Origin of the sequence: Micromonospora sp. NBC_01655 (assembly GCF_026339755.1) — a bacterium.
Taxonomy (GTDB): Bacteria; Actinomycetota; Actinomycetes; order Mycobacteriales; family Micromonosporaceae; genus Micromonospora.
This window is the reverse complement of record NZ_JAPEQF010000001.1, coordinates 877,501-1,793,410: the sequence shown is the minus strand read 5'-3', so window position 1 is coordinate 1,793,410 and position 915,910 is coordinate 877,501. Positions and strand designations below refer to the sequence as shown.

Below are 915,910 nucleotides of genomic sequence, written 5' to 3'. Positions count from 1 at the left end.
ATCCCGTCCAGCTCGGCGAAGAGCCGCTGCTTCAGGTCGAGGTGCTCGGGGACCGCCTCGATCACCAGGTCCACCGAGTGCAACGCGTCCAGGCCGACCTGGAAGTCCACCCGGGACAGCAGGGCGTCCCGGTCGGCCTCGGCGAGCTTGCCCCGGGCGACCGCCCGGTCGGTGGAGCCGGTGAGGTTGGCCCGGCCGCGTTCCAGGGCCCCCTCGGAGATCTCGACCGCGACGACGTCGATGCCGTTGCGCGCGAAGACCTCGACGATGCCCGCACCCATGGTGCCCAGCCCCACAACGCCCACGCTGGTGAACTCGCGCGCCACGACAGACCTCCCCGATGCTCCGTCAGACCGCTGAACGGTCCCTAAGGCTATGCGCGCGAGTCTGCCATCTCGCGCCCAGTTGTCGAGTCACGGTGGGGTAATTCACGAGCGCGCCCGGCGCACGGGACGGAACCGGGGCGACCGGCGCCCGGCGACCGGGGCGGGGCGGGGCGGACCTACGCCCGGCGCCCGGCCAGCGCCAGCAGCTCGGCGACGAACTCCGCCGGCCGCTCCAGGTGCGGGCTGTGCCCGCAGCCGGCGAGCACGACCTCCCGGTACGTCCCGCCGGCCGCCGCGTACCGGTCGAGCACCGCCCGGGTCTGGCCGACCATCGGCTGGGGCGGGCAGTCCCGCTCCCCCGGCCAGCCGGGCAGCACGCCCAGCGAGCCCAGGTACGCCAGGTCGAACAGCGAGGTGTCCGAGACGATCACGTCGGCGTCGCCGCGTACCCAGGTCACCGGGGGCTTGACCGCGACGGCGACCAACTCCTCGGCGATCCGGAAGTGGGCCGGGGTGAGGGCGTTGAGCACGCCCCGGTCGCCCGGCGCGGTGCCCGGCCAGTGCGGCGAGGCGGTCGTCGTGCCGGGGTAGTTGGCGTCCCCGGTGGCGGTGGACAGCAGGCTGTCCAGCAGCAGTTCCTCGTCCTCGCCGAACGAGGCCGGGTCCGCCACGTACGCGCTGCGCAGCACCGCGCGCGGGCTGTTCGGGCCGTCCTCGCCCCGGTCGCCGGCGGCCAGCCGGGCCACGAAGTCGGGATTCACGCCACCGGCCCCGGCGCCGGCGAAGTCGGGCGTGGTCGGGGCGCCGTCGAGGTCGCGGGTGGCACCGAAGCCGTACGGCGACACGGGCGCCGAGAGCAGCAGGCCGGCCACCCGGTCGGGGTGGTCGACCAGCAGCCGCATCGCCACGCCCCCGCCGAGGGAGTGCCCGACCACGACCGGCCGGGCAGCGGGCAGGAACAGCCCCGGCGCGTCGAGCAGGGCGGCGACGTCGTCGGCGAAGTCCCGCAGCCCCCGGGTGGCGTCCACCGGGGCGGTCTCGGTGTCGCCGTAGCCGCGCAGGTCCGGGGCGACCACCCGGAGGGTGGCCGGCAGCCGCCGGACCAGCGGCTCCCAGAACAGCGAGGACGAACAGTTGCCGTGCACCAGCAGCACGGGCAGGCCGTCCGGCGGCCCGGCCACCCGGACCCGCTGGACGATGCCGTTGGCCGTGACGGTCTGCTGCACGCTCTCCATCGCGGCATGGTGTCATGCCTCGCCCGCCCGCTCCATGTGCCCGGCCACCACCGGGCGCCGGTCCCGGATGTGTGCCGGCGGCCTCAGGTGCGGGCGGCGAGCGGCAGCGGGAGGGTGGGGCGGCGGTCGCGGTTCCGGGGGGCCGGCTCCAGCCGCAGCCCAACGGGATCGGTCCGGGCCAGGCCCGGGTCGAAGAAGCGCAGCTCGGTGCGGCCCAGCCGGATCACGTCCCCGTCGGAGAGCTGCTCCGGCCCGTCGATCCGCCGGTCGTTGAGCCAGGTGCCGTTGGTGGATCCCAGGTCCACCAGCGTCACCCCGCCGACGGTCAACCACACGCTGGCGTGCCGGCGGCTCAGGTGCGGGTCGTCGACGGCGATGTCCACCGTCGACGCGCGGCCGATCACCTGCGGCTCCGTGCGGAGCCGGAAGCTGGCCCCACGCATCGGTCCGCCCGCCACGGTCAGCAGCGGCATCAGTTCCGGAAGATCCTCCATGGACGATCAGCCTCCAGCCACCGGTGTCCCGGCGTCAGCGTGCCATCACACGATAGCGGCCCCCACCACCGCCCGGTCACCTCCACGACCCCGCCCGGCCATCTCCGGTCAGCCGGTTCGGCTCCCGCCAGAGCCGTCCGGCCCGTCCTGCCAGTCGGGTTTCCGCACCGGCGAGGCCACCGGCCCGGAGGGCGGTACGGAGGCGGCCCGGAGGGCGGTACGGAGGCGGCCCCGGGGCGGCCCGGCACCAGCCGCCCCGGGGCGCCGGGTCGCCCGACTCCGCCGGGCCGCCGGGGACCTACCGGCGGGTAGCTTCCGGGTCTAGACTTCCGTCATGACGGCTGTGCGTGTCCCGGGTGCCCCGGTCATCGAGGACGGGCGGCTGGTCTCGACCAGCCCCGCCACCGGCGCGGAGGTGGGCCGGCTGCCGGCCGCGACGGCGTCCGACGTCGCGGCGGCGGTCGACCGGGCCCGGGAGGCGGCGATCTGGTGGGCCGGGCTCGGTTTCACCGGCCGGCGGGAGCGGCTGCTGCGCTGGCGCGGCACGCTGGCCCGGCGGATCGAGGAGCTGGCCGAGCTGGTGCACGCCGAGGGCGGCAAGCCCGTGCCCGACGCCATCGTCGAGGTGCTCACCGCGATCGAGCACATCGACTGGGCCGGCCGCAACGCCGGCCGGGTGCTCGGGCCGCGTCGGGTGCGCTCCCGGCTCATCCTCGCCGAGTTCTCCGGCCACCTGGAGTACCAGCCGTACGGAGTGGTCGGCGTCATCGGCCCGTGGAACTACCCGGTCTTCACCCCGATCGGCTCCACCGCGTACGCGCTCGCGGCCGGCAACGCCGTCGTCCTCAAGCCCAGCGAGTACACCCCGGCCGTCGGCCAGTGGCTGGTCGACGCCTTCGCCGAGGTGGTGCCGGAGCAGCCGGTGTTCGGCGCGGTGCACGGTCTCGGCGACGTCGGCGCGGCGCTGTGCCGCTCCGGCGTCGACAAGCTGGCCTTCACCGGCTCGACGGCCACCGCCAGGAAGGTGATGGCGGCCTGCGCCGAATCGTTGACCCCGGTGCTGCTTGAGGCCGGCGGCAAGGACGCCATGATCGTCGACAGCGACGCCGACCTGGACGCCGCCGCCGAGGCGTGTGTCTGGGGCGCGCTCACCAACGCCGGCCAGACCTGCATCGGCATCGAGCGGGTGTACGCGGTCGAGCCTGTCTTCGACGCGTTCGTCGGCAAGGTGGTGGAGAAGGCCGGCCGGCTGACCGTCGGCGCCGAGGGGGCCGACATCGGGCCGATCACCATGCCCGCCCAGCTCGACGTGATCCGCCGGCACATCGACGACGCGCTGGCCCGGGGCGGTCAGGCCGTGCTCGGCGGCGCGGACGCCGTGCGACCCCCGTACGTGCACCCGACCGTGCTGGTGGAGGTGCCGGAGGACTCCGCCGCCGTCCGCGAGGAGACCTTCGGACCGACGCTGACCATCAACCGGGTCCGCGACGCCGACGAGGCGGTCACCCGCGCCAACGCCCTCCCGTACGGCCTGGGTGGTTCGGTCTTCGGCCGGCGGCGGGCAGTGGCCATCGCGCGGCGGCTGCGCTCGGGGATGGCCGCGGTGAACTCCACCCTGACCTTCGCCGGGATGTCCACCCTGCCGTTCGGCGGGGTCGGCGAGTCCGGCTTCGGCCGGATCCACGGCGAGGACGGGCTGCGCGAGTTCGGCCGGGCCAAGGCGATCACCCGCCGCCGGGCCCGGTCGCTGCTGCCGGCGATGACCTTCGAGCGCACCCCCGCCGACGTCGCCCGCCTGGTCAAGGTCACCAAGCTGATGTACGGCCGCCGCCGCTGACCCGCCGCGCCACTGTCCCGCCGCGCCGGCCTACCGGGCCGGGCCGGCGGTCAGGCTGGGCGGTTCAGAACAGGGTCAGCTCGTCGCGCTCGATACCGCGCAGCTTGTCGTAGTCGACCACCACGCAGCGGATGCCCCGGTCCGTCGCCAGCACCCGGGCCTGCGGCTTGATCTCCTGGGCGACGAAGACGCCGCTGACCGGGGCGAGCAGCGGATCGCGGTTCATCAGTTCGAGATAGCGGGTGAGCTGCTCCACCCCGTCGATCTCGCCGCGCCGCTTCACCTCCACGGCGACCGCGCCCTGCGCGGCGTCCCGGCAGAGCAGGTCCACCGGCCCGATCGCCGTCATGTACTCCCGGCGGACCAGGGTGAACCCCTCACCCAGAGCGGTCGGGTTGGCCGCCAGCAACTCCTGTAGGTGCGCCTCGACGCCGTCCTTGCGCAGGCCCGGGTCGACGCCCAACTCGTACGAGGTGTCCTGGAAGATCTCCTCCAGGGTGATCCGCAGCTCCTCGCCGGCCTTGTTCACCACCCGCCACACGCCGGGGGCCTCCTGGAGCCGGCAGGGCGGGCTCATCCAGTTCAACGGCTTGTACGCCCGGTCGTCGGCGTGGATCGACACCGACCCGTCCGCCTTCACCATCAACAAGCGCGTGGCCAGCGGCAGGTGAGCCGAGAGCCGTCCGACGTAGTCCACCGAGCACTTCGCAATCACCAGCCGCACCCGACGAGGGTAGCGGAGACCCCGGCCTCCGCCGTCGAGCGGCACTGGCGTGGCGGTGCCATGCTGAGACGGTGTTCGAAGTGCTCACGGGTACCGGGCTCGCCGCGTCGGCGGGTCTGAACGCCTACATTCCCCTGCTCACCATGGGACTGCTGGCCCGCTACACCGACCTGATCGACCTTCCCAGCGGCTGGCAGTGGCTCGGCAACGGCTGGGTCGTGGTGATCCTCGCGGTGCTGCTCACCGTCGAGGTCGTCGCCGACAAGGTGCCGGTGGTCGACCACGTCAACGACGTCGTGCAGACCGTGGTGCGGCCGACCGCCGGCGGGCTCGCCTTCGGCGCCGGCTCCGCCTCGGAGACGGTCACGGTCAGCGACCCCGGCCACTTCTTCTCGTCCAGCCAGTGGGTGCCCGTGGCGACCGGCGTGCTCATCGCCTTCGGCGTGCACCTGCTCAAGTCCGCCGCCCGGCCGGTGATCAACGCGACCACCGCGGGCGTCGGTGCCCCGGTCGCGAGCACCGCCGAGGACGCCACCAGCGTGGTGATGTCCGTGGTCGCGATCATCCTTCCGGTACTGGTGCTGGCCTTCCTGGCCGGCCTGGCTCTTTTCCTGTTCTGGTTCCTCCGCCGACGCAGGGACCGCCGCCGCGAGCGCCAGGCCGCCCGCGCCGCCGGCTTCCGCGTCTGACCACCCACCCACCTCGGCTCTTCTACAAGGCCCTCAGGACGCGCAGACGCCGCTGGCCGGTCCCCTGATGTCGGGGACCGGCCAGCGACTTGTTCGGTACGGGTCAGCTGTTCCAGTGTTCGGCGACCAGGTCGGCGGCCTGCTGCTCCCACTGCGCGTACGCGTCGGGGTACGCCGACACCTGCACCGTCTGCGCGGCCTCGGTCAGCGGCATGTCCCGCCACCCGTCAACCTGCTTCAGGCCCTTCAGGAACGCCAGGGTCGAGTGCTCCGGATCGGTGATCTGCTCCGGCGAACCCCACCCGGACGACGGACGCTGCTGGAACAGACCCAGCGAGTCATGGTCGTTGCGGTCGCCCAGGTGACCCAGGTTCTCCAGCTTCGACTCCTGCAACGCGGTACCGACCGAGACGACGGCGGCCCGCTCGTCCAGGCCGGCCTTCTTCGTCGCGGCGACGATCGCCTTGACGTTGGCGGTCTGCTCACCGTCAAGCGTGATACGCGACTGCTCGCCCCGCACGCCGTGCGGGATCAGCTTGCCCTTGTCCACGCCCGGCTTGTCGACGCCCGGCTTGTCGGCCTGCACGGCGACCGCCTTCGGGGCCGACTCGACGGCCGGAGCGGCGTGGGCGGTGGCCGGACCGGCGAACACACCACCGGCGAACGCGAGACCAGCGATACCGAGAACGCTCTTACGCATGATCGTGTTCATGGGGGTGACTCCAATTCGGGGGTCGACACACCAACACCCCACGGGGGCAGGGCAGGCATGTGAGCACCACGTCAAGGCGCCCAAGAAGATCAAAAAGGGGGAGATCCATCCGGCACCGGCCTGCGAAGGCTCGTGGCGCCGGGTCCAGACGTAACGACCGACAGCCGGCCCGCATTCCCACCCGACGACCCGGGGGGGTCACGGGTCCGGGCACGTCAGCAGCACATCCGCTACTCGATCGTCCGCCATGTGTAACGCCCCCACCCCACCCCATGTTCCACCCCCGCCATGCCCCCGCTCACACCCCACCCCCGCCCTCTCGCGGTGATCAAGAGGTTTGTGTCGGAATCGGGGCACAACCTCTGGATCACCGCCGCCGAACGTGGGGCCGGTAGGCGGTATGGCCGGGATTGGGCCGCATGTCGCGGAGCGGAGGATGCGGGCGATGGTTGGGTCAGGCGGTGGGGCTGGGTGGGGTCGCCGCCAGCACCTCGGAGAGCGGGGCCGGGGTGAGCCCCTGGGCGGCCAGCCCGGCCAGGATGCGCGGCAGCGCCTCGTCCGTCATCGGGGCGTTCGCCTCGGTGACGTGCAGGACGACGACGGAGCCGGGGCGCACCCGGGACAGCACCGCATCGACGATCGGCCGCCAGGACCGCGCGAACGGGTCACCGCTGACGACGTCGCCGTCCACCACCGTGACGCCCAACGGCGCCAACTCGGTCAAAGCCGTGCGATCGTGGCAGAGCCCGGGAAAGCGGAAGTACCGGGTCTGCCGGCCGCCGTACGGGGCGATCACGTCGAAGGTCCGGGCCACGTCGGCCGCCATCCGCTGCCGGGGGATCGTTGGCAGGTGGTAGCAGTCCGCGGTGAAGGCGAGATGGCCGTACGTGTGGTTGGCCAGCTCGAAACGCGGGTTGGCGGCCAGACGACGGGTGACGTCGGGGTACTCCTCGACCCACTTGCCGGTAAGGAAGAAGGTGGCCGGCACCCTTTCCCGCTCCAGCAGGTCGACGATCGCCAGGTTCGCGTACGAGCGGACCGCGCCGCTGCGCAGTTGGTACCGCATCGCGTCGGTCATGTCCGCGTCGAAGGTGAGCGCCACCTTGTCCCCGGTGCGCGGCCCGTGGTCCACCACCGGCGGTTGCCGCCCGGCCCGACTTGCGCCCGGCACCGTCGCCGTCCCCGGGTCCGGCCGGCCGGTCGGTACGGGTGATGGCGCCGGCGGTCCGGTCGGCTCCGCCGACCCCTCGACCGGGGCGGCACGCGGGCTGCCGGAGGCGGTTGCCGCCTCCCTGGACGCCGGTGCCCGGACGATGGCGGCGTGACCGGTTTCGCGCCCGGGGGCCGGTAGGGCCAGCAGGGCGACGACGCCGGTCAGTGCGACGAGCGTCGCCACCAGGGGGACGCGGGAATTCTTCACGGGCACCGAAGGATGATCTCAGCGAGCGGGCGCGCCCGAACGCCCGGGCGAGCGGGCTGCTGACCCGGGGCGGCCGATCGCCGATATCAAATGCGGCAAAAGCCTAATATCAAAGGGAATCGGCGAGAGCCCGGAGGAGGTCGTCATGACTGCGGCGATAGAGATGCCCCGCGTCGAGGAATGTGTGGTCGCGGCCTGCGCCTACAACCACACCGGCGACTGCCACGCGTTCGCCATCACGATCGGCAGCCCGGACCACGCCCACTGCCACACCTTCGTCGAGATGCCCGTCCGCGGTGGCATCGAGACGCTGATCGCCCAGGTGGGCGCGTGCCAGCGGTCGGACTGCCGGCACAACTCCCAGTTGGAGTGCCACGCTCCGGCGATCCGGGTCGGCCCCGACAACGACATGGCCGACTGCATGACGTACGCCGGCCGCTGACACCGCCGACGGCTCACGTACGGCGCGTACCGGAGGGCCTTCTCACAGGCCGTTGGCGGCACGGACGACGGTGACGAGGTCGTCGATGATGCCGGTGAGCGCGAAGTCCTTCGGCGTGAACACCCGGGCCACCCCGGCGGCGCGGAGCGCCTCGGCGTCGCCGGGCGGGATGATGCCGCCGACCACGACCGGCAGGTCGCCCCGGCCGGCGGCGCGGAGGCCGTCCAGCACCGCCGGCACGGCGGCCAGGTGCGAGCCCGAGAGCACGGACAGGCCCACCAGGTCGACGTCCTCCTCCACGGCGGCGGCGACGATCTGCCCGGCGGTCAGCCGGATGCCCTGGTAGACCACCTCGAAGCCCGCGTCGCGGGCGCGTACCGCGATCTGCTCCGCGCCGTTGGAGTGCCCGTCCAGGCCGGGCTTGCCGACCAGCAGCCGCAGCCGGCCGCTGCCCAGCTCGCGGGCGGTGGCGGCGACCCGCTTCCGCACCGCGGCCAGGTCACTGTCGCCGCTCGACCCGACCCCGCCGGCCAGCCCGGTCGGCGCCCGGTACTCGCCGAAGACCTGGCGCAGCGCGCCGGCCCACTCGCCGGTGGTCACCCCGGCCCGCACGCACGCCAGGGTCGCCGGCATCAGGTTCGCGGTGGACGCGGCGTCCGCGCGGAGCCGGCCGAGCGCCGCGTCGACCGCCGCCTCGACCCGGCCGGACCGCCACCGGCGTACGGCGGCCACGGCCGCCGCCTCGACCGCCGGGTCGACCTGCTCGATCGCCTCGGCACCGGCCGCGGTCAGCGGCGACGGCTCGGTCTCGGTGAACCGGTTGACGCCGACCACCACGTCGGTGCCGACCTCCAGCCGGCGGCGGCGCTCGGCCAGCGAGCCGACCAGCGAGCCCTTGAGGTACCCGGTCTCGACGGCCGCCACCACGCCACCCATCTCCAGCACCTTGTCCAGCTCGGCCCGGGCTCCGCTGACGATCCCGTCGACCAGCGCGGTCATCACGTGCGAGCCGGCGAACAGGTCCGGGTATTCGAGCAGGTCCGACTCGTACGCGAGGACCTGCTGCATGCGCAGCGACCACTGCTGGTCCCACGGCCGGGGCAGGCCGAGCGCCTCGTTCCAGGCCGGGAGCTGCACCGCGCGGGCGCGGGCGTCCCGGGACAGGGTGACGCCGAGCATCTCCAGCACGATCCGCTGGATGTTGTTCTCCGGCTGGGCCTCGGTCAGGCCGAGCGAGTTGACCTGCACGCCGTACCGGAACCGGCGCTGCCTCGGGTCGGTGACGCCGTACCGCTCGCGGGTGATCTCGTCCCAGAGCGCGCCGAACGCGCGCATCTTGGCGATCTCCTCGACGAAGCGCACCCCGGCGTTGACGAAGAACGAGATCCGGGCGACCACGTCGCCCATCCGCTCGGCCGGCACCTGGCCGGCGTCGCGCACCGCGTCGAGCACGGCCACGGCGGTGGCCAGGGCGAAGCCGACCTCCTGCACCGGCGTCGCGCCGGCCTCCTGGAGGTGGTACGAGCAGATGTTCACCGGATTCCACCGGGGCATCTCCCCCAGCGTGTACGCGATCACGTCGGCGGTCAGCCGCAGCGACGCGGCTGGCGGGAAGATGTACGTCCCCCGGGACAGGTACTCCTTGATGATGTCGTTCTGGGTCGTCCCGGCGCAGCGGTCCAGCTCGACGCCCTGCTCCACGCAGACCTCGCCGTAGAGGGCGAGCAGCCACATCGCCGGCGCGTTGATGGTCATGGACGTGTTCATCTCGGCGAGCGGGATGCCGTCGAAGAGGGCCCGCATGTCGCCGAGGTGGGCCACCGGCACACCGACCCGGCCGACCTCGCCGGCGGCCAGTTCGTGGTCCGGGTCGTACCCGGTCTGGGTGGGCAGGTCGAAGGCGACCGACAGGCCGGTCTGCCCCTTCGCCAGGTTGCGGCGGAAGAGCGCGTTGCTCGCGGCGGCCGAGGAGTGCCCGGCGTAGGTGCGCATCACCCACGGACGCTCGCGCTCGGAAAGCCGGCCGGGGAGAGCCTTCTCGTCCATGGCCGGGAGTCTAAGTTACCGTTAAGTCACCCGGGCTGGTGAAAAACCACACAGGTCCATGGAACGCCATGTGGGCCGCAGCGGGCTGACCAGCACCGGAACGCGCGGGTGACGGCCGGCACCCCCGGCACCACCGGACGTCCCGCAGGACGCACACTTGACGGCATGGATGACGAGCTCGCGATCTCCGTCCGGGGGCTGCGCAAGGCGTACGGCGACAACGTCGCGGTGGCGGGCGTGGACCTCGCGGTCCACCGCGGCGAGGTGTTCGCCCTGCTCGGGCCGAACGGCGCGGGCAAGACCACCACGGTGGAGATCCTGGAGGGCTACCGGCAGCGCGACGCCGGCGAGGTCTCCGTGCTGGGCAGCGACCCCGGGCTCGCCTTCGGGTCGCGACTGCGGGGCTCGCAAGCTCGCTCCTCGCGCACCCCACGACACCCCGCCCGCGACTGGCGGTCCCGGGTCGGCATCGTCCTTCAGGGCACCGGCGAGTTCGACGAGCTGACCGTCGCCGAGGTGGTCTCGCACTTCTCCGGCTTCTACCCCGGCGCCGACGACCCGGCGAAGGTCGTCGAGCGGGTCGGCCTGGGGGCCAAGGCGAAGGCCCGTACGCACACCCTCTCCGGCGGGCAGAAGCGCCGCCTCGACGTGGCGCTCGGCATCATCGGCCGCCCCGAGCTGCTCTTCCTGGACGAGCCGACCACCGGCTTCGACCCGGAGGCCCGGCGCGAGTTCTGGGAGCTGATCCGGGACCTGGCCGCCGCCGGCACCACCATCGTGCTCACCACCCACTACCTGGACGAGGCCGAGGCACTGGCCGACCGGGTCGGGGTGATCACCGCCGGCCGGGTGGTCGAGGTGGCCCCGCCGAACCGGCTCGGCAACCGGCAGGAGGCGCTGGCGACGGTCTCCTGGCGTACCCCGGAGGGGGTCGTCGAGACCGCGCAGAGCGCGACGCCGACGGGCCTGGTGGCGGAGTTGGCCGCGCGCTTCGGCGGCGAGGTACCCGGGCTCACGGTGACCCGGCCGACCCTGGAAGACGTCTACCTGAGGATGATCGGACACCGATGACCACCACCACCAAGCCGGCGGCCCCGGTCTCCCCCGCCGCCCCGGCCCGGCGGCTCGGGGCGGGCGCGCTCGCCCTGCGCCAGGGCCGGCTGGAGATCACCCAGTTCCTGCGCAGCCGGGAGTCCGTCGTCTTCACGATGGGCTTCCCGATCATCATGATCCTGATCTTCGCGGCCATCTTCAGCGACGAGATCGCCCCGGGCGTCAGCTACACGCAGTACTTCATCACCGGCATGATCGCGACCGGCCTGATGACGGTCAGCTTCCAGAACCTCGGCATCTGGATCCCGATCGAGCGGGACCGGGGGGTGCTCAAGCGCTACCGGGGCACCCCGATGCCGAAGTGGGTGTGGTTCGCCGGCAAGGTGATCATGGTGGTGGCGATCGGCGTCGCCGAGACCGCCCTGCTGCTCGCCGTCGCGGTCGCCCTGTTCGACCTGGAGCTGCCCGGCACCGCCGGCAAGTGGCTCACCTTCGGCTGGGTCTCCGTCCTCGGGGTCACCGCGTGCACCCTGTGCGGCATCGCGATCTCCTCGCTGGCCCGCACGGCGCGCAGCGGCTCGGCCGTGGTCACCCCGGTCGCCCTGGTGCTCCAGTTCATCTCCGGGGTCTTCTTCGTCTTCACCAACCTGCCAAGCTGGATGCAGCAGGTGGCGGCCGTCTTCCCGCTGAAGTGGATGTGCCAGGGGCTGCGGTCGGTCTTCCTGCCGGAGAGCTTCGGCGCCCAGGAGCCGGGCGGCTCCTTCGAGCTGGGCCGGGTCGCCCTCGTCCTCGCCCTCTGGTGCGTGATCGGCCTGGTGCTCTGCCTCACCACCTTCCGCTGGACCACCAAGCGCGACGGCTGAGGGTTCCCCGCCGCACCGGCCGACTCACCTTCGGCGGCCCGGCGCCGGGCCGCCCCTCACCGCACCCTCGGCCGCCGGGAACACTCGCCGTCGTGGTCGGGCCGGAGCTGGCACCGCCGGCCGCCGGGCATGATCCGGTCGCAGAAGACCCAGTGGCGTACGTTCTGGTCGTCCTCGGGCGAGACGGTGGTGCCCCCGGGCTCGGTCTGGGGCAGAACGCGGCTCCAGTGCGCCACCACCCGGGCGAGCCGCTGGGCGGCGAGCAGATCGTTGACGACCACCGGCAGATGGACGACCCACCGCTCGCTCATCGCCCTCCTCCCCGCTCGTTGCGCTTCCGGGTCCGCTCGGACTGCCAGCGGCGCAGGGCGTCCCTGATCTGATCGATCTCCCGCACCTGCCACGGCCGCAGCGGGCGATGGCGGGCCGGCCCGTGGATTTGCCGCCGGCGACGCTGGGCACGCCGGAACAAGACGCGCATGACAGGACCCACCTCTCACCGTCGATTGACCTGTGGAAGGGGCGGGCCCACCGGCCCGCCGCGCACCGGCGGACCCACCCCGGCACCTGCCACCGCAGCCTCGGATCAGCAGTACGGCGGCAGGGCAGCTCATCGACCCCGGCTGGTAGCAGGGCGATCAGCCGAGGCCGGAAGCCTCACTCATCGTGCATGGACCCATCCCCCTACGCAACTCCCGATTCGGTCCAAGGTCGTTGCGTGTCGCGTCCTCTCCGTCCACACTGAGCGGCATGACTGGAAGCCCAACCGTGCGCCGACGACGACTTGCCGCCGCCCTCCGCCGCCTCCGAGAGCAGACCGGGATGACCGCCGACCAGGCGGCCAAGGAAATCGGCATCTCGAAGTCCGCGCTGAGTCGAATCGAGAACGCCCAGGTCTCCGTGATGCCGCCGGTCGCCCGCGGCCTCCTTGAGCTGTACGGGGTCGAGGGCGAGGAGGTCGACGCACTGGTCCAGGTGGCCCGGGACGCCCGCAAGCGGGGCTGGTGGCAGGCGTACGACGACGTGCTGCCGGACTGGTTCGAGGTCTACGTCGGACTGGAGGCGGAGGCGTCGGAGATCCGTGCCTTCCAGCCGCAACTGATTCCGGGCCTGCTTCAGACAGCCGACTACGCCCGCGCCGTCATCCGCGCCGAGCATCCGGACGCCTCCGCCGAGGAGGTGGGCCGCCGGGTCGAGCTACGGATGCGCCGGCAGGCCACCGACAGCCCACCGAAGCTCTGGGTGGTGCTGGACGAGGCGGCCCTGCGGCGGCCGATCGGCGGGGTGGCGGCGTTCACGACGCAGTTGCGGCGGCTGGTCGAGGAGGCGGAGCGACCCGGCAACACCATCCAGATCCTGACCTTCGGCGCCGGCGAGTACGGCTCGATGGGCAGCGCCTTCAGCGTGCTGACCTTCCCGGAGCCGGCCGATCCGGGGGTCGTCTACGTCGAGACCCGCGCGGGTAGCCTCTACCTCGAAGGCCAACAGGTCAGGGAGTACGGCCGAGTCTTCGAGCACCTCGTCGCCACGGCGGCGAGCGCTCGGGAGTCGCGCGACCTGATCCGGGGGGCGATCGACGAGCGGTGAGAGGACGGCGCGGGTGGAAGAGGTCGGCACGGCCCGGGTGACGTGGCGGAAGAGCAGCCGCAGCAATGGCTCCGGTGACTGCGTGGAGGTCGCGGACAACCTGGCGGGCAAGGTCGGGCTACGGGACAGCAAGGACCCGACCGGCCCGGTATTGACCTTCGAACCGAAGTCCTGGGCCACCTTCGTCGAAGGAATCAAAGCCGGGCCTTCTGGCGACTGAGGCAGCCGCCACCAGACAGAGCGACAAGGACTCCATCAGCGGATCCGACGCCGTGTGTCGTCACGCCAGCCGGGCCGTCCAGCCGCCGATGACGCCCGTACGTCTGCGCAAATCGAGCCGGGCAACAGCCATCAAGCACCCGCCAGGGAGACGATCTTGACTGGCAAAGTGAATAAAATCAGCACAGTTGATCTATAGACCCGCAGGTCAAGAAGTCTGTTCCCCGCGCACGCGGGGGTGATCCCGATTACCGCCGCGCAGAACCGGAACGGGTCCGCTGTTCCCCGCGCACGCGGGGGTGATCCCGGACAAGGTGTATTCGGTGTTGGCCTTAAGCCCTGTTCCCCGCGCACGCGGGGGTGATCCCCTCCGGCTTTTCCATTTCCTGCTTCCCTTCTCCTGTTCCCCGCGCACGCGGGGGTGATCCGGGCATCGGCGAGACGGGTTTCTACCGGCCCTGCTGTTCCCCGCGCACGCGGGGGTGATCCGGTCACCGTTGCGGCCACCGGTACGGTGTATTCCTGTTCCCCGCGCACGCGGGGGTGATCCCGAGCCGGCCCGGTAGCGCCCCTCCAGGCCGTGCTGTTCCCCGCGCACGCGGGGGTGATCCCGATTGACCGGATCTGCGCTGGGGAGAACGCGCCTGTTCCCCGCGCACGCGGGGGTGATCCCGTGGTCCGGCGCCAGCGCTCTTTTGCCGGAAGCTGTTCCCCGCGCACGCGGGGGTGATCCCGGGACCGGGTCGCGGGCGATCAGGCTGATCGCCTGTTCCCCGCGCACGCGGGGGTGATCCCGGCAGTCCGGCACCGACCCATGCCGAGGATCGCTGTTCCCCGCGCACGCGGGGGTGATCCCGACGTCGCCGCGCTGAAGGGCGCGCGCCTCGTCTGTTCCCCGCGCACGCGGGGGTGATCCCTCGTCCGCGTCGCCGGTTGGCCGGTGTCCGAGCTGTTCCCCGCGCACGCGGGGGTGATCCCATGGAGTGCAACAGCTTCGCGCAGTCCGCGAACTGTTCCCCGCGCACGCGGGGGTGATCCCGTGTGCCGGAGGGCGTGGGGGTGGAGCTTGTCCTGTTCCCCGCGCACGCGGGGGTGATCCCGTGTGCCGGAGGGCGTGGGGGTGGAGCTTGTCCTGTTCCCCGCGCACGCGGGGGTGATCCCGCTGCGCTGAAGAAGAAGCGTGGGAAGCCGGACTGTTCCCCGCGCACGCGGGGGTGATCCCGTCCAGTCCCAGTCCCGCAGGTCCCACTCCCACTGTTCCCCGCGCACGCGGGGGTGATCCCCGGGGGCGGACGACCACCCCGACCACCCCGGACCTGTTCCCCGCGCACGCGGGGGTGATCCGGCCGGCGACGAGCTGACCAAGCTCGGCACGAACTGTTTCCCGCGCACGCGGGGGTGATCCCCGCCGGATCGTGCGGTGGACCGACCCGGGCCCCTGTTCCCCGCGCACGCGGGGGTGATCCCGACGAACGGGGTCGATCGGTAACCCTTGATCGCTGTTCCCCGCGCACGCGGGGGTGATCCCACCTCGGTCAGGTCGTCGACCGCGCCGGGCTTCTGTTCCCCGCGCACGCGGGGGTGATCCGCTCAAGCTGTACGAGGTGGGGCCGACCCCTGATCTGTTCCCCGCGCACGCGGGGGTGATCCCGAGACCGCCAAGCCCGGCCGACGCAACCGTCGCTGTTCCCCGCGCACGCGGGGGTGATCCCACCGCCGGCAGAGTGCCGAGCGGTCGCCCAGTCGCTCGACAGCGCCTCGACCTCCCGTCGTACGGTGGGATTCCGGAACGATAGCGGCATGGTCGCTGCGGAGTACACCAACACCGTCCGCATTGGATACGCCCGCACCAGCACCCGCGCCAAGACCAGGTTCAGCCGACCCGATCTCCAGAGGGGACGACGCACGTGGTCGAGACAGTGCTTCAGCTCATCATGCAGATGGCGGGCGGCACCGCCGCCGCGGCCGGCACCGAAATGGGGCAGTCGATCTATACGATGGTGCGCGACCGGCTCGTGGGGACCGACCGAGGATCCACGGCCCTGCGCGCGGTCGAGGACCGGCCCGACGACCCGGCTGCGATCGACGAACTGCGCACGCTGCTCCAGGCGGAAGTGGACGCCGACCCGGGCTTCGCCGAGGGCATCGCCGCGGCCCTGGCGGCCACCAAACCCACCCGCACCACGACCGGCAGCATCACGTTCGAGGGCACCACGGTACGGGGCCGGAACATCTTCTCCCTGGGGCCCGTGACGGTCAGCAACACCCGCAACGTCCGGCTTTCCCTACTCGCTGCAGCCCTCGTGTTCGTCGCGCTAGTGGCCCTGGGGATCTACGGCGGGGCGCATCTCATCGCCGGCGACGACCCCGTGCACAGCCCGACGGACACCACAAGAGGCCAGGCTGACCCGGGCTCGGACAGCCCCCCGAAAGAGTCGGCGAAGACCGCGCCGGAAACGACCGGGGAGCTGGCCGACGCCATTCTGGGCAGATCTGACGTCCCGGAGAGCTGGGTGCAGAACGGGTGGACGGGCTTCCCTGCGCTCCCCGCCGACTGGCCGTGCGACGCGCTGCGGGGCAGCCTCCCGGGGAGCTTCGGTGTGTCGAACAACTTTGGTTCCGGGTCCGCGGGGATGAGCGTGGACATCCAGATGCACAGCGACCCGGCCGGGGCCGAACAGGCCCTGGCCTGGCGGCGCACAAACGAGGAACAGTGCCTGCACGGCCGCCCCGTGGCCGTCACACCGATGGGGGACGAGACGGTCGGCTACCAGTACGCCGGGCACTCCGACGTCTACATCCGCGACGGCAGCTACCTGATCACCGTCATGACCAGCGGTGACCTGCCGGACGGCCTCACCGCGTACTACGCCAGGAAACAGTACGAGAGGTTCACGGAGGTCATCCGCTGAGGCCGGTTCGAGGGCGGCGAGGGTGAATACGTCGTCGCCCTCGCCGCAACGAGGGCCCTGGGGTTCCCCGCGTGTACGGGGGTATCGATCCCCGCGTGCGGCGGGGCGGCGGGCCGAGGACGGGGCTGGCAGACTGTGCCGGTGGTGGCGGGACCGACGCGGCGACGGCTACTCCTGGCCGGGGCCGCCACGGCGGCGCTGACCGTGGCCGGCGGCGCGGCGGCGAAGGAGCTGACCCGCCCGCGCCCGGGGCCGGCACCGGCGCTGCCCGACGCCCCGGCCGGTGACGCGCGGCTGATCCGACGGCAGTCGGCGGCCCGGGGCCGTGCCGTCGACTTCTGGACGGCCGTGCCGGCCGGGCACGGCGACGGGCGAGGGCTGCCGGTCTGCCTGGTGCTGCACGGCGCATCGTCCACCCCGCGCGACTACGCGCGCTTCGGGCTCGCCCGGTTCCTCACGGACGCGGTGCAGCGGGGCGCTCCGCCATTCGCACTCGCCGGGGCGACCGGCGGGCGGCTCTCCTGGCGGCGCTCGGGTGCGGACGACCCGCAGCGGATGGTGCGCGAGGAGCTGCCGGCCTGGTGCGCCGAACGCGACTTCGACACCAGCCGCGTCGCTGCCTGGGGCTGGTCGATGGGCGGCTTCGGATCGCTGCTGCTCGCCGAGACCTTCCCCGGCTGGCTGCGCGCGGTGGCCGCGTTCTCCCCCGCCGTACGCCCCGGGGACGCGGTCTTCACCGACGTGGCACGGCTGCACGGCACGCCGGTCGGGCTCTGGTGCGGCCTGCAGGACGGCCTGCTGCGCGACGTGCGGGCCCTGGCCCGCGCCCTGCCCGAGCCGCCGGCCAGGGCCGAGTACGCCGACGGCCGGCACAACTTCGTCTACTGGGGCACGGTCGTCCCGGCGGCCTTCTCGTTCCTGGCCGCCGCCCTCACGCCGCCGCGCCCCTGACCCGGCCCCGAGCGGGGAACGGATCAGGGGTCGGTGCGGCGTCAGTACGTGTAGAAGCCCCTGCCAGTCTTGCGGCCCAGGTCGCCGGCGGTGACCATGCGCTGGAGCAGCTCCGGCGGGAAGAACTTCTCGTCGGCGGTGTCGGTGTAGATGTTCCTCGAAGCGTGCAGCAGCACGTCCACGCCGGTCAGGTCGGTGGTGGCCAGCGGGCCCATGGCGTGGCCGAAGCCGAGCTTGCAGGCCGTGTCCAGGTCCTCGGCCGACACCACGCCGGACTCGACCAGCTTGACCGCCTCGACGACCAGGGCGGAGATCAACCGGGTCGTGACGAAGCCGGCGATGTCCCGGTTCACCACCACGACGGTCTTGCCGATCTCCTCGGCGAACGCCTTCGCGGTGCCCAGGGTCTCGTCGCTGGTCTTGTAGCCCCGGACCAGCTCGCAGAGCTGCATCATCGGCACCGGGGAGAAGAAGTGCGTGCCGACGACCGCCTCCGGGCGCTCGGTGACGGCGGCGATCTGGGTGACCGGGATGGCCGAGGTGTTGGTCGCGAGCACCGCGTCGGCCTTGCAGATCTTGTCGAGCGCCCGGAAGACCTCGTGCTTGACCTCCAGCCGCTCGAACACCGCCTCGACCACGATGTCCGCGTCGGCCGCCGCCTCCAGGTCGGTGGTCGGGGTGATCCGGCCCAGCGTGGCCTCGACCTCGGCGGCCTCGATCCTGCCCTTCTCGGCGAACTTGTCCAGCGACTTGCGGATGCCGGCCAGTCCGCGACCGGTGGCCGCGTCGTCCAGGTCCCGCAGCGTCACCTGCCAGCCCGCCTGCGCCGCCACCTGGGCGATGCCCGAGCCCATCAGCCCGGCCCCGACGACCGCGAGTCGACCCGCCATCTGCTTCTCCCTCGCCTGATTGAGTGTCTGTCTGCACCCTAGTCGGCGACACTGAACGATGGCTAAGCCGGCCACCGGGCGGCGGGCCGGTCCAGCGGCGGGCCGGGGCCGCCGCCCTGCGGTCAGATCTCCAGCGCCGGCTCGTCCGGTACGCTGCCCCGCTCGACCTCCACGCCCAGCGCCCGCAGGTCGGCGACGAAGTCCGGGTAGCCGCGGTCGACGTGGTGCACGTGGGAGACCTCGGTGACCCCGTCGGCGCAGAGCCCGGCGATGATCAGCCCGGCGCCGGCCCGGATGTCGGTGGCCCGGACAGGGGCGCCGGAGAGCCGGTCCCGGCCCCGGACCACGGCGTGGTGGCCGTCGGTCTTGATGTCCGCGCCGAGCCGCATCATCTCGTTGGCGAACATGAACCGGCCGTCGAAGATGTTCTCGGTGATCAGGGAGGCCCCGTCGCTGACCGCGGCGAGCCCGATCGCCATCGGCAGCAGGTCGGTGGCGAAGCCCGGGTACGGCAGGGTGACCACGTCCACCGCCAGGGGGCGCTCGTCGACCCGTACCCGGAAGGCGTCGCCGCGGGTCTCCACCAGGCCGCCGGCGCAGACCAGCTTGTCCAGCGCGACCTCCAGGAAGCCCGGGTCGATCCCCGTCACAGTGACGTCGCCCCGGGTCATCGCGGCGGCGAACGCCCAGGTCCCGGCGACGATCCGGTCGCCGACGGTGGCGTGCCGTACCGGCCGCAGCTCGGGTACCCCCTCGATGTGCAGGGTGGAGGTGCCCTCCCCCTCGATCCGGGCACCCATCCGGATCAGCATCGAGCAGATGTCCACGATCTCCGGTTCCCGGGCCGCGTTGTCGATCATCGTCGCGCCCCGGGCCAGCACGGCGGCCATCACCAGGTTCTCGGTGGCCCCGACGCTGGGGAAGTCGAGCACGATGTCCGCGCCGTGCAGGCCGTCCGGGGCGGCGGCGATGACGAAGCCGTGCTCACCGGAGATGTTCGCGCCCATCCGGGTCAGCCCGGCGATGTGCATGTCCAGCCCCCGGGAGCCGATGGCGTCCCCGCCGGGGTGGGCCACCCGGACGTACCCCCGGCGGGCCAGCAGCGGGCCGAGCACGCAGATCGACGCGCGCAGCCGGCGGACCAGGTCGTAGTCGGCCTCCGCGCCGGGCCGGTCGGGCACGTCGATGGTGACCGACCTGGACCGGGCCACCCCGCCCCGGGCCACCATCGGGTCGACGGGGTCGTCCGCGTCGAACCGGACGCCGCACCCCAGCCGGCGCAGCACCTCGCCCATGATGGCGATGTCGGTGATCCGCGGGACGTTCGTGATGACGCTGCGCCCGGGGGCGAGCAGCGCGGCGGCCATCAGTTTGAGGGCCGAGTTCTTCGCCCCGACGACATGCACCGTCCCGGCCAGCCGGGCGTCCCCGGCGACCCGGATGACGTCGACGTCGTTGACCGCCGGGTCCCCGGCGTCGCCGGGGCCGACCCCGGCCGCCCGGGTCGGGGCCGGCCGAGCGGGGATCGTCAGGTCGGGTATCCGTAGGCTGTGCGTCATGGCCGTCCACCTCACGCGCATCTACACCAGGGCCGGCGACGCCGGCATGACCAGGCTGAGCAACAACGAGCAGGTGCCGAAGACCGATCCGCGGATCGCCGCGTACGCGGACGTCGACGAGTGCAACGCCGCGATCGGCGTCGCGCTCGCGCTGGGGCAGCTCGACGACGAGCTGCGGGCGGTGCTGGGGTCGATCCAGAACGACATGTTCGACGTCGGCGCCGACCTGGCCACCCCCGTCGAGCCGGACCCGGAGTACCCGCCGCTGCGGGTCACCGAGGAGTACGTGGACCGTCTCGAAGGATGGTGCGACGAGTACAACGCACGCCTGAGCAAGCTCGACTCCTTCATTCTCCCCGGCGGCACGGCAGGAGCTGCGCTGCTGCACGTGGCACGGACGGTCGCCCGGCGGGCCGAGCGCGCGGCGTGGGCGCTGGTCGCCCACGATCCCGATCGGACCAGCACCCTCCCGGCAAAGTATCTCAACCGGCTCTCCGATCTGCTCTTTATCCTGTCAAGAACGGCAAATCCGGCAGGGGACGTGCTGTGGGTGCCGGGCGGTAAGCGCTGAGCGTCGACGCCGGCCGCGCCCCGGTCGGGGCCCTGCACCACGTCGAACTCTGGGTGCCCGACCTGGCCGGCGCGGTCCGTAGCTGGGGCTGGTTGCTGGGCGAGCTGGGCTGGACGCCGTTCCAGGACTGGCCGGCGGGCCGGTCCTGGCGGCTCGGCCCGACGTACCTGGTGCTGGAGGAGTCCCCCGCGTTGTCCGGGCGAAACCACGACCGGCTCGCCCCGGGCCTGAACCACCTGGCCTTCCACGCCGGCCCGCCGGCCGCCGTGGACCGGCTGGTCGCGATCGCGCCGGCCCACGGCTGGCACCTGCTCTTCCCGGACCGCCACCCGCACGCCGGGGGCCCGGACACCTACGCGGCCTACCTGACCGACGACCAGGGGTACGAGGTCGAACTGATCGCCACCACCAACTAGCCCTCCCCGCTCCCGCGATCTTGCAGTTGCGGCCCCGGGAGAACACCTCTTGTCCCGTTATGCCTGGGTACCGAGTGCAAGATCGCGGGGGTGGGGTGGGAGCGGGTTTGTGTTGGGTCAGCGGGGGGAGGGGTGGGGGTGTTGCGGGTGGCGGGGGCGGTCAGGCCGGGGCCCGGGCGGCGCGGGTCAGGGGACTGGCCGGTCAACCTCCGGCGGGCGGCGGGGGCACGGCGGGCGCGGGTCGAGCCGGCGCAGGGGCGGCGGGCAGCAGCGGAAGGGTACCCGGAGCCGGCGCAGCAGCACCACGGCGGCGACCACCACGACCAGCCCGCCCGCGGCGGCTGTCAGCATGCCGGCCGAGGCGGCCCCGGCGGCGTACCCGACCAGTACCGTCCCCGGCACCCAGACCAGCACGGCCAGCCCCTCGAAGAGCACGAACCGCCGATACGGCAGGCCGGCTGCCCCGGCGACCCGGGGCACCAGGGTCCGGACGAAGGCGGTCCAGCGCCCGACCAGGACGGCCGGACCACCCCGGGCGGCGACCAGCGCCTCGGCCCGCCGCCACCGGTCCGCCCCGATGCGCCGCCCGATCACGCCGTCCCGGATCCGCCGGCCGAGCAGCCGCCCCTCCAGGTAGCCGAGCTGGTCGCCGACGAACGCAGCCAGCGTGGTCACCGCGAGCGCGGCGCCCAGGTCCAACCGCCCCATCCGGGCCAGCAGCCCCACGGTGAGCATGACGGTGGCCGCAGGCAGGACCACCCCCACAAGCAGCCCCACCTCGGCGGCGAGCACGACGGCCGCGACCGCCAGCACCTGCCCCGGCGGCAGCTCGGCCAGACAGTCGCGCAGCAGGGCGGAAATGTCCACCGAGCCACTGTCGCCCGACGGCGCCGCCCGGTCGTCCTACCAGCGGCCGTCCTGGCTCCTCCTGCTGGCCGGTCCGCCCCCTAGGGACCGCCCCGGCCAACCGCGACGCCCACTGTGGCGGGCCGCCGGGGAACCCGACGCCCGGAGCGGAGGAAGGAGACCGGCTCAGTGGGCGTCGGGGTCGGCGACCGGGTTGAAGTCGTCGTCGACCAGCCCGAAGCGGTGGGCGACCACGGCGGCCTGCACCCGGTTGCGCAGGTCGAGCTTCTCCATCGCGGCCGAGACGTGGGTCTTGACCGTGGTGATGCCCAGATGCAGCCGGGTACCGATCTCGGCGTTCGACAGCCCGGCCCCGACGAGCGCGAGAACCTCGCGCTCCCGATGACTGAGCAGCCGCAGCTCCGGTCCCGGCGAGCGGACCGCGGGGCGGTGCTCCTGGTCGTGGGCGGCAATCGCCCGCCGGACGATCCGCGCCAGCACCGGCGGGGCGAGCAGCGGCTCGCCCCGCATGGCCCGTCGGACCGCGTCGATCAGCTCCTCCGGCTCGCCGTCCTTGACCAGGTAGCCGATCGCGCCGGCACCCAGCGCGCCGTAGACGTACGCGTCGTCGGCGAAGGTGGTGAGCGCCAGCACCCGCACGCCCGGCTGCCGGTCCACGATCCGGCGGGTCGCCCCGATGCCGTCGAGGCGCGGCATCCGCAGGTCCATCAGCACCACGTCCGGGCGCAGCCGCTCGGCGAGTCGGACCGCCTCCAGGCCGTCGCCCGCCTCGCCGACCACCTCGAAGCCCCCCGCCGTGCGCAGCAGCAGGCCGACACCGGCCCGGACCAACGCCTGGTCGTCCACGACGAGCACCCTGATCATCCGCTCTCCCTGATCGGTAACGTGACCCGAACCTGCCATCCTCCGCTCGGCGTGGCCGCGGCGGTGAGCGTGCCCCCGAGCAGACCGACCCGCTCCCGCATGCCGCTCAGCCCGTAGCCGGACGGGGGCAACGCGGGCCGGGGCCGGACCGGTCCGCTGTCCCGTACCACGATCAGCAGGGCTCCGTCGCCGGCGCGGACGTCGACCGAGGCGAGCGCGCCCGACCCGGCGTGCTTGAGCGTGTTGGTCAGCGACTCCCGCACCACCCGGGCCGCCGTCGTGCGGACCACCAGTGGCGCGGCGGCGAGCGCGGCCGAGACCGTCACCCGGACCGCGATCCCGGCCTCCCGCACCCGCCGCTCGGCGTCGCGGATCATCTGCTCGGGCTCGACCTGCGAGCCGCCCGGCTCGACGGCCTCCGGGTCGCGCAGCACCTCCAGCAACTCCCGCAGCTCGTCCAGCACCTGCCCGGCGGTGTCCCGCAGCTCGCCGAGGGCAAGCACCGCCTCGTCCGTGCTGCCGGTCTGCTGCACGGCGTAGCGGGCCGAACCCGCGCGCAGCGCGATGGCGGCGACGTGGTGGGCGACGATGTCGTGCAGGTCGCGGGCGATGGCGGCCCGCTCGGCCAGCCGGGCCGCCCGGGTCTGGATCTCCTGGCGCGCCTCGGCGTCCCGGGCACGCTCCTCGGCGCTCCGGGCCGTGCCCCGTACACCGCGCAGGTACCGGCCGAAGGCCACCGGCGCGGCAACCGCGCCGACCAGCATGGCCAGCCGCAGCACGCCCAGGCTGCCGGAGAGCGTCCCGGAGTCACCGAGGTTGCGGACGTCGGCCACGGTCGCCGCGAGGAAGAGCAGGAACGCGGCGGCGGTGGCCGGCCAGCCAGCCTGGTAGGCGACGAAGCCGAGCGCGAGCGCCGCCGCCAACTGCGCGATACCGGAGCCGTTGACGGTGACCATGTCGGCCACCATCATCAGCGCGCACTCGCCGAGCAGGACCAGCCACGGCAGGCGGCGCACTCCGATCAGGCCCAGCCCGGCCAGGACGGCGATCAGGACGGCCCAACCCCCGCGTTTCACGTCCTGCGGGCTGAGCCACGTGCCCAGCACCAGCCCGGCTGCGACCACGCCGAGCAGCAGCTCCGGCCACCAGCCGCGTCGGTCCTCCACCCGGCCACCATACGGAGCCAGCACGCCCCGACCGCTCCTCCCGGTGGCCGCCGGTCCTCCTCCGAGTGGCCGGCGCACCGGCCGGCCGCGCTCCTCCGGCCGGCCACCGCGGCGACCGCCGGCAGGACGTGGCAGCGACCGCCGGCAGGACGTCGCCGGCAGTAACCCGCCCTAGCCTCGGGCGACATGACCGACGCGCCCGCCTTCCTGAGCCAGTTCGTCCGGCACCCACGCGTCGTGGGGGCGATACTTCCCAGCGGGCCGGCCCTGGCCCGGGACGTCACCGCGCCGGTGCCCCGGACGGGGCACCCGGTGGTGGCCGAACTGGGGCCCGGCACCGGGGCGTTCACCCGGGCCGTGCAGCAGCGGCTGGACGGACGGGGCCACCATCTGGCGATCGAGCTGAACCTGGAGTTCGCCGACCGGCTCGCCCGGCGGCACCCGGGGGTGGAGGTGGTACGCGGCGACGCCGCGGCGCTCGGCAGTCTGCTGGCGGACCGGGGCCACCCGTACGCCGACGTGGTGATCAGCGGCCTGCCGTGGGCGGCGTTCGCTGCCGAACGGCAGCGGGCCGTGCTGGACGGGGTGCTCGCCGGGCTGGGCCCGGCGGGGGTGTTCACGACGTTCGCCTACCGGCACGCGCTGCCCACCCCGCCGGCACGGCGGTTCCATCGGCTGCTGGAGAACCGGTTCGAGGAGGTGGTGGTGGGTCGGACGGTCTGGCTCAACGTGCCGCCGGCGCTGGTCTACCACTGCCGCCGCCCGGTGCGCTGACGCCCTTGGCGGGCAGCCCGGCCCTCCCGACGGGGGCTGCCCGGGTCAGGCGGCGGGCCAGTCCTGGGACGCCAGACGCGGCGAGGCCGCCCCGGGAGGGGCGGCCTCGAGCCAGGAGAGGAAGCCGGTTACGGTGGACCGGGCCATGGCGATCTCCACCGGGGCGTGTTGACTGGTACACCGCAGGATCACCCAGTCGGCCGGCATGGAGAGGCGCTCCTGCCCCTCGGGCAGTCGCCGGCGCTCCACCGCCAGGGCCTTGCGGGACAGCACCCGCTTGGGTCGCAGGGCGAAGGAGAACATCCGGTACCACCGGAGCTCGTCGCCCGCGAACCGCCCGAAACCGGGCGACCAGCCCCGGCCGTCGAGCATCGTGGTGACCCGGACGCTGAGCCGGATGATCCCGCCGGTGCGGGTGACCAGCGCCCGCCGGACGAACAGGATCAGCAGAGCGGCGAGCACGGCGGCGAAGCCGATCCCGATCCCCTCCACGATCTCCATCGACGGGTCGGCTCAGCGGCTCTGCGCGGCGGAGACCGGGGTGGCGCTCTCGGCCAGCACGGTGACGCCCTCGCTGCTCACCGAGAGGAAACCGCCGGCCACCTCGTACGAGACCTGCTCGCCACCGGGAAGCTTGATCCGGACCTGGCCGGGCTCGGCGAGCTGGCCCAGCAGGGGCGCGTGCCCCGGCAGCACGCCCAGCTCACCCTCGGTCGTCCGGGCGACGACCATCTCGGCCTCACCGGACCAGACCTTCTCCTCGACGGCTACGAGCTCGACGTGAAGCTGCTGTGCCACGCTGTCTCCTTGCTGCGGCGGCGGATTGTCGAAAGTCTAGTCGCGCCACCCGTGGGCACCGAACGCGGGTGGCGTAAGCTACGCCACCCGCGCCCGGACCGCGCCGCCGGGGCACTACTTGGTCTTGTTGCGGAAGTCCGGATGCTCCAGTAGGAACGCGTCCAGTTGCTCCTTCTCCAGGGCGGTGAAGAAGTCCTCGGCCTCGGGCCGCAGCCGCTCCCCCCGGTACGCCGACCCGGTGCCGATGTTCTCCCCCGGCAGCTTGATCAGCTCGACGTTGTCGGAGCGGATGGCCTTGAGGGCGATCGCGAAGTCGACCACGCTGTTGCCCCGGCCGTTGAAGATCAGCGACTGACCGGCGGCCCGGATCACCTTGTCCAGCTTGATCGGGCTGGTCACCACGTCGGCGCTGAACGCCTGGTCGACCATCGCCTTGATGAACTGCTGCTGGTGCCGCTGCCGGCCGTAGTCGGCGTCCGGAACGCCGTTCTTCGGGTACCGCTGCCGGACGTAGTCGAGCGCCTGCCAACCGCTGAGGTGCTGGTTGCCCTTCTTGTAGACCGCCTGGGGGCCGACGTACCCCTCGCCGTGCGGGTTGCCCTTGCGGTGCACCCCGCTCGGCTCGCGGTGCTCGGAGCGCACCTCGCGCTCGATGTACATGTCGACGCCGCCCATCGCGTCCACGATCTTCTGGAAGCCGGTGAAGTTGATGATCGCGCCGGCGTCGAACCGCTCGATCCCGGTCACCTGCTGCACGGTCTTGGCCAGCAGCTCGAAGCCCCGGGCGGCGTCCGGGTTCTGCCCCGGCACCCGGCTGCCGTACGACATCGCGGCGTTGAGCTTGTCGGTGCCGCCGTGGAACTCCGCCTTGCTGAACCTCGGGATCTCGACCCGCAGGTCGCGGGGCAGCGAGAAGAGGTACGCCCGGTCCAGCTCGGCCGGCACGTGCAGCACCATGACCGAGTCCGCCAGCGGCGGGGTCTCCGGGTCACGCGGGTCGATGCCCACCAGCAGGATGTTGAGCGGGCCCTTGATGTCGCTCTTGCGCTCCTGGGCGCCCGCGGCCTGGTCGCCGAACAGGTCGCCCTTGCCGACCGCGCCCTCGTACCGGGACAGCAGCGCCTCGTACCCCACCAGCACCGCGCCGCTGAGCAGCATGAGCACGGCGCCGAAGACCGTGCACACCCGCGCCCACCGCGGCACGCCCGACCATATCGACGGCTTCTTCCTGCCGCCCTTGCCGGCCTTACCCACGAGCATCTCCGTTCGTCACGCCCACGAAGAGGAGACGGGCGCACGCAGCCGAAAAAGTTGCAACGATTGTCACTCGTCCGGGGGGACGGCGTGGATCGACGGTACCTCGCCCACGACGCAACCACCGGCACGGCAACCGGACAGCGGAGATCATAGGGCCTGTAGGTGGACGAGGACCGCCCCGGTTGCCACCGGGACGGTCCTCGCGGGTGTGGCGATCTTCTACTTCATCAGCTCCGCGGCCTTGCGCTCCAGGTCCTCGAGGCCGCCGCACATGAAGAAGGCCTGCTCGGGGAAGTGGTCGTACTCGCCCTCGCTGATCTTCTTGAACGCCTCGATGGTCTCCGCGATCGGGACCGTCGAGCCCGGCACGCCGGTGAACTGCTCGGCGGCGTAGGTGTTCTGCGACAGGAAGCGCTCGATCCGCCGGGCCCGCTGCACGGTGATCTTGTCTTCCTCGGAGAGCTCCTCGATGCCGAGGATGGCGATGATGTCCTGCAGGTCCTTGTACTTCTGCAGGATCCGCTTGACCTCGGTGGCGACCGCGAAGTGCTCGGCGCCGACGAACTCCGGGGCGAGGATCCGGGACGAGGACGCCAGCGGGTCCACGGCCGGGTAGATGCCCTTGTCGGAGATCGACCGCTCCAGGTTGGTGGTCGCGTCGAGGTGGGCGAACGTGGTGGCCGGGGCGGGGTCGGTGTAGTCGTCCGCCGGCACGTAGATCGCCTGCATCGAGGTGATGGCCTGGCCCCGGACGGAGGTGATCCGCTCCTGGAGCTCGCCCATCTCGTCGGCCAGGGTCGGCTGGTAACCCACGGCGCTCGGCATCCGGCCGAGCAGGGTGGAAACCTCGGAACCGGCCTGGGTGAAGCGGAAGATGTTGTCGATGAAGAGCAGCACCTCCTGCTTCTGCACGTCGCGGAAGTACTCCGCCATGGTCAGCGCGGAGAGGGCGACCCGCAGCCGGGTGCCCGGCGGCTCGTCCATCTGGCCGTAGACCAGGGCGGTCTTGTCGATGACGCCGGACTCGGTCATCTCGGCGATGAGGTCGTTGCCCTCACGGGTGCGCTCACCCACGCCGGCGAAGACCGACGTACCACCGAAGTTGTTCGCCACCCGGGTGATCATCTCCTGGATGAGCACCGTCTTGCCCACGCCGGCACCGCCGAACAGGCCGATCTTGCCGCCCTTGACGTACGGGGCGAGCAGGTCGATGACCTTGATGCCGGTCTCCAGCATCTCGGTCTTCGGCTCCAGGTCCGCGAAGGCCGGGGCCTTGCGGTGGATGCCCCACCGGTCGTCGGCGTTCAGCGTCTCGCCCTCGGTGAGGTTGAGGCACTCGCCGATCGCGTTGAACACGTGGCCCTTGACCGCGTCGCCCACCGGCACGGTGATCGGCGAGCCGGTGTCGCGCACCTCGGCGCTGCGGACCAGGCCGTCGGTCGGCTGCATCGAGATCGCGCGGATCAGGTTGTCGCCCAGGTGCTGGGCGACCTCCAGGGTCAGCGTCTTCTCACCGCCGGAGAGGTTCACGGTGACGTGCAGGGCGTTGAACAGGGCCGGCATGGCGTCGCGCGGGAACTCGGCGTCGACGACCGGGCCGATGACCCGGACCACGCGACCCGTGGCCGTCTTGGTCTCAGCTGGTCCACCAGCAACTGCGGATACAGTCATCACACTTCACTTCCCGACGCGGCAAGCGCGTTCGCGCCGCCGACGATCTCGCTGATCTCCTGGGTGATCCCGGCCTGGCGGGCCGAGTTCATCTCGCGCGTGTACTTCTCGATCATCTCTTCGGCGTTGTCGGTGGCGCTCTTCATCGCCCGCCGGCGGGCGGCCGACTCGCTCGCCGCCGACTCCAGCAACGCCGCGTAGATCCGCGTGTTGATGTACTTCGGCAGCAGCGCGTCGAGCAGCACCTCCGCCTCCGGCTCGAACTCGTACGCCGGAAGCAGGCCCTCCGACCGCGGCCGGTCCTCGACCTGCATCGGGCCGATGACCTTCGCGACGGGGGTCTGGGTCATCAGGGAGTGGAACTCGGTGTAGACGATGTGCAGTTCGTCGATCCCGAGCACCCCGTCCGCCCCGGCGTCGCCGTCCACGTCGTCCGCGCCGGCGGTGAACGCCTTGATCAGCGTCTCACCCACCTCGCGGGCGTCGGCGAACGACGGTTGCTCCGAGAACCCCGTCCAGTTCGCCTCGATCGGCCAGTCGCGGAACCGGTAGAACGCGACGCCCTTGCGGCCGATGACGTAGAGCACCGGCTCCTTGCCCTCGTCCTTGAGCCGGGCGATCAGCGACTGCGCCATCTTGATCGCGCTGGAGCTGTAACCGCCGGCCAGGCCCCGGTCGGCGGTTACCAGCAGGACGCCCGCCCGCCGCACCCGCTCACGCGGAGTGAGCAGCGGGTGGTCGATCCGGGCGTTGGACGCCAGCGCGGTGAGTACGCCGGTGATGGCCTGGGCGTACGGCAGGGACGCCTGCACCCGGGCCTGGGCCTTGGCGATCCGGCTCGTCGCCACGAGCTCCATCGCCTTGGTGATCTTCTTCATCCCCTTCGCCGAGCGAATCCGTTGACGAAGAACGCGTACCTGGGCCGCCATGAGTCAGCCCTACTGCTTCTCGGCGTTGTCGCGGTAGCGGGTCACCGTCTCGCGGTTCTCCTCGCCCTCCAGCGGCTTGGCCGGGGCCTCGTTGATCCGGGGCTCGTCCTCCTTGCCCAGGAACATCTGCTTGAAGCTCACGATCGCCTGGTCGAGGGAGGCGATCAGCTCGTCGTCCCACTTGTTGTCGGCGATCGCCGCGAGGACGCCCTCGTGCTTGTGCCGCAGGTACTGGAGGAACTCGCCCTCGAAGCGGCGCACCTCGCCGACGGGGATGTCGTCCAGCTTGCCCTCGGTGCCGGCCCAGACCGAGACGACCTGATCCTGCACCGGGAACGGCGAGTAGTTCGGCTGCTTGAGCAGCTCGACCAGGCGGGAACCGCGGTCCAGCTGGGCCCGGGAGGCCTTGTCCAGGTCGGAGGCGAAGGCGGCGAACGCCTCCAGCTCACGGAACTGGGCCAGGTTCAGCCGCAGCGAGCCGGCGACCTTCTTCATCGGCTTCACCTGGGCGGCGCCGCCGACCCGGGAGACCGAGGTGCCGACGTTGATCGCCGGCCGGACGCCCTGGTTGAACAGGTCGGTCTCCAGGAAGATCTGGCCGTCGGTGATGGAGATGACGTTGGTCGGGATGAAGGCCGAGATGTCGTTGGCCTTCGTCTCGATGATCGGCAGGCCGGTCATCGAGCCGCCGCCCAGCTCGTCGGAGAGCTTCGCGCAGCGCTCCAGCAGCCGGGAGTGCAGGTAGAAGACGTCACCCGGGTACGCCTCGCGGCCCGGCGGGCGGCGCAGCAGCAGCGACACGGCCCGGTACGCCTCGGCCTGCTTGCTCAGGTCGTCGAAGACGATCAGGACGTGCTTGCCGCCGTACATCCAGTGCTGCCCGATGGACGAGCCGGTGTACGGGGCCAGGTACTTGAAGCCGGCCGGGTCGGACGCCGGGGAGGCGACGATGGTGGTGTACTCCAGCGCGCCCGCCTCCTCCAGGATGCCCTTGATCGAGGCGATCGTGGAGGCCTTCTGGCCGATGGCGACGTAGATGCAGCGGACCTGCTTCTTCGGGTCGCCGGAGCGCCAGTTGTCCCGCTGGTTGAGGATGGTGTCCAGCGCGACCGTGGTCTTGCCGGTCTTCCGGTCACCGATGATCAGCTGCCGCTGGCCCCGGCCGATCGGGGTCATGGCGTCGATCGCCTTGATACCGGTCTGCAGCGGCTCGTCCACGGACTGCCGGGCCATCACGTTCGGGGCCTGGAGCTCCAGCTCGCGGAAGCCCTCGTTGGCGATGTCGCCGAGGCCGTCGATCGGCTGGCCGAGCGCGTTGACCACGCGGCCGAGGAAGGCGTCGCCGACCGGTACGGAGAGCACCCGGCCGGTGCGCTTGACGCGCTGACCCTCTTCGAGCTTCGCGGAGTCACCGAGAACGACGACACCGATCTCCCGGACGTCGAGGTTCAGCGCCACGCCGAGCGTGCCGTCCTCGAACTCCAGGAGCTCGTTGGTCATGGTCGAGGGGAGACCCTCGACGTGGGCGATGCCGTCACCGGTGTCGGCGACGGTGCCGACCTCCTCGCGGGAGACGTCGGGCGAATAGGAGGAGACGTAGCGCTCCAGGGCGCCGCGGATCTCCTCCGTCGAGATGGTCAGCTCGGCCATCCTCTGCTTCCTTAAGTATCAGGGGCCCGGGATACCTAGTACCGACCGGTCCGAATGGCGTCTGTCAATCCAGGCGCTTCGCGGGGTGTGCCAGCGGGTGCCGGTCAGCGCTTCGCGAGCGCGTTGCGGGTCTCGTTGAGGCGGCGCAGGACGGTGCCGTCGTACAGGTCGGGACCGACCCGGACGCTGGCGCCACCGAGAACCGAGGGGTCGACCGCCTGCTTGACGGAAACCTCTCGACCGTACATCGCGGAGAGGCGGGCACCGAGGCGGTGCTCGTCCTCGTCACTCAACGGGGCCGCCACGGTCACGTACGCGACCTGCCGGTCCCGCCGGTCGGCGGTGAGCTCGACCAGCCGGGTGACCGAACCGGTGAAGGACCGCCCGCCGAACCCGCCCAGCGCCACCTCGACGAGGCGGACGGTGGTCGGGCTGGACTTGCCGGCCAACAGCTCGCGGGCCAGCGCGGCCCGCTGCTCGACCGGGGCGACCGGGTCGGACAGCGCCGCGGAGAGCGCGGGCTGGCCGGCGACCACCTGGCCGAAGCGGAACAGCTCGTCCTCGATCTCGCCCAGCTCACCGGCCGCGTCGGCGCTGGCCAGCAGCGCCTCCACGCCCAGCCGCTCGGTGCCGTCGAGCAGCTCCGACGGCGCCGACCACCGGCCGGACACCAGCCCGGAGAGCAGGTCGAGCGCGTCCGCGCCGACCTTCCCCCGGAGCATGTCGCCGAGCAGCGCGGCGCGGTCAGCGCCCGGCCGGGCCGGGTCGGACAGCGCCCGGCGCAGCCGCGGCTCGCGCCCCAGCAGGCCGGCGACGGCGAGCAGGTCGTCGGCGGTGGCGGCCACCGCCGACGGCTCCGCACCCCGCGCGTACGCCGCCAGGCGCTCGGTCGCGGCCCGGTACGACTCCCGGCTGGCGGCCTGCATCAGCGGGCCCCCGTGCTCTCGAGGCCGCTGAGGAACCGGTCGACGGTGCCCTTGCGGCGGGCCTCGTCGGCCAGCGACTCGCCGACGATCTTGCTGGCCAGGTCGACCGCGATCGTGCCGACCTCCGTGCGCAGCTCGCGCACGATGGTGGCCCGCTCGGCGGCGAGCTGCTCCTTGCCGGCCGCGATGATCCGGTCGGACTCCTCCCGCGCCTTGGCGAGGATGTCCTGGCGGATGCCGTCGGCGTCGGCCCGGGCGTCGTCCCGGATCCGGGCGGCGTCGGTGCGCGCCTCGGCGAGCTGCGCGCGGTACTGGTCGAGGAGCTGGTTGGCCTCGGCCTGGGCGGCCTCGGCGCGCTTGATGCCACCCTCGATCGCGTCGACCCGGGCCTGGAACGTCTGCTCCATGCGGGGGAAGACGAACTTCATCAGCACGAAGCAGAGCACGGCGAAGGCCACGGACCCAACCACGATCTCCTGCCAGATCGGGATGATCGGGTTGTGCGGCTCACCACCCTCAGCGGCGAGGAAGAACATGGAAGACCTCCCGGTCGAAGGGGGGCGGGATTAGGAGAGCGTGCCCTGCCAGATGAAGCCGAACGCGATGCCCAGCAGCGCGAGCGCCTCGATGACGGCGAAGCCGATCCAGACGTACGGCAGGGTCATCTTCGACGACTCCGGCTGGCGGGCCGTCGACTGGATGTAGGCGGCGAAGACCAGGCCGACACCGATGCCCGGGCCGATGGCCGCGAGACCGTAGCCGATGGCGGCGGTGCTGCCCTCTACCGCGGCGTAGATGTCCATTAGTGGGTTCCTCCTGGTTATCACGCGTGACGGTCACGCGGGACGACAACGGGTGGTGCGAGATGGATCAGTGCTCGTCGGCGAGCGCGCCCTGCACGTAGCTGGCGCTGAGCACCGTGAAGACGTATGCCTGGAGGCAGATCACCAGGAACTCGAGGAAGGTGAGCGCGATGGTCATCACCCAGGACAGCACCGAGACCGGGGCCAGCCAGGCGTTGGCGCTGAGCATCGCGAACCCGCCGAGCGTGAAGACCAGCAGGAGCATGTGGCCGGCGAACATGTTCGCGAAGAGACGGACGGCCAGCGAGAACGGCCGGACCAGGAAGGTCGAGAAGAGCTCGATCGGGATCAGCAGCGGCAGGATGTACCACGGTGCCGGCGGGATCAGGGAGTTCTTGAAGTACTTCACGAAGCCGTGGTGCCGGATGCCGATGTAGTTGAACAGCAGGTAGCTGATCAGGGCCAGGAAGGCCGGGAACGCGATGTGCGAGTTCGGCGAGATCTGGAAGAACGGCAGGATCGCGAAGAAGTTCGTCAGCAGGACGAAGCAGAACAGCGTGGTGAAGTACGGCGCGAACCGCACCCCCGCGTGCCCGATCATGTCGACGGCGATGTTGTTCCGCACGAAGCCGTAGATCGACTCGGCGAGCCACTGCTTCTTCGTCGGCACGAGCTGCGGCTTCCGGTACGTGACCAGGAAGAAGATGATCAGGATGCCGACGGCGATCCAGACCATGGCCGTGATCTTGGTGAACCAGTACGAGTCGTGCGCACCCCAGGGGAGGATGCTGGGCAGGTAGAAGTCCTCCACGCTGGGTGGGAATGCTGCCTCGCCCTGTGCCAGGACGTTCGCCTGTCCGAACACCGCGTCCCTTCCTAAGTAGGCGTGCCGAGTCGGCGGACGACCAGGATGATCCCCCCGGCCATGCCGAGCACGACGCCGATCCCGGTGGCGATGCCGCCGGTGTCGAGCCACTGGTCGACCAGCCAGCCGATGAAACCCCAGACGAGCATGCCCCCGATGAGGTATGAGAGCGCGGTCCAACCCTGGCCGGCACCGGTCGGAGTGTCGTCCGGGCCGCCGCTGGGTCGAGGAGTTTGGTCACCAGCCATGACGGGGCGAACGATATCAGTCGGGAATACGAGGCTGTGCCTCACCCCCCGCACAACCGTAGTTGTGTGGGCATCGGGCGGGCAGTTCGTCTGTTGGCACGCTACTCCCCTTCCGCCACCGAGAGAATGACCGGTGTCGGACACATTCGCGCGTCGTACCGAGAAGTGGGACGGTGGGGGGTCAGCCCCTGGTCCGGCGCGAGTGGACGGTGCTGAGCCACCAGATGTGCGCGCCGGTCCAGACCACCACGCCGGCGCCGATCCCGAGGCAGAGCGGGATCAGCCCGGCCCAGCCCGTCGACGCGACCGCCACCATCACGCCCCCCAGGAGGGTGAACTTGGCGGCGTAGAGGCCGAGCCCGAACGGCAGCACGAGCTGCGGGTTCCGGGCGTCCGCCCAGGCCAGCACCACGGTGGTGAGGCTGTAGCTGACCACGGTGACGGCCACCCCGGCGGCCACGCCGAGCGCCGCGTCGGCGCCGCCGAGGACACCACCGGCCACCGCGCCGAGCGCCGCCACCACGGCGGAGGCCGCCAGCAGCACCGGCAGGTGGCGCAGCCGCCAGCCGCGGTCCTGCACCGCGTGCGCCGCGTCCACCCCGCGCTCAGCCACGGGGGTACGCCGGGAAGGCGGCGACCAGCTCGGCGACCTCGCCGGCGATCCCGGCGAGGGTGTCGGCGCCGCCGGGGGCGCCGGGGTCGGTGCGCACCGCGCGGGCGACCAGCGCCGCGACCTGGCGCAGCTCCGGCTCCCGCATGCCCTGGGTGGTGACGCTCGGGGTGCCCACCCGGACACCGGAGGCGACCATCGGCTTCTGCGGGTCGTACGGGATCGCGTTCTTGTTCAGGGTGATGCCGGCGGCCTCGCAGCGCGCCTCGGCCTCCGCGCCGGTCACCCCGACCTCGCGCAGGTCGACCAGGGCGAGGTGGGTGTCGGTGCCGCCGGAGACCGGCCGCATCCCCTCCGCGGCGAGCCCGGCGGCGAGCGCCCGGGCGTTGTCCACCACCTGGGCGGCGTACGCGCGGAACTCGGGCTGGGCGGCCTCGCGCAGGGCGACCGCCTTGGCCGCGACGGCGTGCATCAGCGGCCCGCCCTGGGTGAACGGGAAGACCGCCTTGTCGACCCGCTGGGCCAGCGGCTCCCGGCTGAGGATCATGCCGCCGCGCGGCCCGCGCAGCACCTTGTGGGTGGTGGCGCAGACGACGTCGGCGTACGGCACCGGGGACGGCACGGCACCGCCGGCGACCAGGCCGATGAAGTGCGCGGCGTCCACCATCAGGTACGCGCCCACCTCGTCGGCGATCTCCCGGAACCGGGCGAAGTCGATCAGCCGGGGGTACGCGGTCGCCCCACAGATGATCATCTTCGGCCGGTGGGCGAGGGCCAGGTCACGCACCTCGTCGTAGTCGATCAGCTCGGTGTCCGGGCGGACCCGGTAGCCGACCGTGGCGAACCACTTGCCGGAGAAGTTCACCCGGCTGCCGTGGGTCAGGTGCCCGCCGTGCGGCAGGTCCATCGCCAGCACGGTGTCCCCCGGCTGCACCAGGGCGGCGTACGCGGCCAGGTTGGCGCTCGCGCCGGAGTGCGGCTGGAGGTTGGCGTGCTCGGCCCCGAACAGCTCCTTCGCCCGGGCGACGCCGATCTCCTCGGCCCGGTCCACCTCGGCGCAGCCGCCGTAGTAGCGCCGGCCCGGGTACCCCTCGGCGTACTTGTTGGTCAGCGTCGAGCCCAGCGCGGCCAGCACCGCCGGTGAGGTCAGGTTCTCGCTGGCGATCAGTTGCAGGCCGCCGCGCAGCCGGTCCAGCTCGCCGAGCACCACCCCGGCGATCTCCGGGTCGGTGGCGCTGAGCTGCTCGAAGTCCGGCCCCCAGAAGGTGCTCCTCGCGTTCTCCACAACGCAGGAGTCTATGGGGCCGCACACTGGAGGCCGTGAGATGCCTCGTCACCGGTGCGACCGGGTACATCGGCGGACGGCTCGCGCCCCGGCTGCTGGCGGAGGGGCACACCGTGCGCTGCCTGGCCCGCCGGGCCGGCCGGCTGCGCGACGTGCCGTGGGCGGCGCGGGCCGAGATCGCCGAGGGCGACCTGCGGAAACCGGAGACCCTGCCGGCCGCGCTCGCCGGCGTGGACGTCGCGTACTACCTGGTGCACTCGCTCGGCCAGGCCGGCTTCGAGGCGGCCGACCGGGAGGCGGCGGCCCACTTCGCCGACGCGGCCCGCGTCGCGGGCGTACGCCGGATCGTCTACCTAAGCGGGCCGGAACCGAGGGCCGACGGCGGCGTCCCGTCGCCGCACCTGCGGTCCCGGGCGGAGGTGGCGCGGATCCTGCTGGCCGGCGGGGTGCCCACGGCGGTGCTCCGGGCGGCGGTGATCATCGGGTCCGGCTCGGCGTCGTTCGAGATGCTGCGCCATCTCACCGAGCGGCTGCCGGCGATGGTGACCCCGCGCTGGGTGCGCAACCGGATCCAGCCGATCGCCGTCCGGGACGTGCTGCGCTACCTGGTCGGCTGCGCCACGCTGCCGCCGGAGGTGAACCGGGCCTTCGACATCGGCGGCCCGGACGTGCTCACCTTCGAGGACATGATGCAGCGCTACGCCCGGGTGGCCGGGCTGCCCCGGCGGCTCGTCCTGCCGGTGCGCCCGCTGACCCCGTCGCTCTCCTCGTACTGGGTCGGGCTGATCACGCCGGTGCCGAACGCCATCGCCCGGCCGCTGGTGGAGAGCCTGGTCCAGGAGGCCGTGACCCACGAGCACGACATCGCGGCGTACGTGGCCGACCCGCCGGGCGGGCTGACCGGCTTCGACGAGGCCGTCAGGCTGGCGCTGGCGAAGGTCCGCGACGCCGAGGTGGAGACCCGGTGGTCGACCGCGAGCGGGCCGGACGCCCCGGCCGAGCCGCTGCCCAGCGACCCGCGGTGGTCCGGCGGCACGGTCTACACCGACGTACGGCAGCGGGCCGTGGCCGCCCCGCCGGACGCGCTGTGGCGGGTGATCGAGGGCATCGGCGGCGAGCACGGCTGGTACTCGTTCCCGCTGGCCTGGTCGGCGCGCGGCTGGCTGGACCGGCTGATCGGCGGGGTGGGGCTGCGCCGGGGCCGGCGCGACCCGCACCGCCTCCGGGTCGGCGAGGCGCTGGACTTCTGGCGGGTCGAGGAGGTCCTCCCGGGCAAGCTGCTGCGGCTGCGCGCCGAAATGCGGCTGCCCGGCCGGGCCTGGCTGGAGATGCGCGTCGAGCCCGGCGAGGCCGGCGCGAGCAGCTACGTCCAGCGCGCGGTCTTCCTCCCGAGGGGCCTGGCCGGCCACGCCTACTGGGGCGCGGTCTTCCCGTTCCACGCGATCGTCTTCGGCGGCATGGCCCGCAACATCGCCCACCACGCCGAACACCCCCACCCCCACCCCTGACCCACCACCCACCCACCACCCACCCACCCGCCCCTGACCCACCCGCACCGCGTCGATCATGGAGCCGTGGTGCCCGTTTCACCCGTCATGCGGCTTGTGCGGGGCGCCACGGCTCCATGATCGCGGGGGTCAGTTGCCGGTGCGGGCGCCCGTGACGCGGAGGGCGACCGACTCGCCGGGCGGGACGAAGTCGCGGACCGGCTCGCCGCGCAACGCGTCGTAGAGGACCGTGCCGACCACGTCGACCAGGCGGGCCTGGACCGCCGCGCCCACCGCGTCGCGCGGATCGTCGGGGTTCGCCGCGATCGAGGCGACGGCGAGCTGCGGGGTGAAGGCCACGACGGTCTCCGTCCCGTTCCCGTCCGAGCTGCCGGTCTTGCCGGCCACCGGCCGGCCCAGGTCGGCGCGCAGGTCGGAGGCGGTGCCGCCGGAGCAGCGTTGGTACATCGACTGGTCGCCGACCGGGCAGCGGGCGGCGTCCGCCGCGCCCCGGGCCACGTCGACGTCGAGCACCTGCCGGCAGTCCGGGCCACCGGCGGTGGCCGGCCGGCCACCGCTGTCGGTGATCGACAACACCGGCGTGGGCGCGCACCACCGGCCCTCCGCAGCCACCGCCGCGTACGCCCCGGCCAGGTCGAGCGGGGTGGTGGCGGTAACCCCCAGGGTGAACGGCCCCCAGTCCCGCGCGCCGTACCGGGCCAGCCGGGCGTCGTCCTCGGCGCGGAACCGGATGCCGAGCCGCTCGGCCATCTCCACCACCCGGTCCGCGCCGACCCGTTCGGTCAACCAGGCGAAGTAGGTGTTGACCGACCGGCCGAAGGCGTCCCACATGGTCCGGTAGCCGTCCATCCCGAGCGGGTCGGCGTTCACCGGGCACCACCGGCCGCCGCAGTTGGCCGAGCCGCCGCCGACCTCGAAGCGGGTGACGATGCGGGCCGGCGCGTCGAATCCGGTGTCCAGCGGCAGGCCGGCCTCCAGCGCGGCGAGCATGGTGAACATCTTGAACGTCGAGCCGGCCTGGTAGCCGACGATCGTCCCACCACCGGCGACGAGCTGGTTCACCGTGTTCGGGCGGTTCGTCCAGCCCGCCGGGTTGTCGGCCATGCTGTAGTTCCGGTTGACCGCCAGGGCCAGGACCCGGCCGGTGCCCGGCTGCACCACGGCGGTCGGCGCGACGCGGCGGTCGTCGACGTCGTACACCTTCCGCACCTGCGCGCTGGCGGTCTGCTGGACGGCCGGGTCGAACGAGGTGACGATCCGGAAGCCGCCCCGGCGCAGGGTGCGCTGCCGCTCGTCGACGGTGGCGCCGAAGGCCGGCTGCTCGTTCCACCAACTGGTGAACCAGTCGCAGAAGAAGCCCCAGTCGGCGTGCTCCTCCGGGACGGCCGTGCAGTCGTTCGGCGTCGTGCTGGGCTTCAGCAGCAGCGGCTCGGCCTTCGCCGCCGCGGCCACGTCGGGCGCGACCTGGCCGGTCTCGACCAGCCGGTCCAGCACGTACGCCCGGCGGAGCAACGCCGCGTCGGCGTCGCCGTTGATCGGGTCGTCGGTGTTCGGCGAGCGGACCAGCCCGGCGAGCAGGGCGGCCTCGGCCAGCGTGAGCGCCGCCGGCTGCTTGGAGAAGTACCGCTTGCTGGCGGCGGCCACCCCGTACGCCCCGGCGCCGAAGTAGGCGATGTTGAGGTAGCCGGCGAGGATCTGGTCCTTGCTCAGCTTTCGTTCCAGCGCCAGGGCGTACCGCATCTCCTTGAGCTTGCGGGAGACGGTGATCTCGGTGGCCTTGGCCCGCTGCTCCTCGGTGAGCGCCGGGTCGCCGGCCAGCACGTTGCGGACGTACTGCATGGTCAGCGTGGACGCGCCCTGCCGGGTGCCGTCACGCTGGTTGGCGGTGAACGCCCGGACCACGCCGCGCGCGTCGACGCCCGGGTGCTGGTAGAAGCGGACGTCCTCGGCGGCGACGATGGCCTGGCGCATCACCGGCGCCACCCGGCTCAGCGGCACGTCCACCCGGTCCTCGGTGTAGAACGAGGTGATCAGGGTGGTGCCGTCGTTGGCGTAGAGGGTGGAACGCTGGGCCGTGGGCGGCGTGCTCAGCGACGCGGGCAGCTCGGGCCAGGGCTCGGTGAGCCCCCGCACGCCGATCCCGAGGACCAGGGCGGCCGGCAGGGCGGCCACGGCCAGCGCCAGTCCGGCGAGCAGCCCGGCAATCACGATGGTCATCAGCTTGTCGAGACGACGAACCCGGATCATCAGCTCTCCCCGCAGGAGCCGGTCAGCGTGCGGACTCGTTCAGAATGACCTGGAACCCACCAGGCACCCCCGCTTTTCCCCAAAGGGGGACGAGTTTCGCGAGAAAGACACGCGACGCGCCGCGGGACGCGCGGGACGACCGGCCGGCCGCGCGGGACGGCCGGCCCGGCCGGGACCGGGCGGCGGTACAGGGTGGCCGGGCGTCAGGGCAGCAGGACGGCGGCCAGCGGGTGGACGGTCTCCTCGATCTCGTCGGCCACCCGGCTGAAGCACTGGTCGCCCCGCCCCCACGGGTCGTCGAGGTCGTCGGTGTGCAGCGGGGACGCGCCCTGCCGGGCCGCGTGCACGGCGGCGACCAGGGCCACCCCGCGCGTGTACACCGCGTCCGGGCTGGCCTCGGCGGCCGGCAGCGCGGCGGCGTCCACCGCCGCCAACAGCCGGCCGAACTCGCCGAGCACGAAGGTGCGGGCGGCGGCGTCGGGGCGCAGCGCCACCACGTACTCCTGCTGGTCGGCGGTGGCGGTGAGGACCAGGTCGGCGGCGTCGATCTGGTCGGAGCGCAGCTTGCGGGCGGCGAAGCCGGCCGCGGCACCGCCCCGGGAGACCACCTGCCGGGCGGCCGGCGGGTTCATCTCCTCCCCCGCGTGCCAGCCGCCGGTGCCGGCGCTGTGGCTGTGCAGCAGCCCGTCCGCGCCGGCCAGGTCGGCGCCGCGCCGGGTCAGCCGCTCGCGGACGGCCAGCGCCAGCAGCCGCTCCGCCATCGGCGAGCGACAGATGTTGCCCATGCAGACGTGCAGGACGGTGAACGGCGGCACTCAGCCCACCCGGCTCTCGACGATGTCGGGCACGACGTCCCGCAGCTTCTCGAACGGGATCGCCCCGGCGCGCAGCACCCGGGGCACGTCGCCGGTGAGGTCGACGATGGTGCTCGGCACCGGATCCGGGCAGGGCCCCGCCTCCAGGTACGCCCGGACGGTGTAGCCGAGCTGCTCCCGGGCCGCCTCGGCGGTGACCGCCGCCGGCTGACCGACCTTGTTGGCCGACACCACCGCCATCGGGCCGGTCTCCCGCAGCACCTCCAGGGCCGCCGGATGCAGCGGCATCCGCACGGCGACCCTGCCGCTGTCGTCGCCCAGGTCCCACGACAGGCTCGGCGAGTGCTCCACCACGATGGTCAGCGCGCCCGGCCAGAACGCCTCGACCAGGTCGCGGGCCGACCGGGGCAGCGTGAAGACCAGCCCGTCGAGGGTGTGCCGGGACCCGATCAGCACCGGCGGGGCCTGCCGGCTGCCACCCTTGGCGTCCGAGAGCGCCTTCACCGCGTACGGCGTGAAGGCGTCGGCGCCGATCCCGTAGACCGTGTCCGTCGGCAGGACGACCAGCTCGCCGTTCTTGACAGCCTCGATGGCAGCGGCGATGCCGCGGTCCCGGTCGGCGGGCGACCGGCAGTCGTAGAGCATCACGAGGAGCCAGTCTGCCACGCCCGGGCCCCGCCGGCCTCCTCGGCGTGACCAGGTCCCACGGGCACGGCCTCCCGGCGGCGGCGGGCGGTGGCGAACCGGGCCCGCCCGGCCAGGTCCCGATGCTCCTCGACCGCCTCGTACCGGCCGTCGGCGGCGAGCAGCGCCGGCACCACCGCCCCGTGCGTGTCGTCGTGCTCGACCCCGAGCACCCCGCCGGGGCGCAGCAGCTCGGCGGCCCGGGCGAGCACCGGCCGGATCACGTCCAGCCCGTCCGCCCCGCCGAAGACCGCCTCGTCGGGGTCGTGCGCCGCCACCTCCGGCGGGACGAGCACCGCGCGCGGCACGTACGGCGGGTTGCACAGCAGCACGTCCACCCGCCCGGTGAGCCCGGACAGCAGCTCCGGGTCGGTGACGTCGGCGGCCACCACCTCGACCGGCCGGTCCCCGGCGGCGACCCGGTCGGCGGCGTTGCGGCGCAGCCAGGCCAGCGCGGCCGGCGACCGCTCCACCGCCACCACCCGGGCGGCGGGAGCCTCCTGGGCGACCGCCAGCGCGATCGCCCCCGAGCCGCTGCACAGGTCGACCACCAGCGGCCCGCCGAGGGCGGCCTCGGCCGCAGCGTCCCCCTCGGCAGCCCCGGCGGCCGGCGGCTCGGCCCGCGCGGCGGTACCGGCCGCCGGTGACTCGGCGCACCCCGGCTCGGCGGGCGACGGGGCACCCCCGGGCCGAAGCCGGGCCTGGTCGACGCCCCAGCCGGCCAACAGCTCGGTCTCCGGTCTGGGCACGAAGACGCCCGGCCCGACCGCCAGCTCCAGGTGCCGGAAGCCGGCGCTGCCGGTGAGGTGCTGCAACGGCTCCCGGGCCGCCCGCCGGGCGACCAGGGCGGCGTACCGGTCGAGCTGGCCGGCGGTGAGGCCGGCGGCCAGCGCCAGCCGCCCCCGGGGTACGCCCAGCACGTGCGCGGCGAGCAGCTCGGCCTCGGCGCGGGCCGCCTCGACGCCCGCCGCGGCGAGGGTCCGCGCGGCGCGGGCCACCGCCACCGAGGGCCGAAGCCGTTCTGACCCTTCGGACGGGTGTTGCGGGAGGAAGGTCACGACATAATCATGAAGCGTCGCCGGAACGCACCACGAGCTGGTGCGTCGGCGCACACCGACAGGGAGGTCGCGGGTGGGCTGGCTCGACCGGGTCAACGACCAGGTTGACGTCCTCACCCGGGCCCGCGACCTGCAGGAGGTGGACCGCTCCGCCGAGGCGTGCGTACTGCTCGACGGGGTGGTCCACAGCACCGCCAACCCATACGCCCGGGCGGACGCGCTGGTGCAGCGCCTCTCCGCGTTGATCAATCTCGGTCGCACCGCCGAGTTCACCCGGGCCATCGAGGAGGCGTCCAACGCCGTCCGGGACCTGCCCGAGCCCTACCTGCACGGGCACGTCAACGCCCTGGCCGCGCTCGCCGCCCACCACCAGGGGGCGCTCGACCGGTGCGTCACCCACCTGGTCAAGGCGGCGCGGGCGCTCGGCGCGGTGGACGACCCGGACCGGGACACCGCGTGGGGCTGGCACGACCTGGCGATGGCCTACTCGTACCTGAGCTTCCACGGGTACGCCCTCGGTGCCATCGAACGCGCCCGCCAGCTCGGGGTCGCCGCCGGCATCCCCGAGGAGACCTTCGCCGCCCCCGGGATCCGGCTGCGCAACGCGGTGGCCCTCGACCACAACGGCGACAGCGACGGCTGTCTGCGGGTGCTCCGGGACGTCGCCTCCGACCTGGGCCGGTTCCTGCGCGGCGAGCGGGCCGGCCAGCTTCGGCCGAGCAGCCTCGCCGCGTACGGCTACGCCGCCGCCCGGCGGGCCGCGCTGGGCGACCGGGTGGAGACCGGCACCGACGCGGACCCGACCCGGCTGCTCGCCCACGGCGGGGACAGCGCCCGGGCCCGCGACCTGCGTCAGCTCGGCCAGGTGTGCCTGGCCGTCGCGGCCGGCAACCCGATCGAGGCGGTCACCCGGCTGGACAACGCCCGGGTCTCCCACGAGACCCTCGGCGCGGCCGAGCCGGCGCGGCTGCGCAGCATCGCGTACGCGCGGGCCGGCGACCACCCGGCGGCGCACCGGGCCGACCGGCACGCGTTCCGGCTCGCCGCGCAGCGCAACGACCGGCTGCGGGACGTCTACATCGATGGCATCGCCGCCCGGATCGACCACGAGGAGATGCGCCGCGAGGCCGCCCGGTACGAGGGCGAGGCGCTCACCGACCCGCTGACCGGGCTGCCCAACCGGCGCCGGCTGGAGCGCTACATCGCGGCGGTGGTGGCCCGCGGCGAACGGGTGGTGATCGGCGTCTGCGACCTGGACGGCTTCAAGGCGGTCAACACCCGGCACGGCCACCACTCCGGCGACCTGGTCCTCCAGCGCGTCGCCGGGGTGATCAACCGGGTGATGCGCCGGGGTGACTTCGTGGCCCGCTACGGCGGCGACGAGTTCGTGGTGGTGCTGTCGGGCGCCGGCATGGCCGAGGCGGCCGAGGTGGCCCGCCGGATCGAGGCGGCGGTGCGCACGGAGGACTGGGAGTCCCTGGTGCCCGGCGCCCCGGTCGGGGTCAGCATCGGCTTCGCCGAGGTCACCGGCTCCGGCCCGGGTCTGCGCGACGCGCTCGGCACGGCGTTCGAGACCGCCGACCGGGAGATGCTCGCCGCAAAGACCCGCCCCCGCGCCTCCTGACCCTCTCCCGGGGTCGGTCAGCGGCGGGTCAGCTCGGTGTCGCCGGCCAGCCGGGCGGCGCGGTCGGCCTCGGCGAGGGCGTCCAGCACGCCGTCCAGCTCACCGGCGAGGGTCAGGTCGAGGTTGTACGCCGTGTAGCCGATCCGGTGGTCGGTGATCCGGTTCTGCGGGAAGTTGTACGTGCGGATCCGCTCCGAACGGTCCATCGTGCGCACCTGTGCCTTGCGGGCGTCCGAGGCGGCGGCGTCGGCCTGCTCCTGGGCGGCGGCCAGCAGCCGGGCCCGCAGGATGCGCATCGCCTGCTCCCGGTTCTGGAGCTGGGACTTCTCGTTCTGACAGGAGACCACGATCCCGGTCGGCACGTGGGTGATCCGCACCGCCGAGTCGGTGGTGTTAACCGACTGCCCACCCGGCCCGGACGAGCGGAACACGTCGATCCGCAGGTCGTTCGAGTCGATGACGACGTCCACGTCCTCGGCCTCGGGCAGCACCAGGACGCCGGCGGCACTGGTGTGGATCCGCCCCTGCGACTCGGTGACCGGGACGCGCTGCACCCGGTGCACGCCGCCCTCCCACTTGAGCCGGGACCAGACCCCGTTGCCGCCCTCCGGGACACCCTTGGTCTTGATCGCCAGCGAGACGTCCTTCACCCCGCCCAGGTCGGAGTCCTGCGCGTCGAGCACCTCGGTGAGCCAGCCGCGCCGCTCGGCGTAGCGGGTGTACATGCGCAGCAGGTCACCGGCGAACAGGGCGGACTCCTCGCCGCCCTCGCCGGCCTTGATCTCGACGATCACGTCCTTGGCGTCGTGCGGGTCGCGCGGGATCAGCAGTTCGGCGAGGCGTTGCTCCAGCGCCGGCAGGGTGGCCGCGATCGACTCCGCCTCGGTGGCGAAGGACGGGTCCTCGGCGGCCAGCTCCTTCGCGGCGACCAGGTCGGCGCGGGCCTGCTCCAGTTCCCCGGCCGCCTTGCGCAGCGGGACCAGCTCGGCGTACCGGCGGCCGACCCGGCGGGCGGTGCCCTGGTCGGCGTGGATGGCCGGGTCCGCGAGGCGCTTCTCCAGCTCGGCGTACTCGTCGAGGAGGGCGGCCAGCCGTTCGCTGCTCATGCTCGGGGTGCTCCTTCGACGACGAGGACCGGCCGGGGACGGTCGGCCGGACAGACGGGGGCGATACGGACAGCGCCCGCGCCCGGCAGGAAGCCGGACGCGGGCGCCGAACGGGAGCTACTTGGCCTTCTTGGCCTGAACCTTGGCGTACTTCTGCTGGAACTTGGCGACCCGGCCGGCCGTGTCGAGGACGCGCTGCTTACCGGTGTAGAACGGGTGGCAGGCGCTGCAGGTCTCGACGTGGATGGAACCGCCCTTGGCGGTGCTGCGGGTCGTGAAGGTGCTGCCGCAGGAGCAGCTGACCTCGGTGGTCGTGTACTCCGGGTGGATGTTGGACTTCATGTCGCCTCGGTCCTTTCGTGGGTGGTCGCCGGGTCGCCGTGCGGCCCCGACGCGTGGTGCGCGCCGGGCTCGGGCGTGAACCGGAACCGGTGGCCGACTGACCAGTGTGCCATGGGCGTGAGCCGGTCCCTCAGGCGGGCCGCACAGCAGGTCCGGCTTCGTCAACGTGCCGGTATCCTGCCGCATTCCCGCCCCGCCGCCCCGCAGTCCGGCGCCGGCGGGCCCTTGGCGCGACACCCCCGCGGAGGGGAACCCCGCCCGCGGCCGGTCGCCGCCGGGGAGCGGGCGGCGGGCGGGTGCGGCCGGGCGTACGGTGGGCTGGTGTCCGATTCGCCCCAGGAACCGCCCGGGACGGGGGTTCCGCCCCGACTGGTCGCCACCCGGGGGCTGCCCGCCTCGGGCAAGACCACCTTCGCCCGCACCCTGCAACCGTCGGTGGTCCGGGTGAACCGGGACGACCTGCGCCGGATGCTGCACGGCGAGCGGCTCTTCACCCAGTGGGCGGAGGCCCAGGTGACCCGGGCCCAGCGGGCCCAGGTGGAGGCGCTGCTGCGGGGCCGGGTGAGCGTGTGCGTGGACGACACCAACCTGCGGGCCCGGACGCTGCGGGACTGGGCCCGGCTGGCCGCCGACTGCGGGGCCGGCTTCGAGGTGCACGACTTCACCGACGTACCCCTCGACGAGTGCCTGCGCCGGGACGCCGCGCGGCCGGCGGTCGACCGGGTGGGCGAGGCGGCGATCCGCCGGCTGCACGACCGCTTCCTGGCGAACCGCCCCCTGCCGCTGCCGGTCCCCGAGGTCACCCCCGGCGCCCCGGCGCGCCGGGGCGGCGCGCCGGCCGAGCCCCCGGAGATCGTCCTGGTAGACCTCGACGGGACGGTGGCGCTGCACGTCTCCCGCAGCCCGTACGACATGACCCGGGTGGCCGAGGACGTGCCGAACGAGGCGGTGGTCGCGGCGGTCCGGGCGATGCACGCCGCCGGGTACGGGGTGGTCTTCTGCTCCGGCCGGGACGCCTCCGCCCGGGCCGACACGGTCGCCTGGCTGGCCCGCCACGTGCGGGTGCCCTACCTGGCGCTGCACCTGCGGGCCGTCGGCGACGCCCGCCGGGACTCCGTGGTCAAGCAGGAGATCTACGAACGCGAGATCGAGGGCCGCTACCGGGTGGTCGGCGTCTTCGACGACCGGATGCAGGTGGTCCGGATGTGGCGCTCCCTCGGGCTCACCGTCTTCCAGGTCGCCGAGGGCGACTTCTGAGCCGTCCTCCAGGTCGCGCGCGGGGAGGCCCCTGCCGGCCGGCAGGGGCCTCCCGTACGGCTCAGGCGGCGGGACGCTGGGCGGCGGCGGCCCGGGTGAGGGTGACGGTGGCCTCGGCGCGGACGCCGTTGACCGTCACCGCGAGCCGGACCGTCGCGCCCGGACGCAGCGCCGTCAGCTCGCCCGTGGCCGGGTCGAACCGGGCCACGTGCCAGGGCCGCAGCCCGCCGGCCGGTCCGACGTGGACGCTCGGCGAGGCGGACCAGTCCGCGCTGACCGGGGCGGCCACCGGCACGACCCGCCCGCTCGGCTGGGTGAGCGTCGCGGTGACCCGGGCCGGGGTGCCCACCGGCACCGTCTCCGGCGCGGTCAGCGCGAGCCGGTCGACGTGGGCGTGGAACTCGGCGGACACCCAGCGGGGGCCCTCGGCGAGCGGGTCGCGGCGGGCCCGCTCGGCCTCGGCCGGGGTGACCGGGTCGACGCCGAACTCCGTCCAGCCGGTGAAGCCGCCGAGCTGCGCCGGAGTGGACGGGTCCTTGCCCGCGTTGCCGTTGACCACGTACGGCACCCCGTCGACCCGGTCGGCGTGGAACGTGCCGACGTGGCCGTTGACCACGAGCGCGCCCTTGCCGGTGCGGTGCTGGAAGTCGGCGAGCCACTGCTCGACCAGCGCCGCCTCCTTGCGGTCGCCGAGCTGGCTGGCCTTGGCCGGGCTGGGGTCGCGCGGCGGGTGGTGGAACAGCACGGCCACCGAGCCGACGCTGGCGTCGGCGGCGGCCCGGTCGAGGGTGGCGCGCAGCAGCTCGACCTGGCCGAAACCGCTGCCCCGCAGCGACCCGGCGGACGTGTTCAGCGTGACGAACCGGGTGCCGGCGTGGTCGAAGACCCGGGAGGTGGCCCCGAACGCGGCGGTGAAGTTGCCGATCGGGGCGCCCATGATCTCGTGGTTGCCGGGGACGTAGTAGTAGGGCAGCTCGCCGCCCAACTCCTCGTCGAGGATCCGCCTCGCCAGGGCGAAGTCCGCCGGGTACGCGGTGTCCACGAAGTCCCCGTTGATCACCAGGAAGTCCGGCTTGGCGGCCCGGACCTCGCGCAGCGTGCGGCGGGCCTGGGCGACCAGCTCGCTGTCCGGGGCGGCGGCGACGAACTGGGCGTCGGACATCACCGCGAAGCGCCAGGGCGCCCCGTCGACGGTGCCGTCGCGCAGCACCACCCGGTCGGTGCGCGGCGTCTCGGCCGGCACGTCGAGGGTCGGCGGCACCTTGGCCACCAGGTCGTCGACGACGATCTCACTGGTGTACTGGGCGGCGGCGTTGGTCTCCGCCACGTAGAACCGGCGCACCCGCACGGGGTACTGCACGCCGGCCGGAACGGCGAACTCGACGTACCGCCAGCCGGTCCAGGTGATCAGCGGTCCGCGCAGCACGTGCTGGGTGTCCTGGGCGTCGTGCAGGTGCAGGCTGGGCCACTCCCCCGTGCCGTTGCCGTTGATCCACATGCCGAACGCCTGCGGCTGGCCGGGCACCTCGATCCAGGCCGGCGGGTCGGCGTACGCGGCCCGGGTGCCGGTGGACTGGCTGAAGTCGTACGACATCCTCAGGCCGGTGCCGGTGTGGCCCGGCGCCGGGGCGACGGAGCCGCTGGCCCGGGCCTGGCTGAACTTCCAGGACGCCGCGTCGTCGAAGGTGGCCACCGGGACGTCGGTGAGCCCGACGGTGACCGGCAGCACGGTGGTCCAGGCCCCGACGCGCACGGTGACCAGGGCGGAGCCGCTGTCGGCGACCGCCTTCACCGAGAGGTTGCCGTCCTCGGTGGGGGTGACGTCGAGCAGGCTCCGGTCGTAGTCGAGCCGCAGGTCGGCGGGCTCGATCGGGGCGGTGTTGCCCTCGGCGTCGTAGCCGACGACGCCGAACAGGGCGGCGTCGCCGGCCCGGTTCAGGCCGACCCGGTCGGTCGTGGCGTCGATCCGGGCCAGCGGGCCGAGCACCGTGAGGTCGAGCCGGCCGCTGGCCCCGCCCCGCCAGGCGGTGACGGTGCTGCGGCCGGGCACCCCGGCCCGGAAGACCCCGTCGCCGGTGACCTTCCCGTGCGCGGCCGGGTTCGCCCGCCACGCCGGGGCACCGGCCGCCGGGCCGTACGTCTCGTCGTGGCCGGTGGCGGTGAGCCGGCGGGTGAGGCCGGGGAAGACCCGGTCGGGCCGGCCGCCCCGGACCGGGGCGACTCCTGGCGCGGCGGTGGGGTCGCTGGTGGTGCGCAGCCAGTAGCCGGTGAGCCGGCCGCTGCCCTTCGGCGCGTAGATGGCCAGGCCGTTGGGCACGGCGCGCTCGGCGCCGTCGGACGGGCTGTTCGCCACCTCGACGGTCGCCTCGCCGGGGCGGCGGGCCAGCAGGGTCGAGGAGCCGCCGCCGTCGAGGTTGAGCGCGGTCCACGCGCCCAGCTCGGCCATCATCCGGCCCATCTCGGTCTGGGTGACGCCCCGGCTGTCCACCTGCCGGCCGTCCACGGTGAGCATGATCATGCGCTTGCCGTCGGCGGTGAAGCCGACCGCGGTGCGCGGCGCCAGGGAGGCGTCGGCGATGCTCTGCACCGCCCCGTCGCGGACCAGCACGTTGCCGCCGCCGACCGCCGCGCGCAGGGTGCCGTCGTCGGAGGCCTTCGGCCGGTACGCCACGCTCACCGGGTCGCCCGGCCGCAGGCCGGCGAGGGCGTCCGCGCCGGTGTCCCGGCCGAGCAGCACGGTGGTGCCGGCGGGGATCGGGCCGGCGCCCGCCGCCGTGGTCACCGTCGCGACCCGCCCGTCGACCACGGTCACCTCGGCGACGCGCTGCGCCACCGCCACCGCACGTTCCCGGGGGTACGTTCCCCAGAGCGGGGTGAACAGGCCGATCCCGTTCGTCTGCACCATGTTGTTGAACTGGGTCAGCGGCACCGGGCCGGTGGGCAGGGTGGCGGTGCCGTCGAAGTTCACCTGGATCACCCGGCCGAGGCCGTCGGCGCTGATCGCGACGGCGTTGGGGTGCCCGGCGACGGGCGACTGGACCAGTTCCCCGCCGCGTACCCCGATCCCCTGGGCCGCCCCGGAGTTGTTGATGTCGAAGAAGTCGCCGTTGACGGCGGCGACGGCCCGGGACCGGTCCACCGCGCCGCGCAGCGGCTCGGCCTTCGCCACCTCGCCGGAGTTGACGTAGTCCACGGTGACCCCGCCGGTGAGGTCGGCGGTCAGCGCGTCGGCGCGCAACCAGCCGTCGGCGTCGTACCGGTCGAAGGAGGTCAGGTCGAGGCCGGGGGCGACCGGCCGGACGGTCTTGACGGTCTCCAGGCCGCCGGCCGGCTCGACGCCGCTGGCGGCGCGGGTGGCGGCGCTGGCCGCAGCCGGGTCACCGGCGAGCGCGACCGCGTCGGCGGGGGCGGACGAGGCGCGGGGGGCGTCCTCGGCGGCGGTCTCGGCGGCCGGGGCCGGGGGCGGTCCGGCCGTGGCCGGCGCGGGGCCGGTCAGGGTGAGTAGCGGCGTCAGCAGCAGGACGCCGGCGAGGTGAGCGGATCGACTGCGGGTGCGCATGGACGCCAGTCAACCCGACGGTGAACAGAAGTTTCAATACCCAACGGCTTAACCGAAGGAAAACTTCACGCCCCGGCAGGCCCGGCGACCTGCCCCGACGACGCGGAAGGGCACGGCCGCGAGCGGCCGTGCCCTTCCGTCAGTCCCCGCCGGTCACTCTCCCGGCGTGGACTTCGCGATCTGCATCAGGAACTCGATGTTGGTCCGGGACTGCTTGAGCCGGTCCAGCAGCAGGTCCAGCGCCGCCTGCGAGTCCAGCGAGTGCAGGACCTTGCGGAGCTTGTGGATGATGGCCAGCTCCTCCGGCGCGAGCAGGATCTCCTCCTTGCGGGTGCCGGACGGGTGGATGTCGATGGCCGGGAAGGTCCGCTTGTCGGCGATCTTCCGGTCCAGCTTCAGCTCCGCGTTGCCGGTGCCCTTGAACTCCTCGAAGATGACCGTGTCCGCCATGGAACCGGTCTCCACCAGCGCGGTGGCGAGGATGGTCAGCGAGCCGCCGTTCTCGATGTTGCGGGCCGCACCCAGGAACCGCTTCGGCGGGTAGAGCGCGGTGGAGTCGATACCACCCGACATGATCCGGCCCGAGGCCGGCGCCGCCAGGTTGTACGACCGACCGAGCCGGGTCACGGAGTCGAGCAGCACGACCACGTCGTGCCCCAACTCGACCAGCCGCTTCGCCCGCTCGATCGCCAGCTCCGCCACCGTCGTGTGGTCCTGCGGCGGACGGTCGAACGTGGCCGCGATGACCTCGCCCTTCACCGACCGCTGCATGTCGGTGACCTCTTCGGGCCGCTCGTCCACCAGCACCACCATCAGGTGACACTCCGGATTGTTGTGCGTGATCGCGTTCGCGATCGCCTGGAGCACCATCGTCTTGCCCGCCTTCGGCGGCGACACGATCAGCGCCCGCTGGCCCTTGCCGAGCGGCATGACCAGGTCGATGACCCGGGTCGTCAGGATGTGCGGCTCGGTCTCCAACCGCAACCGCTCCTGCGGGTACAGCGGAGTCAGCTTGTAGAACTCCGGCCGGCGCTTCGCCTCGTCCGGCTCCATCCCGTTGATGGTGTCCAGCCGCACCAGCGGGTTGTACTTGTCCCGCCGCTGCTCGCCGTCCCGCGCCGCGCGCACGGCACCGGTGATCGCGTCACCGCGCCGCAGGCCGTACTTCTTGATCTGGGACATCGAGACGTACACGTCGTTCGGGCCGGCCAGGTAGCCGGTGGTCCGGACGAAGGCGTAGTTGTCGAGCACGTCGATGATGCCGGCGACCGGGACGAGGACGTCGTCCTCGCTCACCTGCGGCTCGCGGCCACCGCCACCGCCACCAGCGCCGCCGCCGTCCTCGCCGCGCTCACCGCGGCCCCGACGACGGTCCCGGAAGCGACTGCGCCGGCCCCGCCGGCCGCCGTTCTCGTCGTCGTCGTCGTTGTCCCGATCGGCGCGCGGGCCCCGGTCGTTACGGTCGTTGCGGTCGCTCCGGTCGTTGCGCTCACCGCGCTCGGCCCGGTCGCCGCGGTCGTTGCGGTCGCCCCGCTCGCCACGCTCGGCCCGCTCGTTGCGGTCGCCGCGCTCGGTCCGCTCGCCGCGCTCGGTCCGCTCGCCACGCTCGGTCCGCTCGGCCCGGTCGACACGCTCGGCCCGGTCGGTCCGCTCGGCACGCTCAGTCCGCTCGGCACGCTCAGTCCGCTCGGCACGCTCGGCCCGCTCGGTCCGTTCAGTCCGCTCGGCCTGATCCCGGCCGCCCCGGCCCTCACCGCGCTCCCGGCGGCCCTCGCCACGCTCGGCGGGTTCGGTGCCGGTCGCGGCCGGCGGCTCCTCGGCGCGAGGCTCGGCCGGCCGGGTCTCCGCCTCGGCGGCCCGGGACTCGGCGACGGCGGCGGCCCGGCTGCGCCGGGTCCTGGTCCGGCCCTCGGTAGGCGCGGCAGCAGCCGGCTCCGCCGGGGCCCGGTTCTGGTCGCCGGACGGGGAGACCTCCGCGTGCACCTCCTCACGAGTGGGGGCAGCAGCAGCCGCGACCTCGGCCCGCGGTCGAGGGGTCCCGGCGCCGGCACCGCCCTGCCGCTCGGTGATCGCGCTGATCAGCTCGCCCTTACGCATGCGAGCCGTGCCGGAGATGCCGAGCGACGCGGCCAGGCTCTGCAACTCCGGCAGCAGCATCGCCGACAGGCCGGTGCCGCTGCGCCGACGGCGAACGGGGGCGGCGGCGGTGGCATCGCCAGCGACGTTGGAAACATCCGACGTCACGTCGGTGGTGTCGCTCAATGGATTCCTTCCCTCGATAGGCCGGGACTGCCCGGAGTCGACAAGCAGGTGGCCGGGCGGCCTCGGTGCACCCGCCTCGCATGACGCGTCGCGGGAGACTGTGACACAGCAGCCGGTCGGTTTCCCGACTCACCAACATCGGTGAGCAGGTCTCGCCGTCTGCGGCGACCTGCGGAAACTGCGGTGCGGCGTGGGCCTTTGGCAGGGGAGACGGGCTGACCGCCGAGAGCTTCGGGGGTGCGCCGACCCGCAGGGAGATCGCATGCTTCGCGGCTGTGCTAAGTCTAGAGCGTAATCAACTCTTTCGACCTGCGGCAACAGGGTCCCGCTCGGCGTGTCCAAGTCTACCCCGTGCGACCCGTGCTCCGTGCACGTCTATACCCAACCCCAGGGACAGCCAACCTGTTCCCACGGAGAAGTCCGCGCCGGGCTCGCTCAGCGCCAGCACCGACGGGCCCGCCCCACTGACCACGGCGGCCACACCGGCCGCACGCAGCGCACCGACCAGGGCAGCCGTGCCGGGCATCCCCTCGGCGCGGTAGTCCTGGTGCAGCCGGTCGACCGTGGCGGCCAGCAGCAGGGCCGGCTCGGCGGTCAGCGCGTGCACCAGCAGCGCGGCCCGGCCGGCGGTGAGCGCGGCGTCGGCGTGCGGGACTGCGCCGGGCAGCGCGGCCCGGGCCACGGCGGTCAGGCCGCGCTCCTCGGGCACGAAGACCGTCGGCCGCACCCGGCCGTCGACGGCCAGCGAGACCGCGCGGGCGCCGGACGGCTCCGTCCAGGCGATCGTGAAGCCGCCGAGCAGGCAGGGGGCGACGTTGTCCGGGTGGCCCTCGATCTCGGCCGCCAGCCGCAGCGCGCCCGCGTCGTCCAACCGCGTGTTCCCGTCGACGACCAGCGCCCGGGCCAGTTGCACGCCGGCCACGATGGCGGCCGACGAGGAGCCCAGGCCACGGGCCTGGGGGATCCGGTTGACGCACTCCACGGCGAAGCCCGACGGCTGGCCGCCCAGCGCGTCGAAGGTGGCCCGCATCGCCCGGGCGACGAGGTGCGCGTCGTCGTCGGGCAGCTCGCCCGCGCCCTGCCCGGTCACCGCCACCCGGACGCCGTCGGGCACCACCTCGGCGGCCACGTCGTCGTACAGGCCGAGCGCCAGCCCCAGCGCGTCGAACCCCGGACCGAGGTTGGCGCTGGTGGCGGGGACCCGGACCTTGACCGGCCCGGACACGAATGTCGTCGGCACGCGCTCATGCTAGGCCCCGGGACGACCCCGGCGGGGCTCCGCCCGCCCCGTGGGACTGGCCCGCCTCCGCTAGCCTGGCCGGGACGATCACGAGGCGGGAGTCGGCATGGAGTTCCTGACCTACTCGGTCACCCAGGTGGCGACACAGATCCCGAGCCTGCTGGTGCTGGTGGCGGGCCTCACGCTGGCGGTGGTCCTCCGCGCCCGGCTCGGCCGGCTCCCCCGCCTGCTGCTGGCGTCGGGCGTGGTGGTGCTGCTGGTCGGCATGCTGCTCAGCCTCGCCTGGCTGCTCGTCCTGCCCCGGCTCTACGCGTCCGGGGGGTCCTCGATGTCCGTCCTCACGGTGGCCCGGCTCGGCACCGGCGTCAGCCTCGTGCTCGCCCTGCTCCACCCCGCCGGGCTGGGCCTGGTGATCGCCGCCGCGCTGACCGGCCGGCGGCCGGCCGGCGGTGGGTGACGCCACCGGCGTACCCCGGGCGACGCGGCGGCGGGCGGTCAGCGGGCCGGCACGGGCTCGGCGACCGGGTCGGTCAGCGACAGCCGTCGGGTGGCGATCCGCCAGCCGACCGCGTAGACCAGCGTGACCAGGCCGCAGCCGGCCAGCACCACCCGCTCGTCCACCAGGTCGACCACCCCGGCCACCACGAGCTGGCTGACGGAGACGGCGAGCGTCGCCAGCATCATGTCGGTGGCGAAGACCCGGCCGCGCAGCCGGTCCGGCACCTCGCCCTGAAGGGCGAAGTTCGACATCACCCAGTTGCTCCCGCCGGCGAAGTGCGCCACGAAGACCAGCGCCAGCACCAGCGGGAACCAGTCGGCCATCGAGGTACCCACGTAGGCCAGGCCGTAGAGGGACATCGACAGGGCCAGCCCGGGCAGCAGCCAGGCCCGGTTGGTCAGCACCCGGCGCATCAGGATCGGCCCGACCAGCGCGCCCGCGCCGCGCACCGCGAAGAGCAGGCCGGTGCCGACCGCGCCCACCCCGTACACGCCGGCGAGCAGCGGGAAGATGGTGAGCACGCCGTTGCCCAGGCCCACCGCGGACTTCACGGTGACCAACCCGAGGACCCGGGGGCGGTGGCCGATGTAGCCCAGCGCCTCCCGGATCGCCGCCCAGGTGCGTTGGGCGGGCACGGCGGCGTCCCGGGGGGCCTGCAACGGGCGGCGGATCAGCGCCGCCAGCCCCGCCGCCAGCGTCAGGCCGACCGCGGCCACCCAGAAGCAGACGTACGGGCCGGCGGCGGCGCTGAGCACGCCGCCCAGCGAGGCGCCGACGACGGTCATCGTGCCCCAGGCGGAGCCGGCGACCGCGTTGCCGGCGGCCAGTTCCTCCGGGTCGAGGACGTTGGGCAGGGCGGCCTGGGCGGCCGGGGAGTAGAACGCCTTCGCCACCGCCACCACGGCGATCCCCGCCATCGCCAGCCACGCCGTGTCCGCGCTGCGGACGCCGAGCAGCAGCAGCACGCCGAGCAGCGACGCCACGTTGGCCGCCATCATGATCTTCTTGCGGTCGAACCGGTCGGCGATCGTCCCGGTGTACGGCAGCAGCAGCGCGACCACTCCGGTGTCCACGGCCAGCACGAGCGCGCCCCAGACGCCGCTGCCGGTCAGCGTCGGCAGCAGCACGAGCAGCGGCACCATGACGAACCAGTCCGCGCCGAAGACGACCAGCTCGGCCAGGAACAGGTTACGGAAGTTCCGGTTGCGGACCAGGACCGAGGCGGTGGGTGACACGTACCGGAACCCTACCCGCCGACGTGCGGCGGGCTCGCCCGGCGTAGCAGCTCGGAGACGGTGACGAAGGCGAAGCCGCGGTCCCGCAGGCCGGCGATCAGGTCGGGCAGGCCGCGCAACGCGACCAGCCGGCGGGTGTCACCGACGTCGTGGGCGAGCAGGATGGTGCCCGGCTGCACCCCCGCCACGATCCGTCGGGCGTGGCCGGCCGGATCGTCCGGATACCGCCCCTCGACCATCTGCAACGACCACAGCACGAGCCGGTAGTCCAGCCGGGCGGCGGCGTGCAGCACCGCGCCGCCGAGGTGCCCGTACGGCGGGCGGAGCAGCCGGGGGGCGACCCCGGCCGCCTCGGTGATCGCGTCGTGCGCCCGGCGCAGGTCGTCGTGGACCTCGGCGGCGTCGTGCCGGGCCAGGTCGTGGTGCGCCCAACTGTGGTTGCCCACCTCGTGCCGGCCGAGCCGGCCGCGCAGGATGCCGGCGTGCTGCCGGGCCCGCTGCCCCACCAGGAAGAACGTGGCCGGCACGGCGTACCGGTCGAGAGTGTCCAGCACCATCGGCGTCCACTGCGGCCGGGGGCCGTCGTCGAAGGTGAGCGCCACCAGCCGCTGCTCGGTGCGGGCCGCCCAGACGACCGACACCTCGCCGTCGCCGACCTGCTGGCGGTCGCCGCCCAGGGTGGCGCTCGCCGGGCCGCCCGCCAGCGGCAGCCGCCGGTCGGCGATCCAGGTGCTCTGGGCCGTGGCCCCGGCACCCAGCACCGCACCACCGGCGAACAGCCCGACCCGGCGCAGCACGGTCCGCCGCTCCCACCGGCCACCGCTGTCCGCCATGGCCCGCTCCGCTCGCCAGCGGTCGCCCACCCCGGGACGACCTCGACACCGCCAGTATGCGACAGACGACTCACCGCACCGGTCGGATACGCGACGAACCCTCCGCCCCGCACGCGACACGCCCCCGCCGGGCGGACCCGGCGAGGGCGTGTCGTGGTCGTGCCCCGGCTATTCGGCCGGCGGCAGCGGCGACTGCCGGCTCTTCGGCAACCGCAGCACCTCGAACTGGTCGGTGCCGTCCACCAGGGCCGCCGACGGCCCGGACCGGACCGGACCCACCGGCCCGCCCTCGGCGGGGGCGCCGACGGGGGCGCCCACCGGCACCGGCTCGCCGGCACCGGTCACCGGCACGTCGCCCGCACCCGGCCCGCCGGACTCCGGCGCCGAGCCACCGGGCCGGCGGCGACGGCGGGCCCGCAGCGACTCCTTGGTGTGCTCCACCATCGAATACAGCGTCGGGACCAGGATCAGGGTGAGCAGGGTGGAGCTGAGCAGGCCGCCGATCACCACGACCGCCAGCGGCTTGGAGATGAAGCCGCCCTCCCCGGTCAGCCCGAACGCCATCGGCAGCAGGGCGAAGATCGTCGCGACCGCGGTCATCAGGATCGGGCGCAGCCGGCGCCGGCCGCCCTCGACCACCGCCTCCCGGACCCCCATGCCCTGCGACCGGTACTGGTTGATCAGGTCCAGCAGGACGATCGCGTTCGTCACCACGATGCCGACGAGCATCAGCACGCCGATCAGCGCCGGCACGCCCAGCGGGGTGCCGGTCACCAGCAGCAGGCCGATCGCCCCGGTCGCCGCGAACGGCACCGAGATCAGCAGGATCAGCGCCTGGGTGAGGCTGCGGAACGTCGCCACCATGATCAGGAAGACGATCGCGATGGCGGCCAGCACTGCCAGGCCCAGGTCGGCGAACGCCTCCTCCTGGTCGGCGCTGACGCCGCCGATGCTGATGCTCGCCCCCGGCACGTCGATCGCGTCGAGCTTCTTCTGCAGCTCCTGGGTGGTCGCGCCGAGGTTGGCGCCGGTCGCCGTGCCGGTGACCGTGACGCTGCGCTCGCCGTCGATCCGGGTCACCTGCTGCGGCCCCTCGGCCTGGGTGACGTCGGCGATGTCGTCCAGCTTCACCGGCCCGACCGGCAGGCCGCGCAGCTCCGCCACGGTCGTCGGCGGCTTCGCGCCGCCGCGCAGCACCACGTCCTGCTGGCCGCCGTCGAGGGCCACCTGGCCCAGCGGGGCGCCCCGGTACGCCTGGGCCACGAGCTGCCCGACGGCCGCCTCGCTGAGCCCGATCCGGGCCGCGGCCAGCCGGTCCACGGTCACGTCCACCCGCGGCACCCGCTCGGCCAGGCTGGTCGAGACGTCCTCGACGTCGGCCGTGTCGGCCATCGCCAACCGCGCCTGCTCGGCCGCCCGGGCCAGCACCTCCGGGTCGGCCGCCTGGACGACGACCGCAAGCTGGTTGGTCGCGCCCTGGGCACCGCCGAAGCTCAGCTCGCCCACCTCCGGGCCGAGGGCGTCGAACTGCCGGCGCAGCGTCCGCTTCACCTCGGCCGCGTCGGCGTCGCCGTCCAACGCCACGGAGAAGGTGGCGGTGTTGTTGCCGCCGCCGCCCTGCCACGGCTGGTCGCTGCCTCCGGCGCTGACCTGGTACGTCTCGACGTTGCCGGAGCGCTCCAGCACCTCCTCGACCCGGCGGGCCGCCTGGTCGGTGGCCGCCAGGCTTGTGCCGGCCGGGAGCTGCTGGCTGATGGTCAGGGTGTCCTGGCCGGAGTCGTCCAGGAAGTTGGTCTTGAGCGCGCTGGACAGGCCGAAGGTGCCGAGCAGCACCAGCAGGCCCAGCCCCAGGGTGATCCAGCGGGTGCCCCGGCCCCGGGTGGCGAACCCGATCACCGGCAGGTACGCCCGCTGCAACGGGCTACGCAGCTCCTTCTCCTCGGCCGCACGGCGCGCGGCGGCGTCGTCCGCCCCGCCCCGCTTGGGCCGCAGGAACCAGTACGCCAGCACCGGGATCACCGTCAGCGAGACCAGCAGCGAGGCGAGCAGGGCCACCGTCACGGTGATCGCGAACGGCGCGAAGAGCTGCCCGACGAAGCCGCCGACCAGCGCGATCGGGGCGAAGACCGCCACCGTGGTCAGCGTCGACGCGGTCACCGCGCCGGCCACCTCGCGGACCGCGGTGAGGATCGCCTCCCGCTTCGGCTCGCCGTATTCCAGGTGGCGTTTGATGTTCTCCAGCACCACGATCGAGTCGTCCACCACCCGGCCCACCGCGATGGTCAGCGCGCCGAGGGTGAGCAGGTTGAGCGAGTAGTCGCCGATCCAGAGCGCGATCAGCGCCACCAGCACCGACAGCGGGATGGAGACCGCGGTGACCACGGTGGAGCGGACCGACAGCAGGAAGACCAGGATGACCACGACCGCCATGACCAGGCCCAGCAGGCCCTCGGTGGTGAGGCTCTCGATGGACTTCTCCACGAACGGCGCCTGGTCGAACACGACGGTCAGGTCCGCGCCGGACGCCGAGCGCAGATCGGCCAACCGGTCGCGGATCTCGTGGGAGATCTCCACGGCGTTGCCGTCCGGGGCGGCGGTGACCGCGATGCCGAGGCTGTCCAGGCCGTTGGTGCGGGTGAACGAGGTGGCCGGGGCGAGCTGCTGCTCCACGGCCGCCACGGCACCGAGCCGGACCGGGGCCGCCTTCGGGGCGGTCGGGGCCAGGACGATGCCCCTGAGGTCGTCGAGCGAGCGGATCGGCGTACCCACCTGGACGGTGAGCGCCCGCGAGCCGTCGGAGACCGCGCCGGCCGGCACGGCGATGCCGTTGGTCTTCAGGGCGGTGCCGATCGCGGTCGGCGCGAGCTTCGCGGCGGCCAGCTTGGCCGGGTCCGGGGTGACCGTGACGACCTGGTCGCGGGTGCCGGTCACCGCGACGGTGCGGACCCCCTTGATCGACTCCAGCTCCGGCACCACGGTGTCGCGCAGCTTGTCGGCCAGCACCCGCTCGTCGCCGCCGCCGGCCGCGGCGATCACCACGGCGGGGAGGTCGTCGGTGCTGCCGGTGAGGACCTGCGGGTCGACGCCCTCGGGAAGCTGTGCGTCGATCCGGCTCAGGGCGGTCTGCATCTTGTTGACCACGCCGTCCAGGTCGGTGCCGAACGCGAACTGCACCTGGACGATGGTGGAGCCCTCGCGGGAGGTCGAGGTGACCTTCTCCAGCCCCGGGATGCCCTGGAGGCTGTTCTCGATCGGCTCGGTGACCTGGGACTCGACGATCTCGGGCGCGGCACCGGGGTAGACCGCCACGACGAACGCGCCGGGGAACTCCAGCGACGGCAGGAGTTGCTGCTTCAACGACGGTACGGCGAACAGACCGAACAGCGTCGTGACCACCGCGATGAGGGCGACCAACCCCCGGTTGGCGAGGCTGAATCTGGCGAGCAGCGACATCGGCGTGGCTCACTCCTGAAGAGGAAGGCGGGACAGCTCGGTAAGGGAGAGTCTGCCGCACCGGCTCTTTTGTCCGGCCGCGGGGGTATCGCCCGGAGGGCCCGGCCCAGGGTGACCTGGGAGCGTTACCGGGCCGGTCAGGCCAGGTCGAGGGACCGGGCCGCGGCGAGCGGGTCGTTGGCGATGGTGACCGGGGCGGGAGCGGTGGAGATCGCCCACTCCGGGTCCTTCAGGCCGTGGCCGGTGACGGTGCAGACGACCGTGGCGCCGGCCGGGACCTTGCCGGCGGCGGCCTGCTGGAGCAGCCCGGCGACGCTGGCCGCGCTGCCCAGCTCGACGAAGACCCCGACCTCGCGGGCGAGCAGCCGGTACGCGGCCAGGATCTCCCGGTCGCTGACGGCGGCGATCAGCCCTCCGGAGGCGTCCCGGGCGTCGACGGCCTTGGTCCAGCTCGCCGGGTTGCCGATCCGGATCGCGGTGGCGATGGTGGACGGCTCGTGCACCACCTGACCGGTGACGATCGGGGCCGCCCCGGCGGCCTGGAAGCCGTACATCTTCGGGGCCTTCGTGGCGTTGCCGTCGCGCAGGTCCTCCGAGTAGCCCATCCAGTACGCGGAGACGTTGCCGGCGTTGCCGACCGGCAGGCAGTGGATGTCGGGGGCGTCGCCGAGCGCCTCGACGATCTCGAACGCGGCGGTCTTCTGCCCGTGCAGCCGGTCGATGTTGACCGAGTTGACCAGCGCGACCGGGTAGTCCTGGGCGAGTTTGGCGGCCAGCGCGAGGCAGTCGTCGAAGTTGCCGTTGACCTGGAGCAGCCGCGCGCCGTGCACCAGCGCCTGGGCCAGCTTGCCGAGGGCGATCTTGCCCTGCGGCACCAGCACCGCGCAGGTGATCCCGGCGCGGGCCGCGTACGCGGCGGCGGACGCGCTGGTGTTGCCGGTCGAGGCGCAGATGATCGCCTTGTCGCCGTGCTCGACGGCCTTGGAGACCGCGAGCGTCATCCCCCGGTCCTTGAACGAGCCGGTCGGGTTGGCCCCCTCGACCTTGAGGTGGACGTCACAGCCGAGCCGGGCGGAGAGCACCGGCGCGGGCAGCAGCGGGGTGTTCCCCTCGTGCAGCGTGACGACGGGCGTGGCGTCGGTGACCGGCAGCCGGTCCCGGTACGTCTCGATCAGGCCCCGCCACATGTCGCTCTCCTCGCCTCCTGCGCCCCCGCCGAGCTGGGGGCCTCTCCAGCGTGGCCCAGCCTTCCGGACCGGCCCGCGCCGCACCCGCGCATAACCACCAGGCGAGACGTGAGCGCGGCCGGGCTACTCACGCCTCGCCCTCGACCCGCAGCACGCTGGCCACCGACCGGACGATGTCCAGCCCGCGCAGCTCCCCCACGGTGGCGGCGAGCGCGGCGTCCGGCGCCACGTGGGTGACGACGACCAACTCGGCGTCGTCGCCGGAGCCGGCCCGGCCGCCGCCCGCCGAGCCCTGCCGGACGGTGGCGATGGACACGTCGTGCCGGGCGAACACCCCGGCCACCGAGGCCAGCACGCCGGGACGGTCGGCCACGTCGAGGCTGATGTGGTAGCGGGTCGGCGCCTCCCCCATCGGCCGCACCGCCAGGTCGGCGTACGCGGACTCACTGGCCGCGCGCACCCCGGCCAGCCGGTTGCGGGCCACCGCCACGACGTCGCCGAGCACGGCGCTGGCGGTCGGCGCGCCGCCCGCGCCCCGGCCGTAGAACATGAGCTGCCCGGCCGCCTCGGCCTCGACGAAGACCGCGTTGAACGCGTCGCCGACGCTGGCCAGCGGGTGGGTCAGCGGGATCATCGCGGGGTGCACCCGGACGCTGACCGTCTCGGCCCCGGCGGCGTCCCGGCCCCGGGCGGCGATGCACAGCAGCTTGATCGTGCAACCCATCGCCTTGGCGCTGGCCACGTCGGCGGCGGTGACCTCGGTGATCCCCTCACGGTGCACGTCGGCGGCGGTGACCCGGGTGTGGAACGCCAGCGAGGCGAGGATGGCCGCCTTGGCCGCCGCGTCGAAGCCCTCCACGTCGGCCGTCGGGTCCGCCTCCGCGTAGCCCAGCTCGGTGGCCTCCTCCAGCGCCTCGGCGAAGCCGGCGCCGGTGGCGTCCATCGCGGAGAGGATGAAGTTGGTGGTGCCGTTGACGATGCCGGTGACCCGGTTGACCCGGTCGCCGTGCAGCGAGTCGCGCAGCGGGCGCAGCAGCGGGATCGCCCCGGCCACCGACGCCTCGTAGTAGAGGTCCGCACCGCCCTCGGCCGCCGCGTCGTGCAGCGCCGCGCCGTCCTCGGCGAGCAGCGCCTTGTTGGCGGTGACCACGCTCTTGCCGGCCCGCAGCGCCTCGACCAGCCAGCCCCGGGCCGGCTCGATCCCGCCGACCACCTCGATCACCACGTCGACGTCGTCCCGCTTGATCAGGCCGAGCGGGTCGGTGGTGAACAGCGTCTCGTCGACCGGCAGGCCGCCGCGGTCCCGGCCGAGCCGGCGGACGGCGATCCCGACGATCTCCAGGGGGGCGCCGATCCGGGCGGCGAGGTCGGCCGACTGCTCGTGCAGCAGCCGTACCACCTCGCTGCCCACCGTTCCGCAGCCGAGCAGCGCCAAGCGCACAGGTGAGGTCATCCGACATCCAATGCGAGCAGGTCTTCTTCCGTCTCCCGCCGGACGATCAGCCGCGCCCGGCCGTCCCGCACCGCGACCACCGGCGGGCGGGGCACATGGTTGTAGTTGCTGGCCATGCTCCGGCAGTAGGCACCCGTACCGGGCACCGCGACAAGATCTCCGGGCTGCACGTCAGCGGGCAGGAATTCATCCTTCACCACGATGTCCCCGGACTCACAATGCTTTCCCACCACGCGGGCGAGCAGGGACTGCGCGGCCGAGGCCCGGGAGGCCAACGTCGCCGAGTACGACGCGTCGTAGAGCGCGGTGCGGATGTTGTCGCTCATCCCCCCGTCCACGCTCACGTACGTCCGGATCCCGTCCACGTCCTTGACCGTGCCGACCTCGTACAGCGTGAAGACGGCCGGCCCGACGACGGCCCGGCCGGGTTCGACGGACAGGCGCGGCACGGCCAGCCGCTCGGCGGCGCACTCGCCGTCGACGATCTTTCGCAGCCGCTTGGCCAGCTCCAGCGGGCCGGCCGGGTCGTCCTGGGTGGTGTACGCGATGCCGAAACCACCGCCGAGGTCCAGCTCGGGCAGCTCCACGCCCCGGGCGTCGCGGATCTGCGCCTGGAGGCCGAGCACCCGCCGGGCGGAGAGCTCGAAGCCGTTGGCGTCGAAGATCTGCGAGCCGATGTGCGAGTGCAGGCCGCGCAGGTCGAGCACGCCCTCGTCGAGGACCTTGAAGGCCGCCGCGACGGCGGCCCCGCCCGCGAGGGAGAAGCCGAACTTCTGGTCCTCGTGGGCGGTGGCGATGAACTCGTGGGTGTGCGCCTCCACGCCGACGGTGACCCGGATCAGCACGCCGGGCCGGACGCCCCGCTCGCGGGCCAGCGCGGTGAGCCGGTCGATCTCGGTGAACGAGTCGAGGATGATCCGCCCCACCCCGGCGTCCAGCGCCCGGGTCAGCTCGGCCACGGACTTGTTGTTGCCGTGGAAGCCGATCCGCTCCGCCGGCATCCCGGCCGACAGCGCGGTGGCCAGCTCGCCGCCGGTGCAGACGTCGAGGTGCAGGCCCTCCTCGGCGATCATCCGCACCACCGCACGGCAGAGGAACGCCTTGCCGGCGTAGTAGACGTCGGCGTCGGGGAAGGCGGCGCGGAAGTCCCGGCAGCGCGAGCGCAGGTCGTCCTCGTCGAGGACGTACACCGGGGTGCCGAACTCGGCCGCGATCTCCCGCACGCCGAGCCCGCCGACGGCGAGCGCGCCGTCGGCGGCCCGGCCGGGGTACGCAGCCAGGCCGGCCCCCGGTTGCCGATGTCGCCGTGCAGCGCACCGGCCTCGTGAGCCCGCATTACTGCTCTCCGCTTCGCGACTGCGGGGCTCGCACGCTCACTCCTCGCGCTCGCACGCGATCACATCCTCTCGGGAGCGGAGACGCCGAGCAGGTGCAGGCCGTTGGCGATCACCGTACGGGTGGCGTCGTTGAGCCACAGCCGGGCCCGGTGCAGGTCGGTGACCTCCTCGTCACCGCGCGGCAGGATCCGGCAGCTGTCGTAGAACCGGTGGTACGCCCCGGCCAGCTCCTCCAGGTACCGGGCCACCCGGTGCGGCTCGCGCAGCTCGGCGGCCGTGGCCACGACGGCGGGGAACTCGGCGAGTGCCTTGAGCAGCTCGTTCTCCTTGTCGTGGTAGAGCAGCTCGGGGTGGAAGGAGCCGGCGTCGCCCCGGGTCAGCCCCACCTCGGCGGCGTTGCGGCCCACACTGGCCGTCCGGGCCGCCACGTACTGCACGTAGTAGACCGGGTTGTCGCGGGTGGCCCGGGTCCACAGCTCCACGTCGATGTCGATCGGCGAGTCGCTGGAGTAGCGGGCCAGCGCGTACCGGGAGGCGTCCACGCCGATCGCGTCGACCAGGTCCTCCAGGGTGACCACGGTACCGGCCCGCTTGCTCATCCGCACCGGCGCGCCGTCGCGGACCAGGTTGACGAGCTGGCCGATCAGGATCTCCAGGTTGGTGTCCGGGTCGTCGCCGAAGCAGGCGGCCATCGCCCTCATCCGGCCGAGGTAGCCGTGGTGGTCGGCGCCCAGCATGATCACCACGCGGTCGAAGCCGCGCTCGCGCTTGTCGAGGTAGTACGCGCAGTCGGCGGCGAAGTACGTCCACTCGCCGTTGGACTTGCGCAGCACCCGGTCCTTGTCGTCGCCGAAGTCCGTGGTGCGCAGCCAGGTGGCCCCGTCGGTGTCGAAGACGTGGCCCTGCGCCCGCAGCCGGGCCAGCGCCTGGTCCAGCTCGCCCCGGTCGTGCAGGTCCTTCTCGTTGAAGTAGGTGTCGAACTCCACCCCGAACTCGCGCAGCGAGGACTTGATCTCGGTGAACATGAGCTGCACGCCCTCGACCCGGAACACCTCCTGGGCGGCTGCGTCGTCCAGGGTCAGCACGTCGGGCCGGCGGTTGCGCACCTCGGTGGCGATCTCCGCGATGTACGCGCCGCCGTAGCCGTCCTCCGGGGCGGGCTCGCCCTTCGCGGCGGCGAGCAGGGACCGGGCGAACCGGTCGATCTGGGAGCCCGCGTCGTTGAAGTAGTACTCCGTGCCGACATCGGCGCCGGTGGCCCGCAGCAGCCGGCTGAGCGCGTCGCCGACGGCGGCCCAGCGGACCCCGCCGATGTGCACCGGGCCGGTCGGGTTGGCCGAGACGAACTCCAGGTTGATCTTCTGCCCGGCGAGGGCCGCGCCCCGGCCGTACGCCGGCCCGGCCTCGACGATCGTCCGGGCGAGCTGGCCGGCGGCGGCCGGGTCGAGCCGGATGTTGAGGAAGCCCGGGCCGGCGATCTCCACCGACTTGACCCCGGGGGCCCGGCCGAGCTGCTCGACCAGCGCGGCGGCCAGGTCCCGCGGGGGCACGCCCACCTTCTTGCTGAGCTGGAGGGCGAGCGTCGAGGCGTAGTCGCCGTGCTCGGGGTTGCGCGGTCGCTCGACGGCGGTGCGCTCCGGAAGCGCCGCGCGGTCCAGGCCCCGGTCGGCGAAGACGGCGTGGGCTGCGGAGAGGACGACCTCGGCCAGTTCTGCGGGAGTCACCGAACCATGTTATCGGGGGTAGACTCGGGCACTCGGCGGCGACCCTGCGCGTGAAATCCGGCCCGCCACCCACCCTGACCGACCGACCTGACGAGGCACGATGAGCATCAGCACCCCGGGCGGCCCGGAGCGCCGTCCGACCGTGGTCACCACCGGCAAGAAGCCGGCGGCGGGCCGGCCGACGCCCGGCGCCAAGGCCGGGGACGGCAAGTCGACGGGCGCCGGCCCACGTCCCGCAGCGGGCGGCAAGGGCAAGGGCCCACGCAAGCCGATCGCACCGGTGAAGGTCAGCCAGGGCCGGTCCTGGGGGCCGATCGCGCTGTTCGTCGCGGTCGGCGTGCTCGCCGCGTCGATCATCGGCTACGGCGCGTGGGCCGCGTTCCAGGGCTCGAAGCCGTGGGAGAAGCGGGCCGCCGGCATCGACGGCGTCGTCGACTACCGGGAGAAGGAACCGGAACTGGTCAAGGGCGGCAACCACCAGCAGGGCGCGGTCAAGTACACGGTGACCCCGCCGGTGGCCGGCCCGCACAACGCGGCCTGGCAGAACTGCATGGGCGACGTCTACGACGCGCCGATCGCCAACGAGCACGCGGTGCACAGCCTGGAGCACGGCACGGTGTGGATCGCCTACCGCCCCGACCTGCCCGCCGACCAGGTGACCAAGCTGAAGAGCAAGGTCCAGGGCCAGGAGAAGATGATGCTCAGCCCGTACGAGGGGCTGGACAAGCCGATCTCGCTGCAGGCCTGGGGGTACCAGCTCAAGGTCGACAACGCCGACGACAGCCGGATCGACGAGTTCATCAAGACGCTGCGGGTGAACGCCTCGGTCGAGGGCCCGACCGCCAACTGCGACCAGGGCATCACGGCCACCGGCACCACGCCGCGTGACGGCAACCAGATGCCCACCCAGTGATCCGGACAGCGAGGACGGAAGCCCGATGACCGCACCCACGACGACCGACCGCGACCTGACGGAGGGCCCGGTGACCGACGACGGCGGCCGGCCGGCCGCGCGCCGCTTCGGCGTCCTGGTGGTCGCCGCCGCCGTCGTGGTCGGGCTCCTGCTCGGGTACGCGGGCGGCCTGCTCACGCCGAAGCTCACCCGCCCGGGTGACGCCTCGGCGGAGGCGGGCTTCGCCCGGGACATGACCAGCCACCACGCCCAGGCGGTGGCGATGGGGCTGATCGCGTTCCAGCGCGGCACCGACCCCGAGGTGGTCAGCATCGGCGGCGACATCGCCACCGGCCAGCAGGGCGAGATCGGCACCATGCAGACCTGGCTGCGCTCCTGGGGCCTCGACCCGTCCGGGTCACAGCCCCGGATGGCGTGGATGCCGGACGGCGAGGACACGGTGCGCGACGGGCTGATGCCGGGGATGGCCACCCCGGAGGAGCTGGCGAAGCTGCGCGCCGCCCAGGGCAGGGAGCTGGACGTCCTGTTCCTGGAGCTGATGATCCGGCACCACATCGGCGGGATCCACATGATCGACGGCGTCCTCGACGTCAGCGACCAGCCCGACGTCGTGCGCACCGCCCGGACCATGAAGAACACCCAGCAGACGGACCTCACCAACCTCAGGGCCGCCCTCGACCGGCTCAAGGGCTGAGCGTCCCGACGACGGAGAAGGCCCGCGCCCCCGCCCACCCGGCGGTCGGCGTGGGCCTGCCTTCTGCCCCGGCACCCGCTGCCCCGGCGACCGCATGTCCGATTGGCCGCTTTGGCGACATCACGCACCATTGCTGCGCTTGATGGACTTTTCTACCCACATATCGTGACCAGTTGCGATTCGGGCTCGTTGCGCAGGACGTGGGGGTTGCACTCAGAGACGCAGGGCGTTCGGTCACCAGCTGGTGCCGGCGCCACACGATCGGCGGTGACGGAACGGTGGCAGCCGTCCGTCGCGGACAGCGGCAGGGCGAGCCGGGAACGCTCAGCCGCGAACAGGAGCTGGAACTGATCGACGTCCTGCGGGGCGTCCACCCCGACGAGTTCGGCCTGGACGAGGAACTGTGGACGCGGCAGAGCCTCGCCACGCTCGTCCAGCGGCGGTTCGACCCGACCATGGACGCCAGCGCCGTCGGGGCGTACCTGCGGGCCTGGGGGCTGGGGCCGCGCGAACCGCGCGAGCGCGCCTGCGGCCTCTGCGTCGGCGCGGTCGAGCGCTGGGTACGGCTGGAGTACCCGGCGATCACCCGGGCCGCCCAGGAGCACCTGGCCGAGGTCTACTGGATCGGCCGGGTGCGGCTGCGCGGGACGATGCCGGCGGCCGACGTGGTCTCCGCCGTCTCGTCCCGGGGCCGGGTCCGGTTCATGGTGACCACGCCGTCGGTCGACCCGCCGCTGCCCCGGGACTTCGTGCTGCGGCTCAGCGGGGCCGAGGAGCGGCCCGTGCACCTCATCGTCGACGGCTCCTGGCCGAAGAACGAGTGGCCGCGCCGGCTGCCCCGGCGGATCGCGCTGCACCCGCTGCCGAGCTGCGGGCGCGCCGCCGCCTGACGGCCGGGCGGCCCGACACCGCCCACGCCGGCGACACGAAGGCGGTCACCGGATACCGATTCGGCGATCGCCGGGGGCGTTTGCTAGTCTTCTCCAGTCGCTGAGCCCCCGTAGCTCAGGGGATAGAGCACCGCCCTCCGGAGGCGGGGGCGCAGGTTCGAATCCTGCCGGGGGCACCAGAGCAGACCAGCACGAAAAGGCCCTTGACCAGGGGAAGCCCGGTCAGGGGCCTTAGTCGTGTGTCCGGCCACCCGCCCTGACGCGCGTCAGGGCACCGTCTCACCTGGCTGGGCGCGACGACGTCCAGCCCTGTTGGCGCAGCCGTTCGATGCCGTCCAGCATCAGGTCCAGAGCGAACTCGAACTCGAACTGGTCGTCGCAGCCCTGGCCGACGACCGACGTGTCGTCGTGTGACGCCGCGGTGGCGATCGCCGCGAGGTGCGGGAACTGGGCGGCGGCCTCCGCCGGAAACGCCGCCGGCGGGTCGGGCTCGGCCGTGCCGGACCGACCGGCGCGCCGGGAGGCGTCGAACAACTCCTGGCTGAAGCCCAGTATGCGACTGCCCATCGCGTGCATCACGTGGTGGGCGAGGTCCGTGGAGAAGCCGCCCTCCCGGAGCGTCCCGACCATCGAGTCGAGGTAGCCGAGGAGGGCCGGCGTCGCCTCGTTCCGCGACTCGATCGCGAGCGCTGCCCAGGGGTGGCGCAGCAGCACCTGCCGCGCCGAGAGGATGCGCTCGCGGATCACGCGCTTCCAGTCGGCGTCGGGCACCGGCGGATCGATCTCGCCGACGACCACGTCGATCATGCCGTCGAGCAGTTCGTCCTTGTTCGCCACGTGCTTGTAGAGGGCCATCGGGACGACGCCCAGATCCTGGGCGAGGTTGCGCATGCTGAGGGACTCGATCCCAGCCTCGTCGGCGAGCGTGACGGCGGCGCGCAGGACGCGCTCTCTGCTCAGCGGCGCCCGGCGCAGCGTCTCAGCCTGCTCAGCCATCACGGTCCTCAACCTCCTACGGCGATCAACCCTAGCCACCTTGACAGGTGTACGGCGTACACCTACCTTGTTCGTAGGAGGTGTACGGCGTACACCTGGGGAGGGGAGAGATGAAAGCGATCGTCCAGGATCGGTACGGCCCGCCGGAGACGCTCACGCTCGCGGACGTCGACGCCCCGGTGCCGGCGGCCGACGAGGTGCTCGTGCGGGTCGAGGCCGCCGCGCTCAACGCGTACGACTGGCATGTCATGCGCGGCGATCCACGGCTGGCGCGGCTGTCGCTGGGCCGGTCGGGGCCGCGGGCGCGAATCCGTGGCCGCGACTTCGCCGGCCGGGTCGAAGCCGTCGGCCCCGAGGTCCGGCAGGTGCGACCGGGCGACGCCGTCTTCGGCGACCTGGGCGACGCCAACGGCGCGTTCGCCGAGTACGCATGCGTGCCCGAGACCCTGGTCGCGCGCAAGCCCGGGAACCTGACGCCGCAGCAGGCGGCCGTCCTGCCGCTGGCCGGCGTCACCGCACTCATGGGACTGTGCGACGTCGGGCAGGTCGAGCCCGGCCACCGCGTCCTCGTCAACGGCGCGTCCGGCGGCGTCGGCACCCTGGCCGTCCAACTGGCCAAGGCGCTCGGCGCGAGCGTGACGGGGGTGTGCAGCACCCGCAACGTCGACCTGGTGCGCTCCCTCGGCGCCGATCACGTCGTCGACTACACCCGCGACGACTTCACCCACGACGCCGGCCGCCACGACGTCGTGTTCGACCTGGTCGGCAACCGTTCCCTCACCGCGCTCCGGCGAGCGCTGACCCCGACCGGGACGCTCGTGCTCTCCGGCGGCGGCGTCTACCGCGGTGGCAGTCTCGTCGGGCCGGTCTGGCTCATCGCGCGCGGGCGCCTGCTGGCGCCCTTCGTGCGGCAGCGCATCGCCATTCTCACCACCGCGCCCAGCCGGCAACACCTCGACACGCTCCGCACCCACGCCGAGGCCGGCCGCCTCACCCCGGTCATCGACCGGACGTATCAGCTGCCCGAGGTTCCCGAAGCCATCCGGTACCTGGAAGGCGAACACGCGCGGGCGAAAGTGGTCATCACCATCTGACTCCGCCTGACGCACGCCTGCTGCCCTTCCTGGTCCTACCGAAAGGCATCGCCATGATCGGACTCGCCCGTTCGCTCTCGCGCACCGCACCTACCGGCTACACGGCCCCGCTCGACGGTCCGCGCGTGGCCACGACGGCGGGTGTCGAATGACCAGGCACACCGTCCCGGTCACCCGACCGGCAGCACGGCGCCCGCCGGTCGACCGGGACGGGTCGGGCTGGCACCTCCCCGTAGCGCTGGTGGTCCTCAGCCTCGTCCCGGTCGTCGCCGGTTCACTGCGGCTTCTCGAACTCGCCGGTGGCCCGCAACTGCTACCCGCCAACCCGCGCATCGACGCCTCCCCGACACCCGTCGTGGTGCACGTGCTCGCCGCGGCCCTCTACGCCTTCCTCGGCGCGTTCCAGTTCTCCGCCCGGCTGCGTCGCCGCCATCCAGGCTGGCACCGGCGGTCCGGCCGGATACTGATCGCGGCCGGCCTGATCGTGGCCGCCTCCGGGACCTGGATGACGCTGTTCTACCCCGACGCCCCGGGCGGTGACCTGCTGTGGGGCATCCGGCTCCTGGTCGGGTCGGCAATGGCCGCCAGCATCGTTCTGGGGTTCACCGCGATTCGGCGTCGCCGTATCGCCGCCCACCGCGCCTGGATGATCCGTGCCTACGCCCTCGCCGTCAGCGCCGGCACCCAGGCACTCACCCAACCCATCGGTGAGACCCTGTTCGGCACGAGCGACCTGAGCACCGCCCTCTCCGTAGGCTCCGGCTGGATCATCAACGTGGCCGTCGCCGAATGGGTCATCCGACGCCCGGCTGGCCTCCGGGCCCGGCGCCGCCGGGCCCCCGCGACTTCGGTCCGACCCCTGTGAACCCCGCCCGGCCGCACGAGACTGCCGCCTTCGGGCCGTTCGTCGGTCAGGTGCCGACGTAGGCCGAGAGGTGCTCGCCGGTGAGGGTGCGGCGGGCGGCGACGAGGTCGGCGGGGGTGCCCTCGAAGACGATCCGCCCGCCGTCGTGACCGGCGCCGGGGCCGAGGTCGATGATCCAGTCGGCGTGCGCCATGACCGCCTGGTGGTGCTCGATGACGATGACCGACTTGCCGGAGTCGACGAGCCGGTCGAGCAGCCCGAGCAGATGCTCGACGTCGGCGAGGTGGAGGCCGGTGGTCGGCTCGTCGAGGACGTAGACGCCGCCCTTCTCGGCCATGTGGGTGGCCAGCTTGAGCCGCTGCCGCTCGCCGCCGGACAGCGTGGTGAGCGGCTGGCCGAGGCTGAGGTAGCCGAGCCCGACGTCGGCGAGCCGGTCGAGGATGGCGTGCGCGGCCGGCGTACGCGCCTCGCCGGCGCCGAAGAACTCCTCGGCCTCGGCCACCGACATCGCGAGCACCTCGCTGATGTCGCGGCCACCGAGGTGGTATTCCAGCACCGCTGCCTGGAACCGCTTCCCCTCGCACTCCTCGCAGGTGGTGGCTACGCCGGCCATCATCGCCAGGTCGGTGTAGATGACGCCGGCGCCGTTGCAGTTGGGGCAGGCGCCCTCGGAGTTGGCGCTGAACAGCGCCGGCTTCACGCCGTTGGCCTTCGCGAACGCCCTGCGGATCGGGTCGAGCAGTCCGGTGTACGTCGCCGGGTTGCTCCGTCGCGAGCCGCGGATCGCGGTCTGGTCGACCGACACCACCCCGTCCCGTCCCGCCACCGAGCCGTGGATCAGTGAGCTCTTTCCCGACCCGGCCACGCCGGTCACCACGACCAGCACGCCGAGCGGTATGTCGACATCGACGTCCCGCAGGTTGTGGGTGCTGGCGCCGCGCACCTCCAGCAGTCCCGACGGCGTCCGCACCGACGGCTTCAGGGAGGCCCGGTCGTCCAGGTGCCGCCCGGTCAGCGTGCCACTGGCCCGCAGCCCCTCGACGGTCCCCTCGAACACCACCTCGCCGCCCTCGGTGCCGGCGCCCGGGCCGAGGTCGACGACGTGGTCGGCGATCGCGATCGCCTCCGGCTTGTGCTCCACGACCAGCACGGTGTTGCCCTTGTCCCGCAGCCGCAGCAGCAGGGTGTTCATCCGCTGGATGTCGTGGGGGTGCAGCCCGATCGTCGGCTCGTCGAACACGTAGGTGACGTCGGTGAGCGACGACCCGAGGTGGCGGATCATCTTGGTCCGCTGGGCCTCGCCGCCCGACAGCGTCCCGGACGACCGGTCGAGGCTGAGATAGCCCAGCCCGATCTCCACGAACGAGTCGAGGGTGTGCCGCAGCTTCGCCAGCAGCGGCGCGACGGCCGGCTTGTCCAGACCGCGCACCCACTCGGCGAGGTCGCTGATCTGCATCGCGCACGCGTCGGCGATGTTGATCCTGTCGATCTTCGACGATCGCGCCGCCTCGCTGAGCCGGGTACCGTCGCACTCGGGGCAGGTGGTGAACGTCACCGCCCGCTCCACGAAGGCGCGGATGTGCGGCTGTAGCGTGTCGACGTCCTTGGCCAGGAACGACTTCTGGATCTTCGGGATCAGGCCCTCGTAGGTGAGGTTCACGCCCTCGACCTTCACCTTGGTCGGCTCCCGGTAGAGGAAGTCGTGCATCTCCTTCTTGGTGAACCTGCGGATCGGCTTGTTCGGGTCGAGGAAGCCCGACTCGGCGTAGGTCCGCACCGTCCACCAGCTGTCCGACTTCCAGCCGGGGATGGTGAACGCGCCCTCGGCGATCGACTTGGAGTCGTCGTAGAGCTGGGTGAGGTCGATGTCGGAGACCGCGCCCCGGCCTTCGCAGCGGGGACACATTCCGCCGGTGATGCTGAAGTTGCGACGCTCCTTCACGGTCCGCCCGGCGCGCTCCAGGGTGACCGCACCCGCTCCGCTGATCGAGGCGACGTTGAAGGAGAATGCCTGGGGCGAGCCGATGTGCGGCTTCCCGAGCCGGCTGAAGAGGATGCGCAGCATGGCGTTGGCGTCGGTGGCGGTGCCGACCGTGGAGCGGGTGTCGGCGCCCATCCGCTGCTGGTCGACGATGATCGCGGTGGTCAGCCCGTCGAGCACGTCGACCTCGGGCCGCGCCAGCGTCGGCATGAAACCCTGCACGAAGGCGCTGTAGGTCTCGTTGATCATCCGCTGCGACTCCGCGGCGATCGTGCCGAACACCAGCGAACTCTTGCCCGAGCCGGAGACGCCGGTGAACACCGTCAGCCGGCGCTTCGGGAGCTCGACGCTGACGTCCTTGAGGTTGTTCACGCGCGCGCCGTGCACCCGGATCAGGTCGTGGCTGTCCGCAAGGTGTGCCGCAGGCGACTGCGGGGCCGTCCTCGTGGCCATGATCATCGTGTCTCCATCTGTTGGGCGGGGCTGCCTTCGCAGTCTCCGCCGGCGTCGCCTGGCTCGATCTGCCAGCTTCGAGCGGTACGTCTGGTTCTGCTACGTCGGTGCGGTCGCGGCAACGGTCCGCTGTTCACCTGATCGGCGGTGTCGGCCGGGGCGGCCCGACGCCCGTCCGGCCGGCGCTGGCCGGGTCGCGCTCGGCGCAAGATCCGCGCCGCTTCGGCCCGTGGGGCCTCGGGCCCCGGCCGGGCGGTGCGCCCGGCCGGGGCGTCAGTGCAACCGGCGGCCGTCGCCGGCATCGTGCGCGGGCTCCTCCACGGTGTGGTCTCGTCAGGTCTCGGCTGGATCGCCGGACGGCTAGCGCAGCTCCTGGATGCGGATCAGGTTGCCGGCCGGATCGCGGAAGGCGCAGTCGCGTACCCCGTACGGCTGCTCGGTGGGCTCCTGGACGACCTCGGCGTCGCCGGCCTGGAGCCGCTCGAAGGTGCCGTCGAGGTCGGGGGTGGCCAGCATGATCCAGCCGTACGTGCCCTTGGCCATCATCTCGACGATGGTGCGACGCTCCTCGTCGGTGACGCCCGGGTCGGCGGCCGGCGGTGCCAGGAGGATGGACGTGTCGGGCTGGCCGGCGGGACCGACGGTGATCCAGCGCATCTTGCCGCTACCGACGTCGTTGCGGACCTCGAAGCCGAGGGTGTCGCGGTAGAAGGCCAGCGAGGCGTCCGGGTTGTCATGCGGAAGGAAGCTCGTGTGAATGGTGATGTCCATACCGGCCACGCTAGGTGCGCCCCGGGGCCGGCGCTTCTCGATTCCTGATCGGTCTGCTCACCTGTTTCGCCAGGCAGGACGGCATCTCCGCCGCCGCGCGAGCGGTCCGGTCCCGATAGGTGCTGGGCGGCACACCGACCAGCTCGGTGAAGCGCGTGCTGAAGGTACCCAGCGACGCGCAGCCGACCGCGAAACAGACCTCGGTGACGCTGAGGTCGCCACGACGCAGCAGCGCCATCGCGCGCTCGATGCGCCGCGTCATCAGATAGGCGTACGGCGACTCACCGTAGGCACGCCGGAACTCGCGGCCGAGGTGCCCGGCCGACATGTGCACGCCACGGGCGAGCGCCTCGACGTTCAGCGGCTGCGCGTACTCCCGGTCGATCCGGTCGCGGACGCGGCGCAGCCGCGCCAGGTCGCGCAGGTGCTGCGCGGCGGCGGATCTGCTGGTCACCCGCGAAATCGTGCCACGTCGCGCCGGAGTTGCCCAGCGCCTCGGCGCCCGTGCCGAGCTCGCCGGCATCCCAGGAGAACCCGCCGGAGGGAACAGACCATGCCATCGCCGCCGTACCGCCGGTCAGCCCGCCCCGCCGCCCGTGGCCGGATCGGCGGGGCGGCCGGGCGGGCCGGACACGGCATCCTGCTCGGCGGCGCGCCGGACGCGGGCCCGGCGCTTGCCCTCGTGCATGGCCTGCACCCGGGCGACCGGGATGCCCCGGCCCTGCTCCACCAGGTCGGCGGGAAGACGCTGGGGCGGCGGCATCGACCCGGCCCACGGATCATCGTCGGCGACCAGGGCGGGGACGGTCCGCACGGTGAAGTCGGCCGGCGCGACCGCGTCGAGGTCGTCCCAGCCGACCGGGAAGGACACCGGCAGTCCCGGGCGCAGCCGGGGGCTGTACGCGGCCACCACGGTCGCCCCGCCCGCCCGGGTGGAGTCGACGAAGACCCTCCCGGCCCGGTCCTCGCGGATGAAGGCGGTGGTGGCGAGCGCCGGGTCCAGCCGTTCGGCCCGGACGGCCAGGGCCCGGGTGGCAGCGGCCAGGTCCTCGGCGCTCGCGCCCGGCTCGACCGGGACGAACACGTGCAGCCCCTTCGCCCCGCTGGTCTTGACCGCCCCGGCGAGCCCGGCGTCGACGAGCGCCTGCCGGACCAGCCGGGCGGCGGCCACGACCGTGCCGAAGGCGGCCCCCTCCGGCGGGTCGAGGTCCAGCACCAGGTGGGTCGGGTGGCCCGGGCGGTCCACCGTGGCCAGGGTCGGGTGGTACTCCACCGCCCGCTGGTTGGCGAACCACAGCAGCGTGCGCCGGTCGTCGCAGAGGGCGTACGACACCTCGCGGTGCGACGCCTCGGCCCAGACCGACACCCGGCGCACCCAGGCCGGGGTGTACCTCGGCAGGTTCTTCTGCATGAACGGGGGCTGCCCGCGCAGCACCCGCACCACCGACAGCGGCCGGTCCCGCAGGTGCGGGACCAGCCGCCCGTGCACCGCGTCGAGGTAGTCCACCAGCTCCCGCTTGGTGGCTCCGGTCTCCGGGGCCAGCGGTTGGTCGAGGTTGGTCAGCGACACCCCGCCCCGGTTCTGCTCCGCGTCGCTCATCACCCCACCCTGGCGGTCCGGCCGCCCGGAGGCAACCGGGACCACGGAGGCGACGTCGACCGGACGCCCCTACGCCGAGGGCGGGGCGTACGGGTTCCCGCCCGCCCGGAGCGCGTCGAGCAGCGCCACGGTCCGCCCCTTGCTGACGTGGTACGGGCCGGGACCGAAGCTGACCCGGGCGGCGCCCAGCCGGGCCAGCTCGGCCAGGCTCGACACGCCGGGCTTGAAGCCCAGGTTCACCGGGGCTTCCGCACCGGCCACGAGCTCCGCGATCTGCTCCGGGTCGGCCAGGGCGATCGGGTAGACGCAGTCCGCCCCCGCCTCTCGGTAGCGCCGGGCCCGGCGGACCGCGTCGGCGGTGCGGTCGGCCGGATCGCCGGCCCCGCGCAGGTACAGGTCGATCCGGGCGTTGAGCACCAGCGGCACGCCGGCCGCGCCGGCGGCGGCCCGGACGGCGGCGAGCAGTTCGGCCTGCTCCTCGGCGTCGTACAGCGCGCCGGTGCGCGGGTCGGAGTCCTCCAGGTTGCAGCCGACCACGCCCGCGGCGAGCATCCGCTCGACCAGCTCGGTCGGGCTCAGCCCGTACCCCCGTTCCAGGTCGGCGGTGACCGGGACCGGCACGGCGCGGACGATCCGGGCGACGGCGGCGAACATCTCGTCGGCCGGGGTGTCCTCGCCGTCGGCGTACCCGAGGGAATCGGCGACGGCGGCGCTGCTGGTGGCGACGACCGGAAAGCCGGCCGCGACGACGGCCCGGGCGGACCCGGCGTCCCACGCGTTGGGCAGCACCAGCGGGTCGCCGGTCTTGTGCAGGGCGCGCAGCGCGTCCGCGCGCTCGACGAGAGTCGATGGGGTTTCGGTCATCACCGCATCATGGCAGCCCGCGGGGCGGTGCCTGTTCTTCGAAAGAGCCGTGTCGGCATTTCGACCGCCCGGCGGGCCGGACCCGCCGCCCGCCCCCGCCCCCGCCGCGCTGGTGACCAGGGCCACCGTCTGTGACCATCAGGCGGAACGAAAGGAGGGCGGCCGATGCCCCAGGGGAACAGCGAGATGCCCTGCGCCCCCGGCCAGGTTCGGGCGTGCACGGTCCGGGAGGTGCTGGACCGGGTGGGCGGCAAGTGGAGCATCGGCATCCTGGTGGCCACCGCCCAGGGGCCGGTCCGCTTCACCGAGCTGGAACGGCGGGTCGAGGGGATCAGCCGGCGGATGCTCACCCTCACCCTGCGCAACCTGGAGCGGGACGGGCTGCTGCGCCGCACGGTCCATCCGACGGTGCCGCCGAGAGTCGAGTACGCGGCCACCGGGATGGCCCTGGAGCTGTACGAGTCCCTGGTCGCGCTGACCACCTGGGCCGAGCGGCACCGCACCGCCATCACCGACGCCCGGGCCGAGTACGACCGGGAGCACGGCATCCCGGGCTGAGCCGGGCTGTGGCGAACGCCACCCGACCGCCCTGACCGATCGGTCAGGGTCTGACCGATCGGTCAGGCATGCTGGTGGGCGGGAGGTGGCCGGCATGGCGCGAGTGGCACCGGAGACGCACGCCGAGATCCTGGCGGCGGCGGGACGGCGGTTCGCCGTGACCGGGTACAAGGGCACCTCGTTGCAGGACATCGCCCGCGAGGTCGGCGTCTCGAAGGCCACCGTGCTCTACCACTTCGCCAGCAAGGAGGCCCTGCTCGGCGAGCTGATGGCCCCGGCGATCGCGGTGCTGCACGAACTGGACGACCGGTTCGCCGGGCTGACCGGCGCGGACGCCCAGCGGGTCGCCGGCGAGGGCTTCGTGGGCCTCGCGGTGCGCTTCCGGCGGCAGATCGCGCTGCTCCGTGGGGAGTTTCCCGAGTTGCTCCAGCAGCCGGCGTTCGCGGATGTGCAGCAGATCTCCGAGCGGCTGATCGCGGCGTTCGCCGGCCACTCGGCGCGCCCGGCGGCCCGGATCGCGGCGCTGGTCGTCCTCGCCGGGATCGCCGAGACGTGCGGCGAGTTCGGCGACGTCCCCGACGACGAGCTGCGGGAGGCCCTGCTCGGCCTGGTCCGGCGCGCGCTGGAACCCCTCGACTGACCCACCACCGTCCAGTTCACCAACGACCGAGGACAAGGATCTGATGGCGACCCTGTTGTACCGGCTCGGCCGAGCCTCGCTGCGCCGCCGACGGCTCGTCGCCGTCGTCTGGCTCGTCGTGCTCGTCGGCCTCGGCCTCGCCGCGGCGACGCTGCGCGGCCCGACGGCGAGCAACTTCAGCATGCCCGGCACCGAGTCGCAGCAAGCGCTCGACCTGCTCGCCGAACGCTTCCCGGCCGCCAGCGGGGCCACCGGCACCATCGCCGTGAAGGCTCCGGCGGACGGCCAGCTCGCCACGCCCGAGGGGCAGGCCCTGGTCAAGCAGGTGACCCAGGAGGCGGCCACCCTGCCCGGCGTGGTCGGCGCGGTCGACCCGTACCAGGCCCAGGCGATCTCCCCGAACGGCCGGTACGCGCTGATCCAGGTGCAGTTCGCCGGCCGCGCGGACGACGTCACCGACGCCCAGCGCGACGCGTACGAGGCGGTGGGCGCGCAGGCCGAGGCGCGGGGCTGGCAGGTCGCCCCGGGCGGCGAGGTGCTGGGCGGCGAGCCGGAGATCGGCTCGACCGAGGCGCTGGGCGTCCTGGTGGCGGCGATCGTCCTGGTCATCACCTTCGGCTCGCTGGTCGCGGCCGGGATGACCATGCTCAACGCGCTGATCGGCGTCGGCGTCGGCATGGCCGGCCTGTACGCGCTCAGCGGCGCCATCGAGCTGACCAGCACCGCGCCGATCCTGGCCCTGATGCTCGGCCTGGCGGTCGGCATCGACTACTCGCTGTTCATCACCTCCCGGCACCGGCAGAACCTGCTGGAAGGGCTGTCCCCGGAGGAGGCCGTCGGCCGGGCGGTCGGCACGGCCGGCTCGGCGGTGGTCTTCGCCGGCGCCACGGTGGTCATCGCGCTGGCCGGCCTGGCGGTGGTGCAGATCCCGTTCCTGACCGTGATGGGCCTGGCCGCCGCCGGCACGGTGACCGTCGCCGTGCTGGTCGCGATCACCCTCGCCCCGGCCCTGCTCGGCTTCGCCGGCAGCCGGGTGCTGCCCCGCAAGCTGCGCAAGGCCGAGGCGGTCGCCGCCGGGGCCGGGCCGGCCGGGACCCCCGGGCCGGCGGCCGAGGACCGGTCCGGCTTCGGCTTCCGCTGGGCACGCCTGGTCACCCGGCTGCGCGTACCGGTGATCCTGGCCGCCCTGGTCGGCCTGGGCCTGCTCGCGCTGCCCGCCCCCAACATGCGGCTGGCCCTGCCGGACGCCAGCACCGCCACGGCCGGCTCACCGGCCCGGGTGAACAACGAACTGGTCCGGGAGGGCTTCGGCCCGGGCTTCACCGGCCGGCTCGCGGTGCTCGTCACGGCCGACTCGCCGCAGGCCACGGAGGCCGCCGTCCAGCAGGTCGCCCAGCAGGTCCAGCAGGCGGACGGGGTGCTCGCGGTGGCCCCGCCGCAGACCGACCCGACAGGGCGCACCGCGCTGCTCGGGGTCATCCCCAAGGGTGGCCCGACCGACGAGGCCACCGAGAGCCTGGTGCACGACATCCGCCGGCAGGTCTCCGGCGTCACCGGCGCGGACGTGCTGCTGACCGGCGCGACCGCGATCGGCATCGACGTGTCGGAGAAGCTCTCCGACGCGCTGCCGGTCTACCTGCTGCTCGTCGTCGGCCTGTCGATCCTGCTGCTGATGCTGGTGTTCCGGTCGATCCTGGTGCCGGTCAAGGCCGCCCTGGGCTTCCTGCTCACGGTCGCCGCGACGTTCGGCATCACCGTCGCGATCTTCCAGCAGGGGCACCTGGCCGACCTGGTCGGCCTGGACACCCCGGGCCCGCTGGTCAGCTTTCTGCCGATCCTGCTCATCGGCATCCTGTTCGGCCTGGCCATGGACTACGAGGTCTTCCTGGTCTCCCGGATGCGGGAGGACTTCGTGCACGGCGACACGGCGCAGCAGGCCACCATCAACGGCATGGGGCACGGCGCCCGGGTGGTCACCGCCGCCGCACTGATCATGATGTCGGTGTTCGGCGGCTTCGTCTTCCTGGACGACCCGATCATCAAGTCGATGGGCTTCGCGCTGGCCATCGGCGTGGCCATCGACGCCTTCGTGGTCCGGATGACCATCGTCCCGGCGGTGATGTCGCTGCTCGGCAAGGCGGCCTGGTGGATCCCCCGCTGGCTCGACCGGCTGCTGCCCAACGTGGACATCGAGGGCGAGGGGCTGCGTGCCCACCTCGCCGAGAAGGTGCCGGCCGACACCTGACCGGCCCGGCCCCGGGGCCCCGTCCCGCCGCTCACCCGGCGGGGCGGGGCCCGTCCGCTCAGACCCCCGCCGGGTACGTCTCCATCTCGCCGAACGCGGTGAGCGTGGGCAGCGGGTGCAGCGCGGTGGTGTCGTCGCACCAGACGAAGGCGTCGTAGCGCTCGCCCAGCCGGGTCGGCACGTAGTTGCCCCACGACTCGAAGGTCGGGTCGTACACCACGCCGATCGCCCGGTGGTCGTGCTCGGCGGTGACCCAGCCGGGCTGGTCCGGGCCGCCGAAGACCAGCACCGCCCGCTCCGGCATCAGCTCGTGCAGCCGCCGCTCGACCGATCCGGGCCGGGCCGGCGGCACCACCATCGCCTCGGCGGGCGACCCCCACCGGGGAGCCGCCACCGCCGTCCCCCGGTAGCTGCCGAAGCCGACCAGCACCACGTCGTCCGCCCCGTGCCGCTCCCGGGCGAGCTGGCCGACGTTGACCAGCCCGCCGGCGGCCATGTCGGTGGCCCGGGCGTCGCCGACGTGGGTGTTGTGCGCCCACACGACGCCCCGGGCGTCCGGGCCATAGAAGTCCAGCAGCCGGTCCAGGGTGTCCGCCATGTGGATGTCCCGCACGTTCCACGACTCCGGGCCGCCGGCCACCATCGCCCGGTAGTAGCGCTCCGCGCCGGCCACCACCTCCGCGTTCTGCCAGGCGGAGAAGCGGTCCGGGCCGTCCGAGGCGGCCCGTTCCCGGGTACGCGCCAGCAGCTCGACCACCTCCTCCTCGCAGCGGGCCGAGACGAATCGGCTGGCCGCGCCGTACTCCTCGACCCGCCGCCCGTACGGCTCGAAGCACCGGTACGCCTCCTGCGCGACCTCCAGAGAGGCCGGTTCCTCCTCGCCCAGGTAGTCGAAGATCGCCTGCATGGACTCCCAGAGGCTGTAGACGTCCAGGCCGTGGAAGCCGGCCCGGCCCTGGGCCGGCCGCTCCAGGTTCCACGCCCGCAGCCAGCGGCAGAACCGGGCCACCTCGGCGTTGGCCCACATCCAGGTCGGCCAGCGCTCGAAACGCTCCAGGGCAGCCTGCGGGTCGGCGAGGCCGCCCGGCGCGGCGGTGACCGACCGGTGCACCCGCTCGCAGTCCGGCCAGTCCCCCTCCACGGCGACGAAGGAGAAGCCCCGCTCGGCGATGAGCCGCCGGGTGAGCTGCTCGCGCAGCCGGTAGTAGTCGTGGGTGCCGTGCGTCGCCTCGCCGATCATGACGATCCGGGCGTCCCGGACCCGCTCCAGCAACGGGTCGAAGTCGCTCGGCGCGCCGAGCCGCTGTACCAGCATGTCCGCGGCTACCCGGCCCCCGCCGCACCAAACCGTCGACCGCCCTCCCCCGGCCCGGGGGTGGTGTGGTTCTTGGGGCAGCGGGTAGCCGGGGGTATGACGGTCGGTGGGGTGGAGTTGCAGGAGTACCTAACCGGGCTCGACTACCCGGTCTCCCGGGAGGACCTGGTCCGCTGGGGGCAGGAGAACGGCGCCAGCACGGAGGTGTTGCAGATGCTCCACGCCCTGCCGGTTGAGGAGTTCACCTCTCCCACCGAGCTGAGTCAGGCGTTGAGCGGTCTCGCCTGAGACCGAGCCGTGGCACCCGGCGGTGCTCCCCCCACGCGTGGCCTGCCGTGGACCCCGGCGACCGTGGCACGAAGGCACCCCGGGAGGGCCGGTGGACGCGGTCGGCACCGGACGGAACGCTCACCGGAGCAGGCGGAACAGGGTGAGCCACTGCTCGGGCCAGACCTCGCCGACGAGGGCGTCCGGGCCGAGGCGGACCGCCCGCAGCGCGGCGTCCACCCGGGCCCGGGGTCGGTGCCGGCGCAGCGAGGCCGCGAGCGACCCGCCGACCCCGCCGAACCCGGCCTCCACGAGCCGCCGGTACGCCGGCAGATCGCCCGGCGGCAGCAGCGGCTCGGCCCGCCGGTCGAGGCGCAGGATGCCGGCGTCCACCCGCGGCACCGGGCGGAACGCGGTCCGGGGCACGGTGCCGGCGAGCCGCCACGCGTGCTCCGGCCAGGTCAGTACGGTCAGCCGGCTCCACCGGCCGGCGTGGCCGGTGCGCTTGCGGGCGTACTGGAGTTGGGTGAGCAGGGTCGCCGAGCGCAGCCGGTCGGCGGCGAGGCACCAGCGGACCACCGCGGCGGTCAGCGACCACGGGATGTTGCCCACCACGTCGAACGGCTCGGCGGGCGGGGTCGCCGCCAGGAAGTCGGCCCGGCGCACGGTCACCCCGGACAGGTCGACGCAGGCCGCCGCCAACTCGGCGGCGGCGACCGGGTCGACCTCGTACGCGACCAGCCGGCCGCACCGGGCGGCCAGCGGACGGGTCAGCCGGCCCCGGCCGGCGCCCACCTCCAGCAGCAGGCCGGCGGGGTCGGGCCGGGCCGCCCCGACGAGCCGCGCGACGGCGCCCGGGTCGGCGAGGAAGTTCTGGGACAGCACGCGACGGGACCGGTCGCGTTCGGTGGCACGGGTACGGCGGGGCGCCATGGGTCGTCGTCCTGTCTGTCGCCGGGCGGCGACGGGCCGGACAGGCGGCCGGCGGGCAGCCGGCGGGCGGGCCTGTCCGAGTGGATGGGGACTCGGACGGCCCTCGGCGCGGAGCGGGTACGCGACAGCGGTCACCACCCGACCGGCGGCTCCCGGCGCGGCGGGCCGCAGGCGGGGCGGGTCGGGCTCGGCGGCTCCCCCGGCGCGGCTGTCCGGCAGGGGGACGGGTCGGATCGACGGAGACGATCAGGCGCGGGTCGCGTCCCGGCCGGCCGGGGCCGGACGCCGGACTCGCGGGCGGGCCACCAGCAGCGGGGCCCACGCGGCCGGCGTACCGACCACGTCAATCAGGGCGTGCGCGAACATGGCGCGAGGGTAACCGGCGCGGCTGCCCCCGGCGACCGGTTTTCGTTGGGGCGGTCCCGGTCGGGCCCTGAGGCGCGATGTCCGCCGGCGTGGCGAGCCGCCGTCAGCCCGATCGAGGCAACCTTGATCATGACCTCGGCGGGTGCGGGAGACCACGTCGAGGTGTCACCACGCTCTTCTCAGGCGGGGAGGGCGACGGTGCGGCCCTCGACGCGGGCGGTCTCGGCGGCGGCCAGGACCGCCACCACCTCCCGGCCGAACCGGACGTCGCAGCGGTGGTCCCGGGTGCCGGCGTCGATCTCCTCGACGAGCTGGTCGATCGCGGTGGAGAGCGCGGTCAGCGCGTTGCCGTCGCCGGGCGGGACGGCCTGCACGCCGTTCTCCCCGAAGAAGACGAAGTCGCGGGTGACGGCCTCGGTCGGCGCGTCGAGGGTCAGCGACACGGTGCTGGTCGGTCCGCCGTCGTGGGTGAGCAGCAGGTGGACCAGGCCGCTCGGGCCGTCGGCCGCCGCGACCCGGGTGACCCGGCCGAGCACCGGCAGAATGATCGACAGGGCGTGCGGGCCGATGTCCCACAGCGCGCCCCGGTCCCGCCGCCACTGCGACCCGCTGTACGGGTTGCCGGGCTGGAAGATCGAGGCGAACATCGTCGCCCGGGCGTGCTGCCAGCCGCCGGCCGCCGCCGTCGAGGCGAGGAAACCGGTGATGTTCGGGTGGAACCGCTGGGTGAAGAAGACCACCGAGGCGACGCCGGACTGCCCGGCGGCGGCCACCACCCGGTCGGCGTCGGGGAGGGTGAGCGCCAGCGGCTTGTCCAGCAGCAGGTGCCGGCCGGCCGTGGCGGCCCGGACGGCGATGTCCGCCTGTACGTCCGGGGGCAGGGCCACGGCGACCGCGTCGCAGGCGTCGACCAGGGCGTCGACCTCGGTGAAGGCGGGCACCCCGTGCCGCCGCGCCAGCTCGGCCGCCTTGTCGGGGTTGCGGCCCCAGACCCCGGCCAGCTCGGCGCGGGGGTGCGCGCCGATCGCCGCCGCGTGCGTCTCCGCGGCCCAGTGACCAGTGCCGAACAAGCCGAACCGCAGCACGTGTACTCCCGGTGTCGTCGCTGGCCACGGCGATCCCGCGGCCGTGATCCACGCTAGTCGCCCGGCCGGTCCGACGCAGCCGACGGGGCCGGACCGGCCCCCGGGCGGGACCAGCGGTAGGCGTGGCGGCGGTAGGCGTGGCGGCGGTGGGCGTGGCGGCGGTGGGCGTGGCGGCGGACCGGGCCGGGGGCCAGTACTACACGGGTTAGTAGGCTGTCCCGGTGACCGAGACTCCGATGGGGTGCCGTCGATGACCAGCGCAGCCGCGGCCGGCTCGCCGGTGGACGGAATCCTCGCGACGGCGACGATCGTGCTGTCGCTCGTACTCGCGGTGTGGGCGCTGGTGGCGGCGGTGCGCGACCGGCCGCCGGACCGGGTGCAGTTCGCCGGCCTGGCCGTGCTGGAGCTGGGCCTGCTCGCGCTGGCGGTCGCGGCGCTGGTGGCGCTCGGCGGCGGCGAACGGCCGGGCGAGCCCGGCGCGTTCTTCGGGTACCTGGTGACGCTGGTCTGCCTGCCGCCGCTGGCCTGGGTGCTGGCCCGGATGGAGCCGACCCGGTGGGGGTCGGCGATCATCTGCGCGATCTGCCTGGTGACCCCGATCGTGGTGGTCCGGCTGCAACAGACCTGGGCGGTGCTCGGTGGTTGAGACCCAGGTTTCACGGCGGGCCACGAACTCCGGGCCGGGCCGGCTGCTGATCGCCGTGTACCTGCTGTTCGCGATCGCCGCGACCTCCCGGGCGGGGTTGCAGATCGCCACGAGGTTCGACGAGGCGCCGGTGGCGTACCTGCTCTCGGCCCTGGCCGCGCTGATCTACATCGTGGCCGCGGTGGGGCTGGCCCGGGCCGGCCACGCGGGCCGGCGGGTCGCGCTGGCCTGCTGTTCGGTGGAGCTGGTCGGGGTGGTCGGCGTCGGGGTGCTCAGCCTCGTCGACGCCGACCTGTTCCCGGACGAGACGGTCTGGTCGCAGTTCGGCAGCGGGTACGGCTACGTCCCGCTGGTGCTGCCGGTGCTCGGCCTGTTCTGGCTCTGGCGCACCCGCCCCACCGCCCCCTGACACTCCCCCCACACAAGCCGAGCCTCCCCGCACTTTCACGGAAAGAGGGGGGATGGGACGCCGAATAGCCACACTTTCCGTGAAAGTGCGGGGCGGAGTGGGTGGGGGCGGCGGAGTGGCGGGGGTGGGGTCAGGCCCTGGGGCCGCCGGCCACGTAGAGGACCTGGCCGGAGACGAAGGATGCGCCCTCGCTGGCCAGGAACGAGATGGTGTGCGCGACGTCCTCCGGGCGGCCCACCCGGCGCACCGGGATCTCCGACTCGGCGTGCTTCTGGAGTGCCTCGAAGTCCACCTTCATCCGGGCGGCGGTCGCGGCGGTCATGTCGGTGACGATGAACCCGGGCGCGACCGCGTTGACGGTGACGCCGAACGGCCCCAGCTCGATGGCGAGGGTCTTGGTGAAGCCCTGCATGCCCGCCTTCGCCGCCGCGTAGTTGGCCTGGCCCCGGTTGCCCAGCGCGGAGGTGCTGGACAGGTTGACGATCCGACCCCACTTCCGCTCGACCATGTGCTTCTGCGCGGCCTGGCTGAACAGGAACGCGCCCCGCAGGTGCACGCCCAGGACCGTGTCCCAGTCGGCGTCGGTCATCTTGAACAGCAGGTTGTCCCGGAGCACCCCGGCGTTGTTGACCAGCACGGTCGGCGCGCCCAGCTCGGCGGCGATTCGCTCGACGGCCGCCTCGACCTGCTCCCGGACGGCGACGTCCGCGCCGACGCCGAGGGCCCGGCCACCGGCCGCCACGATCGCGTCCACGGTGTCCTTGGTGGCCGACTCCTCGATGTCGACCACGGCGACCGCCAGACCGTCGGCGGCCAGCCGGCGGGCGGTGGCCGCCCCGATCCCCCGCGCGGCCCCCGTGACGATCGCGACCCGCTGCTCCTCGGACATGCCTACCTCCCGGTAACTTATGGCGACCACCGGAGCCTAACCCACCCCGGGGGTCACCAGGCGGCCCCGCGACGGAGGCGGATCCAGCGGTAGCCGTACCCGGCGAGCTTGAGCGAGTCGAGCTTGCCCACCTCGCCGTAGCCGCGGTCGGCGAGGACGTCCGTCGGCAGGTCCGCCTCGCCGGCGAGCGTGCCGAGGTCGACCTCGACGTCCTCGGTGCCGAGGTTGTGCAGGAAGACCATCGTCCCGGTCGGGCCGTCGGCGCGGTGGGCGAGCACCCCGGGCGGCGTCGGCACGTCGATGTGGCTGGTCGAACCGGAACCGATCTCCGGCGCCTCGCGCAGCGTCCGGATCATCCGCTCGAACCAGGACAGCAGCGACTTCTGGTCGCCGCGCTGGGCGGTGACGTTGACCTTCTCGTACGAGAAGTCACCGGAGTCGATCACCGGGCGGACCAGCTTCTCCGGGTCGGCCGTGGAGAAGCCGGCGTTCGGCTTGTACGACCACTGCATCGGGGTACGGATCGCCTCCCGGCCGGGCAGCGAGAGGTCCTCGCCCATGCCGATCTCCTCGCCGTAGCGCAGCACCGGCGTGCCGCGCAGCGAGAACTGGAGCGCGTACGCCAGCTCGACGCGCCGCCGGTCGTTGCCGAGCATCGGGGCGAGCCGGCGGCGGATGCCCCGGTCGTAGATGCGCATGCCCTCGTCGGGGCCGAACTCGGCGTACACCTGGTTGCGCTGCTCGGCGGTGAGCCGGGACAGGTCGATCTCGTCGTGGTTGCGCAGGAAGGTGGCCCACTGCCCGCCGGCGGGCAGGGCCGGGGTGTCCCGCAGCGCCTCGATCACCGGCTCCGGGTCCTGACGGGCCAGGGCGAGCATGAGCCGGCCGTTGAGCATGAAGTCGAACAGCATGTGAATGCGGTTGCCGGAGCCGCTGCCGTCGCCGAAGAAGACGGGAAGCTGGTCGGGCTCCACGTTGGCCTCGGCGAGCAGGACGGCGTCCCCCCGGCGCCACTGCACGTGCTGGCGCAGCTCGGTGAGGAACTCGAAGTCCTTGGGCGAGTTCGGGTTGCCCGGCTCGGTCAGCTCGATGATGAACGGCACGGCGTCCATCCGGAACCCGGAGACGCCGAGCTGGAGCCAGAACGAGACGATCTTCTTGACCTCCTCGCGCACCTTCGGGTTCGCGAAGTTGAGGTCCGGTTGGTACTTGTAGAACCGGTGGTAGTACCAGGCCCTGGCGGTCCGGTCGTAGCTCCACGTCTCCTTCTGCTCACCCGGGAAGACCATGCCCTGGTGCCGGTCGTCCGGCTCGTGGTCGGACCAGACGAACCAGTCCCGGTACGGCGAGTCGGGCGAGGAGCGGGCGGACTGGAACCAGGGGTGCTCGTCCGAGGTGTGGTTGACCACCAGGTCGATGATCACCCGAATGCCCCGGTTCTGCGCCTGGTGCAGCAGCTCCGCGAAGTCGCCGAGGGTGCCGAAGCGGGGGTCCACGTTGTAGAAGTCGGTGACGTCGTAGCCGTCGTCCCTGTTCGGCGACGGGTGGATCGGGTGCAGCCACAGGCAGGTCACCCCCAGCCGGGCAAGGTAGTCGAGCCGGCCGATGAGGCCCCGGATGTCGCCGACCCCGTCGCCGTCGGAGTCCGCGTACGTGTCGATGTCGAGGCAGTAGACGACCGCCTCCGAGTACCACCTGTCACCCATGCCGGCGTACCTTCTCCGATTCCGGCTCCCGGCAAACGCGAACACCGCCCGCGCCGGGCCGGGGCCGGGAGGACCGGGGCCGGGCCGGCGGGCGGTAGCGTGCCGGTTATGAGCGTGGGATCGGATGCCGGGGACCGGGACGTCGACTGGGCCGAGGGCGGGTGGCTGCACCAGCCGGTACGGGCCGAACCGACCCCCGACGGCGGGCTGGTCGTCGAGCCGGCCGCGGGCAGCGACTTCTGGCGGCACACCAGCTACGGATTCGTGCACGACGACGGTCCGGCCCTGCTCGCCCCGCTGCCCGCCGGCACCGCCGTGGAGGTCGCCTTCCGGCTCGACTTCGCCGGGCAGTTCGACCAGGCCGGCGTGCTGGTCCGGGTGGACGAGCGGAACTGGGTCAAGGCCGGGGTGGAGTTCAGCGACGGGCAGCCGCAGGTCGGCGCGGTGGTCACCCGCGAGGTCTCCGACTGGTCGGTCGCACCGGTGCCGGAGTGGTTCGGGCGGGAGGTGACGGTCCGGGTCAGCCGGGCCGGGGACGCGCTGACCGTCCGGGCCCGGGCGGGCGACGAGCCGTGGCGGCTGGTCCGGCTGGCCCCGCTCGCCCCGGCCGCCGAGGCGTCGGCCGGGCCGTTCTGCTGCTCGCCGAGCCGGGGCGGGCTGGCCGTCCGGTTCCTCGGCTGGCGGCAGGGCCCGGCGGACGCGGCGCTGCACCCGCAGGATTGACCGCGGGGCCCGGGGTCCGGTCAGGGGCAGGTGTGGTCGCCGCCGGACTGGGTACCACCTTCTGATCCCCCCGGCGGCTCCGCGGAAGGACACCCATGGCCCTCGCCCAGAACGTCGATCCGTCGCGGTTCACCGGGCTGACCGGGTGGGTCGCCAGCGTGATCGACTCGCTCGGCGCGGTGGGGGTGGCCGCGCTGGTCGCCCTGGAGAGCATCATCCCGCCGATCCCGAGCGAGATCGTGCTGGCCATGGCCGGCTACCTCGCGGCCGAGGGCCGGTTCAACCTCGTGCTCATCGTGGTCGCCGCGACGGTCGGCTCGGTGGTCGGCGCGCTGGTGCTCTACTGGCTCGGCGCGGCCGTCGGCGAGGACCGGCTGAAGCGGTGGCTGGACCACATCCCGCTGGTCGACCGGGACGACCTGGAGAAGGCCGACCGGTGGTTCGAGCGGCACGGCCGGTGGGCCGTGCTGATCGGCCGGCTGGTGCCGGTGGTGCGCAGCCTGGTCTCCGTCCCCGCCGGGGCGAACCGGATGCCGTTGGGCGAGTTCCTCCTGCTCACCACGCTGGGCAGCGGGGTGTGGAACGCGCTGATCGTCGGGGCCGGCTTCGCGCTCGGGTCGCGCTGGGCGGAGGTGGACCGGTACAGCAGTTGGTTCAACTACGCGATCTTCGCGATCTTCGGGGTGATGATCCTGAGCTGGGCGGTGAAGAGGGTGCGCCGCCGCCGCGCGCGGCGCGACCGGCAGTCCGTGACCACCGGTCGCTGACCGCGCGCCCGCCCGGCTAGCTGTACTGGGCGGTGATGCTGGTGAACTCCCAGGTGTTCTGGGCGATGCCGGAGCAGTTGGCCACCACTCCCCCACCGGGGCAGGGGCGGTCGCGGTTGACGGCCCAGAAGGTGAACCGGGACAGCCCGCGGGCCTTCGCCCAGTCGCGGATCTGCGTCCAGGTCGCCGGGGTGGTCAGCTCCTGCTGGTCGGACAGGCCGTTCATGCCGGAGATGCCCATGTGCGTGTACGCGGTGGCGTCGGACCAGCCGAAGGCGCTCTTCAGCGCGTTCTTCAGCCCCTCGGCCGCGTTGACGGTGCTCTGGTACATGTTCGCGCCGCCGGCGAAGTCGAACGGCATGATCGTGAACGTGTCGATGTTCGCCCCGAGCGCGGCGGCCTGGTTGATCAGCCGGGTGCCGTAGTACGACGGCCCGGTGGTCGTGGTGCCGAAGGTGACGATCGTCTTGATCCCCGGGTTGTTCTGCTTGACGATCTTCAACGCGCCGAGGATCCGGTCCTGCACCGCCTCGTTCTCGAACTCGTCGCTGTTCTCGATGTCGATGTCGATCGCCTTCAGCCCGTACGCGTTGATCACCTGCTGGTACGCCCCGGCCAGGGCGCTGGCCGACGAGCAGTTCGGGCCGAGCTTGTTGCCGCTCCACCCGCCGAAGGACGGGATGACGTCGCCCCCGGCGGCCCGGATCGCGGCGATGGTGCTGGCGTGCGCGCCGCCGGTGAGCGGGCCGCTGCCGTCCCAGGCCGGGGTGCAGCCGCCACCGGAGAGGACGAACGCGATGGTGAACCACTTGATCCCGGTCGCGCCCATCACCGTGGCGGGCGCGGGCGGATCGCCCCAGCCCGGGTAGAGGTACGGGGCGGCGGCCATCGGGGCGTTCCCGCCGCCGGTGCAGCCGGTGGTGGTGGCGGAGACGGCCGGCGACTTCGCCGACTCGCCCGAGGAGTTGTACGCCGCCACGGTGTAGCTGTGCGCGGAGCAGGCGGCCAGCCCGGACACCGTCGTCGAGGTGCCGGTGACGGTGGCCTTGACGGTGCCGCCCTCGTACACCCGGTAGCCGGTGACCGTGCCGGACACGGCGTTCCAGGCCAGCGAGACCGAGGCGCCGGTGGTGCCGGTGACCCGCAGCCCGCCCGGGGTGGCCGGGCCGGACGGGTTGCCGCCGCCGGTGCAGGAGCCACCGTTGACGGTGCAGTTGGTCGGGTCGCCGGTGCCGGCGACGACGAACCCGAACGACGTGCTGGCGCCCGGGGCGAGCGCGCCGTTCCAGGACTTGTTGACGGCGGTCACGTGCTGGCCGGCGCTGGTCATCGTGGCGTCCCAGAAGGTGCCGAGCGAACTGCCGGCGGGCAGGTCGAACTGGACGTCCCAGGAGCCGATGCTGGCCGAGGTGTTGTTGGTGACGGTGAACTTCGCCTCGTACCCGCTGCTCCAGCTTGAGGTGCGGACGAAGGCTGCGGTGGCCGCCGACGCGGCCGGCGGGGCCACGAGGGTGGCCGCCACGACGGCGGCGCCGAGCGCGGCGGCGAACGTCGCCGCGCGGGGGAAGCGGAGTTTCACGGTGGCCTCCAGGGACCGGTGGTGGGGGTTACCGCCCGAGGGGGTGGGCGGGGCCGCCGGCCCGCGCGGGGCGGGCCGGCGGTGGTGCGGGGGTGCTGGTGCGGGCTGGTGCTGGTGCCGGGTGTGCTGGTGCCGGGTGGTGCGGTCGGGTCAGGGCAGGGTGGCCAGGTGCGGCTTGACGGTGCGGGCGAAGCCGTTGCCGTTGCTGACGTCCCAGTTGACCGACCAGGTCATCGCGCCCCGGATGCCCGGGTAGGTGCGCGGCGGCCGGAAGCTGCCGCAGTTGGTGCCCTTCGCCAGGCAGTCGAGGGCGGCGTTGACCACGCTCGGGGCGACGATGCCGCCACCGGCCGCGCCGGGGCCGGCGGGCAGGCCCAGCCCGACCTGGTCGGGGCGCAGCCCGGCTTCGAGCTGGATGCAGGCGAGCGCGACGATGAAGTTCACCGTGCCCTGGCCGTACGCGGCGTTCTGGTCGCAGCCGAGCATCGCCCCGGAGTTGTAGAACTGGGTGTTGACCACGGTGAGGATGTCCCGGATGTCCAGGGCGAGCTTGAAGTAGCCGGCGGCCGGGGACTGCATGTCGATGGTCTGCGGGGCCATCGCGATGATCAGGCCGGCCCCGACCTTGGCCCGCAGGGCGCGCAGCGCCTGGGCCATGTACGTCGGGTTGAGCCCGTTCTCCAGGTCGATGTCGACGCCGTCGAAGCCGTACCGCTGGATCAGCGCGTACGTGGTGTCGGCGAACGCGGTGGCCGAGGTGGCGTCGTTGACCGCGACCCGGCCGGTCTCGCCGCCGACCGAGAGGATGACCTTCTTGCCGCGCGAGTGCAGGGTCCGCAGGTCGGCGGTGAAGTCGGCGTCGGTGTAGCCGCCGAGGGCGGCGGACAGGCCGGGGTCGATGCCGAAGGTGACCGCGCCGGGGGTCGTGGTGGCCTCGCCGAAGGCGACCGCGACGAGGTCGTACTCGGCGGGGACGTCGCGCAGCCGCAGCTCGACCGCCGGATTGTCGAAGTTGTGCCAGTAGCCGGTGAGCAGGTGCTTCGGCAGGCCGCCGGGCGGGGTGGTGGTCGGCGGGGTGGTGGTCGGCGGCGGGGCGGTCGTCGGCGGAGCAGTGGTCGGCGGGGCGGTCGTCGGTGGGGCGGTGGTGGGCGGGGCGGTGGTGGGCGGGGCGGTCGTCGGGGTGCTGCCGCCGCCGCAGGAGGCGCCGTTGAGCTGGCAGTTGGTCGGGCTGCCGGAGCCGGTGGCGAGGAAGCCGAACGACACCGACGCGCCCGGGGCGACGGTGCCGTTCCAGGACCGGTTCGTGAAGGTGTACCGCTGGCCGGAGGAGGTCAGCAGCGCGTCCCAGTAGCTGCCGACGGCGGTGCCGGCGGGCAGGTCGAAGGTGACGGTCCAGCCGGAGATGGCGGTGGCCCCGCCGTTGGTGATCGTGTACTTCCCCTCCCAGCCGGTCCCCCAGTCGGAGGTCTTCACGAAGCCGGCGGTGGCCCCGGCGGCGAACGCCGGCAGCGCCACCCAGGCCGCCCCGACGGTCGCGGCCAGCGCCGTCGCCAGGGCCAGGACAAGTGATCGGGAACGCTTCATGCAACCCTCCACGCCCGGACGGGCATCCACATTCGTCAACGTTGGCGCTTATTATTAGGACTGTTAACTGTTTCTGTCCAGAGGATGACGACGAGATGGCGGGAGAGGGGTCCCCTCCGCGACCGGGGGCGTCGACCGGGGACCCCTCCTCACCCCCTCAGCGGGCGTCGGCGGCGGGCACCGGTTGGGGGCGGCGCAGCACCGTCTGCTCCAGCGCCGTCCACGCCGTGGTGGTGACCAGGTAGAGCACCGCCGCCAGCGGCACCACCAGCGCCGCCAGCACGGTCAGGTACGGCAGCAGCGGGATCAGCCGGGCCAGGGTGGCCGCCCCCGGGGCCCCGGTCGGCGTACCGGCGGCGGTGCCGGTGACCGCCGCCGCGCGCCGCGCCCGCCGGGACGACCACCAGGCCAGCGCCAGCAGCGCCGCGAGCAGCGCCCCGAACAGCGGGCCGGCCGCCCCGCCGAGCCCGTCGGAGACGTGCCAGCCCAGCGGCACCCCGGCCAGCCGCTCGTCGAGCAGCCCGGTGCCGCCCTCGTCGGTGCTGAACAGCCGGTACATGATCAGGAAGAACGGGGCCTGGAGCAGGGCCGGCAGGCAGCCGGCGACCGGGCTCGCCCCGGCCGACCGGTAGAGCCCGAACAGCTCGCTCTGCAACCGGGCCGGGTCGTCGGCGTACCGGCGTCGCAGGTCGCGGACCTGCGGGGCGAGGGCCGCGCGGCGCCGCTCACCGCGCACCTGGGCCAGGGTGAGCGGCGAGATCAGCAGGCGGACGGCGACGGTGAACAGGACTATGGCGGCGGCCGTGGCGGCCCCGCCGGCCAGCGGGTGCAGCGTGTCGGCGAGCCAGGTGACGGCGGCGGCGGCGGCGACGCCGACCGGGCCGTGCAGCGGTGCGAAGGCGAGCATGGGTGACCCCTCGGTCCGATTCCGGATGCCCCGGCCGGGCCCGGGCGCGGGCGGCGGGGGCGACGACGGCGGAATCGGCCGGACGGCGACATCGACGCGACGGGGCATGGACCGCCCGCCGCGCCCCGGCGACCGACGCCGGCGCGGGCCGGCGTGGCCCGGGGAGCGCTACCCGGCCGAGGGACGCAGGCCCGGCGCGCGGGGCCGGGGGCGGCCGGCGGCGTCCGGGTCGACCTGCCGGGGGACACCCCGGCGGCGGGCGCGGGCGCGCAGGGCGGCACCGTGCCCCGCGGACCGGGCCGGCGGGCCGGCGGTCGCGCCGGGACGACCGGCCAGCAGCACCGCGAGCAGCACGGCGGCGGCCACCGCCGCCCCGGCGATCAGCTCCGCCGGGCGGTCCGCGAGCACGGTGAGGTGGGTGAGCGCGTACGCCCACAGCCCCGTCACCGTCAGCAGCAATCCCGCCACGCCGGTCAGCCTAGGGCCCGCTGTCCACCGTCACGGCGACGATCGCGGCGGCCACCTCGCCGGGCAGCTCCCGGTGCAGCAGGTGCCGGGCGTCGCGGAGCACCACCTGCCGCCCGGCCGGGAAGGCGGCGGCCAGCGCCGCGTGCCCGGACCGCCAGGCCCGCCGGGCGCGGGAGCCGGGCAGGTCACCGAGGGCGGTCAGCACCCGCACCGGCAGGGCCGGCGCCGGGACGTGCCGGCGCAGCTCGACCAGGTCGGCGGCCACCGTCGGGTGCGCGAGCCACTCGACCAGCACGGCGGTCAGCACCGCGCCGTCGCCGTACGCGCGCCGGGCCGCGGCCCGCCACGCCGGGTCGGGGGGCGCGGCGGCCAGCCGGCGTACCGCCCGCTCCCACCCCCACGGGCCGACCCGGCGGGCCAGCCCGGTCCGGTCCAGCAGCACGGCGAGCCCCGGCCCGGCGACGCCGGCCAGCCAGGCGGCCCCGGCGGCGACCGCCGCGAGCCCGGCCGGGGGCGGGCCGGCCACGCTCGGGTCGACCAGCACCAGGCCGGCCAGCCGGTCCGGACGCAGCCGGGCGTACGCCTCGGCGGGCAACGCCGCCGCCGAGTGCGCCACCAGCACCACCCGGCCCGGCCCGGCCGCCCCGACCACGGCCGCGATCCGGGCCACCTCCCCGGCCAGAGTCGGCGGGCACCGCCCCGCCGGCAGCGTGCCGAGGCCGGGCCGGTCGAACCGGAGCACCCGGTGCCGGCCGGCGAGCAGCGGCACCAGCCGGTCCCAGGCCCCGGAGTCCTCGGCCATCCCGGCGCAGAGCAGCACCGCCGGCTCGCCGGAGCCGTCCACCCGCACCCCGGGCGGCAGCCGCCCGGGCACCGGGTCCCCGGGAGCCGGAGTCCGCCCGGGGCCGCCGACCGGCCCGCCGGGCCGGCCGGTCACCGGCCCCGCCCCGGGTCGCCGCCGTCGCGCCCGGCCGGTCGGCCGGTCACGGCGCCCGGGCCGGGGACGGCCGCCCCGGCGGCGAGCAGCAGCCAACCGGACAGGCCCGCGAGTTGGACCCGCTGCCAGAGACCGAGCAGCTCACCCGGGCGGGCCACCTCGACCAGGGTGCCGGCCGTCCCGACCAGCAGCACGCCGGCCACCAGCAGCGCCCACCGGTGCCGGGAACCGGTCGCCCCCCGGGTGGCCGCCAGGAACGCCAGCAGGGAGAACAGGGCGGCGGCCACCGCCACCGACGAGGTGACCGTGTGCGTCTGGTGGCGCAGCGACACCTCGCCCAGTTCCTCCAACCGGGCGCACGCGGCGTCCCGCGACGGGGAGCAGTCCATCGTCGCCACGCCGCCGTCCAGGGCGGTCGCCGCCCCGAACAGCGCCACCCCCGCCCAGGCCGCCCGGGGCCAGCCCCGGGCGCGCCGCGTCAGCGCCGTCCCGGCGGCCGCGGCCAGCAGGCCGGTGGACAGGTCACCCAGGCCGAAGACCAGGTGGTACGGCTGGTCGCGGGCGGCCAGCTCGCTGGCGTACCCGGTGAGCGGGCCGAGCGCCGGGTTGAGCAGCGGCCCCAGCAGCCAGGACGCGTAGAGCACGGCGGCCAGCCCCAGCGCCGCCACCGGCCACGCGCGGCCGGCCCGGACCGGCCTCACGCCGCCCCGCGCTTCCCGCCCGGCGCCGGCATCCGCGCGTCCCGCGTCCCCGCCCCGCGCTTCCCGCCCGGCGCCGGCATCCGCGCGTCCCGCGTCCCCGCCCCGGCCGGCGTCGTCACGACGACTCGCGGACCAGCGGGAAGGGCAGCGTCTCCCGGATCGACCGCCCGGTCAGCAGCATCACCAGCCGGTCCACGCCGAGGCCGAGGCCCCCGGTGGGCGGCATCGCGTACTCCAGGGCGGTGAGGAAGTCCTCGTCCAGTTCCATCGCCTCCGGGTCGCCGCCGGCCGCCCGCAGCGACTGCTCGGTCAGCCGCCGCCGCTGCTCGGTCGGGTCGACCAGCTCCGAGTACGCGGTGCCCAGCTCCATCCCGAACGCCACCAGGTCCCACCGCTCGGCCAGCCGGGGGTCGTCCCGGTGCTGCCGGGTCAGCGGCGAGACGTCGGTCGGGAAGTCCAGGTAGAACGTGGGCACGTCGGTGCGCGCCTCGACCAGCCGCTCGTACAGCTCCAGCAGCACCGCGCCGCGCCCCCACCCCGGGTCGTACGGCACGCCGGCGGCGTCGCAGAGCTTGCGCAGGGCCGCCACGCCGGTGTCGGCGGTGACCTCCTCGCCGAGCGCGGCGGAGACCGCCTCGTTGACCGTGCGCACCGGCCACCCGCCGCCGATGTCGACCGGCTCGCCGGTGCCGGGCCGGCGGGCCGTCGGCGCGCCGTGCACCGCCACCGCCGCCGCGACGATCAGCTCCCGGGCCAGCTCCCGCATGGTGTGGTAGTCGCCGTACGCCTGGTACGCCTCCAGCACCGTGAACTCCGGGTTGTGGGTGGCGTCGACGCCCTCGTTGCGGAACGCCCGGCCCAGCTCGTACACCCGCTCGACGCCGCCCACGGCGAGCCGCTTGAGGTACAGCTCGGGGGCGATGCGCAGGCTCAGCCGCAGGTCGTAGGCGTTGCTGTGGGTGACGAACGGGCGGGCGTTCGCGCCGCCGTGCACCCGTTGCAGGATCGGCGTCTCCACCTCCAGGTAGCCCCGGTCCACCAGGGACCGCCGCAGGCTGCCCAGCGTCGCGCCCCGGGCCCGCAGCAGCTCCCGGGCGCCCGGGTTGACCGCCAGGTCCAGGTACCGTTGGCGGACCCGGGCCTCCGGGTCGGCCAGCCCCCGGTGCTTGTCCGGCAGCGGGCGCAGGCACTTGGCGGTGAGCCGCCAGTCGGCGACCCGGACCGACACCTCGCCGCGCCGCGTCGCGTACACCTCGCCGGTCGCGCCGACGTGGTCGCCGATGTCGACGGCGGCCCGCCACCGGCCCAGGTCGCGCTCCACCAGCAGTTGCAGGTCGCCGCTGCCGTCCCGGACGGTGGCGAACAGCACGCCGCCGTGGTCGCGGACCAGCAGCACCCGCCCGGCCACCGACACCGTCTCCCCGGTCCCGGTGTCCGGGGCCAGCCCGGCGTGCCGGGCCCGCACCGCCGCGCAGTCGTCGGTGCGGGCGAACCCCGCCGGGTACGGGTCGACCCCGGACGCGCGCAGCCGGTCCAGCTTCGCCAGCCGCACCCGCACCTGCTCGGAGCGCTGCTGCGGCCGGTGCTCCCCGGCGGCCTCGGGGGCGACCGCGTGCACCGCGCCCGCCTCCGGCGGCACGAAGCCCACCCCGCCGCCGGCCGGCGGCACCCCGTGCAGCGGGGCGGGCCGGCCGCCGGGCAGCGCGACGAAGCCCTCGGCGACGGCCGCCGCCAGCCCCACCCGGGCCAGCTCCCGGCGCTCGGCGAAGCAGAGGTAGCGGGGCGCCCAGTGCGGCTGGTACTTGGCGTTGGACAGGTACAGCGACTCCAACTGCCACCAGCGGGAGAAGAACAGCAGGGTGTGCCGCCAGAGCCGGATCACCGGGCCGGCCCCGATCCGGGCACCCTGCTCGAAGACCGACCGGAACACCGCGAAGTTGAGCGAGACCCGCTCGACGCCGAGCCTCGGCGCCGCCCCGAGCAGCGCCGCCACCAGGAACTCGGTGACCCCGTTCTCGGCGACGCGGTCGCGGCGCATCAGGTCCAGGGAGAGCCCGTCGGCGCCCCACGGGGTCAGCGACAGCAGGGCGCGTACCCGGCCGTCGCCGTCGCGCGCCTCGACCAGCGCGCAGTCGCCGTCGGCCGGGTCACCGAGCCGGCCCAACGCCATCGAGAAGCCGCGCTCGTGGTCGGTGTCCCGCCAGGCGGTGGCGAGCCGGGCCAGCTCGGCCAGCTCACCGGCGGGGATCTCGGCGTGCCGGCGCACCCGGGCGGTGTAGCCGGCCCGCTCCACCCGGTGCACCGCCTGCCGGACCGGGCGCATGTCCCGCCCGTCCAGGTCGAACTCGCGGGCCAGCAGGATCGCCTCGTCGCCCAGGTGCAGCACCTTCAGCCCGTGCCGCTGGTACGCCCGCGCGCCGGCCTCGCCCGCGCCCATCACCGCCGGCGTCCAGGCGTACGCGCGGGCCTGGTCGAGCCACGCCTCGATGGCCGGGCCCCACGCCTCCGGGTCGCCCAGCGGGTCGCCGCTGGCCAGGCTGACCCCGTTGACCACCCGGTAGGTGACGGCCGCCTTGCCGCTGGGCGAGAAGACCGCCGCCTTGTCCCGGCGGGTGGCGAAGTAGCCGAGCGAGTCCCGCCCGCCGTGCCGGGCCAGCAACTCCCGGATCCGCTGCTCCTCGTCGGCGTGCAGCACGGCGGCAGCGCGCTGCGACCGCAACAGGGTGAACAGGCCGGCCACGAAGGCCACCGCACCCAACCCGCCGAGCAGCAGGTTCACCCAGCCGGGGGCCTGCCCCTGCCGGGTGACGTCCAGGCTGATCGCGCCGCCGAAGACCTTCTCGATGGCGTACCCAAGCCGGTCCAGCCAGCTACGCAGGCTGCCGGGGACGGCGGTGAGCAGCAGGTAGCCGACCCCCACCGAGGCGACGGCCAGCCCGAAGAACACGGCCAGGGCGCGGCGCGTGCTGCCGCTGCGCACCCGGGCGTAGAACTCCCGGCGGGCGGCGACCAGCAGGGCCAGCGCCCCGGCGGCGAAGCCGATGCCGACCCAGACGCCGACGGTCTCCACGGCGCTGAACAGCCGCCGGCCGGCGTCGTCGGTGAGCCGGTTCGCCCCGACCAGCAGCAACAGCCCGCCGGCCAGCACGCCGACGGCGAGGCTGAGGGTGAAGTAGACGACCAGCACCCAGTACGCCAGCCGCTTGCGGCGCAGCACCGCCGAGGCGAGGGTGCCGAGGAAGACCGCGTACGCCAGGTTGGCCGGCGCGGGCAGCAGCAGCGTGTCGACGGCGGTGCGGACCGGCTGGATGTCGGAGCGGACGGCGCTGCTCACCGCGGCCAGCGCGCAGACCGTGGCGATCACCCAGAGCAGGGTGGCGAAGGCCCGGGGCACCTGGCGGCGCCAGTCCCGGTGCACCCGCCGGGCGTCGGTCACCGCCCCATGGTAGTCCCGCCGGCGCTCCCGCACCTGGTGGGGAATGCTCCGTTGGCCCGGTAACGCGAACGGCGCGGCGGCGGGCGACACGCGGGCGGCGGCGTTTCCCCGCCCCGACACTGTGGGTAATGGCCGGTCGACGTCGCGGCACGGCGCCGCGACGGCTGCGGAAACGGACGGTGAGGGCGATGAGCGGTTCAGTGGCGCAGCGGGAACGGGACGCGGCCCCGGGCGGCACCGACCTGCTCACCGTCGGCGTGGAGGAGGAGTTCCTGCTCGTCGACCCGCACACCGGTACCGCCGTGCCGGCCGTGGATCTGGTGCTGGAGCAGGTGCCGGCCGAGCTGCGCGGGCAGGTGGAGCGCGAGTTCCAGACCAGCCAGATCGAGATCGGCAGCCCGCCGGGGCTGGAGCTGTCGTCGATCCGGCACTCACTGGGGGTGCTGCGCCGGGCGCTGTCCGAGGCGGCCGAACAGGCCGGCGTACGGGTGCTGGCCATCGGCACCGGCCCGGTCGACGGCCCGGTGCCGCCGGTGGTCGACAAGCCCCGCTTCGACCGGATGATCGAGCGGTTCCGGCTCCTGGTGCCCGGCCCCGGCAACAACGGCATGCACGTGCACGTCGGGGTGCCGGACGCCGAGACCGGCGTGCAGTTGCTCAACCACGTCCGGCCCTGGTTGCCGATCCTGCACGCGGTGACGGTCAACTCCCCGTTCTCGGCCGGCGTGGACACCGGCTACGCGAGCTGGCGCTCGGTGGAGTGGGAGCGGTGGCCGTCGGTGGCGCCGACGCCGTTCCTGGAGTCGCACGAGCACTACCAGCGGCTGATCCGGCAGCTCATCGCCAGCGGCGTGATGCTCGACGAGGGGATGCTCTACTGGTACGCCCGGCTGTCGGCCAGGTACCCGACGGTGGAGCTGCGGATCGGCGACGTCTGCCCGTCGGTGGACGACGCGGTGCTGGTCGCCGCCCTGGTCCGGGCCCTGGTGGCCACCGCGATGACCGACCTCGCCGAGGGCCGGCCGCCGGTCCGCACCGACCACCACCTGCTGGTCGCCGCGCACTGGCGGGCCGCCCACGACGGCCTGGAGGGCGACGGCGTCGACCTCGCCGACGGTGAGCTGCGCCCGGCGTGGGAGCTGCTGGACCGGCTGGTCGACCGGCTGCGCCCGGAGCTGGAGCGGCACGGCGACCTGGCCGAGGTGACCGACCTGCTGGGCGGGCTGCGCCGGCACGGCACCGGGGCGGCCCGGCAGCGGGCGGTCTTCGCCCGCACCGGGAACCTGGTCGACGTGGTGCGCGACGTGGCCTGCCAGACCCGTGGCTGAGCGCGTCGACCGGCCGGCCGGTGCGCGGCGGGACGGGCTCCACGGCGAGCGGAGCGTGACAGGATGGTCAGCGTGACGCAACGGTTGGTCGTCATCGGCGGGGACGCCGCCGGGATGGCGGCGGCCTCCCAGGCGCGGCGCCGCCGGGACCGGTCGGACCTGGAGATCGTGGCCTTCGAGCGGGGGCACCACACGTCGTACTCGGCGTGCGGCATCCCGTACTGGATCAGCGGGCTGGTCCCGGACCGGGACCTGCTCGTCGCCCGCGCCCCGGCCACCTTCCGCGACGAGTTCGACATCGACGTCCGGGTGCGGCACGAGGTGACCGCGATCGACCTGGACCGCCGGGAGGTGGTGGCCCTCGACCTCGACCGCGGCGGCGAGGTCCGCGAGCGGTTCGACGACCTGGTGTACGCCACCGGCGCGGTGCCGACGAAGCCCGCCTGGGCCGACCCGGACATGGACGGCGTCTTCGGCGTGCAGACCCTCGACGACGCCGGAGCCCTGCGTGACTGGCTGGACGCCGATCCGGCGCCCCGGCGGGCGGTGGTGGTCGGCGGCGGCTACATCGGGGTGGAGATGGCCGAGGCGCTGGTCCAGCGCGGGCTGTCGGTCACCCTGGTCGAGAGGGCCGACCAGCCGATGTCGACCGTCGACCCGGACATGGCCGCGCTCGTCGCGACGGCCATGCGCGGCATCGGCATCGACATCCGTACCGGCGTGGGGGTGACCGGGCTCGACCGGCGCGACGGGCGGGTGTCCGCCGTGGTCACCGACGACGGGCCGGTGCCGGCCGACGTCGTGGTCCTGGGCCTGGGGGTACGCCCCGACACCGCCCTCGCCGAGGCCGCCGGCCTGCCGGTCGGCCCCACCGGCGGGATCCGGGTGGACCGGCGGATGCGGGTGGCCGGGGTGCCCGGGGTGTGGGCGGCCGGCGACTGCGTGGAGAGCCTGCACCTGGTCAGCGGCCTGCCGGTGCACGTGCCGCTGGGCACCCACGCCAACAAGCAGGGCCGGGTCGCCGGGATCAACCTCGGCGGCGGGTACGCGACCTTCCCCGGCGTGATCGGCACGGCCGTGACCAAGGTCTGCGAGCTGGAGGTGGGTCGCACCGGCCTGCGCGAGCGGGAGGCCACGGCCAGCGGCTTCGAGTTCGTCTCGGTGGTGGCCGAGTCGACGAACCGGGCCGGCTACTACCCGGGGGCGCGGCCGATGACGGTGAAGCTGATCGCCGAGCGCCCCAGCGGGCGGTTGCTCGGCGCGCAGATCGTCGGCTGGTCGGAGGCGGCCAAGCGGATCGACACCCTGGCCGTGGCGCTGTGGAACGGCATGACGGTGGACGAGATGACCGCCCTCGACCTCGGCTACGCCCCGCCGTACGCCCCGGTCTGGGACCCGGTGCTGATCGCGGCCCGCAAGGCCGTCGACGCCCTCGACCGCGGCCGGGGATAGACCGTTCCTTGTCGGGGGTCGCGGTTAGCGTGTGCGCGCTGTCGCGGTGCCGGGTCCGGCGCCCCTCCCCCTCGAAAGGCACCCCCATGTCGCAGGAGACGACCTACCTCGAACTGTCCGAAGTGGACGGTGCGGCGCACAAGTTCTACGAGGTGGTGGTGGACGACACGACGATGACCGTTCGCTACGGCCGGATCGGCGACCAGGGGCAGGTGAAGACCACGGCCTTCCCGGACAACGCCCGTGCCCGCGCCGCCGCCGCGAAGAAGATCGGCGACAAGGTCCGCAAGGGGTACGCCCCGGCGGTGCCCGGCGCCCGCCAGAAGCGGCCGGTCTCCCGCCGGCAGATCGTCAGCACCCGCTCGACCGCCCGGACCGCCCCGGTGCTGTGGCGGTACGCCTCGGGCGCGCCCGCGTTCGGCATCTTCGTCGACGGGCAGCACTGCATGGTCGGCAACGAGCACGGGGTGATCACCACCCTCGACCACGACGCCCGGGTGCTGAACCAGGTCCGGCTCCCCGAGGGGGTGAAGTGCATCGTCGCCGACGACGCCTGGATCTACGCGGGCTGCGACGACGGCAACGTCTACGACCTCTCCGGCAAGGTGCCCCGGGTGGCGTACGCGATCACCCCGGAGATCGACATCTACTGGCTGGACATCCACGACGGGGTGCTGGGCGTCTCCGACGCCGACGGCGGGATCGCCGCGATCGACCACGAGGACGAGTTCCTCTGGCGGCGGCCGGGGCGCGGCCGGTCCGCGTGGATGGTGCGCTGCGACGCCGACGCGCTCTACCACGGCCACTCCCAGGGGGTGACCGGCTACGACTGGCGCACCGGGCGGGAGCTGTGGCACACCCGCACCGGGTCGGTGCTCTTCGGCTGGCAGGAGCGGGACGCCGTGTTCGCCGGCACCGGCACCCGCGAGGTGGTGCGGCTGCGCAAGGACGGGCACACCGAGCGGTCGTACCGCTGTGACGCCCCGGTCTTCTCCTGCGCCACCGCCGAGGACGGACGGTACGTCTTCGCCGGCGACAACCAGTCCTCGATCTACTGCTTCGACGCGGCCGGCAACCGGCTGTGGAAGCTCGGCACCGGCTGCGGCTCGGCGTTCTCCATGCAGTACCACGACCAGCGGCTCTACGTGGTCACCACCGCGGGCTACCTGGCCTGCGTCGACGCGAGCGAGCCGGCGATCCGGGCCGCCGAGCAGGGCAGCGTGCCGGAGGTGGTGGACGTCAAGGCCCCGGCGCGGCTGCCCGAGCCGGCGGCCTGGACCACGGTGGAGGTCGCCACCGACGACCAGGGTGGCGTGGTGGTGCAGTGCGTCGACGAGGGCGGCCGGCTGCGCGTCCACGTGCTCTCCGCCGGCTACCAGCGCGACTGGTCGGTGCAGTTCCCCAAGGGCATCCGCGAGGCGGGGGCGCGCTACCTGGTCACCGAGGTCCGCCAGGCGGGCCGGGGCGGCTTCTACCGGGCGTACGGCGACATCCGCCGGTTGCGCTGAGCGCCGGGCGGCGGCCCGCTGCCCGGGCTGCCTCCGGTCACGCCGCGGCCTGGTTGATGATGGTCCGATGGAGACGGAGCTGGAGATCCCCGAAGGGCTGGGCTGGGTGCGGCGGACGCCCGCCGGCCGATCCTGGCTGTCGGCGCTGCCCGGCCTGCTGGCGGAGTGCGTCGAGCAGTGGGGGCTGCGGCTGGGGCGGCCGTTCCCGTACGCGTTCGCCTCGCTGGCGGTGCCGGTGGAGTTGCCCGACGGCACCCGGGCGGTGCTCAAGCTCCAGTACCCGGACCCGGACAGCGAGCACGAGGCCACGGCGCTGGCGCGCTGGGCCGGCGACGGGGCGGTCCGGCTGCTCGCGCACGCCCCGGCCCGGCGGGCGCTGCTGGTGGAGCGCTGCGACCCGGGCACGCCGCTGCACGCCGTGGCAGCCGACGAGGCGCTGGACGTGATCGCCGGGCTGCTGCCCCGGCTCTGGCGGCCCGCCGGCTCGCCGTTCACCCCGCTGGCCGAGGAGGCCGCGGGCTGGCGGGAGCGGATGCCGGTCAAGTGGGAGCGGCTCGGTCGCCCGTTCGAGCGCCGGCTGCTGGACACCGCGCTCGGGCGGCTCGCCGAGCTGACCAGGACGCAGGGCGAGCAGGTGCTGGTCAACCAGGACCTGCACGCCGGGAACATCCTGCGGGCCAGCCGCGAGCCCTGGCTGGTGATCGACCCGAAGCCGCTGGCGGGTGAGCGCGAATTCGGTGTGGTGGCGATCGTCCGCGGTCAGGAGCTGGGCCACTCCCCGGCGGCGGTGCGGCGCCGGCTGGACCGGCTCACCGCCGAGCTGGGCCTGGACCGGGAGCGGGTCCTGGGCTGGGCCGTCGGGCACACTCTGGCCTGGAGCATGGACGAGGACGTCGTCTTCGCCGACCAGGTCGAGACTGCCCGCTGGCTCGCCGGACTGCGCTGACTCGCGGACCTGGGCCGGTCAGCGCTGGCAGGTGGGGCACCAGTAGAGGTTGCGGCCGGTCAGGGTGCCCCGGCGCACCTCGTCGCCGCAGACGTGACAGGGCTGGCCGGGGCGGCGGTAGACGTACACCTCGCCGCCGTGCCGGTCGACCCGGGGCGCCCGGCCGGTGGCCTCCGGCAGGTGGGCGTCCCGGACGGTGTCGATCCGGCCCACCTCGACGGCCCGGGTCATCAGCGCCACCAGGTCCGCCCACAGTTCCCGCCAGAGCACCGGGGTCAGCTCCCGGCCGGGCCGGGTGGGCGGCAGCCCGGCCCGGAACAGCGCCTCGGTGACGAAGATCAACCCCGTGCCGGCCACCACCGACTGGTCGAGCAGCAGCGCCGCGAGCGGGGTCGGGCTGCGGGAGATCCGGGCGTACGCGCGGGCCGGGTCGGCGTCGGCGCGCAGCGGGTCGGGGCCGAGCCGGTGGCGCAGCGCCGCCACCTCGGGCGGGGTGAGCAGCTCGCAGGCGGTGGGGCCGCGCAGGTCCAGCCAGTGCGCGTCACTGGTCAGTCGCAGCCGCACCTGACCGACGGGCGGCGGCGGCTCGCCCGGCCCGTCGGCGAACTTGCCGTACAGGCCGAGGTGCACGTGCAGGGTCAGCTCGTGCGCGTAGTGGTGCAGCAGGTGCTTGCCGTACGCCTCGGTGCCGTCCAGGACGGTGCCGGACAGCCGGGCGGCGCCCTCGGCGAAGCGGCCCTGCGGGCTGGCGGCCTGCACCTTGTCGCCGACGAACAGCTCGGCGTGCCGAGCGGCGAGCCGGTGAATGCTATGTCCCTCAGGCACGCCCGCCACGGTATCCCCCGACACCACCCACCCGACTGCCCCGACTGCCCCGACTGCCCCCGCCCGACTGCCCCACCGCCCGGCGGCCTCACCGCCCGGCGCCCGCCCGACGCCTGTGGGCGGTCCCGCCCGGGCGCGGGTCACGGGCCACACAGTCCGCGCTGATACACGGAATGCTTCTCCATGACCATCTTGATCATCCGTTCCGATTTCTGCCTCGTCCAGGGCCCGCGCCTCCAGGTCCGCCCAGACCTGGGCGCAGGCCGCCCAGCGCGGCCACGTCGCGCGGGTGGCCGAGCTGGGCGGCCATCGCGACCCGGTCCGGGATGGGGCGGCGCAGCACCACCTCGCTGAGCACCACCCGCAGCGCCGGCGCGGCGGGCAGCCGGCGGACCGGGATGCCCTGCCGCTGCCACCGGACCGCGATCAGCCGCTCCCGCTCGGCGGCGCCCAGGGCCGGGGTCTTCCGGCGGAACGGCTCGGCGGCGTACTCCCGGGTCTGGAACAGCCCTGGGATCAGCTCGCCCCCGTATCCGACGGCCGCACCGCCCCCGCGCCGACCGCTGGACGGCCGATCCGTTCCCGACATCAGCTCCACAGGACACACGGCGGCCCCCGTCGACCGGGCGGTGCGGCGTCGGGGGTGGGGCCACCCGGACCGGTGACCGGGGTGTCGGCGGCTCGGCGGTTGGGTACCTCGGCGGTTGGGTACCTCGGCGGTTGGGTACCTCGGGGGTATGACCGCGTGGCTGCCCCTGGCGCTGCCCAGACTTCCATGCACTGATCAGGAGGTGACGAGGTGAAGATTCCTTCGCTGTTGTCGCGCCGGAGCGAGCCGGCGACGACGTACGACAGCAACGGCGACGGCCGCGTCGACGGGTTCGCGGAGGCCGTCGCGACGGACACCAGCCGCCCGGTCGGCCAGCCGGTGCTCACCGACCGCGGCGACGAGCAGGCGACGTACCGCCTCGACCGGGACCGCACCGCCGAGCGGCCGTCGCCGGCAGACCGCACCGCCGAGCGGCCGGTGCCGGCAGCCCGCACCGCCGCCGACGCCGAGACCCGGTCGGAGCTGACGCCGCAGCCGGAGCTGAAGCCGCGGGCCAGCCTGCTCGCCACCCTCGGCCTGATCGTCGGCGTCGCCGGGGCGCTCGCCGTGCTCACCGGGACCCTCGCCGGATACGGCATCGCGGTCGGTGCGCTCGGCGCGGTGCTGTCCGTGTTCGGCCTGCTCGCCACCCGCCGCCGGCACATCGCCGGCAAGACCGACGCCCTGTTCGGCATGGCCTTCGGCCTCGCCGCCGTGGTCCTCGGCGTGCTGGCGATGACCGGCCAGTTCGACTGGCCGACCACCGACGGGGACTGGGTACAGCGACTGCGGGAGTGGCTCGACTCACAGGTTGTCGATCGGTTCTGACGGCAGATTCCCGCTCGCCGGCGGTTCGCCGGGCGGGGTGGGGTGGGTGGGGCGCTGATCGACGACCGGGGCTGCGCAACGAATCGCCGGATGGTGCCTGCTATACGCAATGATCGGCCGGTCGACGCAAGTTCCACTGGTGGATGTCGTCGACGCCCGCCGCATACGGTTGGGCAACGGCGCCAGCCCCGTGGGCCGAAGGTGGCCGGGGCGCGCCCGAGCCCTGGGAGCAGGACAATGACGATGGACGCCACCAGCCAGCGCTTCCTGATGTGCCGGCCGACGTACTTCGCCGTCGACTACGCGATCAACCCGTGGATGGACCCGACCGCCCCGGTCGACACCGACCTGGCGATCCGGCAGTGGGAGGAGCTGCGCGGGATCTACCGCGAGCTGGGCCACACGGTCGAGGAGATCGCCCCGCTGCCCGGCCTGCCCGACATGGTGTTCGCCGCCAACGGCGGCACCGTGATCGACGGCCGGGCGATGGCCGTGCAGTTCCGCGACCCGCAGCGCGCCGACGAGGCCCCGGCCTACCAGGCCTGGTTCGAGGCCGCCGGCTTCGAGATGTACGACCCGAAGCACGTCAACGAGGGCGAGGGCGACATCCTGCTGGCGGGCGACGTGCTGCTGGCCGGCACCGGGTTCCGCACGGCACACGCCGCGCACGCCCAGTTGCAGGAGGTGTTCGGCTATCCGGTGGTTACCATGCAGCTCGTCGACCCGCGCTTCTACCACCTGGACACCGCGCTGACCGTGCTCGACGAGCGGACCGTGGCGTACCTGCCGGAGGCGTTCTCCCCCGGCAGCCAGGCCGTGCTGCGCCGGCTGTTCCCGGACGCCGTCCACGCCACCATGGCCGACGCGGAGGTGCTCGGGCTGAACGCGGTCGGCGACGGCCGGCACGTGGTGCTGCCCGCGCAGGCCACCGGCCTGGCCGCGAAGCTGCGCGACCGGGGTTACGAGACCATCGGCGTCGACCTGTCCGAGCTGCGCAAGGCCGGCGGTGGACCGAAGTGCTGCACGTTGCGGCTCCGTCAGGGAAAGGCGAGCAAGTGATCGTGGACGACATGCTGCGGACGCCGGGCGAGGTCCGGGACGCGGAGCGCTACACCGCGCACAACTACCACCCGTTGCCGGTGGTGATCACCTCTGCCGAGGGCGTCTGGCTCACCGACGTGGACGGGCGGCGCTACCTGGACTGCCTCGCCGGTTACTCGGCGCTCAACTTCGGCCACCGGCACCCGCAGCTCGTCGCCGCCGCGCACGCGCAGCTCGACCGGCTGACCCTCACCAGCCGGGCGTTCATCCACGACCAGTTCGCCGACTTCTGCCGGGAACTGGCCGAGCTGTGCGGCAAGGACCTGGTGCTGCCGATGAACACCGGGGCCGAGGCGGTGGAGACCGGGATCAAGGTGGCCCGCAAGTGGGGCTACCAGGTCAAGGGGGTGCCGGCCGGGCAGGCGAACATCGTCGTCGCCGAGGGCAACTTCCACGGCCGTACCACCACCATCGTCAGCTTCTCCACCGACGAGGACGCGCGGGCGGACTTCGGGCCGTACACCCCGGGCTTCACCGTCGTCCCGTACGGCGACCTGGACGCGCTGGCCGCCGCGATCGACGAGAACACCGTCGCCGTGTTGCTGGAGCCGATCCAGGGCGAGCAGGGCGTCGTGGTGCCGCCGGCGGGCTACCTGCCGGGCGTACGCCGGGTCTGCACCGAGCGCAACGTGCTCCTCGTCGCCGACGAGATCCAGTCCGGCCTGGGCCGGACGGGGGCTACCTTCGCCTGCGAGCACGAAGGCGTGGTGCCGGACATGTACCTGCTGGGCAAGGCGCTCGGCGGCGGCATCGTGCCGGTCTCCGCGGTCGCCGCGAACGCCGACGTGCTGGGGGTGCTCAAGCCCGGCCAGCACGGCTCGACCTTCGGCGGGAACCCGCTGGCCTGTGCCGTCGCCACCGAGGTGGTCCGGCTGCTGGCCACCGGCGAGTTCCAGCGCCGCTCGGCCGAGCTGGGCGAGCGGTTGCACGCCGGCCTCCAGTCGCTGGTCGGCAAGGGGCTGGTCGCCGTCCGGGGCCGGGGCCTGTGGGCCGGCCTGGACATCGACCCGGCGCTGATGACCGGCCGGCAGGCCTGCGAGCGGCTGATGGAGCGGGGCGTCCTGGCCAAGGACACCCACGGCTCGACGATCCGGCTGGCCCCGCCGCTGGTGATCACCGCCGAGGAGATCGACCAGGCCGTCGCGCAGCTCGCCGCCGTGCTGGCCGGCTGATCCACCCGTACGCGAACGGCAGGCGCCGGGACCACGGTCCCGGCGCCCGCCGTCGTCGGCCCGCCCCCGGCGGCCCGGTCTCAGGGCCGGGGCAGGCGCATCGCCATGGTGGGGGCCTCGGCCATCACCGAGGTGGGGGTGAACGGGGCGCCCGTCGGCAGTTCGTCGGCGCGGCCGACCTGCACCCCCGGGTACAGCTCGACCATGTCGTTGGCGCTGAGCACCCGGGACTGCTGCGGCTTCAGCGGAATCCGGTCCGGCTCGGCCATCGAGCCGCCGGGACGCACCCCGGAGCCGTTGGTGCTGATGTCGGTGACGATCACCTCGCCGACCCGCAGCTCGAACCGGACGTGGGCGCGGCTGATCCAGCGCCGCGCCTCGTCGTTGAGCCACTGGCCGAGCACGATCCCGCCCTGCGGCTCCGGCGCGCGCCCGACCAGCACCGACTGCCCCTCGGTGAGCACGAACCGGCGGCGGATCAGCCCACCGATGCGTACCGCCAGCACCTCGGTACGCGGGCGCGGCCCGGCGTCGCCGAGCCGGGCGCCGTGCCGGGGACAGGTCGGCGCCCCGCCGCGCAGGGTGGGCGGGGGCTGGCCGGCCGGGGCCCGCTCCACCCGGGCCAGATCGGCGAAGGCGCCGCCGCCCCCACCGGCGCCGAACAGGGCGCAGCCCGGCTCGGGGCAGCGCCACTGCCGGGCGAGCAGCTTCGCGCCGGTGGCCGAACGGGTGCCGGCGACGGGCACGTTGCCGCCGCCGACGTGGCCGATGAACACGGGCCCGCCCGCGCCGGGCACCGGGGCCAGCACCCGGCCGGGCTGCTCGGCCACCCACGGGAACCGGCCGCGCAGGCCGTCGAAGCGGGCCCGGCTGAGCACCGGCAGCCCGAGCAGGTCGGCCACCTCCAGCATCCGGTCGCCGGGGTTGTCGAGCACCTCCACCAGGCCGTCGTCGGCCCAGCGGCGGACCACCATCCGCTCGTTGGACGTCAGGTCGGCGTCGGAGAGCAGCGCCCGGTGCACGATCGCGTAGACCGGGACGCTGTCCTCCTCCAGGTCGCGGGCGAGCGCGTCGATCACCATGCCGAGCCGCAGCAGGCTCGCCGGCCGGCCGCCGTCGAGGTCCTGGTACCGGATCACCTCGGCCAGGTCGAGCACGGCCCGGGCCAGCGACGGATCGGTGCAGACCCGCCCCTCGATGGCGTCGAGCACCTTGCTGATCTCGAATCTCATCGGGCACTCCGGACGATGTCGTCGATCCGCCGCGCCAGCTCCAGGTCACGGTGGGTGACCCCGCCGGCCGAGTAGGTGACGCAGCGGAAGGTGAGGGTCCGCCACCGGATGTCGATGTCGGGGTGGTGGTCCAGCTCCTCGGCCACCACGGCGACCCGGTCGACCACCGCGACGGCCGCCGGGAAGCTGCCCAGCTCGGCGGTGCGGCTGATCCCGGTCGGGTCCCCCGTCCAGTCCGCCAGGCCGCCCAGCCCGTCTCGCACCGCCTGCGCGGTGAGCACGTCTGCCATGGCCCTGACCCTACCGGCAGGGCGGTGCGACCGGCTCTCCCCACCACCTCGTCCACCCCGCCGACCTGCGCGGACAGGCCGGGCAGGGCACGGAGGCCGGCGCAGGGGGCCGGTGACGGACCAGCAACTGTCGGCCCCGCCCGCTACGCTGGCCCGCGGCCCGGCCGGGTGGGCTACACCGCCGCCCGGCCCACCCTTCACTAGGAGTCATCCACAATGAACACTCGACGGCTGGCAACCACGGGGGTCGCGCTCGTCGCCACGTTCGGTCTCGGTCTCGGCCTCACCGGCTGCGGCAACCAGGACGGAGCGGACACTCCAGCCGCCAGCGGCAGCGCCGGCACCGGCTCGGCGCCCGCCAGCAGCGCCCCGGCCGACGCGCTCGCCGAGCTGACCGCCGCCGCGCTGAAGCTGAACGAGCAGAGCGTCCGGATGAACATCAAGTCCTCGATCCTGAGCGGCGGCGGCCTGATGGACCCGCGGAGCAAGTCCGCCGACATGACGCTGGACATGGGCGCCCAGGGCGGCAAGATCCGCGTGATCATCATCAGCGACGACGCGTGGCTCAAGGTGAACACGATCTCCACCAAGTGGCTGCACATGGATGCCACCAAGCTCGGCGCCAACGGGCAGATGAACCTGATGCCCGACGGCGACCCGGGCGGCGCCATGAAGATCGTCGGCGGCGTGGTCGACGTGCAGAAGACCGGTGAGGGCGCCTTCTCCGGCACGCTGGACTACACCAAGGCCAACCCGGACAACAAGGCCATCGAAGCGCTCGGGGCGAAGGCCAAGGTCGTCCCCTTCACCGCCAAGACCGACGCCGAGGGCCGGCTCGTCGAGCTGGTCGTGGACACCAGTGTGCTGGTCGCGTCGCTGGGCAAGATGACCACCACGTACTCGGACTTCGGGGCCTCCGTGTCGCCGGAGAAGCCTGCGGCCGGCGAGACCGAGGAGGCGCCGGAGTCGCTGAAGAAGGCGTTCGGCGGCTGACCTGTGCGGAGCACCGCGACGGGGCGGCGCCGGCCGGCGCCGCCCCGTCGCGTCCGGGCTCAGCCGCGCAGCGGCCGGCCCACCTCGTGCAGGTGGGCGAGCGCCTGCCGGTACGACTCGACCAGCCCCGTCTCCGCGTACGGCAGGTCGAGCTCGGCGCAGTACGCCCGCACCAGCGGCCGGGCCCGGCGCAGGTTCCCCCGAGGCATGTTCGGGAACAGGTGGTGCTCGATCTGGTAGTTCAGCCCGCCGAGCGCGACGTCGACGAACCGGCTGCCCCGCACGTTGCGCGAGGTGAGCACCTGCTTGCGCAGGAAGTCGAGGTCGTCGTCGGCCGTCGGCATCGGCATGCCCTTGTGGTTCGGGGCGAACGCGCAGCCCATGTAGAGCCCCCACAGCCCCTGGTGCACGGCGACGAACGCCAGCGCCTTCCCCGGCGACAGCACCGCGAACAGCAGGCCGAGGTAGCCGATGGCGTGCGCCGCGAGCAGCAGCCCCTCGACGGCCCGGTGCCGCATCGGCGTGGTGTACCGGCCGTCCGGCCCCCGGGCGACCAGCGCCCGTACGCTCGCCACGTGCAGGGCCAGCCCCTCCAGCAGCAGCATCGGGAAGAACAGCCACGCCTGCCGACGGGCCAGCCGACGGCCGAACCCCCGGGTCGCGACGGCCTGCTCGTGCGTCCAGACCAGCGCCCCCGCCCCGACGTCCGGGTCCTCGTCGGTGTGGTTCGGGTTGGCGTGGTGCCGGTTGTGCTTGTCCACCCACCAGCCGTAGCTGAGCCCGACCGCGAGGTTGCCGGCGAGCAGCCCGGCCACCTCGCTGGGGCCTCGACGACGGAACATCTGCCGGTGCCCGGCGTCGTGCCCGAGGAACGCCACCTGGGTGGTGGCCACCGCCAGGCCGACCGCCACCACGAGCTGCCACCACGAGTCGCCGACCAGCGGCACCGCCACCCAGCCGGCGACGAAGACGGCCACGGTCAGCGCGATCCGGGCCGCATACCCGCCGGGCCGACGGTCCAGCAGGCCCGCCCGGCTGATCCGCCGGGACAACTCCGCGTAGTCGCTGCCCCGCCTGGTAGGCCGATCCACTGTCGCTGCACGCACCATCTGGGCTCCCGCGTCTCGGCACCCGGTCACGCCGGACGGCGTGCCCTCCCGTTAAGTGTGCGCGAAACGGTTGCGCAGGGTAACCCGGGCAACCCCCGTCTCCAGGGTAGGGCACGCCCTACCCCCGCTCCGGCGGATCCGCCCCCTCGGGCCGCATCGGGTCGCCCCGACCCATCATGATCCACTCGGGATGCCGCGAACAGCGCCTTCCCGCCCGCCCGACACCTCGACATGCCGCACATCAGGTTGATCAAGGAACGGCCGGGCGCCGGAGCACCCGCGACCGAACCGCCGACCGCCGCCGACCGCCTCGAACGCCGCCGCGCCCCGCTCGGGGCACCGGGCTCAGCCCATCCGGCCCACCACTGACCGTAGCCGGGCCAGGTCGCGCCGGCGCCGCTCGTACGTGGTGGCCAGGCCGATCAGGGCCAGGCCGCCGACGGCCAGGAAGATCCAGCGGGGCAGCAGGTCCCAGCCACGCGCCAGCTCGTGCAGCGCGAGCAGGACCAGGGTGGTCCCGCCGAGCAGCACCGGCGCCTGCCAGCGACGCGCCGCACCGGCCAGCACCACGGCCAGGGCGCCGGCCCCGAGCAGCAGCCGCCGCCAGGGCTGCGGTTCCGGCGCGAACAGTACCGACACCAGGCCGGGCAGCAGCGCGGCGGCCAGCCCGGGTCCGAGCGCGAGCCAGCTGTTCAGGCCCGGCCGGGTGCGCAGCGCCACCGCCCCGGCGGCCAGCGCCACCCCGGCCGCCGGCAGGGTGTACGCCTCCAGCAGCACCACCCCGCCCGCGCCCAGCAGCAGCCAGGTGCCGAGCAGCTCGCTGCCCCCGGCGACGCCCGCGAACGCCCACCGCCGCCCGGTCGACTCGCCGCGACGCAGCAGCCGCAGCCCCACCGCGGCCCCCCAGAGCACGCAGACCGCGGCGGCGTGCCGGGGTGATCCGGCGGCCAGCAGCACCCCGAGCAGGGCGACGGACTGGGCGGCGACGTCCAGCACCGGACCCCGGGCCGGATCGCGCCCGGCCGGCAGGGCGGCGACGGCCAGGGCCAGCACCGCGACCACCAGCACGGCGAACGAGACCGACCGCAGCGGCATGCTCGCCACCAGCGCGGCGGTGATCGCGAACCCGGTCGCCGCGCCGACCGCCACCAGGGCCCCGCCCAGCCGGACCGGGCCCACCCGGCCCCCGACGGCGACCACCGTGGCGGCCACCACCAGCGCGCCGAGGCCGATGAGGGTGCCGGCCCGGGTGGCGAGCAGCCCACCCAGCCCGAACACGGTGGCCACCAGCCCTACCGGCACGGTGACCGGGACGAGCAGCGGCCGGGCCCCGGCGAGCGCGGCGGCCAGCAGGGCGGCCAGCCCGGTGAGCAGGAGGACGGCCGGCACCACCGGCCACGGCGTACCGGCGGCGGTCAGCAGCACCGGCAGGGCCGCCGCAGCGAACGGCAGCGCAGCCCACCACGCGCCACCCCCCGCCACCGGCAAGACCCCCCCGCCGACCGCCACCCCGAAACGCTGCGCGCCGTCCGCCGCCCCGGCCGGCTCCCGGCCAACCCCCGCACTTTCACGGGAAGAGGGGACATGGGACGCCGAATGGCCACGCTTTCCGTGAAAGTGCGGGGACCGGCGCGCCAACCCCGCCGCCAGGGCGAGCACGAGCAGGGCCACGCCGACCGGGGTGGCCCCCGGGACCGTCCCGCCGGTCGGCGCGCCGGACCAGGGCAGGGCCGGCCCGCCGTGCGGGGCGACCAGCGCCGCCACGACCGCCGGGGCGGCGGCGAGAAGCGCGACCGTGAGCAGCCCGAGGCCGGCGACGAGGGGCGCGCCCCTGGGACGGGCGCCCGGCCCGGCGAGCACCGTCAGCAGCGCCACCAGGGCGGCATAGAGCGGCACCGGCTCGTCGGCCCGGACGACCAGCGGCGCGAGCCCGACCAGCACTGACCCGACGGCGAAGGCGGTCGAGGCGTACCCGGTCAGCTCGGGCCACCAACGGCGGACGGCGAGCAGCCCGGCCAGCGCCGGACCGACGGCGACCAGGGCGGCCCGCGCCTGCCACCAGGGCGCCGCTCCGGCCGCGAAGGACGCGACGGCCACCGTGCCCGGGACGGCCAGCAGCGCGGCGGCCAGGGCCGCCCCGGCGACGCCCCGGCCGACCCCGGTGGCCCGCCGGCCACGGGCGGCGACCGCCGTCCCGACCAGCACGACCGCGCCGAGCAGCACCGCCTCCCCGGCCGGCGTGGCCAGCCCGACCAGCAGGGCGTGCCCGACCAGCGCCCCGCCGGCGACCGCCGCCGCCAGCGCCCCCCACCAGGGCCGGGCCCGGGTGACCGCGTACAGCAGCAGGGCCGCCCCGACGACCAGGTCGGCGGCGGGCACCGCCGGCCACGGCACCGGCCCGGCGCCCGCGAGGGAGAGGGTGCCGAACGCGACCGCGACCGCCCCGGTGACCGGCCACGCCACCCGGGGCAGCAGCGCCGCCAGCGCCACGGCCGACAGCACCACGGCGACCGGGACCTGCCACCCCCACGACAGGTCCGGACCGGCAGCGACGCCCCGCCACGGCGGCAGCACCCGACCCACCGCGACCGCGCCGAGCACGACGGCGAGCAGCGCGGCGACGTGGACTGCCCCGGTGGCCACCACCAGGCCCCCGCCCCGGGGGCCGGGCCCGACCCGGCGGGGCAGCAGCCGGACCGTGCCGGCCAGCACGAGGGCGATCAGCGCCGTCGCCACGGTCAGCAGGTTCGGCCGCAGCTCACCCACCGGCCGGAGCAGCGCCAGGGCGAGCACCGGAACCACCGCCCCGGCCGTGATCGCCCGGAACACCCGCCCGCCGGCCACCAGTGCCGCCCCGAGCAGCGTCAGGGCCACCAGCAGCAGCGGTCCCCCGGCCAGCAACGGCGTGCCGGCGGCCCGGCCCAGGGCGAGCGGCACCAGCGCGCACCCCGCCGCGACGGCCAGCGCGACCCCGTGGCCCAGCCAGGCCAGCACCCGCCCGGCGGCGACGGCCGGCCCCCCGCCGGCCGTCGCCGCCGGACCCTTGACCGACGGCCCCCCGACCGCCGGACCCTCGACCGACGGCCCCCCGACCGCCGGACCCGCGCCCCCCGCCGGAGCCGGACCGGTCACCGCGCCCGGCGTCCCCGGCGGGGCCGGGGCGCGGCTGGGCAGGGCGGCGACCACGGCCAGGTTCAGCGCCGCGACGCCGACGAACACCAGCGCCCACCCGGCCGCCGACAGGCGGGCCGGGGCGGCGAGCAGGGGCAGCACCGGCTGCGCGGTGAGCAGCGCCGCGAACCACGGCACCGCGAGACGGGTCAGCCGGCCGTAGCCGGCCGCCAGCGCCGCGCCGGCCCCCCCGACCAGCGCGGCGTAGCGGGCCACCGGCCAGTCGGTCACCCCGAACAGGTCGACCGACCAGGCGGCGTACCCGTCGAGCACCACCAGCAGCAGCCCCACCGCGGCGAAGGTCTCCGCGGTGCCGCGCAGCCCGCGCCGCGCCACAAACGGCGGGACGGCCAGGGCGAGCGCGGTGAAGGCGAGCAGGATCAGCGCCCGGCCGACGATGCCCACCGCGGCCCAGGCGACCGCCGTGAAGACCACCGCCGCGGTGCCGAGCAGCAGGCCGCCGAGCACGAAGAGCAGCCCCTGCACCGTCCGGGTGGAGGTCTCCGCCCCGCCGACCGACGCGGCCGGCCCGAACCGCTGCGGCGGCACCGGCCCGGGCGACACGGCCGGCAACACGGCCGGCACCGGGCCGCGGGGCGCAGCCGGCACCGGGCCGCGGGGCGCAGCCGGCACCGGGCCGCGGGGCGCAGCCGGCACCGGGCCGGGCGACGCAGCCGGCACCGGACCAGGGAACGCAGCCGGCACCAGGCCGACCGGGTTCGGGGTGCCGACCGGGTTCGCCGCCCGGACCCGGGCGGCCAGCTCCGCCCGGTGGGCCTGCGCCGACCGCACCGCCCCGGCCAGTTCGAGGTACGCCCGGCGGGCCTGCTCCGCCCGCCCGGTGAGCAGGACGATCTCCCGGTCGAGCCGGATCACCTCGGCGGCGGCCGGATCGGGTGCCCGGCCGCAGCGCCGGCAGCCGACGCTCAGGTCGGCGGGAGCGCCGCACCCCGGGCAGGGGTAGCCAGTGGAGTCCACCCGACCATCATGATGACCGTGATCCACCCCCGCCAGAGTGCGGGTACTCAGGGACGGGTCTGCTCGTGCACCCAGGCCGAGTAGTCGGGGTTGCCGCTCTCCGTCCGGGTCACCAGGATCTCCGGCACCTCGTACGGGTGGGTGGCGCGAATCTGGTCGACCAGCGCGTTCACCCGGTCCGGCGCGGTCTTGAACAGCACCGACCACTCCGAGCTGGTCTCCACCGCGGACCGCCACCAGTAGGTGCTGTCCACCTGGCCGCCCACCTGCGCGCAGGCGGCGAGCCGGCCGGCCACCGCGGCGGCCGCCAGAACGTCCGCGACGGAGCGGCTGTCCACCACCGTCGTCACCACGCTGATCTGCTCCACGACCGCACCCTACGCGGCGTCGGCCCCCTCGTGGTGCGCCGCGATCCATTCGTCGATCCGCGTCCACCAGTCGAAGAGCCAGTCGATGCGCTCCTGCTTCCCGGTGGGGACCTCGTCCGGCGGCACGGACCAGAACCGCATCACGATCCGCTTGTCCATCGGCAGCTCCCGCCAGACGTCGGCGACGGTGATCATCCGGTCCAGCCCGGTGTGCGCGACGAAGATCACCCCGGCGTCCGGAGCGGCGTCCAGGGCGGCGAGCAGCCCGCCGGGCTGCGGGGCGAGCACGTGCTGCATCCGCTCGGCGCGCAGCGCCATCCGCTCCAGCCCGAGGGACCGCAGCCGGGCGATGGCCCGCAGCCGGCGGCGCGGCGTGAAGTTGCCCCCCTCCGGGAAGATCACGAAAGCGTCGTCGTCGTCCAGCCCGGTGGCGAGGTGGCCGATCTGCTCGGCCACCGACCCGTCCCGGTTCCGGGCCGGGGCCAGGAACCGGGACGGCAGCCGGTTGAGCAGCACGTCGATGGCCGGGTCCCACTGGAGGCTGTCCTTGAGCACGATCCGGGGCTCTCGGTGGAACCAGTTCACCAGCGCGTGGATCAGGATGAACGAGTCGCCGGGCCCAGCGTGCCGGCAGAGCACCAGCTCGGGCCGGCCGGGCAGCGCCGTGTCCGGGTCGGTGCCGACCACGTCGATGCTCAGCCGCAGCGTCCACCGGGCCTGCCAGAAGAGCGCCCGCAGGAACCACCCGGCGAGCACGTAGTGCGCCCGCTGCATCGGCGGCGTCCGCTTCCACACCCCGAAGCCGGAGGCCAGCCAGAGCGCGAACAGGGCGAGCAGCGCCGCCGCGTCCCAGACCAGGTAGACGCAGCCGATCCAGAGCAGCCGCAGCGGCCGGAGCCGGCCCGGGACCAGCGGGGACAGCGCCAGCGCGGCGAACGCCCAGACCGGCAGGCTGGTCACGACCAGCACCGCGAGCAGCACCACGCCGGGTGCCAGCAGCAACCGGCGCACCCACCGGGGTGGCAGCGGCATCAGTCTTCCAGGTGGGTGGCCAGATAGCGGCGGGAGGCGGTGTACGCGCGGCTGATCCGCCGCCCCACCGCCGCCATGTCCCGGTACGCCCACGGGCTGTCCTCACGCGGGCCCGGCCCCCCGGTCGGCAGCACGTGCACCTCCACCCCCTCGGGCAGCGCCGCCATCTCCCGGGCGAACCGGTGCCGGCGGGCGATCTCGAACGCCACCTGGGCGATCTCCCAGGGCCGCCGGGGCGGGGCCAGCTCCCGCTCGATCCGGCCCACCTGGAGGACGAAGATCCGCCGCGCCCCGGCGACGACCGCCTCGCCGATCGGGATGGAGTTGACGATCCCGCCGTCGATGAAGTGCTGCCCACCGATCTCGGCGGGCGGCAGCAGCCCCGGCACCGAGGCGGAGGCGAGCACCGCGGGCACCAGCGGCCCGCTGTCGAACCAGTGCTCGGCGGCCCGCTCGATGTTGGCCGCGCAGCACCGGAACGGCACCCGCAGGTCGGCGAACGTGGTCTCCTCACCCAACTCCGCCTCCAGCAGCCGGCGCAGCGGCCGGGGCGAGTGCAGGTGGGTACGGGCGGCGAAGCGGCGTAGCTGCCGGGCCACCGAGTCGCCGTACACCTCGCTGGCCTCCGGCGAGGCCCAGAGCCGGACCAGCCGGTCGGTGACCGCCTCGGTCGGGTCGGCGGCGACCAGCGCGCCGTTCACCGCGCCGATCGAGGTGCCGAGCACCAGGTCGGGCCGGATGTCGGCGCGGAACAGGGCACGCAGCATGCCCACCTCGACCGCGCCGAGAACTCCCCCACCGCCGAGCACGAATGCCACCGGACCGCCGACCATGCCGTTCATCCTGGCACGGCCCGTCCCGTCGGCCATCCGCCGCCCGACCTGCCACCGGCCACGGGCCGGACGGGTGGAACCGGACGGCCGTTGACACCCCGGACACATTCGCGCAACCTGATACCGCCCCGACCCCAGGCAGGTGCGTTCCGCGATGGCAACACTGCACGCCGGCAGGCTGCTGGCCCGCAGGTACCGGCTCGTTGACCAGATCGGCGCCGGCGGCATGTCGGTCATCTGGCGCGCCCGGGACGAGGTGCTGGACCGCACGGTGGCGCTGAAGGTGCTCGCCCCCTCGCTGGCGGCGGACGCCCGGTTCCGGGACATGGTCCGCGAGGAGGCGCGCAGCGCCGCCCAGCTCGTCCACCCGCACGTGACTTCGGTGCACGACTACGGCGAGACGCTCGCCCCGGACGGCAGCATCACCTCGTTCGTGGTGATGGAACTGCTCGCCGGGGAGGAGCTGGAGTACCGGCTGACCGAGGGCCCGTTGCCCTGGCCGGACGCGATCGAGATCGGTGCCCAGGTGGCGGAGGCGCTGGCCGCGGCGCACCGGCTCGGCATCGTGCACCGGGACATCACCCCGGCCAACGTGATGATGACGCCGGTCGGCGCCAAGGTGCTGGACTTCGGCATCGCCACCCACATCGGCGCGCCGGACGAGGACGAGGACGGCGGCACCTTCGGCACCCCGGCGTACGTCGCCCCGGAACGGCTGGACGGGGCACCGACGCAGCCCGCCACCGACATCTACTCCCTCGGGGTGCTGCTGTACGAGATGCTGACCGGGCGGGTGCCGTACCCGGCGGACACCTGGGAGCAGCTCGGCGTGGCGCTGGAGTCCGGCGGGGCCCCGCCCCCGCTGGAGGCGCCGGGGCTGCCGTCCGAGGTGGCCCGTACCTGCCTGCGGTGCCTGTCCCGCGAGCCGCGGGACCGGCCGACCGCGCACCAGGTCGCCCTCGTGCTGCGCGACCAACTCCTGCCGGCCGACCCGCAGGCCGCCACCATGCTCGCCCCGACCGTGACCCTGCCGTCGATCGTCGGCCCGCCCGAGCCGCCGCCCGCCCCGGTCACCGGGCCCGCCGGGTCGCCGGACGCCGCCGGACCGGTCGCGTCCACTCGGGACTCGCCGCCGGCCGGGGGCGGGCGACGGCGCGCCCGGCCCGATCGTCGCCGCCGGCCGGCCCCGGTGCCGGTGATCGCGGTGGGCGTCGTGCTGGTCACCGGGCTGGCGCTGCTCCTGCCGACGCTGACCCGGGACGCGGACCCGCCGCCCGGGGCGGCCCCGACGAACGCCCCGACCGGGGCGGCGTCGACACCCGCCCCGGAGCCGTCCCCGAGCGTCCCGACCGCCACGCCCGGGACGCCCAGCCGGACGCGGCCCGCCCCCTCGGCGGCGGCGACGAGCACGCCGCCGGCGCCGTCCGGCGACAGCCTGACCGAGACGGCCAACCGGATCGACCAGCTCATCGAGGCGGGGGTGGCCGACGGCGGGATCCGCATCGACGTCGGCACGGACCTGCGCAACCTGCTCGGCCACGCCACCGCCGCGAGCGGCCGGGGCGACCTGGCCGCCGCGGTGCGGCGGGCCCGGGACAAGGTCGCCGATCGGCAGCGCGAGGGCAGCATCACCCCCGCGTACGCCCGCCAGCTCGACATGGCGTTCCAGCAGCTCGGCGCGGCCCGGGTCTGACCCGTCGGGGTCCGGTCAGCGGGCGGCGACGGGGACCGGCCGGCGGGTCGAGGCGTGCCCGGAGGCGCCGAGGAAGTCCCGGTACACCGCCTCGTAGCCCAGGGCCATCCGGGAGGTGGAGAAGCTCTCCGCCACGTGCGCCACGCACATCGCCGGGTCCAGCCGGCCGGCCTGCCGCAGCGCGTCCGGCAGGTCCTCGGGGCGGTCGCAGACCAGGCCGGTCACGCCGGGGCGGACCAGCTCCGGCACGGCCCCCCGGCGCAGCGCCACCACCGGCGTGCCGGTCGCCATCGCCTCCAGGATCACCATGCCGAACGGCTCCTCCCACTGGATCGGCATGATCAGGCAGCGGGCGTCGACGAGCATCCGCAGGGCGTCGTCCCGGTCGGCGTTGAGCACCACGGTCACGTCCTCGGCGAGCGCCGGCTCGACCACCTGCTCGTAGTACCGGCGCTCGGCGGGCTCGTTGCACTTGCCGGCGAGCACCAGCGGCAGGCCCGCCGCCCGGCAGGCCCGGATCGCCAGGTCCGGGCCTTTGTCCGGGCTGAACCGGGCCAGCCAGAGCACCGGCCCACGGCCCGAAACGGTCTTGTGCGGCACGTCTGCGATGTCGAGCGCGTTGTGCACGGTGCCGACCCACGGCAGCCCCGGGTTCAGCCGGCGCTGGGTGTGTGAGATGGCCACCAGCCCGACTCCGTGGTCGGTGTTGCCGAGCACGGTGCCGTACTCGCCCACCGGGTTGCCGTGCACGGTGGCCACGGTGGGCACCGCCCGGCGGCCGGCGACCAGCGGCCCGATGGTGGTGTGGTCGTGCACGAGGTCGAACTGGTCCGGCCCGACGAGGCGGTCGACCTGGGCCAGGTGGGCCAGCTCCGGCAGCGACTCGCCGAGCCGGTCGTACTGGAGGTTCTCGCAGGTGGGGACGTATCCGGCGCGGGTCCCGTGGTCCGGGCCGGCCCCGAAGACGGTCACCGCGTGCCCCAGGTCGACCAGCGCCTCCACCAGCCCGGCGACCACCTGTTCCAACCCGCCGTAACCGGGCGGCGGCACGGACAGCCACGGCGGAACCACCATCGCGATCCTCAGCGGACGCTCCCCCGAGTGGTCGGACGGCAGGTCGGTCACGGCCACGAGTCCTCCCCGTTGGTCCCAATGCGCGTGATCGGCAGCGCTTTCCCGCCAGGGGTGATGGTCAAACGACCGCACGGCGGCCCCACGCGGCCGGCAACGGCCGGCCCATCAGCCGATCCCCCGCAGGCGCGCCCCTAACCGGCCACCACGAGCCGGTCGTCGACGGCCCGCACCCCCGGGGTCGACCAGGCGATCCGTTCCGCCTCGTCCCGTTCCCACCAGGAGCGGACCACGCCGCTGAGGACCACGGTGTCGCCGTGCACCCGGGCCCGTACCCGCTCGGTGCCGAGGATCCGGGACACGGCCCGCTGCACCTCGTGCCGGGCGCGTTCGTCGGCCGGGCGCCGCGCGGGGACCTCGACGAGGTTGGTCACCCCGCGCACGCCCCGCAGCCGGCGCAGCTCCCGTTCGGCGGTGCGCCGCTGCCAGCCGAACTCCACCTCGCCCCGCAGGACCAGCCACCCGTTGGCGGCGGTCACGTCCAGCCGTTCGGCCGGCACGAAGCTGTCCCACTCCAGGGCCCGGCCGGCCGCGAGGGCCAGTTCGGTGTCGGTCTGCCCGGGAACGTCCGGCGGGCGTACCTCGATGTCGTCGGCGACCGCGCGGACGCCGCGGATCCGCTGGGCGCACCGCACGGCCGCCCAGCGGTGGGCGTAGCTGTCCACCGAGCCGGTGAGGGTGACCACGCCGTGCAGTACGGCCACCCCGACCACGGTCGGCGGGACCTGGGGGTCCCAGTCCAGCTCCGCGAGGACGTCGTGGTGGATCTCCGGGTCGGTCCGGGTGCTCGTCGCCGTGTCCATGGTTCCCCCTCCCGCGCCACCGGGCGCGTGGTCACCGTGCCCGGTGTGGGGGTGAGACCGGCTCACCCGGATCGGGTGAGGGACGCGCGGCGACCCGCCGAGGATCCGGCAGGCGGCCCCGCCGCCCCGGGCCGGAACAGGGAGGAGGCGGCGGGTGGCGAAGCCAACCCCCTTGGCTCCGCCACCCACCGCCCCGGAGGAGGTAGGTCTGTTGGTGTTACGACGTCTCGGAGAGCGTGACGGTTGCCGTCGCCGCCGATCCATTTCGCTGGTACTGCACCTCGACCCGGTCGCCGACCTTGCCGGCCTGGACGGCGCCCACCAGGTCGTTGGAGTCGTTGACCACCGTGTCGCCGAACTTGGTGATCACGTCGCCCCGCTGGAGGCCGGCCTTCTCGGCCGCGCTGCCCGGGGTGACGGACGCGACCACCGCACCGCCGGCCTCGGCCGGGCTCACGCTCACCCCGAGCGAGGGGTGGCTGACCTTCTCGCCGCGCTGGAGCTTCCCGGCGACGTCCTTGGCCTTGTTGCTCGGGATGGCGAAGCCGACGCCGATGTTGCCGGTGCTCTGCCCGGAGGTGGCGATGGCGGTGTTGATGCCGATCACCTCACCCCGGGTGTTGACCAGCGCGCCGCCGGAGTTGCCCGGGTTGATCGGGGCGTCGGTCTGGAGCAGCCCGGAGATCGAGCTGGCCCCCTGACGTGGGTCCTGCTGCTGCTGGTTCTCGCCGGCCTGGATGGTGCGGTCCCGGGCGCTGATGATGCCCGAGGTGACCGAGCCCTGCAGGCCCAACGGGCTGCCCAGGGCCAGCACCTGGTCGCCGACCTGCATGCCGTCGCTGTCGCCGAACTTGGCGGCCTTGAGGCCGCTGACCCCGGTGGCCTGCACCACGGCCAGGTCGGTCTTCGGGTCGGTGCCGACGATCTTCGCCTCGGCGGACTTGCCGTTGGCGAAGACCACCCGCACGGTGTCGCCGCCGGCGGAGGCCACCACGTGGTTGTTGGTGAGCACGTAGCCGTCGGCGCTGAGGATGACGCCGGAGCCCTCGCCGCTGCCGGTGGTGATCGAGACCACGCTGTCCTGCACGGCGGCGGCGATCTTGGGCAGGTCGGCGCCGTTGATCACCGGCGCGGCGGAGTAGGTGCGGGTGATCCCGCCCGAGTCGCCGTCCACGGCGAGCGCGAGCGCGCCACCGGCGACACCGGAGCCGAGCATCAGCGCGAACACCGCGACGCCCGCGCCGGCCAGCTTGGCGATCCGGCTCGGCTTGGGGGCCGGGCCCTGCGCCCACTGCGGGACCTGCTGGCCGGGGTACTGCGGCGGCACCGGGCCGCCCGGGTACGCGGGACCCCCGGCGTGCGGGGCGTATCCGGGGGCCGCCGGTCCGTGCTGGCCCCCCGCGGCCCAGCCGGACTGCTGCCCGGGCTGCCAGGGGCTCGTCGGGTACTGCCCGGCCGGCTGCTGCTGCCCGGCGACCGGGGCCGACGGGGTGCCGGCCGGCGGGGCGTAACCGCCGTACGGGTGCTGGCCGGAGACCGGGGCGGCTGGGCCGGGCCCGGTGCCCGGAGCGTGGGCGGCCACGGGTGCGGTCGGCGCGTCAGCCGTGGGGGTTGTGGGGGCGGTCGGCGCGGCCGGCGCGGGCGGCTCGACGGCCGGGGAGTCGGACTGCCCGGGCGCGACGCGGGACAGCTCGGCGGTGGGGTGCGACGGCTCGGCGTCGGAGGGCGCCGGCCGCCGCTGCGGGTCGGTCTCGTACTCGGTCATGTGTCCACCCTCTCCCCTGCCACTGCGACCAGCCTGGAACCAGCCTGGAAGTTGCCTGAAAGTCACTCGCCCGGATCGTCGATGTCCGGCAGCAGCGGCAGCCGGACCCGGAAGGTCGCGCCCCCGCCGGGAGTCTCGGCGACCTCGACGGCGCCGTGGTGGGCGGCCACCAGCGCCGCCACGATGGCCAGGCCCAGCCCGGTCCCGGTGGCCCCGCCGGCCCGGCGGGTGCGGGCGGCGTCGGCCCGGTAGAAGCGCTCGAAGACCCGCTCGGCCTGCTCCGGGGAGAGCCCGGGGCCGGTATCGGCGACCTCGACCACCGCCAGGTTGCCCGGCTCGGTACGCAGCCGCAGGGTCACCGAGGCGTCCGGCGGGGTGTGGGTCAGCGCGTTGGTCATCAGGTTGCCGATCACCTGGCGCAGCCGGGCATCGTCGCCGAGCACCACCAGCGGCCCGGAGCCGGGTTCGATCTCCAGCTCGATCCGCCGGTCCGGGGCCACCACCCGGGCGGCCTGCACGGCGTCGCCGGCCAGCAGCGGCAGCTCCACCGGGGCGAGCGAGAGCGGGCGCTCCCGGTCCAACCGGGCGAGCAGCAGCAGGTCCTCCACCAGCAGCCCCATCCGGGACGCCTCGTCCTCGATCCGGCGCAACAGGCCGGCGGTCTCCTCGGGGGCCCGGGCGGCGCCCTGCCGGTACAGCTCGGCGAAGCCCCGGATGGTGGTCAGCGGCGTACGCAGCTCGTGCGAGGCATCGGCGACGAACTGCCGCATCCGCTCCTCCGAGCGCCGGGCCCGCGCCTCGGACGCCTGGGCGGCGGCGGCCGCGTCCCGCGCGCCGGCCTCGGCCGACCGGGCGGCGATCTCCGAGGCGGCGCGGGCGGTGAACGCGGCCTCGATCTGGGCCAGCATCGCGTTCAGCGCCCGGGACAGCCGCCCCAGCTCCGACGTGGGGAAGGGCTGCCCCTCCTCCGGGTCGGGCACCCGCCGGGTCAGGTCGCCACCGGCGATGGCCCCGGCGGTGCGTTCGATGTCCAGCAGCGGCTTGAGGCTGGTCCGCACGATCGCCGCCCCGATGGAGGCGAGCAGGATCAGCACCGCCCCGCCGACCAGAAGGTCTATCCAGACCAGCCGCTTCACCGCCCGGTCGACGTCGGTCAGGTGCTGCCCGACGGCGAGCACCCGACCGTCCGGCAACTCCCGATAGAGCATCCGCCAGCGGTCTCCCCCGTCCTGTGCGGGGACATTGAACGGTTTGCCCTCCTGAGCGCGGAAGCCGGCCAGGTCTGTCGGGATCGCCGGCAGGTCGCCCGTTTGCAGGCTGCGGTCGTACCCGATGATCTGGGCCCGGTTCTCGTCGGCGAGCGCGACGACGTAGTCGGTGGGCAGCTCCGCCCGCACCCGACGGGCCTCGAGGTCGGGAAGCACCCCGCCGACCTGGATACTGGCCGACTGCAACTCGCCGTCCACCTGACCGATCAGGTAGTTGCGCAGGAAGTACGTGGTCAGCGAGCTGATCACCACTAGCGCGGCGGCGACCAACGCCAGCACCGCCGCGACCAGCTTGATCCGCAGCGGCACACCACGCAGCTTGCCCTTTGCCTCCGCGATGGCGCTCACGCCGCCGGCTTGCGCAGTACGTACCCCACGCCGCGCAGGGTGTGGATCAGGCGGGGCTGGGTGTTGTCGACCTTGCGCCGCAGGTAGGAGATGTACGACTCGACGATGTTGTCGTCGCCCCGGAAGTCGTAGTTCCACACGTGGTCGAGGATCTGTGCCTTGGACAGCACCCGGTTGGCGTTCAACATCAGGTACCGCAGCAGCTTGAACTCGGTCGGCGAGAGTTGCACCCGCTGCCCGGACCGGTGCACCTCGTGGGTCTCCTCGTCCAGCTCCAGGTCGGCGAAGGTGAGCCGGGACGGGGCCTGCTCGCCGCTGGCCGTCCGGCGCAGCACGGCCCGGATCCGGGCGGTCAGCTCCTCCAGGCTGAACGGCTTGGTGACGTAGTCGTCGCCGCCCAGGGTCAGCCCGCGGATCTTGTCGTCGGTGGCGTCCCGGGCGGTCAGGAAGACCACCGGGGTACGCGTTCCGCCCTCGCGGAGCATCCGGATGACCTCGAAACCGTCGAGGTCGGGCAGCATCACGTCGAGGACCACCAGGTCGGGGCGGTGGTCCTTGGCGGCGCTCAGCGCGGCGCTCCCGCTGGTCGCGGTGGCCACGTCGAAGCCGGCGAAGCGGAGGCTCGCGGAGAGCAGTTCGAGGATGTTGGGGTCGTCCTCGACGACGAGCAGTCGCGCCTCGGTCTGGGTAGCGGCCATGCCGACCATCATCCGTGACGTCGCTGCGCCCGCGCTGGGCGGTTGCTGGAAAAACCCTGAGAGCGCCGCCCGGGCCGGTCAGCGCAGCAGGTGGCGCAGCCCGTCGAGGGCGCCGTCGAGCACCCGGATCGCCGTGCGGAGCTGGGCGTCGCTGAGCCGGCCGGCGCGGACCAGGCCGCCGACCTCGACGGTGAACGCGGCCAGCCGCTGGTCGAACTCGGCCAGCAGGGGCGTCTCCCCCGCCGGGGCGGCCGGCCGCGCCGGGCCCCGGGACGGCGGCTCCCACCTGGTACGCCGGGTCTGCCGGGTGGCCTCGCGCAGCTCCCGCTTGAGGTCCTGGACCGAGCCACGCACCTCGGAGCGGATCTCGCCGGCCAGGGCGGAGAGGTCCGCCACGGAGGCGCTGATGTCGGACTCCAGGGTGGCCAGTTCGCCGGCCCGCTGGCGCAGCTCGGCCCGGCCCGGCTCGGTGATCTCGTAGACCTTGCGCCCACCGGCTGCGGTGTGGGTCACCAGCCCTTCGACCTCCAGCCGCTGGAGCCGGGGGTAGATGGTGCCGGCGCTGGGCGCGTACAGGCCGAGGAAGCGGTCCTCCAGCAGGCGGATCAGCTCGTACCCGTGCTTGGGGCTGTCGTCGAGGAGCTTGAGCAGGTAGAGCCGCAGCCGCCCGTGGCTGAACACGGCGGTCACGGCAGCTCCTCCTCGTCGTCGACCGGGCGGGCGAGCAACGCGATGCTGCCGGAGGTCGCGGACGCCCAGAGCTTACCCGCGCCCGTGCCGATGACCCCCTCGCTGTCCCGCATGCCGCCCAGCCCGGACCGGTCACGCACCTCGGGGAACCCGCTGGTGATCCGGCCGGCGGTGGTGTGCAGGTGGACGGCGAGGTCGCTGTCCCGGCGGACCCGGACGGTGATGGCGCCGGAGATGGTGCTGAGCTGGATCTCGCCGTCGCGCGGGTTGTCCAGGTCGCAGGTGATCTCGCCGGAGACGGTGTGCGCGCGGACCGTGCCTGCGGCGCTGTCGGCGAGCACCACCTCGCCGGAGACGGTCTCCAGGCTCAGGTCGCCGGCGACCCCCAGCGCCTCCACGGGCCCGGAAACGATCTTCGCTGAGGTCCGGCCCCGGACACCCATCAGGATGATCTGCCCCGACGTGACGTCGGCCCGGGTCTGCCGGCACAGGCCCGAGGCGACCAGCGCCCCGTCGACCAGGGTCAGGTCGGCCGGCACGTCGGCGGGGACGGCGATCGAGACGTCGGCCCGGAAGCGCCGGCCGAACTGACCGAGCCACCAGAGCATCCCGGGCATCCTCGGGTGCCGTTCGTGCCGGACGGTCAGCACCCCGTCCCGGTGCTCGACGATCAGCGACCGACGGCCGATCCGGGTGACGTCCACCCGGGCCGGCCCGTCCGCGCCGACCACGTTGAGCCGCCCGGAGACCAGGTGGACCTCCAGCGAGGTGACCGGCCCGTCCAGGGTGAGCTGCTGCGGGCCGTCGACGGTCCAACTGGCCATGGCTACCTCCCCGCCCGGACGCGTCGGGGCGGCGCGTCCATGCGGAGAGAGTAACGCGATACATCGCGACTGAACAAGACTGTCGCGTGTCGGGGAGGCGTCAGGCGGCCAGGCCGACCTCCCGCGCCGCGTCGGCGGCCCGGCTGCCCCGCCCGGTCGGCAGCGGCTCGACCGGCGCGGGGACCCGGGCCGGCACCAGGTGCACGGCCGACTCGGCGACCCGGGCGAGCTGCCGCCGGTCCGCCGCCCGCCCGGGGTGCAGCGCGGCGGCGACCGTCACCGCCACCGTCAGGTCGCGGGCCGCCAGCACCCGCCAGACCGACCGGCCGAGGGTCTCCTCGCCGAGGAACGCGGCGACGGTCGTCGGCGACCCACCGCCGGGACCCGCCCCGCTCCCGGCCGTCACGCCGGTGCCGGCGCGGACCGAGGTGCCGGCGCGGACCGAGGTGCCGGCGCGGACCGAGGTGCCGGCGCTCAACCGGTAGCCGATCCGGACCGGGACGACCGGCGCACCGGCGTCGATCGCCGCCTGGAACACCGCCGGCCGGAACCCGCCGCCCGGGCGGCACCCGATCGCCGCGCCGCACCAGGTCGTGCCCTCCGGGAAGGCGGCGACCGGGTGGCCGGCCCGCAGCGCTGCGGCCACCCGGCGCACCGTGCCCGGCAGCGCCCGGGGCCGCGCCCGGTCCACGAACACCGTGCCCGCGGCGGCGGCCAGCGGCCCGACCAGCGGCCAGCCGCGCACCTCGCGCTTGGCCACCATCCGGGCCGGCGCCACGGCCAGCAGCGCGAGCACGTCCAGCCACGAGCCGTGGTTGGCCACCACCAGCGCCCGCCGCCGGGGCAACCGGCCCCGGACCACCAGCCGGACGCCGAACGCCCGGACCGTGCCCCGGGCCCAGCCGCGCAGCGCGGCCCGCCGCTCCCGGGCCGGGAGCACCGGCAGCAGCGCGGCCAGCCCGACGCCGGCCACCAGCATCGCGAGCACGGCGACCAGCCGGCCCAGCCGCCGGGCGACCGGCACGGCGGGGATCTCCCCGGGCCCGGGCAGGCAGTCCGGCCCGCAGTCGGAGGCCGGCCGCCAGAGGCCGTGGCGGGCGCTCACCGCTCGCCCCCGCCGAGGAAGTGCCGCAGGTAGCGGGGGTTCATCCGGTCCAGCGAGAACAGCACGTAGAAGTCGGCCACCCGGAAGTCCGGGTCGTACGCCGGCTCGCCGGCCACCCACGCGCCCAACCGCAGGTAGCCGCGCAGCAGCGGCGGGAGGGCGGTCCGGCCGGCCGCCGCGGCCCCGGCGGCCGGGGCGCCCGCGCCGACGTTGAGCGGAGCACCCGCGCCGACGGTGGGCGGGGCGGCGGCCGGCGGCTCGGCGAACCAGGGCCGCAGCGGCCTGACCCGCAGCGGCGGCGGGGCCAGGTGCCTGGCCCGGACCTGGTCCCAGACCCCGGCGGCGAGCAGCCCGCCGTCGTCCACCGGGACCGAGGCGCAGCCGCCCAGCCAGCTCGACCCGCGCAGGTGCAGGTAGCGGGTGATGCCGGCCCACATCAGGTTGATCACCGCGCCGGAGCGGTGGTCGGGGTGGACGCAGGACCGGCCGGCCTCCACCAGGACGTCCCGGAGCGGGTCGAGCGCGGTCAGGTCGAACTCGGTGTCCGCGTACCGGCGGGTGGTCCGCCCCGGCGGCAGCAGCCGGTACGTCCCGACCACCGCCCCGGTGCGTTCCTCGCGGACGATCAGGTGGTCGCAGTGGGCGTCGAACTCGTCGGTGTCGAGGCCGGCCGGGTCGGGGCGCAGGGCGGCCCCGAGCTCGGTGGCGAAGACCTCGTGGCGCAGGCGTTGCGCAGCCGCGACCTGGATCGGGTCGTCGGCGATCAGCACGGAGTATCCGCTGGTCGTCAGAGGTACGCCAGCGGCGGGCAGAACGGCCATGAGCACTGTGTAGGTGCCCCGGGTGCCACCAGCGGGGACGACCGGTGTCGATCCGGTGAACGCCGCCGGACGGTCGGCCCCGATCGGGATGAGAGGGTGGTCCACGACAGCGCGGACGTCAGGAGGACCCGTCCATGGCAGTGATCATCCCGGCCCGGTTCAACGGTCCGCCCGGCACCGGCAACGGGGGCTGGACCGCCGGCACCCTCGCCGCCGCCGACGGGCACGACGGGCCGGTCGAGGTGACGCTGCGGCAGCCACCGCCGCTGGAGACCCCGCTGACCGTGTCCGGCGGGCAGGTCCGCGACCCCGAGGGTCGGCTGGTCGCCGAGCTGCGGCCGGCCGGGGACGCGCCGGAGGCGGTGCCGCCGGTCGACCTCGGCACGGCGCGGGCCGCCGCGGCGGCGTACCCGGGGCTGGGAGAGCATCCCTTCCCCGGCTGCTACGTCTGCGGGCCGGACCGGGCCGACGGCCTGCGGATCTTCCCCGGCCGGCTGCCGGACGGGCGGACGGCCGCGCCGTTCACCGCGCCGGTGGAGGTCACCCCCGCGACGGTCTGGGCGGCGCTGGACTGCCCCGGCGGCTGGACGGTGCTCGGCCCCGGCCGCCCGTACGTGCTCGGCCGGATCGCCGCCGTGCTGGACGCGCTGCCGGACCCCGGCGACGAGTGCGTGGTCACCGGCGTGGCGGACGACACCGGCGGGCGCAAGGCGCTGGTCCGCACCGCCCTGTACGGCCCCGACGGCCGGCTGCTGGGCCGCGCCCGGGCCACCTGGATCGCGCTGGCCGGGGCGTGACCCGGCGGGGGCGGGACGGGCGATCTCGTCCCTGGGGAGGACCCTCTCCTGCCTGAGACGGAGACGGGTGTAGGTGTCGCGCCTGATTGACCTGGTTGCGCCGGCTTGCCACGCTGTGCGACGGCGCATTCGCAACGGCGCCGCACACGTCGGCGCGTTCACGCGCCACGCACGGGAGGAGAGCAATGTCTGACGGGCAGCGAAGCCCCACCACCGGCAGCGGTCAGATCGTGGTGTCCGGCCTGACGAAGCAGTACAAGAACGTCCGGGCGGTCGACAATCTGTCGTTCACGGTCGAACCGGGGCGGGTGACCGGCTTCCTCGGCCCGAACGGCGCCGGCAAGACCACGACGCTGCGCATGCTGCTGAACCTGGTCACCCAGAGTGGCGGCAGCGCGACCATCGGCGGCCGCCGGTACGCCGACCTGGCCGACCCGCTGCGCCACGTCGGCGCGGTGCTGGAGGCGTCCAGCGCGCACAAGGGCCGTACCGGGATCAACCACCTGCGGGTGATCTGCGCGGCGGCCGGGCTGCCGAAGCAGCGGGCCGACGAGGCGCTGGCCCTGGTCGGGCTGACCCCGGCGGCGAAGCGCAAGTTCAAGGGCTACTCGCTGGGCATGAAGCAGCGGCTGGGCATCGCCGCCGCGATGCTCGGCGACCCCCGGGTGCTGATCCTCGACGAGCCGGCGAACGGGCTCGACCCGGAGGGCATCCGGTGGATGCGCGGCTTCCTCAAGGGCCTGGCCCACGAGGGCCGTACCGTGCTGGTCTCCAGCCACCTGCTGTCGGAGATGCAGTTGCTCGCCGACGACGTGGTGATCATCGCGGCCGGCAAGCTGATTCGGCAGGGGCCGGTCGAGCAGGTGCTCGGCTCGATGGCGCAGGGCGGCCGGGTGCGGGTGCGCACCCCGCAGCCCGAGGAGTTGGTCGCGGTGCTGCGCGAGCAGTCCGCGACGGTGGAGACCGACGAGCACGGCGTGCTCCTGGTCGGCGGGGTGGACGCCCCGGCCATCGGCAAGGCCGCCCTGGCCGCGAAGGTGGAACTGCACGAACTGACCCCGGAGCGACCCGACCTGGAACGGGTCTTCCTGGAGCTGACGGCCGGAAAGGCGGGCATCCGATGAACCTCGTCCGATCCGAGCTGCTCAAGATCCGCACCACCAGCACCTGGTGGATCTTCGGGCTCATCTCGCTGCCGCTGTGGGCCCTCACCCTGCTGATCAACTGGTTGCAGACCGACGCGCTGGCCAGCGGCAACTTCGGCGACGTGCCGCCCGAGCAGGCCGAGCAGATCCAGGCCGTGCAGGCCGTGGACAACCTGGCCGCCAACGTCTACACCAACGGCCAGTTCTTCGGGCTGCTCATCGTGATGCTGCTCGGCATCATCGTGGTGACCAGCGAGTTCTTCCACCAGACGGTGACCACCACGTTCCTCACGGTGCCGCACCGCACGGCGGTGATGGTGGCCAAGCTGGTCGCCGCGGCCGTGCTCGCGATGCTGTTCTGGCTGGTCACCACCGTGCTCAACCTGGTGTTCGGCGCGCTGATCCTGAACAGCGTGGACGTCGGCGCCCAGCTCGGCAACGACGCGGTCTGGCGGGCGCTCGGGCTCAACGCGGTGGCGTACCTGCTCTGGTCGGTGCTGGGGGTCGGCATCGGGGTGCTGATCCGCAGCCAGATCGGCGCGACGGTGACCGGCATCCTGCTCTACCTGGGCGGCTCGATCGGGGCCGTCGCCGTGCTGAGCATCCTGGCCTCCCGGTACGGGGAGTGGATCAACAAGCTCCAGGTGGTGGTGCCCTCGCTGGCGTCGTCGCTGATGGTCAGCGGGACCGAGATCCCGGGCAACCCGCCCCGCTGGGCGGGCGCGGCGGTGCTGATCGGGTACGCCGTGGTGGCCGGCCTGATCGGCGCCCTCACCATGCGGCGGCGGGACATCTCCTGACGCCCACGGACGACGGAACCCGGCCCCGGGGCGTGATCGCGTGATCACGCCCCGGGGCCGGGCCCGTTTCCGGCCCACGGTCAACAGGACACGCCGGACTGACCGAACTTCTGGCATCTTCTGTGAAACGGACCACGCGCCGGAGGCGGAAATGCTTAGCGTATTCCTACGGCGTAGCCTGGGAGCCGTCTCCCGTCCACCCGCACAGCGGGGGGACGGCGGACACCGCGTGACACACAAACCCGCGTGAAAGAGGCGATTACCGGCCGTGTCGACCCAGCAGACTTCGCAGGAGAACCCACTGGCGGGTTTCGGCCCGAACGAGTGGATCGTCGAGGAGATGTACCAGCGCTACCTCGCCGACCCAAGCAGCGTCGATTCGGCCTGGCACGACTTCTTCGCCGACTACCGGCCGGCGCCCGGCGCCGCCGCGCCGCGTCCCGACGGCCAGGCCGCCCGGGCGGCTGCCGCCGCACCGGAGCCCGCCGGGCAGCAGGAGGCCGCCGCCACCGTCGCCCAGCCCGCCGCGAAGGCCGAGCCGGCCGCCCCGAGGGCCGCCGAGCCGAAGGCGACGCCGGCCGCGCAGCCCACCCCGGCGAAGGCCGCGCCCGCGAAGCCCGCCCCGGCCGCCAAGCCCGCCCCGGCGAAGCCGGCCGTCTCGGGCCCGCAGACCACCCCGCTGCGCGGCGTCGCCGCGAAGATCGTCCAGAACATGGACGCCTCGCTGAGCGTGCCGACCGCGACGAGCGTGCGGGCCGTCCCGGCCAAGCTGCTGGTGGACAACCGCATCGTGATCAACAACCACCTCACCCGGGGGCGCGGTGGCAAGGTCAGCTTCACCCACCTGATCGGGTACGCGATGGTCCGGGCGCTGGTCGAGCACCCGGAGATGAACAACTCCTTCGCCGAGGTCGACGGCAAGCCGGCGATGGTCCGCCCCGAGCACGTCAACCTGGGCATCGCGATCGACCTGGCCAAGCCCGACGGCACCCGCAACCTGGTGGTCCCGTCCATCAAGGGCTGCGAGCGGATGGACTTCCGGCAGTTCTGGCAGGCGTACGAGGACGTGGTCCGGCGCGCCCGCCGCAACGAGCTGACCATGGAGGACTACTCCGGCACCACGATCTCGCTGACCAACCCGGGCGGCATCGGCACGGTGCACTCGATCCCGCGCCTGATGACGGGGCAGAGCGCCATCATCGGCGTCGGCGCGATGGAGTACCCCGCGCCGTACCAGGGGATGAGCGAGGCCACCCTGGCCGAGCTGGCGGTCAGCAAGATCATCACGCTGACCAGCACGTACGACCACCGGATCATCCAGGGCGCGCAGTCCGGCGAGTTCCTCAAGGTCATGCACGAGCTGCTGCTCGGCGAGCACGGCTTCTACGACCAGGTCTTCACCTCGCTGCGCATCCCGTACGAGCCGGTGCGCTGGATGCGGGACGTCGCGGTCGACTCCGAGGGCCAGATCAACAAGACCGCGCGGGTGCACGAGCTGATCCACGCGTACCGGGTGCGCGGCCACCTGATGGCCGACACCGACCCGCTGGAATTCAAGATCCGCAAGCACCCGGACCTGGACGTGCTCCAGCACGGGCTGACCCTGTGGGACCTCGACCGGGTCTTCCCGGTCAACGGCTTCGCCGGCAAGCAGCGGATGAAGCTGCGGAGCATCCTCGGCGTGCTGCGCGACTCGTACTGCCGCCGGGTCGGCGTGGAGTACATGCACATCCAGGATCCGGAGGAGCGGCGCTGGCTCCAGGAGCGGGTCGAGCGCAAGTACGAGAAGCCCAGCACCGACGAGCAGAAGCACGTGCTCAACCGGCTCAACGCCGCCGAGGCGTTCGAGACCTTCCTACAGACGAAGTACGTCGGCCAGAAGCGCTTCTCGCTGGAGGGCGGCGAGTCGCTGATCCCGCTGCTCGGCGAGGTGCTGGAGTCCTCCGCCGAGGCGGGGCTCGACGAGGTCGTCATCGGCATGGCCCACCGCGGCCGGCTCAACGTGCTGGCCAACATCGTCGGCAAGCCGTACGAGAAGATCTTCTCGGAGTTCGAGGGGCACCTCGACCCGCGCTCCACCCAGGGCTCGGGCGACGTGAAGTACCACCTCGGCCAGAACGGCAAGTTCACCACCCCGGACGGCGAGCACGCCGTCAAGGTGTCGGTGGTGGCGAACCCGTCGCACCTGGAGGCCGTCGACCCGGTGCTGGAGGGCATCGTCCGGGCCAAGCAGGACCGGATCGACCTCAAGCTGGAGGGGTACACGGTGCTGCCGCTGGCGGTGCACGGTGACGCCGCCTTCGCCGGCCAGGGCGTGGTCGCCGAGACGCTCAACCTGTCGCAGCTACGGGGTTACCGCACCGGCGGCACGGTGCACGTGGTGGTCAACAACCAGGTCGGCTTCACCACCGCACCGGAACACTCCCGGTCCAGCCTCTACAGCACCGACGTGGCCCGGATGATCGAGGCGCCGATCCTGCACGTCAACGGCGACGACCCCGAGGCCGTGGTCCGGGTCGCCCGGCTGGCGTTCGAGTACCGGCAGGCGTTCAACAAGGACGTCGTGATCGACATGGTCTGCTACCGCCGGCGCGGGCACAACGAGGGCGACGACCCGTCGATGTCCAACCCGCAGATGTACAAGATCATCGACTCGAAGCGGTCGGTCCGGAAGCTGTACACCGAGGAGCTGATCGGCCGGGGCGACATCACCGTGGAGGACGCGGAGGAGCTGCTGCGCGACTACCAGTCGCAGCTGGAGCGGGTCTTCAAGGCCACCCGGGACGCCGCCTCGGCGCCGAAGCAGCCGGCCCGGCAGCGCCGCGAGGACGAGCCGGAGCCGCAGGTGGAGACCGCGACCAGCGTCGACGTGGTCAAGGCGGTCGGCGACGCCCACGTCAACCTGCCGGAGGGCTTCACCCCGCACAAGCGGATCCAGCAGCTCCTCGACCGGCGGGCCAAGATGTCCGTCGAGGGCAACATCGACTGGGGCTTCGGCGAGATCATCGCCTTCGGCGCGCTGCTGCACGACGGGGTCACCGTCCGGCTCGCCGGGCAGGACTCGCGCCGTGGCACGTTCGTGCAGCGGCACGCGTCGGTGGTGGACGCCAGGACCGGCGCCGACCACCTGCCGTTGCAGTCGCTCACCGCCGACGGCGAGCGGTCCCGGTTCTTCGTCCACGACTCGCTGCTCAGCGAGTACGCGGCGATGGGCTTCGAGTACGGCTACTCGGTGGAGAACGTCAACGCGCTGGTCTGCTGGGAGGCCCAGTTCGGCGACTTCGTCAACGGCGCCCAGTCGGTGATCGACGAGTTCATCTCCTCGGGCGAGGTGAAGTGGGGCCAGCGCTCCGCGGTCACCCTGCTGCTGCCGCACGGCCACGAGGGCCAGGGCCCGGACCACACCTCCGGCCGCCCGGAGCGGTTCCTCCAGCTCTGCGCCGAGGACAACATGCGGGTGGCCATCCCGACCACCCCGGCTAACTACTTCCACCTGCTGCGCCGCCAGGCCCTGTCGCCCAAGCGCAAGCCACTGGTGGTGTTCACGCCGAAGTCGCTGCTGCGGCACAAGCTCTGCGTGTCCCCGGTCGAGGACTTCACCACCGGCACCTTCGCCCCGGTGCTGCGCGACACCGCCGCCGGAGCGCCGGAGCAGGTGAAGCGGGTGCTGCTCTGCTCGGGCAAGGTCTACTACGACCTGTTCCAGGCCCGGGCGGACCGGGGCGTCACCGACACCGCGATCATCCGGATGGAGCAGCTCTACCCGCTGCCCGTCGAGGAGATCCGGGCCGCCCTGGCGCAGTACCCGAACGCCGAGGACTACGCCTGGGTGCAGGAGGAGCCGGCCAACCAGGGCGCGTGGAGCTTCGTCGCGCTCAACCTGCTGGAACACCTCAGCGAGGTCCGGCTGCGCCGCATCTCCCGCCCGGCCGCCGCCGCGCCGGCGGTCGGCTCGGCCAAGATGCACGAGGTCGAGCAGAACGCGCTGATCGAGGCGGCCCTGCCCCGCCCGTGACCTGACCGCACCGCCGCGCAGCGGGGCAGCGACCGTCGCCACGACGGGCCGCTGCCCCGCTCGCGTCGGCGGACCACCGACCGGCCGCCGGCCGGAGCCAGGAATGAGGACGTACGGATGTACTTCACCGACCGTGGGATCGAGGAACTGGTCGAGCGCCGGGGCGAGGAGTCGGTCAGCATCGAGTGGCTCGGCGAGCGGCTGCGCGACTTCGTGGACCTGAACCCCGAGTTCGAGACGCCGATCGAGCGGTTCGCCACCTGGCTGGCCCGCCTGGACGACGAGGACGAGGACTGAGCCGCCGCGCGGCCGGAGCGGCCGGGGCCGCCCTGGCGCTGCTGCTCGCCGGCTGCGGCGCCGACCCCGCGCACCAGGCCGCGCCGGGCGGCGACGGCGGGGCCGGGGACGCGGCGGACTACCAGCGCTGGATCCGGGACCTGGCGGCCGGGGTGGCCGGCCGACCGGTCACCGTGGTCCTCGAACCCGGCGCCGTCGCGGACGCCGTGGCCGGCTGCGTACCCGACGTCGCCGGCCGGCTCGCGCTGCTGCGGGACGCGGTGTCGGTGCTGGGCAGCACCGGCAGCGCCCGGGTGTACCTCGACGCCGGACACCCCGGCTGGATCGCCGACGTCGACCGGCTCGCCGCGGCGCTGCGCCGCGCCGGGATCGCCGACGCGGCCGGCTTCGCCCTGAACGTGGCGAACTTCGTCGGCACCGAGGAGAACGTCCGCTACGGTCACCGGCTCTCCGACGCGCTCGGCGGGGCGACCCGGTTCGTCGTCGACACCAGCCGCAACGGCAACGGCCCGCACCCGGCCCCCACGGTGGACGGCGCGCCGAGTTGGTGCAACCCGCCCGGGCGGACGCTGGGCGAGGAGCCGGCGGCCGACCCCGGCCCGGACCGGGTGGACGCCCTGCTCTGGGTCAAGTACCCGGGCGAGTCCGACGGCGCCTGCCGCCCCGGGGAGCCGGACAGCGGCGTCTGGTGGCCCGAGTACGCCCTCGACCTGGCCCGCCGCGCCCGCTGACCGTCAGCCGGTGCCGGCGCGGGCGGTCGGGCGCAGGCCGGTGCGGCGCAGCTTCTGCCAGCCCAGCCGGCCGCCGGTCAGCGCGGTGACCACCGACTGGATCATCACCAGGTACATCAACTGCCGGTAGACGAACTGCTGCAACGGCAGCACCCAGAGCACGCCCAGCCTCTCCCGGTCCAGCCGGAACGCCACCACCGCGGTGAGGAACTGCACCGCCAGCATGGCCAGCCAGGCCACCACCGTCGCGGTCCGGTCGAGGAAGAACAGGCCGTACAGGGCGAGCAGGTCGATCATCGGCGCCAGTAGCGGCAGCAGCACCCCGAACAGGCTCAGGAACAGCAGGCAGCGGCGGCTGAACCGGCCGGACGCGCCGTGGTCGAGCAGCGAGCGGCGGTGCTTCCACATCGCCTGCATGGTGCCGTAGCTCCACCGGTAGCGCTGCTTCCACAACTGTCCCATCGTCGCCGGCGCCTCGGTCCACGCCCGGGCCGTCTCCTCGTACACCACCTTCCAGCCGGCCCGGCCCAGGGCCATGGTGATGTCGGTGTCCTCGGCCAGGGTGTCGTCGGTCAGCCCGCCCGCGTACCCGAGGGCCTGCCGGCGGAAGCCGCCGATCGCGCCGGGCACGGTCGACATGCACCGCAGGGTCTCGTAGAGGCGGCGGTCGAGGTTGAACCCGATGACGTACTCGATGTGCTGCCACTTGGCGATCAGGCTGTCCCGGTTGCCCACCTTGACGTTGCCGGCGACCGCGCCCACCTGCGGGTCGGCGAACGGCTGGACCAGCCGGCGCACGGCGTCCGGCTCGAAGACGGTGTCGCCGTCGACCAGCACCAGCAGCTCGTGGCGGGCCAGCGCCACGCCGGTGTTGAGCGCGCTCGGCTTGCCGCCGTTCGGCTTGCGGACGACCCGGACGTTCGGCAGGCCGAGCCCCTCGGCGATGTCGGCGGTCCCGTCCGTCGAACCGTCGTCGACCACGACGACCTCGATCCCCCCGGGGTGGTCGCCGGTGGCCAGCGACCGGACCGCCGCGGCGATCCCCTCCTTCTCGTTGTACGCGGGGACGATCACCGACACCGGCTCGGTCACCGGCGGCCCCCAGGCCCAGTCCCGGGCCCGGCGGCGCCGGGCGTGCCGCCCGGCGAGCAGGAACAGCAGGACGGTGCGGCCGACGGTGAGCACGCCGACGAGCACGAAGAGCACGCCGAAGACGGTGAGCGTGCGGTCGGCACCCCGCACCGCCCAGACCAGCATCCGGCCCCGCCACCGGTCCGCCCCGGACGCGGCCGGGTTCCCGGTCACCTGGTGGTCGACCCCGGCCACGGCCAGCGCCAGGTTCAGCCCCTCGGTCGCGGTGGTGAACCGGTAGCCGCGTTCCTTCATCAGCGGGATGAAGCGGTCCAGGGCGGCGACGGTCTGGGCCCGGTCCCCGCCGGCGTCGTGCCACAGGCTGATCGCGCCCGAGTAACCGGTCGGCGTGGCGTTGGCGACCGTGACGTCCACCCCGGGCAGCGCCCAGTCCCGGCTGTCGGTGTCGTTGAGCACGGTGAGGTAGCCCAGCTCGCCGGCCTCGGTGACCAGTGGCCAGTCCCGGTCGTCGATCGCGTCGGCGTGCGAGGAGTACGGGAACCGGATCAGCGAGGACCGGACCCCGGCCGCGCCGGCGAGCACGAGCTGGGTCTGGGCGTACTCCAGGCGGCGCCGCCAGCCGGGCAGCGTGGTCAGGTCGGGGTGGGTGAAGGTGTGCACGCCGACCTCGTGCCCTCCGGCGACCAGCTCCCGGACCAGCCCGGGGTGCCGGGCGGCCTGCGACCCGACCACGAAGAAGGTGCCCTTCACCTGGTGGGCGTCGAGGACCCGCAGCACCTCGCGGGTCCACGTCGGGTCGGGACCGTCGTCGAAGGTGAGCGCGACGGTGCGCGGGGGCAGCCGGTAGGAGCGGTGCTGGCCGCCGGCGGCGTTGATGACCGGGCCGCCGTTGACCACCTCGGCGGGCACCCGGTCCTGGCCGTCGTCGTGCTGCGCGCGGTCGGGGACGAAGGCGGCGTTCGCGTACGCCCCGACGAAGAGCACGCCGGCCAGGACGACGAGCACGACGCCCAGCAGGGCCCAGCTCGGCGGCGGCGCGGTCCGGCGAGCCCGCCGGCTGCGGCGGGCGGGCGGCGGGGGCCGACCGGTGAACGGATTGGCGGCTGTCCGCACGCTACTCGCCCGGTTCCGGGAGGGCCGGCGGGCCGACCGGGGGCGGGGCGGTCGTGGGCGGCGCGGTGCTGGGCCGCACGGTCGTCGGAGGCGCGGTGGCGCTTGGCGGCGACGCGGCGCTCCGGCTGGGACGCGGGCTGCCGGTGCCGGCCGCCGGGGGCGACGGCCGGGACGACGCCGTGGCGGGCGCGCGCCGGGTCGACGTGGCGCGGGTCGGTCCGGAAGCCGGTGTGCCGGGTTTCGCGGTCGTCGGGGCGAGGGCCGGGGCGTCCGGCGGCGCGGGCGCCTCCCAGGGTCGCTGCGTCGACTCGACGAAGGGCAGCACGTTCTCCGGGCGCACCGGCCCCCCGGCGAAGCTCAGCCCGACCAGCGCGGTGTACGCCAGCCCGGCCAGCCCGGCGGCGTACGCGATCCGCCGCAGCCGGGTCCCGCGCCGCCCGCTCGGGTCGACGAAGACCGGCGGCAGGTCGGGAACCGCGGCCAGGACGGTCGTCGGCACGTCGGTCACGGGCGGCAGGACGACCGTCGGACGGTCCGTCACGCAGAGTACGACCGTCGGACCGTCCGTCACGGAGAGTGCGACCGTCGGACCGTCGATCACGGGCCGCACCGCCGTCGGACCGTCCGGCACGGCCCACCCGACGGTCGGCTGCTCGGGCGGGGGCGGGACGGTGGTCCGGCGATCGGTCACGAGTGGCGAGTCTAGGAGGCACGGATCCTGAAGTCCCTGGTCAGCGGCCCGAGTGAGACGAGGATCCCCCAGGTCAGGATGGTGCCAGCGGCGCTGCGGGCGGCGATCTTGTAGCGTGGGTGCGTGGCCCGGAGCGTATATCTGACCAGTGTGGGTTCCGGCGGGGGAAAGTCGACCATCGCGCTCGGCCTCGCCGAGCTCCTCTCCCGACAGGTCGAGCGGATCGGCGCGTTCCGGCCGCTGGTCGCCGGCAAGGGCCCCGACCCGATCCTCGCCCTGCTCACCGACCGCTACCGGATCGACCTGCCGGTGGCCGACCTGCACGGCGCCACCTACCCGCAGGCCACGGAACTGGTCGCCGACGGCCGGCGCGAGGAGCTGATCTCCCGGCTCGTCGCGCGGTACCGGGACGTCGAGCGGCGCTGCCCGGCGATGGTGGTGGTGGGCAGCGACTTCGCCGACGGCGGGGACGGCGCGGGCCCCCGCGAGCTGGCCTTCAACGCCCGGCTGGCCACCGAGTTCGGCAGCGTGGTGGTGCCGGTGATCGACGGCTTCGGGCAGGAGCCGGAGGCGATCGCGGCGGCGGCGCGCGGGGCGTACCACGACCTGGCGGACCTGGGCGCGACGGTGCTGGCGGTGATCGCCAACCGGGTGCCGGGGGAGATGACGCTGCCCGAGCTGCCCGTCCCCGCGTACGCCATCCCGGAGGTGCCCACCGTGTCGGCGCCGACGGTGGCCGAGGTGGCGGCGGCGCTCGGCGCCACCCTGCTGGCCGGCGACGAGGCCGCGCTCGCCCGCGACGTGCTCGACTACGTGGTCGGCGCGGCGCACGTGCCGACGCTGCTGGACCACCTGACCGAGGGCGCGCTGGTGATCACCCCGGGCGACCGGGCGGACCTGCTGGTGGCGGCGAGCGCCGCGCACGTGGCCGGCCAGGTCTCCGTGGCCGGGCTGGTGCTCACCCTCGGCGAGCGGCCCGACCCCCGGGCGATGCGGCTGGTCGAGGGGCTGAACACCGGCCTGGCGGTGCTGTCGGTGCCCAGCGACAGCTACGACACGGTCGAGGCGTCCAGCCGGATCGAGGGCCGGCCCAGCGTCGCGAACCCGCGCAAGGTGGAGGCGGCGCTCGGCGCGTTCGAGGCCTGCGTGGACACCGACGACCTGGCCCGCCGGCTGCGGGTCAGCCGGTCCGAGCGGGTCACCCCGCTGATGTTCGAGTACGACCTGATCGACCGGGCCCGGGCCACCCGCCGCCGCCTGGTGCTGCCGGAGGGGGCGGAGGAGCGGATCCTGCGCGCGGCGGAGATCCTGCTGCGCCGGGGCGTGGCCGACCTGACCCTGCTCGGCCGCACCGACGACGTCGCCCGGCGCACCCGGGAGCTGGGCATCGACATCACCGGCGCGGCCGTGGTCGACCCGGCGACCAGCGAGTGGCGCGACGAGTTCGCCACGGCGTACGCGAAGCTGCGCGCCCACCGGGGCGTCACGCTCGACCTGGCGTACGACGTGGTCGCCCACCCGAACTACTTCGGCACGATGATGGTGCACACCGGGCACGCCGACGGGATGGTGTCCGGGGCCACCCACACCACCGCCGCCACCATCCGCCCCGCCTTCGAGATCATCCGCACGGTGCCCGGGGTCTCGGTGGCGTCCAGCGTCTTCTTCATGCTGCTCGCCGACCGGGTGCTGGTGTACGGCGACTGCGCGGTCAACCCCGACCCGGACGCCGCCCAGCTCGCCGACATCGCCATCTCCTCGGCCGACACCGCCGCCCGGTTCGGCATCGAACCCCGGGTGGCGATGCTGTCGTACTCGACCGGGGACTCCGGGGCGGGGGCGGACGTGGAGAAGGTCGCGGCGGCCACCCGGCTGGTCCGCGAGCGCCGCCCGGAACTGCTGGTGGAGGGCCCGATCCAGTACGACGCGGCGATCGACCCGAAGGTCGCGGCCACCAAGCTGCCCGACAGCGCGGTCGCCGGGCGGGCCACGGTGTTCATCTTCCCGGACCTGAACACGGGCAACAACACGTACAAGGCGGTGCAGCGCTCGGCCGGGGCGGTGGCCGTCGGGCCGGTGATGCAGGGCCTGCGCCGGCCGGTCAACGACCTGTCCCGGGGCGCCACCGTCCCGGACATCGTCAACACCGTCGCGATCACCGCCATCCAGGCCGCCGCCGCCGGGGAGTCGTCATGAGTCGGGTGCTCGTCCTCAACTGCGGTTCGTCGTCGGTCAAGTACCGGCTGTACGACGGCGACGAGGTCCGCGACTCCGGGACGGTGGAGCGGGTCGGCGAGCCGGGGGGCGGCCCGGCCGACCACGAGACGGCGGTCCGGGAGATCCTCGACCGGCTCGACCTGGCCGGGCTCACCGCCGTCGGGCACCGGGTGGTGCACGGCGGGCGGCGCTTCGCCGAGCCGGTGCTGGTCGACGACGCGGTGTTCGCGGCGATCGAGGACCTCGTCCCGCTCGCGCCGCTGCACAACCCGGCGAACCTGGCCGGCATCCGGGTCGCCCGCGAGGCGCTGCCGGGCGTGCCGCAGGTGGCCGTCTTCGACACCGCGTTCCACCACACCCTGCCCGAGGCCGCCGCGACCTACGCGATCGACCGGGACACCGCCGCGCGGTACGACATCCGCCGGTACGGCTTCCACGGCACCTCGCACGCGTACGTCTCGCGGCGCACCGCCGAGCTGCTGTGCCGGCCGTACGAGGAGCTGAACACGATCACCCTGCACCTGGGCAACGGGGCCAGCGCGTGCGCCGTGGCCGGCGGACGTAGCGTGGCCACCTCGATGGGGATGTCCCCGCTGGAGGGCCTGGTGATGGGCACCCGCAGCGGCGACCTCGACCCGACCATCATCTTCCACCTGCGCCGCGAGGGCGGCCTGGGCGTGGACGAGATCGACGACCTGCTCAACCACCGCAGCGGCCTGCTCGGCCTGGCCGGGGTCAACGACATGCGCGAGGTGCTGGCCCGCCGCGACGCCGGGGATCCGGCCGCCACCCTCGCCTTCGCCGTCTACACGCGTCGGATCACCGGGTACGTCGGGGCGTACTACGCCCTGCTCGGGCGTGTCGACGCGGTCACCTTCACCGCCGGGGTGGGCGAGCACGCCGCCGCGGTGCGGACCGCCGCGCTGGCCGGCCTGGAGCGGCTGGGCATCGCCGTCGACCCGGGGCGCAACGCCGGCAGGGGCGACCGGGTGATCTCCCCGGACGGCGCGGAGGTCACCGTCTGCGTGGTCGGCACCGACGAGGAGCGCGAGATCGCCCGGGAGACCCGCGCGGTGGCCGGGGCGACCCGCTGACCCCGCCTCCGGCCCGCTGAGCCCACCAGCACCTCCGCCGACCCCGGCCCACTACGGCCGGTTCGACACGGCCGGCCTGGTGCGGCTCGGCCGGTTCGGTGCGGCCGATCAGGCCAGGGCCAGCCAGGCGACCACGGCCACCAGCACCACCACGGCGACCGCAACGCCGGCGACCAGGGGCGTCCGGGACGCGTCCGGGGCGGTCGGCCCGCCGGCCTCCGGCGCGTGGGCGAACGCCCGGAACTGCTCTGTGTTGCCGCTCGGGTCCACATACTTGTCAGACATGGGCCAGACCATAGCCAAGGCGGCCCGGCCGAACCGTCCCACGCGGGCGAAACGCCGCAGGACCGCCCGTTGGGGGGAGCCGCCCCCAACGGGTGGCTTCGCCGACCGGTCCGGACGGCGGGGCCGCCCCGGGCCCCGGGCCGCCTAGCGTAGGGGCGTGGGGGTACGACGGCTGGTCGCCGTGCTGATGACGGCGCTGCTGGCCGGCTGCGGCCCGGCCACCGCCGCCGCCCCCGGCGGGGAGCCGCCCGCCCGGTCCGCGCCCGCCGGGGCGTACCCGGTCGGGGTGCGGACGTTCACGCTCGACCCGGCGGGCGCGCGCCCGCTGCCGGTGACCGTCTGGTATCCGGCCGGCCCCGGCGGGGTCGCCCGGGGCCGGTTCCCGGTCGTCGTGTTCAGCCACGGGCTGCACAGCCTCCCCGAACTGCACGCCCCGCTGACCACCCGGTGGGCCGCCGCCGGGTTCGTGGTGGCCGCCCCGGCGTACCCGCACACCCGGCGCGGGGCGGTCCGGTTCACCCGGGCGGACGTACGCAACCAGCCGGCCGACGGCTGGCGGCTGATCCGGCACCTGGTCCACCTCGACGCCCGTCGGGGCGACCCGCTCGCCGGACACCTGGACGTCGCCCGGTTCGCCGCGGCCGGGCACTCGGCGGGCGGGTTCACCACCGCCGGGATGCTCACCTCCGGGCACTCCTCCCGGCTGCGGGCCGGTGTCGTGATCGCCGGGGGTGGCCTGGCCGGCGCGTTCGCCGACCCCGCCGCGCCGGTGCTGTTCGTGCACGGCGGCGCCGACCCGGTGGTGCCGGTGACCGTCGGCCGGGCCGCGTACGCCCGCGCGCCCGGCCCGGCCGCCTTCCTCACCGTCACCGGCCAGGGCCACGGCGCGTACCTGATCCCCGGCCACCGGGGCTTCCCCCAGGTCCTGGCCGCCACCACGGACTTCCTCCGCTGGACCCTCTACGGCGACCCCGCCGCCCTCCACCGCCTCCCCACCGCCGCCCGCTCCCCCGGCACCACCACCTGGCTCTCCCGCCTCCCCACCCCCTAGTCGGTGGGGCCGAGCCCACTGCCCGGGTGATTGGCCGTTCGCCTGCCGTCGCGATGCTGGCCGGCGGCCCCGCGCCGCGAGGCACAATCGGATTCATGCCCCGTCGTCGCACCGCTGCCCTGCTGGCCGCCGCCCTGCTCACCGTCGGCGTGGCCGGCTGCTCGGGCGACCCGGGGCCCGCCTGGCGCGCCGCCGCCCCGACGGAGTCGCCGAAGGCGACCGCCCCGGCCCCGCGCGTACCGGCCGGCACCGCGCCGAGCGAGCCCTTCGCGGTCGGGGTACGTCGGCTGGAACTCAACCGGGACGGCGACCGGCCGCTGCCGGTGACGATCTGGTACCCGGCCCGGGGCACGGCCGGCGGCTCGGCGGAGCAGTCCGCGCCGGCGGCGACCGGCCGCTTCCCCGTGGTGATGTTCAGCCACGGCCTGAACGGCCGGCCGGACGACTACGCGACCCTGCTCACCCGCTGGGCGGCGGCCGGCCTGGTGGTGGCCGCGCCGACCTTCCCGCACACCGCGCGGGGCGCCGACGGCAACCCGCTGGACGTGCTCAACCAGCCCGCCGACGTGTCGTACGCGCTGACCCGGGTGCTCGCCCTGGACGCGAAGACGGGCGACCCGCTGCGCGGCCGGCTGGCCACCGACCGGGTGGCCGCGGCGGGGCACTCGGCCGGCGGGGTGACCACGATCGGCCTGTTCACCGCCGGGCGGGACGACCGGCTCGACGCCGGAGTGGTCTTCGCCGGCACCGCCCTGGGGGTGGGCACGGCGTTCGCCGGGGCCGCCGCGCCGCAACTCTTCGTGCACGGCGAGGCCGACGAGGTGGTCGGCTACGCCTCCGGCCGGGCGGCGTACGACCGGGTGCCCTGGCCCAAGGCGATGCTGAGCCTGCCGAAGGGCGACCACGGCCGGGCCCTGCTCACCGACGGCGCGGCCCTGCGGGTGGTCTCGGACACCACCGTCGAGTTCCTCCGTTGGACCCTGTACGGCGACGCGGCGGCCCGGGACCGGCTGCCGGCCGAGGCCACCCGTGGCGGCCTCGCCACCCTCGACGACCGGCTGTAGGCCGAGGCCGGCTCAGGCCGTGTGATCGATGACGATCTTGCCGAAGACGTCGCCCGAGTACAGCCGGGCGAAGGCGTCCGCGACCCGGCTGAACGGCAGCACGCTGTCCACCACCGGACGCACGTCGTGCTCGGCGCAGAACGCCAGCAGCTCGGTCAGCTCGCCCGGGGTGCCCATCGAGGTGCCGATGATCTCCAGTTGCATGGCGAAGACCCGGCGCAGGTTGATCTTCGGCTCGTGCCCGGCGGTCGCCCCGGAGACCACGATCCGGGCCATCGGCGCGGCCGACTTCAGCGAGTGGTCGAAGGTGGCCGCCCCGACCGTCTCGATCACCACGTCGACCCGCTCCGGGAGCCGGGCGCCGGGCGCCAGCGCGGTCGCCCCCAGCTCGGTGATCCGCTCCCGCTTGCCGGGGTCGCGGCTGGTCGCGTACACCCGCTTGCCGAGCGCGACGGCGAGCGCGACGGCCGCCGTCGCGACGCCCCCGCCCGCGCCCTGGACCAACACCGACTCGCCGTCGGAGACCCGGCCCCTGGTGGTGAGCATCCGCCACGCGGTGAGCCACGCGGTGGGCAGGCAGGCGGCGTCCGTCGCGGACACGCCGGCCGGCAGGGGCAGCAGGTTCATCCGGGGTACGGCCACCCGCTCGGCGAGGGTGCCGGGGAAGTGCTCGGAGAGGATGGAGGTCCCGCGCGGGTCGCCCGGGTCGGCGACCAGCGGGTAGACGACCACGTCGCGGCCGTCCGGGTCGGTGCCGACGGCGTCACAGCCGAGGATCATCGGCAGCCGGTCCGCGCCGAGCCCCACGCCGCGCAGCGACCACAGGTCGTGGTGGTTGAGCGAACTGGCCCGCACCTGCACCGTGACCCAGTCGTCCTCGGGGTGGGTCGGCTCGGGGCGCTCGCCGACGGTCAGCGCGGCGAGCGGGTTGTCGGCGTCGAAGCTCGACGCGAAGGCGGCACGCATGATCCGCACCGTAACAAGGACCAGGGGCGTTGCGAAGGGCCTCCTCCCATCCCGAGTGCGACGGGAAGGGGCCCTTCCACCACGCCTCAGGCGCGGGCGACGCCGTCGCGGCGGGCGGCCTCGGCGACGGCCGCGGCCACCGCGGGGGCGACCCGGGGGTCCAGCGGGGACGGCACGATCGCGTCGGCGGTCAGCGCGTCGGCGACCACGCCGGCGATCGCGTCGGCCGCGGCCACCTTCATCCCGTCGGTGATCCGGGTCGCCCGGGCGTCCAGCGCGCCCCGGAACACGCCGGGGAAGGCCAGCACGTTGTTGATCTGGTTGGGGTAGTCGCTGCGGCCGGTGGCGACCACCGCGACGTGCCGGGCGGCCACCTCGGGGTGCACCTCGGGGGTCGGGTTGGCCAGCGCGAAGACGATGCCGCCGGGGGCCATCCCGGCCACCGCCTCCTCCGGGATCTGCCCGCCGGAGACGCCGACCAGCACGTCCGCGCCGCGCAGCGCCTCGGTCACGTCGCCCCGGCGGCCCTCGGCGTTGGTGTCGGCCGCGAGGGCGGCCTTGGTGCCGGTGAGCCCGGTCCGGTGCCGGCCGATGATCCCCTTCGAGTCGCAGACCACCACCCGGGCCGGGTCCACTCCCCCGGCGATCAGCATCCGGGTCACCGCCACGCCGGCCGCGCCCGCGCCGCTGACGGCCACCCGCAGGTCGCCCAGCTTACGGTTGAGCAGGGCAGCCGCGTTGCGCAGCGCGGCGAGCACGACGATCGCGGTGCCGTGCTGGTCGTCGTGGAACACGGGGATGGGCAGCGCCTCGTCGAGCCGGCGCTCCACCTCGAAGCAGCGCGGGGCGCTGATGTCCTCCAGGTTGATCCCGCCGAACGAGGGGGCGAGGGCCTTCACCACCGCGACGATCTCGTCCACGTCCTGGGTGTCCAGGCAGACCGGCACCGCGTCCACGCCGCCGAACTGCTTGAACAGCACCGCCTTGCCCTCCATCACCGGCAGCGCCGCGCGCGGGCCGATGTTGCCCAGCCCGAGTACGGCCGAGCCGTCGGTGACGACCGCGACGGTGTGCCCCGCCCAGGTGTACTCGTCGGCCAGGGCCGGGTCGGCGGCGATCGCCTCGCACACCCGGGCCACCCCGGGGGTATACGCGAGGGAGAGGTCCTCCCGGCTGGTCAGCGGGACGGTGGAGGCGACGGCCATCTTGCCGCCGACGTGCAGTTGGAAGACGGGATCAGCGGGGTCCACAGTGGACGAAGACATGGTGACTCCAGGATCTGTCGAGCAGACGAAGCAGCCGGCGCGGGCGCAGGTGAGGCGACGAGCGGCGGTGGCGCGGTGCGGGGGGTCACCCGGGCACCTGCCGAGCATAGTGTCGCGGGCGTCACCCTGATGTGAGTAGGGTCATACTGGCGGGTAGCTCAGGGGTGACGCAGGCGGCCCGGGCGGGGCCAGTACCGGGCCACCACCCGGCCCTGCACGTCGGCCACGCCGTACACCCGGGAGTCGTCGGTGACCAGGTCGTTGTCGCCGCGTACCCACCAGCCGCCGTCCTGCGGCCGGACGGCGCGCTTGACCACCAGCAGCTCCGGGCGACTGCGGAAGACGGCGACCACGACGTCGCCGGGGTGGACGGGGCGGCCACCCCTGCGGACCAGCACGGCGTCGCCGTGGCGCAGGGTGGGCGCCATCGAGGGACCGGCCACCAGCACGGCGGCGAGCGGCCCACGCAGCCGGTCCACGGCCCGGGAGTGGTCAGGGCGCACCCGGGTTTCACCTCCGCCCCGCCGGGGAGCATGTCCAGGAGTAATGTCGTCTTGGATCATCGCAAACTTCCCATGGAGGATCCCGATGCGACTTCCGCGCATCCTCACGCCGCGCGTCACCGCCAGCGCCCACTGCGACCTGCCGTGCGGTATCTACGACCCGGCCCAGGCCCGGATCGAGGCCGAGTCGGTCAAGGCGATCGCCGAGAAGTACCAGGCGAACACCGACCCCGAGTTCCGCACCCGGGCGCTGATCATCAAGGAGCAGCGCGCCGAGCTGGTCAAGCACCACCTGTGGGTGCTGTGGACGGACTACTTCAAGCCGGCCCACTTCGAGAAGTACCCGAACCTGCACACCCTGTTCAACGAGGCCACCAAGCTGGCCGGCGCCGGCGGCGCCAAGGGCAGCGTGGACCCGGCCAAGGCCGACGAGCTGCTGTCCAAGATCGACGAGATCTCGAAGATCTTCTGGGAGACCAAGCAGGCGTGACCGCCGGCCTCACCCCGACCGTACGGCCGGCACGTTCCGAGGACGTGCCGGCCGTCGTCGCGATGGTGCACGAGCTGGCGGAGTACGAGCGGGCGCCCGACCAGTGCCACCTGAGCGCCGAGCAGCTCGACGCGGCCCTCTTCGGCCCGGCGCCGGCGCTGTTCGGTCACGTGGCGGTGGACGACGCCGACGCCCCGCTCGGCTTCGCGCTCTGGTTCCTCAACTTCTCCACCTGGGCCGGCGGGCACGGCATCTACCTGGAGGACCTGTACGTCCGCCCGGAGGCCCGGGGCAGCGGCGCGGGCCGGCGGCTGCTGGCCACCCTGGCCGCGATCTGCGTGGAGCGGGGCTACCGGCGGCTCGACTGGTCGATGATCGACTGGAACCCGGCCGCCCGGTTCTACGCCACGGTGGGCGCCGCGCCGCTGGCGCAATGGGTGCCGTATCGGCTGACCGGGCCCGCCCTGCACGCCCTCGCGGCGCAGGCGACCGGCGGCGCGGCCGCCCACCCGTCGGCCTGACGGGGTAGAGTCCCCGCCGGGGGGATGAGGCGTGACTCAACTGACCGGCCAGCCAGCGACCGACGACGATGTGGTGCACCTCACCGTGCCCGCCGACGGCGGTTACCTCGGCGTGCTCCGCACCGCCACGGCCGGCCTCGCCGCCCGTCTCCAGTTCGCCCTCGACGAGATCGAGGATCTGCGGATCGCCGTGGACGAGGCGTGCGCCATGCTGCTCGCGATCGCCACCCGGGACGCCGAGCTGGAGTGCCGGTTCACGGTGACCGACGACGCGCTCACCGTCGAGGTGACCGTGCCCACGGTGCGCGGCGCGACGCTGCCCTCCGAGTCGTCCTTCGCCTGGAAGGTGTTGACCGCGCTGACCACGGCCGCCTCGGCGAACGCGGCGAACGGCCGGGCCACCATCTCCCTGCTCACCCGACGCGCCTCCCGCTACTGACTCCCCGCGGTGCGGGGCGGCGGGCCGGCTAGAAGCCGAGGGCCCGGGTGGCCGGCGGGCTGACCAGCAGCGCGGCCACCCCGACGCCGAGCGCCATCAGCGGCAGGCCCAGCCACCCCAGGCCGCCCTGGATCATGTACCAGCCGACCGGCAGCAGCATGAGCTGGAGGACGATCGCCGGGGCGCGGGCCCCGGCCCGGCGCCGACCCAGGGCGCCGCCGAGCCCCCACAGCGCCGCCGCGCCGCCGAGGGCGAACGCGGTCACCAGCAACGCCGACGGCAGGTCGGTCGTGTCGGCGGTGAGGTCGGCCCAGATCAGCCAGCCGGCCACCAGGCCGAGCGCGACCGCCTCCGCCCGGAGCAGCCGGACCGCCCATCGCAGCGCGGTCGGATTCCGGTCCGAGTCGATGGTCACGCGCGACACGATACCCGCGCTGGATCGCGGTACAGTGCCGCCCATGCGGGCCGTCCTGGTCGTCAATCCGAAGGCCACCACCACCAGCGAGCGCAGCCGGGACGTCCTGGTCCGGGCGCTGCGCAGCCAAGTCGACCTGTCGGTGCGGTACACCCGCCGGCGGGGCCACGCCACGGACCTGGCCCGGGAGGCGGCCGAGGAGGGCGTCGACCTGGTGGTCACGCTCGGTGGTGACGGCACGGTGAACGAGGTGGTGAACGGCCTGATGACGGCCGAGCCACCGACGATCCGCACCGGCGGAACACCCGCCGAGCGCCTGCCGGCGCTGGCCACCGTCCCGGGCGGCTCGACGAACGTGTTCGCCCGGGCGCTGGGCCTGCCCCGGGAGTGGCCCGAGGGCACCAGCATGATCCTGGAGGGGCTGCGGCTGGGCCGGTCCCGGACGATCGGGCTGGGCCGGGCCGACGACCGCTACTTCACCTTCTGCGCCGGCTTCGGCATCGACGCGGCGGTCATCCACCGGGTGGAGCAGGCCCGCCGGCGCGGTCGGGTCTCCACCCCGGCGCTGTACCTGCGGTCGACGGTGAACCAGTACTTCCTCCGCTCGGACCGGCGCCACCCCACGATCACGCTGGAGCGGCCCGGGGAGGCCGCCGTGGGCGAGCTGGCCACCGTCATCATCCAGAACACCGCGCCGTGGACGTACCTGGGCGAGCGCGAGATCAACCCGAACCCCGAGGCGTCCTTCGATCTCGGGCTGGACGTGCTGGCGATGCGTCAGCTCCGCGTGGCGAGTACCGCACGCACGGTGACTCAGGCGTTCTCCCGGGACCCGGACCCCCGAGGCCGCCAGGTGTTGCGGCTGCACGACGTGAACGAGTTCACGCTGGTCACGAGCCGTCCGCAGGCCTTCCAGCTCGACGGGGACTATCTCGGCGAGCGGGAGAAAGTTAGATTCGCATCCATTCCCGCCGCACTGAGAGTAATCTGTTAGGTCTCGGGTACAGCCCTTGGTCGAGCGGTCCCCCACACCGCACGACGCGGTGGCCGCCACACCGAGGGCGAGGTGCCGGAAATGTCAGCAATGTCACGCGGACTGTACTATATTGATCCTCGACTGTGGTACACCGGGCAACTGGATCACTCCGGAACCCGGACAAAAGGGTCGTGAGCTTGCTCACCGCCCGGAGTTTTTCCGAGCGCCACCCTTGACATCGCGTGAGTTCGTGAAAGTATTCACAAGCGAACTTGAGTTACCGGGACATTGCCTGGATACGCTCATCATGTTGAGCTGTTCCAGCAGGTCCCAGGGTCACAAGAGCCTGCTCACGCAGCGCCGAATTGATGGACGCGAACCGTCACCATTCGGCGTGCGGACGCATATAGGAAAAGCACCAAAGCAAATCTGCCACCCATCCAGAATGAGGAGTGTTGCCGCCATGGACTGGCGTCACCATGCTGTCTGCCGCGACGAGGACCCGGAGCTGTTCTTCCCGATCGGGACGTCCGGTCCGGCTCTCCTGCAGGTCGAGCAGGCCAAGGCCGTCTGCCGGCGCTGCTCCGTGACCGACCAGTGCCTCCAGTGGGCGCTCGAGTCCGGTCAGGACGCCGGCGTCTGGGGCGGGATGAGCGAGGAGGAGCGGCGCGCTGTCAAGCGGCGCGGCGGCCTCCGGGTGCTGCGCGCTCACTCCGCCTGACCGACACCGCACCACAAGGCATCCACGCCCCGGCAGGGCAACCCCTGCCGGGGCGTTCTGCCGTCCGGGCGGTGGCGGGTGGTCAGGCCGGCCGCTCACCGCGTCGCGGCGTCCACCCGACGCAGCACCAGCGCGGCCAGTTCCGGGGCGTCGGTGAGCGGCCCGGACACCGTCACGGCGCCGGCCGACCGGGCCCCCGCCAGCACGGCGTCGTGGAAGAGGCCGGGGGCCAGGAAGTACGCCGACACGGCCACCCGGCGGTGGCCCGCCGCGCGCAGTCGGGCCACCGCCGCGCCCGTGCGCGGTGGGGCGGCCGAGGCGTACGACACCCGGCAGGGCACCCCGAGGTCGGCGCCGAGCGCCGCCGCGACCCGCCCCACCGAGCCGCGCGCCCGGTGGTCCCGGGTGCCCGCCGCCGCCAGTACCAGCGCGTCGAACCGGCCCGGCTCCGCCTCGGCCAGCCGGCGTCGCAGCCCGGCCAGCAGCGCGGCGTCGACCACGCCGTCGGCGGGACCGAGCACGTCGGAGACGCGTACGTCGATCGGCGGACCCGACTCCCGGGCCGCCGCGACCGCCGCCGGGACGTCGACCCGCCGGTGGTACGCGGCGGTGAGCAGCAGCGGCACCAGCACCGCCCGGGGGTGGCCGGCCGCCGCGAGCGACCGCAGCACCGCAGTCGGCCCGGGCTCGGTGTGGTCCAGCCAGCTCGCCGCCACGGTCATGCCGGGACGGGCTGCGGCGACCGCCCGGGCCAGCGCCAGGGTCGCCTCGGCAGCCCGGGGCTCCCGGCTGCCGTGCGCGACCAGGACCACCGGGTCCGGGGCCGCAGGCGACGCGCCCGCGACCCCGACGACAGTCAGACGTGCAGGCCGCACTCGGTCTTCTCGAACATCGCCCACCGCCCGGCCCGGGGGTCCTCCCCCGCCTTGGTCCGGCGGGTGCACGGCCAGCAGCCGATCGAGCCGTAGCCGCGCTTGAACAGCTCGTTGACCGGGATGTCGTGGCGGGCGATGTAGGCGTCCACGTCCGCCTGGCTCCAGGCGGCGATCGGGTTGACCTTCACCTTGCCGCGCCGGGCGTCGAAGGTCACCACCGGCGTGTTGGCCCGGGTCGGCGACTCGTCGCGGCGCAGGCCGGCGGCCCAGGCGTCGTAGCCGGTCAGCGCCCGCTCCAGCGGCTCGACCTTGCGGAGCTGGCAGCAGTCGTCCGGGGAGCGGTTGAACAGCCGGGGGCCGTACTCGCCGTCCTGCTGGCCCACGGTGAGCCGCGGACGGATCGAGCGGACGTTGACGGGCAGCCGCCGGGCCACCTCGTCGCGGACCCGCAGCGTCTCCGGGAAGTGCAGGCCGGTGTCGAGGAAGACCACGTCCACCCCGGGGGCGACCCGGGAGACCAGGTGGGCCAGGACGGCGTCGGCCATCGAGCTGGTCACGCAGAACCGGTCGCCGAAGGTCTCGGCCGCCCAGCGGGCGATCTCCGGTGCCGGCGCGCCCTCCAGCTCCCGCCCGGCCCGCTCGGCCAGCGCGCGCAGTTCCTCCGGGCCGCGCCGGGCCGGGTCGGCGGGCGCCGGGCCGCCGAGCCCGACCAGCCCGAGGCCCGCCGCGGAAACGACGTTCATCGGGTCACCGCCCGGCCGAGCAGTCCGGCCAACCGCACCGTGAAGACCCGGGCGCAGGCGTGGCACTCCCAGGCGCCGTGGCCGGCCTCGTTCGGCCGCAGGTTCTCCTCGCCGCAGTACGGGCAGTACAGCGGCACCGACCGGGTCTCACTCATCGCGACACCTCGCTTCGCTCGCTCATCTGAGTTCCTCCTCGTCGACCCTGATCACCCAGTTGGCGAACGTCTCGCCCGCGGCCCGGCCGGCCAGGTAGCGGCGGGCCAGCCGCTCCACGTACTCGGGAAGCTCGTCGGCGGTGGTCTTCAGGCCGCGCAGCTTGCGGCCGAAGCCGGCGGTCTGCCCCTGCGCCATGCCCAGGCCGCCGCCCAGGTGCACCTGGAAGCCCTCCACCTGGCGGCCGTCCGGGCCGACCACGAGCTGGCCCTTGAGGCCGATGTCGGCGACCTGGGTGCGGGCGCAGGCGTTCGGGCAGCCGTTGATGTGGATGGAGATGTCCGCGTCGAAGTCGCGCAGCCGCTCCTCCAGCCGGGCCACCAGTTCCTCGCCACGTGCCTTGGTCTCGACGATGGCGAGCTTGCAGTACTCGATCCCGGTGCACGCCATGGTGCCGCGCCGCCAGGCCGACGGCCGGGCCTCCAGGCCGATCCCGCGCAGCGCCGCCACCAGCGAGTCGGTCCGCTCCGCCGGCACGTCCAGCACCAGCAGCTTCTGGTACGGGGTGAGCCGCACCCGGTCGCTGCCGTGCGCCTCGACCACGTCGGCCAGCCGGGCGAGCTGGGGGCCGGAGACCCGGCCGACCACCGGGGCGGCCCCGACGTAGTGACGCCCGTCGCGCTGCGGGTGCACCCCGATGTGGTCGACCGGCCGCTCGGGCAGCTCGGGGGCGGGACCGTCGAGCAGCGTGCGACCCAGGTACTCCTTCTCCAGCACCTCGCGGAAGCGCTCCACGCCCCAGTCGGCGACCAGGAACTTCAGCCGGGCCCGGTTGCGCAGCCGGCGGTAGCCGTAGTCGCGGAAGATGCCCACCACGCCGGCCCAGACGTCCGGCACCTCGGCCAGCGGCACCCAGACGCCGAGCCGCTTGGCCAGCATCGGGTTCGTGGACAGGCCGCCGCCGACCCAGACGTCGAAGCCGGGGCCGTGCTCGGGGTGGTCGACGCCGAGCAACGCGATGTCGTTCGCCTCGTACGGGGTGTCCACCAGCCAGGACATCGACGTCTTGAACTTGCGCGGCAGGTTGGAGTACCGCTTGTCGCCGACGTACCGCCGGACGATCTCGTCGATCGCCGGGGTCGGGTCGAGCAGCTCGGCCTCGGCCACCCCGGCGACCGGGCTGCCGAGCACGATGCGTGGGCAGTCGCCGCACGCCTCGGTGGTCTGCAGGCCGACCGCCTCCAGCCGGCGCCAGATCTCCGGCATGTCCTCGACCCGGATCCAGTGGAACTGGACGTTCTGCCGGTCGGTGATATCGGCGGTGTCCCGGGCGAACTCCCGGGAGATGTCGGCGATGACCCGGAGCTGGGCCAGGTTGAGCTGCCCGCCGTCGATCCGGACCCGGAGCATGAAGAACTCGTCCTCCAGCTCGTGCGGCTCCAGCACGGCGGTGCGCCCGCCGTCGATGCCCGCCTTGCGCTGGGTGTACAGCCCCCACCAGCGGAACCGGCCGCGCAGGTCCTGGGGGTCGATCGAGGCGAAGCCCCGGTGGGCGTAGATGTTCTCGATCCGGGCCCGGACGTTCAGCGGGTCGTCGTCCTTCTTAATCCGCTCGTTGGGGTTGAGCGGCTCGCGGTGGCCGAGCGCCCACTGCCCCTCCCCGCGTGGGCGGCGGGGGGCCCGGGCGGCGGGTGCCGTGGGTGCGTCGGGCCGGGCGGGGGTGCTGCTGACCGCCATCGCGGCGTCCTCCGTTGTCTGCTGTGCCTCAGAGCGCGGGCGCGCGGCCGGCCCGTGGGACGGGCCATGGACGGCAGTGTCGGACGGCCGGCGCGGGAACGCGCCCGAGACGAGTGGGTCGGGCGTCGTCAGTGGGCCGGACAGATGGCGCTGCGCACGCGGCCGTAGTCGACGTGGCGACGGGCCACGAGGCGACGGACGACAGCGGCAAGCATGCGGCCATGCTCCCACACCCCGGGGGGGCCCGACCAATGACAGCGTGGGTGATCCCACATCACGGGCCGCCGATGCGAGCGAAGGGCAAGATCGCCCTCGATCAGGGAAACTGTCCCCTCCCCGTCGCGCCCGGGGCACTGTCCCCGGGTTCGAGCGCGATGTCCGCTGGGCCGCCCCGGGGCGGCCGGCGCTGTGGAAGGCTCGGCACCGTGGACGAATCGCCCCCGATGCGGCAATTGCCGGGGTGGCTCGGCCCGGTCTGGGCGTGGCCGGCGCTGGTGACCCTGGCGGTGACCGGCGCGGGGGTGGGCGCCGCCCAGCCGTGGCGGGACGAACTGGCCACCTGGAGCGCGGCCACCCGCCCGCTGGGCGACCTGGCCCGGATGGCCGGCGTCATCGACGCGGCGAGCTGGCCGTACTACCTGCTCCTGCACGGCTGGGTGGCGGCGTTCGGCGACTCCCCCACGGCGCTGCGGCTGCCGTCGGTGCTGGCCGCGGCCGGTACGGCCGGGCTGACCGCCGCCCTCGGGGGCCGGCTGTTCGGCCAGCGGGCGGGGCTGCTGGGCGGGCTGCTGTTCGCGGTCCTGCCCGGCAGCTCCCGGTACGCCCAGGAGGCCCGCCCGTACGCGTTCGTCGCCCTGTTCGCGGTGCTGGCCACGCTGCTGCTGGTCCGGGCGCTGGACCGGCCGGGATGGCGCTCATGGGCCGGGTACGCCGCCGCCGTCGCCGGGCTCGGCCTGGCCCACCTGGTCGCCATCACCCTGCTCGCCGCCCACGCGGCGACCGCGCCGTGCGCCCGCCGGGCCGCCGCCCCGCCCCCGGTCGGGGCGCCACGGGCCGTCCCGGGGCGCGCCCGGCCGCCGTGGGGCTGGCTGGCCGCGGTGCTGGCCGCGCTGGTGGTGCTGGCCCCGCTGGTGGTGCTGGCGGTCGGCCAGCGGGGCCGGCAGCTCGACTGGGTCGACCGCGCCCGCCCGGCCGACCTGGCCGCCCTGCCGGGCGCGCTGGCCCAGAGCGGCGCGGTGGGCGGGCTGCTGCTGGGGCTCGCCGCGCTCGGGGCCGCCCGGTGGGGCCGGCGCGCCCTGCTCCCCGCCGCGTGCGTGGCGCTGCCGGTGCTGCTGGTGTTCCTGGCCGGGCTGGCCGGGCCGCTCTGGGTGCCGCGCTACCTGTTCTTCACCGTCCCGTTCGCCTGCGTCCTGGCCGGCGCGGCGCTGGGCGCGGGGGCGGCTCGCCCTGCGGCGCCGGTGCCGGCGGGCGCCGGGGTGGCGCTGCCGGCGGCGCTGGCCGTGGTGCTCCTCGCCGGCCTGCTCGGCCTGCCCGACCAGGCCGCGCTGCGGCGCAGCCACGAGTGGCCGCGCGACGCGCTGGTCGACTACCGGGGAGCGGCCCGGGTCGTCGACGAGGGACGCCGGGCCGGGGACGTGATCGTCTTCGCCCCCCGGAACGGCTGGCTCTTCCTCGACCTCGGCGTCCGCTACCACCTCGGCGACCGGCAGCCCCGCGACGCCCTGGTCGTCCGGGACCGGAACGCGCGCGGGGACTACTGGGCCGACGAGTGCCCACGCCCGGCCGAGTGCCTGGCCGGGGTCGACCGGGTCTGGCTGGTGGTCGCCGGCCGGCGCGCGGACCCGGTCGGCGCGGTGCCCGGCGCGACCGGGGACGCGCTGCGCGACGGCTTCACCGTCGAGCGGATCCGCCCGCGCCCGGGCCTGACCGTGGCGCTGCTCACCCGCTGACGGCGGCCCGCCGGTCAGGGGCGGACCAGGGGGACCACCAGCACCGCCTCGGTGCCGCCCCCGGCGCCGTTGCGCAACTCGATGGTGCCGCGCAGCTCCCCGGTCACCAGCGCCCGGACGATCTGGAGGCCGAGCCGGCTGCCGCGCTCGGTGTCGAACTCGGCCGGCAGGCCGCGCCCGTTGTCGGCGACGGTGACGTGCAGCTGCTTGCGGAACCGGTGCGCCGAGACGACCACCAGCGGCGCGGCCACCGGGCGGGGCTCCGTGGCGACCGGCAGGACGGGGCCCGCCTCCGGTCGCGCGGCCCCGCCCGCCGCCGGGGAGGCAACCCCCGGCGCCACAACCGCCCCCGGCGCCCCAACCGCCGCCGGGGTCCCGGCCAGCGGGGCGGGCCCGGTCGCCGGGGCCTCCGCGGCCGGCGGGAAGCCGTGCTCGACCGCGTTGAGCAGCAGCTCGTTGAGGGCCATGACCAGCGAGGTGGCGATCTCGGCGGGCAGCACCCCGAAGCTGCCCCGGCGGCGCATCCCGACGGTCTGCTCGGTCGCGGCGACCTCGGTCGCCGCACTGGCCACCCGGTCGACGATGCCGTCGAACTCGACCGCCTCGTCGCTGGACATGGAGAGCGTCTCGTGCACCAGGGCGATGGAGGCGACCCGGCGTACCGACTCCTCCAGCGCGACCCGGGCCTCCGGCATGGCGACCCGGCGGGCCTGGAGACGCAGCAGCGCGGCGACGGTCTGGAGGTTGTTCTTCACCCGGTGGTGGATCTCCCGGATGGTGGCGTCCTTGGTGATCAGGGCACGGTCGCGGCGGCGTACCTCGGTGATGTCGCGGACCAGGACCAGCGCGCCGATCGGCACCCCGGCGGGCATCAGCGGCAGCGCCCGGGTGAGCATGGTCGCGCCCCGGGCGTCGATCTCCCGCCGGGGCGGCGCCTCGCCGCGCAGCGCCGCCAGGATGGCGTTGCCGGCGTCGGTGCCCTCCAGCGGGTCGCCGGCCAGCCGGCGGTGCAGCTTGGCCAGGTCCTCCCCCACGAGGTGCGAGGCGTAGCCGAGGCGCCGGTACGCGGACTGGGCGTTCGGGCTGGCGTAGGTGACCTTGCCGTTGGCGTCCAGCCGGACCAGGCCGTCGCCGACCCGGGGCGCGGAGGTGGTCTCCCCGGGATGCCGGGGCGGCGGAAACGTGCCGTCGGCGATCATCTGGGCCAGGTCGTCGGCGGTGGTGAGGTAGTTCAGTTCGAGCTGGCTGGGCGTGCGGGCGGTGGACAGGTTGGTGTCCCGGCCGACCACCGCGATCACCTCACCGGCCTCCCCGTCGGCGCTACGCAGCCGGACCGGGATCGCCTCGTGCCGGGCCGGCACGTCGCCGTACCAGACCGGGTCGCCCTCCCGCCAGATCCGGCCCTGCCCGTACGCGACGTCCAGGTGGGCCACCTCCGGCCCGCCGACGATCCGCCCCACCTGGTCGTCCTGGTAGGCGGTGGGGGCGGTCGTCGGGCGGACCTGGGCCACGCAGAGGAAGCTGCCCTCGCCGTCCACCGGCACCCAGAGCAGCAGGTCGGCGAAGGACAGGTCGGACAGCAGCTGCCAGTCTCCGGCGATCCGGTGCAGGTGGTCGATGTCGGCGGGGCGGAGCTGGGTGTGCTCCTCGGCGAGGTCGCGCAGCGTGGACACGCTGACCAGCGTGCCACGCCGGACCTCACATCGTCGCGGTGACCTTCTTGAGGCCGCGCGGGGCGTCCGGGTCCTCGCCCCGGGCCAGCGCCAGCGCCAACGCCAGCCGCTGCAACGGCAGGATGTCCAGCAGCGGGGCGTAGCGCTCGTCGACCTCGGGCACGGCCATCCGGGTGGCCCCCTCGACGTCGGCGGAGCCGACCACCACCACGTCGGCGCGGCGCTCGCCCAGCCGGGGCAGCACCTCCCCCATCGACCGGCCGCCGGGGCCGGAGCCGACCACGGCCAGCACCGGGACGTCCGGGTCGGTCATGGCGAGCGGGCCGTGCAGCAGGTCCGCGCCGGAGAAGGCCAGCGCCGGCAGGTACGACGTCTCCATCAGCTTCAGCGCCGCTTCCCGGGCGGTCGGGTACGCGTACCCCCGGCCGGTGGTGACGAGCTGGGCGGCGAACCGGTAGCGCGGGGCGAGCTGGGCCGGGGTGGCGTCGTCCAGGGTGCGGGCGGCCAGCTCGGGCAGGGCGGCCAGCGCCGCCCGCTCCTCGGCGGGCAGCGCGCCGTCGCCGGCCCGGATGCCCTCCACGAGCAGCAGCAGGGCGAGCAGCTCGGCGGTGTACGTCTTGGTGGCGGCCACCGCCCGCTCGTGCCCGGCGGCGATGTCGACGCTCAGCTCGGCGACCTCGACCAGCGGGGAGCCGGGGTTGTTGGTGACGGCGAGGGTCAGCGCGCCGGAGGCGCGGGCGGCGCGCAGCACCTCGGCCAGGTCGGGCGAGCCGCCGCTCTGGCTGACCCCGACCACGAGCGCGTCGGACAGGTCGGGCCGGGCGCCGAAGAGGGTGACCGCGCTGGGCGAGGCGAGCCCGGCGGGCAGGCCGAGCCGGATCTCGGTCAGGTACGCCGCGTAGAGGGCGGCGTGGTCGGAGGTGCCCCGGGCGGTGAAGACCACGTGTCGGGGGCGGCGCTGCGCGATGGCGGCGGCCACCCGGGCGATCGCCCCGGTGTGCTCGGCGGAGAGCAACCGCTCGTAGCCGGCCGGCTGCTCGCTGATGTCGGCGGCCATCCCGGCCCCTGCACGCGTCACAGATACCCCTTCCCTGCGCGATAGCCGCGCGTTTCCTGCTCAGTCTTGCACGTTTGATTCGACGCGAGCAATCCAGCGAGCACCATTGCGCAGCGGATCACCATGCCGTGCCAACATCACCTACGCTTGCCCGGCCCGGCGCCGCACCGACGAGCGGGGCCCGCCCGCCTCCGGCGAGCGCCCTGCGCGCGGGACGAACCCGCCGACGGCGAGCTACCTACGAGCGAGAGGCCCACGTGTCCGAGGGAAGGGACGATCCCCCGCTGTCGGCGGAGGAGGAGCTGGCCCTGGCCCGGCTCGCGCTGGACGAGGGCGACCTGTCGCACGCCGCCGGGCACGTGGCCGGTGCCCTGACCCGGGCGCCCACCCTGCCCGAGGTGCACGAGACGCTGGCCCGGCTCGCCACCGCCAGCGGCGGGGGCGTCGACCTGTTCCCGCTGCACCAGCGTGCCTTCGTCGGCGTCGTGGTGGCCCGCGCGCACCTGCTCGCCGCGACCGGGCGACCCGCCGACGGGCTGGAGCTGCTGGCCGCCGCCACCGGGCACGACCCCCGCGCCGACTGGGCCGGGGTGCCCTGGGTGACCGCCCCCGAGCTGCCCGAACGGCTCGATCCCGAGCGCGTCGCCCGGGTGCTGATGCAGGTCTGCGCCACCGTGGACGACCCGGTGCCGCGCGCCGACCGGGGCCCGCTGTCGCCGTACCTCACGCTGGCCCGCAACGCCGTCACCGTCCACCCCGACCACGGCCTGCTGCTCGGCGCGGCGTCCGCGCTGGCCCGGCGTCTCGGCGAGGTCACGCTGGCGATCCGCTGGGCCAGCCGGGGGGTACGCGTCCAGCCGTCGAAGCTCGGCGAGGTCTGGCTCGGGTACGCCTACCGCAGCGCCGGCCGGACCCGGGACGCCCTCGCGGCACTGCGCCGGGCCGTCGAGCACGACCCGGCCGACCTCGCCGTGTACGCCGACATCGCCGGCACGCTGGCCGACAACGGCCGGCTCGACGAGGCCCTGGACTGGATCGACCGGGCCCTGGCCCGGGACCCCACCTTCGACTGTGCCGTGCACACCGCGCACCGGCTGCGCTTCCAGCGCGACGGCGACGTGGCGCACCTGGTGGCGCTCGCCGACTTCGTCCGCGACCACCCCGACGACTCGCACGAGCACGGCGACCTCGCCGAGTGCTGCCGCAGCCGGCCCTGGCTCGGGCAGGTCACCCCGGCGGTCGGGGCGGCAGTGGCCGCGCTGCGTCACGCCCTGACCGAGGAGAACCGCGGCCACGGCGCGACCGTACGGCTGGCGACGCTGGAGCCGCCGAGCGCCATGCGTACCGTGGCGGCGGCCGTGCCCGGGCTGCGGGTCGAGGTGGCCGCGGTGGCCGACCCGGACCCGCGCGAGCCCCGTCGGGCCAGCGACCGGCCGCTGTGGCGCTGGGACGGCATGGTCGCCGCCCCGACGGTGCCGGCGCCCTCGGCCGGGGCCGCGGACCGGATCCGGCAGCTCGCCCACCCGGCCTGGCCGAACCCTCCGGCGGCGTACGACGCGGCGGTCGGCCTGGCCACCCTGGGTGTGACCGACCTGCTCGGGCTCCTGGTGCACCCGCCCGCGGCGCCCGCCACCGGGATGGGCCGGGTGCTGGCCGGCCAGGACCCGTCCCTGTGGGTGCGCTGCGTGCAGGTCTGGGCGTGCCTGGGCCTGCTGCACCACCGCACCGACGAGCCGTGGCCGGAGTCCACCCGCCGCCGGGTGCTGGTCGACCTGGTCTGGGGGGTGGAGGACTGGATCACCGAGGCGGCCCTGTTCGCCCTGGTCACCGCCGCCTGGGTCGACCCGTCCGTCCGGGCCGACGTGGCCGGGGTGGTGGCCGAGCGGCTCGCCGACGTGGCGACCGTGTCCCGGCAGCGGCCGGTGCCGATCGCGGTGTCGCTGGCGTACCTGGCGCTGGCCACCCCGGCCCTCGACGCGGGCACGGCCACGCTGGCCGGCGAGCTGATCTCCGGGCCGGGACCGCGCCGGGCGGGACCGGTGCGCCGCCTCTGGGCCCGGCTCACCCGCTCCCGACGCCGCCCCTGACCGACGGTGGTCAGGCCGAGGGGGCCCGGCCGAGGGCGACCTCGGCCTGCTCCTCGCCGGTGTCCGCCGGCGGGGTGTCGTTGGTCGAGCGCAGCGGGACCTCCCGGATGAACCAGGCGAGCACCGGCACCAGGACGGTGAACAGCACCGCCCACCAGAAGACGTGCGAGATGGCGTCGGAGAGGCCACCGAGCACCAACTCCCGGGCCTGCGCCGGCAGCTCCTTGAGCTTGTCCAGGTCGAGCTGGCTGCCCTCGCCGCCCCCGCCGCTGAACGCGGACCCGGCGGACGAGCCGGCGAGCCGGTTGGCGAAGATCGCGCCGAACAGCGAGATGCCGAACGAGCCGCCGATGGAACGGAAGAAGGTGGCCGCGCCGCTGGCCGCGCCGAGGTCCTTCTGCTCGACGCTGTTCTGCGCGATCAGCATCGACGTCTGCATGAGGAAGCCCATGCCGACGCCGAGGACGACCATGTAGAGCGAGGACTCCCACTTGCCGGTGCCGACGTCGAGCCGGGTCAGCAGCGCCAGGCCCGCGACCATCACCGCGCCGCCGACGATCGGGAACATCCGGTACCGGCCGGTCTTCGTGATCGCCCGGCCGACCACCAGCGAGACCACCAGCATGCCGAACATCAGCGGGAGTAGCAGCAGGCCGCTGTTGGTGGCCGAGGCCCCCTGCACCGTCTGCTGGTAGAGCGGCAGGAAGTTCATCGCGCCGAACATCGCGAAGCCGAGCAGGAAACCGATCACCGAGATCAGCGCGAAGTTGCGGTTGGCGAACAGCCCCAGGGGCAGGATCGGCTCCGGGGCCCGGCGCTCGACGAGGCCGAACACGACGAGGGCGACCAGGGCCAGCGCCACCAGGCCGAGGATCTGCGGGGAGACCCAGTCGTAGGAGTTGCCGCCCCAGGTGGTGATCAGCACGATCGCGGTGATGCCGACCGAGAGCAGCCCCGCGCCGAGCCAGTCGATCCGGTGCTCGGTGCGGTACTTCGGCAGGTGCATGGTGGTGGCGAGCAGCACCAGCGCGACGCCGCCGAGCGGCAGGTTGACGTAGAACGCCCAGCGCCAGGAGAGGTTGTCGGTGATGAACCCGCCGACCAGCGGGCCGGCGACCATGGCGATGGCCATGATGCCGGCGATCATGCCCTGGTAGCGGCCCCGCTCCCGGGGCGGGACCAGGTCGCCGATGATCGCCATCACGCCGACCATCAGGCCACCCGCGCCGAGGCCCTGGACCGCCCGGAAGGCGATCAGCTCGACCATGCCGCTGTCCGTCCCGCCGAACGCCCCCGAGCCGGCCATCCCGCACAGCGCCGAGCCGATCAGGAAGACGACCACCGAGGTGAGGAAGACGGACTTGCGGCCGTAGAGGTCGCCCAGCTTGCCCCAGATCGGGGTCGAGACGGTGGTGCCCAGCACGTACGCGGTGACCACCCAGGTGAAGTGGTCCACCCCGCCGAACTCGCCGACGATCCGCGGCAGCGCGGTGCTGACGATCATGTTGTCGAGCATCGCGAGCATCATCGCGATCATCAGGCCGAAGAGGACCACCCGGACGTTGGGTCGTCGCTCCACGGTCTGCTGCTCCGCCTGGGTCATCGGTAAACTCCCCCGAGATGTGACTGACTTACTTGCCGGCCGGCTAGCTACCTTACTAGCCGCACGGTAGGTTCGGTAGCAACATGACGTCAAACGAGTTGGGTGGTCCACGGTGAGAGAGAGCACAGGCGGCACGCGGGAGCGCATCAAGACCGTGGCCCTGGAGCTCTTCACCGAGCAGGGGTACGAGAAGACATCGCTACGCGAGATCGCCGAGCGGCTCAACGTGACCAAGGCCGCGCTCTACTACCACTTCAAGAGCAAGGACGAGATCGTCAGCAGCTTCGTCGACGACCGGCTGGACCGGATGGACGCGCTGATCGCCTGGGCCGAGGGACGGCCGGCCACGGTGGCGACCCGGCAGGAGCTGATCGCCCGGTACGCCGACACCATGTTCGCCGCCGAGGAGCCCTCGGTGATGCGCTTCTTCGAGCAGAACCAGACCGTGCTGAAGAGCCTCACCGCCGGGCAGCGGATGCGCGACCGGATGATGCGGCTGGCCCTGGCGCTGGCCCGGGGCGACGACTCACCGGGCGCCCAGCTACGCGCCTCGGTGGCGCTGTTCGCCGTGCACAGCAGCTGGTTCGCGATCCGCGGCCCGCACGTCACCGACGCCGAGCGGCGCAAGCTCGCCCTGGAGGTGGCCGACGAGCTGCTCGCCAGGATCGGCGAGGGCTGAGCGTCAGGGGGTCGGCGCGGGCTGAGCGTCAGGGGGTCGGCGCGGGCTGAGCGTCAGGGGGTCGGCGCGGGCTGAGCGTCAGGGGGTCGGCGCGGGCAGTTCCCGGCGCAGGCCGAGCAGCTCCACCCCGGGCAACGGCGACCAGTCCCGCTCCGGCGTGCGGACGAAGCCCAGCCGCTCGTAGAGCCTCCGGCCGGCCTCGGCGAAACCGGCCCGGACACAGATCACCACCGCCGAGCAGCCCAGCCCGGCGGCGCGGGACAGGCAGGCCCGCACCAGCGCCGCGCCGGCTCCCCGGCCCTGGGCGGCCGGGTCCACCGCGAGCATCCGGAACTCGGCCTCGCCAGGGCCGCAGAGTTCGGCGTACGGGGTGCCGGGCAGCACGAACGTGACCGACCCGAGCAGCTCGCCGGTGTCCTCGTCCACGGCGACCAGCACCTCGCCACCGGCCGCCCGGGTCGCCACGTCGGCGAGCGCGACGGCATAGCCGTTCTCCGCCTTGAGCTGCCCGTCGGCCTCGTACGCGGCGACGGTCAGCCGGGCCACCGCCGCGAAGTCGGCCTCGTCGGCCCGCCGGACCAGCAGGCCGGTCAACCGATCACAGCGATCAGGTCGCCGTCCTGCACCACGTCGCCCTCGCTGACCGCGAGCTGCTGGACGACACCGTCGGCCTCGGCGATGACCGGGATCTCCATCTTCATCGACTCCAGGATCACCAGGGTGTCCCCCTCGGCGACGGTGTCCCCGGCCGCCGCGACGACCTTCCACACATTGGCCACCATCTCGGCGCGGATCTCCTCGGCCATGTCGGACCTCCCTCTCCACCGGTGTGTCTGCGATCGGTATCCAATCATGCGCCGGCTCGTGGCGGGGGCGGAGTGGGTGACGGCGTACGACACGCGTCGCGCCCGGGACGGGACAGGGGTCGCGCGCGAGCACTGCCCCGGCGGACCACGCCGGACGCCGGCCGCACTAGCATCAGCGGGTCGGCCCGCGGGTGTCCGAGGGCCGGTATCCGACCACCGCCGCGTTCTCTCGCGGGCGGAAGTGACCAGCACCTGAGGAGGTCGACATGGCGAAGAAGTCCCGGAAGAAGAAGGCCCGGAAGAAGAGCAGCGCGAACCACGGCAAGCGCCCCAACTCCTGACCGGCGCGGCGGCCTGCCCGCCGGCCCCGGCCCACGGGGCCGGGACACGATGGTGGCCCGGGTCGACCGACCCGGGCCACCATCGTGTGGTCGTGGCGGGTACCCGTCAGTCGGCCAGCTCGCGCGACTCGGTCGGCTCGAAGACGATCAGCTCGGTGAGGCGGACCCGCAGCCGCTCGCGCAACTGCTCCGGCGCGGTCTCGTTGCCGCAGCACCGAGCCACCAGCGCCTTCACCTCCTGCTCAAGGCCGTACTCGCGCAGGCAGGGCCCGCACTCGTCGAGGTGGCGCCTGATCAGCAGGCGGCGCTCCTCGGCGCACTCCAGGTCCAGGTAGAGGTAGACCTCCGCGAGCACCTCGTGGCAGTCCGTCTCGTGCGGCTTCCCACAGCTCACGTCACACCTCCCGGCCGGCGGCGGCGGTCGAACCCTTGGCCGGCTGCGCGGCGGTGAAGCCGCGCTCGGCGGCGTACCGTTCGAGCAGCTTGCGCAGATTACGTCGGCCGCGGTGCAGCCGCGACATCACCGTGCCGATGGGGGTGCCCATTATGTCGGCCACCTCCTTGTAGGAGAAGCCCTCGACATCGGTGAGGTAGACGGCCAGCCGGAATTCCTCCGGCAACTGCTGGAGGGCCTGCTTGACGTCGCTGTCGGGCAGTCGGTCCAGCGCCTCGGTCTCGGCCGAGCGGAGCCCGCTGGAGGTGTGCGACTCGGCCTCGGCGAGCTGCCAGTCGGTGATCTCCTCGGTGGGCGCCTGGATCGGCTGGCGCTGCCGTTTGCGGTAGGAGTTGATGTAGGTGTTGGTCAGGATCCGGTACAGCCAGGCCTTCAGGTTCGTGCCCTGTTCGAACTGGTGGAAGGCCGCGTACGCCTTCAGGTACGTCTCCTGGACCAGGTCCTCCGCGTCGGCCGGATTGCGCGTCATGCGCAGCCCGGCGGCGTAGAGCTGATCGACGAAGGGCATCGCATCCCGCTCGAAGCGGGCCCTGCGCTCGTCCGTCTTCTCGGTGGTCAACCGCACATCCCCTCGCGTCGGATGCTTTCCCGCCGAGGATACGCGCCAGGGCCCCGGCGCAGATTCACTTTCGGCCGGTGTGCTGGTCCTCACCGCCGCGGGCCCGTCCGGCCGCGCCGGGGCGGGCCACTCCGGCGCCTTGAGCAGCCGTCTGAGCTGCCGCGCCTCCCGCTCGTCCCGTTCCCGGCTCCGTGTCTCGGTCGGCACCGGTCACACCCCCCTGAAGCAGAAATCTCGTCCGTGGGAGGTAACGCGGGCCGCCAGGCCCGGCATTCCGGCCGATCGCCCCCGTTCCTGGTCCCGGCCCCGGCGAGCGCCGACGCTGGGACCAGGAAGGGCCTGGGAGGGACGGTGCCGGTCGCCCGGATCGGGCACCCGACACCACCGGAGACAACGACGCGTGCCGCTCCCGGTCACGGCCGCGCTCCGGTCCCGCCCGCCCGCGTCCGGGGGGTGGCGGGCGACCGGGGCCGCCGGTCAGGGCGACGCCCAGCCGCGCCCGCGCAGCCAGTCGATCACCACGGCGGCCGTGCCGGCCGGATCGTCGCGCAGGTCGTGTCGCTCGCCGGGGCGGACCACCACCCGGACCGGCGGGCCCGCCGCGGGCACGCCGAAGGGGTCCCGGTCGCCGTTGACCACCAGCGTCGGCAGGCCGGTGGCCAGTTCCGCCGCCCGGGAGCGCTCCGGCCGGCCCGGCGGGTGCAGCGGGAAGGCCAGCGCCAGCACCGCGTCCGCGCCGACGGCCACGGCGGTACGGCAGGCCACCCGGGCGCCGCTGGACCGGCCGCCCACCACCAGCGCGGGCCCGGCGGGGTGTCGCCGGCGCACCTCGGCCACGACCGCCGTCCACGCCTCGTCGAGGTGCCCGGCGGGGGCCGGGGCGCGCCGCCCGGCCACCCGGTACGGCTGGGTCACCCGGACCACGGCCACCCCGGCGGCGACCGCCGCGTCCCGGACCGCGACCAGGTCGGGCGCGCCGACATCGCCGCCCGCGCCGTGCCCGAGCACCAGCAGGGCGAACGGCGGACCGGCCGGCAGGTCGGTGTCGACCCGGGCCGGCCCGCGTGGTGTCCCGATCTCGTCGTCGTGCCGCACGGGCCCATTCTGCGGGTCGGCGGGGCGGCGCAGTGGGTCCGCCGCGGACCGCGCCCCGGCCCGTACGCCGGGCACGGCGGACCACCAGGCCCTCGCCGGCACCGGCGAAGATCGCCGCGCCCTTGACGGGTCAGCTCAGCGGGACCAGGGTGAGCAGCCGGTCCCGCACCGGCGGGCCGGCCTCGTCGGCCGCGTCCGGGTCCGGGTCCACCTCGCTGCGCCAGGCGACCAGCATCGCCCGGCGCTCGCGCGGCGTGGTGCCGCCCCAGACGCCGTGGCAGTCGCCGACATCCAACGCCCAGGCCAGGCAGGATCCCTGTACATCGCAACTGCGACAGAGGGCCACCGCCACATCGGCCGGTTCGTTGGGCGCCGGAAAGAACGTCTCCGGATCCACACTCTGGCAGGTCCCTCTGGTCCGCCAGGCTTCGTCCTGTCGCCGTTCACGCAACGCCCGCAGCAGTCGCGGATCTCGTCGTGCGGCGGCCACCTCATGCGGGCGGGGCATACGCGCCCGTGTCATCCACCCACCTCCCCCGTGGGACCGGAAAGATCGATGGGCGGCGTTCGCACCGTGCGAATCGTCGCCCACTACCGGCGCTGTGTTGTATCGCACTTCCGGACACGGGGACAAGGGTCTCGCGGGAAGAATGACTAAAAAGGCGGTCGATGATCCGGCGCAACCCTGGCGAATCAGTCCGCGACAATGTGCTTCGTCGCTTGTCAGAAAAGCGTGATGTCCCCGGTCAGCGCGGTCTGCGCCGGCACCCGGGCGGTCAACTGCGGCCCGTCGTTGCGGACGTTGCCGACCGCCGACCCGACCGGCCGGACCTCCAGGCCGGCCAGCCAGTCGGCGGCGGGCGGGGCGAGCAGCACGGCCGGGTCGTCCACGGGCCCCAACCAGGACGCCCAGCGCTCCCGGGGCAGCAGCAGCGGCATCCGCTCGTGCACCTCGGCCAGTTCGCCGACGGCGGCGGTGGTCAGCACGCTGAACGTCAGCACGGGCCCGGCCGGCCCCTCCCAGGTCGTCCAGATGCCCGCCAGGGCGAGCACGGAGGCGTCGGCCGGGGTCATGTAGTAGGCCTGCCGGCCGCCCTCCGGCCGGCGGACCCACTCGTACCAGCCGTCGGCGGGGACCAGACAGCGGCGGCGGGCGAACGCGGGCGCGTACGCCCGGCTGGTGGCCACCGTCTCGGCCCGCGCGTTGATCATCCGGGCCCCGTCGCCCGGCGAGCGCGACCACGGCGGCAGGAACCCCCAGCGGCCGGCGGACAGGACCCGGTGCCCCTCGGCGGAGAGCCGGACCAGCGGCACGGCGGAGGTAGGCGCCACGTTGTGGCTCGACCGGACGCGGCCGTCGGTCTCGTCGTACGACTCGAACAGCCCGCTCAGCTCACCCGCGCCCCGGGTCGTCGCGTACCTCCCGCACATGGGGCACACGCTAACGTCCCGCGCCGCGTTCGGCTGTCCCGCCAACCGGGAGCGGACCCGCCGGCCCGCCGAGCCGGGGCGGGACACGGCAGAATGTCACCGTGGGGATTCCGACCGCGACCCGGCCGTTACGGCCGTGGACCGCTCCGACCGCGTCCGATCCGGTGGTGGCCACGCTGCGGCTGCCCGGCTCCAAGTCGATGACCGCCCGCGCGCTGGTGCTCAGCGCGCTGGCCAGCGGTCCCTCCACGCTGGCCGGGCCACTGCGGGCCAGGGACACCGAGCTGATGGCCGGCGGGCTGCGGGCACTCGGCGCGCACATGTCGATCGCGGACGACGACCGGTGGCTGGTCCGGCCGCACCCGCTGGCCGGCCCGGCACACGTCGACGTCGGCCTGGCCGGCACCATCATGCGGTTCGTGCCGCCGGTCGCCGGCCTCGCCGACGGGCGGGTCACCTTCGACGGCGACCCGCAGGCCCGCACCCGGCCGCTCGGCCCGCTGATCGGGGCGCTGCGCACCCTCGGGGTGCGGGTCGAGACCCCGACCACCGGCAGCCTGCCGCTGACCGTGTTCGGCGCCGGCCGGGTGGCCGGCGGCGAGGTGGTGATCGACGCCTCCGCCTCCAGCCAGCTCGTCTCCGGCCTGCTGCTGGCCGCGCCCCGCTTCGACCGGGGCGTGGTGGTCCGGCACGTCGGCCCGCCGGTCCCGTCCGCGCCGCACCTGCGGATGACCGTGCAGATGCTGCGGGCCGCCGGGGCGGCCGTCGACGACAGCGTCCCGGACGTCTGGGTCGTCGAGCCGGGTCCGCTGAGCGGGCGGGGCTGGGAGATCGAGCCGGACCTCTCCGGCGCGGTGCCGTTCTTCGCCGCCGCGCTGGTCACCGGGGGCGAGGTGACGCTGCGGGGCTGGCCGCGCAGCAGCGCCCAGCCGGTCGAGCAGCTCCGCGCCCTGCTGTCCCGGATGGGCGGCGAGGTGACCCTCACCACCACCGGCCTGACCGTGCGCGGCACCGGCACGGTGCACGGGATCGACGCCGACCTCTCCGACGTCAGCGAGCTGACCCCGGCGCTGACCGCGCTCGCCATGCTCGCCGACTCGCCGTCGCGGTTCACCGGCGTCGCGCACATCCGGGGGCACGAGACCGACCGGATCGCCGCGCTCGCCCGCGAGTTCGCCGGACTCGGCGCGGACCTCACCGAGTCCGCCGACGGGCTGGAGATCCGCCCCCGACCGCTGCGCGGCGGGACGTTCCGCACGTACCACGACCACCGGATGGCGCACGCCGCCGCGGTGACCGGGCTCGCCGTCCCCGGCGTCGAACTTGACGACGTGTCGTGCACCTCGAAGACCATGCCGGAGTTTCCGGCACTATGGTCGGCGATGGTGACCGGAAAGAGCTGACACGGCGGGGGGACGTCCTGGCGACCAAACGGCGGGAGTACGACGAGGACGACGTGCGGGTCCGGCCCGGGAAGTCCTCGCGCCCACGCACCCGGACCCGACCCCGGCACGAGGACGCGGTCGACGGCCTCGTCATCGCCGTCGACCGGGGCCGCTACACCTGCGTCCTGCCCGACGCCGGCCCGGACGCCCCGCTGGTGACCGCCATGCGGGCCCGGGAGCTGGGCCGCAAGTCGGTGGTGGTGGGCGACCGGGTGGGCCTGGTCGGCGACACCTCCGGGGCGGCCGGGGCGCTGGCCCGGATCGTCCGGATCGCCGAGCGCAGCTCGGTGCTGAGGCGCACCGCCGACGACGACGAGAACACCGCCGAGGGGCGGCTGGAGCGGGTCGTGGTGGCCAACGCCGACCAGCTCGTGATCGTCAGCGCGCTGGCCGACCCGCCGCCGCGAACCGGGTTCATCGACCGCTGCCTGGTGGCCGCGTACGACGCGGACATCGAGCCGCTGCTCTGCCTGACCAAGGCCGACCTGGCCGGCCCCGAGCAGGTGCTCGGGTACTACGCCGAGCTGGAGCTGCCGTACGTGCTGGTCCGACCCGACTCCGACCTCGACGCGCTGCGCGACCTGCTCGCCGGGCGGGTGTCGGTGCTGGTGGGGCACTCCGGGGTGGGCAAGTCGACGCTGGTCAACCGCCTCGTCCCGGACGCCGACCGGGCGGTGGGCGTGGTCAGCGCGATCGGCCGGGGCCGGCACACCTCGACCAGCGCGGTGGCCCTGCGGCTGCCGCCCCGCCCGGGCGCACTCCAGTCCGGCGCGTCTGGCGCCGCCACGGGCTGGATCGTCGACACCCCGGGGGTGCGCAGCTTCGGGCTGGCGCACGTCTCGGCGGACAGCCTGCTGCACGGCTTCCCCGACCTGGTCGAGGGGACGGTCGACTGCCCGGTGAACTGCCCGCACACCGCCGACGAGGCCGGCTGCGCGCTGGACGCCTGGGTGGCCGCCGGCAAGGCCGACGCCCGCCGGCTGGCCTCGTACCGCCGGCTGCTGGCCTCCCGGTCCGGGGAGGGCGACGCGCGCGAGCCCGACCAGCGCAACCCCGGCGACCCGCTCGCCGGGTCGTGATCCGCCAGCCGGGCGCGACCCGCCCGACCGGGCCCGACCCGGCCGCCGCTACCGTCTCCGGCATGACCGGGTACGCCGACGACCTCGCCCTCGCCCACCTGCTCGCCGACCGGGCGGACGAAATCTCCACGGCCCGGTTCCGCGCCCTCGACCTGCGCGTCGAGGCGAAGCCGGACCTGACCCCGGTCTCCGACGCCGACACCGCCGTCGAGCGGAAGATCCGCGCGCTGCTGACCGAGCGGCGCCCCGGCGACGGCCTGCTCGGCGAGGAGTACGGCGAGCAGCCCGCCGCCGGGCCGGGCGGGCGGCGCTGGGTGGTCGACCCGATCGACGGCACCAAGAACTTCGTCCGGGGGGTACCGGTCTGGGCGACCCTGATCGCCCTGCTGGAGGGGGACCGCCCGGTGCTCGGGCTGGTCTCCGCGCCGGCGCTGGGCCGGCGCTGGTGGGCCGCCCTCGGCGAGGGCGCGTACGCGGGCCCGGACGCCGCCCACGGCGCCCCGATCCGGGTCTCCGGGGTGAGCCGGCTCGCCGACGCCAGCTTCTGCTACTCGTCCCTGTCCGGCTGGGAGGACGCCGGCCTGCTGGAGCCGGTGCTCCAGCTCATGCGGGACACCTGGCGCAGCCGGGCGTACGGCGACTTCTACGGCTACATGCTGCTGGCCGAGGGGGCGCTGGACGTGATGGTCGAGCCGGAGCTGTCCCTGTGGGACGTGGCCGCGCTGGTGCCGATCGTCACCGAGGCGGGTGGGACGCTCACCGACCTGGCCGGCCGGCCCGCCCCCGGCGGCGACGCGGCCGGGGAGCACAGCGCGGTGGCCAGCAACGGCCGGCTGCACGCCGACGTCCTGGGCAGGCTGGGTCGGCCGGCCGCGCGCTGAACGCCGCCAGCCTCTATCCTCGCCAGGTGGTGTCCTCCGGTTGGTGCTTCCTGGCGGCGATGATCGTCGCGTACGGCATCGCCAACCTCCTCCAGTCCGTCGCCGCGGCGCGGACCACCCTGCACCACACCTTCGACCCCGGGCTGCTGCTGCGGCTGGCCGGTCACCGCACGTACCTGGTCGGGCTGGGCTGCCAGGTCGCCGGCTTCGTGCTGGCCTTCCTGGCCCGCCGGGACCTGCCCCTGTTCCTGGTCCAGGCCAGCGTGGCGGCCGGGCTGGGGGTGACCGCCATCCTCGGCGTGCTGGTGCTCAAGTGGCGGCTGCCGAGGGCGGAGATCGGGCTGCTGGCGCTGCTCTTCGCCGGGATCACCGGCCTGGTGCTGTCCGCGCAGCCGGCACCGTCCCGGCAGCTCGGTACCGCCGGCCTGGTCGCGCTCGCCGTGGCGCTGGCGGTGATCGCCGTGGTCGGCGTCTTCGCGGTACGCCTGCACGGCGCGCCCGGCTCGGTGGCGCTCGGCTCGCTCGCCGGACTGGCCTTCTCCGCCGCCGCGGTGGCGGCCCGCCCACTCGCCTCCGCCACCACCGTGGAGGGGTTCGTCCGGGACCCGCTGCTCTACCTGCTGGTGGCCCACTCGGTGGTCGGCCAGCTCCTGCTCGGCCTGGCCATGCAGCGCGGCTCGACCACGGCGGCGGTCGCCGCGATGGACGCGGCCGGGGCGGTGCCCGCCGCGATCGTGGGGCTGCTGCTGCTCAACGACAAGATCTGGCCCGGCCGGGAGTGGCTGGCCGCGCTCGGTTTCCTGACCACGCTGGCCGCGGTGATCGGCCTGACCAGGTACGCCGAGCCGCAGCACCACCACGAGGTGGCCCGGGAACACGACCGGGGTTTGCTGCCCGCCCGAGCCCCGGCCCGGCGGGCGGCCGGCGACCGCTACGCCGCTTCGACCGGCCGGCGCCGGCCGACCACCCGCTCGTAGAGCCGCTCCAGCGCGCCGGCCGTCCGGTCCCAGGTGTAGCTGCACCGCACCCGGTCCACCGCGGCGTGCCCGTAGGCGAACCGGCCGGCGTTGTCGGCGAGCAGCCGGCGCAGGGTCACCCCCAGGGCCCGGACGTCGCCGGGGGGCACCAGCTTCCCGGTGACCTCGTCGACCACGGCGTCGGCGATGCCGCCCATGGCGTACCCGACGACCGGCACGCCGCAGGCCATCGCCTCCAGCGACACCCGGCCGGCCGAGGAGTAGTGCGGGGTGCAGGCCACCACGTCGGCCGAGCGGTACCAGGTGGCCATCTGGTCGTGCGGCACCGCGCCGACGAGCTTCACCTGGTCGGCCATGCCGGTGCGCTCGGCCAACTCGCGCAGGCGGCGGGCCTCGGCGTGGTGCGTGAGCTGGTCGACCGGCGGCCCACCGGCGATCACCAGTTCGGCGTCGCCGACCAGCCGCATCGCACGGACCAGGTCCTCCTGCCCGTGCCCGGGCGACAGTCCGCCGACGGAGAGGATCCGGGGGCGCTGGTCGCGCGGGGCCGCCTCCCCGTCGGGGTGGAACTGCTCGGTGTCCACCCCGGCGGGCACCATCGCCACGGACGTGCGTTGCAGCCCCATCCGGGTCAGCTCGTCGACCTCGTCGTTGCACTGGGCGACCGCGATGTCCACCGCCCGGGTCAGGGCCCGCTCCAGCGGGATCCGGGTGCCCGGCCCGTCGTAGCGGGGGCCGAGGTGGCGAAGCTGCTCCACGCCGAGGGAGTGGAAGGTCTGCACGACCGGGATGTCGGTCTCCCGTACGGCCTGCGCGGCGGCCAGCCCGCCGACCCAGTAGTGCCCGTGCACCACGTCCGGGGTCCACCCGCCGGACCACCGGTCGGCCAGCCAGCGGCCGAACTCGGCCACGTGCGGGACCAACTCGGCGGTGGGCGTCGGGGCGGCCGGGCCGACCGTGGCCCGCTCCACCCGGTAGCCGTCGCGCTCCAGCGTCGCCGGCAGCGCCGGATCGTCGCGGCGCTCGTACACATGCACGTCGTGGCCGCGACCGGCCAGTTCGGCGGCGACCCGCGCGATGTGGTCGCGCGTGCCGACCACCGGACCGTCGGCGGACCGCGACGGGCCGGAGTGCGCGCACACTAGGCCGACGCGCATGGGTCACCTCCACGCGTTTGCTGAGCTGGTGGTCCTCCCGGTCAGAGGGTCCCATTAACCGCGACTCCGGGCAGCGAAACCTGGCAAGTCGGAAACGTACGACCGGACGGCTATCCGACCTGGGCCGGCGGCATGAGCGGGCGCGTCGAGGGTACGGGCGAGGAATGCCTCTCTCCCGCAGCCTCGACGACGCGAGCATCGTGCTCACCGGCGCCTCCAGCGGCATCGGCACGGCGACCGCGTACGCGCTGGCCCGCCGCGGCGCGGCCGTGGTGCTGGCGGCCCGCAGCGAGCAGGCGCTGGAGCGGGTGGCGTCCCACTGCCGGGAGCTGGGCGGCCGGGCGCTGGCCGTACCCACGGACGTCACGGACCCGGTGGCCGTCGAACGCCTCGCGGCGCGCGCGGCGGAGGAGTTCGGCCACCTCGACGCCTGGGTCAACAACGCGGCGGTCAGCGCGGTGGGACTCTTCGACGAGATCCCCGTCGGGGAGTTCCGCCGGGTGCTGGAGGTGAACCTGCTCGGTGCCGCGTACGGAATGAAGGCGGCCCTGCCGTACCTCGACGCGGCCGGCGGCGGGGTACTGGTCAACAACGCCTCCGTGCTGGCCGAGGTGGCGATGCCCTACCAGTCGGCGTACAACGCCACCAAGAACGGGATCCGGGGGCTGGCCGACACGGTCCGGCAGGAGCTGCGGGTCACCGGTCGGGGGAACATCTCGGTCTGCACGGTGCTGCCGGCCTCCACCGACACCCCGTTCTTCCGGCACGCCGCCAACCACACCGGCCGGGAACTGGTGCCGCCGCCACCGGTGTACTCGCCGGAGGTGGTGGCCGAGACCATCGTGCGGATGCTGCGCCGGCCCCGCCGGGAGGCGTACGCCGGGGGCGCCGCCCGGCTGATCGGCGCGCAGTGGCGGCTCGCCCCGGCGCTGGCCGAGCGGGCCCTCGGCTGGTACGCCCACCGCACCCAGTTCGGGCCCGCCGGCCGGCTGGACAGCGCCGGCAGCGTCTTCGTCGCCGACGCGGCGGCCGAGCGGGACGGCGGGTGGCACGGCCGGCGGCGACAGCTCGTCCGGATGACCGCCGCGGTCGGGCTCGCCGCCGGCACCGCGGTCGGCACGATGGCGGCGATGCACCGCCGGACCCGGATGGACCGCTGATGAATCGCCCTGATCGGCCGGATGCGGGCGACACCACCGGCGTGCAGAATGGGACGGTCATGCCGACCGACCTGCGCTGCCTGGTGGAGACGGACGATTCGTCCGGCTTGTTCCGGTTGTCCGGCGTGCTCGATTCAGCCGCCTCCGACGCCGTACGCGACGCGCTGCTCCTGCGGCTCTGCGACCGGCCCGGCCCGGTGGTGGTCGACCTGTCCCGGCTGCGGATGATCGATCCCGCCGCCCGACGGGTCTTCGCCGAGGTGCGCCGCGAGGTCGCCGACTGGCCGGCGGCGGACGTGCTGGTCCTCGACCCCACCGGGGCGGCGGCCGGCGACGGGCTGGCGGTGTACCGGACCCTCGACGAGGCGACGGCGGCGCTGGCCCGGGCCCCGATGGCCGCGGCGACCACCATGGAGCTGGCCCCGGTCGTCGGCGCCGCGCGGCAGGTCCGGATGCTGGTCACCGACGGCTGCGCCCGGTGGGGGATCGGTGCGCTGGCCGAGGCGGGTTGCATCGCGGCGACCGAGATGGTCAACAACGTGGTCGCGCACGCCCACACCGGGATGACCGTCCGGCTGGCGCCCCGCGGCGGCACGCTGCACATCGGCGTACGCGACCACTCCCGGCGGCAGCCGGCGTACCGCGGATTCGCCCCGGTGGACACGGCGGGCGGCCGGGGCCTGCTGCTGATCGACACCGTGGCCCGGCGCTGGGGCAGCACCCTCCTACCCGACGGCAAGCTCGTCTGGGCCGTCCTGCCCCCCACCCCCCTCCCCCACTGACCCACCCACCCCGCCCCACCCCGTGCCACCCCGCCCCGCCCCGCCCCGTCGATCATGGACTTGTGGTGGCCGTTTCATGCCGCTTCACGGCTTTCGCCGGGCACCACGACTCCATGATCGACGAGGGCGGAGGTGGGTCGGGTGGGGAGACAGGTGGGAGACGAGTGCGGGGGTCGGTTACGGGCGGTGGGCAGCGGGTAGTGATCAGCCATGCGTGACGACGAGTACCCGACCCCCGTTTCCGATCCCGAGGCCGAGGGCCTGCCCGACACCGCCGACGACGACTCGACGGCCAACGACGACGTCGAGACCGGTCGTGAGGCGGACGGCCCGGAGCCGGCCCAGCTACCCGGGGACCGCACGCCGGTGGCGGTGGACCGGTACGGCACCACCGCCGAGGAGCAGCTCGACGGCGAGTCGCTGGACTACAAGCTCCATCGGGAGAGCTACGAGCGCCCCGCCGACGACCCGCTGGCCGGCCCGGTCGACCCGGACATCGCCGCCGAGGCCGACAGCGAGGAGCAGGCGGCCCAGGCGCAACTCGACGCCGACGTGATCGACCCGGGTCCGACCTCCGACCCGCACTCCCCGGTCTCCCTGTACGACCACGGCCAGCTCGGCAGCGTCGCCGACGCCGAAGTCGGGCGGCTGGTGGAACCGGACGAGGGGGCGCACAGCGACCTGGAGACCGACAACGTCGCGTACGACGCCGGGTCGGCCGGGGGCGGGGCGAGCGCCGAGGAGCTGGCGATCCACGAGACCCGCCCGCCCGAATCGCACTGAGCGGAGCAGCGCGTCCCGACCGTCAGTCGTCCAGCCCCCGCTCTATGGCGTACCGGGTCAGCTCGACCCGGTTGTGGAGTTGGAGCTTGCCCAGCGTGTTCTGCACGTGGTTCTGCACCGTCCGGTGGGAGAGCCCGAGCCGCTCGGCGATCTGCTTGTACGACATCCCCTTGGCGACCAGGCGCAGCACCTCGGTCTCCCGGTCGGTGAGCCGGGGCGCCGTGTCGTCCCGGGTCGCCGGGCCGGCCGCCAGCCGCCGGTACTCCCCCAGCACCAGCCCCGCCAGGCTCGGCGTGAAGACCGGTTCGCCGGCCGCCGTGCGGCGCACCGCGTCCAGGAACTCGGCCGGGGCGGCCGACTTGACCAGGTAGCCGGTGGCGCCGGCCTTCACCGCGTCCAGCACGCTCTGCGGCTCGCCGCTGGCCGACAGCATCAGCACCCGTACCTCGGGCAGCGCGGCGCGCAGGCCGCGGATCACCTCGACCCCGGAGACGTCCGGCAGTTGCAGGTCGAGCACGACCACGTCGGGGCGCGCCGCGGCGGCCACCCGGACGGCCTGCCGCCCCTCCCCGCTGGTCGCGACCACCAGGTGCCCGGCCTCGGTGAGGTCGCGGGCCACCCCCTCACGCCACATCGGGTGGTCGTCGACCACCATCACCCGGACGCCGGTGCTCATCGCCCACTCCTCGGCACGCTCAGCTCGATCTCGGTCCCCGCGCCGGTGGTGGAGACGATCCGCACCTCGCCGCCCAGGTCGGCGACCCGGCCCCGGATGGACTGCGCCACTCCCAGCCGCCCCTGCGCCGCGGCCTCGGCCAGCCGCCCCGCCGGGATCCCCGGCCCCTCGTCGCGTACCGAGACGGTCACCGTCTCCCCCTCGTCCTCGATCAGCACCCAGGCCCGACCGCCGGCGTGCCGGGTCACGTTGTCCAGGGCCGCGCCCACGGCGGCCGCCAGCTCGGCGGCCACCCACCCGGGCAGCGGAACCGGGGTGGCCGGCGCGGAGACCGCGACCGCCGCCGAGGCATACCGGTCGAGCATGGCCCGCAGGTCGCGGGGGTTTCCGTCCCCGGCCGGCGCGACGGCGCCCGCCCGCCCGATGAGGGCGCGCAGGGCGGCCTCCTGCTCCCCGGCCAGCCGGGCCAGCTCGCCGGCCTCCCCGTCGAGGTGCGCGCCGCGCCGCTGCACCAACGCCAGGACCTGGAGCACCGAGTCGTGGATGTCCCGGGCGAGCCGTTCCCGTTCCCGGGTCGCCGCCTCCAGCTCGACCGCCCGGTGCAGCCGTTGCTCGGCGGTCACCGCGAGCCGGGCGACGTGCCCGACCACCGCGCCGGCCAGCAGCAGCAGGATCGCCCCGGTGAGGGTGGACTGGCCGATCCGGTCCCGGGTCGCCAGGTCAACCCCGCCGACCAGCAGCGCGGCCACCGTGCCCCGACGCCGGCCGCCGGAGACCGCCCAGGCGAGCACCGGCCCGGCCAGCCAGACCACCGCGAGGCTGGGGGCGCCGGTGGAGAGCGCCGCCCGCCCCTCCACCCACGGACTGACCAGCAGGACCCCGAGCACGACCGCGAGGTCGGCCACCAGCAGCGGCCAGCCCCGCCAGGCCGGACGGGCGTAGCCGAACGCGGTGGTCACCGTCCAGCCGAGCATCGCGAGCAGGACCACCCCGGCCAGCACCGGGTGGGCGTACCGGTCGGCGTCGCGCAGGACCAGCAGGCCGACGTACGCCAGGGCGGCGAACCGGAACACCGCGACGGCCCGCCAGAGCGGGACCTCGAATCCACCGGGCGGCGACGGCACGTCCGTCACGATGCCACAGCCCGGTACGGGGCCGGCAGGGGTGCCGGATGCGCGACCCCCAATCCTGGCGTACGGTGGAAAAGCCGCAAATCCGGTCCACGACCCACCCCGGACGGGGCCATGACGAACGCAGAACTGCCCGCACCGCGTACGGTTGTGCCCATCGACACTTCCCTCCTGATCGCCGAGGCCTTCGACCAGGCACAGGTGACCGAGTTGCGCCACTCGGTCGCCTCCTGCGCGCACGCGTCGGGCCTGGACGGGCAGCGCCTCGACGACTTCGTGCTGGCGATCAACGAGCTGATCACCAACGCGGTCCGGCACGGCGGCGGGCGGGGCTGGCTGCGGCTGTGGCAGCAACCCGGGCGGCTGGTCTGCGAGGTCGCCGACAACGGCCGGGGGATCAGTGCCCGGCGGCTCGACGACCGCGACCGCCCCGCCCCCGACACCGCCGGCGGCTGGGGCCTCTGGCTGGCCCGCGAGCTGAGCGACGCCATGGAGGTGGAGACCGGCGCGGCCGGCACCACGGTCCGGATCACCGCCGCCATCGGCGTCCGCGAGCGCGCCGTGGAATGATCGCCGTCGCGGTCCCGGCCCGGCCGGGGGCGCCGCCGGCCGGGCTCAGCCGAACAGGGCGCTGACCGACTCCCCGTTGTGGATCCGGCGCATCGCCTCGGCCAGCGCCGGCGCGACGGAGAGCACCTCCAGCTTCGGCACCCGCTTCTCCGCCGGGATCGGCACCGTGTTGGTACAGACGATCTCCAACACCCCGTCCTGCTCGCAGAGCCGCTCCAGCGCCCCGCTGGAGAACAAGCCGTGGGTGCAGGCCAGCCGGATCGAGCGGACCTTCAGCTCGCGCAGGTGGGCCATCAGCTCGATCACCGTGCTGCCCTTGGCGATCTCGTCGTCGAGCACGATCACGTCCCGGTCGGCCACCTCACCGATCACCGTACTGATCTTGACCAGGTCATCGCTGAACCGCTGCTTCGCGCCGGCCGCGACCGGGGTGCCGAGCATCCGGGCGAAGGCGGCGGCCTCCTTGGCGTTGCCCAGGTCGGGCGAGACCACCACGGCGTTGCTCAGGTCGTACCGCCGGAAGTGGCCGGCCAGCTCCCGCAGCGCGTGCAGATGGTCCACCGGGACGCTGAAGAACCCGTGCACCTGCGGCGAGTGCAGGGTCAGCGCCAGCACCCGGTCCGCGCCGGCCGAGGTCAGCAGGTCGGCGACCAGCCGGCCGCCGATCGAGATGCGCGGCGCGTCCTTCTTGTCCGACCGGGCGTACGCGTAGTGCGGCAGCACCACCGTGATCCGGCCGGCCGACGCGCCCCGGGCCGCGTCGATCATGAGTAGCAGCTCGACCAGGTGCTCCTGGGTCGGCGGCACCAGCGGCTGGATCAGGAAGACGTCCCGCTCCCGGCAGTTCGCCTGCAACTGCACCTCCAGGCAGTCGTTGGCGAACCGGGACACCCGCACGGGGTGCAGCGGCACCCCGAGGTGGGCACAGATCTCGGCGGCGAGGTCGGGATGGGCGGTTCCACTGAAAACGGCGATGTCGCGCACGTTGACCGATCGTACGGCCGGCGGTGGCCGGCGGACGCGCGGCCGGCCGGGTACGGTGCTGCCGTGACCGGAGCGTACGTCGCCGCCATCGACCAGGGCACCACCTCGTCGCGGTGCATCGTGTTCGACCGGGCCGGGGAGATCGTCGCCGTGGCCCAGCGCGAGCACCGGCAGATCTTCCCCCGGCCCGGCTGGGTCGAGCACGACGCCGAGGAGATCTGGGACAACGTCCAGCTCGTGGTGCGGGAGGCGCTGGACGCCGCCGGCGCCGGCCCGGAGGGGCTGGCCGCGGTCGGCATCACCAACCAGCGGGAGACCACCGTGGTCTGGGACCGGGCCACCGGCCGCCCGGTCGCGAACGCCGTCGTCTGGCAGGACACCCGCACCGGTCCGCAGCTACGCGCGCTGGCCGAGGCGTACGGCGAGCAGCGGCTGCGCGCCCGCACGGGGCTCACCCTGGCCACCTACTTCGCCGGGCCGAAGCTGCGCTGGCTGCTCGACCACGTCGACGGGCTGCGCGAGCGCGCCGAGCGGGGCGAGGTGCTGTTCGGCACGATGGAGAGCTGGCTGATCTGGAAGCTGACCGGCCGGCACGTCACCGACGTGACCAACGCGAGCCGGACCATGCTGATGGACCTGGAGACCCTCGACTGGGACCCGGAGTTGCTCGACGCGCTCGGTGTGCCGGCCGCGATGCTGCCGGAGATCCGCTCGTCGGCCGAGGTGTACGGCACCGCCGACGGGCTGCTCGCCGGGGTGCCGGTGGCCAGCGCCCTCGGCGACCAGCAGGCCGCCCTGTTCGGGCAGACCTGCTTCCAGCCGGGCGAGGCGAAGTGCACGTACGGCACCGGCAGCTTCCTGCTGCTGAACACCGGCGCGAGCGCGGTCACCTCGACGCACGGCCTGCTGACCACGGTCGCCTACCGCATCCACGGCCAGCCGGCCGCGTACGCCCTGGAGGGGGCGATCGCGGTCACCGGCTCGCTGGTGCAGTGGCTGCGGGACAACCTCGGCCTGATCTCCACCGCCGCGGAGGTGGAGGATCTGGCCCGCACGGTCGACGACAACGGCGGCTGCTACGTGGTACCGGCGTTCTCCGGGCTGTTCGCCCCGCACTGGCGCAGCGACGCGCGCGGGGTGGTCGCCGGGCTGACCGGTTACGTCACCAAGGGGCACCTGGCCCGGGCCGCGCTGGAGGCGTCCGCCTGGCAGACCCGCGAGGTGGTCGACGCGATGAACGCCGACTCGGACGTGGCGCTGCGCCGGCTGCGGGTGGACGGCGGGATGACGGCCAACGGCCTGCTGATGCAGTTCCTCGCCGACGTGCTGGACGTGCCGGTGGTCCGCTCCCGGATCACCGAGACCACCTGCCTCGGCGCCGCGTACGCGGCCGGGCTCGCCGTCGGCTTCTGGCCGGACCTGGCCACCCTGCGCGCCCAGTGGAGCTCCGACGCCCAGTGGACCTCCACGATGGACGCCGAGCACCGCGAGCGGGAGCTGCGCCAGTGGCGCAAGGCCGTCCAGCGCACCCTCGACTGGGAAGACTGACCGCCCTCAAGATCGTCTGTCGCTGGGCGGCGCGTCACCCGGCGTGTCGTCTCGTTGATCGACAGACGATCAAGAAGAACCGGTGGGCTAGTCGGGAAGCTTTTGCTGCAGCACGTAGCCGGTGTGCAGCGGTCGCATGACGGTGGCCAGCAACCACATGGTCAACTGGACCCGGGTCGCGCCGTTGTCCAGCCCGAGCCCCGTGCACCCGTTCCAGTTGACCCGCACCCGGGTCTCCTCGCCCCCGTGGCGCACCAGCAGCAGGACGCTGTAGCCGGCCGGGTCCGGCCGCCGACAGGAAATGGCAGAGGCGTCCGGGTTGCCGCCGGGACGGACAGCGTTGAGCGCGGCGGCATCCGCGCCGGTGAGCCGGGCAGCGGGCGTACCGGCCGTCGGGCAGCCGCCCCTCGGCGCGGACGGCCCGCACCCCGCTGGCGGTGACCTCGCGCCCCGCCAGCCCGTCGCCGGGCTGATCGTCCGGCCGCTCGCCGATGACGGCGACCTCCTTGTCGACGGGCTCGATGGTCTTGCAACGGCGCTGCATGCGCAGCCCCCGGACCACGCTGGGCTCGCCGGTCATCGGGCAACCGAAGTTGTTCACCGTCCAGCCCGCCAGCACCCGGATCTCCACGCCGAGGGAACTCTCCCAGCGCCAGTCGGCGGTCCCGTCGACGACGGATGGCCGGTCGGTCAGCACCGACGTGGTCCCCCCGGCGGCGGCGAGCACTCCAGCGGCGTAAGAAGCCACTTGGCTCACGCGTGAGTGGAGTGCTGGAATCCGACAGATGTCGGGCTTCCTGTCAGAGTGACAGTAAGCATATGGTTGATCCATGTCCGACGATCGATGGGTGGCACCGACCGTTCTCCTTGCGGTTGACCTCGTCATCCTCACGCTGCGGGAATCCCGCCTTCATGTACTGCTGATCGAGCGCGGCATCGAGCCCTATCACGGCGCCTTGGCCTTGCCTGGCGGTTTCCTCAATCACGAGAAGGAAGACCTCTTGACGGCAGCCCATCGAGAGCTTGCCGAGGAGGCTGGCTTGGGACCGGATCAGTTGCACCTCGAGCAACTCGGCATCTACGGTGCGCCGGATCGTGACCCGAGGGGGCGGGTGGTCTCTGCGGCTTACTTGGCCATTGCCCCTCGGCTGCCTGAGCCGGTTGCCGGCACCGACGCGTCAAGGGCGTCTTGGACGCCCGTGGCGCAGGCGCTGTCCGGTGACGCGCATCTGGCTTTCGACCATGAACGAATCTTGACCGATGGCGTCGACCGGGCGCGGGAGAAGCTGGAACGGTCGGCGCTCGCCACCGCCTTCTGCGGCCCGACCTTCACCATCTCCGAGCTTCAGGACGTCTACGAAGCGGTGTGGGGTGTGCCGCTCGATGCACGGAACTTCTACCGGAAAGTGCAGAGCGTGGATGGCTTCATCGTTCCCGCCGGCCCGGCTCGCAAGACGGACGGTGGACGTCCCGCTCGACTGTTTCGATCCGGCCCCCGCACGACCCTGCACCCTCCGATGGCCCGACCTCACGGCCAGGCAGGTAAGGAGACAGCGTGAGCACGAACAGCGGCCTCGTCGTGATCCTTACGGCGCTGAACCTCGAGTACGAAGCGGTCCGCGATCAGTTGATCGACCTGCGGGTGCGCCGGCACCCGGCCGGCACCCGTTTCGAGGTCGGCAGGATCGACCAGAGCGACTGCCGGGTAGCGCTGGGGCTAGTCGGCAAGGGCAATCATCCGGCCGCAGTGCTCGCGGAGCGGGCGATGGCTGAGTTCTCCCCGGCTGCCGTGCTGTTCGTCGGAGTCGCTGGTGGTCTGTGGCCCAACATTCAGCTCGGCGACGTCGTCGTCGCCAGCAAGATCTACGCCTACCACGGCGGCACCAGCGAGGACGACGGTTTGAAGGCCCGGCCGAAGGCGTGGGAGATCCCGCATGAGGCCGACCAGATCGCCCACCACGTCGCGAGGTCCACCGCCTGGCGTCGTGGTCTACCTGCGGGCTCAACGCCTGTTGTCCATTTCGGGCCGATCGCCGCAGGGGAAGTCGTGCAGGACTCGGGGATCTCCGAACAGGCCCGCTGGATCCGCCAGCACTACAACGACGCCGTGGCGATCGAGATGGAGGCGGCTGGTGTGGCCCAGGCGGGACACCTCAACCGCGCCCTGCCCGTGGTGGTCATTCGTGGCATCAGCGACCACGCCGACGGCAGCAAGGCAGCCAGCGACGGACAGAACTGGCAACCGAAGGCGGCAAGTCACGCGGCTGCCTTCGCCACCGCACTGGTGCGAGAACTGATCATCGACGGTCCGACCGGCCAACCAGGCTCTGCAGACCGGGACGGGAGCCCAACGATGCACATGAGCAACCGCAACATCGCCTCCGGGAACGCCCACGTCGGGGTGCAGGCCGGGCAGATCTACGGCAACGTCACCGTCGGCGCTGGCACCGAGCGGCCGATCGACTTGGCAGCGAGCATCGCGGACCTGCGAACCCACCTCAAGCAGGCCCACCTCGACGGACAGTTGGACGAAGAAACCTATGCCGCTGCCGAGTCGGAACTGGATGCGGCAACGGAATGCGCCTCGGCGGGCACGCCCGAGAAAAAGAGCGGCCTGATGGTCGCGCTCAAGCGGTTGCGGGGTCTGGTAGCCGACGTGGCGGAGCTGGCGGCGCGGCTTGCGGCGGTCATCGCCGTGGTGCGGGACATGTCATGACGACCCCGACCGCGGCCAACGTCGCCCAAGGAGATGCGCACGTTGACGTACAGGCAGGGGTAGTTCACGGTGACATCAACTTCTACCGGCTGCCACCGGACTCCAGTCCGGAGGAGGAGTTCGCCTTCGCGTTGAACTATCTCGACGGGCGGGTCCGTGATCAGGCGCGCAAGCTGATCGAGAAGGCGGTCGCCGGTGGGTATGTCACCACCGAGGTCCAGTTCTACCGGCTCATCGCCCTGTTGAGCGGACGCACCCTGCGCCAACTCGTCCCCGAGGAACTGGATCACCTCACCGCCATCTGCGCCAGCCTGCCCCACCTCGACGACCATGACGAGTGGGCGGCGGGGTTGAAGGTGATCATCCGCCTCCTGGCCCCCGTCAGCGCCGCCGAGACAGATCTCGTGGTCAAGGAGATCGACGCGCTGAACCAGCGTCAGCGCGACGGGATCTACGGCCACCTCGAGGCGCTGCTCGAGGGCGCGATGCAAGAAGAGATGTGGCGGCAGTCCGTCACTCTGGCGGATTCGCAGCGCACAGCGGAGGACCGATTCACCCGGGTCTGGAAGTTCTTTCACCCCACACCCGCTCCGCCTCGGACCCTGCCGGTGCAGCCCGCTGCCATTCCGCTCCGCGACTGGCTACGCGCCGGCGCCGGCGCAGCCGTGTTCGCCCTCGCCGTGGTGCAGTTGATCGTGCCGGTGGCGGCTCGCGGCACGCTCGACCCGTTCCTCGGTCTGCTCGCCGGCCTGGTCGGACTGGCCGCGTTTTGCGTCGGCGGGGCGGACCGGTACTACCGCGGGACACGGCTGCGCGCGAAGGAAGCACAGATCCGTCCACCCCGTCAGCGACGACGAGAAGCTCCGCCGGGAGGCTTCGCCCGCAAGGTGGACCGGCTCTTCGACCGCTACTTCGGCCGGTACATCCCCCAAGGAACCGACCGGAACTACTGGCTCGCCCAGACAGCAGGGATCCAACGGCACCTCCGCGACGAGGTGGTCGAGCTCTACCGGGAACAGCGGATTGAGGCCGACCGAGTCGCCTGGCTCGTCCGACACCTGGTGGGCCATGTCCGAGGGCAATGGGAGCGGGACACGCTGACGGCGTACCGCCAGCAACTGCGAATCCCTGCCAGAACGAAGGTCCTCCACGTCGGTGGACTGGCTCTCCTCACCGGTGGGAGCCTCTGGGTCGTCCCTGCCGTCATGGCCAGCGCCCCCTTGTCCGGCACAGGTTGGCTCCTACTCGCGGCAGCGTCCGCGGTGCCAGCAGTGCGCTCGTCGTTCCGGATCGTCGCCGAGCGACGCAGGGTCGTCGACGACCAGGCGGAAAAGGACGACAAGGACACGGCCCGCTGGGCGGCATACCACCGGTGGTGCCATAAGCTGTCCGACAAGCCGTCGGACACCGAGATGGCCGCCTGGCTGGAGAGCGACCGCAAAGTCCTGGTCGACCAAGCCATGCGACAGTACCGGCTTCGCCCCAGCCACGTGATCGCACACGCCTTCATCGAGGCACCAGCACCCTCATGCAAAAAGGCGCGATACCCGCAGGGTCCTTGGCGGTACTCCCGGTATCGCCTGCTGCTGTTCCTGCTCACCGACGACGGCGTCCGGCAGGTCAACATCGATCTCGACTTCGAGACCGCCGCGAGCCGCACCACCCAACGACTCAACTACCGCTTCGACGCGGTCGCCGCCGTCCGGATCGACGGCATCGCCACCCGACAGCAGACCTTCGAGCTGACGCTCTTCAACGGAGAACCCATCTCCACCCGGGTAAGCGAACCTGACAACGAGACGCTCCAACACGACGAGAACGCAACCAAGATCGCCGAACTGTCGCTGGACGCCTCCGGGCTCAGTCACACCCTGCACGTCCTCGAAGGTGTCGCCGCCGAAGGCAAGGAATGGGTGAAACACCGACGCCGTCATGCCGACGAAAGACTCGCCGACCTCGCGGGTGCCCTACGCGGGCTGCCCGACTAAGTCAGGGTGGCTGACGCCCGTGGCGGGATCGGGTGAGAGTCGACCCATCTGGATGGTGCAGCTTGGTGCCCGAGGTGCAGCCGAGGACCTCGGCGATCTGTGTGTCGGAGAGATCCTCGAAGTACCGCAGTGCCAGCACCGCCCGCTGGCGGCGGGGCAGCCGGCCCAGCGTTGCCCAGCGCCGTCCCGGCAGCGTGCGAACCGACAGCGTCCGGGCCCGCCGGGCCGTCGTCGGGCGCGGCGACCGGGACCTTGCGCGACGAGCGCCGCCGCCACCAGCGCAGGTTCTCGTCGACCAGCACCCGTTTCAGGTACGCCTCGGGCTGGCTCATCCCCGGCACGCAGCTCGCTGACCAGCTTCCCGGTCAGCTCCGGTCTCGCCTCGCAACAAGATCGTCTGTCGTTGAGCGACACATCGCCCGGCGTGTCGTCTCGTTGAACGACAAAGGATCAAGGAATCCGGATTACGCGGCCTTGACCAGCTCGACGAAGGAGCGCCAGGCGGCGAGACACGGTTACTACGGGTCGCGGTCAGGCCCAGGTGTTGCCGGTGAGCTTCTCGTAGACCTCGACGTAGCGGGCCCGGGTCGCCTCGATCACCTCGGCGGGCACCTCGGGGGCCGGCGGCTGCCTGTCCCAGCCGGCGGCGGTCGCCCAGTCCCGGACGTACTGCTTGTCGTAGGAGAACTGCGCCCGGCCCGGCTGGTACGACTCGGCCGGCCAGAACCGGGACGAGTCGGAGGTGAGCACCTCGTCGCCGAGGACCAGGGTGCCGTCCGCCGCCCAGCCCAGCTCGATCTTGGTGTCGGCGACCAGGATGCCCCGCTCGGCGGCGAGCTCCGCGCCACGGCGGTAGACGTCGATGGTGATCTGCCGCAGCCGCTCGGCGGTCTCCGCGCCGACCTTGTCCACCACCTGCTGGTAGGTGATCGGCTCGTCGTGCTCGCCCCTGGGCGCCTTCGTCGACGGGGTGAAGATCGGCTCCGGCAGGATCGACGCCTCGACCAGCCCGCGGGGCAGCTCGACGCCGGAGACCGCGCCGGTGCGCTCGTACTCGGCGAGGCCGCCGCCGGTGAGGTACCCCCGGGCGACGCACTCGACCGGGACCATCTCCAACCGCCGGCAGCGGATCGCCCGGCCGGCGAACTCCGCCGGCACGTCGGTGGCGGAGACGACGTGGTTCGGCACCAGATCGGCGAGCTGCTCGAACCACCACAGCGACAGCGCCGTCAGCAGCCGGCCCTTGTCGGGTACGGGGGTCGGCAGCACCACGTCGTAGATCGAGATCCGGTCCGAGGCGACCAGGATCAGGTCCTCGCCATCGGCGTAGACGTCCCGGACCTTGCCCGAGTGCAGAAGTTCCACGCGCCCTAGTACACCACGGCCCCCCGGGACGCCTGGGTGCCGGCCACCCGGGAGGGCCCACCGGCCCCCCTGCGGGCCGGCCCGGGTCGGGACGACGGGAGGGGCCGGGGACGGGAGGGGCCGGGCGACGGGAGGGGCCGGGGACGGGAGGGGCCAGGCGACGGGAGGGGCCAGGCGACGGCCGCCGGCGAGGCCGGCCGATCTCCCGGTCGCCTCGGCCCGATCCCCGGCCGGACGGCCGTTGACACCCGCCCGCGCCGGCTGTGTAAATGGTCCGACCGCCCACCGGACGACCAGGAGAGTCCCCGTGCCCACCGCCCGTCCCCCGCTCCCCCACTCCGGTGCCGACCCGGGCCGCCGGCGACTGCTGGGGGCACTGCTCGGGGCGCCGCTCGCGGTGCCCGGCCTGGCCGGGTGCGGCGGCGGCGAGGAGGAGACGCCCGTCGACGACGGGCTGATCGAGCTCTCCGTCTTCTGGTACGGCAGCACGAAGCGGGCCGAGCTGACCGAGAAGGCGCTGCGGCTCTACTCCGCGCGCAACCCCCGGGTCAGCTTCCGGGTCACCTGGCAGGGCCTGGACGGCTACTACGACCGGCTGGCCACCCAGGCGGCCGGCGGGAACGTGCCCGACCTGATCCAGGTCGACGACACCGTCCTCACCGAGTACGCCCGGCGGGGCATCCTGCTCGACCTCGGCGGGTACGCCGCCGACCACCGGCTCGACCTGCGCGGGCTCCCCCCGGGCCTGGTCCGCTACGCCGAGGTCGACGGCCGCACCATGGGCGTGGCGGCGGCCCAGACCAGCGCCGCCGTGGTCTACAACCGCGCCCTGCTACGCCGGCTGGGCGTCCCGGAGCCCCGCACCGGGATGTCCTGGCAGGAGTACGTCGACTGGGCGGCCCGGGTCACCCGGGCCGCCGACGGCCGGGTCGCCGGCACGATGGACCCGTCCGGGGACCACCGGGCGCTCTGGCTCTGGCTGCGGTCCCGGGGCGGCGAGCTGTACCAGGGCCGGCAGCTCGGCTTCGGCGCGAGCGACCTGGTCGACTGGTTCGAGCTGTGGCAGGCCGCCCGGACCCGCAAGGCCACCCCGAGCGCCGCACTGGTCGACCAGGCCGACAACGGCGAGACGAACCGGCAGTTGGTGGTCACCGGGCACACGGCCGCCTCGTTCGCGTGGGCCCACCAGTTCCCCGAGCTTCAGCGCTACACCAACGACGAGCTGGCGCTGGCCGCGTTCCCCGGCCCGCCGGGCGCGCAGTGGGCGCGGGCGTCGATGTACTGGGCGGCGTTCCGCGGCACCCGGCGACCCGACGTCGTGGCCGAGGTGATCAACTTCCTCACCACGAACATGGGGGCGGGCCTGGCACTGGGCCAGGAGCGGGGGGTCAATCCGAACCTCGCCATCCGCCGGTACGTCGAGGAGAGCGTGACCGACGCCGGGCAGCAGCGCGCCGCCGCCCTCGCCGCCGCCCTCGCCGACGGGCTCGGCCCCGCGCCCAGCCCGCCCCCGAAGGGGCACGCCCGGGTGCGGGCCCTGCTCGTCGCCACGGCCGAAGGGATCCTGTCCGGCCGGTCCGGCATCCGCCCGGCGACCTTCCGGTTCATCGCCCAGGCCAACGCCGCGCTGGCCGAGTGACCCGACCCGCCGCCCTCAGCGCGGCGGACGGTTTCGCCGGTTGCGCATCAGCAGTAGCACCAGCACGACGATCCCGCCGACGACGACCAGGCAGCAGAGCAGCCCCAGGAAGCCGACGCCGCCGCCCCGGGAACGCCGCTTGGCGGCCTCGACCACCAGGTCGCCGGGACCGGTGGACGCCCAGGCCGCGACCGGGACGAAGACCGACAACACGACCGCACCGAGGACCGCGCTCAGCCGGCCCCACCACTTGTTCCACGAAGACATGCCCCCATCCTCGCCGAGCGGCGCAACAGCGGCACCCGGGACGGGCGGGATTCACCGGCGCACTCCGGGCGGGCCGCCGCCGGGACGCGGGACGGGAGATGCAGAAGGGCCCGGAGTTTCCTCCGGGCCCTTCCGGCTCGTAGCGGGGACAGGATTTGAACCTGCGACCTCTGGGTTATGAGCCCAGCGAGCTACCGAGCTGCTCCACCCCGCGTCGGCTTTCAAAGCTTATCGCATCCCTGGGACGGAGATCAGCCGGCCCCCCGAGTCGGCCGAATCATCGACCCGGCGTGCGGCATGTCGCGGTCTCCGAGCACTGGCAGACCCCGAGATCCCGCACCCGGTGTCGATCATCGTGTCGAGAAGTCCGCGGATCGCGGATCGCGGGAAGCCAACGCCCCGGGGGCAGACAACGCCCCCGGGGCAGGCAACGCGAAAGGCCCCGGAGTTTCCTCCGGGGCCTTTCCAACGAGTAGCGGGGACAGGATTTGAACCTGCGACCTCTGGGTTATGAGCCCAGCGAGCTACCGAGCTGCTCCACCCCGCGTCGGCTCGTTAACCGTAGCGCACCGCCCGGGCCACGCGCAAAACGACCCCACCCCGGCGGCTCCCGCGCAGGTCAGCCACCCGTCGACGCCGAGGGCGACGGGGCGGGACTGCCGCTCGGCGAGGCGCCCGGCGTCGGCGCGGCCGGCGTGGCCGCCCGCTGCGCCTGCTGGAAGGCCGTCATCGCGTCGTCCAGGGCCTTGAGCGCCCGGCCGTACCGCTCGAAGTCGCCGGACGTCTGCGCGGCCTTGACCTCGGCGATGGCCGCCTGCACCTTGCCCGCCGCCTCGGCCAGCTCGCCGGTCAGCGGCGGCGGGTTGGTCCCGCCGGGCGGCGTCTCGCCGGACGGCGGTGGGGTGGTGCCCTGGGCGGCCTGCTTGCCCTGCTCGACGAGCTGCTTGATGCCGTCGGTGAGGTTGTTGGCCAGCACCACGTACGAACCGCCGTCGCCGTACGACAGCAGCACCTTCTGCAACAGCGGATACGCGTCCTGCTGGTTGCTCTTCACGTAGACCGGCTCGACGTAGAGCATCCCGTTGCCGAAGGGCAGCGACAGCAGGTTTCCGTACTGCACCTGCGCCTGGTTGGAGGAGAGCAGGTTGAGCTGCTGCCGGATGTTGGCGTTGTTGGTCATCTGCTGGTGCACCTGTACCGGGCCGGAGATCCGGGTCTGGTCCGGCAGCTCCAGCACCTCCAGCTTCGGCTTGCCGTCCACGTACGAGCCGGAGATCAGCGCCGCGAGGTTCTGCCGGCCGTTCGGGGTGACCGCCGAGGTGAGCTGGAAGCGCGGCGCCTCCTGGCCGGGGAACTGGGTCCACAGGTAGTACGGCGGCTGCTTCTGCCCGCCGTCCGGGTTGTCCGGCACGTTCGGCACCTGCCAGAAGTCCTGCGCCGAGTAGAAGTCGCCCGGGGCGGTGACGTGGAACTTGGTCAGCAGGTTGCGCTGCACCTTGAACAGGTCGGCCGGGTAGCGGAAGTGCTCCCGCAGCTCGGCCGGGATCTTGTCGTTGGGCAGCACCAGGTCGCCGCCGAACGCCTTGTTCCACGCCTTCAGCACCGGGTCGCTCTGGTCGAACTCGTACAGCCGGACCGTGCCGTCGTACGCGTCGACCGTGGCCTTGACCGAGTTGCGGATGTAGTTGACGTTCTCCCGGGCGAGCTGGAACGTGCCCCGGCCGGTCAGCTCGTCGGTCGTCTCGGCCTGGAGGTTGACCCGCTCGGCGTACGGGTAGGTCGCGGCCGTCGTGTAGCCGTCGACGATCCACTGCACCCGACCACCGACCACCGCCGGGTACGGGTCGCCGTCGAGGGTGAGGAACGGCGCGACCTTCTCCACCCGGTCCCGGGGGTTGCGCACGTAGAGCAGCTTCGAGTTCTCGTTGACCGCCTCGGAGAGCAGGAAGTTCGACTCCTGCTGCTTGATCGCGTACAGCAGCCGGCGGGTGAACGAGCCGATCTCGACGCCACCCTCACCGGTGTAGGTGTAGTACTGTTCGCCGCCGGTCTGGGTCGGCCGGTCGAACTCCGCGTTCCGCTCCGGGTTCGCCTGCCCGACGATCGCGTAGTCGTCCGGGCCCATCCGCTCGCCGTAGTAGATGCGCGGCTGGCTGGCCGGGATCTGCTCGGTCTGCGAGGAGCACGCCTCCTGGGTCTTCTCCCCGAGGAAGCCCGAGACGAAGTACGGCTGCCCGCCGCAGACCACCTGGTTGGCCGGCGCGGCGACCAGGCCGTAGCCGTGGGTGTAGACGGTGTGCCGGTTGATCCAGGTGTTCTGCTGGTCGGTCAGCTCGTTGTAGTTGACCTCCCGGACCCCGACCACGTAGTCGGAGGTGTTGCCGCCCACGGCGTACCGGTCGATGTCCAGCTTGGGGCCGAAGTCGTAGAAGCCCCGGACCTGCTGGAGCTGGGTGTACGTCTCGGAGACGAGCTGCGGGTCGAGCAGCCGCACGTTCGACACCACGGAGGTGTCGGTGCCCAGGCTCGCCGGCGGGACGAGGTTGTTCGCCGCGTACGGCGAGGTCTTCGTGTCGGCCAGCCCGAACGCCGCCCGGGTGGCCCCGATGCTGCGCTCGATGTACGGGGCCTCCTTGTCCTTGGCGCTCGGCTTGACCTCGAAGGTCTGCACCGCCCAGGGGTAGATGCCGCCGATGGCGACCGCGGAGACGCCGAGCAGGGCCAGCGAGATGCCCGGCCAGACCAGGTTCCGCATCACCGCGTTGGAGAACACGATGATCGCGATGGCCACCACGACCGAGATGTAGGCGAGGATCTCCTTGGCCGGCAGCAGCGCGTTGATGTCGGCGTACCCGGCGCCGTAGAGCTTCGCCCCCTCGTTGTACTCCAGCAGCATGGAGCGCCGGTCCAGCACGTACGCGACGGCCTTGAGCAGGACGAAGACCGCGACGAGCGTGCTCAGGTGGGCCCGCGCGGCGTTGGTCATCCGGTCCCCGACGCCCTGTAGCCGCACGCCGCCGAAGATGTAGTGCACGGCCAGCGCGCCGAGCAGGGCGAGCACGACGACGGTGAAGCCGAGGCCGAGCACGAAGCGCCAGAACGGCAACTGGAAGACGTAGAAGCCGATGTCGACACCGAACTCCGGGTCCTCGACGCCGAAGTCACCGCCGTTGCGGAACAGCAGCCACTGGCTCCACCGGCTCTGCGCCGAGAGCCCCGCGAAGAGCCCGACCACGACGGCGACCAGGCTGATCCACAGGCCGAGCCGGGGTCCGAGCACCATCCGGTACCGCTCCAGGGTGGCCTGCTCCAGCGAGTGCGGTCGCAGCCGGGGCCGCAGCCGGTGGGCCAGCCACAGGTTGCCGCCGACGATCACCGCCATGGCGAGGCCGACGATGAGGAAGAGCAGCACCCGGGTGGCGAGCACCCCGGTGAACACCTGGGTGTACCGGACCTCGTCGAACCAGAGCCAGTCGGTCCAGGCCTGCACACCCCAGCCCAGCAGGGTGAAGAGCACGAACACCCCGATCAGCACCCCGATCGTGACGCGTCCGCGCCGGCTCATCCTCGGCAGGGGGCTGCTACGCATGACCACTGTTGGCTCCGCACGCTCGATGTGATCGGCTCCGACCAGGCACCCAGAGTACGGGGTGTTCCTGAAAGCGTCGGCCCACGGTCACGCCGGGGGCCGCGCGCGATCAGCAGCGGGTCGGCTCCCGGCCCTCGCGCAGCGCCGCCAGGGCCGTCAGCGCGTCGTCCAGGGTGCCCACCCTGAGCAGCGGGAGGCCGGGTTGCGGGTTGCGGACCGCCTCGGCGCAGTTGGCCTCCGGCACCAGGAACACCTTGGCCCCGGCCTGCTTCGCGCCGACCAGCTTCTGGGCGATCCCGCCGATCGGGCCGACCCGGCCCTCGTCGTCGATCGTGCCGGTGCCGGCGATGATCTTCCCGCCGGTGAGGTCGGCCGGCTCCAGCTTGTCCACGATGCCGAGGGCGAACATCAGGCCGGCGCTCGGGCCGCCGATGTCGCCCAGGTCGATGGAGAGAGTGAACGGGTGCGGCTGCTGCTGGTCGATCTCGACCCCGATCCGCGGCCGGCCGTCCTGCTCCCGGCTGGTGACCTGCGCCGTGGCGACGGCACCGTCGCGGGTGTACCCGATGGTCAGCGCGGTGCCCGCCGGCTTGGCCCGGATCAGCTCGGTGAGCCGGCCGGCGCTGGTGACCGGCGTGCCGTCGACGGCGGTGACGACGTCGCCAACCTTCAGCGCCCCGGCCGACGGACCGTCCGCCGCAACGGTCTTGACCTGCACCTGGACCGGGAAACCCAGCTCCCGCAGGGCCGCCGTCTCGGCACTGGTCTGGGAGTTGCGGAAGTCCTCCTCGTTGCGCTGCTCCACCTCCTGCTGGCTCTCCCCCGGCGGGTAGACCAGCTCGCGCGGCACCACCGCCTCGTCGGAGGAGAACCAGCCGGCCAGCGCCGAGCGCAGCCGGACGGTGGGCTGCACCCCGACCGTGGTCAGCCGGAGCTGGCCGGCGGAGGTGGACGTCGCGCGCCCGGACACCTGGATGACCTCCTTGCCGTCCGAGGTGCCCAGCGTGTTCACCGTCGGCCCGGGGCCGAGCACCACGTACGGGATGGGCGCGTTGAGCACACCGAAGCTCAGCAGGGTGGTGAGCAGGGCACCCAGGAGGACGGTCACGCCGCGACGTCTCATGGCGCAGAGCGTACCGACAGGTCCGGCGGGGACCCGGACGGTGACGGGCGACTTCGCCCTCAGCGCAACGCCGGTGCCGGCGACCTGGGGCGCTGCCCGCGTACCGTAGACGTCGTGCCTGATATTCCGTTCGGTTTCGCGCTCCCGGGTGGGCAACCACCAGACCCCAACGATCCCGCGCAGATGCAGCAGTTCATGTCGCAGTTGCAGCACCTGCTCTCCGCGCCGGGCAGCGGGCCGGTCAACTGGGACCTGGCCAGGCAGGTGGCCGCCAGCCAGCTCGCCGCCGCGGGCGACCCGGCGGTGTCGCCGCACGAGCGGCACGCGGTGGAGGAGGCGCTGCGCCTCGCCGACCTCTGGCTGGAGCCGGTCACCGCCTGGCCGACGGGGATCCGCAGCTCGCTGGCGTGGAACCGCAACGAGTGGATCTACAAGACCCTGGACGTCTGGCGCAAGCTCTGCGACCCGGTGGCCAGCCGGATGGTCGGCGCGATGGGCGACCTGGTGCCGCCGGAGGCGCGGGCCCAGCTCGGCCCCATGCAGTCGATGATGGCCACCCTCGGCGGCGCGCTGTTCGGCGGGCAGCTCGGGCAGGCCCTCGGCTCGCTGGCCGCGGAGGTGCTCTCCGCCGGCGACATCGGGCTCCCGCTCGGCCCGGCCGGCACCGCCGCGCTGATCCCGGCCAACATCCGGGCGTACGGGCAGGGCCTGGAGCTGCCCGAGGACGAGGTGCGCCTCTACGTCGCCCTGCGCGAGGCGGCCCACCAGCGGCTCTTCGAGCACGTGCCGTGGCTGCGCGGGCACGTGCTCAACGCCGTCGAGACGTACGCCTCGGGCATCCGGGTCAACCGGGAGGCGATCGAGGAGGCCATGGGCCGGGTCGACCCGACCGACCCGGAGTCCATGCAGGCGATCGCCCTGGAGGGCATCTTCACCCCGGAGGACACCCCGGCGCAGAAGGCGTCCCTGGCCCGGCTGGAGACCGCGCTCGCCCTGGTGGAGGGCTGGGTCTGCCACGTGGTCGACGACGCCGCCGGCGAGCGGCTGCCCAACGTCGTCCGGCTCGGCGAGGCGTTCCGTCGGCGGCGGGCGGCCGGCGGGCCGGCCGAGCAGACGTTCGCGGCGCTGGTCGGGCTGGAGCTGCGCCCGCGCCGGCTGCGCGAGGCGGCGGCCCTGTGGGCGGCGCTGACCGAGCACCGGGGCATCTCCGGCCGGGACGCCGTCTGGGGACACCCCGACCTGCTCCCCTCCGACGACGACTTCGCCGACCCGGTGGCGTTCGCCACGGCCCGGCTCGACCTCGACGACGAGCTGGCCAACTTCGACTTCAGCGCGCCGGGCGGGCCGGCGGAGCAGGCCCCGGGCTCGCCCCGTCCGCGTCCCGAGGGCACCGGGGACGACGCCGAGGAGTCCTGACCGCCGCGAGCGCACCCGGGGGCCGTTGACGCAGCCGCGTCGGTGGCCCTCGGCCTGTTGCGCCAGCCGGGCGGGGGCTGGTCCGCGCCAGCCGCTGCGGACGGGCCGAACCCCGCCCGGTCGCGGGGCCGCGCGGGGCTGGTCGGCGACGGCAGCCACCCGGCGCGGGTCGGCGGCTGGCCGGTCACCCGGCGCACAAGCCTCGGCCAGCCGGAGCCGCCCCGCGCGGGTCGGCGGCTGGCGTCAGCGGTGCCCGGAGAGCAGGGCGCGGGTCGCCTCCCAGCCCTCGACGGCGGGGTCGAGGGTGGCCAGGTCGGCGGGGCCGCGCATCCGTCGCCAGGCGGCGGTGACGGCCACGTCACCGGGTTGCGGGGCGGCCCGCCGCACGTCCGCGGGGAGCGCGACGTCCAGGTCGACCTCCGGCAGCCATCCCGGCACGGGCAGCCGGGACGCGACGCCGAGCAGGCCGGGGCCCGGTCCCTCGGCGGGGGCCACCGCCACCGGCCGGGTGGTCAGTGGGCGGAGCAGCTTGCCGACGGTCAGGCCGGGCAGGTCCGGGGCGTCGGCGGCCACGACGGCCGCCTGGTCGTACCCGGTCAGCGCGGCCAGGACGGCGGTGCCGGTGGCCTCGGGCACCTCGTGCACGGCCATCCCTGGCCAGACGACGGCCTCGGCCAACGACCGGTCCTGTGGGGTGGCCGCGATCGCGGTCTCCACCTCCTGGAGCGTGGCGAGCAGGTCCACCACGTCCTCGGCCAGCGCGGCCCGCCAGGCCACCGGGTCGATCCCCGGCGGCGCCCACGCCACCGGTCCGAGCAACGCCACCACCACACGTCGGGCCACGCACCGACCCTAGGCCGTCGGCCGCACCACCGCGCGCCCGCACCGGGTGGGGCCGGCGCAACGTCACTGACATCGCACCCTCCGGGCACCCGATGGCCCCGATGTCGGTGACATCGAGTCGATCAAGGGGACTGTCCGGTTCCGAGCGCCCGGGCGACGCCGGTGCTCAGTCGGTCAACGGGCCGCCGGAGGCGGCGGCGACGCCCTCCAGGTACCCCCGGGCCCGCTCGGCCTTGGGATAGCGCCCGACCAGGGCCCAGAACCGGGCGTTGTGGCTGGGCACGATGAGGTGGGCCAGCTCGTGCAACAGGACGTAGTCGATCACCCAGTCGGGCATGTCCTGGATCCGGTGCGAGATGCGGATGGTCCGGTCGGCCGGGGTGCAGGAGCCCCAGCGACCGTTCTGGTTGGTCACCCAACGCACGCTCGACGGCACCGCCCGGTCGCCGTACTCGGCGAAGTAGAGGCTGCGCAACCGGGTGGCGCGGTTGAACAGCTCGTCGTCGGAGCGGGCGAGGCGCCCCTCCCGGGCCTCCAGCCGGGCCAGCATCCGGTCGACCCACTCGGTCTCCTCGGCCCGGGAGAACTGGTCGGGGATGAGCACCACGACGCGTTCACCGTCGCGGTAGGCGGACACCGTACGTCGCCGGCGCTGGCTGCGCCGTACCTCGACGACCGGCTTCCGCGCCCCCGCCATCAGTGGGCCGCGCAGCCTCGATTTGCTGTCACGAAGGAAAGCTAATGGGTACTGACCAGGGGTCCGCAAGAGTCAACACCACGACACGCGCCCGGAAAGTCATGGTTGGTGACCAGGAGTCCCGAAAAAAATCCTTGCGGACCGTCACGAAGACGCTCCGTGACGGGTCAAGGGCCCCGCGCCGGGCGACCCACCGGCTCGCCCCCACCGTAGGTGATCACCGCCCCGACCGCCTCCCGGGGGCCACCTCGCGGGGCATCTGGGTGGTTTCACCCGGCGTGTCCCCGCCAAACTGACTTATCCGACCTAATTCGGCATGCACACTCTCGACGTCGACTTGCTCACAGTGTCGAAGCACGGCTGACATGGAACCGCCCAGACCTGGGTAGGGTCCGCGGACCAGCGGTCACGAGGGTGGCCGCGGAGAAAAGACCCAGCGCCGGCGCCCCGCGTGGCCCGCCGCCGGGCAACCGCCGGAACCGGATTGACCGGCGGACGAGACGAGGAGGGCACCCGTGGCCGACCAGGCCCAGACCTACAACGGTTACTGCGTCAAGTGCAAGGAGAAGCGGGACTTCGAGGGGCACGTCGAGGTCTCGAAGACCGGGATGAACATGGCCAAGGGCAAGTGTCCGGTGTGCGGCACAACAGTGAACCGCATCCTGGGCAAAGCGAAGGTCTGACCCGTACGGGTCCGGTACGGGGGAGGGCGGCCGTGGCCGCCCTCCCCCGTCGCGTTTCCGCTGCCAGCCGTGGTGTCGGCTGACCGACATGGTTACCGGCCGGTTGTGGATAACCCGGCCAGTCCTGTGGACAGCCCTGGGCAGGGCGGTGCGCATCTGTGGACAACGATCGACGGACAGCAGGGACTCGGTCACGATTCGTCGTCATGAGCCGTCCCACGCTGCCCCGGCCCGTCCTGCTGCCCGGCCTTACCCGCCTGTGGCGGGACCGGCACACCCTCCAGCTCGGGCTGGGATCGGACCGCGCCGTCCTCGTCGAGGTGGCCAACCCCCGCGCCGTCCGGGTACTCGACCTGCTCGACGGCACCCGCAGCGAACGGCTCGTCCTCGCGCACGCCGCCGAGGTCGACGTGCCGCCGGACGAGGCGCGCGGGCTGCTCGACGCGCTGCGCGACGCCGGGCTGGTCGTACCCGCGCACACGCTGCTCCCCCGCGACCTCGCCGGCCCGGCCCGGCACCGCCTCGCCGCCGAGGCCGGGGCGCTGGCCCTGGCCGCGCCCGCCCTGCCCGGCACGCCGGCCCAGGTGCTGCGGCGGCGCCGGACGGCGCGGGTGCTGGTGACCGGTGGCGGCCGGCTGGGCGCTCCCGTCGCCGTCGCGCTCGCCCAGGCCGGGGTGGGACACGTGCATCCGGACCTGGCCGGGTCGGTACGCCCGGCCGACCTGGTCGGCACCGGGCTGGCCGCCGCCGACCTGGGGCACCCGCTGGCCCCGGCGGTACGCGCCGCGGTGGACCGGGCCGCCCCCGGCACCGCCACCCGCCCGCTGCACCGCAGCCGGCCCGACCTCGTGCTCCAGCTCGGCGTCGACCGGCCGGCCGCCCTGCTCGCGGCCGGGTTCGCCCAGCGTCGCCAGCCGCACCTGCTGCTCACCCTGCGCGAGGGGGTGCCGACGGTCGGCCCGCTCGTCCGCCCGCCCGCCGGGCCCTGCCTGCGCTGCGTCGACCTGTACCGCACCGAGCGGGACCCGGGGTGGCCGGCGCTGGCGGCCCAGCTCGCCGCCGACGCGCCGGACCAGTCCTGCGGCACGGCCACCCTGCTCACCGCGGTCGGGTACGCCGTCGCCGAGGCGCTGGCCCACCTCGACGGCGGCGCGCCGGAGACCCTGGGCTGCGCCGTGGAGGTGACCGGCCCCGGCCGGCTGCGCCGGCGTACCTGGCCGCCCCACCCGTCCTGCCGCTGCGCCGGGCGGGGTCGCTGACCAACCGCGACGGTTCCGGCGGAGCCGGCGGACAGGTCGGTACCGGCGGACAGGTCGGTGCCGGTGGACGGGTCGGTGCCGGCCGTGGCGGTCCGGCGGGGCCGGCCGGCGGGCGCGTGGCACCCCGATCCGGGAGGTGAGCGGCCCAGCCCGGCCACGGAGCAGCCGCGGGGCCGCCGAGTCGGTAACAATGGCCGAGTGACCGACATCCCGCGCCGGGCCGTGTCCCGGACCGCCAAACTCGCCGCTCTGCCGCTCGGCTTCGCCGGCCGGACCGTCCTCGGCATGGGTAAGCGCGTCACCGGGCTGGCCTCCGACGTGATCTCCGCCGAGATCCAGCAGCGCACGGCCGAGCAGCTGTTCAGCGTCCTCGGACAGCTCAAGGGCGGGGCGATGAAGTTCGGCCAGGCGCTGTCGGTGTTCGAGGCGGCCCTGCCCGAGGAGGTGGCGGCCCCCTACCGGCAGGCCCTCACCAAGCTCCAGGAGGCCGCGCCGCCGCTGCCCGCGGCCACCGTGCACAAGGTGCTCGCCGAGCAGCTCGGCCCGGCCTGGCGGGAGCACTTCGACGAGTTCGACGACACCCCGGCCGCCGCGGCCAGCATCGGGCAGGTGCACCGGGCCGTCTGGCGGGACCCGGCCGGCGGGGCGCCCCGCGACGCGGCCGTCAAGATCCAGTACCCGGGGGCCGGCGACGCGCTGCTCGCCGACCTCAAGCAGCTCTCCCGCCTCGGCGGGATGTTCCGGGCGATCCAGCCGGGGCTGGACGTGAAGCCGCTGCTTGTCGAGCTGCGCGAGCGGATCACCGAGGAACTGGACTACGAGCTGGAGGCCGAGTCGCAGCGCGCCTTCGCCTCCGCGTACGCGGACGACAGGGAGATCTTCATCCCGGCGGTGCTCGCGGCCACCCCCCGGGTCCTGGTCACCGAGTGGATCGAGGGCATCCCGCTGGCCGAGATCATCCGGGCGGGCACGGAGGAGCAGCGCGACGAGGCCGGCCGGCTGATGGCGATCCTGCACCTGTCCGCGCCGGCCCGGGCCGGTCTGCTGCACGCCGACCCGCACCCGGGCAACTTCCGGCTGCTGCCCGACGGCCGGCTCGGCGTGATCGACTTCGGCGCGGTGGCCCGGATGCCGGAGGGCACCCCCGAGCCGATCGGCCGGCTCGCCGGGCTGGTGCTGCGCGGCGAGGCGGACGCCGTGGTCAAGGGCCTGCGGGAGGAGGGCTTCGTCAGCCCGACCGAGCCGATCGACGCCCAGGCCGTGCTGGACTTCATCCGGCCCATGCTGGCCCCGGTCGCGGAGGAGGAGTTCCGGTTCACCCGGGCCTGGCTGCGGGCCGAGGCGACCCGGCTGGCCAGCCCCCGCTCCCCGGCGTACCAGCTCAGCCGGCAGCTCAACCTGCCCCCGTCGTACCTGCTGATCCACCGGGTGACGCTCGGCTCGATCGGGGTGCTCTGCCAGCTTGAGGCCAAGGCGCCGTACCGGTCGATCCTGGAGCGCTGGCTGCCGGGCTTCGCCCCGGTGGCCTGACCCGGCCGCTGATCCCCGGCGGCCGGGACCGGCGGCACGAACCGCGGGCCGGGACCGGTCGACGACGCGGGGGCGTGTCGGCCGACCGGCCGACACGCCCCCGCGTGTTTCGTGTTCGCTTACAGAACGCCCAGGTCGCGAGCCGACTGGCTGCGGCTGCTCATCACGACGGTACGGGCGGATCGGGTTGCCTCAGTGCTCGTGGTGGTACGACCGGCCTGAGGCCGGGGCATTCGGGCCCGGGACAACGCTTCGTGGAGTAGTTGCATCTCGATGGTTCCGTTCGGCAGGTGCAGCATGTGTCTCAGCTCTCTCGTGGCCGGTGTGGCACCGGCGGGGGATGGTGCGGATCGGGTGTGTCAGGCAGCAAGCCGGACGGTGTTACGCGACGAGGACAGCCCGGTGGCCGCCAGGCGCGCCTCGGCCTCGACCTTCAGCACGGCGTCACGGGCGACGTCCTCCTTGCGCGGGCGGCCCCGGGGCCGCTTGCGCGGAACGACCGCGCCACGCTCGAAGATCTCGCCACCCCAGACGCCCCAGGGCTCGGCCCGCTCCACCGCCCCGGCGAGGCACTCGACGCGCAGCGGGCAGTCCCCGCAGAGCGACTTGGCCAGCTCAAGCTCGGTGGGTGAGTCGGAGAACCACAGGTCGGGGTCGAACTTCCGGCAGGGCAGGTTCGCCTCCAGCTCGACGCTCACGTCGATGGGGGCCAACGCCAGACTCATCTCCCGGTCACCTCTCTCTCACTTCGATCTGGTGGATCAGACTTCCGACGTACTACGGGCGGGCAAAAAACTGAGGCCGCGGATCCCGGTAGCGGGTTCCGCGGCCTCGAGGAGAGCCGGTTGGTCTGGTGATCAGACCGGTCTACCTCGAGGTGGAACGCCGCGAACATCCGTGCGCTTCTTGGCGCCAGCGATGTCCATGCCCGTGAAGCCACTGGTCCCCTCGACTCCAGTCAGCGGCGCGACGGTCAGATTCAGCTCGGCCTGAACCCGGACCTGGTGCACCTGCGGAGACGACGGTCGCGCGGCGAGGGCCACCCGGACAGCCGACAGCGGAGCGACGACAGCGGGCATCGCCGCCGGGCGCTCATAGGTGAAGAAGATCTCCATTGGTGACACCTCCCTGACGTTTCCTCGAAGTCGACTGGTCTCCAGCCCCGTGAGCAGCCGGAATGGCGCTGCTCGCGAGGTGTGTCCTGAGGCTATTCCTCGCCCGGGGGCGAGGGCAAACGATTTTACGGCTCGATTTCGAAAGTTTTCTCAGGGCAGACGTCGTCCACCGCCGCGCCCCCCACCAGGGCCAGCACCGGCTCGCCGTACAGGCCGAGTTTGCGGGGGCCGATGCCGGCGATCGCGATCAACTCCTCGGGCCGGCCCGGTCGCCGCTCCGCCAGCGCGACGAGGGTGGCGTCGGTGAACACCACGTACGCCGGGACCTTCTGCGATCCGGCCATCCGGGCCCGCCAGTCGTGCAGCCGCTCGTACAGGTCCTGGTCGATGTCGGACGGGCAGGTCGGGCAGCGGCCGAGCTTGCGGTCCGGGCCGGCGAGCAGGGTCGCGCCGCAGATCCGGCAGGAGACCACCTGGGGGCGACGACGCTCCACCCGCTTGGTCGCCGCACCGGCCCCGGCCCGCTCGGTCCCGCCGCCGGAGCGGTCGAGCTGCGGCAGGAACCGCGACGGCCGCCGGGCCCGCCCACCGGGCGAGCGGGCCACCGCGTACGACAGCCAGAGCCACTCGCGGGCCCGGGTGATCCCGACGTAGAGCAGCCGGCGCTCCTCCTCGACCTGCTCTGCGGTGCGGGCGTACGTGGTGGGTAGGGTTCCCTCGGAGAGCCCGACCAGGAAGACGGCGTCCCACTCCAGGCCCTTGGCCGAGTGCAGGGACGCCAGGGTCACCCCCTCCACGGTCGGCACGTGCTGCTGGGCGGCCCGGCGGGCCAGCTCGTCGTTGAAGTCGGCCAGCGTCACCGGGCGCTCCACGGCGGCGGCCTCGCCGATCGGCAGCACCGGCGGGCTGGCCGCGTACTCCTCGGCGAGCTGGACCAGGGCGGCCAGCGCCTCCCACCGCTCCCGGGCCGCGCCGCCGGCCGGGGCGGCGTCCGGGGCCCAGCCGACCGCCGACAGGCCCTCCACCACGGCGGCCCGCAGCGGGGTCTCGCCGGGGATCGAGCGGGTGGCGGCCCGCAGCGCCACCATCGCCTGGCGCACCTCGGCCCGCTCGAAGAACCGCTCGGCGCCCTGCACCACGTACGGCACCTCGGCCTCGGTGAGCGCCTTCTCGTACGCCTCGGACTGGGCGTTGGTGCGGAACAGCACGGCGATCTCCCGGGCCGGGGTGCCGGCGTCGACCAGGGCCCGGCAGCGCGTCGCCACCGCGGCGGCCTCGGCCGGCTCGTCGGTGAAGATCCGCAGCTCCGGTTCGGGGCCGGTCGGGCGCTGCCCGCGCAGCTCCAGCCGCAGCCGGGCCTCGGTGCCCCGGGCCTGGGAGATGACGGCGTTGGCCAGCCCGACCACCTGCGGGGTGGAGCGGTAGTCCCGGACCAGCCGGACGACGGTGGCGCCCCGGTGCCGGCGCGGGAAGTCGACCAGGTACGCCGAGGTGGCCCCGGTGAACGAGTAGATCGTCTGACTGGCGTCGCCGACCACGGTCAGGTCGTCCCGGCCGCCCAGCCACGCCTCCAGCAGCCGCTGCTGCAACGGGTTGACGTCCTGGTACTCGTCGACCACGAAATGCCGGTACTGGGTGCGGACCTGCTCGGCGACGTCCGGGTGCTCCTCGATGCCCCAGACGGCGGCGCGCAGCATGTCCTCGAAGTCGATCACCCCGTTGGCCCGCTTGAGCCTCTCGTACGCGACGAACACCTCGGCCACCTTCGCCGGCTCGTGCGGCGTGTCGCGCAGCGCCTTGGCCGCCGCGACGACGTACTCCCCCGGCTCGACCAGGGACGACTTGGCCCACTCGATCTCGCCGGCCAGGTCCCGGGCGGCGGCCCGGTCGGCCCGCAGGCCGACCCGGGCGGCGGCGAGCGTGACCACCCGGGCCTTGCTGTCCAGCAGCTCGGGCATCGCCCGGCCCGCCAGCAGCCGGGGGGCGAAGTAGCGCACCTGGCGAAGCGCGGCGGCGTGGAAGGTACGCGCCTGCACGCCCTGCGCCCCGAGGGCGGTGAGCCGGGCCCGCATCTCGGCGGCGGCGCGGGCGGTGAAGGTGACCGCGAGCACGTGCCGGGGGGACACCTCGCCGGTCAGCGCCCGGTGGGCGATGCGCGAGGTGACCGCCCGGGTCTTGCCGGTGCCGGCCCCGGCCAGGATGCAGACCGGACCGGCGGGGGCGGTCACCGCGGCGCGCTGCTCCGGGTCCAGCCCGGCGAGCACCCGTTCCGACGCTGAGTGAACCCCCACAGCGAGGAATCATCTCAGCTCCCGCTGATGTTGCAGCGGTTAGCCTGGCCTGACCGGACGGGCGGAACGGACCTTGGAGGACCCCGATCATGTTGACGATGTACTCGACCCCGTGGTGCGGCTACTGTCACCGGCTCAGGTCGCAGCTCGACCGGGAGGGCATCGCGTACCAGGTGGTCGACATCGAGCAGGACACGAAGGCGGCCGAGTTCGTGATGCAGGTCAACGGCGGCAACCAGACCGTGCCGACGCTGCGCTTCGCCGACGGCAGCGCCCTCACCAACCCGTCCATCACCCAGGTCAAACAACACCTCGCCGCCCTGTCCGGCTGACCCTCACGCCGCGCCCTCCGGGCGCGTGCACTTTCACGGAAAGAGTGGCCACTCCACCTGGAATGGCCACTCTTTCCGTGTATTTGCGGGGGTGGGGTCAGGGGGTGGGGCGGGGGGCGGGGGTGGTCGGGGCGGGGGTGGTCGGGGCGGGCGGGCGGCGTTGGAGTGGGATGCGGACCATCGGGGTGGGGGTGGAGAGTTGGCGGCCCCGCCACAGGAAGATGCCGGCGGCCGTGGTGGTCAGGCCGACCAGGGCGAACAGCAGCCGGTAGTCGAACACGCCGACGAGCAGCGCGCCTGCGCCGATGGAGACCGCCTGGGGTCCGCTGACCAGGGCCTCCGACGCCGTCGTAACCCGGCCGAGCAGGCCCGCCGGGGTACGCCGCTGGATGAGCGTGTTCAGCCCCACCGTGATCAGCGGGAGCGCGGCCCCGGCCAGCAGCAGCGCCGCGCAGCCCAACGCCAGGTTCGGGTACGCCAGGGCGAACGCGGCCGGGCCGAACAGGGTGACCCCGGTGGCCAACGCTCCCACCTCGCCCGCGCGGCGCACCACGGCGGCGGAGAACAGGCCACCGACCAGCCCGCCGACGCCCTGCACGGTGACCAGCACGCCGACGAAGGCGGCGTCGCGGCGCAGCCCGTCGTCGACGTACGCGAAGATCAGTGACTCGGTGAAGCCCATCACCAGCGAGCCGAGGCCGTAGCCGAGCAGCGCCCGGCGCAGCGCCGGCTCGCCGGCCAGGTGGCGCAGCCCGGCCCCCAGCTCGGCCGACCACCGCAGGGTGCCGCCGGCCGACGGCGTCTCGGGCACCCGGAGCAGGGCGACCACGGCGGCGGCCACGACGAAGCCGGTCATCGCCAGCGCGGTCAGCAGCCAGCCGCCGACGGCGGCGTAGAGCGCGGCCCCGGCGAGCGGGCCGATCAGCCGCAGCCCCTGCCGCACGGTCTGCAGCACGCCGTTGGCGTCGGCCAGCAGCTCGACCGGGACCAGTTGCCGGATCAGCCCGCTGAGCAGCGCGCTCAACGTCAGGTACGACAGCCCGTACAGGGCCGCCACCACGTAGATGACCCGGACGTCCGCGCTGTCGGAGACGGTGAACAGCGGGGTGAGCAGGATGGCGGTGGCGAGGTTCGCGGCGATGAAGAAGGGCCGCCGGGGGTACCGGTCGACCGCCCAGCCGACCAACGGCGCGAGCACCATCGGCGCGATGATCGCGAAGATCGTCGCCCCGGCCAGCCCGTCGGAGCCGGTCAGGTCCTTCACCCAGATGGCGAGGGCGAGCAGCAGGATCGACTCGGCGGCCATGCTGGCCAGCAACGCGCCGAACAGCAGGCGGAACTCGGGGCGGCGCAGGACGGTGCGCATCGGGTTTCCTCTCCGGAGGGTGGCCGGGGCCACGGGGTCGGCGACGTCGGGATCGCCCGTGTCCTGTCCGCGGTCCTCTTTTCCGCGAGACACGCCCCCGTCGGGACGCCCGACGTCGGTCGCGCCGTCCATACTGACCGTGGGGGGCGAATTGCATACAGTTACCGTCGCATCCGCGGCGGTCGACGGAGAAGAGGACACCGTGCCTCCTGCCGGACCCAGCCCGATCATGCGTCGCCGCAGGTTGGGCAATGAGCTGCGCCGACTGCGCGAGACCGCCGGTCTCACCGGGGACCAGGTCATCGCGCGGATTGGCTGGGCCTCCGCGTCCAAACTGTCCCGGCTGGAGAACGGCCGCAGCCGTCCCGACCCCGACGACGTCCGCACCCTGCTGGACCTCTACGGCGCCGACGGCGAGTCGCGGGCGGAGCTGCTGGGCATCGCCCGGGAGGCCGGCGACATGCGGGGCTGGCTGAAGAAGTACCCGGTGATGACCCCGCAACAGCGCACCTTCGCCGAGCTGGAGGCCGGCTGCGCCGAGATCCGGGAGTACAACCCCGTGCTGGTCCCGGGGCTGTTGCAGACCCAGGGGTACGCCCGGCTGCGGATCGTCTCGGCCCAGCAGGTCGAGTCCGGCGCCGGGGACCCGGAGCCCGGCGAGGCGCCGGAGACCGAGGTGGCCGCCCGGCTGGCCCGCCAGTCGCTGCTGGACCGCACCGACACGCCGCGCTACACGGCGGTGCTGGAGGAGGCCGCGCTGGGCCGGCGGGCCGGCCCGCCGGACGTGCTGCGGGAGCAGCTCCGGCAGCTCTGCGAGCTGGCCATGCTGCCGCACGTCACCCTGCACGTGCTGCCGCGGGACACCCCGATCGGCGACTGGTACCTCCCGCCGACCGCGTTCTCGATCTACCTGTTCGCCGACCCGCTCGACCCGGAGACGCTGGCCATCGAAGGTGGCTTCACCAACGTCATGTCAACCGAGGCAAACGCCCTAAATCGCTATAAAGTGGTCTTCGAGTGGTTGCGCTCGGCGGCGCTCTCCGAATCGGACACCATCACCTGGCTCTTCGAGGCTTCGGGGCGGCTGGCCGACGGGGGAGGCCCGTCCGCGGCGGGCCACGGGTCGGCAACGGCGCCGACCCAACGCCGCCGACACTCCGGACGCCTGACGGAGCGGTGATCCACCGCGGGATCCGCCCCGTCCGGGCGTGCGGCGCCACTCGTCCCGTCGGAGCAGTTCCAGTCAGGAGCAGACCATGAACGACATCCGCAACATGCCGCTCGCACTCGTCCGGCAGCTGGCCGACGCCCCGTGGCGGACCAGCACCCGCAGCCAGACGTCCAACTGCGTCGAGGTGGCCCCGCTGCGCGTGGGCCCGGCCGCGGTGGCCCTGCGCGACAGCAAGGACCGGGGCGGCCCGGTGCTGCTGTTCGACCGCGCCGGCTGGCGGGGGTTCATCGCCGGGACGAAGGACGGGCAGTTCGATCTGACCTGATCCGGTGACCGGGCGGGGCCGTCGGCGGTGTGCCGGCGGCCCCGCCGCGTTCCCGGCGCGCCACCCCGCTGACCAGGGCTCATCCGATCAGGCGGCCCTGCGGACCGATCGGCGAGTTTCACTTGCTGGGACGCCGCCCGGGCGTAACATGTCGGAAGAGTGACGTGGAACTTCCACGGAGTACCGTCCGTCACGGTCGCATCCCGGAGTAAACCCATGCGGTTCCTGATCGTTCGCACCGACATCCGCTCCGCCGCCGACATCGACATCGCCGCGGCCTGGGCCGGCGGGGGCCGGGTCCGGGACGAGACGGCCAGCCCGGAGCCGCGCCGCCAGGTGGTGCACGCCGAGGACCGGGACGCCGCCCTGCTGCTGGCCCGGGCCCTGTCGACGGTGGGCGCGGTCCGCTCCGGCAAGCAACGGGTCAAGGTGCTCCCCCTCGACGACCCCGCTCCGCACCGCCGCCGCTTCGACTCCGGCGGCTGACCCACCCGGCGTCCGTCGTGGTCGGACCGGCTCCCCCGCCGTGTTCCTCGCCTCACCCGACCAGGGCGGCCCGTGTTCCCGGCCCGGGACCGTCGCGGCAACGGCGGCCACGGGCCGGGACCGTGTCCAGGGCCCGGAGCGGGCCGCCGTGCAGGCGGGCGAGCGCGCCGGCAGCCGGGCAGGTCAGCAGTGGCCGTCGAGCCAGCGGTGGATCAGGAAGAGCGCGATCGACGACGGCGGGGGCAGCACCAGCCGGTCCCCGTCGCCCACCGCCACCGGCCGCCCGGCCAGCGCCGCGCCGATTTCCCGCCGGGTGAACCAGCGGGCGTGCGTGATCTCGGCCGGGTCCAGGTGCACGGGGTGCTCCGGGTCGGCCAGGGCGAGGAAGCCGAGCATCAGCGAGCCGGGGAACGGCCAGGACTGGCTGCCCGCGTACACGATCTCCTCGACTGCGACGCCGACCTCCTCGCCAACCTCGCGCAGCACGGCGGCCTCGGCCGACTCGCCCGGCTCGACGTACCCGGCGAGGCAGGAGTACCGGCGCCCACCCGGGATCCCCGCCCAGGCGGCGTTGCTGCCGAGCAGGCAGCGCCCCTCGATCCCGTCCACCCCGTCGTGCACCAGCACGATCATCGCCGGGTCGGTGCGCGGCCAGACCCGGTCACCGTCCGGCTCGATCCGGGACCAGCCGGCCTCGTCCACCCGGGTGGGGTGGCCGGTGACCGAGGAGTAGCCGTGCCGGACGTGCCAGTTGGTCAGCGCCAGCGCGGTGGTGAAGATGCCGGCGTCCCGGTCGAGCAGCAGGTGGCCGATGTCGCGCAGGTGCGCCGCCCGGGTGCCCGGCAGCTCGGGCAGCGGGCTGTCCACGGCGAACACCGGCACGCCGTCCGGCTCGACGCCCAGGAACATCGGGACCGAGCGGGGCACCTCGGGCAGCGCACCGGAGCCGAGCAGCACCAGCTCGGGCGGGGAGGCGTCGGCCCGGACCAGGGTCCGCCCGTCGCTGCCCGAGTCGAGCACCAGCACCCGGGCCCGCTCCCATGCCTCGGCCAGCCATGCCGGGTCGGCGCGCCGATGCGCGGCCCGGTCCAGGGTGGACCGGGCCAGCGGCGGGGCGGTCTCCCCGCTCGGGTCGGCGCCCCGCACCGGCCCCCGCCCGGCGGTCACGGCCGGGCCGGCTCGGTGTGCACCGGGGCGAGCGCGGACAGGGCGGGGGCGATCCGTTCGGCGTCGCCGAGCACGACGGTGACCGCCCGCGCCGGGGCCAGGTAGCGCCGGGCCGCCTCGGCCACCTCGGCGACGGTGGCCTTCGCCAGCCGGGCGGCGTGCTCGGCGAGGAAGTCCAGGCGCAGCCCGTTGCCCGCGAACGCGCTGGTCAGCGACGCCAGCCCGGCCTGGGTGGACATGCCGAGCTGGAGGGTGCCGAGGGCGTACTGGCGGGCCTGCTCCAGCTCGTCCGGCTTCGGCGGCAGCGTGGCCAGCCGGCCCAGCTCGTACGTCGTCTCCAGCAGCGCGGGCGCGGTGACCTCGGTGGCCACCTCGGCGGCGGCGATCAGCACCGACCCAGCCACCGAGTGCTCGACCAGCGAGTGCGGGCCGTACGTGTAGCCCTTGTCCTCGCGGATGTTCTCCACCCAGCGGGAGGAGAAGTACCCGCCGAAGAGCAGGTTCGCCAGTTGCAGCGCGGCGTGGTCGGGGTGGGTGCGGGGCACCGCCGGCAGGGCGATGCGCAGCGAGGACTGCACCGAGCCGGGCCGGTCGACCAGCAGCAGCGCGCCGGGCTCCAGCGGCGGGGCGGGCGGTAGCTCGTCGTCGTGCCCGGCGCCGCTCCAGCCCGACAGGGCCTTCTCGGCGGCGTCCAGCGCCCGCTCCGGCTGCACGTCGCCGACCAGCACCAGCACCGCGTCGGCCGGGTGCACCCGCTCGGCGTGCAGCCGGCGCAGCGCCGCCGGCCGGACCGCGTGCACCTGCGCCGGGTCGGGGGTCTGCACGGCGTACGGGTGCTTGCCGTAGATCCGCCGGAGCAGGGCGGTGCGGGCCAGGTGGGCGGGCTGGCTCTGGGCCACCTGGATCCGGTCGACCAGCCGGTCCCGCTCGGTGCCGACCTCCTCGCCCGGGTACGTCGCGCCGGTCAGCACGTCGGCGAGGATCTCCAGCATCCGGTCCAGCCCGGTGACCAGGCCGGCGCCGGAGAGCATCAGCCGGTCCGGGTCGATGCCGGCGGAGAGCCCGCCGCCGACCGCCTGGAGTTCGGCGGCGATCTGCACGCTGGTCATCGACGCCGTGCCGGAGAGCATGGTCTGCGCGAGCATCGTGCCCCGGGCCAGGTGGGTCCGGCCGGTCGGCATCCACAGCCGCAGCTCGACCAGGGGGACAGCCGGCCGGCGCACCGCGATGACGGTGAGCCCGTTGCCGAGCCTGCGCTCGGCCTGCTTCGGCACCTTGAACCTGCGGTTCGGGCCGAGCGGCGGCAGAACCCGGGTGCCCGTCCCCACGGTTGCCGTCACCTGTCCCTCCTTCGTTCGCGACTGCGAGGCTCGCAAACCCGGCTCACTCCTCGCGCTCACCACGCCACCACCGTTCGCGACTGCGAGGCTCGCAAACCCGGCTCACTCCTCGCGCTCACCACGCCACCACCGTTCGCGACTGCGAGGCTCGCAAACCCGGCTCACTCCTCGCGCTCACCTGGCACCTCCCGCGATGACCTCGATGGACGCGCGGCGCTCCGGCCGCAGGGTGGCGGCGGCGGCGCGGACCTGCTCGTCGGTGACCTCGCCGACCAGTCTGGGCAGCTCGTTGAGCAGGCCCGGCTCGCCGCGCTGCTGCTCCAGCACCGCCATCCGCAGCGCCCGGCCGAGCACCGCGTCGGTGTCGCGCAGCAGGTGGGTGGCCATCCGGGCCTGGGTGCGGGCCAGCTCGCCGTCGGTGGGACCGTCGGTGGCCAGCCGGTCCAGTTCCTCGTCGACGGTACGCAGCACCTTGTCCACGTCGCCGCCGGGCGGCAGGTGCGCCTGGAGCAGCAGTGCCGTCGGGTCGCGTACGTCGAACGGGTCGCCCATGAAGCCGACGTACCCGCCGAGGCTGGTCACCGCGCGGTCCCGCTGGACCAACCGCTCGACCAACCGGGAGGCGTCGCCGTCGGTGAGCACCTCGGCGAGCACCACGTACGGCAGGTAGCCGGCGAAGTCGGTGATCGGGTCGGGCACCCGCCAGGCGGCGGCCACCGCGGGCAGCGGGGCCAGCGCGTCGGTGTACGACGAGCGGCGCTCGGCGGTCAGGTCCGGCTCGGCGAAGTCGGGACGCTGTGGGGCGGGGCGGGCCGGCACGTCGCCGAAGTGCCGCTCGACCAGCGCGGTGGCCTCGGCCACGTCGACGTCACCGCTGACCGCGAGCACGGCGTTGCCGCTGGCGTAGTAGCGGCGGAAGAAGTCCGCCGCGTCGGCGACGGTGGCCGACTCCAGGTCGTCGAAGGAGCCGTAGCCGTCGTGCGCGTTCGGGAAGGTGTCGAACATGACCGGCGGCAGGGTCAGCCAGGGGAAACCGCCGTACGGGCGGTTGAGCACGTTGACCCGGATCTCCTCCTTGACCACGTCGACCTGGTTGCGCAGGTTCTCCTCGGTCAGCCGGGGGCCGCGCATCCGGTCGGCCTCCAGGAACAGCGCCCGCTCCAGGGCGTTGCTCGGCAGGGTCTCGTAGTAGTCGGTGTAGTCGTGGTGGGTGGAGCCGTTGAAGGTGCCGCCCGCGCCCTGCACGTGCCGGAAGTGGGCCAGCTTCTCCAGGTTCTCCGAGCCCTGGAACATCAGGTGCTCGAAGAGGTGGGCGAAGCCGCTGCGCCCCTCGGGCTCGGACCGGATGCCGACGTCGTAGACCACCGCCACCCCGATCACCGGGGCGCTGCGGTCGGGGGTGAGCACCACCCGCAGGCCGTTGTCGAGGGTGAACCGCTCGACCGGGTACTTCGTCGCTGGAATTCTGGATCTCCGCGCCGCCACGGGATCGACCCTAGCGCGTCGGCGCTCCCGGCAACGGCGACCTCCCGCAGGCCGGCTCAGCCCACCGGGGCCGGGGCCACGGCGAGGGGCGCGGTCACCCGGGGCAGCACCTCCGCGCCGACCCGCTCGGCCTCCTCCCGGTGCGGCCAGCCGGACAGGACGAACTCGTCGACCCCGTGCCCGGCGTACTCGTCGATCCGGGCCGCGACCTCGGCGTAGCTGCCGACCAGCGCGGTGCCGGCGCCCTCGCGGACCAGGCCGACCCCGGCCCAGAGGTTCGGGGCGACGGTGAGCCCGTCGGTGGACCCGCCGTGCAGGGCGGCCATCCGGGCCTGGCCGACCGAGTCCATCCGGCGGTAGCGCGCCTGGGCGGCGGCGATCCGCTCCGGGCTCATCCCGGCCAGGAGCCGGTCCGCCTCCGCCCATGCCCGCGCCGCGGTCGGCCGGGCGATGACGTGCAGCCGGAGCCCGGTGCGCAGGGTGCGGCCCCGCTCGGCGGCCAGGGCGCGGACGCGGGCCGCCCGGGCGGCGATCGCGGCCGGCGGCTCGCCCCACATCAGGTAGGTGTCGGCCTGCCGGGCGGCCACCGCCTCGGCGGCCGGCGACGCGCCGCCGAAGTAGACCGGGGGCGGGGCGGCGAGCGGGGCGGCCAGCCCGCCGCCGGTGACCTGGTAGTGCTCGCCGGTGAAGTCGAACGGGCCCCCGCACCAGGCCCGGCGGAGCACCTCGACGAACTCGCCGGTCCGTGCGTAGCGGGCGTCGTGGTCCAGGAAGTCGCCGTACGCCCGCTGCTCGGCCGGGTCGCCGCCGGTGACGACGTTGAGCGCGAGCCGCCCGCCGGAGACCGACTGGAACGCCTCGGCCTGCTGCGCGATCAGGGTGGGCAGCGCGAACCCGGCCCGCACGGCGACCAGCATGCCGATCCGGTCGGTGTGCTGGGCGACGGCCGCGCAGACGATCCACGGGTCGGGGCAGCCCGAGCCGACCGGGGTGAGCAGTGCGGCGAAGCCGGCCGCCTCGGCGGCCCGGGCGACCTCGGTCAGATAGCCGACAGTGGCGGCCCGGTCGTGCCGCGCCGCGCCGGCCGCGACGGTGGCGGCGCCGACCTGGTGCCCGTCGCCGGAGGTGGGAAGGAACCAGTGGAAGGTCATGCCGGCCGCCTCTCCGCCGCCCTCCGCCGCCCGGCCGAGGGACGCCGGAGAACCTATCAAGAAGGTAGGAAAACAGGGAATATTCGAGGCCGCCGTTCCCGCGATGTGGACGGCTCTTGACGACGCTCGAACACTGCCCCAGTCTTCCTACCTATTAAGTAGGAATACTTCGGATTGGACAGACGATGAGACGGCTCCCCTTCCGTCGGTTGGTCTCCCTGGCAACGCTCGCCGTGGTGGGCACGGCGACCCTGGGCGTCACCGCCGCGTGTGGCGAGGACGACGGCGCGGCCACGGGCGACTCCGGCCCGGTGACGCTGCGGCTGGGCTACTTCCCCAACATCACCCACGCGCCCGCCGTGGTCGGGGTCGAGAAGGGCATCTTCGCCGGTAAGCTCGGCGGCGACGTCAAGCTGGACACCAAGACCTTCAACGCCGGCCCGGCGGCGATCGAGGCGGTCTTCTCCGGCGCGCTCGACGCGACGTACATCGGGCCGAACCCGACGGTGAACGCCTTCTCCAAGTCCAGGGGCGAGGCGGTCCGGGTCGTCTCGGGCGCCGCGTCCGGCGGCGTCGCGCTCGTGGTCAAGCCCGAGATCACCGCGGTCGAGCAGCTGCGCGGCAAGAAGATCGCCACCCCGCAGCTCGGCAACACCCAGGACGTGGCGCTGCGCTACTGGCTCAAGGAGAAGGGCCTGACGGCCACCAAGGAGGGCGGCGGCGACGTCAAGGTGGTCCCGCAGGAGAACGCCCAGACCGTGGAGACGTTCAACAGCGGGGCGATCGACGGCGCGTGGGTGCCCGAGCCGTTCGTCTCCCGGCTGGTCAACGCCGGCGGCAAGGTGCTGCTCGACGAGCGTGACCTGTGGCCGGACAAGAAGTTCGTGATCACCAACCTGATCGTCTCCACCAAGTTCCTCAAGGCCCACCCCGACGCGGTGAAGAAGCTGGTCGAGGGGCAGGTCGCGGCGAACGAGTTCGTCAACGCCAAGCCCGACGAGTCGCAACAGGCCATCTCCGACCACATCGGCAAGATCACCGGCAAGCCGCTGGACGTGAAGCTGATCAGGCAGGCGTGGCCGACGTTGGAGTTCACCAACGACCCGATCGCCTCGTCGCTGAGGACCGGCCTGGACCACGCGGTCGCCGTCGGGCTGACCCAGCCGGTCAACCTGGACGGCCTCTACGACCTGAAGTACCTCAACGAGGTGCTCAAGGCCCAGGGCAAGCCCGAGGTCACCCAACCATGACGTCGACCACGACGACGCCACGCAGCGCGACCGGCTCGGTCGCGCTGCACGGCGTCACCAAGGTGTACGGGCAGGGCGAGGGCGCCGTCCTCGCCCTGGACGGGGTCTCCCTCGACGTCGCGCCCGGCGAGTTCGTCTGCCTCGTCGGCGCCTCCGGCTGCGGCAAGAGCACCCTGCTCAACCTGGTCGCCGGCCTGGACCGGATCAGCGGCGGGCGGATCGAGCTCGGCGACGGGGTCGACCCGGGGCTGATGTTCCAGGAGTCCGCCCTGTTCCCGTGGCTCACCGTCGAGGGCAACGTGGAGGTGCCGCTGAAGTTGCGCGGCATGCCCCGGGCGGCGCGCCGGGAGCGGGTCGCCGAGCTGCTGCGCACGGTGCACCTGGCCGACTTCGCCCGCAAGCGCCCGCACGAGCTGTCCGGCGGCATGCGGCAGCGGGTGGCGCTGGCCCGCACCCTCGCGCTGGACACGCCGGTGCTGCTGATGGACGAGCCGTTCGGCGCGCTCGACGCGATGACCCGGGACATCCTGCACGACGAGCTGGAGCGGATCTGGACCGAGCGGAAGCTCACCGTGCTCTTCGTGACCCACAACGTCCGGGAGGCCGCGCGGCTCGCCGACCGGATCATCCTGCTCTCCAGCCGGCCCGGCCGGATCATCTACTCCACCCGGGTCGACGTGCCCCGGCCGCGACGCATCGACTCCCCGGAGATCGCGTCCATCGCCGCCGAGGTCACCGACAAGCTCCGTACGGAGGTGGGCCGCCATGGCCAGTGACACGCTCGCCGACGCCCCGCGCGCCGACGCGGAGATCTCCGGACTCGACGCGCTGGAGATCGCCGGCCGGCAGAAGACGACGACCCGGGCCGCGACGATCTGGGCGTCCACCTGGCCGAAGCTGGCGGCGCTCGCCATCGCCATCGGCGCCTGGCAGGCCGTGGTGTGGGCCGAGATCTGGCCGCCGTACTCGCTGCCCGGGCCGGCCACCGTCGGCCAGGAGCTGCTCCGCCAGGCCAGCGGGCCACAGCTCTGGGAGGGGATGGCCACCACCCTGCGCCGCGCGGCCCTCGGCTACGTCTTCTCCGTCGGCGTCGGCCTGCTGCTGGGGCTCGCCGTGGCCCGGTCCCGGGTGCTGCGGGCGGCCATCGGCTCGATGATCACCGCGTTGCAGACCATGCCGTCGATCGCCTGGTTCCCGCTGGCGATCCTGCTGTTCGAGCTGAGCGAGAAGGCCATCTTCTTCGTCGTGGTGCTCGGTGCGGCGCCGTCCATCGCCAACGGGGTGATCAGCGGCGTGGACTACGTCTCGCCGCTGCTGCTGCGGGCCGGGCGCAACCTCGGCGCCCGGGGGCTGAACCTCTACCGGTACGTGATCGCCCCGGCCGCCCTGCCCGCCATCGTCGCCGGGCTGAAGCAGGGCTGGGCCTTCTCCTGGCGCAGCCTGATGGCTGGCGAGCTGATCGTGGTGGGCATCTCGCAGACCTCGCTGGGCGCGCAGCTCACCTACTCGCGGGAGCTGTCCGACGCACCCTGGCTGCTCTCCACGATGATCGTCATCCTGGTCGTCGGCCTGGTCGTCGACGCCGCGTTCGGGGCGGCGGACCGGGCGATCCGCCGCCGCTGGGGCGTGCTGGACCAGGCCGGGCAGTGACGTGTACGTCTCCGCGCGCAGCGACTACGCGCTCCGGGCCATGCTCGCCGTCGCCGCCGCCTCGACCGGCGGCGACCGGCGGGCCGACGACCCGGGCGTCTCCCCCGAGCCGGGCGGCGAGCTGGTCAAGGCGGCGGCCCTGGCCGAGAGCCAGGCCATCCCGCTGAGCTTCCTCCAGGGCATCCTGCTCGACCTGCGCCGGGCCGGGCTGCTGTACAGCCACCGGGGCACCGAGGGCGGCTACGCCCTGGCCCGCCCGGCCACCGAGATCAGCGTGGGGAACGTGCTCCGCGCGGTCGGCGGGTCGCTCACCTCGGTACGCGGCCTGCCGGCCGGGCACGCCGGCTACCACGGGGTGGCCACCGGGCTGCGCGACGTGTGGCTGGCGGTGGACGGGGCCATCGCCCTGGTGGTGGACCGGACCACCCTGGCCGACCTGCTCGCCTGGGAGGGCCGGGACGACAGGCCGAGCCGGGACAGGCCGGACGCCGTGGGGGCGCGGCCCGTCGGTGATCCGGTCGGCGGCCCCTGACCGGCCGGACCGACCCGGTCCGGCGGCTGGGCGGTGCGGGCTCAGCCGGCGGACTCGTCGGTCACCTGGCTGACGGAGGCGGTGAGGTCGCTGCCCGTTCCCCCCGGAATGTGCAGCCCCACCACCCCCGCCGGTGTCCGGCCGCCGCGGGTGGGATGCCACGGCGAGAACGCCGCGGCCGTGGCCAGCGCCAGCCCCGCCCCCGCGACCGCCAGCACCACCGTCAGCTCCCGCAGCGCCCCCGACTCGGCGTTGCACGCCATGGTCAATCCCTCCCCCAGTGGGCCGGCCCCCGCCGACCCGTTTTCCCCCACGGCAAGCATCGACCACATCGGGACCATGGAACAGTCACCGATCGGACCCCGCCCTGCCTGATTCCCGACTCAGTCGCAGGGTGCCGCCGGCGGACTGCCGGCGCCGGCGGGTGACCGCGGAGGAGCCGTTCAGGCGGTACGGGGACGACGCGGCCGGCGCGAGCGCCCCGAGGCGCGGTGTCCGGTGCGCCGCCCCTCGGCGCCCGCCCCGTCGCCCGCCCGCCCGTCCTCGGACGGGCGGCCGGCGCGCGGCGTACCCCCGGTCGCGGCGGCCCCGGCGACGTGCGACTGGCCGGCGGCGCGGGACGAGCGCGGGCCCCGGCCACCGCCCGAGGCGGACCGCTCCGGCGCCGGAGCCGCGATGGTCACCGGCACCCCGGACGGTTCCCGGGCCCCGGTGACCCGGGCCAGCGCCTCGTCGCCCAGCCGGACCTGGGTGGCCTGCGGCCGGATGCCGGCGGTGGCCATCAGCCGGGACACCTCGCGGCGCTGCTCGGGCAGGACCAGGGTGACCACGGTGCCCGACTCGCCGGCCCGCGCGGTACGCCCGCCCCGGTGCAGGTAGTCCTTCGCCTCGGTCGGCGGGTCGACGTTGACCACCATGTCGAGGCCGTCCACGTGAATGCCCCGGGCCGCCACGTCGGTGGCGACCAGCGCGGTCACCTGGCCGGTGCGGAACTGCTCCAGGATCCGGGTGCGCTGCGGCTGGGACTTGCCGCCGTGCAGCGCCGCCGCGCGCACCCCCTTGGCCAGCAGCTGGCGGGCCACCCGGTCGGCGCGGTGCTTGGTGCCCATGAACAGGATGGTGCGGCCCTCCCGGGCCGCGATCTGGGTCAGGGCGGCCGGCTTGTCCTCGGCGTCGACGTGCAGCACGTGGTGCGTCATCGCGGTCACCGTCGCGGTGCCGGGGTCGACGGAGTGCGAGACCGGGTTGGTCAGGAAGCGGCGGACCAGCTTGTCCACGCCGCCGTCGAGCGTGGCGGAGAAGAGCATCCGCTGGCCGTCGCCGGCCACCTGCTCCAGCAGCTTGGTGACCTGCGGCAGGAAGCCCATGTCGGCCATCTGGTCCGCCTCGTCCAGCACGGTGATGGCGACCTGGTCGAGCCGGGCGTCCCCGCGGTTGATCAGGTCGTGCAGCCGGCCGGGGGTGGCCACGACCACCTCGGCGCCGGCGCGCAGCGCGTCCGCCTGCCGCTGCAACGACAGGCCGCCCACCACGGTGGCGGTGCGCAGCCCGACCGCCCGGGCGTACGGGGCCAGCGCGGTGGTCACCTGCTGGGCCAGCTCCCGGGTCGGCACCAGCACCAGGGCCAGCGGACGCCCCGGGCGGGCCCGGCGGCCGGCGGTGCGGTGCACCAGCGGCAGCCCGAAGGCGAGGGTCTTGCCCGAGCCGGTGCGGCCCCGGCCGAGGAGGTCCCGGCCGGCCAGCGAGTCCGGCAGCGTCGCCGCCTGGATCGGGAACGGCTCGGTGATGCCCTGCGCGGTCAGCTCGGCGAGCAGCGCCGGCGCCAGGCCGGTGGTGGAGAACGAGGGGATGACGGTGGTCATGCAGAAGCCTTCCTCGACGCGGCACGTGTCGAGGAGGCGCCGGAGTGGCGCTGCACCGGCGGCGGGGCCGCGGTGGTCACAAGCACGAACCGAAGGTGGGGTGCGGCCGGCCCGCACGGGGCGGGCCGGCCGCGACACCGCGCCCGAGGCGCGATGGATGTTCCGAAGAACGGTGGTGCCTGTTCCGGAGAACAGTCGTGCCTGTTCCGAGGAACAGTGGTGCCGACGATCAGAGCGGACGGATGTTCTCCGCCTGCGGGCCCTTCTGGCCCTGGGTCACCTCGAACTCGACCCGCTGGTTCTCGTCCAGGCTCCGGTAGCCGGAGGACTGGATCGCCGAGAAGTGGGCGAAGACGTCGGCGCCGCCGCCGTCCGGGGTGATGAAGCCGAAGCCCTTGTCAGCGTTGAACCACTTGACGGTGCCAATTGCCATGTGTTCTGTCTCCTTGACGGAACGTTCGGACCCGCACTTGTTGCGAGCCGAAGAGGGAGGAGCGGACCGCGCCCGGTATGCGCGGACCACTTGTCGCTTCTGGTCGCCCCGCCCGGAGAGCACCGGACACAACAAAGAGCGCCTGGGGCCACAATCCGCCAGGCGCACACAGAGTCTCTGGTAACCAAAACTGCAACCCGGCTACGGTATCACGGATTCGGCCCGCGGGACCCTCACGGCCGGAATTTTTCATCGTCCCGGCCGGCTGGCGACGGGCGGCGCCTCCGGCACGCCCGCGATCAACGCGGTGAGCCCGTCGGCGTCGAGCAGGTCTGCCGGGCGGACCGTCGCCCCGTCCCGCACGTAGTGGAAGGCCGCGCCGACCCGGTCGACCGGCACCCCGGCCAGCTCGGCCCAGGCCAGCCGGTAGACGGCGAGCTGCACCGCCGCCGCCTCGGCCGCCGCGCCGACGGGCTGCCGGCCGGTCTTCCAGTCGACCACGTCGTACCCGCCGCCGGGCCGGGCGAAGACGGCGTCCATCCGGCCCCGCACCACCACCCCGGCGATCACCGTGGCGAACGGCACCTCCACCTCCGCCGGCACCCGGTCGGCCCACTCCCCGGCCAGGAAGCGCGCCTGGAGTTCGGCCAGCGCCTCGTCGGGCGCGGCGTCGGCGTCGGCCGCGCCCGGCAGCTCGTCGACGTCGAGCAGCCGGTCCGCGCCGAAGCGCCGCTCCAGCCAGGTGTGGAACGCGGTGCCCCGCCGGGCGTACGGGTTCGGCTCGGCGGGCATCGGGCGGCGCAGGGCGCGGGCGAGCTCCTCCGGATCGCGGCGCAGCGCCACGAGCTGGGTGACCGAGAGCTGGCCCGGCAGGGCCACCTCCACCGCCCCCGCCCCGGCGGCCAGCTCGGCCCGCTCGGCGAGCAGCAGGTCGGCCTCCCGCCGCCAGCGCGCCACCTCCGGATCCTCGACCTCGGCCGCCCCGGGGGCGGGAGTCGGGTGTTCCTCGGCGAGGAAGCGGCGAACCAGCGCGGCGGCCTCGGCCAGCGCCGGGCGGCGCCCGCCCAGCGGGTCCGCCGGCCACTCGGCGCGCAACACCACCTCCGTGGTGGGGTTGGTGGCGTCGCCGGCCGGCTCGGGGGCCCAGCGGTCGACCAGGTGCCCGGCACCGCCGTCCAGGCACGCGTCGTGCACCTCGCGCAGGAACACCGACGGCCCGCGGGGGCGCTTCGTCCCCTCGCCCCACCAGTAGCCGGAGCAGAGCAGCAGCCGCCGGGGGCGGGTCACCGCCACGTACGCCAGCCGGCGCTCCTCCCGCTCGTCGTGCGCCCGCCAGGCGTCGGTGAAGTCGGCCAGCGCCCGGGCCACCGCCCGCTGGTCGGCCGCCCCGGCCAGACCCAGCTCCGGCAGCCCGTCGGCGTCCCCGCGCAGCGGGAACGGCAGCACCCCCAGCCCACCGAGCCAGTGGTCGGAGTTGCGCACCGGCCCCGGCCAGCCGCCCCGGCTCAGGCCGGCGACCGCGACCACGTCCCACTCCAGGCCCTTCGCGGCGTGCGCGGTGAGGATCTGCACCGCGCCGGAGACCACCTCCACCTCGCCCGGGGCCAGGCCGCGCTCCTCGTCCTCGGCCGCGGTGAGGTAGGCCAGGAACCCCGACAGGGTGGCCGCCGGGGACTCCCCACTGAACCGGGCCGCCACGTCGCCGAGGGCGTCCAGGTGGCCCCGGGCGAGGCCGGCGTCGCCGGTGCCGTCCCGGCCGGCCCGGACCGCCACCTCCACGTCCAGGCCGATGGTCCGTTCGACGTCCGCGATCAGCTCCGGCAGCGTCTGGTCCAGCCGGTAGCGGAGCAGGGCCAGTTCCTCGCCGTACGCGCGCAGCCGGGTGTAGCCCTGGTCCGAGTACGCCTGGGCGGGCCCCAGGTCCGCCAGCGCCTCCACCAGCGTGGCCTCGTCGAGCAGGTCGACGGCGATCTCCGGCCCCTCGTCGGCGGCGAGCCGGCGGCGGCCGGCGGCGATCGCCCGGGCCCGACGGTGCAGGGCCACCAGGTCACGCGGCCCGATCCGCCAGCGCGCCCCGGTGAGCAGCCGCAGCAACGCCGCCCCGTCGGTCGGGTCGGCCAGCACCCGCAGGGTGCACACCACGTCCCGCACCTCGGGGGTGTCCAGCAGCCCGCCCAGCCCCACCACCTCCACCGGCAGCCCCCGGGCCCGCAGCGCGGTCGAGAGCGCCGGGATCTGGCTGCGCAGCCGGACCAGCACGGCGGTGGTGGGCCGGTGCGGTACCGGGATGTGCTCGGGCAGCGCTGCCGGCATCCGGGCCGCCCCGCGCCAGGCGGCCAGCACGCTGTCGGCGATCCAGTCCGCCTCGTCGGCGTACGTCGGCAGGAGCGCGCAGTGCACGGTGCCGGCGGCCAGGCCACCCGGCGTGCGGTGCGGGATCGGGTCGGCGACGCTCAGCGCGGCGCGCAGCTCCGGCACCCGGGCGCCGGCCGCCCGCAGCGGGGTGGCCAGGGCGTTCGCCACACCGAGGATCTCCGGCCGGTTGCGCCAGCTCGTGGTGAGACCGAGCACCGCCGCCGGCGTGCCGTCGGGGCGGGCGAACTCGGCGGGGAAGCGGTCCAGGGTGCCGGCGCTGGCCCCCCGCCAGCCGTAGATGGACTGGCAGGGGTCGCCGACGGCGGTCACCGGGTGTCCGCCGCCGAACAGGGCGTTGAGCAGCACCACCTGCGCGTGGCTGGTGTCCTGGTACTCGTCGAGCAGCACCACCCGGTAGCGGTCCCGCTCGATCGCGCCGACCGCCGGGTGGTCCCGGGCCACCCGGGCCGCCCGGGCGAGCTGGTCGGCGAAGTCCATCGCCTCGAAGTCCTCCTTGCGCCGGGCGTACGCGCGGACCAGCGGCAGCAGCTTCAGCCGGGTCTGCTGGAGGGCGAGGGACTTCCGCACGTCGGCGTAGACCCGGCCGGGGCGGGACTGCACGTCGGCGAAGAACCGGCCCGTCCAGGCGGCCAGGGCGTCCGGGTCGACCAGGTGCTCGTCCAGCTCGCCGGCCAGGGCCAGCACGGCGTCGGTGATGGTGCTGGGCATCCGGTCGACGCCGGTCATGTCGCCGTCGTAGTTGCGCACCAGCAGGTCGACGAGCTGCCAGCGGGACGCCTCGGTGAGCAGCCGGGTGGACGGCTCGTACCCGGCGCGCAGCCCGTGCTCGGTGACGATCCGCCCGGCGTACGAGTGGTAGGTGGACACGGTCGGCTCGCCCGCGAACGGGTCGTCGAGCGGGTCCCGGCCCCGCCGCCCGACCCGGCGCACCAACTGGTCGAGCCGGGTACGCACCCGGTGGCCCAGCTCACCGGCCGCCTTGCGGGTGAAGGTCAGCCCGAGGATCTGCTCCGGCCGGACGTAGGCGTTGGCGACCAGCCAGACCACCCGGGCGGCCATCGTCTCGGTCTTGCCGGAGCCGGCGCCCGCGACCACCAGCAGCGGCTCGACCGGCGCGGCGATGATCGCCGCCTGCTCCCGGGTGGGCGCGGGCAGCCGGAGCAGCTTCGCCAGCTCGACCGGCGTGTACCGGGGGCCGGAGTCGGCGGCCCGGGGCGCCGGGGTCGCGGCGCTGAACAGGGCGGGCTGGGTCACGGCACCTTCTCAGTTCCCGACTGCGGGGCTCGCAAGCTCACTCCTCGCGCTCACGGCACCTTCTCAGTTCCCGACTGCGGCTCGACGACCTGGCGCCCCTGCCCGGACACCGGGCAGCTCGTACGCACCGGGCAGACCCGGCACTTCGAGTTGGCGACCGCGGCGAAGGTGGCGGCGGCCATCGTATCGGCGGTGCGCCGCACCAGCGCCGTCGCCCAGCCGGCCTCCGGCCCCTGCCCCGCCGCCGGCTGGCTCTGTTCCCTGGCGTCCTTGGCGCCGGTGCCGAGCTGGACCAGGGCCGCGCCCCCGGACTCGTCGCCGAACTCCGGGAACGCCCCCGCCTCCACCGCCGCCTGGTACGCCCCGAGCTGCGGATGCTCGCCGATCTCGTGCTCGGTGACGGCAGTGGACTTGCCGGTCTTCAGGTCGACCACCACCAGCCGGCCGGCGTCGTCCACCTCCAGCCGGTCCACCCGGCCGGTCAGCTCGATTGGCCGGTGCGGGTCGTCGAGCCGGACCGCGAACTCGTGCTCGATGGCGAGCAGCCGGCGCGGGTTGCCGGCCAGCCAGCGCAGCAGCTTGTCCACCATGGCCTCGGCCCGCTCCCGCTCCGGGCCGACCATCCACCGGGCGGCCAGCTCGATCGCGTCGAACCGGGCGGCCACGTACTCCAGCAGCGCGGAACGGTCCGCGCTGGCGTCCTCGGCGAGCATCGCGGCGGCGTGCACCAGGTTGCCCACCCCCTGTGCGGCGCTGGCCGGGCCGCTGCCGCCGTGCCGCTCCAGCAACCAGCGCAGGCTGCACCGCAGGGCGCTCTCCATCGCCGACGGGCTGACCTTCACCGGCTGCCCCTCGTCGACCAGCGGCCGGTCGTCGGAGAGGCCGCGCAGCCCCCACCAGTCGTCCGGGTGCGCGCCGGGCACTCCGGCGGCGGCCAGCCGGGCCAGCTCGGCCGCCGCCGCGCGCCGCCGGTGGTGCGGCGCCGCCGGATCGGCCACGGCGGTACGCAGCTCCGCGACCAGCGCCGGCAGGGTCAGCGCCCGGGGCGCCCCGGCCACCGGCAGGGTGACGGGCCGGTGCTCTCCCCCGCCCCCCGGCCCACCGGCCTCCGAGCCACCGGGACCGCCCGCCTGGCCGTCAGTGGGGTCATCGGTCGGATCGGCGGGGCCCGGGCCGCCGTCGTCCGGGCCGGGTGACTCGGTCGGGTCCAGCTCGTACAGGAACCGGCTGGGCTGCTCCTCGTGGTCGTCGCCGCCGACCGCGGCCGAAGCGACCGCGCTGACCAGCAGCCGACGGCGGGCCCGGGTCACCGCCACGTGGAAGAGCCGGCGCTCCTCGTCCAGCAGGGCGGAGGTCTGCCCGATCAGGACCGCCCGCCCGCCGTCGCCCTGGTCGCGGCCGGCGAGCACGTCGACCAGCCGCTCGGAGCCGAGCAGGCTGCCGCGCAGCCGCAGGTCCGGCCAGACGCCCTCCTGCACCCCGGCGACCGCCACCAGGTCCCACTCCAGCCCCTTGGCGGCGTGCGCGGTGAGCAGCCGGACGGCCTCGCCCCGGTCGGCCGTCGCGGCCAGGGTGTCCGCCGGCAGGTCCTGGCCGAGCACGTGGTCGAGGAAGACCTCGGTACGGGCGCCGGGCAGCCGGTCGGCGAACCGGGCCACCGCGTCGAAGAGCACCAGCACGGCGTCCAGGTCCCGGTCGGCGGCCTCGGCCCGCCAGCGCCGCGCGGTCTCGTGCTCACCGGTCGCCGCCTGCCCCCGGGTGATCGCCCCGGCCCAGCGCTCGGCCAGGCCGCTGGCGTCCCAGGCCGCCCAGAGCACGTCCTCGGCGGTCGCCCCGGGCCGCTCGGCCGCTTCCCGGGCGATGGCGAGCAGACCGGCCACCGCCTGCGCCGGCTCCGCCCAGCGCCGATCGATGGCGGCCAGCTCCTCCGGGTCGCGCAGCGCGTCGACGATCAGCTCGCCGGATGGGCGGCGGTCCCCGCCGGCCAGGGCGAGGGCGCGCAGCCCCTGGCGCAGCCGCCGCTCGGCCAGCGGGTCGGCACCACCCAGCGGCGAGTGCAGCAGCGCCACCGCCGCCTCCTCGTCCAGCCGCTCCGGCTCCAGCGCGCAACGCAGCAGGAGCAGCAGCGGGGCCACCGCCGGTTGCAGGTGCAGCGGCAGATCCTCGCCGTGCACCACGGTCGGCACCCCGGCGGTGTGCAGCGCCCGGCGCAGCACCGGAAGCTGCCGGGCGGTCGAGCGGACCAGCACCGCCATCGCCGACCAGGGCACGCCGCCGAGCAGGTGCGCCGCGCGCAGGGCCTGAGCCAGCCAGGCGGCCTCACTGGTGGCCGAGCGGAAGGTACGCACCTCGACCGCGCCGGCCGGGGCGGCGGGCTGCGGGTGCAGCCGGCGATGGGCCGCCGGGCCGCGCAGCCGGCCGGTGAGCCGCCGGGTGGCGGCGAGCAGCCCCGCACCGGCCCGGTACGACGTGCTCAGCACGACCTGCGCGGCCGGCGCCCCGGAGACGGTGCGGAACCGGTGTGGGAAGGCGCTCACCCCGGCCGGGTCGGTGCCTCGGAAGGCGTACGTGGCGGAGTCCGGGTCGGCGAAGGCGACGAGGGACTTGCCCCCGCCGGCGACCACGGCGAGCAGGTCGAGTTGGGCCGGATCGGTGTCGGCCAGCTCGTCGACGTACACGTGGGCGAGGCGGCGGCGCTCGGCCTCCAGCAGCTCCGGGTCGTCGAGCAGCAGTCCGGTGGCGGCCCGGACCAGCTCCGCCGGGTCGTACGCGATCGAGCCACGGTTGCTGACGTCGCGCAGGGCGAGCACGGCGACGTACTCGCGGAGGAAGCGGGCGGCGGCCGGCCAGTCCGCGCGGCCCAGCCGCTCCCCCAGCCGGGCCAGCTCGACCGGGCCCACCCCGCGCTCCGCGGCCCGCATCAGCAGGTCGCGGAGCTGGGCCGCGAACGCCCGGGTACGCAGGGCGGGCCGCAGGTCCTCCGGCCAGCCGACCGGGTCGTCGTCGGGCTCCTCGCCGACCACGTCGAGCAGCTCCCGGATGATCAGATCCTGTTCGGGGCCGGTGAGCAGCCGCGGGGACGGCTCGCCCCGCTCGGCGGCGGCCCGGCGCAGCAGCCCATACGCGTACGCCGGGAAGGTACGCACCAGCGGCTCGCGCAGCACCCGGTGCCCGTCGCCGGCCACCCGGGCCTCGATCCGGCGGCGCAGGTCGGTGGCCTGCCGGCGGCCGAAGGTGAGCACCAGGACCCGCTCGGGGTCGACGCCCTCGGCCACCCGCGCGGAGACCGCCTCGACCAGCGTGCTGGTCTTCCCGGTACCCGGCCCGCCGACGACGAGCATCGGCCCGCCGGTGTGCGCCACGACCTCGGCCTGCACCGGGTCGTCCCGCCACCGCTGGCCCTGCCCGGCCCTTTCGGCCCGCCCAGCCTCCCCGGCCTGGTCCGGCTCCTCCGCCCGCCCAGACTCCTCGGCCGGCTCCGCTACTTCGGCGGGCTCCGCCCCCTCGCCCCGCCCCGCAGGCGGCTCCTCGGCGGGCGGCTGCTCGGCGTACGTCAGAGGGCCGGCAGGCTGATCGGCGTGCGTGCCATCGCCCCCGCTGCCCTCCCCAGCCTGCGCGTCATCGCCGCCCGGCCCTCCGGCCCGGCGTTCCCGCCCGGTCGCTCCCTCGGGCCGACCGTCCCCCCGCGCCGCCCCACCGGACCGGCGGTCCCCCCGGGCCGCCTCGACAGGCCGACGCACCAGCCGGTACGCCTGCATCCCCCCATCCCACCACGCCCCTACGACACCCCACTCCCCTCCCCACCCTCACCTCCGCCCTGCCCGGGTGGGGTGGGCTTAGGTGAGGTGGGGGGTCAGGGCGTCCAGGGCGGCGGGGATGCTGTCGACGACCGTGAGCAGGCCCAGGCCGGCCGGCTTGAGGAAGTTGCGGTCGGCGAGGTCGGCCAGCCAGTCGACCAGGGGACGGTAGAAGCCGTCCGCGTCGACCAGCACCATCGGCTTGGTGTGCAGGGCGAGGGTGGCCGTGGTCCAGACCTCGAACAGCTCGTCCAGGGTGCCCAGTCCACCGGGCAGGGTGAGGAACGCGTCCGACTTGTCGATCATGACGGTCTTGCGGTCGGCCATGCTGCCGGTGATCACCAGCTCGTCCGAGGAGAGGTCGGCCACCTCCAGGTCGACCAGGGACTGCGGGATCACCCCCAGGGTGGTCCCGCCGGCGGACCGGGCCCCGTCCGCCACCGCGCCCATCATCCCGACGCAACCGCCGCCGCTGACCAGCGTGTGGCCACGGCGGGCAATCTCCGCGCCCGCCTCGGCGGCCAGGTCCAGCCAGCGCCGGTCGAGGGTACGGGACGACGCGCAGAACACGCAGATCGCCGCCACCGGATCAGCCCTCCCGGCCCTGCTCGGCGGCGGCCTGCTGGTCCGCCGCGGTCCGAGCGACGGCCTCCTCGCGGACCGCCTCCTGCTCGGCGGAGAGCACGGCCTCGGCCTCCACGATGTGCCGGACCGCCGCGTCGACGTCGTCGGTGAGGCAGATCAGCTCCAGGTCGACCGGCCCGATCTTGCCCTCGACGGCCATCGTGTCGCGCAGCCAGTCGAGCAGACCGCGCCAGTAGGCCACCCCCATCAGCACCACCGGGAACCGGGTGACCTTGCCGGTCTGCACCAGGGTCAACGCCTCGAACAGCTCGTCCATCGTGCCGAAGCCGCCGGGCAGCACCACGAACGCCTGGGCGTACTTGACGAACATGGTCTTGCGGGCGAAGAAGTACCGGAAGTCGATGGCCAGGTCGACCCAGTCGTTGAGTCCCTGCTCGAACGGCAGCTCGATGCCGAGCCCGACGGAGAGCCCGCCGGCCTCGCTGGCGCCCCGGTTGGCCGCCTCCATCACGCCCGGTCCGCCGCCGGTGATCACCGCATACCCGGCCCCGGCCAGGGCGGCGCCCACCTCCTCGGCCAGCCGGCACTCCGGGCTGTCCGGCTTGCTCCGGGCCGAGCCGAAGACGCTGACCGCCGGCGGCAGGTCGGCCAGGGTGTCGAAGCCCTCGACGAACTCCGACAGGATGCGCAGGGCCCGCCAGGCGTCCTTGGTCTTCCAGTCGCCGCGGCCCCGGGAGTCCAGCAGCCGCTGGTCGGCGGTGCTCGTCGGGATGGCCTGGCGGCGCAGCGTGACGGCGCCCCGGTGCCGTTCCCGCCCCCGCTCGCGGCCCGGACCTCGTCCGTTGCTGTCGCTCATGGGAGCAACCGTAGTGGAGGGGCACCCGCAGGGTGCGGTGCCCGCACCAGGCGACGGACGACAACGGTGGGGCGGAGAAATTTTCCACCACCGGGGCAACTAATTCGGTCGCACGTACGTCTTACTATTCACATACCGGGTATGCCCCGGCACGCGCCTTCGGGGGAGGAGCCAGCGTGATCAGTAACAGCGAGATGATCCGGATCCGTCGGCAGATGCAGCGACGGATCCGGGACGTGGTGGCCGAGCGCCGCCGCGCCCGGCAGATGGAAGCCATCGCCACCGACCTCACCGCCGACCCGACCGACACCCGCCCCGAGTCGTCCCTGTCCCCGACCGCCTGACCGGCTGTACGGCTGCCGGCCGGGCGGCCCGCCCACCGGACCACGGTGCGGCAGGCCGCCCGGCCAGACCAGGCCCCCAGCCAGACCAGGCCCCCGGCCAGACCATGCCCCCGGCCAGACCATGCCCCCGGCCAGACCATGCCCCCGGCCAGACCCCGGCCAGACCAGGCCCCCAGCCAGGCCCCGGCCCAGGCTTCCAGGCCCAGACGGGGGCCGGGCCGGTCGGCGCGGGAACTGCGGGCTCAGGCGGGGGTGAGCCAGCGGTGCAGGGTGGCCGCCCCGTCGCGGATCTTGCTGATCTCGACGTGCTCGTCCGGGTGGTGGGCCAGGTTGGGATCCCCCGGGCCGAAGTTCAGCGCCGGGATGCCCATCGCGGCGAAGCGGGCCACGTCCGTCCAGCCCAGCTTGCCGATCGGCGCGGCGCCGACCGCTGCCAGGAACTCCTTCGCCGGGGGCGCGTCCAGCCCGGGCACCGCCCCGGCCGCCGCATCGGTCACCCGCAGCTCGAAGCCCGCGAAGACCTCAAGCAGGTGCGCCTCGGCCTCGGCCGGCGTCCGGTCCGGCGCGAACCGGTAGTTCACCTCGATCTCGCAGTGGTCCGGCACCACGTTGCCGGCGACCCCGCCGCTGATCCGGACCGCGTTCATACCCTCTCGGTAGTCACAGCCGTCGATGGTGACCCGCCGCGCCTCGTACCCGGACAGGCGGCGCAGCACCTCGCCGGCGGCGTGGATGGCGTTCACCCCGTGCCAGGAGCGCGCCGAGTGGGCCCGGACGCCGGTGGTGGTCACCACCGCCCGCATGGTGCCCTGGCAGCCGGCCTCCACGATCCCGTACGTCGGCTCCAGCAGCACCGCGAAGTCCGCCTGGAGCCACTCCGGGTACGCCTCGGCGACCAGGAAGAGGCCGTTGTACTTCGACTCGATCTCCTCGGCCTCGTAGAAGAAGTACGTCACGTCGTACTTCGGCTCGGGCAGGGTCACCGCCAGGTGCAGCGCGTACGCCACCCCGGACTTCATGTCCGAGGTGCCGCAGCCGTACATCAGGTCGCCGCGCATGGTCGACGGGAAGTTGTTGTTCAGCGGGACGGTGTCCAGGTGCCCCGCGAGCACCACGCGGGAGGCTCTCCCCAGGTCGGTACGCGCCATGACGGTGTTGCCGTGCCGGAACGTGGTCAGGTGCGGCACCCCGCGCAGCACCTGCTCGACGCAGTCGGCGATCGCCTTCTCGTTGAGAGAGACGGACTCTATGTCGACCAGGGCACGGGTCAACGCCACCGGATCGGCGAGGACCTCGGGGGTCAGCGGGTTCTCCATGGTTCGCACGGTACCTTCACAGGCGTGACGACTGCACAGCCTGCGTGGGGCATCGGCCTGGCCACCATCACCGCTGACGAGCAGGTGCTCGACACCTGGTACCCGACGGGCAAGCTGGGGCTCGGCGAGCTGCCGCTGGTCCCCGGCGAGGATGAGGCGGACGTGCTCGACCTGCCGCCGGGGGCGGTCGGCGAGCGGGCGCTGCCCGGCCTGCGTACCGCCCAGGTGGTCACGGTGCTCGGGTCGCTGGACGAGCCGATCAAGGATGCCGCCGACGCGTACCTGAGGTTGCACCTGCTCTCCCACCGCCTGGTGCGGCCCAACGAGCTGAACCTCGACGGCATCTTCGGCAAGCTGGCGAACGTGGCCTGGACGTCGGCCGGGCCGTGCCCGCCGGAGCGGGTCGACGAGCTGCGGGTGATCGAGCGGGCCGCCGGCCGCCACCTGAGCGTGTACGGGGTGGACAAGTTCCCCCGGATGACCGACTACGTGGTTCCCTCGGGGGTGCGGATCGCCGACGCGGACCGGGTCCGGCTCGGCGCCCACCTCGCCGCCGGCACCACCGTGATGCACGAGGGCTTCGTCAACTTCAACGCCGGCACGCTCGGCACCTCGATGGTCGAGGGGCGCATCGTGCAGGGCGTGCTGGTCGGCGACGGCTCCGACGTCGGCGGCGGCGCGTCGATCATGGGCACGCTGTCCGGCGGCGGCACCGAGAAGATCAGCATCGGCGAGCGCAGCCTGATCGGTGCGAACGCCGGAGTCGGCATCTCCCTCGGCGACGACTGTGTTGTCGAGGCCGGCTGCTACGTCACCGCCGCCTCGAAGATCGCCCTCCCGGACGGTCGGGTGGTCAAGGCCCGCGACCTGTCCGGCGTCGACGGCCTGCTGTTCTGGCGCAACTCGGTCACCGGCGCGCTGGAGGCCCGCCCCCGCACCGGCCGGGGCATCGAGCTGAACGCCGCCCTGCACGCCAACGACTGACGACCGTCGGCGGTGCCGCGCGGCCCGGCCTCCGGGTCACCGAGGCCAGGCGACGGCACCGCCGACGGAGGACAACACGGGTCCGGGCCCGGCGGGAGGTGCCGCCGGGCCCGGACACCGGTTCAGCGCAGCCGGTACGCCTGGATGATCCGCGTGGTCACCGTGTTTCCGGCGGTGTCCTTCGCGGCGGCTCGCAGCGAGACGTGACCGGCGCCGGCCGGGTGTCTGAGCGTGGCCGCCCAGCCGGAGCCCTGGCGGCGCAGCTCCGCCTCGTGCCAGGTCTTCCCGCCGTCGTAGGAGGCGTCGACGGTCAGCGCGGCGACCTTGGCCGCCGGGGCTCCGGCCTGCCGCTCCACCCGCACCGGAACGGTGAAGGACCGCCCGGCGGGGGCGCTGTTGTCGTCGCGCAGCGCCGGGTCGAAGCGCACCGCCATCGCCGGCAGCGCCGCGAAGTCGTCGCCGGGGACGTGCCGGGACCGGAACGTCCAGGCGCTGGTGACCTCGGTGCTCAGGTCGGTGAAGCCGCGCTTCGCCGAGGTCTCCAGCCGGTAGTTCGCCGCGCCCGCCGGCACCCTGAACTCCCCGTACCCCGGGTATTCGCTCTCCCCGACCAGCTTGCCCTCGCGGTACAGCCTGGTCCACTGGGGGTCGTTGAGCGACCCGCCGGCGTGCCCGTGGGCGTCGCTGTGCATGGGCAGGTCGACCACGACGACGTCACCCGTGCGGGTGATCCCGTCCGACGGCCAGCGCCGCGCCGGGAAGGACGGCGCGTAGGGGGCGACGCCCCAGGTCTCGTGGTGCGTCCGGCCGGCCCGGTACGCCGTCACCGGCGAGAGCAGCACCGCCTGCGTCTCCAGCCAGCCCTCGGGGTCGCGGGTGCCGAAGTCCAACTCGCTGCTCCACCGCACATGGTTGGTGCTGTAGTGCTCGACCCGGCGGCCGGGCGTCGCGGTGCGCAGGATCAGGGCGGAGCCGCCCGTGTTGTACTCCACCTCGCCCATGACCATCCGCTCGGCCTCCAGCCCCGGGTAGGCGTCCCGGAAGGTGTGCACGACGGTGGCCAGGTCCCGGCTGCGGTAGTGCTTGACGAAGCCGGTCGGCATCCGGCCGGGGAACGCCTCCAGCAGCGCGTACAGGTAGGGGCTGCTGGCCGCCTCCCGGTCGGCCCACTGGCTGCCGATCGTGGCGACGAACTTCTCCGGCGTGCTCGGCGCGCCGACCTGCCCGCTGGTCAGCCCTTCGAAGCCGAAGCTCCACAGGCCGAACGAGTACGCGCTCGTGTCCTCTGCGAAGAAGACCGCGCTGACGTCCACCAGCCGCGGGGTCGCGCCGCGCTGCGGCACCGTGTTCAGCACCGGCTTCGCGGTGCGGGCGTCGAGGGTGAGCCGGAGCGCCCGGTCGACGACCAGCTCGGGCCGGGCGAGCAGGGTGGCCCCGGTGGGCTCGCCGTTCGCGTCGGTGGCGAACAGGAAGCTGGCCAGCCCGTACCGCCCCTTCGGGACGCGCACGGTCGCCGTGCCGTCGGCGTCGTAGACGTCCGTGGGGAAGTCGAAGGCGTCCAGGGCGACCAGGGCGGTGCCGTACTCGGTGGTGGGCCTGCCGTCCCGGCCGACGTGGCTGACGGTGACGTCGTAGCTCTCCACCTCGCGGTGCACCGCGATCGGGGTGACCGCCACCGTCGCGCCGGACCGGGCGACGACCCGGCCGGTGTAGTAGCCGTCCGCGCCCTGCACCCGGGTGTCGGCGGTGACGGTGGCCTGCACCTGGCCGCCGGCCGGCACGGTGACCTGGGACGCGCCGAGCCGGAACACACCGGCCGGGGCCGGCTCGCCGTCCGGCCCGGTGGCCTCGACCGTGAGGTCGAGGGTGACCGGTGCGGACCCGGAGTTGCGCCAGGTCACCGTGCGGGCGATCGCGGTGTCGTCGCCGTGCGGCCACTCGGCCCGGCCGAAGGACACGCTCGCCGGCTCGCTGGTGACCTGCTGGCCGATCGCCCGGGCCACGTCGACCCGGCCCGCGCCCTGCTGGTAGGCGGTCTGCCCGGGATGCGGCTTGGCCGAGGCCATCAGGGTCGACTTGAGCGCGCCGGCCTGCCAGTCGGGGTGCCGCTGGGCGAGCAGTGCCGCCGAGCCGGCGACGTGCGGGGTGGCCATCGAGGTGCCGGAGAGCGTCATGTAGTTCTCGCCGACCGGCTCGCCGAGGTCGCTGCCGGCCGCCCGAGCCGCGACGATCTCCACGCCGGGGGCGGTGAGGTCCGGCTTGAGGGCGTCGTCGCCGACTCGGGGGCCCCGGCTGGAGAAGTTGGCCAGTTCGTCGGCGCGGTCGACCGCGCCGACCGCCAGGGCGGCGTCCGCGCTGGCCGGGGAGCCGACCGAGCCGTCGGAGCCGTCGTTGCCGGCGGCGATGACGAAGAGGGTGCCGGTCTGCGCGGTGAGGGTCTGCACCGCCTGCTCCAGCGGATCCACGTCGGGGGTGTCCATTCCACCGAGGCTCAGGTTGACCACGGTGGCGTGCTTCTCCGCCGCCGCCCACTGCATGCCGGCGAGAATCGCCGACTCGGTGCAGCCGAGGCTCTCGCAGACCTTGCCGGAGAGCAGCGTGGCGTCCGGGGCCACCCCCCGGTACTTCCCGCCGGAGGCGGCGCCGCTGCCCGCGATGATCGAGGCGACGTGGGTGCCGTGGCCGACCGTGTCGCCCGGCTCGGGCGCCTCGCTGAAGTTGCGCGACTCGGCGAGCCGGCCGGCGAAGTCGGGGTGGTCGGGGTCGACGCCGGTGTCCAGCACCGCGACGGTGACGCCCTTGCCGGTGAGGCCGGCCGCGTGGGCGGCGGGCGCACCGATCTGGGGCACGCTGTGGTCGAGGGTCACCTTGCGCCGGCCGTCCAGCCAGAGCCGGTCGACACCCCCCGCCGTGTCGACCCGGGCGGACGCCCGGCCGGCGGTCACCGCGCCCCACACCGCGCCGGCGCGAGCCTTCTCGGCCGTCACCGCCGCGCCGCCGATCGCCGGCAGGTCGCGGGTCACCCGGGTGCCGGCGATGCCGGCGACGGCCCGGCGGGCCTGACCCGACCGGTACGAGACCAACAGCGGCAGGCTGTCCCGGTGGGCGTCGTCGTAGCCGGCCTCGACCAGCCCGGTGACGTCGAAGAGCCGCCGGTCCACCTGGCCCGACCGGAGCAGTGGCAGCGCGTCCTGGGGCAGCACGGTGAGGTGGCCCCGGTTTCGCTGGACCAGGAAGCGCAGGTCGTCGCGGCCGGCTCCGGGCCGGACGGACACCGCGCCGGAGGCCGCGACGGTGACCCGGTCACCGGTGACCAGCGTGACCGTGGCCGGCCGGCCGGCGGCCCGGCCGGCCGGCGCGGCTCCGGTGGCGGGGGTGGCGGAGGCGGGGGACGTGGCCGGGGCGGCCCCGACCGGGGTGGTCAGCGGCACGGCGAGCACCAGGCCGAGGGCCAGGGCCAGCCCGGCCCGCTTTCTTCCTGTTCGATGCAACGGATCCTCCTCTGTGAGGCGTCATCACTGACGGGAGTCGCATTGACACAGGGAAGAATTGCATACTACGTATGCATAGAGAAGTCGAAAAAACGACGAACTTCGCACAAAGTGGAGGCCGCACCTTTGGAATGATCGGCGGATGACCTCCATGAAGGACCGCATGCTCGCCGGCGAGCTCTACCGCGCCGAAGACCCGGAGATCCTGTCCGACCTGGACCGGGCCGCCCGCCTCAACGAGGCGTTCAACCGCAGCTCGACGGCCGATCCAGAGGGCCGGCTGGCCGCGCTGCGCGCGCTGCTCGGCTCGGTCGGCGAGGACGCCTGGGTCCGCCCGCCGTTCCACTGCGACTACGGCTGGAACATCCACCTCGGGCCACGCGGATTCATCAACTTCAACGCCGTCTTCCTCGACGTGGCCCGGATCACCATCGGCGCGGACGTCCAACTGGGACCGAACGTGCAACTGCTGACGGCCACCCACCCGGTCGACCCGGAGCCCCGGCGGGAGAAGTGGGAGGCGGCGCAGCCGATCACGATCGGGGACAACGTCTGGCTCGGCGGTGGGGTGATCGTGCTGGCCGGGGTGAGCATCGGCGACAACACGGTGGTCGGCGCGGGCGCCGTGGTGACCCGCGACCTGCCGGCGAACGTCGTCGCGGTGGGCAACCCCGCCCGGGTCGTACGCGAGATCGCCTGACCCGCCGCCAGCCGGCCACCAGGGAGCCGACCTGCGAAAACACCTCGCTCCAGGGGTGGCCGACGCAAACCCAAAGGGTGCACTCTGGGTAGTGGAGCCATCACTAGGAGGCACCGATGGCCGGTCGGGTGCTCGAACTGCGCGTACACGGGGTGTCCAACACTCCCCCGGACCAGGTGCTCGGCCTGGCCCCCGGGCCGGGCGACGACGCCCCCCGGCCCTGGCTGGTCGCCGGCGACGAGGTGACCGGCTTCTACCGCTCGACCGCGGCCCGGCCGGACGACACGGTCACCGTGGAGGCGTACAGCTGGGGGCAGTTGACCTCCGGCGCGCGGACCGCGCGGGACGTGGAGCGGGCCCTCTGGACGCTGCTGCTGCCGTTCACCCTGGCGAACGTGGCGCTGCACGCCCGGCCCGGGATACCGCCCGACCCGGACCAGGAACGCTGGGCCAGCCGCTCCGGGCTCACCGCCTGGCTGATCCGGCTGTTCTGCCTCAGCCTCACCGGGACGCTGGTCCTCGCCGCCACCGGTATCGGCGTGGACCTGATCGCCTGGCAGTGCGTCGGCGACGACTGCCTGAGCCGCGTCCCCGGGCCGTGGGAGTTCCTCGCGCACGGCTGGTGGCGGGAGGGCAGCCACGCGCTGGCCGTCGGCCTGGCGGTCCCGCTGGGCCTGCTGGCGCTGCTCGGCCTGCTGGCCTGGCGCACCTACCAGTACGAGGCCGAAATGCCCGCCGCCCCAGCCGCCCGCGCGCCGGCCGGAGGCACCGCGCCGAAGCGGGACGCGGCGGCGGAGGAGGACGCGGCGGCTCGGCACGCGGCGGAGGAGGGTGCGGCGGCTCGGGACGCGGCGGAGGAGGACGCGGTGGCCGCCAACCCGTTGCAGGACCACACCTTCTGGTGCGGCGAGGGGCAGCTCCGCCGGGCCGCCGTGCTGCACCTCTGCGTCGGGTCGGTGGTCGCGGTGGCCGTCCCGCTCGGCGCGGTGCTCGCGATGGACCCGCCCCTGGGCGTACGGGCCGCCGTCGCCTGGCCGAGCGTGGCGCTGCTCGTCGCCGTCGTGGCGATCGCGGTGGTGGCGCTGGGCCGGCCCTGGCTGAGCCGGCGCGCCGGGGACACGCCGCTGGGCAGGTGGAGCGTCACGGTCATCGTGCTGACCTGCGCCGGGGTCACCGGCACCGTGCTGCTCCTGCTGCTGCCGGACGGCCCCGCCGGCACCCCGCTGGCCGAGCTGCGCCCGCCGGCCGGGTGCATCCGCGACCCGGCCGCCGCCGGCTGCCTCGTCGACCACTCGCTGCCCGGTTACGACTGGGTGATCGCCTGGTACGGCGCCGGCCAGGTGCTCCTGCTCGCTGCCATCGGCGCGGTGTCCCGCTCCGGCCGGCGCGCGCTGGCCGCCCCCGTGGCCGCCGCCGTGCTCCTCCCGCTCGGCGTCGCCTGGATCGCCGGCTGGCTGGCCGGGACGCCACCGGCCCCACGGTGGCTGGACGACTGGATGCTCACCGTGCCCGCGATCGCGCTGGCCGGTGTCGGGCTGCTGCTGCCCCGCACCGGCCCCGCCGCGCCGTCCGCGCCCCGGGAGCCGCACGCCGACCTCGGTTGGGGCGGCCGGGGGCCGGCGGTCATCGCCGGCTTCGGCTGGCTGCTCGGCATCGCGTACTGCGCCGGGGCGCTCTACTGGGTCACCGACCGGCTCACCGTCGGCGACCCCACGGGCCGGCGCACCGGTGTGGTCCCGCCGTTGCCGGTGATGTGGGCCGGGCTCGCCTTCGCCGTCGCGGTGCTGGCGCTGGCCGGCGTCGCCCTGCGCGCCGGCCTGCTCTTCCGCCGGCTCCGCCGCCAGGAGTACGCCGGGCTGGTGCCGGCCGACGACACCCGCTCCGCCCACGACCGGCGACGCTGCCGCGACGTGAGCGCCTTCCGGGCGCTGCACCGGCTGGTCGGCGAACACGCCATCCGGCTGATCGGCTGGTACGCGACGGTCGGCGCGCTGCTCGGCACCCTCGGCTCCGCCGCAGCCCTGTCCCACGTCCCGCCGGACGCGGCGACGGTGCCCGGGTGGCCGATGGTGGTGGAGACGGTGGCCGACATCGGCGACGCCCTGCTCGGCTGGTTGCCGGCGGCGATCGCCGCCGTGGGGTTGCTGGTCTACCGCAACGACACGGTGCGCCGGTCGGTGGGGGTGCTCTGGGACATCGGCACCTTCTGGCCCCGCGCCGCGCACCCGCTCGCCCCGCCCAGCTACGCCGAGCGGGCGGTGCCGGAGTTGCAGACCCGCACCGCCGGCCTGCTGGCGCTGGGCGAGCACGACCCACGCCGGATGGACGGGATCATCCTGTCCGGGCACAGCCAGGGCACGGTGATCTGCGCGGCGGTGATCCTCCAGCTCCCGGCCCGGTGGCGGCGGCGGATCTGGTTCTTCTCCTACGGCTGCCAGCTCACCCGGCTGTACGGGCGGATCTTCCCGGCGTACTTCGGGCCGGACCGGCTACCGACGCTGACCGGCGCGTTGCGGGGGCCGGCCGGGTGGCCCGGCTGGACCAACTTCTGGCGCGACACCGACCCCCTCGGCTGGCAGGTAGCGGCCGGGGAACGGGACCTGCCGGTCCGCGACCCGGACGCGCTGCACCCCACCGGCGGGGAGGTCACCGACCCGCCGATCCGCAGCCACAGCGGCTACCCGGACGCCGCCGAGTTCCGCCGCGAACGGGCCCGGGTGACCTGGCTGCTCCGGCGGCCGGTGCCGGCGCCCCGGCGTGGGCCCGGCTGACCGACCGGCTCGCCGGAACCGCCCGGCCGGGGCGGGCCGCCGGTCGCACCCGCCCGCCGGGCCGGGGGCGGGCCGCGGCCGTGGGAGCCGCCAGGCGGGCGGGCCGGCCGGTTCCGTCAGCCGGGCGGCGGGTCGGTCAGCCGGACCACCAGGTCGGCGTGGCCGGCCGTGCCGGCCACCAGGGCCGCGTTGGTCTCGTCGCTGCCCAGCGCCCAGGCCCGCGCCTGTTCCGGCGACCGCCCGTACGCCTCGTGCCGGGCGGTCAGCCGGCGGTGCCGCAGCTCGGCGGCCAGATCGAGGAACCACGCCTCGTGCAGCAGCGACCGCACCTCGTCCCACGGGTCCGTGGGCAGCAGCAGGTAGTTCCCCTCGGTCACCACCAGCCGCACCTCGGGCGGCACCTCGATCGCCCCGGCGACCGGCTCCTCCAGGTCCCGGCGGAACACCGGGGCCCACACCGAGGTCGGCTCCAGCCGGCGCAACCGGCGCAGCAACGCGACGTACCCGACGACGTCGAAGGTGTCCACCGCGCCCTTGCGCGCGTCCCGGCCGAGCCGGCGCAGCTCCGCCTGGGCCAGGTGGAACCCGTCCATCGGCACCAGTCGGGCGGTCGCACCCACCTCGGCGACGATCCGCTCGGCCAGCGTGGACTTGCCCGCCCCCGGCGCTCCGGCGATGCCGAGGAGCTGACGGGGGCCGGCCTCCGCCAGGGCCCGGGCGCGGGCCACCAGCTCGTCGAGGGGGAGGGCCCGGGCGTCGGGCATCAGCCGAGGACCGGCTCGGAGATCGTGAACCGGGCCTCGACGGCCGCGTGCACGGCCTGCGGCTGCGGGTCCAGCTCCAGCTCCGGCGGGGCGGCCGACGGCCCGCCGGACTTGAACGCGGCGCGGGCCATCATCGGCTGCGGGGCCAGCCCGGTGTCGGCCAGCTCCAGCAGCGCGGTCACCCGGGCGCCCAGCGCCTCGGCGTACTCCCGGGCGCGGGCCAGCGCGTCGGCGATCGCGGCGTGCCGCGCCTCTCGGTACGCCGGGCTGTCCGGGCGCAGCGACCAGGCGGGGCCGGCGACCTCGACCTGGTCCTGGTCGGCCAGGCGGAGCATCAGCTCGCCCAACGCGGTGAAGTCGGTGACGGTGACGCTGGTGGCCACGCTGCCGTGCCAGGCCACCACCCGCTCGCCGGAGCGCCGCGTCTCCGGCCAGACCCGCAGGTCACCGGTCTCCCGGCGGCTGACGGCCGGTTCGGCGGCGTCGAGCAGCACCCGCACGGCGGCGGCCCGCTCGGCGAGCCGGGCCAGGACGGCCTCCCGGTCCCGGTCCCGGGCCGTCGCGGTCACCGAGAACCGGGCCAGTTCGGGAGCGACTTCCCGGTACGCCTCGCCGCGTACCGCCACGACCGGTCCGTCCACCATGCCCTCACCCTAGAGGAAGTGCCCCCCTGCCGGCCTGTCTGGTGGAGCAGGCCCGCTGCCCGACACTCCTCGGCCGAGGGCGGCGGGCGGCCTGGCCGGGGCGGACCCGGTCAGCCCGTGGTGGCCGGCAGGTGACCGGCGTAGGTGACCCGCCCGTCCGCCACCACGCACCGGGTCAGGTACCCGCCGGCCGACCCGAGCGACAGCAGGTACGCCAGCTCGTCGCCCACGTCGCCGTCGAGCGGGAAGTCGCGCGGGGCGGCGCGCAGCTCCCGGTCGAGCAGGGCCAGCCGCAGTCCACGCGCCCGCTGGTACTGCCCCACCAGGGCTGCCGCGTCGTCGGCGCGCAGCGCGGCGGCGAGCTGGTCGAGGATCGCGGTGACCCGGCCGAGCTGGGCGAGGACCTGGTCGCGGTTGTTCAGCAGCATGTCCGCCGTCCGGATGGCCGGCGTCCCGGCGACCCGGGTGCCGTCCCGGAAGCTGCCGGCCGCCAGGCCCAGCACGGCGTCCCGCAGGTCGGCGGCGGCCACCGCGCCGGCCAGGCTGCCGGCCAGCAGGTGCGGGATGTGCGAGGCGAGCGCCGCCGCCGAGTCGTGCACGTCCGGTGCCAGCGGGACGATCCGCGCGTCGAAGACGTCGATGATCAGGGCGGCGAGCGTACGGAACCGTTCGATGCCCTCCGCCGCCGGGCAGAGCACCCAGGCCGCGCCGTCGAACAGCTCGGGGACGGCGGCGGTCAGCCCGGCCCGCTCGGCCCCGGCCATCGGGTGCCCCGGTACGAACCGGCCGGTCAAGCCCTGCGCCGCCGCGAACGCGGCGACCCCGCCCTTGGTGCTGCCGACGTCGGTGAGCACGCAGTCGGCCCCGGCGTGCCTGCCGACGACGCGCAGGGTCTCCGGCAGGCTGGACAGCGGCCCGCAGAGGAACACCACGTCCCGGTCTCGGACGGCGTCGGCCAGCTCGTCCGGAAAGGGGACGCCCCGGGCACGCCCCTGCGCCCGGGTGGCGGCGTCCGGGTCCCAGCCGGTGACATCGATCCCGCGCTCCCGCAGTCGGAGCAGGACCGAGCCGCCGATGAGCCCGGTGCCCACCACTGCGGCCCGTGGGTTACCACCGGGGCTGTCCACCATCACGCACCTCGGCGTTTCGGTCGGTACACGTCGAGGTCGCCCCGACTCGGTCCGGCACCGAGGATAACGCCCCACCCGGGGCCGCCCAGCGCGCGCCCGGTCTCTTGATCGTCTGTCGTTCAGCGAGACGACACGCCGGGTGACGCCGCGCGGAACGACAGACGATCTTCAAAGAGCCGAGCGCCGACCCGCCCCGGTCAGGGCTGGGCGAGCCGCCCGGCGACCGCCGCGACGTGCTCGTCGGACTCGGTCAGCGCCGCCCGGACGTGCCGCGCGCCGCCCGGGCCGTAGAAGACGCCGGCCGCGACCAGGATGCCCCGGCGGGCCAGCCAGTCCACCGTCGCCCAGCAGTCCTCGCCCCGGGTCATCCACAGGTAGAGCCCGGCCTCGGAGTGCTCGACCGTGAACCCGGCCCCGGTGAACGCGGCCAGCAGCCGCTCCCGCCGGGCCCGGTAGCGCTCCCGCTGGGCGTCGGCGTGCTCCTGGTCGCCGAGCGCCGCGATCATCGCCGCCTGCACCGGGGCGGGCACGATCATGCCGGCGTGCTTGCGCACCTTGAGCAACTCGGCGACCAGGGCGGGGTCGCCGGCGACGAGGCCCGCCCGGTAACCGGCCAGGTTGGAGCGCTTGGACAGCGAGTGCACCGCCAGCACCCCGTCGTACGACCCGCCGCAGACCTCGGGCGCGAGCACCGAGACCGGCTCGGCGGCGGCAGACCAGCCCAACGGCAGGTAGCACTCGTCGCTGGCCACCACGGCCCCCCGCTCGCGGGCCCAGTCGACCACCTTGCGCAGGTGGTTGGCGGGCAGCACCCGGCCGGTCGGGTTGCCCGGCGAGTTCACCCAGACCAGCCGGACCCGGGGGTCGGGGCCGACCGCGGTCAGCGCGTCGGTGCGCACGGTGGTGGCGCCGGCGAGCCGGGCCCCGTCCTCGTAGGTCGGGTAGCAGACCGACGGCACCACGACGACGTCACCGGGGCCGAGGCCGAGCAGGGTGGGCAGCCACGCCACCAGCTCCTTGGAGCCGACGGTGGGCAGCACGCCGAGGCCGTCGACGGCCGCACCGCAGGCCCGGGCCACCCACGCCGCGATGGCGGCCCGCAGGGCGGGCGTTCCGGCGGTCAGCGGGTAGCCGGGGGCGTCGGACGCGTCGGCCAGGGCCTGCCGGATCACCGGCGGCACCGGGTCGACCGGCGTGCCCATCGAGAGGTTGATCAGGCCGCCCGGGTGCGCCGCGGCCACTGTGGCCGCGGCGTCCAGGGCGTCCCAGGTGAAGTCGGGCAGCCGCGACGAGACCGGTGCGGACCGGTTCAGTGGCCTTCTCCGCGCGGCGGCTGGCCCGCGACGAACGTCGCGTCCTTCTCCACCTTGCCGATCTTCGAGGCGCCGCCGGGCGAGCCCAGGTCCTCGAAGAACTCGTAGTTCGCCCCGGTGTAGTCCTTCCACTGCTCCGGGACGTCGTCCTCGTAGAAGATCGCCTCGACCGGGCAGACCGGCTCACAGGCACCGCAGTCGACGCATTCGTCGGGGTGGATGTAGAGCATCCGGTTCCCCTCGTAGATGCAGTCGACCGGGCATTCCTCGATGCATGCCTTGTCGAGCACATCCACGCAGGGCTCGGCGATGATGTAGGTCACCGGTCTTCTCCTCCGCAAGACACGCCGCGATCACCCGCGACGGTTAGAGCCTAGTATCTCGCCGGGGAGGGGGTCGATCGTGCTCCGACAGCAGGATGTGGGACACCGGATCGTGGTACGCCGGATTGTGGGGATTCGCGAAGGCCGGCCGCTCTTCTCGGACGCCCTCGGGGAGCTGGTCGAGTTGACCGAGACCCATCTCACCCTGGCCACCGCGCAGGGTCAGCTCCAGGTCCCGGTGGACGAGGTGCACCGGGCCAAGCGGGTGCCGGCGGCCCGCCGGCCGACGGCCGCCGCGGTCGTGGCGCTGGAGCTGGCGGCCGACGAGGCGTGGCCGGCGCCGACCCGGGGCCGGCTCGGCGACTGGCTGCTGCGCAGTGCCGGGGGCTGGACCGGCCGGGCGAACTCGGCGCTGCCGGTCGGCGACCCGGACCGGCCGCTGCCGGCCGCGCTGGACGCCGTCGAGCGCTGGTACGCCGACCTCGGACAACCTGCCATGGTCAACACGCCGTTGCCGCTCGCCGTGCCGGTCGGCGCCGAGCTGGACGCGCGGGGCTGGGGCGCGCGGCCGGTGACGCTGGTACAGACCGTGCCGCTGGCCGCGCTGCGCCCGGACCGCACCGACCTGCCGCCGGTCGAGCTGACCGCCGCGCCGTCGGACGACTGGCTCGCGATCGCCGCGGGGCGCAAGGGTGGCCTCCCGGACTCCGCCCGGCACGTGCTCACCGCCGTGGACCGGGTCCGCTTCGCCCAGGTGTACGCCGACGGCGAGCTGCTCGCCATCGGCCGTGGCACGGTCACCGGCGAGGGCCGCTGGCTCGGCCTGGCCCTGGTCGAGGTGCTGCCGCGGGCCCGCCGGCAGGGACTGGCCACCCGCGTGATCCGGGCCCTGGCCGACTGGGGCGCGGCGCTCGGCGCCACCCACGCCTTCCTCCAGGTGGAGCAGCGCAACGGCCCCGCGGTGACCCTCTACCACGCCCTGGGCTTCACCACCCACCACACGTACCTCACCCGCGTCGCCCCCTGACCGGGCCGGCCGGGGCGGGCGAGGTGGTCAGCGGCGGACGGGGCGGTGCGGCTTCGCCGCCTTGGTCTCGGCGTACCGCTTCAGCATCCGGGAGCGGTGGTCGCGGCCCAGCGCGGTGAGGGTCAGGTAGCCGACGAGCACGCCGGCGGTGGTCGCCAACAGGTAGAGCCCGGCCTGGGCCAACAGGGTGTCCGCGCCGCCGGCGACCGGGTTCTGCCCGACCAGCAGCGGCCCGACCAGGACGGTCAGCAGCAGCGCGGTCCCCACGGCGGCGGCCACGTCGCCGGCCCAGTGGGCCACCGGACGGTCCTGCCCCCAGCGGAACGCCAGCACCGCGAGGATCGCCCCGATCACCAGGAACATCGCCAGCGAGACCCGGTCGGCGGCCGTGTCGGCGCCGTCGAAACCGAGCCTGATGACCACCCGGGCGACCACGTTGACCGCGAACAGCGCCGCCGCGAGCACCCCGAACGCCCGCCAACGATCCTTCATCGCACGTCTCCCGCCGCACCGGCCGCCCCGACGGCGAGCCTCCTGGCAGGAATATCTACCACTGGAGGCTGAGCGCCGTCATCACCCGTTCCGGCGGGCCGGCGGCAGGGCCAGGACCTGTCGGAAGCCCATCACCGCGAAGGTCATCGCGCCCACGACGATCATCGCGAGCCCGACCCAGTTGTCCCCGGCGAGCAGCAGGTCCCCCTCGCTGGTCCGGACGGCCGCCGCGCCCATCAGCACGAACCACGGCGTCGCCGGCAGGACCACCGCCCACCGGCGGCCGACCACCGCGTACGCGAACCAGCTCAGGGCGATGTTGGCGGCGACGGCCACCAGCACGGACACCCCGATGAGCTGCCCGCCGACCCGGACGGTCGACATGATCAGCTCCAGCAGCCCGGTCACCACCGCGCCGAGCACGGCCAGCACGCCGCCGACGACCCGCAGGGCGACGTCGAGCAGCCGCCGCCACCGGCCCGGCGGGGTCGGGGCGGGGGGCTGGGGCGGGACGACCGACATCGGCGCGGCGGGCAGGGTCACCGGACGCCGGCCGCCGTGACCGGGGCCCGGCCGGACCCGTCGTCGTCGAGGCCGAGCCCGGCGAAGAGGTCGTCCTCCCAGCCGTACGGGCCGCTGCCCGGCCCCTTCTCACCCACCGCCAGGGTGAAGTACTCCACCCCCATGAACTCGGCGCCGAAGTTGCCGGCGATCGAGTAGAGCCAGGAGGTGGCCGGGATCTGGGTCGCGTGCGCCCGCATCGCCGCCTCCTTGGCGGCGTGCTGCTCGGTGGCGTCGATCCGGGCGGCGATCTCCGGGTCGGGGGTGCCGAAGGGCAGCTCGTCGACGCTCTCGATGCCGCCGAAGGGGTTGTCCGACGACTCGGTGAAGTGGCTCAGTCCGGCCTCCAGCACGCCGCGCGGCATGGCCGTCCAGTAGACCTTGGCCGGGGCGATCCCCTCGGCGGCGGCCAGCTCGTGCGCCCGCATCGCCACCCGGTGCGCCTGGATGTGGTCGGGGTGGCCGTAGAAGCCGTTCGGGTCGTACGTGATCAGCACCTGCGGGCGTACCTCCCGAATGATCTCCAGCAGGTGCCCGGCGGCCTCGTCGAGGTCGGCCCGCCAGAACGCCCGGGGGTGCTCGTTGGTGGCCAGGCCCATCATCCCGGAGTCGCGGTAGCGGCCCGCGCCGCCGAGGAAGCGGTGGTCGGTGACGCCGAGCGCGGCGCAGGCGGCGGCCAGCTCGCCGATCCGGACCCCGCCGAGCTGGTCGGCCTCGGCGGCGGCGAGCTGGGCCAGCTCCGGCACGTGGATCTCACCCTCCTCGCCGAGTGTGCAGGTCACCAGCGTGACGTGCGCGCCGGCGGCGGCGTAGTGGGCCATCGTCGAGCCGGTGCCGATGGACTCGTCGTCGGGGTGCGCGTGGACCAGCAGGAGCCGGCGGTCGGGCAGCGTCGTCACGACCGTCACTCTAACCGGCGGTGGAATCCCCGCCGTTACGACGCGTCCACGCAGGTCGGCCACATCTCCCCCGGCCCCGCTCTACGATCCGACGTGTGGACTTTCCCGAGCTGGCCGCCCGTACCCGCCGGTTCTGTCACGGGGCGCCGCGCGCCGTCACCGTGGCCGACGACGGGACCCGGGTGATCTTCCTGCGCTCGGCCGGTCCGGAGGATCCCGCCGACGCGCTCTGGCTGCTCGACCCGACCAGCGGCGAGGAGCGGCTGGTCGCCGACCCGGCGGCCCTGCTCGGCGCCGACGCCGACCCGGCGGCCCTCTCCCCGGGGGAGCGGGCGCTGCGCGAGCGGCGGCGGCTCAGCGCCGCCGGCATCGGCTCGTACGCCCTGGACGCCGCCGGCCGGGTGGCGGTCTTCGCGCTGGCCGGCCGGCTGTTCCGGGCCGACCTGGTGCACGGGGACGTGGTCGAGGTGAGCGCCGCCGGCCCGGTCCTCGACCCGCGACCGGACCCGACCGGCGAGCGGCTGGCGTACGTCACCGACGCCGCCGACGGGGTGCGCCGGGGCGAGCTGCGGGTGGTGGCGGCCGACGGCACCGACACCCTGCTGGCCGGCGAGGACGCCGGGGTGACCTGGGGGCTGGCCGAGCACGTGGCGGCCGAGGAGTTCGGCCGGTTCCGGGGCTACTGGTGGGCGCCGGACGGGCGCGGCGTGCTGGCCGCCCGGGTCGACGAGTCCCGGCTGCCCCGCTGGTACCTGCACGACCCGGCGGAGCCGGCGAGCCCGCCGACCAGCGTCGCGTACCCGCAGGCCGGCGGGCCGAACGCCGAGGTCAGCCTGCACCTGCTCGACCTCGACGGCGGCTGGGTCGACGTGCACTGGGACCGGGAGACCTACCCGTACCTGACGTCGGTCGACTGGGCCGACGGCAACCCGCTGATCACCGTGCTGCGCCGCTCCCAGCAGCACGGCCTGGTGCTCGCGGTGGACCCGCGCACCGGGGAGACCCAGGTGCACGCGGAGCTGGCCGACCCGCGCTGGGTGGAGCCGATCCCCGGCACCCCGGCGCACCTGCCGGACGGCCGGGTGCTGGTCGGCGGCGAGCTGGCCCACGACGGGTACGACGCCCGCTGCCTCTTCGCCGACGGCACCCTGCTCACCCCGCCCTCGCTGTACGTGCGCCGGGTGGTGGGCCGGCTACCCGCCGGCAACGGCCCGGCCGACCTGCTGGTCGAGGCGAGCGAGGGCGAGCCGAGCCAGCAACACCTGTACCGGGTCCGGACGCTGATCGGCGGCGGGGTGGACGCCCGCCGGATGAGCGGCACCCCCGGCTGGCACACCGCCGCGGTGGGCGGGGACACGCTGGTGGTCGGCACCGCCTCGCTGGACCAGCCGGGGACCACCTGGTCGGTGTGGCGCGGCGACCGGGAGGTGGCCCAGCTCCGCTCGCTGGCCGCCACCCCGCCGTACGCGCCGCGGCCGACGATGGTGCGGGTGACCGACCGGCGGCTGCCGAGCGCGGTGCTCTACCCGACCGAACACGTCAAGGGCACCCGGCTGCCGGTGCTGCTGGACGTCTACGGCGGCCCGGGGCACCAGGAGGTGGTGGCGGCCCGGTCGGCCTGGCTGGAACGGCAGTGGTGGGCCGACTCCGGCTTCGCGGTGGTGACGGTCGACAACCGGGGCACCCCCGGGGTCGCCCCGTCGTTCGAGAAGGCGGTGCACCGGCGGGTGGCCGACGTGGTGCTGGCTGACCAGATCGACGCGCTGACCGCGCTCGCCGGCAAGCACCCCGACCTGGACCTGGGTCGGGTCGGCGTCCGGGGCTGGTCGTTCGGCGGCTGGCTGGCCGGGCTGGCGGTGCTGCGCCACCCGGAGCTGTTCCGGTGTGGGATCGTCGGCGCCCCGGTCACCGACTGGGCCCTGTACGACACCGCGTACACCGAGCGCTACCTCGGCCTGCCGGAGGACGGGGTGGACGTCTACGCGCACCACTCGCTGCTGGAGCTGGCCGCCGAGCGGCCGGTGTCCGGTGAGCCGGCCCGGCCGCTGCTGCTGGTGCACGGCCTGGTCGACGACAACGTGGTGGCCGCGCACACGCTGCGGCTGTCGGCGGCGCTGCTCGGCGCGGGCCGGCCGCACTCGGTGCTGCCGCTGACCGGGGCCACACACATGGCGGCGGGCGGCCTGTCGGAGCGCCTGCTCCGCCTGGAGCTCGACTTCCTCCGTACCCACCTGGCATGAAGGACGGCGCACCGGTGATCATCACGACCGGCGACTCGTTCGCTGGTGGGAGGCTGACCGAGGCCCGCGCGCTCACCGATGGCACCTGCCAGTTCCGGTTCTCCGGGCCGGGGTCCGCAGCCGGCTCGATGCCGTGGAACGGCACATACGGAGCTGAGCCGCACACGTCATCACCCCCCGGCCGGGCGGCGGGGTCCTGACAGACAGGGGGCGCGCGACCAGAAGGGGCCCCTCTCCACGCCGTTGTGGAGAGGGGCCCCTTCCTACCCGCGGGCTGGGGCCCGCGGAGGCGTCACTGCTTGACGTGCGCGTTCACGAAGGACGGGTAGCCGAAGACGCTGGAGATGAAGACCCCGCCGGCCTTCGAGCCGTGCACGGCGTAGGCCACGTCGACGTAGAGCGGCACCACCGGGGCCTGCTCCTTCATGATCCGCTCGTCGAGCTTGGCCCACTCCGGCCCCTGCTTCGCCGGCTCCAGGGTGAGGATCCGGTCGAACTCGGCGTTGATCGCCGGGTCGTTCAGGTACGACTGGTTGCTGTTGCCCTCGGCCTTGATGGTCCGGCCGTCGTAGAGCACCGGCAGGATGGACGCCCCGCTGGGCCAGTCCGCCGCCCAGTTACCGATGTACAGGTCCCAGGGGTTGTCCTTCTTCTTGACCTCGTCGAGCTTCGCGTCGTCCGGGATGTTCCGGACAGTGATCTTGAAGCCGGCCCGCTCCAGGTTGCTCTTGAGCTGGATCGCCATCGCCTGCTCGCTCGTGTTGTCGGCCACCCCGAGGACCAGCTCCGGGGTCTGGCCGCCGAGCAGCTCCTTGGCCTTGTCGACGTCGCCGTTCGCCCCCGCCGGGTATGCGTCGAACGCCTTGAAGCCGATGGTGGACGACGGCATCAGCGTGGTCATCGGCTGGGCCACGGTCTGCCCGCCGACCGCCTTGATCAGGCCCTCCCGGTCGATGGCGTAGTTCAGCGCCTGGCGGATCTTCAGGTCCTTGACCCGCTGGTTGTTGATCACGAGCTGGTTGGCGCTCGGCGTCGGGGAGAGGAGGGTCCGCGACTTCAGCGCCTGGTCCTGGGCCACCCTGGCGACCAGCGAGGACGGCACGTAGTTGAAGGCGATCGCGCTCTGGTCGGCGCCGTTGTCGGCGATCACCCGGTTGTTCGCGGCGTCGGCGGTCGGGCCGAAGCTCCACACGAACTGGTCCGGGTACTGGTGACGCACCGGGTCGGTGTTGGCGTCCCAGTTCGGGTTGCGGTCCAGGGTGAGCTGCACGCCGGCCTGGTTCTTGGCGACCTTGTACGGGCCGGAGGAGAACGGCCGCTGGTCCAGGTTGACGCCGGTGTCCTTGTCGGCCCTCAGCGGCGCGCTGGTCGGCAGCGACACCGCGAACGGCAGGTCGCAGCGGGGCTTGGCGAACTCGAAGCGCAGGGTCTTCTCGTCCGGCGTGGTCAGCCCCGGCGGCAGCGAGGTCTTGTTCTTCTTGAAGTCCCACTTGGTGTCGAACTGCGGGGTGTCGGCCAGCCACTCCTGGAGGTAGGTCGGGCCGCCGGCGAGGTCCGGGTCGAAGGACCGGGCGATGCCGTACGCGATCTCCTTGGAGGTGATCGGGCTGCCGTCCTCGAACTTCACCCCGTCCTTGATCTTGAACTCCCAGACCTTGCAGTCGGAGTTGACGTTGGTGCCCGGGGTCTCGGCCAGGTCGCCGACCAGGACCAGGCCGCCCTTGCCGTCGTCCTTCCAGGTGGTCAGGTAGCGGGCGAAGAGCGGGTTGGCCATCAGGCCCGCGAACGAGTACGTCCGCTGCGGGTCCAGGTGGGAGATCGGGGTCTCCCGGATGATGGTGAAGGTGCCGCCCTTCTGCGCCCCGGCCACTTCGGCCGCCGGGCCCCGCGAGTCCTTCGGGTCGGTGGCGATGACGCCGGTCTGCTGCCGGTTGGTGTCGACCGTGGTGCCCTCGCCCGTGTTCTCCGAGCAAGCCCCCAACGTCACGACCAGTGCGATGGCGCCGCCTGCGGCGGCTGCTGCGCGTGGTCTCATCTCCTACCTCCTCCACCCGGTGCCGCCGGGCGTGAGCGCCGACGTCCCGAGGATCGTAAAGAAGAAAACCTTCGGATTGTGTAACGGTTCTCGATAGATTCCGTCGCCGTTCGGGGAAGCCGACCCGGCGGCGGGTCAGCGCAGCCGCACCCGGGGGTCGATCGCGGCGTAGAGCAGGTCCACCAGGACGTTGGCCAGCACCACGAAGACCGCGGCGATGAGCACGGTGGCCATGATGGTGGGCAGGTCACCGGCGCGGACCGCGTCCACCGCGGTACGCCCCAGCCCCTGGATGCCGAACGTGGTCTCGGTGATGACGGTGCCGCCCAGCGCCCCGCCGACGTCCAGCCCCGCGATGGTCACCACCGGGGTGATCGCCGCGCGCAGCGCGTGCCGCCCGTACACCTTGGGTTTGGTCAGGCCCTTGGCCCGCGCGGTGCGGACGAAGTCCTCGGACAGCGTCTCCAGCATCTGCGCCCGGGACAGCCGGGCGTAGATGGCGGAGTAGAGGAAGGCCAGCGCGACCCAGGCGAGCACGAGCCCGCTGGCCCACTTCACCGGGTTGTCGAACAGCGACGTGTAGCTCGGCACCGGCAGCAGCCGCAGGTTGTAGACGAAGACCAGCAGCAGCACCGCGCCGACGAAGTAGAGCTGCAACGACGCGCCGGTCAGCGAGAAGCCGATGGCCAGCCGGTCCAGCCAGGTGCCCCGGCGCAGCGCCGAGACCATGCCGAGGCCGACACCGAGCAGCAGCCAGAGGATCGCCGCCGGGATCACGATGCTCAGCGTCACCGGCAGCACCCGGGCGATGGTGTCGCTGACCGCCTCGTTCGTGACGTACGACCAGCCCAGGCAGGGGGCGTCGCACCGGCCGCCCTGGGCGCTGCCCAGGTCCCGACCGGTGACGATGCCCTTCATGTAGCCCGCGTACTGGGTGATCAGCGGGTCGCGCAGGCCCAGTTCCTGCCGGACCCGCTCCAGTCGCTCCGGGTTGCAGTTCTTCGGGCACATGCCGGTGACCGGGTCCCGGGGCAGGGCGAAGAACATCAGGAAGCTGAACACGCTCACCGCGAACAGGGTGAGCACGGCGGAGAGCAGCCGCTTGACCAGGAACCGCACCATCAGAGCCATCCTTCATTCGCGACTGCGGGGCTCCGCTGCGCTGCGCTCCTCGCGCTCATCGCGAACCCCTACCGGGACGACTTCGGGTCGAGCGCGTCGCGCAGCGCGTCCCCGAAGAGGTTGAAGGCGAACACCAGCGCGAAGATCGTGATGCCGGGGAAGAAGACGTACGCCGGGTCGGTCTGGAGGTAGTCCAGGCTGCGGTAGATCATCCGGCCGAAGCTCGGCGTCTCGTCGGTGAGCCCGACGCCGATGAACGACAGCGCCGCCTCGCTGGTGATGTACGACGGCACCGCGAGGGAGAACGACACCAGGATCGGCGCCCAGATGTTCGGCAGGAGCTGACGGAACAGCATGTGCCCCAGCCCGGCGCCGCTGGCCCGGGCCGCCTCCACGAACTCCCGCTCGCGCAGCGCGATGACCTGCCCCCGGACCAGCCGGGCGGTGCTGGTCCAGCCGAAGAGGGCGAAGACGGCGATCAGCACGCCGATCTGGAACGCGGCCGGCACCGCCTCGCGCTGGCCGTAGAAGCGCAGCGCGACGGTCGGGGTCAGCGCCAGCGCGATGATCAGGAACGGCATGGCCAGGGTCAGGTCGGTGATCCAGTTGATCACCGCATCGAGCCAGCCGCCCAGGTAGCCGGCGAGGGTGCCCAGCACGATGCCGATCGCGGCGGTGATCACGGCGGCGGCGAACGCGATGAACAGCGACGTCCGCAGGCCGTGCACCATCCGGATGAAGATGTCCCGGCCCAGGCCCGGCTCCAGCCCGAACCAGTGCTCGCCGCTGATGCCCCCGGCATACCCCAGCGGCATGCCGAAGCCGTCGAGGCGGGTCTGGAACTGCTCGCGCGGGCCCACCCCGTACAGCGCCTGGATCAGCGGCACGGCGAGGGCGACCAGCACGAAGAAGGCCAGCATGCCGGCGCTGACCATGGCGGTTCGGTCCCGCCGCAGCCGGGCCCAGGCGAGCTGGCCGGGCGACCGGCCGACGAACCCCTTCGCCTTCGGCGCGGCACCGTCGCCGGTGGACTCGATCTCCGCCAGCGCCACGCCCTCGACCGGGGACAGGCTCACCTCGTCACCTCCGCACCGCTCACGCCGGCCCGCTCGGACTCCGGGAAGTGGCAGGCAGTCGACTGCGCGCCGCCGTCCCGGGGCACCAGGGCCGGCTCCTCGGTCGCGCAGACGTCCTGCGCCTTCCAGCAGCGGGTGCGGAACCGGCAGCCCGACGGCGGGTTCAGCGGGGTCGGCACGTCGCCGGTCAGCCGGATCCGGCCGCCCGGCCCGAGCGTCGTCACGTCCGGGATCGCCGACAGCAGGGCCCGGGTGTACGGGTGCTGCGGGCGCTCGTAGATGTCCGCCCGGTCGCCGATCTCCACGATCCGGCCCAGGTACATCACCGCGACCCGCTGGCAGAAGTGCCGCACCACGGCCAGGTCGTGGGCGATGAAGACGAACGCCAGCCCGAGGTCCCGTTGCAGGTCCCGGAGCAGGTTGACCACCTGGGCCTGGATCGACACGTCCAGGGCGGAGACCGGCTCGTCGGCGACGATCAGCTTCGGCCGCAGGGCCAGCGCCCGGGCGATGCCGATGCGCTGCCGCTGCCCGCCGGAGAACTCGTGCGGGTAGCGGTTGTAGTGCTCGGGGTTGAGCCCGACCAGCTCCAGCAGCTCCTGCACCCGCTTGCGCACCCCGCCCGGCGGGTCGATCCCGTTGACGTGCAACGGCATCGCCACGATCCGGCCGACGGTGTGCCGGGGGTTCAGCGAGGCGTACGGGTCCTGGAAGATGATCTGGAGGTCCTGGCGCAACGGGCGCAGCTCGCGCCGCCCGGCGTGGGTGATGTCCCGGCCGGCGAACTCGATCCGCCCGGCGGTCGGCTCCAGCAGCCGCACCAGCATCCGGCCGGCGGTGGTCTTGCCGCAGCCGGACTCCCCCACCAGGCCCAGCGTCTCCCCGGGGCGCACCTCGAAGTCCAGGCCGTCGACGGCCCGCACCAGCCCGGTGGCGCGGAACCCGCTGCGCACCGGGAAGTGCTTGGTCAGCCCGCTGACCCGCAGCAACGGCTCGGTACTCACAGGGGCCTGCCTTCGTTCGCGACTGCGGGACTCCGCTCCGCTACGTTCCTCGCGCTCACCGGAGCCCACCTTCGTTCGCGACTGCGGGACTCCGCTCCGCTACGTTCCTCGCGCTCACCAGGGCCTGCCTTCGTTCGCGACTGCGGGACTCCGCTCCGCTACGTTCCTCGCGCTCACCAGGGCCTGCCTTCGTTCACGGCTGCGGGACTCCGCTCCGCTACGTTCCTCGCGCTCACCGGGCCACCCCCACGTGTGCGACGTCCTCGCGGTACAGCAGGGTGCGCTCCCGGGCGGTCAGGTGGCAGGCGACCAGTTGACCGGCCTCGCCGGCCGGACCCAGCGGCGGGACCTCGGCGCGCGACCGGCCGCCGGTGCGGTCGGCGTACCGGCAGCGGGGGTGGAAGGCGCAGCCCGCCGGCAGGTTGATCAGGCTGGGCGGGTTGCCCGCGATCGGCACCAGGTCCGCGTCCGCGTCGCCGTGCAGCGCCGGCACGCTGGAGAGCAGGCCCCAGGTGTACGGGTGCTGCGGGCGCCGGAGCACCTGCTCCACGCTGCCCTGCTCGACGGCCCGGCCGCCGTACATCACCAGCACCTCGTCGGCGACCTGGCCGACCACGCCGAGGTCGTGGGTGATCAGGATGATCGCGGAGTGGAACTCGGCCTGGAGGTCGGCGAGCAGGTCTAGGATCTGCGCCTGCACGGTGACGTCCAGCGCGGTGGTCGGCTCGTCGGCGATCAGCAGGTCGGGGTCGTTGACCAGCGCCATGGCGATCATCGCCCGCTGCCGCATGCCACCGGAGAACTCGTGCGGGTACTGGTCGTACCGCTTCGCCGGCTGCGGAATGCCGACCCGGCCGAGCATGTCGACGGCCCGCCGCCGGGCCTCCCGCCGGCCGGCCCGGGGGTGGTGCACCCGGTACGCCTCGGCGATCTGCCTGCCCACCGTGTAGTACGGGTGCAGCGCCGACAGCGGGTCCTGGAAGATCATCGCCATGTCCCGGCCGCGCAGCCGGCGGATCTCCTCCTCGGGCAGGCCGACGAGCTGCCGGCCACCGACGGAGATCCCGCCGGTGATGGTGGCGCGCTTCGGATCGTGCAGGCCGAGCACGGCCAGCGAGGTGACGCTCTTGCCGGAGCCGGACTCGCCGACGATGCCGAGGGTGCGCCCGCGCTCCACGGCGAAGGAGACCCCGTCCACCGCGCGGACCGTGCCGTCCTCCGTGGCGAAGCGCACCCGCAGGTCGCTGACCCGCAGGTACGGCCCGTCGCCGCGCTGCTCCGGCACGCCGGGGCGGTCGCCCGGTTGCCCGGACGGCGCCGATGCTGGCTTGTCCACGACCGCCTCCCTCAGTGACGAAGAGAAACTACAACAGATCACTGGGGCTGAAAATAAGCTACAAAGCGGGGGCTGTCAGCGGGGCCCAGCGTAACGACTCGGCAACGCCGGCCGACAGCCTCACCTGGACGTCGGCGGCGACCTGTGCCGCCGTCGCACCTCGGGTGCGACCATGGGGGCGGCAACCGGGAGAGGATCCGCGCCGGATCGAGGAGGAGGTGGCCATGACCACGGCGGTGTTCGACCACGACGGACCGTGGACCGAGGAGGAGTACCTCGCCCTCGGCGAGACGTCCCAGCGGGTCGAACTCTTCGACGGGAGCCTCCACGTGACCCCGGCCCCCACCCCCCGGCACCAGCGGATCTCACGCAAGCTGGGCAACATCCTCGAACCGGCCGCCGAGGCCGTCGGGCTGGAACTGCTGGAGGCGGTGACCGTCCGGCTCAGGCCCGGACGGGTCCCCGTTGCCGATCTCGTCGTCACGAACCCGGTCGACCTCGACGATCCCAACGTGGAGGCGCACGAGGTTCGGCTGGTCTGCGAGATCATCTCGCCGAGCAACGCGGCCACCGACAAGGTGCTCAAGATGCACTACTACGCCGCCGCCGGCATCGACTGGTACCTGCTGATCGAGCAGGACACCGGCGCGCTGCGCCTGTACCACCGTCGACACGCCCACTATGTGGAGCACTCGGCGGTCAAACGGGGCGAGGTGCTGGAGCTGACCGAGCCCGTCCGGGCGACGATCCGGCCGGAGGATCTCGTCCCCTGACGGATGTCGGTCCCGTCACCTAGGGTCGGGCCATGACCGGATTCGATGCGGCGTCCGCGGCCGTGCAGGCCGCTCTGGACGCGGGGGCCCGGTACGCCGACGCCCGGGTGATGCACCGCCGGTACGAGTCGATGTCCGCCCGCAACGGCGACATCGAGGAGCTGACCCAGGACGAGAGCCTCGGGCTGGGCGTCCGGGCGCTGGTCGGGTCGAGCTGGGGCTTCCACGCCGTACCGGAGCTGTCCGACGCCGCGGCCCATGACGCCGGCCGGCGCGCCGCGCGGATCGCCGCCGCGAGCGCGCGCGTCCCCGGCCCGCCGATCGACCTGGTGCCGGCCGAGCCGACCGTCGCGAGCTGGGCCTCGGCGTGCGAGGTGGACCCGCTCGGGGTGGCGCTGTCCGACAAGGGCGACCTGCTGGTCGGCGCGACCGCCACGATGGCCGCGCACGGCGCGGACCTGGCCGAGGGGCTCTACCAGGTCTGGGACACCACGAAGTGGTTCGTCTCCAGCGAGGGGCACCGCATCGACCAGCACATCCGCGAGTGCGGTGGCGGCATCTCGGCCACCTCGATCGGCGACGGCGAGACCCAGCGCCGGTCGTACCCGAGCTACCGCGGCCAGTACGGCACCACCGGCTGGGAGCTGGTCACCTCGCTCGACCTGGCCGCCCACGCCGCCCGGATCGCCGAGGAGAGCCGGGCGCTGCTCACCGCCCCGCAGTGCCCGGCCGGCGAGACCGACCTGATCCTCGGCGGCGAGCAGCTCGCGTTGCAGATCCACGAGTCGGTCGGGCACGCCATCGAGCTGGACCGCATCCTCGGCTGGGAGGCCGCCTTCGCCGGCACGTCGTGGCTGGACCTGGCCCAGCTCGGCTCGCTGCGCTACGGCTCCGAGCTGATGAACGTCGTCATCGACCCGACCATCCCCGGCGCGCTCGGCAGCTTCGGCTTCGACGACGAGGGCTCCCCGGCGGCGCGGCGGGACGCGGTGCGCGAGGGCCGGTGGGTCGGGGTGCTCGCCGGCCGGGACTCGGCCGCCGTCGCCGGCCTGGACCACGGCGGCAGCGTACGGGCCGACGGCTGGGCCCGGCTGCCGATGGTGCGGATGACCAACGTCGGCCTGGAGCCCGGACCGCACACCCTCGACGAGATCGTCGCGGCCACCGACGACGGGGTGCTGATGGACCTCAACCGCTCCTGGTCCATCGACGACAAGCGGCTGAACTTCCAGTTCGGCTGCGAGGTCGGCTGGGAGATCAAGAACGGCCGGCGGAGGCGGATGCTGCGCAACCCCACCTACACCGGCATCGGCCCGCTGTTCTGGCGCTCGATGGACATGCTCTCCTCCGAGACCGTCGCGTGGGGCACGCCGAACTGCGGCAAGGGCCAGCCCGGCCAGACCGGCCACACCGGGCACCCGGCCGCGCCGGCCCGGTTCCGAAACGTCCGAGTGGGGGTCCGCGCATGAGCGAGCGAATCGTCAGGCGCAGTGCGGTGAATCCGCATGCGACCGCCGGGCGGGGCGAGGTGGTCGCATGAGCCACGACGCCGAGCGGCACCCGCTCGACCTCGCCGGCCGGGTGGTCGACCTGGTCCACCGGCTGGGCGGGCCGGGGGCCGAGGCCGAGGTGGTGGTCACCCGGTCCGAGCTGGCGCTGACCCGGTTCGCCAACTCCTTCGTCCACCAGAACGTGGCCGAGTCGGGCGTCGGGGTTCGGCTGCGGCTGCACGCCGACGGGCGGACGGCCGCCGGTGGCGGCAGCGTGGTCACCCCGGACGGGCTGGCCGCCCTGGTCGAGCGGACGCTGACCGCGGCCCGGCTCTGCCCGCCCGACCCGGCCTGGCCGGGGCTGGCCCCGCCGGTGTCGGTGCCGGCCGCCCCGGTGTGGGACGAGGCCACCGCGTTCGCCGAGCCCGCCGAGCGGGCCGAGCGGGTGCGCGCGTTCGTGGCCGCCGTCGGCGGGCTGGAGGCCGCCGGCTACTGCCGCACCGCGTACCGGTCGGCGGCGTTCGCCAACTCGGCCGGCCACTCGGCGCGGGGCAGCACGGCCGAGGCGGCGATGGACGGCATCGCCCGGGCCGGTGGGGCGGACGGGGTGGCCCGGCTCTGCGCGGACCGGCTCGCCGACCTCGACGGGGCGGCGCTGGGGCTCCGGGCCGCCGCGAAGGCCCGGGCCGCCGTGGACCCGGTCGAGCTGCCGCCGGGCCGCTACGAGGTGGTGCTGGAGCCGGCCGCCGTGGCCGACCTGCTGCACAACCTCGCCCTGTGGGGCTTCAACGGCAAGCGGTTCGCCGAGCGGCAGTCGTTCGCCGAGCTGGGCGTCGCCCAGTTCGACCCGGCGGTGACGCTCGTCGACGACCCGCTCGGCGGCTCCGGGCTGCCGTTCGACGCCGAGGGCACCGGCCGGCGGGCGCTGACCCTGGTGGACGCGGGCACCACGGTCGCCGTGACGCACGACCGGCGCAGCGGCGCGCAGGCCGGCGCGGGCTCCACCGGGCACGCGGCGCCGGGGGCGGCCACCTTCGGCCCGACGCCCGGCAACCTGCGGCTCACCGGCCCCGCCGGGGTGGCCGCCGCGGGCGACCCCGGTGCCACCCGGGCGGCCGGTGCCGGGCCGGTGGGCGGGCCGGAGCCGCCGGTCGGGCCGGTGCTCGACGCCGAGACCGCCGCCCTGGTCGCCGGGATGGACCGCGGCCTGCTGGTCAGCGATCTCTGGTACACCCGGGTACTGGACACCAAGAAACTGGTGATCACCGGGCTGACCCGCAACGGGGTCTGGCTGGTGGAGGGCGGCGTGCCGGTCCGGGCGGTACGCGACTTCCGCTTCACCGAGTCGTACCCCCGGGCGCTGGGGCCCGGCGCGGTGCTCGGGATCGGCCGCCGGCCCGTCCGGCAACCGGACCGGGTCGACGGCGTCTGGTGGGACGCACCGGCGCTGCGGCTGGCCGCCTGGAACTTCACCGGTGGCGCCTCCGGCTGAACCCCGCTGCTCCCGGCCGGTCCTGGGCCGGCCGGACAGTGAGGTTACTAACATCCGGAGCTCAAACGTGTTGCGAGGGCTTTCCGGGGGCCTGGACACACGGGACACTCCCTTGCGCGGACGGCCAGCGGAGATCGGCGTAACGTGTGTCACTTAGCTGCGCCGGCACGCCCGGTGTGGTCTTGGCTTGCGCGTGACGTGGCAGCGGGCACGGGGTTCGCCGGTCCGCATGCCGACCGGAACATGATGCCGCCCGTGAGGGCCCCGTCAGGGAGACGACTCGAATGACATCAACGGCAACGAGGCCGCGGGGAGCGCGAGCACGCGCCGCCATAGCGGCGAAGACGTTGCGGACCGACCGCTGGTGGCTCGCCCCACTGATCACCGTCGTCGGGCTCGGCGCCTGGGTCGCGTACGCGACGGTCCGGGTCTTCATGCACAAGTGGTACTGGGTGGACCAGTACCACTACCTGACCCCGTTCTACTCCCCCTGCGTCACCGACCGGTGCGTCGAGGCGTCCTCGCACTTCGGCAGCTTCCTGCCCGGCTGGTGGATCATCCCGGACGCGGCGCTGACCCTGCCGTTCCTGCTGCTGTTCCGGCTCACCTGCTACTACTACCGCAAGGCGTACTACCGGTCGTTCTGGCTGTCTCCGCCGGCCTGCGCGGTCCCGGACGGGCACAAGACCTACTCCGGCGAGACCCGGTTCCCGCTGCTCGGCCAGAACCTGCACCGCTACTTCTTCTACGCCGCCGCGATCATCTCGCTGATCAACACCTGGGACGCGGTCCTGGCCTTCCACTCGCCGAAGGGCTTCGGCTTCGGGCTGGGCAACATCGTCCTGCTGGTCAACGTGGCCATGCTGTGGGCGTACACGATCTCCTGCCACTCCTGCCGACACATCATCGGCGGACGGCTCAAGCACTTCTCGGCGCACCCGGTGCGTTACAAGGCATGGACCGGCGTGTCCTGGCTGAACGTCCGGCACATGCAGCTCGCCTGGATCACCCTCGGCACCCTGGCGCTGACCGACTTCTACGTCATGGCGATCGCCGCCGGCTGGTTCAACGACCTGCGGTTCATCAACTAGAGGGCCTGACATGACCACCACAAATCGCATCGAACGACACCACTACGACGTCGTCGTGATCGGGGCCGGCGGCGCCGGCCTGCGCGCGGCGATCGAGGCCCGGCTCGCCGGCAAGAAGACCGCGATCATCTCGAAGTCGCTGTTCGGCAAGGCGCACACCGTGATGGCCGAGGGCGGCGCCGCCGCCGCCATGGGCAACGTGAACAGCCGGGACAACTGGCAGGTGCACTTCCGCGACACCATGCGCGGCGGCAAGTTCCTCAACAACTTCCGGATGGCCGAGCTGCATGCGAAGGAGTCGCCGCAGCGGATCTGGGAGCTGGAGACGTACGGGGCGCTCTTCGACCGCACCAAGGACGGGAAGATCTCCCAGCGCAACTTCGGCGGCCACGAGTACCCGCGGCTGGCGCACGTCGGCGACCGGACCGGCCTGGAGCTGATCCGCACCCTCCAGCAGAAGATCGTCTCCCTCCAGCAGGAGGACAAGGCGGAGCTGGGCTCGTACGACGCCCGGATCAAGGTGTTCGCCGAGACCACCATCACCGAGCTGCTGCTCGACGGCGAGAAGGTCGCCGGGGCGTTCGGCTACTACCGGGAGTCCGGCGAGTTCATCCTGTTCGAGGCCCCGGCGGTGGTGCTGGCCACCGGCGGCGTCGGCCGGTCGTACAAGGTCACCTCGAACTCCTGGGAGTACACCGGCGACGGGCACGCGCTGGCGCTGCGCTCCGGGGCGACGCTGATCAACATGGAGTTCCTCCAGTTCCACCCGACCGGCATGGTCTGGCCGCCCTCGGTGAAGGGCATCCTGGTCACCGAGTCGGTGCGCGGCGACGGCGGCGTGCTGAAGAACTCCGACGGCAAGCGGTTCATGTTCGACTACGTCCCCGACGTCTTCCGCAAGCAGTACGCGGAGACCGAGGAGGAGGCGGACCGCTGGTACACCGACCCGGACAACAACCGGCGTCCGCCGGAGCTGCTGCCCCGCGACGAGGTCGCCCGGGCAATCAACAGCGAGGTCAAGGCCGGTCGGGGTACGCCCGCCGGCGGCGTCTACCTGGACATCGCCTCCCGGCGCTCGGCCGAGGAGATCCGCCGCCGCCTGCCGTCGATGTACCACCAGTTCAAGGAGCTGGCCGACGTCGACATCACCAAGGAGCCGATGGAGGTCGGCCCGACCTGCCACTACGTGATGGGCGGCGTCGAGGTGGACCCGGACTCCGGGGCCGCGTACGGCAGCGTGCGCGGGCTGTTCGCCGCGGGTGAGGTCTCCGGCGGCATGCACGGCTCCAACCGCCTCGGCGGCAACTCGCTGTCTGACCTGCTGGTCTTCGGCAAGCGGGCGGGCGGCCACGCCGCCTCGTACGCCGACCAGCTCACCGCGCGCCCGAAGGTGGCGATCGGCGCGGTGGAGGCCGCGGTGGAGACGGCGCTCGCGCCGTTGCAGCGCGACACCGGGGAGAGCCCGTACCAGCTCCAGCAGGACCTCCAGGCGGTGATGGGTGACCTGGTCGGCATCATCCGGCGGGAGGGCGAGCTGGCCGACGCGCTGGGCCGGCTGGCCGAGCTGCGCGAGCGGGTGGCGAAGGTCAGCGCGGTCGGCGGCCGGCGGTACAACCCGGGCTGGCACCTCGCGCTGGACCTGCGCAACATGCTGGTGGTCTCGGAGTGCACCGCGAAGGCGGCGCTGGAGCGGCAGGAGTCGCGCGGCGGGCACACCCGGGAGGACTTCCCGACGATGGACCCGAAGTGGCGGCGGGTGAACCTGGTCTGCTCGCTGGACGGCGACGCCGTGCGGCTGACCCACAAGCCGCTGCCGAAGATGCGGGCGGAGCTGATCGGCCTCTTCGACCGCGCGGAACTGGCCAAGTACCTGACCGACGAGGAGCTGGCCGACTTCGACGCCCTCGTCGCCGACGCCGACGCCGAGGAGGCGGGGAACTGATGGGCACCAAGCGTCACTTCAGGGTCTGGCGCGGCGACGACAGCGGCGGCGACCTTCAGGACTACCAGGTCGAGGTCAACGAGGGCGAGGTGGTCCTCGACATCATCCACCGGCTCCAGGCTACCGACGCGCCGGACCTGGCCTGCCGGTGGAACTGCAAGGCGGGCAAGTGCGGCTCCTGCTCGATGGAGATCAACGGGATGCCCAAGCTGGGCTGTATGACCCGGATGTCGACCTTCGAGGAGAACGAGACCGTCACGGTCACCCCGCTGCGCACCTTCCCGGTCATCCGGGACCTGGTCACCGACGTCTCGTTCAACTACGAGAAGGCGCGGGAGACCCCGGCGTTCGCGCCGCCGGCCGGGGTGGCCCCGGGCGACTACCGGATGCAGCAGGTGGACGTCGAGCGCTCGCAGGAGTTCCGCAAGTGCATCGAGTGCTTCCTGTGCCAGAACACCTGCCACGTGATCCGGGACCACGACGAGAACAAGCACGCCTTCGCCGGCCCCCGGTACTTCATCCGGGCCGCCGAACTGGACATGCACCCGCTCGACGCGCGGACCGACCGCCGGGAGTACGCGCAGGCGGAGCAGGGGCTCGGCTTCTGCAACATCACCAAGTGCTGCACCGAGGTCTGCCCGGAGCACATCAAGATCACGGACAACGGGATCATCCCGATGAAGGAGCGGGTCGTCGACCGCAGGTACGATCCCCTGGTGTGGCTCGGTAACAAGATCTTTCGGAGGGGTCAGGTGCCTCAGACCTTCGTGACCAGCGCGAAGCACGGCGACGCGGTGCACTCCAGCGCCGCGCAGGGCGGGTTGCACTCGCACGCGGGCGGCTCGCACGACCCGGCAGCCGAGGCCCAGGCCCAGGGCGGCGTCAACTGGCACCGCGAGGTGCCGAAGCCGACCGCCCCGGCGGTGGACGACAACGGCAAGCTCCCGCTGACGGAGCTCACCTTCGACCGGGCCGCCGCGCCGTCGCCGTTCGGCGACGACGTGACGTTCCCGCTGCCCCCGGAGCACCTGAACTTCGCCCACCCGGAGCAGGACAAGCACTGAGCACGACGACGCAGACGGGGGCCGCGGCACACGCCGGCGGCCCCCGTCCGCATTTCGCCCGTACGCCCGCTCGCTCCGTTCAGTCGGCGGCGAGCAGCGGGCGCAGGGCGGCGACGATCGGGGCGTCGGCGGGAAGCCAGGTGACCGTGTCGAGTTCGTGGGCGGACAGCCAGCGCAGGGCGGAGTGTTCCAGGGCCTGCGGCTGGTCGCCGTGCAGCAGGCGGGCGGCGTACACCTTGAGCACGGAACGGCCGTGGGCCATCCGCACGTTGCGGCCGACCCGGTCACCGACCTCCACGCGTACGGCCAGTTCCTCGGCGCACTCGCGGACCAGCGCGGCGGTCTCGCTCTCCCCCGGCTCCACCTTGCCGCCCGGGAACTCCCACATCCCGGCGACCTCGGGCGGGGCGGACCGGGCGCAGGCGAGCACCCGTCCGTCCGCGATGATCGCCGCGCCGACGATCACCTTCGGTTCCTGTCGTTCGGTCTGTCCGCCCTCGCTGGCCCGTTCGGTCTGCACGGGCGTCCAGGGTGCCAGATCAATCGGCGGTTTGGGTACCGTGGCCGTCCGCTAGTCCAGTAGAAGTGGGAAGTGTGGGCGTGGACACACCCTCGTTCGGGCGACAAACTTGAGGCACCGGCATAGACACGGGACGGCGACGATTTGGCCACAAGCCGGCAACGACGCCTGGGAGGGTCAGTGATGCGCGTGCTGTTCAGGGGGCGGACGAAGCACGACTACCTGAGCGACGCACTGACCCTGCTGACCGGATGGACCAGGGAGGGCGAGCAGATCCGGCGCACGCTGGTGATGGACGACACCCAACACGCCGCGCTCACCGAACGGGTGAAGGTGGTCGCCGACGCCCTGCACCTGCGCCCCGAGATCAGCCGCCGGGACGACCGGACCCAGATCCGGGTCGGGCACGGCGACGGCGAGCCGCTCACCGAGGGCGAGGTCCTGCTGGCGGCCCGCATCGAGGACGCCTACCGGGCCGTCACCGGCGAATGACCGGCCGGGCTGGGGCCGGGCTGATCCACTCCGGGCCGGGCAGGGGCCGGGTTGATCCACTCCATATGCCGCACGTCGTGGGTTCCCCTCGCCCGGAAGCCACCTCATGCCGCACATCGTGTTGATCGTGCCGCCGCCCGGGGCCGACGGGGTCTGACCGGCGGCGCGTTGGCGCGGCCGACCTACCGTGGAGTCATGGCCAACGCGACATACGACCGCAAGGAGCAGTTCCAGCAGATCCAGAGCGGGCTGCTGGACGGGGAGCAGATCATCGCCGTCTACGACGCCGTGGGCACCGGCACCGGGTTCATCGGCCTGACCGACCGGCGCGTGATCATCCAGGACCGGTCCTTCGTCGGCAAGCGGTACGCGATCACCAGCATCCCGTACTCGAAGATCACCAGCGTGAGCGTGGTGAGCAACAAGTCATGGGGCGGGGAGTTCTTCTCCACCGGGGCGATCGCCATCCACGTGGGCACGCACACGTACGAGGTCGAGTTCCGGGGCGCGCAGAAGAGCCACCACGTGCACAACGTGATCCTGCACTACATCTCCTGACCCCGTCCGGGCGGGCGGCACCCGGGCGGACTCCGCTCGATGCGGCTCGGTGGCGACGCTCACCCGCGACCGGCTAGGCCTCGTCGTCGAGCCACCGTTCCCGGCATCTGCGACACCTGCCGCCCCACTCGTCCCGGTCCCAGTCGTGCTCGGTCCGCACCTGAGTGACCTCGTCACAGACCTCGCAGACCTGGGCGTAGTCGCAGGGGTCGGCAGAATGAAACCGTCGCTGAGGTGCGGGCAGGTCGGTCACCGGCACGGAACGAGTCCGGTTGTGCTGGCGCCACCTCGACTCGTGCCCGCACCGGACGCAGTCGGCAACCTGCTCGCAGGGCTCCGCCGCGCCGCGGGCTCGGCCGTACGTGTGCACCACCTCGGCGGAAAAGAACTGGCCGCAGTGCGGGCAGCGCCGCTCGTGGCGGCACGGGTCGTCGGGGCCGACGAATTCGGACGGCAGATGCAGCCCGAGTCGACAGAGGGCACGTCGAACCCTGCCCGCCTGCTGCGGAGCTGACATGGCGAGTCCCAACCTCGACTGCGGAAAGGTACCGATGACAGTACGCCCCGTCACCCCCCACCGCTACGCAGCGCGGCCTCGACAGGCTGGCACGGGCAGGCGGGGCTTGGCCGCTGTTCCACAATGGGTGGCAGGACGACAGTGATGACTTTCCTCGGGTGGCCGTGGCGCTGGCCGTGGCCGCGTTCGTCCTGGTCTCCTGGCGGGACCGGCGGCGGCAGTCCGCCCCGGAGGACTCGGCGGCGGCCGAGCGGCACGGCGTCCAGGGCGAGGTGTTGCGGCGCGGGCAGACCCCTAGGCCGCTACACCGCCCTCGCTTGAGGTGCCGGGGTCACACCTTTATCGTCTGCTGATTTGTGAGACGACACGCCGGGCGAGTTCTCCATAATCAGCAGACGATCATGGAGCACCCCCGGCGACGGTGAGATGAGAACGGAGGCGGGCGGCGAGGCCCTGTCGGCGGCACCGGCCGGCCTCCGTGACCAGTCACTCGCCGGTCTCGCCGTGGCCAGGTGGCCGGCAGCAGGCGAAGGCGCCAATGCGGTGCGCCGGCCGCTGGCGACCCGGCGCGGCTCGCGCCGCACGGCCCGGCGGGATGCCCAAACGCCGGGCAGGAAGGCGGCGCTGGGCGGAAACGCCGACGCCGACCTCGACACAGACCCTAGGGGCTGACCGGGCTCGGTCCGGCGCGACCGCCGGGGGTCAGCGGCTCGGCCGGCGGGTGCAGGGGCCGTCGTGGTCGGCCCGGAGCAGGCAGCGCCGGCCGCCCGGCAGGCGCACGTCGCAGAAGACCCGATGCCGTACGCCCTGCTCGTCCTCAGCCGACACGGTGGTCTCCCCCGGGTCCGCCGAGGAGAGCACGCCCGCCCACCGGGCCACCACCCGGGCGAGCCGCACCGCGCCGACCAGGTCGGGGGCGAGCACGGGCAGGTGGACGACGAACCGGCCCCGGGCCGCCATCAGTGCCGCCCCACGTTGTATCGGCGGGCCTGTTCGGCCCGTAGGCGACGCACCTCGCAGCCGAGCCGGGCCGTCTCCAGCCGGGCCGCCCGCAGCGCGTCGTAGTGGACGGCCAACTCGGTGGCCAGCCGGTCCAGGAACGCCTGCACCTCCCCCGGGTCCAGGCCGCGTCGGCCGAACCGGGGCGGCCGGAACCGCTGCGTCCGCACCTGCCAGGGCAGCAGCGACACGGATGTCGAGGAGCGCGGGCAGGGCGACGCCCCGCGCCTCCACGACGCCCGCCCGGGTCCACCGGACCACCTGAAGAAACCACGCACCATCGATCACCCCTCCCCGCACCGGACCAAACCTCATTCGGTCGAGCCAGTGCACCTCAACGTTTCCGCCCAGACACCGACCGCAACTGGAACTATAAGCATGGGGCCCTTAAGGCATCAAGGCCTTATGGCCATATAGCCACAAGCCACCCTGGCCACGAGGCCACCACGCTGATGCCATGACCATCGATCCGCGTTCCCACACGCCCGTCTACGTGCAGCTCGCCGACCTGCTGCGCGAGCGGATCGAATCCGGCGCCCTGCCGGCGGGTTCGGCCGTCGGCAGCGAAACCCGGCTGACGCAGGAGTACGGCATCGGACGGGACGCCGTCCGCATGGCGATCTCGGTCCTTCGCTCCGAGGGACTCGTCACCACCAACCGCAGCAAGGGCACCGTCGTCCGGGAGGCACCGGAGCGGCGGCGGGTGGAGTTGCCGCCGGGGGCTTCCGTCGTCGCGCGGATGCCGAGCGGGAACGAGCGCCGGACGATGCAGCTCGACGAGGGCGTGCCGGTCCTTGAGGTGCGCGGTCCGGAGGGCGACATGGAGGTCCTGCCCAGCGACGAGGTCGAGCTGACCCGCCCACCGTCCTGACGGTCAGGCCTTCACCACGCCGCGGTGCCGCTCCCCCACAACCGACTGCGCACGGAGGCGGCGGGCAAGATCAGTTGTTGGGCGGTCCTGGGATACTTGCCCCATGCGGGGTCGACTCTCCACTCTGATCCGTTGGCTGCGCCCGGCCGACGGCCGGCGTACGCGCTGGCTGCGCCGCGCCGTCGTCGCGGCCGTCGTCGGCGCGGCGCTCCTGACCGGGGGCACCGTGGCCAGCGTCGCGTGGGTACGCGGTGGCGCGGAGGGGCACATCTTCGCCGAGCAGGACGTCCCCGAGGCGCCGGTCGCCCTGGTGCTGGGCACCAAGGTCCACCCCGACGGGACCCCGTCGCCGTTCCTCACCGCCCGGCTGGAGATCGCACAGCGGCTGCTCACCGCCGGCAAGGTGCGTGCCATCCTGCTCTCCGGCGACAACATGAACCCGGACTACGACGAGCCGACCGCGATGCGGCGCTGGCTGCTCGACCAGGGGGTGCCGGCGGAGAAGGTGGTGCTGGACTACGCCGGCTTCGACACGTACGACTCGTGCGCCCGCGCGAAGCGGATCTTCGGGGTGGAGCGGGCGACGGTGGTGACCCAGTCCTTCCACCTGCCCCGCGCCGTGGCGGTGTGCCGACGACTCGGCGTCGACGCCAGCGGGGTCGGCGACGAGACCGCCCGCGAGTACGACCGGACGTGGCGGATCAGCTCCACCCGCGAGTACGGCGCCTGCGTGAAGGCCGCGGTGGACCTGCTGTCCGGCCGCGACCCGGTTCACCTCGGCCACCGGGAGACCGGCGTCGAGGACGCGCTGCGCAACGCGTGACCCCGGCCCCTAACCGGCGGGCAGCAGGGCGTCCAGCCAGCTCAGCATGGCGGCGGTGTACTGCGGGCTGATGCTGTCGAGGTCCTCGCCCTCGTCGAGGGTGGGATAGTGGTCGCAGCCGTCGAGCCGGCAGACGGCGGGCGGGGTGGGGGCTGCGGCGGTGGCCCGCCGCCAGGCGGTGACGCTGGCGTCGATCGGGACCCACGCGTCGGTCGTACCGTAGAACAGCAGCACCGGGCAGGCCACCCGGGCGAACACCGGGGCCGGGTCGAAGTCCATGTCGCGCCAGGTGCCCGGCTGGTCGGGCAGCTCGCGCGGCAGGTATACCAGCGGGAACCAGGGGCGCTCGGCAGCGCGGTCGACGGCGGCCTGCGCCGTGGCCCGGTCGAGGTCACCCCGCTGGTACGCCTCCACCGTGGCCCGCAGCCGGCCCAGCTCGGCCCGGTCGGCGTCGCCGTAGCCGTGCAGGCGGAGCTGCTCGGCGGTGCCGTAGCGCATCTGGGCGGCGGGGCTGACCCCGCTGGAGGAGACGAGCACGAGGAAGGCGACCAGGTCCGGGCGGAGCGCGGCGGTCAGCGGCGCGGTCCACGCGCCCTGACTCAGCCCCCACAGCCCGACCGGCACGTCGCCGGCGTGCCGGCGCAGCACGTCGATCGCGGCGACCGCGTCGGCGGCCTGGTCGGTCAGCGGAACGTCGTGGCCATCCACCCGGGGCCGGCGGTCGAAGCGCAGCACCGCGATCCCCGCGCCGGGCAGCACCCGGGCCAAATGCTCGTAACAGAAGTACGACCGGTGCCCGGCCCCGGCCCCGTGCAGCACCACCATCCCGCCCCGCACCGGGCCGACCGGCAGGTCCAGCGTGGCCGCCAACCGTACCCCGGCACCGTCGAGTTCAAGCTCCACGCCGACATCCCACCGTGTCCGCCGCTTTCCGGGCGTCAGGAGACGTCGCTGAAGCGGCGCAGGGTCCACCGGGCCGGCGGCCAGCCGGTCGGGTCGTCGTCGGTGCTCCACTCGGTGATCGAGGCCGGGGCCACCGCCATGTCGAACGCCCGGAAGACCGGTTGACCGGCGAGGGCGTGGAAGGAGCCCTCGACCGTCTCGGTGTGCCCGACCAGCACGGCGGTGCCGCCCCGGTGCCGGTGCGCGATGTCCATGATCGCGCGACCGACCCGGACGACCAGCTCCGCCCAGGTCTCGTTGCCCTCCTCGAACGGCCGGAACACCCCACCGCCCGCCGTCGCGTGGTCGGTCTGGAACCGGGTCGTCGACAGGCCGTCGGCGTACGGCGGGGTGTGCCAGGCGCACAGCCCGCAGTCCGCCACCGGGCTGACGCCCAACGCCCCGGCGATGGGCCACGCGGTCTCCACCGCCCGGCGCAGCACCGAGGAGTAGACGGCCACCGGGCCGGCGGCCGAGAGTTCCTCGCCGAGCCGGCCGGCCAGCCGGTGCGCCTGGTGATGGCCCGCGTCGGTCAGTCCCCGGCAGCCGTGCGGGCCACCCACGACACCGTCGACATGGTGCACCGACTCGCCGTGTCTGACGAAGAGCAGCCGAGTTCGCATCACGCCATCATGCAGCGCACCGGCCTGACTGTCGATCAACCGATGGCGTACCGGCCCGGATTCAGACGTTGAAGCGGAACTCCACGACGTCGCCGTCCTGCATGATGTATTCCTTGCCCTCGATGCGTACCTTGCCGGCCGCCTTCGCCGCCGCCATCGATCCGGCCGCGACCAGATCGCCGTAGGAGACCACCTCGGCCTTGATGAAGCCGCGCTGGAAGTCGGAGTGGATGACCCCGGCGGCCTCCGGCGCGGTCGCGCCCACCGGGACGGTCCAGGCCCGGGCCTCCTTGGGCCCCGCCGTCAGGTACGTCTGGAGCCCGAGCGTGCGGAACCCGACCCGGACGAGCTGGTTGAGGCCGGGCTCGTTCTGCCCGATCGACTCCAGCAGTTCGCGGGCCTCCTCCTCGGGCAGGTCCACCAGCTCGGACTCGATCTTGGCGTCCATGAAGACGGCCTCGGCCGGGGCGACCAGGGCACGCAGCTCGTCGAGGAACTCGGCGTTGGCCAGCTCGGCCTCGTCGACGTTGAAGACGTACAGGAAGGGCTTGGTGGTGAGCAGGTGCAGCTCGCGCAGGTGCTCCAGCTCGATCTTCGCGGCGGCGGCGCCCGCGTACAGCGTGCTGCCGCCGTCGAGGACCTCGACGGCCTGCTTCGCGGCGGCCACGGCGGCGGCCCGGTCCTTGCGGAGCTTGGCCTCCTTCTCCAGCCGGGGCAGCGCCTTGTCCAGGGTCTGGAGGTCGGCCAGGATCAGCTCGGTGTTGATCGTCTCGATGTCGTCGGCCGGGGAGACCTTGCCGTCGACGTGCACCACGTTCGGGTCGGAGAAGGCCCGCACCACCTGGCAGATCGCGGACGCGTCGCGGATGTTCGCCAGGAACGCGTTGCCCCGGCCCTGCCCCTTCGAGGCGCCCCGGACCAGGCCGGCGATGTCGACGAACGACACCGGGGCGGGCAGCACCTGCTGCGAGGAGAAGATCTCGGCCAGCTTGTCCAGCCGCTCGTCCGGCAGCCCGACGACGCCGACGTTGGGCTCGATCGTGGCGAACGGGTAGTTCGCCGCGAGCACGTCGTTCTTGGTCAGCGCGTTGAACAGGGTGCTCTTGCCGACGTTGGGCAGGCCGACGATCCCGATGGTGAGGCTCACGGGCGGCCAGTCTACGCGGCCGGCACCCGCCGTCTCCGGTCAGCTCAGCAGACGCGGCTCGATCCGGGTCTCCCGGACGCCGCCGTCCCCGGACCGGGCGACCTCGTACGCCGCGACGCCCGTGCGGTCGGCGACCGCCTCGACCAGCCGGGCGCCCCGGTAGACCAGCCCGACCCCGTCGTCGGTGCAGTGGCTGGTCGGCAGCGTGCCGTCGGCGACCAGCGCGTGCATCAGCGGTCGCCGCTGGTCCTCGCTGTCGTAGTGCACCCCGTTGCCGTACGGCAGCCAGCCCAGGCCGTCGGTGAAGCCGCGCAGCCGGGGGCCGAAGCTGTCGGTGGCGCCGCCGAGGTGCCAGCAGATCGAGCCGGCGGAGACCCCTGCCAGCACCACCCCGGCCTGCCAGCACTCGTGCAGGATCTCGTCGAGCCCGTGCACCCGCCACACCGCGCACAGGTTGGCCACACTGCCGCCGCCGACCCAGATCACGTCCTGGGCAAGCAGGTGGGCCCGGACGTCGTCGACGTTCGGCATCGGGAACAGCGCCAGGTGCGACGCCCGGAACCGGGTGCCGGCGAACGCCGCGTGGACGGCGGCGATCGAGGCGTCCCGGTCGCCGACCGCCTGGCCGAGGTAGCACAGCCGCGGCTCGGGACCGGCCTGGGCCAGCTCGGCGGCCAACTCGAAGACCGGCCCGGGGCGCAGGTCGTTCGGGCCTCGGCGGCGGCTGAAGAAGCCCATGCTGGTGGCGATGATGGTCGGCTCGCTGGCGGGCACGGCGGGTCCTCTCCTCGGGCTGTCGAGAGTCTCAGGGACGGGGTTCGGCGGCGGCGAGCAGGGCACGCAGCAGATCGGCGAGCCGGGCCTGGTCCGGCGCCGGGAGGCCGTCGAGCAGGCGGCGTTGCACGGCGAGGCCCGCGTCGGCGGCCTCCTCGACGGCGCGCCGGCCGGCGTCGGTCAGGGTGACCTGGAGGCCCCGGCGGTCGGCCGGGTCGGGGGCGCGGCGGACCAGCTCGGCCCGCTCCAGCCGGTCGAGCCGGCCGGTCATCCCGCCGGAGGTGAGCATCAGCCCGGCGGCCAGCGCCTTCGGCGCGAGCGTGTACGGGGGGCCGGCCCGGCGCAGGGCGGCCAGCACGTCGAACTCGCCCCGGCTCAGGCCCCAGCCGGCGTAGACCTTCTCCTGCTCGTCGCCGACCAGCCGGGCGAGGCGGTAGATCCGGCCGAACACGGCCATCGGCTCGGGGCGCATCCCGGGCCGTTCCCGGCGCCACTGCTCGACGATGGCGTCCACGTCGTCCCGCTCGGTCACCCCGGCATTGTGCCGCATCTCGCACTGGCGAGGTTCACTCGACGGTGATTAGCTTAGCCCTAAGCTACTTAGCATCTAACGATTGGCGCCGCCATGAGCCGACGTACCGCCGACCTGCTGGCGACCGCCGCCGCGCCCGTCGCCTGGGGCACCACCTACCTGGTCACCTCCGAGCTGCTGCCGCCCGACCGGCCGCTCTGGTCCGGGGTGCTCCGGGCGCTCCCGGCCGGGCTGCTGCTGCTCGCCCTGACCCGGCGCCGCCCGCACGGCGACTGGTGGTGGCGGGCCGCCCTGCTCGGCGCGCTGAACATCGGCGCGTTCTTCCCGCTGCTCTTCTACGCCGCCTACCGGCTGCCCGGCGGCACCGCCGCCGTGCTCGGCGCGGCGCAGCCGCTGCTGGTCGCCGGGCTGACCCTGCTCGCCCTCGGCGAACGGTCCCGGCCACCCGCGCTGCTCGCCGCGTTCGCCGCCCCGCTGGGCGTGGCCATGGTCGTGCTCCGCCCGGGCGCCGGGGTCGACCCGCTCGGCGTGGCCGCCGGGCTGACCGGCACCGCCGCGATGGCGGCCGGGCTGGTGCTGACCCGCCGGTGGGGCCGCCCGGCCGGCGTCGGCACCCTCGCCGCGACGAGCTGGCAACTCACCGCCGGGGGCCTGCTGATCACGCCACTGGCGGTCGCGGTCGAGGGACCGCCGCCGCCCGTCGACGGCCCGGCCCTGCTCGGGTACGCCTGGCTCGGGCTGGTCGGCACCGCCCTCGCGTACGCCCTCTGGTTCCGGGGCGCGGCCCGGCTGCCGCTGACGCAGGTCTCCGTGCTCGGCGCGCTCAGCCCGCTGACCGCCGCCGCGCTCGGGTGGCTCGCGCTGGGCCAGTCGCTGAGCCCGACGCAGCTCACCGGCTTCGCGGTGGCGGTCGCCGCGACGATCGTCGGCCAACTGCCGGCGCTGTCCCGGAGCGCGACACCCGGCACCGCCAGCCCGGCCGGGCTGGCCTGGACCGCGACGCCCAACGCGGCCCGCCGGGCCGGGACACCCCGAACCGCGCCCCCCGACGCCGCCCGCCGGGCCGGGACACCTGACGCCGCCTGCCCGGGCCGGGACACCCCGAACCGCGTCGGGTCAGCCGGCCAGCAGGCGCTGTTCCCCGGCGGCCGGCCCGCCGGCCCCCCGCCCGGCGCCGGCCCCCCGCCCGGCGGCAGCCTCCCGCCCGGTGCCGGCCTCCCGCCCGGTGCCGGCCGAGCCGCGCGCGGTCCCGGACCGCTCCCCGGTGGGCAGCTCGCGGCCGGTGGCCCCGGACAGCTCGTGGGTCGTGAACTCACCGCGGACCGCCGGCGGCAGCTCGTGGGCCGCCGCGGCCGGCAGTGTGAACCGGTAGGCGGCGGACGGGCCGGCCGCCGCGGACTCGCCGAGCATCCAGCGCACCTCGTCGACCGTCCAGCCCAGCCCGGAGCGGCCGGCGATCTCCCGGACCAGGCGCAGCCCCACCCGCGTGTCGTCGTCGTAGAAGCGCATGCACCAGTGGTGCGCCCACATGCCGAGGGCGCGCAGGCCGGCGGCGTCGAGTGACGCGGCGAGCCGGCCGCAGGCCGTGTCCCGGAACGCCCGCCCCGGGTCGCCGGTCCGGTCCCGCTCCATCGCGCCGTACGCCGCCGGGGCGACCGCCCGCATCCGGTCGTAGAAGTCCTGAACCACTGTGCGGTCGAGCCGCGCCCGCCCCGACCGCATCAGCGGACACCTCGCCCGGCCACGCTCGCCATCGCCGCACCCTTCTTGAGTTGGTGGCGGGGACCGTACCGGCCCCTACCGACACTTTCGGCCCGGATCTCCGTTCCCCGAGCAGGGACGGGCGGCTTGAGCTGGGACGCCCGCGGGGAGAGCCGCGCCCCTTCTTGGGCCGACCGCGATCGGGCGTGGGGCGTCAACCGGGGACCCATCCGCTACCGGGATGCGCCAGGAGGGGTTCTCTCCCCCCTTCACGGCCAGGTCCGATTCCCGCGAGCCGGAGGGCCGGGCGGCGGGGCAGTATCGGTGTCGTGGAGTTGGACTTCGAGCGGTGCTACCGGGCGGTCGACAGCCGTGACCAACGGTTCGACGGCTGGTTCTACACGGGCGTGACGTCGACCGGGATCTACTGCCGGCCGTCCTGCCCGGCGATGACGCCCAAGCGGCGCAACGTCCGGTTCTTCCCGTCGGCCGCCGCCGCGCAGGGGGCCGGGCTGCGGGCCTGCCGCCGCTGCCGCCCGGACGCCGCCCCGGGCTCGCCGCAGTGGGACGTCCGGGCGGACGTGGTGGGGCGGGCCATGCGGCTGATCGCCGACGGGGTGGTCGACCGGGACGGCGTGCCGGGGTTGGCCGCCCGGCTCGGCTACACCGAACGTCACCTGCACCGGATGCTGCGCGCCGAGCTGGGTGCCGGGCCACTGGCGCTGGCCCGGGCGCAGCGCGCGCAGACCGCCCGGATCCTGATCGAGACGACCGGGCTCGGGATGGCCGAGGTCGCGTTCGCGGCCGGGTTCGGCAGCGTACGGCAGTTCAACGACACGGTCCGCGAGGTCTACGCCGCCGCCCCGTCCGAGCTGCGGAACGCCGGGGGACGGGCACCCGTGGCCGGCGGGCCGGGCACGATCGCGCTGCGGCTGGCGTACCGGCCGCCGTTGCACTCGGCGGCGCTGCTGGACTTCCTCGCACTGCGGGCCCTGCCCGGGGTGGAGGAGGTGCGCGACGGGACGTACCACCGGAGGTTGCGGCTGCCGCACGGCGCGGCGGAGGTGGCGCTGACCCCGGTGGCCGGGCACGTGGCGGCCACGCTGCGGCTGGCCAACATGCGTGACCTGGCCCCGGCGGTGGCCCGCTGCCGCCGGCTGTTCGACCTCGACGCCGACCCGGCCGCCGTGGACGGCACCCTCGCCGCCGACCCCGCCCTCGCCCCGCTGGTGGCGGCGGAGCCCGGGATCCGCGTCCCGCGCGCCGTCGACGGCTTCGAGATGCTCGTCCGCGCCATCGTCGGCCAACAGGTCTCGGTCACCTCGGCCCGAACCACCCTCACCCACCTCCTCCTCCCCCCACCCCCCACCCCCGCTTCGGGTGATCAAGAGGTTTGCGTCGCCGAACCCGCTCCTCCGGGACGCAAACCTCTTGATCAACCCGGGGGGTGGGGGTTTCCGTCGGCGGAGGAGGTGTTGGGGATCGTTGATCGCGGGTTCCGGATGCCGGCGGGGCGGCGGGAGACGATCCGGGCGGCGGCGCGGGCCGTCGTCGACGGGGAGTTGGACCTCGACCCGGGCGGCGACCGGGAGGAGACGGCGCGGCGGCTGCTCGCCGTCCCCGGGATCGGCGCGTGGACGGCCGGCTACGTGGCCATGCGCGCCCTCGGCGACCCCGACGTCCCGCTCCCCACCGACCTGGCCGTGCGGCGCGGGGCCGCCGCGCTCGGTCTCCCCGACGACCCGAAGACCCTCGACGGATACGCGCGACGCTGGCGCCCCTGGCGCTCGTACGCGGTGATCAGACTCTGGAGAGCAGCATGAACGTCACCCTCGACGGCGCGGTCGTGGACACCCCCACCGGGCCGCTGAGCATCCTGACCGGCCCCGACGGCGCGGTTCGGGCCGCCGGCTTCACCCCCGAACCGGAGGCGCTGCTGCCGCTGATGCACTCCGGCCTGCGCGGGCCGGTGCGGCGACGGACCGGGCTCGGCCCGGTCACCGCGGCGGTCGGCGCGTACCTGGACGGGGAGTTGACCGCGATCGACGCGGTGCCGGTGGAGCAGCGCACCGGCGGCGCGTTCCTGGCGCACGCGTGGCAGGTACTGCGCGAGGTCGGGCCCGGCCGGCCGGTCACCTACACCGGGTACGCCGGGCTGGCCGGGCGGCCGGCGGCGGTCCGCGCCGCGGCGGCGGCCTGCGCGCGCAACGCCGCCGCCCTCTTCGTCCCGTGCCACCGGGTGCTGCGCACCGACGGCAGCCTCGGCGGCTACCGCTGGGGGCTGGACGTGAAGCGGTGGCTGCTCGCCCACGAGGCGTCCGCCGGCCGGCCAGCACACCCGGCGGGGCCGGAATCCGGCCGGTGAACGCACCGGGCGCGGCCGGCCCGGCGGGGCCGGAAGCCGGCCGGGACGGAGGGCCGGGCGGGGTTGGGACGTGCTGAAAGTTGACAGGGGCGACGATCCCGTTTGACGCTACCGTCGGGTAGTGCCTGCCGAGAGCGACGGCGACCCGGCCCACCCGGCCGATCGCGCTCGCCCGCTGCGCAACCTCTGGCGGTTCCGCCCCTACCTGCGCCCGTACGCCGCCCAGTTCTGCTGGCTGCTGGCGGCGGCGCTGGCCGGCACCGGCGCGAGCCTGGCCGTGCCGCTCGTGGTGCAGCGGGTGGTCGACGGCCCGATCGCCCGGCACGACCCGGCCGGCCTGGTCCGGCTCGGCGGCCTGGCCCTGCTGCTCGGCCTGGCCGAGGCGCTGCTGGTCTTCATCCGCCGGTGGACGCAGTCCTCGTCGTCGGTGGGCATGGAGGCGGCGATCCGCGCCGACGTCTACGCCCACCTGCAACGGCTGCCGCCCGGCTTCCACGACCGGTGGCAGACCGGGCAGTTGCTCTCCCGGGTCACCAGCGACCTGTCGGTGATCCGCCGGTTCCTCTCCTTCGGCCTGCTGTTCCTGGTGCTCAACCTGGTGACGTACGCCGCCGTGGTGGTGCTGCTGATCCGGCTGCACCCCGCGCTCGGGGCGCTGGTCGCGGCCAGCGCCGTCCCGCTGTTCCTGATCAGCCGCCGGTTCGGGCGGTACTACCACGGCGCGTCGCGCCGGATGCAGGACCAGCGGGGCGACGTGGCCACGCTGGTCGAGGAGACCGCACAGGGGTTGCGCACCATGAAGGCGTACGGCCGGGGGCCCGAGTTGGCCACCCGGTTCGGGGCCGGCGCCCGGGCGCTGCACGACACCGGGGTCGCCAAGGGGCGGCTGCTGGCCCGCACCTCCGCGCTGTTCGACCTGGTGCCGAACCTGACCCTCGGCGTGGTGCTGGTCGCCGGGGCGACGGCCGCCGCCCGGGGCGCGCTCACCATCGGCGAACTGGTCGCCTTCGTCAGCCTGCAACTGATGCTGACCTGGCCGGTGCAGTCGCTCGGCTGGATCATCGCCAACGGCCAGGAGGCGGCGACCGCCGCCGACCGCATCCAGGAGGTGCTGGACATCCGGCCCTCCATCGTGGACGCGCCGGACGCGGTCGCCCTGGCCCGGTCGGCGGTCCGCGGCCGGCTGGTCTTCGACCGGGTGTCGTTCCACTACCCGGGCGCCCCCACGCCGGTGCTACGGGAGATCGACCTGACCGTCGAGCCGGGCGAGACCCTGGCCCTGGTCGGCGCGACCGGCACCGGCAAGAGCACCCTGCTCTCCCTGGTCCCCCGGCTGCACGAGGTGACCGGCGGGCGGATCACCCTGGACGGCCACGACCTGCGCGAGCTGCGGCTGTCCTCGCTGCGCCGGCTGGTCGGGGTGGCCTTCGAGGAGCCGACGCTGTTCTCCATGTCGGTGTGGGAGAACCTCACCCTGGGCCGCCCGGACGCCGACGAGGACGACGTCCGGGCGGCGCTCGCGCTGGCCCAGGCCGACTTCGTGTACGAGCTGCCGTGGGGGTTGGCCACCCGGGTCGGCGAGCAGGGGCTCACCCTCTCCGGCGGGCAGCGGCAGCGGCTGGCGCTGGCCCGGGCGGTGCTCGGCCGGCCCGCGCTGCTGGTGCTCGACGACCCGCTGTCCGCCCTCGACGTGCACACCGAGGCTCTGGTGGAGACGGCGCTGCGGCGGGTGCTGCGGGACACCACCGCGCTGCTCGTGGTGCACCGGCCGTCGACCGTGGCGCTGGCCGACCGGGTCGCGTTGCTGGAGCGGGGCCGGATCACGGCGATCGGCACCCACTCGCGGCTGCTGGCCGACGTGCCGGCGTACCGGGCGGTCCTCTCCGCCGAGCCGGCCACCCCCTCCGGCACCCCGGCCGCGCCGGCGGCCGGCCCGACCACGCTGCACGCCGGCCCGGCCACGTCGGGGGCCGGCCCGGCCACGCCCTACGCGGGCCCGACCAGGCCCGCCGCCGGACCGGACGAGCGGGGGCTGGTGCTGTCGTGACCGCCGCCGACGCCACGGTCCGCAGTCCCGAGGACGAGCCCGCCGACGAGCCGGTGAGCCGGCCGGGTACAACCGGCCGGCGCGGCCGGGGCACGGCGGACCGACCGACGCGGACCGCACCGGACCTGGACCGGTGGCGGGGGCGGGCCACCGACCCGGAGGCGGACCGCAGCCGGGCGGAGGAGGCGACGCCCGAGGCGCTCGCCCGGCTCCGCGCCCGCAGCCGGGTGCTGCTGCGGGATCTGCTGCGCCCGCACCGGCACCGGCTCGGAGCGGCCGTCGGGCTGCTGCTGGCGCAGAACGCCGCCGCCATGTCCGGGCCGTACCTGGTGATGCTCGGCATCGACCGGGCGATCGGGCCGCTGCGGGCCGGGGACAGCGGGCCGCTCGTCGCGATCGCCGGGGCGTTCGCCGCCGCCGCGCTGACGGAGTACGCGGCCCGGCGCGGCTTCCTCGCCCTCTCCGCCCGGATCGGCCAGGCCATCCTGCTGGAGCTGCGGCAACGGGTGTACGGCCACTTCCTGCGGCTGTCCGTCGGCTTCCACGAGCGCTACACCTCGGGCCGGATGATCTCCCGGCTCACCAGCGACCTGGACTCCATCGCCGAACTGGTCGACGGCGGCGTGGACAGCCTCGTCCTCGCCGCCCTGTCCATCCTGTCCGTGGCCGGCATCCTGCTCTGGCTGGACCCGCCGCTGGCCGCGGTGACCCTGCTGGCGTTCCCGTTCCTGTTCTGGCTGTCCCGCTGGTTCGCCCGCGCGTCGGCCGGGGCATACCGGCGGACCAGAGAAGCGGTGGCGCTGCTGATCGTCCACTTCGTCGAGTCGCTGCGCGGCATCCGCGCGGTGCAGGCGTACCGGCGGGAGCCGCGCAACCAGCGGATCTTCGCCGCCGTCAACGACGACTACCGGCGGACCAGCCTGCACGCGTTCCGGCTGATCGCCACGTACTCGCCGGGGATCAAGGTGATCGGCAACGTGACCGTGGCGGTGGTGCTCGGCTACGGCGGGACCCGGGTGCTCGGCGGCGGGATGGAGGTGGGGGTGCTCGCCGCGTTCCTGCTGTACCTGCGCCGGTTCTTCGAGCCGATGCAGGAGCTGAGCCAGTTCTACAACTCGCTCCAGTCCGCCACGGCGGCACTGGAGAAGCTGGCCGGGGTGCTCGACGAGCGGCCGGCGGTGGCCGAGCCGGCCCGCCCGACGCCGCTGCCGGCGGGCCCGGGCCGGGGGGCGGTGGAGTTCCGGTCGGTCTCGTTCGGGTACCGGGCCGACGGGCCGGTCCTGACCGGCCTGGACCTGACCGTGCCGGCCGGGCAGACCGTCGCGCTGGTCGGCCCGACGGGCGCGGGCAAGTCGACCGTCGCCAAGCTGCTGGCCCGCTTCCACGACCCGGACGCCGGCACCGTCCACCTGGACGGGGTCGACCTGCGGGACCTGGCCGACGCCGAGCTGCGCCGCGCGGTCGTGCTGGTCACCCAGGAGAACCACCTGTTCAGCGGGTCGGTGGCGGAGAACATCCGGTTCGGCCGGCCGGGCGCGGACGACGCGGCGGTGCGGGCCGCGGCCCGGGCGATCGGCGCGCACGACTTCATCTCCGCCCTGCCCGACGGGTACGACACCCAGGTGCGCCGGCGCGGCGGCCGGCTCTCGGCCGGGCAACGGCAGCTCGTGGCGTTCGCCCGGGCGTTCCTCGCCGACCCCCGGGTGCTGGTCCTGGACGAGGCGACGTCGTCGCTGGACGTGCCCACGGAACGGCTGGTGCAGCGGGCGCTCGCCACCGTGCTGCGGGACCGGACGGCGCTGGTGATCGCGCACCGGCTGTCCACGGTGGAGACCGCCGACCGGGTGCTGGTCCTCGACGGCGGCCGGATCGTGGAGGACGGCCCGCCGGACCGGCTGGCCGGCGCCGACGGCCGGTACGCGGCGCTGCACCGGCAGTGGCGCGACTCCCTGCTCTGAGCGCGGAACGCCGCCGGCCCGCACAGGGCTGCCGGGGCTGGGCGGCGGTGCCTAGAATCACGAACCGATCGGGCACCACCGACCACACGGGGAGGACACGGGGTGCGTACACGACGCATGATCATTTTGGGGGTCGCCGCCGCCTGCGCGGTCGGGACGACCGCCTACGGGCTGGCGCCGGCCGACGGGGTCACGACGAGGCCGGTGGCCGCCGCCGCGCCGGACGAGCCGGTCACCGCGGCCCGGGGCCCGGCCGCTCCGACCACCGCGACCGGTCTCGGCGCCGCCCCGGGAGCACGCGCCACGTCCGCCGCCACCACCACGTCCGCCGCCGGGTCCGCCCGGGTGCCGGCCGGTCGGCCGGCCGCCGAGGTGGCCGCCGCCGCGCCCGCGTCCGTCGCCTACCTGCGCGACCGGTACGGGATCTCCGCGACCGACGCGGCCCGGCGGCTCGCCCTCCAGGAACTCTCCGCGTCGCTGGCCGCGACGCTCGCCGACCGCCTTCCCGGCGAGTACGGCGGCATGTGGCTCGACCAGTCGGCCGGCGGGGTGCTCACCGTCGCCGCCACCCGGCCCGAGTCGGTGCGGGCCGCCGTGGCCGCCGTGCCGGACGCGGCGCACGTGCGGGTGGTGCCGGTGCGGCACTCGCTGCGGCAGCTCACCGCCTCGGCGGCCCGGATCGCCGAGGCACTGGACGCGACCGTCGGCGCCGATGTGGTGGTGGACCAGGCGGCCAACGAGGTCGTGGTGCTCACCGGTGGCCGGGTCGCCTCGGACGACCGGCGGCTGCCGGCGGCGCTGGCCGACGCCGGGGTGTCCGCCCGGGCCCGGGTGGCGCGGGCCTCGGTGCCGAAGGCGTGCGACCCGCGTGACTGCACCCGGGCGCCGATGCGCGGCGGCATCCGGCTCGACATCCCGCGCGACGACGGCACCGTCGGCGGCTGCACCACGGGCTTCAACGTGCAGGACCGGTACGGGGCGGCGTACGTGCTGACCGCCGGGCACTGCGTGGTCGGCGGCAGGCACACCCGGCGCGACGACACCTGGCACCAGTTCCTCGGGCCGAAGATCCCGGTCACGATCGAGTCGGGCAACACCGCGCTGGCCGAGAACGCCTACCCGCACGACTACGCGGTCATGCCGTACCAGTCGGGGGCGTTGCAGCGGTGGGGGTACCCGACGACGGCGACCAGCCGGCCGAGCCTGGTCAACTACTGGTGCGTCGCGGACAACCCGCGCTGCACGACCAGCCGGGACGTGGCGATCACCGGGTACGTGCCGTGGAGCGGCATCCAGACCGGCTGGGTGGTCTGCGCGACGGGCTCGGCGTACACGCCGAAGGCCGGCGAGCCGTACGTCGACTCCGGCGCCGGCGCGGGCTACCTGCCCGGCACCCGGTGCGGTCAGGTCACCGGCAAGAGCGGGGGCGGCATCGACGTGCGGATCTGCGCCCGCCCAGGGGACAGCGGCGGTCCGCTGTTCACCGAGTCCGACGGGAAGGCGCTGGGCATCCTGTCCAGCGGCGACCCCGGGCAGGGGCCGTGCGCCAACCCCGACGAGCACAACTCGTACGCCCCGGTCTCGACCATCCTCGACCGGGTCAACGCCCGCGCCAATGGCCGCCTCGGGCTCCGGCTGGCCACCACCGGCCCGGTCTTCGGCCCGGTCAAGCGCTGAGCGGAGACGCACGCCGCGACACGAAGCCCGCCGCCCGATGCCGCGTGGCGGGTCGACCGCTGAGCGGCCCGGGCCGCGCGAGGGCGGCGTCGACGGGGTGCCCGGCAGGGGCGGCCGGGGGCTGTCACCCGTCCCCGCCCGGCCGCTGCCCCGTCGACGGCGGGTGAGCAGGGCGGCGGCCGGACAAAGCCGTGGTTCGGCGCACCGCCGCTGCCTAGGATCGACGGATGACTGACACGGCGAGGACGGCCCGCGCCGACGTCCCCGAGCGTCCCACGTTGGACGGGCTTGAGGAGACCTGGGCGCGCCGTTGGCAGGAGGAGGGCACGTACGCGTTCGACCGTTCCAGGGGGCGGGCGGACGTGTTCTCGATCGACACCCCGCCGCCGACCGTATCCGGCGAGCTGCACATGGGGCACGTCTTCTCGTACACGCACACCGACACGGTGGCCCGGTTCCAGCGGATGCGCGGCCGGACGGTGTTCTACCCGATGGGCTGGGACGACAACGGCCTGCCCACCGAGCGCCGGGTGCAGAACGTGTACGGGGTGCGCTGCGACCCGTCGCTGCCGTACGACCCGGACTGGCGGGCCCCGGCCACCCCGGTCGACGACGCGGCCCGGAAGGACCCGACGCCGATCTCCCGACGCAACTTCGTCGAGCTGTGCGAGACGCTGACCGCCGCCGACGAGAAGGTCTTCGAGGAGCTGTGGCGGCGGCTCGGGCTGTCGGTGGACTGGTCGCTGACGTACACCACGATCGGGCGGGCGGCCCGGGTGGCGTCGCAGCGGGCGTTCCTGCGCAACCTGGCCCGGGGCGAGGCGTACCAGGCGGAGGCGCCGACGCTGTGGGACGTCGGGTTCGCCACCGCCGTGGCGCAGGCGGAGCTGGAGGACCGGGAGCGGCCGGGGGCGTACCACCGGCTGCGGTTCGCCGGGCCGGGCGGGCGGCAGGTGCTGATCGACACCACCCGGCCGGAGCTGCTGCCGGCCTGCGTGGCGCTGGTCTGCCACCCCGACGACGAGCGGTACGCGGACCTGGTCGGCTCGGTCGTGCGTACCCCCGTCTTCGGGGTCGAGGTGCCGGTGCGGGCGCACCCGCTGGCGGACCCGGCCAAGGGCACGGGCGTCGCGATGGTCTGCACGTTCGGCGACCTGACCGACGTGACCTGGTGGCGGGAGCTGGCGCTCGACACCCGGGTGGTGATCGGCCGGGACGGGCGGCTGCTGCCGGAGCCGCCGGCCGGCGTGCCGGCGCAGCCGTACGCGGCGCTGGCCGGGCAGACCGTGAACGGGGCCCGGCGGACCGTGGTGGGGTTGCTGGCCGACGCGGGCGACCTGGTCGGCGAGCCGCGCCCGATCACCCACCCGGTGAAGTTCTACGAACGGGGCGACCGGCCGCTGGAGATCGTCTCCACCCGGCAGTGGTACCTGCGCAACGGCGGGCGGGACACCGGCCTGCGCGACGCGCTGCTGGCCCGGGGCGGGGAGCTGCGCTGGGTGCCGGAGCACATGAAGCACCGCTACGACCACTGGGTGGGCGGCCTGACCGGTGACTGGCTGGTCAGCCGGCAGCGCTTCTTCGGCGTGCCCGTGCCGGTGTGGTACCGGCTCGACGACACTGGCGAGCCGGACCGTTCCCACCCTCTCACACCCGACGAGTCGGCGCTCCCGATCGACCCGTCCGGCGAGCCGCCGCCCGGGTACGACGAGTCCCAGCGTGGCCGGCCGGGCGGTTTCGTCGGCGACCCGGACGTGCTGGACACCTGGGCCACCTCGTCGCTGACCCCGCAGATCGTGGGCGGCTGGGAGACCGACCCGGAGCTGTTCCGGCGGGTCTTCCCGATGGACCTGCGCCCGCAGGGACAGGAGATCATCCGCACCTGGCTGTTCGCCACGATCGTCCGGTCGCACCTGGAGCACGGCGTGCTGCCGTGGCGGGACACGGTGCTCTCCGGCTGGATCCTGGACCCGGACCGGAAGAAGATGGCCAAGTCCAAGGGGAACGTGGTCACCCCGATGGCGCTGCTGGAGCAGTACGGCTCCGACGCGGTCCGGTACTGGGCGGCCAGCGGCCGGCCGGGGATGGACCTGGCCTTCGACCCGGCGCAGATCAAGGTGGGCCGGCGGCTGGCCACCAAGCTGCTCAACGCGTCGAAGTTCGCCCTCGGGCTGGGCGCGGCCGACGCGCTGCGCGCCCCGTACGACAACTCCAGCTCGGCGCGTCTGACGCCGCGCCGCGACCTGGAGCTGTCGGCCACCGAGCCGCTGGACACCGCCATGCTCGCCGAGCTGTCCGGCGTGGTCGCCGCCGCGACGGCCGCCTTCGACGGGTACGACCACACGGCCGCCCTACAGGCGACGGAGGCGTTCTTCTGGCGGTTCTGCGACGACTACATCGAGCTGGTGAAGGAGCGCGCCTACGGCACCGGGCCGGGGGCCGACTCGGCCCGCGCGGCGCTGGCGACCGCGCTGTCGGTGCAGTTGCGGCTGTTCGCGCCGGTGCTGCCGTTCGCCACCGAGGAGATCTGGTCCTGGTGGCGGTACGGGTCGGCGCACCGCGCCACCTGGCCGACGACGTACGAGGTCGGGCGGGCGATCCAGGGCGACGGCGACCCGGAGTTGCTGCGGCTGGCCTCCGCCGCGCTGAGCCAGGTGCGCCGGGCCAAGTCCGAGCGGAAGCTGTCGATGCGGGCGGAGGTGCCGCTGGCCGAGGCGCTCGGCCCGGCCGCCCTGCTCGACCGGCTGGCGCTGGTCGCCGACGACCTGCGGGCGGCCGGCCGGATCGGCAAACTCGACCTGCTGCCGGACCGCGCCCCGGAGCTGGTCGTCGCCTGCGCCTTCTGAGCAGGGGTCCCGGCCGGCGGGCTCACCGCCCGGCCGGGCCCCTGGCCGACACCCGCCCCCGTCGGCCCGACGGGGTGGGGCCGCCCTCCGGCCACGACCGAAGGCGGCCCGCGACCGGAAGGCGGCGCGGCCTCACCAGCCGCGCAGCATGCGGACGCCGAGCAGGGCGGCGACCACGGCCGGCCCGACCAGCAGGGTGACCGCCTGGAGCCGGTACGGCATCCGGTGCCGGGCCAGCTCGACGGCGTTGCCGCAGACCACCACCCCGGCGAGCAGCACGAACCCGCCCCACCAGTGGATCTGACCCGGGTCCACCAGCCGGGCGCGGATGAGGAACAGGGTCACCCCGACCAGGGCACCGGCCAGGGCGAGCAGGGCGACCGTGCGGTGCAGCCCCCGGGCCAGCGGGTCGGCGGACCGCCACAGGTAGGTGCCGGCGACCGCCAGGCAGGGCAGCGTGACCAGGGCCGGCCAGCCCCGGCCCGTCGTGCCGGTCATCAGCAGCGCCCCGACCGTGAAGATCAACAGGCCGACGCAGCCCACCACGTACCCGACGAACGCCCGCCCGCCGCCACGGGCCAGCAGCACCCCGCCGCCCGCCGCCGTCAGCGCCCCGGGGACCAGGACGAACCCGGCCCACCAGTGGAAGTCACCGACCGACTGGGCGACCGTGGTGGTCGCCGCCGCGGCCGTGCCGGCGACAGCCAGGCTGGTCAGCCAGTGCCGGGTGCTCTTCGGGTACGACTGCCTGGGCGCCGCCCGGCCCGTGTCCGCCACCATGGTCCTGAGCTTGCCGGACCGACCCGGCCGGGTCCATCCGGCCAGCCCTACCATTCCGGCCCGGTCCCGGCCCGCCCGCCGGACTCAGCCGCGGGTGATCACCTCGTCGTCCTTGAGGCTCTCGGTCCGCTGCTGGACGAGGGTGCGCAGCCGGCCGCTGGAACAGTTCGCGGTACGCGTACTCGTAGCTTTCCCGGCAACTCCACCCCCGGTAGGGGGAATGGCGCTCTCGACCGATCGCCGGTCGACTGAGAAACTGTGTTCCGGCCAGTAGTGGGGGGTGCGATGAGCAACGGATGGGTGCTGCCCGAAGAGGTGCTGCGGGACGCTCCGGCGTACACGCCGCGGCCCGGGGAGCTGGCCGATCTGGAGTTGCTGCTGACCGGGGCGTACGCGCCGCTCGCCGGCTTCATGACCCGGGCGGACCTGGCGGGCGTCGGCCGGCGGGGTCGGCTCGCCGACGGCACGCCCTGGCAGGTGCCGGTGGCCCTCCAGGTGCCGGCGGCCCTCGCCGACGGCCTGGACCCGGCCGACCCGCTGCGCCGGACCCTGGTGCTGACCGACGGCGAGGGCGCCCCGGTCGCCGCGCTGGAGGTCACGGACGTCTGGCCGGCCCGGGACGGCGTCGCCGGGGTCGGTGGCCCGGTACGGCGGCTCGGCGACGGCGGCCACGGCCCGTTCCAGCGGCTGCGCCGCAGCCCGGAGGAGATCCGCGCGCTGCTGCCCCCGGGCCGGGTGCTCGGCGTCCTCGCCGACCGGCCCCTGCACCGCCCGCAGCTCGCCCAGATCGCCCACGCGGCCCGCACCCTGGGGGCGCACCTGCTGGTGATGATTCCGGTGGGCGAGGGGACGACCAACGGGCTGCCCTCCGAGGCGCTGATCCGGGCGGTCTTCGCCGCCCGGGACCGGATGCCCCCGGCGACCCTGGTCGCGGTGCCGCAGGCCCGCCGCCGCGACGAGATCAGCGACGCGCTGCTCCAGGCCCGGGTGGCCGCCGCGTACGGGGTGACCCACCTGCTCTCCACCGGCGAGATGCTCTCCGGCGCCGGCCTGCGGGTGCTGGTCCCCCGCGAGCTGGCCTACGACAGCCGGGACGGGCAGTGGCGCTGGCGGGAGGACATCCCGCCGCGCAACCGGCGGCTGGCGCTCAGCCAGGCGGAGATCGATGACCTGCTCGACCGGGGCTTCCCGCTGCCCGAGTGGCACACCCCGCCGGCGGTGGCCAAGGAACTGGCCCGGGCCCGCCCGGCCCGGCGGCACCGGGGTCTCGTGGTGTTCCTGACCGGCTTCTCCGGCTCCGGCAAGTCGACCATCGCCCGGGGCCTGACGGACGTGCTGCGCGAGGGCGGGGACCGGACGGTGACCCTGCTCGACGGCGACGTGGTGCGCCGGGAACTCTCCGCCGGGCTGACCTTCAGCAAGGCGGACCGGGACCTCAACGTCCGGCGGATCGGCTGGGTGGCCGCCGAGATCGCCCGGCACCGCGGCGTCGGCGTCTGCTGCCCGATCGCCCCGTACGCGGCGGCGCGGGCGACCGCCCGGGAGATGGCCCACGCCGCCGGGGCGGGCTTCGTGCTGGTGCACGTGGCGACCCCGATCGAGGTCTGCGAGCAGCGCGACCGCAAGGGCCTCTACGCCCGGGCCCGGGCCGGGCTGCTCACCGGGATGACCGGCATCGACGACCCGTACGAGGTGCCGACCGACGCCGACGTGGTGGTCGACACCACCGGCATGTCGATCGACGAGGCGGTGCACGCGGTGATGCACCACCTGACCGAGACCGGGTGGGTGGAGCCCCGCCTCCAGTCCACCTGAGCGCCGCTCGCCGGCCCGCGCAGCCCGGTCCCTCCCCCGGAGGGCCGGGCTGCGCGGCGTCTGGCCCGGCCACCTGACGGTGGTGGCCGCTTCCGCGCCTGCCGGCCTCCGGGCTAGTGTCCAGCTCTGTTGGAACACGTTCGACCGCGTGAGAATGGCGCGGGGAGCCGGAGGTGCGATGCTCGCGCAGCAGCGGCAGGCGGCCATCCTGGAACGCATCCGGGCCGCCGGCGGGATGCGGGTGACCGAGTTGGCCGCCGAGTTCGGCGTCTCGGACATGACGATCCGCCGCGACCTGGAGACGCTGCACGAGCGGGGCCTGCTGGCCAAGGTGCACGGCGGCGCGACGGTGACCGCCCCCGGCTCGACCGACGAGCCCGGCTTCCGTGCCAGGTCGGTGCGCCAGCTACCGGAGAAGGCCGCCATCGCCACCCGCGCGGCCGAGCTGGTCCGGCCCGGCGCGGCGATCGCCCTCTCCGCCGGGACCACCACCGCCGAACTGGCCCGCCGGCTGGTCGACGTGCCGGAGCTGACCGTGGTGACCAACTCCCTGCCGGTGGCCGAGATCCTGCACACCGGCGGCCGGGCGGACCAGACCGTGGTGCTCACCGGCGGGGTACGCACGCCGTCCGACGCGCTGGTCGGGCCCCTGGCGGTCGCGGCGATCCGGTCGCTGCACCTGGACCTGCTCTTCCTCGGCGTGCACGGGATCACCGAGCGGGCCGGCTTCACCACCCCCAACCTGACCGAGGCGGAGACCGACCGGGCCCTGGTGGCCGCCGCCGACCGGCTGGTCGTGCTGGCCGACCACACCAAGTGGGGCACGGTCGGCATCTCCTCGATCGTCGAGCTGGCCGCGGCCGACGTGCTGGTCACCGACGACCGGCTGGCCCCGGAGGCCCGCCGAATACTCGGCGAGCGGGTGGGCGAGCTGGTCCTGGTGGAGCCGGCGGAGAACGCGGCGCGTTCGGGGCCGGGCCGGACGCCGACCGCGCCGGCGGGGAAGGGAACGGCGGCGTGAGGCGTACGAGGATCGAGCTGGCCGACGGCCGGGAGCTGATCTACTTCGACGAGCGGGACGACGCGGTCCGCGACCAGCCGGACCGGCGGGAGCTGCCGCCGCCCCCGCCCGCGTCCCAGCTCCGCTACGATCCGCTGACCGACGAGTGGGTGGCCGTCGCCGTGCACCGGCAGACCCGTACCTTCCTGCCCCCGGCCGACCAGTGCCCGCTGTGCCCGTCGCGGGGCGACCGGCTCAGCGAGATCCCGGCACCCGGGTACGACGTCGCCGTGTTCGAGAACCGGTTCCCGTCGCTGAGCCAGCGGATCGCCGAGGAGCCGGCGGAGATCACCCCGTTCACCCCGGTCCGGCCCGGCCAGGGGCGGTGCGAGGTGGTCTGCTTCACCGACGACCACAACGCCTCGTTCGCCGGACTCCCGCCCCGCCGGGCGCGCACCGTGCTGGACGCCCTCGCCGACCGGACGGCGGCGCTGGCCGAGCTGCCCGGAGTGGAGCAGGTCTTCTGCTTCGAGAACCGGGGCGTGGAGATCGGGGTGACCCTGCACCACCCGCACGGGCAGATCTACGCGTACCCGTTCGTCACGCCGCGCACCCGGGCGATGCTCGGCGCGGCCCGCCGGCACGCCGAACGCACCGGCGGCGGCAACCTCTACGCCGACGTGCTCGCCGCCGAGCGCGCCGCCGGGACGCGCGTGGTCACGAGCAACGAACACTGGACGGCGTACGTGCCGGCGGCGGCCCGGTGGCCGTTCGAGGTGCACGTGGCCCCGCACCGGCCGGTGCTGGACATCCCCGCCCTGACCGACGAGGAGCGGGACGCCCTCGGCCCGCTCCACCTGGACGTGCTGCGCCGCCTCGACGGGCTGTTCGACCTGCCGATGCCCTACATCGCCGCCTGGCACCAGGCTCCGGTACGGGTCGACCGCGAGCTGGGGCACCTGCACCTTCAGCTGTTCAGCGTCCGGCGCGCCGGGGACAAGCTGAAGTACCTCGCCGGCTCCGAGTCCGGCATGGGGGTGTTCGTCAACGACATCGCCCCGGAACGCGCCGCCGAGCTGCTCCGCGCCGCCTGAGCGGGGATCCCGGGCCGGGAGACAGGGCGCGGGGGGCCCGGAACGGGCCCCCCGCGGGGAAGGGACGGCTGGCTGTGTGCGACAGCCGGGAAGGCTGGCTGATCGGCACTCGTGCCGCGAGGCGACCCGCGGTCAACCTTCCTGGACGCGACTGGCACCACGTCCACCCAGTTCAACGAGGCAGCTCACCCTCGGTAACGGCACGCGCACAGGAGCGCCCGGAGCCGACGGCCCGGACACGACGGAGCCCGCCGGCACGGGGCCGGCGGGCTCGGTCGGTGCCGCACCCCCGTCCGGAGGAACGGCCGGGAGATCAGGCGGCGAGCCGGCGCGCCAGGTTCTCGTCCAGCGCGTTCATGAACTCGTCGGTGGTCAGCCACGGGGCGTCCCGCGAGATGAGCAGCGAAAGGTCCTTGGTCATCTGGCCGCCCTCGACGGTGTCGACGATGACCTGCTCCAGGGTGTTGGCGAACTCGGTGACCGCCGGGGTGCCGTCCAGCTTGCCCCGGTGGGCCAGGCCCCGGGTCCAGGCGTAGATGGAGGCGATCGGGTTGGTCGAGGTCTTCTCGCCCTTCTGGTACTGCCGGTAGTGCCGGGTGACCGTGCCGTGCGCGGCCTCCGCCTCGACGGTGCGGCCGTCCGGGGAGAGCAGCACCGAGGTCATCAGGCCGAGCGAGCCGAAGCCCTGCGCGACGGTGTCGGACTGCACGTCACCGTCGTAGTTCTTGCAGGCCCAGACGTAGCCGCCCTCCCACTTCAGCGCGGCGGCCACCATGTCGTCGATCAGCCGGTGCTCGTAGGTGATGCCGGCGGCCTCGAACTCCGACTTGAACTCGTTCTCGAACACCTCGGCGAAGATGTCCTTGAAGCGGCCGTCGTACGCCTTGAGGATGGTGTTCTTGGTCGACAGGTAGACCGGGTAGTTGCGGTCCAGGCCGTACCGGAACGAGGCGCGGGCGAAGTCCCGGATCGACTCGTCGAAGTTGTACATGCCCATGGCGATGCCGCCGCCGGGGAACTTGGCGACCTCCATCTCCACGGGCGCGGAGCCGTCGGTCGGGGTGTAGGTGATGGTCACCGTGCCCGGGCCGGGGACGACGAAGTCGGTGGCCTTGTACTGGTCGCCGTGGGCGTGCCGGCCGATGATGATCGGCTTGGTCCAGCCCGGGACCAGCCGCGGCACGTTGGACATGATGATCGGCTCGCGGAAGACGACACCGCCGAGGATGTTGCGGATGGTCCCGTTCGGCGACCGCCACATCTTCTTCAGGCCGAACTCCTCGACCCGGGCCTCGTCCGGGGTGATGGTGGCGCACTTGACGCCGACGCCGTGCTCCTTGATGGCGTTGGCGGCGTCGATGGTGACCTGGTCGTCGGTCTCGTCGCGGTACTGGATCGAGAGGTCGTAGTAGTGCAGGTCGACGTCGAGGTAGGGCAGGATCAACTGCTCCCGGATCTGCTTCCAGATGATCCGGGTCATCTCGTCGCCGTCGAGCTCCACGACCGGGTTGTTTACCTTGATCTTCGCCATCGACCGGCGCTCCTCTCGGGGGACACATGCTCAAGCAGTACGAGCGTACTGGAAACTGGCCGGCAGTCCCCAGCCGGCCTCGGTGGGCCGGTGAAACGGGGGTGCACGGCACGAAGATCGTTGGCACCATCACCGGATGCCGTCGCGCCGCATCCTCGGGTCTATCACGGTCACCGCGCTGACCGACGGGGAGGGGCCGTTCTTCCAGCCCCGCGAGGAGGCGTTCCCGGACGCCACCGCCGAGCACTGGCGCGCGGCCGACGAACGGGACCCGGCCGCGGTCACCGGCGACGGGCGCTGGTGGCTGCCGTTCCGCTGCTTCGCCGTGCGGGCCGGGGCCGGCCCGGTCACCCTGGTCGACGCCGGGATCGGCCCGGCCGGCTCCCCCGCCGCGAGCTGGGCCCCGGTGCCCGGCCGGCTGCCGGCCGAGCTGGCCGCCGCCGGCATCGACCCGGCCGACGTCAACACGGTGGTACTGACCCACCTGCACACCGACCACGTGGGCTGGGCGGTCACCGGCCCGGCCGGCACACCCTGGTTCGGCAACGCCGACTACCTGCTCCAGCGGGCCGAGCTGGACGCGCTGCGGTCGGTCGACCCGGGGCTGGACGCCGGGCTGGTCGCGCCGTTGCGGGCCGCCGGCCAGCTCCGGGTCCTCGACGGCGACACCCCGCTGACCCCGGGAGTACGGGTGCTGAGCACGCCCGGGCACACCCCCGGCCACCAGTCGGTGCTGGTGGCCGGCGGGGACGAACGGCTGCTGGTAACCGGCGACCTGCTGGTGCACACGGTGCAGCTCGTCGACCCCGACCTGGCGTACGCCCACGAGGAACAGCCGGCCACGGCGCGCGCGACCCGGGCGGCGCTGCTGCGCGCCCTGACCGCCCACGGCCCGGCGACCCTGGCCACCCCGCACCTGGGCGAGCCGTTCGTGGCGCTGCCCCGCCCGCAGGGTTGATCAAGGGCGGGGCAGGGGGCGGGGTTAGAGGTGGGTGATGTCGGACTGCTTGTTGCGGACGGCCTCGGCGGCTGCCTTCAGGCTGGCCAGTTCGTCGGCGTCCAGGTCGGTCTCGACGATCCGCCGGACGCCCCCGGCGCCGATCTCGGCCTCGACGCCGAGGTAGACACCCGAGATGTCGTACTCGCCGTCGACCCAGGCGCAGACCGGCATCACCTCCCCGGAGTCCTCCGCGACGGCCCTGGCCATCCGGGCGGCGGCGGCCGACGGGGCGTAGTAGGCCGACCCGGTCTTCAGCAGCGCGACCACCTCGGCGCCGCCGTTGCGGGTCTTGACGACCAGTTCCTCGATCTGCTTGGCCGGCATCGCCTCGCGCAGCGGCCTGCCGTCCACGGTGCTCCTCGACGGGACCGGCACCATCGTCTCGCCGTGCGAGCCCAGGGTCAGGGTCCGCACCGACCGCACCGGAACGGCCAGGGCCTCGGCGACGAAGTTGGTGAACCGGGCGGAGTCGAGCATGCCGGCCTGGCCGAGCACCCGGTTCTTCGGGAACCCGGTGGCGAGCTGGGCCAGCGCGGTCATCTCGTCCAGCGGGTTGGACACGACGATGACCACGGCGTCCGGGGCGTGCCGGGCCACGTTCTCAGCGACCTGGCGGACGATCTTGGCGTTGGTCTCCAGCAGGTCCATCCGGCTCATGCCCGGCTTGCGCGGCAGGCCCGCGGTGACCACCACGACGTCCGAGCCCGCGATGGCCTCGTACCCCTCGCCGGCCGGGCCGGTGGTGACGCCGACGACCGTGGTCTCGAAGCCCTCGACGGGGCGCGACTGGTTGAGGTCCAGGGCGAGGCCGGCCGGCTTGCCCTCGACGATGTCGGTGATCACCACGGTGTCGAAGACGTCGTACTCGGCCAGGCGTTGCGCGGTGGTGGAGCCGTAGAAGCCGGCCCCGACGACAGTGACCTTCTTACCCATGGTCGGCCCACTCCCTGATACCCGTCGGATTTCAGGACGGTATCAGTCATCCTGGCACCGATCGGGGCATAACCGACGACTTCGGCAGGACGGGGCGGCGCACCGCCGGCGGCCACGGACCGGCCAGTGGCTCAGTTGCCCTCGGCCCGCTCGACGACGTTGGTGAGCAGCATGGCCCGGGTCATCGGGCCGACGCCGCCGGGCATCGGGACCAGCTTCCCGGCCACCTCGGCGACCTCGGGATCGACGTCGCCGGTGTAGCGGCCCTTGCCGTCCGCGCCGATCACCCGGGTGATGCCGACGTCCACCACCGTCGCGCCCGGGGTGACCATGTCCGCGGTGAGCAGTCCCGGCACTCCGGCCGCGACGATGACGACGTCCGCCGTCCGGGTGTGCGCGGCCAGGTCGAGGGTGCCGGTGTGGCACAGGGTCACCGTGGCGTTCTCGCTGCGCCGGGTGAGCAGCAGGCCGAGCGGGCGACCCACGGTGTTGCCCCGGCCGACGACGGCGACGTTGGCGCCGCGCAGCGCCACCTCGTGCCGGCGGAGCAGCTCGACGATGCCGCGCGGGGTGCAGGGCAGCGGGCCGGGGTAGCCGAGGACCAGCCGGCCGAGGTTGACCGGGTGCAGCCCGTCGGCGTCCTTGTCCGGGTCGATCATCTCCAGCGCGCGCTGGGTGTCCAGGTGGCCCGGCAGCGGGAGCTGGACGATGTACCCGTGGCAGGCCGGGTCCTCGTTCAGCTCGGTCAGCACGTCGTCGACCTGCTGCTGGGTGGCCTCGGCGGGCAGCTCGCGACGGATCGAGGCGATGCCCACCTCGGCGCAGTCGCGGTGCTTGCCGTTGACGTATGCCTGGGAACCGGGGTCCGCCCCGACCAGGACGGTGCCCAGCCCCGGGGTGATGCCGCGTTCCGCCAGTGCCTTGACCCGCGTCCGCAGCTCGTCCTTGATCTCCGCCGCGGTCGCCTTGCCGTCCAGGATCGTCGCCGTCACGTCCAGATCGTCTCACGTCCCGGGCGCGCCGATCCCGGGACCCGCGCCCGCGGCGGCCGCCGGCCGACCCGCCCGGGCGGCCGGGCCCGCACCCGTCGGTGACGGTGAGTCACGTGGGCATCGTCACCGATAGTGAGATTTTGTGGATCATGTCACCGCCGAATCCGGACGGTCGGCCGGTCGGCGTGGCATCGCGGACGTCGGCGAGCAAACCGGATGCACGGCGCGCATGGGCACCATAGGGACCCGAACCGCTCCTCGGAACCGCTGTTCACCGCCCTACGTCCGGCAGGCCCTAGCAGAACGTCCGGCCGAAGGCAAGGCCGGCAACCCCGCTCCGTTACCGGTTCGCAACCGCTTCGTTGCCGATCACGCCCCCGGCGACCTACCGTTGCCGATTGTTGCGCAGCGTTACCCCAGCGGCGGGCCTGACCGCGCAGCGTGAGGAGACGAGGAGACCGAATGCGTGTTCGTAGGCTTGCCGCCTGGACCGCCCTCCCGCTCGCGGCGACCCTGGGCCTGGCGGCCTGCGGATCGGGCGGCGACGGCGGATCCGGCGAGAGCGACCCCAACGCGGCCGTGCGGATCGAGATCGCCGAGCCGCAGCACCTGGTGCCGACCAACACCAACGAGACCAGCGGCTCGCAGGTGCTCAGCGCCCTGTTCAGCCCGCTGGTCGACTACGACGAGGCGAACAGGCCGCACGAGGTGGCCGCCGAGTCCGTGACGTCGTCGGACAACACGGTCTGGACGGTCAAGCTCAAGGACGGCTACACCTTCCACAACGGCGAGAAGGTCACGGCCGAGAGCTACATCGACGCCTGGAACTACGGCGCGTACGCCCCCAACGGGCAGAACTCCAGCTACTTCTTCGAGAAGATCGCCGGCTACGACGACCTCCAGGGCGAGCAGCCGAAGGCGAAGACGCTGACCGGCCTGAAGAAGGTCGACGACCTGACCTTCACCGTGACGCTGTCCCAGCCGTACAGCGAGTTCCGGACCATGCTCGGCTACACGGCGTTCTACCCGCTGCCGAAGGCGGCGTTCTCCGCCCCCGGCGTGCTCGCCGAGGGATACGAGCAGGCCCCGATCGGCCAGGGCGCGTTCCGGATGAAGGGCTCGTGGCAGCACGACGCCAAGGTCGAGGTGGAGAAGTACGACGCCTTCCCCGGCCAGCAGCCGAAGGTGGCCGGCGTCGAGTTCCGGATCTACCAGCAGCCGACCGCCGCGTACGCGGACGTGCTGTCGGACAACCTCGACGTGATCAAGACCATCCCGACCGAGAACCTGTCGACCGCCGGCACCGACCTCGGCGACCGGTTCCAGCAGAGCTCCGCCTCCTCGCTCCAGGTGCTGGCCTTCCCGACGTTCCAGAAGGAGTTCAGCAACCCCGAGGTGCGCAAGGCGATCTCGATGGCGATCGACCGGGACGAGATCACCAGGTCGATCTTCAAGGACTCGCAGCAGCCGGCCCGCTCGTTCGTCTCGCCGGTCGTCGCTGGCTACCGGGAGGACACCATCGGCGCCGCCGGCGAGTTCGACCCGGCCAAGGCCAAGGCGATGTACGAGGCCGCGGGCGGCCCGAAGAAGATCGAGCTGTCGTACAACGGCGACGGTGGGCACAAGGACTGGATCGACGCGACCTGCAACCAGCTCAAGGCCAACCTGGGCGTGGAGTGCGTGGGCACCGCCGAGCCGAAGTTCGCGGACCTGCTGACGAAGGTGACGGCCAAGCAGCCGGTCGGGCTGTTCCGGATGGGCTGGGTCATGGACTACCCGTCGATGGAGAACTACCTGGGCCCGCTGTACAGCAGCAACGGCTCGTCGAACTACTACGGCTACAGCAACCCGGAGTTCGACAAGCTGCTCGCCGAGGGCGCCACGGCCCCGACCGAGGACGAGGCCGTCAAGAAGTACCAGGCGGCGGAGGACCTGCTGGCCGAGGACATGCCGGTGATCCCGCTCCGGTACGGCCAGAACAACTTCGGCCACTCGACCAAGGTCAAGAACGTGGAGATGGACCTCTTCGACCGGATCGACCTGCTGAAGATCGAAGCCGTCAAGTAGCTCCCCCGGAGGACGGGTCGGGTCGCCCCGCGAGGTGACCCGACCCGCCACCGATTTGCCCCTTTTCAGGAAGACTACTCAGTATGCTCCGCTTCATTCTGCGGCGACTGCTCCAGATGGTTCTCGCCTTCTTCGGGACCACGCTGATCGTCTACGCGCTGATGTTCGCCGGTCAGGGCGACCCGATCCAGGCGCTCGCGGGGGAACGTCCGGTCACCGCCGCCCAGCGGGCATACCTGACGGAGAAGTTCCACCTCGACGCCACCGGTGTCGGCGGCTTCTTCTACCGCTACTTCGACTACCTGAAGAACCTGCTCCAGGGCGACCTGGGGCAGTCGCTGACCGGCCGGCAGATCGGCGACATCCTCGCCGCCGCCTGGCCGGTCACCGTGAAGCTCGCGCTGATCGCCATGGCGGTGACGATCGTCTTCGGGGTCACCGCCGGCGTGATCGCCGGCATCCGGCGGGCCGGCATCTTCGACAACGCGACGCTGGTGCTCACCCTGCTGGTGCTCGGCATCCCGACGATCGTGCTGGCCCCGCTCGCCCAGTACCTCCTCGGCGTCAGGTGGCAGCTCTTCCCGCCCACCGCCGGCGCCGACCCCGACCTGTACGCGCTGCTGCTGCCCGGCATCGTGCTCGGTTCGCTGTCGCTGGCCACCGCACTGCGGCTGACCCGGACCTCGGTCGCGGAGAACCTACGCGCCGACTACGTCCGCACCGCCCGGTCGAAGGGCCTGGTCAAACGACGGATCGTCGGCGTGCACGTGCTGCGCAACTCGCTCATCCCGGTGGTCACCTTCCTCGGCGTCGAGCTGGGCAACCTGATGAGCGGCGCGATCATCACCGAGGGCGTGTTCAACATCCCCGGCGTCGGGTTCAACCTGTTCCGCGGCATCCGCACCGAGGACGGCCCCCTGGTGGTGGGCATCGTCAGCGTGCTCGTCGTGGTCTACCTCGTGTCCAACCTGGTGGTGGACGTCCTGTACGCCGTACTCGACCCGAGGATCCGCTATGAGTGAGCGCAGCGAACGAACGACCGGCACGGCGGGTGCGGGCACCCGGGCCGGCACCGGGCGCGGCGAGGTGGCGGCATGAGCGACTTCGAGACCGTGGCGGCCACCGAGAACCAGGCCGCGCGCCGGGGGCCGTCGGGCGAGCCCGGAGCACCCGACCAGGTCGGCGTGCCGCGGAAGCCGCGCGGCCTGGCCGGCGACGCATGGCGCGACCTGCGCCGCAAACCGATCTTCTGGATCAGCCTGTTCCTGGTCGTCCTGGTCGCCGCGATGGCGGCCGTCCCGGCGCTGTTCACCGCCAACGACCCGCGCGACTGCGTGCTCTCCCGCCAGCACGCCGGGCCGTCCGGCGGGGCCATCTTCGGGTACGACTTCCAGGGCTGCGACACGTACGCCCGGGCGGTGTACGGGGCCCGCGCGTCGCTGCTGGTCGGCGCGCTCTCGGCGCTGTTCACCGGGCTGATCGCGCTGACCGTCGGGATGCTCGCCGGGTACTTCGGCCGGTGGGTCGACGCGCTGCTCTCCCGGGTGATCGACATCGTGCTCGGCATCCCGCTGCTGCTCGCCGCGATCGTGCTGCTCAAGCGGGTGAGCACCAGCAGCGACAACGTCCGGCTGTTCGCGGTGATCTTCGTCCTGGCGGTGCTCGGCTGGACCACGGCGGCCCGGGTGGTCCGTTCCTCGGTGATCACCGCCAAGGGGCAGGACTACGTCGCCGCCGCCCGGATGCTCGGGGCCGGCAACGGCCGGATCATGTGGCGGCACATCCTGCCGAACGCGCTCGCCCCGGCGATCGTGGTGCTCACCATCGCGCTCGGCTCGTTCATCGCCGCCGAGGCGACGCTGAGCTTCCTCGGCATCGGCCTCAAGGCGCCGACCATCTCCTGGGGCATCGACATCGACGCCGGCCGGGTGCACATGCGGGAGGCCGCCACCCCGCTGGTGGTGCCCTCGGCCTTCCTGGCGCTGACCGTGCTGGCCTTCATCATGCTCGGCGACGCGATCCGTGACGCCTTCGACCCGAAGCTGCGGTGAGATTCTCATGAGCCAGCCCGCCGTCCAACCCGTGCCGGCCTCCCCGACGCCCGAGGGCGGCCACCTGCTGGAGGTCCGGGACCTGCACGTCGAGTTCCGCACCGGCGAGGGCGTGGCCCGGGTGATCAACGGTGTCTCGTACCACCTGGACGCCGGCGAGACCCTGGCCGTGCTCGGCGAGTCCGGGTCCGGCAAGTCCGTCACCGCGCAGGCGATCATGGGCATCCTGGACACTCCCCCGGCGCACGTGCGCGCCGGGCAGATCCGCTACCGGGGCCGGGACCTGCTCGGCCAGTCGGAGGAGCAGCGCCGCCAGGTACGCGGCAAGGAGATCGCGATGATCTTCCAGGACGCCCTGTCCGCGCTGAACCCGGTCTTCCCGGTCGGCTGGCAGGTCGGCGAGACGCTGCGCCAGCGGGAGGGGATGTCCCGGGCCGACGCCCGGGCCCGGACCGTCGAGCTGATGGACCTGGTGCGGATCCCGGCCGCGGCCAGCCGGCTCGGCGACTACCCGCACCAGTTCTCCGGCGGGATGCGGCAGCGCGTCATGATCGCGATGGCGCTGGCGCTGAACCCGAAGGTGCTGATCGCCGACGAGCCGACCACCGCGCTGGACGTCACCGTGCAGGCCCAGATCATGGACCTGCTCGCCGACCTGCGCCGGGACCTGGACATGGCGATGATCCTGATCACCCACGACCTCGGCGTGGTGGCCGGCGTCGCGGACCGGATCGCCGTCATGTACGCGGGCCGGATCGTCGAGCACGCCGACGTCCGCTCGCTGTACCGGGCACCGGCCCACCCGTACACGAAGGGGTTGCTGGAGTCGATCCCGCGCCTGGACGTGCGCGGCCAGGCCCTGTCGACGATCAAGGGGTTGCCGCCGAACCTGATGCGGATCCCCTCCGGCTGCCCCTTCCACCCCCGGTGCCCGTACGTGCAGCAGGTCTGCGTCGACGTGGTGCCGCACGACCTGGTCCTCGGCGACGGCCGGACCAGCGCGTGCCACTTCGCGCAGGAGGTCCACGATGACAGCGCCCGCTAGCCCGGCCAAGGTGCGGGGCGAGACGATCCTCGCCGTCGACAACCTGGTCAAGCACTTCCCGATCACCCAGGGGGTGCTGTTCCAGCGTCAGGTCGGCGCGGTGCGGGCCGTCGACGGGGTCAGCTTCGAGCTGCGCCGGGGCGAGACGCTCGGCGTCGTCGGCGAGTCCGGCTGTGGCAAGTCCACCCTGGCCCGGCTGCTGATGCGGCTGGAGACGCCCACCTCCGGCCGGGCCACGCTGGAGGGAAGGGACCTGTTCAGGGCGTCCGGGTCGGAGCTGCGCCGGCTGCGACGCAACATGCAGATGGTGATGCAGGACCCGTACACCTCGCTGAACCCGCGGATGACGGTCGGCGACATCATCGGCGAGCCGTTCGAGATCCACCCGGACGCCGCGCCGAAGGGCAGCAAGCGGCGGCGGGTGCAGGAGCTGCTGGACGTGGTCGGGTTGAACCCGGAGCACGTCAACCGCTACCCGCACCAGTTCTCCGGCGGCCAGCGCCAGCGCATCGGCATCGCCCGCGCGCTGGCCCTGCGCCCGGAGATCATCGTCTGCGACGAGCCGGTGTCGGCCCTGGACGTCTCCATCCAGGCCCAGGTGATCAACCTGCTCGAACAGCTCCAGGACGAGTTCGGCCTGTCGTACGTCTTCATCGCCCACGACCTGTCCGTGGTCCGGCACATCTCCGACCGGGTCGCCGTGATGTACCTCGGCAAGATCGTCGAGATCGGCACCGAGGACGAGATCTACGAGCGGGCCACCCACCCGTACACCCAGGCGCTGCTGTCGGCGGTGCCAGTGCCCGACCCGGACGCCCGCGAGAACCGCAACATGATCCGGCTCACCGGTGACGTCCCCAGCCCGGCCGACCCGCCGAGCGGCTGCCGCTTCCGCACCCGCTGCTGGAAGGCCCAGGAGGTCTGCGCCCGCGAGGAACCCCACGCGGTCCCCCGCGCGGCCGATCCCCACCCGTCGGCCTGCCACTTCGCCGAACTCCGCCCCACCCCCTAGCCCTCGCCGATCATGGAGTCGTGGTGGGCGGCATGCCGCCTTTCCACCCTTTCGCGGGGCACCACAACTCCATGATCGTGGCAGCGCCCGGGGCGGCCGGGCGCTGCGGCACGCAGCGGGGAAACGGTCAGTGGAAGAAGTGGCGGGTGCCCGTGAGGTACATGGTGACGCCGGCCTCCTTGCAGGCGGCGATCACCTCCTCGTCGCGGATCGAGCCGCCCGGCTGGACGATCGCCTTCACCCCGGCCTCGATGAGGATCTTCGGGCCGTCGGCGAAGGGGAAGAACGCGTCCGACGCGGCGACCGAGCCCGCGACCCGCTCGGCGCCCGCCCGGGTGACCGCGAGCTGCGCCGAGTCGACCCGGTTGACCTGGCCCATGCCGACCCCGACGGTCGCGCCGCCCTTGGCCAGCAGGATCGCGTTGCTCTTCACGGCGCGTACCGCCCGCCAGGCGAACGCCAGGTCGCGCAGGGTCGCCTCGTCGGCCGCCTCGCCGGTGGCCAGCCGCCAGTTGGCCGGGTCGTCGCCGTCGGCGTCGATCCGGTCGGCCAACTGGACCAGGATGCCGCCGGTGACCTGCCGCCACTCCGCCGGCAGCGGGGCGTACGCCGGGGCGCGCAGCAGCCGGATGTTCTTCTTGCCCTGGAGGATCTCCACCGCGCCGGGGTCGAACTCCGGCGCGACCAGCACCTCGGTGAAGATGTCGGCCACCTGCCGGGCCAGCTCCACGGAGACGGGCCGGTTGACCGCGATGACGCCGCCGTACGCCGACACCGGGTCGCAGGCGTGTGCCCGGCGGTGCGCCTCGGCGACGTCGCCGCCGACCGCGATCCCGCACGGGTTGGCGTGCTTGATGATCGCCACCGCCGGCTGGCCGGCGAAGTCGTTCGCCGCCCGCCACGCGGCGTCCGCGTCGACGTAGTTGTTGTACGACATCTCCTTGCCGTGCAACTGCTCGGCCTGGGCCAGCCCGGCGGGGCTGCCCGGGTCGGCGTAGAGCGCGGCGGCCTGGTGCGGGTTCTCGCCGTAGCGCAGCACCGGCCCGCGGCGCAGCGCCAGCCCGGCGAACTCCGGCCACCCCTGCGCGTCCGGAGCCAGGGCGACCGCGCACCACTCGGCCACGGCCACGTCGTACTCGGCGATGGCGGCGAACGCGCGGGCGGCCAGCGCCCGGCGCTGGGCCAGGGTGAACCCGCCCTCGCCGAGGGCCGCCAGCACGGCCGGGTACCCGGTCGGGTCGGTGACCACGGCCACCGAGGCGTGGTTCTTGGCGGCGGCGCGGACCATCGCCGGGCCCCCGATGTCGATCTGCTCCACGCACTCCTCGACGCCGGCGCCGGAGGCGACCGTGGCCTGGAACGGGTAGAGGTTGGACACCAGCAGGTCGATCCCCGCGATGCCGTGCTCGTCGAGCTGGGCGGCGTGCGAGTCCTTGCGCAGGTCGGCCAGGAGGCCGCCGTGGATCGCCGGGTGCAGGGTCTTCACCCGGCCGTCGAGGATCTCGGGGAAGCCGGTCACCGACTCGACCGGGGTCACCGGAACCCCGGCGTCGGCGATGGTCGACGCGGTGCTGCCGGTCGAGACGAGCTCCACGCCGGCCGCGTGCAGGGCCCGGGCCAGCTCGACCAGGCCGCTCTTGTCGTAGACGCTGACCAGCGCCCGCCGGATCGGGCGGCGCTCGGCCTCAGTGGCACTCACGGAAAGGTGACCTTTCTTCCGGTGATCGTCCAACCTTCGCGGACCAGGCGGCCGACCTGCTCGACGAGCTGGCGCCGCTCGGCGGACTTGATGCGCTCGGTGAGCGTCTCCTCGTCGTCGTCGTCGAGCACCGGCACGGCGACCTGGGCGACGATCGGGCCGGTGTCCATCCCGGCGTCGACGAAGAAGAGGGTGGCCCCGGTGATCTTCACCCCGTAGGCGAGGGCGTCCCGGGGACCGTGGATGCCGGGGAACGCCGGCAGCAGGGTGTTGTGGGTGTTGAGGTAGCGGTCGCCGAACGCCGCCAGGAAGTTCGGGCCGACCAGCTTGAGGAAGCCGGCCGAGACCACCAGGTCGGGCCGGTGCGCGGCGACCTGCGCGGTCAGCGCGGCGTCCCAGTCCGCCCGGGTGGGGTGGTCGGAGACCCGCTCGACGAATGTCGGCACCCCGGCGGCGGCGGCCCGGTCCAGCCCGGCGATGCCGTCCCGGTCCGCGCCGACGGCGACCACCCGGGCCCCGTACGCCGGGTCGCCGGCCGCGTCGAGCAACGCCTGGAGATTGCTGCCGGAGCCGGAGACGAGGACGACGATGCGGGCGACGGACGCGGGCTCGGTCACGCCGCCACCCTATCGGGCAGGTCAGGGCCGTCCGCGCGTGGGCGGGCAGGCCGGCGCGGGCGACCAGGATCCGGACAGTGGCAAATTGGTGACCTCCGCTGTCGCCGCCACCCTGTACGCTGCCGGTCGCTCGGTGCCCGGCGCAAGCCGGGCCCCGCACCCGTCAGTGACCCGGCACATGCGTTGTGTCGATGGATTAGAGGAGTAGGCCCCCATGCAGCCCGACTACAAGTCCCCCCAACCGCAACAGATCAATAACAACATGACGATGTCCATCGTGGCCATCTTCCTCTTCTGGCCGCTGGCCATCCCCGCCATCATCAACGCCTCGAAGGTCAACCCGCTCATCCAGCAAGGCGACTACGCGGGCGCGCAGGCGGCGGCGGCCGAGTCGAAGAAGTGGTCCAAGTGGGCCCTGATCGTCGGCATCGCCTGGTACGTCATCGCCATCGTGTGCTGCGCGCTGGGCGGCATTGGGGCGATCATGGGTGCGGAGACCAGCACCACCAGCTACTGACAGCAGCCTCAGTCAAGGAGCACCAGCGAATGCAGCCCGGTCAGGACCCGTACGGCCAGCAGCCCCACGACCCGAACCAGCCGCAGTACCACGACCCGTACGCCCAGCCTCCGCAGGCGCCGTACGGGCAGCAGCCCACATCGGGCCAGCCGTACGGGCAGGACCCGTACGGCCAGCAACCGCCGGCGCCGTACGGGCAGCAGCCGACCTCCGGTCAGCCGTACGGGCAGCAGCCGACGTCGGGGCAGCCGTACGGGCAGCCCATCTCGGGCCAGCCGTACGGGCAGGACCCGTACGCCCAGCAGCCCTACGGGGCCGCGCCGGGCTACCCGAACGCCGGCTATCCGCAGTCGCCGGGCCAGCAGAACACCCTCGGCCTGGTGTCGATGATCCTCGGCATCGCGTCGATCCCGCTGGTCTGCTGCCTGTACCTGGGCGTCCCGGTCGGCATCGCCGCAGTGGTCACCGGCTACCTCGGCCGGCAGAAGGCGGCCCAGGGCCTGGCCACCAACGACAGCCAGGCCAAGACCGGTCTGATCTGCGGTGCGGTGGCTGCCGGGCTCGGCATCGTGCTGTTCATCCTCAACATCGTGGCGAACGTCAGCCTGCCGACCACCTGAGTCGGCGGCACCACCGAGGGGCGCTCCGGGACCGTTCCGGGGCGCCCCTCGGCGCGTCCGGCGCCCCTCAGCCAGGCGTCCTCGGCCCGCCAGGCGTCCTCGGCCCGCCAGGCGTCCTCGGCCCGCCAGGCGTCCTCGGCCCGCCAGGCGCCCGCCGCCGGCGCGTCGCCGTCGCCGGCTGGTGCGCGACGGGCCGGTCCCGCCGAGGGCTGGTGGGCGGGGAACCCGGCTCCACCGGCGGCGTCAGGAGGGACTCTTCCCCTTCGACAGAGAGCGGGTGGCGGCGGCGCCGAGCAGGGCGCCGGCCGCGACCACCGCCGTGGCCGTCCCGGCCACCTGCCACGGGACCGGGCCGATCTCGGCCAGCCGCCCCCCGCCGAGCGGCCCGCCGGAGGCCCCCGCGAGCACCCCGAGCAGCAGCCCGGCGACCGGGCCGGCGAGGGCCGCCGGGACCAGCAGGGCCGGCCAGGCCACCTCCGCCCGGTCCTCGGCGGCCAGCCGCAGCAGCCGCCGGGCGAGCAGGCAGCCGGCGGCCATGCCGGCCAGGACCGGGATCGCGAGCAGGGCCGCCCCGAAGCCCTCCACCGGCCCGCTGGGCAGGCCGGCCAGCAGCGGCACGGCCGGCAGCGCGCCCAGCGAGACCTCGCTGGTGCGTACGGCGGTGTCGGCGCCGACGGCGAACCCGGGGCCGAGCAGGTAGCTGGCGGACCAGACCGTGGCGTTCGGCGCGTAGGCGAGGCTGACCAGGGTGATCCCGGCCTGCCCGGCCACCCCCGTGCGGTACGCCCCGATCATGTCCGCGGCGTCCCCGCCGCCGGTGGCGATCGCCAGCCCGGCTGCTCCGGCCCCCGCCCCGAGCAGCAGCAGCCCGGCGACCAGGCCGGTGCGCACCCCGTCCCGCACCGGCGCGGGCGCCCGCTCGACGAGCAGGCCGGCCACGCCGGTGGTGCGCGCCGTCCCGGCCAGGGCCGCGAGCGCGCCGAAGATCGCGAAGGTTCCGCCGGCACGGACCGGGGACACCGCCGGCCCGCCGACGCCGGCCAGCACCGCGGCGAGCGTGCCGAGCAACGCGTACCCGACGCCGACCGCGCCGGCCGCGGTGAGCGCCTGGCGCGGCGAGCGTCCGCCCCGGGCCCCGATCGCCCGGCTGGTGTGCACACCGGCCCGGACCAGCCGCCAGACCGCCAGCCCGGTGAGCGCCAACGGGGCCAGGCCGACCGGGCCGGCGTCGGTGGCCAGCGGAACCCCGTGACCGAGCAGCCAGCCGCCCAGGCCAGCGCGCAGCGCCCCGGCGACGGAGCCGGCGTCCTCGCTGAGTTGGGCGAGCCCGAGCACCAGCGCGACCGGCAGGTACGACGTGAGCGCGGCCCAGGCGGCGGCGACCCCGGCGGCGACCGCGAGCGGCGCCCGGCTGCGGCGGGCCTCCCCGGCCCGGGGCGCGGGCACCCGGGGACGCGGGGGGCGGCCGGCGGGCCGGTCGTCGGCGCCCACCCCGGTGGCCGGACGGCGGGGCTGGTCAGGGGTGACGGAGGACATCGGGTCTACTCTGGCATGCCGCGCCGCCGGGGGCAGTCCGATACCGCCCCCGACCGGCCGCAAGTTCCGTGATCCACCGACTTACCGCCCCCGATCCGGTCTAGCCTCGGCCCAGGACACGAACTTCCTGTCGTCGCCTGTCTCAGGTGCCGGCCGGCGTCGGCATGCTGGGACAGGCCGACGGAGACCGCTCGGAGGTAACCGTGAACGCTCCGTATCCGCCGCCGCCGCCGGCCGCCGGCCGGGACCGCACCACGCTGTGGGGCGTACTCGGCATCGTCCTGGGCCTGATCTGCTGCGGCATCCTCGGCATCGTCTTCGGATACCTGTCTGTCCGGGACGCCAAACGGTACGGCCAGTCGCCGGTGCTGGGCTACCTCGCCATCGCCTTCGGCGTGATCAACATCATCGGCAGCGCGATCCTGCGGGCGAGCGGCAACTACCCGTTCTGGAACAGGTGACCCGACAGGACGAGGGGGTCGACCGGCCTGGTCGACCCCCTCGGCGCGTCTCGCGGCGGCTCAGCCGGCGGACATGATCTCCCGCATCAGCTTGGCGGTCTCGGTCGGCGTCTTGCCGACCTTCACGCCGACGGCCTCCAGCGCCTCCTTCTTCGCCTCGGCGGTGCCCGCCGAGCCGGAGATGATCGCGCCGGCGTGGCCCATGGTCTTGCCGGGCGGGGCGGTGAAGCCGGCGATGTAGCCGACCACCGGCTTGGTGACGTTCGCCTTGATGAAGTCGGCGGCCCGCTCCTCGGCGTCGCCGCCGATCTCGCCGATCATCACGATCGCGTCGGTGTCCGGGTCGGCCTCGAACGCGGCCAGGGCGTCGATGTGGGTGGTCCCGATGATCGGGTCGCCGCCGATGCCGACACAGGTCGAGAAGCCGATGTCGCGCAGTTCGTACATCATCTGGTAGGTCAGCGTGCCGCTCTTGCTGACCAGGCCGATCCGGCCGGTGCCGGTGATGTCGGCCGGAATGATGCCGGCGTTGGAGGCACCCGGCGAGGCGATGCCCGGGCAGTTCGGCCCGATGATCCGGGTCCGCTCCCCCTTGGCCACGTTGTACGCCCAGAACGCGGCGGTGTCGTGCACCGGCACGCCCTCGGTGATCACCACGGCCAGCGGGATCTCCGCGTCGATCGCCTCGATCACGGCGGCCTTGGTGAACTGCGGCGGGACGAAGATCACCGTGACGTCGGCACCGGTCTGGGCCATGGCGTCGGCGACGGTCGCGAAGACCGGCAGCGCGGTGCCGTCGAAGTCCACGGTCTGGCCCGCCTTGCGCGGGTTGGTACCGCCGACGACGTTCGTGCCGGCGGCGAGCATCCGCCGGGTGTGCTTGGAACCCTCGGAACCGGTCATCCCCTGCACGATGACCTTCGAGTCCTTGGTCAGCCAGATAGCCATGATCAGACCCCCGCAGCCGCCAGCTCGGCGGCCCGCTCGGCCGCGCCGTCCATGGTGTCGACCCGCTGCACCAGCGGGTTGTTCGCGCCGTCGAGGATCGCCCGACCGGCTTCGGCGTTGTTGCCGTCGAGGCGGACCACGAGCGGCTTGGTGACCTTCTCGCCGCGCTGCTCCAGCAGGGCCAGCGCCTGCACGATGCCGTTGGCGACCTCGTCGCAGGCGGTGATGCCGCCGAAGACGTTGACGAACACGCTGCGCACCGACGGGTCGGACAGGACGATCTCCAGCCCGTTCGCCATCACCGCGGCGCTGGCGCCACCGCCGATGTCGAGGAAGTTGGCCGGCTTGACGCCGCCGTGCCGCTCGCCCGCGTAGGCGACCACGTCGAGGGTCGACATGACCAGGCCCGCGCCGTTGCCGATGATCCCGACCTCGCCGTCGAGCTTGACGTAGTTGAGGTCCTTCTCCTTGGCGGCCTGCTCCAGCGGGTCCACCGCGGCCTGGTCGACCAGGGCCTCGTGGTCGGGGTGCCGGAACCCGGCGTTCTCGTCCAGGGTCACCTTGGCGTCGAGCAGCAGCAGCTTGCCGTCGCCCGTCTTGGCCAGCGGGTTCACCTCGATCAGCGTGGCGTCCTCGGCGACGAACGCCTGCCACAGCGCGACGGCGACGTCGACGACCTGGTCGGCGACCTCGGCCGGGAAACCGGCGGCGGTGACGATCTCGCGCGCCTTGGCCTCGTCCACGCCCTTGACGGCGTCGATCGGGGCCTTGACGACCTTGTCCGGGGTTTCGGCGGCGACCTGTTCGATGTCCATGCCGCCGGCGACGCTGGCGATGCAGAGGAAGGTGCGGTTCGCCCGGTCCAGCAGGTACGAGAAGTAGTACTCCTCGGCCACGTCCGCGGTCACCGTGATCATGACCTTGTGGACCGTGTGACCCTTGATGTCCATGCCGAGGATGTCGGTGGCGCGGGCCACCGTCTCATCCGCGCCCTCGGCCAGCTTGACGCCGCCGGCCTTGCCTCGGCCGCCGACCTTCACCTGTGCCTTGACGACCACCCGACCGCCGAGGCGTTCGGCGATCGCGCGGGCCTCCTCCGGGGTGTTGGCGACGCCGCCGGCGAGCACGGGCAAGCCGTGCCGCTCGAACAGGTCCCGCCCCTGGTACTCGTACAGGTCCACGATTGCGCGTCCCGTCCCGTCTCCGCGGCGCGCCGTCGCGCCGCCACCAGCGTGTGAAAACAGTTTGACGCCTGTCATCAGTTGAAACAGGCCATTGGGCGCAGCCTAGCGAGGTCGGCACGGCCGGCAACCGAGCGGGTGCGCGGTGTGCCCTAATCCACAACGGGCCCATCGGCCCCGTGCGCACCCGACCCGGGCGGTCCCGCGCGGTCAACCGGTGGCCGGAGACGGTCCCGTGGGCGCAGGCGTCCCCGTTGGACCGGCCGGGCGGTGGAGCCGGCGGTGAGGGCCGGGCGGGCGGCGGGCGGGAGCCGTGGGATTCCTGCCGACGATGTTCGGCGGGCCGCGTAACCCCCCGGCCAGGGCCTCGTTGAGTCAGATGTCGGAGCGCTGCTGGTCAGCGCGACGGCGGGAGACGGCCGATGCCCTGTCGGTCGAGGGGTGGCGGCGGGGCATCGTGCATAGAGGGGCCGGACGTGTGAGGGGTGCGTCCGGCCCCTCCCCCGTGTCCGGGGGAGGGTGGCGACCGCCGGGTCAGCCGACCGGCTGGGCGACGTTGGCCCGGACCCACTCCACGATCGACTGGGTGGTCGCGCCCGGGGTGAAGACCTTCGCGACGCCGAGCCGCTCCAGCTCGGGGAGGTCGGCGTCCGGGATGATGCCGCCGCCGAAGACGACGATGTCGCGCGCGTCCCGCTCACCGAGCAGCTCGATGACCCGCCGGAACAGCGTCATGTGCGCCCCGGACAGCACGGAGAGCCCGACGGCGTCGGCGTCCTCCTGGATGGCGGTCTCCACGATCTGCTCCGGGGTCTGGTGCAGGCCGGTGTAGATGACCTCCATGCCGGCGTCCCGCAGGGCACGGGCGACCACCTTCGCCCCGCGGTCGTGGCCGTCGAGGCCCGGCTTCGCGACGACGACCCGGATACGAGAGCTCATCAGCGGACACCTTTCGGGCGCAACGACTGTCACCTGAACGAACGGTAACCCGACCGGCCGAGACCAGGGAATCCGGGCGTCCACACAGGGGGAGAGCGTAGGGGGTGCGGGCCGAGGTCGGACATCCGGTGGGCAACGTCACCCTGCGCGACGAACGGGCAGCGACAAGGGCATCGCCCACCGTGACGAGACGGGACAATAGCGTACGCAGGCGGACAGATCGACACGCCAATTCCCCCGTCTGGCTTGTGAGCGGCGAGGTGGTTGGCTAACGTGACCACGGTTGTCATCAGGTCCACGGACGGGTGACGACGCGGCCAGCCGACGTTCACCACCGCTTCACGGGGCGCCGGCCGACCGCTTCGGAACCCCGACAACGGAGGGTGTGCGTGCGCCAGCGCCTGTCGTCTGAGCCCGATCGATATCGCGGCCGCCGCCGCGTACCCACCCCCCCGCGTAGCCGCTACGCCGCCGTCGTCACCACCGCGTTCGTCGGTGCCGGCCTGGTCGCGCTCGGCGCGGGCGCCCTGCCGGACGCCAAGAGCGTGAGCCCGTCGGTCCTCGACGAGCTCAAGCAGGCCTCCATCACCAGCCAGGACGCCGCCGCCCGCGCGGACTCCGCCGACCGGGCCTCGCGTGACAGCCGGGCGGAGACGAAGGCCTCCACCGAGCGGGACGTCTGGCTCCTGCCCCTCCAGGGCTACGACTTCAACTCGCCCTACGGCATGCGCTGGGGCAAGCTGCACACCGGCGTCGACCTGGTCGCCCCGGAGGGCACCCCCTACGTCGCCATCCACGACGGCACCGTCACCAAGGCCGGCTGGTTCGGCGGCTACGGCTACGCGGTCATCGTCAAGCACGCCGACGGCAGCGAGGCCATCTACGGCCACTCCTCCGCGGTGACCGTCAAGGAGGGCCAGCAGGTCAAGGCCGGCAACCAGCTCGGCCTGGTCGGCAACACCGGACACTCCTACGGTTCGCACCTGCACCTGGAGATCCATGTCAACGGGGACCCGCTGGACCCGGTGCCGTGGCTCCAGGACCGCGGAGTGGACATCAAGATGCAAGTCGAGGCATTTTACGGGGACGTAGCCGCTTCCTGACGCTGCGTATCGCCCATTGACCGCCCGGATCAGTCGATCCGGGCGGTTTTTCGTCGCCCCCGCGGGCCGCATGTCTGCTACGCCACACCGGCAGATGTGACCGACGACACGTCGACCATGATCACTTATCCGGACGGAGCAGCCCGGGACGGGACGCAACGGGCGGGAGCCGGCTGCGGAAGGGCCGCTGGAACCCCGCCCCTACCCACCGGCCACCAGCGCAAACATCAGGATTTCGAGGTCCCTGCCCCTCGAAGACGTGAAGGTCCCCGCCGTGCAGGAAGAGAACAACCGCAACGAGAGCACCCCCGCCGCGCCGACCCGCCACCGACTGCGTTCCCGGCCCGGCGGACGGGCCCTGGTGATCGGCGCGACGGCCCTGGTCGGGCTCGGCCTCGCCGGCGTCGCCGTGGCCACCACGGGCGGCGGGGGCTCGCCGACCCCGGCCGCCGTGGCGCTCGACGCCCAGGCCCGCGCCGAGGCCGCCGCCCGGGCCGACCGCTCCGTCCGCGAATCGGCCGTCCCGGCCGCCCCGTCGGCCAGCCCCACCACGCCGTCGCCAAGCCCGTCGAACGCCAGCGCCAGCGCCAGCCCGACGAAGCAGGTCACCACGAAGCCCAAGGCCAAGCCGAAGCCCATGCCGAAGAAGACCAGCAGGCCCGCGCCGTCCTGGGTCATCCCGATGGCGGGCGCCCAGATCACCTCCTGCTACGGCCAGCGGTGGGGCACCCTGCACGCCGGCATCGACTTCGCCCTGCCCGCCGGCACCCCGATCCACGCCGCCGCCGCGGGCACCGTGGTCAAGGCCGGTGACGTCGGCGACGGGTACGGCATCTCCGTCTTCGTCGACCACGGCAACGGCTACCTGACCCACTACGCCCACCAGAGCCGCACCGCCGTCAGCGTCGGCGACAGGGTCAAGGCGGGACAGGTCATCGGCTACGAGGGCTCCACCGGCGACTCCACCGGCCCGCACCTGCACTTCGAGGTGCACCAGGGCCAGATGTGGAACCAGGTCGACCCCGCGCCGTTCCTGCGCGCCCGGGGCATCGACGTGGCCTGCTGACCGCCCGCAGCCCGGGGCGCCCGCACCCGGGCACCCGGCCCGTCCGGCGGCCCGGACCGGCAGCACGCCGGCCCGGCCGCCGGGCGGGTCAGAGCTTGTCGATCGGGGCGTGCCGCAGCACCAGCCACATCGTCTGGTCGCCGAAGTCGATCTGCGCCCGCGCCCCGGGGCCGTGCCCCTCCACGGCGAGCACCCGGCCCAGGCCGTACCGCTGGTGGTTGACCCGGTCCCCGGCGGCCACCTTGGGCCCCTGGGGCAGCTCGCTGGCCGTGGCCAGCCGGCTGCCGTCCACGCCGAGCCGCTTGGCCAGTTGGGCCGCCTTGGGCGTACCCCCGGCGAAGCCGCCGGCGCGCGGCGCGCGGTCCGCGCGACCGCCGACGCCGCCACCACCCCCGGCCCACGAGGTGTACGTCCCCTCGGTGCGCTCCCAGCGGACCAGCTCCGGCGGCAGCTCCTCCAGGAACCGCGACGGCGGGTTGTAGGCCGGCTGCCCCCACGCCGAGCGGGTCACCGAACGGGACAGGTAGAGCCGCTGCCGGGCCCGGGTGATGCCGACGTACGCCAGCCGGCGTTCCTCCTCCAGTTCCCGGGTGTCGCCCAGCGAGCGCAGGTGCGGGAAGACGCCGTCCTCCAGCCCGGTGAGGAACACCACCGGGAACTCCAGCCCCTTGGCGGTGTGCAGCGTCATCAGGGTGACCACGCCCTGGTGGTCGGGATCGTCCGCGGGCACCTGGTCGGCGTCGGCCACCAGCGCGACCTGCTCCAGGAAGCCGGCCACGGTGGCCCGTTCCCCCTCGGCGCCCAGCGCCTCGATCCGCTCGGTGTACTCCCGGGCGACGCTGACCAGCTCCTGGAGGTTGTCCACCCGGCCGGCGTCCTGCGGGTCGAGGCTCTCCTCCAGCTCGGTCAGGTAGCCCGAGCGGGTGAGCAGCGCCTCCAGCACCTCCTCCGGAGTGCCGGTCTCGGCCAGTTCCCGCGCCCCGTCCAGCAGCGCGACGAAGTCGCCGATGCCGTTGGCCGCCCGGCTGGAGATGCCCGGGGCGTCCTTGGCCCGGCGCAGCGCCGCGCCGAAGGAGATCCGGTCCCGGCTGGAGAGCGCCTCGACGCACGCCTCCGCCCGGTCGCCGATGCCCCGGCGGGGGGTGTTCAGGATGCGGCGCAGGCTGACCGTGTCGTCGTCGTTGACCACCGCGCGCAGGTAGGCCAGCGCGTCGCGGACCTCCTTGCGCTCGTAGAAGCGCACCCCGCCGACCACCTTGTAGGGCAGGCCGACCCGGATGAACACCTCCTCGAAGACCCGGGACTGGGCGTTGGTGCGGTAGAAGACCGCCACGTCGCCGGGGCGGGCGGCCCCGTCGTCGACCAGCCGGTCGACCTCCCGGCCCACCCAGTCCGCCTCGGCGTGCTCGGTGTCCGCGACGTACCCGACGATCTGCTCGCCCGCGCCCGCGTCGCTCCACAGCCGCTTGGGCTTGCGGGAGGTGTTCCGGTCGATCACCGCGTTGGCGGCGTTCAGGATGGTCTGGGTGGAGCGGTAGTTCTGCTCCAGCAGGATCGTCCGGGCGTCGGTGAAGTCCCGCTCGAACTCCAGGATGTTGCGGATCGTCGCGCCCCGGAACGCGTAGATCGACTGGTCGGCGTCGCCGACCACGCACAGCTCGGCCGGCTCGATCCCCTCGGTGCCGGAGACCAGCTCCTTGATCAGGGTGTACTGGGCGTGGTTGGTGTCCTGGTACTCGTCGACCAGGACGTGCCGGAACCGGCGGCGGTAGCTCTCCGCGACGTGCGGGTGCGACTGGAGCAGGTGCACCGTCGTCATGATCAAATCGTCGAAGTCCAGCGCGTGCGCCTCACGCAGTCGCCGCTGGTAGAGCGTGTACGCCTCGGCGAGCGCCCGCTCGTTGGGGCCCTTGGCCCGCCCGGCGAACTCCTCCGGGTCGACCAGCTCGTTCTTCAGGTTGGACACCTGGGCGGCCAGCCCGCGCGCCGGGTAGCGCTTCGGGTCGAGGTCCAGCTCGCGGGCGACGAGCTGCATCAGCCGGCGGGAGTCGTCGGCGTCGTAGATCGAGAAGGTCGACTTCAGGCCGGCGTGCTCGTGCTCGGCCCGCAGGATCCGCACGCAGGCCGAGTGGAACGTCGACACCCACATCAGCCGGGCGCGCGGGCCGACCAGGTGGGTCACCCGCTCCTTCATCTCGCCGGCGGCCTTGTTGGTGAAGGTGATCGCGATGATCTCGCCGGGGTGCACGTCCCGGGCGGCGAGCAGGTACGCGATCCGGTGGGTGAGCACCCGGGTCTTGCCGGAGCCGGCCCCGGCCACGATCAGCAACGGCGACCCGGCGTGGGTGACGGCGTCGCGCTGGGGCCCGTTCAGGCCCTCCACCAGGGCCTGCGGGTCGAGCCGGGCGGGCGGCCCGGGGCGGCGGGGCGGGGCCGACGCGGGCTCGGGCGCGGGCGGGGACGCGGGGATGTCGAAGAGAGGCTGCATCGCAGGGCGAGTCTATGCCGCCCGGCGGACACTTCCCGACTCACCGCCCCGCCCGCCGCCGCCCCGTGGCCCGGCGCGCAGCCCGAAGAGACCAACCCGTCACCCGACCGGCTCTGGCGCCGCCGTCCCCGATCCACGACGATGGCCGGGAAACCCCGGATCCTCCCCCGTACACGATTTGGGAGAAAAACCATGAGTCAACCGCGCTCGCGCGGTCGGGCGGCGCTGCGTCACCTCGCCGCGCCGGCCCTCGCACTGGCCGTCGTCGCCACACTGCCGGCCGCCACGCGGCCCGCGCCGGCCCCGGCCGCCGACCCCTGGGCGGCCCTCGCCCCGGTCTCGGTCTCCTACGCCAAGCCCCTCGGCGGCGAGGTCAAGGGCAACTTCCTGAGCTACAACGACTTCCACGGCGCCATCGACCCGCCCGGCGGCAGCGGCGCCACCGTCAACGGCACCCCGGCCGGCGGCGTGGAGTACCTCGCCACCTGGCTGAAGAAACTCCGCGCCGAGGCGAAGGCCGAGGGGCGGACCAGCACCACCGTCGGCGCCGGCGACCTGATCGGCGCCTCTCCGCTGGTCAGTGCCGCGTTCCACGACGAGCCGACGATCGAGCTGATGGACGAGATCGGGCTCCAGGTCAGCTCGGTCGGCAACCACGAGTTCGACGAGGGCGTCAACGAGCTGATCCGGCTCAACAAGGGCGGCTGCCACCCGGTCGACGGCTGCCAGGACGGCGACGGCTTCGCCGGCGCGAAGTTCACCTACCTCGCGGCCAACACGATCAGCAAGAAGACCGGCCTGCCGATCCTGCCCCCGGTCGACGTCAAGTTCGTCGGCGGCGTGCCGGTCGGCTTCGTCGGGGTCACCCTGGAGGGCACCCCGGGCATCGTCAACCCCGCCGGCATCACCTCCGTCACCTTCAAGGACGAGGTGGAGACCGCCAACAAGTGGGGCGGGCTGCTCAAGCTCTTCGGCGTCAAGGCGATGGTGCTGCTGGTGCACGAGGGCGGCGCGCAGTCCCCGCCGCCGAGCACCCCAGGCGTCTCCGACTGCGCCAACTTCTCCGGCCCGATCGTGAACATCGTGCGCGGCCTGCGGCCGGAGTTCGGCCTGGTCGTCTCCGGCCACACCCACCGCTTCTACTCCTGCTCGCTGCCGAACTCGGCGGGCCAGCAGAGCGTGGTCACCAGCGCCGGCACCAACGGCCAGCTCATCACCGACGTGGACTACTCGCTGGACCGTCGTTCCGGCCGGTTCACCGGGATCTCCGCCCGCAACGTGGTCGTCGAGAACGGCGTCCGCAACGCCGACGGCACCTGGCAGCAGAGCGCGCCCGGCGTGTTCGCCCGCAACCCCGCGCTGGTCGACGCGGGCGCGAAGGCACTGTCCGACAAGTACCGCACGGCGGTCGCCCCGATCGCCAACCGGGTGGTCGGGAAGATCAGCGCGGACATCGTCCGGGACGTCCGGCCCAACGGCGAGAGCCCGCTCGGCGACGTGATCGCCGACGCGCAGCTCGCGTACACGGCCGGCGACGGGGCGCAGATCGCCCTGATGAACCCGGGCGGCGTCCGGGCCTCCCTGTCGTACGGGGCGTCGGCCGGCGGCGAGGCGCCGGGCGACGTGACCTACGGCGAGGCGTTCAGCATCCAGCCGTTCAACAACCTGGTGGTCACCCAGACGTTCACCGGGGCCCAGCTCAGGAACGTGCTGGAGCAGCAGTTCCCCGGCTTCAACGGGCAGACGGCCCAGCGGATCCTCCAGGTCTCCGCCGGCCTGACCTACTCGTACGACAGCACCGCCCCGGCCGGCTCCCGGGTGAGCGCCCTGGCGCTGAACGGGACCCCGGTCGACCCCGCCGCCAGCTACCGGGTCACCACGAACGACTTCCTGGCCAACGGGGGCGACGGCTTCACCGAGCTGGCGGGCGGCACCGGCCGCACCACCGCCCCCGGCTTCGACGTCGACGCCCTGGTGTCGTACCTGGGCGCGGGCGCCCCGGTGGCACCGGGCACCGCCGACCGGATCACCCGCCTCGGCTGAGGTGTGCGCGAGGGCCCCTTCTCCCCGCCTGACGTGGGGGAGGAGGGGCCCTTCCCGCCGCGAATCCCGTGAACCCGGCGCGAATCCTTGCGGAGCGGGCCGGCGGGTGGGCATACTCGACGGCGTGTTCGGTCAGCGCTTCTACTTTTACTACGGCACCGGGAGTCCGGCAGCCGTGGGTCGCGCCTGATCAGATCAGACCTACGAAAAGCCCCGGGCTCGGAGAGCCCGGGGCTTTTCCGTCCCGGGATCCGGGCACCGGGCCCGACGTCCGAGGGGTACGGCGATGATGACAGACGTGGTGGAGCAGAGCGGCGGCGTGGCACAGTCCCGGCCGGGCGACGAGCAGGGGGCCGACGGGCCGGCCGTCGACGGCACGACGGAACCGGCCTCGACGGCCGGCGGGGCGACCGGGACCGACGACTCGGCGGCTGCGGCGCGGATCGTCGCCATCCGGGAGCGGATCGACGAGATCGACCGCACTTTGATCGAGCTGTGGCAGGAGCGGGCCGCCCTGTCCCAGGAGGTCGGGGCGACCCGGATGGCCTCCGGCGGCACCCGGCTGGTGCTCAGCCGGGAGCGGGAGATCCTGGAGCGGTTCCGCCAGTCCCTCGGCGCCGACGGCACCCAGCTCGCCCTGCTGCTGCTCCGCGCCGGGCGCGGCCCGCTGTAACCCCCACCCCACCGAACGCCCCCGCCCCCGCCGGGCCACCGCCAAGGCGGGGCGGAGACGACGAACCGCCTGCCGGCGTCGGGTGGACGCTGGCAGGCGGTCGGTGTCGGTCAGCCCGGGAGGCTCACGCCTCGTGGGTGGCGACGATCTCGCGCTTCTCCGCGAAGTGGCAGGCGCTCGGGTGGTCCGAGCCGGAGCGGATCTCCAGCAGCGGGACCTGCTCGGCGCAGACGTCCTGCGCCTTCCAGCACCGGGTGCGGAACCGGCAGCCCGAGGGCGGGCTGATCGGCGAGGGGACGTCACCGGTGAGCCGGATGATCGCCTTCTGGTCGCGCAGGGTCGGGTCCGGCACCGGCACCGCCGACAGCAGCGCCTGGGTGTACGGGTGGGTCGGCCGCTCGTAGATCTCGTCCTCGGTGCCGATCTCGACGATCTTGCCGAGGTACATCACGGCGACCCGGTCCGACAGGTGCCGGACCACCGACAGGTCGTGCGCGATGAAGACGTACGACAGGCCGAGTTCGTTCTGGAGCTTCTCCAGCAGGTTCATCACCTGGGCCTGGATGGAGACGTCCAGGGCCGACACCGGCTCGTCGCAGACGATGATCTCCGGACGCAGGGCCAGCGCGCGGGCGATGCCGATGCGCTGACGCTGGCCGCCGGAGAACTGGTGCGGGTACCGGTTGATGTGCTCCGGGTTCAACCCGACCAGGTCGAGCAGCTCCTTGACCTTGTCCCGCCGGCTGCCCTTCGGAGCCACCTCGGGGTGGATCTCGAACGGCTCGCCGATCAGGTCGCCGACCGTCATCCGCGGGTTCAGCGAGGTGTACGGGTCCTGCATGACCAGCTGGATCTGCCGGCGCAGCCGGCGCAGCGCGCCGCCGGACAGCCTGGAGATGTCCTGCCCCTTGTAGAGCACACTGCCGGCGGTCGGCCGCTCCAGGTTCATCAGGACCCGGGCCAGCGTCGACTTGCCGCAGCCGGACTCGCCCACCACGCCCAGCGTCTCGCCGGCCTTCAGCTCCAGCGAGACCCCGTCGACGGCCTTGACGTGACCGATGGTCTTCTTGAACACCACGCCGCGGGTGACGGGGTAGTGCTTGACCAGGTCACGGACCTCGAGGATGTTCTCAGTCACGGTTCACCAGCTCCTCGGCGAAGTGGCACGCGCTGGCCCGACCGCTGCCGATCTGCAGCAGCGGCGGGAGCTTCTCCCGGCAGACCGGCTGCGCCATGGGGCAGCGCGGGTTGAACGGGCAGCCCGGCGGGATGTTCATCAGGTTCGGCGGCAGGCCCTTGATGGTGCGGAGCTGCTGCCCCTTCTCGTCCATCCGCGGGATCGAGTCGAGCAGGCCGAGCGTGTACGGGTGCGCCGGCTTGCCGTACAGCTCGTACACATCGGCTTCCTCGACGATCCGGCCGGCGTACATGACCGCGATCCGGTCCGCGACGTCGGCGACCACGCCGAGGTCGTGGGTGATCAGGATCAGGCCCATCTGCCGCTCGCGCTGAAGCTCGGCGAGCAGGTCCATGATCTGGGCCTGCACGGTCACGTCGAGCGCGGTGGTCGGCTCGTCCGCGATCAGCACCTCCGGGTCGAGCGCCAGCGACATCGCGATCATCGCGCGCTGCCGCATGCCGCCGGAGAACTGGTGCGGGTAGTTGCTGAACCGGCCCTTGGCGTTCGGGATCTTGACCTGGTCGAGCATCTCGATGGCACGCTTCTTGGCCTCGGCGCGGCCGATGCCCCGCCGGATCCGGAACTGCTCGGCGATCTGGAACCCGACGGTGAAGACCGGGTTCAGCGCGGAGAGCGCGTCCTGGAAGATCATCGCGATGCCCTCACCGCGGATGCGGCGGCGCTCCTCGGTGGACATGGTGAGCATGTCCTTGCCGTGGAAGCGGACCTGGCCCCCGGTGACGAAGCCGGGCGGCGTGTCGAGGATGCCCATGACGGCCTGCGCGGTGACGCTCTTGCCAGAGCCGGACTCGCCGAGCACGGCGAGGGTCTCCCCCGCGTCGACGTGGTAGGTGACCCCGTTGATGACCTTGGCGACGCCGTCCCGGGTGCGGAACTCCACCCGCAGGTCGTCGACCTCCAGGAGGCGACCCGAGGGGCGGCCGGATCCGTCGGCGCCCGGCTGGGACTGCTCGGTCACGAGAATGTCGGACAACTCAATCTCCCCTAGCGCAGTTTCGGATCGAGGGCCTCGCGGACCGCCTCACCGAGCATCACGAAGCTGAGGACGGCGGTGACGAGGAACGCGGAGGGGAAGAAGAGCAGGAAGGGCGAGACCCGGATGTAGTTCTGCGCTTCGCTGATCATGATGCCCCACGACACCACCGGGGTCCTCAGTCCGATGCCCAGGAACGAGAGCGTTGCCTCCGCGCCGATGAACGAGCCGACCATGATCGTGCCGTAGACCAGCAGCGGGGCGAGACAGTTGGGCAGCAGGTGCTTGAGGATGATCCGGCCGGTGCCGGCCCCCAGCGCCCGGGCCGCCACGATGTAGTCGGCCTCCCTGGTGGCCAGCACCGAGGAGCGCATCAGCCGCATCACGACCGGCCAGCTCAGCACGACCAGGGACAAGATGACCAGCCCCATGATCTGCCACTCGTTGTTACTCGCCCCGGCGCCGTTGAAGGTGGTCAGGATGACGATCGCGCCGAGCACGAACGGCAGGCCGAAGAAGATGTCGGCGAAGCGGGAGAGCAGGGCGTCCACCCAGCCGCCGCGGTAGCCGGCGATGATGCCGATCGCACCGCCGATCAACAGCGTGCCGATGGTGGAGACCAGGGCCACGATGATCGAGGCGCGGGCGCCGTAGATGACCCGGGCGTAGACGTCCCGGCCCTGAATGTCGTAACCGAACCAGGCGTCGCCCGACGGCTTCACCTGGCTGCGGGACAGCGCGCCGTTGACCGCGTCGCCGGAGGTGAACAGCGACGGGAAGGCCGCCATCAGGACGAAGGTCACGATGAACGCCGCCGAGATCCAGAACAGCGGCTTGCGGCGCAGGTCACGCCAGGCGTCGCCGAGCAGGCCGCGCGGCTTCTCCTTGCGGGCGTTCTCCGGCAGGCCGGCGTTCACGGGGCTGCCGGACCCGGCCTCGGTGGGCATGGTCGCCGACGGGGTCGAGACGATGGACGCGGTACTGGGGTCACTCATGCCGCCACCTCGCTGCGCTGGGTGCCGGGACGGTGGTCACGGCACGCTGCGTTCAAAATTCGTTCGCCGCGCTGCTCACTCATAGCGGATCCTCGGGTCCAGGGCGGCGTAGAGCAGGTCCACCAGCAGGTTCATCAGGAGGTAGACGAGCACGAGGACCACCACGATGGAGACCACGGTAGCGCTCTCCTTGGTGACGATCGCCCGGAACACCGCGCGGCCGATGCCGTTGATGCCGAAGATGCCCTCGGTGACGATGGCACCGCCCATCAGCGCGCCGAGGTCGGTGCCGAGCAGGGTGACCACCGGGATCAGCGAGTTGCGCAGCAGGTGCACGCCGACGACGCGACGCATCGGCAGGCCCTTCGCGATGGCGGTGCGGACGTAGTCGGCGCGGCGGTTCTCCGCGATGCTCGTGCGGGCGACCCGGGCGACGTACGCCATGGACGCGCTACCCAGGACGAAGCCCGGTAGGAGCAACTCCGACAGCCGCATCTCGCTGGACACGGTCGGGTTGACGATGCCCCACTTCACGCCGAGCAGCCACTGGAGCACGAAGCCGATGACGAACACCGGCAGCGCGATCAGGAAGAGGGTGGAGACGAGGACCAGGTTGTCGAGGAAGCCGTTGCGCCGCAGGCCGGTCAGGACACCGGCGCCCAGGCCGATGATCGCCTCGATCGCCAGCGCCACCAGGGCGAGCTTCAGCGTGTTCGGGTATGCGGCGGCGATGAGGTCGCCGACGTCGCGGTTGTTGTACGTGAGGCCGAAGTCCCCCTGGAACAGGTTCTTCATGTAGGTGGCGTACTGCACCCAGATCGACTCGTCGAGCTGGTACTTCTCGGTCATGAAGTTGATGTACGTGTCCGGACACCGGCGGTCGCCGCACTTGCCGGCGAACGGATCGCCGGGCACCGACCAGACGAGCCAGTAGATCAGGAACGTCGTACCGATGAAGACCGGGACGAGTTGCAGTAGCCGTCTCAACAGATAACGGCCCATGGGGTGGTCCTCCTGACAGGGGGCGCGTCGGGCGGGGCGGCCGACACGGATGGCGTCAACGTGGCGAGGGATGTTGTACACCCCTCGCGGAACGGCCCCGGGTCGGACCCACCGGTAGGTGAGCCCGACCCGGGGTGTCAGACCGTTCGGATCAGAGCTCGACCGAGGTGACGTCGAGTTCGCCGACGTTGGTCAGTTCCATCTTCTTGATCTTGTCGGAGCGGCCGGACTGCTGGCCAGCGAAGTAGACCGGGATCGACGGGGCGTCCTGGTCGATCAGCTTGACGGCCTCGGCGAACTTGGCGTGCGAGGCGTCCAGGCTCGGCGCGGCGCTGGCCTCCTTGGCCAGGGCGTCGACCTGCTTGTTGCTGTACAGGCCGTCGTTGGACGAGCCGCCGGTCACGTAGAGCGGGTTGACCCAGTTCTCCACGTCCGGGTAGTCCTGCTGCCAGCCGGCGCGGTACGGGCCCTTCATCTTGTGGGCGTTGATGTTCTGCCGGAACACCGCGAAGGTCGGCACGCCCTCGGCGCGGGCGTTGATGCCGAGGTTGGTCTTGACCTGCTGCGCGACGGCCTCCATCCACTCCTTGTGGCTGGCGTCCGCGTTGTAGTAGAAGACCATCTCGCCGCTGAAGCCACCGGCCTCGGCGAGGAGCTTCTTGGCCTCGTCCACGTTGAACTGGCAGGCGGTGCAGTTACCCGGCGCCGCGCCCGGGGCCAGCGGGTTGGCCCAGCTGTCGGCCGGCTTGCGGTTGCCGAAGAAGATCTTGTCGGTGACCTCCTGCCGGTTGATCGACAGGGAGACGGCGCGACGCAGCTTCGGGTCGGCGAAGCGCTTGTCGTAGATCGGGAAGGCGATGATGCCGGAGACCGGGGTGACCGACGAGATGGCCCGCTCGCCGAGGTCGGTCTTCCACTTGTCACCCGCGAGAGCGGAGATCGGAACCTGCTGCTGGAAGTCGATGTTGCCGGAGACCAGTTCGCTGTAGACCGCGTTGTCGTCCTGAGAGATCTTGACGTTGACGTCCTTGATCTTCATCTTGTCGCGCAGCTGGTAGTCGTCGAAACGAGTCAGCTTGATGGAGACGTTGTTCTCCCACGACACGAACTTGACCGGGCCGTTGCCGATCGGCTTCTTGCCGAAGTCCTCCGCGCTGCCCGCGAAGAACGCGTCCGGCAGCGGCATGAAGGTGCTGTAGCCGAGCTTGGTCGGGAACACGGCGGTCGGCGCGCCGAGCGTGACCTCGAAGTTCCACTCGTCGACGACCTTCAGGCCGGACATCTCCTTGGCCTTCGGCTCCGGGGCCTTCTGCGGGCCATCCGGGCCGTCCGGGTCGGCGGTGTTGACGTCCTCGAAGCCCTGGATGTCCGCGAAGAAGCTGGAGTTCTGCGCGCCGTTCGGCGAGTAGGCGCCCCAGTTCCAGGCGTCCACGAAGTTCTTGGCCTTGACGACGGTGCCGTCGTGGAACTTCGTGTCCTGCTTGATCTTGATCTTGTAGACCTTGGAGTCGGTCGTCTCGATCGACTCGGCCAGGGCGTTCCGCGGGGCGCTGCCATCGTTGGGGTACTCGACCAGGCCGGTCCACATCCAGTCGATGATCTTGCCACCGTTGGTCTCGGTGGTGTTCGACGGGACCAGCGGGTTCTCCGGCTCGCCACCGTCGATCGTGATGGCGCCGTCCGCGCTGTTGCCGGCGTCGCCGCCGTCGTCGCTGCTGGAGCAGCCGGACGCGACGAGTGCGAAAGCCGCACCCAGCGCGATCGCGCCACTCGCCCGCTTCGAGACTCTCATTCCGAGGGGCCTCCTCTTTCTAACCTGGTTCCGTCGTGAGTTTCACGCACGCATGGGGGTGACACCGCCGACGATCGCAACCACTGACCGCCGGTCTACCGCAGAGAAATCGGGACACCCCTGATGTACCGATCCGCCGGGCCACCGCACCGCACCGGGCTCGGCTCCGCGCAGGGCTGGACGACCACGAACCGTGACTGCTCAGCGGCTTCCGTGGTCGCGGTCCCGTACGTGGGCGCCTCACGCCGGGGGTGAGGTGCTGCAACTGTGACACCTACCGGCCCGTTACGTGAAGGTGCCGTTATCAAGCCGTTAGTTGGTCGCAGTGTTGCCGATACTTGAGAAAAGATCATGATATGACCCGACAACATGGCCCTGACCAGGCATAACGCGGTCGGCTCTCCTCGCCCTGGTGGGCGCGTAGGCTCGGCTCTGTGAGCTTCCCCGCCTCGGCTCCGGCGCTCGCCGACATCCACCGTGCGCTGGCCGTATTTGCCCATCCGGACGATGTCGACTTCGGCTGTGCGGGCAGCATAGCCGGCTGGGTGGACGAGGGGGTGGACGTGGCGTACCTCATTGTCACCCCGGGTGATGCCGGCGGGTTCGACGACACGCCCCGTGCGGAGCTGCCCCGGCTGCGCGAGGAGGAGCAGCGCGCCGCCGCCGCGGCCGTCGGCGTGCACCGGGTCGAGTTCCTCGACGGGTACGTCGACGGCACCCTCACCCCGACGATCGCGCTTCGCCGGGACATCACCGCGGCGATCCGTCGGTTCCGGCCGGACCGGGTGCTGACCAGTTCCCCGCTGCGCCGCTGGGAGCACCTGGCCGGCCCGAGCCACCCCGACCACCTGGCCGTCGGCGAGGCCACCACCTGCGCGATCTACCCGGACGCGCGCAACCGGTTCGCGTACCCCGAGCTGCTCGCCGCCGGGCTGGAGCCGTGGGTGGTCCGCGAGGTCTGGTACGCCGGCGGTCCCGCCCCGGACCACGTGGTCGACGTCACCGACCGGTACGACCACAAGGTCGCCGCGATGCGCGCACACCGCTCGCAGACCGCCCACCTGGACGTGGAGACCTGGGTCCGGGACCGGCTCGGCACGGTCGCGGACAACGCCGGGCTGCCGCCGGGCCGGCTGGCGGAGGCGTTCACCGTCCTGCGGACGGAGTGACCGGGCCGGCCCCGGCCGGCGTCACACCAGGCGGCGGTCCGCCGCCCAGCGGGACAGCTCGTACCGGTTGGACATCTGGAGCTTGCGCAGCACGTTCGACACGTGCGTCTCGACCGTCTTGATCGAGATGTAGAGCTCCTTGGCGATCTCCTTGTACGCGTACCCCCGGGCGAGCAGCCGGAGCACCTCGCGCTCCCGGTTGGTGAGCTGGTCCAGCTCCGGGTCGGCCACCGGGGCGTCCGGCCGGGCGGCGAAGGCGTCCAGCACGAATCCGGCCAGCCGGGGGCTGAACACGGCGTCCCCGTCGGCCACCCGGCGCACCGCCGCGGCCAGCTCGTCCGGGGAGATGGTCTTGGTGACGTAGCCCCGGGCCCCGGCCCGGATCAGGCCGATCACGTCCTCCGCCGCGTCGGAGACGCTCAGCGCCAGGAACCGCACCTGCGGGTGGGTCCGGCGCATCGCCTCCAGCACCGCCCGGCCGCCGCCGTCGGGCATGTGCACGTCCAGCAGCACCACGTCGGGACCGGTGGCGGCGATCCGGGCGACCGCCTCGGCCACCGTGCTGGCCTCGCCCACCACCTCGACGTGGGCACCCAGTTCGGCGCGGACCCCCGCGCGGAACATGGCGTGGTCGTCGACGAGGAAGACGCGCAGCCGCTCGGGGCGCTCCTGCGCCCCCTCGACCGGCCCGTGCTCGGCCATGGTCATCTGTCCCTTTCCGCCGTGGACTGGTCGCGGGAGATCGGCAGGATCAACCGGACCTCGGTCCCCTCACCCGGCTCGGAGCGGATCTCCGCCCGGCCGCCGTGCCGCCTCATCCGTCCGACGATCGAGCCCCGGACCCCGTGCCGGTGGTCTCCCACGGTATCCGGGTCGAAGCCCTTGCCCCGGTCCCGGACGAAGACGCTCACCTGGTCCGGCTCCACCTCCGCGTACAGCGAGACGGTCCGCACCCCGGCGTGCCGGGCCGCGTTCACCAGCGCCTCCCGGGCCGCCGCGACCAGGGCACCGACCCGCTCGTCGGTGTCCCGGTCGCCCACCACCACCGCCTCCACGGTGATCGCGAAGGTGTCCTCGACCTCGGCCGCCGCCTGCTCCAGGGCCGCCGCGAACCGTTCGGTGGGCGAGGCGGTCGGCTTGTAGAGCCAGTTGCGCAGCGAGCGCTCCTGGCCGCGCGCCAGCCGCTGCACGGTCGTCACGTCGGCGGCGTTGCGCTGGATCAACGCGAGGGTGTGCAGCACCTGGTCGTGCACCATGGCGGCCAGTTCCGCCCGTTCCTGCTCGCGGATGCGCCCCTCGCGCTCCGAGCGGAGCTGGTTGTACGTCCGCCAGAGCACCGGGGCCGCCACCACCCCCACGCCGGCCAGCCCGACCAGCGCGAAGATGACGCCGTTGAGCACCGCGTCGAAGTTCTGCGCCGGCGAGTAGACCGCCACGACGCCGATGATGCCCACCGCGACCAGCACCCCGCCGCCGATGAACCGCAGCACGAAGGCCCGCCGGTCGCTCTCCTCCACCACCGCTCCCAGCCAGGGCACCGGCATCGACTCGCCCCACTGCCGGCGGCGCTCGGGCGCGGCCTGGTGCCAGATCACCCCGGCGCCCACCGCGATGATCGCGACCAGCCAGCCGGCGGTGCCCGCCGCACCGACGGAGTCGAAGACCATCACCTGCACCAGCAGCACCCCGAGCCCGATCGCCACGAACGGCAGCAACTGCCCGATGTCCCGCCGGGGCGGGACCGCGGTGTCGCCCGGCCGCAGCGGGACGACCGCCCAGAAGGCGGCGTAGAGCAGCAGCCCGAGCCCGCTGAGGCCGAGCAGCACCGTGAAGGCGATCCGCACCCGCACCACCGAGATGCCGAGATGGTCGGCGATGCCGGCGGCCACACCGGCGGCCATCCGGTGCTCGGGCGCCCGGTAGAGGCGGGGCGGCTGGGTCACGGCGCTGATCGGATACTCCCTGTTCAGGGGCGGCGGGCGGGCGCCGGAGCGGCGCGCCGGTCTCGATCGTCACACGCCGGGGCCCCAACGGGCCACGGGGACGCCCCCGACATCCGGGCCGGCCGGATCTCAGGGTGGGGTCAGGGTCGGGTCCTGAGGCAACCCGGCCGGTCGGGGCAGCAGGATCGGAGCATGACCGAGGAAGCTGCCCCGTCGCCCCGTCCCGGGGCGGCCCGACCGGACGGGCCGCCACCGGCGGATCCGGCCCCCACCACGCCCGCCAGTTGGACGGCGCCGACCGCCTTCGGGCCGGCGACGCCGGGTGCGACCGGCTCCCCCGCGACACCGGCCGCCGCCGCGTCCGGAGCCCCCGCGGGACCGGGCACGGCCAGCGCCGCCGGCCCGGAAGCGTCCGCGCCGGGCGGCTGGCCGCCGCCGACCGCCGGGCCCGACCCGGCCTGGTCTCCCCCACCCGGCGCCGCCGGGCCGCCGCCGGCCGGGGGGACCCCCGGGTCCGACGGCCCGAGCGCCCCGCCACCACCACCCCCCGGGGGGTACGCGGCCCCGCCGCCCCCGCCGCCCGAGGGGGCCGGCTTCACCTCCCGGTACGGGCTGGTCCGGCCCCGCGAGGGCCGCTACCTGGCCGGCGTCTGCGCGGCGATCGGCCGAGCCACCAACACCGACCCGGTGCTGTGGCGGGTGCTGCTGGCCGTGCTCGGCTTCTTCGGCGGCATCGGCATCCTGGTGTACGTCACGGCCTGGCTGATCATTCCGGGCGAGGGCGACACCGCCTCCCCGGTCGAGTCCATGCTGGGCCGGGGCCGGTCCAGCATGTCCCCCGTCACCGTGATCGTGCTGAGCATCCTGGTGGCGGTGAGCTTCGGGTACATCGTCACCGACGCGTTCCGGGCGGTGCTGCTCGGCGCGGCCATCCTGGTCGGCGGCGCGCTGCTGCTCAACCGCGAGCGCGGCACGTTCGGCCGGGGCGCCCCGGCCGACCGGGGTCCGGTGCCCGGCGTACCGAACCCCACCCCGCCGGGCCCGGTGCCGCCGGTCGCGTGGCCCGCGCCCGGCCTCTTCACCCCGCCCGCCGGCCCCGGTAGGCCGCCGGTCGGGCCCCCGGTCCCCGGCCAGCCGTCCGGGGCGCCGTTCGCGGGGCAGTGGTCCGGGGCACCCGCGCCCGGGCAGCCCGCCGCAGCCTGGGCGACCGCCCCGGCCGGGCCGGCCACCGGGCTTCCCGCCTGGCCACCGGCGGGCACGCCGACCGGCTCCCTCCCCCCGGTCGGCGTGCCCACGACCGGCTACCCGCCGGTCGCCGCGCCCCGGCCGCCGGCCGGCTACCGGCCGCCGTTCGCCCCGCACGGCCCGTACGCCAGGGGCCCGTACGCCGGTGGCCCGCAGCCGGCTCCCCCGCCGCCCCGACCGGTCAAGCCCCCGAAGCCACCCCGGGAACGCTCCCCGCTGGGCGCCGTGACCTTCTCGCTGGTCTTCCTGGCGCTCGGGGTGGTCGCCGTGCTCGACCTGCTGGACGTGATCCACGTGGGGGCGGCGGCGTACTTCGCGGCGGCCCTGGCAACGGTCGGGCTCGGTCTCCTCGTCGGCGCCTGGTTCGGCCGGGCGCGCTGGCTGATCGCGCTCGGGCTGGTCACCGTGGCGGCGCTCGGGATCGCCACCGTCACCGAGTCGTACGACCGGATCCGGGGCGTGGACGGGGACGTCACCTGGGCCCCCACCGACCGTCGTGACCTGGCCGACCGGTACGAGAACAACTTCGGCGACGCCGTGCTCGACCTGCGCGGCATCGACTTCGACAAGCACGACACCCAGGTCACCGTCGCGGTCAACTTCGGGCAGGCGACCGTGGTCGTGCCGCCGAACGTCGACGTCACCACGATCGCCGACGTCAACGCCGGGGACGCCACGATCTTCGGCAACCGCTCCGGGGGGCTGGACGGCCGCCTCCGGGAGAGCACCGACCTCGGCGCGGACGGTCCCGGGGGCGGGCGGCTCCGCCTCTACGTCCACGTCAACGCCGGCAACCTGGAGGTGACCCGGTGAAGGCACACCGTACGGACTTCGTCTCGCTCGTCTTCGGCCTCGTCTTCGTCGCCCTCGCCGCCTGGTGGCTGTTCGCCCAGCTACTCGGCCTGGACCTCCCGCCGGTCGGCTGGTTCCTGGCCGGCGGGCTGATCCTGGTCGGCACGCTGGGCCTGGTCGGCGCGCTGCGCTCCGGCCGGGGGGACCGGCACGACGCCGCCCGGCCGGCACCGGCAAACGCCGTGGACGCGGGCTCCGGCGACCGGCACGACGCCGCCCGGCCAACTCCGGCGGACGCCGTGGACGCCGGTTTCGGCGACCGGCCGGGCACCGGGGGACCGCTCACCGGGGCCGGGCCGGCCCCGGCCGACGAGTGGCCCACCGCGGCGGTCGCCGACGGGTGGCCTGAGGCGGTCGAGGACCGGCCGGTCAGCGACGGCGGGCCGGCCCGCTGGTCGCCGACGGACCCGCTGGACACCGACCCCGCCGGCGGGCCACCGCCCGGCCCGGCCGCCGAGCGGGTCACCGAGCCGCTGCCCCGGTTGACGGCCGACCCGACCGTCGTGGACCCGACGGACCCGACGCCGGACCCGACGGACCCGGCCGCGCCGGACGCGCCGCCTCGTGGGCCGCAGCGGGCGGACGGCTGACCACAGCGGTGCGGTCGCCCGCGCCGGGCGCATATGCTGGCCGGTGGAGAGCTCGCCTCCGCCGGCCGGCACGGGCCGCGGCCCCGGCCGCGACCGGGCCGGCCGGTCGCGGGCGTCACCCCTCACCGCGCCGACCGGTCGCGGGGCGCCACCCATGATCGAGCCGACCGGTCGGCGGGCGTCACCCCCCGACCGCGCCGACCGGTCACCGGGCGTCGACCCGCGGCCGGGCCGGCAGGTCGCCGGGCGTCACCCGGACCGTGCCACGAGGTCGTCGGGCGTCGATCCGCGACCGAGCCGGCAGGTCGCGGGCTGGTCCGCGGCCGACCCGACCGGGTCGCCGTGGCGGTCCCGCCGCGATTCCGTCTCTACCCCGTCAGGAGCCCGTCCGACATGACCCAGTCCCCCGCCGTGCGCACCTCCGGCCGGCCCGGCCCGGTCCGCATCGGCGAGCGTGCCGCCCGGACCCTCGTCACCGAGCTCGCCCGGCGCAACGACCCGAAGGCCGCCCTGCTGGTCGGCGCGACCCCGGACTCCGCGGCGCTGGCCGCGGCGATCGACGCCCTGCTGCCCGGCGACTCCCTCACCGTGGTGCCGGCCGCGACGGCCGCGCCCGCCGCGCTGCGCGAGCACGTGACGGCCCAGGGCCGCTGGGTCGCCGACCGGGTACGGGTGGCGGAGTCCCTCGCCGAGGCCGACTCCGCCGAGGTGGTGATCGCCGCCGAGCCGCTCACCGGCACCGCCGAGGAGGCCCGCACGACCATCGACGGCCTGGCCAAGTACCTCGCCGACGGCGCGGTGCTCAGCCTCGCCGCGCCAGCGGCCCCCGGGCGCACCGCCGGCGCCGCCGCCGAGTTGGAGCGGCAGAGCGCGCTGCACGGCGTCGGGACAGATCTGGTGCTGCGCAACTCCCCGCCGGTCCGGGTGCACCGGCTCCGCTTCACCCCGGCCAGCGCGGCCGTCGCGGCCCGGCTCGCCCCGGCCCACCGGCCGTCCAGCGTGCCGCTGACCCGGAGCATGCACATCGACTCCAACGGCGTGGCGGCGGCCGGGATCACCCTCGGGCTCGCCGCGCTGACCCGGGCCGTCCGGCCGAAGTCGAAGCTGTGGCTGCTGCCGGCGCTGGCCGCCGCCCCGGTGGCCGCGTTCTTCCGGGACCCGGAGCGGGACGTTCCCGAGGACCCGTCGGCCGTCGTGGCCGCCGCCGACGGGCAGGTGCTCTCGGTGCAGCGGCTGCACGACGAGCGCTTCGGCGACGGCGAGTGGCTGCGGGTCGCGGTCTTCCTCTCGGTGCTGGACGTGCACGTCAACCGGTCCCCGGTGGCCGGCAAGGTGGTCGACTACTTCGTCGCCGACGGCGGTTTCGTCAACGCGATGAAGCCGGACGCCGAGCACAACGTGGCGGCGTACACGGTGCTCGACACCGAGCACGGCACGGTCGTCGTCGCCCAGCGCACCGGGCTGATCGCCCGGCGGATCGTGCAGCGCGCCCCGATCGGGTCGTTGCTGGCCCGGGGCGAGCGCTTCGGCCTGATCCGGTTCGGCTCGCGGACCGACGTCTACCTGCGGGCCGACGCGGCCGATCCGCTGGTCGGGCCGGGCGACAAGGTGATCGGCGGGTCCACGGTCATCGCCCGCTGGCGCTGACCCGAACGCGACGAAAGGGGCGCCGCGGACAGCGGCGCCCCTTTCGGGGTGAATCGTCGGTCAGGCGGTGCGGCGCTGGTGCAGCCAGAGCAGCGGGCCGCTGACCAGATAGCCCACCACGACCAGTGCGAAGGTGAGCCGGATGTCGACGAGCGCGCCGACCACCGGGGCCAACCAGAGCCACGGCGGCAGCTTCACCAGCCGGGCCAGCTTCGCGTACGGGAAGCTGGAGACCATCGCGAAGGCCAGCAGCGCGACGCCGGCGATCTGCACCAGGCCGGGCAGCGGCAGCCCGATGGCGACGGTCAGGGCGAGCACGGCCGCGGCCATCGTGGTCGGCACGCCGCAGAAGAAGCGGCCGTCCTTCGGCGAGACGTTGAACCGGGCGAGCCGGATCGCCGCGCAGGCGGCGACGAGCGCCGCGGCCACCGCGGCGGCGGCGGGCGGGGCCGCGCCGGCCAGCGAGGCGTAGACCACCACCGGGGCGGCGAGGCCGAACGAGCACATGTCGGCCAGCGAGTCCATCTGGGCGCCGAACGGGCTGGCCACCCCGAGCTTGCGGGCGAGGGCGCCGTCGAGCCCGTCGAACGCGACGCAGGCGATCAGGAGGAGCGCGGCGAGCCGCACCTCGCCCTGCATGGCCACGAAGATGGCGTTGATCCCGAGCACCAGGCTGGCCAGGGTGCAGGCGTTGACCAGCGCGAACTTGGCCCGACGGGCCGCCGTCCGCTCGCCCGGCAGCAGCGGGATCGCCATCGACGCCGCGTCGTCGACCGGGATGCTCGGGGCGAGGGCCGGGCTCACCGGCACGACCGCCTGGACCTCGGTGCGCTCGTACCGGTCGAGGCCGTACCGGCGGCGTTGCCGGTCGAGGTAGCGGTGCTCGGGCGAGGCCAGGTCGGCGCCCGTGGCGGCGACGCCGTCGCGGCGTCCCACCCGGACGAGCAGCACCTGGCGGGCGAACGTGCTGCTACGGCGCAACCGGCCCGCCCAGCGACGCCCTGCGGGGCGCGGACTGTCAGTCGTACGACGCCGGCGCCAGGGGGCTCTCGGCACGTTTCCTCCATCACCGGATCGACTAGCCGCCACGGGGGCGGGCGTCCGGCTGTCTCGTGCCGGACCGCTTCTGGCCCGGCAGCCGTTCAAGCGGAGTACACCATTGCACAGGGGAGTGGGGCTTGGCGATAGCTGCCGGCGGTACTTATATCTCGACCAAACCGCGCGAACCGCCTCTTCATTCCCGTCTCGGGCTTCACCGCCCGTTCCTCCATCAACCCCGTCCCACAGACTACCGGAGCCGGTCGATGCCGGCCCGACGGGCGGGCGCTATGCGAGCCGATGTCCGGTTGCCAGGGCCGCGACCTCGGTCATGGACAGCCCTTCGACCCGGTCGGGCGGGAACCAGGCCGCCGCGGCCGTCGATCCCCCGGCCAGCTCGGTGACCCGCGCCTCGGTCGGCTCGTCGACCAGCACCCGGTAGACCACCCGCACCCCGTGCCAGTCCAGCGGCCGGCCCTCAGGTCCCAGCGCGGCGGGGTTGTGCAGGTTGTGCACCATCAGCAGGTCCACGACCCGGCCGAGCTGGCCGGCCTCCTCGACCAGCTCGCGGAGCAGCCCACCGGCCGGCTGCTCGCCGTGGTCGGTGCCGCCGCCGGGCAGGTGCCACCGCCCGGCGCCCGGGTAACCGTCCGCGATCATGGTGAGCAGCACCCGGCCGGCCGGGTCGGTGACCAGGCCGTACGCCGCGAAGCGCTGCCGCCGGTCGGCCGGCGGCGGCGGGTACGGCGCGGCGCCGCGCGCGACCCGGCGGGGCGGGGTGACCGGCAGGCCGAGCGCCTCGGCGGTGAACGGCAGCAGCGGCAGCCCCGCCACATCGTCGGGGCTCGACCAGCGGACCAGGTCGGTGGTGCCGTCGGCCTCGTCCCGGAGCGCGCCGCCGCCCGCCCGCACGGCGAAGACGATCCGGTCGGTGTGCAGCGTGACGCCCGCGTCGGGCAGCGGGGTGACGTCCGCGACAGCGGCGAGCAGGCCGGTCACCTCGGCGGCGAGCCCGGTCTCCTCGGCGAACTCCCGCACCACGCCGGCCTCGGGGTGCTCCCCGTGCTCCAGGCCGCCCCCGGGGAGCTGCCACATCCCCGGGAAGTCGGCCCGGTCTGACCCCCGCACGAGCAGCACCCGCCCGTCCCGGTCCCGGCAGACCCCGTACGCCCCGACCCGTCGCCGCTGTTCCATGCGCCCCTCCCCGCCCGCCCCGGATCGCGTATCCGGTCGATCATGAAGCTATCGCCTACCGTAACGGCGGGCCGGGGCGACAACCCGATGAGCGGCGGGGCCCACGCGGACGGGGCCGGGCGGGGCGGACGGTCAGGTGAGCCGGGCGGCCTGGACGGCCTCGGCCGTGACCTCGGTGAGCCGGTCGGTGGGCAGGGCGCCGAGTTCCTCGCGGGCGAACCAGCGGGCCTCGCAGGTGGAGCCGCCGACGTCCGTCACGGTGGGTGGGGCGGGCTGGTCGACCATCACCCGGTAGAAGGCCCGCACGCCGTGCCAGTCGATCGGGTAGCCCTCGGGGCCGAGCGAGGCGGCGTCGCGGTGGCTGGCCACGCCGAGCAGCTCGACGAGGCGGCCCCGCTGGCCGGTCTCCTCGACCAGTTCCCGGATCAGCGCCGCGCCCGGCTGCTCGCCGTAGTCGGTGCCGCCGCCGGGCAGGTGCCAGCAGCCGGCCCCCGGGTACCCGTCGGAGACCCGGGTCAGCAGCACCCGGCCCTCGGGGTCGGTGGCCACCGCGTACGCGGCGAAGCGCTGGGCCCGGTGCAGCCCGTCCGGGCCGGGGACCGCGTAGAAGGAGGGGAACTCCGGCGGCTCGTCGGGCACCACGTCGGCCGAGCAGGCGGGCAGGCCGAGGGCGCGCGCGGTGAACGCGCGCAGTGGCAGCTCGCGGGCCTCGGTCAGGGTGAACCAGCGGGCCAGGTCGGTGGGCCGGTCGACCCGGTCGGTCAGCGTGCCGCCCCGCACCGAGACCTGGTAGATGAGCCGGTCGGTGTGGATGGTGATGCCCCGCTCGGGCAGGGCCCGCATGTCCGCGAGCACGTCGTCCAGCCCGGCGACGGCGACCGAGAGCCCGGTCTCGGCGGCGGTCTCCCGGACGACGGTGTGGTTCGGGTCCTCGCCGTGGTCGACCGCCCCGCCGGGGAGGGACCACGTGCCGGGGGTGCCGGAGCGCTCCGATGCCCGGACCAGTAACACTCGGCCGACTGAATCAGCACAAACTGCGTATGCCGCGATCCTGCGGAGCGGCTCCAGCGTGGTGGTCACGGGTGGAAATTCTCCCCGGCCGGCGTGACCTGCATCGAAAAGAGTCAGATTCCTGACTGACGACTGGATCATCAGGGGCCGGTCAGGGTAATGATCCGGGCCGTCACCGAGGTCGGCACGCCCCCCGGCGCGGACCGTGGGGGCATGACCTCGACACCGCCGCACCAGGCCCCGTACAAGCAGCTCCGCCGCCCCGCCACCGACCGGATGGTGGCCGGGGTGGCCAGCGGCCTCGGCCGCTACTTCGCCGTCGACCCCACCCTCGTCCGGGTGGTGTTCGCCGCCGCGACCGTGCTCACCGGCGGGCTCGCCGCGCTGGCGTACCCGATCATGTGGTTCCTGATGCCGGAGGAGCCGACCGGCGCCCCGGCCTGGCCGCACCCGGCGGCCCCGGCGACCGCGCCCGAGGGGGCCCGGGCGCCGGACGGGCCGGTGCCGCCGGCTGCCGGCTGAGCCGGGGTCACTCCCACTCGATGGTGCCCGGCGGCTTGCTGGTGACGTCCAGGACCACCCGGTTCACCTCGGCCACCTCGTTGGTGATCCGGGTGGAGATCCTGGCGACCACCTCGTAGGGCAGCCGGGACCAGTCGGCGGTCATCGCGTCCTCGCTGGAGACCGGGCGCAGCACCACGGGATGCCCGTAGCTGCGCCCGTCGCCCTGCACCCCGACGCTGCGCACGTCGGCCAGCAGCACCACCGGGAACTGCCAGACGCCCCGGTCCAGGCCGGCGGCGGTCAGCTCCTCGCGGGCGATCAGGTCGGCCTGGCGCAGCAGGTCGAGCCGCTCCCGGTCGACCGCGCCGATGATCCGGATGGCCAGGCCGGGGCCCGGGAACGGGTGCCGCCAGACCATCGCCTCGGGCAGGCCCAGCTCCAGGCCGAGCGTCCGGACCTCGTCCTTGAACAGGGTTCGCAGCGGCTCGACCAGGGCGAACTTCAGGTCCTCCGGAAGGCCGCCGACGTTGTGGTGGCTCTTGATGTTGGCGGTGCCGGTGCCGCCGCCGGACTCCACCACGTCCGGGTAGAGGGTGCCCTGCACCAGGAACTCGACGTCGCCGCGCGAGGCGATCTCCCGGGCGGCGGCCTCGAAGACCCGGATGAACTCCCGGCCGATGATCTTCCGCTTCTGCTCCGGGTCGATCACCCCCGCGAGGGCCCCGAGGAACCGGTCCTGCGCGTCGACGACCTTGAGCTTGATGCCGGTGGCGGCGACGTAGTCCTTCTCCACCTGCTCGGCCTCGCCGGCCCGCAGCAGGCCGTGGTCGACGAAGACGCAGGTGAGCTGGTCTCCGACGGCCTTGTGCACCAGCGCGGCGGCGACGGCGGAGTCCACCCCGCCGGACAGGCCGCAGATGACCTCCTTGTCGCCCACCTGCTCCCGGATCCGGGCGACCTGCTCGTCGATGATGTTCGCGGGGGTCCAGGTGGGCTCGATGCCGGCGATGTCGTACAGGAACCGGGCGAGCATCTCCTGGCCGTGCGCGGTGTGCCCGACCTCCGGGTGGAACTGCACCCCGGCCCGGCGGCCGGCCAGGTCCTCGAACGCGGCGACCGGGGCGCCCGCCGACTCGGCGGTGACCGTGAAGCCGGCCGGGGCCTCGGTGACGCAGTCGCCGTGGCTCATCCAGACCGGCAGGTCGGCCGGCAGGTCGCGGAGCAGCACACCGGGTTCGAGGAGGCGGGGGCGCAGCGGGGTGCCGCCGTACTCGCGGTTGCCGGTGCGCGCCACGGTGCCGCCGAGCGCCTGGGCCATGGCCTGGAAGCCGTAGCAGATGCCGAACACCGGGACGCCGGCGTCGAACACCCCGGCGTCGATCTGCGGGGCGTCGGGGGCGTAGACGCTGGCCGGGCCGCCGGACAGGATGATCGCGGCCGGGTTCTTCGCCAGCATCTCGGCCACTGGCATCGAGTGCGGCACGATCTCCGAGTAGACCTTCGCCTCGCGCACCCGGCGCGCGATGAGCTGGGCGTACTGGGCTCCGAAGTCCACCACGAGGACGGGACGAGGCGTGCTCATGTGCAGGAAGCCTACCGACAGTCACGCCCGCCCCGGGCAGCGGCCGGCCCTTCCCGCGCGGATGTTCCGGGGGGAGGGGAGCCATTCCCTGCCGGAGGCGTCGAGAAGGCGCCCTTCCGCTCACGCCCGCAGGGCACCGGGGGCGTCCGCCGGGACGGCCGGGTGGGCCGGCGGCACCGGGTCGAGGCGCCGGTACGGCTCCCCGAGCGGCGGGCGCGGGTCGGGTTCCCCCTTGTTGGGCCAGAGGGACATCGCCCGTTCCGCCTGGGCGGTGATGGTCAGCGAGGGGTTCACCCCGAGGTTCGCCGAGACGGCCGCGCCGTCCACCACGTGCAACCCGGCGTGCCCGTGCACCCGGTGGTACGGGTCGATCACCCCCTCGGCCGGGGTGACGCCGATCACCGCCCCGCCGAGGATGTGCGCGGTCATCGGGATGTCGAACGGCTCGGTGAGCGACCCGCCCGGCGTACCGCCGATCTCCTCGGCGAGCAACCGGGCGGCGGCGTGGCCGGCCGGGATCCAGGTCGGGCTGGGCTCGCCGTGGCCGGGGCCGGCGGCCAGCCGCCGGCCGAACAGGCCGCGCCGCCAGCGGATGGTCAGCGAGTTGTCGGCGGACTGCATGACCAGCGCGATGACCGTCCGTTCCGACCAGTTGCGGACGGTGAGCATCCGAGCGGCGGTCCCGGGCTGCCGCAGCAGGGTGGCCACCCAGCGCCGGACCCGGTGCGGGCCGCCGTCGACCAGCAGCGACTGGAGCAGCCCCATCGCGTTGGAGCCGCGCCCGTAGCGGACCGGCTCGATGTGGGTCTGCGGGTCGGGGTGGAACGAGCTGGTGATCGCCACTCCCTCGGTGAAGTCCAGCCCCTCGGCGCGGGCCCGGGCGGGGGGCACCGACGCGCCGAGGATCGCCTCGGAGTTCGTCCGGGTCAGCTCGCCGAGGCGGGGCGACAGGGCGGGCAGCGCCCCGGTGGCCTTCATCTCGTGCAGCAACCGCTGGGTGCCGAGCGCGCCGGCGGCGAGGACCACCTGGTCGGCGTGGAACACCTGGCGGCGCCGGCGCGGCCAGGCCCCGGTGCGGACGGTCTGCACCCGGTAGCCGCCGCCGTCGGCCGGGCGGACGGCGGTGACCGTGGTCAGCGGGTGCACCTGCGCGCCGAGCCGTTCGGCCAGCCACAGGTAGTTCTTGACCAGGGTGTTCTTCGCCCCGTGCCGGCAGCCGGTCATGCACGACCCGCAGTGCGTGCAGCCGGTGCGCTCCGGGCCGGCCCCGCCGAAGTACGGGTCGGCGACCCGCTCCCCCGGCCGGCCGATGTGCACCCCGACGGGGGTGGGGTGGTGGGTGTGGCCGACGCCCATCCGGTCGGCCACCGCCCGCATCGCCCGGTCCGCCCGGGTCTGCACCGGGTACGTGGTGACGCCGAGCATCCGCTTCGCCTGGTCGTAGTGGCGGGCCAGCTCGGCGCGCCAGTCGGTGATGTCCCGCCACTGCGGGTCGGTGTAGAACGCGTCGAGGGGCTCGTAGAGGGTGTTCGCGTAGACCAGCGAGCCGCCGCCCACCCCGGCCCCGGACAGCACCAGCACCCCGCCGCCGGCCCGGCGGTCGGCGGACCGGAGCAGGGTGATCCGTTGCAGGCCGTAGCAGCCGAGCCCCGGGGCCCAGAGGAACCGGCGCAGCCGCCACGAGGTCTCCGGGAACTCGTCGTCGGTGAAGCGCCGCCCGGCCTCCAGCACGCCGACCGAGTAGCCCTTCTCAGCCAGCCGGAGCGCGGTGACGCTGCCACCGAAGCCGGACCCGACGACGAGCACGTCGTACCGCATGGACGCATCATTACCGACGGGTAGCTATCGCGCCAGAGCCCGTTTTCGCGGCATCATGCACCCCGCCGCCGTCGATCCGTCGCTCAGCGGCCGCAACCCGGCGACTCGGTCGGAGCGTTGTACGAACGGGGGTGGGACATGGCCGGACAGGCGGGTACCGGACGTCGGCGGTGGCGGCTGGGACTGGCCGTCCTCGCGGCCCTGGTCCTGGTGGCGGCCGGCGCGACGGTGGCCGTCCGGCTGGTCGCCGACCGGCAGCCCGAGCGCGGGGCGGGGCGGGTCACCGCCGCGCCCACGCCGCCGGAGGCCACGCCGACCCCGACCCCGCCGCCGGGGGCCGACGTGACCGGGCCGCTGAACCTCCTGATGGTCGGCGTGGACACCCGGGTCAGCGTGCCCGGCTGGGAGCCGCACGGCGACGCGGTGCTGGTGGCGCACGTCACGAGGGAGCTGGACCGGGCGTACGTCTTCTCACTCCCCCGCGACCTGCTGGTCGACATCCCGGCCTTCCCGAAGGCGGGGTACGAGGGCGGGAAGACCAAGCTCACCCACGCGATGAGCTACGGCAGCCGGGTGCCCGGCAAGCCGAAGCAGCCGAGCGCCGCCCAGGGGTACGAGCTGCTGCGCAGCACCGTCAGCGGGTACACCGGGCTGCGCTTCGACGCCGGGGCGGTGGTCACCTTCCAGGGCTTCGAGAAGCTGGTGAACGCCGTCGGCGGCATCGACGTCTACATCGACCAGCGCACCGTCTCGCTGCACCGGCGGCCCGACGGCCGGCACCGCGAGCCGGCGCCGGGCGGCGGCGGCTACGTCGGCCCGCAGATGGTCTACGAGAAGGGCGACCGGCACCTGACCGGCTGGCAGGCGCTGGACTACGCCCGGCAGCGCTACGGACTGGACGGCGGGGACTACGCCCGGCAGCGCCACCAGCAGCAGCTCGTCCGGGCGCTGGTGACGAAGCTCCAGAACGAGGGCCTGCCCCGGCAGCCCGACCGGGTCGAGCAGGTCGTCGGCGCGCTCGGCGACACCCTGATCTACGCGGGCGGGCCGCGGATCGTCGACCTCGCGTACGCCCTCGGCGGGCTGCCCGCCGACCGGCTCGTCCTGGTCGGCTTGCCCGGCGAGGGGGTGGGCAAGGGCAGCTCCTACCGCGGTGAGCAGCTCAAGCCGGTCGGCCGGAAGTTCCTCACCGAGCTGAAGGCGGGCCGGGTCGAGCAGTACCTGGCCGCCCACCCCGAGCTGGTGGTGAAGAGGTGACCGGCGCCGGGGTGGCCAATCCACCGGGCCGCCACCCGGGCGGCCCGGGTCAGCGTGTCGTCCCCGGCCTCGCCGGCTGCTCGGTGCCGTACAGCCACGCGTCGAAGAGTGCGTCGAGCTGCCTGCCGGAGACCCGCTCGGCGAGGGCGACGAACTCCGCGGTGGTGGCGTTGCCGTCGCGCTTGTCCGCCGCCCAGGTCCGTAGCAGCGCGAAGAACGCCCGGTCGCCGACGGCGGCCCGCAGGGCGTGCACGGTCATCCCCCCGCGCTGGTACACCGACTCGCCGAACAGGTTCGCCGCCCCCGGCTTCCCCGGCGGGGTCCGCCAGACCTGACCGGACGCGCCGAGGTACGCCGCGTCGAACGACTGCTGCGCCGTCCGCCCGCCGCGGTGCTCCTCCCACAGCCACTCCGCGTACGTGGCCAGCCCCTCGTTGAGCCAGATGTCCTGCCACCGCGCCAGCGCCACGCTGTTGCCGAACCACTGGTGGGCCAGTTCGTGCGCGACCACCCCGGTGTTCTCGCCCCGGCGGAAGAAGTTGGCCGAGTAGACCGGCCGGCTCTGCGTCTCCAGCGCGTACCCGATGCCCGGCTCGGAGACGACCACCCCGCCGTACGAGCCGAACGGGTACGGCCCGAAGACGCCCTCCAGGTAGTCGGCCACCTCGACGGTGCGGGCGATCGACGCGTCCGCGGCGCCCTCCGGCAGCTTCGTGGTGACCGCGCTGAACACCGGCCGGCCCTTGTGCTCGGCGCGGGTCACCCGGAACTCGCCGATCGCCAGGGTGCTCAGGTAGCTGGCCATGGGCGAGCGCTCGGCCCACTTCCAGGTGGTCCAGCCGGCCCGGGTGGTCTTCCCCAGCGGCACCCCGTTGCTGACGGCGGTCAGCCCCTGCGGCACGGTGATCTCGAAGTCGTACGCGGCCTTGTCCGAGGGGTGGTCGTTGACCGGGTACCAGGTGCTCGCCGACTCGGGCTGGCCGAGGGCCACCGCGCCGTCGGAGGTGGCCCGGAACCCACCCTCGCCGAGGGCCTCGTTGCGCAGCGGCTTCGGCTCGCCGTCGTAGCCGATCTCGGCGGTGAAGCCGTTGCCGGAGGTCAGCCCGGCGGCGGGGGTGACCACCAGTTCGTCGCCGGTGCGGGCGTGCCGGGCGGGGGCGCCGTCCACGGTCACCTTCCGCACGGTCAGCCCGGCCAGGTCCAGGTTGAACGAGGACAGGTCCGCGGTGGCCGTGGCCTGCACGACCGTGGTGCCGGTCAGCCGGTCCTTCGCCGGGTCGTAGCGGACCTTCACGGTGTACCGGGTCACGTCGTACCCGGCGTTGCCGTACCGGGGGAAGTAGTCGTCGCCCACCCCGGCCGCGCCGGGCCTGAACTGCCGGGCCGGGCTCGGCGACGTGGCGGCCCCCGGCGCGGTCGGCTCGGTCGGCTTGGGCGGCTCGGTCGGCGCCGAGGAGCAGGCGGCCAACCCGAGCGCCACGGCCAGCAGCAACCCGGTGCCGGGGCGCGGGCCCCGCAGGCTCAGCGTCATCACGTCGTCCCTCCCGGCGGAGGCCCCGGCCCGCCCGACCCCGGCCGGTCGCTCCGTCCGCGGCAGCCTACCGAGCGCCGGCCACCGAGCGGTCACGCCGGGTGGGGGCGCCCCGGTGCAGGCGGCGAGGGCGGCCACGGCGAGGCAGCCGGCCAGCAGGCCCCGGCCCCGGCCACCCGGTGTGGACGACCCGTCCGGGCCCTCCCCGCACCAGCCGCCCTCCTGCTCGGGGCATCGCTCACCTCGCCTGCTCTGGAGGCAGCCTACGACCCACCCCGCCCCACCCCGCCCCAAATTCACGGAAAGAGTGGCTATTCCGGCCGGAACAGCCACTCTTTCCGTGAAAGTGCAGGGTGTAGGGGGAGGGGGTCAGCGGTCTAGGACCAGGCCTACCTTTTGGAACTCCTTGAGGTCGCGGTAGCCGCACTTGGCCATTGCCCGGCGCAGGCCGCCGAAGAGGTTGAGCTGGCCGTCCGGCTCGTCGGCCGGGCCGAACAGCAGTTGCTCCATCTCGCCGAGCGGTTCGCCGGCCACCTCGAACGCCCCGCGCGGCAGCGACGGGTGGCTGGCCGCCGAGTGCCACCACGCGCCGCCCGCCGGGGCCTCCTCGCACAGCGACAGCGGCTCGCCGAGCATCACCGCGTCCGCGCCGCAGCCCAGCGCCTTGGCGATGTCGCCGGAGGTCTGGATGTCCCCGTCGGCGATCAGGTGCACGTACCGGCCGCCGGTCTCGTCCAGGTAGTCGCGGCGGGCCGCGGCGGCGTCGGCGATCGCGGTGGCCATCGGCACCCGGATGCCGAGCACCGACTCGGTGGTCGACCACTCGTCGCCGCCGATGCCGACGATCACACCGGCCGCGCCGGTGCGCATCAGGTGCAGCGCGGTCTTGTAGTCGGTGCAGCCGCCGACGACGACCGGGAGGTCGAGGTCGGCGATGAACTCCTTGAGGTTCAGCGGCTCGTCCGTGGTGGAGACGTGCTCGGCCGACACGATGGTGCCCTGGATGACCAGGATGTCCACGCCGGCGTCGAGGATCACCGGGGCCAGCGCCAGGGTGTGCTGCGGGGAGACCCGGACCGCCACGGTGCCGCCGCCGGCCCGCAGCTCGCGGACCCGCTCGGCGATCAGGTCCGGGCGGATCGGCTCGGCGTACACCTCCTGGAGCCGCTTCGTGGCGCGGGCGTCCTCGCCCAGGGCGGCCAGCTCCTCCAGCACCTTGGTCGGGTTCTCGTACCGGGTCCACAGGCCCTCGACGTTGAGCACGCCGAGCCCGCCGAGCTGGCCGAGCCGCACGGCCGACTGCGGGCTCATCGTCGCGTCCGAGGGGTGCCCCACACACGGGATGCCGAACTGGTACGCGTCGAGCTGCCAGGCGGTGGAGACGTCGTCGACGTCCCGGGTGCGGCGGCTCGGCACGATGGCGATGTCGTCCAGGTGGTAACCGCGTTGCGCGGTCTTACCCAGGCCGATCTCGACCACGTCACGCATGGGGGGCTCCAGGTGTCTTGAGGGGGTGGCGGTCAGCGGGAGTGGTAGTTCGGCGCCTCGACGGTCATCTGGATGTCGTGCGGGTGGCTCTCCTTGAGCCCGGCCGCGGTGATCCGGATGAGCTGGCCGCGCCGGTGCAGCTCGGGGATGCTCTCCGCGCCGACGTACCCCATCGCGGCGCGCAGCCCGCCGGTGAGCTGGTGGGCGACGGCGGAGAGCGGCCCCCGGTAGGGCACCTGGCCCTCCACGCCCTCCGGGACCAGCTTGTCCTCGGCGAGCACGTCCTGCTGGAAGTAGCGGTCCTTGCTGTAGGACTTGGCCTGGCCCCGGGACTGCATCGCGCCCAGCGAGCCCATCCCCCGGTACGCCTTGTACTGCTTGCCGTTGATGAAGATCAGCTCGCCGGGGCTCTCCTCGCAGCCGGCCAGCAGGCTGCCGAGCATCACCGCGTCGGCGCCGGCCACGAGGGCCTTGGCGATGTCGCCGGAGTACTGGATGCCGCCGTCGCCGATCACCGGGACGCCGGCCGGGCGGGCGGCCCGCGCGGCCTCCATGATCGCGGTGATCTGCGGGACGCCGACCCCGGCGACGATCCGGGTGGTGCAGATCGCGCCCGGGCCGACCCCGACCTTCACGCCGTCGGCGCCGGCGTCGACCAGGGCCTTCGCCCCGGCGTACGTGGCCACGTTGCCGCCGACGATGTCGATCGTGACGTCCTTCTTGAGCTGGCGGACCATGTCCAGCACCGCCCGCTGGTGGCCGTGCGCGGTGTCCACGATCAGCACGTCCACGCCCGCGTCCACCAGGGCACGGGCCCGCTTGTACGCGTCCTCCCCCACGCCGACGGCGGCGGCCACCCGGAGCCGGCCGGCGTCGTCCTTGGTGGCGTTCGGGTACTGCTCGCTCTTGGTGAAGTCCTTGACGGTGATCAGCCCGCGCAGCCGGCCCGAGTCGTCGACGATCGGCAGCTTCTCCACCTTGTGCTGGCGCAGCAGCGCCAGCGCCTCGTCCTTGCGCACCCCGACGGGCGCGGTGACCAGCGGCGTCCGGGTCATGATCTCGTGGACCGGGGTGGCCGGCTCGGAGACGAAACGCATGTCCCGGTTGGTGACGATGCCGACGAGTTGGCCGTCGCGGTCGACCACCGGGACCCCGGAGATCCGGTACCGGCCGCACAGCGCGTCGACGTCGCGCAGGGTGTCCTCCGGGCTGGCGGTCACCGGGTTGGTGATCATGCCGGACTCGGAACGCTTCACCAGGTCGACCTGGAGCGCCTGGTCCTCCAGGGAGAGGTTGCGGTGCAGCACGCCGATGCCACCCTGGCGGGCCATGGCGATCGCCATCCGCGCCTCGGTGACCGTGTCCATCGCGCTGGACAGCAGCGGGATGGTCAGCTCGACGTTGCGGGTCAGCCGGGTGCGGGTGTTGACCCGGCTGGGCACCACGTCCGACTCGCCGGGCTGGAGCAGCACGTCGTCGAAGGTGAGGCCGAGCGGGACCACCCGGGCCGAGCCGGCGGGCAGCTCCGGCAGGTGGCCGCCCAGCTCGCCGTGGTCGGCGCCGGCCGGCAGATCGGTGCTGGGCGAATTGTCCACGATTGCTCTCCTGAGCTGGTCGGGCGGGCTTCAGCGAGGCGGCGCGCGCGGGCATCCGGCGCACGCCGGGTGATGGCGCGTCGGTGCCATCGTACCCATCGGGCCGGGCCGCCCCCGCCGGAGCCGGCCCGGTCGTCGACGCTGCGTGACGGCGGCCCCCGTCTGCCCCGACGCCGGGTGACCGGGCGGACTGGGGCGGGCGGCGCGCGGGCACGGGGTCTACGGTGAGGGGGTGCACGACGAGCCCATCGACCCGTTCAACGGCGACCCGGCCGATCCGGCGGCGGAGCTGCACGACCCGGACGGCGACGCCGCACTCGACCCACTGACCGAGGTCGAGCGGCAGGACGTGCTGGAGGACCTCGCGGACCTGGAGGTCTACCAGGCCCTGCTGGCGCCCGTCGGGGTGCGCGGGCTGGTGATCGAGTGCGAGGACTGCCGGGAGCCGCACTACTTCGACTGGGACCTGCTCCGGGGCAACCTGCGCCACCTGCTCAGCTCCGGCCGGCCCCGGGTGCACGAGCCGGCCTACGACCCGGACCCGGACCACTACGTCACCTGGGACTACGCGCGCGGCTACGCCGACGGTGTGCACGACACCCTGACCGAGGGCACCGAGGACGACACCGAACCGGGCACCTGAGCCGACCCGGGTCCCGCGCGTTCCCCGAGGTGCGAGTGCGGGCTCGCGGTACCCGTCCGACAGCGCGGCGTCGAGCGGGGCCGAGCCGGGTCGGGTCGGCCCCGACGGGCGAGTGCCACGGTTCGCGGGACCGGGCCCGGCCGGGCAACGGGCCTGCCGGCGCGCTCAGGCGACCAGGCCGGCGCGGAAGCCGGCGGCCACCGCGTGCGCGCGGTCGCGGGCGCCGAGCTTGCGGAACAGCCGACGGGCGTGCGTCTTGACGGTGTCCTCCGAGACGAACAGTTCCCGGCCGATCTCGGCGTTGCTCTTGCCCTCGGCCATCCCGAGCAGCACCTGGAGTTCCCGCTCGGTCAGGCCGACCGCTCCCCGGGCGCCCCGGGCGGGGGCGGCCCGCCGGCCGTTCGCCGGCTCCGCGGGCTCGCCGCCGGTCGGCTCCGGCTCGTCGTCGCCCCGCTGCACGGGCACCACCGCCGGCACGCCGCCCGGCCCCTCCGGGGCCGCCGGCCAGGCCGGGCCGGGGTTGTTCGGGGCGCGGCCGGCCGACGCGGGGCGCTTCTGGCCGCCGACGGCCGCGGCGTCCCGAGCCGGGTCGGCCACCCGGTGCCGGGTCGCCCGGCCCGGCGCGGAGAGCAGCAGCAGGGCCTTGGCCACCGCGCTGGTCAGGTCGTGGTCGGTGCCCTGGATCAGTCCCCGGGCCCCGGCGCCGATGGTGGCCGCAGCCGCCTCGGACTCCTCGGCCCCGAACAGCAGCACCGCGGCCTGCGGCGCGCGGGCCAGCACCCGACGCACGAATCCGGCGCTGTCCGGCCGGGTGAGCGCCGTGTCGGCGAGCACCACGTCCGCCGGGCCCTCCGCCAGCCGCAACATCACCTCGGGATCGGAGACGGCGGTCCGGACGGCGGCGGACAGCCCGAGCCGGGCCGCCGCGGAGTTCAGTTGCTGCGCGGCGAGCGGCGTCCGAACGCACACGAGAACAGTACGCACTGTGGTCTCCTCTCCGACCCGAAGCAGACCACGGCGGGGTGGGGTCGGGTGGGTGTTCCCGGCAATCCTCCGAACTTTTCCGACAGATAGGGCATATGCCGCACATTGTCCGAGGTTTTCGATCACAGAAGTGTGAGCCGGCGAGAGCCGGGGTACCGGGAGCCGAGCCGGAATCGGTGCGCCAGCGCGGCCCACCGCCCGGACACCGGTCAACTGAGAGTCTCCGCGGTGCCGCGCGGGAGGAGGGGTGCTGATGTCGAACGTACGCAGGCTGCCCGGACCCATCGTCGACCTCTGGGACTGGCAGCGGCTCGGCGCCTGCCGGGGTCGCGACAGCGCCCAGTTCTTCCACCCGGACGGCGAGCGCGGCTCCTCCCGCCTGCGCCGCGAGTCCGGCGCCAAGGCGGTCTGCCGGGCCTGCCCCGTACGCGCCGAGTGCGCCGCGCACGCGCTGTCCGTCCGTGAGCCGTACGGCGTCTGGGGCGGCTTCAGCGAGGCGGAGCGGCTACGGCTGCTCGCGGTCGGCTGGGAGGACCTGGCCGACCGCCGGCACAGCCGCGTCGACGTGGCCCGCCTGGAGGCCCGCCTCGGCCGCCCGCACAAGTCCACGATGCCGGCCCAGCGCAACGTCGCCTGACGACCGCGCCTGCCACACGCCGACGCCGCGCCCCGGCCGCCCGGGGCGCGGCGTCGGGTCACGTACCGGCCGGCGGCGGATGTCCCACTGTTCTGCCAGCATCATCGGATGCTGATCGACATCGCGGATCCGGACACGCTCTGGGCCCGGTGGGGCGCGCTCGCCTCGGCGCTCGCCACTCTCGGCCACGACGACGTCTACTGGTGCGACGCGGACGGTGCCCACCACGACGACCACGGGGGCAACTGGGCGCGGCTGGTGCGCGTCGAGGGCGGCCGGGCGGTGCTCTTCGGCTACGACCACGAGTACAGCGACACCGTGAGCGTCAGCCCGCCGCTCGACCTGCTCGCCGGGGCCCCCGCCTGGCTGCCCTGGCCCGAGCTGATCCGGCACGCCGAGGCCGACCAGCTCGGCTACGCCTACTGGTACGACGGCGGCTGGTCCCGGGTGCCGTACCCGGAGCCATTGCTGCCCGACGGGCTGCGGGACACCGCCGGGGCGGTGCTCGACGACGACCGGGCCCGGCGGGAGCTGGGCGAGGTGGTCTTCGAGTGGGGCGGCTACCAACCCGCGGACGAGGCGGCGGAGCGGGCCGAGGTGGCCGAGGCCGCCGGCCGGTTGCTCACCGCCGCGGCCGACCGCGCCCTCGACGCGGGCGCGCTGGACGGGCTGCTCGGCCGGCTCCGGCCCGGCCCGGTCGACGTGCCCGCCGGCCTGGCGATGGCGACCCGGGCCGGGCTGACCCCGGGCGGACGGCCACCGGCGGTGGCGGCGGCGGCCGGGCCCCCGCCCCGGCGGGTCCGGGTGCTCAGCGACGACCAGCACGACCGGCTGGTCTGGACGGCGATGCGGCGGGCCACGGAGGCGCCCCGCCCGGCCCCGGCGCCCACCCCCGAGCTGACCGAGCTCGTCGACTGGGCACGCGGCCGGGCCCCGGCCGGCGACGGCCGCTGCTCGCTGCTCATCCAGGTCACCGACACCGCGCTCAGCCAGCACCCGGGCGAGGCGGCCCCGGCCAGCCTCCCGGGCGAGGACGGGTGGGCGGCGTTCCGCCAGGCCGGCGACCTGGTCCGCCGGCTCCGGACGGCCGAGGCCGACCCGGCGCACGGGCAGTGGATCTTCCTACGGCTGGAGGCGACCGCCGGCGGCTTCACCCTCGAACGGCGCTACGACTCGTGGCCCGGGTGGCTGGCCGACGACGGGCGCGGGCCCTGGCGCAGCCACCTCCGGCCGGAGCTGGACCGCCGGGCACCGGCGTTCCGGCCCGCGTGGGCGGTGCTGCTGGCGCCGGAGGTCGCGTACCTCGGGCCGCCGCCGCCCTTCGACACGCTCACCATCGGGTGACCGCCCCGCGGACCCGCCCACCACGGGGTGACCGGCCGCCGGGCGCGCCGAATGACCGGGGCGGCGCTTGCGTGAGCATCGGCCGGCGCGGGAAAGGCGTCAGGGCACGCCGTCGGGTGACGGCGTGCCCTGAACGGTGTCCTACGGCGTGGGTCAGAAGCCCGGGCCGTGCTGGTGGCCGTGGCCGTGCGAGTGGCCGTGGCCCCCGGCGGCGGCCGGCTCGGCCTTCTCCGGCTTCTCCACCACCAGGCTCTCGGTGGTGAGCAGCAGGCCGGCGATCGAGGCGGCGTTGGAGACCGCGTTGCGGGTCACCTTCACCGGGTCGATGATGCCGGACTTCACCAGGTCGACGTACTCGCCGGTGGCGGCGTTGAGGCCGTTGCCCCACTCCTGGGCGGCGACCTTCTGCACCACGACGTAGCCGTCGTGGCCGGCGTTCTGGGCGATCCAGCGCAGCGGCTCGACCAGCGCCTTGCGCACGATCGAGACGCCGACCTTCTCCTCGCCGGTGAGGCCGAGGTCGTCGGCGAGCACCGGCAGGATCTGCGCCAGGGCGGCGCCACCGCCGGGCACCGTGCCCTCCTCGACGGCGGCCTTGGTCGCGGCGATGGCGTCCTCGATGCGGTGCTTGCGCTCCTTCATCTCGACCTCGGTCGCCGCGCCCACCTTGATGACCGCGATGCCGCCGGAGAGCTTCGCCAGCCGCTCGGCCAGCTTCTCCCGGTCCCACTCGGAGTCCGAGGCCTCGATCTCCTTGCGGATCTGGGCGACCCGGTCGGCGACCTCGCTGGCCTGCCCGCCACCGTCGACGACGGTGGTGTTCTCCTTGTCGACCACGACGCGCCGGGCGGTGCCGAGCACCTCCAGGCCGACCTGGTCCAGCTTGTAGCCCAGCTCCGGGGCGACCAGCTCGGCGCCGGTGAGGATCGCCATGTCCTGGAGCATCGCCTTGCGGCGGTCGCCGAAGCCGGGGGCCTTCACCGCGCAGACCTTGAGGGTCTTGCGGATCGAGTTGACCACCAGGGTGGACAGGGCCTGGCCCTCGACGTCCTCGGCGATGATCAGCAGCGGCTTGCTGTTCTGGAGGACCTTCTCCAGCAGCGGCAGCAGCTCCTCGATCGCCGAGATCTTCTGCGTGGTGATCAGGATGTACGGGTCCTCCAGGACCGCCTCCTGCCCCTCCACGTCGGTGACGAAGTTCGGCGAGATGAAGCCCTTGTCGAACTGGAGACCCTCGGTCACCTCCAGCTCGGTGGCGAGGGTGGAGCCCTCCTCGACGGTGATGACGCCGTCGCGGCCGACCCGCTCCATCGCCTCGGCGATCAGCTCACCGATCGTGGCGTCCTGCGCGGAGATCGTCGCCACGTGCGCGATCGACTCCTTGTCGGCGACCTCGACGGCCCGGTCGAGCAGCGCCTCGGAGACCTTGTTGGCCGCCGCGTCGATGCCGCGCTTGAGGCCGGCCGGGTTGGCCCCGGCGGTCACGTTGCGCAGGCCCTCGCGGACCATCGCCTGAGCCAGCACGGTCGCGGTGGTGGTCCCGTCGCCGGCGACGTCGTTGGTCTTGGTCGCCACCTCCTTGACCAGCTGCGCGCCCAGGTTCTCGTACGGGTTGGTGAGCTCGATCTCCTTGGCGATGGTCACGCCGTCGTTGGTGATCGTGGGCGCACCGAACTTCTTGTCCAGGACGACGTTGCGCCCGCGCGGGCCGAGAGTGACCTTGACCGTGTCCGCGAGGGCGTTGACACCGTGCTCCAGCAGGTGCCGGGCGTCGTCCGAGAAGCTAAGGATCTTCGCCATGAATGTCCCTTCGAGGCGTCACTGCCCCGGCCCGGCGAGCCGGACCGGGGCAGTGACACTGATCGGTTGGTTACTTCTCGATGACCGCGAGGACGTCGCGGGCGGAGAGCACCAGGTACTCCTCGCCGGCGTACTTGACCTCGGTGCCGCCGTACTTCGAGTACAGGACGGTGTCGCCGACCTTCACGTCGATCGGCACGCGGTTGCCCTTGTCGTCGATCCGGCCCGGGCCGACAGCGAGGACGGTGCCCTCCTGCGGCTTCTCCTTGGCGGTGTCGGGGATCACGATGCCCGACGCCGTGGTGGTCTCAGCCTCGTTCGCCTGGACCACGATGCGGTCCTCGAGCGGCTTGATCGCAACCTTGGTCGCGGTAGTCACGGGCATACCCTCCTGGGGTACTGGTTTCGTTGCTGGTCGACGGGGCCGACCAGCGTCAATCTGCCACATGCCACCGGGCGGGGCCGTCGTCGCGGGTGCCGGTCCGCCTGGCGTTCAGCGCCCGGGCACGGGGCCCGGAAGCTGGCACCCTCGATGGGAGAGTGCTAATCGCAGGTTATGCCGTGGCTAGCACTCCGTCAAGGAGAGTGCCAACGCGTCGCCCGTCGTGTCGCCCCGACCGGCCCGTCGACGCCGTACCGCCCAAGATTCGACTTTGGCTGCGGGACGTCGCGGCCGCCCGCCCGCCCGAGACCGCCAGGTGCCCCACCCGGAGCCGATGACGGTGGCCGGACGACGGGGACGACCGCCGACAGGCGTTCCCGGTGGACCCGGACAATGGAGCGGTGGATCTCGACCAGTTCGCCGCCCTGCGTACCCCCGAGGGGTCGGCCGCGCTCACCGCGGCGACCGGGCTGGCCGGCGGCGACCCGCTGGCCGCGGCGGCGGCGCTCCGCTCGGCCGGGGTGCCCGCCGGGCTGGCCGCCGCCGCGCTGACCCAGGCCGAGCTGCGCCGCCGGGCGGTCGGCAAGTTCGGGCCGGAGGCCGCCGGCATGTTCCTCACCCGCGCCGGGCTGGAGCAGGCCACCCGGGGGGTGGTCGCGGCCCGGCGGGCCGAGCGGCTGCACGCCGCCGGGGTACGCACCCTCGCCGACCTGGGCTGCGGCCTCGGCGCCGACGCGCTCGCCGCCGCCCGTGCCGGCATCCGGGTGTACGGGGTGGAGGCCGACCCGGTGACCGCCGCGATGGCCTCGGCGAACGCCGAGGCCGCCGGGCTGGCCGAGGCGTTCACCGTGGAGTGCGGCGACGCCACGGCGTTCGACGTGACCCGGGTCGACGCGGTCTTCTGCGACCCGGCCCGCCGCAGGGCCGGCACCGGGCGGCGGATCTTCGATCCGAACGCCTACTCGCCGCCGTGGGACTTCGTAGCCGGCCTGGCCGAGCGGGTGCCGCACACCGTGGTCAAGGTGGCCCCCGGCCTCGACCACGCGCTGATCCCGGTCGGCGCCGAGGCGGAGTGGGTGAGCGTGGCCGGCGACCTGGTCGAGGCCGCCCTGTGGTGCGGCCGGCTCGCCGAGGTCCCCCGCCGCGCCACCCTGCTGCGCGAGCCGGCCCCCACCTGCGCCGCGGGGGTCACCCGGCACCAGCTCACCGGCTCCGGCGCGGTCGAGGCGGCGGTCGGCCCGGTCCGCCGGTACGTCCACGACCCCGATCCGGCGGTGGTCCGCGCCCACCTGGTCGCCGAGCTGGCCGACGCCCTGGGCGGCACGCTCGCCGACCCGACCATCGCCTACCTGTACGCCGACGCGCCGGGCGGGACGCCGTTCGCCCGCTGCCTGGAGGTCACCGACGTGCTGCCGTTCTCGCTCAAGCGGCTGCGCGCCCTGCTGCGCGAGCGCCGGGTGGGCCGGGTCGAGATCCTCAAGCGCGGCTCCGCGCTGGAGCCGGAGAAGCTGCGGCGGGACCTGCGGCTGGCCGGCCCGGAGGCGGCGAGCCTGGTGCTGACCCGGGTCGCCGGCGCGCCCACCGTGCTGCTGTGCCGGCCGGTGGCGGACTGACGGCCGGCGGCGGGTAACCGGTGGCCCCGGGGGTCGGGGCCGGGTTAGCTTGTCGGGCATGGCGGGACAGGGCACTCCGGCGACGGCGCTGCTGACCAGGCGGAAGATCCGGCACAGCACCCACCCGTACGACGTCTCGCCGGACGCGCCGAACTACGGCGCGCTCGTCGCGGCGGCCCTGGGCGTGCCCCCGGAGCGGGTGTTCAAGTCGCTGGTCACCGAGGTCGACGGCGCGCTCGCGGTGGCGGTGGTGCCGGTCGCCGGTGAGCTGGATCTCAAGGCGCTGGCCGGCGCGCTCGGCGGCAAGCGGGCGACGATGGCGGACCGGGCGGTCGCCGAACGGGCCACCGGCTACGTCCGGGGCGGGATCAGCCCGCTCGGCCAACGCCGACGCCTGCCCACGGTGCTGGACGACTCCGCCCTGACCCACGACACCGTCTACGTCTCGGCCGGCCGGCGCGGCCTCCAACTCCAGCTCGCCCCGGCCGACCTGATCGTCCTCACCGACGCCGCCACGGCCCCGATCGCGGCCCGCTGACCCACCGCCCGCCAGGCCGCCGCCGGCCGACCGCCCGGCGCGGCGGGTCCGGTCGGCGGCGGGTCCGGGGCCACATCCGGGCAGCACAGGGCCGGGATGCCGCTCCCGGCGGCGGGGCGGCAGGGAGTCGTGGGCGTTGCCGAATCGTTACTGCCGCCGACGAGACTTCAGAACGCGACGGCCTTGTGTCGGGCCTGCGCGCGAAATACGTTGCCGGGCACAACAAACCGCCGTCCCGCCTTCACCCCGAAAGGACCCGCACATGCGCAAGGGCTTCCTCACCCTCGCCACCGTGGGCGTGCTGGCCACCGGCGGCACGGCCGCCTGCGGCCCCGGTAGCGCGGAGGCCGGCGGCGGTGACAGAAAGCCGAAGATCGGGGTGATCCTGCCGGACAGCAGGACCAGCGCCCGGTGGGAGGGCGCGGACCGCAGGTACCTGGAGGCGGCGTTCCGGGCCGCCGGGGTCGACTACACCATCCAGAACGCGCAGGGCGACAAGTCCAGCTTCTCCACCATCGCCGACGGGATGCTCACCGCCGGCGTCACCGCGCTGATGATCGTCAACCTGGACTCCGGCACCGGCAGGGCCGTGCTGGACCGGGCGCGGTCGCAGGGCGTCGCCACCATCGACTACGACCGGCTCACCCTGGGCGGCTCGGCCGAGTACTACGTCAGCTTCGACAACAAGGCCGTCGGCAGGCTCCAGGGCGAGGGCCTGAGCCGGTGCCTGGCCGACCAGGGCGCCGAGCACCCGGTGGTGGCGTTCCTCAACGGCTCGCCGACCGACAACAACGCCACCGAGCTGAAGGCCGGGTACAACTCGGTGCTCGGACCGAAGTTCACCTCCGGGACGTACGTCAGGGGCCCGGACCAGCCCGTGCCGGACTGGGACAACGCGCAGGCCGGGGTGCTCTTCGAGCAGATGCTCACCCGGACCGAGGGTCGGATCGACGGGGTGCTCGCCGCCAACGACGGCCTCGGCAACGCCGCCATCTCGGTGCTGAAGAAGAACAAGCTCAACGGCAAGGTCCCGGTGACCGGGCAGGACGCCGACGTGCAGGGCCTGCGCAACATCCTCGCCGGCGACCAGTGCATGACCGTGTACAAGGCGATCCGGAAGGAGGCGGACGCCGCCGCCGCGCTGGCCGTGTCGCTGGCCAACGGCGTCCACCGGGACACCGGCCAGACGGTGCGGGACCCGGAGAGCGGGCGGGACGTGCCGGCCGTGCTGCTGGAGCCGAAGGCGATCTACCAGGAGAACGTCAAGGACGTCGTGGCCGACGGCTACGTCTCCCGGGACAGGCTCTGCACCGACCCGTACGCCGAGCTGTGTGCCGCCGCCGGGATCAGCTGACCCGCCCGCCGACCCTCGTACGGAGGAGACCTGTGTCCGCAACCCCCCTGCTGGAACTGCGCGGGATCGACAAGAGCTTCGGCCCCGTCCAGGTCCTGCGTGACGTCGCCCTGTCCGTTCACGAGGGCGAGGTGACCGCGCTGGTCGGCGACAACGGCGCCGGCAAGTCGACCCTGGTCAAGTGCATCAGCGGCATCCACCCCACCGACTCCGGCGAGTTCCTCTTCGAGGGCCGCCCGGTGAGCGTCAACAGCCCCCGGGACGCCGCCGCCCTGGGCATCGACGTCGTCTACCAGGACCTCGCCCTCTGCGACAACCTCGACATCGTGCAGAACATGTTCCTCGGCCGGGAGCGGAGCAAGGGCCCGGTCCTGGACGAGTCGGCCATGGAGCAGATGGCCGCCGAGACCCTGGCCGGCCTGGGCGTCCGGACGGTGCGGTTCCTGCGCCAGCACGTCGCCAGCCTCTCCGGTGGGCAGCGGCAGACCGTCGCCATCGCCAAGGCGGTGCTCTGGAACAGCCGGCTGGTCATCCTCGACGAGCCGACCGCCGCGCTGGGCGTCGCGCAGACCGCCCAGGTGCTGGAGCTGGTCCGCCGGCTCGCCGACAACGGCCTGGCCGTGGTGCTCATCTCGCACAACATGAACGACGTCTTCGCCATCTCCGACCGGATCGCCGCGCTCTACCTCGGCCAACTGGTCGCCCAGGTGAGGACCACCGACATCACTCACGCCCAGGTGGTCGAGCTGATCACCTCCGGCCGCTCCGGCGCCCTCGGCACGGGATCCGACGCCACCACCTGGGGAGCCGTCCGATGACCGCCACCATCGTCAAGCAGGAAGGGCCGTCGGACATCGCCCCGAAGCCCTCCGTCGGCAGCCACGTCCGGGACTACCTCGCCCGGCTGCGCGGCGGCGACCTGCGCTCGCTGCCGGCCGTGACCGCCCTCGTCCTGCTCTGCCTGGCGTTCGCGACCGTCCGGCCGGTCTTCTTCTCGGCCGCCAACTTCGCCAACCTGTTCACCCAGGGGGCCGCGGTCACCGTGATCGCGATGGGCCTGGTCTTCGTCCTGCTGCTCGGCGAGATCGACCTCTCGGCCGGCGTGGCCAGCGGGGTCTGCGCCACCGTCCTGGCCAAGGTGGTCAGCGACCTGGGCCACCCCTGGTACGTCGCGGTGCTCGCCGCCGTCGCCACCGGAGTCCTCATCGGCCTGACCCTCGGCTTCCTGGTGGCGAAGGTCGGCATCCCGTCATTCGTGGTGACCCTGGCCGGGTTCCTCGCCTTCCAGGGCGTGGTGCTGCTGCTGATGCGGGAGGGCACCAACATCGCGATCAACGACGAGGTGATCATCGCGATCGAGAACCGGTGGGTGCCGCCCCCGATCGGCTGGTTGCTGGCGGGGGTCGCGGTCGCCGGGTACGCCGGCACGCAACTCCTGCGGCACCGCGACCGGACGGCCCGGGGGCTGGTCACCGAGCCGGTCGCCGTGGTCGCCGGCCGGGTCGCGGCGCTGGCCCTGGTCCTCGGTCCCGCCGTGTACGTGTTCAACCAGGAGCGCAGCATCAACCCGCTGATCAGCTCCAACAAGGGCATGCCGATCGTGGTGCCGCTCATCGCCGTCCTGCTGGTCTTCTGGACCTTCGTGCTCGACCGCACCGCGTACGGCCGGCACCTGCTGGCCGTGGGCGGCAACCGGGAGGCCGCCCGGCGCGCCGGCATCAACGTCGACCGGATCCGGATCTCCGCGTTCGTCGTCTGCTCCGCGATGGCGGCGGTCGGCGGCATCATCGCGGCCAGCCGGGACAGGTCGGTGGACCCGAACACCGGGGGCAGTAACGTGCTGCTCTACGCGGTCGGAGCGGCCGTGATCGGCGGCACCAGCCTTTTCGGCGGCAAGGGTCGCATGATCAACGCGGTGCTGGGTGGGGCGGTGGTAGCGGTGATCATCAACGGGATGGGTCTGCTCGATCTGAGCTCCGGCCTCAAGTACCTCTTCACCGGACTGGTGCTGATGCTGGCCGCCGGGGTGGACGCGCTGTCCCGCCGACGGTCCGCCGCCACCGGCGCCCGCTGACGACGTGCGACACGGAGTGCCGGTGGCGATGCGCGCAGGACCCAGCCAGGACGAGATCCGTCGGCAGAACCTCGGTGCCCTGCTGCGCTACGTGCACGTCCACGGCGCGACGACGCGCGCCGAGCTGACCACCGTGCTCGGGCTCAACCGCAGCACCATCGGCGCGCTGACCGCCGACCTGGCCGGCGCCGGCCTGGTCAGCGAGGGCACGCCGCGGGAGACCGGCCGGGCCGGCCGGCCGTCGCTGGTCGTCCGGCCGGAGGCGGAGCGGGTGTACGCGTACGCGTACAGCGTGGAGGTGGACCGGCTGCGGGCCGCGCGGGTCGGCCTGGGCGGCGCGGTGCTCGACCGCCGGGAGCTGGACCGCCCCCGCAACCTGCTGGCCGGGCAGGCCGCGCCGCTGCTGGCCGGGGCGCTCAAGGAGATGCACCCGGCGGTGCCGGCCGGCGCGGTCTGCGTCGGGGTCGGGGTGGCGGTCTGCGGCATGGTCCGCCGCGACGACGGCCTGGTCCGGCTGAGCCCGCCCACCGGCTGGGTGGACGAGCCGATCGGCGCGGCGCTGGCCGCCGAGCTGGGCATCGACGTGCCGATCACGGTCGGCAACGTGGCGGACGCGGCGGCCTTCGCGGAGCACGCCCGGGGCGTCGCCGCCGGCTGCGACAACATCATCTACCTGTACGGGGACGTCGGCGTCGGCGCCGGCATCATCGCCGGCGGCCGGCGGCTCACCGGGCACGGCGGGTACGGCGGCGAGGTCGGCCACATGGTGGTGGTCCGGGACGGGACCCGCTGCGAGTGCGGCTCCCGGGGCTGCTGGGAGACCGAGATCGGCGAGTACGCGCTGCTGCGGGCCGCCGGCCGGCACGACGCCCGGGGCCGGGAGGCGCTGCTGGCCGTCTTCGATGCCGCCGGCCGGGGCGACGCCCGGGCCCAGACGGCGGTCCGCCAGGCCGGCGACTGGCTCGGCTTCGGCGTGGCCAACCTGGTCAACATCTTCAACCCCGAGATGGTCATCTTCGGTGGCACCATGCGTGACCTGTACCTGGCCTCGGCGGCCCAGGTGCGCAGCCGGCTCAACTCGATCGGGCTGTCGGCCTGCCTGGAGCACGTCCGGCTGCGCACCCCGAAGCTGGGCGCCGACGCGGCCCTGGTCGGCGCGGCCGAGCTGGCCTTCGAGCGGCTGCTAGCCGACCCCCTCGACGCCGGCTGACCGGCCCCCTCCGCCCGGCGGCCTGACCCGGGCGGCGCGGCTGCGTACCCTGTCCGACGTGGACGTCGAGCTGCGCGCCTCCGACGACGACCGGCACCGGGTGATCGCCGAGCTGCAACGGCACACCTCGGCGGGCCGGCTCAACCTGGACGAGTTCTCCGAGCGGGTCGCGGTGGTCTGGTCCGCCCGCACCCTCGGCGACCTGGCCGCGGTGACCCGGGACCTGCCGGTCGAGCCGGCCCCCGCCGGACCATCCGCCGAACACGGCCGGCGGGACCTGCTGGTCGTCTTCGCGGTCGCCGTCGCCACCCTGCTCCTGCTCGGCCTGCTGATGGCCCTCAGCCGCTGACCCGTCGCCGCCCGCGTCCTGCGCCGCACCTGACCGGCCGCCGGTCCGCCGCCGCCCGTCGTCCCGGCGGGCCCCTGCCGGCCCGGTGCCTCAGCCGTGCCAGGAGCGCCAGAGGGCGGCGTAGGGGCCGCCCGCCGCGACCAGCTCGTCGTGCGATCCCAGCTCGGTGATCCGGCCGTCCTCCACCACCGCCACCCGGTCGGCGTCGTGCGCGGAGAAGAGCCGGTGGGCGATGGCGACGACCGTGCGGCCCTCCAGCACGGCGGCCAGGGAGCGCTCCAGGTGCCGGGCGGCCCGGGGGTCGATCAGCGAGGTCGCCTCGTCCAGGACCAGGGTGTGCGGGTCGGCCAGCACCAGCCGGGCCAGCGCGAGCTGCTGGGCCTGCGCCGGGGAGAGCGCGTGCCCGCCCGCGCCGACCACGGTGTCGAGGCCCTGCGGCAGCGCGTCCGCCCAATCCAGGGCGTCCACCGCGGCCAGCGCCGAGCGGACCCGGGCCGGGTCGGCGTCGGGGCGGACCATCGCCACGTTGTCGGCGAGCGTGCCGATGAAGACGTGGTGCTCCTGGGTGACCAGCGCGACGTGGGTGCGCAGTTCCGCCAGGGGCAGCCCGTCCAGCGGCCGGCCGTCCACGGTCACCGACCCGGCGCGCGGGGCGTGCACCCCGGCGAGCAGCCGGCCCAGGGTGGACTTGCCCGCCCCGGACGGCCCGACGATGGCCAGCTTCTCCCCCGGCTCGGGCACCAGGGTCACGCCGTGCAGCACGTCCCGGCCCTCGCGGTAGGCGTACCGGACGTCTCGGGCGGCGAGCCGGGGAGCCGCCGGGCCACCGTCCGCGGCCGGCCGTGGGGATTCGCCGGCGGGGGCCGGGCCCGGGTCGTCGGCGGCGGCCACCCCGAGCAGCCGGGCCATCGAGGCGCCACCCACCTGCAACTCGTCCAGCCAGGAGAGCAGCCGGTCGACCGGGTCCACGAGCTGCTGGGCGTAGAGGGTGGCCGCGGTGACCTGGCCGAGGCTGACCCAACCCTCCAGGTAGAACCAGCCGCCGACGACCAAAGTGGCGACCACCGGCACCACGTACCCGAGCTCGGCGACCGGGAAGAAGACGGTACGCAGCCCGAGGGTGTACCGCTCGGCGGCGTACGACCGGCGGATGTCGGCGGCGCTGCGGGCCTGGCGGCGGGCCTGCTGGCGCAGCGCCTCCGTGGTCCGCGACCCCTCGACGGTCTCGCTGATCCCGTCGGTGATGTCGGAGTACGCGGCGTTCTCCCGCAGGTAGCCGGCCGGGGCGCGGCGCAGGTACCACCGGGTGCCTGCCCACAGGATCGGCACCGCGAGCAGGCTCGGCAGCACGAGCAGCGGCCCGGTGAACAGCAGCGCGGCGACGACGAACACGACGGTGACCAGCGCGATCAGGGTCTCCGGCACCGCGAACCGGACCGTCCTGGACAGCGCGGAGACGTCCCGGGACGCCCGGGTGAGCAGGTCGCCGGTGCCGGCCCGCTCCACCGTGGACAGCGGCAGGGCGAGCAGCCGGTCGACGAACTCCTCGCGCAGCTCGGCGAGCACCCCCTCGCCGAGCCGGGCCGACGCCAGGTGGGCGAACCGCACCAGCACCGACTGGGCCACCACGAAACCGCCGATGGCCAGGGCGATCCGGTCCACCGTGACGGTCGAGGTGCCCCGGGAGATGCCCTCCACCAGGTCGCCGAGCAGTCGCGGCGCGACCAGCCCGGCCGCCGCGGCCAGCGCGTGCAGGGCGAGCGCGGTGGCCAGGGCGCGGGGGTGGCGGCGGACCAGGGCGCGGGCGTACCGGCGGACCTGGTCGGCGTCGGCGACCGGCAGCGCGGCGGTCATCAGCTCTCCCCCCGGCTCACCGTGGCCGCGTAGCGCGGCTCGGTGCGCAGCAGTTCCTCGTGCGGCCCCTCGGCCATCACCTTGCCGTCCGCCACGAAGACCACGTGCTCGGCGCGGCCCAGCACCAGCGGGCTGGTGGTGCAGACCAGGGTGGTCCGGCCCCGCCGGGCCGGGCCGAGCCGCGCGGCGATCCGCGCCTCGGTGTGCGCGTCCACCGCGCTCGTCGGCTCGACCAGCACCAGCGTCTCCGGGTCGGCGACCAGCGCCCGGGCCAGCCGCAGCCGCTGCTGCTGGCCGCCGGAGAACTCCCGGCCCCGCTCGGCGACCCGGCCGTCCAGCCCGTCGGGCAGTGCGTCGACGATGTCGGTCGCGCTCGCCGCGTCCAGCGCCGCGAGGATCGTCGCCGGGTCGGCCGCGTCGTGCGGGTCCAGCTCCGCCCGCAGCGGGCCGGTGAACAGGTGCGCGTCGTTGTCGGCCACCAGGATCCGCTCGCGCACCGCCGCCAGCGCCACCTCCCGCAGCGGTACGCCGTGCAGCGTCACGTCCGCGTCGACGTACCGGCCGAGCCGGTCGGCGATCGCGGCGGCGTCCTCGGGCGCGGCGGCGACCAGCGCGGTGAGCCGGCCGGCCGGCACGACCAGCCCCGACTCGGCGTCCACCAGCTCCCCGGGGCCGGCCGGCAGGGCCGCCGGGCGGGCCGGGTCGACCAGCTCGGGGGTGAGCCGCAGCAGCCGGACCACCCGGCGGGCCGCCACGTGCCCCCGGGTCAGCCGGTCCACCGCCTCGGTGAGGTTACGCAGCGGGCTGACCAGGAACGCGGTGTAGCCGTAGAAGGCGACGAGCTGGCCGGCGGTGATCTCGCCGCGCAGCGCGAACCGGGCGCCCAGCCAGGTGACCAGCACCAGGAACGCGCCGGGCAGCAGGATCTGGGTCGCCTCCAGCAGCGACTCCACCCGGGCCACCCGCAGCCCGTCGGCGCGCAACTCCTGGGACCGAGCCCGGTACCGGGCCGACAGCACCGGCTCGCCGCCGACGCCGCGCACCACCCGCAGCCCGGAGACGATGTCGCCGGCCCGGGCGGTCAGCTCCCCCTCCGAGTCCCGGTACGCCTGCTGCCGGTGGTGCAGCGGCCGGATGAGCAGCCCCACCACGGCCATCAGCAACGGCACCCCGAGCACGACGACGAGGCCGAGCGGCACCGACGCGGAGAGCAGGATCACCGCCACCGTGGCGATGGCGACCAGCGATCCGGTGCCCCGGGCGGTGATGTCGATCGCGTGGCCGATCTGGCCGATGTCGGCCGTACCGATGCTGACCACCTCGCCCCCCGCGACCCGGCGGGACAGCGCGGCCCCCAGCCGGTTCGCCGCGCCGACGGTGACCTGCACCGTCCGGTACGCGCCGCCCAGCCAGTTGTGCAGCGCGCACCGGTGCCGCAGCACGCCCGCGCCGGCCTGGAGCACGCCCAGCCCGAGCAGGGCCAGCCCCCAGGTGACCAGGGCGCCCTGGTCGCGGTGGGTGAGGCCGGCGTCCACGGCCCGGCCGACGGTGGCCGGCATCAGGGCCTGGGCGACCATCCAGACCACGCCGAGGCCGATGGCGGCGAAGAAGAGCAACGGTTGCCGACCGGCCAGCCACACCAGGTATCGGGCCGCCGAACGGTCGTCGGGTACGCCGGGATCGCCGGCCGGTTCGAAGCGCATGACCCGCCGACGTTAGGCGGTGATAAAGCTGTTGCGCCAACGCATTTCGCTGTTCAGAATCGCCCGGCCGAAGGGCCGGACTCGCGCCCACCGGGCAACCTCGGCGGGACGGCTACAACTCACCCCGCGCCTGACGTGCCGTCAACTCCAGCACGGCGATCACGGTGCCGGCTCCGACAATCTCCCCCTGCTCCACGAGCACCCGAGCCTCGACCAGCGGCATCCAGGCGACCCGTTCCGCTTCGTTCACATCCACCGGAGCTCCCGTGTGCTCCGCCCCTCGGGCGAGGAACAGCAGGTTCTTCGCATCCGCCGTGGCGACCCACGGCTGGAACGACAGCAGCGGCTCGACCTCATACGGCCGCCAGCCGGTCTCCTCCTCGACCTCGCGCACCGCGCACCGCGCCGGCTCCTCCTCGCCGTCGACATACCCGCCGGGAAGTTCCCACACCCACTGGTCGAACACGAACCGGTGCCGCCGCATCAACAACAGCCGCTGCTGGTCGTCCAGGACGGCGACCATCGCAGACAGGGGAGCCCGGATCACGTACTGCTCGAACCGGACACCGTCCGGCAGTTCCACGTCGGCGATACTCAGCCAAGCACGCCGGCTGTCATCCACAATCCGCTCGCCATGGATCGTCCACCGGGTCAGCCCGTCTGTCTCCTGGTCCGCCATCCCGCCAGTATCAGCCATCCCCACGCGGACTCAGGTGGGGCCTTGGTCCATGGACGCCGCCTGACGAGGTGGGGTCACAGGGTAGCCCCACGGTTGCTCGACGGTCAGCGGTCGACCTGGGTGAAGTCCCACGAGTGCGGCGGGCGGGCGACCAGCGTCGCGGGCGGGTCGGGCAGCGGCCGAGGGCTGCTGCGCCACTTCGAGATCACCACCACCCGGTGGTCGGTCGAGCTGAACACCTCGCTGGACAGGTGCAGCGGGTCGTGCTCGAACTCGGGCAGGGCGGTGTCGCAGACCCAGGTGATCAGGTCGGCGAAGCCGTACGCCTCCGCCCGCGCCTCCCACATCCGTACGATCATGTCGTCGCTCCCCTCGCCGCCGTCACACGCTGACCGTGGTCAGCGGCAGGGACGAGTCGGCCGGCAGGTCGAGCCGGCTCGGCGCCACCCCGGCGGCGACCAGGTGCGAGCCGAGCGCGGCCACCATCGCCCCGTTGTCGGTGCACAGCTTCGGCCGGGGCACCCGGACCCGGATGCCCAGCTTGGCCGCCCGGTCCTCGGCGAGCACCCGCAGCCGGGAGTTCGCCGCCACCCCTCCGCCGATCACCAGCGTGTCGACCCCGTGGGCCCGGCAGGCGGCCAGCGCCTTCGTGGTGAGCACGTCGCAGACCGCCTCCTGGAACGACGCGGCCACGTCGGCCACCGGCACCGGCTCGCCGGCCCGCTGCCGGGCCTCCACCCAGCGGGCCACCGCCGTCTTCAGCCCGGAGAACGAGAAGTCGTACCGGTGTGCGGCGAGGTCCTTGGCGGCGGTGAGCCCGCGCGGGAAGCCGATGGCGGCGGCGTCACCGGCCCGGGCCTCCCGGTCGATGTACGGCCCGCCGGGGAACGGCAGGCCGAGCAGCCGGGCCACCTTGTCGAACGCCTCACCGGCCGCGTCGTCGATGGTCGCGCCCAGCGGGGTGACCCCCCGGGCCAGGTCGTCGACGAGCAGCAGGGACGAGTGCCCGCCGGAGACCAGCAGCGCGATCGCCGGCTCGGGCAGCGGGCCGTGTTCGAGGGTGTCCACGGCGACGTGCGCGGCGAGATGGTTCACCCCGTACACCGGCTTCTCGGCGGCCAGCGCGTACCCCTTGGCGGCGGCCACGCCGACCAGCAGCGCGCCGGCCAGCCCCGGGCCGGAGGTCACCGCGATGGCGTCGATGTCGGCGATGGTCACCCCCGCCTCCTTCAGCGCCCGGTCCATGGTCGGCACGATCGCCTCCAGGTGGGCCCGGCTGGCCACCTCGGGCACCACGCCGCCGAACCGGGCGTGCTCCTCGACGCTGGAGGCCAGCGCGTCGGCGAGCAGGGTGTGCCCGCGTACGATGCCGACCCCGGTCTCGTCGCAGGAGGTCTCGATGCCGAGGATCAGCGGTTCGTCAGCCATGTCTCCTCAGTCCTGCTCGCGCCGCATGACCAGCGCGTCGGTGTTGCTCGGTTGGTAGTAGCCGCGACGCACCCCGATCGGCTCGAAGCCGTACGTCGCGTAGAGCCGCTGGGCCGGGGCGTTGTCGGCCGCGACCTCCAGCAGCGTGCTCCGCGCCCCCCGGCGGACGGCCTCGGCGAGCAGCGCCTCCAGCAGGGCCCGGCCCACGCCGCGCCGCTGGGCGTCCCGGCGGACCGCGATGTTCTGCACCCACGCCTCGTCCGGAGCGGCCACGGTCAGCCCGGCGTAGCCGAGCACCTTCCCGGCGCGGACGGGGGTCGTGGCATTGGCGGCGGTCATGGCGGTCGCGCCGCTGGCGGCGGTCGCAGCGCCGGTGGGGTCCGTGGCGCCGGTGGAGTCGGTGGAGTCGGTGGCGTCCCTGGTGTCGGTGGCGACCAGGTAGAAGTGGCCGTTGGCCAGCTCGTTCCAGAACATCGCCGGCGACCACTGCTCGGCGCCGAACAGGTCCGCCTCGATCGGCAGCACCTCGTCGATGTGCCACCAGCGGAACGGTTCCAGCCGCACCCCGGCGGGGTTCACGGCAGGACCGGTTTGCGGGCGGTGGCCGCCACGGCGTCCGGGCGGCGCAGGTACAGCGGGGTGAGCGGCTCGCCGGGCGCGCCGGCCCGGATCCGCTCGGCCGCCAGCTCGGCCAGCACGATCGGGTCCGGGTAGCGGGGCTCGGCCCGCAGCGGCAGGTCGAACACCTCGGCGTACCGGTGCGCGCCGTCGCCGGCCGTCACGGTGACCCCCAGGTCGCGGGCGCGCCGCGCGGCGACCGCCGGGGTGTCCACGTCCGGGCCGGCGATCCGCTGCCCCGCGCCGTCGTAGACCGCCCAGTAGACCTCCCGGCGGCGGGCGTCGCTGGCCGCCAGGACCGGCTCGCCGGCCGCCACCGGGTGGCCGATCCCGTCGAGCGAGCAGACGCCGTACGCGGGGACTCCCAGCACCTGGGCCATGGTGGCGGCGGTGACCAGCCCCACCCGCAGCCCGGTGAACGGGCCGGGGCCGAGCCCCGCCACGATGGCGGCCAGGTCGGTGGGGCGGGCGTCGACCTCGGCGAGGACCGCGTCGACCTGCGGCGCGAGCAGCTCGCCGTGCGCGCGGGCATCGACGGTGCGGCGCTGCGCCCGCGCTGTCACGCCATTGGCCGAGACCTCCACCAGCGCCGCGGTCACCGCGGGGGTCGAGGAGTCCAGCACCAGTACGAGCACGAACGCCACCCTAACCGCCCCGCCGCTCTCCCCGGCGACCCCCCGCCGACCCCCACCCTGCCCCGCCCCTCCCACCCCCGGCGGGGCGGGGCGGGGTGGGGGTGGGTCAGTTTGGGGCTCGGAGGACTCGGAGGAAGGGGAAGAGGAGCCAGGGGCGGGGGCCGCGGAGGGTGAGCTTGCCGGCGAGCACCGTACGGACCCGGCTGACCCGGCCGAACAGCATCAGGTTGAGCGCCGCCGGGTCGAACCGGACCCGGGCGTCCGGCGGGGTGCCCGGAGCGGCGACCGTTACCACCCCCCGGTGCAGGACGAGGGTGATGTCGGCGCAGTACGCGGATCGGAACTCGACGGTGATCGGGCGTTCCCGGGGCGGCTCGTCGTTGTCGAGCAGGTGTCCGTAGCCGGCGCGGAGCACGCCGACCAGGAAGACCTCGAAGAAGAGCACGGCCTCCGATCCGGGCATCTTCCACGGCCGGCCGGTCGCTCGGGCGATGTCCCAGCCGTGCACGAGCAGCTCGTTGACCAGGTGGCCAAAGAGACCGGCGAGGGGCGCGCGGGCGTCGCCGAACCAGCTGAGCAGCTCGTCCGGGCGGCGGTCGGCGGTGACCCGGAGGATCTTGTCCACGTCGGCCCGAAGCTGGTCCAGCAGCGGCCGGGGCGACCGGTCGGTCAGGTGCCGCAGTATCAGGTCGTTGACATCGGCGATGGTGTCCACGGTGACGGTCGGAAGCTGGGCGGCGAGGCCGGGAATCGGCAGCGGCGGATGGTCGGGGTCGAGTTTGGTCGCGTACCACCAGGCGACCGAGACCAGGTGGACGAGGGTGTCCGAGACCGACCAGTGCGCGGTCACCATGGTGTCCGGCCGGTCGACCGCCTCGACCAGCCGGACGAACCGGCCAGTGGCCCGCTCCAGCGCCTCCCGGGCCGTCTGCCACTGCCGGGGGGTGATGGTCGCCGTCGTCGCCATGGGACGCCTCCGATCGCGGAGCCACCGGGTCCCGCGAAGTCTATAGCGGACAGTCACCACCGCGTCACTTCACCCGTGCCCTGCTCCGGCCGGCCGGTCGACCGGCCGGCGGCCACCGCACGGCGGCTCGGGCTGCGGACCGGTTCGCGTACCGGCGGCCCAGGAGGCCGGGACGGTACGGCCCACGGCCAGGACGCCGGCCCCGCAGGCCAGGCCGCCAGGACGGCACAGCCCCGCCGCCAGGCCGGGGCCGGCACCGGGGCCGGTCGTCCGTTGCGACGGCGACCGAATCCGGTGCGGCGCGGATCGGTGCGGCGCGAGCCGGCTCAGCCGGCGGACCGCTCCCAGTCGATCGTGGGCAGGCCGGCGTCGGCGAGGGCCTTGTTGGTCGCGCTGAACGGGCGGCTGCCCAGGAAGCCGCGCGGATTCATCGGGCTGGGGTGGCCGGCCTCCAGCACCACGTGCTGCGGGTTGGTGACCAGGGCGGCCTTCTTGCGGGCGTACCCGCCCCAGAGCAGGAAGACGACCCGCTGGTCGAGGGCGTCGAGGGCGCGGATCGTGGCGTCGGTGAACTCCTCCCACCCCTTGTTGGCGTGCGAGCCGGGGGTCGCCTGCCGGACGGTCAGCACCGAGTTCAGCAACAGCACGCCCTGCGCCGCCCAGCCGTCGAGGTTGCCGCCGCGCGGCTTCGCCACACCCAGGTCCTCGCTCAGCTCCTTGAAGACGTTACGCAGCGACGGCGGGACCGACACCCCCTCGCGGACGCTGAAGCTCAGCCCGTGCGCCTGCCCGGCCTTGTGGTACGGGTCCTGACCGAGGATCAGCACCCGGCACTCCTGCGGCCCGCACAGCCGGTAGGCGGAGAACAGGTCCTCGACCGGCGGGAACACGGTCTGGGCGGCGTACTCCCCGGCGACGAACTCGGCCAACGTGGCGGTGCGGGCCGGGTCGAGGTGCGGGGTGAGTGCGGCGCGCCACTCGTCGGGCAGCAGCGCGAGCAGGTCGAGGGCGGGGGCGTCGTCGGGCATCGGCAACCTTTCGCAGTCAGTCGGTCGGTCCCCTTCCTACCAGCCCCGTCCGACACCCCGACACGGGAGGACGGGCTCCCGTCGGTGACCGTCAACGGGCACCGGGAGCAAGAACCCGGAGAGGGGTCAGGGCAGGGTGGCGACGCGGGCGGGCCAGTCGCCGCCGACCGGGTCCAGCTCGACCACCCGGGTGTCGTCGTCGCGCCGGTCGATCCGGACCCGCAGGTGGGCGTCGACGAGCTGCTCGACCAGCCCCTCCCCCCACTCGACCACGGTGACCGAGTCGTCCACGGAGGCGTCCAGGTCGAGGTCGTCGATCTCCGCGCGCGGATCTGCGGCGTCCCCGAGCCGGTACGCGTCCGCGTGTACCAGCGCCACCGCGCCACCGCGCGCCGGGTCCGGGCGGTGCACCCGGGCGATCACGAAGGTCGGTGAGGTGATGTCGCCCCGTACCCCGAGGCCCGCCCCGATGCCCTGGGTCAGCGCGGTCTTGCCGGCGCCGAGCGGACCGGTGAGCAGCAGCAGGTCGCCGGCGCGCAGCACGCCGGCCAGCCGCCGGCCGAACGCGTGGGTGTCCTCGATCGTCGGCAGCGTGACGACGACGCTCACCGCCCCACCCCCGGCGGCACGACGACACCCGGCGACCAGGGGCCGCTCCTACCGGCGCTCACAGCGCCGCCAGGAAGTGTTCCAGGGCGGCGTCGACCTCGTCGGCGTGCTCCAGCATCACCACGTGCCCACTGTCGTGGATCTTGAGAAACTCGGCGTGCGGCAGCCGCCGGACGATCTCCTCCGAGTGCGTCACGGGCGTGATCATGTCCTTGTCGCCGACCACCACCAGCACCGGGGTGCCGGCCAACGCCGCCAGCGCCGGGAACCGGGAGTGGGTGGCCAGGGTGCGCAGGTAGCGGGTGACCGTGTCGGCCGAGGTGCGCGAGTTCATCTCCTCGACGTACGACACCAGGGCCGGGCTCGGCTTCGGGGTGCCGAAGCCGTACTGGCGGGTGAGCAGCCAGGCGACGTTCGAGACCGACTTGCGGGCCCTGTCGATCGCCGTGCCGCCGTACCGGGTGGCGTTGCTCATCATGTAGAGCACCGGCGAGCCGACCCGCCCGAGCAGGGCCGGGGCCACCAGCCTCGTCTCGGCCAGCAGCCCGCCGGAGGTGGCCATCAGCACCGTGCCGACGACCCGGTCGCCGAACAGCTCCGGGTACAGCTCGGCGAACGCCATGATGGTCATCCCGCCCATCGAGTGGCCGACCAGCACCAGCGGCCCCTCCGGGGTGGTCCGGTCGATCACCCGGCGCAGCGTTCGACCGAGCGCGGCGAGGTCGTACTCACCGCTCTCCAGCCGCCCCGACCGGCCGTGGCCCGGCTGGTCGTACGCGACGATCCGGTAGTCGCCCCGCTCGGCGAGCATCTTGCGCTGGAAGTGGAAGGTGCCCATGTCCAGGCAGAAGCCGTGCACCAGCACCACCGTCGGATGCCCGGCGACGGGGCGGGTCGGCTCGACCACCTCGACGTGGATGTCGGTGCCGTCGGCCAGTTCCAGCCGGAACGCCTCGTCGTACCGCTGCGCGCCGAAGACCTCGTCGGCGTACGGGTCGGCGGGATCGGTCTTGAGCCGGCGGACCAGGACGCGTTCGCTCACCACGCCCGCCGCGAGGCCGGCGGCGGCCACGCCGACCGCGGCCCCGAGCACGCCGGCGACCCGGCCCGCGGCGGTGCGCGGCCGGGGGACGCGGAACCTGGTCACGCCGCCGCCGCGGTCACGGCCGCTCGCCGTCGTAGACGCGGGGCACCCGGACCCCGCCGAACCGGGTGACGATCTCGTAGTTGATGGTGCCGGCCGCGTCCGCCCAGTCGTCGGCGGTCGGCTCGCCGTCTGTGCCGGGGCCGAACAGGGTCACCACGTCACCGGCGGCCACCGGGTCGTCGCCGCAGTCGACCACGAACTGGTCCATGCAGACCCGGCCGGAGACGGACCGCCGCTTGCCGGCGAGCTGCACCGGGCCGCCGTTCGAGGCGTGCCGGGGCACCCCGTCGGCGTAGCCGAGCGGCACCACGGCCAGGTTGGCGTCGCTCTCGGTGAGGTAGGTGTGGCCGTACGAGACGCCGCTGCCCGCCGGGACCCGCTTGGTGAGCATGACCCGGGCCCGGGCGGTCATCGCCGGGCGCAGCCCGAACCGCTCGCCGGCCACCGGGGAGAGCCCGTAGACCGCGACCCCGGGCCGGACCAGGTCGAAGTGGGTGTCGGAGCGGGTCAGGGTGGCGGCGGAGTTGGCCAGGTGCCGGTAGCGCGGGCGCAACCCGGCCCGCTCGACCATGTCCAGCCCCTCGTGGAAGACGGCGAGCTGGCGGTCGATGGTGGGGTGGCCGGGCAGGTCCGCGTACACGAAGTGGCTCCACACGCCGACGACCTCGACCAGGCCGTCGGCCTGGGCCTTCGCGGCGGCCTCCAGCAGCGCCGGCCAGTCGGCCACGGTGGCCCCGCCGCGCGCCAGCCCGGTGTCGATCTTCAGGTGCAGCCGGGCCGGGCGGTCCGCCCGCCGGCTCGCCTCGACCATCTCGTCGAGCTGGGGCAGGCTCGCGGCGGCCAGGTCCACCCCGGCGGCGACGCCCTCGTGCAGCCGCAGTCCCGGGGCGAGCAGCCAGGCCAGCACGGGCGCGGTGAGTCCGGCCCGGCGCAGGGTCAGCGCCTCGTCCAGGGTGCAGACGCCGAGCCAGTCGGCCCCGGCGTCGAGCGCCGCGCGGGCCGAGGGGACCATGCCGTGGCCGTACCCGTCGGCCTTGACCACCGCCATCACCTCGGCGCTGGTCCCGGCCCGCAGCCGCGTCACGTTCTCCCGGATCGCGTCAAGATCAACCCGCACCTCGGACTGCCACATGCCCCCAGCCTACTGACCGCGGTGATCAACCCGGGGCGGAGCCGCCCGGAACGGCGCGGCGACGGCCCGAGGTCAGGGCAGCCGGGCGACGACCGGGCGGAGGGCGGCGGCCACGTCGGGCGCGGTCACCGGCCCGCCGCGGGCCGCCTCCCGGCCGGCCAGCCCGTGCAGGTACGCCGCCGCGACGGCCGCCCGCTCCGGGGCCAGCCCGGCGGCCAGCAGCGAGCCGAGCAGCCCGGCGAGCACGTCGCCCGTGCCCCCGGTGGCCAGCGCGGGGGTGCCGGTCGGGTTGACGTACGCCCGACCGTCGGGGGTGGCGACGATCGTGCGGTCCCCCTTGAGCAGGACCACCGCGTTCATCCAGGCGGCCAGCCGCAGTGCCGCCCCGGCCCGGTCGGCCCCGGGCTCCTCGCCGCAGAGCCGGCCGAACTCGCGGTCGTGCGGGGTGACCACGATCGGGGCGTCCCGCTTGCGCAGCCGGTCCGCCATCGACCCGTCGACCAGCAGGGTCAGCGCGTCGGCGTCGAGCACCACCGGCACCGGGGCGGCGAGCACCGCGCGCAGCTCGGCCGCCGCCTCCTCGCCGGAGCCGAGGCCGGAGCCGCAGACCCACGCCTGCACCCGGCCGGCGTCGGCGACCCGCCCGCTGGCGATCACCGAGGGGTGCTCGCGCAGCACGTCGGCGCGGGCGCTGCCGGCGTACCGGACCAGGCCGGTCGGCCCGGCGAGCGCGCCGCCGACGGAGAGCACCGCCGCCCCCGGGTACGCCGCCGAGCCGGTCGCCAGGCCGACCACGCCCCGGGTGTACTTCTCCGAGGCCGGGCCCAGCTCCGGCCACCACCGCCCGACGTCGGACCACTCGGTGACCCGCAGCGCGGGGGTGCCGCGCAGCCAGGGCCCCAGCCCGATGTCGACCAGCTCGACCTGGCCGGCCAGCGCCGCTGCCGGGCCGACCACCAGCGCCGGCTTCAACGCGCCGAACGTCACCGTCACGTCGGCGCGGACCGCGTTCGGCCGGCCGGACGCGGCCGGCGGCACGTGACCGGTGTCGACGGCGACCCCGCTCGGGGTGTCCACGGCGACCACGGCGGCCCGCACGCCGTCCCGGCCGCGCAGCCCGGGCAGCCCGGCGGCGAGCCGGTCGGCCGCCTCGCGCAGCCCGCCGGTGCCGCCGATCCCGACGATCCCGTCCAGCACCAGGTCCACCTGTGCGGGCGGGCGGTCCACCAGCCGGCCCCCGGCGGCGCGCAGCGCGGCCAGCCCCTCGGCGTGCGCCCGGCCGGGGGCGAGCAGCAGGGCCGAGACGGCGGCGCCCCGGCGGGCCAGCCGCTGTCCGGCGTACAGGGCGTCGCCGCCGTTGTCGCCGCTGCCGACCAGCAGCAGCACCCGGGCGCCGTACACCCCGCCCCGGTCGGCGAGCAGCAGCGCGCAGCGGCGGGCCAGCCCCGCGGCGGCCCGCTGCATCAGCGTTCCGGCGGGGAGGGTGGCCATCAGCCCGGCCTCCGCCGCCCGTACGTCCGCGACCCGCCACACCGGTTTCATGCCGTCCCGTCCGTCCTTGCCTGTCCCGTCGGTACCCTGTGCCGTCCCTGCCGGGCCCGTCCGCGCCCTGTGCCGTCGGTGCCGGCCCGTCCCTGCCCTGCGCCGTCCGGGGCCGTCCGTCCGGGGCGGTCCACCCTCGGCCCGGTCGATCGCCCCGCCGGGTGCGCCCGGCGGTCGGTCACCGTTCCGCGACCACCATCGCCGACGCGATCCCCCCGTCGTGCGACAACGACAGATGCCAGCGGTTGACCCCCCGTTCGGCCGCCGCCGCCGCGACGGTGCCGGACACGGTCAGCCGGGGCCGGCCGTCCGGGTCGGGCACGACCTCGCAGTCGTGCCAGCTCAAACCAACCGGCGCGCCGAGCGCCTTGGCCACTGCCTCCTTGGCGGCGAACCGGGCGGCCATCGACTCGGATGAGCGCGGATTGCCGGCGGCGGTGTGGCGCTCGGCCTCGGTGAACAGCCGGTCGGCGAGCAGCGGCGTCCGCGCCAGCGCCTTGGCGAACCGCTCGACCAAGACGACGTCGATGCCGACAGCGACGATCACCGCCTCACCCTACCGGCGCAAGCGGTCGCAGATTAGCCACCGGTTCGACTGTGGGCAACGCCTGTGGACAACCCGGGGGTACGCCCAACACCCGTTGTCCACAGGGCGTGCCGGCCGGCACCGGGGCCACCTAACGTCGGGGGCCGTCGCCCGTCGACGTCGGAACCGGGGGTGGTCGTCGTTGCGCCGTCGCCCGTCGACGGCACCGAGCCGGAGGAGTGCGCCGATGCGCGATGAGCCGTTCACCGTCCGCCCCGAGCTGCTGCGGGAGGTGGCCGGGACGCTCGACGCCGACGCGTACCGGCTGGGGCACGGGCTGGCCGGGGTGCCCGGCCTGGTGGTGCCGGCGCCCGGATGGCGGTCGGCGCCCGCCCTGGCCGCCCTGGAGTCGGCGGTGCACGCGTGGTGCGGCGGGCTCGGCGCACGGGTGGCCGCCGCCGCACAGGCGTTGTCCACCGCCGCCGAGGGCTACGAGGCGGCCGACGAGCGGGCGGCCCGCCGGCTGACGGTCCTGCCCCGGTGAGCGCGTCGGAGAGGCACGCCGGCACGCCGGGTGCCTCCGCCGGGATCGGCGGCTACGCCCGGCTGTGGGCGGCCGACCCGGCCGGCTGGGCGGCTGCCGGGACGGCCTGGCGGGGCCTGACCGGGCTGGTCGACCGGCGGTCGGCCGAGCTGGCCGGTGCGGCCGGGGCGCTGCGCGCCGGATGGACGGGAGCCGCCGCCGGTGCGGCCAGCGGGCGGATCGCCGCCTTCCGGGCCGACCTGGCCGCCCTCGCGCCGGCGGTGATCGAGGCCGACCAGGTGCTCACCGAGCTGGCCGGGCGGCTGAGCCGGGCCAGGGCCGGGCTGGCCGAGGCCGTCGCCCTGGCCGAGGCCGGCGGGGTGCGCATCGACCGGCGGGGGCGGGTGAGCGCGGACCCGGCGGGGGCCCGGCCTGGGGCGCCCGCCCCGCCGGTGGCGCGGGTGGCCGCCGCCGTGACCGCCGCCCTCGCGCTGGCCGACGGGGCCGACCGGGAGGCGGCTGGCCGGCTCGACGAACTGACCGCGGCGGCCCGGGCGGGCTGGGTGGCCCCGCCCCCGCCCTGGCGTCCGGCGCCCGGCGCCGACCCGTCGACCGTCCGGTCCTGGTGGGCCGGGCTCACCCCGGCCCAGCGCCGCTGGCTGGTGGCCCGTGAGCCGGACCTGGTCGGCCGGCTCGACGGGGTGCCGGCGGCGGCGCGGGACCAGGCGAACCGGCTGCTGGTCGACCGGCGGCGGGAGGTGCTGCTGGCCGAGCGGCGGCGGTTGCTGGGCCGGTGGCCGCTCGGGCCGGTGGAGACGGCCGGGCTGGCGCGGGTGGGGGCGACCCTGGCCGGCCTGGACGCGCTGACCGCCCGGCTGGCCGGCGGCGGGCAGCCCCGCGCGTACCTGCTGGGGCTCGACCCGGGCGGCGAGGGCCGGGCGATCGTGGCACTGGGCGACCCGGACCGGGCCGACCGGGTGCTGACGTACGTCCCGGGGATGACCGCCGGCCTCGCCGACGCCACCGGGGAACTGGGCCGGGCGGGCCGGGTGCAGGCCCGGTGCACGGCGCTGGACCCGACGGGGGCGACGGCGGCGGTGCTCTGGCTGGACTACGACGCGCCGGACTTCCTGCACGAGGCCGTCCTGCCCGACCAGGCGCGGGACGCCGGCCCGGCGCTGCACCGCTTCCAGGAGGGGCTGCGGGCCACCCACGACGGCCCGCCGGCCCGGCAGACGGTGCTCGGGCACAGCTACGGCTCGCTGGTCGTGGGCGGCGCCGCCCGGGACCACGGTCTCGCGGCCGACGCGCTGGTGTTCGTGGGCTCCCCCGGGGTGGGTGTGGACCGGGCCGACGGGCTGCGCCTGCCCTCGGGCGAGGTCTGGGCGAGCACCGCACCGGACGACGCGATCCGGCTGGCCCCTGCCCCGGACGAGCTGCCCCGCCGGGTGCTGCGCGGGCTCAGCCCGCTGGCGGCGGTGCTGACCGCCCGGGACGACCACGAGTTGTGGTTCGGGCACGACCCGGCCGACCCGGGCTTCGGCGGCCGGACCTTTCCCAGCGGCCGGTACGGCCACACCGGCTACTGGGAGCACGGCAATCCGGCGCTGGACGGCATGGCCCGCGTCGTCCTGGGCCGGTGACGGGTGACGCGGCGTGCCCCGGGAGACGCGGCGGCCCCCTGCCGGCGGCGGGCGGAGGGGGCCGGTGCCGGCGGGCGGCTACTCGACGGTGACGGACTTCGCCAGGTTGCGGGGCTGGTCGACGTCGTGGCCCCGGGCGGCGGCGATCTCCGCCGCGAGCACCTGCAACGGCACGGTGGTCATCAGCGGGGCGAGCAGCGTCGGCGTACGCGGCACGCGGATCAGGTGGTCCGCGTAGCGGACCACGGCCTCGTCGCCCTCCTCGGCGATCACGATCGTCCGGGCGCCCCGGGCGCGGACCTCCTGGATGTTGGAGACGACCTTGTCGTGCAGCATGCCCCGGCCGACTGGCGACGGCACGATGCAGATCACCGGGGTGCCCTGGTCGATCAGGGCGATCGGGCCGTGCTTCAGCTCGCCGGCGGCGAACCCCTCGGCGTGCATGTACGCCAACTCCTTGAGCTTGAGCGCGCCCTCCAGGGCCACCGGGTAGCCGACGTGCCGGCCGATGAAGAGCACCGTGGGCTCGCTCCGGATCTCCCGGGCCAGCTCGCGCACCGGCTCGATCCGGTCCAGCAGCTCGCGCAGCTTGGCGGGCATCTGGTGGAGTTGGTCCACCACGGCGGCCACCTCGTCGGCGAACTTGATCCCGCGCACCTGGGCCAGGTGCAGCCCGATCAGGTAACAGGCCACGAGCTGGGTGAGGAACGCCTTGGTGGAGGCGACGGCGATCTCCGGCCCGCCGTGGGTGTAGAGGACGGCGTCGGACTCGCGCGGGATGGTCGAGCCGTTGGTGTTGCAGATGGCCAGCACCCGGGCCTTCTGCTCCTTGGCGTGCCGCAGCGCCATCAGGGTGTCCATGGTCTCGCCGGACTGCGAGATCACCACGATCAGGGTGGACCGGTCGAGCACCGGGTCGCGGTAGCGGAACTCGCTGGCCAGCTCCACCTCGCAGGGGATCCGGGTCCAGTGCTCGATGGCGTACTTGGCGACCAGGCCGGAGTGGTAGGCGGTCCCGCAGGCGACGATGAAGATCTTGTCCACGTCGCGCAGGTCCTGGTCGCTGAGGCGGACCTCGTCGAGCATGATCTCGCCGCTCTCGGTGAGCCGGCCGAGCAGGGTGTCGGCGACAGCCTGCGGCTGCTCCTCGATCTCCTTGAGCATGAACCAGTCGTAGCCGCCCTTCTCGGCTGCCGAGGAGTCCCAGTCGACGTGGAAGTCCTTGCCGGTCGCCGGTCGGCCGGCGAAGTCGGTGATCTCGACGGCGTCGGGGGTGATCAGGACGATCTGGTCCTGGCCCAGCTCGATCGCGTCGCGGGTGTGCTCGATGAACGCGGCGACGTCGCTGGCGAGGTAGTTCTCCCCGTCGCCCCGACCCACCACCAGGGGGGAGTTGCGCCGGGCGCCGACCACCGCGCCGGGCACGGCGGCGTCGACGGCGAGCAGCGTGAACGCCCCTTCGAGGCGCTGGCAGACCGCGCGCATCGCGGCGGCGAGCAGCCCCGGCCCGTCCGGCTCCCCGGCGGCGCGCAGGTCGGCCAGCGCGGCGGAGAGCAGGTGGGCGGCGCACTCGGTGTCGGTGTCGCTGCTGAACTGGACGCCGGCGTCCTCCAACTCGGTGCGGAGCTTGGCGAAGTTCTCGATGATGCCGTTGTGGATCACGGCGACCCGGCCGTCGGGGGCGAGGTGCGGGTGGGCGTTGCGGTCGGTGGGGCCGCCGTGGGTGGCCCAGCGGGTGTGGCCGATGCCGGTGGTGCCGTCGCCGATGCCGATCGGGCTGGCGGCGCAGCCCTCGGGGTCGACGGCGGCGTGCTCGGCCAGCACCTTCTCCAGGTTGGCCAGCTTGCCCGCCTTCTTCTCGGTCAGCAGCTCGTCCTCGCACACGACGGCCACGCCGGCCGAGTCGTAGCCGCGGTACTCCAGGCGGCGCAAGCCGTCGAGCACGATGCCGAGCGCCGGGCGCGCGCCGGCGTAACCCACGATTCCACACATGACCCGCAGCCTAACCCAGTTTCGCTCATCTTGTGTGCGCGGAAGCCGGGTAAACAAGCACTGGATTTGAGCGAACGGGTGAGGCGTGGCGGTCTCGGGAACGAAACTGCCCCGCCTCTGGGCCCCCTGTTCCGGCCGGACGGCGCCCACCAGCAGGGGCCCACCGGGCGGACCGGACGCGTACATTGAGGGCCTCCTCGCGGGGAGCCGGTCTCGGTAACGGTCCCCGGCGTACCCGTTCCCTCCGCGGCCACGTCCGCGCCCCTCCCCCGGAGCCCTCCGATGTCCGAGGCGTCGTCGACCCCCGAGCCGAGCCAGTCCCCCGGCACCGACCCCGGCGGCCCTCCGACGCCCGCGCCGGACCAGCCACCCTCGTCCGTCCCGGGCCTCCCCCCGGCCCCGGCACCCTCGACACCGGGTGCCGCACCGTGGGCGCCCCTCAGCCCGCTCGCCCCACCGAAGCCGTGGGCGGCACCGGAGCCGTGGGACCCGTCGGCGGCGAGCGATGCGGGTCTCCCGCCCGCCGCCACCGCGGAGGCGTCGGCGGCGGGCGGATCTCTCCCCGGAGGGCAGCCCCGGTCGGGGTACGTCCCGGCGGGCTGGCCTCCCACCCAGCCCGGCCCCACCCAGCCCGGCCCCACCCAGCCCGGCTGGCCCGCCGGGGGAAACCCCACGCAGGCCGGTTGGCCCCCGGCCGGCTATCCGCCGCCGTTCGCATACCCGGGGCAGCCGCCCACCCGCTCGGGCGGCGACGCGAAGGTGATCGCGCTCGTGATCGGGCTGGTGGTCGTCCTGGTGCTCGGGCTGTGCTGCTGCGCCGGCCTGGGCGGGCTCGTCACCGCCGCAGCGGAGGACAGGACGACAGCAGGCGACCCCTGGTACGACAAGGACGAGACCGAGCCGGTCGACCCCTGGTACGACGAGGACGGAACCGAGCCGGTCGACCCGCCCACCTTCCCCGCCGACCCGTCGAAGAAGCCGGTGACCCGGCCGACCGCCGGCCCGGCTCCGGTGACGGTGGTCTACGAGGTCACCGGGGGTGGCCGGGCCGACGTCGCGTACTTCGACGCCGACAGCGACCTGATCCATGTCGACAGCGCGAAGCTGCCCTGGCGGACCACCATCAGGACCAACGGGCAGAGCCGGGTCATGGTGGAGGCCACCCGGCCCTACGGCGAGAACGAACCGCTCACCTGCCGGCTGTCGGTCACCGGGGCGGGCCCACCGGCGACCGACACGACCACGGCAGTCTGGCGCACCACCTGCTCGACCGGCTGAGGTGGGCGTGGCCGAACCCCGGCCCGTAGGCTGACCCGGGTGACGACGCCCCCCGATGTCGACCCGCTGGTTGCCCGGATGCGCCCCTTCGGGACGACGATCTTCGCCGAGATGTCCGCCCTGGCCGTGCGCACCGGCGCGGTCAACCTGGGCCAGGGTTTCCCGGACACCGACGGTCCACCGGAGATGCTCGCCGCCGCCGCCGAGGCACTGCGGGGCGGGCAGAACCAGTACCCGCCCGGTCCGGGCGTCCCCGCGCTGCGTGCCGCCGTCGCCGGTCACCAGCGCCGGTTCTGGGGCCTGGAGTACGACCCGGCCGGCGAGATCGTGGTCACGGCCGGGGCCACCGAGGCGATCGCCGCGAGCATCCTCGCCCTCTGCGAGCCGGGCGACGAGGTGATCTGCTTCGAGCCGTACTACGACTCGTACGCGGCCTCGATCGCCCTCGCCGGGGCGGTGCGGCGGCCGGTGACCCTGCGCCCGGGCCCGGACGGCCGGTACGCCTTCGACCCGGACGCCCTGCGCGCCGCGTTCGGGCCGCGGACCCGGCTGGTGCTGCTGAACTCGCCGCACAACCCGACCGGCAAGGTCTTCACCCCGGGCGAGCTGGCCCTGGTGGCCGAGCTGTGCCGCGAGCACGACGCGTACGCGGTGACCGACGAGGTGTACGAGCACCTGGTCTTCGCCGACGCCGCCGCGCCCCACGTGCCGCTGGCCACCCTGCCCGGGATGCGGGAGCGCACCCTGCGGGTCTCCTCGGCCGGCAAGACGTTCTCCTGCACCGGCTGGAAGGTCGGCTGGGTCAGCGGCCCCGCCCCGCTGGTGTCGGCGGTGCTGCGGGTCAAGCAGTTCCTCACCTTCGTCAACGCCGCGCCGTTGCAGCCGGCGGTGGCGGTGGCCCTCGCCCTGCCGGACGGGTACTTCGCCGACTTCGCGGCCGGCATGCGGGCCCGCCGGGACCAGCTCGTCGCCGGGCTGACCGACGCCGGCTTCGACGTGCTCACCCCGGAGGGAACGTACTTCGTCACCGCCGACGTCACCGGGCTCGGCGGGCGCGACGGGATCGAGTTCTGCCGGTCGCTGCCGGAGCGCTGCGGGGTGGTCGCCGTGCCGACCCAGGTGTTCTACGACGATGCCGAGGCGGGCCGGCGGCTGGTCCGGTTCGCCTTCTGCAAGCGCCCGGAGGTGCTCACCGAGGCCGTCGCCCGGCTGCGCCGGCTGGGAGCCGACAGGTGAACGACGGGCCCGCCGAGCGGGTCCGCCGGCTGGCCGCCCTGCGCGGCTGCGACCGGGTGCTCTCCGGCGTCCGGCCGGTCTCGATGGCCGAGCACCTCGACGCCGTCCGGGCCGCGCTCGCCCCGGACTCGCTCCCGGACGTCTACGGCGAGGGCGGCCCGGTCGAGGCGCTGGAACTACGGGTCGCCGAGCTGCTCGGCACGCAGGCCGCCGCCTTCTTCCCCACCGGCACGATGGCCCAGCAGGTCGCCCTCCGGTACGGCGCGGAGCTGACCGGCCGGACCACGGTCGGCCTGCACCCGCTGGGCCACCTGATGCTGCACGAGCGGGACGCGTACGCGCTGCTCGGCGGGTTGCGCGCGGTGCGCACCACGACCGCGCCGGGCAACCCGACCGCCGAGGAGGTGGCCGAACTGGCCGAGCCGGTCGGCACCCTGCTGCTGGAGCTGCCGCTGCGCGACGCGGGCTTCGTACTGCCCACCTGGGACGAGCTGGTCGCGGTGGTCGGCGCGGCCCGGGAGGCCGGCGCCCGGGTGCACCTCGACGGCGCCCGGCTGTGGGAGTCGACCCCGCACCTGGGGCAGCCGCTGGCCACGGTCGCCGGGCTCGCCGACAGCACGTACGTCTCGTTCTACAAGTCGCTCGGCGGCGTCTCCGGCGCGGCCCTCGCCGGGGACGCCCGGCTGGTCCGGTACGCCCGGGACTGGCGGCACCGCTACGGGGGCACGTTGTTCCAGCAGTGGCCGGCGGCGGCTGCCGCGCTGGTCGGGCTGGACCGGGAGCTCCCCCGCCTGCCCGGGTACGTGGCACACGCGGCAGCGGTGGCCACCGCCCTGGCCGGGTTGCCCGGCGCCCGGGTGTATCCGACGCCTCCGCACACCCATCAGTTCCGGCTCTGGCTGCCGCACCCGGCGGATCGGCTCAACGCGGCCAACCTCGCCCTCGCCGAGGAGGAGAAGGCCTGGTTCGTCGGCGGCTGGCGGGACACCGAGGTCCCGGGCCTGGCGATGGCCGAGGTCACCGTGGCGGCCCCGGCCCTCGACCTGGACGCCACCCAGGTCGCCGACCTGGGTGGCCGATTCCTGCGCCGGCTGGCGGCGACCTGACGCCCCACCGGCCGGGCGCGAAGTCTTGGCGGAAGGTGACCTCCGGAGGGGCCGTTCCCTAATCCGCCCTCGCCCGGGCGTTGATGGGCGTTGATCCGGCCCGGCGACGGACGGGTCGTCGAGGACGTGGACCTCACCGACGGCGAGGACCCGGCCGACACCTACGACCGGGTCGCCCGCCTGCGCCTGTGAGGTGCACCGGTCCCCCAGGGAGCCGGGCCGGGGTCAGGCGGTGGGGCTGGCGGAGCGGACCTGCCCGGCGATGCGCTCGGCGACCTCGCGGGCGGTCTGCTCGGTGGCCGCCTCGACCATGACCCGGACCAGGGGTTCCGTGCCCGACGGGCGCAGCAGCACCCGGCCGGTCTCGCCCAGCTCCGCCTCGGCCCGCTCGACCTCGGCCCGGACGGCCGGCGCGGCGGCGCCCACCGAGCGGTCCCCGACCGGCACGTTGATCAGCACCTGCGGCAGCTTGGTCACCACGGCGGCCAACTCGGCGAGGGACTTCCCCGTGGCGGCCATCCGAGCCATCAGGTGCAGCCCGGTCAGCACGCCGTCGCCGGTGGTGGCGTACGCCGGCATGACGATGTGCCCGCTCTGCTCGCCGCCGAGGGCGAGCCCGGAGGCGCGCAGCTCCTCCAGCACGTACCGGTCGCCGACCTTGGTCTCGACCAGCCGGATGCCCTGGGCGGACATGGCCAGCCGCAGGCCGAGGTTGCTCATCACGGTGGCGACCAGGGTGTCGTCGGTGAGCGTGCCGGCGTCCCGCATGGCCAGGGCGAGGATCGCCATCACCTGGTCACCGTCGACCTCGTCGCCGTCGGCGGTGACCGCGACGCACCGGTCGGCGTCGCCGTCGTGGGCGATCCCGAGGTGCGCGCCGAGCTTGACCACGGTCTCCCGCAGCCCGTCGATGTGGTTGGAGCCGCAGTCGTCGTTGATGTTGAGGCCGTCCGGCTCGGCGTGGATGGCGACGACCTCGGCCCCCGCCTCCCGGTACGCCACGGGCGCGACATCGGCCGCCGCGCCGTTGGCGCAGTCGACCACGACCTTGAGCCCGTCGAGCCGGTGCGGCAGGGTGCCGATCAGGTGCTGGACGTAGTGGTCGGCGCCGTCGAGCAGGTCGTGCACCCGCCCCACCCCGGCGCCGGTCGGCCGGTCCCAGGCGGTGGTGGCGTTCGCCTCGACGGCCGCCTCGATCTTCATCTCGATCTCGTCGGGGAGCTTGTGCCCGCCGGCGGCGAAGAGCTTGATGCCGTTGTCCGGCATCGGGTTGTGCGACGCGGAGAGCATCACGCCCAGGTCGGCCTTGGCCTCGGCGGTGAGGTAGGCCACGGCCGGGGTCGGCAGCACGCCGACCCGGACCACGTTCGCGCCGGCACTGGTGAGCCCGGCCACCACGGCGGCCTCCAGCATCTCCCCGCTGGCCCGGGTGTCCCGGCCGACCACGGCGAGCGGCGGATGGCTCCGGTCCGTCTCGGCCAGCGTGTGGGCGGCGGCAACCGCCACCGCGAGCGCCAGCTCGGGAGTGAGATCCGCGTTCGCCCGCCCGCGTACGCCGTCCGTGCCGAACAACCGGCCCATACCCGCCAACCTCCGAGGAAATGGTGCACAACAGGAAAGCGAAACGGCCGGGCCACCTCCCCGTCGAGGGGGAGGCGGACCCGGCCGTCCGTCAGAAGTACAACGTGCCGCTGGTGGTCAGCGCTTCGAGTACTGGGGAGCCTTACGGGCCTTCTTGAGGCCGTACTTCTTGCTCTCCTTGACCCGGGCGTCGCGGGTCAGGAAGCCGGCCTTCTTCAGGGCCGGGCGGTCGTCCGGCTCGCTGACGATCAGCGCCCGGGCGATGGCGAGCCGCAGCGCACCGGCCTGGCCGGTGGTGCCGCCGCCGCGCAGGTTGGCGATGACGTCGAACGCCTCGGGCTTCTCGGCGGTGACCAGCGGGTCCTTGATGAGCTGCTGGTGCACCTTGCTCGGGAAGTAGGCCTCAAGGTCGCGGCCGTTGCAGGTGATCTTGCCGCTGCCCGGGACGATGCGTACCCGGACGATGGCCTCCTTGCGGCGGCCGACGGTCTGGATCGGCCGGTCGCCACGGGGCGCGCGGGCGACGGGCGCCGGCGCCTCGGTGGCCTCGGGGGCGACCTCGGTCTCGGTGATGTCGGTCATGCTGCTTCCTTCGCCCGCGCTCACTGCGCGATCTGCTTGATCTCGAACGGCGCCGGCTGCTGCGCGCCGTGCGGGTGCTCGGCACCGGCGTAGACCTTCAGCTTCTTGATCAGCTGACGGCCGAGCTTGTTGTGCGGGAGCATCCCCTTCACGGCCAGCTCGATGGCCCGCTCGGGACGCTTGCTGAGCAGCTCCTCGTAGCCGACCTGCTTCAGGCCGCCCGGGTAACCCGAGTGGCGGTAGGCGACCTTGGTCTGGCGCTTGTTGCCGGTCAGCGCGACCTTGCCCGCGTTCACGACGACGACGAAGTCGCCCGTGTCGACGTGCGGCGCGAAAGTCGGCTTGTGCTTGCCGCGCAACAGCGTGGCGGCGTGGGTGGCCAGGCGGCCCAGCACGACATCAGAGGCGTCGATAACGTGCCACTGACGCTCGATCTCACCCGGCTTCGGGCTGTACGTACGCACAGGTCTACCTTGTCTCGTCGTCGGTCTGGGGTCGCGCGCCGAGGTGACCAGGCGCGCACGAACGACCAAGCGTACCTGATGCGGCACGCCTCTGGATGTCGTACAACAGCAGGCAACGATACCCGGGGGCAGGTCGGCAGGTCAAAACGGGGGGTCACCCCCGCCCTGCCCCGCGTCGCCATCATGATCTCGGTCACACTCCGGCGCGGGCCATCCTCCACCGGCCCGGCCGGCGTCGCAGGTCGACCTCGGCTGTCCGAGTCGCCCACGCAACGACGACCGCACGACCGGGCGGGCGCGCCGGTGAGATGTCGGCCGGGGCCGCGCGGGTCGGAGGTCGGCCGGGGCCGGGAACCGCGCGGCGTGGGAGTTCCGGTCAGAGTTCCTGGAGGATGCGCAGCGCGCGCCCGACCCGGAGCATCGTGTCGGTGTCGGCCACGTCCACGCACTCGGTGAACCACTTCTTCATCGGCGAGGAGAGCCGGTCGGGCATCACCACGTACCCGCCCATCGCGACGGCCAGCGGAGAGTCGCGCAGCAGCGCCGTCTCGACCACCTCGGCCACCATCACGATCGGCACGTCGGTGGAGTTGTAGACGTCGGAACTGATCACCAACCCGAGCCGTTCCCGGGCCCCCTCGATGCGCCAGACCTCGCCCCTACGCAGCACGCGGCCGCCCGCCGAACAGCGCCTCGTCGACCATCTCCACCTCGCGGGCGTCCGCCAGGGCGGCCGTCTCCAGGTCCAGCCCGGCGCGGCCGACGGCGGCGGCGTGCGCGGTGAAGACCTCGCGCAGCGCCTTCTCCCGGGCGGCCTGGTCCATCCAGGCGGAGAGCGACAGCCCCTCCCGCTTGGCGAACCGGCGCGCCTCCTCGATCGTCTCGTCGGAGAACGACAGTGTCACCTTGGCAGTCATGCCGCTCAGCCTACTTTCGGTACGACCACCGGTCATCCCACTTGCCGCCCACCGCCGAACCACCCAAAACCCCGCCGCATGGCAGAACCCTCGTGGACGAGCTGCCCCGGCGCACGGTCACCATCAAGCGGCCGGGCACCTGCTGACCCTGCGTGGGCACGCGGCCGTGATCGACGGGGAACTGCGCCCGCTGGCCCCCGCACCGATGGCGGTGCTGCGGGCGCTGGCCACGTCACCGGGGCGGGTGCTCTCCCGTACCGCCCTGCTGCGGACGCTGCCGCCCCGAAGACCCCACCAATTCCGTTTATTAGCACCCGGGGGCGGACAGCGCGGCGCGGCGGTGGTCCTGACGACTCGGGCCACCGCCGGCGCGCTTCAGTCGGTCAGCCGACCGGGGTCGGGTAGCCGCGGCCGTGCTCGGCCTGGAGGCGCAACATCGCGTGCTCGACGACCGTGACCAGCACCTGCTTCACCGAATCCCGGTGCCGGGCGTCGGTCATGATCAGCGGCACCTGGGGCGAGATGGCGAGGGCCTCGCGGACCTCCTCCAGCTCGTACTGGGGCGCGTTGTCGAACCGGTTCAACGCCACCACGTACGGCAGGCGACGGTTCTCGAAGTAGTCCAGCGGGGCGAACGCGTCGGTGATCCGGCGGGTGTCGACCAGCACCGCCGCGCCCACCGCGCCTTTGATGATCTCGTCCCACATGAACCAGAACCGGGTCTGGCCGGGCGTGCCGAAGAGATAGAGGATCAGGTCCTCGGCCATGGTGATGCGGCCGAAGTCCATGGCGACCGTGGTGGTCTGCTTTCCTGGCACCTTCGACGGGTCGTCGATCCCGACGCCGGCCGCGGTCATCACCGCCTCGGTGGTCAGCGGAGTGATCTCCGAGACCGCGCCGACCAGGGTCGTCTTGCCCACGCCGAAGCCGCCCGCAACCACGATCTTCGCGGAGGTGATCCCGCGGTTGCGGCGTGCCCCGGCGGGGTCATAGCCTGCGAAGTCCACTTAGCACCCTTCCAAGGATTTCCATCCGCTCCTCGTACCCTTCGGGCGGAGCGGCAGTGTGTAGCGTCAGCAGGCCCTCGGCCACCATGTCGGCGATGATCACCCGGGCGACGCCCAGCGGCATCCGGGTGTACGCGGCGACCTCGGCCAGCGACTGGGGTCGGCCCTCGCAGATCGTGGCGATCCGGTGCTTGTCGTGGCCGGCGAACCGGGACTCGGCGACCGCCGTGGGGCTGGCCGTCAGCACCGCCTCCAGCGCGATGTCCTGGCGCGGCTCGGTACGGCCACGGGTGACCGCGTACGGACGCACCAACGCGCCGCGCGGGTCCTCCCGTCGTTGGTCCATCCGCGATCACCTCCTCTGGAGGGTGCCGTCCCTCGGCACCCGATCAGTCCGTCCGTGCGCTAGGAGCGCACCGCGTCCCGGCGCAGCGGCACCAGCGCGGCGCCCACCCGCTCGACCAGCAGCGCCATCTCGTACCCGACCTGCCCGACGTCGCAGCTACGGGCGGCCAGCACCGCCATCGACGAGCCGTCGCTGATCGACATGAGGAACAGGTAGCCGCTGTCCATCTCGATGACTGTCTGGAGCACCCCGCCGGCGCTGAACATGCGGGCCGCGCCCTCGGTCAGGCTCACCACGCCGGAGGTGATCGCCGCGAGCTGGTCGGCCCGGTCCGCGGGGAGGTCCCGCGACGAGGCGAGCAGCAGCCCGTCCGCGGACACCGCCACCACGTGGGCGATGCCTGCCACGCTGTCGGCGAAGTTGGTGAGCAGCCAACCCATGTCCTGCATGGCCGCTGGCCTGTTCATCGGCTCGTCTCCTTGGTCGAGGTGCTGTTCTGGTCCACGCCGGCCGTCCGTCCGCGCTGCACGCCGCGGTGGTAGGCCGACAGCAGACCGCGTACTTCGTCGGGGGTGCGCCGGCTGCGGTCCCGACCGCTCTTCTGCTCGATCCCGCCGGGGACGAGCTGCGCCTGCGGGACCCGCTTCGGCAGGCCGGAGCGGGTGGTACCGGACGCGGTCGGTTCCGCCGCCCGGCTGGCCCGCGACCAGCCCTCGTCGGCGGCCGTCCGCCAGGCTTCGGGGTCGATCGCCGACGGCCCGGTGGCTGCCGCCGGCCCGGTCGGCCCGGTCGCGGCCGGCGTCGGCTCCGGGGGCGGGGCCACCGGCGGGGTGTACGCCGGCGGCGGGGTCGCCGCGGTCGTACCGTCCGCGGGGGTGGCCCCCGGGGTACGGGTGGGCAGCGGTGGCCGGGGGGCGGCGGGCACCTTGGCCGGGGCCGGCTCGTCGTCGAAATTGGGCCGCTGGAAGATCGCGGTCACGTCGTCACCGTGCGACCGGAACCAGACCGCCTCCATCTCCCGGAAGATCGGTGCCTCGGCCGGCTGGGCCGGACGGGCGACCACCGGGGCGGCCGGGGCGGCCGGCACGGCGGGAGCGTTCGGTGTCATTCCGGCGACCGGGCCGCCGGGCAGCACCGGCGCGGCGGGTGTCACCGAGGCGCTGGGGGCGGCCTCCCCGGCGGGTGTCCGCCGGGGCAGCGGGTCGATCGTCGGGAACGCCACGGTCGGGCTGCCCACCGAGAACCCGTCACCGGGCGTGAACGCCGGCTGGGCCGGGGCGGGCGGCTGGCCCAGGGGGGCCGGCGCGGCGGCTGGAATCGCCGGCTGGGCGACGGCCGGCGTGCCGAACGGCGTGGCCGGCGCGGCCTCCCGGGAGTCGCCGGGTACCTGCCAACGGGCCGGCGTCGGGGCGGAGGTACGCCACTGGTCGGTCAGCGTGGCGGTGCGGCCGGCACCGGCGAGCGGCGAGTCGAGGCCCATCGGGGTGAGCGGCGTCTGCTCCACCGCGGCGGGCTGGCGCGGCGGGGTCAACGGCGCCGGGGCCTGCTCGCGACCGCGCAGCGACGGCAGCACCACGGTCGAGCTGGGCAGCGTCACCTGGGCGACGGTGCCGCCCTCGACGTTGCGCCGCAACTCCACCCGGATGCCGTAGCGGGACGCGAGGCGGCTCACCACGGCCAGACCCATCAGCCGGAACGCGGCGACGTCCACGGTCGACGGGGCGGAGAGCCGGCGGTTGAGCGAGTCGAGCTGCTCGTCGGTGAGCCCGAGGCCCCGGTCCTCGACCTGGATCAGCACGTAGTCGCGGATCCGTCGGCCGTCGGCGACCACCACGGTGTTCGGCGGCGAGAAGCGGGTCGCGTTGTCGAGCAGCTCGGCGACCAGCCGGACGACGTCGTTGACGGCGTGCGCGGCCACCGAGATGTCGGTGTCGACGGTGCCGAACTCGATGCGGTTGTACTGCTCGACCTCGGACTGGGAGGCCCGCAGGACGTCGATCAGCAGGGCGTCGTCGCGGCGCGGCACCGCCGAGTCCGCACCGGCGAGCACCAGCAGGTTCTCGTCGTTGCGGCGCATCCGGGTGGCCAGGTGGTCGAGCTCGAAGAGCTGGGCGAGGCGCTTCGGGTCCTCCTCGCCGCGCTCGATCGCGTCCAGCTCGCCGATCATCCGGTCGACCAGGGTCTGACTGCGCCGGGCCAGGTTGAGGAACATCGCCGAGACGCTGGTCCGCAGCGCGGCCTGCTCGGCGGCGACCCGGACCGCCTCCCGGTGGACGACGTTGAACGCCAGCGCGACCTGGCCGACCTCGTCACGGTTGGTGAGCTTGATCGGGTCGCGGACCTGCCGGACGATCTCCTCCACGCCACCGTCGCCGACGCTGCCGATGTTCTGCAGCCGGCTCACCGCGTCCGGCAGGTCGCGGTTGGCCACCGACAGGGCGCCCTCACGCAGCCGGCGCAGCGAGTGGTTGAGCGACCGGGCCAGCACCACGGCCAGCGTGACGGCGACGATCAGGGTCAGCAGCACCAGCGCCGACTCGATGATCGCCTGCTGGATGACGTTGGACCGGGCCTCCTCGGTCTGGGCGAGCAGGCGGTCCTGGAGCCGGATCTCGGCCCACCGCATCAGGTCGTTGACCGCGCCGATGGAGGCGGTGGCGTCGGCGGCGGAGACCAGCGGGGCCTGCCCGACCGACCGGTTCAGGTCGGCGGCCACCCGGTCGGCGAGGGTCACCGCGTCGCCGGAGACCGTGCTGTCGACGAGGGCCCGCTGGACGGGGTCGGCGGCCAGCGAGAAGGAGACGAGCGCCTCCTGCTGGCTGGTCAGGGTGGCGACGAACGAGGAGAACTGTTCCTCGTCGAGCCGGCCGGCGGAGAGCGCGGTGAAGGCCACCGCCTCCTCCTCGGCGACCGCCGCCTTGGCGTGGGCGAACGCGGCCACCGCCCGGCGGGTGTCCGCCAGGCTCTCCTGGCCGGGAAGCTGAGCCAGCGTGTCACCGTAGGAGACCAGGTCGGTGAGGATGACCCCGTAGCGCAGCGCGGCCTCGGCCACCGCCATCTGCTGGCGGTCCAGGACCTCCTGCCGGGTGCTGTTCAGCGTCGCCAGGTGGTCCCCGATGACCTTGAGCCGGTCCCGCACGGCGGCCGGGACGTCGCCGACCCGCCCGCGCTCGGCGTTGTACTCCGCGATCCGGGCGTCCGTGCTGCGCACCCGCAGGTTGAAGGCGTCGGCCCGCTGCCCCGGCGAGGCCAGGTAGCTGGCCGCGGCCATCCGCTCCTTGTGCAGGTCCTGGGTGAGTGCGGAGACGTCGATCGACAACTCGGTCAGCGACCGGAGCCGGGTCGCCTCAAGCGCGCCCTCACCGGTCGAGATCAGCCGGACGGTGGCGAGCGCGATCACCGCCGCGACCGGCACCACCAGGATCAGCGCCAGCTTCGAACGGATCCGGGCGTCGCGTAGGCGCGGCAGCCGACGGCGCCGACTCCGCTCGTCCGACTCGCCGCTCTCGGGCAGGGTCGTAGGTCCGGTGCTCACGACATCGCCTCCGTCGTTTCTTCCACGCCTGAACCGCCGACCCGTGGCCGGTGCAGCGGACAGCGCCGCGCGCGGCACGGCCGCGATTGCATCAGAGATGATGGTGTTTGGGAAGCCGCGGTGAGGTAGGAAACGGTCGCACGGCACTCATCGCGTGATCCGGTCAACTAATACCTTCATTTTCTCAAGCCCCTGATCAGGGCATGTAACTCCAGGGTGGTCACGTGCTTATGCAAAGTAAGCGTTTGCAAAGATTGGGTTACCCCAGCATGTGGGACGGGCGTCCCGAAACGCTTCGGCGCATCCGCGCTTGACCACAGGGCCCGGCATTGGCAAGGTTTTGCAGGCTTCGCGCACACCGTACGGCAGACCAATCCCGTTTCTCCACTGAGGACGGAACAAGCGGCGGTGACCGGGCAGCCGCCCGCGCCGCACCTGGAGGACTGAGTTGATCCCCATCCGCTCCGTGACCATCACGGCGCTCGCCTCGGCCGTCCTGGCCACCACCCTCACCGGCTGCCAGTTCGGCGCGGCGGAGCAGGACACGAGCCCCATCGTGATCGCCGTGGACCTGGAGCTGTCCGGCTCGGCGGCTCCGGCCGGCAAGGCGTACCAGCGCGCTCTGGAACTGAAGAGAGACCAGCTGAACGCCTCGGGCGCCCTGGGCGCCCGGAAGATCGAACTCAAGGTGAAGGACAACCGCTCGGACGCGAGCGAGTCGCTGCGCAACGTGAACGACTTCAGCAACGACTCGCAGGTCAGCGCGCTCATCATGGGCGGCTGCAACGAATGCGCCGTCGGCGCCGTCCGCACGATCAACGAGAAGAAGCTCCCGACCGTCGCGCTCGCCCCGACCAGCGCCGTCGCCAGCCCGGTGGCCGACCGCCGGTACGTGTTCAAGCTGGCCCCGAACGCGGTGGACAGCGCCGCCGCCCTCACCGGTGAGCTGCGCCGCCGCGGCATCCGCAAGGTCGCGGTGCTCAACAGCGAGGACAGCTACGGCCGGGAGGGGCTCGCCGCCCTGCGCAGCGAGCTCGTCAAGGCCGACATCCGGCTGGTCAGCGACCAGGGGATCAAGGCCACCGAGACCGAGGTCGGCCAGCCGGTCCGCACGCTGGCCGAGCGCGATCCGCAGGCACTGATCGTGTGGACCCCGCCGGAGCAGGCGATGCTCGCCGCCAGCGCCGCCCAGCAGGCCAAGTTCAAGGGCTCGCTGTTCTTCGACGCGGCGGCGGCCGGAGACCTCTTCCTCGGCGCGTCGACCCGGTCGACCGAACGGGCCACCCTGATCTTCACCCAGACCATGGTGATCGACGACGTCATCGCCACCACCCCCGCCAAGGCGGCCCGCCTCCAGTGGTTCCAGGACTACACGGCACGGTTCGGCGGCTACAACGGCTTCTCGTCGTTCGCCGCGGACGCGGTGCAGCTCATCGCCGACGCCGAGCTGCGGGCCGGCGGCCAGCCCGGCGAGCCCGGCCGGGACGGCCTGCGCGACGTGCTTGAGACGTCCCAGTTGGACGGCCTGTCGGGCCCGATCCGGATGACCCCGGACAACCACTCCGGGCTGATGCCGCAGGCCCTCACCACCCTGGTCGCCCGGGGTGGCCGCTGGCGGCTCGCCGGCTGACGAGGGTCCGCCGTGACCGGCGCGGGACCGCGCCGGTCACGGCGGACATCCGGTCGGCCGACCGGGCGAACCGGCCGACCGACCGGGCTCACCTGGTCGAGGTGGTCTCCCGGACCCACGGCAGGGCCAGTCGCTCCAGGAAGACGAGCGCCGAGTAGAGCAGGATGCTGACCAGCGCCACCAGCATGATGGCCGCCCACGCGGTGGCGGTGTCGCCGATGCCGGCGTACTGGGTGACGACGTACCCGAGCCCACTCTCCCCGGCCTGGAACTCGCCGATCACCGCGCCGATCGCGGCCAGCGGCATGGCCACCTTCAGGCCGACGAAGATCTGCGGCAGCGCGGCCGGGAACCGCACCTTGCGGAACGCCTGCCACCAGGACGCGTTCCAGGAGCGGACCAGCTCGGCGAGGTCCGCCGGGGTGGTGGTCAGGCCGGTCGCGGTGGACAGCACGATCGGGAAGAAGCACAGCAGGAAGACCATGGTCAGGATCGGCTTCTGACCCCAGCCGAGCGCCACCACCAGCAGCGGCCCGAGGGTGATCTTCGGGACCGCGTTGACCGCGACGAGCAACGGGGTGAACATCCGCTCCACCGTCCGCGAGGCGGCCAGCGAGAGCCCCAGCAGGACCCCGGCCACGGCGGAGAGCGCGAAGCCGATCAGGATCTCCAGCAGGGTGCTGCCGGTGTGTTGGAGCATCTTGTCGGGCTTGTCGGTGAACGCCGACAGCACCGAGCCGGGGGTGGGCAGCGCGGCGGGGTGGACCAGCTCCAGCCGGGCGGTGACCCACCACACCGCGAACGCGATCAGCAGGCCCGAGGCGGGCAGCAGAGCGCCGTTGAGTCCGAACCGCACGCCGGCGTTGAGACCGGGTCGACCGGGTGCGGGTGTGGGGGCGGAAGCGACGGGCCGGGGCGCGACCGCCGGCTCCGGTGACCGGAGGTCGGTCATCTTCTCCTCCTCTTCCACCGGCGCGGTGGCCGGGGGATGGAACGGGGGTACGCCCCGCCGGAGGCCGGCGGGGCGTACCCCCGAGGACGGTCGGACTGGTCAGGCCTTCGGCGCGAGGTCGAAGTCGATGATCTGGTCGGGGGTGAGGTTCTGCTTGAGCGAGCCCGCGCCCTGGAGGATCGCGATGCTCTTGGCGACCCGCCCGCTGTCCAGCGTGCCGATCTGGGTGCCCGAGTTGCTGGACCGGACGTACCCGGCCATGAGCTGGAGCTCCGCGGCGGCGGCGGCCGGGTTGCTGGCGTCGACGTTCTTCTTCAGGATGTCGGCCGCCTCCTGCGGGTTGGTCAGCGCGTGCTCCAGGCCCTTCATCAGGGCGGCGGTGAACCGCTTGACCATCTCCGGCTTTTCCTTGGCGATCTTGGTGGAGGTGATCAGCACGTTGCCGTAGAGGTCCTGCATCACGTTGCTGTAGGGCAGCATGACGGCCTTCTTCTTGGTCACCGACTCGATGGTCGGCTGACCGACGACGAACTGGCCGATGCCGTCGACCTGGCCGTTGGCGAGCGTGCCCATCAGGGTCTGCGCCTCGCCGTTGACCCAGGTCACCTTGCTGGCGTCCACACCGGCCAGCCGGGCGTACGTCGGGAAGAGGTTGCGGACCACGGAGCCGGGGGTGTCGGCGAGCTTCTTGCCCTCCAGGTCCTTCGGAGAGGCGATGTTCTTGCCCTCGACGGTCGCGATGCCCGCCATCGTGCGCTGCTGGATGGCGGCCACGGCGATGAAGTCCTTGGCCTGGCCGTTGCCGAGCTGGAGCAGACCGCCGGTGAGGTCGATGGGGCCGAAGTCGGCCTGGCCGCCGACGATCGTCGTGATCACGTTGCCGGTACCCTGGCCGGGCTTGATCTCGACGTCGAAGCCGGCTTCCTTGAAGAAGCCCTTCTCCTTCGCCACCCAGGCGTAGGAGTCACGGCCGAAGTTGCCGAAAGAAGTGAGGTAGGTCACTTTCTCCAGCCCCTTGCCGTCGCCACCCTTGGCGCCGGACGAGTCCGAGCCGCCGCTACACGCGGACACCAGGGTGAGGGCAGTGGCCAGAGCGGCCGCGGCGACCGTGCGGGTCAGCCTGTTCATCTGTGCACCATGTCCTTTCCGACCAGGGACGATGCGCCTCTGGACGGGTCGTCGAGAGCGACGGCGTCGACAGAGGGGGGAGCCGACGCCACCGTCGTGAGGGGACTTCTCGCCGGCACAGACTACGCAAGGGACCTGCCGGTGTAGCCAGGAGTGTCGGTTGCGGAACGGAAACGAACTGTCGTCCACCCCGGCCCCCCCGAGACGCCCGGCGGCGGGCTACCCTGGCTGCGCTCCTGATCGCTTACTCAGGGAGGACACCGGCGATGATCCGACTGTCCGGGGTGTCTCGTACCTTCGACGGCCGCTCCGGCCGGGTCGAGGCGCTGCGGGGGATCGACCTCGACGTGGCCGAGGGCGAGTTCGTCGCCGTGCTCGGGCGCTCGGGCTGCGGCAAGTCCACTCTACTGCGCATGGTCGCCGGGCTGCTGCCGGTCACCGCCGGGCAGATCACCGTCGGCGGCACGCCGATCACCCGTCCCCGCCGGGACATCGCCATGCTGTTCCAGCGGCCCGCCCTGCTGCCCTGGCGCTCGGTGCTGGACAACGTCCTGCTGCCGGTGGAGATCTTCGGCTGGAAGCGGGCCAGGCACCGCGACCGCGCCCGGGAGCTGCTCGAACTCGCCGGGCTGGCCGGGTTCGAGAAGCGCCTGCCGCACGAGCTGTCCGGCGGCATGCAGCAGCGGGTGTCGCTGTGCCGGTCGCTCATCGGCGACCCCCGGGTGATGCTGATGGACGAGCCGTTCTCCGCCCTCGACGCGCTCACCCGCGAGGAGCTCTCCGGCGAGCTCCAGCGGGTGCACATGACCAGCGGCGCCACCATCGTCTTCGTCACCCACTCGATCGACGAGGCGGTGCTGCTCGCCGACCGGGTGGTCGTGCTGAGCCCCCGCCCCGGCCGGATCCGCTCGGTGGTCGAGGTGGACATCCCGCGCCCCCGTACCCTCGGCCGCAACGCCCACCTGGCCGACGTGGCCCGGGTCAGCGCCGAGCTGCACGAACTGCTGATGGAACGGGACGCCCCGACCGGGCCGGCCCCGGTGCCGCTCGATCACGGCACCCACCGGCAAACCCCGGCACAGGCCGGCGCGAAGGAACGCTGACCGTGCGGGTGTCCGTCTTCATCGAGCCGCACCGGGGCGCCAGCTACGACGACCAGCTCCGCTTCGCCCGGACGCTGGAGGCGGGCGGCTTCGAGGGCTTCCTGCGGGCCGACCACTACCAGGCGCTGGGTGCCGACCCCGGGCTGCCCGGCCCCACCGACGCCTGGCTCACCCTCGCCGCGCTGGCCCGGGAGACCTCCCGGATCCGGCTCGGCACCCTGGTCACCTCGGCCACCTTCCGGCTGCCCGGGCCGCTCGCGGTGATGGTCGCCCAGGTCGACCAGATGAGCGGCGGCCGGGTGGAGCTGGGCATCGGCGCCGGCTGGTACGAGCGGGAGCACACCTCGTACGGCATCCCGTTCCCCGCCGTCGGGGAGCGCTTCGACCGGCTCGACGAACAGCTCGAAGTGATCACCGGCCTGTGGCGCACCCCGGTCGGCGGGACGTACAGCTTCTTCGGCGACCACTACCGGCTGGTCGACGCGCCCGCCCTGCCCAAGCCGGTGCAGCAGCCCGGCCCCCCGGTGATCATCGGCGGGCGCGGCCCCAAGCGCACCCCGGAACTGGCCGCCCGGTACGCCGACGAGTTCAACATGCCGTTCAAGAGCGTCGCCGAGACGGCCGCCGCGTACGACCGGGTGGTCGAGGCGTGCGACCGCCACGGCCGTACCGGCTCGGGGCGGGCGCCGCTGGTGCTCTCCGCCGGGCTCGTGGTGGCCGTCGGGCGCACCGACGCCGAGGTGCGGCACCGGGCCGCACCGCTACACGCCAGGAGCGCCCTGCCGCCGGAGGACCCGGTGATCGGCTCCCCCGCCCAGCTCGTCGACCGGATCGGCGAGTTCGCCGCGATCGGGACCGCCCGGGTGCACCTGCGCCTGATCGACCTGGCCGACCTGGACCACCTGGAGCTCATCGCCGCCGAGGTGCTCCCGCAACTCGGGGCGGATCGACGACCGACGTGACCGGCGGGACCGGGCCGGGTGGCCGGCGGCCGACGCCGACGAGCCGGCCGGTGGGACGGTCCACCGCTCCCCCCCGGGGTCGTCCACCTGCCTGCCACTGTCGGAGACACGACGTACCTGGCCCGGCTGGCCGAGCTGAAGTAGCCGCAGGCCGGGCGCGTCGCCGCGCCGCGCTGCGCCAAGGTGGCGATCGGGGGCACCGGGCCGTAACGTGCGCGACATGGCCTTTCGGACGTGGGGCAAGCTGCTGCTCACCGCGCTCGGGGTGAGCGTGCTGGCCGGGGCCGGCCAGCTCGGCGTCGCGTACGGGTTCGGCATCGTCCGGCTCGCCGGCGAGTTCACCGACGCCACCGTCAACCGGTGGCCGGCCCAGTTGGTCTGGGTGAGCTGGTTCGCGGCGGTCGCCGCCGTCGTCGGGGCCGTGGCGACCGAGCGCCTCGCCCGCGCCGAACCCGTCGTGGCCACCACGACGGGTCAGCTCGGGGTGGCCGGCGCGGCGGCGCTGGGCGCGACCGTCGTCACCCCGCTGTGCATGCAGCCGGCCCGCGCCACCGAGCTGACCGGTGTCGACCCGGTCTGGGCCGTCGGCATCTGCGCCGTCCTCGGCGCGGTGGTCGGCGCGGGGGCGGCGCTCGCCGTGCTGCTCCGCCCGCCGCTGGGCTGGAACCTGGCGATGGTGGCCGGCGCGGTGTGGCTGGTCGCCCTGGTCTCGTCCCTGCCGGCCCTGGTCGGCACCGGCCCGATGCCGACCGTACGGCTGGGGGTGTTCGAGCCGGGCTGGCTCGGCTCCGCCGTGGCCCAGCGGCTGGCCATGCTGGTGCTGCCGCTGGTGGCCCTGCTCGGCGGCGCGGCCTCGGGCGCGCTGGCCCGCTGGCGGGGCCACCCACCGCTGATCGGCGGCGCGTCCGGCGCGGCGGGCCCGGTGCTGGTCGCCTTCGCCTACCTGGCCGCCGGCCCGGGGAGTTCCGTCGACCGGTACCAGCTCGCCCCCTACCACGGGGCCCTGATCGCGGTCGCCACCGGCGTGCTCGGCTCCGCCGCCGCCGCCCTGGCCCGCTGGCCGCTCGGCACCCCCGGCCGCGCCGCCGACCAGCCCGCGGCGCCGGACGAGGCCGCCGGCGACCCGGCGATCGAGCCCACGGACATCCTCCGGCCGCTGCCGACCGGCCCGGCCGTGCCCGCTGGCAGCGACGCGGGCGACGCCGACCCCGTCGACCCGCCCGCCTCGGACGCCGCAGCGGCCCGTCGGGTCCCCGTGACCGTCGGCGACCCGCTGCCGGAAGACCGCTCCGGCGGCACCCGGGACCGTGCCGCGACGGGCATGCCGGCCGGGAGCACCCCGGCGCACTGGGAGTGGCCGATGGCCGCCGGGGCCGCCCGCGCGACGCCTGCCACGCAGGCCGCCCCGCCCCGCCCCGCCGACCCGCACGCCACCGCCGACGCCGCCTTCCCCGCCGACGCCGCGCCCCCCATCGCCCACGACTCCCACCCCACCGGCGTCTCCCCCGTCGCCGACCCCCGCCCCGCCGATGTCCGCCCCGCCGATGTCCGCCCCGCTGACACCCGCGCCGCTGACGCGTCTCCCGCCACCGACACCGCCCGCACCGGCGACGAGGACGCGGGAGTTCCGGCCGCCCCGGCGCCCCGGCCGAAGCGGGTCCGCAGACCGAGGGTCGGCACCGGGCCGGGAGCGCCGGCCGCCGAGACGCCCCCGCCGGCCGACAATCTCGGCCCGACCGACACCCTCGGCCCGACCGACACCCTCGGCCCGACCGACACCCTCGGCCCGACCGACACCCTCGGCCCGACCGACATTCTCCGCCCGGCCGACACCGAACCGGCCGCCGTGACGGATCGGAGCGCCGCCGACGCTGCAGGCACGAGCCGCCCCGGCACGGGCGTCACCGCCGACGCGACGGGCGAAACCCGACCCGGGCGCCCGCTGGACACGGCAACCACCGCCGACCCGACGGGTCCGGCCGGCTCCGGGAGTGCTCCGGGGACGGATGAGGTCGCGGCCGGTGCCCCGGACCGCTCCGGAACCGCCGCTCCGGCGGCCACCCCGGTCCGGCGGCGAGCCGAGCCCGCGTTCTTCGAGGCGCCCTCGTTCGACGACGTGGTGCAGCCCGCCCCGCCGGAGCCGACCAGAACGAACGACGGCCCGCGCGACCCGTCGCCCCCGGCCGCGCCGGAGAGCCGGCCGGACCCCGTCGACCCCGACCCGCGCCCCCGGCCCCGGCGGCCCCTTCCCGACCTGGGGCAGGTGACGAGCTGGGACGCGTTCGGCAACGCCGTCCGGCGGGCGGGTCCCACGGCGACCGGCGGCCATGGCGGGGCCGGGCCGCAGCCCCCGGACCCCCGGCCGGCCGAGCCCGGACCGAGCGAGCTGGGCCGAGACGGCGGCGGTGGCCGGGACCGCAGCGGACAGACCGCCCACCCCGGACCAGTCGACAGCGGCCGGACCGGCCCCGGACCGGACGAGTCCGGGTCGGTCGACGCCGGGCCGGCCAGCAGCGGGCCGGGCAGTGGCGGGCCGGCCAGCAGCGGGCCGGCCAGCAGCGGGCCGGCCAGCGGCGGACCGGGCAGCGGCGGACCGGGGAGCGCGAGCACGGCGGCTGGTGACGCGCCCGAGGACCCGGCTACCACCCGGTCCCGCCTCCGGCGTGCCCTGTTCCGGCGCAACCGGGCCCGGACCGCCGGCGAAGCGGCGCCCACGACCGAGCGGGACGACCGCCGGGAAGCACAGCCGCTGCCGGCGCAGGACGAGGAATACGTCGACTGGGTCACCGGCCTGGCCCGCCCCGTGCCGGACCCGGCCGGCGGGCCGGAGGGCAGCCAGCGGTCGCTGCGTTCCTCCGGCCGCCACCACCGGGACTGACGGCGAGGGCCGACGACGGACGGCCGGCGTGCCGGGTCTCGCCACAGGTCCCGGCACGCCGCCGACCCGGGGCTCGCCCACCGGCCCCGGCACGCCGCCGGACCGCCCAGCCGCCTCGACCCGACGTCCTCCCGGGCGGGCGGGTCAGGCCAGCGGCAGGTAGACCCGGCCGCCGGAGGAGACGAACTGCTCGGACTTGTCCCTCATGCCGCGCGCCGCGTACTCCTTCAGCTCCTGGGTGATCTTCATTGAGCAGAACTTCGGGCCGCACATCGAGCAGAAGTGCGCGGTCTTCGCCGGCTCGGCCGGCAGCGTCGCGTCGTGGTACGACCGCGCGGTCTCCGGGTCCAGCGAGAGGTTGAACTGATCGGACCAGCGGAACTCGAACCGCGCCTTCGACAGCGCGTCGTCCCAGGCCTGCACCCCGGGATGACCCTTGGCCAGGTCCGCCGCGTGCGCCGCGATCTTGTACGCGATCACGCCCGCCTTCACGTCGTCCCGGTCCGGCAGCCCGAGGTGCTCCTTCGGGGTCACGTAGCAGAGCATGGCGGTGCCGTACATGCCGATCATCGCCGCGCCGATCGCCGAGGTGATGTGGTCGTACGCGGGCGCGATGTCCGTGGTCAGCGGGCCGAGGGTGTAGAACGGGGCCTCGTGGCACCACTCCTGCTGGAGGTCCACGTTCTCCTTGATCTTGTGCATCGGCACGTGCCCGGGGCCCTCGATCATCACCTGGACGTCGTGCTCCCAGGCCACCTTCGTCAGCTCGCCGAGGGTGCGCAGCTCGGCGAACTGGGCCTCGTCGTTGGCGTCCGCGATGGACCCCGGTCGCAGCCCGTCGCCGAGCGAGAACGTCACGTCGTACCTGGCGAGCAACGCGCACAGCTCGGCGAAGTTGGTGTACAGGAAGTTCTCCTCGTGGTGCGCCAGGCACCAGGCGGCCATGATCGAGCCGCCCCGGGAGACGATCCCGGTCACCCGGTCCACGGCCAGCGGCACGTACGGCAGCAGCACCCCGGCGTGCACGGTCATGTAGGCCACGCCCTGCTCGGCCTGCTCGACCACCGTCTCCCGGAAGACCTCCCAGCTCAGCTTGACCGGGTCCCCACCGACCTTCTCCAGGGCCTGGTAGATCGGCACCGTCCCGATCGGCACCGGCGAGTTGCGCACGATCGCCTCACGGGTCTCGTGGATCCGGCTGCCGGTGGACAGGTCCATCACGGTGTCCGCGCCCCAGCGGGTGGCCCAGGTCAGCTTCTCCACCTCCTCGGCGACCGAGGAGGTCACCGCCGAGGTGCCGATGTTGGCGTTCACCTTCACCAGGAACGCCCTGCCGATGATCGCCGGCTCGCACTCCGGGTGGTTGACGTTGAGCGGCAGCACCGCCCGGCCCGCCGCGATCTCGTCCCGCACCAGCTCCGGGGCCACGTTCTCCCGGATCGCCACGAACTCCATCTCCGGGGTGACGAGGCCGGCCCGGGCGTACGCGAGCTGCGTCGGCCGCTTGCCGTCCGCGCCCGCCAGCGGGGTCCCGGCGCCCCGGACCGGCGCGACGTCCCCCCGCTCGGCGATCCACGGCCCGCGCAGCGGCGGCAGCCCCACCTCCGGGTCCGAGCCGGGGCCCGAGGTGTCGTAGAGCCGGACCGGCGGGTTGTCCCCGGTCAGCTCGACCTCGGCGAACGGCACCCGGACGTCCGGCCGGTCCCCCTCGACGTAGACCTTGCGTCGTGCCTGCATGACAGCCTCCCTGGTGATCATCCGGACCAGCCGAAGTGGTCCAGCGGGCCGTGTCCCGCGCCCAGTTCCCAGTCCCGCGCGCCGGTCAGCGCGCGGGTGACGTACCTCTTGGCGGCCACGACGGCCACCGGCACCGGATCGCCCAGCGCCAGCCGGACGGCGATCGCCGCCGAGAACGTGCAGCCCGTGCCGTGGCTGTGCCGGGTCGGCACCCGGGGCGCGCGCAGCAGGACGGTCGCCCCGCCCCCGTGCAGCACGTCGACCGCTTCGCCACCGGTGACCGTGTCGCCGCCGGTGATCACCACGTGCGCCGGGCCGCCGGCGACGAGCGCCCGGGCGGCGGCGACCACCTCCTCGGCCGTGGTCACCGGGCGTCCGGTGAGGGCCGCGGCCTCCGCGCGGTTCGGCGTCGCCACCTCCGCGTACGGCAGCAGCCGCTCGACCGCCCCGATCACGCCGAGCCGGTGCCCGCTGGTGGCGGCCAGCACCGGGTCGACGACGAGGTGCGGCAGCCGGCCCGCCCGTGCCGCCCCGGCGACCGCGTCGGCGACGGCCGGGGTGCCGAGCATCCCGATCTTCACCGCCCGGACGCGGAAGTCGCCGAGCACGCTGTCGAGCTGCTCGGTGACCGTGCGCGGCGGCAACGGCAGGACGGCGTCCACGCCCCGGGTGTTCTGCGCGGTGACGGCGGTGAGCACGCTGGTGCCGTACGCGCCGAGGGCCGCGAAGACCTTGAGGTCGGCCTGGATGCCGGCACCCCCGCCGGAGTCGGAGCCGGCGATGGTCAGCACGGTCGTCGGCGTCACGCCGGTCACCTGCGCTTCCCGGCGCCAGCCGTCGGGGGCTGCGGCCGACCGCGCCCACTCGGGGCGGTCAGGCCCGATCCCTCCGTGGGCCCGGTCGGCCGCAGCCCCGTTCGGGAGACCTCTTCGCGGTCGTGCCGGGTTCGCGGCGGCTCGAAGGGGATGGTCAGCGCGGCGGCTGCCCCGCCGGGGTCGCCGGCCCGCATGATCGCGCCGAGGACCGCCACCCCGACGGCACCCGCCTCGACGCAGGCGCGGACCTGGCCCGGGGTCTCGATGCCGCCGAGGGCGAGGACCGGCACGGGGCTGAGCCGGATCAGCTCGCCCAGCCGGGCGGGGCGCAGCGGTGGGCCGTACCCCGGCTTCGACCTGCTCGGATACACGGGCGAGACGGTGACGTAGTCCTCCGTGGTCAGTCTCGCCAGCTCGGCCGCGTCGTGGCAGGAGCGGCCGACGAGGCCGAGGCGCGGCGGCGGGTACGGGCCGGCGGCCGGCAGGTGGGCGGCGTCCCCGCCGAGGGGGTCGGGGCCGGCGACGACCAGGGTGCCGCCCGCCTCGGCGAGGATCGGGCGCAGGTCGGCGGCGAGGGCGGCCCGCTCGGCGCGGGGCAGGTCCTTCTCCCGCAGCACCACCCACCGCGCTCCCCCGGCCACGGCAGCGCCCACGACGTCGACCAGTCCCCGCCGCGCCTGCCACCGATCGGTGAGCACGACAACGCCCGACGGAACCTGGACGATCCTGGTAGGAGGCGGTCCCGCCGGGGGCCGGTTGCCACCAGGATCGGCGGGAACGGTGCGGGTCACAGGTCCGGCCTTCCCTCGTCGGGGGTGGAGGCCAGGGCGTGGAAGCGGCGGGGGATGCGGCCCGCACCGGCGGCGAGGCGGCCGGCGCGGACCGCGTACCGCATGGCGGTCGCCATCGCCACCGGATCGGCGGCCCGGGTCACGGCGCTGGCCAGCAGCACCGCGTCGCAGCCCAGCTCCATGGCCAGCGCCGCGTCGGAGGCGGTGCCGATCCCGGCGTCGAGGATCACCGGCACGTCGACGCCCTGCCGGATCAGCCGGATGTGGTGCGGGTTGTTGACGCCCAGGCCGGAGCCGATCGGCGCGCCGGCCGGCATCACCGCGGCGCAGCCGACGTCGGCCAGCCGCCGGGCCAGGATCGGGTCGTCCGACGTGTACGGCAGCACGGTGAACCCGTCGGCGACCAGCGCCTCGGCGGCGCGCAGCAGCTCCACCCCGTCGGGCAGCAGGGTGCGCTCGTCGCCGATCACCTCCAGCTTCACCCAGTCGGTGCCGAACGCCTCGCGGGCCAGGTGGGCGACCCTGACCGCCTCGCCGGCCGTGTGGCAGCCGGCCGTGTTCGGCAGCAGCTTCACCCCGCACCGCGCCAGCAGGTCGAGCAGCCCGCCGGCGCTGCCGGGGGCGGTGTCGACGCGGCGCAGGGCGAGCGTGACCAGCTCGGTGCCGGAGGCCCGGATCGCCTGCTCCAGCGCGTGCAGGCTGGCCGCGCCGCCGGTGCCGAGGATCAGCCGCGACCCGAACGTCTCGCCGCCCAGCGCGAGGGGCGCCGGCTCGGGGGCGGCCCGGCCGGGGTACGCCGGTGCGACGGGCATCCCGCTCACCCGCCCTGGGCGGCGCTGAGCACCTCGACCCGGTCGCCGTCGCGCAGCGCGGTCGCCGGCCAGCCGGCGCGCGGCACCACCTCGCCGTTGACGGCGACGGCGAGGCCGCCGCGCTGCTCGGTGACCAGGCCGACCAGGTCCGCCACGGTCGCACCGGGGGGCAGCGTCCGCCCGGCGCCGTTCACCGTCAGTTCCATGTCGTGCTCCTCCTCGAAGGCGACCCGGCCGCGGTCGGTCGCGCGGGCCGTGGTCGGTGGGGCCGGGCATGGCCGGTCGCGCCAGGACGTGGCCGGACGCGCCGGGACGTGATCAGCCGTGCCGGCGGTGGCCGGCGAACCGCTCGGGGGTGAAGGGGGCGAGCAGCGGGTCCGCCTCCCCGGTGACGACCAGCTCGGCGACGAGGTCGGCGGTGACCGGGGTGAGCACGATGCCGTGCCGGTGGTGCCCGGTGGCGGCGAGCACCCCGGGCCGGCCGGGCAGCGGCCCGATGATCGGCGCGTTGTCCGGGGTGCCGGGCCGCAGCCCGGCGGACGCCTCCGCAAGGTCGTACTCGGCCAGCTCGGGAACCAGGTCGACGGCGGCGCGCAGCAGCCGCAGCACCGCCCCGGCGGTGACCCCGGTGTCGGCGCGCTCCTCGACGGTCGCGCCGACCACCACCTCACCGCCGTCCCGGGGCACCAGGTAGACGGATTCGCCGTCGGCGTACCCCCGGATCACGTGCCCGAAGCCCGGCGGGCCGCCGCCGGGCGCGCGGAGCCGCAGGATCTGCCCCTTAACCGGCCGGACCGGCAGCCCGGTGAGGGCGGCGGCGCCGCAGCCGGCGGCGACGACGGTCACCCGGGCGTCCAGGTCGGACAGCTCCCGCACCGGGCCGGCGACCAGGGTCGCGCCGGCCCGCTCGGCGGCGGCCCGCAACGCGGCGACCAGCCGCCGGGGGTCGACCTGGTGGTCGCCGGGGGCGACCGCGCCGCCGCGCACCCGCGGGGCGAGCGCCGGCTCGCGGTCGCGCAGCTCCGAGGGGCGCAGCGGGGTGATCGGCAGCCCCAACCCCCGCTGGTACGACCACAACCGCCGCGCCTCGGCCAGGTCGTCGCTGGTCAACCCGACGACAAGGGTGCCCTCGGTGCGGTACCCGAACCCGGTCCCGGCGGCCTCGGCCAGCTCGGCGGCGAACCCGGGCCAGCGGGCGGCGGAGGCGGCGAGCAGCCCGGTCAGCTCGTGCTCGCCGAAGTACGCCTCGGCGACCGGCGACAGCATCCCGGCCGCGACGTGCGACGCGCCCGACCCGGGTGCCGGGTCGTGCACCACGACCCGCAGCCCGCGCGCCGCACACCGCCAGGCGACCGCCAGCCCGACCGGCCCGGCACCCACCACCGCCACGTCGGCGGTCCCCTGGCCGGTGGCCGTCAGCACGTCAGCGCCCCGAGCAGCTCGGCGGTGGCCCGGCCCGGGTCGGCGGCGGCGGAGAGCGCCCCGACCACCGCCACCCCGTACGCCCCGGCGGCGCGCAGCGCCGGGACCGTCGCGGCGGTCACCCCGCCGATGGCGATCACCGGCACGGCCACGGCGGTGGCGACCGCACGCACCCCGGCGGGCCCGATCGGGTCCGGCAGGCCGGTCTTGGTGTCGGTGGCGTGGCACGGGCCGACGCCCAGGTAGCTGGCCCCGGCGGCCACCGCGTCGGCGGCGGTGCCCGGGGACCGGGCGGTCGCGCCGAGCGTCGCGGCCGGGCCGAGGAGCCGGCGGGCCGCCGCCACGGGCAGGTCGTCCGCGCCGACGTGTCCACCGGCCGCGCCGACCGCGAGCGCCACGTGCAGCCGGTCGTTGACCAGGCACGTCGCCCCGTACGGCGCGCACGCGGCGACCACCCGGCGGGCCAGGTCGTACGCCGCGCGGTCGGTGGTGTCGTCGGTGACGCGGACCTGGACGACCAGCTCGGCGCGGGCCACCGCGAGGGCGGCGCGCAGCACGGCGAGCGGGTCCCGGCCCGGCCGGGTGTCGGTGATCAGATGCAGTCGCCCGAGGGACGGCACGGCAACTCTCCTCCCTGCGCCGGCATTACCCGGATCAGGTTCGACGGTCGGGGGCTCTCAGCCCCCCTCTCAGCCCGGTGCACCGGGCTCCCGTGGGTTACTTGCGTGTCACCGTACGACGGATCGGCTGCTCCGCCAAGGGGGTGGACCAGTGGGCTGGACCACGAGCCGCCCGCAGCCCGCCCGGTTTCCCCCTTTCCTCCATCGTCGACGGAAAAGAGAACCGTCGATATCGAATCGTTACACGCCCACGCCTTGCCCGAAACCGATCCAGCGGCGCTAATTTGTTCAACCAATCGACATAATTTCGGCGGGGCCCGGCGTGGCCTCCGTCGACCCGGACGACGCGGGCCCCGGCGTGGCCTCCGTCGGTCCCGACACGGTGCGCGGCCCCGGCGTGGCCCGCACCGGTACGACAGGCAGCCGGCACCGTCGTGGCCGGCACCGATCCGACCGGGGACGGTCTGCGGCGAGCGTCCCCAGGCACACCGCTGTCCAGCACGGACAAAGGAGCATGGAGTGTCCCGATTCCGCCGCCGCCGCTTACCCCGCGGCCCTCTCACCGCCACCCTCCTCACGCTGTCCCTCGTCGCCGGCGGCCTGGTCGCCGGCACCGCCGCCCAGGCCGCCCCGGCGACCTCGGCCCGGCCGGCGCAGGCCGCCCCGGCACCGGCCGCGCAGGCGCGGGCCGCCGCGGCCGACCCGTTCGCGGTGCTGGTCTTCTCCAGGACCGCCGGCTTCCGGCACGACTCCATCCCGGCCGGCCTCGCGGCCATCCAGAAGCTCGGCGCCGACAACGGGTTCACCGTCGACGCCAGCGAGGACGGGGCCGCCTTCACCGACGAGAACCTGGCGAAGTACCGGGCGGTCATCTGGCTGTCGACCACCGGGGACGTCCTCGACGCCGACCAGCAGGCCGCGTTCGAGCGCTACATCCAGGGCGGGGGCGGGTACGTCGGCATCCACGCCGCCTCGGACACCGAGTACAGCTGGTCCTGGTACGGCGACCTGGTCGGCGCGTACTTCGCCAGCCACCCGGCCAACCAGCAGGCCACCGTCAAGGTGGAGGACCACGCGCACCCGTCCACCGCCGCGCTGCCGGGCCGCTGGTCCCGGTTCGACGAGTGGTACAACTTCCGGTCCAACCCGCGCGGCGACGTGCACGTGCTGGCCAGCCTGGACGAGACGAGCTACAGCCCCGGGGCCGGCGCGATGGGCGCCGACCACCCGACCGCCTGGTGCCAGGACTTCGACGGCGGCCGGGCCTGGTACACCGGCGGCGGGCACACCCAGGAGTCGTACGCCGACCCGGAGTTCCTGACCCACCTGCTCGGCGGCATCCGCACCGCGGCCGGCGTCGAACGGGCCGACTGTGGCGCGTCGAAGACGTCGAGCTTCGAGAAGGTCACGCTGGACAGCAACACCAGCAACCCGATGGAGCTGGACGTCGCGCCGGACGGCCGGGTGTTCTACGTCGAGCGCGACGGCCGGGTGCAGATCGTCAAACCGGACAGCGGAAACACGGTCACCGCGCTGCGGCTGGACGTCTTCACCGGCAACGAGGACGGCCTGATCGGGCTCCGCCTCGACCCGGACTTCGCCACCAACAACTGGGTGTACCTGTACTACGCCCCGAACGGCGGCGGCCCGCGCAACCACCTGTCCCGGTTCACCGTCACCGGGGACACCATCGACAAGGCCAGCGAGAAGGTCGTCCTCCAGGTCGCCACCCAGCGCAACACCTGCTGCCACGCCGGCGGCAGCATGACCTTCGACTCCGCCGGCAACCTGTACCTGGCCACCGGCGACAACACCAACCCGTTCGAGTCGGACGCGTTCACCCCGATCGACGAGCGGGCCGGCCGGCAGGACTACGACGCGCAGCGCAGCTCCGGCAACACCAACGACCTGCGCGGCAAGGTGATCCGGATCCACCCCGAGGACGACGGCACGTACACCGTGCCGGCGGGGAACCTGTTCGCGCCGGGCACCGCGAAGACCCGGCCGGAGATCTACGCGATGGGCTTCCGCAACCCGTTCCGGATCGGCGTCGACCCGGCCACCGATACCCTCTACGTCGGCGACTACGGGCCGGACGCCGGCGCGGCGAACCCGAACCGGGGCCCCGAGGGCACGGTCGAGTGGAACATCGTCGACCGGCCGGGCAACTACGGCTGGCCGTACTGCACCGGGGCGAACTACGCGTACAACGACTACCAGTTCCCGTCGGGGCCGAGCGGGGCGAAGTTCGACTGCGCCGCGCCGGTGAACGACTCCCCCAACAACACCGGCCTGACCACCCTGCCCCCGGCCATCGCGGCCACGGTCGACTACGACTACTCCGGCAACCCGCGCTTCCCCGAGATCGGCGGCGGCGGCGCCCCGATGGCCGGCCCGGCCTACCGGTACGACGCCGACAACCCGTCGAAGACCAAGTGGCCGGCCTACTACGACGGCAAGGCGCTGTTCGGCGAGTGGAACCAGTCGAAGATGTACACGATGCAGGTCGGCGCGGACGGCAGGACGCTGGTCGACATCAACCAGTTGCTGACCGGGATGAGCCTGATCCGCCCGATGGACTTCGAGTTCGGGCCGGACGGCGCGCTGTACCTGATCGAGTGGGGCACCGGCTTCGGCGGCAACAACGACGACTCCGGGGTCTACCGGATCGACTACGTCGCCGGTGACCGGGCCCCGATCGTCGAGGCCAGCGCCGACCCGACCTCCGGGCCCGCGCCGCTGACCGTGCGGTTCTCCAGCGCCGGCTCCCGCGACCCGGACGGCGGCGCGCTCACCTACGCCTGGGCGTTCGGCGACGGGCAGACCTCCACCGAGGCCAACCCCACCCACACGTACGCCGAGGCCGGCGACTACACGGCGCAGCTCACCGTCACCAACCCCGCCGGCCGCACCGCCGTGGCGAACGTGCCGGTCACGGTCGGCAACACCGCCCCGACGGTGACCATCGAGTTCCCGCCCAACGGCGGCTTCTTCGACTGGGGCGACCAGGTCCGGTACACGATCAAGGTGACCGACCCGGAGGACGGCACCATCGACTGCGACCGGGTCCGGCTCCAGGTGCTGCTCGGCCACGACGAGCACGCCCACCCGCTGGAGCAGCACACCGGCTGCTCGGGCACCGTGCAGACGTCGCTGGCCTCCGGGCACGGCGCGGAGGCGAACGTCTTCGCGGTCTTCGAGGCGACGTACACCGACGACGGCGGGGTTGGCGGGGCCGGCCCGCTGACCGGCCGGGCCATCGAACAGTTGCAGCCCAAGCGGAAGCAGGCCGAGTACTTCACCGCCACCGGCCGGGCCCCCGGCGGCACCGGCGGCGGCGACCCGGGCGTGCAGAAGGAGGCCACCTCCGACCCGGCCGGCGGCGGCCAGAACATCGGCTTCATCGAGGACGGCGACTGGTGGTCGCTGGCCCCGGCCAGCCTGGCCGGCGTCGACTCGATCCGGTTCCGGGTGGCCTCGGCGACCCAGGGCGGGCGGATCGACGTGCACGCCAGCGCCGTCGACGGACCGCTGGTCGCGTCCGTCGCCGTGCCCGGCACCGGCGGCTGGCAGCAGTTCGTCGACGTGACCGCCCCGGTCACCGGCGCGGGTGCGGGCGCGCTCTACTTCGTCGCCAAGGACCCGGCCGGCGGGGCCGGCTCGGTGTTCAACGTCAACTGGATGGACTTCCTCGGCCGGGGCGTGACGGAGAACGCGCCGCCGCAGGTCACGGCCACGGCGACGCCGGCCACCGGCACCGCGCCGGTCACCGTCTCCTTCGACGGCACGGCCACCGACGCCGAGGGCGACACCCCGCTGACGTACGCCTGGGACTTCGGCGACGGCCAGACGGCGACCACCCTGGACGCCACCCACACGTACACCGTGCCGGGCACCTTCACCGCCACCCTGACGGTGACCGACGCCCGGGGCGCGAAGTCGTACGCGAACGTCCCGGTCCGGGTCGACGCGCCGAACACGTCCTGCTTCGGGGCGCGCTCGGACGACTTCCTCGGCACCAGCCTGGACAAGGCCCGCTGGACCGTGGTCCGGGAGAACCAGCTCTATTCCGTCTCCGGTGGGTCGCTGCGGCTGCCCACCTCCTCCGGCGACCTGTACGGCGCTCGCAACGACGCCACCAACCTGGTCCTCCAGCCCGCCCCGAGTGGCGCCTGGCAGGCCACCACGAAGATCACCCTGCCCACCACGGCCGACTACCAGCAGGCCGGCCTGCTGGTCTACGGCAACGACGACAACTACGCCAAGCTGGACCTGCTGCACGCCGGCACCCGCCGGGTGGAGTTCATCCGGGAGACCGCCGGCTCGCCCCGCAACGAGGCGGCCGACAGCGCCGCCGCCCCGGCCGGCGACAGCGTCTACCTGCGACTGAGCAGCGACGGGACGAACCTGACGGCGGCGTTCTCCGCCGACGGGGCGACCTTCACCCCGGTCGGCCGGGCCGCCGCGCTCGCCGGCATCGACAACCCGCGGGTCGGGTTGTTCGCGGTCAACGGCGGCACGAGCGCCCCGGTGGTGGACGCGGCGTTCGACTGGTTCCAGCTCTCGCCGGACGCCCCGGCCGGGCCGGTCGAGGCGTCCGACGAGTTCACCGGCAGCACCCTGGACAAGTGCCGGTGGAACGCGGTGCTGCGGGAGGATCCGGCCGCGTACCGGGTGACCGGCGGCGCGCTGCGCATCGACGTGCCGGCCGGCGACATCTACGGCGCCGCCAACACCGGGCCGACGAACTTCGTCCTCCAGACCGCGCCCTCGGGTGACTGGACCCTGGAGACGAAGGTCGACGGCAGCCTGCTGGCCGAGCAGTACCAGCAGGCCGGGCTGATCGTCCACGCCGACGACGACAACTACGTCAAGCTCGACTTCATCGTGGACAACCAGGCCGGTCAGCCGGTGACCCGGCGGATCGAGTTCCGCAGCGAGGTCGGCGCGGCCGTGCAGAACCCGCAGCCCCAGGTCAGCGACCTGACCTCGGCGGTGTGGCACCTGCGGCTGGCCCGCACCGGGAACACCTTCACCGCGTCGTACTCGGCCGACGGGCAGGACTGGCTGACGCTGGAGGCGTTGACCAACACCGCCGTCGGGTCCACCCCGAAGGTGGGCCTGTTCACCCTCGGCGCCAACGCGGCCACCCCGAAGACCGCGTCGTTCGAGTACTTCCGGCTCGGCACCGAGGCGGTCGACACGACCGCTCCGGTGACGACGGCCACGGTCTCCGGCACCCCGACCGAGGGCTGGCACACCGGGCCGGTCACGGTCACCCTGGCGGCGGCCGACGAGGCCGGCGGCAGCGGGGTGGCGGGCACCGAGTACCAGCTCGACGGGGCCACCACGTGGACCGCGTACGCCGGGCCGGTGCAGATCACCGGGGACGGCGCGCACGAGCTGCGGTTCCGCTCGACCGACGGGGCCGGCAACGTGGAGGAGACCAGGAAGGTCGCCGTGCGGATCGACGCCACCGCGCCGGTCAGCTCGGCGGCGTTCGCCCCGGCCAACGACGACGGCTGGCACGCCGGCACCGTCCCGGTGGTGCTCGCCTCCACCGACGCCGGTTCCGGGGTCGAGCGGCTGGAGTGGGCGCTCGACGGGGGCGCCTGGACGCCGTACACCGGGCCGGTCGAGGTGACCGGTGACGGCACGCACGAGCTGCTCTACCGGGCCACCGACACCGCCGGCAACGCCGAGACGCTGAAGTCGGCGGTGGTGAAGATCGACGGCAGCAAGCCGACGCTGCTGGTGTCCGGGATCGCCGACGGGCAGCTCTACGGCGACAGCCAGGACGTCCGGATCTCCTGGCAGGCGGTCGACCCGACCTCCGGCATCAAGGCGACGACCGGCGTGCTGGACGGCCGGGCGTACGCCGGCGGCACCCTCCAGGCCCTGTACGAGCTGCCGCTCGGGCTGCACGAGCTGACCGTGACCGCGACCGACAAGGCGGGCAACTCCACCACCTCGACGGTCCGGTTCTTCGTCACCACCTCGTTCCGGGACATGCAGAACCTGCTGGACCGGTTCAAGGCGACCGGGCGGCTCTCGACCAAGGCGCACCGGCAGTTGTCCAACAAGCTGGACGCGGTCCGGGCCTCCGAGGCGGCGGGCAACGACAAGCGGGCGGTGCAGCAGCTGACCGCCTTCCGGGCGTTGGCCGCCGACACCACCCTGGTGACCGAGGCCGACGTCCGGGACGTGCTGGTCCGCGACGCCGACGCCATGATCGTCCGGCTCGGCGGTGCGGCCAGCGGGGCCGGGCTGAAGGCCAACGACGGCAAGCCGGTCAAGGGCGCCGGCCGGCTCGGTGACGATCCCACCCGGATCGCCCCCGGCCGCTCACTCTGAACAACCGGGGTCCGGTCCCGCCGTCCCTGGTGACGGCGGGGCCGGGCCCCACCCGACGATCCGAGCGGAGCACGTACCGATGCGTACCTGGAAGTTCCTCGCCGCCGCGCTCGTCGCGGCGGCCCTGGTGGCGCTGCCGACCGCCCCGGCCGCGGCGCACAGCGGGAAGCTCAAGCTGACGGTGGCCGGGGACGGGGCCGGCGGGGTCACCGTGCAGGCCACGCACGCCGACGGCCACCGGCTGGACCAGCCCGTGCGGCTGACCCTGACCGCCACCGGGGACGGCGGCCGGACGGCCGGGCCGGTGCAACTCGAACCGGCCGGGGAGGGGCAGGGCTTCTACGCCAGCGGCCCGCTGCTCTCGCCCGGCCGCTGGCGGGTGACGGTCAGCGCGCCGGACCCGTACCGGGCCACCGCGAGCGCCACGGTGCAGGCCCGGGCCGCCCAGTCCCCGCCCCCGCCGCCCTCGGCCCGACCCGTCGCCGTGCAGGCCGGACCGGCCGGGCGGACGGAACAGCCGGGGGCCGGGTGGTGGCCGCTCGCGGCCGGCGGGCTCGGCGTCGTCGCGCTGCTGGCGGCGGTGCCGCTGGTACTCGTCCGACGCCGCCGGTCCGCCCCCTGACGAAATGACGCCGCCGGCCGCAGCAGCAGGGCGCGCCCGCCCCGGCGGGTGCGCCCTGCTGCCCGAGCGGGGCGGCCCGGGGGCGGGCCCCGTGCGGCCGGCTCAGAGGATGGCGTCGAGCGTGTCGAGGTCGTCGTCGGTCGGCTGCCAGGTGCCGGCCTCCGCGTTGGCCCGCACCTGCTCGGGCGTGGTGGCTCCGGCGATCACCGAGGTCACCGCCGGCCGGGCGGCCAGGCCGCCGATGGCCACCTGGAGCAGGGACAGCCCCCGCTCGGCGGCGTACGCCTCCAGCGCCTCGATGACGTCCCACCGCGCGCCGGCCAGGCGCTCGGCGTACCTCCCGCCGCCGGCGAGCCGGCTGCCGGCGGGTGCCGCCTCGCCGCGCTTGTACTTGCCGGTGAGCAGCCCGTTGGCCAGCGGGAAGAACGGCAGCATGCCCAGGCCGAACCGCTCGCAGGCTCCGATGACCTCGGCCTCGACGCCCCGCTCCAGCAGGGAGTAGTGGTTCTGCGCGCTGATGAACCGGGCCCGCCCGTTGGACGAGGCGACCCAGTCGGCGTCGGCGATCTGCCAGCCGGCGAAGTTGGAGTTGCCGAGGTAGCGCACCTTACCGGCGCGGACCAGGTCGTCCAGGGCGGCGAGGGTCTCGTCGATCGGGGTGCCCGGGTCCGGCTCGTGCATCTGGTACAGGTCGATGTGGTCGGTGCCGAGCCGGCGCAGCGACGCCTCCACCGCCCGGGCGATGTAGCGGCGGGCGCCCCGGGCGCCGTGGTCGGGGCCGTTGCGTCCCTGCATGTCCATGCCGAACTTGGTGGCCACCACCACGTCGTCCCGGCGGCCCTTGAGCACCTGGCCGAGCAGCTCCTCGGAGCCGCCCGGCTCGGCGCCGTAGATGTCGGCGGTGTCGAAGAGGTTGATGCCGGCGTCGAGGGCGGCGTCGACCACCGCCCGGGTGCCGTCGAGGTCCAGCTTGCGGCCGAAGTTGTTGCAGCCGACGCCGACCACGGACACCACGAGCCCGGAGTCGCCCAGCCGCCGGTAAGTCATCTCAGTCACGAGATCCACCCTATGCCCGCCCCGGCGCGGCCACCGGTCGGACGACCCACGGCGCCAGCGCCGCCCACCCGCGCCGGCAACGGTCGCTCAGCCGGGCGCCGCCGCGAGACGGCGCGCGGTCCGGACGACCGCCGCCGGCACCCGCCCCGGCGGATCAGCCGGACGACCTCGGGCACGACCCGCCCAGTGGCGGATCAGCCGAGCGCCTCCGCGACCAGCCGGCGCGCGTCGGCGACGGTGGCGGCCAGCTCGGCCGGGGTGCGGCCGACCACGCCGAGCAGCCCCTGCGCCCGGCGGGCGAAGTCCACCGGAGCGTCCGGCAGCCGACCGGCCGAGGCGATCATGCCCTTCTCGTTCACCAGCCACCGCCCGGCCCGGCCGTGCAGCGCCTGGACGACCACCCCGACCGCCCGGAACAGGCAGCCGACCACGTAGCCGGCGTCCCCCGCCGCCGCGCCCTTGCCGGCGGCGTCGAGCAGGAACCCGGCCTCCCAACCGCCGGCCAGCAGGGCGGCGGCCAGCGCCGGCGGGTAGCGCCCGGTCTCCGCCCGCAGCGCGGTCAGCTCCCCGGTCGGGTCGCCGAGCACCCGGCACAGCGCCACCTCGCCGGCGTAGGCGTGCGAGTAGAAGCCCAGCGGGTGCCCGGCCTGCACCCCGACGGTGTACCGACCGGCCCGGCAGTCGGCCCAGACCCGGCCCACCCGGTCGAGGTCGCGGTAGATCCAGTCCACCGCCACCCCGCCGACACGCAGCCAGCCGCCGCCGTCCACCCAGGGCCCCCAGCCGCCCGGCCCGGTCAGTTCCACCTCCTCGTCGGCCACCGAGGCGGCGACCGCGCGCAGCGCCGGCACGTCCAGGCCACCCCGGTAGTAGAGGCCCACGTCCCAGTCGGAGTCGGGCCGGTGGTCGCCCCGGGCCCGGCTGCCGCCGAGCGCCACCGCGACCACCCCGTCCACCGCGCAGAGCCGGTCGACCAGCTCGTCGCCGGTCACCTGACGTCCCAGACCGGCTCTGGCGTCTCCACCACCTCGCCGTCGCCCCGGAACAGCACGAACCGGTCGAAGGACCGGGTGAACCAGCGGTCGTGGGTCACCGCGACCACCGTCCCGGCGAACGCGGTCAGGCCCGTCTCCAGCGCCTCCGCGCTGGCCAGGTCCAGGTTGTCGGTGGGCTCGTCGAGCAGCAGCAGCGTCGCCCCGGACAGCTCCAGCAGCAGCACCAGGAAGCGGGCCTGCTGGCCGCCGGAGAGGGTGCCGAACCGCTGGTCGCCCTGCCCGGCCAGCTCGTACCGGCTCAGCGCCGCCATCGCCGCGTGCCGGTCCATCCCGGCCCGGTGCTCGTCGCCGCGCCAGAGGATGTCGACGAGCGTGCGGTCCACCAGCTCGGGGCGGTCGTGGGTCTGCGAGAAGTGGCCGGGGCGGACCCGGGCGCCGAGCCGGACCGTCCCGTCGTGCGCCACCGGGGCGAGCGCGGCGGCCCCGTCGACCGGGCCGTTGGCCGGGTCCGGGTCGGTGCCGCCCCGGGCCAGCAGCCGCAGGAAGTGCGACTTGCCGGTGCCGTTCGCGCCGAGCACCGCGACCCGGTCGCCGTACCAGACCTCCAGGTCGAAGGGGTAGGTCAGGCCGTCCAGCTCAAGCTGCTCGGCGACCACCGCGCGCTTGCCGGTCCGTCCGCCGGTCAGCTTCATCCGGATGTCCTGGTCCTTCGGGGGTACGGGCGGCGGCCCGGCCTCCTCGAACTTACGCAGCCGGGTCTGCGCCGACTGGTACCGGGACGCCATGTCCGAGTTGTACGCGGCCTTCTGCTTGTACATCAGCATCAGCTCGCGCAGCTTCTGGTGCTCCTCGTCCCACCGCTTACGCAGCTCGTCGAGGCGGGCGTGCCGGGCCACCCGGGCCTCGTGCCAGCTCGCGAAGCCGCCCGGGTGCACCCAGGCGCCGCCGCCCTCCACGGCGACCACCCGGTCCGCGGTGCGGGCCAGCAGCTCCCGGTCGTGCGAGACGTAGAGCACCGACTTCGGCGACTCGCGCAGCCGGTCCTCCAGCCACCGCTTGCCGGGCACGTCGAGGAAGTTGTCGGGCTCGTCGAGCAGCAGCACCTCGTCGGGGCCGCGCAGCAGCAGTTCGAGGGCGAAGCGCTTCTGCTGGCCGCCGGAGAGGGTCCGCACCGGACGGTCCCGGGCGGCGTCCCAGGGCAGGTCAAGCACGATGGTGGCGACGGTGTCGAAAAGGACCTCGGCGTCGTACCCGCCGGTCTCGCCCCAGGCGGCGAGCGCGTCCGCGTACGCGAGCTGGGCCTTGCCCGCGGTGGTGCTGAACCTGCCGCGGGTCTCGGCCGCCCGCATGGCCGCCTCGGTCTCGGCGACCCGGCGGCCGGCGTCGCGCAGCGCGGGCGGGGCGAGCGACAGGGCCAGGTCGGCGAGGGTGGAGTCGTCGCCGATCATGCCGATGAACTGGCGCATCACGCCCAGGCCCCCGGAGCGGGAGACGGCACCGGAGCGCACCGGCAGGTCGCCGGCGACCATCCGCAGCAGCGTCGTCTTACCGGCCCCGTTCGGCCCGACCAGGGCGACCTTGGCGCCCTCGCCGACCCGGAACGAGACGTCGGTGAAGAGTTCCCGGCCGTCGGGCAGGATGTGCCCGACCATTGCCACGTCCACGTATCCCACGTCGGCATCCTGCCCGAGCGGGCGGGCCGGGCGACACTCGATTACCGGGTGACCCGCAGCACCCGGAAGCCCCTCTGGCTGGCGTGCCGCTCGACCTGCCAGCCCTGCTCGACCAGCCAGCGGTGCAGGGAGTCGCCGCCGAGGTGGCGGGCGACCACCAGCCAGGCCACGCCGTCCGGAGCGAGCCGGGGCAGCCAACGCAGCAGCAGCTCGTGCAGGCCCTCCTTGCCGATCCGGATGGGCGGGTTGGACCAGAGCTGGGCGAAGGTCACCTCGGCCGGCACCTCGGCCGGGGCGACGACCCGGACCCGGTCGGCGGCGCCGACCCGCTCGGCGTTGGCGGCGGTCAGCGCGCGGGCCCGTTCGTTGACGTCGACCGCCCAGACGGTGGCCGCCGGGGCACTGCCCGCCAGCACGCAGGTGATCGGGCCGAAGCCGCAGCCGAGGTCGAGCAGGGGGCCGGCGACGTCCGGCCCCGGCAGGGCCGCCTTGCGCAGCAGCACCGCCGTGCCCGGGTCGAGGCGGGTGGCGGAGAAGACCCCGCCGGCCGAGGTCAGGGTGTAGTCGCGCCCGGCGACGGTGAACTCGACCTCCCGGGGACGGGCGTCGGTTCCGGGTTCAGCGCTGAAGTAGTGGTCGCCGGTCACGCCCGGCATTCTCGCACCGGCGGGTCGGCGGCCGGCGGCGCGGTCGGCGGCACCGACGACCCGGTACCGCGATATCCCGTTATTACCCCCTAAAGGGACAATAAGCCCCTAGTCTGGGCGGCATGGTGTATCGGTACGAATCCGATGAGGACGCCTTCGCGGAGCGTCCCCGGCCCGGCTCGGAACTGTCGACGATCGGCGACGCCGGTCCCGCCCGTACCGGGCCCTCTCCGTCGCGCTTCCCGACGCCGTCCCTGCCCCGGACCGCCCGCGTCGCGCCGCCCACCCCGCCGGGCCAGGTCCCGCCCCGCAGCGCGCCCCCGGCCCCCCCGCCGCCCGCCCGGACGGCCACCACCACCCCCCAGCCGCTGGACCCGCCCGAGTCCCGGCGGGCCCCGGAACCCGGCCGGGGTGGCGGCCGGCTCTGGCAGGTGCTGATCGGCGGCGCGGCGGTCCTGGTGCTGCTCGCCCTCTGCGGGCTGGCCGGCGCCGCCCTGCTGGCCGAGCGGACCTCGCAACCGCAGGTCACCCCGAGCCTGCCGGCCGCCGCCCCGTCGCCGTCGTCCACCGAACGGCAGGACATCGACTCCCGGGACACCGACCCGGCGCCGCTGACCGCCAAGGAGGTCTTCCCCGGCCGGACGCTGACGATCGGCGACGGCGAGGAGCCCTACCAGGTGCTCAAGACCCAGTCCAGCGCCAGCTGCCCGGCCGCCGCCACCGGCGAGGTGGCCGACCTGCTCGTCCGGCTCGGCTGCAGCCAGGTGGTCCGGGCCACCCTGCGCTCCCCCGGCGAGGAGTACCTGCTCACCGCGGGGCTGTTCAACCTGACCGACCTGGCCACCGCCCAGCGCGTCCGGGACCGCCTGCGGGAGCTGCTCGACGGGCGGGAGGGCCGGTTCCGCGGCATGCCGGCCGGCGACCGCACCGAGGCGCTCACCGACGCGCCGTCCCGGGTCGGCTGGCAGGTACGCGGCCACTACCTCGCGTACTGCCTGGTGGTCCGGGCCGACGGCGAGCCCGTCAAGGCCGGCGACCCGAAGGTCCGCGAGGTCCTGTACGACCTGATCGAACTGCACCTGGACAAGCAGGTGCTGGAGCGCCGCGCGACCGGCGGCTCGACCGGCCAGGCCAAGACCACCCCCGGCCCCGGCCGAACCGACTGACCCGACGGCCCTGCCCTGCCCGGCCCGCGCACCCCGGGCCGGCTGACCGGTGCGGGAAGCCCCGAGCCTTGGGAACCCCGGGCCCTCAGGCCTGCGTGGGGACGCGGAGCCGGCGGGTGAGGTCGGCGCGACGGGCGTACTCGGCCGGATCGTCGGGGTAGCCGACCGCGACCAGCGTCAGCCCGTGCGCCGGCGCCACCGTCACCTCGCTGGACCGGTCCCGCCGGGTCAACAGGCCGCCCGGCCAGTCCACCGGGCGCCGGCCGTCCCCGGCGACCAGCATCGCCCCGACCAGGCTGCGGACCATCGCCTGACAGAACGCGTCGGCCTGGACGGTGGCGACCAGGATGCCGTCCGGGTCGCGCCGCCAGTCCAGCCGGGTCACCTCCCGCAGCGTGGTGGCGTTCTCCTTGCGCCGGCAGTACGCGGCGAAGTCGTGCTCCCCCACCAGCCCCGCCGCGGCGGCGTTGAGCCGGCCCGGGTCGAGCGCCCTCGGCCAGGCCAGCACCTCGTGCCGGCGCAGCGGCTCGGCCCCGAACGGCGCGTCGGTCACCCGGTACTCGTAGCGGCGGAAGGTCGCCGAGAACCGGGCGTCGAAGTCGGCCGGCACCTCGGTCATCGCCCGCACCCGCACGTCGGTCGGGAGCAGCCGGGCCAGCCGGCGCAGCAGCGAGCCCTCCCACTCGCGCCACCCGGCGGCGGGCAGGTCGAGGTGGCAGACCTGGCCGGTGGCGTGCACCCCGGCGTCCGTCCGCCCGGCCACGGTCAGCCCGGTCGCCACGCCCGCCCCGAGGACCAGGTCCAGGGTCTGCACGAGCACGCCGGCCACCGTCCGCCGGGTCGGCTGGGCCGCCCAGCCGGAGAAGCCCGTGCCGTCGTACGAGACGTCCAGCCGCAGCCGGGTCCGCTCGTCCACCTCGCGTACCTCCAGTGACGGGTCGGGCCCGGCACCCCACAGGGGGTGCCGGGCCCGACGGTGCCGTTGCTCAGGCCTTGTTCTCGGTGGCCTCGTCGCTGTCCTCGCGGGCGGCCTCGGTGTCGCCGGACGCCGACACCGGCGCCTCGGCGTCCTGGTCGCCGGACTTCGCCTGCGGGGTCTCCTCCGCGGGGGCGAGCGCCTCGACCTTGTCCTGCTGCGCGGCCTTGCGAGCGGTGGTCTTCTTGTTCGCCTTCGGCTCGGTGACCTGCAACTCCTCGACCAGCTCGATGATCGCCATCGGAGCGGCGTCACCCTTGCGCGGGCCGGTCTTCACGATCCGGGTGTAGCCACCGTTGCGGTTGGCGTACCGGGGCGCGATCTGGTCGAACAGGGCGTAGACCACGTCCTTGTCCTTGACGACGCCCAGCACCCGCCGGCGGGACGCGAGATCGCCCCGCTTGGCCTTGGTGATGAGCTGCTCGGCCAGCGGACGCAGCCGCCGGGCCTTCGTCTCGGTGGTCTGGATCTTGCCGTGCTGGAACAGCGCGGTGGCCAGGTTGGCCAGCATCAGCCGCTCGTGCGCGGGGCTGCCGCCGAGGCGGGGGCCCTTGGTGGGCGTGGGCATGCTTGGTGCTCCTCAGGTATGGCGGCAGCGGGGACTAGAGCTGCTCGGTCTCGCGGTAGTCGTCGGTGTCGTAGTCGGCCTCACCGAAGGCGTCCACGACGTTCGCCGGGTCGAAGTTCGGGGCCGAGTCCTTCAGCCCCAGACCCATCCCGGCCAGCTTCATCTTGACCTCGTCGATCGACTTCTGGCCGAAGTTGCGGATGTCGAGGAGGTCGGCCTCGGTGCGCCCGATCAGCTCACCGACGGAGTTGATGCCCTCGCGCTTGAGGCAGTTGTAGGAGCGGACGGTGAGGTCCAGCTCCTCGATCGGCAGGGCCAGGTCCGCCGCCAGCTGCGCGTCCTGCGGGGACGGCCCGATGTCGATGCCCTCGGCGGTCTCGTCCAGCTCCCGGGCCAGCCCGAAGAGCTCCACCAGCGTCGAGCCGGCGGAGGCCAGCGCGGTGCGCGGGCCCATCGACGGCTTGGTCTCGACGTCGATGATCAACCGGTCGAAGTCGGTCCGCTGCTCGACCCGGGTCGCCTCGACGCGGTACGTCACCTTCAGCACCGGCGAGTAGATCGAGTCGACCGGGATCCGGCCGATCTCGGCGCCGGCCTGCTTGTTCTGCGCCGCGGTCACGTAGCCGCGACCCCGCTCGACGGTCAGCTCCATGTCGAGCCGGCCCTTGCCGTTGAGGGTCGCGAGCTTCAGGTCCGGGTTGTGCACCGAGACGCCGGCCGGGGGCTGGATGTCGCCCGCCGTCACGTCGCCCGGGCCCTGCTTGCGCAGGTACATGCTGACCGGCTCGTCGTGCTCGGAGCTGACGCACAGCTCCTTGATGTTCATGACGAGCTCGACCACGTCCTCCTTGACGCCGGGGATCGTGGTGAACTCGTGCAGCACGCCGTCGATCTTGATGGAGGTGACCGCCGCACCCGGGATGGACGACAGCAGCGTGCGCCGCAGCGAGTTGCCCAGGGTGTAGCCGAAGCCCGGCTCCAGCGGCTCGATGGTGAACCGGGACCGGGTCTCGTTGATCGACTCTTCGGACAGAGACGGTCGCTGGCTGATGAGCATGTCTTCTCTTCTCTTCCGGGACGCCCGCTATTTGACGTCCACGACACAAACTGTTCCGGTGGCCCGCCCCGCAGGACGGACCACCGCAACGAGCCCGACTACTTGGAGTAGAGCTCGACGATCAGCTGCTCCTGGACCTGGGTGTCGATCACCTGGCGGGCCGGGAGCGAGTGCACGAGAACCTTCATCTGGCTCGGGATGGCCTCCAGCCACGCCGGGACCGTCCTCGATCCAGCCTGAGCCTGCGCCACGACGAACGGGGTGAGCTCCTTGCTCTTGGCCCGAACCTCGATGATGTCGTGCTCCTTCACCCGGAACGACGGGATGTCGACCTTCTTGCCGTTCACCGTGAAGTGGCCGTGCTTGACCAGCTGGCGGGCCATGTCACGCGAGTGCGCGTAGCCGGCCCGGTAGACCACGTTGTCGAGCCGCGACTCGAGGATCTGCAGGAGGACCTCACCGGTCTTGGCCTGCTTGGCCACGGCCTCCTGGTAGTAACCGCGGAACTGCTTCTCCAGCACGCCGTACACGCGACGGGCCTTCTGCTTCTCACGGAGCTGGAGCAGGTACTCCGTCTCCTTCGTGCGGCCGCGGCCGTGCTGCCCGGGCGGGAACGGCCGGGACTCGAACGGGCACTTCGGGCCATCGCACTTGCTGCCCTTGAGGAACAGCTTCATCTTCTCCCGCCGGCAACGGCGGCAGTCAGCACCGGTGTAACGAGCCATCTCTCTCTAACCTCTCAGACCCGGCGACGCTTCGGCGGACGGCACCCGTTGTGCGGCTGCGGGGTCACGTCGGAGATCTGACCGACCTCCAGCCCGACGGCCTGCAGCGAACGGATGGCGGTCTCCCGGCCGGAGCCGGGACCCTTGACGAACACGTCGACCTTGCGCATGCCGTGCTCCATCGCCCGGCGCGCGGCGGCCTCGGCGGCCAGCTGCGCGGCGAACGGGGTCGACTTGCGGGAGCCCTTGAAGCCCACCTGGCCCGCGGAGGCCCAGGAGATGACCGCACCGGTCGGGTCCGTGATGGACACGATGGTGTTGTTGAAGGTGCTCTTGATGTGCGCCTGCCCGTGGGCGACGTTCTTGCGTTCCTTGCGCCGGACCTTCTTGACGGCGGCTCCGGCACGAGCCTTCGGTGGCATAAGTCTGTGCGCTCCTAGTTACTTCTTGCCGGGCTTCTTCTTGCCGGCGACGGTCCGCTTCGGGCCCTTGCGGGTCCGCGCGTTGGTCCGGGTCCGCTGGCCACGCACGGGCAGGCCCCGGCGGTGCCGGATACCCGCGTAGCAGCCGATCTCGACCTTGCGGCGGATGTCAGCGGCGACCTCGCGGCGCAGGTCGCCTTCAACCTTGTAGTTGCCCTCGATGTGGTTGCGGAGCTGGACCAGCTCCTCGTCCGTGAGGTCCCGAGCGCGCTTGTCCGGCGAGATGCCGGTGGCGGCGAGCGTCTCCAGGGCGCGGGTACGACCCACGCCGAAGATGTAGGTGAGCGCGATCTCCATCCGCTTTTCGCGGGGGAGATCCACGCCGGCTAGACGTGCCATGTGCGGGCGTACTCCTTGTGGTGTTCTGCGGAGGTCTGCACCCGCCCCACCCCGCTCCGGTCGGCCCGGCGCCGTGGCGCCGGGAGGATCGACCGCTGCCCGAACGGGCCCCGGCCTCCGACCGGGGGTCAACCACGCAGGGGTACGCGCTACGCGCACCGCTCGCGGCTGGGACGAGCTGATGATGTGTTGGCTGGACCTGCGGCCCGGACCGGTTCGACCGGCCGTGATCAGTAGGTCACGGACGATCGGACTGATTCAGCCCTGGCGCTGCTTGTGACGCGGGTCGCTGCAGATGACCATGACCCGGCCGTGCCGACGGATCACCCGGCACTTGTTGCAGATCCTCTTGACGCTCGGCTTGACCTTCACGGTTGCCTTACTTCCCATCTGGCCCGGAGACGCGACAACGCGCGACGCCGGACGTCGAAGACGGACACGGGGACTACCCGGCCGCCGTCAGGTCGCTTACTTGTAGCGGTAGACGATGCGCCCGCGGGTCAGGTCGTACGGCGAGAGTTCGACGACGACCCGGTCCTCCGGCAGGATGCGGATGTAGTGCTGCCGCATCTTGCCGCTGATGTGAGCCAGCACCTTGTGGCCGTTCGCGAGCTCCACCCGGAACATGGCGTTCGGCAGGGGCTCGATGACCCGACCCTCGATCTCGATGGCTCCGTCTTTTTTCGGCATGTCCTCCGCTGTCCTGACGTCGGTTGCTCCGGACGGCCCACAACGTCTTACACGGGCCCCCGAAACATCGATCGGGTGCCCGAGCCAGCCGCGGCTCCGACTCCCACCGAAGCGCAGGGTGGGCATGCCGGAGTGGACGCTGTGCGCCGATCTGAAAGTGTACGCCCGCCCCCACGTGCCCGCCAAACCGGCCACCCCCACCGTCACCCGACCGAAGGAACTCCGGCGCGACGGCCGACGGAAGGTGATCCCGGTCACGCGCGGTGGCCGGATCGACCCGGCTCCGGCCCGCCGGGTGGGGGCGGTTGTGACGCAACCGACATGCCGCACGACGCGTCGGAGCGCCGGCGGCCGGCCCCAGGACACCGTCACCGGGTCGGGAGGCAGAGCCAGGCGTGCGACGGCGAGGGTCAGGCGCTCGGCGAGGCGACCGGCTGGCGGGAGGTGACCAGGTCGCCGAGGCGCCCCCGGCCCCCGTCGAACGCGGTCAGCACCCACACCCCGTCGGGCAGCAGCGCCATCGAGTGCTCGACGTGCACCGCCATCGAGCCGTCCCGGGTGACCACCGTCCAGCCGTCGGCCAACTCGGCGGTACGCGGCGAGCCCATGGTGATCATCGGCTCGATGGCCAGCGCCAGGCCCGGCACCAGCCGGGGGCCCTTGCCGGGCCGGCCGTGGTTGAGCACGTGCGGGTCCTGGTGCATCTCCGTGCCGATGCCGTGCCCGCCGTACCCGTCGACGATGCCGTACCGGCCGCCCTTGCGCACCGCGGTCTCCACCGCGTGCGAGATGTCGGTCAGCCGGCCCCTGCCGCTGGCCGCCCCCCGTGCCGCCGCGGCGATCCCGGCCCACATCGAGTCCTCGGCCACCGCGGCCATCTTCAGCAGCGCCGGGTCGACCTCCCCCACGCCGACGGTGATCGCCGCGTCGCCGTGCCAGCCGTTCAGCACCGCGCCGCAGTCGATCGAGATCAGGTCGCCCTCCCGGAGCACCTGAGCGGGCGACGGGATGGCATGCACCACCTGCTCGTTGACCGACGAGCAGATCGAGGCGGGAAAGCCGTGGTAGCCCTTGAACGAGGGGACCGCTCCGGCCTCGCGGATCGTCGACTCGGCGATCGCGTCCAGGTCCGCGGTGCTGATCCCGGGGGCGACCGCCTCCCGCATCCGACGCAGCGCCTCGGCGACCACCAGCCCGGCGGCGCGCATCTTCTCAATCTGGTCGGGGGTCTTCAGCTGGATGTCCAGCTGGGGACGACGCATGGAGCCGCTACCTTTCGTCGCGCGGAACAGCGGGGCACGTCGCACGTACCCCGCTGTTCGCACTCTATCCGCCGGAGCCCCGGCAGTCGTCAGCCGCCGTACGAGCGGAGGGCGTCGATGGCCCGGACGGTGACGTCCTCCACCGGGCCGGTGGCGTCGATGCCCACCAGCTTGCCCTGGGCGCCGTAGTAGTCCACCAGCGGCGCGGTCTTCTCGGCGTACTCGCGCAGCCGGGCAGCGATGGTCTCCGGCTTGTCGTCGTCGCGCTGGAACAGCTCCGCGCCACAGCGGTCGCAGATGCCGTCCCGCGTCGTCGCGTCGAACTCGACGTGCCAGATCTTCCCGCAGCCCCGGCAGGTACGCCGGCCGGAGAGCCGCCGGATCACCTCGTCGTCGTCGACGACCAGCTCCAGCACCAGGTCCAGCGCGGTACCGAGGTCGGCGAGCAGCTTGTCCAGCGCGGCGGCCTGCGGCGTGGTCCGCGGAAAGCCGTCGAGCAGGAAGCCCTCACCGGCGTCCGGCTCGGCGAGCCGGTCCCGAACCATGTTGATGGTCACCTCGTCCGGGACCAGCTTGCCGGCATCCATGTACCGCTTGGCCTCGATGCCTAGGGGCGTGCCCTGGGAGACGTTCGCCCGGAAGATGTCACCGGTCGAGATCTTCGGCACCGAGAGGTGAGCGGCGATGAACTCCGCCTGTGTGCCCTTGCCCGCGCCCGGCGGGCCAACCAGAACGAGTCGCATCTACCGCAGGAACCCTTCGTAGTTCCGCTGCATGAGTTGGCTCTCGATCTGCTTCACGGTCTCCAGACCGACGCCGACCATGATGAGCACAGCGGTGCCGCCGAACGGGAAGTTCTGGAACTGCTGGTTGTTCAGCCAGATGAAGAAGAAGTTCGGCAGGACCGCGACGATGCCCAGGTAGAGCGCGCCCGGCAGGGTGATCCGGCTGAGGATGAAGTCGAGGTAGTCGGCGGTCGGCTTGCCGGGGCGGATGCCCGGCACGAAGCCGCCGTACTTCTTCATGTTGTCCGCGACCTCGGTCGGGTTGAACGTGATCGACACGTAGAAGTACGTGAAGAAGATGATCAGCAGGAAGTAGATCACGATGTGCGCCGGGCTCGACGGGTTGACCACGTTGTTCTGGATCCAGGCCTGGGTCTTGCCCGGGTTGTTCTGGTCGAAGAACTGGAGCGCGAGCTGCGGCAGGTAGAGCAGCGACGAGGCGAAGATGACCGGGATGACACCCGCCTGGTTGACCTTCAGCGGGATGTAGGTCGAGGTGCCGCCGTACATTCGCCGGCCGATCATCCGCTTGGCGTACTGCACCGGGATCCGGCGCTGCGCCTGCTCGATGAAGGTGACGGCGGTGATGACCACCAGGACCAGCGCGAGCACCAGGAAGAACTTGCCCCAGCCCTGCTGGGTCTTGATCTTCCAGCCCTCGCTGGGGAGGCGGGCCGCGATCGAGGTGAAGATCAGCACCGACATGCCGTTGCCGACGCCCCGGTCGGTGATCAGCTCGCCGAGCCACATCACCATGCCGGTGCCGGCGGTCATCGTCATGACCAGGATGGTCAGCGTCAGCCAGTCCGGGATGCCGGTGCCCTCGGGGACGATCGGGAACTGGTCGCAGCGGTTCTGGAAGAGCTGCCCGGAGCGGGCCAGCGCCACGAACGCCGACGACTGGAGGATGCCCAGGCCGAGGGTGAGGTAGCGGGTGTACTGGGTGATCTTCGCCTGGCCGGCCTGGCCCTCCTTGCGGAGCTGCTCCAACCGCGGGATGACCACGGTGAGCAGCTGCAGGATGATCGACGCGGTGATGTAGGGCATGATGCCCAGCGCGAAGACCGAGAGCTGGAGCAGCGCCCCGCCGGAGAAGAGGTCGAGCAGGTTCAGCACACCTGTCGAGCTGCCCTGGAGGGTGTCGAGGCACTTCTGGACGTTGCCGTACGAGACACCCGGGCTGGGCAGCGTCGCGCCGAGCCGGTAGACCGCGATGATGCCTACCGTGAACAGCAGCTTCTTGCGCAGGTCAGGCGTACGGAACGCACTGAGAAAGGCGGACAGCAACTTCTTCCTCCTGCGCGAGGCGGGCCGCCGGTGGTGGTCCCTGGCGGGTCGGGGTGGGTGCCGGGCGAGCGCCCGATATCCATAGCTGGGATGGGACTCTAACAGCCCGATCCCGGTCCGGGCAGGTGTGCCCGGCTACATAAACCGAATCCGATATTACCCGGTGCACACGTTCGGGGTAGACCGTGGCGCCCGCCCAGTCATGGACAACTGAGCGGGCGCCACGGGTTCTGCCCTACAGCTCGGTGACGGAGCCACCGGCGGCGGTGATCTTCTCCTTGGCCGACGCGCTGAACGCGTGCGCCGACACCTGGAGAGACACGCCGCTCAGGTCGCCGGTGCCGAGGACCTTGACCGGCTGGCCCTTGCGGACCGCGCCGGCCTCGACCAGCTCCAGCGGGCCGACCTGGCCGCCGTTCGGGAACAGCTCGGCGAGCCTGTCCAGGTTGACCACCTGGAAGACCACCTTGAACTTGTTCTTGAAGCCCTTCATCTTCGGCAGTCGCATGTGGATGGGCATCTGCCCACCCTCGAACGCCGCCGAGATGTTCTTGCGGGCCTTGGAGCCCTTCGTACCGCGACCGGCGGTCTTGCCCTTGGAGCCCTCACCGCGACCCACGCGGGTCTTCGCGGTCTTGGCACCGGGCGCCGGGCGCAGGTGGTGGACCTTGATCGTCATTACTCGACCTCCTCGACCTTCACGAGGTGGTTGACCGTGAAGATCATGCCACGGATCTCCGGCCGGTCCTCCTTGACCACCACGTCGTTGATCCGCTTGAGACCGAGCGAGCGCAGCGAGTCACGCTGGTTCTGCTTGGTCCCGATCCCGGACCGGACCTGGGTGACCTTCAGGCGAGCCATCAGGACGCCACCCCCGCCCGCGACGCCAGCATGGCGGCCGGCGCGACGTCCTCGACCGGCAGGCCACGACGGGTCGCGACGGCCTCCGGGGACTCCAGCCCCTTCAGCGCCGCCACCGTGGCGTGCACGATGTTGATCGGGTTCGACGACCCGAGGCTCTTGGAGAGCACGTCGTGGATGCCGGCGCACTCCAGCACGGCACGCACCGGGCCACCGGCGATGACGCCCGTACCGGCGGAGGCCGGCTTGAGCAGCACCACGCCGGCCGCGGCCTCACCCGTGATCGGGTGCGGGATCGACTGGCCGATCCGCGGCACCTTGAAGAAGTGCTTCTTGGCCTCCTCGACGCCCTTGGCGATCGCCGCGGGCACCTCCTTGGCCTTTCCGTAGCCCACGCCGACGGTGCCGTCGCCGTCGCCAACGATCACCAGGGCGGTGAAGCTGAAGCGACGACCACCCTTCACGACCTTGGCGACGCGGTTGATCGCGACGACCCGCTCGAGGTGCGGGGTCTTCTCGACGGGCGCGTTTCCGCGGCCGCCCTCACGGCGGTTGTCGCGGCGACCACCCTCGTTGCCACCGGACCCGCCGCCACGGCGCTGTTGACCTGGCATCAGCAGCCTTCCTTCTCTCTCGTGACGGGGTTTCTAGAACTCGAGCCCGGCTTCGCGGGCGGCGTCGGCAAGCGCGGCGACCCGCCCCGCGTACCGGTTGCCACCGCGGTCGAAGACGACCTTCGAGACGCCGGCGGTCTTGGCCCGCTCGGCGAGCAGGGTGCCGACCTTGCCGGCCAGGGCGCTCTTGTCGCCCTCGGTGCCGCGCAGCGAGGCGTCCAGGGTCGAGGCCGACGCCAGGGTGTGCCCCTTGGTGTCGTCCACGATCTGGGCCACGATGTGCCGCAGCGACCGGGTGACGACCAGACGGGGACGCTCGGCGGTGCCGCTGACGTTCTTGCGGACCCGGAAGTGTCGACGCGCACGGCCGACGGCGCGCTTGGCGGCAACGCCGCGGCGGCGCTTGAGCAGCGTGGCGCTCACTTCTTACCTGCCTTTCCAGCCTTGCGGCGGATGACCTCGCCCTGGTACTTCACACCCTTGCCCTTGTACGGCTCCGGCGGGCGGATCTTCCGGATGTTGGCGGCGACCTCACCGACCAGCTGCTTGTCGATGCCGGCCACGTGGAACAGGGTCGGCTTCTCGACCGTGAAGGTGATGCCGTCCGGCGCGGGGACCAGCACCGGGTGCGAGAACCCGAGCGCGAACTCCAGGTCCTTGCCCTTGGCCGTGACCCGGTAACCGGTGCCGGCGATCTCCAGGCTCTTGCGGTAGCCCTCGGTCACGCCGACGATCATGTTGGCGACCAGCGTACGGCTGAGGCCGTGCAGCTCCTTGGCCTTGCGCTCGTCGTTCGGCCGGTTGACGTTCAGCTGGCCGTCCTCGGCGCGCTCCGCCGTGATGGGCTCGGCGAGCGTGTGCGACAGCTCGCCCTTCGGGCCCTTGACCTTGACGGTCTGGCCGTCGATCGTGATGTCGACGCCGGCGGGCACCGGGATCGACTTACGTCCAATACGCGACATTTCTACCTGTCTCCCGTTACCAGACGAAGGCGAGGACTTCCCCGCCAACGCTCCGCTTGCGGGCCTGCCGGTCGGTGAGCAGCCCCTGGGACGTCGAAATGATCGCCACGCCCAGCCCGCCGAGCACCCGCGGGAGCCCGTCCGACTTGGCGTACACCCGGAGACCGGGCTTGGACACGCGCTTGATGCCGGCCAGGCTCCGCTCGCGGTTCTGGCCGTACTTCAGCTCGACGACCAGTCGCTTGCCGACGGCACCCTCCTCGGGCTCCTCGACCGACCAGGTGGCGATGTAACCCTCGGTCTTCAGGACCTCGGCGATGTTCGCCTTGATCTTGGAGTAGGGCATCGTCACCCGGTCGTGGTACGCCTGGTTGGCGTTACGCAGACGCGTGAGCATGTCTGCGATCGGGTCGGTCATCGTCATGGATTTCGTCAGCCTTTCTCGCCGGGGTTCCCGGGGCGATGAGCCCCGGGCCTACGGCGAAGAGCAATACATGATCGGTGCAAGGGGCCCCGGCCGGCAGCCGGGGCGCGGTCGCCCTTACCAGGAAGCCTTGGACACGCCCGGCAGCTCACCGCGGTGGGCCATCTCCCGGATGCAGACCCGGCAGAGACCGAACTTGCGGTAGACCGCCTTGGGACGCCCGCACCGCTGGCAGCGGGTGTACGCGCGAACCGAGAACTTCGGCTTCGCGGCCGCCTTGATGATCAGCGCCTTCTTGGCCATCTCAGTTCTCCTTGAACGGGAAGCCCAGAAGCTTGAGCAGCGCCCGGCCCTCGTCGTCGGTCGTGGCGGTCGTGACCACCGTGATGTCCATGCCCCGCTGGCGATCGATCTTGTCCTGGTCGATCTCGTGGAACACCGACTGCTCGGTCAGACCGAACGTGTAGTTGCCGTGCCCGTCGAGCTTGCGCCCGTCCAGACCGCGGAAGTCGCGGATACGCGGCAGCGCGATCGACAGCAGGCGGTCCAGGAACTCCCACATCCGGTCGCCGCGGAGGGTGACCTTCGCACCGATCGGCATGCCCTCGCGGAGCTTGAACTGCGCGATGGACTTGGTCGCCCGCCGCACCTGCGGCTTCTGGCCGGTGATGGTGGCCAGGTCCCGCACGGCGCCGTCGATCAGCTTGGCGTCCCGGGCGGCCTCGCCGACACCCATGTTGACGACGATCTTGACCAGCCGCGGCACCTGCATGGGGTTGCCGAAGCTGTGCTGCTCCTGCAGCTTGGCCACGATCTCGTTGCGGTACCGCTCCTTGAGGCGCGGCATGGTCTTGGTTTCGGTAGCCGTGGTCATCACAGGTCCTTACCGGTGCTACGCGCGATGCGGACCTTCTGGCCATTGTCGTCGAAGCGGTACCCGACGCGGGTCGGGTTTCCCTCGGAGTCCAGGACCTGCACGTTGGAGACGTGGATCGGGGCTTCCTGGGTGACGATGCCACCGGTCTTGGCGCCACGCTGGGTGGTGCTGATGCGGGTGTGCTTCTTGACCCGGTTCACGCCCTCGACCAGGACCTTGTCCTGCCGCGGGTAGGACGCGATGACCTTGCCCTTGGCACCCTTGTCCTTGCCGGCGATGACGACGACCGTGTCGCCCTTCTTGACCTTCACGGTCACAACACCTCCGGCGCGAGGGAAATGATCTTCATGAACCGCTTGTCCCGCAGCTCCCGGCCCACCGGGCCGAAGATACGGGTACCGCGCGGGTCCCCGCCGTCCTTGATGATGACGGCGGCGTTCTCGTCGAAGCGGATGTACGAGCCGTCCGGCCGCCGCCGCTCCTTGGCGGTGCGGACGACGACCGCCTTGACGACGTCGCCCTTCTTGACACCGGCACCCGGGATCGCGTCCTTGACGGTGGCCACGATGACGTCGCCGATGCTCGCGTAGCGCCGACCCGAGCCACCGAGAACCCGGATGCACAGGATCTCCCGGGCACCCGTGTTGTCGGCGACGCGCAGTCGCGACTCCTGCTGAATCACGTCTATCTCCTATGTCTGCCGGTTCTCCGGCCGCCTGCCGCGGCCGGAGCCTGGCGGAACCCGCGCCCGACTGAAGCCGGGCGAGATCGAGCCTTCGCTACTTGGCCTTTTCCAGGATCTCCACGATCCGCCAACGCTTGGTGGCGGACAGCGGCCGGGTCTCCATGATCAGGACCCGGTCGCCGATGCCGGCGGCGTTCTGCTCGTCGTGCACCTTCAGCTTGCTGGTCCGGCGCATGATCTTGCCGTACAGCGCGTGCTTGACCCGGTCCTCGACCTCGACGACGACGGTCTTGTCCATCTTGTCGCTGACCACGAGGCCCTCACGCACCTTCCGGCGGGCCCGCGCGTCGGCGGTGGTGGTGTTCTCGCTCATGATGCAGTCACCTCAGTCGGCGCGGCCGAGAGACCCAGCTCGCGCTCACGCATGATCGTGTAGATCCGGGCGATCTCCCGACGGATGACCTGCAACCGCCGGTTGTTGTCCAGCTGCCCGGTCGCGCCCTGCACGCGGAGGTTGAACAGCTCCGCCTTGGCCTCGCGCAGCTTCGTGACCAGCTCCTCCTCGGAGAGCTCACGCAGCTCGGAGGCCTTAACGCCCGCTGCCATCAGGATTCACCCACTTCGCGCGTAACAATGCGGCACTTCATCGGGAGCTTGTGGATCGCGCGACGCATCGCCTCTCGCGCGATCTGCTCGTTGGGGAAGGACATCTCGAAGAGGATCCGCCCCGGCTTGACGTTGGCGACCCACCACTCGGGCGAGCCCTTACCGGAACCCATCCGGGTTTCGGCCGGCTTCTTGGTCAGGGCCTGGTCCGGGAAGATCGAGATCCAGACCTTGCCGCCACGCTTGATGTGGCGGGTCATCGCGATACGCGCCGACTCGATCTGCCGGTTGGTCACGTACGCCGGCTCGAGAGCCTGGATCCCGAACTCGCCGAACACCACGCGGTTGCCACCCTTGGACGCGCCGTGGCGGTCCGGGTGGTGCGGCTTGCGGAAGCCCTTCGGGGGCTTGCGCGGCATCAGCATCTGTCAGCCCTCCTGCTGCGTTTCTGCCGGAGTCGAAGCGGCCGAGGCGACAGCAGCGCTGTCGACCGGCTCGCCGCTCGGCGTCTCAGCCTGCTGCGCGATGGTGGTCGCGGCAGCCCGCCCGGCCTCGGTGCCACCGGCGGTCGTACCGGACGAGCCGGACCGACCACGGCGCGGCCGCTCGGGGCGGTCGCCACGCTCACGGCGCGGGCGCGACGGCGCCTCGGACGGGGTCTCCCGACCCGGCACCGCGTCACCCTTGTAGATCCAGACCTTCACGCCGATGCGGCCGAAGGTGGTACGGGCCTCGAAGAAGCCGTACTCGATGTTGGCCCGCAGCGTGTGCAGCGGAACCCGACCCTCGCGGTAGAACTCGGTCCGGCTCATCTCGGCGCCGCCGAGACGACCCGAGACCTGGACCCGGATGCCCTTGCAGACCGGGTTCTTCATCGCCGACTGCATCGCCTTGCGCATCGCCCGACGGAAGCTGACCCGGCTGGAGAGCTGCTCGGCGACGCCCTGGGCGACCAGCTGCGCGTCCGACTCGGGGTTCTTCACCTCGATGATGTTCAGCTGCACCTGCTTGCCGGTGAGCTTCTCCAGCTCGCCGCGGATCCGGTCGGCCTCCGCACCCTTGCGGCCGATGACGATGCCCGGCCGGGCGGTGTGGATGTCGACGCGGACCCGGTCCCGGGTGCGCTCGATGTCGACCTTGGAGATGCCGGCGCGCTCAAGACCCTTGGACATCATCCGGCGGATCTTGACGTCCTCGCCGATGTAGTCCTTGTAGAGCTTGTCCGCGAACCAGCGGGACTTCCAGTCGGTCGAGATGCCGAGCCGGAACCCAGTGGGGTGAACCTTCTGACCCATTACTCGGCGCCCTCCGTCTTGCTCTCCGGCTCAGCGGCCCCGGCCTGCTTCGCCGGGGTGGCCTTCTTCGCCGCGGACTTCTTCGGCGCGGCCGGCGCGACCGCCTCGACCGCCACGGTGATGTGGCAGGTGCGCTTGCGGATCCGGTACGCCCGGCCCTGCGCCCGCGGCCGGAACCGCTTCATCGTCGGGCCCTCGTCGACGAACGCCTCGCTGACGAGCAGCGCATCGGGGTCCAGCCGCTCGTTGTTCTCCGCGTTCGCAATCGCGCTCGCGAGCACCTTGTACACCTGCTCGCTCGCAGCCTGCGGCGCGAACTGCAGCACCGTGAGCGCCTCCTTCGCGGGCAGGCCGCGGACGAGGTTGACCACCCGGCGCGCCTTCATCGGCGAGATGCGCACGTGCCGCGCAATCGCCCGCGCGCCCGGAAGCACCGGAGCGTCGCCCTTTCCTGGCATCGCTGTAACCCCTTGTTCCTCTATCCGTATGCCCGCGGCGTCAGCGCCGGCGGCTCTTCCGGTCGTCCTTCTCGTGACCCTTGAACGTGCGGGTCAGCGCGAACTCGCCGAGCTTGTGCCCGACCATCGCCTCGGTGACGAACACCGGGACGTGCTTGCGTCCGTCATGCACGGCGATCGTGTGGCCGAGCATCTCGGGGATGATCGTCGAGCGCCGCGACCAGGTCTTGATGACGTTCTTCGAGCCCTTGTCGTTCTGCGTCTCCACCTTCTTGAGCAGGTGGTCGTCGACGAACGGGCCCTTCTTCAGGCTGCGAGGCATGTCTTATCTCCCTCAGCCGCGCTTACGCGTGGCGTAGCGACGGCGGACGATCAGCCGGTCACTCGGCTGGCCCTTGCGACGGGTGCGGCCCTCGGGCTTACCCTGCGGGTTGACCGGGTGACGGCCACCGGAGGTCTTACCCTCACCACCACCGTGCGGGTGGTCGACCGGGTTCATGGCGACACCACGGACGGTCGGGCGCTTGCCCTTCCACCGCATCCGGCCGGCCTTGCCCCAGTTGATGTTCGACTGGTCGGCGTTGCCGATCTCGCCGATGCTGGCGCGGCAGCGCACGTCGACCCGCCGGATCTCACCGGACGGCATGCGGAGGGTGGCGTACACGCCCTCCCGGCCGAGCAGCTGGATGCCGACGCCGGCCGAGCGGGCCAGCTTGGCGCCGCCGCCCGGACGCAGCTCCACGTTGTGGATGGTGGTACCGACCGGGATGTTGCGCAGCGGCAGGTTGTTGCCCGGCTTGATGTCGGCGCCCGGGCCGGACTCGACCGCGTCGCCCTGCTTCAGGTCCTTCGGCGCGATGATGTACCGCTTCTCGCCGTCGGCGTAGTGCAGCAGCGCGATGCGCGCGGTGCGGTTCGGGTCGTACTCGATGTGCGCGACCTTCGCCGGAATGCCGTCCTTGTCGACCCGCTTGAAGTCGATCAGACGGTACTGGCGCTTGTGCCCGCCACCGTGGTGCCGGGTGGTGATCCGGCCGTGGGCGTTGCGCCCACCCTTCTTCGGCAGCGGCGCCAGCAGCGACTTCTCGGGCGTCGACCGGGTGATCTCGGCGAAGTCGGCGACGCTCGAGCCACGCCGGCCCGGCGTCGTCGGCTTGTACTTACGGATAGCCATTGTCTACACCCCTCAGCTGACCGGGCCGCCGAAGGCCTCGATACGGTCACCGTCAGCCAGCTTGACGATCGCCCGCTTGGTGGCCTTGCGCTGACCGAAGCCGGTCTTGGTGCGCTTGCGCTTGCCCTCGCGGTTGAGCGTGTTGACCGTCAGGACGCGGACGTTGAAGATCTGCTGGATAGCGATCTTGATCTCGGTCTTGTTGGCGTCCGGGTGCACCAGGAAGGTGTACCAGTTCCGGTTCAGCTCGCTGTAGCTCTTCTCCGAGACGACCGGCGCGAAGATTACGTCACGCGGATCGGCGATCGTGGTCACTTGTCACCCTCCTCGGTGGCCTCGGCCGGAACACCGAGGAACTCGTCCAGGGCGTCCTTCGTGAAGACCACGTCGTCGGCCACCAGCACGTCGTACGTGTTGAGCTGGCCGGCCTCGATCAGGTGCACCCGCGGCTCGTTGCGCAGCGACACCCAGTTCAGCTCGTCGGTGCTGCTCAGCACGACCAGGACCCGGCGGGCCTCGGTCAGCTTGGCCAGCGTGGCCAGGGCGGCCTTGGTCGACGGCTTCTCGCCCGAGACGAACGCCTCGACGACGTGCACCTGCCCGGCGCGGGCCCGGTCGGAGAGGGCGCCACGCAGGGCGGCGGCCTTCATCTTCTTCGGGGTCCGCTGGCTGTAGTCGCGCGGCACCGGGCCGTGGACCACGCCACCGCCGGCGAACTGCGGCGCGCGGATCGAACCCTGACGGGCCCGACCGGTGCCCTTCTGCTTGTACGGCTTCTTGCCGCCGCCGGCGACCTCGCCGCGGGTCTTGGCCTTGTGCGTGCCCTGACGGGCCGCCGCGAGCTGGGCCACCACGACCTGGTGCATCAGCGAGAGGTTGGCCTGGACGTCGAAGATGTCGCCCGGCAGCTCGACGGAGCCGCTCTTGGCGCCTTCGACGTTGAGGACGTCAACGGTGGTCACTTGGCCACACCGCCCTTCTTCGCCTTGGTCTTGGCCGCGCTGCGGACCAGGACCAGCGCGCCCTTGGGACCGGGGATGGCACCACGGACGAGCAGGAGGTTGTTCTCGGTGTCGACCGCCTGGACGGTCAGGTTCTGGACGGTGTAGCGAACGCCACCCATCCGGCCCGCCATCCGGGTGCCCTTGAAGACGCGACCCGGGGTGGCGCAGGCGCCGATCGAGCCCGGCGAGCGGTGCTTGCGCTCGACACCGTGGCTGGCGCGCAGGCCGTGGAAGCCGTGCCGCTTCATCGGGCCGGCGTAGCCCTTGCCCTTGGTCTTGCCGGTGACGTCGATGCTGACGCCGGCCGGGAACTGCTCGACCGTGACCTCCTGGCCCAGCGAGTAGTCCGCGGCGTCCGCGGTGCGCAGCTCGACGATGTGCCGGCGCGGCGCCACGTCCGCCTTCGCGTAGTGCCCGCTGACCGGCTTCTTCACCTTGCGCGGGTCGATCGTGCCGTAGGCGAGCTGGACCGCGGAGTAACCGTCCTTCTCGGCGCTACGAACCTGGCTGACGACGCACGGGCCGGCCTGAACCACGGTCACCGGGACAACACGGTTGTTGTCCCAGACCTGGGTCATGCCGAGCTTTGCGCCCAGGATCCCCTTGACTTGCCTGTCCATTTGTCCGGTCCCTACAGCTTGATCTCGATGTCGACGCCAGCCGGCAGGTCGAGGCGCATGAGCGAGTCGACCGTCTTCGGGGTCGGGTCGATGATGTCGATCAGCCGCTTGTGCGTACGCATCTCGAAGTGCTCGCGCGAGTCCTTGTACTTGTGCGGCGAGCGGATGACGCAGAAACGGTTGATCTCCGTGGGCAGCGGCACCGGGCCAGCGACCTGCGCCCCGGTACGCGTCACCGTCTCGACGATCTTCCGAGCCGACGAGTCGACGACCTCGTGGTCATAGGCCTTGAGCCGGATGCGGATCTTCTGTCCCGCCATGGTGGCTTCTGTTCCTTCTCTCGATGCCGCTGTGTCGCGGGCACCTGTGCCGGCTGGCACAGGCCCACTTCCGCCGACCCCCGCGGTCGGGCGTGTCGCGCCCTCGGACCAGGCTCCGCCCCGGGACTCCGGAGCTCTGCTGACCGCGCGGTGGGTCATGGCGCCGATCGCGTCACCGCGACCTGGACGCCGTGCGAGGGTGGTTGGCCGCCAGGGACAGGCCAACCACCCTACGCGCGACTGTTCAACGACCCGGAGGTCCAGCGGACGCCGGACGCGGGCGACGAACTGTCGTTACGCAACCTGACTAGTATGCCGCACGCCCGGCGGCAACGCTAATCGGGGTTACCCAGCTCACTTGATGATCTTGGTGACGCGACCAGCGCCGACCGTACGGCCACCCTCCCGGATCGCGAACTTGAGGTTGTCCTCCATCGCGATGGGCTGGATCAGCTTCACGGTCATCGTGGTGTTGTCGCCCGGCATGACCATCTCGGTGCCCTCGGGCAGCGTGACGACGCCGGTGACGTCCGTGGTCCGGAAGTAGAACTGCGGACGGTAGTTCTGGAAGAACGGGGTGTGCCGCCCGCCCTCTTCCTTCGAGAGGATGTAGACGGTCGCCTCGAACTCCGTGTGCGGGGTCGTGGTGCCCGGCTTGATGACGACCATGCCGCGCTCGACGTCCTCGCGCTTGGTGCCACGCAGCAGGAGACCGACGTTCTCACCCGCGCGGGCGTCGTCCAGGGTCTTCCGGAACATCTCGATCGCGGTGACCTTGGTCTTGAAGCCCTTCTCGCGGATGCCGACGACCTCGACGTCCTCGTTCGGGAGCAGCACGCCACGCTCGACACGACCGGTGACGACGGTGCCACGACCGGTGATCGTGAACACGTCCTCGACGGGCATGAGGAACGGCTTCTCGGTCTCGCGCTCCGGCTGCGGGATCGCGGTGTCGACCGCGTTCATCAGCTCGAGCAGCTTCTCGGTCCAGACCGGGTCGCCCTCGAGCGCCCGCAGCGCGGAGACCTGGACGACCGGCAGGTCGTCACCCGGGTACTCCTGCGAGGAGAGCAGCTCGCGGACCTCGAGCTCGACGAGCTCCAGGAGCTCCTCGTCGTCGACCATGTCGCTCTTGTTGAGCGCCACGACGATGTACGGCACACCGACCTGACGGGCCAGCAGCACGTGCTCCCGGGTCTGCGGCATCGGGCCGTCGGTCGCCGCGACCACCAGGATCGCGCCGTCCATCTGCGCGGCACCGGTGATCATGTTCTTGATGTAGTCGGCGTGCCCGGGGCAGTCGACGTGCGCGTAGTGCCGAGACTCGGTCTGGTACTCGACGTGCGCGATCGAGATCGTGATGCCGCGGGCCTTCTCCTCCGGCGCCTTGTCGATCTCGTCGAACGGCGTGTACGGGTTCAGGTCCGGGTACTGGTCGTGCAGGACCTTGGTGATGGCCGCCGTCAGCGTCGTCTTACCGTGGTCGATGTGACCAATGGTGCCGATGTTGACGTGCGGCTTAGTCCGCTCGAACTTCGCCTTCGCCACTGGTGTCCTCCTGTGGACTTCTTGGTTCGTTCGCCCCGGCGCGCCAGGTCGGCGCTTAGGACTCTGTCGACAGCCTTTCCGGCCTCGCGGCCGGAGAGCTTTGGTGGGTTCTGCGGCGATGAAGCCTACAGGCCCGGTCTCACGCAACCCGACCGAGGTGGCCGCGGGCGGGGATACCCTCCCGCGACCGGCCCCGGATCATCCGGTCAGCTCAGGGTGAGCGTCACTCACCCGTCGCCTTGGCGATGATCTCCTTCGCCACGCTCTGCGGCACCTCGGCGTAGGAGTCGAACTGCATGCTGTAGCTAGCCCGGCCCTGCGTCTTCGACCGCAGGTCGCCGACGTAGCCGAACATCTCCGACAACGGCACCAGAGCCTTCACGATGCGGGCGCCGCTGCGCTCCTCCATCTCCTGGATAATGCCGCGGCGGGAGTTGAGGTCGCCGATGACGTCACCCATGTTCTCCTCGGGAGTGGTGACCTCAACGGCCATCATCGGCTCGAGCAGCGCGGGGTCGGCCTTGCGGGCCGCCTCCTTCATCACCATCGAGCCGGCGACCTTGAACGCCATTTCCGACGAGTCCACCTCGTGGTACTGACCGTCCAGCAGCGTCAGCTTGACGCCCACCAGCGGGAAGCCGGCCAGAATGCCGTACTGCATGGCGTCCTGGGCGCCGGCGTCCACCGACGGGATGAACTCCCGGGGGATGCGGCCACCGGTGACGGCGTTGGCGAACTCGTAGGTCGGCGAGTCGTTGTCCAGCGGCAGCGGCTCCAGGCTGACGATCACCCGGGCGTACTGGCCGGAACCACCGGTCTGCTTCTTGTGGGTGTACTCGATCTTCTCCACCTTGCGGCGGATGGTCTCGCGGTACGCCACCTGCGGCTTGCCGATGTTCGCCTCGACGTTGAACTCGCGGCGCATCCGGTCGACCAGGATGTCCAGGTGCAGCTCGCCCATGCCGGAGATGACCGTCTGGCCGGTCTCCTCGTCCAGCTTGACGCGGAAGGTCGGGTCCTCCTCGGCCAGCCGCTGGATGGCGGTGCTGAGCTTCTCCTGGTCGGCCTTGGTCTTCGGCTCGATGGCGACCTCGATGACCGGCTCCGGGAAGGTCATCGACTCCAGGATGACCGGGTTCGCCGGGTCGCACAGCGTGTCGCCGGTGGTGGTCTGCTTCAGACCCTGCACCGCGATGATGTCGCCAGCCTGGGCCGAGCCGCGCTCTTCCCGCTTGTTGGCGTGCATCTGGTAGATCTTGCCGATCCGCTCCTTGCGGTCCTTGGTGGAGTTGACCACCTGGGTACCGGTCTCGACCACGCCGGAGTAGACCCGGACGTAGGTGAGCTTGCCGAGGTGCTTGTCGGTCTGGATCTTGAAGGCCAGGCCGGAGAACGGCTCCGACTTCGACGGCTTGCGCTGCAGCGGCGTCTCGCCGTCGGTGGCCGTGCCCTCGATCGCCGGGATGTCCAGCGGCGACGGCAGGAAGTCCACGACCGCGTCGAGCATGGGCTGGATGCCCTTGTTCTTGAAGGCGGTACCGGTGAGCACCGGGTTGGCCTTGCCGCCGATGGTGGCGCGCCGGATGGCGGCCTTGATCTCCTCGACGGAGATCTCCTCGCCCTCCAGGTACTTCTCCATCACCGCGTCGTCGACGTCGGCCAGGGTCTCCATCAGCTTCTCGCGCCACTCCGCGGCGGAGTCGGCGAGGTCGGCCGGGATCTCCTCGATCGCGTAGTCCTCACCCTTCTGGGTCTCCCCGCGCCAGGTGAGGGCGCGCATGCCGATCAGGTCGACGACGCCGATGAAGTCGGCCTCGGCACCGATCGGAATCTGGAGCACCAGCGGGGTGGCGTTGAGCCGGTCGATCATCATCTGCACGCAGCGGAAGAAGTCGGCGCCGGTCCGGTCGAGCTTGTTGACGAAGCACATCCGCGGGACGTCGTACTTGTCGGCCTGGCGCCAGACGTTCTCCGTCTGCGGCTCCACACCGGCCACACCGTCGTAGACCGCGACCGCACCGTCCAGCACCCGCAGCGACCGCTCGACCTCGACCGTGAAGTCGACGTGACCAGGCGTGTCGATGATCTGGATCGTGTGGCCCTTCCACTCACACTTGGTGGCAGCGGAGGTGATGGTGATACCACGCTCCTGCTCCTGCTCCATCCAGTCCATGACGGCAGCGCCCTCGTGGACCTCACCGATCTTGTACGTGATACCGGTGTAGAAGAGGATCCGCTCGGTGGTGGTGGTCTTACCGGCATCGATGTGCGCCATGATGCCGATGTTGCGTACGTTGGCGAGCGCGTCTGCGGCGGCCACTTCAATCCCTACTTATCGTCGTCTCGACACAACTGGTGGCGGTTCCGGCGCCTCGCGGCGCCGGAACCAGGGTGTTACCAGCGGTAGTGCGCGAAGGCCTTGTTCGACTCGGCCATCTTGTGCGTGTCCTCGCGCCGCTTCACGGCGGCACCCAGACCGTTGCTCGCGTCCAGCAGCTCGTTCATCAGCCGCTCGACCATGGTCTTCTCACGCCGGGCCTTGGAGTACGTCACCAGCCAGCGCAGTCCGAGGGTGGTCGCGCGAGCCGGACGAACCTCGACCGGCACCTGGTAGGTGGCGCCACCGACGCGGCGGCTGCGCACCTCGAGGGTCGGCTTGACGTTGTCCATCGCCCGCTTGAGGGTGACGACCGGGTCGGTGCCGGACTTCTCGCGGCAGCCCTCCAGGGCGGCGTACACGATGCGCTCGGCGAGCTGGCGCTTGCCGCGCAGCAGGATCTTGTTCACCAGCTGGGTGACCAACGGCGAGTTGTACACCGGGTCAGCGACCAGCGGCTTCCGCGGAGCGGGTCCCTTACGCGGCATCTCAGCTCTTCTCCCTCTTCGCGCCGTAACGGCTGCGCGCCTGCTTACGGTTGCGGACACCCTGGGTGTCCAGCGAACCGCGAACGATCTTGTAACGGACGCCGGGGAGGTCCTTCACCCGGCCGCCGCGAACAAGCACGATCGAGTGCTCCTGCAGGTTGTGACCCACGCCCGGGATGTAGGCGGTCACCTCGATCTGGCTGCTGAGCTTGACACGAGCGACCTTGCGGAGCGCCGAGTTCGGCTTCTTGGGGGTGGTGGTGTACACGCGGGTGCACACACCGCGCCGCTGAGGGGAACCCTTCAGCGCCGGGGTCTTGGTCTTGGTCGTCTTGGCCTGGCGGCCCTTTCGGACCAGCTGCTGAATCGTGGGCACCGGGTTTCTCCGCTCCCTTCGGCCGCCATCCGGCGGCCGCGCCGTCTACTCGTAACCAGCCCTGATGGGAAGGCTCTCCTACATTCCGGCCGAGGCCACCTTGCGATGGTCCCGACACCCGCGGTCGGGCGTGTCGCCCAGCTCACGGTCCCGGCACCGCCGCTCGCGCGCGCACCGGATTTCTGTCGCCGGCACGCGATGGCCGCGCGCCGGGTCCTTGGCTCTGTCGTGTCGCCGCGCGATCACCGGTCGTCCGGGTCCAGCGCACGCACGAGTTGCCCGGGCAGGCCCGGGCACAAGGGGGAAGAGTACCTATCACAGCCGCACAGGTCAAAACGGGGCGGTCCCGGAGATCGGCGTCACCGCCCCGCCGGCCGAACCGTCGTGCCTGCCCATCCGCGACGAGCACCTACAGAGACAAGTGTAACGGCTCCCGCCGGACCCGGCCCGTCGCCCCCGTACGACCGCCGCCAGGGCCGGGACCAGCGTCACCCGGCCCCGCCCCGGCGGCCCCGGCCCTCCGCCGACGCCGCCCGCTCAGCCGAGGCCGAGGAGCAGCGCCAGGCCCAGGCCCAGCAGGCTGAGTGCCAGACCCGTCGCGCCGCAGCTGATCCCGGCCACCGCCAGGCCCCGGCCGGCGAAGCGCACCGCGGGCGGCGACGCGGGCCGCCGGATCTGCCGCATGCCGAGCAGGCCGGCGACCACCGCCGCCGTGCCGGCCAGGACGCCGAGGACCGCGAACAGCCCGGCGGCCCAGGCCCCCTGGGTGCCGGCGGTCGCCCCCAGGCAGACCACCAGGAGCGAGATCAGGGCCGACGCGATCCCGGCCACCAGGGAACCGACGGCGAGCCCCGAGGTGACCGGGGGGACGTCGAGGTGCACCACACCGAACGGGGTGCCCGGCACCGGGTCGACCCGCTTCGGCGGCCGGGGAGCCTCCCGCGGTGGCGGGGGCACCCGCCCCCAGCCGGTGCCCGGCCCGCCCCAGGCGGCACCCGTCGGCTGGCCCGGACGTCCCACCGGCCCCGATCCGGGATACGCCGGCTGCGCGGACCAGGGCGCCTGCCCCGGGTACGGGCCGGGGTCGGCCGGCCGCTCACCGCCGGGTGACGCACCGGGCTGCGGCGCGGCGCCGAGCTGCGGACGGGGGCCGGGGTGCGGACCGGGGCTCGCCGGGACGGACCCGGCGCTCCCGACCGACGCGGGCGGCGGGGAGACCGGAGGCGGGGCGTATTCCACGGAGGCGACCTCCGGGGCGATCCGGGGCTCGGTGGCCGGCCTGGCCCACGGGCTCTCCCCCGGCGCCGCCGGGGACCCGGCCGGGTCCGGGAGCGCGGCGGGCGGCTCCGCCCGGTCGCCCGAGGGCCGCGCCGGTTCCGTCACGAGGTCCTCCTGTCGCCGGTCGGTGTCCACCGCCGCGCGACGGACACCGGCCAGGCTACCGCCGCCGCCCCACCCCCCGTGGGTGGGCGGGGAGGCATCCCCCGGGACGGTCAGTCCATGTTCGGCGCGTAGTCGTGCCCGAACGGCTCCCCGGCCAGCCGGACCACGCCGATCACCACCGCGACCACCACGGTCGCCGCGAACAGGACCAGGCCCGTCCAGGCCAGTCGCTCCCCCCGCCGCAGCCAGGCGGCGCCGGTGAGGTAGCCCCCCGAGGCGTACGCCTCCCGGCGGGCCTGCCGGGCGAGCACCAGAGCGAGTGTCGCCGGCACCACCCCGCCGACAAAGATCCCGGTTAGGGCGCCCATCAGGCCGAGGGCGAAGACCGCGCGGGCCTTGCTGGAACGGACCGGGTCCGGGTCGAGCGGATGGCGCGGCCCCGGCTGCGCGACGGGCGCCGGCCCGGGTGCGGTCGTCATGCCCCCATCATGCCCCGCCCGCCGGCCGCCCGGCTGCGTCCGTGGGAGCAGACCGGTCGTCGACCGCCCCACGCGGGGCAGCGAACCGGGTGGCGGGCCGGTCCGGCACCCGGCGTGACCTGCCGGGACTCGATCCCCGACCGCACCGCGGCCCCCGGTCCGACGGTCCCCGGGACGCGACGAGGCCCCCGGCGGCGCCGGGGGCCTCGTCGTCAGTGCGTGCTCTAGCGGTACGACCCGAAGTCGAAGTCGTCCAGCGGCACGGCCTGCCCGCTGGCCGGCCCGAAGCCGTAGTCGGTCTCCGGGTACCCGGTCATCGAGTAGACCTTGGCCTTGGCCTCCTCGGTCGGCTCGACCCGGACGTTGCGGTACTTGCTGATGCCCGTACCGGCCGGGATGAGCTTACCGATGATCACGTTCTCCTTGAGGCCGACCAGCGAGTCGCTGCGCGAGTTGATCGCCGCGTCGGTCAGCACCCGGGTGGTCTCCTGGAAGGAGGCCGCCGAGAGCCAGGAGTCCGTGGCCAGCGAGGCCTTGGTGATGCCCATCAGCACCGGACGACCGGCGGCGGGCTCGCCGCCCTCGGACACGAGTCGGCGGTTCTCCGACTCGAACAGCGCCCGGTCGACCAGCACGCCCGGCAGGAACTCGGTCGAGCCGGAGTCGATGACCGTCACCCGCTTGAGCATCTGGCGGATGATGATCTCGATGTGCTTGTCGTGGATGAGCACACCCTGCGAGCGGTAGACCTCCTGGACCTCCTGGGTCAGGTGGACCTGGACCGCGCGCGGGCCGAGGATGCGCAGCAGCTCGTGCGGGTCGATGGTGCCCTCGGTGAGCTTCTCGCCGACCTCGACGTGGTCGCCGTCGTGGGCGCGCAGCCGGACCCGCTTGGAGATCTTGTCGTAGACGATCTCCTCGCTGCCGTCGTCCGGCACCACGATGATCTTCCGCGACCGCTCGCCGTCCTCGATCCGGATCCGGCCCGGGGTGTCGGCGATCGGCGCCTTGCCCTTCGGGACGCGGGCCTCGAAGATCTCCTGGACACGGGGCAGACCCTGGGTGATGTCCTCACCCGCGACACCACCGGTGTGGAACGTACGCATCGTCAGCTGCGTACCGGGCTCACCAATCGACTGGGCGGCGATGATGCCCACCGCCTCGCCGACATCCACGGTCTTGCCGGTCGGCAGCGAGCGGCCGTAGCACGCGCCGCAGACGCCCAGCTTCGACTCGCAGGTGAGCACGCTGCGCACCCGCACCGTCTCCACCCCGGCGGCGACGATCCGGTCGACCCCGATGGAGTTGATGTCCTGGCCCCGCTCGGCGACGACGTTGCCGTCCGGCCCCTTGATGTCGTCGGCCAGGGTCCGGGCGTGCACGCTGGTCTCGGCGTGCTCGTGGACGTACAGCTTGCCGTCGCGCCGCTCGCCGATCTGCATCGGGATGGCCCGGTCGGTGCCGCAGTCCTCCTCGCGGATGATGACGTCCTGCGACACGTCCACCAGACGACGGGTCAGGTAACCCGAGTCGGCGGTCCGCAGCGCGGTGTCGGCGAGACCCTTACGGGCACCGTGCGTGGAGATGAAGTACTCCAGCACGGACAGACCCTCCCGGTAGCTGGCCTTGATCGGCCGGGGGATGATCTCGCCCTTCGGGTTGGCCACCAGACCACGGATCGCGGCGATCTGGCGGAGCTGGAGCAGGTTACCGCGGGCACCCGAGTTGATCATCTTCCAGAGCGGGTTCTCCTGCGGCAGCGCGGTGTCCATCTCCTTGGCGACCTCGTTGGTCGCCTTGGTCCAGATCTCGATGAGCTCGCCGCGACGCTCCTCGGCGGTCATCAGACCCCGCTGGTACTGCTTGTCGATCCGGTCGGCTTCCTTCTCGTACCGCTCCAGGATCTCCCGCTTGCGCGGCGGAGCGATGACGTCCTCCATGCCGATCGTCACGCCGGACCAGGTGGCCCAGTGGAAACCGGCCTCCTTGAGGCCGTCCAGAGTGGCGGCCAGCGCCACCTTCGGGAAGCGCTCGGCGAGGTCGTTGACGATCGCGGAGAGCTGACCCTTGCGGATCTCGTAGTTCACGAAGCGGTAGCCCTGCGGCAGCGTCTCGTTGAACAGCACCCGGCCCAGGGTGGTCTCGACGGTGAGCGGCTCACCCTCGACCCAGCCCTCCGGCGCGACCCACGGCTCGGCGCCGGCGCCGTTGTCGACCCCGACCAGCCCGCGCAGGCGGATCTTCACCGGCGCCTGCAGGTGCAGCTCGCCGGCGTCGAAGGCCATCCGCGCCTCGGCGTCCGAGCTGAACGGCCGGCCCTCGCCCTTCTCACCGGCGGTGAGGTGGGTGAGGTGGTACAGCCCGATGACCATGTCCTGGGTGGGCATGGTGACCGGCTTGCCGTCGGCCGGCTTGAGGATGTTGTTCGACGACAGCATCAGGATCCGCGCCTCGGCCTGGGCCTCGGCGGACAGCGGCACGTGCACCGCCATCTGGTCACCGTCGAAGTCGGCGTTGAACGCGGTGCAGACCAGCGGGTGGATCTGGATCGCCTTGCCCTCGACGAGCTGCGGCTCGAAGGCCTGGATGCCCAGTCGGTGCAGGGTCGGCGCGCGGTTCAGCAGCACCGGGTGCTCGCCGATGACCTCTTCCAGCACGTCCCACACGACCGGCCGCTGCCGCTCGACCATCCGCTTGGCGGACTTGATGTTCTGCGCGTGGTTGAGGTCCACCAGCCGCTTCATCACGAACGGCTTGAACAGCTCCAGCGCCATCTGCTTGGGCAGGCCGCACTGGTGCAGCTTCAGCTTCGGGCCGACCACGATGACCGAACGGCCGGAGTAGTCGACGCGCTTGCCGAGCAGGTTCTGCCGGAACCGGCCCTGCTTGCCCTTGAGCATGTCGGACAGCGACTTGAGCGGGCGGTTACCCGGGCCGGTGACCGGCCGGCCGCGGCGGCCGTTGTCGAACAGCGCGTCGACGGCCTCCTGGAGCATCCGCTTCTCGTTGTTGACGATGATCTCGGGCGCGCCGAGGTCGATCAGCCGCTTGAGGCGGTTGTTCCGGTTGATCACGCGGCGGTACAGGTCGTTCAGGTCGGAGGTCGCGAAGCGGCCACCGTCGAGCTGCACCATCGGGCGCAGGTCCGGCGGGATGACCGGGACGCAGTCCAGCACCATGCCGAGCGGCGAGTTGCGGGTGTTCAGGAAGGCCGCGACGACCTTGAGCCGCTTGAGCGCCCGGATCTTCCGCTGGCCCTTGCCGGAGCGGATGGTCTCGCGCAGGCTCTCGGCCTCGGCGTCGAGGTCCATGTTCTGGACCAGCGCCTTGATGGCCTCGGCGCCCATGCCGCCGGTGAAGTACTCGCCGAACCGGTCGCGCAGCTCCCGGTAGAGCAGTTCGTCGGTGACGAGCTGCTTCGAGTCCAGCTTGCGGAAGGTGTCGAGCACCTCGTCCAGGCGGTCGATCTCGCGCTGGGCCCGGTCGCGGATCTGGCGCATCTCGCGCTCTCCGCCCTCCTTGACCTTGCGCCGGACGTCCGCCTTCGCGCCCTCGGCCTCCAGCTCGGCCAGGTCGGCCTCGAGCTTGGCGGCCCGCTTCTCGATCTCCGAGTCGCGGCTGTTCTCGGCCTGCCGCTTCTCGGCCAGGATCTCGTTCTCGATGGTCGAGAGGTCACGGTGACGCGACTCGGCGTCCACGCTCGTCACGACGTACGAGGCGAAGTAGATGATCTTTTCGAGGTCCTTCGGGGCGAGGTCCAGCAGGTAGCCCAGCCGGCTCGGCACGCCCTTGAAGTACCAGATGTGGGTCACCGGAGCGGCCAGCTCGATGTGACCCATCCGCTCCCGGCGGACCTTGGAGCGGGTCACCTCGACGCCACAGCGCTCGCAGATGATGCCCTTGAACCGGACCCGCTTGTACTTACCGCAGTAGCACTCCCAGTCCCGCTGCGGGCCGAAGATCTTCTCGCAGAAGAGCCCGTCCTTTTCCGGCTTGAGGGTGCGGTAGTTGATCGTCTCAGGCTTCTTGACCTCGCCGTGGGACCACTGACGGATGTCGTCGGCGGTGGCGAGGCCGATGCGCAGCTCGTCGAAGAAGTTGACGTCGAGCACTATGTCCCCTATGTCGTCGTCTTTATAGCTAGATCATGGGCGGGGTTGGGGGGCCGGCCGACCCGCGTCGGGATCAGGCCTGACCGCCCAGAGCGGGTCGATCGGCCCCCCAACCCTCACCACCTACACCTCTTCGACCGAGCTCGGCTCGCGCCGGGACAGGTCGATGCCCAGCTCCTCCGCGGCCCGGAACACCTCGTCATCGGTCTCGCGCATCTCCAGGGCCACACCGTCGCTGGAGAGCACCTCCACGTTGAGGCACAGCGACTGCAGCTCCTTGAGCAACACCTTGAACGACTCCGGAATGCCCGGCTCCGGGATGTTCTCGCCCTTGACGATCGCCTCGTAGACCTTGACCCGGCCCAGGACGTCGTCGGACTTGATCGTCAGCAGCTCCTGCAGGGCGTACGCGGCGCCGTACGCCTGCATCGCCCAGCACTCCATCTCACCGAAGCGCTGGCCACCGAACTGCGCCTTACCACCCAGCGGCTGCTGCGTGATCATCGAGTACGGGCCGGTCGACCGGGCGTGGATCTTGTCATCGACCAGGTGGTTGAGCTTCAGGATGTAGATGTAGCCGACCGCGATCGGGTCCGGCAGCGGCTCGCCCGAGCGGCCGTCGAACAGCTGCGCCTTGCCGGAGGAGCCGATCAGCTGCTTGCCGTCCCGGTTGGGCAGGGTCGACGCGAGCAGACCGGAGATCTCCTCCTCGCGGGCGCCGTCGAAGACCGGCGTGGCCACGTTGGTGTCCGGCTCGGACTCGTGCGCCTCGATGGAGCGCAGCTGGCGCTTCCACTCGGAGTCGTCGCCCTCGACGTTCCACCCCGTCTTGGCCACCCAGCCGAGGTGCGTCTCCAGCACCTGGCCGATGTTCATCCGGGACGGCACACCCAGCGGGTTGAGCACGATGTCGACGGGGGTGCCGTCCTCCAGGAACGGCATGTCCTCGATCGGCAGGATCTTCGAGATGACACCCTTGTTGCCGTGCCGGCCGGCGAGCTTGTCGCCGTCCTGGATCTTCCGCTTCTGGGCGACGTAGACCCGGACCAGCTCGTTGACGCCCGGGGGCAGCTCGTCGCCGTCCTCCCGGGAGAAGGTACGCACGCCGATGACCGTGCCGGTCTCACCGTGCGGCACCTTCAGCGAGGTGTCCCGGACCTCGCGCGCCTTCTCGCCGAAGATCGCGCGGAGCAGCCGCTCCTCCGGGGTCAGCTCGGTCTCGCCCTTGGGCGTGACCTTGCCGACCAGGATGTCACCGGGGACGACCTCGGCGCCGATCCGGATGATGCCGCGCTCGTCGAGGTCGGCGAGCATCTCCTCGCTGACGTTCGGGATGTCGCGGGTGATCTCCTCCGGGCCGAGCTTGGTGTCCCGGGCGTCGACCTCGTGCTCCTCGATGTGGATCGAGGTGAGCACGTCCTGCTGCACGAGGCGCTGCGACAGGATGATCGCGTCCTCGTAGTTGTGGCCCTCCCAGCACATGAACGCCACCAGCAGGTTGCGCCCGAGCGCCATCTCGCCCTCGTCGGTGCACGGACCGTCGGCGATGACCTGGCCGGCCTCGACGCGGTCGCCCTCGAAGACCACCGGCTTCTGGTTGACGCAGGAGCCGGCGTTGGAGCGGCGGAACTTGTGCAGCAGGTACGTCCGGCGGTGGCCGTCGTCCTGGTGGATGGTGATGTAGTCGGCGCAGAGGTCCTCGATGACACCGCCGACCTCGGCCACGACCACGTCACCGGCGTCGACGGCGGCGCGGTACTCCATGCCGGTGCCGACGAGCGGCGACTCGGCCTTGACCAGCGGCACGGCCTGGCGCTGCATGTTCGCGCCCATCAGGGCCCGGTTGGCGTCGTCGTGCTCGAGGAACGGGATCATCGCGGTCGCGACCGAGGTCATCTGCCGCGGCGAGACGTCCATGTAGTCGACGGCGCCGGGAACCACGTCCTCGGTCTCGCCGCCCTTACGGCGGCACAGGACCCGGTCCTCGGCGAACGTGCCGTCGGCCTTCAGCGGCGCGTTGGCCTGGGCCTTGACGAACCGGTCCTCCTCGTCCGCGGTCAGGTAGTCGATCTGGTCGGTGACCCGACCGTCGACGACCTTCCGGTACGGCGTCTCGATGAAGCCGAACGGGTTGACCCGGGCGAAGGTGGAGAGCGCGCCGATCAGACCGATGTTCGGGCCTTCCGGCGTCTCGATCGGGCACATCCGGCCGTAGTGGGACGGGTGCACGTCGCGGACCTCGAAGCCGGCCCGCTCCCGGGACAGACCACCCGGACCGAGCGCGCTCAGCCGGCGCCGGTGGGTCAGGCCCGCCAGCGGGTTGGTCTGGTCCATGAACTGGGACAGCTGCGACGTGCCGAAGAACTCCTTGATCGCCGCCACCACGGGGCGGATGTTGATCAAGGTCTGCGGCGTGATCGCCTCGACGTCCTGGGTGGTCATCCGCTCGCGGACGACCCGCTCCATCCGGGACAGGCCGACCCGGACCTGGTTCTGGATCAGCTCACCCACGGTACGCAGGCGCCGGTTGCCGAAGTGGTCGATGTCGTCGGCCTCGTAGCCGTCCTCACCGGCGTGCAGCCGGCACAGGTACTCCACGGTGGCGACGATGTCGTCCTCGGTCAGGGTGCCGGTGGTGATCGGCACGCCCACTTCGAGCTTCTTGTTGAACTTGTAACGACCGACCTTGGCGACGTCGTACCGCTTCGGGTTGAAGAAGAGGTTGTCGAGCAGGGTCTGGGCGTTCTCGCGGGTCGGCGGCTCGCCAGGGCGGAGCTTGCGGTAGATGTCTAGCAGCGCCTCGTCCTGGCCGGCGATGTGGTCCTTCTCGAGCGTGGTCATCAGCAGCTCGGACCAGCCGAACTTCTCGCGGATCCGCTCGGCGGACCAACCGATGGCCTTGAGCAGGACCGTGACGGCCTGCCGGCGCTTGCGGTCGATGCGGACGCCGACCGTGTCGCGCTTGTCGATGTCGAACTCCAGCCAGGCACCCCGACTCGGGATGACCTTGACGCTGGAGAGGTCGCGGTCGGAGGTCTTGTCCGGCTGCTTGTCGAAGTACACGCCCGGGGACCGGACGAGCTGGCTGACCACGACGCGCTCGGTGCCGTTGATGATGAAGGTGCCCTTGGGCGTCATCATCGGGAAGTCACCCATGAACACCGTCTGGCTCTTGATCTCGCCGGTGGTGTTGTTGGTGAACTCCGCCGTCACGAACAGCGGGGCGCAGTAGGTCAGGTCCTTCTCCTTGCACTCCTCGATCGAGGCCTTGACCTCGTCGAAGCGCGGTGCCGAGAAGGAGAGCGACATGGTGCCGGAGAAGTCCTCAATGGGACTGATCTCGTCGAGGATTTCCGCGAGACCCGAGCGTGCGTGCGGGTCGTCCGCCGACCGGCCCTGCCAAGCCTCGTTGCCGACGAGCCAGTCGAAGGACTCGTTCTGGATGGCGAGGAGGTTGGGGACCTCGAGGTGTTCGGTGATCCTGCCGAAAGAGACTCGGCGGGGAGCGAAAGCGCTCGACGTACGACTGGTCTTCGCAGGGCGGGAAGCTGCCAAGATGCGTCCTTCCGAGGACCGGTGCTGCAGAACGGCTGGTACGCGTGCACTCCAATGACCCCACCAGAAATACCCGCAATCGGACATTTCTGCGCAGGGATAAAGTCAGAAGGCAGCGCAAACTAGCAGTGTAGCCGAGAGGCTAACCGCTGTCCAGCCCAGCCCGCAAGTCGTCGCGGAACGCGCCTCGGCTTCCCCCGAAAGGGGGACTGACCGGGCCGCTCGGAACGCGGCGGACCTACGGAACCGCTCGGGTGCGGCGGCCGGTGGTGCCGCCGTTGCCAATACCCAAGAGGTGGCCGTTGCAAGCGCGGAAGGTCTTGCTGGTGTCAGCGTGCCTGGCGGCCCGGGGCCGCGTCAAGGGCCGGTCTCGTCAGCGACACGTGTTTCCCACCGACGGACGACCGGCCGGCCCCGCCGCACCGCCGGGTACCGGGCGCCCACGCCCTGCTCAGACCGTTGCTGGCGGTCCCAGCACGAACACGGCGGGCGACGATCCCGAATTCGGATCGCCGCCCGCCGCGTCGGATTGTGCCCTGGCTCACGTGAGCCGGGCGCGCCCGGTACAGCCCCAATTACTTGAGGGTGACCTTGGCGCCCTCGCCCTCGAGCTTGGCCTTGGCCTTCTCGGCGGTCTCCTTGTTGACCTTCTCCAGGATGGCCTTCGGCGCGGCCTCGACCGCGTCCTTGGCCTCCTTCAGGCCCAGGCCGGTCAGCTCACGCACGACCTTGATGACCTGGATCTTCTTGCCACCGTCGGCCTCGAGGACGACGTCGAACTCGTCCTTCTCCTCCTCGACCGGGGCGGCCGGGCCGGCCGGGCCCGCCGGGCCGGCGACGGCGACCGGAGCCGCGGCGGTGACCTCGAAGGTCTCCTCGAACTGCTTCACGAACTCGGAGAGCTCGATCAGCGTCATCTCCTTGAACGCGTCGAGCAGCTCGTCGGTGCTGAGCTTCGCCATGTCTGGCGTCCTTTCCTAATGTTTGACTAAGAACGTGGGTGCGCCGGGGGCCCTCAGGCCGCCTCGGCGCCCTCCTTCTCGCGCTTGTCCTGCAGCGCTGCCGCCAGCCGGGCGGTCTTCGACAGCGGGGCCTGGAACAGGGCCGCGGCCTTGCTCAGGTTGCCCTTCATCGCGCCGGCCAGCTTGGCCAGCAGCACCTCGCGGGACTCCAGGTCGGCGAGCTTCGTGACCTCGGCCGCGGAAATGGCCTTGCCCTCGAAGACGCCGCCCTTGATGACGAGCTTCGGGTTGGCCTTCGCGAAGTCGCGAAGCCCCTTCGCCGCCTCGACGACGTCGCCCGAAACGAAAGTCAGCGCGGTAGGACCGGTGAACAGCTCGTCGAGCCCGGAGATACCCGCGTCGGTCGCGGCACGCTTCGCCAGCGTGTTCTTCGCGACCGTGTAGGTGGTCTCCTTGCCGAGCGAGCGCCGCAGCTGGGTGAGCTGGGAAACCGTCAGACCACGGTACTCGGTCAGCACCGTAGCGCCCGCGTTGCGGAAGTTCTCGGTCAGCTCGACGACGGCCGTGGCCTTGTCGGCCCGGATCGGCTTGTCCGCCATGTCCCTCCTCTCTCGTTGCTCCAGGCTGGTCCACCGGGAAGCCGGCAGGCTTCCGCGGTACCGGAGGGGCCACGACAACGAGAAAAGCCCCGGCGCAGGGCGCACGGGGCGAGGGCCGGCCGATCGCACCGCAGTCGGTGGACCACGGGAACAGAGCCGAGTTTCGCTTGCCGCCCTGCGCGGGTCGCCCGTCGAAGCGGGACCTTCGACCGTGCCGGAGCACGGTGACCAGCGGTCTCTGGGTGGTACTTCGCGCCAAGGTTACGCGACACGCCCCGCGACCGCCAAATCGCCCCCGGGTGCGCCCCGTCACTCCCCCGCCGGTGATCGACCCCGCTCGCCGCGCACCGGGGCCCGCAGCGGCCCAGCGGACGCGAGGTGCGGCACCCGGGCGGTCGCGATCAGGCGCGGGCCCGCCGGCGCCAGGCGTACCCGGCCAGGGCCGTGGCGCTCCAGGCGACCGCCCACCCGCTGAGCAGCGCCACGGTGGCGCCGGACGGGCCGGCGGCAATGGCCCGGGCGGCGGGCATCACCGGGGGCGCCAACCACGGCACCACCGAGTCGGACAGACCCAGGACCAGCGTGCCGACCACGCCGAGCGCCAGCACCGCGACGCCATACCCGGCGCTGCCCGTGACCGCCCGGCTGGCCAGCGCGCCGAGCGCCACGGCGGCCGGCAGGGCGAGCAGGTGCGCCCAGACGCCGAGGGCGACGCCGGCGGCCAGGGACCGGCCGCCCGGCGTCACCTGGCTGGTCACCCCGCCCACCAGCCACGGCAGGACCAACCCGACGGCGACCGTGCCGAGCCCGGCCACGACCGCCGCGAGCAGCCCGGCGGCCCGCTCCCGGGCCGCCCCGGCGAGCACCAGGGCCAGCCGGCGCTGCACGTCCGGCTCGACGTCGAGCAGGATCTTGGTCTGCCACGCCAGCACCGGGAACAGCACCACCGCCGAGACGCCGTACGCCTCGGCCGGCTGCGCCCGACCGCCGCCGTACAGGACGCCGAGGGCGAGCAGCCCGGCCAGCAGGGGCGCGACCGCCCGTCCGGTACGCAGGAAGCCGGCCAGCCGCAGCCGGACCAGCCCGCTCACCGGCCCACCCGCCCGGCCGGCCCGGTTGCCGGCACGCCCCCGCCCGCCCCGTCGGCAGGGGCCGGCGGACCGCCCGGTTCACCGGCGACCGGTGTGGCCGGCGCTCCGGGGGCGGGGGCGTCGGGCGGGGCCGCGGCGCGTACCCCGAGAACGTGGTGGCCGTCGGCGCGCAACCTGGCGACGGTGCCGGCCGCCCGCGCGGCCGGGACCGCGACCTCGACCACGACGAGCGCCTCGACCGGCGCGTCGGCCGACGCCCGCGCGGTGACGGTGCCGTCGGCGACGGTCCAGTGAGTGGCGCCCGGTAGCCGCGCCGTCTCGCCCCGGTGGTCGCTGACCAGCACCGACCCGCCGGCCGCCAGCACCTCGTCGATCAGCCCGGGGACCAACTCCCGGGCCGCGGTGTCGAGGCCCTCCCAGGGCTCGTCGAGAATGAGCAGGCCGGGCCGGCGCAGCATCGCCTGGGCCAGGCCGACCTTCTGGGCCGTGCCCTTGGACAGCTCGGGAAGGCGCACGCCCCGGAACCGGGTCAGGCCGAGCCGCTCGGTCCACCGGTCGACCGCCAGGTCGGCCTCGCTCCCGCCCAGCCCGGCCACCCGGGCCATCCCGGCCAGGTAACGCTGCACGGTGAACGGCTGGTCGGCGGGGAACCGTTCCGGTACCCAGCCGACGTGCCGCGGGCGGTCGACGACCCGGCCCCGGGTCGGCCTGAGCACCCCGGCCGCCAACTGGAGCAGCGTCGACTTGCCGGCGCCGTTGCGGCCGACCACCACCGCGGCCTCGCCCGGGCCGAGCCGCAGGTTCGCCTCCCGCAGCACCCACGGACCGCGCCGGCCGTATCGCAGCCAGACGTCCTCCCACCGCATGCCGCGAGCCTGCCACACCGGACAGACGGATGGGGCCCCGCCACAGCTCGTGGCGGGGCCCCATCGAGGCAGCGGTGCTCAGGCCTCGGTCGCGCCCTCCTGGAGGTTCTTCACCAGGTTCGGGTCGACCGGCACGCCCGGGCCCATCGTGGTGGTGAGGGTGATCTTCTTCAGGTACTTGCCCTTCGCCGCCGACGGCTTGGCCCGCAGCACCTCGTCGAGGACCGCGGCGTAGTTGTCGACCAGCTGGGTCTCGGAGAACGAGGCCTTGCCGATGATCAGGTGGAGGTTGGAGTGCTTGTCCACCCGGAAGGTGATCTTGCCGCCCTTGATGTCCGAGACGGCCTTGGTGACGTCCATGGTCACCGTGCCGGTCTTCGGGTTCGGCATCAGGCCGCGCGGGCCCAGGATCCGCGCGATCCGGCCGATCTTGGCCATCTGGTCCGGCGTGGCGATCGCCGCGTCGAAGTCGAGCCAGCCGCCCTGGATCCGGGCGACGAGCTCGTCGGTGCCCACCTCGTCCGCACCGGCGGCGGCGGCCTCCTCGGCCTTCGCGCCGGCGGCGAAGACGATCACGCGGGCGGTCTTGCCGGTGCCGTGCGGCAGGTTGACCACGCCGCGGACCATCTGGTCCGCCTTGCGGGGGTCGACGCCGAGGCGCATGGCGACCTCGACCGTGGCGTCGAACTTGGCGCTGGTGGTGTCCTTGGCGATCTTGACCGCCTCGGCCGGCGTGTAGAGCTTCGACCGGTCAATGACCTCGGCGGCCTTGCGGTAGGTCTTGCTGCGCTGCATTTCTGGTTACTCCTGTGGTCTATGGCGGGCCGCGGCGTCCGCGTGCCCTCCCACGAACTGATCGGGAAGCAGTGACCGAGGTCAGTCGGCGACGACGATGCCCATCGACCGGGCGGTGCCGGCGATGATCTTCTCAGCCTGCTCGACGTCGTTGGCGTTGAGGTCGGACATCTTCTTCTCGGCGATCTCCCGCAACTGGGCGCGGGTGACCGAGCCGATCTTCTCCTTGTGCGGGACGCCGGAGCCCTTCTGCACGCCGGCGGCCTTGATCAGCAGCCGGGTGGCGGGCGGGGTCTTCAGGATGAAGGTGAAGGAGCGGTCCTCGTACACGCTGATCTCGGCGGGGACGACGTCGCCCCGCTGGGACTCGGTCTGCGCGTTGTAGGACTTGCAGAACTCCATGATGTTCACGCCGTGCTGGCCGAGCGCGGGGCCGACCGGCGGCGCCGGAGTGGCCTGGCCAGCCGGCAGCTGAAGCGTGAACGTCTTGACGAGCTTCTTCTTCGGAGGCATGTCTCTTCCTGGGGCTTGGAACTGGGAAAGGTGCCGGCCGGGGGCGCGCACGGTCAGCGCGAGGCGACGGCCGACGTTCTAGGGTAGCGCAACGCTCCGCCGCCCCCTGCGCCGAGGTCCGGCGAGGGGGCGGAACGGGTACGCCGGCGACGGGCTGCTGCCCACCGCCGGCGACCGGAACGTCAGATCTTGGTTACCTGGTTGAAGTTCAGCTCGACCGGGGTCTCCCGGCCGAAGATCGACACCAGCACCTTGAGCTTCTGCTGGTCGGCGTTGATCTCGCTGATCGTCGCCGGCAGCGAGGCGAACGCGCCGTCGGTGACGGTGACCGAGTCGCCCACCTCGAAGTCCAGAACCTTGATCTCGGGCTTGGCCTTCTTCTGCTCGGTCTCGATCGACGGGGCGAGCCACTTGATCACCTCGTCGAGGCTCAGCGGCGCCGGTCGGTCGGCCCGGTCGGTCGCCCCCACGAAGCCGGTGACCCCGGGGGTGTTGCGCACGCAGGAGTAGGACTCCGCGGTCAGCTCCATCCGGACCAGGATGTAGCCGGGGAACACCTTGGCCTGGATCTGGGACCGCTTGCCGTTCTTGACCTCGACCTCTTCCCGGGTCGGCACCTCGACCTGGTAGATGTACTCCTCCATGTCGAGGGAGGTGATCCGGGTCTCGAGGTTGGTCTTGACCTTGTTCTCGTAGCCGGCGTACGAGTGCACCACGTACCAGTCACCCGGCGCGTAGCGCAGCTTCTGGCGCAGCTCCGCGACCGGGTCGTAGTCCACTTCCGGGGCGGGCTCGGTGGTCGGAAAGTCCGGCTCGCTGGCGGCCTCGACCGACTCATCGTTGGCCGCCGTCGCCACCGCGGACTGCTCGTCCGTGGTCTCGGCGGTCTCGTCGTACTCAGGCACGCTCGCTCACTTCCGTCACTATCGGCTTGAGTCAGCCGGTCAGCTGGGGTTGCCGAAGACCCACAGCACGCCCTTCGCGAAGGCGTAGTCCAGGCCGGCCACGATCGTCAGCATCACGGCGACAAAGGTGACGACCACGGCGGTGTAGGTCAGCAGCTCCTTGCGGGTAGGCCAGATGACCTTACGCAGCTCGGCCACGACCTCGCGGAAGAACCGCGCGATGCGGGCGAACAGCCCCACCCGCTCGGTGTCCTTGCGGGTCTTCCTCTCATCGGCCGACTCGGCCTTGGCCCGCGCCCGGGTGGCCGTGCCACCACGGGAGACCGGCTCGTCCGCGTCGGTGGCGTCGTCGGCGGCCACGTCGTCGACGACCTCGTCGTTCAGACGGTCGTCGTCGCCGGCGTCCTCGCTGCGCCGCTTGTTCTCGGCCACTTCGCCCTCCGTCGCGGAATCGGGTCGCACGCCGGTGCGGCATGCGCGGCGCTGGTCACGCCGGCCGGACCAACCGTCCCGCGACGGGCCGCGGCCGGCGGATCGACGGACGGGCCCGATGCCTCGGAACCACCACGCCGATGCCACCACCACGGGCCGGACGCCGCCGGTTGGCGGCGCGACCCACGGGAACGGTCAGGCCTGAGGCGCAGGGGTGACAGGACTTGAACCTGCAGCCTGCGGTTTTGGAGACCGCTGCTCTGCCAATTGAGCTACACCCCTGTGCGGCAACGCTCGCCCGACCCGGCCATGAAGCACCGGGCGGGGTCACTTGCCCCACGGCGGACCAGTGTACGGGTAGCGACGCCACTTTCCCAACCGGTCCACCCCCTCGCGTGGCGGAATCCCCTCAGCGGGGCGTCCGGATCACCGCCCGGGCCTGCGAGAGCACCTTCTCCCCCCGGCACGTCGCGATGATGTCCAGCCTGGTCAGGCCCTCTTCGGTGGTGTCCTTGACCTTGGCGGTCACCTCGACCTCGGTGCCGTCGTCGTCGTCCGGAACGACCACCGGACGGGTGAACCGGACCCCGTAGTCGACCACCGCGTCGGGCGCGCCGGCCCACTCGCTGACCGCCCGGCCGACCAGGGCCATGGTGAACATGCCGTGCGCGATCACCCCGGGCAGGCCGACGCCGGTGGCGAACCGGTCGCTCCAGTGGATCGGGTTGAAGTCGCCCGAGGCGCCCGCGTACTGGACCAGGTCGGCCCGGGTGACCCGGAAGGTCTTGGTGGGCAGTTCCATGTCAGGCCTCCCCGCGTACGACAAGCTTGGACCAGACGGCGACCACCGGCTCGCCGGCGACGGTGGTGACATCGGTGCGGGTGGTCAGGAAGTCGTGCCCGCCCCGGCTGCTGATGGCCTCGATCGTGTTCGCGCAGACCAGCTCGTCACCGGCCACCACCGGGCGGGTGTACGCGAACCGCTGGTCGCCGTGGACCACCCGGCTGTAGTCGACGCCGATCGCCGGGTCGTCGATGATCTGCCGGCTGGCGGCCATCGTCAGCACGATGGGGAAGGTCGGCGGTGCGACCACGTCCGGGTGACCGAGCGCCCGGGCGGCCTCCGGGTCGTGGTACGCGAGGTCGGCGGCGCCGATCGCGGTGGCGAACTCGCGGATCTTCTCTCGGCCCACCTGGTAGGGGGCGGTCGGCGGATAGGTCCGGCCGACGAAGGACTGGTCCAAGGGCATGCCCGAGAACCTACACGGAAAGCACGAAAGCCGACCCGGAGGCGGACGTGCGGCAGAAGCCGCGCATCCGTTCCGGATCGGCGATCGGGTGTCGAGTGGCCGGCCTGCGCCGGCGGTGGGTCAGCGGGTCTCGCGGTGGACCGTGTGCCGGCCGTCCCGGGGGCAGAACTTCTTCAGCTCGATGCGGTCCGGGTCGTTGCGGCGGTTCTTGCGCGTGATGTAGTTGCGCTCCTTGCACTCCACACACGCCAAAGTGATCTTCGGCCGGACATCGGTAGCCTTCGCCACGGCGGAGTGCCTTCCTCGCTAACGGTCAACAACTAAAGCGCCTCAGCTTACGTGCTGGGGACGCGGACATGCAAAGTGGGCGCCTGTGGCGCCCATCCCACCGACCACCGGGAACGAACCCGGAGGACGAGAGTAGCGGTGGCCGGAATTGAACCGGCGACACAGCGATTATGAGCCGCTTGCTCTGCCATCTGAGCTACACCGCCGCGGCGGGCCCCACCGGACCCTTTGAGCCCCCTTACGGAATCGAACCGTAGACCTTCTCCTTACCATGGAGACGCTCTGCCGACTGAGCTAAGGGGGCTTGCACGATCACTCGGTGGCCGCGCAGAGGTAAGAGTACACGGCCCCGCCCCGGAGGTGAAATCGGATCCCCCCGCCGTCGGGTGGGTAAACGTCCGCCCAGGTCAGCGCCCCTTTGGAGCCGGCGCGTCAGGGGACGACGCGCAGCCGGCGGACGTCCGGGCCGACGAGCGCCTCGGACTCCAACTGGGCCCCGAACCACGCCTCCAGCCGCTCGTACGGCAGCGGACGGCTGAACAGGAAGCCCTGGCCGATCTCGCAGCCGATGTCCTGGAGCAGCTCCAGGGTCAGCTCGCTCTCCACGCCCTCGGCCACCACCGCCAGGCCGAACTGCTGGGAGAGGGTCACCACCGCGTTGACGATGGCCAGGTCACTCGGGTCGGTCGCCATGCCCTGCACGAACGACCGGTCGACCTTCACCTCGTGCACCGGCAGCCGACGCAGGTAGGCCAGCGAGGACGAGCCGGTACCGAAGTCGTCCACCGACAGCCGGACGCCGAGGTCGCGCAGCCGGCGCAGGGTCGGGATCGGGCGGTCGGTGCCGTCCAGCACCCCGGCCTCCCGGATCTCGAAGGTGAGCCGCTGCGGTGGGACGTCGTACTCGGCCAGCAGATCACGCACCTGGTCGGGGAAGTGCCGGTCGATGAGCGTACGGGCGGAGAGGTTGACCGCGACGGCGAGCGGCTGCTCGGCGTGCGTCCAGTCCCGGCTGCGTCGTAGCCCCTCCCGCAGCACCGCCTCGGTCAGCCGGCCGAGCTGGCCGGTGTGCTCGGCCACCGCCACGAAGTCCTCCGGGGCCACCTCGCCGTGTGCCGGGTGCTCCCAGCGGGCCAGGCACTCCACCCCGACCAGGCGGCGGTCCCGCAGGGTCACCTTGGGCTGGAAGTAGACCTCCAACGCGCCGTCGTCGAGGGCCCGGCGCAGGTCACCGGCGAGGCCGAGCCGGCGCAGCGACCGGGACTCCAGAGCCGGGTTGAACAGCTGGATGCTGCCGGGCATCGACTTCGCCGCCGACGCCGCCAGGTCGACCCGTTGCAGCAGGGTCGCCGCGTCGCTGCCGTGGTCGGGGTGCACGGCCACGCCGACCGCGGTGTCCACGTCGAGGGTGAACGCGTCGAAGACCATCTCGGCGCGGATCTCCTCGCGCAGCCGCGTGGCCAGTTCCAGCGCCGCCTCGGCGTTCTCCAGCCGCAGCGTCACCAGGAACTCGTCGCCGCCGGCCCGGCCGACCAGCGACGAGGACGGCGCGGAGGCGCGCAGCCGGGCGGCGACCTCGGCGAGGACCTGGTCCCCGGCGGCGTGGCCGAGCGACTCGTTGACCTGGCGCAGCCCGTCGACGTCGAACAGCAGCACGGCCACCACCTCGCCCGGGGCACGGATCTTCACCGCCTCGTCGAGCGCGCCGGAGATCCGCCGCCGGTTGGGCAGCTTGGTCAGCGTGTCGTGGTACGCGTCGTGCCGCAGCCGGTCGACCAGCCGGGAGTTCTCCAGGGCCACCGCCGCGTGCGCGGCCACCGTCTCGATCACCGGCACGTCGGCCGGGGTGAAGTGGCCGAGGCTGCTGAGCCGGTTGACCACCTCGAGCGTTCCGATCACCGCCTCCCCCGAGCGCAGCGGCACGATGATCGCGTCCTTCGCGGGGGCGGTCCGCAGCATCGCCAGCTGCTCCCGGTCGCCGCCGAGCCGGGCACCGAGCGCGACGGTCTGCCGCTGCTGCACCACCCGCTCCCGGACCGCCGCGGGGATCTTGGAGAAGTCGAGCAGGCCGTGGCCGTCCACCCGGGCGGTCAGCAGCACCTCCGGATGCCGGCCCTGGGCGGGCAGCCACAGGGTGGCGTACTCGGCCTGCATGAGGGCGCGGACCCGGCCGAGCAGCGCGTCCGGCAGGGTGCCGTCCTGGCCGCTGCGGGCCATGGCCCGGGTCAGCTCGTAGATGTCGGCGAGGCTGCGGTGCTGGCGGAGGAACTGGGCGTACGCCCGGTAGACCACGGCCACCGTCACCGCGAGCGCCCCGAGCACCAGCAGCGACCAGTAGGTGGCGGTCACCGCGAGCAGGATGATCAGGCCGACGGTGGCGTTCACGCCGGCGACCAGCAGCGGCACGGTGGACGTGCGGACCACTTCGAGCCCGGCCTGCCAGCCCTGGAGCAGGGTGATCACGCCGACCACGGCGGCGAGGGTGACCAGGGTGATGGTGCTGACCGCCGCGAAGAGGATGCCCCAGGTGCCGGGCCCCACGCCCCGGATCGGGGGGAGCGCCAGCAGGACCAGGGCGGCGAGGGAGGTCGCCGCGGCGGAGCGGGCGACGTTGAAGGCGAACTTGGCCGGACCGAGTCGCCGCCGGAGTTGGGCGATCAGCGCGGCGAGGGTGGCGACCAGCACCAGGGTCAGCGGCGGCAGGTAGTACAGGGCGAGGACCAGCGGGATCTCGGTGATCGTGGCCGAGAACGTCTGCCGCCGGACGACGAAGCTCAGGACCGGCAGGTGGGCGGCGACCAGGGCGGTGAGCAGCAGCAGACCCAGGCCCCACTCGCCGAACGGCTCCCGCTCCACCAGCGCGATCAGCAGGCAGCAGATGACGGCGAGGAACGCCAGCGGCCCGGTTATCAACCAGGCGAGGTCAGTCCCGCGTCGTCGCACGGCTGTCGCACGGCTCGTCATCCTGCTCCCTTGTCGTCACCGAGAGTGAACTCCGCGCCGATGCCTGGTCGCTACCGCCGCCGCCCGGTCACCCGGGCGGCGGCAGGTGTCACACGAACCGGGAAGAACCTAGTTCCACTCGAACTCGAGGGTCGCCAGCCCGCCAGCGGGCGGAGCACCGGCGACGGAGGCTACCGAAGCGACGCCGGAGGCGAGCGCGAAGAGCATCAGGGTCATGCCGAGCAGCCGACCCAGCTTTTGAGTAGGCATCTGTGGGGCTCCTGTCACGAAACGGGCAGCACGGGGGGCGTGAAGATTCCATGATGGTGCCACACACACTGAGAGCAACAAAGCCCTCGGTGGCCTGGCTCCGCCTGGTCGGCAGCAAGTCCGACCGATCGGTAGGACGCCCTGCCTGGCGGGGCGATACCCCCGCGACCTCGCCTTCCACGCCTCGCTTCATTTGGCGAACACTCGGACCTAATTCGCCAATCACGGGGCAGTCCCCGGAAACTCATTGAGTGCCTCTAAAGCCTTGAGTGCCTCTAAAGCCGCATGGCGCTTCGCTCCGGAACAGCACACCACAGTAGAGCAGATATCGAAAGGGACCGTCGTTCTCCGGACCCCACCCGGCCGCGCTCCACCTCGTGGCGGCAGCCCGGGAGGGGGTCCGCCTTCTACGCCGACGGGCCACCGACGCCTCGGCCACCCGACCGGCCCACCGCCCGCTCGCCCTCGACCGAGTACCTGACCAGGCGTACCGCGCATCGAACCACCGAACGTGCCGAACGTGCCGATCCGGATGCCCCAGGGCCTCGAACGGGCGCACCGACCGGTCGTTCGTCCCCCCTGGCGCGCGGCCCGGAATTCCGCGTCAGGAGCCGGTTCGTGCTCGCCCTCGGCGCGGTCGCCGCTTCCATCACCGGCCCCAGCCTCCCCCGCCCACCCGGGCCGGGCGGGCCCCGAGGGGGGGACGGCTGATCGCGTTAGGGTGGGGAATGGCAAAGGTATTGATCTCAGCCGACATGGAGGGCGTCTCCGGCATCGTCCACTCCACGGAGACCAACCCCGACCGGTACGACTATGAGCGTGGCCGGGCGCTGATGACCGCCGACGTCAACGCCGTCGTCGCCGGGGTGCTGGACGCGGAGCCGTCGGCCGAGATCGTCGTGGTCGACGGGCACGGTCCCTTCCGCAACCTGCTGGTGGAGGATCTCGACCGGCGGGTGCGGCTGATCCGCGGCCGACCCCGCCCACGGGGCATGCTGGCGGGGCTCGACGACGACGTGGACGCCGTGTTGTTCGTCGGCTACCACGCCCGCGCCGGCACCGGCCCCGCCACGCTCGCCCACACCATGAGCGACGCCGTCCTCGGCGTACGGCTCAACGGGCGTGAGGTCGGCGAGATCGGCATCAACGCCGCCCTGGCCGGTCAGCACGGCGCCCCGGTCGTGCTGCTCAGCGGCGACGACGCAGCCTGCGCCGAACTGCTGGAACTGGTGCCCGAAGCCTCGACCGTCCCGGTCAAGCGGGCGCTGGGTCAGCTCGCCGCCGAGGTGCTGCACCCGGCGGTCGCGCGCGACCGGCTCCGGCAGGGTGCGGCCACCGCGATGGGACGACGGGCGCAGGTGCCGCCCCTGTCGATCAGCGGTCCGGTGGCGCTGGAGGTTGATCTGCACAATCCCGCCGCCGTCGACATGGCGACGCTGATCCCGGGCGTCGAGCGCGCCGCTGGCGCGCGGACGGTCACCTTCACCGGCCGAGACGTCGCCGAGGCGTACGACGTGGTCCAACTCCTCGTGCAACTCGCCGAGGTCAAGAACGCCTGACCGGTACGCCGGGGGCGCGTACCGCTGCGGGATCAGTTCTCGGGCGGGACCGCGCACAGGATGTCGGCGCAAAATCTGCCGGTCGGCGGCGGCCCCGATTCGATCCGATCGGGGAACGACCGAACGGGCCGGAGAACTGGGAGCGACACGACGACAGCGGCCCCGACCAGCATTCCTGCTGGTCGGGGCCGCTGGTGCACCTGGTGGCGGGTAGAGGATTCGAACCTCTGAAGCTTTCGCGACGGATTCACAGGGCGTCCGTGATCTTGGCTGGGACAACCCCGCTGAGCTGCTGCTTCTCCCTGCCAATCGGCCGTCTGGGGGGGGCGCGAGCTGCCTACCATCTGCCCACGTACGGAACTCTGCCCCGACCGCCGATCGCGCGCTACAGCGTCATCCGGACCGACTCGATGAGATGCCAACTCGCGGCGCTCACCGCCGTCGACACCGTGGCGGTCACCAGGAAGACCCACAGTGAGACCGGCGGCCGGCGGAGCCGTAACGCAAAGAACGCAACTGCTGCCGCAAGAAGGAGTTGCACTGCCGCCGCCCCAAGCCTGGCCCAGACGAAGGAATCCACGGGCCCGACCCAGATGAAGATGACGTGAAAGATGGCATAGGCGGCCTCACTGGTGAGCAGCCCGAACGCAACGCCGAGGGCAATGCTGGCGTTACGGGCTGTGCCGACCCGGACGACGTGCGCGAGGCAGCCCAGGACCAGTCCGCCGGACAACGCGCCGGCCAGCCAGAAGGCCGACGCACGAGTGACGGAGGAGAGTCCGTCGGGTGACGGTGTCGGCCCCGAACCGCTGAGCCACTGCCGACTCAGCGAGGCAACGAGGCCGTAGTAGGTCAGGGTCGCCAGGGCGAGTGTTCCGACCCCAGCGACGAGAGCTGATCTCAAGGTCGGGGCGTAGCAGCTCACGGCCAGGGCCACCACGCCCCAGGCGAATCCCGAGCTGAAGGCTGGCACGAGGAACCTACCCACAGCTTCCGGCACGAGGTCGACAGCGAAAGCCGCCATCCCCAGGGCGACTCCCGCAAGAACCGGCGGAAGCACCTCACCCCGCGCCCATCGTCCACCGAGGGCCTTCAACTCCGTCACCTGGCCACCGCCGGACAATCGAGGTTCATTGTTGCGCTCTCAGCCGCGCTGACTGCGGCATCTCGCCGTCGCCCGACGCTCTCGCGTCCCGGTGCCCACCATCTCCTTATGCCCCGGACGCTGCCCACGTGCGGTCGATCGCGTACAGCACCTGACGCGCATCGAACTCCTCGAACGCGTCGATCCGGACCATGCCGAGGGCTTCCAGGAGGCGAACCGATCGAAGGTTCGCCTCCTGGGCGACAGCAATCAGACGAACGTCGTCCGGGAACCGGTTGAAGGCCAGACCGATGGCCGCGGCACACGCTTCCCGGGCGTACCCGCGTCCCCACCACTCGGGCAGGAAGACGTACGACAGCTCAAGGTCCCCCGTCCGGTACCGGCCGAGGTGGCACCAGCCGACGGCCTCTCCGGAATTCACCGCCACCATCAGCCCGCCCGTGTGGTCACTCACTCGCCGTTGGGCCACCACCTCGTCAGACACGGGGCCACCGAGGTAACGCCGCATTACCGGGTCACGCCACATCCGTTCAAGAACAGCCATGTCGGACGAACGGATCTCCCGCAGCACGAGCCGCTCCGTTCTGACCAGTGGCGCATCTACTTCGGTCGTCATCGGCTCATCCTCAACCGGTCCCACGCTCATCCGAAGGCCTCGCCGAACTTGTCGTTCATGATGTCGTCTCCCCCATCGATACAGTTGGCATAGACGCGGAGCAGGACGGCGACGCCGCAGCCCAGGCGCCCGACGACCTCGGTCGGCGGGACGCTGGGCACATCCACCATCACGCCTCGCGACCTCACCTCTTGGGCGTACCGGTTCATCACCCGGGACGGCACTCCCCTGGCAGACGAGCTGATCGGCCTTCAGAGCATCTACGACATCATTGATTCCGGCTATGACGAGGACAGTCGTCAACGGCTGGACTCAGCCGGGCTCCGCTAGATCAATGACAACGGCCCCCGATCAGCATTTGTGCTGGTCGGGGGCCGTACTCGCACCTGGTGGCGGGTAGAGGATTCGAACCTCTGAAGCTTTCGCGACGGATTTACAGTCCGCTCCCATTGGCCGCTCGGGCAACCCGCCAGGGCATCACCACCACGCCGTGCGCGGCAGCGGAGCCAAGGATAGCGGTTGCTCCCGGGTCCGGCGCAACCGGGTACCGTCAGAGGGTCGTGCCGCTGGTCGGCGGGCGACGTACGTGCACTGACCGCCGGACAGCAGGAGCATGAGCATGGCAGCGAACCCGTCGTTCGACATCGTGAGCAAGGTCGACCGGCAGGAGGTCGACAACGCCCTCCGCCAGGCGGAGAAGGAGCTCGCGACGCGGTTCGACTTCCGGGGCACCGGCGCGGAGATCTCCTGGTCGGGTGAGGAGGCGATCAGCCTCCAGGCGGAGACCGAGGAGCGGGTCCGGGCGGCCCTGGACGTCTTCAAGGAGAAGCTGGTCAAGCGGAACATCTCGCTGAAGTCCCTCGACGCCGGCGACCCGCGTCCCTCCGGCAAGATCTTCAAGATCGATGCCAAGGTGATCCAGGGCATCGAATCGGACAAGGCCAAGGCGATCAGCAAGAAGATCCGGGACGAGGGTCCCAAGGGCGTCCAGGCGCAGATCCAGGGCGATCAGCTCCGGGTCACCGGCAAGAAGAAGGACGACCTCCAGGCCGTCATCACGCTGCTCAAGGGCGATGACTTCGGCGTCGCCCTGCAATTCACCAACTACCGCTGACGCGGTGCGGCCGGCCGCCACCCCTGGGGCCGGCCGCCACCGGCGAGCGGCTGCAACTCGACGGCTCACCGGGCACGAAGCTCACCCAGAGCAGCCGCCCTTGGCACACGCATGGGCGCAGCCAAGGCGACGTGGTGGCAGAAAGTGCATCTTTTCCACCTAGCGGGGGATTTCACCTTCCCCAGCGTGACGTGCGTCTCCTACTACTCGTTGCCCCCTTTGTCAATAGTCCACGACACGGGGGATCCACATGAGCAAGACCTCTTCGCCGAGCAGACGGGCCGGCATCCGGGTACGACTGGCCGCCTTCACGCTGCTGGCCGGCGCCCTGCTGCTCGCGGCCGGCTCGCCGGCCGTCGCCGCGTCGACGATCAACATCAACCCGGGGAACGTGCCGACGACGGCGGCCGAGTTCACCCAAGACTGCGACCCGAACCTCGGCGGTGGGCCCTTCCCCAACGAGGACGTGTGGGTGTTCAACCTGCCGGGAAACCCACACACCAGCGGCAACTTCGAGTCGATCACAGCGACGTTCAGCACGCCGAGCGGCACCGTCACGCGGACGATCCCCACCGACCCCAACAGCGCCATCGTCAACGGCATGGGGACCAGCAAGGCGTGGATCCGGCTCCCGGCTGGCTGGACGCTCACCGGCGCCACCGCCGTGATCTCCGGAAGCGCGGATTTCTTCGTGCTCACCCACACCTGCGCGGCATCGAACCCCCAGGTGAACCCGAAGCTTGGGCTCACCAAGACCGGCACCCCGGCCACCGGCGTGCAGGCCGGTGACAAGGTCACCTACACCTACACGGTGACGAACCAGAGCACGGGCACGGCCGACCCGATCACCGGCATCACCGTCACCGACGACACGGTCTCCGGCATCACCTGCCAGGCCACGTCGCTCGCGCCGGGGGCGAGCACCACCTGCACCGGCACGTACACCGTCACGAAGGCCGACGTGGACAACGGCAAGATCGTCAACACCGCGCAGGCGACCGGGACGTTCCACGAGCAGAAGGTGTCGTCCAACCAGGCGACGTTCACCGTGACCACCGAGCCGACCCCGCCGAAGCAGGCCAGCCTGTCGATCGACAAGAAGGCCCGGGTCGAGTCGGACTGTCACAAGAAGTGTGAGAACGACGGCTTCGCCGCCAAGGGCGACAAGATCTTCTACACCTACCGGGTGACCAACACCGGCACGGTCACCATCACCAACGTCGCCGTCGACGACCCGACCGCCGGCGCGGTGGTCTGCAACAGCACCACGCTGGCGCCGGGTACGAGCACCGACTGTCACGCCGTCAAGCCGCATGTGGTGACCTCGGCCGACGTCAAGGCCGGGAAGGTGGTCAACACGGCCCGAGCGACCGGCAAGTTCGACGGCAAGACCGTGACCTCCGACCCTGCCACCGTCACCGTCTGCATCCGGGACGGCAAGTTCGACCACCGGCACGACGGCAAGGACGACGAGCACGACGAGCACGGCAAGCACGACAAGGGCGACAAGGACGAGCCGAAGCTGCCGGTCACCGGTGACAGCTCCGCCGCTGCCCTCTCCCTGGGTGGCGGCCTCCTGGCCACCGGCGGTCTCCTGCTCGGGGCCAGCCGGATCCGCCGCAGGGCGCACGTTCAGGTCTGATCGGTTCGACAGGCACTCCGGGCACCGGAATTCCGGTGCCCGGAGTCCGTCCCGGCTCAGCCAGCATCCCGGCGCTTCCGCGTGCGCCGGTTGGCGCCGCCGAGCGGACCGGAACCGCCGAGCCGACCACTACCGGCGGGCACGCCCACCTCAGCCGCAGAGGATCAGCACCGGTACCACGGTCAGGATCCCCCAGGCCCCGGGTTCAGGCGGCGAGGGTCTGCTCGGCGCGTACCGCCGTGGCCTCGGCGCGGGCGATCGGGCCGGACGGGAGCGCGGCGACCGCAGCCCCGACGGCGACCGCCGACCCGGCGAAGAGGAAGGCCCAGGGCACGCCGCCGGTGTGGTCGACGATCAGCCCGGCCACCGCGCCGCCGGCTGCGCTGGCCGCCACCGACATGGTGACCACCCAGGTGTACGCCTCGTTCAGCATGCCGGCGGGGGCGATCCGCCCGACCAGGGTGTTCTCCAGGGTCAGCGCGGGGGCGATGGTGGCCCCGCCGACGATCAATGCGACGCCCAGCGGCAGCGGCCCGGGCATCACCGCGAACACAGCGAAGCTGCCGGCGACGGTGGCGAGCAGCCAGGCGAACTGGCGGGTCATGTTCGCCGCCGGCTTGCGGACGCCGAACCAGAACCCGCCGGCCGCGCTGCCGACCCCCCAGACCGCGAGCAGCAGCCCGGCGAGGCTCTCCGGGTCGTCGGTCGGCTGGCTCCCGGCGAAGGCCGGCACGATCACCCCGGCGGCGCCGAACGCGATGCCGAGGCTGGCGACGCAGAGCAGCAGCGCGGGGAAGCCGCCGACCCGCAGCGGGCCGAGCCCCCGGGCCTGGTGCTCGCGCGGGTGCGGGCGCCAGCCGCGCATCACCCGGCCGAGCGCCACGGCGGTGGTGCCGACCAGGGTGACCACCGCCGCCCCGACCAGGGCGGCCGTCGCGTCGGCGAACAGGACGAACCCGGCCACCAGCAGCGGGCCGAGCACGAAGACCACCTCGAAGAGTGAGGTCTCCGCGGCCAGGGCGGTGTTGCGCAGGTGGTACCGGCCGGAGGCGGAGCCGGTCAGGTCGTTCCAGGCGCCCCGGATCGCGGCGGTCAGCGGCGGGTACGTGGCGCCGGCGATCCCGGAGGCCACGTAGATCAGGGCCAGGTTGTTGGCGTCGGAACGGCTCGCCAGCAGCAGGCCGGACAGCGCGAGGGGGTGGGCGACGGCGGTGGCCAGCAGCACCGGCGTCGGGCCGACCCGGTCGGCGACCCGGCCGGCGATCGGGCTGAGCGCGGCGCCGGAGAGCGCGTAGATGCCGCCGGCGACCGCGGCGAGAGAGTACCTCCCGGTGACCTGCTCCACGACGAGCAGCAGCGCCAGCGGCGTCATGCCGATCCCGAGCCGGCCGATGATGCCGAGGACGAGCAGCATCGGCGCGCCGGGGATCCGCCAGACGCCCAGGTACTGGCGCAGTGCGGCCACGGGAAACCTCCAGGGATGTAATGAGCGGAAGACGTCCCGACCCTAACGCCGCGACTGTCGGGAGTGAACCGGTTATGGCCGGCGTCTCGTCGCGTACACGACGATCCGCCCGGGCCCGGTGGGACCGGGCACGGACGGATCGGGCGGTACGGGCGTCAGCGCTGGAACTGCACCGGGCCGGCGCTGGCGGCCATCCGCTCCAGCCGGGCGACCCGCTCCTCCATCCGGGGGTGGGTGGAGAAGAGCGCGGCGATACCGCCGCCCCGCTTGAACGGGTTGTCGATCATCAGGTGGGCGGTGCTGGTGAGCTGCCCCTGGGCCGGCAGCGGGCGGGCCTGGGTGCCCATGTGGATCTTCTTCAGGGCGCTGGCCAGGGCCAGCGGGTCCCGGGTGAGCTGGGCGCCGGACGCATCGGCCTGGAACTCCCGGCTGCGGCTGATCGCCAACTGGATCACGGTTGCCGCGATCGGGCCGAGGATCAGGGTGAGCAGCAGCACGGCCGGGTTCGGGGCGTCCTCGTCGTCGGAGGAGCCCAGCGGGATGAACCACGCCAGGTTGGCCAGCATGGTGATGATGCCGGCCAGGCCGGCCGCCACGCTGGAGATGAGGATGTCCCGGTTGTAGACGTGTGACAGCTCGTGCCCGATCACCCCGCGCAGCTCGCGGTAGTCGAGAATCTCCGTGATGCCCTGGGTGACGCAGACCGCCGCGTTGGCCGGGTTGCGCCCCGTGGCGAACGCGTTGGGCTGCGAGGTGGGGCTGACGTACAGGCGGGGCATCGGCTGCCGCGCCTCGGTGGCCAGCTCACGGACCATCCGGTACAGCTCGGGGAACTGCGCCTCGCTGACCGGTTGCGCCCGCATCGAGCGCAGCGCGAGCTTGTCGGAGTAGAAGTAGGTCACACCGTTCATCACCAACGAGATGACGACGGCGATGACGAGCCCGCCGCTCCCGCCGAACCAGTAGCCGACCGCGAGGATCAGCGAGGTCAACAGGCCGAGCAGCGCTGCGGTCTTCAGACGGTTGTGATGCACGATCGCTCCTTCGGTGCGCGGGTCACGCGGGACCCGCTGACCGGTCCAACAAACCGGTACCCGTCAACCATCCATCTAATGACTGTGAGTTACCTGTAAAAGCTGAGCGACGACTGAGCCCCAGGTCAGGAGCGATCCGGTCTGGCCGCGCCCCGGGGGGCGATATACACCGGGTCAGCGGGCGGCGAGGTCCAGCACGAGCTGCGGGGCGAAGCCGACGACCAGCGCGACGGCGGTGGCGGCGGCGAGCGCGACGGCGACGGTTCCGGCCGGGCGGGCCGGGACGGGCGCGGCGTCTGCCGCCGGGGCGTACAGCAGGGCGGCGACCCGGAGGTAGTAGGCGAGACCGATCACCGCGTTCACCGCCACGACCAGGGCCAGCCAGGCCGCGCCCCCGTCCAGCAGGGCCCGGACCACCGTCACCTTCGCGAAGAGACCGGCCAGCCCCGGCGGGAGACCGGCCAGCCCGATCAGGGCCAGCGCGAACGCGGCCCCCACCCAGGGCCGCCGCCGGGCCGCGCCGCGCAGCTCGACGAGGGTGCCGCCGTCGGCGTCGGCCGGCCGCAGCGCCACCAGCGCCGCGAACGCGGCCAGCTCCAGCACCACGAAGAAGACCGCGTACGCGACGGCGGCGGCGTACGCGGCGGCGCGGGCGTCGGCGGCGCGGCCGGCGGCCAGCGCGAGCGCGCCGAGCGGGGCGAGAATGTACCCGGCCTGGGCCACCGACGACCAGGCGAGCAGCCGGACCGCCCGGCGTTGACGCAGCGCCACCAGGTTGCCCACGGTCATGGTGAGCACGGCGAGTCCGGCGAGCACGGGGCCGGTCACCTCCGCCGGCAGGGCCCGCTGGACCACCGCGAGCAGGGCCACCACCCCGCCGAGCTTCGAGGCGGTCGACAGGTACGCCGCCACGGGCAGCGGCGCGCCGTCGTAGGTGGCCGGGGCCCAGGCGTGGAACGGCACGGCGGCCACCTTGAACGCCAGCCCGAGCAGCACCAGCGCCACGGCCGCCGTGGTCAGCGGCACGTCCAGCAGGTCGGGGCGCTCGGCGAACAGCGCGCCGACCCGGCCCAGGTGCAGTCCGCCGGTGACCGCGTAGAGCAGGGCCGCGCCGAGCAGGGTGAGGGTGGTGGCGACCACGCTCACCACGAAGAACGTCACCGCCGCCTCGGCGCTGGCCAGGCTCCCCCGGCGCAGCCCGACGAGCACGTACAGCGGCAGGGTCAACGTCTCCAGCGCCACGATCAGGGTGATCAGGTCGCCGGCCGCGCCGAGCACCACGCCGCCGGTCATCGAGCAGGCGAGCAGGAAGCAGTACTCCCCCACCGGGGACTTCCCGGCCCGCAGCAGCGGCCCGGACAGCGCCAGCACCCCGAGGGTGAGCAGGGCGAACAGGGCCCCGACCAGGGCGGCCCGGCCACCGAAGACGTACGAGCAGTCGGCGCCGACGCAGAAGGTGGAGCGCTCGCCGCCCGCCCCGACGACGGCGCAGCCGAGCGCGGTGGCGACCGACCCGGCGGCGGCCACCGCCACCGTCGCGGCGGCCCGCGCCACCAGCAGGTCGGTCAGCAGCACCAGGACGGCCGTGCCGGCCGCGAGGTATGCCGGGAGCAGCGCCACGCTGTCGACGCTCTGCACCACACTCATCTGAGCCCGCTCTCGTTCGCGACTTCCGCCATGGGGCTCATGGGAGCACCGCCACCAGGGCGGCCACCGGGTCGGCGGCGACGCCGAGGACCAGGGTGGGGGCCAGGCCGACGGCGAGGGCGAGCAGCACCAGCGGGGCCCACGCGGTCAGCTCGGCGGCGGCGAGGCCGGGGCCGACCCGGCCGACCGCCGGGCTGGGCCGGCCGTGGGTGACCCGGCGCAGCAGCCGCAGGAGGTACGCGGCCGTCAGTGCGCCGCCGACCGCCGCCAGCACGCCCAGGACGGTCCAGAACACCCCGCCCCGCTGGATCGCGGCGACCACGGCGAACGCCTCGCCCCAGAACCCGGCCAGGCCGGGCAGGCCCAGCGAGGCGACGGCGGCGAAGCCGAGCAGCCCGGCGAGCCGGGGCGCGGTCTCCCGCAGCCCGGACAGCTCCGCGAGGGCCCCGGTGCCCGACCTGTCCTTGACCGCCCCGGCCAGGAAGAAGAGCAGTCCGGTGATCACCCCGTGCGCGATGTTGCCGATCAGCGCGGCCTGGATGCCGGTGGCGGTCAGGGTGGCCACCCCGAGCAGCACGAACCCCATGTGCCCGACGCTGGAGTACGCGATCAGCCGCTTCAGCTCGCCCTGGGCGAGGCAGACCAGGGAGCCGATCAGGATCGCCGCGACGGCGAGCACCCCGAGCACCGGGGCGGCCCAGCGGGCCCCCTCCGGCGCCACCCCGACGGCGACCCGGACCAGCCCGTACGTGCCCATCTTGAGCAGCACCCCGGCGAGCACGACGCTGCCGACGGTGGGCGCCTGGGTGTGCGCGTCGGGCAGCCAGGAGTGCAGCGGCCAGAGCGGGCTCTTCACCGCGAACGCCAGCCCCAGCAGGGTGAACGCGGCGAGCTGGGTGCCCCGGGGAAGCCCGGCCCCGCCGGTCAGCGCGACGAGGTCGGCGGTGCCGGCGGCGGCCACCACGACGTACACGCCGACCAGCAGCAGCACCGAGCCGAGCAGCGTGTAGAGGGCGAACTTGCGGGCCGCCCGCCGCCGGTCCGGGCCGCCCCAGCCGGCGATGACCGCGTACATCGGAAGCAGGACGACCTCGAAGAAGCAGAAGAACAGCACCAGGTCGAGGGCGAGGAAGGTGCCGAGGATGCCGACCTCGACCACCAGCAGCAGCGCCACGAGGGCCCGGCCGCTGCCGCCGCCGGCGGGCACCTTCCACACCGTGTACGCGCAGCAGAGCAGGGTGAGCAGCGCGGTCAGCACCACCAGGGGGTACGAGATGCCGTCCACGCCCAGGTGGAAACGCAGGTCGAGGCCGGGCACCCAGGGCAGGTCGAGCTGGTGCCAGGGCCGCACGGCCGGTGCCGGCCCGTAGCCGGTCCACAGGTGGTCGCCGGCCACCAGCCACACCGTGGCGAGCAGGGTCAGCCCGGCCGCCGCCGTGCCGGCCAGGCGGGCCGCCCGGTCCCCGGGGACGGCGGCGACCACGGCCGCGCCGACCGCCGGCACGGCCAGCGCCGCGACGAGCAGGACCTGTCCAAACGTCATGCGGCCCCTCCGATCAGCACGGCGGCCAGCCCGATCAGCAGCGCGCCGGCCAGCACCCCCGCCGCCGCCCGGGGCAGCGCGGCGCGGTGCAGCCCGGCCAACGCCCCGCCGAGGTCGCGAGCGCCCCGGGCGGTGCCCTCCACCGCACCGTCGACCACCAGTTCGTCGCCCGCGCGGGCGGCCCGGGCCAGGGCGCCCACCGGGCGTACGACGAGGGCGTGCTGGACGTCGTCGAGCCGGAAGCCGGCGGCGGACAGCGGCCCCAGCGGGCCCAGCACGCGGGCCGGGTCGGCGGTCCGGTCCCGCCGCCAGCCGGCCCAGGCCAGCCCCGCGCCGACGGCCAGCAGGGCCAGCGGCAGCAGCAGGGCCGGGCCGAGGTGGGCCAGGTCCCCGTCGGGCACGGCGAGCCGGTCGGCGAACGGCGGCAGGAACGCGGCCAGCCCGAGCAGGGCGGCCGGGACGGCGAGCAGCAGCACCGGCCAGCGCATCAGCGCGGGCGGGTCGTGCGGGTGGACCAGCGGCATCCGGGTCTCGCCGAGGAACGTGCGCAGCAGCAGCCGGGTGGCGTACCAGGCGGTGACGGCGACGCCGGCCAGCCCGGCCAGCCAGACCAGCCAGCCCACCCAGGCGGGGGCCGGGCCGGCCCCGTCCAGCGCGGCGGCCTCGGCGGCGGCGAGCACGCCGTCCTTGCTCCAGAAGCCGGACAGCGGGGGGACGCCGGCCAGCGCGCCGAGGCCGACCACCGTGCACCAGAAGGTCACCGGCATGGTGGCCCGCAGCCCGCCCATCCGGGACATCAGCGTGGTGCCGACGGCGTGGATCACCGCGCCCGCGGCGAGGAACAGCAGCGCCTTGAACGCGGCGTGGCTGAGCAGGTGAAACAGTGCGGCGGTGGGCGAGCCGACGGCGAGCGCTCCCGTCATGTACCCGATCTGGGAGACCGTCGACCAGGCGAGCACCCGCTTGAGGTCGTCCTGGGCGGTGGCCGCGAGCGCGCCGAGCAGCAGGGTGACCGCAGCCATCACCCCGAGCACGGCGAGCGCCGCCGGGGCCCGCTCGAACAACGGGTAGAGCCGGGTGACCGCGTACACGCCGGCGGCGACCATGGTGGCGGCGTGGATCAGCGCGGAGACCGGGGTCGGGCCGGCCATCGCGTCGGGCAGCCAGGTGTGCAGCGGGAACTGGGCGCTCTTGCCGGCCACCCCGGCCAGCAGCAGCAGGCAGGCGGCGGTGAGCGTGCCGGTGGAGTGGTCGTGGGCGAGCACGTCGGCGATCCGGAAGCTGCCCGCCGAGACGCCGAGCAGGGCGATGCCGAGCAGGAACCCGACGTCGCCGACCCGGGTGACCAGGAACGCCTTCATCGCGGCGGCCGGCGCCTCGGGCAGCCGGCGGTCGTGGGCGATGAGCAGGTACGAGCAGAGGCCCATCACCTCCCAGCCGACCAGCAGCATGATCAGGTCACCGGCGACCACCACCAGCAGCATCGCGGCGGTGAAGAGGCTGATCTGCGCCGCGTACGGCGGATAGCGGTGGTCGACCTCGACGTCGTCGTGCGGGCCCCGCCTGAGGTAGCCGACCGAGTAGACCTGCACCGCGAGGGCCACCGCCGCGACGGCGACCGCGACCAGGGCGGCGGCACCGTCGAGCCGGACCCCGAGGGTGACCCGCAGCCCGCCCAGGTCGACCCAGGTGGTCGAGGTCTGCACCGGCGGGCCGACCCGGACCAGCAGGACGACCGCGATCAGCAGCGCCCCGGCCGCCCCGGCCACGCCCAGGCCGATCGCCGCCCGCCGGGCCGGGTCCTCCCCGGTGGCCGCGCCGCGCGGCGAGGGCGGCAGCAGCAGCCCGACCAGGCCCGCCACCAGCGGTACGGCCGGCAGCAGCGCGCCGAGCAGGCCGGTCACCGGGTCACCTCGCCGGCCGTCGTGCCCGCCGAGGTCGCCGTCGTGCCCGCCCCGGCCGGCGGCTCGGTCAGCGGTGGCTCGGTCAGCGGCACCTCGTCGACGGCGACGCTGGCCCGCAGCCGGTAGAGCTGGAGCACGATCGCCAGCCCCACGCCGATCTCGGCGGCGGCCAGGACGATCACGAAGAGGGCGAAGACCTGGCCGGCGTGCGGGAGCTGCGCCCGGACGGTGGTGTCGGCGGTGACCAGGACCAGGTTGACCGCGTTGAGCATCAGCTCCACCGCCATCAGCACCAACACGGCGTTGCGGCGGCGCAGCACGCCGTACCCACCCAGGCCGAACAGCAGGGCGGCGGTGACGTAGGGGATGACCGGTCTCACCGGCGGCTCCCCGGTGCGGGCGCCGGGCGGTCGGCCGCCGGGCGGCCGATGTCGGGGCGGGAGAGCACGATCGCGCCGACCAGGGCGGCCAGCAACAGCACGGAGAGCACCTCGAACGGCAGTACCCAGGAGCGGAACACCTGTTCGCCGAGGCGCTCGGCGGTGCCCGGCTCGGGCAGGTCGACCCGCGTCCAGCGGAACGCGTCGACCAGCAGGGCGGCCAGCCCGAGGCCGGCGCCGCCGCCGATCAGGGCGGCCGGCCAGCCGGGCCGGTCCAGGTCGTCGGACGCGCCGATCGGGGCGCGGGTCAGCATCACCGCGAACAGCAGCAGCACCACCACGGCGCCCACGTAGATCAGCACCTGCACCCAGGCCACCAGCTCGGCGGTGAGCACCAGGTAGACGCCGGCCAGGGCGCCCAGGCAGACCACCAGGTAGAGCCCGGCCCGGACGAGGTGCCGGGTGGTCACCACCAGCGCCCCCGCGCCGACCGCCACCGCGCCGAGGGCGAGCAGCAGCACGTCCACACCGGTCACGAGGCGGCCCCCGGCTCGGCGGCACCGGGTTTGGCGGCATCGGGTTTGGCGGCATCGGGTTTGGGGCGTACCCGCGTGGCGGCCGGCCGGGCGGCGGGGCCGGCCGGGGCGGCGGCCTTGCGCGCGGCGGTGGTCTCCTCCTTCGCCGGCTCACCGTTGCGGTCGTGCGCCGGCGGCGGCGGCACGGTGCCCATCCACTCGCCGAGGTGGTCCTTGTCGTGCAGTAGGTCCTTGATGTCGTACTCGGCGTACTCGAACTCGGGCGACCAGTAGAGCGCGTCGAACGGGCAGACCTCGACGCAGATGCCGCAGTACATGCAGAGCGAGAAGTCGATGTCGAACTTGTCGAGCACGTTGCGCTGGCGGGGACGGGCGGCGCCGGGCACCGCCACCTCCTCCTTGTGCGAGTCGATGTAGATGCACCAGTCGGGGCACTCGCGGGCGCAGAGCATGCAGACGGTGCAGTTCTCGGCCAGCAGGGCGATCACACCCCGGGACCGGGGCGGCAGCTCGGGGGCCACGTCCGGGTACTGCTGGGTGGTCGAGCGACGGGTCATCGTCTTCAGCGTGACGGCCAGCCCCTTCGCCAGCCCCTCGCCAGGCACGCTCCGCTCGCTCACGCCGCCACCCCGGTTCGCCCGCCGACGCCGTGCGGCACCCTCCCGCCGAGCTGGCCGACCCGCTCGCTCCGCTCGCTCATGCCGCCCATCCTGCCCTGTGCCCCCGGCGCGCGCGACCACGACCCGGCGCATTGCGTTGGTACGGTGGCGGCGGGGAGAACGACGCACCGGGAAGGACCTTTCCCATGACCGCCGCGCTGCAGAGCGACCAGCCGCCCGAGGGCGGGTGGACGACCGACGACCTCGACGCGCTGCCCGAGGACGGTCGCCGCCGCGAACTGCTCGATGGAGTGCTCCTCGTGTCCCCCTCCCCCACCCGCGTGCACCAGACCATCGCCATGCGGCTCGGCGTCGCGCTCGAAGAGGACTGCCCCGACGACTACGACGTCACCCAGGGCGTCGAGGTGCGCATCAACCGCACCCGTTCCTTCATCCCGGACGTGCTGGTCACCACGTCGGTCGCGGCGCGGCGCCAGCCGTCGCGGTACGAGGCACACGAGGTCGTGCTCGCGGTCGAGATCGTCTCCCCCAGCACCCGTTCCATCGACCGGGTGCTCAAGCCCGCCCTCTACGCGCAGGCCGGCATCCCGTACTTCTGGCGGATCGAGGTGGAGGACGACGGGCTGGCCGTCCACACGCACAGGATCGACCCGGTGGACGAGGTCTACACCGAGACCGGACGCTGGACGAAGTTCGTGGACACCGGCGAGCCGTTCCCGGTCAACCTGCCGGTCAGCCGGATCACGCCCCGGCACCTGTGACCGGCGGAAGCACCTCGACGCCGAGCTGCTGGAGGAGCTGGAACAGCTCGGTGCAGTGCCACACGTCGACGATCCGCCCCGCCGGGTCGAAGCGCAGGAACGTCGCCCCGGAGAAGCTGACCACCTGCCCGGTGGCCGGCACCGGCCCGAACGCCCCGGCCTGGGTGCCGGCGGCCCGCCAGTGCACGGCCACCCGGGCGTCGGACGCCACCACGTCCACGATCTTGTAGCGCAGGTCGGGGAAGGCCGCCCGCCGATCCCGGTGCCAGGCCAGGGCCGCCGCCGGCCCGGTCCCGCCCAGCCCCGGGCACCCGTCCGCGACCAGCTCGTACACCGACTCCTCGCGCCGGGCGTTCCACACGTCGGCGACGAACCGCCGGGCCGCCGTCTCCACGTCGTTCACCGGCGAAGCCTAGCCACCGCGCCGTCCACGGCCGGCCCACGCCGGCCGCCACCCCGTCCGGTGGCTGGCAGGAGTGGCCGGGCGTGGCGCTCGGCGCGGATGGGAACCACTGGGCCTGCCAACCGGCGGAAGATCGGCCAAGATGGGACGGAGACGGCAGGCGGACCCGAGGGGGCGACGTGGGCGGCGAAACAGGCACGACGACCGGCGGGAAGTACGTCGAGCCCGGCGGGGAGTTCACCCGCGACCAGCGGTACATCGCCACCCGGATCACCGCGGACGGGCGGGACGGCTGGCTGGTCGAGCCGGGCCGGTACCGGCTCGCGGTCAGCCGCGCCTGTCCCTGGGCCAACCGGTTGATCATCGTGCGCCGGCTGCTGGGCCTGGAGGACGCCATCTCGATGGCCGTCGCGGGGCCCACCCACGACGCCCGGAGCTGGACGTTCGACCTGGACCCGGGCGGACGGGACCCGGTGCTCGGCATCGAGCGGCTGGCCGAGGCGTACTTCGCCCGGTTCCCCGGGTACGAGCGGGGCATCACCGTGCCGGCGCTCGTGGACGTACCGAGCGGGCAGGTGGTCACCAACGACTACGCCCAGATGAGCCTGGACCTGTCGACCGAGTGGACTGCGTACCACCGCGAGGGCGCGCCGGAGCTGTACCCGGAGCGGCTGCGCGACGAGATCGACGAGGTCAACGCGGCGGTCTTCGCCGACGTCAACAACGGCGTGTACCGGTGCGGCTTCGCCGGCAGCCAGGGGGCTTACGAAAGGGCGTACCACCGGCTGTTCGACCGGCTGGACTGGCTGAGCGAGCGGCTGGCCGGGCAGCGGTACCTGGTCGGCGACGCGATCACCGAGGCGGACGTGCGGCTGTTCACCACGCTGGTCCGGTTCGACCCGGTCTACCACGGCCACTTCAAGTGCAACCGGCAGAAGCTCACCGAACTGCCGGTGCTGTGGGCGTACGCCCGGGACCTGTTCGCCACGCCCGGGTTCGGCGACACGATCGACTTCGACCACATCAAGCGGCACTACTACGAGGTGCACCGGGACATCAACCCGACCGGGATCGTTCCGCTCGGCCCCGACCTGTCCAACTGGCTCACTCCGCACGGCCGCGAGCAACTCGGCGGCCGGCCCTTCGGCGACGGCACCCCGCCCCCGCCCCCACCGCCCGCCGAGCGAGTCGCCCCACCCCACACCCCGCTGCGCTGACCAACCACCTCCGCTGTCCCCCGCGATCTTGCACTTCGGCCCCCGCGATGCACCTTTCGCACCTTGTGCCGGGGCCGCAACCGCAAGATCGCGGGGGCGGGGTGCGGGGGTGGGGTTAGAGGGTGACGCGGACGGTGGCTGTCAGGACGAGCTGGGCCAGCGCGGCGGGGACCAGGACCAGCCAGCACAGGCGCTGGAGCTGGTCCTCGCGCAGCCGGGGGTACGCCACCCGGAGCCAGATGATCACGAACGCGACGGCGAAGACCTTGAGCAGCGTCCACAGCCAGCCGAGCTGCTCGTCGGCGAACGGGCCCTGCCAGCCGCCGAGGAACAGCACAGTGGTCAGCGCCGCGATCACCACGATGCCGACGTACTCGGCGAGCAGGAAGAACGCGAAGCGCAGGCCCGTGTACTCCGTCATGTACCCGAAGACCAGCTCGGAGTCGGCGACCGGCATGTCGAACGGGGGCCGCCGGATCTCGGCCAGCCCGGCGACGAAGAAGATGATCATCGCGGGCGCCTGCCAGAGCAGCCACCAGGGCCGCCACGCCTCGACGATCCCGGGCAGGCTCAGCGTGCCGGCCGCCATGGCCACCGACGCGGCGGCCAGCACCAGCGGCAGCTCGTAGCCGAGTAGCTGGGCCGCCCCGCGCAGCCCGCCGAGCAGGCTGTACTTGTTGGCCGACGCCCACGCCGACATCAGCACCGCCAGCACGCCCACCCCGACCACGGCCAGCACGAAGAACAGGCCGATGTCCAGCGGCTGCCCGACCAGGTCGCCGGGGCCGAGCGGGATCACCAGCAGGGCGAGCAGGTACGGCACCAGGGCCACCATCGGGGCCAGCCGGAACACCGCCCGGTCCGCCTCGCGCGGGGTGACGTCCTCCTTCTGCACGAACTTGACCCCGTCGGCGACGAGTTGGGCCCAGCCGTGGAAGCCACCCGCGTACATCGGGCCGAGCCGGCCCTGCATGTGCGCCATCACCTTGTGCTCGGCCTGCCCGACCACCAGCGGCAGGATGAGGAAGGCGGCCAGCACGCCGACCACCCGCAGGACGGCCTCCAACCAGTCGGGCATCAGGCCGTACCTCCGTTCCCGCCGGCGTCGTCGCCCGCCGCACCCGAACCCGAACCCGGGTGGCCCGGTGGCTCGGCCGTGGTGGGGCGCTCGGCGGGGGCGGGACGCGCCGGGCGTTCCCGGGCCGGCCGGGCGGGCGGGCCGCCGCGCGGGCCCTCGCCGGCCCCGGCCGCGCCGGCGGGCGTCGGCGTCGTCCCCCACTCCCCCGGGGCCGGTACGCCCGGCGGGCGGACCGGGCGCCGGCCGCCGCCGGCCTCGGACTCGCCGGGTTCCTTCGCGCCCGGCCAGGGCTTGGCCACCCGGGAGGCGAGGACGAACTCCTTACGCAGCGGGTGCCCCTCGAACTCCGGCGGCAGCAGCAGCGGCCTCAGCTCGCCGTGCCCGGGGAAGTCGACGCCGAACATCTCGTACGTCTCCCGCTCGTGCCAGGCCGCGCCCGGGTAGAGGTCGACGACCGAGGCCACCTGCGGCTCGTCCCACGGGACCCGGGTGCGCAGCAACAGGCCGTGCCGGTGGCCGGTCGACCAGAGGTGGGCCACCACCTCGCAGCCGTCGGCGAGCTGGTCGACGGCGGAGAGCCAGTCGAAGAAGTCGCAGGCCAGGTCCGCGTCGTCCCGGGCGGCGGCCAGCGCGTCCCGCCAGCTCGCCGGGGGTACGTCGACGGTGGCCCGGGCGTACGCCTGGCCGCCGGAGACCGACGCGATGGCCTCGACGGGGGCGAGCAGCGCCACCAGCCGCTGGCCGACCTCTTCCGGAGTCATGCCGCTGATCCTATGGCCGACGCCGGCCGCACGCGGTGGCCCGCCCCGGCTCCGGGTCCCCGGCGCAGGGCGGCCCGGCCGACCGGATGGCCGCTTTGGCCGACGGCGGCCGGCCCGGCAGGGAAGGATGAGGGTCGTGCGCGCCGTGACTGTCAACCCCGGGGTCCCGAACTCGCTGCGCCTGGCGCACGACCATCCCGAGCCGCCCGCCGAGGAGGGCGCGATCCTGGTCGAGGCGCTCGCGGTGGGGATCTGCGGCACCGACCACGAGATCGTCGCCGGGGACTACGGCGAGGCCCCGCCCGGCGCGTCGACCCTGGTGCTCGGCCACGAGTCGCTGGGCCGGGTGCTGGAGGACCCGACCGGCACGCTGCAACCCGGCGACCTGGTGGCCGGCGTCGTCCGGCACCCGGACCCGGTGCCCTGCGCCAACTGCGCGGTCGGCGAGTGGGACATGTGCCGCAACGGCGAGTACACCGAGCACGGGATCAAGGCGCTGCCCGGCTTCGCCCGGGACCGGTGGCGGGTGCAGCCGAAATTCGCGGTCGGCCTGGACCCGGCCCTCGCCCCGGTCGGCGTGCTGCTGGAGCCGGTCAGCGTGGTGGCCAAGGCGTGGGACCACATCGAACGGGTCGGCGCCCGCGCCGAGTGGCAGCCGCAGACGGTGCTGGTCACCGGGGCCGGGCCGATCGGCCTGCTGGCGGCGCTGCTGGCCACCCAGCGCGGGTTCTCCGTGCACGTGCTCGACCGGGCCACCACCGGGCCGAAGCCGGACCTGGTGCGGGCGCTCGGCGCGACGTACCACACGGAGCCGGTGGCGCAGCTCGACTTCGACCCGGACGTGATCGTCGAGTGCACCGGAGCGCCGGTGGTCGTGCTGGACGCGATGTGCAAGGCCGGACCGACCGGGATCGTCTGCCTGACCGGGGTGTCCAGCGGCGGCCGGCGCATCGACTTCGACGCCGGGGCGCTCAACCGGGAACTGGTGCTGGAGAACAACGTGGTGTTCGGCTCGGTGAACGCCAACCGCCGGCACTGGGACCTGGCCGCCGAGGCCCTCGCCCGGGCCGACCGGTCCTGGCTGGATTCGCTGATCACCCGCCGGGTGCCGGTGGAGGCGTACACCGAGGCGTACACCCCCACCCCCGACGACATCAAGGTGGTGCTGGACTTCACCGCCTGACCGGGCGACCGGCCGGGGCAGGCGAGGTGGCACGGCCGGTCAGACGCCGGGCAGGCGGCCGTTGCGGAACAGGTCGACGAAGAGCTGGTGGTCCTCGCGGGCCCGCAGCCCGTACGCGTGGGCGAACTCCACCAGCCCCGTGACGAACCCGTCGGAATCGGCGTCCACCGCGGCGACGATGGCCTCCTCGGTGGAGTAGTCGACCAGGTCGTGGCTGGACTCGTCGTCGGCCACCGAGTGCATCCGGGCCACCGCCCGGCCCAGGTCGGCCAGCACCCCGGCCAGTTCCTCCGGCTCGTTGACGTCCGCCCAGTCCAGGTCGGCCGCGTACGGGGAGACCTCGGCGACGAGCTGACCGGCCCCGTCCAGCTCGGTGTAGCCCACCCACGGGTCGGCGTGTGCCTGGAGCGCCCGCTGCGACTCCGCCGTCCGGTGCCCCTGGTGCCGGAAGTAGGAGCGCACCCGCTCGTCGTCGATGTGCCGGGCCACCGCCGGCACCTGGGCCTGCTTCATGTAGATGACCACGTCGTTCTCCAGCGCCTGGGTGTGCCCCTCCAGCAGCAGGTTGTACGACGGCAGCCCGGCCGAGCCGATGCCCACCCCCTTGCGCAGCACCACGTCCTTGATGTGTGCGGCGACCGGGCGCAGCCGGGCCGAGGACTCGGGCAGGGTGCCCAGGTAGTCCTGGAAGGCGGCGCAGACCCTGTCCCGGGTGTCGCCGTCGATCTCGAAGACCCCGTCGCCGAGGGAGAACCGGCGCTCGTAGTTGTCGATGGTGGTCTGCGCGGCGAGCAGGTCGACCCGGGTGTTGAGCCGGGCCTGCTGGAGCACCCGGCGCAGCACCCCGTCGGCGTTGTCCAGGGTGATCGAGCCGATCGCGTCGTCCCCACCGGCGGCGATCGCCCCCAGCTCGGTCAGGTACGACCGGGCGAAGCCGGTGACCAGGTCGCTGATCGCCCGGTCGGAGAGCGCCTTGGCGTACCCGAGCAGGGCCACGCTGGCGGCGAGACGCCTCAGGTCCCAGGAGAACGGCCCGACGTACGCCTCGTCGAAGTCGTTGACGTTGAACACGAGTTGCCCGGAGGCGTTCATGTAGGTGCCGAAGTTCTCCGCATGCAGGTCGCCGTGGATCCACACCCGGCTGGTGCGTTCGTCCAGGAAGGCGTCGTCGGCGAAGTCGCCGCGCTGGTCGGCGTAGAAGAGCGAGGCGCTGCCCCGGTAGAAGGCGAACGGTGAGGCGGCCATCTTGCGGAACTTGCGGCGGAACGCCGCCGGGTCGAGCGTGATCGACGCGCCGAACTCCTCGGTGAGCACGTCGACGATGAAGGCGGAACGCTGGTCCGCGGACTGGGTCATGGACCGCAGGCTAGCCCCCGGCCGCCACGAGGCGGCCTACCCGCGGGGGCGGGCCCAGCCGGTGAAGCGTTCGGCCAGCCTGACGGGCGGGACCCCCTCAGCCAGTTCCGCGGCGGCCTCCACCTGAAGGGTGACGAGGTAGATCAGCGCTGACGTGTCGTGGCGTGATCGTTTGCTGATTTGTGAGACGACACGCCGGGCGAGTTCTCCAAAATCAGCAGACGATCGTGAAGTCCCGCCCCGCAGCTACCGCACCACGACGGCGGATGTCGATACAGGCCCTAGCCGGCCGGCGGGCGGACCGGTGGCGCTGTCAGCGAGTCCACCGAGCGTGGCGGCTGCCCGCCGGCCGGTGGGGCGGCGGCGTCGGCCGGCGAGGCGAGCAAGTCGGGGCGGGGGACACCGCCGATGCCGGACTGCTCGGCGGCGATCTTCTCCTGGAGGCGCAGGATGCCGTGCAGCAGCGCCTCGGGGCGGGGCGGGCAGCCGGGCACGTAGACGTCGACCGGGATGAGCTGGTCGACGCCCTTGGTCACCGAGTACGAGTCCCAGTACGGGCCGCCGCAGTTGGAGCAGGCGCCGAACGAGATGACGTACTTCGGCTCGGGCATCTGGTCGTAGAGCCGCTTGATCGCCGGGGCCATCTTGTCGGTGACCGTGCCGGAGACCACCATCAGGTCGGCCTGGCGCGGGCCGTGGGCGAACGGGATCACCCCGAGCCGCATGAAGTCGTGCCGGCCCATGCTGGTGGCGATGAACTCGATCGCGCAGCAGGCGAGGCCGAAGTTGAACACCCAGAGCGAGTAGCGGCGGCCCCAGTTCAGCACGAACCGGATCGGCTCTCCCAGCACTGCCGGCAGTTGCACGACCGCCCCCTCTCTTCCTGCGCCAGTCAACCACAGCCGCCGCCCCGGCCGACCGGTCGCTCCGACGCCACGGCGCGCGAGCGAGCCGGCCGCTGGCCGTGGACCGCCGGGCCGGGGGCAGCCTGTCGCCGGCCCGACACCGGACAGCCCCGCCCCGGCGCCGACCACGACCGGTCCCAGCCCCGCCCGGACGGCCCCGGACGGCCGGATCAGCCGGGCCGAACTGCTCGCCACGCCGGTCACGCTGCCCGCCCGGCGGGCCGGGTCGGACTGCCCGTCGACCGGCGTGCGGCTGGTCGGCCTGCGCCGGGAAGCCGGACGCTTACAAACCCGCTCACCTGCCAGCTCGGCCGGATCGGCCCGCGCGGGCAGGTACTGCTGGAGCTCGGGGTACGGCTGCCCGAGGGCGTCACCCTGCCGGCCGGCACGGCCCGGTTGGACGTCCGCCCGCTCGGGCCGGGACTGCACCACCTGCTGGAGCCCGAGCCCGACAACAACGAGGTGACGATCAGGTTCCGGTGAGCGGGCCGGGGGTGCGGCCGACGGTCGCACCCCCGGTTCGGCTCAGTACGTCGGACGTTGCAGCAGCCCGACGAACTCGACCAGCAGGCGCTCCCGCAGGGCCGGCGGCGCGGCGTTCAGCAGCGCGTTGACCATGGCCGTCCGGTCCGGAACCGCCCCGCCCGCGCCCGCTCCACGGTCACCGCCGGGAACGCCAGGGCCGCCCGAAACCGGGCCGCCGAGGCCGAGCCCGGCGGCCAGGCCGGCGACCAGCTCCGGGGTCAGCGCGTCCGGGGTCAGGGTCGCGGCGAGCGCGGTCAGTTCGGCGGGCAGCTCGACCGGTCCGGCGGCCCGGGCCGCCGCTACCGCGTCGGCCAGGTCCGGGCCGAACTCCGCCACCCGGGGGGCCACCGAGGCGGTCACCGTGAGGTGCACGCTCGCCGGCAGTTCGCCGTACGCGAGCTGGGGCTGGGTGTGCCAGCCGCGCACGGTCAGCTCGTCCACCAGCACGAACAGGTCCAGCCCCGGGTCGGCCGAGGTGAAGCAGACCACCGTCGACTCGGGCTCGGCCATCAGCCGGAGCCCGTCGGTGCCCCGCACCGCGTCGGCGAGCCCGGCCACCGCGTCCCGGGTCGCGGCGGCCAGCCGCAGGTAGCCGTCCTCGCCGAGGTGGCGCAGGGTGGCGTACGCGGCGGCGATCGGGCCGCCGGAGCGGGTGGAGGCGATCACCGGGTTGACCATGGTGTACCCGGGCCAGTCGGCGTACGCGAAGTACTGCGGGGCGCGCAGCCCCGGGTCGCGGTGCAGCAGCACCGAGACGCCCTTTGGGGCGTAGGCGTACTTGTGCAGGTCGACCGAGATCGAGGTGACCCCGTCGACGGCGAAGTCGAACGGCGGCACCGGGGCGCCCAGCCGGCGCAGCCAGGGCAGGGTCCAGCCGCCGAAGCAGGCGTCCACGTGGCACCGCACCCCGGCCGTGGCGGCCACCCCGGCGATCTCGGCGACCGGGTCGACGACGCCGTGCGCGTACGAGGGGGCGGAGCAGGCCACCAGCACGGTGTCGGGGCGGATCGCGGCGGCGACGTCGGCGGCCGACGGGCGCAGCGTGGCCGGGTCGACGGGCACCGGGTCGAGGGCCACCCGCAGGTAGCGGGCCGCCTTGGCGAACGCCGCGTGCGCGGTCACCGGCACCGCGATCCGGGGCGCGGCGACGTCGGGCCGGGCGTCCCGGGCCGCCTTGACGGCGAGGATCAGCGACTCGGTGCCGCCGCTGGTGACGCTGCCGACGACGTCCGGGGCGGTCGTGCCGGGGCCGCCGCCGAGCAGCCGGGCCGCCGCCCCGACCAGCGCGTTCTCCATCGCCAGCAGGGACGGGAAGGCGGTCGGGTCGAGCCCGTTGACGTGCGCGCTGCCGGCGTGGGCGGCGGCGGCAAGCTCGTCCAGCCCGGGCACGGCGGGGTCGTACACGTACGCGAACAGCCGCCCCCCGTGCGTCGGCCGGTCCCCCTCGCGCAGCCCCCGCAGCTCCCGGAGCACCCGGTCGGCCGGCACCCCGCGCTCCGGCAGCGCCCGGCCGGTGTCCTGGTCGTCGATCATGGAGTAGTGGTGCCCTTCTCGTGGCGGTCAGCGGCTTTGCTCCCCCAGCACAACTCCATGATCGGCGGAGCGGTGGTGGGGGACGGCGGCGGTCAGGTCGGCCGGGGTGAGGGTGTAGTGGCGGAGCAGGAGCAGGGGCGGGGCCACCAGGAGGGCCGGCAGGATCGTGAAGCCGAGCAGGACGCCGAGGCGGGCGGTGTCGGACTGGGCCGCCGCCGCGCCGGTGTCGGACGAGACGTAGCCGCTGAGCTGGAGGACCAGGCCGTAGATGCCCGGTCCGAGGGCTAGGCCGAAAGTCTCGCCCGCCGTCCAGAGGCCGGTGAACACGCCGGCCTGCCGCCGGCCGGTACGCGCGGTGTCGTACGCGATGCAGTCGGGCAGCATGGCCAGCGCGAAGACCTGCTGGCCGGCGTACCCGACGCCGATCACGGCGACCACCAGGTAGACCGCGACGGCCGGCAGCGCCGGCGCGGCGACCAGGATGACCGCGCCGCCCGCCAGCAGCACCGACGCGGCGACCAGGGCGGCCCGCTTGCCGACCCGGGCGCCGACCCGGGTCCACACCGGCATCACCAGCAGCGCTGGCCCGACGAAGCAGGCGAACAGCACGGTCGGGCCGGTGTCCGGGTCGCGCAGCACCTGGTCGGCGAAGTAGCTGACCCCGGCCAGGATGGTGGCCACCCCGGCGGACTGGATCACGAAGCAGACCAGCAACGCCCGGAACGGCCGGTTGCGGCCGGCGACGGCGAGCTGGGCGCGCAGGGTCGGCTCGCTCTCGCCGGCCGTGCCGGTGGGCGCGCCCCGGGTGCCGAGGAACGCCCCGACCGCGCCGAGCACGATCAGCGCGGCGACGAACAGGCCCATCCAGCGGTGCCCGGGGACGCCGTCCCCGCCGGCGGCCACCACGGCCGGGGCCACCGCGCCGGAGACCAGGATGGCCACCGCCAGCACCGCGATCCGCCAGCTCATCAGCCGGGTACGTTCCGCGTAGTCGGCGGTCAGCTCGGCCGGCATCGCCACGTACGGGACCTGGAAGAAGGCGAACGCCGTCGCGGTGGCCAGGAAGGCGACGGCGACGTACCCGGCGGCGGCCGGGCCGGAGCCGAACGGGGCGGCGAAGATCGCGGCGAACAGCGCGGCGAGGGCGAGCCCGCCGAGCAGCAGGTACGGCCGGCGGGCCCCCCAGCGCGACCTGGTCCGGTCGGAGATCCGGCCGACGACCGGGTTGACCAGCACGTCCCACGCCTTCGGCAGGAGCACCAGCAGGGCGGCCACTCCGGCGGCGACGCCCAGGGTGTCGGTCAGGTACGGCAGCAGCAACAGCCCGGGCACCGTGCCGAAGGCCCCGGTGGCCAGCGAACCCAGGGCGTAGCCGAGGTGTACCCGACGGGGCAGCCCGCCGGGCGGCGTACCGGGTCCGACCGGCGGCAGCGTCATGACGCCGAATGTTACTCACGTTATGGCCGGGGTCACATCCCCTCTTCCGGCGACCAGCTCGCCGCCGCCACGTCGACGCCCGACGGGCGCAGCGGGGCACCCTCGGCGCGCAGCCGGGCCCGCGCCTCGACCTCGTGGCCGGGCGGCAGCCGGCCGGTCGAGTTGACCACCCGGTGCCACGGCACCCCGCCCCCGTGCCGGGCCATGATCGACCCGACCAGCCGCGCCGACGCCCGTCCCGAGCGCTCGGCGAGCGCGTCGGCGACCGCGCCGTACGACATCACCCGGCCCGGCGGGATGCGCTCGACCAGTTCCAGCACCGCCTCGACGTACTCCTCAGGTGTCACGTCCGCCACCCCCCAGCCTGTCCCGACCGGCCAGAGTATGGGAACCGCGGCCGGGGGCACGGGACCGACCACGCAGAATGGGCGGGTGCGCGAAGCAGTCACCTCGGCCCGGCGGGTCGTCGTCAAGATCGGCTCGTCCTCGCTGACCACGGCGTCCGGCGGCCTCGACGACGCCCGGGTCGACGCGCTGGTCGACACCCTCGCCGCGCTCACCGCCGCCGGCCGCGAGGTGGTGCTGGTCTCCTCCGGCGCGATCGCCGCCGGGCTCGCCCCGCTCGGGCTCACCCGGCGCCCGCGCGACCTGGCCACCCAGCAGGCCGCCGCCAGCGTCGGCCAGGGCCTGCTGATCGGCCGGTACGCGGCCGGTTTCGCCCGGCACGGCCTGACCGTCGGGCAGGTGCTGCTCACCGTCGACGACGTGACCCGGCGGGCGCACTACCGCAACGCGTACCGGACCCTGCGCAAGCTGCTCGACCTGCGGGCCGTGCCGATCGTCAACGAGAACGACACGGTGGCCACCGAGGAGATCCGGTTCGGCGACAACGACCGGCTGGCCGCCCTGGTCGCCGCGCTGGTCCACGCCGAGCTGCTGGTCCTCCTCTCCGACGTCGACGCGCTGTGGACCGGCGACCCGGCCCGGCCGGAGTCGACCCGGATCACCGAGGTCCGCGACGAGCGGGACCTGGCCGGCGTACAGGTCGGCGGGGTTGGCCGGGCCGGGGTCGGCACCGGCGGCATGGTCACCAAGGTCGAGGCGGCCCGGATCGCCACCGGCTTCGGCATCCCCGTGGTGCTCACCGCCGCGCCGCTGGCCACCGGGGCGCTGGCCGGCGAGGAGGTCGGCACCCTGTTCCACGCCGGGCGGCGGCGGCCCGCCGCCCGGCTGTTCTGGCTGGCCCACGCCACCAGCCCGCGCGGCCGGCTGCACCTGGACGAGGGCGCGGTCGCGGCCGTGGTGGGCCGGCGCAAGTCGCTGCTGCCGGCCGGGATCACGGCCGTCGACGGGGCGTTCACCGCGGGCGACCCGGTCGACCTGGTCGACACCGGGGGCGCCCCGGTCGCCCGGGGGCTGGTCAACTACGACGCCGTCGAGCTGCCCGGCCTGCTCGGCCGCTCCACCGGCGAGTTGGCCGCGGCGCTCGGCCCGGCGTACGAACGTGAGGTCGTCCACCGCGACGACCTGGTGCTGCTGTAGCCAGGGGACCCTTCCCAACACCGTGAGGAGTGCAGGATGAGCGTCGACGAGCAGGCCCGGCGGGCCCGGGACGCGGCGGAGGCGCTGGCCGTCGCCACCCGTACGGTCAAGGACGGCGCGCTGGCCGCGATGGCCGACGCGCTGGTGGCGCGTACCCCCGAGATCCTGACCGCGAACGCGGCGGACCTGGCGGCCGGGCGCGCGGCCGGGCTGAGCGCGGCGGTGCTGGACCGGCTCGCCCTCGACGCGGGCCGGGTGGCCGGCATCGCCGACGCGCTGCGCGAGATGGCCGCGCTGCCCGATCCGGTGGGCGAGGTGGTCCGCGGCTCGACCCTGCCCAACGGCCTGGAGCTGCGCCAGGTCCGGGTGCCGTTCGGGGTGGTGGGGATCATCTACGAGGCCCGCCCGAACGTGACCGTGGACGCCGCCGGGATCTGCCTGAAGTCCGGCAACGCGGCGCTGCTGCGTGGCTCCTCCTCGGCGGCGCGGTCGAACGCCGCCCTGGTCGCGGTGCTGCGCGACGCGGTCGCCGGGGCCGGCCTGCCGGCGGACGCGGTGCAACTGCTCGACGCCTCCAGCCGCGACTCGGTCAAGGAGCTGATGCGCGCCCGGGGCCTGGTCGACGTGCTGATCCCGCGCGGCGGCGCGTCGCTGATCCGCACCGTGGTCGAGGAGTCGACGGTGCCGGTGATCGAGACCGGGGTGGGCAACTGCCACGTGTACGTCGACGCCGCCGCCGACCTGGCCAAGGCCGTGGCGATCACCCTGAACGCCAAGACCCAGCGGCTGTCCACCTGCAACACCGCCGAGTCGCTGCTGGTGCACGCCGCCGTCGCGGACGCCTTCCTGCCGGCCGTGCTGGCCGCGTTCGCCGAGGCCGGGGTGACCGTGCACGGCTCCCCCGAGGTCGCCGCGCACTCCGCCGCGGTGGTGCCGGCCACCGAGGACGACTACGCCACCGAGTACCTGTCGGCCGACATCTCGGTCGCCGTCGTCGACTCGCTGGACGCGGCGGTCGCGCACATCCGCCGGTACGGCAGCGGCCACACGGAGGCGATCGTCACGGACTCCCAGTCGGCGGCCCGGGAGTTCGTGGCCCGGGTGGACTCGGCGGCGGTGATGGTGAACGCCTCGACCCGGTTCACCGACGGCGGCGAGTTCGGCTTCGGCGCGGAGATCGGCATCTCGACGCAGAAGCTGCACGCCCGGGGCCCAATGGGCCTGCCCGAGCTGACCAGCACCAAGTACGTCGTCACCGGCGACGGCCACCTGCGCGGGTAGGCGGGCAACGGCGGGTCAGCGGCAGGCGCGGATGGCGGCCAGCGTGGTGTGCACGTCGAACTGGTGGCCGTCGTCGCTCTCCCAGCCGCCGTCGCTGCGCTGGGTCTCGGCCAGCCGGCGGCGCGCCGCGACCAGGGTCCAGTGCTGCTCGTCGACGCCGACCCGGCGCAGGGCGGCGGCCAGCCACGCGGCGTTGGCCGGGGATATCCGCGGCATCCGGTCGGCCAGCACCACCTGGATCCGGGCCGACTCGTAGAACAGCTCCTGCCGGTGGAACACCGCCGCGCTCAGCCAACCGACGGCCAGGTACGACGGCCAGGTGCCGTCCGGCTTCAGCTCGACGACGAGCGCCTGGGCGGCGGCGTGCACCACCCCGGCGTACGCGCCGCCGACCCGGTGGTCGAGCGGGCCGGCGGCGCGGGCGTCCAGGCCGGCCACGGTCAGCCAGAAGGCGGCGTTGGCGGTCAGGTAGAGGCGGGCCTCGGGGTCGCCCGGCCGGGCCCACGCCGGGGCGGCGTCCGCCAACGCGGGGGCCTCCTCCCAGCAGCCGTCGGCCTGCTGGCGGGTGGCCAGCCAGTCCAGCGCCCGGCGGGCGGCGGGACGGCCGAGGGCGCCCAGGTCGTCCAGCTCCGCGAGGCGGAAGCAGGTGGCGTCGACCGAGGCGACGTCGCCGCCCCAGACCGCCGGCCAGCCGCCCTCCGGGGTCTGGCCGACCTCGGCGCTGTCGAGCAGCTCCGGCGCGGGCGCGGCGCCGGCGCGCAGCCAGGAGAGCCGGGCGCGGTCCACCGCGTCACCGTGCGCCACCACGAAGCCGATCGCGGCGTCCAAGTCGACCACGGCAGCCACGCTACCGGCGCAAACGCGATCACGCCTCGGATGGTCGGCCGAGCGACAGCTGGGCGAGCAGGTGCGAAGAAGGGCCCCTTCTCCACACCTCGGTGGAGAAGGGGCCCTTCCTTTCGGCTCAGTACGCGGGGAGGGACGGATCGATCTGCTTGATCCAGGACAGCACGCCGCCCTGGACGTGCACCGCGTCGCGGAAGCCGGCCGCCTTGAGCGCGGCGAGCGCCTCGGCGGACCGGACGCCGGACTTGCAGTGCAGCACGATCTGCCTGTCCTGGGGCAGCTTCGCCAGCGCCTCGCCGGAGATGATCTCGCCCTTGGGGATCAGGGTCGACCCGGGGATCCGGACGATCTCGTACTCGGCGGGCTCGCGGACGTCGACCAGGAAGACGTCCTTGCCGGTGTCCTGCCACTCCTTGAGCTCGGCGGCGGTGATGGTCGCGTCGACGACCGCCTCCTGGGCCTCCTCGGAGACCGCGCCGCAGAAGTCCTCGTAGTCCTCCAGCAGGTCGGTGACCGTCGGGTTCTCGCCGCAGAGCACGCAGTTCGGGTCCTTCCGAACCTTGATCTTGCGGTACTCCATCTCCAGGGCGTCGTAGACCATCAGCCGGCCGACCAGCGGCTCCCCGATGCCGGCGAGCAGCTTGATCGCCTCGTTGACCTGGATCGAGCCGATCGACGCGCAGAGCACGCCGAGCACGCCGCCCTCGGCGCAGGAGGGGACCATGCCGGGCGGCGGGGGCTCCGGGTAGAGGCAGCGGTAGCAGGGACCGTGCTCGGCCCAGAACACCGACGCCTGGCCGTCGAACCGGTAGATCGACCCCCAGACGTACGGCTTGCCGAGCAGCACCGCCGCGTCGTTGACCATGTACCGGGTGGCGAAGTTGTCGGTGCCGTCGACGATCAGGTCGTAGCCGGAGAAGATCTCGCGGACGTTGTCCCGGTCCAGCGCGGTGTTGTGGATCTCGATGTTGACCAGCGGGTTGATCTCGCGAACCGACGCGGCGGCGGACTCGGCCTTGGACCGGCCGACGTCGGAGACCCCGTGGATGATCTGCCGCTGGAGGTTCGACTCGTCGACGGTGTCGAAGTCGATGATGCCGAGCGTGCCGACGCCTGCGGCGGCCAGGTACAGCAGGGCCGGCGAGCCGAGGCCGCCGGCGCCCACGCAGAGCACCCGGGCGTTCTTCAGCCGCTTCTGCCCCTCGACCCCGACGTCTGGGATGATCAGATGGCGGGAGTAGCGACGGATCTCGTCAACGGTCAGCTCGGCGGCGGGCTCGACGAGCGGGGGCAACGACACGGTGGACTCCCCGGGATCGGCGGTGGGAACCGCGCCATTGTTGCTCGCCGCGGCGGGGTTCGGCCATGAGCAGGGCCACGTCGCCCGACATGCGGGAGCGGGAATATCTCAGACGCCCGGGATCAGCTCCCCGGCGTACCGGGCACCGTCGAGGTAGGGCCAGGGGTTGGCCAGGCAGCCGTCCAGGCCGTACGTCTGCTGCTGCATGACCGGCGCGGGCTCGCCGGGCCCCGGGCAGGCCTCGTGCAGCTCGCCGAACTCGTGCCCGACCTCGTGGTTGACCACGTACGTCCGGTACACGTCCAGCGGTGCCCCGTAGTCCGGGACCGCCGTCATCCAGCGGGCCAGGTTGATGATCACCTGGCCGGGGAGCCGGCAGGAGGTGTACCGCTCGGTGCTCAGCCCGCCGAGCGCGCACAGCCGCTCGGAGGTGACCGGGGTGGCCAGGTAGACGGTGAAGTCGGCGTCGGCCGCCGCGGCCACCCGCTGCACCCGCAGTTCCCCGGAGGCGATCCAGCTCCGCGGGTCGCCGAGCACCTCGTCGACGGTGGCCGCGAAGGCGTCCGCGTCCTGGTCGGTGCCCTGCTCGACGAGCACCCGGTAGTGGCGCACCGGGCCGTCCGCGCCCCGGACCGGGCTCTCGCCCGCCGCCGGGGTGAACCGGCCGGGGCCGCTGCTCGGCCAGCCGGTCGCCGCGGCCGGGCCGGTCGGCACGACCCGGCCGACCGGGCCCCCGCCGGGCACGACCCAGCTCCCGCCGGGGCCGGCCGTCGGCGGGCCGCCGAGCACCAGGGTTGCCGCCGCGACGAGCGCCACCAGCCCGGCGAGGCCACCGAGCAGGGTACGCGGGCGGGGTCGCCGCGCCCGCTGCCCGGCCCTGCCGGGACGCGGACCGGCGGGGCGGGACGGGACGGAAGGGGACGCCGAAGTCACGGCCCCAGCCTGCCAGACCAAACGGGCATTTCCGCGCCTTTGCCTCAGCTACCGCAAAAAGCCTTCGCATTGCCCATCCAGCCCGCCATCCGGAACCGGCCCCGCGCCGGTCCGGTCACCGTTCGCGGGTGGCCCGGACGCCGGCCCCTCGCCCGCCCGGCCACCGGACCGGGTCGCCGCCCGGGTCAGAGCGACGGGCCGGAGTACCGGCGGCCGTCCAGGTAGGGCCACGGGTTGGCCACGCACCCCCGCAGGAACAGGGTCTGCTGCATCATCACCGGCGCGGGCCGGCCCGGCTTCGGGCAGCGCTCGTGGTGGTGCCCGAGCTGGTGCCCGACCTCGTGGTTCACCACGTACGTCCGATAGACCGCCAGCGGCACGCCGGCCGACACGAAGTGCGGCACCGAACTCCGCCACCGGTCCAGGTTGATGATCACCTTCCCGGGAGCCCGGCAGGAGGTGTACGGCCGGCCGCCCACCCGGATGTCGACACCGCCGGCCGCGCACATCCGGCCCGCGGTGCGCGCCGTGGCCAGGTAGACCGTGAAGTCGTGCCCGGCCCCGCCCGGCACCCGCTGCAATCGCAGCCGGCCGCCGTCCACCCAGCTCCCCGGCCCGGCCAGCGCCTCCTGCACCGCCGTGCCGAACGCCCGCACGTCCTCGCCCGTCTCCGGCTCCACCGCCACCCGGTAGCGGCGCAGCCGACCGGACGTGCCGAACACCTCGCCGGCCCGGTCGTCGTACCGGAAGCCGCCCCGGCCGGTCGAGGGCACCGGGCCGGGCAGCCGCAGCACCGCCGACGCGGACCCGCCGGGGGCCGGCACGGCCGGGTGGGGGGACACCGACCCGGGAGCCGCGACGGCAGGGCCGGTCGGGCCGGCGGGATCGGCCAGGGCGGCCGGACCGGCCGGGGCGGACGCCAGGAGCGGCGCGGGCTGGTCCAGCGCCGCCTCCGCCACCCCGGCCGGCGACCGCCGCACCTCGCCGGCCGGGGGTCGGACGGCCAGCACGGCCACCGCGGCCAGCACGCACACGGCGAGCGTGACCAGCGGGAGAACGGTCCGCCACCGGCGGCGGGCGGGGCGCGCGAGGGGAGCCGCCGGGGGGCCCGTGCGAGGGGCCCGGCGGGAGGGGAATCGGGGCATCCCGGTCAGCCTGCCATGTCGTGGCGGGCCGCCGCGTCCTCCGTTTCGGCGAGGAGCCCGAGCACCGCCCGGGCCACCGTGCGGGGCACCTCCATCTGGGCCACGTGCCCCACCCCGTCGAGCATCAGCAGCCGGCTGTCCGGGATCACCCGGGCGGCCTGCGGCGCCACCCGCACGTCGACCAGCCGGTCATGGGTGCCGCCGATCACCAGCGTCGGCGCGGACACCGCGGCGGCCATCCGCCACAGCGACTCCGACCCGCGCAGGTACGAGCGCAGGAAGCTGGAGACCAGCCCCCGGAAGGTGCGCACGTACGCGGCGGCGTGGTGCTCGGCGTGGTAGCGCGTCCGGATCTCCTCCAGCGCCTCGCGCCGGCGCTGCTCGCTGATCCGGGTCAGGTCGGCCACACAGGACTCCATCACCTGCTGCGCCATCACCTCGGGGGCCACCCGGGCCAACTGCCAGCCGACGAGGCGTTCCCCCCGGGGGATGGCCAGCACCGGCAGCATCCGGCCCTGCAACGACCGGCGGAAGTCGAGGAACGGCAGCGCCGGGGAGATCAGCGTCAGGGTGCGCACCAGATCGGGGCGCAGCGCCGCGACCCGCACCGAGATCGTCCCGCCCAGCGAGTTGCCGAGCAGGTGCACCGGCCCCCGCCCGGCGTGCTCGATCAGCCGGACCACCCGGTCGGCGAAGCTGCGGACCGTGTACCGGTGCCCCGGCTCGCTGAGCCCGAACCCGGGCAGGTCGACGGCCTGGCCGTCGAGGCGGTCGGCGAGCAGCCCGGCCAGGTCCGTCCAGTTCTGCGACGAACCGCCGAGGCCGTGCACGTAGAGCGCCGGCTCCGCGCCGGGCGCGGTGGCCGGGGTGTCCCGGACGTAGGTGACCGAGCTGTCGAGGCGTACCTCCCGGCCGGGCCACGGCGGCGGAGCCTCGGGCCCGGGTAGCAGGTGGTCCGGCCCGAGGGTGGCTCGTCTCATGGCTCAAGTCTGCCCGGCTCGGCCCCCGCGCGGGGGTCCACCCCGCGGCCGGTGCCGGCCCGGCGAGTCGCCACCCAGATCGGCCGCCACCGCACCCGGTCGGGTCCGGCCGGCGGGCCGGCACGCGGCCGGTCAGGCCAGCAGCGCCTCGATCCGCCGGTTGACCGCCGCCAGGGTCGCCCGGACCACGGCCTGCCGCGGATCGCCGGCGACCAGCGCCGACCCGGCGAGCTGCTCGACCCAGCCGTCGCAGACCAGCAGCACCACGACCGTGGCCACCTCGCAGTTGCCGAACGGCACCACCGCCGCGTGCTCGACGAAGCACCGCCCCCGGTCGGCCTCCTGCTCCCCGCCGCGCAGCAGCCTGTCGATCGCCGCGGCGGCGGCGACCGCGCAGAGCCGCAGCACGTAGCCGTCCACGGCGGGCCCGGTGGCGTACCCCGCCGCGCTCTCCGCGCCGGCGAGGAGCCGGACCTCGACGGTGGCGTCGAGGCCGAACGTGCTGACCTGGACGTGGTCGATCACCACCCGGGGGCCCGGCAACCCGCCGGTGTCCAGCGGGCGCGACGGCGCGGTCTCCGTCGTGGTCATCTGCCCGCCCGAGTACGAGGCGCCGAGCGTCGCCGGGCTGCCGGTCGCGGCGCCGGGCGCGGCGGTCGTCACCTGGCCCGGCTCCTCCACGGCGGCCCGGCCGCGGTGCCCGGTCGGCTGGCGGCGTCGGCGCGGCGGCTCGCCCGCCGGCTCGGTGCGGCGCTCGCCCCGGTGCGGCGGGGCCTCGGCCGGCGCGCGACCCTCGGGCGTCCGCGGCCCGCCGCTGCGGGCCTCGGGGACCCGGGCGTCGGGCAGCGGGTCCACCGAGCGGCGTCGCACCGGTGGGGGAGGCGGGGTGTTGGGGAACCCGGGAACGTTCTGCGGCGCGGCGGCCAGCCCCATCCGCTCCTGGAGCAGGCGGGCGACGTGCCGGCTCACCTCGGCCGGGTCCGCGCCGTCGGCGAGGTCGAGGCGGAGGCTGTGCGCCCCGGCCGGGGTACGGCGCAACGCCGCGTCCCGCACCCCGGCGACCCCCCGGACGGCGTCGAGGATCGCGTTGACGTCGAACCCCTCGGGCCGCTCCTGCGGCGGCGCGGGCTCGTCGTCGCGGCGTAGGTGGGTGGCGATGCGGGCGAGTTCCGGGGTTTCGGCGGGGGGCTCCACGGCTGGCGGCTCCGGCACGACGGGCACGTCCGGCTCGGCGGGGACGCGCTGCGGCAGCACCGCCGAGGTGCGGTCCGGCCGCCGGTCGTCGTCGACCGGGGTGGCCGGGGATACCGGGTCGGGTGCGGATCGGCGGGCCGCGTACGGGGGTGCGCTCGTCGGGACGGGCGCGGACGGGGTCCGGATGAGCCGTCCGATCCCGCTCGTGGCGGGTACGGCGGCCGGCCCGGCGCTGGTGGGGGCCGGCGGTTGGCCGGGGGGCTCAACGGGCAGGGTGTCATCGGAGACGGGTCGCAGCCGGAACGGCCGGGCGGCCCGCGCCTCGGCGGGATCGACGGCCGCGTCCTCGGGACCGGACGCGGATGGCCCGGGCGGGGCGGACGCGGGACGCCCACCTGCCCAGCCGGGACGCTCGACCGGCTCCGGGGCCGGCCGGGCCGCCGGCTCGTACCCGGGACGCGACTCGGACCGGGGAAACTCGTACGGCCGGGCGGCCTCGGGGCGCAGCGGCTGGTAGGGCCGGGCGGGCTCGTACGGCCGGGCCGGCTCGGCGGCGTGGGGGCTAGCCGGCTCGGCGGCGTGGGGGTGGCCGGGCTCGGCGGCGTACGGGCGACCGGCCTCCGCCGCGTGGGTGCGGCCCGCCTCGGGCTGGTAGCCGCGGCTCGGGTCCGGGGCCCAGTCTACGGCCCGGTCCTCGCGGGACCGGCGGCCGGACGGTTCGCGCTCCCCGTGGGACCGGTGGCCGGCCGGCTCCTCGTCCTCGCGGGGCCGGCGACCGGCGGGTTCCTCCTCCTCGCGGGCCCGACGGCCGGGCCCCCCGCCCTGCTCCGGGGGCCACGGCGGGGCCCAGCCGCCGCCCCAGCTCGGCCGGTTCCAGTCGGGGCCGGCCCAGCCCGGCTCGGGGGCCGCCGCGCGCTCGGCGGCGCGCTCCCAGGCAGCCCGGCGGTCGTCGGCATCCGGACGGTCGGCGGCGGCCGGCGGCTGACCGGCCCGGTCGGCGGCCGGCGGCCGGGGGGGCTGGTCGGCGGCAGGCGACCGGGCGGGCTGGTCGGCGGCGGACGGGCCGGCGGCCTGCGCCGACCCCGGCTCGGCTGCCGGGCGACCGCCCTGTTCCGCCACCGGCGGGCGGGTCACCCGGTCAGCGCCGGGCGGGTCGGCCTGCGGATAGCCGCGCGGATCGACGTCGGGCGGGAACCGGTCGGCCCAGTCGGACGGCCGGTCGACCCAGTCGGACGCCCCGCCGGCGGACGCGGTCGGCTCGGGCACGGAGCGCTCGGGAGTGGGGGCGTGCAGCCCGGGTGGCACCTCGAAGCCGGAGGCGGCCGTGCCCGGCGGCGGCACCTGCACGGCGGGCGGCGCGGACGACGGAACGTTCCCGTCCGACCAGCGACCGGCGCGGGCCGCCGGGGCCTCCCCGGAGGCGTGCCGGGCGGCGGCGTCCGCCTCGCCGCCGTGCTGCGGGCCGGTCGACCGTTCCCGCCTCGGGGCGGGGCGCTGCGCGGGGACGGCCAGCCGCTCGCCGTCGCCGTCCCGGCCGGGCTCCCCGCCCAGCGGCGGCGCGCTGACCGGCGCCTGGCGGCCCACCGGTGCCTCCTCCCCGCCGTGGCTCACGCCGTTGACGCGCGGGTGGCCGTTGATCCGGGCCGGCGGCCCCGGCTCGGGGGGCAGGCCGGGCAGCGGCGCCGGAAGGTCCCCGTGGCGCGGTGACGAGGCACCCCAACCGGAGACGGGCTCGGACCGGCGCCAGGGGGGCTGCGGCTCCCGCGTCCCCTCGCCGCCGGTGGACCAGCCGACCGCCGAGGGCGCCCATCCGTTGACGGAACGGGCCAGGTCATCCTGCTGACCCGTCCCGTCGCCGTGCTCTCCCGGGGTGGCGGCACCGGGTTGCCCTGTTTCAGTCACCGCGCGCTCCTTGGTCGCCCCCGCTGAGGCTACCGTGTGGTGACAGTGGCGATAAGTTACAGCGGCGGGCCAATTCCGCGAGGGGCTCACGAGCCTCGACCGGTTCGGGCGATAAGTGCCGGCTCGTACGAACAGTTTCGGAGGTTCCCATGACGGCTGTCGGGAACGGCGCCCAGACCGCCGGCCGGCCCACGCGCCTGCCCCGCTCGGCGCGCCGCAAGCAGCTGCTCGCGGCGGCGCAGGAGGTGTTCGTCGCGCAGGGCTACCACGCCGCCGCGATGGACGACATCGCCGAACGGGCGGGGGTCTCCAAGCCGGTGCTCTACCAGCACTTCCCGGGCAAGATGGAGCTCTACCTGGCGCTGCTGGACACGCACTGCGACGCGATCGTGGCAAAGGTGCACGACGCCATGCGCGGCACCAACGACAACAAGGAGCGGGTCGGCGCGTCGGTGCGCGCCTACTTCGACTTCGTCGACCACGAGAGCGAGGCGTTCCGCCTCGTCTTCGAGTCCGACCTGCGCAACGACCCGGCCGTGCGGCAACGGGTGGAACGGGTGGAGCAGGGCTGCATCGCGGCGATTACCGACACGATCATCTCCGACACCGGGGTCAGCCGGGCGCACGCCGAGCTGCTCGCCTCCGGGCTGGTCGGCGCGGCGGAGACGGCGGCGCAGTTCTGGCTCGCCGATGGCCGGCAGGTGCCCAAGGCGGAGGCCGAGGCGCTCGTCGCCGCGCTGTCCTGGCGGGGCATCGCCAGCTTCCCGCTGCAAGGTGAGTCAGCCTGAACATCCGGTCGCGAGATCGGATAGCCTTCCCACGGCGGCTTTTTCGCCCCAGTTGAGGAGGCATCGTGGAGGTCAAGATCGGCGTGCAGTACGCGCCGCGCGAGCTGGTTCTGGAGAGCGCGCAGTCGCCGGCCGAGATCGAGCAGATCGTGACCGACGCCATCGCCAAGGGCGAGGGGACGCTCTCCCTGACCGACGAGAAGGGCCGGCGGGTCATCGTGCCGGTCAGCAAGGTCGCCTACGTCGAGATCGCCGAGGCGTCGCCGCGGGCAGTCGGCTTCACCGTCCGCTGATCCGGCCGGCGTCCGTGGCGGGGTGCGGCGCGCCGCCCACCGTCCGCCACGGGCGCCGTCGCGCGGTCCGGTGCCGGCAGCGCCCCTGCCCGGCGGGCCGTGGCGTCAGTCGTTGACACCGACCGCCGTCATCCGGTCGGAGTACCCGGCCGTCAGCCGGTGGGAACAGCGTCGACGCGTCCACCTGCTCCCCAGCGACCAGCGCGGTGAGCGCGCCCCGGTCCGCCGCCCTGGAAGACCGTCTCCCCGACGGGTCGCCGGGCCGCGTAGCCCACGTACGCCCTCGGGACCGCCTCCAGCCGGTCCTTCGGCCCGGTCGAGTCGTGGTACGCCTGCGACGGCTCGACGTACGGCGCCATCGCCTCCTCGGGCGGCGCCATCGCCTCCTCAGGCGGCCGAGGGCGGCGAGCCGGTCGGGCGGCGGGATGCCCGGTATCGCCCCGGGTGACCGGACGCCAGCGGCCGCCGGCCGTGACTCAGATCACACTTGGCACCCCCGGCTGTCGGGCCGCATCCCTGAACAGGGACGACACGGCGGCGGCTCAGGTAGTATGGAGCAGTTGCCGTGGGCACCGATCTGACCCAGGTTCGATCTGACCGAGGTCCGGTCTGACCCGAAGTCCTGCCCACGGCGCGCGTGCGGCCCGGTCCGGCTCGGCGACTCCGCCCCCGACCGTGTGGCCCGCGCCACCTACCGACCGCGCCCTGAGGACATGAGGGGCGCACCACGAGAGGGCACCCCCAAATCCATATGAGCGAGCAGATTTCCGATCTCACAGGCGGCCACGAGCTGGCCCCGACCGCCCCGGTCCGCCCGGAGGCCCCCACGTTCGCCGAGCTCGGCGCCCGGCCGGAGACCGTCGAGGCGCTGGCTGCGGCCGGCATCACCCGGGCCTTCGCCATCCAGGAGTACGCGCTCCCGATCGGGCTGCGCGGCACCGACCTGATCGGCCAGGCGCCCACCGGCACCGGCAAGACCCTCGGCTTCGGCGTACCGCTGCTGGAGCGGGTCTTCGCCCCGGCCGAGGGCGGCGACGGCGTGCCGCAGGCCCTGGTCGTCGTCCCCACCCGCGAGCTGGGCATCCAGGTCGCCAAGGACCTCGACGCGGCGGGCCGGACCCGCGGCGTGCGGGTGCTGCCGATCTACGGCGGCGTCGCGTACGAGCCGCAGATCGACACGCTGCGCAAGGGCGTCGAGATCCTGGTCGGCACGCCGGGCCGGCTGCTGGACCTGGCCAAGCAGAAGCACCTGCGGCTCGACCGGGTACACGCGCTGGTCCTCGACGAGGCCGACCGGATGCTGGACCTGGGCTTCCTCGACGACGTCGAGAAGATCCTCGCGATGCTGCCGGAGGACCGGCAGACGATGCTCTTCTCGGCCACCATGCCGGACCCGATCGTCGCGCTGTCCCGGCGCTTCCTGCGCCGCCCGGTGACGATCCACGCCGGGCACACCGCCGAGACCGGGCCGTCGCCGCAGACCCAGCAGTTGGTCTACCGCACCCACTCGATGAACAAGGTCGAGATCGTGGCGCGCATCCTCCAGGCGGAGGGGCGCGGGCTCACCATGATCTTCACCCGCACCAAGCGGGCCGCCGACCGGGTCGCCGAGGACCTCGACTTCCGCGGCTTCGCCGTGGCGGCCGTGCACGGCGACCTGGGCCAGGGCGCCCGGGAGCGGGCGCTGCGCGCGTTCCGGGCCGGGAAGATCGACATCCTGGTCGCGACCGACGTGGCCGCCCGGGGGCTGGACGTCACCGGCGTCACCCACGTCATCAACTACGACTGCCCCGAGGACCAGGACACCTACACCCACCGGATCGGTCGTACCGGCCGGGCCGGCGCCACCGGCGTCGCGGTGACCTTCGTCGACTGGGACGACATGCCCCGCTGGCGGATCATCGACAAGACGCTCGGGCTGGACATGCCGGAGCCGCCGGAGACGTACCACACCTCGGCGCACCTCTACACCGACCTGGACATCTCCCGCGACGTCACCGGCACCCTGCCGACGGCGGAACGGACCCGGGCCGGGCTGTCGGCCGAGGTCGAGGAGGACCTCGGCGGCCGGCCCCGGCGCGGTGAGGGCACCGGTGGCGGCCGGGGCTCCCGGCGCGGCGAGGGCCGCGGGCGCGACGAGGCACGCGGTCGCGACGAAGGGCACGGTCGTGGCGAGCGCCGCCGGGTCCGCTCCGGCCCGGCCGCCGGGCCGGACGCCGCCGAGGTCCCGGTCGACCAGGCCGCCGAGGAGGGCGCCCGGACCGCGCGCCGCCGCCGGCGCCGCCGGGCCGGCGAGGTGGTGGTCGGCGAGCCGACCGCGGTGATCTCCGCCGAGTCGGCCGCCGCCGAACCGGCCACGGCCGCCGCCGAGGGCGAGCCGGGCAAGCCGCGCCGGCGCCGGCGCCGGCGGGGCGGCTCCGGCGCGGGTATGCCCGCCGAGGCGACCGCCGACTGACCCACGTCCCAGACGTCGACATCCCCCGCGCCGGTCCGCCCGGCGCGGGGGATGTCGCGTTCCGGCCGAGCCGCCGTTCGGCGGGACCGGCCGCCCGACGGGACCGCTCGGGCGACGAGGAAGATGGAGAGATGCCCGAACCGCTGGACGCCGCCCTGACCGAGGTCCGGGCGCTGCTGCTCGACCCCGCGCTGACCCGGGCGGTCGCCGCCGGCCGCCGACGCGGGCACCGCCCCTCGGTGGTCCGCGCCGAACTGCGCCCGGTCGCCCTCAAGGCCGGGCCCCGGTTGCAGATCGCCACCTCCGACGGGGCCCGCCCGTACACCCGCAACGTCGCGCCCGGGGCGGAGGCCGGCGCGGCCGTGGACGCCCTGCTGGCCGAGCCGTTCGGCAACTGGCACGTGGAGACCGCCGACGTGACGCTCCAGCTCCGGGTGACCAAGTCCGGTGCGGCGCAGGTGCACCGGGTCGCCGCCGCGCGTCCCGCGCCGGAACCGGGCGGCCACGACCGGGCCAAGGAGTGGCTGCTCGACCCGGGCGACGAGATCTTCGCCGAGATCGGCGGCTCGGCGGCGAAGCGCCGGCAGGTGGACGCGTTCCTGCGGGCGCTCGCCGCCACCCTGCCGGACGACCTCACCGGCCGGCTGCGGGTGGTCGACCTGGGCTGCGGCAACGCGTACCTGACCTTCGCCGCGTACCGCTACCTCTCCCAGCGGGGCCTGGACGTGCGGCTGGTCGGCGTTGACGTGCGGGAGGACCAGCGGCGGCGCAACACCGAGTTGGCCGAGCGGCTGGGCTGGGCCGACCGGGTGAGCTTCGTGGCCGGCACGATCGCCGACGCGGCGGTCGAGCCCGCGCCCGACCTGGTGCTGGCACTGCACGCCTGCGACACCGCCACCGACGAGGCGCTGGCCCGCGCCGTGCGGTGGGACGCCCGATGGGTGCTCGCCGCGCCGTGTTGCCACCACGACCTCGCCGCCCAGCTACGCGCCCGGCCGGCCCCGGCCCCGTACGACCTGCTGACCCGGCAGGGGATCCTGCGCGAGCGCTTCGCGGACGTGCTGACCGACTCGCTGCGGGCCGCCCTGTTGCGGATGCACGGGTACCGGACCGAGGTGGTGGAGTTCGTCGACTCCCGGCACACCCCCCGCAACCTGCTGATCCGGGCCCGCCGGGTCGACGCCGCGCCCGGCCCCGAGCAACGGGCGGAGTACCGCGCCCTGCTCGACCAGTGGCAGGTGACCCCGCGCCTGGAGACACTGCTCGCCGCCCGAGAGGGTTGACCCCCGCCGATCCGGCCGGCCGGGCGCTCAGCGGCGGCGTTCGCCGTTGCCGCCCCGGTCCCGGCCCGGCGCCCGTTCGTTGGTGGAGCCGCGGTCGAACATCGACACCCGGTCCCCGGCTCCCCGGCCGGAGCGCTCGCCGTCGGACGACACCGTCGGGAAGGGCACCACCTTGCCCGGGGTCTCGGCGTTGCCGGCGGCGGCGAACGCGTTCCAGGAGATGTCGACCAGCAGCCGCTTGAGTTCCGCGTGCCGCACGGCCGCGTTGCGTTGCAGGGCCAGCCGGGCGCCGAGCACCACGCCGACGAGCGTCGTGGTGACCGCGCCGGCGGCGGCCAGGACGTGGGCCCCGTTGGCCTGGTCGGTGTCGAGCACGAGGACCAGGAGCCAGATCCAGAAGCCGGCGGCGAAGACGCCGGCCTTGGCCACGAAGAAGAGGCTGACCGCACCCGGACGGTACGGCGGGGGACGGCTCGGATCGGCCATGCTGCTCCTCATCGACGCGGCCGGTGGGGACGGGCGACCGCGGACGCCAGGTGGACGAGCATCAATCTTAGTTGACGTTCGACAAGCACCGACAGTCGCGATCCCGACCGTCGAGAACCAGCCCCGGCACGTCGGTCCAGGACGAGGGGAACGATCTTCGCAGGTCATCCGGGGCCGGCGGCACGGACGACGATCAAGGGGCGGGCGATGGCTTGCGTCCGCCGCCGGGGGCATTACGCTCGAAGGGCACCGTCCGGTGCTCCGGCCGGAAGGAAGACCCCGCAGGGATGGTCGCGTCAGAGGTTTCGCCACAGATGGCTTTCGCACGCTTCGTGCGCCGGGCCATCGACGACGCTCGGGAAGAGCGCGGCTGGACCGTCAGCGACCTCGCGGGGCACACCGGGGTCGGCCGCTCCACCGTCTTCCGCTGGCTGGCCGGCGACTGGCACGACTATCCCGAACTGGCGAAGGTGCGCGGCTTCTGCGCGGCCCTCGACCTTCCCGTGGCGGCGGCCTTCCGGGCTCTCGGCCTGCCCGACTCGGGCCCCGCCCCGCGCCGGCGCGGCGACGAGGGGCCGGTCGAGGCCGACGTCCGGGTCATCCTCCAGCGGCTGGCCGACCCGGCGGTGCCGGCCGAGGAGAAGCACCACATCCGCGACCTGCTGCGCTACCTGGCCCGCCGGCCCGTCCGCCGGGCCGGCTGAGCAGCACCGCCAGGATGGTCCGCCGGGGCGCCGTGGCGGCTGCCGGGGTGCCGCCGGCGGTCAGGGCGCCGTGAGGGTGAACTCGGCGGTCCGCACCTCGCCGGCCACCTGGAAGTCGAAGTACAGGCGGTAACGCCCCGGCCCCGGCACGGTCAGCTGGAAGGTGACCCCGTCCGGGGCCGGCCCCGGCTCCGGGTGCACGTGCAGGTAGCCCAGGTCCCCCTCGCGCAGGGCCACCAGGTGGCCGTACGCGCCCAGGTAGCGCTCCAGCGTCGGGGTGACGTCCCCGGCGCGGACCGCGAACCGGAGCGGCCGGGTCGCGCCGATCCGGGGCTCGCCGGACCAGCTCACCGTGAACCCGTCCACGGTGGCGGTGCGGGTCGGGGCCGGCAGCGGCCGGGGCGCGTAGTCGCCGGGGACGGAGAGGTCGACGCCGAGGGTGCGGACGCTCTGCCCGCCGTCGTCGGTGACGAGGGTGAAGTCCGCGTACGCCCGCCACGCCCCGGCCTGCGGCAGGGTCAGTGGGACCGACCAGGTGCCGTCGGCGGCCATGGTCGGGTGCAGGTGCTGGTAGCCGCTGAGATCCCGGCGCACCACGATCAGGTGCATCGGCTTGTCGTGCACGACCGCGAACCGGGTCACCGGTCGGCCCTGGACGTCCCGGACCTGGAACCGGAACTCGCCCGGCCGCCCGGCGGCGAAGGCGGTGGACAGCGGGGCCAGCGTCCAGCCCCCGGAGCCGACCGCGAGGCCGCCGACCTCGGTCGCGCCGCCGGTGTCGGTGCCGGTGCCGTGCTCGTGCGCCCCGGTGCCGGGCGCGTGGGGGTGGTCCGTGGCGGCCGTCGAGGTCCGCCCGGTCGCGTCGGCGGGTGGCGGGTTGAGCCGCCCGAGGCCGAAACCGAGCAGCACCGCGAGCACCAGCCCGCCCACCACCAGCGCGAGCCGCAGCGTGTCCCGGTCCACCAGCGCCCCCGCCGTCTCCGGCACGCCGCCCCCGGGCGGGGCGGACGGCGACGCGGACACCTCGGCCGGGCCGGCGCCCGGCGCGGGCGACGACGGCGGCGCCTCGGCCGGGCCGGGTCGCTGATCGCTCATGGGCCCACGGTACCGCCGGGTTCCCGACCGGCCGGCCAACGACCGCGTGGCGTGGCACCGGTCGCAATCCGCCCCGCCCGGGAACTTTCCGTCCCGGCTGCTTCCGGGTCGCCGCCCTGGCTGCCGCCCGACGTGGAACCCGGCGGCCTCCGGCGCACCCGCCCGAGGGCCGCCCGCGCGTCAGCCGGCGACGGCGAGGGCGAGGGGGAGCACGTCGGGCGCGCCGGCCCGGCGCAGCAGCCGGGTCACCATGGTCAGGGTCCAGCCCGTGTCCACCAGGTCGTCGACGAGCAGCACCGGGCCGTCCAGCCCGGCGAGCGCGCCGGCCAGTTCGTCCGGCACGGCGAAGGCGTCGTGCAGGGCGCGTACCCGCTGGGCGCTGTTGCCGCGCGGCCCGTCCGGGCCGGCGGACCCGGCGGGAACCACCTGGCCGAGCAGCGGCAGCCGGCCCACCGTGGCGATCCGCTCGGCGAGCGAGCCGACCAGCGCGGGCCGCCGCCGGGAGCCGACCGCGACCACGCCGACCGGGCGGCGGGGCCACGGGTCGTCGCCGTGCGCCCACGCCTTCAGCACCTCGACCACCGCGCCGGCCACGTCGTCGGGGACCGGCCGGTCGGCCGCGTCCGGCCCGACCAGCTCGCGCAGCCGACCGCCCCAGCCCAGGTCGGACAGCCGCCCCACGGCCCGCCCCGGCAGCGCCTGCTCCGCCGGGGGGATCCGGCCCTTCAGCGGTACGCCCACCGCGTCCAGCCCGGTCGGCCACAGCTTCTTCGGCGCGATCTCCACCCCGGGACGCCCGAGGTACGCCTGCGCGGCGCCCTGCGCCGGCCCGGACACCTCGGCTGTGAACAGCGGCCCGGCGCACCGGTCGCACCGGCCGCAGTCGCCCGCCCCGACGTCGTCCAGGCACTCGCGCAGGTACCGCATCCGGCAGCCGGGCGTGGTCGCGTACTCCCGCATGGCCTGCTGCTCGGCGGTGCGGGCCTGGCCGACGCGGCGCAACCGGGCCTCGTCGTAGACCCAGGGCTCGCCGGTGGCGAGCCAGCCGCCGCGCACCCGGCGGACCGCGCCGTCCACGTCGAGCACCTTGAGCATCAGCTCCAGCCGGGCCCGGCGCAGGTCGACGATCGGCTCCAGGGCCTGGGTGGACAGCGGCCGGTCGGTGTGCAGGGCGGCCAGCACGGCCCGGACCTGCTCCTCGGGCGGGAACGCGAGCGAGGCGAAGTACCGCCAGATGGCCGCGTCCTCGGCGCCGGGCAGCAGCAGCACCTCGGCGTGCTCGACGGCCCGGCCGGCGCGGCCGACCTGCTGGTAGTACGCGATCGGCGACGGCGGGGCGCCGAGGTGCGCCACGAAGCCGAGGTCGGGCTTGTCGAAGCCCATGCCCAGCGCGCTCGTGGCGACGAGCGCCTTGATCTTGTTGTCCAGCAGGTCCTGCTCGGCGGCCCGCCGGTCGGCGTCCTCGGTCTGCCCCGTGTACGAGGCCACCGGGTACCCCCGCGAGCGCAGGAACTCCGCCGTCTCGCCGGCCGCCGCCACGGTCAGCGTGTAGATGATCCCCGACCCGGGGAGCCGGTCCAGGTGGTCGGCGAGCCAGCCGAGCCGGTGCGCCGGGCTGGGCAGGTCCAGCACGCCCAGCCGCAGCGACTCCCGGTCCAGGGTCCCGCGCAGCACCAGCACGTCCGGGCGCTCGGCGGCCGGGGCGGCCAGTTCGGTGCCGAGCTGCTCGGCGACGTCGGCGGTGACCCGGGCGTTGGCGGTGGCCGTGGTGGCGAGCACGGGCGTGCGCTCGGGCAGGTTGCCGAGGAACGTACGCAGCCGCCGGTAGTCGGGCCGGAAGTCGTGCCCCCAGTCGGAGACGCAGTGCGCCTCGTCGACCACCAGCAGGCCGGTGGTGGCGGCCAGCCTCGGCAGCACGGTGTCCCGGAAGTCCGGGTTGTTGAGCCGTTCCGGGCTGATCAGCAGCACGTCGACCGTGCCGGCGTGGATCTCGGCGGTGATCTCGTCCCACTCGTCGAGGTTGGCCGAGTTGATGGTGCGGGCCCGGATGCCGGCCCGGGCCGCCGCCTCGACCTGGTTGCGCATGAGCGCCAGCAGCGGCGACACGATCACGGTCGGGCCGGCGGCGGCGGGGGGCTCCCGCAGCAGGGCGGTGGCCACGAAGTAGACCGCCGACTTGCCCCACCCGGTGCGCTGCACGCAGAGCACCCGCCGCCGGTCGACGACCAGCGCCTCGATGGCCCGCCACTGGTCCTCCCGCAGCCGGGCGTGCTCCCCGGCCAACCGCCGCAGCACCGCCTCGGCCCGCTCCCGTACCGCCGCCCGATCCTGGCTCATCCGGCATTTCTACCAGCGCCGCCCCACCCGGCCCCCTTCCGGCTCCGCCCGCCCCGCCCGCAGGAGGGGGGCCAGGCGGGATCTCAGGCTGGCCAGGCCGCCGGGGAAGAAGTAGACGGCCAGGATGAAGACCGTGCCCAGGACGAACAGGGGCTGGCTCAGGGGGCGGCTGAGGAACGCCGGGAGGGCCTCGACCGCGTCGCTGGTGCCGAAGGCGGTGAGGCGGTGGTCCAGGTACATGTAGAGGATGCCGCCCAGGACCGGGCCCCAGCGGGTGCCGGGGCCGCCCAGCACCACCATGACCAGCAGCGACAGGGTCAGCTCGCTGGAGGTGATGTGCGGGGACGCGCCGCCGACGATCAGGCAGTAGACCGCTCCCCCGCTGGCCGCGAGCCCGCCGGCCAGCGTGAACGCGACCAGCTTGAACCGGTACGGGTCGAGCCCGAGCACCCCGATCCGCCGCTCGTCGTCGCGCAGCCCGGCGAGCACCCGCCCGGTCGGCGAGCCGGAGACCCGGTGCACCACGAAGACCACCAGGGCCAGGTACGCCAGCGCCAGCCAGTACAGGTTGACCGTGTTCGCCACCCCGACCAGCCCGGCGGGCAGCCCCGACACGTCCAGCGGCAGCCCCTCCTCGCCGCCGGTCAGCCCGCCGAAGTCCCGGGCCACCAGGATCGCCCCGACCTGGGCGAAGGCGAGGGTGACCATGGCGAACGCGATCCCGGCGGTACGCAGCGCCACCGCGCCGAGCAGGCCGGCCAGGACCGTCCCGCCGGTCACGGTCAGCAGCGCGGCCTGCCACAGCGGCAGCCCGGCCCGGGTGATCAGGATGTCGGTGCCGTACACCCCGGCGGCGAAGTACAGGGCGTGCCCGAAGGAGAGCATCCCGGTGCGGCCGAACAGCAGGTCGTAGCCGGCGGCCAGGCCGCCGAAGACCAGGCAGACGGCGAGCAGTTGCAGGGTGCCGGGCGAGTTCAGCGGCCCCTCGAAGATCCCGGGCAACCGCACCGTCGAGTACGGCAGGACCGCCGCGACCGCCAGCGCCAGCAGCGGCAGGTACGGCCGCAGCCCGTGCCAGGCCCGCCGGTGCGGGGTCAACTCGTCCGGCACCCGCGCCGGGGGCGCCTCCACCACGGACTCGGTCATGCGTGAGCCACCTTTCCGGCGATGCCCTGGGGACGCAGCAGCAGCACCACGGCCAGCAGCGCGACGACGCACAGGTCGCCGACGCCGGACGCGCCGTAGTAGTTGACGAACTGTTGCAGCAGGCCGACGGCGACCGCCGCGTAGGCGGAGCCGACCACCGAGCCCATCCCGCCGATCACCACCACGATGAACGCGAAGATCAGCAGTGAACCGCCCTGGCCCGGCGAGACGGTGCCGAGGTAGACGCCGCCGAGCGCGCCGGCCAGCGCGGCGGCGGCCCCGCCGATCGCGAAGACCAGGGTGAACGCCTTGCGCACGTCGATGCCGAGCGCGGTGACCATCTCCCGGTTCTCCACCCCGGCCCGGATGATCAGGCCGTACCGGGTCCAGTGCAGGAACGCCAGCAGCCCGCCCAGCACCAGCACGGCCGCGCCGATCAGCAGCAGGCCGCCGTTGGGCACCTGCGCGCCGAGGATCCCGGTGACCCGCCGGGTCCACTCGGGGCGGGGGAACGGCCGGGCGTCGGCGCCCCAGGTGGCCTGGAGCAGCGCCACCCCGGCCAGCGACAGGCCGACGGTGACCAGCACCTGCTCGATGGTGCGCGAGTACAGCGGCCGGATCAGCACCAGCTCGACCAGCACCGCGACCAGCGTGCCGGCGGCCACCCCGAAGGCGACCGCGAGCACGAAGCCGAGCCCCTCCGCGCCGGCGCCGGGCAGGTTGCCCGCCGCCCACCAGGTCGCGTACGCGCCCACGCCGAGGAACAGCCCGTGCGCGAAGTTGAGCACGTCGGCGAGGCCGAACACCAGCGACAGCCCGGACGCGACGAGGAAGTACAGCGCCGCCAGGCCCAGCCCGGTCAGCGCCAGCAGCACGACGGTGTTCACGCGCGCACCTCCGGGCCGACGCCGAGCAGGGACTTCGTCAGGGCCGTCTCCAGCAGCAGCTCGTGGGCGTTCCCGTGCCACGCGACCCGGCCGGCGGAGAGCACCACCGCGTCCCGGGCCAACCGGCGGACCACGGCCAGGTTCTGCTCGACCAGCAGCACCGGGACCGACTCCGCGACCCGTTCCAGCACCTCGGCCACCTCGGTCACCACCTTCGGCGCCAACCCCTTGGTCGGCTCGTCGACCAGCAGCAGCCGGTTGTCGTTGAGCAGCACCCGGCCGATGGCGAGCATCTGCTGCTGCCCGCCGGAGAGCGAGCCGGCCCGTTGCCGTCCGCGCCGGTCCAGCTCGGGGAAGAGCGCGAAGACCCGGTCGTACGCCGGGGTGGTGCCCCGCCGCTCGGCGAGCCGCAGGTTCTCCGCGACGGTGAGCCCGGCGAACACGCAGCGGTCCTCCGGCACGTACCCGAGCCCGTCGCGGACCAGCCGGTGGGTGGGTCGGGCGAGCAGGGTCTGCGCGCCCATCCGGACCGTGCCGCGCACCTCGCCGTTGCGCGGGGTCAGACCGACGATCGCGCGCAGCGTGGTGGTCTTGCCGACGCCGTTGCGTCCGAGCAGCACCGTGACGCCGGTCGGCGCGACGGTGAACGACACCCCCTGGAGGATGTGCAACCCGGCGATCCGCACGGACAGGTCCGCCACGGTCAGGACCGGCTCACCCGTCGCGCTCACAGCGACTCCCCCAGGTACGCCTCCTGGACCGTGGTGTTGGCCATCACGGTCTCCGGGGTGTCGCAGGCCAGCAGCGCCCCGTGGTGCATCACGGCGATCCGGTCGGCCAGCTCCAGGATCACATCCATGTGGTGCTCCACCATGAGCACCGCCCGGCCGCTGTCGTCGGTCAACGACTTGATGACCGCGACCAGCTCGGGCACGTCCTCGGCGCTGACCCCGGCCATCGGCTCGTCGAGCAGCATCACCCGGGGCTCCCCGGCGAGCAGCAGGGCGATCTCCAGCTTGCGCTTCTCGCCGTGGGCGAGGGTGCCGGCGAGGGCCGTACCCCGGTGGTGCAGGCCGACCCGGTCGAGCGCCGCGTCGGCGGCGGCGGCCACCTCCCGGTCGGCCGCCGCCCGCCGCCACAGCTTCATCGAGCCACCCCGGTGCGCCTGTACGGCGAGCCGGACGTTCTCCCGCACGCTCAGCGAGCCGAAGACCGAGGACGACTGGAAGGTGCGCCCCAACCCGCGCCGGGCCCGCCGGTGCGGCGGGAGAGCGGTGACGTCCTCGCCGTCCAGCAGGACCTGACCCGCGGTCGGCGGGCGCAGGCCGGTGATCAGGTTGAACAGTGAGGTCTTGCCGGCGCCGTTCGGCCCGATGACCCCGAGGAACTCCCCGGGTGCCAGGTCGAGGTAGACGCTGTCGACGATGGCGACCTCACCGATCCGCCAGGTCAGACCACGGGTGGCGAGCACGGGTCAGCCCTTCATCTGGCCGACCGGCGGCGCGGTCTCGTCGCCGGTCAGGCTCTTCTGGGCGGTCGCCGTGTACGCGGTGCCGCTGCCGGCCAGCTTGGCCTGGAACATCGGCTGGAGCAGGGCGTGGTCCTCGGCGCGGATCTTCATCGTGCCCTTGACGCCCTCGAAGCTCCAGCCCTCCAGGCCCGTGACCATCTTGTCCACGTCGTCGCCGCCCTGCTCGACCGCGCGGACGACCATCTGCGCGGCGGCGAAGCCGTCCGGGTGGAACAGGTCGAGGGTGCCGCCGGGGACCTTGGCCTTGGCGGCCTTCGCGGCCTCGGTGTCGGCGGCCCCGTCGAACCAGTGCGACAGGAACGAGATCTTGCTGCCGGCCGCGCCGAAGGTCGGCCAGGACGCGCGGATGTCCAGGCCGGTGACCACCGTGGTGGAGGAGAGCACGCCCTGCTGGTCGAGGGTCTGCCACATGGCGGGGGCGGTGGTGCCGGCCCAGGCCACGAAGAGCAGATCGGGCTTGCCGGCCTTGATCTGGCTGGCGAACGGGGTGAACTCGGTGGCGCTGGCCGGCGCGCGGACGCTGGTCACGCTCGCCCCGGCGCCGCCGATCACGGCCTTCACGGCGGCCTCGTTGGCGTCGCCGAACGCGCCGTCCTGAGCGAAGACGACCACCTTCTTGCCGGCCGGGTCGCCGATGAACGACTTCGCGGTCACCACGTCCTGGTACGACTGCCGCCCGGACCGGAACGTGTACCTGTTCGCCCCGGTCACGGCGTCGGTGGCGGCCGGGCCGGAGATGAACAGCGCCTTGTTCTGGGCGGCGATCGGGGCCACCTGAAGGGCCACGCCGGACGAGGTCGAGCCGGCGATGATCTTCGTACCCTTGCCGATCAGGTCCTTGGCCGCGGAGACCGCCTTCGCCGGGTCGCCCGCGTCGTCGACCTCGGTGACCTCGATCGTCCGGTCGCCGACCTTGCCGGTGCCCCTGGTGGCGAAGTCGAGGCCCGCCCTGAACCCCTCGACGTACTGCTTGCCGTAGCTGGCCAGGGCTCCCGACTGGGAGTAGACCAGGCCGACCCTGACCGGGGCGGCGCCGTCACCGCCGCCGGAGGCGGTGTCCTGCGGGCTGCCACAGGCCGTGGCGGCGAGCGCCGCAGCCATCATCGTGGCGGCGGAGAGGAACACCCGCCGCGTCGTCCGGACCGTCATTGCGACTCCACGTGAGGACTCGGAGGAAGGAACGTCATGTGTCGGCTCACGCTAGAAGTGACGTCACCCACGGGCCATGTGGCGGAAACACATAAGTAACGCTGGTGGGGTGGCCGACCGGGACAACCACCCGCTGCGCGTGACATCGCCCCCCACGTGCGGCGGTCCGCCTACCCACCGCCCACCGCGCCCATGTGTCGCCACCCGCCACCCGCCGGTCGCCGGTCGCCGGTCGATCGCGCACCGGTACCGCCGGCCGGTTCACCAGTTAGTTAACTCGCCGCCTTTGGAGCTGATGTCCTCAACGACTCAGCCCCGCCGCGACACCCGTTCCGGGCACCGGGCACGGTGGCCGAGCCGAGGGCTCTGGCGGGCTGGTCGACTCCGTGTCGGTGAAGCCGGGCAGGTCCCGTCTCCCTCGCGCCGCAATGTCACTGACGACCTGGACCAGGGCCGGCGGGACCACCCGGTGTCACTGACACCGCGAAACACGACGCGCGGCGGCGCGAGGGGCAGCAGCGCTTGAGTCGTTCACGACATCAGCTCCATAGGCAACCGAATGGTGACTGCGAGCACCGGGCCGGCCCAGCCCGGACGGCATCGGCCCGCCGACCCCGGGCCTGGGGTGGCGGGCCGAACGACGGAACAAGGAGACGGGGACACGGGAGCGGGGAGACTGGGAGCGGCGAGACTGGGAGCGGCGAGACTGGGAGCGGGGTTCAGCGGCGGGGGTGGTGGGGGCCAGCAGCCCGCCGGCGGCGTCCCGGGGAACGATCAGGTTCTTGTGCGCGCCGACCCCGTTCGCGTATCCGGCGATCCACTTCAGGCCGGCGGCCGAGGCCAGGTCGGCGTAGGTGCGCGGGTCACCGTTGACGGTGAAGTCGTACGGGCGGCCGGCCGCGTCGAGGAGTTGGGCGAGCGGGACGTCGATCATCCCGTTCAGCTTGCGCAGGTTCGCCGTCTCGAAGGACTGGATGATCACCGGGTCGTCGCGGTGGGTCAGTCGGTTGGCCCTGAGCACCTTGACCAGCGGCTCCTCCAGGTCGATGACCTCCTGGAGGGTGGGCACCGGGAACCGGCCGTCGAACGCGGTGTTCGCCACCCGCACCAGGGGCAGCCGCTCCTTGGCCCGCAGCGTCCTCAGCTCGGCCAGGGTGAAGTCCTCGGTGAACCAGCCGGTCACCGCCACCCCGTCGATGGTCTTCGTCGCCTTGCGGACGGCGAACTCGGGGCGGGCCGCCACGTCGGTCGTACCGGATAACTCGTTCTCGTGCCGGGCGACGAGCTGGCCGTCCTTCGTCGAGACCAGGTCCGGCTCGATGTAGTCGGCGCCCATCCGGATCGCCAGCCGGTACGCCTCCAGGGTGTGCTCGGGCCGGTAGCCGCTGGCGCCCCGGTGGCCGACCACGATCGGCCGGCACCATCACGGCCGCCGCGAGCAGCGCGCCGGCCACGCCGAGGGCGGAAAGGGTACGTCGCAACGCCGTCTCCTGTCGTCGAGGGATGGCGCTCAGCCGACCGGGTCCGGTTGACGGGAAGTTGGTCGAGGACTGGCCGGAAGGTGAATCTCCGGGATGCGCGTTTCGGCACCGGCGACCGGCCGGAACAGGAAGATTGTCTGGTGCGCCGGTTACTCCGTCACCCCATCCGGCTGGTGCCGTTCGGGTTCCTGGCGGCGATCCTGCTCGGCACCGGCCTGCTGATGCTGCCCGCCGCGACCAGCGAAGAGAGGCACACCCCGCTGGCTACCGCCCTGTTCACCGCGACGTCGGCGGTCTCGGTGACCGGCCTGGCGGTCACCGACACCCCGCACTACTGGAACGGCTTCGGGCTGGTGATGATCACCGTACTCACCCAGGTCGGCGGCCTGGGCATCCTGACCGGGGCGGCCCTGGTCAGCCTGGCGGTATCCCGACGGCTGGGGCTGGCCAACCGCCTGCTGGTGCAGGCGGAGACCGCCGAGTACGGCATCGGCGACGTCGGTTGGCTGCTGGCCCGGATCGCAGGCACCGTGCTGGCCTGCGAGGCGTTGATGACAGCGATCGTCACCGGGCGGCTGTGGCTGACGTACGACTACCCACCCGGCCGGGCACTCTGGTACGGGGTCTTCCACGCCGTCCAGGCGTTCAACAACGGAGGCTTCACCCTCTACTCCGACGGGCTGCTCGCCTTCTCCCGCGACCCCTGGATGTCACTGCCGCTGGCGTTCGGGGCGATCGTCGGCGGGCTGGGCTTCCCCGCGCTGTTCGAGGCGGTACGCAAGTGGCGGCGGCCGGCCGGGTGGCAGATCGCCACCAAGCTGACGATCTGGGGCAGCGTGGTGCTGGTGGTGGGCGGCTTCGGCTGCCTGTTGCTCGCCGAATGGAACAACCCCCACACCATCGGCGGGTACGACCCGCCCGGCAAGGTGCTGGCCTCGTTCACCCAGATCGCGCTGAGCCGCACCGGCGGCTTCGACGTGATCAACGTCAGACAGCTGAGCGAGGAGAGCTACCCCCTGCTGATCGCGCTGATGTTCATCGGCGGCGGCGCGGCCAGCACGGCCGGCGGCATCAAGGTCTCCACCTTCTTCCTGCTCGCCTTCGTCATCTGGGCGGAGCTGCGCGGCGAGCCGGACGTCACGGTGGGCCGCCGGCGGGTGGCCGAGGCCAGCCAGCGCCAGGCGCTCACCGTGGCGCTGCTCAGCGTGGCGCTGGTCGCCGTCGGCACGCTGGGCGTGGTCCTGGTGACCACCGGAGTGCGCTACTACCAGTCGCTGTTCGAGGTGACGTCGGCGTTCAGCACCACCGGCCTCACGGTCGGGCTCACCACGCGACTGCCCGCTCCCGGCGTGTACCTGCTGACCGCCCTGATGTACATCGGACGGGTCGGCCCGCTCACCCTCGGGTCCGCAATCGCGTTGAACACCCGACGGCGCCTGTACCGCTACCCCGAGGAGCAACCCATTGTCGGCTAGGAACACGGACGACACCGGCGTCGTGGTGATCGGCCTGGGGCGGTTCGGCTGTCACCTGGCCACGTCGCTGACCCAACTCGGCCACGAAGTGCTCGCCATCGACCACAGCGCCGACCGGGTACAGAAGTGGTCCCGGTCGCTGGACCGGGTGGTGCAGGCGGACGCCACCGAGGAGGGCGCGCTGCGCCAGATCGGGGTGACCGAATTCCGGCGGGTGGTGGTGGCGATCGGCGCCTCGCTGGACGCCAGCGTGCTGACCGTCCTCGCGTTGGCCGAGCTGGGGATACCGCAGATCTGGGCCCGCGCGACCTCGGAGAAGCACGCGAAGATTCTCGGCTCCGTCGGCGCCCACCACGTGATCTTCCCGGAGGCGGAGACCGGGGAGCGGGTGGCGCACCTGATCGTCAGCAAGATGCTGGACTTCATCGAGTTCGGCGACGACTTCGCCATCGCCAGGGTCCGGGTGCCGGACGCGCTGGTCGGCCGGCCGCTGCGCGAGCTGGCCCCGGCCGACCGCTACGGGGTGATGGTGGTCGGGGCGAAGCGGCCCGGGGAGCGGTTCCGGTACGCGGACCCGGGCACCGTGCTCACCGCCGGAAGCATGCTGATCGTGGAGGGCAGCATCGCCCAGCTACAGCGCTTCGCCGCGCTGACCTGACCGGCCGCCCGACCGGTCACTTCCCCTTGCCTGGCTGCACGGGCTTCTTGGCCTTGCCGGGCTTCGCGGGCTTCTCGGCCTTCGCCTTCGATTTGCTGCCGGAGCCGCTCGCCGAGCCACCCCCGCCCGAGGAGCCGGAGCCGGCCCTGGCGACCGTCGCCTTCTTCGTGGTGGTCTTCACCGGGGCCTTGGGCGTCGGGGCGGCCTTCGGCACCGACCCGGCCACCCCGGAGACCTGCACCCGGCAGGTGGTGTCGCCGAGGCGGAACTCCACCGGCAGCGGGTTCGCCCCGGTGTACCGGCCGGTGAGGGCGACCTTGCGGGCCGCGCCAGGAGCCAGCGCGCCCTGCGTCGCGGCGGGCCGGACCTCGACGGTGCGGCCCTGCTGGTGGACGGACGGGTCGGCCTTCGTCACCGTCTGCTGGCCGGGGAACGTGAAGCTCATCGTCCAGTTCCGCAGCTCGCGGTCGCCGGTGTTGGTCAGGGTCAGCTCGGCCGAGAAGTCCTTGCCGGAGTCCTTGCGCAGCGAGTAGTCGACGGCGCAGGGGGGCGGACCGGTCAGCCCCATCCGGGCCTCGGTGGGTTGCTCCACGCCGCCGCTGGCCGGGCTGCGGGAGGTCACCCCCCACATCGTCGCGGTCACCGCGACCAGGCCCGCCGCCGCGACCCCCGCCTCGACCCTGCGCCGCCGGGCGACGGCCTTCCGGCCGCGGGTCCGGCCGGAGAACGGCAACGCGTCGGTGTCGGTCGACCAGGGCAGGATCGTGGTGCCGGCGTTGGCCAGCACGGCCGGGTCGAGCTGGGTCTCGTCGCCCGGGCCCGGGGCCGGCGACACCGGCACCGCGGCCAGCATCCCGGCGGCCTCCGCGAGCGTGCGGGCCACCTCGGCGGTGGCCGGGCGGTCGGCGGGGCGCTTGGCCAGGCAGCGGCGCACCAGCTCGGCGACCTCGTCGGGCAGCCCCGGCACCCCGGGCATCGGCTCCGGGTCGGCGTACATGTGGGCGCGGAGCATCTGGGTGGTGGTGCTCGCCTGCCAGGGCAGCCGGCCGGTGAGCATCCGGTACAGCAGCAGGCCGACGGCGTACACGTCGGTGGCCGGGGAGACCTGGCCGTTGTCCAGCCGCTCCGGCGCCAGGTACGCGGGGGTGCCGAGCAGGGTGCCGTCCGGCCCCTTCTCGCTCTCCCCGGCCAGCGCCGAGATGCCGAAGTCGACCACCTTCACCCCGGTCGAGGTGAGCATGACGTTGCCCGGGGTGACGTCCCGGTGCACCACGCCCCGGGCGTGCGCGGTGGCCAGCGCCGAGGTGACCTCCGCGCCGATCGTCACCGCCTCCCGCCAGGGCAGCGTCCCGCCCCGGCCGAGCCGGGCGCTCAGCGGGCCGCCGTCGACCAGCTCCATGACGACGTACGGCACGGTCAGCCCGACCTGCTCGGACTCGCCGTAGTCGTAGACGTTCGTGATGTTGGGGTGGCAGAGCCGGGCGGCGGCCTGCGCCTCGATCCGGATCCGGTGCCGGAACGCCCGGTCGCTGGCCAGCCGGGAGGCGAGCACCTTCACCGCCACCTGCCGGCCCAGCACCTCGTCGTACCCCCGCCAGACGACGGACATGCCGCCCGCGCCGAGCTGCTCGATCAGCCGGTACCGCTCACCGAGCAGCTGTGCGCCGTTACGGACCGCTCCACCCATGGTCGGAGTTGTTGCCCGGGCTGGGCGTTCCTAACCCTCGGCGGTCAGAATCGGTCAGCCAATCACCCGATCAGGCGGTCGCGAGCAGTTGGTCCACCGGGGCGTAGTCGTCGGTGAGCACCAGCGCGTCGCCGACGAACGCGTCCAGCACCTCGCCGGAGAGCACGCCCGCCGTCTCGGGCAACCCGGACACCCGCTGCCGCAGCGGGGCCAGCGGCAGCGGCGCGTCGGAGGCGACGATGAGGAAGTTGGACCCCACCAGGCCGGCGACCGCGTCGGGCGGGGCGACCAGGGCGACGTGCCGGAACGCGGCGGCGACGGTGGCCAGCTCGCTGCGGACGAACCGGCCGGGCGGGTAGTCGATGACGTTCTGCACGTAGATCCCGCCGGGGCGCAGCACCCGGTTGACCTCGTCGGCCATCTCCCGGGTGGCCAGGTGCCAGGGCACCACGAGGTGCCCGAAGGCGTCGCCGACCACCAGGTCCCGGCTGTCGGTGGCCGCCCGGCCGACCAGCATCCGGGCATCACCGATCTCCGTGCGCAGGTCCGGGCCGGCGCGTACGCCGAGCTTCGCCCGGTCCAGCTCGACCAGGCCGCCGTCGATCTCGAAGACCAGGTTGTCGGTGCCCGGCCGGGTGGCGGTCAGGTAGCGCGGCACCGTGAAGCCGCCGCCGCCCAGGTGCAGGGCGTCCAGCCGCTGCCCGGCCGGCGCGGCCACGTCGGCCGCCGCGCCGATCCACCGCGTGTACGCGTACTCAAGGTGGGTCGGGTCGTTCAGGTCGACGTACGAGTGCTGGGCGGAGTTCAGCAGCAGCGTCCGCCCGGACGGGCGATCGGGATCGGTCTGCACCGACGCGCAGTGGTACGCCGTCTCCACGTCGCACGGGTTCGGGGCGACCGTGGTCAGCCCGGCCCCGACCAGCCCCAGCACCGCCACGGCGACCTTCGCCCGGCCGGGACCGGGCAGCCCCGCGCGCGCCCGCCGGTGCAGGTACGCCCCCAGGCCCAGCCCGGTGCCCCCGAGCAGCACCGCCAGGGCGAGCACGATGGCGGTGCTGGGCAGCGCGGCCACCAGCACGAACCCGGTCAGCAGGGTGGCCGTGATGCCGCCGAGCGTGCCGATGCCGGAGAGCCGGCCGACCACCTGACCGGTGCGCCGCAGGTCGGCGAGCTGGAGCTTGACCACCAGCGGGGTGACCGCCGAGAGCAGCGCCGCCGGCACGAACACGGCGAGCGCGGTGAGCAGCAGGACGGCGCTGGCCGCCCCGCCGCGCAGCAGCTCGCCGGCGTACCGGACGACCGGCAGGGTGACCGCGGTGGCGATGCCGGCGAGCACCAGCGCCGGGGCGATCAGGGTGCGCGGGTCCCGCCGGTCGGCCAGCCAGCCGCCGGTCCACGCCCCGTACGCGATCGCGGCCAGCGCGATGCCGATGACCGAGCTGGTGACCTGGAGGGTGACCCCCACGTACGGGCCGACCAGGCGCAGGGAGACGGTCTCCAGCACCAGCACCGCGCCGCTGGATGCGAAGACCAGGAACGCGGCGAGCCCGTTGGGCAGGGCGCGGTCGGCGGGCGGCGCGGGCCGCGCCGACTCGGTCGCGACGTCGGACGATGAGCTGCTCACCGTCGCGATGGTACGCAGCGAAGCTGGCAGTCCGGGTCAGTACATCGAGAGATGAACATGGTTCGTGTGATCGGCGGCGGGGCTGCCGCTGCCGCTGTACGCCCGCCACCCGGTGTTCGGCATCCAGATCTGGCGGTACCAGATCACGTAGAGCACCCCGAGCCGGCTGGCGTTGTTCTTGTAGTAGTTGGCCAGGCTGTCGCCGTACGCCTTGTCGCCGCCAGTGGCCGTCTCGTCCTTGAAGCCGCTGGTGGCGGCGGAGAAGTCGCAGGCCCGTCCCTTGGGGTGCTCGCCGCTGCCGCCGCTGCGGAAGCAGGAGACGTACCGCTTGTAGCCGGCGGCCTTGGCCTGTTGCATGGCGTGCAGGGTGCGCGGGGTGATGCAGCCGGAGGTGGTCGGGTCGTTGACCGAACAGGACTCCGACGGCCAGGATCCGTCGGAGTTGCGCGGGGCCGGCTTGGCCGAGGAGGAGCCGCCGCTGAACCCGGCGCCGCTGCCGGAGCTGACGGCGGCCAGCGCCTTCTCGGCCTCCTGCTTCTTCTTCGCCAGCGCCACGAGCTGCTTCCGCTGCTCGCGGACCTCGGTGTCGACGGCGATCTTGGCGCGGGTCGCCTCGTCGCGGGCCTGGGCCAGGTCGCGCAGCCGGCGGCTGTCCCGCTGGGCCATCACGTCCAGCTCGGCGGCACGGCGCAGGAACGTCTCCGGCGACGCGCTCTGCAACAGCAGCGCCGGGGCGCTCACCCGCCCCAGCCGGTACGACTGCACGGCCACCTCGTTGACCTGCGCGGTCAGCTCCACCAGCCGGGTCTCGACGACCTTGAACTGGACGGTCAGCAACTGCTGCCGGCGCTTGGAGTTGTCCAGCTTCGCCTTGGCCTCGATGTGCCCCTTGGCGGCGGCCTCCAGCGAGTCGCGCAGCTGCTTGGTCCCGCCCTCGTTGGGCTCGCCCGAGGCGGGCACCGCCCCGACGCCGAGCAGCAGCGCCACGGCGACCAGCAGCACGGTCAGCGCCCCCCGGCCGGGCAGCGCGGTCAGCGGCCCGGTGCCGTGACGCCGGATGAGGCTGGTACTGGGCACGGGCAGCGTCCCTTCCCTTGACAGCCGGGGTCGTCCTCGGCGCGGCGGCGTCCCCCACCGGCGCCGGGCGGCGGCCTGTTGGGCGGAGACCGCCGGTCAGGATACCGGACCGACGGCCCGCCACCAGGCCCCGAGACCTCGCCGAACGTCGATGTCGACGCAGGGTCGCCGGCCGGTCGCGCAGCGGGTCGGTCAGGTCAGGTCCAGGGCGTCGCGGGCCGCGACCCAGACCTGCTCGTTGGCGGCGACCAGCAGGCCCCGGCCCTCGTCGGCCGGGTGGTACTCGGTGCCGTCGAACCGGCGGGCCACCCCGCCGGCCTCACGGACCAGCAGCACCCCCGGGGCGTGGTCCCAGGGCAGCGTGCGCCAGAAGAGGACGAACTGCTGGGAGCCGACGAGCAGGTCGAGGTACTCCCGGCCGGCGCAGTGCTGGCCGGGCAGCAGTTCGCCGATCCGTTCCGCGCCGGCCTCGGCGCGCCGCCGGGCCTCCGGTGGCAGGAACCGGGTCATCGCGGTGCCGCGCAGGCTGCCGAGCGGCGGCACCTCCTCGACGGTACGCACCGGGACGCCGTTCACCAGGGTCCCCTCGCCCGCCCGGGCGACGGCCAGCGTCTCCGCCAGCGGGTCGAGCACCCACGCGGCGACCGGCCCTCCGTCGGTCAGCAGCGCCACCATCAGCGCGAACGGCCGCTTCCCGGCGGCGAAGTTCGAGGTGCCGTCGACCGGGTCGACCAGCCAGACGTCCCCGTCGCCGCACAGGTGGTCGAGCAGGCCCGGGTCCTCGGCCGCGGCCTCCTCGCCGACCACCGTCGAGCCGGGACGCAGCCGGCACAGCCCGGCGCTGATCAGCTCCTCGGCCCGCTGGTCGGCGACGGTGACCAGCTCCCCGGGCGCCTTCTCGGCGACGTCGGCGTCGTCCAGCTCTCCGAACAGTGGCAGCACGACGTCCGCGGCGGCCCGGTGCAGCAGCTCCGCGACGTCGTCCAGCAGGGTGTCAGCCACGCGGCGGCAACCTCACCACGCTGACGAAGAACTCGTCGATCTGCCGGACCACCGAGATGAACCGCTCGAAGTCCACCGGCTTGGTGACGTACGCGTTCGCATGGAGCTGGTAGCTGCGCAGGATGTCCTCGTCGGCCTGGGACGTGGTCAACACCACCACCGGGATGCGGCAGAGCTGCTCGTCCTGCTTGATCTCCTCCAGCACCTCCCGGCCGTCGCGGCGGGGCAGGTTGAGGTCGAGCAGGATCAGGTCCGGCGCGACGGCGTCCGCGTACCGGCCCTCCCGGCGCAGGTAGGCCAGCGCCTCGGTGCCATCGGAGACGACGGTCAGCCGGTTGCGCAGCTTGTGCTCCTCGAACGCCTCCTGGGTCATCAGCACGTCACCCGGGTCGTCCTCGACCAGCAGGACCTCGATCGGGCTCCTGCCGTCCGCTGGCGCGGTCATGTCACCGTCTCCTTAACGCCACCCGTGCTGTCGCTGTGCGGGGCCGCGTCGGGCCCCTCCGCCGGCGACCCGCCCTGGCGAGGCGGCTCCGCCCCGGCCGGGTCCTCGGCGGGCGTGCCCTCGGCGGTCGCCGCCTCGTCAACCGGGCCGGTGGCCTGCTGCTCGGCCGCCCGCGCCACCGCCACGTCCTCGGGCAGGGCCGGCAGGGTGAACCGGATGGCGGTGCCCTCGGTGGTGTCCGTGTCCACCCAGACCCGGCCGCCGTGGTACTCCACGATCTTCTTGACGATCGCCAGGCCGATGCCGGTGCCGGGGTACGCGTCCTTGGAGTGCAGCCGCTGGAAGATCACGAAGATCTTGTCGGCGAACTCCGGCTCGATCCCGATGCCGTTGTCCCGGCAGCTGATCTCCCACTCGTCGTCGACCAGCCGCGCGGAGACGTGCACCCTCGGCGGCACGTCCGAGCGGCGGAACTTGATCGAGTTGCTGACCAGGTTGGCCAGCAGGTTGGTCAGCAGCGGCTCCTCGCCACGGATCGTCGGCAGCTCGTCCCAGGTCAGCTCGGCGTCGGCGTACTGGAGGGCGGACTCGGTCTGCCCGGCCACGTCGCCCATCACCCGGTTGAGGTCGACCTCGGTGAAGCCGGTGGTGAGCCGGCCGATCCGGGAGAACGCCAGCAGGTCGTTGATCAGGCGCTGCATCCGCTGCGCGCCGTCCACGGCGAAAGCGATGTACTGGTCGGCCCGCTCGTCGAGCTGCCCCGCGTACCGGCGCTGGAGGAGCTGGCAGAAGCTGGCCACCTTGCGCAGCGGCTCCTGCAGGTCGTGCGAGGCGACGTACGCGAACTGCTCCAGGTCCCGGTTGGAGCGGACCAGTTCCTCGGCCTGCTTCTGGAGCTGGCTGTTGACCCACTCGATGCTCTCCCGGGCCTCGCGCACCTCGGCCAGGTCCTTGGCGATCTTCTGCCGCATCGCGTCCACGTCGTCGGCGAGCCGCTGGAACTCCGGGGGGCCCGACCCGGCGATGCGGTGCTGGTAGTCGCCCTCGGCCACCTCGCGGACCTGCTCGGCGAGGCCGGTCAGCGGCCGGACCACGATCCGGTCCAGCGAGATCAGCAGCACCGCGCCGGCCACGACCACCACCAGCGCCGCCGCGATCAGCAGCACCACCAGGATCGTGCTGGTGCGGTAGATGTCGTCCGCGTCCTTGTCCCGCTCGTCGAGGATGCCCTGCTGGAGGTCGGCGACCGAGGCACGGATCACGTCGAAGCGCTGCCGCGTCTGCTCGGTGATCAACGCCTGCCCGGCCGTCGTGCCGGACCGCTCGGTGGTGCTGATCACCGGCTCGGCGACCGCGCGGCGCCAGTCGGCGGCCTCGCCCTTGACCGATTCCAGCTGCCCGGCCAGGACCGGGTAGACATCGATCAGGGGTTCCATCGACTGGTAGAGCTGCTGCTCCCGTCTGACCCCCTCGGCGTACGGTTCGAGGTCCTGGCGGTCGCCGGTGACCGCGTAGCCGCGCACCGCGGTCTCCTGGTCGACCAGGACGTTCAGCAGCTCCTGGGACTGGGCGCGCAGCGGGCCGGTGCGGTCCAGCATCGAGTGGATGTGCTCCCGGTTCTTCGCCGCGACCGCGATCTCCACCGCGACGGAGGCACCGAGCAGCACGCCGACCACGGTGAGCAGCGTGACGACCCGGCGGCGCAGGGTCCAGCTCGGCTGCCGCGCCGTCACCGGCCACCGCCCCGGCTGACCAGGAGCATGGCGACGTCGTCCGCGAGCGGCCCCCCGTTGTTCTGCTCCGCCCGCCCCACCAGCCAGGCCGGCAGCTCGGCCAGCGGCACGGCGAGATTGTCCGGCTCGCCGAGCAGGGCGGTCAGGCCGGGGACGTCGAGCCGTTCGTCGCCGCCGCCCACCCGGCCCTCGATGAGGCCGTCGGTGTACATCAGCAGGGACCAGTCATCGGTGTCGAACTCCAGGTCGAAGGCGATGGGCCGGCGCGGTCGGACGCCCAGCAGCAGGCCGCCCGGTGCCGGCACCGGCGCGACCTTGCCCCCGGACAGCAGCAGCGGCGGCGGGTGTCCCGCGAGCCGCACGGTGACCGCGTTGCGGGTCAGGTCGAGCCTGGCGCTGGCCACGGTGGCGAAGATCTCCTGGAGCCGGCGCTCGCTCATCAGCACCTGTTCCAGGGCGGGCAGCACCTCGTCGTCGGGCACCCCGGCCAGCACCAGCGCCCGCCAGGCGACCCGGAGCTCCACCCCGAGCGCCGCCTCGTCCACGCCGTGCCCGCAGACGTCGCCGACGATGAAGTCGACCCGGTCCGGCCGGGTCTGCACCACGTCGTAGAAGTCGCCGCCGATCAGCGCCGCGTGCCGGCCGGGGCGGTAGAAGGTGTGCACCGCGACCTGGTCGGTCGACATCAGCGGCTGGGGCAACAGGCCCCGCTCCAGCCGGGCCGACTCGGCCTGGCGCAACTCCACCTCACGCAGCCGCCGGGCGTTCTCGTCGGCCCGCTTGCGCTCCACGGCGTAGCGCAGCGCCCGGGTCAGCAGCACCCCGTCGACCTGGCCCTTGACCAGGTAGTCCTGCGCGCCCTCGGCGACCGCCACGATGCCCAGGTGCTCGTCGGAGCGGCCGGTCAGCACACACACCGCGGCGCCGCTGGACATCTCCAGCACCTGGCGCAGCCCGTCCAGCCCCTGGGCGTCGGGCAGGCCGAGGTCGAGCAGGACGCAGTCCACGCCCATCACCCGCTGCCGGGCCTCGCTCAGGCTGCTGGCGACCAACAGGTCGATCATCGAGTTGGTCTCGGCGAGCAGCTCGCCGACCAGGAAGGCGTCGCCCTCGTCGTCCTCGACCAGCAGCACCCGCAGCCGCTCGCCGGGCGGCAGGTTGGGGTGCCGCCCGAGGCCGCCGTGCGGGTAGGCCACGGCGAGGGGACCGGCAGGGCCGGACCCCCGGTGCGGCCGGGTCACCGCCGCGAGGCGCGGAAGATCGCTGGTGATGTCGGGCTCCTTCCGAGTGCCCTGCTGATCCTGTATTACACAACGGTCGCACACAACACGACGGGCTCGGCACGGGCGGCATGCCCTCCGTCACGAACCGGCGGCAGAAGGAACAAGTGACCTGACGGGGAGTCCCACCGCCGGCTCCGGGGGTGCAGGATGGTGCCCCACCCTGGCCCCACCCCCGAGGAGACCCCCGTGGGCGTACCGCCCCCCACCCGCGCCGCCGACCGGGCGTTGACCCGCCCCCGCCGCCGGACGCTCGCCGCCCTGGCCGCGCTCGCCGCCCTGCTCGCGGTCGGCGGCACCGTCGCGTACGACCTGGACACCCCCGACCCGGCCCCCGCCGACGCCCCGGCCGACGAGTTCAGCGCCGGGCGGGCGTACCAGAACGTGCAGGCCATCGCGACCCGGCCGCACCCGGCCGGCAGCCCGGCCAACGACCAGGTCCGCGCGCACGTGGAGAGCGTGCTGCGCGGCCTCGGCCTGGAAACCACGGTGCAGGACACCGTCGCCGAGGAGGCCGGCCAGCTCAGCGGGGCCGCCGCCGGGGCGACCCTGGCCCGGGTCCGCAACGTGGTCGCCCGGCTGTCCGGCACCGACCCGACCGGGAAGGTGTTCCTGGTCGCCCACTACGACTCGGTGCAGTCCGGGCCGGGCGGCAACGACGACGCGGCCGGCACCTCCACCATCCTGGAGGTGGCCCGGGCGCTGACCGCCGGCCCCCGGCCCCGCAACGACGTGGTCTTCGTGCTCACCGACGCCGAGGAGGCGTGCCTGTGCGGGGCGTCCGCGTTCGCGGCGGACCACCCGCTCGCCGCCGACGGCGGAGTGGTGCTCAACCTGGAGGCGCGCGGCTCCACCGGCCCGGTGATCATGTTCGAGACGTCCCGGGACAACGCGAGGCTGGTGGACGTCTTCGGCCGGGCCGCCCCGCACCCGGTCGGCACCTCGTTCGCGGTGGAGATCTACCGCGCGCTGCCCAACGACACCGACTTCACCGCGTTCCTCGACCGGGCCGGTTTCGTCGGGCTCAACTCGGCCTACATCGACGGCGGGGCGATCTACCACACCCCGCTGGACACCCCGGCCGCGATGGACCGGGCCAGCCTCCAGCAGCACGGCGACAACGCGCTCGGCCTGGCCCGCGAGTTCGGCCGCGCCGACCTGAAGGACCTGGGCGCCGGGCACGACGCCACGTACTTCCCGGTCCCGGGCGGCCTGGCCCGCTACCCCGGCTGGCTGGTGCTGCCGCTGGCGCTGGCCGCCCTGGCCGCCGTGCTGGCCCTCGGCTGGCTGGCCCGCCGGCGGGGTCGGACCACCTACGGGCGGCTCGCCGCCGGGTTCGGGCTGGCGCTGGTGCCGGTCGTCGCCGCCCCGCTGGGCGCGCAGCTGCTCTGGGCGGGGATCACCGCCGTGCGGCCCGGCTACGCCGAGCTGCTCGACCCGTACCGGCCAACCTGGTACCGGCTCGCCGTGGTGGCGCTCGCCGCCGCGATCCTGGTCGCCTGGTACGCGCTGACCCGCCGCCGGGTCGGCCCGGCCGCCCTGGCGATCGGCGGGCTGGGCTGGCTGGCCGTGCTCGGGGTGGTGCTCGCGGTGCTGGTGCCCGGCGGGGCGTACCTGACGACCCTGCCGGCCCTGGCCGGCGCGGCGGCCGGGCTGGTCGCGCTGGCCAGCCGGATCGACGGCCCCTGGCCGGTGGTCGCGGTGACCCTGGCCGGCGCGGTCGCCGTGGTGATCCTGCTGCCACCCGTGGTGCTGCTCTTCCCGGCGCTCGGCATGGCGATGGGCGGCATCGCGGCCCTGGTCGCGGTGCTGCTCGGGCTGGCCGCGCTGCCGGTGCTGGACCTGCTGCACCCGGAGGCCGGCGGGCAGCGCGGCATGGTCGCGGCCCGGGCCCGCCGGGCGGGCGCACTGCCGGCCGTCGCCGCCGGGCTCGCGGCGGTGGTGTTCGCCGGGGTCGGGCTCGCCGTCGACCGGTTCGACGCCGCACACCCCGTGCCCACCCACCTGATGTACGCCCTGGACGCCGGCACCGGCCAGGCCCGCTGGCTCAGCCGCGAGACCGCCCCCCAGCCGTGGACGGCGGGGTACGTCGACGGGGTGACCGGGGTCGGAGACTTCCCCGGCCTCGGCGACACCGAGCTGCGGACCGGGCCGGCCCAGGCGGCGAACCTGCCCGCGCCGAGGCTGGAGATCCTCGCCGACACCCGCTCCGGCGAGCAGCGCATCCTGCGGGTGCGGCTCACCCCGCAGCGGCCGGTCCGGCTCGCCACCCTGCACGTCGACGGCGCGACCGTGGTGGAGTCGGCGACCGTGAACGGGCGGCGGGTGGCCGGCGGCCGACCCGCCGACGGCGCGGACTGGGGCTTCGGGGTGGTCTTCCACGCCCCGCCGCCCGAGGGCATCGAGATCACGCTGGTGCTCGCGGGGGTCTCCCGGCCGACCATGCTGCGGGCCATGGACGCCAGTGACGGCCTGGACGGTATCCCCGGATTCCGCCCCCGCCCCCCGACCGTCGGCGTGGTCGGCTCCCACAGCTCGGAAATGCTGGCGGTCGCCCGCACCTACCCCGTCTAACCTGGGCAGCCGCGCAAATTCACGGAAAGAGTGGCTATTCCGCGCGGGATGGCCACTCTTTCCGTGAATTCGGCGCGGGGCGCCTTCTACGGGTTCTCACCCGGGCCGGTTGGCCGTCATTTCCGAGACTCTTGGCCATGACGTGCTCCCGGCGCACGTTGTCGGGCATGAGGTCGCCCGGCTCGCCCGTGTCGCGGAAGCCGTTGCGCCGGTAGAGCGCCCAGGCGTTCTCGTTGCCCTCCGTCACGGCCAGCCGCAGCGTCCCCGCGCCCACCTGCCTGGCCCACCGCTCGACCGCCCGCACAAGGTGGTCGCCCACGCCCCGGCCCCGTCCGACCGGCGACACGTACATGGAGATCAACTCCACGACGCCGTCCCGATCGGTCGGCACCCCGCTGACCATCCCGACGGGCTGCCCGTCGCGCATCGCCAGGATGTTGTACGAGCCGGGGATGGCCAGCCGCCCGCGCCAGCGTTCCTCCCGGTCGCCGTCGCCCTGCCAGTCCGCCAGCCGGGAACCGAAGGCGTACGCTGCCTCCGCCAGCGCGGCGAGCCGCAGTTCCCGCCACAACTGCCAATCGCCCTCGGTGAGCACCCGCGTCCGGATCATCCCGAAAGGGTCGTGCACGGTTGGGCAGCGGGCAACCCGGTATCGCGCGGGAGGTCGGGAGGCTGAGGCTCCTACTTCCAGCGGAAGTGGATGAAGAGGCGGCCGAAGTTCTTCGAGTCCTTCTCCACGCGGTGGTAGAGCTGCTTGACGTCCTTCTGGTCGAGGAAGCGCAGCACCCGCTTCTTGAGCTGGCCGGAGCCCTTGCCGGGGATGATCTCGACGAGGGTGGCCTTCTTCGCCACCGCCTCGTCCATGATCCCGCGCAGCGCGCGGTCGATGTCCTGGCCCTTGTTGAAGATGTCGTGCAGGTCCAGCTTGAGCTTCATTCCGCCTCCACCACCTGTGCACGTCCCATGGCAGCCCATGGTAGGCCCGCAGTCGCCGGGAGAGGCCTCGGGCTTCGGGCCCCGGGCAAGGGGAAGAGTGAGTTCCCCTTCCCCTTGCCCGGCTCGGTCAGCGGTCGCTGTTGACCCGGCTCTCCACCCGGCGCAGCGCGGTCGCGTAGTCGGTGTTCGTCGAGTGCATCGCGGCGGCGATGCGCAGGTGCCGCAGCGCGTCCGCGGGGCGGTTCATCCGCTCCAGCGTCCGGCCGAGCACGTGGTGCGCGTAGTGATCGCTGGGGTCCCGGTTGACCAGCTCGCGCAGTTGCTCCTCGGCGCGGTTGAGCTGGGCGGTCTGGAAGTACGCCCGGGCCAGCAACTGCCGTACGGAGGAGTTGCCGGGTTCTGCCTCGACGATCGGCTCCAGCAGCCGGACCGCTCCGGAAGCGTCACCCATCTCGAAGAACATGGTCGCCCGTCGGTACTCCGCCAGAAGGTCCATCGACCCACCTCCTCGTCTCGCGCCGCCACTGATCCGACGCTGGCACAACACCGCGCGGACCGCGAGTGTTCCTGCGACGAAAACCCGCCGGACCGGGTCGACGAGGGCACGGTCAGGCCGAGGTTCTTCCCCTTTGCAGGTCCCAGGCGCGGACGCCGCCGACGATGCCGGCGGTGTTCGGCACCACCACCACGTCCTCGCCCATCCGGGCGAGCTGCTCGGGCCGGATCAGCCGGGAGTTGCCCCCGCCCAGGTAGAGCCGGTCCCAGCGGAACACCGGGCGCAGCCCGTCCACCACCTGCCGGATCCGGCGGGACCAGAACGCGTCGCCGAGGCGACGGCGCTCCGGCTCCCCCACGTACGTGTCGTAGGTGGTGCCCCAGCGCACCGGGGCGTGGGACAGCTCCAGGTGCGGGGCGAGCACGCCGCCGTCGAAGACGGCGCTGCCCAGCCCGGTGCCGAGGGTCAGCACCAGTTCCAGGCCGGTGCCGGCGACCACCCCGGCGCCGTGCACCTCGGCGTCGTTGAGCACCAGGGCGGGCACCCCGAAGGCGTCGGCGAGCGCCGTGCGCGCGTCGAAGCCGGACCACTCGGTCAGCAGGTCGGGATCGACCCGGCTGCGGGGGCCGGAGCGGGTCACGTAGTGCGGGGTGGCCACCACCACGCCGTGCCGGAGCATGCCGGGCATCCCGACGGTCACCCGCTCCGCCGTGGGCAGCCGGCCACCGAGGTCGAGCAGCGTCTTCACGAACAGCGTGGGCGGCAGGGGGTACGGGGTGGGCACCCGCAGCGGCCGGGCCCGCATCGTGCCGGCCCCGTCGAGCACCGACGCCTTGATCCCGCCGCCGCCGCAGTCGATCGCCAGAGTCGTCACCACGCCGGTGAGTCTGCCCCGCGTACTGCGGGCGCGCGTGCCGGGTGCCCGAACCGGCCCGCCGGACCGGCCACCGGATCCTGGTGACGCGACCGATAGGCTCACTTCCTCATGAGCGCGACGATGGTGGTCAAGGATCTCGCCGCCGGGCACGGGGAGCGGCTGCTCTTCGCCGGGCTGGACCTGGTGGTCGCCCCGGGCGACGTGGTCGGCCTGGTGGGGGTGAACGGGGCGGGCAAGTCGACGCTACTGCGTACCCTTGCCGGGTTGCTTCCGGTCGAGGCGGGCAGCGTCACGCTGAGCCCGCCCACCGCGGCGGTCGGGCACCTGCCGCAGGAGCCGGAGCGCCGGCCGGACGAGACGGTCCGGGACTTCCTGGCCCGGCGGACCGGGGTGACGGTCGCCCAGGCGGCGCTGGACGCCGCCGCCGAGGCGCTGACCGCCGGGGCGGCGGGGGCCGACGACGCGTACGCCGAGGCGCTGGAGCGCTGGCTCGGCCTCGGCGGGGCGGACCTGGAGGAGCGGGCCGAGCAGGTGGCCGCCGAGCTGGGCCTCGCCGTCGACCTGGACCACCCGATGACCGGCCTCTCCGGCGGGCAGGCGGCCCGCGCCGGGCTGGCCTCGCTGCTGCTCAGCCGGTACGACGTCTTCCTGCTCGACGAGCCCACCAACGACCTCGACCTGGCCGGGCTGGACCGGCTGGAGCGCTTCGTCACCGGGCTGCGCGCCGGCACGGTGCTGGTCAGCCACGACCGGGAGTTCCTCACCCACACGGTGACCCGGGTGCTGGAGCTGGACCTGCACCAGCAGCAGGTCCGGCACTACGGGGGCGGTTACGCGGCGTACCTGGAGGAGCGGGAGGTGGCCCGCCGGCACGCCCGCGACGAGTACGAGGAGTACGCCGACACCCGGGCCGGGCTGGAGGCCCGGGCCCGCACCCAGCGGGCCTGGATGGAGAAGGGCGTGAAGAACGCCCGGCGCAAGGCCACCGACAACGACAAGATCGGCCGCAAGTTCCGCTCCGAGGCGACCGAGAAGCAGGCGGCGAAGGCCAAGCAGACCGAGCGGCTGATCGAGCGGCTGGACGTGGTGGAGGAGCCACGCAGGGAGTGGGAGCTGCGGATGGAGATCGCCGCCGCGCCCCGCGCCGGCGCCGTCGTGGCCTCGCTCCGCGACGCCGTGGTACGCCGGGGAGCCTTCACCCTCGGCCCGGTGACCCTCCAGGTCGACTGGGCCGACCGGATGGCGATCACCGGGGCGAACGGGTCCGGCAAGACCACCCTGCTCGGCGCGTTGCTGGGCCGGCTGCCGCTGGACGCCGGGCACGCCGCGCTGGGCCCCGGCGTGGTGGTCGGCGAGGTCGACCAGGCCCGGGGGCTGTTCCTCGGCGGCCAGCCCCTGCTGGACGCGTTCCGGCTGGCCGTACCCGAGCTGGCGCCGGCGGACGCGCGGACGCTGCTGGCCAAGTTCGGCCTGCGGGCCGAGCACGTGCTGCGGCCGGCGGCGTCGCTGTCGCCCGGCGAGCGGACCCGGGCCGCGCTGGCGCTGCTCCAGGGGCGCGGGGTGAACCTGCTGGTGCTCGACGAGCCGACCAACCACCTCGACCTGGCGGCCATCGAGCAGCTGGAGTCGGCGCTGGCCACCTACCCGGGGACGCTGCTGCTGGTCACCCACGACCGTCGGATGCTCGACGCGGTGGCCGTCAACCGCCGGGTACGGGTGGACGCGGGACGGATCACCGAGGACTGACGGCGTGCCGACCGGCGGTTCCGGGGTGACAATGACTCCATGCTCAAGTGGGAGTACGCGCTGTTGGTCCGCCGCCGCCAGGCAGCCAGCACCGACACCGGTTGGGAGATCGTCTTCGTCTGGTACGGCCCGGACGGCTCGATGGTCGACGTCACCCCGTACGGCGACACCGCGCTGGCCCACCTGAACCGGGCCGGCGACCAGGGCTGGGAACTGGTGGCGATGAGCGAGGACCCGTCCATGCCGGGCAGCAGCGAACTGCACCGGTACCACCTCAAGCGGCCGAAGGCGGCCTCCCTGTCGCCCCGGCAGCGCATCCGGGGCCCCGGCCGGCCGGCCCGCCGCATCTCCGGCTGACCCGCCCGGATCGGTCCGCCTCGGCGGGCATACCGCCGGCGGATCCGGGTAACGCGCCCGGCGGAGGTGGCCCATGGTCGCGCTGGCCCTGACCCCGCCCTCGGCCGAGCGGCTGCGGGCGGTCGACGACTTCCTCGCCGAGGCATGGGCGGATCAGTCGTCCCACGACGACCGGCTGCGCGACCTCGCGGTGCGGGTGCGCTTCGACCGGGGGGTGGCCCACCTGACCGGCGAGGTCGACGACGCGGCGCGGCTACGGCTGGTCCGGGACCTGGTCGGCCGGCTCGCCGGGGTGTTCGGGGTCTGGTGCCGGGTCCGGGTGGCCGGCCGGGACCCGGTCGTGGTCGACCTGGGCTGCGGCGGCACCAAGCAGTACCCGGGCAACCTGGGGCTCGACCTCTTCCCCGCCCCGGGGGTGGACGCGTTGGCCGACCTCTCCGGTTCGCTGCCGCTGGCCGACAACTCGGTGGACGTGCTCTTCGCGGTGCACATCCTGGAGCACCTGATCGACTTCCTGCCCCTGGTGGACGAGTGTCACCGGGTGCTCCGGCCGGGCGGCGTGCTGCACGTGATGAGCCCCTGGTGGGGGCATGTGAACGCGGTGGCCGACCCGACCCACGTCCGGCTGCTCGACGTGCAGACGTTCAAGGGCATCTGCCTCCAGCGTCCACCGGGCACCCCGCGCTGGTACCCCCTGCACGCGGGCTGCGACGGCGCCAGCATCTTCGCCGACCTCACCCCCCTCCCCCCGAACACCACCCCACCGCCCACCCCCCACCTGGCCCGCTTCTTCACCTAACCTCCACCCCCACCCCCCTCCCCCACCCCCTCGCGGGCCGATGCTGATCAGCCGGCCGGGCGGCGAGCCACGACCATCGGTGTCGGTGCGGTCACGGTCCGGCGGGTGGGACGGGTCACGCCGGAACGATTCGCGCGGCCGGTCGGTGCGGATCTGGCCGGAGGTCTTGCGCCACCCCCACCCGGTGTGAAAATTTCCTACCAGCGACAGATAGCCCTCGGCGAATCTTGCCGAGAGCGCGTGCCACGCGGAGCGGCCGGGGTCGGCCGCGCGGCGTCCGTCGCCACCCGACCCCGCCACGCCGAGCCCAACGAAGGGACGCACCGGATGAAGGCAACTCGGCTCAGAGCCGCCGGGCTGGCCGTAGCCCTGCTCGGGGCGCTCGTCGCCGTCTCCCCCACGGCCGCCAGCGCGGCGGGGACCGACGCGACCGACGCCGCCACCACCTCCTGCACCACCGACCCGGCCACCCCGAAGCGGCAGTTCCGGGCCATGTGGATCTCGTCGGTGGTCAACATCGACTGGCCGAGCAAGGCGTCCCAGACCGCACCGGACCGGGTCGCCGCCCAGCAGGCGGAGTACCTGGGCTGGCTCGACCTGGCGCAGAAGCTGAACCACAACGCCGTGGTGGTGCAGGTCCGGCCCACCGCCGACGCGTTCTGGCCCTCGCCGTACGAGCCCTGGTCGGAGTACCTGACCGGGGTGCGCGGGCAGGATCCGGGCTGGGACCCGCTGGCCTTCCTCGTCGCCGAGTCGCACAAGCGGAACCTGGAGTTCCACGCCTGGTTCAACCCGTACCGGATCTCCATGCCGGCCCCGGGCGGCGCGGGCGCGGACATCGCGCAGCTCGCGCCGAACCACCCGGCCCGGCAGCACCCGGAGTGGACCTTCGCGTACCCGCCGGCCGGGGTCGCCGGCAGCCGGCTCTACTACAACCCCGGCATCCCGGCGGTCCGCGAGTTCGTCCAGACCGCGATGATGGACGCGGTCCAGCGGTACGACGTCGACGGCGTGCACTTCGACGACTACTTCTACCCGTACCCGAGCGGCACCCACCAGGTGCCGGACGACGCGACGTTCGCCGAGTTCAACCGGGGCTTCACCGACCGGGCCGACTGGCGGCGCGACAACATCAACCTGCTGGTCCAGGAGATGAACGCCAAGATCAAGGCGGCGAAGCCGTGGGTGAAGTTCGGGGTCAGCCCGTTCGGCATCTGGCGGAACAAGTCGGTGGACCCGCTCGGCTCGGACACCACCGGCAGCCAGTCCTACGACATCATCTCCGCCGACACCCGCAAGTGGGTGAAGGAGGAGTGGATCGACTACATCGTGCCGCAGCTCTACTGGTACATCGGCCAGTACCCGGCGGCCGACTACGCCCGGCTGGTGCCGTGGTGGGCCGAGACGGTGCGCGGCACCCGCGTGCAGCTCTACATCGGCCAGGCCGACTACAAGAGCGGTGACCCGGCGTACGGCTCGTACTGGATGAACCCGCGCGAGCTGACCGACCACCTGACGCTCAACCGGTCGTACCCGGAGGTGCTCGGCAACGTGCACTTCTCCGCCGTGCAGGTGAAGGCGAACCGGCTCGGCGCGACGGACACCTACGCGGCCGAGCACTACTCCCGCCCGGCCCTGGTGCCGGCGATGCGGCACCTGCCGGCGAAGCCGCTGCTGCCCCCGGTGCTCACCGGCGCCGCGCGGACCGACGACGGGGTCCGGCTGAGCTGGCGGCAGCCCGCCGACGGGAAGGGACCGCTCGGCACGGCGGCCTCGTACGCGATCTACCGGTTCGACGGGACCGGCCTGGTCGGGAAGTGCGGCTTCGCCGACGCGTCGCACCTGGTCGGCACCGTCCGCGCCACCCCCGACGCCGTGCAGTCCTGGGTGGACGCCACCGCCGAGGCCGGCCAGCGGTACACGTACCACGTGACCGCGCTGGACCGGTTGTCGAACGAGAGCCTCGTCAGCCCGCCGCGCTTCGTGCGCTGACAGCGTGAGCGAGTGCCCCGGGCCGTCCCAGCGGCCCGGGGCACTTGTCTGTTTCAACTGATGTCACCAGATGTTGGTCTATGACATGCTGTGGCGCCCGTCTCGTGATCGACACTTGTCGAACCGGCCCCCCACCGGTCACCCGCTCACACCGCCACCCCCGCGGAGGTCCACCGTGCCCAGACGCCTCGCCACCCTCCTCGCCGCCGGCACGTTCGCGCTGCTCACCGCGCTGGGGGCCGCCAACCCCGCCGCTGCCGCCGTCAGCACCAGCCAGAAGCTCAGCGTGCTGTCGAGCTGGACGCAGACCAGCGCCAGCAGCTACAACGCCTGGAACTCCGCCCGGTTGAACAAGGCCGCCTGGAGCGAGTACGCCTTCAACTGGTCGACCGACTACTGCTCGTCCAGCCCGGACAACCCGCTCGGCTTCAACTTCAGCCTGTCCTGCCACCGGCACGACTTCGGCTACCGGAACTACAAGGCCATGGGCCAGTTCCCGGCCAACAAGTCCCGGCTCGACAGCGCCTTCTACGAGGATCTCAAGCGGGTCTGCGCCACGTACAACTCGGTGGTCCGGCCGGCCTGCACCAGCCTGGCCTGGACCTACTACCAGGCGGTGAGCGTCTTCGGCTCCGTCGCCGCGGTCCAGCAGTCCGACCTCGACCGGGCCGCCCGGATCAAGGCCGACGCCGAGGCCCGCGCCGCCGCCCGCGGCTGAGCGCAGGGCCCCCGGTCGACGCCTCCGGCGTGCCGGGGGCCCTTCCCGAGCCGCCCCCGGCCGGCCGGGCACCCGCGGCTGCCACCGGTTGCACCGGAGACCCGCGGGGCGCGCGGCTCGGGTCAGGCACGTTCCGGGTGGCCCGCCGAGCGGCGGCCCGGCTCGGGGCCGAGCTGGCCCGGGGCGACCGCGCCGGTGCTCTGGAACCGGGTCGAGTCCGCGCCCAGGTCGGGATGCTCCACCGCCAGCGCCAGCGCCGCCGCCTCCTCCAGGGCCAGCTCGCCGCCCTCGCCGTACGCGTCGTCGAAGGGCGCGTCGCCCAGCGTCCGGCGCAGCCCGGCCTGCTGCTCCAGCCAGTACGGGCCGCAGATGCCCGGCGTCGACCGCATGCTCGCCCGGGTCGCCTGGGCCGCGCCGAAGAGCCGGGCGGCGGTCAGCGGATCGCCCCCGGAGGCGCACCGCACCGCGATCGCGTTCAGGGTGTCGCAGGCCCGACGGTGGAAGCCGTGGCTCATCCGGGACCGCAGCGCGACCAGCAGGTGCTCGTGCGCCGCGATCAGGTCCCCCCGGGCCAGCGCCACCATGCCGAGCAGCATGTCGACCGACCGGCGTCCCCGGTCGGCCGGGCGGGCCGCCTCGACCGGGCGGGCCGCGCCGAGCAGCTCCGCCGCCTCCGCCAGCGCGCCGCGCCGCCAGAGCAGCTCGGCGAGGCTGAACACGGCGGGCAACGCGTCGGGGACGACGTCCCCCTCGTACGCCCAGTCGATGGCCTCCCGGCAGACCCGCTCGGCCTCGGCGAACTGTCCCATGTCGACCAGCGGCCCCGCCCGCCCGGCCAGCACCCGGGCCAGCAGGCCGGCGTCGCCGGCCTGCCGGGCCGCCGCCTCGGCCCGCTGGGAGTAGCGCAGCTCCTCGGTGAACTCGCCGTCCGCGCCGGCGTGCAGCGAGTGCATGTGGTACGCCACCGCCAGCTCGTCCTCCGGGACCACCTCCCCGGTCTCGGCCATCCGGCCGTACAGCCGGAACAGCCAGAGCCGCCCCTCCCGGGCCAGCCCACGCTCCCGCCACCACTGGTCCAGCCCACCGGCCAGGCGCAGCCCCGCCCGGGCGCTGCCGCCGGTGGCGCACCAGCGCAGGGCGGCCCGCAGCTCGCCGGCGAGCGGGTCCAGGGCGTACAGGGAGAGGGTGACCGGGCGGCCGTCCGGTCCGAGGTACGCCCGCCGCAGCGCGTGCGCCGACCAGGCGAGGTGCCGGTCCCGGGCGGCCCGTTCCTCCCCGGCCTGCACCAGCCGCCGTGCCGCGTACGCCCGGATCGGGTCGAGCATCCGGTACGTGCTGCCCGCGGCGTGCGGCTCGGCCTGGATCATCGACTTGTCGACCAGCACCGACAACGGGTCGAGCGGGTCGTCGTCGAGCAGCCACTCCACGGTCGGCAGGTCCACCGGCCCGGCGAAGACCGCGAGCCAGCGCAGCAGCCGGGCGGCCCGGGGCCCGAGCGTCCGGTACGACCAGGTGACGGTGGCCTGCATGGTGCGGTGCCGTTCGCTGGCCGAGCGCTGCACCGCCCGGACGGCCGGGGTGGGCGGAGCCTTGCCCCGGGACGCCGCCACCAGGTCGACGGTGTCCTGCTGGTTGCCCGTCCAGCCGAGTTCGGGCCGCACCGGTCCGGCGTCGTCCCGGCCGGCGTCGAGGGTGCCCAGCACGTCGTCCAGGCGCTCGGCGAGCTGGCCGACGGAGAGCACCCGCAACCGGGCCGCGGCCAGCTCGATGGCGAGCGGAAGGCCGTCCAGCCGCTGCACCACCCGCCACAGGTCCGCCGACTCGGCCGGGACCGGCCGCCGTCCGCCCCGGGCCGCCGCCGTGCGGTCCAGCAGCAGCGCCACCGCGTCGCTCTCCGCGCCGTCGGACCGGGGCTCCACGGACAGCGGCGGGATCCGCCACACCACCTCGCCGGGCAGGCCGAACGACTCCCGGCTGGTGGCGAGCACCCGGGCCCCGCCCCCGCCGGCGAGCAGCCGGGAGATCAGCTCGGCCGAGGCGGACGGCTGGGCGTCACAGGTGTCGAGCAGGACCAGCATCCGGCGGGTGGCGGCGTACTCGACGAGGGTGTCCACCATCGGACGGCCGGGTTCCGGACGCAGCCCGAGCACGGCGGCGGCCGCGAACGCCACCAGCCCGGGGTCGGTCACCGCTGCGATGTCGACGAACCAGATCCCGTCCGGGTGGTCCTCCACCATCCCGGTGGCCAGCTCGACGGCGAGCCGGGTCTTGCCCGCCCCGCCCGCGCCGAGCACCGTGACCAGCCGGTGCCGCTCGACCAGGCGGCGCAGCTCGACCCGTTCGGGTTCCCGGCCGACGAACGAGGTCACCTGGGTCGGCAGGTTGTGCGCCACCGCGTCGGCGGTGCGCGGGCGGGGGAACTGCCGCTCCAGGCCGGGCGCGACGAGCTGGAACAGCCGTTCCCGGTCATCGAAGCCGCGCAGCCGGTGCAGCCCGAGGTCGATGAGGGACGCGCCCGTCGGCAGCGGGTCGGCGTGCCGGGCGGTGGACCCCGAGCAGAGCACCTGCCCGCCGTGCGCGGCGGCGGCGACCCGGGCGGCCCGGTGCACCTCGGGGCTGGCGTACTCGCCGTCGCGCGGCTCGGCCCAGCCCGTGTGCAGGCCAATCCGGACCCGGGGCGCGGCCTCGGGCGCCGGCCAGTCGTGGGTAGCCAGCGCGCGCTGCGCGGTGAGGCAGGCGGTGAGCGCCGCGCCGGCGTCGGGGAACGCGATGAAGAACGAGTCGCCCTCGGTCAGCAGCTCCGCGCCGTCGGTGCCGGCCAGGGTGTCGCGCAGCAGGCGGCGGTGCTCCCGCAGCACCGGGGGGTACCCCGGGCCGAGCAGTTGGGCCAGTCGCGTCGAACCCTCGATGTCGGTGAACACGAAGGTCACCCATCCGCTCGGGAGGTGGATCCCTGGCGACATACGTCGAACCTCCGCCCCCGTAACGACGGGTTCATGCTGCCCTATGTCCGCGCCGTCACGCATCGTGAGAACGGCCGGGCGGACTCAGACCCCCGGTGCCATCGAGGGCCGTAACCGGCAGGTCGGGACGGCACGCCCCGCACGAAGGGCACGACGAGCGTCGGCACCGTGCCGACGACGGCGGGGAACCGCCGGCCGGAGGGGACGGGATCAGCAGCCGCAGCCCCCGCCGCAGCAGCCCCCGCCGGAGGGGGCCGGCGCGGCCGGGCCGGCACCACCCCGACCGGTCACGGCCACGGTGGAGAGCAGCTTGACCGTGTCGGCGTGCCCCTGGGGGCAGGACGCCGGCTCACCGGCCCGCGCCATCGGACGGTTGACCTCGAAGGTGTCGCCGCAGGCGCGGCAGCGGAACTCGTACCGGGGCATGGCACAAGAGTACGACCGGTCCTGACGGGACGCGGGACATGGGTGATACTCGACGGGTGGACGGCGAGGACAGAGCGACGGTTCGACCCCTACGACCGGCCGCGCCGCCCGAGGACCCGGGCGGACGCCCGGCGGGCGGCAGGCTGCCGCGCCCCCGTCGGCCCTGGTTGCGGTCGACGGCGCCCGCCGAAGCCGCACCCCGGGCCGCCGACGCCGCGCCGCCCGCCGACTCCTCGGGGTCGTCGGCCGCCCGCCAGACCGACGCCGGAGCGGAGACCGGGCCGGAGCCCGGCCCGACGGCCGCGACCACGCCGGGGCGGACCGACGCCACCGCCCCGGCGGAGAGGCCGGAGCCCGGCCTGCTGGCGACGGATGCCACCACGGCGGCGAAGCCGGATCCCACCGACCCGACGGCGAAAACGGCCGACCCCCTGGCAAAGACCGACGGCACCGACGTGGCCGCCAGCACCGCGAAGGCGGACAACACCGCGAAGGCGGACAACGCCACGGGGGCGGACGCCGAGAAGGCCGCCGGCACCGCGAACGCGGACGCCGCGGAGAAGGTCGGCACCGCCGGAGAGGCCGGCACCGCCGAGAACGCCGGTACCGCCGAGAACGTCGACAAGGCCGACGGTGACGGGACGGCCGACGGGACGGCCACGGCCGCAGGCGGGCGGGCCAGGAGGTCGCGGCGGCGGGTGCCGTTCGCCCACGCCGTACGGCTGCCTCCGCCGCGGCAGGCGGCCCTCGCCGCCGCCCGGGCCACCCGGGCCTGGTCCCGGCGCCCGAGCGGCCGGCTCACCCTGCCCGGGCTGTTCCTGCTCGCCCTGGTCGGGGCGACCGCCGCAGCCGGCGCGCTGCTGGTGCCGGCGACCGCGCCGGAGCCCCGCCCGGTCGCGGTCGACGCGACCGCCAGCACGCCGGGGATCGGCACGGCGGTACCGGGAGGCGGGATGGTCCCCGGCGCCACCGGCACCCCGCTGCCGCCCGGCGCGACAGCGCTGCCCGGCGCGACCCCGGGTCCGGGCGGCCTGCCCGGCGGGCCGGTGGTGACCGGTCGGCCCGCCGACGCGCTCGCCGGGTGGGCGCAGCAGACCGGGGCGAAGGCCGGCATCTCCCCGGTGGCCATGCAGGCGTACGGCTACGCCGAGCTGGTCCTCGCGCAGAGCACCCCCGGCTGCCGGCTGAGCTGGACCACGCTCGCCGCCATCGGGTACGTCGAGTCGCGGCACGGCCAGGCCAACGGCGCCAGCCTCGGCCCGGACGGGCGGGCGCTCCCGGAGATCATCGGCGACCCGCTCGACGGCAAGGGCGGCCGGTCGAAGATCCTGGACACCGACCGGGGGCTCTACGACCGGGACACCGTCTACGACCGGGCGATCGGGCCGATGCAGTTCATCCCGACCACCTGGCAGGAGATCGGCGCGGACGCGGACAACGACGGCCGCAAGGACCCGCACGACATCGACGACGCCGCCCTGGCCGCCGGCAACTACCTGTGCAAGGGCGGCCGGAACCTGACCGTCCCGGGCGACTGGTGGGGGGCCATCCTGTCGTACAACGACGTGCGCCGGTACGCCGAGGACGTCTTCGACAAGGCCAACGAGTACGGGTTGGCCAGCCGCACGTGAAGTGATCGTCCGCGTACATTGGAGAACTGGACACTTCCGTCACGCTGCGGTTAGCGGCAAGCTAGACGGGTGATGGTGCGCGAGTGGGATGCCCGGACCGCGTCGTCCGCCGAGATCGCGTCGCTGGTGGACACGCTGAACGCGGTGCTGGCGGCCGACCTTCCGCAGGATCCGCCCTGGCGGGAGAGTTCCCTACGGGAGTACCTCTCCGAGGTGATGCCCGGCGAGCGGCGGATCTCCTGGGTGTCCCAGGCCGAGCCGTCCGCCGCGGGCGGTCCCGGCGCGATGCTCGGCCACGTCCACGTGCTGCTGCTCGGCGACATCGGCGTGCTGGAGGTGCTGGTGCACCCGACGGCGCGCCGCGCCGGCCTGGGCCGGAACCTGGTCCGGCTGGCCGCCCGCCGGGTCTACCAGGAGGGCTTCCGGTCGATCGGGGTCGAGGTGGTCGGCGACACCCCGGCGGTGGCGTTCTACGAGGCGCTCGGCTTCTCCCGGGAGTACGTGGAGACCCGCAGCGTGCTGGACCTGTCCGCGGTGGACTGGACGGCGCTGGCCGAGATGGCCGCCGGCGTCGGCGCGGGGTACCGGGTGGAATTCTGCCCCGGCGGCCCGCCCGACGATCTGATCGACGCGTACGCGCGGGCCAAGGCCGAGGTCCGCGACGTGGACGACGGCGAGCTGCGCCCCAGCTCGTACGATCCGCAGCGGCTGCGGGACAGCCTGGACACGCTGCACCGGCGGGGGATGAAGCCCTACATCGTGCTCGCCATCCACGAGCGCACCGGCGAGGTGGCCGGGCTGACCGAGGTGGTGGTCCCGGCGCAGCACCCGACCCGGGCCGACCAGTACGACACGATCGTGGTGCAGGACCACCGGGGCTACGGCATCGACCGGGCGATCAAGGCGCGGATGCTGCTGGAGCTGCGCTCGGCCGAGCCGGAGCTGGCCGAGGTGCAGACCTGGAACGCGCAGGCCAACGAGGCGATGCTCAAGGTCAACGCCGAGCTGGGATTCCGCCCCGACCGGGAGTGGTGCGAGTACAGCGTGGACGTGGCCGAGCTGGTGCACCGGCTCGATCCCGCCCGCTGACCCGGCCCCGGCCCGCTGACCCGGCGGCCCCAGCGCGAGAGTGCCCCGGGTCGGGAATTCACCAATGCGCCCCTCGGGGGATGGACGGCGGACAGCGCCGCACCTTAACGTGCGTTGGTTCCCGTCCACCCATCGTGGAGGCCCCATGCGCCCGCGCCGCAGATTCGCCGCGCTCGCAACCGCCGCTGCCGTCGCCATCCCGGTCATCGGCATCGCACCCCCCGCGGCCAGCGCCGCGCCCACCGACCTGTTCATCTCCGAGTACATCGAGGGCTCGTCGAACAACAAGGCGATCGAGCTTTACAACGGCACCGGTGCCCCCGTCGACCTCACCGCCGGCGGCTACCAGCTCCAGCTCTACTTCAACGGCAACACCACGGCGACCACCCTGGCGCTGACCGGCACCGTGGCCGCGGGCGACACGTTCGTGTTCGCCGCCGCCTCCGCCGCCCCCGCGATCCTCGCCCAGGCCGACCAGACCACCACCGCCAGCCTGTTCAACGGCGACGACGCGATCGTGCTGCGCAGAGGCACCACGGTCCTCGACTCGATCGGCCAGGTCGGCGTCGACCCGGGCACCGAGTGGGGCAGCGGACTCACCAGCACCGCCGACAACACGCTGCGCCGGCTGCCGACGGTGACCTCCGGCGACCCCGACCCGTCGGACGCGTTCGACCCGGCCGCCCAGTGGGCCGGCTTCGCCACCGACACCTTCGACGGTCTCGGCACCCACAGCGTCGACGGTGGCGGCCCGGTCGACCAGCCCGCCACCGTCACCTGCGGCGGCGCGCTGACCACGGCGGCCGGCACGGTCGCCAGTCGCGAGGTCACCGCCACCGACCCCGACGACACGATCGTCGACCTGGCGGTCACCTCGGTCAGCCCGGCCCCGGCCATCGGCTCGATCACCCGGACCGGGTTCACCCCGGCCGACGCCGTGGGCGGCACCGCCCGCGCCACCGTCGCCACCAGCGCCGACCTGGCCGCCGGGTCGTACACGGTGACCCTGACCGCCACCGACGCCGACGGCGGCACCGCCGCGTGCACGCTGGCCGTGACGGTGACCCGGGAGCTGACGGTCGGCGAGGTGCAGGGCCCGACCACCGACGCCGAGTCCGGTCCGGCCGACCGGTCGCCGCTCGCGCCGGCCTCGGGCAACGGCACCAGCAGCGCCCTGTACGACGTCCGGGGCGTGATCACCCAGCTCACCCTGGCCCGTACCTCGGCCGGAGCCGAGCAGCGCGGCTTCTTCCTGCAGAGCCGCGCCGACGGCACCGACGGCGACCCGACGTCCTCGGATGGCATCTTCGTCTTCATGGGCGCGTTCACCTCGCTGATCGGCGGCTACGTGCCGACCGTCGGCGACGAGGTCGTGCTCCGGGCCCGGGTGTCCGAGTACTTCAACATGACCCAGCTCTCCGGCGCCTCCCTGGTCCGGAAGGTGGCCTCCGGGCTGGACGTGAACGCCGCCGTCGCGGTCGACGACGCGGTGCCCCCGGCCGACCTGGCCGCCGCCCAGCGGTTCTGGGAGCGGCACGAGGGTGCCCGGCTGCGGGTCCGCGCCGGCAGCGGCGCGGTGAGCGGGCGGGGCGTCTTCGCGTCCACGGCCGACGCCGAGACCTGGCTGGTCGACCGGGACGACCCGCTGCTGGCCCGCGCCGACCCGTACGCCCGCCGGGTGTTCCGGGACGCGCACCCGCTGGACAACGACCCGACCCGGCGCTTCGACGACGGCAACGGCCAGCGGATCATGCTCGGCAGCATGGGTGTCAAGGGCACCGCCGGGGACAGCACTGCGCTCCTGCCGCCGTCGAGGACCTTCGACACCCTGAGCGAGGACGCGTACGGCGCGATCTACTACTCGTTCGAGAAGTACGGCGTCCAGGTCGAGAAGGCCGTCTTCGCCCCCGGGGCCGACCCCTCGCGGAACAACCCGCCGAAGCCGGCCGACCGGTCGCAGGAGATCGCGGTCGCGACCTACAACGTGGAGAACCTCTACGACCACCGGGACGACCCGTTCGACGGCTGCGACTTCGCCGGCAACTCCGGCTGCACCGGGGTCAGCCCGCCGTTCGACTACGTGCCGGCCAGCGAGGCCGACTACCGGGAGCACCTGTCGGCGCTCGCCGACCAGATCCGCACCGACCTGCACTCGCCGGACCTGATCCTGGTGCAGGAGGCCGAGGACCAGGACATCTGCTCCGTCTCCGGCACCCAGCTGGTCTGCGGCGACACGAACGACGCCGACGGCGCGCCGGACACCCTCCAGGACCTGGCGCTGGCCATCGCCGCCGCCGGCGGCCCGGCGTACGCCGCCGCGTACGACCGGACCGGCGCGGACGCCCGGGGCATCACCGCCGGGTTCCTCTACCGCACCGACCGGCTGTCGCTGGCGGCGGCGATCGCCGCCGACCCGCTGCTCGGCTCCGCGCCGGTGGTGCCGTACCGGTCGGCGGGGCTGCCGTCCAACGCGGACGTGCAGAACCCGAAGGCGCTCAACGCGGTGTTGCCGGCCGACACCGACACCTCCACCGGCAAGGACGGCAACAACGTCTACACCCGGGCCCCGCAGCTCGGCAAGTTCCTGGTCAAGGCGACCCCCGGTGGTGCCGAGGGGTACTACCTGTGGGCGCTGAGCAACCACTTCTCGTCCGGGCCGGACAGCCGGGTCGGGCAGCGCACCGAGCAGGCCGCGTACGGGGCCGCGCTGGTCACCGCGATCCACAATTCGGACCGGAACGCCCGGGTGGTCTACGGCGGCGACCTGAACGTCTTCCCCCGCCCCGACGACCCGATCGCCACGGGAGCGGACCCGACCCCGTCGGACCAGCTCGCCCCGCTGTACGACGCGGGCCTGCACAGCCTCTGGGACGACCTGGTCGCCGACGTCCCGTCGTCCGCCTACTCGTACAGCTTCGAGGGGCAGGCGCAGACGCTGGACCACCTGTTCGTCAACGACGCGTTGCGCGACGACCTGGTCCAGGTGCGGGCGGCGCACATCAACGCCGACTGGCCGGCGGAGTTCACCGGGGACGGGTCGCGCGGCTCCAGCGACCACGACCCGCAGGTGGCCCGGTTCCGCTCCCGGGCGTCGCTGAGCGTCAGCGACGCGACGGTGGTCGAGGGCGACAAGGGCGACCGCCCGCTGACGTTCACCGTCACCGTGTCCCGGGCACTGTCCCAGCCCGTGCTGCTCTGCGCCGCCACGTTCGGCACCACGGCGCAGGCCGGGTCGGACTACGACCCGTACGTCGGCTGCAAGACCCTCGCCGCCGGGCAGACCTCGCTGACCTTCGCGGTCACCGTGCGGGGTGACCGGAAGCGGGAGGCCGACGAAAAGGTGAACCTGCTGGTGGCCGGGGTGCCGGGCCTGCGCCTGGCCGACCCGCTCGCCGTGGGCACCATCGTCAACGACGACTGACGTTCCGGCGTTTCCTGGCGGCCCGCCACCCGGTCGAGAACCCGGGTGGCGGGCCGTCAGCCGTACGGGGGGACGACGCGCGGCGGTGGCGGCACATGCCGGTACTTGGCGACCCGGACCTCCCACTGGCTGCGACGGCGCAGGGCGTCCCGGTAGGCACGGTTGCGGTAGAAGGTCTCGGGCGGGCGGGCCAGCCCGTAGACGTCGGCCCACCACTCCCCGGGCTCGGGGTCGAGGATGGTGTCCAGGTGGGACGGGTAACGGCGCTCAGCCCCGTCCCGGATGTCGTCCCGGTCGCGCATCGGCTTGAGCACCTGGCCGAACTCGTCCACCACGGCCAGCCGGAAGCCCGCCACCGCGATCAGCCGGCGCAGCATGGCGATGCTGGGGGTCAGAGCACCCGCCTCGATCCGCCCGATCGTGGACGGGTGCACCCCCGCGTACCTGGCCAGCTCCCGTTGACTGGCGTCGGCGCGACGACGGACGGCCCGGACTATGCCGGCCGCCGGCCACGGGATGTCGAAGGGCTCGGTCAACATTGTCGGCGGGTCGTCGCCCCTGGACTCGTCGTCCGGCTGGGCTGCGGCACGATCGGCTGCCATGGGCCCACGCTGCCCCCGTCCACGGGTGGGCCGCAACCCCGCCCCGCGTGGCTGTGGACAACCTGCGGTCCCTGTGGAAAACCCGTCGTCCCTGCATGCCTGCATGTCTGCATGGCCGGGCGCTCGATGCCGAGACTCAGGATCCACGCACCCGGGCAGGGGCGGAAACGGCTTCCACCCCAAGACCCCCGCCCCCTTTGCTCTGCACCCTTCGACGCAATCGTCACGGAGTGTCAGCGTTGCGCCAGTGGGTGCAAAGCAAAGGGGGCGCGGGTGGGATGTTGGAGGGGCGGGGCAGAGGGCCGGGAACAGAGCCACCCGACGTGGAGGACACAGCAGTTGGCCAGCGAGGAAGCGGCGCCGCCGGACGGCGGAGGCCGGGCGCACGGTGGCCCGGGGCCAGCCCGACGACCCCGTAACGCTCAGTAGCGCGCGCGGAGCAGATTGGCGGCCTCGACCGCCCAGTAGGTGAGGATGATCTGCGCGCCGGCCCGGCGGATCGAGGTGAGCGTCTCCAGCATCGCCTGCTCCCGGTCGATCCAGCCGTTCGCGGCGGCGGCCTCGACCATCGCGTACTCGCCGGAGACCTGGTAGGCGGCGACCGGCACGTCCACGGCGGCCCGGACCGCCGCCACCACGTCGAGGTAGGGCAGGGCCGGCTTGACCATCACCAGGTCCGCACCCTCGGCGACGTCCAGCGCGACCTCGCGCAGGGACTCCCGCAGGTTCGCCGGGTCCTGCTGGTAGGTGCGCCGGTCACCGTCGAGGGCCGACTCCACCGCGTCCCGAAACGGGCCGTAGAAGGCGGAGGCGTACTTCGCCGCGTACGCGAGAACCGCGACGTCGGTGTGCCCGGCGGCGTCCAGGGCCCGGCGGACCACGCCGACCTGGCCGTCCATCATTCCGGACGTCCCGACCATCCCGACCCCGGCATCGGCCTGGGCCACCGCCATCTCGGCATACGCGGCGAGGGTGGCGTCGTTGTCCACCGCGCCGTCTCCGGTGAGCAGCCCGCAGTGCCCGTGCGAGGTGAACTCGTCCAGGCACAGGTCGCTCATCACCACGGTCGCGTCGCCCACCTCGGCGACCACGTCGGAGATGGCGACGTTGAGGATGCCCGCCGGGTCGGCACCGCCCGAGCCGCGCCCGTCACGCGACACCGGCACGCCGAACAGCATGATCCCGCCCACGCCGGCCTGGACCGCCTCGGCGGCGGCCTTGCGCAGCGAGTCCCGGGAGTGCTGGAGCACCCCCGGCAGCGACGCGATCTGCCGCGGCTCGGTCAGCCCCTCCTTGACGAACATCGGCACGACCAGCTCGGCCGGGTCGACACGGGTCTCGGAGACCAGCCGCCGCACGGCCGCGCTGCGGCGCAGCCGGCGGGGCCGGATCTCGGGGTACGACATGCGGGCTCTCCCTTGCGGCTAGCGGAACCTCAGGGCGGTCGGCCCCTGCACCTTCGAGCCCCGGCGCTGCTTGGCCGGCATGGCTGCGAGCTTCTCGCGCAGCTCGACGGCGTAGGCGGCGAGCGCCTCCACCAGGTCGGGCACCGAGGCGTGCGGCGGCTGCACGTCGACCCGCAGGCCGAACTCCGTCGCGGTCTCCGCCGTCTTGGGCCCGATGACCGCAACAACGGTACGCGCGTGCGGCTTCCCGGCGATGCCGACCAGGTTCCGGACGGTGGAGGACGAGGTGAACAGCACCGCGTCGAACCCGCCCGACTTGATCGCGTCCCGGATCTCGGCGGGCGGCGGGGCGGCCCGGACCGTCCGGTACGCGGTCACGTCGTCGACCTCCCAGCCGCGCTCGGTGAGCCCGGCGGCGAGCGTCTCGGTGGCGATGTCGGCGCGCGGCAGCAGCACCCGGCCCACCGGGTCGAGGATCTGGTCGTGCGGCGAGAACTCGGCGAGCAGCCCTTCGGAGGACTGCTCCCCGGCGGGGATCAGCTCCGGCTGGATGCCGAACGCGCGGACCGCGTCCGCGGTGGCCTCGCCGATGCAGGCGATCTTGACGCCGCCGAAGTGCCGGGCGTCGAGGCCGTGCTCGGCGAACTTCTCCCAGACCGCCCGGACGGCGTTCACCGAGGTGAAGATCACCCAGGCGTACCGGCCGTCCACCAGGCCCTTGACCGCCCGCTCCATCTGGGCGGGGGTGCGCGGCGGCTCGACCGCGATCGTCGGCACCTCGCACGGGATCGCCCCGTACGCGCGCAGCCGGGCGCTCATCGCGCCGGCCTGCTCCTTGGTGCGGGGGACGAGCACCTTCCAGCCGTACAGCGGACGGTTCTCCCACCAGCTCAGCTTGTCCCGCTGGCCGACGCCCTCGCCGACGGTGAGCACCACCCGGCCGGTGAAGCCGAGCGCCGCCGCGACGAAGGAGTCGACGGTCGACGTGGTCGTGTACTGGGTCTCCCCGGTGCCGTCGCCGGTCACCCCGACGCCGGTGGTGCCGTCGATCCCGGCGGCGAGCAGGCCGTCGCGGATCGCGGCCAGGTCGCCGGCGTCCACGGCGAGCGCGAGCGAGCCCCGGCCGACGGCTGCGGCCAGCGCGTCGAAGTCCAGCGTGCTGACGTCCTCGACGTCGGCGGCGGTGCGGACGCCGGGCAGCGGCACGCCCGCGTACGTGGCGACGCCCTCGGCCTGGCCGACGCCCGGGACCACCTCGAAGTGCGCGGCGGTACGGGCGACCGCCTGCACCTCCTTGACCACCGAGTCGTGGCCGAACGGGTCACCGGCGACCAGGTGCACCGCGTTCTGGCCGGATCGGGCGGCCGAGATCAGCACCTTCGCCACATCCCCCGGCACGCCCTCCGCCGGGGTGAACTGCGCGTCGGACTTGGCCTGGGCACGGACGGCGTCGAGCAGCGACTCGGGGACTCCCCGGTCGTACACCACCTGGTCGGCGTCGACCAGGGCGTCGTGCGCCCGGCGGGTCAGCAGGCCCGGGTCGCCGGGACCGGCCCCGACGAACGCGATGCGGCCTACGGGCTTACGGGTGCGGGTCATTCTGTGCTCCCAAATTGCTGGGTCCCCGGGCCGGCGTGTCCGTCTTTGCCGAGGATCGAGTCGGCGCCGAGGTCGAGGAGTTCGGCGGCGAGTGCCTTGCCGATCTCCGCCGCGTCGGCGGGCGTTCCGGTGCGGGACAGCCTGAGGTCTCGGGAACCGTCCGGGCTGATCACCGCCCCGCGCAGGTAGATCTCCTCGCCGGCGTCACCTTCGGCGAGTTCCGCATAGGCGGCCACGGGTGCGCTGCACCCGGCCTCCAGGGTGGCCAGCAGCGCCCGTTCCGCGGTGACCGCGGCCCGGGACGGTGCGTGGTCGAGCACCGCGAGCAGCTCGACCAGGTCCGGTTCGTCGACCCGGCACTCCACGGCCAGCGCGCCCTGGGCGGGCGCGGGCAGCATGAGCATCGGGTCGAGCGTCTCGGTGATCACGTCGGCCCGGCCGAGCCGGGCCAGTCCCGCCCGGGCGAGGACGACCGCGTCGAGGTCGGCGTCCGGGCCGAGGACCCGCGCCAGGCGGGTGTCCACGTTGCCGCGGATCGGGGTGACCCCCAGCTGGAGCCCGAGCGCGTGCAGCTGGGCGATGCGGCGCAGCGCGCCGGTGCCGACCATCGCGCCGGGCGGCAGCTCGGCGAGGGTGCGCCCGCCCGTGGCGACCAGCGCGTCGCGCGGGTCCTGCCGGGCGGGCACCGCCGGGATGTGCAGCCCGGGGGCCGCCGCGGTGGGCAGGTCCTTGTAGGAGTGCACGGCGAGGTCGATGGTCCGGGCGGCCAGGGCGTCGCGCAGCGCGGAGACGAACACGCCGACGCCGAGCCGGTGCACGGGGGCGGCCGAGCGGTCGCCGGCGGTGACCACCTCGACCAGCTCCACCTTCCGGCCGGTCGCTTCGGTGAGCGCCGCCGCGACGTGGCCGGACTGGGCCATCGCCAGCGCGCTGCCCCGGGTGCCGAGGCGCAGGGGGCCGGTCATCTCTCGCCTCCGGGGTACGGGGTGGTGTCGGTGTCGACCACGTCGGGGACGGTGTCGACCGGGGAGGTGTGCGGGACCTGGAGGTCGAACAGCTCGCGCAGCAGCGCGGCGTACTGGTCGCCGCCGGGCTCGGCGGCGAGCTGACGGACCTTCACGGTGGGCTGGTGCAGCAGCCGCTGCACCACCCGGTGCACCGTTCGGGCCACCTCGGTGCGCTGGTCGTCGCTGAGGTCGGGGCGGCGCTGGGCCAGCCGGCGCAGCTCGGCGGTGACCACGTCCTCGGCCCGGCCGCGCAGCGCGGCCACGGTCGGGGCGACGTCGGCGCCGCGCAGCCAGGTGAGGAAGGACTCGACCTCGCCCGCCACGATCCGCTCGACTGCCGCGGCGTCGGCGGCGGCCGGCCCGTCGGCCAGGATCGCCGCCATCCGGTCGATGTCGATCACCTCGACGCCGGGCAGGACGGCCACGCCGGCCTCCACGTCCCTCGGGACGGCGAGGTCGAGCAGCACGAGCGGCCCCCGGTCGGGGTCGCGGTCGGCGAGCGCCCGGGTCATCACCTCGCGGGTGAGGACCGGTTCGGTCGCCGCCGTGGCGGCCACTACGATGTCCACTGTGGAGAGCACGTCGGTCAGCTCGGCCATGGGCGCCGCGCTGGCTCCGTACGACTCGGCCAGCCGCGCGGCCCGGTCGGCCCCCCGGTTGGTCACGGTGAGCGGGCCCGCGCCGAGCCGGGACAGGCTCGCCACGCCCAGCGCGCCCATCGCGCCGGCCCCGACCACCAGGGCCGGCCGCCCGGCCAGTTCGCCGTCGAGCTGCGTGGCGGCCAGGCCGAGCGCGGCGGTCACCACGCTCTGCCCGGCCCGGTCGATCCCGGTCTCGGTGTGCGCCCGCTTCCCCACCCGCAGCGCCTGCTGCATCAGCTCGTGCAGCAGGCGGCCGGCGGCGTCGGCGCCGGTCGCCCAGTGGTACGCGTCCCGGAGCTGGCCGAGGATCTGCGCCTCGCCGACCACCATCGAGTCCAGCCCGGTGACGACCCGGAAGACGTGGTCCACGGCGGCGGCGTCGTAGTGCACGTAGAGGTGGTTTGCCAGGCTGGTGGCCGGGGCGCCGGCCTGCTCGGCGAGGACGGCGCAGATGTCGCCGAGACCGCCGTGGAAACCGGACACGGCGGCGTAGACCTCCACCCGGTTGCAGGTGGAGACCAGCACCGCCTCGCTCACGTACGGCTGGGCGACCAGGCGGTCCAACGTGCGGGTGAGGTCGGCGGGGGCGACCGCCAACTGCTCCAGGGTGGCGACGGGAGCGGTGCGGTAGGACGCGCCGACGACGAGCAGTTTCACGTGCCGATCGCCTCCTGGGAGTCGGTGGCCGCGAGCCCGCCGGGCAGGGCGGTGAGGGCGGAGCCGCCGGTGGCGGGCAGCGCGGTCAGGGACGCCTTGCGGTGCTCGTGGAAGGACAGGATCTGGAGCTCGATGGCGAGGTCGACCTTGCGCACGTCGACCCCCTCCGGCACCGAGAGTACGCACGGCGCGAAGTTGAGGATGCTCGTCACGCCGACGGCCACGAGTTGGTCGGCGACCGCCTGGGCGGCGGCGGCCGGGGTGGCGATCACGCCGATCGCGATGGACTCCTCGGCGGCGATGGCGGGCAGCTCGTCGACGTGCCGTACGACCAGCCCGTTGATCTCCTCGCCGACCCGGGACGCGTCCGCGTCGAGCAGCGCGGCGATCCGGAAGCCGCGGCTGGCGAAGCCGGCGTAGCCGGCCAGGGCGTGACCGAGATTACCCACCCCGACCAGGGCGACGGCCCGCCGCTGGGTGAGCCCGAGCACGAACTCGATCTGGTCGACCAGCAGGGCGACGTCGTAGCCGACCCCCCGGGTGCCGTACGAGCCGAGGTGGGACAGGTCCTTGCGGAGCTTGGCGGAGTTGACCCCGACGGCGGTGGCCAGGCCGTCGCTGGAGACGGTCTCGTGGCCGGACTCGGCGAGGTTGTGCAGGGCGCGGAGGTACTCGGGGAGCCGCGCGACGGTCGCCTCGGGCAGGTCCGGAAGCGCCGGTACGGCACCGGCGCGACCGGACGCGCCAGGGTGACGGTGCTGCTGACTCATGAGACTCCGTGCGGTGCGATCCTCGGCCAGCTCAAGGGGCCGGCCGAATCGGGACTCCCACTGGCGACCGAGATTGCCGGCTGTGCTAGCAGGACGCGTCGGAACTACAGAGTAGGCGCTTGTGAACACACGCACAAATCGCGATCTTGAAGAGCCGCGACCCGTCCCCACCTGCCCCTCCGTTCCACAAGATCGATGCGGCGGCCTCGCGCCGTCGCGCCGATTATTGCTCAAACCCGACTTCCCTCACCAATCGCGCGCCGGGCGGGCGGCGCCTGGTAGGGCTGGCCCTACGCCGGACTGACCGGGCGGCGGGATGGGTCCGCACTGCCTCGCTGCCTAGCCTTGGACCATGACCGCCGTAACCGTCACCGACCCGCCCGCCACCTCGTCCAGCGTCCCCCGCCAACTCCTGCACGACTCCAGCTACGTGCTGCTGGGCCTGCCCCTGGCGCTGGCCAGCTTCGTGGTGTTGGTGGTGGGGCTGGCGCTCGGCCTGGGGCTGGTGGTGACCGTGATCGGCCTGCCGGTGCTCGCCGGCACCCTGTACACCGCCCGCGGGCTGGCCGACATCGAGCGGCTGCGGCTGCCCGCCGTGCTCGGCCAGGCCCGGGTCCGGCCCGACTACCGGCAGTCCGAGCCGGGCGCGGGTGCCTGGCGGCGGATCTTCGTGCCGATCCGGGACGCCCAGTCCTGGCTCGACCTGGCCCACGGCATCCTCAAGCTCATCGTGTCCGTCGTCACCTTCGTGGTGACCGTCACCTGGTGGGCCGGCACCCTGGTCGGCAGCCTCTACTGGACCTACGACTGGGCGCTGCCACGCAGCGACGAGAACCAGGACCTCAGCACCCTCCTCGGCCTGGGCGACTCGCCCGCCGCCCGGATCGGGCTGAACACCGCGATCGGGGTGTTCTTCCTGATCACCCTGCCGATGGTGGTCCGGGGGTGCGCGCGGCTCCAGGCCGGCTTCGCCCGCGCCCTGCTCACCGGGGTGGCCGAGATGCGCAACCGGATCACCGTGCTGGAGGAGCAGAAGCGGGCCGCCGTCTCCGCCGAGGCCGCCGCGCTGCGCCGGCTGGAGCGGGACATCCACGACGGCCCGCAGCAGCGCCTCGTCCGGCTGGCGATGGACCTGAGCCGGGCCCGCCAGCAGCTCGCCACCGACCCGGAGGCGGCCGGTCAGACCCTGGACGAGGCGGTCACCCAGACCCGCGACACCCTCGCCGAACTGCGCGCCCTGTCCCGGGGCATCGCGCCGCCGATCCTGGTCGACCGTGGGTTGCCCAGCGCCCTCGCGGCCCTGGCCGGGCGCGGGCTGGTCCCGGTCGAGCTGCGGATCGACCCCCGGCTGGAGGTCCCCGGCGAACGGCTCGACCCGGCCGTGGAGAGCACCGCCTACTTCGTGGTCGCCGAGGCGCTCACCAACGTCGCCAAGCACAGCGGGGCGACGGAGTGCGCGGTCGCGGTGACCCGACACGAGCGCCGGCTGGCCGTCGGCGTGAGCGACGACGGCCACGGCGGGGCGCACCTGGCCAAGGGGCACGGCCTCGCCGGGATCGCCGACCGGGTGCGCGCGGCGGGTGGCCGGCTGGACGTGGTCAGCCCGGCCGGCGGCCCGACGGAGGTCCGCGCGGAACTGCCGCTGTGAGCGCCGACGGCCCGGCCCACGACCCGGACGTGGTAGACATCAGCACCATGCGGGTGGTCATCGCGGACGACGCCGTGCTGCTCCGGGAGGGGCTGGTGCGGCTGCTCACCGAACAGGGGCACGAGGTGGTGGCCGCCGTCGGCGACGGCGACGCGCTGGTCGAGGCGGTGGTGACCCACCGGCCGGACGTGTCGATCGTCGACGTGCGGATGCCGCCGTCGCACACCGACGAGGGGCTGCGCGCCGCCGTGGAGGCCCGCCGGCTGGTCCCGCGTACGCCGGTCCTGGTGCTCTCCCAGTACGTCGAGGTGTCGTACGCCGACGACCTGCTGGCCACCACCGGCGGGGCCGGCGGCGGCGGGGTGGGCTACCTGCTCAAGGACCGGGTGGCCGACATCGACGAGTTCCTGGACGCGCTGGCCCGGGTGGCCGCCGGCGGCACCGTGCTCGACCCGGAGGTGGTCGGCCAGTTACTGGTCCGCCGCCGGCGCGACGACCCGCTGCGCGAGCTGACCCCCCGCGAGCGCGAGGTGCTGTCCCTGATGGCCGAGGGGCACTCCAACACCGCCATCGCCCGCGCCCTGGTGGTCACCGACGGGGCGGTGGAGAAGCACGTCCGCAACATCTTCACCAAGCTGGACCTGCCCCCCGACACCACCCAGCACCGCCGCGTGCTGGCCGTGCTGACCTACCTGCGCACCTGACCGGCCCCGGTCATCGGAGGGCGGCGGCGAGGGTGACCGCCCCGGTGAGGGTGTCGGCCACCGGATGCCCGGACGCGTGCAGCCGGGCCCGGTCGGTGAACCCGCCCGTGTAGAGCACGGCCCGCCCACCGACCGACTCGGCGGCGTCGGCGTCGTCGATCGAGTCCCCGATCAGCACCACGTCCCGGCCGTCCACCCCCAGCTCGGCCAGGTGCTTGACCAGCGACTCCGCCTTGCGGTCCCCGCCGACCGTGGCGCGCAGCCCGTCCACCCGGGCGAACCTGTCGGTCAGCCCGTGGGTGTGCACCGCGGGCACCAGCTCGTCGTGGAACCACATCGACAGCAGCGACTGGCCGCCCGGCCAGGCCGCCATCGCCACCGCCGCGTCGTCGGCCAGCGCGCAGGTGGTCAGCCCGCTGCGGTACGCGTCGTGGAAGATCCGGTCCAGCTCGCCGAACGCCTCGTCGTCGACGGCCCGGCCGAGCACCTCGGCGTAATAGTCGGCGATCGGGCGACGGAACCGGACCCGGTGCTCGTCCGCGCTGACCGTCGGCCCGCCCACGCTGGTGAAGGCGGCGTTGGTGGCGGCCACCACCAGGTCGAGGTCGTTGAGCAGGGTGCCGTTCCAGTCCCATACCAGATGGGCGCGCGCAGGGGTCATCCCCGCACGATAAGCCCCACCCCCGACGTGCCGGGGGCGGGGCGGGACGGAGGTCGGGCGGCGCGCTCAGAGCTGCGGCGTCGTCAGGTCCCGCAGCAGCCGCTCCTCCTCGACCCGCCAGTAGCCGTGCTCCTTGCCGTCGAGCAGCACCACCGGCAGCCGGTCGCCGTACTCGCGCTCCAGCTCCACGTCGCCGGTCACGTCCCGTTCGATCCACCGGTCCCCGGTGACCGCCACCACCCGGTCGAGCGCCGCCTTGGCGTCCTCGCAGAGGTGGCAGCCGGGGCGGGTGATCAGGGCGAGCCGGGCGTCACTGGACATCGGGAACCTCCGTGCGGGTGTCGGTCGGCGCCGCCGGGGACGGTGCCGGCCTGAGCTGGGTCTTGCGCACCTTGCCGATCGCCGAGTACGGCAGCGCGTCGACGAACTCGACGGCGGTCGGGCACTTGAACCGGGCCAGGTTACGGGCGCAGTGGGCGAGCGGTTCCTCCCGGTCACCGGACGACCCGGCGCCGGCACCACGTACGCCCGGACAGTCTTCCCGGTCCGCGGGTGCGGCACACCCCGTACCGCCGACTCGGCCACCCCCGCAGGCACGGCGAGCGCGGAGGGCGGCGGGTCGTCGGCCGACACGGAGGGTGACCGGGGCGCGGGCGCGGCCGGGCGGCGGCGGCCAGGGCCCGCGCGACCGCGGTCACCGAGGCGTCCAGTGGGGACCAGGTCAGGGTGGTGTCCCCGCCGGTGCAACGCGGGGCGGTCGCCGTGGTCGGCCGCCGGTCCGGCGGAGCCGGTCGACGAGGTTCGGCGTGGGGCCGTCGGTCGCGTCCCGCACGGTGGCAGAGTCTGGCACAGCGGCGGCTCGCCCGGCCACGCCCGAGGCCGCGCCCGGTCCCCCGCCGGCACCGCCCCACCGGCCCCGGCGGGCGCGGTCGGCGGGGCCGTCCGGCGGGCCGCCGGCCGGGCCCACATCCGCAGGTTGACCTGGGGTTCCAATGCGGACCAGCTCCCCGGGCGAAAGTCAACCACACGCGACGGACAACCGGTCCGCCATCGGTGCGACGGGTCGGGAAATACTTCCGCTCTGTGTAACGGACTTGCCACGCGCGGGTGACGTTGGCCCTATCATCACTCGGGTCGGCTCACCCCATTTGCCGTGAGTCGACACCCCTCAGCCCGAGGAGGCCCCCGTGCCTGTGAGCGCATTGGACCAGCACCTCAAGGGGATCTGCCGCCTGTCGGCACGTCCCGGAAGGACTTTGCCCGGCCACCGTGACCCTGCCCGCACGGCGGCGTCCCGGCGGCCGGCGTGGGACCGGACCGGGGAGGCACGGTGACCAGCTTCGGCTACGCGGAGCGACCGGGTGGGCTGGCCGCGGCGGCCCGCGCCGCCCTCAACGAACGGCTGGGCGCGGCCCGCGGCTCCGACGACCTGTGGAGCGTCCCCGCGCGCGCCGACGGGGCGTCCAGACGCCTGCCCAACCGCTCGCACCACAACGAGGCGCCGCCCCGCCCGGCCGCGCCCGGGGGCAACGGCGGCCGGGTCGCCTCGCCGGCCAGGCCGACCATGCCGGCCCAGGGCCGGCGCAGCGCCGACACGCCGCCGACTACCGACCCGGCGACGACCGAGACCGCGGTGCTACCGGCGGTGTCCGCCAGCCCGCCGGCCGAGCCCGGCGGCACGTCGACCGGCTACCCGAGCCGGCCCGACCCGTCCGACCCGGCCACCGAGGTCTGGACGCTGGTCGAGCGCGCCCAGGCCGGCGAGGCCGAGGCGTTCGGGCTGATCTACGACCGGTACGTGGACACGGTCTTCCGCTTCGTCTACTTCCGGGTGGGCAACCGGCAGCTCGCCGAGGACCTCACCTCCGACACGTTCCTGCGCGCCCTCAAGCGGATCGGCAGCTTCACCTGGCAGGGCCGGGACCTCGGCGCCTGGCTGGTCACCATCGCCCGGAACCTGGTCGCCGACCACTTCAAGTCCGGGCGGTACCGGCTGGAGGTCACCACCGGCGACGTGCTGGACGCCGACCGGGAGGACCGCGGGCCGGAGGGCAGCCCGGAGGCGGCCGTCGTCGAGCACATCACCAACGTCGCCCTGCTCACCGCCGTGAAGCAGCTCAACCCGGAGCAGCAGGAGTGCATCGTGCTGCGGTTCCTCCAGGGGTTCTCGGTCGCGGAGACCGCCCGGGCGATGGGCAAGAACGAGGGCGCGATCAAGGCGTTGCAGTACCGGGCGGTCCGGGCCCTGGCCCGGCTGCTGCCGGACGGCTTCCAGCCCTGATCCGACGGTGGATCCACGCTCACCACAGCGTGATGGCCATCACTCTTCGTGGTTTCGCTCCCGCCGGCCCCGTAACCCGTGCCCGGCGCGGAGCGTTTCTCCGGGTGCGACCGGTGGTTGCCCCGGCATCCCCGGGCCCCACGGTCCGGACAGCGCGGCCGGCCACGGCCTTTCGTTCGTCGGCGCGCGCTGCCGCCGGTCGCTGGTGAGGACAGCGGCCGACCGGCCGTGACCAGCGAGAGGAGGTGCCTGCGGTGGACAGCGACCTCTTCTCCCGCCGGCGCGCCGAGCGCTTCGCGCAGCTTCTCGACGAAGCCAACGGCGGCCGACGTCACCACGTCAGGTCCCGGGCCGACGACCAGCTCGCCGCGCTCGTCGCGGTCAGCCGGCAGTTCAACGCCGATCCCCCCACCGTCGAGATCGACACCGGCTTCCGAACCGGGCTGCGGGCGATGCTCGTCGCCACGGCCGAACGGGAGGGTGTCGGCGCCACGGCGACCGGGGCGACCGATGCGGCACCGGCCGGCCACCGGGGCGCGGTCGGCGCCGGGCAGCGCGGCTCGTTCCTGCCCGCGGCGACCGCCCGCCGGGCCCGCGCCCGGGGCGCCATCCTGGTCGGGGTGGCCGCCGGCGCCATCGCCGTCTCCGGCATCTCCGCCGCCAGCGAGAACGCGGTGCCCGGCGACGCCCTCTACGGCATGAAGCGCTCCACCGAACGTGCCCAGCTCGCGCTGGCCAGCTCGGACCTCAGCCGAGGTCAGCTCTTCCTCGACTTCGCCCGCACCCGGCTCGGCGAGGCCGCCGCGCTGCGGGGGGACCAGCTCGGGTTCGAGGCCGTCCTCGACGACATGGACTCGGACACCCGCCAGGGCGTACGACTGCTGACCACCACCGCCGCGCAGCGCACCGACCCGGCCGGCCTGGACGCGGTGAACACCTTCGTCGCCGGACAGCGCCGGGCCGTCGGCGACCTGCTCGACGGGGCCGGCCGGGCGGAGCGGGACCGGGTCCGCCGCTCGCTCACCCTGCTCGACGCCATCCGGAAACGCTCGGACGCCCTGCGCGCGGCCATCGACTGCGAGTTGTCCGCCCCGGCCGGCAGCGACGCGCTCGGCCCGACCCCCGCCGCCTGTCCCGGCGACCGCTGAGCCACCCGACGGCCCCGACGGACCCCGCCGGGGCGCGCCCGACCCAGCGGGCTGCCGCCCGCCCCGGGGGGCCACCCGGGCCGCTGACCAGCGGACACGCAGCGCATGCCACAGTTCCCGCGCAGCGGGCCGGGCGGCCAGCCCGGCCGGCTACTCTCGCTGGAGGCACTCGTCGGGTCGTCGAGCGAGGGAGGTCGGGTGGCCCGTACCCGCAAGGTGACGGTCAGCACCGACCGCCACGGTCACACGGCTGGCTGGGCGGAGACCGAAGCCCCGCCGGCCACCCCGGTCGTCGCCGACCCGGGCGCCGCCGCGTTCTTCGACGTGGACAACACGATGATGCAGGGCGCGTCGATCTACTGGTTCGCCCGCGGGCTCGCCGCCCGGAAGTACTTCACGACCGGCGACCTGGCCCGGTTCGCCTGGCAGCAGCTCCGGTTCCGGGTGCTCGCCACCGAGCACGCCGGGGACATGTCGCAGGCCAAGGAGGCCGCGCTGGCTTTCGTCGAGGGCTGGCGGGTGGACGACGTGGAACGGCTCGCCGAGGAGATCTTCGACGAGCTGATGGCTCCCCGGATCTGGACCGGCACCCGCCGCCTCGCGCAGCAGCACCTCGACATCGGCGAGCGGGTCTGGCTGGTCAGCGCCGCGCCGGTCGAGATCGGCCGGGTGATCGCGGCCCGGCTGGGCCTGACGGGGGCGATCGGCACGGTGGCCGAGGTGGTCGACGGCGCGTACACCGGCCGGCTGGTCGGCGACCTGATGCACGGCCCGGCCAAGGCCGAGGCGGTGGCCCAGCTCGCCGAGGTCGAGGGGCTGGACCTGTCCCGCTGCGCCGCCTACAGCGACTCCGTCAACGACCTGCCGATGCTCTCCACCGTCGGCCGGGCGGTGGCGATCAACCCGGACGCAGCGCTGCTGCGGCAGGCCCGGCAGCAGGGCTGGGCGGTGCGGGACTTCCGCACCGGCCGACGGGTGGCCAGGATCGCCGTGCCGTCGACGGCGGCGGCCGGGCTGCTGGCCGGCGCAGTGAGCGCCGGGCTGGCGCTGCACCGACGCCGCCACCCCCACTGACCGCCACCGGGCCGGCTTGACCGCCACGGGGCCGGCAGCGCACCGCCGGCGCGGGATCAGGGGCCGAACGGGTCGGGGCGGCGTTCCAGGAGGGTGTGCAGGGTCTGTTGGATGGTCTCCCGCACCTGGTCGGCGAGGTTGAACACGACCAGGGGGTCGTCGGCCGAGTCGGTGAGGTGGGCGGTCGGGATCGGCGGGCAGAACTCGATCAGCCACTTGCTCGGCAGCGGCACCATCCCGAGTGGGCCGAGCCACGGGAACGTCGGCGTGACCGGGAAGTACGGCAGCTTGAGCAGCCGCGCGAGGGGCTTGATGTCGGCGAGCATCGGGTAGATCTCCTCGCCGCCCACGATCGCCACCGGAACGATCGGGGTGCCGGTACGCAGCGCCGCCGAGACGAACCCGCCCCGGCCGAAGCGTTGCAGCTTGTATCGGTCGGAGTAGAGCTTGCCGATGCCCTTGAACCCCTCGGGAAAGACGCCCACCAGCTCGCCGGAGCCGAGCAGCCGCTCGGCGTCCGGGTTGCAGGCGACCGTCCCGCCGGTCTTGCGGGCGATCTCGGAGACCACCGGCATCCGGAACACCAGGTCCGCGCCGAGCAGCCGCAGGTAGCGGTGGGCCGGATGCTGGTCGTGCAGGGCGGCGGAGAGGATCAGCGCGTCCAGCGCCACCGTGCCGGAGTGGTTGCCGACGACCAGTCCGGACCCGTCCGACGGCACGTGCTCCAGGCCGGTGACCTCGGTGCGGAACCAGTCCCGGTAGAGCAGCCGCAGCAGCGGGTGGAAGACGGACCCGGTCAGCTCCGGGTCGAAGCCGAACTCGTCCACCTGGTAGTCGCCGGAGAACCTGCGCCGCAGGAACGCCAGCCCGGACGCGACCCGCCGGTCCCACACGTCGCCTGGTCCGTCCGGTACCGCCGGGTCCCGTGGCCCGGGCTCCGCCGCCCCACCCGGCGGGTCGGCCGCCGGGGCGGTCCCGGCGGCCGGAACCGGGGCGGCCTCCGGGGCCGGGTGCCGGCCGTTGCGCCGCGCCGGCTCCGCGTCCGAGCCGGCCACCTCCAGCGGTACGTCGTACCGGCCGTTGGCCCCGGCGCGGCGGCGCTCCTCGTCCGGCTGGCTCACGGCTGCTCCCGGACGGCCGCGCGCACCTGGCGGATGCCGTCGAGGACGGCCCGTTCGGCGGCGGCGAGCTGCCTGCGGGTGACCACCACACCGCCCTGGTGGGCGCGGATGAAGTCGTCGAACGCGGCGACGGTGGACCGGGGCGTGAAACCGTACTCGCGCTCCAGCGCGGAGGTGTCCACCACCCGGCCGTGCACGAAGAGGTCGACCTGGTCCAGGCCGTACCGGCCGAAGCCGAGGTTGCGGGCCAGCGCGGCGGCCCCGGACAGGCCCGGTTCGAGCACCGGCACGCCCACCCGGCCGGCCCGCCGGATCGCCTGGGACAGGGCGAGCACGCCGGGCCCGGCCACGTTGAACGTCCCCGGGTGGTCCTCGGCGACCGAGCGGTGCAGCACCTCCAGCGCGTCGTCGAAGTGCACGAACTGCAACCGGGGGTCGCGCCCGAACACCGTGGGCACGAACGGCTGGGAGAAGTACCGGGTCAGCGTGGTGTCGGCGGTGGAGCCGATGAACGGCGCGAACCGCAGCACGGTGGCGGTGACGTCGGGACGGCGGCGGCGGAAGCCGCGGACGTACCCCTCGATGTCGAGGATGTCGCGACCGAAGCCGCCGCGCGGCACCTCGCGCGGCTCGGTCTCCTCGGTGAAGACCGCCGGGTCGCGGAACGACGCCCCGTACGCGGCGGTCGACGACCGGACGACGAGCTTGCGCAGCCTGGGCGCCCGCTGGCAGGCGGCGAGGAGCTGCATGGTGCCGATGACGTTCTGCTCCTTCATCGCCGACCGGCCGCCCTGCTGCGGGTCGGGGGCGGTGACGAGGGCGAGGTGCACGACGGCGTCGACGTCGAGGTCGGCGAGGAGGCCGCCGAGGGAGCCGAGGTCGATCCGGATCCGCTCGACGCCGTCGAGCAGGCCGGCCAGCTCCGGGTTCGGAGCGGCCGGGTCGACGCCGATCACCCGGTCGATCCGCGGGTCGGCGGCGAGCCGGGCCGCGACGTGGGCGCCGAGGTAGCGACCGGTCCCGGTGACGACGACCACCCCCGGGGCACCTGGGGTGCCACCGGGGGTCATGTCGTGCACCTACCTCGGCAGGCAGGATCGAGCCGGGACAACCGCGGCCTGATCACCTGAGCCCTCCGAGGGTCGACAGTTGGCAAGCGACGCCGGTGCCGGGCCTGGGCCCGGCCCGGGTCACTTGCCGAGACGGCGACGCTGGACGCGGGTCTTGCGCAGCAGCTTGCGGTGCTTCTTCTTAGCCATGCGCTTGCGGCGCTTCTTGACCACCGAGCCCATACGAAAGCCTTTCGATGCAACGTGCGGGGCGGACCGGGTGACACCACGCAGTGGCGTCGACGACCGCTTGCGGACAATGGACCGGACCACTTGGCGGACGGCGGGGCGCACCGGTGTCGGGTCACGGTCCGGTCCAGGGTAGCCGGAGAGCGTCAGCAGGACCAACGCGCCCCCGTCGATGCCCGTTACGTCGCACTCGGCGGGGTGGCCGGGGACGGATCAGGCGGTCTCCTGAAAGGCGCCCCGCAGGTACTCGTGCACCGCGTGCTCGGGCACCCGGAACGACCGGCCGACCCGCACGGCGGTCAGCTCACCGCTGTGCACGAGGCGGTAGACCGTCATCTTCGACACCCGCATCACCGACGCCACCTCGGCGACGGTGAGGAACTTGACCTCCGACAGCCGACCGTCGGACTGCGACCCGGCCATGGCTCACCGACCCATCCCATGCCCGGCGCGTGCCGCCGGACGGGATGCTCCCGCCAGGACGGGCTACGCGCGTGTTACCAGTACGGTAGCGGGACGGCTGTGACCGGCGCGATCCCTTCCCGTAACTGATCATGGACGGATGGCGTTCCCGGCCGGTCATCCGGCGTTTTCCGCCCGTACGCGACCGCCGTCCCGCCCCGCCGACCACCCCGTTCCCGGTGACGGTGCGCGGAGGCGCCCGGTGGCTCCGGCGGCGCCACCGGAGCCACCGGACGGGTGCCCCGATCCGCTTCCGGACGCGGACCGGGGCTCCGCGCTGGGAGCGGGGAACAGTGTCTCAGGTCCCCCGTCGGGACCGGACAGCGGTCGATCATGAGCCGGGCCGCCGTCGCCGACCGCCCCGGGACCCGTCGTCGGCTCAGCCCGCCGCCGCCCGGGCGGAGCCGACGCACTCGTCGTGCAGCGCCGACCAGGGCTCGCCGAACGCCTGCTCGGACGCCTCGTCCGGCGACCGCCGGTCGTGCACCACCGACCTGAAGAACGCGAGGAGCCGCTGCTCGCCGAACCGGTCGACGAGGTGGCGCACGGCCAGGTACCCGACGCCGTAGCTGCCGCCGACCCGCCGGGCGGGGGCGTCGTCGGCCGGCGTCAGGGCGTCCAGCCGGCCGTTCCAGCCACCGCCCGGGGCGAGCAGCTCACGCACCTCGGCCAGCCCCTCGTACCGGCCGACCGGCTGGCCGCTGGCGCCCGCGTACTCGGCGATCCCCTCGACCAGCCACCAGGTGGACGTGCCCGGGTACCCGCGCTCGGGCAGGGACGCGGCGTGGGTCAGCTCGTGCCGGAGCAGGTCGTCGGCGCCGGCGGCGGAGAGACCGTCGGCGTTGAGCACCACCTCGTGGTGGCCGCCCCCGACGGTGACGGCGTACCCGCCGGTCCACTTCGGCCGGCCGCCGCCGTACCAGCTCAGCCACTCGGCGCGGCTGGCGTAGAAGACCCGGTACCGGTCGGGCGGCGCGCCGGCGACCGCGTACCCGTCGGCGACCCGGGCCGCCGCCTCGGCCTGGCGGAGCAGGCCGGGCAGCTTCCCGCGCAGCGCCGGGGTGGTGGCCACGACGGTACGCGGACCGACCGCGACCACCAGCTCGCTGATTTCCCACGGCCGGGTGCCGGTCTCGGCGGACCGGGACTCCTCCATGGCGACCAGCCGGACCTCGCCGCCGGAGTCCCGCCACCGGGTGCCGATCAGCACCGGGCTCGGCCGGCAGCCGGGAACCACGAGGCAGTACTGGAAGCGGACGACGATCCGCCACTCGTCGGGCCGGCTGGGGACGGTGGCCGGCAGGCCGGTCGGCTCGGGCCGCCAGACGGTGACCCGCAGCGCCCGCAGGGCGGCGTACCGGCGGGTGAGGGCGGGGTGGGCGGCCGGCTCGGCGACGGCGAGGAACCCGGCCCGGTCGCCGCCGAGCAGGGCGGCGGCCTGGCGGTCGAGCTGCCCCGCGATCCGCTCGCCGAGCTGGCGCGCCGCCCGGGTGGCGGGGTCGGCCGCGTCGGCGGGCCCGAGCCGGCCGACCGTGGGCCGGCCGGCGACCTCGTGCAGGACGCCGATCAGCAGCACGGTCGGGAGGCCGCAGGTGAGCATCGTCAGGACCACGCCGAGGACGACCCGAAGCGGCCAGAGCCGGTGTCGCCGCGGTTCGTTCCACCCGTCCAACCCGTCGGTCACCCGGCGAAGGTTACGACCTGCGGACCGTTCGGGCGAGCGCCGCCACGGCCGGCCGGCCCCGCCGCCGGGTCCCCGTGCCCATCAGCACGAGCACCGGGCCGGCTACTTCTTCGAGACGAGGGCCCGGCCGAAGAAGGCCAGGTTGGCGGGGCGCTCGGCGAGCCGGCGCATCAGGTAGCCGTACCAGTCGGTGCCGTACGGCAGGTAGGTGCGGACCCGGTAGCCCTCGCCGACCAGCCGGGCCTGCTCGTCCGGCCGGATGCCGTAGAGCATCTGGAACTCGAAGCGGTCAGGCCCCCGGTCGAACCAGCGGGCCCGGTCCTCGCCGATGGCGATCAGACGCGGGTCGTGGGTGGCCAGCATCGGGTACCCGTCGCCGGACATCAGGATGTTCAGGCACCGCACGTACGACTTGTCCACCTCGCGGGCGGACTGGTACGCCACCGACTCCGGCTCCTTGTACGCCCCCTTGCACAGCCGCACCCGGGACCCGGTCGAGGCCAGCTCCCGGCAGTCCGACTCGGTCCGCCGCAGGTACGCCTGGAGCACCGCCCCGGTCGACGGGAAGTCCTTGCGCAGCTTGCCGAGCACGTCCAGCGTCGAGTCGGTGGTGGTGTGGTCCTCCATGTCCAGGGTGACCGTGGTGCCCGCCTCGTGGGCCACCGCGCAGATCGCCCGGACGTTGTCGTACGCGAGCTGCTCGTCGAACATCTGGCCGAGCGCCGAGAGCTTCACGCTGACCTCGGCCGCCGGGGTGAGCCCGGCCTCGGAGAGCAGCCTGAGCAGCCTCAGGTACTCGTCCCGGGTGGCGGTGGCCTGGTCGGGGGTGACGGTGTCCTCGCCGAGGTTGTCGAGGGTGACCGCGAGGCCGTCCGCGACGAGTTCGCGGGTCGCGCGCAACGCGTCGTCGGTGCCGGCGCCGGCGACGAACCGGCGGACGACGTCCCGGGTGAACGGGGCCGTCGCGACGAGCCGCTCGACCTGGGATGACCGGGAGGCGGCAAGAATGACGGAACGGAGCATGTGCCGAGGGTAACGCCCGGGGTCACCCCCGCGCCGGGGGGCGGGCATCGTACGTCGCCCCCGCCCCGGGGCTGCCGACGTGGCGCGGATCAGCTACAACGATCCACGTGGAAGAACGCCCCCGACGCCGGCTCCGGTCGGCCACCGTGCAGCTCGGCGCGCTGACAGCCCTCGCGCTCACCCTCTCCGGCTGCAACATGTCCTCCGACGACGATGACGACGACTGCGCGCTCGGGCCGGCCGGCGGCGGGACGACCGTGGCGCTGGCGATGCACGTGCCCACCACCGCCGCCGACGCCACCCGCGCCGAGCCGCGGCCGGTCGCCGCCGCCGTGCCCGAACGCGGCGGCTTCGGCACCCACCTCGCCTCCTGCGGGGGCTGACGTGCGGCGCGAGGCGGTCACCCCCCGCCCGGACTGGGACGCCACCGTCCGCTCGCAGGGCCTGGTGTACATCGACACCGAGCTGCCCGACGGCGGGATCATGTCGTACTGGGACGAGACCGCGGCGTACGCCTTCGGCCTGGAGGAGGTGCTCCGGCTGGAGGAGGCGACCGCGGAGCTGCACCGGATGTCCGTCGCCGCCGCCGAGCACATCGTGGCCGGCAACCGGTACGCCGAGCTGGGCATCCCCGCCTGGGCGGCCGAGGCGGTGGCCCGGTCGCTGCGCGAGGCGCCGCCCAGCCTCTACGGCCGCTTCGACCTCTGGTACGACGGCACCTGGCCGCCGAAGCTGCTGGAGTACAACGCCGACACCCCCACCTCGCTGGTCGAGGCGAGCATCGTCCAGTGGTACTGGCTGGAGCAGACCCGCCCCGAGGCGGACCAGTGGAACAGCCTGCACGAGCGGCTCGTCGCCGCCTGGGCGAGGTTCGGCGCCGACCTGCACGACAAGCAGGTGCACGTGGCCTGGTCGAACGAGGAGGAATCCGGCGAGGACCAGATCACCGCCGGGTACCTGGCCGAGACGGCCCGGCAGGCCGGGCTCACGGCGGAGCTGCTGCCGATCCAGGACGTCGGCTGGGACGGCCGGCGCTTCGTCGACGCCGCCGACCGGCCGGTCACCACCTGCTTCAAGCTCTACCCCTGGGAGTGGATGCTCGCCGAGCCGTACGGCCCGCTGGCGCTGGACCCGGGCACCCCGACCACCTGGATCGAGCCGGCGTGGAAGCTGCTGCTGTCCAACAAGGCGCTGCTCGCCGTGCTGTGGGAGCTGTACCCCGGCCACGAGTACCTGCTGCCGGCGTACCTGGACTCGCCGCGCGGGATGACCGAGTACGTCGCCAAGCCGCTGCTCGGCCGCGAGGGCGGCTCGGTGCGGATCGTCACCGGTGGCGAGGAGATCACCAATCCGGGCATCTACGGCGACGAGGGCTTCTGCTACCAGGAGTTCCGGGCCCTGCCGGATTTCGACGGCAACCACGTGGTGCTGGGCAGCTGGATCGTCGACGGGCAGCCGGCCGGCGCGGGGGTGCGGGAGAGCCGGAGTCTGATCACCGACGGCTACGCCCGGTTCCTGCCGCACTACATCGACACACCGCGACTCCCCTGAGTCGTCTACGGTTGAAGGCGTGAACTTCGACGCGTACGCCCGGACCGGGGTTGACCTCGTCAACGCCCGGCTGGACGACCTCGACGACCTGCGGGCCATCTTCCCCGACGACAACGCGTGGATGCGCGACGAGGTCGCGGAGCGGGACCTCGCGATCTTCCGGCGGGCGCAGAAGCGCCTGCGCGACGTCTTCGAGTACGGCACCTCCGGGCGGGACGCCCAGGCGGTGGCCGAGCTGAACACGCTGCTTGAGGCGTACCCGGTGCAGCCGCGCATCTCCGGCCACGACTCCAGCGACTGGCACATGCACGTGACCAGCCGGGGCGCGTCGGTGAGCGCGGAGTACCTGGCCGGCGCCGTGTGGGGGCTGTCGGTCTGGCTCTGCGAGTACGGCAGCGCCCGGTTCGGGGTCTGCGCCGACGAGCGCTGCGGCAACGTCTACCTGGACACCTCGTCGAACTGCTGCCGGCGGTTCTGCTCGGAGCGCTGCGCGACCCGTTCGCACGTGGCCGCGCACCGGGCCCGCAAGCGGGCGGCGATCGGCGAGCAGGTCACCGCGCCGGCCGGTGAGTCCCTCACCCCGGTGAGCTGACCGGCCCGCCGGACCGTCGGCGACTCCGGGCGGGAGCCGACCGCGCCGGGGCGGGTCAGGCGTCGACCGGGGACGGGGCGGTGAGGTGGGCACGGGCGAACTCCAGGGCCTCCCGCAGGTCCGCCTCGCGGACCGCTCGGCTCCTCGCGCCCCGGGTGGTGACCTCCACGGCGACCGAGCCGGTGAAGCCCCGCCCCGCCAGGGAGCGGAGCAGCTCGGCGCAGGGCTGGGTGCCGCGCCCCGGGACCAGGTGCTCGTCGCGCCCCTCGCCGGTGCCGTCGCCGAGGTGTACGTGGGCCAGGGCGGCGCCCATCCGGTCGGCCATCTCCAGCGAGTCGGTGTGCGATGCGGCGCAGTGCGACAGGTCGAGCGTGTACGACGGGTAGCCGGTCTCGGTCGGGTCCCAGCCCGGCACGTACGGGACGAACTGCCGGCCGGCCATCCGCACCGGGTACATGTTCTCCACCGCCAGGCGCAGGCCGTCGAACTGGTCGGCGACCGTCGCCAGCCCGTCGGCGAAGTTCCGGGCGTAGTCCCGCTGCCAGGTGAAGGGCGGGTGCACCACGACGGTCGGTGCCTCCAGCGTCTCGGCCAGCTCGGCGGCCCGGCGCAGCCGCTCCCACGGGTCGGGGCTCCACACCCGCTGGGTGACCAGCAGGCACGGCGCGTGGACGGAGAGCACCGGCACCCCGTAGTGCTCGGCCAGGCCGCGCAGCGCCCCGGCGTCCTGGCTCACGGCGTCGGTCCAGACCATCACCTCGACGCCGTCGTAGCCGAGCGCCGCAGCCAGTTGGAACGCCGCCGCGGTCCGCTCAGGGAAGACCGAGGAAGTGGACAGGAGCACCGGCACGCGGGTAGTCACACCAGCCAGGGTAGCCCTGCCCCGCTGCGGCATCGTGACGAGCGGTCGCAAATCGCCCCGTAACGTCAGGGTTGCTCACATCGGCGTGAGCTGATCCAGCCGGCGCAGGATGACCCCCTCGCGCAGCGCCCACGGGCAGATGTCCAGCGACCGCACGTCGAGCCGGCGCATCACCGCCTCGGCCACCACCGCCCCGGCCAGTAGCTGGTGCGCCCGCCCGACGCTCACCCCCTCCAGCTCGGACAGGTGCCGCGGCGGGATGTGCCGGACGAAGCCGAGCACCTGCCGCAGGCCGTCCCTGGTCAGGCTGCGCCGGGCCCACAGCCCGGCCCCGGACGGGGCCGCCCCGGCCAGCCGGGCCAGCGTGCGGAACGTCTTCGAGGTGCCCACCGGACGTTCCCAGCCCACCTCGGTCATCTTCTCCGCCACCGGGTCGAGCAGGCTGTCGACGTACTCCCGGAGCTCCTCCACCGCCTCGGCGGACGGCGGGGCCGCGCTGTCGGGGCCGATCCGGAGCCGGTCGCGGGTCAACCGGCCCGCGCCGAGCGGGAGGGACACCGCGACGTCCGGGTCCTCGTCGATGCCGGCGGCGACCTCCAGCGAACCGCCGCCGATGTCCAGCGCCAGCAGCCGCCCGGCCGACCAGCCGAACCACCGCCGCACCGCGAGGAACGTCATCCGCGCCTCGTCCGCGCCGGAGAGCACCTCCAGCCGTACGCCGGTCTCGTCGCGCACCCGGGCCAGCACCTCCTGCGCGTTGGTGGCCTCGCGCACGGCCGAGGTGGCGAACGCGATCAGGTCGGCGGCCTCCAGCCCGGCGGCGGCGGCCCGGGCCATGCCCACCGCCTTGACCAGGTCGTCCGCCCCCGCCTCGGTGAGCGCGCCGTCGGGGCCGATCTGCTCGGCGAGTCGGAGCACCACCTTCTCGGAGTGTGCGGGCCAGGGGTGGGCGCCGTGGTGGGCGTCGACCACCAGCAGGTGCACGGTGTTGGACCCGACGTCGAGGACTCCCAGTCGCATGGTGAAGACACTAGGGCCTGGTCGGATCGGCGGCCCGCCGGTGGGACGGGGCGACCGGGCGTACGCTGGGCCGAGTGACGAGCCAGATCGAGATCCAGGTCCTGGTCGGCGACCCCGGCGACCCGCGCAGCCGGGAGGTCGGGCTGGACTTCCCCCGGGAGTGGATCGAGTTCGTCGACCCGGCCGACGCCACGCACGTGGTCCGCGCCGACCTGACCTGGCTGCTGTCCCGCTGGACGTGCGTGTTCGGCAGGGGCTGCCACGGCATCGTCGCCGGCCGGGCCGCCGACGGCTGCTGCTCGCACGGCGCGTTCTTCACCGACTCCGACGACGAGAAGCGGGTCCGCGCGGCGGTCAAGCGGCTCACCCCGGAGACCTGGCAGCACTTCCGGCGGGGGTTCAAGAACTGGACCTCCGACGACACCATCGACGGCAAGAACCCGGCCCGACGCACCGCCACCCGCGACGTCGACGCCCCGTGCGTGTTCCTCAACGACGCCGACTTCCCGGCCGGCGGCGGCTGTGCGCTGCACGCCCAGGCGCTGCGCGACGGGGTGCATCCGCTGGAGTACAAGCCGGACGTCTGCTGGCAGCTCCCGATCCGCCGGGACCAGGAGTGGCACAAGCGCCCGGACAACACCAAGGTGCTGATCTCCACCCTGACCGAGTTCGACCGGCGGGGCTGGGGCGCGGGCGGGCACGACCTGGACTGGTGGTGCACCTCGTCGACGGACGCGCACGTCGGCACCGAGCCGATGTACGTCTCGTACGGGCCGGAGCTGACCGCGCTGATCGGCATGCCCGCGTACGCGAAGCTCGCCGAGCTGTGCACGGCCCGGCTCCGCCAGGGCCAGGTCGCCCCGCACCCGGCCAGCGCCTGAGCGGCCTGCCCCGACCGGGCAGGCCGCGTCCCGTCACCCGACCTGCCCGGCGGGGGGCCTACTCCCGCCCGCTCACCGGCAGCACCACGACGCCGTCGTCGTCGCTGTGCACCTCGTCGCCCGGCGCGAACGTGCAGTTGCCGAACGAGACCGGCACGTCCCGCTCGCCGGCCCCCGTCTTGGTGCTCTTGCGGGGGTTGGTGCCGAGCGCCTTGATCCCGATCGGCAGGGCCGCCAGGGCGGCCACGTCGCGGACCGCTCCGTTGATGACCCCCCCCGCCCAGCCGTTGCCCGCCGCCGTCCCGGCGATGAGGTCGCCCATCAGGGCGGTGTGCAGGCTCCCGCCGCCGTCCACCACCAGCACCCGGCCGTCCCCCGGCTCGGCGAGCACCGACTTGATCAGGGCGTTGTCCTGGAAGCAGCGCACGGTGACCGCCGGCCCGTGGAAGGCGGGCAGCGCGCCGTACTGGCGGAGCTGGGTGTCGCAGGAGCCGAGCGCGTCGCCGTGCCGGTCGTAGAGGTCGGCGGTGGCAGGGGTCGACATGGTTCTTCCTTCTCTCGTACGGGAATCGGACGGTGCGCTCACCCGCCGACCGGATCGGTGGGGGGTGGACGGTGCAGGCCGGTGGCGGCGACCGCCGCGCCGGCCAGGCCGGCCGCGGTGCAGGCGAGCACGCCGGCCGCCCCGGCCCCGGCCGCCAGCGCACCGGCGACGCTGGGAATCAGCACCTGGCCGAGCCGGTTGCCGGTCAGCCGCAGCGACATCGCCCGGCCGCGCAGGCCGGGCGGCGCGGACTCGGCGAGGAAGGACATGGTCAGCGGCTGTCCGGCACCCAACCCCAGCCCGGAGACGGTGACCACCACCGCCAGCGCCCAGAACGGCAGCGGCGGCAGCAGCAGCGCCAGGCCACCCGCGGCGAGGGCGACGGTGCCGATCAGCAACCGGCGCCGGCCGACGGCGGCCACCAGCCGGCCGAGCAGCAGCCGGGAGGCCATCGAGGCGACCGCCCGCAGCCCGAGCAGCACGCCGATCGAGCCGGCCGCGATGCCCCGCTCGGCGCCGAGGGCGGGCAGGTAGACCAGCGTGATGTCGACCGCCGCCAGGACGACGCAGCTCACCGTCAGGGCGCGGACCAGGCCCGGCTGGCGGAGCAGGTCGGGCATCCCGCCGGCGCCCGGCCCGGCCGCGCGACGGTGGTGCCCCGACGGGCGGAGGAACCCGGCGGTGACCAGCAGCGGCCCGGCCAGCGCGGTCGCGCCGAGGAAGATGGCCCCGGTGTCGGGGATGGGCCGTCCCCCGCCGAAGACCACGATCAGGCCGGGCCCGACCGCCTGACCGAGCGAGGCGGCGAAGGTGTAGTAGCCGAACGCGGCGTCGTACCGGTCCGCCGGGGTGCGGTTGGCGACCAGGGCCTGCTGCCCCACCACGGCGCAGAGGTGCCCGGTGCCGAGAACCATGCTGGCCAGCACCAGCCCGGCGACCGTGTCGGCGAGCAGCACGAAGCCGAGGCCGGCGGTGGTGAGCAGGCCCGAGCCGACCAGCACGATCCGCCGTTCCCCGAACCGGTCGACGGCGTGGCCGGCGGGCACCGCCAGCACCAGCGGCACGACGGCGAAGCTGGCCCCGAGCACGCCCAGCCAGGCCGGCGGCACGTCGAGTTCCAGCGCCCGGTACGCGGACGCCGGCCGGAGCATGAACGTCACCGCCTGCACGACGACGGTGTGCGCGAGCAGCAGGCCCGCCTGGGTGCGCACGGGATCCCCTCAGCGGGGGAGTCCCCGGCGACGCGGCCGTCCCACTCAGCCGGCCTTCACCGCGAGCACGGGGCAGGGCACCCGGAGCAGGATCTCCTGCGCCGTGGATCCCATGATCAGCTTACCGACCGGGGTGCGGTGCCGGATGCCGATCACCACCAGCGACACGTCCTCCGCCTCGATGATGTCCACGATCTCCTCGGCGGCGTCCCGGCCGCGCACCAGCTGCCGGACCGCGTGCGGCACCCCGGCGGCGGTCAGCTCGCGGACCACCCGGTCCAGGTCGGGCTCGTGGGCGAACCGCGGGTCCACGTAGGCGTCGCCGCGCGAGGTGTTCACCACCAGCACCGGCTCGTCGCGGAACCGGGCCTGCTCCACGGCGGCCCGCAGGGCCGCCTCGCCCAGCGGCGAGGGCACGTACCCCACCAGCACGGTCATCCGGTCACCAACCTTTCACGCAGGGGCCGTACGACGTACCGGCCGAGCAGCGGCCAGAGCAGCGCCACGGCGATCGCGGCGTAGATCAGCCCGGACACCCAGCCGCCGAGCAGCCCGGACAGCTCGCCGCCGGAGAGTTGCAGCGCCCGCCGGCCCTGAAGCTCCGCGCGGGGGCCGAGGATCACCCCGACGATCAGCGGCAGGATCGGCAGCCCGAACCGCCGCATGCCGAACCCGAGCAGGCCGAGGGTCAGCAGCAGGAACAGGTCGAACGGCGAGGCGTTGACCGCGTACGCGCCCATCGAGGCGAAGAAGAGGATGCCGGCGTAGAGGTACGGGCGCGGCACCCGCAGCAGCCGCGCCCAGGCGGGGGCGAGCGGCAGGTTCAGCACGAGCAGCAGCAGGTTGCCGACGAAGAGGCTGGCGATCAGCGTCCAGACCAGGCCGGACTCCCGCTCGAACAGCAGCGGGCCGGGCTGGATGCCGTACTGCTGGAAGGCGGCCAGCATCACCGCGGCGGTGGCGTTGGTGGGCAGGCCGATGGCCAGCATCGGCACCAGCGTGCCGGCGGCGGAGGCGTTGTTGGCCGCCTCGGGGCCGGCGACGCCCTCGATCGCGCCCCGGCCGAACTCCTCCGGGTGCCTGGTGAGCTTCTTCTCCGTCGCGTACGACAGGAAGGTCGGGATCTCCGCCCCGCCCGCCGGCAGCGCGCCGAACGGGAACCCGTACGCGGTGCCGCGCAGCCACGGCTTCCAGGACCGCTTCCAGTCCTGCCTGCCCATCCACGGCCGGCCCACCGGGATCACCTCGGCGGCCCGGCGGCGCAGGTGCGCGGCGATCCAGAGCGCCTCGCCGACGGCGAAGATGCCGACCGCCACCACGACCACGTCGATGCCGTCGGCGAGCTGCGGGATGCCCAGGGTGAGCCGCTGCTGGCCGCTCACCGCGTCGATGCCCACCGTGCCGATGACCAGGCCGAGCAGCAGGGAGGCGAAGCCGCGCACCCGGGACGCGCCGAGCACCGCGGTCACCGCCACGAACGACAACAGCATCAGCGCGAGGTAGTCCGGCGCGCCGAGGCTGATCGCGAACGACACCACCGGCGGGGTGACCACCACCAGCAGCAGGGTGGCGATGGTGCCGGCGACGAACGAGCCGATCGCGGCAGTCGCCAGGGCCTGCGCGGCCCGGCCCGCCTTGGCCATCTTGTTGCCCTCGATCGCGGTCACCACCGACGACGACTCGCCGGGGGTGTTGAGCAGGATCGAGGTCGTGGAACCGCCGTACATGCCGCCGTAGAAGATGCCGGCGAACATGATGAAGGCCTGGGTGGGCTCCATCCCGTAGGTGACCGGGAGCAGCAGCGCCACCGTCATCGCCGGGCCGATGCCCGGCAGCACGCCGACGGCGGTGCCGATGGTCACGCCGAGCAGCGCGATCAGCAGGTTCGTCGGGGTCAGCACGTTGGCGAACCCGTCTAGCAGATTGCCCAGGTTGTCCATCACAGGATCCCTTGCAGCACGCCGGCGGGCAGGCTGACGCCGAGCCCGATGGCGAAGGTGTAGAAGGTGACCAGCGACAACGCGACGGCGATCAGCAGGTTGCGCACGTGGTGCCGGTTGCCCAGCGCGAACGCCGAACCCCAGAACAGCAGCGTCCCGCTGATCACCCAGCCGAGCCGGTCGATCAGCACCGCGTTGACCAGGAAGGCGCCGATCAGCAACAGCACGGTCCGCCAGTCGACCGGGGTGGTCAGGTCGACGTCCTCGCCGGCCTCCGGCTCGCCACGACCGCCCCGGGCGACGTCCACCGCGTAGATCGCGGCGACGACCAGTAGCAGCGCGCCGAGCAGGAGCGGCACCGGCTTCGGGCCGATCGGGTCGGCGGTGCTGATCGCGTGCCCGGTGCGCAGTGCGTCCGCGATGACCAGGCCGCCGACCACCGCGAGGAACGCGCAGACCCCGTACTGGGCCCGGTCGCCGCGGCGCGCCGCCGGGGTCGCCGCGGCGCCGGCGTGGTCCGGGCCGGCGTCCGAGCCCGCCGGGGCGTCCGAGCCCGCCGCCGGGCCGGCCGGCGTGCCCTCCGCCGCCGGGGCCGCCGGCTGCTCCGGCACCGACCGTACGGCGGCCGAGCGGGGCGGCGGGTCGCCGCCCCGGTCCGGTCGGGTCGTCATGCCGGTCACGCCAGCCCGAGCTGCTTGAGCAGGTCGGCCACCGACTTGTCCTGCTCGGTGAGGAAGGTGGCGAACGCGTCGCCGGTGACGAAGGCGTCGGTCCAGCCGCGCTTGGCCAGCTCGGCCTTCCACTGCTCGGACTCGTGCATCTTCGTCAGCGCGTCGATCCACACCTGCTTGTCGGCGTCGCTGATCCCCGGCGGCGCGACGATGCCCCGCCAGTTGGTGAACACCAGGTCGATCCCGGACGACTTCAGCGTCGGGGTGTCCCTGAGCGCCTCGATCGGCGCCTCGCTGGTGACCGCGAGGACCCGGAGCTGGCCGGCCTCGACCTGGTCGAGGAACTCCCCGAAGCCGCTGGCGCCGAAGGCCACCTTGCCGCCGAGCAGGGCCGGCAGCAGTTCGCCGCCGCCGTCGTACGAGACGAAGTTGACCTGGCGGGGGTCGATGCCGACGGTCTTCGCGAGCTGCATGGGCAGCAGGTGGTCCGGGCCGCCGGGCGACGAGCCGCCACCGACGGCGAGGCCCTTCGGGTTGGCCTTCCAGGCCGCGACCAGGTCGCCGATCGTCCGGTACGGGGAGCCCTTCGGCACCACGATCGCGCCGGCCTCCTCGATCAGCTTGGCCAGCGGGGTGGTCTGGGTGAGCGTCGCCGACGACTTCGAGGTGTACGAGGCACCGACCACGCCCAGCCCCATCTGCATGGCGAGCTTGCCGTTGCCCTTCTCGTTCACCGTCCGCTGGAGGCCGACGGTGCCGCCCGCGCCGGGCAGGTTGAAGACCTGCACCCCGGTGGCGATCTTCGCGTCCTCCAGCACCTTGGCGGCGGTGCGGGCGGTGGTGTCGTACCCGCCGCCCGGGGTGTTCGGCACCATGATCCGCAGGCCGGCGACCGGCCCGTCGCCGCCGGAGCCGCCCTCGTCCTTCCCCGCGGTGGCTCCGCAGGCGCCCAGCGCCAGCGCCGTGGCGGCGGCGACGCCCATGACCAGCATGTTTCTCCGAGTTGCCATCATGTTTCTCTTCCGTTTCGAAGGAGTCCGGCGGCAAGATGATGGCCTCCGGGCCGGCTCGCCGTCTCGCTTCTGTCACCAGCGGAGATTGAGGTCTTTGTGGTCGTGGTCACTCCCCGCCGTACCCTGGCCGGGCAGTTGCTGGTCCTCCAGCTCGCGATCATCGTCGTCGTGCTGGTGGCCGTGGCCGCCGTGTCGCTGGCCCAGTCGGCGGCCACCTTCAACCGGGTCGAGGGCCGCCGGGTGGCCGCCCTCGGCGAACAGCTCGCCGGCAACCCGCTGCTGCGCGACCGGCTCGACCGCCCGGCCCCGGCGGAGCTGGTCGCCCCGCTGGTGCAGAACGCGCGGACCCAGTCCGGGGTGACCTCGGTGACCGTGGCGGACGCCCGGGGCCGGGTGGTCAGCTCCACCGACCCCACCCTGGTGGGCACCCCGATCGTGCTCGGCGACCCCCGGGTGGCGCAGGGCCGGAGCTGGTCGGGCGAGCTGGCGGTCGGCGGGTCCCGCGAGCTGGTGGCCCAGGTGCCGGTGCTCGGCGCCGGGGAGGAGAACCTCGGCCGCCACCTCGGGGTGGTGGTGATCGGGGAGGCGTCGCCGACCTGGTCGCAGCGGCTGGTCGGCGCGTCGTCGTACCTGTTCACCTACCTCGGCATCGCCAGCCTGCTCGGGGTGGCCGGGTCGTGGCTGCTGGCCCGGCGGATCAAGCGGCAGACCCTGGGCCTGGAGCCCCGGGAGATCGCCGGGCTGGCCGAGCACCGGGAGGCGCTGCTGCACGGCATCGCCGAGGGGGTGATCGCGCTGGACCTGCACCAGCGGGTCACGCTGGTGAACGAGGTCGGCCGCCGGCTGCTGGACCTGCCCGAGCAGTGCCTCGGCCGCAGCCTGGCCGACCTGCGGATCTCCGGCCGGCTGCGGGACGTGCTGGCCGGCACGGGCGGCCCGGAGGCCCGCGACGAGGTGGTGGTCCGGGCCGGCCGGGTGCTGGTGATGAACCGGATGACGGTGGACAAGGACGGCCGGCGGCTCGGCTCGGTCACCACCCTGCGGGACCGTACCGAGCTGGCCCGGCTGGAGCGGGAGATCGGGTCGTTCCGGAGCAGTACCGAGCTGCTCCGCGCGCAGACCCACGAGTTCGCCAACCAGCTGCACACCATCTCCGGCCTGATCCAGATCGGCGAGCACGACGAGGTGGTCCGGTACGTCGACGCGCTGAGCCGGCACCGGGCGTCGCTGGACCTGACGGTCACCAGCCGGATCCACGACACCGCGGTGGCCGCGCTGCTGATGGCGAAGTCGGCGGTGGCCGCCGAGCGCCGGGTGGAGCTGCGGATCTCCGAACGGACCGGCCTGGACCGGTTGGAGCCGGAGCTGGCCGTGGACGTCGCCACCGTGCTCGGCAACCTGGTCGACAACGCGGTGGAGGCGGTGGCGGGCGGCGCGGCCGGGGCGGGCGGCGCGGACGGGCCGGCCTGGGTGGAGGTCGAGCTGCGCCGGGACGCGTCGTCGGTCGAGATCGTCGTCCGGGACTGCGGTCCGGGGGTCGCGCCGGAACTCGCCCAGGAGGTCTTCACCCACGGCTTCACCACCAAGGCGGCGCGGGGCGGGGAACGCGGGATCGGGCTGGCGCTCACCCGGCTGGTGTGCAAGCGTCGCGGCGGCGAGGTCGCGGTGACGAACACCGAGGAGGGCGCCATGTTCACCGCCCGGATGTCGGTGACCGGTGTCGCGGAGGGGGTCCGATGATCGGCGTGCTGGTCGTGGACGACGACTTCATGGTGGCCCGGATCCACCGCGGGTTCGTCGAGCGCGTCGAGGGCTTCCGGGTCGTCGGCACCGCGAGCACCGGCGAGCAGGCCGTGGCCGCGGTCGACGAGTTGCGCCCCGACCTGGTGCTGCTCGACCTGTACCTGCCGGACATGTTCGGCCTGGACGTGGTGACCCGGCTGCGCGCCGCCGGGCACGACTGCGACGTACTGGTGATCAGCGCCGCCCGGGAGGCCGAGGCGGTCCGCCGCGCCGTCCGGTACGGCGCGGTCAACTACCTGCTCAAGCCGTTCCGGTTCGACGAGCTGCGGACCCGGCTGGAGCAGTACGCCGCCCGGCGCAACTCGCTGCGGGCCGCCGTGGTCAGCGACCAGGCCGACGTCGACCGGGTGCTGTCCCGCACCGGCGCGCACATCCCCACCTCGGCGCTGCCCCGGGGCCTCAGCCCCGAGACCGCCGAACTGGTCGGGCGCGCGCTGCGGGAGCACTCCGGCACGCTGTCGGCCGCCGAGTGCGCCGACCGGATCGGGATCTCCCGGGTCAGCGCCCGCCGCTACCTGGAGCACTTCACGGAGACCGGCCGGGCCGAGGTGAGCCTGCGCTACGGGGTCGCCGGCCGGCCGGAGCGGCGCTACTGCTGGAACGGCTGACCGGTCTCCGCCGGCGGCGGGGCCCCGGGCGCGGCCCCCGGGCTGGTCACGGCTCGAACTTGTAGCCCAGGCCGCGGACGGTGACGATGAACCGCGGCGCGGACGGCTCCGGCTCGATCTTCGAGCGCAGCCGCTTCACGTGCACGTCCAGGGTCTTGGTGTCGCCGACGTAGTCGGCCCCCCAGACCCGGTCGATGAGCTGCCCGCGGGTCAACACCCGGCCGGCGTTGCGCAGCAGCAGCTCCAGCAGCTCGAACTCCTTGAGCGGAAGCTGGACGGCGCTCCCGGCCACGGTCACCACGTGCCGCTCGATGTCCATCCGCACCGGGCCGGCGGCCAGGGTCGGCGCGCCCGACTCGGCCACCTCCGGGCTCTGCCGGCGCAGCACCGCCCGGATCCGGGCGACCAGTTCTCGGGGCGAGTACGGCTTGGTGACGTAGTCGTCGGCCCCGATCTCCAGGCCGACCACCTTGTCGATCTCGCTGTCCCGGGCCGTGACCATGATGATCGGCACGTGCGAGCGCTGGCGGAGCTGCCGGCACACCTCGGTCCCGGACATCTCGGGCAGCATCAGGTCGAGCAGCACGATGTCGGCACCGGTCCGGTCGAACTCGGTGAGGGCGGCCGGGCCGGTGTCCGCGACCGAGACCTCGAAGCCCTCCTTGCGGAGCATGTACGACAGGGCGTCGGAGAACGACTCCTCGTCCTCGACCACCAGAACGCGGCTCAACGGGGTTCCTTTCATTACGGTCGGACCTGCCGGAGATCGGCCGGGCCGGCCTCGATCCCACCGGACGGCGGTGTCGGCAGGAGGTCGTCCGGCGGACGGGCGGGCAGCCGGAGGGTGAACGTCGACCCACCACCAAGAGTGCTCGACACCTCGACCCGGCCGCCATGGTTGCTGACGATGTGTTTGACGATGGCCAGGCCCAGCCCGGTGCCGCCGGTGGCCCGGGACCGGGCCTGGTCGGCGCGGTAGAAGCGCTCGAAGATCCGCTCGACGTCGGTCGGCGCGATCCCGATCCCCTGGTCGGCCACGGAGATCGCGACGTGTTCGCCGTCGCCCCGGGTGGTGACCCGGACCTCGGTGTCCTCGCCCGAGTAGTTGATGGCGTTCTCCACCAGGTTGGCCACGGCGGTGGCGATCTGGGAGTCGCTGCCGTACACGGTCAGCCCGCGCTCGCCCTCGGTGGCCACCTCGACCCGGCGGGCGGCGGCGCTGGTGCGGGTGCGATCGATTACCTCGGCGACCACCCAGTCCACCGCGACCGGCTCGGGCGCGGGCTGCGGCTCGGCCCCCTGGAGCCGGGTCAGCTCCAGCAGCTCCTGCACCAGCCGGCCCAGCCGGGTCGACTCGTGCTGGATGCGCTCGGCGAACCGGCGCGCGGCGACCAGGTCCTCGGAGAGGTCGAGGGCCGCCGCGCCGGCCGGCTCGGTGGCGTCCAGCAGCGCCTCGGCGAGCAGTTGCAGGGCCCCGATCGGGGTCTTCAGCTCGTGGCTGACGTTGGCCACGAAGTCCCGGCGGACGCGGGCCAGCCGGTGCGACTCGGTGACGTCGGCGGCCTCGACGGCCACGTGCCCGCCGCCGATCGCCATCGCCCGCAGGTGCACGCCGAGCGGGCCCGGGCCGGCGTTGTCGCGGCCACGCGGCAGGTCCAGCTCGATCTCGCGCCGCACGCCCGTGCGGCGCACCTGCCCGGCCAGGGTACGGATCAGCGGGTGGGCGGCGATCGTGCCGGGGGTGGCGCCGGTGCGCAGCAGCCCCATCGCCCGGGCCGCCGGGTTGACCAGGACCGGCACGTCGTCGGGGTCGAGCACCACGACGCCGGCGCGCAGCGAGTCCACCGTCCGGCGGCCGAGGCTGGAGAGGCCGGTCTGCTGAACGTCGACCATCACGGGCCTCCCCCTGGTCCCAAGCAGGCGGCCGAACCCGCTGCTCCCGACGGCCGGGCCGCGGCGACGCCACGCCTCCACGAACCGGGGCAGCAGCGCCCCGATGGCCAGCCCGGCCACCAGTGCCACGACCACCGCCGCCGTCACCGCCCATTCCACCCGGCGATCGTAGGGTCATTGTTCACCTGAAGAACGCTACAAACGGGATGAAACGCTCTCGCTTCCGGCAATGTTCACTCCTCGGTCCCGCGTCGTTCACCGGCGTTCACCTCCGGGCATCTCCCCCGGCCTACGGTGGGCGCGCACCTGCCCGCCCCTGCGCCGACGCCCCGACCGACCGGGCCGGCGACCACCGACCACAGGACGTGATGATGCGCGACGAGTTCCGGGCCGACCTCCAGATCGTCAGCCAGCTGCTGGTGGACATGGCGGAGGCCATCCGCGCCGCCATGCGCCAGGCCACCCGCGCCCTGCTCACCGCCGACCGCCAGGCGGCCGAGACCGTGATCGAGCGGGACGCCGAGATCGACGAGCTCTACCGCCAGGTCGAGGAGCGGGTCTGCGACCTGCTCGCCCGCCAGGCGCCCGTCGCCTCCGACCTGCGGGCCATGATCACCGCCCTGCACGTCGCCGCCGACCTGGAGCGGATGGGCGACCTGGCCGACCACGTGGCGAAGACCGCCCTGCGCCGGCACCCGTCCCCGGCGGTCCCGGCGGAGCTGCGGCCGGTCTTCACCGACATGGCGTCGATCGCCGACCGGATGGCCGAAAAGATCGGCATGGTGCTGGCCAAGCCCGACGCCGACGTCGCCGCCGAGCTGGACCGCGACGACGACGCGATGGACGACCTGCACAAGAGCCTGTTCGCGGTGCTGCTCGGCGACGACTGGCCGTACGGGGTGGAGACGGCGATCGACGCCACCCTGCTGGGCCGCTTCTACGAGCGGTTCGCCGACCACGTGGTCAACGCCGGCGAGCACGTCGTCTACCTGATCACCGGGGAGTCCGCCGCGTCGGCCGAGTGAGCCGGGTCGGGAGGGGCCCCCGCCGCGCACGAGGCGTCGGCGGGGGCCCTCCGCACGCCGTCAGCGGCCCTGGTTGGCGACTGCGGCGGCGGCGGCCTTGGCGGCGGCCGGGTCGAGGTACGTCCCGCCCAGGGTGAGCGGGCGAAGCTGCGGGTCCAAGTCGTAGCGCAGCGGGATGCCGGTCGGGATGTTCAGCTTGGCGATCGCGGAGTCACCGATCTGGTCGAGGTGCTTGACCAGGGCGCGCAGCGAGTTGCCGTGCGCGGCCACCAGCACCGTCCGGCCGGCCAGGATGTCCGGCACGATCGAGTCGTACCAGTACGGCAGCATGCGCTCGACGACGTCCTTGAGGCACTCGGTGCGCGGCATCAGCTCGGTCGGCAGCAGCGCGTACCGGGGGTCGCCGACCTGCGACCACTCGTCATCGTCGGCGATCGGCGGCGGCGGGGTGTCGTACGACCGGCGCCAGAGCATGAACTGCTCCTCGCCGTACTCGTCCAGGGTCTGCTTCTTGTTCTTTCCCTGCAACGCGCCGTAGTGGCGCTCGTTGAGCCGCCATGACCGGCGCACCGCGATCCAGTGCCGGTCGGCGGCGTTCAGCGCCAGCTCGGCGGTGCGGGTCGCCCGGCGCATCACGCTGGTGTGCACCACGTCCGGCAGCAGGCTGTGCTCGCGCAGCAGCTCGCCGCCGCGCCGCGCCTCGGCCTCGCCCTTGGCGGTCAGGTCGACGTCGACCCAGCCGGTGAAGAGGTTCTTCGCGTTCCAGTCGCTCTCGCCGTGCCGCAGCAGGACCAGCGTCCCGATGGTGGGCCCTTCGCTCGCAGTCATGCCGATCATCCTGCCGCACGCCCCGGGCGGACACGCGGGGACCGGTGGTGACGACCACCACGTGGAAAAGCTGATGACCCGCGATCACGGCCAGGACTAGATTGTAAGGCGCTTTAATTAGATCGGTCATTACCGAGGCGGGGGCGCGAGGGTGCGGACGATGCGGGGTTGGTTCCGGGACACCACCGGCGGGCTGCCGAGGACCTTCTGGTACCTGTGGACCGGCACCCTGATCAACCGGCTCGGCTCGTTCGTCCTGGTCTTCCTGGCCATCTACCTCACCCAGGAGCGCGGCTTCGACGAGCTCGCGGCCGGCCTGGTGCTCAGCCTCTGGGGCGTCGGCGGCGCGGTCGGCACCACGCTGGGCGGGACGCTCGCCGACCGGTGGGGCCGGCGGCCGACGCTGCTCACCGCCCACCTCGGCGCGGCGAGCATGATGCTCACCCTCGGCTTCGCCCGGGAACTCTGGGCGGTCGCCGTCGGCGCGCTGCTGCTCGGCCTGTTCGCCGAGGCGGCCCGGCCGGCGTTCGGCGCCATGATGATCGACGTGGTCCCGGAGCGGGACCGGCTGCGCGCATTCTCGCTCAACTACTGGGCGATCAACCTCGGCTTCGCCAGCGCCGCGATCCTCGCCGGGCTCGCCGCCGAGGCCAGCTACCTGCTGCTGTTCGTGATCGACGCGGCCACCACCCTGGCCACCGCCGTGGTCATCTTCGTCAAGGTGCGGGAGACCCGGGTCCCGGCCGGCGCGGTCGGACCCGCCCCGGGGGCGGCCCGCCCCCGGGGCGCGCTGCGCACCATCCTCACCGACCGGGTGTACCTGGGCTTCGTCGCGCTCAACCTGCTCGGCGCGCTGGTCTTCCTCCAGCACATCTCGATGCTGCCGATCGCCATGGGCGACGACGGTCTGAGCCCGTCGACCTACGGCACGGTGATCGCGCTCAACGGGGTGCTGATCGTGGCCGGGCAACTCTTCGTCCCCCGGCTGATCCGGGGGCGCAGCCGCTCGCACGTGCTCGCCCTCGCCGCCCTGGTGATGGGGGCCGGCTTCGGGCTAACCGCGTTCGCGGACGTCGCCTGGTTCTACGCGCTGACCGTGCTGGTCTGGACCGTCGGCGAGATGCTCAACTCGCCGTCCAACTCCACCCTGATCGCCGAACTCTCCCCCGCCGACCTGCGCGGCCGGTACCAGGGGGTGTTCTCGCTGTCCTGGCAGCTCGCCGGGGCCACCGCCCCGCTGCTCGGCGGCCTGGTCCGGCAGCAGGCCGGCAACGGCGCGCTCTGGCTGGGCTGCGCGGCGATCGGCGCGGTGATGGCGGTCGCCCACCTGGTCTCCGGCCCGGCCCGGGAGCGGCGGGCCGCCGCGCTGCGCCCGCCGGCCGCGCCGGTCGAGCCGGCCACCGTCGTCCGGCCCCCGGCGCCGCAGGCGGCCGAGGCCGCGGCCACCGCGCCCGCCGAGCCGGTCGGGCCCGCCACCGACGGGTACGCCCCGCAGCCCGACCGGGACCGCCGGGCCGCACCGGCCCGGTGACCAGGGACACGCTGGCGCGCCGGGCCCCGGCTTCCTACCGTCTACGCCGGAAGAGTTAACAAACCTTACCGGGAGGTCGGGTGCAACCCCTGCGGCGCTGGTGGCACGACACCGCGGGCGGCCTCCCCGCCACGTTCTGGTACCTCTGGGCGGGCCTGCTGATCAACCGGGCCGGCGCGTTCGCCATGCTCTTCCTGCCGCTCTACCTGACGGAGGCGCGCGGGGCCAGCGCCGCCCTGGCCGGCACGGTGGTCGGGGCGTACGGGGCCGGCGGGGCGGGCGGCGTGCTGCTCGGCGGGGTGCTGGCCGACCGGTGGGGACGGCGGGCCACCCTGCTCGCCGCTCACCTGGCCACCGCCGGGCTGATGGTCGGGCTGGCCTTCAGCCGGCACCTGGCCGCCATCGCCGCGCTGGCCGCCCTGGTCGGGGTGGCGCACTCCATGCCCAGCCCGGCCTTCGTCGCCGCGATCGTCGACGTGGTGCCGGAGCACCGCCGCTCCCGCGCGTTCAACCTCCAGTTCTGGGCGTTCAACCTGGGTATGGCCGTGGCCTCGCTGCTGGCCGGGCTGCTCGCCGAGGCGAGCTTCCTGGCGCTGTTCCTGGTCGACGCGGCAGCCACCCTGACCGCCGCCGTGGTGATCGGCTGGAAGGTCCCGGAGACCCTCACCCGCGCCCGGTCCACACCGCTCGCGAGCGAACAGCGGACCGCCCGGACGGGAGGCGCCCGGGGGCCGCGCCGGCCCGGGCTGCACACCGCGCTCACCGACCGGACGTTCCTGGTCTTCGTCGGGCTCACCTTCGTGCTGGCCGTGCTCACCACGCAGACCTCGACGATCATGCCGCTGGCGATGCGCGCGGACGGGCTGGCGCCGTCGGCGTACGGGGCGGTGGTGGCGCTCGGCGGAGCCCTGATCGTGCTCGGGCAGCTCTTCGTGCCCCGGCTCATCGACCGGCACCGCAAGGACGTCGTCCTCGCCATGTCGACCGCGCTGCTCGCCCTCGGCTTCGGCGCCCTGGCCTTCGCCGGGACGCTGCCGGCGTATCTGGCCGCCGCGGTGGTCTGGACGGTCGGCTCGATGCTCGCCGCCCCGCCGAACGCGCAGATCAACGCCGACCTCGCCCCGCCCGAGCTGCGCGCCCGCTACCAGTCGGTGTTCTACCTGACCTTCCCTGCGGCGTCGTTCGTCGCGCCGGCCCTGGGCGGACTCAGCCTCCAGTACCTCGGCGACCGGCACTGGCTGATCGTCGGCGCGCTGGGTCTGCTGGCCGCCGTGGGCCACCTCCTGGCCGGCCCGCCCCGGGAACGCCGCGTCGCCGACCTGCGGCACGGGCAAGGACAGCACCTGGCCAGGACCACGGCTGGGGCCGGGGCCGGGGCCGGCGGCCCGGGTTGACCCGGCGGTGGGCGGTGCTCCGACTGTGGCCGGGGCCGGAAACGCGCAAAGCGCCCACCTCGACCCTGGGTCGTGGTGGGCGCTCGCATCGTGCCCGGCGGCGGCGGGCGACACTCACCCCCGTAAGCGTCGCCCGCTCGCGCCGCCGGTTCCCACGGATGGCACCGTCCCCCAACGGTGTGACCCATCCGTTCCCCTGCGCCTCGCCCGTGCACGGATCTGATCGATCCGCCGCTCCCCCGAACGTTTCCGAGCGTGGCGCGGTGCAATAAAGTTAGTTCGCCCAGATTGCGGATTCAACCCGGATCGGCTGTCTCGCCGGTCACAGCACCATCGTCCGGAACCGGGACCCGCACTCTCGGCCTCGCCTTGAGCCAACAGGGTCTACCCGCCGGGCATTCCCGCAAACCCTCAGGCGTCCTCCCGATCGGGCGACTCGGTGCGGAAGAAGTTGCTCTGCCGGCCGTCGCGCAACTGCTCCTGGTAGATGAGGTTCAGCCGGCGCACATCGAACGTGTGGAACCACTCGTCCCAGGTGATCTCGCGCACCCGGCTGCTCTCCCGGTAGCCCGGCAGGTTGAACGTCAGCACCCCCGCCCGGCCCTCCCGCTCGGTCCCGGCGATCGTGGCCGGCCGCGCGCCGCGCTCCCGCGCCCAGCGCTGGATCACGTCGTGGTCGGTGGTGACCAGGCTGCGCCCGGGGCGCTCCGGCCGGTCCTGGAGAGACGTGATGAGCTGCGAGGACCGCGCCGACCGGGACGTCGAACGCCCGGTCCGGGCGGCCTGCGGCGGCCGGTTCGCGGTGCCCCGGCCGGCCGGGGCCGGCGCCTGCCGCTGGTTGGTTCCCGTCCGGCGGGCCGCCGCCGGGGCGGCCGGCCGCTGGTTCGCGCCGGCCGTCCGGGCACCGGCGGGGGCCGCCCGCCGGGCGCCGGACGCCGCCGTCCCGCGCGTCGGGGCCGCCTTCCGGGCCGGGGCGGGAGCCGCTCTGGCCCGCGCCGGAGCCGCCTTCGCCCTGGCTCCCGTGGCCTTAGCCCGCGCCGGAGCCGCCTTCGCCCTGGTCCCCGTGGCCTTAGCCCGCGCCGGAGCCGCCTTCGCCCTGGTCCCCGTGGCCTTAGCCCGCGCCGGAGCCGCCTTCGCCCTGGCTCCCGTGGCCTTCGCCCGCGCCGGAGCCGCCTTCGCCCTGGCCGGGGCCGCCTTGCGCGTACCCCCGGTCGCCTTGCGCGCGCCGGCCACGGCCTTCGTGCCGCGGGCGCGGCCCGCCGGCCCGGCGCTGCCCCGCGCCGCGCCGCCGCGGCCCTCGGCGCGCAGCGTCCGGGCCAGGGCCTTCACCAGTTCCGGCTTGCGCAGGGCGGAGATCCCGGAGACGCCGCGGCGACGCAACTGGCCACGGATGTCGTCGGCCCTCATCCGGGAGATCTCCGACTCGGAGATCCCCGGGGTGCCCGGGGTCTGGTTGCCTGCCTGCCGTTTCGTCATGGTCGCAGTCCCGCCGCGACCTGAGCTGTTCCGCTGAGCCATCCGACGCTCACGCTCCTCGACAGTCCGTCCTCGGCGCACGGTCGGTCCCAGTGCCGCACCGCGCGGTGCGGCATACCCGTCAGGACGGCTCCGAACCTCCCGCCGGCACCTGCGCCGTCGACGACGGCTCGAAGAGGTGCGCGAACGCCGCCAGGTTGGCGGTCGACTCGCCACGCTTGACCCGCCACTCCCACTCCCGCCGGATGGCGGCGCCGAAGCCGATCTCCAGCATCGTGTCGAAGGACTCGTCGGCGTAGGTCAGCACCGCGCCGAGCAGCCGGTCCAGCTCGGCCTCGTCGAGCCCTCCGAGGTTGACCCGGCCGGTCAGGTAGACGTCGCCGGCCGCGTCGATGGAGAAGGACACCCCGTACATCCGGGCGTTGCGCTGCAACAGCCACGCCCACAGCTCCTCGCGCCGCTCGTCCGGCTGGCGCATCACGAACGCCTCGATCCGCAGCGCGTGCTCGCCGACGACGAGGTTGCAGACCGTCTTGAGCTTGTGGGTGCCGGGCAGGGTGACCGCGTACGACGCCTCGCCGGTGGACTCGGCGGCCAGCTCCCGCTCGGCGCACACCGACTCGATCAGGGCGGCGACCTCGCTCTTCGCACTGCTCATCCGCCCCACTCTACGGCCGCCCCGCCCGGCCCACGGCCGGCCGCCGCCTGCGGGAGGGGCGCCGGGGACCATGGCCGGGGCGCCCTGCCCCCGGCCTCACCAGGAGCAGGTGAGGGCGGGGTCGCCGGCGAGCTGGGCGGCCAGCCGGCCGCGGTGCTCGGCGATCGTCTCGCCGTACACCTTGAGCAGGTGGGCGACCGTACGGTCCCAGGAGAAGTCGCGGGCGTGCCGCTCGGCGCCCCGGCCCAGGGTGGCCCGGCGCACCCGGTCGGGCAGCAGGCGGGCCAGCGCACGGGCCCAGTCGACCGGGTCGTGGCCGTCGATCAGCACCCCGCTGGCCTGGTCCCGGACGGCGGTGACCAGGCCGCCCACGGCGGCGGCCAGCACCGGCGTGCCACACGCCTGGGCCTCCAGGGCGACCAGCCCGAACGACTCGTTGTACGACGGCACCGCGACCAGGTCGGCGGCCCGGTACACGGCCGGCAGGTCGTCACCCGTGCAGGGCGGCAGGAAGCGCACCCGGTCGGCGATCCCGAGCGAGCCGGCCAGTTCGATCAGCGCGGTCGGCCGGTCCAGCCCGCTGCCGCTGGGGCCGCCGACGATCACGACGGTCAGCTCGTCGGCGAGCAGCGGGTCGCGCTCACGCAGCGCGGCGGCGGCACGGATCAGCACGTCGGGGGCCTTCAACGGCTGGATCCGACCGACGAAGGCCACCACGTACCCCTCGGCGGGCAGCCCCAGCCGACGGCGGGCGGCGAGCGTCGCGGCGCGCCGGTCCCCGGCGGCGGGGCGGAACCGGTCCAGGTCGACGCCGGGCTCGACCACGGCGACCCGGGCCGGGTCGGCGGCGTACCGGTGAAGCAGGTCGCGGGCCTCGACCTCGGTGTTGGCGACCAGCCGGTCCGCCTCGGCGACCACCTGCTCCTCGCCGATCACCCGGGCCTTCGGCTCCGGCCGGTCCCCCACCGCGAGCTGGGCGTTCTTCACCTTGGCCAGGGTGTGCGCGGTGTGCACCAGCGGCACCCCCCAGCGCTCCTTGGCCAGCCAGCCGACCTGCCCGGAGAGCCAGTAGTGGGAGTGGATGAGGTCGTAGTGGCCCGGCGGGCGGGCCGCCTCGGCCCGCAGCACCCCGGCCGTGAACGCGCAGAGCTGGCCGGGCAGCTCCTCCTTGGTCAGCCCTTCGAGGGGGCCGGCGGTGACGTGCCGGACGTGCACGCCGGGGGCCATCTCCACCACCGGCGGCAGGTCGCCGGAGGTGGCCCGGGTGAAGATCTCCACCTCGACGCCGGCCTCGGCCAGCCGCCGGGCGACCTCCAGGATGTACACGTTCATCCCGCCGGCGTCGCCCGTACCGGGCTGGTGCAGGGGTGAGGTGTGCACCGACACGGTGGCGATCCGCCGGGGCCGGGACCACGGCCGGGTACCTCGCTGACGACCGACACCGGTGTGCAACTCCGCCACGTCCGCTCCCTCTGTCACGGTTGATGCCGTCCGCACGACCGGCGCTTCTCGGTCAACCTGCGCGCCGCGTGTCATCTTCCCCATCGGGCATCGGAAATGCGTCCCGGCGGCCCCCCGGCGTGACGGACCTCATCGGCGCCGCGCGCCCGCCCGCCGACACGGGGTCCGCCCGCCCGAGCGAGAATGGCCCGATGACCTCCGTCGCGATCGTCACCGGGGCGTCCAGCGGGATCGGCGCGGCCACCGCCCGCCGGCTGGCCACCGAGGGGTTCCACGTGCTCGCCGCCGCCCGGCGCACCGACCGGCTGGCCGAGCTGGTCGCCGGGATCGAGGCGGCCGGCGGGGCGGCCACCGCCGTGGCGTGCGACGTCACCTCGGCGGAGTCGGTCGCCGGGCTGGCCGAGGCCGCCGCCGCGGCCCCCGGCCCGGTCACCCTGCTGGTCAACAACGCCGGGGGCGCGCGCGGGCTGGACCCGGTGGAGTCCGGCTCGGTGGGTGACTGGCAGTGGATGTACGACGTGAACGTGCTCGGCACCCTGCGGGTCACCCAGGCGCTGCTGCCGGCGCTGGAGGCGTCCGGCGCCGGCACCATCGTGGTCGTCTCCTCCACCGCCGGCTTCGTCGTGTACGAGGGCGGCGGCGGCTACGCCGCCGCGAAGCACGCGCAGACGGCGATCGCCGGCACGCTGCGGCTGGAGCTGTGCGGCCGGCCGGTCCGGGTCGTCGAGATCGATCCGGGGATGGTGCGGACCGACGAGTTCGGGCTGGTCCGCTTCGGCGGCGACGCCGAGCAGGCGGCGGCGGTCTACGCGGGGGTGGCCGAGCCGCTGGTCGCCGAGGACGTCGCCGACTGCATCGCCTGGTGCGCGACCCGCCCGCCGCACGTGAACGTCGACCGGCTGGTGGTCCGCCCGCTGGCCCAGGCCGCCCAGCACAAGGTGCACCGGGCGAACCCGTGAGCCACCCGGAGTGATCCGGTCCCGCGGACGGAGGCGGCGCTGATGCGACCCCAGGGCGTGGTCACCCGGGGCACGACGAACCCCAACCGGCTGCGCCGGGTGGACAACTGGATCGTCGAGACCTGCGGCGACCGTCTCCGGGCGGCGCCGGACCCGCTGGTGGTCGACCTCGGCTACGGCGCCACCCCGGTCACCGCCGTGGAGCTGCGCGCCCGGCTCGCCGCCGGGATCCGCGCCGACGTGCGGGTGGTCGGGTTGGAGATCGATCCGGTACGCGTCGCCGCCGCCCAACCCGCCGCCGACCCGCCGGGGCTCACCTTCGCCCGGGGCGGGTTCGAGCTGGCCGGGCTGCGGCCCGCCCTGGTCCGGGCGTTCAACGTGCTGCGGCAGTACGACGAGGGGGAAATCGCCGACGCCTGGCGGACGGTCACCGACCGGCTGGCCCCGGGCGGGGCGCTGGTCGAGGGCACCTGCGACGAGCTGGGCCGGCTCGGCGGCTGGGTGCTGGTCGACGCCGCCGGCCCCCGCACGCTCACCCTGGCCGCCAGGCTCAGCACGCTGGGCAGCCCCGCCGAGCTGGCCGAGCGGCTGCCGAAGGCGCTGATCCACCGCAACGTGCCGGGCGAACGCATCCACGCCCTGCTGCGCGACCTGGACGACGCCTGGCGGGCCGCCGCCCCGTACGCCCCCTTCGGCCCCCGCCAGCGCTGGCTGCACACGATCGCGGCGACCCGCGCCTCGGGCTGGCCGATCGAGTACCGCCCGCGCCGCTGGCGCCTCGGCGAACTGACCGTCCCCTGGCCCACCGTCACCCCCACCTGACACCCCACCCCACGCCCCCACGCCCCACCCCACCCGTCGATCATGGACTTGAGGTGGGCGAAAGGGGTGCTTTGCGAACTTCGCGCACCCCCACGACTCCATGATCGCGGGTGGGTGGGTGGGTGGGTGGGGTTAGAGGGTGCAGTTGATGAGGACCGGTTCGGGGTGGAGGGTCACCGTGAAGCGGGCGTGGACGCCGTCGCGGATGTCGCGGGCCAGGGCGATCAGGGCCGCCGTGCTGGCGGTGCCGGCGCGGTTGGTCAGGGCGAGGGTGTGCTTGCCGGAGATGGCCACCCCCTCCGGGCCGGGGTGGCCCTTGGCGAAGCCGGCGCGGTCGATCAGCCAGGCCGCGCTGACCTTGACGGTGCCGCCGGCCCCCGGCCAGTGCGGCGGCTCACCGAGGTCGGCGGCGCGCTCGCGGAGCAGCTCGTAGCCCTCCCGGTCCAGCACCGGGTTGGTGAAGAACGAGCCCACCGACCACGTGTCCGGGTCAGCGGCGTCGAGCACCATGCCCTTGCCGGCCCGCAGTCGCAGCACGGTCGCCCGCGCGTCGGCCAGCGCCACCCGGTCGCCGACCTCGACGCCGAGCGTCCGGGCCAGTTCGGCGTAGCGGACCGGGCCGGACAGCGGGGACCGGGCGAGCCGGAAGTCGACCGAGAGCACCACCCAGCGCTCGCTGTACTTGAAGATGCTCGACCGGTACGCGAAGCCGCAGTCGGCCGCCTCGACCCGGCCCACGGTGTCGTCGGTGCGGTCGTACACCTGGACGCCGGTGATCGTCTCGGCCACCTCCTGGCCGTACGCGCCGACGTTCTGGATCGGGGTGGCCCCGGCGGACCCCGGGATGCCGGACAGGCACTCCAGCCCGGACCAGCCGTTGGCCACGGTCGCGGCGACCAGGTCGTCCCACGGTTCGCCGGCCTCCACTCGTACCGTGACGGTGTCGGCGTCCTCGGCGACGACCCGCAGCCCCCGGGAGCGCACCAGCACGACCGTGCCGGGGAATCCGGCGTCGCCGATCACCACGTTGCTGCCCCCGGCGAGGATCAGCACCTGATCGTCCCGCAGGCGCGCCTGCTGCACCTTTTGTACGATCTCCTCAGCGCTGGCAGCGGTCTCGACCCGCCCCGCCGCGCCACCGAGTCGCAGGGTGGTGTAACTCGCCAACGACGACGGGTCGGCGGCGTGGGTCTCGGTGGCCGGCTGGGCACTAACGTCTGACACGCCTTTCACCCTAGGCTGAGGGGAAGCCGCGGCACCCACTGGTGGCCCGGTCGCCCGGGAGGATCCTGATGAGCAGACTGCACGGCACGAAGGACTTCTGGATCGGCGCGCTCCGGGCGGAGGGGCCCGCGTTCGCCGCCGCCGTCGCGGAAGCGCCTCCCGAGACACCCGTGCTCTCCTGCCCGGGCTGGACGATCAACGAGCTGACCCTGCACCTCGGCGACGTCTACCGCTGGGTGCACATCGTCGTCACCTCCGGCGGCACCGCCCGCCCGGAGCGCCCCGAGCCGGGCGAACTGCCCGCCGGGATGACGCCGTTCCAGTTCTGGCAGCACGGGTACGACCGGCTGATGACGGCCTTCGACGGGCTGGACCCGGAGGCGCCCGCGTGGAACTGGGCACCGCAGCCGAAGAAGGCGGGATTCTGGCCCCGCCGGATGGCCCACGAGACCGCGGTGCACCGGTGGGACGCCCAGCTCGCCATCGCCGCCGGCGAGCCGATCGAGGCCAAGCTCGCGGCCGATGGGGTGAGCGAGGTGCTGGACACCTGGCTGCCCGCCGGCAAGCGGACGGCGACCGGCCAGTGGCACGGGGTCGTGCACCTCTCCGCGTCCGACGCCGGCCAGGACTGGTACCTGCGGCTGCGTGGCGGGGGCGTCGCGCTGCTGGACACCGCCACCATCCTCGACCACGACGAGCACCACGCCCGGGCCGAGGTCACCGGGACGGCCAGCGACCTGCTGCTGGCCCTGATGGGCCGGGTCAGCTTCGACACCCTCGGCGTGGCCGGGGACCGGGCACTCCTCGACGGCCTCCGCACCGGCTGACGCGCGGGCACCCCCCCCTTTACTGGCGCGCACTTTCACGGAAAGAGTGGCCTTCCCGCCCCGGGAGGCCACTCTTTCCGTGTTTGAGGCGGGTGGGCGGGGCGGGGTGGGCGCGGGCGGGGTGGGGCCGGGGGTGCGCTGAGAGCGCTCTCTTGACATCCGGTGCGACAGAGACCACCCTCTTGTGAGAGCGCTCTCTCATATCCGGTCGAGGCCGCCCCGTTCCCTGGTTCGCGGCTCGCCTGCCGGCAGGTCCACCCGTCCCACCACCCGCACGACCTGAGAGGGGTCCGAGAACAGATGGGTGTCTTCCCCCGCCGCCGCCTCGCGGCCATGGCCCTCGTCGCGGCCACCGCACTGCTCACCACCGCCGGCTGCGGCGGGAACGAGCCCGCCGAGGGCGGGCCGGTCACGCTGACCGTCGACGTCTTCGGCCAGATGGGCTACGAGGAGCTCTACCAGGAATACATGGCCGCCCACCCCGACGTGAAGATCGTCGAGCGCGGCACCGGCGGCAACCTCGACGAGTACTCGCCGAAGCTCACCCAGTGGCTCGCCGCCGGCAAGGGCGCCGGCGACGTGGTCGCCATCGAGGAGGGCCTGCTGGTCGAGTACAAGGCGAACCCACAGAACTTCGTCAACCTGCTGGACCACGGCGCGGCCGATCTCAAGGGCAACTTCCTGGACTGGAAGTGGAACCAGGGGCTGACCGCCGACGGCAAGCAGCTCATCGGTCTCGGCACCGACGTCGGCGGCATGGCGATGTGCTACCGCAAGGACCTCTTCGCCAAGGCCGGCCTGCCCACCGGGCGGGACGAGGTGTCCAAGCTCTGGCCCACCTGGCAGGACTACGTCGCCACCGGCGAGAAGTTCAAGGCCGCCAACACCGGGGCGTCGTTCCTCGACGCGGCGACCAACATCTTCAACACGATCGTGCTCCAGACCGCCGGCAACGCGCAGGGCTACCACTACTACGACACCGGCAACAACCTCGTGGTGGACAGCAACCCGGCCGTCAAGCAGGCCTGGGACACCACGATGGACATCATCGACTCGGGCCTGTCCGGCAAGTACGGCTCCTGGTCGGAGGAGTGGGTGTCGGCGTTCAAGCAGGCCAAGTTCGCCACCATCGCCTGCCCGGCCTGGATGACCGGCGTCATCGAGGGCAACGCCGGGCCGGCCGCCAAGGGCAAGTGGGACATCGCCCAGGTCCCCGGCAACGGCGGCAACTGGGGCGGGTCGTTCCTCGCCGTGCCGAAGCAGAGCAAGCACCAGGCCGAGGCGATCGAGCTGGCCAAGTTCCTGACCAGCGCCAAGGGCCAGATCGGGGCGTTCAAGGCCAAGGGCCCGCTGCCCTCGAACCCGCAGGCGCTGGACGACCCGGCGGTGGCCGACTCGAAGAGCGCGTACTTCTCCGACGCCCCGGTCGGCAAGATCTTCGCGGCCGGCGCCAAGAGCCTCAAGCCGGTCTACATGGGCCCGAAGAACCAGGCCGTGCGCACCGAGGTGGAGAACGCCGTCCGCACGGTCGAGCTCGGCCAGCGCAACCCGGGACAGGGCTGGACCGACGCGGTGGACAACGCCAAGAAGGCCGCCGCCAAGTAGGCCCTACCCAGGCGTGCGGGCGGGGCTCCGGGGCCCCGCCCGCGCCGTGGAAAGGAGTGACCGGGCCATGAGCGTCCAGCTCGACGCCCGGCCGCCGGCGACACCGGCGGCCCGGCGCACCGCCCGCCCAGGGAGGGCGTTCCGGCTCAGCCGGCTCGACGAGAAGTACTCCCCCTACCTCTACATCGCCCCGTTCTTCCTGCTGTTCGGCGTGTTCGGGGCGTACCCGCTGGCGTACACCTTCTGGGTCTCGCTGCACGACTGGGACCTGCTCGGCGCCGAGCACCCGTTCGTCGGGGCGGAGAACTACTCCCGGCTGCTGGCCGACGCCGACTTCTGGCACTCGGTGGTCAACACCCTCGGCATCTTCGTCATCTCCACCGTGCCGCAGCTGCTCGCCGCGCTCTGGCTGGCCAGCCTGCTCAACCGGCGGCTCCGGGCCCGGACCACCTGGCGGATGGCGGTGCTGGTCCCGAACGTCACCTCGACCGCCGCCGTGGCGATCGTCTTCGGGGTGCTGTTCGGCCGGCAGTTCGGCATGATCAACTGGCTGCTCGACCTGGTCGGCGTCGGCGCGATCGACTGGAAGGCGAACCGGTTCGCCTCCTGGGTGGCCATCTCCGCGATGGTCGACTGGCGGTGGACCGGCTACAACGCGCTGATCTTCCTGGCCGCCATGCAGGCCATCCCCCGGGACCTGTACGAGTCGTCGGCGATCGACGGGGCCAGCCGGACCCGGCAGTTCTGGTCGATCACCGTGCCGCTGCTCAAGCCCACGATCATCTTCGCGGTGATCGTCTCCACCATCGGCGGCCTCCAGCTCTTCACCGAGCCCCGGCTGTTCCACTCCGGCACCAATCCGATCCGGGGCGGACCCCTGCGCGAGTCGCAGACGATGACCATGTACATGTTCGAGAACGCCTTCGCGCCGCACTACAACTTCGGCTACGGCTCGGCGGTCGCCTGGCTGCTGTTCGCCCTGATCGCGATCGTCGCCGCGATCAACGTGGTGGTCCTGCGCCGGCTCGGCGGGACCGACCGGCCGGCGAGGGCCCGCCGGGTCCGGAAGGAGCGTTCCCGATGAACCGCCTCTGGTCCGCGAGCCGGCTCACCTACGCCGCGCTGGCCGCCTCCGCCCTTCTGTCGATCTTCCCGATCTACTGGATGTTCGTGGTGGCGAGCCGGTCCAGCGACGCGATGGGCCAGGTGCCGCCGCCGGTCACCCCCGGCGGCAACCTCGGTGCCAACATCGCCCGGCTCTTCTCGAACACCGACGCGTACTTCCTCACCGGCCTGATCAACTCGGCGATCGTGGCCGTCACGGTCACCGTCTCGGTGGTCTTCTTCTCCACCCTGGCCGGGTTCGCCTTCGCCAAGCTGCGGTTCCGGGGCCGCAACGCGCTGCTAATGGTGATCATCGCGACGATGATGGTCCCCACCCAGCTCGGGGTGATCCCGCTGTACCTGCTGATGACGAAGCTGAACTGGAACGACCGGCTGCCGGCGGTGATCGTCCCGGCGCTGGTAACCGGGTTCGGGGTGTTCATGATGCGCCAGTACGCCGGGCAGGCCGTCAGCACCGAGCTGATCGAGGCCGCCCGGATGGACGGCTGCGGCACCGCGCGGGTCTACTGGAACGTGGTGCTGCCCGCGCTGCGTCCGGCCGCCGCCGTCCTCGGCCTGCTGACGTTCATGACCACCTGGAACGACTTCCTCTGGCCCTACGCTGTCCTCAACGACCCGGAGAACCCGACCGTGCAGCTCTCGCTGCGGGCGCTGTCCGACGGGTACTACCAGGACATGTCGCAGGTCTTCACCGGCACGGCCATCGCGACCCTGCCCCTGTTGCTGGTCTTCGTCCTGTTCGGCCGCCAGATCATCGGCGGGATCATGGAAGGTGCGGTCAAGGCGTGAGGGCGAGGAGTGAGCCGATCCTGCGAGCCCCGCAGTCGCGAACGAAAGAGGTCGAAGCGTGAGCGCGAGGAGTGAGCCGATCCTGCGAGCCCCGCAGTCGCGAACGAAAGAGGTCGAAGCGTGAGCGCGAGGAGTGAGCCGATCCTGCGAGCCCCGCAGTCGCGAACGAAAGAGGTCGAAGCGTGAGCGAGCTCCGATTCCCCGAGAACTTCATCTGGGGCGCGGCCACCGCGGCGTACCAGATCGAGGGTGCGGCCCGCGACGACGGTCGCGGCGCGTCCATCTGGGACACCTTCAGCCGTACGCCGGGCAGGGTCTTCGCCGGGCACACCGGCGACGTCGCCTGCGACCACTACCACCGGTACGCCGACGACGTGGCCCTGATGGCGGAGCTGGGGCTGGGGGCGTACCGGTTCTCGGTCGCCTGGCCACGCGTCCAGCCCGACGGCACCGGCCCGGTGAACCCGCGCGGCCTGGACTTCTACGACCGGCTGACCGACGCGCTGCTCGACCAGGGCATCGACCCGATCGTCACGCTCTACCACTGGGATCTGCCGCAGGCCCTTGAGGACCGGGGCGGCTGGACCAGCCGGGAGACGGCCGAACACTTCGCCACGTACGCGGCGGCGGTGTACGGCCGGCTCGGCGACCGGATCCGCACCTGGACCACGCTCAACGAGCCGTGGTGCTCGGCCTACCTCGGTTACGGCAACGGGGTGCACGCCCCCGGCGTCCGGGACCCGGGGGCGGCCTTCGCCGCCGTACACCACCTGCTGCTCGCGCACGGCCTCGCGGACCGGGCGCTGCGGGCGGCCGGCGCGGAGGTCGTCGGAATCACCCTGAACCCGGTCGACGTGCAGCCGGCCGACCCGGACAGCGCGGCGGACGCCGCCGCGGTCCGACTGGTCGACGGGTTGCAGAACCGGATCTTCCTGGACCCGCTGACCGGCGCCGGGTACCCGGCCGACGTGCTGGAGCACGTCTCCCGGATGGTCGAGCCGACGTTCATCCGGGACGGGGACGAGAAGCTGATCGCCGTCCCGACCGACCTGCTCGGGATCAACTACTACGCGCCGACCTACGTGGCGGGCCGGCCGGACGGCAGCGGAGGCGGGGCGTACCCGGGCACCGAGGGGGCGGTGGAGTTCCTGCCGCCGACCGGGCCGCTGAGCGACATGGGCTGGGCGATCGAGCCGGCCGGGCTGACCCGGCTGCTGGAGCGGCTCGCCGCCGACTACCCGGGCCTGCCGCTGATGATCACCGAGAACGGCGGGGCGTTCCCGGACCGGACCACCGAGGAGACGCCGGGCGCGGCTGGGCCGGCCGGGGCCGCCCGGGTGGCCGACGCCGACCGGATCGCCTACCTCGACGGGCACCTGCGGGCCGCGCACGAGGCCATCGGCCGGGGAGTGGACCTGCGCGGCTATCTCGTATGGTCGTTGTTGGACAACTTCGAGTGGGCCGAGGGGTACCGCAAGCGGTTCGGGATCGTCCACGTCGACTACCTGACCCAGCGGCGCACACCGAAGGCCAGCGCCCGGTGGTACCAGGAGGTGATCTCCCGGAACGGGCTGTGACGAGGCGGTGAGTACGGGGATGACGACGGCCCAGCGGCCGACCCTGGAGGCGGTGGCCCGGCGGGCCGGCGTGTCCCGGGCGACTGTCTCGCGGGTGGTGAACGGTTCCACGACCGTCGCCGAGCCGATCCAGGAGGCGGTCCGCCGCGCCGTGGCCGAGCTGGGGTACGTGCCGAATCTGGCCGCCCGCAGCCTGGTCACCCAGCGGACCGACTCGGTCGCCCTGGTCCTGCCCGAGGAGGCGACCAGGGTGTTCTCCGACGACCAGGTGTTCCCGAGCATCATCCGGGGGGTCGCGCAGGAGCTGGAGGCGGCCGACAAACAGCTCGTGCTGATGCTGGCGGGCTCGCCGGCCGGGCACGCCCGGGTGGAGCGGTACACCACCGGACGGCACGTCGACGGAGTGGTCTTCGCCTCGCTGCACGGCGCCGACCCGCTGCCGGCGAAGCTGGCCCAGCTCGGCATCCCGGTGGTGTGCAGCGGCCGGCTGCTCGGCGACGTCGGGGTGCCGTACGTCGACGTCGACCACGTCGGCGGGGTGACCCGGGCGGTGCGGCACCTGCTCGACTCGGGGCGGCGGCGGATCGCCACCATCGCCGGGCCGCAGGACATGTTCGCCGGGGTGGAGCGGCTCACCGGGTACCGGAAGGCGGTCGCCGCAGCCGGCCTGCCCGAACTGGTGGCGTTCGGCGACTTCACCCGCGAGTCGGGGGCGGCGGCGATGCGCCAGCTCCTGGACGCCCACCCCGACCTGGACGCGGTCTTCGCCGCGTCGGACCTGATGGCGCACGCCGCCATGCGGACGCTCCGCGAGGCGGGGCGGCGGGTGCCCGCCGACGTCGCGATGATCGGGTTCGACGACATCGAGACCGCCGCGTACACCGACCCGCCGCTGACCACGGTGCGGCAGCCGATACTGGAGCTGGGCCGGGAGGCGACCCGCCAGCTGCTGCGGATCACGGCCGGCGAGGACGTCGAGCCGGCCCTCGTCCTCCCCACCGAGCTGGTCGTCCGCGCCTCCGGCTGAGGGACGGAGCAGGGGCGCCGCGCCCAGGCAGTGGCGCGGCTGCCCGCTCGCCCCTCGGCCGCGCCGGCGGGACGCGGTCGGGCGGTAATGGCCTGGCGGCCCGGCGGGCGGGGCACTAGCGTCGCGCGGATGAGCGATCACGTGGCGCTGGTGCGCGTACCCGAACTGTCGGACGTCGCCGAGTACGCGTACGCGGCTACCGTCGACCCGCCGGCCCGGCTGGTCTTCACCGCCGGGGCCTGCCCCCTGGACGCCGAGGGGCGCACGGTCGCGCCCGGCGACCCGGCGGCGCAGGCCCGGCAGGTGATGGCCAACCTGGAGGCCGCGCTCGCCGCCGCCGGGGCCCGGCTCGCCGACGTCGTCAAGACCACGGTGTACGTCGCGTCGCCCCGGCAGGCCGACCTGGTGGCCGCGTGGGAGGTGGTCCGGGACGCGTTCGGCGATCACGACCCGCCGAGCACCCTGCTCGGGGTGGCCGTGCTCGGCTATTCCGACCAGCTCGTCGAGGTGGAGGCGGTCGCCGCCGTCCGGGACCGGACCCGGTGACGGTCCTCGGCGCCCGGCCCGGCGCGGGGCCGGCCTACGCGAGCTGCCCTGACGACCCGCGCGCCGCGCAGACCCCGGCGAGCAGGTAGCGGTCGGCGTCCCCGGCGATCGTCGCCGTCCCGCCGACCAGCGTCCAGCCGGCCGGGAGGCGGAGCCAGGCCACGCTGACCCCGTGGTCGGCGCCGATCGCGCCGCCCTCGGCGGGTACGGCCGGGGCGACCCGTCCCTGGCCCGGTGCGGCGAACCGGGGCGTCACCGCGACGAACCGGGCGAGGGCGGCGCTGGTCGGCAGGCTGAACACCCAGACGTCCTCGTCGGGGTACGGCCCGCCGCCCAGCTCGGCCACGCAGGCGGAGTCGCGGCCGGCGGGGCCGCGCCCGGCCGCGTCGGACGGCGCGTCGCCGGAGTTCAGCAGGACCGTGGTGCGGGGGCCGGTCAGGGGCGACGCGGGCGGCCCGCCCGACGGGGGCCGGGCGGTGCCCGCCTCGCGCCTGGCCGCGCCCGGGGCCAGGCCCGCGACCCCGAGCACCGTCATGCAGGCCGTGGTCACCACGACCGCGAGCCGGAGCCGGTCAGCTTCCACGCGACGCACCCCTGACGCTTTCGTCCCTTTTGCGGCTTTACCGGTCAGGGTACGTTCTCCGGGCCCTCCCTGCCCGGAGACGCGGCGACTAGATCTCCATGTCAGCGCTCCCCTACGGGCCGGGGCGGCGCGCCGGCGGGCTGGTCGAACGGGTCGGACAGCCCGCCGGGCCGGCGCGGCTCCGCCACGCTCTGGCCGAGGGAGCGGCGGGCGAGCAGGGTGGCGCCCGCCACCGCAGCCGGCATGATCAGCACCGCGCCGAGCGGGATCAGGAAGCAGACGAAGACGGCCACCCCGAAGCCGAGTGCGGTGGGCCGGTCGGCCTTCAGCAGGGCCCGGCGGTCCGGCAGCCGCATGCCGCGCCGGTAGAACGGCGCCCCGGTCAGCTCCAGGGCGAGGAACCAGCCGCCGACCGCCGCCCCGATCACCGGCACGACGGTCTGGCCGACCACCGGGATGAACCCGGCCGCGAAGAGCGGGATGCCGACCAGCACGGAGATCGCGACCAGTCGCAGCGAGTCCACGACGCTGCGACGCAGCGATCCCCAGAACGGCACCTCCACCGCGCCGGGCGTCCCCCCGTACCGCTCCTCCACCCGCTCGGAGATCTTCTCGTAGAACGGGTCGCCGATGACCAGGGTGACCGCGGTGAAGGTGAGCACCCCGAGCAGCCCGCCGAGCCCGAGGAAGGCCAGGCCGGCGATCACCCGGACCAGGTTGCGGGCGGTGGTCGACCAGTCGTCGGCGAACGGCGTGACCAGCGCCGCCAGGTCGTCCACGAAGTAGACCAGGGTGGCGAACGCTCCCACGAACAGCGCCCCGGAGAGCAGCGCCGGGACGATGCCGAGCAGCATCAGGCCGGGGCTGCGGACGTAGAGGCCGATACCGCGCAGGAGCAGTCCGACCCCGGAGAAGAACCGACCGACGGCGCCGGTCACCGGCGCGGTGATGCTGCTGGGTACGTTCACGACCGCTGAGCCTAACGGCGACCGGCCCGCTCGGCCCGCCGTCCCGTCCCGACACAATGGGTGGGTGCGGGCCTCGCGGTTGATCTCGTTGGTGCTGTTGCTCCAGTCCCGGGGGACGATGACGGCCGCCGAGCTGGCCCGGGAGCTGGAGGTCTCCGAGCGGACCGTGTACCGGGACGTGCTGGCGCTCTCCGCCGCCGGGGTGCCGGTCTACGCCAACCGGGGGCGGGCCGGCGGCTACCGGCTGCTCGGCGGGTACCGGACCCGGTTGACCGGGCTGACCCGGGACGAGGCGGAGGCGCTCTTCCTGGCCGGGCTGCCCGGGCCGGCCGGGGACCTGGGGCTGGCCGACGCGGTCGCGTCCGCCGAGCTGAAGGTGCTGGCCGCGCTGCCGCCCGCGCTGCGCGACGCGCCGGCCCGCATCGGGCAGCGGTTCCACCTCGACGTGCCCGGCTGGTTCCGGGACGCGACGCCGCCGCCGTGGCTGGCCGAGCTGGCCCGGGCCGTCTGGCGGGACCGGGTCGTCGAGCTGCGCTACCGGCGCGGCGAGCGGGAGGTCGTCCGACGGGTGGAGCCGTACGGGCTGGTGCTCAAGAGCGGGGTCTGGTACCTGGTCGCCCGGGTCGGCGACGCCACCCGGACGTACCGGGTGGACCGGGTGGTCGACGTGCTGGCGGGCGAGGAGCCGTTCGACCGGGACCAGGGCTTCGACCTGGGTGGCCACTGGCAGGACCAGGCCGAGGCGTTCCTGCGGAGCATGCAGCGGGCCGAGGTCGGCGTCCGGCTCAGCCCCGCCGGCCTGCGCGCACTCCGCCGGGCCCCGGAGGCCCCCTTCGGGTACGCCGAGGCGACCCGCGCCGCCGGCGAGCCCGACGGGCGGGGCTGGGTGGTCACCCGGCTGCCCGTCGAGTCCGTCGAGGTGGCGTACGAGCTGCTGCTGCGGCTCGGGCCGGAGGTGGAGGTGCTCGACCCGCCCGAGCTGCGGGAGCGGGTGGCCGGGGCCGCCGCCCGGCTCGCCGCGCTGTACGGCGGGCCGGGCGGCGGGGCGCAGTGACCGGGGCGACCGGCGGGAGGGTCGGGACGGTCAGCGGTAGTCGGCGACGTCGCCCGGCTTGCCGCCGTCCACCACCTCGCTGATGTAGCGGAAGCCGTCCGGTTGGCTGCCGTCGAGGTCGGTGAAGCCGTACACCCGGGCCAGCTCGCCGCTGGACACGGACTTCCCGTTCCAGCGGGCCCGCCCGGAGTCGGCGGCCAGCGCGGCCACCGCCCGCCCGACGTACGCCGGGGTCTCCGAGATGAGGAAGTGCGGGTCCTTCGCCGCGCCGTCGCGCCAGTTCTCCTCGGTCACTCCGAAGTGCTCCAGCATGAACTCGGACCGGATCCAACCGGGGGTGAGCGCGACCGCCGTGCAGTCGTGCGGCCCCAGCTCGTGCGCCTGGGTGAAGGCGAGCCGGTTGACGCAGGTCTTGGCCAGGTCGTAGAAGACCGACAGCCGGTAGTGGGCGTCGTTGTACTCCCGGGTCCCGTCGCCGATCTCCACCACCAGTCCGCCGGGGCGGCGGATCAGCAGCGGTAGGGCGAAGTGACTGGTGACGATGTGGGTGTCGACCGCCAGCCGCAGGGTGCGGAAGCCGGGCTCCAGCGGCTGCTCCCAGACCGGCTTCTCCCAGGTGACCAGGTGGTCGGCGCCCCAGATGTCGTTGACCAGCACGTCGAGCCGGCCCTGCTCGGCGTCGATCCGGGCCACCAGGTCGCGGACCTGGTCCGGGACGAGATGGTCGACCCGGACGGCGATGCCGGTGCCGCCGGCCGCGGTGACCAGCTCCGCGGTCTCCTCGATGGTCTCCGGCCGGTCCAGCTCCGAGCGCCCAGCGCGGCTGCTGCGGCCGGTGGCGTACACCGTGGCCCCGGCGGCGCCGAGCTGCACCGCGATCTGCCGGCCGGCGCCCCGCGTCGCCCCGGCGACGAGCGCGATCTTCCCTGACAGGGGTTTCGTCGTCATGCGCTCGACCCTGACAGCGATACCTGACAGCCGAAGTCCGGTTTCGCGAACGGGTGTCCTGCGGCATGCTCGGCGGCATGCACCTGCTGCTCTCCGGCATCGTCGGCTCGGTCGCGTACGGGCTGGCCGGGCCCGGATCCGACGTCGACCGGATCGGGGTGTACGCCGCGCCGACGGTCGCCTTCCACGGGCTGCGCCCACCCCGCGAGTCGATGGTCACCACCGACCCGGACGTCACCCTGCACGAGGCCGGCAAGTACGCCCGGCTGGCGCTGACCGGCAACCCGACCGCCACCGAGCTGATGTGGCTGCCGGACGACTACTACGAGACGCGCACGGAGCTGGGCGACCGGCTGGTCGCCATCCGCTCGGCGTTCCTGAGCGCGCCCCGGGTCCGCGACGCCTACCTGGGGTACGCCACCCAGCAGTTCCGCAAGCTGGCCTCACGGAGCGACGGGACGTTCTCGGCCGACACCCGGCGGCGGACGGCCAAGCACGCCCGGCACCTGGCCCGGCTGCTGCACCAGGGCCGGCTGCTGCACGCCACCGGCGTCCTGGAGATCCGGCTGGCCGACCCGGAGTGGTTCCGGGCGTTCGGCGAGCGGGTTGCCGGCGGCGAGCTGGACGAGGCGCGGGCCCTGCTGGCCGCGACGGAGCGGGACTTCGACACCACCCGCACCCCGCTGCCCGACCGGCCGGACGAGGCCGTGGTCGAGCGCTGGCTGCTCGACGTGCGGGCCGCCCACCTGCCGCCGGAGCTGTCCGGCCGCTGACCGCCGCCCCCGGCCGCCCCGACGGGCCCGGCGGGCCGGATCGGTCGCCACGGTCGATGACGAGTCACCAGCCCAGCGCCATGATCGTCCGCACCCGCGGCTGCTCGTTCCGGTCGCGCTCAGTCCGCCAGCCGGACCCGTACTACCCGTTGAGGAAGGTCGAGATCCGCTCCCGCAGGTCGGCGCGTTCCGACCAGAGCACGCCGGGGCGGTCGTACACGTGCAGAGTGGCCCGGGGCAGGGCGGCGGCGAGCTGCTCGGCGACCTCGACCGGGTGCAGGTCGTCGCCCGCGCAGGCGAGCACCAGGGCGGGGGCGTCCACCGCCGCCAGCTCCGCCCGGTCGTCGAGCGGAACCTGGTCGGGCAGCGCGGCCAGACCCGCCGCGAGGCCGTCGCGCAGGAGCTGGTCCAACCGCTGTCGCAGGTACGCCCACCCGGCCGGGGTGTTGCGCACGGCCGGCGGCAGCTCCACCACGACCGCGTCGGCGACTGCCGAGGCGTCGCCGCTCTCCACCGCGTCGAGCAGGTCGGTGATCCGGTCCTGGGCCACCGGACCCCGGGGCCGGTCGAGCGCCGCCGGGAGGAAGAAGACCAGCCGCTCGAAGCGCTCCGGGCTCTCGGCGACCAGCCGGCAGAGCGCGCCCGCGCCGAGGCTGGCCCCGAACGCCCGGGTGGCCCCGCCGAGGTCGGCGACGGCCCGCAGGTCGCGGGCGAGGTCCAGGTAGCTCCACGGGCCGGGCGGCGCGTCGGAGCGGCCGTGCCCGCGGAACTGGAAGAAGACCTTCCGACCGGTGACGCCGCTGCCGAACGGGCGGGTGGTGGCGATGCCGTTGCCCAGCCCGTGCGCGAACACGGTGACCGGGTCGCCGACGCCGGTGACCAACTGTTCGAGCCGGACCCCGTGCGGGGTGGTGACCAGGTCGGTCTCCGGCTCGGGCAGGGCGGGCCGGCCGGTGCGCGGGGCGCCGGGGCCCGGGCCCCAGGTCCGTGGCCCGCCGTCCGGCGGCGGTGGCCAGCGGAACCCTCTCACCAGGACGATCCCCGGCCGTCGTGCAGGTCGCGCAGCCCGGCCCGGACGTCGAGCAGGTAGATCAGGGCGGCGGCGACGCCGATCAGGCCGAAGATGTTGAGCACGTTGTTGGTCAGCAGGGTGAGCACCAGGCAGACCGCGAGGATGGCGATCCACCCGCCCTTGGGCAGGGTGCCGATCGCGGCGAAGCCCTCGCCGCGCTGGGTGATCGCGTGCACCAGTGCCACCCCCTCGATGACGAGGGCGAACACCAGCAGCAGCATGGTGATCCAGTACTGGACCTGGAAGGCGAAGATCGGCGCGGCGTTGGCCATGCCGGCAAGCTTATGCCGACGACCCCGGATCCGTCCGTCAGGACGCATCCGGGGTCGTGCCGCACGGTGCGGGCGGGGTGGGCTACTCGGCGGCCGGGCGGGGGCGCCGGGTGGCCTTCGGCAGCTTGGCCGACGGGGTGTCGGTGCTGGTCTGCTGGGCCGTCTTGCCGGTCGCCTTGGCCGCGGTCGCCCTGGTGGCCCGGGTCCGCGGGGTCTTCGCGGCGGCCGACTTGGCCTGCACGACCTCGGCCACGTCGGCCGGGGTCGGGACCTCGGTCCGCGCCTCCGCCGGGGTCGGGGCCTCGGTCCGCGCCTCCGCCGGGGCCTCGGTCCGCGCCTCCGCCGGGGCCTCGGTGCCCGCCGGGGCGGGCGTCGGGGTGGCCGCCGGGGTCGCGGTCAGCTCCGCCTCGGTCGCCTCGATGTCGGCGTCGACCGTGTCGGCGGCCTCCAGCACCCCGGCGCCGACCACCCGCTCGCCCCGGGCGACCAGTTCGGCGTACGCGGCCAGGGCCCGCACCTGGGCGGCCTGCGCACCGGCGACGACGACGGCGGCGTTGCGGGTGGCCAGCTCGCGGATCCGGTCGAGATCGGCGGCCTCACGCAGCCGGTTCAGGTCGGCGGCCTCGCGCAGCCGGTTGACGTCGGCGGCCTCACGCAGCCGGTTCAGCTCGGCCTGGACGCCCTTGTCCCGCAGGTCGGCGGCGGTCTGGTTGGCGCTGCGCAGCGTCTCGGTGGCCTTCTGGCGCAGCTCGAAGCCGGTCACGACGGCCTTGCCGCCGAGGTCGGCGACGACCTTGCCGCCCAGTTCGGTGACGACGGCCGGCAGCTTGCGCAGTTGTTCGAGCGCCAGGTCGCCGGCGCCGGCGGCGGCGTAGAGCGGGGCCGGGATGCGGTTGGTCTTCGGCTGGGTCATGACTTCTCCTCCTCGACCGCGGCGGCGGTCCTGTCCTCGTCGACCGCTGCGGCGGTCTTCTCGGCCGCCTGCTGGGCGGCCTTCCTCGTGGGGCTGCTGCTGGGCGGGGCGGGCGCCGGGCCCGCCTCGGTGACGGCGACCGACTCCAGGACCGCCTCGGTCGGAGTGCCGCCCGGCGTGGTGGGCCCGGTCGCGGCCGGGGTCACCGTGGCGGGGGCCTGCGGCGCGCCGGCCGGTGCCGACGCGGCCGGCACCGTCATCCCGGCCGGGGAGCCGGTGGGTTCGCCGCCCGGGGCGCCGGCAGCGCCGGAGGCGGGGGCCGTGGGCTCGGCGGCGGCGCCCGACGCTGCGGCGTCGGCGGCGGCCGTCGCCTCGGCGAGCCGGGCGTTCTCCCGGCGGAACGTCTCGTAGATCTGGGTGAGGGACTGCTTCTGCGCCATGGTCAGGTCGGGATCGACCGCGATGGCGGCGAGCACACCCTGCCCCTCCCTGTCGTCGAGCAGGCCGGCCCGCAGGTACATCGCGGGGGTGGAGACCCGCAACGCGCTGGCGAGCTGCTGGAGCACCTCCGCGCTGGGCCTGCGCAGGCCCCGCTCGATCTGGCTGAGGTACGGGTTGCTCACGCCCGCCTGCTCGGCGAGCTGCCGCAACGAGATCTTGGCGTTGCGGCGCAGGTCACGGATGAACCCGCCGACGTCGGGTAGGTCCTTGGGGCTGGCCATGGCCCCACGCTAACCGGCTCCGCTAGCTCCTGCAAGCAAAATGCTAACCAGAGTTAGCGAGGTCTCAGAACCGGTTGCGTGCCGCCTGTCCGGTCCGTACCTTTTCCCGTCGTGACGAAGATCGAGATCAACGGCGCGAACCTCGCATACGACGACACCGGCAGCGGAACCCCCGTCGTGCTGCTGCACGCCGGAATCGCCGACCGGCGGATGTGGCGGGAACAGGTGCCCGCCCTGGCCACCCGGCACCGGGTGATCACCGTGGACCTGCGCGGCTACGGCGACTCCGAACTTCCCCCCGGCCCGTTCGCCCACCACGACGACGTCGTCGGGCTGCTGGACGCGCTGGACCTGCCCCAGGCCGCGCTGGTGGGCTGTTCGTTCGGCGGAGCGGTGGCGACCGACACCGCCCTGGCGCACCCGGGACGGGTCCGCGCGCTCGCCCTACTCGGCACGGCGATCGGCGGCAACGAGTGGTCCGAGGAGGCCAACGACCTCTGGGACGGCCTCGTCGGCGAGACCGACCCCGAGGACTTCGCGGCCGGCGCGGCCGGTGAGGTGCGGTTCTGGGTGGTCGGCCCGGGCCGCCGTCCGGAGGACGTCGACCCGGCACTGGTCCGGTTCGCGGAGGAGATGGACCGCCGGGCGCTCGCCGCCGAGCTGGCGCTGAGCGCCGTGGACGTGGCCGAACTCGACCCGCCCGCGATCGAGCGGCTCGGCGAGCTGCGCGTACCGGTGCTGGTGGCCGCCGGAGCGGCCGACGTGCCGGACATCCGCCGGCTCGCCGACCGGATCGCCGCCGAGGTGCCCGGCGCGGTCCGGCTGCCGGACGTCCCGGACGCCGGCCACCTGCTCCCGCTGGAGCGCCCGGACGCCGTCAACCCCGCCCTGCTCGACTTCCTGAGGTGAGCCTCGACCTCCTGGAGTGAGCTGGACCTATTCGGGTGAGGAAGGGGTCCCGCGCCGACGCCGGCGAGGGTCCCCTTCCCGCCCGGTCACCAGAGCGGGCGGACCGCTCCGACCGGGAGGCCGCCGCCGAGCAGCGGCAGCTCGGCGTACTCGTCGAGGACCGGCGCCCGGGCGCCCAGCCGGCGCAGCGCGGAGACCAGGACCGGCATCCGGGCCCGCGTCGCCCCGTCGTCGATCTTCACGGCGACCGCGCCGACGCCCGGCAGCGCGGCGGCGATCACCCCCTCCGCTCCGATCTTGGCGAGCGTGCCGGGCAGGCCGCGCATCAGCCGGCTGTCCTCGGCCCAGGTGCCGCCCACGACCTCCGGGTACGCCCGCATGGCGTCCGCGACCGTCCGCTCCGCCGAGCCGGGCTCGCCGGTTACCAGCCGCAGGAACGCCCGGGCCAGCCCGGTCAGCGAGACGGCGAGCACCGGGGCCCCGCAGCCGTCCACCCCGACGGCCGCCACCCGCTCACCGGTGAACTCCTCGACGGCCGCCCGCAGCCGCTGCTGCAACGGGTGTTCCGGCCGCCAGTAGCCCTCCCGGGACCAGCCGGCGGCCAGGCAGGTGAGCACCATGCCGGTGTGCTTGCCGGAGCAGTTCATCCGGGCCCGGGTGGGCCCGTCGCCGGCCCGCAGCACGGCCTCCCGGGCCAGCTCGCCGAGCGGCAGGTCGGGCGGGCAGTCGAGGGCGGACTCGTCCAGCCCGGCGGCGGCCAGCAGCGCGCCCACCCGGGCCACGTGGAAGTCCTCCCCCGCGTGGCTGGCCGACACCAGCGCCACGTCGGCCGGGTCGCTCAGCGCCAGCCCGGCGCGGAGCATCCCGATCGCCTGCATCGGCTTGCTCGCCGAGCGGGGGAAGATCGGGGAGGTGACGTCCCCGGCACCGGCCACCGGCGCGCCGGCCGCGTCGAGCACCGCCACCGAGCCGTGGTGCAGCCCCTCCACGAAGCCCGAGCGGACCACCTCGGCGAGCGGCACGCCGCCCTCGTACGTCGTTCTCACGACGTGGACGGTACCGACGGGCCGGCGGCGGCCGGAACGCGGGTGAGCAGGCCGGCTGCCCGGCCGACGACAGGGGCGCGGGCCGAAGCGGGACTTACCGGCGGGAGCCGGCGCCGGCCGCACCCCGCCTCGCCACGGCCGGCGCGGGCCGAACAGGTCGCGGAGGACGTGGTCAGGCCAGGCCGAGCAGCTCGCGGGCCGCCGCCGTGGTCAGCGGCGGGCGCTGGGCGAGCTGGGCGAAGCCGACCGCCCGCGCGACGAGCTGCATGTTCGACTCGACCGGCTGCCCCTTGGCGTACGTGACGGTGTCCTCCATCCCGACCCGCAGGTGCCCGCCGGCCGACAGCGAGGCCAGCATCACCGGGATGCTGCTGCGGCCGATGCCGGTGGCCGAGAACGTGGTTCCCGCCGGCAGGTCGCGCAGCGCCTGGTGGGCGGCGACCAGCGCCGACGTGGTGCCCGGCATGCCGCCCGGCACCCCCATCACGAAGTCGACGTGCACGTGCCCGCCGTGCGGCAGGCCGTACCTGCCGAGCAGGCGCTGAAGGGCGGTCAGGTGACCGAGGTCGAAGATCTCGTACTCCGGCACGATGCCGCGCTCCTGCATCCGGGTGTGCAGGTCGACGATGAACTCCCAGCGGTTGAGGAAGACGTCGTCGCCGAAGTTGAGCGTGCCCATGGTGCAGGAGGCCATGTCCGGCCCGGCGTCCAGCACGGCCAGCCGGTCGGCCTCGGGGTCGGTCACCGCCCCGCCGGAGGAGAGCTGCACGACCAGGTCGGTGTTCTCCCGCAGCGCGGCCACCGTCTCCCGCAGCCGCCCCTGGTCGAGGGTGGGCCGCGCGTCGCCGTCACGGATGTGGACGTGGATCACGGCGGCCCCGAGCGCCTCGCACTCCTTGGCGGTCAGCAGCAGCTCGTCGAGGGTCACCGGCAGCGCCGGGACCTCCGCCTTCGCCGACTCCGCGCCGGTGGGGGCAACCGTGATCAACGTCCCTGTCGTCATGCCGGCGATCCTAGACGGCCCACCCGGTCGGGTCGAGCGTCGAACTGAACGCCGATTCAGGCCGGGTCGATCGCGGCGGCGGTCCCGCCGACCAGGAGGCGGGCGTCGTCTGCGACGTTGCGCTTGACCACCGCCAGGGCGACCTGGCCCAGCTCGTGGTGGTGCACGGCGGTGCCGACGAAACCGACCGCCCGGCCGTCCAGGGTCACCGGGGTACCGGCGGCCGGCGGCTGGTCGGTGGTCACCCCGTCCAGGTGCAGCAGTACGAGGCGACGCGGCGGCCGGCCCAGGTTGTGCACCCGGGCGACGGTCTCCTGACCCCGGTAGCAGCCCTTGTCCAGGTGCACGGCCGGTGCGATCAGGTCCACCTCGGCCGGAATGGTCCGGTGGTCGGTGTCCACCCCGACCCGGGCCCGCCGGGCGGCCACCCGGATCGCCTCGTACGCCCACAGCCCGACCACCGGCACCCCGGCCCCGCGCAGCTCGGCGACCACCTGGTCCATGGCCGGCCGGGGCACCAGCAGGTCCACGCCGAGCGGGCCCCGGCGGGCCCACCCGCCGATCGGCAGCGACGCGACGGCGTACCGGACGGTCGGCCGGGGCGGCAGCTCGCCGGAGCGGAACTTCGGGCCCGGCACCCCGACGGTGTCGGGCCCGGCCAGCCCGGTCACGCCCAGCGTGCCGAGCGCGCCGGTCGCCTCCGGGCCGACCAGGGAGAGCAGGGCGTGCTCTCCGGTGGCGTCGCGCGGTTCGACCCGGCTGAAGAACCGCATCTTCTCCAGGTAGGTGAGCAGCCCCTCGGTGGCTCCCGGCTCGGTGTCCAGCCAGGTGGTCTCGCCGTCCTCGGCGACCATGGCGTGCTGCTCGACGTGGCCGTGCGGGGAGAGCACCAGCAACTCCGTGCCCTCGCCGGCGGTCAGCGTCGCCAGGTGCTGGGTGGTGAGGGTGTGCAGCCAGCCGATCCGCTCCTCACCGGGCACGGCGACGATCCCCCGGTGCGACCGGTCGACCAGGCCCACGGCGGTGTCGAGGACGCGCTGCTCCCGCATCGGGTCCCCGTAGTGGGCGGCGACCCCGCGCACCCCGGCCGCCCGGTGCGCCGGCTCCGGCTGGTCCCGCGTCTGCTCGTCGATGGCCTCGGCCGCGATCGCGCCCGCGATGTCGATCATTTCCGCTCCCCGTCCTCGCAACGACCGCAGACGCCGAAGAGCGCCACGTGCCCGATGTCCACCCGGAACCCCCGCTCACCGACCAGCCGGTCGGCGAGCGGCCGGAGCAGCTCCCGGTCGATCTCGTCGATCGCGCCGCACTCCCGGCAGACCAGGTGGACGTGCTGGTGTTCCCCGGCCGCGTGGTAGGTGGGCGAGCCGTGCGAAAGGTGGGTGTGGGTCACCAGGCCGAGACGTTCCAGCAGCTCCAGCGTCCGGTAGATGGTGGTGATGTTGACTCCGGCGGCGACCTCGCGGACCGCACCGTGCACCTGCTCCGGTGTGGCGTGCCCGAGGTCCAGCACCGCCTGGAGGATCAGCTGCCGCTGCGCCGTCAGCCGCAGCCCACGGGCGCGGAGCACTTCCGCGAGGGAGGATTCGGACACCCTCCGATCATAGTTCGCCCCCGCGCCCCACCCCCGGACCACGCCCCACCCCCGTTCCCCCAGCCATCCACCCGTTCCCGTTGATCAAGAGGTTCGCGTCCCCGGGAACGCTCCAACGTGACACGAACCTCTTGATCAACCCGGTGTGCCCGGGAGGGGGTGGGTTGGGTTGGGTTAGCCGGCTGTGCGGAGGAGGCGGGCGGAGAGGTGGGGGGTCAGGGGGTGGCCGACGGCGGCCATGTCCTGGGCGTACAGCAGGGCGCCCTCGACAATGCCGAAGAGCCGGTGCCCGGCGGTGACCTCCTTGGCGGTGGAGGTGCGGACCACGGCGTCGGTGACGAACTCGAGCTGGGTGCCCTTGCGCTTGCCGATGTGCAGCTCCATCACGCCGGTCGGCACGGACATCAGGGCCTCCAGCTCGTCGGTGGCCCGGCCGTCGCCGTCGAGCACCGGACGCCACCAGCCCACCTCCCGGCCGCCGGGGCGCACCGGCCGGCTCTCCTCGTCGAGGACCCAGGCCCGCGACTCGTAGAACAGGAACGGCCGGCCGTCGTGGCTGATCCGGATCTCCTGGGCGTAGTCGAAGTCCTCGATGGTCGGGTAGCCACCCCGGCCCCGGCCCCGCCACACCCCCACGTAGGGCAGCAGTCCGTCCAGTGCGGGGTGCAGCTTCGGGCCCACCCGCAGGTCGTGGCTCTCCTCGTACGGGTACGGGTCGACCGGGGGCGCGTTCAACCACGGCGGCTGTAGGGGATTCTCGTCGCTCACCGAACTACCACCGTTCGCGACTGCGGGGCTCGCAAACCCGGCTCACTCCTCGCGCTCACCGAACTGCCTCCGTTCGCGACTGCGGGGCTCGCAAACCCGGCTCACTCCTCGCGCTCACCGAACTGCCTCCGTTCGCGACTGCGGGGCTCGCAGACCCGGCTCACTCCTCGCGCTCACCAACATCCTCTCGACATGCGTACGGCAAGGTAGACCAGGCCGCCGGCGAGCGCGCCGAGGCCGGCGACCAGCAGGCTGACGAACCCGATCTCGGTAACCATCCGGGCCATCCTATGCTGGCGCCATGGCCCGTACTCTCGTCGTCAAGGTCACCGCCGGCGCGGACGCGCCGGAGCGGTGCGCACAGGCCTTCACCGTCGCCGCCACCGCGGCGGCTGCCGGGGTGGACGTCTCGCTCTGGCTCACCGGGGAGTCGACCTGGTTCGCGCTGCCCGGCCGGGCGCAGGAGTTCCAGCTACCGCACTCCGCGCCGCTGGCCGAGCTGCTGCACGTGATCATGAGCACCGGCCAGGTGACGGCCTGCACCCAGTGCGCGGCCCGCCGGGACATCGGCCCGGGCGACGTGCTGCCGGGGGTGCGCATCGCCGGGGCGGCGGTCTTCGTCGAGGAGGCCATGACCGAGGGGGCACAGGCGCTGGTCTACTGACAGACCTCCCGACCGGCCCGCCCGGCAGGGCCGACGCGTGCGGGCGGGTCAGGGGGCGCAGGAGGTGGTGGCGGTGAGTTCGTCGCCGAGCAGGGCGACCGTGACCGCGTCCTGGCGGTAGGCGTACGCCTCGGGGGTGTCGACCAGGACGGCGTCGCGGGCGAGCGCGGCGAGCGCGCGGGACGGGGCCTCCGGGGCGGGATCGAGGGTGGCGCGGGCGGTGCGCGCCTGACGATCGCCGCCGCCGGGGCAGGGCGCGGCCAGCAGTTGCGGCTCGGGGGCAGCGGCCGGCCGCTGCGGCGGGACAGTCGGGCCGCCGAGCGCCCGCAGCGCGGCGGCGAGGGCCTCGGCCTCCGGGCCGCCCTGGGCGGCGGGCGGACGGTACCCGGCACCGACCGGGCGGCACCCGGTGCGGACGGTCAGCCGGACCAGCCCGTCGCCGGCCGGCCGCCCCGCCACGAGCACGAACTCCCCCGCGTCGGCCCGCAGCCGGGGTCCGTCGCCGGTCACCCGGACGCCGGCCCGCCAGCCCGCCGGAAGCCGGTCGGCGATCTGGGTGAGCACCGCGCGCGGGTCCGCGCCGGGGTCGGCGACCTCCACGGCGCGCTCCAGCGTCGCGCCGTCCAGCAGCGGGGTCACCCGGCAGCCCGTCTCGATCCGGTCCGGCGCGAGCGCGACGACCCGGTCGCCGGCCGCCGCGACCAGCTCACCCACCGCCCGGTCGACCACCGGACCGGCCTGGGCCAGGGTGCGCTGCTCTCGGACGGTCGGCCCGTCGTCGCGGACCGACACCCAGGTGAGCGCGCCGAGCAGCACCGCCCAGGCCACGGTCACCACGAGGAGCCACCGGGACCGCCCTCGGGTGGGCGTCGGCTCGTCGGGACCGGTCTGCGGGGCGTATCCCGCCTGGACAGCACCACTCACCCGCTTATCGTGTCACGCGGGGTCTCCGCCCCCGTCGGCACGCCGGCTCGCCGGGCGGCGAGGGGGCGATCGACCCAACGGCCAGCACCTGAGACGCCCGTTCCCTCGGCTGCGACGGCGCGGAGGCAGCCTGCCACCACGGCGCAGCGAGGGAGGCCACGGTCTGCTGGACCAAGCGCGAGCTTGCGGGCGACACCCGGGCAGGGCGTCACCGCATCCGGCGGGTGGGCCACCCCGCGGCCGCATCTCGTGAGCTCGCCCGGACCGGGTACGGCTCGGGCCGGTCACCCCCGTGGGGGCGACCGGCCCGAGCCGACGCGCAACGGTCCGGTGTCAGGAAGGAAGCCTTCCGCGCACCTCAGGCGACCGTGACAGCTACCTCGTTGATCCCGCGCGCGGCGGCGACGCTGGTGTCGCCGTTGCCGTGCCGGGAGAGCGCCCGCAGCGTCCAGTTGCCGGGCGCGGCGAAGAAGCGGAACTGGCCGGCCGGCGAGGTGACCACCTCGGCGGTGAACTCACCGGTGGAGTCGAGCAGCCGGACGTACGCGCCCGGGACGACCTCGCCGGCCTCGGACCGGACGACGCCGGTGATGACGGTCTCCTTCTCCAGGTCCAGGCTGGCCGGCAACGGGGCGGCCTGGTCGGGTGCGGCGCACCCGGCAGCGGTGGGAGCGGTCATGACTCAGGCCTCCCCGGGCTCGTCGCCGAGCGCGACCGGCACGCCGACCAGCGAGCCGTACTCGGTCCAGGAACCGTCGTAGTTCTTCACGTTGGGGTGGCCGAGCAGCTCCTGGAGCACGAACCAGCTGTGCGAGGAGCGCTCGCCGATCCGGCAGTACGCGATGGTCTCCTTGCCGTCGTCCAGCCCGGCGGCGGCGTAGATCCTGCGCAGCTCGTCGTCGGACTTGAAGGTGCCGTCCTCGTTGGCCGCCTTGGACCACGGCACGCTGATCGCGGTGGGAATGTGGCCGGCGCGCTGCGCCTGCTCCTGCGGCAGGTGGGCGGGGGCGAGCAGCCGGCCGGCGAACTCGTCGGGGCTGCGCACGTCGACCAGGTTCTTGGTGCCGATCGCGTCGACGACCTCGTCGCGGAAGGCGCGGATCGTGTTGTCCGGCTCCTGCGCGACGTACTCGGTCCTCGGCCGGGTCACCGCGCCGGTGACCAGCGGGCGGGCGTCCAGCTCCCACTTCTTGCGACCGCCGTCGAGCAGCTTGACGTCGCGGTGGCCGTAGAGCTTGAAGTACCAGTACGCGTACGCGGCGAACCAGTTGTTGTTGCCGCCGTACAGCACGACGACGTCGTCGTTGCCGACGCCGCGCTCGGAGAGCAGCGCCTCGAACTGGCTCTTGTTGACGAAGTCCCGGCGGACCTGGTCCTGGAGGTCGGTCCTCCAGTCCAGCTTGATCGCGCCAGCGATGTGGCCGGTGTCGTAGGCCGAGGTGTCCTCGTCGACCTCGACGAAGACGACGCCCGGGGCGTCGATGTTCTTCTCGGCCCATTCGGCCGAGACGAGCGCGGTGTCGCGACTCATCAGATCACTCCCTGGTGAGGATGGATGGTGAGCCTGCGCGAGGGGATCGAAGTATGTGACTATCGCACCACGCGCGAGACCCAAAGGGAAGGACGGGATCACGGGTTCGTGCGACGGCGCCGCTGCCGGGCGAAGAGGGGGAAACACCGGAGGGTACGCAGACCCTGTGGCCGGTTGCCGCCGTCAGGCGGCCGAGGACAGCCCCGCCGTCAGATGACGGGGCGACACAGGCAGGTGGCCACGCGGCACAGGTCGACCGCGCGCCGTTTGGTGAGGAGCGTCCCCATGAGCAGGGAGCCTACCAGCCGTCCCGGGGAGCGCCACCGGCCCGACCAGCATCCGGGACGGCCATCCCGGCTGGTCGAGGCCGGTCCGGTCCGGACCCGGGCGGCTCAGCCGGCCGAGTTGATCGGGACGTCCTTCGCGGCGGCGGTCACCGCGAGCCCCTCGGGCAACGGCCTGACCTCGCGCACGACGAGCTGGAACGGCAGTTCGGGCAGGGGAACGTCGATCGAGAGGCCCTTGGCGTAGTTGTTGAGCAGGGTCCGGGCCAGCGGGATGTTCGGCAGCCCCTCGGCGTCGAGGTCGTTGAAGCCCAGCGACACCTGCCCCTCTTTGCCGACCGTCACCTCGGCGGTGCCGGTGACGGTGAGCTTCTGCCCGAGGATGTCGACCGGCGCGGTGACGGCGAGCTTGCCGTCCCGCTCGCCGAGGGTCAGTCCGGGCCGGTCGAGGAGCTTGGCCAGGCTGTCGTAGGTGATGGTGCCGGTGCCGTCGACGGTCTCGGCGACCACGTCGCCCCGCTGGGTGCGCAGGGTGTCCAGGGAGGCCCGCACGTTGCGGGCGTCGACGTCCAGCGCCGGCAGGCTGACGGCGTCGCCCCGCACCGAGCCCCGCACGTCGCGCAGCTTGATGGAGATCCGCTCGTACCTGCCGTCGAGCACCTGGGTGAGGAAGGGGAAGCCGCCCACCTCCACCTCGGGCGCCGAGGACTGCGCCTCCTGCTTGGCGACCTCCTGGCGGACCTGGTCGGCGATGGCCCGCTCGGCGACCCCGGCGGCGATCCGGTCGGCGGCCACCAGCAGCCCGGCCAGGAGCACCAGCAGGACCAGGAGCGTGATGAGCACCTTGCGCCCACGTCGCCGGGGGCGCTCCTCGTGCGCCGGGTAGGCCTCCGTCACGCCCGCCTCCTTCTGTCCTGGCCGGCCCCCGGTGGGACGCCGACGCTCCGGTGCTGCTGCCCTGCGGCGCACCGCACAGTACCCGGACGGGGAAGCCCTCAACCGCCGGCCGGGTCCGGCCGGCGGGCGGGCCGCCGGGTGGACGGGCCCGCCGGCCGGTCGCTCACAGGAACAGCACGCACATCGCGTACGCCGCCGGGGCGGCCAGGGCGAAGCCGCCGAGCGGGCCCTGCATGTGCCGGGCGACCCACATCGTCGGCGGCTCGCCGGCCATCAGCCGGCCCGCCTCGGCGTACCCGACGGCGAGATCGGCCAGCACGGCGGTGGCGGCGGTGACCAGCCCGATCACCGCACCGCTGGTCGGAGTGAAGCTGACCAGGTAGCTGCCCAGGACGGCGCTGGCCAGGGTGCCGGCCATCGCGCCGGCCACCACGCCCGCCGCGCCTCGGGGCACCTGCGGCGCGAGCCGGGGCCAGGGCAGCACCGCGTCGGTGAGCCGGGCGACGGTCAGCGCGACGCCGGTGGCGGTGAGGCAGACGGTGATCGCCTGGGTGCCGGCCGGAATCCGGCTGAGCACGATGAGCGTGGCGAAGGCAACCACGCCGACCACGATCAGCAGGGTGGTGCCGAGCGAGTCGGTGACCCGGACCCGGTCGACCCGGCGGACGAGCTGCCCGAGCACGCCGAGCAGGAAGCCGCCGGCGGCCAGGTACCCGAGTGGGGCGAGGCCGGCGATGTCGGACTGCACGGCGGCGGTGTCGGCGGCGGCGGCCACCACCGTGCTGACCAGGCCGACCAGCAGCAGCGCGGGCGGGCGCATGGCCATCGTCCAGGCCAGGACGAAGATCAGCTGCACGCCGAAGATGATGAACGCGAACGGCAGCCGGTGGCCGGGCCCGGCGGTCTGCGCGCCGAGCACCAGGCCGACGCCGAGCAGCGCGGCGAACCCGGCGACGGTGAGCGAGAGCGGCCGGCGTACCTCGACCGGCTCGAACTCCTCCTCGTCGACGTCGTCGAGGGCCTCGTCGTCGGGCCGCCGGCCCGGGTCGCCGCTGCGGCGCAGCCGGCGGGGGTGCCCCCGCCGGGCCGGGGGACCGTCGTCGTCGACGTCCGGGCCGGTGCGCGGGGCCGGTGGGTGCGCACGACCGGCCGGCCCTGGTGGGACGTCGTCGTCGACCCACGGGTCCCGGCCGGCCTCGGAGGAGGTCGGGGGATACACGTCCCGATCGTGCCAGACCCGGGTGTCGCCGCGGTGGCCACGGTTTCGGCAACGTTAAAACCTGCGGCGCGATCGCGGGCAAGGCAGACAAAACGGAAACGGCCCGGAAGCGCAGGCGGGGTGTTCGGTTACGCTCAAGCCGATACCCGCCCGTCAGCGACGCCGGGACCCACGCAAGTTCTCAGCGCCACCCCCCAGTCGGGAGTGCCGCTGGTCGCGCGCGGCCGAGGGCCGCCGGGACGGAGGTGATCGTGTGGAGATCCTGCTGCTGGTGACCGCACGCGCGGGCGAACCGTCGGTGGTGCTGCCGGCGCTCGACCTGCTGCCGCACTCGGTGCGTACCGCGCCGCGCGACGTCCGCACCCTGGTGGCCGGGCCCAGCCCGGACGCCGTGCTGGTGGACGCCCGGTCGGAGCTGAGCGAGTCCCGGGCCACCTGCCGGATGCTGCACGCCACCGGGCTCGGCGTGCCGCTGGTCGCGGTGGTCACCGAGGCCGGACTGATCGCGCTGAACGCCGACTGGGGCGTCGACGACGTCATCCTGGCCAGCGCCGGTCCGGCCGAGGTCGAGGCCCGGCTGCGGCTGGCGGTCGGCCGACTGAGCAACGCCACCGCCGGGGCCGGCGGCTCGATCCGGGCCGGCGAGCTGACCATCGACCCGGACACCTACGCCGCCAAGCTCAAGGGCCGGCCGCTCGACCTGACGTACAAGGAGTTCGAGCTGCTGAAGTTCCTGGCCCAGCACCCGGGCCGGGTGTTCACCCGGGACCAGTTGCTGCGCGAGGTCTGGGGCTACGACTACTTCGGCGGCACCCGGACGGTGGACGTGCACGTGCGGCGACTGCGGGCCAAGCTCGGCTCGGAGTACGAGTCGATGATCGGCACGGTCCGCCAGGTCGGCTACAAGTTCGTCGTGCCGCCGTCGCGGTCGCTGCCCGAGTCCGAGCACGCCCCGATCCCGGTCTGAGCCACGATCCACCGAGGCCGGCCCCTCGACGGTCCGGGCAGGTGAACCCCGCCGGTCGAACTGTTTCCAATTTGCCCGTTTTGCGCTACTCGTTAGCCTTATTCTTATTGCCGGGTTGACGGCGAAAGGGGCGACGGTGCGTGCGATGACCACGGGGGCGAAGCGGGGCCGGTCCCGCCACCCGGGCGGCGGTGTCGGCTGATGGGCCCCAAAACGGGCGGACGCTTCGTCGGGCTCGCCGCGGTCGTGGTGGCCGCGCTGCTCGGCTCCGCGTACGCGCTCGGGCAGAGCATGGTGCCCGGGCCGCACCCGCGCTCCACCGGCGTGTCGGCGAACGCGGACGACCCGCACTCCACCGACCAGCCGCCGGAGGCCAGCCCCGGGCGGGACCGGGCGCCGACCCCCAGCCCCGCCGTCCCCACCGCCCGGCCCACCGAGGGCAGCCAGGACGGCGCCACCAGGAAGCCGTCGAAGACAGCGGACGACGGCCTGTTCGGCGCCCGGGTCGACACGGGCTCGGCAGAGGTGGCGCTCACCTTCGACGACGGGCCCGACCCGCAGTACACCCCGCAGGTCCTGGCGCTGCTGCGGGCGTACGGCGTCAAGGCCACGTTCTGCGTGGTCGGTGAGAACGCCCAGAACCACCCCGACCTGATCCAGGCGATCGTGGCCGACGGGCACACCCTCTGCAACCACTCCTGGCAGCACGACGTGCTGCTCGGCAAGCGGTCGCCGAGCGTGATCCGAGCCGACCTGCTGCGCACCAACGCGGCGATCCGGGACGCCGTGCCCGACGCCCCGATCGGCTACTTCCGGCAGCCCGGCGGCGCGTGGACGTACCCGGTGGTGTCGGCGGCCGAGGAGCTCGGCATGACCCCGATGCACTGGACCGTCGACCCGTCGGACTGGAGGGCGCCGGGGGCCGCGAAGATCGCCTCCGCCGTCCTGGCCGGCGTGCAGCCGGGCGCGGTCGTGCTGCTGCACGACGCGGGCGGCGACCGGCAGGGCACCGTGGACGCGCTGCACGACATCCTGCCGGACCTGACCGGCCGGTTCCGGCTGGAGGCCCTGCGCACCGGCACCACCTGAGCGCCCTCCCCGGCGGCGGGCCGGGCGCCGGGACCGGCCCAGAGCCGGCAGCCCGGCCCCGGCTGCCGCTCCCGGTGGCACGGCGGTGGTCGCCGCCGTCGGCGCTCCCGGCGGCCCGGACGGGCACCCGTTACGGTTACGGGATGAGCAGCGCCGAGCCGACGACCGACCGGGTGACCCGCAACGAGGCGCTGACGCCGGCCGAGGCGGCCGACGTGCTGGCCCTGGCCCGGGCGGCCGGGGACGCCGACGGGGCCGACCCGTTCGACGAGCACACGCTGCTGCGGCTACGCGACCCGAAGGCCCCGGCCGTCCACCTTGCCGCCCGCGCGGCGGACGGGACGCTGACCGGGTACGCCCACCTGGACACCACCGACCCGGCGGCCGGCGTCGGCGTGGAGTTGGCCGTCCACCCCACCCGTCGGCGGCGGGGCACCGGCCGGGCGCTGGCCCGGGCAGTGCTCGACGCGGCCGACGGGCCGGTGCGGGCCTGGGCGCACGGCGACCACCCGTCCGCCGCCGCCCTGGCCGTCGACCTCGGCCTCACCCGGGCCCGGGTGCTCTGGCAGCTACGTCGCCCGCTGGCCGACCTGTCGGCCGAGCCGCGCCTGCCCGACGGGGTGGTCCTGCGCGCGTTCGTCCCCGGGGCGGACGACGACGCCTGGCTCGCGCTCAACGCCCGGTCCTTCGCCAGCCACCCCGAGCAGGGCCGATGGACGGCGGCCGACCTGCGGGTACGCCTCGCCGAGCCGTGGTTCGACCCGGCCGGCTTCCTGCTCGCCGTCGAGTCCGCCACGGGGCGGCTGCTCGGCTTCCACTGGACCAAGGTGCACGAGCGGCCCGGGTCGGCCCGGATCGGCGAGGTCTACGTGCTCGGGGTCGACCCGGCGGCGCACGGCGGCGGCCTGGGCCGGGCGCTGACCACGGCGGGACTGGCGTACCTGCGGGACCGGCGGGGGCTGGACCGGGTCATGCTCTACGTCGACGAGTCGAACACCGCGGCGGTCGCGCTGTACGAGCGGACGGGCTTCGCCCGCTGGTGCGCCCACGTCAACTACCACCTCGACTGAGCCGCCGAACCCGCGTCACCCGCGTCACGGCAACGTCACGCGAAGGCCTCGACGCGATAACGACTGTCATGAAATATCGTATTAATAGCGATACTCGGCCGCGCGTTCACTAGTTGGACAACCCGTCCTCAGCCCACGGCCACTTTTCCGGCCGCACCTGTTCACTCCTCGTTCACTTCCGACGGGCGATCCGGCTACCTGGCACTCCTAGCTTTCAGGTCAGCCGGTCACGCCGGCCCTCCCCGGGCCCCCATCCGGAGCGGCCCGTCCGAACGTGAAGGGAAACCCCTCAGGTGAAGCTCCAGCGGCACGGCACTATCGCCTGCCTCGCTCTTACTGCGGTGCTCGGTCTCAGTGCATGCGGCTCGGACAACAACGAGCCCGCCAGCGGCGCCTCCGCCTCCGGCTCGGCCGCCGCGGCCGACTGCGCCACCGGCACCCTGAACGCACAGGGCTCCTCGGCCCAGAAGAACGCCATGGCCGAGTGGATCAAGGCGTACCAGCAGAAGTGCGCCGGCAGCACGATCAACTACGAGCCGTCCGGCTCGGGCGCCGGCATCCAGGCGTTCATCGCCGGCACCGCCGACTTCGCCGGCTCCGACTCGGCCCTCAAGCCGGAGGAGCAGCCGCAGGCCGACGCCAAGTGCTCCGGGGCCACGGCCATCCACCTGCCGATGGTGATCGGCCCGGTGGCCGTCGCCTACAACGTCAGCGGCGTGGACAGCCTCCAGCTCAAGCCGGCCACCCTGGCGAAGATCTTCGCCGGCAAGGTGACCAAGTGGGACGACCCGGCCATCAAGGCCGACAACCCGGACGCGAAGCTGCCGTCGACCACCATCCAGACGGTGCACCGCTCGGACGAGTCCGGCACCACCGACAACTTCACCAAGTTCCTGGCCAAGACCGCGGGCACCGACTGGACCTTCGAGAACGCCAAGGCGTGGAAGGCCCCGGGCGGCACCGGCGCCAAGGGCTCGGACGGCGTGGCCAGCTCGGTCAAGGGCGCCGACGGCTCGATCGGCTACATGGAGTGGTCGTTCGCCGAGAACGCCGGCCTGAAGATGGCCAAGATCGGTAACGGCGCGGGCGAGTTCGCCGAGCTGACCGCCGAGAACGCGGGCAAGACCATCGCCGGGGCCAAGATCGAGGGCCAGGGCGACGACCTGAAGATGTCAGTCGACTACAACACCAAGGAGGCCGGGGCGTACCCGATCGTCCTGGTGACCTACGAGATCGTGTGTGGCAAGGGCCTCGCCGCCGACAAGCTGCCGCTGGTCAAGGGCCTGCTGGGCCACGCGGCCAGCAGCCAGGGCCAGGCCGAGCTGACCGAGCTGGGCTACGCCCCGCTGCCGGAATCGGTCCGGACCAAGGTCGAGGCCGCGGTCAAGAACCTCTCCTGATCCGACCCCGACACCACCACCTCCCTCAACTCGAAGCGAGCGAGCAGATGGGTGAAACCCCTCACCGCTCGGCCGACGCCGGCACCGGCGGGATCCGCGTGGCCTCATCAGGCCAGCAGCGGCCCGCCGGTGCCTCGGCGCGTGTGGCCGAGTCACCAGTCAGCACCCGTACCCCGGGCGGGGACGGCCTCGGCGGCGGCGGTGGCCTGCCCCGGGCGCGGGCCTTCGGCGCGGAGCGCGCCTTCCGCGGCCTGACCCTGGCCGCCGGCACCGCCGTCCTGGTGATCATCGCCGCCATCGCGGTCTTCCTGATCGCCAAGGCGGTACCGGCCCTGGGCGCCAACACCGAGAACTTCTGGACGTACGAGGGCTGGTCGCCCAACGACACCGCACCGAAGTTCGGCATCGGCACGCTCGCCTTCGGCACGGTGCTCAGCTCCGCGCTGGCCCTGCTCATCGCGGTGCCGGTGGCGCTGGGCATCGCCCTCTACCTGTCCCACTACGCGCCCCGCCGGCTCGGCACCGCCCTCGGCTTCCTGATCGACCTGCTCGCCGCCGTTCCGAGCGTGGTCTTCGGGCTCTGGGGGCGGGACATCTTCGTCAACCCGGTCCGGGACTTCTCCGCCTGGCTGAACCAGTACTTCGGCTGGATCCCGATCTTCGGCGGCGACGGCCCGTTCGGTAAGTCGATCATGCTCGGCTCGCTGGTCCTGGCGATCATGGTGCTGCCGATCATCACCTCGCTCTCCCGCGAGGTGTTCCTCCAGACCCCGACCGCCAACGAGGAGGCGGCGCTCGCGCTCGGCGCGACCCGGTGGGAGATGATCCGCACCGCGGTGCTGCCGTACGGCCGCCCCGGCATCATCGCCGCGGTCATGCTCGGCCTGGGCCGGGCGCTCGGCGAGACCATCGCGCTGGCGATGACGCTCGGCATCACCTTCGGCATCTCGTTCAACCTGATCGAGAACGGCGGCAACACCATCGCCGCCAACATCGCCAACGCGTTCGGCGAGGCGAACGACACCGGGCGGGGCGCGCTGATCGCCTCCGGCCTGGTGCTGTTCACCATCACGTTGATCGTCAACATCACCGCGCGGGCGATCATCTACCGCCGCCGGGAGTTCACGGAGTCGGCCGCATGACCACCACCATCGCCAACCACCGCACCCGGCCGCCGGCCCAGCCGGCCACGCTCCGGGCCAGACGCCTCCCCCGGTACGCCCCGCCCGCGATCGCCCTGGCGGCCCTCCTGGTCGCCGCCGCCGTCGTGTACGGCACCGGCCTCGGTGGCCCGGTCCTCGTCGTGGTGGTCGCCGCGCTGCTCTACCTGGCCGGCCTCTTCGCGGCCAGCAACGCCGTCGAGGGCCGCCGCTCGGCCCGCAACCGCACCTGGAGCGCGCTGATCCACTCCGCGTTCGTGCTGGCCGTCCTGCCCCTGGCCTCGGTGGTCTGGACGCTGGTCAGCAAGGGCGTCGAGCGGCTCGACGGCGACTTCTTCAACACCTCGATGAACAACATCGGGGCCCGGGACCCGAACGGCGGGGCATACCACGCGATCGTCGGGACGCTGGAGCAGGTCGGCATCGCCGCGCTGATCACCGTCCCGCTCGGCATCCTCTGCGCCATCTACGTGGTCGAGTACGGCCGCGGCCGGTTCGCCTTCGCGATCCGGTTCTTCGTCGACGTGATGACCGGCATCCCGTCCATCGTCTCCGGCCTGTTCGTGCTGGCGTTCTGGGTGCTGGTCGTCTCGCCGGTGTTCAACGACGGGCGGCCGGGCTTCTCCGGCTTCGCCGCCGCGCTCGCGCTGAGCGTGCTGATGCTGCCCACCGTGGTCCGCTCCACCGAGGAGATGCTGCGCCTCGTCCCCGCGCCGCTGCGCGAGGGGGCGTACGCCCTCGGCGTGCCGAAGTGGAAGACCATCCTGCGGGTCGTGCTGCCGACCGCGCTGCCCGGCATCGTCACCGGCGTCATGCTCGCCGTCGCGCGGGCGGCCGGCGAGACCGCGCCGGTGCTGCTCGTCGCCGGCGGCGGCGCGGCGATCAACTTCAACCCGTTCGAGAACAACCAGTCGTCGCTGGCCCTCTTCGTCTACCAGCAGGCCGGCGACGCGTCGAAGTACGCCCCGGCACGGGCCTGGACGGCGGCGCTGACCCTGGTCGCCCTCGTGCTGATCCTGACGGTCGCGGCGAAGCTGCTGGCTCGCCGGAACCGGCTCGGCCGATGAACCCCGGAGGTACCACCACCATGGCCAAGCGCATCGACGCCTCGAACGTCACCGCCTACTACGGCGCTTTCAAGGCGATCGAGGACATCAACCTGACCGTCGAGCCGAAGACGGTGACCGCCCTGATCGGGCCGTCCGGCTGCGGCAAGTCGACCTTCCTGCGGTCGATCAACCGGATGCACGAGGTGCTGCCGGGCGCCCGGGTCGAGGGCGACCTGACCATCGACGGGCAGAACATCTACGACCGCGACGTCGACGTCACCGCCGTACGCCGGATGATCGGCATGGTCTTCCAGCGGCCGAACCCGTTCCCGACCATGAGCATCTTCGAGAACGTGGTGGCCGGGCTGCGGCTCAACGGGCTACGCAAGAAGTCCATCCTGGACGAGGCAGCCGAACGGGCGCTGCGCTCGGCGAACCTGTGGGACGAGGTGAAGGACCGCCTCGGCAAGCCGGGCGCGGGCCTGTCCGGCGGTCAGCAGCAGCGGCTCTGCATCGCCCGGACGATCGCGGTCGAGCCGCAGGTGGTGCTGATGGACGAGCCGTGCTCCGCGCTGGACCCGATCTCCACGCTGGCGATCGAGGACCTGATGTTCCAGCTCAAGGAGAGGTTCACCATCATCATCGTCACGCACAACATGCAGCAGGCCGCCCGGGTCTCGGACCGTACGGCCTTCTTCTCGATCGAGAAGACCGGCGACCCGGGCCGCCTGATCGAGTACGACAACACCCAGAAGATCTTCAGCAACCCGAGCCAGAAGAAGACCGAGGACTACATCACCGGCCGCTTCGGCTGAACCACCGCTCCGCGCCCCTCCCCTCCGCGCCCGCCCGCCCGCCGATCTTGCAGTTACGGCCCCCGATTCGGGAGCTGTGCCCGTCTTGTCCGGGCGGCAAGTGCAAGATCGGCGCAGCGTGGGGGCGGGGTGGGGTTAGTGGAGGACGAAGCGGGGTTCGCCGGTCTCCGGGAGGTCGAGGCGGGGGGTGATCGGGGTGGCGGCGTCGCGGGTGGCGGACGCGCGGGCCACCCCGGCGAGGTCACCGGCGGCGGCCACCTGGGCCAGGGTGACCAGGGTCGGCGGGAGCATGGTCAGCTCGCCGGCCTCCGCCCGGCCCAGGGCGTCCTCCGGGCGGACCCACATCGTGTGGTCGGCCTCCCCGGAGACGTCCCGGGTCCGCTGCCCCGCCGGCAGCAGGGCGACGAAGAAGTACGTGTCGAAGCGGCGCGGCTCGAACTCCGGGGTGATCCACCGGCTCCACGGCAACAGCAGTTCCGACCGGAGGGTGAGCGCCCGCTCGGCGAGCAGGCCGGCGAAGCCCCGGCGGCGGGCCACCAGGTCCTGCCGCGTGGCCTCCCAGTCGTCGCCGCTGACGTCGCCCACCACGGTCGCGGCGTCCGGGCCGGCCAGCAGCACCCCGGACTCCTCGAAGACCTCCCGGGCGGCGGCGCACACCACGGCCTGGGCGGCGTCCGGCGCGACGCCCAGCCGCCCGGCCCAGGCCGCCGGCTCGGGACCGGCCCAGTCGAGGTGGGCCTGGGAGTCCGACGGGTCCACCCCGCCGCCGGGGAAGGCGTACACGCCGCCGAAGGTCATCGCGGCGACGCGGCGGATGACGTACACCTCGAAGTCGGCGCCGGCCGGACGGAGCAGCAGCACGGTGGCCGCGACCCGGGGCCGCGCCGGCGGGCCGCCCTCGGCGCGGAACCGGCGGGCGTGCTCGACCAGGGCCGGCGGGGCGGCGAAGCCGTCGCTGTCGATCGTCATGCGCCGAGCCTAGTCCCGCTGGGTGGCTGGGCCCCTCCGGCGGACGTGGGGCCGGACCGCCCCCCGACTAGCGTGAACGCATGACACGTTGGGGGATTCTGGCCACCGGCCACATCGCCGGCCGCTTCGCCGAGGACCTCCGGCTGGTGCCGGGGGCCGAGTTGGTGGCGGTCGGCTCGCGGACGCCGGAGGGCGCCCGGCGGTTCGCCGACAAGCACGGCGCGGAACGGGCGTACGGCTCCTGGGCGGAGCTGGCCGCCGACGACGAGGTGGACGCGATCTACGTGGCCACCCCGCACGCGGCGCACCACGAGGCCACCATGACCTGCCTGGCCGCCGGTCGGGCGGTGCTGGTGGAGAAGCCGTTCACCCTCGACCTGGCGGACAGCACCGAGCTTGTCGAGGCGGCCCGCGCCCGTGGGGTCTTCCTGATGGAGGCCATGTGGATGCGGACGAACCCGCTGATCCTGCGGGTGGTGGAGCTGATCGCCGACGGGGCGATCGGGCAGGTCACCAGCGTGCGGGCGGACTTCGGGGCGGCCGGGCCGTTCGCGCCGGAGAGCCGGATGCGGGCCCGGGCGCTCGGCGGCGGCGCCCTGCTCGACCTGGGCGTCTACCCGGTCAGCCTGGCCCACCTGCTGCTCGGCGTCCCGCAGCACGTCCGGGCGTGGGCGAAGCTCGGCCCGGAGGGGGTGGACGAGAACACCGGCATTGTCCTCGGCTACGACTCCGGGGCGGTGGCGACGCTGAGCTGCGGCATGATCGGGGCCACCCCCCTGGTCGCCTCGATCACCGGCACCACCGGCCGGATCGACCTGCCCGACCCGTTCTTCCGGCCGCCGTCGGCGACCCTGCACCGGGCCGGGGCCGACCCGGAGACGATTCCCGCCGACCTGACCGGCGGCGGCTACCAGTACGAGGCCGCCGAGGTGCAGCGCTGCCTCGCCGAGGGGCTGACCGAGAGCCCGCTGGTCCCGCACGCCACCACCCTTGAGGTGATGGCCCTGCTGGACGCCGTCCGGGAGCAGATCGGCGTGCACTACAAGTGAGGAGGGAGGGGCCCCCGCCGAAGCAGGGGCCCTCCGGACGCCCGTCAGCCGAAGAGCGGGCGGACCAGCAGGTACGTGATGCAGGCGATCAGCGCCGCGGCCGGGAACGTGATGATCCAGGCAAGCACGATGTTGCCGGCGACGTTCCAGCGCACGGCGGAGAGCCGCTTGGTGGCGCCCACGCCCATGATCGCCGAGGTGATCGTGTGGGTGGTGGAGATCGGGGCCTTGAGCACCAGGGCGTTGAAGTAGAGCACCGCGCTGGCCACCGTCTCGGCGGCGAAGCCCTCCGGCGGGCCCAGGTCGATGATCTTGCGACCCAGGGTCCGGATGATCCGCCAGCCACCGGCGTACGTGCCGGCCGCCAGCATGGCCGCCGAGGTCCAGAACACCCAGCCCGGGATGTGGGTCTTGTCGCTCTGGAAGCCACCGGTGTAGAGGGCGAGGACCACGATGCCCATGGTCTTCGCGGCGTCCTGCATGCCGTGGCCGACCGACATGGCCGCCGCGGACGCGGTCTGCGCCCAGCGGAAGCCCCGGTTGAGCTTGCCCGGCTGCCCGTTGCGGAAGATCCACAGGATCGCCAGCATCAACAGGTAGCCCAGGGTCAGGCCGACGATCGGCGAGAGCACCATCGGCAGGAGGACCTTCTCGCCGATCGTGGCCCACTGCACCACGCCGTCGGCGGCCAGCAGGGTCGCCCCGACCAGGCCGCCGAACAGCGCGTGCGAGGACGACGACGGCAGGCCGAAGTACCAGGTGATCAGGTTCCAGGCGATCGCGCCGAGCACCCCGGCGAAGACCACTCCCAGGCTGGCGACCCCGGTGGGCAGGGTGACCAGGCCGTCACCCACGGTCTTGGCGACGCCGGCGCCGAAGTGGGCGCCGACGAAGTTGCCGACCGCAGCGAGGGCGAGCGCGACCCGGGGGGTCAGGGCGCGGGTCGAGACGCTGGTGGCGATCGCGTTGGCGGCGTCGTGGAAGCCGTTGGTGTAGTCGAACGCCAGGGCCACCGCGATCACCGCCAGCACGGCGATGAGTTCGGGACTCACAGGATCAGGACTCCTTGACCGCGATGGTCTCGACGGTGTTGGCCACGTGCTCGAAGGCGTCGCAGGCGGCCTCCAACTCGTCGGCGACCTCCTTCATCTTGAGCACGGTCAGGGCGTCGTACTCGCCGGAGAAGAGGCGGACCAGCAGCATCCGGTACATCTGGTCGCCGTCGTTCTCAAGCCGGTTGCACTCGATCCAGTAGTCCTCAAGGTCCTTCATCGACTTCAGCCGGGGCATCGCCTCGGCGGTCAGCTTGGCCTGCTGGTCCAGCACGTTGACCAGCTCGTGCAGCTCGCGGGGCAGCGCCGGCAGCTTGGTCAGGCCGTACAGGTAGAGGAGGTTGCCCACCGCCTCCAGGTGGTCCATCACGTCGTCGAGCAGCGAACCCAGCCGGTAGATGTCCTCGCGATCGAACGGGGTGATGAAGGTAGAGTTGATCTTCTTGTACAGGTCGTGGGTGATCTGGTCGCTGTCGTGCTCGACCTCGGTGAGCCGCTCGCTGACCGACTGGACGTCCACGCCGGGCAGCGCCAGCTCGTTCAGCAGCTCGGTACCCCGCACCAGGTTCTGCGCGGCCCTGGTGAAGAGCTCGTAGAAGGCGCCCTCGGTGGGGCGGAAGGAAAACTTCACAGCCTGGACCTCGTCGTGTCGGTGGAAGGGTGGCGGACGCCCCGGGGGTGCCTGCAGTGGGAATGCTAGGAAACGGCAGAACCGCCAATTCGCCGGCCCACCCCCGGCCAGCCGCCATTCATTGGTCGTTCACCTGCTGTTCACCTTGATCCGGTCAATCGCCGCACAACCGCCTGCGCTCCGCCGCCACGTCGAAGTCCGCCGCCGGGTACCCCAGATCCAAGTCGTCGAACGTCTCCCGGAGCAGGTGGGCCACCGCCCAGTCCCGGTACCACTTACGGTCGGCCGGCACCACGTACCAGGGCGCGGCGTCCGTGTCGCACCGGGCCAGGGCCTCGGCGTACGCGGCCTGGTAGTCGTCCCAGCGGGCCCGGGAGTCCAGGTCGCTCGGGCGGTACTTCCAGTGCTTGGCCGGGTCGGTCAGCCGCTCCAGCAGCCGCTGCCCCTGCTCGGCGTACGAGATGTGCAGCAGCACCTTGACCAGCCCCACCCCGGCGTCGGTCAACTCCCGCTCGAAGGCGTTGATCTCGTCGTACCGGGCCCGCCAGGTGGCCTCCGGCACCAGCGACTCCACCCGGGCGATCAGCACGTCCTCGTAGTGCGAGCGGTTGAAGATCCCGACGTACCCGGGCGGCGGCAGCGCGCGCCGGATCCGCCACAGGAAGCCGTGCCGCCGCTCCTGTGCGGTCGGCGGGCCGAACGAGCGGATGTGCAGCCCGAGCGGATTCATCGCGCCGGCCACCCGCTTGATCGTGCCGTCCTTGCCGCCGCAGTCCATGGCCTGGAGCACCAGCAGCACCCGCCCGGGGCGACCCCGTTCCAGGCCCGTGTCAGCGGTCGTCGGGGCGCTGGTGGGCGCGTCCGGGCCGGCCGCGCCCGTCGCGGCGGCGTACAGCATCTCCTGCTGCCGCCCCAGCCCCACGCCGAGCAGTCCCACCTGCCGCCGCGCCCACGCCTTGCGGTCACCGCCGTGGCCCGCCGCGCCGGGCAGCCCCGGCGTCGACCGGGGATCGACGGTCCCCAGGTCCGCGAAGCCGTCCCCCACCCGCAGCAGCCCCCTCATCGTGCCGCCCTCCGGCGCCACGACCTCCGTCCCACCGAACAGTTCCATCACCGGATCATCACCCACGTCACCCCAACCCGCTCGCCAACTCCCCGCCCCCTCCCCCGCCCCCTCCCCGCCCTCCCTCCGCCGATCATGGAGCGGTGGTGCCCGACGTGCCCCTTCACGCGAACTTTGCGGGGCACCACAAGTCCATGATCGAGGGTGGGGTGGGTGGGGGTGGGTGGGGAGGGAGGGGAGGATGGGGGACGGAGGGGGTGGGTGGGGTGGGGGAGTTGGTTGACGAGTTCGAGGCGGAGCGGGGGCGGCTGACCGCCGCGGCTTACCGGATGCTGGGTAGCCGGAGCGAGGCCGAGGACGCGGTCCAGGAGACCTGGCTGCGCTGTGCCGGGGCGCTCGGCGACCCGGCCGAACGGGCGAAGGTCCGCAACCTCGCCGCCTGGCTGGCCACCACCTGCGGGCGGATCTGCCTCGACGTGCTCCGCTCGGCCCGGGTACGCCGGGAGTCGTACCCGGGGCAGTGGCTGCCCGAGCCGCTCGTCGGCCCGTACCACCCCGGGCCGGCCCCGGACGGGTTCGCCCCCGACCCCGCCGAGCGGGCGGTCCGCGCCGACCGGCTCGGCACCGCCCTGCTGGTGGTGCTGGAACGGCTCAGCCCCGAGCAGCGGGTCGCCCTGGTGCTGCACGACGTGTTCGCGGTGCCGTTCGACGAGATCGCCGGGATGCTCGGCGTCACGGTGGTGGCCGCCCGGCAGTTCGCCTCCCGGGCCCGCCGGGCGATCACCGCCCCGGATGCTCCCCGGCACACCGCCGACCTGGCCGAGCAGCGGCGGGTGGTCGCCGCGTTCGTCGCGGCGACCCAGTCGGGCGAGCTGGCCGAACTGGTCCGGGTACTCGCCCCCGACGTGGTGCTGATCGGCGACGGCGGCGGGCACTTCCCGGCCGCCCGCCGGCCGGTCACCGGCGCCGACGCGGTGGGCCGGTTCACCCTGGGCCTGTTCGGCCAGGCCGGCCGCTACGGCGGGCGGGTGCGGGCCCGGCCGGTGCTGGTGGCCGGGTCGCTCGGGTTGCAGTTCGAGATCGCGCACCCCGACGGCCGGCGGCAGCGCCTGGTCACCGCGTTCGCCGTGCACGACGGGCGGATCACCGGCATCTTCAACCAGCTCAACCCGGACAAGCTCACCCGGCTGCCCGACCTCGGGGCCGGGGCCGACTGGCCGCCGCGCTGGTGACCCGCCGCCGGCGGCGCGGGACTCAGACCACCAGCGCCAGCCACTTGCGGTACGACGTGGCGAACGGCTCGCTGCCGTCGCCGAGCGCGACCAGCAGCCGGCGGGACGCGGCCTCGGCCTCGGCGACCAGGTCGGCCGGGTAGCCGAAGCGCTCCCGGTGCTCGGCGAACTCGTCCTCGTCGCGCAGCTCGACCAGCCCGGTGCCCCGGCGGCGCACCACGTCCAGGTCGAGGTCGAACAGGTGGACCGTGTCCCCGCCCTCCCACCGGGCCGGGGTGGTGATGTCGCAGTAGACCTCGCTGGTCCGCGGCGGCGGGTTGAACATCCCCGTCCACCAGGCGTGCCGCGGCACCAGCAGCACGAAGGGGATCTGCTCCACCGAGGGCCGGCCGTGGTAGACCGACTCCGTCCCGGCCGGCACGCCGAGCCAGACGCCGAGGTCGTCCTCGGCCAGGCGGCGGGCCGGGTAGTCGCGGTGGGCGCTGCCGTCGTACTTGCGGTAGATCACGCGGACCACGTCGCTCGGCATGAGTCGCACCCTAGTCGATACCGCCCATCGGTCGCGCGGGAGAAGTAACCGGATGCGGCCCGTGGGATTCCGTAGGGTGAGGCCGCCACGCGGGGCGGGGCGTGCCCGGCGTCGGCGGCGGCGGGTACCGTCGCACGGTGACTCCGCCGCGCACCGCTCCCGGTTCCGCCCTCCCCCGCAGCGCGTCCCGGCGGCGCGGGAAGCGGGCGAGCGCCGGGGAGCTGCTCGCGGCGGCGGTCGGCGCGGTCCCCGGCGGGGCGGCCCGCCCCGGCCAGCAGGAGATGGCCACCGCCATCGAGGAGTGCGTGACCTCCCGCGAGCACCTGCTGGTGCAGGCCGGCACCGGCACCGGCAAGTCGCTGGCGTACCTGGCCCCGGCGCTGACAGTGGACGGTCCGGTGGTGGTCTCCACCGCGACCCTGGCGTTGCAGTCCCAGCTCGTCGAGCACGATCTGCCCCGGCTCGCCGACGCGGTGGAGCCGCTGCTCGGCCGCCGGCCGACCTTCGCGGTGCTCAAGGGGCGGCACCACTACCTCTGCCTGGCCCGGCTGGACAACTCGACCGAGGACGAGCCGACGGACACGCTGTTCGACGCGGTGGAGCCGCGGGCCGGGGGCGGGGGCGGAAGATGGCTCGGCGAGGCCGGCCGGATCGGCAAGCAGGTCCAGCGGCTGCGGGACTGGGCGCTGGAGACCGACACCGGCGACCGGGACGAGCTGGACCCGGGCGTCGACGACCAGACGTGGCGGCTGGTCTCCATGCCGGCCCGGGAGTGCGTCGGGGCGTCCCGCTGCCCGTTCGGGGCCGAGTGCTTCGCCGAGGCGTCCCGGGCCCGGGCCCGCGAGGCCGACGTCGTGGTCACCAACCACAGCCTGCTCGCCGTCGACATGCTCGCCGGGCGGCACATCGTCCCGCCGCACAAGCTGCTCATCGTGGACGAGGCGCACGAGCTGGCCGACCGGGTCTCCTCCGCCGCCCAGGCCGAGCTGGTGCCGGAGCTGATCGACCGGTCCACCCGGCGGGCCCGCCCGCTGCTCCGGCCGGAGGTCGCCGAGCGGCTCACCGAGGCCGGCGACGCCCTCGCCGTCGGCCTGGCCGAGGTGCCGGCGGGCCGGCTCACCGCCGGGCTGCCGGGGCCGCTGCGCGAGGCGTGCACGCTGCTCGACGCGGCCACCCGGGCCGCCCTGGACGCGATCGGCGACGTCAAGTCCGACGACCCGGACCCGGTCCGCAAGCAGCAGGCCAAGGCGGTGCTGGACGAGCTGTCCGGCACCGCCCAGCGGCTGCTGGAGGAGGCCGAGCACGACGTGGCCTGGGTGGAGAAGCCGGACAACGGCAGCCGCCGGGCGCTGGTGGTGGCCCCGCTCTCGGTCGCCGGCACCCTCGCCACCCACCTGTACGACGAGCGCACCGTCGTCGCCACCTCGGCGACCCTGGCGCTGGGCGGCCGGTTCGACACGGTGGCCCGGGCGCTGGGGCTGGACGCGCCACCGCCCGCCCCGCCGTCCCCGGCCGCCGCCGCGCTGGCCGTCGCCACGGCCCGCGGTGACGCCCCGCCCGGCACCGTCCCGGTCGCCGCCGCGCCGGGCAGCCGGCCCACCACCGGGACCGTCCCGGCGACCGAGGGGCCGGGCTGGCGCTCGCTCGACGTCGGCTCGCCCTTCGACTACGCCCGGCAGGGCATCCTGTACGTCGCCGCGCACCTGCCCCGCCCCAGCGTCTCCGGGCTGCCCGAGGCGGCCGGCGAGGAGCTGCTGGCGCTGGTCGGCGCGCTCGGTGGGCGTACCCTCGGGCTCTTCTCCTCGCGGCGGGCCGCGCAGCAGGCGGCGGAGCTGCTGCGGGCGCGGACCGACCTGCCGGTGCTGCTCCAGGGCGAGGAGGCCCTGCCGCTGCTGGTCCGGAGGTTCCGCGAGGAGCGGTCGAGCTGCCTGTTCGGGGTGATGTCGCTGTGGCAGGGGGTGGACGTGCCGGGCGACTCCTGCCAGCTCGTGGTGATCGACCGGCTGCCCTTTCCCCGTCCGGACGAGCCGCTCGCGGCGGCCCGCGCCGCCGCCGTGGACGCGGGCGGCGGGTCCGGCTTCGCGGCGGTGAGCGTGCCGATCGCCGCCGTCCGGTTGGCCCAGGGGGTCGGCCGGCTGATCCGGGCCACCGGGGACCGGGGGGTGGTCGCGGTGCTCGACTCGCGGCTGGAGACGGCGCGGGGCTACGGCCCGTTCCTGCGCCGCTCGCTGCCCCCGTTCTGGTACACCACCCGCCCGGAGATCGCCCGGGGCGCCCTGGAACGCCTCGGCAAATCCTGACGCCCGCGTTCGAGGAGAGACGGGCCCGCCCCCGCGCAGCGGCGGGGACGGGCCCGGTGGCTCGACGGGACGGTCAGGGCGCCTTCGCGGCGACCACCACGGCGTCCGGCGGGGTGTCCGGCACGGTACGCGCGGCGAGCCGGCGGACCGCGGTGTTGAGCACCGCGATCAGCGGCACCGAGACCAGCGCCCCGGTGATCCCGGCGAGCACCACGCCCGCCGCGATGCCGATGATCACCGCGAGCGGGTGGATGGCCACCGCCCGGCCCATGATCAACGGCTGGAGGATGTGCCCCTCGACCTGCTGCACGCCGATCACCACGCCGAGGATGATCAGCGCGGTGACCGGGCCGCTGTCGACCAGCGCGACCAGCACCGCGACCCCGCCGGAGAGCGCCGCCCCGACGATCGGGATGAACGCTCCGAGGAAGACCAGCGCGGCCAGCGGGAACGCGAACGGGATGTCGAAGATGACCAGGAAGATGCCGATGCCGACGGCGTCGATGAACGCGACCAGCACGGTGGCCCGGACGTAGGCGCCCAGGGTCTCCCAGGATGCCCGGCCGGCGTCGTCGACCTTCCACCGGGCGGCCACCGGCAGCAGCCGGACCAGGAAGCGCCAGATCCGGCTGCCGTCGCGCAGGAAGAAGAAGGTGGCGAAGAGCACCAGCACGATGCCGGTCAGCACCTCGGCCAGGGTCGCCGCGGTGGAGACGGCCCCGCTGGTGAACTTCTCGGTGTTGTTGTTGATCCAGGCCTGCGCCTCGTCGATGTACCGGGTGAGCTGGCTGTCGGACAGGTGCAGCGGGCCGGTCTTCAGCCAGTCCTGGATCTGCCGGACGCCTTCGGACGACTTCTTGCTCAGCTCCGGCACGCCCTTGATGAACTCGTTCACCACGAGCGTCAGCGTGCCGATGACGGCGGCCAGGCCGCCGACCAGCACCACCGCGGTCGCCAGCGAGCGGGGGAAACGCGCCCGGAGCAGCCAGCCGACGGCCGGCGCCAGCAGCGCCGAGAGCAGCAGCGCGATGGCCAGCGGAATGATCACGATGCTGATGGTGGCGACGATCTTCAGCAGCGCCCAGAACACGACGCCGACGACGATCAGCCGCCACGACCAGGCGGCGGCGATCCGCAGGGCGTGCGGCACGTCCGCGTCGTCGCGGCTGGCGGTGGAGTGGTGCGTCGCGGCGGGCGGCCCGACGCCGACCACCGTCGCCGACGACGGGGCCACCGAGCCCGGCGCGGTGGGGGACGCCACCCCGGGTTCCCCCGGGGCGTCGGCGCCGTCCGTCGCCGCAGTGTGGCCCGTCGGGCCGGCCTGGCCGGTCGGGTCGGCGCGGGCCTGCCGCACCGACTGCCGGCCCGCCTCGTACGCGCGGCGGAGCCGTCCGCGTACCCGCTCGAAGCGGCTCAAGCGCACCTCCCGCATCAGAATCAACCCGCCCGGAGGACAGGGGGGACAGGATACGTCCGTCTGCCCCAGCCTAGGCCGGTTCCGCCACACATTGCCCCGGCCGCCATCGGCGTAACCACCGGCGGGCGGCCCGGCCGGACACGGTACCGTTCCGGTCGTGACCGCCGACCAGAACCTCGACTCCGGCCTGCCGATCCGTCTGCTGCACGACCGCGTGCTCGTGAAGGTGGACGGCAGCGAGGGTGAGCGCCGCTCCACCGCCGGCATCGTGATCCCCGCGACCGCCGCCGTGGGCAAGCGACTGGCCTGGGCGACCGCCGTGGGCGTGGGGCCGCACGTCCGCTCGATCGTCTCCGGCGACCGGGTGCTCTTCGACCCCGACGACCGCTCCGAGGTAGAGCTGCACGGCCGGGGGTACGTCCTGCTGCGCGAGCGGGACGTGCACGCCGTCGCCGCCGAGCGGGTCGAGGCGGAGGCGACCGGCTCGACCGGCCTGTACCTGTAACGCCCCCGGCCGGCCCTTCCCGCTCCCCTCCCCCCGGTTCGTCCCGGCTCCCCCGTCGTCCACCCCGACGGCGCGTCGTTTGCGGCTGCCGGCGACGGGAAGCCAGGCACGTCCAGCGCCCTGGGGAGGGATCGTGCCGGTGTTCGTGAAGAAGGTGTTCCTCTGGGGAAGCGTCGCGTTCCTGATCTACTTCGTGGCGTTCCGGCCGGACAGCGCGGCGCAGATGTGCAAGTCGATCGGGGCGGGCCTGATGGCGATGGCCACGGGCATCGGTGACTTCCTCACCGGCGTGATGACCTGACCGGCCGACCCGCCCCCGTCAGGCGGCGCCCGGCGGCCAGGGGACGGCCGGGCCGGGACCGTACCAGCCCGGCGGGCCGTAGGGCCCGGGGTGGGCCGGGGGCGGCGGGGCGAGCACCACCGGGATCGGCACCACCGGCTCGTCCGGGGCGTCGACCGGCCGGTGCGAGCCGTCGGGGAACCGCAGGTGGTAGCGGTGGCCGTCCCAGCTCCCGACCGGCGCCTGCGGGTCCCGGCCGACGAAGAACGACCGGTACGCGGTGATCGCGTCCAGCAGCTCCCGTTCCTCCCGCACGGTCCGTTCCCGGTCGGCCGGCCTGCGGTCCAGCCCCCGGCGCATCCCGTCGCGCAGCAGCGCCAGCCGGGTGGCGGAGAACTGGTACCCGCGCATCGCCTTGAGCCCCGCGTCGCCGGCCACCCGCCGGGCCCAGCTCCGGGCGGCGTGCCGCCGGCCCAGGCTGCCCAGCGCCGCCACCTCCGGCGGGGTCAGCCACCCGGCCCGCACGTAGTCGGGCAGGGTGCGCTCGGTCAGCCGCCCCTCCCAGCCACGCAGCCAGACCGCCAACCCGACCATGCCGAAGAAGATCGGCACCATCACCCCGAGGTAGCCGTACAGGGCGATCATCGCCTGCCCGGTGGCCTGGGCCAGCGACGGCAGCAGGTTCCAGGTGCCGTGCAGCATCATCGCCAGCAGCAGGCCCGCGACCGGGGCGAGGAAGCGCACCCGACGGTCGGCGGTCCGGGCGGCGATGCCGAGGCCCACGCCGGTCATCGAGGTGAACAGCGGGTGGGCGAAGCCGAACAGCAGGATCCGGACGATGAAGATCGCGATGACCTGCTGGGCCCCGGTCGCCGGGCCGTACTCGTCGACGCCGGAGGCGTAGCCGTAGCCGCCCAGGTAGAGGATGTTCTCCACCATGGCGAAGCCGACCGCCGACAGCCCGCAGTAGACCAGGCCGTCGGTGATGCCGGACCATTCCCGGCGGCGGAAGACCAGCAGCAGGATCGGGCCGAGCGCCTTGGTCAGCTCCTCGATGAACGGGGCGACCAGCACCCCGGTCAGCGCGTTGGGCAGCTCCCAGTCGGCGAACCGGGCGGCGAAGAACTCGTTGACGGTCAGCGAGGCGGCCGTGGAGACGAAGGCGCCCCACGCGAAGCAGAAGATCAGGTACTTCAACGGCTCGGGCTCGTACCGGTCCAGCCACAGGAAGCAGGAGACCAGCACCGGCACCGGCAGGATCGCGGCGACCACGCCGATCAGCAGCGCCTGCGGCCCCAGGTTCGAGCCGAGCACGAAGAGCATGTAGACCGCGCACGCCGCGATCAGCAGCACCACCAGGGCCAGCACCAGGAACCGCCGCCAGCCCAGCCGGCGCAGCGGCATCCGGGGGGCGGCTCCACCGGGCGGCGGAGGGACGTCGGGCGCGGTCCACGACGACGCGGCGCCGCCGGGCGGGGTGTCGGCCATCCCGTCAGCGTAGTCACCCCCCGCCGGCCGTTCCGGCCGCATCGGTCGACCGTTATCCTGTCATCAGGTCACGAGCGCCAGCGTCAAGCCCCGGCTTGCTGGCCGGCAACCCTCGTCGAGTTCGCGGTGGGGTGCCCCGGGTGATGACCGGGCCCAGCCCCGTCCGGCGCTGGGCAAGCGCGGACCCCGTCCCGGTGGGTGTCACCCGGGGTCCCGAACCCCGGAGGTCGGGCCATGACCGTCACCCTCGTACCCCCGCTCGCGTCGACCGCACCGGCGACGCCGCGACCGCTCGACGTGCTCGGCGTGCCGGGCCAGCTCAATCTGGACTACGCCGCCACCGCGCCGTGCGCGCGGGCCGCGGCCGACGCGGTGACCGAGCTGCTGCCCTGGTACGCCAGCGTGCACCGCGGCGCCGGCGCGCTGTCGCGACGCTGCACGCTGGCGTACGAGCGGGCCCGGCAGACGATCGGCGACTTCTTCGGCGCCCGCGCCGACGACCACGTGGTGTTCACCCGCAACACCACCGACGCGCTGAACCTGCTGGCCCGGGCCCTGCCCGCCGGGACCACGGTGGTGACGTTCGCCGGGGAGCACCACGCCAACCTGCTACCCTGGCCGCGCGGCTCGGTGCGGCTGCCGATGCCGGCCGACCCCGCCGAGGCGGTCCGGGCGCTGGACGCGGCGCTGACCGAGCTGCGTCGCGGGGCCACCGCCGGCCCGCCGGTGCTGGTGGCGGTGACCGGGGCGAGCAACGTGACCGGGGAGCGCTGGCCGGTGGCCGAGCTGGCCCGGGTGGCCCGCCGGCACGCCGCCCGGATCGCGGTGGACGCCGCCCAGCTCGCCCCGCACGCCCCGGTGGACGTGGCCGCGCTGGACGTGGACTACCTGGCCGTCTCCGGGCACAAGCTGTACGCGCCCTTCGGCGCGGGGGTGCTGCTCGGGCGGGGCGACTGGCTGGACGCGGCCCCGCCGTACCTGGCCGGTGGCGGCGCCACCAGTCACGTCGGGGCCGCCACCCACGACGTACGGTGGGCCACCGGCCCGGCCCGGCACGAGGCCGGCACGCCCAACCTGCTCGGCGCGGTCGCGCTCGCGGCGGTCTGCGCGGCGCTGGCCGACGCGGACCGGGCGGCGCTGCACGCCCGCGAGCAGGCGCTGCTGGCGCGGCTGCGGGACGGCCTGACCGCCCTGCCACACGTGGTGGAGTTGCGCGCCTTCGGCCCGGACGCGCCCCGGGTGGGCATCGTCTCGTTCGTGCTGGCCGGCCGGGACTCGGCCGAGGTCGCGGCCGAGCTGGCCACCCGGTACGGCATCGGGGTGCGCGACGGGCTGTTCTGCGCCCACCCGCTGGCCCGCCGGCTGCTCGCCGAGGCCGCCGCGCGCAGTGGTCACCGGGACCTGCCGCCGACCGCCCTGCGGGCCAGCATCGGCCTGGGTAGCCCACCGGAGCACGTCGATCGCCTGCTCACCGCCCTCGCCGAGCTGGGCTGAGCGCCCCTCAACCCAGCGGCGGGGCCATCGGCGGCTTCGGGGCGGCGCCGCTCTCGGCCGGGCCGGCGTTCGGTTTCTCCTGCTCGCCGAAGGACTCCCGGATCAGCCGGTTGGCCTCCGCCTGGTCGATGCCGGAGGCGACCAGCAGGTCGCTGGCGGTGGTACGCACCTGCGCGATCACCACGCTGCCGGAGAACCCGACCCCCTGCGCGTACGCCCGGCCGGCCTCGCTGACCGCGCGCAGCGACCGCTCCCGGGCCTTCTCCGTCTCCACCCCGGCGGCGAACTCGTGGCGGAGCAGGCGGACCGACTCGGCGAGGTGGCCGACCGCATCCGGCATCGGCTCCGGCACCGGCTCCTCGTCCTCGATCATCGTCACGGAGCGCCGGATCAGGGTGCCGCTGTTGCGCATCGCCCGGTCGATCGGCTCGGCCGCCTCGGCGTAGTGGGTCAGCTCGCTGCGCCGGTGCCAGCGCGCCGGCGAGAGGGTGCTGGTCTCCTTCGCGCCCTCGATCGCCTCGGTGAAGGTGCTCAGCTCCTCCTTGTTCTCCCGGAGCCGTTCCAGCGCCCGCTGGGCGCTGTCCCGGTCGCGCCTGCGCAGCGCCTCGGCGGCGACGTCGAGCTGGTCGGCGAGCAGGTCCAGCGCGGGCCGGGCGGCCCGGTTGATCACCCGCAGCGGGTTCAGCGGCAACAGCACCGCCGTCACCACCAGCGCGATCCCGCCGCCGATGAAGGCGTCGATGAAGCGCGGTATCTCCAGGTCCTTGGTGGACGGGCTGAGCGTGACGATCAGCACGGCGGTGGCGGCGGCCTGGATGACGACCGCCACGCTCGCGCCGAAGAAGATGGTCAGCAGGATGGCCGCCGTCACCACCAGCCCGAGCTGCCAGCCCCCGGTGCCGACGAAGTAGATCAGCACGTCGCCGAGGAACACCCCGACCGCCACCCCGACGATCAGCTCGACGGTCCGGCGCAGCCGCTGGCCGACCGACGCGGCCAGGGTGCCGACCGCCGAGATCGGCGCGAAGACCGGCTGCGGGTTGCCCAGCAGGTGGTGGGAGACGATCCAGGCCAGCGCGGCGGCCAGCCCGGCCTGCACGGCCAGGCCCGTCGCCATCCGGACCCGGTGCAGCCGGTCGTGCAGGGTGGCCCTGCCGCGGTGGCGAAGCTGCTCCATCGCCGCCGCGATGCGCGCCGAGTCGATGTCGGCCGCGCCACGGCGCAGGCTGGCACGCCGCAGCAGCGACGGTCGGCGGTCCCGGGCCACGGCCATGGCGGGGACTACCCGCCGCGGGGGCGGTGAATCCTCGCCCGTTCCGGCAGACTCGATCGGGTGACGGACTCGGACGGCCGCCGGGGAGCGGCGGAGCTGATCGACAGGTGGCGGGCGGCGGCCCGGGGTGCCGGGGCCGGGGACTCACCGGCGCTGGCCGACGCCGGGACGGGGCTGCTGGCCCGCTGGCGGGAACCGCACCGGCACTACCACACCGTCCGGCACCTGGCCGCCGTCCTCGACGTCGTCGACGCGCACGCCGAACTGGCCAGCAGCCCCGACCTGGTCCGGCTCGCCGCCTGGTGCCACGACGCGGTCTACGATCCGCGCGTCGGCGGGGACGGCAACGAGCGGGCCAGCGCCGACCTCGCCGACGCGCTGCTGACCGGGTCCGGGGTGCCGGCCGGGGCGGTGGCGGAGGTGCGGCGGCTGGTGCTGCTCACCGCCGGGCACGCGGTGGCGGCCGGGGACCGCGACGGCGCGCTGCTCTGCGACGCCGACCTGGCCGTGCTGGCCGGCCCGCCCGACGAGTACGACCGGTACGCCGCCGCCGTCCGCCGGGAGTACGCACACGTGCCGGAGCCGGACTTCCGGGCCGGACGGGCCCGGGTGCTCGACGGCCTGCTGGCCCTGCCCACCCTCTACCGGCTGCCCGCCCTGGCGGCCCGCTGGGAACACCCGGCCCGGGCCAACCTCCGCCGCGAACTCGCCACCCTCCGCTGACCCCCGCAATCGCCCGCGATCATGGAGTTGCGGTGCCTAACAAAAGGCGCGAAGGGTCCTGCAACGGGCACCCGAAGTCCAAGATCGACGGGGGTGGTGGGCGGGGGTCAGGGGCGGGAGAGGTGTTTGGGGCGACGGAGGTTGGCGGCGCGGAGGAGGCGGACCAGTTCACGGCTGGGGACGACCCGGGCCCCGAGGTACACCGCCATGGCGTACCGCTCGGCGGGGATGTCGTAGTGGTCGCGGTCGAACGCGCGGCGGGGCACGCCGAGCGCCTCGGCGAAGGTGTGCAGCTCGGCGGGCGAGACGTCGCTGATCAGATGGGACCAGAGCCGCCCGCGCGCCGGCCAGGCAGGCCGGTCCAGGTACAGCATGGTCACCAAAACTAGCCGGGAGTTAGCCTCTGCTGCATGGCTGCCTCCCCCCTCCTCGCCGACCTGCGCACCGTGCTCGGCGACGACGCCGTCCTGACCGACCCGGACCTGCTCCGGATGCACGAGCGGGACGAGGCCGACCTGTGCGCCGCCGGGACGCCGCTGGTGGTGGTCCGCCCGCGCGGCACGGACGAGGTGGTCGGCGTGGTCCGGGCGGCGGCCCGGCACGGCGTACCGGTGGTGCCGCAGGGGGCGCGCACCGGGCTGGCCGGCGCGGCGAACGCCGTGGACGGCGCGATCGTGCTGAGCACCGTGGCGATGGACCGGATCCTGGAGATCGACCCGGTGAGCCGGATCGCCGTGGTCCAGCCCGGCGTGGTGAACGCGACGCTGGCCGGCGCGGTACGCCGGGAGGGGCTGTACTACCCGCCGGACCCGGGCTCCTGGGAGTCGTCCACCATCGGCGGCAACGTCTCCACCAACGCGGGCGGCATGTGCTGCGTCAAGTACGGCGTGACCACCGAGTACGTGCTCGGCCTGGAGGTGGTGCTCGCCTCCGGCGAGGTGCTGCGCACCGGCCGGCGCACCGCCAAGGGCGTCGCCGGGTACGACCTGACCCGGCTCTTCGTCGGTTCGGAGGGCACCCTCGGCGTGGTCACCGAGGTGACCGTCGCGCTGCGGCCAGCCCCGGAGGAGTCGCTCACCCTCGTCGCCGTCTTCGACTCGACGGCGGAGGCCGGCGCGGCGGTGGCGGAGATCGCCGCGAAGGGGCTCACCCCGAGCCTGCTGGAGCTGCTCGACCGGACCCACCTGGGGGCGATCGAGGCGTACCAGCCGATGGGGCTGCGCACCGACGCGCAGGCGCTGCTGCTCGCCGCCGTGGACACCGGGTCGCGGGCCGCCGACGACCTGGCCCGGATCGCCGAGGTGTGCGGGGCCGCCGGGGCCGACGAGGTGTACGCGGCCACCGACGCGGTGGAGGCGGCGGCGCTGTTGCAGGCCCGCCGGCTGGCCCACCCGGCGATGGAGAGGTTCGCCGCCGACGCGTACCCGGGCGGGAACGGCGGGCTGATCATCGACGACGTGGCCGTCCCCCGGGGCTCGCTCGCCGCGCTGCTGGACGGGGTGGCCCGGATCGCCGGGGAGTGCGACGTCCCGATCGGCGTGGTGGGGCACGCCGGCGACGGCAACCTGCACCCGAACATCGTGGTCGACCGCGCCGACCCGGCCAGCCTGGACCGGGGCCGGCGGGCCTTCGACGAGATCATGCGGCTCGGCCTGGAGCTGGGCGGCACCTGCACCGGCGAGCACGGGGTGGGGCTGCTCAAGCGGGACTGGCTGGCCCGGGAGATCGGCCCGGTGGGCGTCCGGGTGCACCAGGCGATCAAGGCGGCGCTGGACCCGGACGGGATGTTCAACCCCGGCAAGGTGCTCTGAGCCCCGGTCCACGACGGCCGACCCGGCCGCTGCCGGCCGGGGTGGCGCCGGTCCGGGTGGCCCGGCCACCGTCAGGGGCAGGCTACCGGGGGGACGACGGAAGGGGGCCGGCTACCGGGGGGACGACGGAAGCTCGACGGGATCGCCGTCGGCGCCCCGGTCCGCCGCGAAGCCCCGCACGTCCGGAGCGCCGAGCCGGGCCGCGTCGGCGGTCGCGTCGTCCGGCATCAGCTGGGACTGCCGCTCCGCCTCCACCCGGGCCCGGTAGTGCGTGACCTCGCGCTCCCGGGTCACGGCGTCCCAGCCCAGCACCGCGCCCATCAGCTCCGCGGCGTGCTCGGCGGACTCCAGGCCGCGGTGGGTGGTCTCGAAGGAGATCCGGGTACGCCGGGTCAGCACGTCCTCCAGGTGCAGCGCCCCCTCGGCGCGGGCCGCGTACGTCACCTCGGCCGCCAGGTACTCCGGGGCCCCGGCCAGCGGGGACGCCAGCAGCGGATCGGCGTCGACCAGGGCGAGCAGGTCGAGGGCGAGGGTGCCGTAACGCTCCAGCAGGTGCTCGACCACCCCGACCGGCACCCCGTGCCGGCGGGCCAGGTCGGCCCGGTCCCGCCACATCGCGGCGTACCCGTCCGCGCCGAGCAGCGGCAGGTCGGCGGTGCGCGACGGGCGCACCCCGCCGAGCCGGCGGGCCGCGCGGTCCACCACGTCGGAGGCCATCACCCGGTACGTCGTGTACTTGCCCCCGGCGACCAGCAACAGCCCGAGCATCGGTTCGACCACCGCGTGCTCGCGGGACAGCTTCGAGGTGGAGTCCGCCTCGCCGGACAGCAACGGCCGCAGCCCGGCGTAGACGCCCTCGATGTCGGCGGTGCTGAGCGGCCGGTCCAGCACCGTGTTGACCTGGTCCAGCAGGTACGCGATGTCGCGGGCCGAGGCGGCCGGGTGGGACCGGTCCAGCCGCCAGTCGGTGTCGGTGGTGCCGATGATCCAGTGCCCGCCCCAGGGGATCACGAACAGGACGCTGGTGGCGGTGCGCAGGATCAGCCCCGTCTCGCCGGTGATCGCCGAGCGGGGCACCACGAGGTGCACCCCCTTGGACGCCCGGACCCGGAACCCGGGGCGCAGCCCGACGTCGTTGAGCATCCGGGACATGTCGTCGCTCCACACGCCGGTGGCGGCGATGACCGTGCGGGCGCGCACCTCGAACTCGGCGTCGGGCGAGCCGGGCGGGGCCTCCAGGTCCCGGACCCGGACGCCGGTCACCTCGCGGGCCTGCCGGATCAGGCCGACCGCGCGGGTGCTGTTGACCACGGTCGCGCCGAGGCTGGCCGCGGTGCGGGCCAGGGTGACCACCAGCCGGGCGTCGTCGACCTGCCCGTCGTAGTAGCGGATCGCCCCGGCCAGGGCGTCGGCGCGCAGGCTGGGGAAGATCCGCCGCGCCCCCTCCCGGGTGAGGTGCCGGTGCAGCGGCATCCCCCGGCCGCCCCCGAAGATCCCGGCGAACGCGTCGTACGCGGCCACCCCGAGGCCGTAGTAGGACCGGCGGAAGGTGCGGGCCGGCATGTCCCGTACGCCCCGGCCGGCGGGGAGCGGGACCAGGATCGGCACCGGCCGGACCAGGTGCGGGGCGAGCCGGGTGGCGAGCAGCCCCCGCTCGGTGAGCGCCTCATGGACCAGGTGGAACTCCAACTGCTCCAGGTAGCGCAGGCCGCCGTGGATCAGCTTGCTGGACCGGCTGGAGGTGCCGGCCGCGTAGTCGCGCGCCTCCACCAGGGCCACCTTCAGCCCCCGGGAGGCGGCGTCCAGCGCCGCCCCGGCACCGGTGACGCCGCCGCCGATGACCAGGACGTCGAACCGCTCGGCACGCAGCCGGCGCAGGTCGGTCGCGCGGCGGGCCGGGGAGAGCTGACCGGCGAGGGTTCGGGAGACGTTGGGGTCACGCACCCGTCCACGGTAACCGTCCCGGCGGTCCGGCGGCATGTCGTGATCACGCCGTACTGTCTGGGGATGGAGGTCGGCCCCCCACCGTTCGCAGGTCAGCCCTTCCCCCCGGCCGTGCCGGGCCCGCCGCCGCCCCGCCCCGGCCCGTGGCCCGTGGTGGCCGCGGTGCTGGTCGGCTGCTGGACGGTCGCGGTCACCGTCCCCGCCGAACTGGTCGGCTGGCTGACCGACCAGGTTCTGCTGGCCAGCGGGCTGGACCGGGCGGTCTGGCTCTGGCCGGTGGTCGCCGGCGGCACCGTCCTGCTGGCCGGCCTGCCGGTGCTGCTGCTCGCCCTGCTGCCGCGCGCCGGGGCGGTCCGGGCCACCGGCCGGGCCTGGCTCGCCGGGCTGCTGGCCTTCGGCGCGCTCGCCCTGCTGCGCACCCTGCCGCCGGTGCACCACGAGGCGTACCTCGCCGCCCTGGCCGTGGCGGCCGGCCTGCTCGCCGCCGTGCTCGGCCGGCTCGCCCGGGGCCGTGTCCCGGCGCCGCCGGGCACCGGTGGGGACGGGACGGCGACGCTGCTGGCGGTGGCCGCCGGGGTGGCTACGGTGCTGCCCTGGGCGTGGCTCGGGGCGCTCGGAGGACTGCTGGAGACCGTCCTCGCGGCGGTCGCCGCGGTGGCGGTCGGCGTCCTCGCCGGGGCGCTGCTCGACGCCCGGTTCTGGGCGCGTTTCGCGGTCGGCCGCCCGCCCCGGCCGGCCCGGCTGGTGCTGGTCGGCGGCCTGGTCGCCGGGGTGGCGCTGCTGCTCGTCGCCGCCGGGACCGGGCAGTCCGGGGCGCAACTGCCCGCCCTGCTGACCCTGCCGCCGCTGGGCTTCGTGCTGGCCGCCCTCCAGGTCCCCGCCGCCCGCGCGGGCGGGCCCGCCGGGCCCGGCCCGGCGCGCTGGCTCGTCGGGCTCGGCGTGTTCGGGCCGCTGGCCTTCGCCGACCCGGAGGAGATCACCCTCATCCTGGCGGCCACCCGCGACGTGCCGTACTGGGTGGCGGTCACCGCCGCCGCCGGGCTCGCGGTGGCCGCGGTGCTGTCCGTCGCGTACGGCGTGCTGCTGGCCCGCCCGGGCGGCCGGACGCCCAGCCGGCCGGTGGCGGCGGCGACCGCCGCGGTCCTGCTGGCCGGGGCGGCGGCGGTGTACCTCGGGCCCGGCCAGCCCGGCCTGCACGGCGAGCGGCTGCTGGTGGTCCTGCGCGAGCAGGCCGACCTGAGCGGGATCGCGGCCGGCGCGCCCGGGCGGGACGGCCGGGACGCCCGGGCCCGGGAGGTCTACCGCCGGCTCGTCGCCACAGCCGAGCGCAGCCAGCCCGGCCTGCGCCGCGACCTGGCCCGGCTGCGGCTCGACCCGACGCCTTACTACCTGGTCAACGCGATCGAGGTGGACGGCGGCCCGGCCGTGCGGACCTGGCTGTCCGGCCGGCCCGAGGTGGCGCGGGTGCTGGTCAGCCAGCGGTTGCGCCCGCTGCCGGCCGCCGCGCCGACCAGCCGGGGCGACGCGCCGGCGCCGGCCGGGCCGGCCTGGAACGTGTCCCTGATCGGCGCGGACCGGGTGTGGTCCGGGCTGGGGGTGACCGGCACCGGCGTGGTGGTGGGCAGCTCGGACTCCGGGGTGGACGGCCGGCACCCCGCGCTGGCCGCCGGCTTCCGGGGCGGCGACGACTCCTGGTACGACCCGTGGGACCACACGACCGCACCGACCGACCAGGGCGGGCACGGCACCCACACGGCGGGCAGCGCGGTGGGGCGCGGCGGCATCGGGGTGGCCCCGGGGGCGAGCTGGGTCGGCTGCGTGAACCTGGACCGCAACCTCGGCAACCCGGCCCGCTACCTCGACTGCCTCCAGTTCATGCTGGCCCCGTTCCCGACCGGCGGCGACCCGTTCACCGACGGGCGGCCCGAGCGGGCCCCGCAGGTGCTGACGAACTCGTGGGGCTGCCCGCCCATCGAGGGCTGCGACCCGGCGGCGCTGCGGCCGGCGACGGCGGCCCTGGACGCGGCCGGCATCTTCGTCGTCGCGGCGGCCGGCAACACCGGGCCGTACTGCGGGTCGATCGAGGATCCGCCGGCGACGTATCCGGACGTGTTCACCGTCGGGGCGGTGGACCGGGACCGGGAGGTCGCCGCCTTCTCCAGCCGAGGCCCGGTGCCCGGCACGACCAAGCCCGACCTGGTCGCCCCGGGCGTGGGGGTGCTCTCCGCGATGCCGGGCGGCACGTACGCCACCCTGGACGGCACCTCGATGGCCACGCCGCAGGTGGCCGGGGTGGTGGCGTTGATGTGGTCGGCGAACCCGGCCCTGGTGGGCGACCTGGACCGGACCCGGCGGATCCTGCGGGACACCGCCACCCCGGCCGGCGCGACGTACCGCTCCCGCAACCCGGCCGACGCCTGCGGCGGCGACGCGAACATCACCGGCGCCGGCCTCGTCGACGCGTACGCGGCTGTCAGCGCCGCCCGCGGCGGGTGACCGCGGGGGCCGCTCGCCGGCGCACGGGGTGCGGGAGGCGTCCTCGCCACCGCCGCCGCTCCGCCGGGGCGGCAGGCCGCCGGCAGGTGCGCCGGGGCCGTCGGTGATCTAGGGTCGGCGACCATGGACGCGGAGACCACCCTGGCCGAGCTGACCCCGGACGCGCTGCCCGTCGTGGTGGACCTGTGCCGGCGCGCGCTGGACCTGCCGGAGGACGCCGCCGAGGCGGCGGCCGTGGTGGACGCCCTGCACACCCGCGCCAGGGCGGACCGGACGGTGCTGGGGCTGGGCGCGTACCACGGGACGGAGCTGGTCGGCGTGCTGATCGCCTCGCTCTCCGGCGGGCAGCCCCGGGTCGGGCACGTCGACCTGGTTGCGGTGGCCCCCGAGCGGCGCCGCCGGGGCGTCGGGCGGGCCCTGATGACCCGGGCCGAGCGCGACCTCGCCGGGCGGGGCGCGACCGAGGTGCTGCTGGCCGGCAACCCGCCGTACTACGCCTGGCCGGGGATCGACGTGCGGTACACCCCGGCGGTCTGCGCCGCGCTGGCGCTGGGCTACGCCCAGGACCGTACGGCCTGGAACATGACGGCCGACCTGTCGTACGACGGGTCGCCCGCGCTGCGGACGACGGAGCCGGCGGAGCGGCGGCTGGCCGGGCGGGGCGTCACGGTGCGGCGCGCGGACCCGGCTGACCTGCCGGCGCTGGCCGCGTTCGCCCGGTCCACCTTCGGCGGCGCGTGGGACGGCGAGCTGGCCGGTTCGCTGGGGCGGCCCGGCGCCGGAGCGCACCTGGCGGAACGGGACGGCAGGGTCCTCGGCTTCGCAGCCTGGGGCTCGTCCCGGCCGAGCTGGTTCGGCCCGATGGGCACCGCCCCGGAGGCGGAGGGCACGGGGATCGGCGGGGTGCTGCTGCGCCGGTGCCTGCGCGACCAGCGGGCCGAGGGGGTGCAGTCCGCCCAGATCGGCTGGGTGGGCCCGGTGCCCTTCTATTCGGGCAGCGCGGGGGCCCGGATCGAGCGGGTCTTCTTCCTGTACCGGAAGTCGCTGCCGGCCGCCGGCTGAGCGGGACGCCCCGGGCCCGCGAATCGGGCATGGGCCTGTATAGCGCCGTTCGGCCGCGTGGGCCCATCGACGGCCCCTACCGTCTGGGTAGAGGAGGCGGTCATGAGCACGGACGACGAGCAGACCGACGACGCGCAGCCGGTCACCTGGGTGCCGGTCGAGGAGATCCCGGGACAACTGCCGTTCGACCGGCTGGACTACGGCGACGCCGAGCAGCTCGCGGAGATGACGGAGGCCGAGGAGCCCCCGGCCGAGGAGCCGGTGGTCCTGGTGGACGAGCCGATCCGCATCCACCCGCCGTACGACCGGCCCCGGAAGCGACGCAACCAGCGGCCCCTGCCGACGTGACCGGCGGGCCGGCAGACGACGGAAGGGGCGGGCCGTGTCGGCGGCCCGCCCCTTCGGCGTTCGGTGGAGCTGGACTCAGAAGTCCATGTCCCCGCCGCCCGGGCCAGCCGGGGCAGCCGGGGTCTTCTCCGGCTTGTCCGCGACGACGGCCTCGGTGGTGAGGAAGAGCGCCGCGATCGACGAGGCGTTCTGCAGCGCCGACCGGGTCACCTTGGCCGGGTCGATGATGCCCGCGGCCAGCAGGTCGACGTACTCGCCGGTCGCGGCGTTCAGGCCGTGACCCGCGTCGAGGTTGCGGACGCGCTCGACGACCACGCCGCCCTCAAGGCCGGCGTTGACGGCGATCTGCCGCAGCGGGGCGTCCAGCGCGATCTTGACGATCTGCGCGCCGGTCGCCTCGTCGCCGGTCAGGTCCAGCTTGTCGAAGGCGCTCTTGCCGGCCTGCACCAGCGCGACGCCACCACCCGGGACGATGCCCTCCTCGACGGCGGCCTTCGCGTTGCGGACGGCGTCCTCGATGCGGTGCTTGCGCTCCTTGAGCTCGACCTCGGTGGCCGCGCCGACCTTGATCACCGCAACACCGCCGGCCAGCTTGGCCAGGCGCTCCTGCAGCTTCTCGCGGTCGTAGTCGGAGTCGCTCTTGTCGATCTCGGCCCGGATCTGGTTGACCCGGCCCTGGATCTGCTCGGCGTCGCCGGCACCGTCGACGATGGTGGTCTCGTCCTTGGTCACCACGACCTTGCGGGCGCGGCCCAGCATGTCGAGGCCGACGGCGTCCAGCTTGAGGCCGACCTCCTCGCTGATGACCTGGCCACCGGTGAGGATGGCGATGTCGGCCAGCATGGCCTTGCGGCGGTCACCGAAGCCCGGCGCCTTGACGGCGACCGACTTGAAGGTGCCACGGACCTTGTTGACCACGAGGGTGGCGAGCGCCTCGCCCTCGATGTCCTCGGCGATGATCAGCAGCGACTTGCCCGACTGCATGACCTTCTCCAGGATCGGGAGCAGGTCCTTCACCGAGGAGATCTTGCTGTTGACGATCAGGAGGTACGGGTCGTCGAAGACGGCCTCCATACGCTCCGGGTCGGTCATGAAGTACGCGGAGATGTAGCCCTTGTCGAAGCGCATACCCTCGGTGAGCTCAAGCTCCAGGCCGAAGGTGTTGCTCTCCTCGACGGTGATGACGCCTTCCTTGCCGACCTTGTCCATCGCCTCGGCGATGATCTCGCCGACGGTGCTGTCACCGGCGGAGATGGAGGCGGTGGAGGCGATCTGCTCCTTGGTCTCGACGTCCTTGGCGAGCTTGGACAGCTCCTCCGAGACGCTGGCCACGGCGGCCTCGATGCCCCGCTTCAGGGCCATCGGGTTGGCGCCGGCAGCCACGTTGCGCAGGCCCTCGCGAACCAGGGCCTGGGCCAGGACGGTCGCCGTCGTCGTGCCGTCACCGGCGACGTCGTCGGTCTTCTTCGCGACCTCCTTGACCAGCTCGGCGCCGATCTTCTCGTACGGGTCCTCGAGTTCGATCTCCTTGGCGATGCTCACACCATCGTTGGTGATGGTGGGGGCACCCCACTTCTTCTCGAGCACCACGTTGCGGCCCTTGGGGCCGAGGGTCACCTTCACGGCGTCGGCGAGCTGGTTCATGCCCCGCTCGAGGCCGCGGCGAGCCTCTTCGTCGAACGCGATCATCTTGGCCATACGGCGTTGTCCTCCTGGACACTCACGGGCCACCCGAGTGTGTGTCCCGGATGGGCCGCCTGGTGTACGCACCTTGAGACGTCGCCACCTGGCGACGACGACGTCTCCTCGGCCGGGCCGGATAGCCCGCGACGACCGGCCATGTGCCACCCGACGGTTGCCCGCCGGGAGGCCGTGGCCCCACCGCCCCGACCGCTGGCACTCACGGTATGCGAGTGCCAATGACTTGTTTAGCACTCTGCCTTGCCGAGTGCAAGCACGATGCCGTGTCCGGGCCCGACCCACGCGTCCTGACCAGCACGGCCCGCCGGCCGGTTCAGCCGAGTTCACCCGCCAGCAGGACGACGGTCACCGGGCCCGTACGCCCGCCGCCCCGGAGCACGTCACGCCCGGCTCACTCAGACGAGCCGGGCGGGTGGGCCCGACCAGGTGGGCCGGGGCCGCCGAGGGCCGGGGCTGCGGCGCACACGACGTTCCGGGCGTCTGGCGGGGCCGCATGGGCCGACAGCCCGGGCGCGCGGAGCGAGCCAACGGCCGGGCGGGACGAGCCAACAGCCGGGCCGGACGAGCCAACGGCCGGGCGGGCGGACCCAGGATGGCGGGGCAGGCCCGGAGCCGGTCGCACCGGACGGTACGCGTTCGAAGGGCGACATCGGGCCGAGCCGGCTCCGCGCGAGCGCGACGGAACGGCCGGCAGGCCGGGGGAAGGCCGGGGCGGCCGTCGAGCCGTGGGCCGGCGGCACGCCGGGCGGCGTGGGCACCGGCGGCGCGACCGGGGTGGGCGGCAGCCGAGGTGCGGCGGCGGGCCGCCAGCACCAGCGTCAGCAGGGCGCGAGAGAGCGCCGGGACCCCTGGGAGCGCCCGCCGGCTGCGGCGCAGCACGCCGACGCACCGGGCGAGCCGACTCCCCGCGTCAAGAACCAGCCCCGCGTCGCCGCCCCGTCGCGGTCGATCGCATCCGGCCGGCGCGGCCGTTCGCTGGGGCACGGGACATTCGCTGGGGCACGTGCCGGTCGGCCCGGGTCCGCCCGCCCGCGGACCCCGGAACCGCTCGGCGGGTCAGACGACGACGCGGACCCGCTCGGCCTGCGGGCCCTTCTGCCCCTGGGCGATCTCGAACTCCACCCGCTGTCCGTCGTCCAGCGCCTTGTAGCCGTCCATCTCGATCGCGGAGAAGTGGACGAAGACGTCCTGCCCCCCGTCGACGGCGATGAAGCCGTAACCCTTTTCGGCGTTGAACCACTTCACGGTGCCCTGTGCCACGGTGCACTTCCTCACGTCGCGCGGCCTGCCAAACCGGCGGGACGCCGGCGGGAACCGGCGGCCCCGGACCACCTGCTCCGGGGTCGACGACGACCCCGAATACAGTGACCGAAATCGCACGGTACACGAGCCGTCACGGCAGCGCACGACCGCAAAAGGGGCTATATCGGACCGACCTCCACCCGGAGCTACATAGGCGTACGTCACTGCGGTAAGCATGCGGGATGACAGCAGGTCCCCGCCCCTTGGTTGCCGGGCCTCCCGGGTCGGGCGGGACGGCCGCCCCGGCCAGGCGGGCGGCCGTCGTCCGCCGGGTGACCCCGTGGGACGCGGCCCGGATGCGCGCGCTGCGGCTGGAGATGCTCGCCGACGCCCCGCTGGCCTTCCTGGAGACCTTGGCGGACGCCGCCGCCCGCCCGCACGCCGACTACGCCGCCCGGATCGCCTCGGTCGCCGTCGGCCGGCACACCGCGCAGTTCGTCGCCGACCCGGGCACCGACCGCCCCGGCGGTCCCGCCGGCCGGTTCCTGGGGCACGCCGGCGGCACGGTCGCCCCGGACGAGCCGGGCCTGACCGTGGTGTACGCCGTCTACGTCACGCCGCGGCGACGGGGCACCGGCCTGCTCGCGGAACTGGTCGACGCGGTGGCCGCCTGGTCCCGCGAGTGCGGCCGGCCGGAACTGATGCTGGAGGTGGTGGTCGGCAACGACCGCGCCTACCGGGCGTACCAGCGGCTGGGTTTCGTCGACACGGGCGTCCGGGTCCCCCACCCGAGGATTCCCGCCCTGCGCGAACTCCAGATGCGCCGGCCGGCCTGAGCGCCCCGGCCCGCAGCGGGCGGTGCGGAGGGGGCGGTACGGAGGGGCCCAGCCCGACGTCCCGCGCCGGGCAGGGCCCCTGCCCACCCGTCAGGCGGGGCGGCGGCTCTGCACGACGCGGAACCGGTTCGCCACGTACGCGCCGTCGGTCAGGGCCGCGTTGGCGGCCGGGTTCGCGCCGCTGCCGTGGAAGTCGGAGAACGCCGCCGACTGGTTGACGAACACGCCCCCGGTCAGGTTGCACGACAGGTGCACCCCGGCGTCGATCGCCGCCGCCTCGGCCGCGTCCAGCACCGCCTCGTCCGTCGAGTAGACGGCCGCGGTCAGCGCGCCCTTCTCCCCCACCGTCGACCGCAGGATCTCCAGGCTGTGCGCGGTGGAGTCGGTGGCGATCACGAACGAGATCGGCCCGAACCACTCCCGCGAGTACGTCCCGGTGTCGCCGGCCGCCAGCTTCACGATCGTCGGGGTGCGGACCACCGCGCCGGGGTAGGACGGGTGCTCGACGGCGCGCGACTTGAGCACGGCCTCACCGACTGCGGTGACCTCGTCGAGGCGCTCCAGCACCCCGTCGTTGACGATCGCGCCGGTCAGCTCGACGCCCCGGGCCGGGTCGGCGGTGATCTTGGTGACGGATGCGGCGATCCCGGCGGCCACCTCGTCGAAGCTCTTGTGCCCCTGGTCGGTGGCGATCCCACCCGCCGGGATCAGCAGGTTCTGCGAGGTGGTGCACATCTGGCCGCTGTACAGGGTCAGCGTGAAGCCCAGGTTGCGGCACATCCCGGCGAAGTCGTTGGTGGAGTCGACCACCACCGTGTTCAGGCCGGCCTTCTCGGTGTAGACCGTCGCCTGCCGGGCGTTGGCCTCCAGCCAGTCGCCGTACTCGGTGGAGCCGGTGAAGTCGACGATCTTCACGGCCGGGTGCAGGGCGAGCGTCGAGGCGAGCTTCTCGCCGGGGGCCTCGGGGGCGAGCAGCACCAGGTCGGGGTCGAAGCCGGCCTCGGCGAGCACCTCCCGGGCGTACCGCACGGTGATGGCCAGCGGCAGCACCGCGCGCGGGTGCGGCTTGACGACCACCGGGTTGCCGGTGACCAGCGAGGCGAACAGCCCGGGGTACGAGTTCCAGGTCGGGAAGGTGTTGCAGCCGATGACCAGAGCCACCCCGCGCGGCACCACGTGGAACGTCTTGGTCATCCGCAGCGGGTCGCCCTTGCCGGCGGCCTTCTCCCAGCCGGCCGTCCCCGGGTGCCGGGTCATCTCCGCGTACGCGTAGGCGATCGCCTCCAGCGCCCGGTCCAGCGCGTGCGTCCCGCCGGCCTGGAAGGCCATCACGAACGCCTGGCCGCTGGTGAACTGCACCGCGTTGGCCAGCTCGAAGACGTGCTTGTGCAGCCGGTCGAGGATCTCCAGGCAGACCCCCGCCCGGGCCTGCGGGCCGGCGTCGCGCCAGGCCGGCAGCGCGGCGGAGGCGGCGGCGACCAGCTCGTCGACGCCGGCGTGCGGGTAGCGGACGTTCAATTCCAGCCCGAACGGGCTCGCCTCGGTGGCGACCCGGTCGCCGTCGCCCGGCTGGTCGAGCGGGAAGTCACCGCCCAGGTACGCCTCGAAGGCCGCCTTGCCGTCGGCGGCGGCGGTCTCGCCGTACACCCGGGGGCTGGGTGATTCCGGATAGGCGGACCAGTACCCGCGCTCCGCGATCGCGGTCAGCGCACGGCTGAGGGTGTCGGCGTGCCTGTCGTACAGGGGATGCGGGGTCTCCGTCATGCCCGCCATCATGCCCCAGCCGCGAACCGGACAGTAGGGGCCGGCACCAGGGCTGGTGACCCCGGCCCGGCCGCCGCATGCTGGAGTGATGCGGCAACGCGCCTGCACCCGGGCCACCTGGCTGAATGGCACCACCCCGGCCGGGCTGGCGCTGGCCGTCCTGGCCCGCACGGCCCGGGTACGCACCCCGGACGGGTTGGTGGTGGCCGGCGGGTACCGGCTGCCGGTGCCGAGGCAGGAGTGCTTCACGGTCGGCTCGGTGATCCTGACCCGGCGCCCCGCCGAGTGGCTGCTGCACCCCGACCGGGCCGACCTGCTGGGCCACGAGACCCGGCACGCCCGCCAGTACGCGCTGCTCGGGCCGTTGTTCTGGCCCGCGTACTGGCTGGCCTGCGCCTGGTCGTACGCGCTGACCGGCAGCTACGGCCGGGGCAACGTCTTCGAGCGCCGGGCCGGCCTGGCCGCCGGCGGCTACCCCGAGCCGGTGCTGCGCCCCTGGGCGGCCCGGCTGGTGGCCCGGCGCGCGGGCCGCGACCACCGTCGGCGTGGCGGGCCGCCACCGGGGCCGGCGCGGCGCTGAACCGCCGGGCGTCGCACCGGCGGCCCGGTCAGAGGGTGAGCTGCCAGTCGGTCCAGGCGTCGACGGGGCGGAAGCCGAGCCGCTCGTTGATCGCGATCATGTGCCCGTTGGCCGCCGCGTTGAAGGTGTCCACGGCGCGCAGCGCCGGCTCGTGGCCGAGGGCGTACCGCAGGTTCTCCACCTTCGTCAGCAGCCCGAGCCGGTGTCCCCGGTGCGCCGGGTCGACGATGGTGATCTGCTGGAACGCGTGCCACGACAGGTCGGGGCCGACGTCGAGCACCGTCCAGGCGACCAGCCGGCCGGACGCCACGTGCACCGCCCCGTGGTGGTAGCGGCGGCGCCCCCGGGCGTCGAGCGCCCGCTCGATGCCGCGCACCCGCTTCACGTCGATCCGCTCGGGCTCCCACTCCAGGTCCCCGATCGGGGCGTCGGCCATCAGCCGGCCGTCGAGGTGGGCCACCTCGGCGACGTACTCCTCGGGGGCGTGCCCCTGCCAGCCGACGGTGCGGTAGCCGGCGGCGTGCGGCCGGGCGTCGGCGAGCAGGGTGTCGAGCGCGGCCGGGTCGACCCGGGCGGCGTCGAGCCGGCGGCGGACCTCGGCGAGCGCCGGTCGCGCGCCCACCGCGGCGGCGAACGCGCCGCCGGCCCCGTCGCGTCCCGGCCCGTCGGGCAGGGCCGAGACGGCCATCCCGACCACCCGCTTGCGCCCCTGCCCGCGCAGCACCCGCAGGCAGTGCTCGTGCAGCGCCCGGCCGACGCCGTGCCGGCGGTGCGCGGGGTCCACGAACAGTTCCACGGTGGCGTTGTCGGTGTTGTCGAGCTGCGGCAGCTCCAGGCCGAGGTAGCCGGCCGGCACGCCGTCGCGGTGGGCGAGCGCCCAGACCGGCACGCAGCCCGGCATCGGGTGGCGGAGCGCGGCCTCGAGCCGCCGCCGGCACGGCGGGGGGAAGTCGGGGACGTCCGCCGCGTCGGCCGCCGCCCTGATCCGGTACGCCGCGTCGACCGCGCCCTGGTCTGCCGGGTCGACCGGCGTGATCGTGATGCCCATGGAGCCGAGGGTGACCCGGAAAAGACGATCGGGCCAGCGAATTAATCGCCGGCCCGATCGGACGTGGTCGGGAGGGACGATCGCACAACGCCTCCGGCGTTGGGTCGCAAGAACTGAAAGTCTTCGGCGAAACGCCCTCCCGCACGGAGCATCTTGCGCCGTCCGGTTCCTGCCGTCAAGTCCTCGGCGGCGGGTTTCTCTCACCGAGGGCAAAAAGTCGGTTACCGGGCGGATCCGCCCCATCCCCCGTCCGGCTGATCCGCCTGTCCACCGACCGGATGGCCAGGCAATCTTCTCCGGGTGCGGCATGTCGCGTCCCCTGAGGCACGGGAGGATGCGACATGCCACACACCGTCTCGATCGGGGCCGGGTCAGCCGAGCAGGCCGGCGTCCCGGGCGGCGCGCAGCGAGGGCCTGATCCGGTGGGTCGGGCCGACCTGACCGGCGACGGCGTCGATGGTCTTCAGCCCCTCGCCGGTGTTGAACACCACGGTCTCCGCCGCCGGGTCGAGCCGGCCGGACTCGACGAGTTTGCGCAGCACGGCCACGGTCACCCCGCCGGCCGTCTCGGCGAAGACCCCGGTGGTCCGGGCCAGCAGCCGGATGCCGGCGCGGATCTCGTCGTCGTCGACGTACTCCATCCAGCCGCCGGTGCGCCGTACCGCCTCCAGGGCGTACAGGCCAGCGGCCGGATCGCCGATGTTGAGCGACTTGGCGATGCCGGTCGGCCGGACCGGGGTGATGATGTCGCTGTCGGCGTGCAGGGCGGTGGCGATCGGGTTGCAGCCGGCCGACTGGGCCCCGAAGACCTTCCAGCCGCCGACGGGGGCCTCGACCAGGCCGATCTCGACCAGCTCGCTGAACGCCTTGTCGATCTTGGTGAGCAGCTCGCCGCTGGCCATCGGGATGACCACCTGGGCCGGGATGCGCCAGCCGAGTTGCTCCGCCACCTCGTACCCGAGGGTCTTGGAGCCCTCGGCGTAGTACGGACGGACGTTGACGTTGACGAACGCCGTGTCCTCGAACTCGTCGGTCTCCACCAGTTCGCCGCACAGCCGGTTCACGTCGTCGTACGAGCCGTCGATGGCGACCAGCTCGCCCCCGTAGACGGCGGTGGTGACCACCTTGCCCGCCTCCAGGTCGCCGGGGATGAACACGATCGAGGGGACCCCGGCACGGGCCGCGTGCGCGGCGACCGAGTTGGCCAGGTTGCCGGTCGAGGCGCAGGCGAACCGGGTGAAGCCGAGCGCCCGGGCGGCGGTGAGCGCCACCGAGACCACCCGGTCCTTGAACGAGTGGGTGGGGTTGGCGCTGTCGTCCTTGACCCAGAGCGGGGCGGTGATGCCCAGCTCGGCGGCGAGGTTGGGCGCGGCGACCAGCGGGGTCAGCCCCGGGTCGACGGTCACCCGGGTGGCGGGGTCCTGGCCGGCCGGGAGGAGGGCGGCGTACCGCCAGAGGTTCTGCGGGCCGGCCTCGATCTGCTCGCGGGTCACCCGGGCCAGGGCCGCGGTGTCGTAGTCGACCTCCAACGGGCCGAAACACTCGTAGCAGGCGTGCTGCGCGGCGAGCGGGTAGCGCGCGGAGCAGGCCCGGCAGACCAGGGCACGGGCGGGGCTGGCGGTGGTGTCGATGCCGGGCGCGGCGAGGGTCGACGTCATGTCGAGGAGGTCCTCTCATCTTTCCCCACACCGCACCCTGCGGCGGGGACGGAATTGGCACCTGTCCGCACCGCTCGTCGTCGAGCGCGCGGGTGGTTGCCGGGGCTTCGTCGGGCCGTGTCCCTCTGCCCCTCTGGATGAGGTATTCAGTTGTGCGCCTGAGTCTACGGCGGATTCCCGGCGCCGCCACCCGAGGTTCCCAGCGGGTGGCCGTTCCGGGGGCGTCGAATAGATCACACCGTCACCGAGGGCATCGATGTCGCCACCATCGGCGAGATCGGTGCCGGTGGTGCACGCAAGGGGGGTGGCCTGGGGTTTCTACGCTCACGGCGTGACGTACCCCCCGCCGCCCGGCATGCCCGGGCCACCCCCGAAGTCCCGCGGGCTCAGCCGGACGACCCGCATTGTGATCATCGTGGTCGCCGTGGTGGCGCTGCTCTGCTGCGCCGGCGCGGTCGGCGGCGGCTTCTGGTTGTTCCGCAGCGTGCAGGGCGCCACCGCCCCGGCCCGGGACGCCGCCACCGCGTACCTGGACGACACGAAGGCGGGCAACTACCCGGCCGCGTACGCCCGGCTCTGCGAGCGCCTGCGCGGCCAGGTGACCGAGGCGCAGTTCGCCCGAGCCTGGCGGGCCGAGCCGCCGCTGGGCGGGTACCGGGTCACCAACACCCAGGTCAGCACCACCAACGGCGACACCAGCGCCGAGGTGACCATCACGACCGCGGACCGGGAGAAGGTCATCACCCTGGTCAAGGAGGGCGACCAGTGGCGGGTGTGCGGAGGACCGACCGGCTGAGCTGAGTGGCGCGGGGCCGTTACGGTGCGGGCAACCACCCCCGAGAGAGGAACTGGCCGATGCGCCGGACCCTGCCCAGCTTCGCGATCCTCGCCCTGGCCTGCCTGTTGACCGCGGGTTGCGACGCCGAGGGGTCGACCTCCTCGGCGGGTACGACCACCGCTCCGGCCGCCGACGACCCGGCCGCCCCGGTGGAGGACGACCCGGAGCCCACCCCGGCGACGACGGGTCCCACCGCCCCGCCGGAGCCGACCGTCGCCGGCACCACCACCGCGCCGCCGAAGCCCGCGCCGAAGAAGGTGCCCGCGCTGACCTGCGAGCAGCTCGCCGGCGCCCACGTCGGCAGCACCAAGGTCCCCTACCAGGGGTACGCCGACTACCTCCCGCTGGCCGGGGGCGTCTGGTCGGGCGAGGACGGAGACACGGTCACCCTCCAGAAGCCCTGCGGGATCGGCGACCTCGACGGTGACGGCGCGGCGGACGCGGTCGGCGCGGTCGCCCTCAACGGCGGGGGCAGCGGCACCTTCTACACGCTGGTCGTGTGGCACAACGCCGACGGTGAGCCGGTCTACCGCAGCCTGGCCGAACTGGACGACCGGACCCCGGTCGTCTCGATCGCCGTGTCCGGCGGCCGGGCGAAGGTCGTCTGGCTGACCCGCTCCGCCGACCGCAGCATGGCCGAGCTGGACATCCGGCGCACCTCGTACTACCAGCTCTCCGGCAGCACGTTCACCGAGGTCAGCCACACCGACGCGGCGTACAAGCCGTAACGGATCGCGCTGCCGGCAGGGCGGTGTACCTCCACTCCGGACACCTCCCTACGCCTAGCTGTTTCATAAGCCCGGTCGGTCAGCTCTCATACCGGGCTGAGGCGGCCCGCGTCTGAGCTGCCATCCGCGCCCGGAGTGTGGCTGGTGCCAACACCTGTACCGCTGGCCCGAGCCCGAGCAGCGCCGTGCACGCCCAGTTCTCACCTTCGAAGGGGATGGTCAGTTCCACGTCGTCGCCGGTGGCGGTGAGGTCGATCCGGTCCTGCCCCGTCACGGCAACCAGACGACGCAGCCGGGGCAGGGCTGCTGTCGTGATCCGTACGGTGACCTCGATGAGGGCGTGCTCGGTCTCCATTGCCTGGCGGGACTGGGTCCAGGTGTCCGCGAGGACGAAGCCGGCGGGGCGGTGCACGGATTCGTCGAGGAGTTCCACCGTGCGGATCCTGGATGCCCGGTAAGTGCGCCGTTGCCCGTCGCGCAGGGCTACCAGGTACCAGTCGCCAGCAGCAAGTGTGAGCCCAAGGGGTTCGACGGTCCGTTCTGTGAGCGTGCCACTGCGCACGTAGCCGATGCGGATCCAACGGTCACGCCAGACCGCGGCGGCCAGATCCGCGAGGCGAGGCGTCGGTTCCCGCCGGCCGTACCAGCGGACCGGGTCGAGGTGGAACCGTTCCGCGCTGCGCTGAGCTCGCTGCCGGGCCTCTCCGGTCAGTGACGCCAACACTTTGGTGCGCACCGTATCGAGCATCGCGGTGAGTCCGAGGTCATCGGCGACTCCATGCAGGCCGAGGAAGGCCAGCGCCGTCGCCTCGTCAGCGCCCAGGCCGGTGAGCCGGGTGTGGTAGCCGCCCTCCAGCCGGTATCCGCCAGCAGGGCCGCGGACCGACCGCACCGGCACGCCGGCTGCCACAAGGGCCTCCACGTCGCGTTGGACCGTACGTTCGTTGACCTCTAGACGCTGCGCGAGCTCACGAGCGGTGAGCTGACCGCGTACCTGTAGCTGCATCAGCAGGGCCAGCATCCTGGAAGCGCGCACTACGGCAGTTTGCCATCCGTACTGGACAAGGGTTGTCGGGTATCGGTGGCACTGTGATGGCGAAGCGAACGAACGAAGGGAGCTCGAATGGCTGCCGCAGCGAAGCTGATCATGTTCAACATCGACTGTTCTGATCCTCGTCAGTTGGCCGTGTTCTACGGGCAGGTACTAAATTGGCCGGTCACGCACAGTGAGGAGGAATATGCGATGATCACCGATACCACGACGGCGATCGGGTTCGGCCGCGTACCGGACTACAAGCCGCCGGCCTGGCCCGAGGGCACCGACGCCAAGCGGTATCACCTTGACCTTGCGGTTGATGACCTGGGCGAGGCTGAGGCGAACTGTCTTGCACTGGGCGCCACCGTGCCGGACTTTCAGCCCGGCGGGCAACGATGGCGGGTCTTACTCGACCCCGAAGGCCACCCATTCTGCCTTTGCCTGAGCGGCCAGAGCTAGGCTACGTTTCATTTCTGGTCGGATCCATTCGTTGATCGTGGCGATATGCATGGCGCTACTTCGGATCGTCCGGAACGGTCCGGCGGCCTCGGCCAAGGTCTCCGCCCCGGTCAAACCCAGCACCGCCGCGCGGATGCGGGGCTCCGCGCGACGGCAAGGCGGGCTGCGCTCAGGCCGTCAACCTGCGTGACCGTGACCAAGCCACCGAACACGGCAAAAAGCTCGGAGGGCCGTGGCGGTGGTGTGCCCGATGTCGGGCCAATGGGCGGCGGCGTCGATCGCGGTAACCGGCGTCTAGTTCCGGCAACGCCGGACGGTGGGGGTGGAAGTCCCGCTCGGCTTCCACCCCCACCGTCTTCCTACGTGCTGAGCCTCAACTTCCGGCTCGTCGCCGTCGCAGCCACGACACCACGCCCGAACCCAGTAGCAGGATCCCTACCACGATCAGGACGCTGCCAACAGCCCGGATGAGTGGAGACGCATCTGGCCAGATGAAGGCGGCAGCTGCCACTGTTAGGAAAACTGCGAGCAGTGCCAGTGCCCCGATGACCTGCCGACGCCGCAAGGCCGATCTTTCTGTCATTCGTTGTAAGTCTCTATGAGTTCATTGTCCTTCTGAATTCCATACCTGAACGCCACGAGCCACCCGCCAAATCGGACAATGGTTTCAGGACATGTAGCGAACGCCGACCACGACGGCCCGTGCGGGCCGGACCCGGCAAGTCCTGCTTGAGCGCAACGTGCCTGGCAGTCAGCACCCTCCTTGATCGTTTGCTGAAATTGGAGAAGACACCCGGCGTGTCGTCTCATTAATCATCAAACGATCAAGGTGCTGCGCCGACTTGTGGCCGGCAATCGGCCGGGTTCGGCGGTCAGCTCGTGATGTCCTTGCGGGTGAAGCGCCAGAAGGCCAGGGACCAGAACAGGGTGGCGTAGCCGATCGCCGAGATGCAGCCGCGCACCACGTCGTCGGTCTGCACCGGCGTGGACAGCAGGCCCAGCCAGGCGCTGCTGTAGTGGGTCGGCAGGAACGCCCGGATCCCGCCGAGCGCGGTGATCTGGTCCAGGATGCTGGACAGGATCCAGAGCAGCACCGCCCCGCCGACCGCGCCGAGCGCCGCGTCCGTGACGACCGAGAGCAGGAACGCCAGCCCGGCCACCGCCAGCAGCACGACCGCCAGGTAGCCGAGCACGGCCAGCAGCCGCAGCAGCCCCTCCCCCGGTTCGAGCTGGGCCGCGACCTGGCTGCGCAGCGGCTCCCAGCCGTACCGGAGGGTGCCGGCGAGCAGGGCGGTGCCGGCGAGCAGCAGCAGCGCCAGCGCCGAGTACGCGAGCGCGACCAGCAGCTTCACCGCGAGCAGCCGGGCCCGGGGCACCGGGACGGCCAGCAGGTAGCGCAGGCTGCCCCAGCTCGCCTCGCTGGCGACCGTGTCGCCGCAGAACAGCGCCACCACCACGACCAGCAGGAACGACGCCGAGACCAGCAGCGCGAAGAGGGTGAAGTTCAGCCCGCCCGAGGTGGCCAGGTCGGACAGGCTGGCGAACTCGCCCCCGCCGTTGCGGTCGTCCTCGCCGGAGTCGAACTGGAACGCGATCAGGATGATCAACGGCAGCAGCACCATGAACCCGAGCGCGAGCTGGGTACGCCGCCGGGACGCCTGCCGGCGGAACTCCGCCGCGAACGGCAGGGTGGCCGAGGGGCGGTAGCCCGCCGCCGCGCCCACCGTGGAGGACGACTGCGCCATCACCGGTCCCCGCTTCCCCGAGAGTTCTCGCCCACCAGGGCGAGGAACGCATCCTCCAGGCGGCGGCGCGGCACCACCCGGTCCACCCCGATCCCGGCCCGGACCAGCTCGGCCACCACCTCGCTGCGCGCGGTGCCGTTGGTGTCCACCACCAGGTTCCCGTCGGAGTCCGGCAGCACCGTGACCCCGTCCAGCCGGCCCAGCACGTCGCGCGCGGCGGCCGGGTCGGTGACGTCGAACAGCACGCTCGGCGACTCGCCGACGATCTGCTCGACCGGGCCGGACGCCACGATCCGCCCCTTGTTGACCACCACCGCGTGCGTGCAGGTCTGCTCTACCTCGGCGAGCAGGTGGCTGGAGACCAGCACGGCCCGCCCGTCGGTGGCGTAGCGCTGGAGCACCCGGCGCATCTCGGCGATCTGCGGCGGGTCCAGGCCGTCCGTCGGCTCGTCGAGCACCAGCAGCTCGGGCAGGCCGAGCATGGCCTGGGCGATGGCCAGCCGCTGCCGCATGCCGTGGCTGTACTTACGGGTCCTGCGGTGCACCGAGTCGCCGAGCCCGGCGATCTCCAGCGCCTCGTCGAAGTGCGCCTCCGCCCACGGCCGCCCGGTGGCCCGCCAGTACGCCTTGAGGTTGTCCAGGCCGGACAGGTGGGGCAGGAAGCCGGGCCCCTCGACCAGCGCCCCGATCCGGGACAGCACCGGCGAGCCGGGCACCAGCCGCCGGCCGAAGACGTAGATCTCCCCGGCGGTCGGCTGGGTCAGCCCCATCAGCACCCGCAGCGTGGTGGTCTTGCCCGCGCCGTTGGGCCCGAGCAGGCCGACCACCTGGCCGGGATGCACCTCGAAGTCGACGTTCGACACGGCGACGAAGCCGTCGGCGTACTCCTTGCGGAGCTGCCGGACGGCCAGCGGGACCCCCGCGTACTGCGGGTGGACCGAGCTGTCCTGGCGGCGGTGCCGGCGGCGGGCCAGCAGGACGACCGTGACGAGCCCGACGGCGATCGCGGCCAGCAGCCCGGCGAGCACCCAGCGCCAGACGGTGGCCGTGGTGGGGATCGGCTCGCCGGCCACCGTGGGCAGCACGACCGGGCCGTCGCCGGCCGCCACGGTGTGGACGGTCGGCTCGGCCGGCGTGGTGTACGCCTGGTCGGTGGTGGCCACCACGATCCGCAGCCGGTGCCCGGCCTCGATCCGGCGGACGATCGCCGGCAGCGTCACGGTGACCGGCGGCGCGGCCCCGATCTCCGTCGGCAGCCCGGTCAGCCGGACCGGGGCGACCAGCCCGTTCGGCAGGGTCGCCGCGCCCCCGGGGTCGACGTCGTAGAGCTTGACGAACAGCACCGCCTCCCCGGTGGGCGACGCCGCCCGGATCGAGAGGGTCGGCGAGCCGGCCACGTCCACCGCCTCGGCCAGCGGCTGCGACTCGAACCGGGCGTGCTGGCCGGGGACGTCGCCGGCCACCCCGTCCAGCAGCGAGCCGAGCGCGCCGGCGAACGGCACCGAGGAGATGGCCGCCGGGTTGCCGTTCGGCGGGTTCGCGACGGGCTGGGCCGGCCCGGTCACCGCGACCTCGCGGCGTCCGTCGCCGGCCAGGCCCGGGTAGTCGGCGGTGCGGAAGCCGGTGGCGACCAGGCCGCGGTCGAGGGCGTCGAAGCCGGCGATCCGGGAGTACGTGAAGTCGTCGCCGGGTGCCCCTCCGGAGCCCCGCACGTAGTGGTCCAGCCACTGGAGGGTCAGGTACTTCACCCGGTCGGAGTCGTTGCGCGGCCCCGCGCCGCCGTCGTGGCCGCCGGTGTACCAGGCGACCCGGACCGGGGTGCCTGCAGCGGCGATGCCACGGGCGTTGGCGTCCGCCTCGGCGAGCGGGAAGAGGCTGTCCGCCTCGCCCTGCACCAGGAGGGTCGGCGCCTTGATCTTCTCCAGCACGCCGGCCGGGCTGGACCGGCGCAGCAGGTCCACGTCGGCCGGTTCGGCCCGCCCGGTGGTGGCGATCCGCAGGTACGCGGCGCAGACGTCGGCGGCGAACCGGCCGCAGGCCGGGTCCGCCGCACCCGCCGGGGCGCGCCCGGAGCCGGTGCCCGGCCCCGAGCCCGGCGCCGGGCCGGGCGGCCCGGCCGAGGCGGGGGCGCCCTCCGGCTCGGCGGCCGAGGTGCCGGAGAGCCCGGCGGGGCCGGAGCCGGCGTTGCCGCCGCCGCCGAAGAAGATCCCGGCCCAGCCCTTCTTGAACACGCCGGAGGTGGCGGCCTTGCCGGTGCTCTCCGGCAGGAACGCGCGGGACAGGTCGTTCCAGGTGATCATGGGAACGATCGCGTCGACCCGCCGGTCCTGGGCGGCCAGCAGCAGGGCCAGGCCGCCGCCGTACGAGCCGCCCACCACGCCGACCCGGGGGTCACCGGCGGCGTCGGTGCGCACCTCCGGGCGGGCGGCCAGCCAGTCCAGCAGCCGCTCGGCGTCCCGCACCTCGTAGTCCGGGCTGTCCAGGTGGATCTGGCCGCCGCTGCGGCCGAAGCCCCGGGCGGTCCAGGCGAGCACCGCGTACCCCTGGGCGGCCAGGTCCTCGGCATCCGCTCGGACCGACTCCTTGGTGCCGCCGAAGCCGTGCGCGAGCAGCACCGCCGGCACCTTGCGGCCGGCCGACGCGTCGTCCGGCAGGTAGAACGTGGTGTCCAGGTCCACCGGCTCGTCGCCGGCCGGCCCGGACCGGACGGTGACCAGCGCGGACTCGGTGCGGAAGCCGGCCTCGTCGGACCGGGTCGCCCACACCACGGCGGCGGCCACCAGCACGGCCGCCACCGATCCGGCGACGATCCGGCGGCGGCGGGTGCCCAGGGCCCGTCGGACCGGCGCGGCCGACAACGGCGATCTCATGCGGCAACGGTACGGGGCCGTCCCTGAGCGTTGACTGAGATCCTCCGTACGTCCGTCCGGTGAGTCCGTTCGGCGGCCGGATCGGATCGACCGCGCAGGGTCCGGCGCGGCCCAGTGAGATGAATTCGGATCACGTGAATTCCGATGTTCCTTCTGAAACCGCACCCGATCCATCCATGTCAACGGAACTATCGCCACCGAGGGTGCCTTCGCGATGCACGCGACGTGACATCGCTCGAAGTGACGCAGAACTGACTGGCCGGCGGCTCTGCCGGCCCTGCGCGGTCGGTTAGTTTTCCGGTCCGGTGAGTGGGACTGCATCGGCGACCCCCGACACCCGCACCGTCCCCCGTCGTCACCGGAGGAGACACCCATGACCGTCCCCGCGGAGCGGGTCCGTCAACGGCCCGCCCTCCCGGGTCGCGTGCTGCCGCTGCTGCTCGTCGTGACGCTGCTCGCGCCGGTGGCGTTCCTCTTCGTCCAGCAGCGGCGGCTCACCGACGACGACCGGGGGCTGGCGGTCCGCGAGCGGATGGGCGTGGAGTACCTGCGGGCCCTCGGCCCCGTCACCCTGGCCCTGATCGACGCCCAGTCCGCCGCCGTCGCCGGGCGGACCGCGTCCGGCGAGGCGCTGAACCTGGCGGTGGAGGACGCCGCCTCGGTGGACACCCGCGTCGGCGACCAGCTACGCGCCCATGACCGGTGGACCGGGCTGCGGGCCAAGCTGGAGGCGCTGCCCGACCGGACGCTGACCGACCCGGAGGCCGCCTTCGTCGCGTACGGCGAGGTCACCGACCTGCTGCTGGCCCTGCACCGCAAGGTGCGGGAGGGGTCCGGGTTGATGCGGGACCCGAAGTCGGACTCGTTCTTCCTTCAGGACGCCGTCAGCGACGAGCTGCCCGAGGCGCTCGTGGCCGCCGGCCGCCTCGCCGACCTGGCCACCCTGGCCGCCCGCCGCCCGGCCGCCGAGCGGATCCGCACCGTGTCCGAGCTGGCCGCCCTGCGGGTGGCCGCCCTCGGCCCAGCCACCGAGCTGGTCACCAACCTGCGCGCGGCGGTCGACAGCACGGAGAGCACCAAGCTCGGCGCCAACGTGCTCACCCCGCTCGACAACTACCAGCGGGCCGTCGAACGGCTCGCCGCGCTCTCCGCCCCGACCGGCCGGGCCGGCACCGAGGGTGCCCCGGGGGCGGGCGGACCGGCCGACCTCACCACTGCCCGGGACAACGCGCAGAGCGCCGCCCGGCAGCTCCAACCGGTCATCCTCGACGAGCTGGACGTGCTGCTGCGGGAACGGATCGACCGGCTCGACCGGGAGCGGTGGCTGGCCGGGGCGGCGGCCGGGGCGGCCGTCCTGCTGGTCGCCGCGCTCGGGGCGGCGCTGCTCGCCGCGTACCGGCGGGCCGGCTGGCGGGCCGTCGGGGAGCACCGGGCCGACGCGGACGCTGGCGCGTCGCCGGGCGGCACCGGCTGGCAGCCGCCGGGCGAGCCCCGGGGACCCGCCCCGCTCGGCACGCTCGCCCCCGCCGAGCCCCGGACGCTCCAGCCGGCCGGGCAGGGCCGCGCCACCGACGCCGAACGGTGGGAGCCCTTCGATGCTGCTCGGTAGGCTCCGCATCCGGGGCAAGCTCGCCCTGCTGGTGATCATTCCGCTGCTCAGCATGGTCGGGCTCGCCGTGCCGGTGGTGCTCGACCGGATCGCCACCGCCCAGCGGGCCGCAGCCACCGCCGAGAACGTCCGGGTGGCCAGCCGGGTCGGCACCCTGGTGCAGGGCATCCAGCAGGAGCGCCTGCTCTCGGTCGGCCTGCTGCTCGGCCGGGTCACCCGCACCGAGCTGATCCAGGCGTCGGCCACCGTGGACGACCGGGTCGCCGACCTGCGCGCCGAACTGGGCGACCAGCTTCCCGCCCGGGTCGCCACCGCGCTGGACGGGGTACGGCGGCTGGCCGATCTGCGTACCGCCGTGCTGGCCGGCCGGGCCGCCCCGGCCCAGATCATGGAGACCTTCGGCCCGGTCTCCATGGCGCTGATCGAGTCGCTGCGGCTGCCCTGGCAGGTCGACACCACCACCACGATCGGCCAGCAGGTGCTGGCCCTGGACGCGCTGCTGCGCGCCGACGAGGCGATCGGGGCGTGCGCCACCCTGATCGTCCTGGTCCGGGCCACCGGCGACCCGAAGGTCTCCGCCAGCTACATCACCTGCATGGCCACGCTCAACGTGGACAACAACCGGTTCCGCAGCCTGGTCACCCCGGAGCAGCGCCAGCTCGCCCTGCTCGACGACGCGGCGGTGGCCGCCCGGACCAGCCCGACGTTCCTCGCCCACAGCGTGCAGGACCCCGTCGCCGCGATCTCCATGATCCCGCTGGACACGCTCTTCCCGTCGGTCCGCTCGATGATCACCCTCGGCCAGTTCGTCGAGAAGAAGATCATCGCGGATGTCACCACGCAGGTGCGGGCCGAACAGCGGCGGGCGCTCGTCGCCGCCTGGCTGGTCGGCGCCGCGGCGCTCGCCATCCTGCTGGTCGTGGTGCTGCTCAGCGTGGCGGTGGCCCGGACGGTGGCCCGCCCGCTGACCCGGCTCACCCACAGCGCCGACCGGGTCGCCCGGGCCGCCGAGGCCGAGCTGGTCCGGGTCGCCGACGACGAGAGCGAGAGCGTCCCGCCGATCCGCCTCGACCCGGTCGACGCCCGGGGGCGGGACGAGGTCGGCGACCTGGCCCGCGCGTTCGAGCGGGTGCAGGCTACGGCGGCGCGGCTGGTGGAGCGGCAGGTCGCCGGGCGGCGCAACGTGGCGCAGATGTTCGGGCACGTGGGACGGCGTACGCAGAACCTGGTGGGCCGGCAGATCGCGCTCATCGACCGGCTGGAGCGGCAGGAGACCGACCCGACCAGGCTGGAGCACCTGTACCGCCTGGACCACGTCTCCAGCCGGCTGCGCCGCAACGCCGGCAGCCTCGTCGTGCTCTCCGGCTCTACCGGCGCCGACGGGCACGTCGCCCCGGTGCCGCTGGCCGACGCGGTGCGCCTCGCGCTCGGCGAGATCGAGGACTACACCCGGGTCGACGTGCAGGTCCCGCCCGGCGTGTCCGCGGCACCGGCGATCGTCGGCGACCTGGTGCTGGCGGCGGCGGAGCTGATGGAGAACGCCACCGTCTTCTCGCCGCCGCACACCCGGGTGGCGGTCACCGCCGCGCCGACCGAGGGCGGGGTGCGGCTGTCGGTGGTGGACCGGGGCATCGGGATGACCGAGGATCGGCTGGCCGAGGAGAACGCCCGGCTCACCCGCCGGGAGCGGCTCGACCTCGTCCCGACCGAGGTCCTCGGCCTGTTCGTGGTGGGCCGGCTGGCCCGCCGGCACGGCTGGACCGTGGACCTCGTCCCGACCGCCGGCGGCGGGGTCACCGCCCGGCTGGAGATCCCGTCGGCGCTGCTGGTCGTCCCGCCGGCCGACCGGGCGGGGGCCACGGTGGCCCGGGCGGCGGTGCCGGGCCGGGAGCGGCGGACCACCCTCGCCCGCCCGGGGCCGGTCGGCCCCGGGCGGGCCCTGGCCGCCGTCGCCGCGTCACCCCGTCCGACGGTCGTGGCCGACCCGCTCGACCCGACGGCGTCGCCCGGGCTCGACCACGAGCTACTCGGCCGGGCCACCCGGTCCATGGCGTCCGGCGAGCCCTGGAACGCCTTCGGGGCCGGCGCGCCGGCCCCGACCGCCGGGGCCGCCGGGCCGGGCCCGACCGGAGCCCTCGCCGCCGGCCCGCCGCCCGTGATCACCCCGCCGACCGCCCGCGTCACGCCGGTCGTGTCCGGTGCCGCCGCTCCCCCGGCGGCCCCCGGCGCGGCCGGGCCGCACCGTGACGGCGCGGCGGTCGGCGGGGCCGGCACCGCCGCGCCGCCGCTGCCCGTGCGGACCCGGGGCACCTCCTTCCCCGCCGGGCCGCTGTTCGGCGGGCCCGCCGACCGGCCCGCCCCAGCGACCGGGCCGGCGCCCCCGGCGGCGGGCGCGCCGCCCGCCAGGCCGGCCCCGCCGGTCGCCGGGTCGGTCGGATCGGTGGCCGGCGCGCTGCGCGGCGGATCGGGCATCCGGCAGCGCGTCCCCGGGGCGAGCCTGCCCCGCACCGGGCCGGTGGCCGGCCCGGTGGACGCGTCCACCGCCGACCCGGCCGCCGCCCGCGCCCTCGTCGAGGAGTTCGAGGCCGGGGTACGCCGGGCGGGGCTGCGGAGCCCCGGCGACCCGGCCGAGGCGGCCGAGGCGCCCCTGCTGAGCCGGCGGGTCCCCGGCGCCAGCCTGACCGTCCCGCCGCCCCGGCCCCGGCCGGTCGCCGATCCGGGTGACCCGGCCGAGGTGCGGGACCTGATCAACCAGTTCGAGGCGGGCGTCGCCCGTGCTCTGCGCGAAATCCGTCCAGCCCGCCGCTACGAAGAGGGATCAAAACGGTGACCAGCCCGTTCCTGCACGACAACGTCGAGCACCAGAACCACCCCGGCGCCGGGGACCTCAGCCCGGAGGCCCGGACGTTCAACTGGCTGCTGGACTCGTTCACCTCCAGCACCGCCGGGGTGCTGGAGGCGATCGCGGTCTCCTCCGACGGGTTGCTGATGGCCATGTCGGCGATCAAGGACCGGTCGAACGCCGAACGCCTCGCCGCCGTGGTCTCCGGCATGACGAGCCTCGCCGGCGGCGCGGCGAGCTGGTACGCCCTCGGCGGGTTGAACCGGGTGATCGTCGACATGACCGAGGGCTACCTGTTGATCAGTGCGATCAGCAGCGGATCGGTGCTCGGAGTGGTCGCCGACCGGTCGGCGAACCTCGGCACCGTGGCGTACGAGATGACCCTCTTCGCCGGGCGGGCCGGGGGCGCCCTCACCCCGCGACTGATCGCCGAGCTGAAGAACGCCGTCCAGCAGTGAGTTCGGACGTCGCCGGCACCGGGCCGGATCCGGAACCCGTGGTCCGGATCCGGCCCTACCTGCGGGCGTCGTCCCCGGGCGACGGCGGGCCCGGCGTCCCCGGCGGGCCCGCCGACCCCGACCCCGGGCCCGACCCCGAGCCGGCGCGGCCGGCCGGTCCGCGCCCGTTCGTGCTGACCGCCGGCCGGGTGGCCGGGGCGGACCCGGCGATCGGGCTGGAAACCCAGGTGACCGCCCGGGCCGAGGCCGGCGGGTGGACCGCCGCACCCGCGTCCCGGCTCGCCCCGGAGCTCCAGGCGATCATCGCGCTCTGCGGCGAGCCGATCTCGGTCGCCGAGATCTCGGCCCGGGCCCGCATGCACTTCGGCGTCACCCGGGTCCTGGTCGGCGACCTGCGGGCCGCCGGTCACCTCGACGTGCACGTGGGCACGGCCGAGGACGCCCTTGACCCCGACATCATCCTGCGAGTGATTGATGGACTCCGTGCGATCTCCTGAATGGCCGGTGGCCCCGCTCGGCGGGCTCGCCGCCAACAGCGCCGCCACCCGCTACGGCACTCCGGCGGGCGCCGCGCCGGCCACCGGGCGCGCCACCCCGACGGTCCCGCCGCCGCCCTACCCGCCGCCGGCCGGGCCGCAGCACGCCGCGCCGGACACCGGTACGGGCCGGGCCGCGCCGCCGATCCCCGTCAAGATCCTCATCGCCGGCGGGTTCGGGGTCGGCAAGACCACCACGGTCGGGGCCATCTCCGAGATCGCTCCGCTGACCACCGAGGCGGAGATGACCAGCGCCGGGATCGGCATCGACGACCCGGGCGGGCGGTCCGGCAAGACCACCACCACGGTGGCGATGGACTTCGGCTGCGTGACCATCGACCGCAGCCTCAAGCTCTACCTCTTCGGCACCCCCGGCCAGGCCCGGTTCGGGTTCATGTGGGACGACCTGGCCCGGGGAGCGCTCGGCGCGCTGGTCGTGGTGGACAGCGCCCGGCTGGACGACTGCTATCCGGCGATCGACTTCTTCGAGCGGGCCGGGCTGCCGTTCGTCGTCGGGGTGAACGCCTTCGACGGCCGGCTGGCCCTGGACCTCACCTCGATCCGGTGGGCCCTGGCCATCGGCGACCAGGTGCCCCTGGTGCGGTTCGACGCCCGGGACCGGCTCTCGGTGCGGGACGCCCTGCTGGTCGTCCTCGACCGGGCGCTGGACCGGGCCAGCCAGGAACGGCGGGACTGAACCGGGCCCCGCCTCGGGGTCCGATTCACTGGAAGGGTGGCGGGTGCCGTCGTCCCGAGCGCGGCGACGACCGGCGTCCCGCCAGGTGGGGACGCGGACCGGCCGGCCGGTCCGCCGGGCGACGACCCGGGGTGACGTGGGGGTCCCGTCCCGGCCGGCGGCGCTGTGCGGGGTCCTTCCTTTCCCCGGCGGCTACCCTCGGGCGATGGCCGCACCCGACCTGACCCTCACCGCCAGCCTGCGACCCGCCGCGCTGGACGCCCGGCGCGGCGTCGTCCGGCTGCACCCGGAGGTGCTGACCGCGCTGGCGCTGCGCCCCGGCGACCCGGTCCGGCTGGCCGGGCGGCGGGTCACCGCCGGCATCGTCGCCCCGGCCGGACCGGCCGCGAGCACCGCCCTGCTCTACGCCGACGACCTGCTGCTGGGCAACCTCGGCATCCGCGACGGCGGGCAGGTGACGGTGAGCCTGGCACCGGTGACCCCCGCCCGCCGGGTGACCCTGACCGGGCCGGTCCAGGTGGTCGCCGCGGTCTCCCCGGAGATGCTGCGGCTCGCCCTGCTCGGCAAGGTGGTGACCGCCGGGGACGACGTCTCCCTGCTGCCCCAGGACGTGCTGCCGGACGCCTCGGTGCGCACCCTCGTCGAGGCCGCCCGGCGCAGCCTCTCCAGCACCGTCGGGTACGCCTGGACCAGCACCCTGCTCACCGTGACCGCCGCCGAACCGGACGTCGGGGCGCTGGTCACCATGGACACGGTGGTCGGCTGGGAGCACGGCCAGACCACCCGGACCGGCGGCCGGCCCGCCGGGCGACCCGACGCGGCCCGGTCCGCCACTGCGGCGCCCGGACCCGGCACCAGGCCGGACGAGGCGGCGGCCGACCGGGCCACCGGGCCCGACGCGGCGGCCGGCGGGACCGCCGGGCCGGCGGACGACGCGGGCGGGCCCGAGGACGCGCCCGGCGTCGACGAGCTGCCCGGGCTACGGGCCCAGGCCGAGGAGCTGACCGAACTGCTCGACCTCGGGTTCCACCACCGGGAGGTGCTGGGCCGGCTGGGCACCGCCGTGTCGCTCGGGGTGCTGGTCGCCGGGCCCGCCGGATCGGGCAAGTCCGCGCTGGTCCGGGCCGTCGCCGCCCGGGTGGGGGCGACCGTCCGCCCGCTCTGGGCCCCCGAGCTGGCGGCGCTCACCAACGACGCGGCGGCGCGACGGCTGCGCGCCACCGCAGACGAGGTACGCGGAAACGCCCCGGCCGTGCTGCTGGTCACCGACGTGGAGGCGCTCGCCCCGGCCGAGAACCCCGGACCGCTGTCCACCGTGTTCCGGCAGGTGCTCGGCGAGACCGTCCGGGCCGGGACGGCGGTGGTCTGCACGACCAGCCGCCCCGAGGCGGTCGACCCCGCGCTGCGCGCGCCGGACCTGCTGTCTCTGCGGATCACCGTGCCCCTGCCCGACCAGGCGCTGCGCCGGGAGCAGCTCGCCGTGCTGACCCGGCAGGTGCCGCTGGCCGGGGACGTCCGGCTCGACGAGGTCGCCGGGCGTACCCCGGGGTTCGTCGCCGCCGACCTGGCCGCGCTGGTCCGGGAGGCGGGGGTACGGGCGGCGCTGCGGCAGAAGTCGGCCGAGACACCGACGGTGGCGATGGCCGATTTCGCCGCCGCCCTGGAGGTGGTCCGGCCGACCACGATGGCCGGGTCCACCCTGGAGCTGGCCGACGTCACCCTCGACGACGTCGGGGACATGGTCGAGGTCAAGGAGACGCTCACCGAGTCGGTGCTCTGGCCGTTGACCTACCCGGACACCTTCGCCCGGCTCGGGGTCCGGCCGCCGCGCGGGGTGCTGCTCTACGGGCCGCCCGGCTGCGGCAAGACGTACCTGGTCACGGCGCTGGCCGGGTCGGGCCGGGCGAACGTGCTCTCGGTGAAGGGCGCGGAGCTGCTGTCGAAGTGGGTCGGCGAGAGCGAGCGGGCGGTCCGGGAGCTGTTCCGCCGGGCCCGGGAGGCCGCCCCGACACTGGTGTTCCTCGACGAGGTGGACGCGCTCGCCCCGGTGCGCGGGCAGGCCAGCGACGGGGGCACCACCGACCGGGTGGTCGCCGCCCTGCTCACCGAGCTGGACGGGGTGGAGTCGCTGCGCAACGTGGTGGTGGTCGGCGCGACCAACCGCCCCGACCTGGTGGACCCGGCCCTGCTGCGGCCCGGCCGGCTGGAGCGGCTGGTGTACGTGCCCCCGCCGGACGGGGCGGCCCGGGCGGAGATCCTGCGCGCCGCCGCCCGGAACGTCCCGCTGGCCGAGGACGTCGACCTCGCCGCGCTCGCCGACGGGCTGGACGACTTCTCGGCGGCCGACTGCGCGGCGCTGGTCCGGGAGGCGGCGCTCGCCGCGATGCGGGAGTCGCTGACCGCGTCGACGGTCACCGCCGGGCACGTCGAGGCCGCGCGGGGACGGGTCCGGCCGTCCCTGGACCCCGGCCAGGTCGCCTGGCTGGCGGCGTACGCGCAGGCCCGGGCGGCGCGCTGAGGACGGGCCGGCGCGGGGGCGGTCGGCCGGTCGCGGCGGGGTCGGTCCGCCGCGTGGTCGGGCCGGTCGGGGGCAGCGCCTGGCGTTCCGTGAGCTGCCGCAGCAGCTCGATCACGGTGAGCACGAGGCTGGCCAGCCCCCGCTCGACGGAGTCCCGGTCCACGGCGAACCGCCGGTCCAGCTGCGTCACCCGGGGCGCCCGCCACTGCGGCTCGTCGAGGGCGGCGGCCAGTTCCCCCGCCTCCTCCTACCGGGCGATCCCGCCCGGCCCGGCCGTGCCGTCCGGCCGGGCTCCGGCACCCCGGTCGGGGTCGGTCCCGGTCATTGCGCCGCCCCGTCGGCCAGGCCGGGCGGGGACGCCCCCGCTGTCGCCGGCGGGCGGCCCTCGGCGAAGGAGTACGCCGGCCAGGGGCCGGTGAGCTCCAGGCGCACCTCGGGATGCCGGCCGGCCAGCGCGGCGACCAGGCCGGTGAACCCGCCGAGGGTGGGGACGTCCACCAGGTATGCCCCGTTGAGCACCATCGCGGTGGGCGCACCGGAGAGCCGGCGGTCCTGTGGGGCGTGCCGGCGGGCGGCCACGGCGTACCCGGCGAGGGCGTCGTGCACGGCCTCGGCGGCGGCCCGCTGCCCCTCGTCCCGGGCCGTCAGCTCGGCCCGGCGCCGCCGCAGGTACGCGGCCCCGGCCCCCTCGGGCGCGGCCCCGCCGCCGCCGGCGGCGGCGCGGGCGGTCGCGCCCGGCACGGCGTACCCCTTGACGCCCCACTCGGCGCGGCCGGTGAGCCGGTCGAGGGTGGCCGCCAGCTCGGCCCGGCGTTCGGCGAGCAGCCGGGCGACGCCCCGCTCGTCGCGGTAGACGGTGGCGAGCCGGGTGGGCACCACCGCGCCGGCCCGGGACAGCGCGGCCACCACCTCGTGGTGCATGCGCGCGGCCCGCTCCAGCCAGGTCAGGTCCTCCAGGTTGCGGCGCAGCGCCTCCTCGCCGTACTCGGCCAGCGGCGCGGTGCTCACCACGGCGACCAGGCCGGCGGCCGGCACGGCCCGCAGCGGCCCGCCGTCCATCCCGGTGACGGCGGCCAGCGTGGCCGGGGTGGCCTCGCGGACCACCCCGTGCAGCCAGCACCCGGCGGCGTCCCCGGCGGGCTCCGGGTCGCCCGGAACCGGCTCAGCCGTCCAGCTCATCGCGGTCCTCCCTCAACACGGCGGCCCGCCGGGCCACCCGGGGCCGCCGTTCGGCCTCGACCTCCTCGGGGTCCCGGGGACCCGGCTCCACCGGCGGGCGGGCCCGCGAGCTGAGCCACCGACGGGGTGCGCGGACTGGTCATCTCAGCCCACCTCGCCCTTCCCGCGCTGGTAGCGGCGCACCCGCCGGTACCCGAGCAGTTCCCCGTCGACGTCAATGTCGATCTCGTACAGGCCGAGCAGGGCTGGGGGACGACTGGAGCAGTTCCCGGCCCTGCCGCAACAGCCCACCGGGACTGCGGCTGGCCCGACCGGCCGCCACGGCGGCGGCCAGGACGAGGGCGTACGCAGCTTCCGCCCACAACCGAGAAGATAGCCGAAACCCACCGCGAGCCCGATTCGCGTTCCGCTTTCCATCAGTTCTCCTTAGCTCCCCCGGAAGGCGGAAACGTCCATTTCGAGAAGGGCCGGAAACAGCTACGGGGGATCAGCGCAGCAGCGGCCTCTGCCTGGACGTCCCGCTTCAGCGGACGGGCGGGCAGTACCCGTCGGCGTTTCCGCGAAACGTCAGGTCGCACTCGCTGGAACGACCGGCCGGCGGATCAGGAGGGCGGTCGGATACCTCACGGGAGAGGGGTGAAGACGACAGACGGAACGATCCCCTGCCACGGGAACAATCGTTTTCGGGGTTGGCTCAGAAAGCGGGCGGGGTGGCGTCGAGACTGATTTCCGCCCGCACCGCGCCGCCGTCCTCGACCAGTTTCGCGCCGCATTTGCGGAGCACGGAAATGGCCCCGGCGTTGTCCGGCGTGGTTTCCGCCACGACGGTGTGCATTCCGGCCGCCGCCGCGAGATTGAGCAGTTCGCGCAGGGCCGCCGCGCCGACGCCCTGCCCCCGGGCGGACCGGCCGAGCCAGACGCCCGCCTCCACCGTCCCCGGCTCGGCGCGGCGGGTCATCCGGATCATCCCCAGCACCTCGCCGCTGACCAGCACGGCGTACATCGCGGTGCGGGACGGGCCGGCGAGGCCCGCGAAGCCCGTACGGTAGTAGTCGCGGAACGCCTGCCGGCGGGCGTGCGACCAGCCGGCCGGCGCGTCGACCGGGGGCATCACGTCGTCCGGCTCGGCCTCGGCGACCGCCGCCGAGAGCAGCGGTTCGAGGTTCCGCTCGTCCACCGGCTCCAGCCGCACCGCACCCGTCACGTGCCGCAGTCTGCCGGTCCGCACCCGCCCGAGTCCACCCTTTGCCGTCCCGCTCCCCGGTCCGGCGCCGGGGACGACCTGGTCGGGCCCGGTCTGCGCCCGGCCCACAGCGGGGCGGCGGGCCCGGCCTAGGCGGGGCAGGGCGGGCATCGGCCGCCGCCCGGCGAACCGTCACGCCGGGTCGAACTCGCAGAGGACGGCCGAGGCGTCATCGGTGGGCTTGTGCCGGCGCAGCCGGTCGGGCCGGTCGCGCTCCGCGGCGCGGACCCGGTCGACAAGCGCGCCCGGCCCCTCGGCGGTGACCAGGTCCAGCAACCCCGCCCAGTCGAAGAGCCCGAACTGCTCCACCGCGCAGGAGGCCCCGTCGGTGAGCAGGGCGGCGCGGCGCAGCCCACCCGGCCCGCGCAGCGGCACCGTGCCGGTGAGCGCGTGGTACGCGGCGTCGGGATCGGCGGCGGAGACCCAGTAGCCGTGCGTGCGGTTCATCCGCTCCCGTTGCAGCCCCACAGCCCGCCGGAACCGGTCGGTCCGGTCGCCGTCGTCAGCCGGTTCCGGCAGGGCGGCCACCATCCGACGCAGGTCGGCCATCGCGGTCTCCAGCCGGTTGTCGGCGACCACGTCGACCCGGCCGCCGACGTCGAGCACCAGCGGGCTGTCGCAGAGCACCAGCCAGTCGACCTCATTCCCGCCGGCGCGCAGCAGGCAGACCGTCGACGAGGGCGTGCCGGGGTGGTCGAGGTCGCAGTCGCCGCCATGGTCCGCCCGAACCGCCAGGATCGCCGCCGCGAGGCTGCTCATCAGGGTGGCCGCCGGGCGGGCGGCGATGGCCAGCCCGAGCCGGGCGGCGAGGTGCCGGACGTACCAGGCCGGCCCGTGCCGGCAGCCCGTGTCGAAGCCCTCCGGTACGGTCGCCCCGTCCAGGACCCCGACCAGGGGACCGAACCGGAAGACCAGGTCCTCGTTGACCGCTCGGCCGGGGGCCGGCGCCGACGCCGACCGTACCCGCATCATCGGTCCCGCCGACCCGGCACGGGTCCCCGGCCCGGCCGCCGCCTCCGCCGTCGTGGTGTCCGCCCGCCCAGCCGTGGTCGTCCGCCCGGCGCGGTCCCTGCCGGCCGGTACATCCCGGTGCCCTGCCGTCATCCTCCACTCCTTCCGCCACCGCGCCGGCTACCCGGCCCTGCCGGGGACATTCCCGGCCGGGGCGAGCCACGAGGCCGGCCGGGCCGGGTCAGCGCCGCCGGTTGCGGGCCCGCGAGGAGCGCAGCCGACGCAGCCGGCCGATCAGCACCGGCTCGGCGGCCAGCGCGGCCGGATTGTCCAGCAACGCGTTCAGCAGCTGGTAGTAGCGCGTCGCGGACAGGCCGAAGCCGTCCCGGATCGCCTGCTCCTTCGCGCCGGCGTGCCGCCACCACTGCTGCTCGAAGGCGAGGATGTGCCGCTCGCGCTCGGTGAGGCCGGCGGCACCCGGAGTCGGTGCGGGTGGCGCGGACGCCGGCGCGACGGACTCGGGCACGACGGACTCGGGCACGACGGACTCGGGCGCGGACCGGGGCAGCGGGACGACCTGCTCCCGGCCGCCCGCGCCCTCCGGAGCCGCCGCGCCCGGAGCCGCCGCGCCCGGAGCCGCCCGGTCGCCGTCGCCGGGGCGCGCCGGCTCGGGCCGGTCGGTGGCGGCCGGGGAGGCGTCGGCAGGCGGCATGGCGCTCCTCACGCAGGCGTGCGAAGGGCCGGCGGAGGCGCGCCGACCAGGGGATCACCAGCCTAACCAGGGGCGACCCGGACCGCATCAGACGCGCGGCCCGGGTCGCCCCGGCAACGCCCGGTCAGGCGATGTCGCGGCGGCGCATGGTGACCAGGGCCGCGCCGAGGGCCCCCACCAGCCCGACGGCGAGCAGGATCGAGGCGTGCTGCCAGGTCAGGTCGAGGGTGTCCGGCTTGCACTCCCCGTAGTAGGTGACGCTGTTGCAGGACTGCCAGTCCTCCAGGGTCACCTTCTTCTGCATCCAGGCCAACGCGTACGTCGGCAGCAGCCACGCCTCGATGAACCGGGCTCCGGCCATCGCCAGCAGGATGCCGACGCCGAACTGGCCGACCACGGCAAGCCCGATCGCCCCACCGAGGGCCATCGCGGTGTGCCGGCCGAGCGAGGCGAGCGCGAACCCGAGGGTCGCCGCGACCACGATCAGCACCAGCCCGCGCAGCCCGGTCAGCCCGAACGACTGCCACGCCCCGGAGGTCATCTTCGCGGTGCTGCCGCGCAGCGTGCCGACGAGCCAGAACCCGGCGGTCCAGACCGCCGCGGCGGCCACGGTCACGGCTACCAGCCCGGTCAGCAGCGCCGCCAGCTTGGTCAGCAGCACGGTGAGCCGACGGGGACGCCAGAGCAGCAGGTTCATCATCCCGCCGGAGCTCCACTCGGCGCCGACGAAGGAGGCGCCGACCACGAACCCGATCACCGCCATGATCGCGGTGAACGTGGTGATCATCTCCCCGAACAACGTGCGGAAGTCGAACGTCGACGGCAGGAACCACTGCGGGTCGATGCTGCCCGGCGGCGGCGGCTCGATCATGTTGCAGTCCGCCGGGAACCGGCCCTCCGGCTGCGCCTGCCCGGACGCCTTGGCCTGCTCGCAGACCGTCCGCTCCTGCTCGGCCCAGCGCACCTGCTCCTGGTACTGCTGCTCGGCCTGGCGCTGCGCGGCGGCCTGCTGGTCGGGACCGATCTTCTGGTTGGTGAAGAAGACCCCGACGAGCACCGCTCCGAGGACCAGCAGGCCGAGCAGCGCCGCCCAGCGGGTGAAGCGCCGCTTGCCCAGCCGGCGCAGTTCCGTGCGATAGAGGCTCATGCGCCCCAACCTCCTCCGGCGGCGCCGGGCTGGCCCGCGCCACCGACCTTCGTGGACTGGTCGACCTGGCGGTGCTGCCCGGGCACGGGGGCGGTCGCGGTCAGCTCCAGGAAGACGCTCTCCAGGTCGACCGTGACCGGGGCCAGCTCGCTGACGTAGAGGCCGTGTTCGGCGAGCAGGCGGCTCACCATGGCCGGCTTGTCGACCCCGGCGAGCATCAGGTGGTCGGGCTGGACGGTCACCGCCAGGCCCGCCCTGGCCAGCGCGTCGGCCGCCCTCGGCAGGTCGGTGGCCGCCTCCAGGCGGACCCGCACCGCGCTGCCGGAGTGCTCGGCGAGCACCTGGTCGACCGGGCCGAACGCGACTCGCCGGCCGAGCGAGATGATGGTGACCGAGTCGCAGATGAGCTGGATCTCGCCGAGGATGTGGCTGGAGAGCAGCACGGTCATCCCGGAGGCGGCGAGGTCGCGGGTCAGGCTGCGCATCTCCCGGATGCCGCCCGGGTCGAGGCCGTTGGCCGGCTCGTCCAGGATGAGCAGCTTCGGGTTCTTGAGCAGGGCCGAGGCGACCGCGAGCCGCTGCTTCATGCCCAGCGAGTACGTCTTGACCCGCTCGCCGGCCCGGTCCCGCAGGCCGACCAGCTCCAGCACCTCGTCGACCCGGGTCTGCGGCACCCCGCCGGCCCCGGCGAGCAGCGACAGCGTGTCGCGGGCGGAGAAGTTCGGGAAGAACTGCGGGCTCTCCACGATCGCGCCGACCTGGCCGACCACGGCGGGCAGCGCCGCCGGCACCTCCTGGCCGAGCATCGCCATCCGGCCGCCGTTCGGCCGGATCAGGCCGAGCAGGGTGCGCAGGGTGGTGGTCTTCCCCGAACCGTTGGGGCCGAGGAAGCCGTGCACCTGGCCCTGCTCGACAACCATGTCGAAGCCGTCCAGGGCGTGTCGCACGCCCCGGCGTCGGCTCTTGTACGTCTTACGCAGACCTTCGATTTCCAGGACAGCCGGCAAAGCTGCGCCTCCCCCGATGAGTGCAGGTGACGACGCACACCATACGCGGTATGCACCGGGCGGCAATACCCGGTATGCAGGCCGGCGTGTCGGCCGGTCAGGCGCAGATCACGTGCACGCCCGCCGCGCGGAACGCGTCGACCACCTCGGGATTGGCCCCGGAGTCGGTCACCAGCGTCTCCACCCGGTCCACCGGGCAGATCCGGGCGAACGCGTGCCCGCCCAGCTTGGACGAGTCCGCGATGATCACCACCCGCTTCGCCCGGGCCACCATCAGGTTGTTCATCGCCGCCTCGCCCTCGTGGTGGGCGGCCGCCCCGAGCTGCGGGTCGATCGCGTCCACGCCGAGCAGGGCCACGTCCAGGGTGACCTCGCGCAGCAGCGCCCCGCCCAGCGGGCCGACCAGCTCGAACGACTTGGGCCGGACCACCCCGCCGGCCACCACCACCTTCATCCGGGACCGGACCAGCAGCTCGTTGGCGATGTTGAGCGCGTTGGTGACCACGGTGAGCTGGGCACCCTCGGCGTTGGTGTTCAGGTCCGGCCGGACGGCCAACGCCCGGGCCACCTCCGTGCTGGTGGTGCCGCCGTTGAGGCCGACCACGGTGCCCGGGGTGACCAGCGCGGCGGCGGCGGCGCCGATCCGCTGCTTCTCGGCCGAGTGCTTGGCGGTCTTGTAGCGCAGCGGCAGGTCGTACGAGACGCCGTTGGCCACCGCACCGCCCCGGGTCCGGGTGATCATCTGCTGCTGGGCGAGTTGGTCGAAGTCGCGCCGGATGGTGGCCTGGGAGACGTCCAGCCGCCCCGCGGCCTCCTCGACGCTCACCCGGCCGTTGTCGGTGAGCATCTCCAGCAGCGCGTTCCATCGGGCGTACCGGTCCACCGAGGGGCCTCCACTGACTCTGCACGAAGGGTGATTGATTGCGTGCACAGTAGTGCGCGAAACTACGATGGCGCAAAACTCAACCCTGCGCGATCGGGCAGCCGGTTGCCAGGGCCGCAGTGTTTCACGCAGAATAACGCGCGAAAGACGGCCATAATGCGCCGTATTGCGCACGGCCTCCCCGGCGAGGAGTTCTCATGGCGTTCGTCCACGCGGAGATCACGAGTCAACCCGACTGTTGGCGGGAGGCGGCGCTGCTGGCCCCCACGGTCGCCGAGCACCTGCCGCGCCCCGGGGAGCGGGTGGCCGTCGTCGGCTGCGGCACGTCGTGGTTCATGGCGGCGGCGTACGCCGGGCTGCGCGAGGCCGCCGGCCACGGCGAGACCGACGCCTTCCAGGCGTCCGAGTTCCCGACCGGCCGCCGCTACGACCGGCTGATCGCCATCACCCGGTCCGGCACCACCACGGAGGTGCTGGAGCTGCTCGCCGCGCTGCGCGACCAACTCCCCACCACCGCCATCGTCGGCGACCCCGGCTCCCCGGCCGTCGCGCTCGCCTCCGCCGCCGTCACCATGCCGTTCGCCGACGAGCGCTCGGTCGTGCAGACCCGGTTCGCGACCACCGCGCTGGCCCTGCTCCGGGCCCACCTCGGCGACAACCTCGCCGCGCTCTCCGCCGACGCCGAGGTCGCCGTCCGGGCCCCGCTGCCGATCGACCCGGCCCGCGTCGAGCAGGTCACCTTCCTGGGCCGGGGCTGGACGGTCGGCCTGGCCCAGGAGGCCGCACTCAAGTGCCGCGAGGCAGCCACCTTCTGGGCCGAGGCGTACCCGGCCATGGACTACCGGCACGGTCCGATCTCGATCGCCGCCCCCGGCCGGCTGGTCTGGGCGTTCGGCGAAATCCCCGAGGGGCTGGCGGAGGACGTCGCCGCCACCGGGGCCGCCTTCGTGCACAGCCGCACCCACGGCTGCCACACGGTGCTCACGAGCTGGGCGGCCGGGCGGACCCCGGTCGACCCGATGGCCGACCTGATCCTCGCCCAGCGCTTCGCCGTCGCCCTGGCCACCAGCCGCGGCCTCGACCCGGACGCGCCCCGGCACCTGAGCCGCTCCGTGGTGCTCGCGTGAGCCCAGCCGATGTCGTCGTCGCACTGGACGTGGGCGGCACCGGGATGAAGTGCGCCCTGGTCCGCCCGGACGGCGGCACCGTGTGCGCCGAGCGCCACCCCACCGACGCGGGCCGGGGCCCGGACGCGGTGGTCGACGCCATCCTGGACGTCGCCGAGGGGCTCGCCGGCAAGGCCCGGGCCGACGGGTTCGAGCCGCTCGCGCTCGGCGTCGCCGTCCCCGGCGTCATCGACGAGTCCGCCGGGGTGGCGGTGTGGTCGGCGAACGTCGGCTTCCGTGACGTACCGCTGCGGGACCTGGCGGTGGCGCGGCTCGGGCTGCCCACGGCGCTCGGCCACGACGTGCGCGCCGGCGGCCTGGCCGAGGCCCGGCTCGGCGCGGGCCGGGGCACCGGGCACGTGCTGTTCGTCGCGATCGGCACCGGCATCGCCGCGGCCCACGTGGTCGACGGGTCGGCCGCCACCGGCGCGCACGGCGCCGCCGGGGAGATCGGCCACATCCTGGTCCGCCCCGGCGGCCCGCGCTGCGGCTGCGGCCGGCGCGGCTGCCTGGAGGCGGTCGCCTCGGCCTCGGCGATCGCCCGCCGGTACGCCGAGCTGACCGGCGGGCCCGCGACCGCCGCCGAGGTGGCCGACCGGGCCGCCGACGGCGATGCGGCGGCCGCCCGGGTCTGGGCGGAGGCCGTCGAGGCGCTGGCCGACGGGCTGGCCACCGGCCAGTCCCTGTTCGACGTGGAGGCCGTCGTGGTCGGCGGCGGCCTGGCCCAGGCCGGACCCCGGCTGTTCGACCCACTGCGCGCCGCGCTGCACGAACGGATGACCTTCCACCGGGAGCCGCGCCTGGTCGCGGCGGCCCTCGGCGACGAGGCCGGCTGCCTCGGCGCCGCCCTGCTCGCCCTCGACAGTCTGGAGAAGTGATGGCCCTGCGGGTGAACGGCAAGGTGGTGACCCCGACCGGCGTGGTCCGGCAGGGCTGCGTCGAGCTGGACGGCGACCGGATCAGCGCCGTCGCCGAGTACCCGTCCGTGCGCGACGGGCACTGGATCGTGCCGGGCTTCGTGGACATGCACACCCACGGCGGGGGTGGGCACACGTTCACCACCGGTGACGCCGACTCCGCCCGGCAGGCTGCGGCCTTCCACCTGGGACACGGCACCACCACGCTGCTGGCCAGCCTGGTCAGCTCGTCGTACGAGCTGATGCGGGACGCCACCGCCGCGTTCCGGCCGCTCGTCGAGGAGGGCGTGCTGGCCGGCGTCCACTTCGAGGGGCCGTACCTCTCCTCGGCCCGGTGCGGCGCGCAGAACCCGGAGTTCCTGCGTGACCCGTCCACCGAGGAGCTGGCCGCGCTGGTCGAGCTGGGCGGCGGTGCGGTCCGGATGGTCACCCTGGCCCCGGAGCGGGACGGCGCGCTGGAGGCGATCAAGCTGCTCACCGCCCACCGGGTGGTCGCCGCGATCGGCCACACCGACGCCACGTACGACCAGACCCGGGCCGCGGTGGCGGCCGGCGCGAGCGTCGGCACCCACCTGTTCAACGGCATGCGCCCGGTGCACCACCGGGAGCCCGGCCCGGTGGTGGCCCTGCTGGACGCCCCGAACGTGGTCTGCGAGCTGGTCGCGGACGGGGTGCACCTGCACGACGGGATGCTCAACTTCGTCACCTCGACCGCCGGGCCGGACCGGGCCGCGCTGATCACCGACGCGATGGCCGCCGCCGGCATGTCCGACGGCGAGTACGAGCTGGGCGGCCAGGCCGTCACCGTGGCCGACGGGGTGGCCCGGCTGGCCCGGGACGGCGCGATCGCCGGCAGCACCCTCACCATGGACGCCGCCCTGCGGCACGCCGTGCACGCCGGAATTCCGATGGCGGACGCCTGCCGGATGATGGCCACCACCCCGGCCCGGGCCATCGGCCTCGGCGACCGGGTCGGCGCGCTCCAGGTCGGCCTCCGCGCCGACCTGGTCGTCCTCGACGACGACCTGAACGTGGTCCGGGTGATGCGCGGCGGCTCCTGGGTGGAGTGACCCGCAGGGCCGGGCGGCGCGCCAACCAGCTGTCGAGCAGGGTCACCACACGCGCTTTGGAGCTGACTCGGTCACGACATCAGGGCGCGGGCAGCGGGCCCCACGCCCTCGGCGGGCCGGCTGATCCATCAGCGACATCAGCTTCAAAGGGGCCGGCCGGAGACAGCGCCCGCCCGCCGTGGCATCCTGCGGCGGCGGCCCGGCCGGTCAGCCGAGGGCGTTGACCTCGACGCCGAGGACGGCCTGCTCGTCGGGACGGTGCACCAGCACGTCGGACAGGAACGACTGCACCGCGGGGCCCATGCCGACGTCCCGGCCGGCCCGCTCGGAGAGCAGCCACTTGTGCTCGATGATCTGCGCGAACAGCTCCTGCGGCTCCAGCTTGTGGCGCAGGTGCGCCGGCACCGCCCGGACCACCGGCTCGAAGACCTCGGTCAGCCAGCGGTGGGCGGCCTGCTGCTCGTCGGTCAGGTCGCTCTCCGCCCGGTACGCGTCCAGGTCGTTGAGGAGCCTGCGGGCCTGGTTCTCCTCGGCGTCCAGGCCGGTCAGCCGCAACAGCCGGCGGGTGTGGTAGCCCGCGTCGACCACCTTCGGCCGGACCAGGTACCGCCCGTCGGCGATGGTGGACATGGCCACCTCGGCCACGTCGAAGCCCAGCTCGTTGAGGCGGCGGATCCGGCCCTCGATGTCGTGCCGGGCCTCCCGCTCGATCTGCTGCTCGTAGGTGATCTCGTGCCAGAGCCGCTCGTAGCGTTGCACGACCTCCTCGCAGACCACCTCGGGTTCGATGGACTCGTGCAGCAGCCCGGCGGCCTGGAGGTCGAGCGCCTCGCCGAAGATGTTGACCCGGGCGATCTCCAGGTCCTCGCCGCGCTGGCCGTTGGACAGGGAGTTGCGCAGCGCCCCGGTCTCGGCGTCCACAAGGTAGGCGGCGAACGCGCCGGCGTCCCGGCGGAACAGGGTGTTCGACAGCGAGCAGTCGCCCCAGAAGAAGCCCGTCAGGTGCATCCGGACGATCAGGGCGGCCAGCGCGTCGAGGAGCCGGCCCATCGTCTCCGGGCGCAGGGTGTGCGAGAACAACGCCCGGTACGGCAGCGAGAACTGGAGGTGCCGGGTGATCAGCACCGGGTCCAGCGACTCCCCGGCGTCGGTCTGCCGGTCGGCGACGATGGCCACCGCCTCGACCGACGGGAAGTCGATCCGTTCCAGCGCCCGGAGCAGGTCGTACTCCCGCTCGGCGACCCGCTCGCCGGTCTCCTTGACGGCGTAGACGTACCCGCCGAGCCGGACGAACCGGACGACGTGCCGGGAGATGCCCTGCGGCAGCGCCACCAGATGCTCCGCAGGCCACTGGACCAGCGGGGTCGACCAGGGGAGGTCGAGCAACGCCGGGTCCACGAGGGCAGAGGTGATCCGCACGCCGACAAGCATGCCGGTTCACCCCGGCCGAGCGCTTCCCTTCGTGGCTCGCCCCACAACCGCCGCGCGGCGGGCCGGTAGCGTGGTCGCGTGCGGGAAACCCAGACGGTACGGCGGAAAGTGCAGCTCAGGCCGGTACGGCCGGCCGGCTGGCGGTGGGACGCGCTGCTGCTGGTCGCCCTGGTCGGCCTGACGGCGGCGCTCGCCGCCGACCGGCTGTTCGGCGTCGACCGCGCGGTGGCCGACTGGGCCGCGGCGCACCGGCCCACGGCGGCGTACTGGGTCGCGGTGGTGTTCAACTACCTGGGCCAGGGCACCCCGCTGACCCTGATCGCACTGGGCATGGGGGTGCTGCTGGCCGTTCGGGTGCGGTCGGTGCGACCGGTGCTGCCGCCGGTGCTCGCCTTCGTCCTCACCTCCCTCACCATCGGTCCCCTGAAGGTGTGGACCGCCCGGCCCGCGCCGAGCGCCAGCGTCAAGAAGCCGTTCCTGCCCGCCGAGGCGACCCTGCCGCTGTTCCAGCACGACCTGCCGGTGCGGTTCGCCCAGTCGTACCCGTCGGGACACGTCGCGAACGCGATCGTCTGGTACGGCGTCATCGCGCTGCTGCTGGTGCCACTGCTGGCCACCTTCGGCCGGACCGTCCCGCCGGTGCTGGTCACCGTGGTCCGGTCGGTGCCACCGGTGGTCGTGCTCTGCACCACCACGTACCTGGGCTGGCACTGGCTGACCGACTCGGTCGCCGGGCTGCTGCTCGGGCTGGTCCTCGACCGGCTGCTGCGCCGGGTGCCGTGGGACGACGTGCCGCTGCCCGGACGGCTGGGCCCCTGGAACCGACCCGCGCTGTTCACCTCGGCCCCTTAGGCTCCGGGCGTGGAGCGGCTTGCGCGGCGGCTGGGCGTACGCGATGCGGTGGTCATCGGGCTGGGGTCGATGCTCGGCGCGGGCGTCTTCGTGGTCTTCGCCCCGGCCGCGGCGACCGCCGGCGGCGCCGGCCTGCTGGTGGCGCTGGCCATCGCCGGGTTCGTGGCGTTCTGCAACGCGACCAGCTCGGCCCGGCTGGCGGCCCGCTACCCCGAGTCCGGCGGCACGTACGTCTACGGGCGGGAGCGGCTCGGCCCGTTCGCCGGCTTCCTGGCCGGCTGGGGATTCGTGGTCGGCAAGACCGCGAGCTGCGCGGCGATGGCGCTGACCATCGGGGCGTACCTCTGGCCGGGGCAGGCCCGGCTCGTCGCCGCCGTCGCCGTGGTCGCGGTGACCGCGGTGAACCTGCGCGGCATCGGGAAGACCGCGACGGCCACGAAGATCCTGGTCGGCGTCGTGCTGGCCGTGCTGGCCCTGGTCGCGGCGACCGGCCTGCTCGGCGGCGGCTTCGTCCCGGACCGGATCAGCGGCCCCGGCGGCTTCGGCGTGCACGGCGTGCTGGCCGCCGCCGGCCTGTTGTTCTTCGCCTTCGCCGGGTACGCCCGGATCGCCACCCTCGGCGAGGAGGTGCGCGACCCGGGGCGGACCATCCCCCGGGCGGTGCCGCTGGCGCTCGGCGTGGTGCTGGCGATCTACCTGGTGCTGGCGGTGGTGGCGCTCGGCGTGCTCGGCCCCGACCGGCTGGCCGCCTCCGTCGCGCCCCTGGTCGACGTGGTGACCGCCGCCGGGCTGCCCGGCCTGGCCTGGGTGGTCCGGGCCGGGGCGACCATCGCCGTGACCGGCGTGCTGCTCTCCCTGCTCGCCGGGGTGGGCCGGACGCTGCTGGCGATGGCCCGCCGCCGGGACGTCCCACCCGGGCTGGCCGCCGTGCACCCCGTGCACCGGGTGCCGCACCGGGCGGAGCTGGCGGTGGCCGCCGTGGTGATCCTGGTCGTCTCCGTGGGCGACGTGCGCGGGGCGATCGGCTTCTCCAGCGTCACGGTGCTGGTGTACTACGCGATCGCCAACGCCTCGGCGCTGACGCTGGGCCGGGACCGGGCCCGGCGGCTGCCCGTGCAACTGCTCGCCGCGCTGGGGCTGGTCGGCTGCGTGGTGCTCGCGGTCAGCCTGCCCCTGACCAGCGTCCTCGCCGGGTTCGGCGTGCTCGCCCTCGGCGCCGCATGGTACGCCCTGCGCCACTGACGGCCGGGACGGGCCCGCCGGGCTCGCCGGTGGGGGGGCAGGACGCGGCTCGGGTCAGTCCCCGCCGGACCGGGGCGACGGCGGGCCCACGGGATCGTCGGGTAGGTGGTCCGGCGGGGGCGGGGTGGTCTCGCGGAGCAGGGCGGTCAGCCCGGCCCGGCGGGCCACCACGGTCAGCCGGTCGCCGGCGGTGATCACCAGGCGGGGATCGGCCGACCAGTCCGCCTTCTGCCCGGCGCGGGTGTACGCGAGCAGGCGTACCTCGCCGGGGTGGGCCACGGCGGAGAGCGGGCGGCCGTCCAGCGGCGACCCGGCGGCCACCGGCACCTCGGTGACCAGCAGCGCGTGCCGGCCCACCGGGATGGTGGCGATCACCGCCCGGTCCAGCAGGGCGGCGGCGAACGAGGGCGCGGCCAGGTACGACACGCTGCGCGAGATGCCGATGTCGAACGCCTTCTGGATGCGCTCGGCGAAGTCGCCGTCGAACAGCCGCAGCACCACCCGCAGGTCCGGGTTGAGCCCCCGGCCGTTCAGCGCGGCCCGCAGGTTGACCCCGTCGTCGGTGGAGACCACGACGAGGGCCTGGCAGGTCTCCACGGAGGCGGACCGCAGCGTCTCCTCCAGCGCCGCGTCGCCGACCACCACCGGCACCCCGAGCCGGTGGGCCAGCGAGGCGCCCCGCGCGTCCGGGGTCCGGTCGATGGCCACCACCTCGACGCCGAAGTCGTTGAGCTGGGCCATCACCCGGGTACCGATGTTGCCCAGCCCGACGACCACGACGTGCCCGGACCGGTGGGGCTGGATCCGGCCGGCGTGCAGGGCCAGCCGCGCGTTGACGATCCCGTCGACCACCACGGCGGTGATCAGCGGGATCAGCGCCAGCCCGGCCAGGTTGAGCACCACCTGCATGACCTGCGCGGCGACGGGCTTGGTGACGTCCGGATCCTCGCCGGTGAGCGTGGTGACCAGGGTGAGGTAGAGCGCATCGGCCCAGTCCACCTGGGCCGCGCCAGCGTTGAGCCAGCCCAGCAGCGCGATGAGCGCGAGCAGCACCAGCACCGCGATGCCGATCTTGCGGGTGGCGAAGCTGCGGGCCGCCCGGAGCAGCACCGCGACCGGCCGGCGGCGGCGCCGGGCGCGGACCAGCCGGCGGGCGGCCAGCTCGGTGCCGGGCGGCTGGCCGGTCGCCTCGGCGAGCACCACGTCGGCGGTCGTCTCGTCGGCGGGCAGCACCCGGGCCCGGGCGGGGTCGCCGGTGTCGGCCACCCCGCACACCACGTCCTGCGGACGGACGTCAACGCGGCGGGCCACGTAGAGGGTGCGCCCGCCGTGCCGGAAGTGGGTCGGGGCGACCTCGCCGAGCGCGGCGGCCACGAACGCGGGGGCGGCCATCGACGCGTCGGAGAGCACCGCCGAGTCGGGGAAGAGCTGCCGCAGCCCGTTGGCCAGGCTGGTGTTGAACATCCGCACCACCAGCCGCAGCCGGGGTTCCACCTCCTGGGCGCAGAGCGCGGCGTGCATGTTGCCCACATCGTCCTGGTGCAGCAGGGCCAGCCCGTCCGCGCCGGCCAGCCCGGCCCGGCGGAACGTCGCCTCGTCGAGCCGGTCCGCCCGGACCACCTGGATGCCGTCGACGTCCCGGCCGTCCGGGCCCTCGGAGCGGCGCCGCTCGGGCACCACGAGGGTGATCCGGACCCGGCCGGTGTCCAGCTCGGTGGCGAGCAGCGCCCGCACCACCCAGTACGCCAGCGGGTCCGCCCCGCAGACGACGTAGTGCGGGCGGCTCTCCCCGTTCATCCGCAACCGCCAGCCGGTCGCGCGACGCGCACGGTCACGCAGGGGCTCCGTCATGCGCCGAATCGTAGTCAGCCGTCGGGAGACCGCGCAGCCCCGCGATCATGAACGAATGTCGCGGCCCCGGACGGGTAGAGCAGCGCCATGCAGACGTTCCTGCCGTACCCGGGCTTCCTGGCCAGCGCCCGAGCGCTGGACCAGAAGCGGCTGGGCAAGCAGCGGGTGGAGGCCATCCAGGTGCTGCGCGGGCTGACCCGGCCGGGATACGGCTGGCGCAACCACCCGGCGGTCAAGATGTGGGCCGGGTACGAGGAGGCGCTGGTCCGCTACGGCCTGGACGTCTGCGCGGTGTGGTGCGAGCCGGGCCGGGCCGACACCTGCGCGGCGACGTTGGGCACCGACCTCGCCGCCGCCTGCGGCGTCAGCACCGTACGAACCCAGGGGGTGCTGGCGCAGGCCGGGGAGCTGCCGCCCTGGCTGGGCCGCGACGACCTGCACCGCAGCCACCGCTCCTCGCTGCTGCGCAAGGACCCGGCGCACTACCGCCCGCTCTTCGGCGACGTCGGGCCCGACCTGGAGTACGTCTGGCCCGCCTCCGACCGCGAGCCGCGCTGCCGCCCGTCGTGAGCGAAGGCCCGCGCCGACCGGCCCGCGCCGGAAGGTGCCCCGAGCCTGCGCCTCGGCCAGACTGAGGCCCATGGCGCTGTCGCGGGTGGTGGGCCGGCTCATCGGCGTACGGGAGCACGTGGTGGAGCCGGGCGGCGGTGGCGCCCCGCGCGTGCCGCGCCCGGTCGAGGCCGTGGTGGTCGGCGGCGGGATCGCCGGCATGTCGGCGGCGGTGGTGCTCGCCGAACGCGGGGTGCGGGTGACCGTGCTGGAGGCCGCGCCGGCCCTCGGCGGCCGGTTGGGCGCGTGGCCGGAGCCGTTGGCCGACGGCGTCCAGGTCAACGAGCACGGCTTCCACGCGTTCTTCCGGCAGTACTACAACTGGCGGTCGATCCTGCGCCGGATCGACCCGAAGCTGGCGTTCCTCAGGCCGGTCCCCGGGTACCCGGTCCTGAGCGCCGAGTGGCCGACGGAGGAGTTCGGGCGGCTGCCGCCGGCCCCGCCGGCGAACCTGCTCGCCCTGCTGCTGCGCAGCCCGAGCCTGCGCCTGGCCGACCTGCGCGGGATGGACCGGGACGCCGCGCTGCCGCTGCTCAGCTACGACCCGGTGCGCACGTACGCCGACTTCGACGGCGCCACCGCCGACGGACTGCTCACCTCGCTGCGGCTGCCGGACCGGGCCCGGGCGATGTTGTTCGAGGTCTTCTCCCACTCGTTCTTCAACCACGAGGCGGAGATGTCAGCCGCCGAGATGATCGCCCAGTTCCACTTCTATCTGCTCGGCAACCCGGAGGGGTTGGCCTTCGACTGCCCGGACGAGGACTACGCCACCGCGATCTGGCAGCCGCTGACCCGGCACGTGGAGCAGCACGGCGGGCGGGTGGTCACGGGGGCCGCCGCGACCCGGTTGGACCGGGGCCCGGACGGGTGGCGGGTGACCGCCGCCGACGGCAGGGCGTACCCGGCCGGGCACGTGGTCCTGGCCGTCGACCCGCCGGCGCTGGCCGCGCTGGTCGGCGCCTCGCCGGTGCTCGCCGGGGCCGCCCCGGAGCTGGTGGCGGCCATGCCCGCGTTCGGCGCCCCGGGCCCGCCGTACGCGGTCGCGCGGTACTGGTGCGTCGGGGACGTCGACCCTGGGCGGGCGGTGTTCAGCGGGGTGTCCCGGCAGCCCACGCTCGACTCGGTGACCCTGTACCACCGGCTGGAGAACGAGTCGCGCCGCTGGGCGGAGCGCGCCGGCGGCTCGGTGGTGGAGCTGCACGCGTACGCCTGCGATGAAGGGGTGCCGGCCGAGGAACTGGCCGAGCGGATGCGGGTCGAGCTGGCCGCGCTCTGGCCGGAGGCGGCCCGGCTGCGGGTGCGCGAGCTGCGCGCCCGGGTGGAGGCGCGGGCCCCGGCGTTCGCCCCGGGCGGTCACGCGGGGCGGCCGGGGGTGCGCACCGACGCCGACGGGCTCTACCTGGCCGGCGACGGCGTCCGGACCGACTTCCCGAGCGCGCTGATGGAGCGGTCGGCGGCGACCGGGGTCATCGCGGCGAACCACGTCCTGCGGGCCGAGGGGGCGGCGGCCGAGCCGGTCCGCTCGATCCGCCCGCGCGGCCTGCTCGCCGGGCGAATGCCACAAAAGCCGTGATTCGCCGCAAGACGCCGTGAATCTGATCTACCCTCGACTGACATCCACCGGCATCGCCGGCACGGGAGGTCGAGAGGGTGTCCACGGTGCACCGGCGCGACGCGGCCGGCGGGCCGCCCGGCGACGAGGCGGGCGGCGGCCGGTACGACGACGCGTACGGGCTGCTGCGTGACGAGCGGGCCTGCATCGTGACGGCGCTGCGGTTGGGCTGGTGGCTGGCGGACGCGTACCACCACGCGCGCACGGCCGACCTGTCGACGGACGAGCGGCCGGCGCAGCCTCCGGCGAAGCTGACCAACTTCACCGAGATGTCCGGCCGGCGGCGGCTGCGGATGTACCTGGACGGGGTCGACGTGGCGCTCGCCCAGATCGCCGGGCTGACCCGCGGCGGCCCGGCCGCCCCGCCCGCGGTCGCCCCGTCCACCGGGGACACCCGGGCCGCCCTGTCGGCCGGGGCGGGGACGTTGCTGCTGGCCCTCGACGACCTCAACGTGGACGTGCTGCGCTGGGCGATGGCGGCCAACCACCGGGTCGGGCTGGCCTACCGGCTCGGCCGGTCGCTGGCCGACACCGTCCGGCACGGCGACGCCGACCAGGTGCCGTGGCGCTTCGCCGGCCGCCAGATCGAGATCAGCCGCTGGCTCGACGAACTGGCCAGCGTGCTGCCGCCGTACTCGGCCACGGTGGTGCGCCGGTCGCTGCGGGCGTGGGCCGACGCGGTCACCCGGGCCGGGGTCGGCGACCCGGCCGAGGCCGGCCTCGGCGAGCTGGCCCGGGAGCTGCGCAACCAGGGCGACCTGTGGCGCAGCGTGCTGACCGGCGGGCTGCACCCCCGGGACCTGCTCGACGAGGACGACTACGCGGTCGTCGCGCGGAACGTGATCATCCGGGACCGGAAGCTGGTGGCGCAGGCGGCCCGGGGCATCTTCTGGCCGGTGCTGGCCCCGCTGGTGGTGGTGCTCCTCGCGGTGGTCGGGGTGAGCGCCGCCGCGGCGGCCGGCTCCCCCGCCACCCGGGCCGCCGTCGCCCTGGTCGGCCTGGGCGCCGGGCTGACCGCAATCTGGCGGACGGTCTCCGGGCCGGCCCTCGCGGTGGCCGGGGAGGTGAACCGGCCGCTACTGGAGGGTGAGCTGGCCGTCCGGATGGCCGCCCGGGTCACCCGACCGCTGGCCACCGCCCGCGCCACCGCCCGGTCCCGCCGGCACGGGCCCGGCGAGGTCGCCGGGGGATCGAAATACGTTGCCGGCCTCGCCTCCGCCGACCTACCGTGATCGGGCAAGGTCAACCAGCCCGCCGGGAGCAAGCCATGTCGTTGTCGCACGTCAGCACCGTGCCGACAATGCTGCCCGTCGACGGTTGCCGCTGTGAGGCCCCCCGGGACGGGTGGCCCGACTGACGCGTGCCCGCACGCGTCGAGCCGCCCCGTCCCACCGCCGGACCGGGCGGCTCCTCGCCGTCCGGCCCACCCACCGTCGATCTTGGAGGGAGTGCCCGGTGGACGCCGTTCTCGTCATCAACGCCGACCTCGGCCCGCTGCACCGGGTCACCGTGCAGCACGCGATCCGGATGCTCTGCCGGCGGGTCGCCGAGATCCACGAGGCCGAGCCGGACCGGTTGATCGGGGTCTTCCCGGTCCCCCGGGTGGTCCGGCTCGTCCGGTACGTGGTGACCCGCTGGCGGTTCAGCGCCGGCCCGGCCTGGTCCCGGGCGGGCGTGCTGCGCCGCGACGGCCACTGCTGCGCCTACTGCGGCGGGCCCGCCGGCACCGTCGACCACGTGCTGCCCCGCTCGCGCGGCGGCCGGAACACCTGGCGGAACACCACCGCCGCCTGCTACGGCTGCAACCAGCGCAAGGGAGACCGGACTCCGGCCGAGGCGGGCATGCCGCTGCGGCACGAGCCGGTCGTGCCGAGCTGGGCGGCGCTCGCCGGGCGGTGACGGACCGGCCGGCGGGAACGGGGGGCCGCGTCCGGGGTACGCCCCGGCGCGGCGCCCGCCGGCCCCGGCGCCCGCCGGGTGGGTGCGGCGACCATACGAGGCGGGCCCGACGACCACCCGAGTGGGGTGGCCGCCGGGCCCGCCGGGGGTACGGCTACGTCAGGCGACGTTGACCGCGGTGTCGTCGACGACGAAGGAGGTCTGGAGCGAGACGTCCTCCGTGCCGGTGAACTTCAGGGTGACGGTCTGGCCGGCGTACGAGGCCAGCGAGAACGACTTCTGGCTGTACCCGGTGGCCTTGTTCAGGTTCGAGTAGGTGGCCAGGGTCGCCAGCACGGTCCCGGACGAGTTGAGCACCTGCACCGTGAGCTTGTCGTACGCGGTGCCGCTGGTGGTCTCGGCCGAGTCGATGTGCAGCCAGAAGCTGAAGTTGTACGAGGTGCAGCCGGCCGGCAGGCTCACCGACTGGGCGAGCGTGTCGGTGTGGGTGCTGCCGTAGCCGTTCATCCAGGAGCTCCAGGTGCCGGTGCGGGCCGGCTGGCTGGTGCCGTGCTGGGCGATGACGCCGGAGCTGGCCGTCCACACCGTGTTTCCGGACTCGAAGCCGGCGTTGCCCAGCTTCTGGCCCGCGCCGGTGCAGCCGCCGCCGGTGCCGTTGACGGTCAGCGAGTAGGTGGCGCTGTGCGGCACCGAGCCGGTGCCGGTGACCGTGACGGTGTAGTTGCCCGCCGGGGTCCCGGTCGTGGTGGCGATGGTGAGGGTGGACGAGGCGCCCGAGGTCACCGAGGCCGGGCTGAACGACGCGGTCGCGCCGGTCGGCAGGCCGGACGCGGAGAACGTCACGGTCTGCGCGGTGCCGCTGGTGGTCGCGGTGGCCACGGTGGTGGCGACGGAGCCACCGGCGGTCACCGAGCCGGCGGTCGGCGAGAGCGTGACGGAGAAGTCGTTGCCGGTCGACGAGCAGGGCGCGTCGTTGCCGGCCACGTTCACCGCGGTCCACGAGGCCTGGACGGCCTTGTACTCGGTGGAGCAGTTGCCGTACAGGTCGGTCGCCGCCTTAAGGCTGTACGCGCGGGCGGTGTTCGACGGGGTGGTGGTGTTGACGTACGACGTGTTGGAGGTGAAGTACACGTCGAGCGCCCGGAACCAGATCTTCTCCGCCTTGGCCCGGCCGATGCCGGTGACCGCCGGGGCGGTGCCGCAGACCGGCGAGGTGCCGTACGCGGTGGCGCCGGTGCCCTCGGCCAGGTTGAAGAAGAAGTGGTTGCCCACGCCGGAGGAGTAGTGCACGTCCTTGTTCTTCGTGCTGGTCGACCAGCACGAGTCGGAGGAGCCGTCCAGCGTCGGGTTGTACATGTACCGCAGCGGGGTGTTGTTGCCGTTGATGTTGATCTTCTCGCCGACCTGGTAGTCACCCGGGTCGCTCGGCGCGTTGGCGTAGAACTCGACCATGTTGCCGAAGATGTCGCTGGTGGACTCGTTGAGGCCACCGGACTCGCCGGAGTACACCAGGCCGGCGACCGCCTCGGTGACGCCGTGGCTCATCTCGTGGCCGGCCACGTCGAGGGAGACCAGCGGGCGGGAGTTGCCCGCGCCGTCGCCGTAGGTCATCTGCGCGCCGTCCCAGAAGGCGTTGACGTAGGCGTTGCCGTAGTGCACCCGCGACGGCACGCCGGCGCCGTTGCCGAAGATGCCGTTACGGCCGTGCACGTTCTTGAAGTAGTCGAACGTCATCGCGGCGCCGAAGTGGGCGTCGACGGCGGCGGACTGCCGGTTGGTGTTCGCGCCGGTACCCCAGACGTTGTCGGCGTCGGTGAACGTGGTGCAGGTCGACGTGCCGTTGTTCATGTCACAGGTACGGCCGTTGCCGCGCACCGGGTCGATCATCTGGTACGTGCTGCCGGAGAGCGTGGTGTCGACGCTGACCGCGCCGGTGTAGATGCCCGTGCCGCTGCCGGTGACCGACTCGATCTCGTCGTACGAGCCGATCACCTTGCCGGTGACGGCGTCGGTGATGACGTGCAGCTTCGAGGGGGTCTGCTTGTCGGCCTTCCAGCCGGAGGCGACGGTCTCCCAGGCGAGCCGGCCCGTGCCGGAGCTGGCGTCGACGAAGAGCTCCGGGGCGCCCACGGCGGTGAGCGAGCCGGAGAACTCCTTGCGGGCGGCCTCCTTGGCCTTGGCCGAGGTGACCTTGGGGCTGGTGGTGAGGGTCAGCGGGGCCGCCAGGCCCACCGAGGCCCCGGCGTACTCGCCGTTCGCCTTGGCGTGGATGACGAAGTCGCCACCGTAGACGCGCAGGCCCTGGTACGTCCGGGTGTAGCGGGTGTGCGAGGCGCCGTTCGCGTCCACCTTCGTCCGGACGGCCTGGTATGCCTCTCCGCTGGCACCCTGGACGGTGCCGGGGTTGCTGGAGAGGACCGACTCGGCGCGGTCCGGGGCGGGGGCGGGGGGAGCTGCCGCTTGCGCCGTGGTGGCGGCGCCGGTGAGCAGGCCGCCGGTGAGCAGCGCTGCGCTGGCAGCGGCGAGGGTTCTTTTCACGTGCCCTCCTGGCAAGGAATGTGTGACGGGGGTAGTCACGCATGTAGATATAGTGATACATCGAAGTAGAGGGAAGGGGGGAAGCGCTCTCAGATCAAACACTGGCCGAACGGGTGAGGAGCACAAGGTGACGGAACCGGGCGGAGTCGGGACACGTCCGACCGACATGAGACCGACCCACCTGCGCGCCGCCTTGATCGTCGCGCTCCTCGCGGCGGTCGGCGGCTGCGCGGCCGGCGCCCCCGGCCCGCCCACGCCGGCGGGCCCCCCGTCGTCCGCCGGGACCGCCACCACCGGGCCGAACACCGGGGCGGACCCGACCGCCGCCACCGCCCCGGTCGAGGCGTCCCCCGGCACCCGGGTGGTGCTGCACCGCTCGGGCGGCATCGCCGGGCGCGACGACACGGTCACGGTCGAACCGGACGGACGGTGGACGGCGGTCGACCGCGCCGGCGCCCGGCGCACCGGCCGGCTCACCGGGGCGAACCTCGACCGGCTGCGCCGGCTCACCGCCGAACCCCGGCTCACCGAGGGCGGCAGCACCGACTCCGAAGGCCACTGCTCCGACACCTACGAGTACCGGCTCACCGTCGGCACCGGCACGGTCGACTGGACCGACTGCCCGGTCGCGGGCGAACCGCCGCAGGCCGCGTCGGCACTGGCCGAGATCGTGTTCACCGCCATCAGCTGATCCGCCGCCGGCCGCCCCCGCCACCGACGCCGGTCGCCACGAGGCCCGGCCGGTCGGCGGTCAGCTCCTCGGCGGCAGCGGCGACACCGGTTGAACGCGAAGCTGCCGCCCAGGGGCCGGCGCCTGCCTTCGCCCCTGGGCGGCAGCCAACCCGCCCCTACCTACCGCCGCGCGCGCTCAGGCGCGGGAGAACATCTGGCCGATGCGGATCTTGTTGCCGAACGGGTCCCGGATGCCGAAGTCGATGCCGTACGGGCGGTCGGTCGGCTCGTCGGTGATCTCCACCCCCTTCGCCACCAGCTCCTTGTACGTCTTGTGCGCGTCGTCCGTGGTCATGAAGAGGTAGCCGCCCAGCGCTCCCTTGGTGAGCAGCTCGCGGACCTGCTCGGCCGTGGCCGGGTCCAGGGCCGGCGAGCCGGGCGTCTCCAGCAGGATCTCCCGCTCCGGGTCGCCGGGCAGGTTGACCGTCAGCCAGCGCATGAAGCCGAGGTCCTGGTCGGTGTTGACCTCCATGCCGAGCTTGCCCACGTAGAAGTCGAGGGCCTCGTCCTGGTCGAGCACGTAGATCTGGGAGCGGCTGATCGCGTTCATCGTCATGCCGAAGACGCTATGCGACCCGCTGAGCTGCTGCTTATCCAAAACTGCTAGGTCGCATCCAGGCCTTGGCGAAGCATGCGGGCACGTCCGCCGGGCCCTTGCGCCGGCGGTACTCCGTCGGCGGCTCGCCGACGATCTGCCGGAACGTGCGGCTGAACGTGCCGAGGCTGCCGAACCCGACCGCGTAACAGATCTCGGTGACGTCCAGGTCGGTCTGGGTGAGCAGGTACATGGCCCGCTCGACCCGGCGCCGTTGCAGGTAACGGTGCGGCGTCTCGCCGAAGGTGGCACGGAAGGTACGGATGAAGTGCGCTTCGGAGACGTGCGCGATCCGGGCCAGGGCGGGGATGTCCAGCGGCTCCGCGTACGCCCGGTCCATGGCGTCCCGGGCCCGGAGCATGGCCCGGTTGGACTCCTCCACCGCGCGGCTCATCCCACCTCCGTCCGGCGCGGCTGGAGGCCTGCGGACTTCCGGCGCGGAGGCCGGAATCCCGCCCTCCGGGACACCGCGAAACTGTGGAGCCCCCGGCCGGGATCGAACCGGCGACATCTCGCTTACAAGGCGAGTGCTCTGGCCAGCTGAGCTACAGGGGCAGGTCGTGCGTGGCCAGCATAAGCGACAGACCTCGGGACTTGTCCCTCGGCAGGCCCTCCCAGCACGGAAAACGCCGATTTGCCGACCCTGCCGGTGATCATTCGACGGCGGGCGGGCGAAATAGGGCGGAGATTGATGCCTGGCTGTGCTCGACTGACCGGAATGTGAAAGCCGTCCGTCCCATCCGATGCTTCCAGTCTTGGCAGGTTGCGAAAACCCGTTTACCGTGCAGTGACACGGATGACACCTCCGGCGGCCCCCGCTGCCCGGAAGCGTCGTCCGGAAGGCCGACGCCGCACGGCGCCGGTTGCTCCTTCACTCGGATCGTCCGGCACGTTCCTGCCGGTGAAAGGAAGCGCTCCAGCATGGCCACGGTCACCTACGCGAAGGCGTCCCGCATCTACGCGGGCACCGAGCGTCCCGCAGTGAACCAGCTCGACCTCGAGATCGGCGACGGCGAGTTCCTCGTCCTGGTCGGCCCCTCCGGTTGCGGCAAGTCCACCAGCCTGCGCATGCTCGCCGGCCTGGAGGACGTCGACGACGGCGCGATCTACATCGACCAGCGCGACGTCACCCACCTCCCGCCGAAGGCCCGCGACATCGCGATGGTCTTCCAGAACTACGCACTCTACCCGCACATGTCGGTGTACGAGAACATGGCGTTCGCCCTGAAGCTGCGCAAGACCCCCAAGGACGAGATCGACCGGCGGGTCAAGGAGGCGGCCGGGCTGCTCCAGCTTGAGGAGTTCCTCAGCCGCAAGCCGAAGGCCCTCTCCGGCGGTCAGCGCCAGCGGGTCGCGATGGGCCGGGCGATCGTCCGCGAGCCGCAGGTCTTCCTCATGGACGAGCCGCTGTCGAACCTCGACGCCAAGCTCCGGGTGCAGACCCGTACCCAGATCGCGTCGTTGCAGGCGAAGCTCGGCATCACCACGGTCTACGTCACCCACGACCAGGTCGAGGCCATGACCATGGGCCACCGGGTGGCGGTCATGCTCGACGGCGTCCTCCAGCAGGTGGACACCCCGCGGGCGCTCTACGACACCCCGGCCAACGTGTTCGTCGCCGGTTTCATGGGTTCCCCGGCGATGAACATCAAGACCGTCCCGCTGACCGAGCAGGGCGCCGCGTTCGCCGAGCTGAACCTGCCGCTGACCCGCGAGCAGGCCGAGGCGGCCCGCGCCGAGGGCAGCAACGGCAAGGTGACCGTGGGCTTCCGCCCGGAGGACTGCGACCTGGTGAGCCCGAACGAGGGCGGCATGCCGGTCGTGGTCGAGCTGGTCGAGGACCTCGGCTCGGACGCGAACGTCTACGGCCACGCCGCGCTGGAGGGCCACAACGAGCGCTTCGTGGTCCGCACCGACCGGCGCACCATGCCGAACATGGGCGACACCGTGTTCGTCAAGCCGCGGGCCGGCCGTATCCACGCCTTCAACGCCGCCACCGGCAAGCGGATCTGACGTAGCAGCGGGAAGGGGTGGTCCGCCAGCCGGCGGGCCGCCCCTTCGTCGTACCCGGGTGTCGGGCGCGGCCGGGTGGATGCTCCGGGGCCGGTCGTACCGTCTCGGCAGTACGCGCGGCGGGCCGCCCCCGGATGGGGACGGCCCGCCGCGTCACTCGTGTTCCGGGCTCACGCCTCCGCGCGGCGGCGGCGGGCCACCTCGGCGAGGGCCACCGCGGCGGCGACGCTGGCGTTGAGCGACTCCACCTCGGAGACCATCGGGATGCTCACGGTCAGGTCGCAGGTCTCGCCGACCAGCCGGGACAGCCCCCGGCCCTCCGAGCCGACCACCACGACCAGCGGCCCGACGGCCGCCTCCAGGTCGAACAGGTCGGTCTCGCCGTCGGCGTCCAGGCCGACGACCATGAAGCCGGCGTCCCGGCAGGCCTTGAGCGACCGGGTCAGGTTGGTGACCTGGGCGACGGGCACCCGCGCCGCCGCGCCGGCGCTGGTCCGCCAGGCGGTCGCGGTGATCCCGGCCGCCCGCCGCTCCGGTACGAAGACCCCCTGCGCGCCGAACGCGGCGGCGGACCGGATCACCGCGCCGAGGTTGCGCGGATCGGTGACGCCGTCCAGCGCCACCAGCAGCGGGGCGGTCTGCTCCAGCGACGCAGCGACCAGGTCCTCGAAGGGCTGGTACGCGAACGGCGGCACCTGGAGGCCGACGCCCTGGTGCAGCACGCCGCCGGTCATCCGGTCCAGCTCGGCGCGGCTGATCTCCAGAATGGCGATGCCCCGGTCGGCGGCGGTGCGGACGATCTCGTTGACCCGGTCGTCGGTCTCGATGCCCTGGGCGATGTAGAGCGCGGTGGCCGGCACCTGGGTACGCAGCGACTCCAGCACCGGGTTCCGCCCGACCAGCAGCTCCGGGCTGTCCTTCGCCGGGTTGGACTTGCGCCCCGGCGCGACCCGGGGGCCGGTGCGGCCGGTCGGCCCGCCGCCCCGGCCGCCGGCGCCGCCCCGGGCGGTGGGCACGCCCCGGCCGCCGCCCCGGCCCCAGGTGGTGTCCTTGGAGCCCGGCTTGCCGATCTTGGGGGCCCGCCCCTCCTCGGCCGCCGCCCGGCGCTCCTTGTCCTGCTTCCAGGCGGTGCGCTGGGGCAGCTTCTCGGTGCCCGAGTACGCCTTGTGCCAGGGACGCTCGTCGGCGGGCAGGGTCTTGCCCCGGCCCGCGAGGGCGTCCTTGTTCTTGCCTCCGGAGCCCTTCGGGGCACCCGCCTTCGGCGTCAGTCGCCGGCCACGGCGCTGCGAGTTGCCGGCCATCAGTCCTGCTCTCCAATAGTCCAACGGGGGCCCTGCGGGGTGTCCTCGACCAGCACACCGGCCTGCTTGAGCTGGTCGCGGACGGCGTCCGCGGCGGCCCAGTCCTTCCGACCGCGGGCCTGCGCCCGCTGGTCCAGGGCCAACGCGACCAGCGAGTCCACCACGCCGCGCAGGTCGTCCACGCGACCACCGCCGGTCCACGCGTCGTCGAGGGGGTCGATCCCGAGGATATCCAGCATGGCCCGCGCGGAGCCGAGCGCCGTGCGGACGGTCACATCGTCGGCGGCGGCCAGCGCGGTGTTGCCGTCCCGGATCACCTCCTGGAGCACCGCGAACGCGGCCGAGGTGTTCAGGTCGTCGTCCATCGCGGCGACGAAGGCGTCCGGCAGTTCACCGAGCCTCCCGGCACCGACCCGCTCGGCGGCCCGCTGGACGAACCCCTCGATCCGCCGGAAGCCCGTCGCCCATTCGCGCAGCGCGTCCTCGGTGTAGTCGATCAGCGACCGGTAGTGCGCGACCGCGTAGTAGTAGCGCAGCTCGATCGGGCGTACCCCGAGCGCCGCCACGTACGCCAGGTCGAGGGCGTTGCCGGTCGACTTGCCCATCTTCGCCCCGCCGATGCCGAGCAACCCGTGGTGCACCCAGTAGCGGGCGAACGGCAGGCCGGCGGCCTGCGACTGGGCGACCTCGTTCTCGTGGTGCGGGAAGGTCAGGTCGAGCCCGCCGCCGTGGATGTCGAACTCGGCGCCCAGATAGCGCCAGCACATCGCCGAGCACTCGATGTGCCACCCGGGCCGCCCCCGTCCCCACGGCGAGGGCCAGTACGCGTCGGCCGGCTCGTCGGGCTTCGCGCCCTTCCACAGGGCGAAGTCGCGCGGGTCGCGCTTGCCCCGTTCCGGGGCGTCGTCGGCGGCCTGCATGGCGTCCGGCGACTGGCCGGAGAGCGCGCCGTACGCCGGCCAGGAGGCCACGTCGAAGTAGACGTCGCCGGAGCCGTCGGTGGCCGGGTAGGCGTGCCCGGTGTCGATCAGCTTCGCGATCAGCTCGTGCATCTCCGGGACGTGCCCGGTGGCCCGCGGCTCGTACGTCGGCGGCAGCACGTTCAGCGCCCGGTACGCCCCGGCCAGCGCCAGCTCGTTGGCGTACGCGATCGACCAGAACGGCCGGCCCTGCTCGACGGCCTTGACCAGGATCTTGTCGTCGATGTCGGTCAGGTTGCGGATGAACCGGACCTCGAAACCCTTCGCCAGCAGCCAGCGGCGCAGCACGTCGTAGTTGACGCCGGAGCGAAGGTGGCCGATGTGCGGGGGTGCCTGGAGGGTGAGACCACACAGGTAGACCCCCACCTTGCCGGCTTCCCGCGGGACGAAGTCCCGCACCGATCGGGTGGCGGTGTCATACAGGCGTAGCGTCACCGTATCAGGGTAGCCGCCCACGCGTTCCCGGGTCGTCCGGTGCCGGGTCGTACGCTGCCCCTCGTGGATGAGGCGGCACGGCAGGACGGCACGACGGCCCGGCCCGGCGACAGGGGGCGCGGGGGCGAGACGGCCCAGACGCTGGACCGGGGGCTGCGGCTGCTGCACCTGGTCGCCGACGCCCCTGGCGGGCTGACCGTCACCGAGGCGGCGAACCGGCTGGGCATCGGCCGGGCGGCCGTCTACCGGCTGGTCGGCGCGCTGAGCGGACACGGCATGGTGCGGCGGGACGGTGACGGCCGGCTGCGCCTCGGCGCCGGGGTGCTGCACCTGGCCCGGCGGGCCCAGCCGCTGCTCGCCGAGGGCGCGCTGCCGGCCCTGCGCCGGCTCGCCGAACAGGCCGGCGCGACCGCCCACCTCACCGTGGTCGAGGGCGGCGAGGGCATCGCCCTGGCGGTGGTGGAGCCGAGCTGGACGTCGTTGCACGTGGCGTACCGGACTGGGACGCGGCACCCGCTGGAGCGGGGGGCGGCCGGCCGGGCCATCCTCGCCGGCCGGTCGGGCTCCGCCGGCCCGGTGGGCACCAGCGGCGAGCTGCAACCCGGCGCGTACGGGGTGGCCGCCCCGGTGCTCGGCGTGCCGGGCCTGGAGGCGAGCGTGGGGGTGGTGGCCCTGGCCCCGCTGGACCCGGAGGTGGTCGGCGAGCAGGTGCTCGCGGCGGCCACCGCCATCGCCACCGCCCTCGCCCCCTGACCCGCCTGCGGGCTCGGTCGACGCACGCCTTGACCAACTTCGGGTACGGCACAACGCGGCCTCTCGTGCGCCACATGCCCCGACTTGCCGCACATCGCGTCGCACCCACCCCGGCCTGCTGGTGGCTCGTCGAGCGGGTCAGCCCATTACCACAGGTGAAGGCCCTCCGATGGACTGTCCACAGGCGACAGGAGGACGGGGCGGAGCGGTTTTCCACAGGGGTGTCGGGTGGCCGGCGGCAGCCGGCAGCCTGGGCACATGCCCCGACACGCTGATCGCCCGTCCGCCCTCGCCTGGCAGGTCTTCCGCGCCTCCGACGCGATCCGGCTGGGCCTCGTCACCGCGCACCGGCTGCGCAGCTCGGCCTGGGTCAACCTGCGCCGCGACATCTACGCCGATTCACGCCTCGACCACGACCACGCCCTCTCCTGTCGCGCGGTGTCCCTGCAACTGCCCCCGGGTGCGGCGTTCGCCGGGCCGTCGGCGGCCCTGCTGCACGGTGTCGAGCACGCCGCCGAGTTCTCCGCCGACGTGCACGTGGCCAGCCCCCGCACGGCCGGGCTGCGCAGCCAGCGAGGGCTGCGGGTGCACCTGACCGACCTGCCCGTCACCAGCCCGCCCACCACCCCCGCGCCGATGCTCGCCAACGCGGCCGCCCTCGTCCTCGCCCCCGGGGCCGTCCTCGCCCCTGAACCCGCCATCGCCGCCGGGCCCGTCCTGGCCCCTGAACCCGCCATCGCCGCCGGGCCCGTCCTGGCCACCGGCGTCCCGCCTGCCACCAACCCGGCCGTCATGCGCCCGGCCGTGGCCCGCCCGGCCGTGATCAGCCGGGACACCGGTGGCACGGCACCGCCGCCGGGCAGGGGTGGGGTGGGCATCGCCGAGCGGCGGCCCGGCCGCCCCCTCGATCAGGGTTCGTCGCTGATGGTGGCGGAGGCGGCGTGGGCCCTGCCCCGCACCGACCCGGCGATGGCAGCCTGGGAGACCGCCGTCTGGCTGGAGCCCTTCCGGGCCGTCGGGATCGTCGACAGCCTGCTCCGCAAGGGCCTGACCACCCGGGCCGCCCTCGCCGGGATCGGCGCCCGCAACGCGGAGCGCCCCGGTGGCCGCCGGGCGAGATGGGTCTTCGACCTGGCCGATCCCGGTGCACAGTCCCCGCCGGAGTCCGAGTTGCGGGTCCGGCTGGTGCTCGCCGGGCTGCCCCGCCCGGTCGCACAGCACCCGGTCCGACTGGCGTCGGGGCTCGTCCTGCATCCGGATCTGGCCTGGCCGCAGTTCCGCGTCGCGGTCGAGTACGACGGCACCTGGCACGCCGACGCCGAGCAGTTGCACCGCGACCGCCAGCGGCTCAACCAGCTCGTCGGCGCGGGTTGGCTCGTGCTGCACGTGACCGGCCGCCGGCTGCGGCACGACTTCCCCGCGTTGGCCCGGGAGGTCCATGCCACCCTGGCGTCCCGGGGCTGGCGTCGCTGACCCCGCCCGCCCCGGCGCACGCCGGTGACCAGCTCGGCATGCGGCACGTCGCGCCTTCCCCCACCTGGACGACTGCCATGTGCCGGACCCGAGAAGTGGGTCAGTCGACCCGGCCCGGCGACCCGTCGTCCCCGGCGGACGACGAGGGGCCCGGGACGGCGAGGGGCCCGGGCAACCGTGGTCGCCCGGGCCCCTCCCGCTGGCACCGGTCGTCACATCCGGGTCGTCACCGCCGCGTACGCGTCGATGATGCCGTGGCCGTAGAAGCCGTTGAACTTGGCGTCACCGGCGCAGTAGGCGTTGAACTCGGCGTCCCGGCCCTCGTTGGTGTACGTCTGCAGGCGCGGCTCCGGGCAGGCGCGCTCCGTGGCGGTGCGGTAGAGCTGCCGCTCGACCTTGACCGGGTCCAGACCCAGGCCGTCCCTGGTCTTCTTGCCGTACTTGCTGACGATCAGCGCGGCGACGCCACTGACGTGCGGCGACGCCATCGAGGTGCCCTGGAGGTAGGTGTAGTAGCCGCAGGCACCGTTGGCCTTGCACTGCTTGAACACCGACTCCTCGAAGCCCTCGACGATGTTGCCGTTCTCGTCGACCGACCCCTCCTCCTGGAGCACGTGCTTCGGGTACGTGGAAAGGATCATGTTGGCGTCGAGGCGGTAGGTGTCGGTGCCGAACCCGTCGCGGAACCAGCCGCCCGGTGCGGCGACCGAGATCTGCTCGGTGCCGTAGTTCGAGTAGTCGGCCTTCTTGCCGGACGGGCCGATCGCCGACACGCCGATCACGTGCGGGCCCTCCACCGGCAGGTCCCAGCAGGTGGCGTTGTCGATCGGCCGGTCGTACGGGTCGGCGCCGTAGTCCGGGCTGGAGGTGTCGGTACGGGGCGCGCCCAGGTCCTCGTGGTTGTTGCCGAGCGAGCCGACCAGGGTGACTCCCTTGCGGTGCGCGAAGTCGAGCGCCCGCTTCATGGCCTCGATGGTCGCCCGCTGCTCGGCCTGCGCCTGCGGCGAGTCGGCCGGGTTGGCGGTGCAGTTGTAGAGCCACGGGTCGACGTAGAAGGACATGTTCACCACGTCGAGGCCGACGTTGCCCGCGTGCACCAGGGCGTTGACCACCGGGTCGAGGAAGAAGTAGCCGGAGTCCTGGCCGCCCTTCAGCTCGACCAGAGTGACGTTCGGGGCGACGCCCGAGAGGCCAAAGCCGTTCGCGGCGGCGCCGATGGTGCCGGCGACGTGGGTGCCGTGGCCGTTGTCGTCGGTGCCGACCGGGTCGAGGCAGCTCGCCACCTCGCACTCCCCGTCGACCTCGGGGATGTCCGGGGCGAAGTTGCGCGACAGGGACCAGCTGAAGTTCGGCGCGAGGTCGGGGTTGCCGGCGTCGACGCCGGTGTCCAGGATGCCGACGGTGACCCGACGGTCGCCCGGCTCCACCCTGCGGGCGTCGTCGGCCCGGATCATGTCCAGGCCCCAGAGCTTCTCGTCCAGCGGGTCCATCTTCTTGCCCCGCTTGGCGGCAGCGGCGCCATTGGCCTTGGCCTTGGCCTTGGCGAGGAGATTCTCCTGCTCGACCCGGTCGAGCTTGGGCTTGCGGCCGATCGCCTTCCTCTCGGCCGCGCCGAGCAGGGCGGCGTTCGCGGTCGCCCGGGTGGCGAAGTCGGCACGGTCGCTGGTGACCTGGAACAGTCCGACCTCGTCGGTACGGGAGACCACGGAGCCGCCTGCGGCGGTGATGGCGGCGATCGCCGCGTCGGCGGAGACGCCGGCCTCCGCGACGACGGTGAACTCCCGGGTCGCGGTCGGCTCGGCGTTCGCCGTGCCCACCACGCCGGTCACCGTGAGTGCCAACGCCGTTGCGGTTGCGACGGCGCCGGCGGTGAAGCGCTTGCTCACCACATCAGATCCTCTCGTTGAGGGACGTGGCAGCCATCCCATATCACCGACGGGCGTTCCGCTAGATGGGAGTCCGTATTACACGGCAATCGAACTTTCGTCCGCCTGCTGTCATCGGGACGGCGACGGGGACTCGGCGGGCGGGTTACGCCTCACTCATCTCCCGCTCGGCGGAGAGCCGGCCGATCGCGTCCGGCACGTCGGCCAGGGTGGAGACCTCGGCGTCGGCCGGCACACCGGGCGGGCGGGGCAGGCCGAGGCGGTTGAGCCAGACCGCCCGCAGCCCGGCGCGCCGGGCCGCGAGCACGTCGTGGCTGGGCGAGTCGCCGACGTACAGGATCCGCTCCGCCGGCACCCCGGCCGCCTCGACCACCGCGGAAGAACTCGGGGGCGGGCTTCTTCGGCAGGCCGTTCTCGTGCGCGTACAGCTCGAAGGCGAACTCACCGGCGAGTCCGCAGCGCTCGGCGCGGCTGTTGCCGTTGGTGGCGTAGCCCAGGGTGTACCGGCCGCGCAGGGCGGTGAGCGCCGGCAGCACGTCGGGAAAGGGACGGGTCAGCGCGAAGCGCCGGGCGAAGAAGAGTGCCGCGACGTCGTCCAGGTGCGCGTCGAGGCCGGCCCGGGCGAGCGACCGGGCCAGCGCGGCCCGCCGGATCTCCATGACGGGGACGGCACTCATGGCGGCGAACACCGCGTGCCAGTCGGACTCCAGCTCCGCGAGGCTGACCCCGGCCGCCGCCGGGGTCAGCCGCCGCATCTCCTCCAGTACGGCCACCAGCCCGCCGGTGACCGCCGGGCGCAGGTCGATCAGGGTCTCGTCGGCGTCGAACACGACATGGGTCAGCATCCGGCCAGCCTCCCACCCGTCGGCGCGATCGTGGGACCGTCAGCAGTCGACGGCGAGCGCGGGTTCGACGGGAGGGCCGGCCGGCCGGTCGTCGACGCGCGACTCGCGTAGCTCGTCGAGGCGGACCAGGGCGACCCCTGCGATGATCAGGGCGCCGCCGAAAAGCTGGACGACGGTCGGCAACTCGCCCAGTACCAGCCAGGCGATGAGCACCGCGAACATCACCTCGGTCAGCCCGACGAACGAGGAGAGCCGGGCCCCGAGGATCCGGGTTCCGGCGATCCCGGACAGGTACGCGACCACGGCGGCGACCAGCGACAGGCCGGCGATGGGGACCAGCCAACTGGTGCGCTGCCCCGCGAAGGTCAACTCGCCGAAGGTCGCCCGCAGCGGCAGCACCCCGGCCAGGCCGAGCAGAAGCAGGACCGCCGCGCCGACGGCCATGCCGGCGCTGGCCATCGTCACGGACGGCAGGCTGTCGTCGAGGCGGCCGGCGATCACGAAGTACCCGGCCAGCCCGACCGCCGCGCCGAGTCCCCAGAGCACGCCGACCGGGTCGAGGCGGCCGGCGCCGGTCAGGTCGAGGACGCCGACGAGGCCGGCCAGCGCCGCGACCGCCCCGGCCACGGTCAGCCGGCGCGGACGCTGCCCGTGGACCAGCCACATCCAGCCGACCACGAGGATGATGCCCAGATACTCCAGCAGCAGCGCCACGCCGACCGGGAGATAGCGGACGGCGTTGAAGAAACACGCCTGGGCGAGCGCGACGCCGAGCAGCCCGAAGACACCGACCGGGGCGAGGTTGCGCCGAAGCACGCCCCACCGGCCGCGCAGGGCCAGCACCCCGGGCACCGCGAGGACGGCGGCGGCGATGCCGACCCGGGCGACCACGGCGGCCTCCGCGGACCACCCGGCCTCGATCAGCGACCGGGCGAAGGTGCCCGAGGTGGCGAACGTGACGGCCGACAACAGCACCAGGCCGAGACCGGTGCCGGCGGCAGGTCGTGGACGCATCGAATTTCCCCAGTACGTCATGAGTGAAGTAGCCTTAGACCGATGACGCTAGACGGGTCACCTGACAGGAGTCAAGTTGCTTTTCGCCCATGACACCGAGTGCGGGCTGATCGCCGCCGCTGCCCTGGTCAACACCGCCGGCGGCCGCGGGGAGGCGCTGCCCGACGTGGCGGCCCTGGACGCGTTCTTCGGCGCGCACGGCTGGACCGGCCGGCACGAGCACACCGAGGCGGAGCTACGGTCGGTCCGGGACCTGCGGCCCCGACTGCGCCGGATCTGGCACGCCGACACCGACGGGATCGTCGCCATCGTCAACGGGCTGCTGCGTGAGGCCGGGGCACTGCCGCAGCTCATCCGGCACGACGACGAGCCGTACCACCTGCACGCCGTGCCCACGGACGCGCCGCTGGCCACCCGGATGGCGGTCGAGGCCGCGATGGCCCTGGCCGACCTGGTACGCAGCGGCGAACTGTCCCGGCTGCGCGTGTGCGACCACCCGGACTGCGACAACGTACTGGTCGACCTGTCGAAGAACCGTTCCCGGCGGTACTGCGACGCGGGCTGCGGAAACCGCGCCGCGGTCACCGCCTACCGGGCCCGCAGGGCCGCCGCCCGCCCCTGACCCGCGTCCCACTCGTCGCGGAGCAGCTCGTACTCGACCTCGCCGTGCTCGGTGCCCTCGATCGGGTCGTCCCAGTCCAGGTGGAACGTCCGCACGTACCGCAGGCCCGCCTTCTCCAGCACCCGACGCGAGGCGACGTTGACCGCCATCGTCTCCGCCCAGATCCGGCGTAGGCCGAGAGTGGTGAACCCGTACCGGACCAGGGCCCGGGACCCCTCGGTGGCCAGCCCGCGCCCCCACCCCGCCCGCCGCAGCCGGTACCCCAGCTCCGCCTGCCCCGCAGTTCCGCCCCGGGAGGCGTCACCCGCCTCCGCGTCGAGGGCGAACCAGCCGAGGAAGCTCCCGGTCGCCCGGTCGGTCGCGGCCCACCGGCCCATCCCGGGGTGACGGTCGTACCCGGTCAGCAGCCGAGGCAGCACCTCGGCCCGGACCACCTCGGCCAGCGTGGGCCGGCCCCCGGTCAGGTAACGCATGACCGCCGGATCGGAGTCCAGCTCCACCAGGGCGTCGGCGTCGGCCTCCGTGAACCTCCGCAGCCGCAGCCGCGCGGTCTCCAGCAGCACCTCGCCGATCCCAATCCCACCGCCACCGCCACCGGTCACGTCACCACCACCAACCCTGCCGTCGCCAGCCACGCCGCCATCAGCCCTGCCACCACACCGGCCACGCCACAAGCGGCCCGGCCACCGCCAGCCCTGCCAGCACTGGCTACGCCATCGCCGGCCACGCCACCGGCGGCCCTGCCACCACCGGCCCTGCCAGCACCGGCCACGCAATCGCCGGCCCTGCCAGCACCGGCTACGCCATCGCCGGGCTCGACGCCGGGCGCCCCTGCGGCGGCTGGATCGTGCCCACCCGCGCCCATGTCCACCATGGCCCGGATGATGCCGCCGCCGGGCCCGGCCGTCGACCGGATATCGCCGCGCGCCGTGATCCACTCCATGTCACTGACATGGTGCCTCAACAGCACCCGGATTCCGCTAGGTCACTGACACGGAGTCGATCAACCGGCGCGCGGCCCCGGCCGGAAAGTCCAGGCCGGCGTGAGGTGCGGCGACTCGTCCGGCCGAAAGGCCGCCGGTGTGGTCCCACTGCCGGGGTGATGACGCAGACGGCTCAGCTCCACAGGGAGACCAACTCATGCCCCGCCCCCCGGCGCGACCAGCGGTTCGCACCCCAGCCACACCTCGCCGCACATGGCGCTGCGGCCGCTCTGGCTCTACCGGGCCTGCGCCCACGCCCGGCCGGCTGCCGGGACCCGGTCAGGGGTGGGTCATCCGGAGCAGGTCGAGGGCCTCGTCGAGCTGGTCGGCGGTGAGCTTGCCGTTGACCACGTGGCCCCGGGCGATCACCACGTCCCGGATGGCCATCTCCTTGGCCAGCGCCTCCTTGGCGATCGAGGCGGCCTCGTCGTACCCGAGGTGACGGTTGAGCGGGGTGACGATCGAGGGCGAGCCCTCGGCGTACGCCAGGCAGACGTCGGCGTTCGCGATCAGGCCGGCTACGCAGCGGTCGGCGAGCAGGCGGCTCGACGCGGCGATCAGCCGGATCGATTCCAGCAGGTTTCGGGCCATCACCGGCAGCATGACGTTCAGCTCGAAGTCGCCCTGCGAGCCGGCGAAGCCGACCGCCGCGTCGTTGCCGATCACCTGGGCGCAGACCTGCCGGACGGCCTCGGCGACCACCGGGTTCACCTTGCCGGGCATGATCGACGAGCCGGGCTGGAGGTCCGGAATGCGCAGCTCGCGCAGCCCGGCCCGGGGGCCCGAGCCCATCCACCGGATGTCGTTGGCGATCTTGTAGAGGCCGACCGCGATGGTGCGGAGCTGCCCGGAGGTCTCCACCAGCGCGTCCCGGGCACCCTGTGCCTCGAAGTGGTTACGGGCCTCGGTCAGCGGCAGGCCGGTGGACTCGCGCAGCTTGGCGATCACCGCGGCGGCGAAGCCGAGCGGGGTGTTGATCCCGGTGCCCACGGCGGTGCCGCCGAGCGGCAGCTCGGCCAGCCGGGGCAGCGCCCCCTCCAGCCGTTCGACGCCGTAGCGGACCTGGGCGGCGTACCCGCCGAACTCCTGGCCCAGGGTGACCGGCGTGGCGTCCATCAGGTGGGTACGGCCGGCCTTCACCACGGTCTCGAACTCGGCCGACTTGGCCTCCAGCGCCTCGGCGAGGTGGGTCAGCGCCGGCACCAGGTCCTCCACGACGAACTGGGTGGCGGCCAGGTGGATCGAGGACGGGAAGACGTCGTTGCTGGACTGGGACGCGTTCACGTCGTCGTTCGGGTGCACGTCCCGGCCCAGCTCCCGGCCGGCCAGGGTGGCGATCACCTCGTTGGTGTTCATGTTGGACGAGGTGCCCGAGCCGGTCTGGAACACGTCGATCGGGAACTGGTCGTCGTACCCGCCGTCGGCCACGTGCGCGGCGGCGGCGGCGATCGCGGCGGCCACGTCGGCGTCGATGACGCCCAGCTCGCCGTTGACCTGAGCAGCCGCGCCCTTGATCTGGGCCAGGGCCTTGATCTGGGCCGGCTCGATCCCCCGCCCGGAGATCGGGAAGTTCTGCACCGCACGCTGGGTCTGCGCCCGCCACAGCGCCTCGGCGGGCACCTCCACCTCGCCCATCGAGTCGCGTTCGATCCGGTAGCCCGCTGCCTCTGGAGTCGTCACGCCCACCATCCTGCCCCGACCGCCGCCGGGCCGCAGATGATCGCTCAGTCCAGCCCGGCGAGCAGCCGCTCGACCTCGTGCCGGTCCGGCGAGCCGACCTGCCGGAACAGCTCCAGGGCCCGGTGCCAGTGGGACCGGGCGGAGGCCGGGTCGACGGGCCGCAGGCAGCGGGCGATGCCGTCCAGCGCCCGGCCCTGCTCGTAGCGGACGTCGAGCCGCAGCGCGTCGCCGAGCACCCGGCGGTGCAGGTCCAGCGCGCTGGCCCGGTCCCCCTGGTCGAGCAGCGCCCGGGCCAGCAGGTTTCGGGACGCGCACTGCCCGGCCCGGTCGCCCACCTCGGTCATCGCGACCAGCGCCTCCCGGTGCCGGGCCGCCGCGGCCTCGGGACGACCCGCCGAGCGCTCGATCACGCCCATCTCGTTGAGCAGCTCGCCGACGCCGTACCGGTTGCCGAGCCGGCGCTTGAGCCGCAGCGCGACGTGCAGGCGACGCACGGCCACCTCGCCGTGCCCCAGGCGGGCCCGGGCCATGCCGACGTGGCCCATCGCGTTCGCCACGTCGTAGAGGGTGCCGACGGCCCGGGCCAGGGCGAGCTGCCGGCGGGAGACCGCCAGGGACCCCTCCGGCCGGCCGGCCATCAGCAGGATCGACGCCTGGTTGGTGAAGGTGGCGACGATCCCGCCGTCGTGCCTCTCGACCCGCAGCAACGCCAGCGCCTTGTCCAGATGCGCCAGCGCCGTGGGGAGGTCGCCGGTGACCGAGTGGACCGCAGCCATGTTCTTGTGGGTGCCGGCCTGACCGATCCGGTCGCCCAGGCGTTCCCGCAGCCGCAGGGCGACCCGCATCGACGCCAGCGCCTCCCGGTAGCGGCCGAGGCGGTGGTGGCCGGAGGCGAGGTAGTTGTGCATGGTGGCGATGGCGACGTCGTCGCCCAGCCGCTCGGCGGCGCGCAGCCCGGCCTCGTGCGCCTCGATCAGCTCGTCGAGGTGCCCCTCGGCGAACCAGTAGCTCCAGCAGGCCCGGGCCAACTGCCAGCAGTACCGGTCGCCGCCCTCCTGCTCGGCCAGCCGCACCAGCGCCACCAGCATCGCCCGGTTCTCGTCCAGCCAGTCCTGGCCCTCGGTCAGGCAGGAGCGGACCAGGTCGGGACGTCCCACCGGCGGCAGCGCGAAGGGGGCGTTGCTGGCCGACCGGTTGACCAGGCGGGCGAGTTCCGCGCCGGTGTGCAGGTGGAAGTTGAGCAGCCGCTCCAGCGCCGCCTGTCGCGCGTCGACCGCCCCCGGCTCGGCCAGCCGGTGCCGGGCGTAGTCGCGGACCAGGTCGTGGAAGCGAAACCGACCCGGCTCCGGCTCCTCGACGAGGTGGGCGTCGACCAGGTCGTCGAGCAGGTCCTGCGCGTCGGACAGGGCCAGGTCGGCGACCGCCGCCGCCACCCGGTTGTCGAAGAACGCCCCCGGGATCACCCCGAGCAGCCGGAACATCCGCTGCGCCGCCGGGCTCACCTGCGCGTACGACAGGGCGAAGGCCTGGCCGACGGAGCGTTCGCCCGCGACCAGCTCGGTGAGGACGTCGCGGCCAGCGGCCAGCCGGCCGGCGAGGTCGGCGACCCGCCAGCTCGGCCGGTGGGCGAGCCGGGCGCCCGCGAGCCGGATCGCCAGCGGGAGGTGGCCGCAGCGCCGGACCACCTCGGCGGCGGCGACCGGCTCGGCGGACACCCGGTCGACGCCCACCACCCGGGCGAGCAGCTCAACCGCCTCGTCCGGGTCCAGCACGGACAGCGAGGAGGGCTTCCCACCGTCCAGACCGGTCAGCCGCCACCGGCTGGTGATCAGGGTGAGGCAACCCCGGCCGCTGGGCAGCAGCGGCGCCACCTGGGCGGCGCTGGCCGCGTTGTCGAGCACCACCACGGCCCGCCGGCCGGCGAGCTCGCTGCGCCAGAGCGCGGCCCGCTCGTCGGCGTCGTTGGGGATACGCTCGCCGGACACCCCGAGCTGGCGCAGCAGCCCGGCCAGCGCGGCGGCCGGCGACAGCGGCTCCCGCTCGCTGTGCCCGTGCAGGTCGACGAAGAGGTGCGCGTCCGGATAGCGGTCGCCGAGGGCGGTCGCCAGGTGCACCGCGAGGGTCGTCTTGCCGCTGCCGGCCATCCCGTCGATGAGCTGGACCCGGGCGTCGTCCTCCTCGATGTCCTTGACCAGCCGGGCGACCGTCTGCTGCCGCCCGGTGAAGTCGCTGATCGCCCGGGGCAGGCCCCGCACCGGGGCGGTCGGCCCTCGCCCGGGACCGGCCAGCGCCAGGTCGCCGGCGAGGACCCGCTGGTGCAGCTCCTGCAACGCCGCGCCGGGCTCGATGCCCAGCTCCTCGGCGTAGAGTCGCCGGCCCTCCCGGTAGACGGCCAGGGCGTCGGCCTGCCGGCCGACCGCGGAGAGGACGAGCATCGCCTGGCCGCGCAGCCGCTCCCGCAGCGGGTTGCGGTCCACCGCCTCGGTCAGCTCGTCGACGAGGTCGGCGGCGCGGCCGAGCCGCAGCTCGACGTCGACGCACTCCTCCAGCGCGGCGATCCGCTGTTCGTCGAGGACCTGGGCGCGGCGTCGGACGGTACGGCTGGTGACGCCGCTCAGGGCGGCCCCGCGCCACAGGCCGAGCGCGGCCCGGAACTGGCGCTGCGCCTCCGGAAGCCGACCTGCCGCCACGGCGGCCCGGGCGGCGTCGACCCGCTCGGCGAACAGTTCCGCGTCCAGGTCGACCGGGGCGACCCGGATGCCGTAACCGGCCGGGTCGGTGAGGATCAGGTCGGCGGGCATGCCCAGCTCGGTGAGGCGCCGCCGGAGCCGGGACACGCAGGTCTGGAGCTGCGCCCGGGCGGTGGCCGGGGGACGTTCCTCCCACACGGCGTCGATCAGCTCCTCGGCCGACACCACCCGGCCGTAGCGCAGCAGGAGCACGGCGAGCACGGTGCGGTCCCGGGCCGCGGTGACGGTGGCCTCGCCGCCGCCCACCCGCAGTGGTCCCAGGATTCCGAACCGCATGACCGTTGCCCCCCCGCTGGCCCGTGGAACATCCAGCAGCGTAACCCGATGATGACGGGCCGCCACTTGCAGGCCGATAGCGAGATGAGAGTGGATCGGCAGCGCCGGACCGCAAAATCGGTCGCGGTTGTCGGCGACGGCATCCGACGGGGGCGGTGCGCCCGTCCATCCTGGTGGATGGGCGCACCGATGTCGACGTCAGCGGCGGCCGACGGTGAGCACCGGCTTGGTGACCTCGGCGAAGAAGTCGTTGCCCTTGTCGTCGACGACGACGAAGGCCGGGAAGTCCTCCACCTCGATCTTCCAGACCGCCTCCATGCCCAGCTCGGCGTATTCGAGCACCTCGACGTGGCGGATGCAGTCCTGGGCGAGCCGGGCCGCCGGGCCGCCGATCGAGCCGAGGTAGAAGCCGCCGTGCTGCTGGCAGGAGCGGGTGACCTGGGCGGACCGGTTGCCCTTGGCCAGCATCACCTGGGAGCCCCCGGCGGCCTGGAACCTCTCCACGTACGCGTCCATCCGGCCGGCCGTGGTCGGGCCGAACGAGCCGGAGGCGTACCCCTCCGGGGTCTTGGCCGGGCCGGCGTAGTAGACGGCGTGGTCGCGCAGGTACTGCGGCATCTCCTCGCCCGCGTCCAGCCGCTCGGCGATCTTCGCGTGCGCGATGTCCCGGGCGACGACCAGCGGGCCGGTCAGCGACAGCCGGGTCTTCACCGGATACTTGGTCAGCTCGGCGCGGATCTCGTCCATCGGCCGGTTCAGGTCCACCCGGACCACCTCGGACGCGTCGAGCGTCTCGTCGGTGACGTCGGGCAGATAGCGCGCCGGGTCGGTTTCGAGGCGCTCCAGCCACACGCCCGACGGGGTGATCTTGGCAACGGCCTGCCGGTCCGCGGAGCAGGACACGGCGATCGCCACCGGGCAGGACGCGCCGTGCCGGGGCAGCCGGACCACCCGCACGTCGTGGCAGAAGTACCGGCCGCCGAACTGTGCGCCGATGCCGAAGTTACGGGTCAGCTCCAGCACCTCGGCCTCCAGCTCCAGGTCCCGGAAGCCGTGTGCGGTCATCGAGCCGGAGGTGGGCAGCGCGTCGAGATACTTCGCCGAGGCGTACTTGGCGGTCTTCAGGGCGTACTCGGCGCTGGTGCCGCCGATGACGACGGCCAGGTGGTACGGCGGGCAGGCCGCGGTGCCGATCAGCCGCAGCTTCTCCTCCAGGAACTGCATCATCCGCGTCGGATTCAACAGCGCCTTGGTCTCCTGGTAGAGGTAGGACTTGTTGGCCGAGCCGCCGCCCTTGGCCATGAACAGGAACTTGTACGCGTCCGGGTGGCCGTCCGGGTCCTCGGCGTAGATCTCCACCTGCGCCGGCAGGTTGCTGCCCGTGTTGCGCTCCTCCCACATGGTCAGCGGGGCGAGCTGCGAGTAGCGCAGGTTCAACTTCGTGTACGCCTGGTAGACGCCCCGGGAGATCGCCTCCACGTCGCCGCCGTCGGTCAGCACGTGCCGGCCGCGCTTGCCCATCACGATGGCCGTGCCGGTGTCCTGGCACATCGGCAGCACCCCGCCGGCGGCGATGTTCGCGTTGCGTAGCAGGTCCAGCGCGACGAACCGGTCGTTCGGCGAGGCCGCCGGGTCGTCGATGATCGCCCGGAGCTGGGCCAGGTGCGCGGGGCGCAGGAAGTGGGCGATGTCGTGCATCGCCTCGGCGGTCAGCGCGGTCAGCGCGGCCCCCTCCACGGTGAGGAACCGGCGCCCGCCCGGACCGTGGACGACGTCGACGCCCTCGTCGGTGACCAGGCGGTATTCGGTCTGGTCGGGCCCGGTCGGCAGCAAGGGAGCGTGGGAGAACGCGGCGGCACTGCTCATGAGCGGAAAGCCTAGGGCAGTCCGCTGGATCGGTGGCACCCGACGGGTCGGTCCTGGGACGCCGCTCTCACCCGTCGCGCTCAGCCGTCCTTGTCGTCCCGCCCGGGGCAGAGCTCCCGCTTCGGCCCGCAACTGCTGTCGGCGCCGGGCCCCCCGTCGGCGCCCCCGTCAGGACCCCCACCGGGGTCGCCCGGGCCGGGGACGCCACCGTCGCCGGGGGGCCGGGCGGGCGCCGCCCCGCCCGCGCCGAAGCGGACGTACCCGATCTCCCGGCCCTCGCCGATGACCATGCCGGCCGGGCCGACGGCCAGGGCGTTCGCCGAGGTCCGCAGCACGACCAGTTCCCTACCGGTACGCGGGTCCAGCGCGATCAGCCGGCTCGGCTTCTCCTCGGCGAGCACCGCCGCGTACGGGGTGAGCGTTCCGCCGCTCCTGCCGCCGGCCGCCCGGGTCCACCGGTTCCGGTCCGCGCCCAGTTCCCGGGCGACGATCGACCGCTTGTCGGCGGTGCGGACCAGGGCGTACCGGTCGTCGACCGCGATCAGCTTCGCCCCCTCGCCGTTGACCTGGAGCAGCCGGCCGTCGTACCCGTCGATGACGGCCTCCCGGCCGTCCGGGGCCACGCCGATCAGCACGTTCCGCGCGCCCTGCGGATCCTCCCGCTGGGCGCAGCCGGCGCTGTCGGCGGTGCGCAGGTTGATCCCGGTGCGCCGCCACACCTCCCGGCCGGTGGCCGGGTCCTGGGCGGTCAGGGTGAACGCGCACGCCCCGTCCTGCGAGACCGCCCGGATCCGCAGCATCCGGCCGCCGACCACCGCGAGCCGCTCGTCCCGGCCGGGCTCGACGTCCTGGAGCACCCGCCCGGTGGCGGTGTCCACGACGTGCACCCGGCCGTCGACCGGGAAGCCGAGCAGCGGGGGCACCGCCTCCGGGCCGGCCACCCCGTCGTCGACCCGGGTGGTGCTCAGCCGGCGGGTGCCGAGCAGGTCCGGGTTGTCGGCGAAGAGGCCGGTGCTGACGCCGGGCAGGAACGCCGTCCACAGCGGCGCGGTGCCGCGCGGGTCCCAGGCACTCAGCGTGCAGTCGGTCGCCTCGGTGCACCGGGCGTCGAGCAGCAGGTTCCGGTACGTCCACACGGCCACCGCGTCGTCGTCGCGGCGGCGGGTCGCCCCGGTGATCGGGTCGAGCAGCTCGTACCCCTTGACCAGGAGCTTGCCCACGGCGACGACCGGGTCGCGGTCACCGCCGGCCACCGCGGACCAGTCGGCCTTGCGCTCCCAGAGCTGGACGCCGGTGGCGAGGCTGCGGGCCTCGACCCGGGTGCGCTGCTCGACGACGACGGCGCCGCCGGCGATCGTGACGCTCTTCGGGGTCCCGCCGATCCGCTGCTGCCAGACCACGTCGGGTTCGGAGATCGGCTCGCTGCGGTCGACCCAGTCCCACACCCCGGGCCACGGGTTCCACACCCCGGCGGCGGCGAGGACGACCACCGTGACGAGGGCGAGCAGCAGCCAGCCACGCAACCTGAGGCCGCCCACCTTCGCCACACCGGACACGGTAACGACGATCACCGCCGGGTCCGCCGCCCGCGCGCCGTGTCGCGGCGCTTTTCTCGGCGACCGGCGTGCTAATGGGGGTCCGGCCGCGCCCGGGAGACGTCAGGACGACGCCCTCGCCTCCCTGACCGCCGAGCGGACGAGGGGGAGCACCCGGTACGGGAGCTGCTGGGCGAGCGCGATGATCGTCGACGCCCGGCGGATGCCCTCGTACGAGACGATCTGGTCGATCACCCGCTGGAGGTCGGCGTTGGACCGGGCGACGATCCGGCAGAGCAGGTCGCTGGAGCCGGTGATGGTGTGCGCCTCCAGCACCTCGGGGATCGCCGCGAGGTGCGCGGTGACCGGGTCGTGTCCGAACCGCTGGCTGATCTCCAGGGTGACGAAGCTGGTCACCCCGAAGCCGATCGCGGCCGGGGAGACGTCCGGCCCGAAGCCGCCGATCACGCCCCGGTCGACGAGCTTGTCGAGCCGGGCCTGGGCGGTGCCCCGGGCCACCCCGAGCCGCCGGGAGCACTCCAGCACCCCGATCCGGGGCTCCTCGGCGAGCAGCACGATGAGGCGCGCGTCCAGTTCGTCGAGCTGGACATCCTGTGCAGCAGTCACGGGTGTAGACCATACCGAATGCGCAACCTGACCAGGATTTCGGCCAACTGTTGCCCAACCGCAGGCGATCCGGCGATCCTCGCCACATAACCCACCGACGGCGGCCCACGAGGCCGGCCGGTACGCAAGGGAGGTCAGCATGACCCAGGCGATCAACCGACCCCAGTCGGCCGAGGAACTCGACGTCGACGTGCTGATCGGTGCCGTCGACCACGACATCAGCCGCGACCCGTTCCCGGTCCAGGGGCTCGACCACCTGCACTTCCTGGTCGGCAACGCCAAGCAGGCGGCGCACTACTACTCGACCGCGTTCGGCATGACGTGCGTGGCGTACCGGGGGCCGGAGCAGGGCTACCGGGACCACGCCGAGTATGTGCTGACCAGCGGATCGGCCCGGTTCGTGCTGACCGGCGCGGTACGCCCGGACGCGGCCGGCGCGGACCACGTCACGAAGCACAGCGACGGCGTCAGCGACATCGCGCTGGAGGTGCCCGACGTCGACGCCGCGTACGCGCACGCCACCGCGCAGGGCGCGACCGGCCTGGTCGAGCCGCACGACGTCGCCGACGAGCACGGCACCGTGCGGCTGGCTGCCATCGCCGCGTACGGCGACACCCGGCACACCCTGCTCGACCGGTCCCGGTACACCGGCCCGTTCCTGCCCGGCTTCGTGGCCCGGGGCCCGATCGTGGACCGGCAGCCGATGATCGACGCCGGCCTCCAGCCGAAGCGCTTCTTCCAGGCCGTCGACCACGTCGTCGGCAACGTGGAGCTGGGCCGGATGGACGAGTGGGTGGAGTTCTACAAGCGGGTGATGGGCTTCTCCAACATGGCGGAGTTCGTCGGCGACGACATCGCCACCGACTACTCGGCCCTGATGAGCAAGGTCGTCGCGAACGGCACCCGGAAGGTGAAGTTCCCGCTCAACGAGCCGGCCGTGGCCCGCAAGAAGTCGCAGATCGACGAGTACCTGGAGTTCTACCAGGGGCCCGGCGCCCAGCACATCGCCGTGGCCACCAACGACATCCTGGCCAGCGTGGACGCGATGCGCGCGGCCGGCGTCGAGTTCCTGGAGACCCCGGACTCGTACTACGACGACCCGGAGCTGCGCGGCCGGATCGGCCAGGTGCGGGTGCCGATCGAGGAGCTGAAGGCCCGCAAGATCCTGGTCGACCGGGACGAGGACGGCTACCTGCTCCAGATCTTCACCAAGCCGGTGCAGGACCGCCCGACCGTCTTCTTCGAGCTGATCGAGCGGCACGGCTCGCTGGGCTTCGGCAAGGGCAATTTCAAGGCCCTGTTCGAGGCCATCGAGCGGGAGCAGGAGAAGCGGGGCAACCTGTAGCCCACCTGCGACACTGTCGAGCGTGACCCAGCCTCCGACGTACCCGACGCCGCCGGCCGGCGGGCAGCCGCCCGCCGCCGGTGGCGTCGCGCCGCCCCCCGCCCCGGTCCCGCAGGGGTACGCCGTCCCGGCGCAGCCCGGCCCCACCGGCTACGCCCCGCCGGGCGCTTCCGCCGGCCCGCCGCCGTCGCCCGGGTGGGCCGGCCCGCCCGGATACGCCCCACCGCCCGGCTGGGCCCCACTGCCCGGGTACGCCCCACCGCGCCCCGGGTTCGCGCCGGTGCCGGTCAGCCCCGGCGGGCAGCCGCTGGCCAGCTTCGGCGACCGCCTGCTGGCCTTCCTGATCGACAGCGCCGTCTCCGGCCTGGTCGTCATGGCGCTGTTCCTGCCGGTCATGGTGTTCATCTGGTTCAGGATGTTCGGCGAGTTCACCCGGACCAACCCGGACGGCACGTTCGTCGAGCCCGACCCGAGCACGTTCCTGACCGACATCATGCTGCCGCTGCTCCTGGCCGAGCTGGGGCTGTTCGTCCTGATGCTCGGGCTCTACTGGCTCTACCACGTCGAGTACCTGCGCCGGACCGGGCAGACGCTGGGCAAGAAGGTGATGCGGATCCGGGTCGTCCCGCTCGACCCGACCCGGACGCTGGACCGTGGCATGGCCGGCCGGCGGTACCTGGTGCAGTTCGTCGGCTGTTCGCTGGTGCCCGGGCTCAGCTACGTCGACGGGCTCTGGCAGCTCTGGGACAAGCCCTGGCAGCAGTGCCTCCACGACAAGTTCGCCCGGACGGTCGTCGTTAAGGTTGCTCCGTGAGCGTGCAACCAGGCTGGTACGTCGACCCCGCCGAGCCCGAGACCAGGAGGTACTGGGACGGTGAGGGCTGGATCGGTGCGCCGATCCCGGTCGACGCCACCCCGCCGGAGGGGCCGCCCCCGGTCGAGCCCCCGCCCCCGGTCAGCCCCGCCGCCCCGCCCGGGCCGCCCGGCCAGCCGTCCGGGCCGCCGGCCGGCCCGGTCCCGGCCGCCGGCCCGCGCCAGCCCGCCGGCCCGCAACCGGGCCACGGACCACAGCCGGGCCACGGGCCACAACCGGGACCCGGGCCACAGCCGGGCCACGGGCCACAGCCGGGCCACGGGCCACAGCCGGGTGCGGGCTACGGGCCGCCCCCGGGGTACGGGCACCCGCAGGGGCCGCCGCCCGGCTGGCCGTACCCGACCTGGCCGGGACGCCCGCCCGCGCCCCGCCCGCACGGGCTGCCGCTGGCCTCCTTCGGCGCCCGGTTGTCCGCCCGGCTGATCGACTTCGGTGCCGTGTTCCTGCTCAACACGGTCGTCAACGGCTGGTTCGTCTACCGGTACGTCGAGGAGATCACCCCGTACTTCCGGGAGGTGTTCCGCCGGGCCATGGCCGGCGACTCCTCCACCGAAGGGCTGCCCCAGCCGGGCGAGCATGCCGGCGGGCTCCAGGTCGCCATCCTGCTGATCGCCACCGCGCTCTGGTTCGCGTACGAGGTGCCGGCGATGGCCGGCAACAGGCAGACCCTCGGCAAGCGGCTGATGGGCGTACGGGCCGTGCCGGTGGAGGCCGACCAGCCGCTCGGCTTCGGCCGGGCGCTGCGCCGGTGGAGCACCCTGGGCCTGCCCACCCTGCTCTGGTACTGCTGCGGCTTCGGCCTGCTGCTCCAGTTCGTCGACGCGGTGTCGCCGCTGTTCGACCACCCGCTGCGTCAGGCGCTGCACGACAAGCGCGCGCAGACCGTGGTGGTCCAGCTCCCCCGCGTACCCGGTGCCAGCCGTGACACCGAGACCCCGCCCGACCCCGCCAACCCTCCGGGAGACACCCCATGACCGACACCGGCCGACACCACCCGCCACTGCGGCTGACCCGCGCCGACCTCGACGCGCTGCCCAACTACGTGCCCGGGCGCAGCCCCGCCGACCTGGCCCGCGAGCTGGGCCTGACCGAGGCGATCAAGCTGGCCAGCAACGAGGTGCCGTACGGCCCGCTGCCCGGCGTGGTGGAGGCGGTCGCCGAGGCGGTCGCCGGCTCACACCGGTACCCGGACATGGGGGTGGTCGCGCTCCGCGCGGTACTCGCCGAGCGGTACGGGGTGGACCCCGACCGGATCGCCACCGGCTGCGGGTCGGTGGCGCTGGCCGAGCACCTGGTCCGGGCCACCTGCCTGCCCGGCGACGAGCTGCTGTACCCGTGGCGCTCGTTCGAGGCGTACCCGATCATCGCGGCGACCAGCGGAGCGACCAGCGTACGGGTGCCCAACGACGCCGGGCACGGGCACGACCTGGCGGCGATGGCCGCAGCGGTGACCGACCGGACCCGGATGGTGCTGGTCTGCAACCCGAACAACCCGACCGGCACGGCGGTCCGCAAGCCGGAGCTGGACCGGTTCCTCGACTCCGTCGGCGAGGACGTGCTGGTGGTCATCGACGAGGCGTACCGGGAGTTCGTCACCGATCCCGAGGTGCCGGACGGCCTGACCTACTCCGACCGGCCGAACGTGGTGGTGCTGCGCACCCTGTCGAAGGCGTGGGGGCTGGCCGGCCTGCGGATCGGCTTCCTCGTCGCCGCGCCCGAGGTGGCCGCCGCCGTGCGCAAGGTGGTCACCCCGTTCTCCACGAGCATGGCCGCCCAGGCCGGCGCGCTCGCCGCGTTGGCCCAGACCGACGAGGTCCGGCGGCGCTGCGCGCTGGTGGTGGCCGAGCGGGACCGGGTCACCGCGGCGCTGCGCAAGTTCGTCCCGGACGTGCCGTCGAGCCAGGCCAACTTCGTCTGGCTGCCGCTGGGCGACGGGGCGATGGAGTTCGGCCGGGCGTGCGAGGCGCGCGGCGTGATCGTCCGGCCGTTCCCCGGCGACGGCGTCCGGGTCACCATCGGCACCCCGGCCGAGAACGACGCCTTCCTGGCGGCGGCCGAGTCGGCGCTGGCCTGAGCGGTCCCGGCCGCGTGCGGCCCTGGGCACCGACCGCCTCAGCTTGCCGCGAGCACCACCGGCTCGGACATCAGGAAGTAGCGCTGGTCGTCGGCGTCGGGGTCGACCGGCTCACGGAGCCGCTCCATCGCCAGGTAGCCGCCCCCCGCGTACACCAGCCCGGGGGCCCAGCCGATGCCGTCCCGGCCCACGTTCAGCGGGAAGCGGGAGCGCTCCGCGCCGGTGCTCGGGTCCAGGGTGACCAGGTCGTTGGCCTCGGTGAGCAGGTGCACCCGGCCGGGCTGGACGGCGACGATCCGGGCCGGCCCGAGGTCGGCCCGACGCCACAGTTCCCCGCCGGTCCGGGCGGACCGGCCGGTCACCACCCCGTCGGCCACCCCGACGGCCCGCTCGCCGTCCAACTCGGACCCGGCCGGATCCAGGGCCGGGGCGGCGACCGGCTGGCCGGCACCGGCCAGCCAGCCGCGGCCCGCCCCGTCGGCCGGGCCGGTGGTCCGCAGGCCCCGGCACCGGGAGCGGTGGCTCACGCAGCCGACCGGGGTGACGGCCAGTTCGGCGGTCGCCCCGGGCGGCTGCCAGCGGGTGGTCGGCGTCCCGGTGGCCACGTCGCGGAACTCGACCGTTGCCGGCCCAGCGCACCGGTCGACGGCGACGAACTGCCCGGCCGCGGTGGTGCCCACGTCGGTGCGGCACCCGCCGTCCACGTCGACGGACCAGAGCCGCCGGCCGTCGGCGAGCGCGAAGCCACCCGCCCCGGTCGGCCCGGAGACCACCAGCCCGGGCCGGCCGTCGGCGGCCCGGGCGAGGAAGAGTCCCGGCGGCTCCCAGACCGCGCCGGCCCCGGTGCGGCGGGCGCTCCAGCCCTCGGCGGGGGCGGGACCGTCGGCCTGCCAGGCCACCCGTCCGGTACGCGCGTCCAGCGCCACCAGCTTCCCGTCCGACCAGCGGCTGACCACCGTGGTCCCGTCCGCCACCACCCCGCTGACCTCCGCCGGCCAGCGCCGGTACGACCAGTACGGGGTGACCCGGTACCGGCTGTCGGCCGGCTGGTCGGCGTACACCTGGCGGGTGGCGGCGTAGACGCGGAGCCGGCCGTCCACGATCAGCGGGGCCACCGGCAGCCGGCCCACCACCCCGATCGCCGGGGTGACCGCCGCCGGGTAGCCGGCCCGGGCGGGCGTGTCGACCTCGGCGGGCGCGAGCACCCGGTGCACGACCACCGCGACCGCCCCGGCGCCGAGCAGCGCCCCGACCGCCATCGCGACCCGCCGCCGCCCCCTCGCGAACCCCATGCCGCACCTCCGCCCGGCACCCTACCCAGGAGGGCCGCCGTCGACCCGGTCAGGCCGCCTCGGCGGCAGCCTCCGGGTCGACGGCGCGGGCGAGGTCGGCGAGGTCCAGGCGGAAGGCGCCCTCGACCGCGCGGGCGGCCAGGCCGCCGAAGAGCAGGGCGAGGACGCGACCGTACGGGGCGGTGGACACCGCCTCATGGTGCACGGTGACGGCGGTGCACGCCCGGCGGCGCCGCTGCACGGTACGCAGCGTCCAGGTGGTCCGGTAGCTCACGCCGATGCCGGGCGAGGTGAGCACCAGCCGGCGGGGCGGCACGGCCTCCAGCACGACGAACTCCTCCGCCTGCGCGCCGCCGTCCGGCCGGGTGCGGGTCTCCCGCCAGGCCGTGCCGGGGGCGAGCCGGCCCGGGGTGAGCAGCTCGACCCGGCCGACCGTGCGGAGCCAGTCCGCGCGGACCGGCAGGTCGACCAGGAGCCGCCACAGGTCGACGGCGGGTGCCTGGATGAACTGGGTGACCGTGACCGTCGACATGACACCTCCCGTGTCCTCCACGGTACGGGGGGTGAACGCGCGGCGGGGCACCAGCGGCGGGATTTCCGCCGCTGGTGGCCGTCCCGGGGTGAGGCGGTACCGGGCCCCTCCCCGGGGAATCGGTGCTCAGGCCCGGATCCGCCCGACCCGGATCGCGCCGACGAAGGCGGTCCAGCCCGGCGGGCTCACGGCCAGCGCTGGACCGGCCGGGTCCTTCGAGTCGCGTACCGCGACCACGCCGACGGTGTCGACCAGGTTGTCCGCCACCTCCACGCACAGTCCCTGGTCGTTGGAGCGGCTGCTGGTACGCCAGACGGCGCCCGCGAGATCGGTCATGCTCGTTACCTCCTGTCCGCTGGGACGTCCACGACGGCCGGTGCCGCCACACGGCGCCGCCGGCTGGGGCGCGCCGCGACGGGCGAGCCCGGCACGCTCAACGCGGATACACCGAACCCCGGTCGCACAGCGGGTGCGACCGGGGTTCGGTGGTGCGCCGGGGGCGGCGTTGCGGTGCTGCGGCGCAGCGGGTTCGGTCCCGGTCAGCGGGCCGGGCGGACGGTCCCGGTGACCTCGCCGAGGGCGACGGTGGTGCCGTCCGGACCGGGTGCGGTGGCGGTGAGGGTGACGGTGTCGCCGTCCTCCAGGAAGGTCCGGGTCTCGCCGCCGACCTTGACCGGCTCGGCGCCACCCCAGGTCAGCTCCAGGAACGAGCCGACCTGCCCCCGCTCGGGACCGGACACGGTGCCGGAGGCGTACAGGTCGCCGGTGCGCAGGCTGGCGCCGTTGACGGTGAGGTGGGCGAGCTGCTGGGCGGGGGTCCAGTACATGGTGGCGAAGGGCGGCTCGCTGACCTTCTCGCCGTTCCACTCCACGGCCAGCCGCAGGTCCAGCCCGAGGTGCGGCACGTCGCGCAGGTACTCCGCCACCGGCGGGTCCTGCGCGGGCGCGGGCACGAACGCGTCGGCCAGCGCGTCCAGCGGGGTCACCCAGGCCGACACGGAGGTGGCGAAGGACTTGCCGAGGAACGGGCCGAGCGGCTGGTACTCCCAAGCCTGGATGTCCCGGGCGGACCAGTCGTTGACCAGCACCACCCCGAAGACGTGGTCGGCGAAGTCGGCCGCGGCGACCCGGTCGCCGAGCGCGCTCGGCACGCCGACGACGAAGCCGACCTCGGCCTCGATGTCGAGGCGCACGGACGGGCCGCAGACCGGCCCCTGCGGGGTGGCCCGCTGCCCGGTGGGGCGGACGATCGGCGTGCCGGAGACCACCACCGTGCCGGCCCGGCCGTGGTAGCCGATCGGCAGGTGCTTCCAGTTGGGCAGCAGCGGCGGCTGGCCGGGGCGGAAGATCTGCCCGACGTTCCCGGCGTGCTGCTCGGAGGAGTAGAAGTCGACGTAGTCGGCGACCTCGAACGGCAACAGCAGCTCGGCCTCGGCGAGCGGGACGAGCAGCGGCTCCACCGCCGACCGGTGGGCCTCGTCGGTGAGCAGCTCGGTCACCCGCTGCCGCACGGCCGTCCACTGCGGACGGCCCAGCGCCAGGAACGCGTTGAGGGTGGTCCGGCCCAGCGCCCCGGCGGCCAGCACCAGCCCGGCCGCCTCGGCGCCGGCCAGGTCGAGCACGAAGTCCCCGATGCGTACGCCGATCCGGGGGTCGTCCCCGCCCCACCGGAACACCCCATACGGCAGGTTGCGCACCCCGTACGCCGAGCCGTCGGCCCCCGTCACCCAGGTCATGCCTCGTACCCCCCGTTCACCAGCCCCAGCCGGATCAGATCGGTCAGTGGTTCCTCGATGCTGCACGAGCCGAAGCCCACCCACAGCGGCCGGTCGCCGGCCCGCCCGGCGCGGGCCCGCTCGACCAGCGGCACCGGATCGGTCGCGGCGAGCAGGGCGGCCACCCCGTCCACCTCGACGCCGTCGGCGGCGGCGAGCGTCGCGGCGAGCACGTTGCCGAAGCCGTGGTGGGTGAAACCGGTCTCCGGATCCCGGTGCCGCACGGCGTGGTGCAGCCCGGCGGTCAGCTTGAACGGCAGCTCCCGGTCCCGGCAGGCGCAGATGACGGCGGCCAGCTCGACCGGGGTCGGGAACAGCTCGGCGGCCAGCCCACCGGTGCGGAACTTGGCCGCGACGGGCAGCCCGTCGGCGCGGGCGGCGGCGACCGTGTCCAGCGCCCCCATCAGCCCGAAGGTCAGCGGGATCTCGGCGTAGACGTCGACGCCGTCCCGCCGCCCGGTCAGCTTCAGCAGCTCGGCCAGGCCGGGCTGCGGATCCTCGCCGCGCCTGGCGACGGCCACCTCGATCTGGCGGGCGGTGACGCCGGCCGGGGCCAGGGCCGACAGTGCGGCGGGCAGTCCCTCCACACCGGTGTCACCGATCAGCCCGACCACGAGGCCCTCGGCGGGGTCGACCAGCGGGTCCAGCTCGCCGGCCACGACGGCCGAGGCCGGGACGAGCAGCGGGCCGACCAGGCCGGCGTACCAGGCGGCGCGGTGCCGGCGGTGGGCGGCGACCGCGTCGGGCAGCGACGCGTTGCCGGGCGGGAAGACGGCGGCGTCGTCGACGAGGCCGGCGAGGAGGCGGGGCACCTGCGTTGACACGAGACAAGAACATACGGGACGCTACAAGGAACGGACAACAGTGTCCGATTATCGGACGCCAATGGCCGGTGAACGGGACGAATCGGGAGGCGACATGCCGTACTACCGCAGCATCGGCGAGGTGCCCCGGAAGCGGCACACCCAGTTCCGCCAGCCCGACGGCACCCTCTACGCGGAGGAGCTGGTCGGCCAGGAGGGCTTCTCCTCCGACTCGTCCCTGCTCTACCACCGGTACGCCCCGACCGCGATCGTCGCCGCCGAGGAGTACGCCCCGCCCGCCGTCACCCGGGCGCCCAACCTGCCGCTCAAGCCCCGCCACCTGCGCACCCACAAGCTCGACGGCACCAGGGCCGACCCGGTGCTCGGCCGGCGATACCTGCTCGCCAACGACGACGTCCGGATCGCGTACGTGCTCGCCGACCGGCCGTCCCCGCTGTTCCGCGACGCCACCGGCGACCACTGCCTCTACCTGGAGTCCGGCGCGCTACGGGTCGAGTCGCCGTTCGGCGTGCTGGACGCCGTGGCCGGCGACTACGTGGTCATCCCCACCTCGACCATCCACCGCCTCGTGCCGACCGGCGACCGACCCGTCCGGCTGCTGGCCGTCGAGGCCGCCGGGCACATCGGCCCGCCCAAGCGCTACCTCTCGGTCCGGGGCCAGTTCCTGGAGCACTCGCCGTACTGCGAGCGGGACGTCCGGGGACCGGACGCGCCGTTGCAGGTGGACGGCGAGGACGTGGAGGTGCTGGTCCGGCACCGGTCCCGGGCGGGACGCGACGGCACCGCCTGGACCCGGCACGTCTATGCCCGCCACCCGTTCGACGTGGTCGGCTGGGACGGCCACCTCTACCCGTGGGCGTTCTCCATCCACGACTTCGAGCCGATCACCGGCCGGGTCCACCAGCCGCCGCCCGTGCACCAGACGTTCGAGGGCCCGAACTTCGTGATCTGCTCGTTCGTGCCACGCAAGGTGGACTACCACCCGGCCGCCATCCCGGTGCCGTACAACCACCACAACGTCGACTCCGACGAGATGCTCTTCTACACCGGCGGCAACTACGAGGCCCGGCGCGGCTCCGGCATCGAGCAGGGCTCCATCTCGCTGCACCCGTCCGGCTTCACCCACGGCCCCCAGCCGGGCGCGGCCGAGCGGTCGATCGGCGCCGACTTCTTCGACGAGCTGGCCGTCATGGTCGACACGTTCCGCCCCCTCGACCTCTGCAACGCGGCGTCGGAATGCGAGGACCCGGGCTACGCCTGGACCTGGTCCCGCCGCGGCTAGGGCCTGACGACCACGGTCTCGTCCACTCGGCGGTCGGGGTGCCCCGGTCAACGGCCGGCGTAAGTCGGTGGACCGGCCCGGCCGGCATCGGCCATCGTGGCCGGATGAGCGGTGACGGAATGTCGGACGCCGAGCGGCGGGTGTGGGCGGCGCTGCCCGCCGACGTACGCGAGAGGCTGGACGCCCTGCCGGCCTCGGGCCTGACCACGCTCCTGCTCTCCCTGGCCCGGACGCGGGCCGCGCGGGTACGGCCGGCCGAGGTGCTGCGCCGCTGGCGGGAGGACCGTTTCGTACGCCCGGCCGACTGCGACCCGCGCGCGACGGCCGCCGTGCAGACGCTGCTGTGGGACCTGCTGCCCACGGAGGTGGCGGGCGTCGAGCTGTCCCCCGTCGTACCGCTGGGCACTTGTGCGGCGGTCACGCCGGGCAGCCAGAACCGGATCGTCACGGCGACGCGCCCGATCGAGGTCGTCAGCGACCCCACCAACGCGCTGGCGGTCGAGGCCGGTTCCCCGTCCTCGACTCCCCTGTGGTGCGGGAACGCGTCGCCGACACGGTCCGGCCCGCCCTAGCGGCCGGCGGAGTGCCGCTCGTGGAGGAGCCCGACCGCACTCGCGGACGGGGCTACTACGTCAACGCCGCCCTGCGGATCACCGCGGCGCACGACGGCGAGGCCATCGACCTCGGCGACGGCGGGTTCACCACGTGGACGGCCCAGCTCACCAGCGACGCCAAGGAACGCTGCCTGCCCTCCTGCGTGTCGGTCGACCGCCTCGCCGCCCTCGCCGCCACTAACCGCCCTGCGGGCTGACCGCCGAGCCGAGGCGACAGGCACGCCCCACCTCGCGCTCACCGGTCGCGAGGGGCCGCCGCCGCCTCGCCGCCGCGACCCGAGTCCCGGCGCGTCCAGGCCAGGAAGCGGTCGAAGAGGTCGGTGGGCGACGGCTCCGGGTTCGGGCTGAGCCGAACCAGGTCGCCGGTCGCCTCGAACAGCAGCGCCGCCATGTAGACCGACAGGCCGACCCGGTCCCGCCGGTACTCCAGCAACAACAGCAGCCGGGCCGGCTGACAGGGCCACGGCGCGGCGCACACCCGACACAGCCAGAGGGGCCGCAGGGGGAGATGCGGCCGAACGGCCTTCCGCTGACGGTCATGAACAGGCGAAACGTTGGGTGTCGACATACCCCTTACAGTGACCGGGTCCTTGACCCGAGTCAAGGAGCTCAGTCAACTCTTTACCGTCCGTTTCATGGAGCTGGTGGGCGCGCATGAGATCAGGATCATGCTTGGCGGCATCAGCAAGCAGCGGGTCTACGTGATCACCAGCCACCGGAACTTCCCGAACCCGGTAGCTGATTTGATGCAGGGCAAGGTGTGGTTGAAGTCCGACGTGGAGGCGTGGATCAAGCAACACCGCCCCGACCTCCCCACGCCCTAGAGTCCGGCGAGGAATCTGGGAACGAAATGGCTCCCAGAGGGGCTGGTTGCGTCCAAGATCTGCGAGGGCTACCACCCGCGCGGACGGCGACCACGTCAGGGGTTCGCCGGGGCCCGCCCGCGGAGGGATCAAGCCTGACCGCCCGGAGCGGGCGGGCCCCGGCGAACCCCCACCCGGAAGCAGGCCAGGCGTACCCCACCCGGTACCAAAGAGCTCAGCGGACGGTGCGGACGGTACGGGAGAACACCGCCAACTCCGCCACCGCAGCCACCACGATCCCGAGCACCAGCGGCCACGGCGTCCCCACCGCCGCGTAGACCAGCAACAACAGCGGCGCGGCGGCCACCGCGTACACCGCCAGGGCCAGCGCCCGGTCTGAGCGCAGCAGGTCCGGCAGCACGGTACGGGTCAGCCCCGGCACCCGCGCCGCGAGGAGCCAGCCCAGCACCGCACCGCTCAGCGCCACCAGCACCGCGAGGAACCGGGACGGGCCGGCCCCGCCCGATGCCGCCGCGACCGCCACCAGGACGGTGCCGACCAGGGACCATCCCGCGCCGTACAACACCAGGCGGCGCAGCTCGTCGGTGGTACTCCGGCGCGGGTCAAAGCCGGCGCCTCGGCGCGGGTCAAAGTCGGCCCCCCGGCGCGGGTCGGGCGGCGCCGGGCCGAGCGGGACGCTCTCGGCCAGCTCCGCCAGCGCCTCGGCGTACCGGCGCCGCTCCAGCCGGATCACCCCGGGCTCGGCGGCGGCCCCGTCCAGTTCCGGGTCGAGCCGCAGCGCCTCCCGGTACGCCCGCTCGGCCAGGTCGTAGAGCCGCAGCCGGGCGGCCACCAGGCCGAGCACCAGGTGCGCCTGGGCCTCCTCCGGGGCCAGCTCCACCCCGCGCCAGGCCGCGTTGAGCGCCGGCTGCCCGTTACGCGCGCCGGACAGGAGCGCGGCGGCGCTGCGCTGGGCGTACGCGTCGGCGGGACCCACGGCGAGGAGCCGCTCGGCGGTCCGCGCCGACTCGGCGTACTCGCCCAGGTCGGCCAGCGCCAGCCCGCGCACCACCAGCGGGTCGACCGCGTCTGGGGCGACCGCCAGGGCGGCGTCGGCGGCGGCGCGCGCCTCGGCGGGCCGCCCGCCGGCGAGGTGCACCCGGCCGAGGGTGGTCAGCGCGACGGCGTTCGCCGGTTCCAGGGCCAGCGCGAAGCCGACCTCGCCGGCCGCCTCGTCGTAGCGGCCGAGGTCGGCGAGGAGTTGGGCGCGCTGGAGGTAACCCTCGGCGGTGGCGTCGCTGGACATCCGGCGGGCCTAGGCGGCCGGAGCCTGGTGGACCAGGGCGACCGCGATCCCGGTGAGCCCCTCGCCGCGCCCGGTGAAGCCCAGGCCGTCGGTGGTGGCGGCGGAGACGGTGACGGGGGCGCCGACCGCCTCGGACAGCACCGCCTCGGCCTCGGCCCGACGGGGCCCGATCTTCGGCCGGTTGCCGATCACCTGCACCGACACGTTGCCGATCTGGAAGCCGGCCGCCCGGACCCGGCGGGCGCTCTCGGTCAGCAGCGCCACCCCCGACGCGCCCGCCCACTGCGGTTCGGCCACCCCGAAGTTCGACCCGAGGTCGCCCAGCCCGGCGGCGGAGAGCAGCGCGTTGCACGCCGCGTGCGCGGCCACGTCGGCGTCGGAGTGACCGGCCAGGCCGTCCTGGTCGGGCCAGTGCAGGCCGGCCACCCAGCAGGGCCGGCCAGCCTCGAAGGCGTGCACGTCGGTGCCGATGGCCACCCGAGGAACGATCATGCGCCGAGGGTACGCGTCACGCGCCTGCGGCCAGCAGGTGCTCGGCGAGCGCCAGGTCGAACGGGCGGGTGACCTTGAGGGCGTACTCGGAGCCGGGGACGCACACCACCGGGACGCCCTGCTTCTCCACGAGGCCGGCGTCGTCGGTGAGCGGGTCGCCGGCCGCCGCGTGGGCGGCGGCCAGCACCGACCGGCGGAACCCCTGCGGCGTCTGCACGGCCCGCAGGGCGGACCGGTCCACGGTGCCGAGGACCACCTCGCCGGTGCCGACCTCCTTGATCGTGTCGACCACCGGGAGGACGGGGATCACCGCCTCGTGTCCGGAGCGGACCGCCTCGGCCACCGACTCGACCAGCTCGGGCGGGGTCAGGGCGCGGGCCGCGTCGTGCACCAGGACGATCTCCGGACCGGCGGGGACGGCCGCGAGCGCGGCGGCCACCGACGCCTGCCGTTCCGCCCCGCCGGGGACGACCAGCACCGGGGCGACCGGGGCGAGGAGTTGGCGGACCGCCCCGACCTCGCCGGCCGGGGCGGCCACCACGATGGTGTGCACGGAGCCGGCGGCGGCGATCCGGCGGACCGCGTGCACGAGCAACGGCTCGCCGGCGAGCAGGCGCAGGGCCTTGGGGGCGCCCGGGCCGAGCCGTACGCCGGCACCGGCCGCAGGCACGAGGACCGCGACGTCACCGCGCGGATTGAGCTGCGCGGTCACGTCGCGGTCCTCGGGTTTCTTTGCTACGGGGTGGGTACGACGATGCTGTGCGAACTAGGCCTCGGTCAGCACCTTGTCGAGCAACGTCTCCGCCTCGTCCTTGGTGCTCTTCTCGGCCAGCGCGACCTCGCCGACGAGGATGTCGCGGGCCTTGGCGAGCATGCGCTTCTCGCCTGCGGACAGGCCCCGCTCCCGCTCCCGACGCCACAGGTCGCGGACGACCTCGGCCACCTTCAGCGGGTTGCCGGAGGCCAGCTTCTCCAGATTCGCCTTGTAACGCCGCGACCAGTTGGTCGGCTCCTCGGTGTGCGGAGCCCGGAGAACGTCGAAGACCTTGCCGAGGCCCTCTTCGCCGACCACCTCACGCACGCCCACGATCTCGGCGTTCTCAGCGGGCACCCGGACGGTCAGGTCACCCTGCGCGACCCGCAGGACGAGGTACTCCCTGGGCTCGCCCTTGATGACCCGAGTCTCGATTGCCTCGATGAGTGCGGCCCCGTGGTGGGGGTAAACAACGGTCTCGCCGACACTGAAAACCATAGGTTCGAAACCCCTTTCGCTGTGTCTAGAGTAACACGCTCAGGCACCGATGTCCCACCGCTGTCCTGACCGTTGGCGCAGCTCAGGGGCCCTGTGAGAGGTATTTCTTCAGCTTGACAGGCGGCCAAACCGATGGTCCGAACACGCTCCGTGACTGATCTATGACACCCCGGTGGGGGGTGGTCGAAGCGTGGATTTCTCGGGCGATGCGCTCCTTCCATGGTAGCCCGGCCGCACCAGCCCCGCCCAGGTGTAGCGGGAGGAGGGGCCGGTGCGGGACCCTTGAGGCGAACCGCCGTCCGCACACCGAACCGGTTCGAGGGGGTCCGATGGGCATGCCCGACGCAGATGGTCACGGCCCCACCGACGGGCTGCCCGGCCTGCCCCCGGAGTGGGGCCGGGTGGTGGTGCCGGACGACGCGTCCGCGCTGGCCGAGGAGGCCGCGCAGGTCCGGCGCGAGCTACGCCGGCAGGCCGGCCGGAGCCGGTGGCGGCGGCTGCCCGGCCTGGCCGTCCGGCGGGCCGGACGGCCACCGCTCGGCCTGCCGCTGCTGGTGCTGATGGTGGCGTTGCTCACCACGGTCGCCGGGCTGTTCGCCGTCACCTGGCCCCGCACCCCCCGTTCCGGCGACCGCCCCACCGTCGTGCCGTACCCGACGGCGACCGATCTGACCGGCCGGGCGCTGCCGGCCCTGGAACTGGTCGACGCCGAGGAGTCGACCGTGTCGCTGCGCGCGCTGCTCCCCGCGGTGATCATCCTGGTGGACGGCTGTCCCTGCCCCGACCGGGTGGCCGAGGCCGCCGCGCTCGCGCCGCCGGGGGTCACCGTGGTCACCGTCCACGGCACCCGCGCGCCGCGCCCCACCCCGGTGCCGTCCGGCGCGGTCGTACGCCCGCTCGCCGATCCGGGCGGCGGGCTGCGCGCGTTCCTGCGCCTGTCGTCCCGCCCCGACACCGCCACCGCGCTGCTGGTCGGCCGCACCGGCACCCTGGTCCGGGTGGTGCCGGACCTGCGCTCCGCCGACGACTACCGCGCCGACCTGGCCCGCCTCGGCACCTGACCCGGTCAGGGTGGTCAGAACGTCAGGGCCGCCACCCGGGCGTCGACCACGATCGGGACGGCTCCCGGCGCGCCCGCGGCCAGCTCGATCCGGATCGGACCGTCCCCCCGGTTCAGCCACATCGTGGCGAGCGAGCCGTCGCAGGTCGCCCGGCGGCTGTCCCGGTGGCCGGCGCGGACGGTCACCAGCAGGAGCTGCCCCGGACCGACGCACCAGTACTGGACCAGGTGCGGTCGCGTGGTGGCTTCGACGACCCGTCGCTGCGAGGGCTGGCCGGGGCGCAGCGTCAGCCGGGCCTGCCAGACGGTCCCGGTCGACAACCCGCCGAGCCCGCCGTCGGGGTTTTCGTCGTAGGCGGTGCCCGCGTCGTACCGCACGGTCACCCGTCCGGGCTCCGTGACGACGACGGCGCGCCGGCGAGGGCCGGCGGAGGTCACCCGGCCGGTGGCCGGGTCGACCATGAAGACCAGGGGCTCGCCCGGGGACACCCGGACGAGATCGCCGGACGTGGACCCGGTGCGCGGGGTCCCGGCGCCGTCCCCGGGACCGCGAGCCGGCCCGTCGACGCCGGACGTCGCGGTGGGACCGCCCACCGGGCCGACCGCCGGGGCCTCGGCCCGCCACCATCCGACACCGGCGGCCACGACGAGGACGGCCAGCGCGGCGAGTCCTCCGCCCCGGAGCCGGTCAACCACGTCGCCGCCCACGCGGTCGAGCCTAGCCACCCGGCACCGGTCCCGCCGGCCGCCCCACGCCGGCCGGCGCTCGGCGCGGGGCGGGGCGGTCAGGCGGCGCGGTCGAGGAGGGCCGCGTAGAGGGTCAGGCCCGGCCCGAAGGCGAGGACCAGCACCCGGTCGGGCGGCTGCGCCGCCCGCAGCAGCCGGTCGAGGATCAGCAGCACCGTCGGCGAGGAGCAGTTGCCGTGTTCCTCCAGCGTGGCCCGGGACGCGGACAGCGCCCGCGGTGGCAGGGCCAGCTCGCGCTCCACCACGTCGAGGATGCGCGGGCCGCCCGGGTGCACCGCCCAGCCGTCCACCTCGGCGAGCTGGGCGCCGTGCCGGGCCAGCAGGGCGTCGACCAGCCCCCGGACGTGGGTCGAGAGCACCTGCGGCACCTGCGGCGACAGCCCCATCCGGAAACCGGTGTCGGTGACCTCCCAGGTCATGTGGTCGGCCGTCGAGGTGTCGGTGACCGAGGTGACCTCACGCAGCGCGTACCCCCGGCCGCCGGGGAGGACCACGGCGGCGACGGCGGCGTCCGAGAAGAGCGCGTGGGAGACGATCTGCTGGGTGTCCAGCCGGGCCGTGGCCGGCTGGATGTGCAGGCTGGTCAGTTCGGCGCAGAGCAGCAGCGCGGGGCGCTGACGGGCGGTGACGAAGTCGCCGGCCGCGCCGAGCCCCGGCAGGGCCGCGTAGCAGCCCATGTGCCCCACGAACATGCGCTGGGTGTCCGGCGCCATGCCCAGGTCCCGGGCGAGCAGGATGTCCAGCCCGGGGGTGGCGTACCCGGTGCACGAGCACACGACGAACAGGCCGACGTCGCGGGCGTCCAGGCCGGCGGCGGTGAGCGCCCGGCCGACCGCCTCCTTGCCCAGCGGCAGCGCCTCGACCTGGTAGCGGCGCAGCCGGCGCTCGGTCGACCAGTCCGAGACGTCCTCCAGCAACGGGTTGACCGCCGCCTGCCGCCGGTTCACCCCGGAGTTGGCGAAGATCCGTTCTGCCAGCGTCTGGGTCCGGCCCGAGAAGTGCTTCGAGAAGAAGCCCTGCCAGAGCTCGTCCTGCGTGGCACCTGGCGGCTGCGCCGTCCCCATGCCCGCGATCACCGGTACGGCCACGTTCCCCACCTCTCGTCCGCGAACCCCCATGTCGTCCCCGCGTCGCCTCCGTCCGACGACCACGGGACCGCCTTCCTCACGTTCACCAACGAGGGCCGCGTCGGCGCGGTCCGGGCACCGCCCGCGCCACGGGCGGGGCACCGGCGGCCCGCATCCTCGTCGGCCCCTCCCGGCGCCCCTGGTACCCCGGGCCGACCCGGCTACCCGCGCCGGACCCCCCACCCCTGGTACAGCACCGCGGTCGACCAGGTCGGCCTGATCCGCGGGGCCCGCCCGGACGGCGTCGGCTGTGGACGACCACCGGACCGGATCCGGCGCAGCAGCCAGGCCAGGGTCCCGCGCAGCCCCGGGCGGACGCCCCGGACCCGCAGGTCGACGCCGTGCCGGGCGCACTCGGCGATCAGCTCCCGGTGGTCCACGAACAACCGTGGATCGTGGATGCCCCGGGGCACCGCCGGCAGCCGCTCGCCGATCTGGACCGCGACCAACCGGCTCAGCGCGGTGTCGTTGAGGGTGTCCAGGACCAGCAGCCCGCCCGGACGGAGCAGCCGGCACGCCTCGGCCACCGCGCGCCGCCAGTCGGGCACGTGCTCCAGCAGTTCGCCGGCGGCCACCACGTCGGCGCAGCCGTCGGCCAGCGGCACGGCGGTGGCGTCGCCGTTGACCGGCCGCACCCCGTGCGCGGCGGCCTGGGCCAGGGCCGAGCGGGTGAGGTCGACCCCGACGTGCCGGTAGCCCTTGCCGGCCAGGTGCGGGGCGAGCAGGCCGGCGCCGCAGCCCAGGTCGACCAGCAGGGCGTCGGGCCGGGCGGCCGGCGGTACCAGGGCCGCCCGGGCCCGGGCCAGCCAGTGCAACATGGCGAACGCTCCGTCGGGGCGCCACCACTCGTCGGCCAGGTCGTCGTACTGCCGGGGATCGTTCGCGGGCAGCAGGCGGGGGCGGTCGGACACCGGGGACGAACCGTCACGCATGGCACCGAGCGTGGCACGACTGGACGGTAACGACCAGACTTCCCTTATGTCGACGACGGTGTTAGGGCTGGTCAGGGCGAGTCATCCCGAGCCCGCCGTGGCGGTGACCGTGGTCGCCGGGCTGCTCGCCCGGGGCGTGGGGCACGGCCCGTCCGGGATCGCCGCGGTGGCGCTCACGGTGCTCGCCAGCCAGCTCGCGGTCGGCTGGTCCAACGACCACCTGGACGCCGACCGGGACGCCGTGGTGGGGCGTACCGACAAGCCGGTCGCGACCGGCGCGGTCAGCGTGCGGGCGGTCGGCCTGGCGGCGCTGGCTGCGGCCCTGGCCACGGTCCTGCTGGCGGCGGCGACCAACCGGACGGCGACGGTCTGGGCGGCCGTGGCCCTGGTCTCCGCGTTGTCCTACAACTGGCCGCTGAAGTCGACCCCGGTCTCGGTGCTGCCGTACGCGGTCTCCTTCGGCGCGCTGCCCGCCTTCGTGGTGCTGGCCCTGCCCGGCGCGCCCGCCCCGCCGGCCTGGCTGGTGGCCGCCGCCGCCCTGCTGGGGGCCGGGGCGCACTTCGCCAACGTGCTGCCCGACCTGGCCGACGACGCCCGGACCGGGGTGCGCGGGCTGCCGCACCGGCTCGGCGCGGCGGGCAGCCGGGTGGCCGCCGCCGGGCTGCTGCTCGCGGCGACCGTCACCCTGGTCGTCGGGCCGCCCGGGCCGCCGTCGTGGGCCGGGCTGTCGGCCGTCGCGACCGCCGCCCTGGTGCCGCCCCTGACCTGGTACGCCGGCCGCGGCGCCCGCCGGGGGGTGGCCGCGTTCCGGGCGGTGATGCTGGTGGCGCTGATCGACGTGGTGCTGCTGGTGGCGAACGGCCGGGTGGTCTGAGGGGTCCCCGGGAAGGTGGTGGTGCCGGGTCGCCGTGCGGGTCCCGATCAGCCCCAACTACCCTGAAGCCGGTCTGCGCGGGTATGGCCACCGTGCCCGGTGACGGCCGGGTGGGGATCGTGACGAGGAGGACCGACGTGACGCGCTCGATCAGGGGTTCCCGGCGGGCGGCCCTGCTGCTGTCCGGCGTGGCGGCGGCGACCGGCCTGCTGGCGACCGGTTGCGGCGCCGGCCAGGTAGCCGAGACCGCCAAGAAGGCCCCGTCGGTCCAGGGCGTCAACGTCCAGACTCCGGACAACGCCTACAAGGTCCGCGGCCTGTACGTCGAGTACCCGGGCAGCGGTAGCTACCAGTCCGGCGCGAACGCCGCCGTCAACGCGGTGATCTACAACGACACGCAGAACCCCGTGACGGTGACCGTCACCACGGACAGCGCGCGGGAGATCGTGATCTCCGGCGGCGCGTCCGGGTCGGCCAGCCCGTCCGCGTCGGGCAGCGCGTCGCCGTCGGAGAGCGCGTCGCCGTCGGAGAGCGCGTCGCCGTCCGGGTCCGCCAGCCCGTCGGAGGGCGGCACGCCGTCCCCGTCCGAGGGCGCCTCGGAGAGCCCGTCCGCCTCGGCCAGCCCCTCGGCCCCCGCCGGGGAGCCGGCCCGGATCGAGATCCCGGCCCTCAGCTACGTCCAGCTCAACGTGCAGGGCGGCCGGTCCCTCCAACTCGTCGGCCTGAACGAGGCTCTGCTCGTCGGGCAGCAGGTCAACCTGACCTTCGACTTCGGCAACGGCCGGACCGTCAGCACCCCGGCCCCGATCGGCGTCCCGCTGACCCCGCTCCCGCAGCCCTCCCAGATCGTCGAGCGTGAGGGCGCGCACGGCGAGCCGGGCGGCACCGAGGCCGGTGCCGGCCACGGCGGCTGACGCCCCGCACCACCCGACCGTCGACAACACCGCCGGCGTGGCACCCGCCACGCCGGCGGTGTTTCGTCGTACGGGGGGACTAGCGTTCCGGTGTGACGACGCCCTCCCGATCGACGCCCTCCCGAGCGACCTCGCGCGCGGGCCGGGGCGCCCGTGAGCCCCGTCCGGCCTACGAGTGCGACGCCTGCGGGCACCAGCCCCCGAAGTGGGTGGGGCGTTGCCCGGAGTGCGGCGAGTGGGGCTCGGTGGTCGAATGCACCGTGACCGGTCCGACCGTCTCGGGCCGGGTGGTCAGCTCCCGGATGCCGGCCGAGCCCGCCCGCCCCATCGCCACCATCAGCGCCGCCCCGGCCAAGGCCCGGCCGACCGGGGTCAGCGAGCTGGACCGGGTGCTCGGCGGTGGCCTGGTGCCCGGCGCGGTGGTGCTGCTCGCCGGCGAGCCGGGCGTGGGCAAGTCCACGTTGCTGCTCGACGTGGCCCAGCAGTGGGCGGCCACCGCCGGCAGCCCGTCCCTGGTGGTCAGCGGCGAGGAGTCGGTCAGCCAGGTGCGGCTGCGCGCGGAGCGGATGGGCGCCCTGCACGACCAGCTCTGGCTGGCCGCCGAGAGCGACCTGGGCGCGGTCCTCGGCCACCTCGACGCGGTGAAGCCGGGGCTGCTGGTGCTCGACTCGGTGCAGACGATCTCCACCCCCGGCACGGAGGGGGTGCCCGGCGGGGTGACCCAGGTGCGGGCGGTCACCGCCGCCCTCGTCGCGGTGGCCAAGGAACGCGGCGTCGCCACCGTGCTGGTCGGTCACGTCACGAAGGACGGCCAGGTGGCCGGCCCCCGGGTGCTGGAGCACCTGGTCGACGTGGTGCTGCACTTCGAGGGCGACAAGCACTCCTCGCTGCGGATGGTGCGCGGCGTGAAGAACCGGTTCGGCGCCGCCGACGAGGTCGGCTGCTTCGAGATGCACGAGGGCGGGATCAGCAGCCTCGCCGACCCGTCCGGGCTGTTCCTGACCCGCTACTCGGAGCCGGTGCCGGGCACCTGCGTCACGGTGGCGATGGAGGGGCGGCGGGCGCTGGTCACCGAGGTTCAGGCGCTGATCGGCGCGACGGTCGCGGGCTCGCCCCGGCGCACGGTGTCCGGGCTGGACGGGGCCCGGCTGGCGATGGTGCTGGCGGTGCTCCAGCGCCGCGCCGAGCGGCTGACCCTGCACGACCGGGAGGTCTTCGCGGCCACGGTCGGCGGCATCCGGGTGGTGGAGCCGGCGGCCGACCTCGCGGTCGCCCTGGCGGTCGCCTCCGGCGGGCTCAACCTGGCCATCAATCCGCACCTGGTGGCGATCGGCGAGGTCGGGCTGACCGGCGAGGTGCGCCGGGTCGGCGCGGTGCCGCGTCGGCTGGCCGAGGCGGCCCGGCTCGGGTTCCGAGTGGCGCTCGTCCCGTCCGGGTGCGGTCCGGAGAGCGCCGGAGCGGGCCCGGAGAACATGCGGGTGATGGAGGTCACCGACGTGCGCTCGGCGCTCCAGTGTGCCGCCCGCGCATCCGCGGAGTGACCGACGGTGGCCGCCGGGCGGGACCGCCTGTGCGATACCGGACAAGCGCGGCAGGGCGCGCGGCGTGGCCGACGGGGGGCATCGTGACACATCACAGTAACCACGACAGCACCCACCGCACGCCAGTCCGTAGACTGTGCGCGTGCCGATCGACCGCGATGCCAGCAGAACCGCCGGCGCGACAACCCACGCCCGCACCGGTGCCGTGGGCTCGCCCGCCCGTCCGATCAGCGTCAGCGTGACCGGGAGTGTCGGCGGCGCGGGCGGCGACCCGCTGCGGGCCAACCTGGCGCTCATGGCGCCCGGCACCGCGCTGCGTGACGGCCTGGAGCGGATCCTGCGCGGCCGGACGGGCGCGCTGATCGTGCTCGGCTACGACAAGGTGGTCGAGGGGCTGTGCACCGGCGGCTTCCCGCTGGATGTCGAGTTCTCCGCCACCCGGGTCCGCGAGCTGTGCAAGATGGATGGCGCGGTGGTGCTGTCCAGCGACGGCAGCCGGATCGTCCGGGCGGCCGTGCACCTGATGCCGGACCCGTCGATCCCGACCGAGGAGTCCGGCACCCGGCACCGCACCGCCGAGCGGGTGGCCCGGCAGACCGGCTACCCGGTCATCTCGGTCAGCCAGTCGATGCGGATCATCAGCCTCTACGTCAACGGCCAGCGGCACGTGCTGGACGACTCGGCGGCCATCCTGTCCCGGGCCAACCAGGCCCTGGCCACGCTGGAGCGCTACAAGCTGCGCCTCGACGAGGTATCCGGCACCCTGTCCGCCCTGGAGATCGAGGACCTGGTCACCGTCCGGGACGCGGTGGCGGTGGTGCAGCGGCTGGAGATGGTCCGCCGGATCGCCGACGAGATCGCCGGATACGTGGTGGAGCTGGGCACCGACGGCCGGCTGCTCGCCCTCCAGCTCGACGAGCTGATGGCCGGCGTGGACGCCGACCGCACCCTGGTCATCCGGGACTACCTGCCCGCCGGGCGCAAGCCCCGCACGCTGGACGAGGCGCTGGTCGAGCTGGACCTGCTGGGCGCCACCGAGCTGATCGACCTGGTCGCGGTGGCGAAGGCGATCGGCTACCCGGCCGCCTCCGACGCGCTGGACGCGGCGGTCAGCCCGCGCGGCTTCCGGCTGCTGGCGAAGGTCCCCCGGCTGCCGGTGGCGATCGTCGACCGGCTGGTGCTGCACTTCGGCAGCCTCCAGCGGCTGCTCGGGGCCACCGTGGAGGACCTTCAGGCGGTCGAGGGCGTCGGTGACGCCCGGGCCCGGGGCGTCCGGGAGGGGCTGTCCCGGCTCGCCGAGGCCTCCATCCTGGAGCGCTACGTCTGACCGGCCCCGCCCGGGCCGGCCGACCCGGCCGACGGACCGGCCCCGCACGGCGGGCCGCCCGGCTCAGCCGGAGATGGTGAACTTCACCGGCTCGCTCAGCTTGGTGTCCAGCCGCCCGAAGAGCTGGTAGCTCCCGGCCGGCGGGAGGGGGCCGTTGGCCAGCCCGTCCTTGCAGCGGCTGGTGTCCCTGCCGTTCCAGTCCACCTGGTATGACCGCTCGAAACCCGGGGTGAACGACTGCACGTCCGAGCCCTTGACGTTGCCGCAGGTGTCGGAGGACCAGACCTTCTCCGCGCCGGACTTCACGTACAACTCCTGGAAGTCCGCGCCGACGTCCCGGCTACAGGTGCGGTTCGACCTGTTCTTGATCTTGAGCTGGAGGCTGACCACGGTGCCCCGCTGCGCCGACGACGGCACCGCCACCGGCGTCACCGAGATCTCCGCGTCGGTGCACGTCCCGGCGTCGGCGCCCGGGGCGGCCGGAACGTCGTTCCCGACCGGCCCGGCCGAGGAGCCGGGGTTGGCCGGGGCGCCGGACGAGCCGGCGTCGTCCGAGCCGCCGGGCGGGGCGCCGGTCTGCGGGGACAGCACCGAGCCGCTCGGGTCCGGGGCCACGGACGGGTCGCCGGCACCCTGGGCCGCAGTCGGAGTCGGGGTCGACTTCGACTGCGGGGTGGTGCCGGTGTTGCCCGCCTTGTTGCAGGAGTAGAGCAGGACAATCAGGAAGAGAAGCCCCGCTCCCACCACGACAACGCGACGCCGCCAGTACACGGCGGGTGGCAGGGGGCCGACCGTCAGACGCATGATGCCCCCACCGTAACGGCGCGACCCACCCTCGTCCGGCGCGACGCGCCGGGCCACCCTCCGCTCACCGGCACGACCCTCCACTCACGACGGCCGCCCACCCCGGCCCGCCCGCGACGCCGGGCGGCAGAGCCATCGGCCGGGGCTCCGCCGGCTCACAGGTACACCTTGCGCTGGTAGATCGCGTGCGCACCGGCCACCCGGTCGAGGAAGAGCAGGCCGGCGCAGTGATCGATCTCGTGCTGCAACGCCCGCGCCTCGAACCCGTCGGTGACCAGCCGCACCGGCGCGCCGGTGCCCGGAAGCACCCCCTCGACGACCAGCCGGCTGGCCCGCTTGACGTCGCCCGTCAGGTCGGGCACCGACATGCAGCCCTCCCGGCCGGCCTTCCACCGGCTCGCCTCCACCACCCGGGCGTTGCACAGCACGAAGGTCCCGTGCACGGTCACCGCCTTCGGGTGCCCGGTGATGTCCACCGCGAACACCTGGGCGCTCACGCCGACCTGGGGCGCGGCGAGGCCCACGCAGCCGGGCGAGACGCGCATCGTGGCGACCAGGTCGGCGGCGAGGCGGATCACCTCGTCGGACGTCGGGTCCACCTCCGGGCCGGGCCGGCTGAGCACCGGGTCCGGGGCGGAGACCACCGGACGCACCTCGCCGGGCACGGCCAGCGCTTCGGGCGTCCAGCCGCCGAGGCCGACGTACTCCGCGGTCACAGCAGGTCCGAGTCCGCCGGGCGGAGGCTGACCCCGACGCCGAGTTCCGCGGCGGTACGGGCCAGCCGGCCGGCCACCTCGTCCGAGGTTCCCGGCGGCAGCTCGACCTCGGCCACCACCACGTAGAGGGTGCCGGTCAGCCGCGTGCTCAGGTCGGTGACGTTGCCGCCCGCGTCGGTCAGCACCCGGGTCATCGCCGCGACGATGCCCATCCGGTCCGCGCCGTGCACCGCCAGCACGTACGGCTCACCGGCCGGCGGCGTCACGCCGTCGGGGGTGACCTCCCGCACGGTGGCCAGGAGCTGGCCGTCGGCGGCGAGCGGGGCCAGCTCGGCCTCGACGTCGGCGGCGGCCGGACCGACGCAGATCAGGGTCATCGCGAAGTGACCCCGCAGCCGGGTCATGGTGGAGTCGGTGAGGTTCGCGCCGAGCCGGGCGAGCACCTCGGCGACGTCGGCCACGATGCCGGGCCGGTCCCGGCCGATGACGGTGATCGCGAGCTCGTTCATCCGGGCATTCTGCCCGATCCGGGTCCGCCCCCCGCGCCGCCCCGCCCGGCCCGCCCAACCAGCGGGAAGGACGCCCATGACATGATCGGCGGCGCGATGTCCGAACCCACCTTCGCCACCCTGGTCAGCCGGTGGTACGAGCAGAACGCCCGCGACCTGCCGTGGCGGGTGCCCGGCGTGGGCGCATGGGCGATCCTGGTCAGCGAGGTCATGCTCCAGCAGACTCCGGTGGTGCGGGTGCTGCCGGCCTTCCAGGCGTGGCTGGCCCGCTGGCCGACGCCCGCCGCGCTGGCCGCCGACACGCCCGCCGAGGCGATCCGGATGTGGGGGCGGCTCGGCTACCCCCGCCGGGCGGTGCGGCTGCACGAGTGTGCGGCGGCGATCGTCCAGCGGCACGGTGGCGCCGTGCCGGACCGGCTGGACCAACTGCTGGCGCTGCCCGGAGTGGGCACCTACACGGCCCGCGCGGTGGCCGCCTTCGCGTACGGCCAGCGGCACCCGGTGGTGGACACCAACGTGCGCCGGGTGGTCTGCCGGGCGATCGCCGGGGAGCCGGACGCCGGCCCGGCCACCCGACCCGCCGACCTGGTGGCCACCGAGGAGTTGCTGCCGGCGGAGCCGGCCGCCGCCGCGCTGGCCAGCGCCGCGTTCATGGAGCTGGGGGCGATGCTCTGCACCGCCCGCTCGCCGCGCTGCCCGGCGTGCCCGGTGCAGTCCGTCTGCGCCTGGCGGGCGTCCGGCCAGGCGGCCCCGGCCGGCCCGACCCGTCGGCCCCAGCGGTACGCGGGCACCGACCGGCAGGTACGCGGGCTGCTGTTGGCGGTGCTGCGGGAGGCCACCGGCCCCGTGCCGCACCAGCGGCTGGACCAGGTCTGGACCGACGACGTGCAGCGCGCCAGGGCGCTGGCCGGGCTGGTCACCGACGGCCTGGTGGAGCCGGTCGGCGAGGCGGAGTTCCGCCTGGTCGGCGACGGCCCCACCGCCCCCGCGCTGCCCACCGCCGGCTGACCCACCCCCGGCGGCCGGCACCCGGCCCTCCGCCGCCCACCGGACCCGTCGGGGTGGGCCGGGCACGACGAAGGGCGACGGCCCCGGTGGCTCTCGCCGACCGGGGCCGTCGCCCTTCTGCGCTGTCGTCTACCCGTCCGCCGTCGACTACTCGTCCGCGCCGGCGGCGGCGGTGCCGCCGAGGTCCGCCGGGACGGCGTCCGGCACGGCGTCCGGCCGGTCCGCGCCCCGGAAGACGAGCTTGGACTTGTCGATGTCGTTCGGGTCGCCCTCGCAGTCCACCACCACGATCTGACCCGGGGTCAGCTCGTTGAACAGGATCCGCTCGGACAGGTTGTCCTCGATGTCGCGCTGGATCGTCCGACGCAGCGGACGCGCCCCGAGCACCGGGTCGAAGCCCTTGAGCGCCAGGTACTTCTTGGCGTTGTCGGTCAGCTCCAGGCCCATGTCCTTGTTGCGCAGCTGGGTCTCGATGCGGGCGATCATGATGTCGACGATCGACAGGATCTCCTGCTGACGCAGCTGGTGGAAGACGATGGTGTCGTCGATCCGGTTCAGGAACTCGGGCCGGAAGTGCTGCTTGAGCTCGTCGTTGACCTTCTGCTTCATCCGGTCGTAGGTGGACTCGGAGTCCTCCGACGCCTGGAAGCCCAGCGACACCGCCTTGGCCACGTCACGGGTGCCCAGGTTGGTGGTCAGGATGATGACCGTGTTCTTGAAGTCCACGATCCGGCCCTGGCCGTCCGTCAGACGCCCGTCCTCCAGGATCTGGAGCAGGGTGTTGAACACGTCCGGGTGGGCCTTCTCGATCTCGTCGAACAGGACCACCGAGAACGGCCGGCGGCGCACCTTCTCGGTGAGCTGCCCGCCCTCGTCGTAGCCGACGTAGCCGGGAGGGGCACCGACGAGCCGGGACACCGTGTACCGGTCGTGGAACTCGGACATGTCCAGCTGGATCAGGGCGTCCTCGCTGCCGAACAGGAACTCGGCCAGCGCCTTGGACAGCTCGGTCTTACCGACACCGGAGGGGCCGGCGAAGATGAACGAGCCGGACGGCCGCTTCGGGTCCTTCAGGCCGGCCCGGGTCCGCCGGATCGCCTTCGAGACCGCCTTGACCGCGTCCTCCTGGCCGATGACGCGCTTGTGCAGCTCGTCCTCCATGCGCAGCAGGCGGGAGGTCTCCTCCTCGGTCAGCTTGTAGACCGGGATGCCGGTCCAGTTGCCGAGGACCTCGGCGATCTGCTCGTCGTCGACCTCGCTGACGACGTCCAGGTCGCCGGCCTTCCACTCCTTCTCCCGCTGCGCCTTCTGGCCGAGGAGCTGCTTCTCCTTGTCGCGGAGCTGGGCGGCCCGCTCGAAGTCCTGCGCGTCGATCGCGGACTCCTTGTCGCGGCGGACCTGGGCGATCCGCTCGTCGAAGTCCCGCAGGTCTGGCGGCGCGGTCATCCGGCGGATCCGCATCCGGGCACCGGCCTCGTCGATCAGGTCGATCGCCTTGTCCGGCAGGAAGCGGTCGGAGATGTAGCGGTCGGCCAGGGTCGCGGCGGCCACCAGGGCGGCGTCGGTGATCGACACGCGGTGGTGCGCCTCGTAGCGGTCACGCAGGCCCTTGAGGATCTCGATCGTGTGGGCCAGCGACGGCTCACCCACCTGGATCGGCTGGAAGCGCCGCTCCAGGGCGGCGTCCTTCTCCAGGTGCTTGCGGTACTCGTCCAGCGTGGTCGCGCCGATGGTCTGCAGCTCGCCCCGGGCCAGCATCGGCTTCAGGATGCTCGCCGCGTCGATCGCGCCCTCGGCCGCGCCCGCCCCGACGAGGGTGTGGATCTCGTCGATGAACAGGATGATGTCGCCGCGGGTGCGGATCTCCTTGAGGACCTTCTTCAGCCGCTCCTCGAAGTCACCGCGGTAGCGGGAGCCGGCGACCAGCGCACCGAGGTCGAGGGTGTAGAGCTGCTTGTCCTTCAGCGTCTCGGGCACCTCGCCCTTGATGATCTTCTGGGACAGGCCCTCCACCACGGCGGTCTTGCCGACGCCGGGCTCACCGATCAGGACCGGGTTGTTCTTGGTGCGGCGGGACAGCACCTGCATGACCCGCTCGATCTCCTTCTCGCGCCCGATGACCGGGTCGAGCTTGCCCTCGCGGGCGGCCTGGGTCAGGTTCCGGCCGAACTGGTCCAGCACCAGGCTGGTCGACGGCGCGGCCTCGCCCGGGGCGGCCCCGGCGGCGGCCGGCTCCTTGCCCTGGTAGCCGGAGAGCAGCTGGATGACCTGCTGGCGGACCCGGTTCAGGTCGGCGCCGAGCTTCACGAGGACCTGGGCGGCGACGCCCTCACCCTCGCGGATCAGGCCGAGCAGGATGTGCTCGGTGCCGATGTAGTTGTGGCCGAGCTGTAGCGCCTCGCGCAGCGACAGCTCCAGCACCTTCTTCGCCCGCGGCGTGAACGGGATGTGCCCGCTCGGCGCCTGCTGGCCCTGGCCGATGATCTCCTCGACCTGCTGGCGGACGCCCTCCAGGGAGATGCCGAGGCTCTCCAGGGCCTTTGCCGCGACACCCTCACCCTCGTGGATCAGGCCCAGCAGGATGTGTTCCGTACCGATGTAGTTGTGGTTGAGCATCCGGGCCTCTTCTTGGGCCAGGACGACAACCCGTCGCGCTCGGTCGGTGAACCGCTCGAACATGCCCTCGTGCTCCTCACGTGCCGTGCGCCTTGATGGTCAGATCTCGGCGGGGCCGGTGCGCGGACGTCCGGGATGGGCGTCCGTGCCTCCTTACTCTATCGCCGCGGACCGACTCCGCTGAGGTCGTGTGTCCTCGGCGGGAGCCCGGTAAGCGTCATTTCTGACAACCGTCCGCGCTCAGGCGCTGTTCCGGTACCCCCGGCTGTACGCGCAGAGCGAAATTCGGACCGCCGGTCAGACCGGCTTCCGCGGCCTCCGCAGGCCCTCGGGGGCCCTGCGGGCGCTCCGGTCACCCCGGCGAACGGTCGTCCACAGGCTGTGGACAGATTCTCCACCGGCTGTGGACAACGCCCGGACCGGCCCGGTTCTTCCCGCCCGTCATCCCGCGATCCCGGAACGCGGAAACGGCGACGCCGGGCCGGAGACGTGCTCCGGTCCGGCGTCGGTGTCGCCCGCGTCCCCCGTGTCGGGTCCGCCCCATGAGATCCCTCGGCGCGCCCTCCGGCACCCGGGCGGTGGCCCCGCGACGTTCTCGGTCAGCGCGTGGCGTGGAACTCGTCGACGATCTCCTGGGGGATGCGCCCCCGGTCGGAGATGTCCTTGCCCTTCCCCTTGGCCCACTGCCGGATCGCCTTGTTCTGCTCCCGGTCGGCGGTGGCGCCGCCCCGACCCCGAGCGGCCCGTCCGCCGACCACCACGCCGCCCCGGCCCACCTTGGTGCCCGCGGCGACGTACGGCGCGAAAACGTCACGCAATTTCTCGGCGTTCGCCTTCGAGAGGTCGATCTCGTACTGAACGCCGTCGAGCGCGAACTTGACGGTCTCGTCAGCGTCCCCGCCGTCCAGGTCATCGACCAGCTTGTGAATGATCTGCTTGGCCACGTCCCACATTCCTTTCGAGCAGGGTGTTCCTGCAAACTGACAGCACAATAACCCGCCCGACGCTTGTCGCGTCAATAGGATGCGGTATCCGAACCCGGCAGGGGGTCGGGAACCCCTACTCGGGCCGGACCAACGGGAAGAGGATGGTTTCCCGAATTCCCAGGCCGGTGAGCGCCATCAGCAGCCGGTCGATTCCCATTCCCATACCCCCGGCCGGCGGCATTCCGTACTCCATGGCCCGGAGAAAGTCCTCGTCCAGCCGCATCGCCTCGTCGTCGCCCCGGGCGGCGAGCTGCGCCTGGGCCACCAGGCGTTCCCGCTGCACCACCGGGTCGACCAGCTCCGAGTACGCCGTGCCCAGCTCGAACCCGAGGACGTACAGGTCCCACTTCTCGGCCAGTCCCGGCTCGCCGCGGTGCGCCCGGGTCAACGGGCTCGTCTCCTCCGGATAGTCCCGGACGAAGGTCGGCGCCCGCAGCCCCGGCACGACCAGTTCCTCGAAGAGTTCCTCGGCCAGCTTCCCCGGCCCCCACTTCGGGTCGACGGCCAGGCCGACCTTGTCGGCGTACTCGACCAGGCGGGCCCGCTCGGTGCGGACCGTGACCTCTTCGCCGAGCGCCTCGGAAAGCACCCCGAACAGCGTCACCGAGCGCCACTGGCCGCCCAGATCGAACTCCTGGCCATCCGCGTGCGTCACCACGGTCGACCCGGCGACCGCGATCGCCGCCTGCTGCACCAGATTGCGGGTCAGCGTGGCCATGGTGTCGTAGTCGCCGTACGCCTGGTACACCTCGAGCATCGCGAACTCCGGCGAGTGCGAAGAGTCGACACCCTCATTACGGAAGTTGCGGTTGATCTCGAAGACCCGGTCGACGCCGCCCACGACGGCCCGCTTGAGAAACAGTTCCGGCGCGATTCGGAGATACAGATCGGTACTCAACGCATTGCTGTGGGTCACGAATGGCCGGGCGGCGGCCCCGCCGTGCAGCAACTGGAGCATCGGGGTCTCCACCTCGATGAAGTCCTGCCGGTGCAGCGAGTCACGCAGGCTGCGCACGGTGGCGGCCCGGGTCCGCACCATCTGCCGCGCCTGGGGCCGGACGACCAGGTCGACGTACCGCTGGCGGACCCGGGCCTCCTCGCTGAGCGGCTTGTGCGCCACCGGCAGCGGGCGCAGCGCCTTGGCAGTGACCGCCCACTGCTCGACCAGCACCGACAGTTCGCCCCGGCGGCTGGTGATCACCTCGCCGGTCACCCCGACGTGGTCGCCCAGGTCGACCAGGCGCTTCCAGTCCTCCAGCCGCTGCGCGCCCACCCGGTCCAGGGAGAGCATCGCCTGGAGCTCGGTGCCGTCGCCGTCGCGCAGGGTGGCGAAGCACAGCTTGCCGGTGTTCCGGACGAAGATCACCCGGCCGGTGACCGACGCCCGGTCGCCGGTGGCGGTGTCGGTGGGCAGGTCGGCGTACTTCTCGCGGATCTCCGCCAGCGTGCTGGTCCGGGGGTATCCGACCGGGTACGGCTCGACGCCCTCGGCGAGCATCCGGTCCCGCTTCTCCCGGCGGACCTTCATCTGCTCGGGAAGGTCGTCGGCGGGGTCGACTGGCACGGCGTTCTGCTCGGTCACGGCACGCTTCCTCAGGAGGAGATTTCGGCGGGGTCAGGCCCGAGCGTACTCAAACGCCCCAGCGGTCGTTACGGGATAACCCGCCCGCCATGACCGACCCCACTGCCGCCCTGTCGTTCGGCGCCGGCGCGTACGACCGGTTCCGCCCGCTGTCGCCGGCGCGCCCTCCCGGCGTGAACGGGAAACCCCGCGCCACCCGTCCCCGGGTCAGACGTTGCGCTCGTAGACCATCCGCAGCCCGATCAGAGTGATCATCGGCTCGTGATGGGTGATGGTCCGGCACTCGCCGATCACCACCGACGCCAGCCCGCCGGTGGCGATCACCGCCTTCACCTCGCCCAGTTCCTCGACCATCCGCTCGACGATCCGGTCGACCTGGCCGGCGAAGCCGAAGTAGAGGCCGGACTGGAGGCACTCGACGGTGTTCTTGCCGATCACCGACCGGGGCCTGGTCGCCTCCACCTTGCGCAGTTGGGCGGCGCGGGCCGCGAGCGCGTCGAAGGAGATCTCGATGCCCGGGGCGAACGCGCCGCCGAGGAACTCCCCCCGCCCGCTGATCACGTCGAAGTTGGTGGTGGTGCCGAAGTCCACCACGATCGACGGCCCGCCGTAGAGGGTGTACGCGGCGAGCGTGTTCACCACCCGGTCCGAGCCGACCTCCTTGGGGTTGTCGATCGCCAGTTGCACGCCGGTGCGCACCCCCGGCTCGACGATCACGCTCGGCAGGTCGGCGTAGTACCGGGCCAGCATGTTGCGCAGCGAGCGCAGCGCGGCCGGCACCGTCGAGCAGGCGGCCACCCCGGTGATCTCCACGGCGTCACCGGCCAGCAGCCCCCGGAACATCAGCCCGAGTTCGTCCGCCGTCGAGCGGGCGTCGGTCTTGACCCGCCAGGAGTGCACCAGCTTGTCGCCGTCGAAGGTCGCCAGCACGGTGTTGGTGTTTCCGATGTCGATGCAGAGCAGCACGCACGCAGCCTAGACGCCGGGCGGTCCGGACCGTCGCCCACCGGGCGCGCGGTACGCCGGCGGCAGGGCCCTGCCCCGGCTCACTCCGTACGCAGGTCCAGCGCGACGTCCAGGATCGGCGAGGAGTGGGTCAGCGCGCCCACCGACAGGTAGTCCACCCCGGTCGCCGCGTACCGCGCCGCCACGTCGAGGGTCAGCCCGCCGGTGGCCTCCAGCTCGGCCCGGTCCCCCACCGCGGCCACCACCTCGGTCAGCGTCTCCGGGGTCATGTTGTCCAGCAGCAGGAAGTCCGCGCCGGCCTCGACCGCCTCCAACGCCTCGGCGAGGGTGTCCACCTCCACCTGCACCGGCACGTCCGGGAACTCCGCCCGGACCCGGCGGTAGGCCGCCGCGACACCGCCGGCCGCGAACTTGTGGTTGTCCTTGATCATCGCGACGTCGTACAGGCCCATCCGCTTGTTCGTGCCGCCGCCGGCCCGCACCGCGTACTTCTCCAGCGCCCGCAGGCCCGGCGTGGTCTTGCGGGTGTCCAGCACCATCGCCTTGCTGCCGGTCAGCGCGTCCGCCCAGGCCCGGGTGTGGGTGGCCACCCCGGACAGCCGACAGAGCAGATTGAGCGCCGTCCGCTCGGCGGTGAGCAGCAGCCGGGTGGGCCCGGTCACGGTGGCCAGCACGTCACCGCGGGCCACCCGCTGGCCGTCGTGGGCCACCTGCGACACCTCGACGGCACGGGCGCCCCCGTCGGACCCGGTCACCTCGCCGACCACCTCGAACACGGCCGCCGCGACGGCCAGCCCGGCCACCACCCCGTCGGCGCGGGCGACCAGGTCGGCGGTGTCCGTCTGGGTGGCCGGGATGGTGGCGACGCTGGTGACGTCCAGGAAGTCCGGGCCGAGGTCCTCGGTGAACGCGGCGACGATCACCCGCCGCACCTCGGCCGGATCGAGCCCGCCGGCCCGCAGCGCCTGCTCCGTCGTCTCCCTCACTGAATCTCCTCGGTTCGCGACTGCGGGGCTCGCAAGAACAGCTCACTCCTCGCGCTCACTGAACCTCCTCGGTTCGCGACTGCGGGGCTCGCAAGAACAGCTCACTCCTCGCGCTCATGCCGGCCCCTGCCACTGGGACGTCAACCGGCCCTGTGACCCGATCGCGCCGACCAGGTGGCCCAGCCACCGTTCGTCAGCCGTCGGGAAGTCCTCCCGCCAGTGGCAGCCCCGGGTCTCCTGGCGGGCGTACGCGGCGGCGACCAGGGCCGACGCCACGGTGATCAGGTTCGTCGCCTCCCAGTCGGCGGTGCGCGGCACGCCCCGGCCGGTGCCAAGCTCGCCGAGGGCCCCGGCCGTGCCCGCGAGCGTCCGCGCCGAGCGGAGCACCCCGGCGCCCCGGGTCATCGCCCGTTGCAGGGCCGGCGTCCCGTCGGCGGGCAGCACCCAACCGCCCCCGCCGACCCACGCGCCGGTGGCCGCCGGCTGGGCCTGGTCGGGCAGGCCGGCGGCGATGTCCTCGGCGATCCGGCGGGAGAAGACCAGCCCCTCCAGCAGCGAGTTGCTGGCCAGCCGGTTCGCGCCGTGCACGCCGGTGCAGGCCACCTCGCCGCAGGCGTACAGGCCGGGGATGGAGGTACGGCCGCGCAGGTCGGTGCGGACGCCGCCGGACGCGTAGTGGGCGGCCGGGGCGACCGGGATCAGGTCGGTGGCCGGGTCCACCCCGATGGCCAGGCAGGACGCGACGATGGTGGGGAAGCGCCCGGCAAGGAAGTCCCCGCCGAGGTGCCGGGCGTCGAGGTACACGTGGTCGGCGCCGCTGGCCAGCAGCACCCGGTGGATGCCCTTGGCCACCACGTCCCGGGGGGCCAACTCGGCAAGCTCGTGCTGGCCGACCATGAACCGCTTGCCGTCGCCGTCAACCAGGTGCGCGCCCTCGCCGCGCAGCGCCTCGGAGACCAGCGGCTGCTGCGCCCGGCCGGCCCCGGGCACCCCGGCCCCGGCCGGGGTGATCAGCGCGGTCGGGTGGAACTGGACGAACTCCACGTCGGTGACCGCCGCGCCGGCCCGCAGGGCGAGGGCCACCCCGTCGCCGGTGGAGACGGCCGGGTTGGTGGTGGCCGAGAAGATCTGTCCCATCCCGCCGGTGGCCAGCACCACGGCCCGGGCCAGGATCGCCCCGACGCCGTCCTCGCTGCCCTCGCCGAGCACGTGCAGGGTGATCCCGCAGGCCGGGCCGAGGCCGCCGGGCCCGTCGCCCGGGGCGCGCAGCAGGTCCAGCACCAGGGCGTGCTCGAACAGCCGGATCCACGGGTCGCGGCGGACCGCCGCGTGCAGGGCCCGCTGCACCTCCGCGCCGGTGGCGTCCCCGCCGGCGTGCACGATCCGGTCCGCCCGGTGCCCGCCCTCGCGGGTGAGCATGAGCGAGCCGTCCGGATGGCGGTCGAACTCCGCGCCGATGCGCATCAACTCCCGCAGCCGGGTCGGCCCCTCCTCCACCAGCACCCGCACGGCCGCCGGGTCGCACAGCCCGACGCCGGCCAGCTCGGTGTCCGTGGCGTGCGCCGCCGGGGTGTCCGCCGGGTCGAGGACGGCGGCGATGCCGCCCTGCGCCCAGCGGGTCGAGCCGTCGTCGATGTTGACCTTGGTGACCACGGTGACGTGCAGGCCGGCCTCGCGCAGGTGCAGCGCGGCGGTCAGCCCCGCCACCCCGGAACCGACCACGACCACGTCGGTGGTCTCCACCCAGCCGGGCGACGGCGCGGCCAGCAGCGACGGCAGGTCGGGCAGGTCGACGGTCGGTACGTCCATGAGCACAGTCAACCCGAAGGTTCCTCGCCCCGGGCGGCGGGGGCACGACGAGTGGTTTCGGCTACGGCGTCCGGCGCCGTTACCTCGTCCGCACCGGGAGCCCCGCCGGGCCGGCCCCCTTGAGCGAGGCGGTCACCGAGCGGTCGCTGAGCCACAGGTAGCAGCGGACCCCCCGGTCGCCGACCCGCCACCGGCCCGCGCCGGGCGGGCGGACCATCACGCCGCTGCGGTAACTCAGGTCACCGTCGTCCGGCACGCCGACGTAGCGGGCGAGCGCCGAGCGGCAGCCGACGTAGAAGGGAGCCCAGTCGGCGTCCCGGGTCGGGTACGGCCGGTCCGGTGCCTTCCACACTCCGACGAACTCGGCGTCGTGCCGGGTGGCGCACCCGACCGGTGTCAGCACCTGCGCCCCCCGCGTCCCGGCGGACGCGGTGCGCTGGCAGCCCAGCCGCAGCGGCGACGCCACCTTCAGCGCGTCGCGCAGGCTGCCGGTGCGGGTGACCGGCACGGCCCCCGCCTCGGCGGTGCTCACCTCGGTCAGGTCGCAGCGGTACCAGCGGGCGCCCGACGCCCAGCCGGGCTTCGACGGCAGCGCCACGGCCAGCCGGAGCCGGCCGGCCCGCCAGTCGTCGCCCACGTACCCGGTGGCCTTCGCGTCACAGTCGGCGAACGCGCCGCGCAGCTCCGTCGACCCACCGGCCGGCGGGGCGGCCCGCTCCGCCGGGAACGCGCCCACGTGCACGGTCTCCACCCGGTGCGCGGCGGCGCAGTCCACCGGCGCGTACGCCGACAGGGTGACCGTCTCGGTGAAGTCGGCGACCTGGCACACGCCCACGGCCGGGGTGAACGGCCCGGCCGGGGCGAGGGCCGCCCAGTCGTCGGTGAGGTCGCCGTCGAGCCCCGTGGAGGCGCCACACCCGACCAGCACGACCGCCGCGGCCAGGGCCGCACACAGGGTCGTCATCGCACGGCGCATCGGGCCTCCCCAGCCACCAGCTCACGACGGCGACCCAAGAGTAACCACAGATGACCATCGGTGACAGACCGCGCACGAGCCGATGTTCGCCGACGGTCGGCCCGACCGGTCGGTCGGTCAGCCGACGACGGCGAGCGGGCTCGGTACCGGGTCGCCGGCCGTGCCCGGCGCCGCCACGGCCGGGTCGCCGCCCAGCTCGACCACGCGGTTGTCGGCGTCGACGTGCACCACCCGGGGCCGGTACGCCCGCGCCTCGGCGTCGTCCAGCTGGCCGTACGAGATCAGGATGACCAGGTCGCCCGGGTGCACCAGATGCGCGGCGGCGCCGTTGATGCCGAGCACGCCGCTGCCCCGCTCACCGGGGATCACGTACGTCTCCAGTCGGGCCCCGTTGGTGACGTCCACGATCGCCACCTGCTCGCCCGGGAGCAGGTCGGCCGCGTCGAGCAGGTCCTGGTCCACCGTCACCGAGCCCACGTAGTGCAGGTCGGCCTGGGTCACCGTAGCCCGGTGGATCTTCGACTTGAGCATGGTGCGGAACATCGGGGTGCCTTTCGCGCGCAGAGAGGTCAGCAGGAGCGGGAAGCGAGCCGGATCGCCGCGTTGTCGATCAGCCGGGTGGCGCCGACCCAGGCCGCGACCAGCAGCCGGGCCGGCCCGGCGACCGGGCCGGGTTCCAGATCCGGGTCGGTCAGCACCAGGTAGTCGAGCCGGGCGCCGGGCACGCCGGCACCGAACGTCCGGTGGGCCTCGGCCAGCACCGCGCCGGCGTCCAGTCCCCGGTCGGCGGCGGCCACGCCGGCCCGCAGCGCGGCCGACAGGCTCAGCGCCGCCTCCCGCTCCTGCGCCGACAGGTAGCGGTTGCGGCTCGACAGGGCCAGCCCGTCCGGCTCCCGGACGGTCGGCACGCCGACGACCTCGACCGGCACGTCGAAGTCCCGGGCCATCCGCCGGACCAGGGTGAGCTGCTGGTAGTCCTTCTCGCCGAAGAACGCCAGGTCGGGCCGGGTGAGCTGGAACAGCTTGAGCACCACGGTGAGCACCCCGTGGAAGAAGCCCGGCCGGCTCAGCCCCTCCAGGTCCTCGCCGAGCAGGCCCGGGTTCACCCGGACCCTGGGTTCGCCGTCCGGGTACATCTCCTCCCGGTCCGGCGCGAAGACCAGATCCGCCCCGGCCCGCCGGCAGATCTCCAGGTCCGCCGCCAGGGTGCGCGGGTACCGGTCGAAGTCCTCGTTCGGGCCGAACTGGAGCGGATTCACGAAGATCGTCACCAGTACGTGGTCGGCCCGTTCCCGGGCGGCCCGCAGCAGCGTCTCGTGCCCGGCGTGCAGCGCGCCCATGGTCATCACCACGCCGACCGTGCCGGTCAGCGCGGCGCGCGCCTTCGCCAGCTCCTCGCGGTTCTGCACCAGCTCCGTCACTGTGCTGCCACCTCCCGATGGGTCCCACTGAGCACGTCGAGCAGCGACTCGGCGTCCGCCGGCCGCAGCCGGCCCGCCGCGATGGCCCGGTCCGCCGTCCGTCGGGCCAGGATCAGGTACGGGGCCACCGACTCGGGCGCGGTCGCGGCCAGCCGCTCCAGGTGCCGGCGTACGGTGCCGGCGTCGCCCCGGGACACCGGGCCGGTCAGCGCGTCGTCGCCGAGCCGCAGGGCGTTCTCCAGCGCCGCCCGCAGCAGCGGGGCGAGCACCTTCTCCGGCTGGCCCACCCCGGCGTCGCGCAGCCGGTCGGCCGCCTCGTTGACGAGGGTGACCAGATGGTTCGCGCCGTGCGCCAGCGCCGCGTGGTACAGCGGCCGGTCGGCCTCGGCCACCCACTCCGGCACCCCGCCGAGGTCGGCGGCCAGCCGGGCGGCGAGCGGACGCAGCTCGGCCGGGGCGGTCACCCCGTACGAGATGCCGGCGAGCCGGCCGAGGTCGTCGGGCGTACCGGTGAAGGTCATCGCCGGGTGCAGGGCCAGCGGGCGGGCCCCGACGGCGGCGGCCGGGGCGAGCACGCCCAGGCCGTGCGCGCCGGAGGTGTGCGCGACCACCTGGCCGGGGCGCAGCGCGCCGGTCTCGGCCAGCCCGGCCACCACCCCGGCGAGCGCGTCGTCGGGGACGGCGATCAGCAGCAGGTCGGTGGCGGCCCGGGCCACGGAGGTGGCGGAGCGGTTACGGGCGTCGGGCAACAGCAGGGCGATCCGGGCCTTGGCCGCCCCGGAGACGCCGGAGGCGGCGACCACCCGGTGGCCGGCGGCGACGAGCGCGGCGCCCAGCACGGCACCGACCCGGCCGGCGCCGATGACGCCGACGGTGAGCACGCGGGGGAAGACGGGCGGGGCGCCGGCAGGGGCGCCGCCCGCTGGTACGGCGGCCCGGGAGAGGGCGGCCGGACGCGGGCGCAGCGGTGCGCTCATGGCAACGATCCAGTCCTCGAAAGGGGGTACCGGTCGATCGCAAGTATGCGCCGCGGTCACGGAGTCGAAACAAGGAGGTGTGAAAACCTTCACCAATGGGGCGACCGGGCCGCCACGGTGCCGGCCGACGGCGGCGAGCAGCAGTGCTACGACCGCCGCCGCGGGGATCGCGATTCGGCCCACAGCCGCGGACCGTAGGGTCGGCACGGTGACGGATCCTGAACGCGGAACGAACTGATGCCGGTCCGCTGGCGGGACGCGATGAACCGGGCGCTGTACGGGCCCGGGGGGTTCTTCGTCTCCGGGCCCGGCCCGGCGGGCCACTTCCGGACCAGCGTGCACGCGTCCCCGGCGTTCGCGTCGGCGATCTTCCGGCTCGTCTCGCGGCTCGACCGCCACCTCGGGTTCCCCACCCCGTTCGACGTGGTGGACGTGGGCGCCGGACATGGCGAGTTGCTGCTCGCCCTGGCGGGGCTCGCCGGGTCCGAGGCGTCGGAGGCCGGTGACGAGGCCGCCGGGTGCGCGGTGGTGGGCTCCGGGGAGCCCGCCCCGGCCGCCGCCCGCCCGTCGCCCGCCCGGCGACCACCGGTCCCGCTGGCCCGTCGGGTACGCCTCACCGCCGTCGAGCGGGCGCCCCGCCCCGACGGCCTTCCGGCGGAGATCGACTGGGTGGACGAGATCCCGGACCGGATCACCGGCCTGCTGGTGGCCACCGAGTGGCTCGACAACGTTCCGCTGGACCTGGCCGTGCCCACCGACACCGGCTGGCGCTACCTCCTGGTGGACCCCACCACGGGCGGGGAAACACCCGGTGCCCCCCTGACCCCCGAGGACGCGGCCTGGGTAACGCACTGGTGGCCCACCCCGCCCCCGAATTCGTCGATCAAGGGGTTCACGTCCGAACCCGGGCCCTTCTCGGACGCAAACCTCTTGATCGACAGGATCGAGGGGCGGGTGGAGATCGGCCGGTCCCGCGATGAGGCGTGGGCCGGGGCCGTGCGCCGCGTCGACCGAGGGCTGGCGCTGGCCGTGGACTACGGGCACCTGCGCGGGTCCCGGCCGGTGGGCGGGACGCTGACCGGGTACCGGGGCGGCCGGCAGGTGCCGCCCGTGCCCGACGGGTCCTGCGACGTCACGGCGCACGTGGCGATGGACTCGGCCGGCACGGCCGGGGCGGCGGCGGGCGGCGGGGCGTACACGCTGGTGAGTCAGCGGGAGGCGCTGCGGGCGCTCGGGGCCGACGGCGGGCGACCGCCGCTGAGCCTGGCCGCCAGCGACCCGGCCGGGTACGTACGGGCGCTCGCCGCCGCCTCGGCGGTTACCGAGCTGACCGACCCGGCCGGGCTCGGCGGGCACCGGTGGCTGCTCCAGCCGGTCGGCGTCACCGTCGATCCACTCATGGCACGATGACGGGCATGACCACGGACACCGGTGACCTGCGCGAGCTGACCGTCGGCACCGGGGCCGGCGGGGAACAGCTCGGCACCGACATGGTGCTCAACATCGGCCCGCAGCACCCGTCCACGCACGGGGTGCTGCGGCTGAAGCTAGTCCTCGACGGGGAACGGGTGGTCGCCGCCGAACCGATCGTCGGATACATGCACCGGGGCGCCGAGAAGCTGTTCGAGGTGCGCGACTACCGGCAGATCATCGTGCTGGCCAACCGGCACGACTGGCTGTCGGCGTTCTCCAACGAGCTGGGCGTGGTGCTGGCCGTCGAGCGGCTGATGGGCATGGAGGTGCCCGAGCGGGCCACCTGGCTGCGGATGGCGCTGGCCGAGCTGAACCGGGTGCTCAACCACCTGATGTTCCTCGGCTCGTACCCACTGGAGATCGGCGCGATCACCCCGGTCTTCTACGCGTTCCGGGAACGGGAGACCATCCAGGCGGTGATGGAGGAGGTCTCCGGCGGCCGGATCCACTACATGTTCAACCGGGTCGGCGGGCTGAAGGAGGAGGTCCCCGCCGGCTGGACCGGCCGGGCCCGGGCGGCGATCGGCGAGGTGTGCCGCCGGATGCCGGACCTGGACAACCTGATCCGGCGCAACGAGATCTTCCTGGCCCGAACGGTCGGGGTGGGCGTGCTGTCGGCCGCCGACGCCGCCGGGTTCGGCGCGTCCGGGCCGGTCGCCCGGGCCTCCGGGCTGGACCTGGACCTGCGCCGCGACGAGCCGTACCTGGCGTACGACCAGCTCGACGTGCCGGTGGTCACCAAGACCGCCGGGGACTGCCACGCCCGGTTCGAGGTGCTGCTCGACCAGGTGTACGCCTCACTCGACCTCGCCGAGCAGTGCCTGGACCGGGTGGACCGGCTCACCGGGCCGGTGAACACCCGGCTGCCGAAGGTGGTGAAGGCCCCGGAGGGGCACACCTACGCGTGGACGGAGAACCCGCTCGGCATCAACGGCTACTACCTGGTGTCGAGGGGCGAGAAGACGCCCTGGCGGCTCAAGCTGCGCACCGCGTCGTACGCGAACGTGCAGGCGCTGGCCACGCTGCTGCCCGGCTGCCTGGTGCCGGACCTGATCGCCATCCTCGGCTCGATGTTCTTCGTGGTGGGCGACATCGACAAGTAGCCGGGGCCGGTCCCGCGCCGGTCGGTCGGTGGTCAGGGCCAGCGGTCCGCCGGGCGGGCGCCGCCGTCCCGGGGCGGGTCGTCCCGGGGCGGGTAGCCGTATCGCCCGTCGGCACGCTGGTGCCCGCTGGGCCGGTCCGGTTCCGGCCGTGGCCCGCCCGGGTCCTCGTCCCACCACCGCTCGCCCTGGTCCGTCCCGGGGCGGGGCTCGCTCCGCCGGACCGACGCCCAGCGGTCCTCGACCCGGTACCCGGTGCCGGCGGCGTCCGCGTGCGCCGTGGCCCGGCGCTCACCGAGCCGGACCTCCCGGCCGCGCTCGTCGTCGCGTACCTCCGCCCAGCGGTCCCCGGCCCGCAGCTCCGACCACTGGTCCGGTCCGGTGGGTGCCGGCCCGGACGGGTGCGGCCGGGCTCGCCCGGCGTCGGCGGACGGAACCGGCCGCGCCGGCGCGTCCCACGACCCCCGGTCGGCGTGCCGGGACCCGCCCGGCCCGTCGCGGCCGGGCCCGTCGCGGTGACCGGACCGACCGGCGTCGTCGTGCTGACCCGGACGGCCGGCGTCGGCGGGGCGGCCGGTCCCCCACGCGGCCTCGTCGCGCGGGGCCTCGTCGTGCCGGACGCCCCGGCCCGGCTCGTCCCGGGGCGCGGACCGGGCCGGTTCCTCCTCGGGACCGGGCCAGGCGGGCGCCGCACGGGCGGCGGAGCGGCCGGGCGCGTGCCGGCCGGCCGGCTGCGGCGGCCAGAAGCGGTCGTCGGGCGGTTCGGGGCGGGCGTGGGCGGACGGGTCGACGTACCCGGCCCGGCGGCCCTCCGGTTCGGGGCCGGCAGCGCCGGCCCACGGCCGCTCCTGCGGCGTGGGCGACCACCGGCCGGCGGGACCGTCGCCGTACGGGCCCATGCCCGGGTCCGGACCGTCGACGACGGTGTGCCGGGTGGTGACGTGCACGGTCTCGGTGTGCCGGACCATGCCGAGCTGGCGGGGGACGGGCTCGGCGGCGGCCGACCGGGCGTCGGGCTCGACCGGCCGGGGCGCCGGCCCGGGACCGCCGGGCTGGGCGGGCCGCTCGGCCCCGTGCCGCGGGTCCGGCCGGGGCCGGCGGACGGACGGATCGTCGTCGTGGGCCGTCCCGGGCCCCCGGACCCGCCCGGCGGGTGCGTCGTCGGTGTTCCGGGGGCGGTGCGCGTCGTCGTACGCCCCGGCGAGCGGGACCCGGGCGCGGCCCGCGCCGACCGGCTCCCCGGCGGCCGGCTCGGGGTCGGCGGCGATGCCGGCCGCTGCGGCGTCGAGCCGGCGGCGCAGCGCCGCGACCTGGTCCTGGACCCGCTGGGACGCGTCGAGCGCCTGGTTGCCGCGCTGCGCGGCGGCGACGACCTCGCCGCGCAGTTCGCGGCGCAGCTCCTCGATCTCGTCGTGGAGGTCCTCGATCTCGGCCCGGCTGCCGCCCTCCGCGCGCAGGGCGATCGAGAGGCCGATCAGCACCACGGCCGCGATGGCGAGCACGGCCGCGAACCGCAGCGGTCCGTTGCCGTCGGCGACGAGCAGGATCAGCGCCGCGACCGGGGCCAACGCCACGCCGGTCCAGAAGAGCACGGGCAGCAGGCGGGATTCACGCCTGACGGTGACGGCAACCGGGGCGGGCATGGGTGTGCAGCCTACCGAGAGTTGCGGCGGCTGGGAACGGGGCGACGCCCTGATCAGCACCGGTCGCCGGCGGCGTGGGCCGCCGGCGACCGGTCGGGTCAGCTGGCCGCGAGGGCCCCGTCGGAGGAGAAGACCAGGCCGACGCTGGCGCTTCCCGTCTTCAGCGCGTTCTTGGTCTGCGGGCCGCCCGCGTCCAGCGAGCTGAACGCCCCGGCCTTGAAGTCGTAGACCTCGACCAGCCCGGCCTGGCACTTCGGGCGCTGCGGGCACTCCGGCGGGCCGGCCAGCACCGTGGCACTGCCGGAGCACTTGGCGGCCAGCTCCGAGAGGGTGCTCACCCCGTACTTGTCGGCGAATGCCTTGGTGACGGCGAACGCGTTCTGGTCCTGCGCGGCGGACGGCGCGCCGAAGGTGATGCCGGCCTTGTCGCCGCTGGCCTTCAAAGCGGCCACCGTCTTCTCCAGCTCCGGCGAGGAGACCGGCTGGGCGTCCTTGCCGTTGGCCTTGGTGTTCAGGAACTCGGCCATGGTCGCCGCGTACTCCGGGACCACCTGGATCTCGCCCTTCTCCAGGGCCGGCTCGTAGAGCTCCCGGTTGCCGATCTGCTGCACCTTCACCTGGTAGCCGGCGGCGGTGAGGGTGATCCGGTACAGCTCGGCGAGGGTCCGGCTCTCGCTGAAGTTGCCGGCGCCGACCACGATCGTGCCGCCCGGGCCCTTCTCCACGCCCTGGGTGAGGGTGTTGGCGGTGGCGAACTCCTCGGCGGCGTTCTTCGGGGTCTTGCGGTCGACGTCGACCGCCTTGTTGAGCCCGATCAGCTTCGGGGTGTCCAGCGCCGCGGAGACCTTGTCCAGCGCCGCGATCAGCGGTGGCGTGGCCACCTTGGCGTTGACGGCCGGCAGGATGTTGTCGGTGTTCTGGAGCTTCTTGTCGTCGGCCAGGACGACCAGTTGGTCACCGGCCACCGGGGCGCAACCGGCCCCGGACGCGCCCTGTTGGGGAGCGTCGGTGCCGGAGGACCCGGCGTCCCCGCAGCCGGTGAGGAACCCGGCCGCGGTCAGGGCGCCGACTGCGCCGATGGCCAGGCGTGTACGTGCGCGCATCAAGCCCGCCTTCCGTGTCCCGGCGCGGCCCCTCCGGGCCGGCCGCGTGTCCGACGGACGAACCCTCTTGTGATCGCCCGCGATCTCTCACCCAACATGCTGCCGGCCGACACCGACAACCTGAGGCGAGCTTTGTCACCGGATCGTCACCCGAGGCGTACGACAGGAACGGCCGGCTTCCGGCGGTCCCGTCAGGTGCCGGCGACGGCGTCCGCGGCGCGGCGGTTGGCCCGGCGCCGGGCCGGGCGCAGCGGGCGCGGGGTCACCACCCGCTCGACCAGGGCCAACGCCAGTTCGACCAGCACCGCCAGCCCGGCCACCAACAGCCCGCCGGCGATGATCTGCCCGCCCCCGGCGGCGATGTCCAGGCCGAAACCGGCCCGGATGATCTGGCCGAGCCCGCCGCCGTTGACGAACGACGCCAGCGCGGCCGTCGCCACCACCTGCACCGTCGCGGTCCGGAAGCCGGCCGCCAGGTACGGCACCGCCAGCGGCAGTTCCACCCGGCGCAGCACCTGCCCGCCGGACAGTCCCATCCCGCGCGCCGCGTCCCGCGCCTCCGGGTCGGCCTGGCGCACCCCGGTGTACGCGTTGGCCAGCAGCGGCGGCACCGCGAAGACGGCCAGCGCGACCACCACCGACGACCGGCCGAACCCGAGGAAGGTCAGCGGCAGGATCGTCAGCAGGGCCAGGGTGGGGATCGCCAGGGTGACGTTGGAGACCAGCAGGACCAGTCCGCCGCCCCGGCCGGAGTGCCCGAGCCAGAGCCCGACGGGCCAGGCCACCAGGCAGCCCAGCAGCACGGCCGCCGCCGACATGCTCAGGTGCTCGCCGAGCCGGTCCAGGACACCGCCCGGGTTCGTCCAGTTCAGCGGGTCGTTGAGCCAGAGCACCGCCTGGCCGACCGGATTGCTCACCGGGTTCCCCTCCCGCGGTCGCTCGTCGGCCCCGCGCCGGAGCCGGTCGCCGGGCCCGTCCCGGGGGCGTTCACCGGGCCCCGCCGCGCAGCCACGGGGTGATCGCCCGGCCGACCCCTGCCAGGATCAGGTCCAGCACCAGGGCCAACAGGACGCAGAGCAGCGTGCCGGTCATGATCTCGGCCTTGTAGAAGTTGTTCTGAAAGCCGGCGAAGATGAGCTGCCCGAGGCCGCCCCGGCCGACCACCACCCCGACGGTCACCAGCGCCACGGTCGACACGGTGGCCAGCCGCAGCCCGGTGAGGATGCCGGGCAGGGCCAGCGGCAGCTCGATCCGCAGCAGCCGCCCCCACCGGCCGTAGCCCATCCCCTCGGCGGCCTCGCGGACCTCGGGTGGCACCTGGCCCAGCCCGGCGACCGCGTTGCGGACGATGACCAGCAACGCGTAGAGCACCACCACGCTGAGCACGGTGATCGCCCCGATCCCCAGGTACGGCGCGAGGAACGCGAACAGCGCCAGGGACGGGATCGTGTAGAGCACGCCGGTGAATGCGAGAATCGGCCCGGCGAGCGAGCGGAACCAGTGGGCCGCCACGGCGAGCGGAAGGGCCACCAGCGCGGCGATCAGCACCGCCCGCGCGGTCAGCGAGGCGTGGTCGCGCAGCGCGGCGAGGATCGTGTCAGAGTTGTCCCGCACGTACTGCCAGGAGAACCACGGGTTACCCGGGTCGGCCCGGTAGCTCAGGCGGAAGGACATGCGTGGACGTTACCCCGGGAACCACCGGTGACGCCGGCCAGAGTGCCGCGTCGATCGCCCTGGAGGGCATCCGTAAGCGCTACCCGGACGGCACGGAGGCGGTTCGCGAGCTGAGCCTGGAGGTCAGGACCGGCGAGCTGGTGGTGCTGATCGGCCCGTCCGGCTGCGGCAAGTCGACGGTGCTGCGAATGGTCAACCGGCTGATCGAACCGACCGGCGGCCGGATCCTGCTCGGCGACGAGGACGTGACCCGGGTCGACCCGGTCGAGCTGCGCCGCCGGATCGGGTACGTGATCCAGAACGTCGGCCTGTTCCCGCACCAGACGGTCCTGGCGAACGTCGGCACCGTTCCCCGGCTGCTCGGCTGGGCCCGGGACCGGGTGCGCCGCCGCTCGGAGGAACTGCTGGAGCTGGTCGGGCTGGACCCGGGGCGGTTCGGCCGGCGCTACCCGCACGAGCTGTCGGGCGGCCAGCGGCAGCGGGTCGGGGTGGCCCGGGCGCTGGCCGCCGACCCGGTGGTGCTGCTGATGGACGAGCCGTTCTCGGCCGTCGACCCGATCGTGCGGACCCGGTTGCAGGAGGAGTTCCTCCGGCTCCAGGCCGAGGTGCGCAAGACCATCGTGCTGGTCACCCACGACCTGGACGAGGCGGTCCGGCTCGGCGACCGGATCGCGGTGCTCTCCGAGGGCGGCCGGCTGGAGCAGTACGACACCCCGGCGGCCCTGCTCGGGGCGCCCGCCTCCCCCTTCGTCCGGGATTTCGTCGGCGCGGACCGGGGCATCCGGGCGCTCGCCGTCACCCCGGTCACCCGGGACGCGCTGGACCCGCCCCCCGCCGACCCGGCCGGGCTACCCGAGGTGGCGCTGGGTTCGTCGGCGTACGACGCGCTGGCCGCGATGCTGACCGCCGGGGCGGACCGGGTGCTGGTGACCGCCGACGGCCGGCCGGCCGGGGTGCTCACCCGGCACCGCGCACTGGGCGCGGGGCGTTGACCCGCGCTCTGGTCAGGCCCGGCCGCCCAGGCTGGCGGCGCCGATGATCCAGCCGGAGAGGAAGCCGTAGGTGGCGCCGGTACCGGCCGCTTGGAGCGCGGCGAGCAGCGACGGGTCCGGCCCGAGCAGCGTGCCGAACAGCGCGGCCAGGCCGGCGGCCAGCACGTACGCGCCCCAACCGGAGAAGAACTGGCTCACCGAGCCCTGTACCCGGGCCACCTGCGAGGCGGGCAGCAGATAGAGCAGGGCCGCCGCCAGGACCACCAGCAGGATGGCCCGCAGGTCGGTGGCGAGCACCCCCTGCCCCGGCTCGTCGGAGCCGAACCGCCAGGCCGGCCAGGCCAGCAGCCGCAGGTACCACCCGCCGGCCGAGTTGGGGTCGGTGTTGTCCTCCGCCCACCCGACGTACAACGGGCTGCCGCAGACCGCGACGAGCACCAGTGCCGCGAGGGTGCCGGTGCCGGCCGCGGTCCCGTACCTGCTGACCGCGCCGGAACGCTGGGTGGAAGCCATGGCGCGACCAGTTCCCGGCGCGCCCCGACGGGCAAACCTACGGACCATCACGGTCGCCCCGGCTAGGGCTTCATCAGGTAGTCGATGAACTTGGCCCGCAGCAGCGGCGCTGACTCCTCGTAGCCGTGCCCGGTCAGCTCCCGCCACAGCGCGGACGCCTCGTCGATGGTCGGGCCGACCGAGTTCGGCGCACCGTCCAGCGCGGCGGCCTCGTCGGCGTTGGGCAGGTGGCGCAGCACCGACCAGAAGAACGCGACGTCGCGACGCTCCCGGGCCAGCGCGAACGCCCGCTCCCGCAACTCCTCGGTGGAGAGCGCGTCCAACTCCTCGAACGTGTGCCTGCCGGTACCGGTGGAAGGTGTCTCGGTCATGCCGCCGAGCCTAACCGCCGAGATCACCGGCGGCGCGGCGGACGCGGCGCTGGCCAGGCGTCGGCAGTCACCGGGCGGGGCGCCCACCGCGCCGGGCGGGCGGGGCGTCAGCGGTCGCCGCCGTCCCAGTGCCGGGGACGGGTGTCCCAGCGGGACGCGTCCCAGGGGTCGGTGGGCGTGTCGTCGGACCGGGTGGGCAGGGCGGGCGGCCAGTCCTCGACCGGCGCCGGCCGGGGCACCGACCAGCCGGAGCTGATGGTGCCGTCGCCGCTCGGACGGGTCTCCGCGTCCGCACCCGCCGACCGGGGCCGCCCGTACGCCTCGACGAGCCGGGTGACCACCAGGCCGACGCCGAGCGCGGCCGCGCCCACCGCCCACCGGCTGACCTGCCAGCCCCGGGCCTCGGACCAGGCGAGCAGGACGGTGATCAGGCTGACCGCGAACAGGGTCCCGAAGATCCCGCCCCGCCGGCCGTACGCGCTGGTGCCGGCGAGCAGCGCGGTGCCCACGGCGAGCACCGTCCAGCCCAGTCCCTCGGTCGGGACGACCGGCCCGGTGCCGTTGCTGGCGATCAGGACGCCGGCCAGCATGGCGAGGACGGTAGACAGCACGAACGCGACCACGACGACGGCACCGGCCGCCCCGCCCCGGCGGCGGGCCGGGTCGGCCACCGCCCGGAACCGCCCGACCAGCCGGCGCACCGGGTGGATCGCCCCGAACAGGCCGCCGAGCACCGCCACTGCGGCGAAGCCGGCGAAGAGGTAGAACGCGCTGTCACGGGGGTCGTAACCGCCCTGCACGAGGACCGGCGCGGCCCGCCGTTCGATGTAGACCACCACGCCGGCCGCGCCGGCCAGGCTCGCCGCCCAGCCCGGCACGTGCAGCACGACCACGGCCAGCCCCACCAGCAGCCCGCCGACGGCGGCCACCGCCGCGGCCTGGCCCACCGCGACCTCGACCCCCTGGTCGCCCTGCTCGGCGAAGTGCAGCGCGGCGGCGACCGCGACCGGGCCGACCGCCAGGTTCACCGCCGCCGTCCGCAGGCTCAGCCCGGCGGCCAGGACGAGCAGCCCCACCGCCACCACATCGACCAGCAGGACCCGCAGGCCGTCGTCGCGCAGCGCGGCCGGGTCGTCCCGCCACAGCAGCCAGGTCAGCACGGCCAGGCCGGCGGCCAGCACCAACTCCCAGGCGACGTGCACGGCCACCCGGTCCCGCCCCGGCTCGCCGTGCGCCGGGTCGTCGAAGACGTTTTCCAACACCGTTGCGGGCACGCCCGACGAGGGCTGCACCGGGGCGTCGCGGCCCGGATCGTCGTACCCCATGACGCGTGCCCTCCCCAGGTCACGGCCGCAGGGTCCGACCCGGGCGGACCGGGGCGGCCGTTGCTCACCGGTCGCCAGGCACGGTACCTGCGCGCCGCGCCGGGCGTAACCCCCGCGCTCAGCGCTGGCCCGGGCGGCGCTCCCGGTGGTCGGCGTCGCGCTCGTCCTCCGGCCGCTCCGGCACCCGGCAGGCCCGCTCCAGCCAGAGCGCGGCGGCCACCAGCGCGAGCGAGGCGAGCAGCCCGGCCCCGGCGGCCGGGCGGTCCTCGGTGGCGGCCCGGGTGCGCTCCACGAAGAGCCACCCGGTCAGCCCGGCGTAGAAGCCGGTGAAGATCGCGCCGGCCAGGGCGGACGCCTTGGCCAGCACCACGAACCGGGCCACCAGCAGCGGGTTGACCGGCTCGCGGCCCGGCTTGCGCTCGAGCCGGCCCCGGGTGTTGACCGTCGCGTACGCCTCCAGCACCGCCAGCCCGGCCAGCGTGACCACCGGCAGCCAGGGCAGCCGGGGAATGCCGCTGTAGTAGAGGCTGCTGATCAGCAGCCAGGCCACCGCCGCGGCGGCCAGGCCGGCGACGACCAGGGTGGAGATGCGGGTGGGGCCCATCCTGGACCGGTCGGGGTCCGTCCCGCGCGGGGGCGGGGATTGCGCCTGGGTCATGCCGGCCGGCTCCACTGGCTCATGTCGACGACTCTAACGCCAGATCCGGCCGGGGGCTCAGTTCCAGGGCGTCACCGGCCACCGGTTCGGCGTTCAGCAGATCGGTCAGCCAACCGTGCCCGGGCAGCCGCCCGTACGGCTGGATGTCGATCCACGGCCGCAGCACGAACGCCCGCAGGTGGGCCCGGGGGTGCGGCAGGGTCACCTCGGGGTCGTCGCTGAGCACCGGTTCGCCCGCGTCGTCCCACACCGCGACCACGTCGACGTCCAGCGTGCGCGGCCCGAACCGGCGCTGCGGGTCGCGCTCGCGGCCGGCCCGCCGCTCGGCGGCCCGGGCCCGCGCCAGCCAGTCCTGCGGGGCTGCCGCCGGGTCCTCGACCAGCGCCACCGCGTTGAGGTACGCCGGCTGGTCCGCGTCGCCCCACGGCGGGGTCTCGTAGACGCCGGAGACCAGCAGCACCGCCTCGCCTAGGGTGTCCACGGCCGAGCGCAGGTGGGCCAGCCGGTCGCCGAGGTTGCTGCCGAGGGAGAGCAGGGCGCGGGTCACGCCGCACCCCCGTTCCCGACGGTCGGGGATCCCGGTTGCGGTCGTGGTGGTTGCCGCGTCGGCGCCGGACCGCCGCCGGGCGTGCGGGGCGGTGCTCCGGGACGGGTCCGGGTCATGGTCACCGCGACGTCGGTGAAGGCGTGCGGGACCGGGGCCTCGGGCTTGTGCACGGTCACCGTCGCCCGGAGCACCCGGGGGTCGGTCAGGCAGATCGCGAGGAGCCGGTCGGCGAGCGTCTCGATCAGGTTGACCGGCTCCCCGGTGAGCACCGCCACCAGCCGGTCGGCCAACTCGCCGTAGTGCACCGTGTCGGTCACGTCGTCGGAGCGGGCGGCCGGCGCGAGGTCCAGTTCGAGGACGGCGTCGACGACGAAGTCCTGCCCCCGCTCCCGCTCGAAGTCGTAGACGCCGTGCCGCCCGTGCGCCCGCAGGCCGGTCAGCGTGATCCGGTCGTGCTCCGTGCTCCGGTCGCTCACCGGTCCCCCTCCGGTTGGATTCCGTCGGCCCGCTCCCCGCCGGCCCGGTCGGCCACGAGGCGGGGGCGACCGGCCGCCCGCCAGACGGCCAGCGCGTCGACGGTGCCGAGCACGTCGTGCACGCGTACCCCCCAGGCGCCCGCCGCCACCGCGAGCAGGCTGGTGGCCGCGGTGGCCGCCTCCCGCCCGGCGGTCGGCCGGGGGACGCCGTCGGCGTCGGCGAGCAGCCGGCCCAGGTACGACTTGCGGCTGGCCCCGAACAGCAGCGGGAAGCCGAGCGCCAGCAGCTCGGGCAGGCGGGCGGTGAGCTGCCAGTTGTGCTCGGCGGTCTTGGCGAAACCGAGGCCCGGGTCGACGACGATCCGGTCGGCCGCCACCCCGGCGGCCAGCGCCGCGTCGACCCGCTGGGCCAGCTCGGTCCGGACGTCGGTCACCACGTCGGTGTAGTGGGCCAGGTCGCGCATCCCCCGGGAGTGCCCCCGCCAGTGCATCAGCACCCAGGGACAGCCGGCGTCGCGGACCACCCGCGCCATGTCGGGGTCGGCCAGGCCGCCGGAGACGTCGTTGACCACCAGGGCCCCCGCCGAGAGCGCCGCCTCGGCGACCCGGGCCCGGCTGGTGTCGATGCTGACCGGGACGCCGGCGACGGCGAGCTGTCGGATCACCGGCACCACCCGGGCCGCCTCGGTCCCGGCGTCCACCCGATCGGCACCGGGGCGGGTCGACTCGCCCCCGACGTCCACCAGGTGCGCACCGTCCGCCGCGAGTCGCACACCGTGTGCGACGGCGGCGTCGAGATCGGCGTATCGGCCGCCGTCGGAGAAGGAGTCGGGCGTGACGTTGAGGACGCCCATCACCACCGGGACCTGCGCCCGCACCAGATCGGTCACGACTGCACGGTACCGGTCGCTCCGGCGGCCCCCGGCGGCCCGGTCGACCGCGCCGGCACCGCCCCTGACGAGCGGATTGGAACAGGTGTACGATCGGGCGTCCGGGTCGTTCCGGGTCGACTCTTCGCGGCTTGTCGCAAAGGGGGGCGGCCCGTACCCTTTGGAATTGCCCAGCAGCGAGACGGCGAAGCCTGGAGGGAGGGCCAAAGCGGGAAAAATCCCCCCAAAGCTCACCACCCTCCGTGGTGGGCAAAGGACGCAGGGTCGCCGACGCTGCGCCGAGTGAGCACCATCCCGCCAGGCTTGCCTACTGCACCGCCGCGGCTCCGCCGGCCGCGACATGGGGAGGTTCCAGTGATCGCCACCGAGCTCATGGAGACGACGTCGTCCGCCGTCAGCCACGTGCTCCACACCCTGGCGTCGACTCCACTCGCCGAGCCGGCGCCCAAGGGCATCGACACCAACAACATCGTCACCTTCTTCGCCAGCAAGATCGCTCCGATCCTGCTGGCCGTGCTCGGCGTCATCTTCATCGGCCGGGCCAGCCGCGGCGAGATCTCCAAGGTGCTGACCAGTTCCGCCATCGCGATCGTCGGGCTGGCCTTCATCGCCGGGGCGGCAACACTCTTCTTCGTCGGTGACTACCTGATCGACCTGATCTTCGAATAGGCGCGGGCAGATGCGGCTGCGCACCGACGACGACATCTACCGGGCCCGCCTGGTCTACCTCGGGCCGCCCGGCTACACCCTGCCCGTCCACCTGCCGTACGCCCAGTACGGCCTGTTCATGCTGCTCGTACCCCTCTACATGTTCATCCACTGGCTGTTCACGCTGCGGGTCGAACTCTTCCCGGCCTGGGAGATCGCCCTCGCCATCGTGAGCACCTCGTTCATCTTCCGGTACGTCGACCCCGACCGGCCCGCGCGCATGGTGATCCGCACCGCGCTGACCGACTGGCGACGTACCCGGGAACCGGCCGTCGAGCAGCGCGACCCGCGCATGGTGGCGAGCCGGATCAGGATCCGGGAGGAACTGGCATGACCGGGCGTACGCCGATCGGGCGGTCGCAGCACGCGGGTGAGGCGGTGGCATGAGCCACCCTTCCACGCCGGGTTCCCCGGCAGGACGTCACACCGCTCCACACGGTAACCGTGCGCGCTCGTTCAACTACCCGTTGGACGAGGAGCTGGACGAGGTCGCCCTCGACCCGGCGCTCGCCACCACGCCCGGTCACGGCCGGGTCGGGGTCTTCCAGGCGCCGCGTCCCGCCCCGGGGCGCCCGGTCGCGCCGGAGCCGCCCGCGCCGATGGTCGCCGACAACGCCGACATCGACTCGCCGTTCCTCGACCTGTTCGGCGGCGCACTCTCGGGATCGGCCCGGCCCGCGCTGCCCGCGCCGGCCCGACCGACCGGCCGGGACCTCCCCGCGATCCCCCACCAACAGCCGGTCGCCGGGCCGCCGCCCGCCCGCCCGGAGGTGCAGCCGGCCCCCGTCGAGCGGTCTCCCTCGCCCGTCGAGCGCGCCCCCGCACCGGCCCCGGCCCCGCAGAACCGGGCCCGGGTCCCCCAGCAGCCGGTGGACCGGCTCCCGGCGGTCCGTCCCGCCGCAGAGCCCGACCTGCCGCCGCCCCCGGCCGCCCGGGTCGCCGACCCCGACGACGAGACGTACGGCTGGCGCGACGTCGCGCCGCCCGCCCCCCGGGAGCCCGAGCGGCCCCCGCACCGGGTCCCCGAACCACACCGGGCCGAGCCGCACCGGGAACCGGAGCGGGCGACCCGCCGCGGGCCCGAGCCGGCACCGGCCGACCGGGAGGCCGTGCCGCCCCGCCAGCGCGCGGTCGACCGGCGCGGCAAGCCGGCCCGGCCCGAGAAGGCCGGGAAGGCCGCGAAACCGGCCAAGCAGGCCAAGCCGGTCCGGCCACCGAAGATCAAGTTCGGGGACCGGGACCCGTCGGTCGAGCTGGCCATCACCGAGATCGCCGGCCACCTGACCTTCACCCCCAACACCGTCACCGCCTGGTACTGGCTGCCCGAGGTGCGGTGGGCGTTCCGGCCGGACGCCGAGCGGGAGGCGCTGCTCGCCGCGATCTCCGAGCAGTACGCCGGGCTCGCCGGCTTCCGGCTGCACCTGCGCCGCACCACCCGGCCCTTCCCGGCCGACGAGTGGGCCCGCACCATCGACGCGCACACCTCGGCCCCGCTGCCCGACGTGCCGGGCACCGCCGGCTGGGGCGACCACCTGGTGGCGGCCCAGCGGCACCTGCTCTCGGTCAACCACGCCGAGGGGCAGACGTACCTCGGCGTCACCTTCGCCCGGCGCTCGCTCGGCGACTCGCTCACCGAGCGGCTGCTGCGCACGTTCGGCCGGGGCGTCGCCGAGGGCGAGCGCCGCAAGCTCGGCCGCACCGTCGAACAGTTCGACGAGGTGCTGGGCGCGTTCGGCATGCGCGGGCGGCGGGTGACCGCGCAGGAGCTGGAGTGGCTGCTCTACCGCTCGGTCGCGCTGTGCATGGCCCCGCCCGGCACCCTCTCCCCGATCACCAACGGCCGGTGGGAGCGCGGAGACCTGCTCGCCCTCACCGAGCAGGTCGAGCGGTACCGCACGCCGTACGGGTCGACGGTGAAGCTGGTCAACCGGATGACCGGCGAGGAGCGGCACGTGGCCGTGCTGGCGGTCGGCCGGATGGAGCCGCTGGAGATCCCCGAGCGGCACGAGCCCTGGCTGCACTTCCACGAGCGGCTGCCCTGGCCGATGGAGATCTCCACCCGGGTCGACATCCTCGGCTCCGGTGACTCGTTCCGCAACCTCGAGCACCGGCTGCGGATGATCCGCTCCCAGCAACTCGACTACGCCGAGCACGGCATCGACGCCCCGCCCGAGCTGGAGCGGCTGGCCAAGCGGGCGCTGGTGATCGGCGACGAGATGACCACCGGACTGCCGGTCGACTCGGCCCGGGCGCACGGCTGGCACCGGATCGCCGTCGGCGGGCGGACCCGGGAGGAGTGCCTGGAGCGGGCCCGCCGGCTGATCCAGCTCTACTCCCGGGAGCTGCGCGTCTCCCTGCAACACCCGAAGAACCAGGACTGGCTGGCCCGGGAGTTCATCCCCGGCGAGCCCATTGCCAACACCGGCTACGTCCGCCGGATGCCGGTCAACCTGCTGGCCGCCGCGCTGCCACAGGCCGCCTCGACGGTGGGCGACCGGCGGGGCGACCTGATCGGGCGGACCGCCGGCACCTGCCGCCGGCCGGTCTTCCTCGACCTGCACTTCCCGATGGAGGTGCGGGAACGCTCCGGGCTCGCGGTCTTCGTCGCCGAGCCGGGGGGTGGCAAGTCGACCCTGCTCGGTGCGCTGGGCTACCTCGCCGCCCGGCGCGGGGTGCAGGTGACCCTGCTCGACCCGTCCGGGCCGCTGGCCCGACTGTGCAACATGCCGGAGCTGCGGCCGTACTCGCGGGTGCTCAACCTCACCGGTTCCGAGCAGGGGACGCTGGCACCGTACGCGCTCATCCCGACGCCGCTGCGCAGCGAGTTCACCGCCGGCGCGACCGGCGACCGGGAGTTCGAGATCGCGATCTCCAACGCCCGCGCCGAGCGGCGCATGCTGGTGCAGGACATCTGCATGATGCTGGTGCCGCCGCAGGTGGCCCGGGAGGCCTCCACCGCCACCCTGTTCCGGCACGCCGTGCGCCAGGTGCCGGCCGAGGAGACGTCCACCCTGGACGACGTGGTCGCCTGCCTGGGTCAGCTCGACGACGACGCCGGCAAGGAACTGGCCAACCTGCTGCTGGACACGGCCGAGATGCCGCTGGCCATGCTCTTCTTCGGCCGCCCGCCGGAGGGGCTGCTCGGCGCCGACGCGGCCCTCACCGTGATCACCATGGCCGGGCTGCGGCTCCCCGACCTCAAGATCGAACGGGAGTACTGGTCTGCCGAGGAGGCCCTCGCGCTGCCCATGCTGCACACCGCCCACCGACTGGCGGTGCGCCGCTGCTACGGCGGTTCGATGTCGTCCCGGAAGCTGGTCGGCCTAGACGAGGCGCACTTCATGGAGGGTTGGCGCTCCGGCCGGTCCTTCCTGGTCCGACTCGCCCGCGACTCCCGCAAGTGGAACCTCTCCGCCCTGGTCGCCTCGCAGAACCCTCGGGACATCCTCGGCCTCGACGTGCAGAACCTGGTCTCCACCGTCTTCGTCGGCCGGATCGCCGAGGACACCGAGATCGCCTCCGAGGCGCTGCGGCTGCTCCGCGTCCCGGTCAACGACGGGTACGAGGCGACACTGGCCTCGCTGTCGACCGCGGACGCCACCTCGGCCGCCCGGCTCGGCTTCCGCGAGTTCGTCATGCGCGACGTCGACGGGCGGGTGCAGAAGGTCCGGGTGGACGTGTCGTACGTCGACGGGCTGCTGGACCACCTGGACACCACCCCCGCCGCGGTCGCCGCGGCAGCCGGGCAGCTGCCGACCAATCTCCCGGACCTGGAGGCGTGACATGGCGAGGGTGCGGGCCCGGATAGCGGCGTTCCTGCTCGCGCTCGGCGTACTCGCCGGGGCCACCGTCGCCTGGCCGGTGGTGGGTGGCGGCCCGGCGTACGCCGCCCCGCCGACGGCCCAGGCCCGGGCGGATCTGTGCACCACCCAGGAGTGGCAGGCCAACTTCCGCGCCTGCGTCGGCAAGCTGACCGAGGTCAGCAAGGACCAGGTCAAGTGCCGCAACGCCCCGGTCCCCGCAGCGCCCGACTCCGGGCTCGCCGGCTGGTTCGCCGCCCGTCCGGACTCCGCCAAGCTGCCCGGCCCCAAGGGCCTCTACAGCGACTACGGGTACGCGGGGTACAGCTACCCGACGTACGACATCCCGGGCGGCTGCGCGTCCTCGGTCATCCACCCGGACTACAAGTTCACCACCACGGTGGCGAACGGCGAGTTCATGATCGCCACCGCCATCATCGGGGGCTCGAACGCGCTGCGGGAGCGGGCCTGGGACCCACGGTCGATGTGGGGTTGGGCCGACCCGCTGGTCGAGCAGGCCACCAAGGCCGTCTACCAGAAGGTGTTCAGCGTCTTCGGCATCGTCACGCTGTGCGTGGTGGGCCTCTACCTGCTCTGGCGTTCCCGCCAGTCGGACATGAGCAACGCCATGACCACCGCGGGCTGGGCCCTGCTGGTGATGGTGGCGGTGACGGCTCTGGCCGCCTGGCCGGTCAAGTCGGCGAACATCGCCGACGGCACACTCGTCACCACCCTCGGCGTCGTCCACGACGCGGTCGGACCTGCGACCAGAGACATTCCTGCGGACAAATGCGCTCTGCCGAATCCTGATGCCTGCATCGACAAGCGCCCCCCTGCGGTCCGGGCCAGCGACACCGCCACCGAATCGATGCTCTACCGGAACTGGCTGCGCGGTGTGCTCGGCTCGGCTGACAGCGAGACGGCCAAGAAGTACGGCCCGGCGCTCTACGACGCGAAGTCGATCTCCTGGGAGGAGGCGGAGAAGCTCCGGGCAAACCCGAAGACGCGTGAGGCGACCATCGACGCCAAGCAGCAGCAGTGGGCGCGGGTCGCGCAGCAGATCAGGGACGAGGACCCGGAGGCGTACGAGTACCTCCAAGGCGTCCGGGACATGGACCGGGTCGGTTCCGGCTTCATCGCCGTGCTCGCCGCGCTGCTCTTCGCGATGTTCGACCTCACCGCCTCGCTGCTGGTCCTGCTGGGCTTCCTCATCTTCCGATGGGCGGTGATCGCAGCCCCGATCCTGGGCACCGTCGGCCTGATGCGTCCGGCCAGCGCCGGGCTGCGGCGGCTGGCCAACGCCGTCGTCGCCGCGGTGTTCAACATCGCCATCTTCGGCACCGGGGCCGCCATCTACCTCTTCGCCGTGGACCTGATCATGAGCACCGCCACCCTGCCCGGCTGGCTTCAGGTGGTACTGGTCTGGCTCTGCGGGGTGGTCGGCTGGCTGTTGCTGCGCCCGTACCGGCGGATCACCCAGCTCGGTGGCAAGGACAGCAGCGAGGCGGTCAGCTCGGCCGGCTCCTGGCACCGGCGGTTCTTCCGGGACATGCGTACCGCTGCTCGACTGGACGTGGCGGAGCCGGGTGGCACTACCGAGCCGGCCCTGGCGCGCCGCCGAGGCGTGGGGCTGCAGCCAAGCACCCTCCGGCCGGAGGCCCGGCACGAGGACCCGAGCCAGGCCACGGTCGCCACTGGCACCAGCATCGGCATCGGCAAGGCCACCGAGCCGCAGCGACCGGACGGCCGCGATCACCCTGACGAGGCCACCTCGCCCGAGCAGCGGGGCACCGCGCGTCCCGCCGCGCCCCGGCCTCGGAGGAGCCAGCCGGCGACCTGGACCGAGCCGGACGTCCCCGAGGAGAACCCGTCCTTCGTCATCTACCGTCCCGGTGCCACCGAGCCGGCGACACCGCGGCCCACCGCGCCGCGGATCCGCACCGAGGCGCGGTGAGGGTGGTGCGACGGGCGATCGAGTTTCTGTTCACGAGGGCGCTGCGGTCCCGGCTGGGCATCGCGTTGGCCATCGGCGTCCTCGTGGTCGGCGTGCTCGGAGCCGCCCAGCTGTTCTCCGGTTCAGCCGGCCCGACGACGGGGCTGAGCAACCGACCGAGTGAGCCCATCACCACCGTCGACCCGACCGCCGGTGACGACGGCGTGGTCGGGAGCACCACGCACCCGTCACCGGTGACCCGTCCCGGAACACCAACGCCTGAGCAGATCGCGGACAGGTTCACCGCCGCCTGGCTCGGTGGTCGCGGCGGCGGCGCCGACGATTGGCATGCCGCCCTGCGCCCGCTCTCCACGCCGGAACTGACCGAGGAACTCGCCGGGGCCGACCCGGCGGGGGTCCCGGCGGAACGAACGACCGGGGAGTCGAGCCTCCGGCCCCGGACGGAGAGCTTCGTCGAAGTGCTGGTGCCACTCGACACGGGGCGGCTGCGGCTGGAACTCGTGGCCCCGGACGGGCAGTGGCTGGTCGACGCCGTGGACTGGGAGCGGACATGAGCGATCACATCGAAGGCGGAACCCCGCGCCGCCGGCAGCTGCGCGTCGGCGCCCTGGCCGCCGCGCTGACCGCAGCCCTCACGCTGCTCTGCTGCACCGGCGGCTCGGCGGCGTTCTTCCTTACCGAGCTGAGCGGGAGTGGGGACGATTCCTCGCCCGAGACCCGGTCCGGGTGCGGACGGACGCACCAGGTCAACGTATCCGGGAAGATGCCGCGGTTCGCCCAGTACGGCGACAGCCAGATCCGCAATGCCGCGGTCATCATCAAGGTCGGCTCCGACATGAAGGTCTCGCCCCGCGGTTGGGTCGTGGCGGTCGCCACCGCCATGCAGGAGTCCGGTCTGCGCAACCTTCCGCACCTCGGCAGCCGCAACGACCACGATTCGGTGGGCCTCTTCCAGCAACGCCCCAGCCAGGGCTGGGGCTCCCCCCAGCAGTTGCAGGACCCGGCCTACTCGTCGCGGAAGTTCTACGAGAAGCTGGTCAAGGTCCCGGGCTGGGAGCAGATGGCGCTCACCCGGGCCGCCCAGCGGGTACAGGTCAGCGCCTTCCCCGACGCCTACGCCAAGCACGAGGAACTGGCCAGCAAGATCGTGGACGCGCTCGCCGGAGGCGCGGCCCGCACGGTGCGGGTGGCAGAGAAGAGCATCTGCAACGCGGCCACGCGGGGCCAGATCGCCGCCTCGGGCTGGACCGCGCCGATCCCCGGTGGAGTCGGGTCCGGGTTCCGGACCGCGAGTCGCCCCAGTCACAACGGTGTGGACATCGCCGCGCCGAAGCACACCCTGATCCGTGTCGCCGCCACGGGTCGGGTCCTGATAGCCCACTGCGACCCCGACCACGGCGGCCGGCGGAGCTGCGACGTGGACGGTTGGCCAGGCAAGGGTGGATGCGGCTGGTTCGTCGACGTGCTGCACGCCGGCGGCTACATCACCCGGTACTGCCACATGATCGTCAAGCCCCGGGTCGTGCCCGGTCAACTCGTGAAGGCCGGCGAGGTGATCGGAGAGGTCGGCACCAGCGGCAACTCCTCCGGGCCACACCTGCACTTCGAGGTGCACCTCGACGGGGACCGTTCCAGCCGTGGTGCCGTCAACCCGGTGCCGTTCATGCGGGACCGGGGCGCGCCGTTGAACGGCAAGGCGTGAGGCCCCGGGACACATGACCGGGCCTTTCCCCGACCCCTTCGCCGACCAGCCCGACTGGGCTCCGCTGCCCCCCCGTCCGATCGAGATCGTGCCCGCGACCACCCGGGTCGACCTGCGCGGCCGGCGGGTCCTGATCGGACTACCGGGCCTCGGTTGGCGCGGCGACCTGCGCGCCGACGAGCGGGTGGTACAGAACAGCCGCACATACGTACCGGTCATTTCGGAGCAGGAGTGGTACCGCGCCGAGTCCGAGCAGGTCGAGGTGTTCGCCCCACTCGTGCCGGTCGAGCGGGTCTGGGTGGAGACCGTCGGGACCCGGCAGGGCGGCGGAGCGTCTCAGGGATCCGACGCCCACCTGGTGTCCCTGGACGCGCCGACCCACCGTGCCCCGACCCCTGTGTTCGAGGCTGGCGCCGTCGCCGGACGCCGGATCGTGCACGCCACGGACACCGGCGAGCAACGGGACCTACGTGCGGTGACCGAGACCTACTCGGGCACGGACGGGGACATCTGCGTTCGGGTCACTCCCGAGTTGGAATGGTACCGCTGGGCCTGGCGGGGGCAGGCCCCGACAACCCTGGAGGTCCCAGTCCACCTGCTCTGGGTCGAGTAATGAACTCAGCCAGAGAAAGCCCCGTCACACACCTTCCAGCCTTCATCGTCACGCCTGACACCGAACTGCCACGGCTGGCGATCGCTTTGTGAGATTCCGTCCACGTGGGCAGACATGATCAGATCAACGCTCACCTGAGCCGTATCGCCTTGGTTCTGGACGTCCAGTCTGCCCCAGCTCACCGAGATCGTCGTGGCGAAGCGCTTTTCTCGCGCGGCAAGGTCATCGCGTAGTGCGCGTAGCCCGTTCAGTTGGGGAGGGTTGGCGGAACATGTGAACTGTTCGGCCCTGACGTCGTTACGGTCCACCAGGAATGCGCGTAGGTAGTTGTCGACCACGACGTCGGGTGCGCTGCGGTCCGGGGTGGTGGCACGTTGGTACAGGACGAAGGCGGTCGCCACGCCACCGAGCAGGAGCAGGCCGACCACTCCGGCGACCACGGTGAGGATGGTGCGCAACCGACGCGGCGGGCGGGCCGGCGCCGGCATCCCGGACGGGGGTGCCAGTTGCTCCGGCGGGGTCCGCTGCGCCGGTACGCGGGAGACCTGGGAACCGGCGGAGGGCTGCACTGATTCCACCCCTTGAGGCTATCGGCTGGACGCCTCGTACCCAATGCCCCGGATGCCACCGATCGTGACCGGGACACGACCGACCCGGTCCGCTGCGCCCGATTGCCGGGGCACGGGGGCGTGGCCGCGCCCGGGATGAGGGACCGGTCAGCCCTCGGGCGAGGAACCGTCCCGCATCACCGGGAAGTGCCGTGCCGGTAATCACCTGGCACGTGGACGCACCGCCGGGGCGCATCCCGGAGGAGGGCGCGGACCTGGGATACGGTCACTGCGCGGGGAGGGGTTGCCAGCCTCGGGAAGAGGGGTGGACGCGGTGGTCGGTCCGAGGACACGCACCAACCGCGCCGCTGCCCTGTACCGGAGGGCGGAGGCGACGGCCGCTGCGGCGGCCGGCGTCCTGGACGAGACCCGGCCCGCGCCGGCCGACCAGCGCCGGCAGTACGAGCTGGCGGACCGACTCCGCAGCGCGGCGGCCCTGCTGGCGCCCGGCTGGGCGGGGGCACCACTGGAGGCGGTCGCCGCGGAGACGCCCTCGGGCGAGGCGCCACCGGCGTTCGTCCGGGTCGGTGCCGCCGCCCCGCTGGAGGACGCACGCTTCCCCGCGCTGGTGCCGCTGCTCGGCACCGGACACCTGGCGATCGACACCGACGCCCGTGACCCGCGGGTGGCCGGGCTGCTCCGGGCGGTCCTGCTGCGGCTGCTCGCCGCGACGCCGGCCGGCTGCCTGCTGGTCCGCGCGGTCGACGCGGTCCCCACCGCCGATGCGCCCCGTGCCGGCGACGCGCTCCGTGCCGCCGACACCCGCACCGGCGATGCGCTCCGTACCGTCGACACCCGCACCAGCGACGCGCTGCGCACCGGCGCGGACGGCGGCGCCGGACCGGCCGCAGCGCCCCCGGGCACGTTCGCGCCGTTCGCGGCGCTCGCGGACGCCGGGCTACTGCCTCCGCCGGCGGTGGACGTCGCCGGGCTGCGGGCGGTGCTCACCGAGGCGGAACAGTGGGTGGCTCCGGGCACCGGCCGACCCCGCCACCACGACCGCACGCTGCTGCTGGTCGTCGCCGCGCTACCCGAGCTGACCGGGCCGACGGACCTCGGCCGAATCGAGGCGCTGGCCGAGCAGGGCCCTGCCGCCGGGCTGCACCTCGTGGTGGCGGGCTGGCCCCCGGCCGGCCCGTACGCGACCCGCGCCCCCCTGCCGCAGGCCACCCCGCTGTCCGTGCGCAACGCGTACGCGCTGTTGGGCGACCCGCCCAGCACCTCGTTCGCCGGGCCGGGCGCGGAGCCGCCCGGGGGGCTCAACTCGCCCGTCTTCGTCGACGACGATCCGCCCCCGGAACTGGTCGATGACGTCTGCCGGCGGCTCGCCGAGGAGGTGGAGGCCGGCTCCCGGCTCAGCCTGGCCGACCTGCTGCCCGACCCGGACGAGCCACTGTGGGCGGCCAGCTCGGCGGACGGGATCGCCACCACGGTCGGGGACGCCGGCGGCCGGCCGGTCACTGTCGGCTTCACCGAGCTGACGCCCCACTGGCTGGTCAGCGGTCGATCCGCCGCAGGCCGGGCCGCCTTCCTCACCAACGTGCTGCTCGGTCTCTCCGCCCGGTACGGCCCGGACGAGCTGGTCCTGCACCTGGCGGACCTCGGCGACGGTGAGTCGTTCGCGGAGTTCCTCCAGACCGAGCGGGACCGGTCCTGGGTGCCCCAGGTCCGTACGGCGGGGATGGCCGCCGACCGGGAGTACGTCCTGGATCTCCTCGGCGAGCTGGCCGCCGAGGCCCGACGCCGGGAGGAGGCCGGGCAGCGTGCCGGCGGGCAGCGGTTCACCGCCCTGCGGGAGCACCAGTCCCTGCCCCGGGTGGTGTGCGTGATCGACAATCTCCCGCTGCTCCTCGCCGACCGGGACCGGCTGGCCGCCGAGGCGGCGGCCCGGTTGGACACCCTGGCACGAACGGGCCGGGCGTACGGCGTCCACCTGGTCCTGGCCGGGGAGGGCGACCTCGGGATCGCCGGTGGGCCGACGACCCGCGACTCGATGCTCGGGCAGTTCCCGGTGCGGGTGGCGCTGGCCGGCGGCGGCCCGGTGCTGGAGCCGAGCAACGACGCGGCCGCCGGCCTGCCGGTGGGCAGCGCGGTGGTGAACACGGCGGGCGGGCTCGGCGGGCCCCGGGGCGCGACCCGGGGGCACGAGCGGATGGTCCGGTTCCCCGATCCGCACGGGGTTCCGGAGAGCATCGCGGAGCTGCGGCACCGGCTCTGGGAGGGCCGGGCGGAGCGGTCCGCGCCCCCGGTCGTCTTCGCCGGCTGGGCGCGTCCGCTGCTGCGCAACGACCCCCGCTACCGGGCCGCCTTCGCGGGCCGGGCCCGCGGCCCGGCCGCCCTGCTCGGCCGTGCGGTGGATCTGTCCCGGTCGACGGTGGCGGTACCGATCGGCCCGGCCGCCGGCCGCAACATCGCCGTCCTGGGCCCGGGGGCGGAGGCCGCCGCGCTGCTCGCGACCGCGGCCCGCAGCGTCGCCGCGCACCACCAGCCCGGCACGGGACGGTTCATCGTGGCCACGCTCGGCGCCGATCCGGCCCGGGTGGCCGATGCGCTCGCCACCGACCTCGCCGGCCAGCACCGGGTGGACCGGGTCGGACTGCCGGGCCTGCTCGCCGCGCTGGACGTCGACGAGCCTGGCTACCTGGTGGTCTTCGGTCTCGACGGACCCGCCCCGGAGGAGTTGCCGCCGGACCGGCTGCGGACCCTGCTGCGGGAGGGCCCACCGCTCGGCCGACATCTGCTCGGCTGGTGGCGCACGGTGCCGCCGTTCACGGCGGTCGTCCAGGCCGAGGACGAGCTCGACAAGCTCGCTGCCGTCGTGGCGGTGGGTGTGCCGGGGACCCAGCTCGCGGCGGTGTTCGGCCGTCCGGTGCAGTGGCGTCCCCGCAGGGACCGGGCCGTGCTCTGGGACGGCCCGGAGGAGCGGGGCATCCTCCTGGTGCCGTTCGCCGAGCCCTCGGCGGAGGCCGCTCCCGGAACCGGGACCGGCCCTGGGGCGAACAGGACCGACTCCGAAAACGGGGCCAACGCCGCGGCCAAGGCCGGAAGCGGGGCCGACGCCGCGGCCAAGGCCGGAGGCGGGACCGACACCGCGAACGAAGCCGGAAGCGGGGCCGGGGCCGGCAACAGGGCCGACGTCGCGGCGGGGACCGGGGAGGGCGCATGAGCCTGGAGCCGACCAGCATCGCCGGTGCGGCAATTGCCGCACCGGTCAGGCAGCGGTCCGGTGCCGATCCCGCGCCGCCCCGGCCCGCCGACGCCACGACCGCCTGGACGGAGTACGTCGCCGCGGCCCGGCAGCTCGACGGGGTGCGCCGGGACGCGGCGACCGCCGCGACGGAGCAGGCCCGCGCGGTCCGGGCCGCCCGGGAGGAACTGACCACGGTACGCGAGCGGCTCGCACCGCAGCGATCCCGGCTACGGGAACTGGGCGTACCCCCGATGGTGCTGATGCCGTCGCCGCCCGAGCTGACGGAGGCGGCCCGGGGCATGGCGGGTGGGCCGTCGGCGGTGCTGACGGCGCTGCGGGCGGCCCGGGGCTGGGCGGACGCGGCGGACGGCGTGCTGGCCGCGCGCGGCCCGCTCCGCCCGGCGGCCTGGCCGCCGCGGGTCCGCAACCTGCTGGTGTACGGGCCGTTGGCGCTGGTCGTACCGCTGTTCCAGGTGGTGCTCTTCCTGGCCGCCGGCACCGGCCCGGCGAGCCTGGTCGCGCTGGTCTGCGGGGTGCCGATGCCGGCGGCGGCCTTCGTCGCCGGCTGGCTCGCTGTCGGCCGGCTGTTCGGCGGGGCGGCACCGGATCCGGCGACCGGTGGCCGGTTGGACCGGACCCCCCGGTGGGGCGCCCTGGTCTGCCTCGTCCCGGCGGTGTCGACCACGGCGGGGCTCGTGCTGGCGATGCTGGCCGGCTGATCCGTCCGGCGCCCCGGCACTCCGGCGGATCGACGGATCGGCACTCCCGGAAGCCTCGGCGGAGACGGCGACGCCGGGTCGGGTGCGGCCCGACCCGGCGTCGTCCGCCTGGGGAATCCCGCGGTCAGCGGGGGATGATCAGCGCCATCGCCTCGGCCCGGGACTTCGCGTCGTGCTGGAGCGTGCCACGCACCGCCGAGGTGATCGTCTTCGCCCCGGACTTCTGGATGCCGCGCATCGCCATGCACATGTGCTCGCATTCGAGCACCACCACGACGCCGCGCGGGGCCAGCCTGCTCATCAGCAGGTCGGCGATCTGCGAGGTGAGCCGCTCCTGCACCTGGGGCCGGCGGGCGAAGACCTCGACCAGCCGGGCCAGCTTGGACAGCCCGGTGATCCGGCCGTCCGGCCCGGGGATGTAGCCGATGTGGGCGCTGCCGCGGAACGGGAGCAGGTGATGCTCGCACAGGCTCATCATGTCGATGTCCCGGACGAGCACCAACTCCTCGTGGTTTGCCTCGAAGGTGGTGCTGAGCACCTGCGCCGGGTCGACCCGCAGGCCGGCGAAGAGCTCGGCGTACGCGCGGGCGACCCGGGCCGGGGTCTTGACCAGACCGTCGCGGTCGGGGTCCTCCCCTACCGCGATCAGGATCTCGCGGACCGCCTTCTCGATCCGGGCCAGGTCGACGGCCTCCTCGACCGGGCGCCCGGTCAACTTGCCGTTGACCAGGCGCGCGGCGAGGTAGTCCAGCCCGTCGGTGTCGGGCTCGGTCGACGAGGCTCCCTGGGTGGGGACCTCGGGACCGATCTTCGGGTCGGTGCTCAGTGCGTACCGTCCGAGTTGTTCGAGCTGGGCGTGCCGCCGCTGACAGCCGCGCCGTCGGCCTGGGCCTGCGCCTTGAGCGCGTCCTTCTCGGTCGGGGTGAGCACCGGGGGCTCGGTGGAGGGCTGGCGCTTGCCGAAGCCGTTGTACGGGGCCATCGGCGGACGCTTCACCACCCGGCCAGCGATCCGGGCCATGTCGGCCGTGGAGAGGGTCTCCTTCTCGATCAGTTCGAGCACGATGCTGTCCAGGACGTCCCGGTACTCCACCAGGATCTCCCAGGCCTCGTCGTGGGCCAACTCGATCAGCGCCCGCATCTCGCTGTCGATCTCGGCGGCCACCGTGTCGGAGTAGTCCCGCTCGTGGCCCATGTTGCGGCCGAGGAACGGCTCATCCCCGCTGGTGCCGTACTTGATCGCACCGAGCTTGGAGCTCATGCCGTACTGGGTGATCATCGCGCGGGCCAGCCCGGTGGCCTTCTCGATGTCGTTGCCGGCGCCGGTGGTCGGCTCGTGGAACACCAGTTCCTCGGCGGCCCGGCCGCCCAGCGCGTACGCCAGGGTGTCGACCATCTCGGCGCGGGTCTGGGTGTACTTGTCCTCGGTGGGCAGCACCAGGGTGTGGCCCAGCGAGCGGCCACGGGACAGGATCGTCACCTTGTGCACCGGCGCGGCGTGCGGCAGCGCCCAGGCGACCAGCGCGTGCCCGGCCTCGTGGTACGCGGTGATCTTCTTCTCCTGGTCGCCCATCACCCGGGTCCGACGCTGCGGACCGGCGATCACCCGGTCGATCGACTCCTCCAGGGAGTCGTTGCTGATCGCCCGCTGGTCCTTGCGGGCGGTGAGCAGCGCGGACTCGTTGATCACGTTGGCCAGGTCGGCGCCGCTGAAGCCGGGGGTCCGCCGGGCCACCGCGTCGAGGTCGACGTCGGGGGCGAACGGCTTGCCCTTGGCGTGCACCCGGAGGATGGCCTTGCGGCCCTCCATGTCGGGGGCGTCCACCGGGATCTGCCGGTCGAACCGGCCCGGGCGCAGCAGCGCCGGGTCGAGGATGTCCGGCCGGTTGGTGGCGGCGATCAGGATGACCCCGCCCTTGGTGTCGAAGCCGTCCATCTCGACGAGGAGCTGGTTGAGGGTCTGCTCGCGCTCGTCGTGGCCGCCGCCCATGCCGGCGCCACGGTGCCGGCCGACGGCGTCGATCTCGTCGACGAAGACGATCGCCGGGGCGTTGGACTTGGCCTGCTCGAACAGGTCACGGACCCGGCTGGCGCCGACGCCGACGAACATCTCGACGAAGTCGGAGCCGGAGATCGAGTAGAACGGCACCCCGGCCTCGCCGGCGACGGCGCGGGCGAGCAGCGTCTTACCGGTACCGGGCGGGCCGAAGAGCAGCACGCCCTTCGGGATCTTGGCACCCAGGGCCTGGTACTTCGCCGGGTTCTGCAGGAAGTCCTTGATCTCGTGCAGTTCCTCGACGGCCTCCTCGGCGCCCGCGACGTCCGCGAAGGTCGTCTTCGGGGTGTCCTTGGTGATCATCTTCGCCTTGGACTTGCCGAAGTTGAGCACCCGGGAGCCGCCGCCCTGCATCTGCGACATGAAGAACAGCAGCAGGAGCACGAGCAGCGCGATGGGAAGCAGGTTGACCAGCAGGCTCACCCAGACGCTGTCGGACGACACCTTGGTGTCGGCCGGGCCGGTGATCCGGTTGGCCGCCTTGGCGTCGAGGACCTCGTTCCAGACCTGGCCGCCCACCTCGTACGGGAACTGGGCCTCGATCCGGTCGGTGCTGGTGTCACCGAACTTGGTCTTGTTCTCCAGGTCGAGTTGGAGCGTCTGCTCCTTGTCCTGGAATACCGCCTTCTTGATCTTGGCGGTGTGCAGCTGGTCGAGCGCAACGGAAGTGTCCACGCGGTGGTAGCTGGGACCAGCGGTGAACAGCTGACTGAGCACAACGGCGCCGAGGATGACCAGGATGATCCAGACCACCGGTCGGCGGAAGAAACGCGTACGTTCCATGCTGTCGTCGAGCGCCGAGGCGCCCGCATCCTCCTGATCGACGTCCTGACCGTCTGATGGCTTGTCGCCGCCGAGGCGGCGGCCGGAGCCGCCGTGCGGGCCGGCCTCGACCCCGGGGCGCGCAACTGCCGCGCCACGGTCACTCGACGGTACACCGTGCGCGCGACATGTGAGCTTGCGAGCCCAGCAGTTACGCGTAAGGCGAACCGGGTTTCAGCCGGCGTGGCGGGAGTTCCGCACCCGGTCATCCGACCGCCCGGTCACGCGGGTCGAAGGGCCGGGCGTGGAGGAGCCTCCACACCACCGACCCCTACCGTAGACCGATCAGCTGAGAGCGCGCTGAACGTCCGCTTGACAGGTGCCGATGCGAGCGGGCCTCGCCCGGGCTCACGCCCGGGCGTAGACCTCGGGCTTGAGCACGCCGACGTAGGGCAGCTCGCGGTACCGCTCGCCGAAGTCCAGGCCGTAGCCGACGACGAACTCGGTCGGGATGTCGAACCCGACGTACTTCACCGGCACCGGGACCTTGACCGCGTCCGGCTTGCGGAACAGGGCGACGACCTCGACGCTGGCCGCCGAGCGCGACTCCAGGTAGCGCAGCAGCCAGGAGAGGGTCAGCCCGGAGTCGACGATGTCCTCGACGACCACGACGTGCCGTCCGGCGATGTCGCGGTCCAGGTCCTTGAGGATGCGCACCACGCCGGAGGAGGTGGTGCCCTGGCCGTACGACGAGATGGCCATGAAGTCCAGTTCGGCGGGCGGACCCTGCCGGCCCAGCGCGCGGGCGAAGTCGGCCATGAACATGACCGCGCCCTTGAGCACGCAGACGAGTAGGAGCCCATCGACGCCGGCGTAGTCAGCCGAGACCTGCTTGGCCAGCTCCGCCGTCTTCTCGCGGATCTGCGCCTCGGAAATGATCACGTGGTCGATGTCGGCGTCGTACCAGGAGCCGTCAGCCATGACTCCTAGCCTGCCGTACGCCGGATGCCCTCCGTCGGCGGGGCCGCCCCTTTCGACGCGGTCCCGCCCGGGATTTTCTCCGCATCCGGCGCGAACCGGGTCAGTAGATACTGGATCGCCACCGGCGGCCCTCGTCGGTGGGCTTCCAGTCGGCCGAGTCCCGACTGTCGGCGGCGAGGCCGGAGACCGAGGCGGCGACGAGGAGGAGCAGGAAGAGCAGAAGCAGCAGGAATCCCATGGCGGCGCTCGCTTTCGCGGGGTTTCGGATATTTTCGCCGCCGGTGCGCACCGGACTGGAACCAGTCTGCGCGGTCTTCCCCGGGCCGGACAGTGGCAGGAATGCCACTGAGCCTCGATTTTCTGCCACCCGTGCGGTTACCCTCGTCACATGCTCCGCTCCGTCGCCGTCGTCGCCCTGGACCAGGTTGCCGCGTTCGAGCTGGGGGTGCTCGCCGAGGTGTTCGGCACCGACCGGACCGCCGACGGTTTCCCCGGCTACCGGTTCACCGTCAGTTCGGCGGACGGCGCGCCGGTGCGTACCGCCTCCGGCTTCCACCTGATCCCGCACGCCGACCTCGCCCCCGTCGAGGAGGCCGATCTGGTCGCGGTGCCCGCGCACAGCGGTGGCGCGGACGTGCCGCCGGCGGTGCTGGCGGCACTGCGCCGGGCCGACGCCCGCGGCGCGTACGTGCTGAGCGTCTGCTCCGGGGCGTTCCTGCTCGGTGCGGCCGGGCTGCTCGACGACCGGGAGTGCACCACCCACTGGCGGTACGTCGACGAGTTGCAGCGCCGCAACCCCCGGGCCCGGATCCGGTGCAACTCGCTCTACGTGGCCGACGGCAACCTGCTGACCAGCGCCGGCACGGCCGCCGGCATCGACGCCTGCCTCCACCTGGTACGCCAGGAGCACGGCTCGGCCATCGCCACCCGGCTGGCCCGTCGGATGGTCGTCCCGCCGCACCGCGACGGCGGCCAGTCCCAGTACATCGAGGCCCCCATCCCGAAGGCCCCCGAGGCACCCACCCTGGAACCGGTGCTGGCGTGGCTGATGGGTCACCTGGACCGCCCCGTCACCATCGACGGCCTGGCCGCCCGGGCCGGGATGACGCCGCGCACCTTCGCCCGCCGGTTCCGCGCCGAGACCGGCACCACGCCGCACGACTGGCTGACCAACCAGCGGGTGTTGCTGGCCCGGCGGCTGCTGGAGGAGACCGGCCTGAGCGTGGAGGGCGTGGCCGGCCGGGCCGGCTTCGGCGACGCGGCGGCCCTGCGCCACCACTTCACCCGCCGGCTGGGCACCACCCCGCACGCCTACCGGGCCACCTTCCGCGACCGCGCCACGACCGGCTGATCCCCGTCGCCGGCGGCCCGGAGGACGCGGTGGCCAAGAGGTGCCGGATCTCGCCGTCGGCCAGCACCAGCACCAGCACGATCCACTCGATGTCGGTGACCTGGCCCGTCCCGCCGTTGCCGAGACCGCCTTGTCACTGACCTGGAGTCGATCATGCGCGCCGGCGACGGGCCGATGCCGACGGTGCCCGGCCCCTGACGGGAGAGCCCGGCGAGCCCGCCAGGCGAGCCGGTCAGCCGGTCGGGGCGGCGGTGAGCCGGCCGGCGCGGCGGACCACCCGGATGCCGCCGGGCAGGTGGGTCGCGCACTGTCCCCGCCAGTCGGTGACCAGCGCGTCCAGCGCGGCGACGTGCCGGTGGGACAGCGCGGCGGGTGCCGCGCCAAGCTCCCGCGCCCAGGCGTGCAGCACCCGGGTCCGGACCGCCGGGGCGAGCCCCGCCAGCGCCGGCACCGCCAGCCCGCCGGCGGGGTCCCGCACCCCCGCCGCGCCGGTCAGGGCGGCGGCGGCCAGCTCGTCGAGGGCGGCGGTGTCGGCGGCCACCAGGCGGGCCGTCCGGGCGAGGTTGTCCAGCACGGCGGGGCCGAGCGCCCGGACCAGCGCGGGCAGCACGTCGGCCCGGACCCGGGCCCGGGCGTACGAGGGGTCGGTGTTGTGCGGGTCCTCCCACGGGGTCAGTCCGAGCGCGGCGCACGCCTTGCGGGTCTGCTCCCGGGTCACGTCGAGCAGGGGGCGCAGCAGCGGCACCCCGGACAGGTCCCGCCGGGGCGGCATCCCGGCCAGCCCACGGGGGCCGGCGCCCCGGGCCAGCGCGAGCAGCACCGTCTCCGCCTGGTCGTCGCGGGTGTGCCCGGTGAGCAGCGCCGCCGCCCCGTGCCGCCGGGCCGCCTCGGCCAGCGCCTCGTAGCGCGCCTGGCGGGCGGCGGCCTCCGGCCCGCCGGGGCGGCCGGCGACGTCGATGCGTACCGCCTCGGCCGGCGCGAGCCCGGCCCCGCCGGCCCAGGCCGCCACGGCGGCGGCCCGCCGGTCGGAGCCGGCCTGGAGGGCGTGGTCGACGGTGACGAGCCCGGCCCGCCGGCCGAGCCGGGGCGCGACGAACGCCGTGGCGGCGGCCAGGGCGAGCGAGTCGGCCCCGCCCGAGCAGGCGACCAGCACCGGCCCGTCCCCGGCCAGCCCGGTCAGCGCGCGGCGGACCGCGAGCCGGATCGCGGCGACCGGCGGGGCGAGCGCGGCCATCGGCGTGCGGTCAGCCGACGGTCGGGGTGGCGCCGGTCGGCCCGTGCACCCGGGCGACCCAGGCGTCCGGGTCGCCCAGTTCCTCCAGCCGGGGCAGGGTCAACGGGGAGCCGAAGATCTTGTTGAAGCCCTCCATGCCGACCCGCTCGACGACGCCGTGGACGAACTTGCGGCCCTCGGCGTACTGGCGCATCTTGACGTCGACGCCCAGCAGCCGGCGGATCGCCTTCTCCAGCGGGTTGCCCGTCTCCCGGCGCCGGTTGAACCCGGCCCGGATCCGCTCGACGCTGGGGATGACCTGCGGGCCGACGCCGTCCATCACGAACTCGGCGTGCCCCTCCAGCAGGGTCATCAGCGCGGTGAGCCGGTCGAGCACGGCCCGCTGGGCGGGAGTCTGCACGATGTCCAGCACGCTGGCCCGGCTCTCCGGGTCCCTGACCGCGTCGGAGAGGGTGGCCACCCCCCGGCGCAGCCGCTCGACGAGGTGCTCGCCGCCCTGCGAGGCGTCCACGAAGGCCTGCACCTCGCCGAGGAAGTAGGCCCGCATCCAGGGCACCGACGTGAACTGGGTGCGGTGGGTCACCTCGTGCAGGCACACCCAGAGCCGGAAGTCACGCGGGTCGGCCTCCAGCTTCCGCTCCACCTCGACGATGTTCGGCGCGACCAGCAGCAACTGGCCGGGCTCGGCGGAGAAGACCTCGTACTGGCCCAGGACCCGGCCCGACAGGTACGCCAGCACGGTGCCGGCCTGGACCCCGGTGACCCGGGAGCCGATCGCCTCGGTGAGCGGGCCGGGTTGCTTGTCGCCGGCGAGCCGGCCGACCAGCGGGGTGATCACCTCGCGGAGGCCGGCGATGTTGGTCGCCGCCCAGTCCCGCCGGTCCACCACCCGTACCGGCGGGTGCGCCACCTGCGAACGGAGCCCGGTGTAGTCGGCCACGTGCCCGGCCGCCTCGTCGGTCAGCCGCCGCAGGTCGGAGACCACCTCGGTGGCCTCGGCGTACGACACCCGGGGCCCCGACTTGCTCAACGCCCCCGCGGTCGCGGCGGCCAGATCCCAGTCCACGAACTGCGCCATGCACCCACCGTACCCGCGCCGGAACACCCCCACCTTTCGCCGAGGACAGGACATGACCCCGCAAAAGGGGTCCCGGTCGGCTCAGCGGCAGCCGCAGCGGGCCAGCGCGGAGGTGATCCGGTCGAGGGCCCGCCGGGTGTCGTCGAGCGAGTCGGGCGGCACCTGGTCGGTGAGCACGGCGAACGTGAGCAGCCGGCCGTCGGCGGTGGTGACCAGCCCGGCGATGGCGTGCACCCGGGTCAGCGTGCCGGTCTTGGCCCGGACCACGCCGGCCCCGGCCTCCGTGGCCGGCACCTGGTACCGCCCGCCGAGGGTGCCCGACCAGGCGGCGACCGGCAGGCCGCCGAAGATGGCGGCCAACTCCGGGTGGGTGCCGTTGCCGGCGAGCGCGATGAGGTCGGTCAGCAGCGACGGGCTGATCCGGTTGCTCCGGGACAGCCCGCTGCCGTCGGAGAGGGTGATCTCGTCGGCCGACAGGCCCAACTCGCCGATCACGATGTCCATCGCCGCCGCCCCGCCCACGAAGGACGCCGGCTGGTCGCGGGCCAGCGCGACCTGCCGGGCCATGGCCTCGGCGATCACGTTGTCGCTGTCGGTGATCATCAGGTCGACCAGCCGGATCATCGGTAGCGACTCGACCTTGCCCAGTTCGGCGCCGGGCGCGGGAGCCGCGGCGGACGGGGCCGCGCCGGCGGCCGGGGCGGTACCCCGCTTCACCTCGGCGGCGGCCCCGGTGAGCCCGAGCAGCCCGGCGAAGGCGCGGCCGGCCGCCAGGTCCGGCTGTGCGGCCCGCTCCGCCCAGCCGTGGCTGGCGTCGAAGTTCTTCTTCGCGGTCCGCGGGTCCCGGCGCGCGCCGTCGGTCATCAGCGCGCTGATCGCCGCGCCGAACCCACCGGTGGGGATGTCCGGGTCCCAGCCGGGGCCGTACACCGGGCCCGGGAACAGCGAGGAGTCGACGGTGACCCGGGTCGGCGCGGTGCCGCCGAGCGCCTGCTTGACCTGCCTGGCCAGGTCGTCGAGGCGGGCCGCGTCGGGATAGAACCCGTCGCCGTCGACCGCGAGGGTCGGGTCGCCGCCGCCGACGAGGACCACCTCGCCCGGGTTCGCGCCGGCCACCGCCCGGGTGGGGATGCGGTGGTCGGGCCCGCGGGCCTCCAGCACGGTGACGGCGGTGGCCAGCTTGGTCACCGAGGCGGGGACGGTGCCGTCGTCGCCGCCCCGCGCATAGAGCGACCGGCCCGTCGTCACGTCGGCCACCGACACGTTGACCCGGCTGCCCAGTTCGGGGGCCCGCAGCAGCGGTTCGAGGGCGGCGCGTACCCCGTCCGGGGTCGGCTCGGGGGCGTTGGCGTCCGGGCCGGCGAGCACCGGGACCGGCTCCGGCTCGGCGGCCTCGGCGGTCGTCCGCGGGTTGGGCCGGTCCGCACCGAGCCAGCCGGCGACCGGACCGGGCCGGACCACCGCCAGCCCGGCCCCGACCAGGGCGAGCAGCAGCACCACGGCCAGCACGGCCACTGGAAGGCGTCGGCGGCGGGCCGGCGACCGGTCGTACCCCGGGGGCGGCCCGGCCGGCGGCTCACCGGCCGGTTCCGGCGTGGCGGCCGGCGCCGGGGCGTCCGGGCCGGCGGCCGGGGAGGCCGGGTCCGGGTCCGGGTCCGGGAACCGGCCGGCCGCGGACGGCCGGGCCGGGGGTCGCCACACGGGCGGCGGGGGCCGCTCCCCGGTCCCGGTGAGCCGGGCCGTGGCGTCGGCGTCCACCTCGTCGGCAGGGGGCGGCGCGGGGGTACGGGGGACGTGCGCCTCGGGCACCGGGACCCGGCCGGTCGCGCCCCCGGAGCGCGGATGTCCGCCCTTCCGCCCGTCGACCCCCTCCGGGCGGTAGTGTGAATCTTCCCTCCCCACGACCCCCTCCTCCCCGCGTGGAAAACAGCTTGGGTGACACTACTTCGGTCCGAAGACTATGCGGCGGCCGGAGCGGGCGGGTGGGTATTCACTCTGCCCGGAGAGCGGCGCCACTGGTTTCCGTTAGCCAGCGTGGGCAGACGAGGAGCGTGGGAGATGGATTTCGACGTCACGGTTGAGATCCCCAAGGGTCACCGCAACAAGTACGAGGTGGACCACGCGACCGGCCGGATCAGGCTGGACCGTACCCTCTTCACGTCCACGCAGTATCCGGCGGACTACGGGTTCATCGAGGGCACCCTGGGCGAGGACGGCGACCCGCTGGACGCGCTCGTGCTGGTCCCCGAGCCGACCTTTCCCGGCTGCCTGATCCGCTGCCGCACCATCGGCATGTTCCGGATGACCGACGAGAAGGGCGGGGACGACAAGGTCCTCTGCGTGCCCTACGAGGACCCGCGCCAGGAGCACCTGCGCGACATCCACCACCTGGGCGAGTTCGACCGGCTGGAGATCCAGCACTTCTTCGAGGTGTACAAGGACCTGGAGCCCGGCAAGTCGGTCGAGGGCGCGACCTGGGTCGGCCGGGTCGAGGCCGAGGCCGAGATCCACGCGTCGTACCGGCGCGCCCGGGAGGCCGAGGAGCGCGGCGAGCCCGCGCACTGACCCACCCGACGTCGACGGGCCCGGTGGCCGCTCAGCCGAGCAGCCCCCGGGCCCGTTCGTACAGGTCGAGCACGGCGCAGGCCACCGGCACCACGGATACCACCAGCGCGGTGTCGGTCAGGTCGGCCAGCCGACCGACGTACGGCGACACGGGCCGCCGGGCGTACGTGGTGCCGGCGGCCACGGCGACCAGGGCCACGACCAGCCCGCCGACGGCCAGTGACAGCCCCCCGGCCGGACCGGCGCCCACGGCGAGCACCCCGCCGAGCAGGGTGGCCCCGGCCAGCCCGGCGGCCACCGGGGGCACCCGGTGGCGCAGCGCCACGAAGAGCCGGGAGCGCAGCAGCAGCACGGCGGAGGCGACCGCCGCCAGCAGCCGGCCGGCGACCCCGCCCGTCGCGGCGAGCACCGCCGCCGCCCCGGCCGCCAGCACGGCGTGCCCGAGCAGCATCCCGGTGAGGATCTCCTCGGTCCGGGCCACGGCGGCGTGCACCCGGGCCCGGTCGGGCAGGTCCCGGGCGGCCTCGGCGCCGGGGCCACCGTCGCCGGGCAGGGTGATCGGCGGAAGCGGCAGCTTGCCCAGCCGGATGGCCAGCAGCGGCAGCCCGCCCAACGCGAAGACCAGGACGCAGACCAGCACCGCCGCGGCGCCCTCGGCCGGCAGCGCCAGCCCGCCGAGCGCGGCGAGCGCGCCGGCCGCCCCGACGGTCGCGCCGGCCACGAAGACGCGGACCCGGCTGGCCACCCCGAGCAGGCCGAGCACCGCCACCAGCAGCAGCGCCACCGCGCCGGCCAGCAGTTCGGGGGCGCCCAGCCAACGCAGCGGCGGGACCGGGCCGACCGGGTCGCCCGAGCTGACCGCGAGGGCGCCGGCCGCGGCGGCGTACGGCAGGGCGTAGCCGCCCAGCGTGGCGCCGGTGACGCCGTCGCCGTACGCCCGGGAGGCGACCGTGCCGGCGAGGGTGAGCAGCAGCGCCACCGCGACCGTGACGGGCCAGCCGGTCCGGTGCCCGGGCCCGGCGGCGAGCACGGCGAGCAGCCCGACGGCGAGCGGGACGGCCGCCCCGGCCAGGGCTGCGGCCCGGGTGGCGGCCGGCGACCAGGCGGCACCCCGGCGGCGGGCCCCGTCGACGATCGCTTCGACCACGTCGTCGTACTCCAGCTCGGGCCACTCGGCGCGGGCCGGCACCAGGTGCAGCACCTCGCCGTCGCGGACCCCCTGGGGTAGCAGCGCCTGGGCCGTGAGCAGCACCGCGCCGTCGGTGCGGCGCAGCACCCAGCCGCCGTGCCGCTCCCCGTCGTCGGCCAGCCCGTCGCCGGCGTGCCGGAGCACCTCGGGCAGTAGCTCGCCGAGGGGGACCTGTTCCGGCAGGGCGACGTCGACCCGGCGCCGGGGGGCGCTGATCGTGACACGGGCCAGCCCGGATGTCATCGGCGCATCTCCATATCGAAGGGGGACGGTGGCTGCGCGGACGGAAGGACTTTACCTACCATGAGCCAGGCTCGGGTTACCGAGCGCTGTGGGGGAGGCCGAGTGTCCACTGTCGTCATCAAGCGACCGCCCCGGCGACCGGCGCCGGAGATCCCGCTCGGCGAGCTGCCCGTCGAGGCGCCACCGGAGATCCCCGCCGGCACCGGCAGCCGCTGGCAGCAGGCGCTGATGGTGCTGCCGATGCTGGGCGGGACGGTCGCGATGGCGATGATGTTCGGCCGGGGCGGTGGGGCGTACTCCTACGTGGTCGGCGGGATGTTCGGGCTCTCCTCGGTGGCGATGCTGGTGACCTCGTGGGGCAGCGCCGCCGGCACCCCGAAGAAGTCGGAGCTGATGGCCGCCCGGCGGGAGTACCTGCGGCACCTCACCACGCTGCGCCGCCGGGTCCGGCAGACCGCCGGGCAGCAGCGGGCCGGCCTGCACTATCGGCACCCCGACCCGGCCCGGCTCTGGTCGACCGTCGACAGCCACCGGGTGTGGGAGCGCCGGCCGGCCGACCCGGACTTCGCCGTGGTCCGGGTGGGCCTCGGCCCGCAGACCCTGGCCACCCCGCTGGTCCCTCCGGTCACCCGGCCGCTGGAGGAGCTGGAGCCGATGACCGCCGGCGCGCTGCGTCGCTTCCTGGACGCGTACTCGGTGGTGCCGGACCTGCCGGTGGCGCTGTCGCTGCGCAGCTTCGCCCGGGTCCACGTCCGGGGCGAGCCGGCCCGCCAGGGCACCGACGGGGCGGTCCGGCCCGGCACCGGGTCGCCCGACGCCCAGGCGCTGGCCCGGGCCCTGCTCACCCAGCTCGCGGTCTTCCACGCCCCGGACGAGCTGCTGGTCGCGGTCTGCGCCGGGCCGGAGCGGCGGGCGCTCTGGGAGTGGGTCAAGTGGCTGCCGCACGCCCACCACCCCACCCGCGTCGACGCCGTCGGGCCGGTCCGCCTGGTCACCAGCTCCGCCCCCGAGCTGGAGCGGCTCCTCGACGACGTGCTGGCCAGCCGGTCCCGGTTCAGCCCGGCCGGCCCGGCGACCGACGGACCGCACGTCGTGGTGGTGCTCGACGGCGGCGACCTGACCGGCGCCACCGACCTGGTCGGCGACGGCGGCATCGACGCGGTCACGGTCGTCGACCTGGACACCCCGCCGCCCCGCCTGCTCGACCGGTACGCCCTCCTGCTCGACCTGCGCGGCGGCCGGCTGCACTCGCACTCCGCCGAGGGGCACGCCGAGGTGGGCGCCGCCGACGGGCTGGCGCCCGCCGACGCGGAGGCGGTCGCCCGCCGGCTGGCCCCGCTGCGGCTGGCCACCGCCGTACGCGGGCCGGACGCCCCGGTCAACGCCGAGCTGGGCCTGCCCGAGCTGCTCGGCATCGGCGACCCGGAGGGCTTCACCGCCGAGCAGGGCTGGACGCCCAGGTCGGCCCGGGACCGGCTGCGGGTGCCGATCGGGGTGGGCACCGACGGTGGGGCGATCGAGCTGGACCTCAAGGAGTCCGCCCAGGACGGGATGGGCCCGCACGGGCTGCTGATCGGGGCCACCGGCTCCGGCAAGTCCGAGCTGCTGCGCACCCTGGTCCTCGGGCTGGCCGCCACGCACAGCTCCGAGCAGCTCAACTTCGTGCTGGTCGACTTCAAGGGCGGAGCCACCTTCGCCTCGTTCGACCGGCTGCCGCACACCGCCGCGGTGATCACCAACCTGGCCGACGCGCTGCCGCTGGTCGACCGGATGGTCGACGCGATCAACGGGGAGCTGGTCCGCCGCCAGGAGCTGCTGCGCCGGGCCGGGAACTTCGCCAGCCTGCGCGACTACGAGCGGGCCCGGGCGGCCGGCAACCCGCTGGCCCCGCTGCCGTCGCTGCTGCTGATCTGCGACGAGTTCTCCGAGCTGCTCTCGGCCAAGCCGGACTTCATCGACCTGTTCGTGCAGATCGGCCGCCTGGGCCGGTCGCTGGGGGTGCACCTGCTGCTGGCCAGCCAGCGGCTGGAGGAGGGGCGGCTGCGCGGCCTGGACACCCACCTGTCGTACCGGATCGGGTTGCGCACCTTCTCGGCGCTGGAGTCGCGCACGGTCCTCGGGGTGCCCGACGCGCACGAGCTGCCCCGCTCACCGGGGCACGGCTACCTGCGCTTCGGCACCGAGCCCTTGGTGCGCTTCAAGGCCGCGTACGTCTCCGGCGTGCTGCGCCGCCCCGACGGCGCGGCGGGACCCGGCGCGGCCGGCGTGCCCCGCCTGCTCGCCTTCTCCACCCACGCGGTGCCGGTGCCGGAGCCGGCCGTCCCCGCCCCGACGGCCGCCGCCGAGGCGGACCCCGGCGCCGCGAGCCTGCTCGACGTGCTGGTGGGGCGGCTGGCCGGGCAGGGACCGCCGGCGCACCAGGTGTGGCTGCCGCCGCTGGACGTCGCACCCACCCTCGACGAGCTGCTCGGGCCGGTCGGCGCCGACCCGGCGCGCGGGCTGGGCTCCGCCAACCCGGAGCTGCACGGCGCGCTCCAGGTGCCGGTGGCCGTCGTCGACAAGCCGTTCGAGCAGCGCCGGGACCTGCTCTGGCTGACCCTCGGCGGATCGGCCGGACACGTCGGCGTGGTCGGCGGTCCGCAGAGCGGCAAGTCGGGCCTGCTACGCACCCTGGTCTGCGCGCTGGCGCTGACCCACACGCCGGTCGAGGCGCAGGTGTACTGCCTGGACTTCGGCGGCGGGGGCCTGGCCGCGCTGCGCGACCTGCCGCACGTCGGCGGGGTGTCCGGCCGGACCGACCCGACCGCCGTGCGGCGCACCGTCGGGGAGATGGCCACCCTGCTGGCCGACCGGGAGCGCCGCTTCGCCGAGCTGGGGGTGGAGTCGATGGCGGCGTACCGGCAGCGGCGGGCCGCCCTCGCCGCCGCCGGCCAGCCGGCCGCCGACCCGTTCGGCGACGTGTTCCTCGTGGTGGACGGCTGGGGCACCCTGCGCACCGAGTACGACGACCTGGAGCCCCTGGTCACCGAGCTGGCCACCCGGGGGCTGTCGTACGGGCTGCACGTGGTGGCCAGCGCGCTGCGCTGGACGGACTTCCGCCCCGCCGTCCGGGACCTGTTCGGCTCCCGCCTGGAGCTGCGCCTGGGCGACCCGTCGGACTCGCTGCTGGTCCGGCGGGCGTCGGCGGCGGGGGTGCCGGACAAGGCGCCCGGCCGGGGCATGACCGGCGAGGGCCTGCACTTCCTCACCGCGCTGCCCCGGCTGGCCGGGCCGGACGGGGAGACCGCCACGCTGGTGAAGGCGGTCGCCGGGGCCTGGACCGGGCCGGTCGCGCCCCGGGTCCGGCTGCTCCCGCCGGTGCTGCCGTACGCGGAGCTGGACCTGGCCGCCACGACCGGGCTGGCGGTGCCGGTCGGGATCGCCGAGGCGGACCTGCGCCCGGTGGTGCTCGACTTCGCCACCGAGCCGCACCTGCTGGTCTTCGGGGACGCCGAGTGCGGCAAGTCGTCGTTCCTGCGGGCGCTGGCCGCCACCGTCGTGGGCCGGTTCACCCCCGCCCAGGCCCGGGTGATCCTGGTGGACTACCGGCGCAGCCTGCTCGGCGCAGTCGAGACGGAGCACCGGATCGGCTACGGCACCGCCGCCGCCCGCACCGCCGAGCTGATCGAGTCGGCCGCCGGGTACATGCAGCGCCGGCTGCCCGGCCCGGACATCACCCCGGCCCAGCTACGCGAGCGGTCGTGGTGGTCGGGGCCGGAGTTGTTCGTGCTGGTCGACGACTACGACCTGGTGGCCAGCGGGCCGGTCAACCCGCTGCGGGCGCTGGAGGAGTACCTGCCGCAGGCCCGGGACATCGGCCTGCACCTGGTGCTGGCCCGCCGGGCCGGCGGCGCCACCCGCGGCTACGACCAGTTCCTCCAGCGGCTGCGCGAGCTGTCCACCCCGGGCCTGGTGATGGCCGGCAGCCCGGACGAGGGGCCGCTGGTCGGCCAGGTCCGGCCCGGCCCGCTCCCGCCCGGACGGGCCCGGCTGGTGACCCGGCGGGAGGGCGTACGCCTGGTCCAGCTCGCCCATCTCCCTCCGCAGTGAACGCCCGCACCGCCCCCGCGTCTGCGGCGCTCCCGGTGACCTGTTGCCGGATCGGCGCGTGACGGAGGAAAGAACCGGTAATCTCCGAGCTGCATGTGTTCGCCGCGATGAATGGCTGGGAATGTGACTGGGGATCGGCAGGGCCGTCCGACGACGGCGCGACGGCTCACCCGCCACGCGCTGCTCGGCGCGACGGCGCTCGCGGTGTCGCTCATCGGTCCGGTTCCGCCCCCGGCCCTCGCCGCGCCGGCCCGCCCCGCCGCGCTCGCCGCGCCGCCGGCCGGGTCGGCGCCCTGGCGGGCGTCGCCGGTGGACACCCCGGCCCGGGCCGACCAGGTCCGCGACGAGCAGTGGCAGCTCGACGAGCTGCGGGCGTCGACCGCCTGGCGCACCTCGACCGGGCGCGGCGTGACCGTGGCGGTGATCGACTCCGGGGTGGACGGTTCGCACCCGGACCTGACCGGTCAGGTGCTGCCCGGCATCGACCTGGTCGACGACGGCGACACCGACGAGGGCCCGGACCCGGTCGGGCACGGCACGACGGTGGCCGGCCTGATCGCCGGGCGCGACGACGACAGGCGCGGCGCGGTCGGGCTGGCCCCCGACGCGAAGATCCTCCCGGTGCGGGTCCTCGACGACGAGAACCGGTACGACGACGCGATGATCGTCGCGAAGGGAGTCCGGTGGGCCGTCGACAACGGCGCCCGGGTGATCAACCTGTCCCTCGGCGGCAGCGGCGACAGCCCCGCCCTGGCGGCGGCGCTGGACTACGCGTTCGTCCGGGACGTGGTGGTGGTCGCCTGCACCGGCAACCTGGCCGTGTCCGCCGACACCAAGGTCTGGTACCCGGCCCGGGAGCCGGGCGTGATCGCCGTCGCCGGCCTGGAACGCGCCAGCGACAACCTCTGGTCCGGTTCGATCACCGGCGACGCCACGGTCCTCACCGCGCCGGCCGCCGGCCTGGTCGGGGCCCGGCCGGGCGGATACTGGCGGGTGCAGGGCACCAGCTTCGCGGCCCCGCTCGTCGCCGCCACCGCCGCCCTGGTCCGGGCCCACTGGCCGCAGATGTCCGCCGGCGAGGTGGTGAACCGCCTGATCAGCACCGCACGGGACATCGGGCCCGCCGGCCGCGACGACCGCTTCGGGTACGGCGTGGTCGACCCGGTCGCCGCGCTCACCGCCGCCGTGCCGCCGGTGCAGCGCAACCCGCTCGACGACCAGACCTCCCCCGGTGTGGTGGGCTTCGGCCCGGCGCCCGGCACCGCCGAGGAGCCGGTCGCCGGCGCCGGCGCGGACCCGCTCGGCTTCACCGCGCCCCGCCAGCAGACCCGCTGGACGGCCCGGCCGGCCGGCGGCTCGGACGGCTCCGACCCGGGACAGCTCTGGACGAGCGTCGCCGCCTTCGCCGCCCTGGCCACCGGGGCCGTGCTGGTGGCCCGCCGCCTCCGCCGGTCGGTCCGCTGACCGGTCGCCACCGTCGGGTTCCGTCGGCGCCGGCCGGCCTGCTCCGGCGCCCGGCTGGGTAGGCATCCGGCATGAGCACGCCCGGTCAGCACACCCCCGCGTCGGCGTCCCCGTCGTGGCGGGCCCGCCGCCTCGACCAGGACCGGTCGCTGGGGCTACGGCTCACCCTCGCCGCCACTGCGGCCTTCCTGGTCCTGGTGCCGTTCGCCCTGCTCGCCATGCTGGTGCTGGGCGCCTGGGCGCCGCTGCACCGGCTGGACGCCGCGGTGACGGACGCCCTGCACGGGTACGCCCTCGGCCATCCCGGCTGGGTGTGGTTCATGACCGGCTGGACCAACGTCTTCGGCCCCGGGCCGCTGCGGGTCGCCGTGCTCGCCGTGGTGGTCTGGCTGTACTACCGGCGCGCCCTGCGGCTGGCCTGGTGGGCGGTCACCACGATGGCCGTGGGCGGCCTGCTGGGCGCGCTGCTCAAGCTGCTGGTCGGCCGGGACCGGCCGGACCTGCTCGACCCGGTGGCCCGGGCCGCCGGCTACTCGTTCCCCTCCGGGCACGCGCTGAACGCCACCCTGGCCGCCGGGGTGCTGCTGCTGATCTTCCTCCCGTACGCCCGGAAGCGTCCCGCCGCCCGGTGGGCGCTGTGGGCCGCCGCCGTCGTGGTCGCCGGCCTGACCGGGGTGAGCCGGGTGGCGCTGGGCGTGCACTGGACCAGCGACGTGATCGGCGGCTGGCTGCTGGGCGCTGCGACGGTGGCCGCCACGACGGCCGCCTTCCGCACCTGGCGGGCCCGCACGGGCCGCCGCCCGTCGCACCCCGCGACCGAGGGCGTCGAGCCCGAGCTGGCCGACGAGGCGGGCCGGCCGGGGCCGGAGGGCGGGCCGGCGTAGCGACCGGGCCACGGGCCGTGTCAGGTGCACTCGCCGGTGCCGACCGGGCGGGTGCGCTCGGCGCCGGCCAGCGCCACCGGGCGGGCCTCGGCCGCGGTCACCGCGAAGCCGGTGTTCGGGTCGTCCGCCGCCGCCGCGAAGATCACCCCGAGCACCAGGCCGTTCGAGGAGAGCAGCGGACCGCCCGAGTTGCCGCTGCGGACCAGCGCCCGGATCGTGTAGATCTCCCGGGTGACGTCGCCCGAGGAGTAGATGTCCGGACCGGTGATCCGGTCGACGTCGCGCACCCGGGCCGACTGGGCGTTGTACGGCCCGTCCAGCGGGAAGCCCAGCACGATCGCGTCCGCCCCGCTGCCCGCGTTGCCGGCGGCGAAGCGCAGGGACGGGCCGGGCAGGCCCGGCACCCGCAGCACGGCCAGGTCACGGTTGGGGTCGTAGACGACGACCTCACCGTCGTACCGGTCGCCGCCCAGCTCCACGGCCACCGAGCGGGTGCCGGCCACCACGTGCGCGTTGGTCATCACCCGGTCGTCGGCGTACACGAAGCCGGAGCCCTCGATGCGGCGGGCGCAGCTCGGCGCGGAGCCCAGCACCTTGACCACCGAGCGCCGGCCGTTGGCGACCACCTCGGAGCCGGCGAGCGCCGGGTCGGGCGGGTCGACCTGCCGGGCCCGGGTGGGCGCGAGGTCGCCGAAGACGTCCGGGAAGCCATTCGTGTCCACCGTGTCCCGCAGCGCGTTGGACAGCTCCTGCGCCTTGTCCGGCAGCACCCGGTCGACCACGGTGAGCAGCGCGCTGTTGCGCACCGAGGAGGCGAGCCAGGGCAGCGACGACGAGCCCAGCGGCACGGCCACCAGCCAGGCCACCAGCATGACGGCGACGAGTGAGACGACCGCCCCGCCGATGTCGTCGGCCCGCCTGCCGACGTCGCTGGTGATCGTCTGGCGCAGGTGTGAGCCGAGCCAGCCGGCCAGCGCCTGACCCACCACGGCCAGCCCGAAGACCGCGACGAGGGAGATCAGCACCCGGGCGCCGCTGTCCACGAACTGCCGGGCCAGCAGCGGGCCGACCTGGAGACCGACGAGCGCGCCCACGAAGAAGCCGGAGAACGACAGCACCCCGATGACGAAGCCCTGACGGTATCCGCTGATCGCGAACACGAGCATGAGCAGGAGCAGGACGAGATCCACGGCGGACACGCCCCAAGGGTACGGGCACCCGGCTCGCCGGCGGCCCGCCGCTCGCGAACGCGATGGTCAGGTGCGCGGGCCGGTCATCTCGTCGGCCTCGTCGGTGCCGGCCGACGGCGCCGGGGCGGCCCCGGTGGGCGGCAGGTCGACGACCCGGTCGCGCGGCCAGGGGCGGGCCCAGCCGCCCATCTCCAGCAGGGTGGCGAGCACCCCGGCGGTGAAGCCCCAGACCAGCATGCCGCGCACCGAGAAGGCCGGGCCGATCCAGCCGCTCGGGTGGCGTACCCGGATGCGGTTGGCCGGATCGACGAGTTCGGCGACCGGCAGCCGGGCGACGTGCGCGACCTCGGCCGGTTCCCGGGGGTGCACCGGGTGCGGCCGGTGCCACCAGCCGAGCACCGGGGTCACCACGAAGTCGCTGACCGGGATCCACAGCTTCGGCAGCTCGGCCAGCACGGTGACGCTGGCCGGGTCGAGGTCTACCTCCTCGTTCGCCTCGCGCAGGGCGGTGGCGGCGGAGTCGGCGTCGGTCGGGTCGGCCGCCCCGCCGGGAAAGGCCGGCTGCCCGGCGTGGTTGCGCAGGGTCGCGGCGCGCTGGAGGACCAGCACGTCCGGGCCGGCCCCCGGCTCCTCGGCCAGCAGCACCAGCACGGCGCTCTCCCGCCCGCCGCTGCTCGGGGTGGCGATCCGGGTGAAGTCCTCGACCCGCGCGGTGCCGAGCCGGGCCAGCAGCGGGTCGATCCAGGGCGGGGGCTGCCGGGTCACCCGGACACCTCCAGCCCGAGGTGCCGGCGGACCAACTCGGCCAGCCGGGCGTCGTCCAGCGCCCCGGAGACGTCGACGTGCCGGACCCGGCCGTCGGCGTCGACGAACACGGTCAGCGGGATGGCGTTGCGGTTGAGCCCCCGGCTCAGGCTGTCGCCCTGGTCGAACAGGACCGGGAAGCGGATGCCGAAGTCCTCGCCGATCGACTGGGCGGCGTCCCGGTCGTCCCGGGCGTTCACCCCGACCACCTGGAGCCGGCCGGCCGCGCGCTCGCTGAGCCGCTGGAAGGCGGGCAGTTCCTTGCGGCAGGGCGGGCACCAGGACGCCCACAGGTTGATCACGGCCGGTCCCCGGACGTCCCGCAGCGCGACCGGGTCGCCGCCGGTGAAGCAGGGCAGCGCCAGCTCGGGCAGCACCGACCCGCCGGGCGCCCCGGTCCTGGTCGGCCCGGCCCCGGTCGGCCCGGCCCCTGACCCGGTCGGCGTCGGGCCGGCCTGGGCCGGCGGCGTGGTCAGGGCCGCACAGGCGGCGAACGGCGAGGGCCGGGTGTTCCTCCGGGGCTCGGGCGGCGCCGGCTCCCCGGCGGGAGCCGTGCAGCCGGCGGCGAGCAGCGCCACCGGCAGGAGCAGGGCGGCGAGGCGGCGCTTCACGGCACCTCCGCAGCCACCGCCTGCTGCGGCACCAGCTCGGGGTCGACGCCTGCGGCGGCGGCCAGGTCCCGCGCCCGGGGGCCCTTGAGCAGCTTCGCGGCGGCGGCCGGCCCGGTCGGCCCGGTCCCGTACGACGGGCAGAGCTTCACCAGGGTGCAGGCGCCGCAGGCCGGCTTACGGGCGTGGCAGACCCGCCGGCCATGGAAGATGATCCGGTGCGACAGCATCGTCCAGTCGCGCTTCGGGTACATCGCGCCGATCGCGTGCTCGATCTTGACGGGGTCGGTCTCGTCGGTCAGCCGCCAGCGGTGCACCAGCCGCTGGAAATGGGTGTCGACGGTGATGCCGGGAACGGCGAAGGCGTTGCCGAGGATGACGTTGGCGGTCTTGCGGCCGATCCCGGGCAGCGTGACCAGGTCGACGAGCTTCCCCGGCACCCGGCCGTCGTACCGCTCGACGAGGCCCCGGCCCAGCTTGATCAGCGAGTCGGTCTTGTTCCGGTAGAAGCCGGTGGGCCGGATCAGCTCCTCCAGCTCCGCCCGTTCGGCGCCGGCGTAGTCGGCTGCCGTCGGGTACCGACCGAACAGCTTCGGGGTGACCTCGTTGACCTTCTTGTCCGTGCACTGCGCGGACAGGATCGTGGCGACGGCCAGCTCCAGCGGGTTGGTGTGGTCCAGCTCGCAGTGCGCGTCGGGGTGGGTCTCGGACAGCACCCGACCGATCTTCCGGGCACGGCGCGTGCGACCGAGGTCGGTCTCGGTGGCTGCGGGGGAACTGGTGGTCACGACGGAAAGCCTACGTCGGCCCGGTGCCGGCTCGTCGGGCGCACGCTGGCGGCGCGTCACCGCAGCGGCGGGTGCGGTCCGCCCGCCCCCGGCGGGCGCGGCCCGGTCACCCCTCGGTGATCCGGCCCTGGTCGTCGAACCGGGCACCGGTCTTCGGGAAGTCCGTCCGGGTGAGCTGCCGGACCAGGCCGAGGCCCCGGTCGTCCGGGTCCATGGTCGGCTTGCCGATCGAGTTCATGTACGTCGAGGTGAACGACCCACCGGCGAAGCTCCCGTCCGGCTTGAGCGACACCTTGAGCACACCACCCCAGCCCAGCCGGCCGTTGTTGCTCAGCGAGTTGCCGCCGCCCGCGAAGTTGCCGAGGCTGTAGGCGATCAGCCGGCCCTGGTAGAACTCCATGCCGCGCAGCACGTGCGGGCCGTGGCCGACGATCAGGTCCGCCCCGGCGTCGATCATGGCGTGCGAGAACTTCACCGGATCGCCCCGGTTCTCGCCGAGGAACATCTCGGTGCCCGGTCGGACCCGGGTCTTGTCGGCGCCCTCGCCGCCCATGTGCACCTGCACCACGACCAGGTCGGCCATGGTGGCGGCCTTCTTGACCACCGCGCTGGCGGCGTCGATGTCGACCAGACTGTTGGACCAGACGTACGACGAGAAGCCGGCCACGGCGACCTTGACGCCCTCGACCTCGACCACGGTGATCTGGTCGGGCGCGCCGGTGTGCGCCAGGTCGTACTTCTCCAGCGCCCGCTGGGTGTTCTGGTAGCCCTTGGGGCCGTAGTCGTACCCGTGGTTGTTGGCCTGGTTGAGCAGCTCGAACCCGGCGTCACGCAGGTGGGCCGCGTACTCCGGCGGGGCGCGGAACTGGAAGCACCGGGTCGAGTTGGCCCCGCACTTGCCGGTCCCGGTGTCCACCGTCAGCGGCTCCTCCAGGTTGCCCATCACCAGGTCGGCGGCGAGGGCGTCCTTGACCGAGTCGAAGAACCCCTTCCCGCCGCCCGGCGGAAGCCGGTTCGGCGCGTTGCCCATGATGATGTCGCCGGTGGCGGAGAGCGAGACGCTCTTCGCCTCGCCCTCCGGCGTGGCGGCCGGGGTCCGGGTCGGCGTCGGAGCGCCGGGCGCGCTGGTGCTGCCGCCCGCGGCACCCGGCTGCCAGACCGGATCGTCGCCGGGTTGCGCGCAGCCGGCGGCGAGCAGCGCGGTGAGCAGCACGCCGAGGGCGAGCGCGGCGCGGCGCGGGCGGATTCCGAAAGGAGCGGCAGCATACATCGCCCGCGACCCTACCGGCCGGGCAACGCGCTGACGATGGCCGATCGGTCGGACTTCAGGCCGTACATCGTTGCGACCACGGCACCACGGAGCCGGCCCCGCCGGCGAGCACGGCGGCGTGCACGGCCCGGGCCAGCGGCGCTCCCCAGGTGGAGCGCGGACCCCCGTACGCGGCCGGCGCCCCGTCGACCGGGCAGAGCACGGTGACCGCGTCCGTGGGGGTGCCGGTGGCCACCAGCCCCAGCTCCCGGATCGCCTGCACCTTCGCCTCGGTCGCGGTGGCCACCGCGTTGACCAGCGCGGCGTCGCCGAGCCGGGCGGGTACCTGGATCACGATGTTGACGGTGCCGACCCGCGCCCCGGACTCGGCTGGGGCGGGCTCGGGCACGGTGGATCCGGCCGGGGCGGGCTCGGCGGCCTGGAGCGGGGTGCCCAGCCCGACCGTGGCCCAGACCCGCACGCCGGTGTCGGTCCGGGCGACCACCTCGGCGACGTCGACCCCGGTCAGCAGCCCGACGCCGGGCCCGTCCAGGCCGAGCTGGCCGGCCAGCCCGGCCAGGTGCTCGGCCGGGTCGTCCCGGTGGTACGACATCGGCACGGTCGCGTTGACCACCCAGTTCCGGACACCGATCCCGCCGCCCAGCGGCGCGGAGCTGACCGCGAGCAGCGGCCGGTCGGCGCGCCAGACGAGCAACGGTACGTCCCACCCGTCCTCGTGGCGGCTGGTCAGGGTCGGCTCGGTCAGCACGCCGCAGACCCTACGTCCCGGGCGCGTCGCGGGCGGGCCGGGGCCCACCGAACCGGCGATCATAGTGGTTGATCAGGTCGGGCGGGGTTACGCCCAACGATCAAGATTCCAGGGGTGCACCTCTGATTACTGCTCACGTGCGCCTAGACTGGCCTCGCGCGAGGGATCAGCGGACGGCGGACCCGGCCGACGGACGGCACGCGCAGGCGGAGGTGCGCGATGGACGAGGTACTGGCCCGCAGCGGGATCTTTCAGGGGGTCGACCCGGAGGCTGCCGAGGCGCTCGCGAAGGAGATGGAGACGATCGAGGTCCGCAAGGGCGAGGTCGTGTTCAACGAGGGCGAGCCCGGCGACAGTCTCTACATCCTCCTGTCCGGCAAGATCAAGGTCGGTCGCCGGGCGGCCGACGGCCGGCAGAACCTGATCGCCGTGATGGGCCCGTCGGACATGGTCGGCGAGCTGTCGCTCTTCGACCCGGGCCCCCGGACGGCCACGGCCACCGCGGTGACCGACACCCGGCTGGTACGGCTGCGCAAGCAGGCCCTGCGGCCGTGGCTGAACAACCGGCCCGAGATCGCCGAGCAGCTGCTCCGGGTGCTGGCCCGCCGGCTGCGCCGGACGAACGACTCGCTGGCCGACCTGATCTTCACCGACGTGCCGGGGCGGGTCGCGAAGAACCTGCTCCAGATGGCCGGCCGGTTCGGCACCCGCGACGGCGGCGTGCTGCGGGTGACCCACGACCTGACCCAGGAGGAGATCGCCCAGCTCGTCGGCGCCTCCCGGGAGACCGTGAACAAGGCGCTCGCCGACTTCGCCTCGCGCGGCTGGCTGCGGCTGGACGGCAAGAGCATCATCATCCTGGACCCGGAGCGCCTGGCCCGCCGCGCCCGCGTCTGACCGCCCGGCCGTCCCGTCTGCCCCGGGCAGAATCGCTGGACGGCCCGGCCGGCGGGCGGGACGGTGGGACCATGCTGGAACGTGTCGCCGTCCTGTCCGACGTCCACGGCGCACTGCCCCCGCTGGAGGCGGTGCTGGCCGAGCCGGACGTCGCCGCCGCCGACCTGATCGTGCTCACCGGGGACGTCGTCGCCGGCCCGCAGCCCGTCGAGGTGCTGGACCTGCTGGCCAGCCTCGGCGACCGGGTCCACTGGGTGGGCGGCAACGCCGACCGGGAGCTGGTCGAGGCGCGGGCCGGGAAGCCGTCGGACATCGACGTGTCGAACTGGGCCGCGGAACAGCTCCGCGACGACCAGGTCGAATGGCTGGCCGGGCTTCCGCTGACGGTCACCCTGCCGGTAGCCGGGCTGGGCGAGGTGCTCTTCTGCCACGCCACGCCCCGCGACGACGAGGAGATCGTCCTCGTCGACTCCCGGATGGCCCGGTGGGCGGAGGTCCTCTCCGGCGTCCCGGCCGCGGTCGGCACGGTGGTCTGCGGGCACACCCACATGCCGTTCACCCGACTGGTCGACCGCCGGCTGGTGGTCAACGCGGGCAGCATCGGCATGCCCTACGGCGGGCCCGGGGCGGACTGGGCACTGCTCGGGCCGGGGGCGCAGCTACGACGTACGGCGTTCGACGTCGACGCCGCCTGCGCCCGGGTGGCGACGGAGTCGGGCTTCCCGGACGCCGCGGCCTGGGCCGACGAGTACCTGCGATCCCGGCACAGCGACGCCGACGCGCTGGCGGTGTTCGGCCCCCTGACCCGGCAGGACTGACCCGACAGGGCTGACCCGGCAGGGCTGACCCGACAGGGCTGGCCGGTCCCGAGACGGTCGACCGGTCGACCGTCGACCCGACCTGAGGCTGCTGCTTTGGCCGCCCGGGATCCACGCTGCCGGGCCGACCGACCCGAGGAAAAGCAGGGTTGCTCCACGGGCGGGCCGCGGTCTCGCGGCAGCCCCTGCCTGCCTACCCGCCGCCTATGGAGCTGAGTCGTCTGCGTCATCAGAACCGGATGGCGACCCGTCCACGACATCAGCTCCAAAGCACGGGATGGCGATCCGTTCAGGACATCAGCTCCAAAGCACGGGACGGCGATCCGTTCAGGACATCAGCTCCAAAGCACGTCGGCGATGCCACCTGGCCCGCGACATGCCGGCCCGTCACCTGGTCTTTCACAACATGCCGACTCGACTCCTTGAACCCGTGAACCGTGAACCCCGACCCTTCGCCCCGGCCCTTTGTGCCCAACCAGGACAAGCCAGCCCCGCCGCCACCACCGCCGGCACCACCGACACCGGCACCGGCACCGGCACCGGTGAACCGTTTGGGCCGGGGCCGAAAAAGTCAGGCTTGACTGTTTGTTTTGGCGGCGGCACGCTGTCCCCGTGTCCGCATCGACCCGCGTCCCTCAGCAGGAGCGCAGCCGTGCCACCCAGGCCCGGCTGCTGGAGGCGACCGTCGAGTGCCTGGTCGAGCACGGTTGGTCCGGTACGACCACCACCGTGGTGGCGGCCCGGGCCGGCGTCTCCCGGGGCGCCCAGCTGCACCACTACCCCACCAAGGCCGCCCTGGTCACCGCTGCGATCGCGCACCTCGCCGAGCGCCGCGCCGAGGAGCTGCGCACGGAGACCGAGGCGCTGCCCGCCGGGCCGCAGCGGCTCGATCGGGTGATCGACTTGCTCGGTGCCGCGTTCACCGGGCCACTCTTCGTCGCCGCCCTCGAACTGTGGGTCGCCGCCCGCACCGACGCCGAGTTGCGGCGCGCCCTGGTGCCGCTGGAGGCCCAGGTGGGGCGGGAGATGCACCGGCTGACCGTCGCGCTGCTCGGGGTCGACGAGCGCCGTCCCGGCGTCCGGGAGGCCGTACAGGCCACCCTCGACCTGCTGCGCGGGCTCGGGGTGGCCAACCTGCTCAACGACGACTCGGCCCGCCGTGCCGCCCTGCTCAGCACCTGGAAGCGCCAGCTCGCCGCCCTGCTCACCCCCTGACCAGCCGCAGAGGCCCACCCGGCCTCACCCGCCCTGGAGGTCCCATGGTCGACCGCACGGACCTGCTCACCGACCTGCTCACCGACCTGGCCGACGAGTCCGGCGAGCTGGACGCCCTGGTCGCCCCCCTCCCGTGGGGCGACTGGGCGCGGGCCACCCCGGCACCCGGCTGGACGATCGCCCACCAGATCGCCCACCTGGCCTGGACCGACCACGTCGCCCTGCTCGCCGCCACCGACCCCGGGGCGTTCTTCGCCTCGGTGACCTCGGCCCCCGACCTGGGCCGGCTGGTGGACGACGGCGCCGAACAGTTCCTCGCCCCGGCGGCCAAGCTGTTGGCCCGCTGGCGGGCGGGCCGCACCGCGCTGGCCGACGCGCTCGCCGCCGTCCCGGCCGGGGAGAAGCTGCCCTGGTACGGCACCCGGATGTCGGCCACCTCGATGGCCACCGCCCGGATCATGGAGACCTGGGCGCACGGCGAGGACGTGGCCGACGCGCTCGGCGTCACCCGCGCCCCGACCGCCCGGCTTCGGCACGTCGCGCACCTCGGCTTCCGTACCCTCGGGCACGGCTTCACGGCCCACGGCCGGGCGGTGCCGACGGCGCCGGTGCGGCTGGAACTCGCCGCGCCGGGCGGCGGCACCTGGGCGCACGGCCCGGCGGACGCCCCCGACCGGGTGAGCGGCCCGGCGCGCGACTTCTGCCTGCTGGTCACCCAGCGCCGGCACCGCGCCGATCTGGCCCTGGTCGCCGCCGGGCTGGTCGCCGACGAGTGGCTCGACGTGGCACAGGCGTTCGCCGGCCCGCCGGGTGCCGGCCGCGAGCCGCTGGAGGGGCGGGCCCCGGCCGCCGGGACGACGGCATGACCGCGCCGCTGCGGGTCGGCAACGCGTCCGGCTTCTACGGCGACCGGTCCATCGCCTGGCGGGAGATGCTCGACGGCGGCGATTTGGATGTGCTGACCGGCGACTACCTGGCCGAGCTGACCATGCTGATCCTCGGCCGGGACCGGCTGCGCGACCCCGGCCTGGGCTACGCGAAGACGTTCCTGCGCCAGTTGGAGGGCTGCCTCGGCACCGCGCTGGAGCGCGGGGTGCGGATCGTGACCAACGCCGGCGGGTTGAACCCCGCCGGGTTGGCCGCCGCGATCGGCACGCTCGCCGGCCGGCTCGGCCTCACCGCCCGGATCGGGTACGTCGAGGGCGACGCCCTCGCCCGCCCGGACGCGCTCACCGCGAACGCGTACCTGGGCGCGTTCGGGATCGCCGCCTGCCTCGACGCCGGGGCGGACGTGGTGGTCACCGGCCGGGTCACCGACGCGTCCCTGGCGGTGGGGCCGGCGATCGCCCGGTTCGGCTGGGGGCGGGGCGACCTCGACGCGCTGGCCGGGGCGACCGTGGCCGGGCACCTCATCGAGTGCGGTGCGCAGGTCACCGGCGGCAACTTCAGTTTCTTCACGGAGCTGCCCGACGGCGGCCACCGCCCCGGCTTCCCGATCGCGGAGATCCACCCGGACGGCTCGTCGGTGATCACCAAGCATCCCGGCACCGGCGGCGCGGTCACCGTGGAGACGGTCACGGCCCAGCTCCTGTACGAGGTGGGCGGCCCGGCCTACCTGGGCCCGGACGTGGTGACCCGGCTGGACACCATCGCGCTGGGCGTGGACGGGCCGGACCGGGTGCGGGTCACCGGGGTCCGGGGCAGCCCACCGCCCGACACCCTCAAGGTCGGGGTGAACAACCTCGGCGGGTTCCGCAACTCGATGACGTTCGTCCTGTGCGGGCTGGACATCCCGGCCAAGGCCGCCCTGGTTCGGGGTCAGATCGAGGCGGCCGTCGGCACGGACGGGCTGGAGTGCGTCCTGGCCCGTACCGACCACCCGGACGCGGGTGACACCGAGGCGGCGAGCGCGCTGCTGCACGTACACCTGCGCGACGGCGACAAGGGGCGGGCCGGGCGGGCGTTCTCGGCCGCCGCGGTGGAGCTGGCGCTGGCCTCCTACCCGGGGTGCACGCTGACCACGCTGCCCGGCGACGCCGCCCCGTACGGGGTCTTCACCGCCGACGCGGTCCCGCAGGACGCGGTCGCGCACGTCGCCGTCCTCCCCTCCGGCGAGCGGGTCCGGATCGCCGCCCCGGCCGTGGCGGCTGTGCAGAGGCCCCCGGTACAGCGGCATCCGTCGACCGGGGGCTCGCCGCCGCAGCCCACCCGGCGGGGGGCACTGGGCGAGCTGGTGGGGGCGCGGTCCGGCGACAAGGGCGGCGACGCGAACCTCGGCGTCTGGGCCCGCACCGACGCGACCTGGGCCTGGCTGCGCGGCTGGCTGACCGTCGAGCGGCTGGCCGGGCTGCTGCCGGAGACCGCCCCGCTGACCGTGGAGCGGTACGAGCTGCCGAACCTGCGCGCGGTGAACTTCGTGCTCCGGGGTCTGCTGGGGCAGGGGGTGGCCGCGTCCACCCGGTTCGACCCGCAGGCGAAGGCGCTCGGCGAACTGCTCCGCTCCCGCGTCGTCGACCTGCCGACGGGGCTCGCCACCGGGCCGGCCAGGGAGGTGGTTCCGTGACCATCGTGGACACCCCCGAGCGGCGACAGCTCCGCGAGCTGACCCGGGCGTTCGTCACGAAGGAGGTGCTGCCGCACCTGGACGGCTGGGAGCGGGCCGGCGAGGTGCCCCGGGAGCTGCACGCCACGGCCGCGAAGCTGGGCCTGCTCGGCATCGGTTTCCCCGAGCGGGTGGGCGGCAGCGGCGGCGACCTGCTCGACTCGGTCATCGTCACCGAGGAGATCATCCGCTCCGGCGGCTCCTCGGGCCTGATCGCGGCGCTGTTCACGCACGGCATCGCGCTGCCGCACATCGTCGCCTCCGGGGACGGGGACCTGGTCGACCGGTACGTGCGGCCGACCCTGGCCGGGACCATGATCGGCGCGCTGGCGATCACCGAGCCCGACGGCGGCTCGGACGTGGCCTCGATCCGTACCCACGCCCGCCGCGACGGCGACCACTACGTGGTGAACGGGTCGAAGACGTACATCACCAGCGGGGTGCGCGCGGACTTCGTGACCACGGCGGTCTGTACCGACTTCCCGGGCAGCGGCTCCCTCTCCCTGCTGGTGATCGACAAGGGGACGCCCGGGTTCACCGTCGGCCGGCGGCTGGAGAAGCTCGGCTGGCACTGCTCGGACACCGCCGAGCTGTCCTTCGCCGACGTGCGGGTGCCGGCCAGCAACCGGATCGGCGACGAGGACACCGGATTCCTCACCCTCATGCAGCACTTCGCCGCCGAGCGGCTGTCGCTGGCCACGCAGGCGTACGCGACGGCGCAACGCTGCGTCGACCTGGCCGTGCGCTGGTGCCGGGACCGGTCCACGTTCGGCCGGCCGCTGGCCGGCCGCCAGCTCGTCCGGCACCGGCTGGCCGAGATGCACACCCGCGCCGAGGCGGCCCGCGCGTACGTGCACGAGGTGGCGGCCCGGGTCGCCGCTGGCGAGCCGGTGGTGACCGAGGTGGCGATGGCGAAGAACGTCGCGGTGGCCGCCTGCGACTTCGTCGTCGACGCCGCCCTGCAACTGCACGGCGGGTACGGCTACCTGCGTGACGCCGAGGTGGAGCGGCACTACCGGGACGCCCGCATCCTCGGCATCGGCGGCGGCACCACCGAGATCATGAACGAGATCGTCGCGAAGGGCATGGGGCTGTGACCACACTGGACAGCGCGATCGACCCGTCCTCGCCGGCCCACCGCGCCAACCGGGAGGCGCTGCTGGAACGCCTCGCCGAGCTGGACGCGGCCCTCGACCGGGCCCGCGCGGGCGGCGGCGAGAAGTACGTGACCCGGCACCACGGGCGGGGCAAGCTGCTCCCCCGGGAGCGGATCGAGCTGCTGCTCGACCCGGACAGCCCGTTCCTGGAGCTGTCGCCGGTCGCCGCGTACGGGACGGACTTCCCGGTCGGGGCCAGCGTGGTCACCGGGATCGGGGCGGTGGAGGGCGTGGAGTGCCTGATCGTCGCCAACGACCCGACGGTACGCGGCGGCGCGGTGAACCCGTGGTCGCTGGCGAAGACCCGGCGGGCCGGCGAGATCGCCCTCGCCAACCGGCTCCCCATGGTGAACCTGGTCGAGTCGGCCGGTGCGGACCTGCCCACCCAGGCGGAGATCTTCATCCCGGGCGGCCGGGTGTTCCGCGACCTGACCCGGCTCTCGGCCAACCGGATCCCCACGGTCAGCGTGGTCTTCGGCAACGCCACGGCCGGCGGCGCGTACGTGCCGGGAATGTCCGACCACGTGATCATGATCCGGGACCGGTCGCAGGTCTACCTGGCCGGGCCGCCGCTGGTGCGGATGGCCACCGGTGAGATAACCGACGACGAGTCCCTCGGCGGCGCGGCCATGCACGCGGCGACGTCGGGGCTCGCGGACTTCCTCGCGTCCGACGAGCGGGACGGCATCCGGCTGGCCCGGCAGTGCGTCCGCCGGCTCAACTGGCGCAAGCAGGGCCCGCCGCCGCGCAACCCGGTCCCGCAGCCCCCGAAGTACGACCCGGAGGAACTGCTCGGCATCACCAGCGCCGACCTGAAGGTGCCGTTCGACCCGCGCGAGGTGCTGGCCCGGGTGCTCGACGGCAGCGACTTCGACGAGTTCAAGCCGGCGTACGGGACGGCCCTGGTGACCGGGTGGGGCGAGCTGCACGGGTACCCGGTCGGCGTGCTGGCCAACGCCCGGGGGGTGCTGTTCAGCGAGGAGGCGCAGAAGGCGGCCCAGTTCATCCAGCTCGCCAACGCGTCCGACACCCCGCTGGTCTTCCTCCAGAACACCACCGGCTACATGGTCGGCACCGCCTACGAGCAGCGCGGCATCATCAAGCACGGCGCCCTGATGATCAACGCGGTGTCGAACTCGAAGGTCCCGCACCTGACCGTCAACCTGGGCGCGTCCTACGGCGCCGGCAACTACGGCATGTGCGGGCGGGCGTACGAGCCACGGTTCCTGTTCACCTGGCCGAACGCCAGGTCGGCGGTGATGGGGCCGGCGCAGCTCGCCGGGGTGCTGTCGATCGTGGCCCGGCAGGCCGCCGCCGCCCGGGGGCACGAGTACGACGAGGACTCCGACGCCGCCATGCGGATGATGGTCGAGCAGCAGATCGAGTCGCAGTCCGGGGCGCTCTTCCTCTCCGGCCGGCTCTACGACGACGGGGTGATCGACCCCCGGGACACCCGTACCGTCCTCGGGCTGTGCCTGTCGGCGATCCACAACGGACCGGTGAAGGGCGCCGACGGCTTCGGCGTCTTCCGGATGTAGGGGCTGCCACTCATGATCACCCGACTTCTGGTGGCCAACCGGGGCGAGATCGCCCGCCGGGTCCTCGCCACCTGCCGGATGCTGGGCGTCGAGACGGTGGCCGTGCACTCCGACGCCGACGCGAACGCGCCGTTCGTCGCCGAGGCCGACCAGGCCGTACGCCTGCCGGGGAGCACGCCCGCCGAGACGTACCTGCGGATCGAGGCGATCCTCGACGCGGCCCGGAAGTCCGGCGCGGACGCCGTGCACCCGGGCTACGGCTTCCTCGCCGAGAACGCCGAGTTCGCGGCGGCGGTGACCGACGCGGGGCTGACCTGGGTCGGTCCGCCGGCCAAGGCGATCGCCGCGATGGGCGACAAGATGGCGGCCAAGGCGCTGCTGGCCGACGCGGGCGTGCCGATGCTGCCCACTTGGACCGACGCCGACGAGATCACCGACTTCCCGGTGCTGGTGAAGGCGTCCGCCGGGGGCGGCGGCCGGGGCATGCGGGTCGTCTCCGACGCCGCCGGCCTGGCCGAGGCCGTGGCCTCCGCCCGGCGGGAGGCGGCCGGCGCGTTCGGCGACGGTACGGTCTTCGTCGAGCGGTACGTCGAGCGGGGCCGGCACGTCGAGGTGCAGGTCTTCGGCGATGTCCACGGCACGGTGCTGGCGTTCGGGGAGCGGGACTGCTCGATCCAGCGCCGGCACCAGAAGATCGTCGAGGAGGCCCCGGCGGTCCTGCCCGACGGGGTGCGCGAACGGCTGCACGCCGCGGCGGTCGCCGCCGCCCGGGCGGTCGGCTACGTCGGCGCGGGGACGGTCGAGTTCCTGCTCGCGCCCGACGGGGAGTTCTACTTCCTGGAGATGAACACCCGCCTCCAGGTGGAGCACCCGGTCACCGAGGCGGTCACCGGGCTGGACCTGGTCCGGCTGCAACTGCTGGTCGCCGAGGGCGAGCCGCTGCCGCTGGCGGCCACTCCGCCCGTCACCGGCCACGCGATCGAGGTGCGGCTGTGCGCCGAGGACCCGGCGGAGGGCTTCCGGCCGGCCACCGGCACCCTGCACCGGTTCGCGGTCCCCGGCGTGGCGGGCACGTTCGCCCCGACCCGCGGGCTGCGCCTCGACTCGGGTGTGGCGGACGGTTCGACGGTCGGCGTGCACTACGACTCGATGCTGGCCAAGCTGGTCGCCTGGGCCCCGACCCGTGCGGAGGCGGCCCGGCTGCTGGCCGGCGCGCTGGCCCGGGCCGAACTGCACGGGGTGACCACCAACCGGGACCTGCTGGTCCGGGTGCTACGCAGTCCCGAGTTCGCCGCCGCCGAGGTGGACACCGGCTTCCTGGACCGGCACGACGAGGTGTTCGCCCCGCTGTTGCCGCCCGACGGGGTGCCGCTGGCCGCCCTGGCCGCCGCGCTCGCCTCGGCGGCGGCCCGCCGGTCGGCGGCCACGGTGCTCGCCGGCCTCCCCTCGGGCTGGCGCAACGTGCCAGCCTTCCCGCAGGTCGCCCGTTACGCCGGGCCGGGCGGCGAGATCGAGGTCCGGTACCGGCTGGACCGCACCGGCGCGCTCGCCGACTGGGCCACCGACCCGGCGACGCGGCGAACCGTGGCGCTGGTCGGGGCGGCCCCGGACCGGGTGTTGCTTGACGTCGACGGGGTGCGACGGGCGTTCCGCGTACACCGGGTGGGGTCGGCGGTCTTCGTGGACGGCCCGGACGGGGCGGCGAGCCTGGCCGAGCTGCCCCGCTTCCCGCTGCCCGGCGCGGACCTGGCCGCCGGGTCGCTGCTCGCGCCGCTGCCCGGCGCGGTGGCCCGGGTGCACGTCGAGGTCGGTCAGCGGGTCGCCGCCGGCGACCTGCTGCTGACCCTGGAGGCGATGAAGCTGGAACATCCCGTGCTCGCCCCGACCGACGGCGTGGTCGCCGAGCTGCCGGTGCCGGCCGGCGGCCAGGTGGACACCGGCACCGTGCTGGCCGTGGTCAGCCCCGAGGAGGACCCCCGATGAACTTCGACCTCACCGAAGAGCAGGACCAGCTCCGCGACGCCGTCCGGGCGCTGGGCCGCAGGTACGGCCACGGCTACTTCGTCGAGAAGGCGAAGGCCGGCGAGCACACCACCGAGCTGTGGGACGAGGCCGGCCGGCTCGGCTACCTCGGCGTCAACATCCCCACCGAGTACGGCGGCGGGGGCGGCGGCATCACCGAGCTGGCCATCGTCTGCGAGGAGCTGGCCGCCGCCGGCTGTCCCCTGCTGCTGCTCGTGGTCTCCCCCGCCATCGCCGCCACCGTGATCAACAAGCACGGCACCGAGGACCAGCGCAAGCGTTTCCTGCCCGGCTTCGCCGACGGCTCGCTCAAGGTGGTCTTCGCGATCACCGAGCCGGAGGCCGGGTCGAACTTCCACCGGCTCGGCACGGTGGCCCGCCGCGACGGCGACGACTGGCTGCTGTCGGGCCGCAAGTGCTACATCTCGGGCGTGGACGAGGCGCAGTACGTGCTGGTCGTGGCCCGGACCGAGGACGCGTCCACCGGCAAGCTCAAGCCGGCGCTGTTCGTGGTGCCGACCGCCGCGCCGGGGCTGACCCGGTCCAGGCTGGACATGGAGATCGTCTCCCCGGAGAACCAGTTCCTGCTCTACCTCGACGACGTGCGGCTGCCCGCCGACGCGCTGGTCGGCGAGTCGTTGGACGCCGGCCTGCCCGCCCTGTTCGCCGGGCTGAACCCGGAGCGGATCACGGTCGCCGCGATGGGTGCCGGCACCGGCCGGTACGCCATCGAGCGGGCCAGCGAGTACACCGCCACCCGCAAGGTCTGGGGCGGCCGGAGCATCGGCTCGCACCAGGGCGTCGCCCACCCGCTCGCGCACGCGGCGGTGCAGGTGGAGCTGGCCCGTCTCATGATCCACAAGGCGGCCACCCTCTACGACGCCGGCCGGGACCTGGAGGCCGGCGTCTCCGGCAACATGGCGAAGTACGCGGCCGGGGAGGCCGCCGCGCTCGCCGTGGACACGGCGGTGCAGGCGTTGGGCGGGGCGGGGATGACGACGGAGTACGGGGTGGCGACGCTGCTGGGCGCGGTGCGGGCCGGACGGATCGCCCCGGTCAGCCGGGAGATGATCCTCAACTTCGTGGCCCAGCATGTGCTCGGGCAGGACAAGTCGTATTGAGTGCGGGGTCAGGGCCAGCGAGGTTTTGAGCCACTGCAACGAACGTTAATCCGAGTAGTTGGTTTCGCTTCCTTCTTGGCGGGTGGGCCGGTGTTCGTCCTGGCCGCGTGGGCGTCGTAGCGGCTCTGTCCAGCGGCCCCGCTGCGGGTATGCCGCGGTCTCAGATGAGCCCGTGGGCGAGCATCGCCTCGGCGACGTGCCGGAAGCCGTCGATGTTGGCTCCGGCGACGTAGTTGCCCGGCATGCCGTACTCGTCGGCGGTGGCGTAGCAGCGGGCGTGGATGGTCCGCATGATCTCCCGCAGCCGCTGCTCGGAATGGGTGAAGGTCCACGAGTCGCGGCTGGCGTTCTGCTGCATTTCCAGCGCGCTGGCCGCGACTCCACCGGCGTTGGCCGCCTTACCGGGCGCGAACCGCACCCCGGCCTCGGCGAAACCCCGCACCGCCTCCGGCGTGGTGGGCATGTTGGCCCCCTCCACCACGATGGTGCAGCCGCCCGCGATCAGGGTGAGCGCGTCGGCGGCGGTGAGCTCGTTCTGCGTCGCGCAGGGAATCGCCACCTGGCAGGGCACCTCCCAGACCGGGCGACCCGCGACGAACGTGGCGTGCGGGCGGGCCTCGACGTACTCGGCGATCCGTGCCCGGCGGACCTCCTTGACCTGCTTGAGCACGTCGACGTTGATGCCCTTTTCGTCGTGTATGTAGCCGGAGGAGTCCGAGCATGCCACCACGGTGCCACCGAGCTGATGCACCTTCTCAATCGCGTAGACTGCCACGTTGCCCGAGCCGGAAACCACCACCCGCTTTCCGTCGAGGCTGTCGCCGCCGTCGGCGCGTAGCATCTCCTCGGCGAAGAACACCGCACCGTAGCCGGTAGCCTCCCGGCGCACCTGGGCACCGCCGTAACTGAGGCCCTTGCCGGTCAGCACCCCGGACTCGTACCGGTTGGTGATCCGCTTGTACTGCCCGAACAGGTAGCCGATCTCCCTGCCACCGACTCCGATGTCGCCGGCCGGCACGTCCGTGTACTCGCCGATATGCCGGTACAACTCGGTCATGAACGACTGACAGAACCGCATCACCTCCCGATCGGAGCGGCCCTTCGGATCGAAGTCCGACCCACCCTTGCCGCCGCCGATCGGCATACCAGTCAACGCGTTCTTGAACAGCTGTTCAAAACCGAGGAACTTCACGATCCCCAGATAGACCGACGGGTGGAAGCGAAGACCACCCTTGTACGGGCCCAGAGCACTGTTGAACTCCACCCGGAAACCACGGTTGATGTGGACCTCACCACGATCGTCCTCCCACGGCACCCGGAAGATGATCTGCCGCTCCGGCTCACAGATCCGCTCAATGATCTTCGCCTCGGCGTACTCGGGATGCCTCTCCAAGGCCGGCACGACACTGTCGAGCACCTCCCGCACCGACTGATGGAACTCGTCCTCGCCAGGATTGCGCCGCACCACCGAAGTGAAGATCGACTCTAGCTTGTCCTGTGCCGACACATGAACTCCTCGGTGTGCAAACATGGCCGGTCGCCCCGCACGCGTCGGGCGACCCGCAGGTCACCCACACCGCCACGACCACGCCAAGATCACAATGTCACTGCCGGGTAGCAACCGTCGTGGTACGGCAACGTCGGCGTACCGAGCGAGAAGCTCCAGCAGGACGAGAGCTTCTCACGGACCTTGCCCCTGACAGCCTTCGTCGTGGTTCAGTGTGACATTCCCACCGCCGGTCCCACTCCCAACAGTGCCGTCTGGCGAGGTGACGGCACCACGGAAACGCGCCACGGCCTGCTGCGGAGTCACCGGTCGGGGTATCGGACGGCCGGTCGTCGCGGGGCCGGAACCATCCGGCTGGTCGTCCTGGCGCTACGGCGCAAGCCTGCCTCGATCACGCCGACCCTCAACTGGGTCAGCCCTTGATCTCGACGATGATGGCGCCGCTGGCGACGGTGTCGCCGATGGAGGCGGCAATGCCGGTGATCGTGCCGGCCTTGTGGGCGATGATGGGCTGTTCCATCTTCATGGCCTCCAGGACCGCGAGCAGCTCGCCGGCCTCGACGACCTGACCTTCCTCGACTGCGATCTTGACGATGGTGCCCTGCATGGGCGCGGTGAGAGCGTCGCCGGACACAGCTGCACCCCGCTTGCTGCCGCCGGAGCGCTTGGGCGTCTTCTTCCTCGCGGTGCCGCCGCCGAGGGCCAGGCCGCCTGGCAGCACAACCTCGAGCCGCTTGCCGCCGACCTCGACGACGACGGTCTGCCGCTGGCCGTCGTCCTCCTGCGGCTCGGCGGTCGTGCCGGGGTACGGCTCGACGGTGTTGCCCCACTCGGTCTCGATCCACCGGGTGTGGACGGAGAACGCCTGGTTCGGATCGGCCGGGACGAACGCCTCGTCGTCCACCACCGCGCGGTGGAACGGGATCACCGTGGGCATGCCGTCAACGACGAACTCGGCCAGCGCCCGACGCGAGCGGGCCAGGGCCTCGGTGCGGTTCCGGCCGGTGACGATCAGCTTGGCCAGCATCGAGTCGAAGGCGCCGCTGATGACGTCGCCGGACTCGACACCGGAGTCGAGTCGCACACCGGGGCCTGTCGGAGCACGGAACTGCGCGATCGTGCCCGGAGCGGGCAGGAAGCCCCGGCCGGCGTCCTCGCCGTTGATCCGGAACTCGATGGAGTGCCGCATCGGGGTGGGATCGTCGTAGCCGAGCGGCTCGCCGTTGGCGATGCGGAACTGCTCGCGCACGAGGTCGATGCCGGTGACCTCCTCGGTGACCGGGTGCTCGACTTGAAGGCGGGTGTTGACCTCGAGGAAGGAGATCGTGCCATCCTGTCCGACGAGGAACTCACACGTCCCGGCGCCGTGGTAGCCCGCTTCCTTCAGGATGGCCTTGGACGCGCGGACCAGCTCGGCGTTCTGTTCGTCGGTCAGGAACGGGGCCGGTGCCTCCTCGACCAACTTCTGGTGGCGGCGCTGCAGTGAGCAGTCGCGGGTGGAGACGACTACGACGTTTCCGTGGGTGTCGGCAAGGCACTGGGTCTCGACATGGCGGGGCCTGTCCAGGTAGCGCTCGACAAAGCACTCACCGCGTCCGAACGCCGCCACCGCCTCGCGGGTGGCGGACTCGAACAGCTCGGGAATCTCCTCCAGGGTCCGCGCGACCTTCAGTCCGCGTCCACCCCCGCCGTAGGCGGCCTTGATGGCGATGGGCAGGCCGTGTTGCTTGCCAAAGGCAACGACCCCAGCGGCGTCGGCGACCGGGGCTGGCGTACCGGGCACGAGCGGAGCCTTGGCGCGGGCCGCGATGTGCCGCGCCTTGATCTTGTCGCCCAGCGCGTCGATAGCCTCCGGGGACGGGCCGATCCAGGTGAGACCGGCGTCGATGACCGTCTGGGCGAACGAGGCGTTCTCAGCGAGGAACCCATAGCCCGGGTGAACCGCGTCCGCGCCGGATTTGCGGGCGACGTCGAGCATTTTCTGCTGGACGAGATAAGACTCGGCGGGAGTCGCTCCGCCAATGGCGTAGGCCTCGTCCGCGACCTTGACGTGCAATGCGTCACGATCAGAGTCTGCATAGACAGCAACCGACCCGATACCGCTGTCCTTGCACGCACGCGCGATACGAACGGCGATTTCGCCACGGTTCGCGATCAACACTTTCTTCAGCATGGTGGGCTCCATGGCGTCGTCAGGGGTCGAGAGAGTGAGTGTGGTTACACCACAGGAGATCGGGCATATGCGTCTCCGTTTGCCAGAGTCAGCGGGGCAGGGCCGAGTTGCGCCAGGCACCGGGCCCGCGAAACAACGGCGGGCGCACCAGGCGAGCGCGTTCGACCCATACTGAGCTACGGCGCGGAGCCGGGTCGTTCGCCGTCGCGGAGCCTGTAGCACGCGCGAGCACGACCATCAGAGCGGCGAGCTGCTCGGGGGTGGCGTCGCCGCGCACGAGGACGATCGGTCGCGGGGGCGCGCCGTCCCGCTGCTCATCAGTGCCGGTCACAGCGGGATGTTGCCGTGCTTCTTCGGTGGGAGGGTCTCGCGTTTGGTGCGTAGCACCCGTAGCGCGCGGACGATCTGGGTGCGCGTCTCGTGCGGTGGGATGACCGAGTCGACGTAGCCGCGTTCGGCGGCGATGTACGGGTTGGCCAGGGTGTCCTCGTACTCGGCGATCTTCTCGGCCCGTACGGCGGCGGGGTCGTCGGCCTTCGCCAACTCCGAGCGGTACAGGATGTTCACCGCGCCCTGCGCGCCCATCACCGCGATTTGCGCGGTCGGCCAGGCGAAGTTCAGGTCCGCGCCGAGGTGCTTGGAGCCCATCACGTCGTACGCCCCGCCGTACGCCTTGCGGGTGATCACGGTGACCTTCGGGACGGTGGCCTCGGCGTACGCGTAGATCAGCTTGGCGCCCCGGCGGATGATGCCGTCCCACTCCTGACCGGTGCCGGGCAGGAACCCCGGGACGTCCACGAAGGTCAGCACCGGAACGTTGAACGCGTCGCAGGTACGCACGAACCGGGCGGCCTTCTCCGACGCGGCGATGTCCAGGGTCCCGGCGAAGTGCATCGGCTGGTTGGCCACCACACCGACCGGCCGGCCCTCGACCCGACCGAACCCGACCACCAGGTTCTGCGCGTAGAGCGGCTGGACCTCCAGGAACTCGCCGTCATCCAGAACGTGCCCGATCACCCGGTGCATGTCGTACGGCTGGTTGGCCGAGTCCGGGATCAGCGTGTCCAACTCCCGGTCGGAGTCGGTGACCGCCAGATCTGCCGGGGCCTCGAACACCGGCGGCTCGTCCAGATTGTTCGACGGCAGATACGACAGCAACGCCTTGACGTACTCGATCGCATCCCGCTCGTCCACACCGAGGTAGTGCGCGTTACCGCTGCGCGCGTTGTGCGTCCGCGCGCCACCCAACTCCTCCATCGCCACGTCCTCGCCCGTCACCGTCTTGATCACATCCGGGCCGGTGATGAACATGTGCGAGGTCCGGTCGACCATCACGGTGAAGTCGGTGACCGCCGGGGAGTACACCGCCCCACCCGCGCACGGCCCCATGATCAGGGACACCTGCGGGATGACGCCACTGGCCCGCACGTTACGGAAGAAAATCTCGCCGTACAGACCGAGCGAAGCGACACCCTCCTGGATCCGGGCCCCACCGGAGTCGTTGATACCGACCACCGGGCAACCGATCTTCATAGCCAGATCCATCACCTTGACGATCTTCTCGCCGAAAACCTCACCGAGCGAACCACCGAAGACCGTGAAGTCCTGGGCGAAAACACAGACCTGCCGACCATCGACCGTGCCATAGCCGGTGACCACCCCGTCACCGTACGGGCGGGACCGCTCCAGCCCGAAATTGGTCGACCGATGCCGCGCGAACCCGTCCAACTCGACGAACGAGCCCTCATCGAGCAGCATCCCGATCCGCTCCCGGGCGGTCTTCTTCCCCCGCGCGTGCTGCTTCTCGACCGCACGCGCCGACCCGGCGTGCACCGCCTCGTCGATCCGTCGCTCCAGGTCCGCCTGCTTACCGGCAGTACTGTGAATGTCGATCCCGGTCTCCGTAACGGAGGCTGCTTGGGCGCTCATTGGGCACGGCCGATGGAGTCGAGACGGGTGACCAGCTTCCATGTTGCCGGAAGCAGACTCGCGGCGAGCACCACCTTGAGGGCGTCACCGACGAGGAAGGGCACTATGCCAACGGCGACCGCTTTGGCCAGGCCCATACCGGTCACGATGGCCAGCCAGGTCACACCGCAGGCGTAGATCGCCGCCGAACCCAGCGCCAAGACTGCCAGCTCGCGAAGCACCGTCCGGTCGGTTCCACGACGCGAGCCGGCGCCCACGATGAGCGCGGCGAGCAGAAACCCGACGAGGTAGCCGCCGGTGGCGCCAACCACGACATGCACTCCGTGCGCGCCCTGGGTGAAGACGGGCAGCCCGGCGGCGCCGAGCGCCAGGTAGAGCAGCTGGCTGGCCAGTCCCCGGGCCGGACCAAGGCAGGCAGCGGCCAACAAGACCGCAAACGTCTGCCCAGTGACCGGCACAGGCGAGCCGGGGATCGGCAAGACAACTTGAGCGGCGAGAGCGGTCAAGGCCGCACCCAATACGACTGTGACACCGATACGTGTCAGCGCCTTTGGGAGGGCGGATTCGGCCAGCACAGGCAGTCTGGTGGGAAGGCTAAGTGCTGTAGTCATCGCTGTGTCCTTCTACTCTTAGCTCCTCGATGAGCATGTTGCCGGTGAGCGCTGCGGGTACCACCCCACACCTCGTGCAGGGTGTGGCTGGCCTCGCCGCCCGTTGCTCCCTGACGGGCGCGGGACACTAGCGCAGGTGCGAAGCACCGTTGAGGTCGAGGACCGCACCTGACGCCCACTCGGCCTCTGGCGACGCGAGATACAGCACTGCGGCGGCGACCTCGTCTGGGGTCGCAATGCGCCCGAACGGGCTGCCGGCGGTGATCCCGGCAGGGATCTCGCTGCCGAACCGCTCCACAACGCGTTCGGTGGCGGTGAAGCCGGGGGCAATGCTTGTTACCGCGATCCCGTGCGGGGCCAACGCGATCGCGAGGGACTGACCGAGAGCGTGCATCGCCGCCTTGGTCACCGCGTACGCGGGATGCTCCAGCTCGCCTCGGAAGGCGCCCCGCGAGCCGATGTTGACGATCCGACCCCGGGCATTCGAGGCGAGCATGGACTGGGCCGCAGCCCACGACACGTGGGCCGCCCCGAGAAGGTTGATGTCTGTGAACAGCCTCCACAAGTCGGTCCAGGTCGCGAAGTCCGTTCCGACGACGGGATGCCGGAGGGCGGGAGACGTCGCGACCGCGGCGTTGTTGACGACGATTTCGAGGCCGCCGAGTGCCCGCTCGGCTTCCTCGACAACCCTTCGACACTCCTCCGGAGAGGACAGATCTCCCTGGATCAACGCGTGTCCCTCGCCGGGCAGGAGCTGCAACGTGCGCTGCGCATCTGCCGCCCGCGTCAGATAGTGGACGGCGACCCGGTCACCCGCCTCCGCGAACCTCACCGCCACCGCGCGGCCGATGCCGCGGGAGGCACCCGTCACAAGGACGTGCCGCATGCTGCGGGGCTGGACCGTGCGCGTCACGCCGGTCACAGCGGGGTCCCCGGCGGGACGAGCCGCCTTCCGGCGACGACCACCTCGAGGACCTTGGACGCGCGCGTCGCGAAGTCAACTCCGTCCATGACCACAAGGTCAGCGGGGTGACCGGGCCGGATCATCCCGGTGAGTCCGGGCACGCCGAGCGCGTCCGCGTTACCGGCTGTCGCCAGGTGCAGGAGCCTCTCGGCAGGCACCCCAGCTCCGGCGAGCAACTGGAGCTCGCGCGAATAGGCTCCGAAAGGCGTGTGCTTCCACCCGGCATCGGTCCCGACCGCTATCCGCCCACCGGCACCGAGCAGCCGGTCTGCATTCCTGCGGTAGTACTCGGTTCGGACGGACTGCTCCTCATGCTCGGCGGCGCCCTGCGAGTCTGACAGGTGTAGGTATGCCTCGTTACAGCCGAGCGTGCTACCGAAGACGATCCCAGCCGTGACGGCAGCATCGAGCGCTTCCTGTTGAACTCGGCTGAGCCCGTCCGCCGTGAGGAATCCCAGGTGCTCGATGCCGTCCGCCCCCGCCGCGGCCGCCGCAAGGATCGCGCCGTTGGTCAGGGCGTGGACGGTGACCCGCTTGCCGCGGGCATGAGCGAGCCGGACCGCCTCGGCGACCTGATCGCTCCCGAGGGTCGTCTCGTGCGGGACGGTCCCGACCGTTCCGCCGCCGCTGGCGACGAGCTTGAGCCCATCTGCCCCGGCCTCCAGGTTGGCTCGTGCGACGTCGGCGACGGTGCGTGCCGCGTTGAGGGCCCCGCCGAAGAGGTGCATGTGCCCGCGCTCGGCGGTGATCGGCATTCCGTAGCGAAGGACCCGCGGCATGAGGCCCGGTCCCGGGGACCATGCCAGGTAGTCCAGATGGGAGCCCAGGTCACGGACGGTGGTCACGCCACCGGCCAGGTGCGCCCGCAGGTTCGCCGTCGCGATGGCAATCCTCGTCTCGAAGGGGGCCGGAGCCACCTCCTCGATAGGACGCCCGTCCCCCGGCATCGTCGAGTGGACATGGGTGTCGATCCATCCCGGCGTCAGCACGGCGCCGGAGTGGTTGACGAACGGGAGCGCGGAATACTTGCCGAGCAGCCGGGCCCTGGGGCCGAGATCGACGATCGCGCCCTCGGCGACGACGACGATGAGGTCTTCATCCGGTAGGAAGCCCAGGCCGTCGTGGACCCGGCCGACCGCCAACACGAACGGGTCCGCGCTGCTGGCCGGTGACATCGAGCCGCTCATGCGTCCCACCTCAACGGGGTCGTCGTGAGCAACTCGACCCCGTGTGCATTCACGATGACGTTGTCCTCGATGAGGCAGCTGCCGACGCCGTCCTTGGCGAGAAACGCCTCGACCCCGAGGACCATCCCCTCCTCGAAGACGTCGTCCGGCGCGGACAGGGCGCTCCCGATCCGAGGGGTCTCGAAGAACAGTCCGACGCCGTGCCCGTAGAAGGGGAAGAACTTCGAGGTCGGTGAGTCGTCTCCCCCGTAGCGCGCCGTCAACTCGTCGCCGCGCCGAGCGGCGTCGAGGAGGCGGACGCCCGGTCGGATCATGCCGCAGAGCTCCTCGACGATCTCGACCGTGGCCTCGATCAGACCGCGCTGCGCCCCCGACGGCGCGCCCCCGCACACCCACTCGCGGGCCGGATCCAGGTAGTAGCCCTGGTACATGGGGCCGTGGATCATACCCGCCACGAGGTCACCCGGCTGCGGAGCCAACTGGCTGTATCCGGTCAGCGGCTCGGTGCACTGGTAGCCGATGTGCTCCCCGTGGGTAGTACCTACCAGCTGGATCCGGCCTCCTCGCTCGACGACGATCTGGGAGGCCGCGCCAGCGGCAGCGGCCTCCCTCTCACCACCGATGAGCCCGGACATCAGCCGGGTCAGGGCCAGCGATGCCGTCTCTCCGGCCTGCCGGTAACAGTCAAGCTCCGCTGAACTCTTGATCTTCCGGACGGTCTTGACGAGGTCGTCCTCGGGGCGCCAATCGATCTGCGGGCACAGTTCGGACAGCTGCTGGTAGTACTTGACCGGGAAGAAGTTCGTCCCGACGAAACCCACCTGCCCGGAGATGCCCAGCTCTCGGAGCCGCTCGCCGACGGCCCGGACGGGGTCCGAGCTCCACCGAACGTCCCGCACGGCGAGGCGGTCCATCCGTGGATCCGGCTCGTCGATGTGCAGCTCCGGCTCGTGGCCGGGGCGCACGATGAGCGCCGCGAAGGATCGTGCGTTCCAGATCGCGGAGTCCGCCCCCGCGCTGATCGCGAAGTGGTTGGACAGGTAGAGAATGTCGCCGCAGTGCTCGAACTGGCCACCAGCTCGACCCCAGATCACGACGGTGTCGAGCTGCCGCCGCACGACCTCGGCCATAACGGCTGCCCAACGCCGCTCATACTCGGCATCGCTGAAGAAGCAGGACACTTCAGACCGCCATGGGGAAGGACTCGAGCACCGCCCGCATCCGCACCAGGGCCGCTGCCCAGACCTGCTCGTCCTGGGCGAAGCAAATCCGGAAGTGCTGGGCCCCTCGGGCGCCGAACTGGTAGCCGGGGTTCACCACGATTCCCGCCTCGCGCTTGAGCGCCAGGGCCACTTCCTGGTCGCTCGCACGCAGGCCCGAGAACGAGGGGAACAGGTATGCCGACCCGCCGGAACGCCGCACGTCGACTCCGGGAATCTCGAGGAGAGCCGTCATGCTCTGGTCGCGCAGCGCCTGGTACTCGCCGATCCGCTGCTGTACGTAGTCCTCGTCATCCTTGATCCATCTGGCCAGGACGTGCTGGGCGTAAGCGGGAGCCCGGAGTGAGGCGATGCCCATGACATCTTCCATCCGCCTGATGAGGTCGGCTGGACCGACCGCGACACCGATCCGGTACCCGCTGAGCGACTCCGTCTTGCTCGGGCCGAGAGTCGTCAGAGTCCGCTCCCGCATCCCGGGCACGGCCGCTAGATGGGCAAACGGCGCCTGGTCGTAGACAAGCCGGCAGTAGAGCTGGTCGATGATGACGAACGCGTCGGAGTCCAGGATCACCTGTGCGATCTCGTTGACGTGTTCCGGCGAGAACACCGCACCCGTGGGGTTGTTGGGGTGGGAGAACATGACGAGCTTCGGCTGCTTGGCCAACTGGGCCCGAAGCACGTCGAGGTCGAGTCTCGGCGCCTGCCCCGCCTCCCAGACGATTGGGACGGAAAGCACCTCCGCGCCGAAGTATCGGACGGATCGGTCGCTCGTGATGTAGTCCGGGTCGGGGACGACGACCTTGTCGCCGGGGTTGATCATCGCGGCGAGCGCGGAATACAGCCCTGCCTGGGTCCCCGGGGTCAGGATGACCTCGTGATCCGGATCGACTTCGAGCCCCAGCAAGCCGCTGACGTTGCCTGCCACCGCGGATCGCACACCGGCGTCGCCTCGGTAGGGCGTGTACGTCATTCCTGAGCCGCTTGCTGCCTTCGAGAACTCCTCGAGCGCCCAGTCGACGGGTGGAAATCGGTGTGTGTCCGCGTAGGTGATGTCGAGGAAGTCGGGTCCAGCGGCCTGGCGCTCGAGTTCGCGCTCGAGCTCCCGGAGGCCCTTGCCATGCGTGGCCTGAAGGTGGGCGCCCTCAAGACGGAGAATCCGATCGGCCGGATTGAAGGTCACGGTATGGGCCTCAGCTCTCTGTGAGTTCGAGATTGATGGTGACGGTGGTGGTGAATTCGAGCCCGTACGTCTCCCGGGCGAGCGTGGGGATGTCGACGGGATGGTGACCGGTGACCGCGAACTCGTGCCCCCGTGACTCCCGGAACGCGGTCGGCGCCTCATCGGTCGATCTCGATCGAACGATGTCGCACACGGCCCGCACCGCCCCATCGAGGGGGTCCAGGAGCGCAATCCCGGGCAGCGCATCGGCCATGGCCGGCAGGATGCAGGTGTAGTCGGTGCAGGCCAGGACCGCATGCGTCGCCCCGCTCTGGTCGACCTCGTCCCGCAGCCGCCGGAGAAGGTCGAGCACCGCGGGTGAACGCGCATCACCTTCCTCGGCGTGCCGAAGCAGCGCCTCCGTGGGCATGGGGACCCAGTCGTGATCGGGGTAGGCGCGCGGGATCGCTCCGCTCACGATCGTGCCCAAGGTGCCGAGCAGGGCCACCCGCCCAGCCGCCACCGGCGGCAGGACGCGACCGACCGCCTCGACCATGTCGACACATGGCACCAGGCGCTCGTTGGTTGCGGGGGCCACGACGCTGGCCGTGTTGCACGCGATGACCCACACGTCGACACCCTTGCCGGCGAAGAACCGCTCAGCCTGACGGACGTATCTCGCCACCGTCGCTCCCGGCTGGGGTCCGTACGGACGGCGGCCGGAGTCGGCCAGGTAGCTGATCGCCACACCGGGCAGGCGGCGGGTGAGGGCGCGCGCGATGGGGAGCCCGCCGATCCCTGCATCGAACACGCCGACCACTCTTCCCGCGAACCGGCGCTCAGTCAGTGTAGGATCTCCGGTCATGCCACAAGATCCTGCACTAATACCTGAGATGATGCAAGAGTACGGTTCAGGTGCAGGCCACCCTGCCCTAGAGACGGAATCGGGACGGTGTCATGCCGCGCGATGACGAGACCCTGCCCGAGCGGGTGCGCCGCAAGGAAGACCTGCTCAGCGCGAGTCAGCGCAAGATCGCCCGGTACTGCATCACCCAGCCACGCGAGGCCTCGCAGCTCACCGCGCTACGGATCGCGGACAAGCTCGGCGTCAGCGAGTCGACCGTTGTCCGCTTCGCCATCCGGATGGGTTACGAGGGCTTCCCGGACATGCAGGCGGCCATCCGCCGAGCCGCCGAGCAACGCGCCGCCACCCAGGTCGCCGGCATCATCTCGCCGCGTGATGAGCGGGTCCACAGCTCGCTTCGCGGCGATCTGGACGCCTTGACCCAGAGCGTCGAATCCTTCGACTACCAGACGCTTCACGAGTGCGCGGAGGCGCTCCACGGCGCCAGGCTGCTCCATGTCGTCGGCTTTCGATCATCATTCGGTCTCGCGTACACCGTGGAGTTCCACCTCCGGCACTTCATGGAAACCAGGCTCATCGGGGCGGTCGGAGGGACCGTTCTCGACGACGTCGACCTCATCGGGCCCGACGATGCGGTGCTCGCATTCACCTTTCCCGTCTACGACGACCGTTCACTCCAGGCCGTCGAGCGGGCCACCGCGGTCGGCGCCAACTCGGTCGTCGTCACCGACAGCGCCCTTGCACCGATCCCGATCGATCCGCTCGTGCGGACACTGATGACCCGGTACGAGACCCAGACCTTCTTCAACTCCGCAGTGGCTCCCTCCGCCACTGCGAATGCCCTGGTCCTGCGCCTACTCGAGCTCTCCGCGAAGCAGGACCGGGGGCTGGAGCGCAGACTGTACGACCGATTCCAACGACAGAGGACCCCCTGACATGAGTATGCACAGCGACCGCCGCATCATCACGACCGCCGACGCGCCGCCCCCGGCCGGCACGTACTCCCAAGCCGTCTGCGCCGGCGGGCTGGTCCACGTCGCCGGGCAGACGCCACGCCTGCCGGACGGCACCCGGCTCAACAACGCCCCGTTTGAGTCCCAGGCCCGCCAAACCCTCGCAAACGTCGAAGCCATCGCCCGTGCGGCAGGCTCCGCACTCGCCGAGGCGGCCTTCTGCACGGTGTATCTCACCGACATCGAACAGCGGGGGGTCTTCGACTCGATCTGGGGCGAGTTCGTCGGCGCGGTCCCCCCGTCACGAGCGATCGTGCAGTCGAACCTGCCCGGGTTCTCCGTAGAGGTCACCGCCGTCCTTCCGTGTCGGTGTGCATGACCAGCCCGTAGACGCGGCTGGCCCGGAGTGCATCTCCGGGCCGCGCGTCAGGCGGGCCGCCCCGGCGCTCTCCTTACCAAGCGCACCACGGTCCCCGGCAGACTCTGCGCGAGCATCGGCAGGTCCGACTCGTCGACAACCGCGATGACGGGATAGCCACCCGTGGGTGGGTGATTGGCCAGGTGGACGATGGGCTGTCCCGAGGGGGGCACCTGGATCGAGCCGATCTGCAGCCCCTCCGTCGGGAGCTGGCGTGGCTCGACGAGGGTCAGCTCCGGCCCGGTCAACCGGGCCGCGATTCGGTTCGTGTCGGCGCTCAACGTCCACGCCGTGGTCACAAGTAGCTCCTGCGCCTGGCGGGTGAACCATTCGTGTCTCGGCCCGGGCGAGACACGCATCTCGATGTCCCGGCGATCGCTCAGCCCGATCAGCGAATCCGTCGCAGCCGGAGGGCCAGCGACGAGGTCACCGATCGGCACCACCTGGCCCGGCGCCAGCGGTGGCGGCCCGATTCCCGACAGGGTGTCCGCCGAGCGGCTCCCGAGCTGGGGCTCGAGGTCGAAGCCCCCCCGAGCGGCAAGGTAGCTCCACAGCCCGAAGCGTGGCACCGTCAGCGACAGGACTGTCCCGGCCGGTGCCCAAACGGTGGCACCGAAGGCCACGGGAACGCCGTCGAGGCAGGCGCCGACGGGAGCACCCGTAATGGCAAGGAGTGCGGGTTCGAGAAACTCGACCGTGAGACCTCCGCGTAGGACCTCGACGGTCGCGGCATGGATGGCGTTCCCGACGAGCCGATTGGCCAGATGGTGGCTGGGGGGATCCGCCGGGCCGCTTCGGGGCACCCCCAGGTGTCCCCAGCCCCAGCGGCCCAGATCCTGAGTTGTGGCAAGCGGCCCGCTGGCAAGAACACGGATCATGTGACGTCCCGGAACCGGATCCGATCCCCGATGCGCAGTCGGCTGGGCGGATCGGCATGCGGGTCCCACAGCGGTGGTCCGGCCCGATGCCCGATGAGATGCCAGCCGCCTGGCGATTGCTCGGGGTAGATGATGGTGAATTCGTTCGCGATGGCCAAGGCCCCCGATGGCACTCTCGTGCGCGGAACGCTCCTTCTCGGCAGTCGTAAGTCGTTCGGGAGCTCCCCGAAGAAGGCCTGGCCGGGCGCGAACCCGAAGAACGCCACCTCGTATTCCATCGTTGAGTGGCGGTGCACGAAGCTGCCGACAGCCATGCGGAGTCTCTCGGCGACGTAGTCGAGATCCTGCCCGTCATAGCGGACAGGAATCTCGATGAGTCGATGCTCCTCCTGCGCCACCGCCTCGACAGGGGCGTCACGCAATCGGGACAGGATCTCCTCAAGGTGCTCTGGGGCGGCCTGCAGATACACCGTCCGTGCCGCCGGGATGACTTCCCGTAGCCTCCCGTCGACATCGACCCGACGGGCCTGTATGGCAACGATCTTCGCGTGCTCGAGCCGCTCCAGATCGATAAGGGCGCCGGTCCGCGCGAGCCGGTGCACCCGGAGGATGATGTCTGCGCACCGCTTGGGCGAATCAGGCAAGGATACCTCGCAGCGCCACTCCCTCACCCTCGAGTGCCGCCCGCACCGCCTGCGCGATCTCGAGCGCACCAGGAGAGTCCGAGTGGATGCAGACCGAGTCCACCTCGAGCGGGAGAACCGATCCGTCGATCGCCGTCACCGTCCCGGTGGTCGCGATCTGGACGGCCCGCAGGGCCGCAGCATCGGGATCCGTGATCATCGCGCCTTCCTGCCCACGCGGAACCAGCAGACCGTCCGGTTGGTACGCCCGGTCGAGGTAGCCCTCCCGAAGGAGTCTGCAACCAGCGCTGGCGAGAGTCACCGCGAAGGGGGTGCCCGGCTGGCACATGACGGGGACGTCGCGCCCGAACATGCTGAGCCCGTCCGCGATGGCCCGCGCCATGTCCGGGCGCTGGACACATGCGTGATACAGCGCCCCGTGGACCTTGAGGTAGGTGACCGACAGGCCACATGCCCGAGCGATCGCGTCCAGGGCGCCAACCTGGTAGAGCACGTCAGCAGCGAGGCTCGCGGGCGGGACGTCAATGAACCGGCGACCGAAGCCGCGCAGGTCGAAGTACCCGACCTGCGCGCCCACCGTCACACCGAGTTCGGCCGCATCGCGGCAGGTCTTCAGGAGGATGTCCGGGTCGCCGGCGTGGAAGCCGCACGCGACGTTGGCGTCCGTGACCAGCTCAAGCAGGGCACGGTCGTCAGCCACGGACCACACGCCGAACCCCTCCCCGATGTCGCTGTTGAGGGAGATCCGCGGAACACCTGACTTCGCCTTCATGGCAACTCCTTGTCCGGTTGACGGCAGCCTGAGCGGGATCCAGACACTCAGTCTTGCATCAAGCCCCAGGGATGACGCAAGCCCGCAAGGAAGCTACTTCCTGCTCGAAGCATGAGTATGCAGGGATCTCTTGCGCCATCAAGGGTTAGGGTGCAGGATCTCCTGTACCCCGATGAGGGAGCACGACCACGAGCACCCGCGAGAGCAGGAGCTATACGATGCGCAGTCGCAAGACACCCCTGGGCCTCACCCTCATCGCCGCGATCTCACTCGCGGCGTGCGGAGGCACCTCAGGACCGGGTTCGACCTCAGCAACGAAGGACCTTCTCGCCGAGATCAAGGAGAGCAAGGTCGTCACCATCGGTACCTCCAATGACGAGCCTTGGTCCACAGTGACGAACGGCAGGCCCGAGGGCATCGTCCCGGACCTCATCAGGGAGTACCTCAAGCGCAAGGGCATCGAGGCCGAGGTCCGGTCGACCCCGATGCCCTTCGACAGCCTGATCCCGGCCCTCACCAGCGGCCGGATCCAGGTCATGGGCGATGCCATGTATCGCACTCCTGAGCGCGAGAAGCACGTCGCCTTCACCGACGTCCTCTTCTACAACACCGAAGGCCTGGCGGTGGCCAAGGGGAATCCGTTGGGTATCCAAGACCTCGCGGGCCTGTGCGGCCACACGGGTGCCACCTACAAGGGCACCGTCTGGGCCGAGAGCCTGAAGAAGGCGAGCGCGGCATGTCCCGACGGCAAGCAGATCAAGGTGAAGGTGTACGGCACGATCTACGAAGCGTTCCAGGACATCCAGACCGGCCGGGTCCAAGGTGTTCTCGCGGACGCCTCGATCGCGGCCCTGGCGATCAAGCAGAACCCCAACCTCAACATGGAACTCTCGGCGGGCTACGCCCCAGTCGACAAGCAGGACAGCGACAACGCTCTCGCGGTGGCCCCGAAGAACAGGGCGTTCGTCGACGACTTCAGCGCAGTCTTCAAGGAGATGAAGGCCGACGGAACGGTCACGAGAATCTTCGAGAAGGCGGGCCTGAGCCCGGCCGACACCTGGCTGGACCTGTGACATGGTGAGGCCGGACGGAAACCCCAGTTCGACCACGCGGCTGGACCTGGCGTTCACGGGGATCGCGACCTTCCTTCGTGGGCCGGTGTGTGCGGACCCTGCCTCCCTCGACGCAGACTTCGCCTTCATCGGTTTCCCGTGCGACGAGGGTTCCGGCTGGCTCCCGGGCGCCCGTCTCGGCCCCCGCCGGGTACGGGAGCTGTCGTTGCGCTTCCGGTCCTGCAACACCGGCGGTCGCGAAGGCTTCTGGGACATCAACTCGGGGGAGCGGTTCCTCGAGGACGAGATGGCTGAGAACCGCATCGTCGACTGCGGCGACGTGGACGTCATCTACACCAACATCGACGCGACGTGGCAGAACGCCACAGATCTTGTGTCGACGGTTCTCGACCGGGGCGCGACCCCGATCGTGGTGGGGGGCGATCATGCCGCCACCTATCCGGTCCTGCGCGCCTACGGGCAGGACGTGCAGTTCCTCCACTTCGACGCGCACCTGGACTACCAGCCGTTCGTCCACGGAGTCACCCAGAGCCACGGGAACCCTGTCCGCCTAGCCCACGGACTACCCACCGTGCGGCACATCGTGCAGGTCGGGATGCGCAGCTTCCGCACCCCGGAGCACCACTATCGCGACACCATCGCGGACGGCAACCGGGTCCTCACGACGAGGGACTACCTCCGTGACGGGCCGGAGCGGGTCCTCGCTGAGCTAGACCCGAACCTACCCGTCTACATCAGCGTCGACCTGGACGTGCTCGATGCCGCCATCGTGCCGGGGGTCGCCACCCCTGAGCCAGGTGGCCTCGACTATGAGCACCTGCGGGATGTTCTCGCAGCCGTTTCCCGGAACCTCGACGTTTGTGGCCTCGACATCGTCGAACTGAACCCCATGGTTGACACACCGAACCAGATCACCTCCTTCCTGTGCGCCCAACTCCTCGTCGAAACGATGGGATCCATCTCGTCTCGGGGACGTAGGAGCTTCGCGCCGCTCAACCCACCGAACCCGCTCAAGGGATGACATGACCCTGGACCTGACCAAGGAATGGCTGCCGCGGCTGCTCGAGGGGATGAAGTACACCGTCGCCATCACCATCGGCGCGTTCGTCCTCGCCCTGCTGCTCGGACTCGTCATCGCGATGATGAGGCTCAACCGGCGACGGTGGTACCTCTACGTGCCGGCGACGATCTACGTCGAGGTCCTGCGCGGCACCCCCCTGATCCTTCAACTGTTCTTCGCGTACTTCGCCCTGCCCGCCATGGGGATCCAGTTCTCCCCGCTCACCGCAGCTATCCTCGGCCTGGGCGCCAACACGAGTGCGTATCTGAGCGAGATCTTCCGCGGAGCGATCCGTGCGGTCGAGCAGGGCCAGTGGGAGGCGAGCGCGGCCCTGGCCATGGACTGGCCAACGATGATGCGCTCAGTGATCCTGCCCCAGGCGATGCGAATCGCCCTGCCGCCAACGGGCAACTACGCCGTCTCCCTGTTCAAGGACAGTGCCCTCGCGTCGACCGTATCCGTGGCAGAGCTTCTGTTCACCGGACAGGTGATCGGTTCGGAGACGTTCCGCTACATGGAGATCTACGCAGTGATCGGTCTCCTCTACCTCGCGGTCAGCTACCCGACAAGCCTGCTGCTTCGTCGCCTCGAAACCCATCTCGAGCTCGTCAGGCCGCGCCCCCGCAAGAAGCCCTCGGTGCCTGCACCCGTCGAGGCGGAGAAGGAGCCCGTCACGTGACCACCACCGAACAGCTCGCCAAAGCCACCAGGCAGCCCCTCATCCGTGTCGAGGGCATCCACCGGACCTTCGGCGAAATTCCCGTGCTCCGCGGCGTCGACCTGGATGTCGCCGAAGGTGAGGTCGCCGTCGTCATCGGGCCCAGCGGGTCAGGCAAGACCACGCTGATCCGGATGATCAACGCGCTGGAAACCATCGACTCCGGGCGTATCACCGTCGACGGGACCATCATCCAGGACGCGACGAACGGCCGGCATCGGATGAACGCCAAGGCCGTTCGGTTGGCCCGACTCGAGCTCGGGATGGTGTTCCAGAGATTCAACCTGTTCCCCCACCTCACCGCCCTCGAGAACGTGATGATGCCGCCGGTTCGCGTTCGGAAGATACCCAAGAACGAGGCACGCGAGCGCGCCCTACAACTCCTCACTCGCATGGGCCTCGCGGATCGGGTGGACAACCGCCCCCACGAGCTTTCCGGCGGCCAACAACAGCGCGTCGCCATCGCCCGTGCCCTGGCGATGGAGCCCAAGGCGATGCTCTTCGACGAGGCGACCTCCGCCCTGGACCCCGAGCTCGTGGGCGAAGTCCTCAAGGTGATGCGCGACCTTGCCGAGTCAGGCATGACGATGATCATCGTCACCCACGAGATGCGCTTCGCCGCCCAGGTCGCCGACCGCGTCATCGTCATGGACCAGGGGAGAATCCTCGAGCAAGGCGCCCCGGAGGTGATCTTCAACGAGCCCTCCCAGGCACGCACCGAGGAGTTCCTCCGCGCCGTCATCAGGCCTGCAGAGGGCTGATCCTCCGCACCCGGGACGCCTCCGTCAGCCGACCGGGGAGTCGAGCAGGCCCTTCGCATCGGTGTCGTGCCGCTGGAGCAACGCCCGGTAGGGGTTGCGCAGAGCCCGCTTCCGCCGGCTGGTCCAGATGGTCAGGACCACGATCGCGATGGCCACCGCCGAGAGCGAGAACGCGGTGGAGAAGGCTCCGATCCACCCGGCGAGGGTGGGGACGCCGATGAACGCGCTCGCCGCGAGCAGCACGGCCGCACCGAGGAGGACGGCGAAAATGGCCGGCAAGGGAGGTTCGCCAGCCTTGCCGGACACGAACATGGCGACGAAACCGACCAGGGAGAGTGCCAGGGACAGCACGACCACCACGGCGAGCCAGCGTGGTCCCCACACCCACGATCCGGTCAGCGTGGCCACCGAGCGGACCACCCCGATGCCGACGAGTGCGACGCCGAGCAGCACTCCGATGGTGACGGCGATGCTGCGGCACACCGCGAGCACGGTCGGAGCCTCGGGCCGCTCGTGCAACGTCCGCCAGTCGCGGGTTTCGGCATCGAGGCTCGTCGAGAGCCAGAGTCGGGCGGCGAGGCCGACCAGCACGGGCCCCGGAAGCTGCCTCAGCAGCGCGTTGCGCGAGTCGCTCGCGCGCAGGTCGAGCACCGTCAGGGCGAGCCGACGAGCCAGCTCCGGTTCCGATCTGTGGATCAGATCGAGCAGTTGCTCCACGTCGACGGTGGTGAGGTCCGCAGCGGCGACGCGCCGTCGGTGCCCGAGCCGGCGGGCGGCGGCGACCAGAGCCTCGCTCACCTCCGCAGGCACCTTTCCGGTCTTGAACGGGCTCGGCTTGGCGCCGATGCCCAGTGCCAGCCGGACGTCCACTCCCTCCAGGTCCGGGGGCACGTCCTCCCCCGTCGACCGGTCGATCAGCCAGCCCACCCGTCCCATCGTCCGGGCCATCGGATCCGCGGCGCTGGCGGTGAAGGGCACCCACAGCCAGTCGTACCATTCCGGATCCCCGTCCCGCGCGAACGGGCCGGGGTTGAAGTGGCACAGTTCGTTCTCGACGTCCGGGGCACCGATCAGCGCTGCCAACCGCCACGCGGCCCGTACGGCGACCGGCCCGGCGCCCCACAGTTGCTCTGCGATCGCCACGGCGGCGGCCGGAGTCCCGATCGCTGCGAGGTCGTCCACGGCGACCAGCGAGCCGGCCTGCGCCCGGTCCAACAGGACCGGGATGGCGAGTTCGCCGGTGGACCGAAGGGCCGCCCGGGCCGTGGGTGAGTCCTCCGCGAGTTCGCTGAGTGCCTCGATCGCCTCCCGGCGGCGGGACTCGGCCAGGGCAACCGCCGCGTCCTCGCCGATCGGCCCGCCCGCCGCCGCGGCCACCCGGAGTTGGTCGAACAGGCGTTGACCGAGGGGCCCGGCGTTGCCCGCCGCCGCGCCCAGGGCGGCCAGCACGAGATGTTTGTCCGTGCCGGACTCGCCTAGGTGCAGCAGGAACCGGTCCACGATGTCGCCGGCCAGACGCTCATCGATCTGCCGGGCCTCGGCCACGCACTCCAGGGCGAGGAGCTGATCCCGCTCGTTCCCGCCGAGAATCCGCCGCACCAGGCCGGAGGCGTCCCGGTTGGCGCCGGCGCACCACAGCTTGACGGTCTCCCGCCAGCGCTTCGGGTTCTCCGAATAGAGGGTGAGCAGCCGCTCGGGGTCGTCGGCCAGTTCCACCGCCGCCAGGTACTCCTGAAGGGTGAGGTGGGCGAACTCGTAGAGCAGATTGTTGTCGTCGGTGCGCAGCAGCAGTCCGCTGCGCTCGATGATCTCGTCGATCAGGTGCGGCAGATTGTCGCCGTCCAGCCGGAACCGGGGCAGGACGCGGCTGAGCGCCGCGTAGATCTCCTCCTCGGAGATCACCCGCTGATCGGCCTGCCCGGAGGTCGCCCCCTGGGCGGCGAGCGCGACGGCGCGCAGCGCCATCAGCTTGTGGCCGGCCTTGTAGCGGGCGAGGCTGCCGTGGCGGCCGAGGTCGCGGTCGCGCCGGAGCAGGTGGTCGACCGCCTGCTCGTAGAACTCGGCCCGGGAGTTGGGCATCATCGGGCCCGCGCCGGGATCGGCCTCGTACAGGGTGGCGATCATGGTCAGCATCAGCGGGCTGCGGGCGAGCCGCATGACGGTGGGGCTGCCGCGCAGGTCCGCCAGTAGCTGCTCCACCGCTTGCCGGGGGTCGGTCGGCTCCTCGTCGCCGGAGAGCCGGCGGTGCCGGGTGAACCACAGTCGAAGGAAGTGCCGGATGCCCGCGTCGTCGAACCCTGCCACCCGGATCTCCCGGTCGAACGTCGGCCGCAGGTCGCCGTCGTACACGGCATCTCGGCAGGTGACGACGATCTGGCAGGTCGGGTAGCGCTCGGCGAACTCCTTGATGTCCTGGACGACGTCGGCCCGCCGGTCGGTGACCACCTCGTCGAGCCCGTCGAGGAAGACGCAGAGCTGACCGTGGGCGAGGGCGAGCGGGGTGACCTGTTCGGCGTCGGCCACCAGCGGCGGGGTGGGCTTGCGACGCTGGCGGCCCCGGCCGGGATGCTCGTCGTCCGGGCGGTTGAGCGCGTCCACGACGAGCTGCTGGATGGACCGGTCCTGTCGGTTGTACCGCGTCAGCTCGACCAGCACCGGGACCCGGTCGGACTCCTCGGGACCTGCGGCCCAGCGGAGCATCGAGTGGCGCAGCAGCATCGACTTTCCCGCACCGGCCGCGCCGAGGACGACGGTACGGAGTCCGGTGCGCAGGTCTCGCTGGACGTCGATCCGCCGGCCGTCCTGCTCGTACTGCAGCGGCACGTAGACCTCGCCCAGGTCGACCGACACGTTCTGCAGGAAGCCCAGCTCCACGCTGCTGTACGTGCGGAGGGCCCAGGCCCGATAGCGACGCCAGTCGTCCTCCCGGACACCACGGCGCCGACCCGAGATCCGCCGCCACACCCGGGCCAACGCCCGCTGGGCCCAGTCTGAGAAGAACTGCTGCGCCACGCCGGCGACCACGGTGAGCAGGAAGAGCCCGACCGCGGCGTACTGCAGGCCGAAGGGCAGCTCGGGCAGCTCTGGCACGCGATCGTCTCCTCACCATCCGACGCCGGACAAGAGCCCACCGTAGTCGCCGGTCAGAACGACGCCACTCCACTGAGGAGATCGGCCCACCATACCGTTCGGACGGCCGGCTATGTCCCTGCCGGTGCTCGGGGAAGGCGGGCTGCCGGACGCCGCCCCGGACCGCTGACCGTTCCCGCGCCGATGGCGCCGAACGTCAGCCCGTCGAGCGGCAGGCGGCGTCGATCCGGTTCGCCGGGCGGACCCGTCGCCCCAGCCCTTCCAGCAGCGAGTCCTCCACGTGGAAGTCGTGCACCCGCAGCCGGTGCCGGGGCAGCTCCTCCTCGCTCGGGCAGAGCACCTGCGCCTTCACCTGGTCGATCGGCACGTACCGGACGCCGCCGCGCTCCTGGAGCAGCACCATGTTCACGTCGTCGACGACGACCACGTGGCCGCGCACGTCCTCGGTCGTGCCCGGCGTGGCCTCCACCGTGGTCACGGTCAGCGGCAGTACGGGCGTGCTGATCACCGGCAGCGACGCCCAGACCAGCATGGCCAGCACGGCGGCCTCGGTGACCGAGGCCAGCGGCCGGATCACCGCCCCGGGCAGCGGCCCGGCGATGGTGAGCGCGAGCACCGGCGGGACGACGAACAGGGCCAGGACCAGCAGTTCCCGCTGTTGCCAGGCGTCCAGCAGGGTCGGCGCCAGGAAGAACAGGTACCCGCCGAACAGGGCCGCGACGATCAGCACCCGGGCCGCCGCCACGTCGTGCAGCCGATCCGGGCGGAGCTGGAACGCGGCGGCGAGAGCGGGCAGCAGCAGCGGCAGGTAGAGCAGCGGCCAGGTGACCAGGGCGATCAGGAAGCTGGCCAGCACGAACCACGCCGGGGTGATGTCCGCCCAACGGGCGAAGAGCGGGCGGCGGTACCCGGGCAGCCGGTCCACGCTGACCCCGAGCACCGCGCCGAGGGCGAACACCGCGACCAGGCCGGTGGAGAGCAGCCGGGCCGCCGTGGTGAGGAACCCGGCGAGCAGGTTGACCGGCCCTACGTTGGCGACCAGCAGCAGGGTGGTCTGTAGCTCCCCGCCGGCCTCCACGCCGAGTCGGAGCACCGAGAAGATGGCGGGCACGGCCACCACGACCGTCCAGAACGACTGGCTGGCCCTGGCCCGACGCTCGTCCGGGTCCCGCCCCCGGGCGGGCCGGGGCGTCGGCGGGTCGGCGCCGACGTCGCTGCCGCCGGCGACGGTCGGCGCGGTCACTTCCGGGGCGCCTTGTCGTCGAAGTCCACCAACTTCGGCACGTTCAGCGGCGGGGGCTGGACCTTGGGCGCTCGCAGCCACGGCCCGAGGGTCTGGTGATACGCGGTGAGCCAGGGGCTGCTCAGCCCCTTCCGCCCCTGCTGGTAGCTCTTGTCGAGGAAGAACGCGACGAGGTCCCGCAGCGCCGGGTCGCTGATCGGCACCCCGACGCCGATCTGCTCGCTGGTGCCGAAGGGCATGTCGATGATCGTGAAGTCCTTCGGGTGCTTGGAGAGGAAGCCGGCGAGGATGGTCTCGTCCGAGCTGACCGCGTCGTAGCGCCCCTCAAGGATGCCGTTGACGCAGTCGCCGACCTCCTTGACCACGAACACCCTGATCTGGTGCTTGCCCAGCTCGGCCTCGGTGGTGGAGCCGCCGCTGGTGCACACCTTGTAGCGCGGGTCGCGCAGATCCTCGATGGTGCGGATGCTGTCCTTGAGCCGGGTCGGGACCATCGCCTCCTGGGTGGTCACCAGGTAGGGCCCGGCGAAGCTGACCAGCTTCTCTCGCTCCTCGGTCATCGAGAAGGTGGAGACCACCAGGTCGACCGCCCCGCCCTGGATTGCGGGGATGCGGTCCTCCGTGGCCACCGGCACCCACTCGATGCGCTTGTCGCCCTCGTACCCGAGCTGGGCGGCGATGTACCGGGCGATCTCGACGTCGAACCCGGTGTAGGTGCCGCCGTGCAGCTCGCCCATCAGCGGGCCGGTCGTGGAGACGCCGATCTTCAGCGTCGGCTGGCCGTAGATGTGCGTTTCACGAAGCTTCTCGTTGACGGAAGGGAGCGGCGACTCCTGCCGGCTGTCGCAGCCCGCGGCAGCCGCGAGGGTAAGGGTCAGCGCGACCGCCACGGTGGTGGCGACCGAGCGGACCCGGGACCGGGTGAGGAACATTTTCATCGGCGACCTCGCTGACCGGCGCACCTGCGGGGACACCGAGGGTAGCCGCTAACGTCCATTCGTGTGGTCATCCGCGCGGTCGGACCCGGGGGTACGGCGACGCCCGATCGTCACCGTACCCCCGGGTGTCCTCAGCGGACGGTCAACGAGCCGATCCCGGGCAGCGGGGCCACCACGGGCGGCAGCCGCTTCGGCTCGCCCCGGGCCGGTGCCCCCTGGCGGGCCAGGTCGCTCTTGGACGCCGGGGCCCGCTCGGCCGCCGCCTCCGCGCGCTGCTCCACGAAGGGCTGGACGTCACCGACGCAGACCTTGCCCTTGGCCGGCAGCGTCCCCCTGATCAGGTAGGCGTCGACCGCGCCGGTCGCGCACGCCGAGGTGCCGTACGCGGTGTGCCCCCAACTGTCGCTGCTGAGCAGGCGGCTGTTCGGCAGCAGGGCCGCCGAGCCGACCGCGCCCTGGTAGTTGGTCGCCGGGTCCCAGTAGTTGCCGACCACCAGCACCGGGGCGCTGGTCCGTTTGGTGAACGGGCCGGTGTAGGCGTCGGTGTCGCGCACCGTCCAGGTGTCGCGGGCGCACGGCGCGGTGCCCCAGGCCCAGAGCCGGCCGAAGTACGGTGCCCGCTTGTCCTCCTTGGCGGCCAGGGCGGGCCAGGCACCGGCGTCCTTCGGGTGGTACGCGTCGGTGCAGTCCACCCCGAGGAAGGTCTCCAGGCCGTTGTCGTACGGGAAGTCGTACCCACGGCGCACCTGCTGGCGGGCGGTGGCGGCGCGCCGGGCGATCGCCGTCCGGGCCTCGGCGCGGCGGGCCGCCGTGGCGGAGGTCGGGTCGGTGAGGACCAGCAGGTCGGCGGTCATCCCGACGACGTCGTCGTAGCCGTACGGGGCGTAGAGCGCGTTCAGCGCGGCACCGACGAAGTCGGCGTAGCTCACGGTGTACGTCTCCCCGGTGTCCGGGTCGTCGATCACCACGGGCTTCTTGCGCAGCCGCTTCGCCACCAGCTCGAACGAGGCGACCGGGTCGCCGGCCGCGAGCGGGCAGGCCGCCGGCCCGGCCTTGTCGCAGCGCACCAGGATCTCGTGCAGCGCCGCGTACGCGCCGTCGGCGCTGCGCAGCCGGGTCTCCTGGAGCTGGTTGCGTGCCTTGCCCTGGCCCACCCAGGCGTTCGGGTTGAGCACGCCGTCGACGACCAGCGCGCGGACCCGGTCGGGGAACATGTTGGCGTAGTACTGGCCGAGCGCGGTGCCGTAGCTGAAGCCGAGGTAGCTCAGCTTCGGGTCGCCGACGGCCCGCCGCAGCACCTCCATGTCCCGGGCGACCTCGGCGGTGGACATCGCCCCGGTCAGCGGCCTGCCGGTGGTCGAGCACCCCTTGCCGACCGCCTTCGAGGCCGCCACGTACGCCTGCTCCTCGGCCTTCGTCCACGGGAAGGCCACGTTCAGCCCGGCGTACGCCTTGGTCTGCTCCTTGACCGACGGGAAGCACCTGACGTTCTGGCTGGCCGCGACGCCGCGCGGGTCGACGCCGACGATGTCGAACCGGTCCAGCAGGTCGTCGCCGAGGAAGTACGGCGCGGCGAGCGCGAGGTCGGTGCCCGAGCCGCCCGGGCCGCCCGGGTTGACGAAGAGGCTGCCGATCCGGCGCTGCTGGTCGCGGGCCTTGACCCGCAGCACCGCCACCTGCGTGGTGGCGCCGGACGGGGCGTCGTAGTCGCGCGGAAGGTCGACGGTGGCGCACTCGGCGTAGCCGTAGCAGGCGTACCAGTCGAGCTTCGGGGTGGGCACGCGGTCGACCCGCCGGGCCTCGACCGGGTCGGTCCGGTCCGACGTGGCCGGACGGCCCCAGCCGGTGGTCGTCGGCGCCGCCGAGGCGGGCGCGAGCGCCGTGCCGGCGAGGACGACGCCGGCGATTCCTGCTGCGGCCAGGGAACGGGTTCTCCGTGGCATGCGGTTGCCTTCCGGTGGGGGACGGGACGTGCCGAGGAAACCTCGACCTGCGTCACTCTAGGGACCCGCGTCGAGGATCGCCGCCCGCGAAAGGCCCAGGAAAGGGTCAATTCTCCGACTGACGTAACGAATTCCTCGTGATCGACGCTTCCCTGTCCCCGTCGACTGGCCGGCGGGTCAGCCGACGGCCCGGAACCAGGCCGGGGCCGGCGGTTCGGCGGCCTCGCCACCGGCGACACCCGGCACGTACGAGTCGACCACCCGCCAGCCGCCCGCGTCCCGCCGCATCAGCAGGAACGCGTCGACCTCGCTGTACGGCGCGCCGATGCCGTACACCTCACCCTCGTCCACGGTGGCCCGTCGGGCGGCGCAGAGCGCGCCCGGGTCCGGCTTCGCGTCGGCGCACAGGCCGACGAAGCGCGGGGTGCGGCCGGACTTCCCCTTCAGGAACCGGACCACCGCCTGGTCGAAGGTGACCTGGGCGGTCGGGCTCGCCGGGGGCGGGCCCGCCGACCCGTCGGACGCGCCGGCCGGGGTCGCGCCGGCAGGCCCGCCCGTCGGCGTCGCGGCCGGCACCGGCCGTGGCGGCTCCGCCGATCCGCAGGCCGCCAGCCCGCCCGCCGCCAGCAGCGCGACCACGATCCGGGCTGTCCGCTCCACCGATGCTCCCTGCGTGCCGCACGATCCGTACCCGCCATTGAAGCCGATCTGGCCGGGCCGGGTGGGGGCCGGGTGCGGTTGACACGCACGCCGGCTCCGCCATCCTTGACGGGTGACCCGATTCCCTCGGCCCGACGCGCGCGCCGGGGCGGTCGCCGCGTCGCTGGCGGCGCTCGCCCTGCTGGTGACGCTGGCCTGGTGGCGTCCGCGCAGCATCCTGGCGGTGGTGCTCGCCCTGCTCTGCGTCCTGCTGGTGATGGTCGCCGGGGTGTCGCTGACCGAGCTGCGGCAGCGCCGCACGGAGGCCCGGGAGCGCACGGGTGACGGGCCGGCGGAGTGGCCGACGCCGGGGGTCACCGGCCTGAGCGGCGTCGACGCCGACACGCTGGAAGCCCTGGACAGCCGGGACGCGCTGCGGGCGGTCCAGGAACGCCGGCGGAACGCGGGCGGGGTCAGCGACCGCTGAGGGTCGGCTCGTCGAGCCCGTCGGCGCCGCGCCCGGCCAGGCAGCGGTACGTCCGGTCGGTGCCCGTCCCGTCCGGCGGCAGCACCTCCAGGTGCCAGCCGCTGGTGTACGCGATGCCGCTGGTCAACCGGAACGTCACCGGGTTGCAGACCCGCCGCACGGCGGGGTCGGCGCTGACCTGGTCGTGCCCCGCGCCGGCCAGGGCGGGGGGCAACTCGCCGGCGGCGTAGGTCTCCCAGGTGTGCCGGCCGTCGCAGGGCAGCCGGGCGGCCTCCGCCCGGTCGCCGCGCACCCGCACCGGACCGAAGCACTCCAGCTCGGCGACGCACCGCGCGCCCGTCGGCAGCTTGACGGCTCCCGGCGAACCCGACACGCAGCCCGGCAGCGTGCCCCACGGTCCGGTCGCCGACGTGGCGATCGCGCTGGCGACCGGCGTGGGTGTCGGGTCGGCCGGCGCGCCGCCTGCCACCCAGGCGCCGGCGCTGGCCGACGCGGCCAGCGCGAGCACCCCGGCCCCGCCGAGGAACCAGCGCCGCCACCGGCGGCCGGACGTCGTCGGCATGGTGGGGTGGTCGTCCTCGACCGGGGGACGCGGGGCGGGCCGGCCCGACTGGCCGGTGCCGTACAGGCCGCCGGAGGTGGACGGGCTGCCGGTGGTGCTGCCGATGGTCGGGCCGCCCGAGGACGGGCCGCCGGACACGGGCGCGCCGCTGACCGGTGCGCTGACCGGGTCCAGCGGCAGGGCGGCGAGCAGGCCGCGCAGCTCGACGGCGGACGGCCGGGCGCCCGGGTCGTTCACCATGCCCGCCCGGAGCACGTCGAGCAGGTCCTCCGGCACCCCGGGCAGCCCGGGGATCGGCTGGTGGAACATCTCCAGCACGGTGACCAGGCTGGGGTTGCGCTCGGACTGCCAGCGGGGCGGGCGACCGTGCATCACGGCGTAGAGGGTGGCGCAGAGGGCGTACACGTCGACCGCGGGCGACGGCGGGCTGTGGTTGAACATCTCCGGCGGCGCGTACGCGGGGGTGAGCACCTCCAGGGTCACCGACGCGTCGCGCACCTCGGCCAGTACGGCGAGCCCGAAGTCGGCCAGCACCGCCGGGTTGAAGTGGGAGTGCAGGATGTTCGCCGGCTTGACGTCGCGGTGCAGCACCCCGTTGGCGTGCGAGTGGGCCAGCGCGTCGGCGATCTTCACGCCGAGGTCGCGGGTCTCCGCCGGGCCCAGCGGGGAGCTGCGCATCCGCTCGGCGTACGACCCGTCGCACAGCTCCATGATCAGATATGGGTGCCGGTCGACGGTGACCCCGACGTCGAACAGGTCCACCACGTGCGGGTGCGAGGACATCTTTCCCGCCGCCCGCGCCTCGCGCAGGAATCGGGCCTGGTCCCGCTCGTTGTCCAGGGTGCGGTTCTCCACCTTGACCGCGACCTCGCGCCCCACGGAGATCTGGGTGGCCCGGTACACGGTGGCGTAGCCACCCCGGGCAAAGACCTCCAGATCGGTCAGACCGGGCACGATGGGCACTCGCATGGCGCCGGGCGGGGTGTCGGTCACGGCTTCGAAACTACCCAATCGGCCCGGTGGCTCAGCGGTCCGCGTCAGCAGCCGGGACCGCGCCGCGCACCGCGCCCGGACCGTCACGCTCCGCGCCCGTCGGGGTCGACACCGCCCGGCGGGCGTCCCAGCGCAGGGCCACGGCGGTGGCTACCGCGCCCAGGCCCTCCCAGAGCGCCACCGTGAAGAACCGGCCCGGCGCGACGCCGGCCAGCACCACGATGGTGAACACGGTGAAGGTGACCAGCCGGAAGAAGACGGTGAACCGGTAGAAGGCCCGCCACTCGGTGGCGGTGGCCAGCAGGTAGTAGACCCCCATGTTGAACGACGCCATGGAGGAAGCGGTCAGGAAGGTGCCCGTGTAGTCGCCGGGGGCCCGGTCCTGCGACACCTCGAAGCCGAGCATCCGTAGCTGGGCCTCCGGCCAGAGCAGCCCGAGCGCGCCCATCAGCAGCGCCAGGACGCCGAAGACCGCGATCGTCCAGCCGGCGCTGGAGCGTGGCAGCCTCATCACGTCCCTCCCGGGGCCCGGCACGGTCGCCACAGTGGACCGCCACTCGGAACTGACACCGTAACCGGTGCCGCCCGCCGTCGCATCGGCGGAACCGGCAGACTAACCGACTCGCGCGCCGACCGCCTGTCGGGACGGCACGCCGCACGCACCCGGCCGCGCCCCGCTCACCCCCGCAGGCGGACCCGCAGCGCGTCCGCCGCCAGCCGCTCGCTGCGCTGCTCCGTCGCGTACGCCAGGCGGACGGCCTCCTCGGCGCTGGCCAGCGCCTCGGCGGGCCGGCCAGCGGCGGCCAGCGCCTCGGCCAGCACGCTCGCCGCGACCACCTGGCTGCGCACGTCCTCGGCCGGGGCGGCGATCGCCCGCTGGGCCCAGTCCAGGGCCTGCTCGTGCTGGCCGTGGGCGAGCAGCGCGGAGGCGTACCGGGCCATGGTCTGGCGGCGGGAGAACAGCAGCGACGGCGCGTTCGTGGCGGCGGTGGCCACCGGGGCGAGCAGCCCCGCGGCGGTGGCGGAGTCGCCGGCGGCCAGCCGGGCGGTGGCCAGCAGCACCCGGGGGCCCACCTGGGCGGGCGCCTGCGGGTTGTGCGGCTCGACGGCGGTCAGCACCGCCCGCGCCGAGCGCTCGGCGGTGTCGCAGTCGCCCATGTCCAGCGCCACGAAGCCGCGCAGCGTCCCGGCCATCCCGGTGAGCAGCGGGTGCGAGGTCCGCTCGGCGTACGACATCGCGTCGGTGAGCAGGTCGGCGGCGTGCGCCGGCTCGCCCAGCCCCCGGGCGACCACCCCGCGCGCCACCAGGGCGAAGCCCCGCCCCCAGTCGTCGGAGACCTCGGCGAAGTCCCGGTACGCCTGGCGGGCCGCCCGGTCGGCCTCGGCGATCTCACCCAGCTCCGCGCCGGCGAACGCCTCGACCGCGCGCAGCGTGCCGACGGCCCACGCCTCGCCGACCCGCTCGCCGAACGGGAGGAAGACCCGCGCCAGCCGGCACGCCTCCCGCAGCCGGCCGGCGAGCAGCCGGGCGAACGCCGTGGTGCCGCGCAGCCAGGCCCGCCCGTACGGGTCCTTCAGCTCGGCGAAGAGCCGGGCGGCCCGGCCGAGCACCGCGTCGGTGCCGGCGAAGTCGCCCCGGGTGGTGGTCACCCAGGCCAGGTTCTGCAACGACCACGCCTGCCCCCGCCGGTCCTGCGCGGTCAGGCTGACCTGGTACGACGCCGCGAGCCGGCTGCTCGCCTGGCCCAGCCGGCCGGCCACGAAGTCGGCCATGCCGAGCCGGCGCATCGCCGAGGCGCGCAGCGTCGGCAGCTCCCCGGCGGTGGCCACCTGCAACGCCTCCTGCCAGCAGGCCACCGCCCGGGCCTGGTCGCCGAGGGTCTGGTGGGCCTGCCCGGCGAGCAGCAGCGCGCTGGTCCGGGTGCCGGCCTCGTCCCCGGCGTTGGCGGCGATCTTCTCGGCGTAGGCGAGCGCGTCGGCCGCCCGACCGATCTGGAGCAGCGCCCGGGCGTGCGCCACCCGGTCGGCCGCCGGCAGCCCGCCCCGGGCCAGCTCGGCGGCGCGCTCGGCGTACTCGACGGCGGCGGACGGCTCCCCGGCCTGCAACGAGCGGCGGGCGGCCCGGCCCAGCGCGGTCACCCCCAGCGGGGCGACGGTCCGCGCCGGCGCGTCCGGACGCAGCTTGACCGCGTCGGCGAGCGCGGCGGCCCGCTCGACGTGCTCGGCGACGAACGCGTCCCGGGCGGTGTCGGTGAACCCGCCCGGGGCGGCCGGCTCGCCGGGCCCACCGGGCGCGGCCCAGCAGGCCAACGCGGCGTGCCGCTCGGCCAGCTCGGCCTTGCTCACCCCGGAGTAGGCGGCCTCCCGCATCAGCGGGGTGGCGAAGGCGAACCCGGTCCGGGTCCGGTGCAGCATCCGGCGTTGCAGCAGTTCCTCGACGGCCCGGTCCAGCTCGACGGCCACCACGGCGGCCGGCCGGCCGTCCCGCCCGGCGCGCTGCTCGCGCAGCGCCTCCAGGGCACCGGCCGGGACGGTGTCGCCGACCACGGCGGCGTCCCGCAGCACCGACCGGGCGTCCGACGGCAGCGCGTCGATCCGGGCCGCGAGCACGGCGGCCAGGTCCCGGGAGAGCAGCCGGCTGCCGAGCGAGCCGGGCGCCAGCCGCCAGCCGGCGTTGGCCGGGGCGGACCGGTCGGCCACGGCGGTCAGCGCGCCCCGCTCCATCAGCAGGGTGACCAGCTCGGCGAGGTAGAACGGGTTGCCCTGGGCGGTGGCCAGCAGCCGGTCGGCGTCGGGCTGCGGCAGCTTCCCGCCGCTGAGGTAGCTGGTGAGCAGCCGGGCCGCGTCGGCGCCGCGCAACGGGGGCAGCGCGTGCACCTCGGCGTCCGCCACCCTGGTCAGCGCCCCCGCGGTACGCACCAGCTCGGGGCGGCCGAGCAGCACCACCAGCACCGGGCCGGTGAGCCGGGACAGGGTGGCCCCGAGCGCCCGGATGGTCTCGGCGGTGGCGTCGTGCAGGTCGTCGACGATCACCGCCAGCGGGGCCTCGGCGGCCATGGCGCTGAGCAGGTCGGCCACCGCGTTGGGCACCGCGTCGGCGTCGGCGGGCGGCTGGGCGGCGCCCCACTCGCCCTGGTCGGCCGGGCTCCCGGCGGGCAGGTCGGCGTACCCGAGCAGGGCCAGTAGCTGGTCGGCGGCGACCGGCGCGACGTCGTCGCCGAGCCGGCCGAGGCGCTGGCTGAGCCGGCGCAGCCGCTCCTCGACGGCCGGCCGGGTCAGCGCGGTCGCCGCGTCGTTGGGCAGGCCGACGGCGGCCCGGACCAGGTCGGCCAGGGGCGCGAGCCGGCGGCGCTCGCCGAACGCGGCGCAGCGCACCGAGAGCACCCGGGCCCCGGTGTGCGCGGCGTACCGCCCGGCGCCGACGTCGTAGCCGGCGGCGAGGCGCTCCACCTCGGCGGCGAACCGGGACTTGCCGATCCCGGCCTCGGCGGTCATCAGCAGCACCCGGGGCTCACCCCGGTCGATCACCTCGGCGAGCCGGCCGGCGACCCGGCCGATCTCGGTCTCCCGGCCCACGAACGGCGCCTCGTCACCGAGGCCCGACCGGGTGCCCGGGGCGTCCAGCAGGCCGAGCAGCTCGTACGCCTCGACCGGCTCGCGCTTGCCCTTGAGCCGCAGCGGACGCAGCGCCCGCCAGGACGCCACGTGCCGGGTCGCGGCGGACGTGCGGGCACCGGCGTAGACCGCGCCCACGGCGGCGGCGTCGGCGAGCCGGGCGGCGGTGTTCACGGTGTCGCCGATGACGGTGTACTCGATCGCCGCCTGGATGCCGGCGATCACGTCGCCGGTGTTCAGGCCGACCCGCAGGCCCAGCGGCGCGCCGCCGCCCTGTTCGTCGTCGAGCACCCGGCGCACCGCCCGCTGCATGGACAGCGCGGCGCGGACCGCCCGCTCGGCGTCGTCCTCGTGGGCGACCGGGGCGCCGAAGACCGCCATGATCCCGTCGCCGGTCAGCTTGTCGACGTGCCCGCCGAAGGTCTTGACCGCCCCGGCCAGGGCGGCGAGCACCCGGTCGGTGACCGCGCCGACCCGCTCCGGGTCGAGGTCCTCCGACCAGGAGGTGAAGTCGGACAGGTCGCCGAAGAGCACGGTGACCACCCGCCGCTCGGCGGCGGGCAGCGTGGCGGCGGCCGGCAGGGCGGCGCCGCAGTTGTGGCAGAACCGGGCACCTGGCACGGCGACCGTCCCGCACACCGGGCAGGTCACGGCCGCTCCGCCCCGTCCGGGGTGACCCCCAGGTACTCCAGCTGGGCGCGGACCGACCACTCGGCCGCCCACCACAGCGAGCGGTCCACGTCGGCGTACACCCGCGCCACCACCTCGGGCGCGGTGGTGACGCCCTCGGCGACCGCCCGCCGTACCTGGTCGAGCCGGGCGCGGCGGTGGGCGAGGTAGAACTCGGCGGCGACCGCGCAGTCGGCCAGCGCCGGGCCGTGCCCCGGCAGCGCCGGCACCCCCCGGTACGTCGAGAGCAGCTCCAGGCTGGCCAGGTAGTCCCCGAGGTGCCCGTCCGGGTGGGCGACGACGGTGGTGCCCCGGCCCAGGATCGTGTCGCCGGTGAGCACCACCCGCTCGCCGTCGTGCTCCACGAGGAAGCAGACCGAGTCGGCGGTGTGGCCCGGTGCGGGCAGCGGCCGGATGACCAGGCCGGCCTGGTCGAGGTCGCCGCCCGGGTCGAGCGGCGGCCCGCCGTGGCTGTGCGCCGGGTCGACGGCCCGCACGGGCGCGCCGTCGAGCAGCTCGCGCAGCCGGGGCGAGCCCTCGGTGTGGTCCGGGTGCCCGTGGGTGATCAGCACGGTGGCGACGGGGCCGTGCGCCGCGATCGCGGCCAGGTGCCCGTCGTCGGCCGGGCCGGGATCGACCACCACCGCCGGCTCGCCGGGGCCGGACCGCAGCACCCAGGTGTTGGTGCCGTCGAGGGTCATCGGCCCCGGGTTCGGCGCGCGCAGCAGCGTCACCCACCCCGGCAGCTCGCCTGCCAGCGCCCCCACGGCCGCCGTGATGTGCCCGGTCATGCCAGCGATCGTACGACCCCGCCCGCCCCTCCCCGCGATCTTGCACCTACGGCCCGGGATTTGTGCCCGTTCACGGCTTTGACCCGGGCCCCGAGTGCATGATCGTGGGGAGCGGCGGAGGATCAGGCGACCTCGACGATCAGTTCGACCTCGACGGGGGCGTCGAGGGGAAGCTCGGCGACGCCCACGGCGGAGCGGGCGTGCCGGCCGGCCTCACCGAAGACCGCGCCGAACAGGTCCGACGCGCCGTTGACCACGCCCGGCTGGCCGGTGAAGCCCGGGGCGCTCGCGACGAAGCCGGCCACCTTGACGATCTTGACGACGTTCTCCAGGCCGACCAGCGCGTCGACGGCCGCGAGGGCGTTCAGGGCGCACCGCTGCGCCAGGTCCTTGGCCTGTTCGGCGGAGACGCCGGCGCCCACCTTCCCGGTGGCCAGCAGCTTGCCCTGTGCCATGGGAAGCTGCCCCGAGACGTAGACGTGCTGCCCGGACTGGACGGCCGGCACGTAGCTGGCCACCGGGGGCACCACCTCGGGCAGCTCCAGCCCGAGCTCGGCGAGCTTCGCGTGCGGTCCGTTGCTCACGTCGCTCACGCCTTCGGTCGCTTGAGGTACGCGACGAGCTGCTCCGGGTTGGGGCCCGGGACCACGGACACGAGTTCCCAACCGTCCTCACCCCAGTTGTCGAGGATCTGCTTGGTCGCGTGGACCAGCAGCGGCACGGTCGCGTATTCCCACTTCTGCATCTGTGCAGGGCTCCCTAGGAGGCGGTGACGTTTCCGCCCACAGCCTACGATCCGGCGCCGTCGGGCGGCGCGGGACGCTGCTCCGGGGCGGTCGGCGGCTCGCCGCAGGGCCCCTCGTGGTCGTACCGCTGGGGGCAGCGGGACCGGTCGGGCAGCAGGAGGTCGCAGAAGACCCGGTGCCGGTTGTTCTGGTCGTCGGCGGTGGAGACGGTGGTCTCGCCGGCGTCCAGCTCGGGCAGGAAGCCCAGCGAGATCGCCACCTTGCCGGCCAGCGCCGCCGCCGCCGCCAGGTCGGCCACCCGGATCGGCAGGTGGATGACGTATCCGGTCTCCTCCTCGTCCCGGGAGCGTTCGGCCGGGCGGCTCAGGGTCCGCAGCATCTCCCCCGGGTCGGTGAGCCGCCGGTAGGACCGCTCGTTGAACGGCAGGCCGGTGACCGGCCCCTCCTCGCCCGCAGGGCCGGGCCCGACCCGCCGGGCACTTCCGCTGGGCGGGAACTGGGCTCGGGAGATGTTGTCGGTGTCGCGCATGCACTGCCTCCGGGCCTCGCACCTGATCAAGTCGTCACCATGTGGCTCGGACCATCCGCCGATCCGTCCCCCGCGCCGGCACGAACGTAGGACCGATTCCCGACAGGGACAACGGGGCACGCATGCCCGATCACCTCAAGTCACATATGCGACAGATCGCGGGTCCGGTACCGGATGGCGGCGATCGACGCTCCATGATCGCCGCATCGCGGCGTCCGGCCCGGGGACCCACCCGGAGGGCCGTTCACCGCTACCCTTCCGTCGGACGGACGCGCATGGACCGTCCACCTTCGTTCGACCAGCCCTCGCGTCCGCGCGACGACGACGGGCCGCACCCCGGGGGATCGACATGACCCAACCGCCCGACGGCAGCGCCACCGGTACGCCCAGCGGTCCGCCCTCCGGCGACCGTATCCCCGACCCGGCCGGCGGCCCGGCCTCCCCGGCCCCGGCCGGCGGCCCGGTCTATCCGCCCCCGGCCGGCGGCCCAGCCGCACCGACCCCGCCCGGCGTCGACCCCGGCCCGCCCAGCACCGCCGCCCCGCCCGGCGCGCCGGCACCCGGCCCGTTCGGGCCGCCGGCCGGTCCGGGCCCGTTCGGCGGCCCGGCCCAGCCCGCCGCGCCCGGCGGCCCGGTGAACCCCGTGGCGGGCGCGTTCCCGCCTCCGCCGGGCTACCCGCCGTACCCCGCCCCGGTCGCCCCGAAGAAACGGCGCGGCGTGCTGATCGCCTCGATCGTGGCCGCCCTGGCGCTGCTGCTGTGCGGCGGCGGTGGGGCAGCCGCGTTCCTCACCCTGCGCAACGTCGAGAGCGGCGAGGGTGCGAAGGAGCCGGCCGAGGCGGTCGCCGCCTTCCTCACCGCGGTCTACCAGGAACAGGACGCGAAGAAGGCAGCCGGCCACGTCTGCGCCGCGTCGCGGGACGACAAGAAGATCGCCGCGAAGGTGACGGAGGTGCGCGGGTACGCCGAGCAGTACAAGAGCCCCCGGTTCTCCTGGCCCAGCCCGAAGGTGGACAACCAGACCGGCGACCGGGCCACGGTCAGCGCCAAGGTGACCATGACCACGTCCGACGAGAAGGTCGCCGACCAGGACCTCCGCTTCACGGTCGTGCGGAAGACCGGCTGGTGGGTCTGCGAGATCGCCTGACCGTCCGACGGCGGCCGACCAGGGACCACCCGGGCCGGCCGCCGTCGCGTCCGCGGCCGGGTGGATAGGCTCGACGGGTGCGAGCAGCTGAGCGGCCGGCCGACCCGGCCGGTACCGAGTGGCCGGCCCGCCTCCACGTGGTGACCGGCAAGGGCGGCACCGGCAAGACCAGCGTGGCGGCGGCGCTGGCCCTGGCGCTGGCCACCGGCGGCCGGCGCACCCTGCTGGTGGAGGTCGAGGGGCGGCAGGGCATCGCCCAGCTCTTCGACACCGACCCGCTGCCGTACTCCGAGCGGCACCTGACCGACGCCCCCGGCGGCGGCGAGGTGCGGGCCCTGGCGGTGGACGCCGAGGAGGCCCTGCTGGAGTACCTCGACATGTTCTACAAGCTCGGCGCCGCCGGCCGGGCGCTGCGCAGGTTCGGCGCCATCGACTTCGCCACCACCATCGCCCCCGGGCTGCGGGACGTGCTGCTGACCGGCAAGGTCAAGGAGGCCACCACCCGCACCGTCGGGCAGCGCCGGGCGTACGACGCGGTGGTGCTGGACGCGCCGCCGACCGGGCGGATCGGCCGGTTCCTCAACGTGACGGCGGAGACGGCCCGGCTGGCCAAGGTGGGCCCGATCAAGACCCAGAGCGAGGGGGTCGCCGCGCTGCTGCGCTCCCCGATGACCGCGGTGCACGTGGTGACGCTGCTGGAGGAGATGCCGGTCCAGGAGACCGTCGACGCGATCGCCGAGCTGACCCAGCTCGGCTTCCCGGTGGGCCGGGTGGTCGTCAACGCGGCCCGGCCGCCGCTGCCCGCCGGCCGGGCGGTGAGCGCGGCGGAGCTGAGGCGTGGACTGGTCGCCGCCGGGCTGCCGGCCGACCGGGACACCGTCGCCGGGCTCGCCGGCGAGGCGCGCGACCAGCTGATCCACCGGGAGCTGGAGGACTCGCTCCGGGCCGACCTGGTCGAGCTGGGGCTCCCCCTGACCGAGCTGCCGCTGCTGCCCGACGGGGTGGACCGGGCGGGCCTGGAGACGCTGGCCCGGGCGCTCGTCCGGGCGGATTGACTCACACTGGAGCCGGCACGGCGCGGAGATTCCCCGAAGCCCGATACGCTCGATTGGTGCCTTCCGAAGACGCGGCGCCGCAGCTGGACGTCGACCAGATCCTCGCCGACCCGGGCGTGCGGATCGTGGTGTGCTGCGGGGCGGGCGGGGTGGGCAAGACGACCACCGCCGCCGCGCTCGCGCTGCGGGCCGCCGAGCAGCACGGCCGGCGTACGGTGGTGCTCACCATCGACCCGGCCCGCCGGCTGGCCCAGTCGCTCGGCCTGACCGAACTGGACAACACCCCCCGCCAGGTCAAGGGCATCGACGTCGAGGCCAGCGGGGGCGAGCTGCACGCCATGATGCTCGACATGAAGCGGACCTTCGACGACGTGGTGCTCCAGCACACCGACCCGGCGAAGGCGGCGGAGATCTTCGCCAATCCCTTCTACCAGGCCATGAGCTCCACCTTCGCCGGCACCCAGGAGTACATGGCGATGGAGAAGCTCGGCCAGCTGCACGCCCGGGGCGAGTGGGACCTGATCGTGGTGGACACCCCGCCGTCCCGCTCGGCGCTGGACTTCCTGGACGCGCCGGCCCGGCTGTCCCGCTTCCTCGACGGCCGGATGCTGCGGCTGCTGCTGGCGCCGGCGCGCAGCGGGGGCCGGAGCATGTTCAGCCTCGTCACCGCGAGTTTCGGGATGTTCTCGAAGGTGGTGCAGAAGGTGCTCGGCGCCCAACTGCTCACCGACCTGTCCGGCTTCGTGGCCGCGCTGGACTCGATGTTCGGCGGCTTCCGGCAGCGGGCCGAGCAGACGTACCGGATCCTGCAGGCGCGGGAGACGGCGTTCCTGCTGGTCGCGGCCCCGGAGCCGGACGCGGTCCGGGAGGCGGCGTACTTCGCCGGGCGGCTGGGCGAGGAGCGGATGCCGCTGGCCGGCCTGGTGCTCAACCGGGTGCACCGGCCAGCGGTCGATTCCCTGGACGCGGCGACCAGCCTGGCCGCCGCCGACCGGCTGGCCGAGGCCGGCGGGCACGATGGCACGGTCGACGTGCTGCGGGCCCACGCCGCGCTGGCCCAGCAGGCGCACCGCGAGCAGCAGGTGGCGGCCCGGTTCACCGAGGCGTTCCCGCAGGTGCCGGCGGTGTCGGTGACGGCGCAGCCCGCCGACGTGCACGACGTCGACGGGCTGCGGACGATCGGCGCGGCGATCAGCCGGCCGTGACCGGCGTCAACCGGCCGTGACCAGGACCTTGTCCTTGCCGGACTTCTCCTTGGCGTTCTTCTTCATGGCCGCCTCGAACATCTTCCGCCAGCTCGCGACCTGGGGGTGCCGGCGCAGCAGAGCCCGGCGTTCCCGCTCGGTCATGCCACCCCACACCCCGAACTCGATCCGGTTGTCGAGCGCGTCGGCCAGGCACTCGTACCGAACTGGGCAGCTCCGGCAGATCCGCTTCGCCACGTTCTGTTCAGCGCCCTGTACGAACAGCGCGTCCGGGTCCCCGTTCTGACACGCCGCCAGTGACGGCCAGTCAGTGATCATGCCCATGTGTACACGTCCCCCCTTGCAGTACCTACCGACGTCGCGCGACCAGCCGTCGAATCCCCCTGTCGTCCGCCCGGCCTCCCCAGGGCGGCACGGACGACGTGTGGCTCGGTCACCGCCACCATCATGCTCTGTAGTCGACTGATTACGCAACGTTGTCGGCAAAATCCATCATTACGGACACTCCCGGCTTCCCGGGCCTTCGGCCCCCGTCTACCCGGCCGGAGTAGGTGAAAACGCCGCGCCGCTCCTCCGATCGGTGGAGACTCGTCGCCGGATCCACGCAACCTCGCACCAGGGTTCGTGCGTTTAGCACAACGAGGTCGGCGCGCGCAGGAAATGGGAGAAAGACGCCCCAGCGCCCCTCATTCCCTACTCGCGTACCCTGTCGAGGTGACCTGGATGCGGAAACGTGACCACAATGTGCTGACCAACGCCGCATCGCTACTCATCTGTGGCCTACTGGCCGGCGTGGTGGTCGCGGCGGCGGCCTTCCCCGCGGTGGCGATGTCCGGGCTGGCCGCCAAGGCCGGCGCGGAGACCTTCGGAGCCCTGCCCAACGAGCTGACGGCGCCCCGAGCGCCGCAGATCAGCTACCTGCTCGCCTCCGACGCCAAGACACCGCTGGCGACCATGTACGACGAGAACCGGCGCGACGCGAAGCTCGCCGACATCTCGCCGTACATGCAGAAGGCGATCATCGCCGCCGAGGACCACGACTTCTACAAGCACAACGGCGTGGACCTCAACGGCATCGCCCGCGCGTTCGTCAACAACCAGTCCGGCGCCAACTCGCAGCAGGGCGCCTCGACGCTGACCATGCAGTACGTCCGGCTGGCCGTCGCGTACTCGGCCACCCACCCGGCCGACGTGGTCGCCGCGACCGAGGACACCAGCGCCCGCAAGCTGCGCGAGATGCGGATGGCCCTCTCGGTCGAAAAGGAGTTCTCCAAGGACGAGATCCTCACCCGCTACCTGAACCTCGCCTCCTTCGGCAACGGCGCGTACGGCATCTACGCCGCCAGCCAGGTCTACTTCGGCAAGCCGCCGAGCAAGCTCAGGATCGACGAGGCGGCCATGCTGGCCGGCATGGTGAAGGCTCCGACCACCAACGACCCGACCACCAAGGCCGGGTACCCGCTGGCCCTCGCCCGGCGCGACTACGTCATCGGGAACATGGTCGACATCGGCGCCATCACCAAGGAGGAGGCCGAGGCGGCCAAGGCCACCAAGATGGTGGTCAAGGACAAGAAGACCCCGAACGGCTGCGTCGCCACCAACAAGAAGGAGTGGGGCTTCTTCTGCGACTACTTCTACCGCTGGTGGATGCAGCAGGAGACGTTCGGCTCGACCTCGTACGACCGGGAGCGGCGGCTCAAGAGCGGCGGCTACACCATCGTCACCAGCCTCGACGCGCAGGCGCAGAACGGCGCCGACAAGGCGGTCCGCAAGGGCCTCGGGGTCAACAGCAAGGCGGCCCGGATGGTCGCGGTGGTCGAGCCGGGGACCGGGCGGGTCCGGGCGCTCTCGGTGAACCGGAACTTCAAGATCGACGACCCGAACAAGCCGCAGAACAAGATCAACAGTGACCCGAGGAAGGCCAAGAAGAAGATCCGGGGCAACTACCCCAACACGGTGAACCCGCTGCTCACCGGCGGCGGCGACATCAAGGGGTACCAGGCCGGCTCGACGTTCAAGATCTTCACGATCGTTGCCGCGCTGGAGAAGGGCATCCCGCTCAGCTACACGATCAACTCGCCGAAGCAGTTCAAGTCGGAGTACATCATCAGCAGCAGCAGCAACGCGGCCTGCCCGGGCACGCACTTCTACTGCCCCACCAACTCCGTGGAGTCGATGGCCGGCGTGCACAACATGTGGAGCGCGTTCGGCCGGTCGGTGAACACCTTCTTCGTCCCGCTCCAGCAGCAGGTCGGCTCGGAGAACGTGATCAAGGCGGCGCAGAAGCTGGGCATCCAGTTCCGCTCGGCCGAGGACGCCAGGTTCGCCACCAACAAGGAGGCGGCGCACCAGTGGGGCGCGTTCACCCTGGGCGTCTCGGCCACCACGCCGCTGGACCTGGCCAACGCGTACGCGACCCTGGCCGCCGACGGCAATTACTGCGAGCCGATCCCGGTGCAGGAGATCAAGGGCCCGGACGGCAAGAAGCTGGACATCGCCAACCCGCGCTGCGAGCAGCGGATCAGCACCGAGGTCGCCCGGGCGGCCGTGGACGCGGCCCGCTGCCCGGTCGGCGACCGCTCGTCGACCTCCAAGTGCGCCGGCGCGACCGCCCCGAACGTGCGCGGCATCGTCGGCAAGCCGGTGGCCGGCAAGTCCGGCACCACCGACTCGGAGAAGACCTCCTCCCTGGTCGCGATGACCAAGCAGTACGCGGTCGCCGGCATCCAGGCCGACCCGGACTGGCCGCAGACCAACCAGAGGATGGGCCACGACGTCCCGACCGGCATCAACCCCCCAGTGTACGAGACGCTGCGCGACGCCATGAAGGGCAAGAAGGGCATCGAGTTCACCCCGCCCAGCGGCAAGATCATGGAGGGTGACCAGCGCTCGATCCCCGACGTGAAGTGCGTGGACATCGAGACCGCGAAGGACCGGCTCAAGGGCGCGGGCTTCGACGTGGTGGTCTCCTCCAGCCGGGTGCCGTCGAGCTGCGCGGCCGGCAAGGCCGCCGGCACCAGCCCCAACGGCCGCACCATCAGGGGCGGCGTGGTGACGATCGAGGTCAGCGGCGGCAGCGGCAACCCGCCGGCCAACGGCGGCCCCGGCGGGCCGCCCGGCAACGGCACCGGCAACGGCCGCCCGGGGCGCCCCGGCTGACCGACCGGACCCGGCTCGGCGTGACGACGCGACGGGCGGGCACCCCCACTCCGGGGTGCCCGCCCGTTTCGCGTGTGCGGGGGCGCTCAGGCCAGTCGGCGTACCCCCGGCTGGCCCGGGAGGCTCAGACGCCGAGCTGTCGGCGCACCTCGGCGGCCACCCGGCCGCCCTCCGCCCGGCCCGCCACCGCGGTCTGGGCCGCCTTCATGGCCGGGCCCATCTGCGCCTTCCCGCTGAACCCGCCGGCGGCGAGCGCCCCCGCGACCAGCTCGGCCAGCTCGTCGTCGGCGAGCTGACTGGGCAGGTAGCGGTCCAGCACCTCGCCCTCGGCGGTCTCCTTCGCGGCCTGCTCGGCGCGACCGGCGTCGGCGAAGGCGGTGGCGGCCTCGCGCCGCTTCTTCGCCTCCTTGGTCAGCACCGCGAGCACCTCGTCGTCGGTGAGCTCGCGCTTGGCCTTGCCGGCGACCTCCGCGGTGCCGACGGCGGCCAGCGCCATCCGCAGGGTGGAGGTGGTCAGCTCGTCGCGGGCCTTGAGGGCTGCGCGCATGTCGGCGGTCAGGCGGTCCTTCAGCGTGCTCATGAACGGTGAAACTACCCTGATTGGCATGCGAAAGCGCACACTATTCCGGCTCGCCCTCGGGACCGCCGCCGCCGGAGCGGCCACCCTGGCGTACGCGTCCCTCGTCGAGCGCAACATGTTCACCCTGCGCCGGTTCGACGTGCCGGTGCTGCCCGCCGACACCGAGCCGCTGCGCGTGCTACACCTGTCGGACCTGCACATGATGCCGGACCAGCGGCGCAAGCAGGAGTGGGTGGCGTCGCTCGCGGCGCTGGACCCGGACCTGGTCGTGGTCACCGGGGACAACATGGCCGACCCGGGCGCGGTCCCCGGCGTGCTGCGTGCCCTGCACCCGCTGCTGGACCTGCCCGGCGCGTTCGTCTTCGGCTCGAACGACTACACCGGGCCGGTGCTGAAGAATCCGTTCAGCTACCTCCTGCCCGACCGGGAGTACACCGAGGGCGCAGAGCTGCCGTACGAGGAGCTGCGCGACGTCCTCACCGGGGCCGGCTGGGCGGACCTGAACAACGCCCGGACGACGCTCAAGGCGGGCGGCCGGCTGATCGAGCTGGTCGGGGTCGACGACCCGCACGTCGCGCGCGACGACTACCCCGCCGTCGCCGGCCCGGTCTCCGCCTCGGCGGACCTGTCGATCGCCCTGGCCCACTCCCCCGAGCCGGCCGTGCTCGACCGGATGGCCGAGGACGGCTTCGGCCTGCTGCTCGCCGGCCACACCCACGGCGGCCAGGTCTGCGTGCCCGGCTACGGGGCGCTGGTGACCAACTGCGGGTTGCCCCGGTCGATGGCGAAGGGCCTGCACCGCTGGCCCGGCTCCGACTCCTGGCTGCACGTCTCCGCCGGTTTGGGCACCCACCCGACCGCACCGGTCCGGTTCGCCTGCCGCCCGGAGGCGAGCATCCTCACCCTGATCCCGCGCTGACCTGTCCCCGCCCCCGCCCCCGCCCCGTCCCCTTCCCCGCCTCGGGCCGGGGCGCAGGGCGGGTGTGATGTGTGCCGCCTTTGGAGCTGCCCCGTCTGCGCCACCGCCTGCCGGGCGGGGCCGACCCGGGTTGGCGCGGGGCGGGTCGGCGGCCGGGTCCTACTGGCTTGTGTGGGGCGGCGGGGCAGGTCATCGGCCCTGTGGAGCTGAGTCTTTCGCGACATCGGCGGAGGACCGCCCCGGGCCGGCCCCGGCGGGACGAGGGGGCGGGGGTACCGAGTTTGACCATCGGACCGGGTGGGCTACTATTTGTCGGCACGCCTCGGGGTGTGGCGCAGCTTGGTAGCGCGCTTCGTTCGGGACGAAGAGGTCGTCGGTTCGAATCCGGCCACCCCGACAGAGGTCAGAGGGCACATCCGATCGATGGATGTGCCCTCTAGTGCGTCCTGAGTGACTAACTGAGTGACTACCGGTCCGAGGTGAGTGCGAAGATTCGGTCCATCGCGATCGCGCCGCTGAGAAGTACCGGCCTGAGTTGGTGGCGGTAGACCTTCTCGGTGACCGTGGTTCCCGAGTGTCCGCACAGGTCGGCAATGTCTTCCAGGCTCACGCCGCTGCTGGACAGGACCGACACGAAGCTGTGCCGTAGCTCCCGGGGCGTCCAGTCGGCGGCGTTGAGTCCGGCCTTGGTGGCGACCCGCCGGAACGCTCGCCGGACGTTGGCGGCGTCCAGGGCGCCACCGACCGAACTCGTGAAAACGAGGTCCCCCGGCTGCCAGTCCTTCCCGGCCTTCTTCCGGTCCCGATCTTGCAGCGCCCGGTGTTGCCGGAGCGCGGCCACGCACCGGAGAGGCAGGGCGAGGGTACGACGGGGCTCCCAGGTGAGCGCGCGTAGTTCCTCGGTCCGTGCACCGGTCAGCAGCGACAAGACGACGTACGCGTAGAGCCGGGTGTCTTCGGCAGCGCCGAGAATTGCCCTGGCCTGGTCGAGCGTGAGCGATTTCGACGGCCGACCCTGCTGTCCATTGGGAAGCGAGCAGAGCGCCACGACGTTCCGTTTCACCTTGTCACGCGCCATCGCCCGATTGACGGCCCGGTTCAGGCAGGCGTACAGCTCGCGCAGCGTGCGGGTACTCAACGATTCCGCCTTGTCGGCTACCTACGAACGGCTATCCGGACTGGCGCGTTCCCTGAGCCTCAAAGCGGAGTACGAGGTAGTTCCCCCGCCAGGGATGATCAGGCTAAACCGCACCAATCTGATTGTCTGCGGTAGCCCCCGAATTCTGCCCTTCGTTGGTCAGGTGTTGGAGTCGGACCCGAACCTTGGATTCCGCAACGATGACGGCGGCTGGTATTTGGTCAACCATGTGACCGGGGAGGAATACCGTTCACCTGCCAATGAGGTGATCTCAGCAAGAATCCGGTAGGTATCGGTGTTCGAAGTGGGTGAGGTGGAGCGCGGCTCGGACCACGTCGCCAAGGTTTCGAGGGCTGGTGGTGCTGTGTCGCAACGTGCGCCATCGGCCGGTCAGAATGGCGAAGCCGCGTTCTCCGTGGCATCGCATGGATCGAAGTGCGGTGTTGTAGGTGCGGTTGTCGACGGCGAGGCGGCGGCCGTCGGCGGGTTGCTTGTACGGGGTGTGGATGCCCTGGCCAGCGCCTTCGTAGCCGGAGTCGGCCAGGGACGGTAGCCGCAACACGGAGGCTGCCCAGTAGAGGGCGCCGGTGACATCCAGACGTTGGGCGCAGGTCAGGTCGTGCAGATGTCCGGGCAGCGCATCAGAGGTCCAGATCGGTAGCCCGTCTGGGCGCATGACCGCTTGGACGTTCGCGCCGAAGCTACGGTGTTTCCCGGAGTACCAGGCGTCGATGGTGTCGCCTTTCACGCTCACGGTGGTCTCAGCGAGGCGGTCGGTGTCGAACAGCTTCCCGTCGAGGATCACGTGCGACCAGCCGTCGGCGGCTACCCGCGCCAAGGCGTCGTGCAGGGTGGGCGCCTGTGCTGCCAGGACCCGCACGGCCTCGGCGACGTACCGGTAGGCGGTCGCCCTCGACACGCCGAACCCCGCCCCGAGGGTCGTCTTGTCCTCACCCTTGCGGAACCACACCAGGACCAGGATCGCCTGGTAAAAGCACGTCAACGCACGGGTTCCCGGTCGGGTGCCCAGCACTCGTCGCTCGGCATGAAGCAGCCGCGCCACGTGCCGCACGAGTTCCCTGGGCACGTCGAGCCTGGCAGAATAGGCGATCACGTGGAGCCCTCTCGAAGGCTGGATTCTGTCGCAAGAATCTGTCTATCGATGGCTCCACGTCCGCTTCCAGCACCGTCAGGTATGGGCGTTATCTCCGTGTCATCCCATCCGACCGTCGAACCTTGCTGAGATCACCTCAATAAAGGCGAACCTTTCGACTACGCCTACGTCGGCAGGCTTCCTCGTCCGGACGGTCGGGGATCGTTCCTGTATCTGGCCGGCATTCATGCGCTGGGCACGAAGGGTGCTGGCCGGTATTTGGAAGACAACCTTGACACTCTGTACCGGGAAGTAAAGACGCGTCGCTTCTCGGTGCTTATCGCATGCAAGTACGATCCGAACACGCATGAAATTCTCTCCACTGAAGCGATGACCCCGGTGTTTCGGAATGAGGGTGTGGGCTAATGCGAGTGTCAAGTGCTTCCGATCCTGGTGATACCAATAAGGCCAATGAAGACTGGTTCAGCGCTTCACCTCGCCTGATTGTCGTCCTCGACGGCGCGACGGCCCGGACGGACACCGGATGCCGGCACGGCGTTTCCTGGTACGCCGCAAAGCTGGGGTCGGTTACTGGCACGCTGGCTGCCGACCTGGAAACGCCTCTTAAGGAAGCCCTGAAAACTGCCATCGAGCAGGTTGCTGAGATGCACAAGGAATGCGACCTGAACCACCCGGGTACGCCATCGGCAGCGGTTTCGATCCTCCGGGTCAACGGCAGCGCATGGGAGTACCTCGTGCTCGGTGACATCAGCGTCGTCATCGACCAGCAAGCCGCGGGGGCGGTTGTCGTCACCGATACCCGGGTTGACAGCACCGCGCGTCCCGAACGGGACGAGGTAGACCGGCACCTTATCGGATCCCCGGAGAAGCAGGCGGCGTTGCTGCGGATGAAGCATGCCGAGCTGGCCGCGCGCAACCAGCCCGGTGGGTTCTGGGTTGCCACCGCCATTCCATCCGCTGCTGACCACGCCATCGTGGGCAGCGTCCCGCTCGACAAGGTGCAGCGCCTGGCCGTGCTCACCGATGGTGCGGCACGGATCGTGGATCTCTTCGGCGCTCTCGACTGGCCGGCGGTGCTCGACAACCTCAGCACACACGGACCCGCAGAACTGATCCGCCAGGTACGGACGTTGGAGGGCGCCGACCCGCAGGGCGCGCGTTGGCCGCGCAACAAGCGAAGCGATGATGCGACGATTGTCTACGCGGCATAGAGCGCCTGGGGGTGGCTCAGCATGGGCGGCGGCAGCGGCCCTGAGCAAATAGAGCCTGTAGCAGCACCTTCGACGGCCGGCCGTTCCCCGAACGGGAACGGCCGGCCTTTCGGCACGAAACGGGCTACCAGTCGATAGTCTTCTCCGCTTGAGTTGCCCGGGCCCGTACACCAGCCCAGTCGGCAGCCATCTGCGTCAGCTCGGTGGCGTGGTCGGCCTCGAACGCAGCCAGCTTCGGCTCCAACAGCGTGAGAGTCAGCTCGTACGCGGGGCGTCGGCAGTCTGCGTCTGCTTGAGCGGCCGTCTGCTCGCCGGCCTTCGCCGTAACGAACTGCGGGCTGGTCGTGGCGACGGCCAGCCGGCCGGAATCGGTGTCGAGGAGCGGGGCGTAGCTGTTGCGGACCACGCCGGCCAGTTCCTCTCTGTTCGCCGCGTTGATGCCGCGTTTGGCCATGCACGTGGCGTAGCCTGCGGACTGCGCCTTGACCTCGGAGGTGCTCACGACGGATCCGACCAGGGTGTCGAGGTCTGCAAACAGCTTGGCGGACAGCGCCGGAGTGCCCGCGTTCTGGTACTCCTTCGCTGGCGGCTGGCACTTGGTGACTTGTGCGGCGTACGCGGCCTTGCCCGCCTTGTTCAAACGGTCGTGGCCGGGGTTGTCGCTGTCGGGTGTCGGCGTTCGGGTCAGGTCGGCGGCGACGTACAGGCCGTTGGCGGTGACGTGGGCGGTGTCCACCGGCACGATCTCGTCATACATGCTCAGCGGACGCACCGCCTGCCAGTGCTCGTACGGGTTGACGAACCGTGGTGGCGTGTAGTCGAGTTTCGCGTCAGCCATGCAGTCACGGATGGGCCGCTGATAGGCCACGTACGTCAGGAGCTGGCCTGCGCGGCGATCGTCGAGGTCACCGTCGATCTGCCGGGCGAGCCGGTCGAGTGACTGCTGTACGCCACCCAACTGAGGCCCGGCCGTGCCGGCGTCGGTGGTCCTGGCCGCGCACCCACCCGCCAGCGCGGCCATGGCCGCGAGCAGGCCCACGCCTACCGGGGTCCACGCTGGCAGGTCAGCGATACGTCGCATTGCAGTTCTCCTCTGTGTCACCTTGTTCAACGCCATCAGGAATCGGCCAGACGTGAGTTGCCACCGTCGTGGTACTCGGTGGTGCCGTTACAAGACCGGCACCTTCGCCGTGAAGCTGGACGGTGACCCGAACGCGCAGAACGACTCCGCGAAGATCATCATCAACCCGACCGGCCACGGGGGCGGAGACGGCGGTCAGGGCGGCGGTGACGACCGCCCGACGCTCCCGATCACCGGTGACTCGATCGGCCTGATCACCGCCGTCGGCGGGCTGCTACTCGTCGCCGGCACCGCCGGCTACCTGGTCGCCCGCCGCCGCAAGACCCGCTTCGTCGCCTGATCCACTCCCGGTGCCCCCGCCGTGGGTACGCCGTCGCCGGGTTCATCACCGACGGCGATTCGTTTCGGGTGCCCGCTCCAGGCAGCGCCACGGCGGCCCCCGCCGGTCGGGCGGGGGCCAGCGCGCGGTCAGTACGCGTAGGTGACCGAGATGGTGACGTTGGAGCAGGAGCTGGCCAGGCTGGTCAGGGCGCTCTTCTCGGCCGTGTCGACGGTGAGCCGCCAGCGGATCTTGGTGGCCACCCACTCGTTGACGTAACGGCACCGGGCGGAGCTGTACGACGGCATCCAGGTGGCCGGGTCCTGGTCGCCCTTGGACTGGTTGACGTTGTCGGTCACGGCGATCAGCGGGCGGGAGTCACCCAGGTCGTTGGCGTACGCCTGGCGGCGGCTGGTGGACCAGTTGCGGGCGCCGGAGTCCCATGCCTCGGCGAGCGGGACCATGTGGTCGATGTCCACGTCGCCGGTCGCCGTCCAGTAGGCGTTGTCGTAGTAGGAGTACCAGCGCCCGCCGGAGAGGGTGCAGGTGCCGGTGATCGTCGGCGCGGAGACGGCCTCGGCGAGCAGGATCTCGTTGCGGGTGTTGCACCCGTCGCCGTCGGCGTCGATCCAGTGCGGGAAGAGGTCCCGGCTGTAGCCGGTGCGGATCTCGGTGGCCACGGGCAGGGCCGCGACCGCGGTCCGCAGTGGGGCGGAGTAGCTGGCGGCCCAGGCGGGGTTGGCCAGGCCGACGGTGGCGGCGAGGGTGGCGGCGAGGGTGGTCGCGGCCACGCGCAGCGTACGGTTCATGATGCTCCGTCCGGATCGGAGGACTATCGTCTGTCATGTATATAGACAGATGCAACATTCCCACAACCAGGACTCCCAGGTGAACGCTCCGCGAACCCGCCGTGCGGCATCGCCCGACCGGGACCGTTGTCCCGCACCGTCCACTGTCGGCCGACCACGGCGGCCTGGCCACCACCTGAACGGTTGATGCCTCGTGGCGAGTCTCGGCGGTTAGATGCCGGTGACTGCCCCGGGCGGACGCGCCGGGCACAGCACACGGGGAAGGAAATCTACTGTGACCGGACTCTGGCCACGTCGTGGCCTCGCCGGCCTGGTCGCGTTGACGCTCGGCGTCACCGGCCTCGCCGTCATCACCACCGGCGGCGCCGCCGCAGCGGCACCGCACACCGAAACGCCCCCGTCGGTGCAGGTCGGCTGGACCGACTCAGCGACGCCGGCCAAGGCGTACGACTTGGCCGAGCAGGTCAACCTGCCACTCGGCACCCGGCTCGACGAGGACGGCGTGAGCCACACCTCCAGGGTCTACGCCACCTTCGACCTCTCGCAGTTCGAGGGCAGGAAGATCTACGACGGGAAGGTCTTCGTCACGGAGTACAGCGCGGCGGACTGCACCAAGCGGGCCGTTGAGATCTGGCGTACCAAGCCGGTGGGCACCACGCCCACCTGGAACCGCCGGCCCGCGCCGCTGACCAAGCTCGACGAGGTGCTCACCCCGAACTTCTGCCCGAAGGGATCCCTGACCTTCGACGTGGGGGCCGCCGTGCAGGACGCGATGGCACACAAGCAGCGCCGGGTGACCTTCGAGATCCGGGTGCCGGAGCAGTTCGAGAACGACCCGGCCTACGGCCGGACGCTCAGCTGGTCTTACGGCGTGCGCTCGTCGGTGGATTACAACTCGCTGCCGACGATCGACAGCGGCAACCTCTACAACGGCGGTGTCCCCTGCACCCAGCTGAAGCCGTATCCCCGGCTGGGCGGATTCGCCAACGTGCTCCAGGCCCTGGGCGCCGACCCGGACGAGTGGGACCAACCGAGCCTGGTGACGGAGTACGCCGTCTGGCCCAAGAACGACGCGACCGCGCGGACCGTGTTCACCGCGGATTCCAGCATGCCCGGCCGGGTCAGCACGGTCAACCTGCCGGCGGGAACCCTGGTCGACGGGAAGTCGTACGGCTGGCAGGCCCGCGCCGGTGACGGCACCGACCTCTCGGCCTGGTCGAAGAAGTGCTTCTTCACCTACGACGGCACCGCGCCCACGACCCCGACGGTCAGCTCGGCGAACTATCCGCCGTTCAGCTCGGGTGAATCGGCCCCGGTGGGCGTGCCGGCGACGTTCACGTTCTCCGGCAACGGGAACAAGGACGTGGCGGGCTTCGAGTACGGCTGGAACGGCCTCGGCGTCCCTGCATGTGCGGGGAGCGGCGACGTCGGGCAGCTCGAGTGCCCGGCCCCGTTCAGCCGGCCGAACTCCGTCAGGGCGGACGCCCCAGGTGGCTCGGCCACGGTGACCCTCAGCCCGGTCGGATCCGGGCCGCAGCGGCTCACCGTCCGGTCGATCGACCTGGCCGGCAACCGTTCCGAAGGCATCGAGTACATGACCCTCGTGCCCTCGATCGAGCCGGAGGTGCGAGTCGAGGGCGGGCAGCCGGAGTGGGGGCAGGATGTCCTGCTCAAACTCGTCCCGGCCAACGGCATGACGGGCGTCATCGAGTACGAGATCACCCTGGACGGGGGCGTGCCGGACACCCGGCAGGCCGAGGAGGACGGCACGGCGTACTTCCGGTTCACCGCCAACAACCCCGACGGGCACCGCGTCTCCGTGCGCAGCCACAGCGCCAACGGCTTCGTGTCGCCGACGGTAGACTGGTCGACCTACTTCCTGCCCTGGCCGGGGGTGAAGTCGGACGTCTACTACTCCCCCGAGGACGGGCACGCCGTCGGCGGCGTGGGGGTGCCGGGCACGTTCACGTTCTCCCCGCCGCCCGGTTGGACGGACGTGGCCGGGTACCGGTACTCGTTCAACGGCGGCGAGGTCGCCGAGGCCCCCGCCGGTGGGGACGGCCGGGCCACGATCAGCTGGACGCCGACCGAGGCGGGTTACGTGACGCTGATCGTCCACGCCGTCAAGGCCGATGGCACCTGGAGTGACTACCCGAACTGGTACTCGTTCGAGGTGGCGGCCACCACCCCCTGACCGCCCGCGACGCGGAGGGGCCCGGCGATCGCGCCGGGCCCCTCCGCGGCTCAGTCGTGCAGCTCGGTACGCCGGATCTCGGCGAACGCGGCGGTCAGCCACCCGTCGAGCGGCCGGCCGGTCCCGGCCAGCAGGTCGGCGAGCAGCAGCGGGGCGTGCCGGGCCAGCGCGGCCGGGTCGGGCGGGGTGGCGTCGTCGTCCGGGTCGTACACGCCGAGGGCGCCGGCCAGCAGCACCAGCACCACGTGCGGGTCGATGTCCGACTGCCAGCTCGCCGCGCCCCGCACGCAGGTCTCCAGCACCTGTCGGACGTCGTCGCCGTCGAGCCCGTCGGGGTGGGTCTCCTCCAGCAGCAGCCGGACCACCGCGCCGAGCACCAGACCGGACCGGTCCGCCCCCGCGAGCCGGTCGACCGCCTCGTCGTACGCCTCCCGGTCGCGCGCCCGGGCCGCGGCCACGGCCTCGGTGGCCGCCACGGCGATCTCGCGGGCCGGTGCGGGCAGGTGTCGCCAGGTCGTCGTCATCCCGACCAGGATCGCAGACCGACCCGCCGGCGTCGCCGACGCGGTACGGGGGGCGCCCCGGCCGCCGCACGGGGACGGCGGGCGTGGGCGGCGTCACCACGGGACTCCGCCGAGCGCGTACGCGCCGGAAAACGGCTCGCGGCCGGTCGTACCCTCCGCCCAGAATCGCCGGCATGCTGCGTCGCGCCCTGCCCCGTCGCCCGGAAGCCCGGCGGATCCTCGTCGGCACCCTGCTCTCGGCGATCGGTCGCGGCCTCACCCTGCCGTTCCTGTTCATCTACCTGACCGACGTGCGCGGCCTCTCCGACCCGCGCGCCGGCCTGGTCATCGGCTGGTACGGCGTGGTCACCCTGGCGCTGTCCCCGCTGGGCGGAACGTTGATCGACCGGTTCGGCGCGCGCCGGGTGGTGCTGCCGTGCCTGCTGGTCGAGGCGGCGGGCACGGGCTCGCTGGCCCTGGTCTCCGGGACCGCGTCGGCGTTCGCGGTGATCACGCTGGTCGCGATCGGCAGCTCCGCGATCTGGTCGGGGCAGAACACCATCCTCGCCTCGCTCACCGCCCCCGACGAGCGGCAACGGGTGTACGGCCTGAACTTCGCCCTGCTCAACCTCGGCATCGGGGTCGGCGGGCTGATCTCCGGGGCGGTCGTGGACGTCGCCCGCCCGGTGACCTTCCAGTTGGTCTACCTGCTCGACTCGGTGAGCTACCTGGTGCCGGCGCTGATCCTGATCAGCCTGCCGGGAGTCGGCCACCGGATCGCCGGCACCGGGCCGGGCGGGGGCGCGGCGTCGGCCGGGGGCTACCTGACCGTGCTGCGGGACCGCCCGTTCCGCCGGCTGGTGGTCTTCGGGCTCGTCCTCACCACCTGTGGGTACGCCCAGATCGAGGTGGGCTTCACCGCGTACGCCGTCCGGGTGGCCGAGGTGACCCCGCGGGTGGTGGCCTGGGCCCTGGCCGGCAACACCGTCATGATCGTGCTGTCCCAACTGGTGGTGATCCGCCGGATGGAGGGGCGCAGCCGGACGGGCGCGCTGGCCCTGGTCGGGGCGGTCTTCGCGGGCGCCTGGCTGGTTCTCGGCGCGGCGGGCCTGATCGGGCCCGGCAACGCGTTGGTCGCCGCGCTCGGCGTGGCGGCCTGCGCGACGATCTTCGGTTTCGGCGAGACGATGCTGTCGCCGGTGATGCCCGCCCTCACCAACGCCCTGGCCACCGACGAGCTGCGCGGCCGGTACAACGCGATGAGCTCGATGATCTTCGGAATCAGCGGGGTGATCGGCCCGGTGACCGCCGGCCCGCTCATCGGCGCGGCGGACGGACGGATCTGGGTGGCCGTCGTGGTCGGCGGCTGCCTGGCGGCGTCGCTGCTCGCGCTGTCCCTGCGCGGGCTGCTCACCTCCGCCCAGGACGGCCGGCCACCGGCCGCCGCGCCACCCCGAACCCCCCTCCCGACCACCTGACCCCGCCCACACCCCCCATCCCCGCCGGGATCCTGCGGCTTTACGGCGCCGCACGGAGCCCGTCACGACCGCGGGGGTACGGCGGGCGGGACAGGGGGTGAGGGATATCCGGCGGGGCGTGGCGGTTTCGTCGGTGGCACCGGCCAGGATGGGAGGCGACGGGTGGCGGAAGGAGTTCGCGGATGACTGGGACGTCCCTGACGGAGGGCCGGGTGCGGTCGGCCGACGGCACGATCATCGCGTACGAGCGGTCCGGCGAGGGGCCGCCGATCGTGCTGGTGGGCGGCGCGTTCAACGACCGGTCGACCACCCGCGCGCTCGCCGCCGCGTTGGCGCCGAACTTCACCGTGTTCGGCTACGACCGGCGGGGGCGCGGCGACAGCGGCGACACCGCGCCGTACGCGGTGCAGCGGGAGATCGAGGACATCGCCGCCCTGGTCGGGGCTGCCGGCGGGGCGGCCCACCTCTACGGGCTCTCCTCCGGGGCGATCCTCGCCGCCCTGGCGACGGCCGCCGGGCTGCCGGTGACCGGGCTGGCCCTGTTCGAGCCGCCGTTCACCGTCGGGCCGCACGCCGGGTCCCGCAGGCCGATCGCGGGGCGGCTGGCCGAGCTGCTCGCCGCCGACCGGCGCGCGGACGCGGTCGAGTGCTTCATGGTGGAGGCGGTGGGCCTGCCGGCCGAGCAGGCGCGCGGGATGCGGCAGCAGCCGATGTGGCCCGGGCTGGAGGCGTTGGCCCCGACGCTGGTCCACGACACCACCATCACCGGGGACGGTGACCTGCCGGCCGACCGGCTCGCCGCGATCGACGTGCCGACGGTCGTGGTCGACAGCACGGCCAGCCCGCAGTGGCTGCGTGACGCGACGCGGGCGACCGCCGAGGCGGTGCCGGGGGCGCGGTACGTGAGCCTGGAGGGCGGCTTCCACGAGGTGCCCCCGGAGCGGCTCGCCGCCGAGCTGCGCCGCGGCCTGATCGGCTGAGACGACGGTACGGCGGTCGGCTCCCCCCTCACGAGAGCCGACCGCCGCACCGGCCGGACAGGTCCGGCCCCCGCGGTCAGCAGTTGGTGTAGCTGCCGCTGCTCCCCCACGAGCAGGAGTCGATCAAGGTGCCGGCCGAGTTGCGCACGTACGCGGCGTCGCCGGTGTTGTTCCAGATGTACGCGCCCGACCCCCAGTAGCGGTGGGTCGAGGTGTTTGTGCCCTTGCCGGTGTGGACGTAAACGCTGGCGCCGGAAGCGAGCCGGAAGTCGCTGGTGAACTTGTAGACGTGGCTCGACTTGTCGCGCAAGGTCCAGGACTTCAGGTTGACGGTCGAGGACCGGCGGTTGGTCAGCTTCACGTACTCGGCGTTCAGGCTGCTGTTCGACCGGTTGTCGGTACCCGGCGAGTTGTAGTACACCTTCGTGATCTGGATGGCCGGGGTGGCGGCCTGCGCGGGTCCGGTCATGGTGAGCGAACCGCCGACGGCGAGGGCGAGGGCCATGGCGATACCGGTCAGCCTCTTGTTCAACACGATCCCCCACCTGTTGACGGCCGGCCCCTGGCGGCGCCGGCGTGGAACGTGCACCGAGGCTATCCACTCGGCCGGCCACTGTGGACGATACGACCCCCGCGCCGTCAACTACCGGCCGCGGGTCGACCGATCGCGGCCGAACGGCGTCCCCGGCCGGTGCCAACGGCACCCCGGTCCGCCGCGAACGGCACCCCGGTCCGACGCGAACGGCGGCGCACGTCAGCCGCCGAGCGCCCCCGAGACCAACGACTCGACGGCGGGACGCTCCCACCGGCCGGCCACCCCGGGCCGGTCCGCCAGGTAGCCGGCGATCCGTGGCGCGTCCCAGCCGTGCGCCTCGCGCAGGCCCCCGGCGAGCATCGCGAGGTACACCGGCGCGGGCGCGTTCCACTCGACGTCCCCCGCCCGACCCGGCGCGGTGAAGGTCAGCATCGGCACGCCGTCGCGGACGCCGGTGCGGACCAGCGTCTCGTACCGGCCGGGGCCGAGGGTGGCCCGACCCCGCGCGACGGCGACCTCGATCAGGTCGAGGTCGGCGCCGGGTGCCCGGTACATCTCCTGCGCGGCGAGGTCGGCGAACTGCTCCGTGGTGAGCAACCACGCCCGGGCCGCGGCCACCCCGGGCAGCTCGGGGTCGTAGAAGGCCATCCCGCCGGTCCAGGCCCGCGACTCCCCGGCGAAGTAGATCCCACCGGGCACCAGCACCGCCGCCGACCGGCGCGGCGGCCGGCAGTCCCGGCAGCCGGGGTACGTCCGCAGCCCGCCCGGGGGACGGCCCCCGCCCAGGTACCAGTTGAGCCGGGCGGCGTGCATGTTGGACCCGTACGCGACGTACCAGAGCAGGCCGGTCATGCCCCGACTCAGTACGCCCCGGTCAGGCCGACCCGCGCGGCCTGCGTGACGCGGCCGCCGCTGACGGCGGCCGGGTGGGTGTGACTGAGCTGGGCGATGAGCATCGCGTCCTCCAGGTCGGCCGGTGGATCCAGGCTAACGCCGGCCGCCCGAATCCACAGGCCCCGTCCACACCCTGTGGATAGCACATGTGTACGACAGTATTTGATCATGAAAAACCGGTGCTGAGCTGCGGTGAGTACGCTGTATCTGACGATCGCCCCTCCCCTGTCTGGAACCACGTGCGCGTAGCTCACCACCGGGTCGTCCGGGACGTCACGGTCCGCCTGCCGATGGCGTCGACCGCCGTCGAGGCGTGCCAGTGGACTGTCGCCGCGCTCGCCCGGTACGCGCCGGCCACCATCTCCGTCCTGCTCCACGTGCCGGACCGGCTCCGCTGCGTCGCGGCCACCGGCGCCTGGCAGGTCTTCTCGACCGTCCCGCCGAAGGCCGGCATCGTCGGCCGGGTGTACGCCTCCGGCACCGGCGCCACCGTCCCCGACGTCACCGCCGACCCCGACTACCTCCCGGTACGCCCCGACGTGACCGCCGAGGTCTGCGTGCCGGTGCTCGACCCGGCGGGCCGCCCGATCGGGGTGCTCGACCTCCAGTGGAGCGGGCCGGTCGAGCTGGCCCTGTGGCGGGAGACCGCCGAGCGTGTCGCCGGCCGGCTCGGTGCCCGGATAACGGCGCTGGGCGGCCCGCCGGCGGAGAGCCGCAGCGAGAAGTTGCTGCGGCACGCCGCCGCGCTGACCGTCGCCCCCACCGAGTGGGACCTGATGACCACGGCGATCTGCGCGGCCCGGGAGGTCTCCACCCTCTCCGCGGCGGTGCTGCTGCTGGCCGACGGGGCCGGCCCCCGGCTGGGCGCCCCGACCGGAACGCCCGGCGAGTTGGAGTCCCGCGTCCGGGCCGAGCTGACCGAGGCCGGCGCCCCGGCGCTGCACCGGATGATCGCCCGGGCCCACCGGCACGGCCCCGGCTACACCCTCGGGGAGGCGGGGCACCCGCCCACCGCGGAGTACCTCCCGCTCGCCGACGCCGGGGTGCGCACCCTGGTGGCGGTACCGGTCGGCCCGCCCGACCGGGGCGGGGTGCTGCTGGTCGCCGACGAGCGGCTGCTGCGGCCCGACCCGACCACCGTCAACCTGGTGGAGTTGCTCGCCGGGCAGGCGTGGACCTGCCTGGACCGGCTGCGCACGCTGGCCCGGCTGCGCGAGCAGGCCAGCTCCGACCCGCTCACCGGGCTGGGGCACACCGGGCCGTTCGGGCAGCGGATCGCCCGCGCCACGCCGGGGCGTACGGCCCTGCTGGCGATCGACGTGGACGGTTTCAAGGCGGTCAACGACACGTACGGCCACCAGGCCGGCGACCGGTTGCTGGTCGGGCTGGCCCGGGCGCTGGAAGCGGCGCTGCGCCAGGGCGACGAGCTGTACCGGATCGGCGGGGACGAGTTCGTCGCGGTGATCGAGGTGAGCCGCCCCGAGGAGGCGGTCCGGATCGCCGAGCGGCTGGCCGAGGCGGCCCGGAGCACCGGCCGCACCATCAGCGTCGGCGTCGCCCTGCCCCAGGCCGGCGAGCCGTCCGAGCAGACCCTGCGCCGCGCCGACCAGGCCCTCTACGCGGTCAAGCGCCAGGGCCGCGACGGCGTCCGCCTAGCCACCACGTGACCCCCACTCCTCACCCTCATCCCTTCGCACTTTCAGTGAAAGCGTGGCCATCCGCCGCCGCAAAGGCACTCTTTCTCGGAAAGTGCGGGAGAAGAGGCGGGCGGGGTGGGCGGGGCGGGAGGAGTTAGGGGCGGGGGGTTAGTTCCTTGGCCAGGAGTTCGGCGATCTGGGCCGTGTTCAGGGCGGCGCCCTTGCGGAGGTTGTCGCCCGTCACGAACAGGTCGAGGGCGCGGGGGTCGTCGACGGCGCGGCGGATGCGGCCGACCCAGGACGGGTCGGTGCCGACGGCGTCGATCGGCATCGGGAACTCCCCGGTGGCCGGGTCGTCGACCAGGATCACGCCGGGGGCGTTGCGCAGCGCCTCGCGGGCGCCCTCGGCGTCCACCTCCGTGCCGAAGACCGCGTGCACGGCCACCGAGTGACCGGTCACCACCGGCACCCGGACGCAGGTCGCGGAGACCTTCAGGTCGGGCAGCCCGAGGATCTTGCGCGACTCGTTGCGCATCTTCAGCTCCTCGGACGACCAGCCGCCGTCGGCGAGCGAGCCGGCCCAGGGCACCACGTTGAGCGCCAGCGGAGCCGGGAACGGCCCCAACTCGTCGCCGACGGCCTGCCGCACGTCGCCCGGCCGGGAGCCGAGCACCCGGTCCCCGGCGATCTTGCCGAGCTGGAGGTGCAGGGTGTCCACGCCGGTCTGCCCCGCCCCCGAGACCGCCTGGTACGAGGCGAGCACCAGCTCGCGCAGGCCGTACTCGCGGTGCAGCGGGGCGATCGCCACGATCATGGCGAGGGTGGTGCAGTTGGCGTTGGCGATGATCCCCTTCGGCCGGTTACCCACCTGCTCGGGGTTGATCTCGGGGACCACCAGCGGGACGTCCCGGTCCATCCGGAACGCCCCGGAGTTGTCCACCGCCACCGCGCCCCGGCTGACCGCGACCGGCGCCCACTGCGCGGAGACGTCGTCCGGCACGTCGAACATCGCCACGTCGACGCCGTCGAACGCCTCCGGGGTGAGCGCCCCGACGGTCAACTCCTCGCCCCGGCAGCGCACCTGTCGCCCCACCGACCGCTCGGAGGCGAGCAGCCGGATCTCGCCCCAGACGTTGCGCCGGGACGACAGCAGCTCGCACATCACGGTGCCGACGGCACCGGTCGCCCCGACCACGGCAAGGGTGGGCAGCGACGGCATCGCCGCTACCGCCCGGTCCCCGCGTACACGACGGCCTCGGAGTCGCCGCCCAGCTCGAAGGCGTCGTGGATGGCCCGGACGGCCTTGTCGAGGTCGGTGTCCCGGCAGACCACGGAGACCCGGATCTCGGAGGTGGAGATCATCTCGATGTTCACCCCGGCGGCGCCGAGGGCGGCGAAGAAGCCGGCCGCCACGCCCGGGTGCGACCGCATCCCCGCGCCGATCAGCGAGACCTTGCCGACGTGGTCGTCGTAGAGCAGGCCCTTGAACTTGACCGGCTCCTGGATCTTGCTGAGCGCGGCCATGGCGGTCGGGCCGTCGGTCTTCGGCAGGGTGAACGAGATGTCCGTGCGGCCGGTGCCCTCGGTGGAGACGTTCTGCACGATCATGTCGATGTTGATCTCGGCGCCGGCGACGGTGTCGAAGATCCGCGCGGCGGCGCCCGGCTCGTCCGGCACCCCGACGATGGTGATCTTCGCCTCGCTGCGGTCGTGGGCGACCCCGGTGATCAGTGCCTGTTCCACGGGAAGGTCCTCCATCGATCCGGTGACCATGGTGCCGGTGTTGGTCGAGTATGACGAACGGACGTGGATCGGCAACCCCGCGCGCCGGGCGTACTCGACGCTGCGCAGGTGCAGCACCTTGGCGCCGCAGGCGGCCAGCTCCAGCATCTCCTCGTAGGTGATGTCCCGGATGTGCCGCGCGTTGGGCACGATCCGCGGGTCGGCGGTGAACACGCCGTCGACGTCGGTGTAGATCTCGCACACGTCGGCGTGCAGCGCGGCGGCCAGTGCCACCGCCGTGGTGTCCGAGCCGCCCCGGCCCAGCGTGGTGACGTCCTTGGTGTCCTGCGAGACGCCCTGGAAGCCGGCCACGATGACCACCGCGCCCTCGTCGAGCGCGCCCTTGAGCCGACCCGGGGTGACGTCGATGATCCGCGCCCTGCCGTGCACCGAGGTGGTGATCACGCCGGCCTGCGAGCCGGTGAACGAGCGGGCCTCGTACCCCAGGTTGTGGATGGCCATGGCGAGCAGCGCCATGGAGATCCGTTCTCCGGCGGTGAGCAGCATGTCCAGCTCGCGGCCCGGCGGCAGCGGGCTGACCTGGTTGGCCAGGTCGAGCAGTTCGTCGGTGGTGTCACCCATCGCGGAGACCACCACGACCACGTCGTCGCCGGCCTTGCGGGTGGCGACGATCCGCTCGGCCACCCGCTTGATCCGCTCGGCGTTGGCGACGGAGGACCCGCCGTACTTCTGCACCACGAGTGCCACGACGGTGCACTCCCTCCCAGCGTCCCTGAGCGTGCCGACGCCGCCGGGGAACCGGCCGGCGGCGGGTATCAGACCACATCAGGGTATCCGGCAGCCCGAACGGCCGGGTCAGGTGATCCCACCATCCGGCCCGCGTGGGCCGGGCCGGCCGCCGTCCCACCAGTTCGGCAGCGGGTACGCGACACGCCGGCCGGGCCGGTGTCGCACGGGTCCCCGGGCGGGGACGGCGCACCGCAGAATGACCCGGTGCATGCCCACCGCCGCGTGGCCCGGCGCCTGACCGGCGTCCTCACGCTCACCCTGCCGGCCCTGCTCGCCGCCTGCGCCGGCGACCCGCCCGCCGCGACGACCTCGCCGCCGCCGAGCGACCCCGCTCCCGCCGCCGTCGACTCCGCCCGCGACGAGCTGGCCGCCCTGGCCGCGGCGGCCCAGGACCGGCAATTCACCGCCCGGTACACCCTCACCGGCGACGGCCCCGACCGCACGATCACGGTGACCAGCGCGAACGACGGCACCTGGCGGGTCGACGTCCCGGGTGGGGCGCTGGGCGGCACGGCGGACGTCTCGTTCGCCGGCACCGCCGACGGGCTCTTCCAGTGCGGCCTGCCGTCGGCCGGCCGCCCCGAGCCGGCGAGCTGCGTACGCCTCGGTGACCGGGACGACGCCGTCCCGGGTCGGCTGGACCCCCGGGTGCAGCACCCCTTCACCGACTGGCTGAAGGTGCTCACCGACCGGCGGGCACCGCTGGCGGTCTCTCCGGCCCGGCCGCCGGCGGGGGCGACCGGGGCCTGCTACTCGGTCGACTCGACCTCGGCCTCGCTGAACGCCCCGCTGGACGCCGGGATCTACTGCTACGCCCCGGACGGCACGCCGACCGCCGTGCGGACCGTGACCGGCACCCTCGTCCTGGCCGGTCCGGCCGCGCCGGCCCCGGCGACCGTGCAGCTCGCCGGCCCGGTGACGGACGGCGAGCCGCTCGGCGTCGCGGCGCCGAGCGGCGACGAGCCGACGCCCGGGGCCACCGAAACGCCCTGACACCGCGTCCCGTTACGGGTGGTTCTGGACACATTCTTCGACCCCGAACTTCGCGCAAAATGCCCGATACGGGACGCTTGTCCCATGGCCGACCTCACCCCGCTGCTCGCCTTCCGCTGGAGTCCTCGGGCCTTCGACCCGACCGCCACGCTGCCTCCGGCCGACGCGGCCTCGCTGCTGGAGGCGGCCCGCTGGGCACCCTCCGCCGGCAACCGGCAGCCGTGGCGGTTCGCCCTCGGGCACCGCGACGACGAGACGTACAAGCGGATCCTGGTCAACCTGCCGGCGGCCGAGCAGCGGTGGGCCCGGCATGCCGCCGCCCTGTTGCTCGGCGCCCACTTGACCGCCGAGCCGGCCGGTGACGCCGACGGCGGGGCCTGGGCCGGCACGCAGGGTCACGCCGCCGGGCCGGCCGACTCGGCCGGGGTCGGCGGCGATCACGGGCCGGCGGTGGCCGGTCCCGCCGGCCGGGCCGCGTACGACCTGGGGCAGGCGGTGGCGCACCTGACCGTGCAGGCCACCGCGCTCGGGCTGTACGTGCGTCAACTGGCCGCCTTCGACGCCGCCGGGCTCGCCGCCGACCTGGAGCTGCCGGCCGGGATCCGCCCCCTGGTGGTGGCGGCGGTCGGCCGGCTCGGCGACCCGTTCAGCCTGCCCGAGGAGTTGCTCCGGCAGGAGACCGGCCTGCGCCGCCGCCGCCCGCTGGCCGAGCTGCTGCTGCGCTGAACGGCCTGCCCTGACCCGGCCGGCCGGCTGCGACGTCGATCTCAAACTCCGGACCGACCTTTGCACCCCCCACCTCATCACGTAGGGTCACTCTGTCATGTGGCAGGCGCAGCTTCTCCTTGGTCGCCGCGACGAGGCCTGACCGGCCGGCACCTCGTCGCGGAGTCGAACCGCGCCGTCCAGCACATCCGAGTTTTCCATCGGCGCCTCGCGCCGACCCGGCATCGTCGCCGACCTTCCGATTGCTGACGCCACATGTTCAGGGGAGCACTCCGTCATGGCTCAACCCACCGACGCTGACACCGATCCCATCGCCCGCCAGCGCCCCAGCCGGATGCCGTACCAGCGGTACCAGCCGTACCACCAGCAGTTCCGGATCGACCTGCCGGACCGCGCCTGGCCGACCCGGCACGTCGAGGCCGCGCCCCGCTGGTGCGCCGTCGACCTGCGCGACGGCAACCAGGCGCTGATCGACCCGATGTCCCCGGAGCGCAAGCGCCGGATGTTCCAGCTCCTGGTGCAGATGGGCTACAAGGAGATCGAGGTCGGCTTCCCGTCGGCCAGCCAGACCGACTACGAGTTCGTCCGGCAGCTCATCGAGCAGGACCTGATCCCCGACGACGTGACCATCCAGGTGCTCACCCAGTGCCGGGAACACCTGATCGAGCGGACCTTCGAGTCGCTGCGCGGCGCGAAGCGGGCGATCGTGCACTTCTACAACTCGACCTCCACCCTCCAGCGCCGGGTGGTCTTCGGGCTGGACCGGGACGGCATCACCGACATCGCCACCACCGGCGCCCGGCTCTGCCAGAAGTACGCGGAGATCCACGCCCCGGACACGGACATCTACTACGAGTACTCTCCGGAGTCGTACACGGGCACCGAGCTGGAGTACGCGCTCCAGGTCTGCTCGGCGGTGATCGACGTGATCGACCCGACGCCGGACCGGAAGCTGATCATCAATCTGCCGGCCACCGTCGAGATGGCCACCCCGAACGCGTACGCCGACTCGATCGAGTGGATGCACCGGCGCCTGCCCCGGCGGGACAGCCTGGTGCTGAGCCTGCACCCGCACAACGACCGGGGCACCGGTGTGGCCGCCGCCGAGCTGGGGCTGCTGGCCGGCGCGGACCGGATCGAGGGCTGCCTGTTCGGCAACGGCGAGCGCACCGGCAACGTCGACCTGGTGACGCTGGGGCTCAACCTGTTCTCCCAGGGCATCGACCCGATGATCGACTTCTCGAACATCGACGAGGTCAAGCGGGCCGTCGAGTACTGCAACCAGCTCCCGGTGCACGAGCGCCACCCGTACGCGGGCGACCTGGTCTACACCGCGTTCTCCGGCTCCCACCAAGACGCGATCAAGAAGGGCTTCGACGCCCTGCACGCCGACGCGGCGGCGGCCGGGGTGCCGGTCGACCAGCACGCCTGGGCGGTGCCGTACCTGCCGATCGACCCGAAGGACCTGGGCCGCACCTACGAGGCGGTCATCCGGGTCAACTCGCAGTCCGGCAAGGGCGGCGTGGCGTACATCATGAAGTCCGAGCACCAGCTCGACCTGCCGCGCCGGCTCCAGATCGAGTTCTCCGGCGTGGTCCAGCAGGTCACCGACCACGACGGCGGCGAGGTCGACCCGGGCACCATGTGGGAGATCTTCGCGAGTCACTACCTGCTCGACCACCAGCCCGACCCGGCCGTCACCCTGGCCGGCTACGCCATCGGCACCGCCGACGGCAAGGTCGAGATCGAGGCCCAGGTGGGCCTCGGCGGGCAGGTCCGGTCGCTGGCCGCCGTCGGCAACGGTCCGATCGACGCGTACGTCAACGCGCTCGGCTCGATGGACGTGCCGGTGCGGGTGCTCGACTACCACGAGCACGCGCTCTCCTCCGGCGGGGACGCGCAGGCCGCCGCGTACGTCGAGTGCGAGGTCGACGGCCGCACCGTGTGGGGCGTCGGTGTGGACGCGAACATCGTCACCGCCTCCGTGAAGGCGGTCACCAGCGCCGTCAACCGCGCCCGCGCCTGAGTCGCCCGGCGGCGCCCGGCACCCGCCGGGCGCCGCCTACCGCTTGTCGGGTGGGGTCGAGGCGGGCAGCGACGGGCAGGGCTGCGCACCCGGGGCCTCGCGGGGCGGGCGGTGGATCAGCAGCCCGGCCAGCACCGCCCCGGCCAGCAGCCCGCCGGCGCACCAGAGCAGCGCGCCCCGGAACGCGTGGGTCAGCGCCGCCTTCTGCTCGTACCCGGTCCCGCTGAAGCCGACCAGCAGTGGCAGCGCGGCGACCGCCAGCAGCCCGCCGGCCCGGGACGCCGCGTTGTTGAACCCGCTGGCCACCCCCGCGAACCGGTCCGCCACAGCGGCCAGCACCGAGGCGGTCAGCGGTGCCACCACCAGGGTCAGGCCCAGGCCGAACAGGGTCACCCCGGGAAGCACGTCCGTCCAGTACGACGCGCCCGGCCCCACCCCGCGCAGCAGCAGCAGGCCGATCGCGGCCACCACCGGGCCCACGGTCAGCGGCAGCCGCGGGCCGATCCGGGCCGACAGCGCCCCGGCGCGGGACGAGCCGACCAGCAGCAGGACCGTCATCGGGACGGTGGCCAGGCCGGTGAGCAGCGCCGACCAGCCCACCACGTTCTGTAGGTAGACGGCGAGGAAGAAGGTGAACCCGCCGAGTGCCGCGTACACCACCACCGTGAAGACGTTCAGCACCGAGAAGAGCCGGCTGCCGAACAGCTTGGTGGGCAGCATGGCGGTGTCGCCCCGGCGGCGTTCCACCAGCACGAACGTGCCGGCGGCGAGCACTCCGACCAGCGCCGACGCCAGCACCGGCAGCGAGCCGCCCCGGGCCGGCGCGTCGATCAGGGCGTACGTGACGCCGCCCAGGCCGAGCGCGCCGAGCAGCGCGCCGGCCACGTCGAAGCGCCGCCGCCCGACCCCGGTACGCGAGGCGTCCTCATCGCGGCTCTCCGGCACCCAGCGCAGCGCGGCCAGCACCACCGGCACGGCCAGCGGCAGGTTGATGAAGAAGATCCACCGCCAGGAGAGTGCGTCGATCAGCCATCCCCCGACGAACGGGCCGAGCGCGGTGGAGACCCCGGCCAGGCCGGCCCAGGTGCCGATCGCCCGGCCCCGGTCGTCGGGGTGGAAACTGGACTGGATGACCGACAACGAGCCGGGGGTGAGCAGCGCGCCCCCGGCGCCCTGGAGGAACCGGGCCGCGACCAGCCAGCCGGTACCCTGGGCCAGACCGCACAGCGCCGAGGCGACGGCGAACCAGACCACCCCGATCAGGAACACCCGCCGCCGGCCGAACCGGTCGCCGAGCGCCCCGCCGAACAGCACGAACGCCGCCAGCATGAGCAGGTACCCGTTGATGGTCCACTGGAGACCGGCCACCGTGGCGCCGAGTTCCGCGCCGAGGCGGGGCAGGGCCACGTTGACCACGGTGCTGTCCAGGAAGACCATGCCGGAGGCGAGGATCGCGGCGAGCAGCGTCCCCCGGGCGGCGGTCGTGCCCATCCTGAGCGTGGATGCGGGTTCGGTCACGGGTACCCATCCTCCTCCGGTCGATTTGCCGGACGCCACGAATCACGGAAACGGTGCCGGGGTACTGTGCGCAATCGCCAGAAGCCCGCAAGCTGGAGAGGTGTCGTCTGTGCGTACCAGATCAGGACGTCGTGCGGCCGGGGTGGTCGCGCTCGCCGCGGCGCTCGCCCTCGTGGCCGCCGGCTGCTCGCCGGTCGACGAGCCCGAGGCCCCGCCCAGCGGCGGCGGCAACGTCAGCGAGCAGTTGGGCCAACTGACCGTCGCCAGCGCCGGCTCGATGAAGGGATACAGCCGCAACCGCTTCCCGCACTGGCGGAACACCGGGAAGAACTGCGACGTGCGGGACAGCGTCCTCAAGCGCGACGGTGACGACATCAGGTTCTCCGGCTGCAACGTGGTCGCCGGCCGCTGGGAGAGCGTGTACGACGGCCGGGTCTTCACCGACCCCTCCGACGTGGACATCGACCACACCGTGCCGCTGGCCAACGCGTGGCGCTCGGGGGCGGACGAGTGGGACGACGCCAAACGGGGCGACTTCGCGAACGATCTCACGAGACCCCAGCTCCTCGCGGTTTCCGCCTCCTCCAACCGGTCAAAGGGTGACCAGGACCCGGCCCAGTGGAAGCCGGCGAACCGGTCATACTGGTGCCAGTACGCCGAGGACTGGGTGACGGTCAAGCACCACTGGCGGCTGACGGTGACCAGTGCCGAGAAGGCCGCCCTGACCGACATGTTGGAGGGCTGCACATGGGCGAGCAAGCCGTGACCGGGGCAGGGGCGACACCCGCCATGGACGAGACGCCGGACGCGGGCGGGAACGACGCGGCGACCGGCAGCGGCGACGCGGCGACGGGTGCGACGACAGCCGGCGGGCCGACCACGGCCGGGATGACCGCGGACGGCGCCCCGGCGGCTCCGGCCGACGTCTCCGGCGCCGGCATGTCCGCCGACGCCGGGGCCACCAGCGCCGCGGCGGCCCCGCCCACGGGCCCGCCGGCCGGCGGCGGGGCGCAGAGCCGCACGGCCGACTTCGTGCCCGGCCCGGGCGGCGTGATGACCGACGAGGTGGGCGTGGTGACCGGCGAGCTGACCCTGCGCACCGAGTACGCCGACGGCCAGGTCACCCTGCGCGTGCAGTACCGGGAGGCCGACGAGTGGTACGCCGTCACCGGTGGCCGGGCCCCGCTGGCCGACCCGGCCGGGCTGGACGCGGTGCACGCGATCGCGGTGGGCCTGCTGAACCGCCCCGAGGGCTGACCCGCCCCACCGGCCGCCAGCCGCCAGCCGCCGGCCGTGGCCGGCCCCTTGTCCCGCCGAGGGCGTCGACAAGGGGCCCTTGCTCACACGTACGAGCCGGGTTCGGTGGGGGCGGAGACGACGGCCGGGGTCGCGCCCTCGCCCTCGGGCCGGACGATCCGCGCGCTCACCTTGTGCGGGCGCAGCTCGCCGCTGGCGATCCGCTCGGCGAAGTGGCAGGCGACCCGGCTGCCGCCGATGTCCCGCAGCGCCGGCCGCTCGTCGGCGCACCGGGTGGGCTGGGCCCACGGGCAGCGGGTGTGGAACCGGCAGCCCGACGGCGGGTTGGCCGGCGACGGCAGGTCCCCGGCGAGCAGGATGCGCTCCCGCCGGTCCTCCACGTCCGGGTCCGGCACCGGCACGGCCGACATCAGCGCCCGGGTGTACGGGTGCAGCGGCTCGCTGTACAGCCGGTCGCTCGGCGCCTCCTCGACCAGCGCGCCCAGGTACATCACGCCGACCACGTCGGAGATGTGCTTGACCACGGCGAGGTCGTGGGCGATCACCAGGTAGGTCAGGCCGAGATTGTCCTGGAGCTCGTCGAGCAGGTTCACCACCTGGGCCTGGATGGAGACGTCCAGGGCCGAGACGGGCTCGTCGGCGACGATCAGCTCGGGGCCGAGCACCAGGGCCCGGGCGATGCCGATGCGCTGCCGCTGGCCGCCGGAGAACTCGTGCGGGTACCGGGACAGCGCCCAGCGGGGCAGCCCCACCGCGTCGAGGGTCTCGCCGATGATCCGCCGCCGGTCGTCCCGGTCGGTCCCGATGCCGTGGGTCTGCAACCCCTCGGTCAGGATCGACTCGACGTTCTGCCGGGGATCCAGGCTCGACATCGGGTCCTGGAAGATCATCTGCATCCGGCGGCGCATGGTGCGCAGCTTTCCGGCCGGCAGCCGGGTCAGCTCGACGCCGTCGAAGCGGACCTCGCCGCCGGTGGGCGGGGTGAGCTGGAGCAGGGCCCGGCCGAGCGTGGACTTGCCGCAGCCGGACTCGCCGACCAGCCCGTACGTCTTTCCGCGCGGGATGCTCAGGTCGACCCCGTCGACCGCCTTGACGTGGCCGACCACCCGGTCGAGGAGGAGTCCCCGCTTGATCGGGAAGTGCACCTTCAGGTCGTGGACCTCGACGAGGACGTCGCTCTCGGTCACGGCTTCTCCTCCTCGCGCGGGGCGGGCACCGGACCCGCGGTCGCGTCGTCGGCCGGTGCCGGGCTGGCGCCACCGGCCGCCGGGGCGGTGCCCGGGGCCGGGGCGGTCGCGGTCCGGCCGCCGGTGGCGGCCGGGGGCACGGTGCCGCCGACCGGAGCCGGGTTGACGCACCGGTAGCTGCGGCCGTCGTGGGCGAGCACCAGCTCCGGCGGCTCCCCCACGCACTCGTCGATGCGGCGGGCACAGCGCGGGGCGAAGGCGCAGCCGTCCGGCCAGGCCAGCAGGTCGCGGACCGAGCCGGGGATCGGGTTCAGCCGCTCGCCGCGCCCGGCGTCGAGGCGCGGCACCGAGCCGAGCAACCCCACCGTGTACGGGTGCCGCGGCTCGCGGAACAGCGGGCGGCGGCGGGCCGTCTCCACCACCCGGCCGGCGTACAGCACGTTGATCGTGTCGCACATGCCGGCGACCACGCCCAGGTCATGAGTGATCATCACGAGCGCGGTGCCGGAGTCCCGGACCAGGTCCTTGAGCAGCTCCAGGATCTGCGCCTGGATGGTGACGTCCAGCGCGGTGGTCGGCTCGTCGGCGATCAGCAGCCGGGGCTGGCAGGCCACCGCCATGGCGATCAGGGCGCGCTGCCGCATGCCGCCGGAGAGCTGGTGCGGGTACTCCCTGAGCCGGCGGCGCGGGTCGGGGATGCCGACCCGGTCGAGCAGGTCGGCGGCCTCCTTCTGGGCCGCCTCCCCCCTCATCCCCCGGTGCCGGGTCAGCACCTCGGTCACCTGTAGCCCGATCGGGATCACCGGGTTCAGCGAGGAGAGCGGGTCCTGGAAGATCATCGCGACGTCCCGGCCCCGGATGTCCCGGCGGGACCGGTCGTCGAGCTGGAGCAGGTCCGTGCCGTCGAACACCGCCTTGCCGCCGACCCGCAGGCCGGGCTGTTTGGGCAGCAGGCCCATGATGGCCAGCGAGGTGACGCTCTTGCCGCAGCCGGACTCGCCGACCAGGCCGACCACCTCGCCGGCGTCGACGGAGAAGGACACCCCGTCGACGGCGTGCACGGTGCGCTGACCGCGCCGGGCGAAGGTGACGGAGAGATCGTCCACTTCGAGCAGTGCCATGACGACCTACTTCCGCAGCTTCGGGTCGAGGGCCTCGCGCATCGCCTCGCCGAGCAGGGTGAAGCCGAGCGCGGTGACGATGATGGCGAGTGCGGGCAGGATGGCCAGCCGGGGCGCGGCGTCGAGGTAGCGCTGCGCGTCGGCGAGCATCACGCCCCACTCCGGGATGGAGGCGTCGTTGTTGCCGAGGCCGAGGAAGGAGAGCGCGGCGGCCTCGATGATCGCGGTGGCCAGGGTCAGCGTGGCCTGGACGATCACCGGGGCGAGCGAGTTCGGCACCACGTGGGTCAGCGCGATCTTCGGCTTCTTCACGCCCAGCGACGTCGCGGCCAGCACGTAGTCGCTGTTCGCCTGGGAGATCATCGAGCCGCGCAGCAGCCGGGCGAAGACCGGCACGGAGACCACGCCGACCGCGATCATGACGGTGGTCAGGCCGGAGCCGAGCAGCGCGGCGATGCTGATCGCGAGCAGCAGGCTCGGCATGGCCAGCAGCATGTCGACGAAGCGCATCAGGATGTTGTCGACGGCCCGGCCCCACCGGCCGCCGAGGCCGGCGGCGGCGCCGGCGACGCCGCCGATCAGCGACCCGACGGCCAGGCCGATCAGCGTGGAGATGATGCCGACCAGCAGGGTCTGCCGGGCACCGACGATCATCCGGCTGAACTCGTCGCGGCCGATGTGGTCGACGCCGAACCAGTTCTCGGCCCGGGGCCCCGGGAAGTAGCCGATGTTGTCCCGGATCTCGCCCTTCCAGAGCTGGGCGTCCGCCGGGTGCGGGACCAGGAACGGTCCGACGATCGCGACCAGCAGGAACAGTCCCAGGATCACCGCGCCGACGATGGCGGCCGGGTTGCGCCGCAGCCGGCGGAACGCCTCCTGCCAGAGGCTGACGCCGCGCTCGTCGTCCCGGGCGGCCAGCTCGGCGAGCCGGTCGATCTTCTCGCGCTTCTTGCCGGTGATCGCCGTCATCGCACCCTCACCCTCGGGTCGATCACGCTGTAGGAGAGGTCCACCAGGAGGTTCACCAGCACGTACACCACCGCGATGATCAGGATGAAGCCCATCAGCACGGGGTAGTCGCGCTGGCCGATCGCCTCGGCGACGAACGCCCCGATGCCGCTGAAGGCGAAGACGGTCTCGGTAAGCACCGCGCCGGAGAGCAGGCCGCCGGTGAGCAGGCCGATCGAGGTGACCACGGGCAGCATGGCGTTGCGCAGCACGTGCCGGCCCCGGACGGTCCGCTCGGTCAGGCCCTTGGCCTCGGCGGTGCGGACGAAGTCCTCGTTGAGCACCTCCAGCACGCTGGCCCGGGTGATCCGGACGATGATCGCCAGGGGGATGCTGGCCAGCGCGAGGCCCGGCAGCACCAGGTGCCAGAGCGCGTCGGCGGCGGCGTCCCACTCCCGGGTCATCAGCCCGTCGAAGACGAAGAAGTTGGTGATCCGGGTCGCCCCGAGGGTCGGATCCTGCCGGCCGCTGGACGGGAACCAGCCGAGGTTCTCCGAGAAGATCGCCTTCAGCACGTACGCCAGGAAGAAGACCGGGATGCAGATGCCGATCAGCGACCCGCCGACCGAGAGGTGGTCGAGCATCCGGCCCCGGCGGCGGGCGGCCAGGTAGCCCAGCGGGATGCCGATCCCGATCGCGATCACCATGGCCATCACGGTCAGCTCGACGGTGCCGGGGAACCGCTCGATGAACTCGGTGACGACCGGGCGCTTGGTGGAGGTCGAGGTGCCCAGGTCCAGCTTGATCAGCCGCCGGACGAACCGGCCGTACTGGATCAGGATCGGCTCGTCGAGGCCGAGGTTGCGGCGGATGGCGGCGCGCATCTCCGGCGTGCCGCGCTCACCGAGGATGGCGGTCTCGGGGCCGCCCGGCAGCCGGCGCAGCCAGATGAACAGCAGGAGGGAGAGCCCGATCAGCGTCGGTATCAGCTGGAGCAGGCGTCTGACGATGAACCGGAACACGGCGGCCTCGGTAGGGGGTGCGGAGGGGTGCGGGCGGGCGCCGTGGTGACAGCGCCCGCCCGCGTTCGTTGCGTCAGATCAGGACTTGAACTCGGCGGTGGCGAACCGCTCGTCGGTGAGCGGGCTCGCCTTGATCCCGGTCACGTCCTTGCCGAACACGATCGCCGGCGGCGAGTGCGAGATCGGCACACCCGGCAGGCGATCCATGATGGCCTTGTTCAGGGCCTTGTACTTCTCCACCCGGGCCGCCGGGTCGGCGGTGGTGTCGGCGTCCTTGAACTGGTCGAAGAGGGCCTTGTCGTTGAAGCCCCACTCGTCCTTCGGCCGGTCGAAGAAGGTGCCGATGAAGTTGTAGGCGTCGCCGTAGTCACCGGTCCAGCCGAGGAAGTGGATGTCGTGCTTGGCGCCGGAGGTGGTGGCGTTCAGGTAGTCCGGGCTCCACTTCAGCGGGATGGCCTGGACGTTGATGCCGACCGCCTTGAGGTCCGCCGAGAGCAGCTCGAAGATGTCCTTCGGGTTCGGCATGTACGGCCGGGTGACCTCGGTCGGGTAGTGGAACCGCAGGGCCAGGTTCGACGCGCCGGCCTCGGCCAGCAGCTGCTTGGCCTTCTCCGGGTTGTAGTCGTACTTGGTCACGTCGCCGTTGAAGCCCTCGACGGTGTCCGGCATGAAGTTCACGCCGACCTTGGCGCCCGGGGGCAGCTTCGAGTCGACCAGCGCCTGGCGGTTGAGCGCGTACGCGATCGCCTGGCGGACCCGGATGTCGGCGAGCTTCGGGTTCCCCTTCTGGTTGATCGCCAGGTAGAGGACGTTGAACGCCGGCCGGGTGAGCATGTTGAAGCCCTCGGTCTTCAGCGGCTCCACGTCGGCCGGGCCGACCAGGTCGTAGCCCTGGATGTCGCCGGAGCGCAGCGCCTGCTTGCGCGCGTTCTCGTCCGAGATGGTCTTGTAGATGATGGTCTTCAGCTTGGCTTTGGTGCCGGCGTAGTCGTCGTTGCGCTCGATGGTGAGCGTCTTGTTGGCGACGTCCCAGGACTTGAACTTGAACGGGCCGGTGCCGGTCGGGTGCTCCATCGCGTACGACGGGTACTTGATGTCCTCGGCGGTGCCGCCCACGTTGCTGGCGTCGTACTGCTCCAGCGCCTTCGGGCTGTGCATGGAGAACGAGGGCAGCATCAGCGCGGCCGGGATCTTGCTGGAGACCCGGGTGAACGCCAGGTCCACGGTGGTGGCGTCCTTGGCGGTGCACGACTTGAACAGGCTCGGCGGCAGGTCGGCGTTCTCGTTCTTGGCGAACCCGCCCATGACGTCCTGCCAGTACGCGGTCACGTCCGGGCTCTGCATGAGGCCCTTGCCGTTGTACCAGCGGTTGAAGTTGACGCACACGGCCTCGGCGTTGAAGTCGGTGCCGTCGTGGAACTTCACGCCCGAGCGGAGCTTGAACGTCCAGGTGGTGCCGGCGGCGTCCGGGGTCCACGACTCGGCCAGCCCCGGGGTGACCTTGGTGCCCCCCTCCTCCGGCCGGACCAGGGTCTCGAAGACCTGACGCGCCACGCGCAGCGACTCGCCGTCGCTGGCAAAGCTGGGGTCGAGGACCTTCGGGTCGCCGGCCACGCCGAAGACCAGAGTGTCCTTCTTGCTACCACCGGAACTGTCGTCGCGGTCGCTCTCGGCGCAGCCTGCTACCGCGAGGGCCGCGACCGCGACGGCCGCGACAGCGACCTTCGGCCTGGGTGCACGCATGGGTGCTTCACCTCGTCCTTGGGGGTACGGACAACGTGGTGACAGGGGTCACCGATGGCCGTGACCTTAGTCGCCGTTCGGACCGCCGGGAAACTGCCGAGGAAGCGGTTGGTACCGGATCGTGTCTTTACCGGTGCGCCTCGCATGCGACGGCCCAGCGGACCGCCACCAAAGGGTACGATTTGCACTGTTTCATAGATGCGAATTTGTTACATCGCCCGTCGCCCCCGCCCGATCACATGTCAGATCCCCACAGTGGATCGGGACGCCGAAAGGACCGACGGCCGGCACCGGGAAACCGGTGCCGGCCGTCGGGTCGTCGGGTACGGTCAGACGGCGCGGCGCCCCTCGAAGGCGCGGCCGAGGGTGATCTCGTCGGCGTACTCCAGGTCGCCGCCGACCGGCAGGCCGCTGGCCAGCCGGGTCACCGTGATGCCCATCGGCTTGACCATCAGCGCCAGGTACGTCGCCGTCGCCTCGCCCTCGGTGTTCGGGTCGGTGGCGAGGATCAGCTCACGCACCACGCCCCCGCTGAGCCGGGTCATCAGCTCCCGGATGCGCAGGTTGTCCGGCCCGATCCCCTCCAGCGGGTTGATCGCCCCGCCGAGCACGTGGTAGCGGCCCCGGAACTCACCGGTCCGCTCGATCGCCACCACGTCCTTCGGCTCCTCGACCACGCAGAGCACCTCGTCGGTGCGGCGCGGGTCCCGGCAGATCCGGCACTGCTCGGACTCGGCGACGTTGTAGCAGGTGGTGCAGAACCGCACCAGATCCTTGACCTTGCGCAGCGCGCCGGCCAGCCGGTTGACGTCGGCCGGGTCCGCCGACAGGACGTGGAAGGCGATCCGCTGGGCGCTCTTCGGGCCGACGCCCGGCAGCCGCCCCAGCTCGTCGATCAGGTCCTGGATGGCACCTTCGTACATCTAGCGGCCGACTCAGAAGCCGGGCAGGCCGAGGCCGCCCATGCCACCCGTGACCGGACCCATCTTCTGCTCGGTCAGCGCCCGGGCCGCCTCGGCGGCGTTGTGCAGCGCGGCGACCACCAGGTCCTCCAGCGTCTCCACGTCCTCCGGGTCGACCGCCTTCGGGTCGATCTTGATGCCCTTGATGTCGCCGGAGCCGGAAACGGTCGCCGTGACCAGGCCACCACCGGCGGTGCCGGTCAGCTCGGCCTCGGCCAGCTCGGCCTGCGCCTTGGCGATCTGCTGCTGCATCTTCTGCGCCTGCTTCAGCATCTGCTGCATGTTCGGCTGTCCACCTGGGCGCACGGATGGCTCCTTCTCGCACTCGTCTGCTCGGCCGCGCCCAGCCTAGCCGGGGCGCGGCCGGTTCTCCGGCACGGGCGACACCCGCCTCAGCGGGCGTCCACCTCGTCGATCTTCTCGGCGCCGAACGCCTCCCGGAGCAGCTGCACCGCCTGCTCCTCGCTGGACTGCCGGGCCGTCCGCTCGTCGATCACCTCGTCGAGGGGTTCGTCGCCCGGGTCGAAGCCCTCGTAGGCCGGGGTGGCCGCTGCCGCGGGGCCCGGTCGGCCACCGCCGCGCACCGGCCCGTCATAGTCGGGATCGTAGGGCGGCTCGCCGGCCCAGTCGGCGTCCGCCGTCCGCCGGGCCCCGTTCTGGGTACGCGGGCCGCGGCCGGCCGCCGCCGCCCGCGCGGCGGCGATGGCGCTGCTGACCGGCGCGCCGCCCGCACCGCCACCGTTGCCGGCGGCGCCGTTGGCCGGCGGGGCGGCCGGTGCCGGGCCCGCGCCTCGTGCCCCGGCGGGCTCGCGCGTCGGGGCGCCGGGGGCGGGGGTGCGGGGCGGGGTGTCCGCCCCGGGGCCGGCGGCGGGCGGCGCGACCGGCCCGGTCCCGCCCGGGCGGGCCGCCTCCGGCCAGTCGTCGCCCTGCGTCGCGTTCGCGGCCGGCGCGGCCCCGCCGGGGCGGGCCGGCTCGGGCCACTCCTCGTCCCCACCGGCCGACGTGGCCGGCCCGGCCGGAACCGCGCCGCCCCGGCCGTCCGGCGCGCCGGACGTCGGGCGGGCGGTGGGGGCGGTCGGTGCCTGCGGGGCCGGGCGGGGCGCCGCGGGAGCCGCCGCCCGAGGGCCGCCGCCGCCCCGCTCGCCGGAGATCTCGCACCGGATCTGCCAGCGCCCGCCCAGCTCCTCGTAGAGGGCGTCGGTGAGTACCTGGGCGTGGTCGGACATCATCTTGGCCAGCACCGTCGACTTCACGGTCAGCAGCAGCACGTCGCCGTCCAGCTCCCGGACGACCGCGTCCCGCATCAGCGCCGCGATCCGCTTGTTGGTCCGGTTGACCTTGCCGACCACCTCGGGCCACGCCCGGCGCACCGCCACCGCGTCCAGCGCGCCCGGGGCCGCCGCGCCGGGACGGGGCGGGGCCGGGGTGCCCGGGTCGGGCAGGACCGCCTCCGGCGGGACCTCCCGCCGAGGCGCGACCGGGGCGACCGGAGCCGCCGACACGGGAGCCGCGGGCGGGGGCGGGTCGCCCGCCGGGGCGGCGGACGCTGGCGCGGGCGGCGTGGCAGCCGTGGGCGGGGCGGCCGGCTCGGGGCGTACCGGAGGGGCGGGGGCGACCGGCGCGGGGCCGGCGGCGGCCGGCGGCGGCTCGGCGCCGCCGAGGGTGATCCGGCGCTCCATCCGCTCCAGGCGCTGGAGCAGCGCACCGGTCGAGTCGTCCGCGCCCGGCAGCAGCATCCGGGCGCAGATCAGCTCCAGCAGCAGCCGGGGCGCGGTGGTGCCGCGCATCTCCACCAGGCCGTTGTGCACGATGTCGGCGCACCGGGACAGGGTGGCCGGGCCGAGCCGCTGGGCCTGGGCGGTCATCCGCTCGATCTGGTCGGCCGGCCCGTCGATCAGGCCCTTGGTGGCGGCGTCGGGCACCTGCTGGAGCACGATCAGGTCGCGCAGCCGCTCCAGCAGGTCGGAGGCGAACCGGCGCGGGTCGTGCCCGGCCTCGGCGACCCGGTCCACGGTCGCGTACGCCGCCGCGCCGTCCCCGGCGGCCAGCGCGTCGCACATCTCGTCGATCAGCGCCGAGTCGGTGACGCCGAGCAGCGCGGCGGCCCGGGCGTAGCTGACCCCCTCCGGACCCGCGCCGGCGATGAGCTGGTCGAGCACGGAGAGGCTGTCCCGGGCGCTGCCGCCGCCGGCGCGCACGACCAGGGGGAAGACCGCTGGGTCGACGGTGGCCCCCTCGGCCTCGCAGAGCTGCTCCAGGTACGGCCGGAGCACCTTCGGCGGGATCAGCCGGAACGGGTAGTGGTGGGTCCGCGACTTGATCGTGCCGAGGACCTTCTCCGGCTCGGTGGTGGCGAAGATGAACTTGACGTACTCCGGGGGCTCCTCGACCAGCTTGAGCAGGGCGTTGAAGCCGGCCGACGAGACCATGTGCGCCTCGTCGATGACGTAGATCTTGAACCGGCTGCGGGCCGGCGCGAAGAACGCCTTCTCCCGCAGCTCCCGGGCGTCGTCGACGCCGCCGTGGCTGGCCGCGTCGATCTCCAGCACGTCGATGGACCCGCCGTCGGTGGCCAGCGAGCGGCAGGACTCGCACTGCCCGCACGGCTCCGGGGTGGGACCCTGCTCACAGTTCAGCGAGCGGGCCAGGATCCGGGCGCTGGAGGTCTTGCCGCAGCCGCGCGGGCCGGAGAAGAGGTACGCGTGGTTGAGCCGCCCGCTGCGCAGCGCCTGCGACAGCGGCTCGGTGACGTGCTCCTGCCCGATGACCTCGGCGAAGGTGCGCGGCCGGTACTTGCGGTAGAGCGCCAGTGCCACCCGTCCCGCCTCCTCTCGACCGAGCCATTCTGCGCCGGTCGGGCGCGGGTGACCACCCACCACCCCGTGAACCGACCTGACCCTGATCCGCGGGTACGGTACCGGCGCCCGGAGACAAAAAGGCCTCCCGTGCACCCGGCAGAGCTCGCTTATCCTTGCTGCCTTCCGGCCCTGGGGAGGTTCACGAGATACCGCCGCACGGGAGGTGACACCCACCCTACCCGACCGCCGGTCGATCTTCGGGGGGTGGTGGGGTGGCCGGGCCGCGACGGACCTGTATTCTGTCCCACGGAGGATTCGCCTAGAGGCCTAGGGCGCACGCTTGGAAAGCGTGTTGGGTTTACACCCTCACGAGTTCGAATCTCGTATCCTCCGCTCACCTGAGCAGGGAAAACGACAGGGCCGGCCCCCACGGGGACCGGCCCTGAGTCGTCTCTACGGTCGCTGCCGTCTCAGTAGTCGTCTCACTTGCCTTGTTTCGGGCGCTCGGGCGGCGGCTCGTCGCTGCTCTCCCCCGGCCGGCGGGCAGGATCGCCCCAGAGCAGTCCGCCGAGCTGCTGACCGCCGACCTCGGCCGGCTGCTCGGTGAGGTCGGTGCAGTGCTGCTCGACTTCGACGGTCCGGTGTGCAGCATCTTCGCCGGCTACCCGGCGCCACTGGTTGCCGCCGAGCTGGTCGACGTACTGCGGCAGCGCGGCGTCGACGTACCGCCGGACCTGGCTAGCGAACCAGACCCGCTTGAGGTACTGCGCCGTACCGGCGCAGCCGGCGACCGGGACGTCACACGGGCCGTGGAGAATGCTCTCTGCGCGGCCGAGCACCGGGCCGTCGAGACTGCCGAACCGACGCCGTACGGGCGCGAGGTCATCGTGGCTGCTAGGCAGGCCGGGCTTTCGGTAGCGGTGGTCAGCAACAACTCCGCCGGGTCGGTCAGCGCCTACCTAGCAGCGCACCGGCTCGCCGGCCACGTATCGCCGGTGGTCGGCCGGGCATACGCCGAGCCGACCTGGATGAAGCCCAACCCCAAACCGATCCTGCAAGCCGTCCGAACTCTCAGAGAAACGCCGAGCCGATGCGTTCTCGTCGGCGACTCACTGTCCGACATCGAGGGTGCGCGGGCCGCAGGGGTGCGGGTGGTCGGCTACGCGAATCGGCCCTCGAAGGCTGAGGCGTTCCGAGTAGCGGGGGCAGACCTGGAGATTACCAGCATGGGGCGGATCGCTGGGGTGTTGCTCGACCTTGCAGCGTAGCCGATGGCCAGACAGCCTTAGAGATCTAAAATGCTAACCGAAGAAGAGGAGTGAAGGCTCGTGCTACTTGCGCTTACGCCTCTTCTTCTTGGCAGTCGGTTTGGCCCGTCGAGTGTTGACCATGTTAACCTTCTTCAGCCATATCGCAGCTAGATCCGGCCTCCCGGCGAGCATATAGGCCCGCGAGATGTTTCGCGCGTTGTGGTGATGCCCGTTTCGATACGACAGCTCCCAAAACTCAATCGCTTCGCTAAAGCGATCGGCCGTCGCAAGGTATGCTCCGAGAACACAGGCGGCATGAGAGTGCTTCATAGAGACCGCATGCTTGAGCAGCTCCTCTCCTTGCGCGGCATCCCCTTGCTGCCACATGAGTCGACCCAGCTCGCAAGTCGCGAATTGATCGCCCGCTTCGGAAGCGCGGCGGAATAGATCCTGGGCGCGTACTCGATCTCCTCGCTCCTTGAGAGCCCTGCCAAATCGCAGCGCCGCAACGGTATCGCCCCGCACTAGGACCACGTCCCAATATGGTGCCGCCTCCGTAGCACGGCCTTTCTTCTCCAGAAGCTCGGCCAAATCGCCTGCTGCTTGCCAATACCGCGCTCCGACGGCCTGACGAAGCAGCCTCTCACCTTCCTCCAGCCTACCCTTCTCAACATGGCGCTGCCCTAGCCGAAACATGGCATAGGGATCGTTCGCCTCAACTCCGAGGGCGAGAATCTTCTCTCCCTCCGCGCCCTTGCCACGGTTTATCAGCACGGCGCCTAGAGCGCCATGCGCGCGGTTCCCATCGGACGCCACCGCCTGTCGCGCCCATCGTTCCGCCTCCTCCCAGCACTTCTTCCTTGAGTAAAGAACCGCGAGGTTGCTCATTGCCTCGGCACTACCTTCTTGCGCAGCCTTCAGCCAAACAGACTCCGCCTCCTCGTCACGTTTCCCCTCGGAGAGAACAATGCCGAGCGTGTTAAGTACGTTGGCGTCGCCACGATCCGCGGCTTCACGAAGAAGGGCTTCGGCTTCGTCAAGCTTGCCGGTCTGCGCCAAAACGTAGCCCAGCCCACCGACGGCATTCTTAACCTTAAGTTCATTTGCGATGCCATACCACTCGATCGCCTCTTCAAACCTGCCGTCGTCCTCAAGCAGATTCGCGAGTAAGGCGACTCCCCTAGAATGTCGCTTTTCTGCGGCGGCCCGAAGCCATTTCTCCGCATCGGTGAGGTTTCCTGCGGCCAACAGCAATTGCCCGAGGCGGACAGCCGCTGCCATGTTCCCCCCGGTAGCTGCATGCTCTGTCCAAGTGGCCGCCTCCTGTTCGCGTCCGAGCTTGTACAGAAGTATCGCCAACCGGTCTGCGGCCCGGGGATTTCCTTCCGTCGCCAATTCCGTCCATATTTCCTCCGCGATCGCATACTTTCCTTGCGCTGCGGCGGCCACGGCCACACGATATGCAAGACCTTGCTGCCCCTTCGAGTAATTTCTTACGAGATTCCAGGTCGCATCAGGGACAGTCGAATTACCTGTCGCACGCGCCAATGCGTCAGGTAGGTAGTCGAACACGCGATAAACATTCGGCTCATTAGTAGGTATGAGCATGCTTGTGATCCCATACCGCCGCCTGGTGGCCCAACCCAGCGCGGTTTCGAATGGTTCGGGACGCAGCATGGCTCCGCCCATACTCCGGAGGTAGTGCTCATGTGTCTGTTCGAGCAGAGCGGTAGGGATAGTCTGGTCTAGGCCAGCCCGGCTGCAATCAATCGCGGCTGAGACAAGAGCGGCACCCCTCGGATTGCCTCCGCCCTCAGCAGCCAACCTGTATTCGCGGAAGAGCCTTGGCCCTGCCGCAAGGTACTCTGCAAGCCCATACGTATCGCCATAAGGAACTGCGTCAAGGATGCGGCGATCTGAGGCTTCCTTAGCTCGTTCGAGCTCTGCAGGGCTCCAAACGCGAGGCAGAATGATGGGCTCGAGTGAAGCCATTATCGTTTCACTCACTCTAGATGGCCCAGCGGACGTCCGTGCCGATCCCAGTTGCTCCGAGTCAGACAGCTGCCGATAATATGCTGTGCGCAGGGTGCATATTACAAGGACGCCGGCGTTCCGAAGCTGGGATACAAGGCCTGCTGTTAGCCCCTCCGGACCAAGGTAGCTTTCTAGGTTATCCAGCCAAAGCACGTGTGGCCCTGATGCCGTTAGGATCGAGAGAAGCGCCGAACGCAGCGACGACGGATCATTCGGTAGATGTAGCAGGTGATCCGGCGCTACTGCCATTAAAGCCTCATATGCGGCGCGCGACTTTCCGGCCGTTGAATCCCCCACGAGGAGGACCATTCCACCTTCTCTTGCAGCCTGTTGAACCCGAGCACGCAGCTCGCCATCCACGTCCCTCTCAATATAGGGAGGGACGGCGTTTCCGTGCGCCACCGTGGCTCGGTGAATACCGAGGTGAATGGGATCCCACTCTCGAACGAGGGCGGTTATCGCCGCATCCGGCAGCAACGGCAGCAGGGCGTCCATTGACCCAATGAACGCATTTTCGAAGTTAAACTGTTGCCCATGTCTCAGCTGATAGACATGGCCATGGTCTTCAGCGTGACCGAATACCAGTTCACCGGCTGCCATATCTAGTCCCCTAGAGGTTGAACTGGTTTCCTTGCCCGACCTGATAGACCCGTCCGCTATCTCGCGCTACGGCGTCGAGCCTTACGTCACGAGCGGCCGCATCGGCGGATCCAGCCCTGTCGCCGAATTCGGACACGAGTTTACGGGCCTGCTCGCGCGTTTGAGGGCTCGTAAGCAACTGCATCTGAAGCTGAGAGGCGAACTGCTGCGTCAGGCGCTCTCGAAGCGCGTCGTTGTGTGGTTGCGTAGTGAGTAGCGCCTCTCGGGCCTCTTCGAGTTCGTGGACCACTGCCGCTTCGACTGCCGCATCCTGCTTCGCGAATATTCTGGCGAACGAGGCGCGGACCTGGCTCCACGCTTCGCTCGCCATGGCGTTGATCACCGTGGTTGCTCCGGCGGTGGCGAGTGCGACAAGCTCCGGCTCCATAGACACAGCGTAGTTGTGCCTGGCACGAACGCAAACGGCAACCGATCGCCAGTCCATGGCCGGAGGACGTCATGCTTTGGACGGTCGACCGATGTTGTGCCCTGGGTTCATGAGCCCGGGTTGCTCGCTGAGGTTCCAAAGCTTGTGAGGGTTTGCGCCCTCCACCAGCGTGTTCTGGGAGGCGATCATGGGAGAGGCAGAGTCACCCCCCGAGTCATGCCACCGGATGCCAACACGCTGACCTGCATGGATAGCCGGACTTGAGGGTGCGAGAGGTAGCCAGACGTAAGTCGGGGCGAAAAGGTCGTCGGTCCAGTCCGGCCACCTCGAACAGAGGTAACAGCAGGTCAAGGCCCCTCCCACAGAGGGTCTTGGTTCATTTTTGGAGCCTGGAGCCTGGGAGGACATCAGTCGTCTCAGTTGTCGTCTCGTTCGGCCAGGTTCAAGGTGATCCGGCCATGGTCCGCTCCATGCCAGCGCTGCTGCCCGGTACGGCTACAGCACTCGGCGGACGCAGGACGACAGACTTGGAAAGCGTGTTGGGTTTACACCCTCACGAGTTCGAATCTCGTATCCTCCGCTCACCTGAGCAGCACGAACGCTGGGCCGATCCCCTCACCGGATCGGCCCAGCGTTGTCTGTGTCGGGAAGCCCTCGATCCTGGCCCGGGTTGCTCGACCTGGGCACGCACCGTCCGTCACCGCGTCCAGGCCGGCCTGCCGGTCGGGCAGCTCGCTGCCGTCGCGGGCCTCGCGGTACGGATGATCACCTCAGGATCGCCGCGGTAGCCGCCGTCGGACAATCAGGTCGAGGTTGAGTGCATTCTTCTGGTAGACGACGTCGTGCCCGTGCTCGCCGGCGAGAATGGGTACGGGGATGGCCGCAGGCGACTGCGGCCATCCCCCGTCAGCTACGGGTTCAGCAGGTGGTGTTGCGGGCCGGGACCCAGCCGTCCAGTGACGGATCCTCGGCGCCGTGGCCGTAGACCCAGGAGTCGGCGTCGATGGCCCAGACCTGACCGTGCCAGCGGAATCCGCGCCCGGCCGTCAGGGTACGCAGCACGAAGCCGCTCTGAGGCGCGGCGCGGAGCCAGGTGTTCTCCCTGAGGTTGCAGACAATGCCCCACGCGTCGCTGGCCGAGGCTGGCGTGGCTACCACGCCCGTACCGGCAATGATGACAGTCATGGCCGTCAGTGCATGCAGAAGTCGGCGTTTCACTCGTGTCCTTCCGTGTGAGCAGTGACGATTTCTATCACGATCCAGTACGCGATGTCGCTGGCCGACTGACGGACGCGCGTACCTCGCCGAGGGCAGCGTCCGGCAGGCCCGCAAACGGGTGGACGCATCCGCAACGGCCTGGGGTGACGGTCCGGCCGTTCGGCCGACGGTGCCGCCCGGCCGTCGCGCGAGGTGACCGTTCATCTGATTACGGTCATCGATCCGACCTTCTAGGGTGTCGGGGCGTCCACAGCGAGCGGGGGGTTCTGGTGCGTCGGAGAGTTGCGAGCGTCTCGGTTCTGGCCGTGTTGGCCGGGCTGACAGTCGGTGCTCCCGCAGAGGCGGCGGACGAATTCCGGACCGTCACCCGGGAGGGCGTCGTCCTCCAACACCACCGGGTGGCGAAGATGGGCGGCCCGGTGAAGAAGATCGGCATCCGGGTGAAGGCGACCGGTCTCACCCGTTCCGACTTCGACGGCGACGGCGTCGACGACGTCGCGGCCACCGGCGACCCCTTCGAAACCAACCTCCCCCACTACCCGACCGGCGTGGTGACCGTGCGCTACTCGTCCGCGCCGCAGGTCGACTATCTCCTGGGTGTCCTGTCGTCGGACGGCGGCTGCGGCTGCTTCGGTATCGCGCTCGTGGCGGGCGACTTCAACGGCGACGGCTACGACGACCTGGCTGTCGGCGACTCGGACGAGGTGGATCCGGGCACCAAGGTCCACGCCGGCGGAGTCTGGGTCATCCCGGGCAGCCGGACGGGCCTGGTCGTTGACGCGGCGACCCACTTCAACCAGAGCTCGCCGGGTGTCCCGGGAGACCCGGCGAACTACGACCGGTTCGGGTCGGCGCTCGCGGCCGGCGACATCAACGGGGACGGCCGCGACGACCTCGCGATCGGCGCGTCCGGCAAGTCGATCGGAGGCGCGGCGGAGGCCGGCACGGTCACCGTCCTGCTCGGCGGATCGGGGGGCCTCACGGCCACCGGCGCCCGGCAGCTCCACCAGGACCAGGCCGCGGTGCCGGGCTCGGCCGAGCGCAACGACCACTTCGGCTTCACGCTCGCGATCGGCAAGGTCAACAGCGACCGGTACGCCGACCTGGTCAACGGTGCCCCGCACGAGAACGACGGCGTCTCCTGGGACGGCACCGGCATGGTCACCCTGATGTGGGGTTCGGCGGCCGGGGTCTCGCTCACCGGGGCCACATCGGTGACCGGAGCGGCGGTGTACGGGGCGACGGGCCGCAGCGACACCATCGCGTGGTACCTGGGTGAGGCTCTCGCGATCGGCGACGTGGACGGCGACGGGCTGGGCGAGGTGGTCGCCGGTGCGCCCGGCGCCCAGACCCCGCACCTCAACGGTGGCCTCGTCGCGGTCTTCACGGGCCGCTCCGCCGGCCTGTCCGGCAGCGCCGTACGGATCATCACGCAGCGCACCGTCGGCGTACCGGGTGAGCCCGAGGACGATGACCGCTTCGGTGCGACCCTCGCAACCGGCGACGTCGACGGCGACGGCAGGGCGGACGTGCTGGTCGGCACGCCCGGCGAGGCCGTCGGCTCGACGGCCGAGGCCGGCGTCGTCACCCTGCTCAAGGGCTCCGCCGGCGGGCTGACCGGGAGCGGTGCCCAGCAGTTCGACCAGAACCACGCGGCCGTCCCTGACTCGTCCGAGCGCGGGGACAAGTTCGGTGCCTCCGTCGCCCTGCTGAGCCTCGACGGCGTCGGCGGGCTGGACGCGGTCGTGGCGTCGTACGGGGAAGAGGTGGCCGGCGACCACCCCGGATACCCGTCCGGGTCGATCAGCTCGTTCCGCGGCTCCACCGGCGGGCTCGTCCCGCAGTCGACCTCGTGGAGCGGTTTGTCCGTACGCACCGAACGCGTCTGGCCCATGCGGTACGGCCTGCGCATCGCCGGGCCGCAGAGCGGCGGCGCGGTGTACTGAGCAGGGCGGGCCGGGTCGACACCGGCACGAGTTCAACTCTCGTAGTCTCCGCTCGGAAGAGCGGCACGAAGGGTCGGCCCCGGCGGGGCCGGCCCTTCGTCGTCTCCCGGCGCGGGAGTGATCGGGGGCGGCGGTCGGGCAAGAGCACCGTTGTGGCCTGATGCGCGACGTGCACACCACGCAGCGCCCCGGTACCTTCCGGGCAGCACCGGCGCTCCGCTCCCGGTCGTACACATGTTCCATCCACAGCCTGTGGATGCCGGAGGGGTCCGATGAGTTACCAGCTCAGCGCGGTGGTCGCCGACGTCGAACTGCTCCGCGAGCAGACCGCCGACCTGGACCACGCCGTGCTCGCCGCGCTGCGCCAGGATTTCGCCCTGCTGCCGGTCACCCCGCAGCTCGTCGAGGAGCTGACCGGATCGCTGCCGGACTTCGTCGGGGCCGAGCCCGGCCCCGACCGACCGTTCGAGCTGGTGCTCTCGCCGGCCCTGGCCGCGCTGTTCGCCGGGTGGTCGGGGCTCGGGCCGGTGGCGTACCTGGAGGCGGAGTTCTCCGGCGGCGTCGGCCGCCAGGCGGCGGTGGTCTGGCTGGCCGGCGCGGTGAGCTGGGGGCCGCACTTCGACGACGTGCTGGACTCCCCGCGCGAGCAGTGGCCGCTGAACGCGGCGCTGGTCCGCCTCGGCGCGGAGCCGGGCCGGTGGATCGACCCGTTCGCCGAGCTGGGCCTGCACCTGGAGCGGAACACCGACGGCTGGCTGACCCACGGCCGGCGCGGGCTCACCGCCGACTACTGGGACGAGCTGGCCGAGGAATGGGAAATCAGGGAATCCGTCGCTCGGCAGCAACCTGAACGCCCCGGCCCCGTTGGGGACTGGGGGATTCCATGAAATTGCGGCAATTCGTTTTCATTGCGACACTACTGGCGGCTGCCTCGATCGCCGGCAGCGGCGTGCGTCCACAGGGGCCGGTCGACGCCGGCAGCGGCCTTCGCCCGCCCGACCCGCCCGGTGCCGGCCGCCCGGCCCGCCCCGCGGAGGTCGTCGACCTGCGTGGGCTGCGCAACGTCGAGTTCGGCGACACCGAGGCGGACCTGACCCGGCGCGGCATACTCCGCGCCGAGGTCGACGCGTGCGGGCCGACGCTCGCCGGCCACGAGGAGGCCAGCCCGATCTTCGTCGACGACCGGCTGGTGCTGCTCTGGCTCGACGATCCGATCCGCACCCCGGAGGGCGTCACCGTCGGCACCCCGGTCGACCAGGTCGGGGCCCGCTACGCGCGGGTCAGCCGGCTGGACGCCCCACACGGGACGTACCGGTTCGACGGCCTGTTGGCCCGCCGCGGCGACCGCGCGTACCTCTTCCTGCACGACGGCCGCACGGTCCGAAAGATCATCGCGGGGTACGCCGACTGGGCCCGCCGCCTCTTCGCCGAGGGCTACGGCCCCTGTTGACGAAGCGTGGCGGCGGACAGAAAGCCGATTGCCGGAGATCGACCACCGTGGAACTATCTCCTTGCCGTGCATGGGGCACGGGAGCACGGGTGCGGCTCACCGTGCGGCCGGAAGCACGGCGGGCACTGCCCCGACCGCCGCCAGGTCCGCGCCGACACCGCCGAAACCAAGTCGCGGGCCGGGCGCCGCAGCATCGGACTCCCCGACGAACTGGTGGCGCTGCTGCACAAGCACCGCGACGAGCAGGACCAGGAGCGCGCGGCCGCCGCCCAACTCTGGGAGGGTGGCGACTGGCCGTTCGCCACGCCGACCGGCGGCCCGGTCAACCCACGCACCGACTACGACGAATGGAAGCGCCTGCTCCGGCTCGCCGGGCTACGGGATGGTCGGTTGCACGACACCCGGCACACCGCCGCCACGGTGCTGCTGATTCTCGGCGTCGCCGAACGGGCCGTGATGGTCATCATGGGGTGGTCCAACTCGGCGATGGCGACCCGCTATCAGCACATGACCACCAAAGTACGGCGAGACATCGCCCGGCAGGTCGGCGGCCTTCTTAAGAGCGGCACCACAGACGCCCTGCGGGTTGCACGGCGCCCAGACTGAGCCTGCTGGTGACGTGCCGGTACGACGCATCCGGTGTACATCGCACCGGATGCGTCGTACGCCGCGAATCACGCAGGATCCTCTAAGGCAAGTGTCGATATCACGACAAGCGTTCATCTTTCCAACTCTCCGCACTCGCCATAGCGTGACGGTCATGCAGCCCGGGGAATCGAGTGAGCAAAAATGGGCCGATGTAGTCAATAACGAGTCCAAAGACTGGCATCCGGACTACATACGCAGCTTGATCATAGACGCGGAGGAGAAGCTGCATCTTCAAGAGATCTGGCGCAAGGCAGGTCTAGCCTGGATTTTTCTTGGAAACCTGGCGCTCATTGCACTCGCCGCAATCGCAACGCTGAAGATACTCGTACAGATCTCCCGGTTCGCTGTTCCAATCTACGTTGCAGCCGGCATGTCTCTTCTTGCATCGCCAGCGCTTGCCTACTGGCAGTACAAACGGACTCGCTCTACGCGCATCATCATCAAGAAGCTCCACGTTGTCCGTCGAAGGACGCAGGCAGAGGCAGACACAGGGAGTGACGGCGAGCATGACTCCGCCCTACCTGCGCAGAAGCGATATAGGGATGATGTCCCTGACCTGATTTCTCAGTTCAGGGAGGACGCGGGCCGCACCCGGGAGGTGCACAACCGTTTCCAAAGCATCATCATTGTCGGCTCGGTAATCACCTCTGCCATCGCCACGGCGTCAGTCTCGTTCGTTCAAGCGAGGTGGCTAACCGTAGGAGCTAGCGCGGCGGTAGGTCTCGCCGCAGGCTTCACGGGCTACTTCAAATACCACGAGCGCAGTTTCAACTCCCAGCAGACGGCTGACGCCATCGAGAGAGAATACGAAGCTGTTGAGCTTCGCGTGGGGAAGTACGCCAAGCTGAGCGAGGCAGAAGCATACGCCCTCTTCGCAGACACAGTCGAGCGCCTGCGCGACGAGCAGAACAAGCGGCAGCAGCAGCTCGACCAGCCAGTCGAGGTGACACGAGAGGAGTGAGCCAGCACCAGTCGGCGATGACGGCTGCGCTACGCCGCGCGGGGGCAACCGAGACCACAAGCGGAACGCCCGGCCGGTCCTGACGGACGGGCCGGGCGTTCTCGCTGTTGCGAGCGGTGGCGGCGGGATTTGAACCCGCGGAGGGCGTAAACCCTCACACGCTTTCGAGGCGTGCTCCTTAGGCCACTCGGACACGCCACCGCCGAGAAGGGTACAGGACGCCGGGTCCGGATGCCGAACCGGTATCGCCCCGGCCGGCCTGGCAGGATTCCTGCCATGAGTACGCACATCGGCGCGAAGCCGGGAGAGATCGCCGAGCGGGTCCTGATGCCGGGCGACCCGCTACGGGCCAAGTGGATCGCGGAGACCTACCTCGAGGGCGCAACGTGCTACTCGACGGTCCGGGGCATGCTGGGCTTCACCGGCCGCTGGAACGGCGTCGAGGTCTCCGTCCAGGGTTCCGGCATGGGCATGCCGTCGGCCTCGATCTACGGCCACGAACTGGTCAACGAGTACGGCGTGAAGTCCCTGATCCGGGTCGGCTCCTGCGGGGCGCTCGCCGAGGACCTCCAACTGCGGGACGTGGTGGCGGCGATCGGATCCTCCACCGACTCGAACATGAACCGGATGCGCTTCGACGGGCTGATCGACTACGCCCCGGTCGCCGACTTCGGGCTGCTGCGTACCTCGGTGGAGGTGGCCGAGCGGCGCGGCGTCACCATGCGGGTGGGCCCGGTCCTGGCGGCGGACGCCTTCTACACCGACCGCCCCGACCTGTACGACACGCTCGCCGACTACGGCGTGCTGGCCGTGGAGATGGAGTCCGCGGCGCTCTACACGATCGCCGCCCGGTTCAAGGCCCGGGCGCTGACCCTCCTCACGGTCAGCGACCACATCAAGACCGGCGAGAAGACCACCTCGGAGGAGCGCGAGCAGACCTTCTCCCAGATGGTCGAGATCGGCCTGGACACCATCATCGCCTGACCACTCCGCCCCTGCGGGATCGCGCTCGATCCAGGAAACGGTGGCGTCCGGCTGCCCGGACGCCACCAGATCCGGGATCGAGCGCGATCCTGCCCCCGGCGCGCCCCGCCACGGCGGATCTCGCCTCAGCGGAAGAAGGCCCGCAGGACGGCGGAGTTCTCCGCCTCCAGCACCCCCCCGTAGACCTCGGGGCGGTGGTTGAGGCGACGGTCGCGCAGCACGTCCCAGAGCGAGCCGGCCGCCCCGGTCTTGGGCTCCCACGCCCCGAAGACCACGGTCGGGATCCGGGCCAGCACGATCGCCCCGGCGCACATCGTGCAGGGTTCGAGGGTCACCACCAGGGTGCAGTCGTCGAGCCGCCAGCGGCCCAGGCGCTCGGCGGCCCGGCGCAGCGCCAGCACCTCCGCGTGCGCGGTCGGGTCCCCGGTCAGCTCCCGCTCGTTGCGCCCGACGGCCAGCTCGACCCCGCCCGGACCGTAGACCACGGCACCCACCGGCACGTCGTCCGCCGTCGGGCCGGGGCCGGCCGGTTCCGGGCCGGTGACGGCGACCTGGAGCGCCCGGCGCATCCACAGCTCGTGCCGCTGCCGGCGGCCGGTCCCGTCCAGTTCCGCCAGTCCCTCGGCCGCGCCCGGCCCGACCCGCCCGACCGCGCCGGGGGTCGGCTGGCCCGGTCGCACGGGCCCCAGCGCCGGGTCGGTCGCATCGGCCGGCTCGGCGGCACCCGCCGCCGCCGACCCACCACCGGTCAGCCCGGCCCCGCCGGTGGAGGGTGCCGGGTCAGACGCCACGCAACTCCTCGACCTCTTCGGCGCAGCCGAGGATCTGGCACACCTCGGTGGTGACGTCGGCCGGCAGCATCCCCTCGTGCGTGCAGAGGGCCAGCAGCCGCTGCGTGGAGATGCCCAGGTCCGCCAGGAGGTCCGCGTCGCCGACCGGGTCGGCCTCCGGGTCGACGGCCGGCTGCTCGTTGTCGTCGTCGCTCCCGGCCGCGCTCGACCGGGGCTCGTCGGTCTCGTCGAAGCCGGTGACCGACGCCTTGAGGTCCCCGACCAGCAGGGCACCGAGCCGGGACTCCTCGGCGTACGCGGAGTCGGAGCCGAAGACCCGCAGGTCCTCCCCCTCGTCGAGGCGCAGGATGACCAGGTAGGCGTCGTCGGCCTCGACGAAGAGCAGCGACAGGTCGGCGTCCGGCTCGACGTCGCGCAGCCGGTCGGCGACCTCGTCGACGTCGGTGGCGCCGCGCAGGTTCACCTCGGCGGCTGCCCAGCCGCCCTCGTCGCGCACCACCGCGGCAGCGAAGTACGACACGGTCCCCCCAATAGCCTCGGCACAACTCGCCGACTCGTTACGCGTGCACGTTAACCGGTCGGGTCGGCAGGCGACCGGTCAACGCCCCGAAGGGCCGGTCAATCCGGTTGGAAAGTGCGGCGGCCAGCCGGTGCCGGCTCAACCCGCGACGCGACGCCGGGTGGCGATCAGCTGCCGCAACCGCTCGGTGCGTGCCCGCTGCGGCCGGTCCTGCTTGCGTACCGCTCGGGCCCCCGCCAGCTCGGCGAGGATCTGTAGGCGGCGGCGGCTCCGCTCGGGGTCGAGGCGGGAGGTGGTCCAGGCCATACCGCCGAGGGTGCGCCGTCGGAGCGGGTACGTCAAGACGGGATTCTGTGCGCAGCCGGGCCGCGACCGACGGTGCTCGGCCGACCCGGGCGGGCCCCGCGCCGGGCACCTGCCGTCGGCGTGGTGGGCGGTGCCGAGCCGCACGGCGGCAACTCCGGTCACCGGCCTCGCGCCGCGCCGGCTGCGGTCTCACCACAGGGGCCAGTCGCCGACGGTCGCCCAGCGCACAGCGACCACCGCGGCGGCGACGCTCCAGCCGCCGGCGGTGACGATGGCGACCCCGGTGGCCACCCCCCGGTCCCCGAACCGGACGAGCGCCAGGGCGGCCAGCCAGGCCAGCCCGCCGGCGAGGACGGTCCACCAGGCGTACCCGGGGACGTCGTGGCCGAGCAGGCCGAAGAGCACCAACCAGGCGGCGGCGAGCGCGCCGCCGGAGGCGACGCCCGCCCCGGTGACGGGGTGCGGTTCCCGCCAGGTCGGCCGCGACGGCGGCCCGGAGGGGAAGAGCCCCGAGGGGGTACGCGAACCGGGACGCCCCGGTTCCGGATCGGCGGGGAGGGTGGGCTGCCAGGTCGTCACCGTCACTCCTTCCGAGCCGGCGCTCCCGCACCGGGCGGTCCTGCCTACCCGGGCGGTCCTGCCTACCCGGGCGGTCCTGCCTACCCGGGCGGTCCTGCCTACCCGGGCGGTCCTGCCTACCCGGGCGGTCCGGCCAGCCGGGCGGGACTGGTGCCGGCGGCGCCCCGGACCGTACTGCCCCAACCGTAACCGTTCTGTCAGGATGGCCGGATGTCCTCGCGCTTCCCGCGCCGGCGCCGCGCGCGTACGGCGTACCCGGTCCTGCTGCTGCTCGCGCCGGTGCTGGCCGCCGGCTGCTCGGCGCCGCCGCCGTCCGCCGCGCCGAGCAGCAGCGGGTGGGTCGGGCCGACCGGCCCGGCCACCGCCGACCGGCCGGCCACGCCGACGGCACCGCCGGCGCCGACGCCGGCCCGGCCGTCGGCCTCGACCGCGCCGACCCGGGCCGGCCTGCGGCACGTCTTCCCGGTACGCGCCGGCAACGTCGACTACCACCCGACCCACTCGGCGTACCCGGGAACGGACATCTTCGCCGACTGCGGCGAGCCGGTGGTGGCGGTGACCGACGGGACGATTCTTGAGGTGAGCCGGGTGGACCGGTTCGACCGGCGGGGGCCGCGGGGGCCGAACAACGGGGGCCTGTCGGTGTCGCTGCTGGGCGACGACGGGGTGCGCTACTACGGCTCGCACCTGAGCGCGATCGCCACCGGGGTCGACGCGGGTACCCGGGTGCGGGCCGGCCAGCAGCTCGGCAGGGTGGGCCAGACGGGCAACGCGAACAACGTCTGCCACCTGCACTTCGGCATCTCGCCGCCCTGCACCGCCCGGGGCGACTGGTGGATCCGGCGGGGGGTGGTCTGGCCGGCCCGCTACCTCGACTCGTGGCGGCGGGACGGCAACCGCGAGCCGGCCGTCGAGGTGGGCGCGTGGCGGCGCGAGCACGGCTGCCCGAAGGCCCCGGCGGCCGGCGGCGGGGGCGGCTGACCGCGCCGGGTGGTCAGCCGCCGGGAGCGGGCCCACCGCTCGGCCAATCGCGACATCACGGCTTAACCGGTCGGACACATTGACGCATGTCTCGGGAAGCGGTTAACGTCGCCTCCTGAGAGAGCGCTCTCACAGGTAACGAACCTCCCGATTCCGACCAAGCGCCGCCGCCGGCCGGTCCGGCAGCCCCGCGCGATGGAGGCACCCGTGACACCTCCCGCACCACACCGCCACCGCCTCTGGGCCCTCGCCTCGACCACCGTCCTCGCCCTCGTCGCCGGCGGCCTCGCCGTCGCCGCCAACACCGCCCCCGCCGAGGCCGCCCCGGTCGGCGCGGGCAGCTACACCACCACCCCGGTCGGCCCGTTGCCCTCCGGGTGCGGGCAGCTCTCCACCAACCCCCGGCAGTTCGTCACCGCCGACGCCCCCGCCGGTGCCGTGCCCACCAACGACTGGTGGTCGTCGCTGCTGTTCAAGCGCACCGACTGCGCCTACAGCGAGCCGCTGCACGCCCACCCGCTCTCCTACGACACGTTCACCGACGGGCTGGGCTTCTCCGCCAACTCCACCCCGGCGATCAGCGGCACCGCCACCGGCGTCGGCGAGTTCCACTACCCGTACGTGCAGGACATCCGCGTCGGGGTGGCCGGGCTGGCCGCGCCGACCGTGAAGGTGGCCGACTGGACCGACTGGACCGTCACCCCGTACTGGAGCGACGGGGCCCGGACGATGCGGGCCACCATCGGTCACGGGCTGCCGTTCGCGTACTTCCAGACCACCGGCGGCGACGCGGTGGTCAGCGCCAACAGCACCCCGACCGTCTGGTCGAACAGCGGCGCCACGATCGGCTTCACCGTCGCCGGCCACGACTACGTCGGGTACGCCCCGACCGGGGCGAGCTGGACGGTCAGCGGCGGCCGGATCTCCTCCACGCTGGCCGGCAGGGGCTACTTCTCCCTCGCCCTGCTGCCCACCACCGCGAGCAGCACCGCGCAGGAGCGCGCCGACCTGGCCGCCTCCTACGGCCGGTACGCGCACGCCCACGTCACCGGCACCCGGGTCTCGTACGCCTACGACCAGGCCAGCAGCCGGATGACCACCACGTACGCGTTCACCACCACGGCCCGGGAGGGCACCGCCACCCAGACCGTGGTCAGCCTCTACCCGCACCAGTGGAAGGCGCTGACCGGTTCCACCCCGATCGCCCAGAGCTACCCGTCGGCCCGCGGCCGGATGAAGGTGCTCACCGGCGTCAGCCAGTTCCGCACCGCGATGACCTTCCAGGGGGTGCTGCCCGAACTGCCGGCCGTCGGCGACGGCTCCGGCGCCGACCTGACCACGCTGCGCGACCAGCTCGCCGCCGTCCGGGGCAACCCGATGGACCAGCGCGGCGGGGACACGTACTGGACCGGCAAGGGCCTCGGCCGGGCCGCCCGGATCGCCGAGGTGGCCGACCTGGTCGGCGACACCGCCACCCGGGACAGCGCGCTGAACGCCGTCCGGGCCACCCTCACCGACTGGTTCACCGCCTCGCCCGGCAAGGCCGCGAAGGTCTTCTACTACGACCAGAACTGGGGCACGCTGATCGGCTACCCGGCGTCGTACGGGTCCGACCAGGAGCTCAACGACCACCACTTCCACTACGGCTACTTCATCGCCGCGGCGGCCACGCTGGCCAAGTTCGACCCGCAGTGGGCCACCGACGCCCGCTACGGCGGCATGGTGGACCTGCTCATCCGGGACGCCGACAACTACGACCGCAACGACACCCGGTTCCCGTACCTGCGGGACTTCGACATCTACGCCGGCCACGACTGGGCCTCCGGTCACGGCTCGTTCGGCGCCGGCAACAACCAGGAGTCCTCGTCGGAGGGGATGAACTTCGCCAACGCCCTGATCCAGTGGGGCCAGGCCACCGGCGACACCGCCGTCCGCGACGCCGGCATCTTCCTCTACACCACCCAGGCGGCGGCGATCCAGGAGTACTGGTTCGACCACTCCGACCAGAACTTCCCGCCCGGCTTCGGGCACTCCACGGTCGGCATGGTGTGGGGCGACGGCGGGGCGTACTCGACCTGGTTCAGCGCCGAGCCGGAGATGATCCAGGGCATCAACCTGCTGCCGGTCACCGGCGGCCACCTCTACCTCGGCTACGACCCGGCGTACGTCCGGACCAACTGGGCGGAGCTGGTCCGCAACAACGGCGGGCAGCCGACGGTGTGGCAGGACGTCCTCTGGCAGTTCCAGGCGCTCGGCGACGCCAACGCGGCGCTGTCGAGCCTGCGGGCGAACCCCGGCTACACGCCGGAGGAGGGGGAGAGCCGGGCGCACACCTTCCACTGGATCCGCAACCTCGCCGCGCTCGGCACCGTCGACACCACGGTCAGCGCGAACCACCCGCTGAGCGCCGTGTTCACCCGCGACGGGGCGAGGACGTACGTGGCGTCGAACATCACCGCCGGGCCGATCACCGTCCGGTTCTCCGACGGCACCACGCTCACCGTGGCGGCCGGGAAGACGGCCACCACCGGGGCGTACACCTGGAGCGGCGGCAACGCGAGCGGCGGCGTCGGCCCGGGCCCGACGGGGACGCCCACCCCGACCCCCACCAGCCCGTCGCCAACCCCGACCAGCCCGAGCCCGACCCCCACCACCCCGCCGCCGTCCGGCTCGCCCACCCGGTACCTGCTCAGCGGGGGCGGCCTCGGGGCGGCCGGCGGCGCGGCCAGCACGACGGTGGCGGCGGCCAACGGCAACCACGACGGCACCCCGACCAACGCGCGGGTGTTCACCGCGACCGGCCTCAACCTCGGGTACGCCGGTGGGCAGACCGCGTTCGACCTGTTCCTCGACGCCGGCACCGCGGTCGGCAACGGGGTGCAGGTGCGGGTCTCCTACGACCTGACGGGCAACGGAAGCTGGGACCGGGTGGAGACGTACCGCTACTTCGCCACCGACCCGGTCACCGGGTACGAGCACTACACCCAGGCCGCCGGACTGGCCGCCAGCAGCGGAACGCTCGGCAACCTGACCGGCGGCACCGTCCGGGTGGAGGTCTGGTCGGCGATCGGCAACAACCCCACCACCCTCGGCCTCGGCAACCAGTCGGTCGTCAGGCTGCCGTACTCCTGATCCGACGCACCACCACCCCCGCGCCGCCGGTCGCCCCCCGACCGGCGGCGCGGGCGCGTAGGTTGCAGGGCATGACCGCCCGGGACCCCGTCGCCGACCTTCGCCGGATCGCCTTCCTGCTGGAGCGGGCCAACGAGGCGACGTACCGGGTCCGGGCGTTCCGGTCGGCGGCGAAGGCCCTGGCCGCACTGCCGGCGCAGGAGGTCACCGAGCGGGCCCGCGCCGGCAGCCTCACCGACCTGGCCGGGGTCGGCGACGTCACCGCGCGCTGCGTCGCCGAGTCGCTGACCGGCGAGGAACCGGTCTACCTGCGCCGGCTGGTCGCCACCGAGGGCACGGACCTGGACGCCGCGGCCACCGCGCTGCGTACGGCGCTGCGCGGCGACTGCCACACCCACTCCGACTGGTCCGACGGCGGTTCGCCGATCGAGGAGATGGCGCTCGCGGCGGTCGAGCTGGGCCACGAGTACGTCGTGCTGACCGACCACTCTCCCCGGCTGAAGGTGGCCCGGGGGCTGACCGCGGACCGGCTGCGCAAGCAGCTCGACCACGTGGCGGCGGTCAACGCGGCGCTGCCCGAGGGGTTCCGCATCCTCACCGGGATCGAGGTGGACATCCTCACCGACGGCTCGCTGGACCAGGACGAGGAGCTGCTGGCCCGCCTCGACGTCGTGGTCGGCTCGGTGCACAGCGCGCTGGGCGACGAGCGGGGCAGGATGACCCGGCGGATGCTGGCCGCGATCGCCAACCCGCACCTGGACATCCTGGGCCACTGCACCGGCCGGATGGTCTCCTCCCGCCCGGCCGGGGTGAAGGGGCCGGGCGACCGGGCGCACCGGCCGCGTACCCGGCCCGAGAGCGACTTCGACGCGGACGCCGTCTTCGCCGCCTGCGCCGAGCACGACGTCGCCGTCGAGATCAACTCCCGCCCCGAGCGGCAGGACCCGCCGAAGCGGCTGATCCGCCGGGCCCTGGAGGCCGGCTGCCGGTTCGCCATCAACACCGACGCCCACGCCCCGGGGCAGCTCGACTGGCAGCGGTTCGGCTGCGAGCGGGCGGCGTTGTGCGGCGTCCCCGCCGACCGGGTGGTCAACACCTGGCCGGCGGACCGCCTGGTGGAGTGGGCCCGGCGCTGATCAGCGGGCGGCGGGCCCGGTCGCCGGCAGGCGATGGACGCTCCCGTCGACCGCCGACGCGGCCGGCCCCTCGATCGGGGTGCTCCCCTCCTCGGCCACCGCCGGGCCGGGAGCTACCGCCGCCGGCCTGCGCCGGCCGAGCAGTCCTTGCGTCACCGCGACGCCGACCAACACGACCAGCGCGCCGACCGGCTGGTGCCAGTTCAGCCGCTCGTCGAGCGCCAGCGCCCCGATCAGCACCGCGAAGACCGGGACCAGGTAGGTCACCGTGGCGGCGGTGCTCGCCCCGGCGACCCGGATGTTGCGCAGGTTGATCACGAAGGCCAGCCCGGTGCCGAGCACGCCCAGCGCGAGCACGCTGGCGAGCACCCCGACCGAGAGGCCGGTGGGCGCCGGCGGCGCCCCGGCCACCAGTGGCCCCACCACGGCGAGCTGGGCGGTCGCCAGCACGAGCTGGGCCGCCGACAACGACACCCCGGAGTGGGAACTGCCCGCGATGAACCGCTTCTGGTACGGGATGGCGACGCCGTAGCAGGCCGCCGCGCCGAGGCACATGAGCTGGCCGGTGAAGTGGGCCCCGCCGACGCCCTCCCAGACGCCGAGCACCACGAGCACCCCGACGAAGCCCAGCCCCAGCCCGACCGCGCTGCGCGACGTCAGCCGCTCGGTGCGGAACACCAGCACCGCCATCGGCAGCACGATCAGCGGCGTGGTGGCGTTCCAGATCCCGGCGAGCATCGACTCGACCCGCTGCTCGCCGTACCCGAAGAGGGTGAACGGCACGGCCACGCCGAGGGCCGCGGCCACGAAGAGATGGGCCCACACCCGGGGCTCCCGGGGCAGCCGGTCGCGCAGCAGCGGGAGCACGGCGAGCAGGGTCAGCGCCCCGGCGGCGACCCGGTAGAGGGTGAGGTGCAGCGGATGCAGTTCCCCGATGCCGACCTTGATGAACAGAAAGCTGGAGCCCCAGATCGCGGCCAGCGCGAGGAAGCCCGGCAGCCAGCTACGCAGCGCCGACCTGTCAGGGGTGATGTCCGCTCTCACCCCTGACACTCTGCCGGAGCCGTACGATGAAGTCCCGCGCTTTTCGGCCATCGTGTCGCCCACCACAGCAACCGCATATCCACAGGCGGCGGTCGAGCTGTTCACCCTCGGCGAGTTCGACGGCTACGACACCGCCGCCGGGGCGGTCGGCGGGCACGGCTGCGGGTCGGCGCGCCGTTCCCGAGCGACTTCGACCCGGCCGAGCTGCTGCCCTGAACACGGCAAACGGGTCGACAACGAGGCGGCATGGTCGCGTAGGGTCGCAGCCGTGGGACGAATCGATGACCTCGCCGACCGGTACGTCGCCGACTGGGCGCCACTGAGCCCGATCGGCGCGACCTACGTCGGCATCGCCGGACACGACGACAAGCTGGACGACCTGTCGCCCGAGGGCTACACGGCCCGGGCCGAGCTGACCCGGCGCACCCTCGCCGACCTCGACGTCACCGAGCCCGAGTCGGAGTCGGAACGGACTGCCAAGGAGGCCATGCAGGAGCGCCTCGGCCTGGACCTCGCCCGGTACGAGGCGGGCGAGACGACCAGCGAGGTCAACGTCATCGCCAGCGGCCTGCACGACCTCCGCATGGTGTTCGACCTGATGCCGACCGGGGGCGCCGACGCGCAGGCCGACATCGCCGCCCGGCTCAACCGGTTCGCCGGCGCCCTGGAGGGCTACAAGACGACGCTGCGCGAGGCGGCGGCCGGCGGCCGGGTCAGTTCGAGGACGCAGCTCGTCGAGGTCGCCAAGCAGTGCGACGTCTGGACGGATCCGGACGGCGACAACTTCTTCCACGGCCTGGTCGAACGGCTCGGCGCGGACGGCACGCTCGACGCCGAGCTGCGCCGGGGCGCCGCGGCGGCCACCGCGGCAACCGCCGAGTTCGGCCAGTTCCTCCGCGACGAGCTGGCCCCGGTCGGGCGGGACAAGCAGGCCGCCGGGCGGGAGCGGTACGAGCTGGCCTCGCAGTACTTCCTCGGCGCGAAGGTCGACCTCGACGAGACGTACGCCTGGGGGTTCGCCGAGCTGGCCCGGCTGGAGGCCGAGATGCGGACGGTGTCCGCGCGGATCGCCGGATCCGGCGCGAGCATCGACGAGGCGGTCGCCGCGCTGGACGCCGACCCGGCCCGCACGATCCAGGGCAAGGAGGCGTTCCGGGACTGGATGCAGGCCCTGGCCGACAAGGCGATCGGCGAGCTGCACGGCACCCACTTCGACATCCCGGAGCAGGTCCGCCGCATCGAGTGCTGCCTCGCCCCGACCAGCGACGGGGCGATCTACTACACCGGCCCGAGCGAGGACTTCTCCCGTCCCGGGCGGATGTGGTGGGCGGTGCCGCAGGGCGTGACCGACTTCTCCACCTGGCGCGAGGTGACCACCGTCTACCACGAGGGCGTCCCCGGCCACCATCTTCAGGTCGCGCAGACCGCCGTGCGGGCCGACCTGCTCAACCGTTGGCAGCGGCTGCTCTGCTGGGTCTCCGGGCACGGCGAGGGCTGGGCGCTCTACTCGGAGCGGCTGATGGACGAGCTGGGCTACCTGGAGGACCCGGGCGACAAGCTCGGCATGCTCGACGGGCAGGCGTTCCGGGCCGCCCGGGTGATCGTCGACATCGGCATGCACCTGGAGCTGGAGATCCCGAAGGACAACCCGTTCGGCTTCCACCCCGGCGAGCGGTGGACCCCGGAGCTGGGCTGGGAGTTCATGCGGGCGCACTGCCGGGTGCCGGACGAGAACCTGCGCTTCGAGCTGAACCGCTACCTCGGCTGGCCGGGACAGGCCCCCTCGTACAAGGTGGGCGAGCGGATCTGGCTCCAGGCCCGGGAGGACGCGAAGGCGCGCAAGGGTGCCGACTTCGACCTCCGGGAGTTCCACCGGCAGGCGCTGGACCTCGGGGCACTGGGGCTCGACCCGCTGCGCCGGGCGCTGGCCCGGATCTGAGGCGACGGCGACGGCCGGGAGCCCGGGGCGGACCCCCGGGCTCCCGGCCGTCGCATGTTCACCGGCCGTACCGGCCGCTGCTTCTCGGCCGGCACGGCCGCGTCAGGCCAGGCTCAGCTTGAGTTCCGGCTCCCCGGTCAGGACGTCGCTGTCGACGTACGCCAGGTCGATGACCGGGTCGGTGAAGGTGATCGGAATCGGCGAGGTGACCGGGATGCCGTCCGGGAACGGCAGGTCAGGGGTGAGGGTGATCTTGATGCCGAGCAGCCGCCCGACGAACCGGGTGGCGTAGAAGACCACGTCGCCCTGGACGGTCAGCCGGTCGGTGACGTACCGCATGGTCTTCCCGCCCGGGCCGTCGGCCTGGAGCAGGAAGTCGTCGGTGACGGACTTGGCCATGCTGAACTTCAGCGTCCTGAGCTTGCCCGCGCCGGTGTCCAGCTCGACGATCCCCTCGAACCGCAGCCCGGTCATGGTGACCTTGGAGCCGGTGAGCTTCGACGGTTCCGCCGCGACCCGGGGCTGACCGGGTTCGGCGGCGATCCGGGGCAGCGGCTTACCGGCCTCGACCTCGCCCGGCTCGGTGGGCCCGGGGGTGGCGCAACCGGGGCCGTCCGGACCCGGCTTGCCGGTGCCGGCCGAGGCGTCCGGGGTCGGCCTGGCCGACGAGGTCGGCCCGCGGGTCGGGGTGACGGTCGCTGTGGGACTGGCCCCCGCCGGCGCCCCGGGGCCCCCCGTCGCCCCGTCCGTCCCGCCGGTCGCCGGCCCGTCGTCGCCGCCGGTGAGCAGGTCGCCGATGCCGTCGATGATGTCGGTGATCGGGTTGCCGCCCGGCGTCTTCCCCGGGCCAGGGCTCGGGGTGGGGCTGGAACTGGGGCTCTCGCCGGCCGGGCGGGACGCCGACGGCCTCGGCGCGGCCGGGCTCGTGCTCGAATGCGACGGGGTGAGGCAGGGGACGGCCGGGGCGGCCCGCACGGGGCTCTGGTCGCGCAGTGCAAGGACCCCTGCGGCCGAGACACTGAGCAGCACCAGGGTGACCGCGAGCAGCTTCGGGTCCCGGTACGGGCCGCCCTGCGGCCGGCCGTCCGGCCCGACCGTCGGCAGCACCCGGGTGCTGTCGTGGTCCTGGTCGGCGGGCAACGGCTCGCGCAGCGGGTTGCGGGGCCGGGGCAGGGTGTCGGTGAGCGGACCGGTGACGTCCTCGCCGGGCTCCGACCGGGGCATCAGCTCGTCGACGAGCGCCGGCTCGTCGTCGCGCTCGCCCGCGTCGTCGGGCCGGGCGACCGGCTCCGGCTCGGCCGGGGCGGGGGCCGGCTCGGTGGCCGGCCGGCGGGACGGCACCCAGGCGAAGCCGAGGGCGCTGCCGACCATGCCGAGCAGCAGGCCGATGAAGAAGCCGCCGAGGTTGACCCCGATGAGCGAGAAGACGGCGGTGACGGCACCGACGATCGCGTAGAACATCCGCTGCTGGGGGGTGAACCACATCAGCATCCCGCAGGCCACCAGGATGACCGGGATCAGCCAGGACAGGAAGCCGGTCGGCCCCATCTGGAAGGTGAGGCCGCTGAGGCTCATCTGGGTGGTGGAGAAGATCTCCACCCCGGCCAGCGCGGTGAACAGCCCACCCCAGAAGGGCCGGCTCCGTCGCCAGCGGCGGAAGCCGCGCCACGCCTGACTGAGCCTGCCCGGCTGGGCGTGCTGCGGGTTGGCCGTCGTCACGTACTCCTCCTGGCGGTGCTCACTGGTCACGAGGCAGGGCCGAGGCCCGTGGAGGACGCCCTCCACGGGCCTCGGGGGTGGCTCAGAAGCACTCCTTGGCACCGGCGCCCATATTGATCTTGAGCTTCAGCCCGTTCAGGGTGAAGATCGCGGCGCTGGTGGAGCGGGCCACCTGCTCGAGACCCGTGATCGTGACGTGGTCGGCGCTCTGCCCGAAGGACTTGGCGGTGGCGTTGGCGTTCAGGTCGGTGGCGTCCCGGCCGATCTTGATGTTCTTGAACTCCGCGTCGCCGCCGAGGGATTCCATGTCGATCAGCAGGCCCTCGGCGGTGGCCGGCTTGCCGCCGCCACCGGCGTTGATGGTGAGCACGATCGGCAGGTCGGGCACCTTCACCGACTGGCAGAGGTCGTAGAGCTTGGCGCTGGTGATCTCGGAGACGGCCACCGGGTGGGCCGTGCCGTCCTTCTCCTTGACGAACCCGCCGTACTGCTTGAAGCCGTCGCCCTCCAGCTTCGAGGCCCCGACCTTGAAGGTCTGGCCGGAGACGGCGAACGACGCCGCGATCGCGCCGTTGGCCATGCCGAACACGATGGCGCCGGCAACGGCGGTCGCCGGCACCATCATCGCGGCGAACCGCCGCCAACGGGTACCGCCCTGCGACAGACGGTCTTCCGATTCCTTCACGGGTCCTCCTAGGACGGGGATCACCGAGCCCGGGGCGGCTCGGGACAGGAAAGCTGCGGTGTGGTGTTGCCGCGGGCCGCCGTGCTCGGCGGACGGCGCGGGCTGCGGATTGGATGCTCTCGCGGAAGCGACCTGGCTCACAAGACCCGCGCTACTGACCGGTAACCATCCAGCGCCACCAAGATCGCGACTGGTCACCAACGGTCAGCGCCCGCCAGGTCCGACCGCCGGACAAAACGGGCAGAGCACACAAGCCATCGATCGATGTCTCACGTGGGGTAGTTGTGATACCCGTCGGTAACTTTTTGGTAACGGGGCCCTGAAAAGACGCTGAGGATGATCCATCGATCCCCCGTACGGCCGACCGGGTCACGCCCGGGCCCCGATCGGTCCGCGCGGCGCACACCCGGTGCGTCGGGCGTCGACACCCTGCGCGGACGTGGCCGGGGCGCAGACTGCCGGACCGCCCGGGCGTTGGCTACCGTAGGTGTCCTCCGGGTGGGGACACCCAAGTGGTACGTACCGATCGAGGTTGCTGTGACTGTGTACGGCGAAACACTGCCGCCCGCCGACGACCGGCCGACCGTCAAGGTGACCGCGGTGAGCTGGCCGCACGACGAGCCGGAGCCCACTGCGGCAACCGCCCCCGGCGGCGGCCCGGGCCCCCGGTCCCGGCGGCTGCGGATCCTGCTCGCCGCAGGCGTCACCACGGCGGTCCTGGGCACCGTGGCCGGCGTCGGCGCGTACGCCTACGCCGGCGACGTCCCGCGCGGCACGAGCGTCCTCGGCACCGAACTCGGCGGGCGCAGCCGCACCGACGCGGTCCGGGACCTGCGCACGGAGCTGGACCGGGCCGGCACGCTGAGCACCCCGCTGCGGATGACCATCGGCGAGCGAACCGTCGAGCTGAAGCCCGCCGACGTGGGCCTCACGGTGGACGTCGCGGCCACCGTCGACGCCGCCGCCCGGGCGCAGGCCCACCCGGTGAGCCGCCTCGTCGGGTCCCGCACCGTCGCGCCGGTGGTGACCGTCGACGCCGCCCGGCTCGACGCCGCCCTGCGCAAGGCCGCCGGCGACCAGACCCGCGAGTGGACCGTTCCGGCGATCATCTTCACCGGCACGACCCCGAAGCCGGTCCGTCCGAAGCCCGGCCTCGCGCTCGACCCGCAGCGCTCGGCCCAGGCCGTCCGGGACGGCTGGCTCTCCGGCCAGCCGGTGGCCGTCCCGCTGGTGGAGACCCTGCCGGCGACGACCGACGACGAGGTCAGCCGGCTCGTCACCGAGCTGGCCCGCCCCGCCGTCGCCGCCCCGGTGACGCTTCGCACGCCCAAGGGCACGGTCACCATCCCGCCCACCGCCATCGCCCGGAGCCTGCGCTTCACCGCCGACGACCGCGGGAAGCTCACCCCCCGAATCGACGTGAAGCGGCTGCGCTCCGCCCTCGGCGACAAGCTGGCCGCCATCGAGGTGGAACCCCGCGACGCCCGGATGACCGTGACCGGCGGCCGGCCGACGCCGGTCGACGGTCGGCCCGGCCAGCAGCTCGACCCGACCGCGCTCGGCCACGACCTGCTCGCCGTGCTGCCCCGCGCCGACGACCGAACGGTCACCGGCCAGCTCAAGGAGACCCAGCCGGAGGTGACCACGGCGAAGTTGGCCGGCCTCGGCATCAAGGAGCGGGTGTCCCGCTTCACCACCCGGTTCACCGGCGGACTCTCCTCGCCCCGAAGTCAGAACATCGTGCAGGTGGCGAAGGAGGTCGACGGCACGGTCGTGCTGCCCGGCGAGACGTTCTCGCTCAACGGCCACACCGGCGAGCGCGGCTACGACCAGGGCTACCAGGACGCCCCGGTGATCCTCGACGGCAAGCTCGTCCCCGGCGTGGGCGGCGGCGTCTCCCAGTTCACCACCACGCTGTTCAACGCCACCTACTACGCCGGGCTGGAGGACGTCGAGCACAAGCCGCACTCATACTGGTTCAGCCGGTACCCGGCGGTCATCGAGTCGACGATCTTCTGGCCGACCCTCGACTTCAAGTTCCGCAACAACACCCCGTACGGCGTCCTCATCGACACCTCGTACACCGCCGGCTCGGTGACCGTGTCGATCTGGAGCACGAAGATCTACGACAGCGTCAAGACCGAGTACGGGCCCCGCCGGGACATCACCAGCCCGAAGACCATCCACCTGGAAGCCGGCCCGTCGTGCATCTCCAGCAACGGCATCGACGGCTTCACCCAGGACGCCTTCCGGATCATCAAGAAGGACGGCAAGGTGCTCAAGCGGGAGAAGTTCACCTGGCGGTACCTGGCCGAGCCCCGCTACGTCTGCGGTCCCGCCGGCGGCTGAGCGCCCGTCGGGCCCGAGCACGGAACTGCCCCGCCGGCAACGCCGGTGGGGCAGTTCCATCGGGTACGCGGAACACCGCCCCGGCGGTCGCTCAGGGCCGCGCCCCGGCCAACCCCTGGCGTACGCCGTCCGCGTCGCGGTCCGTGCCGTAGACGGGGGTGTCCGGCTGCTGCCGCCAGCTCTCGTCGAGGGTGCCGGCGTCCACCGGGTCGAAGCCGAGGGCGTCGACCAGCTCCATCACGATCCGCTTGGCCTCGGCGTCGTCGCCGGCCACCGGGAGGGCGATCCGATCGGCCGAGCCGGCCGGTCGCCCGTTCTCCAGCAGGTGCTGTGCCAGGATGTTGTTGAACGTCTTGACCACCCGGGCGCCCTTGAGGTGCTCGGCGGTCCAGCGGCTGGAGCTGAGGCTGCGGTCCAGCAGTTCGGCGATGTCCCCGTCCCGCTGGGAGTAGTAGTTGTCGGCGTCGACGACGACCTTGCCCTCGAAGAGTTCCGCCGGAAGCGCCGGCACCGCCAGCAGCGGGATCGCGAGCACCACCAGCTCGGCCTGGTCGACAGCCTGTTCCACGGTGCCCGCGGTCGCGCCGGTCTCCTGGGTCAGCTCGGTGAGGGATGCCGGCCCGCGCGAATTGGCCACGGTCACGTCGTGACCGAGGGCCCGCAGCCGCCGGGTGAGGGTGCCACCGATGTGCCCCGATCCGATGATTCCGATCTTCATGACCACTCCTGCCTCCGCCTGTCGGCGGTCAGATCCGGTCGAACTGTGGGCAGGTACCCCGACCCGCGCGTCCCAAGAGTGCTGGAGGCATACGCCACGTACGGTTTTTCCGGCCACGATCGTGGGGAACCCCGCGGCGGCGGGTCCCACAGCGACGCTACCGAGCCCCGTGGCACCGGTGGGAGGCGTTTCGCGGAAATGGTCCGGAAACGCGTCAGGGCCACCCCCGAAGGGGTGGCCCTGACCGAAAGAATGTCCGGCGGTGTCCTACTCTCCCACACCCTCCCGAGTGCAGTACCATCGGCGCTGGAGGGCTTAGCTTCCGGGTTCGGAATGTAACCGGGCGTTTCCCCTCCGCCATGACCGCCGTAACTCTATCGACATATCAAACAACACCAAAACAACTGGTCTGTTGTTCATTTGCCGAGAGTTGCACAGTGGACGCGTAGCAGCTTAGTAATCAAGTCCTCGGCCTATTAGTACCGGTCAACTCAACCCGTTACCGAGCTTACATCTCCGGCCTATCAACCCAGTCGTCTAGCTGGGGGCCTTACCCCCTCAAAGAGGGGTGGGATACCTCATCTTGAAGCAGGCTTCCCGCTTAGATGCTTTCAGCGGTTATCCCTTCCGAACGTAGCCAACCAGCCGTGCCCCTGGCGGGACAACTGGCACACCAGAGGTTCGTCCGTCCCGGTCCTCTCGTACTAGGGACAGCCCTTCTCAAGTATCCTACGCGCACGGCGGATAGGGACCGAACTGTCTCACGACGTTCTAAACCCAGCTCGCGTACCGCTTTAATGGGCGAACAGCCCAACCCTTGGGACCTGCTACAGCCCCAGGATGCGACGAGCCGACATCGAGGTGCCAAACCATCCCGTCGATATGGACTCTTGGGGAAGATCAGCCTGTTATCCCCGGGGTACCTTTTATCCGTTGAGCGACACCGCTTCCACTCGCAAGTGCCGGATCACTAGTCCCGACTTTCGTCCCTGCTCGACCTGTCAGTCTCACAGTCAAGCTCCCTTGTGTACTTGCACTCAACACCTGATTGCCAACCAGGCTGAGGGAACCTTTGGGCGCCTCCGTTACCCTTTAGGAGGCAACCGCCCCAGTTAAACTACCCACCAGACACTGTCCCTGAACCGGATAACGGCCCGAAGTTAGATACCCAAATCAACCAGAGTGGTATTTCAAGATTGCCTCCACCCATACTGGCGTATGGACTTCACCGGCTCCCACCTATCCTACACAAGCTAATTCGGATACCAATGTCAAGCTATAGTAAAGGTCCCGGGGTCTTTCCGTCCTGCCGCGCGTAACGAGCATCTTTACTCGTAATGCAATTTCGCCGGGCCTGTGGTTGAGACAGTGGGGAAGTCGTTACGCCATTCGTGCAGGTCGGAACTTACCCGACAAGGAATTTCGCTACCTTAGGATGGTTATAGTTACCACCGCCGTTTACTGGCGCTTAAGTTCTCCGCTTCGCCCCGAAGAGCTAACAGGTCCCCTTAACGTTCCAGCACCGGGCAGGCGTCAGTCCATATACATCGAATTACTTCTTCGCATGGACCTGTGTTTTTAGTAAACAGTCGCTTCCCCCTGCTCTCTGCGGCCATACAACGCTCCACCCGCAAGGGGCTTCACGTCTCCGGCCCCCCTTCTCCCTAAGTTACGGGGGCAATTTGCCGAGTTCCTTAACCACAGTTCGCCCGATCGCCTCGGTATTCTCTACCTGACCACCTGTGTCGGTTTGGGGTACGGGCCGCTAAGAACTCGCTAGAGGCTTTTCTCGGCAGCATAGGATCACTGACTTCACCTGAATCGGCTCGGCATCACGTCTCAGCCACATGTGTTGCGGATTTGCCTACAACACGGCCTACACGCTTACCCCGGCACAACCACCGGCCGGGATCAGCTACCTTCCTGCGTCACCCCATCGCTTGACTACTACCCGCCAGGTTCCCACGCTCCCCCAGATCAGTCCGAAGACCTCACCAAGATCGGATGGTTAGCACAACGAAGTTCATCAGGGACGCTCTTTCGCGGGTACGGGAATATCAACCCGTTGTCCATCGACTACGCCTCTCGGCCTCGCCTTAGGTCCCGACTCACCCAGGGCGGATTAGCCTGGCCCTGGAACCCTTGGTCATCCGGCGGAAGGGTTTCTCACCCTTCTTTCGCTACTCATGCCTGCATTCTCACTCGTGCCGCGTCCACAACTGGGTCACCCCGCTGCTTCACCCCCGGCACGACGCTCCCCTACCCATCCACACACCTGCACGCACCATCAAGGGCACGCGAGATTAAAATGTGAATGCCACAGCTTCGGCGGTGTGCTTGAGCCCCGCTACATTGTCGGCGCGGAACCACTTGACCAGTGAGCTATTACGCACTCTTTAAAGGGTGGCTGCTTCTAAGCCAACCTCCTGGTTGTCTATGCGACCCCACATCCTTTTCCACTTAGCACACGCTTAGGGGCCTTAGCTGGTGATCTGGGCTGTTTCCCTCTCGACTACGAAGC

The 915,910-nt window shown here is 73.6% G+C and carries 822 protein-coding genes, 11 tRNA genes, 2 rRNA genes, 1 other RNA gene, 18 pseudogenes, 1 CRISPR repeat array and 3 riboswitches (2 of these 858 running past the window's edge); of the genes and pseudogenes, 323 read left to right on the top strand and 531 right to left on the bottom strand.

Features of this window, described 5'->3' with window-relative positions; all coding sequences use genetic code 11:
• The 3 genes from OOK41_RS08490 to OOK41_RS08480 all read right to left on the bottom strand — a co-directional run.
• Window positions 1-326, bottom strand: the start of a protein-coding gene (locus OOK41_RS08490) for a 3-hydroxyacyl-CoA dehydrogenase family protein (protein WP_266263745.1). The gene continues 1,465 nt to the left of window position 1, outside the view; only the first 326 of its 1,791 coding nucleotides appear in the window; it begins with the start codon at window positions 324-326; its stop codon lies off the left edge, out of view.
• A gap of 176 nt (window positions 327-502) precedes the next feature.
• Window positions 503-1,561 carry an alpha/beta fold hydrolase gene (locus OOK41_RS08485; RefSeq protein WP_117670696.1) on the bottom strand — a complete coding sequence of 353 codons (1,059 nt, stop codon included), beginning with the start codon at window positions 1,559-1,561 and terminating at the stop codon, window positions 503-505.
• 83 nt (window positions 1,562-1,644) lie between these two features.
• The gene (locus tag OOK41_RS08480) at window positions 1,645-2,055 is read right to left on the bottom strand and encodes an FHA domain-containing protein (RefSeq protein ID WP_266263743.1); all 411 of its coding nucleotides are present in this window, start codon (window positions 2,053-2,055) and stop codon (window positions 1,645-1,647) included.
• A 334-nt stretch (window positions 2,056-2,389) separates the two neighbouring features.
• Between OOK41_RS08480 and OOK41_RS08475 the strand changes: the two genes are divergently transcribed.
• Window positions 2,390-3,892: an aldehyde dehydrogenase family protein gene (locus tag OOK41_RS08475; protein WP_117670692.1), complete on the top strand. Its 1,503-nt coding sequence runs from the start codon at window positions 2,390-2,392 to the stop codon at window positions 3,890-3,892.
• Window positions 3,893-3,956: 64 nt separating this feature from the next.
• Here the strand turns inward: OOK41_RS08475 and nucS are convergent, their stop codons facing one another.
• Window positions 3,957-4,616: an endonuclease NucS gene (gene nucS / locus OOK41_RS08470; protein WP_117670690.1), complete on the bottom strand. Its 660-nt coding sequence runs from the start codon at window positions 4,614-4,616 to the stop codon at window positions 3,957-3,959.
• A gap of 71 nt (window positions 4,617-4,687) precedes the next feature.
• Here nucS and OOK41_RS08465 point away from each other — a divergent pair, with 71 nt between their 5' ends.
• Window positions 4,688-5,305: a DUF4126 domain-containing protein gene (locus OOK41_RS08465; RefSeq protein ID WP_266263739.1), complete on the top strand. Its 618-nt coding sequence runs from the start codon at window positions 4,688-4,690 to the stop codon at window positions 5,303-5,305.
• Between the two features lie 103 nt (window positions 5,306-5,408).
• Here the strand turns inward: OOK41_RS08465 and OOK41_RS08460 are convergent, their stop codons facing one another.
• Both OOK41_RS08460 and OOK41_RS08455 read right to left on the bottom strand, forming a co-directional pair.
• Entirely contained in the window at window positions 5,409-6,017 is a 609-nt protein-coding gene (locus OOK41_RS08460) for a hypothetical protein (RefSeq protein WP_266263737.1), read from the bottom strand.
• A 454-nt stretch (window positions 6,018-6,471) separates the two neighbouring features.
• On the bottom strand, window positions 6,472-7,437 hold the full coding sequence (locus OOK41_RS08455) for a polysaccharide deacetylase family protein (RefSeq protein WP_266263735.1): 966 nt from the start codon (window positions 7,435-7,437) through the stop codon (window positions 6,472-6,474).
• A gap of 145 nt (window positions 7,438-7,582) precedes the next feature.
• Here OOK41_RS08455 and OOK41_RS08450 point away from each other — a divergent pair, with 145 nt between their 5' ends.
• Window positions 7,583-7,879: a DUF1540 domain-containing protein gene (locus OOK41_RS08450; RefSeq protein ID WP_266263734.1), complete on the top strand. Its 297-nt coding sequence runs from the start codon at window positions 7,583-7,585 to the stop codon at window positions 7,877-7,879.
• Between the two features lie 42 nt (window positions 7,880-7,921).
• Here the strand turns inward: OOK41_RS08450 and OOK41_RS08445 are convergent, their stop codons facing one another.
• Window positions 7,922-9,925, bottom strand: coding sequence for a protein meaA (locus tag OOK41_RS08445; protein ID WP_266263733.1), 2,004 nt, complete (start codon window positions 9,923-9,925; stop codon window positions 7,922-7,924).
• Between the two features lie 165 nt (window positions 9,926-10,090).
• On the opposite strand from OOK41_RS08445, the gene OOK41_RS08440 reads away from it, so the two are divergent.
• Together OOK41_RS08440 and OOK41_RS08435 are read left to right on the top strand one after the other, a co-directional pair.
• Window positions 10,091-10,996: an ABC transporter ATP-binding protein gene (locus tag OOK41_RS08440; RefSeq protein WP_266263731.1), complete on the top strand. Its 906-nt coding sequence runs from the start codon at window positions 10,091-10,093 to the stop codon at window positions 10,994-10,996.
• Complete coding sequence (locus OOK41_RS08435) at window positions 10,993-11,841, top strand: ABC transporter permease (protein WP_117665619.1); 849 nt, start codon at window positions 10,993-10,995, stop codon at window positions 11,839-11,841. The genes OOK41_RS08440 and OOK41_RS08435 overlap by 4 nt, the downstream gene beginning before the upstream one ends.
• A 56-nt stretch (window positions 11,842-11,897) precedes the next feature.
• On the opposite strand, the gene OOK41_RS08430 is transcribed toward OOK41_RS08435, so the two are convergent.
• A complete protein-coding gene (locus OOK41_RS08430; RefSeq protein ID WP_266263729.1) occupies window positions 11,898-12,152 on the bottom strand; it encodes a hypothetical protein in 255 nt (84 codons plus the stop codon).
• A 439-nt stretch (window positions 12,153-12,591) separates the two neighbouring features.
• On the opposite strand from OOK41_RS08430, the gene OOK41_RS08425 reads away from it, so the two are divergent.
• The 4 genes from OOK41_RS08425 to OOK41_RS08410 all read left to right on the top strand — a co-directional run bounded on the left by OOK41_RS08425 (window position 12,592) and on the right by OOK41_RS08410 (window position 17,510).
• The gene (locus tag OOK41_RS08425) at window positions 12,592-13,428 is read left to right on the top strand and encodes a helix-turn-helix transcriptional regulator (RefSeq protein WP_266263727.1); all 837 of its coding nucleotides are present in this window, start codon (window positions 12,592-12,594) and stop codon (window positions 13,426-13,428) included.
• Between the two features lie 13 nt (window positions 13,429-13,441).
• Complete coding sequence (locus OOK41_RS08420) at window positions 13,442-13,648, top strand: DUF397 domain-containing protein (RefSeq protein WP_266263725.1); 207 nt, start codon at window positions 13,442-13,444, stop codon at window positions 13,646-13,648.
• Between the two features lie 216 nt (window positions 13,649-13,864).
• Window positions 13,865-15,359: a CRISPR direct-repeat array (repeat unit 28 nt; unit sequence CTGTTCCCCGCGCACGCGGGGGTGATCC).
• Between the two features lie 228 nt (window positions 15,360-15,587).
• Window positions 15,588-16,559 carry a hypothetical protein gene (locus OOK41_RS08415; RefSeq protein ID WP_266263723.1) on the top strand — a complete coding sequence of 324 codons (972 nt, stop codon included), beginning with the start codon at window positions 15,588-15,590 and terminating at the stop codon, window positions 16,557-16,559.
• 141 nt (window positions 16,560-16,700) lie between these two features.
• Window positions 16,701-17,510 carry an alpha/beta hydrolase family protein gene (locus OOK41_RS08410; RefSeq protein WP_266263721.1) on the top strand — a complete coding sequence of 270 codons (810 nt, stop codon included), beginning with the start codon at window positions 16,701-16,703 and terminating at the stop codon, window positions 17,508-17,510.
• 41 nt (window positions 17,511-17,551) lie between these two features.
• Here the strand turns inward: OOK41_RS08410 and OOK41_RS08405 are convergent, their stop codons facing one another.
• Window positions 17,552-18,400: a 3-hydroxyacyl-CoA dehydrogenase family protein gene (locus tag OOK41_RS08405; protein ID WP_266263719.1), complete on the bottom strand. Its 849-nt coding sequence runs from the start codon at window positions 18,398-18,400 to the stop codon at window positions 17,552-17,554.
• A 122-nt stretch (window positions 18,401-18,522) separates the two neighbouring features.
• Entirely contained in the window at window positions 18,523-19,959 is a 1,437-nt protein-coding gene (gene murA / locus OOK41_RS08400; RefSeq protein WP_117665607.1) for a UDP-N-acetylglucosamine 1-carboxyvinyltransferase, read from the bottom strand.
• Between murA and OOK41_RS08395 the strand changes: the two genes are divergently transcribed.
• Both OOK41_RS08395 and OOK41_RS08390 read left to right on the top strand, forming a co-directional pair.
• Window positions 19,958-20,530 carry a cob(I)yrinic acid a,c-diamide adenosyltransferase gene (locus OOK41_RS08395; protein ID WP_117665605.1) on the top strand — a complete coding sequence of 191 codons (573 nt, stop codon included), beginning with the start codon at window positions 19,958-19,960 and terminating at the stop codon, window positions 20,528-20,530. The genes murA and OOK41_RS08395 overlap by 2 nt on opposite strands.
• Window positions 20,527-20,946, top strand: coding sequence for a VOC family protein (locus OOK41_RS08390; RefSeq protein ID WP_117665603.1), 420 nt, complete (start codon window positions 20,527-20,529; stop codon window positions 20,944-20,946). The genes OOK41_RS08395 and OOK41_RS08390 overlap by 4 nt, the downstream gene beginning before the upstream one ends.
• Before the next feature lie 186 nt (window positions 20,947-21,132).
• Here OOK41_RS08390 and OOK41_RS08385 read toward each other — a convergent pair whose 3' ends face one another.
• From OOK41_RS08385 to OOK41_RS08375, 3 genes are all read right to left on the bottom strand, one after another.
• Window positions 21,133-21,813, bottom strand: coding sequence for a DedA family protein (locus OOK41_RS08385; RefSeq protein ID WP_266263716.1), 681 nt, complete (start codon window positions 21,811-21,813; stop codon window positions 21,133-21,135).
• Between the two features lie 165 nt (window positions 21,814-21,978).
• Complete coding sequence (locus OOK41_RS08380; RefSeq protein WP_266263715.1) at window positions 21,979-22,677, bottom strand: response regulator transcription factor; 699 nt, start codon at window positions 22,675-22,677, stop codon at window positions 21,979-21,981.
• Window positions 22,674-23,843: a sensor histidine kinase gene (locus tag OOK41_RS08375; protein ID WP_266263713.1), complete on the bottom strand. Its 1,170-nt coding sequence runs from the start codon at window positions 23,841-23,843 to the stop codon at window positions 22,674-22,676. The genes OOK41_RS08380 and OOK41_RS08375 overlap by 4 nt, the downstream gene beginning before the upstream one ends.
• Window positions 23,844-24,029: 186 nt before the next feature.
• On the opposite strand from OOK41_RS08375, the gene OOK41_RS08370 reads away from it, so the two are divergent.
• Window positions 24,030-24,617 (top strand): class I SAM-dependent methyltransferase, encoded by a 588-nt coding sequence (locus OOK41_RS08370; RefSeq protein ID WP_117665596.1) that lies wholly within the window; start codon window positions 24,030-24,032, stop codon window positions 24,615-24,617.
• A gap of 45 nt (window positions 24,618-24,662) precedes the next feature.
• On the opposite strand, the gene OOK41_RS08365 is transcribed toward OOK41_RS08370, so the two are convergent.
• The 13 genes from OOK41_RS08365 to glyA form a co-directional block, all read right to left on the bottom strand.
• The gene (locus OOK41_RS08365; RefSeq protein WP_117665595.1) at window positions 24,663-25,118 is read right to left on the bottom strand and encodes a DUF2550 domain-containing protein; all 456 of its coding nucleotides are present in this window, start codon (window positions 25,116-25,118) and stop codon (window positions 24,663-24,665) included.
• Window positions 25,119-25,130: 12 nt separating this feature from the next.
• Window positions 25,131-25,415 (bottom strand): F0F1 ATP synthase subunit epsilon, encoded by a 285-nt coding sequence (locus tag OOK41_RS08360; RefSeq protein ID WP_117665593.1) that lies wholly within the window; start codon window positions 25,413-25,415, stop codon window positions 25,131-25,133.
• A 114-nt stretch (window positions 25,416-25,529) separates the two neighbouring features.
• On the bottom strand, window positions 25,530-26,675 hold the full coding sequence (locus tag OOK41_RS08355) for an LCP family protein (RefSeq protein WP_266263709.1): 1,146 nt from the start codon (window positions 26,673-26,675) through the stop codon (window positions 25,530-25,532).
• Between the two features lie 216 nt (window positions 26,676-26,891).
• Window positions 26,892-28,343 carry a F0F1 ATP synthase subunit beta gene (gene atpD, locus OOK41_RS08350; protein ID WP_266263707.1) on the bottom strand — a complete coding sequence of 484 codons (1,452 nt, stop codon included), beginning with the start codon at window positions 28,341-28,343 and terminating at the stop codon, window positions 26,892-26,894.
• Window positions 28,343-29,272: a F0F1 ATP synthase subunit gamma gene (locus tag OOK41_RS08345; RefSeq protein ID WP_117665587.1), complete on the bottom strand. Its 930-nt coding sequence runs from the start codon at window positions 29,270-29,272 to the stop codon at window positions 28,343-28,345. Before OOK41_RS08345 ends, atpD begins: the two co-directional genes overlap by 1 nt.
• 9 nt (window positions 29,273-29,281) lie before the next feature.
• Complete coding sequence (gene atpA / locus OOK41_RS08340; RefSeq protein ID WP_117665585.1) at window positions 29,282-30,922, bottom strand: F0F1 ATP synthase subunit alpha; 1,641 nt, start codon at window positions 30,920-30,922, stop codon at window positions 29,282-29,284.
• A gap of 104 nt (window positions 30,923-31,026) precedes the next feature.
• Window positions 31,027-31,848, bottom strand: a complete 822-nt coding sequence (locus OOK41_RS08335; RefSeq protein WP_117665583.1) for a F0F1 ATP synthase subunit delta — start codon at window positions 31,846-31,848, stop codon at window positions 31,027-31,029.
• The gene (locus OOK41_RS08330) at window positions 31,848-32,384 is read right to left on the bottom strand and encodes a F0F1 ATP synthase subunit B (protein ID WP_266263703.1); all 537 of its coding nucleotides are present in this window, start codon (window positions 32,382-32,384) and stop codon (window positions 31,848-31,850) included. Before OOK41_RS08330 ends, OOK41_RS08335 begins: the two co-directional genes overlap by 1 nt.
• A gap of 30 nt (window positions 32,385-32,414) precedes the next feature.
• Window positions 32,415-32,651, bottom strand: coding sequence for an ATP synthase F0 subunit C (locus OOK41_RS08325; RefSeq protein ID WP_117665579.1), 237 nt, complete (start codon window positions 32,649-32,651; stop codon window positions 32,415-32,417).
• A gap of 67 nt (window positions 32,652-32,718) precedes the next feature.
• Window positions 32,719-33,516, bottom strand: a complete 798-nt coding sequence (gene atpB, locus OOK41_RS08320; protein WP_117665577.1) for a F0F1 ATP synthase subunit A — start codon at window positions 33,514-33,516, stop codon at window positions 32,719-32,721.
• 11 nt (window positions 33,517-33,527) lie between these two features.
• On the bottom strand, window positions 33,528-33,764 hold the full coding sequence (locus OOK41_RS08315; RefSeq protein ID WP_117665629.1) for an AtpZ/AtpI family protein: 237 nt from the start codon (window positions 33,762-33,764) through the stop codon (window positions 33,528-33,530).
• 181 nt (window positions 33,765-33,945) lie between these two features.
• Window positions 33,946-34,377, bottom strand: a complete 432-nt coding sequence (locus OOK41_RS08310) for a hypothetical protein (protein WP_266263700.1) — start codon at window positions 34,375-34,377, stop codon at window positions 33,946-33,948.
• Window positions 34,370-35,659, bottom strand: coding sequence for a serine hydroxymethyltransferase (glyA, locus tag OOK41_RS08305; protein WP_207892609.1), 1,290 nt, complete (start codon window positions 35,657-35,659; stop codon window positions 34,370-34,372). The genes OOK41_RS08310 and glyA overlap by 8 nt, the downstream gene beginning before the upstream one ends.
• 35 nt (window positions 35,660-35,694) lie before the next feature.
• On the opposite strand from glyA, the gene OOK41_RS08300 reads away from it, so the two are divergent.
• Window positions 35,695-37,167, top strand: a complete 1,473-nt coding sequence (locus tag OOK41_RS08300; protein ID WP_266263697.1) for an SDR family oxidoreductase — start codon at window positions 35,695-35,697, stop codon at window positions 37,165-37,167.
• Between the two features lie 129 nt (window positions 37,168-37,296).
• Here the strand turns inward: OOK41_RS08300 and OOK41_RS08295 are convergent, their stop codons facing one another.
• The 4 genes from OOK41_RS08295 to OOK41_RS08280 form a co-directional block, all read right to left on the bottom strand.
• On the bottom strand, window positions 37,297-39,414 hold the full coding sequence (locus OOK41_RS08295) for a transglycosylase domain-containing protein (protein WP_266263695.1): 2,118 nt from the start codon (window positions 39,412-39,414) through the stop codon (window positions 37,297-37,299).
• A gap of 203 nt (window positions 39,415-39,617) precedes the next feature.
• Window positions 39,618-40,229, bottom strand: a complete 612-nt coding sequence (locus OOK41_RS08290) for a phosphotyrosine protein phosphatase (RefSeq protein ID WP_117665567.1) — start codon at window positions 40,227-40,229, stop codon at window positions 39,618-39,620.
• Window positions 40,230-40,874 carry an L-threonylcarbamoyladenylate synthase gene (locus OOK41_RS08285; protein ID WP_266267754.1) on the bottom strand — a complete coding sequence of 215 codons (645 nt, stop codon included), beginning with the start codon at window positions 40,872-40,874 and terminating at the stop codon, window positions 40,230-40,232.
• Window positions 40,874-41,971 carry a HemK/PrmC family methyltransferase gene (locus tag OOK41_RS08280; protein ID WP_266263693.1) on the bottom strand — a complete coding sequence of 366 codons (1,098 nt, stop codon included), beginning with the start codon at window positions 41,969-41,971 and terminating at the stop codon, window positions 40,874-40,876. The genes OOK41_RS08285 and OOK41_RS08280 overlap by 1 nt, the downstream gene beginning before the upstream one ends.
• Window positions 41,972-42,044: 73 nt before the next feature.
• Here OOK41_RS08280 and OOK41_RS08275 point away from each other — a divergent pair, with 73 nt between their 5' ends.
• The gene (locus tag OOK41_RS08275) at window positions 42,045-43,595 is read left to right on the top strand and encodes a GGDEF domain-containing protein (RefSeq protein WP_266263691.1); all 1,551 of its coding nucleotides are present in this window, start codon (window positions 42,045-42,047) and stop codon (window positions 43,593-43,595) included.
• A gap of 17 nt (window positions 43,596-43,612) precedes the next feature.
• On the opposite strand, the gene prfA is transcribed toward OOK41_RS08275, so the two are convergent.
• Both prfA and rpmE read right to left on the bottom strand, forming a co-directional pair.
• Window positions 43,613-44,701: a peptide chain release factor 1 gene (gene prfA, locus OOK41_RS08270; RefSeq protein ID WP_117665561.1), complete on the bottom strand. Its 1,089-nt coding sequence runs from the start codon at window positions 44,699-44,701 to the stop codon at window positions 43,613-43,615.
• A 117-nt stretch (window positions 44,702-44,818) separates the two neighbouring features.
• Entirely contained in the window at window positions 44,819-45,043 is a 225-nt protein-coding gene (rpmE, locus tag OOK41_RS08265) for a 50S ribosomal protein L31 (protein WP_117665559.1), read from the bottom strand.
• A 321-nt stretch (window positions 45,044-45,364) separates the two neighbouring features.
• Between rpmE and OOK41_RS08260 the strand changes: the two genes are divergently transcribed.
• Window positions 45,365-46,300 (top strand): AAA family ATPase, encoded by a 936-nt coding sequence (locus OOK41_RS08260; protein ID WP_117665557.1) that lies wholly within the window; start codon window positions 45,365-45,367, stop codon window positions 46,298-46,300.
• Between the two features lie 61 nt (window positions 46,301-46,361).
• Here OOK41_RS08260 and OOK41_RS08255 read toward each other — a convergent pair whose 3' ends face one another.
• The 3 genes from OOK41_RS08255 to thrB form a co-directional block, all read right to left on the bottom strand.
• The gene (locus tag OOK41_RS08255; RefSeq protein WP_266263686.1) at window positions 46,362-49,859 is read right to left on the bottom strand and encodes a phosphodiester glycosidase family protein; all 3,498 of its coding nucleotides are present in this window, start codon (window positions 49,857-49,859) and stop codon (window positions 46,362-46,364) included.
• 153 nt (window positions 49,860-50,012) lie between these two features.
• The gene (gene rho / locus OOK41_RS08250) at window positions 50,013-52,121 is read right to left on the bottom strand and encodes a transcription termination factor Rho (RefSeq protein ID WP_266263684.1); all 2,109 of its coding nucleotides are present in this window, start codon (window positions 52,119-52,121) and stop codon (window positions 50,013-50,015) included.
• Between the two features lie 295 nt (window positions 52,122-52,416).
• Window positions 52,417-53,361 carry a homoserine kinase gene (thrB, locus tag OOK41_RS08245; RefSeq protein ID WP_266263682.1) on the bottom strand — a complete coding sequence of 315 codons (945 nt, stop codon included), beginning with the start codon at window positions 53,359-53,361 and terminating at the stop codon, window positions 52,417-52,419.
• Between the two features lie 106 nt (window positions 53,362-53,467).
• On the opposite strand from thrB, the gene OOK41_RS08240 reads away from it, so the two are divergent.
• Window positions 53,468-53,818, top strand: a complete 351-nt coding sequence (locus tag OOK41_RS08240) for a hypothetical protein (protein ID WP_266263680.1) — start codon at window positions 53,468-53,470, stop codon at window positions 53,816-53,818.
• Window positions 53,819-53,856: 38 nt separating this feature from the next.
• Here the strand turns inward: OOK41_RS08240 and OOK41_RS08235 are convergent, their stop codons facing one another.
• The 7 genes and pseudogenes from OOK41_RS08235 to argS form a co-directional block, all read right to left on the bottom strand.
• A complete protein-coding gene (locus tag OOK41_RS08235; protein WP_117665498.1) occupies window positions 53,857-55,095 on the bottom strand; it encodes an MFS transporter in 1,239 nt (412 codons plus the stop codon).
• Window positions 55,096-55,106: 11 nt separating this feature from the next.
• Entirely contained in the window at window positions 55,107-55,928 is an 822-nt protein-coding gene (locus tag OOK41_RS08230; RefSeq protein WP_117665496.1) for a polysaccharide deacetylase family protein, read from the bottom strand.
• Window positions 55,929-56,096: 168 nt separating this feature from the next.
• A complete protein-coding gene (locus tag OOK41_RS08225) occupies window positions 56,097-59,381 on the bottom strand; it encodes an efflux RND transporter permease subunit (RefSeq protein ID WP_266263678.1) in 3,285 nt (1,094 codons plus the stop codon).
• A gap of 137 nt (window positions 59,382-59,518) precedes the next feature.
• Complete coding sequence (gene thrC, locus OOK41_RS08220) at window positions 59,519-60,568, bottom strand: threonine synthase (RefSeq protein WP_117665493.1); 1,050 nt, start codon at window positions 60,566-60,568, stop codon at window positions 59,519-59,521.
• Window positions 60,569-60,695: 127 nt separating this feature from the next.
• Entirely contained in the window at window positions 60,696-62,009 is a 1,314-nt protein-coding gene (locus tag OOK41_RS08215) for a homoserine dehydrogenase (RefSeq protein WP_207892608.1), read from the bottom strand.
• Window positions 62,010-62,017: 8 nt separating this feature from the next.
• Window positions 62,018-63,357, bottom strand: a pseudogene (lysA, locus tag OOK41_RS08210) (diaminopimelate decarboxylase).
• A 60-nt stretch (window positions 63,358-63,417) separates the two neighbouring features.
• Window positions 63,418-65,082 carry an arginine--tRNA ligase gene (gene argS, locus OOK41_RS08205; RefSeq protein ID WP_266263677.1) on the bottom strand — a complete coding sequence of 555 codons (1,665 nt, stop codon included), beginning with the start codon at window positions 65,080-65,082 and terminating at the stop codon, window positions 63,418-63,420.
• A gap of 100 nt (window positions 65,083-65,182) precedes the next feature.
• On the opposite strand from argS, the gene OOK41_RS08200 reads away from it, so the two are divergent.
• The 4 genes from OOK41_RS08200 to OOK41_RS08185 all read left to right on the top strand — a co-directional run bounded on the left by OOK41_RS08200 (window position 65,183) and on the right by OOK41_RS08185 (window position 67,758).
• Complete coding sequence (locus OOK41_RS08200) at window positions 65,183-65,995, top strand: DUF3105 domain-containing protein (RefSeq protein ID WP_266263675.1); 813 nt, start codon at window positions 65,183-65,185, stop codon at window positions 65,993-65,995.
• A 25-nt stretch (window positions 65,996-66,020) separates the two neighbouring features.
• Window positions 66,021-66,689 carry a DUF305 domain-containing protein gene (locus OOK41_RS08195; protein ID WP_117665483.1) on the top strand — a complete coding sequence of 223 codons (669 nt, stop codon included), beginning with the start codon at window positions 66,021-66,023 and terminating at the stop codon, window positions 66,687-66,689.
• Window positions 66,690-66,889: 200 nt separating this feature from the next.
• On the top strand, window positions 66,890-67,579 hold the full coding sequence (locus OOK41_RS08190) for a winged helix-turn-helix domain-containing protein (protein WP_117665481.1): 690 nt from the start codon (window positions 66,890-66,892) through the stop codon (window positions 67,577-67,579).
• Window positions 67,580-67,683: 104 nt separating this feature from the next.
• A tRNA-Arg gene (locus OOK41_RS08185) sits at window positions 67,684-67,758 on the top strand.
• Between the two features lie 100 nt (window positions 67,759-67,858).
• On the opposite strand, the gene OOK41_RS08180 is transcribed toward OOK41_RS08185, so the two are convergent.
• Complete coding sequence (locus tag OOK41_RS08180) at window positions 67,859-68,575, bottom strand: TetR/AcrR family transcriptional regulator (protein WP_117665479.1); 717 nt, start codon at window positions 68,573-68,575, stop codon at window positions 67,859-67,861.
• A gap of 110 nt (window positions 68,576-68,685) precedes the next feature.
• Here OOK41_RS08180 and OOK41_RS08175 point away from each other — a divergent pair, with 110 nt between their 5' ends.
• Together OOK41_RS08175 and OOK41_RS08170 are read left to right on the top strand one after the other, a co-directional pair.
• Complete coding sequence (locus OOK41_RS08175; RefSeq protein WP_266263672.1) at window positions 68,686-69,669, top strand: NAD(P)-dependent alcohol dehydrogenase; 984 nt, start codon at window positions 68,686-68,688, stop codon at window positions 69,667-69,669.
• A 148-nt stretch (window positions 69,670-69,817) separates the two neighbouring features.
• Window positions 69,818-70,534 carry a DUF2306 domain-containing protein gene (locus OOK41_RS08170; RefSeq protein WP_266263670.1) on the top strand — a complete coding sequence of 239 codons (717 nt, stop codon included), beginning with the start codon at window positions 69,818-69,820 and terminating at the stop codon, window positions 70,532-70,534.
• Window positions 70,535-70,580: 46 nt separating this feature from the next.
• Here the strand turns inward: OOK41_RS08170 and OOK41_RS08165 are convergent, their stop codons facing one another.
• The 5 genes and pseudogenes from OOK41_RS08165 to OOK41_RS08145 all read right to left on the bottom strand — a co-directional run bounded on the left by OOK41_RS08165 (window position 70,581) and on the right by OOK41_RS08145 (window position 76,203).
• Window positions 70,581-72,968, bottom strand: coding sequence for an excinuclease ABC subunit UvrA (locus tag OOK41_RS08165; protein ID WP_207892600.1), 2,388 nt, complete (start codon window positions 72,966-72,968; stop codon window positions 70,581-70,583).
• Window positions 72,969-73,328: 360 nt separating this feature from the next.
• Window positions 73,329-73,739 carry a VOC family protein gene (locus OOK41_RS08160; protein ID WP_117665553.1) on the bottom strand — a complete coding sequence of 137 codons (411 nt, stop codon included), beginning with the start codon at window positions 73,737-73,739 and terminating at the stop codon, window positions 73,329-73,331.
• A 10-nt stretch (window positions 73,740-73,749) separates the two neighbouring features.
• The gene (locus OOK41_RS08155) at window positions 73,750-74,193 is read right to left on the bottom strand and encodes a helix-turn-helix transcriptional regulator (RefSeq protein ID WP_243639117.1); all 444 of its coding nucleotides are present in this window, start codon (window positions 74,191-74,193) and stop codon (window positions 73,750-73,752) included.
• A 192-nt stretch (window positions 74,194-74,385) separates the two neighbouring features.
• A pseudogene (ligD, locus tag OOK41_RS08150) lies at window positions 74,386-75,339 on the bottom strand (non-homologous end-joining DNA ligase); the annotation flags it as partial.
• A gap of 69 nt (window positions 75,340-75,408) precedes the next feature.
• Window positions 75,409-76,203, bottom strand: coding sequence for an isocitrate lyase/phosphoenolpyruvate mutase family protein (locus OOK41_RS08145; protein ID WP_266263667.1), 795 nt, complete (start codon window positions 76,201-76,203; stop codon window positions 75,409-75,411).
• Between the two features lie 165 nt (window positions 76,204-76,368).
• Here OOK41_RS08145 and OOK41_RS08140 point away from each other — a divergent pair, with 165 nt between their 5' ends.
• The 3 genes from OOK41_RS08140 to OOK41_RS08130 all read left to right on the top strand — a co-directional run bounded on the left by OOK41_RS08140 (window position 76,369) and on the right by OOK41_RS08130 (window position 79,646).
• Window positions 76,369-76,761, top strand: coding sequence for a helix-turn-helix domain-containing protein (locus OOK41_RS08140; protein WP_117665465.1), 393 nt, complete (start codon window positions 76,369-76,371; stop codon window positions 76,759-76,761).
• Window positions 76,762-76,855: 94 nt separating this feature from the next.
• Window positions 76,856-77,401: a TetR/AcrR family transcriptional regulator gene (locus OOK41_RS08135; protein ID WP_117665551.1), complete on the top strand. Its 546-nt coding sequence runs from the start codon at window positions 76,856-76,858 to the stop codon at window positions 77,399-77,401.
• Window positions 77,402-77,444: 43 nt separating this feature from the next.
• Window positions 77,445-79,646 carry an MMPL family transporter gene (locus tag OOK41_RS08130; protein ID WP_266263666.1) on the top strand — a complete coding sequence of 734 codons (2,202 nt, stop codon included), beginning with the start codon at window positions 77,445-77,447 and terminating at the stop codon, window positions 79,644-79,646.
• Window positions 79,647-79,704: 58 nt separating this feature from the next.
• Here OOK41_RS08130 and OOK41_RS08125 read toward each other — a convergent pair whose 3' ends face one another.
• Window positions 79,705-80,961, bottom strand: a complete 1,257-nt coding sequence (locus tag OOK41_RS08125; protein WP_266263664.1) for an erythromycin esterase family protein — start codon at window positions 80,959-80,961, stop codon at window positions 79,705-79,707.
• A 96-nt stretch (window positions 80,962-81,057) separates the two neighbouring features.
• On the opposite strand from OOK41_RS08125, the gene OOK41_RS08120 reads away from it, so the two are divergent.
• Window positions 81,058-81,249 (top strand): DUF2795 domain-containing protein, encoded by a 192-nt coding sequence (locus OOK41_RS08120; RefSeq protein ID WP_117665549.1) that lies wholly within the window; start codon window positions 81,058-81,060, stop codon window positions 81,247-81,249.
• 120 nt (window positions 81,250-81,369) lie between these two features.
• On the opposite strand, the gene erm is transcribed toward OOK41_RS08120, so the two are convergent.
• Window positions 81,370-82,161 carry an ErmE/ErmH/ErmO/ErmR family 23S rRNA (adenine(2058)-N(6))-methyltransferase gene (erm, locus tag OOK41_RS08115; RefSeq protein WP_266263662.1) on the bottom strand — a complete coding sequence of 264 codons (792 nt, stop codon included), beginning with the start codon at window positions 82,159-82,161 and terminating at the stop codon, window positions 81,370-81,372.
• Window positions 82,162-82,706: 545 nt separating this feature from the next.
• Window positions 82,707-83,612 carry a Gfo/Idh/MocA family protein gene (locus OOK41_RS08110; RefSeq protein WP_266263660.1) on the bottom strand — a complete coding sequence of 302 codons (906 nt, stop codon included), beginning with the start codon at window positions 83,610-83,612 and terminating at the stop codon, window positions 82,707-82,709.
• Between the two features lie 250 nt (window positions 83,613-83,862).
• Between OOK41_RS08110 and OOK41_RS08105 the strand changes: the two genes are divergently transcribed.
• The gene (locus OOK41_RS08105; protein WP_117665545.1) at window positions 83,863-84,258 is read left to right on the top strand and encodes a hypothetical protein; all 396 of its coding nucleotides are present in this window, start codon (window positions 83,863-83,865) and stop codon (window positions 84,256-84,258) included.
• Window positions 84,251-84,667, top strand: coding sequence for a hypothetical protein (locus tag OOK41_RS08100; protein WP_117665459.1), 417 nt, complete (start codon window positions 84,251-84,253; stop codon window positions 84,665-84,667). Before OOK41_RS08105 ends, OOK41_RS08100 begins: the two co-directional genes overlap by 8 nt.
• A gap of 130 nt (window positions 84,668-84,797) precedes the next feature.
• On the opposite strand, the gene fabG is transcribed toward OOK41_RS08100, so the two are convergent.
• Both fabG and OOK41_RS08090 read right to left on the bottom strand, forming a co-directional pair.
• Window positions 84,798-85,556, bottom strand: a complete 759-nt coding sequence (gene fabG, locus OOK41_RS08095) for a 3-oxoacyl-ACP reductase FabG (protein ID WP_117665457.1) — start codon at window positions 85,554-85,556, stop codon at window positions 84,798-84,800.
• Window positions 85,557-85,609: 53 nt separating this feature from the next.
• Window positions 85,610-87,262: an alpha-amylase family protein gene (locus OOK41_RS08090; RefSeq protein WP_117665455.1), complete on the bottom strand. Its 1,653-nt coding sequence runs from the start codon at window positions 87,260-87,262 to the stop codon at window positions 85,610-85,612.
• Between the two features lie 108 nt (window positions 87,263-87,370).
• Here OOK41_RS08090 and OOK41_RS08085 point away from each other — a divergent pair, with 108 nt between their 5' ends.
• Together OOK41_RS08085 and OOK41_RS08080 are read left to right on the top strand one after the other, a co-directional pair.
• Window positions 87,371-87,985 carry a DUF1349 domain-containing protein gene (locus OOK41_RS08085; protein WP_266263657.1) on the top strand — a complete coding sequence of 205 codons (615 nt, stop codon included), beginning with the start codon at window positions 87,371-87,373 and terminating at the stop codon, window positions 87,983-87,985.
• A gap of 95 nt (window positions 87,986-88,080) precedes the next feature.
• The gene (locus OOK41_RS08080; RefSeq protein ID WP_266263655.1) at window positions 88,081-88,752 is read left to right on the top strand and encodes a DedA family protein; all 672 of its coding nucleotides are present in this window, start codon (window positions 88,081-88,083) and stop codon (window positions 88,750-88,752) included.
• Window positions 88,753-88,768: 16 nt separating this feature from the next.
• Here the strand turns inward: OOK41_RS08080 and OOK41_RS08075 are convergent, their stop codons facing one another.
• The 7 genes from OOK41_RS08075 to lysX all read right to left on the bottom strand — a co-directional run bounded on the left by OOK41_RS08075 (window position 88,769) and on the right by lysX (window position 98,364).
• Window positions 88,769-90,331: a cellulose binding domain-containing protein gene (locus tag OOK41_RS08075; RefSeq protein WP_117665451.1), complete on the bottom strand. Its 1,563-nt coding sequence runs from the start codon at window positions 90,329-90,331 to the stop codon at window positions 88,769-88,771.
• A 150-nt stretch (window positions 90,332-90,481) separates the two neighbouring features.
• Window positions 90,482-91,915 carry a chitinase gene (locus OOK41_RS08070; protein ID WP_266263653.1) on the bottom strand — a complete coding sequence of 478 codons (1,434 nt, stop codon included), beginning with the start codon at window positions 91,913-91,915 and terminating at the stop codon, window positions 90,482-90,484.
• Between the two features lie 157 nt (window positions 91,916-92,072).
• Window positions 92,073-92,822, bottom strand: a complete 750-nt coding sequence (locus tag OOK41_RS08065) for a membrane protein insertase YidC (protein WP_266263651.1) — start codon at window positions 92,820-92,822, stop codon at window positions 92,073-92,075.
• Between the two features lie 168 nt (window positions 92,823-92,990).
• On the bottom strand, window positions 92,991-93,290 hold the full coding sequence (locus OOK41_RS08060; RefSeq protein WP_266263649.1) for a DUF6412 domain-containing protein: 300 nt from the start codon (window positions 93,288-93,290) through the stop codon (window positions 92,991-92,993).
• A 10-nt stretch (window positions 93,291-93,300) separates the two neighbouring features.
• A complete protein-coding gene (locus tag OOK41_RS08055; protein ID WP_266263648.1) occupies window positions 93,301-94,227 on the bottom strand; it encodes an alpha/beta fold hydrolase in 927 nt (308 codons plus the stop codon).
• On the bottom strand, window positions 94,224-94,928 hold the full coding sequence (locus OOK41_RS08050) for a DUF998 domain-containing protein (protein ID WP_117665441.1): 705 nt from the start codon (window positions 94,926-94,928) through the stop codon (window positions 94,224-94,226). Before OOK41_RS08050 ends, OOK41_RS08055 begins: the two co-directional genes overlap by 4 nt.
• 115 nt (window positions 94,929-95,043) lie before the next feature.
• Complete coding sequence (lysX, locus tag OOK41_RS08045; protein ID WP_266263646.1) at window positions 95,044-98,364, bottom strand: bifunctional lysylphosphatidylglycerol synthetase/lysine--tRNA ligase LysX; 3,321 nt, start codon at window positions 98,362-98,364, stop codon at window positions 95,044-95,046.
• A 179-nt stretch (window positions 98,365-98,543) separates the two neighbouring features.
• Here lysX and OOK41_RS08040 point away from each other — a divergent pair, with 179 nt between their 5' ends.
• From OOK41_RS08040 to OOK41_RS08025, 4 genes are all read left to right on the top strand, one after another.
• The gene (locus OOK41_RS08040) at window positions 98,544-99,692 is read left to right on the top strand and encodes a glutamate--cysteine ligase (RefSeq protein WP_117665439.1); all 1,149 of its coding nucleotides are present in this window, start codon (window positions 98,544-98,546) and stop codon (window positions 99,690-99,692) included.
• A 72-nt stretch (window positions 99,693-99,764) separates the two neighbouring features.
• Entirely contained in the window at window positions 99,765-101,144 is a 1,380-nt protein-coding gene (locus OOK41_RS08035) for an FAD-dependent oxidoreductase (protein ID WP_117665539.1), read from the top strand.
• 86 nt (window positions 101,145-101,230) lie between these two features.
• On the top strand, window positions 101,231-102,652 hold the full coding sequence (locus OOK41_RS08030) for a WGR domain-containing protein (RefSeq protein ID WP_117665437.1): 1,422 nt from the start codon (window positions 101,231-101,233) through the stop codon (window positions 102,650-102,652).
• Between the two features lie 67 nt (window positions 102,653-102,719).
• Window positions 102,720-103,598, top strand: a complete 879-nt coding sequence (locus tag OOK41_RS08025; RefSeq protein WP_266263644.1) for an aminoglycoside phosphotransferase family protein — start codon at window positions 102,720-102,722, stop codon at window positions 103,596-103,598.
• Between the two features lie 18 nt (window positions 103,599-103,616).
• Here the strand turns inward: OOK41_RS08025 and OOK41_RS08020 are convergent, their stop codons facing one another.
• Both OOK41_RS08020 and OOK41_RS08015 read right to left on the bottom strand, forming a co-directional pair.
• Window positions 103,617-104,423, bottom strand: a complete 807-nt coding sequence (locus tag OOK41_RS08020) for an Fpg/Nei family DNA glycosylase (protein ID WP_266263643.1) — start codon at window positions 104,421-104,423, stop codon at window positions 103,617-103,619.
• Between the two features lie 196 nt (window positions 104,424-104,619).
• On the bottom strand, window positions 104,620-105,012 hold the full coding sequence (locus OOK41_RS08015) for a Scr1 family TA system antitoxin-like transcriptional regulator (protein ID WP_266263642.1): 393 nt from the start codon (window positions 105,010-105,012) through the stop codon (window positions 104,620-104,622).
• A 210-nt stretch (window positions 105,013-105,222) separates the two neighbouring features.
• On the opposite strand from OOK41_RS08015, the gene OOK41_RS08010 reads away from it, so the two are divergent.
• The 3 genes from OOK41_RS08010 (at window position 105,223) to rocD (ending at window position 108,113) form a co-directional block, all read left to right on the top strand.
• The gene (locus OOK41_RS08010; protein ID WP_266263641.1) at window positions 105,223-105,840 is read left to right on the top strand and encodes a DUF308 domain-containing protein; all 618 of its coding nucleotides are present in this window, start codon (window positions 105,223-105,225) and stop codon (window positions 105,838-105,840) included.
• A 243-nt stretch (window positions 105,841-106,083) separates the two neighbouring features.
• Window positions 106,084-106,899 (top strand): dimethylargininase, encoded by an 816-nt coding sequence (gene ddaH, locus OOK41_RS08005; protein ID WP_266267753.1) that lies wholly within the window; start codon window positions 106,084-106,086, stop codon window positions 106,897-106,899.
• A complete protein-coding gene (gene rocD / locus OOK41_RS08000; RefSeq protein ID WP_207892605.1) occupies window positions 106,899-108,113 on the top strand; it encodes an ornithine--oxo-acid transaminase in 1,215 nt (404 codons plus the stop codon). The genes ddaH and rocD overlap by 1 nt, the downstream gene beginning before the upstream one ends.
• A gap of 80 nt (window positions 108,114-108,193) precedes the next feature.
• Here rocD and OOK41_RS07995 read toward each other — a convergent pair whose 3' ends face one another.
• Both OOK41_RS07995 and OOK41_RS07990 read right to left on the bottom strand, forming a co-directional pair.
• Window positions 108,194-109,345, bottom strand: a complete 1,152-nt coding sequence (locus OOK41_RS07995; RefSeq protein ID WP_117665425.1) for an FHA domain-containing protein — start codon at window positions 109,343-109,345, stop codon at window positions 108,194-108,196.
• Window positions 109,342-109,635 carry a 4a-hydroxytetrahydrobiopterin dehydratase gene (locus OOK41_RS07990; RefSeq protein ID WP_266263640.1) on the bottom strand — a complete coding sequence of 98 codons (294 nt, stop codon included), beginning with the start codon at window positions 109,633-109,635 and terminating at the stop codon, window positions 109,342-109,344. Before OOK41_RS07990 ends, OOK41_RS07995 begins: the two co-directional genes overlap by 4 nt.
• 216 nt (window positions 109,636-109,851) lie before the next feature.
• Between OOK41_RS07990 and OOK41_RS07985 the strand changes: the two genes are divergently transcribed.
• On the top strand, window positions 109,852-110,628 hold the full coding sequence (locus tag OOK41_RS07985; RefSeq protein WP_266263639.1) for a hypothetical protein: 777 nt from the start codon (window positions 109,852-109,854) through the stop codon (window positions 110,626-110,628).
• A 59-nt stretch (window positions 110,629-110,687) separates the two neighbouring features.
• Here OOK41_RS07985 and OOK41_RS07980 read toward each other — a convergent pair whose 3' ends face one another.
• From OOK41_RS07980 to OOK41_RS07960, 5 genes are all read right to left on the bottom strand, one after another.
• Window positions 110,688-111,737, bottom strand: coding sequence for an acyl-CoA desaturase (locus OOK41_RS07980; protein WP_266263638.1), 1,050 nt, complete (start codon window positions 111,735-111,737; stop codon window positions 110,688-110,690).
• A 345-nt stretch (window positions 111,738-112,082) separates the two neighbouring features.
• The gene (locus OOK41_RS07975; protein ID WP_266263636.1) at window positions 112,083-115,886 is read right to left on the bottom strand and encodes an SCO7613 C-terminal domain-containing membrane protein; all 3,804 of its coding nucleotides are present in this window, start codon (window positions 115,884-115,886) and stop codon (window positions 112,083-112,085) included.
• Between the two features lie 47 nt (window positions 115,887-115,933).
• Window positions 115,934-116,254, bottom strand: coding sequence for a divalent-cation tolerance protein CutA (gene cutA / locus OOK41_RS07970; protein WP_117665415.1), 321 nt, complete (start codon window positions 116,252-116,254; stop codon window positions 115,934-115,936).
• Between the two features lie 9 nt (window positions 116,255-116,263).
• Window positions 116,264-117,286 carry a 1-acyl-sn-glycerol-3-phosphate acyltransferase gene (locus OOK41_RS07965; RefSeq protein WP_266263632.1) on the bottom strand — a complete coding sequence of 341 codons (1,023 nt, stop codon included), beginning with the start codon at window positions 117,284-117,286 and terminating at the stop codon, window positions 116,264-116,266.
• A complete protein-coding gene (locus tag OOK41_RS07960; protein ID WP_117665534.1) occupies window positions 117,286-118,119 on the bottom strand; it encodes a patatin-like phospholipase family protein in 834 nt (277 codons plus the stop codon). Before OOK41_RS07960 ends, OOK41_RS07965 begins: the two co-directional genes overlap by 1 nt.
• 154 nt (window positions 118,120-118,273) lie before the next feature.
• Here OOK41_RS07960 and OOK41_RS07955 point away from each other — a divergent pair, with 154 nt between their 5' ends.
• Window positions 118,274-119,812: a serine/threonine-protein kinase gene (locus OOK41_RS07955; RefSeq protein ID WP_266263630.1), complete on the top strand. Its 1,539-nt coding sequence runs from the start codon at window positions 118,274-118,276 to the stop codon at window positions 119,810-119,812.
• A 15-nt stretch (window positions 119,813-119,827) separates the two neighbouring features.
• Here OOK41_RS07955 and OOK41_RS07950 read toward each other — a convergent pair whose 3' ends face one another.
• From OOK41_RS07950 to OOK41_RS07910, 9 genes are all read right to left on the bottom strand, one after another.
• Window positions 119,828-120,886, bottom strand: coding sequence for a glycosyltransferase family 4 protein (locus OOK41_RS07950; protein WP_266267752.1), 1,059 nt, complete (start codon window positions 120,884-120,886; stop codon window positions 119,828-119,830).
• 191 nt (window positions 120,887-121,077) lie between these two features.
• Entirely contained in the window at window positions 121,078-121,746 is a 669-nt protein-coding gene (locus tag OOK41_RS07945; protein WP_266263629.1) for a BON domain-containing protein, read from the bottom strand.
• A gap of 217 nt (window positions 121,747-121,963) precedes the next feature.
• Complete coding sequence (locus tag OOK41_RS07940; protein ID WP_266263627.1) at window positions 121,964-123,511, bottom strand: S1C family serine protease; 1,548 nt, start codon at window positions 123,509-123,511, stop codon at window positions 121,964-121,966.
• Between the two features lie 62 nt (window positions 123,512-123,573).
• Window positions 123,574-125,127 (bottom strand): ATP-binding protein, encoded by a 1,554-nt coding sequence (locus tag OOK41_RS07935; protein WP_266263625.1) that lies wholly within the window; start codon window positions 125,125-125,127, stop codon window positions 123,574-123,576.
• Window positions 125,124-125,825 (bottom strand): response regulator transcription factor, encoded by a 702-nt coding sequence (locus tag OOK41_RS07930; protein ID WP_117665530.1) that lies wholly within the window; start codon window positions 125,823-125,825, stop codon window positions 125,124-125,126. The genes OOK41_RS07935 and OOK41_RS07930 overlap by 4 nt, the downstream gene beginning before the upstream one ends.
• Before the next feature lie 78 nt (window positions 125,826-125,903).
• Window positions 125,904-126,515 carry a PadR family transcriptional regulator gene (locus OOK41_RS07925; protein WP_266263623.1) on the bottom strand — a complete coding sequence of 204 codons (612 nt, stop codon included), beginning with the start codon at window positions 126,513-126,515 and terminating at the stop codon, window positions 125,904-125,906.
• Window positions 126,512-127,339 (bottom strand): DUF4097 family beta strand repeat-containing protein, encoded by an 828-nt coding sequence (locus tag OOK41_RS07920; RefSeq protein WP_266263621.1) that lies wholly within the window; start codon window positions 127,337-127,339, stop codon window positions 126,512-126,514. The genes OOK41_RS07925 and OOK41_RS07920 overlap by 4 nt, the downstream gene beginning before the upstream one ends.
• 100 nt (window positions 127,340-127,439) lie before the next feature.
• On the bottom strand, window positions 127,440-128,444 hold the full coding sequence (locus OOK41_RS07915) for a 1-acyl-sn-glycerol-3-phosphate acyltransferase (RefSeq protein ID WP_266263619.1): 1,005 nt from the start codon (window positions 128,442-128,444) through the stop codon (window positions 127,440-127,442).
• Window positions 128,441-129,265, bottom strand: a complete 825-nt coding sequence (locus OOK41_RS07910) for a GNAT family N-acetyltransferase (RefSeq protein WP_266263617.1) — start codon at window positions 129,263-129,265, stop codon at window positions 128,441-128,443. The genes OOK41_RS07915 and OOK41_RS07910 overlap by 4 nt, the downstream gene beginning before the upstream one ends.
• A 140-nt stretch (window positions 129,266-129,405) precedes the next feature.
• On the opposite strand from OOK41_RS07910, the gene OOK41_RS07905 reads away from it, so the two are divergent.
• The 6 genes from OOK41_RS07905 to OOK41_RS07880 all read left to right on the top strand — a co-directional run bounded on the left by OOK41_RS07905 (window position 129,406) and on the right by OOK41_RS07880 (window position 137,050).
• Complete coding sequence (locus OOK41_RS07905; protein ID WP_266267751.1) at window positions 129,406-130,062, top strand: hypothetical protein; 657 nt, start codon at window positions 129,406-129,408, stop codon at window positions 130,060-130,062.
• Window positions 130,063-130,247: 185 nt separating this feature from the next.
• Window positions 130,248-131,186 carry an ATP-binding cassette domain-containing protein gene (locus tag OOK41_RS07900; protein ID WP_117665397.1) on the top strand — a complete coding sequence of 313 codons (939 nt, stop codon included), beginning with the start codon at window positions 130,248-130,250 and terminating at the stop codon, window positions 131,184-131,186.
• On the top strand, window positions 131,183-132,007 hold the full coding sequence (locus OOK41_RS07895; RefSeq protein ID WP_266263613.1) for an ABC transporter permease: 825 nt from the start codon (window positions 131,183-131,185) through the stop codon (window positions 132,005-132,007). Before OOK41_RS07900 ends, OOK41_RS07895 begins: the two co-directional genes overlap by 4 nt.
• Window positions 132,008-132,275: 268 nt before the next feature.
• Window positions 132,276-136,022 carry a multifunctional oxoglutarate decarboxylase/oxoglutarate dehydrogenase thiamine pyrophosphate-binding subunit/dihydrolipoyllysine-residue succinyltransferase subunit gene (locus tag OOK41_RS07890; protein ID WP_266263611.1) on the top strand — a complete coding sequence of 1,249 codons (3,747 nt, stop codon included), beginning with the start codon at window positions 132,276-132,278 and terminating at the stop codon, window positions 136,020-136,022.
• Between the two features lie 117 nt (window positions 136,023-136,139).
• Window positions 136,140-136,319, top strand: coding sequence for a DUF6104 family protein (locus tag OOK41_RS07885; RefSeq protein ID WP_117665391.1), 180 nt, complete (start codon window positions 136,140-136,142; stop codon window positions 136,317-136,319).
• Entirely contained in the window at window positions 136,283-137,050 is a 768-nt protein-coding gene (locus OOK41_RS07880) for a glycoside hydrolase family 6 protein (protein ID WP_266267750.1), read from the top strand. Before OOK41_RS07885 ends, OOK41_RS07880 begins: the two co-directional genes overlap by 37 nt.
• Window positions 137,051-137,053: 3 nt before the next feature.
• Here the strand turns inward: OOK41_RS07880 and OOK41_RS07875 are convergent, their stop codons facing one another.
• Together OOK41_RS07875 and OOK41_RS07870 are read right to left on the bottom strand one after the other, a co-directional pair.
• Window positions 137,054-139,255, bottom strand: coding sequence for a bifunctional polysaccharide deacetylase/glycosyltransferase family 2 protein (locus OOK41_RS07875; protein ID WP_266263609.1), 2,202 nt, complete (start codon window positions 139,253-139,255; stop codon window positions 137,054-137,056).
• A gap of 1 nt (window position 139,256) precedes the next feature.
• Window positions 139,257-139,946, bottom strand: a complete 690-nt coding sequence (locus OOK41_RS07870; protein ID WP_266263608.1) for a hypothetical protein — start codon at window positions 139,944-139,946, stop codon at window positions 139,257-139,259.
• A 123-nt stretch (window positions 139,947-140,069) separates the two neighbouring features.
• On the opposite strand from OOK41_RS07870, the gene pta reads away from it, so the two are divergent.
• Together pta and OOK41_RS07860 are read left to right on the top strand one after the other, a co-directional pair.
• A complete protein-coding gene (gene pta / locus OOK41_RS07865; protein ID WP_266263607.1) occupies window positions 140,070-142,142 on the top strand; it encodes a phosphate acetyltransferase in 2,073 nt (690 codons plus the stop codon).
• On the top strand, window positions 142,139-143,257 hold the full coding sequence (locus OOK41_RS07860; protein ID WP_266263605.1) for an acetate/propionate family kinase: 1,119 nt from the start codon (window positions 142,139-142,141) through the stop codon (window positions 143,255-143,257). Before pta ends, OOK41_RS07860 begins: the two co-directional genes overlap by 4 nt.
• A gap of 108 nt (window positions 143,258-143,365) precedes the next feature.
• Here the strand turns inward: OOK41_RS07860 and OOK41_RS07855 are convergent, their stop codons facing one another.
• Entirely contained in the window at window positions 143,366-143,542 is a 177-nt protein-coding gene (locus OOK41_RS07855; RefSeq protein ID WP_165878023.1) for a hypothetical protein, read from the bottom strand.
• A gap of 157 nt (window positions 143,543-143,699) precedes the next feature.
• Here OOK41_RS07855 and OOK41_RS07850 point away from each other — a divergent pair, with 157 nt between their 5' ends.
• Both OOK41_RS07850 and OOK41_RS07845 read left to right on the top strand, forming a co-directional pair.
• Window positions 143,700-144,593, top strand: a complete 894-nt coding sequence (locus OOK41_RS07850) for an alpha/beta hydrolase (RefSeq protein ID WP_266263603.1) — start codon at window positions 143,700-143,702, stop codon at window positions 144,591-144,593.
• A gap of 95 nt (window positions 144,594-144,688) precedes the next feature.
• On the top strand, window positions 144,689-145,657 hold the full coding sequence (locus tag OOK41_RS07845) for a chlorophyllase (protein WP_117665381.1): 969 nt from the start codon (window positions 144,689-144,691) through the stop codon (window positions 145,655-145,657).
• Between the two features lie 12 nt (window positions 145,658-145,669).
• Here the strand turns inward: OOK41_RS07845 and OOK41_RS07840 are convergent, their stop codons facing one another.
• From OOK41_RS07840 to OOK41_RS07830, 3 genes are all read right to left on the bottom strand, one after another.
• The gene (locus OOK41_RS07840) at window positions 145,670-146,632 is read right to left on the bottom strand and encodes a zinc-binding dehydrogenase (protein WP_207892598.1); all 963 of its coding nucleotides are present in this window, start codon (window positions 146,630-146,632) and stop codon (window positions 145,670-145,672) included.
• 77 nt (window positions 146,633-146,709) lie between these two features.
• Window positions 146,710-147,888 carry an NADP-dependent malic enzyme gene (locus OOK41_RS07835; protein WP_117665379.1) on the bottom strand — a complete coding sequence of 393 codons (1,179 nt, stop codon included), beginning with the start codon at window positions 147,886-147,888 and terminating at the stop codon, window positions 146,710-146,712.
• 158 nt (window positions 147,889-148,046) lie between these two features.
• Window positions 148,047-148,391, bottom strand: coding sequence for a S24/S26 family peptidase (locus OOK41_RS07830; protein ID WP_266263601.1), 345 nt, complete (start codon window positions 148,389-148,391; stop codon window positions 148,047-148,049).
• Between the two features lie 85 nt (window positions 148,392-148,476).
• On the opposite strand from OOK41_RS07830, the gene sodN reads away from it, so the two are divergent.
• From sodN to OOK41_RS07815, 3 genes are read left to right on the top strand one after another with little or no spacing between them, the layout of a single operon-like run.
• On the top strand, window positions 148,477-148,881 hold the full coding sequence (gene sodN, locus OOK41_RS07825) for a superoxide dismutase, Ni (RefSeq protein WP_117665375.1): 405 nt from the start codon (window positions 148,477-148,479) through the stop codon (window positions 148,879-148,881).
• Window positions 148,878-149,402 carry a GNAT family N-acetyltransferase gene (locus tag OOK41_RS07820; RefSeq protein WP_243639105.1) on the top strand — a complete coding sequence of 175 codons (525 nt, stop codon included), beginning with the start codon at window positions 148,878-148,880 and terminating at the stop codon, window positions 149,400-149,402. Before sodN ends, OOK41_RS07820 begins: the two co-directional genes overlap by 4 nt.
• A 31-nt stretch (window positions 149,403-149,433) precedes the next feature.
• Window positions 149,434-149,841, top strand: a complete 408-nt coding sequence (locus tag OOK41_RS07815; RefSeq protein WP_117665373.1) for an ATP-binding protein — start codon at window positions 149,434-149,436, stop codon at window positions 149,839-149,841.
• Between the two features lie 28 nt (window positions 149,842-149,869).
• Here the strand turns inward: OOK41_RS07815 and OOK41_RS07810 are convergent, their stop codons facing one another.
• A complete protein-coding gene (locus tag OOK41_RS07810; RefSeq protein WP_117665371.1) occupies window positions 149,870-150,256 on the bottom strand; it encodes a hypothetical protein in 387 nt (128 codons plus the stop codon).
• 43 nt (window positions 150,257-150,299) lie between these two features.
• On the opposite strand from OOK41_RS07810, the gene OOK41_RS07805 reads away from it, so the two are divergent.
• Together OOK41_RS07805 and OOK41_RS07800 are read left to right on the top strand one after the other, a co-directional pair.
• Window positions 150,300-151,250: a diacylglycerol kinase family protein gene (locus OOK41_RS07805; protein ID WP_266263597.1), complete on the top strand. Its 951-nt coding sequence runs from the start codon at window positions 150,300-150,302 to the stop codon at window positions 151,248-151,250.
• Window positions 151,251-151,695: 445 nt separating this feature from the next.
• The gene (locus tag OOK41_RS07800) at window positions 151,696-151,953 is read left to right on the top strand and encodes a WhiB family transcriptional regulator (RefSeq protein WP_007072794.1); all 258 of its coding nucleotides are present in this window, start codon (window positions 151,696-151,698) and stop codon (window positions 151,951-151,953) included.
• Window positions 151,954-152,048: 95 nt separating this feature from the next.
• Here OOK41_RS07800 and OOK41_RS07795 read toward each other — a convergent pair whose 3' ends face one another.
• From OOK41_RS07795 to OOK41_RS07780, 4 genes are read right to left on the bottom strand one after another with little or no spacing between them, the layout of a single operon-like run.
• Window positions 152,049-152,828: a sirohydrochlorin chelatase gene (locus tag OOK41_RS07795; protein ID WP_117665367.1), complete on the bottom strand. Its 780-nt coding sequence runs from the start codon at window positions 152,826-152,828 to the stop codon at window positions 152,049-152,051.
• Window positions 152,810-153,571 carry a phosphoadenylyl-sulfate reductase gene (locus OOK41_RS07790; protein WP_117665365.1) on the bottom strand — a complete coding sequence of 254 codons (762 nt, stop codon included), beginning with the start codon at window positions 153,569-153,571 and terminating at the stop codon, window positions 152,810-152,812. The genes OOK41_RS07795 and OOK41_RS07790 overlap by 19 nt, the downstream gene beginning before the upstream one ends.
• Complete coding sequence (locus OOK41_RS07785; RefSeq protein WP_266263584.1) at window positions 153,568-153,726, bottom strand: hypothetical protein; 159 nt, start codon at window positions 153,724-153,726, stop codon at window positions 153,568-153,570. The genes OOK41_RS07790 and OOK41_RS07785 overlap by 4 nt, the downstream gene beginning before the upstream one ends.
• Window positions 153,727-153,748: 22 nt before the next feature.
• On the bottom strand, window positions 153,749-155,461 hold the full coding sequence (locus OOK41_RS07780; RefSeq protein ID WP_266263582.1) for a nitrite/sulfite reductase: 1,713 nt from the start codon (window positions 155,459-155,461) through the stop codon (window positions 153,749-153,751).
• Between the two features lie 443 nt (window positions 155,462-155,904).
• Here OOK41_RS07780 and OOK41_RS07775 point away from each other — a divergent pair, with 443 nt between their 5' ends.
• The gene (locus OOK41_RS07775) at window positions 155,905-157,410 is read left to right on the top strand and encodes a glycosyltransferase family 39 protein (protein ID WP_266267749.1); all 1,506 of its coding nucleotides are present in this window, start codon (window positions 155,905-155,907) and stop codon (window positions 157,408-157,410) included.
• Between the two features lie 14 nt (window positions 157,411-157,424).
• Here the strand turns inward: OOK41_RS07775 and OOK41_RS31880 are convergent.
• From OOK41_RS31880 to OOK41_RS07765, 3 genes and pseudogenes are all read right to left on the bottom strand, one after another.
• Window positions 157,425-157,652: pseudogene (locus OOK41_RS31880) on the bottom strand (ATP-binding protein); the annotation flags it as partial.
• A gap of 177 nt (window positions 157,653-157,829) precedes the next feature.
• Window positions 157,830-159,083: pseudogene (locus OOK41_RS07770) on the bottom strand (histidine kinase N-terminal domain-containing protein); the annotation flags it as partial.
• A gap of 25 nt (window positions 159,084-159,108) precedes the next feature.
• Window positions 159,109-160,140: an SIS domain-containing protein gene (locus OOK41_RS07765; protein ID WP_266267748.1), complete on the bottom strand. Its 1,032-nt coding sequence runs from the start codon at window positions 160,138-160,140 to the stop codon at window positions 159,109-159,111.
• 257 nt (window positions 160,141-160,397) lie between these two features.
• Between OOK41_RS07765 and OOK41_RS07760 the strand changes: the two genes are divergently transcribed.
• Entirely contained in the window at window positions 160,398-162,227 is a 1,830-nt protein-coding gene (locus tag OOK41_RS07760; RefSeq protein WP_266263578.1) for a tetratricopeptide repeat protein, read from the top strand.
• A gap of 10 nt (window positions 162,228-162,237) precedes the next feature.
• On the opposite strand, the gene OOK41_RS07755 is transcribed toward OOK41_RS07760, so the two are convergent.
• Complete coding sequence (locus tag OOK41_RS07755; protein WP_323136155.1) at window positions 162,238-163,977, bottom strand: MDR family MFS transporter; 1,740 nt, start codon at window positions 163,975-163,977, stop codon at window positions 162,238-162,240.
• On the opposite strand from OOK41_RS07755, the gene OOK41_RS07750 reads away from it, so the two are divergent.
• The gene (locus OOK41_RS07750; RefSeq protein ID WP_117665350.1) at window positions 163,943-164,509 is read left to right on the top strand and encodes a TetR/AcrR family transcriptional regulator; all 567 of its coding nucleotides are present in this window, start codon (window positions 163,943-163,945) and stop codon (window positions 164,507-164,509) included. The two genes, OOK41_RS07755 and OOK41_RS07750, sit on opposite strands and share 35 nt — an antisense overlap.
• Window positions 164,510-164,587: 78 nt before the next feature.
• Here OOK41_RS07750 and OOK41_RS07745 read toward each other — a convergent pair whose 3' ends face one another.
• The 8 genes from OOK41_RS07745 to OOK41_RS07710 form a co-directional block, all read right to left on the bottom strand.
• On the bottom strand, window positions 164,588-165,103 hold the full coding sequence (locus tag OOK41_RS07745; RefSeq protein ID WP_266263572.1) for a GNAT family N-acetyltransferase: 516 nt from the start codon (window positions 165,101-165,103) through the stop codon (window positions 164,588-164,590).
• On the bottom strand, window positions 165,100-165,315 hold the full coding sequence (locus OOK41_RS07740; protein ID WP_117665346.1) for a biotin/lipoyl-binding carrier protein: 216 nt from the start codon (window positions 165,313-165,315) through the stop codon (window positions 165,100-165,102). Before OOK41_RS07740 ends, OOK41_RS07745 begins: the two co-directional genes overlap by 4 nt.
• A 172-nt stretch (window positions 165,316-165,487) precedes the next feature.
• Window positions 165,488-165,640: a hypothetical protein gene (locus OOK41_RS07735; RefSeq protein WP_165878021.1), complete on the bottom strand. Its 153-nt coding sequence runs from the start codon at window positions 165,638-165,640 to the stop codon at window positions 165,488-165,490.
• Window positions 165,641-165,762: 122 nt separating this feature from the next.
• The gene (gene rsrA, locus OOK41_RS07730) at window positions 165,763-166,050 is read right to left on the bottom strand and encodes a mycothiol system anti-sigma-R factor (RefSeq protein ID WP_117665342.1); all 288 of its coding nucleotides are present in this window, start codon (window positions 166,048-166,050) and stop codon (window positions 165,763-165,765) included.
• Between the two features lies 1 nt (window position 166,051).
• On the bottom strand, window positions 166,052-166,876 hold the full coding sequence (locus OOK41_RS07725; protein WP_117665340.1) for a sigma-70 family RNA polymerase sigma factor: 825 nt from the start codon (window positions 166,874-166,876) through the stop codon (window positions 166,052-166,054).
• A 270-nt stretch (window positions 166,877-167,146) separates the two neighbouring features.
• Entirely contained in the window at window positions 167,147-167,764 is a 618-nt protein-coding gene (locus tag OOK41_RS07720) for an alpha/beta family hydrolase (protein WP_266263571.1), read from the bottom strand.
• 130 nt (window positions 167,765-167,894) lie between these two features.
• Complete coding sequence (locus tag OOK41_RS07715) at window positions 167,895-168,287, bottom strand: WhiB family transcriptional regulator (protein ID WP_117665336.1); 393 nt, start codon at window positions 168,285-168,287, stop codon at window positions 167,895-167,897.
• Window positions 168,288-168,487: 200 nt separating this feature from the next.
• On the bottom strand, window positions 168,488-169,195 hold the full coding sequence (locus OOK41_RS07710; RefSeq protein WP_266263570.1) for an SOS response-associated peptidase: 708 nt from the start codon (window positions 169,193-169,195) through the stop codon (window positions 168,488-168,490).
• Between the two features lie 101 nt (window positions 169,196-169,296).
• Between OOK41_RS07710 and aroA the strand changes: the two genes are divergently transcribed.
• From aroA to OOK41_RS07690, 4 genes are all read left to right on the top strand, one after another.
• Window positions 169,297-170,598, top strand: coding sequence for a 3-phosphoshikimate 1-carboxyvinyltransferase (gene aroA / locus OOK41_RS07705; RefSeq protein WP_266263569.1), 1,302 nt, complete (start codon window positions 169,297-169,299; stop codon window positions 170,596-170,598).
• Window positions 170,568-171,719: a ribosome small subunit-dependent GTPase A gene (gene rsgA / locus OOK41_RS07700; protein ID WP_266263568.1), complete on the top strand. Its 1,152-nt coding sequence runs from the start codon at window positions 170,568-170,570 to the stop codon at window positions 171,717-171,719. Before aroA ends, rsgA begins: the two co-directional genes overlap by 31 nt.
• Before the next feature lie 62 nt (window positions 171,720-171,781).
• Window positions 171,782-172,600 carry a histidinol-phosphatase gene (gene hisN / locus OOK41_RS07695; RefSeq protein ID WP_117665517.1) on the top strand — a complete coding sequence of 273 codons (819 nt, stop codon included), beginning with the start codon at window positions 171,782-171,784 and terminating at the stop codon, window positions 172,598-172,600.
• Window positions 172,601-172,659: 59 nt separating this feature from the next.
• Window positions 172,660-173,577 carry a hypothetical protein gene (locus tag OOK41_RS07690; protein WP_117665515.1) on the top strand — a complete coding sequence of 306 codons (918 nt, stop codon included), beginning with the start codon at window positions 172,660-172,662 and terminating at the stop codon, window positions 173,575-173,577.
• Here OOK41_RS07690 and OOK41_RS07685 read toward each other — a convergent pair.
• Window positions 173,532-174,734 (bottom strand): glycosyltransferase, encoded by a 1,203-nt coding sequence (locus tag OOK41_RS07685; RefSeq protein ID WP_266263565.1) that lies wholly within the window; start codon window positions 174,732-174,734, stop codon window positions 173,532-173,534. The genes OOK41_RS07690 and OOK41_RS07685 overlap by 46 nt on opposite strands.
• 164 nt (window positions 174,735-174,898) lie before the next feature.
• Between OOK41_RS07685 and OOK41_RS07680 the strand changes: the two genes are divergently transcribed.
• The 3 genes from OOK41_RS07680 to OOK41_RS07670 all read left to right on the top strand — a co-directional run bounded on the left by OOK41_RS07680 (window position 174,899) and on the right by OOK41_RS07670 (window position 177,459).
• Complete coding sequence (locus OOK41_RS07680) at window positions 174,899-175,894, top strand: SDR family oxidoreductase (protein WP_266263563.1); 996 nt, start codon at window positions 174,899-174,901, stop codon at window positions 175,892-175,894.
• Window positions 175,894-176,676 carry an ATP-binding protein gene (locus OOK41_RS07675; protein WP_266263561.1) on the top strand — a complete coding sequence of 261 codons (783 nt, stop codon included), beginning with the start codon at window positions 175,894-175,896 and terminating at the stop codon, window positions 176,674-176,676. Before OOK41_RS07680 ends, OOK41_RS07675 begins: the two co-directional genes overlap by 1 nt.
• A gap of 210 nt (window positions 176,677-176,886) precedes the next feature.
• Window positions 176,887-177,459, top strand: coding sequence for a DUF5709 domain-containing protein (locus OOK41_RS07670; protein ID WP_117665322.1), 573 nt, complete (start codon window positions 176,887-176,889; stop codon window positions 177,457-177,459).
• 22 nt (window positions 177,460-177,481) lie between these two features.
• On the opposite strand, the gene OOK41_RS07665 is transcribed toward OOK41_RS07670, so the two are convergent.
• Together OOK41_RS07665 and macS are read right to left on the bottom strand one after the other, a co-directional pair.
• Window positions 177,482-178,135 (bottom strand): response regulator transcription factor, encoded by a 654-nt coding sequence (locus OOK41_RS07665; RefSeq protein WP_117665317.1) that lies wholly within the window; start codon window positions 178,133-178,135, stop codon window positions 177,482-177,484.
• Window positions 178,132-179,268: a MacS family sensor histidine kinase gene (macS, locus tag OOK41_RS07660; RefSeq protein WP_368077969.1), complete on the bottom strand. Its 1,137-nt coding sequence runs from the start codon at window positions 179,266-179,268 to the stop codon at window positions 178,132-178,134. The genes OOK41_RS07665 and macS overlap by 4 nt, the downstream gene beginning before the upstream one ends.
• Before the next feature lie 111 nt (window positions 179,269-179,379).
• On the opposite strand from macS, the gene OOK41_RS07655 reads away from it, so the two are divergent.
• On the top strand, window positions 179,380-179,835 hold the full coding sequence (locus OOK41_RS07655) for an ATP-binding protein (protein ID WP_117665313.1): 456 nt from the start codon (window positions 179,380-179,382) through the stop codon (window positions 179,833-179,835).
• A 45-nt stretch (window positions 179,836-179,880) separates the two neighbouring features.
• Here OOK41_RS07655 and OOK41_RS07650 read toward each other — a convergent pair whose 3' ends face one another.
• The gene (locus tag OOK41_RS07650) at window positions 179,881-180,819 is read right to left on the bottom strand and encodes a ribose-phosphate pyrophosphokinase (protein WP_117665311.1); all 939 of its coding nucleotides are present in this window, start codon (window positions 180,817-180,819) and stop codon (window positions 179,881-179,883) included.
• A 63-nt stretch (window positions 180,820-180,882) separates the two neighbouring features.
• Between OOK41_RS07650 and glpK the strand changes: the two genes are divergently transcribed.
• Window positions 180,883-182,367, top strand: coding sequence for a glycerol kinase GlpK (glpK, locus tag OOK41_RS07645; protein ID WP_266263558.1), 1,485 nt, complete (start codon window positions 180,883-180,885; stop codon window positions 182,365-182,367).
• Between the two features lie 87 nt (window positions 182,368-182,454).
• Here the strand turns inward: glpK and OOK41_RS07640 are convergent, their stop codons facing one another.
• Window positions 182,455-182,595 (bottom strand): hypothetical protein, encoded by a 141-nt coding sequence (locus tag OOK41_RS07640; RefSeq protein WP_266263556.1) that lies wholly within the window; start codon window positions 182,593-182,595, stop codon window positions 182,455-182,457.
• 314 nt (window positions 182,596-182,909) lie between these two features.
• On the opposite strand from OOK41_RS07640, the gene OOK41_RS07635 reads away from it, so the two are divergent.
• From OOK41_RS07635 to OOK41_RS07620, 4 genes are all read left to right on the top strand, one after another.
• A complete protein-coding gene (locus tag OOK41_RS07635; RefSeq protein ID WP_266263554.1) occupies window positions 182,910-183,107 on the top strand; it encodes a hypothetical protein in 198 nt (65 codons plus the stop codon).
• Window positions 183,108-183,197: 90 nt separating this feature from the next.
• Window positions 183,198-183,926, top strand: a complete 729-nt coding sequence (locus tag OOK41_RS07630) for an NUDIX domain-containing protein (RefSeq protein ID WP_266263553.1) — start codon at window positions 183,198-183,200, stop codon at window positions 183,924-183,926.
• Entirely contained in the window at window positions 183,923-185,083 is a 1,161-nt protein-coding gene (locus OOK41_RS07625; protein WP_266263551.1) for a 5'-methylthioadenosine/S-adenosylhomocysteine nucleosidase, read from the top strand. The genes OOK41_RS07630 and OOK41_RS07625 overlap by 4 nt, the downstream gene beginning before the upstream one ends.
• The gene (locus OOK41_RS07620; RefSeq protein WP_266263549.1) at window positions 185,080-187,071 is read left to right on the top strand and encodes a hypothetical protein; all 1,992 of its coding nucleotides are present in this window, start codon (window positions 185,080-185,082) and stop codon (window positions 187,069-187,071) included. The genes OOK41_RS07625 and OOK41_RS07620 overlap by 4 nt, the downstream gene beginning before the upstream one ends.
• Before the next feature lies 1 nt (window position 187,072).
• On the opposite strand, the gene OOK41_RS07615 is transcribed toward OOK41_RS07620, so the two are convergent.
• Together OOK41_RS07615 and OOK41_RS07610 are read right to left on the bottom strand one after the other, a co-directional pair.
• Window positions 187,073-187,231 carry a sigma factor-like helix-turn-helix DNA-binding protein gene (locus OOK41_RS07615; RefSeq protein ID WP_266267746.1) on the bottom strand — a complete coding sequence of 53 codons (159 nt, stop codon included), beginning with the start codon at window positions 187,229-187,231 and terminating at the stop codon, window positions 187,073-187,075.
• Between the two features lie 371 nt (window positions 187,232-187,602).
• Window positions 187,603-188,436 carry a phosphoribosylaminoimidazolesuccinocarboxamide synthase gene (locus OOK41_RS07610; RefSeq protein WP_266263547.1) on the bottom strand — a complete coding sequence of 278 codons (834 nt, stop codon included), beginning with the start codon at window positions 188,434-188,436 and terminating at the stop codon, window positions 187,603-187,605.
• A 307-nt stretch (window positions 188,437-188,743) separates the two neighbouring features.
• Between OOK41_RS07610 and OOK41_RS07605 the strand changes: the two genes are divergently transcribed.
• On the top strand, window positions 188,744-190,075 hold the full coding sequence (locus tag OOK41_RS07605; protein WP_266263545.1) for an ABC transporter substrate-binding protein: 1,332 nt from the start codon (window positions 188,744-188,746) through the stop codon (window positions 190,073-190,075).
• A 15-nt stretch (window positions 190,076-190,090) separates the two neighbouring features.
• On the opposite strand, the gene OOK41_RS07600 is transcribed toward OOK41_RS07605, so the two are convergent.
• From OOK41_RS07600 to OOK41_RS07580, 5 genes are all read right to left on the bottom strand, one after another.
• The gene (locus tag OOK41_RS07600) at window positions 190,091-190,342 is read right to left on the bottom strand and encodes a hypothetical protein (protein ID WP_117665301.1); all 252 of its coding nucleotides are present in this window, start codon (window positions 190,340-190,342) and stop codon (window positions 190,091-190,093) included.
• 140 nt (window positions 190,343-190,482) lie between these two features.
• A tRNA-Met gene (locus tag OOK41_RS07595) sits at window positions 190,483-190,556 on the bottom strand.
• A 259-nt stretch (window positions 190,557-190,815) separates the two neighbouring features.
• Window positions 190,816-190,889 (bottom strand) — tRNA-Met (locus OOK41_RS07590).
• Window positions 190,890-190,961: 72 nt separating this feature from the next.
• Window positions 190,962-193,937 (bottom strand): UPF0182 family protein, encoded by a 2,976-nt coding sequence (locus OOK41_RS07585; RefSeq protein ID WP_266263543.1) that lies wholly within the window; start codon window positions 193,935-193,937, stop codon window positions 190,962-190,964.
• A gap of 103 nt (window positions 193,938-194,040) precedes the next feature.
• A complete protein-coding gene (locus OOK41_RS07580) occupies window positions 194,041-195,054 on the bottom strand; it encodes a PDZ domain-containing protein (RefSeq protein WP_266263542.1) in 1,014 nt (337 codons plus the stop codon).
• Between the two features lie 183 nt (window positions 195,055-195,237).
• Here OOK41_RS07580 and OOK41_RS07575 point away from each other — a divergent pair, with 183 nt between their 5' ends.
• Window positions 195,238-196,470 (top strand): zinc-dependent metalloprotease, encoded by a 1,233-nt coding sequence (locus OOK41_RS07575; protein WP_165878025.1) that lies wholly within the window; start codon window positions 195,238-195,240, stop codon window positions 196,468-196,470.
• Between the two features lie 243 nt (window positions 196,471-196,713).
• Here OOK41_RS07575 and OOK41_RS07570 read toward each other — a convergent pair whose 3' ends face one another.
• Together OOK41_RS07570 and OOK41_RS07565 are read right to left on the bottom strand one after the other, a co-directional pair.
• Window positions 196,714-197,313, bottom strand: coding sequence for a hypothetical protein (locus OOK41_RS07570; RefSeq protein ID WP_266263540.1), 600 nt, complete (start codon window positions 197,311-197,313; stop codon window positions 196,714-196,716).
• 166 nt (window positions 197,314-197,479) lie between these two features.
• Window positions 197,480-198,010 (bottom strand): M48 family metallopeptidase, encoded by a 531-nt coding sequence (locus OOK41_RS07565; RefSeq protein ID WP_117665294.1) that lies wholly within the window; start codon window positions 198,008-198,010, stop codon window positions 197,480-197,482.
• Window positions 198,011-198,525: 515 nt separating this feature from the next.
• Between OOK41_RS07565 and OOK41_RS07560 the strand changes: the two genes are divergently transcribed.
• From OOK41_RS07560 to OOK41_RS07550, 3 genes are all read left to right on the top strand, one after another.
• A complete protein-coding gene (locus tag OOK41_RS07560) occupies window positions 198,526-198,693 on the top strand; it encodes a DUF5679 domain-containing protein (protein WP_007464795.1) in 168 nt (55 codons plus the stop codon).
• 206 nt (window positions 198,694-198,899) lie between these two features.
• Window positions 198,900-199,952, top strand: coding sequence for a hypothetical protein (locus OOK41_RS07555; RefSeq protein ID WP_266263539.1), 1,053 nt, complete (start codon window positions 198,900-198,902; stop codon window positions 199,950-199,952).
• A 198-nt stretch (window positions 199,953-200,150) separates the two neighbouring features.
• Window positions 200,151-201,482 (top strand): AarF/ABC1/UbiB kinase family protein, encoded by a 1,332-nt coding sequence (locus tag OOK41_RS07550; protein ID WP_117665292.1) that lies wholly within the window; start codon window positions 200,151-200,153, stop codon window positions 201,480-201,482.
• Window positions 201,483-201,841: 359 nt separating this feature from the next.
• Here the strand turns inward: OOK41_RS07550 and OOK41_RS07545 are convergent, their stop codons facing one another.
• The 3 genes from OOK41_RS07545 to OOK41_RS07535 all read right to left on the bottom strand — a co-directional run bounded on the left by OOK41_RS07545 (window position 201,842) and on the right by OOK41_RS07535 (window position 204,888).
• Window positions 201,842-202,207, bottom strand: coding sequence for a WhiB family transcriptional regulator (locus tag OOK41_RS07545; RefSeq protein WP_117665290.1), 366 nt, complete (start codon window positions 202,205-202,207; stop codon window positions 201,842-201,844).
• Window positions 202,208-202,339: 132 nt separating this feature from the next.
• Window positions 202,340-202,597: a hypothetical protein gene (locus tag OOK41_RS07540; protein ID WP_117665289.1), complete on the bottom strand. Its 258-nt coding sequence runs from the start codon at window positions 202,595-202,597 to the stop codon at window positions 202,340-202,342.
• 125 nt (window positions 202,598-202,722) lie between these two features.
• Window positions 202,723-204,888 (bottom strand): ATP-dependent DNA helicase UvrD2, encoded by a 2,166-nt coding sequence (locus OOK41_RS07535; protein ID WP_266263538.1) that lies wholly within the window; start codon window positions 204,886-204,888, stop codon window positions 202,723-202,725.
• 89 nt (window positions 204,889-204,977) lie between these two features.
• Here OOK41_RS07535 and OOK41_RS07530 point away from each other — a divergent pair, with 89 nt between their 5' ends.
• Window positions 204,978-205,220, top strand: coding sequence for a mycoredoxin (locus OOK41_RS07530; protein WP_117665287.1), 243 nt, complete (start codon window positions 204,978-204,980; stop codon window positions 205,218-205,220).
• A 97-nt stretch (window positions 205,221-205,317) separates the two neighbouring features.
• Here OOK41_RS07530 and OOK41_RS07525 read toward each other — a convergent pair whose 3' ends face one another.
• Entirely contained in the window at window positions 205,318-206,586 is a 1,269-nt protein-coding gene (locus tag OOK41_RS07525) for an MFS transporter (RefSeq protein ID WP_266263537.1), read from the bottom strand.
• A 202-nt stretch (window positions 206,587-206,788) separates the two neighbouring features.
• On the opposite strand from OOK41_RS07525, the gene OOK41_RS07520 reads away from it, so the two are divergent.
• From OOK41_RS07520 to OOK41_RS07510, 3 genes are all read left to right on the top strand, one after another.
• On the top strand, window positions 206,789-207,766 hold the full coding sequence (locus tag OOK41_RS07520; RefSeq protein WP_117665285.1) for a helix-turn-helix transcriptional regulator: 978 nt from the start codon (window positions 206,789-206,791) through the stop codon (window positions 207,764-207,766).
• A 76-nt stretch (window positions 207,767-207,842) separates the two neighbouring features.
• The gene (locus tag OOK41_RS07515; protein ID WP_117665284.1) at window positions 207,843-208,082 is read left to right on the top strand and encodes a DUF397 domain-containing protein; all 240 of its coding nucleotides are present in this window, start codon (window positions 207,843-207,845) and stop codon (window positions 208,080-208,082) included.
• A 216-nt stretch (window positions 208,083-208,298) separates the two neighbouring features.
• Window positions 208,299-208,568 (top strand): hypothetical protein, encoded by a 270-nt coding sequence (locus OOK41_RS07510; protein ID WP_117665283.1) that lies wholly within the window; start codon window positions 208,299-208,301, stop codon window positions 208,566-208,568.
• Window positions 208,569-208,751: 183 nt separating this feature from the next.
• Here OOK41_RS07510 and nudC read toward each other — a convergent pair whose 3' ends face one another.
• From nudC to OOK41_RS07490, 4 genes are all read right to left on the bottom strand, one after another.
• A complete protein-coding gene (nudC, locus tag OOK41_RS07505; RefSeq protein ID WP_266263534.1) occupies window positions 208,752-209,735 on the bottom strand; it encodes an NAD(+) diphosphatase in 984 nt (327 codons plus the stop codon).
• The gene (locus OOK41_RS07500) at window positions 209,732-211,075 is read right to left on the bottom strand and encodes a pitrilysin family protein (RefSeq protein WP_266263532.1); all 1,344 of its coding nucleotides are present in this window, start codon (window positions 211,073-211,075) and stop codon (window positions 209,732-209,734) included. The genes nudC and OOK41_RS07500 overlap by 4 nt, the downstream gene beginning before the upstream one ends.
• 174 nt (window positions 211,076-211,249) lie before the next feature.
• On the bottom strand, window positions 211,250-212,560 hold the full coding sequence (locus tag OOK41_RS07495) for a pitrilysin family protein (RefSeq protein ID WP_117665281.1): 1,311 nt from the start codon (window positions 212,558-212,560) through the stop codon (window positions 211,250-211,252).
• Between the two features lie 56 nt (window positions 212,561-212,616).
• Window positions 212,617-213,711, bottom strand: a complete 1,095-nt coding sequence (locus tag OOK41_RS07490) for an LLM class flavin-dependent oxidoreductase (RefSeq protein WP_266263530.1) — start codon at window positions 213,709-213,711, stop codon at window positions 212,617-212,619.
• A gap of 185 nt (window positions 213,712-213,896) precedes the next feature.
• Here OOK41_RS07490 and OOK41_RS07485 point away from each other — a divergent pair, with 185 nt between their 5' ends.
• The 4 genes from OOK41_RS07485 to OOK41_RS07470 are packed head-to-tail and all read left to right on the top strand — an operon-like array spanning window position 213,897 to window position 217,143.
• Window positions 213,897-214,961, top strand: coding sequence for an ABC transporter substrate-binding protein (locus OOK41_RS07485; protein ID WP_266263528.1), 1,065 nt, complete (start codon window positions 213,897-213,899; stop codon window positions 214,959-214,961).
• Window positions 214,958-215,737 (top strand): ABC transporter ATP-binding protein, encoded by a 780-nt coding sequence (locus OOK41_RS07480; RefSeq protein WP_266263526.1) that lies wholly within the window; start codon window positions 214,958-214,960, stop codon window positions 215,735-215,737. The genes OOK41_RS07485 and OOK41_RS07480 overlap by 4 nt, the downstream gene beginning before the upstream one ends.
• A complete protein-coding gene (locus OOK41_RS07475; RefSeq protein WP_117665277.1) occupies window positions 215,727-216,611 on the top strand; it encodes an ABC transporter permease in 885 nt (294 codons plus the stop codon). The genes OOK41_RS07480 and OOK41_RS07475 overlap by 11 nt, the downstream gene beginning before the upstream one ends.
• Before the next feature lies 1 nt (window position 216,612).
• On the top strand, window positions 216,613-217,143 hold the full coding sequence (locus OOK41_RS07470) for an Rrf2 family transcriptional regulator (protein WP_117665276.1): 531 nt from the start codon (window positions 216,613-216,615) through the stop codon (window positions 217,141-217,143).
• Window positions 217,144-217,184: 41 nt separating this feature from the next.
• On the opposite strand, the gene OOK41_RS07465 is transcribed toward OOK41_RS07470, so the two are convergent.
• From OOK41_RS07465 to OOK41_RS07435, 7 genes are all read right to left on the bottom strand, one after another.
• Window positions 217,185-217,406, bottom strand: coding sequence for a hypothetical protein (locus OOK41_RS07465; RefSeq protein ID WP_117665275.1), 222 nt, complete (start codon window positions 217,404-217,406; stop codon window positions 217,185-217,187).
• Window positions 217,407-217,586: 180 nt separating this feature from the next.
• Complete coding sequence (locus OOK41_RS07460) at window positions 217,587-219,005, bottom strand: DEAD/DEAH box helicase (RefSeq protein WP_117665274.1); 1,419 nt, start codon at window positions 219,003-219,005, stop codon at window positions 217,587-217,589.
• Between the two features lie 229 nt (window positions 219,006-219,234).
• Window positions 219,235-219,438, bottom strand: a complete 204-nt coding sequence (locus OOK41_RS07455) for a cold-shock protein (protein ID WP_007464836.1) — start codon at window positions 219,436-219,438, stop codon at window positions 219,235-219,237.
• 249 nt (window positions 219,439-219,687) lie between these two features.
• Window positions 219,688-223,068, bottom strand: coding sequence for an ATP-dependent DNA helicase (locus OOK41_RS07450; protein ID WP_266263522.1), 3,381 nt, complete (start codon window positions 223,066-223,068; stop codon window positions 219,688-219,690).
• A 50-nt stretch (window positions 223,069-223,118) separates the two neighbouring features.
• On the bottom strand, window positions 223,119-226,826 hold the full coding sequence (locus tag OOK41_RS07445; protein ID WP_266263520.1) for a PD-(D/E)XK nuclease family protein: 3,708 nt from the start codon (window positions 226,824-226,826) through the stop codon (window positions 223,119-223,121).
• Between the two features lie 78 nt (window positions 226,827-226,904).
• Entirely contained in the window at window positions 226,905-227,450 is a 546-nt protein-coding gene (locus OOK41_RS07440; protein WP_117665272.1) for a TIGR00730 family Rossman fold protein, read from the bottom strand.
• Between the two features lie 4 nt (window positions 227,451-227,454).
• Entirely contained in the window at window positions 227,455-228,306 is an 852-nt protein-coding gene (locus OOK41_RS07435; RefSeq protein WP_266263517.1) for a TIGR00730 family Rossman fold protein, read from the bottom strand.
• Window positions 228,307-228,482: 176 nt separating this feature from the next.
• Between OOK41_RS07435 and OOK41_RS07430 the strand changes: the two genes are divergently transcribed.
• Window positions 228,483-228,650, top strand: a complete 168-nt coding sequence (locus OOK41_RS07430; RefSeq protein WP_266263515.1) for a hypothetical protein — start codon at window positions 228,483-228,485, stop codon at window positions 228,648-228,650.
• 242 nt (window positions 228,651-228,892) lie between these two features.
• On the opposite strand, the gene dapE is transcribed toward OOK41_RS07430, so the two are convergent.
• Window positions 228,893-229,966 (bottom strand): succinyl-diaminopimelate desuccinylase, encoded by a 1,074-nt coding sequence (gene dapE / locus OOK41_RS07425; RefSeq protein ID WP_266263514.1) that lies wholly within the window; start codon window positions 229,964-229,966, stop codon window positions 228,893-228,895.
• A 24-nt stretch (window positions 229,967-229,990) separates the two neighbouring features.
• Between dapE and dapD the strand changes: the two genes are divergently transcribed.
• A complete protein-coding gene (dapD, locus tag OOK41_RS07420) occupies window positions 229,991-230,950 on the top strand; it encodes a 2,3,4,5-tetrahydropyridine-2,6-dicarboxylate N-succinyltransferase (protein ID WP_117665269.1) in 960 nt (319 codons plus the stop codon).
• A gap of 122 nt (window positions 230,951-231,072) precedes the next feature.
• Here dapD and OOK41_RS07415 read toward each other — a convergent pair whose 3' ends face one another.
• A complete protein-coding gene (locus OOK41_RS07415) occupies window positions 231,073-234,441 on the bottom strand; it encodes a S8 family serine peptidase (RefSeq protein ID WP_266263513.1) in 3,369 nt (1,122 codons plus the stop codon).
• A gap of 142 nt (window positions 234,442-234,583) precedes the next feature.
• Here OOK41_RS07415 and OOK41_RS07410 point away from each other — a divergent pair, with 142 nt between their 5' ends.
• Together OOK41_RS07410 and OOK41_RS07405 are read left to right on the top strand one after the other, a co-directional pair.
• Entirely contained in the window at window positions 234,584-235,141 is a 558-nt protein-coding gene (locus OOK41_RS07410) for a sugar O-acetyltransferase (protein ID WP_266263512.1), read from the top strand.
• A gap of 116 nt (window positions 235,142-235,257) precedes the next feature.
• The gene (locus OOK41_RS07405; RefSeq protein WP_266263510.1) at window positions 235,258-237,912 is read left to right on the top strand and encodes a hypothetical protein; all 2,655 of its coding nucleotides are present in this window, start codon (window positions 235,258-235,260) and stop codon (window positions 237,910-237,912) included.
• A 116-nt stretch (window positions 237,913-238,028) separates the two neighbouring features.
• Here OOK41_RS07405 and OOK41_RS07400 read toward each other — a convergent pair whose 3' ends face one another.
• The 5 genes from OOK41_RS07400 to fdxA form a co-directional block, all read right to left on the bottom strand.
• Complete coding sequence (locus OOK41_RS07400) at window positions 238,029-238,676, bottom strand: nucleoside/nucleotide kinase family protein (protein WP_266263508.1); 648 nt, start codon at window positions 238,674-238,676, stop codon at window positions 238,029-238,031.
• A complete protein-coding gene (locus OOK41_RS07395; RefSeq protein WP_266263506.1) occupies window positions 238,676-239,320 on the bottom strand; it encodes an SIMPL domain-containing protein in 645 nt (214 codons plus the stop codon). The genes OOK41_RS07400 and OOK41_RS07395 overlap by 1 nt, the downstream gene beginning before the upstream one ends.
• 110 nt (window positions 239,321-239,430) lie before the next feature.
• Window positions 239,431-240,450, bottom strand: coding sequence for a prephenate dehydrogenase/arogenate dehydrogenase family protein (locus OOK41_RS07390; protein ID WP_266263504.1), 1,020 nt, complete (start codon window positions 240,448-240,450; stop codon window positions 239,431-239,433).
• 197 nt (window positions 240,451-240,647) lie between these two features.
• A complete protein-coding gene (gene dapC, locus OOK41_RS07385) occupies window positions 240,648-241,763 on the bottom strand; it encodes a succinyldiaminopimelate transaminase (protein ID WP_323136256.1) in 1,116 nt (371 codons plus the stop codon).
• Complete coding sequence (fdxA, locus tag OOK41_RS07380) at window positions 241,760-242,086, bottom strand: ferredoxin (protein ID WP_007072862.1); 327 nt, start codon at window positions 242,084-242,086, stop codon at window positions 241,760-241,762. Before fdxA ends, dapC begins: the two co-directional genes overlap by 4 nt.
• A gap of 79 nt (window positions 242,087-242,165) precedes the next feature.
• On the opposite strand from fdxA, the gene OOK41_RS07375 reads away from it, so the two are divergent.
• On the top strand, window positions 242,166-243,113 hold the full coding sequence (locus OOK41_RS07375; protein ID WP_266263500.1) for a GNAT family N-acetyltransferase: 948 nt from the start codon (window positions 242,166-242,168) through the stop codon (window positions 243,111-243,113).
• Window positions 243,114-243,140: 27 nt separating this feature from the next.
• Here OOK41_RS07375 and OOK41_RS07370 read toward each other — a convergent pair whose 3' ends face one another.
• From OOK41_RS07370 to mshB, 3 genes are all read right to left on the bottom strand, one after another.
• Window positions 243,141-243,605 carry a hypothetical protein gene (locus tag OOK41_RS07370; protein ID WP_266263499.1) on the bottom strand — a complete coding sequence of 155 codons (465 nt, stop codon included), beginning with the start codon at window positions 243,603-243,605 and terminating at the stop codon, window positions 243,141-243,143.
• 81 nt (window positions 243,606-243,686) lie between these two features.
• Window positions 243,687-244,127 (bottom strand): hypothetical protein, encoded by a 441-nt coding sequence (locus OOK41_RS07365; RefSeq protein WP_266267744.1) that lies wholly within the window; start codon window positions 244,125-244,127, stop codon window positions 243,687-243,689.
• Window positions 244,128-244,144: 17 nt separating this feature from the next.
• Complete coding sequence (mshB, locus tag OOK41_RS07360) at window positions 244,145-245,074, bottom strand: N-acetyl-1-D-myo-inositol-2-amino-2-deoxy-alpha-D-glucopyranoside deacetylase (protein ID WP_117665259.1); 930 nt, start codon at window positions 245,072-245,074, stop codon at window positions 244,145-244,147.
• 86 nt (window positions 245,075-245,160) lie between these two features.
• On the opposite strand from mshB, the gene OOK41_RS07355 reads away from it, so the two are divergent.
• Complete coding sequence (locus tag OOK41_RS07355; protein ID WP_266263497.1) at window positions 245,161-247,305, top strand: prolyl oligopeptidase family serine peptidase; 2,145 nt, start codon at window positions 245,161-245,163, stop codon at window positions 247,303-247,305.
• A gap of 292 nt (window positions 247,306-247,597) precedes the next feature.
• On the opposite strand, the gene OOK41_RS07350 is transcribed toward OOK41_RS07355, so the two are convergent.
• From OOK41_RS07350 to OOK41_RS07330, 5 genes are all read right to left on the bottom strand, one after another.
• A complete protein-coding gene (locus OOK41_RS07350) occupies window positions 247,598-249,340 on the bottom strand; it encodes an ABC transporter substrate-binding protein (RefSeq protein ID WP_266263495.1) in 1,743 nt (580 codons plus the stop codon).
• A 135-nt stretch (window positions 249,341-249,475) separates the two neighbouring features.
• A complete protein-coding gene (locus tag OOK41_RS07345; protein WP_266263493.1) occupies window positions 249,476-250,462 on the bottom strand; it encodes an ABC transporter permease in 987 nt (328 codons plus the stop codon).
• 68 nt (window positions 250,463-250,530) lie between these two features.
• A complete protein-coding gene (locus OOK41_RS07340; RefSeq protein ID WP_117665255.1) occupies window positions 250,531-251,538 on the bottom strand; it encodes an ABC transporter permease in 1,008 nt (335 codons plus the stop codon).
• A complete protein-coding gene (locus OOK41_RS07335) occupies window positions 251,535-252,542 on the bottom strand; it encodes an ABC transporter ATP-binding protein (RefSeq protein WP_117665254.1) in 1,008 nt (335 codons plus the stop codon). The genes OOK41_RS07340 and OOK41_RS07335 overlap by 4 nt, the downstream gene beginning before the upstream one ends.
• A 232-nt stretch (window positions 252,543-252,774) precedes the next feature.
• Window positions 252,775-253,878 carry an ABC transporter ATP-binding protein gene (locus OOK41_RS07330; RefSeq protein ID WP_117665253.1) on the bottom strand — a complete coding sequence of 368 codons (1,104 nt, stop codon included), beginning with the start codon at window positions 253,876-253,878 and terminating at the stop codon, window positions 252,775-252,777.
• A gap of 224 nt (window positions 253,879-254,102) precedes the next feature.
• Here OOK41_RS07330 and OOK41_RS07325 point away from each other — a divergent pair, with 224 nt between their 5' ends.
• The 6 genes from OOK41_RS07325 (at window position 254,103) to OOK41_RS07300 (ending at window position 261,730) form a co-directional block, all read left to right on the top strand.
• A complete protein-coding gene (locus OOK41_RS07325; RefSeq protein ID WP_266263489.1) occupies window positions 254,103-254,651 on the top strand; it encodes a Uma2 family endonuclease in 549 nt (182 codons plus the stop codon).
• Window positions 254,652-254,683: 32 nt separating this feature from the next.
• Window positions 254,684-256,120, top strand: a complete 1,437-nt coding sequence (locus tag OOK41_RS07320) for a TldD/PmbA family protein (RefSeq protein WP_266263487.1) — start codon at window positions 254,684-254,686, stop codon at window positions 256,118-256,120.
• A gap of 67 nt (window positions 256,121-256,187) precedes the next feature.
• Window positions 256,188-257,633, top strand: a complete 1,446-nt coding sequence (locus OOK41_RS07315; RefSeq protein WP_266263485.1) for a TldD/PmbA family protein — start codon at window positions 256,188-256,190, stop codon at window positions 257,631-257,633.
• Window positions 257,634-257,917: 284 nt separating this feature from the next.
• Window positions 257,918-258,724 (top strand): hypothetical protein, encoded by an 807-nt coding sequence (locus tag OOK41_RS07310; RefSeq protein WP_266263483.1) that lies wholly within the window; start codon window positions 257,918-257,920, stop codon window positions 258,722-258,724.
• Between the two features lie 10 nt (window positions 258,725-258,734).
• Complete coding sequence (locus OOK41_RS07305) at window positions 258,735-260,666, top strand: fumarate reductase/succinate dehydrogenase flavoprotein subunit (protein ID WP_117665248.1); 1,932 nt, start codon at window positions 258,735-258,737, stop codon at window positions 260,664-260,666.
• Window positions 260,666-261,730 (top strand): succinate dehydrogenase/fumarate reductase iron-sulfur subunit, encoded by a 1,065-nt coding sequence (locus tag OOK41_RS07300; RefSeq protein WP_266263481.1) that lies wholly within the window; start codon window positions 260,666-260,668, stop codon window positions 261,728-261,730. The genes OOK41_RS07305 and OOK41_RS07300 overlap by 1 nt, the downstream gene beginning before the upstream one ends.
• Before the next feature lie 79 nt (window positions 261,731-261,809).
• On the opposite strand, the gene OOK41_RS07295 is transcribed toward OOK41_RS07300, so the two are convergent.
• Complete coding sequence (locus OOK41_RS07295) at window positions 261,810-262,250, bottom strand: (deoxy)nucleoside triphosphate pyrophosphohydrolase (RefSeq protein ID WP_266263479.1); 441 nt, start codon at window positions 262,248-262,250, stop codon at window positions 261,810-261,812.
• Window positions 262,251-262,433: 183 nt separating this feature from the next.
• Here OOK41_RS07295 and OOK41_RS07290 point away from each other — a divergent pair, with 183 nt between their 5' ends.
• Both OOK41_RS07290 and OOK41_RS07285 read left to right on the top strand, forming a co-directional pair.
• The gene (locus tag OOK41_RS07290) at window positions 262,434-262,742 is read left to right on the top strand and encodes a 4a-hydroxytetrahydrobiopterin dehydratase (protein WP_117665245.1); all 309 of its coding nucleotides are present in this window, start codon (window positions 262,434-262,436) and stop codon (window positions 262,740-262,742) included.
• Between the two features lie 195 nt (window positions 262,743-262,937).
• Window positions 262,938-263,300, top strand: a complete 363-nt coding sequence (locus tag OOK41_RS07285; RefSeq protein ID WP_117665244.1) for a PH domain-containing protein — start codon at window positions 262,938-262,940, stop codon at window positions 263,298-263,300.
• A 1,219-nt stretch (window positions 263,301-264,519) separates the two neighbouring features.
• On the opposite strand, the gene OOK41_RS07280 is transcribed toward OOK41_RS07285, so the two are convergent.
• Together OOK41_RS07280 and OOK41_RS07275 are read right to left on the bottom strand one after the other, a co-directional pair.
• Window positions 264,520-264,777, bottom strand: a complete 258-nt coding sequence (locus OOK41_RS07280) for a hypothetical protein (protein ID WP_266263473.1) — start codon at window positions 264,775-264,777, stop codon at window positions 264,520-264,522.
• Entirely contained in the window at window positions 264,777-265,007 is a 231-nt protein-coding gene (locus OOK41_RS07275; protein WP_266263472.1) for a DivIVA domain-containing protein, read from the bottom strand. Before OOK41_RS07275 ends, OOK41_RS07280 begins: the two co-directional genes overlap by 1 nt.
• 266 nt (window positions 265,008-265,273) lie before the next feature.
• On the opposite strand from OOK41_RS07275, the gene OOK41_RS07270 reads away from it, so the two are divergent.
• Window positions 265,274-265,687, top strand: a complete 414-nt coding sequence (locus tag OOK41_RS07270) for a GntR family transcriptional regulator (RefSeq protein ID WP_266263471.1) — start codon at window positions 265,274-265,276, stop codon at window positions 265,685-265,687.
• Window positions 265,688-265,790: 103 nt separating this feature from the next.
• Window positions 265,791-266,510, top strand: coding sequence for a vancomycin high temperature exclusion protein (locus tag OOK41_RS07265; RefSeq protein WP_266263470.1), 720 nt, complete (start codon window positions 265,791-265,793; stop codon window positions 266,508-266,510).
• Window positions 266,511-266,519: 9 nt separating this feature from the next.
• On the opposite strand, the gene OOK41_RS07260 is transcribed toward OOK41_RS07265, so the two are convergent.
• The 5 genes from OOK41_RS07260 to OOK41_RS07240 all read right to left on the bottom strand — a co-directional run bounded on the left by OOK41_RS07260 (window position 266,520) and on the right by OOK41_RS07240 (window position 270,528).
• The gene (locus tag OOK41_RS07260) at window positions 266,520-267,413 is read right to left on the bottom strand and encodes an alpha/beta fold hydrolase (protein ID WP_266263469.1); all 894 of its coding nucleotides are present in this window, start codon (window positions 267,411-267,413) and stop codon (window positions 266,520-266,522) included.
• A gap of 35 nt (window positions 267,414-267,448) precedes the next feature.
• Entirely contained in the window at window positions 267,449-268,075 is a 627-nt protein-coding gene (locus OOK41_RS07255) for a histidine phosphatase family protein (protein ID WP_266263468.1), read from the bottom strand.
• Between the two features lie 61 nt (window positions 268,076-268,136).
• Complete coding sequence (ychF, locus tag OOK41_RS07250) at window positions 268,137-269,222, bottom strand: redox-regulated ATPase YchF (protein WP_266263467.1); 1,086 nt, start codon at window positions 269,220-269,222, stop codon at window positions 268,137-268,139.
• 39 nt (window positions 269,223-269,261) lie between these two features.
• Entirely contained in the window at window positions 269,262-269,996 is a 735-nt protein-coding gene (locus tag OOK41_RS07245) for a peptidase E (RefSeq protein ID WP_266263466.1), read from the bottom strand.
• A gap of 31 nt (window positions 269,997-270,027) precedes the next feature.
• On the bottom strand, window positions 270,028-270,528 hold the full coding sequence (locus OOK41_RS07240; protein WP_266263465.1) for a MarR family winged helix-turn-helix transcriptional regulator: 501 nt from the start codon (window positions 270,526-270,528) through the stop codon (window positions 270,028-270,030).
• A gap of 93 nt (window positions 270,529-270,621) precedes the next feature.
• On the opposite strand from OOK41_RS07240, the pseudogene OOK41_RS07235 reads away from it, so the two are divergent.
• A pseudogene (locus OOK41_RS07235) lies at window positions 270,622-271,392 on the top strand (EamA family transporter); the annotation flags it as partial.
• 462 nt (window positions 271,393-271,854) lie between these two features.
• Here the strand turns inward: OOK41_RS07235 and OOK41_RS07230 are convergent.
• Window positions 271,855-272,250 (bottom strand): annotated as a pseudogene (locus tag OOK41_RS07230) (hypothetical protein); the annotation flags it as partial.
• A gap of 308 nt (window positions 272,251-272,558) precedes the next feature.
• On the opposite strand from OOK41_RS07230, the gene OOK41_RS07225 reads away from it, so the two are divergent.
• From OOK41_RS07225 to valS, 6 genes and pseudogenes are all read left to right on the top strand, one after another.
• Window positions 272,559-274,052 (top strand): DNA-3-methyladenine glycosylase 2 family protein, encoded by a 1,494-nt coding sequence (locus tag OOK41_RS07225; protein ID WP_266263464.1) that lies wholly within the window; start codon window positions 272,559-272,561, stop codon window positions 274,050-274,052.
• The gene (locus OOK41_RS07220) at window positions 274,049-274,594 is read left to right on the top strand and encodes a methylated-DNA--[protein]-cysteine S-methyltransferase (RefSeq protein WP_266263463.1); all 546 of its coding nucleotides are present in this window, start codon (window positions 274,049-274,051) and stop codon (window positions 274,592-274,594) included. The genes OOK41_RS07225 and OOK41_RS07220 overlap by 4 nt, the downstream gene beginning before the upstream one ends.
• Before the next feature lie 121 nt (window positions 274,595-274,715).
• A pseudogene (locus OOK41_RS07215) lies at window positions 274,716-276,488 on the top strand (ABC transporter ATP-binding protein); the annotation flags it as partial.
• A 278-nt stretch (window positions 276,489-276,766) separates the two neighbouring features.
• On the top strand, window positions 276,767-278,599 hold the full coding sequence (locus OOK41_RS07210; protein WP_266267743.1) for an ABC transporter ATP-binding protein: 1,833 nt from the start codon (window positions 276,767-276,769) through the stop codon (window positions 278,597-278,599).
• A gap of 102 nt (window positions 278,600-278,701) precedes the next feature.
• Complete coding sequence (locus tag OOK41_RS07205; protein ID WP_266263462.1) at window positions 278,702-280,276, top strand: trypsin-like serine protease; 1,575 nt, start codon at window positions 278,702-278,704, stop codon at window positions 280,274-280,276.
• A 227-nt stretch (window positions 280,277-280,503) separates the two neighbouring features.
• The gene (gene valS / locus OOK41_RS07200) at window positions 280,504-283,122 is read left to right on the top strand and encodes a valine--tRNA ligase (protein ID WP_266263460.1); all 2,619 of its coding nucleotides are present in this window, start codon (window positions 280,504-280,506) and stop codon (window positions 283,120-283,122) included.
• 132 nt (window positions 283,123-283,254) lie between these two features.
• On the opposite strand, the gene OOK41_RS07195 is transcribed toward valS, so the two are convergent.
• Complete coding sequence (locus OOK41_RS07195; RefSeq protein WP_117665228.1) at window positions 283,255-283,902, bottom strand: hypothetical protein; 648 nt, start codon at window positions 283,900-283,902, stop codon at window positions 283,255-283,257.
• A gap of 285 nt (window positions 283,903-284,187) precedes the next feature.
• Between OOK41_RS07195 and cysC the strand changes: the two genes are divergently transcribed.
• The 3 genes from cysC (at window position 284,188) to galT (ending at window position 287,811) form a co-directional block, all read left to right on the top strand.
• Window positions 284,188-285,717, top strand: coding sequence for an adenylyl-sulfate kinase (cysC, locus tag OOK41_RS07190; protein ID WP_266263459.1), 1,530 nt, complete (start codon window positions 284,188-284,190; stop codon window positions 285,715-285,717).
• Between the two features lie 178 nt (window positions 285,718-285,895).
• A complete protein-coding gene (locus OOK41_RS07185) occupies window positions 285,896-286,738 on the top strand; it encodes a DeoR/GlpR family DNA-binding transcription regulator (RefSeq protein ID WP_266263457.1) in 843 nt (280 codons plus the stop codon).
• The gene (gene galT / locus OOK41_RS07180; protein WP_266263456.1) at window positions 286,735-287,811 is read left to right on the top strand and encodes a galactose-1-phosphate uridylyltransferase; all 1,077 of its coding nucleotides are present in this window, start codon (window positions 286,735-286,737) and stop codon (window positions 287,809-287,811) included. The genes OOK41_RS07185 and galT overlap by 4 nt, the downstream gene beginning before the upstream one ends.
• Before the next feature lie 313 nt (window positions 287,812-288,124).
• Here the strand turns inward: galT and OOK41_RS07175 are convergent, their stop codons facing one another.
• The gene (locus OOK41_RS07175) at window positions 288,125-289,342 is read right to left on the bottom strand and encodes an NADP-dependent isocitrate dehydrogenase (protein WP_266263454.1); all 1,218 of its coding nucleotides are present in this window, start codon (window positions 289,340-289,342) and stop codon (window positions 288,125-288,127) included.
• Between the two features lie 136 nt (window positions 289,343-289,478).
• Between OOK41_RS07175 and OOK41_RS07170 the strand changes: the two genes are divergently transcribed.
• Window positions 289,479-290,300: an MBL fold metallo-hydrolase gene (locus OOK41_RS07170; protein ID WP_266263452.1), complete on the top strand. Its 822-nt coding sequence runs from the start codon at window positions 289,479-289,481 to the stop codon at window positions 290,298-290,300.
• A gap of 24 nt (window positions 290,301-290,324) precedes the next feature.
• On the opposite strand, the gene OOK41_RS07165 is transcribed toward OOK41_RS07170, so the two are convergent.
• Entirely contained in the window at window positions 290,325-291,275 is a 951-nt protein-coding gene (locus OOK41_RS07165) for a malate dehydrogenase (protein WP_117665223.1), read from the bottom strand.
• A 131-nt stretch (window positions 291,276-291,406) separates the two neighbouring features.
• Window positions 291,407-292,267, bottom strand: a complete 861-nt coding sequence (locus tag OOK41_RS07160) for a bifunctional methylenetetrahydrofolate dehydrogenase/methenyltetrahydrofolate cyclohydrolase (protein ID WP_266263450.1) — start codon at window positions 292,265-292,267, stop codon at window positions 291,407-291,409.
• Between the two features lie 462 nt (window positions 292,268-292,729).
• Here OOK41_RS07160 and OOK41_RS07155 point away from each other — a divergent pair, with 462 nt between their 5' ends.
• The 5 genes from OOK41_RS07155 to OOK41_RS07135 all read left to right on the top strand — a co-directional run bounded on the left by OOK41_RS07155 (window position 292,730) and on the right by OOK41_RS07135 (window position 298,442).
• Window positions 292,730-294,334 carry an ABC transporter substrate-binding protein gene (locus OOK41_RS07155; RefSeq protein WP_117665221.1) on the top strand — a complete coding sequence of 535 codons (1,605 nt, stop codon included), beginning with the start codon at window positions 292,730-292,732 and terminating at the stop codon, window positions 294,332-294,334.
• Window positions 294,335-294,417: 83 nt separating this feature from the next.
• Window positions 294,418-295,356, top strand: coding sequence for an ABC transporter permease (locus OOK41_RS07150; RefSeq protein ID WP_117665220.1), 939 nt, complete (start codon window positions 294,418-294,420; stop codon window positions 295,354-295,356).
• A gap of 72 nt (window positions 295,357-295,428) precedes the next feature.
• A complete protein-coding gene (locus OOK41_RS07145) occupies window positions 295,429-296,385 on the top strand; it encodes an ABC transporter permease (protein WP_266263448.1) in 957 nt (318 codons plus the stop codon).
• A 7-nt stretch (window positions 296,386-296,392) separates the two neighbouring features.
• Complete coding sequence (locus tag OOK41_RS07140) at window positions 296,393-297,430, top strand: ABC transporter ATP-binding protein (protein WP_266263446.1); 1,038 nt, start codon at window positions 296,393-296,395, stop codon at window positions 297,428-297,430.
• On the top strand, window positions 297,414-298,442 hold the full coding sequence (locus OOK41_RS07135; protein ID WP_266263445.1) for an ABC transporter ATP-binding protein: 1,029 nt from the start codon (window positions 297,414-297,416) through the stop codon (window positions 298,440-298,442). The genes OOK41_RS07140 and OOK41_RS07135 overlap by 17 nt, the downstream gene beginning before the upstream one ends.
• 127 nt (window positions 298,443-298,569) lie before the next feature.
• On the opposite strand, the gene purH is transcribed toward OOK41_RS07135, so the two are convergent.
• Together purH and purN are read right to left on the bottom strand one after the other, a co-directional pair.
• Entirely contained in the window at window positions 298,570-300,141 is a 1,572-nt protein-coding gene (purH, locus tag OOK41_RS07130) for a bifunctional phosphoribosylaminoimidazolecarboxamide formyltransferase/IMP cyclohydrolase (protein WP_266263443.1), read from the bottom strand.
• On the bottom strand, window positions 300,138-300,758 hold the full coding sequence (gene purN / locus OOK41_RS07125; protein ID WP_266263441.1) for a phosphoribosylglycinamide formyltransferase: 621 nt from the start codon (window positions 300,756-300,758) through the stop codon (window positions 300,138-300,140). The genes purH and purN overlap by 4 nt, the downstream gene beginning before the upstream one ends.
• A gap of 262 nt (window positions 300,759-301,020) precedes the next feature.
• Here purN and OOK41_RS07120 point away from each other — a divergent pair, with 262 nt between their 5' ends.
• Together OOK41_RS07120 and OOK41_RS07115 are read left to right on the top strand one after the other, a co-directional pair.
• The gene (locus tag OOK41_RS07120; RefSeq protein WP_243639082.1) at window positions 301,021-301,275 is read left to right on the top strand and encodes a CD225/dispanin family protein; all 255 of its coding nucleotides are present in this window, start codon (window positions 301,021-301,023) and stop codon (window positions 301,273-301,275) included.
• 29 nt (window positions 301,276-301,304) lie between these two features.
• The gene (locus OOK41_RS07115; RefSeq protein WP_266263439.1) at window positions 301,305-301,895 is read left to right on the top strand and encodes a DUF4190 domain-containing protein; all 591 of its coding nucleotides are present in this window, start codon (window positions 301,305-301,307) and stop codon (window positions 301,893-301,895) included.
• Between the two features lie 243 nt (window positions 301,896-302,138).
• On the opposite strand, the gene OOK41_RS07110 is transcribed toward OOK41_RS07115, so the two are convergent.
• Entirely contained in the window at window positions 302,139-303,431 is a 1,293-nt protein-coding gene (locus OOK41_RS07110) for a DUF6350 family protein (protein WP_117665211.1), read from the bottom strand.
• Window positions 303,432-303,634: 203 nt separating this feature from the next.
• On the opposite strand from OOK41_RS07110, the gene OOK41_RS07105 reads away from it, so the two are divergent.
• Window positions 303,635-303,892, top strand: coding sequence for a hypothetical protein (locus OOK41_RS07105; protein WP_266263437.1), 258 nt, complete (start codon window positions 303,635-303,637; stop codon window positions 303,890-303,892).
• A gap of 60 nt (window positions 303,893-303,952) precedes the next feature.
• On the opposite strand, the gene sucD is transcribed toward OOK41_RS07105, so the two are convergent.
• The 3 genes from sucD to OOK41_RS07090 form a co-directional block, all read right to left on the bottom strand.
• Window positions 303,953-304,840 (bottom strand): succinate--CoA ligase subunit alpha, encoded by an 888-nt coding sequence (gene sucD, locus OOK41_RS07100; protein WP_117665210.1) that lies wholly within the window; start codon window positions 304,838-304,840, stop codon window positions 303,953-303,955.
• Window positions 304,841-304,842: 2 nt separating this feature from the next.
• Window positions 304,843-306,021: an ADP-forming succinate--CoA ligase subunit beta gene (gene sucC, locus OOK41_RS07095; protein WP_117665209.1), complete on the bottom strand. Its 1,179-nt coding sequence runs from the start codon at window positions 306,019-306,021 to the stop codon at window positions 304,843-304,845.
• 534 nt (window positions 306,022-306,555) lie between these two features.
• Window positions 306,556-306,960: a cobalamin B12-binding domain-containing protein gene (locus OOK41_RS07090; protein WP_117665208.1), complete on the bottom strand. Its 405-nt coding sequence runs from the start codon at window positions 306,958-306,960 to the stop codon at window positions 306,556-306,558.
• 389 nt (window positions 306,961-307,349) lie between these two features.
• Between OOK41_RS07090 and OOK41_RS07085 the strand changes: the two genes are divergently transcribed.
• Both OOK41_RS07085 and OOK41_RS07080 read left to right on the top strand, forming a co-directional pair.
• Entirely contained in the window at window positions 307,350-308,063 is a 714-nt protein-coding gene (locus OOK41_RS07085) for a M23 family metallopeptidase (protein WP_266263434.1), read from the top strand.
• 331 nt (window positions 308,064-308,394) lie between these two features.
• Window positions 308,395-309,129 (top strand): M23 family metallopeptidase, encoded by a 735-nt coding sequence (locus OOK41_RS07080; protein ID WP_266267742.1) that lies wholly within the window; start codon window positions 308,395-308,397, stop codon window positions 309,127-309,129.
• Window positions 309,130-309,217: 88 nt separating this feature from the next.
• Here OOK41_RS07080 and pcrA read toward each other — a convergent pair whose 3' ends face one another.
• The gene (pcrA, locus tag OOK41_RS07075; RefSeq protein ID WP_117665206.1) at window positions 309,218-311,617 is read right to left on the bottom strand and encodes a DNA helicase PcrA; all 2,400 of its coding nucleotides are present in this window, start codon (window positions 311,615-311,617) and stop codon (window positions 309,218-309,220) included.
• A 192-nt stretch (window positions 311,618-311,809) separates the two neighbouring features.
• Between pcrA and OOK41_RS07070 the strand changes: the two genes are divergently transcribed.
• Together OOK41_RS07070 and OOK41_RS07065 are read left to right on the top strand one after the other, a co-directional pair.
• Complete coding sequence (locus OOK41_RS07070) at window positions 311,810-313,660, top strand: bifunctional UDP-sugar hydrolase/5'-nucleotidase (protein ID WP_117665205.1); 1,851 nt, start codon at window positions 311,810-311,812, stop codon at window positions 313,658-313,660.
• A 286-nt stretch (window positions 313,661-313,946) separates the two neighbouring features.
• Window positions 313,947-314,333, top strand: coding sequence for a chorismate mutase (locus tag OOK41_RS07065; RefSeq protein WP_117665204.1), 387 nt, complete (start codon window positions 313,947-313,949; stop codon window positions 314,331-314,333).
• 124 nt (window positions 314,334-314,457) lie between these two features.
• On the opposite strand, the gene OOK41_RS07060 is transcribed toward OOK41_RS07065, so the two are convergent.
• The 5 genes from OOK41_RS07060 to OOK41_RS07040 all read right to left on the bottom strand — a co-directional run bounded on the left by OOK41_RS07060 (window position 314,458) and on the right by OOK41_RS07040 (window position 320,296).
• Window positions 314,458-315,471 (bottom strand): ABC transporter ATP-binding protein, encoded by a 1,014-nt coding sequence (locus tag OOK41_RS07060; protein WP_266263430.1) that lies wholly within the window; start codon window positions 315,469-315,471, stop codon window positions 314,458-314,460.
• Complete coding sequence (locus OOK41_RS07055; RefSeq protein ID WP_117665187.1) at window positions 315,464-316,492, bottom strand: ABC transporter ATP-binding protein; 1,029 nt, start codon at window positions 316,490-316,492, stop codon at window positions 315,464-315,466. Before OOK41_RS07055 ends, OOK41_RS07060 begins: the two co-directional genes overlap by 8 nt.
• Window positions 316,493-316,518: 26 nt before the next feature.
• Window positions 316,519-317,502, bottom strand: a complete 984-nt coding sequence (locus OOK41_RS07050; protein ID WP_266263428.1) for an ABC transporter permease — start codon at window positions 317,500-317,502, stop codon at window positions 316,519-316,521.
• A 75-nt stretch (window positions 317,503-317,577) separates the two neighbouring features.
• Window positions 317,578-318,504 (bottom strand): ABC transporter permease, encoded by a 927-nt coding sequence (locus tag OOK41_RS07045; protein WP_266263426.1) that lies wholly within the window; start codon window positions 318,502-318,504, stop codon window positions 317,578-317,580.
• 151 nt (window positions 318,505-318,655) lie between these two features.
• Entirely contained in the window at window positions 318,656-320,296 is a 1,641-nt protein-coding gene (locus OOK41_RS07040; protein ID WP_266263424.1) for an ABC transporter substrate-binding protein, read from the bottom strand.
• 434 nt (window positions 320,297-320,730) lie between these two features.
• Between OOK41_RS07040 and OOK41_RS07035 the strand changes: the two genes are divergently transcribed.
• Window positions 320,731-321,465 carry a PIG-L deacetylase family protein gene (locus OOK41_RS07035; protein ID WP_266263422.1) on the top strand — a complete coding sequence of 245 codons (735 nt, stop codon included), beginning with the start codon at window positions 320,731-320,733 and terminating at the stop codon, window positions 321,463-321,465.
• Window positions 321,466-321,486: 21 nt separating this feature from the next.
• Here the strand turns inward: OOK41_RS07035 and OOK41_RS07030 are convergent, their stop codons facing one another.
• Both OOK41_RS07030 and OOK41_RS07025 read right to left on the bottom strand, forming a co-directional pair.
• A complete protein-coding gene (locus OOK41_RS07030; RefSeq protein WP_117665203.1) occupies window positions 321,487-322,167 on the bottom strand; it encodes a response regulator transcription factor in 681 nt (226 codons plus the stop codon).
• Window positions 322,168-322,169: 2 nt separating this feature from the next.
• Entirely contained in the window at window positions 322,170-323,408 is a 1,239-nt protein-coding gene (locus tag OOK41_RS07025) for an ATP-binding protein (RefSeq protein WP_207892594.1), read from the bottom strand.
• Between the two features lie 192 nt (window positions 323,409-323,600).
• Here OOK41_RS07025 and OOK41_RS07020 point away from each other — a divergent pair, with 192 nt between their 5' ends.
• The 3 genes and pseudogenes from OOK41_RS07020 (at window position 323,601) to OOK41_RS07010 (ending at window position 327,742) form a co-directional block, all read left to right on the top strand.
• Entirely contained in the window at window positions 323,601-325,466 is a 1,866-nt protein-coding gene (locus OOK41_RS07020) for a PspC domain-containing protein (RefSeq protein ID WP_266263420.1), read from the top strand.
• Window positions 325,463-325,645: pseudogene (locus tag OOK41_RS07015) on the top strand (hypothetical protein); the annotation flags it as partial. The gene OOK41_RS07020 and the pseudogene OOK41_RS07015, both read left to right, overlap by 4 nt.
• 843 nt (window positions 325,646-326,488) lie before the next feature.
• Window positions 326,489-327,742, top strand: a complete 1,254-nt coding sequence (locus OOK41_RS07010; protein WP_117665202.1) for a phosphatidylserine decarboxylase — start codon at window positions 326,489-326,491, stop codon at window positions 327,740-327,742.
• 60 nt (window positions 327,743-327,802) lie between these two features.
• Here OOK41_RS07010 and OOK41_RS07005 read toward each other — a convergent pair whose 3' ends face one another.
• The 3 genes from OOK41_RS07005 to OOK41_RS06995 all read right to left on the bottom strand — a co-directional run bounded on the left by OOK41_RS07005 (window position 327,803) and on the right by OOK41_RS06995 (window position 331,054).
• Complete coding sequence (locus OOK41_RS07005) at window positions 327,803-328,723, bottom strand: phosphatidylcholine/phosphatidylserine synthase (protein ID WP_117665181.1); 921 nt, start codon at window positions 328,721-328,723, stop codon at window positions 327,803-327,805.
• 345 nt (window positions 328,724-329,068) lie between these two features.
• Entirely contained in the window at window positions 329,069-329,974 is a 906-nt protein-coding gene (locus OOK41_RS07000) for an NUDIX hydrolase (protein WP_266263418.1), read from the bottom strand.
• 132 nt (window positions 329,975-330,106) lie between these two features.
• A complete protein-coding gene (locus tag OOK41_RS06995; protein ID WP_117665179.1) occupies window positions 330,107-331,054 on the bottom strand; it encodes an NUDIX hydrolase in 948 nt (315 codons plus the stop codon).
• 144 nt (window positions 331,055-331,198) lie between these two features.
• On the opposite strand from OOK41_RS06995, the gene OOK41_RS06990 reads away from it, so the two are divergent.
• Window positions 331,199-331,507: a PspC domain-containing protein gene (locus tag OOK41_RS06990; protein WP_266263417.1), complete on the top strand. Its 309-nt coding sequence runs from the start codon at window positions 331,199-331,201 to the stop codon at window positions 331,505-331,507.
• A 7-nt stretch (window positions 331,508-331,514) separates the two neighbouring features.
• Here OOK41_RS06990 and guaA read toward each other — a convergent pair whose 3' ends face one another.
• A complete protein-coding gene (gene guaA, locus OOK41_RS06985; protein WP_266263415.1) occupies window positions 331,515-333,071 on the bottom strand; it encodes a glutamine-hydrolyzing GMP synthase in 1,557 nt (518 codons plus the stop codon).
• A 120-nt stretch (window positions 333,072-333,191) separates the two neighbouring features.
• A complete protein-coding gene (locus OOK41_RS06980; RefSeq protein ID WP_266263414.1) occupies window positions 333,192-334,889 on the bottom strand; it encodes an FAD-dependent oxidoreductase in 1,698 nt (565 codons plus the stop codon).
• A gap of 138 nt (window positions 334,890-335,027) precedes the next feature.
• On the opposite strand from OOK41_RS06980, the gene OOK41_RS06975 reads away from it, so the two are divergent.
• Window positions 335,028-336,146 carry an LCP family protein gene (locus OOK41_RS06975; RefSeq protein ID WP_266263412.1) on the top strand — a complete coding sequence of 373 codons (1,119 nt, stop codon included), beginning with the start codon at window positions 335,028-335,030 and terminating at the stop codon, window positions 336,144-336,146.
• A gap of 49 nt (window positions 336,147-336,195) precedes the next feature.
• Here the strand turns inward: OOK41_RS06975 and OOK41_RS06970 are convergent, their stop codons facing one another.
• The 3 genes from OOK41_RS06970 to guaB form a co-directional block, all read right to left on the bottom strand.
• Entirely contained in the window at window positions 336,196-337,677 is a 1,482-nt protein-coding gene (locus OOK41_RS06970; RefSeq protein WP_266263411.1) for a M1 family metallopeptidase, read from the bottom strand.
• 369 nt (window positions 337,678-338,046) lie between these two features.
• The gene (locus tag OOK41_RS06965) at window positions 338,047-339,165 is read right to left on the bottom strand and encodes a GuaB3 family IMP dehydrogenase-related protein (protein ID WP_117665174.1); all 1,119 of its coding nucleotides are present in this window, start codon (window positions 339,163-339,165) and stop codon (window positions 338,047-338,049) included.
• Between the two features lie 32 nt (window positions 339,166-339,197).
• Window positions 339,198-340,760, bottom strand: a complete 1,563-nt coding sequence (guaB, locus tag OOK41_RS06960; RefSeq protein WP_117665173.1) for an IMP dehydrogenase — start codon at window positions 340,758-340,760, stop codon at window positions 339,198-339,200.
• A 232-nt stretch (window positions 340,761-340,992) separates the two neighbouring features.
• On the opposite strand from guaB, the gene OOK41_RS06955 reads away from it, so the two are divergent.
• Window positions 340,993-341,403, top strand: a complete 411-nt coding sequence (locus tag OOK41_RS06955) for a DUF5319 domain-containing protein (RefSeq protein WP_266263410.1) — start codon at window positions 340,993-340,995, stop codon at window positions 341,401-341,403.
• A 165-nt stretch (window positions 341,404-341,568) separates the two neighbouring features.
• Here the strand turns inward: OOK41_RS06955 and OOK41_RS06950 are convergent, their stop codons facing one another.
• On the bottom strand, window positions 341,569-342,387 hold the full coding sequence (locus tag OOK41_RS06950; protein ID WP_266263408.1) for a helix-turn-helix transcriptional regulator: 819 nt from the start codon (window positions 342,385-342,387) through the stop codon (window positions 341,569-341,571).
• A gap of 253 nt (window positions 342,388-342,640) precedes the next feature.
• Between OOK41_RS06950 and OOK41_RS06945 the strand changes: the two genes are divergently transcribed.
• Window positions 342,641-343,024 (top strand): WhiB family transcriptional regulator, encoded by a 384-nt coding sequence (locus OOK41_RS06945; protein ID WP_117665200.1) that lies wholly within the window; start codon window positions 342,641-342,643, stop codon window positions 343,022-343,024.
• A gap of 108 nt (window positions 343,025-343,132) precedes the next feature.
• A complete protein-coding gene (locus OOK41_RS06940) occupies window positions 343,133-344,368 on the top strand; it encodes a hypothetical protein (protein WP_266263407.1) in 1,236 nt (411 codons plus the stop codon).
• A gap of 153 nt (window positions 344,369-344,521) precedes the next feature.
• On the opposite strand, the gene groL (OOK41_RS06935) is transcribed toward OOK41_RS06940, so the two are convergent.
• On the bottom strand, window positions 344,522-346,168 hold the full coding sequence (gene groL / locus OOK41_RS06935) for a chaperonin GroEL (RefSeq protein ID WP_117665169.1): 1,647 nt from the start codon (window positions 346,166-346,168) through the stop codon (window positions 344,522-344,524).
• 70 nt (window positions 346,169-346,238) lie between these two features.
• Window positions 346,239-346,553 carry a co-chaperone GroES gene (gene groES / locus OOK41_RS06930; protein ID WP_018222648.1) on the bottom strand — a complete coding sequence of 105 codons (315 nt, stop codon included), beginning with the start codon at window positions 346,551-346,553 and terminating at the stop codon, window positions 346,239-346,241.
• Window positions 346,554-346,951: 398 nt separating this feature from the next.
• On the opposite strand from groES, the gene OOK41_RS06925 reads away from it, so the two are divergent.
• The 7 genes from OOK41_RS06925 to OOK41_RS06895 all read left to right on the top strand — a co-directional run bounded on the left by OOK41_RS06925 (window position 346,952) and on the right by OOK41_RS06895 (window position 353,688).
• Window positions 346,952-348,163, top strand: a complete 1,212-nt coding sequence (locus OOK41_RS06925) for a methyltransferase domain-containing protein (RefSeq protein WP_266263404.1) — start codon at window positions 346,952-346,954, stop codon at window positions 348,161-348,163.
• Between the two features lie 58 nt (window positions 348,164-348,221).
• Window positions 348,222-348,701: a Cys-tRNA(Pro) deacylase gene (gene ybaK, locus OOK41_RS06920; RefSeq protein ID WP_266263403.1), complete on the top strand. Its 480-nt coding sequence runs from the start codon at window positions 348,222-348,224 to the stop codon at window positions 348,699-348,701.
• Between the two features lie 262 nt (window positions 348,702-348,963).
• The gene (locus OOK41_RS06915) at window positions 348,964-350,055 is read left to right on the top strand and encodes a sugar ABC transporter substrate-binding protein (protein WP_266263401.1); all 1,092 of its coding nucleotides are present in this window, start codon (window positions 348,964-348,966) and stop codon (window positions 350,053-350,055) included.
• Window positions 350,056-350,087: 32 nt separating this feature from the next.
• Window positions 350,088-350,873 carry an ATP-binding cassette domain-containing protein gene (locus OOK41_RS06910; protein ID WP_266263399.1) on the top strand — a complete coding sequence of 262 codons (786 nt, stop codon included), beginning with the start codon at window positions 350,088-350,090 and terminating at the stop codon, window positions 350,871-350,873.
• The gene (locus OOK41_RS06905) at window positions 350,870-352,129 is read left to right on the top strand and encodes a sugar ABC transporter permease (RefSeq protein ID WP_266263397.1); all 1,260 of its coding nucleotides are present in this window, start codon (window positions 350,870-350,872) and stop codon (window positions 352,127-352,129) included. The genes OOK41_RS06910 and OOK41_RS06905 overlap by 4 nt, the downstream gene beginning before the upstream one ends.
• A gap of 28 nt (window positions 352,130-352,157) precedes the next feature.
• A complete protein-coding gene (locus tag OOK41_RS06900; protein ID WP_266263395.1) occupies window positions 352,158-353,339 on the top strand; it encodes an ROK family protein in 1,182 nt (393 codons plus the stop codon).
• A gap of 58 nt (window positions 353,340-353,397) precedes the next feature.
• Window positions 353,398-353,688 carry a DUF1707 domain-containing protein gene (locus tag OOK41_RS06895; RefSeq protein ID WP_117665163.1) on the top strand — a complete coding sequence of 97 codons (291 nt, stop codon included), beginning with the start codon at window positions 353,398-353,400 and terminating at the stop codon, window positions 353,686-353,688.
• A 90-nt stretch (window positions 353,689-353,778) separates the two neighbouring features.
• On the opposite strand, the gene OOK41_RS06890 is transcribed toward OOK41_RS06895, so the two are convergent.
• The 14 genes from OOK41_RS06890 to OOK41_RS06825 form a co-directional block, all read right to left on the bottom strand.
• The gene (locus OOK41_RS06890; RefSeq protein ID WP_117665162.1) at window positions 353,779-355,542 is read right to left on the bottom strand and encodes an ABC transporter ATP-binding protein; all 1,764 of its coding nucleotides are present in this window, start codon (window positions 355,540-355,542) and stop codon (window positions 353,779-353,781) included.
• Window positions 355,542-357,245 carry an ABC transporter ATP-binding protein gene (locus OOK41_RS06885; protein ID WP_266263392.1) on the bottom strand — a complete coding sequence of 568 codons (1,704 nt, stop codon included), beginning with the start codon at window positions 357,243-357,245 and terminating at the stop codon, window positions 355,542-355,544. Before OOK41_RS06885 ends, OOK41_RS06890 begins: the two co-directional genes overlap by 1 nt.
• Before the next feature lie 112 nt (window positions 357,246-357,357).
• Window positions 357,358-357,924 carry an NUDIX hydrolase gene (locus tag OOK41_RS06880; protein WP_266263390.1) on the bottom strand — a complete coding sequence of 189 codons (567 nt, stop codon included), beginning with the start codon at window positions 357,922-357,924 and terminating at the stop codon, window positions 357,358-357,360.
• Between the two features lie 104 nt (window positions 357,925-358,028).
• Window positions 358,029-358,283: a hypothetical protein gene (locus tag OOK41_RS06875; protein WP_117665155.1), complete on the bottom strand. Its 255-nt coding sequence runs from the start codon at window positions 358,281-358,283 to the stop codon at window positions 358,029-358,031.
• A gap of 22 nt (window positions 358,284-358,305) precedes the next feature.
• The gene (gene tsaD / locus OOK41_RS06870; protein ID WP_117665154.1) at window positions 358,306-359,352 is read right to left on the bottom strand and encodes a tRNA (adenosine(37)-N6)-threonylcarbamoyltransferase complex transferase subunit TsaD; all 1,047 of its coding nucleotides are present in this window, start codon (window positions 359,350-359,352) and stop codon (window positions 358,306-358,308) included.
• Between the two features lie 6 nt (window positions 359,353-359,358).
• Entirely contained in the window at window positions 359,359-359,931 is a 573-nt protein-coding gene (gene rimI / locus OOK41_RS06865; RefSeq protein WP_266263388.1) for a ribosomal protein S18-alanine N-acetyltransferase, read from the bottom strand.
• A complete protein-coding gene (gene tsaB / locus OOK41_RS06860; protein ID WP_266263386.1) occupies window positions 359,928-360,605 on the bottom strand; it encodes a tRNA (adenosine(37)-N6)-threonylcarbamoyltransferase complex dimerization subunit type 1 TsaB in 678 nt (225 codons plus the stop codon). The genes rimI and tsaB overlap by 4 nt, the downstream gene beginning before the upstream one ends.
• A gap of 106 nt (window positions 360,606-360,711) precedes the next feature.
• Window positions 360,712-361,572, bottom strand: coding sequence for a maleylpyruvate isomerase family mycothiol-dependent enzyme (locus tag OOK41_RS06855; protein WP_117665152.1), 861 nt, complete (start codon window positions 361,570-361,572; stop codon window positions 360,712-360,714).
• Window positions 361,573-361,898: 326 nt separating this feature from the next.
• Window positions 361,899-362,600, bottom strand: a complete 702-nt coding sequence (gene ung / locus OOK41_RS06850; protein ID WP_117665151.1) for a uracil-DNA glycosylase — start codon at window positions 362,598-362,600, stop codon at window positions 361,899-361,901.
• 126 nt (window positions 362,601-362,726) lie between these two features.
• On the bottom strand, window positions 362,727-363,209 hold the full coding sequence (tsaE, locus tag OOK41_RS06845) for a tRNA (adenosine(37)-N6)-threonylcarbamoyltransferase complex ATPase subunit type 1 TsaE (protein WP_266263382.1): 483 nt from the start codon (window positions 363,207-363,209) through the stop codon (window positions 362,727-362,729).
• A gap of 58 nt (window positions 363,210-363,267) precedes the next feature.
• On the bottom strand, window positions 363,268-364,356 hold the full coding sequence (locus tag OOK41_RS06840) for an alpha/beta fold hydrolase (protein ID WP_117665149.1): 1,089 nt from the start codon (window positions 364,354-364,356) through the stop codon (window positions 363,268-363,270).
• Between the two features lie 13 nt (window positions 364,357-364,369).
• Window positions 364,370-365,488, bottom strand: a complete 1,119-nt coding sequence (gene alr, locus OOK41_RS06835; RefSeq protein ID WP_117665148.1) for an alanine racemase — start codon at window positions 365,486-365,488, stop codon at window positions 364,370-364,372.
• Between the two features lie 72 nt (window positions 365,489-365,560).
• Window positions 365,561-367,030 carry an NAD(P)H-hydrate dehydratase gene (locus OOK41_RS06830; protein ID WP_117665147.1) on the bottom strand — a complete coding sequence of 490 codons (1,470 nt, stop codon included), beginning with the start codon at window positions 367,028-367,030 and terminating at the stop codon, window positions 365,561-365,563.
• A gap of 178 nt (window positions 367,031-367,208) precedes the next feature.
• Window positions 367,209-367,577, bottom strand: coding sequence for a holo-ACP synthase (locus OOK41_RS06825; protein ID WP_266263378.1), 369 nt, complete (start codon window positions 367,575-367,577; stop codon window positions 367,209-367,211).
• Between the two features lie 226 nt (window positions 367,578-367,803).
• On the opposite strand from OOK41_RS06825, the gene OOK41_RS06820 reads away from it, so the two are divergent.
• Entirely contained in the window at window positions 367,804-368,100 is a 297-nt protein-coding gene (locus OOK41_RS06820) for a type VII secretion target (RefSeq protein ID WP_117665145.1), read from the top strand.
• The gene (locus tag OOK41_RS06815; protein ID WP_266263375.1) at window positions 368,097-369,722 is read left to right on the top strand and encodes an alpha/beta hydrolase; all 1,626 of its coding nucleotides are present in this window, start codon (window positions 368,097-368,099) and stop codon (window positions 369,720-369,722) included. Before OOK41_RS06820 ends, OOK41_RS06815 begins: the two co-directional genes overlap by 4 nt.
• Window positions 369,723-369,800: 78 nt before the next feature.
• Here OOK41_RS06815 and glmS read toward each other — a convergent pair whose 3' ends face one another.
• Complete coding sequence (gene glmS, locus OOK41_RS06810; protein ID WP_266263373.1) at window positions 369,801-371,714, bottom strand: glutamine--fructose-6-phosphate transaminase (isomerizing); 1,914 nt, start codon at window positions 371,712-371,714, stop codon at window positions 369,801-369,803.
• 759 nt (window positions 371,715-372,473) lie between these two features.
• Between glmS and OOK41_RS06805 the strand changes: the two genes are divergently transcribed.
• From OOK41_RS06805 to OOK41_RS06795, 3 genes are read left to right on the top strand one after another with little or no spacing between them, the layout of a single operon-like run.
• Window positions 372,474-372,992 carry an MmpS family transport accessory protein gene (locus OOK41_RS06805; RefSeq protein ID WP_165878018.1) on the top strand — a complete coding sequence of 173 codons (519 nt, stop codon included), beginning with the start codon at window positions 372,474-372,476 and terminating at the stop codon, window positions 372,990-372,992.
• 39 nt (window positions 372,993-373,031) lie between these two features.
• Window positions 373,032-374,228 (top strand): pyridoxal phosphate-dependent aminotransferase, encoded by a 1,197-nt coding sequence (locus OOK41_RS06800; RefSeq protein WP_266263371.1) that lies wholly within the window; start codon window positions 373,032-373,034, stop codon window positions 374,226-374,228.
• On the top strand, window positions 374,225-375,334 hold the full coding sequence (locus OOK41_RS06795) for a low specificity L-threonine aldolase (RefSeq protein WP_266263369.1): 1,110 nt from the start codon (window positions 374,225-374,227) through the stop codon (window positions 375,332-375,334). Before OOK41_RS06800 ends, OOK41_RS06795 begins: the two co-directional genes overlap by 4 nt.
• A 225-nt stretch (window positions 375,335-375,559) precedes the next feature.
• On the opposite strand, the gene glmM is transcribed toward OOK41_RS06795, so the two are convergent.
• From glmM to OOK41_RS06770, 5 genes are all read right to left on the bottom strand, one after another.
• Window positions 375,560-376,915: a phosphoglucosamine mutase gene (gene glmM / locus OOK41_RS06790; protein WP_266263367.1), complete on the bottom strand. Its 1,356-nt coding sequence runs from the start codon at window positions 376,913-376,915 to the stop codon at window positions 375,560-375,562.
• A gap of 117 nt (window positions 376,916-377,032) precedes the next feature.
• Window positions 377,033-377,497 (bottom strand): 30S ribosomal protein S9, encoded by a 465-nt coding sequence (gene rpsI, locus OOK41_RS06785; protein WP_088647409.1) that lies wholly within the window; start codon window positions 377,495-377,497, stop codon window positions 377,033-377,035.
• Between the two features lie 20 nt (window positions 377,498-377,517).
• Window positions 377,518-377,961 (bottom strand): 50S ribosomal protein L13, encoded by a 444-nt coding sequence (gene rplM, locus OOK41_RS06780; protein WP_117665139.1) that lies wholly within the window; start codon window positions 377,959-377,961, stop codon window positions 377,518-377,520.
• Between the two features lie 376 nt (window positions 377,962-378,337).
• Entirely contained in the window at window positions 378,338-378,631 is a 294-nt protein-coding gene (locus OOK41_RS06775; protein ID WP_266263361.1) for a hypothetical protein, read from the bottom strand.
• Window positions 378,621-378,878 (bottom strand): DUF6364 family protein, encoded by a 258-nt coding sequence (locus tag OOK41_RS06770; RefSeq protein ID WP_117665137.1) that lies wholly within the window; start codon window positions 378,876-378,878, stop codon window positions 378,621-378,623. Before OOK41_RS06770 ends, OOK41_RS06775 begins: the two co-directional genes overlap by 11 nt.
• 83 nt (window positions 378,879-378,961) lie before the next feature.
• Between OOK41_RS06770 and OOK41_RS06765 the strand changes: the two are divergent.
• Window positions 378,962-379,155 (top strand): annotated as a pseudogene (locus tag OOK41_RS06765) (uroporphyrinogen-III synthase); the annotation flags it as partial.
• 106 nt (window positions 379,156-379,261) lie between these two features.
• On the opposite strand, the gene OOK41_RS06760 reads toward OOK41_RS06765, so the two are convergent.
• From OOK41_RS06760 to OOK41_RS06745, 4 genes are read right to left on the bottom strand one after another with little or no spacing between them, the layout of a single operon-like run.
• Entirely contained in the window at window positions 379,262-379,885 is a 624-nt protein-coding gene (locus OOK41_RS06760; protein WP_117665136.1) for an ATP/GTP-binding protein, read from the bottom strand.
• Window positions 379,866-380,231, bottom strand: coding sequence for a DUF742 domain-containing protein (locus OOK41_RS06755; RefSeq protein ID WP_117665135.1), 366 nt, complete (start codon window positions 380,229-380,231; stop codon window positions 379,866-379,868). The genes OOK41_RS06760 and OOK41_RS06755 overlap by 20 nt, the downstream gene beginning before the upstream one ends.
• Window positions 380,232-380,290: 59 nt before the next feature.
• Entirely contained in the window at window positions 380,291-380,698 is a 408-nt protein-coding gene (locus tag OOK41_RS06750) for a roadblock/LC7 domain-containing protein (RefSeq protein WP_117665134.1), read from the bottom strand.
• A complete protein-coding gene (locus OOK41_RS06745; protein WP_117665133.1) occupies window positions 380,695-383,766 on the bottom strand; it encodes a sensor histidine kinase in 3,072 nt (1,023 codons plus the stop codon). The genes OOK41_RS06750 and OOK41_RS06745 overlap by 4 nt, the downstream gene beginning before the upstream one ends.
• Window positions 383,767-384,214: 448 nt before the next feature.
• On the opposite strand from OOK41_RS06745, the gene OOK41_RS06740 reads away from it, so the two are divergent.
• On the top strand, window positions 384,215-385,396 hold the full coding sequence (locus tag OOK41_RS06740; RefSeq protein WP_266263355.1) for an ABC transporter substrate-binding protein: 1,182 nt from the start codon (window positions 384,215-384,217) through the stop codon (window positions 385,394-385,396).
• Window positions 385,397-385,484: 88 nt separating this feature from the next.
• Here the strand turns inward: OOK41_RS06740 and OOK41_RS06735 are convergent, their stop codons facing one another.
• Window positions 385,485-386,348 carry an ABC transporter permease gene (locus OOK41_RS06735; protein ID WP_266263353.1) on the bottom strand — a complete coding sequence of 288 codons (864 nt, stop codon included), beginning with the start codon at window positions 386,346-386,348 and terminating at the stop codon, window positions 385,485-385,487.
• Window positions 386,349-386,447: 99 nt separating this feature from the next.
• Entirely contained in the window at window positions 386,448-387,476 is a 1,029-nt protein-coding gene (locus tag OOK41_RS06730) for an ABC transporter substrate-binding protein (RefSeq protein ID WP_266263351.1), read from the bottom strand.
• 266 nt (window positions 387,477-387,742) lie between these two features.
• On the opposite strand from OOK41_RS06730, the gene OOK41_RS06725 reads away from it, so the two are divergent.
• From OOK41_RS06725 to OOK41_RS06710, 4 genes and pseudogenes are all read left to right on the top strand, one after another.
• Window positions 387,743-388,579 carry an ABC transporter ATP-binding protein gene (locus OOK41_RS06725; protein ID WP_117665129.1) on the top strand — a complete coding sequence of 279 codons (837 nt, stop codon included), beginning with the start codon at window positions 387,743-387,745 and terminating at the stop codon, window positions 388,577-388,579.
• A gap of 2 nt (window positions 388,580-388,581) precedes the next feature.
• A complete protein-coding gene (locus tag OOK41_RS06720; RefSeq protein WP_266263350.1) occupies window positions 388,582-389,541 on the top strand; it encodes an LLM class F420-dependent oxidoreductase in 960 nt (319 codons plus the stop codon).
• A 31-nt stretch (window positions 389,542-389,572) separates the two neighbouring features.
• Window positions 389,573-389,685, top strand: a pseudogene (locus tag OOK41_RS06715) (cupin); the annotation flags it as partial.
• Between the two features lie 76 nt (window positions 389,686-389,761).
• Complete coding sequence (locus OOK41_RS06710; RefSeq protein ID WP_266263348.1) at window positions 389,762-392,419, top strand: hypothetical protein; 2,658 nt, start codon at window positions 389,762-389,764, stop codon at window positions 392,417-392,419.
• 144 nt (window positions 392,420-392,563) lie between these two features.
• Here OOK41_RS06710 and thiC read toward each other — a convergent pair whose 3' ends face one another.
• The 7 genes from thiC to thiE all read right to left on the bottom strand — a co-directional run bounded on the left by thiC (window position 392,564) and on the right by thiE (window position 398,616).
• The gene (thiC, locus tag OOK41_RS06705; protein ID WP_266263346.1) at window positions 392,564-394,156 is read right to left on the bottom strand and encodes a phosphomethylpyrimidine synthase ThiC; all 1,593 of its coding nucleotides are present in this window, start codon (window positions 394,154-394,156) and stop codon (window positions 392,564-392,566) included.
• A gap of 17 nt (window positions 394,157-394,173) precedes the next feature.
• Window positions 394,174-394,962 carry a bifunctional hydroxymethylpyrimidine kinase/phosphomethylpyrimidine kinase gene (gene thiD / locus OOK41_RS06700; RefSeq protein WP_266263344.1) on the bottom strand — a complete coding sequence of 263 codons (789 nt, stop codon included), beginning with the start codon at window positions 394,960-394,962 and terminating at the stop codon, window positions 394,174-394,176.
• A gap of 5 nt (window positions 394,963-394,967) precedes the next feature.
• Window positions 394,968-395,696 (bottom strand): thiamine phosphate synthase, encoded by a 729-nt coding sequence (locus OOK41_RS06695; RefSeq protein WP_117665196.1) that lies wholly within the window; start codon window positions 395,694-395,696, stop codon window positions 394,968-394,970.
• Window positions 395,697-395,758: 62 nt separating this feature from the next.
• Window positions 395,759-396,574, bottom strand: a complete 816-nt coding sequence (locus OOK41_RS06690) for a thiazole synthase (RefSeq protein WP_266263342.1) — start codon at window positions 396,572-396,574, stop codon at window positions 395,759-395,761.
• Window positions 396,575-396,579: 5 nt separating this feature from the next.
• Window positions 396,580-396,780: a sulfur carrier protein ThiS gene (gene thiS, locus OOK41_RS06685; RefSeq protein ID WP_117665125.1), complete on the bottom strand. Its 201-nt coding sequence runs from the start codon at window positions 396,778-396,780 to the stop codon at window positions 396,580-396,582.
• A gap of 112 nt (window positions 396,781-396,892) precedes the next feature.
• Entirely contained in the window at window positions 396,893-397,996 is a 1,104-nt protein-coding gene (gene thiO, locus OOK41_RS06680) for a glycine oxidase ThiO (RefSeq protein ID WP_266263339.1), read from the bottom strand.
• Window positions 397,990-398,616: a thiamine phosphate synthase gene (gene thiE, locus OOK41_RS06675; RefSeq protein ID WP_117665124.1), complete on the bottom strand. Its 627-nt coding sequence runs from the start codon at window positions 398,614-398,616 to the stop codon at window positions 397,990-397,992. The genes thiO and thiE overlap by 7 nt, the downstream gene beginning before the upstream one ends.
• A riboswitch (TPP riboswitch) is annotated at window positions 398,611-398,720 on the bottom strand. Its footprint overlaps the gene before it by 6 nt.
• Window positions 398,721-399,135: 415 nt before the next feature.
• Here thiE and OOK41_RS06670 point away from each other — a divergent pair.
• Window positions 399,136-404,970: a ThuA domain-containing protein gene (locus OOK41_RS06670; RefSeq protein WP_266263337.1), complete on the top strand. Its 5,835-nt coding sequence runs from the start codon at window positions 399,136-399,138 to the stop codon at window positions 404,968-404,970.
• Between the two features lie 79 nt (window positions 404,971-405,049).
• A complete protein-coding gene (locus tag OOK41_RS06665; RefSeq protein ID WP_266263336.1) occupies window positions 405,050-405,592 on the top strand; it encodes a hypothetical protein in 543 nt (180 codons plus the stop codon).
• A 102-nt stretch (window positions 405,593-405,694) separates the two neighbouring features.
• On the opposite strand, the gene OOK41_RS06660 is transcribed toward OOK41_RS06665, so the two are convergent.
• The 4 genes from OOK41_RS06660 to OOK41_RS06645 form a co-directional block, all read right to left on the bottom strand.
• Window positions 405,695-406,657 carry an aldo/keto reductase gene (locus OOK41_RS06660; protein WP_266263334.1) on the bottom strand — a complete coding sequence of 321 codons (963 nt, stop codon included), beginning with the start codon at window positions 406,655-406,657 and terminating at the stop codon, window positions 405,695-405,697.
• 185 nt (window positions 406,658-406,842) lie between these two features.
• The gene (locus OOK41_RS06655; RefSeq protein ID WP_266263333.1) at window positions 406,843-407,640 is read right to left on the bottom strand and encodes a nucleotidyltransferase domain-containing protein; all 798 of its coding nucleotides are present in this window, start codon (window positions 407,638-407,640) and stop codon (window positions 406,843-406,845) included.
• The gene (locus OOK41_RS06650; protein ID WP_266263331.1) at window positions 407,637-409,316 is read right to left on the bottom strand and encodes an ABC-F family ATP-binding cassette domain-containing protein; all 1,680 of its coding nucleotides are present in this window, start codon (window positions 409,314-409,316) and stop codon (window positions 407,637-407,639) included. Before OOK41_RS06650 ends, OOK41_RS06655 begins: the two co-directional genes overlap by 4 nt.
• Window positions 409,317-409,357: 41 nt before the next feature.
• Window positions 409,358-409,963 carry a class I SAM-dependent methyltransferase gene (locus OOK41_RS06645; protein WP_266263329.1) on the bottom strand — a complete coding sequence of 202 codons (606 nt, stop codon included), beginning with the start codon at window positions 409,961-409,963 and terminating at the stop codon, window positions 409,358-409,360.
• A 122-nt stretch (window positions 409,964-410,085) separates the two neighbouring features.
• Between OOK41_RS06645 and OOK41_RS06640 the strand changes: the two genes are divergently transcribed.
• Window positions 410,086-411,129 (top strand): hypothetical protein, encoded by a 1,044-nt coding sequence (locus OOK41_RS06640; RefSeq protein ID WP_207892591.1) that lies wholly within the window; start codon window positions 410,086-410,088, stop codon window positions 411,127-411,129.
• 85 nt (window positions 411,130-411,214) lie between these two features.
• Here the strand turns inward: OOK41_RS06640 and truA are convergent, their stop codons facing one another.
• The 56 genes from truA to OOK41_RS06360 form a co-directional block, all read right to left on the bottom strand.
• The gene (gene truA, locus OOK41_RS06635; RefSeq protein WP_266263328.1) at window positions 411,215-412,045 is read right to left on the bottom strand and encodes a tRNA pseudouridine(38-40) synthase TruA; all 831 of its coding nucleotides are present in this window, start codon (window positions 412,043-412,045) and stop codon (window positions 411,215-411,217) included.
• Window positions 412,046-412,115: 70 nt separating this feature from the next.
• Entirely contained in the window at window positions 412,116-412,673 is a 558-nt protein-coding gene (rplQ, locus tag OOK41_RS06630; RefSeq protein WP_266263326.1) for a 50S ribosomal protein L17, read from the bottom strand.
• Between the two features lie 34 nt (window positions 412,674-412,707).
• Complete coding sequence (locus tag OOK41_RS06625; protein WP_117665116.1) at window positions 412,708-413,730, bottom strand: DNA-directed RNA polymerase subunit alpha; 1,023 nt, start codon at window positions 413,728-413,730, stop codon at window positions 412,708-412,710.
• A 98-nt stretch (window positions 413,731-413,828) separates the two neighbouring features.
• Entirely contained in the window at window positions 413,829-414,455 is a 627-nt protein-coding gene (gene rpsD / locus OOK41_RS06620; protein WP_117665115.1) for a 30S ribosomal protein S4, read from the bottom strand.
• Between the two features lie 14 nt (window positions 414,456-414,469).
• Window positions 414,470-414,877 carry a 30S ribosomal protein S11 gene (gene rpsK, locus OOK41_RS06615; RefSeq protein WP_007073011.1) on the bottom strand — a complete coding sequence of 136 codons (408 nt, stop codon included), beginning with the start codon at window positions 414,875-414,877 and terminating at the stop codon, window positions 414,470-414,472.
• An 18-nt stretch (window positions 414,878-414,895) separates the two neighbouring features.
• Entirely contained in the window at window positions 414,896-415,276 is a 381-nt protein-coding gene (rpsM, locus tag OOK41_RS06610; protein ID WP_117665114.1) for a 30S ribosomal protein S13, read from the bottom strand.
• A gap of 258 nt (window positions 415,277-415,534) precedes the next feature.
• Window positions 415,535-415,648, bottom strand: a complete 114-nt coding sequence (gene rpmJ, locus OOK41_RS06605; RefSeq protein ID WP_043965539.1) for a 50S ribosomal protein L36 — start codon at window positions 415,646-415,648, stop codon at window positions 415,535-415,537.
• Between the two features lie 96 nt (window positions 415,649-415,744).
• Entirely contained in the window at window positions 415,745-415,966 is a 222-nt protein-coding gene (infA, locus tag OOK41_RS06600; protein WP_007073013.1) for a translation initiation factor IF-1, read from the bottom strand.
• 410 nt (window positions 415,967-416,376) lie between these two features.
• The gene (map, locus tag OOK41_RS06595; protein ID WP_117665112.1) at window positions 416,377-417,228 is read right to left on the bottom strand and encodes a type I methionyl aminopeptidase; all 852 of its coding nucleotides are present in this window, start codon (window positions 417,226-417,228) and stop codon (window positions 416,377-416,379) included.
• An 89-nt stretch (window positions 417,229-417,317) separates the two neighbouring features.
• Window positions 417,318-417,971, bottom strand: a complete 654-nt coding sequence (locus OOK41_RS06590) for an adenylate kinase (RefSeq protein WP_117665111.1) — start codon at window positions 417,969-417,971, stop codon at window positions 417,318-417,320.
• Complete coding sequence (secY, locus tag OOK41_RS06585) at window positions 417,972-419,300, bottom strand: preprotein translocase subunit SecY (RefSeq protein WP_117665110.1); 1,329 nt, start codon at window positions 419,298-419,300, stop codon at window positions 417,972-417,974.
• 235 nt (window positions 419,301-419,535) lie between these two features.
• On the bottom strand, window positions 419,536-419,979 hold the full coding sequence (rplO, locus tag OOK41_RS06580; protein WP_117665109.1) for a 50S ribosomal protein L15: 444 nt from the start codon (window positions 419,977-419,979) through the stop codon (window positions 419,536-419,538).
• Window positions 419,979-420,161 (bottom strand): 50S ribosomal protein L30, encoded by a 183-nt coding sequence (gene rpmD / locus OOK41_RS06575; protein ID WP_074314584.1) that lies wholly within the window; start codon window positions 420,159-420,161, stop codon window positions 419,979-419,981. Before rpmD ends, rplO begins: the two co-directional genes overlap by 1 nt.
• Complete coding sequence (rpsE, locus tag OOK41_RS06570; protein ID WP_117665108.1) at window positions 420,161-420,775, bottom strand: 30S ribosomal protein S5; 615 nt, start codon at window positions 420,773-420,775, stop codon at window positions 420,161-420,163. The genes rpmD and rpsE overlap by 1 nt, the downstream gene beginning before the upstream one ends.
• 33 nt (window positions 420,776-420,808) lie before the next feature.
• Window positions 420,809-421,198 (bottom strand): 50S ribosomal protein L18, encoded by a 390-nt coding sequence (gene rplR, locus OOK41_RS06565; RefSeq protein ID WP_117665107.1) that lies wholly within the window; start codon window positions 421,196-421,198, stop codon window positions 420,809-420,811.
• Window positions 421,195-421,737, bottom strand: coding sequence for a 50S ribosomal protein L6 (gene rplF, locus OOK41_RS06560; protein ID WP_117665106.1), 543 nt, complete (start codon window positions 421,735-421,737; stop codon window positions 421,195-421,197). The genes rplR and rplF overlap by 4 nt, the downstream gene beginning before the upstream one ends.
• A gap of 16 nt (window positions 421,738-421,753) precedes the next feature.
• Entirely contained in the window at window positions 421,754-422,161 is a 408-nt protein-coding gene (rpsH, locus tag OOK41_RS06555; protein WP_007073022.1) for a 30S ribosomal protein S8, read from the bottom strand.
• A gap of 117 nt (window positions 422,162-422,278) precedes the next feature.
• Window positions 422,279-422,464 carry a type Z 30S ribosomal protein S14 gene (locus OOK41_RS06550; protein WP_007465272.1) on the bottom strand — a complete coding sequence of 62 codons (186 nt, stop codon included), beginning with the start codon at window positions 422,462-422,464 and terminating at the stop codon, window positions 422,279-422,281.
• Between the two features lies 1 nt (window position 422,465).
• A complete protein-coding gene (gene rplE, locus OOK41_RS06545; protein ID WP_117665105.1) occupies window positions 422,466-423,035 on the bottom strand; it encodes a 50S ribosomal protein L5 in 570 nt (189 codons plus the stop codon).
• Window positions 423,035-423,355, bottom strand: a complete 321-nt coding sequence (gene rplX / locus OOK41_RS06540; protein WP_207892590.1) for a 50S ribosomal protein L24 — start codon at window positions 423,353-423,355, stop codon at window positions 423,035-423,037. The genes rplE and rplX overlap by 1 nt, the downstream gene beginning before the upstream one ends.
• Entirely contained in the window at window positions 423,352-423,720 is a 369-nt protein-coding gene (gene rplN / locus OOK41_RS06535; RefSeq protein ID WP_007465279.1) for a 50S ribosomal protein L14, read from the bottom strand. The genes rplX and rplN overlap by 4 nt, the downstream gene beginning before the upstream one ends.
• A gap of 97 nt (window positions 423,721-423,817) precedes the next feature.
• Complete coding sequence (gene rpsQ, locus OOK41_RS06530; protein ID WP_117665104.1) at window positions 423,818-424,096, bottom strand: 30S ribosomal protein S17; 279 nt, start codon at window positions 424,094-424,096, stop codon at window positions 423,818-423,820.
• The gene (rpmC, locus tag OOK41_RS06525) at window positions 424,093-424,329 is read right to left on the bottom strand and encodes a 50S ribosomal protein L29 (RefSeq protein ID WP_117665103.1); all 237 of its coding nucleotides are present in this window, start codon (window positions 424,327-424,329) and stop codon (window positions 424,093-424,095) included. Before rpmC ends, rpsQ begins: the two co-directional genes overlap by 4 nt.
• Window positions 424,329-424,754, bottom strand: a complete 426-nt coding sequence (gene rplP / locus OOK41_RS06520) for a 50S ribosomal protein L16 (protein ID WP_043965519.1) — start codon at window positions 424,752-424,754, stop codon at window positions 424,329-424,331. The genes rpmC and rplP overlap by 1 nt, the downstream gene beginning before the upstream one ends.
• 3 nt (window positions 424,755-424,757) lie before the next feature.
• Window positions 424,758-425,624, bottom strand: a complete 867-nt coding sequence (gene rpsC, locus OOK41_RS06515) for a 30S ribosomal protein S3 (protein ID WP_117665102.1) — start codon at window positions 425,622-425,624, stop codon at window positions 424,758-424,760.
• Entirely contained in the window at window positions 425,624-426,082 is a 459-nt protein-coding gene (rplV, locus tag OOK41_RS06510; RefSeq protein ID WP_117665101.1) for a 50S ribosomal protein L22, read from the bottom strand. Before rplV ends, rpsC begins: the two co-directional genes overlap by 1 nt.
• 40 nt (window positions 426,083-426,122) lie before the next feature.
• Window positions 426,123-426,404 (bottom strand): 30S ribosomal protein S19, encoded by a 282-nt coding sequence (rpsS, locus tag OOK41_RS06505; protein WP_007073032.1) that lies wholly within the window; start codon window positions 426,402-426,404, stop codon window positions 426,123-426,125.
• A gap of 12 nt (window positions 426,405-426,416) precedes the next feature.
• The gene (gene rplB / locus OOK41_RS06500; protein ID WP_117665100.1) at window positions 426,417-427,256 is read right to left on the bottom strand and encodes a 50S ribosomal protein L2; all 840 of its coding nucleotides are present in this window, start codon (window positions 427,254-427,256) and stop codon (window positions 426,417-426,419) included.
• Window positions 427,257-427,268: 12 nt separating this feature from the next.
• Window positions 427,269-427,571, bottom strand: coding sequence for a 50S ribosomal protein L23 (gene rplW, locus OOK41_RS06495; RefSeq protein ID WP_117665099.1), 303 nt, complete (start codon window positions 427,569-427,571; stop codon window positions 427,269-427,271).
• Window positions 427,568-428,218 carry a 50S ribosomal protein L4 gene (rplD, locus tag OOK41_RS06490; protein WP_117665098.1) on the bottom strand — a complete coding sequence of 217 codons (651 nt, stop codon included), beginning with the start codon at window positions 428,216-428,218 and terminating at the stop codon, window positions 427,568-427,570. The genes rplW and rplD overlap by 4 nt, the downstream gene beginning before the upstream one ends.
• Complete coding sequence (rplC, locus tag OOK41_RS06485) at window positions 428,215-428,880, bottom strand: 50S ribosomal protein L3 (protein WP_117665097.1); 666 nt, start codon at window positions 428,878-428,880, stop codon at window positions 428,215-428,217. Before rplC ends, rplD begins: the two co-directional genes overlap by 4 nt.
• A gap of 11 nt (window positions 428,881-428,891) precedes the next feature.
• Window positions 428,892-429,200 carry a 30S ribosomal protein S10 gene (gene rpsJ / locus OOK41_RS06480; protein ID WP_007073037.1) on the bottom strand — a complete coding sequence of 103 codons (309 nt, stop codon included), beginning with the start codon at window positions 429,198-429,200 and terminating at the stop codon, window positions 428,892-428,894.
• Between the two features lie 354 nt (window positions 429,201-429,554).
• On the bottom strand, window positions 429,555-430,748 hold the full coding sequence (gene tuf, locus OOK41_RS06475; protein WP_266263309.1) for an elongation factor Tu: 1,194 nt from the start codon (window positions 430,746-430,748) through the stop codon (window positions 429,555-429,557).
• Between the two features lie 223 nt (window positions 430,749-430,971).
• Entirely contained in the window at window positions 430,972-433,068 is a 2,097-nt protein-coding gene (fusA, locus tag OOK41_RS06470) for an elongation factor G (RefSeq protein WP_117665095.1), read from the bottom strand.
• A gap of 74 nt (window positions 433,069-433,142) precedes the next feature.
• On the bottom strand, window positions 433,143-433,613 hold the full coding sequence (gene rpsG, locus OOK41_RS06465; RefSeq protein ID WP_091079418.1) for a 30S ribosomal protein S7: 471 nt from the start codon (window positions 433,611-433,613) through the stop codon (window positions 433,143-433,145).
• A 1-nt stretch (window position 433,614) separates the two neighbouring features.
• Window positions 433,615-433,989, bottom strand: coding sequence for a 30S ribosomal protein S12 (gene rpsL, locus OOK41_RS06460; protein ID WP_117665094.1), 375 nt, complete (start codon window positions 433,987-433,989; stop codon window positions 433,615-433,617).
• A gap of 537 nt (window positions 433,990-434,526) precedes the next feature.
• Window positions 434,527-434,895 (bottom strand): hypothetical protein, encoded by a 369-nt coding sequence (locus tag OOK41_RS06455; protein ID WP_266267740.1) that lies wholly within the window; start codon window positions 434,893-434,895, stop codon window positions 434,527-434,529.
• 587 nt (window positions 434,896-435,482) lie between these two features.
• Window positions 435,483-435,851, bottom strand: a complete 369-nt coding sequence (locus OOK41_RS06450) for a hypothetical protein (RefSeq protein WP_117665093.1) — start codon at window positions 435,849-435,851, stop codon at window positions 435,483-435,485.
• A 224-nt stretch (window positions 435,852-436,075) separates the two neighbouring features.
• Entirely contained in the window at window positions 436,076-439,963 is a 3,888-nt protein-coding gene (locus OOK41_RS06445; RefSeq protein WP_117665092.1) for a DNA-directed RNA polymerase subunit beta', read from the bottom strand.
• 123 nt (window positions 439,964-440,086) lie between these two features.
• Window positions 440,087-443,518 carry a DNA-directed RNA polymerase subunit beta gene (locus tag OOK41_RS06440; protein WP_117665091.1) on the bottom strand — a complete coding sequence of 1,144 codons (3,432 nt, stop codon included), beginning with the start codon at window positions 443,516-443,518 and terminating at the stop codon, window positions 440,087-440,089.
• 575 nt (window positions 443,519-444,093) lie between these two features.
• Complete coding sequence (rplL, locus tag OOK41_RS06435) at window positions 444,094-444,480, bottom strand: 50S ribosomal protein L7/L12 (protein WP_117665090.1); 387 nt, start codon at window positions 444,478-444,480, stop codon at window positions 444,094-444,096.
• 53 nt (window positions 444,481-444,533) lie between these two features.
• Window positions 444,534-445,079 carry a 50S ribosomal protein L10 gene (gene rplJ, locus OOK41_RS06430; RefSeq protein ID WP_117665089.1) on the bottom strand — a complete coding sequence of 182 codons (546 nt, stop codon included), beginning with the start codon at window positions 445,077-445,079 and terminating at the stop codon, window positions 444,534-444,536.
• Window positions 445,080-445,480: 401 nt separating this feature from the next.
• The gene (locus tag OOK41_RS06425; RefSeq protein ID WP_117665088.1) at window positions 445,481-446,170 is read right to left on the bottom strand and encodes a hypothetical protein; all 690 of its coding nucleotides are present in this window, start codon (window positions 446,168-446,170) and stop codon (window positions 445,481-445,483) included.
• The gene (locus OOK41_RS06420; protein WP_266263304.1) at window positions 446,167-447,036 is read right to left on the bottom strand and encodes an ABC transporter ATP-binding protein; all 870 of its coding nucleotides are present in this window, start codon (window positions 447,034-447,036) and stop codon (window positions 446,167-446,169) included. The genes OOK41_RS06425 and OOK41_RS06420 overlap by 4 nt, the downstream gene beginning before the upstream one ends.
• Window positions 447,037-447,114: 78 nt before the next feature.
• On the bottom strand, window positions 447,115-447,831 hold the full coding sequence (rplA, locus tag OOK41_RS06415) for a 50S ribosomal protein L1 (protein WP_117665086.1): 717 nt from the start codon (window positions 447,829-447,831) through the stop codon (window positions 447,115-447,117).
• 81 nt (window positions 447,832-447,912) lie between these two features.
• On the bottom strand, window positions 447,913-448,344 hold the full coding sequence (gene rplK, locus OOK41_RS06410) for a 50S ribosomal protein L11 (protein WP_266263303.1): 432 nt from the start codon (window positions 448,342-448,344) through the stop codon (window positions 447,913-447,915).
• A 182-nt stretch (window positions 448,345-448,526) separates the two neighbouring features.
• Window positions 448,527-449,249, bottom strand: a complete 723-nt coding sequence (gene nusG, locus OOK41_RS06405; protein ID WP_117665084.1) for a transcription termination/antitermination protein NusG — start codon at window positions 449,247-449,249, stop codon at window positions 448,527-448,529.
• 39 nt (window positions 449,250-449,288) lie between these two features.
• On the bottom strand, window positions 449,289-449,681 hold the full coding sequence (gene secE / locus OOK41_RS06400) for a preprotein translocase subunit SecE (RefSeq protein WP_117665083.1): 393 nt from the start codon (window positions 449,679-449,681) through the stop codon (window positions 449,289-449,291).
• A 209-nt stretch (window positions 449,682-449,890) separates the two neighbouring features.
• A tRNA-Trp gene (locus OOK41_RS06395) sits at window positions 449,891-449,963 on the bottom strand.
• Window positions 449,964-450,090: 127 nt separating this feature from the next.
• Window positions 450,091-450,483, bottom strand: a complete 393-nt coding sequence (locus OOK41_RS06390; protein ID WP_117665082.1) for a MaoC family dehydratase — start codon at window positions 450,481-450,483, stop codon at window positions 450,091-450,093.
• Between the two features lies 1 nt (window position 450,484).
• On the bottom strand, window positions 450,485-450,931 hold the full coding sequence (locus tag OOK41_RS06385; RefSeq protein ID WP_117665081.1) for a MaoC family dehydratase N-terminal domain-containing protein: 447 nt from the start codon (window positions 450,929-450,931) through the stop codon (window positions 450,485-450,487).
• A gap of 120 nt (window positions 450,932-451,051) precedes the next feature.
• A complete protein-coding gene (gene rpmG / locus OOK41_RS06380) occupies window positions 451,052-451,219 on the bottom strand; it encodes a 50S ribosomal protein L33 (RefSeq protein ID WP_007073056.1) in 168 nt (55 codons plus the stop codon).
• A 133-nt stretch (window positions 451,220-451,352) separates the two neighbouring features.
• A tRNA-Met gene (locus OOK41_RS06375) sits at window positions 451,353-451,425 on the bottom strand.
• 25 nt (window positions 451,426-451,450) lie between these two features.
• Window positions 451,451-451,523, bottom strand: a tRNA-Thr gene (locus OOK41_RS06370).
• 128 nt (window positions 451,524-451,651) lie between these two features.
• Complete coding sequence (locus OOK41_RS06365; RefSeq protein ID WP_117665080.1) at window positions 451,652-454,183, bottom strand: bifunctional diguanylate cyclase/phosphodiesterase; 2,532 nt, start codon at window positions 454,181-454,183, stop codon at window positions 451,652-451,654.
• A 108-nt stretch (window positions 454,184-454,291) separates the two neighbouring features.
• Window positions 454,292-454,432 carry a hypothetical protein gene (locus tag OOK41_RS06360; RefSeq protein WP_165878016.1) on the bottom strand — a complete coding sequence of 47 codons (141 nt, stop codon included), beginning with the start codon at window positions 454,430-454,432 and terminating at the stop codon, window positions 454,292-454,294.
• A 728-nt stretch (window positions 454,433-455,160) separates the two neighbouring features.
• On the opposite strand from OOK41_RS06360, the gene OOK41_RS06355 reads away from it, so the two are divergent.
• Window positions 455,161-455,991, top strand: a complete 831-nt coding sequence (locus tag OOK41_RS06355) for a M55 family metallopeptidase (RefSeq protein WP_266263297.1) — start codon at window positions 455,161-455,163, stop codon at window positions 455,989-455,991.
• Between the two features lie 385 nt (window positions 455,992-456,376).
• Here the strand turns inward: OOK41_RS06355 and OOK41_RS06350 are convergent, their stop codons facing one another.
• The 4 genes from OOK41_RS06350 to OOK41_RS06335 form a co-directional block, all read right to left on the bottom strand.
• A complete protein-coding gene (locus OOK41_RS06350; protein ID WP_266263296.1) occupies window positions 456,377-457,096 on the bottom strand; it encodes a hypothetical protein in 720 nt (239 codons plus the stop codon).
• Window positions 457,097-457,202: 106 nt separating this feature from the next.
• Window positions 457,203-457,712 carry a GNAT family N-acetyltransferase gene (locus tag OOK41_RS06345; protein WP_266263294.1) on the bottom strand — a complete coding sequence of 170 codons (510 nt, stop codon included), beginning with the start codon at window positions 457,710-457,712 and terminating at the stop codon, window positions 457,203-457,205.
• Between the two features lie 26 nt (window positions 457,713-457,738).
• Window positions 457,739-457,885, bottom strand: a complete 147-nt coding sequence (locus OOK41_RS06340) for a hypothetical protein (RefSeq protein WP_266263292.1) — start codon at window positions 457,883-457,885, stop codon at window positions 457,739-457,741.
• A 214-nt stretch (window positions 457,886-458,099) separates the two neighbouring features.
• Window positions 458,100-458,183 (bottom strand) — tRNA-Tyr (locus tag OOK41_RS06335).
• Between the two features lie 148 nt (window positions 458,184-458,331).
• Between OOK41_RS06335 and OOK41_RS06330 the strand changes: the two genes are divergently transcribed.
• Both OOK41_RS06330 and OOK41_RS06325 read left to right on the top strand, forming a co-directional pair.
• On the top strand, window positions 458,332-458,826 hold the full coding sequence (locus tag OOK41_RS06330) for a YajQ family cyclic di-GMP-binding protein (RefSeq protein WP_117665048.1): 495 nt from the start codon (window positions 458,332-458,334) through the stop codon (window positions 458,824-458,826).
• A 250-nt stretch (window positions 458,827-459,076) separates the two neighbouring features.
• A complete protein-coding gene (locus OOK41_RS06325) occupies window positions 459,077-460,468 on the top strand; it encodes an LPXTG cell wall anchor domain-containing protein (RefSeq protein ID WP_266263291.1) in 1,392 nt (463 codons plus the stop codon).
• A gap of 205 nt (window positions 460,469-460,673) precedes the next feature.
• Here OOK41_RS06325 and OOK41_RS06320 read toward each other — a convergent pair whose 3' ends face one another.
• The 8 genes from OOK41_RS06320 to OOK41_RS06285 form a co-directional block, all read right to left on the bottom strand.
• Entirely contained in the window at window positions 460,674-461,933 is a 1,260-nt protein-coding gene (locus OOK41_RS06320) for an MFS transporter (RefSeq protein WP_266263290.1), read from the bottom strand.
• A 155-nt stretch (window positions 461,934-462,088) separates the two neighbouring features.
• Complete coding sequence (htpX, locus tag OOK41_RS06315) at window positions 462,089-462,967, bottom strand: zinc metalloprotease HtpX (protein WP_266263288.1); 879 nt, start codon at window positions 462,965-462,967, stop codon at window positions 462,089-462,091.
• Window positions 462,968-463,141: 174 nt separating this feature from the next.
• Window positions 463,142-464,614, bottom strand: coding sequence for an NADH-quinone oxidoreductase subunit N (locus OOK41_RS06310; RefSeq protein WP_266263286.1), 1,473 nt, complete (start codon window positions 464,612-464,614; stop codon window positions 463,142-463,144).
• A 37-nt stretch (window positions 464,615-464,651) separates the two neighbouring features.
• Complete coding sequence (locus OOK41_RS06305; protein WP_117665043.1) at window positions 464,652-466,157, bottom strand: NuoM family protein; 1,506 nt, start codon at window positions 466,155-466,157, stop codon at window positions 464,652-464,654.
• Complete coding sequence (locus OOK41_RS06300) at window positions 466,154-468,061, bottom strand: NADH-quinone oxidoreductase subunit L (RefSeq protein WP_266263284.1); 1,908 nt, start codon at window positions 468,059-468,061, stop codon at window positions 466,154-466,156. Before OOK41_RS06300 ends, OOK41_RS06305 begins: the two co-directional genes overlap by 4 nt.
• Window positions 468,058-468,441, bottom strand: a complete 384-nt coding sequence (gene nuoK / locus OOK41_RS06295) for an NADH-quinone oxidoreductase subunit NuoK (RefSeq protein ID WP_117665041.1) — start codon at window positions 468,439-468,441, stop codon at window positions 468,058-468,060. Before nuoK ends, OOK41_RS06300 begins: the two co-directional genes overlap by 4 nt.
• Window positions 468,438-468,977: an NADH-quinone oxidoreductase subunit J gene (locus tag OOK41_RS06290; RefSeq protein ID WP_117665040.1), complete on the bottom strand. Its 540-nt coding sequence runs from the start codon at window positions 468,975-468,977 to the stop codon at window positions 468,438-468,440. Before OOK41_RS06290 ends, nuoK begins: the two co-directional genes overlap by 4 nt.
• Window positions 468,974-469,597, bottom strand: a complete 624-nt coding sequence (locus OOK41_RS06285; RefSeq protein WP_266263283.1) for an NADH-quinone oxidoreductase subunit I — start codon at window positions 469,595-469,597, stop codon at window positions 468,974-468,976. Before OOK41_RS06285 ends, OOK41_RS06290 begins: the two co-directional genes overlap by 4 nt.
• 185 nt (window positions 469,598-469,782) lie before the next feature.
• Between OOK41_RS06285 and OOK41_RS06280 the strand changes: the two genes are divergently transcribed.
• Window positions 469,783-470,358, top strand: coding sequence for a Uma2 family endonuclease (locus OOK41_RS06280; protein WP_117665038.1), 576 nt, complete (start codon window positions 469,783-469,785; stop codon window positions 470,356-470,358).
• Here the strand turns inward: OOK41_RS06280 and OOK41_RS06275 are convergent.
• Window positions 470,339-470,761: an ester cyclase gene (locus OOK41_RS06275; protein ID WP_117665037.1), complete on the bottom strand. Its 423-nt coding sequence runs from the start codon at window positions 470,759-470,761 to the stop codon at window positions 470,339-470,341. The two genes, OOK41_RS06280 and OOK41_RS06275, sit on opposite strands and share 20 nt — an antisense overlap.
• A 179-nt stretch (window positions 470,762-470,940) precedes the next feature.
• Between OOK41_RS06275 and OOK41_RS06270 the strand changes: the two genes are divergently transcribed.
• Window positions 470,941-471,978 carry a glutathione S-transferase family protein gene (locus OOK41_RS06270; RefSeq protein ID WP_266263280.1) on the top strand — a complete coding sequence of 346 codons (1,038 nt, stop codon included), beginning with the start codon at window positions 470,941-470,943 and terminating at the stop codon, window positions 471,976-471,978.
• 115 nt (window positions 471,979-472,093) lie between these two features.
• Here the strand turns inward: OOK41_RS06270 and OOK41_RS06265 are convergent, their stop codons facing one another.
• Entirely contained in the window at window positions 472,094-473,056 is a 963-nt protein-coding gene (locus OOK41_RS06265) for a complex I subunit 1 family protein (RefSeq protein WP_266263279.1), read from the bottom strand.
• On the bottom strand, window positions 473,056-473,817 hold the full coding sequence (locus tag OOK41_RS06260; RefSeq protein ID WP_266263277.1) for an NADH-quinone oxidoreductase subunit C: 762 nt from the start codon (window positions 473,815-473,817) through the stop codon (window positions 473,056-473,058). Before OOK41_RS06260 ends, OOK41_RS06265 begins: the two co-directional genes overlap by 1 nt.
• A gap of 136 nt (window positions 473,818-473,953) precedes the next feature.
• Between OOK41_RS06260 and OOK41_RS06255 the strand changes: the two genes are divergently transcribed.
• Window positions 473,954-475,000, top strand: a complete 1,047-nt coding sequence (locus OOK41_RS06255) for a glucose 1-dehydrogenase (RefSeq protein ID WP_207892585.1) — start codon at window positions 473,954-473,956, stop codon at window positions 474,998-475,000.
• A gap of 39 nt (window positions 475,001-475,039) precedes the next feature.
• Here OOK41_RS06255 and OOK41_RS06250 read toward each other — a convergent pair whose 3' ends face one another.
• From OOK41_RS06250 to OOK41_RS06230, 5 genes are all read right to left on the bottom strand, one after another.
• Window positions 475,040-476,356 (bottom strand): DUF2252 domain-containing protein, encoded by a 1,317-nt coding sequence (locus tag OOK41_RS06250; RefSeq protein WP_266263276.1) that lies wholly within the window; start codon window positions 476,354-476,356, stop codon window positions 475,040-475,042.
• A 281-nt stretch (window positions 476,357-476,637) separates the two neighbouring features.
• Window positions 476,638-477,222: an NADH-quinone oxidoreductase subunit B gene (locus tag OOK41_RS06245; protein WP_117665031.1), complete on the bottom strand. Its 585-nt coding sequence runs from the start codon at window positions 477,220-477,222 to the stop codon at window positions 476,638-476,640.
• Between the two features lie 564 nt (window positions 477,223-477,786).
• A complete protein-coding gene (locus OOK41_RS06240; protein WP_266263273.1) occupies window positions 477,787-479,319 on the bottom strand; it encodes an aminotransferase class V-fold PLP-dependent enzyme in 1,533 nt (510 codons plus the stop codon).
• Between the two features lie 27 nt (window positions 479,320-479,346).
• Entirely contained in the window at window positions 479,347-480,756 is a 1,410-nt protein-coding gene (locus OOK41_RS06235) for an MFS transporter (protein WP_266263272.1), read from the bottom strand.
• Window positions 480,757-480,788: 32 nt separating this feature from the next.
• Window positions 480,789-481,103 carry an MGMT family protein gene (locus OOK41_RS06230; RefSeq protein WP_117665075.1) on the bottom strand — a complete coding sequence of 105 codons (315 nt, stop codon included), beginning with the start codon at window positions 481,101-481,103 and terminating at the stop codon, window positions 480,789-480,791.
• Window positions 481,104-481,188: 85 nt separating this feature from the next.
• On the opposite strand from OOK41_RS06230, the gene proB reads away from it, so the two are divergent.
• Together proB and OOK41_RS06220 are read left to right on the top strand one after the other, a co-directional pair.
• Complete coding sequence (gene proB / locus OOK41_RS06225) at window positions 481,189-482,298, top strand: glutamate 5-kinase (RefSeq protein WP_207892584.1); 1,110 nt, start codon at window positions 481,189-481,191, stop codon at window positions 482,296-482,298.
• Between the two features lie 36 nt (window positions 482,299-482,334).
• Entirely contained in the window at window positions 482,335-483,579 is a 1,245-nt protein-coding gene (locus OOK41_RS06220) for a glutamate-5-semialdehyde dehydrogenase (RefSeq protein ID WP_117665027.1), read from the top strand.
• A gap of 15 nt (window positions 483,580-483,594) precedes the next feature.
• On the opposite strand, the gene OOK41_RS06215 is transcribed toward OOK41_RS06220, so the two are convergent.
• The 6 genes from OOK41_RS06215 to OOK41_RS06190 form a co-directional block, all read right to left on the bottom strand.
• Window positions 483,595-484,416: a prenyltransferase/squalene oxidase repeat-containing protein gene (locus OOK41_RS06215; protein WP_117665074.1), complete on the bottom strand. Its 822-nt coding sequence runs from the start codon at window positions 484,414-484,416 to the stop codon at window positions 483,595-483,597.
• Window positions 484,417-484,543: 127 nt separating this feature from the next.
• A complete protein-coding gene (gene moeZ, locus OOK41_RS06210) occupies window positions 484,544-485,725 on the bottom strand; it encodes an adenylyltransferase/sulfurtransferase MoeZ (RefSeq protein ID WP_266263270.1) in 1,182 nt (393 codons plus the stop codon).
• 108 nt (window positions 485,726-485,833) lie between these two features.
• The gene (locus OOK41_RS06205) at window positions 485,834-486,658 is read right to left on the bottom strand and encodes a DUF3152 domain-containing protein (protein ID WP_117665025.1); all 825 of its coding nucleotides are present in this window, start codon (window positions 486,656-486,658) and stop codon (window positions 485,834-485,836) included.
• A 185-nt stretch (window positions 486,659-486,843) separates the two neighbouring features.
• The gene (locus OOK41_RS06200) at window positions 486,844-487,686 is read right to left on the bottom strand and encodes a DUF3152 domain-containing protein (protein WP_266263269.1); all 843 of its coding nucleotides are present in this window, start codon (window positions 487,684-487,686) and stop codon (window positions 486,844-486,846) included.
• A gap of 122 nt (window positions 487,687-487,808) precedes the next feature.
• Complete coding sequence (locus OOK41_RS06195; RefSeq protein WP_266263268.1) at window positions 487,809-488,783, bottom strand: alpha/beta fold hydrolase; 975 nt, start codon at window positions 488,781-488,783, stop codon at window positions 487,809-487,811.
• A 132-nt stretch (window positions 488,784-488,915) separates the two neighbouring features.
• Complete coding sequence (locus OOK41_RS06190; protein ID WP_323136153.1) at window positions 488,916-491,879, bottom strand: hypothetical protein; 2,964 nt, start codon at window positions 491,877-491,879, stop codon at window positions 488,916-488,918.
• 149 nt (window positions 491,880-492,028) lie between these two features.
• Between OOK41_RS06190 and OOK41_RS06185 the strand changes: the two genes are divergently transcribed.
• Both OOK41_RS06185 and OOK41_RS06180 read left to right on the top strand, forming a co-directional pair.
• Entirely contained in the window at window positions 492,029-492,667 is a 639-nt protein-coding gene (locus OOK41_RS06185; protein WP_117665020.1) for a TetR/AcrR family transcriptional regulator, read from the top strand.
• A gap of 65 nt (window positions 492,668-492,732) precedes the next feature.
• Entirely contained in the window at window positions 492,733-492,960 is a 228-nt protein-coding gene (locus OOK41_RS06180; protein WP_117665019.1) for a DUF3107 domain-containing protein, read from the top strand.
• 152 nt (window positions 492,961-493,112) lie between these two features.
• On the opposite strand, the gene OOK41_RS06175 is transcribed toward OOK41_RS06180, so the two are convergent.
• Window positions 493,113-493,340, bottom strand: a complete 228-nt coding sequence (locus OOK41_RS06175; RefSeq protein WP_266263264.1) for a hypothetical protein — start codon at window positions 493,338-493,340, stop codon at window positions 493,113-493,115.
• Window positions 493,341-493,711: 371 nt separating this feature from the next.
• Here OOK41_RS06175 and OOK41_RS06170 point away from each other — a divergent pair, with 371 nt between their 5' ends.
• Window positions 493,712-495,415 carry a DEAD/DEAH box helicase gene (locus OOK41_RS06170; RefSeq protein WP_266263262.1) on the top strand — a complete coding sequence of 568 codons (1,704 nt, stop codon included), beginning with the start codon at window positions 493,712-493,714 and terminating at the stop codon, window positions 495,413-495,415.
• 131 nt (window positions 495,416-495,546) lie between these two features.
• Window positions 495,547-496,698 (top strand): SAM-dependent methyltransferase, encoded by a 1,152-nt coding sequence (locus OOK41_RS06165; RefSeq protein ID WP_117665016.1) that lies wholly within the window; start codon window positions 495,547-495,549, stop codon window positions 496,696-496,698.
• A 27-nt stretch (window positions 496,699-496,725) separates the two neighbouring features.
• Here the strand turns inward: OOK41_RS06165 and OOK41_RS06160 are convergent, their stop codons facing one another.
• Window positions 496,726-497,184, bottom strand: a complete 459-nt coding sequence (locus OOK41_RS06160) for a hypothetical protein (RefSeq protein ID WP_117665015.1) — start codon at window positions 497,182-497,184, stop codon at window positions 496,726-496,728.
• Window positions 497,185-497,471: 287 nt separating this feature from the next.
• Between OOK41_RS06160 and OOK41_RS06155 the strand changes: the two genes are divergently transcribed.
• A complete protein-coding gene (locus OOK41_RS06155; protein ID WP_117665014.1) occupies window positions 497,472-497,888 on the top strand; it encodes a helix-turn-helix domain-containing protein in 417 nt (138 codons plus the stop codon).
• 60 nt (window positions 497,889-497,948) lie between these two features.
• Here OOK41_RS06155 and OOK41_RS06150 read toward each other — a convergent pair whose 3' ends face one another.
• The 8 genes and pseudogenes from OOK41_RS06150 to OOK41_RS06115 all read right to left on the bottom strand — a co-directional run.
• Window positions 497,949-498,983 (bottom strand): hypothetical protein, encoded by a 1,035-nt coding sequence (locus OOK41_RS06150; RefSeq protein WP_243639049.1) that lies wholly within the window; start codon window positions 498,981-498,983, stop codon window positions 497,949-497,951.
• A gap of 180 nt (window positions 498,984-499,163) precedes the next feature.
• Window positions 499,164-501,320 carry a RecQ family ATP-dependent DNA helicase gene (locus tag OOK41_RS06145; RefSeq protein WP_266263261.1) on the bottom strand — a complete coding sequence of 719 codons (2,157 nt, stop codon included), beginning with the start codon at window positions 501,318-501,320 and terminating at the stop codon, window positions 499,164-499,166.
• A gap of 9 nt (window positions 501,321-501,329) precedes the next feature.
• Window positions 501,330-502,466, bottom strand: a complete 1,137-nt coding sequence (locus OOK41_RS06140; RefSeq protein ID WP_266263259.1) for a branched-chain amino acid ABC transporter permease — start codon at window positions 502,464-502,466, stop codon at window positions 501,330-501,332.
• Window positions 502,463-503,353, bottom strand: a complete 891-nt coding sequence (locus OOK41_RS06135; RefSeq protein ID WP_117665011.1) for a branched-chain amino acid ABC transporter permease — start codon at window positions 503,351-503,353, stop codon at window positions 502,463-502,465. Before OOK41_RS06135 ends, OOK41_RS06140 begins: the two co-directional genes overlap by 4 nt.
• On the bottom strand, window positions 503,350-504,084 hold the full coding sequence (locus tag OOK41_RS06130; RefSeq protein ID WP_117665010.1) for an ABC transporter ATP-binding protein: 735 nt from the start codon (window positions 504,082-504,084) through the stop codon (window positions 503,350-503,352). Before OOK41_RS06130 ends, OOK41_RS06135 begins: the two co-directional genes overlap by 4 nt.
• Window positions 504,081-504,824 carry an ABC transporter ATP-binding protein gene (locus OOK41_RS06125; protein WP_117665009.1) on the bottom strand — a complete coding sequence of 248 codons (744 nt, stop codon included), beginning with the start codon at window positions 504,822-504,824 and terminating at the stop codon, window positions 504,081-504,083. Before OOK41_RS06125 ends, OOK41_RS06130 begins: the two co-directional genes overlap by 4 nt.
• 3 nt (window positions 504,825-504,827) lie before the next feature.
• Window positions 504,828-506,033, bottom strand: a complete 1,206-nt coding sequence (locus OOK41_RS06120) for a substrate-binding domain-containing protein (protein WP_266263255.1) — start codon at window positions 506,031-506,033, stop codon at window positions 504,828-504,830.
• Between the two features lie 730 nt (window positions 506,034-506,763).
• Window positions 506,764-507,514: pseudogene (locus OOK41_RS06115) on the bottom strand (glycerophosphodiester phosphodiesterase family protein); the annotation flags it as partial.
• A gap of 140 nt (window positions 507,515-507,654) precedes the next feature.
• Here OOK41_RS06115 and OOK41_RS06110 point away from each other — a divergent pair.
• Window positions 507,655-508,989 carry a TrkH family potassium uptake protein gene (locus OOK41_RS06110; protein ID WP_266263253.1) on the top strand — a complete coding sequence of 445 codons (1,335 nt, stop codon included), beginning with the start codon at window positions 507,655-507,657 and terminating at the stop codon, window positions 508,987-508,989.
• Window positions 508,979-509,647 (top strand): TrkA family potassium uptake protein, encoded by a 669-nt coding sequence (locus tag OOK41_RS06105; protein WP_266263251.1) that lies wholly within the window; start codon window positions 508,979-508,981, stop codon window positions 509,645-509,647. Before OOK41_RS06110 ends, OOK41_RS06105 begins: the two co-directional genes overlap by 11 nt.
• 16 nt (window positions 509,648-509,663) lie before the next feature.
• Here the strand turns inward: OOK41_RS06105 and OOK41_RS06100 are convergent, their stop codons facing one another.
• The 7 genes from OOK41_RS06100 to OOK41_RS06070 all read right to left on the bottom strand — a co-directional run bounded on the left by OOK41_RS06100 (window position 509,664) and on the right by OOK41_RS06070 (window position 518,411).
• On the bottom strand, window positions 509,664-511,334 hold the full coding sequence (locus tag OOK41_RS06100; protein WP_266263250.1) for a serine/threonine-protein kinase: 1,671 nt from the start codon (window positions 511,332-511,334) through the stop codon (window positions 509,664-509,666).
• Window positions 511,335-511,404: 70 nt separating this feature from the next.
• Window positions 511,405-512,958, bottom strand: a complete 1,554-nt coding sequence (locus OOK41_RS06095; protein WP_266263249.1) for a fused MFS/spermidine synthase — start codon at window positions 512,956-512,958, stop codon at window positions 511,405-511,407.
• 36 nt (window positions 512,959-512,994) lie between these two features.
• Window positions 512,995-513,957: a hypothetical protein gene (locus OOK41_RS06090; protein ID WP_266267738.1), complete on the bottom strand. Its 963-nt coding sequence runs from the start codon at window positions 513,955-513,957 to the stop codon at window positions 512,995-512,997.
• A gap of 270 nt (window positions 513,958-514,227) precedes the next feature.
• Entirely contained in the window at window positions 514,228-515,037 is an 810-nt protein-coding gene (locus OOK41_RS06085) for an inositol monophosphatase (protein WP_266263248.1), read from the bottom strand.
• Window positions 515,030-515,482 carry a response regulator gene (locus OOK41_RS06080; RefSeq protein ID WP_117665002.1) on the bottom strand — a complete coding sequence of 151 codons (453 nt, stop codon included), beginning with the start codon at window positions 515,480-515,482 and terminating at the stop codon, window positions 515,030-515,032. The genes OOK41_RS06085 and OOK41_RS06080 overlap by 8 nt, the downstream gene beginning before the upstream one ends.
• Complete coding sequence (locus OOK41_RS06075; protein WP_266263247.1) at window positions 515,479-517,215, bottom strand: ATP-binding protein; 1,737 nt, start codon at window positions 517,213-517,215, stop codon at window positions 515,479-515,481. The genes OOK41_RS06080 and OOK41_RS06075 overlap by 4 nt, the downstream gene beginning before the upstream one ends.
• The gene (locus OOK41_RS06070) at window positions 517,212-518,411 is read right to left on the bottom strand and encodes a PP2C family protein-serine/threonine phosphatase (RefSeq protein ID WP_266263246.1); all 1,200 of its coding nucleotides are present in this window, start codon (window positions 518,409-518,411) and stop codon (window positions 517,212-517,214) included. The genes OOK41_RS06075 and OOK41_RS06070 overlap by 4 nt, the downstream gene beginning before the upstream one ends.
• A gap of 273 nt (window positions 518,412-518,684) precedes the next feature.
• On the opposite strand from OOK41_RS06070, the gene OOK41_RS06065 reads away from it, so the two are divergent.
• Entirely contained in the window at window positions 518,685-521,069 is a 2,385-nt protein-coding gene (locus tag OOK41_RS06065) for a M28 family peptidase (RefSeq protein ID WP_266263245.1), read from the top strand.
• Window positions 521,070-521,103: 34 nt separating this feature from the next.
• Here the strand turns inward: OOK41_RS06065 and OOK41_RS06060 are convergent, their stop codons facing one another.
• From OOK41_RS06060 to OOK41_RS06045, 4 genes are all read right to left on the bottom strand, one after another.
• Window positions 521,104-521,679: a GNAT family N-acetyltransferase gene (locus OOK41_RS06060; RefSeq protein WP_266263244.1), complete on the bottom strand. Its 576-nt coding sequence runs from the start codon at window positions 521,677-521,679 to the stop codon at window positions 521,104-521,106.
• Between the two features lie 71 nt (window positions 521,680-521,750).
• Complete coding sequence (locus OOK41_RS06055; protein WP_117664998.1) at window positions 521,751-522,005, bottom strand: Smr/MutS family protein; 255 nt, start codon at window positions 522,003-522,005, stop codon at window positions 521,751-521,753.
• 127 nt (window positions 522,006-522,132) lie between these two features.
• Window positions 522,133-522,501 carry a M48 family metallopeptidase gene (locus tag OOK41_RS06050; RefSeq protein ID WP_266263243.1) on the bottom strand — a complete coding sequence of 123 codons (369 nt, stop codon included), beginning with the start codon at window positions 522,499-522,501 and terminating at the stop codon, window positions 522,133-522,135.
• 112 nt (window positions 522,502-522,613) lie between these two features.
• Window positions 522,614-523,378: an ROK family protein gene (locus OOK41_RS06045; RefSeq protein WP_117664996.1), complete on the bottom strand. Its 765-nt coding sequence runs from the start codon at window positions 523,376-523,378 to the stop codon at window positions 522,614-522,616.
• A 108-nt stretch (window positions 523,379-523,486) separates the two neighbouring features.
• On the opposite strand from OOK41_RS06045, the gene OOK41_RS06040 reads away from it, so the two are divergent.
• The 5 genes from OOK41_RS06040 to OOK41_RS06020 all read left to right on the top strand — a co-directional run bounded on the left by OOK41_RS06040 (window position 523,487) and on the right by OOK41_RS06020 (window position 528,990).
• On the top strand, window positions 523,487-525,124 hold the full coding sequence (locus tag OOK41_RS06040) for an ABC-F family ATP-binding cassette domain-containing protein (protein ID WP_266263242.1): 1,638 nt from the start codon (window positions 523,487-523,489) through the stop codon (window positions 525,122-525,124).
• 39 nt (window positions 525,125-525,163) lie between these two features.
• Window positions 525,164-525,481, top strand: coding sequence for a hypothetical protein (locus OOK41_RS06035; RefSeq protein WP_117664994.1), 318 nt, complete (start codon window positions 525,164-525,166; stop codon window positions 525,479-525,481).
• Window positions 525,482-525,554: 73 nt separating this feature from the next.
• Entirely contained in the window at window positions 525,555-526,280 is a 726-nt protein-coding gene (locus OOK41_RS06030; RefSeq protein ID WP_117664993.1) for a methyltransferase domain-containing protein, read from the top strand.
• Window positions 526,281-526,607: 327 nt separating this feature from the next.
• A complete protein-coding gene (locus OOK41_RS06025; protein ID WP_117664992.1) occupies window positions 526,608-528,272 on the top strand; it encodes a glycoside hydrolase family 10 protein in 1,665 nt (554 codons plus the stop codon).
• 175 nt (window positions 528,273-528,447) lie between these two features.
• Window positions 528,448-528,990, top strand: coding sequence for a phospholipase (locus tag OOK41_RS06020; RefSeq protein WP_266263241.1), 543 nt, complete (start codon window positions 528,448-528,450; stop codon window positions 528,988-528,990).
• A gap of 122 nt (window positions 528,991-529,112) precedes the next feature.
• Here OOK41_RS06020 and OOK41_RS06015 read toward each other — a convergent pair whose 3' ends face one another.
• Together OOK41_RS06015 and OOK41_RS06010 are read right to left on the bottom strand one after the other, a co-directional pair.
• Window positions 529,113-531,953 (bottom strand): adenylate/guanylate cyclase domain-containing protein, encoded by a 2,841-nt coding sequence (locus OOK41_RS06015; RefSeq protein WP_266263240.1) that lies wholly within the window; start codon window positions 531,951-531,953, stop codon window positions 529,113-529,115.
• Between the two features lie 210 nt (window positions 531,954-532,163).
• Window positions 532,164-532,379, bottom strand: coding sequence for a zinc ribbon domain-containing protein (locus OOK41_RS06010; protein WP_117664989.1), 216 nt, complete (start codon window positions 532,377-532,379; stop codon window positions 532,164-532,166).
• 167 nt (window positions 532,380-532,546) lie between these two features.
• On the opposite strand from OOK41_RS06010, the gene OOK41_RS06005 reads away from it, so the two are divergent.
• The 3 genes from OOK41_RS06005 to OOK41_RS05995 all read left to right on the top strand — a co-directional run bounded on the left by OOK41_RS06005 (window position 532,547) and on the right by OOK41_RS05995 (window position 538,520).
• The gene (locus tag OOK41_RS06005; protein ID WP_266263239.1) at window positions 532,547-534,010 is read left to right on the top strand and encodes a lytic transglycosylase domain-containing protein; all 1,464 of its coding nucleotides are present in this window, start codon (window positions 532,547-532,549) and stop codon (window positions 534,008-534,010) included.
• A gap of 72 nt (window positions 534,011-534,082) precedes the next feature.
• Window positions 534,083-535,099, top strand: coding sequence for an N-acetyltransferase (locus tag OOK41_RS06000; RefSeq protein ID WP_117665069.1), 1,017 nt, complete (start codon window positions 534,083-534,085; stop codon window positions 535,097-535,099).
• A 145-nt stretch (window positions 535,100-535,244) separates the two neighbouring features.
• On the top strand, window positions 535,245-538,520 hold the full coding sequence (locus tag OOK41_RS05995; RefSeq protein WP_266263238.1) for a lamin tail domain-containing protein: 3,276 nt from the start codon (window positions 535,245-535,247) through the stop codon (window positions 538,518-538,520).
• A gap of 56 nt (window positions 538,521-538,576) precedes the next feature.
• Here the strand turns inward: OOK41_RS05995 and OOK41_RS05990 are convergent, their stop codons facing one another.
• The 6 genes from OOK41_RS05990 to OOK41_RS05965 form a co-directional block, all read right to left on the bottom strand.
• Entirely contained in the window at window positions 538,577-539,122 is a 546-nt protein-coding gene (locus tag OOK41_RS05990; RefSeq protein ID WP_117664987.1) for a helix-turn-helix domain-containing protein, read from the bottom strand.
• A gap of 422 nt (window positions 539,123-539,544) precedes the next feature.
• Window positions 539,545-540,528 carry a porphobilinogen synthase gene (gene hemB / locus OOK41_RS05985; protein ID WP_266263237.1) on the bottom strand — a complete coding sequence of 328 codons (984 nt, stop codon included), beginning with the start codon at window positions 540,526-540,528 and terminating at the stop codon, window positions 539,545-539,547.
• 18 nt (window positions 540,529-540,546) lie between these two features.
• A complete protein-coding gene (locus OOK41_RS05980; protein WP_117664985.1) occupies window positions 540,547-542,127 on the bottom strand; it encodes a uroporphyrinogen-III synthase in 1,581 nt (526 codons plus the stop codon).
• Entirely contained in the window at window positions 542,124-543,092 is a 969-nt protein-coding gene (gene hemC / locus OOK41_RS05975; protein WP_266263236.1) for a hydroxymethylbilane synthase, read from the bottom strand. The genes OOK41_RS05980 and hemC overlap by 4 nt, the downstream gene beginning before the upstream one ends.
• Window positions 543,089-544,432 (bottom strand): glutamyl-tRNA reductase, encoded by a 1,344-nt coding sequence (locus OOK41_RS05970; RefSeq protein ID WP_266263235.1) that lies wholly within the window; start codon window positions 544,430-544,432, stop codon window positions 543,089-543,091. The genes hemC and OOK41_RS05970 overlap by 4 nt, the downstream gene beginning before the upstream one ends.
• Window positions 544,429-545,202, bottom strand: a complete 774-nt coding sequence (locus tag OOK41_RS05965) for a redox-sensing transcriptional repressor Rex (protein ID WP_117664982.1) — start codon at window positions 545,200-545,202, stop codon at window positions 544,429-544,431. The genes OOK41_RS05970 and OOK41_RS05965 overlap by 4 nt, the downstream gene beginning before the upstream one ends.
• 352 nt (window positions 545,203-545,554) lie before the next feature.
• Between OOK41_RS05965 and OOK41_RS05960 the strand changes: the two genes are divergently transcribed.
• Together OOK41_RS05960 and OOK41_RS05955 are read left to right on the top strand one after the other, a co-directional pair.
• The gene (locus tag OOK41_RS05960) at window positions 545,555-546,850 is read left to right on the top strand and encodes a sensor histidine kinase (protein ID WP_117664981.1); all 1,296 of its coding nucleotides are present in this window, start codon (window positions 545,555-545,557) and stop codon (window positions 546,848-546,850) included.
• 47 nt (window positions 546,851-546,897) lie between these two features.
• A complete protein-coding gene (locus OOK41_RS05955; RefSeq protein ID WP_117665068.1) occupies window positions 546,898-547,554 on the top strand; it encodes a response regulator transcription factor in 657 nt (218 codons plus the stop codon).
• A gap of 10 nt (window positions 547,555-547,564) precedes the next feature.
• Here the strand turns inward: OOK41_RS05955 and OOK41_RS05950 are convergent, their stop codons facing one another.
• A complete protein-coding gene (locus tag OOK41_RS05950; protein ID WP_266263234.1) occupies window positions 547,565-548,215 on the bottom strand; it encodes an HAD family hydrolase in 651 nt (216 codons plus the stop codon).
• Between the two features lie 66 nt (window positions 548,216-548,281).
• A complete protein-coding gene (locus OOK41_RS05945; protein WP_117664979.1) occupies window positions 548,282-548,536 on the bottom strand; it encodes a glutaredoxin family protein in 255 nt (84 codons plus the stop codon).
• 1,009 nt (window positions 548,537-549,545) lie between these two features.
• Between OOK41_RS05945 and OOK41_RS05940 the strand changes: the two genes are divergently transcribed.
• The 3 genes from OOK41_RS05940 (at window position 549,546) to OOK41_RS05930 (ending at window position 552,718) form a co-directional block, all read left to right on the top strand.
• On the top strand, window positions 549,546-550,496 hold the full coding sequence (locus OOK41_RS05940; protein WP_117664978.1) for an ECF subfamily RNA polymerase sigma factor, BldN family: 951 nt from the start codon (window positions 549,546-549,548) through the stop codon (window positions 550,494-550,496).
• Window positions 550,497-550,750: 254 nt separating this feature from the next.
• A complete protein-coding gene (locus OOK41_RS05935; protein ID WP_266263233.1) occupies window positions 550,751-551,644 on the top strand; it encodes a DUF5667 domain-containing protein in 894 nt (297 codons plus the stop codon).
• Window positions 551,645-551,749: 105 nt separating this feature from the next.
• Complete coding sequence (locus OOK41_RS05930; protein WP_266263232.1) at window positions 551,750-552,718, top strand: HAD family phosphatase; 969 nt, start codon at window positions 551,750-551,752, stop codon at window positions 552,716-552,718.
• A 56-nt stretch (window positions 552,719-552,774) separates the two neighbouring features.
• Here the strand turns inward: OOK41_RS05930 and OOK41_RS05925 are convergent, their stop codons facing one another.
• From OOK41_RS05925 to OOK41_RS05900, 7 genes and pseudogenes are all read right to left on the bottom strand, one after another.
• Window positions 552,775-553,611 carry a lysophospholipid acyltransferase family protein gene (locus OOK41_RS05925; protein WP_117665067.1) on the bottom strand — a complete coding sequence of 279 codons (837 nt, stop codon included), beginning with the start codon at window positions 553,609-553,611 and terminating at the stop codon, window positions 552,775-552,777.
• Window positions 553,612-553,835: 224 nt separating this feature from the next.
• The gene (locus tag OOK41_RS05920) at window positions 553,836-554,909 is read right to left on the bottom strand and encodes an NAD-dependent epimerase/dehydratase family protein (protein ID WP_266263231.1); all 1,074 of its coding nucleotides are present in this window, start codon (window positions 554,907-554,909) and stop codon (window positions 553,836-553,838) included.
• 120 nt (window positions 554,910-555,029) lie between these two features.
• The gene (locus OOK41_RS05915) at window positions 555,030-555,131 is read right to left on the bottom strand and encodes an AURKAIP1/COX24 domain-containing protein (RefSeq protein WP_007465623.1); all 102 of its coding nucleotides are present in this window, start codon (window positions 555,129-555,131) and stop codon (window positions 555,030-555,032) included.
• Window positions 555,132-555,350: 219 nt separating this feature from the next.
• On the bottom strand, window positions 555,351-555,560 hold the full coding sequence (locus OOK41_RS05910) for a helix-turn-helix domain-containing protein (RefSeq protein ID WP_117664974.1): 210 nt from the start codon (window positions 555,558-555,560) through the stop codon (window positions 555,351-555,353).
• 156 nt (window positions 555,561-555,716) lie between these two features.
• A pseudogene (locus OOK41_RS31875) lies at window positions 555,717-555,959 on the bottom strand (hypothetical protein); the annotation flags it as partial.
• A 19-nt stretch (window positions 555,960-555,978) separates the two neighbouring features.
• Entirely contained in the window at window positions 555,979-557,283 is a 1,305-nt protein-coding gene (locus tag OOK41_RS05905; protein ID WP_266263230.1) for a hypothetical protein, read from the bottom strand.
• Between the two features lie 102 nt (window positions 557,284-557,385).
• Window positions 557,386-558,306 carry a proline dehydrogenase family protein gene (locus tag OOK41_RS05900; RefSeq protein WP_266263229.1) on the bottom strand — a complete coding sequence of 307 codons (921 nt, stop codon included), beginning with the start codon at window positions 558,304-558,306 and terminating at the stop codon, window positions 557,386-557,388.
• 107 nt (window positions 558,307-558,413) lie between these two features.
• Here OOK41_RS05900 and OOK41_RS05895 point away from each other — a divergent pair, with 107 nt between their 5' ends.
• Genes OOK41_RS05895 through OOK41_RS05885 form a run of 3 tightly spaced genes read left to right on the top strand, consistent with a single transcriptional unit; the run spans window position 558,414 to window position 560,449 of the window.
• On the top strand, window positions 558,414-558,689 hold the full coding sequence (locus OOK41_RS05895; protein ID WP_243639042.1) for a hypothetical protein: 276 nt from the start codon (window positions 558,414-558,416) through the stop codon (window positions 558,687-558,689).
• A 1-nt stretch (window position 558,690) separates the two neighbouring features.
• Window positions 558,691-559,857 carry a glutathionylspermidine synthase family protein gene (locus tag OOK41_RS05890; RefSeq protein ID WP_117664971.1) on the top strand — a complete coding sequence of 389 codons (1,167 nt, stop codon included), beginning with the start codon at window positions 558,691-558,693 and terminating at the stop codon, window positions 559,855-559,857.
• Between the two features lie 19 nt (window positions 559,858-559,876).
• Entirely contained in the window at window positions 559,877-560,449 is a 573-nt protein-coding gene (locus OOK41_RS05885) for a CGNR zinc finger domain-containing protein (protein ID WP_117664970.1), read from the top strand.
• A 55-nt stretch (window positions 560,450-560,504) separates the two neighbouring features.
• Here OOK41_RS05885 and OOK41_RS05880 read toward each other — a convergent pair whose 3' ends face one another.
• Together OOK41_RS05880 and OOK41_RS05875 are read right to left on the bottom strand one after the other, a co-directional pair.
• On the bottom strand, window positions 560,505-561,311 hold the full coding sequence (locus OOK41_RS05880) for a sugar phosphate isomerase/epimerase (RefSeq protein WP_207892583.1): 807 nt from the start codon (window positions 561,309-561,311) through the stop codon (window positions 560,505-560,507).
• Window positions 561,312-561,386: 75 nt separating this feature from the next.
• Window positions 561,387-562,331: a Ppx/GppA phosphatase family protein gene (locus OOK41_RS05875; protein ID WP_117664969.1), complete on the bottom strand. Its 945-nt coding sequence runs from the start codon at window positions 562,329-562,331 to the stop codon at window positions 561,387-561,389.
• Between the two features lie 74 nt (window positions 562,332-562,405).
• Here OOK41_RS05875 and OOK41_RS05870 point away from each other — a divergent pair, with 74 nt between their 5' ends.
• Entirely contained in the window at window positions 562,406-563,212 is an 807-nt protein-coding gene (locus tag OOK41_RS05870; protein WP_266263228.1) for a hypothetical protein, read from the top strand.
• A gap of 58 nt (window positions 563,213-563,270) precedes the next feature.
• Here OOK41_RS05870 and rraA read toward each other — a convergent pair whose 3' ends face one another.
• From rraA to OOK41_RS05840, 6 genes are read right to left on the bottom strand one after another with little or no spacing between them, the layout of a single operon-like run.
• A complete protein-coding gene (gene rraA / locus OOK41_RS05865; protein WP_266263227.1) occupies window positions 563,271-563,756 on the bottom strand; it encodes a ribonuclease E activity regulator RraA in 486 nt (161 codons plus the stop codon).
• Window positions 563,757-563,794: 38 nt separating this feature from the next.
• Window positions 563,795-564,967: an MFS transporter gene (locus tag OOK41_RS05860; protein WP_266263226.1), complete on the bottom strand. Its 1,173-nt coding sequence runs from the start codon at window positions 564,965-564,967 to the stop codon at window positions 563,795-563,797.
• Between the two features lie 45 nt (window positions 564,968-565,012).
• Window positions 565,013-565,405: a universal stress protein gene (locus OOK41_RS05855; RefSeq protein ID WP_266263225.1), complete on the bottom strand. Its 393-nt coding sequence runs from the start codon at window positions 565,403-565,405 to the stop codon at window positions 565,013-565,015.
• Entirely contained in the window at window positions 565,402-566,907 is a 1,506-nt protein-coding gene (locus OOK41_RS05850) for a tripartite tricarboxylate transporter permease (protein ID WP_117664965.1), read from the bottom strand. Before OOK41_RS05850 ends, OOK41_RS05855 begins: the two co-directional genes overlap by 4 nt.
• On the bottom strand, window positions 566,907-567,578 hold the full coding sequence (locus OOK41_RS05845; protein WP_266263224.1) for a tripartite tricarboxylate transporter TctB family protein: 672 nt from the start codon (window positions 567,576-567,578) through the stop codon (window positions 566,907-566,909). Before OOK41_RS05845 ends, OOK41_RS05850 begins: the two co-directional genes overlap by 1 nt.
• A gap of 5 nt (window positions 567,579-567,583) precedes the next feature.
• Window positions 567,584-568,588, bottom strand: a complete 1,005-nt coding sequence (locus OOK41_RS05840) for a tripartite tricarboxylate transporter substrate binding protein (protein ID WP_243639039.1) — start codon at window positions 568,586-568,588, stop codon at window positions 567,584-567,586.
• A 105-nt stretch (window positions 568,589-568,693) separates the two neighbouring features.
• Between OOK41_RS05840 and OOK41_RS05835 the strand changes: the two genes are divergently transcribed.
• Complete coding sequence (locus tag OOK41_RS05835) at window positions 568,694-570,331, top strand: ATP-binding protein (RefSeq protein WP_266263223.1); 1,638 nt, start codon at window positions 568,694-568,696, stop codon at window positions 570,329-570,331.
• Window positions 570,328-571,002, top strand: a complete 675-nt coding sequence (locus OOK41_RS05830; RefSeq protein WP_117664962.1) for a response regulator — start codon at window positions 570,328-570,330, stop codon at window positions 571,000-571,002. Before OOK41_RS05835 ends, OOK41_RS05830 begins: the two co-directional genes overlap by 4 nt.
• A gap of 46 nt (window positions 571,003-571,048) precedes the next feature.
• Here the strand turns inward: OOK41_RS05830 and OOK41_RS05825 are convergent, their stop codons facing one another.
• Both OOK41_RS05825 and OOK41_RS05820 read right to left on the bottom strand, forming a co-directional pair.
• Window positions 571,049-571,732 carry a response regulator transcription factor gene (locus OOK41_RS05825; protein WP_117664961.1) on the bottom strand — a complete coding sequence of 228 codons (684 nt, stop codon included), beginning with the start codon at window positions 571,730-571,732 and terminating at the stop codon, window positions 571,049-571,051.
• A 14-nt stretch (window positions 571,733-571,746) separates the two neighbouring features.
• Window positions 571,747-573,054, bottom strand: coding sequence for a cell wall metabolism sensor histidine kinase WalK (locus OOK41_RS05820; protein WP_266263222.1), 1,308 nt, complete (start codon window positions 573,052-573,054; stop codon window positions 571,747-571,749).
• A 212-nt stretch (window positions 573,055-573,266) separates the two neighbouring features.
• Between OOK41_RS05820 and phoU the strand changes: the two genes are divergently transcribed.
• Window positions 573,267-573,920, top strand: a complete 654-nt coding sequence (gene phoU / locus OOK41_RS05815; RefSeq protein WP_117665062.1) for a phosphate signaling complex protein PhoU — start codon at window positions 573,267-573,269, stop codon at window positions 573,918-573,920.
• A gap of 60 nt (window positions 573,921-573,980) precedes the next feature.
• Here the strand turns inward: phoU and OOK41_RS05810 are convergent, their stop codons facing one another.
• Complete coding sequence (locus OOK41_RS05810; protein WP_117664959.1) at window positions 573,981-574,748, bottom strand: phosphoglyceromutase; 768 nt, start codon at window positions 574,746-574,748, stop codon at window positions 573,981-573,983.
• 151 nt (window positions 574,749-574,899) lie between these two features.
• Here OOK41_RS05810 and OOK41_RS05805 point away from each other — a divergent pair, with 151 nt between their 5' ends.
• Together OOK41_RS05805 and OOK41_RS05800 are read left to right on the top strand one after the other, a co-directional pair.
• Window positions 574,900-576,279: an MFS transporter gene (locus tag OOK41_RS05805; RefSeq protein ID WP_266263221.1), complete on the top strand. Its 1,380-nt coding sequence runs from the start codon at window positions 574,900-574,902 to the stop codon at window positions 576,277-576,279.
• A gap of 80 nt (window positions 576,280-576,359) precedes the next feature.
• The gene (locus OOK41_RS05800) at window positions 576,360-577,673 is read left to right on the top strand and encodes an MFS transporter (RefSeq protein ID WP_266263220.1); all 1,314 of its coding nucleotides are present in this window, start codon (window positions 576,360-576,362) and stop codon (window positions 577,671-577,673) included.
• Window positions 577,674-578,084: 411 nt separating this feature from the next.
• Here the strand turns inward: OOK41_RS05800 and OOK41_RS05795 are convergent, their stop codons facing one another.
• The 3 genes from OOK41_RS05795 to mshA form a co-directional block, all read right to left on the bottom strand.
• On the bottom strand, window positions 578,085-579,149 hold the full coding sequence (locus OOK41_RS05795; protein ID WP_266263219.1) for a hypothetical protein: 1,065 nt from the start codon (window positions 579,147-579,149) through the stop codon (window positions 578,085-578,087).
• 121 nt (window positions 579,150-579,270) lie between these two features.
• Window positions 579,271-579,807, bottom strand: a complete 537-nt coding sequence (locus tag OOK41_RS05790; RefSeq protein WP_266263218.1) for a YbjN domain-containing protein — start codon at window positions 579,805-579,807, stop codon at window positions 579,271-579,273.
• Window positions 579,808-579,903: 96 nt separating this feature from the next.
• Window positions 579,904-581,343, bottom strand: coding sequence for a D-inositol-3-phosphate glycosyltransferase (gene mshA, locus OOK41_RS05785; protein WP_266267737.1), 1,440 nt, complete (start codon window positions 581,341-581,343; stop codon window positions 579,904-579,906).
• A 116-nt stretch (window positions 581,344-581,459) separates the two neighbouring features.
• Here mshA and OOK41_RS05780 point away from each other — a divergent pair, with 116 nt between their 5' ends.
• Both OOK41_RS05780 and OOK41_RS05775 read left to right on the top strand, forming a co-directional pair.
• On the top strand, window positions 581,460-582,227 hold the full coding sequence (locus OOK41_RS05780; RefSeq protein ID WP_266263217.1) for an SDR family NAD(P)-dependent oxidoreductase: 768 nt from the start codon (window positions 581,460-581,462) through the stop codon (window positions 582,225-582,227).
• Between the two features lie 42 nt (window positions 582,228-582,269).
• Window positions 582,270-583,049 carry a class I SAM-dependent methyltransferase gene (locus OOK41_RS05775; RefSeq protein WP_266263216.1) on the top strand — a complete coding sequence of 260 codons (780 nt, stop codon included), beginning with the start codon at window positions 582,270-582,272 and terminating at the stop codon, window positions 583,047-583,049.
• Between the two features lie 132 nt (window positions 583,050-583,181).
• Here the strand turns inward: OOK41_RS05775 and OOK41_RS05770 are convergent, their stop codons facing one another.
• Window positions 583,182-584,273 carry a UDP-N-acetylmuramate dehydrogenase gene (locus OOK41_RS05770; protein WP_117664931.1) on the bottom strand — a complete coding sequence of 364 codons (1,092 nt, stop codon included), beginning with the start codon at window positions 584,271-584,273 and terminating at the stop codon, window positions 583,182-583,184.
• Window positions 584,274-584,341: 68 nt separating this feature from the next.
• On the opposite strand from OOK41_RS05770, the gene OOK41_RS05765 reads away from it, so the two are divergent.
• From OOK41_RS05765 to OOK41_RS05735, 7 genes are all read left to right on the top strand, one after another.
• Window positions 584,342-585,100, top strand: a complete 759-nt coding sequence (locus OOK41_RS05765) for a maleylpyruvate isomerase family mycothiol-dependent enzyme (protein WP_117664930.1) — start codon at window positions 584,342-584,344, stop codon at window positions 585,098-585,100.
• Between the two features lie 300 nt (window positions 585,101-585,400).
• Window positions 585,401-586,705 (top strand): extracellular solute-binding protein, encoded by a 1,305-nt coding sequence (locus tag OOK41_RS05760; protein ID WP_266263215.1) that lies wholly within the window; start codon window positions 585,401-585,403, stop codon window positions 586,703-586,705.
• A 67-nt stretch (window positions 586,706-586,772) separates the two neighbouring features.
• On the top strand, window positions 586,773-587,789 hold the full coding sequence (locus tag OOK41_RS05755) for a carbohydrate ABC transporter permease (RefSeq protein ID WP_266263214.1): 1,017 nt from the start codon (window positions 586,773-586,775) through the stop codon (window positions 587,787-587,789).
• Window positions 587,786-588,619, top strand: coding sequence for a carbohydrate ABC transporter permease (locus tag OOK41_RS05750; protein WP_266263213.1), 834 nt, complete (start codon window positions 587,786-587,788; stop codon window positions 588,617-588,619). Before OOK41_RS05755 ends, OOK41_RS05750 begins: the two co-directional genes overlap by 4 nt.
• Before the next feature lie 182 nt (window positions 588,620-588,801).
• Window positions 588,802-590,196, top strand: a complete 1,395-nt coding sequence (locus tag OOK41_RS05745; protein ID WP_266263212.1) for a GH1 family beta-glucosidase — start codon at window positions 588,802-588,804, stop codon at window positions 590,194-590,196.
• A gap of 19 nt (window positions 590,197-590,215) precedes the next feature.
• Window positions 590,216-591,223 carry a LacI family DNA-binding transcriptional regulator gene (locus OOK41_RS05740; RefSeq protein ID WP_117664925.1) on the top strand — a complete coding sequence of 336 codons (1,008 nt, stop codon included), beginning with the start codon at window positions 590,216-590,218 and terminating at the stop codon, window positions 591,221-591,223.
• Window positions 591,224-591,352: 129 nt separating this feature from the next.
• The gene (locus tag OOK41_RS05735; protein ID WP_266263211.1) at window positions 591,353-591,769 is read left to right on the top strand and encodes a RidA family protein; all 417 of its coding nucleotides are present in this window, start codon (window positions 591,353-591,355) and stop codon (window positions 591,767-591,769) included.
• 34 nt (window positions 591,770-591,803) lie between these two features.
• Here the strand turns inward: OOK41_RS05735 and OOK41_RS05730 are convergent, their stop codons facing one another.
• Together OOK41_RS05730 and OOK41_RS05725 are read right to left on the bottom strand one after the other, a co-directional pair.
• Entirely contained in the window at window positions 591,804-592,352 is a 549-nt protein-coding gene (locus OOK41_RS05730; protein WP_266263210.1) for a hypothetical protein, read from the bottom strand.
• A 101-nt stretch (window positions 592,353-592,453) separates the two neighbouring features.
• Entirely contained in the window at window positions 592,454-593,320 is an 867-nt protein-coding gene (locus OOK41_RS05725) for an EI24 domain-containing protein (RefSeq protein ID WP_266263209.1), read from the bottom strand.
• Between the two features lie 64 nt (window positions 593,321-593,384).
• On the opposite strand from OOK41_RS05725, the gene OOK41_RS05720 reads away from it, so the two are divergent.
• Window positions 593,385-594,374, top strand: a complete 990-nt coding sequence (locus OOK41_RS05720; RefSeq protein WP_266263208.1) for a YafY family protein — start codon at window positions 593,385-593,387, stop codon at window positions 594,372-594,374.
• A 30-nt stretch (window positions 594,375-594,404) separates the two neighbouring features.
• On the opposite strand, the gene OOK41_RS05715 is transcribed toward OOK41_RS05720, so the two are convergent.
• Window positions 594,405-595,322 (bottom strand): SDR family oxidoreductase, encoded by a 918-nt coding sequence (locus tag OOK41_RS05715; RefSeq protein ID WP_117664921.1) that lies wholly within the window; start codon window positions 595,320-595,322, stop codon window positions 594,405-594,407.
• 77 nt (window positions 595,323-595,399) lie between these two features.
• Between OOK41_RS05715 and OOK41_RS05710 the strand changes: the two genes are divergently transcribed.
• Complete coding sequence (locus tag OOK41_RS05710; protein WP_266267736.1) at window positions 595,400-596,095, top strand: nucleotidyltransferase domain-containing protein; 696 nt, start codon at window positions 595,400-595,402, stop codon at window positions 596,093-596,095.
• Between the two features lie 142 nt (window positions 596,096-596,237).
• Here OOK41_RS05710 and OOK41_RS05705 read toward each other — a convergent pair whose 3' ends face one another.
• The 4 genes from OOK41_RS05705 to OOK41_RS05690 all read right to left on the bottom strand — a co-directional run bounded on the left by OOK41_RS05705 (window position 596,238) and on the right by OOK41_RS05690 (window position 599,074).
• Window positions 596,238-597,125: an alpha/beta fold hydrolase gene (locus tag OOK41_RS05705; protein ID WP_266263207.1), complete on the bottom strand. Its 888-nt coding sequence runs from the start codon at window positions 597,123-597,125 to the stop codon at window positions 596,238-596,240.
• On the bottom strand, window positions 597,122-597,439 hold the full coding sequence (locus tag OOK41_RS05700) for a DUF2516 family protein (RefSeq protein ID WP_117664919.1): 318 nt from the start codon (window positions 597,437-597,439) through the stop codon (window positions 597,122-597,124). Before OOK41_RS05700 ends, OOK41_RS05705 begins: the two co-directional genes overlap by 4 nt.
• Window positions 597,440-597,521: 82 nt before the next feature.
• Window positions 597,522-598,352, bottom strand: coding sequence for a hypothetical protein (locus tag OOK41_RS05695; RefSeq protein ID WP_266263206.1), 831 nt, complete (start codon window positions 598,350-598,352; stop codon window positions 597,522-597,524).
• The gene (locus tag OOK41_RS05690; protein ID WP_266263205.1) at window positions 598,349-599,074 is read right to left on the bottom strand and encodes a helix-turn-helix domain-containing protein; all 726 of its coding nucleotides are present in this window, start codon (window positions 599,072-599,074) and stop codon (window positions 598,349-598,351) included. Before OOK41_RS05690 ends, OOK41_RS05695 begins: the two co-directional genes overlap by 4 nt.
• A gap of 111 nt (window positions 599,075-599,185) precedes the next feature.
• Here OOK41_RS05690 and OOK41_RS05685 point away from each other — a divergent pair, with 111 nt between their 5' ends.
• Window positions 599,186-599,983 (top strand): alpha/beta fold hydrolase, encoded by a 798-nt coding sequence (locus OOK41_RS05685; RefSeq protein WP_266263204.1) that lies wholly within the window; start codon window positions 599,186-599,188, stop codon window positions 599,981-599,983.
• 86 nt (window positions 599,984-600,069) lie between these two features.
• Here OOK41_RS05685 and OOK41_RS05680 read toward each other — a convergent pair whose 3' ends face one another.
• The 6 genes from OOK41_RS05680 to mtfM all read right to left on the bottom strand — a co-directional run bounded on the left by OOK41_RS05680 (window position 600,070) and on the right by mtfM (window position 604,672).
• Window positions 600,070-601,029 (bottom strand): asparaginase, encoded by a 960-nt coding sequence (locus tag OOK41_RS05680; protein ID WP_266263203.1) that lies wholly within the window; start codon window positions 601,027-601,029, stop codon window positions 600,070-600,072.
• Window positions 601,030-601,201: 172 nt separating this feature from the next.
• Window positions 601,202-602,032: a 3-keto-5-aminohexanoate cleavage protein gene (locus tag OOK41_RS05675; RefSeq protein WP_117664914.1), complete on the bottom strand. Its 831-nt coding sequence runs from the start codon at window positions 602,030-602,032 to the stop codon at window positions 601,202-601,204.
• 56 nt (window positions 602,033-602,088) lie between these two features.
• Complete coding sequence (locus tag OOK41_RS05670) at window positions 602,089-603,201, bottom strand: folate-binding protein YgfZ (protein ID WP_117664913.1); 1,113 nt, start codon at window positions 603,199-603,201, stop codon at window positions 602,089-602,091.
• A complete protein-coding gene (locus tag OOK41_RS05665; protein ID WP_117664912.1) occupies window positions 603,198-603,626 on the bottom strand; it encodes a Fur family transcriptional regulator in 429 nt (142 codons plus the stop codon). Before OOK41_RS05665 ends, OOK41_RS05670 begins: the two co-directional genes overlap by 4 nt.
• Before the next feature lie 174 nt (window positions 603,627-603,800).
• Window positions 603,801-604,394, bottom strand: coding sequence for an FABP family protein (locus OOK41_RS05660; RefSeq protein ID WP_117664911.1), 594 nt, complete (start codon window positions 604,392-604,394; stop codon window positions 603,801-603,803).
• A 173-nt stretch (window positions 604,395-604,567) separates the two neighbouring features.
• Window positions 604,568-604,672, bottom strand: a complete 105-nt coding sequence (gene mtfM, locus OOK41_RS05655) for a small membrane protein MtfM (RefSeq protein ID WP_266263202.1) — start codon at window positions 604,670-604,672, stop codon at window positions 604,568-604,570.
• A gap of 23 nt (window positions 604,673-604,695) precedes the next feature.
• Between mtfM and OOK41_RS05650 the strand changes: the two genes are divergently transcribed.
• Window positions 604,696-605,058, top strand: coding sequence for a DsrE family protein (locus OOK41_RS05650; protein ID WP_117664910.1), 363 nt, complete (start codon window positions 604,696-604,698; stop codon window positions 605,056-605,058).
• 48 nt (window positions 605,059-605,106) lie between these two features.
• On the opposite strand, the gene OOK41_RS05645 is transcribed toward OOK41_RS05650, so the two are convergent.
• The 6 genes from OOK41_RS05645 to OOK41_RS05625 form a co-directional block, all read right to left on the bottom strand.
• A complete protein-coding gene (locus OOK41_RS05645; protein WP_266263201.1) occupies window positions 605,107-605,982 on the bottom strand; it encodes a hypothetical protein in 876 nt (291 codons plus the stop codon).
• A gap of 358 nt (window positions 605,983-606,340) precedes the next feature.
• A complete protein-coding gene (locus OOK41_RS05640) occupies window positions 606,341-606,661 on the bottom strand; it encodes a DUF1416 domain-containing protein (RefSeq protein ID WP_117664908.1) in 321 nt (106 codons plus the stop codon).
• A 3-nt stretch (window positions 606,662-606,664) separates the two neighbouring features.
• Window positions 606,665-607,513, bottom strand: coding sequence for a sulfurtransferase (locus OOK41_RS05635; RefSeq protein WP_266263200.1), 849 nt, complete (start codon window positions 607,511-607,513; stop codon window positions 606,665-606,667).
• A gap of 209 nt (window positions 607,514-607,722) precedes the next feature.
• A complete protein-coding gene (locus OOK41_RS31870; protein ID WP_311202345.1) occupies window positions 607,723-607,800 on the bottom strand; it encodes an Ms5788A family Cys-rich leader peptide in 78 nt (25 codons plus the stop codon).
• A gap of 105 nt (window positions 607,801-607,905) precedes the next feature.
• A complete protein-coding gene (locus OOK41_RS05630) occupies window positions 607,906-608,694 on the bottom strand; it encodes a DUF2993 domain-containing protein (RefSeq protein ID WP_117664906.1) in 789 nt (262 codons plus the stop codon).
• A 163-nt stretch (window positions 608,695-608,857) separates the two neighbouring features.
• The gene (locus OOK41_RS05625; RefSeq protein ID WP_266263199.1) at window positions 608,858-609,913 is read right to left on the bottom strand and encodes a hypothetical protein; all 1,056 of its coding nucleotides are present in this window, start codon (window positions 609,911-609,913) and stop codon (window positions 608,858-608,860) included.
• Between the two features lie 253 nt (window positions 609,914-610,166).
• Here OOK41_RS05625 and OOK41_RS05620 point away from each other — a divergent pair, with 253 nt between their 5' ends.
• The 7 genes from OOK41_RS05620 to pstB all read left to right on the top strand — a co-directional run bounded on the left by OOK41_RS05620 (window position 610,167) and on the right by pstB (window position 617,463).
• Entirely contained in the window at window positions 610,167-610,880 is a 714-nt protein-coding gene (locus OOK41_RS05620) for a response regulator transcription factor (protein ID WP_266263198.1), read from the top strand.
• 201 nt (window positions 610,881-611,081) lie between these two features.
• Window positions 611,082-611,969 (top strand): polysaccharide deacetylase family protein, encoded by an 888-nt coding sequence (locus OOK41_RS05615; protein WP_117664903.1) that lies wholly within the window; start codon window positions 611,082-611,084, stop codon window positions 611,967-611,969.
• A 143-nt stretch (window positions 611,970-612,112) separates the two neighbouring features.
• On the top strand, window positions 612,113-613,039 hold the full coding sequence (gene mshD, locus OOK41_RS05610) for a mycothiol synthase (protein ID WP_117664902.1): 927 nt from the start codon (window positions 612,113-612,115) through the stop codon (window positions 613,037-613,039).
• Window positions 613,040-613,332: 293 nt separating this feature from the next.
• Window positions 613,333-614,439 (top strand): phosphate ABC transporter substrate-binding protein PstS, encoded by a 1,107-nt coding sequence (gene pstS, locus OOK41_RS05605; RefSeq protein ID WP_117664901.1) that lies wholly within the window; start codon window positions 613,333-613,335, stop codon window positions 614,437-614,439.
• 47 nt (window positions 614,440-614,486) lie between these two features.
• Window positions 614,487-615,581 (top strand): phosphate ABC transporter permease subunit PstC, encoded by a 1,095-nt coding sequence (gene pstC, locus OOK41_RS05600; RefSeq protein ID WP_117664900.1) that lies wholly within the window; start codon window positions 614,487-614,489, stop codon window positions 615,579-615,581.
• Window positions 615,578-616,666 (top strand): phosphate ABC transporter permease PstA, encoded by a 1,089-nt coding sequence (pstA, locus tag OOK41_RS05595; RefSeq protein ID WP_266263197.1) that lies wholly within the window; start codon window positions 615,578-615,580, stop codon window positions 616,664-616,666. The genes pstC and pstA overlap by 4 nt, the downstream gene beginning before the upstream one ends.
• A gap of 20 nt (window positions 616,667-616,686) precedes the next feature.
• Window positions 616,687-617,463 carry a phosphate ABC transporter ATP-binding protein PstB gene (gene pstB, locus OOK41_RS05590; RefSeq protein WP_266263196.1) on the top strand — a complete coding sequence of 259 codons (777 nt, stop codon included), beginning with the start codon at window positions 616,687-616,689 and terminating at the stop codon, window positions 617,461-617,463.
• Between the two features lie 135 nt (window positions 617,464-617,598).
• On the opposite strand, the gene OOK41_RS05585 is transcribed toward pstB, so the two are convergent.
• Window positions 617,599-618,432 carry an NUDIX domain-containing protein gene (locus tag OOK41_RS05585; protein WP_266263195.1) on the bottom strand — a complete coding sequence of 278 codons (834 nt, stop codon included), beginning with the start codon at window positions 618,430-618,432 and terminating at the stop codon, window positions 617,599-617,601.
• Window positions 618,433-618,512: 80 nt separating this feature from the next.
• Between OOK41_RS05585 and OOK41_RS05580 the strand changes: the two genes are divergently transcribed.
• A complete protein-coding gene (locus OOK41_RS05580; RefSeq protein WP_266263194.1) occupies window positions 618,513-619,481 on the top strand; it encodes a Gfo/Idh/MocA family protein in 969 nt (322 codons plus the stop codon).
• A gap of 44 nt (window positions 619,482-619,525) precedes the next feature.
• Here OOK41_RS05580 and OOK41_RS05575 read toward each other — a convergent pair whose 3' ends face one another.
• From OOK41_RS05575 to OOK41_RS05565, 3 genes are all read right to left on the bottom strand, one after another.
• Window positions 619,526-620,533: an inorganic phosphate transporter gene (locus OOK41_RS05575; protein WP_117664895.1), complete on the bottom strand. Its 1,008-nt coding sequence runs from the start codon at window positions 620,531-620,533 to the stop codon at window positions 619,526-619,528.
• A 4-nt stretch (window positions 620,534-620,537) separates the two neighbouring features.
• Complete coding sequence (locus tag OOK41_RS05570) at window positions 620,538-621,164, bottom strand: DUF47 domain-containing protein (protein WP_117664894.1); 627 nt, start codon at window positions 621,162-621,164, stop codon at window positions 620,538-620,540.
• Between the two features lie 154 nt (window positions 621,165-621,318).
• Window positions 621,319-622,275 carry a PPK2 family polyphosphate kinase gene (locus OOK41_RS05565; protein WP_117664893.1) on the bottom strand — a complete coding sequence of 319 codons (957 nt, stop codon included), beginning with the start codon at window positions 622,273-622,275 and terminating at the stop codon, window positions 621,319-621,321.
• Window positions 622,276-622,493: 218 nt separating this feature from the next.
• Here OOK41_RS05565 and sigJ point away from each other — a divergent pair, with 218 nt between their 5' ends.
• On the top strand, window positions 622,494-623,459 hold the full coding sequence (sigJ, locus tag OOK41_RS05560; protein WP_266263193.1) for an RNA polymerase sigma factor SigJ: 966 nt from the start codon (window positions 622,494-622,496) through the stop codon (window positions 623,457-623,459).
• A gap of 22 nt (window positions 623,460-623,481) precedes the next feature.
• Here sigJ and OOK41_RS05555 read toward each other — a convergent pair whose 3' ends face one another.
• Window positions 623,482-623,988 (bottom strand): DUF402 domain-containing protein, encoded by a 507-nt coding sequence (locus OOK41_RS05555; RefSeq protein ID WP_117664891.1) that lies wholly within the window; start codon window positions 623,986-623,988, stop codon window positions 623,482-623,484.
• Between the two features lie 137 nt (window positions 623,989-624,125).
• Here OOK41_RS05555 and OOK41_RS05550 point away from each other — a divergent pair, with 137 nt between their 5' ends.
• On the top strand, window positions 624,126-626,288 hold the full coding sequence (locus tag OOK41_RS05550) for an ATP-dependent DNA helicase (RefSeq protein ID WP_266263192.1): 2,163 nt from the start codon (window positions 624,126-624,128) through the stop codon (window positions 626,286-626,288).
• Between the two features lie 73 nt (window positions 626,289-626,361).
• On the opposite strand, the gene OOK41_RS05545 is transcribed toward OOK41_RS05550, so the two are convergent.
• The gene (locus OOK41_RS05545; RefSeq protein ID WP_266263191.1) at window positions 626,362-627,720 is read right to left on the bottom strand and encodes an AI-2E family transporter; all 1,359 of its coding nucleotides are present in this window, start codon (window positions 627,718-627,720) and stop codon (window positions 626,362-626,364) included.
• 142 nt (window positions 627,721-627,862) lie between these two features.
• On the opposite strand from OOK41_RS05545, the gene OOK41_RS05540 reads away from it, so the two are divergent.
• Complete coding sequence (locus tag OOK41_RS05540) at window positions 627,863-628,210, top strand: co-chaperone GroES (protein ID WP_117664889.1); 348 nt, start codon at window positions 627,863-627,865, stop codon at window positions 628,208-628,210.
• Window positions 628,211-628,343: 133 nt separating this feature from the next.
• Window positions 628,344-628,511: a hypothetical protein gene (locus tag OOK41_RS05535; protein ID WP_165878010.1), complete on the top strand. Its 168-nt coding sequence runs from the start codon at window positions 628,344-628,346 to the stop codon at window positions 628,509-628,511.
• Window positions 628,512-628,529: 18 nt separating this feature from the next.
• Here the strand turns inward: OOK41_RS05535 and OOK41_RS05530 are convergent, their stop codons facing one another.
• The gene (locus OOK41_RS05530; protein WP_266263190.1) at window positions 628,530-630,020 is read right to left on the bottom strand and encodes a PrsW family intramembrane metalloprotease; all 1,491 of its coding nucleotides are present in this window, start codon (window positions 630,018-630,020) and stop codon (window positions 628,530-628,532) included.
• Window positions 630,021-630,044: 24 nt separating this feature from the next.
• Window positions 630,045-630,164, top strand: a riboswitch (SAM riboswitch).
• 48 nt (window positions 630,165-630,212) lie between these two features.
• Between OOK41_RS05530 and OOK41_RS05525 the strand changes: the two genes are divergently transcribed.
• Window positions 630,213-631,472, top strand: coding sequence for an aminotransferase class V-fold PLP-dependent enzyme (locus OOK41_RS05525; protein ID WP_117664888.1), 1,260 nt, complete (start codon window positions 630,213-630,215; stop codon window positions 631,470-631,472).
• Between the two features lie 7 nt (window positions 631,473-631,479).
• Here the strand turns inward: OOK41_RS05525 and OOK41_RS05520 are convergent, their stop codons facing one another.
• Window positions 631,480-632,739, bottom strand: a complete 1,260-nt coding sequence (locus OOK41_RS05520) for an aromatic acid exporter family protein (RefSeq protein WP_266267735.1) — start codon at window positions 632,737-632,739, stop codon at window positions 631,480-631,482.
• A gap of 66 nt (window positions 632,740-632,805) precedes the next feature.
• Between OOK41_RS05520 and OOK41_RS05515 the strand changes: the two genes are divergently transcribed.
• Window positions 632,806-633,468, top strand: coding sequence for a metal-dependent phosphohydrolase (locus OOK41_RS05515; protein ID WP_266263189.1), 663 nt, complete (start codon window positions 632,806-632,808; stop codon window positions 633,466-633,468).
• 107 nt (window positions 633,469-633,575) lie between these two features.
• Here OOK41_RS05515 and OOK41_RS05510 read toward each other — a convergent pair whose 3' ends face one another.
• Window positions 633,576-633,842, bottom strand: a complete 267-nt coding sequence (locus OOK41_RS05510; RefSeq protein WP_117664885.1) for a DUF4031 domain-containing protein — start codon at window positions 633,840-633,842, stop codon at window positions 633,576-633,578.
• 36 nt (window positions 633,843-633,878) lie between these two features.
• Here OOK41_RS05510 and OOK41_RS05505 point away from each other — a divergent pair, with 36 nt between their 5' ends.
• Window positions 633,879-635,279 (top strand): FAD-binding oxidoreductase, encoded by a 1,401-nt coding sequence (locus OOK41_RS05505; RefSeq protein WP_117664884.1) that lies wholly within the window; start codon window positions 633,879-633,881, stop codon window positions 635,277-635,279.
• Between the two features lie 111 nt (window positions 635,280-635,390).
• Here OOK41_RS05505 and OOK41_RS05500 read toward each other — a convergent pair whose 3' ends face one another.
• A complete protein-coding gene (locus OOK41_RS05500) occupies window positions 635,391-637,259 on the bottom strand; it encodes a glycerol-3-phosphate dehydrogenase/oxidase (protein WP_117664883.1) in 1,869 nt (622 codons plus the stop codon).
• A gap of 27 nt (window positions 637,260-637,286) precedes the next feature.
• Here OOK41_RS05500 and OOK41_RS05495 point away from each other — a divergent pair, with 27 nt between their 5' ends.
• The 3 genes from OOK41_RS05495 (at window position 637,287) to OOK41_RS05485 (ending at window position 641,129) form a co-directional block, all read left to right on the top strand.
• Window positions 637,287-639,719, top strand: a complete 2,433-nt coding sequence (locus OOK41_RS05495) for a S8 family serine peptidase (RefSeq protein WP_266263188.1) — start codon at window positions 637,287-637,289, stop codon at window positions 639,717-639,719.
• Window positions 639,720-639,842: 123 nt separating this feature from the next.
• On the top strand, window positions 639,843-640,781 hold the full coding sequence (locus tag OOK41_RS05490; RefSeq protein ID WP_266263187.1) for a GNAT family N-acetyltransferase: 939 nt from the start codon (window positions 639,843-639,845) through the stop codon (window positions 640,779-640,781).
• Window positions 640,782-640,883: 102 nt separating this feature from the next.
• Window positions 640,884-641,129, top strand: coding sequence for a hypothetical protein (locus OOK41_RS05485; protein WP_165878008.1), 246 nt, complete (start codon window positions 640,884-640,886; stop codon window positions 641,127-641,129).
• A 75-nt stretch (window positions 641,130-641,204) separates the two neighbouring features.
• Here OOK41_RS05485 and groL (OOK41_RS05480) read toward each other — a convergent pair whose 3' ends face one another.
• Together groL (OOK41_RS05480) and OOK41_RS05475 are read right to left on the bottom strand one after the other, a co-directional pair.
• Complete coding sequence (gene groL / locus OOK41_RS05480; RefSeq protein WP_117664880.1) at window positions 641,205-642,827, bottom strand: chaperonin GroEL; 1,623 nt, start codon at window positions 642,825-642,827, stop codon at window positions 641,205-641,207.
• 1,059 nt (window positions 642,828-643,886) lie between these two features.
• On the bottom strand, window positions 643,887-644,090 hold the full coding sequence (locus tag OOK41_RS05475) for a cold-shock protein (protein ID WP_117664878.1): 204 nt from the start codon (window positions 644,088-644,090) through the stop codon (window positions 643,887-643,889).
• A 338-nt stretch (window positions 644,091-644,428) separates the two neighbouring features.
• Between OOK41_RS05475 and OOK41_RS05470 the strand changes: the two genes are divergently transcribed.
• Window positions 644,429-644,908: an N-acetyltransferase gene (locus OOK41_RS05470; protein WP_266267734.1), complete on the top strand. Its 480-nt coding sequence runs from the start codon at window positions 644,429-644,431 to the stop codon at window positions 644,906-644,908.
• A gap of 90 nt (window positions 644,909-644,998) precedes the next feature.
• On the opposite strand, the gene paaN is transcribed toward OOK41_RS05470, so the two are convergent.
• A complete protein-coding gene (gene paaN, locus OOK41_RS05465) occupies window positions 644,999-646,672 on the bottom strand; it encodes a phenylacetic acid degradation protein PaaN (protein WP_266263186.1) in 1,674 nt (557 codons plus the stop codon).
• Between the two features lie 88 nt (window positions 646,673-646,760).
• On the opposite strand from paaN, the gene OOK41_RS05460 reads away from it, so the two are divergent.
• On the top strand, window positions 646,761-647,252 hold the full coding sequence (locus OOK41_RS05460) for a hypothetical protein (protein WP_266263185.1): 492 nt from the start codon (window positions 646,761-646,763) through the stop codon (window positions 647,250-647,252).
• A 28-nt stretch (window positions 647,253-647,280) separates the two neighbouring features.
• On the opposite strand, the gene OOK41_RS05455 is transcribed toward OOK41_RS05460, so the two are convergent.
• Window positions 647,281-648,300 carry a GNAT family N-acetyltransferase gene (locus OOK41_RS05455; RefSeq protein WP_266263184.1) on the bottom strand — a complete coding sequence of 340 codons (1,020 nt, stop codon included), beginning with the start codon at window positions 648,298-648,300 and terminating at the stop codon, window positions 647,281-647,283.
• Between the two features lie 371 nt (window positions 648,301-648,671).
• Entirely contained in the window at window positions 648,672-649,958 is a 1,287-nt protein-coding gene (thrC, locus tag OOK41_RS05450; protein ID WP_117664873.1) for a threonine synthase, read from the bottom strand.
• 12 nt (window positions 649,959-649,970) lie between these two features.
• Window positions 649,971-650,102: riboswitch (SAM riboswitch) on the bottom strand.
• 187 nt (window positions 650,103-650,289) lie between these two features.
• On the opposite strand from thrC (OOK41_RS05450), the gene OOK41_RS05445 reads away from it, so the two are divergent.
• A complete protein-coding gene (locus OOK41_RS05445; RefSeq protein WP_266263183.1) occupies window positions 650,290-650,754 on the top strand; it encodes a hypothetical protein in 465 nt (154 codons plus the stop codon).
• A 59-nt stretch (window positions 650,755-650,813) separates the two neighbouring features.
• Window positions 650,814-651,524, top strand: a complete 711-nt coding sequence (locus OOK41_RS05440) for a hypothetical protein (RefSeq protein WP_266263182.1) — start codon at window positions 650,814-650,816, stop codon at window positions 651,522-651,524.
• A gap of 79 nt (window positions 651,525-651,603) precedes the next feature.
• On the opposite strand, the gene OOK41_RS05435 is transcribed toward OOK41_RS05440, so the two are convergent.
• Window positions 651,604-652,560 carry a YafY family protein gene (locus tag OOK41_RS05435; RefSeq protein ID WP_117664870.1) on the bottom strand — a complete coding sequence of 319 codons (957 nt, stop codon included), beginning with the start codon at window positions 652,558-652,560 and terminating at the stop codon, window positions 651,604-651,606.
• An 87-nt stretch (window positions 652,561-652,647) separates the two neighbouring features.
• On the opposite strand from OOK41_RS05435, the gene OOK41_RS05430 reads away from it, so the two are divergent.
• A complete protein-coding gene (locus OOK41_RS05430; RefSeq protein WP_117664869.1) occupies window positions 652,648-653,019 on the top strand; it encodes a VOC family protein in 372 nt (123 codons plus the stop codon).
• A gap of 872 nt (window positions 653,020-653,891) precedes the next feature.
• On the opposite strand, the gene OOK41_RS05425 is transcribed toward OOK41_RS05430, so the two are convergent.
• Complete coding sequence (locus tag OOK41_RS05425; RefSeq protein ID WP_266263181.1) at window positions 653,892-654,764, bottom strand: ABC transporter permease; 873 nt, start codon at window positions 654,762-654,764, stop codon at window positions 653,892-653,894.
• Complete coding sequence (locus OOK41_RS05420; RefSeq protein ID WP_266263180.1) at window positions 654,764-657,634, bottom strand: alpha/beta fold hydrolase; 2,871 nt, start codon at window positions 657,632-657,634, stop codon at window positions 654,764-654,766. Before OOK41_RS05420 ends, OOK41_RS05425 begins: the two co-directional genes overlap by 1 nt.
• A gap of 373 nt (window positions 657,635-658,007) precedes the next feature.
• Between OOK41_RS05420 and OOK41_RS05415 the strand changes: the two genes are divergently transcribed.
• The 6 genes from OOK41_RS05415 to OOK41_RS05390 all read left to right on the top strand — a co-directional run bounded on the left by OOK41_RS05415 (window position 658,008) and on the right by OOK41_RS05390 (window position 666,294).
• Entirely contained in the window at window positions 658,008-659,243 is a 1,236-nt protein-coding gene (locus OOK41_RS05415) for a hypothetical protein (protein ID WP_266263179.1), read from the top strand.
• On the top strand, window positions 659,230-662,073 hold the full coding sequence (locus OOK41_RS05410) for a nitrate- and nitrite sensing domain-containing protein (RefSeq protein WP_266263178.1): 2,844 nt from the start codon (window positions 659,230-659,232) through the stop codon (window positions 662,071-662,073). The genes OOK41_RS05415 and OOK41_RS05410 overlap by 14 nt, the downstream gene beginning before the upstream one ends.
• Window positions 662,070-662,543, top strand: coding sequence for a roadblock/LC7 domain-containing protein (locus tag OOK41_RS05405; protein ID WP_117664864.1), 474 nt, complete (start codon window positions 662,070-662,072; stop codon window positions 662,541-662,543). Before OOK41_RS05410 ends, OOK41_RS05405 begins: the two co-directional genes overlap by 4 nt.
• Window positions 662,540-663,040: a DUF742 domain-containing protein gene (locus OOK41_RS05400; protein ID WP_266263177.1), complete on the top strand. Its 501-nt coding sequence runs from the start codon at window positions 662,540-662,542 to the stop codon at window positions 663,038-663,040. Before OOK41_RS05405 ends, OOK41_RS05400 begins: the two co-directional genes overlap by 4 nt.
• The gene (locus OOK41_RS05395) at window positions 663,018-663,776 is read left to right on the top strand and encodes an ATP/GTP-binding protein (RefSeq protein WP_266263176.1); all 759 of its coding nucleotides are present in this window, start codon (window positions 663,018-663,020) and stop codon (window positions 663,774-663,776) included. The genes OOK41_RS05400 and OOK41_RS05395 overlap by 23 nt, the downstream gene beginning before the upstream one ends.
• A gap of 205 nt (window positions 663,777-663,981) precedes the next feature.
• Complete coding sequence (locus tag OOK41_RS05390) at window positions 663,982-666,294, top strand: AAA family ATPase (protein WP_266263175.1); 2,313 nt, start codon at window positions 663,982-663,984, stop codon at window positions 666,292-666,294.
• Here OOK41_RS05390 and gvpK read toward each other — a convergent pair.
• From gvpK to OOK41_RS05350, 9 genes are all read right to left on the bottom strand, one after another.
• Window positions 666,188-666,457, bottom strand: coding sequence for a gas vesicle protein GvpK (gvpK, locus tag OOK41_RS31865; protein WP_323136255.1), 270 nt, complete (start codon window positions 666,455-666,457; stop codon window positions 666,188-666,190). The two genes, OOK41_RS05390 and gvpK, sit on opposite strands and share 107 nt — an antisense overlap.
• A 158-nt stretch (window positions 666,458-666,615) precedes the next feature.
• Entirely contained in the window at window positions 666,616-667,473 is an 858-nt protein-coding gene (locus OOK41_RS05385) for a GvpL/GvpF family gas vesicle protein (protein ID WP_266263174.1), read from the bottom strand.
• A gap of 144 nt (window positions 667,474-667,617) precedes the next feature.
• A complete protein-coding gene (gvpO, locus tag OOK41_RS05380) occupies window positions 667,618-667,890 on the bottom strand; it encodes a gas vesicle protein GvpO (RefSeq protein ID WP_266263173.1) in 273 nt (90 codons plus the stop codon).
• 277 nt (window positions 667,891-668,167) lie between these two features.
• Window positions 668,168-668,677 carry a GNAT family N-acetyltransferase gene (locus tag OOK41_RS05375; protein ID WP_266263172.1) on the bottom strand — a complete coding sequence of 170 codons (510 nt, stop codon included), beginning with the start codon at window positions 668,675-668,677 and terminating at the stop codon, window positions 668,168-668,170.
• 171 nt (window positions 668,678-668,848) lie between these two features.
• On the bottom strand, window positions 668,849-669,688 hold the full coding sequence (locus OOK41_RS05370) for a hypothetical protein (RefSeq protein ID WP_323136254.1): 840 nt from the start codon (window positions 669,686-669,688) through the stop codon (window positions 668,849-668,851).
• Between the two features lie 220 nt (window positions 669,689-669,908).
• Window positions 669,909-670,379, bottom strand: coding sequence for a DUF3263 domain-containing protein (locus OOK41_RS05365; RefSeq protein WP_266263170.1), 471 nt, complete (start codon window positions 670,377-670,379; stop codon window positions 669,909-669,911).
• A 124-nt stretch (window positions 670,380-670,503) separates the two neighbouring features.
• Window positions 670,504-671,526 (bottom strand): ABC transporter permease subunit, encoded by a 1,023-nt coding sequence (locus OOK41_RS05360; protein ID WP_117664859.1) that lies wholly within the window; start codon window positions 671,524-671,526, stop codon window positions 670,504-670,506.
• The gene (locus tag OOK41_RS05355; protein ID WP_266263169.1) at window positions 671,523-672,533 is read right to left on the bottom strand and encodes an ATP-binding cassette domain-containing protein; all 1,011 of its coding nucleotides are present in this window, start codon (window positions 672,531-672,533) and stop codon (window positions 671,523-671,525) included. Before OOK41_RS05355 ends, OOK41_RS05360 begins: the two co-directional genes overlap by 4 nt.
• Before the next feature lie 97 nt (window positions 672,534-672,630).
• Entirely contained in the window at window positions 672,631-673,416 is a 786-nt protein-coding gene (locus OOK41_RS05350; protein ID WP_117664857.1) for a DeoR/GlpR family DNA-binding transcription regulator, read from the bottom strand.
• Between the two features lie 197 nt (window positions 673,417-673,613).
• Between OOK41_RS05350 and OOK41_RS05345 the strand changes: the two genes are divergently transcribed.
• Genes OOK41_RS05345 through nagA form a run of 3 tightly spaced genes read left to right on the top strand, consistent with a single transcriptional unit; the run spans window position 673,614 to window position 676,569 of the window.
• Window positions 673,614-674,543 carry an SIS domain-containing protein gene (locus tag OOK41_RS05345; RefSeq protein WP_117664856.1) on the top strand — a complete coding sequence of 310 codons (930 nt, stop codon included), beginning with the start codon at window positions 673,614-673,616 and terminating at the stop codon, window positions 674,541-674,543.
• Window positions 674,540-675,460, top strand: a complete 921-nt coding sequence (locus tag OOK41_RS05340; protein WP_266263168.1) for an ROK family protein — start codon at window positions 674,540-674,542, stop codon at window positions 675,458-675,460. Before OOK41_RS05345 ends, OOK41_RS05340 begins: the two co-directional genes overlap by 4 nt.
• Entirely contained in the window at window positions 675,460-676,569 is a 1,110-nt protein-coding gene (gene nagA / locus OOK41_RS05335; RefSeq protein ID WP_117664854.1) for an N-acetylglucosamine-6-phosphate deacetylase, read from the top strand. Before OOK41_RS05340 ends, nagA begins: the two co-directional genes overlap by 1 nt.
• Before the next feature lie 207 nt (window positions 676,570-676,776).
• Here nagA and OOK41_RS05330 read toward each other — a convergent pair whose 3' ends face one another.
• Entirely contained in the window at window positions 676,777-678,000 is a 1,224-nt protein-coding gene (locus tag OOK41_RS05330) for a DUF4032 domain-containing protein (RefSeq protein WP_266263167.1), read from the bottom strand.
• A 108-nt stretch (window positions 678,001-678,108) separates the two neighbouring features.
• On the opposite strand from OOK41_RS05330, the gene OOK41_RS05325 reads away from it, so the two are divergent.
• Window positions 678,109-678,852, top strand: a complete 744-nt coding sequence (locus OOK41_RS05325; RefSeq protein ID WP_266267733.1) for a phosphatase PAP2 family protein — start codon at window positions 678,109-678,111, stop codon at window positions 678,850-678,852.
• Window positions 678,853-678,861: 9 nt separating this feature from the next.
• Window positions 678,862-680,094, top strand: a complete 1,233-nt coding sequence (locus tag OOK41_RS05320) for an APC family permease (RefSeq protein WP_266263166.1) — start codon at window positions 678,862-678,864, stop codon at window positions 680,092-680,094.
• 54 nt (window positions 680,095-680,148) lie between these two features.
• Here the strand turns inward: OOK41_RS05320 and OOK41_RS05315 are convergent, their stop codons facing one another.
• Window positions 680,149-681,945 carry a potassium channel protein gene (locus OOK41_RS05315; protein ID WP_266263165.1) on the bottom strand — a complete coding sequence of 599 codons (1,797 nt, stop codon included), beginning with the start codon at window positions 681,943-681,945 and terminating at the stop codon, window positions 680,149-680,151.
• 87 nt (window positions 681,946-682,032) lie between these two features.
• Here OOK41_RS05315 and OOK41_RS05310 point away from each other — a divergent pair, with 87 nt between their 5' ends.
• The 4 genes from OOK41_RS05310 (at window position 682,033) to OOK41_RS05295 (ending at window position 686,065) form a co-directional block, all read left to right on the top strand.
• Window positions 682,033-682,515, top strand: a complete 483-nt coding sequence (locus tag OOK41_RS05310; protein WP_266263164.1) for an MSMEG_6728 family protein — start codon at window positions 682,033-682,035, stop codon at window positions 682,513-682,515.
• Between the two features lie 70 nt (window positions 682,516-682,585).
• Complete coding sequence (locus OOK41_RS05305; RefSeq protein WP_266263163.1) at window positions 682,586-684,127, top strand: FAD-dependent oxidoreductase; 1,542 nt, start codon at window positions 682,586-682,588, stop codon at window positions 684,125-684,127.
• 77 nt (window positions 684,128-684,204) lie between these two features.
• Complete coding sequence (locus tag OOK41_RS05300) at window positions 684,205-685,398, top strand: hypothetical protein (protein ID WP_266263162.1); 1,194 nt, start codon at window positions 684,205-684,207, stop codon at window positions 685,396-685,398.
• Between the two features lie 223 nt (window positions 685,399-685,621).
• The gene (locus OOK41_RS05295; protein ID WP_117664847.1) at window positions 685,622-686,065 is read left to right on the top strand and encodes an HNH endonuclease; all 444 of its coding nucleotides are present in this window, start codon (window positions 685,622-685,624) and stop codon (window positions 686,063-686,065) included.
• 159 nt (window positions 686,066-686,224) lie between these two features.
• Here the strand turns inward: OOK41_RS05295 and OOK41_RS05290 are convergent, their stop codons facing one another.
• Window positions 686,225-688,603: a M4 family metallopeptidase gene (locus OOK41_RS05290; RefSeq protein ID WP_266263161.1), complete on the bottom strand. Its 2,379-nt coding sequence runs from the start codon at window positions 688,601-688,603 to the stop codon at window positions 686,225-686,227.
• Between the two features lie 166 nt (window positions 688,604-688,769).
• Here OOK41_RS05290 and OOK41_RS05285 point away from each other — a divergent pair, with 166 nt between their 5' ends.
• Complete coding sequence (locus OOK41_RS05285; RefSeq protein ID WP_266263160.1) at window positions 688,770-689,294, top strand: hypothetical protein; 525 nt, start codon at window positions 688,770-688,772, stop codon at window positions 689,292-689,294.
• Window positions 689,295-689,471: 177 nt separating this feature from the next.
• On the opposite strand, the gene OOK41_RS05280 is transcribed toward OOK41_RS05285, so the two are convergent.
• The 3 genes from OOK41_RS05280 to OOK41_RS05270 all read right to left on the bottom strand — a co-directional run bounded on the left by OOK41_RS05280 (window position 689,472) and on the right by OOK41_RS05270 (window position 690,485).
• Window positions 689,472-689,891 carry a VOC family protein gene (locus OOK41_RS05280; RefSeq protein WP_117664843.1) on the bottom strand — a complete coding sequence of 140 codons (420 nt, stop codon included), beginning with the start codon at window positions 689,889-689,891 and terminating at the stop codon, window positions 689,472-689,474.
• Window positions 689,892-689,925: 34 nt separating this feature from the next.
• Window positions 689,926-690,324: a helix-turn-helix domain-containing protein gene (locus OOK41_RS05275; protein WP_117664842.1), complete on the bottom strand. Its 399-nt coding sequence runs from the start codon at window positions 690,322-690,324 to the stop codon at window positions 689,926-689,928.
• A gap of 84 nt (window positions 690,325-690,408) precedes the next feature.
• Window positions 690,409-690,485 (bottom strand) — tRNA-Thr (locus tag OOK41_RS05270).
• A 366-nt stretch (window positions 690,486-690,851) separates the two neighbouring features.
• On the opposite strand from OOK41_RS05270, the gene OOK41_RS05265 reads away from it, so the two are divergent.
• Window positions 690,852-691,943 carry an ABC transporter ATP-binding protein gene (locus OOK41_RS05265; protein WP_266263159.1) on the top strand — a complete coding sequence of 364 codons (1,092 nt, stop codon included), beginning with the start codon at window positions 690,852-690,854 and terminating at the stop codon, window positions 691,941-691,943.
• A 170-nt stretch (window positions 691,944-692,113) separates the two neighbouring features.
• Here OOK41_RS05265 and rlmB read toward each other — a convergent pair whose 3' ends face one another.
• Together rlmB and cysS are read right to left on the bottom strand one after the other, a co-directional pair.
• Entirely contained in the window at window positions 692,114-693,244 is a 1,131-nt protein-coding gene (rlmB, locus tag OOK41_RS05260) for a 23S rRNA (guanosine(2251)-2'-O)-methyltransferase RlmB (protein WP_266263158.1), read from the bottom strand.
• Window positions 693,244-694,659 (bottom strand): cysteine--tRNA ligase, encoded by a 1,416-nt coding sequence (gene cysS, locus OOK41_RS05255; protein WP_266263157.1) that lies wholly within the window; start codon window positions 694,657-694,659, stop codon window positions 693,244-693,246. Before cysS ends, rlmB begins: the two co-directional genes overlap by 1 nt.
• 63 nt (window positions 694,660-694,722) lie before the next feature.
• Here cysS and OOK41_RS05250 point away from each other — a divergent pair, with 63 nt between their 5' ends.
• Both OOK41_RS05250 and OOK41_RS05245 read left to right on the top strand, forming a co-directional pair.
• Window positions 694,723-695,412 carry an IclR family transcriptional regulator gene (locus tag OOK41_RS05250; protein ID WP_117664838.1) on the top strand — a complete coding sequence of 230 codons (690 nt, stop codon included), beginning with the start codon at window positions 694,723-694,725 and terminating at the stop codon, window positions 695,410-695,412.
• Between the two features lie 258 nt (window positions 695,413-695,670).
• A complete protein-coding gene (locus tag OOK41_RS05245; RefSeq protein WP_266263156.1) occupies window positions 695,671-696,885 on the top strand; it encodes a hypothetical protein in 1,215 nt (404 codons plus the stop codon).
• 212 nt (window positions 696,886-697,097) lie between these two features.
• On the opposite strand, the gene OOK41_RS05240 is transcribed toward OOK41_RS05245, so the two are convergent.
• From OOK41_RS05240 to OOK41_RS05230, 3 genes and pseudogenes are all read right to left on the bottom strand, one after another.
• Window positions 697,098-698,771, bottom strand: coding sequence for a S8 family serine peptidase (locus OOK41_RS05240; RefSeq protein WP_266263155.1), 1,674 nt, complete (start codon window positions 698,769-698,771; stop codon window positions 697,098-697,100).
• A gap of 145 nt (window positions 698,772-698,916) precedes the next feature.
• Window positions 698,917-699,616: pseudogene (locus OOK41_RS05235) on the bottom strand (HAD family hydrolase).
• Between the two features lie 39 nt (window positions 699,617-699,655).
• On the bottom strand, window positions 699,656-700,630 hold the full coding sequence (locus OOK41_RS05230; RefSeq protein ID WP_117664836.1) for a DMT family transporter: 975 nt from the start codon (window positions 700,628-700,630) through the stop codon (window positions 699,656-699,658).
• Window positions 700,631-700,706: 76 nt separating this feature from the next.
• Here OOK41_RS05230 and OOK41_RS05225 point away from each other — a divergent pair, with 76 nt between their 5' ends.
• Complete coding sequence (locus OOK41_RS05225) at window positions 700,707-701,252, top strand: CGNR zinc finger domain-containing protein (protein ID WP_266263154.1); 546 nt, start codon at window positions 700,707-700,709, stop codon at window positions 701,250-701,252.
• Here OOK41_RS05225 and OOK41_RS05220 read toward each other — a convergent pair.
• The 7 genes from OOK41_RS05220 to OOK41_RS05190 all read right to left on the bottom strand — a co-directional run bounded on the left by OOK41_RS05220 (window position 701,219) and on the right by OOK41_RS05190 (window position 710,969).
• On the bottom strand, window positions 701,219-701,854 hold the full coding sequence (locus tag OOK41_RS05220; protein ID WP_266263153.1) for a GNAT family N-acetyltransferase: 636 nt from the start codon (window positions 701,852-701,854) through the stop codon (window positions 701,219-701,221). The genes OOK41_RS05225 and OOK41_RS05220 overlap by 34 nt on opposite strands.
• A complete protein-coding gene (locus OOK41_RS05215; protein ID WP_266263152.1) occupies window positions 701,851-702,195 on the bottom strand; it encodes a hypothetical protein in 345 nt (114 codons plus the stop codon). Before OOK41_RS05215 ends, OOK41_RS05220 begins: the two co-directional genes overlap by 4 nt.
• A 319-nt stretch (window positions 702,196-702,514) precedes the next feature.
• Entirely contained in the window at window positions 702,515-703,924 is a 1,410-nt protein-coding gene (locus tag OOK41_RS05210) for a class II fumarate hydratase (protein WP_207892566.1), read from the bottom strand.
• A gap of 35 nt (window positions 703,925-703,959) precedes the next feature.
• Window positions 703,960-706,941, bottom strand: a complete 2,982-nt coding sequence (locus tag OOK41_RS05205) for an AfsR/SARP family transcriptional regulator (protein WP_266263151.1) — start codon at window positions 706,939-706,941, stop codon at window positions 703,960-703,962.
• A gap of 198 nt (window positions 706,942-707,139) precedes the next feature.
• Window positions 707,140-708,807 (bottom strand): fumarate hydratase, encoded by a 1,668-nt coding sequence (locus OOK41_RS05200; RefSeq protein ID WP_117664831.1) that lies wholly within the window; start codon window positions 708,805-708,807, stop codon window positions 707,140-707,142.
• An 80-nt stretch (window positions 708,808-708,887) separates the two neighbouring features.
• Entirely contained in the window at window positions 708,888-710,318 is a 1,431-nt protein-coding gene (locus OOK41_RS05195; RefSeq protein WP_117664942.1) for a PQQ-binding-like beta-propeller repeat protein, read from the bottom strand.
• A gap of 147 nt (window positions 710,319-710,465) precedes the next feature.
• Window positions 710,466-710,969: an Lrp/AsnC family transcriptional regulator gene (locus OOK41_RS05190; protein ID WP_266263150.1), complete on the bottom strand. Its 504-nt coding sequence runs from the start codon at window positions 710,967-710,969 to the stop codon at window positions 710,466-710,468.
• Between the two features lie 139 nt (window positions 710,970-711,108).
• On the opposite strand from OOK41_RS05190, the gene hppD reads away from it, so the two are divergent.
• From hppD to hisC, 4 genes are read left to right on the top strand one after another with little or no spacing between them, the layout of a single operon-like run.
• The gene (hppD, locus tag OOK41_RS05185; protein WP_266263149.1) at window positions 711,109-712,314 is read left to right on the top strand and encodes a 4-hydroxyphenylpyruvate dioxygenase; all 1,206 of its coding nucleotides are present in this window, start codon (window positions 711,109-711,111) and stop codon (window positions 712,312-712,314) included.
• 22 nt (window positions 712,315-712,336) lie between these two features.
• A complete protein-coding gene (locus OOK41_RS05180; RefSeq protein ID WP_266263148.1) occupies window positions 712,337-713,128 on the top strand; it encodes an RDD family protein in 792 nt (263 codons plus the stop codon).
• On the top strand, window positions 713,125-714,162 hold the full coding sequence (locus OOK41_RS05175; RefSeq protein ID WP_266263147.1) for an RDD family protein: 1,038 nt from the start codon (window positions 713,125-713,127) through the stop codon (window positions 714,160-714,162). The genes OOK41_RS05180 and OOK41_RS05175 overlap by 4 nt, the downstream gene beginning before the upstream one ends.
• Entirely contained in the window at window positions 714,159-715,262 is a 1,104-nt protein-coding gene (gene hisC, locus OOK41_RS05170; RefSeq protein WP_266263146.1) for a histidinol-phosphate transaminase, read from the top strand. The genes OOK41_RS05175 and hisC overlap by 4 nt, the downstream gene beginning before the upstream one ends.
• Before the next feature lie 38 nt (window positions 715,263-715,300).
• Here the strand turns inward: hisC and OOK41_RS05165 are convergent, their stop codons facing one another.
• From OOK41_RS05165 to OOK41_RS05145, 5 genes are all read right to left on the bottom strand, one after another.
• Window positions 715,301-716,554 (bottom strand): PQQ-binding-like beta-propeller repeat protein, encoded by a 1,254-nt coding sequence (locus OOK41_RS05165; protein ID WP_266263145.1) that lies wholly within the window; start codon window positions 716,552-716,554, stop codon window positions 715,301-715,303.
• 49 nt (window positions 716,555-716,603) lie between these two features.
• Window positions 716,604-717,086: an SRPBCC domain-containing protein gene (locus tag OOK41_RS05160; RefSeq protein WP_266263144.1), complete on the bottom strand. Its 483-nt coding sequence runs from the start codon at window positions 717,084-717,086 to the stop codon at window positions 716,604-716,606.
• A 126-nt stretch (window positions 717,087-717,212) separates the two neighbouring features.
• Window positions 717,213-717,422, bottom strand: a complete 210-nt coding sequence (locus tag OOK41_RS05155) for a DUF397 domain-containing protein (protein WP_266263143.1) — start codon at window positions 717,420-717,422, stop codon at window positions 717,213-717,215.
• Window positions 717,423-717,625: 203 nt separating this feature from the next.
• On the bottom strand, window positions 717,626-718,822 hold the full coding sequence (gene fahA / locus OOK41_RS05150; RefSeq protein WP_266263142.1) for a fumarylacetoacetase: 1,197 nt from the start codon (window positions 718,820-718,822) through the stop codon (window positions 717,626-717,628).
• The gene (locus OOK41_RS05145; protein ID WP_266263141.1) at window positions 718,819-719,685 is read right to left on the bottom strand and encodes a hypothetical protein; all 867 of its coding nucleotides are present in this window, start codon (window positions 719,683-719,685) and stop codon (window positions 718,819-718,821) included. The genes fahA and OOK41_RS05145 overlap by 4 nt, the downstream gene beginning before the upstream one ends.
• Window positions 719,686-719,779: 94 nt before the next feature.
• On the opposite strand from OOK41_RS05145, the gene OOK41_RS05140 reads away from it, so the two are divergent.
• The 3 genes from OOK41_RS05140 to OOK41_RS05130 all read left to right on the top strand — a co-directional run bounded on the left by OOK41_RS05140 (window position 719,780) and on the right by OOK41_RS05130 (window position 721,778).
• Entirely contained in the window at window positions 719,780-720,967 is a 1,188-nt protein-coding gene (locus OOK41_RS05140) for a homogentisate 1,2-dioxygenase (protein ID WP_266263140.1), read from the top strand.
• Window positions 720,968-721,071: 104 nt separating this feature from the next.
• Window positions 721,072-721,539: a hypothetical protein gene (locus OOK41_RS05135; protein WP_266263139.1), complete on the top strand. Its 468-nt coding sequence runs from the start codon at window positions 721,072-721,074 to the stop codon at window positions 721,537-721,539.
• Window positions 721,540-721,559: 20 nt separating this feature from the next.
• A complete protein-coding gene (locus OOK41_RS05130; protein WP_266263138.1) occupies window positions 721,560-721,778 on the top strand; it encodes a hypothetical protein in 219 nt (72 codons plus the stop codon).
• 38 nt (window positions 721,779-721,816) lie between these two features.
• Here the strand turns inward: OOK41_RS05130 and OOK41_RS05125 are convergent, their stop codons facing one another.
• Window positions 721,817-722,149, bottom strand: a complete 333-nt coding sequence (locus tag OOK41_RS05125) for a hypothetical protein (protein ID WP_266263137.1) — start codon at window positions 722,147-722,149, stop codon at window positions 721,817-721,819.
• Window positions 722,150-722,216: 67 nt separating this feature from the next.
• Here OOK41_RS05125 and OOK41_RS05120 point away from each other — a divergent pair, with 67 nt between their 5' ends.
• Entirely contained in the window at window positions 722,217-722,405 is a 189-nt protein-coding gene (locus tag OOK41_RS05120) for a hypothetical protein (protein ID WP_266263136.1), read from the top strand.
• A 214-nt stretch (window positions 722,406-722,619) separates the two neighbouring features.
• Here OOK41_RS05120 and OOK41_RS05115 read toward each other — a convergent pair whose 3' ends face one another.
• The 4 genes from OOK41_RS05115 to OOK41_RS05100 are packed head-to-tail and all read right to left on the bottom strand — an operon-like array spanning window position 722,620 to window position 725,434.
• Window positions 722,620-723,690, bottom strand: coding sequence for a tetratricopeptide repeat protein (locus tag OOK41_RS05115; protein ID WP_266263135.1), 1,071 nt, complete (start codon window positions 723,688-723,690; stop codon window positions 722,620-722,622).
• A gap of 9 nt (window positions 723,691-723,699) precedes the next feature.
• On the bottom strand, window positions 723,700-724,182 hold the full coding sequence (gene ispF / locus OOK41_RS05110) for a 2-C-methyl-D-erythritol 2,4-cyclodiphosphate synthase (RefSeq protein ID WP_117664818.1): 483 nt from the start codon (window positions 724,180-724,182) through the stop codon (window positions 723,700-723,702).
• A gap of 16 nt (window positions 724,183-724,198) precedes the next feature.
• Window positions 724,199-724,894, bottom strand: coding sequence for a 2-C-methyl-D-erythritol 4-phosphate cytidylyltransferase (gene ispD / locus OOK41_RS05105; RefSeq protein ID WP_117664817.1), 696 nt, complete (start codon window positions 724,892-724,894; stop codon window positions 724,199-724,201).
• 54 nt (window positions 724,895-724,948) lie between these two features.
• Window positions 724,949-725,434, bottom strand: a complete 486-nt coding sequence (locus OOK41_RS05100; RefSeq protein ID WP_013288937.1) for a CarD family transcriptional regulator — start codon at window positions 725,432-725,434, stop codon at window positions 724,949-724,951.
• Between the two features lie 329 nt (window positions 725,435-725,763).
• Here OOK41_RS05100 and OOK41_RS05095 point away from each other — a divergent pair, with 329 nt between their 5' ends.
• A complete protein-coding gene (locus tag OOK41_RS05095; protein WP_266263134.1) occupies window positions 725,764-726,495 on the top strand; it encodes a hypothetical protein in 732 nt (243 codons plus the stop codon).
• Between the two features lie 14 nt (window positions 726,496-726,509).
• Here the strand turns inward: OOK41_RS05095 and OOK41_RS05090 are convergent, their stop codons facing one another.
• From OOK41_RS05090 to OOK41_RS05080, 3 genes are all read right to left on the bottom strand, one after another.
• On the bottom strand, window positions 726,510-727,202 hold the full coding sequence (locus tag OOK41_RS05090) for a hypothetical protein (protein WP_266263133.1): 693 nt from the start codon (window positions 727,200-727,202) through the stop codon (window positions 726,510-726,512).
• 77 nt (window positions 727,203-727,279) lie between these two features.
• Window positions 727,280-728,329: a type III polyketide synthase gene (locus OOK41_RS05085; protein WP_266263132.1), complete on the bottom strand. Its 1,050-nt coding sequence runs from the start codon at window positions 728,327-728,329 to the stop codon at window positions 727,280-727,282.
• Window positions 728,330-728,529: 200 nt separating this feature from the next.
• Window positions 728,530-729,300 carry a methyltransferase domain-containing protein gene (locus OOK41_RS05080; RefSeq protein WP_117664813.1) on the bottom strand — a complete coding sequence of 257 codons (771 nt, stop codon included), beginning with the start codon at window positions 729,298-729,300 and terminating at the stop codon, window positions 728,530-728,532.
• On the opposite strand from OOK41_RS05080, the gene OOK41_RS05075 reads away from it, so the two are divergent.
• The 4 genes from OOK41_RS05075 to disA all read left to right on the top strand — a co-directional run bounded on the left by OOK41_RS05075 (window position 729,299) and on the right by disA (window position 733,956).
• Window positions 729,299-730,174 carry a UbiA family prenyltransferase gene (locus OOK41_RS05075; protein WP_207892565.1) on the top strand — a complete coding sequence of 292 codons (876 nt, stop codon included), beginning with the start codon at window positions 729,299-729,301 and terminating at the stop codon, window positions 730,172-730,174. The genes OOK41_RS05080 and OOK41_RS05075 overlap by 2 nt on opposite strands.
• A gap of 137 nt (window positions 730,175-730,311) precedes the next feature.
• Window positions 730,312-731,088 carry a hypothetical protein gene (locus OOK41_RS05070; protein WP_266263131.1) on the top strand — a complete coding sequence of 259 codons (777 nt, stop codon included), beginning with the start codon at window positions 730,312-730,314 and terminating at the stop codon, window positions 731,086-731,088.
• Window positions 731,089-731,180: 92 nt separating this feature from the next.
• The gene (radA, locus tag OOK41_RS05065) at window positions 731,181-732,629 is read left to right on the top strand and encodes a DNA repair protein RadA (protein WP_266263130.1); all 1,449 of its coding nucleotides are present in this window, start codon (window positions 731,181-731,183) and stop codon (window positions 732,627-732,629) included.
• Between the two features lie 142 nt (window positions 732,630-732,771).
• Window positions 732,772-733,956: a DNA integrity scanning diadenylate cyclase DisA gene (disA, locus tag OOK41_RS05060; RefSeq protein WP_117664938.1), complete on the top strand. Its 1,185-nt coding sequence runs from the start codon at window positions 732,772-732,774 to the stop codon at window positions 733,954-733,956.
• 63 nt (window positions 733,957-734,019) lie between these two features.
• On the opposite strand, the gene OOK41_RS05055 is transcribed toward disA, so the two are convergent.
• From OOK41_RS05055 to OOK41_RS05045, 3 genes are all read right to left on the bottom strand, one after another.
• The gene (locus tag OOK41_RS05055) at window positions 734,020-734,760 is read right to left on the bottom strand and encodes a hypothetical protein (RefSeq protein WP_266263129.1); all 741 of its coding nucleotides are present in this window, start codon (window positions 734,758-734,760) and stop codon (window positions 734,020-734,022) included.
• Window positions 734,761-734,915: 155 nt separating this feature from the next.
• Window positions 734,916-735,476: a peptide deformylase gene (locus tag OOK41_RS05050; protein ID WP_117664809.1), complete on the bottom strand. Its 561-nt coding sequence runs from the start codon at window positions 735,474-735,476 to the stop codon at window positions 734,916-734,918.
• The gene (locus tag OOK41_RS05045) at window positions 735,473-735,985 is read right to left on the bottom strand and encodes a glycine cleavage system protein R (protein WP_117664808.1); all 513 of its coding nucleotides are present in this window, start codon (window positions 735,983-735,985) and stop codon (window positions 735,473-735,475) included. The genes OOK41_RS05050 and OOK41_RS05045 overlap by 4 nt, the downstream gene beginning before the upstream one ends.
• A gap of 96 nt (window positions 735,986-736,081) precedes the next feature.
• On the opposite strand from OOK41_RS05045, the gene OOK41_RS05040 reads away from it, so the two are divergent.
• Window positions 736,082-736,993, top strand: coding sequence for an A/G-specific adenine glycosylase (locus tag OOK41_RS05040; RefSeq protein ID WP_266263128.1), 912 nt, complete (start codon window positions 736,082-736,084; stop codon window positions 736,991-736,993).
• A gap of 147 nt (window positions 736,994-737,140) precedes the next feature.
• Here the strand turns inward: OOK41_RS05040 and OOK41_RS05035 are convergent, their stop codons facing one another.
• The 10 genes from OOK41_RS05035 to OOK41_RS04990 all read right to left on the bottom strand — a co-directional run bounded on the left by OOK41_RS05035 (window position 737,141) and on the right by OOK41_RS04990 (window position 749,312).
• On the bottom strand, window positions 737,141-739,672 hold the full coding sequence (locus tag OOK41_RS05035) for an ATP-dependent Clp protease ATP-binding subunit (protein ID WP_266263127.1): 2,532 nt from the start codon (window positions 739,670-739,672) through the stop codon (window positions 737,141-737,143).
• 536 nt (window positions 739,673-740,208) lie between these two features.
• Window positions 740,209-740,553, bottom strand: coding sequence for an Lsr2 family protein (locus OOK41_RS05030; RefSeq protein WP_165878006.1), 345 nt, complete (start codon window positions 740,551-740,553; stop codon window positions 740,209-740,211).
• A gap of 115 nt (window positions 740,554-740,668) precedes the next feature.
• Window positions 740,669-742,177: a lysine--tRNA ligase gene (lysS, locus tag OOK41_RS05025; RefSeq protein ID WP_266263126.1), complete on the bottom strand. Its 1,509-nt coding sequence runs from the start codon at window positions 742,175-742,177 to the stop codon at window positions 740,669-740,671.
• A gap of 207 nt (window positions 742,178-742,384) precedes the next feature.
• Window positions 742,385-743,143 carry a type III pantothenate kinase gene (locus tag OOK41_RS05020; protein WP_117664804.1) on the bottom strand — a complete coding sequence of 253 codons (759 nt, stop codon included), beginning with the start codon at window positions 743,141-743,143 and terminating at the stop codon, window positions 742,385-742,387.
• Window positions 743,144-743,223: 80 nt separating this feature from the next.
• Window positions 743,224-744,129, bottom strand: coding sequence for a carboxylating nicotinate-nucleotide diphosphorylase (gene nadC / locus OOK41_RS05015; RefSeq protein WP_117664803.1), 906 nt, complete (start codon window positions 744,127-744,129; stop codon window positions 743,224-743,226).
• Between the two features lie 114 nt (window positions 744,130-744,243).
• The gene (locus OOK41_RS05010) at window positions 744,244-745,938 is read right to left on the bottom strand and encodes an L-aspartate oxidase (protein ID WP_266263125.1); all 1,695 of its coding nucleotides are present in this window, start codon (window positions 745,936-745,938) and stop codon (window positions 744,244-744,246) included.
• A 79-nt stretch (window positions 745,939-746,017) separates the two neighbouring features.
• Window positions 746,018-746,914, bottom strand: a complete 897-nt coding sequence (locus OOK41_RS05005) for a septum formation family protein (RefSeq protein WP_117664801.1) — start codon at window positions 746,912-746,914, stop codon at window positions 746,018-746,020.
• Between the two features lie 117 nt (window positions 746,915-747,031).
• Window positions 747,032-747,457 carry an aspartate 1-decarboxylase gene (gene panD, locus OOK41_RS05000; RefSeq protein ID WP_117664800.1) on the bottom strand — a complete coding sequence of 142 codons (426 nt, stop codon included), beginning with the start codon at window positions 747,455-747,457 and terminating at the stop codon, window positions 747,032-747,034.
• A 26-nt stretch (window positions 747,458-747,483) separates the two neighbouring features.
• Complete coding sequence (gene panC, locus OOK41_RS04995; protein WP_117664799.1) at window positions 747,484-748,335, bottom strand: pantoate--beta-alanine ligase; 852 nt, start codon at window positions 748,333-748,335, stop codon at window positions 747,484-747,486.
• On the bottom strand, window positions 748,332-749,312 hold the full coding sequence (locus tag OOK41_RS04990) for a Rossmann-like and DUF2520 domain-containing protein (RefSeq protein ID WP_117664798.1): 981 nt from the start codon (window positions 749,310-749,312) through the stop codon (window positions 748,332-748,334). Before OOK41_RS04990 ends, panC begins: the two co-directional genes overlap by 4 nt.
• Before the next feature lie 237 nt (window positions 749,313-749,549).
• On the opposite strand from OOK41_RS04990, the gene OOK41_RS04985 reads away from it, so the two are divergent.
• Together OOK41_RS04985 and OOK41_RS04980 are read left to right on the top strand one after the other, a co-directional pair.
• Window positions 749,550-750,722 (top strand): SAM-dependent methyltransferase, encoded by a 1,173-nt coding sequence (locus tag OOK41_RS04985; RefSeq protein WP_266263124.1) that lies wholly within the window; start codon window positions 749,550-749,552, stop codon window positions 750,720-750,722.
• A complete protein-coding gene (locus tag OOK41_RS04980) occupies window positions 750,719-751,888 on the top strand; it encodes an NADH-quinone oxidoreductase subunit D (protein ID WP_266263123.1) in 1,170 nt (389 codons plus the stop codon). Before OOK41_RS04985 ends, OOK41_RS04980 begins: the two co-directional genes overlap by 4 nt.
• A 32-nt stretch (window positions 751,889-751,920) precedes the next feature.
• Here the strand turns inward: OOK41_RS04980 and OOK41_RS04975 are convergent, their stop codons facing one another.
• The 4 genes from OOK41_RS04975 to OOK41_RS04960 all read right to left on the bottom strand — a co-directional run bounded on the left by OOK41_RS04975 (window position 751,921) and on the right by OOK41_RS04960 (window position 756,305).
• Complete coding sequence (locus OOK41_RS04975; protein WP_266263122.1) at window positions 751,921-753,528, bottom strand: hypothetical protein; 1,608 nt, start codon at window positions 753,526-753,528, stop codon at window positions 751,921-751,923.
• A gap of 98 nt (window positions 753,529-753,626) precedes the next feature.
• On the bottom strand, window positions 753,627-754,631 hold the full coding sequence (locus tag OOK41_RS04970) for a glycine betaine ABC transporter substrate-binding protein (protein WP_266263121.1): 1,005 nt from the start codon (window positions 754,629-754,631) through the stop codon (window positions 753,627-753,629).
• 191 nt (window positions 754,632-754,822) lie between these two features.
• Window positions 754,823-755,548: an ABC transporter permease gene (locus tag OOK41_RS04965; RefSeq protein WP_266263120.1), complete on the bottom strand. Its 726-nt coding sequence runs from the start codon at window positions 755,546-755,548 to the stop codon at window positions 754,823-754,825.
• A 70-nt stretch (window positions 755,549-755,618) separates the two neighbouring features.
• Window positions 755,619-756,305: an ABC transporter permease gene (locus OOK41_RS04960; protein ID WP_266263119.1), complete on the bottom strand. Its 687-nt coding sequence runs from the start codon at window positions 756,303-756,305 to the stop codon at window positions 755,619-755,621.
• Between the two features lie 2 nt (window positions 756,306-756,307).
• Between OOK41_RS04960 and OOK41_RS04955 the strand changes: the two genes are divergently transcribed.
• Window positions 756,308-757,297 (top strand): ABC transporter ATP-binding protein, encoded by a 990-nt coding sequence (locus OOK41_RS04955; protein ID WP_117664791.1) that lies wholly within the window; start codon window positions 756,308-756,310, stop codon window positions 757,295-757,297.
• A gap of 12 nt (window positions 757,298-757,309) precedes the next feature.
• Here OOK41_RS04955 and OOK41_RS04950 read toward each other — a convergent pair whose 3' ends face one another.
• From OOK41_RS04950 to folP, 7 genes and pseudogenes are all read right to left on the bottom strand, one after another.
• A complete protein-coding gene (locus tag OOK41_RS04950; RefSeq protein ID WP_117664790.1) occupies window positions 757,310-757,810 on the bottom strand; it encodes a hypothetical protein in 501 nt (166 codons plus the stop codon).
• 62 nt (window positions 757,811-757,872) lie between these two features.
• The gene (locus tag OOK41_RS04945) at window positions 757,873-758,181 is read right to left on the bottom strand and encodes a hypothetical protein (RefSeq protein WP_117664789.1); all 309 of its coding nucleotides are present in this window, start codon (window positions 758,179-758,181) and stop codon (window positions 757,873-757,875) included.
• Between the two features lie 107 nt (window positions 758,182-758,288).
• Window positions 758,289-759,506 carry an ABC transporter permease gene (locus OOK41_RS04940; RefSeq protein ID WP_117664788.1) on the bottom strand — a complete coding sequence of 406 codons (1,218 nt, stop codon included), beginning with the start codon at window positions 759,504-759,506 and terminating at the stop codon, window positions 758,289-758,291.
• A 118-nt stretch (window positions 759,507-759,624) separates the two neighbouring features.
• Entirely contained in the window at window positions 759,625-760,164 is a 540-nt protein-coding gene (locus OOK41_RS04935; RefSeq protein WP_266263118.1) for a DUF3180 domain-containing protein, read from the bottom strand.
• A 19-nt stretch (window positions 760,165-760,183) separates the two neighbouring features.
• Window positions 760,184-760,711, bottom strand: coding sequence for a 2-amino-4-hydroxy-6-hydroxymethyldihydropteridine diphosphokinase (folK, locus tag OOK41_RS04930; protein ID WP_266263117.1), 528 nt, complete (start codon window positions 760,709-760,711; stop codon window positions 760,184-760,186).
• 104 nt (window positions 760,712-760,815) lie between these two features.
• Window positions 760,816-761,187: pseudogene (gene folB / locus OOK41_RS04925) on the bottom strand (dihydroneopterin aldolase); the annotation flags it as partial.
• Complete coding sequence (gene folP, locus OOK41_RS04920) at window positions 761,184-762,077, bottom strand: dihydropteroate synthase (RefSeq protein WP_117664785.1); 894 nt, start codon at window positions 762,075-762,077, stop codon at window positions 761,184-761,186. The pseudogene folB and the gene folP, both read right to left, overlap by 4 nt.
• Before the next feature lie 354 nt (window positions 762,078-762,431).
• Between folP and OOK41_RS04915 the strand changes: the two genes are divergently transcribed.
• The 7 genes from OOK41_RS04915 to OOK41_RS04885 are packed head-to-tail and all read left to right on the top strand — an operon-like array spanning window position 762,432 to window position 770,854.
• The gene (locus OOK41_RS04915) at window positions 762,432-762,746 is read left to right on the top strand and encodes a hypothetical protein (protein WP_117664784.1); all 315 of its coding nucleotides are present in this window, start codon (window positions 762,432-762,434) and stop codon (window positions 762,744-762,746) included.
• 10 nt (window positions 762,747-762,756) lie between these two features.
• Window positions 762,757-763,119 carry a hypothetical protein gene (locus tag OOK41_RS04910; protein WP_117664783.1) on the top strand — a complete coding sequence of 121 codons (363 nt, stop codon included), beginning with the start codon at window positions 762,757-762,759 and terminating at the stop codon, window positions 763,117-763,119.
• Window positions 763,120-763,168: 49 nt separating this feature from the next.
• Window positions 763,169-766,567, top strand: a complete 3,399-nt coding sequence (locus OOK41_RS04905) for an ATP-binding protein (protein ID WP_266263116.1) — start codon at window positions 763,169-763,171, stop codon at window positions 766,565-766,567.
• A gap of 1 nt (window position 766,568) precedes the next feature.
• Window positions 766,569-768,539, top strand: a complete 1,971-nt coding sequence (locus tag OOK41_RS04900; protein WP_266263115.1) for an MFS transporter — start codon at window positions 766,569-766,571, stop codon at window positions 768,537-768,539.
• Entirely contained in the window at window positions 768,536-769,093 is a 558-nt protein-coding gene (locus OOK41_RS04895; protein ID WP_266263114.1) for a hypothetical protein, read from the top strand. Before OOK41_RS04900 ends, OOK41_RS04895 begins: the two co-directional genes overlap by 4 nt.
• Window positions 769,090-770,241, top strand: coding sequence for a M23 family metallopeptidase (locus OOK41_RS04890; protein WP_266263113.1), 1,152 nt, complete (start codon window positions 769,090-769,092; stop codon window positions 770,239-770,241). The genes OOK41_RS04895 and OOK41_RS04890 overlap by 4 nt, the downstream gene beginning before the upstream one ends.
• A gap of 13 nt (window positions 770,242-770,254) precedes the next feature.
• Complete coding sequence (locus tag OOK41_RS04885; protein WP_266263112.1) at window positions 770,255-770,854, top strand: hypothetical protein; 600 nt, start codon at window positions 770,255-770,257, stop codon at window positions 770,852-770,854.
• 5 nt (window positions 770,855-770,859) lie between these two features.
• On the opposite strand, the gene OOK41_RS04880 is transcribed toward OOK41_RS04885, so the two are convergent.
• Window positions 770,860-771,423: a hypothetical protein gene (locus OOK41_RS04880; RefSeq protein WP_266267732.1), complete on the bottom strand. Its 564-nt coding sequence runs from the start codon at window positions 771,421-771,423 to the stop codon at window positions 770,860-770,862.
• 304 nt (window positions 771,424-771,727) lie between these two features.
• Between OOK41_RS04880 and OOK41_RS04875 the strand changes: the two are divergent.
• Window positions 771,728-774,412: pseudogene (locus tag OOK41_RS04875) on the top strand (FtsK/SpoIIIE domain-containing protein); the annotation flags it as partial.
• Between the two features lie 212 nt (window positions 774,413-774,624).
• Complete coding sequence (locus OOK41_RS04870) at window positions 774,625-775,371, top strand: hypothetical protein (RefSeq protein WP_266263111.1); 747 nt, start codon at window positions 774,625-774,627, stop codon at window positions 775,369-775,371.
• Between the two features lie 124 nt (window positions 775,372-775,495).
• On the opposite strand, the gene folE is transcribed toward OOK41_RS04870, so the two are convergent.
• The 4 genes from folE to OOK41_RS04850 all read right to left on the bottom strand — a co-directional run bounded on the left by folE (window position 775,496) and on the right by OOK41_RS04850 (window position 779,407).
• On the bottom strand, window positions 775,496-776,122 hold the full coding sequence (gene folE, locus OOK41_RS04865; RefSeq protein ID WP_117664934.1) for a GTP cyclohydrolase I FolE: 627 nt from the start codon (window positions 776,120-776,122) through the stop codon (window positions 775,496-775,498).
• Between the two features lie 71 nt (window positions 776,123-776,193).
• The gene (gene ftsH, locus OOK41_RS04860; protein WP_117664776.1) at window positions 776,194-778,209 is read right to left on the bottom strand and encodes an ATP-dependent zinc metalloprotease FtsH; all 2,016 of its coding nucleotides are present in this window, start codon (window positions 778,207-778,209) and stop codon (window positions 776,194-776,196) included.
• A 387-nt stretch (window positions 778,210-778,596) separates the two neighbouring features.
• Window positions 778,597-779,169 (bottom strand): hypoxanthine phosphoribosyltransferase, encoded by a 573-nt coding sequence (hpt, locus tag OOK41_RS04855; protein ID WP_117664775.1) that lies wholly within the window; start codon window positions 779,167-779,169, stop codon window positions 778,597-778,599.
• 100 nt (window positions 779,170-779,269) lie between these two features.
• A complete protein-coding gene (locus tag OOK41_RS04850) occupies window positions 779,270-779,407 on the bottom strand; it encodes a hypothetical protein (RefSeq protein WP_266263110.1) in 138 nt (45 codons plus the stop codon).
• Between the two features lie 150 nt (window positions 779,408-779,557).
• On the opposite strand from OOK41_RS04850, the gene OOK41_RS04845 reads away from it, so the two are divergent.
• Window positions 779,558-780,520, top strand: coding sequence for a GlxA family transcriptional regulator (locus OOK41_RS04845; protein ID WP_266263109.1), 963 nt, complete (start codon window positions 779,558-779,560; stop codon window positions 780,518-780,520).
• Between the two features lie 232 nt (window positions 780,521-780,752).
• Here the strand turns inward: OOK41_RS04845 and tilS are convergent, their stop codons facing one another.
• The 3 genes from tilS to dacB all read right to left on the bottom strand — a co-directional run bounded on the left by tilS (window position 780,753) and on the right by dacB (window position 784,347).
• Entirely contained in the window at window positions 780,753-781,754 is a 1,002-nt protein-coding gene (tilS, locus tag OOK41_RS04840; RefSeq protein ID WP_266263108.1) for a tRNA lysidine(34) synthetase TilS, read from the bottom strand.
• Between the two features lie 10 nt (window positions 781,755-781,764).
• Entirely contained in the window at window positions 781,765-782,832 is a 1,068-nt protein-coding gene (locus OOK41_RS04835; protein WP_117664771.1) for a zinc-dependent metalloprotease, read from the bottom strand.
• A gap of 81 nt (window positions 782,833-782,913) precedes the next feature.
• Complete coding sequence (gene dacB, locus OOK41_RS04830; protein WP_266267731.1) at window positions 782,914-784,347, bottom strand: D-alanyl-D-alanine carboxypeptidase/D-alanyl-D-alanine-endopeptidase; 1,434 nt, start codon at window positions 784,345-784,347, stop codon at window positions 782,914-782,916.
• A gap of 543 nt (window positions 784,348-784,890) precedes the next feature.
• On the opposite strand from dacB, the gene OOK41_RS04825 reads away from it, so the two are divergent.
• On the top strand, window positions 784,891-785,397 hold the full coding sequence (locus tag OOK41_RS04825; protein ID WP_117664769.1) for an inorganic diphosphatase: 507 nt from the start codon (window positions 784,891-784,893) through the stop codon (window positions 785,395-785,397).
• Window positions 785,398-785,428: 31 nt separating this feature from the next.
• On the opposite strand, the gene eccD is transcribed toward OOK41_RS04825, so the two are convergent.
• Window positions 785,429-786,829, bottom strand: a complete 1,401-nt coding sequence (eccD, locus tag OOK41_RS04820) for a type VII secretion integral membrane protein EccD (RefSeq protein WP_117664768.1) — start codon at window positions 786,827-786,829, stop codon at window positions 785,429-785,431.
• 102 nt (window positions 786,830-786,931) lie between these two features.
• On the opposite strand from eccD, the gene eccCa reads away from it, so the two are divergent.
• The 3 genes from eccCa to OOK41_RS04805 all read left to right on the top strand — a co-directional run bounded on the left by eccCa (window position 786,932) and on the right by OOK41_RS04805 (window position 793,266).
• Entirely contained in the window at window positions 786,932-790,918 is a 3,987-nt protein-coding gene (gene eccCa / locus OOK41_RS04815) for a type VII secretion protein EccCa (RefSeq protein ID WP_266263107.1), read from the top strand.
• 111 nt (window positions 790,919-791,029) lie between these two features.
• The gene (gene mycP, locus OOK41_RS04810; RefSeq protein WP_117664766.1) at window positions 791,030-792,382 is read left to right on the top strand and encodes a type VII secretion-associated serine protease mycosin; all 1,353 of its coding nucleotides are present in this window, start codon (window positions 791,030-791,032) and stop codon (window positions 792,380-792,382) included.
• A 71-nt stretch (window positions 792,383-792,453) separates the two neighbouring features.
• Window positions 792,454-793,266 (top strand): phosphatase PAP2 family protein, encoded by an 813-nt coding sequence (locus OOK41_RS04805; protein ID WP_266263106.1) that lies wholly within the window; start codon window positions 792,454-792,456, stop codon window positions 793,264-793,266.
• 20 nt (window positions 793,267-793,286) lie between these two features.
• Here the strand turns inward: OOK41_RS04805 and OOK41_RS04800 are convergent, their stop codons facing one another.
• From OOK41_RS04800 to OOK41_RS04775, 6 genes are all read right to left on the bottom strand, one after another.
• A complete protein-coding gene (locus OOK41_RS04800; protein ID WP_266263105.1) occupies window positions 793,287-794,465 on the bottom strand; it encodes a MarP family serine protease in 1,179 nt (392 codons plus the stop codon).
• A 57-nt stretch (window positions 794,466-794,522) separates the two neighbouring features.
• Window positions 794,523-795,221, bottom strand: a complete 699-nt coding sequence (locus OOK41_RS04795; protein ID WP_117664763.1) for a CoA pyrophosphatase — start codon at window positions 795,219-795,221, stop codon at window positions 794,523-794,525.
• Window positions 795,218-795,871 (bottom strand): TlpA disulfide reductase family protein, encoded by a 654-nt coding sequence (locus tag OOK41_RS04790; protein WP_266263104.1) that lies wholly within the window; start codon window positions 795,869-795,871, stop codon window positions 795,218-795,220. The genes OOK41_RS04795 and OOK41_RS04790 overlap by 4 nt, the downstream gene beginning before the upstream one ends.
• The gene (nth, locus tag OOK41_RS04785) at window positions 795,868-796,656 is read right to left on the bottom strand and encodes an endonuclease III (protein WP_266263103.1); all 789 of its coding nucleotides are present in this window, start codon (window positions 796,654-796,656) and stop codon (window positions 795,868-795,870) included. The genes OOK41_RS04790 and nth overlap by 4 nt, the downstream gene beginning before the upstream one ends.
• 106 nt (window positions 796,657-796,762) lie before the next feature.
• The gene (locus OOK41_RS04780) at window positions 796,763-797,926 is read right to left on the bottom strand and encodes a CapA family protein (protein ID WP_266263102.1); all 1,164 of its coding nucleotides are present in this window, start codon (window positions 797,924-797,926) and stop codon (window positions 796,763-796,765) included.
• Between the two features lie 55 nt (window positions 797,927-797,981).
• Window positions 797,982-798,674 carry an adenosylcobinamide amidohydrolase gene (locus OOK41_RS04775; RefSeq protein ID WP_266263101.1) on the bottom strand — a complete coding sequence of 231 codons (693 nt, stop codon included), beginning with the start codon at window positions 798,672-798,674 and terminating at the stop codon, window positions 797,982-797,984.
• A 219-nt stretch (window positions 798,675-798,893) separates the two neighbouring features.
• Between OOK41_RS04775 and OOK41_RS04770 the strand changes: the two genes are divergently transcribed.
• The 9 genes from OOK41_RS04770 to OOK41_RS04730 all read left to right on the top strand — a co-directional run bounded on the left by OOK41_RS04770 (window position 798,894) and on the right by OOK41_RS04730 (window position 810,044).
• Window positions 798,894-799,571, top strand: a complete 678-nt coding sequence (locus tag OOK41_RS04770; protein ID WP_007073398.1) for a Crp/Fnr family transcriptional regulator — start codon at window positions 798,894-798,896, stop codon at window positions 799,569-799,571.
• A 71-nt stretch (window positions 799,572-799,642) separates the two neighbouring features.
• Window positions 799,643-800,389, top strand: a complete 747-nt coding sequence (locus OOK41_RS04765) for a metallophosphoesterase (RefSeq protein ID WP_266263100.1) — start codon at window positions 799,643-799,645, stop codon at window positions 800,387-800,389.
• 612 nt (window positions 800,390-801,001) lie between these two features.
• A complete protein-coding gene (locus OOK41_RS04760; RefSeq protein ID WP_266263099.1) occupies window positions 801,002-801,604 on the top strand; it encodes a TetR/AcrR family transcriptional regulator in 603 nt (200 codons plus the stop codon).
• A gap of 44 nt (window positions 801,605-801,648) precedes the next feature.
• A complete protein-coding gene (locus OOK41_RS04755) occupies window positions 801,649-802,470 on the top strand; it encodes a TIGR03084 family metal-binding protein (RefSeq protein ID WP_266263098.1) in 822 nt (273 codons plus the stop codon).
• Window positions 802,467-804,167 (top strand): acyclic terpene utilization AtuA family protein, encoded by a 1,701-nt coding sequence (locus OOK41_RS04750; protein WP_266263097.1) that lies wholly within the window; start codon window positions 802,467-802,469, stop codon window positions 804,165-804,167. The genes OOK41_RS04755 and OOK41_RS04750 overlap by 4 nt, the downstream gene beginning before the upstream one ends.
• Window positions 804,164-805,303: an acyl-CoA dehydrogenase family protein gene (locus OOK41_RS04745; protein ID WP_266263096.1), complete on the top strand. Its 1,140-nt coding sequence runs from the start codon at window positions 804,164-804,166 to the stop codon at window positions 805,301-805,303. Before OOK41_RS04750 ends, OOK41_RS04745 begins: the two co-directional genes overlap by 4 nt.
• Window positions 805,300-806,901 (top strand): acyl-CoA carboxylase subunit beta, encoded by a 1,602-nt coding sequence (locus tag OOK41_RS04740; RefSeq protein WP_266263095.1) that lies wholly within the window; start codon window positions 805,300-805,302, stop codon window positions 806,899-806,901. The genes OOK41_RS04745 and OOK41_RS04740 overlap by 4 nt, the downstream gene beginning before the upstream one ends.
• A gap of 12 nt (window positions 806,902-806,913) precedes the next feature.
• Window positions 806,914-808,884, top strand: a complete 1,971-nt coding sequence (locus OOK41_RS04735; protein ID WP_266263094.1) for a biotin carboxylase N-terminal domain-containing protein — start codon at window positions 806,914-806,916, stop codon at window positions 808,882-808,884.
• Entirely contained in the window at window positions 808,881-810,044 is a 1,164-nt protein-coding gene (locus OOK41_RS04730; protein WP_266263093.1) for an acyl-CoA dehydrogenase family protein, read from the top strand. The genes OOK41_RS04735 and OOK41_RS04730 overlap by 4 nt, the downstream gene beginning before the upstream one ends.
• Window positions 810,045-810,204: 160 nt before the next feature.
• On the opposite strand, the gene gdhA is transcribed toward OOK41_RS04730, so the two are convergent.
• The 10 genes from gdhA to OOK41_RS04680 all read right to left on the bottom strand — a co-directional run bounded on the left by gdhA (window position 810,205) and on the right by OOK41_RS04680 (window position 821,659).
• Window positions 810,205-811,551: an NADP-specific glutamate dehydrogenase gene (gene gdhA / locus OOK41_RS04725; RefSeq protein WP_266263092.1), complete on the bottom strand. Its 1,347-nt coding sequence runs from the start codon at window positions 811,549-811,551 to the stop codon at window positions 810,205-810,207.
• A 412-nt stretch (window positions 811,552-811,963) separates the two neighbouring features.
• Window positions 811,964-813,721, bottom strand: a complete 1,758-nt coding sequence (locus tag OOK41_RS04720) for a biotin carboxylase N-terminal domain-containing protein (protein ID WP_266267730.1) — start codon at window positions 813,719-813,721, stop codon at window positions 811,964-811,966.
• A gap of 91 nt (window positions 813,722-813,812) precedes the next feature.
• A complete protein-coding gene (locus tag OOK41_RS04715; RefSeq protein WP_266263091.1) occupies window positions 813,813-814,055 on the bottom strand; it encodes an acyl-CoA carboxylase subunit epsilon in 243 nt (80 codons plus the stop codon).
• Window positions 814,052-815,653 carry an acyl-CoA carboxylase subunit beta gene (locus OOK41_RS04710; protein ID WP_266263090.1) on the bottom strand — a complete coding sequence of 534 codons (1,602 nt, stop codon included), beginning with the start codon at window positions 815,651-815,653 and terminating at the stop codon, window positions 814,052-814,054. The genes OOK41_RS04715 and OOK41_RS04710 overlap by 4 nt, the downstream gene beginning before the upstream one ends.
• Complete coding sequence (locus OOK41_RS04705; RefSeq protein WP_266263089.1) at window positions 815,650-816,264, bottom strand: biotin transporter BioY; 615 nt, start codon at window positions 816,262-816,264, stop codon at window positions 815,650-815,652. The genes OOK41_RS04710 and OOK41_RS04705 overlap by 4 nt, the downstream gene beginning before the upstream one ends.
• Before the next feature lie 127 nt (window positions 816,265-816,391).
• Entirely contained in the window at window positions 816,392-817,186 is a 795-nt protein-coding gene (locus OOK41_RS04700) for an SDR family NAD(P)-dependent oxidoreductase (protein ID WP_266263088.1), read from the bottom strand.
• A complete protein-coding gene (locus tag OOK41_RS04695; RefSeq protein WP_266263087.1) occupies window positions 817,183-818,415 on the bottom strand; it encodes an amidohydrolase family protein in 1,233 nt (410 codons plus the stop codon). Before OOK41_RS04695 ends, OOK41_RS04700 begins: the two co-directional genes overlap by 4 nt.
• Complete coding sequence (locus tag OOK41_RS04690; RefSeq protein ID WP_266263086.1) at window positions 818,412-819,545, bottom strand: Xaa-Pro peptidase family protein; 1,134 nt, start codon at window positions 819,543-819,545, stop codon at window positions 818,412-818,414. Before OOK41_RS04690 ends, OOK41_RS04695 begins: the two co-directional genes overlap by 4 nt.
• A gap of 52 nt (window positions 819,546-819,597) precedes the next feature.
• Window positions 819,598-820,815, bottom strand: a complete 1,218-nt coding sequence (locus OOK41_RS04685) for an aminotransferase class I/II-fold pyridoxal phosphate-dependent enzyme (RefSeq protein WP_266263085.1) — start codon at window positions 820,813-820,815, stop codon at window positions 819,598-819,600.
• 10 nt (window positions 820,816-820,825) lie between these two features.
• Complete coding sequence (locus OOK41_RS04680) at window positions 820,826-821,659, bottom strand: glutamate racemase (protein WP_266263084.1); 834 nt, start codon at window positions 821,657-821,659, stop codon at window positions 820,826-820,828.
• 92 nt (window positions 821,660-821,751) lie between these two features.
• On the opposite strand from OOK41_RS04680, the gene OOK41_RS04675 reads away from it, so the two are divergent.
• Both OOK41_RS04675 and OOK41_RS04670 read left to right on the top strand, forming a co-directional pair.
• Window positions 821,752-822,594, top strand: coding sequence for a MurR/RpiR family transcriptional regulator (locus OOK41_RS04675; protein ID WP_266263083.1), 843 nt, complete (start codon window positions 821,752-821,754; stop codon window positions 822,592-822,594).
• Between the two features lies 1 nt (window position 822,595).
• Window positions 822,596-822,991: a RidA family protein gene (locus OOK41_RS04670; RefSeq protein WP_266263082.1), complete on the top strand. Its 396-nt coding sequence runs from the start codon at window positions 822,596-822,598 to the stop codon at window positions 822,989-822,991.
• Between the two features lie 47 nt (window positions 822,992-823,038).
• Here the strand turns inward: OOK41_RS04670 and OOK41_RS04665 are convergent, their stop codons facing one another.
• From OOK41_RS04665 to OOK41_RS04655, 3 genes are read right to left on the bottom strand one after another with little or no spacing between them, the layout of a single operon-like run.
• Complete coding sequence (locus OOK41_RS04665) at window positions 823,039-823,908, bottom strand: biotin-dependent carboxyltransferase family protein (protein WP_266263081.1); 870 nt, start codon at window positions 823,906-823,908, stop codon at window positions 823,039-823,041.
• On the bottom strand, window positions 823,905-824,510 hold the full coding sequence (locus OOK41_RS04660) for an allophanate hydrolase subunit 1 (protein ID WP_266263080.1): 606 nt from the start codon (window positions 824,508-824,510) through the stop codon (window positions 823,905-823,907). The genes OOK41_RS04665 and OOK41_RS04660 overlap by 4 nt, the downstream gene beginning before the upstream one ends.
• Before the next feature lie 34 nt (window positions 824,511-824,544).
• Window positions 824,545-825,297 (bottom strand): LamB/YcsF family protein, encoded by a 753-nt coding sequence (locus OOK41_RS04655; protein ID WP_266267729.1) that lies wholly within the window; start codon window positions 825,295-825,297, stop codon window positions 824,545-824,547.
• Window positions 825,298-825,542: 245 nt separating this feature from the next.
• Between OOK41_RS04655 and OOK41_RS04650 the strand changes: the two genes are divergently transcribed.
• From OOK41_RS04650 to OOK41_RS04635, 4 genes are read left to right on the top strand one after another with little or no spacing between them, the layout of a single operon-like run.
• Window positions 825,543-826,397 (top strand): transporter substrate-binding domain-containing protein, encoded by an 855-nt coding sequence (locus OOK41_RS04650; protein ID WP_266263079.1) that lies wholly within the window; start codon window positions 825,543-825,545, stop codon window positions 826,395-826,397.
• A 1-nt stretch (window position 826,398) separates the two neighbouring features.
• Window positions 826,399-827,418, top strand: a complete 1,020-nt coding sequence (locus OOK41_RS04645; RefSeq protein WP_266263078.1) for an arginase family protein — start codon at window positions 826,399-826,401, stop codon at window positions 827,416-827,418.
• Window position 827,419: 1 nt separating this feature from the next.
• Window positions 827,420-828,136: an amino acid ABC transporter permease gene (locus OOK41_RS04640; protein ID WP_266263077.1), complete on the top strand. Its 717-nt coding sequence runs from the start codon at window positions 827,420-827,422 to the stop codon at window positions 828,134-828,136.
• Window positions 828,133-828,936, top strand: coding sequence for an amino acid ABC transporter ATP-binding protein (locus tag OOK41_RS04635; protein WP_266263076.1), 804 nt, complete (start codon window positions 828,133-828,135; stop codon window positions 828,934-828,936). The genes OOK41_RS04640 and OOK41_RS04635 overlap by 4 nt, the downstream gene beginning before the upstream one ends.
• 24 nt (window positions 828,937-828,960) lie before the next feature.
• Here the strand turns inward: OOK41_RS04635 and OOK41_RS04630 are convergent, their stop codons facing one another.
• The 5 genes from OOK41_RS04630 to OOK41_RS04610 form a co-directional block, all read right to left on the bottom strand.
• A complete protein-coding gene (locus OOK41_RS04630) occupies window positions 828,961-832,026 on the bottom strand; it encodes an NACHT domain-containing NTPase (RefSeq protein ID WP_266263075.1) in 3,066 nt (1,021 codons plus the stop codon).
• Window positions 832,027-832,222: 196 nt separating this feature from the next.
• Complete coding sequence (locus tag OOK41_RS04625) at window positions 832,223-833,269, bottom strand: hypothetical protein (protein WP_266263074.1); 1,047 nt, start codon at window positions 833,267-833,269, stop codon at window positions 832,223-832,225.
• Window positions 833,266-834,207, bottom strand: a complete 942-nt coding sequence (locus OOK41_RS04620) for a transporter substrate-binding domain-containing protein (protein WP_266263073.1) — start codon at window positions 834,205-834,207, stop codon at window positions 833,266-833,268. Before OOK41_RS04620 ends, OOK41_RS04625 begins: the two co-directional genes overlap by 4 nt.
• A 131-nt stretch (window positions 834,208-834,338) precedes the next feature.
• Complete coding sequence (locus OOK41_RS04615) at window positions 834,339-836,150, bottom strand: alpha/beta hydrolase (protein WP_266263072.1); 1,812 nt, start codon at window positions 836,148-836,150, stop codon at window positions 834,339-834,341.
• Between the two features lie 177 nt (window positions 836,151-836,327).
• Window positions 836,328-836,810, bottom strand: a complete 483-nt coding sequence (locus tag OOK41_RS04610) for a hypothetical protein (protein WP_117664740.1) — start codon at window positions 836,808-836,810, stop codon at window positions 836,328-836,330.
• Window positions 836,811-836,922: 112 nt separating this feature from the next.
• Here OOK41_RS04610 and OOK41_RS04605 point away from each other — a divergent pair, with 112 nt between their 5' ends.
• Complete coding sequence (locus tag OOK41_RS04605; protein WP_117664739.1) at window positions 836,923-837,276, top strand: hypothetical protein; 354 nt, start codon at window positions 836,923-836,925, stop codon at window positions 837,274-837,276.
• On the opposite strand, the gene OOK41_RS04600 is transcribed toward OOK41_RS04605, so the two are convergent.
• From OOK41_RS04600 to OOK41_RS04570, 7 genes are all read right to left on the bottom strand, one after another.
• Window positions 837,263-838,831 carry a serine/threonine-protein kinase gene (locus tag OOK41_RS04600; RefSeq protein ID WP_266263071.1) on the bottom strand — a complete coding sequence of 523 codons (1,569 nt, stop codon included), beginning with the start codon at window positions 838,829-838,831 and terminating at the stop codon, window positions 837,263-837,265. The genes OOK41_RS04605 and OOK41_RS04600 overlap by 14 nt on opposite strands.
• 31 nt (window positions 838,832-838,862) lie before the next feature.
• Window positions 838,863-839,342 (bottom strand): hypothetical protein, encoded by a 480-nt coding sequence (locus tag OOK41_RS04595; protein WP_243639007.1) that lies wholly within the window; start codon window positions 839,340-839,342, stop codon window positions 838,863-838,865.
• 167 nt (window positions 839,343-839,509) lie between these two features.
• A complete protein-coding gene (locus tag OOK41_RS04590) occupies window positions 839,510-843,097 on the bottom strand; it encodes an adenylate/guanylate cyclase domain-containing protein (protein ID WP_266263070.1) in 3,588 nt (1,195 codons plus the stop codon).
• Window positions 843,094-843,906 carry an MBL fold metallo-hydrolase gene (locus OOK41_RS04585; protein ID WP_117664736.1) on the bottom strand — a complete coding sequence of 271 codons (813 nt, stop codon included), beginning with the start codon at window positions 843,904-843,906 and terminating at the stop codon, window positions 843,094-843,096. The genes OOK41_RS04590 and OOK41_RS04585 overlap by 4 nt, the downstream gene beginning before the upstream one ends.
• A 122-nt stretch (window positions 843,907-844,028) precedes the next feature.
• Window positions 844,029-844,490 (bottom strand): RidA family protein, encoded by a 462-nt coding sequence (locus tag OOK41_RS04580; RefSeq protein ID WP_117664932.1) that lies wholly within the window; start codon window positions 844,488-844,490, stop codon window positions 844,029-844,031.
• 5 nt (window positions 844,491-844,495) lie between these two features.
• A complete protein-coding gene (locus tag OOK41_RS04575) occupies window positions 844,496-844,651 on the bottom strand; it encodes a DUF4177 domain-containing protein (protein WP_013736319.1) in 156 nt (51 codons plus the stop codon).
• Window positions 844,652-844,695: 44 nt separating this feature from the next.
• Window positions 844,696-845,181, bottom strand: a complete 486-nt coding sequence (locus tag OOK41_RS04570; RefSeq protein WP_117664735.1) for a hypothetical protein — start codon at window positions 845,179-845,181, stop codon at window positions 844,696-844,698.
• Between the two features lie 697 nt (window positions 845,182-845,878).
• Here OOK41_RS04570 and OOK41_RS31860 point away from each other — a divergent pair.
• From OOK41_RS31860 to OOK41_RS04555, 3 genes and pseudogenes are all read left to right on the top strand, one after another.
• Window positions 845,879-846,328: pseudogene (locus OOK41_RS31860) on the top strand (hypothetical protein); the annotation flags it as partial.
• 77 nt (window positions 846,329-846,405) lie between these two features.
• Window positions 846,406-847,383, top strand: a complete 978-nt coding sequence (locus OOK41_RS04560) for an ArsA-related P-loop ATPase (protein ID WP_266263068.1) — start codon at window positions 846,406-846,408, stop codon at window positions 847,381-847,383.
• Window positions 847,384-847,436: 53 nt separating this feature from the next.
• Window positions 847,437-848,588, top strand: coding sequence for an ArsA-related P-loop ATPase (locus OOK41_RS04555; protein ID WP_207892563.1), 1,152 nt, complete (start codon window positions 847,437-847,439; stop codon window positions 848,586-848,588).
• Window positions 848,589-848,594: 6 nt separating this feature from the next.
• On the opposite strand, the gene OOK41_RS04550 is transcribed toward OOK41_RS04555, so the two are convergent.
• A complete protein-coding gene (locus OOK41_RS04550) occupies window positions 848,595-848,912 on the bottom strand; it encodes a WhiB family transcriptional regulator (RefSeq protein WP_117664732.1) in 318 nt (105 codons plus the stop codon).
• Between the two features lie 399 nt (window positions 848,913-849,311).
• Here OOK41_RS04550 and OOK41_RS04545 point away from each other — a divergent pair, with 399 nt between their 5' ends.
• A complete protein-coding gene (locus OOK41_RS04545) occupies window positions 849,312-851,747 on the top strand; it encodes a transglycosylase domain-containing protein (RefSeq protein ID WP_266263067.1) in 2,436 nt (811 codons plus the stop codon).
• Window positions 851,748-851,871: 124 nt separating this feature from the next.
• Here OOK41_RS04545 and OOK41_RS04540 read toward each other — a convergent pair whose 3' ends face one another.
• The gene (locus OOK41_RS04540) at window positions 851,872-852,327 is read right to left on the bottom strand and encodes a GatB/YqeY domain-containing protein (protein WP_266263066.1); all 456 of its coding nucleotides are present in this window, start codon (window positions 852,325-852,327) and stop codon (window positions 851,872-851,874) included.
• A 25-nt stretch (window positions 852,328-852,352) separates the two neighbouring features.
• On the opposite strand from OOK41_RS04540, the gene OOK41_RS04535 reads away from it, so the two are divergent.
• Both OOK41_RS04535 and OOK41_RS04530 read left to right on the top strand, forming a co-directional pair.
• Window positions 852,353-853,246: a metallophosphoesterase gene (locus tag OOK41_RS04535; RefSeq protein WP_117664729.1), complete on the top strand. Its 894-nt coding sequence runs from the start codon at window positions 852,353-852,355 to the stop codon at window positions 853,244-853,246.
• A 323-nt stretch (window positions 853,247-853,569) separates the two neighbouring features.
• A tRNA-Pro gene (locus OOK41_RS04530) sits at window positions 853,570-853,643 on the top strand.
• A 69-nt stretch (window positions 853,644-853,712) separates the two neighbouring features.
• Here OOK41_RS04530 and xerC read toward each other — a convergent pair.
• Both xerC and OOK41_RS04520 read right to left on the bottom strand, forming a co-directional pair.
• Window positions 853,713-854,450 (bottom strand): annotated as a pseudogene (gene xerC, locus OOK41_RS04525) (tyrosine recombinase XerC); the annotation flags it as partial.
• A 205-nt stretch (window positions 854,451-854,655) separates the two neighbouring features.
• Window positions 854,656-855,498 (bottom strand): transposase family protein, encoded by an 843-nt coding sequence (locus tag OOK41_RS04520; RefSeq protein ID WP_266263065.1) that lies wholly within the window; start codon window positions 855,496-855,498, stop codon window positions 854,656-854,658.
• A gap of 404 nt (window positions 855,499-855,902) precedes the next feature.
• Here OOK41_RS04520 and OOK41_RS04515 point away from each other — a divergent pair, with 404 nt between their 5' ends.
• On the top strand, window positions 855,903-856,709 hold the full coding sequence (locus OOK41_RS04515; RefSeq protein WP_266263064.1) for a protein phosphatase 2C domain-containing protein: 807 nt from the start codon (window positions 855,903-855,905) through the stop codon (window positions 856,707-856,709).
• 124 nt (window positions 856,710-856,833) lie between these two features.
• Here OOK41_RS04515 and OOK41_RS04510 read toward each other — a convergent pair whose 3' ends face one another.
• Complete coding sequence (locus tag OOK41_RS04510; protein WP_266263063.1) at window positions 856,834-857,790, bottom strand: hypothetical protein; 957 nt, start codon at window positions 857,788-857,790, stop codon at window positions 856,834-856,836.
• A 109-nt stretch (window positions 857,791-857,899) separates the two neighbouring features.
• On the opposite strand from OOK41_RS04510, the gene OOK41_RS04505 reads away from it, so the two are divergent.
• The gene (locus OOK41_RS04505) at window positions 857,900-858,130 is read left to right on the top strand and encodes an LPXTG cell wall anchor domain-containing protein (protein WP_266263062.1); all 231 of its coding nucleotides are present in this window, start codon (window positions 857,900-857,902) and stop codon (window positions 858,128-858,130) included.
• A gap of 128 nt (window positions 858,131-858,258) precedes the next feature.
• Here OOK41_RS04505 and OOK41_RS04500 read toward each other — a convergent pair whose 3' ends face one another.
• A complete protein-coding gene (locus OOK41_RS04500) occupies window positions 858,259-858,918 on the bottom strand; it encodes an HNH endonuclease family protein (protein ID WP_266263061.1) in 660 nt (219 codons plus the stop codon).
• A gap of 274 nt (window positions 858,919-859,192) precedes the next feature.
• Between OOK41_RS04500 and OOK41_RS04495 the strand changes: the two genes are divergently transcribed.
• On the top strand, window positions 859,193-861,112 hold the full coding sequence (locus tag OOK41_RS04495; protein WP_266263060.1) for a hypothetical protein: 1,920 nt from the start codon (window positions 859,193-859,195) through the stop codon (window positions 861,110-861,112).
• A gap of 50 nt (window positions 861,113-861,162) precedes the next feature.
• On the opposite strand, the gene OOK41_RS04490 is transcribed toward OOK41_RS04495, so the two are convergent.
• A complete protein-coding gene (locus OOK41_RS04490) occupies window positions 861,163-861,636 on the bottom strand; it encodes a hypothetical protein (RefSeq protein WP_117673134.1) in 474 nt (157 codons plus the stop codon).
• Window positions 861,637-861,809: 173 nt separating this feature from the next.
• Here OOK41_RS04490 and OOK41_RS04485 point away from each other — a divergent pair, with 173 nt between their 5' ends.
• Both OOK41_RS04485 and OOK41_RS04480 read left to right on the top strand, forming a co-directional pair.
• On the top strand, window positions 861,810-863,093 hold the full coding sequence (locus OOK41_RS04485; protein WP_117673075.1) for an MFS transporter: 1,284 nt from the start codon (window positions 861,810-861,812) through the stop codon (window positions 863,091-863,093).
• 182 nt (window positions 863,094-863,275) lie between these two features.
• Window positions 863,276-864,073 carry an alpha/beta fold hydrolase gene (locus OOK41_RS04480; RefSeq protein ID WP_266263059.1) on the top strand — a complete coding sequence of 266 codons (798 nt, stop codon included), beginning with the start codon at window positions 863,276-863,278 and terminating at the stop codon, window positions 864,071-864,073.
• Between the two features lie 76 nt (window positions 864,074-864,149).
• Here the strand turns inward: OOK41_RS04480 and OOK41_RS04475 are convergent, their stop codons facing one another.
• Together OOK41_RS04475 and OOK41_RS04470 are read right to left on the bottom strand one after the other, a co-directional pair.
• On the bottom strand, window positions 864,150-864,608 hold the full coding sequence (locus OOK41_RS04475; RefSeq protein ID WP_243640243.1) for a lamin tail domain-containing protein: 459 nt from the start codon (window positions 864,606-864,608) through the stop codon (window positions 864,150-864,152).
• Between the two features lie 219 nt (window positions 864,609-864,827).
• Entirely contained in the window at window positions 864,828-865,460 is a 633-nt protein-coding gene (locus tag OOK41_RS04470) for a histone deacetylase (RefSeq protein ID WP_266263058.1), read from the bottom strand.
• Window positions 865,461-865,792: 332 nt separating this feature from the next.
• Between OOK41_RS04470 and OOK41_RS04465 the strand changes: the two genes are divergently transcribed.
• Window positions 865,793-867,169, top strand: coding sequence for a diguanylate cyclase (locus OOK41_RS04465; protein WP_266263057.1), 1,377 nt, complete (start codon window positions 865,793-865,795; stop codon window positions 867,167-867,169).
• 124 nt (window positions 867,170-867,293) lie between these two features.
• On the opposite strand, the gene OOK41_RS04460 is transcribed toward OOK41_RS04465, so the two are convergent.
• Complete coding sequence (locus OOK41_RS04460; RefSeq protein ID WP_266263056.1) at window positions 867,294-868,358, bottom strand: aspartate-semialdehyde dehydrogenase; 1,065 nt, start codon at window positions 868,356-868,358, stop codon at window positions 867,294-867,296.
• Window positions 868,359-868,363: 5 nt separating this feature from the next.
• On the bottom strand, window positions 868,364-869,629 hold the full coding sequence (locus OOK41_RS04455; protein ID WP_117673084.1) for an aspartate kinase: 1,266 nt from the start codon (window positions 869,627-869,629) through the stop codon (window positions 868,364-868,366).
• Between the two features lie 246 nt (window positions 869,630-869,875).
• On the opposite strand from OOK41_RS04455, the gene OOK41_RS04450 reads away from it, so the two are divergent.
• The 3 genes from OOK41_RS04450 (at window position 869,876) to leuA (ending at window position 873,416) form a co-directional block, all read left to right on the top strand.
• Window positions 869,876-870,664 (top strand): hypothetical protein, encoded by a 789-nt coding sequence (locus OOK41_RS04450; RefSeq protein WP_266263055.1) that lies wholly within the window; start codon window positions 869,876-869,878, stop codon window positions 870,662-870,664.
• An 84-nt stretch (window positions 870,665-870,748) separates the two neighbouring features.
• Window positions 870,749-871,390 (top strand): nitroreductase family protein, encoded by a 642-nt coding sequence (locus OOK41_RS04445; protein WP_266263054.1) that lies wholly within the window; start codon window positions 870,749-870,751, stop codon window positions 871,388-871,390.
• Window positions 871,391-871,667: 277 nt separating this feature from the next.
• Window positions 871,668-873,416 carry a 2-isopropylmalate synthase gene (gene leuA, locus OOK41_RS04440; RefSeq protein WP_117673087.1) on the top strand — a complete coding sequence of 583 codons (1,749 nt, stop codon included), beginning with the start codon at window positions 871,668-871,670 and terminating at the stop codon, window positions 873,414-873,416.
• 36 nt (window positions 873,417-873,452) lie between these two features.
• On the opposite strand, the gene OOK41_RS04435 is transcribed toward leuA, so the two are convergent.
• A complete protein-coding gene (locus OOK41_RS04435) occupies window positions 873,453-874,934 on the bottom strand; it encodes an MFS transporter (protein WP_117673089.1) in 1,482 nt (493 codons plus the stop codon).
• A gap of 109 nt (window positions 874,935-875,043) precedes the next feature.
• Between OOK41_RS04435 and OOK41_RS04430 the strand changes: the two genes are divergently transcribed.
• Complete coding sequence (locus OOK41_RS04430; RefSeq protein ID WP_266263053.1) at window positions 875,044-875,700, top strand: HNH endonuclease family protein; 657 nt, start codon at window positions 875,044-875,046, stop codon at window positions 875,698-875,700.
• A complete protein-coding gene (locus OOK41_RS04425) occupies window positions 875,682-876,191 on the top strand; it encodes a hypothetical protein (protein WP_117673093.1) in 510 nt (169 codons plus the stop codon). The genes OOK41_RS04430 and OOK41_RS04425 overlap by 19 nt, the downstream gene beginning before the upstream one ends.
• 83 nt (window positions 876,192-876,274) lie before the next feature.
• On the opposite strand, the gene OOK41_RS04420 is transcribed toward OOK41_RS04425, so the two are convergent.
• The 9 genes from OOK41_RS04420 to ffs form a co-directional block, all read right to left on the bottom strand.
• Window positions 876,275-877,378 carry an ABC transporter ATP-binding protein gene (locus OOK41_RS04420; protein ID WP_117673095.1) on the bottom strand — a complete coding sequence of 368 codons (1,104 nt, stop codon included), beginning with the start codon at window positions 877,376-877,378 and terminating at the stop codon, window positions 876,275-876,277.
• Window positions 877,375-878,499 carry an ABC transporter ATP-binding protein gene (locus OOK41_RS04415; protein WP_266263052.1) on the bottom strand — a complete coding sequence of 375 codons (1,125 nt, stop codon included), beginning with the start codon at window positions 878,497-878,499 and terminating at the stop codon, window positions 877,375-877,377. The genes OOK41_RS04420 and OOK41_RS04415 overlap by 4 nt, the downstream gene beginning before the upstream one ends.
• 6 nt (window positions 878,500-878,505) lie before the next feature.
• The gene (locus OOK41_RS04410; protein WP_117673099.1) at window positions 878,506-879,468 is read right to left on the bottom strand and encodes an ABC transporter permease; all 963 of its coding nucleotides are present in this window, start codon (window positions 879,466-879,468) and stop codon (window positions 878,506-878,508) included.
• Window positions 879,465-880,469 carry an ABC transporter permease gene (locus tag OOK41_RS04405; protein ID WP_117673101.1) on the bottom strand — a complete coding sequence of 335 codons (1,005 nt, stop codon included), beginning with the start codon at window positions 880,467-880,469 and terminating at the stop codon, window positions 879,465-879,467. The genes OOK41_RS04410 and OOK41_RS04405 overlap by 4 nt, the downstream gene beginning before the upstream one ends.
• 78 nt (window positions 880,470-880,547) lie before the next feature.
• Window positions 880,548-882,212: an ABC transporter substrate-binding protein gene (locus OOK41_RS04400; protein ID WP_117673103.1), complete on the bottom strand. Its 1,665-nt coding sequence runs from the start codon at window positions 882,210-882,212 to the stop codon at window positions 880,548-880,550.
• Window positions 882,213-882,541: 329 nt separating this feature from the next.
• Window positions 882,542-883,135 (bottom strand): recombination mediator RecR, encoded by a 594-nt coding sequence (gene recR, locus OOK41_RS04395; RefSeq protein ID WP_117673105.1) that lies wholly within the window; start codon window positions 883,133-883,135, stop codon window positions 882,542-882,544.
• 12 nt (window positions 883,136-883,147) lie between these two features.
• Complete coding sequence (locus OOK41_RS04390) at window positions 883,148-883,456, bottom strand: YbaB/EbfC family nucleoid-associated protein (protein WP_243640253.1); 309 nt, start codon at window positions 883,454-883,456, stop codon at window positions 883,148-883,150.
• A 110-nt stretch (window positions 883,457-883,566) separates the two neighbouring features.
• Window positions 883,567-885,990, bottom strand: a complete 2,424-nt coding sequence (locus OOK41_RS04385) for a DNA polymerase III subunit gamma and tau (RefSeq protein WP_266263051.1) — start codon at window positions 885,988-885,990, stop codon at window positions 883,567-883,569.
• Window positions 885,991-886,108: 118 nt separating this feature from the next.
• Window positions 886,109-886,198, bottom strand: an RNA gene (gene ffs / locus OOK41_RS04380) — signal recognition particle sRNA small type.
• An 82-nt stretch (window positions 886,199-886,280) separates the two neighbouring features.
• Here ffs and OOK41_RS04375 point away from each other — a divergent pair.
• Both OOK41_RS04375 and OOK41_RS04370 read left to right on the top strand, forming a co-directional pair.
• Window positions 886,281-886,365, top strand: a tRNA-Ser gene (locus OOK41_RS04375).
• Window positions 886,366-886,547: 182 nt separating this feature from the next.
• Entirely contained in the window at window positions 886,548-887,240 is a 693-nt protein-coding gene (locus tag OOK41_RS04370; RefSeq protein ID WP_266267728.1) for an HAD family hydrolase, read from the top strand.
• 63 nt (window positions 887,241-887,303) lie between these two features.
• On the opposite strand, the gene OOK41_RS04365 is transcribed toward OOK41_RS04370, so the two are convergent.
• The 3 genes from OOK41_RS04365 to OOK41_RS04355 form a co-directional block, all read right to left on the bottom strand.
• A complete protein-coding gene (locus tag OOK41_RS04365; RefSeq protein ID WP_266263050.1) occupies window positions 887,304-888,671 on the bottom strand; it encodes a lipopolysaccharide assembly protein LapB in 1,368 nt (455 codons plus the stop codon).
• A gap of 1,195 nt (window positions 888,672-889,866) precedes the next feature.
• Window positions 889,867-890,283, bottom strand: coding sequence for a hypothetical protein (locus tag OOK41_RS04360; RefSeq protein WP_266263049.1), 417 nt, complete (start codon window positions 890,281-890,283; stop codon window positions 889,867-889,869).
• 918 nt (window positions 890,284-891,201) lie between these two features.
• Window positions 891,202-891,468, bottom strand: a complete 267-nt coding sequence (locus OOK41_RS04355; protein WP_266263048.1) for a hypothetical protein — start codon at window positions 891,466-891,468, stop codon at window positions 891,202-891,204.
• A 302-nt stretch (window positions 891,469-891,770) separates the two neighbouring features.
• On the opposite strand from OOK41_RS04355, the gene OOK41_RS04350 reads away from it, so the two are divergent.
• The 5 genes and pseudogenes from OOK41_RS04350 (at window position 891,771) to OOK41_RS04330 (ending at window position 896,506) form a co-directional block, all read left to right on the top strand.
• On the top strand, window positions 891,771-893,447 hold the full coding sequence (locus OOK41_RS04350; RefSeq protein ID WP_266263047.1) for an FG-GAP-like repeat-containing protein: 1,677 nt from the start codon (window positions 891,771-891,773) through the stop codon (window positions 893,445-893,447).
• A gap of 272 nt (window positions 893,448-893,719) precedes the next feature.
• Entirely contained in the window at window positions 893,720-894,334 is a 615-nt protein-coding gene (locus OOK41_RS04345) for a hypothetical protein (RefSeq protein ID WP_266263046.1), read from the top strand.
• Window positions 894,331-894,897, top strand: a complete 567-nt coding sequence (locus OOK41_RS04340) for a hypothetical protein (RefSeq protein ID WP_266263045.1) — start codon at window positions 894,331-894,333, stop codon at window positions 894,895-894,897. Before OOK41_RS04345 ends, OOK41_RS04340 begins: the two co-directional genes overlap by 4 nt.
• Before the next feature lie 81 nt (window positions 894,898-894,978).
• A pseudogene (locus OOK41_RS04335) lies at window positions 894,979-895,503 on the top strand (tyrosine-type recombinase/integrase); the annotation flags it as partial.
• A 154-nt stretch (window positions 895,504-895,657) separates the two neighbouring features.
• Complete coding sequence (locus OOK41_RS04330; protein ID WP_266263044.1) at window positions 895,658-896,506, top strand: DUF4231 domain-containing protein; 849 nt, start codon at window positions 895,658-895,660, stop codon at window positions 896,504-896,506.
• 114 nt (window positions 896,507-896,620) lie between these two features.
• Here OOK41_RS04330 and OOK41_RS04325 read toward each other — a convergent pair.
• Window positions 896,621-896,707 (bottom strand) — tRNA-Ser (locus OOK41_RS04325).
• A 75-nt stretch (window positions 896,708-896,782) separates the two neighbouring features.
• Here OOK41_RS04325 and deoD point away from each other — a divergent pair.
• A complete protein-coding gene (gene deoD / locus OOK41_RS04320; RefSeq protein ID WP_266263043.1) occupies window positions 896,783-897,490 on the top strand; it encodes a purine-nucleoside phosphorylase in 708 nt (235 codons plus the stop codon).
• Window positions 897,491-897,615: 125 nt separating this feature from the next.
• On the opposite strand, the gene OOK41_RS04315 is transcribed toward deoD, so the two are convergent.
• The 4 genes from OOK41_RS04315 to OOK41_RS04300 form a co-directional block, all read right to left on the bottom strand.
• Entirely contained in the window at window positions 897,616-898,059 is a 444-nt protein-coding gene (locus tag OOK41_RS04315; protein ID WP_207892944.1) for a nucleoside deaminase, read from the bottom strand.
• 211 nt (window positions 898,060-898,270) lie between these two features.
• Window positions 898,271-898,801: a tRNA adenosine deaminase-associated protein gene (locus OOK41_RS04310; protein WP_266263042.1), complete on the bottom strand. Its 531-nt coding sequence runs from the start codon at window positions 898,799-898,801 to the stop codon at window positions 898,271-898,273.
• A 138-nt stretch (window positions 898,802-898,939) separates the two neighbouring features.
• Complete coding sequence (locus OOK41_RS04305; RefSeq protein WP_128763706.1) at window positions 898,940-899,143, bottom strand: hypothetical protein; 204 nt, start codon at window positions 899,141-899,143, stop codon at window positions 898,940-898,942.
• Between the two features lie 153 nt (window positions 899,144-899,296).
• Complete coding sequence (locus OOK41_RS04300) at window positions 899,297-899,686, bottom strand: hypothetical protein (RefSeq protein WP_117673142.1); 390 nt, start codon at window positions 899,684-899,686, stop codon at window positions 899,297-899,299.
• A gap of 210 nt (window positions 899,687-899,896) precedes the next feature.
• Between OOK41_RS04300 and OOK41_RS04295 the strand changes: the two genes are divergently transcribed.
• From OOK41_RS04295 to OOK41_RS04285, 3 genes are all read left to right on the top strand, one after another.
• Window positions 899,897-900,667 (top strand): M23 family metallopeptidase, encoded by a 771-nt coding sequence (locus OOK41_RS04295; protein WP_266263041.1) that lies wholly within the window; start codon window positions 899,897-899,899, stop codon window positions 900,665-900,667.
• A gap of 207 nt (window positions 900,668-900,874) precedes the next feature.
• Window positions 900,875-903,799, top strand: a complete 2,925-nt coding sequence (locus tag OOK41_RS04290; RefSeq protein WP_266263040.1) for a glycosyl hydrolase — start codon at window positions 900,875-900,877, stop codon at window positions 903,797-903,799.
• A gap of 71 nt (window positions 903,800-903,870) precedes the next feature.
• On the top strand, window positions 903,871-904,935 hold the full coding sequence (locus OOK41_RS04285; RefSeq protein ID WP_266263039.1) for a PHP domain-containing protein: 1,065 nt from the start codon (window positions 903,871-903,873) through the stop codon (window positions 904,933-904,935).
• On the opposite strand, the gene OOK41_RS04280 is transcribed toward OOK41_RS04285, so the two are convergent.
• The gene (locus tag OOK41_RS04280) at window positions 904,936-905,979 is read right to left on the bottom strand and encodes a DMT family transporter (RefSeq protein ID WP_266263038.1); all 1,044 of its coding nucleotides are present in this window, start codon (window positions 905,977-905,979) and stop codon (window positions 904,936-904,938) included.
• A gap of 268 nt (window positions 905,980-906,247) precedes the next feature.
• Between OOK41_RS04280 and OOK41_RS04275 the strand changes: the two genes are divergently transcribed.
• Window positions 906,248-907,918 (top strand): DUF885 domain-containing protein, encoded by a 1,671-nt coding sequence (locus tag OOK41_RS04275; protein WP_266263037.1) that lies wholly within the window; start codon window positions 906,248-906,250, stop codon window positions 907,916-907,918.
• Between the two features lie 102 nt (window positions 907,919-908,020).
• Here the strand turns inward: OOK41_RS04275 and OOK41_RS04270 are convergent, their stop codons facing one another.
• Together OOK41_RS04270 and OOK41_RS04265 are read right to left on the bottom strand one after the other, a co-directional pair.
• Window positions 908,021-909,667, bottom strand: a complete 1,647-nt coding sequence (locus OOK41_RS04270) for a DUF6114 domain-containing protein (RefSeq protein WP_266263036.1) — start codon at window positions 909,665-909,667, stop codon at window positions 908,021-908,023.
• A 52-nt stretch (window positions 909,668-909,719) separates the two neighbouring features.
• Window positions 909,720-910,262, bottom strand: a complete 543-nt coding sequence (locus tag OOK41_RS04265) for a DUF6230 family protein (protein ID WP_117673145.1) — start codon at window positions 910,260-910,262, stop codon at window positions 909,720-909,722.
• Between the two features lie 597 nt (window positions 910,263-910,859).
• Here OOK41_RS04265 and OOK41_RS04260 point away from each other — a divergent pair.
• Window positions 910,860-912,671, top strand: a complete 1,812-nt coding sequence (locus OOK41_RS04260) for a VanW family protein (RefSeq protein WP_266263035.1) — start codon at window positions 910,860-910,862, stop codon at window positions 912,669-912,671.
• A 91-nt stretch (window positions 912,672-912,762) separates the two neighbouring features.
• Here the strand turns inward: OOK41_RS04260 and OOK41_RS04255 are convergent, their stop codons facing one another.
• From OOK41_RS04255 to OOK41_RS04245, 3 genes are all read right to left on the bottom strand, one after another.
• Complete coding sequence (locus tag OOK41_RS04255) at window positions 912,763-913,389, bottom strand: NADPH-dependent F420 reductase (protein ID WP_117673147.1); 627 nt, start codon at window positions 913,387-913,389, stop codon at window positions 912,763-912,765.
• 254 nt (window positions 913,390-913,643) lie between these two features.
• Window positions 913,644-913,760: ribosomal RNA gene (gene rrf, locus OOK41_RS04250) — 5S ribosomal RNA — on the bottom strand.
• An 85-nt stretch (window positions 913,761-913,845) separates the two neighbouring features.
• Window positions 913,846-915,910: ribosomal RNA gene (locus tag OOK41_RS04245) — 23S ribosomal RNA — on the bottom strand; it runs 1,042 nt beyond the window's last position.

Bases quoted from the DNA above. Each gene is read 5' to 3' on its own strand.
- OOK41_RS08485 (WP_117670696.1), bottom strand. From the start codon at position 1,561: ATGGAGAGCGTGCAGCAGACCGTCACGGCCAACGGCATCGTCCAGCGG.
- OOK41_RS08480 (WP_266263743.1), bottom strand. From the start codon at position 2,055: ATGGAGGATCTTCCGGAACTGATGCCGCTGCTGACCGTGGCGGGCGGA.
- OOK41_RS08475 (WP_117670692.1), top strand. From the start codon at position 2,390: ATGACGGCTGTGCGTGTCCCGGGTGCCCCGGTCATCGAGGACGGGCGG.
- OOK41_RS08460 (WP_266263737.1), bottom strand. From the start codon at position 6,017: ATGAACACGATCATGCGTAAGAGCGTTCTCGGTATCGCTGGTCTCGCG.
- OOK41_RS08450 (WP_266263734.1), top strand. From the start codon at position 7,583: ATGACTGCGGCGATAGAGATGCCCCGCGTCGAGGAATGTGTGGTCGCG.
- OOK41_RS08445 (WP_266263733.1), bottom strand. From the start codon at position 9,925: ATGGACGAGAAGGCTCTCCCCGGCCGGCTTTCCGAGCGCGAGCGTCCG.
- OOK41_RS08440 (WP_266263731.1), top strand. From the start codon at position 10,091: ATGGATGACGAGCTCGCGATCTCCGTCCGGGGGCTGCGCAAGGCGTAC.
- OOK41_RS08435 (WP_117665619.1), top strand. From the start codon at position 10,993: ATGACCACCACCACCAAGCCGGCGGCCCCGGTCTCCCCCGCCGCCCCG.
- OOK41_RS08430 (WP_266263729.1), bottom strand. From the start codon at position 12,152: ATGAGCGAGCGGTGGGTCGTCCATCTGCCGGTGGTCGTCAACGATCTG.
- OOK41_RS08425 (WP_266263727.1), top strand. From the start codon at position 12,592: ATGACTGGAAGCCCAACCGTGCGCCGACGACGACTTGCCGCCGCCCTC.
- OOK41_RS08415 (WP_266263723.1), top strand. From the start codon at position 15,588: ATGGCGGGCGGCACCGCCGCCGCGGCCGGCACCGAAATGGGGCAGTCG.
- OOK41_RS08405 (WP_266263719.1), bottom strand. From the start codon at position 18,400: ATGGCGGGTCGACTCGCGGTCGTCGGGGCCGGGCTGATGGGCTCGGGC.
- OOK41_RS08395 (WP_117665605.1), top strand. From the start codon at position 19,958: ATGGCCGTCCACCTCACGCGCATCTACACCAGGGCCGGCGACGCCGGC.
- murA (WP_117665607.1), bottom strand. From the start codon at position 19,959: ATGACGCACAGCCTACGGATACCCGACCTGACGATCCCCGCTCGGCCG.
- OOK41_RS08380 (WP_266263715.1), bottom strand. From the start codon at position 22,677: ATGATCAGGGTGCTCGTCGTGGACGACCAGGCGTTGGTCCGGGCCGGT.
- OOK41_RS08370 (WP_117665596.1), top strand. From the start codon at position 24,030: ATGACCGACGCGCCCGCCTTCCTGAGCCAGTTCGTCCGGCACCCACGC.
- OOK41_RS08365 (WP_117665595.1), bottom strand. From the start codon at position 25,118: ATGGAGATCGTGGAGGGGATCGGGATCGGCTTCGCCGCCGTGCTCGCC.
- OOK41_RS08355 (WP_266263709.1), bottom strand. From the start codon at position 26,675: ATGCTCGTGGGTAAGGCCGGCAAGGGCGGCAGGAAGAAGCCGTCGATA.
- atpD (WP_266263707.1), bottom strand. From the start codon at position 28,343: ATGACTGTATCCGCAGTTGCTGGTGGACCAGCTGAGACCAAGACGGCC.
- OOK41_RS08345 (WP_117665587.1), bottom strand. From the start codon at position 29,272: ATGGCGGCCCAGGTACGCGTTCTTCGTCAACGGATTCGCTCGGCGAAG.
- atpA (WP_117665585.1), bottom strand. From the start codon at position 30,922: ATGGCCGAGCTGACCATCTCGACGGAGGAGATCCGCGGCGCCCTGGAG.
- OOK41_RS08335 (WP_117665583.1), bottom strand. From the start codon at position 31,848: ATGCAGGCCGCCAGCCGGGAGTCGTACCGGGCCGCGACCGAGCGCCTG.
- OOK41_RS08330 (WP_266263703.1), bottom strand. From the start codon at position 32,384: ATGTTCTTCCTCGCCGCTGAGGGTGGTGAGCCGCACAACCCGATCATC.
- OOK41_RS08325 (WP_117665579.1), bottom strand. From the start codon at position 32,651: ATGGACATCTACGCCGCGGTAGAGGGCAGCACCGCCGCCATCGGCTAC.
- OOK41_RS08315 (WP_117665629.1), bottom strand. From the start codon at position 33,764: ATGGCTGGTGACCAAACTCCTCGACCCAGCGGCGGCCCGGACGACACT.
- OOK41_RS08295 (WP_266263695.1), bottom strand. From the start codon at position 39,414: ATGATCCGGGTTCGTCGTCTCGACAAGCTGATGACCATCGTGATTGCC.
- OOK41_RS08285 (WP_266267754.1), bottom strand. From the start codon at position 40,874: ATGCTCTACGACTGCCGGTCGCCCGCCGACCGGGACCGCGGCATCGCC.
- prfA (WP_117665561.1), bottom strand. From the start codon at position 44,701: ATGAGCAGCGAACGGCTGGCCGCCCTCCTCGACGAGTACGCCGAGCTG.
- rpmE (WP_117665559.1), bottom strand. From the start codon at position 45,043: ATGAAGTCCAACATCCACCCGGAGTACACGACCACCGAGGTCAGCTGC.
- OOK41_RS08255 (WP_266263686.1), bottom strand. From the start codon at position 49,859: ATGCGCACCCGCAGTCGATCCGCTCACCTCGCCGGCGTCCTGCTGCTG.
- OOK41_RS08240 (WP_266263680.1), top strand. From the start codon at position 53,468: ATGGAGTTCCTGACCTACTCGGTCACCCAGGTGGCGACACAGATCCCG.
- OOK41_RS08230 (WP_117665496.1), bottom strand. From the start codon at position 55,928: ATGGCGGACAGCGGTGGCCGGTGGGAGCGGCGGACCGTGCTGCGCCGG.
- OOK41_RS08225 (WP_266263678.1), bottom strand. From the start codon at position 59,381: ATGTCGCTGCTCGCCAGATTCAGCCTCGCCAACCGGGGGTTGGTCGCC.
- thrC (WP_117665493.1), bottom strand. From the start codon at position 60,568: ATGTGGCGGGGCCTGATCGAGACGTACCGGGACCGGCTGCCGGTCACC.
- OOK41_RS08200 (WP_266263675.1), top strand. From the start codon at position 65,183: ATGAGCATCAGCACCCCGGGCGGCCCGGAGCGCCGTCCGACCGTGGTC.
- OOK41_RS08195 (WP_117665483.1), top strand. From the start codon at position 66,021: ATGACCGCACCCACGACGACCGACCGCGACCTGACGGAGGGCCCGGTG.
- OOK41_RS08180 (WP_117665479.1), bottom strand. From the start codon at position 68,575: ATGGCTGAGCAGGCTGAGACGCTGCGCCGGGCGCCGCTGAGCAGAGAG.
- OOK41_RS08175 (WP_266263672.1), top strand. From the start codon at position 68,686: ATGAAAGCGATCGTCCAGGATCGGTACGGCCCGCCGGAGACGCTCACG.
- OOK41_RS08170 (WP_266263670.1), top strand. From the start codon at position 69,818: ATGACCAGGCACACCGTCCCGGTCACCCGACCGGCAGCACGGCGCCCG.
- OOK41_RS08165 (WP_207892600.1), bottom strand. From the start codon at position 72,968: ATGGCCACGAGGACGGCCCCGCAGTCGCCTGCGGCACACCTTGCGGAC.
- OOK41_RS08160 (WP_117665553.1), bottom strand. From the start codon at position 73,739: ATGGACATCACCATTCACACGAGCTTCCTTCCGCATGACAACCCGGAC.
- OOK41_RS08145 (WP_266263667.1), bottom strand. From the start codon at position 76,203: ATGACCGAAACCCCATCGACTCTCGTCGAGCGCGCGGACGCGCTGCGC.
- OOK41_RS08140 (WP_117665465.1), top strand. From the start codon at position 76,369: ATGCCCCAGGGGAACAGCGAGATGCCCTGCGCCCCCGGCCAGGTTCGG.
- OOK41_RS08135 (WP_117665551.1), top strand. From the start codon at position 76,856: ATGGCGCGAGTGGCACCGGAGACGCACGCCGAGATCCTGGCGGCGGCG.
- OOK41_RS08130 (WP_266263666.1), top strand. From the start codon at position 77,445: ATGGCGACCCTGTTGTACCGGCTCGGCCGAGCCTCGCTGCGCCGCCGA.
- OOK41_RS08125 (WP_266263664.1), bottom strand. From the start codon at position 80,961: ATGCTGGTACAGCGGCTCGGCGCGCCGAGCGACTTCGACCCGTTGCTG.
- OOK41_RS08120 (WP_117665549.1), top strand. From the start codon at position 81,058: ATGACGGTCGGTGGGGTGGAGTTGCAGGAGTACCTAACCGGGCTCGAC.
- erm (WP_266263662.1), bottom strand. From the start codon at position 82,161: ATGGCGCCCCGCCGTACCCGTGCCACCGAACGCGACCGGTCCCGTCGC.
- OOK41_RS08105 (WP_117665545.1), top strand. From the start codon at position 83,863: ATGACCAGCGCAGCCGCGGCCGGCTCGCCGGTGGACGGAATCCTCGCG.
- fabG (WP_117665457.1), bottom strand. From the start codon at position 85,556: ATGTCCGAGGAGCAGCGGGTCGCGATCGTCACGGGGGCCGCGCGGGGG.
- OOK41_RS08090 (WP_117665455.1), bottom strand. From the start codon at position 87,262: ATGGGTGACAGGTGGTACTCGGAGGCGGTCGTCTACTGCCTCGACATC.
- OOK41_RS08085 (WP_266263657.1), top strand. From the start codon at position 87,371: ATGAGCGTGGGATCGGATGCCGGGGACCGGGACGTCGACTGGGCCGAG.
- OOK41_RS08080 (WP_266263655.1), top strand. From the start codon at position 88,081: ATGGCCCTCGCCCAGAACGTCGATCCGTCGCGGTTCACCGGGCTGACC.
- OOK41_RS08070 (WP_266263653.1), bottom strand. From the start codon at position 91,915: ATGAAGCGTTCCCGATCACTTGTCCTGGCCCTGGCGACGGCGCTGGCC.
- OOK41_RS08065 (WP_266263651.1), bottom strand. From the start codon at position 92,822: ATGCTCGCCTTCGCACCGCTGCACGGCCCGGTCGGCGTCGCCGCCGCC.
- OOK41_RS08030 (WP_117665437.1), top strand. From the start codon at position 101,231: ATGTCGCAGGAGACGACCTACCTCGAACTGTCCGAAGTGGACGGTGCG.
- OOK41_RS08025 (WP_266263644.1), top strand. From the start codon at position 102,720: ATGGAGACGGAGCTGGAGATCCCCGAAGGGCTGGGCTGGGTGCGGCGG.
- OOK41_RS08015 (WP_266263642.1), bottom strand. From the start codon at position 105,012: ATGTCGGGAACGGATCGGCCGTCCAGCGGTCGGCGCGGGGGCGGTGCG.
- ddaH (WP_266267753.1), top strand. From the start codon at position 106,084: ATGGACGCCACCAGCCAGCGCTTCCTGATGTGCCGGCCGACGTACTTC.
- OOK41_RS07995 (WP_117665425.1), bottom strand. From the start codon at position 109,345: ATGAGATTCGAGATCAGCAAGGTGCTCGACGCCATCGAGGGGCGGGTC.
- OOK41_RS07990 (WP_266263640.1), bottom strand. From the start codon at position 109,635: ATGGCAGACGTGCTCACCGCGCAGGCGGTGCGAGACGGGCTGGGCGGC.
- OOK41_RS07985 (WP_266263639.1), top strand. From the start codon at position 109,852: ATGAACACTCGACGGCTGGCAACCACGGGGGTCGCGCTCGTCGCCACG.
- OOK41_RS07980 (WP_266263638.1), bottom strand. From the start codon at position 111,737: ATGGTGCGTGCAGCGACAGTGGATCGGCCTACCAGGCGGGGCAGCGAC.
- OOK41_RS07965 (WP_266263632.1), bottom strand. From the start codon at position 117,286: ATGCCGCTGCCACCCCGGTGGGTGCGCCGGTTGCTGCTGGCACCCGGC.
- OOK41_RS07960 (WP_117665534.1), bottom strand. From the start codon at position 118,119: ATGGTCGGCGGTCCGGTGGCATTCGTGCTCGGCGGTGGGGGAGTTCTC.
- OOK41_RS07955 (WP_266263630.1), top strand. From the start codon at position 118,274: ATGGCAACACTGCACGCCGGCAGGCTGCTGGCCCGCAGGTACCGGCTC.
- OOK41_RS07950 (WP_266267752.1), bottom strand. From the start codon at position 120,886: ATGGTGGTTCCGCCGTGGCTGTCCGTGCCGCCGCCCGGTTACGGCGGG.
- OOK41_RS07945 (WP_266263629.1), bottom strand. From the start codon at position 121,746: ATGGACACGGCGACGAGCACCCGGACCGACCCGGAGATCCACCACGAC.
- OOK41_RS07940 (WP_266263627.1), bottom strand. From the start codon at position 123,511: ATGACCGAGTACGAGACCGACCCGCAGCGGCGGCCGGCGCCCTCCGAC.
- OOK41_RS07930 (WP_117665530.1), bottom strand. From the start codon at position 125,825: ATGGCCGCTACCCAGACCGAGGCGCGACTGCTCGTCGTCGAGGACGAC.
- OOK41_RS07920 (WP_266263621.1), bottom strand. From the start codon at position 127,339: ATGGCCAGTTGGACCGTCGACGGCCCGCAGCAGCTCACCCTGGACGGG.
- OOK41_RS07910 (WP_266263617.1), bottom strand. From the start codon at position 129,265: ATGGCCGTTCTGCCCGCCGCTGGCGTACCTCTGACGACCAGCGGATAC.
- OOK41_RS07900 (WP_117665397.1), top strand. From the start codon at position 130,248: ATGTCTGACGGGCAGCGAAGCCCCACCACCGGCAGCGGTCAGATCGTG.
- OOK41_RS07895 (WP_266263613.1), top strand. From the start codon at position 131,183: ATGAACCTCGTCCGATCCGAGCTGCTCAAGATCCGCACCACCAGCACC.
- OOK41_RS07885 (WP_117665391.1), top strand. From the start codon at position 136,140: ATGTACTTCACCGACCGTGGGATCGAGGAACTGGTCGAGCGCCGGGGC.
- OOK41_RS07860 (WP_266263605.1), top strand. From the start codon at position 142,139: ATGAGTCGGGTGCTCGTCCTCAACTGCGGTTCGTCGTCGGTCAAGTAC.
- OOK41_RS07855 (WP_165878023.1), bottom strand. From the start codon at position 143,542: ATGTCTGACAAGTATGTGGACCCGAGCGGCAACACAGAGCAGTTCCGG.
- OOK41_RS07845 (WP_117665381.1), top strand. From the start codon at position 144,689: ATGCCCCGTCGTCGCACCGCTGCCCTGCTGGCCGCCGCCCTGCTCACC.
- OOK41_RS07835 (WP_117665379.1), bottom strand. From the start codon at position 147,888: ATGTCTTCGTCCACTGTGGACCCCGCTGATCCCGTCTTCCAACTGCAC.
- sodN (WP_117665375.1), top strand. From the start codon at position 148,477: ATGCGACTTCCGCGCATCCTCACGCCGCGCGTCACCGCCAGCGCCCAC.
- OOK41_RS07805 (WP_266263597.1), top strand. From the start codon at position 150,300: ATGCGGGCCGTCCTGGTCGTCAATCCGAAGGCCACCACCACCAGCGAG.
- OOK41_RS07800 (WP_007072794.1), top strand. From the start codon at position 151,696: ATGGACTGGCGTCACCATGCTGTCTGCCGCGACGAGGACCCGGAGCTG.
- OOK41_RS07790 (WP_117665365.1), bottom strand. From the start codon at position 153,571: ATGAACGTCGTTTCCGCGGCGGGCCTCGGGCTGGTCGGGCTCGGCGGC.
- OOK41_RS07785 (WP_266263584.1), bottom strand. From the start codon at position 153,726: ATGAGTGAGACCCGGTCGGTGCCGCTGTACTGCCCGTACTGCGGCGAG.
- OOK41_RS07780 (WP_266263582.1), bottom strand. From the start codon at position 155,461: ATGGCGGTCAGCAGCACCCCCGCCCGGCCCGACGCACCCACGGCACCC.
- OOK41_RS07775 (WP_266267749.1), top strand. From the start codon at position 155,905: ATGCGGCAATTGCCGGGGTGGCTCGGCCCGGTCTGGGCGTGGCCGGCG.
- OOK41_RS07765 (WP_266267748.1), bottom strand. From the start codon at position 160,140: ATGGCCGCCGACATCAGCGAGCAGCCGGCCGGCTACGAGCGGTTGCTC.
- OOK41_RS07755 (WP_323136155.1), bottom strand. From the start codon at position 163,977: ATGCGCTCCCGCGTGCCGCCTGTGCTCTCTCTCACCGTGGACCACCCA.
- OOK41_RS07740 (WP_117665346.1), bottom strand. From the start codon at position 165,315: ATGGCCGAGGAGATCCGCGCCGAGATGGTGGCCAATGTGTGGAAGGTC.
- OOK41_RS07715 (WP_117665336.1), bottom strand. From the start codon at position 168,287: ATGACACGGGCGCGTATGCCCCGCCCGCATGAGGTGGCCGCCGCACGA.
- OOK41_RS07710 (WP_266263570.1), bottom strand. From the start codon at position 169,195: ATGTGCGGGAGGTACGCGACGACCCGGGGCGCGGGTGAGCTGAGCGGG.
- rsgA (WP_266263568.1), top strand. From the start codon at position 170,568: ATGGTCGGCGATGGTGACCGGAAAGAGCTGACACGGCGGGGGGACGTC.
- hisN (WP_117665517.1), top strand. From the start codon at position 171,782: ATGACCGGGTACGCCGACGACCTCGCCCTCGCCCACCTGCTCGCCGAC.
- OOK41_RS07690 (WP_117665515.1), top strand. From the start codon at position 172,660: ATGATCGTCGCGTACGGCATCGCCAACCTCCTCCAGTCCGTCGCCGCG.
- OOK41_RS07685 (WP_266263565.1), bottom strand. From the start codon at position 174,734: ATGCGCGTCGGCCTAGTGTGCGCGCACTCCGGCCCGTCGCGGTCCGCC.
- OOK41_RS07680 (WP_266263563.1), top strand. From the start codon at position 174,899: ATGCCTCTCTCCCGCAGCCTCGACGACGCGAGCATCGTGCTCACCGGC.
- OOK41_RS07675 (WP_266263561.1), top strand. From the start codon at position 175,894: ATGAATCGCCCTGATCGGCCGGATGCGGGCGACACCACCGGCGTGCAG.
- OOK41_RS07670 (WP_117665322.1), top strand. From the start codon at position 176,887: ATGCGTGACGACGAGTACCCGACCCCCGTTTCCGATCCCGAGGCCGAG.
- OOK41_RS07665 (WP_117665317.1), bottom strand. From the start codon at position 178,135: ATGAGCACCGGCGTCCGGGTGATGGTGGTCGACGACCACCCGATGTGG.
- OOK41_RS07655 (WP_117665313.1), top strand. From the start codon at position 179,380: ATGACGAACGCAGAACTGCCCGCACCGCGTACGGTTGTGCCCATCGAC.
- OOK41_RS07635 (WP_266263554.1), top strand. From the start codon at position 182,910: ATGCGCAGCCCCCGGACCACGCTGGGCTCGCCGGTCATCGGGCAACCG.
- OOK41_RS07630 (WP_266263553.1), top strand. From the start codon at position 183,198: ATGTCCGACGATCGATGGGTGGCACCGACCGTTCTCCTTGCGGTTGAC.
- OOK41_RS07620 (WP_266263549.1), top strand. From the start codon at position 185,080: ATGACGACCCCGACCGCGGCCAACGTCGCCCAAGGAGATGCGCACGTT.
- OOK41_RS07600 (WP_117665301.1), bottom strand. From the start codon at position 190,342: ATGTCTTCGTGGAACAAGTGGTGGGGCCGGCTGAGCGCGGTCCTCGGT.
- OOK41_RS07580 (WP_266263542.1), bottom strand. From the start codon at position 195,054: ATGAGACGTCGCGGCGTGACCGTCCTCCTGGGTGCCCTGCTCACCACC.
- OOK41_RS07575 (WP_165878025.1), top strand. From the start codon at position 195,238: ATGCAGCAGTTCATGTCGCAGTTGCAGCACCTGCTCTCCGCGCCGGGC.
- OOK41_RS07565 (WP_117665294.1), bottom strand. From the start codon at position 198,010: ATGGCGGGGGCGCGGAAGCCGGTCGTCGAGGTACGGCGCAGCCAGCGC.
- OOK41_RS07555 (WP_266263539.1), top strand. From the start codon at position 198,900: ATGAGCCGTCCCACGCTGCCCCGGCCCGTCCTGCTGCCCGGCCTTACC.
- OOK41_RS07545 (WP_117665290.1), bottom strand. From the start codon at position 202,207: ATGAGTCTGGCGTTGGCCCCCATCGACGTGAGCGTCGAGCTGGAGGCG.
- OOK41_RS07540 (WP_117665289.1), bottom strand. From the start codon at position 202,597: ATGGAGATCTTCTTCACCTATGAGCGCCCGGCGGCGATGCCCGCTGTC.
- OOK41_RS07530 (WP_117665287.1), top strand. From the start codon at position 204,978: ATGTTGACGATGTACTCGACCCCGTGGTGCGGCTACTGTCACCGGCTC.
- OOK41_RS07525 (WP_266263537.1), bottom strand. From the start codon at position 206,586: ATGCGCACCGTCCTGCGCCGCCCCGAGTTCCGCCTGCTGTTCGGCGCG.
- OOK41_RS07515 (WP_117665284.1), top strand. From the start codon at position 207,843: ATGAACGACATCCGCAACATGCCGCTCGCACTCGTCCGGCAGCTGGCC.
- OOK41_RS07510 (WP_117665283.1), top strand. From the start codon at position 208,299: ATGCGGTTCCTGATCGTTCGCACCGACATCCGCTCCGCCGCCGACATC.
- OOK41_RS07490 (WP_266263530.1), bottom strand. From the start codon at position 213,711: ATGACCTTCCACTGGTTCCTTCCCACCTCCGGCGACGGGCACCAGGTC.
- OOK41_RS07485 (WP_266263528.1), top strand. From the start codon at position 213,897: ATGAGACGGCTCCCCTTCCGTCGGTTGGTCTCCCTGGCAACGCTCGCC.
- OOK41_RS07480 (WP_266263526.1), top strand. From the start codon at position 214,958: ATGACGTCGACCACGACGACGCCACGCAGCGCGACCGGCTCGGTCGCG.
- OOK41_RS07475 (WP_117665277.1), top strand. From the start codon at position 215,727: ATGGCCAGTGACACGCTCGCCGACGCCCCGCGCGCCGACGCGGAGATC.
- OOK41_RS07465 (WP_117665275.1), bottom strand. From the start codon at position 217,406: ATGGCGTGCAACGCCGAGTCGGGGGCGCTGCGGGAGCTGACGGTGGTG.
- OOK41_RS07460 (WP_117665274.1), bottom strand. From the start codon at position 219,005: ATGACCACCGTCATCCCCTCGTTCTCCACCACCGGCCTGGCGCCGGCG.
- OOK41_RS07455 (WP_007464836.1), bottom strand. From the start codon at position 219,438: ATGGCAATTGGCACCGTCAAGTGGTTCAACGCTGACAAGGGCTTCGGC.
- OOK41_RS07445 (WP_266263520.1), bottom strand. From the start codon at position 226,826: ATGCAGGCGTACCGGCTGGTGCGTCGGCCTGTCGAGGCGGCCCGGGGG.
- OOK41_RS07435 (WP_266263517.1), bottom strand. From the start codon at position 228,306: ATGAGCGACAGCAACGGACGAGGTCCGGGCCGCGAGCGGGGGCGGGAA.
- dapE (WP_266263514.1), bottom strand. From the start codon at position 229,966: ATGGAGAACCCGCTGACCCCCGAGGTCCTCGCCGATCCGGTGGCGTTG.
- OOK41_RS07410 (WP_266263512.1), top strand. From the start codon at position 234,584: ATGACCTCCATGAAGGACCGCATGCTCGCCGGCGAGCTCTACCGCGCC.
- OOK41_RS07405 (WP_266263510.1), top strand. From the start codon at position 235,258: ATGGCCGGTCGGGTGCTCGAACTGCGCGTACACGGGGTGTCCAACACT.
- OOK41_RS07400 (WP_266263508.1), bottom strand. From the start codon at position 238,676: ATGCCCGACGCCCGGGCCCTCCCCCTCGACGAGCTGGTGGCCCGCGCC.
- OOK41_RS07395 (WP_266263506.1), bottom strand. From the start codon at position 239,320: ATGGTGGACGGACCGGTCGTGGCGGTACGCGGCGAGGCGTACCGGGAA.
- OOK41_RS07390 (WP_266263504.1), bottom strand. From the start codon at position 240,450: ATGGTGGACAGCCCCGGTGGTAACCCACGGGCCGCAGTGGTGGGCACC.
- OOK41_RS07370 (WP_266263499.1), bottom strand. From the start codon at position 243,605: ATGAAGGATCGTTGGCGGGCGTTCGGGGTGCTCGCGGCGGCGCTGTTC.
- OOK41_RS07365 (WP_266267744.1), bottom strand. From the start codon at position 244,127: ATGTCGGTCGTCCCGCCCCAGCCCCCCGCCCCGACCCCGCCGGGCCGG.
- OOK41_RS07350 (WP_266263495.1), bottom strand. From the start codon at position 249,340: ATGAGACCACGCGCAGCAGCCGCCGCAGGCGGCGCCATCGCACTGGTC.
- OOK41_RS07345 (WP_266263493.1), bottom strand. From the start codon at position 250,462: ATGGTGCGGTTCCTGGTCAAGCGGCTGCTCTCCGCCGTGCTCACCCTG.
- OOK41_RS07325 (WP_266263489.1), top strand. From the start codon at position 254,103: ATGACCACGGCGGTGTTCGACCACGACGGACCGTGGACCGAGGAGGAG.
- OOK41_RS07320 (WP_266263487.1), top strand. From the start codon at position 254,684: ATGACCGGATTCGATGCGGCGTCCGCGGCCGTGCAGGCCGCTCTGGAC.
- OOK41_RS07315 (WP_266263485.1), top strand. From the start codon at position 256,188: ATGAGCCACGACGCCGAGCGGCACCCGCTCGACCTCGCCGGCCGGGTG.
- OOK41_RS07310 (WP_266263483.1), top strand. From the start codon at position 257,918: ATGACATCAACGGCAACGAGGCCGCGGGGAGCGCGAGCACGCGCCGCC.
- OOK41_RS07305 (WP_117665248.1), top strand. From the start codon at position 258,735: ATGACCACCACAAATCGCATCGAACGACACCACTACGACGTCGTCGTG.
- OOK41_RS07300 (WP_266263481.1), top strand. From the start codon at position 260,666: ATGGGCACCAAGCGTCACTTCAGGGTCTGGCGCGGCGACGACAGCGGC.
- OOK41_RS07290 (WP_117665245.1), top strand. From the start codon at position 262,434: ATGCGCGTGCTGTTCAGGGGGCGGACGAAGCACGACTACCTGAGCGAC.
- OOK41_RS07285 (WP_117665244.1), top strand. From the start codon at position 262,938: ATGGCCAACGCGACATACGACCGCAAGGAGCAGTTCCAGCAGATCCAG.
- OOK41_RS07280 (WP_266263473.1), bottom strand. From the start codon at position 264,777: ATGGCGGCCCGGGGCCGGTTCGTCGTCCACCTGCCCGTGCTCGCCCCC.
- OOK41_RS07270 (WP_266263471.1), top strand. From the start codon at position 265,274: ATGACCATCGATCCGCGTTCCCACACGCCCGTCTACGTGCAGCTCGCC.
- OOK41_RS07265 (WP_266263470.1), top strand. From the start codon at position 265,791: ATGCGGGGTCGACTCTCCACTCTGATCCGTTGGCTGCGCCCGGCCGAC.
- OOK41_RS07255 (WP_266263468.1), bottom strand. From the start codon at position 268,075: ATGCGAACTCGGCTGCTCTTCGTCAGACACGGCGAGTCGGTGCACCAT.
- OOK41_RS07220 (WP_266263463.1), top strand. From the start codon at position 274,049: ATGAACGTCACCCTCGACGGCGCGGTCGTGGACACCCCCACCGGGCCG.
- valS (WP_266263460.1), top strand. From the start codon at position 280,504: ATGACTGACACGGCGAGGACGGCCCGCGCCGACGTCCCCGAGCGTCCC.
- OOK41_RS07195 (WP_117665228.1), bottom strand. From the start codon at position 283,902: ATGGTGGCGGACACGGGCCGGGCGGCGCCCAGGCAGTCGTACCCGAAG.
- cysC (WP_266263459.1), top strand. From the start codon at position 284,188: ATGAGCAACGGATGGGTGCTGCCCGAAGAGGTGCTGCGGGACGCTCCG.
- OOK41_RS07185 (WP_266263457.1), top strand. From the start codon at position 285,896: ATGCTCGCGCAGCAGCGGCAGGCGGCCATCCTGGAACGCATCCGGGCC.
- OOK41_RS07175 (WP_266263454.1), bottom strand. From the start codon at position 289,342: ATGGCGAAGATCAAGGTAAACAACCCGGTCGTGGAGCTCGACGGCGAC.
- OOK41_RS07170 (WP_266263452.1), top strand. From the start codon at position 289,479: ATGCCGTCGCGCCGCATCCTCGGGTCTATCACGGTCACCGCGCTGACC.
- OOK41_RS07165 (WP_117665223.1), bottom strand. From the start codon at position 291,275: ATGGGTAAGAAGGTCACTGTCGTCGGGGCCGGCTTCTACGGCTCCACC.
- OOK41_RS07155 (WP_117665221.1), top strand. From the start codon at position 292,730: ATGCGTGTTCGTAGGCTTGCCGCCTGGACCGCCCTCCCGCTCGCGGCG.
- OOK41_RS07150 (WP_117665220.1), top strand. From the start codon at position 294,418: ATGCTCCGCTTCATTCTGCGGCGACTGCTCCAGATGGTTCTCGCCTTC.
- OOK41_RS07145 (WP_266263448.1), top strand. From the start codon at position 295,429: ATGAGCGACTTCGAGACCGTGGCGGCCACCGAGAACCAGGCCGCGCGC.
- OOK41_RS07140 (WP_266263446.1), top strand. From the start codon at position 296,393: ATGAGCCAGCCCGCCGTCCAACCCGTGCCGGCCTCCCCGACGCCCGAG.
- OOK41_RS07135 (WP_266263445.1), top strand. From the start codon at position 297,414: ATGACAGCGCCCGCTAGCCCGGCCAAGGTGCGGGGCGAGACGATCCTC.
- OOK41_RS07120 (WP_243639082.1), top strand. From the start codon at position 301,021: ATGACGATGTCCATCGTGGCCATCTTCCTCTTCTGGCCGCTGGCCATC.
- OOK41_RS07115 (WP_266263439.1), top strand. From the start codon at position 301,305: ATGCAGCCCGGTCAGGACCCGTACGGCCAGCAGCCCCACGACCCGAAC.
- OOK41_RS07110 (WP_117665211.1), bottom strand. From the start codon at position 303,431: ATGTCCTCCGTCACCCCTGACCAGCCCCGCCGTCCGGCCACCGGGGTG.
- sucD (WP_117665210.1), bottom strand. From the start codon at position 304,840: ATGGCTATCTGGCTGACCAAGGACTCGAAGGTCATCGTGCAGGGGATG.
- OOK41_RS07090 (WP_117665208.1), bottom strand. From the start codon at position 306,960: ATGAGCTCTCGTATCCGGGTCGTCGTCGCGAAGCCGGGCCTCGACGGC.
- pcrA (WP_117665206.1), bottom strand. From the start codon at position 311,617: ATGCAGCCTCTCTTCGACATCCCCGCGTCCCCGCCCGCGCCCGAGCCC.
- OOK41_RS07070 (WP_117665205.1), top strand. From the start codon at position 311,810: ATGAGTCAACCGCGCTCGCGCGGTCGGGCGGCGCTGCGTCACCTCGCC.
- OOK41_RS07065 (WP_117665204.1), top strand. From the start codon at position 313,947: ATGATGACAGACGTGGTGGAGCAGAGCGGCGGCGTGGCACAGTCCCGG.
- OOK41_RS07050 (WP_266263428.1), bottom strand. From the start codon at position 317,502: ATGAGTGACCCCAGTACCGCGTCCATCGTCTCGACCCCGTCGGCGACC.
- OOK41_RS07045 (WP_266263426.1), bottom strand. From the start codon at position 318,504: ATGGGCCGTTATCTGTTGAGACGGCTACTGCAACTCGTCCCGGTCTTC.
- OOK41_RS07040 (WP_266263424.1), bottom strand. From the start codon at position 320,296: ATGAGAGTCTCGAAGCGGGCGAGTGGCGCGATCGCGCTGGGTGCGGCT.
- OOK41_RS07030 (WP_117665203.1), bottom strand. From the start codon at position 322,167: ATGGCCGAGCACGGGCCGGTCGAGGGGGCGCAGGAGCGCCCCGAGCGG.
- OOK41_RS07020 (WP_266263420.1), top strand. From the start codon at position 323,601: ATGACCGAGGAAGCTGCCCCGTCGCCCCGTCCCGGGGCGGCCCGACCG.
- OOK41_RS07010 (WP_117665202.1), top strand. From the start codon at position 326,489: ATGACCCAGTCCCCCGCCGTGCGCACCTCCGGCCGGCCCGGCCCGGTC.
- OOK41_RS07000 (WP_266263418.1), bottom strand. From the start codon at position 329,974: ATGGAACAGCGGCGACGGGTCGGGGCGTACGGGGTCTGCCGGGACCGG.
- OOK41_RS06990 (WP_266263417.1), top strand. From the start codon at position 331,199: ATGACCTCGACACCGCCGCACCAGGCCCCGTACAAGCAGCTCCGCCGC.
- guaA (WP_266263415.1), bottom strand. From the start codon at position 333,071: ATGAGCACGCCTCGTCCCGTCCTCGTGGTGGACTTCGGAGCCCAGTAC.
- OOK41_RS06980 (WP_266263414.1), bottom strand. From the start codon at position 334,889: ATGCGGTACGACGTGCTCGTCGTCGGGTCCGGCTTCGGTGGCAGCGTC.
- OOK41_RS06975 (WP_266263412.1), top strand. From the start codon at position 335,028: ATGGCCGGACAGGCGGGTACCGGACGTCGGCGGTGGCGGCTGGGACTG.
- OOK41_RS06970 (WP_266263411.1), bottom strand. From the start codon at position 337,677: ATGACGCTGAGCCTGCGGGGCCCGCGCCCCGGCACCGGGTTGCTGCTG.
- OOK41_RS06965 (WP_117665174.1), bottom strand. From the start codon at position 339,165: ATGCGTGACGTGGTCGAGATCGGCCTGGGTAAGACCGCGCAACGCGGT.
- OOK41_RS06945 (WP_117665200.1), top strand. From the start codon at position 342,641: ATGTCGAACGTACGCAGGCTGCCCGGACCCATCGTCGACCTCTGGGAC.
- OOK41_RS06940 (WP_266263407.1), top strand. From the start codon at position 343,133: ATGCTGATCGACATCGCGGATCCGGACACGCTCTGGGCCCGGTGGGGC.
- groL (WP_117665169.1), bottom strand. From the start codon at position 346,168: ATGGCGAAGATCCTTAGCTTCTCGGACGACGCCCGGCACCTGCTGGAG.
- groES (WP_018222648.1), bottom strand. From the start codon at position 346,553: ATGCCCGTGACTACCGCGACCAAGGTTGCGATCAAGCCGCTCGAGGAC.
- ybaK (WP_266263403.1), top strand. From the start codon at position 348,222: ATGGCGGGACAGGGCACTCCGGCGACGGCGCTGCTGACCAGGCGGAAG.
- OOK41_RS06915 (WP_266263401.1), top strand. From the start codon at position 348,964: ATGCGCAAGGGCTTCCTCACCCTCGCCACCGTGGGCGTGCTGGCCACC.
- OOK41_RS06905 (WP_266263397.1), top strand. From the start codon at position 350,870: ATGACCGCCACCATCGTCAAGCAGGAAGGGCCGTCGGACATCGCCCCG.
- OOK41_RS06900 (WP_266263395.1), top strand. From the start codon at position 352,158: ATGCGCGCAGGACCCAGCCAGGACGAGATCCGTCGGCAGAACCTCGGT.
- OOK41_RS06890 (WP_117665162.1), bottom strand. From the start codon at position 355,542: ATGACCGCCGCGCTGCCGGTCGCCGACGCCGACCAGGTCCGCCGGTAC.
- OOK41_RS06885 (WP_266263392.1), bottom strand. From the start codon at position 357,245: ATGCGCTTCGAACCGGCCGGCGATCCCGGCGTACCCGACGACCGTTCG.
- OOK41_RS06880 (WP_266263390.1), bottom strand. From the start codon at position 357,924: ATGGCGGACCAGGAGACAGACGGGCTGACCCGGTGGACGATCCATGGC.
- OOK41_RS06875 (WP_117665155.1), bottom strand. From the start codon at position 358,283: ATGATCGTACGGATGTGGGAGGCGCGGGCGGAGGCGTACGGCTTCGCC.
- tsaD (WP_117665154.1), bottom strand. From the start codon at position 359,352: ATGGCTGACGAACCGCTGATCCTCGGCATCGAGACCTCCTGCGACGAG.
- OOK41_RS06855 (WP_117665152.1), bottom strand. From the start codon at position 361,572: ATGGCGACGACGGCGACCATCACCCCCCGGCAGTGGCAGACGGCCCGG.
- ung (WP_117665151.1), bottom strand. From the start codon at position 362,600: ATGCCCGACGACGCCCCCGCCCTCGACCTGCTCGCGCTGCTGCCCGAC.
- alr (WP_117665148.1), bottom strand. From the start codon at position 365,488: ATGTGGCAGTCCGAGGTGCGGGTTGATCTTGACGCGATCCGGGAGAAC.
- OOK41_RS06830 (WP_117665147.1), bottom strand. From the start codon at position 367,030: ATGAAACCGGTGTGGCGGGTCGCGGACGTACGGGCGGCGGAGGCCGGG.
- OOK41_RS06820 (WP_117665145.1), top strand. From the start codon at position 367,804: ATGCGCGATGAGCCGTTCACCGTCCGCCCCGAGCTGCTGCGGGAGGTG.
- glmS (WP_266263373.1), bottom strand. From the start codon at position 371,714: ATGTGTGGAATCGTGGGTTACGCCGGCGCGCGCCCGGCGCTCGGCATC.
- glmM (WP_266263367.1), bottom strand. From the start codon at position 376,915: ATGGGCCGGTTGTTCGGCACGGACGGCGTACGCGGGCGGGCGAACGCG.
- rpsI (WP_088647409.1), bottom strand. From the start codon at position 377,497: ATGACCGACATCACCGAGACCGAGGTCGCCCCCGAGGCCACCGAGGCG.
- OOK41_RS06770 (WP_117665137.1), bottom strand. From the start codon at position 378,878: ATGACTGCCAAGGTGACACTGTCGTTCTCCGACGAGACGATCGAGGAG.
- OOK41_RS06755 (WP_117665135.1), bottom strand. From the start codon at position 380,231: ATGGACCAACGACGGGAGGACCCGCGCGGCGCGTTGGTGCGTCCGTAC.
- OOK41_RS06750 (WP_117665134.1), bottom strand. From the start codon at position 380,698: ATGAACAGGCCAGCGGCCATGCAGGACATGGGTTGGCTGCTCACCAAC.
- OOK41_RS06735 (WP_266263353.1), bottom strand. From the start codon at position 386,348: ATGACCGACCTCCGGTCACCGGAGCCGGCGGTCGCGCCCCGGCCCGTC.
- OOK41_RS06730 (WP_266263351.1), bottom strand. From the start codon at position 387,476: ATGAACAGGCTGACCCGCACGGTCGCCGCGGCCGCTCTGGCCACTGCC.
- OOK41_RS06725 (WP_117665129.1), top strand. From the start codon at position 387,743: ATGATCCGACTGTCCGGGGTGTCTCGTACCTTCGACGGCCGCTCCGGC.
- OOK41_RS06710 (WP_266263348.1), top strand. From the start codon at position 389,762: ATGGCCTTTCGGACGTGGGGCAAGCTGCTGCTCACCGCGCTCGGGGTG.
- thiC (WP_266263346.1), bottom strand. From the start codon at position 394,156: ATGCAGGCACGACGCAAGGTCTACGTCGAGGGGGACCGGCCGGACGTC.
- OOK41_RS06690 (WP_266263342.1), bottom strand. From the start codon at position 396,574: ATGCCCGTCGCACCGGCGTACCCCGGCCGGGCCGCCCCCGAGCCGGCG.
- thiS (WP_117665125.1), bottom strand. From the start codon at position 396,780: ATGGAACTGACGGTGAACGGCGCCGGGCGGACGCTGCCCCCCGGTGCG.
- OOK41_RS06665 (WP_266263336.1), top strand. From the start codon at position 405,050: ATGCGTACCTGGAAGTTCCTCGCCGCCGCGCTCGTCGCGGCGGCCCTG.
- OOK41_RS06640 (WP_207892591.1), top strand. From the start codon at position 410,086: ATGGTGTATCGGTACGAATCCGATGAGGACGCCTTCGCGGAGCGTCCC.
- rplQ (WP_266263326.1), bottom strand. From the start codon at position 412,673: ATGCCCACGCCCACCAAGGGCCCCCGCCTCGGCGGCAGCCCCGCGCAC.
- OOK41_RS06625 (WP_117665116.1), bottom strand. From the start codon at position 413,730: ATGCTCATCAGCCAGCGACCGTCTCTGTCCGAAGAGTCGATCAACGAG.
- rpsD (WP_117665115.1), bottom strand. From the start codon at position 414,455: ATGGCTCGTTACACCGGTGCTGACTGCCGCCGTTGCCGGCGGGAGAAG.
- rpsK (WP_007073011.1), bottom strand. From the start codon at position 414,877: ATGCCACCGAAGGCTCGTGCCGGAGCCGCCGTCAAGAAGGTCCGGCGC.
- rpsM (WP_117665114.1), bottom strand. From the start codon at position 415,276: ATGGCACGTCTAGCCGGCGTGGATCTCCCCCGCGAAAAGCGGATGGAG.
- infA (WP_007073013.1), bottom strand. From the start codon at position 415,966: ATGCCGAAAAAAGACGGAGCCATCGAGATCGAGGGTCGGGTCATCGAG.
- map (WP_117665112.1), bottom strand. From the start codon at position 417,228: ATGCGTCGTCCCCAGCTGGACATCCAGCTGAAGACCCCCGACCAGATT.
- OOK41_RS06590 (WP_117665111.1), bottom strand. From the start codon at position 417,971: ATGCGACTCGTTCTGGTTGGCCCGCCGGGCGCGGGCAAGGGCACACAG.
- rplO (WP_117665109.1), bottom strand. From the start codon at position 419,979: ATGACGATCAAGGTCCACCACCTGCGCCCGGCGCCCGGTGCCAAGACC.
- rpmD (WP_074314584.1), bottom strand. From the start codon at position 420,161: ATGGCTCGCCTGAAGGTCACCCAGGTCCGGTCCGGGATCGGGACCAAG.
- rpsE (WP_117665108.1), bottom strand. From the start codon at position 420,775: ATGCCAGGTCAACAGCGCCGTGGCGGCGGGTCCGGTGGCAACGAGGGT.
- rplF (WP_117665106.1), bottom strand. From the start codon at position 421,737: ATGTCGCGTATTGGACGTAAGTCGATCCCGGTGCCCGCCGGCGTCGAC.
- rpsH (WP_007073022.1), bottom strand. From the start codon at position 422,161: ATGACGATGACCGACCCGATCGCAGACATGCTCACGCGTCTGCGTAAC.
- OOK41_RS06550 (WP_007465272.1), bottom strand. From the start codon at position 422,464: ATGGCCAAGAAGGCGCTGATCATCAAGGCGGCCGCGAAGCCGAAGTTC.
- rplE (WP_117665105.1), bottom strand. From the start codon at position 423,035: ATGACCACGGCTACCGAAACCAAGACCATGCCGCGCCTCAAGGAGCGG.
- rpsQ (WP_117665104.1), bottom strand. From the start codon at position 424,096: ATGAGCGAGAACACCACCACCGCCGACGCGCGGGCCCGCCGGAAGGTG.
- rpmC (WP_117665103.1), bottom strand. From the start codon at position 424,329: ATGGCAGCGGGCGTTAAGGCCTCCGAGCTGCGTGAGCTCTCCGAGGAG.
- rplP (WP_043965519.1), bottom strand. From the start codon at position 424,754: ATGCTGATGCCGCGCAAGCCCCCGAAGGGCTTCCGCAAGCCGCACCAC.
- rpsC (WP_117665102.1), bottom strand. From the start codon at position 425,624: ATGGGTCAGAAGGTTCACCCCACTGGGTTCCGGCTCGGCATCTCGACC.
- rplV (WP_117665101.1), bottom strand. From the start codon at position 426,082: ATGCCAGGAAAGGGCGACGCTCCGGTGCTTCCGGGCGCGCGGGCGATT.
- rpsS (WP_007073032.1), bottom strand. From the start codon at position 426,404: ATGCCTCGCAGCCTGAAGAAGGGCCCGTTCGTCGACGACCACCTGCTC.
- rplB (WP_117665100.1), bottom strand. From the start codon at position 427,256: ATGGCTATCCGTAAGTACAAGCCGACGACGCCGGGCCGGCGTGGCTCG.
- rplC (WP_117665097.1), bottom strand. From the start codon at position 428,880: ATGGACAGGCAAGTCAAGGGGATCCTGGGCGCAAAGCTCGGCATGACC.
- rpsJ (WP_007073037.1), bottom strand. From the start codon at position 429,200: ATGGCGGGACAGAAGATCCGCATCCGGCTCAAGGCCTATGACCACGAG.
- rpsG (WP_091079418.1), bottom strand. From the start codon at position 433,613: ATGCCGCGTAAGGGACCCGCTCCGCGGAAGCCGCTGGTCGCTGACCCG.
- OOK41_RS06450 (WP_117665093.1), bottom strand. From the start codon at position 435,851: ATGACGACCGCACCCGGGCCGGCGCCCGTCGCGCAGCCGGGGCCGCGC.
- rplL (WP_117665090.1), bottom strand. From the start codon at position 444,480: ATGGCGAAGCTCAGCACCGACGAGCTGCTCGACGCGTTCAAGGAGATG.
- rplJ (WP_117665089.1), bottom strand. From the start codon at position 445,079: ATGGCGGACAAGCCGATCCGGGCCGACAAGGCCACGGCCGTCGTCGAG.
- OOK41_RS06420 (WP_266263304.1), bottom strand. From the start codon at position 447,036: ATGCGGTGGGAGGACGTCTGGCTGCGATACGGCCGGCGCGGTCCGTGG.
- rplA (WP_117665086.1), bottom strand. From the start codon at position 447,831: ATGCAGCGCAGCAAGACCTACCGCAAGGCCGCCGAGGTCATTGACCGG.
- rplK (WP_266263303.1), bottom strand. From the start codon at position 448,344: ATGCCTCCGAAGAAGAAGCTCGTCAAGACGTTCACGCTTCAGCTGCCG.
- OOK41_RS06390 (WP_117665082.1), bottom strand. From the start codon at position 450,483: ATGGAACTGCCCACCAAGACCTTCCGGGTCACCCGGGCCGACCTGGTC.
- OOK41_RS06385 (WP_117665081.1), bottom strand. From the start codon at position 450,931: ATGCCCTTGGACCAGTCCTTCGTCGGCCGGACCTATCCGCCGACCGCC.
- OOK41_RS06365 (WP_117665080.1), bottom strand. From the start codon at position 454,183: ATGACGAGCCGTGCGACAGCCGTGCGACGACGCGGGACTGACCTCGCC.
- OOK41_RS06360 (WP_165878016.1), bottom strand. From the start codon at position 454,432: ATGCCTACTCAAAAGCTGGGTCGGCTGCTCGGCATGACCCTGATGCTC.
- OOK41_RS06355 (WP_266263297.1), top strand. From the start codon at position 455,161: ATGGCAAAGGTATTGATCTCAGCCGACATGGAGGGCGTCTCCGGCATC.
- OOK41_RS06345 (WP_266263294.1), bottom strand. From the start codon at position 457,712: ATGACGACCGAAGTAGATGCGCCACTGGTCAGAACGGAGCGGCTCGTG.
- OOK41_RS06330 (WP_117665048.1), top strand. From the start codon at position 458,332: ATGGCAGCGAACCCGTCGTTCGACATCGTGAGCAAGGTCGACCGGCAG.
- OOK41_RS06325 (WP_266263291.1), top strand. From the start codon at position 459,077: ATGAGCAAGACCTCTTCGCCGAGCAGACGGGCCGGCATCCGGGTACGA.
- OOK41_RS06310 (WP_266263286.1), bottom strand. From the start codon at position 464,614: ATGAGTGTGGTGCAGAGCGTCGACAGCGTGGCGCTGCTCCCGGCATAC.
- OOK41_RS06305 (WP_117665043.1), bottom strand. From the start codon at position 466,157: ATGACGTTTGGACAGGTCCTGCTCGTCGCGGCGCTGGCCGTGCCGGCG.
- OOK41_RS06280 (WP_117665038.1), top strand. From the start codon at position 469,783: ATGACCGCCGCGCTGCAGAGCGACCAGCCGCCCGAGGGCGGGTGGACG.
- OOK41_RS06265 (WP_266263279.1), bottom strand. From the start codon at position 473,056: ATGCCCGACTGGTTGGAGGCCGTCCTGCGGGTGGTCGGCGTGCTGGCC.
- OOK41_RS06260 (WP_266263277.1), bottom strand. From the start codon at position 473,817: ATGACTCCGGAAGAGGTCGGCCAGCGGCTGGTGGCGCTGCTCGCCCCC.
- OOK41_RS06250 (WP_266263276.1), bottom strand. From the start codon at position 476,356: ATGACCCAGTCCGCGGACCAGCGTTCCGCCTTCATCGTCGACGTGCTC.
- OOK41_RS06240 (WP_266263273.1), bottom strand. From the start codon at position 479,319: ATGATCGACGACCAGGACACCGGCCGGGCGCTGCCGGAGCGCGGGGTG.
- OOK41_RS06235 (WP_266263272.1), bottom strand. From the start codon at position 480,756: ATGACGCTGCCGCCGGTCGGACCCGGTACGCCGCCCGGCGGGCTGCCC.
- OOK41_RS06220 (WP_117665027.1), top strand. From the start codon at position 482,335: ATGAGCGTCGACGAGCAGGCCCGGCGGGCCCGGGACGCGGCGGAGGCG.
- OOK41_RS06195 (WP_266263268.1), bottom strand. From the start codon at position 488,783: ATGAGACGAGCCACCCTCGGGCCGGACCACCTGCTACCCGGGCCCGAG.
- OOK41_RS06185 (WP_117665020.1), top strand. From the start codon at position 492,029: ATGACGGCTGTCGGGAACGGCGCCCAGACCGCCGGCCGGCCCACGCGC.
- OOK41_RS06175 (WP_266263264.1), bottom strand. From the start codon at position 493,340: ATGGCGCCGCCCGAGGAGGCGATGGCGCCGTACGTCGAGCCGTCGCAG.
- OOK41_RS06170 (WP_266263262.1), top strand. From the start codon at position 493,712: ATGAGCGAGCAGATTTCCGATCTCACAGGCGGCCACGAGCTGGCCCCG.
- OOK41_RS06165 (WP_117665016.1), top strand. From the start codon at position 495,547: ATGCCCGAACCGCTGGACGCCGCCCTGACCGAGGTCCGGGCGCTGCTG.
- OOK41_RS06160 (WP_117665015.1), bottom strand. From the start codon at position 497,184: ATGGCCGATCCGAGCCGTCCCCCGCCGTACCGTCCGGGTGCGGTCAGC.
- OOK41_RS06155 (WP_117665014.1), top strand. From the start codon at position 497,472: ATGGTCGCGTCAGAGGTTTCGCCACAGATGGCTTTCGCACGCTTCGTG.
- OOK41_RS06150 (WP_243639049.1), bottom strand. From the start codon at position 498,983: ATGAGCGATCAGCGACCCGGCCCGGCCGAGGCGCCGCCGTCGTCGCCC.
- OOK41_RS06145 (WP_266263261.1), bottom strand. From the start codon at position 501,320: ATGAGCCAGGATCGGGCGGCGGTACGGGAGCGGGCCGAGGCGGTGCTG.
- OOK41_RS06140 (WP_266263259.1), bottom strand. From the start codon at position 502,466: ATGACCGAGTCCGTGGTGGAGGCGCCCCCGGCGCGGGTGCCGGACGAG.
- OOK41_RS06120 (WP_266263255.1), bottom strand. From the start codon at position 506,033: ATGACGGTCCGGACGACGCGGCGGGTGTTCCTCTCCGCCGCCACGATG.
- OOK41_RS06100 (WP_266263250.1), bottom strand. From the start codon at position 511,334: ATGGGTGGAGCGGTCCGTAACGGCGCACAGCTGCTCGGTGAGCGGTAC.
- OOK41_RS06080 (WP_117665002.1), bottom strand. From the start codon at position 515,482: ATGACCGCGCCAGCGGACGGCAGGAGCCCGATCGAGGTCCTGCTGGTC.
- OOK41_RS06060 (WP_266263244.1), bottom strand. From the start codon at position 521,679: ATGATCCGGACGCGGGTGCTCACCGAGGGCGATTGGCAGTTGTGGCGG.
- OOK41_RS06055 (WP_117664998.1), bottom strand. From the start codon at position 522,005: ATGAAGCTCAAGCTGGACCTGCACGACATCTTCAACAAGGGCCAGGAC.
- OOK41_RS06050 (WP_266263243.1), bottom strand. From the start codon at position 522,501: ATGGACCTTCTGGCGGAGTACCGACGGGCGACCATGTTCTTCGAGATG.
- OOK41_RS06040 (WP_266263242.1), top strand. From the start codon at position 523,487: ATGAGCGCGACGATGGTGGTCAAGGATCTCGCCGCCGGGCACGGGGAG.
- OOK41_RS06035 (WP_117664994.1), top strand. From the start codon at position 525,164: ATGCTCAAGTGGGAGTACGCGCTGTTGGTCCGCCGCCGCCAGGCAGCC.
- OOK41_RS06030 (WP_117664993.1), top strand. From the start codon at position 525,555: ATGGTCGCGCTGGCCCTGACCCCGCCCTCGGCCGAGCGGCTGCGGGCG.
- OOK41_RS06025 (WP_117664992.1), top strand. From the start codon at position 526,608: ATGAAGGCAACTCGGCTCAGAGCCGCCGGGCTGGCCGTAGCCCTGCTC.
- OOK41_RS06015 (WP_266263240.1), bottom strand. From the start codon at position 531,953: ATGTCGCCAGGGATCCACCTCCCGAGCGGATGGGTGACCTTCGTGTTC.
- OOK41_RS06010 (WP_117664989.1), bottom strand. From the start codon at position 532,379: ATGCCCCGGTACGAGTTCCGCTGCCGCGCCTGCGGCGACACCTTCGAG.
- OOK41_RS06000 (WP_117665069.1), top strand. From the start codon at position 534,083: ATGGTGCGCGAGTGGGATGCCCGGACCGCGTCGTCCGCCGAGATCGCG.
- OOK41_RS05995 (WP_266263238.1), top strand. From the start codon at position 535,245: ATGCGCCCGCGCCGCAGATTCGCCGCGCTCGCAACCGCCGCTGCCGTC.
- OOK41_RS05990 (WP_117664987.1), bottom strand. From the start codon at position 539,122: ATGGCAGCCGATCGTGCCGCAGCCCAGCCGGACGACGAGTCCAGGGGC.
- hemB (WP_266263237.1), bottom strand. From the start codon at position 540,528: ATGTCGTACCCCGAGATCCGGCCCCGCCGGCTGCGCCGCAGCGCGGCC.
- OOK41_RS05980 (WP_117664985.1), bottom strand. From the start codon at position 542,127: ATGACCCGCACCCGTAAGCCCGTAGGCCGCATCGCGTTCGTCGGGGCC.
- hemC (WP_266263236.1), bottom strand. From the start codon at position 543,092: ATGACCGGCCCCCTGCGCCTCGGCACCCGGGGCAGCGCGCTGGCGATG.
- OOK41_RS05965 (WP_117664982.1), bottom strand. From the start codon at position 545,202: ATGAGTCAGCAGCACCGTCACCCTGGCGCGTCCGGTCGCGCCGGTGCC.
- OOK41_RS05960 (WP_117664981.1), top strand. From the start codon at position 545,555: ATGACCGCCGTAACCGTCACCGACCCGCCCGCCACCTCGTCCAGCGTC.
- OOK41_RS05955 (WP_117665068.1), top strand. From the start codon at position 546,898: ATGCGGGTGGTCATCGCGGACGACGCCGTGCTGCTCCGGGAGGGGCTG.
- OOK41_RS05950 (WP_266263234.1), bottom strand. From the start codon at position 548,215: ATGACCCCTGCGCGCGCCCATCTGGTATGGGACTGGAACGGCACCCTG.
- OOK41_RS05945 (WP_117664979.1), bottom strand. From the start codon at position 548,536: ATGTCCAGTGACGCCCGGCTCGCCCTGATCACCCGCCCCGGCTGCCAC.
- OOK41_RS05930 (WP_266263232.1), top strand. From the start codon at position 551,750: ATGCCACAGTTCCCGCGCAGCGGGCCGGGCGGCCAGCCCGGCCGGCTA.
- OOK41_RS05920 (WP_266263231.1), bottom strand. From the start codon at position 554,909: ATGACCCCCGGTGGCACCCCAGGTGCCCCGGGGGTGGTCGTCGTCACC.
- OOK41_RS05915 (WP_007465623.1), bottom strand. From the start codon at position 555,131: ATGGGCTCGGTGGTCAAGAAGCGCCGCAAGCGCATGGCTAAGAAGAAG.
- OOK41_RS05910 (WP_117664974.1), bottom strand. From the start codon at position 555,560: ATGGCCGGGTCGCAGTCCGACGGTCGGCTGTCGGAGGTCAAGTTCCTC.
- OOK41_RS05900 (WP_266263229.1), bottom strand. From the start codon at position 558,306: ATGCTCCGTTCCGTCATTCTTGCCGCCTCCCGGTCATCCCAGGTCGAG.
- OOK41_RS05875 (WP_117664969.1), bottom strand. From the start codon at position 562,331: ATGCGACTGGGAGTCCTCGACGTCGGGTCCAACACCGTGCACCTGCTG.
- rraA (WP_266263227.1), bottom strand. From the start codon at position 563,756: ATGTCGACCCCTGCCACCGCCGACCTCTACGACCGGCACGGCGACGCG.
- OOK41_RS05855 (WP_266263225.1), bottom strand. From the start codon at position 565,405: ATGACCGTGCTGGTGGGGTACGTGCCCTCGCCGCTGGGCGAGGCGGCC.
- OOK41_RS05850 (WP_117664965.1), bottom strand. From the start codon at position 566,907: ATGGACAACCTGGGCAATCTGCTAGACGGGTTCGCCAACGTGCTGACC.
- OOK41_RS05845 (WP_266263224.1), bottom strand. From the start codon at position 567,578: ATGACGACCCGACCGGACCGGGGCGGCGACCCGCCGCCCCGCTCGGCC.
- OOK41_RS05840 (WP_243639039.1), bottom strand. From the start codon at position 568,588: ATGGCAACTCGGAGAAACATGCTGGTCATGGGCGTCGCCGCCGCCACG.
- OOK41_RS05830 (WP_117664962.1), top strand. From the start codon at position 570,328: ATGATCGGCGTGCTGGTCGTGGACGACGACTTCATGGTGGCCCGGATC.
- phoU (WP_117665062.1), top strand. From the start codon at position 573,267: ATGCGCGACGAGTTCCGGGCCGACCTCCAGATCGTCAGCCAGCTGCTG.
- OOK41_RS05810 (WP_117664959.1), bottom strand. From the start codon at position 574,748: ATGACTGCGAGCGAAGGGCCCACCATCGGGACGCTGGTCCTGCTGCGG.
- OOK41_RS05795 (WP_266263219.1), bottom strand. From the start codon at position 579,149: ATGACGAAACGGCAGGCAGGCAACCAGACCCCGGGCACCCCGGGGATC.
- OOK41_RS05790 (WP_266263218.1), bottom strand. From the start codon at position 579,807: ATGAGCAGTGCGAAGAGCGAGGTCGCCGCCCTGATCGAGTCGGTGTGC.
- mshA (WP_266267737.1), bottom strand. From the start codon at position 581,343: ATGACACGCGGCGCGCAGGTTGACCGAGAAGCGCCGGTCGTGCGGACG.
- OOK41_RS05780 (WP_266263217.1), top strand. From the start codon at position 581,460: ATGACCTCCGTCGCGATCGTCACCGGGGCGTCCAGCGGGATCGGCGCG.
- OOK41_RS05775 (WP_266263216.1), top strand. From the start codon at position 582,270: ATGCGACCCCAGGGCGTGGTCACCCGGGGCACGACGAACCCCAACCGG.
- OOK41_RS05765 (WP_117664930.1), top strand. From the start codon at position 584,342: ATGAGCAGACTGCACGGCACGAAGGACTTCTGGATCGGCGCGCTCCGG.
- OOK41_RS05760 (WP_266263215.1), top strand. From the start codon at position 585,401: ATGGGTGTCTTCCCCCGCCGCCGCCTCGCGGCCATGGCCCTCGTCGCG.
- OOK41_RS05755 (WP_266263214.1), top strand. From the start codon at position 586,773: ATGAGCGTCCAGCTCGACGCCCGGCCGCCGGCGACACCGGCGGCCCGG.
- OOK41_RS05750 (WP_266263213.1), top strand. From the start codon at position 587,786: ATGAACCGCCTCTGGTCCGCGAGCCGGCTCACCTACGCCGCGCTGGCC.
- OOK41_RS05740 (WP_117664925.1), top strand. From the start codon at position 590,216: ATGACGACGGCCCAGCGGCCGACCCTGGAGGCGGTGGCCCGGCGGGCC.
- OOK41_RS05735 (WP_266263211.1), top strand. From the start codon at position 591,353: ATGAGCGATCACGTGGCGCTGGTGCGCGTACCCGAACTGTCGGACGTC.
- OOK41_RS05715 (WP_117664921.1), bottom strand. From the start codon at position 595,322: ATGACGACGAAACCCCTGTCAGGGAAGATCGCGCTCGTCGCCGGGGCG.
- OOK41_RS05710 (WP_266267736.1), top strand. From the start codon at position 595,400: ATGCACCTGCTGCTCTCCGGCATCGTCGGCTCGGTCGCGTACGGGCTG.
- OOK41_RS05700 (WP_117664919.1), bottom strand. From the start codon at position 597,439: ATGGCCAACGCCGCGCCGATCTTCGCCTTCCAGGTCCAGTACTGGATC.
- OOK41_RS05695 (WP_266263206.1), bottom strand. From the start codon at position 598,352: ATGACCCAGCCGAAGACCAACCGCATCCCGGCCCCGCTCTACGCCGCC.
- OOK41_RS05690 (WP_266263205.1), bottom strand. From the start codon at position 599,074: ATGGCCAGCCCCAAGGACCTACCCGACGTCGGCGGGTTCATCCGTGAC.
- OOK41_RS05675 (WP_117664914.1), bottom strand. From the start codon at position 602,032: ATGACGACAGGGACGTTGATCACGGTTGCCCCCACCGGCGCGGAGTCG.
- OOK41_RS05670 (WP_117664913.1), bottom strand. From the start codon at position 603,201: ATGATCGACATCGCGGGCGCGATCGCGGCCGAGGCCATCGACGAGCAG.
- mtfM (WP_266263202.1), bottom strand. From the start codon at position 604,672: ATGGTTACCGAGATCGGGTTCGTCAGCCTGCTGGTCGCCGGCCTCGGC.
- OOK41_RS05650 (WP_117664910.1), top strand. From the start codon at position 604,696: ATGGCCCGTACTCTCGTCGTCAAGGTCACCGCCGGCGCGGACGCGCCG.
- OOK41_RS05640 (WP_117664908.1), bottom strand. From the start codon at position 606,661: ATGACCGCTCCCACCGCTGCCGGGTGCGCCGCACCCGACCAGGCCGCC.
- OOK41_RS05635 (WP_266263200.1), bottom strand. From the start codon at position 607,513: ATGAGTCGCGACACCGCGCTCGTCTCGGCCGAATGGGCCGAGAAGAAC.
- OOK41_RS31870 (WP_311202345.1), bottom strand. From the start codon at position 607,800: ATGGGGACGCTCCTCACCAAACGGCGCGCGGTCGACCTGTGCCGCGTG.
- OOK41_RS05615 (WP_117664903.1), top strand. From the start codon at position 611,082: ATGGGCCCCAAAACGGGCGGACGCTTCGTCGGGCTCGCCGCGGTCGTG.
- mshD (WP_117664902.1), top strand. From the start codon at position 612,113: ATGAGCAGCGCCGAGCCGACGACCGACCGGGTGACCCGCAACGAGGCG.
- pstC (WP_117664900.1), top strand. From the start codon at position 614,487: ATGGGTGAAACCCCTCACCGCTCGGCCGACGCCGGCACCGGCGGGATC.
- pstA (WP_266263197.1), top strand. From the start codon at position 615,578: ATGACCACCACCATCGCCAACCACCGCACCCGGCCGCCGGCCCAGCCG.
- pstB (WP_266263196.1), top strand. From the start codon at position 616,687: ATGGCCAAGCGCATCGACGCCTCGAACGTCACCGCCTACTACGGCGCT.
- OOK41_RS05585 (WP_266263195.1), bottom strand. From the start codon at position 618,432: ATGACGATCGACAGCGACGGCTTCGCCGCCCCGCCGGCCCTGGTCGAG.
- OOK41_RS05580 (WP_266263194.1), top strand. From the start codon at position 618,513: ATGACACGTTGGGGGATTCTGGCCACCGGCCACATCGCCGGCCGCTTC.
- OOK41_RS05565 (WP_117664893.1), bottom strand. From the start codon at position 622,275: ATGGAACTGTTCGGTGGGACGGAGGTCGTGGCGCCGGAGGGCGGCACG.
- OOK41_RS05555 (WP_117664891.1), bottom strand. From the start codon at position 623,988: ATGCCGAGCGACGTGGTCCGCGTGATCTACCGCAAGTACGACGGCAGC.
- OOK41_RS05545 (WP_266263191.1), bottom strand. From the start codon at position 627,720: ATGCGGGAGGTGCGCTTGAGCCGCTTCGAGCGGGTACGCGGACGGCTC.
- OOK41_RS05530 (WP_266263190.1), bottom strand. From the start codon at position 630,020: ATGCGGCCGGAACGGCCGGCGGGGGGTGACTACGCTGACGGGATGGCC.
- OOK41_RS05525 (WP_117664888.1), top strand. From the start codon at position 630,213: ATGACCGTCACCCTCGTACCCCCGCTCGCGTCGACCGCACCGGCGACG.
- OOK41_RS05510 (WP_117664885.1), bottom strand. From the start codon at position 633,842: ATGCTGTACCTGGACCGGCCTGCCTGGCCGGCGCGCGGGCGGCTCTGG.
- OOK41_RS05505 (WP_117664884.1), top strand. From the start codon at position 633,879: ATGGCTGCCTCCCCCCTCCTCGCCGACCTGCGCACCGTGCTCGGCGAC.
- OOK41_RS05500 (WP_117664883.1), bottom strand. From the start codon at position 637,259: ATGCCGCCGGACCGCCGGGACGGTTACCGTGGACGGGTGCGTGACCCC.
- OOK41_RS05495 (WP_266263188.1), top strand. From the start codon at position 637,287: ATGGAGGTCGGCCCCCCACCGTTCGCAGGTCAGCCCTTCCCCCCGGCC.
- OOK41_RS05490 (WP_266263187.1), top strand. From the start codon at position 639,843: ATGGACGCGGAGACCACCCTGGCCGAGCTGACCCCGGACGCGCTGCCC.
- OOK41_RS05485 (WP_165878008.1), top strand. From the start codon at position 640,884: ATGAGCACGGACGACGAGCAGACCGACGACGCGCAGCCGGTCACCTGG.
- groL (WP_117664880.1), bottom strand. From the start codon at position 642,827: ATGGCCAAGATGATCGCGTTCGACGAAGAGGCTCGCCGCGGCCTCGAG.
- OOK41_RS05470 (WP_266267734.1), top strand. From the start codon at position 644,429: ATGCGCGCGCTGCGGCTGGAGATGCTCGCCGACGCCCCGCTGGCCTTC.
- paaN (WP_266263186.1), bottom strand. From the start codon at position 646,672: ATGACGGAGACCCCGCATCCCCTGTACGACAGGCACGCCGACACCCTC.
- OOK41_RS05460 (WP_266263185.1), top strand. From the start codon at position 646,761: ATGCGGCAACGCGCCTGCACCCGGGCCACCTGGCTGAATGGCACCACC.
- OOK41_RS05455 (WP_266263184.1), bottom strand. From the start codon at position 648,300: ATGGGCATCACGATCACGCCGGTCGACCCGGCAGACCAGGGCGCGGTC.
- thrC (WP_117664873.1), bottom strand. From the start codon at position 649,958: ATGACGTCGACCCTCGCCGCGCCCGGCATCGACACCACCGCCAGCCCC.
- OOK41_RS05440 (WP_266263182.1), top strand. From the start codon at position 650,814: ATGCGCCGGACCCTGCCCAGCTTCGCGATCCTCGCCCTGGCCTGCCTG.
- OOK41_RS05430 (WP_117664869.1), top strand. From the start codon at position 652,648: ATGGCTGCCGCAGCGAAGCTGATCATGTTCAACATCGACTGTTCTGAT.
- OOK41_RS05425 (WP_266263181.1), bottom strand. From the start codon at position 654,764: ATGGCGCAGTCGTCCTCCACGGTGGGCGCGGCGGCGGGCTACCGCCCC.
- OOK41_RS05420 (WP_266263180.1), bottom strand. From the start codon at position 657,634: ATGAGATCGCCGTTGTCGGCCGCGCCGGTCCGACGGGCCCTGGGCACC.
- OOK41_RS05415 (WP_266263179.1), top strand. From the start codon at position 658,008: ATGACCGTCCCCGCGGAGCGGGTCCGTCAACGGCCCGCCCTCCCGGGT.
- OOK41_RS05410 (WP_266263178.1), top strand. From the start codon at position 659,230: ATGCTGCTCGGTAGGCTCCGCATCCGGGGCAAGCTCGCCCTGCTGGTG.
- OOK41_RS05395 (WP_266263176.1), top strand. From the start codon at position 663,018: ATGGACTCCGTGCGATCTCCTGAATGGCCGGTGGCCCCGCTCGGCGGG.
- OOK41_RS05390 (WP_266263175.1), top strand. From the start codon at position 663,982: ATGGCCGCACCCGACCTGACCCTCACCGCCAGCCTGCGACCCGCCGCG.
- OOK41_RS05385 (WP_266263174.1), bottom strand. From the start codon at position 667,473: ATGAGCTGGACGGCTGAGCCGGTTCCGGGCGACCCGGAGCCCGCCGGG.
- gvpO (WP_266263173.1), bottom strand. From the start codon at position 667,890: ATGGAAAGCGGAACGCGAATCGGGCTCGCGGTGGGTTTCGGCTATCTT.
- OOK41_RS05370 (WP_323136254.1), bottom strand. From the start codon at position 669,688: ATGATGCGGGTACGGTCGGCGTCGGCGCCGGCCCCCGGCCGAGCGGTC.
- OOK41_RS05365 (WP_266263170.1), bottom strand. From the start codon at position 670,379: ATGCCGCCTGCCGACGCCTCCCCGGCCGCCACCGACCGGCCCGAGCCG.
- OOK41_RS05360 (WP_117664859.1), bottom strand. From the start codon at position 671,526: ATGAGCCTCTATCGCACGGAACTGCGCCGGCTGGGCAAGCGGCGCTTC.
- OOK41_RS05345 (WP_117664856.1), top strand. From the start codon at position 673,614: ATGGCGTTCGTCCACGCGGAGATCACGAGTCAACCCGACTGTTGGCGG.
- nagA (WP_117664854.1), top strand. From the start codon at position 675,460: ATGGCCCTGCGGGTGAACGGCAAGGTGGTGACCCCGACCGGCGTGGTC.
- OOK41_RS05330 (WP_266263167.1), bottom strand. From the start codon at position 678,000: ATGCTTGTCGGCGTGCGGATCACCTCTGCCCTCGTGGACCCGGCGTTG.
- OOK41_RS05315 (WP_266263165.1), bottom strand. From the start codon at position 681,945: ATGACGGAGCCCCTGCGTGACCGTGCGCGTCGCGCGACCGGCTGGCGG.
- OOK41_RS05310 (WP_266263164.1), top strand. From the start codon at position 682,033: ATGCAGACGTTCCTGCCGTACCCGGGCTTCCTGGCCAGCGCCCGAGCG.
- OOK41_RS05305 (WP_266263163.1), top strand. From the start codon at position 682,586: ATGGCGCTGTCGCGGGTGGTGGGCCGGCTCATCGGCGTACGGGAGCAC.
- OOK41_RS05285 (WP_266263160.1), top strand. From the start codon at position 688,770: ATGAGACCGACCCACCTGCGCGCCGCCTTGATCGTCGCGCTCCTCGCG.
- OOK41_RS05280 (WP_117664843.1), bottom strand. From the start codon at position 689,891: ATGACGATGAACGCGATCAGCCGCTCCCAGATCTACGTGCTCGACCAG.
- OOK41_RS05275 (WP_117664842.1), bottom strand. From the start codon at position 690,324: ATGAGCCGCGCGGTGGAGGAGTCCAACCGGGCCATGCTCCGGGCCCGG.
- OOK41_RS05265 (WP_266263159.1), top strand. From the start codon at position 690,852: ATGGCCACGGTCACCTACGCGAAGGCGTCCCGCATCTACGCGGGCACC.
- rlmB (WP_266263158.1), bottom strand. From the start codon at position 693,244: ATGGCCGGCAACTCGCAGCGCCGTGGCCGGCGACTGACGCCGAAGGCG.
- OOK41_RS05245 (WP_266263156.1), top strand. From the start codon at position 695,671: ATGCCCCGACACGCTGATCGCCCGTCCGCCCTCGCCTGGCAGGTCTTC.
- OOK41_RS05230 (WP_117664836.1), bottom strand. From the start codon at position 700,630: ATGCGTCCACGACCTGCCGCCGGCACCGGTCTCGGCCTGGTGCTGTTG.
- OOK41_RS05215 (WP_266263152.1), bottom strand. From the start codon at position 702,195: ATGGAGTGGATCACGGCGCGCGGCGATATCCGGTCGACGGCCGGGCCC.
- OOK41_RS05210 (WP_207892566.1), bottom strand. From the start codon at position 703,924: ATGGTGGGCGTGACGACTCCAGAGGCAGCGGGCTACCGGATCGAACGC.
- OOK41_RS05205 (WP_266263151.1), bottom strand. From the start codon at position 706,941: ATGCGGTTCGGAATCCTGGGACCACTGCGGGTGGGCGGCGGCGAGGCC.
- OOK41_RS05200 (WP_117664831.1), bottom strand. From the start codon at position 708,807: ATGAGCAGTGCCGCCGCGTTCTCCCACGCTCCCTTGCTGCCGACCGGG.
- hppD (WP_266263149.1), top strand. From the start codon at position 711,109: ATGACCCAGGCGATCAACCGACCCCAGTCGGCCGAGGAACTCGACGTC.
- hisC (WP_266263146.1), top strand. From the start codon at position 714,159: ATGACCGACACCGGCCGACACCACCCGCCACTGCGGCTGACCCGCGCC.
- OOK41_RS05165 (WP_266263145.1), bottom strand. From the start codon at position 716,554: ATGGGGTTCGCGAGGGGGCGGCGGCGGGTCGCGATGGCGGTCGGGGCG.
- OOK41_RS05160 (WP_266263144.1), bottom strand. From the start codon at position 717,086: ATGTCGACGGTCACGGTCACCCAGTTCATCCAGGCACCCGCCGTCGAC.
- OOK41_RS05155 (WP_266263143.1), bottom strand. From the start codon at position 717,422: ATGACCGATCTCGCGGGCGCCGTCTGGCGTACCAGCAGCCGCTCCAAC.
- fahA (WP_266263142.1), bottom strand. From the start codon at position 718,822: ATGACCTGGGTGACGGGGGCCGACGGCTCGGCGTACGGGGTGCGCAAC.
- OOK41_RS05140 (WP_266263140.1), top strand. From the start codon at position 719,780: ATGCCGTACTACCGCAGCATCGGCGAGGTGCCCCGGAAGCGGCACACC.
- OOK41_RS05135 (WP_266263139.1), top strand. From the start codon at position 721,072: ATGAGCGGTGACGGAATGTCGGACGCCGAGCGGCGGGTGTGGGCGGCG.
- OOK41_RS05125 (WP_266263137.1), bottom strand. From the start codon at position 722,149: ATGTCGACACCCAACGTTTCGCCTGTTCATGACCGTCAGCGGAAGGCC.
- OOK41_RS05120 (WP_266263136.1), top strand. From the start codon at position 722,217: ATGGAGCTGGTGGGCGCGCATGAGATCAGGATCATGCTTGGCGGCATC.
- OOK41_RS05115 (WP_266263135.1), bottom strand. From the start codon at position 723,690: ATGTCCAGCGACGCCACCGCCGAGGGTTACCTCCAGCGCGCCCAACTC.
- ispF (WP_117664818.1), bottom strand. From the start codon at position 724,182: ATGATCGTTCCTCGGGTGGCCATCGGCACCGACGTGCACGCCTTCGAG.
- OOK41_RS05100 (WP_013288937.1), bottom strand. From the start codon at position 725,434: ATGGTTTTCAGTGTCGGCGAGACCGTTGTTTACCCCCACCACGGGGCC.
- OOK41_RS05095 (WP_266263134.1), top strand. From the start codon at position 725,764: ATGGGCATGCCCGACGCAGATGGTCACGGCCCCACCGACGGGCTGCCC.
- OOK41_RS05075 (WP_207892565.1), top strand. From the start codon at position 729,299: ATGGCACCGAGCGTGGCACGACTGGACGGTAACGACCAGACTTCCCTT.
- OOK41_RS05080 (WP_117664813.1), bottom strand. From the start codon at position 729,300: ATGCGTGACGGTTCGTCCCCGGTGTCCGACCGCCCCCGCCTGCTGCCC.
- OOK41_RS05055 (WP_266263129.1), bottom strand. From the start codon at position 734,760: ATGCGTCTGACGGTCGGCCCCCTGCCACCCGCCGTGTACTGGCGGCGT.
- OOK41_RS05045 (WP_117664808.1), bottom strand. From the start codon at position 735,985: ATGAACGAGCTCGCGATCACCGTCATCGGCCGGGACCGGCCCGGCATC.
- OOK41_RS05040 (WP_266263128.1), top strand. From the start codon at position 736,082: ATGTCCGAACCCACCTTCGCCACCCTGGTCAGCCGGTGGTACGAGCAG.
- OOK41_RS05035 (WP_266263127.1), bottom strand. From the start codon at position 739,672: ATGTTCGAGCGGTTCACCGACCGAGCGCGACGGGTTGTCGTCCTGGCC.
- OOK41_RS05010 (WP_266263125.1), bottom strand. From the start codon at position 745,938: ATGGACGTACCGACCGTCGACCTGCCCGACCTGCCGTCGCTGCTGGCC.
- OOK41_RS05005 (WP_117664801.1), bottom strand. From the start codon at position 746,914: ATGCGCCGTGCGATGACGACCCTGTGTGCGGCCCTGGCCGCGGCGGTC.
- panD (WP_117664800.1), bottom strand. From the start codon at position 747,457: ATGTTCCGCACCATGCTCAAGTCGAAGATCCACCGGGCTACGGTGACC.
- OOK41_RS04990 (WP_117664798.1), bottom strand. From the start codon at position 749,312: ATGAGCGCACCGCTGCGCCCGCGTCCGGCCGCCCTCTCCCGGGCCGCC.
- OOK41_RS04985 (WP_266263124.1), top strand. From the start codon at position 749,550: ATGCCGGTCCGCTGGCGGGACGCGATGAACCGGGCGCTGTACGGGCCC.
- OOK41_RS04980 (WP_266263123.1), top strand. From the start codon at position 750,719: ATGACGGGCATGACCACGGACACCGGTGACCTGCGCGAGCTGACCGTC.
- OOK41_RS04975 (WP_266263122.1), bottom strand. From the start codon at position 753,528: ATGCCCGCCCCGGTTGCCGTCACCGTCAGGCGTGAATCCCGCCTGCTG.
- OOK41_RS04970 (WP_266263121.1), bottom strand. From the start codon at position 754,631: ATGCGCGCACGTACACGCCTGGCCATCGGCGCAGTCGGCGCCCTGACC.
- OOK41_RS04960 (WP_266263119.1), bottom strand. From the start codon at position 756,305: ATGTCCTTCCGCCTGAGCTACCGGGCCGACCCGGGTAACCCGTGGTTC.
- OOK41_RS04950 (WP_117664790.1), bottom strand. From the start codon at position 757,810: ATGGCTTCCACCCAGCGTTCCGGCGCGGTCAGCAGGTACGGGACCGCG.
- OOK41_RS04945 (WP_117664789.1), bottom strand. From the start codon at position 758,181: ATGACCGAGACACCTTCCACCGGTACCGGCAGGCACACGTTCGAGGAG.
- OOK41_RS04940 (WP_117664788.1), bottom strand. From the start codon at position 759,506: ATGGGGTACGACGATCCGGGCCGCGACGCCCCGGTGCAGCCCTCGTCG.
- OOK41_RS04935 (WP_266263118.1), bottom strand. From the start codon at position 760,164: ATGACCCAGGCGCAATCCCCGCCCCCGCGCGGGACGGACCCCGACCGG.
- OOK41_RS04910 (WP_117664783.1), top strand. From the start codon at position 762,757: ATGCGGCTGCGCACCGACGACGACATCTACCGGGCCCGCCTGGTCTAC.
- OOK41_RS04905 (WP_266263116.1), top strand. From the start codon at position 763,169: ATGAGCCACCCTTCCACGCCGGGTTCCCCGGCAGGACGTCACACCGCT.
- OOK41_RS04900 (WP_266263115.1), top strand. From the start codon at position 766,569: ATGGCGAGGGTGCGGGCCCGGATAGCGGCGTTCCTGCTCGCGCTCGGC.
- OOK41_RS04890 (WP_266263113.1), top strand. From the start codon at position 769,090: ATGAGCGATCACATCGAAGGCGGAACCCCGCGCCGCCGGCAGCTGCGC.
- OOK41_RS04885 (WP_266263112.1), top strand. From the start codon at position 770,255: ATGACCGGGCCTTTCCCCGACCCCTTCGCCGACCAGCCCGACTGGGCT.
- OOK41_RS04870 (WP_266263111.1), top strand. From the start codon at position 774,625: ATGAGCCTGGAGCCGACCAGCATCGCCGGTGCGGCAATTGCCGCACCG.
- ftsH (WP_117664776.1), bottom strand. From the start codon at position 778,209: ATGGAACGTACGCGTTTCTTCCGCCGACCGGTGGTCTGGATCATCCTG.
- hpt (WP_117664775.1), bottom strand. From the start codon at position 779,169: ATGGCTGACGGCTCCTGGTACGACGCCGACATCGACCACGTGATCATT.
- OOK41_RS04850 (WP_266263110.1), bottom strand. From the start codon at position 779,407: ATGGGATTCCTGCTGCTTCTGCTCTTCCTGCTCCTCCTCGTCGCCGCC.
- OOK41_RS04845 (WP_266263109.1), top strand. From the start codon at position 779,558: ATGCTCCGCTCCGTCGCCGTCGTCGCCCTGGACCAGGTTGCCGCGTTC.
- tilS (WP_266263108.1), bottom strand. From the start codon at position 781,754: ATGGCCGCGCTCGCCCCGCCGGTCGCCGCGATCCGGCTCGCGGTCCGC.
- OOK41_RS04835 (WP_117664771.1), bottom strand. From the start codon at position 782,832: ATGGCGCAGTTCGTGGACTGGGATCTGGCCGCCGCGACCGCGGGGGCG.
- OOK41_RS04825 (WP_117664769.1), top strand. From the start codon at position 784,891: ATGGATTTCGACGTCACGGTTGAGATCCCCAAGGGTCACCGCAACAAG.
- eccD (WP_117664768.1), bottom strand. From the start codon at position 786,829: ATGACATCCGGGCTGGCCCGTGTCACGATCAGCGCCCCCCGGCGCCGG.
- mycP (WP_117664766.1), top strand. From the start codon at position 791,030: ATGGCTGGGAATGTGACTGGGGATCGGCAGGGCCGTCCGACGACGGCG.
- OOK41_RS04805 (WP_266263106.1), top strand. From the start codon at position 792,454: ATGAGCACGCCCGGTCAGCACACCCCCGCGTCGGCGTCCCCGTCGTGG.
- OOK41_RS04780 (WP_266263102.1), bottom strand. From the start codon at position 797,926: ATGTATGCTGCCGCTCCTTTCGGAATCCGCCCGCGCCGCGCCGCGCTC.
- OOK41_RS04770 (WP_007073398.1), top strand. From the start codon at position 798,894: ATGGACGAGGTACTGGCCCGCAGCGGGATCTTTCAGGGGGTCGACCCG.
- OOK41_RS04765 (WP_266263100.1), top strand. From the start codon at position 799,643: ATGCTGGAACGTGTCGCCGTCCTGTCCGACGTCCACGGCGCACTGCCC.
- OOK41_RS04755 (WP_266263098.1), top strand. From the start codon at position 801,649: ATGGTCGACCGCACGGACCTGCTCACCGACCTGCTCACCGACCTGGCC.
- OOK41_RS04750 (WP_266263097.1), top strand. From the start codon at position 802,467: ATGACCGCGCCGCTGCGGGTCGGCAACGCGTCCGGCTTCTACGGCGAC.
- OOK41_RS04735 (WP_266263094.1), top strand. From the start codon at position 806,914: ATGATCACCCGACTTCTGGTGGCCAACCGGGGCGAGATCGCCCGCCGG.
- OOK41_RS04730 (WP_266263093.1), top strand. From the start codon at position 808,881: ATGAACTTCGACCTCACCGAAGAGCAGGACCAGCTCCGCGACGCCGTC.
- OOK41_RS04710 (WP_266263090.1), bottom strand. From the start codon at position 815,653: ATGAGCGCCCAAGCAGCCTCCGTTACGGAGACCGGGATCGACATTCAC.
- OOK41_RS04705 (WP_266263089.1), bottom strand. From the start codon at position 816,264: ATGACTACAGCACTTAGCCTTCCCACCAGACTGCCTGTGCTGGCCGAA.
- OOK41_RS04695 (WP_266263087.1), bottom strand. From the start codon at position 818,415: ATGAGCGGCTCGATGTCACCGGCCAGCAGCGCGGACCCGTTCGTGTTG.
- OOK41_RS04690 (WP_266263086.1), bottom strand. From the start codon at position 819,545: ATGGCCGAGGTCGTGCGGCGGCAGCTCGACACCGTCGTGATCTGGGGT.
- OOK41_RS04680 (WP_266263084.1), bottom strand. From the start codon at position 821,659: ATGACCGGAGATCCTACACTGACTGAGCGCCGGTTCGCGGGAAGAGTG.
- OOK41_RS04675 (WP_266263083.1), top strand. From the start codon at position 821,752: ATGCCGCGCGATGACGAGACCCTGCCCGAGCGGGTGCGCCGCAAGGAA.
- OOK41_RS04670 (WP_266263082.1), top strand. From the start codon at position 822,596: ATGAGTATGCACAGCGACCGCCGCATCATCACGACCGCCGACGCGCCG.
- OOK41_RS04665 (WP_266263081.1), bottom strand. From the start codon at position 823,908: ATGATCCGTGTTCTTGCCAGCGGGCCGCTTGCCACAACTCAGGATCTG.
- OOK41_RS04650 (WP_266263079.1), top strand. From the start codon at position 825,543: ATGCGCAGTCGCAAGACACCCCTGGGCCTCACCCTCATCGCCGCGATC.
- OOK41_RS04645 (WP_266263078.1), top strand. From the start codon at position 826,399: ATGGTGAGGCCGGACGGAAACCCCAGTTCGACCACGCGGCTGGACCTG.
- OOK41_RS04640 (WP_266263077.1), top strand. From the start codon at position 827,420: ATGACCCTGGACCTGACCAAGGAATGGCTGCCGCGGCTGCTCGAGGGG.
- OOK41_RS04620 (WP_266263073.1), bottom strand. From the start codon at position 834,207: ATGAAAATGTTCCTCACCCGGTCCCGGGTCCGCTCGGTCGCCACCACC.
- OOK41_RS04615 (WP_266263072.1), bottom strand. From the start codon at position 836,150: ATGCCACGGAGAACCCGTTCCCTGGCCGCAGCAGGAATCGCCGGCGTC.
- OOK41_RS04595 (WP_243639007.1), bottom strand. From the start codon at position 839,342: ATGAGGCTGCCACGCTCCAGCGCCGGCTGGACGATCGCGGTCTTCGGC.
- OOK41_RS04585 (WP_117664736.1), bottom strand. From the start codon at position 843,906: ATGACCGGGCACATCACGGCGGCCGTGGGGGCGCTGGCAGGCGAGCTG.
- OOK41_RS04575 (WP_013736319.1), bottom strand. From the start codon at position 844,651: ATGCAGAAGTGGGAATACGCGACCGTGCCGCTGCTGGTCCACGCGACC.
- OOK41_RS04570 (WP_117664735.1), bottom strand. From the start codon at position 845,181: ATGCGCGACACCGACAACATCTCCCGAGCCCAGTTCCCGCCCAGCGGA.
- OOK41_RS04550 (WP_117664732.1), bottom strand. From the start codon at position 848,912: ATGGGCATGATCACTGACTGGCCGTCACTGGCGGCGTGTCAGAACGGG.
- OOK41_RS04545 (WP_266263067.1), top strand. From the start codon at position 849,312: ATGCGGAAACGTGACCACAATGTGCTGACCAACGCCGCATCGCTACTC.
- OOK41_RS04540 (WP_266263066.1), bottom strand. From the start codon at position 852,327: ATGAGCACGCTGAAGGACCGCCTGACCGCCGACATGCGCGCAGCCCTC.
- OOK41_RS04535 (WP_117664729.1), top strand. From the start codon at position 852,353: ATGCGAAAGCGCACACTATTCCGGCTCGCCCTCGGGACCGCCGCCGCC.
- OOK41_RS04515 (WP_266263064.1), top strand. From the start codon at position 855,903: ATGCGAGTGTCAAGTGCTTCCGATCCTGGTGATACCAATAAGGCCAAT.
- OOK41_RS04510 (WP_266263063.1), bottom strand. From the start codon at position 857,790: ATGCGACGTATCGCTGACCTGCCAGCGTGGACCCCGGTAGGCGTGGGC.
- OOK41_RS04500 (WP_266263061.1), bottom strand. From the start codon at position 858,918: ATGAACCGTACGCTGCGCGTGGCCGCGACCACCCTCGCCGCCACCCTC.
- OOK41_RS04490 (WP_117673134.1), bottom strand. From the start codon at position 861,636: ATGACGACGACCTGGCGACACCTGCCCGCACCGGCCCGCGAGATCGCC.
- OOK41_RS04485 (WP_117673075.1), top strand. From the start codon at position 861,810: ATGCTGCGTCGCGCCCTGCCCCGTCGCCCGGAAGCCCGGCGGATCCTC.
- OOK41_RS04480 (WP_266263059.1), top strand. From the start codon at position 863,276: ATGACTGGGACGTCCCTGACGGAGGGCCGGGTGCGGTCGGCCGACGGC.
- OOK41_RS04470 (WP_266263058.1), bottom strand. From the start codon at position 865,460: ATGACCGGCCTGCTCTGGTACGTCGCGTACGGGTCCAACATGCACGCC.
- OOK41_RS04465 (WP_266263057.1), top strand. From the start codon at position 865,793: ATGGCGTCGACCGCCGTCGAGGCGTGCCAGTGGACTGTCGCCGCGCTC.
- OOK41_RS04460 (WP_266263056.1), bottom strand. From the start codon at position 868,358: ATGCCGTCGCTGCCCACCCTTGCCGTGGTCGGGGCGACCGGTGCCGTC.
- OOK41_RS04445 (WP_266263054.1), top strand. From the start codon at position 870,749: ATGGCCGACCTCACCCCGCTGCTCGCCTTCCGCTGGAGTCCTCGGGCC.
- leuA (WP_117673087.1), top strand. From the start codon at position 871,668: ATGGCTCAACCCACCGACGCTGACACCGATCCCATCGCCCGCCAGCGC.
- OOK41_RS04425 (WP_117673093.1), top strand. From the start codon at position 875,682: ATGGGCGAGCAAGCCGTGACCGGGGCAGGGGCGACACCCGCCATGGAC.
- OOK41_RS04415 (WP_266263052.1), bottom strand. From the start codon at position 878,499: ATGGCACTGCTCGAAGTGGACGATCTCTCCGTCACCTTCGCCCGGCGC.
- OOK41_RS04410 (WP_117673099.1), bottom strand. From the start codon at position 879,468: ATGACGGCGATCACCGGCAAGAAGCGCGAGAAGATCGACCGGCTCGCC.
- OOK41_RS04400 (WP_117673103.1), bottom strand. From the start codon at position 882,212: ATGCGTGCACCCAGGCCGAAGGTCGCTGTCGCGGCCGTCGCGGTCGCG.
- recR (WP_117673105.1), bottom strand. From the start codon at position 883,135: ATGTACGAAGGTGCCATCCAGGACCTGATCGACGAGCTGGGGCGGCTG.
- OOK41_RS04390 (WP_243640253.1), bottom strand. From the start codon at position 883,456: ATGCAGCAGATGCTGAAGCAGGCGCAGAAGATGCAGCAGCAGATCGCC.
- OOK41_RS04360 (WP_266263049.1), bottom strand. From the start codon at position 890,283: ATGGAGCCGGAGCTTGTCGCACTCGCCACCGCCGGAGCAACCACGGTG.
- OOK41_RS04355 (WP_266263048.1), bottom strand. From the start codon at position 891,468: ATGACTGTCATCATTGCCGGTACGGGCGTGGTAGCCACGCCAGCCTCG.
- OOK41_RS04345 (WP_266263046.1), top strand. From the start codon at position 893,720: ATGAGTTACCAGCTCAGCGCGGTGGTCGCCGACGTCGAACTGCTCCGC.
- OOK41_RS04340 (WP_266263045.1), top strand. From the start codon at position 894,331: ATGAAATTGCGGCAATTCGTTTTCATTGCGACACTACTGGCGGCTGCC.
- OOK41_RS04330 (WP_266263044.1), top strand. From the start codon at position 895,658: ATGCAGCCCGGGGAATCGAGTGAGCAAAAATGGGCCGATGTAGTCAAT.
- deoD (WP_266263043.1), top strand. From the start codon at position 896,783: ATGAGTACGCACATCGGCGCGAAGCCGGGAGAGATCGCCGAGCGGGTC.
- OOK41_RS04315 (WP_207892944.1), bottom strand. From the start codon at position 898,059: ATGCGCCGGGCGCTCCAGGTCGCCGTCACCGGCCCGGAACCGGCCGGC.
- OOK41_RS04295 (WP_266263041.1), top strand. From the start codon at position 899,897: ATGTCCTCGCGCTTCCCGCGCCGGCGCCGCGCGCGTACGGCGTACCCG.
- OOK41_RS04285 (WP_266263039.1), top strand. From the start codon at position 903,871: ATGACCGCCCGGGACCCCGTCGCCGACCTTCGCCGGATCGCCTTCCTG.
- OOK41_RS04265 (WP_117673145.1), bottom strand. From the start codon at position 910,262: ATGATGGTGCCGGCGACCGCCGTTGCCGGCGCCATCGTGTTCGGCATG.
- OOK41_RS04255 (WP_117673147.1), bottom strand. From the start codon at position 913,389: ATGAAGATCGGAATCATCGGATCGGGGCACATCGGTGGCACCCTCACC.